898 protein-coding genes, 14 tRNA genes, 6 pseudogenes and 1 riboswitch (2 of these 919 only partly in view) are annotated in these 901,806 nt (G+C 62.6%); of the genes and pseudogenes, 528 read left to right on the top strand and 390 right to left on the bottom strand.

Annotated features, from left to right (window positions below; translation table 11 throughout):
• The 6 genes from glgB to bglA all read left to right on the top strand — a co-directional run.
• Positions 1-844, top strand: the 3' portion of a protein-coding gene (gene glgB, locus EB233_RS24340; protein ID WP_064991868.1) for a 1,4-alpha-glucan branching protein GlgB. Its footprint begins 1,370 nt before the window's first position; only the last 844 of its 2,214 coding nucleotides appear in the window; the start codon falls outside the window, past its left edge; the stop codon is at positions 842-844.
• A 52-nt stretch (positions 845-896) separates the two neighbouring features.
• Positions 897-2,162: a glucose-1-phosphate adenylyltransferase gene (glgC, locus tag EB233_RS24335; RefSeq protein ID WP_064991867.1), complete on the top strand. Its 1,266-nt coding sequence runs from the start codon at positions 897-899 to the stop codon at positions 2,160-2,162.
• A gap of 70 nt (positions 2,163-2,232) precedes the next feature.
• On the top strand, positions 2,233-3,678 hold the full coding sequence (gene glgA / locus EB233_RS24330) for a glycogen synthase GlgA (protein ID WP_064991866.1): 1,446 nt from the start codon (positions 2,233-2,235) through the stop codon (positions 3,676-3,678).
• Positions 3,679-3,681: 3 nt separating this feature from the next.
• Positions 3,682-5,310: an alpha-D-glucose phosphate-specific phosphoglucomutase gene (locus EB233_RS24325; protein WP_064991865.1), complete on the top strand. Its 1,629-nt coding sequence runs from the start codon at positions 3,682-3,684 to the stop codon at positions 5,308-5,310.
• A gap of 280 nt (positions 5,311-5,590) precedes the next feature.
• Positions 5,591-7,585 (top strand): glycogen debranching protein GlgX, encoded by a 1,995-nt coding sequence (gene glgX / locus EB233_RS24320; protein WP_064991864.1) that lies wholly within the window; start codon positions 5,591-5,593, stop codon positions 7,583-7,585.
• A complete protein-coding gene (bglA, locus tag EB233_RS24315) occupies positions 7,585-9,219 on the top strand; it encodes a beta-galactosidase BglA (protein ID WP_064991863.1) in 1,635 nt (544 codons plus the stop codon). Before glgX ends, bglA begins: the two co-directional genes overlap by 1 nt.
• Positions 9,220-9,270: 51 nt before the next feature.
• On the opposite strand, the gene EB233_RS24310 is transcribed toward bglA, so the two are convergent.
• Together EB233_RS24310 and EB233_RS24305 are read right to left on the bottom strand one after the other, a co-directional pair.
• Positions 9,271-11,040, bottom strand: coding sequence for a Tad domain-containing protein (locus EB233_RS24310; protein ID WP_064991862.1), 1,770 nt, complete (start codon positions 11,038-11,040; stop codon positions 9,271-9,273).
• A complete protein-coding gene (locus EB233_RS24305; RefSeq protein ID WP_081294312.1) occupies positions 11,041-11,487 on the bottom strand; it encodes a TadE/TadG family type IV pilus assembly protein in 447 nt (148 codons plus the stop codon).
• A gap of 282 nt (positions 11,488-11,769) precedes the next feature.
• On the opposite strand from EB233_RS24305, the gene EB233_RS24300 reads away from it, so the two are divergent.
• The 4 genes from EB233_RS24300 to EB233_RS24285 all read left to right on the top strand — a co-directional run bounded on the left by EB233_RS24300 (position 11,770) and on the right by EB233_RS24285 (position 17,235).
• Complete coding sequence (locus EB233_RS24300; protein WP_064991861.1) at positions 11,770-13,362, top strand: peptide ABC transporter substrate-binding protein; 1,593 nt, start codon at positions 11,770-11,772, stop codon at positions 13,360-13,362.
• Positions 13,363-13,524: 162 nt separating this feature from the next.
• Positions 13,525-14,448, top strand: a complete 924-nt coding sequence (locus EB233_RS24295; protein ID WP_064991860.1) for an ABC transporter permease subunit — start codon at positions 13,525-13,527, stop codon at positions 14,446-14,448.
• Between the two features lie 9 nt (positions 14,449-14,457).
• The gene (locus EB233_RS24290) at positions 14,458-15,582 is read left to right on the top strand and encodes an ABC transporter permease (RefSeq protein ID WP_064991859.1); all 1,125 of its coding nucleotides are present in this window, start codon (positions 14,458-14,460) and stop codon (positions 15,580-15,582) included.
• Positions 15,583-15,615: 33 nt separating this feature from the next.
• Positions 15,616-17,235: an ABC transporter ATP-binding protein gene (locus EB233_RS24285; RefSeq protein ID WP_064991912.1), complete on the top strand. Its 1,620-nt coding sequence runs from the start codon at positions 15,616-15,618 to the stop codon at positions 17,233-17,235.
• Positions 17,236-17,322: 87 nt separating this feature from the next.
• Here the strand turns inward: EB233_RS24285 and EB233_RS24280 are convergent, their stop codons facing one another.
• The 5 genes from EB233_RS24280 to EB233_RS24260 all read right to left on the bottom strand — a co-directional run bounded on the left by EB233_RS24280 (position 17,323) and on the right by EB233_RS24260 (position 19,967).
• Positions 17,323-17,742 carry a hypothetical protein gene (locus tag EB233_RS24280; protein WP_064991858.1) on the bottom strand — a complete coding sequence of 140 codons (420 nt, stop codon included), beginning with the start codon at positions 17,740-17,742 and terminating at the stop codon, positions 17,323-17,325.
• Positions 17,743-17,744: 2 nt separating this feature from the next.
• A complete protein-coding gene (locus EB233_RS24275; protein ID WP_335335508.1) occupies positions 17,745-17,894 on the bottom strand; it encodes a hypothetical protein in 150 nt (49 codons plus the stop codon).
• A gap of 750 nt (positions 17,895-18,644) precedes the next feature.
• On the bottom strand, positions 18,645-18,929 hold the full coding sequence (locus tag EB233_RS24270; RefSeq protein ID WP_081294311.1) for a hypothetical protein: 285 nt from the start codon (positions 18,927-18,929) through the stop codon (positions 18,645-18,647).
• Between the two features lie 429 nt (positions 18,930-19,358).
• Positions 19,359-19,703 (bottom strand): hypothetical protein, encoded by a 345-nt coding sequence (locus tag EB233_RS24265; RefSeq protein ID WP_064991856.1) that lies wholly within the window; start codon positions 19,701-19,703, stop codon positions 19,359-19,361.
• Between the two features lie 187 nt (positions 19,704-19,890).
• A tRNA-Pro gene (locus EB233_RS24260) sits at positions 19,891-19,967 on the bottom strand.
• A gap of 189 nt (positions 19,968-20,156) precedes the next feature.
• On the opposite strand from EB233_RS24260, the gene EB233_RS24255 reads away from it, so the two are divergent.
• A complete protein-coding gene (locus tag EB233_RS24255; protein ID WP_064991855.1) occupies positions 20,157-22,394 on the top strand; it encodes a mannose-1-phosphate guanylyltransferase/mannose-6-phosphate isomerase in 2,238 nt (745 codons plus the stop codon).
• A 25-nt stretch (positions 22,395-22,419) separates the two neighbouring features.
• On the opposite strand, the gene EB233_RS24250 is transcribed toward EB233_RS24255, so the two are convergent.
• From EB233_RS24250 to betI (EB233_RS24225), 6 genes are all read right to left on the bottom strand, one after another.
• Positions 22,420-22,962, bottom strand: coding sequence for a dihydrofolate reductase family protein (locus EB233_RS24250; RefSeq protein WP_064991854.1), 543 nt, complete (start codon positions 22,960-22,962; stop codon positions 22,420-22,422).
• 115 nt (positions 22,963-23,077) lie between these two features.
• Positions 23,078-24,541, bottom strand: a complete 1,464-nt coding sequence (gene betB / locus EB233_RS24245; RefSeq protein ID WP_064991853.1) for a betaine-aldehyde dehydrogenase — start codon at positions 24,539-24,541, stop codon at positions 23,078-23,080.
• A 64-nt stretch (positions 24,542-24,605) separates the two neighbouring features.
• Positions 24,606-26,258: a choline dehydrogenase gene (gene betA, locus EB233_RS24240; RefSeq protein ID WP_064991852.1), complete on the bottom strand. Its 1,653-nt coding sequence runs from the start codon at positions 26,256-26,258 to the stop codon at positions 24,606-24,608.
• On the bottom strand, positions 26,251-27,255 hold the full coding sequence (locus EB233_RS24235; RefSeq protein ID WP_032917389.1) for a threonine/serine dehydratase family protein: 1,005 nt from the start codon (positions 27,253-27,255) through the stop codon (positions 26,251-26,253). Before EB233_RS24235 ends, betA begins: the two co-directional genes overlap by 8 nt.
• Positions 27,252-28,781, bottom strand: a complete 1,530-nt coding sequence (gene betC / locus EB233_RS24230) for a choline-sulfatase (RefSeq protein ID WP_064991851.1) — start codon at positions 28,779-28,781, stop codon at positions 27,252-27,254. The genes EB233_RS24235 and betC overlap by 4 nt, the downstream gene beginning before the upstream one ends.
• Entirely contained in the window at positions 28,778-29,368 is a 591-nt protein-coding gene (betI, locus tag EB233_RS24225) for a choline-binding transcriptional repressor BetI (RefSeq protein ID WP_064991850.1), read from the bottom strand. Before betI (EB233_RS24225) ends, betC begins: the two co-directional genes overlap by 4 nt.
• A gap of 198 nt (positions 29,369-29,566) precedes the next feature.
• Here betI (EB233_RS24225) and EB233_RS24220 point away from each other — a divergent pair, with 198 nt between their 5' ends.
• On the top strand, positions 29,567-30,733 hold the full coding sequence (locus EB233_RS24220; protein ID WP_064991911.1) for an acetyl-CoA acetyltransferase: 1,167 nt from the start codon (positions 29,567-29,569) through the stop codon (positions 30,731-30,733).
• Positions 30,734-30,858: 125 nt separating this feature from the next.
• Entirely contained in the window at positions 30,859-31,863 is a 1,005-nt protein-coding gene (locus EB233_RS24215) for an asparaginase (protein ID WP_064991849.1), read from the top strand.
• 9 nt (positions 31,864-31,872) lie between these two features.
• Here EB233_RS24215 and EB233_RS24210 read toward each other — a convergent pair whose 3' ends face one another.
• Positions 31,873-33,249: a TIGR03808 family TAT-translocated repetitive protein gene (locus tag EB233_RS24210; protein ID WP_064991848.1), complete on the bottom strand. Its 1,377-nt coding sequence runs from the start codon at positions 33,247-33,249 to the stop codon at positions 31,873-31,875.
• A 113-nt stretch (positions 33,250-33,362) separates the two neighbouring features.
• On the opposite strand from EB233_RS24210, the gene greA reads away from it, so the two are divergent.
• Positions 33,363-33,836, top strand: coding sequence for a transcription elongation factor GreA (greA, locus tag EB233_RS24205; protein WP_027053536.1), 474 nt, complete (start codon positions 33,363-33,365; stop codon positions 33,834-33,836).
• On the opposite strand, the gene EB233_RS24200 is transcribed toward greA, so the two are convergent.
• The 4 genes from EB233_RS24200 to EB233_RS24185 form a co-directional block, all read right to left on the bottom strand.
• Positions 33,833-34,216, bottom strand: coding sequence for a type II toxin-antitoxin system death-on-curing family toxin (locus tag EB233_RS24200; protein WP_064991847.1), 384 nt, complete (start codon positions 34,214-34,216; stop codon positions 33,833-33,835). The two genes, greA and EB233_RS24200, sit on opposite strands and share 4 nt — an antisense overlap.
• Positions 34,213-34,434 carry an AbrB/MazE/SpoVT family DNA-binding domain-containing protein gene (locus EB233_RS24195; RefSeq protein ID WP_027053538.1) on the bottom strand — a complete coding sequence of 74 codons (222 nt, stop codon included), beginning with the start codon at positions 34,432-34,434 and terminating at the stop codon, positions 34,213-34,215. Before EB233_RS24195 ends, EB233_RS24200 begins: the two co-directional genes overlap by 4 nt.
• An 82-nt stretch (positions 34,435-34,516) precedes the next feature.
• Positions 34,517-36,640, bottom strand: a complete 2,124-nt coding sequence (gene scpA / locus EB233_RS24190; protein ID WP_064991846.1) for a methylmalonyl-CoA mutase — start codon at positions 36,638-36,640, stop codon at positions 34,517-34,519.
• Positions 36,637-38,079: a methylmalonyl-CoA mutase subunit beta gene (locus tag EB233_RS24185; RefSeq protein ID WP_064991845.1), complete on the bottom strand. Its 1,443-nt coding sequence runs from the start codon at positions 38,077-38,079 to the stop codon at positions 36,637-36,639. Before EB233_RS24185 ends, scpA begins: the two co-directional genes overlap by 4 nt.
• Positions 38,080-38,385: 306 nt before the next feature.
• Between EB233_RS24185 and EB233_RS24180 the strand changes: the two genes are divergently transcribed.
• Positions 38,386-39,933, top strand: coding sequence for a helicase HerA-like C-terminal domain-containing protein (locus tag EB233_RS24180; RefSeq protein WP_064991844.1), 1,548 nt, complete (start codon positions 38,386-38,388; stop codon positions 39,931-39,933).
• A 34-nt stretch (positions 39,934-39,967) separates the two neighbouring features.
• Here the strand turns inward: EB233_RS24180 and EB233_RS24175 are convergent, their stop codons facing one another.
• Together EB233_RS24175 and EB233_RS24170 are read right to left on the bottom strand one after the other, a co-directional pair.
• On the bottom strand, positions 39,968-40,798 hold the full coding sequence (locus EB233_RS24175) for a L,D-transpeptidase (RefSeq protein WP_064991843.1): 831 nt from the start codon (positions 40,796-40,798) through the stop codon (positions 39,968-39,970).
• A 174-nt stretch (positions 40,799-40,972) separates the two neighbouring features.
• Positions 40,973-41,635: a haloacid dehalogenase type II gene (locus EB233_RS24170; protein WP_064991842.1), complete on the bottom strand. Its 663-nt coding sequence runs from the start codon at positions 41,633-41,635 to the stop codon at positions 40,973-40,975.
• Positions 41,636-41,791: 156 nt separating this feature from the next.
• Between EB233_RS24170 and EB233_RS24165 the strand changes: the two genes are divergently transcribed.
• The 4 genes from EB233_RS24165 to EB233_RS24150 all read left to right on the top strand — a co-directional run bounded on the left by EB233_RS24165 (position 41,792) and on the right by EB233_RS24150 (position 45,055).
• The gene (locus EB233_RS24165; protein WP_064991841.1) at positions 41,792-42,670 is read left to right on the top strand and encodes a branched-chain amino acid aminotransferase; all 879 of its coding nucleotides are present in this window, start codon (positions 41,792-41,794) and stop codon (positions 42,668-42,670) included.
• A gap of 177 nt (positions 42,671-42,847) precedes the next feature.
• Entirely contained in the window at positions 42,848-43,447 is a 600-nt protein-coding gene (locus EB233_RS24160) for a superoxide dismutase (protein WP_027053553.1), read from the top strand.
• A 211-nt stretch (positions 43,448-43,658) separates the two neighbouring features.
• Positions 43,659-44,096, top strand: a complete 438-nt coding sequence (locus EB233_RS24155; protein WP_027053554.1) for a c-type cytochrome — start codon at positions 43,659-43,661, stop codon at positions 44,094-44,096.
• An 8-nt stretch (positions 44,097-44,104) separates the two neighbouring features.
• Positions 44,105-45,055, top strand: coding sequence for a cytochrome c (locus EB233_RS24150; protein ID WP_064991840.1), 951 nt, complete (start codon positions 44,105-44,107; stop codon positions 45,053-45,055).
• Between the two features lie 12 nt (positions 45,056-45,067).
• Here EB233_RS24150 and EB233_RS24145 read toward each other — a convergent pair whose 3' ends face one another.
• From EB233_RS24145 to EB233_RS24135, 3 genes are all read right to left on the bottom strand, one after another.
• Positions 45,068-45,457, bottom strand: coding sequence for an SET domain-containing protein (locus EB233_RS24145; RefSeq protein ID WP_027053556.1), 390 nt, complete (start codon positions 45,455-45,457; stop codon positions 45,068-45,070).
• Between the two features lie 162 nt (positions 45,458-45,619).
• Positions 45,620-46,246 carry a LysE family translocator gene (locus EB233_RS24140; protein ID WP_064991839.1) on the bottom strand — a complete coding sequence of 209 codons (627 nt, stop codon included), beginning with the start codon at positions 46,244-46,246 and terminating at the stop codon, positions 45,620-45,622.
• Complete coding sequence (locus EB233_RS24135) at positions 46,243-48,366, bottom strand: S9 family peptidase (RefSeq protein WP_064991838.1); 2,124 nt, start codon at positions 48,364-48,366, stop codon at positions 46,243-46,245. Before EB233_RS24135 ends, EB233_RS24140 begins: the two co-directional genes overlap by 4 nt.
• A 677-nt stretch (positions 48,367-49,043) precedes the next feature.
• On the opposite strand from EB233_RS24135, the gene EB233_RS24130 reads away from it, so the two are divergent.
• The gene (locus tag EB233_RS24130; protein ID WP_027053559.1) at positions 49,044-49,469 is read left to right on the top strand and encodes a Ros/MucR family transcriptional regulator; all 426 of its coding nucleotides are present in this window, start codon (positions 49,044-49,046) and stop codon (positions 49,467-49,469) included.
• Between the two features lie 92 nt (positions 49,470-49,561).
• Here the strand turns inward: EB233_RS24130 and EB233_RS24125 are convergent, their stop codons facing one another.
• Positions 49,562-49,990: a SufE family protein gene (locus EB233_RS24125; protein ID WP_064991837.1), complete on the bottom strand. Its 429-nt coding sequence runs from the start codon at positions 49,988-49,990 to the stop codon at positions 49,562-49,564.
• 119 nt (positions 49,991-50,109) lie between these two features.
• The gene (locus EB233_RS24120) at positions 50,110-50,460 is read right to left on the bottom strand and encodes a DUF5330 domain-containing protein (protein ID WP_027053561.1); all 351 of its coding nucleotides are present in this window, start codon (positions 50,458-50,460) and stop codon (positions 50,110-50,112) included.
• A gap of 533 nt (positions 50,461-50,993) precedes the next feature.
• Here EB233_RS24120 and EB233_RS24115 point away from each other — a divergent pair.
• The 3 genes from EB233_RS24115 to EB233_RS24105 all read left to right on the top strand — a co-directional run bounded on the left by EB233_RS24115 (position 50,994) and on the right by EB233_RS24105 (position 53,967).
• Positions 50,994-52,757, top strand: a complete 1,764-nt coding sequence (locus EB233_RS24115; protein ID WP_064991910.1) for a PAS domain-containing sensor histidine kinase — start codon at positions 50,994-50,996, stop codon at positions 52,755-52,757.
• Positions 52,732-53,535, top strand: coding sequence for a peptidoglycan-binding domain-containing protein (locus EB233_RS24110; protein WP_064991836.1), 804 nt, complete (start codon positions 52,732-52,734; stop codon positions 53,533-53,535). The genes EB233_RS24115 and EB233_RS24110 overlap by 26 nt, the downstream gene beginning before the upstream one ends.
• An 84-nt stretch (positions 53,536-53,619) precedes the next feature.
• Positions 53,620-53,967, top strand: coding sequence for a DUF1491 family protein (locus EB233_RS24105; protein WP_027053564.1), 348 nt, complete (start codon positions 53,620-53,622; stop codon positions 53,965-53,967).
• On the opposite strand, the gene EB233_RS24100 is transcribed toward EB233_RS24105, so the two are convergent.
• Positions 53,945-54,979, bottom strand: a complete 1,035-nt coding sequence (locus tag EB233_RS24100) for a DUF2336 domain-containing protein (RefSeq protein ID WP_064991835.1) — start codon at positions 54,977-54,979, stop codon at positions 53,945-53,947. The two genes, EB233_RS24105 and EB233_RS24100, sit on opposite strands and share 23 nt — an antisense overlap.
• 210 nt (positions 54,980-55,189) lie before the next feature.
• Here EB233_RS24100 and EB233_RS24095 point away from each other — a divergent pair, with 210 nt between their 5' ends.
• On the top strand, positions 55,190-55,375 hold the full coding sequence (locus EB233_RS24095) for a hypothetical protein (protein ID WP_081294309.1): 186 nt from the start codon (positions 55,190-55,192) through the stop codon (positions 55,373-55,375).
• 57 nt (positions 55,376-55,432) lie between these two features.
• Here the strand turns inward: EB233_RS24095 and EB233_RS24090 are convergent, their stop codons facing one another.
• The 15 genes from EB233_RS24090 to EB233_RS32430 form a co-directional block, all read right to left on the bottom strand.
• Positions 55,433-56,002: a DUF1254 domain-containing protein gene (locus tag EB233_RS24090; RefSeq protein WP_064991833.1), complete on the bottom strand. Its 570-nt coding sequence runs from the start codon at positions 56,000-56,002 to the stop codon at positions 55,433-55,435.
• Positions 55,995-56,579, bottom strand: a complete 585-nt coding sequence (locus EB233_RS24085; RefSeq protein WP_064991832.1) for a DUF1214 domain-containing protein — start codon at positions 56,577-56,579, stop codon at positions 55,995-55,997. Before EB233_RS24085 ends, EB233_RS24090 begins: the two co-directional genes overlap by 8 nt.
• A gap of 111 nt (positions 56,580-56,690) precedes the next feature.
• Positions 56,691-58,844: a transglycosylase domain-containing protein gene (locus tag EB233_RS24080; protein ID WP_027053568.1), complete on the bottom strand. Its 2,154-nt coding sequence runs from the start codon at positions 58,842-58,844 to the stop codon at positions 56,691-56,693.
• Between the two features lie 211 nt (positions 58,845-59,055).
• Complete coding sequence (locus EB233_RS24075) at positions 59,056-60,300, bottom strand: Zn-dependent hydrolase (protein WP_081294308.1); 1,245 nt, start codon at positions 60,298-60,300, stop codon at positions 59,056-59,058.
• On the bottom strand, positions 60,297-61,145 hold the full coding sequence (locus EB233_RS24070; protein ID WP_064991830.1) for a BtpA/SgcQ family protein: 849 nt from the start codon (positions 61,143-61,145) through the stop codon (positions 60,297-60,299). The genes EB233_RS24075 and EB233_RS24070 overlap by 4 nt, the downstream gene beginning before the upstream one ends.
• Positions 61,142-62,053, bottom strand: a complete 912-nt coding sequence (locus tag EB233_RS24065) for a ribokinase (RefSeq protein ID WP_064991829.1) — start codon at positions 62,051-62,053, stop codon at positions 61,142-61,144. Before EB233_RS24065 ends, EB233_RS24070 begins: the two co-directional genes overlap by 4 nt.
• 103 nt (positions 62,054-62,156) lie before the next feature.
• Positions 62,157-62,927 carry a glutamine amidotransferase gene (locus EB233_RS24060; protein WP_064991828.1) on the bottom strand — a complete coding sequence of 257 codons (771 nt, stop codon included), beginning with the start codon at positions 62,925-62,927 and terminating at the stop codon, positions 62,157-62,159.
• A gap of 30 nt (positions 62,928-62,957) precedes the next feature.
• A complete protein-coding gene (locus tag EB233_RS24055; protein WP_064991827.1) occupies positions 62,958-64,040 on the bottom strand; it encodes a phosphotriesterase family protein in 1,083 nt (360 codons plus the stop codon).
• Between the two features lies 1 nt (position 64,041).
• Positions 64,042-65,061 carry an ABC transporter permease gene (locus EB233_RS24050; protein ID WP_064991826.1) on the bottom strand — a complete coding sequence of 340 codons (1,020 nt, stop codon included), beginning with the start codon at positions 65,059-65,061 and terminating at the stop codon, positions 64,042-64,044.
• Positions 65,058-65,858, bottom strand: a complete 801-nt coding sequence (locus EB233_RS24045; protein WP_425487715.1) for an ATP-binding cassette domain-containing protein — start codon at positions 65,856-65,858, stop codon at positions 65,058-65,060. The genes EB233_RS24050 and EB233_RS24045 overlap by 4 nt, the downstream gene beginning before the upstream one ends.
• Positions 65,859-65,949: 91 nt before the next feature.
• Positions 65,950-66,891 (bottom strand): ABC transporter substrate-binding protein, encoded by a 942-nt coding sequence (locus EB233_RS24040; RefSeq protein ID WP_027053576.1) that lies wholly within the window; start codon positions 66,889-66,891, stop codon positions 65,950-65,952.
• A gap of 140 nt (positions 66,892-67,031) precedes the next feature.
• Positions 67,032-67,649, bottom strand: a complete 618-nt coding sequence (locus tag EB233_RS24035; RefSeq protein ID WP_064991825.1) for a cupin domain-containing protein — start codon at positions 67,647-67,649, stop codon at positions 67,032-67,034.
• Positions 67,650-67,808: 159 nt separating this feature from the next.
• A complete protein-coding gene (locus EB233_RS24030) occupies positions 67,809-68,741 on the bottom strand; it encodes a dimethylarginine dimethylaminohydrolase family protein (RefSeq protein ID WP_027053578.1) in 933 nt (310 codons plus the stop codon).
• Between the two features lie 40 nt (positions 68,742-68,781).
• Positions 68,782-70,299 (bottom strand): zinc-binding metallopeptidase family protein, encoded by a 1,518-nt coding sequence (locus EB233_RS24025; protein WP_484502651.1) that lies wholly within the window; start codon positions 70,297-70,299, stop codon positions 68,782-68,784.
• A gap of 26 nt (positions 70,300-70,325) precedes the next feature.
• A complete protein-coding gene (locus EB233_RS32430) occupies positions 70,326-70,400 on the bottom strand; it encodes a hypothetical protein (RefSeq protein WP_484502650.1) in 75 nt (24 codons plus the stop codon).
• A 43-nt stretch (positions 70,401-70,443) separates the two neighbouring features.
• Between EB233_RS32430 and EB233_RS24020 the strand changes: the two genes are divergently transcribed.
• The 5 genes from EB233_RS24020 to EB233_RS24000 all read left to right on the top strand — a co-directional run bounded on the left by EB233_RS24020 (position 70,444) and on the right by EB233_RS24000 (position 75,391).
• A complete protein-coding gene (locus EB233_RS24020) occupies positions 70,444-71,340 on the top strand; it encodes a LysR substrate-binding domain-containing protein (protein ID WP_027053580.1) in 897 nt (298 codons plus the stop codon).
• A gap of 121 nt (positions 71,341-71,461) precedes the next feature.
• Positions 71,462-72,556: an ABC transporter ATP-binding protein gene (locus EB233_RS24015; protein WP_064991823.1), complete on the top strand. Its 1,095-nt coding sequence runs from the start codon at positions 71,462-71,464 to the stop codon at positions 72,554-72,556.
• A 68-nt stretch (positions 72,557-72,624) separates the two neighbouring features.
• A complete protein-coding gene (locus EB233_RS24010; RefSeq protein WP_064991822.1) occupies positions 72,625-73,740 on the top strand; it encodes an ABC transporter substrate-binding protein in 1,116 nt (371 codons plus the stop codon).
• 20 nt (positions 73,741-73,760) lie between these two features.
• Positions 73,761-74,594 carry an ABC transporter permease gene (locus EB233_RS24005; RefSeq protein WP_064991821.1) on the top strand — a complete coding sequence of 278 codons (834 nt, stop codon included), beginning with the start codon at positions 73,761-73,763 and terminating at the stop codon, positions 74,592-74,594.
• On the top strand, positions 74,594-75,391 hold the full coding sequence (locus tag EB233_RS24000) for an ABC transporter permease (protein ID WP_064991820.1): 798 nt from the start codon (positions 74,594-74,596) through the stop codon (positions 75,389-75,391). The genes EB233_RS24005 and EB233_RS24000 overlap by 1 nt, the downstream gene beginning before the upstream one ends.
• On the opposite strand, the gene EB233_RS23995 is transcribed toward EB233_RS24000, so the two are convergent.
• Entirely contained in the window at positions 75,388-76,176 is a 789-nt protein-coding gene (locus EB233_RS23995) for a 2-keto-4-pentenoate hydratase (protein WP_064991819.1), read from the bottom strand. The genes EB233_RS24000 and EB233_RS23995 overlap by 4 nt on opposite strands.
• 306 nt (positions 76,177-76,482) lie before the next feature.
• On the opposite strand from EB233_RS23995, the gene EB233_RS23990 reads away from it, so the two are divergent.
• The 14 genes from EB233_RS23990 to EB233_RS23925 all read left to right on the top strand — a co-directional run bounded on the left by EB233_RS23990 (position 76,483) and on the right by EB233_RS23925 (position 92,194).
• A complete protein-coding gene (locus EB233_RS23990) occupies positions 76,483-76,890 on the top strand; it encodes a DUF3168 domain-containing protein (protein WP_064991818.1) in 408 nt (135 codons plus the stop codon).
• Positions 76,891-76,981: 91 nt separating this feature from the next.
• Positions 76,982-77,281, top strand: coding sequence for a hypothetical protein (locus EB233_RS23985; protein ID WP_064991817.1), 300 nt, complete (start codon positions 76,982-76,984; stop codon positions 77,279-77,281).
• 90 nt (positions 77,282-77,371) lie between these two features.
• Entirely contained in the window at positions 77,372-78,037 is a 666-nt protein-coding gene (locus EB233_RS23980; protein ID WP_010915044.1) for a response regulator transcription factor, read from the top strand.
• Between the two features lie 40 nt (positions 78,038-78,077).
• Positions 78,078-79,448 carry an ATP-binding protein gene (locus EB233_RS23975; RefSeq protein ID WP_064991908.1) on the top strand — a complete coding sequence of 457 codons (1,371 nt, stop codon included), beginning with the start codon at positions 78,078-78,080 and terminating at the stop codon, positions 79,446-79,448.
• Between the two features lie 109 nt (positions 79,449-79,557).
• Positions 79,558-80,115, top strand: a complete 558-nt coding sequence (locus EB233_RS23970) for a hypothetical protein (RefSeq protein ID WP_244277814.1) — start codon at positions 79,558-79,560, stop codon at positions 80,113-80,115.
• 117 nt (positions 80,116-80,232) lie between these two features.
• Positions 80,233-81,366 carry a c-type cytochrome biogenesis protein CcmI gene (ccmI, locus tag EB233_RS23965; RefSeq protein ID WP_064991816.1) on the top strand — a complete coding sequence of 378 codons (1,134 nt, stop codon included), beginning with the start codon at positions 80,233-80,235 and terminating at the stop codon, positions 81,364-81,366.
• An 8-nt stretch (positions 81,367-81,374) separates the two neighbouring features.
• Positions 81,375-81,818, top strand: coding sequence for a cytochrome c maturation protein CcmE (ccmE, locus tag EB233_RS23960; RefSeq protein WP_064991815.1), 444 nt, complete (start codon positions 81,375-81,377; stop codon positions 81,816-81,818).
• A 38-nt stretch (positions 81,819-81,856) separates the two neighbouring features.
• The gene (locus EB233_RS23955; protein ID WP_064991814.1) at positions 81,857-83,848 is read left to right on the top strand and encodes a heme lyase CcmF/NrfE family subunit; all 1,992 of its coding nucleotides are present in this window, start codon (positions 81,857-81,859) and stop codon (positions 83,846-83,848) included.
• The gene (locus tag EB233_RS23950; RefSeq protein WP_064991813.1) at positions 83,845-84,312 is read left to right on the top strand and encodes a cytochrome c-type biogenesis protein; all 468 of its coding nucleotides are present in this window, start codon (positions 83,845-83,847) and stop codon (positions 84,310-84,312) included. The genes EB233_RS23955 and EB233_RS23950 overlap by 4 nt, the downstream gene beginning before the upstream one ends.
• Before the next feature lie 135 nt (positions 84,313-84,447).
• Positions 84,448-86,001 (top strand): Do family serine endopeptidase, encoded by a 1,554-nt coding sequence (locus EB233_RS23945; protein ID WP_064991812.1) that lies wholly within the window; start codon positions 84,448-84,450, stop codon positions 85,999-86,001.
• A gap of 359 nt (positions 86,002-86,360) precedes the next feature.
• On the top strand, positions 86,361-87,035 hold the full coding sequence (locus EB233_RS23940) for a response regulator transcription factor (protein ID WP_064991811.1): 675 nt from the start codon (positions 86,361-86,363) through the stop codon (positions 87,033-87,035).
• A 109-nt stretch (positions 87,036-87,144) separates the two neighbouring features.
• The gene (locus tag EB233_RS23935) at positions 87,145-88,626 is read left to right on the top strand and encodes a sensor histidine kinase (protein ID WP_064991810.1); all 1,482 of its coding nucleotides are present in this window, start codon (positions 87,145-87,147) and stop codon (positions 88,624-88,626) included.
• On the top strand, positions 88,626-91,577 hold the full coding sequence (locus tag EB233_RS23930; RefSeq protein WP_064991809.1) for a bifunctional [glutamine synthetase] adenylyltransferase/[glutamine synthetase]-adenylyl-L-tyrosine phosphorylase: 2,952 nt from the start codon (positions 88,626-88,628) through the stop codon (positions 91,575-91,577). The genes EB233_RS23935 and EB233_RS23930 overlap by 1 nt, the downstream gene beginning before the upstream one ends.
• Before the next feature lie 146 nt (positions 91,578-91,723).
• The gene (locus tag EB233_RS23925) at positions 91,724-92,194 is read left to right on the top strand and encodes an EF-hand domain-containing protein (protein ID WP_064991906.1); all 471 of its coding nucleotides are present in this window, start codon (positions 91,724-91,726) and stop codon (positions 92,192-92,194) included.
• Positions 92,195-92,239: 45 nt separating this feature from the next.
• Here EB233_RS23925 and EB233_RS23920 read toward each other — a convergent pair whose 3' ends face one another.
• Positions 92,240-94,561 carry a PAS domain-containing sensor histidine kinase gene (locus tag EB233_RS23920; protein WP_064991808.1) on the bottom strand — a complete coding sequence of 774 codons (2,322 nt, stop codon included), beginning with the start codon at positions 94,559-94,561 and terminating at the stop codon, positions 92,240-92,242.
• 211 nt (positions 94,562-94,772) lie between these two features.
• Positions 94,773-97,418 carry an aminopeptidase N gene (gene pepN / locus EB233_RS23915; RefSeq protein ID WP_064991807.1) on the bottom strand — a complete coding sequence of 882 codons (2,646 nt, stop codon included), beginning with the start codon at positions 97,416-97,418 and terminating at the stop codon, positions 94,773-94,775.
• Positions 97,419-97,663: 245 nt separating this feature from the next.
• Between pepN and EB233_RS23910 the strand changes: the two genes are divergently transcribed.
• Positions 97,664-98,641, top strand: coding sequence for a DMT family transporter (locus tag EB233_RS23910; protein ID WP_064991806.1), 978 nt, complete (start codon positions 97,664-97,666; stop codon positions 98,639-98,641).
• Positions 98,642-98,726: 85 nt separating this feature from the next.
• On the opposite strand, the gene EB233_RS23905 is transcribed toward EB233_RS23910, so the two are convergent.
• From EB233_RS23905 to EB233_RS23895, 3 genes are read right to left on the bottom strand one after another with little or no spacing between them, the layout of a single operon-like run.
• The gene (locus EB233_RS23905) at positions 98,727-99,533 is read right to left on the bottom strand and encodes a helix-turn-helix domain-containing protein (RefSeq protein ID WP_064991805.1); all 807 of its coding nucleotides are present in this window, start codon (positions 99,531-99,533) and stop codon (positions 98,727-98,729) included.
• Positions 99,534-99,581: 48 nt separating this feature from the next.
• Complete coding sequence (locus tag EB233_RS23900; protein WP_064991905.1) at positions 99,582-100,475, bottom strand: uracil-DNA glycosylase; 894 nt, start codon at positions 100,473-100,475, stop codon at positions 99,582-99,584.
• A gap of 51 nt (positions 100,476-100,526) precedes the next feature.
• Positions 100,527-101,171 carry a hypothetical protein gene (locus EB233_RS23895; protein ID WP_081294305.1) on the bottom strand — a complete coding sequence of 215 codons (645 nt, stop codon included), beginning with the start codon at positions 101,169-101,171 and terminating at the stop codon, positions 100,527-100,529.
• 10 nt (positions 101,172-101,181) lie between these two features.
• On the opposite strand from EB233_RS23895, the gene EB233_RS23890 reads away from it, so the two are divergent.
• The 3 genes from EB233_RS23890 to EB233_RS23880 all read left to right on the top strand — a co-directional run bounded on the left by EB233_RS23890 (position 101,182) and on the right by EB233_RS23880 (position 103,757).
• Positions 101,182-101,328: a hypothetical protein gene (locus tag EB233_RS23890; protein WP_155765444.1), complete on the top strand. Its 147-nt coding sequence runs from the start codon at positions 101,182-101,184 to the stop codon at positions 101,326-101,328.
• Positions 101,329-101,391: 63 nt separating this feature from the next.
• Positions 101,392-103,071 carry an electron transfer flavoprotein-ubiquinone oxidoreductase gene (locus tag EB233_RS23885; RefSeq protein ID WP_064991804.1) on the top strand — a complete coding sequence of 560 codons (1,680 nt, stop codon included), beginning with the start codon at positions 101,392-101,394 and terminating at the stop codon, positions 103,069-103,071.
• Between the two features lie 89 nt (positions 103,072-103,160).
• Positions 103,161-103,757 carry a DUF922 domain-containing Zn-dependent protease gene (locus EB233_RS23880; protein ID WP_064991803.1) on the top strand — a complete coding sequence of 199 codons (597 nt, stop codon included), beginning with the start codon at positions 103,161-103,163 and terminating at the stop codon, positions 103,755-103,757.
• A gap of 69 nt (positions 103,758-103,826) precedes the next feature.
• Here the strand turns inward: EB233_RS23880 and EB233_RS23875 are convergent, their stop codons facing one another.
• The 5 genes from EB233_RS23875 to EB233_RS23855 all read right to left on the bottom strand — a co-directional run bounded on the left by EB233_RS23875 (position 103,827) and on the right by EB233_RS23855 (position 107,488).
• Positions 103,827-104,837 carry an endonuclease/exonuclease/phosphatase family protein gene (locus EB233_RS23875; protein WP_244277818.1) on the bottom strand — a complete coding sequence of 337 codons (1,011 nt, stop codon included), beginning with the start codon at positions 104,835-104,837 and terminating at the stop codon, positions 103,827-103,829.
• A gap of 131 nt (positions 104,838-104,968) precedes the next feature.
• Positions 104,969-106,429, bottom strand: coding sequence for an AMP nucleosidase (locus EB233_RS23870; RefSeq protein ID WP_244277813.1), 1,461 nt, complete (start codon positions 106,427-106,429; stop codon positions 104,969-104,971).
• Between the two features lie 116 nt (positions 106,430-106,545).
• Positions 106,546-106,740, bottom strand: a complete 195-nt coding sequence (locus tag EB233_RS23865; protein ID WP_064991801.1) for a hypothetical protein — start codon at positions 106,738-106,740, stop codon at positions 106,546-106,548.
• A 39-nt stretch (positions 106,741-106,779) separates the two neighbouring features.
• Positions 106,780-106,932 (bottom strand): hypothetical protein, encoded by a 153-nt coding sequence (locus tag EB233_RS23860; protein ID WP_171892256.1) that lies wholly within the window; start codon positions 106,930-106,932, stop codon positions 106,780-106,782.
• Between the two features lie 214 nt (positions 106,933-107,146).
• On the bottom strand, positions 107,147-107,488 hold the full coding sequence (locus EB233_RS23855) for a DUF2147 domain-containing protein (RefSeq protein ID WP_027053382.1): 342 nt from the start codon (positions 107,486-107,488) through the stop codon (positions 107,147-107,149).
• Between the two features lie 459 nt (positions 107,489-107,947).
• Between EB233_RS23855 and EB233_RS23850 the strand changes: the two genes are divergently transcribed.
• Both EB233_RS23850 and EB233_RS23845 read left to right on the top strand, forming a co-directional pair.
• On the top strand, positions 107,948-108,214 hold the full coding sequence (locus EB233_RS23850; protein ID WP_010915070.1) for an SEL1-like repeat protein: 267 nt from the start codon (positions 107,948-107,950) through the stop codon (positions 108,212-108,214).
• A gap of 387 nt (positions 108,215-108,601) precedes the next feature.
• Positions 108,602-109,723, top strand: coding sequence for a branched-chain amino acid ABC transporter substrate-binding protein (locus EB233_RS23845; protein WP_064991800.1), 1,122 nt, complete (start codon positions 108,602-108,604; stop codon positions 109,721-109,723).
• Between the two features lie 82 nt (positions 109,724-109,805).
• Here EB233_RS23845 and EB233_RS23840 read toward each other — a convergent pair whose 3' ends face one another.
• The 6 genes from EB233_RS23840 to EB233_RS23815 form a co-directional block, all read right to left on the bottom strand.
• A complete protein-coding gene (locus tag EB233_RS23840; RefSeq protein WP_064991799.1) occupies positions 109,806-111,788 on the bottom strand; it encodes an acetyl/propionyl/methylcrotonyl-CoA carboxylase subunit alpha in 1,983 nt (660 codons plus the stop codon).
• Positions 111,789-111,837: 49 nt separating this feature from the next.
• Positions 111,838-112,212, bottom strand: a complete 375-nt coding sequence (locus EB233_RS23835; protein ID WP_064991798.1) for a hypothetical protein — start codon at positions 112,210-112,212, stop codon at positions 111,838-111,840.
• A gap of 132 nt (positions 112,213-112,344) precedes the next feature.
• Positions 112,345-113,952, bottom strand: coding sequence for a carboxyl transferase domain-containing protein (locus EB233_RS23830; RefSeq protein ID WP_064991797.1), 1,608 nt, complete (start codon positions 113,950-113,952; stop codon positions 112,345-112,347).
• 1 nt (position 113,953) lies between these two features.
• Positions 113,954-115,117 (bottom strand): isovaleryl-CoA dehydrogenase, encoded by a 1,164-nt coding sequence (locus tag EB233_RS23825; RefSeq protein WP_064991796.1) that lies wholly within the window; start codon positions 115,115-115,117, stop codon positions 113,954-113,956.
• Positions 115,118-115,171: 54 nt separating this feature from the next.
• Positions 115,172-115,831: a TetR/AcrR family transcriptional regulator gene (locus tag EB233_RS23820; RefSeq protein WP_064991795.1), complete on the bottom strand. Its 660-nt coding sequence runs from the start codon at positions 115,829-115,831 to the stop codon at positions 115,172-115,174.
• An 84-nt stretch (positions 115,832-115,915) separates the two neighbouring features.
• Positions 115,916-116,200, bottom strand: coding sequence for an acylphosphatase (locus EB233_RS23815; RefSeq protein ID WP_064991794.1), 285 nt, complete (start codon positions 116,198-116,200; stop codon positions 115,916-115,918).
• Positions 116,201-116,378: 178 nt separating this feature from the next.
• Here EB233_RS23815 and EB233_RS23810 point away from each other — a divergent pair, with 178 nt between their 5' ends.
• Entirely contained in the window at positions 116,379-116,909 is a 531-nt protein-coding gene (locus EB233_RS23810; protein WP_064991793.1) for a MarR family transcriptional regulator, read from the top strand.
• Here EB233_RS23810 and EB233_RS23805 read toward each other — a convergent pair.
• Entirely contained in the window at positions 116,906-118,018 is a 1,113-nt protein-coding gene (locus EB233_RS23805) for a pyridoxal phosphate-dependent aminotransferase (RefSeq protein WP_064991792.1), read from the bottom strand. The two genes, EB233_RS23810 and EB233_RS23805, sit on opposite strands and share 4 nt — an antisense overlap.
• Before the next feature lie 156 nt (positions 118,019-118,174).
• Here EB233_RS23805 and EB233_RS23800 point away from each other — a divergent pair, with 156 nt between their 5' ends.
• Entirely contained in the window at positions 118,175-119,854 is a 1,680-nt protein-coding gene (locus EB233_RS23800; RefSeq protein WP_064991791.1) for a tetratricopeptide repeat-containing sulfotransferase family protein, read from the top strand.
• A gap of 397 nt (positions 119,855-120,251) precedes the next feature.
• On the opposite strand, the gene EB233_RS23795 is transcribed toward EB233_RS23800, so the two are convergent.
• The 3 genes from EB233_RS23795 to EB233_RS23785 form a co-directional block, all read right to left on the bottom strand.
• A complete protein-coding gene (locus tag EB233_RS23795; protein WP_064991790.1) occupies positions 120,252-121,427 on the bottom strand; it encodes a porin in 1,176 nt (391 codons plus the stop codon).
• A 97-nt stretch (positions 121,428-121,524) separates the two neighbouring features.
• The gene (locus EB233_RS23790; protein ID WP_064991789.1) at positions 121,525-121,776 is read right to left on the bottom strand and encodes a GIY-YIG nuclease family protein; all 252 of its coding nucleotides are present in this window, start codon (positions 121,774-121,776) and stop codon (positions 121,525-121,527) included.
• Positions 121,777-121,867: 91 nt separating this feature from the next.
• Positions 121,868-121,958, bottom strand: a tRNA-Ser gene (locus EB233_RS23785).
• A 452-nt stretch (positions 121,959-122,410) separates the two neighbouring features.
• Between EB233_RS23785 and EB233_RS23780 the strand changes: the two genes are divergently transcribed.
• On the top strand, positions 122,411-123,559 hold the full coding sequence (locus EB233_RS23780; RefSeq protein WP_064991788.1) for a porin: 1,149 nt from the start codon (positions 122,411-122,413) through the stop codon (positions 123,557-123,559).
• 288 nt (positions 123,560-123,847) lie between these two features.
• On the top strand, positions 123,848-124,882 hold the full coding sequence (locus EB233_RS23775) for a tyrosine-type recombinase/integrase (RefSeq protein WP_425487740.1): 1,035 nt from the start codon (positions 123,848-123,850) through the stop codon (positions 124,880-124,882).
• Positions 124,883-124,911: 29 nt separating this feature from the next.
• Here the strand turns inward: EB233_RS23775 and EB233_RS23770 are convergent, their stop codons facing one another.
• Positions 124,912-125,832, bottom strand: coding sequence for an alpha/beta fold hydrolase (locus EB233_RS23770; RefSeq protein ID WP_064991786.1), 921 nt, complete (start codon positions 125,830-125,832; stop codon positions 124,912-124,914).
• A gap of 211 nt (positions 125,833-126,043) precedes the next feature.
• The gene (locus tag EB233_RS23765) at positions 126,044-128,068 is read right to left on the bottom strand and encodes a lytic transglycosylase domain-containing protein (protein WP_064991785.1); all 2,025 of its coding nucleotides are present in this window, start codon (positions 128,066-128,068) and stop codon (positions 126,044-126,046) included.
• Between the two features lie 303 nt (positions 128,069-128,371).
• Between EB233_RS23765 and dapA the strand changes: the two genes are divergently transcribed.
• The 3 genes from dapA (at position 128,372) to EB233_RS23750 (ending at position 130,697) form a co-directional block, all read left to right on the top strand.
• A complete protein-coding gene (gene dapA, locus EB233_RS23760) occupies positions 128,372-129,253 on the top strand; it encodes a 4-hydroxy-tetrahydrodipicolinate synthase (protein ID WP_064991902.1) in 882 nt (293 codons plus the stop codon).
• Between the two features lie 25 nt (positions 129,254-129,278).
• Positions 129,279-129,758 (top strand): SsrA-binding protein SmpB, encoded by a 480-nt coding sequence (gene smpB, locus EB233_RS23755; RefSeq protein WP_027053368.1) that lies wholly within the window; start codon positions 129,279-129,281, stop codon positions 129,756-129,758.
• 228 nt (positions 129,759-129,986) lie between these two features.
• Positions 129,987-130,697, top strand: coding sequence for a glycoside hydrolase family 25 protein (locus tag EB233_RS23750; RefSeq protein ID WP_064991784.1), 711 nt, complete (start codon positions 129,987-129,989; stop codon positions 130,695-130,697).
• Between the two features lie 9 nt (positions 130,698-130,706).
• On the opposite strand, the gene EB233_RS23745 is transcribed toward EB233_RS23750, so the two are convergent.
• Positions 130,707-131,363 (bottom strand): uracil-DNA glycosylase, encoded by a 657-nt coding sequence (locus EB233_RS23745; protein ID WP_064991783.1) that lies wholly within the window; start codon positions 131,361-131,363, stop codon positions 130,707-130,709.
• A gap of 11 nt (positions 131,364-131,374) precedes the next feature.
• On the bottom strand, positions 131,375-131,956 hold the full coding sequence (locus EB233_RS23740; protein WP_010915096.1) for a LabA-like NYN domain-containing protein: 582 nt from the start codon (positions 131,954-131,956) through the stop codon (positions 131,375-131,377).
• 322 nt (positions 131,957-132,278) lie between these two features.
• On the opposite strand from EB233_RS23740, the gene rpoZ reads away from it, so the two are divergent.
• From rpoZ to EB233_RS23650, 18 genes are all read left to right on the top strand, one after another.
• Positions 132,279-132,680: a DNA-directed RNA polymerase subunit omega gene (gene rpoZ, locus EB233_RS23735; protein ID WP_013896382.1), complete on the top strand. Its 402-nt coding sequence runs from the start codon at positions 132,279-132,281 to the stop codon at positions 132,678-132,680.
• A gap of 128 nt (positions 132,681-132,808) precedes the next feature.
• Complete coding sequence (locus tag EB233_RS23730; RefSeq protein ID WP_027053365.1) at positions 132,809-135,037, top strand: RelA/SpoT family protein; 2,229 nt, start codon at positions 132,809-132,811, stop codon at positions 135,035-135,037.
• A 30-nt stretch (positions 135,038-135,067) separates the two neighbouring features.
• A complete protein-coding gene (gene pyrE, locus EB233_RS23725) occupies positions 135,068-135,646 on the top strand; it encodes an orotate phosphoribosyltransferase (protein ID WP_064991782.1) in 579 nt (192 codons plus the stop codon).
• 45 nt (positions 135,647-135,691) lie between these two features.
• Positions 135,692-136,093: a VOC family protein gene (locus EB233_RS23720; protein WP_081294304.1), complete on the top strand. Its 402-nt coding sequence runs from the start codon at positions 135,692-135,694 to the stop codon at positions 136,091-136,093.
• Between the two features lie 263 nt (positions 136,094-136,356).
• Positions 136,357-136,956 carry a DUF2062 domain-containing protein gene (locus EB233_RS23715; RefSeq protein ID WP_027053362.1) on the top strand — a complete coding sequence of 200 codons (600 nt, stop codon included), beginning with the start codon at positions 136,357-136,359 and terminating at the stop codon, positions 136,954-136,956.
• A complete protein-coding gene (gene acpS / locus EB233_RS23710; RefSeq protein ID WP_027053361.1) occupies positions 136,953-137,366 on the top strand; it encodes a holo-ACP synthase in 414 nt (137 codons plus the stop codon). Before EB233_RS23715 ends, acpS begins: the two co-directional genes overlap by 4 nt.
• 77 nt (positions 137,367-137,443) lie before the next feature.
• On the top strand, positions 137,444-138,193 hold the full coding sequence (lepB, locus tag EB233_RS23705) for a signal peptidase I (protein WP_027053360.1): 750 nt from the start codon (positions 137,444-137,446) through the stop codon (positions 138,191-138,193).
• A gap of 2 nt (positions 138,194-138,195) precedes the next feature.
• Positions 138,196-138,909, top strand: a complete 714-nt coding sequence (gene rnc / locus EB233_RS23700) for a ribonuclease III (protein ID WP_027053359.1) — start codon at positions 138,196-138,198, stop codon at positions 138,907-138,909.
• Positions 138,894-139,826: a GTPase Era gene (era, locus tag EB233_RS23695; protein WP_155765443.1), complete on the top strand. Its 933-nt coding sequence runs from the start codon at positions 138,894-138,896 to the stop codon at positions 139,824-139,826. The genes rnc and era overlap by 16 nt, the downstream gene beginning before the upstream one ends.
• The gene (locus EB233_RS23690; RefSeq protein ID WP_064991781.1) at positions 139,826-140,716 is read left to right on the top strand and encodes an aminoglycoside phosphotransferase family protein; all 891 of its coding nucleotides are present in this window, start codon (positions 139,826-139,828) and stop codon (positions 140,714-140,716) included. The genes era and EB233_RS23690 overlap by 1 nt, the downstream gene beginning before the upstream one ends.
• A 598-nt stretch (positions 140,717-141,314) precedes the next feature.
• Complete coding sequence (locus tag EB233_RS23685) at positions 141,315-142,454, top strand: porin (protein WP_064991780.1); 1,140 nt, start codon at positions 141,315-141,317, stop codon at positions 142,452-142,454.
• A gap of 136 nt (positions 142,455-142,590) precedes the next feature.
• On the top strand, positions 142,591-143,352 hold the full coding sequence (gene recO, locus EB233_RS23680) for a DNA repair protein RecO (RefSeq protein ID WP_064991779.1): 762 nt from the start codon (positions 142,591-142,593) through the stop codon (positions 143,350-143,352).
• Positions 143,353-143,545: 193 nt separating this feature from the next.
• A complete protein-coding gene (locus EB233_RS23675) occupies positions 143,546-146,290 on the top strand; it encodes a DUF2339 domain-containing protein (protein WP_064991778.1) in 2,745 nt (914 codons plus the stop codon).
• 174 nt (positions 146,291-146,464) lie between these two features.
• Entirely contained in the window at positions 146,465-146,983 is a 519-nt protein-coding gene (locus EB233_RS23670) for an RNA polymerase sigma factor (protein ID WP_064991777.1), read from the top strand.
• Positions 146,980-147,771, top strand: coding sequence for an anti-sigma factor family protein (locus tag EB233_RS23665; RefSeq protein ID WP_064991776.1), 792 nt, complete (start codon positions 146,980-146,982; stop codon positions 147,769-147,771). The genes EB233_RS23670 and EB233_RS23665 overlap by 4 nt, the downstream gene beginning before the upstream one ends.
• Before the next feature lie 206 nt (positions 147,772-147,977).
• Positions 147,978-149,084, top strand: coding sequence for a peptidase C39 family protein (locus tag EB233_RS23660; protein WP_064991775.1), 1,107 nt, complete (start codon positions 147,978-147,980; stop codon positions 149,082-149,084).
• Positions 149,081-150,544: a RimK family protein gene (locus tag EB233_RS23655; RefSeq protein ID WP_027053350.1), complete on the top strand. Its 1,464-nt coding sequence runs from the start codon at positions 149,081-149,083 to the stop codon at positions 150,542-150,544. Before EB233_RS23660 ends, EB233_RS23655 begins: the two co-directional genes overlap by 4 nt.
• 18 nt (positions 150,545-150,562) lie before the next feature.
• Complete coding sequence (locus EB233_RS23650; RefSeq protein WP_027053349.1) at positions 150,563-150,835, top strand: DUF3303 domain-containing protein; 273 nt, start codon at positions 150,563-150,565, stop codon at positions 150,833-150,835.
• Positions 150,836-150,851: 16 nt separating this feature from the next.
• On the opposite strand, the gene EB233_RS23645 is transcribed toward EB233_RS23650, so the two are convergent.
• Positions 150,852-151,769, bottom strand: coding sequence for a LysR substrate-binding domain-containing protein (locus tag EB233_RS23645; RefSeq protein ID WP_064991774.1), 918 nt, complete (start codon positions 151,767-151,769; stop codon positions 150,852-150,854).
• A gap of 112 nt (positions 151,770-151,881) precedes the next feature.
• On the opposite strand from EB233_RS23645, the gene EB233_RS23640 reads away from it, so the two are divergent.
• Positions 151,882-152,772, top strand: a complete 891-nt coding sequence (locus tag EB233_RS23640) for a fatty acid desaturase family protein (protein WP_064991899.1) — start codon at positions 151,882-151,884, stop codon at positions 152,770-152,772.
• 16 nt (positions 152,773-152,788) lie between these two features.
• Here the strand turns inward: EB233_RS23640 and EB233_RS23635 are convergent, their stop codons facing one another.
• The 3 genes from EB233_RS23635 to ygfZ form a co-directional block, all read right to left on the bottom strand.
• Positions 152,789-154,930: a putative bifunctional diguanylate cyclase/phosphodiesterase gene (locus EB233_RS23635; RefSeq protein WP_064991773.1), complete on the bottom strand. Its 2,142-nt coding sequence runs from the start codon at positions 154,928-154,930 to the stop codon at positions 152,789-152,791.
• A 65-nt stretch (positions 154,931-154,995) separates the two neighbouring features.
• Entirely contained in the window at positions 154,996-155,631 is a 636-nt protein-coding gene (locus EB233_RS23630; protein ID WP_027053345.1) for an HD domain-containing protein, read from the bottom strand.
• On the bottom strand, positions 155,631-156,491 hold the full coding sequence (gene ygfZ / locus EB233_RS23625; protein ID WP_064991772.1) for a CAF17-like 4Fe-4S cluster assembly/insertion protein YgfZ: 861 nt from the start codon (positions 156,489-156,491) through the stop codon (positions 155,631-155,633). The genes EB233_RS23630 and ygfZ overlap by 1 nt, the downstream gene beginning before the upstream one ends.
• 75 nt (positions 156,492-156,566) lie before the next feature.
• Here ygfZ and EB233_RS23620 point away from each other — a divergent pair, with 75 nt between their 5' ends.
• Positions 156,567-157,898 (top strand): dihydroorotase, encoded by a 1,332-nt coding sequence (locus tag EB233_RS23620; protein WP_064991771.1) that lies wholly within the window; start codon positions 156,567-156,569, stop codon positions 157,896-157,898.
• 26 nt (positions 157,899-157,924) lie between these two features.
• Here the strand turns inward: EB233_RS23620 and EB233_RS23615 are convergent, their stop codons facing one another.
• The 4 genes from EB233_RS23615 to EB233_RS23600 form a co-directional block, all read right to left on the bottom strand.
• Complete coding sequence (locus tag EB233_RS23615) at positions 157,925-158,713, bottom strand: hypothetical protein (protein WP_064991898.1); 789 nt, start codon at positions 158,711-158,713, stop codon at positions 157,925-157,927.
• Between the two features lie 69 nt (positions 158,714-158,782).
• Positions 158,783-159,040, bottom strand: a complete 258-nt coding sequence (locus EB233_RS23610; protein WP_064991770.1) for a hypothetical protein — start codon at positions 159,038-159,040, stop codon at positions 158,783-158,785.
• A gap of 350 nt (positions 159,041-159,390) precedes the next feature.
• Complete coding sequence (locus EB233_RS23605) at positions 159,391-159,768, bottom strand: TIGR02301 family protein (protein ID WP_064991769.1); 378 nt, start codon at positions 159,766-159,768, stop codon at positions 159,391-159,393.
• 72 nt (positions 159,769-159,840) lie between these two features.
• Positions 159,841-160,266, bottom strand: coding sequence for an NUDIX hydrolase (locus tag EB233_RS23600; RefSeq protein WP_064991768.1), 426 nt, complete (start codon positions 160,264-160,266; stop codon positions 159,841-159,843).
• A 125-nt stretch (positions 160,267-160,391) separates the two neighbouring features.
• Between EB233_RS23600 and EB233_RS23595 the strand changes: the two genes are divergently transcribed.
• Positions 160,392-161,153: an SOS response-associated peptidase gene (locus EB233_RS23595; protein ID WP_064991767.1), complete on the top strand. Its 762-nt coding sequence runs from the start codon at positions 160,392-160,394 to the stop codon at positions 161,151-161,153.
• A gap of 71 nt (positions 161,154-161,224) precedes the next feature.
• On the opposite strand, the gene EB233_RS23590 is transcribed toward EB233_RS23595, so the two are convergent.
• Complete coding sequence (locus EB233_RS23590; RefSeq protein ID WP_081294303.1) at positions 161,225-161,380, bottom strand: hypothetical protein; 156 nt, start codon at positions 161,378-161,380, stop codon at positions 161,225-161,227.
• 467 nt (positions 161,381-161,847) lie between these two features.
• Here EB233_RS23590 and cysS point away from each other — a divergent pair, with 467 nt between their 5' ends.
• The 7 genes from cysS (at position 161,848) to rarD (ending at position 168,217) form a co-directional block, all read left to right on the top strand.
• A complete protein-coding gene (cysS, locus tag EB233_RS23585) occupies positions 161,848-163,284 on the top strand; it encodes a cysteine--tRNA ligase (RefSeq protein ID WP_064991766.1) in 1,437 nt (478 codons plus the stop codon).
• The gene (locus EB233_RS23580; protein ID WP_064991765.1) at positions 163,281-163,667 is read left to right on the top strand and encodes a VOC family protein; all 387 of its coding nucleotides are present in this window, start codon (positions 163,281-163,283) and stop codon (positions 163,665-163,667) included. The genes cysS and EB233_RS23580 overlap by 4 nt, the downstream gene beginning before the upstream one ends.
• A gap of 21 nt (positions 163,668-163,688) precedes the next feature.
• A complete protein-coding gene (locus tag EB233_RS23575; RefSeq protein ID WP_064991764.1) occupies positions 163,689-164,180 on the top strand; it encodes a GFA family protein in 492 nt (163 codons plus the stop codon).
• Complete coding sequence (locus EB233_RS23570; protein ID WP_081294325.1) at positions 164,177-164,653, top strand: GFA family protein; 477 nt, start codon at positions 164,177-164,179, stop codon at positions 164,651-164,653. The genes EB233_RS23575 and EB233_RS23570 overlap by 4 nt, the downstream gene beginning before the upstream one ends.
• Entirely contained in the window at positions 164,650-165,600 is a 951-nt protein-coding gene (gene pip, locus EB233_RS23565) for a prolyl aminopeptidase (protein WP_064991762.1), read from the top strand. Before EB233_RS23570 ends, pip begins: the two co-directional genes overlap by 4 nt.
• Positions 165,597-167,219, top strand: coding sequence for a citramalate synthase (gene cimA / locus EB233_RS23560; RefSeq protein WP_171892255.1), 1,623 nt, complete (start codon positions 165,597-165,599; stop codon positions 167,217-167,219). Before pip ends, cimA begins: the two co-directional genes overlap by 4 nt.
• An 83-nt stretch (positions 167,220-167,302) precedes the next feature.
• Positions 167,303-168,217, top strand: coding sequence for an EamA family transporter RarD (rarD, locus tag EB233_RS23555; protein WP_064991761.1), 915 nt, complete (start codon positions 167,303-167,305; stop codon positions 168,215-168,217).
• 40 nt (positions 168,218-168,257) lie between these two features.
• On the opposite strand, the gene EB233_RS23550 is transcribed toward rarD, so the two are convergent.
• On the bottom strand, positions 168,258-169,256 hold the full coding sequence (locus EB233_RS23550) for a transporter (protein ID WP_064991760.1): 999 nt from the start codon (positions 169,254-169,256) through the stop codon (positions 168,258-168,260).
• Positions 169,257-169,503: 247 nt separating this feature from the next.
• Entirely contained in the window at positions 169,504-169,794 is a 291-nt protein-coding gene (locus EB233_RS23545) for a muconolactone Delta-isomerase family protein (protein WP_027053330.1), read from the bottom strand.
• A gap of 110 nt (positions 169,795-169,904) precedes the next feature.
• Here EB233_RS23545 and EB233_RS23540 point away from each other — a divergent pair, with 110 nt between their 5' ends.
• Positions 169,905-170,789, top strand: a complete 885-nt coding sequence (locus tag EB233_RS23540; protein ID WP_064991759.1) for a LysR family transcriptional regulator — start codon at positions 169,905-169,907, stop codon at positions 170,787-170,789.
• A 63-nt stretch (positions 170,790-170,852) separates the two neighbouring features.
• Here the strand turns inward: EB233_RS23540 and EB233_RS23535 are convergent, their stop codons facing one another.
• Complete coding sequence (locus tag EB233_RS23535) at positions 170,853-171,464, bottom strand: LOG family protein (protein WP_064991758.1); 612 nt, start codon at positions 171,462-171,464, stop codon at positions 170,853-170,855.
• Between the two features lie 125 nt (positions 171,465-171,589).
• Between EB233_RS23535 and EB233_RS23530 the strand changes: the two genes are divergently transcribed.
• From EB233_RS23530 to EB233_RS23515, 4 genes are all read left to right on the top strand, one after another.
• Positions 171,590-173,137 carry a LysM peptidoglycan-binding domain-containing protein gene (locus tag EB233_RS23530; protein ID WP_064991757.1) on the top strand — a complete coding sequence of 516 codons (1,548 nt, stop codon included), beginning with the start codon at positions 171,590-171,592 and terminating at the stop codon, positions 173,135-173,137.
• Positions 173,138-173,216: 79 nt separating this feature from the next.
• The gene (locus EB233_RS23525; protein ID WP_064991756.1) at positions 173,217-173,564 is read left to right on the top strand and encodes an ArsR/SmtB family transcription factor; all 348 of its coding nucleotides are present in this window, start codon (positions 173,217-173,219) and stop codon (positions 173,562-173,564) included.
• A 25-nt stretch (positions 173,565-173,589) separates the two neighbouring features.
• Positions 173,590-175,473, top strand: coding sequence for an ABCB family ABC transporter ATP-binding protein/permease (locus tag EB233_RS23520; protein WP_064991755.1), 1,884 nt, complete (start codon positions 173,590-173,592; stop codon positions 175,471-175,473).
• 89 nt (positions 175,474-175,562) lie between these two features.
• On the top strand, positions 175,563-175,910 hold the full coding sequence (locus tag EB233_RS23515) for an antibiotic biosynthesis monooxygenase family protein (RefSeq protein WP_064991754.1): 348 nt from the start codon (positions 175,563-175,565) through the stop codon (positions 175,908-175,910).
• Position 175,911: 1 nt separating this feature from the next.
• Here EB233_RS23515 and EB233_RS23510 read toward each other — a convergent pair whose 3' ends face one another.
• Complete coding sequence (locus EB233_RS23510) at positions 175,912-176,775, bottom strand: SMP-30/gluconolactonase/LRE family protein (protein WP_064991753.1); 864 nt, start codon at positions 176,773-176,775, stop codon at positions 175,912-175,914.
• Between the two features lie 270 nt (positions 176,776-177,045).
• Between EB233_RS23510 and EB233_RS23505 the strand changes: the two genes are divergently transcribed.
• Positions 177,046-177,744, top strand: coding sequence for a phosphatidylserine decarboxylase (locus EB233_RS23505; RefSeq protein WP_027053322.1), 699 nt, complete (start codon positions 177,046-177,048; stop codon positions 177,742-177,744).
• A 3-nt stretch (positions 177,745-177,747) separates the two neighbouring features.
• Positions 177,748-178,566, top strand: coding sequence for a CDP-alcohol phosphatidyltransferase family protein (locus tag EB233_RS23500; protein WP_064991752.1), 819 nt, complete (start codon positions 177,748-177,750; stop codon positions 178,564-178,566).
• Between the two features lie 27 nt (positions 178,567-178,593).
• On the opposite strand, the gene EB233_RS23495 is transcribed toward EB233_RS23500, so the two are convergent.
• Together EB233_RS23495 and EB233_RS23490 are read right to left on the bottom strand one after the other, a co-directional pair.
• Positions 178,594-180,816: an AMP-binding protein gene (locus EB233_RS23495; RefSeq protein WP_064991896.1), complete on the bottom strand. Its 2,223-nt coding sequence runs from the start codon at positions 180,814-180,816 to the stop codon at positions 178,594-178,596.
• Positions 180,817-180,956: 140 nt separating this feature from the next.
• Positions 180,957-181,364 carry a tautomerase family protein gene (locus EB233_RS23490; protein WP_064991751.1) on the bottom strand — a complete coding sequence of 136 codons (408 nt, stop codon included), beginning with the start codon at positions 181,362-181,364 and terminating at the stop codon, positions 180,957-180,959.
• Positions 181,365-181,477: 113 nt separating this feature from the next.
• On the opposite strand from EB233_RS23490, the gene EB233_RS23485 reads away from it, so the two are divergent.
• Entirely contained in the window at positions 181,478-182,341 is an 864-nt protein-coding gene (locus EB233_RS23485) for a LysR substrate-binding domain-containing protein (protein WP_064991750.1), read from the top strand.
• Between the two features lie 203 nt (positions 182,342-182,544).
• Here EB233_RS23485 and EB233_RS23480 read toward each other — a convergent pair whose 3' ends face one another.
• Both EB233_RS23480 and EB233_RS23475 read right to left on the bottom strand, forming a co-directional pair.
• Positions 182,545-183,453, bottom strand: coding sequence for a DMT family transporter (locus tag EB233_RS23480; protein ID WP_064991749.1), 909 nt, complete (start codon positions 183,451-183,453; stop codon positions 182,545-182,547).
• Between the two features lie 60 nt (positions 183,454-183,513).
• The gene (locus tag EB233_RS23475; RefSeq protein ID WP_064991748.1) at positions 183,514-184,401 is read right to left on the bottom strand and encodes a DMT family transporter; all 888 of its coding nucleotides are present in this window, start codon (positions 184,399-184,401) and stop codon (positions 183,514-183,516) included.
• Between the two features lie 229 nt (positions 184,402-184,630).
• Here EB233_RS23475 and EB233_RS23470 point away from each other — a divergent pair, with 229 nt between their 5' ends.
• Entirely contained in the window at positions 184,631-185,137 is a 507-nt protein-coding gene (locus EB233_RS23470) for an OsmC family protein (protein ID WP_027053313.1), read from the top strand.
• Positions 185,138-185,197: 60 nt separating this feature from the next.
• On the opposite strand, the gene EB233_RS23465 is transcribed toward EB233_RS23470, so the two are convergent.
• From EB233_RS23465 to rpsF, 13 genes are all read right to left on the bottom strand, one after another.
• A complete protein-coding gene (locus EB233_RS23465) occupies positions 185,198-185,416 on the bottom strand; it encodes a hypothetical protein (RefSeq protein ID WP_027053312.1) in 219 nt (72 codons plus the stop codon).
• 162 nt (positions 185,417-185,578) lie between these two features.
• Positions 185,579-186,220, bottom strand: coding sequence for a hypothetical protein (locus tag EB233_RS23460; RefSeq protein ID WP_064991747.1), 642 nt, complete (start codon positions 186,218-186,220; stop codon positions 185,579-185,581).
• 127 nt (positions 186,221-186,347) lie between these two features.
• Positions 186,348-187,088, bottom strand: a complete 741-nt coding sequence (locus tag EB233_RS23455; protein ID WP_064991746.1) for an SDR family NAD(P)-dependent oxidoreductase — start codon at positions 187,086-187,088, stop codon at positions 186,348-186,350.
• Between the two features lie 48 nt (positions 187,089-187,136).
• Positions 187,137-188,606, bottom strand: a complete 1,470-nt coding sequence (purF, locus tag EB233_RS23450) for an amidophosphoribosyltransferase (protein WP_027053309.1) — start codon at positions 188,604-188,606, stop codon at positions 187,137-187,139.
• A 104-nt stretch (positions 188,607-188,710) separates the two neighbouring features.
• Positions 188,711-189,370, bottom strand: a complete 660-nt coding sequence (locus EB233_RS23445; RefSeq protein WP_064991745.1) for a CvpA family protein — start codon at positions 189,368-189,370, stop codon at positions 188,711-188,713.
• A gap of 47 nt (positions 189,371-189,417) precedes the next feature.
• Complete coding sequence (gene radA, locus EB233_RS23440; RefSeq protein WP_064991744.1) at positions 189,418-190,821, bottom strand: DNA repair protein RadA; 1,404 nt, start codon at positions 190,819-190,821, stop codon at positions 189,418-189,420.
• A 47-nt stretch (positions 190,822-190,868) separates the two neighbouring features.
• Positions 190,869-192,362, bottom strand: a complete 1,494-nt coding sequence (locus EB233_RS23435; protein ID WP_064991743.1) for a replicative DNA helicase — start codon at positions 192,360-192,362, stop codon at positions 190,869-190,871.
• Between the two features lie 219 nt (positions 192,363-192,581).
• Positions 192,582-193,559 (bottom strand): small ribosomal subunit Rsm22 family protein, encoded by a 978-nt coding sequence (locus tag EB233_RS23430; protein WP_064991742.1) that lies wholly within the window; start codon positions 193,557-193,559, stop codon positions 192,582-192,584.
• A gap of 3 nt (positions 193,560-193,562) precedes the next feature.
• The gene (locus EB233_RS23425; protein ID WP_064991895.1) at positions 193,563-193,886 is read right to left on the bottom strand and encodes a YnfA family protein; all 324 of its coding nucleotides are present in this window, start codon (positions 193,884-193,886) and stop codon (positions 193,563-193,565) included.
• A gap of 81 nt (positions 193,887-193,967) precedes the next feature.
• Positions 193,968-195,260, bottom strand: coding sequence for a cyclopropane fatty acid synthase (locus EB233_RS23420; RefSeq protein ID WP_064991741.1), 1,293 nt, complete (start codon positions 195,258-195,260; stop codon positions 193,968-193,970).
• Between the two features lie 174 nt (positions 195,261-195,434).
• A complete protein-coding gene (gene rplI, locus EB233_RS23415) occupies positions 195,435-196,019 on the bottom strand; it encodes a 50S ribosomal protein L9 (protein ID WP_027053302.1) in 585 nt (194 codons plus the stop codon).
• 220 nt (positions 196,020-196,239) lie between these two features.
• Positions 196,240-196,488, bottom strand: coding sequence for a 30S ribosomal protein S18 (rpsR, locus tag EB233_RS23410; RefSeq protein WP_006203718.1), 249 nt, complete (start codon positions 196,486-196,488; stop codon positions 196,240-196,242).
• Positions 196,488-196,988 (bottom strand): 30S ribosomal protein S6, encoded by a 501-nt coding sequence (gene rpsF / locus EB233_RS23405; RefSeq protein WP_064991740.1) that lies wholly within the window; start codon positions 196,986-196,988, stop codon positions 196,488-196,490. The genes rpsR and rpsF overlap by 1 nt, the downstream gene beginning before the upstream one ends.
• Positions 196,989-197,455: 467 nt before the next feature.
• On the opposite strand from rpsF, the gene EB233_RS23400 reads away from it, so the two are divergent.
• Complete coding sequence (locus tag EB233_RS23400; RefSeq protein ID WP_064991739.1) at positions 197,456-199,093, top strand: pilus assembly protein; 1,638 nt, start codon at positions 197,456-197,458, stop codon at positions 199,091-199,093.
• Positions 199,094-199,140: 47 nt separating this feature from the next.
• On the opposite strand, the gene EB233_RS23395 is transcribed toward EB233_RS23400, so the two are convergent.
• Positions 199,141-201,102: an LTA synthase family protein gene (locus EB233_RS23395; protein WP_081294302.1), complete on the bottom strand. Its 1,962-nt coding sequence runs from the start codon at positions 201,100-201,102 to the stop codon at positions 199,141-199,143.
• 245 nt (positions 201,103-201,347) lie between these two features.
• On the opposite strand from EB233_RS23395, the gene fabD reads away from it, so the two are divergent.
• The 7 genes from fabD to gmk all read left to right on the top strand — a co-directional run bounded on the left by fabD (position 201,348) and on the right by gmk (position 207,923).
• Positions 201,348-202,295 carry an ACP S-malonyltransferase gene (fabD, locus tag EB233_RS23390; protein ID WP_064991738.1) on the top strand — a complete coding sequence of 316 codons (948 nt, stop codon included), beginning with the start codon at positions 201,348-201,350 and terminating at the stop codon, positions 202,293-202,295.
• Positions 202,296-202,355: 60 nt separating this feature from the next.
• Positions 202,356-203,093, top strand: coding sequence for a 3-oxoacyl-[acyl-carrier-protein] reductase (gene fabG / locus EB233_RS23385; RefSeq protein ID WP_064991737.1), 738 nt, complete (start codon positions 202,356-202,358; stop codon positions 203,091-203,093).
• A 197-nt stretch (positions 203,094-203,290) separates the two neighbouring features.
• Complete coding sequence (locus EB233_RS23380; RefSeq protein WP_006203723.1) at positions 203,291-203,527, top strand: acyl carrier protein; 237 nt, start codon at positions 203,291-203,293, stop codon at positions 203,525-203,527.
• A gap of 34 nt (positions 203,528-203,561) precedes the next feature.
• A complete protein-coding gene (gene fabF / locus EB233_RS23375; protein ID WP_027053297.1) occupies positions 203,562-204,824 on the top strand; it encodes a beta-ketoacyl-ACP synthase II in 1,263 nt (420 codons plus the stop codon).
• Between the two features lie 102 nt (positions 204,825-204,926).
• Positions 204,927-206,195, top strand: a complete 1,269-nt coding sequence (mltG, locus tag EB233_RS23370) for an endolytic transglycosylase MltG (RefSeq protein ID WP_064991736.1) — start codon at positions 204,927-204,929, stop codon at positions 206,193-206,195.
• Between the two features lie 159 nt (positions 206,196-206,354).
• A complete protein-coding gene (locus EB233_RS23365; RefSeq protein WP_064991735.1) occupies positions 206,355-207,245 on the top strand; it encodes a YicC/YloC family endoribonuclease in 891 nt (296 codons plus the stop codon).
• 21 nt (positions 207,246-207,266) lie between these two features.
• On the top strand, positions 207,267-207,923 hold the full coding sequence (gmk, locus tag EB233_RS23360; protein WP_027053294.1) for a guanylate kinase: 657 nt from the start codon (positions 207,267-207,269) through the stop codon (positions 207,921-207,923).
• Positions 207,924-207,929: 6 nt separating this feature from the next.
• Here the strand turns inward: gmk and EB233_RS23355 are convergent, their stop codons facing one another.
• The 7 genes from EB233_RS23355 to lptF all read right to left on the bottom strand — a co-directional run bounded on the left by EB233_RS23355 (position 207,930) and on the right by lptF (position 215,898).
• Entirely contained in the window at positions 207,930-208,223 is a 294-nt protein-coding gene (locus tag EB233_RS23355; RefSeq protein ID WP_064991734.1) for a DUF1330 domain-containing protein, read from the bottom strand.
• A 67-nt stretch (positions 208,224-208,290) separates the two neighbouring features.
• On the bottom strand, positions 208,291-209,127 hold the full coding sequence (gene rsmA, locus EB233_RS23350; RefSeq protein ID WP_064991733.1) for a 16S rRNA (adenine(1518)-N(6)/adenine(1519)-N(6))-dimethyltransferase RsmA: 837 nt from the start codon (positions 209,125-209,127) through the stop codon (positions 208,291-208,293).
• Complete coding sequence (gene pdxA, locus EB233_RS23345) at positions 209,124-210,152, bottom strand: 4-hydroxythreonine-4-phosphate dehydrogenase PdxA (RefSeq protein WP_064991732.1); 1,029 nt, start codon at positions 210,150-210,152, stop codon at positions 209,124-209,126. The genes rsmA and pdxA overlap by 4 nt, the downstream gene beginning before the upstream one ends.
• 1 nt (position 210,153) lies before the next feature.
• Positions 210,154-211,086 carry a peptidylprolyl isomerase gene (locus tag EB233_RS23340; RefSeq protein ID WP_027053290.1) on the bottom strand — a complete coding sequence of 311 codons (933 nt, stop codon included), beginning with the start codon at positions 211,084-211,086 and terminating at the stop codon, positions 210,154-210,156.
• An 89-nt stretch (positions 211,087-211,175) separates the two neighbouring features.
• Positions 211,176-213,614, bottom strand: coding sequence for an LPS-assembly protein LptD (locus EB233_RS23335; protein ID WP_064991731.1), 2,439 nt, complete (start codon positions 213,612-213,614; stop codon positions 211,176-211,178).
• Positions 213,614-214,699 (bottom strand): LPS export ABC transporter permease LptG, encoded by a 1,086-nt coding sequence (gene lptG / locus EB233_RS23330; protein WP_171892307.1) that lies wholly within the window; start codon positions 214,697-214,699, stop codon positions 213,614-213,616. Before lptG ends, EB233_RS23335 begins: the two co-directional genes overlap by 1 nt.
• Positions 214,696-215,898, bottom strand: coding sequence for an LPS export ABC transporter permease LptF (gene lptF / locus EB233_RS23325; RefSeq protein WP_027053287.1), 1,203 nt, complete (start codon positions 215,896-215,898; stop codon positions 214,696-214,698). The genes lptG and lptF overlap by 4 nt, the downstream gene beginning before the upstream one ends.
• A 364-nt stretch (positions 215,899-216,262) precedes the next feature.
• On the opposite strand from lptF, the gene EB233_RS23320 reads away from it, so the two are divergent.
• Both EB233_RS23320 and EB233_RS23315 read left to right on the top strand, forming a co-directional pair.
• On the top strand, positions 216,263-217,774 hold the full coding sequence (locus EB233_RS23320) for a leucyl aminopeptidase (RefSeq protein ID WP_064991893.1): 1,512 nt from the start codon (positions 216,263-216,265) through the stop codon (positions 217,772-217,774).
• A 9-nt stretch (positions 217,775-217,783) separates the two neighbouring features.
• Positions 217,784-218,233 carry a DNA polymerase III subunit chi gene (locus EB233_RS23315; protein WP_064991729.1) on the top strand — a complete coding sequence of 150 codons (450 nt, stop codon included), beginning with the start codon at positions 217,784-217,786 and terminating at the stop codon, positions 218,231-218,233.
• Between the two features lie 36 nt (positions 218,234-218,269).
• Here EB233_RS23315 and EB233_RS23310 read toward each other — a convergent pair whose 3' ends face one another.
• Together EB233_RS23310 and EB233_RS23305 are read right to left on the bottom strand one after the other, a co-directional pair.
• Complete coding sequence (locus tag EB233_RS23310) at positions 218,270-218,707, bottom strand: DUF995 domain-containing protein (RefSeq protein WP_244277811.1); 438 nt, start codon at positions 218,705-218,707, stop codon at positions 218,270-218,272.
• 143 nt (positions 218,708-218,850) lie between these two features.
• Entirely contained in the window at positions 218,851-219,774 is a 924-nt protein-coding gene (locus tag EB233_RS23305; RefSeq protein WP_064991727.1) for a glycoside hydrolase family 26 protein, read from the bottom strand.
• A gap of 618 nt (positions 219,775-220,392) precedes the next feature.
• On the opposite strand from EB233_RS23305, the gene EB233_RS23300 reads away from it, so the two are divergent.
• From EB233_RS23300 to EB233_RS23280, 5 genes are all read left to right on the top strand, one after another.
• The gene (locus EB233_RS23300) at positions 220,393-222,276 is read left to right on the top strand and encodes a glycosyltransferase family 2 protein (RefSeq protein ID WP_064991726.1); all 1,884 of its coding nucleotides are present in this window, start codon (positions 220,393-220,395) and stop codon (positions 222,274-222,276) included.
• 265 nt (positions 222,277-222,541) lie between these two features.
• Positions 222,542-224,980: a sulfatase-like hydrolase/transferase gene (locus EB233_RS23295; RefSeq protein ID WP_081294301.1), complete on the top strand. Its 2,439-nt coding sequence runs from the start codon at positions 222,542-222,544 to the stop codon at positions 224,978-224,980.
• 322 nt (positions 224,981-225,302) lie between these two features.
• Complete coding sequence (locus EB233_RS23290) at positions 225,303-225,713, top strand: hypothetical protein (protein WP_244277810.1); 411 nt, start codon at positions 225,303-225,305, stop codon at positions 225,711-225,713.
• A 474-nt stretch (positions 225,714-226,187) separates the two neighbouring features.
• Entirely contained in the window at positions 226,188-226,688 is a 501-nt protein-coding gene (locus tag EB233_RS23285; RefSeq protein WP_064991723.1) for a DUF995 domain-containing protein, read from the top strand.
• Positions 226,689-227,069: 381 nt separating this feature from the next.
• Positions 227,070-227,486: a hypothetical protein gene (locus EB233_RS23280; RefSeq protein ID WP_064991892.1), complete on the top strand. Its 417-nt coding sequence runs from the start codon at positions 227,070-227,072 to the stop codon at positions 227,484-227,486.
• A gap of 1 nt (position 227,487) precedes the next feature.
• Here the strand turns inward: EB233_RS23280 and galE are convergent, their stop codons facing one another.
• The 3 genes from galE to EB233_RS23265 all read right to left on the bottom strand — a co-directional run bounded on the left by galE (position 227,488) and on the right by EB233_RS23265 (position 230,396).
• The gene (gene galE, locus EB233_RS23275) at positions 227,488-228,519 is read right to left on the bottom strand and encodes a UDP-glucose 4-epimerase GalE (protein ID WP_064991722.1); all 1,032 of its coding nucleotides are present in this window, start codon (positions 228,517-228,519) and stop codon (positions 227,488-227,490) included.
• Positions 228,516-229,556 (bottom strand): UDP-glucuronic acid decarboxylase family protein, encoded by a 1,041-nt coding sequence (locus tag EB233_RS23270; protein WP_032917317.1) that lies wholly within the window; start codon positions 229,554-229,556, stop codon positions 228,516-228,518. Before EB233_RS23270 ends, galE begins: the two co-directional genes overlap by 4 nt.
• A 423-nt stretch (positions 229,557-229,979) precedes the next feature.
• Positions 229,980-230,396, bottom strand: coding sequence for a carboxymuconolactone decarboxylase family protein (locus tag EB233_RS23265; RefSeq protein WP_244277809.1), 417 nt, complete (start codon positions 230,394-230,396; stop codon positions 229,980-229,982).
• Between the two features lie 108 nt (positions 230,397-230,504).
• Here EB233_RS23265 and EB233_RS23260 point away from each other — a divergent pair, with 108 nt between their 5' ends.
• Both EB233_RS23260 and EB233_RS23255 read left to right on the top strand, forming a co-directional pair.
• Positions 230,505-231,110, top strand: coding sequence for a hypothetical protein (locus EB233_RS23260; RefSeq protein ID WP_064991721.1), 606 nt, complete (start codon positions 230,505-230,507; stop codon positions 231,108-231,110).
• 63 nt (positions 231,111-231,173) lie between these two features.
• Positions 231,174-232,022 carry a 23S rRNA (adenine(2030)-N(6))-methyltransferase RlmJ gene (locus EB233_RS23255; RefSeq protein WP_064991720.1) on the top strand — a complete coding sequence of 283 codons (849 nt, stop codon included), beginning with the start codon at positions 231,174-231,176 and terminating at the stop codon, positions 232,020-232,022.
• A gap of 36 nt (positions 232,023-232,058) precedes the next feature.
• Here the strand turns inward: EB233_RS23255 and EB233_RS23250 are convergent, their stop codons facing one another.
• Positions 232,059-232,826 (bottom strand): AraC family transcriptional regulator, encoded by a 768-nt coding sequence (locus EB233_RS23250; protein WP_064991891.1) that lies wholly within the window; start codon positions 232,824-232,826, stop codon positions 232,059-232,061.
• 205 nt (positions 232,827-233,031) lie between these two features.
• Here EB233_RS23250 and EB233_RS23245 point away from each other — a divergent pair, with 205 nt between their 5' ends.
• The 3 genes from EB233_RS23245 (at position 233,032) to EB233_RS23235 (ending at position 234,386) form a co-directional block, all read left to right on the top strand.
• Complete coding sequence (locus EB233_RS23245) at positions 233,032-233,454, top strand: VOC family protein (RefSeq protein ID WP_064991719.1); 423 nt, start codon at positions 233,032-233,034, stop codon at positions 233,452-233,454.
• A gap of 26 nt (positions 233,455-233,480) precedes the next feature.
• Positions 233,481-233,843, top strand: a complete 363-nt coding sequence (locus EB233_RS23240; RefSeq protein WP_064991718.1) for a DoxX family protein — start codon at positions 233,481-233,483, stop codon at positions 233,841-233,843.
• A gap of 90 nt (positions 233,844-233,933) precedes the next feature.
• Complete coding sequence (locus EB233_RS23235; protein WP_064991717.1) at positions 233,934-234,386, top strand: hypothetical protein; 453 nt, start codon at positions 233,934-233,936, stop codon at positions 234,384-234,386.
• A 140-nt stretch (positions 234,387-234,526) separates the two neighbouring features.
• Here the strand turns inward: EB233_RS23235 and EB233_RS23230 are convergent, their stop codons facing one another.
• Both EB233_RS23230 and EB233_RS31675 read right to left on the bottom strand, forming a co-directional pair.
• On the bottom strand, positions 234,527-234,838 hold the full coding sequence (locus EB233_RS23230; protein WP_064991716.1) for a transcriptional regulator: 312 nt from the start codon (positions 234,836-234,838) through the stop codon (positions 234,527-234,529).
• Between the two features lie 516 nt (positions 234,839-235,354).
• Complete coding sequence (locus tag EB233_RS31675; RefSeq protein WP_064991890.1) at positions 235,355-235,825, bottom strand: hypothetical protein; 471 nt, start codon at positions 235,823-235,825, stop codon at positions 235,355-235,357.
• 458 nt (positions 235,826-236,283) lie between these two features.
• Between EB233_RS31675 and EB233_RS23220 the strand changes: the two genes are divergently transcribed.
• Positions 236,284-236,880: a glutathione S-transferase family protein gene (locus EB233_RS23220; RefSeq protein ID WP_064991889.1), complete on the top strand. Its 597-nt coding sequence runs from the start codon at positions 236,284-236,286 to the stop codon at positions 236,878-236,880.
• Positions 236,881-237,048: 168 nt separating this feature from the next.
• Here the strand turns inward: EB233_RS23220 and EB233_RS23215 are convergent, their stop codons facing one another.
• Positions 237,049-237,699 (bottom strand): outer membrane protein, encoded by a 651-nt coding sequence (locus tag EB233_RS23215; RefSeq protein ID WP_064991715.1) that lies wholly within the window; start codon positions 237,697-237,699, stop codon positions 237,049-237,051.
• A 413-nt stretch (positions 237,700-238,112) separates the two neighbouring features.
• Here EB233_RS23215 and EB233_RS23210 point away from each other — a divergent pair, with 413 nt between their 5' ends.
• The 6 genes from EB233_RS23210 to EB233_RS23185 all read left to right on the top strand — a co-directional run bounded on the left by EB233_RS23210 (position 238,113) and on the right by EB233_RS23185 (position 243,246).
• Entirely contained in the window at positions 238,113-238,877 is a 765-nt protein-coding gene (locus EB233_RS23210) for an SDR family oxidoreductase (RefSeq protein ID WP_064991714.1), read from the top strand.
• The gene (gene uvrC, locus EB233_RS23205) at positions 238,874-240,943 is read left to right on the top strand and encodes an excinuclease ABC subunit UvrC (protein ID WP_064991713.1); all 2,070 of its coding nucleotides are present in this window, start codon (positions 238,874-238,876) and stop codon (positions 240,941-240,943) included. The genes EB233_RS23210 and uvrC overlap by 4 nt, the downstream gene beginning before the upstream one ends.
• A 101-nt stretch (positions 240,944-241,044) precedes the next feature.
• Positions 241,045-241,641 (top strand): CDP-diacylglycerol--glycerol-3-phosphate 3-phosphatidyltransferase, encoded by a 597-nt coding sequence (pgsA, locus tag EB233_RS23200; protein WP_010915213.1) that lies wholly within the window; start codon positions 241,045-241,047, stop codon positions 241,639-241,641.
• A gap of 1 nt (position 241,642) precedes the next feature.
• Entirely contained in the window at positions 241,643-241,900 is a 258-nt protein-coding gene (moaD, locus tag EB233_RS23195) for a molybdopterin converting factor subunit 1 (RefSeq protein WP_064991712.1), read from the top strand.
• 5 nt (positions 241,901-241,905) lie between these two features.
• On the top strand, positions 241,906-242,370 hold the full coding sequence (locus tag EB233_RS23190) for a molybdenum cofactor biosynthesis protein MoaE (RefSeq protein WP_064991711.1): 465 nt from the start codon (positions 241,906-241,908) through the stop codon (positions 242,368-242,370).
• 111 nt (positions 242,371-242,481) lie between these two features.
• Positions 242,482-243,246 carry a YbaY family lipoprotein gene (locus tag EB233_RS23185; RefSeq protein WP_064991710.1) on the top strand — a complete coding sequence of 255 codons (765 nt, stop codon included), beginning with the start codon at positions 242,482-242,484 and terminating at the stop codon, positions 243,244-243,246.
• Between the two features lie 58 nt (positions 243,247-243,304).
• On the opposite strand, the gene ndk is transcribed toward EB233_RS23185, so the two are convergent.
• The gene (ndk, locus tag EB233_RS23180) at positions 243,305-243,727 is read right to left on the bottom strand and encodes a nucleoside-diphosphate kinase (RefSeq protein ID WP_010915217.1); all 423 of its coding nucleotides are present in this window, start codon (positions 243,725-243,727) and stop codon (positions 243,305-243,307) included.
• 291 nt (positions 243,728-244,018) lie between these two features.
• Here ndk and EB233_RS23175 point away from each other — a divergent pair, with 291 nt between their 5' ends.
• Entirely contained in the window at positions 244,019-244,282 is a 264-nt protein-coding gene (locus tag EB233_RS23175; protein ID WP_081294299.1) for a DUF2934 domain-containing protein, read from the top strand.
• Positions 244,283-244,362: 80 nt separating this feature from the next.
• Here EB233_RS23175 and EB233_RS23170 read toward each other — a convergent pair whose 3' ends face one another.
• Positions 244,363-245,055: a glutathione S-transferase family protein gene (locus tag EB233_RS23170; protein ID WP_064991709.1), complete on the bottom strand. Its 693-nt coding sequence runs from the start codon at positions 245,053-245,055 to the stop codon at positions 244,363-244,365.
• Between the two features lie 64 nt (positions 245,056-245,119).
• Between EB233_RS23170 and EB233_RS23165 the strand changes: the two genes are divergently transcribed.
• Positions 245,120-245,632 carry a DinB family protein gene (locus EB233_RS23165; protein WP_064991708.1) on the top strand — a complete coding sequence of 171 codons (513 nt, stop codon included), beginning with the start codon at positions 245,120-245,122 and terminating at the stop codon, positions 245,630-245,632.
• A gap of 41 nt (positions 245,633-245,673) precedes the next feature.
• Here the strand turns inward: EB233_RS23165 and EB233_RS23160 are convergent, their stop codons facing one another.
• Both EB233_RS23160 and EB233_RS23155 read right to left on the bottom strand, forming a co-directional pair.
• Complete coding sequence (locus tag EB233_RS23160; protein WP_244277807.1) at positions 245,674-246,264, bottom strand: GNAT family N-acetyltransferase; 591 nt, start codon at positions 246,262-246,264, stop codon at positions 245,674-245,676.
• A 65-nt stretch (positions 246,265-246,329) separates the two neighbouring features.
• On the bottom strand, positions 246,330-247,289 hold the full coding sequence (locus tag EB233_RS23155) for a LysR substrate-binding domain-containing protein (protein WP_027053261.1): 960 nt from the start codon (positions 247,287-247,289) through the stop codon (positions 246,330-246,332).
• A gap of 112 nt (positions 247,290-247,401) precedes the next feature.
• On the opposite strand from EB233_RS23155, the gene EB233_RS23150 reads away from it, so the two are divergent.
• From EB233_RS23150 to EB233_RS23115, 8 genes are all read left to right on the top strand, one after another.
• Entirely contained in the window at positions 247,402-248,238 is an 837-nt protein-coding gene (locus EB233_RS23150; RefSeq protein ID WP_064991706.1) for a hypothetical protein, read from the top strand.
• 45 nt (positions 248,239-248,283) lie between these two features.
• Positions 248,284-249,210: a DMT family transporter gene (locus EB233_RS23145; RefSeq protein ID WP_064991887.1), complete on the top strand. Its 927-nt coding sequence runs from the start codon at positions 248,284-248,286 to the stop codon at positions 249,208-249,210.
• A complete protein-coding gene (locus EB233_RS23140; RefSeq protein WP_064991705.1) occupies positions 249,203-249,406 on the top strand; it encodes a hypothetical protein in 204 nt (67 codons plus the stop codon). Before EB233_RS23145 ends, EB233_RS23140 begins: the two co-directional genes overlap by 8 nt.
• Before the next feature lie 160 nt (positions 249,407-249,566).
• Positions 249,567-250,016, top strand: coding sequence for a Ros/MucR family transcriptional regulator (locus EB233_RS23135; protein ID WP_081294320.1), 450 nt, complete (start codon positions 249,567-249,569; stop codon positions 250,014-250,016).
• 240 nt (positions 250,017-250,256) lie between these two features.
• Positions 250,257-252,134, top strand: a complete 1,878-nt coding sequence (locus EB233_RS23130) for an ABC-F family ATP-binding cassette domain-containing protein (protein ID WP_027053256.1) — start codon at positions 250,257-250,259, stop codon at positions 252,132-252,134.
• Positions 252,135-252,363: 229 nt separating this feature from the next.
• Positions 252,364-252,675 carry a thioredoxin family protein gene (locus EB233_RS23125; protein ID WP_343064831.1) on the top strand — a complete coding sequence of 104 codons (312 nt, stop codon included), beginning with the start codon at positions 252,364-252,366 and terminating at the stop codon, positions 252,673-252,675.
• Between the two features lie 9 nt (positions 252,676-252,684).
• The gene (locus EB233_RS23120) at positions 252,685-253,404 is read left to right on the top strand and encodes a cytochrome c biogenesis CcdA family protein (RefSeq protein WP_064991703.1); all 720 of its coding nucleotides are present in this window, start codon (positions 252,685-252,687) and stop codon (positions 253,402-253,404) included.
• A 90-nt stretch (positions 253,405-253,494) separates the two neighbouring features.
• Positions 253,495-255,603 (top strand): molybdopterin-containing oxidoreductase family protein, encoded by a 2,109-nt coding sequence (locus EB233_RS23115; RefSeq protein ID WP_064991702.1) that lies wholly within the window; start codon positions 253,495-253,497, stop codon positions 255,601-255,603.
• A gap of 36 nt (positions 255,604-255,639) precedes the next feature.
• On the opposite strand, the gene EB233_RS23110 is transcribed toward EB233_RS23115, so the two are convergent.
• Entirely contained in the window at positions 255,640-256,782 is a 1,143-nt protein-coding gene (locus tag EB233_RS23110; RefSeq protein ID WP_064991701.1) for a flavin-containing monooxygenase, read from the bottom strand.
• 73 nt (positions 256,783-256,855) lie between these two features.
• Positions 256,856-257,329 carry an Lrp/AsnC family transcriptional regulator gene (locus EB233_RS23105; protein ID WP_064991700.1) on the bottom strand — a complete coding sequence of 158 codons (474 nt, stop codon included), beginning with the start codon at positions 257,327-257,329 and terminating at the stop codon, positions 256,856-256,858.
• Positions 257,330-257,433: 104 nt separating this feature from the next.
• On the opposite strand from EB233_RS23105, the gene EB233_RS23100 reads away from it, so the two are divergent.
• The 4 genes from EB233_RS23100 (at position 257,434) to EB233_RS23085 (ending at position 261,515) form a co-directional block, all read left to right on the top strand.
• Positions 257,434-258,642 carry a diaminopropionate ammonia-lyase gene (locus tag EB233_RS23100; RefSeq protein ID WP_064991699.1) on the top strand — a complete coding sequence of 403 codons (1,209 nt, stop codon included), beginning with the start codon at positions 257,434-257,436 and terminating at the stop codon, positions 258,640-258,642.
• Positions 258,639-259,883, top strand: a complete 1,245-nt coding sequence (locus EB233_RS23095) for a Zn-dependent hydrolase (RefSeq protein ID WP_064991698.1) — start codon at positions 258,639-258,641, stop codon at positions 259,881-259,883. The genes EB233_RS23100 and EB233_RS23095 overlap by 4 nt, the downstream gene beginning before the upstream one ends.
• Complete coding sequence (locus EB233_RS23090; RefSeq protein ID WP_064991697.1) at positions 259,876-261,036, top strand: M20 aminoacylase family protein; 1,161 nt, start codon at positions 259,876-259,878, stop codon at positions 261,034-261,036. Before EB233_RS23095 ends, EB233_RS23090 begins: the two co-directional genes overlap by 8 nt.
• Positions 261,037-261,341: 305 nt before the next feature.
• Entirely contained in the window at positions 261,342-261,515 is a 174-nt protein-coding gene (locus EB233_RS23085) for a hypothetical protein (protein ID WP_244277805.1), read from the top strand.
• 34 nt (positions 261,516-261,549) lie between these two features.
• Here EB233_RS23085 and EB233_RS23080 read toward each other — a convergent pair whose 3' ends face one another.
• Positions 261,550-262,101 carry a hypothetical protein gene (locus EB233_RS23080; RefSeq protein ID WP_155765442.1) on the bottom strand — a complete coding sequence of 184 codons (552 nt, stop codon included), beginning with the start codon at positions 262,099-262,101 and terminating at the stop codon, positions 261,550-261,552.
• Between EB233_RS23080 and EB233_RS23075 the strand changes: the two genes are divergently transcribed.
• The 5 genes from EB233_RS23075 (at position 262,088) to EB233_RS23055 (ending at position 267,955) form a co-directional block, all read left to right on the top strand.
• A complete protein-coding gene (locus tag EB233_RS23075) occupies positions 262,088-264,181 on the top strand; it encodes an ATP-dependent helicase (RefSeq protein ID WP_064991695.1) in 2,094 nt (697 codons plus the stop codon). The two genes, EB233_RS23080 and EB233_RS23075, sit on opposite strands and share 14 nt — an antisense overlap.
• A gap of 8 nt (positions 264,182-264,189) precedes the next feature.
• Entirely contained in the window at positions 264,190-264,972 is a 783-nt protein-coding gene (dapB, locus tag EB233_RS23070; RefSeq protein WP_064991694.1) for a 4-hydroxy-tetrahydrodipicolinate reductase, read from the top strand.
• A gap of 172 nt (positions 264,973-265,144) precedes the next feature.
• Positions 265,145-266,149, top strand: coding sequence for an ABC transporter substrate-binding protein (locus EB233_RS23065; protein WP_064991886.1), 1,005 nt, complete (start codon positions 265,145-265,147; stop codon positions 266,147-266,149).
• Between the two features lie 105 nt (positions 266,150-266,254).
• Positions 266,255-267,064, top strand: coding sequence for an ABC transporter ATP-binding protein (locus EB233_RS23060; protein ID WP_064991693.1), 810 nt, complete (start codon positions 266,255-266,257; stop codon positions 267,062-267,064).
• 12 nt (positions 267,065-267,076) lie between these two features.
• Entirely contained in the window at positions 267,077-267,955 is an 879-nt protein-coding gene (locus tag EB233_RS23055; protein ID WP_027053242.1) for an ABC transporter permease, read from the top strand.
• A gap of 22 nt (positions 267,956-267,977) precedes the next feature.
• On the opposite strand, the gene EB233_RS23050 is transcribed toward EB233_RS23055, so the two are convergent.
• Entirely contained in the window at positions 267,978-269,336 is a 1,359-nt protein-coding gene (locus EB233_RS23050; RefSeq protein ID WP_064991692.1) for a sensor histidine kinase, read from the bottom strand.
• On the bottom strand, positions 269,326-269,994 hold the full coding sequence (locus tag EB233_RS23045) for a response regulator (RefSeq protein WP_064991691.1): 669 nt from the start codon (positions 269,992-269,994) through the stop codon (positions 269,326-269,328). The genes EB233_RS23050 and EB233_RS23045 overlap by 11 nt, the downstream gene beginning before the upstream one ends.
• Positions 269,995-270,459: 465 nt before the next feature.
• On the opposite strand from EB233_RS23045, the gene EB233_RS23040 reads away from it, so the two are divergent.
• From EB233_RS23040 to EB233_RS23020, 5 genes are all read left to right on the top strand, one after another.
• Positions 270,460-270,663: a DUF680 domain-containing protein gene (locus EB233_RS23040; protein ID WP_064991690.1), complete on the top strand. Its 204-nt coding sequence runs from the start codon at positions 270,460-270,462 to the stop codon at positions 270,661-270,663.
• Positions 270,664-270,709: 46 nt separating this feature from the next.
• Positions 270,710-270,913 (top strand): DUF680 domain-containing protein, encoded by a 204-nt coding sequence (locus EB233_RS23035; protein ID WP_064991689.1) that lies wholly within the window; start codon positions 270,710-270,712, stop codon positions 270,911-270,913.
• Between the two features lie 43 nt (positions 270,914-270,956).
• On the top strand, positions 270,957-271,184 hold the full coding sequence (locus EB233_RS23030) for a DUF680 domain-containing protein (protein WP_027053238.1): 228 nt from the start codon (positions 270,957-270,959) through the stop codon (positions 271,182-271,184).
• Positions 271,185-271,570: 386 nt separating this feature from the next.
• Positions 271,571-271,813 (top strand): DUF680 domain-containing protein, encoded by a 243-nt coding sequence (locus EB233_RS23025; RefSeq protein WP_027053237.1) that lies wholly within the window; start codon positions 271,571-271,573, stop codon positions 271,811-271,813.
• Between the two features lie 255 nt (positions 271,814-272,068).
• On the top strand, positions 272,069-272,308 hold the full coding sequence (locus EB233_RS23020) for a DUF680 domain-containing protein (RefSeq protein ID WP_064991688.1): 240 nt from the start codon (positions 272,069-272,071) through the stop codon (positions 272,306-272,308).
• A gap of 58 nt (positions 272,309-272,366) precedes the next feature.
• Here the strand turns inward: EB233_RS23020 and EB233_RS23015 are convergent, their stop codons facing one another.
• The 3 genes from EB233_RS23015 to purM are packed head-to-tail and all read right to left on the bottom strand — an operon-like array spanning position 272,367 to position 274,696.
• Positions 272,367-272,876, bottom strand: coding sequence for a SixA phosphatase family protein (locus tag EB233_RS23015; RefSeq protein ID WP_064991687.1), 510 nt, complete (start codon positions 272,874-272,876; stop codon positions 272,367-272,369).
• Positions 272,877-272,891: 15 nt separating this feature from the next.
• Positions 272,892-273,605, bottom strand: coding sequence for a phosphoribosylglycinamide formyltransferase (gene purN / locus EB233_RS23010; protein ID WP_064991686.1), 714 nt, complete (start codon positions 273,603-273,605; stop codon positions 272,892-272,894).
• A complete protein-coding gene (gene purM / locus EB233_RS23005; protein ID WP_064991685.1) occupies positions 273,602-274,696 on the bottom strand; it encodes a phosphoribosylformylglycinamidine cyclo-ligase in 1,095 nt (364 codons plus the stop codon). Before purM ends, purN begins: the two co-directional genes overlap by 4 nt.
• Before the next feature lie 122 nt (positions 274,697-274,818).
• Between purM and EB233_RS23000 the strand changes: the two are divergent.
• The 3 genes and pseudogenes from EB233_RS23000 to hdaA form a co-directional block, all read left to right on the top strand.
• A pseudogene (locus EB233_RS23000) lies at positions 274,819-275,148 on the top strand (CDP-alcohol phosphatidyltransferase family protein); the annotation flags it as partial.
• Entirely contained in the window at positions 275,120-276,328 is a 1,209-nt protein-coding gene (locus tag EB233_RS22995; RefSeq protein WP_064991683.1) for an AI-2E family transporter, read from the top strand. The pseudogene EB233_RS23000 and the gene EB233_RS22995, both read left to right, overlap by 29 nt.
• Entirely contained in the window at positions 276,325-277,029 is a 705-nt protein-coding gene (gene hdaA / locus EB233_RS22990; RefSeq protein WP_064991682.1) for a DnaA regulatory inactivator HdaA, read from the top strand. Before EB233_RS22995 ends, hdaA begins: the two co-directional genes overlap by 4 nt.
• Before the next feature lie 318 nt (positions 277,030-277,347).
• Here hdaA and EB233_RS22985 read toward each other — a convergent pair.
• Positions 277,348-277,424, bottom strand: a tRNA-Pro gene (locus tag EB233_RS22985).
• A 125-nt stretch (positions 277,425-277,549) separates the two neighbouring features.
• On the opposite strand from EB233_RS22985, the gene EB233_RS22980 reads away from it, so the two are divergent.
• Together EB233_RS22980 and EB233_RS22975 are read left to right on the top strand one after the other, a co-directional pair.
• Positions 277,550-277,855 carry an ETC complex I subunit gene (locus EB233_RS22980; protein ID WP_064991885.1) on the top strand — a complete coding sequence of 102 codons (306 nt, stop codon included), beginning with the start codon at positions 277,550-277,552 and terminating at the stop codon, positions 277,853-277,855.
• 47 nt (positions 277,856-277,902) lie between these two features.
• Positions 277,903-277,979 (top strand) — tRNA-Arg (locus tag EB233_RS22975).
• A 38-nt stretch (positions 277,980-278,017) separates the two neighbouring features.
• Here EB233_RS22975 and EB233_RS22970 read toward each other — a convergent pair.
• Both EB233_RS22970 and EB233_RS22965 read right to left on the bottom strand, forming a co-directional pair.
• Positions 278,018-279,206 (bottom strand): annotated as a pseudogene (locus tag EB233_RS22970) (helix-turn-helix domain-containing protein).
• A 190-nt stretch (positions 279,207-279,396) separates the two neighbouring features.
• The gene (locus EB233_RS22965; RefSeq protein ID WP_027055698.1) at positions 279,397-280,389 is read right to left on the bottom strand and encodes an IS481 family transposase; all 993 of its coding nucleotides are present in this window, start codon (positions 280,387-280,389) and stop codon (positions 279,397-279,399) included.
• A 100-nt stretch (positions 280,390-280,489) separates the two neighbouring features.
• On the opposite strand from EB233_RS22965, the gene EB233_RS22960 reads away from it, so the two are divergent.
• The 5 genes from EB233_RS22960 (at position 280,490) to EB233_RS22940 (ending at position 284,660) form a co-directional block, all read left to right on the top strand.
• Positions 280,490-280,771 (top strand): hypothetical protein, encoded by a 282-nt coding sequence (locus EB233_RS22960; RefSeq protein ID WP_064992133.1) that lies wholly within the window; start codon positions 280,490-280,492, stop codon positions 280,769-280,771.
• 174 nt (positions 280,772-280,945) lie between these two features.
• Positions 280,946-281,167, top strand: coding sequence for a hypothetical protein (locus EB233_RS22955; RefSeq protein WP_064992134.1), 222 nt, complete (start codon positions 280,946-280,948; stop codon positions 281,165-281,167).
• Positions 281,168-281,366: 199 nt separating this feature from the next.
• On the top strand, positions 281,367-282,155 hold the full coding sequence (locus EB233_RS22950) for a GGDEF domain-containing protein (RefSeq protein ID WP_064992135.1): 789 nt from the start codon (positions 281,367-281,369) through the stop codon (positions 282,153-282,155).
• A gap of 185 nt (positions 282,156-282,340) precedes the next feature.
• Positions 282,341-283,303 carry a glycosyltransferase family 4 protein gene (locus EB233_RS22945; protein ID WP_064992136.1) on the top strand — a complete coding sequence of 321 codons (963 nt, stop codon included), beginning with the start codon at positions 282,341-282,343 and terminating at the stop codon, positions 283,301-283,303.
• A 130-nt stretch (positions 283,304-283,433) separates the two neighbouring features.
• Positions 283,434-284,660 carry an anion transporter gene (locus EB233_RS22940; RefSeq protein WP_064992137.1) on the top strand — a complete coding sequence of 409 codons (1,227 nt, stop codon included), beginning with the start codon at positions 283,434-283,436 and terminating at the stop codon, positions 284,658-284,660.
• Here the strand turns inward: EB233_RS22940 and EB233_RS22935 are convergent.
• Entirely contained in the window at positions 284,617-285,243 is a 627-nt protein-coding gene (locus EB233_RS22935; protein WP_064992138.1) for a TetR/AcrR family transcriptional regulator, read from the bottom strand. The genes EB233_RS22940 and EB233_RS22935 overlap by 44 nt on opposite strands.
• A gap of 85 nt (positions 285,244-285,328) precedes the next feature.
• Between EB233_RS22935 and EB233_RS22930 the strand changes: the two genes are divergently transcribed.
• On the top strand, positions 285,329-286,204 hold the full coding sequence (locus tag EB233_RS22930; RefSeq protein ID WP_064992139.1) for a crotonase/enoyl-CoA hydratase family protein: 876 nt from the start codon (positions 285,329-285,331) through the stop codon (positions 286,202-286,204).
• 33 nt (positions 286,205-286,237) lie between these two features.
• Here EB233_RS22930 and EB233_RS22925 read toward each other — a convergent pair whose 3' ends face one another.
• The gene (locus EB233_RS22925; protein WP_064992140.1) at positions 286,238-287,080 is read right to left on the bottom strand and encodes an alpha/beta fold hydrolase; all 843 of its coding nucleotides are present in this window, start codon (positions 287,078-287,080) and stop codon (positions 286,238-286,240) included.
• Positions 287,081-287,387: 307 nt separating this feature from the next.
• Between EB233_RS22925 and EB233_RS22920 the strand changes: the two genes are divergently transcribed.
• Entirely contained in the window at positions 287,388-288,023 is a 636-nt protein-coding gene (locus EB233_RS22920) for a CGNR zinc finger domain-containing protein (protein ID WP_064992141.1), read from the top strand.
• Between the two features lie 71 nt (positions 288,024-288,094).
• Here the strand turns inward: EB233_RS22920 and EB233_RS22915 are convergent, their stop codons facing one another.
• From EB233_RS22915 to EB233_RS22895, 5 genes are all read right to left on the bottom strand, one after another.
• Positions 288,095-288,412 carry a cupredoxin domain-containing protein gene (locus EB233_RS22915; RefSeq protein WP_064992142.1) on the bottom strand — a complete coding sequence of 106 codons (318 nt, stop codon included), beginning with the start codon at positions 288,410-288,412 and terminating at the stop codon, positions 288,095-288,097.
• On the bottom strand, positions 288,409-288,933 hold the full coding sequence (locus EB233_RS22910; protein ID WP_064992143.1) for a DUF4142 domain-containing protein: 525 nt from the start codon (positions 288,931-288,933) through the stop codon (positions 288,409-288,411). Before EB233_RS22910 ends, EB233_RS22915 begins: the two co-directional genes overlap by 4 nt.
• A 104-nt stretch (positions 288,934-289,037) precedes the next feature.
• On the bottom strand, positions 289,038-289,724 hold the full coding sequence (locus tag EB233_RS22905; protein WP_171892254.1) for an RNA polymerase sigma factor: 687 nt from the start codon (positions 289,722-289,724) through the stop codon (positions 289,038-289,040).
• Between the two features lie 94 nt (positions 289,725-289,818).
• Positions 289,819-290,898 (bottom strand): HPP family protein, encoded by a 1,080-nt coding sequence (locus tag EB233_RS22900; protein WP_064992144.1) that lies wholly within the window; start codon positions 290,896-290,898, stop codon positions 289,819-289,821.
• 225 nt (positions 290,899-291,123) lie between these two features.
• Complete coding sequence (locus EB233_RS22895) at positions 291,124-292,305, bottom strand: cystathionine beta-lyase (RefSeq protein WP_064992145.1); 1,182 nt, start codon at positions 292,303-292,305, stop codon at positions 291,124-291,126.
• 339 nt (positions 292,306-292,644) lie between these two features.
• On the opposite strand from EB233_RS22895, the gene EB233_RS22890 reads away from it, so the two are divergent.
• The 7 genes from EB233_RS22890 to EB233_RS22860 all read left to right on the top strand — a co-directional run bounded on the left by EB233_RS22890 (position 292,645) and on the right by EB233_RS22860 (position 299,557).
• Positions 292,645-293,280 carry a DUF1326 domain-containing protein gene (locus tag EB233_RS22890; protein WP_064992146.1) on the top strand — a complete coding sequence of 212 codons (636 nt, stop codon included), beginning with the start codon at positions 292,645-292,647 and terminating at the stop codon, positions 293,278-293,280.
• Between the two features lie 9 nt (positions 293,281-293,289).
• Complete coding sequence (locus EB233_RS22885) at positions 293,290-294,150, top strand: DUF2182 domain-containing protein (RefSeq protein WP_064992147.1); 861 nt, start codon at positions 293,290-293,292, stop codon at positions 294,148-294,150.
• A gap of 381 nt (positions 294,151-294,531) precedes the next feature.
• Entirely contained in the window at positions 294,532-295,560 is a 1,029-nt protein-coding gene (locus tag EB233_RS22880; protein WP_064992317.1) for an amino acid ABC transporter substrate-binding protein, read from the top strand.
• A gap of 62 nt (positions 295,561-295,622) precedes the next feature.
• Positions 295,623-296,810 (top strand): amino acid ABC transporter permease, encoded by a 1,188-nt coding sequence (locus tag EB233_RS22875; protein ID WP_064992148.1) that lies wholly within the window; start codon positions 295,623-295,625, stop codon positions 296,808-296,810.
• A gap of 4 nt (positions 296,811-296,814) precedes the next feature.
• Entirely contained in the window at positions 296,815-297,972 is a 1,158-nt protein-coding gene (locus EB233_RS22870) for an amino acid ABC transporter permease (protein ID WP_064992149.1), read from the top strand.
• Positions 297,973-298,050: 78 nt separating this feature from the next.
• Positions 298,051-298,800, top strand: coding sequence for an amino acid ABC transporter ATP-binding protein (locus EB233_RS22865; protein WP_031252160.1), 750 nt, complete (start codon positions 298,051-298,053; stop codon positions 298,798-298,800).
• 91 nt (positions 298,801-298,891) lie between these two features.
• Positions 298,892-299,557: a TIGR02117 family protein gene (locus EB233_RS22860; RefSeq protein WP_064992150.1), complete on the top strand. Its 666-nt coding sequence runs from the start codon at positions 298,892-298,894 to the stop codon at positions 299,555-299,557.
• On the opposite strand, the gene EB233_RS22855 is transcribed toward EB233_RS22860, so the two are convergent.
• Entirely contained in the window at positions 299,554-300,780 is a 1,227-nt protein-coding gene (locus EB233_RS22855; protein WP_064992151.1) for an FAD-dependent monooxygenase, read from the bottom strand. The genes EB233_RS22860 and EB233_RS22855 overlap by 4 nt on opposite strands.
• Before the next feature lie 20 nt (positions 300,781-300,800).
• On the bottom strand, positions 300,801-301,046 hold the full coding sequence (locus tag EB233_RS22850) for a zinc-finger domain-containing protein (protein ID WP_064992152.1): 246 nt from the start codon (positions 301,044-301,046) through the stop codon (positions 300,801-300,803).
• 167 nt (positions 301,047-301,213) lie between these two features.
• Here EB233_RS22850 and EB233_RS22845 point away from each other — a divergent pair, with 167 nt between their 5' ends.
• Both EB233_RS22845 and ppx read left to right on the top strand, forming a co-directional pair.
• Positions 301,214-303,415, top strand: a complete 2,202-nt coding sequence (locus EB233_RS22845; RefSeq protein WP_064992153.1) for an RNA degradosome polyphosphate kinase — start codon at positions 301,214-301,216, stop codon at positions 303,413-303,415.
• A complete protein-coding gene (gene ppx, locus EB233_RS22840) occupies positions 303,415-304,950 on the top strand; it encodes an exopolyphosphatase (RefSeq protein ID WP_064992154.1) in 1,536 nt (511 codons plus the stop codon). Before EB233_RS22845 ends, ppx begins: the two co-directional genes overlap by 1 nt.
• Positions 304,951-304,958: 8 nt before the next feature.
• On the opposite strand, the gene EB233_RS22835 is transcribed toward ppx, so the two are convergent.
• The 5 genes from EB233_RS22835 to EB233_RS22815 form a co-directional block, all read right to left on the bottom strand.
• Positions 304,959-305,363, bottom strand: a complete 405-nt coding sequence (locus EB233_RS22835) for a DoxX family protein (protein WP_064992155.1) — start codon at positions 305,361-305,363, stop codon at positions 304,959-304,961.
• A gap of 160 nt (positions 305,364-305,523) precedes the next feature.
• Positions 305,524-305,946, bottom strand: coding sequence for a DoxX family protein (locus EB233_RS22830; protein WP_064992156.1), 423 nt, complete (start codon positions 305,944-305,946; stop codon positions 305,524-305,526).
• Positions 305,947-306,123: 177 nt separating this feature from the next.
• Positions 306,124-307,521 carry a class II fumarate hydratase gene (fumC, locus tag EB233_RS22825; RefSeq protein WP_064992157.1) on the bottom strand — a complete coding sequence of 466 codons (1,398 nt, stop codon included), beginning with the start codon at positions 307,519-307,521 and terminating at the stop codon, positions 306,124-306,126.
• A gap of 151 nt (positions 307,522-307,672) precedes the next feature.
• Positions 307,673-308,278: a DUF805 domain-containing protein gene (locus EB233_RS22820; RefSeq protein WP_155765455.1), complete on the bottom strand. Its 606-nt coding sequence runs from the start codon at positions 308,276-308,278 to the stop codon at positions 307,673-307,675.
• Between the two features lie 177 nt (positions 308,279-308,455).
• Positions 308,456-308,617 carry a hypothetical protein gene (locus tag EB233_RS22815; protein WP_244277827.1) on the bottom strand — a complete coding sequence of 54 codons (162 nt, stop codon included), beginning with the start codon at positions 308,615-308,617 and terminating at the stop codon, positions 308,456-308,458.
• Here EB233_RS22815 and EB233_RS22810 point away from each other — a divergent pair.
• A complete protein-coding gene (locus tag EB233_RS22810; RefSeq protein ID WP_155765456.1) occupies positions 308,616-309,713 on the top strand; it encodes a glycosyl transferase family 90 in 1,098 nt (365 codons plus the stop codon). The genes EB233_RS22815 and EB233_RS22810 overlap by 2 nt on opposite strands.
• Positions 309,714-309,755: 42 nt before the next feature.
• On the opposite strand, the gene betI (EB233_RS22805) is transcribed toward EB233_RS22810, so the two are convergent.
• A complete protein-coding gene (gene betI, locus EB233_RS22805; protein ID WP_081294349.1) occupies positions 309,756-310,394 on the bottom strand; it encodes a choline-binding transcriptional repressor BetI in 639 nt (212 codons plus the stop codon).
• Between the two features lie 83 nt (positions 310,395-310,477).
• Between betI (EB233_RS22805) and choX the strand changes: the two genes are divergently transcribed.
• Together choX and EB233_RS22795 are read left to right on the top strand one after the other, a co-directional pair.
• The gene (gene choX, locus EB233_RS22800; RefSeq protein ID WP_064992161.1) at positions 310,478-311,416 is read left to right on the top strand and encodes a choline ABC transporter substrate-binding protein; all 939 of its coding nucleotides are present in this window, start codon (positions 310,478-310,480) and stop codon (positions 311,414-311,416) included.
• Positions 311,413-312,255 carry an alpha/beta fold hydrolase gene (locus EB233_RS22795; protein ID WP_064992162.1) on the top strand — a complete coding sequence of 281 codons (843 nt, stop codon included), beginning with the start codon at positions 311,413-311,415 and terminating at the stop codon, positions 312,253-312,255. Before choX ends, EB233_RS22795 begins: the two co-directional genes overlap by 4 nt.
• On the opposite strand, the gene EB233_RS22790 is transcribed toward EB233_RS22795, so the two are convergent.
• Positions 312,252-313,346, bottom strand: coding sequence for a LacI family DNA-binding transcriptional regulator (locus tag EB233_RS22790; RefSeq protein ID WP_064992163.1), 1,095 nt, complete (start codon positions 313,344-313,346; stop codon positions 312,252-312,254). The two genes, EB233_RS22795 and EB233_RS22790, sit on opposite strands and share 4 nt — an antisense overlap.
• Positions 313,347-313,570: 224 nt before the next feature.
• Here EB233_RS22790 and EB233_RS22785 point away from each other — a divergent pair, with 224 nt between their 5' ends.
• The 3 genes from EB233_RS22785 (at position 313,571) to EB233_RS22775 (ending at position 317,236) form a co-directional block, all read left to right on the top strand.
• On the top strand, positions 313,571-314,413 hold the full coding sequence (locus EB233_RS22785) for an ABC transporter substrate-binding protein (protein ID WP_064992164.1): 843 nt from the start codon (positions 313,571-313,573) through the stop codon (positions 314,411-314,413).
• Between the two features lie 96 nt (positions 314,414-314,509).
• Complete coding sequence (locus EB233_RS32190) at positions 314,510-316,051, top strand: amino acid ABC transporter permease/ATP-binding protein (protein ID WP_064992165.1); 1,542 nt, start codon at positions 314,510-314,512, stop codon at positions 316,049-316,051.
• A 63-nt stretch (positions 316,052-316,114) separates the two neighbouring features.
• On the top strand, positions 316,115-317,236 hold the full coding sequence (locus EB233_RS22775) for an NAD(P)/FAD-dependent oxidoreductase (protein ID WP_064992166.1): 1,122 nt from the start codon (positions 316,115-316,117) through the stop codon (positions 317,234-317,236).
• A gap of 39 nt (positions 317,237-317,275) precedes the next feature.
• Here the strand turns inward: EB233_RS22775 and EB233_RS22770 are convergent, their stop codons facing one another.
• Complete coding sequence (locus EB233_RS22770) at positions 317,276-317,887, bottom strand: hypothetical protein (protein ID WP_064992167.1); 612 nt, start codon at positions 317,885-317,887, stop codon at positions 317,276-317,278.
• Positions 317,888-318,018: 131 nt separating this feature from the next.
• Between EB233_RS22770 and EB233_RS22765 the strand changes: the two genes are divergently transcribed.
• Entirely contained in the window at positions 318,019-319,152 is a 1,134-nt protein-coding gene (locus EB233_RS22765; protein ID WP_064992168.1) for a metallophosphoesterase, read from the top strand.
• A 58-nt stretch (positions 319,153-319,210) separates the two neighbouring features.
• Here EB233_RS22765 and EB233_RS22760 read toward each other — a convergent pair whose 3' ends face one another.
• On the bottom strand, positions 319,211-319,390 hold the full coding sequence (locus EB233_RS22760; protein WP_064992169.1) for a CsbD family protein: 180 nt from the start codon (positions 319,388-319,390) through the stop codon (positions 319,211-319,213).
• Between the two features lie 173 nt (positions 319,391-319,563).
• Between EB233_RS22760 and EB233_RS22755 the strand changes: the two genes are divergently transcribed.
• The 9 genes from EB233_RS22755 (at position 319,564) to EB233_RS22715 (ending at position 324,948) form a co-directional block, all read left to right on the top strand.
• On the top strand, positions 319,564-320,217 hold the full coding sequence (locus EB233_RS22755; RefSeq protein ID WP_064992170.1) for a glutathione S-transferase family protein: 654 nt from the start codon (positions 319,564-319,566) through the stop codon (positions 320,215-320,217).
• 56 nt (positions 320,218-320,273) lie between these two features.
• Positions 320,274-320,597 (top strand): YciI family protein, encoded by a 324-nt coding sequence (locus EB233_RS22750; RefSeq protein ID WP_064992171.1) that lies wholly within the window; start codon positions 320,274-320,276, stop codon positions 320,595-320,597.
• Between the two features lie 231 nt (positions 320,598-320,828).
• Entirely contained in the window at positions 320,829-322,187 is a 1,359-nt protein-coding gene (locus EB233_RS22745) for an HD-GYP domain-containing protein (protein WP_064992172.1), read from the top strand.
• A 205-nt stretch (positions 322,188-322,392) separates the two neighbouring features.
• Positions 322,393-322,602: a cold-shock protein gene (locus EB233_RS22740; protein WP_027055304.1), complete on the top strand. Its 210-nt coding sequence runs from the start codon at positions 322,393-322,395 to the stop codon at positions 322,600-322,602.
• A 359-nt stretch (positions 322,603-322,961) separates the two neighbouring features.
• Entirely contained in the window at positions 322,962-323,186 is a 225-nt protein-coding gene (locus EB233_RS22735; RefSeq protein ID WP_027055305.1) for a hypothetical protein, read from the top strand.
• Positions 323,186-323,593, top strand: a complete 408-nt coding sequence (locus EB233_RS22730; RefSeq protein WP_027055306.1) for a hypothetical protein — start codon at positions 323,186-323,188, stop codon at positions 323,591-323,593. The genes EB233_RS22735 and EB233_RS22730 overlap by 1 nt, the downstream gene beginning before the upstream one ends.
• A 1-nt stretch (position 323,594) precedes the next feature.
• Entirely contained in the window at positions 323,595-323,759 is a 165-nt protein-coding gene (locus EB233_RS22725; protein WP_081294351.1) for a hypothetical protein, read from the top strand.
• A gap of 4 nt (positions 323,760-323,763) precedes the next feature.
• Complete coding sequence (locus tag EB233_RS22720) at positions 323,764-324,147, top strand: YkgJ family cysteine cluster protein (RefSeq protein ID WP_081294352.1); 384 nt, start codon at positions 323,764-323,766, stop codon at positions 324,145-324,147.
• Between the two features lie 189 nt (positions 324,148-324,336).
• Positions 324,337-324,948, top strand: coding sequence for a LysE family translocator (locus EB233_RS22715; protein WP_027055308.1), 612 nt, complete (start codon positions 324,337-324,339; stop codon positions 324,946-324,948).
• 13 nt (positions 324,949-324,961) lie between these two features.
• On the opposite strand, the gene EB233_RS22710 is transcribed toward EB233_RS22715, so the two are convergent.
• Genes EB233_RS22710 through EB233_RS22700 form a run of 3 tightly spaced genes read right to left on the bottom strand, consistent with a single transcriptional unit; the run spans position 324,962 to position 326,841 of the window.
• The gene (locus EB233_RS22710) at positions 324,962-325,348 is read right to left on the bottom strand and encodes a nuclear transport factor 2 family protein (RefSeq protein ID WP_064992173.1); all 387 of its coding nucleotides are present in this window, start codon (positions 325,346-325,348) and stop codon (positions 324,962-324,964) included.
• Positions 325,349-325,361: 13 nt separating this feature from the next.
• Positions 325,362-325,805 (bottom strand): OsmC family protein, encoded by a 444-nt coding sequence (locus EB233_RS22705; protein ID WP_064992174.1) that lies wholly within the window; start codon positions 325,803-325,805, stop codon positions 325,362-325,364.
• Positions 325,806-325,830: 25 nt separating this feature from the next.
• Entirely contained in the window at positions 325,831-326,841 is a 1,011-nt protein-coding gene (locus tag EB233_RS22700; protein ID WP_064992175.1) for a zinc-dependent alcohol dehydrogenase family protein, read from the bottom strand.
• Between the two features lie 96 nt (positions 326,842-326,937).
• Between EB233_RS22700 and EB233_RS22695 the strand changes: the two genes are divergently transcribed.
• Positions 326,938-327,546, top strand: coding sequence for a TetR/AcrR family transcriptional regulator (locus EB233_RS22695; protein WP_064992176.1), 609 nt, complete (start codon positions 326,938-326,940; stop codon positions 327,544-327,546).
• Between the two features lie 2 nt (positions 327,547-327,548).
• On the opposite strand, the gene EB233_RS22690 is transcribed toward EB233_RS22695, so the two are convergent.
• The 6 genes from EB233_RS22690 to EB233_RS22665 all read right to left on the bottom strand — a co-directional run bounded on the left by EB233_RS22690 (position 327,549) and on the right by EB233_RS22665 (position 334,066).
• Positions 327,549-327,989, bottom strand: coding sequence for a TadE/TadG family type IV pilus assembly protein (locus tag EB233_RS22690; RefSeq protein ID WP_064992177.1), 441 nt, complete (start codon positions 327,987-327,989; stop codon positions 327,549-327,551).
• Entirely contained in the window at positions 327,986-328,591 is a 606-nt protein-coding gene (locus tag EB233_RS22685; RefSeq protein WP_051355460.1) for a TadE/TadG family type IV pilus assembly protein, read from the bottom strand. The genes EB233_RS22690 and EB233_RS22685 overlap by 4 nt, the downstream gene beginning before the upstream one ends.
• The gene (locus EB233_RS22680; protein WP_244277828.1) at positions 328,588-330,594 is read right to left on the bottom strand and encodes a pilus assembly protein TadG-related protein; all 2,007 of its coding nucleotides are present in this window, start codon (positions 330,592-330,594) and stop codon (positions 328,588-328,590) included. Before EB233_RS22680 ends, EB233_RS22685 begins: the two co-directional genes overlap by 4 nt.
• A gap of 405 nt (positions 330,595-330,999) precedes the next feature.
• Positions 331,000-332,655: a chaperonin GroEL gene (groL, locus tag EB233_RS22675; protein ID WP_064992178.1), complete on the bottom strand. Its 1,656-nt coding sequence runs from the start codon at positions 332,653-332,655 to the stop codon at positions 331,000-331,002.
• A 62-nt stretch (positions 332,656-332,717) separates the two neighbouring features.
• Positions 332,718-333,014 (bottom strand): co-chaperone GroES, encoded by a 297-nt coding sequence (gene groES, locus EB233_RS22670; RefSeq protein WP_006203049.1) that lies wholly within the window; start codon positions 333,012-333,014, stop codon positions 332,718-332,720.
• 251 nt (positions 333,015-333,265) lie between these two features.
• Positions 333,266-334,066 carry a class I SAM-dependent methyltransferase gene (locus EB233_RS22665; RefSeq protein WP_064992179.1) on the bottom strand — a complete coding sequence of 267 codons (801 nt, stop codon included), beginning with the start codon at positions 334,064-334,066 and terminating at the stop codon, positions 333,266-333,268.
• Between the two features lie 71 nt (positions 334,067-334,137).
• Here EB233_RS22665 and EB233_RS22660 point away from each other — a divergent pair, with 71 nt between their 5' ends.
• Positions 334,138-334,989: a hypothetical protein gene (locus EB233_RS22660; protein ID WP_064992180.1), complete on the top strand. Its 852-nt coding sequence runs from the start codon at positions 334,138-334,140 to the stop codon at positions 334,987-334,989.
• A gap of 65 nt (positions 334,990-335,054) precedes the next feature.
• On the opposite strand, the gene EB233_RS22655 is transcribed toward EB233_RS22660, so the two are convergent.
• Positions 335,055-335,681: a TetR/AcrR family transcriptional regulator gene (locus EB233_RS22655; RefSeq protein WP_064992321.1), complete on the bottom strand. Its 627-nt coding sequence runs from the start codon at positions 335,679-335,681 to the stop codon at positions 335,055-335,057.
• A gap of 125 nt (positions 335,682-335,806) precedes the next feature.
• Between EB233_RS22655 and EB233_RS22650 the strand changes: the two genes are divergently transcribed.
• The 4 genes from EB233_RS22650 to EB233_RS22635 all read left to right on the top strand — a co-directional run bounded on the left by EB233_RS22650 (position 335,807) and on the right by EB233_RS22635 (position 340,545).
• Entirely contained in the window at positions 335,807-336,991 is a 1,185-nt protein-coding gene (locus EB233_RS22650) for an MFS transporter (RefSeq protein WP_064992181.1), read from the top strand.
• Positions 336,992-337,048: 57 nt separating this feature from the next.
• A complete protein-coding gene (locus EB233_RS22645; protein WP_064992182.1) occupies positions 337,049-338,347 on the top strand; it encodes a D-arabinono-1,4-lactone oxidase in 1,299 nt (432 codons plus the stop codon).
• Complete coding sequence (locus tag EB233_RS22640) at positions 338,344-339,489, top strand: DSD1 family PLP-dependent enzyme (RefSeq protein WP_064992183.1); 1,146 nt, start codon at positions 338,344-338,346, stop codon at positions 339,487-339,489. The genes EB233_RS22645 and EB233_RS22640 overlap by 4 nt, the downstream gene beginning before the upstream one ends.
• 120 nt (positions 339,490-339,609) lie before the next feature.
• Positions 339,610-340,545 carry a bifunctional helix-turn-helix transcriptional regulator/GNAT family N-acetyltransferase gene (locus EB233_RS22635; RefSeq protein ID WP_064992184.1) on the top strand — a complete coding sequence of 312 codons (936 nt, stop codon included), beginning with the start codon at positions 339,610-339,612 and terminating at the stop codon, positions 340,543-340,545.
• 35 nt (positions 340,546-340,580) lie between these two features.
• On the opposite strand, the gene EB233_RS22630 is transcribed toward EB233_RS22635, so the two are convergent.
• The gene (locus tag EB233_RS22630) at positions 340,581-341,414 is read right to left on the bottom strand and encodes an AraC family transcriptional regulator (RefSeq protein WP_064992185.1); all 834 of its coding nucleotides are present in this window, start codon (positions 341,412-341,414) and stop codon (positions 340,581-340,583) included.
• Between the two features lie 210 nt (positions 341,415-341,624).
• On the opposite strand from EB233_RS22630, the gene EB233_RS22625 reads away from it, so the two are divergent.
• The 11 genes from EB233_RS22625 to EB233_RS22575 all read left to right on the top strand — a co-directional run bounded on the left by EB233_RS22625 (position 341,625) and on the right by EB233_RS22575 (position 353,825).
• On the top strand, positions 341,625-342,623 hold the full coding sequence (locus tag EB233_RS22625; protein WP_027054921.1) for a LacI family DNA-binding transcriptional regulator: 999 nt from the start codon (positions 341,625-341,627) through the stop codon (positions 342,621-342,623).
• Positions 342,620-344,137, top strand: coding sequence for a sugar ABC transporter ATP-binding protein (locus EB233_RS22620; RefSeq protein WP_064992186.1), 1,518 nt, complete (start codon positions 342,620-342,622; stop codon positions 344,135-344,137). The genes EB233_RS22625 and EB233_RS22620 overlap by 4 nt, the downstream gene beginning before the upstream one ends.
• Positions 344,137-345,186: an ABC transporter permease gene (locus tag EB233_RS22615; protein ID WP_064992187.1), complete on the top strand. Its 1,050-nt coding sequence runs from the start codon at positions 344,137-344,139 to the stop codon at positions 345,184-345,186. Before EB233_RS22620 ends, EB233_RS22615 begins: the two co-directional genes overlap by 1 nt.
• Positions 345,187-345,313: 127 nt before the next feature.
• Positions 345,314-346,282 carry a substrate-binding domain-containing protein gene (locus EB233_RS22610; RefSeq protein WP_064992188.1) on the top strand — a complete coding sequence of 323 codons (969 nt, stop codon included), beginning with the start codon at positions 345,314-345,316 and terminating at the stop codon, positions 346,280-346,282.
• 372 nt (positions 346,283-346,654) lie between these two features.
• A riboswitch (cobalamin riboswitch) is annotated at positions 346,655-346,859 on the top strand.
• A gap of 92 nt (positions 346,860-346,951) precedes the next feature.
• Entirely contained in the window at positions 346,952-347,350 is a 399-nt protein-coding gene (locus EB233_RS22605) for a DUF1636 family protein (RefSeq protein WP_244277829.1), read from the top strand.
• The gene (locus EB233_RS22600) at positions 347,347-348,135 is read left to right on the top strand and encodes an ABC transporter ATP-binding protein (protein WP_064992189.1); all 789 of its coding nucleotides are present in this window, start codon (positions 347,347-347,349) and stop codon (positions 348,133-348,135) included. The genes EB233_RS22605 and EB233_RS22600 overlap by 4 nt, the downstream gene beginning before the upstream one ends.
• A 61-nt stretch (positions 348,136-348,196) precedes the next feature.
• Positions 348,197-349,144, top strand: a complete 948-nt coding sequence (locus EB233_RS22595) for an ABC transporter substrate-binding protein (RefSeq protein WP_064992190.1) — start codon at positions 348,197-348,199, stop codon at positions 349,142-349,144.
• Positions 349,144-350,193, top strand: a complete 1,050-nt coding sequence (locus EB233_RS22590) for a FecCD family ABC transporter permease (RefSeq protein ID WP_064992191.1) — start codon at positions 349,144-349,146, stop codon at positions 350,191-350,193. The genes EB233_RS22595 and EB233_RS22590 overlap by 1 nt, the downstream gene beginning before the upstream one ends.
• A gap of 138 nt (positions 350,194-350,331) precedes the next feature.
• Positions 350,332-350,811 carry a MarR family winged helix-turn-helix transcriptional regulator gene (locus EB233_RS22585; RefSeq protein WP_064992192.1) on the top strand — a complete coding sequence of 160 codons (480 nt, stop codon included), beginning with the start codon at positions 350,332-350,334 and terminating at the stop codon, positions 350,809-350,811.
• Entirely contained in the window at positions 350,808-351,986 is a 1,179-nt protein-coding gene (locus EB233_RS22580; RefSeq protein WP_064992193.1) for an HlyD family secretion protein, read from the top strand. The genes EB233_RS22585 and EB233_RS22580 overlap by 4 nt, the downstream gene beginning before the upstream one ends.
• 306 nt (positions 351,987-352,292) lie before the next feature.
• On the top strand, positions 352,293-353,825 hold the full coding sequence (locus tag EB233_RS22575) for a DHA2 family efflux MFS transporter permease subunit (RefSeq protein WP_064992194.1): 1,533 nt from the start codon (positions 352,293-352,295) through the stop codon (positions 353,823-353,825).
• Between the two features lie 74 nt (positions 353,826-353,899).
• Here the strand turns inward: EB233_RS22575 and EB233_RS22570 are convergent, their stop codons facing one another.
• Both EB233_RS22570 and EB233_RS22565 read right to left on the bottom strand, forming a co-directional pair.
• Positions 353,900-354,415, bottom strand: coding sequence for a CAP domain-containing protein (locus EB233_RS22570; RefSeq protein ID WP_064992195.1), 516 nt, complete (start codon positions 354,413-354,415; stop codon positions 353,900-353,902).
• A gap of 79 nt (positions 354,416-354,494) precedes the next feature.
• Positions 354,495-355,718: a Tad domain-containing protein gene (locus EB233_RS22565; RefSeq protein WP_064992196.1), complete on the bottom strand. Its 1,224-nt coding sequence runs from the start codon at positions 355,716-355,718 to the stop codon at positions 354,495-354,497.
• Positions 355,719-356,016: 298 nt separating this feature from the next.
• On the opposite strand from EB233_RS22565, the gene EB233_RS22560 reads away from it, so the two are divergent.
• Entirely contained in the window at positions 356,017-356,841 is an 825-nt protein-coding gene (locus EB233_RS22560; protein ID WP_064992323.1) for a DUF2189 domain-containing protein, read from the top strand.
• 14 nt (positions 356,842-356,855) lie between these two features.
• Here the strand turns inward: EB233_RS22560 and EB233_RS22555 are convergent, their stop codons facing one another.
• From EB233_RS22555 to EB233_RS22545, 3 genes are all read right to left on the bottom strand, one after another.
• Complete coding sequence (locus EB233_RS22555; protein ID WP_027054935.1) at positions 356,856-357,488, bottom strand: LysE family translocator; 633 nt, start codon at positions 357,486-357,488, stop codon at positions 356,856-356,858.
• Positions 357,489-357,632: 144 nt separating this feature from the next.
• A complete protein-coding gene (locus EB233_RS22550; RefSeq protein ID WP_064992197.1) occupies positions 357,633-359,618 on the bottom strand; it encodes a TadE/TadG family type IV pilus assembly protein in 1,986 nt (661 codons plus the stop codon).
• Between the two features lie 198 nt (positions 359,619-359,816).
• Positions 359,817-361,769 (bottom strand): TadE/TadG family type IV pilus assembly protein, encoded by a 1,953-nt coding sequence (locus EB233_RS22545; RefSeq protein ID WP_064992198.1) that lies wholly within the window; start codon positions 361,767-361,769, stop codon positions 359,817-359,819.
• Between the two features lie 296 nt (positions 361,770-362,065).
• On the opposite strand from EB233_RS22545, the gene EB233_RS22540 reads away from it, so the two are divergent.
• Complete coding sequence (locus EB233_RS22540; protein ID WP_064992199.1) at positions 362,066-362,926, top strand: TIGR01459 family HAD-type hydrolase; 861 nt, start codon at positions 362,066-362,068, stop codon at positions 362,924-362,926.
• A 6-nt stretch (positions 362,927-362,932) separates the two neighbouring features.
• Positions 362,933-363,913, top strand: a complete 981-nt coding sequence (locus EB233_RS22535) for a bifunctional riboflavin kinase/FAD synthetase (protein WP_064992200.1) — start codon at positions 362,933-362,935, stop codon at positions 363,911-363,913.
• A gap of 1 nt (position 363,914) precedes the next feature.
• Here the strand turns inward: EB233_RS22535 and EB233_RS22530 are convergent, their stop codons facing one another.
• Positions 363,915-364,469 carry an HdeD family acid-resistance protein gene (locus tag EB233_RS22530; protein ID WP_027054940.1) on the bottom strand — a complete coding sequence of 185 codons (555 nt, stop codon included), beginning with the start codon at positions 364,467-364,469 and terminating at the stop codon, positions 363,915-363,917.
• 176 nt (positions 364,470-364,645) lie between these two features.
• Between EB233_RS22530 and EB233_RS22525 the strand changes: the two genes are divergently transcribed.
• The 3 genes from EB233_RS22525 to EB233_RS22515 all read left to right on the top strand — a co-directional run bounded on the left by EB233_RS22525 (position 364,646) and on the right by EB233_RS22515 (position 369,610).
• Positions 364,646-365,458 (top strand): MipA/OmpV family protein, encoded by an 813-nt coding sequence (locus tag EB233_RS22525; RefSeq protein WP_064992201.1) that lies wholly within the window; start codon positions 364,646-364,648, stop codon positions 365,456-365,458.
• Positions 365,459-365,743: 285 nt separating this feature from the next.
• Positions 365,744-368,737: an isoleucine--tRNA ligase gene (ileS, locus tag EB233_RS22520; protein WP_081294354.1), complete on the top strand. Its 2,994-nt coding sequence runs from the start codon at positions 365,744-365,746 to the stop codon at positions 368,735-368,737.
• Between the two features lie 195 nt (positions 368,738-368,932).
• Complete coding sequence (locus tag EB233_RS22515; protein ID WP_081294355.1) at positions 368,933-369,610, top strand: metal ABC transporter substrate-binding protein; 678 nt, start codon at positions 368,933-368,935, stop codon at positions 369,608-369,610.
• Positions 369,611-369,646: 36 nt separating this feature from the next.
• Here the strand turns inward: EB233_RS22515 and EB233_RS22510 are convergent, their stop codons facing one another.
• On the bottom strand, positions 369,647-370,096 hold the full coding sequence (locus EB233_RS22510; RefSeq protein ID WP_064992203.1) for a nucleoside deaminase: 450 nt from the start codon (positions 370,094-370,096) through the stop codon (positions 369,647-369,649).
• 241 nt (positions 370,097-370,337) lie between these two features.
• Here EB233_RS22510 and EB233_RS22505 point away from each other — a divergent pair, with 241 nt between their 5' ends.
• The 5 genes from EB233_RS22505 (at position 370,338) to EB233_RS22485 (ending at position 376,695) form a co-directional block, all read left to right on the top strand.
• Positions 370,338-372,383, top strand: a complete 2,046-nt coding sequence (locus EB233_RS22505; RefSeq protein ID WP_064992204.1) for a pseudouridine synthase — start codon at positions 370,338-370,340, stop codon at positions 372,381-372,383.
• On the top strand, positions 372,380-372,934 hold the full coding sequence (rsmD, locus tag EB233_RS22500; RefSeq protein WP_064992205.1) for a 16S rRNA (guanine(966)-N(2))-methyltransferase RsmD: 555 nt from the start codon (positions 372,380-372,382) through the stop codon (positions 372,932-372,934). The genes EB233_RS22505 and rsmD overlap by 4 nt, the downstream gene beginning before the upstream one ends.
• A gap of 112 nt (positions 372,935-373,046) precedes the next feature.
• Positions 373,047-374,435 (top strand): M16 family metallopeptidase, encoded by a 1,389-nt coding sequence (locus EB233_RS22495; protein ID WP_064992206.1) that lies wholly within the window; start codon positions 373,047-373,049, stop codon positions 374,433-374,435.
• 11 nt (positions 374,436-374,446) lie between these two features.
• The gene (locus EB233_RS22490) at positions 374,447-375,835 is read left to right on the top strand and encodes a M16 family metallopeptidase (RefSeq protein ID WP_244277835.1); all 1,389 of its coding nucleotides are present in this window, start codon (positions 374,447-374,449) and stop codon (positions 375,833-375,835) included.
• Positions 375,832-376,695 (top strand): patatin-like phospholipase family protein, encoded by an 864-nt coding sequence (locus EB233_RS22485; protein ID WP_064992207.1) that lies wholly within the window; start codon positions 375,832-375,834, stop codon positions 376,693-376,695. Before EB233_RS22490 ends, EB233_RS22485 begins: the two co-directional genes overlap by 4 nt.
• Positions 376,696-377,002: 307 nt before the next feature.
• On the opposite strand, the gene efp is transcribed toward EB233_RS22485, so the two are convergent.
• Positions 377,003-377,572 (bottom strand): elongation factor P, encoded by a 570-nt coding sequence (gene efp / locus EB233_RS22480; RefSeq protein WP_081294356.1) that lies wholly within the window; start codon positions 377,570-377,572, stop codon positions 377,003-377,005.
• Between the two features lie 123 nt (positions 377,573-377,695).
• Here efp and epmA point away from each other — a divergent pair, with 123 nt between their 5' ends.
• The 7 genes from epmA to lpxK all read left to right on the top strand — a co-directional run bounded on the left by epmA (position 377,696) and on the right by lpxK (position 384,507).
• A complete protein-coding gene (epmA, locus tag EB233_RS22475) occupies positions 377,696-378,742 on the top strand; it encodes an EF-P lysine aminoacylase EpmA (RefSeq protein ID WP_064992208.1) in 1,047 nt (348 codons plus the stop codon).
• Between the two features lie 166 nt (positions 378,743-378,908).
• On the top strand, positions 378,909-380,252 hold the full coding sequence (locus EB233_RS22470; protein WP_064992326.1) for a TldD/PmbA family protein: 1,344 nt from the start codon (positions 378,909-378,911) through the stop codon (positions 380,250-380,252).
• Positions 380,239-381,048 carry a 3'(2'),5'-bisphosphate nucleotidase CysQ gene (locus EB233_RS22465; RefSeq protein ID WP_064992209.1) on the top strand — a complete coding sequence of 270 codons (810 nt, stop codon included), beginning with the start codon at positions 380,239-380,241 and terminating at the stop codon, positions 381,046-381,048. The genes EB233_RS22470 and EB233_RS22465 overlap by 14 nt, the downstream gene beginning before the upstream one ends.
• 76 nt (positions 381,049-381,124) lie before the next feature.
• A complete protein-coding gene (locus tag EB233_RS22460; RefSeq protein ID WP_064992210.1) occupies positions 381,125-381,370 on the top strand; it encodes a DUF4170 domain-containing protein in 246 nt (81 codons plus the stop codon).
• Between the two features lie 5 nt (positions 381,371-381,375).
• Positions 381,376-382,167, top strand: a complete 792-nt coding sequence (locus EB233_RS22455) for a lysophospholipid acyltransferase family protein (protein ID WP_064992211.1) — start codon at positions 381,376-381,378, stop codon at positions 382,165-382,167.
• On the top strand, positions 382,164-383,480 hold the full coding sequence (gene waaA / locus EB233_RS22450; RefSeq protein WP_064992212.1) for a lipid IV(A) 3-deoxy-D-manno-octulosonic acid transferase: 1,317 nt from the start codon (positions 382,164-382,166) through the stop codon (positions 383,478-383,480). Before EB233_RS22455 ends, waaA begins: the two co-directional genes overlap by 4 nt.
• A 1-nt stretch (position 383,481) precedes the next feature.
• Entirely contained in the window at positions 383,482-384,507 is a 1,026-nt protein-coding gene (gene lpxK / locus EB233_RS22445; RefSeq protein WP_064992213.1) for a tetraacyldisaccharide 4'-kinase, read from the top strand.
• Between the two features lie 48 nt (positions 384,508-384,555).
• Here lpxK and EB233_RS22440 read toward each other — a convergent pair whose 3' ends face one another.
• The gene (locus EB233_RS22440; RefSeq protein ID WP_064992214.1) at positions 384,556-384,789 is read right to left on the bottom strand and encodes a DUF2093 domain-containing protein; all 234 of its coding nucleotides are present in this window, start codon (positions 384,787-384,789) and stop codon (positions 384,556-384,558) included.
• Between the two features lie 155 nt (positions 384,790-384,944).
• Between EB233_RS22440 and EB233_RS22435 the strand changes: the two genes are divergently transcribed.
• On the top strand, positions 384,945-385,502 hold the full coding sequence (locus EB233_RS22435) for a hypothetical protein (RefSeq protein WP_244277830.1): 558 nt from the start codon (positions 384,945-384,947) through the stop codon (positions 385,500-385,502).
• A 25-nt stretch (positions 385,503-385,527) separates the two neighbouring features.
• Here the strand turns inward: EB233_RS22435 and EB233_RS22430 are convergent, their stop codons facing one another.
• Positions 385,528-386,454: a LysR substrate-binding domain-containing protein gene (locus tag EB233_RS22430; protein ID WP_027054961.1), complete on the bottom strand. Its 927-nt coding sequence runs from the start codon at positions 386,452-386,454 to the stop codon at positions 385,528-385,530.
• Positions 386,455-386,546: 92 nt separating this feature from the next.
• Here EB233_RS22430 and EB233_RS22425 point away from each other — a divergent pair, with 92 nt between their 5' ends.
• On the top strand, positions 386,547-387,440 hold the full coding sequence (locus tag EB233_RS22425; RefSeq protein WP_027054962.1) for a DMT family transporter: 894 nt from the start codon (positions 386,547-386,549) through the stop codon (positions 387,438-387,440).
• Between the two features lie 75 nt (positions 387,441-387,515).
• On the opposite strand, the gene mutL is transcribed toward EB233_RS22425, so the two are convergent.
• Both mutL and EB233_RS22415 read right to left on the bottom strand, forming a co-directional pair.
• Complete coding sequence (mutL, locus tag EB233_RS22420) at positions 387,516-389,390, bottom strand: DNA mismatch repair endonuclease MutL (RefSeq protein ID WP_064992215.1); 1,875 nt, start codon at positions 389,388-389,390, stop codon at positions 387,516-387,518.
• Between the two features lie 55 nt (positions 389,391-389,445).
• Positions 389,446-390,408, bottom strand: coding sequence for a GlxA family transcriptional regulator (locus tag EB233_RS22415; protein WP_064992216.1), 963 nt, complete (start codon positions 390,406-390,408; stop codon positions 389,446-389,448).
• A gap of 108 nt (positions 390,409-390,516) precedes the next feature.
• Between EB233_RS22415 and EB233_RS22410 the strand changes: the two genes are divergently transcribed.
• Complete coding sequence (locus EB233_RS22410) at positions 390,517-390,825, top strand: putative quinol monooxygenase (RefSeq protein ID WP_027054965.1); 309 nt, start codon at positions 390,517-390,519, stop codon at positions 390,823-390,825.
• Positions 390,826-390,875: 50 nt separating this feature from the next.
• Here EB233_RS22410 and EB233_RS22405 read toward each other — a convergent pair whose 3' ends face one another.
• Positions 390,876-391,778 carry a LysR substrate-binding domain-containing protein gene (locus tag EB233_RS22405; protein ID WP_064992217.1) on the bottom strand — a complete coding sequence of 301 codons (903 nt, stop codon included), beginning with the start codon at positions 391,776-391,778 and terminating at the stop codon, positions 390,876-390,878.
• A gap of 89 nt (positions 391,779-391,867) precedes the next feature.
• Between EB233_RS22405 and EB233_RS22400 the strand changes: the two genes are divergently transcribed.
• The 5 genes from EB233_RS22400 to EB233_RS22380 all read left to right on the top strand — a co-directional run bounded on the left by EB233_RS22400 (position 391,868) and on the right by EB233_RS22380 (position 397,194).
• Positions 391,868-393,418, top strand: coding sequence for a trimethylamine methyltransferase family protein (locus EB233_RS22400; RefSeq protein ID WP_064992328.1), 1,551 nt, complete (start codon positions 391,868-391,870; stop codon positions 393,416-393,418).
• 44 nt (positions 393,419-393,462) lie between these two features.
• Positions 393,463-395,112 (top strand): ABC transporter substrate-binding protein, encoded by a 1,650-nt coding sequence (locus tag EB233_RS22395; protein ID WP_064992218.1) that lies wholly within the window; start codon positions 393,463-393,465, stop codon positions 395,110-395,112.
• An 85-nt stretch (positions 395,113-395,197) separates the two neighbouring features.
• The gene (locus tag EB233_RS22390; protein WP_064992219.1) at positions 395,198-395,677 is read left to right on the top strand and encodes a DUF3828 domain-containing protein; all 480 of its coding nucleotides are present in this window, start codon (positions 395,198-395,200) and stop codon (positions 395,675-395,677) included.
• A gap of 4 nt (positions 395,678-395,681) precedes the next feature.
• Positions 395,682-396,290: a YqhG/Tai3 family protein gene (locus EB233_RS22385; RefSeq protein ID WP_064992220.1), complete on the top strand. Its 609-nt coding sequence runs from the start codon at positions 395,682-395,684 to the stop codon at positions 396,288-396,290.
• Positions 396,291-396,318: 28 nt separating this feature from the next.
• Positions 396,319-397,194 carry an alpha/beta hydrolase gene (locus EB233_RS22380; protein WP_064992221.1) on the top strand — a complete coding sequence of 292 codons (876 nt, stop codon included), beginning with the start codon at positions 396,319-396,321 and terminating at the stop codon, positions 397,192-397,194.
• 7 nt (positions 397,195-397,201) lie between these two features.
• Here EB233_RS22380 and queF read toward each other — a convergent pair whose 3' ends face one another.
• Positions 397,202-397,663, bottom strand: coding sequence for a preQ(1) synthase (gene queF, locus EB233_RS22375; protein ID WP_064992222.1), 462 nt, complete (start codon positions 397,661-397,663; stop codon positions 397,202-397,204).
• Between the two features lie 58 nt (positions 397,664-397,721).
• Here queF and EB233_RS22370 point away from each other — a divergent pair, with 58 nt between their 5' ends.
• Positions 397,722-399,767: an oxidoreductase gene (locus EB233_RS22370; protein WP_064992223.1), complete on the top strand. Its 2,046-nt coding sequence runs from the start codon at positions 397,722-397,724 to the stop codon at positions 399,765-399,767.
• Between the two features lie 208 nt (positions 399,768-399,975).
• Here the strand turns inward: EB233_RS22370 and EB233_RS22365 are convergent, their stop codons facing one another.
• The gene (locus EB233_RS22365; protein WP_064992224.1) at positions 399,976-400,383 is read right to left on the bottom strand and encodes a hypothetical protein; all 408 of its coding nucleotides are present in this window, start codon (positions 400,381-400,383) and stop codon (positions 399,976-399,978) included.
• 146 nt (positions 400,384-400,529) lie between these two features.
• Between EB233_RS22365 and EB233_RS22360 the strand changes: the two genes are divergently transcribed.
• Positions 400,530-400,928, top strand: coding sequence for a MarR family winged helix-turn-helix transcriptional regulator (locus EB233_RS22360; RefSeq protein WP_244277831.1), 399 nt, complete (start codon positions 400,530-400,532; stop codon positions 400,926-400,928).
• A 12-nt stretch (positions 400,929-400,940) separates the two neighbouring features.
• Here the strand turns inward: EB233_RS22360 and EB233_RS22355 are convergent, their stop codons facing one another.
• Positions 400,941-401,564 carry a polysaccharide deacetylase family protein gene (locus tag EB233_RS22355; RefSeq protein WP_244277836.1) on the bottom strand — a complete coding sequence of 208 codons (624 nt, stop codon included), beginning with the start codon at positions 401,562-401,564 and terminating at the stop codon, positions 400,941-400,943.
• A gap of 190 nt (positions 401,565-401,754) precedes the next feature.
• Positions 401,755-403,824: a putative bifunctional diguanylate cyclase/phosphodiesterase gene (locus EB233_RS22350; protein WP_064992225.1), complete on the bottom strand. Its 2,070-nt coding sequence runs from the start codon at positions 403,822-403,824 to the stop codon at positions 401,755-401,757.
• 309 nt (positions 403,825-404,133) lie between these two features.
• Between EB233_RS22350 and EB233_RS22345 the strand changes: the two genes are divergently transcribed.
• Entirely contained in the window at positions 404,134-405,321 is a 1,188-nt protein-coding gene (locus EB233_RS22345; protein ID WP_064992226.1) for a glycine C-acetyltransferase, read from the top strand.
• A 52-nt stretch (positions 405,322-405,373) separates the two neighbouring features.
• Positions 405,374-406,408, top strand: a complete 1,035-nt coding sequence (gene tdh, locus EB233_RS22340; RefSeq protein WP_064992227.1) for an L-threonine 3-dehydrogenase — start codon at positions 405,374-405,376, stop codon at positions 406,406-406,408.
• A 32-nt stretch (positions 406,409-406,440) separates the two neighbouring features.
• On the opposite strand, the gene EB233_RS22335 is transcribed toward tdh, so the two are convergent.
• The 4 genes from EB233_RS22335 to EB233_RS22320 all read right to left on the bottom strand — a co-directional run bounded on the left by EB233_RS22335 (position 406,441) and on the right by EB233_RS22320 (position 409,268).
• The gene (locus tag EB233_RS22335) at positions 406,441-407,085 is read right to left on the bottom strand and encodes a CDP-alcohol phosphatidyltransferase family protein (RefSeq protein WP_064992228.1); all 645 of its coding nucleotides are present in this window, start codon (positions 407,083-407,085) and stop codon (positions 406,441-406,443) included.
• Between the two features lie 7 nt (positions 407,086-407,092).
• Entirely contained in the window at positions 407,093-408,019 is a 927-nt protein-coding gene (locus EB233_RS22330; RefSeq protein ID WP_425487739.1) for a phosphatidate cytidylyltransferase, read from the bottom strand.
• Between the two features lie 20 nt (positions 408,020-408,039).
• Positions 408,040-408,678: a lysophospholipid acyltransferase family protein gene (locus tag EB233_RS22325; protein ID WP_064992230.1), complete on the bottom strand. Its 639-nt coding sequence runs from the start codon at positions 408,676-408,678 to the stop codon at positions 408,040-408,042.
• A gap of 101 nt (positions 408,679-408,779) precedes the next feature.
• Positions 408,780-409,268, bottom strand: a complete 489-nt coding sequence (locus EB233_RS22320) for a MarR family winged helix-turn-helix transcriptional regulator (protein ID WP_064992329.1) — start codon at positions 409,266-409,268, stop codon at positions 408,780-408,782.
• Positions 409,269-409,368: 100 nt separating this feature from the next.
• Between EB233_RS22320 and hmgA the strand changes: the two genes are divergently transcribed.
• The 5 genes from hmgA to EB233_RS22295 are packed head-to-tail and all read left to right on the top strand — an operon-like array spanning position 409,369 to position 413,375.
• Positions 409,369-410,682 carry a homogentisate 1,2-dioxygenase gene (hmgA, locus tag EB233_RS22315; protein ID WP_064992231.1) on the top strand — a complete coding sequence of 438 codons (1,314 nt, stop codon included), beginning with the start codon at positions 409,369-409,371 and terminating at the stop codon, positions 410,680-410,682.
• Positions 410,683-410,693: 11 nt separating this feature from the next.
• Positions 410,694-411,536 (top strand): MBL fold metallo-hydrolase, encoded by an 843-nt coding sequence (locus tag EB233_RS22310; RefSeq protein WP_064992232.1) that lies wholly within the window; start codon positions 410,694-410,696, stop codon positions 411,534-411,536.
• A 14-nt stretch (positions 411,537-411,550) separates the two neighbouring features.
• On the top strand, positions 411,551-412,564 hold the full coding sequence (locus EB233_RS22305) for a fumarylacetoacetate hydrolase family protein (RefSeq protein WP_064992233.1): 1,014 nt from the start codon (positions 411,551-411,553) through the stop codon (positions 412,562-412,564).
• 14 nt (positions 412,565-412,578) lie between these two features.
• The gene (locus EB233_RS22300; RefSeq protein ID WP_064992234.1) at positions 412,579-412,836 is read left to right on the top strand and encodes a hypothetical protein; all 258 of its coding nucleotides are present in this window, start codon (positions 412,579-412,581) and stop codon (positions 412,834-412,836) included.
• Positions 412,833-413,375 (top strand): DinB family protein, encoded by a 543-nt coding sequence (locus tag EB233_RS22295; protein ID WP_064992235.1) that lies wholly within the window; start codon positions 412,833-412,835, stop codon positions 413,373-413,375. The genes EB233_RS22300 and EB233_RS22295 overlap by 4 nt, the downstream gene beginning before the upstream one ends.
• A gap of 53 nt (positions 413,376-413,428) precedes the next feature.
• On the opposite strand, the gene hppD is transcribed toward EB233_RS22295, so the two are convergent.
• Entirely contained in the window at positions 413,429-414,541 is a 1,113-nt protein-coding gene (gene hppD / locus EB233_RS22290) for a 4-hydroxyphenylpyruvate dioxygenase (protein WP_027054986.1), read from the bottom strand.
• A gap of 137 nt (positions 414,542-414,678) precedes the next feature.
• Between hppD and EB233_RS22285 the strand changes: the two genes are divergently transcribed.
• A complete protein-coding gene (locus EB233_RS22285) occupies positions 414,679-415,146 on the top strand; it encodes an Lrp/AsnC family transcriptional regulator (RefSeq protein WP_064992236.1) in 468 nt (155 codons plus the stop codon).
• Here the strand turns inward: EB233_RS22285 and EB233_RS22280 are convergent.
• The 4 genes from EB233_RS22280 to aztA form a co-directional block, all read right to left on the bottom strand.
• Complete coding sequence (locus EB233_RS22280; protein ID WP_027054988.1) at positions 415,143-415,481, bottom strand: protein tyrosine phosphatase family protein; 339 nt, start codon at positions 415,479-415,481, stop codon at positions 415,143-415,145. The genes EB233_RS22285 and EB233_RS22280 overlap by 4 nt on opposite strands.
• A 121-nt stretch (positions 415,482-415,602) precedes the next feature.
• Positions 415,603-416,538 carry a zinc ABC transporter substrate-binding protein AztC gene (gene aztC, locus EB233_RS22275; RefSeq protein ID WP_064992237.1) on the bottom strand — a complete coding sequence of 312 codons (936 nt, stop codon included), beginning with the start codon at positions 416,536-416,538 and terminating at the stop codon, positions 415,603-415,605.
• A 30-nt stretch (positions 416,539-416,568) separates the two neighbouring features.
• Positions 416,569-417,444, bottom strand: coding sequence for a zinc ABC transporter permease AztB (aztB, locus tag EB233_RS22270; protein ID WP_064992238.1), 876 nt, complete (start codon positions 417,442-417,444; stop codon positions 416,569-416,571).
• A complete protein-coding gene (gene aztA, locus EB233_RS22265; RefSeq protein WP_064992239.1) occupies positions 417,444-418,250 on the bottom strand; it encodes a zinc ABC transporter ATP-binding protein AztA in 807 nt (268 codons plus the stop codon). The genes aztB and aztA overlap by 1 nt, the downstream gene beginning before the upstream one ends.
• Positions 418,251-418,467: 217 nt before the next feature.
• Between aztA and EB233_RS22260 the strand changes: the two genes are divergently transcribed.
• Entirely contained in the window at positions 418,468-418,812 is a 345-nt protein-coding gene (locus EB233_RS22260) for a RidA family protein (protein ID WP_064992240.1), read from the top strand.
• 47 nt (positions 418,813-418,859) lie between these two features.
• Here EB233_RS22260 and hutC read toward each other — a convergent pair whose 3' ends face one another.
• Positions 418,860-419,600: a histidine utilization transcriptional repressor HutC gene (gene hutC / locus EB233_RS22255; RefSeq protein WP_064992241.1), complete on the bottom strand. Its 741-nt coding sequence runs from the start codon at positions 419,598-419,600 to the stop codon at positions 418,860-418,862.
• Positions 419,597-420,949 carry a formimidoylglutamate deiminase gene (locus tag EB233_RS22250; RefSeq protein WP_064992330.1) on the bottom strand — a complete coding sequence of 451 codons (1,353 nt, stop codon included), beginning with the start codon at positions 420,947-420,949 and terminating at the stop codon, positions 419,597-419,599. Before EB233_RS22250 ends, hutC begins: the two co-directional genes overlap by 4 nt.
• A gap of 97 nt (positions 420,950-421,046) precedes the next feature.
• Between EB233_RS22250 and hutI the strand changes: the two genes are divergently transcribed.
• From hutI to EB233_RS22205, 9 genes are all read left to right on the top strand, one after another.
• Positions 421,047-422,276 carry an imidazolonepropionase gene (hutI, locus tag EB233_RS22245; RefSeq protein ID WP_171892253.1) on the top strand — a complete coding sequence of 410 codons (1,230 nt, stop codon included), beginning with the start codon at positions 421,047-421,049 and terminating at the stop codon, positions 422,274-422,276.
• Positions 422,273-423,814: a histidine ammonia-lyase gene (gene hutH / locus EB233_RS22240; RefSeq protein ID WP_064992242.1), complete on the top strand. Its 1,542-nt coding sequence runs from the start codon at positions 422,273-422,275 to the stop codon at positions 423,812-423,814. Before hutI ends, hutH begins: the two co-directional genes overlap by 4 nt.
• Complete coding sequence (gene hutG, locus EB233_RS22235; protein ID WP_064992243.1) at positions 423,811-424,632, top strand: N-formylglutamate deformylase; 822 nt, start codon at positions 423,811-423,813, stop codon at positions 424,630-424,632. Before hutH ends, hutG begins: the two co-directional genes overlap by 4 nt.
• 20 nt (positions 424,633-424,652) lie before the next feature.
• Entirely contained in the window at positions 424,653-425,024 is a 372-nt protein-coding gene (locus EB233_RS22230) for a hypothetical protein (protein WP_064992244.1), read from the top strand.
• Complete coding sequence (gene hutU, locus EB233_RS22225) at positions 425,021-426,694, top strand: urocanate hydratase (RefSeq protein ID WP_171892252.1); 1,674 nt, start codon at positions 425,021-425,023, stop codon at positions 426,692-426,694. The genes EB233_RS22230 and hutU overlap by 4 nt, the downstream gene beginning before the upstream one ends.
• 12 nt (positions 426,695-426,706) lie before the next feature.
• Complete coding sequence (locus EB233_RS22220; protein ID WP_064992246.1) at positions 426,707-427,285, top strand: HutD/Ves family protein; 579 nt, start codon at positions 426,707-426,709, stop codon at positions 427,283-427,285.
• Between the two features lie 288 nt (positions 427,286-427,573).
• Entirely contained in the window at positions 427,574-436,165 is an 8,592-nt protein-coding gene (locus EB233_RS22215; protein ID WP_064992247.1) for a glycoside hydrolase family 94 protein, read from the top strand.
• 372 nt (positions 436,166-436,537) lie between these two features.
• Positions 436,538-438,310, top strand: coding sequence for a glucan ABC transporter ATP-binding protein/ permease (locus EB233_RS22210; protein ID WP_027051415.1), 1,773 nt, complete (start codon positions 436,538-436,540; stop codon positions 438,308-438,310).
• A 94-nt stretch (positions 438,311-438,404) separates the two neighbouring features.
• A complete protein-coding gene (locus EB233_RS22205; RefSeq protein ID WP_064992248.1) occupies positions 438,405-439,166 on the top strand; it encodes a heme ABC transporter permease in 762 nt (253 codons plus the stop codon).
• 4 nt (positions 439,167-439,170) lie between these two features.
• Here EB233_RS22205 and EB233_RS22200 read toward each other — a convergent pair whose 3' ends face one another.
• Complete coding sequence (locus tag EB233_RS22200; protein ID WP_064992249.1) at positions 439,171-440,229, bottom strand: D-TA family PLP-dependent enzyme; 1,059 nt, start codon at positions 440,227-440,229, stop codon at positions 439,171-439,173.
• 188 nt (positions 440,230-440,417) lie between these two features.
• On the opposite strand from EB233_RS22200, the gene EB233_RS22195 reads away from it, so the two are divergent.
• Positions 440,418-441,104, top strand: a complete 687-nt coding sequence (locus EB233_RS22195) for a D-lyxose/D-mannose family sugar isomerase (protein ID WP_064992250.1) — start codon at positions 440,418-440,420, stop codon at positions 441,102-441,104.
• A 125-nt stretch (positions 441,105-441,229) separates the two neighbouring features.
• Here EB233_RS22195 and EB233_RS22190 read toward each other — a convergent pair whose 3' ends face one another.
• The 6 genes from EB233_RS22190 to EB233_RS22165 are packed head-to-tail and all read right to left on the bottom strand — an operon-like array spanning position 441,230 to position 447,177.
• Positions 441,230-442,093, bottom strand: a complete 864-nt coding sequence (locus EB233_RS22190; RefSeq protein WP_064992251.1) for an RDD family protein — start codon at positions 442,091-442,093, stop codon at positions 441,230-441,232.
• Positions 442,080-443,099 carry a stage II sporulation protein M gene (locus EB233_RS22185; RefSeq protein ID WP_064992252.1) on the bottom strand — a complete coding sequence of 340 codons (1,020 nt, stop codon included), beginning with the start codon at positions 443,097-443,099 and terminating at the stop codon, positions 442,080-442,082. Before EB233_RS22185 ends, EB233_RS22190 begins: the two co-directional genes overlap by 14 nt.
• The gene (locus tag EB233_RS22180; RefSeq protein WP_064992253.1) at positions 443,096-444,400 is read right to left on the bottom strand and encodes a DUF58 domain-containing protein; all 1,305 of its coding nucleotides are present in this window, start codon (positions 444,398-444,400) and stop codon (positions 443,096-443,098) included. Before EB233_RS22180 ends, EB233_RS22185 begins: the two co-directional genes overlap by 4 nt.
• The gene (locus tag EB233_RS22175) at positions 444,397-445,353 is read right to left on the bottom strand and encodes an AAA family ATPase (RefSeq protein ID WP_064992254.1); all 957 of its coding nucleotides are present in this window, start codon (positions 445,351-445,353) and stop codon (positions 444,397-444,399) included. The genes EB233_RS22180 and EB233_RS22175 overlap by 4 nt, the downstream gene beginning before the upstream one ends.
• The gene (locus EB233_RS22170) at positions 445,340-446,554 is read right to left on the bottom strand and encodes a hypothetical protein (protein ID WP_064992255.1); all 1,215 of its coding nucleotides are present in this window, start codon (positions 446,552-446,554) and stop codon (positions 445,340-445,342) included. The genes EB233_RS22175 and EB233_RS22170 overlap by 14 nt, the downstream gene beginning before the upstream one ends.
• Positions 446,551-447,177, bottom strand: coding sequence for a DUF4129 domain-containing protein (locus EB233_RS22165; RefSeq protein ID WP_081294373.1), 627 nt, complete (start codon positions 447,175-447,177; stop codon positions 446,551-446,553). Before EB233_RS22165 ends, EB233_RS22170 begins: the two co-directional genes overlap by 4 nt.
• Positions 447,178-447,324: 147 nt before the next feature.
• Here EB233_RS22165 and EB233_RS22160 point away from each other — a divergent pair, with 147 nt between their 5' ends.
• Together EB233_RS22160 and EB233_RS22155 are read left to right on the top strand one after the other, a co-directional pair.
• On the top strand, positions 447,325-448,104 hold the full coding sequence (locus tag EB233_RS22160; protein WP_064992257.1) for a hypothetical protein: 780 nt from the start codon (positions 447,325-447,327) through the stop codon (positions 448,102-448,104).
• Between the two features lie 26 nt (positions 448,105-448,130).
• Entirely contained in the window at positions 448,131-448,898 is a 768-nt protein-coding gene (locus EB233_RS22155; protein ID WP_064992258.1) for a YciC family protein, read from the top strand.
• A 48-nt stretch (positions 448,899-448,946) separates the two neighbouring features.
• Here the strand turns inward: EB233_RS22155 and EB233_RS22150 are convergent, their stop codons facing one another.
• The 5 genes from EB233_RS22150 to EB233_RS22130 form a co-directional block, all read right to left on the bottom strand.
• A complete protein-coding gene (locus EB233_RS22150; protein WP_064992332.1) occupies positions 448,947-450,632 on the bottom strand; it encodes a tetratricopeptide repeat protein in 1,686 nt (561 codons plus the stop codon).
• Positions 450,633-450,641: 9 nt separating this feature from the next.
• Complete coding sequence (locus EB233_RS22145) at positions 450,642-450,842, bottom strand: hypothetical protein (RefSeq protein WP_081294360.1); 201 nt, start codon at positions 450,840-450,842, stop codon at positions 450,642-450,644.
• Positions 450,815-450,888, bottom strand: a tRNA-Cys gene (locus tag EB233_RS22140). Before EB233_RS22140 ends, EB233_RS22145 begins: the two co-directional genes overlap by 28 nt.
• 33 nt (positions 450,889-450,921) lie before the next feature.
• A complete protein-coding gene (locus EB233_RS22135; RefSeq protein ID WP_064992259.1) occupies positions 450,922-451,575 on the bottom strand; it encodes a hypothetical protein in 654 nt (217 codons plus the stop codon).
• 530 nt (positions 451,576-452,105) lie between these two features.
• Positions 452,106-452,867, bottom strand: coding sequence for an SDR family NAD(P)-dependent oxidoreductase (locus EB233_RS22130; RefSeq protein WP_064992260.1), 762 nt, complete (start codon positions 452,865-452,867; stop codon positions 452,106-452,108).
• Positions 452,868-452,970: 103 nt separating this feature from the next.
• On the opposite strand from EB233_RS22130, the gene EB233_RS22125 reads away from it, so the two are divergent.
• Together EB233_RS22125 and EB233_RS22120 are read left to right on the top strand one after the other, a co-directional pair.
• A complete protein-coding gene (locus EB233_RS22125; RefSeq protein ID WP_064992261.1) occupies positions 452,971-454,254 on the top strand; it encodes a class-III pyridoxal-phosphate-dependent aminotransferase in 1,284 nt (427 codons plus the stop codon).
• A 66-nt stretch (positions 454,255-454,320) separates the two neighbouring features.
• Positions 454,321-455,331, top strand: coding sequence for a phosphotransferase enzyme family protein (locus EB233_RS22120; protein ID WP_064992262.1), 1,011 nt, complete (start codon positions 454,321-454,323; stop codon positions 455,329-455,331).
• A gap of 110 nt (positions 455,332-455,441) precedes the next feature.
• Here EB233_RS22120 and fabG (EB233_RS22115) read toward each other — a convergent pair whose 3' ends face one another.
• The 6 genes from fabG (EB233_RS22115) to EB233_RS22090 all read right to left on the bottom strand — a co-directional run bounded on the left by fabG (EB233_RS22115) (position 455,442) and on the right by EB233_RS22090 (position 462,814).
• The gene (gene fabG / locus EB233_RS22115) at positions 455,442-456,206 is read right to left on the bottom strand and encodes a 3-oxoacyl-ACP reductase FabG (protein ID WP_064992263.1); all 765 of its coding nucleotides are present in this window, start codon (positions 456,204-456,206) and stop codon (positions 455,442-455,444) included.
• A 180-nt stretch (positions 456,207-456,386) separates the two neighbouring features.
• On the bottom strand, positions 456,387-457,913 hold the full coding sequence (locus tag EB233_RS22110) for an APC family permease (protein ID WP_064992264.1): 1,527 nt from the start codon (positions 457,911-457,913) through the stop codon (positions 456,387-456,389).
• Positions 457,914-458,011: 98 nt separating this feature from the next.
• A complete protein-coding gene (locus EB233_RS22105) occupies positions 458,012-458,710 on the bottom strand; it encodes a cysteine hydrolase family protein (RefSeq protein ID WP_064992265.1) in 699 nt (232 codons plus the stop codon).
• A 9-nt stretch (positions 458,711-458,719) separates the two neighbouring features.
• On the bottom strand, positions 458,720-459,139 hold the full coding sequence (locus EB233_RS22100) for a diol dehydratase small subunit (RefSeq protein ID WP_064992266.1): 420 nt from the start codon (positions 459,137-459,139) through the stop codon (positions 458,720-458,722).
• The gene (locus EB233_RS22095) at positions 459,136-461,406 is read right to left on the bottom strand and encodes a propanediol/glycerol family dehydratase large subunit (protein ID WP_064992267.1); all 2,271 of its coding nucleotides are present in this window, start codon (positions 461,404-461,406) and stop codon (positions 459,136-459,138) included. The genes EB233_RS22100 and EB233_RS22095 overlap by 4 nt, the downstream gene beginning before the upstream one ends.
• 259 nt (positions 461,407-461,665) lie before the next feature.
• Entirely contained in the window at positions 461,666-462,814 is a 1,149-nt protein-coding gene (locus EB233_RS22090; protein WP_064992268.1) for a helix-turn-helix transcriptional regulator, read from the bottom strand.
• A 515-nt stretch (positions 462,815-463,329) separates the two neighbouring features.
• Here EB233_RS22090 and EB233_RS22085 point away from each other — a divergent pair.
• Together EB233_RS22085 and EB233_RS22080 are read left to right on the top strand one after the other, a co-directional pair.
• Complete coding sequence (locus EB233_RS22085) at positions 463,330-464,610, top strand: YadA-like family protein (protein WP_244277832.1); 1,281 nt, start codon at positions 463,330-463,332, stop codon at positions 464,608-464,610.
• A 202-nt stretch (positions 464,611-464,812) separates the two neighbouring features.
• Positions 464,813-465,442, top strand: a complete 630-nt coding sequence (locus EB233_RS22080) for a hypothetical protein (protein WP_064992270.1) — start codon at positions 464,813-464,815, stop codon at positions 465,440-465,442.
• Positions 465,443-465,466: 24 nt separating this feature from the next.
• On the opposite strand, the gene EB233_RS22075 is transcribed toward EB233_RS22080, so the two are convergent.
• The gene (locus tag EB233_RS22075; RefSeq protein WP_032916742.1) at positions 465,467-466,111 is read right to left on the bottom strand and encodes a LysE family translocator; all 645 of its coding nucleotides are present in this window, start codon (positions 466,109-466,111) and stop codon (positions 465,467-465,469) included.
• A gap of 560 nt (positions 466,112-466,671) precedes the next feature.
• Between EB233_RS22075 and EB233_RS22070 the strand changes: the two genes are divergently transcribed.
• The 10 genes from EB233_RS22070 (at position 466,672) to EB233_RS22025 (ending at position 476,719) form a co-directional block, all read left to right on the top strand.
• A complete protein-coding gene (locus EB233_RS22070; protein WP_425487714.1) occupies positions 466,672-467,373 on the top strand; it encodes a class II aldolase/adducin family protein in 702 nt (233 codons plus the stop codon).
• 3 nt (positions 467,374-467,376) lie between these two features.
• Positions 467,377-468,318 carry an NAD(P)-dependent oxidoreductase gene (locus EB233_RS22065; RefSeq protein ID WP_064992272.1) on the top strand — a complete coding sequence of 314 codons (942 nt, stop codon included), beginning with the start codon at positions 467,377-467,379 and terminating at the stop codon, positions 468,316-468,318.
• A gap of 66 nt (positions 468,319-468,384) precedes the next feature.
• A complete protein-coding gene (locus tag EB233_RS22060; RefSeq protein WP_064992273.1) occupies positions 468,385-469,098 on the top strand; it encodes a GntR family transcriptional regulator in 714 nt (237 codons plus the stop codon).
• A 118-nt stretch (positions 469,099-469,216) separates the two neighbouring features.
• Positions 469,217-470,323: a LacI family DNA-binding transcriptional regulator gene (locus EB233_RS22055; RefSeq protein WP_064992274.1), complete on the top strand. Its 1,107-nt coding sequence runs from the start codon at positions 469,217-469,219 to the stop codon at positions 470,321-470,323.
• A gap of 115 nt (positions 470,324-470,438) precedes the next feature.
• Positions 470,439-471,458 carry an ABC transporter substrate-binding protein gene (locus tag EB233_RS22050; protein ID WP_244277833.1) on the top strand — a complete coding sequence of 340 codons (1,020 nt, stop codon included), beginning with the start codon at positions 470,439-470,441 and terminating at the stop codon, positions 471,456-471,458.
• Between the two features lie 48 nt (positions 471,459-471,506).
• A complete protein-coding gene (locus tag EB233_RS22045) occupies positions 471,507-472,346 on the top strand; it encodes an ABC transporter permease (protein WP_064992276.1) in 840 nt (279 codons plus the stop codon).
• Entirely contained in the window at positions 472,343-473,152 is an 810-nt protein-coding gene (locus EB233_RS22040) for an ABC transporter permease (RefSeq protein WP_064992277.1), read from the top strand. Before EB233_RS22045 ends, EB233_RS22040 begins: the two co-directional genes overlap by 4 nt.
• Positions 473,153-473,198: 46 nt before the next feature.
• The gene (locus EB233_RS22035) at positions 473,199-474,218 is read left to right on the top strand and encodes a dimethylarginine dimethylaminohydrolase family protein (RefSeq protein WP_064992278.1); all 1,020 of its coding nucleotides are present in this window, start codon (positions 473,199-473,201) and stop codon (positions 474,216-474,218) included.
• On the top strand, positions 474,219-475,277 hold the full coding sequence (locus EB233_RS22030; RefSeq protein ID WP_064992279.1) for an ABC transporter ATP-binding protein: 1,059 nt from the start codon (positions 474,219-474,221) through the stop codon (positions 475,275-475,277).
• Between the two features lie 80 nt (positions 475,278-475,357).
• Positions 475,358-476,719, top strand: coding sequence for a M24 family metallopeptidase (locus EB233_RS22025; protein ID WP_064992333.1), 1,362 nt, complete (start codon positions 475,358-475,360; stop codon positions 476,717-476,719).
• A gap of 65 nt (positions 476,720-476,784) precedes the next feature.
• Here EB233_RS22025 and EB233_RS31875 read toward each other — a convergent pair.
• A pseudogene (locus EB233_RS31875) lies at positions 476,785-476,916 on the bottom strand (ABC transporter permease); the annotation flags it as partial.
• Between the two features lie 76 nt (positions 476,917-476,992).
• On the opposite strand from EB233_RS31875, the gene EB233_RS31870 reads away from it, so the two are divergent.
• Positions 476,993-477,187, top strand: a complete 195-nt coding sequence (locus EB233_RS31870; RefSeq protein WP_064992280.1) for a hypothetical protein — start codon at positions 476,993-476,995, stop codon at positions 477,185-477,187.
• A gap of 4 nt (positions 477,188-477,191) precedes the next feature.
• Here the strand turns inward: EB233_RS31870 and EB233_RS22015 are convergent.
• Positions 477,192-477,265: transfer RNA gene (locus EB233_RS22015), tRNA-Gln, on the bottom strand.
• A 187-nt stretch (positions 477,266-477,452) separates the two neighbouring features.
• Entirely contained in the window at positions 477,453-478,385 is a 933-nt protein-coding gene (locus tag EB233_RS22010; RefSeq protein WP_064992281.1) for a lysylphosphatidylglycerol synthase domain-containing protein, read from the bottom strand.
• Between the two features lie 417 nt (positions 478,386-478,802).
• Between EB233_RS22010 and EB233_RS22005 the strand changes: the two genes are divergently transcribed.
• Both EB233_RS22005 and EB233_RS22000 read left to right on the top strand, forming a co-directional pair.
• Positions 478,803-480,158: a Ppx/GppA phosphatase family protein gene (locus EB233_RS22005; protein ID WP_064992334.1), complete on the top strand. Its 1,356-nt coding sequence runs from the start codon at positions 478,803-478,805 to the stop codon at positions 480,156-480,158.
• The gene (locus tag EB233_RS22000) at positions 480,155-480,868 is read left to right on the top strand and encodes an RlmE family RNA methyltransferase (protein WP_027051479.1); all 714 of its coding nucleotides are present in this window, start codon (positions 480,155-480,157) and stop codon (positions 480,866-480,868) included. Before EB233_RS22005 ends, EB233_RS22000 begins: the two co-directional genes overlap by 4 nt.
• A 35-nt stretch (positions 480,869-480,903) precedes the next feature.
• Here EB233_RS22000 and EB233_RS21995 read toward each other — a convergent pair whose 3' ends face one another.
• Both EB233_RS21995 and EB233_RS21990 read right to left on the bottom strand, forming a co-directional pair.
• Complete coding sequence (locus tag EB233_RS21995) at positions 480,904-482,325, bottom strand: MFS transporter (RefSeq protein WP_064992282.1); 1,422 nt, start codon at positions 482,323-482,325, stop codon at positions 480,904-480,906.
• 140 nt (positions 482,326-482,465) lie between these two features.
• On the bottom strand, positions 482,466-482,633 hold the full coding sequence (locus EB233_RS21990) for a hypothetical protein (protein WP_154674513.1): 168 nt from the start codon (positions 482,631-482,633) through the stop codon (positions 482,466-482,468).
• Between EB233_RS21990 and guaB the strand changes: the two genes are divergently transcribed.
• On the top strand, positions 482,620-484,122 hold the full coding sequence (gene guaB / locus EB233_RS21985; RefSeq protein WP_064992283.1) for an IMP dehydrogenase: 1,503 nt from the start codon (positions 482,620-482,622) through the stop codon (positions 484,120-484,122). The genes EB233_RS21990 and guaB overlap by 14 nt on opposite strands.
• A gap of 159 nt (positions 484,123-484,281) precedes the next feature.
• On the opposite strand, the gene EB233_RS21980 is transcribed toward guaB, so the two are convergent.
• Together EB233_RS21980 and EB233_RS21975 are read right to left on the bottom strand one after the other, a co-directional pair.
• Positions 484,282-484,710: a hypothetical protein gene (locus EB233_RS21980; protein ID WP_064992284.1), complete on the bottom strand. Its 429-nt coding sequence runs from the start codon at positions 484,708-484,710 to the stop codon at positions 484,282-484,284.
• A gap of 69 nt (positions 484,711-484,779) precedes the next feature.
• Positions 484,780-485,016, bottom strand: coding sequence for a hypothetical protein (locus tag EB233_RS21975; RefSeq protein WP_155765458.1), 237 nt, complete (start codon positions 485,014-485,016; stop codon positions 484,780-484,782).
• 307 nt (positions 485,017-485,323) lie between these two features.
• Here EB233_RS21975 and EB233_RS21970 point away from each other — a divergent pair, with 307 nt between their 5' ends.
• The 6 genes from EB233_RS21970 to EB233_RS21945 all read left to right on the top strand — a co-directional run bounded on the left by EB233_RS21970 (position 485,324) and on the right by EB233_RS21945 (position 493,303).
• Positions 485,324-486,652: an AlbA family DNA-binding domain-containing protein gene (locus tag EB233_RS21970; protein WP_081294363.1), complete on the top strand. Its 1,329-nt coding sequence runs from the start codon at positions 485,324-485,326 to the stop codon at positions 486,650-486,652.
• Between the two features lie 341 nt (positions 486,653-486,993).
• On the top strand, positions 486,994-488,301 hold the full coding sequence (locus EB233_RS21965) for a metallophosphoesterase (protein WP_064992287.1): 1,308 nt from the start codon (positions 486,994-486,996) through the stop codon (positions 488,299-488,301).
• 2 nt (positions 488,302-488,303) lie between these two features.
• Complete coding sequence (locus EB233_RS21960) at positions 488,304-489,395, top strand: GTPase-associated system all-helical protein GASH (RefSeq protein WP_064992288.1); 1,092 nt, start codon at positions 488,304-488,306, stop codon at positions 489,393-489,395.
• Between the two features lie 4 nt (positions 489,396-489,399).
• The gene (locus EB233_RS21955; RefSeq protein ID WP_064992289.1) at positions 489,400-490,422 is read left to right on the top strand and encodes a TRAFAC clade GTPase domain-containing protein; all 1,023 of its coding nucleotides are present in this window, start codon (positions 489,400-489,402) and stop codon (positions 490,420-490,422) included.
• Entirely contained in the window at positions 490,419-491,282 is an 864-nt protein-coding gene (locus EB233_RS21950) for a TRAFAC clade GTPase domain-containing protein (RefSeq protein WP_064992290.1), read from the top strand. Before EB233_RS21955 ends, EB233_RS21950 begins: the two co-directional genes overlap by 4 nt.
• Positions 491,279-493,303 carry a GAP1-N1 domain-containing protein gene (locus EB233_RS21945; RefSeq protein WP_064992291.1) on the top strand — a complete coding sequence of 675 codons (2,025 nt, stop codon included), beginning with the start codon at positions 491,279-491,281 and terminating at the stop codon, positions 493,301-493,303. The genes EB233_RS21950 and EB233_RS21945 overlap by 4 nt, the downstream gene beginning before the upstream one ends.
• A gap of 216 nt (positions 493,304-493,519) precedes the next feature.
• Here EB233_RS21945 and EB233_RS21940 read toward each other — a convergent pair whose 3' ends face one another.
• Positions 493,520-493,990, bottom strand: coding sequence for a hypothetical protein (locus tag EB233_RS21940; protein ID WP_064992292.1), 471 nt, complete (start codon positions 493,988-493,990; stop codon positions 493,520-493,522).
• An 847-nt stretch (positions 493,991-494,837) separates the two neighbouring features.
• Between EB233_RS21940 and EB233_RS21935 the strand changes: the two genes are divergently transcribed.
• From EB233_RS21935 to EB233_RS21925, 3 genes are all read left to right on the top strand, one after another.
• Positions 494,838-495,746: a tyrosine-type recombinase/integrase gene (locus EB233_RS21935; protein WP_064992293.1), complete on the top strand. Its 909-nt coding sequence runs from the start codon at positions 494,838-494,840 to the stop codon at positions 495,744-495,746.
• Between the two features lie 2 nt (positions 495,747-495,748).
• Positions 495,749-496,942, top strand: a complete 1,194-nt coding sequence (locus EB233_RS21930; RefSeq protein ID WP_064992294.1) for an IS91 family transposase — start codon at positions 495,749-495,751, stop codon at positions 496,940-496,942.
• A 746-nt stretch (positions 496,943-497,688) separates the two neighbouring features.
• A complete protein-coding gene (locus EB233_RS21925; RefSeq protein ID WP_064992295.1) occupies positions 497,689-501,585 on the top strand; it encodes an nSTAND3 domain-containing NTPase in 3,897 nt (1,298 codons plus the stop codon).
• 1,055 nt (positions 501,586-502,640) lie between these two features.
• Here the strand turns inward: EB233_RS21925 and EB233_RS21920 are convergent.
• The 3 genes from EB233_RS21920 to EB233_RS21910 form a co-directional block, all read right to left on the bottom strand.
• Positions 502,641-503,345, bottom strand: a complete 705-nt coding sequence (locus EB233_RS21920) for a helix-turn-helix domain-containing protein (protein ID WP_064992296.1) — start codon at positions 503,343-503,345, stop codon at positions 502,641-502,643.
• Positions 503,346-503,569: 224 nt separating this feature from the next.
• Positions 503,570-503,791 (bottom strand): hypothetical protein, encoded by a 222-nt coding sequence (locus EB233_RS21915; protein WP_155765460.1) that lies wholly within the window; start codon positions 503,789-503,791, stop codon positions 503,570-503,572.
• A gap of 496 nt (positions 503,792-504,287) precedes the next feature.
• Positions 504,288-505,532: a tyrosine-type recombinase/integrase gene (locus tag EB233_RS21910; RefSeq protein ID WP_064992298.1), complete on the bottom strand. Its 1,245-nt coding sequence runs from the start codon at positions 505,530-505,532 to the stop codon at positions 504,288-504,290.
• Between the two features lie 245 nt (positions 505,533-505,777).
• Here EB233_RS21910 and EB233_RS21905 point away from each other — a divergent pair, with 245 nt between their 5' ends.
• Both EB233_RS21905 and EB233_RS21900 read left to right on the top strand, forming a co-directional pair.
• Positions 505,778-506,320 carry a hypothetical protein gene (locus EB233_RS21905; RefSeq protein ID WP_027051482.1) on the top strand — a complete coding sequence of 181 codons (543 nt, stop codon included), beginning with the start codon at positions 505,778-505,780 and terminating at the stop codon, positions 506,318-506,320.
• A gap of 25 nt (positions 506,321-506,345) precedes the next feature.
• Entirely contained in the window at positions 506,346-506,765 is a 420-nt protein-coding gene (locus EB233_RS21900) for an MAPEG family protein (RefSeq protein ID WP_064992299.1), read from the top strand.
• 40 nt (positions 506,766-506,805) lie between these two features.
• On the opposite strand, the gene rnd is transcribed toward EB233_RS21900, so the two are convergent.
• Both rnd and EB233_RS21890 read right to left on the bottom strand, forming a co-directional pair.
• A complete protein-coding gene (rnd, locus tag EB233_RS21895; protein ID WP_064992300.1) occupies positions 506,806-507,957 on the bottom strand; it encodes a ribonuclease D in 1,152 nt (383 codons plus the stop codon).
• 75 nt (positions 507,958-508,032) lie between these two features.
• Positions 508,033-509,277, bottom strand: a complete 1,245-nt coding sequence (locus EB233_RS21890; RefSeq protein ID WP_064992301.1) for an MFS transporter — start codon at positions 509,275-509,277, stop codon at positions 508,033-508,035.
• A 337-nt stretch (positions 509,278-509,614) separates the two neighbouring features.
• On the opposite strand from EB233_RS21890, the gene aspS reads away from it, so the two are divergent.
• Complete coding sequence (gene aspS, locus EB233_RS21885) at positions 509,615-511,405, top strand: aspartate--tRNA ligase (protein WP_064992335.1); 1,791 nt, start codon at positions 509,615-509,617, stop codon at positions 511,403-511,405.
• Positions 511,406-511,522: 117 nt separating this feature from the next.
• On the opposite strand, the gene EB233_RS21880 is transcribed toward aspS, so the two are convergent.
• Positions 511,523-512,713 carry a hypothetical protein gene (locus tag EB233_RS21880; RefSeq protein ID WP_064992302.1) on the bottom strand — a complete coding sequence of 397 codons (1,191 nt, stop codon included), beginning with the start codon at positions 512,711-512,713 and terminating at the stop codon, positions 511,523-511,525.
• Positions 512,714-513,050: 337 nt separating this feature from the next.
• Here EB233_RS21880 and parC point away from each other — a divergent pair, with 337 nt between their 5' ends.
• On the top strand, positions 513,051-515,303 hold the full coding sequence (parC, locus tag EB233_RS21875; protein WP_064992303.1) for a DNA topoisomerase IV subunit A: 2,253 nt from the start codon (positions 513,051-513,053) through the stop codon (positions 515,301-515,303).
• 206 nt (positions 515,304-515,509) lie between these two features.
• Positions 515,510-516,724 (top strand): AI-2E family transporter, encoded by a 1,215-nt coding sequence (locus EB233_RS21870; protein WP_064992304.1) that lies wholly within the window; start codon positions 515,510-515,512, stop codon positions 516,722-516,724.
• An 18-nt stretch (positions 516,725-516,742) separates the two neighbouring features.
• On the opposite strand, the gene EB233_RS21865 is transcribed toward EB233_RS21870, so the two are convergent.
• The 3 genes from EB233_RS21865 to EB233_RS21855 all read right to left on the bottom strand — a co-directional run bounded on the left by EB233_RS21865 (position 516,743) and on the right by EB233_RS21855 (position 519,141).
• On the bottom strand, positions 516,743-517,639 hold the full coding sequence (locus EB233_RS21865; RefSeq protein WP_064992305.1) for a DMT family transporter: 897 nt from the start codon (positions 517,637-517,639) through the stop codon (positions 516,743-516,745).
• 128 nt (positions 517,640-517,767) lie between these two features.
• Positions 517,768-518,532: an arginyltransferase gene (locus EB233_RS21860; protein WP_027051491.1), complete on the bottom strand. Its 765-nt coding sequence runs from the start codon at positions 518,530-518,532 to the stop codon at positions 517,768-517,770.
• A gap of 138 nt (positions 518,533-518,670) precedes the next feature.
• Positions 518,671-519,141: an RDD family protein gene (locus tag EB233_RS21855; RefSeq protein WP_027051492.1), complete on the bottom strand. Its 471-nt coding sequence runs from the start codon at positions 519,139-519,141 to the stop codon at positions 518,671-518,673.
• A 223-nt stretch (positions 519,142-519,364) separates the two neighbouring features.
• On the opposite strand from EB233_RS21855, the gene sthA reads away from it, so the two are divergent.
• A complete protein-coding gene (gene sthA / locus EB233_RS21850; RefSeq protein WP_064992306.1) occupies positions 519,365-520,750 on the top strand; it encodes a Si-specific NAD(P)(+) transhydrogenase in 1,386 nt (461 codons plus the stop codon).
• Positions 520,751-520,840: 90 nt separating this feature from the next.
• Here the strand turns inward: sthA and EB233_RS21845 are convergent, their stop codons facing one another.
• The gene (locus EB233_RS21845; protein WP_064992307.1) at positions 520,841-521,500 is read right to left on the bottom strand and encodes an alpha/beta hydrolase; all 660 of its coding nucleotides are present in this window, start codon (positions 521,498-521,500) and stop codon (positions 520,841-520,843) included.
• A 310-nt stretch (positions 521,501-521,810) separates the two neighbouring features.
• Between EB233_RS21845 and EB233_RS21840 the strand changes: the two genes are divergently transcribed.
• Positions 521,811-522,938 (top strand): OpgC family protein, encoded by a 1,128-nt coding sequence (locus EB233_RS21840; protein ID WP_425487738.1) that lies wholly within the window; start codon positions 521,811-521,813, stop codon positions 522,936-522,938.
• An 8-nt stretch (positions 522,939-522,946) separates the two neighbouring features.
• Here EB233_RS21840 and EB233_RS21835 read toward each other — a convergent pair whose 3' ends face one another.
• Entirely contained in the window at positions 522,947-524,023 is a 1,077-nt protein-coding gene (locus EB233_RS21835) for a LacI family DNA-binding transcriptional regulator (RefSeq protein WP_064992336.1), read from the bottom strand.
• A gap of 360 nt (positions 524,024-524,383) precedes the next feature.
• Here EB233_RS21835 and EB233_RS21830 point away from each other — a divergent pair, with 360 nt between their 5' ends.
• Positions 524,384-524,533 carry a hypothetical protein gene (locus EB233_RS21830; protein WP_081294375.1) on the top strand — a complete coding sequence of 50 codons (150 nt, stop codon included), beginning with the start codon at positions 524,384-524,386 and terminating at the stop codon, positions 524,531-524,533.
• A 17-nt stretch (positions 524,534-524,550) separates the two neighbouring features.
• On the opposite strand, the gene EB233_RS21825 is transcribed toward EB233_RS21830, so the two are convergent.
• Complete coding sequence (locus tag EB233_RS21825) at positions 524,551-524,913, bottom strand: DUF423 domain-containing protein (RefSeq protein WP_064992309.1); 363 nt, start codon at positions 524,911-524,913, stop codon at positions 524,551-524,553.
• Complete coding sequence (locus EB233_RS21820) at positions 524,910-526,199, bottom strand: multidrug efflux MFS transporter (protein ID WP_064992310.1); 1,290 nt, start codon at positions 526,197-526,199, stop codon at positions 524,910-524,912. Before EB233_RS21820 ends, EB233_RS21825 begins: the two co-directional genes overlap by 4 nt.
• Before the next feature lie 116 nt (positions 526,200-526,315).
• On the opposite strand from EB233_RS21820, the gene EB233_RS21815 reads away from it, so the two are divergent.
• Positions 526,316-526,981: a GntR family transcriptional regulator gene (locus EB233_RS21815; RefSeq protein ID WP_064992311.1), complete on the top strand. Its 666-nt coding sequence runs from the start codon at positions 526,316-526,318 to the stop codon at positions 526,979-526,981.
• A gap of 103 nt (positions 526,982-527,084) precedes the next feature.
• Positions 527,085-527,345 (top strand): DUF982 domain-containing protein, encoded by a 261-nt coding sequence (locus EB233_RS21810; RefSeq protein ID WP_027051500.1) that lies wholly within the window; start codon positions 527,085-527,087, stop codon positions 527,343-527,345.
• Positions 527,346-527,397: 52 nt separating this feature from the next.
• Here the strand turns inward: EB233_RS21810 and EB233_RS21805 are convergent, their stop codons facing one another.
• A complete protein-coding gene (locus EB233_RS21805) occupies positions 527,398-527,544 on the bottom strand; it encodes a hypothetical protein (RefSeq protein ID WP_081294369.1) in 147 nt (48 codons plus the stop codon).
• Between the two features lie 198 nt (positions 527,545-527,742).
• Between EB233_RS21805 and EB233_RS21800 the strand changes: the two genes are divergently transcribed.
• Together EB233_RS21800 and EB233_RS21795 are read left to right on the top strand one after the other, a co-directional pair.
• Positions 527,743-528,714: a glycosyl transferase family 90 gene (locus EB233_RS21800; RefSeq protein ID WP_064992312.1), complete on the top strand. Its 972-nt coding sequence runs from the start codon at positions 527,743-527,745 to the stop codon at positions 528,712-528,714.
• Positions 528,715-528,871: 157 nt separating this feature from the next.
• The gene (locus EB233_RS21795; protein WP_064992313.1) at positions 528,872-529,843 is read left to right on the top strand and encodes a glycosyl transferase family 90; all 972 of its coding nucleotides are present in this window, start codon (positions 528,872-528,874) and stop codon (positions 529,841-529,843) included.
• 69 nt (positions 529,844-529,912) lie between these two features.
• Here the strand turns inward: EB233_RS21795 and EB233_RS21790 are convergent, their stop codons facing one another.
• On the bottom strand, positions 529,913-530,956 hold the full coding sequence (locus EB233_RS21790; protein WP_064992314.1) for an aldo/keto reductase: 1,044 nt from the start codon (positions 530,954-530,956) through the stop codon (positions 529,913-529,915).
• A gap of 280 nt (positions 530,957-531,236) precedes the next feature.
• On the opposite strand from EB233_RS21790, the gene ppk2 reads away from it, so the two are divergent.
• Positions 531,237-532,157, top strand: a complete 921-nt coding sequence (gene ppk2 / locus EB233_RS21785; RefSeq protein ID WP_064992315.1) for a polyphosphate kinase 2 — start codon at positions 531,237-531,239, stop codon at positions 532,155-532,157.
• A 63-nt stretch (positions 532,158-532,220) separates the two neighbouring features.
• Here the strand turns inward: ppk2 and EB233_RS21780 are convergent, their stop codons facing one another.
• From EB233_RS21780 to EB233_RS21760, 5 genes are all read right to left on the bottom strand, one after another.
• Positions 532,221-533,411, bottom strand: coding sequence for an integrase core domain-containing protein (locus tag EB233_RS21780; protein ID WP_064990865.1), 1,191 nt, complete (start codon positions 533,409-533,411; stop codon positions 532,221-532,223).
• 118 nt (positions 533,412-533,529) lie between these two features.
• Entirely contained in the window at positions 533,530-534,177 is a 648-nt protein-coding gene (locus EB233_RS21775; RefSeq protein WP_064991636.1) for a dihydrofolate reductase family protein, read from the bottom strand.
• Between the two features lie 128 nt (positions 534,178-534,305).
• Positions 534,306-534,848, bottom strand: coding sequence for a glyoxalase superfamily protein (locus EB233_RS21770; protein WP_064991635.1), 543 nt, complete (start codon positions 534,846-534,848; stop codon positions 534,306-534,308).
• 264 nt (positions 534,849-535,112) lie between these two features.
• Positions 535,113-536,144, bottom strand: coding sequence for a porphobilinogen synthase (gene hemB, locus EB233_RS21765; RefSeq protein ID WP_064991634.1), 1,032 nt, complete (start codon positions 536,142-536,144; stop codon positions 535,113-535,115).
• A 90-nt stretch (positions 536,145-536,234) separates the two neighbouring features.
• Positions 536,235-537,056, bottom strand: coding sequence for a DUF2066 domain-containing protein (locus EB233_RS21760; protein WP_064991633.1), 822 nt, complete (start codon positions 537,054-537,056; stop codon positions 536,235-536,237).
• A gap of 162 nt (positions 537,057-537,218) precedes the next feature.
• Here EB233_RS21760 and EB233_RS21755 point away from each other — a divergent pair, with 162 nt between their 5' ends.
• From EB233_RS21755 to EB233_RS21735, 5 genes are all read left to right on the top strand, one after another.
• Complete coding sequence (locus EB233_RS21755; protein ID WP_064991632.1) at positions 537,219-538,262, top strand: enoyl-CoA hydratase/isomerase family protein; 1,044 nt, start codon at positions 537,219-537,221, stop codon at positions 538,260-538,262.
• Positions 538,259-538,681 (top strand): DUF6163 family protein, encoded by a 423-nt coding sequence (locus tag EB233_RS21750; RefSeq protein ID WP_027051509.1) that lies wholly within the window; start codon positions 538,259-538,261, stop codon positions 538,679-538,681. The genes EB233_RS21755 and EB233_RS21750 overlap by 4 nt, the downstream gene beginning before the upstream one ends.
• 238 nt (positions 538,682-538,919) lie before the next feature.
• Positions 538,920-539,435, top strand: coding sequence for a transcriptional regulator LdtR (ldtR, locus tag EB233_RS21745; RefSeq protein ID WP_013896002.1), 516 nt, complete (start codon positions 538,920-538,922; stop codon positions 539,433-539,435).
• Between the two features lie 351 nt (positions 539,436-539,786).
• The gene (locus EB233_RS21740; RefSeq protein ID WP_064991631.1) at positions 539,787-541,040 is read left to right on the top strand and encodes a L,D-transpeptidase family protein; all 1,254 of its coding nucleotides are present in this window, start codon (positions 539,787-539,789) and stop codon (positions 541,038-541,040) included.
• A 164-nt stretch (positions 541,041-541,204) separates the two neighbouring features.
• Positions 541,205-541,483: a hypothetical protein gene (locus tag EB233_RS21735; RefSeq protein ID WP_155765439.1), complete on the top strand. Its 279-nt coding sequence runs from the start codon at positions 541,205-541,207 to the stop codon at positions 541,481-541,483.
• Between the two features lies 1 nt (position 541,484).
• On the opposite strand, the gene EB233_RS32185 is transcribed toward EB233_RS21735, so the two are convergent.
• Positions 541,485-542,210: a helix-turn-helix transcriptional regulator gene (locus EB233_RS32185; protein WP_064991629.1), complete on the bottom strand. Its 726-nt coding sequence runs from the start codon at positions 542,208-542,210 to the stop codon at positions 541,485-541,487.
• A gap of 415 nt (positions 542,211-542,625) precedes the next feature.
• Here EB233_RS32185 and EB233_RS21725 point away from each other — a divergent pair, with 415 nt between their 5' ends.
• From EB233_RS21725 to EB233_RS21680, 10 genes are all read left to right on the top strand, one after another.
• The gene (locus EB233_RS21725) at positions 542,626-544,269 is read left to right on the top strand and encodes a Na+/H+ antiporter (protein WP_064991681.1); all 1,644 of its coding nucleotides are present in this window, start codon (positions 542,626-542,628) and stop codon (positions 544,267-544,269) included.
• Between the two features lie 195 nt (positions 544,270-544,464).
• Positions 544,465-545,778: a serine hydroxymethyltransferase gene (gene glyA / locus EB233_RS21720; RefSeq protein WP_064991628.1), complete on the top strand. Its 1,314-nt coding sequence runs from the start codon at positions 544,465-544,467 to the stop codon at positions 545,776-545,778.
• A 99-nt stretch (positions 545,779-545,877) separates the two neighbouring features.
• Entirely contained in the window at positions 545,878-546,456 is a 579-nt protein-coding gene (locus tag EB233_RS21715; protein WP_171892250.1) for an invasion associated locus B family protein, read from the top strand.
• 33 nt (positions 546,457-546,489) lie between these two features.
• The gene (locus tag EB233_RS21710) at positions 546,490-546,819 is read left to right on the top strand and encodes a GlpM family protein (RefSeq protein WP_064991626.1); all 330 of its coding nucleotides are present in this window, start codon (positions 546,490-546,492) and stop codon (positions 546,817-546,819) included.
• 87 nt (positions 546,820-546,906) lie between these two features.
• Positions 546,907-547,386 carry a transcriptional regulator NrdR gene (gene nrdR, locus EB233_RS21705; RefSeq protein ID WP_013895995.1) on the top strand — a complete coding sequence of 160 codons (480 nt, stop codon included), beginning with the start codon at positions 546,907-546,909 and terminating at the stop codon, positions 547,384-547,386.
• Positions 547,387-547,388: 2 nt separating this feature from the next.
• On the top strand, positions 547,389-548,519 hold the full coding sequence (ribD, locus tag EB233_RS21700) for a bifunctional diaminohydroxyphosphoribosylaminopyrimidine deaminase/5-amino-6-(5-phosphoribosylamino)uracil reductase RibD (RefSeq protein WP_064991625.1): 1,131 nt from the start codon (positions 547,389-547,391) through the stop codon (positions 548,517-548,519).
• Between the two features lie 72 nt (positions 548,520-548,591).
• Positions 548,592-549,209, top strand: a complete 618-nt coding sequence (locus tag EB233_RS21695; RefSeq protein ID WP_064991624.1) for a riboflavin synthase — start codon at positions 548,592-548,594, stop codon at positions 549,207-549,209.
• Between the two features lie 110 nt (positions 549,210-549,319).
• The gene (ribH, locus tag EB233_RS21690; protein ID WP_064991623.1) at positions 549,320-549,814 is read left to right on the top strand and encodes a 6,7-dimethyl-8-ribityllumazine synthase; all 495 of its coding nucleotides are present in this window, start codon (positions 549,320-549,322) and stop codon (positions 549,812-549,814) included.
• Positions 549,811-550,311, top strand: coding sequence for a transcription antitermination factor NusB (gene nusB / locus EB233_RS21685; RefSeq protein WP_064991622.1), 501 nt, complete (start codon positions 549,811-549,813; stop codon positions 550,309-550,311). Before ribH ends, nusB begins: the two co-directional genes overlap by 4 nt.
• Positions 550,308-551,519: an MFS transporter gene (locus EB233_RS21680; RefSeq protein WP_064991621.1), complete on the top strand. Its 1,212-nt coding sequence runs from the start codon at positions 550,308-550,310 to the stop codon at positions 551,517-551,519. The genes nusB and EB233_RS21680 overlap by 4 nt, the downstream gene beginning before the upstream one ends.
• Before the next feature lie 27 nt (positions 551,520-551,546).
• Here EB233_RS21680 and EB233_RS21675 read toward each other — a convergent pair whose 3' ends face one another.
• Complete coding sequence (locus EB233_RS21675) at positions 551,547-552,119, bottom strand: NADPH-dependent FMN reductase (protein ID WP_064991620.1); 573 nt, start codon at positions 552,117-552,119, stop codon at positions 551,547-551,549.
• A 205-nt stretch (positions 552,120-552,324) separates the two neighbouring features.
• Between EB233_RS21675 and osmF the strand changes: the two genes are divergently transcribed.
• From osmF to EB233_RS21650, 5 genes are all read left to right on the top strand, one after another.
• Complete coding sequence (osmF, locus tag EB233_RS21670) at positions 552,325-553,236, top strand: glycine betaine ABC transporter substrate-binding protein OsmF (protein ID WP_064991619.1); 912 nt, start codon at positions 552,325-552,327, stop codon at positions 553,234-553,236.
• 55 nt (positions 553,237-553,291) lie between these two features.
• Positions 553,292-554,455: an ABC transporter permease gene (locus EB233_RS21665; RefSeq protein WP_064991618.1), complete on the top strand. Its 1,164-nt coding sequence runs from the start codon at positions 553,292-553,294 to the stop codon at positions 554,453-554,455.
• A complete protein-coding gene (locus tag EB233_RS21660) occupies positions 554,452-555,390 on the top strand; it encodes an ABC transporter ATP-binding protein (RefSeq protein ID WP_064991617.1) in 939 nt (312 codons plus the stop codon). Before EB233_RS21665 ends, EB233_RS21660 begins: the two co-directional genes overlap by 4 nt.
• Complete coding sequence (locus EB233_RS21655; protein WP_064991616.1) at positions 555,387-556,136, top strand: ABC transporter permease; 750 nt, start codon at positions 555,387-555,389, stop codon at positions 556,134-556,136. Before EB233_RS21660 ends, EB233_RS21655 begins: the two co-directional genes overlap by 4 nt.
• 262 nt (positions 556,137-556,398) lie before the next feature.
• Positions 556,399-558,540: a sodium-translocating pyrophosphatase gene (locus EB233_RS21650; RefSeq protein ID WP_027051524.1), complete on the top strand. Its 2,142-nt coding sequence runs from the start codon at positions 556,399-556,401 to the stop codon at positions 558,538-558,540.
• A 69-nt stretch (positions 558,541-558,609) separates the two neighbouring features.
• On the opposite strand, the gene EB233_RS21645 is transcribed toward EB233_RS21650, so the two are convergent.
• From EB233_RS21645 to EB233_RS21635, 3 genes are all read right to left on the bottom strand, one after another.
• Positions 558,610-559,683, bottom strand: a complete 1,074-nt coding sequence (locus EB233_RS21645) for a glycosyltransferase family 2 protein (protein WP_244277803.1) — start codon at positions 559,681-559,683, stop codon at positions 558,610-558,612.
• Positions 559,613-560,230: a dTDP-4-dehydrorhamnose 3,5-epimerase family protein gene (locus EB233_RS21640; protein ID WP_246298415.1), complete on the bottom strand. Its 618-nt coding sequence runs from the start codon at positions 560,228-560,230 to the stop codon at positions 559,613-559,615. The genes EB233_RS21645 and EB233_RS21640 overlap by 71 nt, the downstream gene beginning before the upstream one ends.
• An 84-nt stretch (positions 560,231-560,314) precedes the next feature.
• Positions 560,315-560,830, bottom strand: coding sequence for an outer membrane protein assembly factor BamE (locus tag EB233_RS21635; RefSeq protein WP_064991614.1), 516 nt, complete (start codon positions 560,828-560,830; stop codon positions 560,315-560,317).
• A 114-nt stretch (positions 560,831-560,944) separates the two neighbouring features.
• On the opposite strand from EB233_RS21635, the gene EB233_RS21630 reads away from it, so the two are divergent.
• From EB233_RS21630 to EB233_RS21600, 7 genes are all read left to right on the top strand, one after another.
• Positions 560,945-561,490, top strand: coding sequence for a ubiquinol-cytochrome C chaperone family protein (locus EB233_RS21630; RefSeq protein WP_064991613.1), 546 nt, complete (start codon positions 560,945-560,947; stop codon positions 561,488-561,490).
• Positions 561,491-561,505: 15 nt separating this feature from the next.
• Positions 561,506-562,054: a YceD family protein gene (locus tag EB233_RS21625; protein ID WP_064991612.1), complete on the top strand. Its 549-nt coding sequence runs from the start codon at positions 561,506-561,508 to the stop codon at positions 562,052-562,054.
• Positions 562,055-562,167: 113 nt separating this feature from the next.
• The gene (gene plsX, locus EB233_RS21620) at positions 562,168-563,238 is read left to right on the top strand and encodes a phosphate acyltransferase PlsX (RefSeq protein WP_064991611.1); all 1,071 of its coding nucleotides are present in this window, start codon (positions 562,168-562,170) and stop codon (positions 563,236-563,238) included.
• 9 nt (positions 563,239-563,247) lie between these two features.
• Positions 563,248-564,219 carry a beta-ketoacyl-ACP synthase III gene (locus EB233_RS21615; RefSeq protein ID WP_064991610.1) on the top strand — a complete coding sequence of 324 codons (972 nt, stop codon included), beginning with the start codon at positions 563,248-563,250 and terminating at the stop codon, positions 564,217-564,219.
• A 101-nt stretch (positions 564,220-564,320) separates the two neighbouring features.
• Positions 564,321-564,644 (top strand): integration host factor subunit alpha, encoded by a 324-nt coding sequence (locus tag EB233_RS21610; protein WP_010915609.1) that lies wholly within the window; start codon positions 564,321-564,323, stop codon positions 564,642-564,644.
• A 211-nt stretch (positions 564,645-564,855) separates the two neighbouring features.
• Positions 564,856-565,395 (top strand): MerR family transcriptional regulator, encoded by a 540-nt coding sequence (locus EB233_RS21605; protein ID WP_027051532.1) that lies wholly within the window; start codon positions 564,856-564,858, stop codon positions 565,393-565,395.
• Positions 565,396-565,499: 104 nt separating this feature from the next.
• The gene (locus EB233_RS21600; RefSeq protein ID WP_064991679.1) at positions 565,500-565,802 is read left to right on the top strand and encodes a hypothetical protein; all 303 of its coding nucleotides are present in this window, start codon (positions 565,500-565,502) and stop codon (positions 565,800-565,802) included.
• A 95-nt stretch (positions 565,803-565,897) separates the two neighbouring features.
• Here the strand turns inward: EB233_RS21600 and EB233_RS21595 are convergent, their stop codons facing one another.
• Positions 565,898-566,176, bottom strand: a complete 279-nt coding sequence (locus EB233_RS21595) for a hypothetical protein (RefSeq protein ID WP_064991678.1) — start codon at positions 566,174-566,176, stop codon at positions 565,898-565,900.
• Positions 566,177-566,357: 181 nt separating this feature from the next.
• Positions 566,358-567,326, bottom strand: coding sequence for an ATP-grasp fold amidoligase family protein (locus EB233_RS21590; protein ID WP_064991609.1), 969 nt, complete (start codon positions 567,324-567,326; stop codon positions 566,358-566,360).
• 8 nt (positions 567,327-567,334) lie between these two features.
• Between EB233_RS21590 and EB233_RS21585 the strand changes: the two genes are divergently transcribed.
• Positions 567,335-567,751, top strand: coding sequence for a hypothetical protein (locus EB233_RS21585; RefSeq protein ID WP_064991608.1), 417 nt, complete (start codon positions 567,335-567,337; stop codon positions 567,749-567,751).
• A 208-nt stretch (positions 567,752-567,959) separates the two neighbouring features.
• Here the strand turns inward: EB233_RS21585 and EB233_RS21580 are convergent, their stop codons facing one another.
• The gene (locus EB233_RS21580; protein ID WP_064991607.1) at positions 567,960-568,574 is read right to left on the bottom strand and encodes a hypothetical protein; all 615 of its coding nucleotides are present in this window, start codon (positions 568,572-568,574) and stop codon (positions 567,960-567,962) included.
• Between the two features lie 281 nt (positions 568,575-568,855).
• Here EB233_RS21580 and EB233_RS21575 point away from each other — a divergent pair, with 281 nt between their 5' ends.
• Positions 568,856-569,140: a helix-turn-helix domain-containing protein gene (locus EB233_RS21575; RefSeq protein ID WP_064991606.1), complete on the top strand. Its 285-nt coding sequence runs from the start codon at positions 568,856-568,858 to the stop codon at positions 569,138-569,140.
• A 181-nt stretch (positions 569,141-569,321) separates the two neighbouring features.
• Positions 569,322-569,780, top strand: a complete 459-nt coding sequence (locus tag EB233_RS21570) for a YbaK/EbsC family protein (RefSeq protein ID WP_064991605.1) — start codon at positions 569,322-569,324, stop codon at positions 569,778-569,780.
• A gap of 429 nt (positions 569,781-570,209) precedes the next feature.
• On the opposite strand, the gene EB233_RS21565 is transcribed toward EB233_RS21570, so the two are convergent.
• The 6 genes from EB233_RS21565 to EB233_RS21540 all read right to left on the bottom strand — a co-directional run bounded on the left by EB233_RS21565 (position 570,210) and on the right by EB233_RS21540 (position 576,066).
• Positions 570,210-570,743 (bottom strand): DUF1036 domain-containing protein, encoded by a 534-nt coding sequence (locus EB233_RS21565; RefSeq protein ID WP_064991604.1) that lies wholly within the window; start codon positions 570,741-570,743, stop codon positions 570,210-570,212.
• Between the two features lie 594 nt (positions 570,744-571,337).
• Positions 571,338-571,414 (bottom strand) — tRNA-Pro (locus tag EB233_RS21560).
• Positions 571,415-571,470: 56 nt separating this feature from the next.
• Positions 571,471-572,739, bottom strand: coding sequence for an O-antigen ligase family protein (locus tag EB233_RS21555; protein WP_064991602.1), 1,269 nt, complete (start codon positions 572,737-572,739; stop codon positions 571,471-571,473).
• Entirely contained in the window at positions 572,736-574,271 is a 1,536-nt protein-coding gene (locus tag EB233_RS21550) for an undecaprenyl-phosphate glucose phosphotransferase (protein ID WP_064991601.1), read from the bottom strand. Before EB233_RS21550 ends, EB233_RS21555 begins: the two co-directional genes overlap by 4 nt.
• 90 nt (positions 574,272-574,361) lie before the next feature.
• Complete coding sequence (locus EB233_RS21545) at positions 574,362-575,492, bottom strand: glycosyltransferase family 4 protein (protein WP_064991600.1); 1,131 nt, start codon at positions 575,490-575,492, stop codon at positions 574,362-574,364.
• A gap of 10 nt (positions 575,493-575,502) precedes the next feature.
• Entirely contained in the window at positions 575,503-576,066 is a 564-nt protein-coding gene (locus EB233_RS21540; protein ID WP_027051543.1) for a polysaccharide biosynthesis/export family protein, read from the bottom strand.
• A 255-nt stretch (positions 576,067-576,321) separates the two neighbouring features.
• On the opposite strand from EB233_RS21540, the gene EB233_RS21535 reads away from it, so the two are divergent.
• A complete protein-coding gene (locus tag EB233_RS21535) occupies positions 576,322-578,631 on the top strand; it encodes a GumC family protein (RefSeq protein ID WP_064991599.1) in 2,310 nt (769 codons plus the stop codon).
• 28 nt (positions 578,632-578,659) lie between these two features.
• Here EB233_RS21535 and EB233_RS21530 read toward each other — a convergent pair whose 3' ends face one another.
• Both EB233_RS21530 and EB233_RS21525 read right to left on the bottom strand, forming a co-directional pair.
• Complete coding sequence (locus tag EB233_RS21530) at positions 578,660-579,496, bottom strand: GNAT family N-acetyltransferase (protein ID WP_064991598.1); 837 nt, start codon at positions 579,494-579,496, stop codon at positions 578,660-578,662.
• Between the two features lie 21 nt (positions 579,497-579,517).
• Positions 579,518-580,747, bottom strand: a complete 1,230-nt coding sequence (locus EB233_RS21525; protein ID WP_064991597.1) for a GNAT family N-acetyltransferase — start codon at positions 580,745-580,747, stop codon at positions 579,518-579,520.
• A 90-nt stretch (positions 580,748-580,837) separates the two neighbouring features.
• On the opposite strand from EB233_RS21525, the gene EB233_RS21520 reads away from it, so the two are divergent.
• Positions 580,838-581,896: a polysaccharide deacetylase family protein gene (locus EB233_RS21520; RefSeq protein WP_064991596.1), complete on the top strand. Its 1,059-nt coding sequence runs from the start codon at positions 580,838-580,840 to the stop codon at positions 581,894-581,896.
• A gap of 17 nt (positions 581,897-581,913) precedes the next feature.
• On the opposite strand, the gene EB233_RS21515 is transcribed toward EB233_RS21520, so the two are convergent.
• Positions 581,914-582,129, bottom strand: coding sequence for a DUF2842 domain-containing protein (locus tag EB233_RS21515; RefSeq protein WP_027051554.1), 216 nt, complete (start codon positions 582,127-582,129; stop codon positions 581,914-581,916).
• A 153-nt stretch (positions 582,130-582,282) separates the two neighbouring features.
• Here EB233_RS21515 and EB233_RS21510 point away from each other — a divergent pair, with 153 nt between their 5' ends.
• Entirely contained in the window at positions 582,283-583,374 is a 1,092-nt protein-coding gene (locus tag EB233_RS21510) for a COX15/CtaA family protein (RefSeq protein ID WP_064991595.1), read from the top strand.
• Between the two features lie 19 nt (positions 583,375-583,393).
• Here EB233_RS21510 and EB233_RS21505 read toward each other — a convergent pair whose 3' ends face one another.
• The 4 genes from EB233_RS21505 to speB (EB233_RS21490) all read right to left on the bottom strand — a co-directional run bounded on the left by EB233_RS21505 (position 583,394) and on the right by speB (EB233_RS21490) (position 586,599).
• Positions 583,394-583,717 (bottom strand): hypothetical protein, encoded by a 324-nt coding sequence (locus tag EB233_RS21505; RefSeq protein WP_064991594.1) that lies wholly within the window; start codon positions 583,715-583,717, stop codon positions 583,394-583,396.
• Positions 583,718-583,795: 78 nt separating this feature from the next.
• The gene (locus tag EB233_RS21500; protein WP_081294281.1) at positions 583,796-584,638 is read right to left on the bottom strand and encodes an aminoglycoside phosphotransferase family protein; all 843 of its coding nucleotides are present in this window, start codon (positions 584,636-584,638) and stop codon (positions 583,796-583,798) included.
• On the bottom strand, positions 584,635-585,561 hold the full coding sequence (argC, locus tag EB233_RS21495; RefSeq protein WP_064991593.1) for an N-acetyl-gamma-glutamyl-phosphate reductase: 927 nt from the start codon (positions 585,559-585,561) through the stop codon (positions 584,635-584,637). Before argC ends, EB233_RS21500 begins: the two co-directional genes overlap by 4 nt.
• A gap of 30 nt (positions 585,562-585,591) precedes the next feature.
• Positions 585,592-586,599, bottom strand: a complete 1,008-nt coding sequence (gene speB, locus EB233_RS21490) for an agmatinase (RefSeq protein ID WP_064991592.1) — start codon at positions 586,597-586,599, stop codon at positions 585,592-585,594.
• Between the two features lie 123 nt (positions 586,600-586,722).
• On the opposite strand from speB (EB233_RS21490), the gene EB233_RS21485 reads away from it, so the two are divergent.
• From EB233_RS21485 to EB233_RS21475, 3 genes are all read left to right on the top strand, one after another.
• Positions 586,723-587,931, top strand: a complete 1,209-nt coding sequence (locus EB233_RS21485) for an acyltransferase family protein (RefSeq protein WP_064991591.1) — start codon at positions 586,723-586,725, stop codon at positions 587,929-587,931.
• Positions 587,932-588,027: 96 nt separating this feature from the next.
• Entirely contained in the window at positions 588,028-589,086 is a 1,059-nt protein-coding gene (locus tag EB233_RS21480) for a glycerophosphodiester phosphodiesterase family protein (RefSeq protein WP_064991590.1), read from the top strand.
• An 81-nt stretch (positions 589,087-589,167) separates the two neighbouring features.
• Complete coding sequence (locus tag EB233_RS21475) at positions 589,168-590,556, top strand: MFS transporter (protein WP_244277802.1); 1,389 nt, start codon at positions 589,168-589,170, stop codon at positions 590,554-590,556.
• 138 nt (positions 590,557-590,694) lie between these two features.
• Here the strand turns inward: EB233_RS21475 and EB233_RS21470 are convergent, their stop codons facing one another.
• The 4 genes from EB233_RS21470 to EB233_RS21455 form a co-directional block, all read right to left on the bottom strand.
• Positions 590,695-591,483 carry a class I SAM-dependent methyltransferase gene (locus tag EB233_RS21470; protein WP_064991589.1) on the bottom strand — a complete coding sequence of 263 codons (789 nt, stop codon included), beginning with the start codon at positions 591,481-591,483 and terminating at the stop codon, positions 590,695-590,697.
• Positions 591,484-591,688: 205 nt separating this feature from the next.
• On the bottom strand, positions 591,689-592,171 hold the full coding sequence (gene rpsI / locus EB233_RS21465; RefSeq protein ID WP_013895952.1) for a 30S ribosomal protein S9: 483 nt from the start codon (positions 592,169-592,171) through the stop codon (positions 591,689-591,691).
• Position 592,172: 1 nt separating this feature from the next.
• Positions 592,173-592,637 carry a 50S ribosomal protein L13 gene (gene rplM / locus EB233_RS21460; protein ID WP_010915638.1) on the bottom strand — a complete coding sequence of 155 codons (465 nt, stop codon included), beginning with the start codon at positions 592,635-592,637 and terminating at the stop codon, positions 592,173-592,175.
• Between the two features lie 214 nt (positions 592,638-592,851).
• A complete protein-coding gene (locus EB233_RS21455; protein WP_064991588.1) occupies positions 592,852-593,316 on the bottom strand; it encodes a PaaI family thioesterase in 465 nt (154 codons plus the stop codon).
• Positions 593,317-593,489: 173 nt separating this feature from the next.
• Between EB233_RS21455 and EB233_RS21450 the strand changes: the two genes are divergently transcribed.
• The 6 genes from EB233_RS21450 to EB233_RS21425 all read left to right on the top strand — a co-directional run bounded on the left by EB233_RS21450 (position 593,490) and on the right by EB233_RS21425 (position 597,884).
• Complete coding sequence (locus EB233_RS21450; RefSeq protein WP_064991587.1) at positions 593,490-594,311, top strand: enoyl-CoA hydratase; 822 nt, start codon at positions 593,490-593,492, stop codon at positions 594,309-594,311.
• Positions 594,312-594,322: 11 nt separating this feature from the next.
• Complete coding sequence (locus EB233_RS21445; RefSeq protein ID WP_064991586.1) at positions 594,323-594,745, top strand: VOC family protein; 423 nt, start codon at positions 594,323-594,325, stop codon at positions 594,743-594,745.
• A complete protein-coding gene (locus EB233_RS21440; protein WP_064991585.1) occupies positions 594,745-595,527 on the top strand; it encodes an AAA family ATPase in 783 nt (260 codons plus the stop codon). The genes EB233_RS21445 and EB233_RS21440 overlap by 1 nt, the downstream gene beginning before the upstream one ends.
• Positions 595,524-596,045: a CoA-binding protein gene (locus tag EB233_RS21435; RefSeq protein ID WP_027051567.1), complete on the top strand. Its 522-nt coding sequence runs from the start codon at positions 595,524-595,526 to the stop codon at positions 596,043-596,045. Before EB233_RS21440 ends, EB233_RS21435 begins: the two co-directional genes overlap by 4 nt.
• A gap of 202 nt (positions 596,046-596,247) precedes the next feature.
• Positions 596,248-597,528, top strand: a complete 1,281-nt coding sequence (locus tag EB233_RS21430) for an O-acetylhomoserine aminocarboxypropyltransferase (RefSeq protein WP_064991584.1) — start codon at positions 596,248-596,250, stop codon at positions 597,526-597,528.
• 5 nt (positions 597,529-597,533) lie between these two features.
• Positions 597,534-597,884 (top strand): cupin domain-containing protein, encoded by a 351-nt coding sequence (locus tag EB233_RS21425; protein WP_081294280.1) that lies wholly within the window; start codon positions 597,534-597,536, stop codon positions 597,882-597,884.
• Here EB233_RS21425 and EB233_RS21420 read toward each other — a convergent pair whose 3' ends face one another.
• Both EB233_RS21420 and EB233_RS21415 read right to left on the bottom strand, forming a co-directional pair.
• Positions 597,885-598,937 carry a hypothetical protein gene (locus tag EB233_RS21420; protein ID WP_244277801.1) on the bottom strand — a complete coding sequence of 351 codons (1,053 nt, stop codon included), beginning with the start codon at positions 598,935-598,937 and terminating at the stop codon, positions 597,885-597,887.
• Between the two features lie 25 nt (positions 598,938-598,962).
• Positions 598,963-600,213 carry a cytochrome P450 gene (locus tag EB233_RS21415; RefSeq protein WP_064991674.1) on the bottom strand — a complete coding sequence of 417 codons (1,251 nt, stop codon included), beginning with the start codon at positions 600,211-600,213 and terminating at the stop codon, positions 598,963-598,965.
• 119 nt (positions 600,214-600,332) lie between these two features.
• On the opposite strand from EB233_RS21415, the gene EB233_RS21410 reads away from it, so the two are divergent.
• Positions 600,333-601,436 (top strand): NAD(P)/FAD-dependent oxidoreductase, encoded by a 1,104-nt coding sequence (locus EB233_RS21410; protein WP_064991583.1) that lies wholly within the window; start codon positions 600,333-600,335, stop codon positions 601,434-601,436.
• 29 nt (positions 601,437-601,465) lie between these two features.
• Here the strand turns inward: EB233_RS21410 and EB233_RS21405 are convergent, their stop codons facing one another.
• Positions 601,466-602,056, bottom strand: a complete 591-nt coding sequence (locus EB233_RS21405) for a hypothetical protein (RefSeq protein ID WP_064991582.1) — start codon at positions 602,054-602,056, stop codon at positions 601,466-601,468.
• A 338-nt stretch (positions 602,057-602,394) separates the two neighbouring features.
• Between EB233_RS21405 and clpP the strand changes: the two genes are divergently transcribed.
• The 4 genes from clpP (at position 602,395) to EB233_RS21385 (ending at position 607,748) form a co-directional block, all read left to right on the top strand.
• A complete protein-coding gene (gene clpP, locus EB233_RS21400) occupies positions 602,395-603,024 on the top strand; it encodes an ATP-dependent Clp endopeptidase proteolytic subunit ClpP (RefSeq protein WP_064991581.1) in 630 nt (209 codons plus the stop codon).
• Between the two features lie 295 nt (positions 603,025-603,319).
• Positions 603,320-604,594, top strand: a complete 1,275-nt coding sequence (clpX, locus tag EB233_RS21395) for an ATP-dependent Clp protease ATP-binding subunit ClpX (RefSeq protein ID WP_064991580.1) — start codon at positions 603,320-603,322, stop codon at positions 604,592-604,594.
• Between the two features lie 272 nt (positions 604,595-604,866).
• Positions 604,867-607,278 carry an endopeptidase La gene (gene lon, locus EB233_RS21390; protein ID WP_027051575.1) on the top strand — a complete coding sequence of 804 codons (2,412 nt, stop codon included), beginning with the start codon at positions 604,867-604,869 and terminating at the stop codon, positions 607,276-607,278.
• A 197-nt stretch (positions 607,279-607,475) separates the two neighbouring features.
• Positions 607,476-607,748: an HU family DNA-binding protein gene (locus EB233_RS21385; protein ID WP_006201846.1), complete on the top strand. Its 273-nt coding sequence runs from the start codon at positions 607,476-607,478 to the stop codon at positions 607,746-607,748.
• A 92-nt stretch (positions 607,749-607,840) separates the two neighbouring features.
• On the opposite strand, the gene EB233_RS21380 is transcribed toward EB233_RS21385, so the two are convergent.
• Positions 607,841-608,863, bottom strand: a complete 1,023-nt coding sequence (locus EB233_RS21380; protein WP_064991579.1) for an aldo/keto reductase — start codon at positions 608,861-608,863, stop codon at positions 607,841-607,843.
• Between the two features lie 105 nt (positions 608,864-608,968).
• On the opposite strand from EB233_RS21380, the gene EB233_RS21375 reads away from it, so the two are divergent.
• The 3 genes from EB233_RS21375 to EB233_RS21365 are packed head-to-tail and all read left to right on the top strand — an operon-like array spanning position 608,969 to position 611,084.
• Entirely contained in the window at positions 608,969-609,607 is a 639-nt protein-coding gene (locus EB233_RS21375; RefSeq protein ID WP_171892248.1) for an SIS domain-containing protein, read from the top strand.
• 3 nt (positions 609,608-609,610) lie between these two features.
• Positions 609,611-610,354, top strand: coding sequence for a creatininase family protein (locus EB233_RS21370; protein WP_064991578.1), 744 nt, complete (start codon positions 609,611-609,613; stop codon positions 610,352-610,354).
• 52 nt (positions 610,355-610,406) lie between these two features.
• Positions 610,407-611,084, top strand: coding sequence for a hypothetical protein (locus tag EB233_RS21365; protein WP_155765438.1), 678 nt, complete (start codon positions 610,407-610,409; stop codon positions 611,082-611,084).
• A 26-nt stretch (positions 611,085-611,110) separates the two neighbouring features.
• Here EB233_RS21365 and EB233_RS21360 read toward each other — a convergent pair whose 3' ends face one another.
• The 3 genes from EB233_RS21360 to EB233_RS21350 all read right to left on the bottom strand — a co-directional run bounded on the left by EB233_RS21360 (position 611,111) and on the right by EB233_RS21350 (position 614,978).
• A complete protein-coding gene (locus EB233_RS21360) occupies positions 611,111-612,028 on the bottom strand; it encodes a carbohydrate ABC transporter permease (RefSeq protein ID WP_027051580.1) in 918 nt (305 codons plus the stop codon).
• Positions 612,029-612,103: 75 nt separating this feature from the next.
• The gene (locus EB233_RS21355) at positions 612,104-613,225 is read right to left on the bottom strand and encodes a carbohydrate ABC transporter permease (RefSeq protein ID WP_064991577.1); all 1,122 of its coding nucleotides are present in this window, start codon (positions 613,223-613,225) and stop codon (positions 612,104-612,106) included.
• An 88-nt stretch (positions 613,226-613,313) separates the two neighbouring features.
• Positions 613,314-614,978 carry a type 2 periplasmic-binding domain-containing protein gene (locus EB233_RS21350; protein WP_064991672.1) on the bottom strand — a complete coding sequence of 555 codons (1,665 nt, stop codon included), beginning with the start codon at positions 614,976-614,978 and terminating at the stop codon, positions 613,314-613,316.
• A 277-nt stretch (positions 614,979-615,255) separates the two neighbouring features.
• Here EB233_RS21350 and EB233_RS21345 point away from each other — a divergent pair, with 277 nt between their 5' ends.
• Genes EB233_RS21345 through rbsK form a run of 3 tightly spaced genes read left to right on the top strand, consistent with a single transcriptional unit; the run spans position 615,256 to position 617,731 of the window.
• Positions 615,256-616,305 carry an ABC transporter ATP-binding protein gene (locus tag EB233_RS21345; protein ID WP_064991576.1) on the top strand — a complete coding sequence of 350 codons (1,050 nt, stop codon included), beginning with the start codon at positions 615,256-615,258 and terminating at the stop codon, positions 616,303-616,305.
• Positions 616,306-616,344: 39 nt separating this feature from the next.
• Complete coding sequence (locus EB233_RS21340) at positions 616,345-616,797, top strand: RbsD/FucU family protein (RefSeq protein WP_027051584.1); 453 nt, start codon at positions 616,345-616,347, stop codon at positions 616,795-616,797.
• Positions 616,798-616,801: 4 nt separating this feature from the next.
• Positions 616,802-617,731: a ribokinase gene (gene rbsK / locus EB233_RS21335; RefSeq protein WP_064991575.1), complete on the top strand. Its 930-nt coding sequence runs from the start codon at positions 616,802-616,804 to the stop codon at positions 617,729-617,731.
• Between the two features lie 217 nt (positions 617,732-617,948).
• Here rbsK and EB233_RS21330 read toward each other — a convergent pair.
• Positions 617,949-618,025 (bottom strand) — tRNA-Asp (locus tag EB233_RS21330).
• A gap of 217 nt (positions 618,026-618,242) precedes the next feature.
• Here EB233_RS21330 and EB233_RS21325 point away from each other — a divergent pair.
• Positions 618,243-618,318, top strand: a tRNA-Val gene (locus EB233_RS21325).
• An 86-nt stretch (positions 618,319-618,404) separates the two neighbouring features.
• Positions 618,405-619,082: a hypothetical protein gene (locus tag EB233_RS21320; protein WP_064991574.1), complete on the top strand. Its 678-nt coding sequence runs from the start codon at positions 618,405-618,407 to the stop codon at positions 619,080-619,082.
• Positions 619,083-619,152: 70 nt separating this feature from the next.
• Here EB233_RS21320 and EB233_RS21315 read toward each other — a convergent pair whose 3' ends face one another.
• The 5 genes from EB233_RS21315 to EB233_RS21295 form a co-directional block, all read right to left on the bottom strand.
• Complete coding sequence (locus tag EB233_RS21315; RefSeq protein WP_064991573.1) at positions 619,153-619,923, bottom strand: SDR family NAD(P)-dependent oxidoreductase; 771 nt, start codon at positions 619,921-619,923, stop codon at positions 619,153-619,155.
• Between the two features lie 13 nt (positions 619,924-619,936).
• On the bottom strand, positions 619,937-620,932 hold the full coding sequence (locus EB233_RS21310) for an ABC transporter permease (protein ID WP_064991671.1): 996 nt from the start codon (positions 620,930-620,932) through the stop codon (positions 619,937-619,939).
• Between the two features lie 117 nt (positions 620,933-621,049).
• A complete protein-coding gene (locus EB233_RS21305; RefSeq protein ID WP_027051589.1) occupies positions 621,050-622,090 on the bottom strand; it encodes a sugar ABC transporter substrate-binding protein in 1,041 nt (346 codons plus the stop codon).
• A gap of 39 nt (positions 622,091-622,129) precedes the next feature.
• The gene (locus tag EB233_RS21300; RefSeq protein WP_027028608.1) at positions 622,130-622,894 is read right to left on the bottom strand and encodes an ATP-binding cassette domain-containing protein; all 765 of its coding nucleotides are present in this window, start codon (positions 622,892-622,894) and stop codon (positions 622,130-622,132) included.
• Positions 622,891-624,057, bottom strand: coding sequence for an ROK family transcriptional regulator (locus EB233_RS21295; protein ID WP_064991572.1), 1,167 nt, complete (start codon positions 624,055-624,057; stop codon positions 622,891-622,893). Before EB233_RS21295 ends, EB233_RS21300 begins: the two co-directional genes overlap by 4 nt.
• A gap of 216 nt (positions 624,058-624,273) precedes the next feature.
• Here EB233_RS21295 and EB233_RS21290 point away from each other — a divergent pair, with 216 nt between their 5' ends.
• Entirely contained in the window at positions 624,274-625,452 is a 1,179-nt protein-coding gene (locus tag EB233_RS21290) for a M24 family metallopeptidase (protein WP_064991571.1), read from the top strand.
• Entirely contained in the window at positions 625,439-626,677 is a 1,239-nt protein-coding gene (locus EB233_RS21285) for a M20 metallopeptidase family protein (RefSeq protein WP_064991570.1), read from the top strand. The genes EB233_RS21290 and EB233_RS21285 overlap by 14 nt, the downstream gene beginning before the upstream one ends.
• A 131-nt stretch (positions 626,678-626,808) precedes the next feature.
• On the opposite strand, the gene EB233_RS21280 is transcribed toward EB233_RS21285, so the two are convergent.
• Entirely contained in the window at positions 626,809-628,110 is a 1,302-nt protein-coding gene (locus EB233_RS21280; protein ID WP_064991569.1) for a M23 family metallopeptidase, read from the bottom strand.
• Positions 628,111-628,425: 315 nt separating this feature from the next.
• On the opposite strand from EB233_RS21280, the gene EB233_RS21275 reads away from it, so the two are divergent.
• The gene (locus tag EB233_RS21275; RefSeq protein WP_027051595.1) at positions 628,426-629,421 is read left to right on the top strand and encodes a sterol desaturase family protein; all 996 of its coding nucleotides are present in this window, start codon (positions 628,426-628,428) and stop codon (positions 629,419-629,421) included.
• Entirely contained in the window at positions 629,418-630,560 is a 1,143-nt protein-coding gene (locus EB233_RS21270) for a GNAT family N-acetyltransferase (protein ID WP_064991568.1), read from the top strand. Before EB233_RS21275 ends, EB233_RS21270 begins: the two co-directional genes overlap by 4 nt.
• Before the next feature lie 60 nt (positions 630,561-630,620).
• Here EB233_RS21270 and EB233_RS21265 read toward each other — a convergent pair whose 3' ends face one another.
• The gene (locus EB233_RS21265) at positions 630,621-631,088 is read right to left on the bottom strand and encodes a peroxiredoxin (RefSeq protein ID WP_027051596.1); all 468 of its coding nucleotides are present in this window, start codon (positions 631,086-631,088) and stop codon (positions 630,621-630,623) included.
• A gap of 95 nt (positions 631,089-631,183) precedes the next feature.
• Here EB233_RS21265 and EB233_RS21260 point away from each other — a divergent pair, with 95 nt between their 5' ends.
• Entirely contained in the window at positions 631,184-634,564 is a 3,381-nt protein-coding gene (locus tag EB233_RS21260; protein ID WP_064991567.1) for a DUF3971 domain-containing protein, read from the top strand.
• Positions 634,565-634,570: 6 nt separating this feature from the next.
• Here EB233_RS21260 and tyrS read toward each other — a convergent pair whose 3' ends face one another.
• The gene (gene tyrS, locus EB233_RS21255; protein WP_064991566.1) at positions 634,571-635,824 is read right to left on the bottom strand and encodes a tyrosine--tRNA ligase; all 1,254 of its coding nucleotides are present in this window, start codon (positions 635,822-635,824) and stop codon (positions 634,571-634,573) included.
• Between the two features lie 368 nt (positions 635,825-636,192).
• Here tyrS and EB233_RS21250 point away from each other — a divergent pair, with 368 nt between their 5' ends.
• The 4 genes from EB233_RS21250 (at position 636,193) to EB233_RS21235 (ending at position 639,779) form a co-directional block, all read left to right on the top strand.
• Complete coding sequence (locus tag EB233_RS21250; protein WP_064991565.1) at positions 636,193-636,927, top strand: glycosyltransferase family 2 protein; 735 nt, start codon at positions 636,193-636,195, stop codon at positions 636,925-636,927.
• Entirely contained in the window at positions 636,920-637,252 is a 333-nt protein-coding gene (locus tag EB233_RS21245) for a lipid-A-disaccharide synthase N-terminal domain-containing protein (RefSeq protein ID WP_010909058.1), read from the top strand. The genes EB233_RS21250 and EB233_RS21245 overlap by 8 nt, the downstream gene beginning before the upstream one ends.
• 40 nt (positions 637,253-637,292) lie before the next feature.
• Positions 637,293-638,942: an ArnT family glycosyltransferase gene (locus EB233_RS21240; RefSeq protein WP_064991564.1), complete on the top strand. Its 1,650-nt coding sequence runs from the start codon at positions 637,293-637,295 to the stop codon at positions 638,940-638,942.
• Positions 638,943-639,044: 102 nt separating this feature from the next.
• Positions 639,045-639,779, top strand: coding sequence for a phosphatase PAP2 family protein (locus EB233_RS21235; RefSeq protein ID WP_244277800.1), 735 nt, complete (start codon positions 639,045-639,047; stop codon positions 639,777-639,779).
• A gap of 7 nt (positions 639,780-639,786) precedes the next feature.
• On the opposite strand, the gene EB233_RS21230 is transcribed toward EB233_RS21235, so the two are convergent.
• A complete protein-coding gene (locus tag EB233_RS21230; RefSeq protein WP_064991562.1) occupies positions 639,787-640,437 on the bottom strand; it encodes an FMN-binding negative transcriptional regulator in 651 nt (216 codons plus the stop codon).
• Positions 640,438-640,459: 22 nt separating this feature from the next.
• Positions 640,460-641,134, bottom strand: a complete 675-nt coding sequence (locus EB233_RS21225) for an alpha/beta hydrolase (RefSeq protein WP_027042409.1) — start codon at positions 641,132-641,134, stop codon at positions 640,460-640,462.
• A gap of 239 nt (positions 641,135-641,373) precedes the next feature.
• Here EB233_RS21225 and EB233_RS21220 point away from each other — a divergent pair, with 239 nt between their 5' ends.
• The 7 genes from EB233_RS21220 to sufA all read left to right on the top strand — a co-directional run bounded on the left by EB233_RS21220 (position 641,374) and on the right by sufA (position 648,469).
• The gene (locus EB233_RS21220) at positions 641,374-642,552 is read left to right on the top strand and encodes a cysteine desulfurase family protein (RefSeq protein WP_064991670.1); all 1,179 of its coding nucleotides are present in this window, start codon (positions 641,374-641,376) and stop codon (positions 642,550-642,552) included.
• Between the two features lie 186 nt (positions 642,553-642,738).
• On the top strand, positions 642,739-644,256 hold the full coding sequence (sufB, locus tag EB233_RS21215; protein WP_064991561.1) for a Fe-S cluster assembly protein SufB: 1,518 nt from the start codon (positions 642,739-642,741) through the stop codon (positions 644,254-644,256).
• A gap of 27 nt (positions 644,257-644,283) precedes the next feature.
• Positions 644,284-645,039 (top strand): Fe-S cluster assembly ATPase SufC, encoded by a 756-nt coding sequence (sufC, locus tag EB233_RS21210; protein WP_015318168.1) that lies wholly within the window; start codon positions 644,284-644,286, stop codon positions 645,037-645,039.
• Between the two features lie 25 nt (positions 645,040-645,064).
• Positions 645,065-646,333, top strand: a complete 1,269-nt coding sequence (gene sufD / locus EB233_RS21205) for a Fe-S cluster assembly protein SufD (RefSeq protein WP_064991669.1) — start codon at positions 645,065-645,067, stop codon at positions 646,331-646,333.
• A 4-nt stretch (positions 646,334-646,337) separates the two neighbouring features.
• Entirely contained in the window at positions 646,338-647,582 is a 1,245-nt protein-coding gene (locus EB233_RS21200) for a cysteine desulfurase (protein WP_064991668.1), read from the top strand.
• On the top strand, positions 647,582-647,983 hold the full coding sequence (locus EB233_RS21195) for an SUF system Fe-S cluster assembly protein (protein WP_064991560.1): 402 nt from the start codon (positions 647,582-647,584) through the stop codon (positions 647,981-647,983). Before EB233_RS21200 ends, EB233_RS21195 begins: the two co-directional genes overlap by 1 nt.
• Positions 647,984-648,088: 105 nt before the next feature.
• A complete protein-coding gene (gene sufA / locus EB233_RS21190) occupies positions 648,089-648,469 on the top strand; it encodes a Fe-S cluster assembly scaffold SufA (protein WP_013532156.1) in 381 nt (126 codons plus the stop codon).
• 145 nt (positions 648,470-648,614) lie between these two features.
• Here the strand turns inward: sufA and EB233_RS21185 are convergent.
• Positions 648,615-649,113: pseudogene (locus tag EB233_RS21185) on the bottom strand (GFA family protein).
• An 88-nt stretch (positions 649,114-649,201) separates the two neighbouring features.
• Between EB233_RS21185 and EB233_RS21180 the strand changes: the two are divergent.
• Complete coding sequence (locus EB233_RS21180) at positions 649,202-649,525, top strand: TfoX/Sxy family protein (protein ID WP_064991559.1); 324 nt, start codon at positions 649,202-649,204, stop codon at positions 649,523-649,525.
• A 9-nt stretch (positions 649,526-649,534) separates the two neighbouring features.
• Here the strand turns inward: EB233_RS21180 and EB233_RS21175 are convergent, their stop codons facing one another.
• Together EB233_RS21175 and EB233_RS21170 are read right to left on the bottom strand one after the other, a co-directional pair.
• The gene (locus tag EB233_RS21175; RefSeq protein WP_064991558.1) at positions 649,535-650,452 is read right to left on the bottom strand and encodes a pseudouridine-5'-phosphate glycosidase; all 918 of its coding nucleotides are present in this window, start codon (positions 650,450-650,452) and stop codon (positions 649,535-649,537) included.
• A 76-nt stretch (positions 650,453-650,528) separates the two neighbouring features.
• Entirely contained in the window at positions 650,529-651,473 is a 945-nt protein-coding gene (locus tag EB233_RS21170; RefSeq protein WP_064991557.1) for a carbohydrate kinase family protein, read from the bottom strand.
• Between the two features lie 282 nt (positions 651,474-651,755).
• Here EB233_RS21170 and recA point away from each other — a divergent pair, with 282 nt between their 5' ends.
• The 4 genes from recA to EB233_RS21150 all read left to right on the top strand — a co-directional run bounded on the left by recA (position 651,756) and on the right by EB233_RS21150 (position 657,575).
• Positions 651,756-652,856, top strand: coding sequence for a recombinase RecA (gene recA, locus EB233_RS21165; protein ID WP_013895892.1), 1,101 nt, complete (start codon positions 651,756-651,758; stop codon positions 652,854-652,856).
• A gap of 270 nt (positions 652,857-653,126) precedes the next feature.
• Entirely contained in the window at positions 653,127-655,793 is a 2,667-nt protein-coding gene (alaS, locus tag EB233_RS21160) for an alanine--tRNA ligase (RefSeq protein ID WP_064991556.1), read from the top strand.
• Between the two features lie 10 nt (positions 655,794-655,803).
• On the top strand, positions 655,804-657,099 hold the full coding sequence (locus EB233_RS21155; protein WP_064991555.1) for an SDR family oxidoreductase: 1,296 nt from the start codon (positions 655,804-655,806) through the stop codon (positions 657,097-657,099).
• Positions 657,096-657,575, top strand: a complete 480-nt coding sequence (locus EB233_RS21150) for a DUF2269 family protein (RefSeq protein ID WP_064991554.1) — start codon at positions 657,096-657,098, stop codon at positions 657,573-657,575. Before EB233_RS21155 ends, EB233_RS21150 begins: the two co-directional genes overlap by 4 nt.
• Positions 657,576-657,611: 36 nt before the next feature.
• Here the strand turns inward: EB233_RS21150 and EB233_RS21145 are convergent, their stop codons facing one another.
• Both EB233_RS21145 and EB233_RS21140 read right to left on the bottom strand, forming a co-directional pair.
• A complete protein-coding gene (locus tag EB233_RS21145) occupies positions 657,612-658,238 on the bottom strand; it encodes a glutathione S-transferase family protein (protein ID WP_064991553.1) in 627 nt (208 codons plus the stop codon).
• Between the two features lie 73 nt (positions 658,239-658,311).
• A complete protein-coding gene (locus EB233_RS21140; protein WP_064991552.1) occupies positions 658,312-659,523 on the bottom strand; it encodes an NADP-dependent isocitrate dehydrogenase in 1,212 nt (403 codons plus the stop codon).
• A gap of 216 nt (positions 659,524-659,739) precedes the next feature.
• On the opposite strand from EB233_RS21140, the gene EB233_RS21135 reads away from it, so the two are divergent.
• Together EB233_RS21135 and murI are read left to right on the top strand one after the other, a co-directional pair.
• Complete coding sequence (locus EB233_RS21135) at positions 659,740-660,654, top strand: RNA methyltransferase (RefSeq protein ID WP_064991551.1); 915 nt, start codon at positions 659,740-659,742, stop codon at positions 660,652-660,654.
• Entirely contained in the window at positions 660,647-661,498 is an 852-nt protein-coding gene (murI, locus tag EB233_RS21130) for a glutamate racemase (protein ID WP_032916777.1), read from the top strand. The genes EB233_RS21135 and murI overlap by 8 nt, the downstream gene beginning before the upstream one ends.
• On the opposite strand, the gene EB233_RS21125 is transcribed toward murI, so the two are convergent.
• On the bottom strand, positions 661,442-662,824 hold the full coding sequence (locus EB233_RS21125; RefSeq protein ID WP_064991550.1) for an RNB domain-containing ribonuclease: 1,383 nt from the start codon (positions 662,822-662,824) through the stop codon (positions 661,442-661,444). The genes murI and EB233_RS21125 overlap by 57 nt on opposite strands.
• An 88-nt stretch (positions 662,825-662,912) precedes the next feature.
• On the opposite strand from EB233_RS21125, the gene EB233_RS21120 reads away from it, so the two are divergent.
• Entirely contained in the window at positions 662,913-663,095 is a 183-nt protein-coding gene (locus tag EB233_RS21120; protein ID WP_027051623.1) for a DUF3008 family protein, read from the top strand.
• 111 nt (positions 663,096-663,206) lie between these two features.
• Here EB233_RS21120 and EB233_RS21115 read toward each other — a convergent pair whose 3' ends face one another.
• A complete protein-coding gene (locus tag EB233_RS21115; RefSeq protein ID WP_027051624.1) occupies positions 663,207-663,395 on the bottom strand; it encodes a hypothetical protein in 189 nt (62 codons plus the stop codon).
• Between the two features lie 226 nt (positions 663,396-663,621).
• Positions 663,622-663,819: a hypothetical protein gene (locus tag EB233_RS21110; RefSeq protein ID WP_027051625.1), complete on the bottom strand. Its 198-nt coding sequence runs from the start codon at positions 663,817-663,819 to the stop codon at positions 663,622-663,624.
• A gap of 374 nt (positions 663,820-664,193) precedes the next feature.
• On the opposite strand from EB233_RS21110, the gene rpsD reads away from it, so the two are divergent.
• The 3 genes from rpsD to EB233_RS21095 all read left to right on the top strand — a co-directional run bounded on the left by rpsD (position 664,194) and on the right by EB233_RS21095 (position 666,651).
• Positions 664,194-664,811: a 30S ribosomal protein S4 gene (gene rpsD / locus EB233_RS21105; RefSeq protein WP_013895883.1), complete on the top strand. Its 618-nt coding sequence runs from the start codon at positions 664,194-664,196 to the stop codon at positions 664,809-664,811.
• 135 nt (positions 664,812-664,946) lie between these two features.
• On the top strand, positions 664,947-665,834 hold the full coding sequence (ttcA, locus tag EB233_RS21100; protein ID WP_064991549.1) for a tRNA 2-thiocytidine(32) synthetase TtcA: 888 nt from the start codon (positions 664,947-664,949) through the stop codon (positions 665,832-665,834).
• Positions 665,824-666,651, top strand: a complete 828-nt coding sequence (locus tag EB233_RS21095) for an inositol monophosphatase family protein (protein ID WP_064991548.1) — start codon at positions 665,824-665,826, stop codon at positions 666,649-666,651. Before ttcA ends, EB233_RS21095 begins: the two co-directional genes overlap by 11 nt.
• Positions 666,652-666,707: 56 nt before the next feature.
• Here the strand turns inward: EB233_RS21095 and EB233_RS21090 are convergent, their stop codons facing one another.
• From EB233_RS21090 to purL, 5 genes are all read right to left on the bottom strand, one after another.
• On the bottom strand, positions 666,708-667,976 hold the full coding sequence (locus EB233_RS21090; RefSeq protein WP_064991547.1) for a multidrug effflux MFS transporter: 1,269 nt from the start codon (positions 667,974-667,976) through the stop codon (positions 666,708-666,710).
• Between the two features lie 143 nt (positions 667,977-668,119).
• The gene (grxD, locus tag EB233_RS21085) at positions 668,120-668,455 is read right to left on the bottom strand and encodes a Grx4 family monothiol glutaredoxin (RefSeq protein ID WP_013532137.1); all 336 of its coding nucleotides are present in this window, start codon (positions 668,453-668,455) and stop codon (positions 668,120-668,122) included.
• A 152-nt stretch (positions 668,456-668,607) separates the two neighbouring features.
• Positions 668,608-668,841 (bottom strand): BolA/IbaG family iron-sulfur metabolism protein, encoded by a 234-nt coding sequence (locus EB233_RS21080; protein ID WP_015318146.1) that lies wholly within the window; start codon positions 668,839-668,841, stop codon positions 668,608-668,610.
• A 116-nt stretch (positions 668,842-668,957) separates the two neighbouring features.
• Complete coding sequence (locus EB233_RS21075) at positions 668,958-669,491, bottom strand: hypothetical protein (RefSeq protein WP_064991546.1); 534 nt, start codon at positions 669,489-669,491, stop codon at positions 668,958-668,960.
• Between the two features lie 47 nt (positions 669,492-669,538).
• Positions 669,539-671,770 carry a phosphoribosylformylglycinamidine synthase subunit PurL gene (gene purL / locus EB233_RS21070; protein ID WP_064991545.1) on the bottom strand — a complete coding sequence of 744 codons (2,232 nt, stop codon included), beginning with the start codon at positions 671,768-671,770 and terminating at the stop codon, positions 669,539-669,541.
• Positions 671,771-671,975: 205 nt separating this feature from the next.
• Between purL and EB233_RS21065 the strand changes: the two genes are divergently transcribed.
• Positions 671,976-672,140 carry a hypothetical protein gene (locus tag EB233_RS21065; protein WP_171892247.1) on the top strand — a complete coding sequence of 55 codons (165 nt, stop codon included), beginning with the start codon at positions 671,976-671,978 and terminating at the stop codon, positions 672,138-672,140.
• 16 nt (positions 672,141-672,156) lie between these two features.
• Here the strand turns inward: EB233_RS21065 and EB233_RS21060 are convergent, their stop codons facing one another.
• Entirely contained in the window at positions 672,157-673,569 is a 1,413-nt protein-coding gene (locus EB233_RS21060; RefSeq protein ID WP_064991544.1) for an aminotransferase-like domain-containing protein, read from the bottom strand.
• A gap of 92 nt (positions 673,570-673,661) precedes the next feature.
• Between EB233_RS21060 and EB233_RS21055 the strand changes: the two genes are divergently transcribed.
• On the top strand, positions 673,662-673,913 hold the full coding sequence (locus tag EB233_RS21055; RefSeq protein WP_064991543.1) for a DUF1127 domain-containing protein: 252 nt from the start codon (positions 673,662-673,664) through the stop codon (positions 673,911-673,913).
• An 8-nt stretch (positions 673,914-673,921) separates the two neighbouring features.
• Here EB233_RS21055 and EB233_RS21050 read toward each other — a convergent pair whose 3' ends face one another.
• The 6 genes from EB233_RS21050 to purC form a co-directional block, all read right to left on the bottom strand.
• Positions 673,922-674,554, bottom strand: a complete 633-nt coding sequence (locus EB233_RS21050) for a Pr6Pr family membrane protein (RefSeq protein ID WP_064991542.1) — start codon at positions 674,552-674,554, stop codon at positions 673,922-673,924.
• A gap of 2 nt (positions 674,555-674,556) precedes the next feature.
• A complete protein-coding gene (locus tag EB233_RS21045; RefSeq protein WP_064991541.1) occupies positions 674,557-674,964 on the bottom strand; it encodes a hypothetical protein in 408 nt (135 codons plus the stop codon).
• Positions 674,961-675,626, bottom strand: a complete 666-nt coding sequence (locus EB233_RS21040) for a glutathione S-transferase family protein (protein ID WP_064991540.1) — start codon at positions 675,624-675,626, stop codon at positions 674,961-674,963. The genes EB233_RS21045 and EB233_RS21040 overlap by 4 nt, the downstream gene beginning before the upstream one ends.
• A 64-nt stretch (positions 675,627-675,690) precedes the next feature.
• Complete coding sequence (gene purQ / locus EB233_RS21035) at positions 675,691-676,359, bottom strand: phosphoribosylformylglycinamidine synthase subunit PurQ (protein WP_064991539.1); 669 nt, start codon at positions 676,357-676,359, stop codon at positions 675,691-675,693.
• Between the two features lies 1 nt (position 676,360).
• Positions 676,361-676,603, bottom strand: a complete 243-nt coding sequence (gene purS / locus EB233_RS21030) for a phosphoribosylformylglycinamidine synthase subunit PurS (protein WP_027051636.1) — start codon at positions 676,601-676,603, stop codon at positions 676,361-676,363.
• A 42-nt stretch (positions 676,604-676,645) separates the two neighbouring features.
• Positions 676,646-677,440: a phosphoribosylaminoimidazolesuccinocarboxamide synthase gene (purC, locus tag EB233_RS21025; protein ID WP_013532127.1), complete on the bottom strand. Its 795-nt coding sequence runs from the start codon at positions 677,438-677,440 to the stop codon at positions 676,646-676,648.
• Between the two features lie 276 nt (positions 677,441-677,716).
• On the opposite strand from purC, the gene EB233_RS21020 reads away from it, so the two are divergent.
• Positions 677,717-678,037 carry a DUF1476 domain-containing protein gene (locus EB233_RS21020; RefSeq protein WP_064991667.1) on the top strand — a complete coding sequence of 107 codons (321 nt, stop codon included), beginning with the start codon at positions 677,717-677,719 and terminating at the stop codon, positions 678,035-678,037.
• 210 nt (positions 678,038-678,247) lie between these two features.
• Positions 678,248-679,021, top strand: a complete 774-nt coding sequence (locus EB233_RS21015) for an HpcH/HpaI aldolase family protein (protein ID WP_064991538.1) — start codon at positions 678,248-678,250, stop codon at positions 679,019-679,021.
• A 13-nt stretch (positions 679,022-679,034) separates the two neighbouring features.
• On the opposite strand, the gene EB233_RS21010 is transcribed toward EB233_RS21015, so the two are convergent.
• On the bottom strand, positions 679,035-679,589 hold the full coding sequence (locus EB233_RS21010) for an RBBP9/YdeN family alpha/beta hydrolase (RefSeq protein ID WP_064991537.1): 555 nt from the start codon (positions 679,587-679,589) through the stop codon (positions 679,035-679,037).
• Between the two features lie 245 nt (positions 679,590-679,834).
• On the opposite strand from EB233_RS21010, the gene EB233_RS21005 reads away from it, so the two are divergent.
• Positions 679,835-680,647: a VOC family protein gene (locus EB233_RS21005; RefSeq protein ID WP_064991666.1), complete on the top strand. Its 813-nt coding sequence runs from the start codon at positions 679,835-679,837 to the stop codon at positions 680,645-680,647.
• 51 nt (positions 680,648-680,698) lie between these two features.
• Here EB233_RS21005 and purB read toward each other — a convergent pair whose 3' ends face one another.
• The 3 genes from purB to EB233_RS20990 all read right to left on the bottom strand — a co-directional run bounded on the left by purB (position 680,699) and on the right by EB233_RS20990 (position 683,403).
• Positions 680,699-682,006 carry an adenylosuccinate lyase gene (gene purB, locus EB233_RS21000; RefSeq protein ID WP_064991536.1) on the bottom strand — a complete coding sequence of 436 codons (1,308 nt, stop codon included), beginning with the start codon at positions 682,004-682,006 and terminating at the stop codon, positions 680,699-680,701.
• A 156-nt stretch (positions 682,007-682,162) separates the two neighbouring features.
• Positions 682,163-682,576 (bottom strand): hypothetical protein, encoded by a 414-nt coding sequence (locus EB233_RS20995; RefSeq protein WP_425487712.1) that lies wholly within the window; start codon positions 682,574-682,576, stop codon positions 682,163-682,165.
• A 101-nt stretch (positions 682,577-682,677) separates the two neighbouring features.
• On the bottom strand, positions 682,678-683,403 hold the full coding sequence (locus tag EB233_RS20990) for a DUF2259 domain-containing protein (RefSeq protein ID WP_064991534.1): 726 nt from the start codon (positions 683,401-683,403) through the stop codon (positions 682,678-682,680).
• 256 nt (positions 683,404-683,659) lie between these two features.
• Here EB233_RS20990 and EB233_RS20985 point away from each other — a divergent pair, with 256 nt between their 5' ends.
• The gene (locus tag EB233_RS20985) at positions 683,660-683,914 is read left to right on the top strand and encodes a DUF2171 domain-containing protein (RefSeq protein WP_064991533.1); all 255 of its coding nucleotides are present in this window, start codon (positions 683,660-683,662) and stop codon (positions 683,912-683,914) included.
• Between the two features lie 74 nt (positions 683,915-683,988).
• On the opposite strand, the gene EB233_RS20980 is transcribed toward EB233_RS20985, so the two are convergent.
• Positions 683,989-685,011, bottom strand: coding sequence for a P1 family peptidase (locus EB233_RS20980; protein ID WP_064991532.1), 1,023 nt, complete (start codon positions 685,009-685,011; stop codon positions 683,989-683,991).
• A complete protein-coding gene (locus EB233_RS20975; protein WP_081294291.1) occupies positions 685,011-686,078 on the bottom strand; it encodes a branched-chain amino acid ABC transporter substrate-binding protein in 1,068 nt (355 codons plus the stop codon). Before EB233_RS20975 ends, EB233_RS20980 begins: the two co-directional genes overlap by 1 nt.
• 182 nt (positions 686,079-686,260) lie before the next feature.
• On the opposite strand from EB233_RS20975, the gene EB233_RS20970 reads away from it, so the two are divergent.
• The 7 genes from EB233_RS20970 to EB233_RS20940 all read left to right on the top strand — a co-directional run bounded on the left by EB233_RS20970 (position 686,261) and on the right by EB233_RS20940 (position 692,624).
• Positions 686,261-686,788, top strand: coding sequence for a flavin reductase (locus EB233_RS20970; protein ID WP_027051648.1), 528 nt, complete (start codon positions 686,261-686,263; stop codon positions 686,786-686,788).
• A complete protein-coding gene (locus EB233_RS20965; protein WP_027051649.1) occupies positions 686,785-687,714 on the top strand; it encodes an AAA family ATPase in 930 nt (309 codons plus the stop codon). The genes EB233_RS20970 and EB233_RS20965 overlap by 4 nt, the downstream gene beginning before the upstream one ends.
• A 5-nt stretch (positions 687,715-687,719) precedes the next feature.
• Positions 687,720-688,973: a vWA domain-containing protein gene (locus tag EB233_RS20960; protein WP_064991531.1), complete on the top strand. Its 1,254-nt coding sequence runs from the start codon at positions 687,720-687,722 to the stop codon at positions 688,971-688,973.
• A gap of 50 nt (positions 688,974-689,023) precedes the next feature.
• Positions 689,024-689,362 carry an XdhC family protein gene (locus EB233_RS20955; RefSeq protein WP_027051651.1) on the top strand — a complete coding sequence of 113 codons (339 nt, stop codon included), beginning with the start codon at positions 689,024-689,026 and terminating at the stop codon, positions 689,360-689,362.
• Between the two features lie 3 nt (positions 689,363-689,365).
• A complete protein-coding gene (locus EB233_RS20950; protein ID WP_064991530.1) occupies positions 689,366-690,070 on the top strand; it encodes an XdhC family protein in 705 nt (234 codons plus the stop codon).
• The gene (locus EB233_RS20945; RefSeq protein WP_064991529.1) at positions 690,067-691,677 is read left to right on the top strand and encodes an NTP transferase domain-containing protein; all 1,611 of its coding nucleotides are present in this window, start codon (positions 690,067-690,069) and stop codon (positions 691,675-691,677) included. Before EB233_RS20950 ends, EB233_RS20945 begins: the two co-directional genes overlap by 4 nt.
• A 95-nt stretch (positions 691,678-691,772) precedes the next feature.
• Positions 691,773-692,624, top strand: coding sequence for an alpha/beta hydrolase family protein (locus tag EB233_RS20940; protein WP_064991528.1), 852 nt, complete (start codon positions 691,773-691,775; stop codon positions 692,622-692,624).
• A 26-nt stretch (positions 692,625-692,650) separates the two neighbouring features.
• Here the strand turns inward: EB233_RS20940 and EB233_RS20935 are convergent, their stop codons facing one another.
• Entirely contained in the window at positions 692,651-693,703 is a 1,053-nt protein-coding gene (locus tag EB233_RS20935; RefSeq protein ID WP_064991527.1) for a DUF1176 domain-containing protein, read from the bottom strand.
• A gap of 140 nt (positions 693,704-693,843) precedes the next feature.
• Between EB233_RS20935 and EB233_RS20930 the strand changes: the two genes are divergently transcribed.
• A complete protein-coding gene (locus tag EB233_RS20930; RefSeq protein WP_064991664.1) occupies positions 693,844-694,350 on the top strand; it encodes a DUF1993 domain-containing protein in 507 nt (168 codons plus the stop codon).
• 53 nt (positions 694,351-694,403) lie between these two features.
• On the opposite strand, the gene EB233_RS20925 is transcribed toward EB233_RS20930, so the two are convergent.
• A complete protein-coding gene (locus EB233_RS20925; protein WP_171892192.1) occupies positions 694,404-694,571 on the bottom strand; it encodes a hypothetical protein in 168 nt (55 codons plus the stop codon).
• Positions 694,572-694,952: 381 nt separating this feature from the next.
• Between EB233_RS20925 and EB233_RS31860 the strand changes: the two genes are divergently transcribed.
• The 3 genes from EB233_RS31860 to EB233_RS20910 all read left to right on the top strand — a co-directional run bounded on the left by EB233_RS31860 (position 694,953) and on the right by EB233_RS20910 (position 697,938).
• Positions 694,953-695,429 carry a hypothetical protein gene (locus EB233_RS31860; protein ID WP_064991663.1) on the top strand — a complete coding sequence of 159 codons (477 nt, stop codon included), beginning with the start codon at positions 694,953-694,955 and terminating at the stop codon, positions 695,427-695,429.
• A 125-nt stretch (positions 695,430-695,554) separates the two neighbouring features.
• Complete coding sequence (locus EB233_RS20915) at positions 695,555-696,622, top strand: aldo/keto reductase (RefSeq protein ID WP_064991526.1); 1,068 nt, start codon at positions 695,555-695,557, stop codon at positions 696,620-696,622.
• A 47-nt stretch (positions 696,623-696,669) separates the two neighbouring features.
• Positions 696,670-697,938 (top strand): cysteine desulfurase-like protein, encoded by a 1,269-nt coding sequence (locus EB233_RS20910; protein WP_064991525.1) that lies wholly within the window; start codon positions 696,670-696,672, stop codon positions 697,936-697,938.
• A 15-nt stretch (positions 697,939-697,953) separates the two neighbouring features.
• Here EB233_RS20910 and EB233_RS20905 read toward each other — a convergent pair whose 3' ends face one another.
• From EB233_RS20905 to EB233_RS20865, 9 genes are all read right to left on the bottom strand, one after another.
• Positions 697,954-698,982, bottom strand: coding sequence for a histone deacetylase family protein (locus EB233_RS20905; protein WP_064991524.1), 1,029 nt, complete (start codon positions 698,980-698,982; stop codon positions 697,954-697,956).
• Complete coding sequence (locus EB233_RS20900) at positions 698,979-699,494, bottom strand: GNAT family N-acetyltransferase (RefSeq protein ID WP_064991662.1); 516 nt, start codon at positions 699,492-699,494, stop codon at positions 698,979-698,981. Before EB233_RS20900 ends, EB233_RS20905 begins: the two co-directional genes overlap by 4 nt.
• 12 nt (positions 699,495-699,506) lie before the next feature.
• The gene (kce, locus tag EB233_RS20895; protein WP_064991523.1) at positions 699,507-700,436 is read right to left on the bottom strand and encodes a 3,5-dioxohexanoate:acetyl-CoA acetone transferase; all 930 of its coding nucleotides are present in this window, start codon (positions 700,434-700,436) and stop codon (positions 699,507-699,509) included.
• Between the two features lie 4 nt (positions 700,437-700,440).
• Positions 700,441-701,826: an aminotransferase family protein gene (locus EB233_RS20890; RefSeq protein WP_027051663.1), complete on the bottom strand. Its 1,386-nt coding sequence runs from the start codon at positions 701,824-701,826 to the stop codon at positions 700,441-700,443.
• 1 nt (position 701,827) lies between these two features.
• Positions 701,828-703,468: a N,N-dimethylformamidase beta subunit family domain-containing protein gene (locus EB233_RS20885; protein WP_064991522.1), complete on the bottom strand. Its 1,641-nt coding sequence runs from the start codon at positions 703,466-703,468 to the stop codon at positions 701,828-701,830.
• 8 nt (positions 703,469-703,476) lie between these two features.
• Positions 703,477-704,241, bottom strand: a complete 765-nt coding sequence (locus tag EB233_RS20880; RefSeq protein ID WP_064991521.1) for an amino acid ABC transporter ATP-binding protein — start codon at positions 704,239-704,241, stop codon at positions 703,477-703,479.
• The gene (locus tag EB233_RS20875; RefSeq protein ID WP_064991520.1) at positions 704,238-704,897 is read right to left on the bottom strand and encodes an amino acid ABC transporter permease; all 660 of its coding nucleotides are present in this window, start codon (positions 704,895-704,897) and stop codon (positions 704,238-704,240) included. Before EB233_RS20875 ends, EB233_RS20880 begins: the two co-directional genes overlap by 4 nt.
• Positions 704,898-704,909: 12 nt before the next feature.
• Positions 704,910-705,557, bottom strand: coding sequence for an amino acid ABC transporter permease (locus EB233_RS20870; RefSeq protein ID WP_064991519.1), 648 nt, complete (start codon positions 705,555-705,557; stop codon positions 704,910-704,912).
• Between the two features lie 66 nt (positions 705,558-705,623).
• Positions 705,624-706,406, bottom strand: coding sequence for an ABC transporter substrate-binding protein (locus EB233_RS20865; protein WP_064991518.1), 783 nt, complete (start codon positions 706,404-706,406; stop codon positions 705,624-705,626).
• Positions 706,407-706,537: 131 nt separating this feature from the next.
• Between EB233_RS20865 and EB233_RS20860 the strand changes: the two genes are divergently transcribed.
• Positions 706,538-707,497, top strand: coding sequence for a LysR family transcriptional regulator (locus EB233_RS20860; protein ID WP_064991517.1), 960 nt, complete (start codon positions 706,538-706,540; stop codon positions 707,495-707,497).
• A gap of 15 nt (positions 707,498-707,512) precedes the next feature.
• Here EB233_RS20860 and EB233_RS20855 read toward each other — a convergent pair whose 3' ends face one another.
• A complete protein-coding gene (locus EB233_RS20855) occupies positions 707,513-707,929 on the bottom strand; it encodes an acyl-CoA thioesterase (protein ID WP_064991516.1) in 417 nt (138 codons plus the stop codon).
• Between the two features lie 174 nt (positions 707,930-708,103).
• On the opposite strand from EB233_RS20855, the gene EB233_RS20850 reads away from it, so the two are divergent.
• Complete coding sequence (locus tag EB233_RS20850) at positions 708,104-708,352, top strand: ParB N-terminal domain-containing protein (RefSeq protein ID WP_008875526.1); 249 nt, start codon at positions 708,104-708,106, stop codon at positions 708,350-708,352.
• Positions 708,353-708,486: 134 nt separating this feature from the next.
• Positions 708,487-708,972, top strand: coding sequence for an SRPBCC family protein (locus tag EB233_RS20845; protein WP_064991661.1), 486 nt, complete (start codon positions 708,487-708,489; stop codon positions 708,970-708,972).
• Positions 708,973-709,006: 34 nt separating this feature from the next.
• Here EB233_RS20845 and EB233_RS20840 read toward each other — a convergent pair whose 3' ends face one another.
• Positions 709,007-710,035 (bottom strand): isopenicillin N synthase family dioxygenase, encoded by a 1,029-nt coding sequence (locus EB233_RS20840; protein ID WP_064991515.1) that lies wholly within the window; start codon positions 710,033-710,035, stop codon positions 709,007-709,009.
• Between the two features lie 117 nt (positions 710,036-710,152).
• On the opposite strand from EB233_RS20840, the gene EB233_RS20835 reads away from it, so the two are divergent.
• From EB233_RS20835 to EB233_RS20815, 5 genes are all read left to right on the top strand, one after another.
• Positions 710,153-710,548 carry a GFA family protein gene (locus EB233_RS20835; protein WP_064991514.1) on the top strand — a complete coding sequence of 132 codons (396 nt, stop codon included), beginning with the start codon at positions 710,153-710,155 and terminating at the stop codon, positions 710,546-710,548.
• A gap of 156 nt (positions 710,549-710,704) precedes the next feature.
• Entirely contained in the window at positions 710,705-710,902 is a 198-nt protein-coding gene (locus EB233_RS20830; protein ID WP_064991513.1) for a hypothetical protein, read from the top strand.
• 193 nt (positions 710,903-711,095) lie between these two features.
• A complete protein-coding gene (locus tag EB233_RS20825) occupies positions 711,096-711,968 on the top strand; it encodes an undecaprenyl-diphosphate phosphatase (protein WP_064991512.1) in 873 nt (290 codons plus the stop codon).
• Positions 711,969-712,114: 146 nt separating this feature from the next.
• Positions 712,115-712,735 (top strand): transglutaminase-like cysteine peptidase, encoded by a 621-nt coding sequence (locus EB233_RS20820; protein WP_064991511.1) that lies wholly within the window; start codon positions 712,115-712,117, stop codon positions 712,733-712,735.
• 125 nt (positions 712,736-712,860) lie between these two features.
• Complete coding sequence (locus tag EB233_RS20815; RefSeq protein ID WP_064991510.1) at positions 712,861-713,652, top strand: phosphodiester glycosidase family protein; 792 nt, start codon at positions 712,861-712,863, stop codon at positions 713,650-713,652.
• Here EB233_RS20815 and EB233_RS20810 read toward each other — a convergent pair.
• Positions 713,636-714,271, bottom strand: a complete 636-nt coding sequence (locus EB233_RS20810; protein WP_064991509.1) for a DedA family protein — start codon at positions 714,269-714,271, stop codon at positions 713,636-713,638. The genes EB233_RS20815 and EB233_RS20810 overlap by 17 nt on opposite strands.
• A gap of 26 nt (positions 714,272-714,297) precedes the next feature.
• Positions 714,298-715,260 (bottom strand): DUF1402 family protein, encoded by a 963-nt coding sequence (locus EB233_RS20805; protein WP_425487737.1) that lies wholly within the window; start codon positions 715,258-715,260, stop codon positions 714,298-714,300.
• 245 nt (positions 715,261-715,505) lie between these two features.
• On the opposite strand from EB233_RS20805, the gene EB233_RS20800 reads away from it, so the two are divergent.
• Positions 715,506-716,591, top strand: a complete 1,086-nt coding sequence (locus EB233_RS20800) for a glycoside hydrolase family 25 protein (protein ID WP_064991508.1) — start codon at positions 715,506-715,508, stop codon at positions 716,589-716,591.
• A 34-nt stretch (positions 716,592-716,625) separates the two neighbouring features.
• Here EB233_RS20800 and EB233_RS20795 read toward each other — a convergent pair whose 3' ends face one another.
• Positions 716,626-716,808 (bottom strand): hypothetical protein, encoded by a 183-nt coding sequence (locus EB233_RS20795; RefSeq protein WP_027051681.1) that lies wholly within the window; start codon positions 716,806-716,808, stop codon positions 716,626-716,628.
• 457 nt (positions 716,809-717,265) lie between these two features.
• Positions 717,266-717,427: pseudogene (locus tag EB233_RS31855) on the bottom strand (VOC family protein); the annotation flags it as partial.
• Positions 717,428-717,619: 192 nt separating this feature from the next.
• Between EB233_RS31855 and EB233_RS20790 the strand changes: the two are divergent.
• The 3 genes from EB233_RS20790 to EB233_RS20780 all read left to right on the top strand — a co-directional run bounded on the left by EB233_RS20790 (position 717,620) and on the right by EB233_RS20780 (position 718,763).
• Positions 717,620-718,069 (top strand): lysozyme inhibitor LprI family protein, encoded by a 450-nt coding sequence (locus EB233_RS20790; RefSeq protein WP_064991507.1) that lies wholly within the window; start codon positions 717,620-717,622, stop codon positions 718,067-718,069.
• On the top strand, positions 718,047-718,397 hold the full coding sequence (locus EB233_RS20785; protein WP_244277797.1) for a DUF3592 domain-containing protein: 351 nt from the start codon (positions 718,047-718,049) through the stop codon (positions 718,395-718,397). Before EB233_RS20790 ends, EB233_RS20785 begins: the two co-directional genes overlap by 23 nt.
• An 87-nt stretch (positions 718,398-718,484) precedes the next feature.
• Positions 718,485-718,763: a hypothetical protein gene (locus EB233_RS20780; RefSeq protein WP_171892191.1), complete on the top strand. Its 279-nt coding sequence runs from the start codon at positions 718,485-718,487 to the stop codon at positions 718,761-718,763.
• Between the two features lie 155 nt (positions 718,764-718,918).
• Here the strand turns inward: EB233_RS20780 and EB233_RS20775 are convergent, their stop codons facing one another.
• The 8 genes from EB233_RS20775 to EB233_RS20740 all read right to left on the bottom strand — a co-directional run bounded on the left by EB233_RS20775 (position 718,919) and on the right by EB233_RS20740 (position 727,832).
• Positions 718,919-719,320, bottom strand: a complete 402-nt coding sequence (locus tag EB233_RS20775) for a hypothetical protein (RefSeq protein WP_064991506.1) — start codon at positions 719,318-719,320, stop codon at positions 718,919-718,921.
• Positions 719,321-719,329: 9 nt separating this feature from the next.
• The gene (locus EB233_RS20770; RefSeq protein ID WP_155765437.1) at positions 719,330-719,947 is read right to left on the bottom strand and encodes a hypothetical protein; all 618 of its coding nucleotides are present in this window, start codon (positions 719,945-719,947) and stop codon (positions 719,330-719,332) included.
• A 30-nt stretch (positions 719,948-719,977) separates the two neighbouring features.
• Entirely contained in the window at positions 719,978-723,760 is a 3,783-nt protein-coding gene (locus EB233_RS20765) for a vitamin B12-dependent ribonucleotide reductase (RefSeq protein ID WP_064991505.1), read from the bottom strand.
• Between the two features lie 671 nt (positions 723,761-724,431).
• The gene (locus EB233_RS20760) at positions 724,432-724,740 is read right to left on the bottom strand and encodes a PilZ domain-containing protein (RefSeq protein WP_064991504.1); all 309 of its coding nucleotides are present in this window, start codon (positions 724,738-724,740) and stop codon (positions 724,432-724,434) included.
• Positions 724,741-724,856: 116 nt separating this feature from the next.
• On the bottom strand, positions 724,857-725,345 hold the full coding sequence (locus EB233_RS20755) for an NUDIX hydrolase (protein WP_064991503.1): 489 nt from the start codon (positions 725,343-725,345) through the stop codon (positions 724,857-724,859).
• 211 nt (positions 725,346-725,556) lie between these two features.
• Positions 725,557-726,057, bottom strand: coding sequence for a xanthine phosphoribosyltransferase (gene gpt, locus EB233_RS20750; RefSeq protein WP_027051686.1), 501 nt, complete (start codon positions 726,055-726,057; stop codon positions 725,557-725,559).
• A gap of 116 nt (positions 726,058-726,173) precedes the next feature.
• On the bottom strand, positions 726,174-727,007 hold the full coding sequence (locus EB233_RS20745) for a universal stress protein (RefSeq protein WP_064991502.1): 834 nt from the start codon (positions 727,005-727,007) through the stop codon (positions 726,174-726,176).
• An 81-nt stretch (positions 727,008-727,088) separates the two neighbouring features.
• Positions 727,089-727,832 (bottom strand): competence/damage-inducible protein A, encoded by a 744-nt coding sequence (locus EB233_RS20740; protein WP_064991501.1) that lies wholly within the window; start codon positions 727,830-727,832, stop codon positions 727,089-727,091.
• A gap of 162 nt (positions 727,833-727,994) precedes the next feature.
• On the opposite strand from EB233_RS20740, the gene EB233_RS20735 reads away from it, so the two are divergent.
• Both EB233_RS20735 and EB233_RS20730 read left to right on the top strand, forming a co-directional pair.
• The gene (locus EB233_RS20735) at positions 727,995-728,996 is read left to right on the top strand and encodes an alpha/beta fold hydrolase (protein WP_064991500.1); all 1,002 of its coding nucleotides are present in this window, start codon (positions 727,995-727,997) and stop codon (positions 728,994-728,996) included.
• A gap of 54 nt (positions 728,997-729,050) precedes the next feature.
• Positions 729,051-729,335 carry a hypothetical protein gene (locus EB233_RS20730; protein ID WP_064991499.1) on the top strand — a complete coding sequence of 95 codons (285 nt, stop codon included), beginning with the start codon at positions 729,051-729,053 and terminating at the stop codon, positions 729,333-729,335.
• Between the two features lie 99 nt (positions 729,336-729,434).
• Here EB233_RS20730 and EB233_RS20725 read toward each other — a convergent pair whose 3' ends face one another.
• The 4 genes from EB233_RS20725 to EB233_RS20710 all read right to left on the bottom strand — a co-directional run bounded on the left by EB233_RS20725 (position 729,435) and on the right by EB233_RS20710 (position 731,652).
• Positions 729,435-729,674, bottom strand: coding sequence for a DUF2188 domain-containing protein (locus tag EB233_RS20725; RefSeq protein ID WP_010909163.1), 240 nt, complete (start codon positions 729,672-729,674; stop codon positions 729,435-729,437).
• Between the two features lie 29 nt (positions 729,675-729,703).
• Entirely contained in the window at positions 729,704-729,982 is a 279-nt protein-coding gene (locus tag EB233_RS20720) for a DUF982 domain-containing protein (protein WP_032916788.1), read from the bottom strand.
• Between the two features lie 129 nt (positions 729,983-730,111).
• Positions 730,112-730,429, bottom strand: a complete 318-nt coding sequence (locus EB233_RS20715; protein WP_064991498.1) for an SH3 domain-containing protein — start codon at positions 730,427-730,429, stop codon at positions 730,112-730,114.
• Between the two features lie 119 nt (positions 730,430-730,548).
• Positions 730,549-731,652 (bottom strand): NADH:flavin oxidoreductase/NADH oxidase, encoded by a 1,104-nt coding sequence (locus EB233_RS20710; protein ID WP_064991497.1) that lies wholly within the window; start codon positions 731,650-731,652, stop codon positions 730,549-730,551.
• 159 nt (positions 731,653-731,811) lie between these two features.
• Between EB233_RS20710 and EB233_RS20705 the strand changes: the two genes are divergently transcribed.
• Together EB233_RS20705 and EB233_RS20700 are read left to right on the top strand one after the other, a co-directional pair.
• A complete protein-coding gene (locus EB233_RS20705) occupies positions 731,812-732,390 on the top strand; it encodes an NUDIX domain-containing protein (RefSeq protein ID WP_064991496.1) in 579 nt (192 codons plus the stop codon).
• A 116-nt stretch (positions 732,391-732,506) separates the two neighbouring features.
• Entirely contained in the window at positions 732,507-732,890 is a 384-nt protein-coding gene (locus EB233_RS20700) for a hypothetical protein (RefSeq protein WP_064991495.1), read from the top strand.
• Between the two features lie 75 nt (positions 732,891-732,965).
• Here EB233_RS20700 and EB233_RS20695 read toward each other — a convergent pair.
• Both EB233_RS20695 and EB233_RS20690 read right to left on the bottom strand, forming a co-directional pair.
• Positions 732,966-733,051 (bottom strand) — tRNA-Leu (locus EB233_RS20695).
• A 281-nt stretch (positions 733,052-733,332) separates the two neighbouring features.
• On the bottom strand, positions 733,333-734,001 hold the full coding sequence (locus EB233_RS20690) for an outer membrane protein (protein WP_064991494.1): 669 nt from the start codon (positions 733,999-734,001) through the stop codon (positions 733,333-733,335).
• Positions 734,002-734,192: 191 nt separating this feature from the next.
• On the opposite strand from EB233_RS20690, the gene EB233_RS20685 reads away from it, so the two are divergent.
• Positions 734,193-734,579, top strand: coding sequence for a SecDF P1 head subdomain-containing protein (locus EB233_RS20685; protein ID WP_064991493.1), 387 nt, complete (start codon positions 734,193-734,195; stop codon positions 734,577-734,579).
• Between the two features lie 106 nt (positions 734,580-734,685).
• Positions 734,686-736,503, top strand: a complete 1,818-nt coding sequence (ade, locus tag EB233_RS20680) for an adenine deaminase (RefSeq protein WP_064991492.1) — start codon at positions 734,686-734,688, stop codon at positions 736,501-736,503.
• A 21-nt stretch (positions 736,504-736,524) separates the two neighbouring features.
• Here ade and EB233_RS20675 read toward each other — a convergent pair whose 3' ends face one another.
• On the bottom strand, positions 736,525-737,679 hold the full coding sequence (locus EB233_RS20675; protein ID WP_161633491.1) for an alpha/beta hydrolase: 1,155 nt from the start codon (positions 737,677-737,679) through the stop codon (positions 736,525-736,527).
• A gap of 149 nt (positions 737,680-737,828) precedes the next feature.
• Entirely contained in the window at positions 737,829-738,938 is a 1,110-nt protein-coding gene (locus tag EB233_RS20670) for an alpha/beta hydrolase (protein ID WP_064991491.1), read from the bottom strand.
• 348 nt (positions 738,939-739,286) lie between these two features.
• Between EB233_RS20670 and ilvA the strand changes: the two genes are divergently transcribed.
• Entirely contained in the window at positions 739,287-740,543 is a 1,257-nt protein-coding gene (ilvA, locus tag EB233_RS20665; RefSeq protein ID WP_064991490.1) for a threonine ammonia-lyase IlvA, read from the top strand.
• Positions 740,540-741,094: a DUF1697 domain-containing protein gene (locus EB233_RS20660; RefSeq protein WP_064991489.1), complete on the top strand. Its 555-nt coding sequence runs from the start codon at positions 740,540-740,542 to the stop codon at positions 741,092-741,094. Before ilvA ends, EB233_RS20660 begins: the two co-directional genes overlap by 4 nt.
• Before the next feature lie 5 nt (positions 741,095-741,099).
• Here the strand turns inward: EB233_RS20660 and EB233_RS20655 are convergent, their stop codons facing one another.
• Entirely contained in the window at positions 741,100-741,387 is a 288-nt protein-coding gene (locus EB233_RS20655; protein WP_064991659.1) for a DUF2218 domain-containing protein, read from the bottom strand.
• Between the two features lie 142 nt (positions 741,388-741,529).
• Positions 741,530-741,970 (bottom strand): VOC family protein, encoded by a 441-nt coding sequence (locus EB233_RS20650; RefSeq protein ID WP_064991658.1) that lies wholly within the window; start codon positions 741,968-741,970, stop codon positions 741,530-741,532.
• 218 nt (positions 741,971-742,188) lie between these two features.
• Between EB233_RS20650 and EB233_RS20645 the strand changes: the two genes are divergently transcribed.
• Genes EB233_RS20645 through EB233_RS20635 form a run of 3 tightly spaced genes read left to right on the top strand, consistent with a single transcriptional unit; the run spans position 742,189 to position 744,159 of the window.
• On the top strand, positions 742,189-742,785 hold the full coding sequence (locus EB233_RS20645; RefSeq protein ID WP_064991488.1) for a cold-shock protein: 597 nt from the start codon (positions 742,189-742,191) through the stop codon (positions 742,783-742,785).
• 22 nt (positions 742,786-742,807) lie between these two features.
• Entirely contained in the window at positions 742,808-743,371 is a 564-nt protein-coding gene (locus EB233_RS20640; protein ID WP_027051706.1) for a DUF192 domain-containing protein, read from the top strand.
• Positions 743,372-743,391: 20 nt separating this feature from the next.
• A complete protein-coding gene (locus EB233_RS20635; RefSeq protein WP_064991657.1) occupies positions 743,392-744,159 on the top strand; it encodes an alpha/beta fold hydrolase in 768 nt (255 codons plus the stop codon).
• 21 nt (positions 744,160-744,180) lie between these two features.
• Here EB233_RS20635 and speB (EB233_RS20630) read toward each other — a convergent pair whose 3' ends face one another.
• The 7 genes from speB (EB233_RS20630) to EB233_RS20605 form a co-directional block, all read right to left on the bottom strand.
• The gene (gene speB / locus EB233_RS20630; protein ID WP_064991487.1) at positions 744,181-745,146 is read right to left on the bottom strand and encodes an agmatinase; all 966 of its coding nucleotides are present in this window, start codon (positions 745,144-745,146) and stop codon (positions 744,181-744,183) included.
• A gap of 3 nt (positions 745,147-745,149) precedes the next feature.
• Entirely contained in the window at positions 745,150-745,929 is a 780-nt protein-coding gene (locus EB233_RS20625) for a creatininase (protein ID WP_064991656.1), read from the bottom strand.
• Between the two features lie 12 nt (positions 745,930-745,941).
• The gene (locus EB233_RS20620; RefSeq protein WP_064991486.1) at positions 745,942-746,649 is read right to left on the bottom strand and encodes an SDR family NAD(P)-dependent oxidoreductase; all 708 of its coding nucleotides are present in this window, start codon (positions 746,647-746,649) and stop codon (positions 745,942-745,944) included.
• Positions 746,643-747,398, bottom strand: a complete 756-nt coding sequence (locus tag EB233_RS31850) for an SDR family NAD(P)-dependent oxidoreductase (protein WP_064991485.1) — start codon at positions 747,396-747,398, stop codon at positions 746,643-746,645. Before EB233_RS31850 ends, EB233_RS20620 begins: the two co-directional genes overlap by 7 nt.
• Positions 747,395-748,165 (bottom strand): ABC transporter ATP-binding protein, encoded by a 771-nt coding sequence (locus EB233_RS20615; RefSeq protein ID WP_081294276.1) that lies wholly within the window; start codon positions 748,163-748,165, stop codon positions 747,395-747,397. The genes EB233_RS31850 and EB233_RS20615 overlap by 4 nt, the downstream gene beginning before the upstream one ends.
• 11 nt (positions 748,166-748,176) lie before the next feature.
• On the bottom strand, positions 748,177-748,959 hold the full coding sequence (locus EB233_RS20610; RefSeq protein WP_244277796.1) for an ABC transporter permease: 783 nt from the start codon (positions 748,957-748,959) through the stop codon (positions 748,177-748,179).
• Between the two features lie 82 nt (positions 748,960-749,041).
• Positions 749,042-750,034 carry an ABC transporter substrate-binding protein gene (locus EB233_RS20605; RefSeq protein ID WP_064991654.1) on the bottom strand — a complete coding sequence of 331 codons (993 nt, stop codon included), beginning with the start codon at positions 750,032-750,034 and terminating at the stop codon, positions 749,042-749,044.
• 112 nt (positions 750,035-750,146) lie between these two features.
• Here EB233_RS20605 and EB233_RS20600 point away from each other — a divergent pair, with 112 nt between their 5' ends.
• Positions 750,147-751,058, top strand: a complete 912-nt coding sequence (locus EB233_RS20600) for a LysR family transcriptional regulator (protein ID WP_064991483.1) — start codon at positions 750,147-750,149, stop codon at positions 751,056-751,058.
• A gap of 34 nt (positions 751,059-751,092) precedes the next feature.
• Here EB233_RS20600 and EB233_RS20595 read toward each other — a convergent pair whose 3' ends face one another.
• Entirely contained in the window at positions 751,093-751,698 is a 606-nt protein-coding gene (locus EB233_RS20595; RefSeq protein WP_064991482.1) for an HD domain-containing protein, read from the bottom strand.
• A 146-nt stretch (positions 751,699-751,844) separates the two neighbouring features.
• On the opposite strand from EB233_RS20595, the gene cysE reads away from it, so the two are divergent.
• Together cysE and EB233_RS20585 are read left to right on the top strand one after the other, a co-directional pair.
• Positions 751,845-752,693, top strand: coding sequence for a serine O-acetyltransferase (gene cysE, locus EB233_RS20590; RefSeq protein ID WP_027051711.1), 849 nt, complete (start codon positions 751,845-751,847; stop codon positions 752,691-752,693).
• 153 nt (positions 752,694-752,846) lie between these two features.
• A complete protein-coding gene (locus EB233_RS20585) occupies positions 752,847-753,050 on the top strand; it encodes a DUF3126 family protein (RefSeq protein ID WP_006200852.1) in 204 nt (67 codons plus the stop codon).
• Between the two features lie 53 nt (positions 753,051-753,103).
• Here the strand turns inward: EB233_RS20585 and EB233_RS20580 are convergent, their stop codons facing one another.
• Positions 753,104-753,835, bottom strand: coding sequence for a hypothetical protein (locus tag EB233_RS20580; RefSeq protein ID WP_064991653.1), 732 nt, complete (start codon positions 753,833-753,835; stop codon positions 753,104-753,106).
• A gap of 125 nt (positions 753,836-753,960) precedes the next feature.
• Between EB233_RS20580 and EB233_RS20575 the strand changes: the two genes are divergently transcribed.
• Both EB233_RS20575 and EB233_RS20570 read left to right on the top strand, forming a co-directional pair.
• Positions 753,961-754,299, top strand: coding sequence for a DUF6949 family protein (locus tag EB233_RS20575; protein ID WP_064991481.1), 339 nt, complete (start codon positions 753,961-753,963; stop codon positions 754,297-754,299).
• A 120-nt stretch (positions 754,300-754,419) separates the two neighbouring features.
• The gene (locus tag EB233_RS20570) at positions 754,420-754,947 is read left to right on the top strand and encodes a gamma carbonic anhydrase family protein (RefSeq protein ID WP_064991480.1); all 528 of its coding nucleotides are present in this window, start codon (positions 754,420-754,422) and stop codon (positions 754,945-754,947) included.
• Between the two features lie 49 nt (positions 754,948-754,996).
• Here EB233_RS20570 and EB233_RS20565 read toward each other — a convergent pair whose 3' ends face one another.
• The 4 genes from EB233_RS20565 to EB233_RS20550 form a co-directional block, all read right to left on the bottom strand.
• Positions 754,997-755,662, bottom strand: a complete 666-nt coding sequence (locus tag EB233_RS20565) for an ankyrin repeat domain-containing protein (protein WP_244277795.1) — start codon at positions 755,660-755,662, stop codon at positions 754,997-754,999.
• Between the two features lie 121 nt (positions 755,663-755,783).
• The gene (locus EB233_RS20560) at positions 755,784-756,392 is read right to left on the bottom strand and encodes a transglutaminase-like cysteine peptidase (RefSeq protein ID WP_064991479.1); all 609 of its coding nucleotides are present in this window, start codon (positions 756,390-756,392) and stop codon (positions 755,784-755,786) included.
• Between the two features lie 299 nt (positions 756,393-756,691).
• On the bottom strand, positions 756,692-757,309 hold the full coding sequence (locus EB233_RS20555; protein ID WP_027051717.1) for a PilZ domain-containing protein: 618 nt from the start codon (positions 757,307-757,309) through the stop codon (positions 756,692-756,694).
• A 119-nt stretch (positions 757,310-757,428) separates the two neighbouring features.
• Positions 757,429-758,061 (bottom strand): PAS domain-containing protein, encoded by a 633-nt coding sequence (locus EB233_RS20550; RefSeq protein ID WP_064991478.1) that lies wholly within the window; start codon positions 758,059-758,061, stop codon positions 757,429-757,431.
• 449 nt (positions 758,062-758,510) lie between these two features.
• On the opposite strand from EB233_RS20550, the gene EB233_RS20545 reads away from it, so the two are divergent.
• Positions 758,511-759,269, top strand: coding sequence for a rhomboid family intramembrane serine protease (locus EB233_RS20545; protein ID WP_064991477.1), 759 nt, complete (start codon positions 758,511-758,513; stop codon positions 759,267-759,269).
• 88 nt (positions 759,270-759,357) lie between these two features.
• Complete coding sequence (locus EB233_RS20540) at positions 759,358-759,789, top strand: CBS domain-containing protein (RefSeq protein ID WP_064991651.1); 432 nt, start codon at positions 759,358-759,360, stop codon at positions 759,787-759,789.
• Between the two features lie 50 nt (positions 759,790-759,839).
• Here the strand turns inward: EB233_RS20540 and EB233_RS20535 are convergent, their stop codons facing one another.
• The gene (locus EB233_RS20535; protein ID WP_064991476.1) at positions 759,840-760,097 is read right to left on the bottom strand and encodes a YjhX family toxin; all 258 of its coding nucleotides are present in this window, start codon (positions 760,095-760,097) and stop codon (positions 759,840-759,842) included.
• Positions 760,098-760,379: 282 nt separating this feature from the next.
• Here EB233_RS20535 and gatB point away from each other — a divergent pair, with 282 nt between their 5' ends.
• The 3 genes from gatB to EB233_RS20520 all read left to right on the top strand — a co-directional run bounded on the left by gatB (position 760,380) and on the right by EB233_RS20520 (position 763,213).
• Positions 760,380-761,879, top strand: coding sequence for an Asp-tRNA(Asn)/Glu-tRNA(Gln) amidotransferase subunit GatB (gene gatB / locus EB233_RS20530; RefSeq protein WP_064991650.1), 1,500 nt, complete (start codon positions 760,380-760,382; stop codon positions 761,877-761,879).
• Between the two features lie 4 nt (positions 761,880-761,883).
• Complete coding sequence (locus EB233_RS20525) at positions 761,884-762,360, top strand: GNAT family N-acetyltransferase (RefSeq protein ID WP_064991475.1); 477 nt, start codon at positions 761,884-761,886, stop codon at positions 762,358-762,360.
• Positions 762,361-762,514: 154 nt separating this feature from the next.
• The gene (locus EB233_RS20520; RefSeq protein ID WP_064991474.1) at positions 762,515-763,213 is read left to right on the top strand and encodes an AIM24 family protein; all 699 of its coding nucleotides are present in this window, start codon (positions 762,515-762,517) and stop codon (positions 763,211-763,213) included.
• A gap of 75 nt (positions 763,214-763,288) precedes the next feature.
• On the opposite strand, the gene panC is transcribed toward EB233_RS20520, so the two are convergent.
• On the bottom strand, positions 763,289-764,140 hold the full coding sequence (panC, locus tag EB233_RS20515) for a pantoate--beta-alanine ligase (RefSeq protein ID WP_064991473.1): 852 nt from the start codon (positions 764,138-764,140) through the stop codon (positions 763,289-763,291).
• Positions 764,137-764,997 carry a 3-methyl-2-oxobutanoate hydroxymethyltransferase gene (gene panB / locus EB233_RS20510; protein ID WP_064991472.1) on the bottom strand — a complete coding sequence of 287 codons (861 nt, stop codon included), beginning with the start codon at positions 764,995-764,997 and terminating at the stop codon, positions 764,137-764,139. Before panB ends, panC begins: the two co-directional genes overlap by 4 nt.
• Positions 764,998-765,221: 224 nt before the next feature.
• On the opposite strand from panB, the gene EB233_RS20505 reads away from it, so the two are divergent.
• The 3 genes from EB233_RS20505 to EB233_RS20495 all read left to right on the top strand — a co-directional run bounded on the left by EB233_RS20505 (position 765,222) and on the right by EB233_RS20495 (position 766,783).
• Positions 765,222-765,620: an NADH:ubiquinone oxidoreductase subunit NDUFA12 gene (locus tag EB233_RS20505; protein WP_027051727.1), complete on the top strand. Its 399-nt coding sequence runs from the start codon at positions 765,222-765,224 to the stop codon at positions 765,618-765,620.
• A gap of 136 nt (positions 765,621-765,756) precedes the next feature.
• Entirely contained in the window at positions 765,757-766,338 is a 582-nt protein-coding gene (locus tag EB233_RS20500) for a DUF2155 domain-containing protein (protein WP_064991471.1), read from the top strand.
• A 61-nt stretch (positions 766,339-766,399) separates the two neighbouring features.
• A complete protein-coding gene (locus tag EB233_RS20495; RefSeq protein ID WP_064991470.1) occupies positions 766,400-766,783 on the top strand; it encodes a hypothetical protein in 384 nt (127 codons plus the stop codon).
• A 10-nt stretch (positions 766,784-766,793) separates the two neighbouring features.
• On the opposite strand, the gene aat is transcribed toward EB233_RS20495, so the two are convergent.
• The 6 genes from aat to EB233_RS20465 all read right to left on the bottom strand — a co-directional run bounded on the left by aat (position 766,794) and on the right by EB233_RS20465 (position 772,138).
• Complete coding sequence (gene aat / locus EB233_RS20490; RefSeq protein WP_064991469.1) at positions 766,794-767,411, bottom strand: leucyl/phenylalanyl-tRNA--protein transferase; 618 nt, start codon at positions 767,409-767,411, stop codon at positions 766,794-766,796.
• 12 nt (positions 767,412-767,423) lie between these two features.
• Complete coding sequence (gene accC / locus EB233_RS20485) at positions 767,424-768,767, bottom strand: acetyl-CoA carboxylase biotin carboxylase subunit (protein WP_064991468.1); 1,344 nt, start codon at positions 768,765-768,767, stop codon at positions 767,424-767,426.
• A gap of 10 nt (positions 768,768-768,777) precedes the next feature.
• The gene (gene accB, locus EB233_RS20480) at positions 768,778-769,239 is read right to left on the bottom strand and encodes an acetyl-CoA carboxylase biotin carboxyl carrier protein (protein ID WP_027051732.1); all 462 of its coding nucleotides are present in this window, start codon (positions 769,237-769,239) and stop codon (positions 768,778-768,780) included.
• A 26-nt stretch (positions 769,240-769,265) separates the two neighbouring features.
• Entirely contained in the window at positions 769,266-769,700 is a 435-nt protein-coding gene (aroQ, locus tag EB233_RS20475) for a type II 3-dehydroquinate dehydratase (RefSeq protein ID WP_019857903.1), read from the bottom strand.
• A gap of 145 nt (positions 769,701-769,845) precedes the next feature.
• Positions 769,846-770,682: a DsbA family protein gene (locus EB233_RS20470; RefSeq protein WP_064991467.1), complete on the bottom strand. Its 837-nt coding sequence runs from the start codon at positions 770,680-770,682 to the stop codon at positions 769,846-769,848.
• A gap of 64 nt (positions 770,683-770,746) precedes the next feature.
• Complete coding sequence (locus EB233_RS20465; RefSeq protein ID WP_064991466.1) at positions 770,747-772,138, bottom strand: tetratricopeptide repeat protein; 1,392 nt, start codon at positions 772,136-772,138, stop codon at positions 770,747-770,749.
• 147 nt (positions 772,139-772,285) lie between these two features.
• Here EB233_RS20465 and EB233_RS20460 point away from each other — a divergent pair, with 147 nt between their 5' ends.
• Both EB233_RS20460 and EB233_RS20455 read left to right on the top strand, forming a co-directional pair.
• Complete coding sequence (locus tag EB233_RS20460) at positions 772,286-773,434, top strand: pyridoxal phosphate-dependent aminotransferase (protein WP_064991465.1); 1,149 nt, start codon at positions 772,286-772,288, stop codon at positions 773,432-773,434.
• Positions 773,435-773,439: 5 nt separating this feature from the next.
• Positions 773,440-774,387: a glutaminase gene (locus EB233_RS20455; RefSeq protein WP_064991464.1), complete on the top strand. Its 948-nt coding sequence runs from the start codon at positions 773,440-773,442 to the stop codon at positions 774,385-774,387.
• Positions 774,388-774,591: 204 nt separating this feature from the next.
• Here the strand turns inward: EB233_RS20455 and EB233_RS20450 are convergent, their stop codons facing one another.
• Positions 774,592-777,543 (bottom strand): Rne/Rng family ribonuclease, encoded by a 2,952-nt coding sequence (locus EB233_RS20450; RefSeq protein ID WP_064991463.1) that lies wholly within the window; start codon positions 777,541-777,543, stop codon positions 774,592-774,594.
• Between the two features lie 650 nt (positions 777,544-778,193).
• On the opposite strand from EB233_RS20450, the gene EB233_RS20445 reads away from it, so the two are divergent.
• From EB233_RS20445 to EB233_RS20415, 7 genes are all read left to right on the top strand, one after another.
• Positions 778,194-779,456, top strand: a complete 1,263-nt coding sequence (locus tag EB233_RS20445) for an N-acetylmuramoyl-L-alanine amidase (RefSeq protein ID WP_064991462.1) — start codon at positions 778,194-778,196, stop codon at positions 779,454-779,456.
• Positions 779,457-779,670: 214 nt separating this feature from the next.
• The gene (locus EB233_RS20440) at positions 779,671-782,115 is read left to right on the top strand and encodes a penicillin-binding protein 1A (RefSeq protein ID WP_064991461.1); all 2,445 of its coding nucleotides are present in this window, start codon (positions 779,671-779,673) and stop codon (positions 782,113-782,115) included.
• Between the two features lie 126 nt (positions 782,116-782,241).
• Positions 782,242-783,373 (top strand): peptide chain release factor 2 gene (gene prfB / locus EB233_RS20435; protein ID WP_154674518.1). Its coding sequence is split into 2 segments (ribosomal slippage): positions 782,242-782,307 and positions 782,309-783,373, totalling 1,131 coding nucleotides; the frame shifts between segments, so codons are not numbered across the junction.
• A 278-nt stretch (positions 783,374-783,651) separates the two neighbouring features.
• Positions 783,652-784,029 (top strand): hypothetical protein, encoded by a 378-nt coding sequence (locus EB233_RS20430; protein ID WP_064991460.1) that lies wholly within the window; start codon positions 783,652-783,654, stop codon positions 784,027-784,029.
• Positions 784,030-784,239: 210 nt separating this feature from the next.
• Positions 784,240-784,608 carry a GFA family protein gene (locus EB233_RS20425; protein WP_064991649.1) on the top strand — a complete coding sequence of 123 codons (369 nt, stop codon included), beginning with the start codon at positions 784,240-784,242 and terminating at the stop codon, positions 784,606-784,608.
• Between the two features lie 150 nt (positions 784,609-784,758).
• Positions 784,759-785,409 (top strand): YiaD family glycine zipper/OmpA-like lipoprotein, encoded by a 651-nt coding sequence (locus tag EB233_RS20420; RefSeq protein ID WP_027051744.1) that lies wholly within the window; start codon positions 784,759-784,761, stop codon positions 785,407-785,409.
• A gap of 248 nt (positions 785,410-785,657) precedes the next feature.
• Complete coding sequence (locus EB233_RS20415) at positions 785,658-786,266, top strand: hypothetical protein (RefSeq protein WP_064991459.1); 609 nt, start codon at positions 785,658-785,660, stop codon at positions 786,264-786,266.
• 67 nt (positions 786,267-786,333) lie between these two features.
• Here the strand turns inward: EB233_RS20415 and EB233_RS20410 are convergent, their stop codons facing one another.
• Entirely contained in the window at positions 786,334-787,914 is a 1,581-nt protein-coding gene (locus EB233_RS20410) for a DEAD/DEAH box helicase (RefSeq protein WP_064991458.1), read from the bottom strand.
• A gap of 192 nt (positions 787,915-788,106) precedes the next feature.
• Positions 788,107-788,877 (bottom strand): NAD kinase, encoded by a 771-nt coding sequence (locus EB233_RS20405; protein WP_064991648.1) that lies wholly within the window; start codon positions 788,875-788,877, stop codon positions 788,107-788,109.
• A gap of 719 nt (positions 788,878-789,596) precedes the next feature.
• Here EB233_RS20405 and EB233_RS20400 point away from each other — a divergent pair.
• The gene (locus tag EB233_RS20400; RefSeq protein ID WP_064991456.1) at positions 789,597-790,568 is read left to right on the top strand and encodes an NAD-dependent epimerase/dehydratase family protein; all 972 of its coding nucleotides are present in this window, start codon (positions 789,597-789,599) and stop codon (positions 790,566-790,568) included.
• Between the two features lie 13 nt (positions 790,569-790,581).
• Here EB233_RS20400 and glf read toward each other — a convergent pair whose 3' ends face one another.
• Both glf and EB233_RS20390 read right to left on the bottom strand, forming a co-directional pair.
• On the bottom strand, positions 790,582-791,766 hold the full coding sequence (gene glf / locus EB233_RS20395; RefSeq protein WP_064991455.1) for a UDP-galactopyranose mutase: 1,185 nt from the start codon (positions 791,764-791,766) through the stop codon (positions 790,582-790,584).
• 22 nt (positions 791,767-791,788) lie between these two features.
• Positions 791,789-792,709 (bottom strand): hypothetical protein, encoded by a 921-nt coding sequence (locus EB233_RS20390; RefSeq protein ID WP_064991454.1) that lies wholly within the window; start codon positions 792,707-792,709, stop codon positions 791,789-791,791.
• Positions 792,710-792,881: 172 nt separating this feature from the next.
• On the opposite strand from EB233_RS20390, the gene EB233_RS20385 reads away from it, so the two are divergent.
• From EB233_RS20385 to EB233_RS20370, 4 genes are all read left to right on the top strand, one after another.
• Positions 792,882-793,826: a hypothetical protein gene (locus EB233_RS20385; protein ID WP_244277794.1), complete on the top strand. Its 945-nt coding sequence runs from the start codon at positions 792,882-792,884 to the stop codon at positions 793,824-793,826.
• Between the two features lie 300 nt (positions 793,827-794,126).
• The gene (locus EB233_RS20380; protein ID WP_064991452.1) at positions 794,127-795,161 is read left to right on the top strand and encodes an extracellular solute-binding protein; all 1,035 of its coding nucleotides are present in this window, start codon (positions 794,127-794,129) and stop codon (positions 795,159-795,161) included.
• A gap of 98 nt (positions 795,162-795,259) precedes the next feature.
• Complete coding sequence (locus tag EB233_RS20375; RefSeq protein ID WP_064991451.1) at positions 795,260-796,687, top strand: amidase; 1,428 nt, start codon at positions 795,260-795,262, stop codon at positions 796,685-796,687.
• A 21-nt stretch (positions 796,688-796,708) separates the two neighbouring features.
• Positions 796,709-797,404 carry a TetR/AcrR family transcriptional regulator gene (locus EB233_RS20370; RefSeq protein ID WP_064991450.1) on the top strand — a complete coding sequence of 232 codons (696 nt, stop codon included), beginning with the start codon at positions 796,709-796,711 and terminating at the stop codon, positions 797,402-797,404.
• Here the strand turns inward: EB233_RS20370 and EB233_RS20365 are convergent.
• From EB233_RS20365 to EB233_RS20345, 5 genes are read right to left on the bottom strand one after another with little or no spacing between them, the layout of a single operon-like run.
• Positions 797,401-798,165 (bottom strand): MBL fold metallo-hydrolase, encoded by a 765-nt coding sequence (locus tag EB233_RS20365; protein ID WP_064991449.1) that lies wholly within the window; start codon positions 798,163-798,165, stop codon positions 797,401-797,403. The genes EB233_RS20370 and EB233_RS20365 overlap by 4 nt on opposite strands.
• A 3-nt stretch (positions 798,166-798,168) precedes the next feature.
• Positions 798,169-799,233 (bottom strand): ABC transporter ATP-binding protein, encoded by a 1,065-nt coding sequence (locus EB233_RS20360; RefSeq protein WP_064991448.1) that lies wholly within the window; start codon positions 799,231-799,233, stop codon positions 798,169-798,171.
• Positions 799,230-800,012 carry an ABC transporter permease gene (locus EB233_RS20355; RefSeq protein ID WP_064991447.1) on the bottom strand — a complete coding sequence of 261 codons (783 nt, stop codon included), beginning with the start codon at positions 800,010-800,012 and terminating at the stop codon, positions 799,230-799,232. Before EB233_RS20355 ends, EB233_RS20360 begins: the two co-directional genes overlap by 4 nt.
• 2 nt (positions 800,013-800,014) lie before the next feature.
• On the bottom strand, positions 800,015-800,896 hold the full coding sequence (locus EB233_RS20350) for an ABC transporter permease (protein WP_081294273.1): 882 nt from the start codon (positions 800,894-800,896) through the stop codon (positions 800,015-800,017).
• A gap of 13 nt (positions 800,897-800,909) precedes the next feature.
• The gene (locus tag EB233_RS20345; protein WP_064991446.1) at positions 800,910-801,992 is read right to left on the bottom strand and encodes a polyamine ABC transporter substrate-binding protein; all 1,083 of its coding nucleotides are present in this window, start codon (positions 801,990-801,992) and stop codon (positions 800,910-800,912) included.
• Between the two features lie 92 nt (positions 801,993-802,084).
• Here EB233_RS20345 and EB233_RS20340 point away from each other — a divergent pair, with 92 nt between their 5' ends.
• Both EB233_RS20340 and EB233_RS20335 read left to right on the top strand, forming a co-directional pair.
• On the top strand, positions 802,085-802,699 hold the full coding sequence (locus EB233_RS20340; RefSeq protein ID WP_064991445.1) for a TetR/AcrR family transcriptional regulator: 615 nt from the start codon (positions 802,085-802,087) through the stop codon (positions 802,697-802,699).
• Between the two features lie 135 nt (positions 802,700-802,834).
• Positions 802,835-803,404, top strand: coding sequence for a DUF2569 family protein (locus tag EB233_RS20335; RefSeq protein ID WP_064991444.1), 570 nt, complete (start codon positions 802,835-802,837; stop codon positions 803,402-803,404).
• Positions 803,405-803,470: 66 nt separating this feature from the next.
• Here the strand turns inward: EB233_RS20335 and EB233_RS20330 are convergent.
• Positions 803,471-803,546 (bottom strand) — tRNA-Thr (locus EB233_RS20330).
• Positions 803,547-803,703: 157 nt separating this feature from the next.
• Between EB233_RS20330 and EB233_RS20325 the strand changes: the two genes are divergently transcribed.
• The gene (locus EB233_RS20325; RefSeq protein WP_081294272.1) at positions 803,704-803,871 is read left to right on the top strand and encodes a hypothetical protein; all 168 of its coding nucleotides are present in this window, start codon (positions 803,704-803,706) and stop codon (positions 803,869-803,871) included.
• Between the two features lie 279 nt (positions 803,872-804,150).
• The gene (locus tag EB233_RS20320) at positions 804,151-804,456 is read left to right on the top strand and encodes a BA14K family protein (protein ID WP_027051762.1); all 306 of its coding nucleotides are present in this window, start codon (positions 804,151-804,153) and stop codon (positions 804,454-804,456) included.
• A gap of 65 nt (positions 804,457-804,521) precedes the next feature.
• On the opposite strand, the gene EB233_RS20315 is transcribed toward EB233_RS20320, so the two are convergent.
• Positions 804,522-804,908 carry a hypothetical protein gene (locus tag EB233_RS20315; RefSeq protein WP_244277793.1) on the bottom strand — a complete coding sequence of 129 codons (387 nt, stop codon included), beginning with the start codon at positions 804,906-804,908 and terminating at the stop codon, positions 804,522-804,524.
• 169 nt (positions 804,909-805,077) lie between these two features.
• Here EB233_RS20315 and EB233_RS20310 point away from each other — a divergent pair, with 169 nt between their 5' ends.
• Positions 805,078-805,449, top strand: a complete 372-nt coding sequence (locus tag EB233_RS20310) for a hypothetical protein (RefSeq protein WP_064991442.1) — start codon at positions 805,078-805,080, stop codon at positions 805,447-805,449.
• Here the strand turns inward: EB233_RS20310 and bhcR are convergent, their stop codons facing one another.
• Positions 805,450-806,271 carry an HTH-type transcriptional regulator BhcR gene (gene bhcR, locus EB233_RS20305; RefSeq protein WP_064991441.1) on the bottom strand — a complete coding sequence of 274 codons (822 nt, stop codon included), beginning with the start codon at positions 806,269-806,271 and terminating at the stop codon, positions 805,450-805,452.
• A 212-nt stretch (positions 806,272-806,483) separates the two neighbouring features.
• On the opposite strand from bhcR, the gene gcl reads away from it, so the two are divergent.
• From gcl to EB233_RS20290, 3 genes are all read left to right on the top strand, one after another.
• Positions 806,484-808,265 (top strand): glyoxylate carboligase, encoded by a 1,782-nt coding sequence (gcl, locus tag EB233_RS20300; protein ID WP_064991440.1) that lies wholly within the window; start codon positions 806,484-806,486, stop codon positions 808,263-808,265.
• Positions 808,266-808,275: 10 nt separating this feature from the next.
• On the top strand, positions 808,276-809,073 hold the full coding sequence (gene otnI / locus EB233_RS20295) for a 2-oxo-tetronate isomerase (RefSeq protein WP_064991439.1): 798 nt from the start codon (positions 808,276-808,278) through the stop codon (positions 809,071-809,073).
• A 226-nt stretch (positions 809,074-809,299) separates the two neighbouring features.
• On the top strand, positions 809,300-810,214 hold the full coding sequence (locus tag EB233_RS20290) for a 2-hydroxy-3-oxopropionate reductase (protein ID WP_064991438.1): 915 nt from the start codon (positions 809,300-809,302) through the stop codon (positions 810,212-810,214).
• Positions 810,215-810,331: 117 nt separating this feature from the next.
• Here the strand turns inward: EB233_RS20290 and EB233_RS20285 are convergent, their stop codons facing one another.
• Positions 810,332-811,180, bottom strand: coding sequence for a TrmH family RNA methyltransferase (locus EB233_RS20285; protein WP_064991437.1), 849 nt, complete (start codon positions 811,178-811,180; stop codon positions 810,332-810,334).
• 202 nt (positions 811,181-811,382) lie between these two features.
• Between EB233_RS20285 and EB233_RS20280 the strand changes: the two genes are divergently transcribed.
• Positions 811,383-811,467, top strand: a tRNA-Tyr gene (locus EB233_RS20280).
• A gap of 89 nt (positions 811,468-811,556) precedes the next feature.
• A tRNA-Gly gene (locus EB233_RS20275) sits at positions 811,557-811,630 on the top strand.
• 95 nt (positions 811,631-811,725) lie between these two features.
• Here the strand turns inward: EB233_RS20275 and EB233_RS20270 are convergent.
• Complete coding sequence (locus tag EB233_RS20270) at positions 811,726-812,181, bottom strand: YidB family protein (RefSeq protein WP_064991436.1); 456 nt, start codon at positions 812,179-812,181, stop codon at positions 811,726-811,728.
• Positions 812,182-812,311: 130 nt separating this feature from the next.
• Here EB233_RS20270 and EB233_RS20265 point away from each other — a divergent pair, with 130 nt between their 5' ends.
• Positions 812,312-812,566, top strand: coding sequence for a GlsB/YeaQ/YmgE family stress response membrane protein (locus EB233_RS20265; RefSeq protein ID WP_027051771.1), 255 nt, complete (start codon positions 812,312-812,314; stop codon positions 812,564-812,566).
• A 76-nt stretch (positions 812,567-812,642) separates the two neighbouring features.
• Here EB233_RS20265 and EB233_RS20260 read toward each other — a convergent pair whose 3' ends face one another.
• Positions 812,643-813,530, bottom strand: a complete 888-nt coding sequence (locus EB233_RS20260) for a DMT family transporter (protein ID WP_027051772.1) — start codon at positions 813,528-813,530, stop codon at positions 812,643-812,645.
• A 294-nt stretch (positions 813,531-813,824) separates the two neighbouring features.
• Between EB233_RS20260 and tuf (EB233_RS20255) the strand changes: the two genes are divergently transcribed.
• From tuf (EB233_RS20255) to EB233_RS20195, 13 genes are all read left to right on the top strand, one after another.
• A complete protein-coding gene (gene tuf / locus EB233_RS20255) occupies positions 813,825-815,000 on the top strand; it encodes an elongation factor Tu (protein WP_010909256.1) in 1,176 nt (391 codons plus the stop codon).
• A 220-nt stretch (positions 815,001-815,220) separates the two neighbouring features.
• On the top strand, positions 815,221-816,819 hold the full coding sequence (locus EB233_RS20250; RefSeq protein ID WP_244277804.1) for a COG3904 family protein: 1,599 nt from the start codon (positions 815,221-815,223) through the stop codon (positions 816,817-816,819).
• Between the two features lie 151 nt (positions 816,820-816,970).
• On the top strand, positions 816,971-817,456 hold the full coding sequence (locus tag EB233_RS20245) for a group II truncated hemoglobin (RefSeq protein ID WP_064991646.1): 486 nt from the start codon (positions 816,971-816,973) through the stop codon (positions 817,454-817,456).
• A gap of 151 nt (positions 817,457-817,607) precedes the next feature.
• Positions 817,608-817,683: transfer RNA gene (locus EB233_RS20240), tRNA-Trp, on the top strand.
• A 363-nt stretch (positions 817,684-818,046) separates the two neighbouring features.
• A complete protein-coding gene (gene secE, locus EB233_RS20235; RefSeq protein ID WP_027055615.1) occupies positions 818,047-818,250 on the top strand; it encodes a preprotein translocase subunit SecE in 204 nt (67 codons plus the stop codon).
• Between the two features lie 29 nt (positions 818,251-818,279).
• A complete protein-coding gene (nusG, locus tag EB233_RS20230) occupies positions 818,280-818,807 on the top strand; it encodes a transcription termination/antitermination protein NusG (RefSeq protein ID WP_010909261.1) in 528 nt (175 codons plus the stop codon).
• A gap of 187 nt (positions 818,808-818,994) precedes the next feature.
• On the top strand, positions 818,995-819,423 hold the full coding sequence (gene rplK, locus EB233_RS20225; RefSeq protein ID WP_010909262.1) for a 50S ribosomal protein L11: 429 nt from the start codon (positions 818,995-818,997) through the stop codon (positions 819,421-819,423).
• 4 nt (positions 819,424-819,427) lie between these two features.
• Complete coding sequence (gene rplA, locus EB233_RS20220; RefSeq protein WP_064991434.1) at positions 819,428-820,126, top strand: 50S ribosomal protein L1; 699 nt, start codon at positions 819,428-819,430, stop codon at positions 820,124-820,126.
• Positions 820,127-820,520: 394 nt separating this feature from the next.
• Entirely contained in the window at positions 820,521-821,039 is a 519-nt protein-coding gene (rplJ, locus tag EB233_RS20215) for a 50S ribosomal protein L10 (protein ID WP_027055613.1), read from the top strand.
• A gap of 54 nt (positions 821,040-821,093) precedes the next feature.
• Positions 821,094-821,471, top strand: coding sequence for a 50S ribosomal protein L7/L12 (gene rplL, locus EB233_RS20210; protein WP_010909265.1), 378 nt, complete (start codon positions 821,094-821,096; stop codon positions 821,469-821,471).
• Positions 821,472-821,716: 245 nt separating this feature from the next.
• A complete protein-coding gene (gene rpoB, locus EB233_RS20205; RefSeq protein ID WP_064991433.1) occupies positions 821,717-825,853 on the top strand; it encodes a DNA-directed RNA polymerase subunit beta in 4,137 nt (1,378 codons plus the stop codon).
• A 129-nt stretch (positions 825,854-825,982) separates the two neighbouring features.
• Positions 825,983-830,179: a DNA-directed RNA polymerase subunit beta' gene (rpoC, locus tag EB233_RS20200; RefSeq protein ID WP_064991645.1), complete on the top strand. Its 4,197-nt coding sequence runs from the start codon at positions 825,983-825,985 to the stop codon at positions 830,177-830,179.
• An 88-nt stretch (positions 830,180-830,267) separates the two neighbouring features.
• Positions 830,268-830,933 carry an O-methyltransferase gene (locus tag EB233_RS20195; RefSeq protein WP_064991432.1) on the top strand — a complete coding sequence of 222 codons (666 nt, stop codon included), beginning with the start codon at positions 830,268-830,270 and terminating at the stop codon, positions 830,931-830,933.
• Between the two features lie 33 nt (positions 830,934-830,966).
• Here EB233_RS20195 and EB233_RS20190 read toward each other — a convergent pair whose 3' ends face one another.
• The 3 genes from EB233_RS20190 to EB233_RS20180 all read right to left on the bottom strand — a co-directional run bounded on the left by EB233_RS20190 (position 830,967) and on the right by EB233_RS20180 (position 833,394).
• Positions 830,967-831,890: a Gfo/Idh/MocA family protein gene (locus EB233_RS20190; RefSeq protein ID WP_064991644.1), complete on the bottom strand. Its 924-nt coding sequence runs from the start codon at positions 831,888-831,890 to the stop codon at positions 830,967-830,969.
• Positions 831,891-831,983: 93 nt separating this feature from the next.
• The gene (locus EB233_RS20185; protein WP_064991431.1) at positions 831,984-833,096 is read right to left on the bottom strand and encodes a PLP-dependent cysteine synthase family protein; all 1,113 of its coding nucleotides are present in this window, start codon (positions 833,094-833,096) and stop codon (positions 831,984-831,986) included.
• A 16-nt stretch (positions 833,097-833,112) separates the two neighbouring features.
• Positions 833,113-833,394 carry a transcriptional regulator gene (locus EB233_RS20180; RefSeq protein ID WP_064991430.1) on the bottom strand — a complete coding sequence of 94 codons (282 nt, stop codon included), beginning with the start codon at positions 833,392-833,394 and terminating at the stop codon, positions 833,113-833,115.
• Positions 833,395-833,887: 493 nt separating this feature from the next.
• On the opposite strand from EB233_RS20180, the gene rpsL reads away from it, so the two are divergent.
• From rpsL to EB233_RS19960, 44 genes and pseudogenes are all read left to right on the top strand, one after another.
• On the top strand, positions 833,888-834,259 hold the full coding sequence (rpsL, locus tag EB233_RS20175; RefSeq protein WP_006333356.1) for a 30S ribosomal protein S12: 372 nt from the start codon (positions 833,888-833,890) through the stop codon (positions 834,257-834,259).
• A 61-nt stretch (positions 834,260-834,320) separates the two neighbouring features.
• Entirely contained in the window at positions 834,321-834,791 is a 471-nt protein-coding gene (rpsG, locus tag EB233_RS20170) for a 30S ribosomal protein S7 (RefSeq protein WP_006333358.1), read from the top strand.
• A gap of 29 nt (positions 834,792-834,820) precedes the next feature.
• A complete protein-coding gene (gene fusA / locus EB233_RS20165) occupies positions 834,821-836,911 on the top strand; it encodes an elongation factor G (protein ID WP_027055618.1) in 2,091 nt (696 codons plus the stop codon).
• 67 nt (positions 836,912-836,978) lie between these two features.
• Positions 836,979-838,154, top strand: a complete 1,176-nt coding sequence (tuf, locus tag EB233_RS20160; RefSeq protein ID WP_010909256.1) for an elongation factor Tu — start codon at positions 836,979-836,981, stop codon at positions 838,152-838,154.
• A gap of 67 nt (positions 838,155-838,221) precedes the next feature.
• On the top strand, positions 838,222-838,530 hold the full coding sequence (rpsJ, locus tag EB233_RS20155; RefSeq protein ID WP_010909272.1) for a 30S ribosomal protein S10: 309 nt from the start codon (positions 838,222-838,224) through the stop codon (positions 838,528-838,530).
• 61 nt (positions 838,531-838,591) lie between these two features.
• A complete protein-coding gene (gene rplC / locus EB233_RS20150; RefSeq protein WP_027051773.1) occupies positions 838,592-839,305 on the top strand; it encodes a 50S ribosomal protein L3 in 714 nt (237 codons plus the stop codon).
• Positions 839,305-839,925: a 50S ribosomal protein L4 gene (rplD, locus tag EB233_RS20145; protein ID WP_027051774.1), complete on the top strand. Its 621-nt coding sequence runs from the start codon at positions 839,305-839,307 to the stop codon at positions 839,923-839,925. The genes rplC and rplD overlap by 1 nt, the downstream gene beginning before the upstream one ends.
• The gene (locus tag EB233_RS20140) at positions 839,922-840,215 is read left to right on the top strand and encodes a 50S ribosomal protein L23 (RefSeq protein ID WP_010909275.1); all 294 of its coding nucleotides are present in this window, start codon (positions 839,922-839,924) and stop codon (positions 840,213-840,215) included. The genes rplD and EB233_RS20140 overlap by 4 nt, the downstream gene beginning before the upstream one ends.
• Positions 840,216-840,238: 23 nt before the next feature.
• Entirely contained in the window at positions 840,239-841,072 is an 834-nt protein-coding gene (gene rplB / locus EB233_RS20135) for a 50S ribosomal protein L2 (protein ID WP_013895698.1), read from the top strand.
• A 16-nt stretch (positions 841,073-841,088) separates the two neighbouring features.
• Entirely contained in the window at positions 841,089-841,367 is a 279-nt protein-coding gene (rpsS, locus tag EB233_RS20130; RefSeq protein WP_006205463.1) for a 30S ribosomal protein S19, read from the top strand.
• Positions 841,368-841,369: 2 nt separating this feature from the next.
• Positions 841,370-841,759 (top strand): 50S ribosomal protein L22, encoded by a 390-nt coding sequence (rplV, locus tag EB233_RS20125; protein ID WP_010909277.1) that lies wholly within the window; start codon positions 841,370-841,372, stop codon positions 841,757-841,759.
• Positions 841,759-842,484 carry a 30S ribosomal protein S3 gene (gene rpsC, locus EB233_RS20120; RefSeq protein WP_064991429.1) on the top strand — a complete coding sequence of 242 codons (726 nt, stop codon included), beginning with the start codon at positions 841,759-841,761 and terminating at the stop codon, positions 842,482-842,484. Before rplV ends, rpsC begins: the two co-directional genes overlap by 1 nt.
• Before the next feature lie 27 nt (positions 842,485-842,511).
• Positions 842,512-842,925 carry a 50S ribosomal protein L16 gene (gene rplP, locus EB233_RS20115; RefSeq protein ID WP_010909279.1) on the top strand — a complete coding sequence of 138 codons (414 nt, stop codon included), beginning with the start codon at positions 842,512-842,514 and terminating at the stop codon, positions 842,923-842,925.
• 13 nt (positions 842,926-842,938) lie between these two features.
• The gene (rpmC, locus tag EB233_RS20110; protein ID WP_006205459.1) at positions 842,939-843,139 is read left to right on the top strand and encodes a 50S ribosomal protein L29; all 201 of its coding nucleotides are present in this window, start codon (positions 842,939-842,941) and stop codon (positions 843,137-843,139) included.
• An 11-nt stretch (positions 843,140-843,150) separates the two neighbouring features.
• On the top strand, positions 843,151-843,390 hold the full coding sequence (gene rpsQ, locus EB233_RS20105) for a 30S ribosomal protein S17 (protein ID WP_064991428.1): 240 nt from the start codon (positions 843,151-843,153) through the stop codon (positions 843,388-843,390).
• A gap of 72 nt (positions 843,391-843,462) precedes the next feature.
• A complete protein-coding gene (rplN, locus tag EB233_RS20100; RefSeq protein ID WP_006205457.1) occupies positions 843,463-843,831 on the top strand; it encodes a 50S ribosomal protein L14 in 369 nt (122 codons plus the stop codon).
• Between the two features lie 12 nt (positions 843,832-843,843).
• Positions 843,844-844,158, top strand: coding sequence for a 50S ribosomal protein L24 (gene rplX / locus EB233_RS20095; protein ID WP_006205456.1), 315 nt, complete (start codon positions 843,844-843,846; stop codon positions 844,156-844,158).
• Positions 844,151-844,729: a 50S ribosomal protein L5 gene (gene rplE / locus EB233_RS20090; protein WP_051355275.1), complete on the top strand. Its 579-nt coding sequence runs from the start codon at positions 844,151-844,153 to the stop codon at positions 844,727-844,729. The genes rplX and rplE overlap by 8 nt, the downstream gene beginning before the upstream one ends.
• 27 nt (positions 844,730-844,756) lie before the next feature.
• A complete protein-coding gene (gene rpsN, locus EB233_RS20085; RefSeq protein ID WP_010909282.1) occupies positions 844,757-845,062 on the top strand; it encodes a 30S ribosomal protein S14 in 306 nt (101 codons plus the stop codon).
• 12 nt (positions 845,063-845,074) lie between these two features.
• Positions 845,075-845,473, top strand: a complete 399-nt coding sequence (gene rpsH, locus EB233_RS20080; RefSeq protein WP_006205453.1) for a 30S ribosomal protein S8 — start codon at positions 845,075-845,077, stop codon at positions 845,471-845,473.
• Between the two features lie 88 nt (positions 845,474-845,561).
• Positions 845,562-846,095, top strand: coding sequence for a 50S ribosomal protein L6 (rplF, locus tag EB233_RS20075; protein ID WP_027051776.1), 534 nt, complete (start codon positions 845,562-845,564; stop codon positions 846,093-846,095).
• A gap of 141 nt (positions 846,096-846,236) precedes the next feature.
• Complete coding sequence (rplR, locus tag EB233_RS20070) at positions 846,237-846,596, top strand: 50S ribosomal protein L18 (protein ID WP_027051777.1); 360 nt, start codon at positions 846,237-846,239, stop codon at positions 846,594-846,596.
• Between the two features lie 129 nt (positions 846,597-846,725).
• On the top strand, positions 846,726-847,295 hold the full coding sequence (gene rpsE / locus EB233_RS20065) for a 30S ribosomal protein S5 (protein WP_027046810.1): 570 nt from the start codon (positions 846,726-846,728) through the stop codon (positions 847,293-847,295).
• Positions 847,296-847,319: 24 nt separating this feature from the next.
• On the top strand, positions 847,320-847,517 hold the full coding sequence (gene rpmD / locus EB233_RS20060; protein WP_006205449.1) for a 50S ribosomal protein L30: 198 nt from the start codon (positions 847,320-847,322) through the stop codon (positions 847,515-847,517).
• A 22-nt stretch (positions 847,518-847,539) separates the two neighbouring features.
• Positions 847,540-848,013 carry a 50S ribosomal protein L15 gene (gene rplO, locus EB233_RS20055; protein ID WP_027051778.1) on the top strand — a complete coding sequence of 158 codons (474 nt, stop codon included), beginning with the start codon at positions 847,540-847,542 and terminating at the stop codon, positions 848,011-848,013.
• 193 nt (positions 848,014-848,206) lie between these two features.
• Entirely contained in the window at positions 848,207-849,547 is a 1,341-nt protein-coding gene (gene secY, locus EB233_RS20050; RefSeq protein WP_027051779.1) for a preprotein translocase subunit SecY, read from the top strand.
• A complete protein-coding gene (locus EB233_RS20045) occupies positions 849,544-850,140 on the top strand; it encodes an adenylate kinase (protein WP_064991427.1) in 597 nt (198 codons plus the stop codon). Before secY ends, EB233_RS20045 begins: the two co-directional genes overlap by 4 nt.
• A gap of 218 nt (positions 850,141-850,358) precedes the next feature.
• Positions 850,359-850,727, top strand: a complete 369-nt coding sequence (rpsM, locus tag EB233_RS20040; protein WP_006205445.1) for a 30S ribosomal protein S13 — start codon at positions 850,359-850,361, stop codon at positions 850,725-850,727.
• 160 nt (positions 850,728-850,887) lie between these two features.
• A complete protein-coding gene (rpsK, locus tag EB233_RS20035) occupies positions 850,888-851,277 on the top strand; it encodes a 30S ribosomal protein S11 (RefSeq protein WP_006205444.1) in 390 nt (129 codons plus the stop codon).
• A 101-nt stretch (positions 851,278-851,378) separates the two neighbouring features.
• Positions 851,379-852,389, top strand: coding sequence for a DNA-directed RNA polymerase subunit alpha (locus EB233_RS20030; protein ID WP_006205443.1), 1,011 nt, complete (start codon positions 851,379-851,381; stop codon positions 852,387-852,389).
• A 104-nt stretch (positions 852,390-852,493) separates the two neighbouring features.
• Positions 852,494-852,925 carry a 50S ribosomal protein L17 gene (rplQ, locus tag EB233_RS20025; protein ID WP_064991426.1) on the top strand — a complete coding sequence of 144 codons (432 nt, stop codon included), beginning with the start codon at positions 852,494-852,496 and terminating at the stop codon, positions 852,923-852,925.
• Positions 852,926-853,104: 179 nt separating this feature from the next.
• The gene (locus tag EB233_RS20020; RefSeq protein ID WP_064991425.1) at positions 853,105-854,598 is read left to right on the top strand and encodes a DegQ family serine endoprotease; all 1,494 of its coding nucleotides are present in this window, start codon (positions 853,105-853,107) and stop codon (positions 854,596-854,598) included.
• 106 nt (positions 854,599-854,704) lie between these two features.
• Entirely contained in the window at positions 854,705-856,012 is a 1,308-nt protein-coding gene (locus tag EB233_RS20015; RefSeq protein ID WP_064991424.1) for a replication-associated recombination protein A, read from the top strand.
• An 83-nt stretch (positions 856,013-856,095) separates the two neighbouring features.
• Positions 856,096-856,706: pseudogene (locus tag EB233_RS32270) on the top strand (DUF930 domain-containing protein).
• A gap of 158 nt (positions 856,707-856,864) precedes the next feature.
• Positions 856,865-857,695: an aspartyl/asparaginyl beta-hydroxylase domain-containing protein gene (locus EB233_RS20005; protein WP_064991423.1), complete on the top strand. Its 831-nt coding sequence runs from the start codon at positions 856,865-856,867 to the stop codon at positions 857,693-857,695.
• Between the two features lie 335 nt (positions 857,696-858,030).
• Entirely contained in the window at positions 858,031-859,683 is a 1,653-nt protein-coding gene (locus EB233_RS20000) for a hypothetical protein (protein ID WP_064991422.1), read from the top strand.
• A gap of 171 nt (positions 859,684-859,854) precedes the next feature.
• Complete coding sequence (locus EB233_RS19995; RefSeq protein ID WP_064991421.1) at positions 859,855-860,826, top strand: helix-turn-helix domain-containing protein; 972 nt, start codon at positions 859,855-859,857, stop codon at positions 860,824-860,826.
• 143 nt (positions 860,827-860,969) lie between these two features.
• Positions 860,970-862,487 (top strand): aldehyde dehydrogenase, encoded by a 1,518-nt coding sequence (adh, locus tag EB233_RS19990; RefSeq protein ID WP_064991420.1) that lies wholly within the window; start codon positions 860,970-860,972, stop codon positions 862,485-862,487.
• 123 nt (positions 862,488-862,610) lie between these two features.
• Entirely contained in the window at positions 862,611-862,982 is a 372-nt protein-coding gene (locus EB233_RS19985) for a DUF779 domain-containing protein (RefSeq protein ID WP_064991643.1), read from the top strand.
• A gap of 31 nt (positions 862,983-863,013) precedes the next feature.
• Positions 863,014-863,388 carry a fluoride efflux transporter CrcB gene (gene crcB / locus EB233_RS19980; protein ID WP_064991419.1) on the top strand — a complete coding sequence of 125 codons (375 nt, stop codon included), beginning with the start codon at positions 863,014-863,016 and terminating at the stop codon, positions 863,386-863,388.
• A gap of 60 nt (positions 863,389-863,448) precedes the next feature.
• Positions 863,449-864,429 (top strand): RluA family pseudouridine synthase, encoded by a 981-nt coding sequence (locus tag EB233_RS19975; protein ID WP_064991418.1) that lies wholly within the window; start codon positions 863,449-863,451, stop codon positions 864,427-864,429.
• 47 nt (positions 864,430-864,476) lie between these two features.
• Positions 864,477-865,349: a DMT family transporter gene (locus EB233_RS19970; protein WP_064991642.1), complete on the top strand. Its 873-nt coding sequence runs from the start codon at positions 864,477-864,479 to the stop codon at positions 865,347-865,349.
• Between the two features lie 12 nt (positions 865,350-865,361).
• The gene (locus tag EB233_RS19965) at positions 865,362-866,153 is read left to right on the top strand and encodes an ATP12 family chaperone protein (RefSeq protein ID WP_064991417.1); all 792 of its coding nucleotides are present in this window, start codon (positions 865,362-865,364) and stop codon (positions 866,151-866,153) included.
• A gap of 182 nt (positions 866,154-866,335) precedes the next feature.
• Positions 866,336-868,225 (top strand): MFS transporter, encoded by a 1,890-nt coding sequence (locus EB233_RS19960; protein WP_064991641.1) that lies wholly within the window; start codon positions 866,336-866,338, stop codon positions 868,223-868,225.
• An 81-nt stretch (positions 868,226-868,306) separates the two neighbouring features.
• Here EB233_RS19960 and EB233_RS19955 read toward each other — a convergent pair whose 3' ends face one another.
• Positions 868,307-868,498, bottom strand: coding sequence for a DUF2735 domain-containing protein (locus EB233_RS19955; RefSeq protein ID WP_064991416.1), 192 nt, complete (start codon positions 868,496-868,498; stop codon positions 868,307-868,309).
• Between the two features lie 316 nt (positions 868,499-868,814).
• On the opposite strand from EB233_RS19955, the gene EB233_RS19950 reads away from it, so the two are divergent.
• The gene (locus EB233_RS19950) at positions 868,815-869,855 is read left to right on the top strand and encodes a glutamine synthetase beta-grasp domain-containing protein (protein ID WP_064991415.1); all 1,041 of its coding nucleotides are present in this window, start codon (positions 868,815-868,817) and stop codon (positions 869,853-869,855) included.
• 88 nt (positions 869,856-869,943) lie between these two features.
• The gene (locus EB233_RS19945) at positions 869,944-870,084 is read left to right on the top strand and encodes a hypothetical protein (RefSeq protein ID WP_155765435.1); all 141 of its coding nucleotides are present in this window, start codon (positions 869,944-869,946) and stop codon (positions 870,082-870,084) included.
• 637 nt (positions 870,085-870,721) lie between these two features.
• Here EB233_RS19945 and glnA read toward each other — a convergent pair.
• Positions 870,722-872,131, bottom strand: a complete 1,410-nt coding sequence (gene glnA, locus EB233_RS19940; protein WP_027051798.1) for a type I glutamate--ammonia ligase — start codon at positions 872,129-872,131, stop codon at positions 870,722-870,724.
• Between the two features lie 58 nt (positions 872,132-872,189).
• Positions 872,190-872,528, bottom strand: coding sequence for a P-II family nitrogen regulator (locus EB233_RS19935; protein ID WP_006205430.1), 339 nt, complete (start codon positions 872,526-872,528; stop codon positions 872,190-872,192).
• A gap of 354 nt (positions 872,529-872,882) precedes the next feature.
• On the opposite strand from EB233_RS19935, the gene EB233_RS32180 reads away from it, so the two are divergent.
• Together EB233_RS32180 and EB233_RS19930 are read left to right on the top strand one after the other, a co-directional pair.
• Positions 872,883-873,005: a hypothetical protein gene (locus EB233_RS32180; protein ID WP_279626506.1), complete on the top strand. Its 123-nt coding sequence runs from the start codon at positions 872,883-872,885 to the stop codon at positions 873,003-873,005.
• A gap of 24 nt (positions 873,006-873,029) precedes the next feature.
• Complete coding sequence (locus EB233_RS19930; protein ID WP_064991414.1) at positions 873,030-874,571, top strand: bifunctional ADP-dependent NAD(P)H-hydrate dehydratase/NAD(P)H-hydrate epimerase; 1,542 nt, start codon at positions 873,030-873,032, stop codon at positions 874,569-874,571.
• A 194-nt stretch (positions 874,572-874,765) separates the two neighbouring features.
• Here EB233_RS19930 and EB233_RS19925 read toward each other — a convergent pair whose 3' ends face one another.
• Both EB233_RS19925 and EB233_RS31670 read right to left on the bottom strand, forming a co-directional pair.
• Positions 874,766-876,298 carry an acyl-CoA carboxylase subunit beta gene (locus EB233_RS19925; RefSeq protein WP_064991413.1) on the bottom strand — a complete coding sequence of 511 codons (1,533 nt, stop codon included), beginning with the start codon at positions 876,296-876,298 and terminating at the stop codon, positions 874,766-874,768.
• Positions 876,298-876,519, bottom strand: coding sequence for a hypothetical protein (locus EB233_RS31670; RefSeq protein ID WP_155765434.1), 222 nt, complete (start codon positions 876,517-876,519; stop codon positions 876,298-876,300). The genes EB233_RS19925 and EB233_RS31670 overlap by 1 nt, the downstream gene beginning before the upstream one ends.
• A gap of 187 nt (positions 876,520-876,706) precedes the next feature.
• On the opposite strand from EB233_RS31670, the gene EB233_RS19915 reads away from it, so the two are divergent.
• Entirely contained in the window at positions 876,707-878,131 is a 1,425-nt protein-coding gene (locus EB233_RS19915) for a DEAD/DEAH box helicase (RefSeq protein ID WP_064991412.1), read from the top strand.
• A gap of 213 nt (positions 878,132-878,344) precedes the next feature.
• On the opposite strand, the gene EB233_RS19910 is transcribed toward EB233_RS19915, so the two are convergent.
• Together EB233_RS19910 and EB233_RS19905 are read right to left on the bottom strand one after the other, a co-directional pair.
• Positions 878,345-879,319 carry an alpha/beta hydrolase gene (locus EB233_RS19910; RefSeq protein WP_064991411.1) on the bottom strand — a complete coding sequence of 325 codons (975 nt, stop codon included), beginning with the start codon at positions 879,317-879,319 and terminating at the stop codon, positions 878,345-878,347.
• Between the two features lie 92 nt (positions 879,320-879,411).
• On the bottom strand, positions 879,412-880,233 hold the full coding sequence (locus EB233_RS19905; protein ID WP_027051803.1) for an SDR family oxidoreductase: 822 nt from the start codon (positions 880,231-880,233) through the stop codon (positions 879,412-879,414).
• 227 nt (positions 880,234-880,460) lie between these two features.
• Between EB233_RS19905 and EB233_RS19900 the strand changes: the two genes are divergently transcribed.
• The 6 genes from EB233_RS19900 to EB233_RS19875 all read left to right on the top strand — a co-directional run bounded on the left by EB233_RS19900 (position 880,461) and on the right by EB233_RS19875 (position 885,179).
• Positions 880,461-881,495: a cysteine synthase A gene (locus tag EB233_RS19900; protein WP_064991410.1), complete on the top strand. Its 1,035-nt coding sequence runs from the start codon at positions 880,461-880,463 to the stop codon at positions 881,493-881,495.
• A complete protein-coding gene (locus EB233_RS19895) occupies positions 881,495-882,238 on the top strand; it encodes an alanyl-tRNA editing protein (RefSeq protein ID WP_064991409.1) in 744 nt (247 codons plus the stop codon). Before EB233_RS19900 ends, EB233_RS19895 begins: the two co-directional genes overlap by 1 nt.
• Before the next feature lie 40 nt (positions 882,239-882,278).
• Positions 882,279-883,175 (top strand): 3-mercaptopyruvate sulfurtransferase, encoded by an 897-nt coding sequence (sseA, locus tag EB233_RS19890; RefSeq protein WP_064991408.1) that lies wholly within the window; start codon positions 882,279-882,281, stop codon positions 883,173-883,175.
• 5 nt (positions 883,176-883,180) lie between these two features.
• Positions 883,181-883,744 carry a GNAT family N-acetyltransferase gene (locus EB233_RS19885; RefSeq protein WP_064991640.1) on the top strand — a complete coding sequence of 188 codons (564 nt, stop codon included), beginning with the start codon at positions 883,181-883,183 and terminating at the stop codon, positions 883,742-883,744.
• A 222-nt stretch (positions 883,745-883,966) separates the two neighbouring features.
• Positions 883,967-884,524, top strand: coding sequence for an OmpA family protein (locus EB233_RS19880; protein WP_064991407.1), 558 nt, complete (start codon positions 883,967-883,969; stop codon positions 884,522-884,524).
• Between the two features lie 187 nt (positions 884,525-884,711).
• The gene (locus EB233_RS19875; protein WP_064991406.1) at positions 884,712-885,179 is read left to right on the top strand and encodes a DUF1203 domain-containing protein; all 468 of its coding nucleotides are present in this window, start codon (positions 884,712-884,714) and stop codon (positions 885,177-885,179) included.
• A gap of 235 nt (positions 885,180-885,414) precedes the next feature.
• Here the strand turns inward: EB233_RS19875 and EB233_RS19870 are convergent, their stop codons facing one another.
• On the bottom strand, positions 885,415-886,719 hold the full coding sequence (locus EB233_RS19870; RefSeq protein WP_064991405.1) for an outer membrane protein: 1,305 nt from the start codon (positions 886,717-886,719) through the stop codon (positions 885,415-885,417).
• A 229-nt stretch (positions 886,720-886,948) separates the two neighbouring features.
• Complete coding sequence (gene ald / locus EB233_RS19865; protein WP_027051811.1) at positions 886,949-888,064, bottom strand: alanine dehydrogenase; 1,116 nt, start codon at positions 888,062-888,064, stop codon at positions 886,949-886,951.
• Positions 888,065-888,220: 156 nt separating this feature from the next.
• Here ald and EB233_RS19860 point away from each other — a divergent pair, with 156 nt between their 5' ends.
• A complete protein-coding gene (locus EB233_RS19860; RefSeq protein ID WP_010909317.1) occupies positions 888,221-888,694 on the top strand; it encodes an Lrp/AsnC family transcriptional regulator in 474 nt (157 codons plus the stop codon).
• On the opposite strand, the gene EB233_RS19855 is transcribed toward EB233_RS19860, so the two are convergent.
• The gene (locus EB233_RS19855; RefSeq protein WP_064991404.1) at positions 888,691-889,113 is read right to left on the bottom strand and encodes a hypothetical protein; all 423 of its coding nucleotides are present in this window, start codon (positions 889,111-889,113) and stop codon (positions 888,691-888,693) included. The two genes, EB233_RS19860 and EB233_RS19855, sit on opposite strands and share 4 nt — an antisense overlap.
• Positions 889,114-889,270: 157 nt before the next feature.
• Positions 889,271-889,921, bottom strand: coding sequence for a 5-formyltetrahydrofolate cyclo-ligase (locus EB233_RS19850; protein WP_081294270.1), 651 nt, complete (start codon positions 889,919-889,921; stop codon positions 889,271-889,273).
• A 164-nt stretch (positions 889,922-890,085) separates the two neighbouring features.
• On the opposite strand from EB233_RS19850, the gene EB233_RS19845 reads away from it, so the two are divergent.
• Both EB233_RS19845 and EB233_RS19840 read left to right on the top strand, forming a co-directional pair.
• Positions 890,086-891,351 (top strand): NAD(P)/FAD-dependent oxidoreductase, encoded by a 1,266-nt coding sequence (locus tag EB233_RS19845; protein ID WP_064991403.1) that lies wholly within the window; start codon positions 890,086-890,088, stop codon positions 891,349-891,351.
• A gap of 213 nt (positions 891,352-891,564) precedes the next feature.
• Positions 891,565-893,544, top strand: a complete 1,980-nt coding sequence (locus tag EB233_RS19840; RefSeq protein ID WP_064991638.1) for a bifunctional 2',3'-cyclic-nucleotide 2'-phosphodiesterase/3'-nucleotidase — start codon at positions 891,565-891,567, stop codon at positions 893,542-893,544.
• 56 nt (positions 893,545-893,600) lie between these two features.
• Here EB233_RS19840 and EB233_RS19835 read toward each other — a convergent pair whose 3' ends face one another.
• Positions 893,601-894,854, bottom strand: coding sequence for an SAM-dependent methyltransferase (locus tag EB233_RS19835; RefSeq protein WP_064991402.1), 1,254 nt, complete (start codon positions 894,852-894,854; stop codon positions 893,601-893,603).
• Between the two features lie 339 nt (positions 894,855-895,193).
• Between EB233_RS19835 and EB233_RS32175 the strand changes: the two genes are divergently transcribed.
• The 6 genes from EB233_RS32175 to EB233_RS19810 all read left to right on the top strand — a co-directional run bounded on the left by EB233_RS32175 (position 895,194) and on the right by EB233_RS19810 (position 898,368).
• Positions 895,194-895,328, top strand: a complete 135-nt coding sequence (locus EB233_RS32175) for a hypothetical protein (RefSeq protein ID WP_272481082.1) — start codon at positions 895,194-895,196, stop codon at positions 895,326-895,328.
• Between the two features lie 170 nt (positions 895,329-895,498).
• Positions 895,499-895,789: a Dabb family protein gene (locus EB233_RS19830; protein WP_064991400.1), complete on the top strand. Its 291-nt coding sequence runs from the start codon at positions 895,499-895,501 to the stop codon at positions 895,787-895,789.
• 93 nt (positions 895,790-895,882) lie between these two features.
• Entirely contained in the window at positions 895,883-896,773 is an 891-nt protein-coding gene (locus EB233_RS19825) for a VOC family protein (RefSeq protein ID WP_064991399.1), read from the top strand.
• Positions 896,770-897,630, top strand: a complete 861-nt coding sequence (kdsA, locus tag EB233_RS19820) for a 3-deoxy-8-phosphooctulonate synthase (protein WP_027051819.1) — start codon at positions 896,770-896,772, stop codon at positions 897,628-897,630. The genes EB233_RS19825 and kdsA overlap by 4 nt, the downstream gene beginning before the upstream one ends.
• Before the next feature lie 85 nt (positions 897,631-897,715).
• A complete protein-coding gene (locus tag EB233_RS19815; protein ID WP_027045027.1) occupies positions 897,716-897,919 on the top strand; it encodes a dodecin family protein in 204 nt (67 codons plus the stop codon).
• Between the two features lie 83 nt (positions 897,920-898,002).
• A complete protein-coding gene (locus EB233_RS19810; protein WP_064991637.1) occupies positions 898,003-898,368 on the top strand; it encodes a PRC-barrel domain-containing protein in 366 nt (121 codons plus the stop codon).
• A 62-nt stretch (positions 898,369-898,430) separates the two neighbouring features.
• Here EB233_RS19810 and EB233_RS32170 read toward each other — a convergent pair whose 3' ends face one another.
• A complete protein-coding gene (locus EB233_RS32170) occupies positions 898,431-898,556 on the bottom strand; it encodes a hypothetical protein (RefSeq protein WP_081294269.1) in 126 nt (41 codons plus the stop codon).
• 200 nt (positions 898,557-898,756) lie between these two features.
• Here EB233_RS32170 and eno point away from each other — a divergent pair, with 200 nt between their 5' ends.
• The 4 genes from eno to EB233_RS19790 all read left to right on the top strand — a co-directional run.
• Complete coding sequence (eno, locus tag EB233_RS19805; RefSeq protein ID WP_064991398.1) at positions 898,757-900,031, top strand: phosphopyruvate hydratase; 1,275 nt, start codon at positions 898,757-898,759, stop codon at positions 900,029-900,031.
• Positions 900,032-900,191: 160 nt separating this feature from the next.
• Positions 900,192-900,515, top strand: a complete 324-nt coding sequence (locus EB233_RS19800; protein WP_064991397.1) for an FtsB family cell division protein — start codon at positions 900,192-900,194, stop codon at positions 900,513-900,515.
• Positions 900,516-900,708: 193 nt separating this feature from the next.
• The gene (pdhA, locus tag EB233_RS19795; RefSeq protein ID WP_027051823.1) at positions 900,709-901,746 is read left to right on the top strand and encodes a pyruvate dehydrogenase (acetyl-transferring) E1 component subunit alpha; all 1,038 of its coding nucleotides are present in this window, start codon (positions 900,709-900,711) and stop codon (positions 901,744-901,746) included.
• A gap of 14 nt (positions 901,747-901,760) precedes the next feature.
• Positions 901,761-901,806 carry the 5' portion of a pyruvate dehydrogenase complex E1 component subunit beta gene (locus EB233_RS19790; protein WP_064991396.1) on the top strand. 1,352 nt of this gene lie beyond the right edge of the window, so only the first 46 of its 1,398 coding nucleotides appear in the window; its start codon is at positions 901,761-901,763; its stop codon lies beyond the right edge, outside the window.

Below are 901,806 nucleotides of genomic sequence, written 5' to 3'. Positions count from 1 at the left end.
CAAGGAGGTATATGGTCATCATCCGGGCGTCATGACCATCGCCGAGGAATCGACCTCATGGCCGAAGGTCTCGGCGCCGGTGCATGAAGGCGGGCTGGGCTTCGGCTTCAAGTGGAACATGGGCTTCATGCATGACACGCTGGAGTATTTTGCCAAGGAGCCGATTTTCCGCAAGCACCACCACAACGACCTGACGTTCGGGCTGACCTACGCCTTTTCGGAGAATTTCGTGCTGCCGCTCTCGCATGACGAGGTCGTGCACGGCAAAGGCACGCTGCTCGGCAAGATGGCCGGCGACGATTGGCAGAAATTCGCGACCTTGCGCGCCTATTACGGCTTCATGTGGGGCTATCCCGGCAAGAAGCTCTTGTTCATGGGACAGGAATTCGCCCAGCGTCGCGAATGGAGCGAGGCGCGCGCGCTCGATTGGAACCTGCTCGATTTCCGGCCGCATCGCGGCGTCTGGCAGACGGTGCGCGATCTCAACTATCTCTATCGGTCGCGCCCGGCGCTGCACGGCCGTGACTGCGAGCCGGAAGGGTTTTCCTGGCTGATCGTCGATGACAGCCAGAATTCGGTTTTTGCCTGGGTGCGCAACGCGCCGGGCGGTAGTCCGGTGGCCGTCATCTCCAACTTCACGCCGGTGCCGCGCGACAATTATCGCGTGCCGTTGCCGAAGGTCGGCAAGTGGCGCGAGATCATCAACACCGACGCATCCGAATATGGCGGCTCCGGCATGGGCAATGGCGGCATGGTCGAGGCAAGGGCGGAGGGCAAGAGCATCTCTGCAACGATACTTTTGCCGCCGCTATCGACGATCATGCTTGAACTCGTTGCCGACTAAGCCCGGCAGGGCCTGGCAACATGACGAGACTGAGTAACTTGGGAGGGTAGAAATGGCAGACTTGAAACGGACCCAGCCGCTGGCGCGCGATGCCATGGCCTACGTACTGGCAGGCGGCCGTGGCAGCCGCCTCAAGGAACTCACTGACCGTCGCGCCAAGCCGGCGGTCTATTTCGGCGGCAAGACGCGCATCATCGACTTCGCGCTCTCCAACGCTCTCAACTCCGGCATCCGCCGTCTCGGTGTCGCCACCCAGTACAAGGCGCACTCGCTGATCCGCCACCTCCAGCGCGGCTGGAACTTCCTGCGGCCCGAACGAAACGAGAGTTTCGACATCCTGCCGGCCAGCCAGCGCGTCTCGGAAACGCAATGGTATGAAGGTACCGCCGACGCTGTCTACCAGAACATCGACATCATCGAGGCCTATGGCCCGGAATACATGGTCATCCTCGCCGGCGACCACATCTACAAGATGGACTATGAGCTGATGCTGCGCCAGCATGTCGACGCCGGCGCCGATGTCACCGTCGGCTGTCTCGAAGTGCCGCGCATGGAGGCGACAGGCTTCGGCGTCATGCATGTCGATGCCAAGGACAACATCATCGCCTTCGTCGAAAAGCCGGCCGATCCGCCCGGTATTCCGGGTAACCCTGACTTCGCCTTGGCCTCGATGGGCATTTACGTCTTCAAGACCAAGTTCCTGATGGAGCAATTGCGCCGCGACGCCGCCGAGCCGGGCTCGAGCCGCGATTTCGGCAAGGACATCATCCCCTATATCGTCCAGCATGGTAAGGCGATCGCGCACCGCTTCACCAAGTCCTGCGTGCGCTCGACGATGGAAAATGAAGCCTACTGGCGCGACGTCGGTACGGTCGACGCCTATTGGGAGGCCAATATCGACCTGACCGACGTGACGCCGGAACTCGACCTCTACGACCGCGACTGGCCGATCTGGACCTATGCCGAGTTGAAGCCGCCGGCAAAATTCGTCCATGACGAGGATGGTCGCCGCGGTTCGGCCGTTTCCTCGCTGGTCTCGGGCGATTGCATCGTCTCGGGCGCTTCGCTCAAGAAGAGCCTGATCTTCACCGGCGCGCGCATCAATTCCTATTCGACGCTGGAAGAAGTCGTCATGCTGCCCGACGTTCATGTCGGCCGGAATGCAAAGTTGAAGCGCGTCGTCATCGACCACGGTGTAAGGATACCGGAGGGGCTGGTGGTCGGCGAGGATCCCGAGCTAGACGCCAAGCGCTTCCGCGTTTCGGAAAAAGGCATCTGTCTGGTCACACAGGACATGATCAACAAACTCGGGCTCTAGAGCAATTCCAGGAAAAGTGTGAGAACGGTTTTCTCACGGGAATTGCTCAGAACAGGATCGGGATAGACGCATGCAGGTTCTGTCGGTCACGCCCGAGATCTTTCCGCTGATCAAGACCGGCGGGCTTGCCGACGTGACCGGCGCGCTGCCCATCGCGCTCGCGGCCAAGGGCGTGACCATGCGCACGCTCATTCCAGGCTTTCCCGTGGTGATGGATGCTTTCAAGAAAAAGAAAGCCGTCTACCAATATCCGCTGCTGCAGGGCGGCAAGGCCTCTGTCCACGCCGTGCGCATTGCCGGGCTCGACCTGTTCGTGCTCGACGCGCCGCATCTGTTCGACCGCCCGGGCGGCCCCTACGGCAATGCTTCGGGGGCGGACTGGCCGGACAATTGGCGGCGCTTCGCGGCGCTGAGCCAGGTTGGTGGCGATATCGCCGGCGGCGCCATCTCCGGCTATCAGCCTGACATCGTCCACGCCCATGACTGGCAGTCGGCGATGACGCTGGCCTATATGCGCTACGGCAAGGCGGTCGGCGTCCCGTCGATGATGACCGTCCACAATCTCGCCTTCCAGGGCCAGTTCGGTGCCGGCATCTTCGGCGAACTCGGCCTGCCGGCGGTGGCGATGGCGCTTGACGGCGTTGAATATTATGGCGGCGTCGGCTTCCTAAAGGCCGGCCTGCAGGCCGCCTGGGCGATTACCACGGTCAGCCCGACCTATGCGCAGGAGATCCGCTCGCCTGAATTCGGCATGGGCCTCGACGGCCTGATCAACATGCGCTCCAGCGATCTCCATGGCATCGTCAACGGTATCGACACCGCCATCTGGGATCCGCAAACCGACAAGCATCTGGTGTCGAATTATACGGCCGCCACGCTCGAGGCTCGGGCGCCCAACAGGGCCGCCGTGGAGGAACGTTTCGGCCTCGATCGCGACGACAGCCCGATCGTCTGCGTCATCAGTCGGCTGACCTGGCAGAAGGGCATGGATATTTTGGCGACGGTGATCGACGGTGTCGTCGCGACCGGAGCGCGGCTGGCCATACTGGGTTCGGGAGACGCCGGCCTCGAAGGCGCGCTACTCGCCGCCGCCGCGCGCCACCGTGGCCGCATCGGCGTGGTCGTCGGCTACGACGAGGGGCTGTCGCACACCATGCAGGGCGGCTGCGACGCCATCATCATCCCGTCGCGCTTCGAACCTTGCGGACTGACGCAGCTTTACGGCCTGCGCTACGGCTGCGTGCCGGTGGTCGCCCGCACCGGCGGCCTCGCCGACACCATCATCGACGCCAACGAAGCGGCGATGGCGGCCGGCGTGGCGACAGGGTTCCAGTTCGCTCCCAACAATGGCGGTGCGATGCTGCACGCCATTGCCCGCCTGGTCGACGCTCACGCCAATCCCGCGGCTTTCGAAACCATCCAGCGCCAGGGGATGAAGACGGATGTATCGTGGGATCGAAGCGCCGAAAAATACGTTGAACTCTATCGCCTGCTGCTTTCGAAAAGGGTCGCCTGAAGCATGATACGAACCGTTCCCACCAAACCCTATGCCGACCAGAAGCCCGGCACGTCGGGCCTGCGCAAGAAGGTTCCTGTGTTCCAGCAGGAGCACTATGCCGAGAACTTCATCCAGTCGATCTTCGATGCGCTGGACGGCTACAAGGGCAAGACGCTGGTGATCGGCGGCGACGGCCGCTTCTACAACCGCGAGGTCATCCAGAAGGCCATCGCCATGGCCGCCGCGAACGGCTTCGGCAAGGTGATGGTCGGGCAGGGCGGCATCCTGTCGACGCCGGCCGCCTCGCATGTCATCCGTAAATACAAGACCTTCGGCGGCATCATCCTGTCGGCCAGCCACAATCCGGGCGGCCCGCACGAGGATTTTGGTATCAAGTACAATGCCGGCAATGGCGGCCCGGCGCCGGAAAAGCTGACCGACGCGATCTTCGCCAAGACCAAGGCGATTTCGAGCTTCAAGACATCGGACATCGATCCGATCGACATCGACACGATCGGCACCGTCAAGGCCGCCGGCATGACCGTCGAGATCATCGATCCGGTCACCGATTATGCCGAGCTGATGGAGAGCCTGTTCGATTTCGACGCGCTGCGCAAACTGTTCAAATCGGGCTTCCGCATGCGCTTCGATGCCATGCACGCGGTGACCGGCCCCTACGCCAAGGAAATCCTCGAAAACCGGCTTGGCGCGCCGAATGGCACTTGCCGCAACTTCAAGCCGCTGCCGGATTTCGGCGGCCATCATCCGGATCCGAACCTCGTCCATGCCAAGCATCTCTACGACGAGATGATGGGGCCGGATGCGCCGGATTTCGGTGCCGCTTCCGATGGCGACGGCGACCGCAATCTGATCATCGGCAAGGGCATTTTCGTCACTCCGTCGGATTCGGTGGCGATGCTCGCCGCCAATGCCCGCCTGGCGCCTGGCTACAAGGACGGGCTGAAGGGCATCGCGCGCTCTATGCCGACCAGCGGCGCGGCCGACCGCGTCGCCGAAAAGCTTGGCATCGGCATCTATGAGACGCCGACCGGCTGGAAGTTCTTCGGCAATCTGCTCGATGCCGGCATGGCGACGATTTGCGGCGAGGAGAGCGCCGGCACCGGGTCCAACCACGTGCGCGAGAAGGACGGCTTGTGGGCCGTGCTGTTGTGGCTGAACATCCTCGCCGCGCGCGGCGAAAGCTGCAAGCAGGTCGTCACCGAGCACTGGGCGACTTACGGGCGCAACTACTATTCGCGCCACGATTATGAGGAGGTCGAGAGCGAGCGTGCCAATGCGCTGGTCGACGAACTCAGGGCCAAGCTCGGTTCGCTGCCCGGCACCAGCGTGAACGGCCTCAAGATCGCCAATGCCGATGACTTCGCCTATCACGACCCGGTCGACGGCTCGACCAGCGAGCACCAAGGCATCAGGATCCTGTTCGAAGGCGGTTCTCGCGTCGTCTTCCGGCTCTCCGGCACTGGCACGTCGGGCGCGACGCTGCGGGTCTACATCGAGCGCTACGAGCCGGACAAGGCCAGGCACGATCTCGACACACAGGCGGCACTCGCCGATCTCATCGCCGCCGCCGACGACATTGCCGGGATCAAGAGCCACACCGGCCGCAACAAGCCGAGCGTGATTACTTGAGGGTGGCGACCATCGTTTCGTCATCCACTGGCGGAGCAAGGAGCGTAGCGACGCGGCGCAGACCTCTGGAGCTGCTCCGCAGCCCAAGGGATCCATGCCGTGACATCAAGGCGTTGCCACGGTGCAGAATTCGGCTCCGCTGCGCCCTTCGTTCGAGGTCACGGCATGGATCCCAGGGTCTCCGCGACGGAGCTTCGCTCCTGCTTCGCCCTAGGATGACGAAGTGGGGCAGGCCCCGGCTAACCTCTCGCGTTCGCACCGCGTTTCAGGGCCGGCGCCCATGACTCGCCTCGGTGCCACCATCACCCCCGAAGGCATCCGCTTTGCCGCATGGTCCTCGTCGGCTCGCCGCCTCTGGGTCTCGGTCTTCGATGGGGAGGGAAACCGCGAACTCGACCGGATGGAGCTGAAGCCGGAAGGCGAGGGGGTGCATGCGCTCTTTGTCTCCGGCCTTTCGGCGGGCACGCGGTATGGCTTTCGTGCCGACGGTGACTATGCGCCCGAGCGCGGGTTCTGGTTCGATCCCGACAAGCTGCTGAGCGATCCCTACGCCATCCAAGTCGACCGGCCCTACGCCTATCACTGGCGGCTCGCCGCGAGGCGCAACGAAGGCGCCGACACCGCCTCGCTGATGCCCAAGACCGTGGCGACGGCCTTGCCCACTGTGCCGGTGCTGCCGCCGCTGTTTCGCCCGGGCGGACTGATCTACGAGGTGCCGGTTCGCGCCTTCACCAAGCTCCACCCTGATGTGCCGGAAGCCCAGCGCGGCACCATCGCCGCACTGGCCCACCCAGCAATCATCGATCACCTCAAGCGCCTCGGCGTCTCGGCCGTCGAACTGATGCCGGTGACCGCGTCAATCGACGAGCGGCATCTACCGCCGCTGGGCTTGAGCAACGCCTGGGGCTACAATCCCGTGACCTTCATGGCGGTCGACCCACGCCTGGCGCCAGGCGGATTGACGGAATTGCGCGATACGGTAGCGGCCCTGCGCCAGGCCGGCATCGGCACCATTCTCGATCTCGTCTTCAACCACACGGGCGAAAGTGACAGGCTGGGACCAACGCTGTCGCTGCGCGGGCTCGACAATCAGGCCTACTACCGGCACCAGCCGGATGGCAGGCTGGTCAATGACACCGGGACCGGCAACACCGTCGCCTGCGATCATCCGGTGGTGCGGGACATGGTGCTCGACACGCTCCGCCATTTTGTCCGCCATGCCGGCGTCGACGGTTTTCGCTTCGACCTCGCGCCGGTGCTGGGCCGCGTTGACGGCGCGTTCGATCCCGCGGCGCCCTTGCTCGCGGCGATCGCCGGCGATCCTGTGCTTACCGATCGCGTGCTGGTCGCCGAACCCTGGGATATCGGTCCTGACGGCTATCAGCTCGGCAACTTCCCGGCGCGCTTCCTCGAATGGAACGACCGCTATCGCGACGATGCCAGACGGTTCTGGCGTGGCGATGCCAATGCGGTTGGGGCCTTGGCGACGCGGCTTGCCGGCTCGTCCGATATTTTTGGCAAGGCCGCTCAGCCGGCCAGCCGCACGGTCAATTTCATCGCCGCCCATGACGGCATGACGCTGGCCGACATCGTCGCCTATGAGCACAAGCACAACGCGGCCAATGGCGAGCAGAACCGCGATGGCCACAACGAGAACCTGTCGTGGAACAATGGCGCCGAGGGCGAGACGGACGACGCTGCAATCGCCAAGGCGCGCGTCAACGACCAGCGGGCGCTGCTGGCCACCTTATTTGCGTCGCGCGGCACCATCATGCTGACTGCGGGCGACGAGTTCGGCCGCAGCCAGCAAGGCAACAACAACGCCTATGCGCAGGACAATGCGATTACCTGGCTCGATTGGGCGGGGCGCGACAAGGCGCTGGAGCAATATGCCTCGGCGCTCGCCGATGTTCGCCGTGCGATGCCCATGTTATCGGACACGCGGTTCCTGACCGGCGAACCAGTCGACACGTCCGGAATTCCCGACGTTGCCTGGTTGACCGAGGCGGGTGTGGCACTGTCCGAAGCCGATTGGAACGACCCTGCCAGGCATCGCCTTGTCATGGTCCTGAGCCGGGCGGATGGCCGGCTGGCTGTCATGATCAATGGCGACCGCCGCCAGTCCATCTTCACTTTGCCGGTGCGCGAAGGCTTTGAATGGTGTCCCGCGATCGCCACGCAGACGGTCGACCTGACGCGGCCTCTGCCAGGGCGCAGCGTGAGCTTCATGATCGAGCGCCAGTCTGGAAGGGCTCGCGCCGGGAAGGGTTCGTGATGGCCGACGACAACACCGGGCAGAAGGCCGAATGGTGGCGCGGCTGCGTCATCTATCAGGTCTATCCGCGCTCCTTCCAGGACACGACCGGCGATGGCAGTGGCGATCTCAAGGGCATAACGGCAAGGCTTGCCCACATCGCCTCGCTTGGCGTCGATGCCGTCTGGCTGTCGCCCTTCTTCAAGTCGCCGATGGCCGACATGGGCTATGACGTATCGGACTATCGCGACGTCGATCCGATGTTCGGTTCGCTTGAAGACTTCGACGCGCTGGTAGCAGAGGCGCACCGGCTGGGCCTGAAAATCGTCATCGACCAGGTGCTGTCGCACTCATCCGACAAGCATGAATGGTTCGTCGAAAGCCGCGCCAGCCGCGACAATCCCAAGGCCGACTGGTACGTCTGGGCCGATACGAAGCCTGACGGCAACGCGCCCAACAACTGGCTGTCCGTCTTCGGTGGTCCTTCCTGGGAGTGGGATTCGACCCGCCGGCAATATTACATGCACAACTTCCTCGCATCGCAGCCTGACCTGAATTTCCACAATCCGGAGGTCCAGGATGCGCTGCTGGACACGGTGCGCTTCTGGCTCGAGCGTGGCGTCGACGGTTTCCGGCTCGACACCGTCAACTACTATTTCCACGACCGCTGGCTGCGCAGCAATCCGCCCTTGGCGTCGAGCGTCGCCGGCACCAATGGCGAGACCAACACCTACCTCTATCAGGAGCATCTGTTCGACAAGACGCAGCCTGAAAACCTCGCTTTCCTCAGGCGTTTCCGGGCGCTGCTCGACGAGTATGAGGACCGCGCCGCCGTCGGAGAAATCGGCGACGAGGGGCGCTCGCTGCAGACGCTGGCCGCCTATACCTCCGGCGGCGACAAGCTGCAGATGTGCTACACGTTCGACCTGCTCGGTTCGCAATTTTCGGCGGCACACGTGCGCGGCTGTGTCGAGGCCTTCGAACATGCCGTCGCCGACGGTTGGGTCTGCTGGGCGTTCTCCAATCATGACGTGGTGCGCCATGTCAGCCGCTGGACGCGGCCGGACGGCGCAACCGACGCGGTCGCTAAATTCTCGATCATGCTGCTCGCTTGCCTGCGCGGCTCGATCTGCCTCTATCAGGGTGAGGAACTGGGCTTGGAGGAGGCGGAGCTTGCCTATGAGGATCTGCGCGATCCGGTCGGCATCCGCTTCTGGCCCGGCGTGAAGGGCAGGGATGGTTGCCGCACGCCGATGGCCTGGGAGATCGGCGCCGACAATGCGGGTTTCTCGACGGGCAAGCCCTGGCTACCGGTCCCGGCCAGCCACCGCGCCCGCGCCGCCGATGCGCAGAACGGCGATGAGCAATCGGTGCTGTCCGCCTACCGCTCGACGCTCGCCTTGCGCAGGCGCCATCCGGCACTGGTCAGCGGTTCGATCCGCTTTCTCGACGCCGAGGGCGACGTGCTTGCCTTCATCCGCGAAGGCGGTGGGCAGAGACTGCTCTGTGTCTTCAATTTCGCCGGAGAGCCGGCGAATTGGGCCTTGCCACCGGATATTGGCGCTGTCGCTGCTGTCCTTGCTGGCGCCGCTACCGGCGAGGAGGAAGCGCTTCCGCTGCCGGCTCTCGGTTGCTTCCTTGGCCGGCTCGACTGACTGGCCGTTCGACCGCGCCTTGGCCAGGCGACCCGCTTGGCCACGAAAACCCTACTGAACCAGCACCGCCCGACCGCAGGTCGCTCCGGTGACGCGTACGTCGGCCTGGCCGACCCCGACACCCAGCGCGGACAGCACATTGTAGAGCAAGTCGTCGACGGGCGCCGTTACGGTGTTGAGCAGCGTCACCACCGCCGGCTTGACCGTTCCAAGCAGGGCGGTCAGATCGATGCCAAGACCAAGCACATTGACCGAGAGCGACAGGTTGTTGACCAGCGACGTGGTGAGCGACTGCGAGATGTTGCGCGTTGAAACGGTCTTGACCGTTTTGTTGGCGATATCGGTCGCGCTGAAGGTCAGGGTTTGTGGGCTGTTGTTGGTGATTGCGGTTGCCGCCGATCCCATGACCTGGATCAATGGGATGTTGACCAGCAGCAGATGGAGGCTGACATCGGCGATATCCGCGTCGGTGAAGGTCTGCGGTTGGCTGAAATCGGCGAAGCCGGAGGGATTGTTGCTGTTGGCCAGGTTGAGCTGGGCAATACCGGGGTGCGCGGCGATGGAAACGCTGATGCTGGATGGCCCTGTGGGGCAGGTGATGTCGGTCAGCTTGGCTTCCGCATAGGCGACTTCCACATTGAGCGGAAGATTGACGGCGAGCAGGCTGATGCCGCCGCTGAGGCCGGGCGTGCCGATGCCCACCGATGCGGTCAGCTTGATGCGCGTCTGGGCGGTCCGCACGGTGGTGCCGATGCCGTCGACCGCCAGCCAAGGCGAGGATTGCGCCGGCTCGCCAATGGCGATGTTGAGCTTGGTGGACAGCAATCCCGGAATGGTGGCGCCGAGATCGACGGCGGCCTGGTTGGTGCCGTTCGCGAGCACCGCGGCGGCGGTCAGCATTCCCATGGCGCTTGCGTCAACGCCGAGGCCGGCCGGCTGTTGCCCGATGCCCAGGCTGCCGACGGAACCAAGGTCGATAAGACTGCTGAGCGGAATCTTGACCGTGCTGGTCGACTTGGAGGCGATGGTCTGCAGGGCGACCTTGGCCGTGTTGCCGAGGCCAGGCACGTTTGCCATGGCGGTGGCGATCTGGCCGACGGTCGCCTTCGAGGCCAGCACGTCCGAATAGGTGCCGGCCGTGATGTTCAGCTGTGTGGCCAGCGCGCTGATGAAGGAAAGCGCGCTGACATCGGCCGAGATCAGCCCGTTATAGTCCATGACGCTGAGCGAGATGTTGCCGCCGAGAAGCCCGCTCAGCAAAGCGTTGAGGATGCCGCCATTGACGCTGAGCAGTCTCGACCCGACCGAGAATGTCGCCTGCGGCGTCATGCTGGCGGTGGCTTGGGTGCCGATGACCGGAGTGGGGATGAGCGAGCTGGCAAAATAGCGGGCGGGGATTTTCGCCAATGTGACACGCACCGCATTGTAAGGTGTCACGCCCGCCTGGAAGCGCTGCGTGACATTGGTGGTCGTTGAGGCATAGCGGCCTTGCGTGACCGTCACCACCGTTTTCCCGACGGCCGGGGCAATGGTCTGGCCCGAGGCTTGAACGACGACACCTGGCATGCCGTTGTCGGTGAGCGTGGTGACGACCGCTGTGTTGACATTGGTCATGTTCGACGCGGCGGTGATCGCCGCCAGATCGACCATCGCCTGGGCTTGCCGGCGCTCGGTGTAGATGGAGGCCTCGTCGATGGCCACCGCGGCCAGCGCCAGCGCGACCGGTGCGATAAGGGCCGTCATGACGGCGAAGTTCGCCTTCTTGTCAGCCAGCAGGCGCCGGGCAATCCGGCCGACCTCCGTTCGCACGCGCGGCGACATTCAGATACCTCCGACCCTGATCGTTGACTGGCGCGTGATCGTGGTCCCCGGCATCGCTATGCCCGGGAAGAGATTCCAGATCGGCAGGTTGCGCGCATCGTATGAGATGGACACCACGAACTGGCTTCCATCGGCCACGCTGTCATTGGCCTGGTAGGTCAGTTTGGTGGCATCCACGAAGGGGTATCCGCTGGCGTTGTTGGTGAGGTAGCTGGCCACAAGTGTCTGCCGCTCGCTCTGGTTCAGCCCGGCGATCGCTGTGCGGGCGGCGTCGGCCGCGATCTGCTGGATCGAGCTGGCAGCACCAAAATAGATGCCGTATGCAACCATTCCGAGCAGAAGAAGGATGAAGATCGGCGATAGCAGAGCGAATTCGACCGCCGAGGTTCCCGAATTGTCTGTTCGGAAAGCGCGCCTTCGGACCCTGGAAGTGAGGTTCTGAACCATGCTGCCAGCATGCCAAAGTTCGCATGCAGAAAGCGAAAACCCCAGGCGCAACCTGAGGATGTGTGCAGTTGAAATGTCGCTCTAATTTAGCCGTTGCTTCTTCAACTGTAGGGATTGACTTAGGGTCAATCAGTACTCGGTTGAAAAGAGCTTACCTCCTGTCTAGTCTCCTGCCACCAGCTGCCGGAGGGAACCGGCGGCGCGCTCAAAGGAACCAGGCATCGGTTCCGGGGCGTCAACACTCGAAGGCGCGCCGATGGCAGTGCCGACAGGGAGAACTTCATGCTGAAAAACATGCTGAAGGCGACGGTATTCGCCACCACCATGGCCGTAGCCGCCGGCGCATTCTACACGCCGGCTTTTGCCGAGAGCGTCTACAACAGAGGCACCGCCGCCGAATCGGAATCGGTCGACCCGCACAAGACCTCGACGGTTTATGAGGCCAATGTGCTGCGCGACCTGTTCCAGGGCCTTGTCATGCAGGATGAGAAGGCCAACCTCATTCCGGGCGCCGCCGAAAGCTGGACGGTATCGGATGACGGCACCGTCTACACCTTCAAGCTGCGCAAGGACGGCATGTGGTCGGATGGCAGCCCGGTGACCGCGGACGACTTCGTCTATGCCTTCCATCGCCTGGAGGATCCTGCGACTGGCGCCGAATACGCCTCGATGCTCTACCCGGTGAAGGGTGCGGAAGACGTAAACACAAAGAAGGGCAAGCCCGAGGACATGGGTGTCAAGGCAATCGACGCCAGCACCCTGGAGGTGACGCTGAAGGCGCCGACGCCCTACTTCCTGGAGATGCTGACCCACCAGGCGACGTATCCGGTCAGCAAGGCTTCGATCGAAAAGCTCGGCGCCGACTGGATCAAACCCGGCAAACTTGTTTCGAACGGCGCCTATACGCTGGCCGAATGGGTTCCCAACGACCACATGAAACTGGTCAAGAACCCGAAATTCTGGGACGCCGCGACCGTAAAGTTCGACGTCGTCAACTACATCCCGACCGAAGACCGTTCGTCGGCGATGAAGCGCTTCGAGGCGGGCGAACTCGACAGCTATGACGATCTGCCGACCGAGCAGCTCGCCGACCTCAAGACCAAGTTCGGCGACCAGATCCACGTCGGCCCGTATCTCGGCACCTATTATTACGCGATCAAGACCGACAAGGCGCCGTGGAACAACCCCGAACTGCGCACCGCCATCTCGATGGCGATCGACCGCGACTTCATCGCCGAAAAGGTCTGGCAGAACTCGATGCTGCCCGGCTATTCCATGGTGCCTCCCGGCATCGAGGGCTACACACCGGCAATGGCCAAATATGCCGACATGCCGCAGATAGACCGCGAGGACGCCGCCAAGAAAATCCTCGAGAAGCTTGGTTATACGCCCGAACATCCGCTGAAGATGGAGATCCGCTACAACACTTCGGAAAACCACAAGAACACGGCAGTGGCGATCCAGGAACAATTGAAGCCGCTTGGCGTCGACGTCACGCTGCTCAACACCGACACCAAGACCCACTACTCCTTCCTCGAGCAGAAGGGCGATTATGACGTGGCGCGTGCCGCCTGGATTGCCGACTACAAGGATCCGGAAACTTTCCTCGGCATCACGCGCAAGGCCAGCGGCAACAACTATTCGAACTACAACAGCCCCGCATACGAAGCGGCCATGGACAAGGCTGCCGCCGCCGGCGGTAAGCCTGAAGAGCGCATGAAGGACCTTTCCGAGGCCGAGCGCATCCTCATCGACGATGTCGGCCAGATCCCGCTTCTCTACTACAGCTACCACGACATCGTTTCCTCGAAGCTGCATGGCTTCGTCGACAACGTGATGGACATCCATCCGTCGCGTTTCGTCAGCAAGGACTGATCCCTGGCCAAGCCGCCGCGCACCGAGTGCGCGGCGGCGCTGGTTTGCCATCGCATCGGCCGGGAAGCGCAATCGATTTTCGGAAAATCCGGTGCGAAGATTTGAAGGCTGGAGCGTGTCGGTCCAACTGGACGGGCGTGCTCCGGATCAAGCGGGGCACCGATGCTGCGATACGTATTCCGGCGGCTTTTGACCGCCATCCCGACGCTGTTCGTCATCGTGACGATGGCGTTCTTCCTGATGCGCGTCGCGCCAGGCGGCCCATTCAACCAGGAGCGGGGGCTGAGCCCCGAGATCAAGGCCAACCTTGAGGCCCAGTTCGGTCTCAATGATCCACTCTGGCTGCAATATGTCCACTATCTCGGCAATCTCCTGCGCGGCAATTTCGGCCCGAGCTACAACATGCCGGACTTTACGGTCACCGAACTGTTCGCCAAGGGCCTGCCCATTTCCGTCCAGCTCGGTGCCTCGGCGCTGATCCTGGCGCTGCTGATCGGTTCAGTGCTCGGCACCATTGCCGCGCTCAACCAGAACAAGCTTGGCGACTATACGGTGATTGCACTGGCGACGGCGGGCAGCACCATCCCGACCTTCGTCATCGCGCCGGTGATCCAGCTCCTGTTCGGGCTGACCTGGAAGCTGCTGCCGATCGGCGGCTGGGGCGATGGCGCCTTCATCAACAAGGTTGGCCCGGTGCTGACGCTTGCCTTGCCGCAGATAGCCATCGTTGCCCGTCTCATGCGCGGCTCGATGATCGAGAGCTTACGCTCCCATCATATCCGGACGGCGCGCGCGCTCGGCCTTGCAGACTGGTCGGTGGTGGTCAAGCACGCGCTGCGCGGCGCCATCCTGCCGATCGTCTCGTTCACCGGCCCTGCGGCGGCGGCCCTCTTGACCGGTTCCGTCATCGTCGAGACGATTTTCTCCATTCCAGGCGTCGGCCGCTATTTCGTCGATGCCGCGCTCAACCGCGACTACACGCTCGTGATGGGGACGGTGGTGGTGATCGCCATCTTCACCATCGTCTTCAACCTGATCGTCGACGTCATGTACGCGGTCGTCGACCCCAGAGTTCGCTATGATTGAGGGTGCGCTATGACTGACATCACAGCCGCCGCGGCTCCTGCCATCGTTGGCCGCTCGCTCTGGGGCGATGCCTGGGCGCGTCTCAAGGCCAACCGCGCCGCCATGTTCAGCCTTTACTACCTCGCCTTTGTCGCGGTGATTAGCGTGTTCGGGCCTTGGTTCGTGCCGCATCAATACACCACCATCTATGCCGACTATGTCCGCATGCCGCCAAGCCTGTCGGCCTATCCTAAGCCCGACATGATCCAAGGCGCGCTCACGGACGCCATCAAGCGCATGCGGGTCGACCTCAAGGAGTGGCATCAGGAAGGCAGCCGCGTCACGGTCACGGTCACTTCAACCAAACCGATCGACGATCGCAACATCCGCTACCTCGACCGTTCCGATGCCTTTGACGAGACCAAGATCGAGAGCAAATCACCCGACGGGCTCGAGGTGACGATGAGCACATCGGTCAAGCAGCAATATTTCCTCTTCGGCACCGACAACACCGGCCGCGATCTCCTCTCGCGCACTCTGATGGCCGGGCGGATCTCGCTTGCCATTGGCCTGCTCGCCGGTGTCGTGGCGGTGGTGATCGGGGTGATCTATGGCGCTGCCGCCGGCTTTTCCGGCGGCAAGGTCGACGAGGTGATGATGCGCATCGTCGACGTGCTCTATTCCTTGCCGTTCATCTTCTTCGTCATCATGCTGGTGGTGTTCTTCGGCCGCAACTTCGTGTTGATGTTCCTGGCCGTGGGCGCGGTGCTGTGGCTCGACATGGCGCGCATCGTGCGCGGCCAGGCGCTGTCGATCCGCCGCCAGGAATATGTCCAGGCGGCGGAAGCCATGGGCGTCGGCCAGCGCGGCATTCTGCTTCGCCACGTCATCCCCAACCTGCTCGGCCCGGTGGTGATCTATATGACGCTGCTGGTGCCGCAGGTCATCATCCTGGAAAGTTTCCTGTCGTTCCTCGGCCTCGGCGTGCAGGAGCCGATGACCAGCTGGGGCGTGCTGATCTCGGTCGGCGCCAAGAACATCGGCACCGCCAACTGGCTGCTTCTGTTCCCTGCTTTCTTCCTCGTGTCGACGCTGTTCGCCCTGAATTTCGTCGGCGACGGCCTGCGCGACGCGCTTGATCCAAGAGATCGATAAAGATGGGGATCGATAAAGATGGGAACCGCTGAAATGGCCACTCCCGAAACGATCCTCAACGTCAAGGATCTGCGCGTCCGCTTCCGCACGCTCGACGGCGCGGTCGAGGCGGTGAAGGGCATCAACATCCACGTCAATGCGGGCGAGACCGTCGCCGTCGTCGGCGAGTCCGGTTCCGGCAAGAGCCAGACGATGATGGCGGCGATGAGCCTGCTGGCCTCGAACGGCGAGGCGACGGGCCATGTCGACTATCGCGGCCGCAACTTGCTGACACTGAGCAAATCCGACCTGAACAAGGTGCGTGGCGCCAAGATCAGCATGATCTTCCAGGAGCCGATGACGTCGCTCGATCCGCTCTATTCGATCGGCAATCAGCTGATCGAACCGATCCGCCGGCATCGCGGACTGAATGCCGCCGAGGCACGCGAAGAGGCGCTCAAGCTTTTAAGGCTCGTGCATATTCCGGACCCCGAGCGGCGGATGAAATCCTATCCGCACGAAATGTCCGGCGGCCAGCGTCAGCGCGTGATGATCGCCATGGCGCTCGCCAACGACCCCGACATCCTGATCGCCGACGAGCCGACGACGGCGCTCGATGTGACCATCCAGGCGCAGATCCTCATGCTGCTCGCCGAACTGCAGCGCAAGCTCGGCATGGCCATCGTCTTCATCACCCACGACCTCGGCATCGTCCGGCGCTTCGCCGACCGGGTCTATGTCATGCGCCAGGGCGAGGTCGTCGAGGAGGGCGAGGCCGAAGCGATCTTCGCCAACCCGCGGCATGCCTACACCAAAATGCTGCTGGCGGCCGAGCCGACCGGGACCAAGGCGCCGCCGCCCGCAAATGCCCCCGTGGTGCTCGAAGGCAAGAATGTCGAAGTTACCTTCAGGATCGGCGGTGGGTTTTTGGCCGGCGAGCCGCTGATGCTGCGTGCCGTCGATGACATTTCGATCCGGCTGCAGCGTAACCAGACCATCGGCATCGTCGGCGAATCCGGTTCGGGCAAATCGACGCTCGGCCGTGCCTTGCTGAGGCTGTTGCCGAGCGATGGCTTGATCCGTTTTGGTGATCGCGACATTTCCACTGCCGACCGGCAGGCGATGCGGCCGCTGCGGCGCCAGATGCAACTCGTCTTCCAGGATCCGTTCGGCTCGCTGTCGCCGCGCATGACCGTCGGCCAGGTCATCACCGAAGGGCTGCTGGTGCATGAGCCGAACCTTTCATCCACACAGCGCGATCAGCGCGCGGTCGAGGCCTTGCGCGAAGTCGGCCTCGATCCCAACGCCCGCAACCGCTATCCGCATGAATTCTCGGGCGGGCAACGCCAGCGCATCGCCATTGCCCGCGCCATGATCCTGAAACCCAAAATGGTCGTGCTGGATGAGCCGACCTCCGCACTCGACCGTTCTGTGCAGAAACAGATCGTCGAACTGTTGCGCAAACTGCAGGCGGACCACGAACTGTCCTACCTCTTCATCAGCCACGACCTCGCCGTGGTGCGCGCCATGGCCGACTACATCATCGTCATGAAGCAAGGCAAGATCGTCGAAGAGGGGCCGACGGAGGCGATCTTCAGCAATCCGCAAGCGCCCTACACGCAGACGTTGATGAATGCCGCGATCGATGTGACGCGGTTCCGGCTGAGCGCATGAAACGTCGCTTGCGGCGTCCGTTTGCTCTGCCCGCCGATCCCGGGGATTCGCGCCTGGGCGGGCCTTTCGTCGGCCGCTGGCCAATGGTCATGCTGCTTTGGCGATAAATGCGCAGGGAGCGCAACCGCCGAGCACTGCTTGAGCGATGTCAGTCTCATGTTCATCGACATGCGCCGTCACCAAGACGATCCGCTCGGCGACGCTGCGATCATCCAGCTTCGTGGCGGCGGTGATGCAGGCGCCGAGGAAGCCGCCGGCACCGCCGCCGCAGGCCGCCCAGATCAGTGCTGTTGCCGATAGTCCGCCGTAAACGATCATGGCGCTCAGGCAGGCCAACACCGCACCGACAGCACCAAGGATGACACCCGGGGATCTTAGAATGCCAACCTCGTCCTGGTAGGGCCCGATAACAGCAATCTGCACGCGAGGAACACCAACGGCCACTAGGTCTCCAGCAACCCGTGCCGCTTCGGCATGCGAATCAAAAAGCCTGCTGATTGTTCGCATGATCAGGAATTGCTCTCGTCCAACTGTTTGTCGGCAACGAATGACGCGGCGATCAGATCGTCCCCATCAATGCCGCCCTGACCGTCCTGCATGATGGCCGCGACTTTTTGGAAGGTCTTGATTTCGCTCTCGCTGATGCGAGCCTTCTGCATCCTGGTCTTGAGGTCAGCTACGCGCGTCCCTAGGGCATGGGATCTTGCGGTCTCCCGATTCGACATAATGATACTCGTCCATTTCCGCGTTATTTGACTGTCCTCGCGGACTGTTCTCGCGCCCAATCAACCGAACTAGGACGGGATCGAAACGTTCCATCGACTGGACTTCGGTCTGGCAGAATTTGGGACCTAAGTCTGATCTCAAAAAAGCAATGGTCTTGCCACCGGCGGCATGCGGAACAGCCGGTGTTTGTCACCGTTGTCGGCTACAAGTTTCTTGGGAGGAAGCCGATGGAAAAGAGTGTTGGCCAGGCGCGTTGGTTGCTCGCGCCGGTCTTCGCGGTCGCCATAACCTTGATGGCGATCGGAATAGTCCTCGGCTGAACACCCCGCAGAAACCCATAACGAAGATTTATAATTGGCGCAGCCACGTCCCTTCCTGCGCCGATAGGGTTCGTTCGCCGCTTTTGAACGGCGAGCGAACCCTCTGCTTTTGACGGGCACCCAAGCAGGTAAGTCCACGCTACAAGTAATGGTGTGTCAGGATTGGCCGACCGATCGGAATTTCACGACAGCCGACGAGGTGGCACGGATTTAGCAATCGAACGCGTTGCGAAATCTCCAAGAGATTGCAGATCCGGCCAAGGGCTTCAAAGCGTCTCTCCGAACGCATCTGTGGGGAGATCACTTGGGACAAGATGGCCAAGGCGGCCCGGCTCAGTAAGGAGCCGGGCCGGCGGCCGCTGGTCAGTAGCCGCCGTTCTCGATCACCACTGGATGGCGGTGATGGTGTGCGGAGACGGAACTCGTGACCACGACTGTATCGCGGCGGTGATGATGACGGCGGCCGTGATCGTAGAAAGCAATCGTGCCGTGATGACGGTGATGCAGGCGCTGTCCCTCCTCGTTGATGATCCTGACTTGGTGGTGGTGACGATGGTGGGTCCTGATAACCACATCGGCCTCAGCCGCCGAAGCCACGGCCGGCAATCCCAGGGAAAGCGCCAAGGCGCACATGATCATTGTTTTCATTGCAATTTCTCCACTGCCTTATTTAGCCCTTCCTTGGATAAACTGCCGCCGGTGCCATTGGTTCCGGGTTCTCCCCAAAGATGTGGCCACGAGCCAGACGTCTGGTTGATCTTGTCGGACGACGGAACATTAGGTGTGCCTAACAGTTCTATTCCTGCAGCCGGCACGCGTCTGCTGTCCGCTGCAGATCAGGAGCAAAGCTGGTCGGCCCGCGTCCTCCGCCAGAGGCGCGTGCTTCCTCAGGCAACACGGAGAGAGATCATGAACAACATTATCTGGCTCGTTGGAGCGGTGGTCATCGTGATAGCGATACTGAGCTTTTTCGGCCTCCGATAGTCGCGGCCGGATCTAGCCAGTCGACGCTCCAACGTTCAGTTGAAAACCGGCACGATGGCGGAGACTTTGTCGATCACCGTGGCGTCCGTTAGCTCAGCCCGCTGACCCCCGACATTTGCGCGCTCGCGCGGCGGCGATGGCATCCTGCTGCTGCTTAAGTCTATCGATCCTGGCGGTTTCACGGTTGGCGACCGCTGTCTTTACGCGCGAGCCGCCAAGCAGCCAGCGCGGCACGCTGGTGTTGGCGACCTTGCCGCGGGTGATGGCGGTCTGCGAGATTTCGCCGGCACTTTCGCCCAGCGCACTGTTGAGCTCGGTGCAACTCATGCTGTCGTACTTGGCCGGATTGATCGTCCGGCCGAGCGATGAGCAGCCGGTAACGGCAAGCAACACAACCGCGAGAACGGGTGTCGAGGCTCTTGTCGAGGTCCAATTCATGTCCGCACCAGGCTCGCCGTTTCACTGGCTGCATCATAGCCATTGAACCACCTGGATCAATTCCGGGAAGATGTGACGATCGCGACGTCCAAGTGACGCAAGAACGGAGGGGTGTTCGCCGTCCGCCAACCACAGGCCAAAATCTCTTGGGTATCGGGAGAAACAGAAGCTAAGTGTCTGTTTTTTCTGGTCGGAGTGGCAGGATTTGAACCTGCGACCCCCTCGTCCCGAACGAGGTGCGCTACCAGACTGCGCTACACTCCGTGACCAGTCGGCGGGCTTATAGCCGCCACACTTCATTCCTGCAAGCGGCAATGGCAGCCCTTCTGTCGCATTTCGTCGCCTTTTCCCGCAAGTATGGATGGTATCGCAGTGCACGGCCAATCTGATTGACACCGCTTAAGGCTTGTGTGCTAGCAACCGGCCACCAAGAGGCTTCCGAGCGAGACCGAAATGACCCAGCGCATCGTCAGTTTTGTCATGAGCGGCGGTGTCGGCTCGCGGCTTTGGCCGCTGTCGCGTGAGGACAATCCCAAGCAGTTCCACGATCTGTCCGGCGACGGCTCCATGCTGGCCAAGACCTTGCGCCGGCTGACGGCAAGGTCGGGCGGTGAAACACCGATCTTCCTGATCGCCTCGGAGCGCCATGCCGACCGTGTCCATGCCGACCTTGCCGGCCTCGATCTCGCCGGTGGTGGTCCGCTGTTCGAACCGATCGGCCGCAATACCGCCGCCGCCGTCGCGCTGGCGACCCTGCGCACTTTGTCCGAATTCGGCGATAGCCTGGTGCTGGTGGTGCCGTCGGACCATGAGATCGCCACCGCGCGCCAATTCTGGCAGAGCGTCGAGGCCGGTGCCGAGGCGGCGCGCGCCGGCCAGTTGGTGGTGTTCGGCATCAAACCGACACAGCCCGAGACAGGCTATGGCTATATCGAGGTCGCATCCGAAAGCGGCGGCACCTTCGAAGTGTCGCGCTTTTTCGAAAAGCCGGATCTTGCCACCGCACAAAGCTATCTCCAGGCCGGAAATTTCTATTGGAACACCGGTATTTTCCTGTTTCGGGCCGGCGCCATGCGCGACGCCTTCGCGGCTTTCCAGCCCGACATCTGGCAGACCACCGAGGCCGCCTACAAGGCTGCGACATCGGACCTCTCCGGCCTCTACATGCCGCTGGAACTCTACGCCGCCATCCCGTCGAACTCGATCGACTACGCCATCATGGAGCAGGCAAAAGACATCGCCATGGTGCCGGCCAGCTTCCGCTGGAACGATCTCGGCTCCTGGCAGTCGCTGCTCGATGTCGGCCCCGCCGATGATCAGGGCAATGTCATTGTCGGCGATGTCGTCGCCATCGATTGCGAAAACTCCTACATCCGCAGCGACGGTCGCCTGCTGTCGGCGATCGGCATGAAGGACGTCGCCATCGTCTCCACAGCCGACGCCACTTTCGTCGCACCGGTCAGCCACAGCCAACACGTCAAGAAGATTGTCGAGCAGCTCGAAAAGTCGGGCCGGCTGGAAACCAGGTTCACGCCGGCGCACGACCGCGTCATCGAAAGCGGCGCCTGGCGGCGGCGCGTGCGTCATTGGCTGTTCCAGGAGACCTTGCCGCTATGGTCGACATCAGGCGTCGACGAACGCCATGGCGGTTTTTATGAGGCGTTGGGTTTCGATGCCTCGCCGCTGATGAAGCCCAAGCGCATGCGCACACAGGCGAGGCAGGTCTATGCCTTCGCCGTCGCCCGGGCGCACGGCTGGGATGGTCCGGCCGATCGTCTGATCAGCCATGGCATCGAGTTCATGGCCAGGCAGGGCCGCACCAATAATGGCGGCTGGGTACGCACGCTGAATGTCGACGGTTCGGTCGCCGACGCAACCGAGGATGCCTACGATCACTCCTGCGTGCTGTTGGCGCTGGCGCATGCGCATATGTCGGGCAATCCGGATGCCTTGCGGCTCGGCGAGGAGACCTTCGCCTTTCTCGATGCGCATCTCGAGGATCATCGCATGACCGGCTTCCTCGAAACATCGGACGGGGAGGGCGAGCGGCACTCCAACCCGCACATGCATTTGCTCGAAGCTTTCCTGGCCTGGCACCAAGCAACCGGTGAGCGTACCCATCTGCGCCGCGCGGCTCGCATCATCGATCTCTTCCGCAGCCATTTCTTCGACTGGGAGAGCTGGACGCTGGGCGAATATTTCGATGACGAATGGAAGCCGTCAGCCGGCGAGAAGGGGACTTGGACCGAGCCCGGCCATCACTTCGAATGGGCTTCGCTTCTGGTCGATTTCGCCGGCCGCAGCGGTCAGGCCGAACTGAGCGGTTTCGCCAGGAAACTCTATGCCTCGGCCGTCGCCAATGGCCTCAACCGCGCCACCGGCCTTGCCTATGGCGCCGTCTCCCGGCAGGGGCTGCCGCTGGACCTGATCTCGCGCAGCTGGCCACAGGCCGAAGCGGTCAAGGCGGCAATTGCGCTGGATGGCTCGGGCGGACCTGATCTCAAGCCGGAGATCGAGGAACGCGTCGGCCGACTGTTCCGCTGGCACATCGACCCGGCGCCGCTCGGCCTGTGGATCGACCGCATCGACGAACGCGGCCGCTCGCTGGCGTCGGACGTGCCCGCCAGCATCTTCTACCATCTGGTCTGCGCGCTGACGCAGTATCTGGATGGGACGACGGAGAAAGGGTGAGTCGATGCCTGCGCGATAAGCTGGTTCAGCCGGGGGCGTAGACGCGAAGCATGGTGCCATTGTCGTAAGCGGCTGTCACGAGGACGTTTAGCGTGAGTGCGGCCGGCAAACCGCTGAATAGGGGTTTGCCACCGCCATAGGCGACTGGCCGAGTCACGATGACGTATTCATCTATCAGCCCTGCCTTCGACAATGCCTGAGCGAAACTTGCGCCACCCCATGCGATGATTTCGCCGCCGCGCTGTTTTTTCAATCTAGAGATTTCCTCGTGTAGATCACCTTTCGCAATAGTGGAATCTGGCCACGTTGCCTCCTTCAGGGTTTTCGAAAAAACGACCTTAGGGATGTCATTCATAGGCTCGGCATATGCATCGTCCGATTTTTGCCAGTACGGCCCCATTTCCTCGTAGCTGACGCGCCCCATGATGTGTGTTCCAGCGCGACGTATGCGATCCAGTTTCCAGCGCTTGAGTTCTGCCGGTTCAGGAGAACCGCCCGTCGGCATTCCTTCCGGCCCCACCACATATCCGTCGATCGACATGGCCATGATCAAGACAACTTTTCGCATGGTGGTCCTCAGTTCGACTACCTCCGCCGTAGTCGACTAGCGATAAGTAAGTCGGCCCAGCGCCCCCTGGCGCGCTCGCTAGCCGTAGCCATGGAGAAAGAGTCCGTTTGCCCAGTCAGTAAGGCGATACCACATCCCCGGTCTCGACATAGATCGACTTCAGCTGCGAATAGAGCGCCAGCGCGGCAAGTGAGTTCTCGCGCCCGATGCCTGACTGTTTGAAGCCGCCGAAGGGGATTTCCACCGGCGTCAGATTGTAGGCATTGATCCAGCAGGTACCAGCCTGCAGTTCGGCAATGACACGGTGGGCGCGCGGCAGGTCGCGGGTGAAGACGCCGGCTGCGAGGCCGAATTCGGTGTCGTTGGCGCGGTCGATCACCTCGTCCTCGCCGTCGAATTTCAGCACGCACATGACGGGCCCAAAAATCTCCTCGCGCGCAATGCGCATGGTATCGGTGACGCCGGTGAACACCGTCGGCTCGACGAAGAAGCCGCCGTCAAACCCCTGCAGCGAGGGCACGTTGCCGCCGCAGGCCAGAACAGCGCCGTCCTGCTTGCCGACCTCGATATAGCCAACCACTTTCTCGTGCTGCGCCTTCGACACCAGCGGTCCCATCTGCGTCTCGGGGTCGAGCGGATCCCCGATGCGGATCTTCTTCGTCCGCTCCACCAGCCGTTCGACGAAGCGGTCGTGGATGCGGCTCTGCACGAAGACACGCGTGCCGTTGGAGCAGATCTGGCCGGTGGAGTAGAAATTCCCGAGCATGGCGCCGCCGATGGCGTTCTCGATATCGGCGTCGTCGAAGACGATCAGCGGCGACTTGCCGCCGAGCTCCATGGTGGCGTGCTTCATCTTCGAGCCGGCAAGCGACAGCACCTTGCGGCCGGTCGGCACCGAGCCGGTGACCGAGACCTTGGCGACGACATCATGTCCGACAAGGCCTGCGCCGACATCGCCATAGCCTTGCACGACGTTGAACAACCCGTCCGGCAGGCCGGCCTCGCTATAGATCTCGGCCAGCGCCAGGGCCGACAGCGGCGTGTTTTCCGACGGCTTGAACACCATGGCATTGCCCATGGCGAGCGCCGGGGCGGATTTCCAGCCTGCAATCTGGATGGGATAGTTCCAGGCGCCGATGCCGACGCAGACGCCGAGCGCCTCGCGCCGCGTGTACGCGAAAGGCCCGCCGAGATCGACCGCCTCGCCATTGTAGGCGGCGACGGCGCCGCCGAAATATTCAAGGCAGTCCGCGGCGGAAGGTGCATCCGCCACCAGCGTTTCCTGGATCGCCTTGCCAGTGTCGAGCGTCTCGATGCGGGCTAGGTCGGCGTTGCGAGCACGCAGAATGTCGGCGGCGCGGCGCAGGATGCGCCCGCGCTCGACCGGCTTCAGCCGCGCCCAGGCGGGCTGTGCGGCGCGGGCGGCCTCGATGGCGAGTTCGAGCACATTCGGCGTCGCCGAACGCAACATGGCGATGGTCTCGCCGGTTGCCGGGTAGATGACCGGCAGCGGCGCGCCTTGCTCGTCGTCGATGTAGCGTCCGTTGACATAGTGCGATGCCGTGGGCTGGGCGCGCATGGGAGGTCTCCAATGGTCTGCGCCCCCCAAAATGGACGGCTCACTCTGTCAGGCGGATCATGTCCTATCTGTCCGACACCTGCCAGCGCGGATTGATCCATGGTTCCTGGTTGGACGGCGCCAGTGGCGTGCGGCCCAGAATGTGGTCGGACGCCTTCTCGCCGGTCATGATCGACGGCGCATTGAGATTGCCATTGGTGACGCGCGGGAAGATCGAGGAATCGGCGACCCGCAGTCCATCGACGCCGATGACCCGGCATTCCTGATCGACGACACTCATGACGTCGTCGGCGCGGCCCATCTTGCAGGTGCCGCAGGGATGGTAGGCGCTTTCGGCATGATCGCGAATGAAGACATCGAGATCGTCGTCCGACTGGACGTGGCTGCCCGGCGAGATCTCCTTGCCGCGATAGGCGTCGAAGGCCGACTGGCCGAAGATTTCGCGGGTCAGCCGGATGCAGTGGCGAAACTCGGTCCAGTCGTCCGGATGCGACATGTAGTTGAAGCGGATCACCGGCTTAGCCTGCGGGTCCGGCGAGCGCAGCGTCACCGAGCCGCGTGATTTCGACCGCATCGGTCCGACATGCGCCTGGAAGCCGTGCGACTTCGCGGCTGCCTTGCCGTCATAGCGCACCGCGGCCGGGATGAAATGGTACTGGATATCGGGATAGTCGACACCGGCGCGCGAGCGCACGAAGGCCGCCGCCTCGAAATGATTGGTGGCGCCGAGACCCGACTTGAAGAACAGCCACTGCGCGCCGATGAGCGCCTTCGAGAACGGGTTCAGCACCGAATTCAACGTGATCGGCTTGGTCGATTCCTGCTGAATGTAGAGTTCCATATGGTCTTGCAAATTGCGGCCGACGCCGGGCCGGTCGGCGACGACGGCGATGCCGTTTTCGCGCAAATGCTCGGCTGGCCCGATGCCGGACAGCATCAGGATTTTGGGCGAATTGATAGACGACGCGGCGACGATCACTTCACGTCGCGCCTTAACGACCTGAATCTGTTTGTTAGCTTCGATTTCGACGCCGACGGCGCGATGATTCTCGATGATCACCCGGCGGGCGAAACCCTTGACCAAGCTGACATTCCTGCGTTTGAGAGCCGGCTTCAGATAGGCGCTCGCTGCCGACCAGCGGCGGCCGCCACGGATGGTCTGCTCCATCGGCCCAAAGCCTTCCTGCTTGGAGCCGTTGTAGTCGTCGGTCAGCTCGAAGCCGGCCTGGCGGCCCGCCTCGACGAAGGCGCCGTAGAGCGGATTCTTGCGCGAGCCGCGCTGCACATGCAGCGGGCCACCATGTCCGCGCCAGCCATCCTCGCCACCGTCATTGTCTTCCATGCGCTTGAAATAGGGGAGGACGTCGGCGAAGCCCCAGCCTGTCGCGCCTTGCTCGGCCCAATGGTCGAAGTCGCGCGCATGGCCGCGCACATAAACCATGCCGTTGATCGAGGACGAGCCGCCGATCACCTTGCCGCGCGGCGTCGCCAGCACGCGGCCGCCGAGATGCGGCTCCGGCTCGCTGGCAAAGCCCCAGTCGTAGAGGCTCATGTTGAGCGGAATCGACAGCGCCGACGGCATCTGGATCAGCGGTCCCATGTCGCTGCCCCCGAACTCGATGACGATGACCGAATGCTTGCCGTCCTCCGACAGGCGATAGGCCATGGCCGAGCCGGCCGAGCCGGAGCCGATGATGACGAAATCCGCTTCAAGCATGGTTCATATGCGCCATAAAATCGGCGAGCGAGACATTGCCGCCAGTTGCAACCACAAGGACAGTCTTGCCCTTCACGTCCACCTTGCCACCGAGCAGCGCCGCCAGCGACGCAGCCCCTGACGGCTCCAGCACCAGCTTCATCCGCTCGAAGGCTATCTTCATTGCCCGCCGCACGGATTGATCGTCGACGGTGATGCCGCGAACACCGGCGGTCTTGACCGCGGCGAACGGGGCGTCTCCCGGCCGTCGCGACATCAACCCGTCGCAGATCGATTTCGGGCCGATAGGCATCGTCTCAATGCTTCCATGTGCCAGCGACGAACCCATGCCGTTGAACCCCTCCGGCTCGACGCCGATGATCTCGGTGGCGGGCGACAGGTAGTGGAAGGCAAGCGAAACGCCGCCGATCAGCCCGCCGCCACCGACCGAGCAGAACAGCAGGTCCGCGTGGGCGTCCTTGGCCTCGAGCTGGTCGAGCGCTTCGAGCCCGGCGCCCGCCTGGCCGGCGACGATCTCGGGATCGTCGAAGGGATGCAGCAGGGCCAGACCTTCCGTCTCGGCAATCTCGCGCGCCTTGGCGGCGGCGACCTCTTCGCGCGCGCGCTCGCCATGGTCGGTCAGCACGACGCGCGCGCCATAGCCGGCGGTCGCGTCACGCTTGGCGGCCGGCGCATCGATCGGCATGACGATGGTGACCGGAATGCCGAGCGCCTGGCCGGCGGCGGCCAGCCCTTGCGCGAAATTGCCGGAGGAGTAGGCGACGACGCCCTTCCTGGCCTCGTCGGCCGAAAGCCGCTTCAGCCGCCAATAGGCGCCGCGTATCTTGAACGACCCTGCCCATTGCAGCGATTCCGGCTTGATGAAGACGCGCGCCGCACCGGTCTCTCGGGCGAGTGCGGCCGATTCCAGCAAGGGCGTTATCTGCGTCGCCCGGGAGGTGACGGCATAGGCCTGTTTGAGATGATCGAGGGAGGGGACGAGAAGGTCTGCCATCATTCGCCTCGCGGAAAGCGTTTCTGCTCTTCGAGCACGTTGAGATCCATGTGGTTGCGCATGTAGCGCTCCGAGGCCTTCTGCAGCGGCTGGAACTCCCAGGGGTAGTGCGTGCCGTTTCGCAACGCCGGATAGACCACCCAGCGCCGCGCCTGGCTGGCCCGCACGGCGGCGTCGAAGGTGGCCATGTCCCAGCGTGCGCGGACTTTTTCCAGGAAAGCCGCCACCAGATCCGCATGGGCCGGATCGGCGGCGAGGTTGTTCAACTCGTGCCGATCGGATTCGACATCATAGAGTTGCGGCGGATCGATCTCGCAGTGGATGAACTTGTAGCGGCCGTCGCGGATCGCCACCAACGGCGCGTTGGAGCCTTCGGCCGCATATTCCATTAGCACCGGCGCGGTGCGTTCCTGGCCTTCGAGCAGCGGCAGCAGCGACTGACCATCGGTCCATGGCGCGATGGCGCTCATGTCGATACCGGCCAGATCGCACAGCGTCGGCGTCACATCGAGGTTGGAGACCGGTGCGGTGATCAGCCCGGCCGGCACGCCCTTGCCGGCGATCATCAGCGGCACCCGCGCCGAGCCCTCGAAGAAGCACATCTTGAACCACAGGCCGCGCTCGCCGAGCATGTCGCCATGGTCCGAGCAGAACAGGATGATCGTGTCGTCGAGCATGCGCGTGCGCTCGAGCACCGACAGCAATTCGCCGACCTTGTCGTCGAGATAGGACATGTTGGCGAAATAGCCCCGTCGCGAGCGGCGAACCTGCTCGGCCGTGATGTCGAAACTGTCGTAGTCTGAAGCCTTGTAGAGCCGCTGCGAATGCAGGTCCTGCTTGTCGTAGGGGATGAAGCCAATCTCAGGCTCCAGAGCGGGACAGTCCTGATAGAGGTCCCAATATTGCCGACGGGCCACATAGGGGTCGTGCGGATGGGTAAAGGAGACGGTCAGGCACCAGGGCCGATGCGCGGCATCGTCGGAGACGCGGGCGAAGTCGTAGAGCTTCTGCACGGCATGGAAGGCGACCTCGTCGTCATATTCCATCTGGTTTGAGATTTCGGCGACGCCGGCACCGGTCACCGAGCCCAGATTGTGATACCACCAGTCGATGCGTTCGCCGGGCTTGCGGTAGTCCGGCGTCCAGCCGAAATCGGCGGGATAGATATCGGTGGTCAGCCGCTCCTCGAAGCCGTGCAACTGGTCGGGTCCGACGAAATGCATCTTGCCCGACAGCACGGTGTGGTAGCCGTCGGCGCGCAGATGATGGGCAAAGGTGGGGATCGACGAGGCGAATTCGGCGGCGTTGTCATAGACCTCGGTGCGCGACGGCAACTGGCCGCTCATGAACGAGGCCCGGCCCGGCGCGCACAGCGGCGAGGCGGTGTAGTTGTTCCTGAAACGTGCCGACCGCGCCGCGAGCGCTTTGAGGTTTGGCGTATGCAGAAAATCCGCCGGCCCATCGGGAAAAAAAGTACCGTTGAGCTGATCGACCATGACGATCAGGAAATTGGGCCGCTTGGTTGTCACTGTTGATGCCGTTCGCCGAGTTTGGTTTCGAGATAGTCTTCGACCAGCGCGATCGCCGTCGCGGCGTCGGGTACGCCGTCCTTCAGCGCCCGTCTGATATAGAGCCCGTCGATCATCGCCGCCGTCGCTTCGGCGGCGCGGTCGGCCTCGGCCCTGGGCAGGATGCCGGTCAGGCCGCTCATCAGATTCGAATGTAGGCGCCGCGCATAGACCCTGAGCAGCCGGCGAAGCGCCGATGACTTCTGCGCCTCGACATAGAAGGCGAGCCATGCGGCGATGGTTTCGGGCTGGAACTGGATATCGGAGAAGTTGACGGCGACCACGGCCGAGACGCGTTGGCGCGGCGACGTGGCGGATTGCAGGGCGCGGCGCATGTCTGTGGTCAGCTCGGCCAGTATGTGCCGCATCGTTGCCAACAGCAGCTCGTCCTTGGCGCCGAAATAGTGATGGGCAAGCGCCGAGGACACGCCGGCGCGCCCAGCGATCTCGGACATGGTCACGTCAAGCGAGCCGCGTTCGCCGATCGCCGAGATCGTCGCGTCGATAAGCGCTTTGCGGCGCAGTGGCTCCATTCCGATTTTAGGCATGCCGTTCCCGATTTTTGCGGGGAGATTATTTTTTATTGACGGGTCAATCAACAAAAAATCGACATAGGCCCGACCTGTACCAAACGATTGTCTTGTTCCGGCCCTTCACGGCTCGGGCAAGAATGTTTATATTTGAACAATAACGCCGAAGTGCGCCCAGAGCCTCATGGAAGGCTGGTGCCAAGGATGGAGACCGCCATGACCGCATGCATCGTCGGCTGGGCGCATTCGCGCTTCGGCAAGCTCGAAGGCGAGACGCTCGAAAACCTGATCGTCAAGGTCGCGACGGACGCGCTTGACCATGCCGGCATCGGTCCGGACGAGGTCGACGAGATCGTTCTTGGCCATTTCAACGCCGGCTTTTCGGCGCAGGATTTTACCGCCAGCCTGGTGTTGCAGGCCGACGACCGGCTGCGTTTCAAGCCGGCGACGCGCGTCGAGAACGCCTGCGCCACCGGATCGGCGGCGGTTCGGCAAGGCATCCGCGCGATCGACGCCAACGCGGCCCGCATCGTGCTGGTGGTCGGCGCCGAGCAGATGACGACGACACCCGGGCCGGAGATCGGCAAGAACCTGCTGAAAGCGTCCTATCTGCCGGAAGACGGTGAGACGCCGGCCGGCTTTGCCGGTGTCTTCGGCAAGATCGCACAGGCCTATTTCCAGCGTTATGGCGATCAGTCGGATGCGCTGGCCATGATCGCCGCCAAGAACCACAAGAACGGCGTCGACAATCCCTATGCGCAGATGCGCAAGGATTTCGGCTACGAATTCTGCCGCCAGGAGAGCGAGAAGAACCCGTTCGTTGCCGGGCCTCTCAAGCGCACGGACTGCTCGCTGGTCTCGGATGGTGCAGCGGCCCTTATCCTTGCCGATACCGGGACGGCGTTGAAGATGCGCCGTGCGGTTGCCTTCCGCGCCAACGAGCATGTGCAGGATTTCTTACCGATGTCGAAGCGCGACATCCTGGCCTTCGAAGGCTGCGAGCAGGCCTGGACCCGGGCGCTGAAGAACGCCGGCGTCACGCTCGACGATCTCTCCTTTGTCGAAACGCATGACTGCTTCACCATCGCCGAGCTGATCGAATATGAGGCGATGGGCCTGGCCAAGCCCGGCGAGGGCGCCAGGCTGGCGCTGGACGGCACGACGGCCAAGGACGGCCGCCTGCCGGTCAATCCCTCCGGCGGGCTGAAGGCCAAGGGCCATCCGATCGGCGCCACCGGCGTGTCGATGCATGTGCTGACGGCCATGCAGCTTGTCGGCGAAGCCGGCGGCATCCAGGTGCCGGGCGCAAAACTCGGCGGCATCTTCAACATGGGCGGCGCGGCCGTCGCCAACTACGTTTCCATTCTCGACCGGATCAGATAAACCGCCCAGCATTACAGCGCCGCGCGCCATTTGGGGCGCGCAGAGGACGCTGTAACACTTTAATTTTGCGCATGATCCATTTCGAAAATCGGTTCCGATTTTCGAGGTCATGCGCTGGAGGTGACATGGCAAATCCCGTTTTGATCGAAGTTCTGCGCGGCGCGATCGTGGAGAGCGCCCATCGCGGTGCCGTCGCGGTCTTCGATGCCGATGGCAAGCCGGTCTGGGAGATCGGTGACACTTCGAGGCCTGTTTTTCCACGCTCGGCGGTCAAGGCGATCCAGGCTTTGCCCCTCGTCGAAACGGGTGCCGCCGACGCCTATGGCTTCGGCTACCGCGAACTGGCGCTGGCCTGCGCGTCGCATTCCGGTGAGCCGGCGCATGTCGAACTGGCGCGGTCCATGCTGGCCAAGGCGGGATTGGACGGTTCGGCGCTGGAGTGCGGCACGCATTGGCCCTCGAACCACGACGCCGAGATCGCGCTCGCGCGTGCCGGCGGCTCGCCCAATGCGCTGCACAATAATTGCTCTGGCAAGCATTCCGGCTTCCTCTGCACCTGTGTCCACACGGGCATCGCGTACCATGGTTACGTCAAGGCGGGGCACGCCTTGCAGGAGATGGTGCGCGACGCCATGCAATCGGTTACCGGTGCTGTCCATGGCGCGGATGAGCGGGCGACCGATGGTTGCTCGATCCCGACCTACGCCGTGCCGCTCAGGAGTTTCGCACTTGGCTTCGCCCGCATGGCCACGGCGAATGGTTTTGGTCCCGAACGCGCCAAGGCGGCGAAGCGTTTGTTTGCGGCCTGCATGGCCGAGCCCTTCTTCGTCGCCGGCACTGGCCGTGCCGATGTCGCTTTGATGGAAGCAGCGCCCGGCCGAATCTTTGCGAAAGGCGGGGCCGAAGGTGTCCACTGCAGCGCGATACCTGAACTCGGCCTCGGCCTCGCGATCAAATGCGATGATGGCGCCGGCCGAGCCGGCGAGGCCATGGCAGCCGCCGTGCTTGCCCGGCTGTTGCATGCGGATGAGGCCGTAGCGGCAAAGCTGCATAAATTGGCGAACGCGCCCATCGAAAGCCGGATCGGCGCCAAGGTCGGGGCGCTGAGGCCGACCCCAGCCTTGAACTGAAGTCGGCAATCAGCTGACGCGGTTGCGCTCGACGGTCAGATGCGCAAAGCCGCTGTTGCTCGACTGGGTGAGGTCTGACGTCGCTGGCTCGGCCCAGCGCTGGCCGATGACGGCGCCATTCAGCGCGCCGTCGATGACATTGTCCGAGATGACGGCCGTGCCGGCACCCTCGACCACGCTGACGACTATGCCGGTGCCAGCCTTGCGGATGATGTTGCCCGTGGCGACGACATTGCGCAGATAAGGCCCCCAGCCGATCGACATGCCATAGAGCGGCGCGTTCTCGATGACGTTGTTGGAAGCGATGGTGTCGGCCTCGACGGCGATGCCGACGCCGAAGCCGGGCGGATCGGCGGTGTAGGGACCGCTGGTCGACAGATTGCGCACGATGTTGCCGGAGCAGACACCCATGCGGCCACCTTCGTTGAAGTTGACGATCGAAATGCCGTTGGCCGCGCCGTCGACGATGTTGTTGCCGATCACGGCGCCCTCGAACGCGAATTCGGAATAGACCGCGGTCTCGCCCGAGCGCGAGCAGGTGTTGCCCGAAATCTGCAGATTGCTGGAACTGTTGGCGCGGATCGCCGAGAAGGCGCAATCCGAGACGACATTGCCCGAGATGATGACGTTACCAGCGCGGAAGGCGTTGATGCCATTGCCGTTCTGGCCGGTCCCGCCGCTGCGCGCGCCGATGCGTTCGACACGGTTGCCTGTCACCATGGTGCCGTCTTCGGCCGCCTGCCAGCGATGCACGAGGATGCCGCCATTGGCACAGTCGGAGACGGTGTTGCCCGTGATCGCCAGTCCAGCCGCCTCGACCGAATAGATGCCGGCGTCCGCCGCGCCGGATATGTCGGAGCGTTCGATGCGGCCCGCCGCGCGTTCCAGCGCCAGTCCATTCTTGCCGCTGCCGGTTATCTGGCAATTGTCGACGACCAGATGGCCAACCCGGCGCAGATCGAGCAACCCTTGCGCATAGTCGCCCATCGAACGGTTCGCGCCGTCGAAGACCAGCCCGCTGAGTTCGATGTGGTCGGCCTGTTCGGCCATGAACAGGTGGCCGTCGCCGCCATAGACGATCCGCGTGGCGCCCGGGACGCCGGAAAGACGCACGCGGCTGGGCAAGGAAAGGTTGGACACCACATAGGTGCCCGCCGGCAGGAACACCGGTATGTTACGGTCGTTCGCGTCGCGCAGCAGCTTGGCGAAGGCCTTGCTCTGGTCGTCGAAGGTGCCAGGCTGCACGCCAAGTTCGGTGGCGTTGATCGAGCCGCGCATCGAGGCTTTTTCGATCCCGGTCAGGCTGGCGGCAGCCGCTCTGCCGAGCGCGAGGCCAATGACGGCAAAGCCGGCGGTTCCGGTCAGTAGTGTTCGTCTGTTCAACATCGGCACAGAATCCCAGTGTCGCCCCCGGCGTCGCAGGAATCGTGCCAGACGTTTGCACCTGTTCTGCGCGACCATGGCTTGTCGACCAGCCGCTCAAGGCCTAGGTTCAGGGGATGAGCAGAGCTTTTACCCGCGAAGAAGACAGCGAAAACGCCATTGCCGGCGTCGGCGAGCGGCCGATCAGCACGCACCGCAATCTGGTGACGGAGCGCGGCCTGGCGCAGATCGAGGACAATCTGACCGATTTGCGCGACGTTCTGGCGAAAGCGGAGAGGAAAGCCGACCGCGAGCGTATCGCGGTGGTGTCTCGCGATCTGCGCTACTGGACGGCGCGGCGCGAAAACGCCGAGCTTTCCGTACCGGAGCCCGGCAGCGACGTTGTCCGCTTCGGCATGGGCGTCACGCTGGAAGGCGATGACGGCAAGAAGGTGCACTGGAAGATAGTCGGCGAGGACGAGGCCGATCCTACCAAAGGCAGTATTTCGCATGTTTCGCCGATGGCGGTGGCCCTGTTCGGCAAGAAGGTCGGCGACGTGGCTGCCGTCAATGGCAAGGAATGGGAAATCGTCAAGCTCTCGGACAGTTAGTCCTCAACGACATGGTCGCGGAAGAACGCGGCGGCACCCGCTTCATCGATCTCGCCTGAAGCGACGGCCATGACGAACTCATAGAGCGTGCCGTTGTCGGCTGTCAGGACATAGCCGTTCACGATCAGAAACGCGCCGGCGGCCACGATGGCAGTCCGCTTGTTGCCGTCGACAAAGGCATGGTTCCTGGCAATGCCAAACACATAGGCGGCTGCAAGATCCTCGACCTTAGGATCTCCATAATTGGCCTTGTTCTCGGCACGAGCGAGCGCAGATTCGAGAGCGTTTTCATCTCTTAACCCTTGCGCTCCGCCATGTCTGCGCAACTGCTCGGCATGCATTGCTTCAACCGCGCGCCGGGTCAGGAACTCCCATCTCATTCGGCGAGCTTCTGAAGTGCGACCTTGTATTTGTCCATGACCTTGCGGGCAGCTTCCATCTGCCGCTCGAAACTGTCGTCCACCGGCTCGAGGGTAATGCCCTTGTCCGTCTCGACGATCTGAAGTTGATCACCCGCCTTCATGTTCAGGCGGTCAAGTAGATCCTTAGGCAGGATCACGCCTTCGGAATTGCCGATCTTGCGAATGGTAGTGTTCATGGCGCTGCATCCCTGTTGCAACGCTAATTATAACGCAACGTCTTGGGTGTAGCAATGGCCGTGGTAACGGCCATTATAACGGTCACCCAGCCGCCAGCAGCCGGTCCATCAACCGGTCCGCCGCTTCCGGAATGACAGTACCTGGCGGAAAGATTTCCGCCGCGCCGGCTTGCAGCACCGCGTCGTAGTCCTGAGGCGGGATGACGCCGCCGGCCACGATCAGCATATCGCTCCGGCCGAGTTTTTTCAGCGCGTCGCGCAATTCGGGGATCAGCGTCAGGTGCCCAGCCGCCAGCGACGAGGCGCCGATGATATGGACGTCGTGCAGGACCGCCAGTTTCGCGATCTCGTCCGGTGTCTGGAACATCGCGCCGACAGTAACGTCGAAGCCGAGATCGGCGAAGGCGGTGGCAATCACCTTCTGCCCGCGGTCGTGGCCGTCCTGTCCCATCTTGGCAACGAGGATGCGCGGTTTGCTGCCGTTTTTCTTCTCGAAAGCGCCGAGCTTGTCCTGCAGTCCGTCGACAACGGGACTGTCGCCAAGCGCCTTGCGGTAAACGCCGGAAATGGTCTGCACCGTGGCGACGTGGCGGCCAAAGGCCCTTTCGAGCGCAAACGAAATCTCGCCGACTGTCGCATTGGCGCGCGCGGCGCGGATGGCGAATTCCAGCAGGTTCTCATTGCCATGCGCGGCGCGGGTCAGCGCATCGAGCGCGCTTTCGACTGCGGCGACCTCACGCGTGCCTTTCAGTCGCTGCAGCTTCGACAATTGCCGGGCCCTGACCTCGGCATTGTCGATTTTCAGCACATCGACCTCGATGTCGTTCTCCGGACGGTGGGCATTGACCCCGACCAGCATCTGCTCGCCGGAATCGATGCGCGCCTGCGTGCGCGCCGCCGCTTCCTCGATGCGCAGCTTCGGAATGCCCTGTTCGGTCGCCGCCGCCATGCCGCCGAGAGCCTCGACTTCCTCGATATGGGTCAGCGCGCGCGTCGCCAGGTCATGCGTGAGCCGTTCGAGGTACGCCGACCCGCCCCACGGATCGATGATGCGCGTCGTGCCGGATTCCTTCTGCAGGATGAGTTGCGTGTTGCGGGCAATGCGTGCCGAATGGTCGGTGGGCAGCGCCATCGCCTCGTCGAAGGAGTTGGTGTGCAGCGACTGGGTGTGCCCTTGAGTCGCGGCCATCGCCTCGATCATGGTGCGGATGATGTTGTTGTAGGGATCCTGTGCCGTCAGCGACCAGCCGGACGTCTGGCAATGGGTGCGCAGCGACAGCGAGCGCTCGTCCTTCGGCGCGAAATTCTTCTTCATCAGCGTCGCCCACAGCAGGCGCGCGGCCCTGAGCTTGGCCACTTCCATGAAGAAGTTCATGCCGATCGCCCAGAAGAAGGACAGGCGCGGCGCGAAGCGGTCGATGTCGAGTCCTGCCGCGACACCGGCGCGGGCATATTCGATACCGTCGGCAATCGTGTAGGCGAGCTCCAGGTCGGCGGTCGCGCCGGCTTCCTGCATGTGATAGCCGGAGATCGATATCGAATTGAACTTCGGCATGTTCTTCGACGTGTAGGAGAATATGTCCGACACGATCCGCATCGAGGGTTTGGGCGGGTAGATGTAGGTGTTGCGGACCATGAACTCCTTCAGAATGTCGTTCTGAATGGTTCCGGCCAGATCCTTCTGCGCCACGCCTTGTTCTTCCGCCGCGACGATATAGAGCGCCATGATCGGCAGCACCGCGCCGTTCATCGTCATCGACACCGTCATGTCGCCGAGCGGAATGCCGTCGAACAATTGCCGCATGTCGAGGATGGAATCGATGGCGACGCCCGCCATGCCGACATCGCCGGCGACGCGCGGATGGTCGCTGTCATAGCCGCGATGCGTGGCGAGATCGAAGGCGACCGACAGGCCTTTCTGGCCGGCGGCGAGATTGCGCCGGTAAAAGGCGTTGGATTCCTCGGCCGTGGAGAAACCGGCATATTGCCGGATCGTCCAGGGCTGCTGGACATACATGGTCGGGTAGGGGCCGCGCACGAAGGGCGGCAGGCCCGGATAGGTATCGAGATGCGGCAGGCCCTTGAGGTCGCCCTGATTGTAGAGATGCTTGACGACAAGACCTTCCGGTGTCGTCCGCTGGCCCTTGACCTCGACCGGTGCACGGCGCGGCGGCACCCAGCCGATCTGACTGAAATCCGGGATCAAGAGACGGCCCCGACGGATTGATCGATGCGGGTCGCAAACAGCGGTTCGCACAGGACGACGCCTTCGGCGAAAGCGGGCCGCGGCACGGCGTCCAGCGTCTCGACCGGACGCTCGCTCCTCTGTGGATAGAGTGTAGTGCCGATGATCGCCCGCTCGCCGGTCTTGAAGGCGGCGTCGCGACGGGCGGCGGTGTCGCGAACGCGTGCCTGGATATGTCCGTCCCGCAGGCTGGACAATATGCCTCCCTCGGCCTCGATCGTCTGCAGCTCCGCCCACGCGGCTTCGCAAAGGTCCGCCGTCAGCGCCTCGACCGCGCCCGAGCCATAGGCGGGATCGGCGACATGATCGACATGGCTTTCATTGGCCATGATCAGCTGCGCGTTGCGCGCGACGCGGCGGGCAAAAGGCGCCGGCAGGCCGTGCGCGATCGTATGCGGCAGGATTGAGATCGAATCTGCTCCCCCCGCCGCGGCGGCGAAGCAGCCGATCGTCGTGCGCAGGATGTTGGTCTCCGGGTCCAATGCCGTCATCATCCGAAATGATGTCTCGGCATGGATGTTGGCCGTGGAATAGGGGATCGAGCAGGCCTCCTGCACGCGTGCCCACAGCCGGCGCAACGCCCGCACCTTGGCCATCGACAGGAACTGGTCCTGATCGACGCTGAGCGCGAAGCCGATATGGGGTGCGGCATAGACAAGTGGCTGCCGTGCTTTCTCGAACATCCTGAGATACGAGACCGCCGAAGCCAGCATGATGCCGAGCTCCTGCGCCTCCGTGGCGCCGGCATTGTGGAAGACGCGCCCGTCTGCTTCCAGCAGCACGCCGGGAACGCCCATCGAGAAGAAATGCGCCAGCGATTGCGGCATCGATTCCTGCAGCGCCTCGATCGACATGCGCAACCTGCCGGTGCCGGCAAGGATCGCGGCTGGATCGATTCCGAACGACAGGTTGAGCTTTGCCGGATCGGACCGGCGTTTGCTCAGGAACGCCACCAGCCAGTCGGCCATGGGCCGGCTCCACGGGTGGGTGTCGATGCGGATCTGGACCCGATTGAGGGGTACGCCATCCAGCACTGTCTCCAGCGCTTGCGCGGTTCTGGGCAGGCCGTAGCCGAACGCGTTGGGAGCGCCTTCGAAGACGAGCGACAGTCCCGTCGCGCCCTGCGCTATATCATCCAGGACCTGAGCCTTGGCGCGATCGACATCAGGATCGTCGACGCGCTGACTGACGATCCACGGCGAGCGGGGATTCGTGCGCACGATCGGTTCGGCAGCGGTCGCACGGTCGTAGAGCGGCTCGATGCGGATGTTGTCGTCGGTGTGCGAAACCAGCTTTTCCTCGAAGGACGCGCCGGCCAGCGCCTTTTCCGCCAAGGCCAGCCAACGCTGGCGCTCCGCGTTCACAGGTTCAGCATCCTTGGTCAAGGCTCCGGCGCCCATCCATCTTCCTCGTTCATGTGGCCGCACCAGCCCGGCGGCTCAGTCTACGGTCCCCGGTCGGTTATCGCAATGCACGACCAGGGTTCGAATGCGTTCCACCAGATATAGGTCGCTTGGTTGGACGAACCATGAACGATTGCCAAACACCAGCAAAATCCGCAAGTTCCAAAATCCGATTTCGGCGACTGACCCGATTTGGACGATAGGCCCCGGTTGGACAATTATCATTGTCGCTGCGCAACAGCCTCACTATACCTTCGGGCAAAGGCTGGCTTTTGACACATCAATATTGCGGAGACCCTGGTTATGGCTGACGACACCAGTATTTTCATCGGCGCCAGCCGCAAGCCCGACGACAGCTATCAGCGTGCCGAGCAGCTTCTGTTGCAATACGGGAATCGCCATGGCCTGGTGACCGGCGCCACCGGCACCGGCAAGACCGTCAGCCTGCAGATACTGGCCGAAGGTTTTTCGAATGCCGGCGTGCCGGTGTTCTGCGCCGACATCAAGGGCGACCTGTCTGGTATCGCCATGATGGGCACGGCGCAGGATTTCCTGGTCAAGCGGGCCGCGCAGGTCAAGCTCGATCCCTACGACTTCCAGGAATTCCCCGTCATCTTCTGGGACCTGTTCGGCGAGCAGGGCCATCCCATCCGGGCGACCATCTCGGAGATGGGACCGCTGCTGCTGTCACGGCTGATGAACCTGACGGACGCGCAGGAAGGCATCATGAACATTGCATTCCGCATTGCCGACGAAGAGGGCCTGCTGCTTCTCGACCTCAAGGACCTGCAGGCGCTGCTTGCCAACATCGCCGAGCGCGCCGAAGAGATCAGCGCGCGCTACGGCAATGTCACCAAGCCATCGGTGGGTGCCATCCAGCGCACGCTGCTGGTGCTGGAACAGCAGGGCGCGGCCAATTTCTTCGGTGAGCCGGCCCTGCGCATCGCTGACATCATGCGCACCACGCGTGACGGTCGGGGCGCCGTCAGCGTGCTCGCCGCCGACAAGCTGATGATGAATCCACGCCTCTACGCGACCTTCCTGCTCTGGCTGATGTCGGAGCTGTTCGAGGAACTGCCGGAAGTCGGCGATCCTGACAAACCGAAGCTGGTCTTCTTCTTCGATGAGGCACATCTGCTCTTCGACGAGGCGCCGAAAGTGCTGATCGACCGCGTCGAACAGGTGGTCCGCCTGATCCGCTCGAAAGGCGTCGGTGTCTATTTCGTCACGCAGAACCCCTTGGATATTCCCGAGAAGGTCCTGGCCCAGCTCGGCAATCGCGTCCAGCACGCGCTGCGCGCCTATACGCCGCGTGAGCAGCAGGCGGTTCGGACGGCGGCCGAGACGTTCCGTCCCAATCCCGATTTCGATTGCGCCACCACCATCACCCAGCTTGCCACCGGCGAGGCGCTGGTCTCGACGCTGGAAGCCAAGGGCGTTCCGTCCATGGTGCAGCGCACGCTGATCCGTCCGCCGTCCTCGCGGCTTGGACCCATAACCCCCGCCGAGCGGCAAAAGCTGATCGCGGAAAGCCCGGTCGCCGGCCAGTACGACGAGGTCATCGACCGCGAATCGGCCTTCGAGATGCTGCAGAAGAAGGCCAAGGTCGCTCAGGACGCCGAGCAGCAGGTGCAACAGGCAGGCACCGGCGGCTCGCGCTGGACCATTCCTGGCTTCGGCAATGACGATCCCGCACCGCAGTCGGGCGGCCGCCGCGCGCCGGCGCCGCGCCCCTCCAACCGCCAGACGGTGGCGGAAGCGGCGATCAAGTCGGTCGTGCGTTCTGTCGGCTCGTCGGTCGGCCGGGCGATCGTGCGCGGAATTTTGGGAAGCCTGTCGCGGGGGCGCTGAGAGCGGCTGCTGCCCGCCGCTCCTTCAATCCAGCTCAGAAGATGGCGTTGGTCACAGCCTTGACCGGGCCGAGCAGGACCGATCCGTCCGGCACGCCGGCATCGATCGGGATAGCCTTATGGTTCGCCGTCGCTGCCGCGGCCATCGGCTGGCTGGCATCGCTGGTGACGATGACGGGAGTTTTCGACGGCACGCGGTCGTAGAGGTCGATGATGTCCTGGTTCATTAGGCGCACGCAGCCCGACGACACCGATTTGCCGATCGAGCGCCATTCCGGGGAGCCGTGCAGGCGGTAGAGCGTGTCCACATTGCCTTGGAAAAGATAGAGCGCACGCGCGCCGAGCGGGTTCTTCAGCCCGCCGGGCATGCCGCCATTGTCGGCGCTGTACTGCTTCAGTTCCGGCTGCCGGGCCACCATTTCATCCGGCGGCGTCCATTTCGGCCATTTCTGCTTCCACTGGACGACGGCGTCGCCCGACCATTCGAAGCCGGCGCGGCCGAGGCCGACGCCATAGCGGATCGCCTGGCCGCCGGGACGAACCAGATAGAGGAAATGACCTGTCGTATCGACGACGATGGTTCCCGGCTTCTGCCCGGTCGGGTCGGGGACGATTTGGCGCAGGAACTGCGGATCGATCCTGTCGACGGGGATGGCCGGCAGATCAAAGCCACCATCGCTGACGGCCGCGTACATCGACGCGTAATCGGCAAGCGGCGGCTCGACATAGGGCGGCGGCGGCGGCTCGACCGGCCCCGGCCCGGTGGTGGCGCATGCGGAAACCGCGATCGATGCGGCGGCCAATGCTGCGGCGTTGAGGAAGCCGCGACGGCTCAGGCGAAAGGATTCGATTTCGGTTATGGACATGATTGCCTTCTTTAAGACTCAAATCGCAACAAAGCGTCAATACGCCGATCGCCGTTGCAGGTGTCTGACAACACCCGGCGCGATAGGCGGTTCCGATTCTGGCCCGAACGTGGACAAACAAAGGCGAAGCTGTGACTGCGCCGCCACTGTGGCGCTGGGGTCACAGGGCGTTGCCTAGCCGCCGGGCGCCAGCGCTTCTAGCGTCGGAAGGATCAGGGCCGGCGGAAAATCCCGGTATTCCTCGGGCTGGTTGGAGCGGTTGATCCATACCGTTCGGAAGCCGAACTTGGTGGCGCCTGCAATATCCCAGCGATTGGAGGACTGGAAGGAAACGGCGCCGGGATAGAGGCGCCACCCGGTGGCGACCATGTCGTAGACGGCCGGATCGGTCTTGAAGCGCCGCACCGTGTCGACCGAATAGATATCGTCCAGGACCTGGTCGAGCGCGGCGGACTTGACCGCTGCTTGCAGCATTTCTTGCGAGCCGTTGGAGAGGATTGCCAGCCTGGCTCCCGAAGCCTTGAGCCCCTTCAGAACGGCCGGCACTTCCGGGTAGCAATCCAGCCGCCAATAGGCTTCCAGCAATTTTGTCTTGAGACCGGGATCGGCCGAGGGGACCTTGCGCAGGGCGAAGTCCAGCGCCTGTTCGGTCAACTGCCAGAAATCCGCATAGGCGCCCATCAGCGTGCGCACCCAGGAATATTCGAGCTGCTTGGCGCGCCAGATTTCGGACAGCAACTGGCCCTCCGGCCCGATCTGGTCGGCATGGCGGCGCACGGCGGCATGCACGTCGAACAGCGTGCCATAGGCGTCGAAGACATAGGCGGCGTATTGCATGGCAACAGTCTTGAGGCGAGGCGGGGCAAGGTGCAAGCCTTGATTGCATCGCGCCTGCCGCTGGCCTCAACAAAAACTCGCCCATGCTGGTTGACGCCAGCAGCCAAAGCATCATCCAATGTTGTCACACAAGATTGATCGGAACGGGATAACGCGATGACACTGGCGGCAGCGGCGCAATCCGCGACATGGACCTTCGTCGATGGCGACTGGTACGAGGGCAACGTCGCGATCCTGGGTCCGCGCAGCCACGCCATGTGGCTCGGCACCAGCGTGTTCGACGGCGCGCGCTGGTTCGAGGGCGTGGCGCCCGACCTCGACCTGCATGCCCGGCGAGTGAATGCCTCGGCGATCGCGCTTGGCCTCAAGCCGAACATGACACCCGAAGCGATCGTCGGACTGACCTGGGACGGATTGAAGAAGTTCGACGGCAAGACGGCGGTCTATATAAGGCCGATGTACTGGGCCGAGCACGGCGGCTACATGGGGGTGCCGGCCGATCCCGCATCGACGCGTTTCTGCCTCTGCCTCTACGAATCGCCGATGATCTCGCCGACCGGCTTTTCGGTGACGGTGTCGCCGTTCCGGCGCCCGACCATCGAGACCATGCCGACCAACGCCAAGGCCGGATGCCTCTATCCCAATAATGGCCGCGCCATCCTCGAAGCCAAGATGCGCGGCTTCGACAATGCGCTGGTGCTGGACATGCTCGGCAATGTCGCGGAGACCGGCAGCTCCAACATTTTCCTGGTCAAGGACGGCCACGTGCTGACGCCGGCGCCGAACGGCACCTTCCTGTCCGGCATCACCCGCTCGCGCACGATGACGTTGCTGGGCGAGTACGGGTTCAAGACGACGGAAAAGACGCTGTCGGTGCGCGATTTTCTCGAAGCGGACGAGATTTTCTCGACCGGCAACCATTCCAAGGTGGTGCCGGTTACCCGCATCGAGGATCGCAATTTGCAACCCGGGCCGGTCGCCAACAAGGCGCGCGAACTCTATTGGGATTGGGCACATTCGAAATCTGCTGGCTGACGTACCCGTTCGGCCTTTTTGTCACTGCGCGCTTCGCCGCAGGAAAACCGTGTGACAGTTTTCCGGAACGCGCTTAGAAAGGCAACCGGCGCTTCACTTCCGGAGTTGTCCCAGCTCAATCCAGACCTATGTTAATCCGGTATCCACACCGGACTTTTCCACGAGGGAGTACTACCCATGGCTTTTGAATTGCCCGCTCTGCCCTACGACTATGAGGCCCTGCAGCCCTACATGTCGAAAGAGACGCTGGAGTATCATCACGACAAGCACCACAAGGCCTATGTCGACAACGGCAACAAGCTGGCCGCGGAAGCGGGCATGGGCGACCTGTCGGTCGAAGAGGTGGTCAAGCAGTCGTTCGGCAAGAATGCCGGCCTCTTCAACAATGCGGCCCAGCACTACAACCACATCCATTTCTGGAAGTGGATGAAGAAGGGCGGCGGCGGCAACAAGCTCCCGGGCGCGCTGCAGAAGGCGGTCGACAGCGACCTCGGCGGCTACGACAAGTTCAAGGCTGATTTCATCGCTGCCGGCACGACGCAGTTCGGTTCGGGTTGGGCCTGGGTTTCCGTCAAGGACGGCAAGCTGGCGATTTCGAAGACCCCGAACGGCGAAAACCCGCTCGTCCACGGCGCCTCGCCGATCCTCGGCGTCGACGTCTGGGAGCATTCCTATTACATCGACTACCGCAACGCCCGCCCGAAATATCTCGAGGCCTTCGTCGACAGCCTGATCAACTGGGATCACGTGCTCGAACTCTACGAAAAGGCGAAGTAATCGATCGTCAAAAAAGCCCCGGTATTTGAACTGCCCCCCGAAAGTTGGAAAAAACCGTTCGGGGGTCAGTTCAATACCGGGGCTTTTCTTTTCTGTGTCGATGTCGGGTAGTTGCGAAGGCCGACAAAAATCGTCCGAGGAGAGGGAATAACCCGTCCGTCGCATCCGTTAACGTCCTGTCCTGAAATGCCTTCATCATGGAGCCAAATGAATGAGAAAGCTTGTCGTCGCCATCTCAATGCTCGCCTTTGCCGGCTCGGCCGCCTTTGCCGATCCGATCCTCGACCGGCAGGCGTTGATGAAGGAGCGCGGAAAGATCGTCGGCGGTCTGGCGAAAGTGGCCAAGGGCGACGAGCCTTTTGATGCCGCTGCCGTGCTGACGCAGTTGCAGGCGCTGCAGGCGAATGCCGAGAAGTTCGACGTCGACACCTTGTTCCCGAAAGGCAGCGATACCGGCGACACCACGGCGGGGCCTAAAATCTGGGAAGACATGGCTGGCTTCAAGGCCGTCGAGGACAAGTATCTGGCGGACGTCAAAGCCGCGGTCGCGGCGGCTCCCGCCGACGCTGACGCGCTGAAGGCGCAAGTCGACACCATGGGTTCCGATTGCGGCACCTGCCATCAGAGCTACAGGATCAAGAAAGGCTGATTTCGGCCATGGCATGGCTGAAGAAGCTCGTCGGTGCAGCCCTGGTTGTGGGCTGCGTCGGCGCGGTTACGGGATGGGTCCTCTCGGCGCCTGTGACCCTCGATACGCAGACCCTGACGCAACTCGCGCCTGGCGACGCGGCCAGGGGCAAGCGCATCTTCTACGCTGGCGGCTGCACCTCCTGTCATGCGAAGCAGGGATCACAGGGGGATGCGCGGCTCCGGCTCGTCGGCGGCCTCGAACTCAAGACACCGTTCGGCACTTTCGTGCCGCCCAATATTTCGCAAGACCCGAACGACGGCATCGGCGCATGGTCGGTCGAGGATCTCGCCAACGCCATGCTGAAGGGCGTATCGCCGTCGGGCGAGCATTTCTATCCGGCGTTTCCCTATGCCTCCTACGCCCGCATGAAGCCATCCGACATTGCCGATCTCTATGCCTTCCTCAAGACGCTGCCGGCGGTCGCCGGCAAGGCGCCGGGCAATTCGTTGGCTTTCCCGTTCAACATCAGGCGTGGCATCGGCCTGTGGAAGCGGCTCTATCTCAACGACCAGCCCGTTGTTGCCTTGGCCGATAGCGCGCCCGAAGCTGTAATGGCCGGCCGCTATCTGGTGGAGGGGCCTGGCCATTGCGGCGAATGCCACACGCCGCGCGATTTCGCAGGCGGAACCAGGAAGGGCGAATGGCTGGCCGGCGCCGTGGCCGCCGAGGGCTCGGGCGTCGTGCCGAACATCACATCGGGCAAGGGGGGTATCGGCGGCTGGTCGGAAGCCGACATCGCCAATTACCTCGAGACCGGTTTCACGCCGAACTTCGATTCCGTCGGCGGCGCCATGGTCGACGTGCAGCGCAACATGGCGGAACTGACAGCGGGCGACCGTGCGGCGATCGCCGCCTATCTCAAGGCTGTACCGCCGCATCCGAACGGCTATCCGGCGCGTCAGAAGACCGCGAACTAACCGGTTGTCGGGCTACAGGTGCCGATCGCCGAGGAAATCGAAGCCCGTCTCGAAGAAATGATTGTAGTTGCAGGTCATTTCCTCGCCCGCTGCGATGTCGCGCAAGGCGTAGGTTTCCTCGGGTGAGGAGACATCGCAATTCGGCTCGTCGTCATGGTTCATATAGCGGGCGTCGTCGGCTTCGAAGACGATGTAGGCCGGATCGCGTCGGTCCGGGTAGGAATAGCGGTCGAGATAGTTCTTCACCGGTCCGGTTTCGCCCTCATAGGTCTCGACGTCGATGATCCGGTCGAATCGGGGGTCTAGCTTCCAGATCAACGTGCCCTTCGGGATGTGATGCTTTGCAAAGACGCCGATGCCTTGGATCGGCGATTTGTCGAGATAGACGTCGACGAGCAACATGGCATACCCCAGTAGAAAACATGTCAGGCAAGGCTTGCGAAAAGCCGCGCACTGGTTAGCGCGAGGCCGGTACAATTGCGAGCGGAAATGAGCAATGCGGGATTCAAAAAGTCATGATCGCGACGCCTCCGGCAGATGCCTGCTGGACACTTGCCTCCGCCGTCACCGTTGCTGCAGGGCCAGGCGGACGCCCAGGGCGCAGTAGATGCCGCCGACCACCTTGCCTTGCCATTTCAGCACAGTCGGATTTCTGCGCAGGAAACTGCCTAGCCGGCCGGCGCTAACCGCAAAGATGACCGTGCTGAAAAGGCCCAGCACGACGAAAATAAGACCCAGGGCGGTCAACTGAAGCATCGCCGATCCGTTCTCGGGCCGCACGAACTGGGGCAGGAAGGCTAAGAAGAAAAGCGCGGTCTTGGGGTTGAGCACCTCGGTCAGGACAGCCTGTCGAAACGCCTTGCCGGCGGAAATCGCCAGCGCGCCGGCAGTTGGATCGGTCGGCACCTTCTCGACGATCGCGCGAATGCCGAGATAAACGAGGTAGGCCGCGCCGATGTATTTTGCGATACTGAACAGTGTCGCCGACGTGGCGATAATAGCCGAGATGCCGACCATCGCCATGACCGTGTGAAATATGTCGCCGGCCGCGATCCCGGCACCGGTCGCGATCCCGACCTTGGTGCCCGAACTCGTTGACCGGGCGATCGTCAGCAGCGTGGCCGGACCCGGAATGAAGACAAAGCCGAGCACGACGGCGATGTAGGCGATCAATGTCGACAGATCGATCATCGCAGGATCTCCTCGGTAAGCTGCGCCTTGCCCGTCACCTTCAACGCGAAGGAATAGGTATAGGCGATCTCCTCCAGCCTTGAGAACCGGCCGGACGCGCCGGCATGACCGGAATCCATATTGATCTTGAACAGCACCGGATTGTCGCCTTTCTTGCGGTCGCGAAGCCGCGCCACCCATTTGGCCGGTTCCCAATAGGTGACGCGCGGGTCGGTGAGGCCGGCAAGCGCCAGGATTGGCGGATAGTCGAGCGCCGCGACATTGTCGTAGGGCGAGTAGGCGGCGATCGTGCGGTAGTCGTCGGCGGATGCGATCGGATTGCCCCATTCCGGCCATTCCGGCGGCGTCAGCGGCAGGGTCGCGTCGAGCATGGTGGTGAGCACGTCGACGAACGGAACTTCGGCGACGATGCCGCCAAAGCAGTCCGGCGCCATATTGGCGACAGCGCCCATCAGCATGCCGCCGGCCGAGCCTCCTTGCGCGACCATGCGGTCATGCGCGGTATAGCGCTCGGCAACGAGGTGGCGCGCACAGGCGATGAAATCCGTGAACGTGTTCATCTTGTGCGCCCGCTTGCCGTCATCATACCAGCCGTAGCCCTTGTCCTTGCCGCCCCGGACATGAGCGATGGCGTAGACGAAGCCGCGGTCGACCAACGACAGGCAGTTGGTATTGAAGGCCGCCGGCACGGTGATGCCGTAGGAGCCGTAGCCGTAAAGCAGGCAAGGTGCCGATCCATCGAGCGGCGTGTCGCGATGGTGCAAAAGCGAGATCGGTACCAGTTCACCATCGGCGGCGGGCGCCATCAGCCGCCTTGTCACATAATGGTCCGCATCATGGCCGGATGGCACTTCCTGGGTCTTGAGCAACACCCGCTCACGGGTGCGCATATTGTAGTCGAACACTTGCGCCGGCGTCGTCATCGACGAATAGGAAAAGCGCATGATCTCGGTGTCGTATTCATAGGAGCCCGACAGGCCGAGCGAAAAAGCCTCCTCATCCAGAGACAGAAGATGCTCTTCGCCACTGCTGCGATCGCGCACGACGATGCGCGGCAGGCCCTCCTTGCGCTCGAGCCGGACCATATGGTCCTTGAAGCCGATCACCGACAAGATCAGCCGGCCCGGTTCATGCGCCACCAGTTCCTGCCAGTTGGCGCGGACCGGATCGTTTGCCGGCGCCATCATGATCTTGAAGTCCTTGGCGCCGTCCGCGTTGGTCAGGATGAAGAAGATGTCGCCGCCTTCCTCCATCTCATACTGGAGGCCGGGCTCGCGCGCGCACACCAGCCTGGGCTCGGCGAATGGATCGCTGGCGCTCAAGAGGCGGTATTCCGAGGTCTCGTGATCGTTGATGCCGATCATGATCCACTCATTGCTGCGGGTGCCGTCGACATTCATGAAGAAGCCGGGATCGCTTTCCTCATAGATGAGGCGGTCGTTTTCAGGATCTTGTCCAAGAGCGTGGAACAGCACTTTCGATGGCCGGTGGTTGGGGTCGAGGCGCGTATAGAAGAACCCGTCATTGTGCGCGTCCCACACACCCGAACCGCCGGTGGCGGGAATCTGGTCCGTCAGTTCCTTGCCGTCGGCAAGGTCGCGCACGCGCAGCGTGTAGAACTCGGACCCCTTGTCGTCGAACGCCCACAACAGCTTGCGATGATCGGCCGAATGATCGACGCCGCCGAGCCGAAAATAGGCTTTGCCTTCCGCCTCCAGGTCACCGTCGAGCAGGATCTGCTCGGCGCCGCCGTCGCGCGGCATGCGGAAATAGCGCGGCTGCTCGCCGCCGAGCTTGAAGGAAGACCCATAGGCATATGGCCCGTCCTTCATGGGAACGGAAGAATCGTCTTCCTTGATGCGGCCCTTCATCTCCTTGAACAGCTGCTTCTGCAGGTCGGATGTGTCGGCCATCAGCTTCGACTGGTAGGCATTCTCGGCTTCGAGCTCAGCACGGATGCCGGCATCGAGAAGGGAGGGGTCCCGAAACATCTCCTGCCAGTTGTCGGCCCGCAGCCACGCATATTCATCAGTCCGCGTGATGCCGTGATGCGTATCGAAAACCGGCCGCTTCTCGGGCATTGGCGGGCTGACGATGGGAAATCGGTGAGTCTGGGTCATTACGTCTCGCTCTGGAGATATCTCAAACGACGGATAAACACGCCGATCAGGGCGGGTTCAAGAGCCGCGGCCCCGCGGTCAATTCGGTTCCGGAAGATGGGCAGGGAGGAGAGATGATGAAATATTCGGTCTCGTCTTGCTGCGGCCTTCACCGTGGCGTCACTAACTCAGGCATTCGCCTGCCAGTCTCATGCGACCGTATTCGCTGCTTGGCAAGTGGCCAACGTGCCGTGCCGGCATCTGTTGATCCGGGCGGTCGCGCGGCAGGCAGGTCACCTGGCGAGGGTTCGTGAAAGAAGTGCGGCAACCTGTGGTTTTGTGGACAGATGTGAACAACCAAGATTGTTGGCGCGATGGCAAAGCAAACCCGAGCATTGAAACCTGCTTTGTGAGTTGTCTCGAATGTAACGAACAGCTGACGTAACGGTAGGCCTTGCCGGTGTGGCGGGTGAAATATCGAAAAATTACATGATGCACGAAAGATTGAAGCTGATTGGCGAATAGTTGATCAACATTGCCAAATATAATCGAAAGAGCGAATTGACTTACTTGCTGTGTGGTTGCATTGATGTCCCCGTGACACGAATCGCAGGAAATCTACCTGCCGAAAATTCGTGCGATGCCCTGCCTGTAAAAAGGGCGCAGACCGACGTAACTCTTGTTGGGGCCTGAAGACCATGGATATTGTCGAAACACCTTCCAGAAACAATGATGCGTTGATCGAGCTGACCGCCGATGTGGTGGCCGCTTATGTCAGCAACAATCCCGTGCCGGTCGGCGAACTGCCGAACCTGATCTCGGATGTCCATGCCGCTCTCGGGCGCGTGGGCGGAACCACCGAACAACCCCCTGCCGACAAGCAGAAGCCGGCTGTCAACCCGAAGCGCTCGGTTCATGACGACTACATTGTCTGTCTCGAGGACGGCAAGAAGTTCAAGTCGCTCAAGCGTCACCTGATGACCCACTATGATCTGACGCCGGAGCAGTATCGCGAAAAGTGGAATCTCGACCCGAGCTACCCGATGGTAGCCCCGAACTATGCGGCGGCCCGTTCGCAGCTCGCAAAGAAGATGGGCCTTGGCCGCAAGCGCAAGGCGCGCTAGTCGCTGCTCAGTCCGGTCGAACCGACATCAACGGCGCCTTCGGGCGCCGTTTGATTTTTGGGGATTGGGGTCGTTGGCCGGCCGCAGAGGCGTCAGGCCGTCTGCGCGAGTGCCACCTCTGCATCGCGCTTGATGCGCTTGACCATCGAGCGAAGACCATTGGCGCGCTGGGGCGAGAGATGCTCGTCCAGACCGAGCCCCTTCAGCGTCGCTTCCGCATCGGTCTTCTGGATTTCGCTGGCGGTTCTTCCGGAAAAAAGCGCCAGCATGATCGCCACCAGGCCGCGCACGATATGAGCATCCGAATCGCCCGTGAATGTAATGACCGGATCGCTGCCTGGTCCCCGTTCAGTGGTCAGCCAGACCTGGCTGACGCAGCCCGGCACCTTGTTGGCGGCATTGCGCTCCTCATCGGGAAACGGCGGCAGCGCTTCGCCCAGTTCGATCACATAGCGGTAGCGGTCTTCCCATTCGTCGAGGAACGAAAAATCGTCGCGGATCGTCTGGATCGTGGTCGCCATGAGCCGGATATAGTGACGCGACAGCGTCGCGTCACGAGAAAAACAAGGACACCGCGGGCGTCGAGAGGGCAGACGGCCCGCGGTGCGCCGTCGAGACGGCTTAATTCTTTATCGGCAGCCTAATTCTTAATCGGCAGGTTGACCGTTTCGGGCAGGACGATCTCCTGCGCCACGCTGCCCGTCATTGTCGAAGTGTCGGGGCCGGCAGACTTGTCATCCAGCATGGCGGCCGCGATCTTGGCGGTCTCCTTGGCGCGCGCGGTTATGGTGTGCATCGCCGACTTGCCGGTTTCACAGACATCGGGCTTGCGCTCGCAAATGCCGGCGATGTCGCCCACCGCGTCGCGTGCCGCGAACAGGGCCTGGATCGGCCCGACGCTTGCCTGCCCCGGCTCGTCGGAACCAACGCTCAGCGGCAGCGCCAAAAGCACCAGTGAAAACCAGAAAGCCATTCTTATCAGGAAGAACATGCCTTGCCTCTCGTCGTGACCGGATCATGCATCATATGGCATGACCTCTTTTATGGGCAGGATGTTGGCACACAGCCACAAAGGACGGCTTGCGGGTTAGACGAAAATTTTCCTCAAATTTTAGGCAAATTCGAAACGAAGCGTTTTGCCGTGGATTTGTTTCATATCGAGACGGTTTTCGTTACCCCGTGATAACCATCTATCTGACTGTTTCCATAGCGATTTTCTGGAATCTTGGCGGTTCTCTCGCCGTCCATGGTCCGCTGATGGCAGGCGTTCGCGGATAACCCTCCATTTACTATGGTGGCATTTGCCCGGGTTTTCGGCCGCCACCATCCCGATATTTGCCACAGGCCGGGCCTTGGTCGGCGCTGCCTTATCCATTCCTTAAACGCTGGATGAGAGTTTCAGAGCCAATCAAAACAATCTGCAAAAGCAGAGCTGTTCACGATGAGTGCGAGTGCGTTGAGTTGATGCCGATCAAGGCCAGATACGCTGAATTGCCGGGCGCGATCGCAGCCGGTTGCGAACGTATGGTCCATCCTTCGATTCTCGTGCAGAGCGGCCGCGAGCGCCAACGCCGTTTCATCGGCGTCATGCTGGCGGCGCCGTTCTTTGCCGCCGGTGCCGCAGTCACGCTGGCTACATCGGGCATGGGAGCCGCTGTGACCATGGCCGCCATCTTCGCCGCCTTCGGTCTGTGCTGGTTCGTCGCCCTGCTGGTGGCGGCGACCGGGAAGATGGCCGCGGCGGCTCCGATCTCCCTGGCGATGGCGGCCGTTGCGCTTGGCGGTCTCATCGCCGCCGCCGGCGGTTTGAGCTCTCCTGTCGCCATGCTTGCCGTGGCGCTGCCCTTCGAAGCCTGGTGGATCGGCGCCTCTCGGCGTGCGGCCCTATGGGGGGCGGCCTCGGCTATTGTCGCCATTGCCCTTCAGCCACTGGCCGCGGTCTTCTTGCTCTTCGCGGGCGCGCAGATAGCCGCCTGGCATTGGCTGGTGCCGCTGGCCTGGGCGCTGACGCTGATCCCGCGCCTGTCGGCGTTTCGCGAGAGCGCCGGTGCCGCCGATACGCCGGATACCGGCGAGCGGCTGGAAGACATCATCGACGCGGTGATCTTGCGGGTCGCCCGCCAGGGCGAGGTGCTCGATGCGTCCGCCAAGGCGCGCACACTCTTGAAATTGCCGCCGGAACTGCTGTCGGGAACCGGCTTCTTCGACCGCATCCATCTGTCGGACCGCGTCGCTTATCTTAGCGCCCTGGCCGACATGCGCGATGGTGCACTGTCGCGCTGCCTCGAATTGCGCGTCAGGCTGCCCCAGAACGGTGGCGGCCAGAATGACAATCGCCAGAATGACAGCCGTCTGATGGCCGACAATTATCGGCCGTTCCTGCTCGAAATGGTTCGCGGTGAGGAGCAGAGCGACGTCTTCACGCTGGTCCTGCGCGAGAATGACGAGACGGCCCGGCTGCGTGCGGATCTCGCGCAGGCCAATGAGACGGCGGCCGCCGCGGAAGTGGCCAAGGGCCGGTTCCTGGCGGTGGTGAGCCACGAACTGCGCACGCCGCTGAACGCCATCATCGGCTTCTCGGACATGTTGCTGCATGAGATGTTCGGCGCCTTCAAGGATCCGCGCCAGAAGGAATATGTCGGCCTGGTGCGGGATTCGGGCCAGCATCTGCTGGCCGTCGTCACATCCATACTCGACGTGTCGCGGATCGAATCCGGCGCCTACACGGCGGAACCGGAGCCGTTCCGGTTCCTGGAAGCGGTCGAAATGTGCCAGTCGATGATGCGACTCCAGGCGCAGGCCAAGAACATCGATTTGCAGACACAAGTCGCTCCCGACGCCGGCGACATCAATGCCGATCGCCGCGCCGTGCAGCAGATCCTCATCAATCTCGTCTCCAATGCGATCAAGTTCACGCCTGACGGCGGCGATGTCGTCGTCGGCGCCAAGCGGATCGGTTCGCGCCTGCATTTCTGGGTCAGGGACACTGGCATCGGCATTGCCGAGGAGGATTTCGCCAATCTCGGCAAGCCCTTCACGCAGATCCAGAACGATTATACCCGCCGTTTCGAGGGGACCGGTCTTGGCCTGTCACTGGTGAAGGGACTGGTGGCGCTGCACGAGGGCACCATGTCCATCGAAAGCATGCCGGGCGAGGGCACCACGGTGACCATCAGCCTGCCGGTCAGCGGGCCGAAGGGGCGCCCGGCGAGCCAGGCAGGGGTGCTGACGATGCCGGCGACGAGGGCGAAAGGGGACAGGAATGGCTCGCTCCGCAAAACAGCCTAAGAAGGCGGTCAAACGCCGCAGCACCGCCTTCCAGGACGGTGCCATCGCCGTCGGCGGGATGATTTCTCGCAATCCCGTGCTGGTGGGCGGGTCGACGGCATTCCTGGTGACGCTGTTCTATGTCTCGGCCAATGCACTGTGGTATCAGCCTTTCCCGCACGCCGGGGCGTTCTTTGCCACCCGCAATTTCCAGGGTTTTCCGCACACTGCCTCCGACGAGCCGGAGACCACGATCAACATCGTGCGGCCCAATGCGGCACCGGCGCCGATGAATGGCGATCCGGTGGTCGAGCAGGTGCAGGGCATATTGAAGGATCTCGACTTCTATCCCGGCACGGTCGACGGCATTTCCGGCCCCAACACGCGCAAGGCCATACAGGCCTATCAGCAGAAGGTCGGGCTCAACGCCTCCGGCGAGATCGACGCTCTGCTGCTGGATCAGCTTGGCGCAACGCCGAAGACAGCCGCCGTGCCGAAACCGCAGCCCCGTCCCGACGTGGCGCCGGCCGCCATGCCCGTGTCCCTGCAGACGAATTCTGCCCAACCGAATGCCGGGCAGGTCGACGCCGCTGCGGCCCAGGGACCCGATCCCCGTATCGTCAAGATCCAGGCCGGGCTGAAGGCGTTCGGCAATGACGACATGCAATTGGACGGCGTCGTCGGTGCGCGCACCAAGGCGGCGATCAAGGAATTCCAGTCGCTGTTCGGGCTGCCGCAGACCGGCGAGCCCGACGAGATCGTCTACGTCAAGATGCGCGAGATCGGCCTGACCAACTGAGGTCAGACGAACGAAGCCCAAAACGACTGCTCGCCCAACAAGTCAAATATCGATAGATAGCCCCGCACGGTTTGCGGAGTTTTCATGCGCGTCACATCGGATCTGTGGGTCTCTGCCTTGGTCCGCCGGGTTTTCAGCGCCGGCGGATTTGCCGCCGTGGTCAACCGCGGCGCGACCGAGGCCGGCGCTGTTTTCGTGCTGACGCGCGGCAGGCTGGGTGAAGTCGCCCTCTACGGGCCGGCGCCGCAGACGAGCTATGATTCATCCAAGCCCGACGACCGTTTCTTCAGCCTTCTCGCCGCCGGCGACGATCCGGCGGTCCTCGATGCACGCCTCGAGCGGGAGAAGAAGTTCGATCCCGACATATGGGTGGTCGAGATCGAGGGAGGAACCGTTCCCGTCGAGGAGCTTATTTCCGTGAAGACGCCCTGAGCGCGGGCGCCGCGCCTTCGTCGCTGTTCGAGGCCTTGCGGCTGTCGCTGTTTACCGGCGAAACGTCGCGAACCATTCTGGACAAGGTTTCGGCTTTCCAGTTCCGCACCCTATCCAGAGCCACATCGCGATGCAGCAGGCGGTAGCGGTCGAGATAGGTCCGGATGGCCTGCGGATGCGGGAACAGGCTGGGATAGATGGCGACCGTGATCAGGAAGGCCCGATCCTCGCTGAAGTCGAGCGAGCGCAACGCCGCGAGTAGTGGGCCGTAGTTCTGGTTGGCGGTCAGCGAGCGCGCGGTCGAAAAATCAATGTCGAGGGCGTCCGCAAGCGCCGTCTGGAAGAACGCGGCGTTGCCCGTCAGCGCCGTCTCGCGCAGTTTGACATAGGTTTCCGAGCCGGGGAACGCATCGACCTTCGCCGCCAAGGCTTCGTCGCCGGTGCGCATCATGGATCGCAGCCTGCGCCGCGCATTCTCGGCGGCAATGCCGGGAGACTGTTGGCTTGTCGCGCTGTTCTCGGCCGTGTCCTTGTTTATGGCTGCGGCGGTTGATGCGGCGGGGGCTTGCGCCTCCGGATCCCGCGCCCGCACCAGTGTCGGCCGTTCGAGCGCCCTGATCAGATCGGCGATGGTCGGGTTCAGGTCCTTGCGCCGCGCGATGGCGCGCGCGTGCGGCAGCCCATGCCGGCCGATGAGCGCAATCAAGTCGATATCGCTGACGGCGCGCGAGCGGATCAAAAGCGGCGCGGCGATATCGACCGGTTCTTCGCAGAGCCGGCGCACCAGTGCCGCGGGGGCATACTCGCATTCGGAAAGGGCGGCGGCCACGTAGCGTCGCGATTCGACTGACACGTCGTCGAACAGCGGCAGCGTCAGGTCTTCGAGCTGGCCGATCTCGCGGCGTGACGGACGGGTCAACGAGCAGAACGCCGACACCGCGGCGCGGAACAGCCTTTCGGCCTTGCCCGCTTCCGTCCGTATCGCGATTTGCCTGAAGTCCGAAGATGACACGAAAGATACCCGATACTCGATACACAGCCTTGATCACGCTCAGCCGGGACTGTGTCGGTTGAGCGGTTGCCTCGGTCAGAACCTGCTGACCTCAAGACAAAGATCAAGTTAGCGGTGATCCGTTAGCGCTCCGTTAACCCTCTGCCGGCCTTAATGATATTTGGAGGCGTTGCGTTGTGCTCCGGGGAAACCGAGAGGAATGCGCGAATCATGGGCATGGTACTGTCTTTCGTGCCGCGTGCGGCACCGACCAATCGAGCCAAGCAAACCACCGAAATACCGGCGGCGGTGATCATTTTTCCAGGCATCCGCTATGAGCGGTCCAGCAGCGGCGAAGCGCGGCCTGCCGGGCCCGACAAGCCGGGATCGCCCCGGACGCCGGTGCCGCACCACTGAGCCTTGCCGAAGCCGTGACCTGATCCGTCAGGCCGCCAGTTCGTAGGCTTGGGTCGCTTAGAAATCCTGCAGCTCGCAGGAACTCTGATCGAGAAAGCGCGACACGATCGGCTTCCAGCTGTCGTCGGGCACAAAGCTGCGGATAACGAAGATGCCCTCGTCGATCGGCGCTTCGACGAAGATCGCGCCCTGCAGGTCCTCGGGCAAGTCCTTGCGCACGTCGATCATCTGCGCTGGCGTCAGCACCACGGCATCGAGCTTGCCGCCGTTCGCCGTATGGTCGTTGAAGGAATAGATGTTGTGGCCGCTGCGGTCATAGACCGACACCGACCAGAAGGGGACATTCCCCGGCGCCCTGATGCGGACCACGCCTTCCTCGAGATCGAACCGGCAGGCCGAGGCGTAAAACAGCGGGTCGACCGATTTCACCACCGGCGCGCCGCCCGCCTCGGCATCCAGCCGGTTCATCCGGTAGAGATCGGACGCCATTGACAGCCGCGACCAGGCGTCGCGTTCCGAAAAAACCGGCACCAGAAGCAGCACCACGATGTGCACGATGCCGGCGCCGACGAGGCCAAGCAGGACGGCGTGAAAGAGCCTGCGCATCGCTGCATAGACACTACGCATCGCAGCCTGCCTTCACGATCCTGGGCAGCGAGACGTCCGACAGGCCGGTGCTGCTGGCAATCGGCGTGTCGTAGAAGGTCAGGACGAAATACATTCGTCCGGAACCGTCGGTCAAAAGCCAGTTGCCGGGCATCGGATGATGGCCGACCGAAATGATCACGGAATTGTCGGCCTGGCGCAGCACCTCGTAGGACTGAAGGGCTGCAAGTCGCGACTTGCCCGTGTCGACGACGCCGAGCGATTGATCGGCGGCATAGAGCGTCCAGAAGCGGGCTGTCGGGAATCTGCCCTCTATCCTGTAGCTGCATTCCCGCTGGAGCTGGTCGCCGGCGGCGTCATGTTCGGCGACGAAGGACAGGCCTTCGGCGCGGCCGAGCGCCAGCACCCCCTCGCGCGCCACACGCGCCTTGGAATAGGGGTCGGCGGCCGGCGTGCCGATGTCTGGAAAGGCGGTCCATTGGCCGATCCGGATCGCGCCGACACCGTCCTGGATCTTCAACGCATACCAGACGCTTGCGCCGCCGCCGCCAATGGCTATGGCAAGCGAAAGCAGCATCAGGAAGGCGTTCTTGAGCATGAAGGGCCGCGTGCGCGAAGGATTGCCCTTCGGGGATATCGCGGCGCGGGGCCTTGTGGCAAGCCGGCGCGATGGATTTGCCTGTCGGCCCGGCCCGCGCCTGGGCTGATGTCACAGTGCCGAAAGCGTTTCGGGCGGGGCAGGGGCGTCGAGTTTGGGCGCCGACTGGAACAGCTGCGTCATGTCCCGCAGCGTCTGCGTGGTCCGGCTGGACAGCACCGCAGGGCGTTCGGCCGCTGCGTCGGCTGCTGCCTGGTCATCGCTCTTCTTCTGCGCTTCCGCGGCCTTGGCGGCGGTCTCTTCGTCGACGAACGGCTTGTCGATGCCGGGGATCGGCTTCAGGTCGATGTTCTGGTGCGCGTAGACCATCAGGCGCTGCCACACCATCGCCGGCAGCGAGCCGCCGGTCATGTTCTTGGTCGGGGTGAAATCGTCGTTGCCCAGCCAAACGGCCGCCGTGTAGTTGCCGGTGAAGCCGACGAACCAGGCGTCGCGGTAGGATTGCGTCGTGCCGGTCTTGCCGGCGACGACGATGTTGGGAATTTGCGCCCGCCGCGCCGTGCCAATCACCGGCACGGCCGCCAGCATGGTGTTCATGGATTTCAGCGCCTGCTCCGAGAGCACCCGGTGCGGCGGGGGGGCGTCCTTGGTCCAGTCATAGACCACCTCTCCGGTGCGGGTGACGAGCTGGGTGATGCCGTGCCGGGAACCGACGAAGCCGTTCTGGGCGAACACGCTGTAGCCCGTCGCCTGGTCCATCACGGTCATGCCCGACGTGCCGAGCACCATGGTCTTGTGGCCCTCGAGAGGGGATTCCACGCCGAATGATTCCGCCATCGCCTTGATCGGCGCGATGCCGAGATGGTCCTTGGCCAGCCGCACCGGCACGGTGTTGATCGACTTGGCCATCGCCATCAGCAGCGTGATGTTGCCCGCCGACTCACCGCTGTAATTGTGCGGCGACCAGTTGCCCCAGCTGATCGGTCCGCCCGAGATGATCGAGTTCGGCGTAAAGCCATGTTCCATCGCCGTGGCGTAGACATACGGTTTGAACGACGAACCGGTCTGGCGCAAAGCCTTGGTGGCGCGGTTGAACTGGCTGGCGCCGTAGTCGCGGCCGCCGACGATGGCGCGGACCGCGCCATTGGTTTCGATGACCACCACGGCGCCTTCGGTGACGTTGTATTCCTTGCCGAACTGGCGCAGGTGGAACTCGACGGACTCCTCCGCTGCCTTCTGGATGTTGGCGTCGAAGGTGGTGTGGGCAACCAGCGAGTGTTGCCCCGGCTTGGCGATCTTCTTGACCTCGTCGAAGGCCCAGTCGAGGTAGTAGTCGGGGCTCTTCTGTTCGCCGCGGTCGACGACGTCGGCCGGATGCAGCCTTGCCTGCAGCACCTGGCCCTCGGTCATGAAGCCCGAATCGACAAGATTGGACAGCACTACATTGGCGCGCGCACGCGCGGCCGGCAGGTTGATGTGCGGCGCATATTTGGTCGGCGCCTTGAACAGGCCGGCCAGCATCGCCGCCTCGGCAAGATTCAAATCCTTGACGCTCTTGCCAAAATAGAAGTCGGCCGCCGCCTCGATGCCGAACGTGCCGCCGCCCATATAGGCGCGGTCGAGATAGAGCTGCAGGATTTCCTTCTTCGACAGATTGGCTTCGAGCCACAGCGACAGGAAGGCTTCCTTGATCTTGCGCTCGAAGGTCCGCTCATTGGTCAGGAACAGGTTCTTGGCCAATTGCTGGGTGATGCTGGAGCCGCCCTGGACGACGGAGTTTGCCCGCACATTCTCGAAGATGGCGCGGGAAAGCCCCAAAACGTCGATGCCGTAATGTTCGAAGAAACGCCGATCCTCGGTCGCCAGCACCGCCTTGATGACGTGATCCGGCATCTCGTCGACGGGCACGGAATCACGCTGGATGATGCCGCGCTGGCCGATCTCGTTGCCGTAGCGGTCGAGGAAGGTGACGGCGAAGTCGCCCTGGGCGCGCCAGTCGCCCGCCGTATCCTGGAAAGCCGGAATGGCCAGCGCAAGCATCACCACCATGCCGCCGGCGCCGAGCGTAAAGCCTTCGCTCAACAGTTCGATGATGCCGCGCCGCCAGCCCTTCAGGCGAAAGCGCCGCGAGAAGATCGTTGCCGCTTCCCAGAACTGCCGCGCCTGGAACCCGATCTCGTAGAGCGAGGAATCGATCCAAGCGTCCAGCGCCAGAAGGCGCGACGCGATCCGACCTCTTCTCTTGCGCGGTTCAGGGCTGACCATTCAAAAACCCGGCTCGGCTGTAGCATGACCTGAAAACCGCAAGCCGGCAATTTCAGGGCGACGCCCTCTTTGACTATTCATCCATTTTGGTGGCGCCCACAAGGGCGGCGACGACACAGCCGCAAGGTTTATCGATTGACGAGCAGGGGAGGCATGAACCGGGACTGCCGCCACGAAAACGATGCGCCAGAGCTGGCGGCTTCTTGGCTGGTCATCGCGGCGAGGCCGCCGCGATGCTCGCCCGTAGCAGGACGCGCGCGCCGGCAATCGTGTGCTCGGGCTCCACATACTCCGCCTCGTTGTGGCTCAGCCCGTCTCGGCACGGCACGAAAATCATTGCGGCGGGCGCTACGCGGGCGATGAACAGCGCGTCATGAAATGCGCCCGATATCATCTGTTTATGCGGCAGCTGGAGGGAATTGGCGGCTTCCTCGACGATCTTGATCATGTCGGGAGAGAATGCCGCCCCCGGCATGTCGAAAGATCGCCTGATCGTTGCCGAACAGTGCTGAACCTCCGCCTCCGCCGCGCAGACCCGGTGCACCTCCGCCTCGATGGCATCGAGCCGTTCCGGTCGAGGATGTCTGAGATCTACTGTGAAGGTGACGGATTGCGGTATGGCGTTGATCGATCCCGGTTGAGCCGAGATCCGGCCCACCGTCAGCCGCGCGCTGGTGTCGGGCGGCATGATCGTGGTCTGCAGCCTGTGCATCGCGGCAACGGCGGCGACCATCGGATCCCTGCGGTAGGCCAGGCCTGTCGTGCCGGCATGACCGGCAGCGCCCGTGATGGAGACTTCCAGCCAGCGCGTGCCCTGAACGGCGGTGACGACGCCGATCGGCGTCAGTTCCTTTTCGAGCGCGGGGCCCTGTTCGATATGCAGCTCTATATAGGCTGACAGCGGCATGCCGGTCGGGCGAAGGCTCGCTTCCGGCAGGGCGGCGATCGTTGCTTCGAGTTCGGTTGCGAGCGACGCGCCGTCAGCACCGACAATCGATGCCCATGCGGTGACATCGGCGCCGGTGAAGGCCATCGAGCCCATGACGCCGGGCGCGAAGCGGCTGCCTTCTTCGTTGGCCCAGGCAACCACCTCGACCGGCATCCGGGTTGCCGCCTGTGCGTCCTCAAGCGCTTCGAGCGCCTCGAAGGCGCAAAGCGTGCCCAGCGCGCCGTCGAACCGCCCGCCGGTCGGCTGGCTGTCGAGGTGGCTGCCGATCATCAGCGGCGGCAGCGCGGCATCCCGCCCTTCGCGGCGGACGAAAAGGTTCGCGATGCCGTCCTGAAAAACCGTGAAGCCGCGCTCCAGCGCCAATTCGGCCAGCAGGCGCCGGGCGCCGCGGTCCTCGACGCTGAAGGCCTGCCGGTTGACGCCTCCGGCCGCGGTCGCGCCGATCCGGGCGAACGCGTCGAGCCGCCCAAGCAGGCGCTCGCCATTGATCTCTGGCACTCGAGTCACCGCTTGAGGCCACCAATGAAGGCCTTCACCCGCTGCGGATCGACCTGGTTCCACCAGACGCCATCATGCTTCAAGGAACTGGCGACGATGACACCGTCGACAATGTCGAGGATGTCGTTGGCATTGTCGGGGCCTACGCCGCTTCCCACCAGCGTCGGCAATCCAGCTGCCTCCTTGATCATCCTGATATAGTCGAGGTCGGCGGCGTGGCCGGTGCGCTGGCCGGTGGCGATCACGGCGTCGGCGTCGAAGAACACCAGGTCCTTGACCTGTTCCTCGACCGGCCGATCGCCGACGATGGCATGGGCGCCATGCTTGACATGGGCATCGGCGAAAATACGGATGCCATTGGCCCGGAGCCTGGACCGGAAGCGCATGGCGCGCGCCGCTTCGCCTTCGATGAAGCCCTCATTGGCGACATAGGCATTGGCCCATTGATTGACACGCACGAAGGATGCACCGGAGGCGCTGGCAATAGAAAGGGCGGGAATGGACGCGTTGGCGAGCACGTTGATGCCGACCGGCCGGCCCAGTTCCCTGCGTATGCGGTCGGAGACGACCGACATGTAGGCGGAGGTTTCCGGGCCGATATCATCAGGTTTGGCGAACGGCACGTCGCCGTGGTTTTCAACGATCACGCCGTCGCAGCCGCCATCGAGATAGGCTTTGGCGTCGTCGAGGCCGCGCTGGTAGATGGTCTCCACCGCCTCGCCATCGTAGCGCGGGGCGCCCGGCAGGGGGGCGAGGTGAACGACGCCTATCACCACCTTGCTTCTGCCGAAGATCGACCGCAGCGCGTCATCCGTGACCTGTTTGGAGCCGATGGCTTTGGGGGATTTTGTCATGCGGTTTCCGCTTCCGTCGTTTCCATGAGCGTTTTCATCTCCCGCCTATCAGGGCAGGATTGGAGAGTGCCGGTGCGTCCCACCGAGATGGCCGCGGCGCGCACCGCGATCCGCGCCGCGCCGGCGAGGTCGATGCCGGCCGCGAGGCAGCCGGTCAGGCAGCCGCAAAAGACATCGCCGGCACCGCTGGTGTCTATCACGGCCACCTTGGGCGCCGCGATCGATTCGATATGCCCTTCGCCATCGGCTACCAGGCAGCCCAGCGCGCCAAGCGTCACGATGGCGGCGCCAGCGCCTTGACGGATCAACGCGCGGGCGGCCTCTGCCGGCTCCGCGGCTTCGGTCAGAAGGGTTGCTTCGCCCAAATTGGCAATGGCAACGCTGACGTCGCTCAGATCCGGCGCATATCCAGCCGCGAGCGGGCTCGGATTGAAGATCGTCATGGCTCCCGCGGCGCGCGCCGTCCGCAGGCAAGCCGTCGTCACGGCGGGGTCCAGATTGCCCTGCATCACCACGATGTCGCCGGGCTCGATCGACGACAGGAAATCGCTGTCCGCCAAGGGATCGAAGGCGGCGGCGCAACTCGCGCTGGTGACGATGAGGTTCTCGCCTCGAGCATCGACCATGACAGTCGACCGGTCGCTTGGCCGCGGCAGCGTCGTCAGATGGCCGACGTCGAGATCGTGGCTCAACTGCTCGCCGATCCAAGCTCCGGCGGCATCGTTGCCGATCGCCGCAAGGAAGCGGACATCGGCCCCGGAGCGGCCGGCGGCCACCGCCTGGTTCGCACCCTTACCGCCAAGTCCGTCGGCATGCTCCGACGCATTCAACGTTTCACCCGGCTGTGGAAACCGGTCCAGCCGAAACGTCGTATCGACGCAGACATTGCCGACGACATGGACGCGCATGGCTAATCCCTGGAGCCTGTCTTATCCCGATGAAATCGGGATAAGGCTCCATCTCTTGGTTCGAGCATGATCTTTTCCGAAAACCGGAATCCACCTTTCGGGATCATACTGTGGCCGTTGCCCAGCCGAGCATCTGTTCGAACAGTGTCTTGTATCCGTTCCAGGCGATGAAGCCCGACGGCAGCCAGTGCGGGCCGACATCCGAGGTCCAGGCGACGGTACGGCCCTTGCCGTATGACCCCGTCACCAGCAGCGGTAGCGAACGGTAGTCGGAGGAAACCGTGGCCAGAACTTCCGCACCGTCCTTGACCGTGACCTCGTTGAAACCGAGCAGGATCGGCCAGTCCTTGCCCAGACCCTTGAGGATATGATGGCTCTGGGGGCCGACAACGACCGGCGCATAGCCTTCGGGTACCTCGACGCGGTCGTCGACCGGCAGGCAGGCGACTGGCAGAACATCCTCGACCGGCGTCTTGTGATAGCGTGCGCCGCCATTGATGCCCTGAAAACTGTAATAGCCGCCGAACATCAGCAGGCCGCCGCCTTTGCCGACATAGTCGCGCAGCAGGCGCAGCCGGTTCGGTGTCGGCTTGGAGTGGACCCAGGTGTCGGGGTGGAGCAGCAGCGTGTTGGCACCAATATCGGATAGCACGACCGCGTCATAGGCCGACAGCGCTTCCATGGTCTGCGGGAAGTTCCGCTGCGCCTCATGCGCCGGCATGAAGGTGACGTCGAACGGGCCGTCCTTCAGCGCCGCCAGCAATTCATCGGCACCCGTGTGATAGGTCACGGTCGGGAATTGGTCGAAGCCCTTGATATGGGTCGCGGTCGAGACCCAGGACTCGCCGGCGAGGAGAACCTTCTTTTTGGACATGCTTGCTCCTATGTCGATTTTGTCGTCGGCCTACGCCGCGAAAACGGTCTTTGGGTTGTCGATGAGCATACGGTCGATTGCCGTCTGGTCGACACCATGGCGTTTCAGCCTAGGCACGAAGTGCTTGAGGATGAAGCCGTAGCCGAAGCCGCCGAAGCGGGTCAGCATGATCTTCAGGAAAACGTCCTGCGACAGCAGGATGCGGTCGACGAGCCCCAGGTCGATCAGCGAGCGGATCGCCTGCGCATTCTGCTCGTCGGACGGTGATTGGGCGTCCTGGTCCGCATAGTAGAAATCCATGCCGATCATATCGTATTCCAGGAAGGCGCCGCGCGTGGCCAGGCTTTTCTGGTAGGCGAGGTCGTTGTGGCTAGGGTTCATGTGGCAAAGCACCGTGTGCCTGAGATCGGCACCTTCCGCCTCCACCACGTCGAGCACCTCATGCGCCAGCCGCTCCCAGCCGGGCAGATGGATGGTCAGCGGCACGCCGGTGATTTTCGAAGCTCGGGCTGAAGCGCGCAGCGACTTGCGCTCTTCGTCGGTGAAATCCTTGCTGACGCCGACCTCGCCGATGATGCCTGCCATGATTTCGGGCTGCGTCGCCCCGCCGCCGACATCGTTGACCAGGAATTCGGTGACGTCGTCAACGTCCATCGCCTTCAGCCAGTCGGGATGGGTGTGCTGTAGGTAGAAGCCGGTGCCCATTACAATGCGTAACCCGGAGGCGCGGCCGATGCGTGCCAGCTTCACCGGATCGCGGCCTATGCCGATATTGGTCGCATCAACCACGGTATGGCCGCCGAGCGCGCGGTACTTCGCCAGTTCCGAAAGCGCCAAGTCGCTGTCGTCGAGCGAGACGTTGTCGCGGTTCATGTAGGGGTTCATCCGCAGTTCGCCGATGATGTCCATGCTGACCGGCTGCTCGGCGATCTTCTTCTCGTCGGGGTGGCAGGGACATTTCCAGGATGTCGCGCCGTCGAGCAGGATGTGTTCATGCATCAGCGTGACGCCCATATCCGCGATCGCCACCGGGCCGGTGACGGTCATCACGGTGCCGGAACGGACGCCGATCGGCGCCCGCTCCCTAGGCTTGTCATCGAACAGATGATCCATGTCAGCGGCTCCGCACCGCGCCCTTGAACAGGCGGAAATTGAGCCAGATGGCAATGAGGATGATCGTGCCAGTAACGATCGGGGTGAGGAATGGCGACATATGCGCCAGGATCAGCCCGTTGCCGATGACCGCGACGGTCAGCGCGCCAAGCACAGTGCCGATGATCGTGCCGCGCCCGCCAAACAGGCTGGTGCCGCCAAGCACGACCGCGGCGATAACATCGAGTTCGAAGCCCTGGCCGGAGTTCGACGAGCCGGAACCGAGCCGTGCCGCCAGAATGATGCCGGCCGACGCTGCCGCCATGCCCGACAGGATGTAGACGAACAGCGTCATGAAGCGCGTATCGACACCGGCGCGGCGCACAGCCTCGGTATTGGCGCCGATGCCGGTCACGTAGCGCCCGAACGGCGTCTGGTTGAAGGCGAGATAGGCGACGATCAGCACGGCAAGCGCCAGCAGCGCCGGCACAGGCACGCCGAGGAACCAGGCCCGGCCGATGCTGACGAACAGGCTCGTCGGCTCGACCGGGATCGAATAGCCGCCGGTGATCAGCAGCGCCACACCGCGGATGACGGACAGACCGGCAAGCGTGACGATGAAAGCCGGAATGCGCTCATAGGCGATGAAGAACCCCTGCAAGGCGCCGATTGCGGCGCCCAGCGCCAGCATGGCGACGACGACCAGCGGCCAGGGCAGGCCGGCCTGCAGCAGGACGGCCGAGAGCGTCGCGGCGAGCGCCAGCACGGAGCCGACCGACAGATCGATGCCGCCGGTGGTGATGACGAAGGTCATGGCCGCCGCTACGATCAGCAGCGGCGCCGACTGGCGAACGATGTTCAGCAGGTTGGGGGTTGTCAGGAAGGAGCCGGTGATCAGCGAGAAGACCGCGCAGACCGCAATGAAGAACAGCGCGATCGAGACGACGCTGCCATTGGCGAGCGCCACGTCCTTCCAACTTTTCTTGCGGACGCGGCTGGACGGCGGAGCCGCCATATCGGCTGACGAAGAGGTGGCATTCATGGCTGTACCGCCTCATCACGGCTGGCGCGCGCCGAGCGCGCGTTGAATTTCCGGCCGACGATCAGGTTGACGACCTCCTCGATGCTGGTCTCGCCGATCCTGCGTTCGGCGACGTTGCGCCCCTCATACATGACCTGGATTCGGTCGCAGACCAGGAACAGATCCTGCAGCCGATGGGTGATCAGGATGACGCTGACGCCGCGGGCGCTGACGGTGCGGATAAGCTCCAGCACCGCCTCGACTTCCGCCACGGCAAGCGCCGCGGTCGGTTCGTCCATGATCAGCACCGACGGATCGAAGGAGGCTGCGCGGCCAATGGCGATCGACTGGCGCTGTCCGCCGGACAGGTTTTCGACCTTGAGCCTGGTGTCGGCGATGACGATGCCGAGCCGGTCGAGCATGGCGCGCGTCTCGTCATGCATGCGCCTGTTGTCGAGAAAGGGGACGCCGAGAACGCTGCGGCGCGGTTCGCGGCCGAGAAAGAGATTGCCCGCCACATCAACCGTGTCGCAGAGCGACAGGTCCTGGTAGACCATCTCCACCCGCGCGGCGCGGGCATCCGCCGGCGATGAGAAGGAGACGGCCTTGCCGTCGATCTCGATGGTGCCGGAATCCGGAATGACGGCGCCGGACAGGACCTTGCTCAGGGTCGATTTGCCGGCGCCATTGTCGCCGACCAGCCCGAGCACTTCGCCGGGCCTCAGGTGCAGCGCAACCTCGTCAAGCGTCTGGATCGGGCCGTATCGTTTGGAAATACCGGTCATCCTGACGCGGTAGGTCTCGCCATCGCTCATCATGGTTCCAGTCTCAAAGCGGCATGTTCATTCGGTTGCCGGGCTACGCAAGCGACCATCAGGTCGATGCGCAACCCGGCCGTCTGGGAGGATATTACTTGAACATGTCCTTGAACTGGCCGACATTTTCCTTGGTCACGATGGTGACCGGAACATTGATGACCGGATCGATCTTCTCGCCCTTCTTGAGCTTGCCGAAGGCCTCGACGGCAGCCTTGCCTTCACCCGCCGGATCCTGCTGGACGACGGCGATGACCCAGCCCTCTTCGAGGCCCTGCACGGCCGACTTGGTCAGATCCCAACCGAACACCTTGACGTCGCCGGTGCGGCCCTGGCTGGTGACGGCGGAGACTGCGCCGAGCAGCGCCGGTTCGCCGGTCGCATAGAGCGTCGTCATGTCGGCATTGGCCGTCATCAGGTTTTCGGAGGCCGACAACGCCACGTCCTGCACGTTCTGGCCATCGACCGTGTCGAGGAAAGTGACCTTCTGGCCGCTGTCGGTGACGGCCTTCTTGAAGCCATCGAGCCGCTGGTTCTGGATGAACGAGTTGAGCGCGCCGACGACGCCGATCTTGGCGGTGCCGTTCAGCTTGGTCTTGACGTAGTCGGCGTAGAACTTGCCGATATCCTCGCCGGCCTTGGTGTTGTCGACGCCAACGAAGGCGACGTTGTCGCCATTCGGGATCTGCGCGTCGATGGCGATGACCGGGATGCCGGCCGCCTTGGCCGCGGTGATCGCTGGCTTCACACCGTTGACATCGATGGCCACGAGAATGATGCCGTCGACCTTCTGGGTGATGTAGTTCTCGATCGCGTCGTTCTGCGCGCTCGGCACGTTGTTGGCGTTGAAGATGACGAGGTCGACGCCGGCAGCCTTTGCCGCGGCCGTCGCGCCGTCATTGATCTGGTTGAAGAACAGAGCCTGCTGGTTGATGGTGACGAGCGCATAGGTCTCGGCCATGGCGGAGGCAGAGCCGAGGGCGAGGGTCATGGCGATGGCTGCCGCGCAGCCTGAAAGGATCTTGGTAAGACGCATTCCGGTTCCCCTTGGTTTTGCGAAAAGGCCCTTGATCGGGCTCACCTGGCGCTGAGCGCACAGGCATAATTCAAGATACTTGATTGATTGTCAAGTGACTTGAATTAGCATTGGCGAAAGGAGCGCGAAGCCGCGTCGGATCAGAACGTCGCCGGCGTGTTTACCCAGAAAATGCTGGCGCGTTCATCGCCGACATTGCGGTACCAGTGCGGTAGTTCAGAATTGAAAACGAAGGAATCGCCAGTCGTCAGGCGAAACGTCTTGTCCCCGACCATCAGTTCGATGGCTCCCTCCAGCAGGTAGCCGACTTCCTCGCCGGCATGCTGGATCGGGCCGGCGCTTTCGCCGCCCGCCTCGATATGGTGGATGTTGCACTGCAGGAGATGGCCGGGCGAATAGGGAATGACGCGCTCGAGCGAAATACCTTCGCCGCGCCGCAGCGGATCGAGCGCGATCAACGGCCGCGCTCCCGCGCGGAAGACGATGCCTTCCTCGCCGTCGGCTTCCTCAAACATCCAGCCGATATTCGTGCCGAGCACCTCGACAAGCCGGTGGAGCATCGGAAGCGAGGGCGAGACCTTGCCGTTCTCGACCTTGGAAAGCAGGCTCTCGGAGCAGTTGGCGGCATCCGCGAGCGCCTTCAAGGTCAGGCCGCGTGTCTGCCGGGAAAGCTTCAACCGCGTGCCCAGCCGCAAGAGGCTGGTGGCAGTCGAGCGTTCGTCGGTGCCTTTGCTGGTGTGGGTATCGATCTTGTTCATTGGGACGCGCGAACATCTCCGCTGGTTCGCCTGACTCGTAAAACCGATCCCGGGCGTTGTCCATCCTGATGGAAAGTGGACAACGCGTCGGGCCGATCTCACGAACCCATCCAGCGCGGGTGTCGTGCCTGCCGTTCAATACCGGCGGGAGCGGCTGCCCTATGCCGCTTCGCGCTTCAGCGCCTGCGCCATGCAGTGAATGCCGCCGCCGGTCTTGGAGATCTCGCTCATGTCGATGGCCGCGACCTCGAAGCCGCGCGCCTTGAGCTGGCCGATCAGCGTCTGGCTCGACGTTGGCGCGATGACCCTGTCCTTGCCGAGCGACATGAAGTTGCAGCCGAGCGCCATCGTGTCCTGGAACGGAACGTCGATGATCTCGTGGCCCTTGCCCTTCAGCCAGTCGACGATCCCGGGGTCGGTACAAGCGAGGCACACCGCGGTAAGCTTTTCGGCGATCGGCACGACCATCAGGTCGATATGCACGTAATACTCGTCGATGAAGGCGATGCGGGTTTCCCAGCCCTCTTTCTCGAACCATGACTGCACCTGGCGGGCACCTTCCTCCTGCGTCCGGGCGCCGCCGCAGCCGATCAGCACGACGCCGTCCTCGATGACGTTGAAGTCGCCGCCCTCGAATGTGCCCGCGGTGACCATGTCGTAGATCGGGATGCCGAGCTTTTCATAGGTGCGGATCGCCGCGTAATTCTCGCCGCGCCGCCACCAGTTGGCCATGGCGGTGATGAAGGCGCCATACGGCGTCATCACGCTGGAATCACGGGAATAGACCTGCATCGGCAGTTCCGGCGTCGGCTCGTGCCAGTGGATGTTCACGCCAAAATGCTCGTAGGCGGCGACAAGGTCCTTGTGCTGCGCCTGCGCGATCTGGACGTTGCAGGGCGCCTCGCGCAGATGTTTTCGCGACAGCGAACTGGTGGACAGATGGCGCAGGAAGTTCGGCGATCCGAGCAGCACGTCGGTCAGCACGTCGGTCTCGTTGGCGAAACCCCAATATGTCAGCGGCTTGGTGCCGCCGTTGGGATTGCGGCGCTGCAGCGAAAACGGCTCGGCGACGATGCGATCATGAACGGTCATGCGGTTCTCCTCGTGGGCTTGTTCTCAAGGGTTGGTCGGGTCATGCATTGCTTGGGATCCACCAGTCGCGGCCACGCGCGGTTGTGACATATTCCGGCCAGCGGAAGTTGATCGGCGGTTCGTAGTCGCAGAGCGGCGCGATCCAGTTCGACCCGCCAACGCCGCCGCCAGTGCGGGTGATGAACTCGTCCATCGCCGCATCGCGGGCTTTTGCGTCCTCGAGCAGGCGCAGCGCCGCCAGAGCGATCGTTTTCGCCGCGCAGGTGACCATCGGATCGATGGTGGCGGCAATACCGCCCAGCGCGTTCATCGCCCAGGTCGGATAGGCGTGGCCGCCTGTCGAGCGCAGCGCCGGGCGCGCCACATAGACCCTTGCCGTCGGTGCATGCCAGCTCATGTCGGTGTAGTCGTCCGAGGTCGAATTCACCTGCGAGGGCGGCAGGTCGCGGCGCAGGATCGCCTCGGCTTCCTGCGGCGCGATCAGCCGCTCCAACTCGTCGATGAACGGATTCTCGCTCGCGGCGCCCCCGGCATTGACCTGGATTTCACGGCCGATTTTCCGCGCCGCCTCGTCCCAGCGTGGCGGCCCGACCGTCGACAGCGCTTCAAAGGCAATCCCGGCCATGGCGTGATTGGCAAGCCCCGGGCGCGACTTCGACACCCAATGGCGTTCATGGCGGCAGCCGCTGATCGCGGCGGCGGCCGCGGCATTGCGGTCGAGCACGGCTGTCACCTGTTCGGCCATCCCGACGGTCGGCACACGGATCATGTACTGGATCTCTGCGAGACCGGCCGGCAGATTGTCGGCGGTCGCCTGCCCAGCCGTCAGGATCGCCTCGCTGATCGACCAGCCGCCCTGGTGAGGCAGCATGGAATCGCGCAGCGCCTTGGAGACCATGTACATTGTCATCAGCGCGTCGTTGGCGCCGGGCGCGCGGACCGCCGAATGCGCCTGCGGGATCGGCGCGCCGTCGCTTGAGCGAACCCAATTTTCGGGCTCGTCGCAGATGAAGCGGTAGACCATGGCATAGGCCGCACCGCAATGCGTATCCCAGCGCGCCGTGTTGCAAAGCGGCAGCATATAGAAGGGATGGAAGGAGATCATGCCGGCAAGGCCGTCATAGTAACCCTTCGCCGCGTGGATCGGTTTCGAGCCGCGCACCTTCTCCGCCGGCTCGCCGGTGAAGCGCAACGTACCTGGGATGCCGTGGCGCTGCATCGCCGCCTTCGTGGCGAGCAGGCCGCCGAGGCTTGCCATGCCCAGCCCCGAATGCGGATCGGTGTGGCCGCCGGCCTCGACGCCAAGCCCGTGCCGCGGCTGCTTTATCGTCACCGCATCCTGGCAATTGCCGGGCACGGCGTCATATTCGGCATAGAGGCCGATGGTCGGCCCGGCGCCATTCGTCCAGTGGGCGCAAAAGGCCGTCGGCATGCCGCCCGAGCTCTCCTCGACGGAAAAACCCTCATGCTTCAGCCGCGCCACATACCAGGCAGCCGACTGGTATTCGCGCCAGGCGGTCTCGCCGAAATCGAAAATGGTGCGCGTCCATTGCGACAGCTGCGGCTGGATGCCGTCGATGCAGGCTAGCGCTGTGTCTTGCGCCGATGTCGTCCCCGGTTTGTCCATGCCTCAAAGAAAGCAGTGAAGCGGCTCGCCAAAAAGTGATATGTTTTCCCGGTTCATGCAAATTCGGTTCACCTCTTGAGAATTCCATCCACACAGGCGCTGCGCGCCCTAGACAGTTTCGCGAGGCATGGCAGCGTTTGGCGCGCGGCCGACGAACTGCACCTCACCCGCAGCGCGGTGAGCCACCAGTTGCGCCTGCTCGAACGCGACCTCGGCTTCGATCTGCTCGAGCGCATCGGCAAGGGCGTCGCGCTCACCCCGCGCGGCCAGCGCTATGCCAGTGACGTGCGCAAGGCGCTGACCGTTCTCGGCGATGCGGTGACGCGCGATGCCGGCACAGGCGTCGGCGGTTCGTTCGCCGTCTCCTGTACGCCGGGCTTCGCCTCGCTGTTCCTATGCACTCATATTGGCGAATTCCGTCAGATGTACCCCGATGTGGCGCTGCGTATCCTGACCCCCAGGCGGCTCGATGAGGTCAGCAATGCCGATGCTGACGCCTTCATTGCCTTTGGCGTCGGCAACTGGCCGAACCGCATGGCCGAGCTGCTGTGCGAAATCTCGTTCACGCCGCTCTGCAGCCCGACGCTGCTGAACAAGGTCGGCGGCTTTTCGAAGCCGGCGGACGTGTTGCGCGCCAATCTGCTTCATCTCGACGATACCGAGGATTGGGCGCGCTGGCTGGCCCTGTCCAAGGTCGAAAACCCCGACACCGAGGGCGGCATCTTCTTTTCCGACATGAACCTCGTCTTCTCGGCGGCGATTGCGGGCCAGGGCATTGCCATGGGCGATGAACTGACCAGTCGCCGGGCACTCAGCGAAGGCCGTCTGGTCAGGCCGTTCGACATCGCGATCAAGTCGCCGCGCTCCTATTTCCTCGTCTCCGAACACGCCAAGGCTTCGCACCCGGTGCTGGACGCGTTCGCGGGATGGCTGAGGTCGAAGCTCTCGGAGAGCCGTATTCAGCCCTATTGAGGGCGAAATGGCGCCAGGCGCGCAGAAGTGAATCAAATTTGCCGATCCGGCGAAAACTATTCGGTTGCGGTGAGCCGTCGGCCTGCCTACGATTTCCGCCTGGGACTGAGGAAGAGGCAGGATGCAGCAACCCGGCCGGGCCGCAGAGATCAAGGCAATCGGGATCGGCAAGAGCTTCGGCTCGTTCCGTGCGTTGGACAATCTGTCGCTCAATATCGGCCGCGGCGAGTTCCTGACGCTGCTCGGCCCTTCCGGTTCGGGCAAGACCACGTTCCTGATGATCCTGGCCGGCTTCGTGCAGCCGTCCCAAGGCAAGCTTTTCAGCGACGGCACCGACATCACCGACCGCCCGGCCGAACAGCGCGCCGCCGGCATGGTGTTCCAGGGCTATGCGCTGTTCCCGCACATGAGCGTCGAGGCCAACATCGCTTTCCCGCTCAAGGTTCGCAAGAAATCGGCGGCCGACATCAAGAAGCGCGTCGGCGAGATGATCGAGCGCGTCGGTCTGATTGGCCACGAGAAGAAACTGCCCTCGCAACTCTCCGGCGGCCAGCAGCAGCGCGTGGCGCTGGCTCGCGCCCTGGTGTTCGAACCGGGCGTGCTTCTGCTCGACGAGCCGTTCTCGGCGCTGGACAAGAGCCTGCGCGGCCAGATGCAGGCCGAGATGAAGCGCCTGCATCAGGAAACCGGCACCACTTTCGTCTTCGTCACCCACGATCAGAGCGAAGCGCTGGCGCTGTCGTCGCGCGTCGCCATCTTCAATCATGGCAAACTGCTGCAGGTCGGCGCGCCGGACGAGGTCTACGACCGTCCGGACAACCGCTTCGTGGCCGAGTTCCTCGGCGAGATCAACATGCTGCCGCTGAAGGGCGTGCGACCGGCCGACAATGGCTCGACCGGCCTTTGCGAGGACCGCGCGGTGAGCATGCATTGCAAGGCCGAGAAGGTCCGTGGCGACGCCATCCTGGCGATCCGGCCCGAACACATGTCGATCGCGCGCGAGGCGGCCGTCGGCGAGAACGGCATCGCCGCGACCGCCATCGCCTCGACCTATCTCGGTGCCGCCACCAAACTTGATCTCACCACACGGCAGGGCGCCAAGGTGACCGTTTCGGTGCCGAACGAGGTCGCCGCCGCGGCACTGAGCAAAGGCAATTCCGTCTGGCTGACCTGGCCGGCGGAAAAAGGTTTCCTCCTTCCGGACGGAGGACAATGAGCGCCGGCGCGGCCTGATCCGCCGCACCGGCTTCCGGAAATGATCAACGACAAAAAAGGGGAACTGACATGACAAATGATACCAAGAAACAGGCCATCGACAGCCTGTCCGCCAGGGCAGGTCGCGGCGAGATTTCACGCCGGCAGTTCACGCAGCTCGCAGCCCTCGTGCTTGCCGGCACGCCGATGCTGCTGCGCTCGACCGGTGCCTTCGCCCAGGCCAAGGAACTGGTGCTGGTCAATTGGGGCGGCGACGCCATCACCGCTTACGATGCGGCCTATGGCCAGGCCTTCACCAAGGACACCGGCATCACCGTCAAGATGGACGGCTCGGGCCCGACAGAAGGCGCCATCTCGGCGCAGTTCAAGAGTGGCGCCCCGACCTGGGACCTGGTCGACGTCGACCCGTTCTCCGCCATCACGCTCGGCGCCCAGGGCGCACTCGAGCCGATCGACTACAAGATCGTCGACAAGACGAAGATGCGCCCGGGCTTCGGCTGGGAGTATGCCGCCTCGACCTACTTCTTCTCTTATGTCATCGCCTACGATTCCGAGAAATACGGCAGCAATGCCCCGACCGGCATGGCCGACTTCTTCGACGTGAAGAAGTTCCCCGGCAAGCGCTCGCTTTACAAATGGGGCGTATCGAGCTGGGAAGCGGCGCTTTTGGCCGACGGCATCGCGCCGGCGTCGCTCTACCCGCTCGACCTCAAGCGGGCGCATGACAAGATCGCCGCCTTCAAGGAAAACGTCGTCGCCTACTGGGGCGGCGGCGCCGAGAGCCAGAGCGTGCTGCTCAACGGCGAAGCCTCGATGGCCATCGTCTGGTCGACCCGCGCTTCGCTGATCGAGCAGGATTCCGGCGGCAAGATCAAGTTCATCTGGGACCAGGGCCTGATCTCGCCCGGCGCGCTGGCCGTGCTCAAGAACAATCCCGGCGGCAAGGACGCGGCGATGAAGTTCATCGCCAGCGCGCAGGATCCGCAAAAGCAGCTGGTCATGTTCGACAAGCTGGGACAGGGCCCGGCCAATCCGGCGGCCGACGCGCTGATCCCCGCCGACAAGAAGCGCATCAACCCCGTCGATCCCGAGAACATGAAGAAGCAGATCGCGCTCGACATGGACTGGTACGCCAAGAACTACGGCGCCGCGCTCGACGAATACACCAAGATCATCTCCGCTTGAGAGCGGGATGCTGATCTGAGATGAGAGGTGTTCTCTCCGACAGGATGGGCGCGGCGCTGTTGATGGCGCCGCTGCTCCTGTTCCTTGTCCTCGCCTATGCCTGGCCGTTTCTCGGCGTGGTGAAGTGGAGCTTCACCCTGCCGACGCCTGGGCTTGGCCAATACCAGGCGCTGCTCACCGACGATCTGGTCCAGTCGGTGTTCATCCGCACGCTGCGGATCGCGGCAATCGTCACTGTTGCATCCGTCGCCGCCGCCTATGCGATCACCGTCGTCTGGGTGCGCGGCAGCCCGGCGCAGCGCCTCGTCGCCGAATTCTGCATCCTGGTGCCGTTCTGGATCTCGGTGCTGACGCGCGCCTTCGGCTGGGTGGCGCTTCTGTCCAATCGCGGCCTGATCAACACCTGGCTGCAGTCGATCGGCTTCATCTCCGAACCGCTGGCCTTGGTGCGCAACGAATTCGGCGTCATCGTCGGCATGACGCATTTCCTCATTCCCTTCGCGGTTTTTCCGCTGGCATCGGCCATGCGCAGTCTGGACGACCGTGTGCTGCTCGCGGCACGCGGGCTCGGCTCCAGCCGCATGCGCACCTTCTGGACGGTGTTCGTGCCGATGACCCGCTCCGGCATCATCGGCTCGGCGCTGATCGTCTTCGTCTTTTCGCTCGGCTTCTTCGTCACGCCGGCGATCCTCGGCGGCGGCCGCAGCGTCATGATCGCCGAACTGATCTATCTCCGCATCTTCCAGAGCCCGGACTGGGGGCTGGGCGCGGCAATCAGCGTCGTGCTGGTGCTGTTCGTCGGCGCGCTGATGGCGCTGCTGTTCCGCTATGTCAGGCCAAAGCAGCTGATCTGATGCCGACCTATCGCCCCGGACCCGTCTCGCTGATCCTCGCCGTGCTGGTGGCGCTGTTCCTGCTGATGCCGCTGCTTGCCGTCATCCCGGTGTCGCTGACGCCGAGCCGCATGCTGGCGATGCCGAATGGCGAGTTGTCGTTGCGTCACTATCGCTCGCTGATCGAGGATCCGCGTTGGCTCCAGTCGATCCTGCTGTCGATCCGCATCGGCATCGTCAGCAGTGCGATTTCCACCGTGCTGGCACTCTGCTTCAGCCTCGGCCTATGGATGTTCCAGCCCCGCTTTACCGCCGCGCTCGTCGGCTTCGTGCTGTTGCCGATGGTGGTGCCGCCGGTGGTCTCGGCGATCACGCTCTACTTCCTGCTGACCTCGGTCTCAGGCTTCAGCTCGTTCTTCGGCTACGACACCTGGCTCGGCGTCGCCATGGCGCATTCGGTGATGACGGTGCCTTTCGCCACGGTGCTGATCCTGGTCTCGCTCAGCCAGATCGACCGCCGCATCGACCTTGCGGCGAGGGGGCTGGGCGCCAGTGTCTGGGAGCGCGCCACCCGCGTCATCATGCCCAACATCAAGTTCGGCATCATCACCGCGGCGCTGCTGTCCTTCGTGCTCTCCTGGGAAGAGATCGGCGTCACCCTGTTCATCACCTCGGTCAACGCCATCACGCTGCCTCGCCTGATGTGGATGGGGCTGCGCGACAACATCGACCCGGCGATCGCCGCTCTCTCGGTGATCCTGATCATCATCACGGTGCTGGTGTTGGCGGTGAGGAGTGTGGTCACCAGGCAGCGCTAAGCAAACCGCACCGAGACGCGTCCGAACCGGCCCAGATCGCCAACCACTTCGTCGCCGGCCTCGACCGCTATCGGCGTGACGCAGGTGCCGGTAATCACCACCTGTCCCGGCTCGAGCGCGATACCGAGGCCGGAGAGTTCATTGACCAGCCATGTGAGCGCAATCCGAGGGTCGCCCAGGACCGCCGCGCCCGACCCGTTGTGCTGCGACTTCCCCAGCACGAGACCGGTCACCGCATGTTTTGCCAGGTCGACGTCGCGCCAGTCTTCCTGCACGGGCTCGCCGATGACAAACAGGTTGGCACAGGCATTGTCGGCGATGAGCTGCGGCGCCCCGACGGCGCAGAAATCATCATAGCGCGAGTCCGGTATCTCGATCGCCGGGTGTAGGCCTGCCACGGCATTCATTACCTCGGTGATTGCATAGGGTGCGGGACGAGGCGGCAATGGGCGGCCGAAACGGAACGCGAATTCGATCTCGACCACCCGCATCTTGCTCGTCGCCAACGAAACGGCGCCGCCAACCTCGACCGCTTGTTCGGCGAGCAGACGCCCGGCCATCGGGCCATCGACATTGATGTGCCTTTGTCCGGCCAGGCTGGTCGCGGCAATCTTCCAACCGAAAAGCGGCGCTGAAGAACGATCCATCACATGCGACTGGATGGCATAGCCGTCGGTCCGCGTTTGTGGCCGCAACTGCTGGGGGATGGCGTCGAGGCGGGTGCCGTTGTCCCAATGGCCTACCAGCAACCGGGACGCGGCCCTGGCTTTTTCTGCATCGAGCATCTTCAGCTCCGGAATCTGGCAAAAATGCCCGTTGCGCGGCCAAGCCCGGCAACGAACATTCCATCGCGTGGACTGATCCATATGAGGCAGGATCATGTGTCAGGCAAGCGGGACCGACTTCATGCTACTTGCCCGGGCGGTGGTCCTGCGGTACGTCGCCTGGCGACGGGATTGTAGGCAAGTCGTATTGTCGAGATCATCGACGATCATCATTCTGACGACGAATCGCCATCGTTTTCGCTTGGCGAACCGCTATATCTGGCAATGCAGCTTTGTCTTTGGCGCAACCGCTTGAGGAAATCACTGATGACCGCGCCCGGCGATTTGCTGCAGGCACTTTTTCTGAGGCTCAAAAGCGATGCCCCCCTGTCGGCGCTGCTGGGCGGTGCGGGGCTGCTCGAGCAGGCAACCGACAATGCCGCCTTTCCCTACGTCACTTGCGGCCAGACCAGTGCCTTTGACTGGAACACCGGTGCCGACAACAACGACGATCAACTGATCACGCTGCATGTCTGGTCGAAAGCCCTGGGCGACGCCGAAACGCTTGCCATCATGGACGCCATCAAGGCTCGCCTGACCGATGCGGCGCTTGTGATCGGCCCGCGCGGCCACACGCGGCTGTCGCTTGAATTTACCGAGGCCCGTTACGACGAGGATCTCCTCGTGCATCACGGGCTGCTGCGGTTTCGTGCGCTGACGCAGGAAGATTCCTGACGCGCTTTCAATCTGACCGAAACGGAGTCTAGACTGGCGTCTCGATCACTGTTCATTTCACGTTCAGCACCGATGCGTTACAACGCCGACCATGAAAACGCTTCGCTACCACTTTCGAACCGCGACCCTGGCGCTCTGTGCTGCCGGGCTGATCGCGTCGCAGGCGACAGCGATGCTGGTGAGCGTGCCCGACCAGGCCAGCCCGATCGTCCTGGCCGCGTCCGACTGCTACGCGATCGGCCAGCAGGTGGCCGAGCAGAATGGCGGAACGCTGGCCAAGGCCTCGCAGTCGACACGCGGTGGCCAGCCGGTCTGCGTCATCGTCGTGCTGGTGCCGGGCAAGGACGGCCAGCGTCCGCGTCGTACCGAGATTGTCGTTCCCCAGAACTGACCCGATCGTTCATCCTGCGGGCCTCCGTTTCCCAGGCCGCCGGAATCGGCCTATATCTGAACGAGCACTTCAACAGGTATCGATCTCCGCATGCGCGTACTCGTCGTCGAGGATGACAAGGATCTCAACCGGCAGATAGCGGATGCGCTGGTTGATGCCGGCTATGTCGTCGACCGTGCCTTTGACGGCGAGGAAGGCCATTTCCTCGGCGACACCGAACCCTACGATGCCGTCGTGCTCGATATCGGCCTGCCGCAGATAGACGGCATCAGCGTGGTCGAGCGCTGGCGTCGCGGTGGTCGCAAGATGCCGGTGCTGATCCTGACGGCGCGCGACCGCTGGAGCGACAAGGTTTCGGGTATCGATGCCGGCGCCGACGACTATGTCACCAAGCCGTTCCACATCGAGGAGGTGCTGGCGAGGCTCAGGGCGCTGATCCGCCGCGCCGCCGGCCATGCCTCGTCCGAACTCACCTGCGGGCCGCTGCGGCTCGACACCAAGGCCTCGAAGGCCGATGTCGATGGCGTGCCGCTGAAGCTGACCTCGCACGAATTCCGCCTGCTTGCCTATCTGATGCACCATATGGGCGAGGTGGTCTCGCGCACCGAACTGGTCGAGCATCTCTACGATCAGGATTTCGACCGCGATTCCAACACCATCGAGGTTTTCGTGGGGCGGCTGCGCAAGAAGATGGGCATCGACATGATCGAAACCGTGCGTGGCATGGGCTACCGCATGCGCGAGCCGGAGGCGTAACTCGGAACCGCTCAAACCAACCGCAAGGGCGCCGCTTTCGCTGCGTTTGTGGCCGCGTTCGCTGACGTTTCGCGTCATCGCCTTTTCCACGGTGTGGGCGATCCTGACCCTTGTCGTCATATTCACCCTGATCACCACGCTCTATCGGCAGGCCAGCGAGCGCGGCTTCGACAGCCTTTTGTCGGCGCATCTGTTCAACCTGATCGGGTCGATCGGCATTTCCGATACGGGAGCGCTCACCGGCGCTCCGGACCTTGGCGACCTGCGCTTCTCGGAGCCGAATTCGGGCTGGTATTGGTCGGTGGAGCCGGCCTCGGAAGGCGTGCATGGCGACCTTCATTCGTCGTCAATGACGAGCAAGATCCCGTCGCCGAGCGTCGCCGAGGTGCCGTTCAATGCCAGCTTCCAGCGCAGCTATCCGGCCAAAGGCATCGACGGCGAACAGCTCGAAGTGTTCGAGAGCGAATTCGTGCTCGACGCCAAGAACCGCGCCGCGCGCTTCCGCGTCATGGGCAACCAGAGCGAACTCGAGCAGGAAATCTCCACCTTCCAGCGCCGCCTGCTGACCTATCTCAGCCTGTTCGGCGTCGGCATGATCGCCATCAACGCCATTGCCATCCTGCTCGGCCTGCAGCCGTTGCGCCGGGTTCGCAACGCGTTGGCCATGGTGCGCGAAGGCACCGCGCAGCGGCTCGACGGCCGCTTCCCGGCCGAGATAGAGCCACTAGCCAACGAAACCAACGCCTTGATTGAAAACAACAAACGCATTGTCGAGCGCTCGCGGACCCAGGTCGGCAATCTCGCCCATTCGCTGAAGACGCCGCTGGCGGTGCTGCTCAACGAAGGTCGGGCGCTTGGCGGCGCCAAGGGACAATTGATCGCCGAGCAGGCCGCCTCGATGCAGAAGCAGGTCGACCATTATTTGCAGCGCGCCCGCGTCGCGGCGCAACGCGACAGCGTCGTCTATCGCACGCCGGTGGCGCCGCTGGTGCAGCGCATGGTGCGGGTCTTGCAGAAGCTCAACCCGCAGACCAGCCTTTCGCTGTCGCTGCCGGCCACGGAGATCGTCTTTGCCGGCGAGCGCGAGGATCTCGAGGAGCTGCTCGGCAATCTTCTCGAGAATGCGATGAAATGGGCAAGGAGCGCGGTGTCGGTCACGGTGGCACCCCTGGCCGGCAAGGATGACAATTTGTTCGAGATCAGCATCGACGACGATGGACCAGGCATTCCCGAGGACAAGGCGCGCGATGCGTTGAAGCGTGGAAGGCGCCTGGACGAGACAAAACCGGGAACAGGTCTGGGGCTGGCCATTGTCGCCGACCTTGTCAACGAGTATGGAGGCGTTCTCGCTCTCGAACGGTCCGGCCTGGGTGGATTGAAGGCAGTGGTGCGATTACGGAGCCTTCAGTGACGCATTCGTCAGACCGATCGACAGCGGCGGAAAGCGTATGTTATGGCGGCCTATCGATTACTCCCGGAGCTATTCCGATTGATCCTGGAGCATTCGAATTGCTCTCGAAATGGCCGGCAGCGGCCAAATTTCCGACAAATATCAATACTATGGCCACGCCTACTTCTCCGATGACGCGGCCCCCGGCGCATCCATGGCAGGCTCCAACTCAAGAAGACCGGTTGTTGGTATGAAGATTCGCGTCGCGCTTGTTTCCGCCTTGCTGGCCGTGTCCGGCTGCTCCACGTTGAGCGGCAAGGGCCAAACGCTCGCGCCAACACCGGCTTCGACGCCTCCGTCCGGTGGCAAGGTCACGACCTCGATCATTTCCGCAATGGGCGGCGGCCTGATTGGCGGCTCGATCGGCAGCAGTCTCAGTGCCACGGAGAAGCGCAACGCCCTCGAGGCCGAATACAAGGCCCTTGAATATACGACCAGTGGCCAGAAGGTGGCGTGGAAGGGCGACCAGGCTTCGCGTTACGGCGAAGTGGTTCCGGCCCAGCCCTACCGTGTGGGATCGCAAGATTGCCGCCAGTATACGCAAACCGTGTTTAATGGAGGCGCCAGCGTTACCGCGCGCGGAACCGCCTGCCGCAACACCGATGGCAGTTGGACGCCGCTGACCTGATATCCAGACCGGGTCCGGCCGGTTGATGTCGATCAAGGACATCAGGCGCGCCTGCCGTCAAAGCGTCGCACGACATCTGTGTTGGCAGGGCAGGGCTCTGTCGTTATTGGATGAACCATGCTGTTCTGGGTCATAGCCGCGATACTGACGCTCGGTGCGAGCCTGGCGGTGCTGCTGCCATTGGCTGCTGGCCCGAATCGCGAATCTTCGAGTGGCGATCACGACCTGGAGGTCTATCGCGATCAATTGTCCGAGCTTGACCGCGACGCCGCACGCGGCTTGATCCAGCCTGCTGAGGCGGCCGAGGCGCGCGCCGAGATTGGTCGCCGCATCCTTCGCCTCGACAATGCCGATGCGGTCGGCAAGGCATCAACCCGGCAGGTCACGCCACGGCTCGTCGCCACCGTGGCCGTTCTGGCCGTGCCGCTGGTCAGCTGGGGTGTTTACAGCCGGATCGGCTCGCCTGATTTGCCGTCGCAGCCGCTCAGCCAACGGCTGGCCAAGAACCCGGCCGACAGTTCTGTCGACGAATTGGTGGCGCGGGCCGAAGCCCACCTTGCCGCCAACCCTGCCGACGGCAGGGGATGGGACGTGCTGGCCCCGGTCTATCTGCGCATGCAGCGCTTTTCCGACGCGGTGGCCGCCTATCGCAACGCCATCCGCCTCGACGGCGACAGCGGCATGCGTCAGGCCGGCCTCGGCGAGGCGATCGCCGGTGCGGCGGGCGGCATCGTTTCCGCCGATGCCCAGGATGCCTTCGAGGCGGCGCTGAGGCTCGATCCTGCCAATGCCAAAGCCAGCTTCTACCTGGCCATGGCCCTGGCGCAGGAGGGGCGAAACAAGGAAGCGGCCACGGCCTGGCAAGCGATGCTGGGCACTTTGCCGCCGGATTCGCCATGGCGCGATGCCGTCGAAAAGGCATTGGTTAAATCTGGGGGCCCTGAAGCCGGTTCCAGCGCGGCCGTGAAAGGTCCCGATGCAGCGGATGTCGACAACGCGTCCTCCCTATCGCCGCAGGACCGCGAAGCCATGATTAACACCATGGTCGCCGGCCTCGACGAAAAACTGCGGCAAAATCCGCGTGATACGGAAGGATGGATGCGGCTCGTACGTTCCTATGTCGTGCTGGGCAAGGCCGATCAGGCACGCGATGCGCTCGGTCGCGCCATATCGGTCTTTGGCGCCGGCAGTGACGAAGCCAAGAAACTCACCGCCTTTGCCGCCTCGCTCGGCCTGGCGGCGACGGAGTAGAACTGGATATGACCCGCAAGCAGAAACGACTGTCGGTCATTGCAGGCGGATTGGCTTTCCTGGGCGCCGCCACCGGGCTGACTTTCTATGCGCTGGGCCAGAAGGCTTCCTATTTCTATATGCCCGCTGACCTCACCACCGCGAGCGTTCAGCCCGGCCAGCGCATTAGGCTCGGCGGGCTGGTCGAAAAAGGCACGATCCAGCGCGGGCAGGGGGCAACCGTCGCCTTTTCGGTCACCGACACGCATAAATCGGTCAAGGTCAGCTATACCGGCATCCTGCCCGATCTCTTTCGCGAAGAGCAGGGCGTGATCACCGAGGGCACTTTCGGCCCGGACGGTGTCTTTGTCGCCGACAGCGTGCTGGCCAAGCATGACGAGCGCTACATGCCCAAGGAAGTGGCCGACGGCCTGAAGGCCAAGGGCGTCTGGCAGGAGAGCAAAAGTGACTGAACCAGAGCGGACAGCAGCAGCGGATCGCGGGGAGAGCCATGGTTGAAACCGGACATTTCGCCTTGGTTCTGGCGTTCGCGCTTTCGCTGGTGCAGACGATCGTGCCGCTGTTCGGCGCGCGGCTGAACAACCAGCGACTGATGGCTGTCGGCGGTCCCGTCGCGGTGACCGGCTTTGCGTTGACGGCGCTGTCCTTCGCGGCACTTGCGAGTGCCTATGCGAGCTCCGACTTTTCGCTGGCGAACGTCTGGGAGAATTCGCATTCGCTGCAGCCGATGATCTACAAGATCACAGGAACCTGGGGCAATCACGAAGGCTCGATGCTGCTCTGGGTGCTTATCCTGACGTTCTTTGGTGCCCTGGTCGCGGCTTTCGGTTCCAACCTGCCGGCAACGCTGCGCGCCAACGTGCTGGCCGTGCAGGGCGCCATCGGCGCCGCCTTCTTCCTGTTCATATTGGCGACGTCCAATCCCTTCATCCGGCTCAATCCGGCGCCGATCGAGGGCCGCGATCTCAACCCGGTCCTGCAGGATCTCGGCCTCGCCATTCATCCGCCTTTGCTCTATCTCGGCTATGTCGGCTTCTCGATCTGTTTTTCCTTCTCCGTCGCCGCCCTCATCGAAGGCCGCATCGACGCCTCCTGGGCGCGCTGGGTGAGGCCATGGACGCTGGTCGCCTGGATGTTCCTGACCGGCGGCATCGCCATGGGTTCGTACTGGGCCTATTACGAGCTCGGCTGGGGCGGCTTCTGGTTCTGGGATCCGGTCGAGAACGCCTCCTTCATGCCATGGCTGGCGGGCACCGCGCTGTTGCATTCGGCCATCGTCATGGAAAAGCGCTCGGCGCTGAAGATCTGGACGCTGCTGCTCGCCATCCTCACCTTTTCGCTGTCCTTGCTCGGCACCTTCCTGGTGCGCTCGGGCGTGCTCACATCGGTGCACGCCTTCGCCACCGATCCGACGCGCGGCGTCTTCATCCTGTGCATCCTGACGCTGTTCATCGGCGGCTCGCTGGCGTTGTTTGCGCTGCGCGCCTCGCGCTTGACGGCCGGCGGCCTGTTCCATCCGATCTCGCGCGAAGGCGCGCTCGTCCTCAACAATTTGTTCCTGACGACGGCGACCGCCACCGTGCTCGTCGGCACGCTCTATCCGCTGGCGTTGGAAGCACTGACGGGTGGCAAGATCTCGGTCGGTGCTCCCTTCTTCGACCTCACTTTCGGCCCATTGATGCTGCCGCTTCTGGCCCTCGTGCCGTTCGGCCCGCTGCTGGCCTGGAAGCGCGGCGACGTCATCGCCGCCTCGCAGCGCCTGATGGCCGCCTTCGCGCTGGCGCTGGGGGCGGTGCTGGTCACCGGCCTGTTTGTCGACGGCGCTTCGGTGTTCGCCGCCCTCGGCATCGGCCTCGCCGTCTGGCTGGTCGCCGGTGCGCTTACCGACCTCGCCGTCAAGTCAGGCGTCGGATCGGTTGCACCTTCCGTCATGTTCAGGCGCTTCGCCGGCCTGCCGCGCTCGGTCTTCGGCACGGCATTGGCCCATCTCGGCCTCGGCCTGACTTTGCTCGGCATCGTCGCCACGCTCTCCTTCGGCACCGAGAAAATCCTCACCATGCGCGCCGGCGAGACGGTGGAATTGTCAGGCCATACGCTGCGTTTCGTCGGGCTCTATCCGACGCAGGGGCCGAACTACAGCGAGGACCGTGGCCGCTTCGAACTGATCGGCGTCAGCGGCAGTCCGGTCGGCGAAATCAGTTCCGCCAAGCGGTTCTTTCCGGTGCGGCAGACGACCACCACGGAGTCCGGCATCAAGACGCTTGGCCTGTCCCAGCTCTACATTTCGCTCGGTGATGAGAGCAAGGACGGTTCGGTCGTGGTGCGCCTGTGGTGGAAGCCGCTGGTGACGCTGATCTGGGGCGGCGGGCTGGTGATGATGGCGGGCGCGGCCATGTCGCTGATGGACAGGCGCCTGCGCGTCGGCGCGCCGTCGCGGCGCCGCAAGCAGGCGAGTACGGTGGCGCCGGTGGCGCTGCCATGAAGGCACGGTTTTCCGCAACATCGCTTGTCTTGCTGCTGGCGCTGTTTTTCGCCGGCGCCGCGCAGGCGGTGAAGCCTGACGAGATGCTGGCCGATCCCGTGCTCGAGGCGAGGGCGCGGACGCTGTCGGAGGGCCTGCGCTGCATGGTCTGCCAGAACCAGTCGATCGACGAATCCGATGCCGACCTTGCTCGCGACCTGCGTATCCTGGTGCGTCAGCGTCTCGTCGCCGGCGACACCGACCAGCAGGTCATGGACTATGTCGTTTCCCGCTACGGCGAGTTCGTGCTGCTGAAGCCGCGTTTCGATCTGCGCAATGCGTTGCTCTGGGGCACGCCCGTACTGTTGCTGCTGGTCGGAGGCGTATTCATCGTGCTGAGCGCGCGGTCGCGCCGGACCTTGGCAACCAAGTCGCTGTCGCCAGACGAACAGGCGGCATTGGATGCCATCCTCCACCGCGACTGACGGCTGCGACAGCCCCGCCAACATTACCAAAGTTTCATGCGTCGGAAATGGCGCTGTAATGTGCGCCGCTCTAATTCTCCTTGCCTGAGGATGCCGATCAAGGCGCGTCCCTTTGAAAAGAGGATACGAGACCCCATGAATATTGCCCCCAATTCATATTCCCGCACCCGCAAGCGTCTCCTGGCTGCCGCCGCTTCCGTCGCCGTTGCCGGCATGATCGGCGTTGGCGCGCTGACCACAGGTACCAGCCCCGTTCTGGCCGATGCCGTACGCGTCGAGGCGCCGCAGGTGCAAGGCTTCGCCGATGTCGTCGAGCGTGTCTCTCCCGCCGTCGTCAGTGTCAAGGTCAAAGCCAAGATCCAGCCGACCGCCGATGACGGCTCCGATGACCAGGACGGTCTGGACAATCTTCCCAACAATCCGCAGCTGCGCCGCTTCTTCAAGGAGTTCCGCGGCTTTGGCGACCAAAACGGCCAGAACGACGGAGGCCATCGCCGCTTCGGTCACCGCGACCGCAACAACGATCAGCCGCGCCCGGTTGCGCAGGGTTCCGGCTTCTTCATCTCCGAGGATGGCTACCTCGTCACCAACAACCACGTCGTCGAAGAGGGCACCGCCTTCACCGTGGTGACCAATGACGGCAAGGAACTCGACGCCAAGCTGGTCGGTACCGACCCGCGCACCGATCTCGCCGTGCTGAAGGTCGACGGCGGCGGCAACAAGTTCACCTATGTCGACTTCGCCGATGATTCCAAGGTTCGCGTCGGCGACTGGGTCGTGGCCGTCGGCAATCCGTTCGGCCTTGGCGGCACCGTCACCGCCGGCATCGTCTCGGCGCGCGGTCGTGACATTGGCGCGGGCCCGTATGACGATTTCCTCCAGATCGACGCCTCGGTCAACCGTGGCAATTCGGGTGGCCCGACCTTCAATCTCAACGGCCAGGTGGTCGGCATCAACACGGCGATCTTCTCACCCTCGGGCGGCAGCGTCGGCATCGCCTTCGACATTCCCGCCTCGACTGCCAAGCAGGTTGTCGAGGACCTGATGAAGAACGGTGCGGTGCAGCGCGGCTGGCTCGGCGTCGAAATCCAGCCGGTCACGTCTGACATCGCCGAATCGCTCGGCCTGAAGTCGAACAACGGCGCGTTGGTGTCGAGCGCCCAAGACGATGGTCCGGGCAAGAAGGCCGGCATCACCGCCGGCGATGTTATCACCCAGGTCGAGGGCAAGGACGTCGCTTCGCCGAAGGAGCTCGCCCGCCTGATCGGCGCCTATTCGCCGGGCAAGTCGGTCGACGTCACCGTCTGGCGCGACGGCAAGAGCCAGACGATCAAGGTCGATCTCGGCAAGCTGCCGGCCAGCGACAAGCAGGCCTCGAACGACCAGCAACAGCAGCCTGCCGCTCCGGCCAAGCCCGATACGCTGGCCGATCTCGGTCTCACCGTCACCAAGTCCGATAACGGCAAGGGTCTTGTCGTGACCGACGTCGATCCCAACAGCGATGCCGCTGACCGCGGCATCCAGCCGGGCGACATCATCACCGCGGTCAACTCGAACGAAGTGAATGGCACCGACGACGTCGCCAAGGCGATGACCGACGCGGCGAAGGCTGGACGCAAGGCGGTGCTGATGCAGATCACCCGCGACAACAACAACCGTTTCGTCGCGCTGCCAGTCGCCAAGGGCTGACAAGACTTTTCCGGTGCGGCGGTTTCAAACACCCCCGAGCCGCCGCATGGGAAAGCATGGAGCCGGGTACGTTAGTCAGTCATCGTGCTCTCCTCCAGCGGCAGCGGGCCTCCCATCGCCCGCTGCCGCACATTTTGACAGCCCAAAACGCTCCCTCCGGCCTGGGCCGAGAAGATGTAGTGGCTGCAGGATCATGCCGCGAGACAGCCCCCGAAGCAGGCTCCTGGGATAAAGACAACCAGAGAACAAGATTTTATCGCGCGTGGTCTCAATCATCTTGACCGCAACGCGCTTTGGCAAAGGCTAAAATGCAGATGCCGGCTACTCAACCTTCCAGTGAAATCGCGTATAACGGCCCTATGAAGATTCTCGTCATAGAAGACGATCGCGAGGCTGCGGATTATCTGCAGAAAGCCTTCGCCGAGGCTGGTCATACCGCGCATGTCGCCGGTGATGGCGAAACCGGTTTCGCGCTGGCCGACTCCGGCGACTATGACGTCATGGTCATTGACCGGATGATGCCACGCCGCGACGGCCTGTCGGTCATCGCCGGTCTTCGCTCCCGGGGCAACACCACGCCGGTGCTGATCCTTTCGGCGCTGGGCGAGGTCGATGACCGCGTCACCGGCCTTCGCGCCGGCGGCGACGATTATCTGACCAAGCCGTATGCGTTCTCCGAGCTCCTGGCCCGCGTCGAAGTGTTGAACCGCCGCGCCAGCGCCAGGGAGGCCGAAACCGTCTACCGGGTTGGCGACCTTGAGCTCGACAGGCTGTCGCATTCGGTTCGCCGGGCGGGCCGCGAGATCACCCTTCAGCCGCGCGAATTCCGCTTGCTCGAATATCTGATGCGCCACGCCGGCCAGGTCGTGACGCGCACCATGCTGCTGGAAAACGTCTGGGACTATCATTTCGATCCGCAGACCAACGTCATCGATGTCCATGTCTCGCGGTTGCGCGGCAAGATCGAAAAGGGCTTCGACAAGCCGATCCTTCATACGGTTCGCGGCGCCGGCTACATGCTGAAGGGCGGCTAGAGCATGATCCCGAAAAGTGGGAACCGGTTTTCGGAAGAGATCATGCTCCAACAAAGAGCTAGATCAGCATGACGATTCAACCAGACGTCATGCAGATCTAGGCGACAGCATGGCTCTTTCCGTGCCGGCCATCATGAAGACGACGGCAGCGCGGCTTTCGGCGCTCTACCTTCTGCTCTTCGCGCTCTGCGCCGTGTTGCTGGTCTTCTACATGACCTCGCTGTCGGCGCGCATGCTGACGGCGCAGACGCAAGAGACCATCAACGACGAAGTGCTCGGTCTCGCCCGCGCCTATCAGCGTGGTGGCCTGCCGGTGCTGGTGCGCGTGGTCGAAAACCGCTCCCGCCAGCCTGGTGCCAACCTCTATCTTATCGCCGACGCCAATGGCCAGATCCTGACCGGCAATGTGCAGAGCCTGGCGCCGGGGGTGATTGACACAGAGGGTTGGACGACCGAGCCGTTTTCCTACAAGCGCTTCGGCGAAGGCGAGCTCGACCGCCTGCGCAGCGGAACGTCCGATCAGACGGCGTCTCCCGCAACTGGCGACAACGCGGCGCAGCAGGCCGAAGGCGAGAAGGGTCACAACGCCATTGCGCTGGTGCTGCGGCTACCCAACCAGATGATCATGCTGGTCGGCCGCGATCTTGGGGAACCAGAGCGCTTCCGCGCCGTCATCCGCCGGGCGCTGATGCTGGCGCTTGGCATGATGGGCCTCGGCGGACTGCTGATCTGGTTCTTTGTCGGCCGTGCCGCGCTGAAGCGCATCGACAGCGTGTCGGAGGCCAGCCGCCGCATCATGGGCGGTGATCTCTCCGGCCGGCTGCCGGTGACCGGCGCCGGCGACGAGTTCGACCGGCTCTCGGAAAACCTGAATTCCATGCTGACTAGGATCGCCACGCTCAACGAAGGTCTGAAGCAGGTCTCCGATAACATCGCGCATGATCTGAAGACACCGCTGACCCGGCTGCGCAACCGTGCCGAAGCGACACTTTCCGGCAAGCACAAGCCCGCCGACTATCGCCAGGCGCTCGAAGGCACCATCACCGAGTCCGACCAGCTCATAAAGACCTTCAACGCCATCCTGATGATCTCCAGGCTCGAGGCCGGATATTCGTCCGAACACACCAACCGCGTCGATCTGGCGGCGGCCGTGCGGGATGTCGTCGAGCTCTACGAGCCGGTGGCGGAAGAGGCTGGCGTTTCGCTGGAAGCCGAAGTGAATGGTGCTTTTCTCGTCGACGGCAACCGTGAACTGATTGGCCAGGCGCTGTCCAACATCGTCGACAATGCGATCAAATATTCGATCGACTCCACGTCCAAGCCGGCGGTTCGCGTAACGCTCAAGCGGATACATGGCGAGATCAGGCTTTGTGTCGCCGACAATGGCCAGGGCATTCCGGACGATGCCGATCGCGCCCGGGCAACCGAGCGTTTCGTGCGGCTGGAGAAGAGCCGTTCGCAGCCGGGCTCCGGCCTTGGCCTCAGCCTCGCCAAGGCGGTCATGACCTTCCACTATGGAAGGCTTGATCTCTTGCCTGGCAATCCAGGACTATCCGTGGTCATGAGTTTCCCTGCACGGGAGGATCACTGATGGCTGCGGCTGCGAAGCGGACGGTCACGGATTGGCTGCTGAAATCAGCGATTGGGCTTGCCCCTCTCGACGACGGGCGGGCGCGGCAGGAACTGGCCGAAGTCGCCACGGCGGCACACGAAGAAGGATTGGCACGGCTGGCCAAGTTCCTGGGCGGCAAGGGGGACGGCCAGGATTTCCTCGCCGCCGTCTTCGACCTTTCACCCTTCCTGCGTGACACCGCGCGCCGGCGGCCACGGATACTGGATGCCCTTTTCGACCAGCCGGTCGAGGCCCGCCTGGAAGCGATCACCACTGCCATCGATCAAGCCCCGTTAGCTGAAACGGTTTCGGAATCCGGCCTGATGATGGAGCTGCGCCAGTGCAAGGCCGAGGCGCATTTCCTGATCGCGCTGGCCGATCTCGCCGGTGAGGCGGAAACATCGCTGACGGTACGGCGGCTGAGCGATCTTGCCGACGCCTGTACTCGTGCCGCAGTCGACTTCCTGCTGCGCGACGCGCATGGCCAGGGCAAGCTCAAACTGCCGGACCTCGGCAACCCGTCTCTGCAATCGGGCTGGATTTTGCTCGGCATGGGCAAGCTTGGCGCTCATGAGTTGAATTTCTCCTCCGACATCGATCTTGTCGTCTTCTTCGATCCGGAAGCGCCCGCCGTGGTCGATCCTCTCGGCGCCACTGAACTGTTTTCACGGCTGACACGACGGCTGGTGCGCATCCTGCAGGACCGCACCGAGCACGGCTATGTCTTCCGCACCGATCTGCGGCTGCGCCCCGATCCCGGTTCGACGCCACTGGCGATCCCCGTCGAAGCCGCGCTGCGCTACTACGAAGCGCGTGGCCAGAACTGGGAACGTGCGGCGATGATCAAGGCCCGTCCGGTGGCCGGTGATCTGGCCGCGGGCGCTGCCTGCCTCAAGGAGTTGCAGCCCTATATCTGGCGCAAATACATGGACTATGCGGCAATTGCCGACGTCCATTCGATCAAACGCCAGATCCACGCCCACAAGGGTCATGGCGAGATTGCCGTGAAGGGCCACAACGTCAAGCTCGGCCGCGGCGGCATCCGCGAGATCGAGTTCTTCGTCCAGACCCAACAACTCATCGCCGGCGGCCGCTTTCCGGAACTGCGCGGCCGCGAAACGGTGCCGATGCTCGGCCAGCTTGCCGTGCGCGGCTGGATCACCACGGAGGCGCGTGATGCGCTCGCCCGCCAATACTGGTTCCTGCGTCGTGTCGAGCACGCCATCCAGATGGTGGCCGATGAGCAGACGCATACACTGCCGGAAGACGATGAAGGGCTGGAGCGCATTGCCCGTATGCTGGGTTTTGCCGATGCGGCTGCTTTTTCCCTGGCATTCCGGGGCTCGCTGCAGCAGGTCGAACGCCACTACGCGGCGCTTTTCGAAACCGCGCCTGAGCTTTCGGCGGGCATCGGCAATCTGGTATTCACCGGCGATGTCGACGACCCCGACACACTGCAGACCCTGCACGGCCTCGGCTTCCAGCGGCCGAGCGATATCTGCCGCGTCATCCGTGGCTGGCATTTCGGACGTTACCGCGTCACCCAGTCGGCGGAGGCGCGCGAGCGGCTGACGGAATTGACGCCGGCGCTGCTCAAGGCGTTCGGCCAGACGCGACGGGCGGACGAGGCCTTGGTCCGTTTCGATGAATTCCTTGCCGGCCTGCCGGCCGGCATCCAGCTGTTTTCGCTGCTGCAGTCCAACCCGGCACTGCTCAAGCTGATGGCGACGATCATGGGTGCGGCACCCCGGCTGGCGGCGATCATCACGCGCCGGCCGCATGTTTTCGATGGCTTGCTCGACCCGGCTTTGCTGACCGAACTGCCTGATCGTGCCTATCTCTCGGCGCGGCTTTCAGCCTTCCTCGAAGGCGACAGGGCCTATGAGGAGGTGCTCGACCGGTTGCGCATTTTTGCCTCCGAGCAGAAATTCCTTATCGGCGTGCGGCTGCTCGCCGGTTCGATCGATCCGGCCCGCGCCGGCCGCGCCTTTTCCGATCTTGCCGATCTCACGATCGCGGCTGCCTTACAGGCGGTGACCGCCGAATTCGCGGCGCGCCACGGCACGATTGCCGGCGGCGTGGTTTCGCTGCTCGGCATGGGCAAGCTTGGCAGCCGCGAATTGACCGCGGGGTCCGATGTCGACCTCATCCTGCTCTACGATCATGACGCCGACGCCGAGGACTCCGACGGTGAAAAGCCGCTGGCGCCTTCGCATTACTATACTCGCATGACGCAGCGGCTGATCTCGGCCGTATCGGCGCCGACGGCGGAAGGCGTGCTCTACGAACTGGACCTGCGGCTGCGCCCATCCGGCAACAAGGGACCGGTGGCCACCCACATCGATGCATTCAAGAAATATCAGCGCCAGGAGGCCTGGACCTGGGAGCACATGGCGCTGTCTCGCGCGCGCGCCATTGGCGGCGACGGCGGCCTGTGCGCCGAGGTCGAAGCGGAAGTTGCGGCCGTCCTTGACCAACCGCGCGACGCGGCAAAGGTGAAGGCGGAGGCTCGAGACATGCGGGCCATGATCGAACAGGAAAAGCCGCCGCGCGACCTCTGGGACATCAAGCTGATCCCCGGCGGCCTGATCGATCTCGAATTCGTCGCCCAGGTGGCTGTCATTACCGGAGAGGTCGAGGCCGGGCCGCGTGCCACCGGTACGGCAGAAATCCTGTCTCGCCTGGCGCCTCGCTTCGCCGATGCCGGGGTCAGGCAGGACCTCGGCGATGCCTATACGCTCTATCTGGCGCTGACCCAGATGACGCGGCTCTGCCTCACTGGCCCATTCGAGCGCGACGACGTGCCGCCGGGGCTTTCGGATCTGCTGCTGGCGGTGACCGACCTGCCGGATTTCGGTGTGCTGGAAGCACACCTCAAAGAGACGTCGCAGAAGGTCAGAGAGGACTTTGACCTTCTGCTTCGGGCCTGACAGCCCTGAGACAGCTGTAGAAGCATCGGATCCAAAAGTGGAAACCGGTTTGGGAAGATCCGATGCTCGGACAAGAGATAGGGCGGCAACAGGATCGAAGATCCGCCGCTCTCGCATCGGGGGTGACGATGCAACAGGAGAAGACCATGAGAAAGTCAACCACGCTTGCCCTTGCCTTCGCCGCACTTGCCGGCGCCGTCGGCACCACCGCCTATGCCGAAAACAACGCCAGCGCGAGAATGCGCGAGGGCATGATGGCCCGCCTCGACAAGGCGATGAGCGATTCCGATGGTGCCATCACCTTCGACCAGTTCTCGGACGCCATGGACGCCCGGCTGAGGAAGCTCGTTGCCGACAATGGCGGCAAGCTGACCGTCGCTCAACTGGCCGATGCGCTGGAGAAGGCACGTTTCGAGCGCATGGCCAGGCGCATCATCGCCCGCTACGACACCAAGGGCGACGGCACGCTGACATCAGATGACATTACCGGTCGCGAGAAGAAGATCTTCGCCATGCTCGACAAGAACAATGACGGCAAGATCGAGAAGAGCGAGCTGCCGAAGGGCGGCCGCTTTGGCCATCACCGTCAATCGGATGACGAAGGCGACATGCAGTAGGATCGATCGATGCGGGCTCCGGCGGCGTCGCTCGGAGCCTGTCGTTCAAGCCGCGACCTTGACCGCTGGCGTCGCTCTCTTCACGGGAATGCGCACCGACACGATCGTGCCGACGCCTTCTGTCGAACGGATCTTCAGCGCGCCGCCCTGGAGCTCGGCCAGCGAGCGCGATATTGCGAGGCCGAGGCCTGATCCGGCGTGGTTCTTGGAAAACTGGTTCTGTACCTGTTCGAAGGGCCGCCCAAGCTTGCCGAGCGCCTCTTTCGGAATACCGCAGCCATTGTCCTCGATGGTCAGCACCAGCGCCCCAGATGTGTTGCGGGCCCTGACCGATATGTGGCCCCCCTGGCCGGTGAATTTTACCGCATTGGACAGGAGGTTGATGACGATCTGCTTGATGGCGCGGCGATCGGCGAACAAAGTGAGCGCCTCGGCGATGCGCGTTTCCACGGTGATCGCCTTTTGCGCGGCCTGCAGCGAGACGACGCGCACCGTCTCGCTGATCAACGGACCGAGGTCGATCTGCTCCTGGTCCAGCGAGAACTGGCCGGCTTCGATCTTGGACATGTCGAGTATGTCGTTGATGACGCCCAGCAGGTATTTGCCGCTGCTGTTGATGTCGGTGGCGTACTCCTCGTAGCGCTCCGACCCCAGCGGGCCGAACAGCCCCTGTTCCATCAGTTCGGAGAAGCCGATGATGGCGTTCAGCGGCGTGCGCAGTTCATGCGACATGTTGGCCAGGAATTCGGATTTCGCCCGGTTCGCCGCCTCGGCGCGCTCGGTTTCCTTCATGTATTTGCGGTTGAGGTCGACCAATTCGCTGGAGCGCTCTTCTTCGGATCGCCTGGCGAGGCTGAGATCATGGATGGTTGCCATCAGCCTGCGTTCGCTGTCGACCAGCTTTTCCTGATGCAGCTTGATCTGGGTGATGTCGGATCCAACCGAGACGATGCCGCCGTCCCTGGTCCTGAGTTCGTTGACCTGCAGCCAGCGGCCGTCGGACAGCTGCCGCTCGAACGTAGCACCGCCTTGCGGACCATTGGTGTTGGCAAGCCGGCGCTCGGAAGCAAAGGCCAGCATTCGCCCTTCCAGCGAAGCGCGCGTTACACCCGGCATGACGTCCCGATCCGAGAGGCCGTTGTCCTGCTGGTATTTGGAGTTGCACATGATCAGGCGCTGCGCCGAATCCCACAGCACGAAGGATTCGTTGATGTTCTCGATCGCGGTCCTGAGGCGAAGATCGGCCGCCTCGGAACGCAGTGCCAGATGGCGCTGCTCGGTGACGTCGACCGCGATGCCGATCAGTTGTATCTCCGGCGCTTCCGGATCCATGACCTGTGCACGGGCGCGCATCCACACCCATTGGCCATCGGCATGCCGCATCCGGAACACCTGGTCGATGTGGTCGATCTCGCGGGCGACGATTTTGTTGGCGAGTTCGAATAGGTTGCCGTCTTCGGGATGGATGATCTCGTCGACCGCGCCGAAGGACAGCATGGTCTCGCAGGGCTCGTAGCCCAGCATGTCATACATCGAGCGCGACCAATACATCTTGCCGCGCACCATGTCCCAGTCCCACAGGCCGCAGCGGCCGCGCACCAGCGCCATGTCGATGCGCTGATGCGCTTCGAGGTATATGCGATCGGCTGCCTGCGCACGTGCCGCCTGGCCGAAATAGGCGTAGAGGATGATGATCAGCACGCCGGCGGTCAGCACGAACAGGGTGACGTTCAGCGAGACGGTCTTGCGCCATGTGTCGAAGACCGCTTCCTGCGGCACCAGAGCCGCCGCGGCTCCCTTCCGATCCTTGGCTACGCTGACCGCGGCGTACCAGTCCTGGCCGCCGATATTGACGTCCATGACACCTGCGCGGTCGCCGAACATGAACAGGGGTTGGCCGCCCTCGACGAGGCCGTCGAGCGAATGGCCTTGCCACGGCATCGACCGCGGCGTCACGGCTGTGATCTTGAAGGCGCTGTCGGTGATGACGAGCACGTGGCTGCGACCCATCGCAGCCTGCCGGCTGGTCGTCTCCAACAGATCCTGAATGGCGCCGGGCAAAGTATCTGGGGTGGTGGCCAGCGAACTGGCCAGCTGACCCGCCGCCAGCATGAGGATCGCCTTGGTATCGCGCTCGATATCGTCGCGCTCGTTCATCAGCGACAGCACGCGCAGCGCCGCGATCACGATCAGGAAGATGATGATGAGGGCCGGTATCGACCGGCGCAGCAGCGGTTCAGCGGCCAGAAGCCGCTTGTAGGTCGGTTCGGCAATGAGCCGCGTATTCCCGGCAAGGCCGTCGCCGCGCGTCTCGCGGCGCGCAAAAGCCATCCCACCGGGCGCGCCCCACGCGTCCGCCTTCGCCATAAATGGCACTCCCCGATTTTTCAGTATGCCCGCATTTCTATGTGCTTGGTGATCCGGCAACACCGCACGTCCGAATCGTCATTAAAGAATCAAAGGTGATTCGCCTTGTCCAGTGGTCCGGCGAAAAAAGATTAAAAATCGACTAAAATAATGAGCTTTTGGAGCTGCGGCGCCTCGGCCTTCCCCCCGCGGGAGAGAAGGCCAGGGATGATTACGCCAGAGTGCGCTCGACAATATCGCGCAGATCCGCCGACAGGTTTTCGGCGCTGGCGATAGAAAGCAGCGCTTCGCGGGCCTTGCCCTGCCTGCCCGGTTCGAGCGAACGCCATGATCTGAGTGCCGTCGCCAGCCTTGCCGCCACCTGCGGATTGCGCTTTTCGACCTCGAGCACCGTTTGCGCGAAGAACCGGTAGCCTTCGCCGTCGGCACGGTGGAAGCCGGTCTGGTTGGCGCTGGCGAAGGTGCCGATCAACGAGCGCACCCGGTTTGGATTGGCCATCGAGAAGGCAGCATGAGCAGTCAGCGCCCGAACCGTGTCCACGGCCTGCGGCCCTGGCACGCTGGCCTGGATCTGGAACCATTTGTCCATGACCAGCGGGTTGGAAGCGTACTTGCTGGCGAAAGCCGCCAGCGCCTGGCTTGCCTCCGGCGAACCATGGTGGCGATGCGCGAGCGCGCCAAGCGCCGACGCACGGTCGGTCATGTTCGTCGCCGATTGGAAATGGCCCGCGGCCAATGCCGCTCCGCCTGGCAGCAGCGAGAGATAGTCCAGCAAAGTGTTGCGCAGGGCGCGTCGTCCCGCACTTGTCGAGTCCGGGCTGAACGCGGCCATGTCCGCGAGGCGATCATACAACCGCGCGAAGGATTCCCGGTTCGCCGTGGCGATCGCCAGCGCCAGCGCCTCGCGTGCCGCGTGGATGGCGTCGGGATCGATATTCCTGCCGATGTCGCGGGCGACGTCGGCATCGCCGGGGAGCGCCAGCGCCAGCGCCCGGTAGGCGGGCTCCAGCGTCTCGTCGGCGGCGATATTGCCGGCAAGCTCGGTCAGCCGCGTCGCGAAGACCGGCTGCTTGCCGTCAAGGATATCGCGAAAGCCAGCGATCAGCACATCGGTGAGCAGCGTGTTGAAGGCTTGCCAGCGCGAGAAGGCATCGCTGTCGTGGCGGGCGAGGAAGAACTGGTCGTCGGCCTTCTGCTCGACCGACAGCGTCACAGGCGCCGAGAAGCCACGGTTGAGCGACACGGCCGGACGTTCGGCGACGCCCGAGAAACGGACCATGTGGCGACGCTTGCGGATATGGATGACGCCATCCTCGACACTGGCGCCCTCGACGCCGCTATACGCGACAGGCTTGCCGTTGGCGCCTATCAGGCCGAAGGCAAGCGGGATATGCATCAGCCGCTTGCGGCTCTCGGAGGGGGTCGGCGGCACCGATTGCTCGATCTCGAGCGTGAATTCCTGCGCCGCCGCATTGTGCGTCGAACTGACCGTCAGGTTGGGCGTGCCCGCTTGATGATACCAGAGCGCGAACTGCGACAGGTCGCGTCCCGAGGCGTCCTCGAACACCTTGATGAAATCCTCGATCGTCGCCGCCTCGCCGTCATGGCGCTCGAAATAGAGGTCCATGCCGGCGCGAAAGGCCTCTGCTCCGAGGATGGTGCGGATCATGCGCACCACTTCGGAGCCCTTTTCGTAGACGGTCGCCGTGTAGAAATTGTTGATCTCGCGGTAGCGGCGCGGCCGCACCGGATGCGCCAGGGGACCTTGATCTTCCGGAAACTGATGAGCGCGCAGCGTGCGCACTTCGGCGATGCGTTTGACCGCGCGCGAGCGCTGGTCGGCGGAGAATTCGTGATCGCGGAAGACCGTCAGGCCTTCCTTGAGGCAAAGCTGGAACCAGTCCCGGCAAGTGATTCTGTTGCCTGTCCAATTGTGGAAATATTCATGCGCGATGATCGCCTCGATATTGGCGAAATCGGCGTCCGTCGCGGTCTCCTGGTCGGCCAGCACATATTTGTCGTTGAAGATGTTGAGGCCTTTGTTCTCCATCGCGCCCATGTTGAAGTCGGAAACGGCGACGATGTTGAAGACGTCGAGGTCGTATTCACGGCCAAAAGCCTCCTCGTCCCATCGCATCGACCGCTTCAGCGCGTCCATTGCGTAGCCGGCGAGATTCTCCTTGCCGCGCTCGACATAGATGCCGAGTTCGACCTCGCGGCCGCTCATTGTGACGAAACTGTCGGCGACCTGGCCGAGATTGCCGGCCACCAGCGCGAACAGATAGGACGGCTTGGGGAAGGGGTCGTGCCATCCGGCATAGTGCCAGCCGTCGCCGAGATCGCCCTTGTCGACCGGATTGCCGTTGGACAGGAGCAGCGGTGCCTCGTCACGCAGGGCCTCGATGCGCACGGTGTAGACGGACAGGATATCGGGGCGATCGAGGAAATAGGTAATGCGGCGAAAGCCTTCGGCCTCGCATTGCGTGCAATAGACATTGTTCGAGCGGTAGAGGCCCATCAGCGCTTCGTTGCCGGCTGGGGCCAGTTCGGTCTCGATCAGCAGTTGGAAACGGTGCGCGGAGGGCGGCTTGAGAATGGTCAGTTGGTCAGGTGTCACCTTGAGATCGGCCGGTTTTGCCTTCTTGCCGTCGATCTCGGCGCGCCTGAGCGTCAGCCCGTCGCCATCGAGCACCAATGGCGCCGCCGCGGATATGCCGTCGCGACGCTCGATCGTCAGTACTGCGGTGACGATTGTGGCCTCGGGCGAAAGGCGGAAGGTGAGGTTGGTCAGCGGAATGAGGTAATCGTTGGGGCGATAGTCTTCGAGCTTGAAGACCTGGCCGGTGTCCGTGCGCATTCCCTGGTTTTTCCTGTCGATTGCGTTGGACGCGGATGGTCCCGCTGGTCCAAGAAATTTGAAGTCCGCGCTCTTTACACGAAACGGTCCCTCGACAAAACTCAGCCGATGCCTATTTCCGGCGTTCCTTCACCACATCCTCACGAGGCAGCGATGACCGTCGTCACAGCGAAATTCGGCATCGGCGCTTCCGTGCGGCGGCGTGCCTGCGGCGTCTGGTGTGTCGAAATGCGGGCATCGCCTGCGTGACAACAGGATCGGGGGCGAAACGAGAAGTGGCCGGCGACGACCCCGGCAGTCACGGTACGCTGAGGGGCATCGCCCTGAAGGTCGTGTCGGTGGCGGTTTTTGTCGGCATGCAAACCTGCATCAAGGCGGCCGGCGACGTGCCAGCCGGTCAGATCGTCTTCTTCCGCTCCTTCTTCGCCATCTTCCCGATCATTGCCTTCCTGTCATTGAAGGGACAGCTGGCGACGGCATTCGTCACCAAGCGCCCTTTCAACCACGTCGCGCGCGGCATCGTTGGCGTCGGCGCCATGGGGCTTGGCTTCTTCGCGCTCACTAGGCTGCCGCTGCCGGAAGCGATCACCTTGAATTATGCACAGCCGCTGCTGGTCGTGGTCTTCTCCTCGGTCTTCCTTGGCGAGACGATTCGCGTCTATCGCTGGAGTGCCGTCGCCGTCGGCCTCGTCGGCGTGCTCATCATTTCCTGGCCGGAATTGACCCTGCTCAACTCTGATGAAGGGCTGGACGATCAGGAGGTTCTGGGCGTCATGGCCGCGCTGGTGGCGGCGGCGATCTCGGCTGTCGCCATGCTGCTTGTGCGCAATCTCGTGCAAACGGAGAGGACGGCAACCATCGTGCTGTGGTTCTCGTCGACTGCGAGCGTGCTCTCGCTGCTGACGCTGCCTTTCGGCTGGCAATCGCTGACGTCGGTGCAGGCCGTGCTGCTCATCATGGCCGGCTTCTGCGGCGGTCTCGGCCAGATCCTGATGACCTCGGCCTATCGCCATGCCGAGGCGTCGGTGGTGGCGCCGTTCGAATACACGTCGATGATCCTCGGCGTCGTCGTCGGCTATCTCGTTTTCGGCGACGTGACCTCGTTCAACACCTTGGTCGGCGGTATGATCGTGGTGGCCGCCGGCATCTTCATCATCTGGCGCGAGCGGCAACTCGGCCTGGAGCGCACCCGAACGCGCAAGGCGACGCTGCCGGAAGGGTGAGGAGAGGTCCGCGCAGCGGACGGGAAGCCAATTGCTTGGCTTTCCGAACGACGAACGCCCGGAGCGAAGCGAAGGGCCGGGCAGGCTAGATGGCTCGCTCCTTCGCCAGCCGCACCAGCACCGAGCGGGTCTGGTCGTCGGCCGGGAAAAACGACTCGATCGCCAGTTCCGACAAGGTGACGTCGAGCGGCGTGCCGAACACGGTGATGGTGCTGATGAAGGACAGCACCTGATCGCCATGGGCAAGCCTGAGCGGATGCACGATGGCATCCGGCTCGATGGGTGTCGGCTTGCTGCCCTTGAGGCCGGACGGATAGCCGCGCAACTCGCGCTCCAGTTCGACCAGAACCGGATCGCCGCTGGCGTCGTTCTGGTGCTTGAGGCGCTCGAGCAGATGCGTGCGCCATTCCGCGAGATTGACGATGCGCGGTGCGACGCCGCCGGGGTGCAGGGAGAGGCGAAGCACGTTGAGCGGCGGCTGAAGCAGCGAAGCTTCGCTGACATCGGCGAGGAAAGGAGCGATCGCGGCATTCGCCGAGACCAGGTTCCAGTGCCGGTCCACCGCTAGCGCCGGGAAGGGCTCATGCCCCTTGAGCACGATCTCGACCGCAGCCATCGCCGGCGCCAGCGTCGCATCGCCGAGCGGTCGTTCGCTGAAACACGGCGCAAAGCCGGCAGCCAGCAGCAATTGATTGCGTTGCCTCAGCGGGATCGAAAGCTGCTCGGCCAGATGCAGCACCATGTCGCGCGAGGGCGCGGCGCGCCCGCTTTCGACGAAACTCAGATGTCGCTGCGAAATCTCGGCTTCCATGGCCAGGTCGAGCTGGCTCATGCGGCGTCGCGTGCGCCATTCGCGAATAAGCCCGCCGGCGGAAGTCTGGGAGATGGTCATGGGCAAATGGTTAGGCCGGCAGCAAAGGCATTTCAATTACCTGCGAGGTCATGGCTGGCTCAATGCCCGCAGCTTCGCCTTCACCTCGAGAAAATCCCGCCATGCCAGCTTCTTGTGTGCCGGCGTTCGCAGCAAATAGGCCGGATGCAGTGTCGGCATGGCCGGAATGGCGATGCCCGAGGCCGTGGTGTGGACACGCCAGTTTCCACGCAGCCGCAAAATGCCCTCGGAGGTGTTGAGAAGGGTCTTGGCCGATGGGCCGCCGAGGTTGACCAAGACCTTGGGATTGACCAGTTCTATCTGCCGCTCGATGAACGGCCGGCAGATTTCCGTCTCGTGCGGCGTCGGCGTGCGATTGCCCGGCGGCCGCCATGGAATGACGTTGGCGATGTAGACCGAAGTGCGGTCGAGACCGATCGCGGCCAGCATGCGGTCGAGCAGCCGGCCCGAGCGGCCGACGAAGGGCAGCCCCTCTATGTCCTCATCCCGCCCCGGCGCTTCGCCCACCAGCATGACCGTTGCCTCCGGGTTGCCGTCGGCGAACACCAGGTTCTTGGCGGTGGCCTTGAGATTGCAGCCGTCGAAGGCAGCCATGTGCTGTCGCAGCTCTTCGAGCGTGGAGGCGCTTGCCGCCAATTGCCGGGCAAGCGCGGCCTGCGCCTCGTCGGGTATGGCGGCGGATACGGTGCGCGCCGGCGCATCCGGCACCTTGCTTGCGTCCAATCCGGGCGATGCTGCTGGCCGCTCCGGCGCCCTGTCTTCGCGAGGTGGCTCTTGGCGAGGCGGCGCCACCGGCGCGGGGGCGCGCTCGGCAGGCCTGGGCGCCGCCTCGGCGAAGCGGTTCACCGGCGCGTCTTCCAGGGCCTCATCGACGCCGGCGCTGGCATAGAAAGCCAGGATGTCGGCAATTTCGGTCGGGCTGTTGGGGGAAGCGGCTGTCATGGCGCGCACATTCGTCCGCATGACTGCAATTTGCAAGGCTGGCCGCTTGCCCTATCCCGTTGGTATGCGTGGATCCTGCACCAGATAGAACGTCCATCGCGGCGTATAATCGGTCATCAGGAACTCGAAACTGGCGGTCTTTTGCGGATCGACCTTGCCGTTCTTGAACAGCAGCCGGTCATAAGGTTCGAACTCCCGGTCGAAATCGGCGAAATTGCTCGACCAGATATTTTCCGGTGTCTTGTTGCGCTGGTCGAACGAAAGCCCGTCCCCGAACACGCTGGGCTGATTCAAAATCTCCTGCAGCTCGAACTGGAATTCGATCCAGGCCTGGCCGCTGTTGTTGAGCACGTCGATGCGCATATACATGATGCCGTTGGCGAACTCGCCAGCCTTGCCGAATGCCTGGATTGGCTTGGTAGTGCGGATGGTTAGCGTCACCGGTGTCGCCGAATTCAACTCTTCGGTGATGACCAGCGGATCGTCCTTGGTTCCGATGCCGGAGGCTCCGGTGATGTGGAAGCCGCCGAGCTCGTCGGAGAAGGAGTAGGCACCTGTCGCCCAGACCTTCACGGGCTCCCCGCTGGCGGGACCCGGTGCCACCGTCAGAAGTGCCAGAAGAACCGCCCGGCAGGCCCGGCCGGGCGGGAAAGGAAAGCGCGTCGAAGAGAAGCCGGTAGGGCCAGGAATGCGCATGGGGGGAAGTATGGCCGATAAGCAAGCCGCCAAACAATTAAAAAACGTAGGCGCGGCCGGTCTGGCTGGGCGCAAACGGCTGTCCTGCCGCAAGATGCGCGACTTTTTGGCCAAATCCGCATTGTCACGTCTGCGCCGGTTTCCTGTCGCCAATTGATGCGCTATGCAGCGCAGGAGCCAGCAAGATACGCGAACAGCGCAAGCCAGTGCGGAGGGGTTGATGAGCGACATCGAACGCGAAAGCATGGAATTCGACGTGGTCATCGTCGGCGCCGGCCCGGCCGGCCTTGCCGCCGCCATCCGCCTCAAGCAGGTCAATCCCGAGCTTTCCGTCGTCGTATTGGAAAAGGGCGGCGAAGTCGGCGCCCATATCCTCTCCGGCGCCGTCGTCGATCCGATCGGCATCGACCGGCTCTTGCCCGGCTGGCGCGAGGATGGCGACCATCCGTTCAAGACGCCGGTCACGGCGGACCATTTCCTGGTGCTCGGCCCGGCCGGTTCGTTCCGCCTTCCCAACTTCATGATGCCGCCGCTGATGAACAATCACGGCAACTACATTGTCTCGCTCGGCAATGTCTGCCGCTGGCTGGCCACCAAGGCCGAAGCGCTCGGCGTCGAAATCTATCCCGGCTTTGCCGCGGCCAGCCTCGTCTACAACGACGCCGGCGCCGTCACCGGCGTGATTACCGGCGACATGGGCGTCGAGAAGGACGGCACGCACGGGCCGGGCTTTGCGCCGGGCATGGCGCTGATGGGCAAATATGTGCTGATCGGCGAAGGCGCGCGCGGCTCGCTCGCCAAGCAGCTGATCGCCAGGTACAAGCTCTCGGACGGTCGCGAGCCGGGCAAATACGGCATCGGCCTCAAGGAACTCTGGCAGGTCAAGCCGGAGAACCACAAGCCCGGCCTGGTGCAGCATTCCTTCGGCTGGCCGCTCGATCTCAAGACTGGCGGCGGCTCCTTCCTTTATCATCTGGAGGACAATCAGGTCGCGGTCGGCTTCGTGCTCCACCTCAATTACAAGAACCCCTATCTGTCGCCCTTCGAGGAGTTCCAGCGCTTCAAGACCCATCCGGCGATTTCGGGCACGTTCGAGGGCGCCAAGCGCATCGGCTATGGCGCGCGCGCCATCACCGAGGGCGGCTGGCAGTCGGTGCCGAAACTATCCTTCCCAGGCGGCGCGCTGATGGGCTGCGCGGCGGGCTTCGTCAACGTGCCGCGCATCAAGGGCTCCCACAATGCGGTGTTGTCGGGAATGCTGGCGGCCGAGCATGTCAGTGAAGCAATTGCCGCCGGCCGCGCCAATGACGAGCTCACCTCCTACGAAGAGGCCTGGCGCGCGACCGACATCGGCAAGGATTTGAAGAAGGTTCGCAACGTCAAGCCGTTGTGGTCGCGCTTCGGCACCATCGTCGGCGTCGGCCTCGGCGGCCTCGACATGTGGCTGAACACGCTGTTCGGCATCTCGCCCTTCGGTACGCTCAAGCACGGCAAGGCCGACTATGCCACGCTCGAACCCGCCGCCCAGCACAAGAAGATCGCCTACCCGAAGCCGGATGGCGTGCTGACCTTCGATCGGCTCTCCTCGGTGTTCCTGTCCAACACCAATCACGAGGAAAACGAGCCGGTTCACCTGTTGGTCGGCGACATGGCATTGCAGCAGCGGTCCGAGCACGATGTCTTTGCCGGGCCTTCGACGCGCTACTGCCCGGCAGGCGTCTATGAATGGGTCGACAAGGACGGCAACGCCGCCGCCGATCCGGCGGCGAAGGATGTGCGCTTCGTCATCAACGCGCAGAACTGCGTCCACTGCAAGACATGCGACATCAAGGATCCGAACCAGAACATCAACTGGGTGCCGCCGCAGGGTGGCGAGGGGCCGGTCTACCAGGGCATGTGACCCGAATCCCGCGAGGGCGTGCAGGCCAGCAGAGCCGTTGAAACGGCGCCCGGTCTATGGTTCCTTCTCTGGGATAGGGAGAAAGGCCGATGCGCCGGATCGTTCTGACATGCCTCGTCGCCATTGGGGCGCTGTGCGCGCCGGAGGCCGTGGCCGGGACCAGGGCAGTGGTACAGACGCGGACCTACGACATTGCGGGAAGCTCGGGTGCGGCCCTCGTCGAAGCCATGGACAGCAAAGGCCCCAGGCACGGCTTCATGACGCGCGCCATAGCCACGACCGCCTACACCGTCGACTGGGGCCTCGACGCCGCTGAGAGCAACGGCTTCTGCCGGATTCGGCGGGCCAGTGGCACGCTCAACCTTTCCTACACATTCCCGCGAATTGCTTCGCCCGTGACGCCGGCGCTGAAAAGGCGCTGGAACAGGTTTTTCGCCGGTGTTCGCGCCCATGAGGAGACACATGGGCGCATCGCCAGGGAGATGATGCGCGCCACGGAAAGGTCGATAACGGGCTTCCGGGTCGCCAACGACCCGTCCTGCTCCAAGACGCGCCGCGAGGCGCGGCTTCGCATTCGCACCGTCTATGCCGAATACGAGGCCAAGCAAATCGCCTTCGATCGGCGCGAGCACGGCGATGGCGGCCATGTCGAGCATCTGATCGCCGCCCTGGTCGGAAAACCATGAACGCGCAATCTCCTTGCCATCGCAACGCTTCGCGGTGCCATAGGGCGCGGGCTTCGCTCGATTGACGCGTCAGCCGTGCGGCTTCAATGACGTGTCCCTCGCGGCGAGCGCCGTGGTATGCCCATTCTCAGGCTGCTTGCCATCAGGTCGTAGGGTGAACTCGACCAGCACCGGCAAATGGTCGGAGCCGGTATCCTCGAGCCGCTTCGAAGACAGGATCGTCAACCCGCCCTTGCTGAACACCTGGTCGATCGGCAGGCCCGCGTAGCGGCGCAGGAAGTCGGGTAGCGTCCGGTGGATCCATGTCGGGCCGGCCGAAGGCATGAGCGTCAGCCCGCCGAGAGCCGCTACCCTCCGCACGGCGGCACTCCACGGCACCGCGTTGCAATCGCCGGCCATGATCGCGGTCCCGCCCAACCCGGCCAATGTTTGCGCCAGTTCTCCGATCTGCCAGTATTGCTCCTTCGGCCACGGCCAGCTCAGATGGATAGCGGCGACGTCGACGCCGATCCCGTTGAAATCGACGGTCGCGGTCGCCATCGCGCCACGCGGCTCGCAGCGTGGTGTCGTGTCGGCCACGAAGGGCCGGCGCGACAGCAGCGCCACGCCGAACATGCCGTTCGGATAGGGGCAGAGAATACGATAGGGGTAGGCGCTGGTGATGGTGCCAAGCTCTGTCGTCCACATGCCGGACACTTCGTCGAGGGTGATCACGTCCGGATTGGTGCGGCCGATCAGGGAAAGCACTTTCTTCGGTGTCGGGTTGTTGAAGCGCAGGTTCATCTGCAGCAGGCTGTAGGTCATCTGACCGCCCGGTTTGGCGACTGCCTGCTGTGGCCACAATCTGGGCAGGGCGCTTGCCGTCGTGGCCAGGCAGCCGATGGCAAAGAGCAACCCCGCTGCCGCCTGCAGCCGAAACGAGCTGGCGAGCAGCGGCAGTGCCAGAAGCGCCAGCAGCACGCTGAAATGCATGCGAAAATGCGAGAAGGAATCGAATGCCGGATGCAGCGTGCCGAAGAACCCGGCCAACAGCGCGGCCGACAGTGCCGTCATCGCCAGGAATGCCAGCCCAGCCATCATGTTCAAGCGCGCGCCTGTCATCATTGAGGTCGTGTTTGCCGAATGCCGCCTGACGATCCGTTCGATCTGCTTATCGGCCAAAATGCGGCCTGAGCAAGACGGTAATTCGCCTCACCAGGGCATGACGGCCGCTACTGGAACGCTGTCTCCGAAAAGCTCCGGAGCTTGCGCGAATGCAGCCGCTCCATCGGCATCTCGGCCAGCTTCTCCATCGCCCTGATGCCGATGGTCAGGTGCTGTGCCACCTGCCGCTTGTAGAACTCGGTCGCCATGCCGGGCAGTTTCAACTCGCCATGCAGTGGCTTGTCGGAAACGCACAGCAGCGTGCCGTAAGGTACCCGGAAACGGAAGCCGTTGGCGGCAATCGTCGCCGATTCCATGTCGAGCGCGATGGCGCGCGACTGTGACAGACGTTGCACCGGTCCGCGCTGGTCGCGCAGTTCCCAGTTGCGGTTGTCGATGGTGGCGACCGTACCGGTGCGCATGATGCGCTTCAAATCGTAGCCAGACAGGCCGGTGACTTCGGCGACCGCTTCCTGCAGCGCCACCTGGATCTCGGCCAGCGGCGGGATCGGCACCCAGACCGGAAGGTCGTCGTCGAGCACGTGATCCTCGCGCACATAGGCGTGCGCCAGCACATAGTCGCCGAGTGCCTGGGTGTTGCGCAGCCCGGCGCAGTGGCCAAGCATCACCCACGCGTGCGGCCTCAGCACGGCGATATGATCGGTGATCGTCTTGGCGTTGGAAGGGCCGACACCGATGTTGACCATGGTGATGCCGCCATGGCTCGGCTTCTTCAGATGATAGGCCGGCATCTGCGGCAGGCGCTGGGGCCCAACGCCTTCGCTGGGGGCGCTCTGTCCGGCTTTCGTTACGACGTTGCCCGGCTCGACGAATTCTGCGTATCCGCCGCCGCCCTTGTCCATCAGGTCGCGGGCGCGGGCGACGAACTCGTCGATGTAGAACTGGTAGTTGGTGAACAGCACGAAGTTCTGGAAATGCTGCGGGCTGGTCGCGGTATAGTGCGCCATGCGGTGCAGTGAATAGTCGATGCGCTGCGCCGTGAACGGGGCCAGCGGTCTTGGTTCGCCGAAGGCCACTTCGAACGTGCCGTTGGCAATCTGGTCGTCGGTGCCGTCGAGATCGGGCACATCGAACAGGTCGCGGATCGGCCGCTTGATGCGCTCCGCGGCGGCCCCGTCGACGTAAGTTCCTTCCAGGAAGGCGAAATGCAGCGGAATGGGCGTGGTCGATTCCGAAACCGTGACCGCGACACCGTGATTGCGCATGATCAGTCGCAACTGTTCGATAAGGTAGCTCTCGAACAGCAACGGCTGTGTGATCGTGGTGGCGAAATGGCCGGGCGTCGGCATATGGCCATAGGCTTGCCGCGAGTCGACCTGGGTAAAGGAACTCGTGGTGACGCCGATCTCGGGATAGAAGGCGCGGCAGCGTTTGCTGCTGTCGCCACCGGCGGCCAGCGCGGCGAAGGAATCGCGCAGGAACTTGGTGTTGCGGTCGTAAAGCGCCTGCAGGGCCGCGACGGCTTTTTCGGCATTGTCGAAACTTTGCCGGCCAAAAGGCTCCGGCATGACGACTGATTCGATGGCTTGGGGATAGATTCGCTTTTCCATGGCTCAATATAGAGACTTGGACAGGCGGTTGGGAGGGGTGTCGCCGTCGAAGGCGCCCAAAGCGCCATTTTTCTTTATCCGCGCTGCAGGCTGACCAGCAGAACGAAACCCACGCCGGTCTGCTTAAGGGCCGGCGCCTCGATCGTCGAGCCGGTATTGGCGCGCATCATCGGCACCGCCAGAACCGGAGCCGCCAGCAGCATCAGGATCAGCGCCGCCCGCGGCAGGAGCCGGAGGGTCTTGAGGGTGTTGGCGGCGATGCGGTCCATGGCTTTTGCTTTTCTCTTTGCGTCTGTGTCTTTGTCGCTTCAGCGGCGAAAATGGTTCACGCAACCGAATTGGCAGGAACTGGCTTCGTCCCAGGTGCGGGGCGAGCGGCCCGCTTCGGCGACGAGGATGGCGAAGAACATTCCAAACAGGCTCATCAGCAGGCAGACGATGGTGAAGCGGCGAGCAAGCATTGGGTCCGTGTCTCCTTCAATGTGCGGGAGAATGCCCTGGTGCCTCTGAACCGGCTCTGATGCCGGTGTTCATCTGCGGTTCAAATTGGTTGACGGGATATGACGGGGTCGTCGTGTGCGGCCGCCGTCGCAGCGCAATCGCACCCGTGCTCGACGTCCGAAACGAAAACGGGGCCCGTCAGGCCCCGTCGTCATGTCACAAGGATATGGTCGATCAGAGCTTGTGCCAGGTCTGGCTCTTGCAGATCAGTCCGCCGAGTACGCAACCGCTCATCTTGAGCGAGGCGCCTGACAATGTCGCCTTGCCCGAATAGGTCTTGTCGTTCGCCGGATCGGTGATGTTGCCGGTGTATTTGTTGTCGCCGGCCGCCGTGAGCGAGCCGATGGTCTTGCCGGCATACTTGCCGGACTTTAGCGTGATGGAAAACGAGCCGCCGCCCGAAATGGCCGCGGTGTCGCCGGCTTGCGTCTTCCAGTTGCCTTCGATCGGATCGGCCAACGCCGTTCCCGCCATGATCAACGTGGCTGCAAGAGCCAGGCTCACTTTTCGAAACATGTCTTGCTCCCTTGGATAGCCGGCCGAATTCTCCGCCTCGCCGGTCTGCCGCTTACGCAAACGTAAGCTAATCCAGCTCCCGACAAAACGAAAGCGGTGCCGCAACGGAAGACTTTGGGATTTTGAAGGGCCCTGAATCTGCCTCGTCGACAAAGAGAATCCGCCTTGTCGCGGAGGAAATGAAAATGATCGGCGCATCGGGTTTGTTTCCCGTGGTTAGCGGAGTGTTGATTCCGGCCAGGAAAATTTTCGTCAAATTTGGCGAAAACCAGCCGAATTGCTGGCTTCGTATCCTTAACGAATTTCGGCGTTTACCTCTTGTTTTAGCTTTGTTTTCCTCAAATTAAGCACGCCATTTAACGACGGATTCAAGCCTCGCCGGCATTCTCGAAAGCATCGAAAGAGCGGCCCGGACAAGACACACGGAGGCAGCTCTCGGGAGCCAGACAGGGGACTAAAATGGCACGTTTTGAAATGCTTGAAGCAGGTTTCGGCGCCATGGGGGCAACTGCCCAGGCCGACATTCTTTTCGAACTGGGCATGATGTATGCGACCGGCCGCGACTGCGAGACCGACGTCGTTGCCGCCCACAAATGGTTCAACATCGCCGCCATCAAGGGTTCGGCCCGCGCCGCGGAACTGCGCTCGGAACTTTCGGCGGCCATGTCGAAGGTCGAGATCGCCAAGGCGCTGCGCGAAGCCCGCGAATGGATGACCATGCACTGAGTTCCGTCAAACGCGGACGCTAGGCCAAGGCCGCTCCAGACGGCCGGACCAAAAGACAGGGATGAGGCTGCGCAGAGAGCCAGGCCACGGGCCATCAAAAATAAGAATACGGCAGCCGGACAGGCCAAGCCGGATGGCAGGGAAGACAGGGAAGGCGACGGCGGGTTTCGCGGCGCGGGGCGCCGGGGGAAACAGCCCGACAGGCAAAAAAGCCACGACCGGCCGGAACAAGGCTGGCGTGGCTTTTTCGCGTGAATGGGGCTTTGCAGGCCCAATCGAGTGGTGACGATGCGCCTAGACAGGCCCAACGAAGGATGAAATTGTCCCGCCTCTCTGGAAAGAAGCGCGGCCGGGGCGGCCGCGCGTGAGTGGAGGAGTTCTATTGCCATGAAAAAAATGAGTATTTTGGGCGCGGCCATTTTCGGCCTGATGATGAGTGCGCCGGTCGCATTTGCCGGTGACATCACCGTTTCGGTGGTCGGCCCGATGACCGGACAGCTCGCCACCATCGGCGATCAGTTCAAGCAGGGCGCGCAAGCCGCCGCCGACGCCATCAACGCCGCGGGCGGCGTCAACGGCTCGATGATCAAGCTCGACATCGAGGACGACCAGTGCGACCCCAAGCAGGCCGTGTCGGTCGCCAACCGCATCGTCGCCAACGGCACCAAGTTCATCGACGGTCACGCCTGCTCGGGCTCGAGCATTCCGGCTTCGGCCGTCTATGCCGAAGCCGGTTCGCTGATGATGAGCCCGGCGTCCTCGAACCCGGTGCTGACCGACGCCGCCGCCAAGGCCGGCTGGCCGACCATCATGCGTCTCTACACGCGTGACGATGCACAGGGCGCCTTCATCGGCCCGTGGATCGCCAAGAAGTATGCCGGCAAGACCGTCGTCATCCTGCATGACAAGAGCGCCTACGGCCAGGGCGTGGCTGATGCCGTCAGGGCGACAATGAATGCCGGCGGCCTCAAGGAAGTCTACTATGACGCCATCAATCCCGGCGAAAAGGACTATTCGGCGCTCGTCACCAAGCTCAAGGATCTGAAGGCCGACGTCGTCTATTTCGGCGGCTACCATCCCGAGGCCGGCCTGATCCTGCGTCAGTCGGCTGAACAGAACTTCAAGTTCCAGCTGATCATGCCGGATTCGATCGCTTCGCCGGAATTCTGGCAGGTTGCCGGTCCGGCCGGCGAAGGCACCATGTTCGTCTTCCCGTCGGACCCGCAGGCAAAGCCGGAGGCCAAGGCCGCTGTCGAGAAGATCAAGGCCGGCGGCTTCGTGCCGGAAGGCTTCACGCTGTTCTCCTACGCCGTGGTCCAGGCTTTCGCCGAAGGCATCAAGCGCGCCGGCAGCGACGATCCGGCCAAGGTTGCCGAGGCATTGAAGAACGGCACGCCGATCAGCACTGTTGTCGGCGATGTCACCTTCGACGAAAAGGGCGACCTCAAGAACGCCAGCTACGACATCAACCAGTGGCATGACGGCAAGTACGCGCCGATCGCGCAGTAATCTCGGGCTGAGATAATTCAGGGAAAATGGCCGGGGTTCGCCTCGGCCATTTTTGTTTGCGGTCCGGGACGCGCTCCGTTTCTCAGCCTGCGGCGGCGGTCGGAGCGTTCGGTTCCTCGATGAACCGCACCAGCACCGTCCCGTCGGTGACCTGCGCACCTTCCGTGGCTATCTCGGCAATCACCCCGTCATGCGGAGCGGCGATGGTGTGCTCCATCTTCATGGCCTCGAGGATCAGCAGTGCTTGTCCCTTGATCACCGCATCGTCCTTGGCCACACGCACCAGCTTGACCAGGCCCGGCATCGGCGCGCGCAGGCTGCCGGAGGCGGACGACGCCTCGTCGCTCCTGGCCAGCGGGTCTGGTACCGCGAATGTATAACCGACTGCGCCTTCGAAGACCGTGATGTGGCCCGGCCAGCGGGCAAGGCGGGGAACGGCGCGAAAATCATGCGAATTGGCGCTATCAAAGGGTGCATCGAGCGTCACCTGAAAGCGTCCGTCCGCCCGTGCCGAAACCTTTGCCAGTATATCGGTCTCGCCGAACTTCAGCCGCGTGCGCCGCGCGACGCGGTGGAAATGCGCGTAGCCGGAAAGCGAAGACCATGGGTCGTTCGATGGCGGCAAAGCTCCTGCGCCGGAAGCGGCAAGGGCGGCTGCTGAGATGATTTCGCCGGTGGGCGGCGCGACGCTGGTAAGCGCCTCCTGGTGTCTGGCTATCAACCCGGTGTCGACGTCACCGGCACAAAAGTCCGGATCGGCGGCAAGCGCCGCAAGAAAAGCAGTGTTGACGGTGGAGCCGGCGATCTCGGTCTGCGACAGCGCCGCGCCGAGGGCGTCAAGCGCCGCCTGCCTGTCCTTCGCGTGGACGACCAGCTTGGCGATCATCGGATCGTAATAGGGCGAGATGGCATCGCCGGCACGGACGCCGGTCTCGATGCGAATCATCGCCGCGTCGGGGGGCGAATCCGGAAATTTCAGATGATGCAGCGTGCCCGTCGCCGGCAGGAAGCCTTTCGCCGCGTCCTCCGCATAGATGCGTGCTTCGAAGGCATGGCCGGCAAGCGCGATCTCGCTCTGTGTCTTCGGCAGCTTCTCGCCGCTGGCGATCCGCAACTGCCATTCGACCAGATCGGTGCCGGTAACCATCTCGGTGATGGGATGCTCGACCTGCAGGCGCGTGTTCATTTCCATGAACCAGAAGCGGTCGGCCTTGAGGCCTTGCGAGGCATCGACGATGAATTCGATGGTGCCGGCGCCGGAATAATTGATCGCCCTGGCGGCCTTCACGGCCGCCTCCGTCATCGCCTTGCGCAGCGCCGGTGTCATGCCGGGGGCGGGGGCTTCCTCGATCACCTTCTGGTGGCGGCGTTGCGCCGAGCAGTCGCGTTCGTAGAGATGCACCGCATTGCCGAAATTGTCGCCGAATACCTGCACTTCGATGTGCCGCGGCTTGTCGACATATTTCTCGACCAGCACGCGGTCGTCGCCGAAGGCGGCCTTTGCCTCGCGCCGGGCGCTGGACAGCGCCTCGGAGAAATCATCGGGATGCTCGACGCGCCGCATGCCCTTGCCGCCGCCGCCGGCGCGCGCCTTGATCAGTACGGGATAGCCGATCTCGCGCGCCTTGGACGCAAGCAGGACGATCTCCTGCGCCTCGCCATGATAGCCCGGCACCACCGGAACGCCGGCTTTCTCCATCAGCCGCTTGGCGGCGTCCTTCAGGCCCATGGCGCGGATCGAGGCCGCCGACGGGCCGATGAAGGTGAGCCCTGCCGCCACCACCTGGTCGACGAAATCTGGATTTTCCGACAGGAAGCCGTAACCGGGATGGATGGCCTGCGCCCCCGTCGAAAGCGCCGCCGCGACGATCTTGTCGCCACCCAGATAGCTTTCACCGACAGGCGAGGGGCCGATATGGACAGCTTCATCGGCCATCTCGACATGCAGGGATTTCGCGTCGGCGTCCGAATAGACGGCGACGGTGCGCACGCCGAGCTTGCGGGCCGTGCGGATGACACGGCAGGCGATCTCGCCCCGATTGGCGATCAGGATTTTGCTGAACATGATGCCTCCCCGTTTTGCGGCAATCGGCACCAGTTCGGCAGGCGCCTGCTTACTTGGACGCCGCGATCTCGCAGCCGCCGCCGTTCGTCACCTTGTAGTGCGCGCGCGTGGCCTGGCAGGATTTCATCGCCAGTTCTTCCGCCACCTTTTGCGACGGCGCATTCAGCCGCGCGCCGCATAGGATGTAGAGCGAGACCACTCTTGAATACGGCGTGGTGGCGTAGGCCGAATGGCCGCTGGCCGCGACGTAGGCCTTGTATGCCTTGGTGCATGGCGACTTCGGGTCGCCGTTCAAAGACGGTGGGAAACGCCTGTCCCCTTCGCTTCCCGCCAGGGATACGCCTGCGCTCGCGCCGGATGCCGAGAATATAAGAAGTGTGACAAGTATTGAGGCGAATGCCTTCGGAAAATATTGCAGTTTCATTTCCACCCAATCCCCATTGCACGGTGCAGCCAAAGCATAAGCCGTAGCGAATATCCTCCGTCGCCGCCAGTACTGCGAAGGCGGCTCGCAATTTTGTGAGCGGGCGGACGATCTCACCCATGGTGGTCATCGTCACATCCGGAACACGCCGAAGCGTGTCTCCTCGATCTCCGCATTGAGTGCCGCGGACAGGCTGAGCGCCAGAACTTCGCGCGTCTTGGCCGGATCGATGATGCCGTCATCCCACAGGCGGGCGGACGAGTAGAGCGGATGGCCCTCATGCTCGTATTTCATCAGGATCGGCTTCCTGAATTTCGCTTCCTCGTCGGCGCTCCATTCGCTGCCTTTGCGCTCGATGCCTTCGCGCTTGACCATGGCGAGCACGGTCGCGGCCTGCTCGCCGCCCATCACCGAGATGCGCGCATTCGGCCACATCCACAGGAAGCGCGGCGAATAGGCCCGGCCACACATGCCATAATTGCCGGCACCGAACGAGCCGCCGATGATGACCGTCACTTTCGGCACTTTTGCGGTGGCAACCGCCATCACCAGCTTGGCGCCATCCTTGGCGATGCCGCCGGCCTCGTATTTCCTGCCGACCATGAAGCCGGTGATGTTCTGCAGGAATACCAGCGGAATCCGGCGCTGGCAGCACAGCTCGATGAAATGCGCGCCCTTCAGCGCGCTTTCGGAAAACAGCACGCCATTGTTGGCGATGATGCCGACCGGCATGCCATGGAGATGGGCAAAACCGGTGATCAGCGTGGTGCCGTAATTCTGCTTGAACTCGTCGAATTCGGATCCGTCGGCGAGGCGCGCGATCACCTCGCGCACATCATAGGGCTGACGCAGGTCGGTCGGCACGACGCCGTAAAGTTCATCCGCCTGATGAAGTGGTGGAATCGACTTCTGTAAGTTCAGACTTACGGTCTTGTTCCGATTCAGGTTTTTGACGATGCGGCGGCAGATGGCGAGCGCATGTTCGTCATCCATCGCATAATGGTCAGCAACACCGGAAAGCCTTGTGTGGACGTCCGCCCCGCCCAGATCCTCGGCGCTGACGTCCTCGCCGGTAGCCGCCTTCACCAGCGGCGGTCCGCCGAGAAAAATGGTCGCCTGGTTGCGCACCATGATCGTCTCGTCCGACATCGCCGGCACGTAGGCGCCACCCGCGGTGCAGGAACCCATGACGCAGGCGATCTGTGGAATGCCGGCGGCCGACATGTTGGCCTGGTTGTAGAAGATGCGGCCGAAATGCTCGCGATCGGGAAACACCTCGTCCTGGTTGGGCAGGTTGGCGCCGCCGCTGTCGACCAGATAGATGCAAGGCAGATTGTTCTGCAGAGCGATCTCCTGCGCGCGCAGATGCTTCTTCACCGTCAGCGGGTAGTAGGTGCCGCCCTTCACCGTGGCGTCGTTGACGACGACCATCACCTCGGTGCCCTCGACACGGCCAACGCCGGCGATCATGCCGGCCGAGGAAATCTCCTCGCCATACATCGACCACGCCGCGAACTGGCCGATCTCGAGGAAGGGCGAGCCGGTGTCGAGCAATTGCGCCAGGCGCTCGCGCGGCAGCAGCTTGCCGCGCGAAATGTGGCGCTCGCGCGCCTCCTGCGAGCCGCCGCGCTCGAGCGTCGCGGCCTTTTCGGCGATGTCGGCCACCAGCGCGCGCATCCGCTCGGCGTTGGCGCGAAAGGTGTCTGAGGAGGGGGAGATCTGGGTCTGCAGGACGGCCATTCTATACGCCCTCCGCCATGATCTCGCGGCCGATAAGCCAGCGCCGGATTTCGCTGGTGCCGGCGCCGATTTCGTAAAGCTTGGCATCGCGCAGCAGCCGGCCGGTCGGATAGTCGTTGATATAGCCATTGCCGCCAAGCAGCTGGAGGGCGTCGAGCGCCATCTGCGTTGCCTTTTCGGCGGCAAACAGCACGCAGCCGGCGGCGTCCTTGCGGGTGGTCTGGCCGCGATCACAGGCGGCGGCGACGGCATAGACATAGGCGCGCGCGGCGTTCATCACCGTGTACATGTCGGCCAGCTTGCCTTGCACGAGCTGGAACTCGCCGATCGGCTGGCCGAACTGCTTGCGTTCGTGGACGTAGGGGATCGCCACGTCGAGGCACGCGGCCATCAGGCCGATCGGGCCGCCGGCAAGCACGGTGCGCTCATAGTCGAGGCCCGACATCAGCACCTCGACGCCGCGCCCTTCCTCATGCAGCACATTGTCGAACGGCACTTCGACATCTGCGAATACCAACTCCCCGGTGTTGGAGCCGCGCATGCCGAGCTTGTCGAGTTTTTGCGCCACGGAGAACCCCGTCATCGCCTTCTCGACAATGAAGGCGGTGATGCCGCGCGACTTCCGCTCCGGATCGGTCTTGGCGTAGACGACCAGCGTGTCGGCGTCTGGCCCGTTGGTGATCCACATCTTGGTGCCGTTGAGCACATAGCGGTCATTGCGCTTTTCGGCGCGCAGCTTGAGCGAGACGACGTCGGAGCCGGCGCCGGATTCCGACATCGCCAGCGCGCCGACGCGTTCGCCCGAGCAGAGCGGCGGCAGGAATTTCTCCTTCTGCGCCGGCGTTGCCCAGCGGTTGATCTGGTTTACGCACAGGTTGGAATGGGCGCCGTAGGAGAGGCCGACCGAAGCCGAGGCGCGGGAAATCTCTTCCACCGCGATCACATGGGCGAGATAACCCATGCCGCTGCCGCCGAAATCGGGATCGGCGGTGATGCCGAGCAGGCCGAGCGCACCGAACTCGCGCCACAGATGTGCCGGAAATTCGTTCTGTCGATCGATATCACCGGCGATCGGCGCGATCCTGTCCTGTGCGAAGCGCCGCACCAGATCGCGCAGCGCCTCGATATCCTCGTCATGCCCGAAGCTGAGCGTGTTCGTGTACATGCTTTTCCTCCGTGGCGCATGACCCCGAAAATCGGCTTCGATTTTCGGAAAGGATCATGCGCGAAAATCAAAGTGAGACAGCGTCCTTTGCGCGCCCGATGGACGCGCGGCGCTGTCAGCGATCTTCGCGCCGACGAGCCGCATTGTCATTGAAAGATATGTCGCCGTTACTTCAGGGACTGAAAGCCGCTCGCCGGGCCGGAACCACACGATGACTCCGGTCATCATCTGGATCAGCGCCATGGCCGTCAGGCCGGTGTCCTCGACGTTAAAGATACCCGCTTCGGCGCCGTCACGCAGGATGGCGCGCAGTTCCTTCTCATAGGCCGTGCGCATGCGCAGGATCTGTGTCAGCCTGTCGGGTGACAGGCTGCGCAACTCCATGTTCGAGACATGCGTGGCGTGCCGGCGCTCGATGTGGAAAGCGATGTGATTGCGCACATAGGCCGCAAGCTGCTGCGTCGGATCGGCGCCGATTGGCCTGATGCGTTCCCAGGCCTCGCGAAGCCCCTCCATGTGCTCGCGCATCAGGGTGAACAGCAGGTCTTCCTTGGTCGGGAAATAGCGGTAGAGCGCGGCCGCCTGCACGCCGACCTCGGCGGCCAGTTGGCGCATCGACATTGCCTCGTAGCCGTAGCGCGCGATCAGGTTGACCGCCGCTTCCCGGACAGCCGCTTCGGTTCGTTCGCCGTCGGATCCCGTGGTGCGCGCCATACTAGCCTCATTAGGTCGAGGATAATAAAACGAACGTTCAATTAATTCAAGGGTGCCCGCTGAATTCAAGTGACGCGCATGCGCTTAAGCGACGACCCTGAAGTCGCCGGGCGCGGTCCATCTCTCGATCTCGTCGACATCGATCCGTGAGACCGAAGCGCCCTTCGGGCCTTGCCAAAGACGTTCGATCATGGCCGAAACCGCGGCGTCGGCGCCGGCAAGCCATGCCGTTACAGAACCGTCTCTTTCGTTGCGCACCCAGCCCACCAGCCCAAATCCCGTCGCCTCGCCTCGCGCCCAGATCCTGTAGCCGACGCCCTGCACCTTGCCGTATACGCGGGCCTGCACCGCCCTTTTCCGATCGTTCATGCCGCGCTCCTTGCATAGAGTCTGGCGCAGGATCGAGCGAAGGCAACCGTCATGAGGGGGAGGGTATCGAATATAAGCCAGGTGTGTGCGTGAATAGCTGGCTCGCCCCAATAAATAATTGACTAGGTCAACTTTTTCGCGATGATCCGGCACGTGGAAACCTTCCGGGGCGTCTGACATGCCAGAAGATCGGAAAGCTTTGGTCAGCAATATCCGTGGGTTCAACCGGTTCTATACCGGCCTGATCGGGCTGCTCGACGAAACCTTGTCGCATAGCGCCTACACGCTGACCGAGGCGCGGGTGCTGTTCGAACTGGGCCGACGCCCCGGCAGTTTTGCCGCCAATCCTGGCGGTCCGGCAGGCTTTCTGGCGCGGGCGCTTCAAATCGATTTCGCACCAGCCGTGTCCGATATCGCCCGGGAACTCCGGCTGGATCCGGCCTACATCATGAGAATCCTTCGAAAATTCTCCGCCGCCGGTCTGATCGAAGCGCGTGCCGGCCCCGATGCTTCGCGCCGGCGTCTCCTCGCCCTTACCTTACGCGGTCAGGCTGCGCTCGCCGCACTCCAGGCGGCCGCGGATCGCGATGTCGCCCGCCTGACTGCGGATCTGGGCGACGAGGAAGCCGCCGAGTTGTCGGATATATTGGCGCGCGCCAGGCATTTGCTGGGCGGAACGCCAGCATCTGAGCGCTCCGAAATAGCCTAGTTCCCCCGCGCCGCCGCCAGCGCGCCGGGCAGTTCCTCGGCAAAAATATCGAGCTCGTGGTCGAGGCCGACGCTGACTCGGATGCAGCGGTCGAGCCCCGGCGCCATCGGTTTGCGGATGAACACGTCGCGCGACAACAGCCCCTGCAGTATCTTCAACGCGAAGGCGCCGTCATGGCCGCAATCGATGGTGACGAAATTGGTTGCGGAGGCCAGCGGCACCAACCCGTTCTGCTCGGCGATCTCAGCGATGCGTCGGCGCCCGGCAGCCACCCGCGCCACCACCGTCTCGAGATAGGCCTGGTCGGCGAGTGCCTCGACGCCGGCAATCTGCGCCATGCGACTGACGCCGTAATGGTTGCGGATTTTTTCGAAGTCGCGGATCACTTCCGCCTCCGCTACGGCATAGCCGCAGCGTATGCCGGCAAGCCCATAAGCCTTTGAAAAGGTTCGCATGCGGATGACATTCGGCCGGGAAATATCGATCGGCGGCAGGGCCGAGGCCGGACCCAATTCGCCATAGGCCTCGTCGAGCACCAGCATCGTGGTCTCCGGCAGCGCCTCGATGAAGCGGATGATTTCGCCCGCTTTCCACCAACTGCCCATCGGGTTGTCCGGGTTGGACAGATAGACCAGAGGTGCCTTTTCCCTGACCACCGCCGCAAGCAAACCATCCAGGCTCTCGCGATCGTTCTCGTAAGCGACGGTCACCAGCCGCCCGCCGACGCCGGCGATATGGAAGTTGAAGGTCGGATAGGCGCCGAGCGAGGTGACCACGGCATCGCCGGGCGCCACATACATGCGCGCCACTAGGCTGAGCAGGCCATCTATGCCTTCGCCGACAACGACGTTCTCGACGGCCACGTCGTGATGCGCGGCAGCCGCGACCTTCAGATCGAAATTGTCGGGATCGCAATACATCCATTGGTCGCGCGCGACACTCTCCATGCGGGCGATGACGCGCGGCGAAGGACCAAAACTGCTCTCATTGGCGCCGATTCGGGCGCGAAAAGCCCGCCCGCGTTCGCGCTCCTGCGCTTCCGGGCCGACAAACGGCACGGTTGAGGGAAGCGCTGCGATGAGCGGGGAAAGGGGAGGGCGCGGACGCATGGCGGAAGCTCGCGTGGAAAGGGACTTCTTGCTAGCGTGACCCGATAGCTGGCGCAAGCTCGGAGGAGCCGCCGGCAGGGAATGTGGCGTGCCTGGAAAGCCGGCATCACGTCGGATTTGCTGGATTCTCCCGCACCCTTTTGCTAGCGAGACAGGATGAGCAACCGACTGCCGCCCGCTTGGGCAAAGCACCTCAAGACCCAATCCGCGAAGAAGGCTGTATCGCTGACAGCCGCGCTTCCGAAAGCCCAACCGCCAACGATCGCCATGTCCCGCACGCATGCTGACGACATGCTTTTGAGGCAGGCCCTGGAACTGCAGCAGGCCGAACAACTGCCCGAAGCCGAGGAACTTTGCCTCACGGTTCTGGCGCGGACGCCCGAACATCCGCTAGCGCTGTATATGCTGGGGACGATGGGGCTCGGGTTCGATGACGAAAAGGCTTTGCGGTATTTTGCTCGAGCGGTGGGAGCAGAGCCTCGTAACCCCTTTTACCACCTTAGCTTGGGGGAAGCCTATCTCAAGGTGAGCGAGTTTTCGCCTGCGATCCGGCACATTGAGTACGCCTTGGCCATCAAGCCGGATCTGGTAGAAGGGCTGTGCTCCTTGGGTGATGCGTACAACGCGTTCGACAAGGCGGAAATGGCGCTACCGCTGTTCGAGAAGGCGCTGAAACTCGCGCCAGATCATTCTTTGGCCCGGATGGGGCTGTCCCACGCACTTTCAGGCCTCGGACGTATGGACGAAGCGGCGGTTCATCTGAAAAATGCGATAGAACGGCGCATCTCTTTACCGGCTGCGTATAACGCACTTGTACATACGCGGAAATACAGGGAAGAGCCGCCGGAACTCGCAGCAATCCTGGCAGAGCTTCGAGACCCGGATCACGGGTCGGAGAGTGCGGCAGCGCTTCATCACGCGGCCGGGAAAGTGCTCAATGACATGGGTCGCTACAAGGAGGCGATGGAGCACTTCAAGAAGGCAAATCAAGCTGCCGGTCATAAATTCGACTTGGAAAACTACCGTCGTTGGGTCGATGCCATGATCGAAACGTTCACGCCGGAACTGATGGCGTCAATGGCCGCTTATGGCAATTCCTCGGAGGTGCCGGTATTCGTTGTCGGCATGCCTCGCTCGGGCACGACGCTGACGGAGCAGATTTGTGCCAGCCATCCCGATGTCCATGGCGCGGGCGAACTTAGCAAGCTTAGACGAATAGCGATGGGTATTGGCCTCGGCAACCGCTTCAGCGTGAACATCGGCGAATTGGTAGCGACAATTACTGACGATCTGGCCAGGGCTTTAGCCGAGGAGCATCTTGCCTATCTGCGTGAGCGGGCTCCAGATGCTGCTCGTATAGTCGACAAGATGCCTCACAACTTCGAGCTGATCGGCCTCATCTTCCTTCTCTTCCCTAATGCGCGTATCATTCATTGCCGCCGCGATGCCATTGACAATTGCATCTCCTGCTTCGTCCTGCAATTCAGTAAAGCTCACAGCTACAGTGCCGATCTTCAGACGCTGGGACTTTACTACAGGGAATATGATCGCTTGATGCGCCATTGGCAGAGGGTTTTCCCCGGACGTATTTTCGAAAATCGCTATGAGACGCTGATCGAAAATCAGGAGGAGCAGTCTCGCCGGCTCATGGATTATCTCGGACTGCCCTGGGACGATGCCTGTCTGCGTTTCTTTGAGAGGGATAGCTCGGTAAATACCTACAGCAGGTGGCAGGTTCGTCAACCGATATACAAGTCATCCGTGAGGCGATGGAAGAATTACGGAAGTGAGATCCAGCCGCTAATTGATTCGTTGGGCGATCTTGCTGAGCTTTGACCGGCACATTTTAGCCTACAACAGGCTTTCCTAGGGGCATGTATTTAACATCGGCGGTCATTCGCCTTCGCTCCGTCCTCTGAGGCTTCCTATTGCGCCGACAAGTTTGGTAAAGATACTTGCGTGGCAAAATCCTACCGCATGAAGATCGGCCGACGCGCCTGTCAGTTCGTCCTCCTCGGGCTTGTGCGGCTGGGCGCGGACTTCTGCTCTTCGGCTGGGGTAACGGCCGCATGGAATCCTTGGGCCTTCGCTCCGCTTTGCTAGGCCGAGGATGACTACGTTGGGCGGACGCCCAAATGCAGCATTGTGCGACGGCGCCTAGGGATCCTGCCAACGGAAACGAAAAACCCGGCGGTTGCCCGCCGGGTTCCGATTTTCGCCGAAGCGAAGTCTGTTAGAACGAGCGCTGGAAGCGGAGGATACCGCCGACGCTGTTCTTCTTCGCGGCACCGGTCCAGTCGACATTGGACGGGTCGGTGGTGACATCACCGAACTTGCCATAGTGGTCGTAATCAACTTCCGCCGTAACGGTGAAGCCGGGAACGACGTCATAGGCGATGTTAGCTGCCACGCCGTAGTTCTTGAGCTGATCACCCGAAACCTGAAGGTTGAACGAGGTCTTTTCGTTGAACTTATACGTGCCGCCGGCCCAGAACGCCCAGTTGCCGCCCCAGATCTTGTAGAAACCGCGACCGTGAGCGTCGACAAAGTTCGTGGAGTCGTTATTGAGCTTGCCGTCAGAGCCGTAACCGCCCATGACGAACAGCGACAGTGCGCTGGAAACGTTGAAGTCAGCGCGCACCTTGCCGGCCACTGATTCGTAGTTGCTGTCATAAGCAACGACACCGGTGATAGCGCCCCAACCCTGCGTGTACTTCACGCCGCCGACGACATGCGGAACATAGCTGTCGATCGTACCAACCGCGCCCGAGCCCTCTTCGAGCGAGACCACGGCCGAGAAGCCGTTGCCGGCGTCGAAGTAGTACTGGACCACGTTCGTGTCGAAGTTGCCGTAGGGAACGATCGTATCCTGGATGACGTTGCCTGCGTAGCCGATGAACGTATCGAAGGCCGATTCGTCCTTACCGACGCGGAGACCACCGAGCTGGATCCAGGCGAAGTTCAGCGAAACGGCCTTGTTGTGCGCGGAGTTGACGGTCCTATCGCCAAAGGTGGTGGCGCCATAGCCGTTGTTGTTGCCGAAGTTGAAGCGTGTCTCGGTATAGGTCTTCAACGTACCGAGCTCGGTTTCCTGGCCGGTCCAGGTCTTCAGCGTGAAGCGGGCGTTCTTTTCAAAGGTGGCCTGGTCCTTGCCGCTCTGCACGTCAAAGGTACGCGCGCCATCGAACGAGCCGATATCACCCACGCCGATGTCATAACGGACATAGCCGCCGATGCGCAGGCAGGTTTCGGTGCCGGGGATATAGAAGTAGCCAGCGCCGTAGACGTCGCAGATCTTGACGTATTCAGCGGGTTCCGGCTCGGCGACGACGACGGCGTCGGCGGCGCGCGCACCGGAAACTGCGATCAGGGCCGCAGCGGAGCCGAGAAGAAGGCTCTTGATGTTCATTTTCTGACCTCCAGTCAGAATCGAACGTGGAGGTTAGAAAAAAGCAGATAGAATGGCATTTTTACGTTTTATCTCAAATAGATAGCGTAGAGGCCAGTCAGTGGGGCTCAGTTCGCCAAAATCGCTTGTTCGCAAAAGCTTTGCCCGATCCGGCCTTGAAATACCGCTCAAGCTGCCGTGCGTTGGCCTCGGTTTCGACCGCGATATACGTCTTCAAGGCGACAGGCAGATGAGCCTTGGTCGAAGTCACATAGCCTGATTGACGCGATTCGAATCGGCGTCGAAGATCGTTTGTCGACCCGACATAGACGTCACCATTGTGGAGCTGCAGGAAATAAACGTACCACATAGTCCCCCTACGCCACTTCGTAGCTTCGGGCGACACCCCACGCCCTTAGCGCTTCGGGTGGCCTGCCACCCGAAGCCCGCAGGGCGTAGGGTGGCGGAGAGGATGGGATTCGAACCCACGAGAAGCTTTTGACCTCTACTCCCTTAGCAGGGGAGCGCCTTCGACCACTCGGCCACCTCTCCGTTGCGCCGCTGGATAAAGAAAAGCGCCGGCACAATCAACAAGCCCGCGTCATTAATATGGAAAAATAACAGGCGCGCCAAACCGCGCCTTTCCCGGGGTGGGGCGGTTCTGCGGCAAATCCCTGGCCAATGACTCGCAGCCTCGCCTTGATTCCGTCCGCTGGTTGCCGGATTCGGCCGGAAACAAGCGATCGCGGCGACCGAATGGTTAACGAGAGCTTTCTGAGTGAGGCCAAATCGTGTCATTTGTGCAACAACGCCGGGGGATAGCAGCCGAACAGCCCTTTCGCCGGTACGATCGTTGTTGAACGCCGCCGGCTCATGAGTAATGTCGGTTTCGAGGAAGCGGCGCGGTGCGCATCTTTTTCGGTAGTGGGGATGGGGCAGGGAACGCTGTCCTTCAGCAAAGAATACCCAGACCCGTTTTTTAACTTTTGACTGGAGGTCAGAAAATGAACATCAAGAGCCTTCTTCTCGGCTCCGCTGCGGCGCTGATCGCAGTTTCCGGTGCGCGCGCCGCCGACGCCGTCGTCGTCGCCGAGCCGGAACCCGCTGAATACGTCAAGATCTGCGACGTCTACGGCGCTGGCTACTTCTACATCCCCGGCACCGAGACCTGCCTGCGCATCGGCGGCTATGTCCGTTATGACATCGGCGTGGGTGACAATGAATCGTTTGATGGTTCGACGACCGTCGACAAGCAGGATGGCAGCATCAACCACACGTTCCAAAAGAACGCTCGCTTCACGCTGAAGACCTGGACCGGTCAGGAAACTGAACTCGGCACCTTGAAGACCTACACCGAGACCCGTTTCAATTTCGGCAATCAGGGCGGTTTCGGCCATGGCTATTCGGTTGACGGTACTACGGTCGGCACCGGTCCGGATAACTTCGCCTACAACAAGGGCGTTTCGCTAAACTTCGCCTGGATCCAGCTCGGTGGTCTCCGCGTAGGTAAGGATGAATCGGCGTTCGATACGTTCATCGGCTACGCGGGTAATGTCATCCAGGATACGCTGGTTCCTTACGGCTCGTTCGACACCAACGTCGTTCAGTACTATTTCGATGCCGGCAATGGCTTCTCGGCCGTGGTCTCGTTGGAAGAAGGCTCTGGCGGCTACACGATTGACAGCTACGTTCCGCATGTCGTCGGTGGCGTGAAGTGGACGCAGGGTTGGGGCGCGATCACCGGTGTTGCAGCTTATGACAGCAACTTCGGCGAGTTCGCTGGCAAGGTCCGCTTGGACGTGAATGCCACCAACGAACTTTCGCTGTTCGTCATGGGCGGCTATGGCTCCGAGGATTTCAACGTTGGCGGCTTCCAGCCGAACCCGTCAGGCCACAACTTCTTCAAGTTGTGGGATGGCAACTGGGCTGTCTGGGGTGGCGGTACCTACAAGTTCAACGAGAAGACCTCGTTCAACGTCCAGGCTTCGTATGACGAAGGCAAGAAGTTCGGACTCGCGGCCAACATTGCCTACGACATCGTTCCCGGTTTCACGATCACCGGCGAAGTCGACTACATCAACGCTTCGAACAGCGACTATCACTCCAAGTTCGACGGCATCGGCGGTATCCTCCGCTTCCAGCGCTCCTTCTAAGGGCTGGTTCCTTACAGGTGAAATCCAGCCCGGGCGCGCAAACGCCCGGGCTGTTTTTGTTTCGTGATTGGATCAACGCAAACGAAGGAACAGGGGGAATCGGTAGCTGAACAGGTCCGTAGGGTTGATCTCGTGGGGCCCGCCATTGGCGAGTGAGATCACAACTTCGTGATCAAATCTCTTGAAAGGACGCTTCCAAGCAGGTAGGGCTGATCTATCCGCTCGGGGGAGTGATGAACCATGACCAACGAAGCGATCCAAGAGGGGCACTCCTCTGATCAGTTTTCGATGTTTTCTTCTCACAATTCGAAAATTAAATATACGTATAACAAGATAAGAGAAGTAAGGTCGTACAAGGTTGGAGAGCTTTTTTCAGCTTATCGAGACATACTGTGGGATGATGGGCGGCATAAATACAATGTCAGCTCGTTCATCGGCGAGATCGATGAAATTCTCCTTGGGGAGCGTTTCAGCGCCTTTGACCAGAGTACCCTGGACAACCTTATCGGCACCTTGCGCCAGCGCGGCAACAGCAACGCAACCATCAATCGAAAGATGGCTGCCCTCAGCAAACTGCTGCGCAAGGCTTACAAGATGGGAGATATCCACAGCCTGCCCGAGTTCCGCCGCCAGAAGGAGCGGGCGGGACGGATTCGCTTCCTCGAGAGGGAGGAAGAGGCGAGGCTGTTTTCTGCCATAAGAAGCCGCAGCGAGGATGCCTACAGGCTTTCCGTCTTCCTGGTCGATACCGGATGCCGCCTTGGCGAGGCGCTCGGTCTGATCTGGAACGACATCCAGGAACACCGCGTCTCCTTCTGGATCACCAAATCCGGCCGCAGCCGTACCATTCCGATGACCGAACGGGTCAAGGAAGTCATCAAGCTGCCTCCGGCCGAAGGACGCCGCCCCAAAGGCCCGTTCACTAAGTTCAGCCAGGCTCAGTACCGTGCCATCTGGAACGAGGCGAAAGCCGAAGTCGGCCTCGCTGCTGACGACCAGGTCGTTCCGCACATCCTGCGTCACACCTGCGCCTCGCGTCTTGTCCAGGGCGGCATCGACATCAGGCGCGTGCAGATGTGGCTTGGCCACCAGACGCTGTCGATGACCATGCGCTATGCGCATCTGGCCACCAATGATCTCGATGGCTGCGTTACCGTGCTCGAGACGCCTCGTTCCAACGCAGCCGACAGCGATTCGGCACTTGCGCCACCTGCATCGAAGCCACGCAAGCAGGAAAAGGCGCCCAGGCAGGAAAAGAAGAGCGATCAGGGCGAAGAGACGTCGCCGCCTAAGGCCGCCCGGAGAAGCTCAAAATCCCGGTAGATAGGTCGAATGAACAAGAAGGCTGGTGATCAAGACCGATCACCAGCCTTCTTCCTTGGGCCCCCCTGTCTTTCCGCGCGAGCGAGAAAGTCCGCGATATCGTCGGGCAAGTTGCCGGTTTCGAGGAACGGCGCGTGGCCCTGGCCCTCGACCGTGATCGCTTCCATCGCCGGATGGTGCTCTCGCATTTGCCGCATGGTTTCCGCGGACAGCAGTCTCGAATTGGCGCCGCGGACGGTGAGCAAGGGAATGGCCGCCAGTGCGTCGAACTGCGGCCACAGCGCCGGCAACGGCTGCGACAGGTCGAGACTGGCCACCGTGTCGACCAGTTTGGGATCGAAATCCGGCAACAGCCCTTGATCCGTCTCGCGATAGAGCGCCCCCACCATTCGTGTCCAGTCGAGGTCGGTGAGCGCGGGAAAATCCTTGCCGTGAACGCTGCGCTGGGCAGCCACCAGCTCGACCAGAGTTTTCGGCTTGGGCGTGCGTTCGAGATAGGACTGGATGTGGGCGAGGCCGGCCGGTTCGATCACCGGGCCGATGTCGTTGAGGACAATGGCCCTCAGCGCCGCCGGCCGCAGGGCGCCGAGCACATGGATGATCAGCCCGCCGCGCGAGGTGCCGATGAAAGCCGCCTCCTCGATACCGAGTGCGGTCAGCCCGGCAAGGATGTCGCCAGCCTCGGCGCCGACACTATAATGGCTGACGTCGGGATCGTACGCCGACTGTCCGCGCCCGCGATAGTCGAAGGCAACCACTTTGCGCGGCATCGAGGATCGCGTCGAAAGATAAACTGCCAGCTCATGAAAATCCCGCGCATTGCGGGTCAGGCCAGGCAGGCAGACGACAGGCCAGTGTCCGGAATTCGCTTCGCCATAGACGCGGGCGTGGAGCTTGAGCCCGTCAGGCGCAGTGTAGAAAAAGTCGGAGAAACCGTCGTCGCTCGCCATCTGAGTGCTGCCCTTGCTGGATCGGTCCGACAGCTACAGGCGAGGAGAAGGATCGTCAAATGAACGCGCCTTCCTTCTTTCCCTTGTTTGGGCCGGAGGTGTGCGAGGACATCGCGAGCAGTTTTGCATGTTGCGCAACGAGGGGGGCGGGATGCCGTTCGAGGACAAAAGCGCGATGTCTCCGGTCCAGATAAAGGGGAGAGGAAGAGCCTCAGCTGCGCCCGTTCACGAGGTCGCCGACAATGTCGTATTTGCCGGAAATACGCATTTTGTAGACTTCGTAATTCTCCATCACGCGCTGTACGTAACTTCTTGTTTCCGTGTAGGGAATCCGCTCGATCCAGTCGACCACCGCGTCGATGTCCTTGCCGCGCGGGTCGCCGTATTTCGCCACCCACTGGCTGGCCCGGTTGGGGCCGGCATTGTAGCCGGCGAAGGTCAGCACGTAGGAGCCGTTGAAGCGGTCGAGCTGCTCGCCGAGGAAGGCTGAACCGAGTGTTGCGTTATAGCCGGCGTCGGTGGTCAGCCGCGCCTGCGAAAACTGCAGTCCGGCCTTCTTGGCCAGTTGCTTGGCGGTTCCCGGCATCAACTGCAGCAGCCCGCGCGCGCCGGCACTGGATACGGCGCCAACGTTGAACTCGCTCTCCTGGCGGGCGATCGCATAGGCCAGTGCCTTGCCCGAGCCGGAAATATTGGCCGAATCGGGGATGACGCCGAGCGGGTGCGACAGCGCGCCGACATCGATGCCGCGTGCCCCGGCGATCTTGCCGATTTTCAGCGCCATGAAATGGTTGTCCTGCTTTTCGGCAAGGACAGCGAGCAGCGCCAGTTCGCCCGGGCTGGTCAACTGCCCGGCGAGGTCGCGATAGAGCGTTTCGGCATAGCGGTCGTAGCCGGCATCCTGCAGCCGCCTGATGGCGCTGACAGCCTCGCGGCCGGCAAAATTCTGCCGGTCGGCGGCACTTGCCGAAGGATAGACGATGTTGAGCACCTGCCGCCCGACGCGTTCGGCGGCAAGCTGGCCGTAAAAAGTCGTGCCATAGGCGGCTGCACGGCCAAAATAGTCCTTGGCATTGCCCGGACCGCCAACTTCCGCCGCACGGCCGAGCCAGTAATAGGCGCGCGACAACGTCATCGGCCCTTGGGCAAGGTCGGCAATGCGCGAAAAATGCGTTGCGGCAAGCGTGGGGTCGTTCAGGCCGCGCAGTGCATACCAGCCGGCATGGAATTCGGCCTCGGCCGCATTGGCAGCACTTTCCGCGGCGTGCGTGGCGACGATCTTGTAGGCGGTCTTCATGTCGCCCTGGTCGACCAGTTCGCGCGACAGCACCCGGCGCTCGACCCACCAGGCGTCCGGATCGACCAGGGCCTCGCGGTCCGTCGGTGCCTTCATCACGACGGCGGCGGCACCGGCAAAATCCTCCTGCTTGCGCAGATATTCGGCCTGCGCAAAGAAGTAGCCGGCCGACCGCTGGGATGCCGGCACAGCCTTGAGCAGTTTCAACGCATTCTTGTCGCCTCTATCGGCGGCGGCCCATGCCTCGGCGAATTGCTCGGCGCCGGCAAGGCCGGCGATGCGCAGCGCGGAGTTCACCCGATCGGCATAGAACATGCGGTCCATGCGAAAACGGTGATCGGCGGCAGGGATCAGGCCGCCGAATTCCTTGATCAGAGCCGTCTCGTCCTTGGCTTCAAGGATCGTGGTGCGCCAGAACGGCGACAGCACCGAGCGTGCCGCCTTGACGTTGCCCGTCGCCACATAGGCGCGGGCGAGGACCATGACGCCTTCGAACGTCTGCGGCTGGCTGCCGTCGAATGCCGCAATGACAATGTCGGGGGCGGGATTTTCGCGGTAGAGCGCGCGCTCGCTGTTCCTGCGCAAGGCGACGGTGCCGGGCCAGTTGGGCAGCATCTTGGCGGCGGCGGCGATGTCGCCGCTCGGAACCTTGTCGCCGCCGTAAAGCGCGATCGCCCAAGCCAGTATGTGCTGGTCGAGGGATTGAGCGGGAAGCGCATCGCGCACACTGCGGGCGGTGGGAATATTACCGGCCGCCAGAGCGTCCAGTCCGCTCTTCAACATCGCGACGCTGGGCGGAGGGGCCTGCTGGACCTGCGGGCTTGGCATCGGGATGGCCGAGGTTACCCGCGCATCGACGCTGCCGCTGATCGCCACACCGGGCATCAGCGCGGCGATGGCGCCAAGCAGCGCGAAGAGGTGGGGCCGACTGGTCGGCATGATCTGGTGTCTTTCCTCAGTCGAGCATTCTACCAGCAGGCGAAGATGCCTCGAAGCCTAAACTTAGGTCGTGAAGGGCTCGTAAACAAAGAGTTATCGAGGCCGTTCGAATTGCGCTTGCTGGCATCATGCCAATGCTTGCCGCGCAACCATGTCGAGACTATGGTGCGCCGCTTCGCTTTCGGTTAGAAGGCGCGCACGACAAACTGATCGACAAAACACCGATGCATGTCGCCCAAAAGTGGTTACCGGTTTCGGTGCAACGACATGCACGGACAAAGAAGTCCCAAGGAGTTGGACGACATGCTGAGAGGCTCGCTTACTGCGCTCGTGACACCGTTCGAAAAGAGCGGGCGTTTCGACGAGAAAGCCTTTCGCGCTTTCGTCGAATGGCAGCTTGCCGAGGGCACGACGGGTCTGGTTCCCGTGGGCACGACCGGCGAGTCGCCGACGCTGTCGCATGACGAGCACCGCTATGTCGTCAAGGTCTGTATCGAGGTCGCCAACGGCCGCGCTCCGGTCGTTGCCGGCGCCGGCTCCAACAACACCGCTGAGGCCGTCGGCCTCGTTCAATATGCCGAAAAGGCCGGCGCCGATGCCGCCTTGGTCGTAACGCCCTACTATAACAAGCCGACCCAGCGCGGCCTCTATGAGCATTTCGCCGCCGTCGCCAGGGCGACCAAGCTGCCGATAATCATCTACAACATCCCGCCGCGTTCGGTGATCGACCTGATGCCGGAGACGATGGGCCGGCTGGCCCACGACTTCAAGAACATCGTTGGCGTCAAGGACGCCACTGGCAAGGTCGAGCGTGTTTCCGAGCAGCGCATGACCTGCGGGAAGGATTTCATCCAGCTTTCCGGCGAGGATGCCTCGGCGCTCGGCTTCAACGCGCATGGCGGTGTCGGCGCCATTTCGGTGACGTCGAACGTCGCGCCGCGGCTCTGCGCCGAATTCCAGGAAGCAACGCTCTCCGGTGACAGCGCCAAAGCGCTGGAATTGCAGGACCGCCTGCTGCCATTGCACAAGGCGATCTTCCTGGAGCCGGGCGTGTCCGGCGCCAAATACGCGCTGTCGAAGCTCGGCAAGGTCGAGAACGTGCTGCGGTCGCCGTTGGTGACGGTCGAACAGTCGACCGCCGAAAAGATCGATGCGGCGATGAAGCACGCCGGCTTGATAAACTAGGGATGAGGCGCCACCTCTCCGCATTATGAATCAAGTCAGAAAAGCCGATCCCAACAACAAGACCGTTGCGGAGAACCGCAAGGCGCGGTTCTCGTATGAGGTGCTCGACACGATCGAGGCCGGCTTGGTGCTGACCGGCACCGAGGTCAAGTCGCTGCGGCAGGGCCAGGCCAATATCCAGGAGAGCTACGCCTCGGTGGAAGGCGGCGAGATCTGGCTGATCAATTCCTATCTGCCGGAATATTTGCAGGCCAACCGCTTCAACCATGAACCGCGCCGGCGCCGCAAACTCCTGCTCAACAAGCGCGAGATGGCCAAGCTGTCGCAAAGCGTCGACCGCGAAGGCATGACGCTGGTGCCGCTGAAAATCTATTTCAACGATCAGGGCCGCGCCAAGCTCTTGCTTGCCGTGGGGCGCGGCAAGAAGCTGCACGACAAACGCGAAACCGAAAAGCAGCGCGACTGGTCGCGTGAGAAGGGGCGGTTGCTGAAGGAACGTGGGTGAGGAGTGGTCCACGAAGCGGACGAAAAGCCAACGATTTGGCTTTTCGAGCGACGAACGGTGAAGGCCCGGTCCGCCTTCGGGCGGATCAAAAGGTCCAGTGGACATTTTGAAGGGGCTGAACGCCCGAAGGGCAGGGAGCCGTAGCGAAGGGGCGGGCATCGGCTGATAGCCCTGGAAAAGCAACTGTTTGGCTTTCACGTTTCGAACAAAGTACCAGAGGGGACAGTCTTGAAGAACCGGATCATCCTCTGGGGATCGGTCAGCCTGGTTTTTGCAGCTCTGGTCGCGGCTGGCGGTTTGGTCTACTTCCACACTTTTTCTCCCGACCGTGGCAAGTACCCGGTCAGAGGCATCGACGTTTCCCATCATCAGGGCCAGATCGACTGGCGGCGCGTTGCTGGCGATGATGTCGCCTTCGCCGTCATCAAGGCGACCGAAGGTGGCGATCATGTCGATCGCGCCTTTGCCACCAATCTGCGTGAGGCTCGTGCGGCTGGCCTTGCCGTTGGCGCCTATCATTTCTTCACCTTCTGCCGGCCCGGCGCCGACCAGGCGAAAAATTTCATCTCGGGCGTGCCGCACGATCAGCCCTTGCTGCCGCCGGTGGTCGACATAGAGTTCGGCGGCAACTGTCCACAGCGTCCATCGCCCGAACAGTTGAATGCCGAGCTCGGGGCTTTCCTGGGACCTGTCGAGGCGACGTTCGGCAAACCGGCGATCGTCTATCTGACCGACGAGGCCGAGGCCGCCTATGCCGGACGGATCGCCGCCCGCCCGCTCTGGCTTCGCTCGCTGCTCGTCGAACCAGACCGCCACGACTGGGTCTATTGGCAGTATCACAACAGGGGGCGCGTGGACGGCATTTTGGGCGATGTCGATTTGAACGTGCTGCAGGGTGGGCAAGAGAGGTTGGCCGAGCTGTTTGCGCCGGTGCCTTGAAGCCTGACTCTATGCCTTCAGGAACGCCGCGATCTCGCTGAAGACATTGACGAACATTTCTTCCGTCAAGACCCCGGTATTGGTGTTGTAGCGCGAGCAGTGGTAGCTGGAAAACAGCGTGATGCCACCAGCTGGTAATTGCCCGCCATGCTTGAACGGATAGGCGGCGACGCGCCCGCCGAGTGCACGCACCGTGGATTGATGGGCGATCGATCCCAGTGCCAGCACGGCGCGAAGCTTTGGGAAGCTGGCGATCGTCGGCACCAGGAATGTCCGGCAGGTGGAGATTTCGGCGCCGACAGGCTTGTTCTCCGGTGGCACACAGCGCACCGCATTGGTGATCGCGGTGCCGACAAGCTCCAACCCGTCATCGGGCCGTGCCTTGAACTCGCCGCGCGCGAAGCCGTGGGCAATCAATGTCGAATAGAGCAGGTCGCCGGCATAGTCGCCGGTGAACGGGCGTCCGGTGCGGTTGGCGCCTCGCAGGCCCGGCGCCAATCCGACGATCAGCAGCTGAACCGCCGCTTCGCCTTCGGGCGGCAAAAAAGTCGGCACCGGCGCGTTGAACCAGGATGGCTCACGCTGCCGCCACTCTGCGATAAAATCATGCAGCCGTGGGCAGAGCGGGCAGTCGCGGTTCGGTTCGGAAGTGGAGAGGGCGGTCAAGGCGACCGGCCTCAGTAGTCGTCCTCGTCGACTTCAGCCGGCTCGGGCCGCCGCACGGGCCTTTCAGAAGGATCGCGGCCGACCTCGTTCTTCAGTGTCGTCAGGTCGATGAAATGGTCGGCTTGGCGCCGCAGATCGTCCGAGATCATCGGTGGCTGCGAGGCCATGGTCGAGACGATCGACACCTTGCGGCCACGCCGCTGCAGCGCCTCCACCAGTGTGCGGAAATCACCGTCGCCGGAAAAGATGACATAGTGGTCGACGACATCGGCGAGTTCCAGCGCATCGACTGTAAGTTCGATGTCCATATTGCCCTTGATCTTGCGGCGGCCGGTCGAGTCGGTGAATTCCTTGGCCGGCTTGGTGACGACCTTGAAGCCGTTATAGTCGAGCCAGTCGATCAGCGGACGGATCGAGGAGTATTCCTGATCCTCCACCAACGCCGTGTAATAGTAGGCGCGCAACAGATACCCGCGCTTCTGGAAGCTGGACAGGAGCTTGCGATAATCGATGTCGAAGCCGAGCGCCCGTGAGGTTGCGTAGAGGTTGGCACCGTCGATGAACAGGGCGATTTTTTCGCGAGGGTCGAACATGGAAAATATCCTTTTCGAAAAATGCGGCCGTCTAAACGAAATGCGATAGCGACAATCGGTCAGGCTCATAATAAACCGGCTGACCTTGTCCATCCGAGATAACGCCAGTTTGGCGGCAATCCAAGGCGTGATGGGGCAATGCAAGCAATTGTGATCGCGGCGTCGAACGAAGCGCGCGCCCCGCTTTTGCCAAATCCGGTCTCTGGACAGGGGATTATGCGCCCAGCGGCCTCGCCAATGCCATCATGCTTGTATTTCGGCGGCATTCGGGTTATGGACCGCGCCTGTTTTCCACTAAATCCAGGCATGAAAGGGGCAGTCCATGGCCCGCGTAACCGTTGAAGATTGCATCGACAAGGTCGACAACCGCTTCGAGCTGGTGCTTTTGGCTGGCCACCGTGCTCGCCAGATCAGCCAGGGCGCGCAGATCACCGTTCCTCGCGACAACGACAAGAACCCGGTCATCGCCTTGCGCGAGATCGCCGACGAGACGCTGTCGCCCGACGATCTCAAGGAGGATCTGATCCATTCGCTGCAGAAGCATGTCGAGGTCGACGAGCCCGAAGCCGATGGCGAGGTGATCGCCGATCAGACCGGCGGCGCCGTTGCGGCCGCCGATACCGACGACGCCGAGGAGAATGTCACGTTCGATCGGATGACCGAGGAAGACCTGCTGGCCGGTATCGAGGGGCTGGTGCCGCCGGAAAAGAGCGACGATTACTAAGAGGGCTCTCGGGAAGCGCCTGGATCAAGCATCCGGCACTTCCGTCCTTGCAGTTTCGTGGCTATCTATGACATGCGCCGTACAGCAGTGCGGCGCATGATTCATTTCATCTCCGCGAGATTGTGCCCATGATGCGTCAGTATGAGCTTGTCGAGCGCGTCCAGCGCTACAAGCCTGACGTCAACGAGGCGCTGCTCAACAAGGCCTATGTCTATGCCATGCAGAAGCATGGCCACCAGAAGCGCGCTTCTGGCGACCCCTATTTTTCGCATCCGCTCGAAGTCGCCGCCATCCTCACCGAAATGCACATGGACGAGGCGACCATCGCCGTCGCCCTGCTGCATGACACCATAGAGGACACCACGGCGACGCGGGCCGAGATCGACGACCTGTTCGGCCCGGAGATGGGCAAGCTGGTCGAGGGCCTGACCAAGCTGAAGAAGCTCGATCTCGTCTCCAAGAAGGCCGAGCAGGCGGAAAACCTGCGCAAGCTCTTGCTGGCGATCTCGGAAGATGTGCGCGTCTTGCTGGTCAAGCTCGCCGACCGTTTGCACAACATGCGCACCCTCGACCATATGCCCGAGGCCAAGCGCCTGCGCATTGCCGAGGAGACGATGGACATCTACGCGCCGCTGGCCGGGCGCATGGGCATGCAAGGCATGCGCGAGGAACTGGAAGAGATCGCCTTCCGCTTTATCAATCCGGAAGCCCACCGCGCCGTTACGGCGCGGCTTGCCGAGATCTTCGAGCGCAACAAGGGCGTGCTGACCGACATTGAAAAGGCGCTGTCGGCGCTGTTTGAAAAGCATGCCATCAACGCCGGCGTGAAGAGCCGGCAGAAGAAGCCCTGGTCGGTATTCCGCAAGATGGAGGCCAAGGCGCTTTCCTTCGAGCAGCTGTCCGATATTTTCGGCTTCCGTGTCGTCGTCGATACGGTCGAGGACTGCTATCGCGCGCTCGGCGCCATTCACACCACATGGTCGATGGTGCCCGGCCGCTTCAAGGATTACATCTCGACGCCGAAGCAGAACGATTACCGTTCGATCCACACCACCATCGTCGGGCCCTCGCGCCAGCGCGTCGAGTTGCAGATCCGTACCCGCGAGATGAACAAGATCGCCGAATACGGCGTCGCGGCACACTCGATCTACAAGGACACCGGCGGCAAGACCAACGGGGCCGGCCATGCGATCTCCAAGGAGACCAACGCCTATGCCTGGCTGCGACGCACCATCGAGCAGCTCGCCGAGGGCGACAATCCCGAGGATTTCCTCGAAAACACCAAGCTCGAACTATTCCAGGACCAGGTGTTCTGCTTCACCCCGAAAGGCATGCTGATCGCGTTGCCGCGCGGAGCCACGCCCATCGATTTCGCCTATGCGGTGCACACCGATGTCGGCGACACCTGCGTCGGCGCCAAGGTCAATGGCCGCATCATGCCGCTGATGACGGAACTGAAGAACGGCGACGAAGTCGAGATCATCCGTTCCAAGGCGCAAGTGCCGCCGGCCGCCTGGGAATCGGTCGTCGTCACCGGCAAGGCGCGCGCCGCCATCCGCCGCGCCACCAAGAACGCTATCCGCAAGCAGTATTCGGGCCTTGGCGCCCGTATTCTGGAGCGCGCCTTCGAACGGGCCGGCAAGAATTTCACCAAGGAAAGCCTGAAACCGGTGCTACACCGGCTGGCGCGCAAGGACATCGAGGATGTGCTGGCATCCGTCGGCCGCGGCGAACTGGCCTCCACCGACGTCATGAAGGCGGTCTTCCCCGACTACAAGGACGAGCGTGTCACACAGGCGGCACCCAAACAGCGCGAGGAGGGCTGGTCGAAGATCCGCAACGCCGCCGGCATGCTGTTCCAGATCCCGGGCCGCGCTGCGCGCAAGGACAAGGACCAGCCCCGCGACGGCGCCGTGCCGATCCGCGGCGTGCGCGGCGACCTGCCGGTGCGCTTCGCGCCGGAAGGGGCCGTGCCGGGCGACCGCATCGTCGGCATCGTCCAGCCGGGCACCGGCATCACCATCTATCCGATCCAGTCGCCGGCACTGCAGGCCTTCGACGACCAGCCTGAGCGCTGGATCGACGTGCGCTGGGACATCGACGAACGCACCAAGGAACGTTTTCCCGCGCGCGTCTCGGTCACCGCCATCAATGCACCGGGCTCGCTTGCCGATATCGCCCAGGTCGTCGCGTCCAACGACGCCAACATCCATACGCTGTCGATGGTGCGCACCGCGCCCGACTTCACCGAAATGCTGATCGATCTCGAGGTCTGGGACCTGAAGCATCTCAACCGACTGCTGTCGCAGCTCAAGGACAATTCCAGCGTCAGCGATGCACGGCGTGTGAATGGCTGACATCGCTGATCTATGTGGGGATAGGCGCAGATGAAGACCGATGAAGTGCTGAGCATTTTCCGTGAGGCTGGTGCTGTTCTGGAGGGGCATTTCATCCTGACCTCGGGCTTGCGCAGCCCCGTCTTCCTGCAGAAGGCGAGAGTCTTCATGCATGCCGACAAGACCGAGCGCTTGTGCAGGGCGCTGGCCGAGAAGATCCACGCCGCGGTGCCGGGCAAGATAGACTATGTCGTCGGCCCGGCGATCGGCGGCTTGATCCCGGCCTACGAGACCTCGCGTCATCTCGGCGTGCCGGCGATCTGGGTCGAGCGGGAAGGGGGCGAGTTCCGCCTGCGCCGCTTCGAGATCGACCGGGGCGCCCGCGTCGTCATTGTCGAGGACATCGTCACCACCGGCCTGTCGATCCGCGAAACCATCGATTGCCTGCGCGAGCTAGGCGCTGACGTGGTGGCCGCGGCCTGCATCATCGACCGTTCGGCCGGCAAGACCCATGTCGGCGTACCGCTGATCGCGCTCGCCGAATATGAAGTTCCGGCCTATCCGCCGGATCGGCTTCCGCCGGAGCTTGCCGCCATACCGGCGATCAAGCCCGGCAGTCGCAACATCTGACTGTGCATGCCGCCCAAAAGTGTGCAGCGGTTTGGGAGGGACGACATGCATGAAGGCAAATTGGCAATGATCGTCGGCATCGATCATTTCGTGTTGACGGTGGCGTCGCTCGAGGCCACCTGCGCCTTTTACCAGCGCGTGCTGGGCCTCGAGCGCATCGATACGCCGGGCCGGCCAACGGCGCTGGCTTTTGGCTGCCAGAAGATCAATGTCCACGAGATCAGCCACACCTTCGAGCCGAAGGCGAAGATGCCGACGCCTGGATCCGGCGATTTCTGCCTGGTCACCGATCGCCCAATCGGCGAACTGCTCGCCAGCCTCGAGGTCAATGGTGTGTTGGTGGAGGTTGGGCCGGTCGAACGGATCGGGGCGCGGGGCGCGATGATGTCGGTCTATTTCCGCGACCCGGATGGCAATCTTGTCGAAGTCAGCCAGTACTTGCGGTAAATCGTCAAGCATTCGGCCGCGACAAAAAAGCCGAGGCCGCTTCTCAAATTCGCCGTGATTGTCCGGTGTTGGAGATGAACCTTACCAAAAATTATGGCGGTGCGACCGCTGTGCAGGCGGCCTTCGGTTGTTGTCGGGGTTGCGGATGGCTATATCAAAGTCGCGATTGCCTTTCGGCGACCGCCAAGCGCAAGATGTGGCGGTCGAAGCCGGCTGGAGACGGCCGGCATGCAAGCCGTGAGTTTGTCGGGAATAGGAAAAGAGTGCTTTTTCGACGTCGCAAGCCTGATGGCCTTTTCGAGCGGGTGCGTACCTATCTGTGGCCGCGCCGTTCGTTTTCGCGCTCGCTGCAGTATTTCTCCAAGCGCATTCTGCGGCTGAAGGCCACGCCGCATGCGGTGGCCGCCGGTGTGGCGGCTGGCGTCTTCGCTTCATTCTTTCCCGTGGGTTTCCATTTCATCATCGCCGCCGTGCTGTGTTGGGTGATCGCCGGCAATCTGGTGGCGGCGGCACTCGGGGCTGTTTTCTTCGGCAATCCGCTGACCTTTCCCATTCTGTGGGGCGCGTCCTGGGAAACCGGCAAGCTCATCTTGCATGATCGCCTGCCGGCCCACGGCCCGCCGGAGCATCTGGGCGAGATGCTGCACAAGCTTTCCTTCGCGAAACTGTGGCATCCCGTGCTGGAGCCGATGCTGATCGGCGCGGTGCCGCTCGGGCTGGTGTTCGGTCTCCTGTTCTACGGCGTCACGCGCTGGGGCATGAATGTTTTCCGCGAGCAACGACGCAAGCGGCTGGCAGAGCGCGCGAACCGTCGTGCGCAGTCCGCCCATCCCGGTGGAAGCATTGGTTCCGCCGCGCAATGATCATCGGCATTGGTAGTGACCTGATCGACATCAGGCGCATCGAGAAGTCGCTGGAGCGTCACGGCCTCCGCTTCGTCCAGAGAATCTACACCGAGGTCGAACAGGCGCGTTCTGAAAACCGACGCGCCCGCGCCGCCTCATACGCCAAGCGCTTTGCAGCCAAGGAGGCCTGCGCCAAGGCACTGGGCACGGGCCTGGCGCAAGGTGTGTTTTGGCGCGACATGGGCGTCGTCAACCTGCCCAGCGGCGCGCCGACCATGGCACTGACCGGCGGCGCGCTGACGCGGCTGCAAAAAATCCTGCCTCGCGGGCATAGAGCGGCCATCCACCTCACCATCACGGATGATTTCCCGCTCGCTCAAGCCTTTGTGATCATCGAGGCGTTGCCCGTCGAAGAAGCGCCACATTGATTGCATTTGACGACCGGCATTGACGTTGCCCAGCGCGCGCCGAGACTCTATACATCCAACGCACAATCGAGGACGACATGAGCGTGGCTGAAAAATCCCAGAAGAAATCCGGCGGGCTTGGCGAAACCGTCAGCGTCATCGTCCAGGCGCTTTTGCTTGCGCTCGTCATCCGCACGCTCTTGTTCCAGCCCTTCTCGATCCCGTCGGGGTCGATGCGGCCGACGCTTCTGGAAGGCGACTATCTGTTCGTCACCAAATGGTCTTACGGCTATTCGCGCTATTCGTTGCCGTTCGGCCCCGACCTGTTCTCGGGGCGCATCTGGGGCTCCGAGCCCAAGCGTGGCGACGTGGTGGTGTTCAAATTCCCGCCGGATCCGTCCGTTGACTACATCAAGCGCGTGGTCGGCCTGCCTGGCGACAAGATTCAGATGAAGAATGGCCAGCTGTTCATCAATGGCGTCGGCGTGCCGCGCGTGAAGACCGGCCAGATCGACAACCCCGACATCACCGAAATGCCTCAGCCTATCGACGTCTACAGGGAAACCCTGCCCAACGGCGTCAGCTACGACACGCTCGACCTCAATCCGAATTCGATCGGCGACAACACGCGTGAATTCGACGTCCCGCCCGGCCACTATTTCATGATGGGCGACAACAGGGACAATTCCGCCGACAGCCGCTTCACCGTCGGCTACGTTCCGGCCGAAAACCTAGTCGGCCGCGCCAACCTCGTCTTCTTCTCGATCGCCGGCAAGGCGAGCCCGCTCGAAATCTGGAAATGGCCGTCGCTGATGCGTGCTTCGCGCCTGTTCCATTTCGTCAATTAGGGATGGCTGCGGCGAAACGGCTGACCGCCGACGCGCTCGCCGAAGCGCTTGTGGAACGCACGGGCCATGCCTTTGCCGATCGCCAACGCCTGCAGCGCGCGTTGACCCACGCCAGTGCCCGTGGCGCCAATGCCGGCACCGACTATGAGCGTTTTGAGTTTCTCGGCGACCGGGTTCTGGGCCTGGTCGTGGCCGACATGCTGCTGGCGACGTTTCCCGATGCGGCGGAAGGCGAACTGTCGCTGCGGCTCAACGCGCTGGTCAATGCCGAGGCGCTTTCCGAGATCGCCGAACATATCGGGCTGCCCGACCTGATCCGGGCCGGGTCCGATGTGCGCGGGCTCGAAGGCCGCAAACGCGTCAATCTGCGTGCCGATGCATTGGAATCGCTGATCGCCGTGCTCTATCTGGACGGCGGCTTGGCAGCGGCCCGCGCGTTCATCCACAGATACTGGCAGCCACGTTCGCAAGCGTCGGGCGCGGCGCGCCGTGACGCCAAGACCGAATTGCAGGAATGGGCGCATCAGGCGGCGAGTGCCGTTCCGGCCTACCAGATCGACAGCCGAGAGGGGCCCGACCACGATCCGCTATTCACGGTCAGCGTCAAGGTTGGTGCATTTCAGCCGGCGACGGGCAGTGGCCGTTCCAAGCGTGAAGCGGAACAGGCAGCGGCGGCTGCCCTTCTGCTGCGCGAAGGTGTATGGAACGCGGCATGACGGATATTGAAATTACTGAAGCCCCTGCCACGCACTCCGGTTTTGTCGCGCTGATCGGCGCGCCCAATGCCGGCAAGTCGACGCTGGTCAACCAGTTGGTCGGCGCCAAGGTGTCGATCGTCACCCACAAGGTGCAGACGACCCGTGCCATCGTGCGCGGTATCGCCACGCATGACAATGCGCAGATTGTCTTTGTCGACACGCCAGGCATCTTCAAGCCCAAGCGGCGCCTCGACACCGCGATGGTGACCACCGCCTGGGGCGGTGCCAAGGATGCTGATATCGTCCTGCTGCTGATCGATGCCGAGCGCGGCATCAGGGGTGATGCCGATGCCATTCTCGAACGGTTGAAGGACGTGCGCCAGCCGATGGCGCTGATCCTCAACAAGGTCGACCGGGTCAAGCACGAGACGCTTCTGGCCCTGTCAGCGGCCGCCAACGAGAAAGTGCCATTCAAGCGCACCTTCATGGTCTCCGCGCTGACCGGCTCCGGCTGCAAGGACCTGCTCGATTACCTGGCGCAGGCGCTGCCGGTCGGCCCGTGGTACTATCCCGAAGACCAGATTTCCGACTTGCCGATGCGCCAGCTTGCGGCCGAGATCACCCGCGAAAAACTCTATCTCAGGCTGCATCAGGAATTGCCCTATTCCTCGCATATCGAGACCGAGAAATGGGAGGAGAAGCCGGACGGCTCGGTGCGCATCGACCAGACCATCTATGTCGAGCGCGACAGCCAGAAGAAGATCGTGCTCGGCCACAAGGGCGAAACGATCCGCGCCATCGGCCAGACCGCGCGCATGGAGATTTCGGGCATCCTCGAACAGAAGGTGCATCTGTTCCTGTTCGTCAAGGTGCGTGAAAACTGGGGCGACGATCCCGAGCGGTATCGCGAGATGGGTCTCGAATTCCCCCATTGATGGACGGCAAGCTGAACATCGATGCGGCTTTGGTCAGCCGCTTGGTCGCCGCGCAATTTCCACGCTGGAAGCATCTTGCGATCAGGCCGGTCGAATTTGGCGGATGGGACAACAGGACCTTTCATCTCGGCGACGAGATGACTGTCCGGCTGCCGAGCGCCGCAACCTATTGCCTGCAGGTGGAAAAGGAACATCGCTGGCTGCCCCGGCTGGCGCCGCTTCTGCCACTGCCCATCCCCGTGCCGCTGGCGATGGGAGTTCCAGCTGACGGTTATCCCTGGCATTGGTCCGTCTATGGCTGGATCGAAGGTGAGACCGCGAAGTGGGAGCGCATTGCCGACCTGTCGCAATTCGCGGCGGACCTGGCCACGTTCCTGATTGCGTTGAAACGCATCGACCCCACTGGCGGCCCGTCGCCCGGGCAGCACAATTTCTTTCGAGGCGGACCGCTGACGGTCTATGACGGCGAGGCAAGGCAAGCGATCGCCGCACTCGGCCGACGCATCGATGCCGACGCGGCGAGTGCCGTCTGGGAAGCCGCGCTTGCCGCCACCCGGCAGGGGTCGCCTGTCTGGTTCCATGGCGATGTCAGCTGGGGCAACCTCCTTGTCAAAAAGGGTCGTCTGAGCGCCGTAATCGACTTCGGCACCTCCGGTGTCGGCGATCCCTCATGTGACCTGGCGATCGCCTGGACGTTGTTCGAGGGCGAGAGCAGGGAGGTTTTCCGCTCGGCTGTTGCCGTCGACGATACGACTTGGGCGCGCGGACGCGGCTGGGCGCTGTGGAAGGCGCTGATCACCGTCGCTGGACATACGCACAATCAGGCAGAGGTCGAAAAGTCTCGGCGCGTGATCGACGAAATACTGGCTGATCACGGGGACTCAGCGTGACGTGATTCCGCGACCCTCGTTGTCTCTCGTTCGCCAACGCTCATCGCGTGGGCTCGAGAAAGCGGTTCTGCATCGGTGCACGGCGAGCAGGCTGCTGTCACAATCGAGAATTCCGCAGCCCGCTCCTGCGTGTTTTTGACTGCTTTGGCGAGATCTGACCGACCTGGCAGGCGGCATTGGACTTCCTCCCGACATCGCGGAGGGAGGGGCGGCGACTCAGATCTGCTGCACGCAAAATTGCGGTTACTTTTCACGATAAATAGCCAAAAATGCCATTTTCAGGCTATTTCGTGGAAATATCTCATACTGAAAGCTTACTTAGCCGAGAAACTATCGGAATATATATTGAATATGTGACGTTGTTCCAATTGTGCCAAGCGATTTCTTGATAAGTGTTATTTGTGCAACACAGCATTAATCTGTTCTAAGAATCGCCGTTATTTCCAAAACCGTCATTGAAGGCGGAGGATTGATGGGTATGTTCGCCGCGAAAAGGGCACGCGGTGCGCGCCTTTTTCGTTGTGGGGGTGAGGCGGGAAAACATATCCGCCAGCCACAAATCCGAAGCCATTTAAACTATGACTGGAGAGGTCAGAAAATGAACATCAAGAGCCTCCTTCTCGGCTCAGCCGCGGCCCTGATCGCGGTCTCCGGCGCTCGCGCCGCGGACGCTGTCGTCGTCGCCGAACCGGAACCGGCCGAATACGTCAAGATCTGCGACGTCTACGGCGCCGGCTACTTCTATATCCCGGGCACAGAGACCTGCCTGCGCATCGGCGGCTACCTCCGTTATGATATCGGCGTCGGCGATTCCGGCACGCTGGATGGCGTCAACAACGTTGCCGATCACATCAACGGCGACAGGCACGACACCTACTACAAGAACATGCGCTTCGCGCTACGGACCTATACCGGCCAGGAAACCGAACTCGGCACGTTGAAGACTTTCACCGAGACCCGCTTCCAGTTCGGCAACAAGTCCGGCGACTACACTGGCGGCGCGAGCGACTGGCAGGCCGTGAACAAGTCCGTCACGCTGAATTTCGCCTGGATTCAGCTCGGTGGCCTGCGCGTCGGCAAGGACGAGACGACTTACGACTCGTTCATCGGCTATGCCGGCAATGCCCTTCAGGACACCATCATCCCGTACGGTATCAAGGACACCAACCTCATCAGCTACTACTTCGACGCCGGCAGCGGCTTCTCGGGCGTAGTCTCGCTTGAAGAAGGCACCGATGCCTCGGGCATCAGCGACACGATCGACAGCTATGTTCCACACGTCGTCGGCGGTCTGAAGTACAAGGGTGACTGGGGCGCGATCACCGGTGTCGTCGCCTATGACAGCAATTACGAGCAGGTGGCCGGCAAGGTTCGCCTGGACGTCAACGTCACCAAGGAATTCGCCCTGTTCGTCATGGGCGGTTACGGCACCGACGATAACTTCCCCAAGGGTCGGGGCCAATACAAGCCATGGGGCGGCAACTGGGCGGTCTGGGGTGGCGGCACCTACAAGTTCAACGAGAAGACTGCTTTCAACGTCCAGGTTTCGGCCGACGACGCGAAGAACGTGGCTGTGGCTGCGAACGTCGCCTACACAATCGTCCCCGGCTTCACGATCACGACCGAAGTGGATTACCTCCACGACGGCAAGTTCGGTCAGGCCGACGACTTCAGGTGGTCGAAGCCCAACAAGGAAAACAGCATCGGCGGTCTCGTCCGCTTCCAGCGCTCGTTCTAAACTGTCGACGAACGCCATCGAACCGTCCGCAGCACTTCGCTGCGGGCGGTTTGTTTTGCCAGCAGGCTTGCGAAGCCCGGTGCACCGCCCAAACCTCATCTTGATTTCGCCGCCCGATCGGTGAAAAGCTCTGGGCATGGAATGGCGCGACGAGGGAATCATTCTCGGCACCCGCAAGCATGGCGAAACCAGCGCCATTCTCGAGGTGATGACACGTGCGCATGGCCGCCATCTCGGTCTCGTGCGCGGTGGTCGCTCGCGCAAGCAACAGCCTGTTCTGCAGCCCGGCAATCGCGTCGACCTCATGTGGCGAGCCCGCCTTGACGAACATCTTGGCACGTTCCAGGCCGAGGCGATCGAGATGAATGCCGCGCGGCTGATGGACAGCGCCGTCGCCGTCTACGGGCTGCAGACCATGGCCGCGCATCTGCGCCTCTTGCCCGAGCGCGACGCCCATGGCGGCCTCTACGAAGCGCTTGCCGTGATGATCGTCCATCTCGACGATGCCGATGCCGCCGGCGAACTGGTGGCGCGCTTCGAGCTTCTGATCCTTGATGAGCTCGGCTTCGGCCTCGATCTCAGCCAATGCGCAGCTACCGGCACAAAACAGGATCTTGCCTATGTCTCGCCGAAGTCGGGTCGCGCGGTGTCGCGCGAAGCCGGCGCGCCGTGGCGCGACAAGATGCTGGCGCTACCGGCCTTTTTGCAGCGCGGCTCCGGCTTGCGCGCGGATCCGGCCGCGATCGAGGACGCCTTCCGGCTGACTGGATTTTTCTTCACGCGCCACGTCTACGAGCCGCGCGCCATCGAACAGCCCGATGCCCGTGCCGGCTTTCTTGCCGCGCTGCGCAAGCACCATGCCGCGCGCAAAACCATTGCCGGAGAAAATGCAGCATGAGCGCAAGTCTAACTCCGGAGGGGCGGGCCCCGCTGCTGGCCTTCGGCACCGAGACATGTTCGATATTTCCAGCCGCCAATCTGGCGGCACATTGAGTTGCCGATTGTGCATTTTTATGGCCGTCTAGCCGCCGCATTTGAATGTCAGTGAGATGAAATGTCAGTGAAAACTGGCCTGGTTTGGGGGAACCGCCATGTTTGAAAGCCTGATCGGCCTTGTCGCCATCATCGCCTTGTTCGTCATCATTTCGCGCCAGCAGAGCCGCATCGGTCTTGTCGAGCGCGAGCTTGGCGCGCTGCGCAGTCTCGTCCTTTCAGGCGCCGTGCCGTCGGTGGCCAAGCCGGCAGAAGAGGCCGCGACCGACAGCAAGGCTGCCGATGTGGTTCCAGCTGTAGCTGCCGCTGCTATGGCTTCGCCTGTAGCAAGCGAGCCGGTCGCACAGGCGCAGACAACAGAAGCGGAAGCTCCGGCTGGCGAGGCTGTGTCCGGCCCGTGGAGCGCTGGCGAGGCTCCGAAGGCCGCGGAACCTGTCGAGCCGATTGCAGCCCCCAAGGCGCCCGGCAAGCCGGACATCGAGACGGCGCTCGGCACCCGCTGGGCGGTCTGGGTCGGTGGCATCGCGCTGGCGCTGGGCGGCCTGTTCCTGATCCGCTACACCATCGAGGCCGGTATTTTCGGCCCCGGCGTGCGGCTCACTATGGCCGCGGTGCTCGGGCTGGTGCTGGTCGCCGGTGGTGAATTCGTCCGTCGCACCGGCTTCAAGGTGCCGGTGCAAGGTGTTGCCGGCGCCTATATTCCGGCGATCCTGACGGCGGCCGGTGCCTTCATCCTGTTCGGCACCGTTTATGCTGCCCATGGCATTTACGGCTTCATCGGCCCGGCGCTCGCCTTCACGCTGCTCGGTATCATCGGCGTGGCGACGATCGCCGCCGCCCTGGTCCATGGCCTGGCGCTGGCCGGCATCGGTCTTGTCGGCGCCATGGTGACGCCGGCGCTGATCGCCTCGCAGGCGCCCAACCCCTGGGCGTTGTTCGGCTACATCGCCATCGTGCTCGCCGCCACAGGCGTTATCGCCCGCATGCGTGACTGGAAAGCGCTGATGGCGGCGGCTTTCTTCGGCACCGGCATCTGGACCATTCTCTACATGATGGATGCGCCGGGGGCGAAGCTGTCCGCCATCCTGTTCATCGACGCGGTTACGCTCGCCGTGCTGGCTTTTGTCTGGCTGAGCAATCGTGGCGGCGAAGCAGACATCGCGACAGACCGCTTCGACTGGCCGTCGATCGTGCCGGGAGCTTTCGTTGCGTTTTCGGCGTTGGGCCTGTCCGTCGATACGACCTTTGTCGCCGCTGGCTATGCCTTGCCGGGGGCGTTCGTCCTCATTGCGCTTGTCGCCGTCGCACTCTATCGCCCGCGCACGGAGCCGCTGCTGCACGCCGCCGGACTGGTGAGTGCGATGATCTATCTCGGCATCATTCCGCCCACCACCATCGGTTCCGATTTTTCGCAGGGCAATCTGGGCTTTGACGGTCTGCCGGTGGCGGCCGGAAATGCCTTGACCTTGCGCATCGGCATCGGCCTCGGCCTGGTCTTCGCCGCCGCCGGTTTCTGGGCCGCGCGCCGCTTCGCCGCCGTGGCGCGGATTCGCGCGGCAAGCTGGGCAGCGTGGGGTGTCATCGTGCCGCTGGTCATCCTGATCGCGCTCTGGTTCACCTACGGCAATCTCGACCGGGACTTCGTCTACGCCGCCGTCGCGGCGCTGCTGGTCGTGGTTTTCGCCGCTGGCGGCGAATGGATCGCGCGCGCAGAACAGCCGGTACTCAAGGGCGGCATGGCAGTGTCGATTGCCCTCGGTGGCGCGGCGATCGCCGGCCTGTTGATGCTGCACATGGCTTTCGATTCCGGTTGGACCACCATCCTGCTTGGCGCCGCGGCCATCGTGCCGGCGCTGGCCACGCGCTGGCGTTCCTATCCGGTGCTTGGCTGGATTTCTGTTGGCGCGGCGATTGCCGTGCTTGGCCGCGTTGCCTTCGATCCGACCATCGTCGGTGCGGAATTCCTCTCCAAGACCCCCATATTCAACTGGCTGCTGCCGGGATACGGCGTGCCGGCGCTCGCCTTCGGCTTCGCCGCCTGGCAGCTTGCCCACACCACAAACGGTCGGCCGCGCCTCGCCATGGAAGCGGCGTCGGCGCTGTTCGCGCTGCTTGCCGTTGCCATGCTGGTGCGTCACGCCATGCATGGCGGTGTCATCGACACAGGTGCGATGACGCTTGCCGAGCAGGCGATCTACACGTTGATTGCCATCGGTGCCGGTGCCATCCTGGTCGCCATCGACATGCGCTCGCCAAGCTCGGTGCTGCGCTATGGTTCGATGGCCGCTGGCGTGGTTTCGGTCGCTTTGATCGTCATCCGGCATTTCGTGGTGCTGAACCCGCTGTTCACCGATGAATCGACCGGCCGGATTCCAGTGTTCAACCTGTTGTTCCTTGCCTATCTCTTGCCGGCCATCGCTGCCGGCGGGCTGGCGCTGTATGTTCGCGACAAGCGGCCGAAATGGTATGCACAGATGTTGGCGGTGGTGGCGGCATTGCTTGCCCTGGCCTATGCCACGCTGTCGGTGAGGCGGCTGTTCAAGGGCGAATTCATCGCCCTGTGGAGCGGGCTTGGCCAGTTGGAGACCTACACCTACTCTGCATTATGGCTGGTGATCGGCGTGGCGTTGCTCACCGCCGGCGTCTGGCTGAAGTCGCAGGTGCTGCGCATTGCCTCCGCCGTGCTGATCGCGATTGCCGTGCTGAAGGTCTTCCTCTTCGACATGTCGGAGTTGGAGGGCGTGCTCAGGGCGCTGTCGTTCATCGGCCTCGGCGCCGTGCTGATCGGCATCGGGCTGTTCTACCAGCGGCTTTTGACTCGGGCGGCGAAGGAAAACGGATAAAGGCAAGCAAGAACAACAAGATTTCTGTCCAGTCGGGAATAAACCGGGACACGCCAGCGTTATCTCATTGCTTGGGTGACCGGAGCGGCGGACCGCTTCGCACTGGCCGCTTGCGCCGCGCCGGGAACGCGCGTTCAATCGTGATCAACAAGGGCGACCTCAGAACCAGCGGTCATGGACGAAAAGAAGGCAGCAATCCTTGGCGAAATACCGCGCCTGCGCCGCTACGCTCGCTCGCTTTTGCGCGACCGCGATTCTGCCGACGACCTCGTTCAGGATTGCCTCGAACGCGCGCTCATGCGGCTCGACAACTGGCAGACGGGAGAAAGCCCCAGGAGGTGGCTGTTTACGATCATGCATCATTTGTTCATCGACCAGATGCGCAAGGTGAACCGTCGCGGCGAAGCGGCCATGCTGCCGCTGGAGGCGGGCGAGGCGGTTGCCCAGCCGGCCGAGCAACTGGACGGCATCGCCTCGCGCGAGATCATCGACGCTTTGCAAGCGATCAGCCCCGATCGCCGCGCGGCCCTTGTCATGGTTGCAATCGAGGGCTTTTCCTATGCCGAGGCCGCCAACATTCTGGGCGTACCCGCCGGCACGCTGATGTCGCGCATTGCGCGCGGGCGTGAGGAATTGCGGGGGCTGCTGGACGACACGGCGCGCCGCCGCACGATAAGGATCGTCGAGAAATGATCCGCCGCGATTTTTCCGAACGTGACATCCATATGGCGCTCGACGGCGAACTGCCGGTCGAAGAGCGTGCCGCCTACGGTGCCTGGCTAGATGCCAATCCCGAGATGAAAGCAAGAAGCGCCCGCTTCACCGCCGACCGGGAGGCGTTGCGAGCCGCCTTTGCCGGCGTACTGGACGAGCCTGTGCCGGCGAGCTTGCGCAAGGTGGTGCTCGGCGAAGCGCCTGCCAGGTTTGCCGCGCCACGCTCGCGCTGGTGGCTCGCCGCCGCCGCGGCCGTGCTTTTGGCCACGGGCGGATTTGGCGGCTACTTTGCCGGCATCGACGGTATCGGGCAGGAGAATTCGGCAGAGGATCAACTGGCCGAACAGGCGATCGCCGCCCATGTCATCTACGCCGCCGAGCAGCGGCATGCGGTGGAAGTGCCGGCCAGCGACAAGGACCATTTACAGACCTGGCTGTCCAACCGGGTCGGCCTGAAGCTGGTGGCGCCGGACTTGACCGCGAACGGCTTTCAACTGGTCGGTGGCCGGTTGCTGCCGGCCGGCGAAAGCAAAGCCGCGATGCTGCTCTACGAGGACGACAAGGGCGAGCGTATATCCCTCTTCGTCACCGCGGAATCGACGGCGAGCAGCAAGGGTACCTATGCCTCGGCGCAGGACGGCCCGCAGGCCGTCTACTGGCTGGACAAGGGCTACGGCTGCGCCGTTGTAGGCTCCTTGCCGCGCGAGCAATTGGCGGTCGTGGCCAAGAGCGCTTACGGCCAGCTTCTGGCGGGCCTTGCTAGCTGAGCCGAGCGCAATTCTCGTGGCCGGCGGCTCTTCAAAACAGCGATCCTGTTCAAAGCCGGCGCGCTTCCCTGCCGCCGCGGAAACTGTCACAATTCGGCCCTAATCAAGGAGCGATAGCGCTTGATGAATACCGGCGCTTCGGCCGGTGTTTGCGACACTTTTGACCGGGCCGTTTCCGCAACCCAATCGAGGTTTTCTCTAGTCGCATGCCTGCCGAGATCCGCACGGCCCGCGCGTCTGACGTCGATGATCTCGCCGCGATCGAGAAAGCCGTTTTCTCGAGCGATCGCATCTCCCGTCGCTCCTTTCGTCTGTTCATTGAGCGCGAGACGGCCGAGACCTTGGTCGCCGAAGTCGATGGCCGCGTCGCCGGCTACGCCATCGTGCTGTTTCGCAAGGGCAGTGGGGTGGCGCGGCTTTACTCCATAGCCACAGGCCCGTTTTTTGGCGGGCTGGGTGTGGGCCGCATGCTGCTGGGCTCGGCGGAGGACGCCGCCTTCGAACATGATCGCATGATGTTGCGTCTCGAAGTGCGCGAGGACAATGGCCGCGCCATCCGCATCTACGAGCAGGCCGGCTACCGCAAGATTGGCCGCGAGCCAGGCTATTACGCGGATGGCGAGACGGCGCTTCGCTATGAGAAGACCCTGCGCGGCGACATTCCGATCGCAACCAGGGTGCCGTTCTATCAGCAGACCTGCGAATTCACCTGCGGCCCATGCTGCCTGATGATGGCCATGGCTAATTTCGACAGCGGCTTCGTGCCCGACCCGGTGATGGAAATCCGCCTCTGGCGGGAGGCCACGACCGTCTTCATGATGTCGGGACCGGGTGGCTGTGAGCCGTTCGGCCTCGCTGTTTCCGGGTACGAAAGCGGGCTCGCTGCCGAGGTTTTTGTTTCCTTTTACGGCGCGTTGTTCCTGCAATCGGTGCGCAGCGAGGACAAGCGCCGAGTGATGGAACTGGCCCAGGTCGACTTCCGCCGCCGCGCGGAACTTTACGGCATCCCGGTGAATTACCGCCCCTTCACCATCGACGACATCAGAACCGCGATCGCTGGGGGAAAACTGGTGCTGGTGCTGATCAGCGGCTTCCTGATGTTCGGCAAGAAGGTGCCGCATTGGGTACTGGCCATTGGCGATGATGGCGACCATATTCTGATCCACGATCCCTGGGTCGAGGACGAAAGGCAGGAAACCATCCTTGATGCCGCCAACATTCCAGTGCCCTACGGCATCTTCATGAACATGGCGCAGTTCGGCCGCGACGGACTGCGTGCCGCCATCACTTTGGGGAAGCGCGACACACAATGACCTGGGTCATCCTTACCGGCCGGCAGAGCGATCTCGACCAGGTGGCGACACCGCACAAGATCATCACCAATCGCGACTATCTCGCGCATCCGGCGCTGTTTCGCGGCCAGCGGCCGAAGGTCATCAACCTGTCGAACAACTATGGCTACCAGAGCCGCGGCTACTATGCCTCGCTGCTGGCGAGTTCGCGCGGCCACAAGGTCATCCCGACCGTCGAGACGATGATCGACCTGTCGGAGCGCAAGCTCTACGAGCATGCGCTGCCGGAACTGGAACTGGCGCTCAACAAATGCCGCAAGGATCTCGGCGGCGCCTTTCCGGCCAAGGTCTGCATCTTCTTCGGCATTGGCCCCTCGAAAGTCTGGGACCGTTTCGCCAAGCTGTTGTTCGACTGGTTCCGGGCACCGGCGCTCGAGGTCCATATCAAGGACAGCGCCGAATGGGCATCGATCCGCAAGATCGGCTTCCATCCCTTGGCCCGCATGACCGAGGACGAGGAGAAGAGCTTCATCCAGTGCCTGGAGACCTACACCAACCGCGAATGGCGCGACACTAAGGGGCGCACGCCGGCGCGCTACACTTTCGCCACGCTGGTCGATCCGCATGAGGAGTTGCCGCCGTCGGAAATCTCGTCGTTGCGCTACTGGGCCAAGATCGCCGAGAAGATGGGCGTCGAAATCGAGCCGATCACCAGGAAGGATCTCGCCAAGCTCGCGAACTACGATGCGCTGTTCATCCGCGAGACGACCTCGATCTCCAACCACACCTATCGGTTCGCCCGCCGCGCCCAGCAGGAAGGCATGCCGGTCATAGACGATCCACTGTCGATGATCCGTTGCACCAACAAGGTCTATCTCAACGAACTGATGACCTACAACAAGGTGCCCGTGCCGCCGACGGTGATGATCGCCGGCACTTCGGATTTTGAACTCGCGGCACAGACACTGGGTTTTCCGCTGGTGCTGAAAATCCCGGATTCGTCCTTTTCGCGTGGTGTCAAGAAATGCGCGAACCTGGAGGAACTGACGCAACTTGCAACCGAATGGCTGGAGGATTCGGACCTTCTGATCGCCCAGAAATTCATTCCGACCGAATATGACTGGCGCGTCGGCGTGCTCGGCGGCCAGCCGCTGTTCGCCGTGCATTATCTGATGGCCAAGAAGCACTGGCAGATCGTCAACCACAAGGCCAACGGCAAGCCCGACCAGGGCGGCATCAAGACGTTCACGCTGAAGGAGACGCCGGCCCATGTCGTCGAGACCGCGGTCAAGGCGGCGCGCTGCATCGGCGATGGCCTCTACGGCGTCGACCTCAAGGAGACCAAGGACGGCGTCTTCGTCATCGAGGTCAACGACAACCCCAATCTCGACCATGGCTGGGAGGATTCCGGCGAGAAGGACGAGGTCTGGGTGCGGCTGACACAGTGGTTCCTCGAGCGGCTCGACCGGCCGGGGCGGTAATCCAACCAAGGGGAAACCATGCAGTTCATTGTCATCGAGGACTTCACCGGCTGCGACCGCAAGGATATCTACCGCCGTTTTCGCGATCGCGGCCGCCTGAAGCCCGATGAGCTTGTCGTGCACCACTCCTGGATCGCGGCGGATATGAGCCGCTGCTTCCTGCTGGTGGAGACGGACGACGCTACCCTGCTGCAGCGCTGGGTCATCGAATGGGCTGATCTTGTCGAGTTCGAGATCATTCCGGTGGCGACCAACAAGGATATGGTGACAGCCTTGAGCGGGCACCTCTGAACAGGAGCCTGACCGGTTAACGCAGCACCGGCGAGCCCACCACGCGCCGGCATTCGTCGATCAGCCAATCGCGGAAGGCCGCCACGACATCGCGCCCTGAGCTGCGCTCCGGGACAGTCAGGCAATAGGGCTGGCGCAGCGCGATCGCCCTGACAGCGGGCCGAACCAGCCTGCCGTCCTCCAGCGCCTCGGCGCAATAGACCCCTTGCGCCAGCGCCACGCCGAGCCCCGAAATGGCGAGGTCGAGGGCCGCACGCGACGAGTTGGCCGAAAGGCCACGCTGCGCTGCCCGGCCGGGCTGGATACCGGCAGCCTCGAACCAGTTGCGCCATGACGGAAACGACGCGCCGGTCGGACCCCAGTCGGTATGGATCAGCGGCAGCCCGCCGAGCGCACCGTCATCAGCCTTGATTGCGGCGGCAAGCCTTGGCGCGCAGACGGGATAGACGGCGTCCCGCACGATGTCCTCGGTCGGGTGCTCGCGATAATGCGGACCATAGGAAAGCCTGACGTCGATCAGGTCGCGGTCAAAGGGCACCGGATCGTCGTCACCTCGCAGCGATATGTCAGCGGCGCCGTGGCTGGCAACGAAGCCGGCGAGGCGTTGCGAAAGCCAGCCCATGGCCATGGATGGCGGCACCGACACCACCAGGCGCGGGCGAAAAGCATCGCCGCCCAATTCGCGCGAGACGCTGCCGATTTCCTGGAAGGCCATGGTCAGCCGTGGCAGCATTTCCACCCCGGCCTCGGTGAGCACGACCTTGCGGTTGACCCGATGGAACAGCTTGCGGCCCATCTGTTGCTCGACGGTGCGGATAAGCTGGCTGATCGCGGCGGCCGAAACGGAAAGCTCTTCCGCCGCCGCGGCAAAGCTACCTGTGCGGGCCGCGGCCTCGAAAGCCTGAAGTCCTTTCAGGGATGGAGATGTGGCCATGATTGCCCGATAGATAAGATCAGCTTATCCAAATTGCAGGAATCGTCGTTTTTGGAAAGCTTTTTCACCAACTAGAGTGGATCTCATCAAATCGCCGCGTGGATCGAATCCGATGGACCATCGCCAGATAATCGCGTCATTGACCCCGCAAGAGCGCAGTCGCCTGACCGCCAAGTCCGACGCTGCGGGTCTCGTACAACTCGGCGCTCATTGGGGAGCGATTGTGATCATCGGATCGCTGATCGCCGCGAAAGTGCCGTTCTGGCCGTTGCTGATGTTGCCGCAAGGCATCCTGATCGTCTTCCTGTTCACGCTGCTGCATGAAACGGTTCATCGCACCGCCTTCGAGACGCCGTGGCTGAACGATGGCGTGGCGCGGGTGTGCAGCCTGGCGCTGGCGCTGCCGGCTGACTGGTTTCGTTATTTCCATTTCGCCCATCACCGCTTCACCCAGGATCCCGAGAACGATCCGGAGCTGGCTTTTCCCAAACCTGAAACGCTGCGGCAATACCTCGTGCATGTCTCAGGCATTCCGCTGTGGTGGGGCCATCTCAAGACGCTCTACGTCAACGGCTTTGGCGACAGCCAGGAGAGCTATGTGCCGCCGAAAGGCCGACCCAAGGTTCGGGCCGAGGCGCGTGCCATGATAGCCTTTTACGCCGTGGTCATCCTGCTCGCCGTCTATTTCCGGCTCACTGTGCTTGTCTATGTCTGGATCATTCCCGCTCTGCTCGGTCAGCCCTTTCTGCGCCTCTACCTCCTGGCCGAGCACGGCCGCTGTCCGTTCGTCGCCGACATGCTGGAGAACACCAGAACCACGCTGACCAATTGGGTGGTGCGCAAGCTGGCCTGGAACATGCCGTTCCATGCCGAGCATCATGCCTATCCAGGTGTGCCGTTTCATCAATTGCCGCGGTTTCACGCACTGATCGAGCGGCATCTCAAGGTGGTCGAGCCGGGCTATGTCAGCTTCCATGAAAAATATCTGGAAACGCTGCGCTGACCTCGCGCCGCTGCCATCAGCCGGCCTGGCTGTGCCGCGCCCGCGACTTCAGCAGTCGAACGATGTCCGCTGCCTTCGAGGGCACGCCGATCAGATAGCCCTGCGCCTCGACACAGCCATTGTCGCGCAGCATGTCGAGTTGCTCCTCGGTCTCGACGCCCTCGGCGGTGACGACAACGCCAAGCTCGGTGCCGAGCCCGATGATGGTGCGGACGATCGCCGCCGTGTCGCGATTGCCCATGTCGTGGATGAACGAGCGGTCGATCTTGATCTTGTCGACCGGGAAACGCCTGAGATAGCCGAGCGAGGAATAGCCGGTGCCGAAATCATCCAGCGCGATGCGGATGCCGAGGTCGCGCAACTGCTGCAGCGTCTTCAATACGGCCTTGCTCTCGTCCATCAGCACGGTTTCGGTGATCTCCAGCTCCAGTTGTCCGGCCGGCACGCCGGAAAAGGCCAGCGCAGAAATGACGCTGCGGGCAAACCCGCCGCTTTTGAGTTGCACGGCCGAGACATTGACCGCGATGCGCAACCCAGGAGGCCAGCTTGCCGCCGCCGCACAGGCTTTTCTGAGCGCCCACTCGCCAAGCGGCACGATCAGGCCGGTTTCTTCGGCAACCGGAATGAATTGGTCCGGCCCGACGGTGCCGCGTGCCGGGGAATGCCAGCGCATCAAGGCCTCCGCGCCGATGATCTCGCCCGAGGCGATGTTCATGATGGGCTGGAAATCGAGATCGAATTCCTGCCGCGGCAGCGCGGCCTCCAGGTCGACCTCGAGCGCCCGGCGGGCCTGTACTATGGCGTCCATTGCGGGCTCGAAGAAACGATAAAGGTTTCTCCCTTCGCTCTTGGCCCGATAGAGCGCCGTATCGGCATTCTTCAGCAGCGTATCGGCGTCCCTGCCGTCTTCTGGGAAGACGGCGATGCCCAGGCTGATGCCGACATGCATGTCCCGGCTCCTGTCGCGAAACGGTTTCGCGATCGCCTCGACGATGCGCTTCGCCAGTCTTTCGGCGTCGGCGATACCCCTGGAATTGAACTGCAGGACGACGAACTCGTCGCCGCCGAAGCGGGCGACGATGTCCGTCTCATTGCGCAGGCAACGCTGCAGCCTCTCAGCCACGCTTTTCAATAGCCAGTCGCCGGCAGGATGTCCCCAGGTGTCGTTGATCGCCTTGAAGCGGTCTAGATCGAGCGAGAAGATTGCCAACGGTGGTGCCGTGGTGTCCTCCAGCGCCAGGTCGAGCCGTTCGCGGAACATCGAGCGGTTGGGCAGTCCAGTCAGCGTGTCGTGATGCGCAAGATGGATCATGCGCTCCTCGGTGCGGCGACGTTCGGTGACGTCGTCGAAGGTCACCACCCAGCCGCCGCCGCTCATAGGCCGGCGTGTGACCAGAACCGTCCTGCCGTCGGCAAGATAGCGATAGGCCGAATGGGGTTTCCCCGCTACCAGGCAGGCTTCGGTTTTGGCGACTTCGCTGTCGACGTCGATCTTCGTGTAGATGCCGAGTTCCAGCAGTCGTTCGAGCGCGTCGCGGTGCGTCGCTCCAAGGGGAAAGTCCGCCGCGGTAACGTTGTAGAGCTCGAGAAAACGCCTGTTGCGCACGATCATCTTGCCGTCTCCGTCGTACATCAGCAGGCCTTGCGACATGTTGGCGAGCGCGGCGTCGAACCGGCGGTGCTGCTCCTTGAGATCCTGCTCGGCGCGTCGTTGTTCGGTTATGTCCTCGTAGATCGAGACCCAGCCGCCTAAGGCCAGAGGGCGGTGCGAGATACTGATGATGCGACCATCCGAAAGCGTCTCTTCGTAGGTCGAAGCCTTCGCCTGGTCGATATAGGGTTTGCGGATGGCATAGAGCTCGTCGGCGCTTTGCGAGGCGATGCCGATGTCGGCGCTGTGCCGCAGGATGTCGATGAAATGGATGCCCGGCCGTATCAGCTTGGCGTCGAGGCAGAAGATCTTGAGGTAGTTGCCGTTGCAGATGATCATGCGCTCGTCGGCATCGAACATGCACAGGCCATGCGACATGTTCTCGACAGCGGCTGAAAAGCGTTCGTTCTGTTCGCGCAGCTCGTCTTCCATGCGGCGCGAGCGCTCCACGCCTTCGGCGACCCGCTCCGGGACGACCGAACCATCCTTGACATCCACGACGGGCATAGGGCGCGCCTGCGGTGCGTGATCGAACACCACACTGTTGTCCCTACCGGTTAATTTAGCGTTTTCTACCCTAACACCGAGGTCGCAACCGGGTGCCGCGACGTCTCAAGCGTCGAAAAGCGTTTGAGGAACGCATTCTGCGCTGAGGTCACCGAGCGCGGCGTGAAGTCGAAACGCTCGGCGGAAAAACCACGTGGACGGCCGAAGAATTCGGTCGCTTCCGCGGTCGAGAAGCCGGCAAGCAGCGTCGCCTCGAAATAGGCGGCGATCTGGTCGGCGCGCTTGATGTCCCTGCGCAGCGCCGCGGCCGGTTCGGGAGGCAGCGAGAAGCGCAGATGGATGGCCCGCTGCAAGCGCAATTCGCAATCCTTGTAGCTGCCGCCCATCACCGACTTGAACGGCGAGATCATGTCGCCGATGACATATTCAGGCGCGTCGTGCAGCAGGGCGGCGAGCCGGTCGGTCGCCGAAGCCTGCGGCACCAGATCGTTGAACAGGGCTTCGACCAGCAGCGAATGCTGGGCGACCGAAAAGGCATGCTCGCCGCTGGTTTGGCCGTTCCAGCGGGCGACGCGGGCAAGCCCATGCGCAATGTCCGAGATCTCGATGTCCAGCGGCGAGGGGTCGAGCAGGTCGAGCCGGCGACCGGACAGCATGCGCTGCCAGGCGCGTGGCGGCGCGCCGGCGCGGTCCGCCGCCATCAGGCTTCCTCCGCGCTGACGGATTCCTGCGGGAAATTGAATTTGGCCCAAGCGGGAATGGCCATCGTCACCGGCACATCGCCGGCAAGGATCGGCTGGCCGGCGTCCAGCGCCGCCTTGACCCTGTCGATGCGGGCAATGGCAAGCCCTGACGTGTCGGCACTTGAGCCGAGCGTGCCGACCGACCGTCCCTCGACCGTCAGTTCGGTGCCGGAAGCCGGCAGGGGAAGTCCGGCCTGGACAATCAGCACGCGCCGCCTTGCGGTGCCGCGATGCTGCATGCGCGAGACGACTTCCTGGCCGACATAGCAGCCTTTCCTGAAGCCGACGCCGCCTGTCTCGTCGAGCAGCACGTCATGCGGGAAGGCGTCTCCCAACGCATAATCGGCACCGCTTTCGGCGATGCCGCGGGCGATGCGGAAGGCCTGCCACGCGGCGATGTCGCCGGCGTCTGCAGCGCCGGCATAGGAGCGCATGACGCTTTCGTCGCGAAAGCGCCGGTCGGTAACCGCTGTGGAATCGCTTTCTGAGGCGATTGACTCTTTTCCCCACATGGTAGCGACAAGCGCTTGTTCCGACTTGGCAATCTCGACCTTGGCGCGAAGCTTGTAGAGCGTCAGTCGGCGAATGAAATCATCTGAAATGTCGGTCCGGCATTCGAGCCGGAAGGCGTTCTCACCGGCACGCGAGATCAGGAAATCGAACAGGATCTTGCCTTGCGGCGTCAACAGAGCGCCGGGCTTGGCTTCGCCGGCGCCAAGCGTATCGAGATCGGTGGTCAGGATATTTTGCAGAAAGTGCTCGGCGTCCGGGCCGGAGACGAAGATGAGCGCGCGGTCTTTCAGCAGGGCAAAGGGCATGGGGCGGATAAAAGCCTGATCTTGCAAAACGGTTGGCCATTACGTAAGCCGCTGACACTCCCCCCGCAAGAGAGCATGACCATGACCTACGACCTCATCCTGACAGGCGGCACAGTGGTCAACCATGACGGCGAGGGGGCGCGGGACATTGGCGTGAAGAATGGGCGCATCGCCGCGATAGGCGATCTCCGCCAGGCCTCGGCCGGCGAGACGATCGACTGCCGCGGCCTGCACCTCCTGCCTGGCGTCGTCGACAGCCAGGTGCATTTTCGCGAGCCGGGACTGGAGCACAAGGAAGATCTGGAAACGGGCTCGCGGGCTGCGGTGCTTGGCGGTGTCACCGCTGTGTTCGAGATGCCCAACACCAACCCGTTGACCACCAGCGAGGCAACGCTTGCCGACAAGGTCCGGCGCGGTAGCGGCCGCATGCATTGCGACTTCGCGTTTTGGGTCGGCGGTACTCGTGACAACGCCAGGGACGTCGGTGAGCTCGAACGGTTGCCGGGCGCGGCGGGAATAAAGGTCTTCATGGGATCGTCCACTGGCGACCTGTTGGTCGAGGATGACGAAGGCGTCGCCTCGATCCTGCGCAACACACGCCGTCGTGCCGCGTTCCATTCCGAGGATGAATTCAGGTTGCGTGAGCGCCTTGGCGAGCGCATCGAGGGCGATCCGTCATCACATCCGGTCTGGCGCGACGAGATCGCCGCCTTGCGCTGCACCGAGCGGCTGGTGCGTATCGCGCGGCAGACCCGCGCCCGCATCCACGTCCTGCACATCTCGACCGCCGAGGAGATCTTGTTCCTAGAACAGCACAAGGATGTAGCGACCTGCGAGGCGACGCCGCACCATCTGACGCTGAGCGCCGAGGACTATCCCAGGCTCGGCACGCTTATCCAAATGAACCCGCCAGTGCGTGCCTCGCGCCACCGCGACGGCGTCTGGCATGGCATCGCGCAGGGCATCGTCGACGTGCTTGGCTCCGATCACGCACCACACACGCTGGCCGAAAAGGCAAAACCGTATCCGGCTTCGCCTTCGGGCATGACCGGTGTGCAGACACTGGTGCCGATCATGCTCGACCACGTCAATGCCGGTCGGCTGACCCTGCAGCGTTTCGTCGACCTGTCCAGCCACGGCCCGCAGCGCATTTTCGGCATGGCCAGAAAAGGACGCATCGCCGCCGGTTACGATGCCGATTTCACCATTGTCGACATGAAGCGACGCGAGACCATCACCAATGCACAGGCCGGCTCGAAGGCGGGTTGGACGCCTTATCATGGCAAGGAAGTGACCGGCTGGCCAGTCGGCAGCGTCGTTCGCGGCCGCCGCATCATGTGGGACGGCGAGATCGTCACGCCTGGGCAAGGCAGGGCCGTGGAGTTTTCCGAGGCGCTTCCGGGATAGGTTCCTGCGAGGAGAAGGCCAAAAGCCTAATCCCCAGCGACGAAAAATGTCCACTCCCCGGCGGGCGTAATGCCGACGCGATAGAAGATGTAGGCGCCGAACTGCTTCATGTCGTCGAAATCGCTGGCGGTGACGATCTTGAACAGCTCGACCCGTTGCCTAGCGTCGAGCTTGTCCAGCGGAAGTGCGAAGAAATACGGCCAGACATAGAGTTCCTGGGGCGTTCCCGCGTCGACATGGACATAGCCGGCACTGAGCACTTCCTCCAGGATGGCCAGGATTTCCTGGCCGTCAGGATCTCCGGATAGCCCTTTGAGAAAGGTAATGGCGTCGCCATCAATGTCGGCCAACGACAGCTGGGTCATGCTGTCGCCCTTGCCGATCAACGGTCGGAGCTTTTCGATGTCGCCGCTCTTGCAGGCTTCGATGATCAAATCATGCATGCGCCGCACGGGCTCGGGCAGCTTGCCAAGGTCGTAGACGACTTCCGGCAATGGCGCTTCGGGATCGACACGCGGCCTGTTGCTGCCGCCATCCGATGGACTGTTGGGCTCTGCCGCGTCCGGAGCAGCCGGCTGCTGGCCGGTCGATGGCGGCGTTCCCACCGGGTCAGGCATGGGAATCGCGCCCCCGGGCGAAACGTCGTCATCCGTTGACGGTGTGACAGGCGAGGGGAGCTCTTCGCGCTTGATCTCGCTCAGTGCATAGGCCGGGCTGCTTGCCAGGCACGTCACAAAGGCAATCGCGGCACAGCAAGCGGCGAGGCGGATGTAGAGGACCAGGCCCTTCGGTTGGCCTGACATCGGAAAATTCACTGCCCGTATCTCCTTGGCTCCGGGCATGATGCCCAAACGGCACTCGATCGTCAAAGAACCAATGTCGGTTCAGTGCCGCAGCCGCTCGGGTTCGAAGGCACCAGCAATCACCTTTTCACGCATGCGGTCGAGCAGGGCAAGGGCCGATGTCTCGCCGTTGGCGCGCAGCATTTCGCCGAATGCGGTCTCAAGCGCCGCTTCGGCAATGATCTCGGGCTCGATGCCGGCCGAAAGGCCTTCCGCCCAGGCTTCGCTGTGGCTCTCCACCGCCGTCAGGCGTTTTTCTTCCCTGACCAGCGCGTCGATGTCGTTGACACAATGTTCCATAAGCGATGTCCACCCTTTCAAGCGGCAACCCATCAGTGTGGATCAGGCTTGATCTGTTCCGTTACACGCAGCCTCAAGTAAGTATCTGTAAATACGACATTTTTTTGATCGTCTTTTACAGCAGGCGGCTATGTCTGGCGAAGCTGCGTTTCAACCCGGAACAAACTTAGCCGATTAGGCCGGCCTGCGGGGTGAAAACCTTCAGTTTGAGTTAATTCCGCTTTCGTGCGGTAACGTTTGATTAACACTGTTGCAGAAGTGCAACATCAGGATTGCACCAAGTCAGGGACCGGGACAAGCTTGATATGTCCGTCGTCGCAGCCGTGAGCGCGAATATCTGTTGATGGAGACTAGTTTCCGTAGCGCGACGCGATATCGCGCGACAGTGTCTCGCCTTCATTCATGTAGCGGCTGATGGCTTCGGTGGCCGAAGCGGTGCACTGGGTATAGGTGCCGCCGAAGGAACGATAGCCGCGATTGAAGCTGGCGATGAAGCGGGCGCGTCGCTCCGGGTCCGGATTTTCCGAATCGAGCAGTTTTTCCATTTCGCCACGCCACTGGTCGCCCTTCTCCCCGCACAGATTGCGCAGGAAATGCAGCGACCCCAGAACCTCCGCCAGCCGCATCAGCCCCGGCTCGAACGGCGACTCGGCACTGAACGCAGGCTGTGTTGCCACAGCCATACTGACGGCAAGGCACAAGGCGACAAGAAACGGAGGGCGGCTCATGTGCCTATGTGGCCAAACAATTTGTCGCCTGCAAGGCGTTTGCAGCGCGGCGGTTGGAGAAATTCGGCGGCTTCAGGGGGAACCAGCAGGCCGGCCAAGCAGATCTTCCGCCACAGCGAACACCGAACCGGCAAGCGGCAGGGCCGCCATTTCACGCAGCGTGTAGAATGCGGCTGTCTCGGCATCGTCGCTGGCCACGGCTTCGCCGCCGGCATAGGCCGCCCCGAAGACGGTCAGGCGGTAATCGACCGGGTGGCTGTCGTCCCTGCCGTCGATATGGATTTCCCGAAGCGGGCGAAATCCGGTGGCATGCAAACCGGTCTCTTCCTGCAGTTCACGCTTTGCGGCATCCTCCAGCGTCTCGCCGGCCTCGACCTTGCCGCCCGGAAAGGCATAGAGCCCCCGCGAGGGCTGCCGTGCTCGCTTGACCAGCAGTACGGTGTCACCACGCACGACGGCCACCGAAACGGCCGGAAGTGTCTTGCGCTGTTCGTTCATGGCTTCGATCGGGCTCGATGGCAGGTCTGTTGTGGACCGCCCAGCATGAGGAAGCTTTAGCGGTTGCGCAACGCCGGCTCCATCGCCACCTTCATTCCACACCATTCGAAGGGCACCCATCGACCATGTGCGGACGTTTTGCCTTGACCGCGCCACCGGATCAGACCGCTGCTTTTCTCGGCTTGGCCGAGCTGGAGGAATTTCCGGCGCGCTACAACATCGCGCCGACGCAGCCGGTGCTGGTGGCGACCGCCGCCGCTCCGCGGGCGCCGGGCTCCAATTTGCCGGACCGGCAATCCATGCTGGTGCGCTGGGGGCTCATTCCCGCCTGGGTCAAGGACACCAGGGAGTTTCCGCTGCTGATCAATGCACGCTCGGAAGGGGCAATCGAAAAGGCCTCGTTCAAGGCCGCCATGCGCCATCGCCGCGCTTTGGTGCCGGCTTCGGGTTTTTACGAGTGGCGGCAGAGCGGGGGCAAGAAGGGGCAGCCTTACTGGATACGGCCCCGGCATGGCGGCCTCGTCGCCTTTGCCGGCCTGATCGAGACCTATGCCGAGCCGGGCGGATCGGAAATGGACACCGGCGCCATCCTGACGGTCAACGCCAATGCCGACGTCGCCCACATCCACGATCGGATGCCGGTGGTCATCGATCCCAGGGATTTCGCCCGTTGGCTGGATTGCCGCAGGCTGGAGCCGCGCGATATCGCCGACCTGCTGCGGCCGGCGCAGCTCGATTTCTTCGAGGCGATCCCCGTATCCGACCTCGTCAACAAGGTCGCCAACACCGGTCCGGAGATTCAGGTGATAGGGGAGATCGGGCCGGAGCCCGAGAAGGCCAAGCGCCACAAGCCTAGCGCCGACGACAGTCAGATGACGTTGTTCTAGCCGAAGCTGTTATCTGGAGGCGCATATGAGCGCCTCATGCCCGGCGCCTTTCGCGCCGGCCGCGCACCGCTTCAGGCGGCGCGGGGCGATACAATCTTCGGCGCCGGCTTCTTCTTCTTCGCGGTGTGAAGAAGGGCGGCGACGATCGCGGCCGGCCCGATCGCACGATAATGGCTTGCCAGCGCCGGTTGCTTGGCGCGGGTGGCGTCTTGCTTGCTTCGAGACATGTTTCTCTTCCCAGGTAACGTTTTCGTGTTCGCGTTTGACCGTCGAATCCGACCAAATCGTGACGCTTGGTGATCTAGCCGGCGAATGTTTCATGACTGTGCCGACATGTTTAATAAAATGTTTCACTGCCTGATTCCGTGTGATCGAGCGACGTGTTCGCCAGTCTCGGCGACGTTTTTCCTGGCAGTAGCGACTTGACGGCAACACTGACCGAGGCGATAAAGCCGCCCATGAAAACGTCTTTCGCCATTTGTGGCATTTGCATTATTGGCTAGCCTCGCGCTGGTCCGGACGTTTTCGCCTCATCTTTCCCCAGATTGGACAAACGCCCCGGCCAGCAGGCTGGAGTCTGATTGCGCCTCTGCGCGCGGCTGGCTCCATCCTAAAAGCATGATCCCGAAAAGTGGAAACCGGTTTTCGGATAAGATCATGCTCCAACCAAAGTTCTGAACCGGGAAGGCATGGAATGTCAGACGCATCGCAGGGCTTGCGCCTCTACAACACGCTGACACGCACGAAGGCGGATTTCGTTCCGATCGATGCGTGCAATGTGCGCATGTATGTCTGCGGCCCGACCGTCTACGACTTCGCCCATATCGGCAATGCCAGGCCGGTGATCGTCTTCGACGTACTGTTCCGCCTGCTGCGCCATCTCTATGGTGAGACGCACGTCACCTATGTGCGCAACATCACCGACGTCGACGACAAGATCAACGCGCGCGCGCTGCGTGATTTCGGTGGCGAGATATCGGCCGGAAACCTGTCGCTCAACGAAGCGATCCGGCGCGTGACCGAAAAGACGGCCGATCAGTTCCACAGGGATGTCGCCACGCTTGGCTGCCTGGAGCCGACGGTCGAGCCGCGCGCCACCGAATTCGTCGAGCCTCGCGCCGACGGCAAGGCCGACATGATCACCTTGATTCAAAGCCTGATCAAACGCGGCCATGCCTATGTCGCGGCAGGCGAAGTTCTGTTCGATACGGAGTCGATGCCGGACTACGGGCAATTGTCGAAACGCAACCTCGACGAACAGCAGGCCGGCGCCCGTATTGCCGTCGACGCCCACAAGAAAAACCCTGGCGATTTCGTGCTGTGGAAGCTGTCCTCGCCGGAAGAACCGGGCTGGCAGAGCCCCTGGGGTAGGGGTCGGCCGGGCTGGCACATCGAATGCTCGGCGATGTCGGCGGCCTATCTCGGCGAGGTGTTCGACATCCATGGCGGCGGCCTCGACCTGATCTTCCCGCACCACGAGAACGAGATCGCCCAGTCGCGCTGCGCCCACGGCACTTCAGTCATGGCCAATGTCTGGATGCACAATGGCTTCCTGCAGGTCGAGGGCCAGAAGATGTCGAAGAGCCTCGGCAATTTCTACTCGATCCACGAACTGCTGGAGACCGAGACCTTCGGCGGCCGCAACTGGCCGGGCGAGGTGCTGCGGCTGGCGATGCTGATGACGCATTACCGCGAGCCGATCGACTTTTCCGTGCGCAAGCTGGAGGAGGCGGAGAACACGCTGCGCAAATGGAAACGCGCTGCGGATCTGGCGCCGGCGGCGGTAGGGCAGGTGCCGGTGGAGGTCGTGGAAGCGTTATCGGATGATCTTGCGACATACGCGGCCTTCCAGGTGTTGACCCAGTTGGCCGGCGACGCCGCAGACGGTAACCAAGCCGCTGCTGCACTGAAGGCGTCGCTGCTGTTCCTCGGCTTTGATGTCGCCTCGGCAGAAGTGGATGAAGACAAGGTCGCGAAGGCAATCGCCAATCGTCTCGCGCTCATCGCGGCGAAGAACTGGGCCGAAGCCGACCGCATCCGCGACGAGCTCCTATCGCAAGGTATACAGTTGAAGGACGGCAAGGATCCGGTCACCGGAGGGCGAATCACCACTTGGGAGATAAAAAGATGATCGACCATCTCGGCATCACCGTTGCCGATTTCGAGGCTTCGAAGGCTTTCTACGATGAGGCGATGGCGCCGCTGGGTGCTTCGCTGCTTTACATGGTGCCGCTGGAATATACGGGCGGCGCCAAGGTTGGCGGTTATGGCCGCGACAGGCCGGTGTTCTGGCTGAGCACCGGCAAGGATAGACCGAGAGATCATCAGCATGTCGCCTTCACTGCGCGCAGCCGTGGCGAGGTCGATGCCTTCCACGCCGCTGCACTCGCCGCCGGCGGCAAGGACAATGGCGAGCCTGGCCTGCGCCCGCACTATCACCCGAACTATTATGGCGCCTTCGTCTTCGATCCCGACGGCAACAATGTCGAGGCTGTCTGCCATGATCCGGAGTGAGCCCGTGAATCGGAGTGTATCATGAGCCTCGACAATCGGCCGATCTACACGGGCGGCTGCCAGTGCGGCGCGGTGCGCTTCCGCGTCGAGGGCGCGCTTGGCGACGCTTCGGTCTGCCACTGCCGCATGTGCCAGAAGGCATTCGGCGCGTTCTATGCGCCGCTGGTGTCGGTGCGTGGCGCCAGGCTCGACTGGACGCGCGGCGAGCCGAAATATTTCCGCTCATCCAGCCATGTCGATCGTGGTTTCTGTGCCAATTGCGGAACGCCGCTGACCTTCACCGCGCCTGATGGGGTGGGGCTGGCCATCGGTGCATTCGACAATCCGGCGGAGATCGTGCCGTTGATCCAATGGGGCACCGAGTCAAAACTGCCCTATGTCGACACCATTCCGGACCTGCCGGGCGAGGATACGATGGCCGACATGTCGGCGGCTCCCTATCTCGCCGATCTCGTCTCCTACCAGCATCCCGATCACGACACCGACCAATGGCCGCCGGAGGAAAGACCATGACCGAGACTGTCCGAACCGGCGGCTGCCAGTGCGGCGCCGTGCGCTTCCGCATCAAGGGAGCGCTTGGCCGCCCGTCTATCTGCCATTGCCGCATGTGCCAGAAACAGTTCGGCTCCTTCTTCGGCGCGCTGGTCACAGTGCCAAGGGATGGCGTCGAGTGGACCCATGAGGAACCGAGCTATTTCCAGTCGTCGGTCAACATCGATCGCGGCTTTTGCGCCCGCTGCGGCACACCGCTGACCTATCGCCAGCCGGGCGGGCTGGAGATCGCCATCGGCGCTTTCGACGACCGTTCGGATCTGGCGCCGCAAATCCAGGTCAACTATGCGGCCCGGCTGCCTTGGGTGGAGACGATCTTCGATCAGCCTGTTCACCAGGATTCCGACTACTATGCGCGGCAGGAGCAGATCATCTCCTTCCAACACCCCGATCACGAAACGGCCAACTGGCCGCAACAGGGCCTGAAACTATGAGCTTGCGTACCCTCTATCCCGAGATCGAACCGTTCGAGTCAGGCATGCTCGACGTTGGCGATGGCCATGGGGTCTATTGGGAGCGTTCCGGCACCAAAGGCGCCAAGCCGGCGGTGTTCCTGCATGGCGGGCCCGGTGGAACCATTTCGCCGAAGCACCGGCGGCTGTTCGATCCAAAACTCTACGACGTCATCCTGTTCGATCAGCGCGGCTGCGGAAAATCGACGCCGAACGCCTCGCTGGAGGCCAATACGACCTGGCATCTCGTCGCCGACATCGAACGCCTGCGCGAAATGGCCGGCTTCGACACATGGCTGGTGTTCGGCGGCTCCTGGGGCTCGACGCTGGCGCTCGCTTATGCCGAGACGCACCCTGACCGCGTCAGCGAGCTTGTGGTGCGCGGCATCTACACGCTGACCCGCGCCGAGCTCGAATGGTACTATCAGTTCGGCGTTTCCGAGATGTTTCCCGACAAGTGGGAGCACTTCCTGGCACCGATCCCCGAGGCCGAACGGGGCGACATGATGGCTGCCTACCGCAAGCGGCTGGTCGGGTCCGACCGCAAGGCGCAGATCGAGGCTGCCCGCGCCTGGAGCCTATGGGAAGGCGAGACGATCACGCTGTTGCCGGAGCCGGAGACAAGCGGGCCGTTTGGTGTAGACGACTATGCCATAGCCTTCGCCCGCATCGAGAACCACTACTTCGTCCATGCCGGCTGGCTGGAAGAGGGACAATTGCTCCGCGATGCGCACAAACTCAGCGATATCCCCGGCACCATCGTCCACGGACGCTATGACATGCCGTGTCCGGCACGCTACGCCTGGGCGCTGCACAAGGCCTGGCCAAGAGCCGACTTCCATCTGATCGAAGGCGCCGGCCACGCCTATTCCGAGCCCGGCATCCTCGACCGGCTGATCCGCGCGACGGACAAATTTGCAGGCAAATGACCATGACCCGCGAGCGCCTCTATCTCTTCGACACCACATTGCGCGATGGCCAGCAGACACCGGGCATCGACTTTTCCGTCGAGGACAAGATCGCGATTGCAAAACTGCTCGACGAATTCGGCATGGACTATGTCGAAGGCGGCTATCCCGGTGCCAATCCGACCGACACTGCGTTTTTTCAGCAGAAACGCACCGCACGCGCCAAATTCGTCGCTTTCGGCATGACCAAGCGCGCGGGGGTGTCCGCCTCGAATGATCCTGGCCTTGCTGCGCTCGTGCAGTCGAAATCGGACGCCATCTGCTTCGTCGCCAAGAGCTGGGACTACCATGTGCGCGTTGCGCTCGGCTGCACCAACGAGGAGAACCTGGAAGCGATCAAGACCTCGGTGGAAACCGCTGTCGCATCGGGCAAGGAAGCGATGGTCGATTGCGAGCATTTCTTCGATGGCTTCAAGGCCAATCCGGATTATGCGCTGGCCTGCGCCAAGACGGCCTACGACGCCGGTGCGCGCTGGGTGGTGCTGTGCGACACCAATGGCGGCACGCAGCCATCGGAGGTGCGTGCCATCGTCGCCAAGGTCATCGCCTCGGGCATACCGGGCGATCATCTGGGCATCCACGCCCATGACGACACCGGCCAGGCGGTTGCCAACTCGTTGGCTGCCGTCGAGGCCGGTGTGCGGCAGATCCAGGGCACGCTGAACGGCATCGGCGAGCGCTGCGGCAATGCCAATCTGATCTCGATCGTGCCGACGCTGGCGCTGAAGCCGGCCTTCGCCGATCGCTTTGTATCAGGCATTTCGGCCGAAGCGCTGACCGGCATTTCACGCCTGTCGCGGGCTTTCGACGAACTCTTGAACCGTGCCCCGGAAGCCCAGGCGCCCTATGTCGGCGTCTCGGCCTTCGCAACCAAGGCCGGCATCCATGCCTCGGCACTGGCCAAGGAGCCGGCGACCTACGAGCATGTGCCGCCGGAAACCGTAGGCAACCGCCGCCGCGTCATGGTCTCCGACCAGGGCGGCAAGGCCAATTTCCTTGCCGAACTGAAGCGGCGCGGCATCGAGGTGCCCAGGGACGATCACCGGCTCGATGCGCTGATTGGCGTGGTCAAGGAGCGGGAGGCCGAAGGCTACGCATATGAGGGCGCCGACGCCTCCTTCGAGCTCCTGGCGCGCAAGATGCTGCACGGCCTGCCGGAGTTCTTCAACGTCACCTCGTTTCGCTGCATGGTCGAGCGCCGCTTCGACGCCAACGGCCAGCTGAAGACGGTCTCTGAAGCGATCGTGAAAGTGCTGGTCGACGGCGAGGAGAAGATGTCGGTTGCCGAGGGACATGGCCCGGTCAACGCGCTCGACATCGCGCTGCGCAAGGATCTCGGCAAGTACCAGAGCGAGATCGTCGACCTCGAACTCGCCGACTTCAAGGTGCGTATCCTCAATGGTGGCACCGAGGCCATCACCCGCGTCCTGATCGAATCGCATGACGGCACCGGCGCGCGCTGGTGGACCGTCGGGGTGTCCGAAAACATCATCGACGCGTCGTTCCAGGCATTGATGGATTCGATCATCTACAAGCTGATGAAGAACCGCGAAATGGCGGGGTTGGTTGCCGCCGAATAAGGTTGAACCATCAGCGAAAGTCTATTGATCCATCAGAACTTTGTGATGGTCTTGCCAAGTTTACTGGGCCATAGCGTTGGCCCATGGTCACTGAAGCAATTGCTCTGGACGCAGATTCACAGGCCCGTCGCGGCTTCCTGCTGGCGCTGGGCGCCTATCTGTTGTGGGGATTGCTGCCTTTCTACATGAAGGCAGTCGCGCATCTGCCGCTTGCCGAAGTGATCGCCCATCGCATCGTCTGGTCCGTGCCGATCGCCGCGGCGGTTCTGGTCTGGGCCGGCCGCACCGCGGATTTCAAGGCTGCGGTCCGCTCGCCTCGAACCATCGCCATGGCGGCGCTGACGGCGGCTCTGATATCGGTCAACTGGGGCATCTATGTCTGGGCGATCGCCGTTGATCGTACCGTCGAAACCGCGCTCGGCTATTACATAAACCCGCTGGTGGTTGTCGTGGTCGGAGCCGTGCTGCTGGGCGAACGGCTCGACCGGTTGCAGATCGCGGCGGTCGCGCTTGCGGCGGTCGCAGTCATGCTGCTGACGATCGAGGGCGGCAAGCTGCCCTGGGTGTCGCTGGCGCTGGCGTTTTCCTTCGCCGCCTACGGCTTCTTCCGCAAGACGCTGCCGATCGGCCCGAGCCAGGGCTTTCTGCTCGAAGTGCTGTTGCTGTCGGTTCCGGCTCTTGGCTATATCGTCTACCTGATCGCGACCGGACAGGACCATATCGTACACAGCAACGGCACCGACACGGCCTTGCTGATCGGCTGTGGTCCGATCACATCGGTGCCGCTGCTTTTGTTCGCATTCGGCGCCAAGCTTTTGCGCCTCTCCACCATCGGCATCATGCAATATATCGCGCCGACCATGGTGTTCCTGATCGCGGTGCTGGTTTTCGACGAGCCGTTCGGCACGGCACAGGCCGCTGCCTTCGCTCTGATCTGGGCGGCACTTGCGATTTATTCCTGGTCGATGTTGACGAGCGCACGCCGGGCCGCTCGATAGGGTATACGCGCTTTGGCGTAAAAAGATGCCAGGCTGCCCGCTACAATCCTCGGCCAAGCCGCCTGACGAACAGATAAGTGGCCGCGGCGATGGCGACCGAGACCGCCGTCACCACCCAGAAGCCCACGGGCGTATCGACCAGCGGAAGACCGCCGACATTCATGCCGAACAGGCCCGATATGATGGTCATCGGCAGCAACACCGCCGTCATGACCGACAGAATGTAGAGCAACTGGTTAGACTGCATCGTCAGCTTCGCCATCAGCTCGTCCTGCAACAGCCTCGTGCGCGCCTGTAACTGCTCGCCGTCGTGATAGAGCGTCTGTGCCCGATGCGAGAGCCGGGCGGCCATGTCGTTGATCGGGTCAGGCAGCTCGTCGCGGTGCGCATGGTCGAGATGCCGGAACAGGTTGGTGAGCGTCGCCATCTGCCGATGGATTACCACCAGCTGCCGGCGCGCCTCGACCAGCGCCTGCCGCTCATTGTGCCATGCGTCGCGCACGACGCGATCCTCGATACCGTCGAGCGTGTCCGCGAGCTTGCCGAGCTCGACCGACATTCCGTCGAGCGACTGGCCCATGACCGCCTCGATCAGGTCCGCCGGCGAGCGGAATTTCCGTGAACCATTTTCCACCACCTTGCGGACGGCGTCGACCGACTCCAGCGGTTGCTTGCGGGCGCCGATCAGCATGGTGTCATTGAAGGCGAAGCGGAAATGGACGAGCCCGCGCGCCTCCGAAAAGTCGTGCTTGAGATCCGGCAGATCGCCATAGAGCCAGCCATCCTCATAGTCGATGTGGCAGCCATGGCTGGGGGCAAGGAAAGCATCGCGCGCTGGGGCTGGCAGTGCCTGCTCGGCGCCGATCTCCTGGCGAGCGTGGAGGTCGGTGATCTGATAGCTGCGCCATGTCCAGTGCGCCTGCGCGAGGTCTCTGGTCCGCACGCCTTCCGCTGTGAAATGATAGATGAAGAACAACCCGTGCTCATCGGGCAGGTAAGGCGACAGGTCGGTGCCTTCGGCAGGGAGGGCGATGTTCATTGTCGCTTCTCCAGATGGTCCAAGCAACGAGCCGCGCAGCGACCCAACCGCAAAATCCTAGCACGCGCGAACCTGGTTTCGTGTGACGGTTTCTTGACAGTTGCGGGTGGCAGCGCTGCCTCAGTGGCCGTGCCAAGCCGTCGGGAGCTTGTATCGCGCGTATCGGCCAACTCCATGGGGCACGCAGAGTTGTTCCTGGCGGCCACACGCGGCCGAGCTGTGTCGGCTGCCCCGTCTTCGTCTTCGTTCAGCGCTTCGGCCCAAACCCGGGGTAGGGGTTGAGCGGCACGATCGCGGCGATGTCCATCATGCCGGCCTTGATGAGTGGCAAGGTGGCTAGATGGCCGCGCACTTCGGCATCGTCGGCCGCCTCGAACATCATGCCGCTGCCGGGGATGTCGCCACGGTTCCAGACTTGGCGCACCGCGCCTTCGGCGTAGAGCGTGCGTCGCTGCTCGGCCTCGCCGGGCAGAAGCGGTGCGAAGTCGGCGTCGCCAAACTTTGCGGTGTTGCGGGTGAGAAGGGCAAAGAACTGCATGTCGGTCTCCTTTGGTTGGGATGGCCGACTATCCCAAGGGCTAGTCAGACTGTCCAAGACTGAATAGGCTAAAGTTGAGACCTGAAAGGACGGATAGATTCGGAGAGAAAGTGTTCGACCTGCGCCAGCTCCGCTATTTCGTCACTGTCGCCGAAACCGGCAATGTCGGCCGTGCCGCCGAACTGCTGCATATCTCGCAATCGCCACTCAGCCGGCAGATCATGCAGCTCGAGCAGCAACTGGGCGTCGCGCTTTTCGAGAGGGCAAGGCAGCGGGTTCATCTCAACGCCGAGGGCCGCGCCTTCCTTGCAGAAGCTCGCGCGCTACTTGCCAATGCGCGGCGCGTGGAGGCGTTCGGCCGCAACCTCGCCAGCGGCGCGGTCGGCCGTCTCGCCATCGGCTATGTCGAGGGCGCGGTGCATGCCGGTCTGGTTGCAGACATGCTCGGGCAATTCCACCGCGAACGGCCGCAATTGCATATCAGCCTGATGAGCCTGCGCTCCGCCGCGCAATTCGAGGGGCTGCGCCAGCGCACGCTGGATCTTGGCCTGGTCTATTCGCCGCCGCCGGCCGACTATCCCGAAATCGCCTCGATGCTGGTCCGGCGCGAGCCGTTGGTGCTGGCGATACCGGAGGGTGATGCGCTTACGGCTGTCGCCGAGATCCGCCCGCCTCACCTCGATGGCCGAACCTGGATCACGGTCGTGCGCCAGCCCGCCGACACCAATCGCGGCCAGTTCCTGGCAGCTTGCATCGAGGCTGGCTTCGTGCCCGACATCGCCTACGAGACTGCCGATCCCTTGACCTCGCTTGGGCTGGTCGGCGCCGGCCTCGGCCTGGCAACGGTGCAGGAGAGCCTGCGCCGCGCCGCGCCGCCGGGGATCGTCTTCCGCGACCTTCCCTGGTTCAAGCGCAGTGTGACGATCCATCTCGCCTGGCGGCGGCAGGATGGACGGGCGGTGATTGGAGATTTGCGGAGGGCTGTAGAGCAGTAGGCAGTAGGCAGTAGGCAGTAGGCAGTAGGCAGTAGGCAAGCCCCATTCCCTACTGCCTATTCCCTACATCTTGTCTATCACCGACTGCACGCCTTCGGTCGGCGCGTCGACGGAGGAGCCTGCCACCATGATGGCGGGCACGATAGCCTCCGGCTCGTTGACGACCAGCGGCTTGACCCGTTGCGCGGTGTGGATGAAGCCCTCTGCCGCCATGTGATCAAGCAACGACAGCATCGGGTCCCAGAATCCGTTGACATTGCCGAAGACGATCGGCTTGCGGTGATGGCCGAGTTGCGCCCAGGTCATGATCTCGACGATCTCCTCGACTGTGCCGATGCCGCCAGGCAGCGCCACAAAGGCGTCGGATTTCTCGAACATCCTGTGTTTGCGCTCGTGCATGTTGTCGGTGATCAATAACTCGTCGAGCCGGTCGAGCGCTGTTTCGGTTGCTTCCCTGTTGATCAGGAAGCGGGGAATGATGCCTGTCACCTTGCCGCCGGCCTTGAGCGCGCCTTCGGCGACGGCGCCCATGATGCCTTTGGTGCCGCCGCCATAGATCAGCCGCAGCCCGGTCTTGGCAATTGAACGGCCAAGCAGGTGTCCGGCCTTCGCATAGATTTCATCTCGGCCCGGAGACGAGCCGCAATAGACGCAGACGGATCGAATCGTGTTCATACCGATGATTGGTGATTGGGTCTGGAAGCGGGGTCAAGCCCTGGGGGCCGACAGTCCGGGCTTTTTCTTGTCGGCTTTGGTAAAACACGCTAGACCGGCGTTAGGTGGCTAAGGGGTAGGGAAATATGGCAATTAATCCATTGAAGGCGTTTCTGTTCGCGGCGGGTGGGACCGTCGCGGTCGGGGGAACCGCCTATGTATCGGGTGCACTCGACCCGTATCTTCATCCAACGCCGGCGCCGCAGGTCGCGGCCTTGACGCCGCCCGTGGCGCCAAAACCGGCCGACCCCGGCACGGAAGGGCGACTGCCGGCGCCGGCGGTGCCGGCGGCACCCGCCGCCGCGCCTCAGGCGACCGCTCCGGCCGCGCCGGCAACGGAAGCTCCGGCCGCACCGGCTGTCGATGCAAAGGCTCCTGCCGCGCAGGCACCAGCCGCTGCCGGTCCCGTTGCGCCGACCTTCGACGTCGTACGCGTCGAGAGCAATGGTTCTATCGTCGTCGCCGGCAATGCAGCACCCAATTCAAAGGTCGAGATCCTCAACGGCACGACGGTGCTTGGTTCAACGGTGGCGGGTCCCGATGGCGCCTTTGTCATCGTGCTCGACGATCCGCTGAAGCCTGGCGACTATACGATTGCGCTGCGCTCGACAGTCGGCACGGTCGTGACCGCTTCGGCGCAGACCGCGGTCGTCGCGGTTCCCAAGGATGCCGCCGGCCAGGTGCTGGCTATGGTCGAGGAGCCGGGCAAGCCGGCCGAACTGCTGACGGTTCCGGCGCCCGAGACCAAACCGGCAGCGCCTGCCACCGGCGACCAGGCTGCCGCTCCGGCGCCGGCGGCTCCGGCTGCCGCCGCTAAAGCACCAGCGACTGGCGCTCCGGCGCCAGCTGCACCGGCTCCCGCGCCCGCCGTCGTCGAGACAACACCGGCTCCGGCTGCTCCGGCGACACCACCCGCCGCGGCCGTGGCAGAACCCAAGATCGTGGTCGAGGCGGTCGAGATCGATGGCAACAAGATCTTCGTCGCCGGCCTCGCCGACCCGGGCCGCAAGGTGCGCGCCTATGCCAACGAAATCCTGCTCGGCGAAGCGCAGACATCGCCGGACGGTCATTTCCTCGTCGAAGCGACACGCGACATTCCGGTCGGCAGCTATACCATCCATGTCGACGGCCTCGATGCCGATGGCGTGAAGGTTGTGGCTCGCGCCGCCGTGCCTTTCGAACGCGAACCAGGCGAAGCGGTCGCCGCCGTGGCGCCCGCCGAGACCAAGCCGGCGGATGCCAAGCCGGCAGAGACCAAGCCGGCCGCACCCGCGGCTGCCGAAGCACCTGCCGCGCCGGCTCCCGCGGCGCCTGCCGCCGAGGCTCCGGCCGTCGTCGCCGCGGCCACTCCGCCGAGCGACGTGCCGGAGGTGGTGTCACCCAAACTCGAACATGCCGATGGCGCCGTCATCATCCGCCGCAACGATACGCTGTGGCGAATTTCGCGGCGCGTCTATGGCCACGGCGTGCGCTATTCCACCATCTACCTCGCCAACCAGGACCAGATCAGGGATCCCAATCGCATCTGGCCCGGCCAGGTGTTCAAGGTTCCGGAAAAGTCCAAGGAAGGCGAAGCCGCCGATCTCAAGGCAATGGGCGAGCAGGCAACGACAGCGCCGACCAAGACGCAGTAGCGAAGAGATCGGCAATCTGCCGATCTACCCATCGGTCTAGCTTGCTCCGTCATCGTTCATCGTCTATCGCCGATGAACGATGACGGAAACCGCCCTTGAACCAAATTGCGCCACCGGCGCTTTGTCCAACTGCATCCCCGACAGCCACACCGTCGCGGCTCGGTTTGCGGCATTATCGCATCCGGCACGGATCGAGATACTGAAGCACCTGTCGGCCAGCAATTCCTGTTGCTGCCGCGAAGTCGTCGACCGTTTCGACCTGGCGCAGTCTACCGTATCCCAGCATCTCAAGATCCTGGTCGAGGCCGGTCTGGTCCGCTTCGAGCCCGACCGCCAGCGCTCCCGCTATGCTGTCGATCGCGCGGCGCTCGCCGATATCTCGGCGTCGCTGAACGCACTCGTCAATTCCTGCTGCTCCGGCCGCTGACCCTCTCACCCAAAAGGCAAGAAAAGTGGTCGAAAAAACCGTCTCCGCCGACACCTCAACCCTCACCACGTTGCGCAATTTATGGCCCTATATGTGGCCGGCCGACCGCGCCGACCTCAGGGCGCGCGTCACCTGGGCGACGCTGCTGCTGGTGGTAGCCAAGGTGACATTGGTCGCCGGTCCGTATTTCTTCAAATGGGCGACCGATGCGCTGGCGGGCGCGTCCAAGGCACCGCCGCCACTGCCGTCCTTCCTGCTTGCCCCGGTGATGCTGGTCATTGCCTACAATGTGCTGAGGCTCGTCCAGCTCGGCTTCAACCAGTTGCGCGATGCGCTGTTTGCCCGCGTCGGCCAGCATGCCGTGCGGCAGCTCGCCTTCCGTACCTTCGTCCACATGCACCAGCTGTCGCTGCGCTTCCACCTGGAGCGCCGCACCGGGGGCCTGTCGCGCATCATCGAGCGCGGCACCAAGGGCATCGAGACGATCGTGCGTTTCATCATGCTGAACACGGCGCCGACCATCCTCGAATTCGCGCTGACCGCCGGCATATTCGGCTTCACCTATGGCTGGAAATATGTGGCCGTGGTTGCGGTCACCGTCTGGCTCTATGTCTGGTTCACGGTCAAGGCCAGCGACTGGCGCATCTCCATCCGCCGCGACATGAATGACAGCGACACCGATGCCAACACCAAGGCGATCGACTCGCTGCTCAATTTCGAGACGGTCAAATACTTTACCAACGAGCGCATGGAGGCCGATCGCTTCGACCGATCGATGGCGCGCTACGAGGTCGCCGCCACCAAGACCTGGACCTCGCTCGGCTGGCTGAACTTCGGCCAGGGCGTCATCTTCGGCCTCGGCACCGTCGTCGTCATGTGCATGTCGGCGCTGGAGGTGCAGGCGCACACGCAGACGGTCGGCGATTTCGTCTTCATCAATGCCATGCTGGTACAGCTTTCCGTACCGCTCAACTTCATCGGCTTCATCTATCGAGAAATCCGGCAAGGGTTGACCGACATCGAGCACATGTTCGACCTGCTCGACGTGCCGCAGGAGATCGTCGACAAGCCCGACGCCAAGGCCCTCGTCGTCGGCACGGGCAAAGTCGAATTCCGAGACGTGCATTTCTCCTACGATCCGAACCGCAAGATCCTGAAGGGCGTCTCCTTCGAGGTGCCGGCCGGCAAGACGGTCGCCATTGTCGGGCCGTCGGGCGCCGGCAAGTCGACCATTTCGCGCCTGCTGTTCCGATTCTACGACGTGCAGGCCGGCCAGGTGCTGATCGATGGCCAGGACATCCGGGATGTCACCCAGGATAGTTTGCGCGCAGTGCTCGGCATGGTGCCGCAGGACACGGTGCTGTTCAACGACACCATCGCCTACAACATTCGCTACGGCCGCGTTGGCGCGAGCGAGGAGGAGGTGCGCAAGGCAGCCGAACTCGCCCAGATCGGGCCATTCATCGAGAAGTTGCCCGACGGTTACAAGTCGATGGTCGGCGAGCGCGGGCTGAAGTTGTCCGGTGGTGAAAAACAGCGCGTCGCGATCGCCCGCACCATCCTCAAAGCACCACCGATCCTGATGCTCGACGAAGCGACCTCGGCGCTGGACAGCCACACCGAGCAGGAGATCCAGGCGGCTCTCGACCTCGTCAGCAAGGGGCGCACCACCATCGTGATTGCCCACCGCCTGTCGACGGTCATTTCCGCCGACGAGATCATCGTGCTCAAGGACGGCCAGATCGCCGAGCGTGGCACTCATGTCGAGCTGATGCGAAAGCATGGCCTCTACGCCTCGATGTGGGACCGCCAGCGCGAGGCGACCGAAGCCGAGGAGCGCTTGCGTCTCGCCCGCGAAGGCGACGAACTTGGCGTCGTGGTGCGCAGGCGGACGTCGGAGGTTAATTGATTTTTGTGCTTGACCTCAACATAAGTTGAGATTGTACGCCGTTTCCTGGAGCCCAAGACACCCCTTGATCCAGGAACGGAACAATCGAAATGAACGACATTAGTCAGAACGTTAACGGCGGCAGCGTGTTCAGGGTGGACAAGTTCGTCGTCCCGGCCGCCGCTCGCGAGGAGATCCTCGTCAAGGTCAGGACGACGCACGAATTGCTGCGCCGACAGCAGGGTTTCGTGCAGGATTTCCTGCTCGAGCAGTTTTCGGGGCCGGGTAAATTCAACCTGGTGACGATCGTCGAATGGGAGAGCCAGGCGGCCGTCGACATGGTCGTGCCGATCGTCAAGGCCGCGCATGAGCGTGTCGCGTTCGATCCGCAGGAGACGATCGCCCGGCTCGGGGTGCGCGCCGATATCGCCAACTATCAGCGGATTCCCGGAGTTTAGCTCACGGCCAGCCGACGCCAGGTGCCGGCGCATCCACGCTGAGCACCTGGCCGGTTCTGATATCGCTGACCATGTGCTCGAAGCCACGCCACTCGGCGGCTGCAATGAACAGCGTTTGCCTGTCCGCGCCGCCCAGCATGCAGGCAAAACAGCCGCGATCGACAGCAACGGTCTGCAGCACCTCGCCGCCTTCGCGCACCCGCACGCAGTGTTTGTTGGGAACATCCGCGTACCAGACCGCCCCTTCGGCATCGAGACAGATGCCATCGGGATAGCCGTCGAGCTCGGCCCACACGCGCCGGTTGGATAGGGCGCCGTCGCCTGCGATGTCGAAAGCTGTCAGCCGGTTGGCGTTCGATTCGGCAAGGATCAGCGTCCGGTTGTCCGAGGTCACCGCCATGCCGTTGGCGAAGGCGATATTGTCAGCCACTTGCCGGATCGCGCCGTCCGGTGTGATCAGCACGATGGTGCCCGGACCGAAAGGCTGGCCGACGGTAGGCGTCGGTCCGCCGCCATTGACATAGGCATTGCCGCGCCCGTCGACGACGATCTCGTTCCATGGGCTTTTCGACAGGCCGCGCAGATCGGCAACGGTGACGAGCCTGCCATCGGCTTCTTGCCGAAGCAGCAGGCCTTCGCGGCCCGAGACGACGAGCAGCCGGCCGTCCGGCAGCCAGTCGATGGAGTAGGGCAAGGTGGCGGGTATAGTGACCATGATCTCGGTTTTGCCATGTGCATCGATCGCGATGATCTCGCCGGTGCCCCAATTGCACAGCCAAAGGCGTCCATCGTGCCAGCGCGGTGATTCACCGAAGGCGAGGCCGGTTGTAAGGAGACGAGTTTTGGTGCCGGATGATGTCTGCATGATCTGAAGCCTCCTTTGCGCGTCGTCGGCCTCTGCGGGCGCGATCAGGCGCTTTTACACCAAGGACGGATGCGGGAGCGGTTCGCCGACAGTGGCTTACGGCTTTTCGCTCAGAAAAAACGCTCCATCGACATGGCCGTTGGCGGAGCGTGCGACTGCCCGAAGACCGATGAGCCTTGCCCATTCATCCTCGCCGCCGATTGTCGCGTTGCGGGCAGGGGGTGTTTCGGCTATTGAGGCCGGACCTGAAACAGGGACCGCCCCCAGCCCATGAGCCTTGTCGACACGGTCAAGAACGCGTTCGTACCGATCCACCGCGAAGGTTATCCGTTCATCGCGGCCTTTGGCGCGGCAACGCTCTTCCTCGGCTATTTCTCCTCAATTCTTTTCTGGATCGGCCTGATCCTGACGGCTTGGTGCGTCTATTTCTTCCGCGATCCCGAACGCGTCACGCCGGTCGACGACGGCCTTGTGGTGAGCCCCGCCGACGGCATCATCTCGGCGGTCGGCCCGGCCCTGCCGCCGCGCGAACTTGGCCTCGGCAACGTCGAGATGACCCGCATCTCGGTGTTCATGAATGTCTTTTCCTGCCATGTGAATCGCGCTCCGGTGCGCGGCCGTATCGCCAGGATCGAACATCGGCCGGGAAAATTCCTCAACGCCGAACTCGACAAGGCCAGCACCGAAAACGAGCGCAACGGCCTGGTTATCGAGAGCCCCAACGGCACGGTCGCCGCCGTCCAGATCGCCGGCCTGGTGGCGCGCCGCATCGTCTGCTGGGCGGAAGCCGGCACTTCTATCGGCACCGGCGAGCGCTTCGGCCTGATTCGCTTCGGCTCGCGCGTCGATGTCTTCCTGCCGTTGACCGCCACGCCGCGGGTCGCCGTGGGCCAGACCGCGGTCGGCGGCGAAACCGTGCTCGCCGAATTCGGCGGCGTCGCCGGCACCCCTCTCGTGCGGATTTCCTGAGCGGTGGGCACGCAATACAAAAAGTTCGAGGCCCATGCCAGCGGCGGTCCGCGCATCCGCGAGATCCCGATGCGCATGGTGCTGCCCAACCTGGTCACCGTGCTTGCCATCTGCGCCGGCCTGTCCGGCATCCGTTTCGCCTTCGAGGACCGCTTCGAGACTGCGGTGGTCATGGTGCTGCTCGCAGCGTTTCTCGATGGCATTGACGGCCGTCTGGCGCGAATGCTGAAGGCGACGTCCAAATTCGGTGCGCAGATGGATTCGCTCGCCGACATCGTCAATTTCGGCGTCGCGCCGGCTTTGGTGCTCTATGCCTTCCTGCTGGATCGCGCCGGCTCGCCGGGCTGGATCGCGGCGCTCCTGTTCACCATCGCCTGCGGGCTGAGGCTTGCCCGCTTCAACGTGCTCGACGACGACAAGGCCGAACGCCCGCTGTGGCAGTCCGAATATTTCGTCGGTGTGCCGGCTCCGGCGGGTGCGGTGCTGGTGATGCTGCCGCTCTATCTGTTTTTCCTGCGGCTCGGCATCGAGCCAAGCCGGCCGGCTGCCTTCATAGCCACCGGTTTCACCATCCTGGTCGCGTTCCTGCTGGTCAGCCGGCTGCCGGTCTATTCCGGCAAGAGCGTCAAGATTCCCGGTGACAGGGTGTTGCCGGTCATTTTGGCCGTCGTGCTCTACGTCCTCCTGCTGATGACCTATCCCTGGTACACGCTGACGGCCTCGGTCGCGGGCTATCTGATCTTCCTGCCGTTTTCCGTCCGCGCCTACTCCAAGCGTGCCAAGCTCGAGGGCGAGAAGGTGCCGCCTTCGGACATAGGTTAGAAGGTCCGCCGAAGTCCTTGATCGGACTCAGGCCGCGACGCCGAGCCCCAGCCTGTCGATCGCCAGCTTCCTGGTCGAGACATAATCGGTCTTGCCGGAACCGAGCACCGGGATCTCTTCCACCTTGACGATGTCGTTGGGCACCATCAGTTCGGCGGCGCCGGCTTTCTTGCCGAACTGACGCAGTTCTTCGGGATTGGCATCGTCGGCGGTCGTGACCAGCACGATGCGTTCGCCGCGCCTCTTGTCGGGCACCGCCACCGCCGCATGGCTCTCTTCCGGCCACAGCGACTGCACCAGCATCTCGACCGCGCCCAGCGACACCATCTCGCCGGCGATCTTGGCGAAGCGCTTGGCGCGGCCGCGAATGGTGATGAAGCCTTCGCGGTCGACGGCGACGATGTCGCCGGTGTCGTGCCAGCCGGTCAGTGGCTGCAACTCACCGGGACGGTCCGTCGTCATATAGCCCATCATCAGGTTCGGCCCGTCGAGCCACAATTGGCCGGCGTCCGAGATGCCTTCGACCGGTTCCAGCTTCATGCGCATCGCCGGCAGGAGTCGGCCGACGGTGCCGTCGCGGCCGTGGATCGCGGTATTGACGGCAACCACCGGTGCTGCCTCGGTCAGCCCGAAACCTTCGACGATCTCAGCCTGGAAACGCTCGCGATAGACGCGGCGCGTTTCCGGCTTCACCGCTTCCGCGCCGGCAACGACAAAGCGCAGGCTGGAGAAATCGCCGTCCTTGGCGGTGCGCGCATAGTTGGCGAGGAAGGTGTCGGTGCCGAACATGATGGTCGGCTTCACCTTGCGGGCGATCTCGGGGATGATCTTGTAGTGGAGGGGCGAGGGGTAGAGGAACAGCTTTACCCCGGTGACCAGCGGCAGGATGGTGCCACCCGTCAGTCCGAAGGAATGAAACACCGGCAGCACGTTGAGCAGGATGTCGGCCGGCGAGATGGTGATGCGCGCCTCGGCCTGCATGGCGTTGGCGTAAAGGTTCTTTTGCGACAGAACAACTGCCTTCGGCGTGCCTTCCGAACCCGAGGTGAACAGGATCACGCCCGGCTTGGCCGCATCCTGCCGCTGCAGCGGCAGGCGCCACAGCAGGGCGGCGGCAAACTTGTCCAGCGTGGTGACGCTCTGCCTCGCATCTTCGAGCCACAGCAGCCTGGCGCCGCCCTTTTCGATCGCCGCGACAATATCGGCAAGATCGGCCTTCTCGGCGAAAGCGCGGGAGGAAACGACGGTGCGGATGACGGCTGTCCGCACCGCCGCCGTGACGCTCGCCGGCCCGGCGGTATAGTTGATCATCGCCGCCACCCGGCCCGCCGAGAGAAGGCCGACCAACGACAACACGACGCCATTGGCGTTGGGCAGCATTATCCCCACCGCCTCGCCTGGTGCCGTCACCGCCTCGAAGCGCCTGCCCAGCACGCGCGCGCCGATGAACGTCTTGCGGTAGCTCAGCGCGCCCGAGATGACATCCTCGATGATCGGATGCGAGGCGCCGACGCGGCTCGCCGCATCGCGCATGGCCAGGAACAGGCCGCGATCAAGGTCGGAGCCGAAAAGCCGCGCCTCGGCGACGCGGTCGAACAGCGCATTGGTGTTCGAGGTCTGATCTGGATTGCGCGCCACCAGTTCGGCGATCGTCATCGGCTCCAGCACGCTGATCGACAGGCGCGGAAACCAGTGCCGGGGCGCCTTGTCGGCCGGCGTCAAGGATACCGGCAGGCTGCGCGCGCCGGCGATGAAGATCGGCACGATACGGGCGTCGGCCTGCATGGCGATGCGGGTGACGGCGCGAAACAGCCGAAACGTCTTGATATCAGGCTCGACCGCGTCCGGCAGATAGACGGCGAGCCGGCCCTTGCCCTTCAGCACGCGCACCAGCCGGCGGCTGACGAAGAGATGTTCGGCATTGAAGGCGATGCTGCGGCCGAGCTCTCGCCATGGTTCGAGCCAAGGCGAGCGTGCCGAGACCTCGTCTAGTATATGCAGCGTGTCATCCGGCAGCAGCGACAGCATCAGCGCCGGCTCGAAGCGCGATTGGTGCGAGATGACGTAGATGACCGGAGCCTGCGCCTTGCGCGCGATCCCGATGCGATTGTCGCTGATCCTGTAGGCGAGCTTGAACGGCACATAAAGCAGCGCCTGGGTGAAACGCAGGCCGAGGCGGAATTTCTCCACCACGCCGATCAGCAGCCAGGCCACGACAAGACCCGCAAGCAGCGCCAGTGTCAGGATCATGCCGCCTCTCTCCCAACGGTTCTTGTCATCGCGGCTCTTCGGCGACCGCTTCGGGGCAGAGCCTAGCGGAAGCCGGAGCAAGGTCAATGCGGACGAGGCGGTCTTTCCTTCTCCCTTCGCAAGGAGAAGGAACAAGGTCGTCATGCCGCCTTCAGCCGTCCGCTGATGAAACGGAACTCCTGCGTCTTGCCGCCATAGCCATAAGCGGCTGCCGGCACCTCATGCACGAAGGCATAGCTTTCGTCATGCACGCCGCCCAGCAGGCGGCCAAAGGCATCGAAGAGAGCCTTGAGATAGGCTTCGAGCTCGAGCTTGGTGTTGGTGCCGTCGACGACCTTGATATCCAGCCAGAATGTGTTGGTGCCATGCTCCGCCAGCGACTTGCCGCCGGCGAACCAGTGCCGCGGATCGACATAGGATACAGCGACGGCGGTGATCGTCGGGTCCTTGCGCAGTTGCTTGGCGGTGATCTCGGTTATTTCCCTGGCAATCTCGGCTGACAAGGTGGCGTCTGGCTTGCCGGTGACGCTGATGTTGATGATGGGCATTTTTCTTCTCCTGGTTTCCAGCGGCGACTGATCGCCGTTGAAGAGACCATGTCATCATCCTGGAATCAAAAAAATCGAATTGTTTTCAACAAAAGATTCGATAAAATCGAATTATGGAAACACTAAATCCCGATCTGCTCAAAACCTTACTCGCTTTCGTCGACAGCGGCTCGCTGGCGCAGGCGGCTTCCAGTGTCGGCCGTTCGCCTTCGGCGGTGACCGCCCAGATGCAACGGCTGGAGGAGATCGTCGGCGAGCCGTTGCTGACGCCGCAGGGGCGGGGTCGTGGGCTGACGTCGGCCGGCGAAGACCTCGTCGGCCATGCCAGGCGCATTCTTGCCGTGCATCGCGAGGCGTGGCTGGCCTTGAAGGGGGCACGGGCTGCCGGGCGTGTCGCCATCGGCACGACGCAGGATTTTGCCGACAGCGGCCTGCCGGACCTGCTGCGTGCCTTCGCCACCAGCCATCCGCGCGTCAGGATCGAATTGCGGGTTGGCCGCTCCGCCGAACTGGCGCAGGCGCTGCAGGCCGGCGGCCTCGATCTGGCGATCGTCATGCGCCAGGCGGCGGCGCCGGACGAGGTCGGGGTCCTGCGCGAGCCGATGATATGGCTGTGTTCACAGAAGGGACTGGCCTCGCGGCAGGAAGAACTGCCGCTGGCATTGCTGGACCCCTATTGCGGTTTTCGCGAAGCCGCACTCGCAGCGCTCGATGCCGCCGGCCGCCGTTACCGCATCGCCGCCGGAAGCGCCAGCCTGGCCGGCCTGCGCGCCGCGGTGAACGCCGGCGTTGCGCTGACCTTGCGAACCCCGCGCTTTGCCCATTCCGGCATCGTCGAAGCGCCGCGAGAGTTTGGCTTGCCATCGGTTCCGATGGCAGAGTTCGCGATCCGTTTGCGTACTGGCGCCGATGCCCCGGCCAGTGATTTGGCGGCGCTGCTTGGTGGCAACCTGGCTTCGTTTGGGCATCCCGGTTGAAGTCACGGCCCCCTCCATCTCCCGTCCAGGCTTGAGCAAAGAAAAAGCCGACCTTGCGGTCGGGCCCTTTTAACAAAGAAAAAGCCGACCTTGCGGTCGGCTTGGGAGTAGGACGGGCCGAGGGGTTTGGGGGGACTTGGGGGGTGGCCCGTCGCATAAATAATGCCTGACCGCGATGATGGTTCCGTGACTGTGTCACTTTTTTAAGAAATATTTGACGCTGCCTGCCGTGAGCGGGCTACCAGCCAGTCGCGGCCGGCATGGGCGAACACCGCGCAGAGCACGATGGCGCCGCCGACCATACTGGCGACGGGCGGTATCTCGGCCAGGAACAGGAAGGCAAACAGGATCGCGAACGGCACTTCCGCTGAGCCGAGCAGGCCGGATTCAGGTGCCGGGATAAGCCTCGCGCCCTCCGTCCACAGGATCGAAGCCAGCGCGAACGACCCGCCGAAAGTGACGAGAAGAACGGCATCCCTGGCCGAGACCGCCAAGGGATCGGTGACGAACCAGCCGAGAATGAACAACAGAAAGGCCGAAACCGCGCCGGCCCACACCACCGGCGTGTCGCGGAAGGCGCGCACCATGATCATGTAGAGCGCGCTGCCGGCCGTCATCAGCAGCGCCAACCCGTCGCCGAACAGATTGCCCGTGCCGAAGCCCGACCAGACCATGATGGTTACGCCGCACAGCGACACGGCGGCCGCGAGCATCGTTTGCAGGCGAAAAGGTTCGCGCACCAGCGCCCAGGCCAGCAGGGCGGCAATGAAGGGGGACGTTGCGTAGATGACCGCGACATTGGCGACGTAGGTGAATTTGAACGCCGAGATGAAGGCGATGCTGGCCAGCGCGCCTTCCACCGCCAGCAGCCAGCCGCGCCAGCCAAGCCGCAGCGTGTCGCGGTTGCCCGAGCGGTGGCGGCGCCACAGCACATAGAGGCTGATCAGGATCGAGCCGACAAAGCCACGCCAGCAGGTGATCGTCAGCGGATCGGCGTGGATCGACTTGGTCAGTACACCGGTCAGGCCGAACACCGCCGCCGACGACGACACCAGTATGATGCCAAGCGTGCGTTCGGTGGTTTCGGCGGGGGTGGCCGTCATGTCAGTCATGCCGACACCCTAAGCCGCCCCGTCCTGACATCGTAGTGTCAGCAGCAAGCGCCATACACATCACAGCCGCTTGCGGAAATGCTCGCCGCCGACGATCAGCAGCCCGGCGGCGATGATCAGCGCGGCGCCGAGAAACACTTCGCGGCGCGGTAAGTCGCCCCAGATCGCAAAGCCAAGTGCGAACGCCCACAACAGCGAACTGTATTCGAGCGGCGCGAGGATCGATGCCGGCGTCCGTTTCATGCCTTCGAAGAGCAGATATTGCGCCAGGCCGCCGAGCGCGCCGACGCTGGCGAGCAGCAGCAACTGGCTCAGATCGGGCGTATGCCACCACAACAGCGCCGGCACCGCCGAAAACACCAGGAAATAGAAATTGTTGAGGAGCAGCTGGATCATCGAGCGTTCGGCAAGCGCTGTCTTGCGCAGGAGCACGACGGCGATGGCCCACAAAAGCGCGGCCGCCAGAACCAGCAGCACGGGCACGGACAGACCGAGACGGGTCGGGTCGCAAGCGACGAAGACACCGACAAAGCCGATCAGGACCGCCAGCCAGCGCAGCATCGGCACCTTTTCGCCGAGCAGGAACACCGACAGCACGGTGACGATGATTGGCGCCGCGTAATACACAGTCGTCAGTTCGGCGAGCTGCAGGCTGCGGGCGGCGTTGTAGTAACAGAGCCAGGCGGCGAGCGTGAAAGCGCTGCGCACCAGCATTGGCCGCACGATCGGCGAGCGCACCGTGTCGGCGAACAGCTGTCGCCCGCCGATCGCCGCGCAGGCGCTCAAAATGGTGATGCTGCGGAAGAACATGATCTGCCAGACCGTCATCCCGGTCACCAGCAGCTTGATCGAGGCGTCCTGCGTCGAAAACAAGAGATAGGCCGCACCGGTCAACAGGATTCCGGCGAGAACCCTTTCGCGTGTTTCGAGAATGGCGACATCGGCCATGGGTGCGGACCAAAGGTGCGGAGCGACAGGAATACGACAGGAGCAACGCGAGGACTCCAGGAAATCAAGCCTCGGCTCCCAGCTATACGGGCGAAACTCGACACAGCGCTACGCCAGCCCTGGGCTTGCGTTGGGGCAGGAATTACGAGCTTGCTTCCAGAATGCGATCGGCAGTTATATTTGACGAAGCCACGCTGCTCGCTGGCCGCAAAGCGAAAGAGGCGACGAAATGGACGCAACCGAACTCAAAGCCATGCAGGCGCCGTTGAAGCAGGCCTATCGCGACGACGCTTCGCAGGCGCTGATCACGTTGAAGGCGCGAGGCTCGATCGACGACCAGTCGGTCGCCTGCAAGGTCGAGACGGGCAGGGCGATCGCCATCGCCGGCCTGCATCCGGCGACAGGTGGCTCGGGGCTTGAACTCTGCTCCGGCGACATGCTGCTGGAAGCACTGGTGGCCTGTGCCGGCGTGACGTTGAAGGCGGTGGCGACGGCGCTCGAGTTCAAGCTCGGTGCCGCCACGGTGGAAGCCGAAGGCGATCTCGATTTTCGCGGCACGCTCGGTGTTGCCAGGGATGCGCCGGTCGGATTTCGTGCCATCCGGCTTAATTTCGCTCTCGATACGGACGAACCGCAGGAGCGCATCGATTCGTTGCTGAAGCTGACCGAACGCTACTGTGTGGTGTTCCAGACCATCAACCAGAAGCCGGAATTGACCGTGAGCGCCCGGCGCTGAAGTTGCGATCTCCCCCACGCGAGGGGAGATCGCTGTCTCTACGGCTTCGGCAACGGATGCTTACTGCGCCGACGGCTGCTCGGCGTCGCCCTCATCGGTGAAAGGCGAGGCGCTCGGCACGCATTGCACCGACCAGCCGGTCGGTGTCGGCTGCTTCTGATATTCGGTGATGGCGGCGGTGCACTGCTCGCGCTTGTCGAAGGTGCTGGGCAGCACCACCATGCCGCCCTGCGGGCCGGCGATTACCAGATACCAGACCAACGCTGCGGTCGTAGCCATGGGGATGTCCTTGTTCTGCCCAGCCGGGCGCTTGTTGTTATGGAGTCGCTATGATCCTACCAACTCTACGGAAACGACGAAAGCATGGCAGGAGGGCAGCCTTTTCCGCCCTGATCACAGCCGCGTGATCACCTATTGGATTTAGGAGCCAGGCAACGCTGCTCAGTCCGTCGCAAAACAATAGAACAGGCCGTCGCCGCCGGTGCCCTTCAGTGCCTCCTGGCTGCAGCCGCCACGCGAAGCATGCGAAGAATTCCACGACTTAGCCGCCGCCGAATCGTCAAGGCCGGTGCGATCATGATGGCCCATCATCGCCGCCCCTTCGGCGCCGCTCATCGTCCAGTCGCCGCAGGTCTGGTCGGCGATCCTGGTGCCGTCGGGCTTCGAGCCCGTGAGCATGTCGTGCCGGTTTGGCGTGTCACCGCGCCCATTGACCACTTCGCCCTTCTCGGTCAGAGCCGTCTGCTTGGTGATGCCATTGGCGTTGCCGTGCAACGAGGCGACATCGTCGGCGATTTTCTCGCCCTTGGCGTTGAACCAAGGGCCTTTGCCGATACGGTCGCGGGCATCCTCGGCACTGGTCGAGAGGTAGGCGGCCCAGCTCTTGCCGGTGACGCCGGCGGCTTCGGCCAGCGAAGCGCAATGCGCGTCGGCGCCTTTCAGGCCACCGAGATCGGCACCCTTGCCGGAGCCGACACTGGTGACGAAGAAACTCATCTTGGCATCTTGGGAAACGGCTACACCGGCTGTCGCGCCGAGAGCGGCCACAAAGGTGGTGGCGCCAACGAGAAGAAGTCTACCCATATCGGTCCTCCGGTTTCAAATGTCCTACGTCAGGAGAAACGTAGCCGGAGGCGCTTTTAATCCCTCGCGCGTGCCACTCAAATGTGGAGAACCCGTTCGGGGAGCGGGCAAAAACTGATGTGCGAGTCTATTCGGGCTGCCTGTAGGCGACGAAGCGATTGTGCTTGGCCTGGAAGATCAGTCCGGTCTCTTTCAGCTCCGGGCTGGCCAACGGCACGATGTGCTTTGCGATCTCCTGGGGATGCGGCAGCGTCTCGGGATCCTCTCCGGGTATGGCCTGAGCCCGCATGGCGGTGCGGGTGGCGCCGGGGTCGGCGGCGTTGACGCGCAGCGGCAGGCTTTGCGTCTCGTGCGCCCAGGAGCGCATCATCGTCTCGACCGCCGCCTTCGATGCCGCGTAGGGCGCCCAGAAGGCGCGCGCCGAATGGGCCACGTTGGACGACAGGATGATGGCCCGGCCGGCGTCCGAGAGCCGCAGCAGCGGGTCGACCGAGCGGATCAGCCGCCAGGTTGAGGTGACGTTGATGGTCATCACCTTCTCGAAGGTTTTTGCCTCGACATGGCCGATCGGCGAGATGACGCCGAGCACGCCGGCATTGGCGACGAGAATGTCGAGCTTGCCCCAGCGCTCGTTGATAGCGCCGCCCAGCCGATCGATGCCGGCCATGTCGGCGAGATCGAGCGGCACCAGCGTCGCCTGGCCGCCGGCAGCCTTGATCTGGTCGTCGAGTTCTTCCAGCCCACCGACCGTGCGTGCCACCGCAACGACGTGCGCGCCGGCGGCGGCCAGTTCCCTGGCGATGAAATAGCCGATGCCCCGCGAGGCGCCGGTGACGACCGCAACGCGGCCGGTAAGGTCGAGGATCATGCTACGGATTCCGGAAATCTGGCTCGGGCGAATGACAGGCCGGCAATCCTACGTCCCGCTCGTCGCCAGCAGCGACAGCGTGCGCACATTGTCGTGGCCTTCGAAGTCGAGCAGGCGGGTCGGATACTGGCCGGTGAAGCAGGCGTCGCAGAACTGCGGTTGGTCGTCATTGCGGCTCGCTTCGCCGACGGCGCGGTAGAGGCCATTGATCGACAGGAAACCGAGCGAATCGACGCGGATGAACTCGGCCATCTCTTCCACCGACATGCGCGAAGCCAGGAGCTTCGACTTCTCCGGCGTATCGACGCCGTAGAAACAGGAGGCGCTGGTCGGCGGCGAGGCGATGCGCATATGAACTTCCTTGGCGCCGGCATCGCGCACCATCTGCACGATCTTCTGGCTGGTGGTGCCGCGCACGATCGAATCGTCGACCAGAACCACGCGCTTGCCTTCGATCATGCGGCGGTTGGCGTTGTGCTTCAGCTTGACGCCCATATGGCGGATCGAATCGCCCGGCTGGATGAAGGTGCGGCCGACATAATGGTTGCGGATGATGCCGAGCTCGAAGGGAATGCCGGCAGCTTGGCTAAAGCCGATTGCCGCCGGGGTGCCCGAGTCCGGCACCGGCACGACGATGTCGGCCTCGACTGGATTTTCCTGCGCCAGTTCGGCGCCGATGCGCTTGCGCACCTCGTAGACGTTGCGGCCTTCGACCGAGGAATCCGGCCGCGCGAAATAGACATATTCGAAGATGCAGAAGCGGGTCTTCTGCGGCTCGAACGGGAACAGGCTTTCAATGCCCTTGGAGGTGACGACGACCATCTCGCCGGGCTTCAGGTCGCGCACGAAACGCGCGCCGATGATGTCGAGCGCGCAGGTCTCGGAAGCGAGGATCCAGGCGCCGTCGAGGTCGCCCAGCACCAGCGGGCGGATGCCGAGCGGATCACGGCAGCCGATCATCTTCTTGGCCGTCATCGCCACCAGCGAGAAGGCGCCTTCGACCTGCCGCACCGCGTCGATGAAGCGCGAGTTGAGGTCACGCTCCTTGCTCGTCGCAACCAGATGCAGCAGCGTCTCGGTGTCGGAGGTAGAGGAGAAGATCGCGCCCTGCTTCTGCAGCGCGCGCTGCACCGTCATGGCGTTGGTGAGGTTGCCGTTGTGGGCGACGGCAAAGCCGCCATCGGCGAGTTCGGCGAAGAAAGGCTGGATGTTGCGCATGCCGGCGCCGCCTGTCGTGGCGTAGCGCGTATGGCCGATGGCGCGGTTGCCTTGCAGGCTATCGATGACGCGCTGCTTGGTGAAGGTGTCGCCGATCAGGCCGACATGGCGTTCGACATGGAACTGGGTGCCATCGTAGGAAACGATGCCAGCGGCTTCCTGGCCACGATGCTGCAGTGCGTGCAGGCCGAGCGTGACAATGGCTGCAGCATCCTGCCGGCCAAAAATACCGAACACGCCGCATTCGTCGTGGAAGTGGTCGTCAGCCTCGGCGGAAAGCACGTCGTCTGCGTTTGCCATCTTAAGCTCCGCTAAAATCGCCATATAAGGCGCTCACGCGTCGAAAGCAACGCACACCGTGCAGTCGTTCACACCATCGTCTGCCCTGGCGCCCGCTTCGGGCGTCAGTTTGCCGGTGCTGCCGGCGCCGGCTTGGCCGTGTTGTCCGCGGGCGCAGCTTCATTGTCGTCCGGAGCCGGCGTATTGGCGTCGTCACCGCCTGCAGGTGCGTCCGCAGCGGGTGCGTCAGGCGCTGCAGGCGTCTCGGCGCCCGTTTTCGGGCTGAGCTTCTTGAGGATTGCGTTCTCGGTATCGGCGGGCAGCAAGTTCTCGATCTTGGCGCCGATCTGTTCCAGCAAGGGCCGCGACTTGGCATCCGTGACCCAGGCCGGTGCCTTGGCCCCGGCCAGCCAGTTGAAGAACAAAAGCGCCACGGCCACGACCAGAATGCCGCGCGCGGCGCCATAGAGGAAGCCGAGCGTACGGTCGAGCGCGCCGATCCGCGAATCGATGATCCAGTCGGCGAGCTTCATGGTGATGACCGAGACGACGATCAGCGCGATTATGAAGACGACGCCGGCGGAAGCCGCCATGGCGATCTTCTCATTGTCGATATAGGGCTTCAGGTAGGGCAGGACCGGCTTGTAGAAGAAGAATGCCGCCGCCGCCGCCGCCGCCCACGAGACGACCGACAGGACCTCGCGCGAGAAGCCGCGAACCATGGCGAGCATCGCCGAGACCAGGGTGAAGCCGACCAGGATTCCGTCAAGCAGCGTAATCGGCATGTCTTTCGCCCCACTCCGATCTCTTTTTCACGGCTCGACGAGCCGCGTCACTCTTCATCGTCGGCGCGGCTGCGCCGTGAGCCGGCTATGCGCGCTACGAGGTCGGCAAGCTCGGTGGGCTGGAAAGCGCCGGCCCCGATCCCTCCGGCAAGTTCCTCGCTGCCCAAGGGCAGAACCGCGCTACCAAAACCCAGCTTTTCGGCTTCCTTGAGGCGCTGCTGCGCATGCGCGACCGGCCTCACAGCACCCGAAAGGCTGATTTCGCCGAAATAGACGCAATCGGCGGGAAGGGCAAGACCGGTGAGCGAGGAAACCAGTGCTGCCGCGACCGCGAGATCGGCCGCCGGTTCGCTGATGCGGTAGCCACCGGCAACGTTGAGATAGACGTCATGCTGGCCAAAGCGCACGCCGCAATGAGCTTCGAGCACCGCCAGGATCATTGACAGCCGCGCGCCGTCCCAGCCGACCACCGCTCGGCGCGGTGTGCCGAGCGAGGATTGCGCTACCAGCGCCTGGATCTCGACCAGAACCGGCCTTGTGCCTTCCATGCCCGCGAAAACGGCGGCGCCCGGCGATTTCGCATGCCGCTCGCCGAGGAACAGCTCGGATGGGTTGGAGACCTCGCGCAAGCCCTTGTCCGACATTTCGAAGACGCCGATCTCGTCAGTTGGCCCGAAGCGGTTCTTCACCGTGCGCAGGATGCGGTAGTGGTGACCGCCTTCGCCCTCGAAATAGAGCACGCCGTCGACCATATGCTCGACCACGCGCGGCCCGGCGATCTGGCCTTCCTTGGTGACATGGCCGACGAGCACGATCGCAGCACCCGTGGATTTCGCATAGCGGATCATCGCCTGGGCGGCGGCACGCACCTGGGTGACGGTGCCCGGCGCCGAATCGGCAAGGTCGGTCCACAGCGTCTGGATCGAATCGAGGATGACCAGATCCGGTCGCTTGCCGTCGGCGATCGTGGCGAGAATGTCCTCGACATTGGTCTCGGCTGCCAGTTCCACCGGCGTGTCGGCGACGCCGAGCCGCTGCGCCCGCAGCCTGATCTGGGCGACGGCTTCTTCGCCCGAGACATAGACGATGCGGTGGCCTCTCGAGGCAAGCGCGGCCGCGGCCTGGGTAAGCAGCGTCGACTTGCCGATGCCGGGATCGCCGCCGACCAGCAGTGCCGAGCCGCGCACGAAGCCGCCGCCGGTGGCACGGTCGAGTTCGCCGATGCCCGAGATGATGCGCGGTGCATCCTCGATGTCGCCGGAAAGCGTGGTCAGCACCACCGCGCGGCCCTTGCGGGCATTGCGCGTATTGGCCGGCCCTGAACCGATACCGCCCGACGTGCCTTCCTCGACCAGCGTGTTCCACTCGCCGCAGGCATCGCACTTGCCGGCCCAGCGCTGATGCACCGATCCGCAATTCTGGCAAATGAACTGGACGCGCGATTTAGCCATGAAGGTGGGTCGTCCGCCAATTGCGGACTGCCATTTCGGACATCCGCCTACTCACCAAACCTCTCGGCGATATGGTGCTCTTCCGCCAAATCCGAGAAGCGGGTGAATTCGCCGTGGAAAGCGAGCGTGACGGTCCCTGTCGGACCATGGCGTTGCTTGCCGACGATGACTTCAGCCTTGCCGCGCATCTCGTTCATCTCGTTTTCCCACTTCACGTACTCTTCTGTGCCGGGCTTCGGCTCGCGGTTCTTGAGGTAGTACTCCTCGCGATAAACGAAGATCACGACGTCGGCGTCCTGCTCGATCGAACCGGATTCACGCAAGTCGGAGAGCTGCGGGCGCTTGTCTTCGCGGCTTTCGACCTGACGCGACAGCTGCGAGAGCGCGATGATCGGTACGGCGAGCTCTTTTGCCAACGCTTTGAGGCCCGTGGTGATCTCGGTGATTTCCTGCACGCGATTCTGCGAAGACTTGGCGCTGGAACCTTGCATCAGCTGGATATAGTCGATGACGATGAGGTCAAGGCCGCGCTGACGCTTCAGGCGGCGCGCGCGGGCAGACAATTGCGCGATCGAAATACCACCGGTCTGGTCGATGAACAGCGGAATTTTCTGCATTGTCTGGGAACAGGCGACCAGCTTTTCGAAGTCCATCTCGGTTATTTCACCGCGGCGGATCTTCGATGACGAGATTTCCGTCTGCTCGGAAATGATACGGGTGGCCAGCTGTTCGGACGACATTTCCAGCGAGAAGAAGCCGACGACGCCGCCATTGGCCGCCTTGAATGACCCGTCTGCCTGCTGCGCCGGCACATAGGCCTCGGCGACGTTGAAGGCGATGTTGGTGGCGAGCGATGTCTTGCCCATGCCGGGACGGCCGGCAAGCACGATCAGGTCGGAAGCCTGCAGGCCGCCCATACGGCGGTCTAGGTCGCGCATGCCGGTGGCAAGGCCCGACAGATGCCCGTCGCGCATATAGGCGGCATTGGCCAGGTCGACCGCGGTCTTGACCGCGTCGGTGAAGCTCTCGAAGCCGCCATCGTAGCGGCCGGTTTCGGCGAGCTCGAACAGCCGGCGCTCGGCGTCCTCGATCTGCTCGGAAGGCGACATGTCGACCGGCGCGTCATAGGCGATGTTGACCATGTCTTCGCCGACGGTGATCAGCGCACGGCGCGTCGCCAGGTCATAGATGGCGCGGCCGTAGTCGGTGGCGTTGACGACGGTGACGGCTTCCACCGCCAGCCGCACGACGTACTGCGCCACCGTCATGTCGCCGACCTTCTCGTCGGCCGGCAGAAAGGTTTTCAGCGTGATCGGCGTCGCCACCTTGCCCATGCGGATGAGCTCGGCCGCGATCTCGAATATCCTGCGGTGTAGGGGTTCGTAAAAATGGCCTGGCTTCAGGAAGTCGGAGACACGGTAGAAGGCATCGTTGTTGACGAGGATCGCGCCGAGCAGCGCCTGCTCGGCCTCGATGTTGTTCGGCGCCTCACGATAAAGCGGTTGCTCCGCCACGCCGAATTTCCGCGCTGCCTCTGCCATGACATCCCCAATTTCGAACCCGGCTTTTCGATATCAGAACGAGACGAAACCGTGCTGACCTTTCTGCATCACCGCGCGGCCAATCAGCCTTGATGCCCGTTTGTTCACAGGAACAAAAAACCGTCCACAGGACAGTGTTCCTGTGTCGCGATTCCGGTTGACTCGGCAAGCAATGATTCTTACGCGACGCGTCGGAACGAAGCAAGAACAATCGATCGTTCACATATTGCTTCGTTCCAGCGTGTCGCCCCAATCCAGGCGTCTGGCCTGCCTGAACACCTCGCCATCCCTTTTGGTGAAGAGTTTGTCACCTGCGTTGCCGTCCGGTTCGCAAAGTTTCAACGACACCTTGCCAGAGCCGGATTTCGGCGGCGCGATGACGCGCGCGGCGTGGAAGGCGGCCGGCCGGCGCGACGCTGCGACAAAGATGAATTTCTCGTCTTCCCAAGGCACTTCCGCGTCCTTGGCCTGCCGGTGCAGGCGCGAACGGGCGACACGGCGGGAAAAGTGGCACCAGTCAGGCGGGGTGAGCGGGCAGGGCACCTCGTGCGGACAAGGCGCCAGTAGATGCGCACCGGCGGCGATCAATTGCGCGCGCACCGCCAGTATCCGCTGCCAGCCCGCCGGCGTGCCTGGCTCGACGATCAGCAACGTGTCTGTTGTCAGCCGCCACAGCCGGTCGACCATCTTGGGCAGCGATGCAGGCACGATCTCGTCCAGCACGTAGGCGCAGGTGACGAGCTCCGCCGGCTGAACGTCTGCAAGATCTGTCGTGGCGTCGCCGGCCTGCCAGGCGGTGCGGGCTGTGATGGCGTCGGCGGCAAGCGTCTCGCCCACCTTGCGCACGGCCGGGCTTGCTTCCAGCAGCACGGCCCGTTCGAGGTCGGGCCACAGGTCTGTCGTGGCCCAAAGCACCGTACCAGGACCGGCACCGACATCGAGCAGGGTTTTCGGCATGAAATCCGGCCGCGCCTCGTTCAGCGCGTCGAGGCTGGCACGGACCGCCGCATAGGTCGCCGGCAGCCGCGTCGCCAGATAGGCCTTGACCGCCATGTCCTGCGCCATGTGCAAGCGGCCGTCGCGCAGTTCGGCGCGGTAGCGGTCCGACAGGGTTTTCGCCGCCTGCTTCAATTCCGGCAGCGGGACTTTTTCCAGGATGCGGTCGACAGCTTGTCGAAGAAGGGCCGGCAGTTCCATGGCTCATGCGCCTCGCGGTGCGAGCAGGATGAGCGAAGCGCCGGCTATGCAGAGTGCTGCACCAGCAAGATCCCAGCTGTCGGGCCGCACCCCTTCCACCAGCCACAGCCAGGCAAGCGAGGCGACGATGTAAATGCCGCCATACGCGGCATAGGCGCGGCCAGCGGCATTGGTGTCGACAAGCGCTAGAAGCCAGGCAAACAGAAGCAGCGAGGCGAAGCCCGGCGCCAGCCACAGCGGCGATCTTTCCAGCCGCCACCAGGCCCATACCGAAAAACAGCCGGCGATCTCGGCCAGGGCCGCGGCGGCATAAAGGAGATAGGTCATGAAAAAGGCCTCGTGGACGATCACGAGGCCTTTTTCGGGGCAGATGCCGGGAATGGCAAGCGCCAATGGTGCTGGCGGTTTCTACTCCGCCACCTTGCGGCGGCGAGCGGGTTTGGCAGGCTTCTCGACGGGAGCCGCTTGGCGGCGGCCCATGTCGCGCATTTCCAGCGCCTTTTCGCATTTGGCTATATAGTCGCGGGTCATCGGCAGCGTGTCGTTCTTCTTGGTGATCTGGAACTGGAAGATGACCAGATCCTGCCATCGGAAGGCGGCTTCCGAAGCGGCCAGATAGAATTCCCACATGCGGCAGAAGCGTTCATCGTAAATGGCCTTGGCCTTGTCGCGGTTGGCGGCGAAGCGTTGGCCCCAGTGCTTCAGCGTATCGGCATAATGGAGCCGCAGGATCTCGACATCCGTGACCACGAGACCGGACTTCTCTATCGCCGGCAGCACCTCGGACATGGCCGGAATGTAACCGCCCGGGAAAATATATTTGCGGATGAAGGCGCTGGTCGCCCACGGCACGCCTGAGCGGCCGATCGTGTGTAGAAGCATGACGCCATCGGGCTTAAGCAATGTCGCCGCCTTGTCGAAGAAGGTGCGGTAGTGGTTGACGCCGACATGCTCGAACATGCCGACCGATACGATGCGGTCAAAACGTTCGTTGAGTTCGCGATAATCCTTCAACTCGAAATGGACGTGGCTCTCCAGGCCTTGCGCATGCGCCCGGTCGGTGGCCACGCCATGCTGTTCGGTTGACAGCGTCACGCCCTGCACGTCGACGTCGAAGGCCTTGGCGAGATAGAGGCCCAGCCCGCCCCAGCCGGAGCCGATGTCGAGCACGGTCTGGCCGGCTTTCAGCCTGAGCTTGGCGGCAATATGGCGCTTCTTTGCGGCCTGCGCCTCGTCCAGCGTCATGTCCGGTTGCTCGAAATAGGCGCAGGAATACTGCATGTCCTCGTCGAGGAAGAGCCGGTAGAGTTCACCCGACAGATCGTAGTGGCGCTGCACGTTGCGGCGCGAGCGGGAGGCGGTGTTTATCTGCTGCAGGCGACGGAAAGCATGGCGCAGGCCCTCGATGGCTTTCGACCATGTCGCGTCGATGCCGCCGCTGCCCATGTTCTGGAAGGCTATGCGCATCAGTCCGAGCACGCCGCCTTCGAGAATGTCGAGTTCGCCGTCCATGTATGATTCAGGTACCGCCAGCATCGGATCGAAGGTGATGGCGCGTTCGGCATGTCGGGTCTTGATGTGCATGTGCACCGGCTCGCCGCTGCCGTCGCCGAAGATGAATGTCGAGCCCTTGGGTCCGGTGACCTTGAGATTGCCCGTGCGCACCAGGCGGTCGAGAACGCGCTTCAGCAGAATGTTCATACCAAATGTCCCCTCACGGTCAGACTGGCTGCCTTAATTCTGCAACAATATATAGGGGTTCGAAAAGTTCCTTTTGGTACAAAAATGCCCGGGCGAGAGGCCCGGGCATTGGTCCACAATGGCTGGATTACGACAAAGTGATTGGAGCGCCGCTCCCTCGCCTGTCGTAAGCGATCAGGCGTTGTCTTCGCCGCCTTCGAACTCGGCATTCGGATCGAAGAAGTTTTCCGGCCGGGCGTTGTCGTTGATGTCGTCGCCATAGATGGCTTCGGCGGTGGTCAGCGTCTCGCCCTTGGCCTGGCGCTCGGCTTCGTCCGCCGTGCGGGCGATGTTGAGCGTGATGGTGACCTCGACTTCCGGATGCAGCGCGATCGCCACATTAGTCAGGCCGATGGTCTTGATCGGCTGGTTGAGCTGGATCTGGTTGCGGTTGACCGAGAAACCTTCCGCCGTCAGCAGATCGGCGATGTCGCGCGTCGACACCGAGCCGTAGAGCTGGCCGGTTTCACCGGCGGAGCGAACGGCGATGAAGCTCTTGCCGTCGAGCTTTTCGGCAACCTGGGCGGCTTCCGACTTGCGTTCGAGGTTACGGGCTTCGAGCTGGGCGCGCTGACCTTCGAACTTCTTCTTGTTGGCTTCGTTGGCGCGCAGCGCCTTGCCCTGCGGCAGAAGGAAATTGCGGGCAAAGCCGTCCTTGACCTTGACGGTGTCGCCCATCTGGCCGAGCCGGGAAACGCGTTCGAGAAGAATGACTTCCATGGTTTTGTTCCTTTCCTTGGGCGTCAATCGTCGAGATCGGCGCCGAATGTTTCTGGAACAGGTCAGGAAGCTTGGGCGCTTTGCGCCGGTGTCGCTGTCCTGCCTGTCGCGGCAGTTAGGATTTCAGTTCGAAATCCAACTCGGGATTTTGTGTTCGAACCGGCCACGCCCGTCGCGGTCGGGAAAAAAGCGGGCGGCGAACCGCCCGCTCATGAAAGAATTAGCGAACCACGTAGGGCAGCAGGCCGAGGAAGCGTGCGCGCTTGATCGCCTTGGCGAGCTCACGCTGCTTCTTCTGGCTGACGGCGGTGATGCGCGACGGCACGATCTTGCCGCGCTCGGAAATGTAGCGCTGCAGCAGACGCACGTCCTTATAGTCGATCTTGGGCGCGTTGGCGCCGGAGAATGGGCAGGTCTTGCGACGACGGTGGAACGGGCGCCGGGTCGGGATCTGGTTGATGTCGACCATTATTCTGCACCCCCTTCAAAGCCTTCGCGCGGACGGCGCGGACCACGATCGCCACCGGCGTCGCCGAACGAACGCGGCGGACGATCGCCACGGTCGCCGCGATCACGGTCGCCGAACGAACGCGGACCACGATCACCACGGTCGCGGTCGCCGAAGCTGCCGCGCTCGGAGCGCTCTTCGCGCTTCTGCATCATGGCCGAAGGACCTTCCTCATGCGCCTCGACCTTGATGGTCAGGAAACGCAGGACGTCCTCGGACAGACCCATCTGGCGTTCCATTTCGTTGAGCGCTGCCGGCGGGCAGCTGAGGTCCATGAGCGTGTAGTAAGCCTTCCGGTTCTTGTTTACCCGGTAGGTGAGGGACTTCAGTCCCCAGTTCTCGACCCGGCCGACGGACCCGCCATTCGCGGAGATGACGCCCTTGTACTGTTCGACAAGCGCATCGACCTGCTGCTGCGAGAGGTCCTGCCGGGCAAGAAACACATGTTCGTAAAGAGCCATTATGTCTTCGTGCCTTTCTTCGTTTCTCTCCCGGTTCCCGGCGGCAAAAGCCTCTGCAACTTCTCTGACCCGCTGGTCCCGGTTAAAGGGGCGGGGAAGAAAGGAGCATGACGAGACGGTCGAGAGCGGAGACACGGGAGGCGGAAGCACTTCTGGCTTCACACGAAGGCTTTGATAAAAGCTCCGGCCCTCCGTTCAGCCCCCAGCTGGGACCGGCAGATTGGCGGCGTCTATACAGCAATCCACTGATAAGGCAAGGGCAGGCGGCGTCGCCGATGTCGCAGGGCGCCGGAAAATGAGGCGACCGCGTCGGCCTGGTCTGGCGATTTCCCGGCAACCGGCTCTTAACTACAATGTCAGGTTGTGCAGGGTTGAGCCCCTGTCGGCAACCGTCGATTCATCATGGAAGGCGCAAAAGCCCGGGCGATCCGCGTAGATCAAGCGGGTAAGCATTTCCGGGGGTAAGAATGCTTCTCAACAAATTCTGGCGCTCGAAGAGCGGCAATTTCGCGCTGCTGATGGGGCTCGGGCTGCCTGCCATCCTGTCTGCCGTGGCCTTCGCTGTCGATGTGTCCACCATCATGCGGGCCAAGAGCAACTTGCAGAATGCGCTCGACGCCGCAAACCTTGCCTCTTCGCATCTCGGCGACATCGACCTTACCCGCACCGATGCCTTCGACCGCTATTTTCAGGCCAACATCGCCGGGCATGGCGAACTCGCCAACACGCAGGCGACGCTGACCGTCGACAGGGGCGTCAACTACATCAAGACCAAGGCGGTCGCCTCGGCCGACGTCAATCTGAACTTTGCCTTCCTGTTCGGCCAGAACAGGCACATCGTCGTCGATGCGTCGGCCGTCGAATCGAACAACCAGCTCGAAGTCGTGCTGGTGCTGGACAATACCGGCTCGATGGCCGGTGCCCGCATGACGGCATTGAGGACCGCGACGAAATCCCTGCTGGACACGCTCGAGGCGACAAAATCGCCAACGCGCCAGGTCCGCGCCTCGCTCGTTCCTTTCGTCACTGCGGTCAACGTCAATGGTGACGGGTTCGACCCATCCTGGATCGACATGGACGGCAAATCCTCCACCAACGGCATCAATTTCCCGGTCATCGACGGCAAGCGGCCGAACCACATGGCGCTGTTCAAGCAATTGGGCCTTGCGGGCGGATGGAAAGGTACCGGGTGGAAAGGCTGCGTAGAGGCACGCCCCGGCACCTACAACATTTCCGACACGCCCCCGGACCCGACCAAGCCCGATACGCTGTTCGTACCGTATTTCGCACCAGACGACCCGGCGCCCGCCGCCAAGCCGTCGGGCTCCTACGGCAATTCGGCCACCGGCTACAACAATTCGTATCTCGACGACACCATCAACAAGGATAAGCTCAAGCAGGCAGGCGTCAACATTCTGGGCATCGACCTCAGCCCCCTGCTCGGCAGTGTGGTCGACCCGCTCCTGGGGCCGGATCTGGAAAAGCTGGCCAAATATGTCGCCTCGACGAACAAGATCGTCACCGAGACCGGCACCGCGGTCACCGTTGGCCCCAACCGCTCGTGCCCGACGCCTATCGTTCCCCTGACCGACGATTTCGACAAGTTGCGCAAGGCGGCGAGCCAGATGACGGAATGGAACGGCTCCGGCACCAATGTCTCGGAAGGCCTGTCCTGGGGCATGCGGGTGCTGTCGCCCGGCGCGCCCTACACCGATGGCGCGCCATTCAAGACGGCAGGCGTCAGCAAGATCGTCATGCTGCTTACCGATGGCGAGAATGTCGTCTATGGCGCCAGCAACCAGCCGACCAAGTCCGACTACACGTCCTACGGCTACCTGGCCGGTGGTCGCTTCGGCTCGGACAACCAGACGACGGCTGCCCGCAATGTCGACGGCTGGACCAAAAGCGTGTGCACGCAATTGAAGAACGAAGGCGTGCAGATCTACACGATGGTGCTGCAGTCAGACACCGCCGCCAACCGTTCGCTTTACAGCGCCTGCGCCTCGGACCCGAGCGGGTACTATGCCGTCAACGATCCGGCCAAGCTGCCGGATGTTTTCCAGCAGATCGCCAACAAGTTCTCGAGGTTGCAATTGACGAATTGAGCGCGCGACCAAGGGAGCCGGGCCGATTCCTGATGGGATCAATCGGCTCAACTCGTGTGGGCGACAGCCTTGTCGACCGTTTCGGGGAAGAAGTCGGGCGCCGCATGACGCTTGCCGAACATCATATCGTATTGAATGAGCCGGAAATCGCTGATCGCCGGGTCGATCTCCTTCTGACGCGACCAGTCGGCCGTGGCCTGGCCGTCCCGGGTCAGCAATAGGTTGCGGTCGACAACGCGGTAACGCTCCCGCATGTCGCCCAGAAAACCCGTGTAGTAGGGATGGGTGATGCCGGCGGCGGTCAGGATATGATAGGGCAGGAAAGCCGGGCTCACCGTGCCGAGATCCGCGACCGGACCGGAACGGTTCGACCAGATGATCAGCGGTGTTTCGTGATGTTCAAGGGCTGCCTGCGGTGTCGCCTCCTTGCGCGGCGCGACATTGTCTTTCAGGAAGCCGGTCTCGACATAAACCGGCCCCAGCGGCGGCAGATGGTCGCCGAAGAAAGCGACAATCGTCGGCCGCTCGCGCTTCTTGGCCCACTCGATCAGCCGTGCAAGGCCATGGTCCGCATCGGCTGAACCCTCTGCATAGCTCAACAGCGAGTCGCGCGCCCACTGGCTGATCGGCGCCTGCACCGCGTGGGTCGGATTGTAATAGCGGTTCGGTTCATAGGGACCATGGTTCTGCAGGCTGACCGCGAAGAAGAAGACCGGGTCGTCGCTGGTGTCGGCTTCGCGGATGATCTCGTCCGTCATCGCCGCATCGGATGCCAGCGGTCCGCGCTTTTCCATCGGCGGCAGCGTCTCCTCCGACTTGAAATCGCTGAAACCGAAATCGGCGTAGACCGCGCCACGGTTCCAGAACCAGTTGGTGCCTGGATGGATGGCGCGCGCCCTGTAGCCCTCGCTCTTCAGGAAAGTCGCCATCGAAGGCGTCGGCGTGCGAACATATTGCTGGTAGGGGATGCTGCCGGCCGGCAGGAAGGCGTTGGAAAAGCCGGTCAGCGCCTCGAATTCGATGTTGGCGGTCATCCCGCCGAACTCAGGCGAGAACATTGAACCGGAACGCAATGCCCGCACGGTGGGAATCGGATCCGGCGTGATGGTGACGCCGGGCAGTTTAGTCGGATCCCAGAAGGATTCGCTCATCACGATAATGATGTCTGGCTTTTCATCGGGCACCGAGGCGGTCATCCGCGGGCGGTCGACCGCCGCGATTGCCTTGTCGGAATAGCCCGGCGGTGCCGAGACATGGGCCATCGGCACGTTGAGCGCGAAGGCGAGCGCAAAGCCGTTCGAGGCGTAGTTTTCCTTCTGGTCCCACATGATCGGGATGATCTGCAGCCGGTCCCTGGTCCATGAGAAGGTGGCATAGTCCATGATCGAGACGAAGAAGGCGAGCAGCGGCACCGCCAGCGTCAGCCGGGCAAGCCGGCCCTTGTGGCTGAGGGCCGGAACCTTGCGTCGCCACAGCCGCCAGCCATAGACCAGCAGCGACAGGCCGGCGACGATGCCGGCGACCATGGCGAGTGCGGTCATCGGCCGGTCACGCATCAGGAGCGGCAGCAGGGCGAAGATCTGGCGAGAGTAAAGGAAATCCGTCGGGTAGAGCGGATCGCCGAGATAGTACGATTTCTGGTGGCCGACAAAGGCCAGCGACAGAGTCAGCGGCGCCACGATCATCAGGCTCTGATGACTGCGGCCGAGCACCGCGTCGAAACCGATCAGGACCAGCGCAAACACGACGATAGTCGTCCAGCCCGGCTTGAGCGGCTGCAGGAAGAAGGAGACGGTGCCGGCCAAGTCGCCGCGCACGATCAATTCGATGGCGAACACCAGGATGGTAGAGATCGCCAGGCTGATCAATCCGTAGCGGACGACCGGCCATGTCCGGCCCGGCAGATAGCCGGTGGAAGGATCGTCTTCCAGGAACTGAGGCGCGGCTTTACCGGCGCGTTTCAAACTCATTGCCACTTTGACTTCCCACCCGGCGACAACCCAAGTCATTCGATTGTCATATAATTGTCACGCAAAGCTAGCGCCTGTGGCGGAAATAAGAAGAGCCAGCAAATGATTCGTGAGCGGTTTTCATCAGGAGTGATCGCTAAAAAGCCTTTGCGAACAGGCACTCGGCGCCCGGTTCGGACAACGGGCAGGTTCGGACCGGGCTTGACTTGGCAGCCTGCCTTGCGCCACAGGCAGGGAAAATTCGTGTTATCAGGCAAGCAAAACCAGTCTTCGGGAGCCCTCGTATGGCCGTCGCATTCACCTTTCCGGGACAAGGCAGCCAGGCTGTCGGCATGGGCAAGGATCTCGCCGACGCCTTTCCCGAGGCGCGCAGGATCTTCCAGGAAGTCGACGAAGCGCTCGGCGAAAACCTGTCGAAGCTGATCTGGGAAGGCCCGGAGGAGACCTTGACGCTGACGGCCAACGCGCAGCCGGCGCTGATGGCCGTATCGCTCGCGGCGATCAGGGCGCTTGAAGCGCGCGGTTTTTCGCTGAAGGATAAGGTCGCCTATGTCGCCGGCCATTCGTTAGGCGAGTATTCGGCCCTTGCCGCCGCCGGGTTTGTTTCCATTGCCGATGCCGCCCGGCTGCTGCGCATCCGCGGCAACGCCATGCAGGCGGCGGTGCCGGCAGGCGAAGGCGCCATGGCGGCGATCATCGGGCTGGAGCAGGCAGATGTCGAAGCCGCTTGCCTCGAGGCCGCGCAAGGGGCCGGCAAGGTCTGCCAGATCGCCAACGACAATGGCGGCGGTCAGCTGGTTATTTCCGGCGCCAGGGCCGCGGTCGAGCTGGCGGCAAAACTGTGCACTGAAAAGGGCGCCAAGCGCGCGCTGATGCTGCAGGTCTCGGCACCCTTCCATTCGGCGCTGATGGCGCCGGCGGCGAACGTCATGCGCGAGGCGCTCGCCGGCGTGACGAAGCATGCGCCGGCGGTGCCCGTGCTGTCCAACGTCACCGTGACCCCGACAAGCGATCCCGACGAGATCGCGCGGCGCCTGGTCGAGCAGATAACCGGCCGCGTGCGCTGGCGCGAAACAGTGGAATGGTTCGGCGCCAATGGTATCACAACGCTTTACGAGATCGGCGCCGGCAAGGTGCTTTCGGGCCTGGCGCGGCGCATCAACCGCGACATCGCCACGGGTGCTGTCGGCACGGCTGCCGATGTCGAGGCCGCGCTGGCAGCGCTTGCATAATCCGCTGGCGATTTGACCCCTTCCGTGTGAAGGCTGTTCTCTCAGATCAGGAGACAAGAAATGTTCGAACTGACCGGCCGCAAGGCGCTCGTCACCGGCGCATCGGGAGGTATCGGCGAGGCGATCGCCCGGATACTGCACGCGCAGGGCGCGATCGTTGGCCTGCACGGCACCCGCATCGAGAAACTGGAGACGCTGGCTGCCGAACTCGGCGACCGCGTAAAGCTGTTTCCGGCCAATCTGTCGAACCGCGACGAGGTCAAGGCACTTGGCCAGAAGGCGGAGGCCGAACTTGAAGGCGTCGACATCCTGGTCAACAATGCCGGCATCACCAAGGACGGCCTGTTCGTGCGCATGTCGGACGCCGACTGGGACTCGGTGCTCGAGGTCAATCTGACCGCCGTGTTCCGGCTGACCCGTGAACTTACCCACCCGATGATGCGCCGCCGCCATGGCCGCATCATCAACATCACCTCGGTGGTCGGCGTGACCGGCAATCCCGGCCAGACTAACTACTGCGCCTCAAAGGCCGGGATGATCGGCTTCTCCAAATCGCTGGCGCAGGAGATCGCCACCCGCAACATCACCGTCAACTGCGTTGCGCCGGGCTTCATCGAATCGGCCATGACCGACAAGCTCAACGACAAGCAGAAAGAGGCGATCATGGCGGCTATTCCGACCCGTCGCATGGGCACGAGTGTTGAAGTGGCGTCCGCGGTTGCCTACCTCGCCTCCAACGAAGCGGCCTACGTCACCGGCCAGACCATCCATGTCAACGGCGGCATGGCGATGATTTGACGGATACGGCAGGGCTGTGAAAAGAGACCATTTCGCCTTGGACCTCAGCTATTTTTCGTGTAATGCGGCCCGCAACCCGGCGGTTCGGGCAAAAACCGGTCAGTGCCGTTGCGTTTCCGGCAGGACCATCTTTCAGCTTGATTAGCGGCATTCTGCCCGCTAACGAAGACAGACAAACAAAAGACGAGGATGCCCAAATGAGTGACACCGCAGAGCGCGTCAAGAAGATCGTCATCGAGCACCTTGGCGTCGATGCCGACAAAGTGACGGAGCAGGCGAGCTTCATCGATGATCTGGGCGCTGACAGCCTCGACACGGTCGAACTCGTCATGGCGTTCGAAGAAGAATTCGGGGTCGAGATTCCCGACGACGCGGCCGAGACCATCCTGACCGTCGGCGACGCGGTGAAGTACATCGACAAGGCTTCGGCCTGACGCTTTCCGCAGTCATCACCGGGGAGGACCTGCGATGAGGCGTGTCGTCGTCACGGGCCTTGGGTTGTTGTCGCCGTTCGGCATGGGCTTCGAGCACAGCTGGAAGGAACTGCTGACCGGCCGCAGCGCTGCCAAGCGCATCACCGAGTTCGAGGTGGAGGATCTTGCCTGCAAGATCGCCCACGTCGTTCCGCGTGGTGATGGCAGCAATGCCACCTTCAATCCCGAGGCCGTGCTCGAGCCGAAGGAATTGCGCAAGATCGGCGATTTCATCCTCTATGGGATTGCCGCCGCCGATGAAGCGCTGAAGGATTCCGGCTGGGAACCCAAGACCCACGAAGAGCAGTGCGCCACCGGCGTGCTCATCGGTTCGGGCATTGGCGGCATCGACGGCATCGCCGAGAACGCGATGATCCTCAAGGAGCGCGGTCCGCGCCGCATCAGCCCCTTCTTCATCCCGGGCCAGATCATCAATCTCGTTTCCGGTCAGGTGTCGATCCGGCACGGGCTGAAAGGCCCGAACCATGCCGTCGTCACGGCCTGTTCGACCGGCGCGCACGCCATTGGCGATGCGGCCCGCCTGATCATGTGGGGCGATGCTGATGTCATGGTCGCTGGCGGCGCCGAAGCGCCGGTCACAAGGCTGTCGATTGCCGGCTTCGCCGCGTGCCGGGCGCTGTCGACCGATCGCAATGACACCCCTCAGACGGCGTCGCGTCCTTATGATCGTGACCGCGACGGCTTCGTCATGGGCGAGGGGGCCGGGGTTGTGGTGTTGGAAGAGCTTGAGCACGCCAAGGCGCGCGGAGCGAAAATCTATGCCGAGGTGACCGGCTACGGTCTTACTGGCGATGCCTATCATATCACCGCCCCGTCGGAGGATGGCGACGGCGCTTTCCGTTGCATGACTGCAGCGTTGAACCGGGCCAAGCTGACGCCCGCCGATGTCGATTACATCAATGCGCACGGCACTTCGACCATGGCCGACACGATTGAACTCGGCGCCGTCGAGCGGCTTGTCGGCAATGCCGCGTCGAAGATTTCGATGTCGTCGACCAAGTCGTCGATCGGCCATCTCCTGGGCGCGGCGGGTGCCGCCGAAGCGATCTTTTCGATCCTCGCCATCCGCGACAATGTCGCGCCGGCGACCATCAATCTCGACAACCCCGAGCGCGAAACCGCGATCGACCTGGTGCCCAACAAGCCTCGCTCCCGCCAGATCGACGTGGCACTGTCCAATTCCTTCGGTTTCGGCGGCACCAACGCATCGCTGGTGTTCCAGCGCTACAATGGCTGACCGTCCGGCTGCCGGGCGATGCTTCGGTCTGCCGTCAATTTCGCCATATTCGCCCCTACTCTGCCGCAGGGGATTCGTTGGGCGATCAAACGGTAGGGCAAAATGAACACAAATCCGTCGGGCAACGGAGAATTCGGGCAGCGGCCGGCGAATACCGGGCCGATCGTACCGAAGACGGCCAGCGAGGCCTTGCGGCCGGAGGCCGGAACGCCGCCGCCGAAGCGCTCGCGCGCTTCGCGCAGTCAGGTCGTCGTGTTCATGAACTTCGTCATCTCCTTGGTGATGCTGATGGTTCTGGCGGCGGGCGCGGCGCTTTACTTCGGCAAGCAGGCATTCACCGAACCCGGTCCCTCGGCCAATGGCGACACCTTCCTGGTCAAGGCGAATACCGGCGTCCAGGACATCGCCGATCAGCTTGAGCGCCGGGGGCTGATCAGCGACGCCCGTGTCTTCCGCCTCGGCGTTCGTGCCTTCGGCAACGATTCCGCGCTAAAGGCCGGCGAATACGAGATCAAGCCCAGAGCATCCATGCGCGACATCATGGAACTGTTGAAGAGCGGCAAGTCGGTGATGTACTCGCTGACCATTCCGGAAGGGCTGACGGTTGACCAGGCCTTACAGCGTATCGCCGACGAACCGGCCTTGAGCGGCGACATGCCGGCGACAACCCCTCCCGAGGGCAGCCTCGCCACCGACACGCTGCGCTTCACCCGCGGCGCGACGCGCCAGCAGATGATCGACAAGTTGGTGGCCGATCAGAAGAAGCTGGTCGACGAAGTATGGCAGCGGCGCGCGCCGGACCTGCCGCTGGCCAATATCGAGGATTTCGTCACGCTCGCCTCGATCGTCGAGAAGGAAACCGGCAGGGGTGACGAGCGTTCGCGCGTCGCCGCCGTCTTCCTTAACCGGTTGGCCAAGGGCATGCGCCTGCAATCCGATCCGACCATCATCTATGGTCTGTTCGGCGGCAAGGGAAAGCCCGCGGATCGCCCGATCTACCAGTCGGACATCCAGAAGCAGACGCCCTATAACACCTATGTGATCAGCGGCTTGCCGCCGACGCCCATCGCCAATCCGGGCCGCGCGGCGCTTGAGGCCGTGGCCAATCCATCGAAGACCGACGATCTCTATTTCGTCGCCGACGGCACGGGCGGCCACGTCTTTGCCGCGACGCTCGACGAGCACAATGAGAACGTCGCCCGTTATCGTGCGTTGCAGAAGAAGCAGGCCGATGATGCCGCCAAGGCCGCTGCAGCCCCTGGTGCCAGTGGCAATGCCGACAAGCCCACCGCCGACAAGCCTGTTGATGGCAGCGACGGCACCGGGGGCGACAATGGCGATGCGGGCGGCGATGCGGGCAATGCCCAGTAGGACGAAGAAAGGCGTTGCCGGGAAGGCGACAGCCTGACATTTGAAGGAACGCCACGCGTCCGATTTCGACGCACCCACGGCGTGGTCATTTTCAAGCAGCACTTGCCCCTGTCCGGAAAACTGGTTTCGGGGTGATGCGCCAAGGGTGTGCAGGGCGACATGAATTTGCAGAGCATGACCGGATTTGCGCGTGCCGTCGCCGAGCATGACGGCACCTCGATCGCCTGGGAGGTCAAGTCCGTCAACGGCAAGAGCGTCGAGGTGCGGCTGAGGCTGCCGCAGGGTTTCGAGCGGCTGGAGCCGGCGGTCAGGCAAACGCTGCAGAAGCGTTTCGCCCGGGGCAATTTCCAGGCGACGCTGACCGTCGGCCGCGCCGCTGGCGCGCAGGCGCAACCCGTTGTCAACGAGGCCTTTTTGAAAGACCTTGCGGGTCTCGCCAAGCGCCTGCAGGAGCAATTCGGCGTTGCTGCCGCCACGGCTGACGGGTTGCTGTCGCTGCGTGGCGTGCTCGACATTCCCGAAACCGTGGAAACCGAGGAGGCGCGCGCCGCGCTTGACATCGCCATCATGGTCGCGCTCGACGTGGCGCTGAAAGGGCTGGAGCAGGCACGGCAGGGCGAGGGCGCGGCCCTGGCTTTGCTTTTGTCCGGCCACATCGACGCCATCGAGGCACTGACGCTGCGCGCGGAGGCGGATCCGTCACGCGAGACGGCGGCGATCCGTGAACGCATCGCCGAGCAGGTCAGGCTGCTGATGGACGCGTCCGCCAATCTGGATGCGAGTCGGTTGCATATGGAGGCCGCGTTCCTTGCCACCAAGGCTGACATCCGCGAAGAGATCGACCGGCTGAAAACGCACGTCGCATCCGGCCGGGCCCTGCTTGAGGGCGGCGGCGCCGTCGGCCGTAAGCTCGATTTTCTGGCACAGGAATTTAACCGCGAATCGAATACGCTGTGCTCGAAGTCGAACGCCGCAGCCGTCACCGCGATCGGACTGGAGCTGAAGGCCGTGGTCGACCAGTTTCGTGAACAGGTCCAGAATCTGGAGTAGCCGATGGTTGCCAAGGAACCGATGGTTCCCAGGGATTTGGGGTCCCGCATCCGCCGCCGGGGGCTGATGCTCGTGCTGTCGTCACCATCGGGTGCCGGCAAGTCGACAATCGCGCGCAACCTCCTGGAAAGCGATTCCAGCCTCGAACTGTCGGTCTCGGTCACCACCAGACCGCGGCGCGGCTCGGAGATCGAGGGTGTTCACTACCATTTCCGCACCATGCGCGAGTTCGAGCGGTTGCGCGATTCCGACGCGCTGCTGGAGTGGGCCGAAGTGCACGGCAATTGCTATGCGACGCCGCGCGAACCCGCCGAACTGGCGTTGGCGCAGGGCCGCGACATGCTGTTCGACATAGACTGGCAAGGCGCTCAGCAGCTCAAGGAGAAGATGCGCGCCGACATCGTCTCGATCTTCATCCTGCCGCCGTCGATGAAGGAATTGAAGGCGCGGCTGAAGCGCCGCGCCGAAGACCAGGAAGCGGTGATCGAGACGCGGCTGAAGAACGCCCGCAACGAGATCGAGCACTGGAAGGAATATGATTTCGTCATCGTCAATGACGATCTCGACCGCGCCTTCGCCGAAGTGCGTGGCATCGTCGTGGCCGAGCGGCTGCGGCGCGACCGCCGGCCCGGTCTCTTCGATTTCGTGTCTGGATTGCTGGACGAAAAGACGGTCTAACGCTGGTCAGGGCGCCATGCCATCGATCAGGATCAGATGTCTGCTGAGCGCGGCGTCGCGCACGTCCAGCGCCGCGGCATACTCGACGGATGCGTACCAGCGCCGCGCCTGCTCGATGTCGGGAAATTCGACGACGATCAGCGGCCCAGGATGCCACGCGCCTTCCAGCGTATCCACCTCGCCGCCGCGCACCAGATAACGCCCTCCATACTGTGCGATAGAGGCTGCGGCACGCGAGCGGTACGTCTGGAACGCCGCTTCGTTACGGACCGTGACATCGGAAATGACATAGGCAGGCATTCTGGTTCTCCGGCATGTTCGCCGGACCATCTATGTCTTGATTGTGGGAATTCCAGGCTTGCCGGCGCTATACCGCGTTAGTCAGCCGGACAAATTCCTCCACGCTGAGCGTTTCGGCGCGCCGCGTTGGGTCGATGCCCGCGCGCTCGAGCAAGGCCTCGCCGCCGAGGCTTTTCACACTCTGCCTCAGCATCTTTCGGCGTTGGCCGAAGGCGGCTTCGGTGACGCGGCCGAGTTTCTTCACGTCGGTGGGCAGGGGCGTCGCGCGTGGCTCCAGATGCACCACCGAAGAGGTAACCTTGGGCGGCGGCGTGAAGGCTTGGGGCGGCACGTCGAAGGCGATCCTGGCCTGCGTGCGCCAACCTGCCAGCACGCCAAGCCTGCCATAGGCGTCGCTGCCGGGCGCGGCGACGATGCGCTGGGCCACCTCACGCTGGAACATGAGTGTCATCGAGGCGTAGAAGGGCGGCCAGGCCGGGACCGTCAGCCATCGGACGAGCAGCTCCGTGCCGATGTTGTATGGCAGGTTGGCCACGATCCGCACCTGACCATTGTCACCGGCCGAAGAGGCGAGGGCGGCGAAGTCGGTCTTCAGCGCGTCGCCGGAAATCACGTCCAGCCTGCCGGGATAATGCGCGGAGATTTCGGCAAGGGCAGCCAGGCAGCGTTCATCGCGTTCGATGGCGACGACCCGGGGGGCGCCGTTGGCAAGCAGCGCCCTTGTCAGGCCGCCTGGCCCCGGACCAACCTCGATCACCGCGGTGTTTGTCAGATCGCCAGCACTGCGTGCGATCTTGCCGGTCAAATTGAGGTCGAGCAGGAAATTCTGGCCGAGCGCCTTTTTTGCCTGCAGCCCGTGGCGCTCGATGACGTCGCGCAGCGGTGGCAACCCGTCGATGCTCATGCGGCCGCGACCTTTTTGTCGGTGTCGGCGAGCCTTCTGGCGAGCTTCAGCGCCGCGATTAGGCTGCCGGGCCGCGCAATGCCCTTGCCGGCGATGTCGAAGGCGGTGCCGTGGTCAGGCGAGGTGCGGATGAAAGGCAGGCCGAGCGTGACGTTGACCGCCTCGTCGAAGGCCAGCGTCTTGGCCGGGATCAGGGCCTGGTCGTGATACATGCAAAGTGCCGCGTCGTAGCCTGCCCGCGCCCGGGCATGGAACAGCGTATCGGCCGGGAGCGGGCCGAAAGCATCGATGCCTTCGGCGCGCAGCATGTCGACTGCCGGGCGCACGACATGCTCGTCCTCCAGGCCCATGGAGCCGCCTTCACCGGCATGCGGGTTGAGGCCGGCAATGGCAAGTCTCGGCCTGGCGATGCCGAAGCGGCTGGCGAGGTCCGCCGCGGTGATGCGCGCGGTCGCCACGATCAGCTCGGTGGTTAGGGTCTTCGGCACCTCGGCCAGGGCGATGTGGATGGTGACGGGAACCGTGCGCAACTCGGGGCCTGCCAGCATCATGACTGGCATTGCGCCGACACCGCTGTGCCGTGCCGCAAGATGCGCCAGATACTCGGTGTGGCCGGGAAAGCGGAATCCGGCATCGTAGAGCGGCTTCTTGGCGATCGGGCAGGTAACCACGGCCGCCGCGTCGCCGGCTAGGCAGGCGGCGACAGCGCGGTCGATGGCTTCGACGGTGCCGGCCGCATTGGCCGGATCCGGCCGGCCGGGGCTGTCGATGAACCGGGCCGCCAGTGGGACGATCGGCAGGGCATGGGCGAAAACCTCCGCCGCTTGCGTCGGCGTTGTCTCGACGATCGGCGCCGACACGCCCAACTGGCGTGCCCTTGAGGCGATCAGCGCCGGATCAGCCAAAAGGTAGAAGGCGGACACGCCGGCCGCCGCGCGCGCCAGGAAGGCGGCGATGGCGATTTCGGGGCCGATGCCGGATGGATCGCCGACGCTCAGCGCCAGCGCGGTCGTCGCGCTCTTCACGTCAGCGCTTGACGATGCGGGCTTTCGCCTTCAGCTCGTCGACGTATTTCTTGCTGAGGTCGTCGGCAGCCTTGTCGTTGGAGCCTTCGCTCTGGAACACCATCTGGGCCGTCTTGTCGTCCGACACTTCGCGCGATGAGCAGATGCCGATGAACTCGACGCCGCGCTCGGTTTCGCGCGTGACGGTGGCGCCGCCAACCTTGGTCGCCTTGATCTGCTCGGCCCAGTCCGGCGGCAATTGCGGCGCCAGCACCCGGCCCAGATCGCGAACCGTGACGTCGATCAGACCCTTGGCGAACTCGCGCGTCGTGTTGCAGCCGTTGAAGCGGGCGCGCATGGCATCGGCCTCGCGCTTGCGCTTGGCCAGCGTCGCGCTGCGTTCGGCCGCCGGCACGACGAAGATGACCTGCTGCAGCATGTACTCGGTTGCGCTCGGCTTGGCTCCGCCCTTGTCGAGCATGCGCCTGACCGCATCCTGCTCGGTCACGCTGCCGCCTTCGCCGGACCGGTAACGCGCGCTCAAGGCCTGGTTCCAGGCCATCTGGGCGCGGATGAATTCCTTGAAATGATCCTTGCCGACGCCGGACTTTTCCATCACGCCGTCGAGCTGGCTGAGCTGCATCTTGTTGCCGGAAGCAAAGCGCTGATAGGCAGCCTCGACCTGGGCGTCGCTGATGCGTATGCCAAGCCGCTTGGCCTCGGCCAGGCGCAGCGTCTGGTCGATCATTTCCTGGGCGGCGTCGCCCTTCTTGCGCTGCAGCTTCAAGAAGGCGGCGCGATGCGCGATATCGCCTGACGTGATTGGTATGTCGTTGACGACATACTTGATCGCGCTGGCGAAAGCCGGCGGCGTCATGACGGCCATAGACACGGAAGTCGCCGCCACAAGCAGCGCGAACCCTGCTGAAAAGAGGTATTTCCTCATCATTAGCATCCCAATTCTATCCCGGTCCCGCTCAATTCGTCCTCTTCCGGGCGCGCGAATCCGTGCCAGCCCTATGCGGCGAAACGATGTCTCGCCGGCTACTGGATGGTGTCGATTGCGTTGGTCGACGAGCCAAAGTCGCCGAGGGTGCGGAACGACAGGTTGAAGCCGATGCTCTGCGTCACTTCCCTGGTGTTCAAGTCACGCGACTGAGCATACGTCATCAGATAGGTGAAGCAGGAATCGTTGTAGGCGAAGCCGACGCCATCCTTGACCAGCAAGCCTTCCTGCAGGTCGTAGGTGCCTGTGCCGAACACGCGCCAGTTCTCGGCAAGGTGTGTCGAGGCGCCAAGCGTAACCTCGTGACGATCCGTGGTGAAGCCATAGAGCGGCTGCGCCTCGATGAAGGCGTATTTGGCGCTGAGCGACACCGGCAGGCCCGAATAGGCGGCCTTCAGTTCAGCGCGGCGTACTTCGAACGTCTGCTCGTCGAAGCGTCCGCTGACCGAGGCAGCGAAGCCGTTCGGGCTGTTGATGCCGAACAGGCCAACATAATCGGACTTGGAAGTCTGAAGGCCTGATTCGGCGCCGACATTGACCAGATCCGGCGCCGCGAAGGAGTTCGCGCCGCCAAGCTGATAGGACTGGCCGAAGATGGCATTGGTGCCCCAGCCGTTGATGTAGGAGCCGGAATAGCGGAAGCCGACATTGGCGCGCGAGCCGCCCTCGATGCGGTCATAGCCGGAGAATTTGTCGCGCTCGAAAAGCGTGGTCGCGTCGAACACCATGCTCTGGGCATCTTCGTTCGGAATGGCGAGACCGCCGACATATTGTTCATTCGGACGCATAAAGACCTGCGCCATCGGCTCGAAAACATGGCTGGACCCGCTGGCCATGGAAAAAAGCAGTGGCCAGCGCATCTCAAGCCCGGCGGTTGCCATGTAGCGGGCGAACGACGAACGCATGTCGTCCTGTTCTCCCAGATTCGTGGCCATGCTGTTGACGGCCGCGAGTGACCCCGATGACGCGTTGAGATAGTCGACGTCGCCCTGCAGCGCCAGCAACGGTGTCAGCACCAGCCCATCATCGGTTACAAAGCTACGCTTCCACTCAGCCTCGGCGGTCAGACGGCCCGATTCGCCCTCGATGCCGCGCACGCGCTGCGTACCCGAAGCGGGCACGTAAGGGGTAAAGTAAGCCTCATCGAGCTGGTCGCGACGCAGGACCCGTGAGTTGACATTGATCGAGAGCTGGCCACCCGCGACCGACGCGTCGGGGATGTAGGCATAGTCGAGCGAGGGTAGTACCCACGGCTGCTGATTGCTGCGCGAGGAGATATAGCTGTTGGGCGCGTTCTCCTGCACGTCGAAGTGCATGGCGCGCACGTCAAAATAGTTGCGGCCGTTGAGACCAGTCAGGTAGACCGACGACTGGTGAACGCCGGCATTGTACTTGTCGATGTTATAGGTGCTCGAGAAGTTCTTGTCGGTCTGCAGCAGCACATCCCAGCCGAAATTCCAGCGCTCGTTGATCGCGAACTGCCCCTGCGTGCCCATCATGCCGCGGAACTTGTTGGGATCGCCGGCCGCGCCCGAATCGACATTGTGGCCCCCCGTCGAGGGGAACCCGGCGGTATCGATGAAGGCGTCCGGATTCTGCTGTTGAATCCCCGCGATCTTCAAACTGTATTCGCCATTGTTGAAGCGCTGGCGCCACTCGGCCTCTCCAAGGAAACCTTGCTTGGTGTAGCCGCTTCCCGTCACCGTCAGGTCATATGTCGGCGAAAGGGCGAAATAATAGGGGACCTTGACGCTGTATCCAAGGTGGCTGTTGTAGCTGATGCTGGGGATCAGGAAGCCGCTCTTGCGCTTCACCGTGGGATCGGCGATCTCGAACGCCGGCAGGTAGGCGAGCGGAAAGCCGAAGAATTCGAAATTCGCGTTCTCGAAGCGAACCGTCTTCTTCTCACCGTTCCAGATGATCTTCCTGGCCTTCACGCGCCAGGTCGGCGCTTTGTCGGGCTTGTCTTCGCAGGGTTCGCAGGCGGTGTAGACGCCGTTGTGGAAGGTGGTCAGCACGCCGCCCATGCGTTCGGCGCTCTCGGCGGCGAAATAGGCCTTGTCGATGGTTTCAACGCGCAGCGCGTTGACGAAACCGTCGGCGAAATCGTCGGTGATATCGATATGCTGCGAATTGATCTTGGTCCCGTCGCTGTTGACGATTTCAACATTGCCGGTGGCAACCATCCGCTTGGTGTTGCGGTCGTAAATGACCTTCTGGGCGACGAGGCGGTTGCCGCCATAGTCGATCTGCACACCACCGACGGCGGTCACCGTCTGGTTGTCGTTGTTGTAGACCAGCGTGTCGGCCGCCAGCAGCATCTGCGAGCCGGACGGAACGTTGGTCGTCATCTTGCCGACTTCCTGGGCGAACGCAGGCAACGGCACGGCGCAGGCGAGCAGGCATGCCAAGGCGGTCGCCGCATAGAGGCGCGCCAGATTGGCCTGCCTGTTGCTGGGCAAAAACGCCTCCCTCACTAGCCGTCTTCCTTGTATAGCAGGAAAGTCACCCCGAAGAACATAGCTACCACGACCGGCACCCAGGCGGCTATGGCGGTCGGCACGAATCCCGCCACGCCGAATGCCTTCACCAGGACCGAAACGACATAAAGCAGAAACCCGGCCACGACGCCACCCAGAATCATCGTTGCCGATTGTCCCATCCTCGCGAATCGCATTGAAACTGTTGCCGCAATCAGCGTCATGGCGACGAGGAGGAACGGCAGCGCCACCAGCGAATCGAACTGCATGGCAAAGGCATTTGCCTTGAGGCCGAAGGAACGGGCAACCTCGATTTTTCCAGGCAGGTCGTAGAACGGAATGGTCTCCGGGCGCGCCAGCCGCTCCTGTACGAATTCGGGCTTCAGATTGGTCGGCACACGATCGCTGGCCGCGGGCTGGATGGTGCCGTTTCTGAAGGTCTTCACATCCTGCAATTCCCAATAACCGTCCCGCAGGTAAGCGCGCGCGGCGTCCTTGCGCTCGACGATATTGCCTTGCTGGTCGAGGACGAAAAAGACGGCGTCAGACATCTCCAGGCCCTGGTTCAGGATGGCCCGGGCGCCGATGATGGTGTCACCGCTACTGGTTTTCTGCCGAATCCAAGGGGCGGCATCGGCCGAAACCGTGTTTGATTTGCCGGAGCGTAACTGGGTTTCGATCTGCTCGGACAAGGAGAAGGCGTGCGCGGCGAGCGGGTTGATGAACCCGACCGACACAAAGCCGAACAGCAACGCTCCGATGCAACATGGCAAAAGGAACTGCCAGGCGGAAACGCCGGCGGACCGCGCGATGACCAGTTCGTAGCGCCGGTTGAGCGAAACCAGCGTCGCCATCGCCGAGAACAGGCCGACAAATGGCACCGTCTGCAGCATGATCATCGGCATGCGAAGGCCCGAAATGGCCACCGCCGTTCCATAGGTGAAGCCGGGCAGGCCGGTTGTTCGGCCGGACAGCTCGGTGAAATCGATCAGGAACACCAGAGCCAGCAGACCCAGGAAGAACCAGATCGTGATCGTTACGTAGCGGAAGAAGAAATAACGGCCCAGCGTCCAGCCCATCAGCCGATCCCCTGACCTGACGTGCCGCGCCTGGACCAACGCAGCTTGAGGGCATTCCAACCGTCACCGACGCGGCTGGCCAGGTTCGTCATCCAGTCCGCCCAGGCCACCGGCAGTTCCATGGTCCGGTTCGAGACGATGAACCAGATGGCCACCGCGGACGCCACGATGGGCACGCCATAGACCATATAGGCGTATTGCGGCACCTCATCGGCCTTGCTGGCGGCAAAGAAACCCAGCCAGCGCACGAACAGCGAAATCGTGATGGCCGTGATCAAAGGATTGACGCGGGCCTCGCGATGCGAGCGCGCGTCACCCGCCACTGCAAGCGCGATCAGCGCGAACACCATGGAATAGGTCCATTCCGAAAACCGCTGGTCGATCTCTGCGCGGTACTCCTGCGGGTTCTGCTGAAAATTCTTGTCGTTGGGGCTTGGATTGAGCAGGTACTGGGTTGTCTGGTCCTTCGGCAGCAGCGTCACCTGGGAGGCCGCCGCCATGAAGGCCGACATGTCGAAGGCATAGGAGGTGAACCGGATGACGCTGAGGTCGCCGGTCAGCGTTTTGCGGTGGATGACGCCGTCATTCATCATCAGCACCTTTTCGCCGCCGCGTTCGACGACGCTGCCGGTCTTGGCGTAGTAGACGAGATTGACGCCTTCCTCGCGCGAATCGGCGACGAAGATGCCGCCCAGCCGATTGTCTGGAAGCCGCTCGCCAATCTGCAGGAACAGCCCGTCCTCGATCTTGCGGAAGGTGCCTTCCTGGATGATCAGCGTCAACAGATCGGCGCGCGACTCCGCCACCAAGGCGCGGTTCTTCTGTCGTGCATAGGGGTCGATGCCGTTGTCGACGGCAAAGGAAAAAACGCTGGCCGCGAGGGCCAGAAGCATGATTGGCCGCACGATCGTCCAGCGCGAGGCGCCGGCGGCGTTGACGACGGCGAGTTCGGAATCTGAATTCATGACGCTAAGCGTCTGGGCGACCGCCACCACCAGCGCGAAAGGCACGACGATCGGGATGATCGAGGGAAGAATGAGGGCGGCGACCTCGAAGAAGGTCAGCGACGACTGGCCGCTGTCGGTAACCAGATCGATCTTGGCCAGCACCTGCGTGGTCCACACGATGGCCAGCGTCCAGACCAGCGCTGCCAGAAAGACCACGAAAGCGCGGCGCATGATGTAGCGTTCAACGACCTTCATGAAGGCTTTACTCGATTTTCTCGAACGGCATCATGCCACCACGTCAAGGGTAGCTGTCCGGCGACGCCCGCACAACTGGCTCCGATGGGCTCGATCAGGCAGGCGATCCGGTTCCCGTCCCACGTCGCGTGCCGCAATGGACCGGAGTGTCGGAGGGAATGGATAAGAAAAGGCGAACATCGATGGTTAACAACAGGTTGCGGCATGAAGCGGGGCCGTGCCGCGACGAATCGCCATCGATTCCATGTCTCATATGGGTAGCCATTTTGGCAAAGTCTTGCCAAATGCCGGAAAACGACCAAATGTCGCGGATCGCTTCAAACCGCGTCGCACATCATCGCGCAATCCCCGAAAGCAGGACATGATGAACCCCAGACCGTCGATCGCCTTTGCAAAATTCGCCGCGCCTCAGACGGCGGCGAACAGGAAGGGCGCGGTCTTCGTGCTGTCGGCGGATGACGGTGGCCTGAGCGGTGCCGCCCGGGTCTACGATCCCGGCAATACGCTGGAACGGGCCTTTCCGGTGGCCGAGTTCACCGGCAAGTTTGCCGGCGTCGTCGAGATTCTGGCGCCGGAGGGAACGTCGCTCGACAGGCTGGTCGCGATCGGCGCCGGCAAGACGTCGGGGCTCGACGAGACCGCCTGGCTGAAACTCGGCGGCACCATTGCAGCGTCGCTGCGCAAGGCAACCGACGTCGCCGTGGTGCTCGATCTCGTCGGAGCCGCACCCCAAGGCAAGGACGCCGCCAACCTCGCGGCGGGCATTCTGCTGCGCAGCTATTCCTTCGACAAATACAAGACCAGGAAGGACAAGGATGACGCAAGGGCCGACCCGAAAAAGCCGGTCAAGGTGACCATCCACACCGCCGACCCGGCAGGTGCCAAGAAGGCCTTTGCGGAAGTCGAGGCGGTGGTCGACGGCGTGCTTCTGGCGCGCGACCTGGTCAACGAACCGGCGAACATATTGGGACCCGTTGAGTTTGCCGCCCAGGCCAAGGAACTCGAGGCGCTCGGCGTCAAGGTCGAGATCCTGACCGAAAAGGAGATGAAGAAGCTTGGCATGGGCTCGCTGCTCGGCGTCGCACAGGGCTCGCCCCGCGGCGCGCGGATGGCGGTCATGCAGTGGAACGGCGGCAAACCCAAGGACAGCCCGGTCGCTTTCGTCGGCAAGGGCGTTACCTTCGACACTGGCGGCAATTCCATGAAGCCGGCATCGGGCATGGAGGACATGAAGGGCGACATGGGTGGCGCCGCCGCCGTGACCGGCCTGATGCACGCCCTGGCCGCGCGCAAGGCGAAGGCCAATGTCGTCGGCATCATCGGCTTGGTCGAAAACGCCGTCGATGGTCATGCCCAGCGTCCCGGCGACATCGTCACCTCGATGTCGGGCCAGACCATCGAGGTGCTCAACACCGACGCCGAAGGGCGGCTCGTTCTGGCCGATGCGCTGTGGTATTGCAACGACCGCTTCCAGCCGAAATTCATGGTCAATCTGGCGACGCTGACCGGTGCCATCATGGTCGCGCTCGGGCTGCATTATGCCGGTCTGTTTTCCAACAATGACGAGCTGGCTGAACGGCTGACGGAGGCGGGGCAGGCGACACAGGAGCGGCTATGGCGCATGCCGCTCGGCGCCGAATACGACAAGCTGATCGATTCCAAGAACGCCGACATGAAGAACATTGGCGGCCGCTATGGCGGCGCCATCATCGCGGCACAATTCCTGCAGCGCTTCGTCAAGGACACACCCTGGGCACATCTCGACATTGCCGGTACGGCGATGGGCTCGCCGTCGAGCGAGATCAATCAGTCCTGGGGTTCAGGCTTCGGCGTGCGGCTGCTCGACCGGCTGGTGCGCGATCACTACGAGAGCTGACCTCGATCCATGGCCGACGTGCTGTTCTACCATCTGACTGAATCGACGCTGGAGGATGCACTGCCGGGCCTGCTCGAGCGCAGCGTCGATCGCGGCTGGCGCGCCGTGGTGCAGACCGGCACCGAGGAACGCCGCGACGCGCTCGACCAGCATCTGTGGACCTTCCGCGACGATTCTTTCCTGGCACACGCCACTGATCGTGAGGCCTATCCCGGCGAACAGCCCATCCTCTTGACCACCGGCGACGGCAATCCCAACGAGGCCAGGATAAGGTTCCTGGTCGACGGCGCGACGCCGCCCGACCTTGCCGGCTACGAGCGCGCCGTGTTCCTGTTCGACGGCCACGACACCGCCCAGCTCGAGGCGGCCCGAGCGCATTGGAAGACGATGAAGGATGCGGGCCACGCCGTGACCTACTGGCAGCAGACATCTGACCGCCGCTGGGAACGCAAGGCTTGATTTAGCCCTGTGGCTTCCCGCGACCGGCGATGCCTACTACATCGCTTTGATCCGCTTTTCTTTCCGGGTGACGTGGTCGCCGTATTTCAATTTCATGAACTCGTCCGCCAGGTTGCGATGCGAGCTCCTGAAGACATACCACTTACCATCTGGAATGCGGCGCTGGTAGATGATTCTGCCGGACTGGCGATGTTCGAAGCAGGAAAGCGCATTGGCGTCACCTCCGGCGCCGCCCCATTTTGCGCGGAAGCAAAGCTTGCCGCCTCCGGGAATGAACCAGATGCCGTCGCCATAACCGAGCTTGCCCTTGTCCGAGGTCCAGGCGTTGAATCGACGGCGCTGCACAGCAAAGTAGCCCGCACCGTTTCGGCCCCAGAGCCACGACCGGTTCTTATACATCTGGTAGATGCCTTCATCGGGCACCACCCCGGCCTTCATGCCCAGGTCGGCGACTTGCGCTGCCGTCTTGGCCATTGCCGGAAGCTGGAAGGCAAAGAGAGCTATGGAACAGCCAACTGCCGTTCGAATGAAATTCCCCAAGACTCGTTTCACAACCCTACCCCTACTACTTGGCGCTACGCCCAATTACGCTTGCACTTGCACGCGACGCAGTAAGTTTAGGGCAATATGTGCTGGGTAACCCTCCAATCGGGCAGCCCATAGCCACCCAGCCATGGCCACACTTCCTTCTGGTTGAAGTAGACGACCGAGGTCAGGGCCGGAAACTCCGAATAGGATTTGCGGGAATCGGCGGCCCATTGCGAAACATATTCCTGCTTGCCGACATAGCCGAGTTCGGCCACTTCGATCGGCTTGTTGAAACCCGCGACGCGGTCATAGCCGGGCTTCAGCGTCTCGGCGAACGTACGGTCACGGCCGGTCTCGTCATTGTCCTTCTTCTGCAGGCCGAACACCGACAGGCCGATGACGTCGACGTAGTCGTCGCCGGGGTAGTATTTCTCCAGGCCCGCTTCGCCTTTGGGTGACCACATGTATTTGGCGGCGGGAGCAGCCTTGCGGCAGATATCGACCTCGCGCTTGTAGGCAGCGATCCAGTCCTTGGGTGCCCAGTTGGCCCACGTGAAGCGACCGTTCTTGTCCTCCATTTCCTGCGCCCAGCGAATGGTGACCGGGCTCTTCATGGCCCCCACCAGATTGCAGATTGCCTGCATGTTGGCGTCATACTTGCCGCTCAATATGCCGTCGCGCAGTTCGTTCGGGGTAATGCGCCAGTCCTTCGACCAGGTCCACGGCTCGATGGTGATCAAGAGTGACCGGTTGCGCTGAAGGGCATAGGCATCGGCCAGGGGAAGGCTCGCCAGGTCAACGTCTTCCCAAGGCAGGAACAACTCCTCGATGCTCGCGGTCTTGTCGGTGCTGAAGTCTCCGTAGGGATCGTAGGATCCGAACGCAGAAGCCGCACTGCTCGTCTGGACGGGGTCCGTAACCGCAGTGGAGCCAGCACTTCCCGCAGTCGGGAATGTCATGCTTGCGCCCAATGCCAGCGTGATTGCAAGTGCACTTGCCGCACGGTTTTTCATGTTTGTTCTCCATTCGCCTCAACTTCCCGTGGAAGTCAAAGCGTCGCCACTGCGCATCGACGCGAAGTCGATACGACCACCCAAAACCAATCGGCTCAGTTGGGGGAATCTGTGGGATTTCCGAGCGATTGGTGGCGTGCGATGCACGAAGCCCACCATTTAGTAGTCTCTCAAGGCACCAACACAAAGGAGCTAGAGAGAGAATTCGCCGCGATACTCACAAATTCGCGTCAACAACCCGATATATCATCCCTGGCTAATTTAAGAGCCGGTCGGGACCAAGAGTCAAGTGCAATTAACAGTTGCTTAACCATGGTTTTCGCAACATGGTTAACGCAGCCCTTGGGGCATGACGGTTCTGTGAAAATTTGGGCCTTACCGTCCGCGAATTCTCCGACGACCAATTTTGCCGGCACGCCATTTCAGAGCGGGTACGTGGCCAGCACACAATGGGAATTCGTACCGCGATTCAATGCGTTAAGTTAACCAGTTCTCAAGGAGCATAGTTAACGAACGCTTAATTTAGTTGACTCTAAGAAAGCGCGGACGGATTCTGGGGCGGGGTTGGAGTTCGTCGGTCGTCGTTTCGGCTGACGTTTCGAGTGGCGGCGTACGTGTATGAGTATTTCCTCGGCAGGATCCATCAGCGGTAAAACCAGGTCGAGACGGCGGCCTGGAGTGGCGCTGGCCAAGGCGGTGGAGGAGGCTCCTTTTCTCGTCCCCGTCCTGTCGGCCACCCAGCAGCGTATCTGGACGTTGGGACTGGCTTGCTGGTCAGTCTCTTTTGGATTTTTCTGGTTCTGGTGGCTGCAGCCCGAGCACGTCGAACACATCTTTCCATACATGTTGGCGTCGCTCACGCTCGTATGGCTGACATGCATGCCGCTGTATTTTCTCGTGAACGTGCATGCGATGAAAAAACCCTCCGGGCTACACACGGTCCCGAAACATTCGAGGGTCGCGATGGTGGTGACCAAGGCTCCGTCCGAACCGTTCTCCGTGGTCGCACGAACCCTCGAGGCAATGCTGGCGCAGGATTATGCGCATGATACCTGGCTGGCCGACGAGGACCCATCCGAGGATACCGTCGCCTGGTGCGATGCCCACAACGTCATGATTTCGTCGCGGCGCGGGCGAGCAGATTATCACCGCAAGACCTGGCCGCGCCGAACGCGCTGCAAAGAGGGGAACCTAGCGTTCTTCTACGACCATTATGGCTATGAACGCTACGACTTCGTCGCCCAGATGGATGCCGACCACGTGCCGACACCATCCTATCTCAGGAAAATTCTGGCCGCGTTTGCCGACCCTGCGATTGGCTACGTTTCGGCGCCCAGCATTTGCGACAACAATGCCGCCGAGAGCTGGTCGGCGCGCAGCCGGCTGTTTCCGGAAGGGATGTTCCACGGCCCCCTACAGTCCGGCCACACCGGCGACGGAACGCCGCTCTGCATCGGCTCGCATTATGCGGTGCGGACGGCCGCGCTCAAGCAAGTCGGCGGCCTTGGCCCGGAATTGGCCGAGGACCACTCGACTTCCATGCTGTTCATCTCGGCCGGATGGCGCGGCGTGCATGCCATCGACGCCATCGCCCATGGCGATGGGCCCCAGACCTTTGCCGATCTTGTCACGCAGGAATTCCAGTGGTCGCGAAGCCTGATGACGATCTTGTTGGAATACTCACCCATCTATCTTTCCAAGCTGACGCCGCGGCTCAAGTTCCAGTTTCTGTTTCGGCAGCTTTGGTATCCGCTGTTCGCCTTCTTCTCGCTACTGATGTATGTCATGCCGATCTATGCACTTTTGTCGGGGCGGAGCTTTGCCAATGTGACTTATGCCGATTTTCTTTGTTACTATGCACCGAATTCCATATCCTTGATTCTCCTCGTGGCGCTACTGAAGGCTTTCGGTTTGTCACGTCCGCTCACCGCAAAAACGATCAGTTGGGAAGGAACGTTGTTCTCCTTCTTTGCGCGTTGGCCGTGGGTGCTGGCGGGCACGCTGTCGTCCATACGTGATTATCTGACCAAGTCGTTCGTCGATTTTCGGGTTACCCCAAAAGGCAGCGGCCCGAAAAATCTCCTGCCTGCCCGCGTTATCGTTCCCTACGTGGCGCTTGCGGTCTGTGCCTCACTGCCGGTCCTTCTCGTCGAGCGCGCTTCCGACGCCACCGGCTTCTACTGGTTCGCGGCCTTCAACGCCTTCATCTACGGGTTGCTCGTGGTCGTGATCATCGCCAGGCACCTCTTGGAGAACAGAATTTCGTTGCGGCGCAATGTCGCTAAACTTGCCTTGCAAGCCGTGCTGGCCAGTGTCGCGCTCTCCGTCCCGGGAGCCGCGTTTTATGACCGTGGCCTGGAAGGCATATATGGACTGCAGCAGGGCGCAGGCAGTGTGCGCATCGTCAGCGTGGCCTATCCGGTCTCGGGCGCTGGCCGTGGGGGGATCGGAACACGCACGTTCCATTTTGACCCCGGCTGGGATCCAGCAGTTGTCAGATAGTCGGATCGGAAGAGCCTTGTGAGCCCGCCTTCTCGGACCGATTGCCAGAACAAAGCGCCGCAAGGCACGGGATGAGGTCTTGATCGCCGGGGATTGAAACCAGCCGTTGATAGAAAATCTTCGTCCATTTTGCCGAGGGCGAATCCGGCACCGATCAGATGCCAGCGGGACTTTAGATGGCGGCGCAAGCACTTGCTTGATGCTTCACAGGGTCAGATACTTGTTGTTTCGGTGTTCAAGAGAGTAACGTACGGATATCAGTCAGATGGAATCCAATACACGGTCTAGCTCCATTCGTTACATGCGCTTCTTTCGCGCAAGCTTGCTGATCATTTGCACCGCACTGTTTTCCTGGCTGCTTTTGGGTATCTATCGAAGCTTCATCATCGACCCGCAAACGACGCTACAAGGCTTTTTCGCCGCAATTCCGAGCGGAATTGCCGCAAGCCACTATGACCTGGTTTTTGTCGTATTCCTGACTGCGGCGACCTTGGTCCTGCTTTTCCTGGCGATGGGAAGTGGTTTCGGCACCGGCATCGTTGTCGTCATATTCTATCTTGCGATCTTGGTTTTGCTTGGTTGGGGTTTTGCAAACGTCAATCTCGTCAAGATGCTGAGCGAACCGTTCAGTTTCCAATGGCTGGTTTACGGCGACTTCCTGCAGAACGCCGACGCCCAGAGCGCCATGCGCGATGCGTTCAATCTGAGGGACTTTGCGGCTTCGTCCTTGTCCATAGTGCTTGTCCTCGTCCTGGGGTATGCCGCAGCGAGGCTATGCTTGCGGCTAGGAGCAACCGGCCGCACGATATTTCTGGGCCTGGTAGTCCTGTGCGTTGCCTCGGCACTGTTCGGCACTGAACGCTATCTGCAGGCTGCGGCCCTGCCGGTGGCAAAAATGGAAAACCCGATTGTGCATTTTGTTGAATCCGCCTTGCTCAATCCTTCGCCGGTCGTTTTCACCATGAAAGTCGACGCCAGCGATCCAGACGTCGCCAGTGTTGGAGAACGGCCGGCGGAAACCTCCAATTTCAAAGCGCAATCGCCAAACCCGATCAAGAATGTACTTGTTTTCATGATGGAGTCAGTCCCGTCGAGGCATATCGAGACGTTTGGCGGTAAATACCCCGTAACGCCAAATATAAAGAGATTTTCAACCGATTCGATGCGCTTCGACAACGTATATGCTCATGCACCGTCTACTCAATATTCCATTTTCTCTTTGTTCAGCTCGATGTACAACGATATATCGTACTACGGAATGACGGCGAGTCATCCGGATCTGCCGCTAAGTTCGATTTCGAGTACCCTGTCCGAGAATGGCTTTCGCACCGCATTTTTCTGGAGTGCGGATTCACGTTTTCAGCGCGTGAATGAATTTCTGCTCAAGAGGGGGTTGGACGTCGTCAAGGATTATCGCGGGCAGAAATGCAACGTTCCCACATTCAGGCTCAGCGATGAAAAATGGAAGAACATGGACTACAACAGCGACCTCTGTACGGCGCAGTCAACAATCGACTGGGTGAATGCGAACTCAGAAGATCCGTTCTTTGCCGTGATGTTCACCGCTATGACGCATTACCCTTATCTGATTGATAGTCCTATGTTTTCGACGATGCCTGCTTCGTCCAAAGACAACGTCCAGGTTCACTACTCGGATGACGAGAAATTCAACGCCTACCTCAATGCTCTGAAAATCGGCGACCAGGCGCTGGGACAGATCCTCGATTCACTCAAGCAGTCCGGCAAACTCGATTCCACACTTGTGGTCATACTCGGCGATCACGGCGAGGCATTTGGAGAACATGGTAACTACGTCCATGCCAGTGCGCTATACGAAGAAAACGTCCACATTCCCCTCATCATGATCAATAAGCAGCTTTTTCACGATGATGTAGTCCATTCCGTCGGCGGAATTGTCGATATAGCTCCGACTATCCTTGACATACTAGGCTTGCCGCTCCCTAAGTCATGGCAGGGCCACAGCCTGTTCAGCAAGCAGCGTCCGAATAGGACATTCTTCTTCAGCCCGTGGAGCGGTTATCAATTCGGCTATCGCGAAGATGATCGCAAGGTCATCTTCAACGCGTCCACCGGCAAGGTCGAGGAGTATGACCTCAAGGCGGATCCCACGGAAAAAGTCAATCTCGTCAAGGACGAAGCGGGCGACCATAGCGAACTGCTGCGGCCCATCGCCGGGTGGGTACAATCGCAGAAGCGGCGCGTGGCGGATATGGTCGCGCAGGCGGAGAAAAGCGCGGCACGTTGCCGGATCGCCAGCCTTGAGGTCGACGCCGCCGGCACCAGCTTTGAAGGATCGCCTCGGCTAGACGTCCTGGTCGACGGAGAGCCGGTTGGACAGATGGAAGTCCAGGGGGTGGAAAGCAAAGCGATCACCGCTGATGCCATCGTGGAGGAGTTGAAGGCAGCGTCCGCTCACACCGTACCGTTTCGCTTCAATCTCGGCGCCATGCCGAATCCGCAGAAGATCGAACTGCGCTATGCCAACGATCTCTGGGCCGGGGCCGGCAAGGCGGGCGATCGCAACCTGTTTGTCGGGAGTGTCAGGGTAAATGGCCAGACGGTGCCGAAGAACAGGCTGCGTGTCGACAACAAGGCCGTTGGATTCATCGACGACAGCGGGACCAGCATGTTCAATGATGGTTCGTTGTGGGTCAGCGGCCCGTTTATCGAGGGGTGCATATAGCGCCATGGGTACCTTGAAACGGGTCGCATCGCCAGCGCCGCTTACCGGTATGTGAATTGCAAGATTCGTTGTGATGCTCAAATCGGTCGGCTTATGGACGGCTGTCTTGCCGCTCGGTCATCCACTCCGGTAGCATTTTAGTAAAATCCTATGGAAGCGCGGAATACGGCGTTCACCACGCCGTTTGCGCGAATTTTAATAAGTATCCCCTAATATTCGGACACGATGTGAATGGCGATTGACCGTTCGCACGGCGCGGAAGACACCGAACCAAGAATATCTCCGCGTCCAATCGATGGCATTTATCGACAGGGGATGGATGATGAATCAATTCATGAGGGATTTGGCCGTTAGAGGCAGAAACAATGCCTGGTCTTTAGCCGCCGTTGCACTGATGTCGATGGTTTCCGGTTGCCAGAGCATGGACGCGACCACAACCGGTTCGCTCGCCGCCAAGCCCGCGGCGCATGCGCCCGGTAAGAAGATCCACTACGTCGGCAAGAAGCGGAACCATGTGTTCAGCCGCCAGCGCCTCATGCAGACGACCAGCGTGACACGCACGACCGAGACTGCCCACGCAGCCTTCGTGCGGCCGCAACCGGCCAGGATCGTCACGCCGGCGCCAGTGAAGGTTTCTTTCCAGCTGGGCAATGGTGGCCCGTTCCTTGGTCATTCCCCGTGGATCTGCGGTCCGAGTGGATTTGGCCAGCGCGCGACCTGCCGCGCGCGTTAGCAAGAGTTCCGCGGGGACGGAATCCGGGCGCGAGTGGTGAGGCGGCTTGGGCCGCGCCGGCCAACCCTCGCGCCCGGATTTTCATTGGCGCCGATACCAATCGACATATGCGTTTGAACCGTCTTCGATCGGCCGTCGTTGCTTGAGGTCGAAGTCTCACGTCGGCCTGTTTTACAGACTGTTGACCCCACGGCCTGAAGCGCCTCGCTACGGCGCAAAAGGTTGACATCGGTCTTTGCCCGGCTGTTAATGCTCGTATGCCAAGCTGCTGACCGCGCGGCCACGTGTTGCGTGGATAGGGAGAACGCTCCGTGGTGGCGCGTCCTGGGTCATGATCGTGTCGGCGCTACGCTGGATCGAGATGCGAAAATCGAAATGCGACCGCTGATTGTGCCGACAGCTTCGACCAGATTGCCTTGGCCACGTACAGCTGGAGGGGCGGGGCGCGGCCAGTCTGCCCGGCACATATGGCTTGTGCCTCTGCTGGTCGTTTGTGGCCAGTTGGCGCTTGCCGGAGCGGCTAACGCGACCGACGAAAAGAAGCCCAAGCCCACCGAAGCTGTCATCGCCGTGCCGACGGCTTTTGAGTTGCAGCGTCTCTACACCGATCGGACATGGCTTTGGAAAGATGGAGCCGCCTACTTCGGGCAGACCGGTCGGCCCCTCAGGGCGTGGACGTCGGGGCAGGATTCAGCGTCGGTCGCGGAGGGCAGGTGGCTGGTAACTACAGACGGCAAGATGTGCATGGAGGTCGCCTGGCGGTCCAAGACCTACAAGGGCAGGCAGCAGCGCACCTGCTATGGCCACCGCATCAAGAATGGAGCCATCGAGCAGCGCAAGGAGCCGGGTGGGGAGTGGTACAGCTTCAAACGAGCCCCCGAGGATCCTTCCGACGAATACCGGAAATTCGAAGCGGGCGACACCAAACGCGCGCAGTTCGAAGAGACACGCAAGCTGATTGATGCCAAGAATTAGGTCGTGTTTCGGTTCATATCGAGCCGATCTGCCTCCTACCCGCGTTGACGCTACCTGCGATTGTGCGTTTCGATTTGGCCACATGGCGGGGCAGCAGACCTCAAATCTTTCCCTGTTTTGACAGTGGGCTGCTTTTGCCGCGCGCCTGTTGGGGAACTCGCGAATCGCATATCGTAACTCGTCAACGCCTTTCCGAAGTTCCCGGCGTACTATTGCGTTCGATTTTACAGAACGGCGAGACGTCAGGCATTCGCACGGTATAATTTATAAGCGCATTCTAATATTTCTGTGCGATGCTGGTTTGAGTGGTTGCTCATCAGCGTGAATGTGGCCAAAGAATACCATGTCGCAACGCGCTCTCGGCTCGACAGGAGGGGATACATGATGGTCAATTTCGCAATGCACGCATTGCGTCCTGCCAAATACAATTTATGTATCGTCGCGGCTGTGGCGATGATTTCGGGTTGTCAGGGTCTCGATGCGGCCCGAACCGATGCGGTCTTCATCGAACCTGTCGTTCATCCGCTCCGCAGCAAACCCGCCGTCCAGCCGATCTACGTCACGTATCAGGTTCATACGCTTAGAGCCGACCCTGAGATTCTAATGACGAGCACGGTGCCGTCGACTGGGAGTACATACGCTTTTTCGTCACCGCAGGCGATCAAGGTCCGCACGCTTGGACCTGTGAAGGTCGCTTTCAGCCCTGGCGATGGTGGTCCGCTGCTGGGCAGTGCGCCCTATATCTGCAGCCCGAGTGGATTTGGCCGGCTCGCCAGTTGCCACCCCCGCTATCTCTGACCTATCGAGCGGCGACGGGTGTCGCCGCATCGCTTGACGGCAGTTTCGCCGGTTTCGTCTGCAGCCCGAAGAAGGGGGCCGCGGTCCTGACGATCGTGTCGATGTCGGAAAGCTGCGGCACGAAGCCAAGATGCGCGCGTGCCTTGCCCGGATCGGCATAGAGTTCGGCCGGATCTCCTGGGCGCCGGGGCCTGAAGACGGCAGGAACTGGTCTTGAGGTTATTCTGCTGACCGCCTGTATGATCTCCTTGATGGATACGCCCCGCCCGGTGCCAAGGTTGACCGCCAGGCTTTGTCCGCCGCTCTCGAGATGCTGCAGCGCTTTCAGGTGGGCGCGGGCCAGATCGCTGACGTGGATATAATCGCGCACGCAGGTGCCGTCCGGCGTGTCATAGTCCGTGCCGAAGACCTCGATTTCGTTGATGATGCCTGACGCCGCCATCAGCACCCGGGGAACCAGATGCGTTTCGGGTGAATGCCATTCGCCGAGCTCGCCGTCAGGATCTGCACCGCAGGCGTTGAAATAGCGCAGGATCGCAAACTTCATCCCATAGGCGGACGCATAGTCGCCAATGATCTGTTCTCCCATCAGCTTGGTGCGCCCGTAAGCGCTGATGGGATTTTGCGAAGAGGTCTCACGAATGGGCAACGCCTCTGGCACGCCATAGGTTGCGCAACTGCTGGAGAAGATGATGTTGTCGATGCCGTGCGCGTGTGCCGCGTCCAGTACGGCGATGGTGCCGGTCACATTGGTCGAGTAATAGTCCGCCGGCTTGTCAACGGATTCCCCGACATAGGCCAGTGCCGCGAAGTGGATGACCGATGTCGGCCGGTAGGTCCTGATCGCCGCTCGGAGCGCGTCCGGATCCCTGATATCGCCAACGACAAGCGGACCCCAGGCGACGGATTTCCGGTTACCGCGGTATAGATTGTCGAACGCCACCGGCAGATAGCCGGCGGCGGCGAGCAGCTTGCAGGTGTGACTGCCGATGAAGCCCGCTCCACCTGTCACCAGGATCGCCGGTCGGCTCATGAAGCGGCTGCTCCGGTGAACCTCCGGCTGCCGTAAAGCAGGGTGTCGAAATAGTCGACGGTGTGCTCGAGCCCCTGGGCCAGGTTGATCCTGGGCTCCCAGCCGAGATTGTCCCTCGCAAAGGAAATGTCCGGCTTGCGTTGCCTCGGATCGTCGACCGGCAGTGGCCGATACACGATCTTCGATCTGGAGTTGGTGTAGCTGACGACCAGCGTCGCCAGTTCCATGATCGTGAATTCGCCTGGGTTGCCGAGATTGACCGGATGGGCGGGCGCATGCGGCGCATTCATCAGTCGCATGAAGCCCTCGATAAGGTCGTCGGCGTAACAGAAGGAGCGGGTCTGCTGGCCGCTGCCATAGACGGTCAGGTCCTCACCGCGCAGCGCCTGGACGATGAAGTTCGAAACCACGCGCCCGTCATCGGGTTGCATGCGGCGACCGTAGGTGTTGAAGATGCGGGCGACGCGGATATCGAGGCCATAGGTCCGCGAATAGTCGAAGAACAGGGTTTCTGCCGAACGCTTGCCTTCGTCATAGCAAGACCGCGGACCATGCGTGTTGACGTTGCCGAAGTAACTCTCGGGTTGTGGGTGCACGAACGGGTCGCCGTAGACCTCGGAGGTCGAGGCCTGAAAAATCTTGGCGTTGTTCCGGCGCGCGAGTTCCAGCAGGTTCAGCGCACCGAGAACGCTGGTCTTGAAAGTGTGGATCGGATCCGCCTGGTAGTGCGGCGGAGAGGCAGGGCAGGCCAGATTGTAGATCTCGTCGAAATCGAGGTCCGCAGGCAGCGGATCGATGATGTCATGCTCGATGCAGGTGAATCTGGGATCACGCAGAAGGGCGCTGAGATTGTATCTCTTGCCGGTGTGGAAATTGTCCATGGCGACGACGTCATACCCATCCCGCAAAAGCCGTTCGCACAGATGCGACCCCAGGAAGCCCGCGCCCCCGGCAACCAGGGCGCGACGTCGTTTTTGGTGGGACTCCCTTTGACCGATTCCGGATCCCAGTTTCAGGACCTTGATGACCTTGTTCATGCTTACCCCCTTACGCAACGCGTACGCTACCGCCGAGCCGGGACAAACAGCCCAGCTACGCCTTGAGAACGAGACAAACCCTCCACATCAGCGGATTTGCCAACATTGATGTGCGTTAATTGTTCTTTGGGTTTGGCGAGCCTGCGCCGCACGGTTTACGTGACGTCGCTCACCCGTCTCCACGACCCAAAATCGCGATCACACGCCCAGTGCCACCATCGTCGATTGCTCGCCCAAATTGCACATCCCAACGCCACAAAAATATACCTGTGGAGAACATAGTCAACTAAATTAGTGGTTCCTTAACCATAACAATTTGCAAATGGTTAACCCTCGGATGGGTTACCGCCGGCGATGTCGTACGGTCTTCGCCCAAGAAAGAATAATCGTTTAAGATCAAGAGTTTGGACTGGCTACTTGACGCTATGTTGGGGGTTTTGGCAGCAGCGGCGCGGCCATCGCCACGGCCTCCTGGATCTTCCTCGTCGGTGGCGCCGGCGCGCTTGGCGTCCAGCGTTCCGACCAGATGCAATAATTGCACGGAATCTGCGCCGCCACCGCCAGCGAGATCAGCGACTTGACCTTTGGCGGCAGTGCCGTCTTGTCGTCGAGTTCGATGGCCTTGACCTCGGCCCAGGCTCCGGGCAGACCGGCTTTGGGGTCCTGCTTCACGACGCTCGGCACGCCGCCCATGGTCGACTGTATGTCCTTGAGGGTTGCATCGTAGTCGTCGGCATGGGCAGGTGCCGAGGCCAACGTGAGCGCACCGCCGGCGGCGGCGAGCGGCAAGGTGTGGCGTATGGATGAGGGCGCGGATGAAAGAATGCGATAGGCAGACATGATTCGAGCTCGGGATCGACATGCTGCTGGACGAGATGGAGCGCCTGCGCGACGCTGCCGGTGCGGGCCGGTTGGCCGGTAAGGTATGATTACAAGGTGGCCGTCTGAATGCGCTTTCTGTTTGTCCTGATCCTGCTCGCCGGCATCGGTGTCGGCGCCCTCTATCCCTGGGCAATGACCAATTTCTCCGGCCATGAGATCGGTACCTGGCGCGTTTACGAGCAGGGCCGCTTCAAGCCCTTGACCGTGTCGCTCTCGGGTCGTGACGCGCCGGTGCGGGTCCTTGTCGACCTGACCGCGCGGGCCGAACGCATCGTTTCGCAACAGCGCACCGTGTTGACGCTGACCGCCGCCAGCAACGGCCGCACGGTGCTTGCCTCGACGCTGCAATTCAACCATGCCGACAACCCGCGACAGGTCAGCCCGCAGCTGCCCGACAAGATCTTTCGCGACGAGGCCGGCGTTATCGCCACCGTCAATTCAGGTCCTTATGTCTTCACCGTCGGTCCGGGCGATGCCGAAGACATCCCGATGCGGGCGGTCGATCTCGTCTTGCGCTCCGGCGTCGGCGAAACCGACCGGCGTGCGCGGCCGGTTGGCTTCTCGCTGATGGCGATCGGTTTGATCGGCTTCCTGTTTTCGTTGCGTTCCGGCGGCAGCCGGCCGGAGAATCCGAATTCGCAACCACCGCCGCCGCGCTGGGGCAGGGGTTGACGCATGTCGCCCGAAAGTGTGCAGCGGTTTTTGGGGCAACGACATGTGTAACGGCAACAGATCATGAACTACCGCCACGCCTATCATGCCGGCAATTTCGCCGATGTCGTCAAGCATGTCGTGCTGACGCGCCTGCTCGATTATCTCAAGCAGAAGGACAAGGCGTTTCGCGTCGTCGACACCCATGCCGGCATAGGCCGCTACGATCTTTCGTCGGTCGAGGCGCAGAAGACCGGCGAATGGCAGGGCGGCATCGGCAGGCTGGTCGGCGCCTCGTTCGAGGCGAAGGCGGGCGCCCTGCTGGCGCCCTATCTGGAGGCGGTTCGGTCGCTCAATGCCGAAGGCGGCGTGAAGAAATACCCGGGCTCGCCGCTGCTCGCGCGTCATCTCCTGCGCAAGCAGGACAGGTTGTCGGCGATCGAACTGCACCCGAAGGACGCCGCGAAGCTGAAGGCGGAATTCGCCGGCGATTTCCAGGTGAGGGTGATGGAACTCGACGGCTGGCTGGCGCTCGGAGCGCATCTGCCGCCGAAGGAGAAGCGTGGCCTGGTGCTCATCGATCCTCCCTTCGAAGAGGAGGGCGAGTTCGGTCGTCTCGTCGCCGGGCTCACAAGGGCTTACAAGCGCTGGCCCGGCGGCCTCTATGCGCTGTGGTATCCGATCAAGGACCGCAAGGCGGTCATCGCCTTCAGGAAGGCGCTGAAGCAATCCGGCATCCCGAAAATCCTCGACATCGAATTCGAGATCAGGCCGGCCTCTTCGGAGCCCAGCCTCGATGGCAGCGGCATGATCGTGGTCAACCCGCCCTTCACGCTGGAAGGCGAATTGCGAACCGTGCTGCCGGCCCTGCACAGATTGCTCGCCGTGGAAAAGCCGGCGCACTGGTCGCTGGAATGGCTGGCCGGGGAGTAGGCGGGCATGGCTTCGACTGCGTTGGCCGGGGCGCCGCTATAGTCCAGAGGCAGCCAGCACTGATGGCGTGATGCCGGATAGACGCCTGCTTTCGCGTATCAAATGAGCCTGATCCGCATAGCCAGCCTCGACCGCCAACACCGCGGTCGAGGCATCGACGGACACCTGCCGCAGGCGCCGAAAGCGATGAAAGCGCAATATCCGGTCGAGAGTCTTGGGGCCGTAGCCGAAGCTTTCCTCGAAACGGCGACGCAGTGTCCGCTCGGTCATATGCAATGTGCGCATCAGGAACGGCACCAACGGCTTGTCGACTGGCAGACCCCGGTCGATCAAGTCGAAGGCATCGCCCATGACCGCATCGGGTGCACTGTGTTTTGGCGTATGTGCCCCGATTGCCTCCTCCAACTGTCCCACCATGCCGGCCAGATCGTGGGTGGCGCGGACGCGGCCTGCCAGATTGCGCACCCTCGCACCCCAGAGGTCACTGAGGTCAAGGCGTTCTCCCGCGATCTGATTGGCCGACGCGCCCAGCCAGCCGACGGCCGCCCCTGGCCGGAATCTGAACCCGATAATCGTCGCTCCTGACGGCAACATCTCGATCTGCGGCTCCCGGTCCGGTCCCGCGATCCGAAATCGGCCGTCTATCCACTGCAGGTCGATCGTCGCATCCGGCGTTATCACGACAGGTGGAGCGTCCTGTTCCTGCATGCGGTGGATCCAAACGGACGCGAAGACGGCACCCAGTCGCCTGTCTGCTGGGCGTTCCTGGAAAAAGCCGGTGGTCTGCGCCAGTACCGCTTCCATCCCTTCAGCCGTCATCCGTCTGCCTGGCCCGCAATCTTGCTCCTGGGCTCGCCGTTCGGTCCGCGCTCTTCGCCATTTTGGCCGAAATCTTCAATGCGCGCAGCTCCAATCATGGCAAATCACATGAAGCCTTCCGCTGGCATTTGCGACCACATCCACGCTCACGTCACGACGCAAGTCCTGAGTATAGAAAGGAGAAATCAAAATGAAAGCTCGCATCAGTGTCATCACGCTTGGTGTCGATAGTCTGGCAGCTTCGCTGGAATTCTACCGAAACGGACTTGGGATGCCGACAGAGGGCATCATCGGCCGGGAGTTCGAGCATGGCGCCGTCGCCTTCTTCGATCTGCAGGGTGGCTTGAAGTTCGCGATATTCGAACGCTCCAACATCGCCCTTGACGCCGGCATCGGCCAGACCGGCCGCAGCCCGACCGAGTTCACCATCGGTCACAATGTCACGAGCGAGGCCGAAGTCGATGCCGTGATGGCGCAGGCCATCAGGGCCGGCGCGCGCCTCGTCAAGCCGGCCCAGAAGACGTTCTGGGGTGGCTATGCCGGTTATTTCCAGGATCCGGATGACCATCTCTGGGAAGTCATCTTCAACCCTGCCTTTCTTCCCGAAAACTGAACCCGGACATTCAGTGGGAGGTTGGCATGCTTACTCAAACGGTTCAGGCGCTGGGTGCGCTACTGATCGGCGGCGTGTTCATATGGGCCGGCATCGAACATTTCGTGAAATTCAGGGCTATGACCGAGTACCTGGCCGCCCGGCGACTTCCGGCTCCGGCCTTCCTGCTCGCCGTCGGCTCGGCGCTGGAAATCATTGCCGGCTCGCTGCTTGCCAAGGGCATCGCGATGCCCTTCGCGGCTAGCGCGCTGGTGGTGTTTACGTTGGCGGCAAACATGCTCCTGCTACGGTTCTGGGCCTGCAGGGGGTCGGAACGGCAGGTGCTGCGGTCTGCCTTCCTGGTCAATTTCGCTGTTGTCGGCGGATTATTGCTTGCGGCAACGGTCTAGCGTGGTTTCTGGAAACCATTGTCTGAGCAACCGCTTGACCGCCGCCAAGCGAATCCGCACAGTGCGCGTAATCGACCTTGAGAGGCTGTCATGACTCGCTTCGCCAAATCCGCCCTTGCCGCCCTGATTTCGCTCTGCACCCCGCTTGCCGTGCCTCTCGGCGTGACGCAGGCGGTGCAGGCGGCCGACCTTGGCGTCTATTCCGATGACGATGGCGGCGTCTGCGGGCAGCCCTGGGTGCTGAGCAAGATCACCAGCCGCTTCTCCTACCAGGTGCATCACGTGCCGCATCTGCCGGACGTGCAGATCACCGACTTCCAGCGCATCCACCAGCACCGCTACCTGCCGGCCAACGACTCCTGGCCGATCGGCCGCCGCTATTGCGGCGCCACCGTCAGTCTCTCCGACGGCCGCGCCCGCACCATCTGGTATCTGATCGAGGAAGGCCAGGGCTTTGCCTCGATTGGCGACAATGTCGAGTTCTGCGTCGCGGGCTTCGACCGCTGGATGGTCTATAACGGCCGCTGCCGGGTCCTGCGCTAGACGCAACTTTCCATTCTCGATGGCTTTAACGCCTGCGGTTCGATCAACCGCAGGCGTCTTGCTGTGTTGACGGGATGCGCGATGCCTATCCCGGACAAACGCCAGCAGAGTGTGAATTTGGAGATCGCTCGATCGCAGTCCTATTTCCTGCGTTGCCCGGCCTCGGCCTGATCGATGATCTTGCGAAGAAAGGCAATGTGACCGCGAAAGGCTCGCCGCCCAATCGTCGTTGCCTTGACCCGGGTCTGCGGTCGCCGCCCGACGAAGAGCTTTTCAACGTCGACATAGCCTGCCCGCGCCAGCGTATCGAGATGTGCTCCGAGATTTCCGTCAGTGGTTTCGATCATGGCCTTCAACTGGGTAAACTCCATCGCCTCGCGCCTTTCCAGCGTGTTCAGGACGGCCATGATCCGCAGCCGTGTAATCTGATGGATGATCTCGTCGGCACTCATCGTTCGGCTCCACTGCGGCAAAGCCCTGGACCGTTTCCATGCGGTTTGGCGGTCGCGCGCGGCGATCGTGTCACTTGCCTTGGTGCGGTCGAAATCAAAGCCGCAACTTTTCTCTTGCAGAATACTCTGCCGTGCAGAGTTATCTGTCAACTCACCGCAAGTGACGAACGTATGCTTGACAAGGTAATCGTCAGATCGGTCGCTGCGTCGCGATCGTGATCCGCATGGACTGTTCAAATACAGAAGATGATCGTCTCGACGAGGTGGCAGGTCGCGATATTCGCGGCCGAACATCGTGCGCGAAGCTGCTCGCTAATCTTCTGAGCTTCATGGTAGCTCCGCATCGAGAATGCCTACGTGAAATTGCGGACGATATCAGAAGATCAACAGCGGATTTTCGCGATGATGAGTGCGATCGTGTCTCGATCTCAACGAAAATTTAAGCTGAGAAAATCATACCATTGCTTCGCTGGCTAGCGAGCCGCGAGTCAGATATGCATTGCGCGCCGGGGTCATTCACGGCCATCGGCATAACGTGAAGGGGCATGACATGGCTAAGCAGTCATCTAAAGCGCCGGCATCCAAGGCACCGGCAAAGAAAGCACCCGCAAAAGCAGTCGCGGCGAAGGCCGCAACAGCAGTGAAGAAAGCAGCGCCTGCGAAGGCGGCGGCAAAGCCCGCAGCGAAAGCAGCACCGGCCAAGAAGCCGGCTGCGGCCAAGGCTGTGGCGAAGCCCGCCGTGAAGAAGGCGGCGCCCGCCAAGGCAGCGGCAAAGCCGGCGGCCAAGGCCGCACCGGCGAAGAAGCCTGCGGCCAAGGCCGCGGCGAAACCCGCGGCCAAGAAGGCGGCGCCCGCCAAGGCAGCGGCAAAGCCCGCCGCGAAGGCAGCAGCAAAGCCGGCCGCGAAAGCAGCAGCAAAGCCGGCCATGAAAGCAGCCGCCGCCGCGACTAAGCCCGCGGTGAAGAAAGCCGCAGCGCCGAAGGCCAAGGCAGCGCCTGCGAAGGCGAAGGCTCCGGCCAAGAAGTAGACCGGTCGTTGGGGCGTCGCCTTTCCCTCGGGACCTGGCAAGGACGCTCTGACGCACTGGACCGAAGCAAGTCCGGCAGCGGGTTCAGCCCTGAGGGCCGAACATCGGGATGGGACCGAGGGGCAAGCAAAGCGAGGCGCCGGTTGGCTGCCTCGCTCGCTCTTTGGATTGTCGACTTGCCGCGATTGGCGAAGGCCTCGGCGCAACGCCGTGAGGCTTGTGAGATGCGACCGCAGAGTACCGTCAGCCTGCCGTGGTCGTTCGCCGGCGTTTTCCAGCGTACCAGTCTGTAGGCTTGTCGATGATGTCTGGAGCGGAAACGGCAACCGGTTTCTGGCTGTTGTTTTCTTGCCCTCTGGCGATTGATCGCGAGCGCCTGTCCAGTCAACACTGGATGCCTGCAAACAGGAAACCGATCATGCCGAAGCTGCTCTACGCATCCACCTCTCCCTATAGCTCCAAGGTAAGGATGGCCGCTGCCTATGCCGGCATCGCGATCGATCTGGTGCCGGTCAAGACGGAGGACAAACCGGCCGAGCTGACCGGAGCAAATCCGCTCGGCAAGATCCCGGTGCTGGTGCTCGACGATGGCCGTTCGGTACACGACAGCCGCGCCATCACCCAGCACCTCAACCGGATTTCGAAGAGCGCGCTGTTCCCGCGCAATCCCGACAAGCGGCTGGAAGCGGAAGTGCTGGAAGCGCTGGCCGACGGCATCTGCGATTGCGCGCTGTCGATGGTCTATGAGCGCCGCACCCGACCTGAGGAGATGGTCTATCAGCCCTGGCTCGACCGGCAATGGACGAAGATCACCGCCGCGCTCGATCTGCTCAATGCCAACCCGCCTAAACTGCCGAAGAAGATCACCGCCGGGCAGATCGCGTTGCGTGCCTGCCTCGGCTATCTCTCGCTGCGTTTCGCCGGCAAATGGGAAAAGGGCCGCGGCCGGTTGACCCGCTGGGCGGCGCGCTTCGACGAAAAATTCCCGGAATTGACGTCCGCGATTCCGGCGTGAGAGTCGTCTCAATCGCGGGCGTAAGATGGAGGCTATGTCCATGTCTCGCCGGAAGCCACAGCCGGCGCGAACGAACTCGGAGCTAAGCAGCGAACGGTCTGAAGACATCTTGGACAATAAAAAAGCCGGGCGCGAGGCCCGGCTCTTTCGTGTCGTGGCTTGAACGACTTAGAACTTCATACCGACGCCGAAGGTGACGCGGTTGTCCGTCGCCTTGACCTTGCCGACATTGTCAAAGCTCTTGCTGCCGAAGTCGGTGTAGCGGTACTCGACGCGGCCGAAGACATTGTCGGTCAGCTTGATGTCGGTGCCGAGACCAGCAGTCCAACCAACCATGGTGGCGCGATCGCTGCTGACACCATCATCGATCTTCAGGCTTCTGCCAGCGAGACCGCCGGTGCCATACAGCAGGATTTCCGGGGTCACCGCGTAGCCGAGACGGGCACGCAGCGAGCCTTCGAAGCCGGCCTTTGAATCGATGCCGGCGTTGTCGCCCTTGACGCCGTTGTAGCCGAGTTCGGCTTCACCGCCGTACACGAAGTTCTCCTGCTGCCACTGGTAGCCGCCGAAGACGCTGCCGACAAAGCCCTTGGTTCCGACGTTCACACCTATATCCTTGGCGTTGGAATGGCCGCTAAAGCCATAGCCAACGTTCAGACCGGCATAGGGGCCGGCCCAGGATGCTACAGGCAATTCGGCAACCGGGGCGGGTGCCGGCGGCTCTTCCTGAACGACGTCCGCAGCATAAGCGGTACCACCGAGGGCGAAGAGCCCGAGCGCAACGGCCAGCGGCCTTGCGAATTTGAGATTGGCTTGCATTGTTCTTTACTCCTTAAGCCACAGGACACAGGCTTGTTTCTCACGATCGCCATCAACCCGTCCGGGGGGTGAAACGGATCTGGCGTTCGTCGGTTCCAAATGTCGTGTCAAAATGCGGCTGAAGCGAACCTGAACTTGGGTCATTCCCCGGCGCGAATGAGGCAGAACCTTGACGTTGCATCTTCGCAACAGCGAATTGTCAGCAGCCATTTCATGCTGCGCTGCACACCGCTTGGTGCAAGGACTCCGGCGCCCTATATTGCGGTTCGGCGGTCGCTAGTCCAAGACGTGTCGGCATGCCGAACCGGGCTTTTCGCCACAATGCTGCCCCAGGAGCGAACGCTGTTTAACGCATGGCGGGCCATATTTCGTCGGCATCGTTTTTTCGAGCCGAAATTGAGGGTTGACACGAGATGAGCAAGGCCACTGCCGCGGCGCTGGTGACGGGCGGGGCGAAACGGATCGGCAAGGCAATCGTCGAAGACCTTGCCAGTCATGGTTTTGCCGTAGCCATCCACGCCAATCGCTCGCGCGGTGAGGCGGATGCCTTGGCTGCGGAGGTCAACCAATCTGGCGGCCGCGCTGCCGTGGTGAGCGCCGACCTGACGGACATGGACGCCGTCAGCGACCTCATTGGCCAGGCTGAAGCCGCGCTCGGCCCAATCTCGCTGCTGGTCAACAATGCTTCGCTCTTCGTCGACGATTCCGTTGAGGATTTCGACTGGCAGGCCTGGGACCGCCACTTTGCCATCCATGTGAAAACCCCGGCACTGTTGGCGCGGAATTTCGCCGATGCCTTGCCCGAAGGGCGCGACGGGCTGATCGTCAACATCATCGATCAACGCGTCTGGCGGCCGACGCCACGCTATTTCTCCTATGCGCTGTCCAAATCCGCGTTGTGGACCCAGACGCAGATGTTGGCGCAGGCGCTCGGCCCATGCATTCGTGTCAACGCAATCGGTCCGGGGCCGACGCTGAAGAATGTGCGCCAGGACGATTCCGATTTCGATGCGCAAGTCGCAGGCCTGATCCTCAAGCGCGGCCCGGAATTGCCGGAATTCGGCGCCACCATCCGCTATCTCTGGCAGGCACGCTCGGTCACCGGCCAGATGATCGCGCTCGATGGCGGCCAGCATCTTGCATGGCAGACGCCCGATGTGACAGGCATGACGGAATGAGTCCTTTGGATCACAAGAACAAGGCGCGCGGCGGCGCCGACGATCTTCCTCCCGAAATCGACCTCGAGGACGAGGCGCTCGAGGAGATCGTCGAACCTGCCGGCCCGGATGTCGCCTTCACTGCCATCGACTGGACGCCGCATGCCGGCGACGCCGAGGGCATGGTCGGCGCCGAGGTGATCCAGACGCTGGTCAAGCGGCTGCCCAATGCGCCCGGCGTCTACCGCATGATGAACGCCGCCGGCGACGTGCTCTATGTCGGCAAGGCGCGCAGCCTGAAGAAGCGCGTCACCAACTACGCGCAAGGGCGCTTCCACACCAACCGCATCGGCCGCATGGTGCGCGAGACGTCGACGATGGAGTTCGTCGTCACCCGCACCGAGATCGAAGCGCTGCTGCTCGAAGCCAATCTCATTAAGCGCTTGCGGCCGCGATTCAACGTTCTGATGCGGGACGACAAGTCGTTCCCCTATATTCTCCTGACTGGCGACCATGTCTCGCCCGGCATTTACAAGCATCGCGGCGCGCGGTCGCGCAAGGGCGACTATTTCGGCCCCTTTGCCTCGGCCGGCGCCGTCGGCCGCACCATCAATTCGCTGCAGCGCGCCTTCCTGCTGCGCAGTTGCACAAACTCGTTTTACGAGAACCGCACCCGGCCGTGCCTGCTGTACCAGATCAAACGCTGCGCCGGGCCCTGCACCGGCGAAATCTCGCATGAGGGCTATGCCGAACTGGTCGCCGAAGCGAAGGACTTTCTCTCGGGCCGCAGCCAGAAGGTGAAGACCGAAATTTCGGCCGCCATGCAGCAGGCCTCGCAAGACCTCGACTTCGAACGCGCCGCCATCTATCGCGACCGTCTGGCCGCCCTGTCCCATGTGCAGAGCCATCAGGGCATCAATCCGGCGACCGTCGACGAGGCCGACGTCTTTGCCATTCATCAGGAAGGCGGCCAGGTCTGCATCCAGGTGTTTTTCTTCCGCACCGGCCAGAACTGGGGCAACCGCGCCTATTTCCCCAAGGCCGATCCGGCGCTAGAAGCCGCCGAAGTGCTGGGCTCGTTCCTGGCGCAGTTCTATGACGACAAGCCGACGCCGCGCGCCATCCTCCTGTCGCACGGCGTCGAGGACCAGGAACTGCTGGCCGAGGCGCTCTCCACCCGCGCCGGCCGCAAGGTGGCGATCTCGGTGCCGCAGCGCGGCGAGAAGAAGGATTTGACCGACAACGCCTTGCAGAATGCGCGTGAGGCGTTGGGCCGCAGGCTGGCCGAAACATCGACGCAAGGGCGGCTGCTTGCCGGTTTCGCCGAGACCTTCGGCCTGGCGAAGCCGCCGGTGCGCATCGAGGTCTACGACAACTCGCACATTATGGGCACCAATGCGGTCGGCGCCATGGTTGTCGCGGGACCGGAAGGGTTTGTCAAAAACCAGTACCGGAAATTCAACATCCGCTCGACCGAGATCACGCCGGGCGACGATTTCGGCATGATGCGCGAGGTGATGGAGCGCCGCTTTTTGCGGCTGCTCAAGGAGCATGGCGACGTTGCGGTGCCCGATGATGCGGCCTCGGGGGAAGCGAGTGATGACATCGAAGACGATATTTCCGGCAGTTTCCCGGCCTGGCCCGACGTCATCCTGATCGATGGCGGCCAGGGCCAGATGACGGCGGTTCGCAAGATTCTCTCGGATCTCGGCATCGAGGATCGCGTTGTCGCCATCGGCATCGCCAAGGGGCAGGACCGCGATGCCGGCCGCGAGCGTTTTTTCGTCAGGGGCAGGGACTCGTTTTCGCTACCGGTGCGCGATCCCGTGCTCTACTTCGTTCAACGGCTCCGCGACGAGGTCCATCGCTTTGCCATCGGTTCGCACCGGGCGCGCCGCAAGAAGGAGATGGTCAAGAGCCCGCTCGATGAGATCGCCGGCATCGGCCCAGGCCGCAAGCGGGCGCTGCTGCTGGCATTCGGCACCGCCAAGGCGGTCAGCCGTGCGGCGGTCGAGGATCTTGTCAAGGTCGACGGCATTTCCGAGCAGGTGGCCAAACTGGTCTACAATCATTTCCACGAGAGCTGACGGCCAGGGCGCTATTTTCATCTGGCCAATCGATTTTGGCCTGTTGACCCCCTACATCAGCTTCTGATTTGAGTACGCAGGCAGAGAGAGTCCTTCACGACATGGCCCAGCGCGCGTTCAACCTGCCCAACATGCTGACCTATGCCCGCATCATCGCGGTGCCGCTGGTTGTGCTGTGCTTTTTTCTGGAAGGCCATCTGAAATCGAGCGACTTCGCCCGCTGGTCGGCGCTGGTTATTTTCCTGCTGGCGTCCGTCACCGACTATTTCGACGGCTATTTTGCACGCGCTTGGCAGCAGACCTCCAACATCGGCAAGATGCTCGATCCGATCGCCGACAAGCTCTTGGTCGCCACGTGCCTTTTGCTGCTGGCGGCCGACACCGACCGCCATGCCGGCATTGCCGGCTGGTCGCTGTGGGCGGCGATCATCATCCTGTGCCGCGAAATCCTGGTTTCCGGCCTGCGCGAATATCTGGCCGCGCTCAAGGTCTCGGTGCCGGTGACGCAGCTTGCCAAATGGAAGACCACCATCCAGATGGTCGCCATCGCCTTCCTGCTGGCGGGGCCGGCCGGTGACAAGATATTCCCGCTGACGACGCAGACCGGCTTGGTGCTGCTGTGGATCGCCGCGCTCGTCACGCTTTACACCGGCTATGACTATTTCCGCGCCGGCCTCAAGCACATCATGGATGAGTGAGATGACGACCCGTCTCATCTATTTCGCCTGGGTGCGCGAGCGCATCGGCACATCGGAAGAAGAGGTCGAATTGCCCGCCGACATCGAGACAGTCGCCGACCTCTTGCGCTGGCTGCAATCGCGCGGCGAAGGCTATGAGCACGCGCTGCAATATCCCGACGTGATCCGGGTTGCCATCAACCAGGAACATGTCGATCATCGCGAGAAGATTGCGGGCGCGCGCGAGATCGCCCTGTTCCCGCCGATGACCGGGGGCTGACACTCATGCCGGCCGCCCTGGTGCCGAGCGTGCGCATCCAGCGCCAGGATTTCGACGTCGCCGCCGAGATCGCTGGGCTGACGCAAGGCCGCGCCGACATTGGCGCCGTGGTTTCTTTCTCCGGCCTCTGCCGCGACGAGCAGGGCGCGCTCTCGGCACTGGAGCTCGAGCATTATCCCGGCATGGCGGAGGCCGAGATCGGTCGCATCGCCACCGAGGCGGTTCGGCGCTGGCCGTTGCAAGGCCTCACCGTCATCCACCGCCATGGCAAGATTCGCCCGGGCGAGAACATCGTGCTGGTGGTGTCCGCCTCGGCGCATCGCCAGGCTGCGTTCGAAGCGGCGAACTTTCTTATGGATTACCTCAAGTCGCGGGCACCCTTCTGGAAGAAGGAGCATCGCGTCGATGGCTCCGTAGGCGGCTGGGTCGAAGCCAAGGAAGCCGACACGCAGGCCGCGAAGCGCTGGTAATCGCCTTCCGAATAAATCCCTGTCGCAGCCATGCATTGACCGCAATCCTTTGGCCAAATTGCGCGAGGTGATCGGCTCGGGCGTTGGCGACCCGGGGCAAGGGAGGTGGTCATGCTGGACAGGCTCGCGGAGTTTTTCGTCTTCGGTTTGGTGCCGCTGGTTGTCGGCATCCTGGCTGTGCCGGAACAGTCCATCGCCGCCGAAAAGGCGGTGCGGGGCGAGGTGATCTATCGTGAGCGCATCGCCCTGCCGCCCAGCGCCGTGCTGTCTGTCCAGCTTGCCGATGTCTCGCTAGCCGATGCGCCGGCCAGGATTATCGGCGAGCAGACTGTCAAGCCAGGCGGCCAGGTGCCGATCAGTTTCGAGATCAAGTTCGACCCCTCGGTGATCCGGCCGCAAATGACCTATGCGCTGCAGGCGCGCATCACTGTCGACGGCAAGCTGATGTTCATCTCCGACGTACGCCATCAGGTCGATCCGCTGACCGACGCGCCGCAGACCATAATGCTGAAGATGGTGGCATCCAGCTCGGAGCCAGCGGTTTCCGTCTTTGGCCAGCTCTGGGTGGTCGACTATGTCGACGGTATCGGCGCCATCACCGCGCCGCAGGCGACGTTCAGGGTCAGCGAAGCCGGCAAGGCCGGCGGCCGTGGCCCTTGCAACACCTATTTTGCCACGGCCAAGGTCGATGGCCAGGCCATCGCTATCAGCGACATCGGCTCGACCTACATGGCTTGCGCACCGGAGGTGATGGCCGAGGAAAAGGCCTTGTTCGATGCACTGGCCAAGGCGGCGTCCTACAAGGTCGAAGCCGGCAAGCTCGCAATATCAGGCAAGGATGGCCGCGAGATCCTGCGCTTCAGAGCCGCGAGCTGACCGCCAATGAAAAAGGCCGGCGAGGTGCCGGCCTTTCACATGAGACTGGCAATGCCGCTCAGCCGACGATCTCGGTGTCCGAGAACCAGTACTTGATTTCCTGCGCGGCGGTTTCCGGCGCATCGGAACCGTGCACCGAATTCTCGCCGATCGACAGAGCGTGCACCTTGCGGATGGTGCCTTCGGCGGCGTTGGCCGGGTTGGTGGCGCCCATCACTTCGCGGTTCCTCGCAATGGCGTTCTCGCCTTCCAGAACCTGGACGATCGTCGGTGCCGACGACATGAACTCGACCAGTTCGCCGAAGAACGGGCGGTCCTTGTGGACGGCGTAGAAACCTTCCGCCTCGCGGCGGCTCATCCACACCCGGCGCGAAGCGATGACGCGCAGGCCGGCATCTTCGAGCATCTTGGTGATGGCGCCGGTGAGATTGCGCCGGGTTGCGTCCGGCTTGATCATGGAAAAGGTGCGTTCGAGCGCCATGGGTCGTCCTTGTCTTGGAATGGAATCGAGAGTGGCGGGCTCTATACAAGCCGCCCAGCCCATTGCCAAGGGGGTGAGGAGCGGTCCGCGAAGCGGACGGAAAGCCAATTGCTTGGCTTTGCGAGCGACGAACGCCCGGAGCGCGAGCGAAGGGCCGGAACCGGTCCGCGAAGCGGACGGAAAGCCGATTGTTGGCTTTCCGGAGCAAGATCAGAACGGCTGCACAGCAACGCTTTGCTTGCTATAGTCGCTTGTCGGCGCCGCGCTGAAGTCGGCCCGAATGGAGACAACATGACCATGACCGATGATCGTCAGGAGCGCATTCGCAATCGCGCCCACCAGATCTGGCAGGAAGAAGGGCAACCGGCCGGTCACCACGAACGCCATTGGCACCAGGCCGCGGCCGACATCGAGCGGGAGGACGCGGGCAAACCGGCCAAGCCAGCCAAGAAGGTATCTGCCGCCGGCAAGGCAAAGGCCGCCCCCAAGGAAGAAAAGCCGGTGGCGAAGGCCAGCAAGCCGAAGACCAGCAAGCCAAAAAAGGCGGCCAAGTAAGGCCGGCTGTCCCGCCGCTGATTTTCGCAACGGATTGATGGCCCAGCTGCCTTGCGGGCAGGGCAGGCGTTTTGCCGCCGTCACGCCGCCGCCGCAACCTTTCGCCCCAGCCCGCCATGCAGGTCGAGGCAGCGGGCGAACCACTGAGCCACGACGTCGCCATCGTCGAGCAATTGATACGGCGTCGCTACGCGCGCCCATTGCAGCGCGCCGAACACGATATAGTCGGCAAACAGCGGCGACGCGCCGCCGATGAAAGGCTGGTAGCCCAGCATTGAGCGCAGCGGCTCGAGCGCAGCCCGGAAGGCTGTCAGCCCGGCGTCACGGGCCGTGACGACGTCTTCCAGCTTCTTGCCAAAGCGTTGCTCCCGGCTTTGACGGAAATACACGGCATTCCGCTCGTCCTGCATGGCATGGAGGTCGACGAGCGCGGCGGTGGTGATGTAGGGATGAATGGTCAATTGCGACCAGCGTTCGATGAAGCGCGCCATCGCCTTGCCGCCATCGCCGCCAAACAGCGTCGGCCGGCCCGGATAAGCCTCGTCGAGATAGAGCGCGATGGTGAAGGAATCGGCGACGACCTTGTCGCCGTCGCGGATCACCGGAACGGTTTTCGAAGCGCCGCCTTCGATCGTCGGCACCTCCAGAAAACGCGTCGGCGCGGTCGAGACATCGAGGCCCTTATGCGCCAACGCCATCGTTGCCTTCCAGCAATGTGGGCTGAACGGGCGGCTCTCGTCTCGCCCGACGAGATCGTAAAGCAGAATGGCCATTGGCGCGTGTCCCTTTGCGGTCTAGGTATCGCCCGAAACCCGAAGCGGGCCGGCGGGAGAAAAGATGAAACAGCACTTCATGATGTTTGCGGCCTACAATCAATGGGCCAATGGCCGCATCTATGATGCCGCCGGCGATCTCGACGAAGAGGAATTCAATCGCGATGTCGGGGCCTTTTTCGGTTCTCTGATGGGCACGCTCAACCATCTGCTCGCCGCGGACCGCATCTGGATGAAGCGCTTCACCGGCGAAGGCGACGCGCCGACGGCACTGGACGCCATACTGCACCGGGGCTTGCCCAAGCTGAGGGTGGCGCGTGAGGTGGAGGATCGGCGGATTCTCGAATGGCTCACCGGTTTGAGCGACAAGGCGCTGACAGGCCGCTTCACCTATATGACGGTGTCGGATATGCGCACCGTCTCCCAGCGCCTGGCGCCCGCTCTGGCTCATGTCTTCAACCACCAGACCCATCATCGCGGCCAGGCCCATATGATCCTGACGGTTCTGGGCCGCCCGTCCGTAACGCTCGACCTGGCGCATTTCCAGCGCACGGAGGAGGGAAGGGCCTTCGCCTGACTCCTGATTGTTCTCGCTTTGCGCCGAGCGGTCGGCGCTGGCTATCGCCGCATTTTTTGCTGCAGCATTGCCTTCACGTCAGGCCATTCGGAATCGATGATGCTGAAACGGACGGAATTGCGTTTCCGGCCGTCCGGCATGATCCGCTCATTGCGAAGGATCCCTTCCTGCTTTGCGCCTATCCGCAGGATGGCGGCTCTCGAAGCGTCGTTCAGTTCGTCCGTGGTGAACTGCACGCGAACACACTCCATGACCTCGAAAGCATGGGCGAGTAGAAGGTATTTAGCCTCGGTATTGACGCCCGATCGCTGAACCGAACTGCCGAGCCATGTGTGCCCAATCTCCAACTTTCTGTTCGTACGATCGATCTTCCAGAACCGTGTGCTCCCGCAGATCCGTCCCGTGCTGCGCAGGACGATCGCATAAGGCATGACAGTCCCGGTCTGCCGGCCAGCCAGGGCGGTGGCGATATAGCCGTCGATCGTGGTTGGCCCCGGGACCACGGTGGCCTTCAGATTCCACAGCTCACCGTCCGTGGCCGCACTCAGAAGTCCCTGCGAATGCTCCTGGTGAAGGGGCTTGAGCTCGACGATTTCGCCGACCAGAGCGGGTTGCCTGGATTGGATGTCCATTAACCGATGGTCCTCAATCTTCTGGCCGGCGGTCATCTGCGGGCTATTGAGGGCCGATCTGAATTTCAGACAGCCTCGGAAGCCAAATCCCTGACGTCGCTATCCAATTGGCGTTGCGTCAGCGCCGCTTCCGCCATGACCCATTGTTTGAACAGCAGCACCTTGCGTGCGGCAAGGCTCTTGTGGGGGGCGACAAAGTACCAACCGGCGGTGTTCGGATGGTGGACAGCAAAGGGCGCGACCAGCCTCTCGCCGCGAATGTCGCTGGCCATATAGGCGCGGTTGGCGACGGCAAAGCCCATTCCGGCATTGGCCGCCTCGTAGGACATCATGCACGAGTCGAAATAGATGCTTTTGGTCTCGCTGAGCACGAAGCTGGCGCCGGCAAAACCAAGCCAGGATTGCCAGTTCTGGGTGCAGGTGTCGGAATGCAGCAGCGTAAAGAGCTTGAGGTCGTCCGGTGTTACCCTCGACACCGGCTTGTTGCCAAGAACTTCGTGGAACAGTTTGCGGCTGCACACCGGTGTCAGGTCTTCCCGAAACAAAAGGTCGGCTGGCAGCCCGTTGAAATGGCCGTCGCCATAACGGATTTCGAGATCGAAATCGGAGCTCGTGAATTCGTGCGTGGCGTAGGACGTCGAAACCCGCATGACGATATCGGGATGTTGCTGCTGGAACAGCGGCAGGCGCGGAAACAGCCAGCGCGCGGCAAAGGTCGGCAGCACGGATATTTTCAGCACATGCTCCTGCGATTGCCCGGTCGCTTCCATGCTGGCGGCGACGATCCGCTCCAGCGCTTCGCGAACGCGCGAGACATAGGTCTCGCCCTCCGGCGTCAGCGATACTGCATTGCCGCCGCGTTGGAAAATCTTGAAGCGCAGCTGATCCTCCAGGCTTTTCACGCGCTGGCTGACCGCTGAAGCGGTGATGAACTGCTCCTCGCCGGCGCGCGTGAAATTACCGTGGCGTGCGGCACTCTCCACGATTTTCAGCGAATTGAGGTTGACCTGACTGAGCAGACGCACGGGTTTCGACCTTAAGCTGGGCTTACGGTAGCACTAGCATTCCTAATTTTACAGGGGGGGCTAATTTAATCGACTGTTAACCAAGTGTTTGCCCCCCACTTGGAGAAGTACAATGAACGCACATACCATACCCGAACTGCGTTATGCGATGAGCCGCGAGGCCATCATCGGCCACGAAACCGCCTGGAAAGTGTCGAGTTTCGGCGTGGCGCAGTATCTGCACGGCTATGATCCGGCACTGCTTGCCGCGATCGAGGAAGCGGCGCTCAGGCTGAAGGCCAGCCATGCCGTGCACAAGCACCTCGATCTGACCTTCATCACCGGCGCCGACCGTTTCATCCCCGAAATCAACGAGTTGCTGCACGACAAGTTGCGTCTGGAGCGGCTGTCCGACATGATGGGCACGAAGCTCGAGCCCTATCCGCTGTCGATTGTCGGCTCGACCGTTACCTTCATGAATCCCAGGGACGGCGCCGTCGAATGGCATTGCGACGGCGTTCCTGTCACCGAGCTCATTCCGTTGTCGATCAGCGATCCGCTGGTTGGCGGACATCTCGAAATCTATTGCGATGATTCCGAGACCGGCCGCGCCATCCTCGAATCCGGCCGCGAGATTCCGCGCAACCGCATCATGCGCATCGACCACAAGATGAACTACGCCACGCTCGGGCAGTTCCTCGGTGTCCTGCATCGTACGGCGCCGATCCGGTATGGCGAGCGCGTCACGCTGGTGCTCAACCAGCGTTCGGTGGCCAAGCCCTATGTCGACGACAACAGGATGTTCTATCTCGCCGCCGACAACGACCACGACCGCGAATGGGTCGACGAGCTCGCCGAAGATGTCTGGACCAACCAGTTGCCGGCCTATCGCCGGTTCGAGGCGGAGCATCCGACGCCCGCCCCGGTCGCCGAAACACAGGTTCCAGGGGGAGCCAGGGAATCATGGTAACCAACCATGATCCCGAAAAGTGCGAACCGGGTTTCGGACGAGATCATGGTCGAGCGCGGAACTAGAGCTCCTTGCCGATACTTTCGGCTTGGATCAGGCTCGATACCCGCGCTGGTCTTCGCCGCTGGCGCGGTGGCTTTGTGGTCGACCAATGCCCTGGTCGGCAAATCCCTTCTGGCAACCCATCCGGTGTCGCAGGTACAGTTCCTGCAATTTGCGGGAGCTGCCCTGGTCTTCGCTCTGATCCGGTTCTTGGGTCGGGAGGCGGCTCGGCCGGTCGCGGGCAGGGCCGCATTCGCTCCTCTGGCGGTCGGCTTCATCGGTCTGGTCGGCACCATGGTGCTCCAATACGTTGCCTTCGCCTCGATGCCGGTGATCGAAGCCAATCTCGTGGCCTACACCTGGCCTTTGATGGTTGCCGCGGCGGTGATCGCCTTCGAAAATCCGCGGCGACCGGGCTTGCTGGGCCTTGCCGCCGCCCTTGGATTCGGCGGCGTCGCGCTGGTGATTTCGGGAGGACGTGAGAGCAACTGGTTCCAGGGCGACCTCGTCGGCTATTTCGCCGCATTCGGCTCCGCGCTGTGCATGGCTTTCTATTCGGTGGTGGTGGGCCGGCTCGCCATGTCGCCGGACCGCCTGTTGCTGCCTTCGTCGCTCATCGGCGTCGTCTTGACGTTTTTATGGTCAGCTCGCGAAGGCGTCGCCTGGCCTGTCGGCGTGGATCTCGCCCTCGGACTCTATCTGGGCGCCGGCCCGATGGGGCTGGGTTATTACTTCTGGTCGCGCGCCCTGAAGCTCGAACGTGGTGGCAAGGTCGCCGTCGTCGCCTATCTCACGCCGATTGCGTCGACTTTGCTGCTGACGTTGTCCGGCGAACGGTTGACGGCGACCGCCATCGCCGGCGCCGTCCTTGTCATCGGCAGTTGCATCGCGGTCGGCCTGGAGCATTCGGAGGCGCAAGACCATGTTTGACGACAATGAACGTCTCGCCAGGCAGGAAGCACTTTGGCTGATCAAGGAATTTGGCGCCGAGGCACCACTTTACGCGGCTATGAAGGCCGAAAAGGCGATTGAGCAGAAGGATTTTGGGCGTTGTGCCCGCTGGCGGCGTATTCTTGAGATATTGGCCGACGCCCGGTCAACCAAGTCTGCTGTGTCTAAGTATTAGATTTTCTAATTTGCGCGACGCCGATTTCCCATAAAAATAGTTGTCGTCAAGTCTTGATTCGTTTTGGCGCTTGGCGCCCGTTGGGGGACGCGGTTAAAGAGATACATCGACAGAAGTCTTCGCTGGGGTGGATGACTTTGTCGCAAATAGGGTGAAAGAATTGTCAAATATCGAGGATAAGACTGTTATCGAGCTGACGGCCGATATTGTCTCTGCCTATGTAGGCAACAATCCGCTTCCGGCTTCCGGCCTGCCTGACCTGATTGCCAGCGTCAGCGCATCGGTACGAAAGCTGGCTGGCGCGGTCGTCGTGGAAAGCCCGAGCCTGGTTCCGGCTGTAAACCCGAAAAAGTCGGTGTTTCCCGACTACATCATCTGCCTGGAGGACGGAAAGAAGTTCAAGTCGCTCAAGCGACACCTCAGGACAGACTATGGTTTGAGCCCGGACGACTATCGGGCCAAATGGGGCCTGCCGCCGGATTATCCGATGGTCGCTCCGAATTACTCGGCGACCCGGTCGGCGCTGGCGAAGTCGACCGGACTTGGCCGCAAGCCGGCCGCGCCGGCCGTCGTGGCCAAGACGACAAAGCGTGGCAAGGCCACTGCCTGAGTTCGGTTGGGCCGGCAAGGAGGCGGCCGGCTCGCGACCTTGACGGCCTAATGCATGTCGCCCAGAAGTGTGCAGCGGTTCTGGGACAACGACATGCATCAAAACAAAGACTTAAAGCGCGTCGCCTGAATCCGTTTCAGCGCGACGCGCTTTAGTTGCGGACACCGTTTCGCGACCTTGCGTGGCCAACTGGTCCGCAAGGTCTTGCGAAGCTGGTGTCTCCCGTGCGAAAGCGCGGCCATGCTTATCATCAACGATCTCTCGCTGCGCATGGCGGGGCGCCTGCTTCTCGACCATGCCTCGCTCACCTTGCCGGCCGGCACCAAGGCCGGCCTTGTCGGTCGCAACGGCACCGGCAAGACGACGCTGTTCAAGGCCATCACCGGCGATTTCCCCTCCGAGACCGGCTCCATCAACCTGCCGAAGAACACGCGCATCGGCCAGGTGGCGCAGGAAGCACCGGGAACCGAGGAGCCGCTGATCGAGATCGTGCTCAAGGCCGACCTCGAACGCACGGCACTCCTCGAGGAAGAAAAGACCGCCACCGATCCGCACCGCATCGCCGACATCCACATGCGGCTAGCCGACATCGACGCGCATTCGGCCGAATCCCGGGCGGCCACCATCCTGGCCGGCCTCGGCTTCGACGACGCCGCGCAGCGCCGTCCCGCCTCGTCCTTTTCCGGCGGCTGGCGCATGCGCGTGGCGCTCGCCGCCGTGCTGTTTTCAGAACCTGATCTGCTGCTGCTCGACGAGCCAACGAATTATCTCGATCTCGAAGGCACGTTGTGGCTGGAAAACTATGTATCGAAGTATCCGCACACGGTGCTTCTGATTTCGCACGACCGCGATCTGTTGAATCGCGCCGTCAATTCGATCGTTCACCTCGACCAGAAGAAGCTGACCTTCTGGCGCGGCGGCTACGACCAGTTCGAGCGCCAGTACACCGAGCAGAAGGAGCTGCAGGAAAAAGGCCGCGTCAAGCAGGAAGCCGCCCGCAAGCATATGGAGTCTTTCGTCGAGCGCTTCCGCGCCAAGGCGTCGAAGGCCAGGCAGGCGCAGTCGCGCATCAAGGCGCTGGAAAAGATGAAGCCGATCGCGGCCATCGTGAATGATTCAGTGCGGCCGTTCTCTTTCCCTGAACCGGTCAAGACGGTGGCCTCGCCGATCGTTGCGCTGAACAACGTCAATGTCGGCTACACCGAGGGGCAGCCGATCCTGAAGAAGATGACGCTGCGCATCGACGCCGACGACCGCATCGCGCTGCTTGGCGCCAACGGTAACGGCAAGTCGACCTTCGCCAAATTGCTGTCCGGCCGGCTGAAGCAGGAGACCGGCACGATGACGGTGGCGCCCGGGCTCAAGGTGGCGATCTTCGCCCAGCACCAGCTCGACGATCTCCGCCCTGAGGAAAACGCCTACGAGCATGTCCGGCGGCTGATGCCGGAAGCGCCGGAATCCAAGGTGCGCGGGCGCGTCGCCCAGTTCGGGCTGTCGACGGAGAAGATGAACACGCCCGCCAAGGACCTGTCCGGCGGCGAGAAGGCGCGGCTGTTGATGGGCCTTTCGGCATTCGAAGGGCCGAACCTGTTCATCCTCGACGAACCGACCAACCATCTCGACATCGACAGCCGTGAATCGCTGATCCATGCGCTGAACGAGTTTCCCGGCGCCGTCATCCTGATCTCGCATGATCGCCATCTCCTGGAGGCGACGGCCGATCGGCTGTGGCTGGTCAAGGATGGCGCGGTCAACCCGTATGATGGGGACCTTGAGGACTATAAGACGCTGGTCACTGGCGTGTCCGGCGACCGCCGCGAGCGGCGCGAGGCCGACAAGGCGTCGAAAGCCGACCGTCGCCGCGAGGCAGCCCAGCGCCGCGCCGCGTTTGAACCGCTCGCCAAGGAGATCCGCGCCACCGAAGCGCTGATGGACCGAATCCGCAAGCGCATCGACGGTATCGAGGACGAACTGGCCAACCCGGCGATCTACGAAAAGGATCCCTCGACCGCGACACGCCTGGCAAAGGAGCGTTCGCAACTAGCCCAGACGCTGGCCGGCCACGAGGAGAAGTGGCTGACCATGTCGGCCGAGTATGAGGAAGGCACGGCGGAGTAACGCTACATCCTTGTCTCGGCGCTTGTGCGTTGCTTCGGCGATAATATGACCGTGAGGCTGTAACGACTGGCCGCCGTGATGCGAATGACGGACTATGGCGCCATGCTGGGCTTCATACCTTGCCATCGCTTCCGGGAGCAGAACTATGTTTGACCGTCGTATATTTCTCATCGCCCTTGCCGCCGTATCGAGCATTGCATGCGCGCCTGCGGCACTGGCCGCCGAACACATGGCCTACACCCAGCAAGCGTTTGATGCCGCCCAGAAGGCGGGCAAGCCGATCCTGGTCGAGATCACCGCTTCATGGTGTCCGACGTGCAAGGCGCAGAAGCAGGTTCTCGGCCAGTTGCTGCCGATGGCCGAACATGCGGATCTGGCTGTCTTCGAAGTCGATTTCGATCGACAGAAAGATATCGTCCGCGCCTTCGGTGCGCAGATGCAGAGCACGTTGATCACCTACAAGGGCACGAAGGAAGTCGGCCGGTTGGTCGGCGTGACTCAGGCGGACTCCATCAAGCAGTTGCTTGACACCACCATCTGAGCGACGGCGATGCTGGTTGGTGTTGCCTTCTCGTTCACGGCCGGCGTGCTGTCGACGTTATCGCCTTGCGTCCTGCCGCTCATACCGGTCGTGCTCGGAGCTGCTGTCAGCCAGCATCGATACGGTCCTGTTGCATTGGCTGCAGGGTTTGCCATCTCCTTTACGGTTATAGGGCTCTTCGTTGCCACGATCGGATTTTCCATCGGGCTCGACGGTGGTGTTTTTCGCAGCGCCGCTGCCGTACTGATGCTTTTCCTCGGCGCCATACTGGTCGTGCCTGCCCTGCAGGCGCGCGTCGCGCTGGCCGCCGGCCCGGCCGGCAATTGGGTGGAGCAGCGCTTCGGAGGATTTTCCTCGGCTGGTCTCTGGGGACAGTTCGGTGTCGGACTGCTGCTGGGAGCGGTGTGGAGCCCTTGTGTCGGCCCGACACTCGGAGCGGCCTCCGTTCTTGCCGCTCAGGGACACAACCTTGGTCAGGTCGCGGCCATCATGGTCCTGTTTGGCATCGGCGCGGCAGCGCCATTGTTGATCCTTGGCATGCTGTCGCGCGAAACCTTGCTACATTGGCGCGGCCGCATCGCGGAAACGGGCGGCGGACTGAAGGTCGCGCTAGGCGTCCTGCTGCTGTTCACCGCGGGTGCCATACTGTCCGGCTTCGACAAGGCGCTGGAGACGGCCTTGGTCAATGTCTCGCCCGAATGGCTGACGTCGCTGACGACGCAATTCTGAAAACCAGTGGAACGCGGCTGAGTCAGCAGGGAGAAGGACTGCGCCAACTTGGCCCTACACCCGGACTTCGGAACCGGCTAACCTCACCCCATGAACCAGCACACCAAGCTTCGCATCGGCCATTCGGCCTGTCCGCATGATTGTCCGTCGACCTGCGCGCTAGAGGTCGAACTGCTCGACGACAACCGCATCGGCCGCGTCCACGGCGCCAAGGCCAACAGCTACACGTCGGGGGTCGTTTGCGCCAAGGTCGCCCGCTATGCGGACCGCGTCCATCACCCCGACCGGCTGCTGAAGCCGCTGATCCGAGCCGGCGCCAAGGGCGATGGCGCCTGGCAGGAAGCGAGCTGGGAGGCCGCACTCGATCTCGTCGGCGAAAAGTTCGTCGCCGCCGAGGCGAAATACGGCTCTGAGACTGTCTGGCCCTATTACTACGCTGGAACGATGGGACTGGTGCAGCGCGACGGCATCGACCGGCTGCGCCATGCCAAGAAATATTCAGGCTTCTTCGGCTCGATCTGTACCAATCTGGCCTGGACCGGCTGGATGATGGGGGCGGGCGCCTTGCGTGGGCCAGATCCGCGCGAGATGGCGAAGTCCGACTGCGTGGTCATCTGGGGCACCAATGCCGTGGTCACCCAGGTCAATGTGATGACGCATGCCATCAAGGCGCGCAAGGACCGCGGTGCCCGGATCGTCGTCATCGACGTCTATGAAAACGCGACCATGAAGCAGGCCGACATGGGCTTGGTCCTGAAACCCGGCACCGACGGCGCGCTGGCCTGCGCGGTCATGCATGTGCTGTTCAAGGAAGGCCTGGCCGACCGCGTTTATCTCTCGAAATACACCGACGATCCCGCCGGGCTGGAAGCGCATCTGAAGACCCGCTCGCCGGAATGGGCCTCCGCGATCACCGGGCTTGGCGTCGCCGAGATCGAAGCCTTCGCCCGGTTGGTTGGCACGACAAAGAAGACCTATTTCCGCCTCGGCTATGGTTTTGCCCGCCAGCGCAATGGCGCCGTCAACATGCATGCCGCGTCCTGCATCGCGGCGGTCACCGGCAGCTGGCAGTATGAGGGCGGCGGTGCCTTCCATTCCAATTCCGGGATCTTCAAGCTCAACCAGGAACTGCTGGAGGGCGCCAGGATGCGCGATCCGGCGATCCGCCATCTCGACCATTCGCGCATCGGCCCGGTGCTGACCGGCGCCAGCGACGCGCTCTATGGCGGCCCGCCGGTGACGGCGATGCTGATCCAGAACACCAATCCGGTGAATGTCGCGCCCGAGCAGCGGCTGGTGAAGCAGGGCTTTCTGCGCCACGACCTGTTCACCTGCGTGCACGAGCAGTTCATGACCGACACCGCCAAGCTCGCCGATGTCGTGCTGCCGGCGACGATGTTTCTCGAACATGACGACGTCTACAAGGGCGGCGGCAACCAGCACATCACGCTGGGGCCGAAGCTGATCGAGCCGCCGGAAGGGCCGCGCACCAACCATTTCGTCATCGAGGAACTGGCCAGGCGTCTTGGCGTCGCCGATCGCCCGGGCTTTGGTCTCACCGAACAGCAGCATATCGACATCATTCTGGGCAAGCGCGGGCTGGGCAGCTTCGACAGCTTGAAAGAACAGAAATGGGTCGACCTGCAGCCTGATTTCGAGACCGCGCATTTCATTGGCGGATTCGGCCATGCGGATGGAAAATTCCGCTTCCGCGCCGACTGGACCGGTCAGGCGGCTCCCAACCGGCCGCCGAAAAGCATGGGACTGTTCGGACCGGTGGAACGGCTGCCGGAGTTTCCCGACCATGTCGACCTGATCGAGGTGGCTGATGAGCAGCATCCGTTCCGGCTGACGACCTCGCCGGCGCGCAATTTTCTGAACTCAACCTTTGCCGAGACACCGGTGTCAAAGGAGAAGGAAGGCAGGCCGGTGCTGCTCCTGCATCCCGACGATGCGGCGGAGCTTGGGCTTGCCGACGGCGACCGTGTCGAGGTCGGCAACCGGCGCGGCGACCTGGTGCTGCATGCCAAGGTCTTCGGCGGCATCAAGCGTGGCGTGGTGATCGCCGAAGGCATTTGGCCCAACAGCGCGCATGAGCGCGGCGAGGGCATCAACGTGCTGACCGGCGCCGACGCGCCGGCCCCCTATGGCGGCGCCGCCTTCCACGACAACAAGGTCTGGCTGCGCAAGGCGAGTTGAGCAGGCCGAAGCCCGTCAGCCGCCTGCAGGCGCGGCTTATACCGGCAGGGTCTCCGCTGCCTTTTTCCTGTCCAGCCGGTGCCGGATATCATCGGTGATCGCCTGGGCTTCGATGCCGATCTCGCGCAGCAATCCGGTGACTGCATTGTGGAAACCGATGAGGTAGAGGCCGAGGTCCGAAGCTTGCGCGGTAACGCCGCTGCGATCCGGCTGGATGTCGGGCTCGAGCAACTTGGCATAGCCCGGCCGATAACCCGTAGCGAAGATGATCGCGTCGAACTCGCTGTGGTTGCCGTCCGCAAAACGGGCGCCGCGTTCGGTGATCTCGGCGATGTCGGGCGCAACCTTGATCGCGCCGTCGCGGATCTTGCCGATGGTGCCCACGTCGATCACCGGAATGCGCGACGCGATCGCAATCTGTTCCAGCAATCCCTGTCCCGGCCGTCTGAGCCCATATTTTTCCAGCCTGCCCTGCACCAGGTCGAGGATGAGTGGGAAAAGAACGTCATTGAAGCGTTGCGGCCCCAGGCGCGTCGCCATGCCGACCATCTGGATGGGTACGCCGAACAGTTCGCGCGGCACGATATGAACGCCGCCGCGCACCGAAATCGTCGGCAGTGCGCCGTTTTCCACCAGATCGAGCGCGATCTCCGCACCGGTGTTGCCCATGCCGATGACCAGCACCGACTGGCCGGCGAACGGCGTGGCATTGCGATAGTCGGCGCTGTGTAGTGTCTGGCCCGTGAACGTCTCGACGCCGGCAAATCCGGGCCGCAAGGGTTCGGCATTGTAGCCTGACGCGATCACCACATGCTTGGCGCGCAACGAGCCGGATGTCGCCTCCACACGCCAGCCACGACCCTCCCGGGTGATCGCTTTCACCGTTTCGCCAAATCGGGGCTTGAAGCCGAAACGTTGCGCATAGGCATCGAGATAGTCGACGAAGAGGTCGCGCGGCACATAGCGCGGATAGTGCTTCGGAAACGGCACGAAGGGCAGGGACGAATAGCGCTTGGTCGTGTGCAGGTGGACGCGCTCGTAGTGGCGCCGCCAGGCGGGCGCGGCCTGTAACTCTTTTTCGATGATGATGAAGTCGATGCCCGCCTGCCGCAGGCATGCGGCGACGGCCAGGCCGGCCGGCCCGGCGCCGATGATCGCTACCGATGTCGTGTCGTCCAAGCGCGCCTCCCTGCTCAATTCGCGTACTGTAGAATGTCAAAGCATGGCATGTGGACCCTGGCTGCCGCAGGGCTCAACCCGGCAACGGCACCGTCAGGCCAACCTTGACGCGGTCCATGGCGACGAAGGTGCGGAATTTCCGGACATTGTTGCTGTCAAAGAACAGCTTTCGCGTCAGCGCCTCATAGGCGCCCATGTCGGCCACCGTCATGACGAGGATGAAGTCGGCCTCGCCGGTGACGTAGTAGCATTGCTGCACTTCGGGCGTTTCCGAGAATTGCCGCTTGGCGGCGTCGATGAGCTCGGTGCGCTCGCTCTCGAGCTCCACCTCGACGAAGATGGTGATCGGCTGGCCGACCGCGGCCGGTTCGACGACTGCGACATTGCTCGCAATGACACCGGTCTGCTCCATGCGCTTGATGCGGCGTTGCACGGCTGGTGCCGACAGGTTGACCGCTTCGCCGATCAGCCGCTGCGGGGTCCTGTTGTCCCGCTGCAGGATGGCCAGGATGGCGAGATCGAAATTGTCGAGCGGGGATGGAGGCAATGGAGGTGTTCCGCGAAACAAACTTGCATTTGGGCGGCCCAATTACAGCGCTCTTTGCGCCTGTCTTGCAATATGTTCTCGCTGACTGCCCAAGGAGGTCGCCAGTGTTCCTGCCCAATCGTAATGTCTTGCACGGTGAGCCGCTTGATGCCGCCGACGCCGAAACCCTCGGGATTGCCGGGGCGGATACGGTCGAGCACTTTCTTGACCATCGCCACAATCATGCGATGACGCCGCTGCACGCGCTGCCGGCGCTGGCGGGCGAACTCGGCCTCGGCACGGTGCATGTCAAGGATGAGGGCTTTCGTCTCGGCCTCGGCAGCTTCAAGGCGCTGGGCGGTGCCTATGCTGTCTTTCGCCTTGTGCTTGAGGAGGCAGGCAAGCGGCTTGGCCGTCACGTCGACGTTGAGGATCTCGACCGGGCCGAGGTTCGCTCGGTCGCCGCGAGGATGACTCTTGCCTGCGCCACCGATGGCAATCACGGCCGCTCCGTCGCGCAAGGTGCTGAGCTTGCCGGCGCCAGGGCCGTGATCTTTGTCCATGCCGGCGTCAGCGACGAGCGCGTCTCGGCAATCGCCCGTTATGGCGCGGCGATGGTCCGTGTCGACGGCAATTATGACGATTCGGTCAGGCAGGCCGCCAGGGTCGCGGCAGAGAAAGGCTGGACCGTGGTGTCGGATACGTCGTGGCCGGGCTATGAGCGCATCCCCGGCCTGGTGATGCAGGGCTATACGGCGATCGTGCGCGAGGCGCTGCGCCAGCTTGGCGAGCCGCCGACCCATGTCTTCGTCCAGGCAGGCGTCGGCGGCATTGCCGCCGCGGTGGCCGGCCATCTCGCCATCGTGCTCGGCGCGGCGAGGCCAACCTTCGTTGTCGTCGAGCCCGCCCGCGCGGCCTGCGTTGCCGGGGCTGCCCGGGCAGGGCACGTGGTCAAGGTGGCGCACGACCAGCCGACTGTCATGGCCATGCTTGAATGCTACGAGGCCTCGCAAGTCGCCTGGCGCGTGCTGGCGCGCGCCGCTGATGCCTTCATGACCGTGAATGAGGACGACGCTGTCTCCGTGATGCGACGGCTGGCACGGCCGGCCGGCAGTGATCCGGTGGTCGTCGCCGGCGAAAGCGGCGGCGTCGGCCTTGCCGGGCTGATCCGCGCGGTGGCCGAGAACAGAACCGAACTCGGCCTCGACGGCAAATCCCGCGTGCTGGTGATCAACACAGAAGGTGCGACCGACCCGCTTCGTTATGCCGAACTGGTCGGCATGAGCCCGGCCGACGTGCTGGCCGGCAGGTTGGCTGCCGAGGCAACACCATGATTTCGATCGATGCGCAACGCCTGCTTGGCCGCATTCGCGAACTTGGCGCCGTTGGCCGCGATGGCGAGGGCAGGCTGATCCGCCTGGCGGCCTCCGACACAGACAAACAGGGCCGCGACCTCTTCGTCGCCTGGCTGCGGCGGGCCGGGCTCGATGTCGCCATCGACCGCATCGGCAACATCTTCGGCATCTGGCAAGTCGCTGACAATGCAGGCAAGGCACCGCTGCTCATCGGCTCGCACATCGATACGGTCATCGACGCCGGCATCTACGATGGCTGCTATGGCGTGCTTTCCGGGCTCGAAGTGATCGAGAGGCTGAAGGCGTCGGGCCTTGTCCCGTCGCGCCCGATCGCCGTCGCCGCCTTCACCAATGAGGAAGGCGTGGGCTTCTCTCCCGACATGATGGGCTCGCTTGTCCATGCCGGTGGCGTCGATGTCGAAGCGGCACTCGCCGCCGTCGGCACCGATGGCAGCACGCTCGGCCAGGAACTTGCCCGCATCGGCTATGCCGGCGACCGCGAACCGGGTTTTTTCAAGCCGCACATCTATGTCGAACTGCATATCGAACAGGGACCGGTCCTTGAGCGGGAGGGCATCCCGATCGGCGCGGTGGAGACTTTGCAAGGTATTTCCTGGCAGCGCATCACCCTCGATGGCGTCGCCAACCATGCCGGCACCACGCCCATGTCGATGCGCTGCGACGCCGGATATGCCGCGGCCCGCGTGGTCACCTTCCTGCATGACCGGGCAACGGCCTCGAATTCGCCAACTGTTGCCACCGTCGGCACGATGCGTCTGGAGCCGAATGCCATCAACGTCATTCCATCGCGCGCCGTCTTCACCGTCGATCTGCGTGATCCTGACGAGCAGCGCTTGCGGGCGGAAGAAGCGGCGCTGGCCGCCTTTCTGCAACAGCTTGCCGCAGAGGGCGTCACCGTGACGGTCGAAAGGCTGGCACGCTTTGAACCGGTTGTCTTCGACGGCAAAGTCGTCGAATTGATCGAGGCGGCGGCGAAGAAGCGCGGGCTCGTCTCGCGGCGCATGACCTCGGGCGCCGGTCATGATGCGCAGATGATCGCGCGCATCGCGCCAGCGGCGATGATCTTCGTGCCGAGCGCCGGAGGCATCAGTCACAGCCCACATGAGCACACCGGGGATGCCGAGCTTGTTGCCGGCGCCAACATCCTGCTTGATGTCGTCACCGAGCTTGCGGAACTGGAGGGGCGCAGGAATGGCTGAACTCAATCTCGAAGCGCTGAAGCGCGAGATGACCGCCTGGCGGCGCGACCTGCACGCGCACCCTGAATTCGGTTTTGAGGAGAAGCGCACCGCGGCCTTCGTCGCGGCCAGGCTGCGCGAATTCGGCCTCGACGATGTCGCGGAGGGGGTCGGCGGCACCGGTGTCGTCGGCACGCTGAAGCGCGGCAGCGGCAACCGCGCCATTGCGCTGAGGGCCGACATGGATGCGCTGCGCATATCGGAGCAGTCGGCCGCGCCCTACCGATCCGGCAATCCGGGTGTCATGCATGCCTGCGGTCATGACGGCCACACAGCCATGCTGCTCGGCGCGGCAAAGCTGCTGGCTGGCGAGGGTGGCTTCGACGGCACCGTGCGTTTCATCTTCCAGCCGGCCGAGGAGTGGGGCAAGGGCGCGCTGGCCATGCTTGACGACGGCCTGCTGCAGCGCTTTCCCTTCGACGAGATTTTCGGCCTGCACAATATGCCTGGTCTGCCCGTCGGGCATTTCGAGACCCGCGCCGGCCCGATCATGTCGGCGGAGGACAATTTCGAGATCGTGCTGAGAGGGCTCGGCGGCCACGCGGCGCGGCCGCATTCGGGCAACGAAACGCTGGTCGCCGCCTGCGCGCTGGTCACCCATCTGCAGACCATCGTCTCGCGCCGGCTGAGCCCGGCCGATATAGCGGTGGTTTCAGTGACCGAACTGATTACCGACGGCACCCGCAACGCATTGCCCGGCCTTGCCCGCATCCTTGGCGATGCGCGCAGTTTCCGCCCCGAAGTCAGCGCCGCGATCGAGCGCCAGATGCGTATCATCGCCGAGGGTACCGCTGCCGCCTACAACGTTGCCGCCGAGGTCAATTACAGTAGAGAATTCATGCCTCTGCGCAACGATGCGGAACTGGCAGAGGCGGCCTTCGCTGCCGCCAGGAACGTCTTCGAGCCTGGCAATATCGCGGTCGCCCGCGAGCCGATGACGGCGTCGGAGGATTTCGCCCGTTTCGTCGACCATGTACCGGGCTGCTTCGTCTTCCTCGGCAATGGCGAGGCATCGCCGCCGCTGCACAATTCCAGCTACGACTTCAACGATGATGGGCTGGTGTTCGGCGCCAGCTTCCATGTCGCCATTGCCAGGCAACGGCTTGCGATTTGACAGACCACGATCCATTTCGACCCGTTTTGCGGGGGGAAAAGGCCAAAATCCACGATCCGGCATGACGCGACGGCAAGACTCAGCTACCCTTCGTCCTGCGGCGGACCTGATTTATCCGCTTGGCCGGCGCCTTCTCCTCCCAAGCGGCGCCGGCCTTCTTCGCTGAAGCGTCGCCTGCTAAATTAGCATTCGTTAAAGTTAGAATATTCGCACTTGCAAGAAGTTAGGGTCTTGCTGGCATACAGGCCGCAGGTCTTTTGGGGGCTGCGGGCAGACAGATGCGCGGGCGGAACTGGATAAAGACATTGCGTCAGAACGAGGCGCGGCAGGTGCGTGCGCGCATCGCTGAACTCGAAAGAAACTTGACGGGGGCGTCGCCGTTGCGAGGCCGTCAGCATCGAGAGGAATCCGGGAACGAACTGCGCAATGCCAAGTTCCGCCTCGAGCGCCTCGAGGAATGCATCGCGGCAATGCGCTGAGGTTCGGATTGCCACTCGACTGCACGGAACATACTTACTTGCCTACAGTCCCCGCGTCCATGACAGGAATGCTGGCATGGCCGCTTTGTTCGGTACCGGCAGCCTTTGTTGGCGGCAGCCTGTTGTCACAGGCCGAGACAATCAAAGCCAACAGGATGAGGCCTGACCTTAGCTTTTTCATCGTGATCGCCTCCATCCTCACAAACGAGGCGATCTCGGTTTGGTTGCGAACTTGCCGGGATGGAACAAAAAGCCCCGCCTTCGGTTGACCTTCTTTAGAGGAGACCGCGGCATGATCCGTCTGCTTCTGGCCGGCACCTTGGCCTTTCTTACCTACCGCCTCGCTCGCAAGATGATCGACGACATTCCCGGCGACATCGATCCCCTGTTGCTGCCGGCACCGAGAAGTGATCGCGACGCTCTGCGCCGCCAATCGGCCATGGGTGTCGATCCCGGACGGTAGAGCAATTCCCACGAAAACCGTGAAGCGGTTTGGCAACAGCAATCGCGTCGGAACCTCGAGCGTGCCGCTTCTTTGTTGCGAACAAAGCGGAAACGATGCTTGATGGGCGATGAACGTCGCCACCCATGATTCGACTTTTTTGGAGCCGGCCGCAACGCCCGCTTATCTAGCGCGCTTGAACGATGCCCAGCGCCAGGCCGTCGAGCATGGCGACGGCAAGATCGCGGGGCCGTTGCTGGTCATTGCCGGCGCCGGCTCGGGCAAGACCAACACGCTGGCGCATCGCGTCGCTCATCTCATCGTCAGGGGAGCCGATCCCCGCCGCATCCTGCTGATGACCTTCTCGCGGCGGGCCGCCTCCGAAATGGCCAAGCGTGTCGAGCGTATCGCCGGCGAGGTGCTCGGCCGCGACGCCGCTGTCATCACCGATGCGCTGACCTGGGCCGGTACTTTCCACGGCATCGGCGCCCGACTGTTGCGCGACTATGCGCTGGAGATCGGCCTCGATCCGGCCTTCACCATCCATGATCGCGAGGATTCGGCCGACCTGATGAATCTCGTGCGCCACGAACTCGGTTTCTCGAAGACGGAGGCGCGTTTTCCGACCAAGGGCACCTGCCTCGCCATCTATTCGCGCGCGGTCAACGCGCAGGCGCTGCTTGGTGAGGTACTGGGCTCGGCTTTTCCCTGGTGCGCCGGCTGGGCAGACCAGCTGAAGCAATTGTTCGCGGGTTATGTCGAAGCAAAGCAGGCGCAGAACGTGCTCGATTACGATGATCTGCTGCTCTACTGGGCACAGATGGCGGCCGAGCCGGAGATCGCGGCGCATCTCGGTGCGCGTTTCGACCATGTTCTGGTCGACGAATACCAGGACACCAACCGGCTGCAGGCCTCGATCCTGATGGCGCTGAAACCGGATGGCTCCGGGCTGACGGTGGTCGGCGACGATGCCCAGTCGATCTATTCGTTCCGTGCGGCTGAAGTGCGCAACATCCTCGACTTCCCAAGGCAGTTCGCCCAGGCCGCCGATGTGGTGATGCTGGAGCGCAATTACCGCTCGACAGAAACCATTCTAGCCGCCGCCAATGCGGTGATCGGCGAGGCCTCGGAACGGTTTACCAAGAACCTCTGGTCGGAGCGCAAATCCACCGACAAGCCAAGGCTGGTAACCGTGCGCGACGAGGTTGAGCAGGCAAGCTTCGTCTGTGACACCATCCTTGCCGAACGCGAGGCCGGTACGGCGCTGAAATCGCAAGCGGTGCTGTTTCGCGCCTCGCACCATAGCGGCCCGTTGGAAATCGAACTGACGCGCCGCAATATCCCCTTCGTCAAGTTCGGCGGGCTGAAATTCCTCGATGCCGCTCATGTCAAGGACGTACTGGCGGTGCTGCGCTTTGCCGAAAATCCGCGCGACCGCGTCGCCGGGTTTCGCGTCCTGCAACTGATGCCGGGCATTGGTCCCTCGGCTGCCGGCCAAATAGTCGAGACAATGACATCGGCGCTGGACGAGGCGATGGGCCTCGCCGGCTGGCGCCCGCCGCAGCGCGCGGCCGATGACTGGCCGGGCTTCGTCTCGCTCTATTCCGGGCTGCGGGCCGGCGCCAAATGGCCGGCCGACCTCGAGCAGGTCAGGTTGTGGTACGAGCCGCATCTGGAGCGCATTCACGAGGACGCGATCACACGCCGCGCCGACCTTCTGCAGCTTGAGCAGATCGGTTCGGGATATGCCTCGCGCGAACGCTTCCTGACCGAATTAACGCTCGACCCGCCGGACGCGACCAGCGACCAGGCCGGCCCACCGCATCGCGACGAGGACTATCTGATCCTGTCCACGATCCATTCGGCCAAGGGCCAGGAGTGGAAGAATGTCTTCGTGCTCAACACCGTCGATGGCTGCATTCCGGCCGATCTCGGCGTCGGCACCAAGGAGGATATCGAGGAGGAACGCCGGCTGCTCTACGTGGCGATGACGCGGGCCAAGGACAACCTCAACCTGATCATGCCGCAGCGTTTCTTTCCGCATGGTCAGGCGGCGCGCGGCGACCGCCATCTCTATGCCTCGCGCACCCGCTTCATCCCGGCATCGATCCTCGCCGCGTTCCAGCAGATGTCGTGGCCGAGCGCGCAAGCCGCACAGGGCAGGGCACCCCGGCCGGAAGTGCGCGTCGATATCGGCGCGCGCATGCGCGGCATGTGGAAATAGCTGGCGTCATGGCGCAACCGCCGATCCGGATCGTGGTCGCAGGCGCGCTTGGCCGCATGGGCCGCCAGATGGCCGAGGCCGTGCAGACCGATCCGCGGCTGGCACTCGCCGCACGCTTCCACCGGCCGGGCACTGTAGGCGACGGGTTGGTGAGCCGCGACGAGGCGCTTGCAACGGCCGATGTGGTGATCGATTTCAGCACGCCGGCGGCTTCGGCCGACCTGGCGAGGTTTTGCGCAAACCGGGGCGGCCCCGGTTTGGTGGTTGGTTCGACGGGTTTCGATTCCGCCGAACTGGCTGATATCGCCGACGCCGCGAAAACGATTCCCATCGTCCGCTCCGGTAGTTTTTCGCTCGGGCTGAACATGCTGATCGGATTGGTCGAACAGGCGGCGAGAGCGCTCGATGCCGATGACTGGGATGCCGAGATTTTCGAGGCGCATCACCGCCACAAGATCGACGCGCCGTCGGGCACCGCGCTGATGCTGGGCCAAGCCGTTGCCGGCGGACGCGGCGTCGCACTGGATGCGGTCGCAAGGCGCGTTCGCGACGGGGTCACCGGCGTGCGTCCTCCCGGCGAGATCGGCTTTGCGGTGGTCCGCGGCGGCAGCATTGTCGGCGAACACAGCGTCAGCTTCTGTGCCGACGGCGAGCTCGTCACCTTGTCGCATGCCGCCGGCGATCGCATCATGTTCGCCCGTGGGGCGATCGCTGCTGCACTCTGGGTGGCGGGACGCCCGCCTGGCCAATACGATATGCGCGACGTGCTGGGGCTGAACGCTCGTGCGTGACGTTGCGAACGATTTTTTTGCCGCGCGGCTGAAAGCCAGCTGAAAGCTTGGACATGTCATGACAGTGGTGCGGGTATCACCGCATGTCCGGCCCGCGAGGGCCGACGAGGGAGGAATGCGGCGCGGCTTCACAGCGCGTCGCCCAAATGGAGGAAGATTTGTGACCGGTTTCATCTCGAAGTGCGCCTTGCGCACTGCCGCCTTGACGCTTGCCATCACCGCCGCGGGGGCCACAGTGGCATCGGCGGCCGACGAAAAGATTTCCATCATGGTTGGCGGCTACGAAAAGCAGATCTATCTGCCCGCCAAACTCACCGAAGCGCTCGGCTTCTTCAAGGATGAGGGTCTCGACGTCGAGTTGTTGAACGAACCGGCCGGTGTCGATGCCGAAAACGAAATGCTGGCCGGCGCCGTACAAGGCGTTGTCGGCTTCTACGACCATTGCATCGACCTGCAGGCCAAAGGCAAATTCGTCGAATCTGTCGTCCAGTTCAGCCAGGCGCCGGGCGAAGTCGAACTGGTCTCGACGAAACATCCCGAGATCAAGTCGCCCGCCGATTTCAAGGGCATGAACCTGGGTGTCACCGGCCTGGGCTCCTCGACAAACTTCCTGACGGAATACCTTGCCGTGAAGAACGGCTTGAAGCTGGGTGAATTCACCTCAATCCCGGTCGGCGCCGGCGATACATTCATCGCCGCCATGCAACAGGACAAGATTCAGGCCGGCATGACGACCGAACCGACCATCACCCGGCTCCTCAAGACTGGCGCAGCCACCGTCCTTATCGACATGCGCACGATAGAAGGCACCAAGGCCGCGCTCGGCGGCACATACCCAGCCGCGTCCCTCTACATGCAGACGGACTGGGTCGAGGCCCACAAGGACGTCGTGCAGAAGCTGGCCAATGCTTTCGTCAAAACGCAGAAATTCATCAACACCCACAGCGGCGCTGAAATCGCCGACAAGATGCCGAAGGACTACTATGTCGGCGACAAGGAAGGCTATGTGAAAGCCCTCGATGCCGGCAAGGCGATGTTCACCGCCGACGGCGTTATGCCCGAGGGCGGCCCCGAAACAGTGCTTACGGTGCTTTCGGCCTTCAAGAAGGAACTGCAAGGCAAGCAGATCGACCTGTCGAAGACCTACACCTCGGAATTCGTCAAAAACGCCAAGTGATGGAACCCTGCCGGCGTGATGCCCTAGCATCGCGCCGGCAACTCTCCTTTCCTGCGTCCGGCGATCCCCGCGCGGCGTCCGCCTTCTATTGGAGTTTGCTCAACCATGGCTGTCGAAATGACCGCTCCGGCGATCGAGCTGATCAATGTCAGCCGCCGCTTCCTTACGCCCACCGGCAAGTCACTGACGGCGATCCGTGATTTTACCATGACGGTCGAGCGCGGCGAATTCGTCGCCGTCGTCGGCCCGACCGGCTGCGGCAAGTCGACGACGCTCAACCTCGTCACCGGCCTCGCCAGCCCCAGTGCTGGTGAGGTTCGCGTCATGGGCGCGCCGGTCAAGGGCATAGACCCGCGCATCGGCTTCGTGTTCCAGACCGACGCGCTGTTCCCGTGGCGCACGGTGATCGAGAACGTCATGGCCGGGCCGCTCTTCCGTGGCAGGGCGAAGCAGGAGGCGATCGCCGCGGCGCGCGACTGGCTGGCGCGCGTCGGACTGGCGCGTTTCGAACACCACTATCCGCACCAGCTCTCAGGCGGCATGCGCAAGCGCGTGGCGCTCGCACAGACCTTCATCAACGGTCCAGAGATACTGTTGATGGACGAGCCGTTTTCCGCGCTCGACGTACAGACGCGCGTCCTCATGCACGAGGAACTGCTGCGCCTCTGGTCCGAAGCCAAGGCGTCCGTTGTGTTCGTCACTCATGATCTGGAGGAAGCAATCGCGCTGGCCGACAAGGTCTATGTGCTGACCGCCGGGCCGGCGACGGTAAAGTCTGTCTACAAGATCGATCTGCCGCGCCCGCGCGTCGTCGCCGACATCCGCTACGAGCAAAGCTTCATCGACTATTCGCGCACCATCTGGGCCGATCTCAAGGAAGAGGTCGAGACCAGCTATGCCCGCGCCGCCGCGTGAGGGAGGACACAAATGACCGATGCCGCCATCGACATCAGGGCCGGAAGCTTTAAGCCGGGAACCTCTGACGCGGAAATCGAAGCCGCTGCCGCCAAAGCCGCGCAGCATCGCCGCCGTACGGTAACCTTCTGGCGGCTTGCCATCCTCATCGTCTTCCTGGTCGCCTGGGAGGTCGCTGGGCGCATGGCCTGGATCGATCCGTTCTTTTATGCGACGCCAAGCGCGATCGCGCAGAGGCTCTATGAGTGGACGACGGAGGGCACGTCCGAAGGACCCCTTTGGTACCATCTCTACGTCACCATGGAGGAGTCCGTCCTCGGCTTCGTCACCGGCTCGGTCGCCGGCATCGTCATCGGCGTCGCTCTCGGTCGCAACCGCATGGCAGCCGACATCTTTTCCATCTACATCAAAGTGATCAATTCGATCCCGCGCGTGGTGCTGGCGCCGATCTTCATCATGATCCTCGGGCTTGGCCTTGCTTCGAAAGTGGCGCTGGCCTTCGTCATGGTGTTCTTCGTCGTCTTCCACAACGCATTCCAGGGCGTCCGCGAGGCGGACCGGTCGATGATTGCCAATGCCCGCATCCTCGGTGCCTCCGACTGGCAATTGACGCGCTCGGTGATCGTGCCGTCGGCGATGAGCTGGATCTTCGCCAGCCTGCATGTCAGCTTCGGCTTCGCCATCATCGGCGCCATCGTCGGCGAGTTCGTCGGTTCGCGCTACGGCATCGGTCTTTTGATCAACATCGCCAAGGGCTCTTTCGACGCCGCCGGCATGTATGCCGCGATCGTCATCATCATGGTGGTGGCGCTTGGCGCGGAATATCTGATGACGATGGTCGAGAACCGGCTGGCGAAATGGCGCCCGCAGCCCTTGCATGAAACGCAGTAGGCGAAGTCCGCTCGGTTAGCGATCAGCCGCCCGCCAGCGGCAGCCGCACCTCGACCACCAGGCCGCCGGCCACGCCATCCGCGAGGGTGACGCGGCCGGCGGCATTTTCGACCACCTCGCGCACGATGGCCAGTCCCAGCCCGCTGCCTTCGCCGGCGGCGTCAGCGAGACGGTAGAAGCGCTCGAAGACATGGTCTCGTTCCTCGGCGGGTATGCCCGGCCCGTCATCAGTGACGGTCAGCACGGCCTCGCCATCGCTGGCGGCCAGCCTGACGGTGACGGTGCCGCCGGCCGGCGTGTAGCGCAGCGCGTTGTCGACAAGGTTGACGATCATCTCGCGCAGCATGGTGCCGTCGCCGATCACGGTCACGGGACCGGTTTCGTCCAACCCGAGATCGATGTTGCGCGCCACAGCTGCCGGCGCCTGCGTTTCGAGTACATGGCGGGCGGCTTGGGTCAGGTCGATGCGGTCGGCACGTGGCCGCCGGCTGCCTGGCTCGGCGCGCGACAGGGTGAGCAGTTGTTCGGCCAGCCGGGCCAGCCGTCCGGAACTGGCCTGCAGCGCCATCAGCGCTTCTTGGCGTGCGTCGGCGGCACTTTCGCGAAGTGCGTAGCTCGCCTGCGTTGACAGCAGCGCCAGTGGGGTCCGCAATTGGTGCGCCGCATTGGCGATGAAGCGGCGCTGCGCCGCCATCTGCGCCCTGACGCGTTCCATATAGGCGTTGAGCGCATCGACCAACGGCCGGATTTCGCTCTGCGCGCCGGCGACTTCGATCGGTTCGAGCTCGCTGCGCTTGGGTGAGCGCACCGCGTCGCGCAGCCTGATCAGCGGCGCCAGCCCACGCCGCAGGCCGAGCAGCACGAAGACGCCGGCAATCGCCACCAGCGCCAGTTGCTGGGTGAAGGCGCTGACCCAGAGATGCCGCACCATCGCGTCGTGGCCGGCAAGCGTGATGCCGACGGTGACCGATATCGGCGAGTCTTCGCCGGCGCCGACCACCGCGTGCGTAAACGTTGCCAGCCGCAGCGCCTGGTCGCGGTATATCGCCTCCATGCTCGGGCGCCCCGGCGTTTTCGTCAGGCCAGGATAGCCGGTCAGCAGTCGCCCTTGCGCGGTATCAACGCGATAGTAGACCCTGTCGCGGTCGCCGGTGTCGAACATCTCGAGCGCTGCCGGAGGCACCGTGGCGTTGAGCACCCCGTCGGTCATGGTGACCTGCTCGGCAATCATCCGTGCCGACCCCACCAGCATGCGATCGGTAATCAGATCGGCGGTTGCCTGTGCGCTGCGATGGCTGGTCCACAGATTGATGGTTGCCAGCCCGGCGAGCGGCAGCACCACCCAGGCCAGGAGTTGCAGCCGGAGACTGTTAATCCTCATGGCGCAATAGATAGCCGAGACCGCGCAAGGTGGCGATCTGGACCCGCGACCCCTCAAGCTTCTTGCGTACACGGTGCACATAGATCTCGATGGCGCTGGGGTCGGCGTCGGTCTCGAAATCGTAGATCGCCGCCGACAATGCCGCCTTGCTCACGGTGCGCCCGGCCTTGACCATCAATTGCTCCAGCACCGCATGCTCACGCGGTGTGAGTGCCAGCGTCTCGCCGGCGAGCGAAAACAGCCTTGTGTTGGTGTCGAAGACGAGATCGCCGCAGGCAACGACAGGTGCGGTCCGGTCATTGGCGCGGCGCAGCTGCACACGGATGCGCGCCTCGAGCTCCTCGATCTGGAAGGGCTTTGCGAGATAGTCGTCGGCGCCTTGATTGAGGCCCTTGACCCGGCCGTCGAGGCTGGCGTTGGCGGTCAATACGATCACCGGCACCGCATTGCCGCGCGCCCGCAGCAGGCGCAGCACCTCCATTCCGCCCATGCGCGGCAGCGCCAGGTCGAGGATGACAAGCGCATGATCGCCGGCTGCCAGCGCGTGCTCGACATCCTCGCCGTCATGGACGATGTCGACCACATAATTTGCCTGGCGCAGCGTCTTGCCCAACCAGTCGGCCAGTTCGCGATTATCCTCAACGAGCAGCAGTCGCATGTCTATCCGGATCCATCTCCCAGCGGATCGCCTTGGCCCGATCGGCCACGGCGATCTCTCTCGAATGAGCGACAGTATCGATTGCAACGCAAGACAAATGCGGTCCCGGCTAGCGGGCGCAGCGGATTTTCAAGGGGTCGGATCGGCCTGTTTTCGTCCAGAAATCGAACCGAACGGTTCGGTTCTGATTGACAGATTGTATCGCAGACGGTGAACAATCACCTCCAAAAGCACTTCGGCTTCATCAGGATCTCGGAGCTCAATTGGCTGAAATCATTACATAAATCGCGTTAGAATTGCTGCGATGCAATATGCATTGTCTATAATATAAGAAGATTCTGCAAAGCGGACGCGACTGGAAATCCCAAAAGGCATTCCCTACTTCGGGGTGGTCCGAGCGACGCGAAATTCCTCCCAGAAGGCACGCCACTAGACGGACAGGATTAAGAAACTGGAGTACTTAAAATGACCAAGATCGCTCTTACCGCTGCTGCCATCCTCGTTGCCACGGGCGCCGCTTTCGCCGGCAGCGACAACTATGGCTCCGCCAACGTCAATCAGCCCGTCGCCGCTATCGACCATTCGGTCACCGCTTCGACCACGAAGTCGACCGCAACGGTCCAGGCCCAGGCGCCGCAGGGCGCTGACCGCAACCTCTTCGGCCGCTAATCGCGACTGCCGACATCACCCAATTTCGAATTCAGGAGTAGTTAAAATGACCAAGATCGCTCTTACCGCTGCTGCCATCCTCGTTGCCACGGGCACCGCTTTCGCCGGCAGCGACAACTATGGCTCGGCCAACGCCAACCAGCCCGCCGCCGCTATCGACCATTCGGTCACCGCTTCGACCACGAAGTCGACCGCAACGGTCCAGGCTCAGGCGCCGCAGGGCGCCGACCGCAACCTCTTCGGCCGCTAATCTCAGCCGATACCACCAAACCTCGAATTCAGGAGTAGTTAAAATGACCAAGATCGCTCTTACCGCCGCCGCCATCCTTGTTGCCACGGGCACGGCTTTTGCCGGCAGCGACAACTATGGTTCCAACAATGTCAACCAGCCGGTTGCCAGTCAGTCGTCCTCGAACGTCGACACCGTCCGCACCGGTTCGATCGCGAAGTCCGTAAAGACACAGGGCGACGCCAATGCCAACGTGCCGGCTCAGTCTGGCCAGGGCATCTGGGGCCGTTAATTCCTGCAATCCCCGGAAGACGACAAAGAGCGGTGGGCCTCGCCCGCCGCTCTTGTTTTTTGCGTACGTGAGTGCTGATCGAAAATCGAACCGATCGGTTCAAGTTATAGTGACGGACCGTGAGCGGATGGTCGGCGCCTGTTCAGCGAATAGTCGCGATATAGGCAGATCATTTTCGTATAACCATATGATGTTGAATAATAAAATCTTCAGCTTTTGATTTCTGGGCCGAAGTTCGAGTTCAGCATCCGGCGCGTGATGGAACATCTTCGTGATTGGAAGTCGGCGAACTAAAAACCCACTTCGGGTCTGTCCGAGCGACGCGAAATTCCTCCCAAGGGCACGCCACTTGACGGACAGAAGAGAGAGATACTGGAGTACTTAAAATGACCAAGATCGCACTTACCGCCGCCGCCATCCTCATTGCCACGGGCACGGCTTTCGCCGGCAGTGACAATTACGGTTCGGACAACGTCAACCAGCCGGCCGTCACCGCACCAGCGGTCAAGGCGGGCACCATAGACCACACCTTCACGGCTTCTACCCGCAAGACAACCGAGCACCACGGATTCAGGCTGACCCCGGATTCGGATCAGCCTGAATCAGGCCAGGGGATCTGGGGCCAGTAAGCAACCGGCCGACGCGTCTGGGGCAGCTGTTCTGCGCGGCGGGCCTCGACGACAAAGAGCGGTGGGTCCGGCCCGCCGCTCTTGTTTTTTGCGCAAGAGGACTGGCACCGGCTGGCATCGGTTCGATCGACCGGTCGTCGGACCCGGCACAAAAAATATCCGTCTCCAGGAATAAAACGGGGCGGCGTCGGGTCTCATCCTCAGCGGAACCGTCCTCCCAAGACGCCGCCTAACGGATGAAACCAGGAGATTGAAATGAATAAGATCGCTCTCACTATCGCCGCCATTCTAGTTGCGACGGGCGCCGCCTTTGCCGGCAGTGACCACTACGGTTCCGATAACGCCAACCAGCCGGTTGCCTCGCTCGCCGGCGTCGATCATGCCGTCACCGGCGCCGTCAAGAATACGGATATTGCTGGCCAGAAGGCAGCAGACGCCAAGATGAAGACCACCGCCGATTGGCCGGAATCCGGCCAGGGCATCTGGGGGAACTGAGATTTCGCGCGGGCGGTGGCGGCTTTGGCCCGCCACAGCCCGGCTTTGGACATCTATTCTAGCCGAGATCCTTGGGCCGTAGGCAATGCGTCAGCCGGCCGGACGATAGGGCGGACCAGTTGCCGTCGAAGACAAGGCGCGCCAGGGCCGCGGTCGGAAATTTTTCGTCGAGCCTCATGCGCGCCTTGGCCTCCGAGCCTGAACCGGCAAGTTGTTTCGCCAGATATTCCAGGCCCGGATTGTGACCAACCACTGCCAGGCAGCCGCTCGACGGGTCGGCCAGACGGATCTGGCTCAAAATATCCGCCGCTGAAGCTTCGTAGAGCGCCTCCGTAAATGCGACCCGGGGGTGCACTGGCAGTTCGTCGGCGACCAGCCGCCATGTGTCGCGGGTGCGGAGCGCCGAAGACACCAGAACCTGATCCGGTAGCCATCCGCGCGCCGCAAGTGCCCGGCCCATCAATTTGGCCGCTTTCGATCCGCGTTGCGCGAGCGGACGGTCGAAATCGTCGAGATCAGGATCGTCCCAGCTCGATTTGGCGTGACGCAGCAGAAGCAGCTGTCTCATGGCCGTATTCTCGGCTCAGGGCGTGATCCGCGCCAGGTGCTCCAGATCGGCTTCTTCACGAAGCGGGTCGGGCGCCATCACCACCGAGGTGGCGTTGTCGGCATCGTCGGCAAAGTGGGCGAGCACCGTGCGTCCGGCCTCCATGCGCGCCTTGCCTTCGGCGACCAGCCCCAGCGCCAGCGCATAGAGCCGGTGCTCGGCCTTCAGCACCCGGGCAGCCAGCGTATCGGCGTTGTCGCCGACCATCACCGGCACGGCCGCTTGCGCGATGATCGGCCCGTCATCCATTTCGGAAGTTACGAAATGCACGGTGCAGCCATGAATACGCAGGCCGGCGGCCAGGGCGCGCGCATGGGTGTCGAGGCCCTTGAATGCCGGCAGCAGGGCAGGGTGGATATTGATCATGCGGCCCTGCCATTTCTGGACGAAGCCGGAGGTGAGGATGCGCATGTAGCCAGCCAGCGCCACGATCTCGGCATTGAAGGCCGTGAGCGCCGCGTCGATCGCCGCGTCATGCGCCTGCTTGCTGCCATGGCCGGCGCGGGTGATGACCTGCGTGGCGATGCCGCGCGCCTTGGCGATTCCGAGGCCGGCGGCGTCGGCTTTGTCGGAAATGACGCCAACGATCTCGGCCGGGAAGGCCGGGTCGCTAGCAGCCGCGATCAGTGCGGTCATGTTCGAGCCGCGCCCCGATATCAGGACGACGGTGCGTTTTCTCTGCGTGCTCATAGGCCGATCGAGCCCCGATAGATGACGCCGGCGTCGCGGCGCGGCACAATGCGGCCGATCGGCGTCACCGTCTCGCCGGCTTCCTGCAGCACGGCTGCGACCTGTGCCGCCTGGCCGGAGGCAACCGCCAGGATCATGCCAATGCCGCAATTAAAGGTGCGCATCATCTCTTCCGGCGCCACGCCACCTGTCTTGGCCAGCCACGAGAACACCGCAGGCACGTCGATAGCCTCAAGGTCGAGTTCGGCCGAAAAATCCTTGGGCAGCACGCGGGGAATGTTTTCCGGGAAACCGCCGCCGGTGATGTGAGCCAGGGCCTTGATGCCATGCGTGTTGCGAATAGCCTTGAGGATCGATTTGACATAGATGCGGGTCGGTTCGAGCAGTGCCTCGGCCAGCGTCGCCTCGTCATTGAAGGGCGCCGGATCGCTCCACGAAAGGCCGCTTGCGGCGACGATGCGGCGCACCAGCGAGAAGCCGTTCGAATGCAGGCCCGAGGAAGCGAGGCCAAGCAGCACGTCGCCTTCGACGATGTCGTCGGTTGGCAAAAGCTGGCCGCGTTCGGCCGCCCCCACGGCAAAGCCGGCAAGGTCATAGTCCTTGCCGTGATACATGCCGGGCATCTCAGCCGTCTCGCCGCCGATCAGCGCGCAGCCGGCCTGCCGGCAGCCTTCGGCGATGCCGCCGACGATCGCCGCACCCTGGTCGGGATCGAGCTTGCCGGTGGCGAAATAATCGAGGAAGAACAGGGGTTCGGCTCCCTGAACGACGATGTCGTTGACGCACATGGCGACGAGATCGATGCCGATCGTGTCGTGCTTGCCGGCATCGATGGCGATCTTAAGCTTGGTGCCGACACCGTCATTGGCGGCGACCAGCACCGGGTCGGTGAAGCCGGCCGCCTTGAGGTCGAACAGGCCGCCGAAACCGCCGATCTCGCCATCCGCGCCCGGCCGGCGCGTGGCGCGCACCAGCGGCTTGATCTTCTCGACCATGAGATTGCCGGCATCGATATCGACGCCGGCCTCGGCATAGGTGAGCCCGTTCCTGCGCTTGGCCGTTTTGTCCGGGCTTGTGTCGCGCTTGCTCATCGCAATTTTCCTGCTCGTTTGCGGGCTCTTCGCATGAACGGTTTCGGTCCGCAAGGATAACGGCGGAGCCGAGCCCCTTTTTGGCCCGACAAAAGCGTGGATAGCCTGGCATCGCGCACGGCTGGGCCGTTGCCGGCTTCGTCATCGCCGGCGCCTCGGATGGCGTCGACGGCTTCATCGCCCGCCTGTTCAACCAGCAGTCCGCGCTCGGCGCCTATCTCGATCCGATGGCCGACAAGCTGCTTCTGGTGTCGAAGGCCAACACCGCCGTCCAGATCGTGCTGGCGGCGGTCGTGCTGGGCGAACTCGCCTTTGCCGTGCGGATCGACCCCCTGCGGCCAGCCCTCATATTGCTGTCCAGGGTCTTGACCGTGGCTTCGGCCGCGGCCTATCTCGTGGCTTGGCTGAGGCATATGAGCGGCTATGGCGAAAGCTCCAATCCGGACATCTGAGAAAGAAGCGGCGGTGATCGAGGCTGCGGCCGCCGATCTTGCCGCGGCTTCCGCGTTTCGCCGGCAGATTTCCTTTTGGGTGATTGGTGCGGCGTTGCTCGCCCTTTTCCTGTATATCTTCAGCGCCATCCTGTTGCCGTTCGTCGCCGGAATGGTGCTTGCCTATTTCCTCGATCCGGTCGCCGACCGGCTGCAGCGGCTCGGCCTGTCGCGCTTCATGGCAACGGTGGTCATCCTCATCACTTTCCTCATCGTGCTGGTGCTGGCCTTCGTTATCCTTATTCCGGTTCTGGCCACGCAGATGGCCGATTTCGCCGGCAAGCTGCCGGAATACCTGACACGGTTGCAGAGCCTGATCACCTCCTTCGATCCGAAATGGCTGGAACAGAAATTCGGCGTCAACGCCAATGGCTTGCGCAACGGGTTGAACTCGCTGCTGACCTCCGGCTTCGGCCTGATCACAACGGTGTTCACCTCGCTCTGGAGTTCCGGCATGGCACTGGTCTCGGTCGTCAGCCTTTTCGTGGTGACGCCGGTGGTCGCCTTCTACATGCTGCTCGACTGGGACCGCATGGTGGCTGTCATCGACAGCTGGGTGCCGCGCGACCATGTCGGCACCGTGCGCGCCATCGCGCGTGACATCAACACAGCGACCGCCGGCTTCGTGCGCGGCCAGGGCACGCTCTGTTTGGTGCTGGGCGCCATGTACGCCACCGGCCTGACGCTGACCGGGCTGAATTTCGCCATCCTCATCGGCCTGTTCGCCGGGCTGATCTCCTTCATCCCCTACGTCGGCTCGCTGACCGGGCTGGTGCTGGCCGTCGGCGTCGCCTTCGTCCAGTTCTGGCCGGACTGGTCGATGATCGTCGCGGTCGCGGTGGTCTTCTTCATCGGTCAGTTCATCGAAGGCAACATATTGCAGCCCAGGCTGGTCGGCAAAAGCGTCGGCCTGCATCCGGTATGGTTGATGTTCGCGCTGTTCGCCTTCGGCGCCCTGTTCGGTTTTGTCGGCTTGCTGATTGCCGTGCCGGCTTCCGCCGCCGTAGCCGTTCTGGTGCGCTTTGCCATCGCCCGCTATCTCGAATCGCCCCTGTACAAGGGCCACGCGACAGAGGCCGCGCCGCCGCTGCCGGCCGATCGTGGCGGCGGTCACCGCACGCAGCCGCGTCGCTCGAAGTGACCGCCCAGCGAACCGATCCGCCGCGCCAGCTGCCGCTCGATCTCGGCCACGGCACCGGCTATTCGCGCGACGAACTCGTCGTCTCCGGCACCAACAACCAGGCGGCGGCACTGGTCGATCGATGGCCGGACTGGCCTTCGCCGGTGGTGGTCCTGGCAGGCCCCGCAGGCTCCGGCAAGACGCATCTGGCCTCGATCTGGCGTGTCCGCGCGAACGCCGTGGCCGTGAATCCCATGCGCATTGGCGACAGCATCGCCAGTCTCGACGCCCGGCCGGCATTGATCGACGATGTCGATACACTCGGGATCGACGAACAAGGCCTGTTTCACCTGATCAATGCGGTGCGCGGCGCCGGCTCGACGCTGCTTCTGACGGCGCGGCGCTTTCCATCCGCCTGGGGTGTTTCTCTCCCCGATCTGGCGTCGCGGCTGAAGGCGGCGGCGACGGTCGAAATCCATGAACCGGACGACCTCCTGCTCGCCGGCGTCATCACCAAGCTGTTCGCCGACCGCCAGGTCGAGGTCGAGCCGCATGTCGTGCAGTATCTGGTGCGGCGCATCGAACGCTCGCTGGCGACGGCTATGCGCGTGGTGGAGCGGCTGGATCGCACCGCGTTGGAGCGCAAGATACCGATTACCCGGGCATTGGCGGCCGAAGCGGTCAGCGCCATGGATGAGGGGCAGCGCGAGTTCGAGATCTAGATACTGTCGATACTCTGATGATCGGCAAAGGCTGGGCATGTCCCATTTCGGGAAAGATCAGCTGGCACCTATCTTGCAGCGTGAGCTTGCCGGCTGACCCCGGTCCTGATTGCGTTCCAAATCAGGTTGTAGGCTCGCCGGGAATGAGGTTGGGGTTCTCGCCCGGCGAGCTTGCCTTCTAGTGCATCGATCGATCGCGGCGCTGTCGCAGCGACCAATCAACGAGCACACCTCACCTCATTCACGACACCTGCGGCTGCCGTGGTTGCGGCATTCGTGGCGGGCGAGGGCGCTTAGTCGGCGCGGGATATGAAGGGATGGTCGGAGTGGAGAGATTCGAACTCCCGACCCTCTGGTCCCAAACCAGATGCGCTACCAGCCTGCGCTACACTCCGAACGGTCTGTTGCCTATTCATTTCGGTGTTACATGGCAAGTGCAAAAACCTTGCCGCGGTCCGCATTGCGCAGTAATGACGGGCGAAGAGGCGGCGATGCTGCCTTGCACAACCATGAGGTGGCCATGTCCGCGCGCATTTTCAGCCCAGCCAAAACCGCGATGCAGTCCGGCAAGGCCAAGACCGGCCACTGGGTGCTGGAATTCGACCCCGAGATGCGCAAGAAGATCGATCCCTTGATGGGCTATACCACGTCGGGAGACATGAGGAGCCAGATCAGGCTGACTTTCGACACGCGGGAAGAGGCAATCGCCTACGCTGAAAAGGAAGGGCTTGCCTTCCGCGTCGAGGAGCCGAAAGAGACCAAGCGCCGCCAGATTTCCTATGCGGAGAATTTCCGCTATGACCGCAGGACGCCCTGGACGCATTGAACGGCGGCCAGCGCCAGATATCCAGCCGGCCCCTTTGGCCGGCTTGCGGTCCCGTAGCTCAGCTGGATAGAGCACCGGCCTTCTAAGCCGATGGTCACAGGTTCGAATCCTGTCGGGATCGCCAATCAACTGCCGGTCCGTTCCGGACACATAGGTTACGGTTTATACCGGAGACATAGGTAACACTTTTGGCCCGAAGGGGTTTTGGAGTGGTTCGAGCCTGCATGTCTCGTCGTCGAAATATCCCAAATCATAGTCCATGAAGCTGGTCAGCCAGATATGGTCCTCGACCTGTTTGATGCCGACGGTCTGGCCGGCAAAGACAAGGCTGAGGTTGATCTTCTTGCGATTGTCGCAGATGCGGCCGCAGGTGGTGACGGTGACGGCCTTATCGTGAAACGGATAGGCGAGATCCGGCAGACCGGCATAGGGACGCGTTGAAGGTTGGTAGCGCTCGGCTGGACAATCCATGCCGAGCGCCTGGTGCGGGCGTTCGGAGTTGAACTCGTCGATGAAGTCGTCGAACCTGGCCTGCTGTTGAAGGAAATTGGCGCCGGCCGGCTTGGTGGTTTCCTTCTTCAGGGTGAGGTGCATACGCTCATGGCGGCCGTTCTGCTGCGGGCAGCCCGGCTTGATGCGCTCGATGTCGATGCCCAGGCGCAGCCACCAGACCGACAGCTTGCTGAGGTTGAACAGCACATTGGGGCTGGCGAAGGGAACGCCATTGTCGGTCCTGATCGCGCCGGGCAGGCCGAACTCCTTGAAAACGCTTTCGAACACCGTGAAGGCATAGGCTTCCTTGGTGGTCGACAGCGCCTCGCAGGCGATGAGATAACGGCTGGCGAAGTCGGTGATCGTCAGCGGATAGCAATAGCGCCGATCGGCGAGCATGAACTCGCCCTTGTAGTCGGCACACCAAAGATCGTTGGGGCGATACCCCGTTTGAAAGCGGTGTCCCCGTCGCCCTGTTGCGCCGTCGCTTGCGGTGCTCGACCATGCCGTGCCGGTCGAGAACCGCATGCACCGTCGAGATCGCAAGCCGGTGCACGTCCCGATACAGTCGGGCCAACCGCTCGCGTATCTTCGGCGCACCCCAAGTCGGCTTGTCTTGCTTGAGGCGCACAATCAGCTTCTCGATTTGAAACGGAAGCTGATTGGCGTGGCGGTAGGGCCGGCGCGATCGATCCGTCAGCCCTTCCAGGCCGCTGTCGTTGTAGCGCGTGAGAATCTTGTAACCGGTCTTGCGCGAGATATCGAACTCACGGCAAAGTACGGCCATCTTCTCGCCGTCCAGCAGCCGGGCGATGAACTTCAGCCGCTCTTCCATGACGTTACACTCCTTCCAAGGCACCTTGCTCTCCTTGCAAAGGGCCGAAAGTGTAACCCATCTATCCGCAATGAACTGTCACCCATCTCTCGGGAAGGGCAGCCGGTTTTGCTAATGCATGTCGCCCAAAAAGTGGTCCCGGTTTTGGAGAACGACATGCATAAAAACAAAGACCTAAGGCGCGTCGACTGAATCCGCTCATACGCGACGCGCTTTAGGTGTTTGGTCCCGGCATTTGCTGGAGCGGATTGAGTTTGAAGCGTTCCGGTTGTGAGACCCATGCCTTGCAGATGAACTCGTATGGGGTGAGACCTTTGAGGGTCTTGAGCCTGCGAGCGAAATTGTAGGCGGCAACGAAGTCGGCGAGATGGGTGCGTAGTTGGTCGTGGCCCTCATAGTAGAAGCGCTTGACGGTGGCGTCCTTGATGGTTCGGTTCATTCTCTCGACCTGGCCGTTGGTCCACGGATGCCTCGCCTTGGTCGTGCGATGCTCGATGTCGTTCCTGGCGCAGGTGTACTCGAAGGCGTGAGCGCGGAAGATCTCGCCATTGGCGATTGCCTCCTTGATCAGCGGCACCGCCGAGCCACCGGCACCGGGCGTGGTGAACTGAATGCCGTTATCGGTAAGCACGGTATGAATCTTGTAGGGAACGGCCGCGATCAGGCGCAGTAGAAAGTCTCTCGAGACGGCGGTGGGGGCCTTCTCGTGCAACTCGACGAAGGCGAACTTCGAGGTCCGATCAATGGCGACGAACATGTGCAGCTTGCCCTGCTCGGTCCTCACCTCGGCAATGTCGATGTGGAAGTAGCCGATCGGGTAGCTCTTGAATTTCTTCTTCGCCGGTTTGTCACCCTCGACATCCGTCAGGCGGCCGATGCCATGGCGTTGCAGGCAGCGATGCAATGAAGACCGCGTCAGGTGCGGGATGGTTGGCTGCAAGGCATAAAAGCAGTCGTCGAGCGGTAGCAACGTGTAGCGCCGGAAGGCGACGATGATTGCCTCCTCCTCGATCGAGAGCACTGTCGATCTCGGTTCCTTCGGACCAGTCGGCAGATCGGCGACTGAAGTTCGCCTCTTCCATTTGGCGACCGTCTTCTGGTTGATCCCGTAGCGCTTGGCCAGAGCCCTCAGGCTCTCTTGACTATACTGTATCGCTCGACGGACCGCCTCTGTCGTTGTGGCGCTCCCATGCAGAACCTGGCCCATAGCGCATCCTTTGATTCGGAAGATAAGGATGCCCCATCAAAGCCTGGGATCAAACATTTAGGCTGTGTCGTCGGTACGCTGCCGGTCTTCGCCGCAAGGCATGAACAGAGGGAACCTGACGCTCGCCAGCGCGTTGCGTCGGATGGTCAAGCAGATCGCCTTCGCCGCCGTGCTGTTCCAGGTTGCCGTCTTCTCGGCTCTGATAACTCAGACGGTACTTTTCGCATCCACGGCTACCCAGGCCGCCGACGTACAGCAGGCCGTCGCGGTCGCTGACAAGGAATGCGCCTCCGCGACCTGGCCGAACATTCCGGGCCGGTGCCTGGAGCGGGTTAAAGCGCGCAGCTCCAGAGTAACGATGGTGCTGATGGCCGGGCAATGAGGCCAGACCCACCTGGCAGCCCGGAACTATTTCGTGATCAGCCGAGCTTGGAACCTTACCCCCGCATGAGGCGTTCGGGGCCTTGTATTCGCGGTGCCTCATAAAAGGGCAATGTCGGGCCAGCGAATGGGTGGTGCAAAACAAGAGCGGGTTGGGGGAGGAGAAAACGAGGCCATGTCGAAACGTGAAATTGGAACGTCCCCTGCCTTGGTGCGGCGTATCGCTGAACTCAAAGCCAGAATGCAGGATGCCGAAATTTCCGATCATGAGATGGAGACCTTCCACAAGGTCGCCGCCATCATGGGGGCAGGCGATGGTGCCTTGCGACTGGATGCCGACGACCTGATCGCGGCATCCTTCGTTGTCGAAGCGAGCGGACCGGCGCCCAACCGTTGATGGGTCAGGATTTCCTCTATCAGCTGAAGTCCACAACCAGATCCGCACGCGTCGCCAGATCCGCACGCGTCGTGAGCACGGCCGCCCTCCGGCGGTCGTTGCTTTTGACTTTTGGCCTCGATCGCGAATTGAAGGAAAGTCTTAGCATTTTGTTTGCGTTGGCACGTCATAGTAGGGACGGCTAACGGAGTGGAATGGGATGAGGCTCGACCTGTCGCCGACCAGCTGGGGCAGGGTGATCGCTGTCACCGTCGCCGGCACGGCATTCTTCATTGCCGTGGCGTTTTTCGTCGATTCGTTCAATTTTCCCTATCTCTCGCCCGAGGCTCTCTGGCACGCGGAGCTCACGGACCTGCTGCTTCCCCTGGTGCTGGGCGGCTCGTTTCTGTTTTTCCTGATGTGGAAGATTCGCCAGCTGGCCATCGCCCAGCGTGACCTCAGCGTTATCGCGGCGACCGATAGCCTGACGGCGGTGCTGAACCGCGGCGCCTTCTCGATGCTGGTCGAGGCCTATCTCGAGCAGACCCGCAAGCAGGAGCAGCCCCGTTCCGGCGCCCTGCTGATCATCGATGCCGACCACTTCAAGTCGATCAACGACCGGCTCGGTCATGACAGCGGCGACCAGGCGCTCAAGCTGATCGCGCAGGCGATCAAGGGACAGCTTCGCGGCAGCGACATTGTCGGCCGCATCGGCGGCGAGGAATTCGGCGTGTTTCTTCCCGGGGTCGACCCCTCGCAATCCTGGCTGGTCGCCGAAGGCATTCGCCGACGGATTCGCGAGATGGACTTTTCGCCCGGTGGCCGCGCGTGCCCGCTCTCCGTATCGATCGGCGGCACCAGCTTCAGCGGGCCGACGACCTACGAGGCGATATTCTCGGCCGCCGACAGACGGCTTTACGCCGCCAAATCGAACGGACGCGACCAGGTCAGCTTCGACCCGGCGGAAGCCTCCCTGGTGTCTCAGCCCAGCGTCGCGACGGTGCATTGACCGCTCCTTGACGCTTCCTTGTCGGTGTGCTTCCTCCGGCTAGATGAAGTATGGGCCTTGGCAGGAACATTCCTGCTCCCTTGATCTATCGATCGTCCATGCCGCCTGTGTAGCCCATGGCACTTAGGCTGCCGGCGAAAGAGTGACGAGACGACCCGGGGCAAGGCCAGTTATGCGCGGCGATCATGATCCATCTGTTCAACGGCTTTCAGAATCCGTTTGGCGGCAGTGAGCGCGAAACCCTGGACCTGTACCGGCTGTTGGGCGGCGCGCAGCAGGTGCGTCTGTGGGCGACCTCATCGCGCGTGTCCGACGAACTGATGCGGCAGTTTCCGATTCACCGCGTTTCGCCGGCAACGCGCGATGTGCCGGACGGCGGCACTTATGTCTTCCTCGGTGCGCATTGGCGCAACAGGATGTGGCCTTACCTGATCCGACGCCCACGCCGGCTGATCTATGTCTTCAACACCTTTCACCCGAAGATCATCGCGCTAACGACCGGCATGCCGCGTCTGCTGGGCTGGCCCGATGCCGAACTGGTGCTGATCTCCGACTTTCAGAAGCGCTTGCTGCAGGTCGAAGGCGTCGTGCATCCGTCGCCGATCGATATCACCCGCTTCTCACCACGGCTGACAAGGCCCGATGGTCCGTTCACGGTTGGGCGGCTGAGTCGCGATACGGCGGACAAGCATAATGCCGACGATGCGACGCTCTATGAAGCCTTGCTGGCAGAAGGCATCGCGGTGCGGATCCAGGGCGGCATGCCACTCAAGGACAAGCTCGCGCCACATCCGCACCTCGAACTCCTGCCGCAGGGCGAGGTTGCCGCCGAGCGGTTTCTGCCGACGCTCGACGTGTTCTACTACCGCACCGGCTCACATGTGGAGACGTTCGGCCGCGTGGTGTTCGAGGCGATGGCCTGCGGTCTGCCGGTCGTGTGCCATTCGCATGGCGGCTACGCCGACCATATCAGGCATGGCGAAAACGGCTTCCTGTTCGAGACCGCGCAACAGGCATCGCAAATACTGTCCCAGCTCAAGGCCGATCCGGCGCTGCGGGCTGATGTGGGCCACAAGGCGCGGCAGACCGTCGAGCAGCTGTTTTCGCCACAGGCATTGGAACAACGGCTGGATTTCTATCGGCGTTAGCGAAAACGCCTGCGGAGCCGCGGTTTACTCGCCCCGTTTGTCATCAGTCTCGACATCGCCAGAGCGGACAGGCAAAAGAACCACCGGCAGACTGCATCGGCGTCGCCAGATCGAGCGAGACTTGCTACCGATGACATTGATGGGCGCTGCGGCACTGCTGATCCTGGTCCTGACCTATGCCGGCGTCGCCATCGGCCGCATCCCTGGCCTGCGTCTTGATCGGGCAGGCATTGCGTTGCTTGGCGGTGCCGCGATGATCGCCATTGGCGCGATCAGCATGGAGGATGCCTACCGCGCGATCAATTTCGACACCATCACGCTTCTGCTCGGCATGATGATCGTGGTCGCGCATCTGAAGGTCTCCGGCGCCTTTCGCGGCCTCGGCGCCATAGCCATAGAGCATGCGCATGCGCCGTTCATGCTCTTGGTGATGGTGACGCTTTTGACCGGCGTGCTGTCGGCCTTCCTGGTCAACGATGCCATCTGCCTGGTCATGGCGCCGATCGTCGTCCATGTCACCCGTGTCATCAACCGCAACCCGATCCCCTACCTGATCGCCACCGCCACCGCGTCGAACTGCGGCAGTGTCGCCACCATCACCGGCAATCCGCAGAACATGGTCATCGGCGCGCTGTCGGGCATTTCCTACCCCGCCTTTTCGGCGGCGCTGGCGCCGGTCGCGCTGTTCGGCCTCGTCGCGGTCATCGTCATCGTGCGCATCGTCTATCGGGCCGAGTTCACCCGCACCATCCAGTTGACGCCGCATGTCTCGCGCGGCCGCATGCATCGCGGACAGGTGCTGAAGGCGGTGGTCGTCTGCATCGGCCTGGCCATCGCCTTCTTCGCCGGGGTTCCGGTTGCCAAGGCGGCATTGATCGGCGGCGCCATCCTCCTGCTCACCCGCGCCATCAAGCCGGAACGCATCTATCGCGAGGTCGACGGACCGCTGCTGTTCATGTTCGCCGGTTTGTTCGTGGTCGTTGCCGGCGCCGAACGGATGCTGCTGACGCCTGATCTCATCGCCTCGGCCAAGAATCTCGGCCTCGACGACGTCTGGCGTTTGTCGGGATTCACCGCGGTGCTCTCCAACATCATGAGCAATGTGCCGGCCGTGCTGGCGCTGCGGCCCTTCATACCCGGACTGGAAAATCCCGAACGCGCCTGGCTTGTGGTGGCGATGAGTTCGACGCTTGCCGGCAATTTCACGCTGCTCGGCTCGGTCGCCAACCTGATCGTCGCCGAGCAGTCGAAGGCGGCCGGCACGCCGTTGTCTTTCGGCGCCTTCTTCAAGGTCGGCTTGCCACTGACGCTGATCACGCTCGTGGTCGGGACGGCATGGCTAGCTCTGGGTTTCTAGACGTCGCGGTTTGATACCGCGCCCGAACAAGCGTCGCCGCCGCTTGTCCTGCCGCCTCGACATAGTCGGGATTGCGGTGGATCAGCATGATCGAAAACGAGCCGTCGATCAAAAGCACGATCTCGCGCGCCACCGTCCGTGGTTCCTCGACGCCTTGGCCGGACAAGGCGCCGGCCAGCCAAGTTTCAAAATTCGACTTGTGGCGCGACCCGACCTTGACCGCCGGATGACCGGGCATCGAGGCCAGTTCCGCGGCGGTGCGCAGAAACCCGCATCCCTTCCATTTCGGATGGCGCGCAACCCGCGCCAGATTGCTGAAGATCGCCTCGACCTTGCGGTCTGCGCCACCTTGCGCCGCGTCGAACCAGCCGGCCATCTGCTGCAGGTTGGGCTGGTCGCGGCCATCGAGATAGGCGGCGATCAGATCGTCCTTGCTCTTGAAGTGGTAATAGAGCGTGCGTTTGGTGAGCCCCGCCTTTTCGGCGATGGCATCGACGCTGACACGGCCGATTCCCTCCGCGTAGAACAGTCTGGTCGCGGCATCGATGATGCGCTTGCGGGTCGGACTTTGCGTGTCAGGCATTCGCCTATGTATACCGACTAGTGAATATACACAAGCAAGGAAAGGCGTACCCTTCCGGCCATCGACATGCTGGAAGGAAGCCCAAATGACCGACCTTGTCCTGAACCAGACCCGGGAAGGGATTGCCCTCCTTTCCCTCAACCGCCCGGAGAAACTCAACGCGTTGAACTGCGCCATGATCGATCGCCTGCTCGCGATCCTCGACACGATCGAGACCGACAAGGCGGTTCGCGCCATCATCCTGACCGGGGCGGGGGACCGTGCCTTTTCCGCCGGTGGCGACATCCACGAATTCTCATCGAGTGTCGCCGCGGGCACGGATGTGGCGCTGCGCGACTTCGTCATGCGCGGCCAGAGGCTGACGGCGCGGCTGGAGGCCTTCCGCAAGCCCATCATCGCCGCCGTCAACGGGATCGCTTTCGGTGGCGGCTGCGAGATCACCGAGGCCGTGGCGCTGGCAATCGCCAGCGACCGAGCGATGTTCGCCAAGCCGGAGATCAACCTCGCCATGCCGCCGACATTCGGCGGCACGCAAAGGCTGCCGCGTCTGGCCGGACGCAAGCGCGCGCTCGAATTGCTGCTGACCGGCGACTGGTTCCCGCCACCGCGGGCTCTCGAACTTGGCCTCGTCAACGAGGTCGTCCCGCATCAGGACCTGATGCCGGCGGCTTTTGATCTGGCCCGGCGTGTCCTGCGGCATTCCGGGCCGGCCATAGCAAGCATCCTCAACGCGGTGGCGCGCGGCATCAACCTCAGCATCGCCGAAGGCCTGCTGGTCGAGGCCGAGCAGTTCGCCCGCATGGCTCCCACCGCCGATCTCAGGGAAGGGCTGGACGCATGGATCGAGCGGCGCAAACCCGGTTACGATGGCTCGTGGACGCATATCTCGCGGCCGGACGAGGCAAGGCGCGCCTCGCTGCGGCTCGACCAGGCGGCGGGGCAGGGCAAAGCAGCGAGGTGACGGAGTTCGACACGGCTAGTCCCATCTTTCCGTTCAGCACAGGAAATCGAGTATCGCCTTGGCGATCTCGTCGGCATGCGTTTCCAGCGCGAAATGGCCGGTGTCTATAAACCGCACTACCGCGTCCGGCATGTCGCGCTTGAACGCCTCGGCGCCCGGTGGCAGGAAGAACGGATCGTTCTTGCCCCATACCGCCAGGAACGGTGGCTTGTGGGTGCGGAAATAGGCCTGGAATGCTGGGTAGAGCGCGACATTGCTCTTGTAGTCGCCGAACAGGTCGAGCTGTACTTCCTCGGCATCCGGCCGGCCGAAATAGAAGCTGTCCAGCGAATGGCCGTCGGGCGAGACCAGATCCGCCGGTGCGCCATGCGTGTACTGCCAGGCGATCGCGTCGGGCTTGAAAGTGGGGCGCAGTGCTTCGCGGTTGGCCGGCGACGGGTCGTGCCAATAGGCGCGGATCGGGCTCCAGCCGTCGCTCAGGCCTTCCTCGTAGGCGTTGCCGTTCTGCGAGATGATCGCGCTGATACGCTCGGGGTGCTTCACCGCCAGCCGAAAACCGGTCGGCGCGCCATAGTCGAATACGTAGAGCGCGTAGCGGTCGAAGCCGACCACTTCAGTGAAGCGGTCGATGATTTGCGCAATATGGTCGAACGTATAGGAAAATTTTTCACGCGACGGCATATCGGAGCGGCCGAATCCCGGCAGGTCGGGCGCGACGATATGGAAGCGGCCGGCAAGCCGCGGAATGAGGTCGCGGAACATGTGGCTAGAACTTGGGAAGCCATGCAACAGCAGCAGCTTCGGCGCGCCTGGTGTACCGGCCTCGCGATAGAAAATGTTGAAGCCGTCGACATCGGCGTTGCGATAGGTGGTCATAGTTCTCTCCATTGCTGTAACCGAAAAATTGGCATTAAGAAGGTTATTGACGTCAAGGCAGAAAGCCCGATGCCTGGGACGCAGGTCCACCCTTCACGGGCACGCATCGCTTCGACGCGATATCGAGTTGACGTCGGGCGCGGCGACCATTCGCATCTCCTTCTAGGTCGGATTGATGTGTGTAACCTGTTAAAGTAACTCAGAGTGGTTATTCGGCGCGAGGGTAACTTGTCAATCAGCCTCGAAGGGGTTATCACTGATTTGTGTTCAGAGCACTCGGCGGGGCCGAAGCGCAAATGGAGTGGCGATGACCTCTGCGATCTTTGTCGGTGATGCGCTCGGCCTGGATTTCCTCAATTCGATCGCGACGCCCCTCGATACCCCCGTCGACTGGATCAAGGACGGTGAGGGATTGCTGGACTGGGTCGGACAGGCGCGGCTGGCGCCTCCCGAAGCGCTCGAGACCATGCGCGAGCAAGCCCTGCCGGGCGAGCTCGACAGGGTCGCCGATCAGGCGCGGCGCCTCAGGGAATGGTTCCGAGGGTTCGTGCGCGAACACAAGGGGCGTCCACTGGCCGCTCAGGATCTTGCGCAATTGGAGCCGCTCAACCGCCTGCTCGAACGTGACGAGATCTTTGCCCGGATCGCCCCCATCCTGGCCGACAAAGACCTGCCTGGGCGTAATGAAATCCCTTTTCAGCTCCAGACGACCCGTAAGTGGCGCACGCCGGAGGCGCTTCTGCTGCCGATCGGAGAAGCTCTGGCGCGGTTCGTCTGTACCGAGGATTTCTCAGTGGTGAAGGCCTGCGAGGGGCCGGCCTGCACGCTGCTGTTCGTCGACCACACACGCGGCCATCGGCGCCGCTGGTGCAGCATGGCGCAGTGCGGCAACCGGGCAAAGCAAGCCGCGCACCGGCACCGCGTCAAGGCGCATCACGATTAGACGCGACGGCTCCTGCAAGGTTGGATCGCGCTGTGAGGGCTGGCGGCTCTGCGCCGCCAGCCGCGAATGCATCACGGCGTCACGTTCACATGACCCCTCATGTTGGGATGGAAGCGGCAGAAATAGTCGACCGCTCCCGGCGCCTTCAACGTCAGACTCGCCGATTTTTTCGGTGCGATCGTCACCTCCCAGCCGCCCTTCACGGTGGCAGTGTGGGCAACCACGTCCTTGTTCACCCACTCGATCGTGTCGCCGACCTTCGCCTCGATGGTCGCCGGCGAGAAGACAAGCCTGTCGATGGTGACCTCGATGGTCGCGGCCGCCGCCGGCACCGCCGTAAGCACCAGCACGGCCAGCCACCAAGGACGGATCAAGGCACCCGCTTTCATTTCAGCATGCCGGCGACATGTTCGGCATGCTGCTCATGCCCCTGGAAGATTTTCAAGCCGGTCTCGAGCAGACTCTTCAACTCGGCATTGCTGGCCGAGGGGATGAGCAGCGTTTCGAGCGCGCCGTTGACCTGCTTGTGGTAAGCCACTTCATTCTCGATATAGGCCTTGTCGAAGGCCGCGCCTTTCAGCTCGGCGAGCTTGGCACGTTCCTCTTTCGCCGCTTTCGTCAGCGCCTGGCTGGTGGCATTGTCCTCGGGCTTGACCTTGAGCTTCTTGACCAGGTCGAGGGCCTGCTTGTTCACCGCCGAATGGTCGCGCTCCATGTCCTTGGCGAAGGCAATGACCTCCTTGTTCTTCGATGTCTTGACCGCCAGTTTCGCCGCCTCGATGTCGAGGACTCCCGCTGTGTAGGCGATATGGGCGATCTGCGGGTCGGTCGGCTTGTCGGCGGCCTGCGCGAACGGGGCAGCGCTGGCGAGAAGCAAGGCGGCGAGGGCGGTGGTATATCGGGTGAACATGGCATCCTCCTTGGCCGGCCGCGAAGACGCGCCGGGCTCACATTTCCATTGACGCTGATTGGATGCTGGACGGACGCAAACGTTCCCGGAAAATCGGTAAAGGATCAGTCGAAGCCCAGCCGGTTCATCACGGCCAGGGTCAGCCGGTCGCAGCGGCGGCCGGCGAAGGGAAAGGCGTCGAGCAGCACCGGGCCGATCTCATCGTCCAGCGCCTTGCGCAGCAGGGTACGCGCCCGGTGCAGCCTTGTCTTGACTGTCTCCGGCCGCACCCCGAGCAAATGGGCGGTCTCTTCAATGCTCAAGCCCTCGATGACGCGAGCCACGAAAACCATGCGGTAGATGTCGGGCAGGCTGTCGGTCGCCCGCTCGACAAGTGCAAGAATCTGCCGTTGCGCCATCGTCCGCTCCGGGTCGTCGCTGGGATTGAGGGGAAAGCGGATGATCTGCGCTTCCGGGTTTTCAGGCATCGCGACGGTGTGGCGCTGCTTGCGCAGCCTTCCGAGCGCCTCGTTGATGACGATGCGCGACAGCCAGGTGGCGAGCGAGGATTCACCGCGAAATGCCGGCAGATTGGCGAAGGCGCGGACATAGGCCTCCTGGACGACGTCCTCGGCTTCGGCGTCGTTGCGCAGGATGCCGCGCGCCATACGGTAAAGCCGCTGGTTGTTCGCCTTGATGATGACGCGGAAGGCGTCGGCGTCGCGCGCCAGCGCCCGCTGCACGAGCAGCACGTCGCCGGAAGGGCATTCGGCCATCTCGGGCGTCGTTGCGGGCATTGCGAGCTTGCTCATCGCGGCCGGATCTCCCCGAACAGGCGCTTCACTGCAGTTTGGATGCGCTCGCCGGAAAAAGGTTCCCGGATTTCAGCAATCCGGCTTCACTATTTTAAGCCGCGGCCAATCCGTTGTCTGCGGCCTGCACGCGTGCGGTCGCCGCAAGAAGATCGGTCTGGGTAATCAGGCCGAGAATGCGCCGTTCGCCGTCGACGATGACCACGGCATGGCTGCGGCCGTCGGTCAGCACGGGAAGCAGGCTCATTGCCGGTGTGTCGGGCGAGGCGGTGCCGGCCTTCGACATCACGCCTTTCACCGTGTCGGTTGCCTTCGTCAGTTCACGCAGGCCGACCGCGCCGACCAGCCTTGCACCGGCGTCGACCACCGGCAAGGTGCGGATATTGTGATCGAGCAGTTGCTGGCGCGCCTCGTCGGCGGTGGCCTGCTCGGGCACCGAAACCACATCACGGGACATGATATCCTCGCATAACAACGTCCGCTGCGCGCGCACCATGGCCTGCAGCTCGACCTGCCTCAGCAGCCGTTCGAGGTCGTTGCGGTCGATGTCGAAAGTCTCGTCGAGCGTGGTCAGTGCCGCGTCGATATCCTCGGGCCGGAAGCCGACGCGCTGCTGCGCCGGCGGATCGGCGGTGCCGTGGCTGTTGGTGGCGGGCGCGGCCACATGCGGGTAGTTGCGCCGCGCCAGTCTGTGGAAAAGGAATCCCAGCGCGACCAGGATGATCGAATTCAGGGCCACCGGCACGAAGGGGAACAGGAAGCCCGCACTGACAACGGCAGGTCCGCCGAGCACCCCCGTCAGCGCCGCCGCGCCCCCTGGCGGATGCAGGCAGCGCGTGAACGACATCGCCGCGATGGCGAGCGCCACGGCGAGGCCCGAGGCAAATACCGGATCATGGACGAAATGCGCTACCGTCACGCCGACCAGCGCCGATATGGAATTGCCGCCGATGATCGACCAGGGCTGCGCCAGCGGGCTCGCGGGCACGGCGAAAAGAAGCACGGCCGAGGCGCCCATCGGCGCCACAAGCAGGGCCACATGCGGACCGCCGCCCATCGCCAGCCCGCTGATCACACCTGTCAGCGCGATGCCGATGGTGGCTCCGATGCAGGCGAGCAGCCGCTCTCGTAATGTCGCGCCGGCAAGGATGGGGACAAAAAGACGAAAGGCCATGACGAGCTTTGTTGGAAATGGATTGATCGGAAATACCGTACAGAGGCAATGCAGCCGAACTCACGATTTTGAAAGTCAAACAAATCCGCAAAGTCGCGGCAAGGCAGAATAATATTGCGCGACGCGCTGCAACGGGATGCCGCGAGCGGCTCGCGCTTTGTCATCAGCGCCAAGGCTTTGCGGCCGGTTCCTGATTCTGCCCGGCAGCCTGCCCGTACGGGTCGGTTAGGCTGTCACCGCGGCAAGACCGCGCAAAATGTCGGCTTTCAGGTCGTCGACATCCTCGAGGCCGATCTGCAGGCGGATCAGCGGACCTTCATAAGGGGCTTTTGCAACGACGCGGTCGCCAAGCCAGACCGGCACCGCAAGGCTCTCATAGCCACCCCAGGAATAGCCGAGCCCAAAGATCCGCAGCGCGTCAAGGAAGGCGTGCTGCTCCTTCTGGCCGCCGCCGGCAAGCACGATCGAAAAGATGCCGCTCGAGCCGCAAAAGTCGCGCTTCCAAAGGCCATGGTCCGGGTGGCTGGGAAGGGCAGGGTGAAGCACGCGCGCCACGCCCTTCTGGCCTTCCAGCCACGACGCGATGGCGAGCGCGCTGCGCTGGTGATGTTCCAGACGCACGCCCATGGTGCGCAGACCGCGCAGGACCTGGTAGACATCGTCGGGTCCGGCACAGCAGCCGAGCGTGCAGAAGCTCTCATAGAGCTGCTTCCAGTGACTCTCATTGGCCGAAACCGTGCCAAGCAGCACGTCCGAATGGCCGGCCGGATACTTCGTTGCCGCGTGGATGGAGATGTCGACACCGTGGTCGAGCGGTCGGAAGTAGAGCGGCGTCGCCCATGTGTTGTCCATCATAACGATGGCGCCGGCCGCATGCGCCGCCTTGGCGATCGCAGGGATATCCTGCACCTCGAACGTGTTGGAGGCCGGCGACTCCGTGAACACCACCTTGGTGTTGGGCCTGATCAGCGCCGCCATGCCGGCGCCGACGCCGGGAGCGTAGTATTCGACCTCGACGCCCAGCCGCTTCAGCATCGTGTCGGCGAAGTTGCGCGTCGGGTGATAGACGGTATCGACGATCAGCAGGTGATCGCCGGCCGACACGAAGGCGAGCAGCGGAATGGTCACCGCCGCGAGGCCCGACGGCACCACGATCGTGCCGGCCGAGCCTTCCAGTGCGTCAATGGCGTGGGCAAGGGCGTCCGTCGTTGGCGTGCCGCGGGTGCCGTAAGTGTATTTCTGGTTGCGATCTGCCATGGCGGCGGCATTGCGAAACAGCACCGTCGAGGCGTGCACGACAGGCGGATTGACGAAGCCGAAATAGTCGTGCGGGTTGTTGCCCGAATGGGCAAGCCGCGTGTTGATGCCGATTTTGCCGGAACCCTGCTCGTTGCCGTCCTTAGCCATTCTTCATCTTCGCCTTGTTTGACAAGGCGCTAGCCATAGTGCGGCACCATGGACCGTGCAACAGCCCACCGTCCGCCAGGGATGGACTTCGAATATGCCAATTCTGGTCCAAAGGACCTCGCCTGGGCCGATCTCGCGTCCGGCTGGGCACAGGCGGCAGTGCCTGCCGGCGGCGTCGCCGTCGACCTATTGTGGGCAGCTGTGAAAGATATATAATTAACTTCTAATATTAATCGCCGGATTGCCTCGATCAGATGCGGCCGGATGGTTTTGCCGGTTACCTCCTGATCCCGCGGTCCGGGTATCGCGCTCACCAAGCGCGGCAAGGGGAGGAATACCATGGCCGACGTCAAATGGACGATGAAGGCGCGCGAATTCGTCAACTGCAATTGCGCCTATGGCTGCCCATGCCAGTTCAACGCTTTGCCCACATACGGGTTCTGTCAAGCGGTTGCCGGCATGGAAATCGAAAGCGGCCATCACGGGAGCACGAAACTCGATGGATTGCGGTTCGTCGGGATTTTCCGCTGGCCTGGCGCCATACATCACGGCAAGGGCGAAGCAGCGGTGGTTATCGACGAGAGGGCAAGCGAGGCCCAGCGTGAAGCACTGCTTCGCATCCTGGGCGGTCAGGATACCGAACCGGGCGCGACGATATTCCAGGTCTTTTCGACCACGCTCGAGAAATTCCATGACCCGATCTTTGCCCCGATCGACTTCGAGGTCGACGTCGGTGCGCGAACCGGGCGGCTGCACGTCGAGGGCGTGACTGAAGGACATGGCGAGCCGATCAAGAATCCGGTCACCGGCGGCGAGCACAGGGCACGCATCGACCTGCCGCATGGCTTCGAATACGCGATGGCCGAGATCGGCCGTGGCTGGACCAAGACGACTGGCCCGATCAAGTTCGAAGTAGCGGACACGCACAGCCATTTCGCCAATCTGCACCTTACGCAGAGCGGCATCGTGCATTGACCTGATGCAATGAGCGACACGGCCCTCGAGGCGGTGCTGCGGCGCGACCGCGTGGTCGTGATGGCTGCGCTCGTGGGGATTGCCGTGCTCGCCTGGGCCTATGTCTTGTGGCTTGCCACCGACATGGCCATGCCCGCTTCTCCGATGGCGGCCGAGGCGAGTGGCGGCATGGCCGGAATGGACATGTCGAACACGGACACGGGCGGCATGGATATCGGCGCCGCCGTTGCGCCCGGCTTCCGGGCCTGGGCACCCGCCGATTTTGCCTTCATATTCACGATGTGGGCGGTGATGATGGTCGGCATGATGACGCCTTCGGTGGCGCCGATGCTGCTGCTCTATGCCGGCGTCGGCCGCAAGGCGCAAGCGGATGGGCGGCCCATCGCTTCGACCGGATGGTTCTTTACCGGCTATCTCACCGTCTGGATTGCCTTCAGCGTCGCGGCAACCAGCGCGCAATGGCTGCTCGGCCGCTTTGCCTTGCTCGACCCCTCGATGGCGACAGACAGCAAGATACTCGGCGGCATCGTGCTGATCGGTGCCGGCCTCTATCAATGGACACCGATCAAGGCCGCCTGCTTGCGCCAATGTCAGGGGCCGATCTCGTTCCTGGCGAGCCGTGGCGGTTTTCGCTCCGCCCCGCTCGGCGCGCTTCGGCTGGGGATCGACCACGGCCTTTATTGCCTGGGCTGTTGCTGGGTGCTGATGGCCCTGCTGTTTGTCGGCGGCGTCATGAACATCTTGTGGATCGCCGGAATCTCCCTCCTCGTTCTCCTGGAAAAGACGGTCACGAGCGGGCAGTTGATCCCGCGCATTTCCGGCGTGTTGATGGTGGCCGCCGGGGCTTGGCTCGTCTTTCGCGCGCTTTGACAAAGCAGGTTCCGATGACAGTCTTCGGACGTGCAATTCATCCCGGATTGAGTTCAGTGGCGCCAAGCCGCCGCCAGGGATGGATTTCGCCGCTGGCCCGCATCTGCGTTGAATGAGCTTTGCCGAATTTATCTGCGTCGTGACTAAATCGCGGGCGCGTTTGTCTGCAATTCGGGCATTTCAGGCAATCGATTTTCAAACACGTTCGGATTCGGTCATTTCCCTTGACCTCACAAGAATTATCGCCTTCGATGCCATTCGTGAATGGGAGGCGGCGCGTCGGTTACGATGCGGGATTCCGGGAATGGGCCGGGATGGGAGCTGCGTTCACGCGGGAAAAAGATCAGGGTTTGCCTGAAAACAGAAAAGGGTATGTGGGTCATGAAACATATTGCTATCGGCATTCTTGGCGCCGCCGCGCTTGGATTGATGGCGTCAGCCGCGTCGGCTGGCACGCTCGATACCGTCAAGGCGAAAGGCTTCATCCAGTGCGGTGTCTCGACCGGTCTGGCCGGCTTCTCCGCGCCGGACGACAAGGGCGACTGGAAGGGCCTCGATGCCGACTTCTGCCGCGCCGTGGCGGCCGCGGTCTTCGGCGATGGCTCCAAGGTCAAGTTCACGCCGCTCAGCGCCAAGGAGCGTTTCACAGCGCTGCAGTCGGGCGAGGTCGATCTCCTGTCGCGCAACACGACTTGGACGAGCAATCGTGATAGCGCGCTCGGCCTGGATTTCGTCGGCGTCACCTACTACGACGGCCAGGGCTTCATGATCAACGCCAAGAAGCTGCCAGGCGTGAACTCCGCGCTGCAGCTTTCGGGCGCTGCCGTCTGCGTGCAGAGCGGTACCACCACGGAGCTCAACCTGGCCGACTACTTCAAGAAGAACAAGATGGAGTACAATCCCGTCGTCTTCGAGAAGCTGGAAGAGGTCAACGCCGCTTACGACTCCGGCCGCTGCGACGTCTACACCACCGACCAATCTGGCCTCTACGGCATCCGCCTGACGCTGGCGTCGCCGGCCGACCATGTCGTGCTGCCAGAGATCATCTCCAAGGAGCCGCTCGGCCCGGCCGTGCGCCAGGGCGATGACCAGTGGGCCCATATCGTGAGATGGACGTATTTCGCGATGCTCAACGCCGAGGAAGCCGGAGTGACGCAGGCGAATGTCGACGAGATGAAGACTTCGAACGATCCCAACATCCAGCGTATGCTCGGCACGGAACCCGACGGCAAGTACGGGTCTGATCTTGGCCTCTCCAACGACTGGGTCGTCAATATCATCAAGGCCGTCGGCAACTACGGCGAAATGTTCGAGCGCAATGTCGGCTCCGGCAGCCCGCTCAAGATCGCGCGAGGCATCAACGCGCTGTGGACCAAGGGCGGCCTGCAATATGGTCCGCCGATCCGCTGATCGAAACGTGATCCGGGAGGCAGATCGTTTGCCTCCCGGTTTCTCTTTCCAGGGGATGGTCCATGGCTTCGCAGGAAATTCTTAGCGAAGAGCCGAATCGCGGCTCCTTCATTAATGACCCGAAAATACGCAGCCTCGTGTTTCAGACGCTTGTGGTCATCCTACTGTTCGGCTCCGTCTGGTGGGTCGTAAACAACGTTATCGACAATCTGCAGCGCCTGCACATTGCGTCCGGCTTCGCCTTCCTGAAGGGCCGCGCGGGCTTTGATATCAGCCAGACGCCCATTGCCTACACGTCGGACTCGACATACGGCCGCGCGATCATCGTCGGCCTAATCAACACGATCATCGTCGCGGTTGCGGGGATAATCACCGCCACCATCATCGGCTTTGTCGTCGGGATCGGGCGGCTGTCGCAGAACTGGCTGATCCAGAAGATCTGCACGGTTTATGTCGAGGTCTTCCGCAACATCCCGCCGCTGCTGGTCATTTTCTTCTGGTATTCGGGCGTGCTCGCCGTGCTGCCGGCGCCGCGCGACAGCATCCACCTGCCGTTCGGTTCCTATCTCAACCAGCGCGGCTTCTATTTTCCGAGCGCCATCTGGGGCGACGGCTCGTGGCTGATCCTGGTTGCGCTCGTCGTCGCGCTCGCCATGGCGTGGTTCGTTGCCCACAGGGCACGTCAACGGCAGTTGACGACCGGCCAGCAATTTCCGGTGTTCTGGACCTCCGTGGGATTGATCGTCGGCCTGCCGCTGCTGGCTTATGCGCTCAGCGGCTTTCCGGTGACCTTCGATTTTCCGAAGCAATCGACGTTCAACCTGACCGGCGGTTTTCAGGTTAAACCGGAATTCCTTTCACTCTATTTGGCTCTGTCCTGTTATACGGCGGCCTTTATCGCCGAGATCGTACGCGCCGGCATCAGGGGTGTCAGCAAAGGCCAGACAGAGGCGGCCGCCGCTCTTGGCTTGAGGTCCGGGTCAATCCTGCGGCTGGTCGTGGTGCCGCAGGCCATGCGCATCGTCATCCCGCCGCTGACCAGCCAGTATCTGAACCTGACCAAGAACTCGTCGCTGGCGATCGCAATCGGCTATCCGGACCTGACAGCGACCGCCGGCACGGTCCTGAACCAGACCGGACAGGCGGTCGAGGGCGTGCTGATCATGATGGTCGCCTACCTCATACTCAGCCTGGTGACCTCGGCGGTCATGAACGTGGTCAACGCCAGAATGGCGCTGGTGGAAAGGTAAGGCCATGCAGGAACACGATCTGTCCTGGGTGCGCACCGAGATGGCGTTGGCCGAGCGGGCGCCGACGAGCGAACGCGGGCCGGTTGCCTGGGTGCGCAAGAATCTGATCGCGACCACCGGGGACACCATCCTGACGATCCTCGGCATTGTCATCGTGGCAATGATTCTGCCGCAGGTCATCAACTGGGCCTTTCTTTCCGCCCAATGGACCGGACCCGATCGTACCGTTTGCACCACCGTGGCTCAGGGCGGCATTCAGCAGGACGGCTGGAGTGGTGCCTGCTGGGCCTTCGTCAATGCCAAGTTCGGCCAGTTCATGTTCGGCACCTATCCGATCGAGGAGCGCTGGCGCCCGATTCTGGTCGCCATCCTGTTCGTGGCGTTGCTGGCGCCGATGCTGATTCCGCGCGTGCCGCGCAAGGGCCTCAACGCCCTCCTGCTGTTTGTGGCACTGCCGATCGTTGCCTTCATTCTGCTGGTTGGCGACATGTTCGGCTTGCCGCATGTCGAGACCGCGCGATGGGGCGGCCTGCTGGTGACGCTCAGCCTCTCTTTCGTCGGCATCGCCGTGTCGTTGCCGCTCGGCACGATGCTGGCGCTTGGCCGGCGCTCCAAGATGCCGATCGTCAAGATGCTGTGCATCATCTTCATCGAGACGGTGCGCGGCATCCCGCTGATCACTGTTCTGTTCTTCGTCAGCGTCATGCTGCCGCTATTCCTGCCGGCTGGGGTCACCTTCGACAAGTTCCTCAGGGCGCTCATCGGCGTGTCGCTTTTCGCGGCCGCCTACATGGCAGAAGTCGTGCGCGGCGGTCTTCAGGCGATCCCGAAGGGCCAGTATGAAGGCGCCGATTCGCTCGGCCTCGGCTACTGGCAGAAGATGGGGCTGATCGTGCTGCCGCAGGCGTTGAAGCTGGTCATCCCCGGTATCGTCAACACCTTCATCGGCATGTTCAAGGACACCAGCCTGGTTCTCATCATCTCGATGTTCGACCTGCTCGGCGTCGTCAAACAGAACTTCTCCGACGCCAATTGGGCGACGCCACAGACCGCTAGGTCCGGTCTCGTGTTCGCCGCCTTCGTGTTCTGGCTGTTCTGCTTCGGCATGTCGCGCTATTCAATGTACACTGAACGCCGGCTCGATACCGGCCACAAACGCTAAACAAAAGAACAAGGGGATTCTGTCATGGCCACCGAAAATGCCGTCAGCGCGGAAGAGATCAAGGTCAACGCCGCAAAGATGCACATCTCCGACACCGATGTCGCCATTGACATCATCGCCATGCACAAATGGTACGGCGAATTCCACGTGCTGAAGGACATCAATTTGAAGGTGATGCGCGGTGAGCGCATCGTCATCTGCGGCCCGTCGGGCTCGGGCAAGTCGACCATGATCCGCTGCATCAACCGGCTGGAAGAGCACCAGAAGGGCAAGATCATCGTCGACGGCAAGGAACTGACCAACGATCTGAAGAAGATCGATGAGGTGCGCCGCGAGGTCGGCATGGTGTTCCAGCACTTCAACCTGTTCCCGCACCTGACCATCCTGGAGAATTGCACGCTGGCGCCGATCTGGGTGCGCAAGACGCCGAAGAAGCAGGCCGAGGAAATCGCCATGCACTTCCTCAAGCGCGTGAAGATCCCGGAACAGGCCAACAAATATCCCGGCCAGTTGTCCGGCGGCCAGCAGCAGCGCGTGGCGATTGCGCGCTCGCTGTGCATGAACCCGCGCATCATGCTGTTCGATGAGCCGACCTCGGCGCTCGACCCGGAGATGATCAAGGAAGTGCTGGAGACGATGGTGGGGCTGGCGGAGGAAGGCATGACCATGCTGTGCGTCACCCACGAAATGGGTTTTGCCCGCAAGGTTGCCAACCGCGTCATCTTCATGGATCAGGGCCAGATCGTCGAGCAGAACACGCCGGCCGAGTTCTTCGACCATCCACGCCACGAGCGCACCAAACTGTTCCTGTCACAGATCCTGCACTGAGCGGCTCACACCGAGGAGAAGCCCGGCCGCAATGCGGCCGGGCTTTTTTCTTATCGATCGGCTTGTCGGCGGAGCGGTGGGGGCGTCATCGATGAGAAAGGTCTTCCGGTTCCTTTCCATGTTGCTGGCGGCGATCGTGCTTGCAGCGGCCCTCGGCACGCTGGTGCCGCGCCCGCTCTGGCCGGCGGCGTCCGCGGGCGAGGGCACGCGCCACATATTGGTGCTGAAGAACCCCATCCATACCGACATCGCCATTCCGGTGAACGACACCGTGCGCCAGCGCTTCCACTTCCTGGCTGACGCTGGCCTTCCGGCCGACGCGCCCGAGGTTCGCTATCTGGTCTTTGGCTGGGGCGGCCGCGCCTTCTATCTGGAAACACCGACCTGGTCGCAGCTGAAAGCCGTACCGGTGATGAAGGCGCTGACGCTTGACACGTCGGTCATGCATGTCGATGTCGCCGGCGATATCGTCGAACCGCATCCCGATGTCGCCGGCTTCGACATTGGTGAGCACCGGTTCGCGGCATTGCTCGATTTCATCGCGGCGAGCTTCCAGCAGGGGCCGAACGGTCCGGTCGTGATCGAGAATGCGCACTATTCCAGCTTCGACCGCTTCTACGAAGCGAAAGGCCATTTCAACGCGCTGGTCGGCTGCAATACCTGGACCGCCGCTGCGCTGCGCACCGCCGGCTTGCGGACCGGCTGGTGGAACCCGCTGCCGGTGTCGCTCGGGCTGTCGATGCGACTGTATAACTAGTTTGCTTGCCAGCCATAAAGCCAATCGAGATCCGTCGCGAGCTTTTCCGGCGAGCGCATCTTCAGGAACAGGTTGCGGGCGATTGCCACCGGTCCCGCGGCATGCCAGGCGAGGTGGTTGAGGGCGCCGCGCCGGGCGACTTTGGCGACGCGCTGCCGCCGCAGATTTTCCCAGACGAGGAGGCCTCGCGCTGGATCGGCGGGAAAGGCGGCAAAGGAGCCGGCAAGCGTCGCCGCATCCTCGATCGCCATGGCCGCGCCTTGTGCCGCGAAGGGCGTCATCGCATGCGCCGCGTCGCCGATCAGCGCGATGCCTTCCGGCATTGTCCAGGGCTGCTTCTGCTCGACCGTGTGGAGTGGCCAGGTCAGCCACGAGCCTGCCATCTCCAGCAGTCGTGCAAGGTCCGGCGCGGTGTCGCGCGTTGCGGCGGCGAGGATGCCGGGATCGGCATGGCCGGACCAGCCCTCGGCGATACGCTCGCCCCTGGTGAAGGCGACGAGGTTGAAGGCGTCGCCCTTGCTGACGGGATAGGCGACCATATGGAAGCCAGCATGCAGAAAGGTCGTCACACAGTCGGCCGCGCCGATCGCGGCAAAGGCTTGCCCGGCGGCGCTGTCAACCGCGACAGTGGTACGCCAGGCCAGCTCACCGGAAAAACGGCTTCTTGGCGACACCGTCCCCCTGGTCGAATCGACAAGTGCGCGCACCGACGACCAGACGCCATCGGCGCCGACCAGCAGGGCTCCATCAACCTCGAGTGTCTTACCGTCGATCTCGACACTTGCCGTGATGCCATGGGTGCCGATGGCAATGCCGCCGACGCGCGCCCCGGTGGTGAGCTGAATGTCCGGCAGCTCAGCAACGCGCGCCATCAGCACCGCCTGCAGGTCGGCGCGGTGAGCCACGAGGTAGGGCGCCCGCCAGCGCGCTTCAGCGGACTGTCCAAGTGGCACGCGCGCCAGTTCCCGCAACGTGGCTGCATCCTTCAGCACCACCGCTTCGGGCCGCACCGCTGTTGGCAGCAACCGGTCGAGCACGCCGAACTGGCGAAGGATGCGCGTTGCATTGGGAGAAAGCTGGAGGCCGGCGCCTACCGCGTCCATGCGCTGCGCCTGTTCGAACACTTGCACGGGATAGCCGTGTGCGGAGAAGGCCAGCGCCGCGGTCAACCCGGCGATGCCCGCCCCGGCGATGATGACTTGCCGGGAGCGTATGTCGTCCATTTGCTGCCGGTCGCTGGAGATCAGGCGGCCTGGTCGATGTAGAGGCAGCCGGACGGCAGCGTTTCCGTCGCCTTCAGCTTTGGCGAATAACGGTAGAGCGTCGAGCAGTAGGGACAGACTTTCTCATTATCGTCACCCATGTCGAGAAACACATGCGGGTGGTCGAAAGGCGGGTTTGCGCCCGTGCACATGAATTCCTTGACCCCGATGTCGATCGCCGGATGGCCGGCATCGTTCTGGAAATGGGGAATGGAACCGCCTGCCATCGTCGTCTCCTTAGCGCAGCCTCGTCTGCATCTGGATCATATCAGGCCTCTTTGCAAGTTCGATGAAATCAAACTGTCGCAAAAGCCTGTCAGAGAACTGTCGCAAAAGCCTGCCACAGGGTAAGTTAAGCCGGTTAACCGGCTGAGGCGGGGCAAGAGCAGGGACCATGAACGAACTGAAGCCGGTGCAGAGCGAATTCATCAACATCGAGGCGGCAAGTCCGGAGGGCGGCAATCCGGACCGTTTCGTCAATCGCGAGTTTTCCTGGCTGCAATTCAACCGCCGCGTGCTCGAAGAATCGCTGAACACCCATCATCCGCTGCTGGAGCGTGTCCGCTTCCTGTCGATCTCGGCCGCCAATCTCGACGAATTCTTCATGGTGCGCGTTGCCGGCCTCGCCGGCCAGGTGCGCGAGGGCATCGTGCTGAAGAGCCCCGATGGCCGCACCCCCGAACAGCAGCTCGAACAATTGCTGCGTGAGGTCGAGCGGCTTCAGGAAGATCAGCAAAAGAGCCTTTCGGCGCTCACCGTGCTGCTCAACAAGGAGGGCATCGAGAGCATCACGCGAGATGCGTTGACCAAGGACGAGAAGGTCTGGCTGGAAGAGCATTTCCAGGACCAGGTGTTCCCGGTGCTCACCCCGCTGTCGATCGACCCGGCGCATCCGTTTCCGTTCATTCCCAATCTCGGCTTCTCGATGGCGCTGCAGCTTCGCCACCGCAAGAACGGCGAGGAGATGAGCGCGCTTCTGCGCCTGCCAGTGGCGCTGAAGCGCTTCATCCGTCTGCCGGACCGCAAGCGCCATGTCCGCTTCATCCCGCTTGAGGAGGCGGTCGGCCTCTATATCGGCAAGCTGTTCCCCGGCTATGAGGTCAAGGGCTCAGGCACGTTCCGTATCATTCGCGACAGCGATATCGAGGTCGAGGAAGAGTCGGAAGATCTCGTGCGCCTGTTCGAGACGGCGCTGAAGCGTCGACGCCGCGGTTCGGTCATCCGCATCGAGTTCGACAAGCTGATGCCAAGCGAATTGCGGGACTTCGTCGCCGGCGAGCTTGGCGTTTCGTCCAGCCGCATCAGCGTGCTGACCGGTCCGCTGGCGCTCAGCCAGATCTCCGAGATCGTCTCCGTTCCTCGCGACGACCTGAAGTTCACGCCCTACAATCCGCGCTTTCCCGAACGCATCCGCGAACATGGCGGCGACTGCTTTGCCGCCATCCGCGAGAAGGACATCATCGTCCATCACCCCTACGAATCCTTCGACGTGGTGGTGCAGTTCCTGCGCCAGGCGATGGCCGATCCCGAAGTGGTGGCGATCAAGCAGACGCTTTACCGCACCTCCAACGACAGCCCGATCGTGCGCGCGCTGGTCGACGCGGCCGAGGCCGGCAAGTCGGTGACCGCGCTTGTCGAGCTCAAGGCGCGCTTCGACGAGGAAGCCAACATTCGCTGGGCCCGTGACCTCGAGCGCGCCGGCGTCCAGGTCGTGTTCGGCTTCCTCGAGTTGAAGACCCACGCGAAAATGTCGCTGGTGGTGCGGCGCGAGGACGGCAAGCTGCGCAATTACGTGCATCTAGGCACCGGCAATTACCATCCGGTCACCGCGCGCATCTACACCGACCTGTCCTTCTTCACCACCGACCCGACGATCGCCCGCGACGTCGCCCAGTTGTTCAATTTCATCACCGGCTATGCCGAGCCGACCGCCGAAATGCGGCTGGCGATCTCGCCGTTCACGCTGCGCAACCGCATCCTCCAGCACATTTCCGACGAAGTCGCTCATGCACTCGAAGGAAAGCCGGCGCGCATTTGGATGAAGATGAACGCGCTTGTCGATCCGATCATCATCGATGCGCTCTATGATGCCAGCCGCGCCGGTGTCGAGATCGATCTCGTGGTGCGCGGCATATGCTGCCTCAGGCCACAGGTGCCGGGCCTGTCGGAAAACATCAGGGTCAAGTCGATTGTCGGCCGGTTCCTCGAGCACAGTCGCATCTATTGCTTCGGCAATGGCCACGGCCTGCCATCGGACGAAGCGATCGTCTATATCTCCTCGGCTGATCTCATGCCGCGCAATCTCGACCGCCGCGTCGAGACCATGGTGCCGATCACCAATCCAACTGTGCATGAACAGGTGCTCGGCCAGATCATGCTGGGCAACATCATGGACAATCAGCAAAGTTTCGACGTATTGGCTGATGGAACCTCCCGGCGCGTCGTGCTGGAGGAGGGCGAGGAACCGTTCAACGCGCAGGAATATTTCATGACCAATCCGAGCCTGTCCGGACGGGGTGACGCGCTGAAGTCGCATGCGCCCAAGCGCATCGCGCAGTTCAAGCGCCGCAAGAAGAACGCAGCAGCGTCCACCTGATGCTGTCTGATTCCCAGGGCCGGCTGCACGACCGCCGACCGCTGTCCATCATCGACATCGGGTCGAATTCGATCCGCCTCGTTGTCTATGAAGGGCTGGCGCGCTCGCCGACCATGCTGTTCAACGAAAAGATGCTGGCTGGTCTCGGCCGGGGCATCGTTTCCACAGGCAAACTCGACCCCGAGGCGGTGACGCGCTCGATGGAGGAGTTCCGCCGCTTTCGCGCGCTGTCCGACCAGGCCGGCGCCGAGCACATGTATGTGTTGGCCACCGCCGCCGCCCGCGAGGCGATCAACGGTCCCGACTTCATCCACCGCGCCGAGGAGGTGCTGAAAACCGAAATCCGCGTGATCAGCGGGCGCCAGGAAGCCCATTATTCGGCGCTCGGCGTCATTTCGGGTTTCCACCCGGCCAATGGCATCGCCGGCGATCTGGGCGGCGGCAGTCTCGAACTGGTCGACGTGGCCGGCGAAGTGATCGGCGACGGCATAACGCTGCCGCTGGGCGGCCTGCGCCTGCAGGACATGGCAAAGAACTCGCTCACCCAGGCACAGAAGATCGCGCGTGACGAGCTGGCGCGGGCCAAGCTGTTGAAAGGCGGGCAGGGCCGGCCTTTCTACGCCGTCGGCGGCACCTGGCGAAACCTCGCCCGGCTGCACATGGAGATGACCAACTACCCGCTTGGCGTCATGCACCACTACGAAATGTCCGCCGACAGCGCGACGAACTTTCTCAAGCAGGTAGCCAAGGCCGAGATCGAGAAGGTCAAGGGGATCGAAGGCGTCTCGAAGAACCGGCGCTCGCTGCTGCCCTACGGCGCTGTCGTGCTGCAGGAGATCATGGCGGCGATGCAGCCGTCGAAGATCATTGTTTCGGCACTCGGCGTGCGCGAAGGCTTCCTCTATTCGCTGCTCGACGAAGCCGAGCAGAAGGCCGATCCTTTGATTTCGGCATCCGAGGAACTCGCCCGGCTACGCTCTCGCTCGGTCACCCACGCGCACGAGCTGGTCGATTGGACAGCCAAGTCCTTTGCCGCCTTCGGCATCGATGAGACCGAGGACGAGGCGCGCTACCGCCACGCCGCCGCATTGCTGGCCGACATCGGCTGGCGCGCGCACCCGGAATACCGGGGGAGGCAATCGCTCAACATCATCGCCCACGCCTCCTTCTTCGGCGTCGACCATCCCGGCCGAGCCTTCCTGGCTTTGGCCAGCGCCTATCGTCACGACGGCATCTTCAACGAATCGATCGCCCCGGAAATCAAGGCGCTGGCGACGCCGCGCTACCTCGAGCGCGCTCGCGTGCTGGCGGCGATGATGCGCGTGGTCTATCTGCTCACGGCCTCTATGCCCGGCATCATGCCCAGGCTGAAATGGGAGCAGCGCGGCAATGGCGTGCTGGCGCTGGTGTTGCCGGCGTCGTTGGCCGATCTCTACGGCGAGCGGCCTGCCGGCCGGCTGGCGCAACTTGCGCGGATCACCAACCGCAGGCTCGTGCTGGCGGTAGAGGGTGGGCCGAGCATGACTGTGAAGTAGGCTGGGCCTTAGACGGGATCACGTCCGTCGGCCGACCAGGCTCCGGCGCCGGCCATCGCCAGCGCCAGGAAGCCGCCTGATATCGCAATGTCCTTCATCAGCATCTGCTGGTGCAGAAAAGCGAGCGTCGCATCGTCGGCACCCTGGCCGTAATGGCCGATGAAGCCGGCAACGACGCAGAAGGCCGCCAAGAGCAGCGCCACGATCCGGGTCTGGAAACCGATGAGGATCAGCAGTCCGGCGATCAGCTCGAACAGGCCCGTGCCCCAGGCGGCAAGCGCGGGCAGCGGCAGGCCGAGGCCGGCAAAATAGCCCGTCGTGCCGGCGATATTGGCGAGCGCCTGGAAGCCGGACGGTACGAACAGCACGGCAAACAGCAGCCGCGAAATCAGAAGCAATGCGTTGCGGGCCATGGCCACCTCCCTTGCCGGCGCCCGATCGGGCCTAGCCGGCCGCCATGCAGTCTACGCCTGCGCGGCGGCGGCCGAAACCGGCGCGCCTTCTATTTCCAGACAACGAAAAAGCGGCGCGAAAAATTCCGCGCCGCTTCTGTCAAGGCTTTGGAGGAAAAGCTCAGCCGCGCTTGGCGTCGATCGAATAGGCGCCGGCGCCAGACGAAGCCAGCAGCAGGAAGCCGCCGGTGATGGCGAGGTTCTTGAGGAACTGGATCATCTGCATCTGGTCGGCCCAGCCGGTGTGGGCGACCAGCCCGGTGGCGACCGTGAATATGGCGAGCACCCAGGCGGCGATCCTGGTCTGGAAGCCGACGAGAATGGCAAGGCCGCCGAGGAGTTCGATCAGGCCTACGACGACGGCCGTTACCGTCGGCAGGGGCAGGCCGATGCCACCGAAATAGGCGGCGGTGCCGGAAATGGCGGTCAGCTTGCCGAAGCCGGAAAGCAGGAAAATGACCGCGAGCAGGATGCGGCCGAGCAGGATGGTGACAGAGCTGTTCGACGCGGTGCCGGCGCCGGCGGTGGAAGTGTTGATGGACATGGTGGCTCTCCGAATGGGTTGAATGACCCACAGATAGACAATGCCGACTGTTCACCAAAGCCGTCTATCCGGCGACACATCGTTCACAGGCCGTATGTTCCCATGATCGGCCAAGAAGCGCGAAATTCGTGTCGGATGATGCGGTGACGGGAGTAAATTCTCCCGCCGCAAAACACCTTACCCCGGATGCGTCATATCCTCCGGCCGCACCAGTCGGTCATAGTCGGCCTCGCTGACCAGTCCGGTGGCCAGCGCCTCCTCGCGCAGCGTCGTACCGTTCTTGTGCGCCGTCTTGGCGATCTTGGCGGCGTTGTCGTAGCCGATGGTTGGCGCGAGCGCCGTCACCAGCATCAGCGAGCGGTCGAGCGCCGCCTTGATGTTGTCTTCCCGCGCCTCGATGCCGACCACGCAATTGTCGGTGAAGGATACCGACGCGTCGGCGAGCAATTGCACCGACTGCAGGAAATTGTAGGCCATCAGCGGATTGTAGACGTTGAGCTCGAAATGCCCCTGGCTGCCGGCGAAGGTCAGCGCGGCATTGTTGCCGAACACCTGCACGCAGACCTGGGTCATCGCCTCGCACTGCGTCGGGTTGACCTTGCCCGGCATGATCGACGAGCCGGGTTCGTTTTCCGGGAGCGACAATTCACCGAGGCCCGAGCGGGGCCCCGAACCGAGGAATCGGATGTCGTTGGCGACCTTGAAGAGTGCGGCGGCCGCGGCGTTGATGGCGCCGTGCGAGAACACCATGGAATCGTGCGCCGCCAGCGCCTCGAACTTGTTCGGCGCGGTGACGAAGGCGATGCCGGTGATGGCGGCGATGCGATCGGCCACCCGCTCGGCGAAGCCGACCGGCGCATTGAGGCCGGTGCCGACGGCGGTGCCGCCCTGCGCCAATTCCTGCAGGCCGGGCAGCGTCATTTCGATGCGCCTCATCGAGGAGGCGACCTGCGCCGCATAGCCGGAAAATTCCTGGCCGAGGGTGAGGGGAGTGGCATCCTGCGTATGCGTGCGGCCGATCTTGATTATGTGGTTGAACGCCCTGGCCTTGGCGTCCAGCGCCTTGTGCAGGTGCTTCAGCGCCGGCAACAGATCGTGCACGATGCGCTCGGCGCAGGCGATGTGCATGGCCGTCGGATAGGTGTCGTTCGACGACTGGCTCATATTGACGTGGTCGTTGGGATGCACCGGCTTCTTCGACCCCATCACGCCGCCAAGCATCTCGATTGCCCGGTTGGAGATCACCTCATTGGCGTTCATGTTGGACTGGGTACCGGAGCCGGTCTGCCACACCACCAGCGGGAAATGGTCATTGAGCTTGCCGTCGATGACCTCTTGCGCCGCCTCGACAATCGTCTTGCCGATCGCCGGATCGAGCCGCTTCAGCTCCATGTTGGCTTCCGCCGCCGCCCGTTTGACAATGCCGAGCGCGCGCACGATCGAAGCCGGCTGCTTTTCCCAACCGATCTTGAAATTGCCCAGCGAGCGCTGCGCCTGCGCGCCCCAATAGCGGTCGGCGGCGACCTCGATGGGGCCGAACGTATCGGTTTCGGTTCTGGTCTTTGGCGTGCTCACAGGGTCTCTCCTTGTCGAAGTCGGCAACGGCGTATCGCGTTGCACAAATGGCTTCAAGCAGAGATTGCGGACGGCGAGGATGCAAATCGGTTGAAGAATACGCTTCCTATGAAGGGTCCCGCGGCATGTTCGCGGAGCTTTCTTCCTTGACCTAAAGGCCGCGGCGGCCAAATCCGGTTGGACCTGTGGGGCGCCTCGCCTGTGGCGCTGGATTTGCGGGATCCATCGCCCTGGCTCGCTGTTCCGGCCTGGCGGATAGCGATTGCTGCCGCACAGAGCGTTCGGCCGCCATACGGGAGATGTGGGCGCCGAGGTCGCTCCTCGATTCCTCCGCACCGGGTGGGGGACCATAGTCGTTGTTGCCGTCTGAGCCGGAGAAGAAGCCGCATTCGACGAGCACCCATAGTCCGCCGATATAGGGGAGGAACAACAGCAAGGACCATCGGCCGGATTTGTCGAGATCATGGTACCGCTTGATCGTCGCGGCGAAATTTACCCAGAGTGAAAGTGCAGCGCCGATGAGCAGCACCAGATTGGCACTTGGATTGTCTGAGGGAAACGCTCTTAGCCTGTGTCCGGTCGATGCACCTTTGACATGGACCAGGGCGGCAACGGTCACAACCAACAGGATCAGCACCGCAAACTGAGCCAGCCACCACCGCCCACGTCCGATGCGCCCGGAAAATCCAAACAAAAGATTCATTTGCAACCCCAACCGGTAATAAGGGAAATATTTATCGTCTATGTAAAAGGTCACTAAATGTACTCTGATTCAACAAGGGGCGCGATTGGCCGATTATTTGGATGGTTAATTGATATAAAATTCTATTTCTAGATAGAGTTTGGTATTTTACAATGCGCGCGGCCTGCCCGGTCTCGCGGAGGCCGGCAGCCGGTGCTCACTCCGCTGTATATCCACCATCCACCGCAAAGATCACGCCGCTGGTCCACGCGGCCTCATTGCTGGCGAGATAAGAGCCATCCCGTCGTCGTCGTCGGGACGGCCGATGCGGCCCAGCGGATAGCTGTGCTCGACATAGGCCTTCAGCTCCGCCTGTACCTCGGCCGGCAGATTGTCGACGGTTTTGCGCCGCATGGCTGTATCGACCGTGCCGGGGGCAATGGCGTTGACACCGGGATTGTCTAGCCCTTGCATCCGCGGTGCCAACGGGATAGCCGCGTTATCGAAATGGGTCGGGGGGAGAGCGTCTTTAGAAATGGCACCACTCAAGATGGGACTTAAAGCGCTCCCCATCGATGTCGACGTGGTCGAGATTGGCAGGCCCTTCCTGTCCGGCCTCAATCGCGGCGAGATCCACTGCCGTTTCGAAGGCGGCAAGCTCAAGGTGCGCTCCCGTGCCGCCTGGCTTGAAAGGCATGTGCAGGTGCTGACCTTGATAGCCGAGGCGTTGGCATCCCTTGGCGTCCGCAGCTTGCCCCCTTTCTATGTGCTTCTTGGCGATACGCCGTCGCACCGCAGATATCGCCGTTTCCGCACGCGTTTCGCCTTCTCTCAAGCCGATGGCTATAGCGAGGTAGCAGCGCCAGACTTTGTTTTCGATGGCTGGCCGGATGCGAAATTCGACGACTATGACCAGAAGACGCGGGCGATGGCGGTCGCATCGGAAGCGCCGCCGCGCGATGACAGATTGTTTTGGGCGGGCCGCTGCATGAACGTTGCCCGCCGACGCATCGTCGAGATCGCTTCTGCCCGTCCGGACCTCATCGAGGCGTATGATACCGAGCCGAACTACGATGTCGCTACCAATCGGTATTCCGGCAAATTCATGACGATGGAAGACCAGGTTGCCAGCCACAGGTACATGATCGACATCGAAGGGGCGGGCTACAGTGGCCGCTTCAAGATGCTGCTCCACACCAAGCGCGTGGTGTTCCTGCAGGATCGGCCGTGGCGCGAGTGGTTCTTCGACGATATCGAGGCGTTTCGCCACTATGTTCCGGTGGCGCGCGACATGTCGGACCTGGTCGAACGCATCGAGTGGCTGCGCACCAATCCGAAGCTGGAAGCCGAAATGGCCGCGGAGGCACAGCATTTCGCACGGACCCGCCTGACGCGCTCGGCGGCCGTGGCGGCCTGGGCGAAGCTCCTGGCGGATCATGCTGCCGCTGGTGGCAATCTAAAATCCGGTCGGCAGCGGCGCAAACGCCCTATCGGTTGGCCGGCCACATAAGCGCGTTTGTTGCTCGGCATGTGGTTCGCAAGCCGGGCCGATTTACGCGCTGACCGTTTCAGCGCCGCACATGGCCAGTCGCGCGGTGACAAAATCCCTGACCTGGCGGATCGCCTGTTCGCGCGAGACGCTGCCCGGCTCCAGGCCTAGCCGCAGCCAGAGCCCGTCGATCAGCGCGGTGACGCCGAGCGCGATGTCGTCGGCGTCCCTCGGTGAGGCAAGACCGTGCAGGGCGGACAACAGGTTCGAGCGCATGCGCGCGTGCAGCACCTTCTGGATGCGTGCCAGCTTCTCGTCGCGCGGCACCTCGGCGCAGAGCGAAAGCCAGGCGTGACAAAGAGGCGGCAGGAACAGATGCGCCTCGAAATTGCCCTCGATCACCGCATCGAGCCGCTCCATCGGCGTCCGTGCCAGGCGAAGCCGCGCGACCACCGCGTCGCGCAGCACGGCGTTGGCTTCCCGCATCGCATGCTCGAACAACTCCTGCTTGTTGCGGAAATAGTGCAGCACGATGCCCTTGGAGGCGCCGGCATGGGCGGCCACCTTTTCGAGGGTCGCACCCGCGATACCTTCGCGCTCCAGCACCGCGAAAGCGGCCTGCCGTAACTCTTTGCGGCGTATGTCGCTCAGACGCTTTAATTTCACGGCTTCCATCCACGCATTGCGAATCCAAGTTGACATTTTCGTCCGTCTAGATCAACAATTGACCAATGGGACAATAAAAAGACCATTTGGTCAATTTAGTGATGACGAGGAGAATCGAAATGGTCCGCATGCTTGCAAATGGCGTCTGTCTTGCAGCCCTGATGCTGGGCGCTCATGCGGCCAAGGCGGCCGAGGCCGAGCAGTGCCGGGCGGTGCGCATGGCCGAACCGGGCTGGAACGATCTCGCCTTCACCACCGGCGTCGCCAATGTCTTGCTCGGTGCGCTCGGCTACCAGCCGCAAAGCTCGGTGCTGGGCATCAACGTCATCTACGAAGGCATGAAGAACAACGATTTGGACCTGTTCCTCGGCTATTGGGATCCGGCCATGGTCACCTACTACGAACCCTACAAGAAGGATGGCTCGGTCGAGAATGTGCGCGTCAATCTCGAAGGCGCCAAATACACCTTCGCCGTACCGACCTATGTCTGGGATGCCGGCGTCAAGGACTTCGCCGACCTGCACAAATTCGCCGACAAGTTCGGCAAGAAGATGTACGGCATCGAGCCCGGTTCGAACCAACTGATGATGGACGCCATCGCTGACCGGTCGCTTGGTCTCGACGGCTGGCAAGTGGTCGAGTCGAGCGAGGCTGGCATGCTTTCCGAGGTCGGCTACGAGATCAAGGAGAAGCAGTTCATCGTCTTCCAGGGCTGGGCCCCGCATCCGATGAACACCATGTATGATTTCAAGTATCTGACAGGCGGCGACAAATTCTTCGGTCCGAACTTCGGCGCCGCGACGGTGACGACGCAGGTGCGCAAGGGCTATCTGCAGCAATGCCCCAATGTCGCGAAATTTCTCAAGAATCTCGCCTTCGACATCGATTTCGAGAATGTCGGCATGGGCTATCTGATCAATGACGGCATGAAGCCGGAGGACGGGGCGCTGAAGGCGATCACGCTGAACAAGAACCGCCTCGACGCCTGGCTCGCTGGCGTCACCACCTTCGATGGCAAGCCCGCCCTTGCCGCGGTCAAGGAAAAGCTCGGCCTGTGAGAGCACCAGCATCGGATGGCCTGCCGGGGCAGGGCGCCTTGCCGCAAGCGGACGCCTGGGCCGGGCGCAAGCAATTCGTCAACGCCGGCGGCCTCGAGACCGCCTATGTCGAGATACAAGGAACCGAACCCGCGCTGGTTCTGGTGCATGGCTTCACCGATACCAGCCGCAGTTTTTCGCTCCTGGCGCCGTATCTGGCGGGCCGCCGGCTGATCATGCCCGACCTGCGTGGCCACGGCGCATCGCAAGCCGGCCACGGCTTCGGCATCGCCGACTTCGCCGACGACATTGCTGTCCTGATCCGGCATTTGCAGCTCGACCTGCCTGTCGTCGTTGGCCATTCGCTGGGCGCCATGGTAGCCATCGCCCTGGCTGCGCGGCATAACGACCTCATCGGCGGACTGGTGGTGCTAGCCGGTACGTTGAAGCCCGATTTCGCAAGCGATCATCCGCTGGTCGCCGGTGTCCAGGCCCTGCGCGACCCGATATCGCCGGCCGATCCGTTCTATTGCTGGTGGCACGCCTGTCGGTCCGGTGTCCCCGATCCGTTCCTCGCCGGCCTGGCGAAAGACGCATCGGCCATGCCCGCGGCGCGCTGGCGTGCCATCCTGGAGGAGATTCGGCAGGCTGACCTGACTGGTGAGGCGCAAAACGTGCGGACCCCAACGCTCATCATCGCCGGCGCCTACGATCCGCTGTTTGGCGAGGCGCATCAGCAGGCGCTGTTGCGTTGCCTGGCAGGAGCAAGCTTCGTGCGTGCCGAAGCGTGCGGCCACAACCCGCATTGGGAGGATCCGGCATTTGTCGCCGGGGCCATCATCGGGGCATCGGGGGCCTAACGCCGGACCAATGATCGCGAAGTTGGCGAGGGCGGGCCAACGGACCCGCGCTCAAAGATCGATGTCGGCAGAATGAGCCTCTCCGCCGGGCGTGGCTCTCCCTTCAATCGCCGGATAAGCAATTCCGCGACACTCTTGCCAAGCGCGTAGACGGGCTGGTCGATGACGGTGATGGGGGGCGTTGTCACGCTCGTCCAGTCCGCATCATGGAAGGTGATCAACGAAATGTCCTCGGGAACCCGCAAGCCGCGCTCGCGTATCACCCTGAATATCTCCAGTGCTATGACGCTGTCGGAGGCAAGGACCGCCGTCGGCCGATCCGGCCCGGACAGCATCTCGTCGGCAGCCCTGCGCGTTTCGGCGCGGCTTGTTGCACCAAGGCGGACATAACGTTCTGGCCGATCAATTCCGGCATCTCGGCACACGGTGAGGAAACCGTTGATGCGCTCGCGAACCGACGAGGTATAGATTTGCCCGAGATCGCGGTACTCGTGCCCTTCGGCGTCGACCGCTGTCACATAGGCGATCTTGCGGTGTCCGGCATCGACGAGAATGCGGGTCGCTCGCATGGCGATGCCGCGATCGTCGACCGTGACCGTATCGACATCCAGTTCGGGCAGCGCCCTGTCGAGCAGGGCAAGCGGCCGGCCTGAACGATGGATGTCGCGCAGATGTGAGATGTCACGCGATTCCGATGGCGTGACGATCAGCCCGTCGACGCGCTTGCCGATCAGTAGCCGCACAGCTGCCTTTTCAACCTCGATTCGCTCGCCGGAGTTAGCCAGAATGACGTTGAAACCGGCTGCCCTTGCGGCGTCGCTGATGCCACGCACAGCGAGGCTGAAGAATGGGTTCTCGATGTCGCCGACAACCACCCCGATGATGCCGGACCGGCCGGTCGTCATGCTGCGAGCCAGCTCGTTCGGACGGTAGTCCAGTGCCTTGGCCGCGGCCACGACATCAGCGCGGATCGTGTCGCTGACGACGCCGTATCCGCCGAGCACGCGCGCGGCTGTAGCCTTCGAGACGTTTGCCGCTTGGGCGACATCGCTCACCGTAATCGACGGGGTCTTGGGCGCGGTTCTTTTCATCGGATGAACGACTACAAGAGTTGTTGACGGAAGGTCAATCGCGCGATAACGATTATCAAAGAGACCGGTCTCAATCAATAAGAGACCGGTCTCTTTCAGAGCATTGCGAGCCAGGGAGCTGTGACGGGACGTCCCGCAATTGCGGTGGCGAGCGACGTCAGGCGCGAGAGTGCGGGCTCGACGCAAATACCAAGAAGAACAGACCTTCAGAGTGGAGAGAAGACATGAGCAGGATAGGAATTCTCAAGTCGTTGATGTCGCCGGTCCGGACCGGCGCAATGGCTCTTATGGCCGTGTGCATCGGCGCCGGCTTGCTTCCGACAGCCGCCGCCGCGGATGACAATCCCTACGGACTTATTGATGCGAAAGTCATCAGCGTTGGGACTATGGGCGATGCCAAACCTTACGCTTTCACTCAAGCGGATGGCACCTTCACCGGTTTCGACATCGAACTGTTCCGCAACGTCGCGAGCCGCTTGGGATTCAAGCCGGACCAGGTGATCTTCACCGGCCAGGAATTCTCGGCGCTGATGCCTTCGGTTGCGAACGAGCGCTTCGATGTAGCGGTCGCGGCAATCGGCACGACAGAAGCGCGCAAGAAGACCGTCGACTTTTCCGACGGGTATCTTGCAGGCTATCTCTCGGTGCTGACCGCCGACAAGGCGATCACGTCGGCGGAAGGGCTCAAGGGCAAGCGCCTCGGCGTCGTGCAGGGCACGCTCCAGGAAATCTACGCGGCGAAGAATTTTGTCGGAACCGATCTCGTCAAATTCCCCGACAACAATTCCGCCGTTTCAGCACTCAACAACGGAACTGTCGACGCGCATTTCCTCGATTACGAGGCCGCCAAGGACTATGGCGTTCGCTATCCGAACCTGACGATCGCGCTCAATATTCCTTCCTTTGACGCGCCCGCCGGCTTCGTGGTGCGCAAGGGCAACGACAAGTTTCGCGAGGCATTGAACACCGCCCTTCATGCGGCCATGCAGGACGGCACCTGGAAAACGCTCTACGAGAAGTGGTTCCCCGGTTCGCCGATGCCCGACCAGTATCTCCCCAAGAAGTAATCGCACCCGGCCGCTGGCTTTCACACCGGCGGCCGGACCTTATGCTGCCGCACTCGATGGCGGACGATGCGGACAGCACAACCGAAAGAGGTGCGAATGGACTGGCTTGAAAACCTGCGGCGCAGTTTCCTCGACTGGCAGGCCATGGCGGACGTGCTGCCCAGCATGATTACCATCGGATTGAAGAATACCTTGATCCTCGCGGCCGCGTCCACGGTACTGGGTGTCGTTCTCGGCATGATCCTGGCAGTCATGGGCATTTCGCAATCGCGCTGGCTGCGCCTTCCCGCCCGGGTCTACACCGATATTTTCCGTGGCCTTCCGGCGATCGTCACCATCCTGCTGATCGGCCAGGGCTTTGCCCGCATCGGCCGTGAAATCTTTGGGCCTTCGCCCTATCCGCTCGGCATTCTCGCCCTCAGTCTGATCGCCGGCGCCTACATCGGCGAAATCTTCCGCTCGGGTATCCAGAGCGTCGAGCGCGGGCAGATGGAGGCCTGCCGGGCGCTCAGCATGAGCTATGGCCAAGGCATGCGCCTGATCGTGATACCGCAAGGCGTCCGCCGTGTCTTGCCGGCCCTGGTCAACCAGTTCATCGGCAACGTCAAGGATTCGAGCCTCGTCTACTTCCTCGGCCTGCTCGCGTCGGAGCGCGAGATTTTCCGTGTCGGCCAGGACCAGGCGGTGGTCACCGGGAACCTCTCTCCATTGCTTCTGGCCGGCGTGTTCTATCTCGTCATCACCGTGCCGTTGACCCACGTGGTCAACTACATCGACAACTCGCTCCGGATTGGAAAGCAAAAGGCCAGCCACGTCACCAGCGGTCTTGCCGAGGTCGATGAACTGGAAAACGCCATCAGCAATCCACCTGCGCAGAGCGGTCTTGAGCACAATTCTGCGCTTCCCCGCTTTAAGGGCGGCAGTCTCACCATCACCGATCTCGATATGGCCTATGGCAATCTCGATGTCCTCAAGGGCGTCAGCCTGGCGGTCAAGCCGGGGACGGTCACCTGCGTCATCGGCCCGTCAGGGTCGGGCAAGTCGACCTTGTTGCGCTGTCTCAACCGCCTGGTCGAGCCCAAGGGTGGTGACGTGCTCCTCGATGGCGCGAGCATCCTGGGGATGAAGCCTGAAAAACTGCGCCGACGTGTCGGCATGGTTTTCCAGCATTTCAACCTGTTTCCGGACCATACAGCCCTGGTAAACGTCATGTTGTCACTGACCAAGGTCAAGGGCATTCCCGTGCAGGAGGCCGAGCGCATCGCCGAGGCGCGCCTTGCCGATGTCGGGCTCGCCACCCGCAAACACCATCGTCCCGGCGGTCTTTCCGGTGGACAGCAGCAGCGCGTGGCGATCGCCCGAGCGCTTGCGATGGACCCGGAGGTTATCCTATTCGACGAGGTGACGAGCGCTCTCGATCCCGAACTGGTGAAGGGCGTTCTCAACCTGATGGAGGACCTCGGCCGGCGCGGCATGACAATGGTCGTGGTGACGCATGAAATGGGCTTTGCCCGCAAGGTCGCCGATCAGGTCGTCTTCATGGATGAAGGCTGCGTCATCGAGGCCGGCACGCCCGCCGCGATCTTCGACACTCCGAAGAGCACGCGTCTGAAGCACTTCCTTGCTGAAGTGCTTTGATCCCACGATCGCAGACCCTGACACGGTCGCCCGATCCCACCTCCATCAGTGAAAGAATATTCCATGGCTACATCACGTTCGGTCTCAAAGGTCGTTGTTGTCGGGGGAGGCATTTTCGGTGCGTCCTCGGCCGTTCATCTTGCGAGGCTCGGGATCGAAACCGTTCTGGTCAATGATGGACCGCTCGCCAAGGGAGCTTCCGGCCGCTCGCTCGCCTGGCTGAATTCCGCGCGCAAGCGATCGGCGGAGTATCATCGCCTGCGGATGATCGGTATAGACCGCTACCGCACGCTGTCGGCAAGATATCCGGATGCTGCCTGGCTGCGCTTTGACGGCGGCCTGACATGGGATGCCGATGACGCCTCGAACGAGATCGCGGATGTCTTCGCCCATGAAAAGAGCCTCGGCTATGATGCGCAACATCTTTCCGCGGGCGCGATAGCTTCAGCCACGCCCGGCATCGCTGCAAGCACTGTCACGCCTCAAGGCGCGATCTTCAATCCGGGCGAGGGCTGGGTCGACCTGCCGTCGCTGATCGAGATATTGATCGCGGAATTCCTGCAGCGCGGCGGGCAACTGGTCACCGACGCCGGAAGCGCCGCGGTCACGGTCATAGACGGCCGCGCCACCGGCGTCACCACGACAAGCGGCGCCAGCTTCGCTGCCGATGCGGTACTGCTGGCGACCGGCGGGGACGTGCCAAGAATGGTTGCGGTCACCGGCAAGCATATAGCCGACGGAACGCCGATCGCGCTGCTGGTTAGGACCAAGTCGGTCGACTTGCCCCTCCGGGCCGTGCTCAACACACCGCGCGTCGCCATCCGCCCGACGCCGGACGGAGCCCTCGTGCTGGATTCCGCCTGGTCGGAAGAAGAGGTGGCCGTCAATTCCGACGGCAGCTATGGTGTAAAGGGTTCGACCGTCCAGGGGCTTCTCGATGAAGCTTCGAAGGTTCTAGAGGGCCATCCGAAACTGGAACTGGAAAGCTACGGCGTCGGCCCCAAGCCGATCCCCGGCGACGGCGAGCCGGTCTTCGGCCAACTGAAGGACATCCAGGGATATTACGTCGCCTTCAGCCACAGCGGCGCAACGCTTGGCTTGATTGCGGGCGAACTGCTCGCCGGCGAGATCGCCAGCGGCACCGAGCATCCGCTGCTTGCGAACTTCCGTCCAAGCCGCTTTTGATCAGATCAGTCCAAAGGCTTCCTGCGCACCATAGACCCTCTATTCGGCCAGCGGTTTGATCGTCTCGTAGCCATTGACCGCTTGCGCGCTGGTGCCTTCATCATAGCGCCGGGCGAGGGCGGCTTGCAGATCGGGCGCGTAGAGCGCGGTGAAGGCATCGATCGTCTCGCCGGCTCCATTCTTGAAGGTCTCCTTGACGGCGAGCACATTGTACTTGCAGTCGCCCAGGCTGAAGGTTTCCTTGCCCTTGACGTCCAAGGTCAGCGTCTTGGTGCTCTTCGGCTGCTTGCCCGGCGACAATTCGACGAACTCGATCGTGCTCTTGGCTCCCGTCTTCAGTGGAAAGAGTGTTCTGAGATCGGAGAACGGGATCATTGCCACTCGGCCGGTGTCGCTGTCGCGAAAAACCTCGATCAGGCCGGCAAACAGGAATTGCTTCTGCGGTGATTGCGATTCGTAGGTGTTGGCGACGGAGACCATCCCGCCCGCGACGGGCCGAAATTCGCTTTGGATGCCGGGCCTCGCCAAAACAAACCCATTCTTGGCCGATTTCGCATCGACGCAGGGGCCGCCATGAGCCGCACCGATGGTGAGCAGGATCGTCAATATCGTGCCGGCGGATACAGTCTTCAGGGCACTCTCCCTTGCCATGGAATCCCCACCCTGGGGCCCGTGAAAATGGCAGACGCCGGTCGCCATGTCGATGATCGGAGCGCCCTTTCACGTTCAATATCGCGGACTGAACTTTACGCCAGGCCGCTCTCCATGCTGAAATTCCGGGCATGATGAATCGCCGGTCCCCTGTATTGCTTTCAAGACGCAGCTTTCTGGTGCAGGCTGCCGGTCTTGCCGCGACTGGTGCGCTGTCACATCAGGCGTTCGGCCAGACCGGGCAGCGCATCCAGCCGATTGACGCGACCTTCCTCTTCATCGCCGATGTCCATGCCTGCCGCATGGCCAGCGGCCTGAGTCCCAACTGCCTGCAGGAGGGCAAAACCGACGCCGCATTGTTGCGCAGCGTCGCGGCACTGAACGCCATCGGCGACAGGGACTGGCCGGCCGAGATCAAGGGCGTCGCCACCGGCTTGCGTTCGGCCGGCAACCGGATCGGCATGCCGCTCGGCCTTGTCGTCGGCGGCGACATCACCGACGATGGCGGCGGCCAGATCACGCAGCCGAGCGAGGGCACGCAGCTGCTGCAATTCAGCCAGCGCTACAGCCAGGGCGTCGGCCCGGATCGCGTCCACATGCCGGTCTATGTCGGGCTTGGCAACCATGATCTCGACCAGAACGGCCCGCCGCACCACGTCGACTGGTATCGCCGCGAGATGCGCGATTATGTCGAGGTCAATCACCGCGCTGGTGTCTTCTTCAAGCCGCCCGTGCCGGCCACCGGCTACGATGTCGACACCGACTGCTATTCATGGGACTGGGGCGGTTTGCATCTCGTCCAGACGCATCGTTTCGCCGGCGACACCGGCCATGGCGCCGACAGCAGCCTGCCATGGCTCAAGCAGGATCTGGCGACCTATGCGGCGGATGGCCGCCCGGTCATCCTTTTTCAGCACTACGGCTGGGATACATTTTCGACGGAGCGGTGGGATCCCGCCAAGCGCACCTACGACGAGGACGGCGCCGGCCCAACACATTGGTGGGGCGAAGCCGACAGGCAGGCGCTGCTGGCGGCGCTGAAGGGCTACAATGTCGTCGCCATCTTCCACGGCCACCAGCATGAACAATCGCTGATCTACCGTCGCGAAGGGCTCGACCTGTTCAAGCCGAAGGCCGCCTATATGGGAGGGTTCGCCGTGGCCAGGGTGACCAGCGACGGCATGGATGTGGTGCTGGGCGAGGCGGCCGATGATCACGGCGAGGTCACCTTCACCAACGCTTTCAGCAAGGGCTGGAGCACATGAAAAAGGCGGCCTTGACGGTCGCCCTTCACGGTAGGCTACGGCATCTCCCAATGCGGTATTAGAGTGCCTTCTTGACCTTGTCCTTCACGTCGCCATAGGCCTTCTGCACCTTGCCGGCGACCTTGTCGGCCATGCCTTCGGCTTGCGTCTGCCTGTTGCCGGTCGCCTTGCCGGTGGCCTGCTTGACCGAGCCCTTGACCTGCCTGGCTACGCCCGCGATCTGATCCTTGTTTACCATTTCGCATCTCCTGGGAGTTTGAATTCGGAGGAATTCGTACGCCGGGAGCAAACGAGCCAGTGGCGGTTATGTTCCGAGAGTTGTTGCGAAGCTAGATGCATGCGCGCGGCCGCTTCCTGCGGCAGGGCCGGCAGGCTAGTGTGTGTTTGCGCACCATGCGCATGGGGAGAAAAATGGCTGAATTCCTGCTCTACATCGGCAACAAATGCTTCTCCTCCTGGTCGCTCAGGCCATGGGTGGCGATGAAGCATCTGGAGATCCCGTTCGAGGAAAGCTTCGTGCGGCTGCGCACGCCCGAGACCTTTGCCAACCTGGCGAAAGTGTCGCCGACCGGCCAGGTGCCCGTGCTGAATCATAATGGCAGGATCGTCTGGGAGACCCTTGCCATCCTTGAGTATCTTGCCGATCTGTTTCCCGAGAAAAAACTCTGGCCCGATGACATCGGTGCTCGTGCCTTGGCGCGCGCGGCGGCGACCGAGATGCATTCCGGCTTTCGCGAGGTCCGCTACCGCTGGCCGATGAATCTGCGCAGGCCGAAGGGTCACAAGCCGCTCGACACCGAGGGGGAAGTGCAGAGGGCGCGCATCGAAGCGCTGTGGCGCGAGTGTCGCGAAAAATACGGCAAGGGCGGCCCGTTCCTGTTCGGCCATTTTACCGCCGCCGATGCCATGTACGCGCCGGTCGTCACCCGCTTCGACACTTATGGCGGCGAGCTCGCGCCCGTCACCAGGGCCTATGTCGACGCCGTACTCGCAACGCCGGCAATGCGGCACTGGTATGCGGAAGCGGCGAAGGAGCCGTGGCCGGAACCAGGGCCGGACGAATAGGTCAATCGATGCGCTGAGCACCGATCATAGATTGACGGCGTTTTGGAGGAGGACCCATGGCCAGCAACGACGGATCGCTCACAGCGCAGTTGATCTTTCATTGCCGGCTGATCCCGCCTCGACCGGATTTCGCCTTCACCATGACCGAGGAAGAAAAGAAACTGATGGGGCGGCATGCCGACTACCTGCGCGACAAGCTGCGGGAGGGCGTGATGATCATGGCCGGTCCCGTTGCCGACCCTGCCGGCCCGTGGGGGCTGCTGATCCTGCGTGCCGGCAGCGAGGCCGAGGCAAGGGCGGTGACCGATGGCGATCCAGTAGCGAAGTCGGGTCGCGGCTTTCGCTATGAGATCCTGCCGATGATCAGCACGATCATGTAGGCTAGGCTGCAAGCCAGCGGCCCGGCTCCGGTCACAATGCCTCCAGCATGCCGGCAAAAGCTCGTCGGGCAGGTTCATCCGGCGGCGATTGGCTGCGAAACCGCATGATGCAACGCCGATGCCGGTAGACCGAGTAGCAACGTCACGTCCTCCGCAACCGTCCACACGGTAAGGTGGAACGGAACGTTAAGCGCCGTCGTGTTTCCATCCCGACATGTCAGGGGTGGCAACATGACGGATGTTTTGAAGGATGGCGTTGGGCTTTCCGAACTGGTTAGCGCGCTGAGTTATGCCCTGGACATAAGCGAAGGCCATCCAACCGGCCATTGCGTTCGCGCTTGCTGGATCGGCTTTCACATCGGTCGCGAGATTGGCCTGTCGCAGACTGAGCTTTCGCATCTCTATTACACGCTCCTGCTCAAGGATGTCGGCTGCAGCAGCAATGCGGCACGCATCTGCAGTCTCTACCTCGCCGATGACATCGCGTTGAAACACGACTTTCATCTCGTCAACGACAGCCTGCCGCAGATCCTGCGCTTCGTCCTGTCGCGTACCGGCATGAAGGCGAAACTGGCCGAACGGTTTCGCGCACTGCTCAACATCGCCATGAACGGTGGCGCCATTGCCAACGAACTGTTCCATACCCGCTGCCAGACCGGGGCCGAGATCGTCCGCCAGATGCGGTTCCCCGAACCCGTGGCGCAAGGCGTCATGGGTCTCGACGAGCACTGGAACGGGCAGGGCCAGCCTGCAGGCTTGGCAGGTGAAGCAATCTCGCCTCTGGCGCGCATTGCGCTGGTTGCCCAGATCGCCGACGTCTTCTACGCAAGCGCCGGTGCTGAAGGGGCTATCGCGGAGTTGCGGGCGCGCTCTGGCACCTGGTTTGAGCCCCAACTTGTCATCGCTTGCGAGCGTGCCGCCAGCGCACCAGGGTTCTGGGCCATGCTTGATTCGCCCGAGCTTTCCATGGCGGTGATCGAACTGTCGCCCGGAGATCATCGCCTGCCTATCGACGATGACTATCTGGACGATGTTGCCGCCGCCTTTGCCAAGGTCGTCGATGCCAAATCGCCCTTCACCAACGGCCACAGCGAGCGTGTCGCTTTGTTCACGGACCTGATCGCTGAGGAACTGGGGCTGGATGATCAGCGCCGGCGGCGGCTGAAGCGCGCTGCCTTGCTGCATGATATTGGCAAACTTGGCGTTTCCAACCAGATTCTGGACAAGCCCGGCAAGCTCGACGAAACCGAATGGGCTTCTGTTCGTCATCATCCGGCGCTCGGCGAGATCATTCTGTCGCGGATTGGCGCGTTCCGTGAACTCTCCCGCATCGCCGGCGCTCACCATGAGAGGCTCGACGGTAAGGGCTATCCGCGCGGGGTTGGCGCAGACGCGATAGACCTCGACACACGCATCGTCACGGCGGCCGACATCTTCGACGCGCTGACGGCGGAGCGGCCGTATCGCACGGCGATACCGGTCTCGAAAGCCCTGGAGATAATGGCTGGCGATGTTGGCACGGCGATCGACCCGGCTTGCTTCGAGGCGTTGCAACGTGCCGTCCTGCAACTGGATCGAATGGCGGCCTGAGCGCATCGCTCTGGCCTGTCGGAAAGATATTTGACATCGCTCTGAAATAGTCCTACAAGAAATTTGTCGATATTTGTTTGATTGACTTTTGTTATCCGCGCTTTCGAGCGCGCCATTGACGAACTTCCCCATCAAAAATCGAGACAAAAATCGTTGTGCATTCGCACCGCGGTTAGCGAATATTTGCCATGGAAAGGGTTCGTTTATGAGCACCGGCACAGTTAAATGGTTCAACGCCACCAAGGGTTTTGGTTTTATTCAGCCTGACGACGGTTCGACCGACGTTTTCGTCCACATCTCGGCCGTCGAGCGCGCCGGCATGCGCGACATCGTCGAGGGCCAGAAGCTCGGCTATGAGATGGTCCGCGACAACAAGTCGGGCAAGATGTCCGCCGACCAGTTGAAGGCGGCTTAAAGAACGAATTCAGCCTTCCCGGTGACCACGGATGTACTGGCACTGGTGAATGGCGAATTCGGGCGCATTGCCTCGGAAACCTGAGTTTCCAAGGCATATCATGCGCATGAAAGGAGTGTTCCTGTGCATCCATCTGGATGTGCGGTACTCCTAGGGAGGTCAGGCGGTGCCTGGCCTTTTTCATTTTGCGCTTGTTGCCGCCGAAAATGCGCTGCGCATCGGGCTGAACGTGCTAAGGGACGCTCCAGCAACTTGAATCCGCTGCCGTATTGCCCCAATGCCGTGTTGCTTCGTGCGTGGTCCTGACCGAAGAGCCGGTCTCGTCCTATCGGCACCAGGCTCCTGACAGGAGAAAGATTTTGACCGCCCATTCGAAGACAGCCGAGCCGGCCGTATCGCTGTTCAGCAAGACGCAGACCCAGTCGATGTCGCTCAACCGCATCCTATCCGAACGCGATGCCGTCAGCCAGGCGCGGGAAGCAAAGACCGCCCGCTTGCGCGAACTGCGCCTGGAAAAGGAAGCCGACGAGATCGCGGCCGCTGCCGCGCTCGCGGCCCTGCCGAAACGAGCCGGAAAACGCTGATGGCCACCAAGCGCGTACCGCCAACGCCGATCGCGGCCGATGCGACCATTGCTGATATGGTCGAAACCCTGGACAAGCCGGTTGAATATGTCCGGCGCGTGCTGGAAAAGCTCGAACGCTGCAAGCGCGCCCATGGCGATGCGCAGGTGCGGATCGGCGTGCGCGGCCGCGCCGAAGCCCCGAACTACCTGGTCGAATATGTCCGCGAGGACAAAAAGACCCAGGAGCGGGTGACCCACCAGGACGCCGCCTACAGCGGCAGCACTCATCGCGAGCTGGCGCCGCACCACATCGCGGAAGCGAGGAACTGGTCGCCAGAGGAAATGAACATCACGGCGGTTTCGGCACTGATCGGCCGCTTGCGCAATCCGCGCGCACCATCATCGCGTTTCGCCGACGAGGACTGACATGGCCATAAAATTCTCCGCCAAGGACCAGCCGGCGGCACCGGCTCCCGCTGCAAAGCCTGCCAAGCCGGTCGCCGCGAAGGCCAGCGATCCTGCGGAAGCCGCGACCGATCTGTTCAAGTCGCCGGCGGACGCCCCGAAGGGCAAGACAGGCAAGAAGAAGTAGCGCCTTGCCCCGGGATGCCGACCGCAATCCGGTCGTGCCGGGGCTGCTCGCCCTGGTCGCTGCCGCGGGCCTTTCGTCGTCGCACCGCGACGCAGCCCCGCTCTTCGACTGCCAGAGCTGCGGCGCATGCTGTTCCTATTCGGCCGAATGGCCACGCTTCTCCACCGAGGACGACGCGCAGCTCGACCGCATCCCTGAAAAATACGTGGCGGCCGATCTGTCGGGCATGCGCTGTGAGGGCGTGCGCTGTTCGGCCCTGTCGGGTGAAGTCGGCAAGTCTACCGCATGCGGCATCTACGAATTGCGCCCGGACGTCTGTCGGGCCTGCATGCCTGGCGACGAGGAGTGCCTGATGGCAAGGGCCGCGCACGGATTTTCCACGTCTTAGCGCAAGCCGGGAAAGCAACGACTGACCGCGGCTTGTGCGCACCCTGCTTGCTGGCTGGAGCAATTCCAGGAAAAGTGTGTAACGGTTCTCCGTCCGGAATTGCGTAAAAAAGTTAGAGCGGTTCGGCGGTTCCATCAAACGCTGAACCGCTCTAGATTGTGCCAGGGCAGGGCGCTGGAGGAACCATCCGTGAGCATCGAATTCCTGTTGACGTCACTGATAATCGTCGCTTCGCCCGGCACCGGTGTCCTCTACACGCTGAGCGCCGGTCTTTCGCGCGGCGTGCGCGCCTCGGTCATCGCCGCCTTCGCCTGCACGCTGGGCATCATCCCGCATATGGCGGCCGCCATCACCGGCCTGGCCGCGGTGCTGCACACGAGCGCCGTCGCCTTCGAGACGCTGAAATATCTCGGCGTTGCCTATCTCATCTACATGGCCTGGAACACGCTGAAGGAAAAAGGCGGCCTCAGCATCGATGAAAATGCCGCGCCGCGCTCGACCGCCAAGACCATCACTTCCGGCGTCCTGATCAACATCCTCAACCCGAAACTGTCGATCTTCTTCTTTGCCTTCCTGCCGCAATTCGTCAGCACCACCGAGCCGAACGCCTTTGCCAGGATGCTGGAGCTTTCCGGGGTCTTCATGCTGATGACCTTCGTCGTCTTTGCCGTCTACGGCGTCTTCGCGGCCTCGGTGCGCAGCCATATCGTGTCGCGGCCGAAGGTGCTGACCTGGATGCGGCGCAGCTTCGCCGCCGCCTTCGTCATGCTCGGCGCCAAGCTGGCGCTGGCGGATCGGTAGGGACGGTCGCCGGCTATCCCTTCACATAGCCCATCGCCTCGACGATCAGCCCGTTCTCGACACGCATCAAATTGACGCAGCGCAGCGAACTGCCGTCGGCCATCCAGTAGCGCCAGCGGATCGTCGCCCGGTCGCCGGCCACATATGTTTCTTCGAGGTCAAAACGCGTGCCGGGGCCAGTGGCGATCGCCGACCACAATTCGACACAGGCCGCCCTGCCGACGCGGCGGGCGCCATCCGGCGCCGGCGTGGTGTTCTCGATCACGCAGTCCTGCGCCACCAGCCCGTCCAGCGCCGACGGGTCGTGATGTTGGAACACGTCATTATAGCGCCGCATGATTTCGGCTGTCTCACCGGAGCGATTTGCCGCGGCGATGTCGATGATGAGTTCTCGGGTCATTGAAAGGGCTCCTTCACTCGATGGCGGCGCCGACGAGGCTCGCCTTCAGCGTGATGGTGGCGACACCCGCCAACGCCCGCGTGACAAGGCAGCCTGCCTTGGCCGACTGCGCCAGTCGCTCGAAATCTTCGGCGGCAATGCCTGCAACGCTTGCTTCCGTCTCCAGTTCGATGCGGCTTATGGTCGGGCCGGCCGCCGTGGCGCCGAGATGGACCTTGGCGATCGTATGGATGCTGTCGGGCGTGTGGCCTTCGCCGCCGAGGATAGCGCTCAGCGCCATCGAGAAGCAGCCGGCATGCGCGGCCGCAATCAGCTCTTCAGGGTTGGTGCCTGGGCCATTCTCGAAACGCGACGGGAAGGAATAGGCGCCTTCGAAGACACCACTGCCGAGCCTCAGCCGGCCCGAACCCTCTTTCAACGTCCCTTGCCATTTGGCCGAGGCTTCGCGAATTGTCATGGTCGTTCCCCCTTGGTTTTGCGGTTCAGGCGCCGTCGACGATCACCTTCCCGAAGACGTCGCCCTGTCGGAAATAACGGTAGGCATCGCCGGTCTCGGTGAAGGCAAAGACCTTGTCGATGACGGGCCGCAAGCGGTGCTGCGAAACAGCGCGCAGCATGGCTTCGAGATTGGTTCGGCTGCCGACGAAGAGGCGGCTGATGGTGGCGAGGCTGCGTTGGTAAAGCGCTGCCGGCATCTGGATCGATCCGCCTTTCGCATCTTGTAGCGTAAGCAGCACGATATGCCCGTAAAGCGTGCTGGCGATCAGCGACTGTGCGAAGGTCGCCGGGCCACCGGTCTCGACGACGAGGTCGACGCCGCCCGTCTGGTCGCGGACGGCGGCGCCCCATTCGGGCATATCCGATGTCGAGATCACGAGGTCGGCGCCCAGCGCCCGTAGCTTGTCGGTTTTCTCCGGGCGCGAGGTGACAGCGACGACGCGGCAGCCGAGCAGTTTTGCGAACTGCAGTGAAAAAAGCGAGACGCCGCCCGAGCCGATGACCAGAACCCATTGGCCAGGCTTTGCAATTCCGCTGCCTGTCACCGCGTTCCAGGCGGTCAGGCCTGCACAGCTCAGCGTCGCTGCCTGGTGCCAGTTGAGGTGATCGGGCAGGCGCACCGCCCATTGTTCGTCGAGAACGGCGTATTCGGTCAGCAAGCCGTCCAGCGTGCAGCCGAGCTGGTCGATGAGACCGGCATTGACGCGGCCATCGATCCAGCGCGCGAAATAGCTGCCGGTCACGCGATCGCCGACGGCAAAGCGGGTGACCGCATCGCCTACGGCAACGACTTCACCGGCCCCGTCGCTCAGGGGGGCGACACCTTGGCGCGGCGTCAGCGGATAAGTGCCGTTGAGGATCATCGAGTCGCGCCGGTTGAGCGAGGCGGCGCGAACGCGCACCAAGATCTCATGCGGGTTTGGCAGCGGCTCCGGCTCGTCGCGCATCACCAAGGACTTGGTCCCGACGGTCCCTTCAAGACGATAAATCCGCATGCCATCCTCAAATATATAGACTGATCTACATATTATGTAGACCGATTGTTATATTCGACGCAAGGCGTATAATGATGGCTGCTGACAGAGGTTGACATGGCGAACGACACCCGCACCCGCATACTCGAGGCGACTGGGCTGTTGCTAAGGCGACGTGGCTATCACGGCACTTCGCTCAACGACATATTGAGCGCCAGCGGCGCGCCGCGCGGGTCGCTCTACTTCCATTTTCCGGGCGGCAAGGACCAACTGGTCATCGAGGTGACGCGCGACAGCGTGGCCGGCGTGACGGAGCGTCTTGGCGCGGCGCTGGCGGCGGAACACGATCCAGCGGTCGCCGTCCATCACATTTACCAGTCGGTGGCCCGCATGCTTGAGGAGAACGAGTTCTCGCTCGGCTGCCCGATCGCGCCTGTCGTGCTCGATGCGCCGAACGACGTGCCGGAACTGGCGGATTTGTGCCGCTCGGCTTTCGAGCAATGGATCGGCCTTTTGCGCGAGGCCTTTATACGGGCGGGGGTGCCCGAGCGCCGCGCCCAGGCGCTGGCGCTTCTCGTCGAATCGTCATTGGAAGGATTGATGGTGATCGCCCGTGCCACCCGCGACCGCGCCCCACTAAAGGCGGTGGCCGACGAGGTCGCTGCGCTGATCGAAGCCGCGGTGCTTGCCGGCGAGGTGCGGCAACGTGCGGATGCCGCTATTTGAAGTCAGGCGCCCTGGTTCGGGAAGCAAGCCTTGGCGCTGAGGTTCGGGCCATTCGCCAGCGACGTCAGGAACGCAGGCAGCACCGTCGTGAAGGTGTAGGAAACCTGGACGCTGGAAAAGCCGGAGAGGCCCGAGCATGTGGTATTGTTGCTGACGGTGATGTTGGCGTTGCTCAGCACAATGCCGTCGGTTGCCGCCCTGTTGCTGATGTAGCTGATCGTGGCGGCGGCGCTGTAGACGCCGTTCTGCGTGCATCCGGTCTGCAGCACGCCGGCGCAACGCGCTCCTGCATCGGCGATTTCATTTAGCACATGCTGGGCCCAGTACATGCGGCCGAACTCGAACGTGCCCATTAGCACCAACAGCAACGGCACCGACAGCAGCGCGAACTCGACCGCGTTGGCGCCGGACCTGTCGCTCAGGAAGGATCGGCAACGGCTCATTGCGGCTGCACCACCGCCTGGACGGTGATGTTGCCGTTGCTGACGATGCCGAAACCGCCAAAGATCGGCGTATAGGGCTTGCTGGCGATGATCGTCACGAATTTTCCAGCTATGCCGCCGGCGCTGCAGATGCTGCCGCATGTCACCGGGGTGCTCCAGGCCACGGCCCCGGAACTGCCTGGGCAGTAGCAGAGGTCGGCATTGGCGGCCGTGCCGCTTTGCGTGGCCGTGGATGTGGTGGCGTTGTACGAAAGCGACGCACCGTTGTTGATGGTGACCTGGATGTTGCCGCCATTGCTGCCCAGGCCGCTGGTGACCACGGTCGCTATGTTGCTGGCCAGCGCGCTGCCGCCGGAGGAATTTACCTTGTCGCCATTGAGCAGCGCATAGTTCGAACCGGCCGAGACCGCCGAGCTCAGTTCGAATTTGGCCTTCAGCGAGCCGCCTATGTCGGCGGTTCCGGCCAGGATGAGCAGCAGCACGGGGCTGACCAGGGCGAACTCGACCGCCGACACGCCGGCTTTCTGGTGCCGCAGGAAGTCCGTGAACCGAGAATGCACGCTGTTGGGCAGGCTGCGACCGAGACGGAACGGCTTTCTCATTGCACGAGACTCACCTTGCTGCTGGCACTGGTGCTCGAGGCGGCGATGCACTCCGACCCGGCCGCGGTGCCGCCCGACAGCGTGATGCGCGAGCCGATCATCTGCAGGCACTTGGTCGTGTCGGTCTTCGATCCCAGCACGCTCGAGCCGCCATTCATGATGATCGGGCCGTAGGGAAAGTAGAATGCGCCCGATATCTGCGCGTTGGCGCCGCCTTCGGCGAAGGTCGCGCCGCCGGTGTTGGAACTGCCGGTGGGGCCGATTACCGCCAGCTTCGCCGTTGCTCCCGACTGCGGTGCGGTGAGGACTATATTGCTGTAGCCGGCGGCGACACAAAAGACATAGCCATTGCAACTTCCCGAACTGGATTTGGCCTTGCCTGACAGCACCAGCGTCACATTGGCGCCGCTGACGCTGATCGTGCTGCCATTGCAGTTGGCACTGCCGCCGCCATTGCCGCCAAGCGCGAAATAGCCATCCACGGTGTAGACGCCGGCGCCGAGCAGGATGGCGCCCGAGCCGATGAAGTTGCCTTCGATGTCGTGCTGGGCCGCGGCCGGCACGACAAAGCAACTGCCGCCGCCGCCACCATTCACATTGCCGACCACCTGGAAAACGCTGCTGGCGCCGGTCGCATCCGCCATGATCGTCTGCGAGCCGCCGCCGAGCGTGATGGCGTCGCCATTGCTGCCGGGGCCGATCTTGTAGGAATTGGTTGTACCCGAGCCGAAGGTGAGCGAACCGCTGGTGTTGGTATAGCCGCCTGGGAGCTCGAAAATGCTCGGTCCGCCAAAGGTCAAGGTGGCGTTGTTGCAGATGCTGACCTGTCCCGAGCCGCTGCAGGCAGTATCGCTCATTCCGATCTTGAAGGTTCCCGCTCCGAAGGTCGTGGTGCCATAGCCGGTGGTCAGCCCCTTGGCGAACTTGAACGTGCCGGCGCCAAAGGTAGTTGTTCCGGTGGTGGTTACCTGCTTGCCGAAATTGTACGTGCCGGCCCCGAAAGTGGTGGTTCCAGCCGTGGTGAGGGTCTTGGCGAAATTGTAGGTGCCTGGCCCAAAATTGGTGGTGGCACTGGTGGTGAGGTCGCCGGCGAAATTGTAGACGGTTGTTGCCGCGCCGCTGGTGGCAAAGTTGAGATTGATGCCGCCGCCGATGGTGACGGTGCCCAGGTTAACCGTGGTTTTGTTGCCGCAGTCCAGCGTCCAGGTCGATGACGACGATGCCCAACTGGCGGTGCAGCCGAGCGCGTTCGCCTGGCCTTGGGTGGGGCCCGTGTTCCAGCCGAAGTCGATGTTGTTGCCGTTGGGAGTGCTTGGGGCTGTTGGAGCGACAGTTGTCGAAAGCGCGGCCACGGCGGCAAAGCGAGCCACGGCCGCCGCGACCGCGGCATTGCCGGCCAGTGGGTCGGGGGTCGATTTCTTGGTGATCACCGCCGCCGCTCCGCCTGGCCCGGTGATGCCGTTGCACGGCTGGCTCGGGGCCGCGGCGGAATTGTAGTTGACGCCGATCGCTGAAATGCTGGTGCCGCATGGGACGGTCACCGTGTTGTTGGAAGAGACAGTGCATTTCGGCGCCGAGATCGAGGCACCGCCGCTCAGCGTCACACCGGTCTGGGTGCCGTCGAGCGCAAGCATGCATCCCGGCGTCTGGGCTTGCGCGCCAACCTCGGCCACCGAATTGGCATAGATCTGCAATTGCTGGCGGTCGTTGAGGACGCGCGCCAGGAACAGGGTCCGATAAGTGTTGATCGACACCGAAACCGCGTTGACGCCGGTCGTCTTGGGGGAGGCGACCAGGCCGACCTGGACATTGGCTGCTGGGACGCCGTTCAGCACCGCGACGCTGACGGCGGTGGCGGTCATCTGGTCGGTGGATTTGTTCACGTTATAGGCGAGGGCGCCCGCATAGGCTGAGAGGTCGGCAACGCGCTGATTGTCGGCTCGCTCGACCAGCCCCGCGCCATATTCGGTCACCAGGGCGGCCATGCCGATTAGGACCGGCATCACTAAAGCCGAGATGATCAGCACGTTGCCGTCGCGGCTCCGCAAAAATCGCCGGAAAAACTGCATCGATGGTTACCTGACACTCCGCACGCCGGAGCAACATCGCCTCGCTCCCATCCTTTAGTAATCATGAATGTGTTAAAAAATATTGTCCGACAAATTTCGCGGCGTCGCCAAGGTGCAACCGAAGCTACTGATTTTGCAGGGAAATTGCACAGGAAACGAACATTCCTACGAAGGCGGGATCTCAGTGCGATTTGATAGCGCGGATCGTGAAAAAGGCGCCGTCGTTTCAGGAATGCCGGCGAAGGGAGTCTCCACCATGGCTCGCTCTCTGTAATGGCCAACGAAAAAGGGCGGCATCGCTGCCGCCCTTTCCGTACCTGAAGGCTGCTGGAAGCTGGATTAGAAATCCATGCCGCCCATGCCGCCCATGCCGCCGCCGCCCATGCCGCCGGGCATGCCGCCGCCAGCCGACTCCTTCTTCGGAGCCTCCGCGATCATGGCTTCGGTCGTGACGAGCAGGCCGGCGACCGAGGCCGCGTCCTGGAGAGCCGTGCGCACGACCTTGACCGGGTCGACGATGCCCATGGCGATCATGTCGCCATATTCGCCCGACTGGGCGTTGTAGCCGAAGGTCGCGCCCTTGTTCTCAAGGATCTTGCCGGCAACGATCGAAGCTTCCGCACCGGCGTTTGCCGCGATCTGGCGGGCCGGAGCCTGCAGCGCGCGACGAACGATGTTGATGCCGGCAGCCTGGTCGGCATTGGCGCCGGTGGCCTTGATGTTGGCCGAAGCGCGCAGCAGGGCCACGCCACCGCCTGCAACGATGCCTTCTTCCACGGCCGCGCGGGTCGCGTTGAGGGCGTCATCGACGCGATCCTTCTTTTCCTTGACTTCGATTTCCGTCGCACCGCCGACGCGGATCACCGCAACGCCGCCTGCCAGCTTGGCGAGACGTTCCTGCAGCTTTTCCTTGTCGTAGTCCGACGTGGTCTCTTCGATCTGCTGCTTGATCTGGGCAACGCGGCCCTGGATCTCGGCCTTCTTGCCGGCGCCGTCGACGATGGTGGTGTTCTCCTTGGAGATCGACACCTTCTTGGCGCGGCCGAGCATGTTGAGGCCGACGTTTTCGAGCTTGATGCCGAGGTCTTCCGAGATGACCTGGCCACCGGTCAGGATGGCGATGTCTTCCAGCATGGCCTTGCGGCGATCACCGAAGCCCGGCGCCTTGACGGCGGCGATCTTCAGGCCACCACGCAGCTTGTTGACGACCAGCGTGGCCAGAGCCTCGCCTTCGACGTCTTCCGAGATGATGAGCAGCGGCTTCGATGTCTGCACGACGGCTTCGAGAACCGGCAGCATCGCCTGCAGGTTGGAGAGCTTCTTCTCGTGGAGCAGGATGTAGGCGTCCTCGAGATCGGCAACCATCTTGTCGGCGTTGGTGACGAAGTAGGGCGAGAGGTAGCCGCGGTCGAACTGCATGCCTTCGACGACTTCGAGTTCGGTCTCGGCGGTCTTGGCTTCCTCGACGGTGATGACGCCTTCGTTGCCGACCTTCTGCATCGCTTCCGCGATCATCTTGCCGACCGACTCGTCGCCATTGGCCGAGATCGTGCCGACCTGGGCAACTTCCTCGGAGGTCTTGATCTTCTTGGCAGCCTTGCCGAGAGCCGAGACGACTTCGGTGACGGCCAGATCGATGCCGCGCTTCAGGTCCATCGGGTTCATGCCGGCGGCAACCGCCTTGTGGCCTTCCTGAACGATCGACTGCGCCAGAACGGTCGCGGTCGTGGTGCCGTCGCCGGCGATGTCGTTGGTCTTCGAAGCAACTTCGCGGACCATCTGCGCGCCCATGTTCTCGAACTTGTCCTCAAGCTCGATTTCCTTGGCGACGGTGACGCCGTCCTTGGTGATGCGCGGGGCGCCGAACGACTTGTCGATGACGACGTTGCGGCCCTTGGGGCCGAGGGTCACCTTCACCGCGTCGGCGAGGATGTTGACGCCGCGCAGCATGCGCTCGCGGGCATCACGGGAGAATTTTACGTCTTTGGCAGCCATTTTTAAGCTCCTGGCAGGGGCTTGGGGTAAGCCCGAAATTCAGTTGACGGTGAGGCCGATAATCAGCCGATGATGCCCATGATGTCGGATTCCTTCATGATCAGAAGGTCTTCGCCATTGAGCTTGACTTCGGTGCCCGACCACTTGCCGAACAGGATGCGGTCGCCAGCCTTGACGTCCAGGGGCACCAGCTTGCCAGCTTCGTCGCGGGCGCCGGAGCCGACGGCGATGATTTCGCCTTCCTGCGGCTTTTCCTTCGCCGTATCCGGGATGATGATCCCGCCGGCGGTCTTGGATTCGGATTCGACCCGGCGAACGACCACGCGGTCATGAAGCGGGCGGAACTTCGACTTTGCCATTTTTTCTTCCTCGAATGAGAACGGTGAGAAACAGTTCCTCCGTCCGGCGAAGCCGGACAACCTACAACGTCCGGCGGCGCCGGAGCTGTGGTTAGCACTCACCAAGGACGAGTGCTAACGTGGCGCTGAAATAGGCCGCCGGCCTCAGAGAGTCAAGGTGCGAGAAGACTGCGATGCGCGCGAATTTTTTCTCCTGCCCCACGATTTCAGAAAACGTGGGTTGCGCCAGCCTCGGCTTGAACAGCGTCCTGCTATCTTCGGCGTCTTGGCGCCCTCAGCACCAACAGCGGGCATCGCTCGGCAAGTCCATAGCCCCCGGTTGAAGCGATGCGGACATCACCAAAGAAGGCTTCCGCCTCGCTCACCAGTGTAGGCGCCGGCGTGAAGCTGTAGATGGCCGGCGAGTTCCGATAGACATCGATGGTGCCGATGACGGGCAGGTCCCAGCCCGTGCGAGCCGAAAGCTCTTCGCGGTCAGGAAACAAAGCATCGAACCGTTCCGCGATCGTTCTGACCGGAATGGCATGGTCGGGCGCATCGCCCGTCGCGGTCATGGCGACGCGCCATTTGAGTTCGTGGAAGGTCGAGACACCGCCCGATAGCGCAAACGCCCGCACCTCCGCCGGATCGTCCGGTGTTTCCGGACCGGCAAAGAGACGCAGCCCCGCGCGGCCGTCGGTGCGCAGTACGCCGGCGATTGCCGCAAACAGTGCTTTACGCTCGGTTGAAAGGCCGAGCGCCGACAGGCAGCCGTCGCCGATCACCGCATCGACGCTTGTGTTTGGTATCGGCAAGTCGAGCCAGTGGCCGTTGATTGCCTTTCGCAACGCAGTGTCGCCTGGCCAGATACCGGCGATCATGGCGGACGATTCGTCGACGGCCGTCATGGTGGCCCCGAGACCGGCGAGTTCGGGCGTCACGCCAAGCAGAACGACGTGCGCGTTCGAAAGGTTGAGCTCACGCTCATAGGTCTCAACCGCTTCCGCCGGCGGCCTCAACGGTGGTCCGAGCAACTGCCAGTGCCCTCGAATGGCATTCCAATGGTCGGTCATCCACAGCCCCCAAGCCGGCATTGTATTAGAAGCTATAATCGAGGACGCTAATGAGACCAAGCGGGGGGCGCATGACACGCATCGCAGTTATTACTCATGAGTTCGACAGGTTCGAACGCTGGCGCGGCCCGCTATTTCGCCGCGGCAGTTCCTATATGCTTTTCGGTTTGCTGGAGGAATTGAAGCGACGCGGTCATTCCGTCCGCATCATCCCCGGCACGTCGGCAAAGCCGGAAGCCGATATCGCGGTGCTGCACGTCGATGCGACCGTGACGCCACCCGAATATGTCGAATACGCCCGCGCTTTTCCCTTCTGCCTGAACATCGGGGCTGCCGACATCTCCAAGCGACGCGTTAGTGGCGCTGTGATCGGCAAGGATGACGACTGGCAAGGGCCGGTCATCGTCAAGAGCAATCTCAACAATCTCGGGATGCGTGAGCAGGCGCTCAACCGGCGATCGCTGCGTGCCGGAAAGCCGAAGCCGTTTCCCGACGTCGAGACTATGGAAGGTTATAGCGTCTATGCATCTCTTTCAGATGTTGCGCCGGCGATCTTCGACCGCAGCGATCTCGTCGTCGAAAGATTCATTCCAGAGCCGGAGTCGGACGGCTTCGGCGCTCGCTTCTGGATATTCTGCGGCGAGCGCGAGCGCTGCACCCGCCATGTCTCGCCGCAGAGCCTCGTCAAGGGCGACGACACGATCCGCCGTGAGCCAGTACCGGTTCCCGAGGAGCTTCGCGCGCTGAGGCGCCAGCTCGGCTTTGACTACGGAAAATTCGATTTCGTCATGCATGAGGGCAGGGCGGTGCTGCTGGATGCCAACAAGACCCCCGGTGGCGCCCGCAATCTTTCTGCGTTTCTCGCTGCCGGCAATGCCAATCTTGCCGACGGCTTCGAAGGCCTTATCCGACAGGTCGCATAGCGCGTTCTGATACTCTCGCCAGCCGACATCTCTCATTCGGCGCAGCTCGCTCACGATAGCCAGGGCTACAAAAACAGCCGCAATTGGGTGTGGATGATCGACCGGTAGTCCTCGATGGTCTTGCGGCTCTCGGCCTCGCCCTCGGCAAGCGCCAGGCGCACCACGCTGCCGGCGAGCTGGAAGATCAGCAGAACCATGCGTTCGAATTGCTCGTGCTTGTGCGGTTCCAGCAAGGCGATGACATGGTCGCAGAACATCCTGGCCTGGCGCCGGGTTTCCGCGATGTCGAGATTCTTGAGCGCCTTGTCGGCCTGGATGGCGTTCTGCAGATCCTGGATGGCCGGATCGCCGGCGACGCGGCTGTGGTAGTCGTCGAGCAGCCGGTCGGCAGCGGCGATGACGTCCTTGGCTTCGCGGACATCGGCAATGATAGCGGTCAATCGCGCACGGCTGACTTCCGAAAACCGCTCATAGAGCATCGCCAGGATCGCCGACTTGTTGGGGAAGTAATGATAGACGGTGGCGATCGGCCCGCCGGCCAGCATGCCGACCTCCTTCATGGTGACGGCATCGATGCCTTTCTCGCCGATCAGCCGCATGGTCGTCGACAGGATCGCGTCGATGCGCTCACGGCTGCGCTCCTGCTTGGGCCTGCGCCTCGGCTCAGTTGCTGTCCGCCTTGCTTCCGTCATGCACCGGTCTTTCGCACGAGCCGCCAAATTGTCGTTGACAAAAAATATGATCAAGTATCAGTTTCTGAAATGCTGACAGGTTGTCAGCTTTTTTGGCGCACGGCAAGGGACGTTGGGAGGCGGCTTTGGCATCTGGTGACGCGCATGCCGGAAGCGGCGATTGGCTGGTCGGCAATCCGACCGGCGGACAGCTTGCCTCCGCCTTGTGGATCGGATCGGTCGGTCTGCTCATTCTGGGGCTCCAGCCCGTCCTGCTCGGCGCGCTTTACACCGAGGGCCATGTCAGCGGTGATGAACTGGCCCTGGTCGCCACCGCCGAGATGATCGCGATTGCCATCGGCTCGGCGATCGTTGCCATGCTGCTGTCGGCCCGCAACATGCGCTGGAAAAGCGCGATCCTCCTGGTCCTGCTGGCGCTGGCAAATGTCTGGACGACCTATGCCGCCGGCGCCAACGCATTGATGGCGGCTCGCGCCCTGGCTGGGCTTGCCGAAGGCGGCCTTGTCGCGGTCGCCACCGAACTGATCGCCCGTTCGCGGCGCGCCGAACGCATCGGTGGTTTTTTCGTCACCATGCAGACGCTGGCGCAATGCGCGCTTGCGCTGCTGCTGGCGCTCTATGTCATCCCTGCGGCCGGATCGGCTGGCGGCTTCCTCATTCTTGCGGTCGTCTGCGTCCTTTCGCTCGTGGTCGCCTTCATCGTTCCCGCTGATTACGCCAACCTGCCCAAGGAAGAAAACCTAGCCAATGTGCTGACGGTTCCTTCGGTTACCGCGCTGTTGTGCGTCTTCTGCTACTTCATGTTCTTCGGCTCGGTCTGGGCGTTCCTGGAGCCGCTTGGCGCCCAGTTCGGCATCGATGGCCGCACCGTCGGGCTTATTGTCTCGGCCAGCCTCGCAGTGCAGGTCATGGGCGCGATGACGGCGACCGCGTTCGAGGCACGCATCGACTACCGCCTTGCCATCGCGGTCATTGGCACCGTCGCTCTTGTCGCTTCGCTGGTGCTCGCCAGCGGACCAGGGCTCTCGACGTTCTCGGTTACCGCGCTGATCATGGGGTTTATTCTCCTGTTCATCGTGCCCTACCAGATCCGGCTGGCGATAACGGCGGACGACACCCGCACTGCCGTACTCCTGGTGCCGGCCGCGCAACTCTTTGGCCTGGCGATCGGACCGGTCGCCGCATCGCTGCTCATCGACGGCAAGGATTTTCGCCCGGTGCCGGAATTCGCTGCCGCCAGCGCTAGCGCCAGCGTGCTGCTGCTCGGTCTGTTCGTTCTCGTCGCGCGGCGCCGCCGCGCCAGACCGTGATTCCGAAGTGGAAGCCGGTTTCCAGAAGAAATCATGGTCGAGCTTAGCGGAGGTAACATGTCCAACTGGAGCAACTGGTCCGGCTATGTCACCGCCCAGCCACGGCTGATCGCCAGCCCCGCCGATGCCGGCGAGCTCGGTGAACTCATTCGTACCGCGCCAGGCCCGGTGCGCGTCGCCGGCGCCGGTCACTCCTTCACCCCGCTGGTGAAATCGCAAGGCACCATCCTGTCCCTTGAGCGACTGGAAGGGCTGGTCTCGCATGACGCGCAAAAGCATCAGGCCCGCGTGCGGGCAGGCACGCGGCTTGGTTCGCTCATGCATATCCTGCAGGGCATCGGCCAGGGCCTGCCCAATATGGGCGACATCGACCGCCAGGCGATAGGCGGCGCACTGGGAACCGCCACCCATGGCTCTGGGCCGACGCTCGGCGCCTATCACACGCAATTGGAGACGGTGCAGATCGTCGACGGGCTAGGCAAGGTTCGCGAATTCACCAAGGCGGGAGACCAGGACACGATCCACGCCATCGGCGTCGCGCTCGGTGCCTTCGGTATCTTGAGCGAAGTGACGCTGAACAACATCGCGACCTACCGGCTGCGCCGCCGCAAATGGGTGCTGCCGATCGCCGACATGCTGCGTGACTTCGAAAAGATGATGACTGCGCACCGCTCGGCCGAGTTCTACTACATCCCGTTTTCCGGCTATGCGCAGTTCATCGCCAGCGACTTCAGCACCGAGGCGACCACTCCGCGCCCGACCGAGGATGACGAGGGCTCCTTGCGCACGCTGCGCCGGTTGCGCACCGGGCTTGCCTGGCTGCCATCGCTGCGCCGCCGGCTGATCCTCGGTGCGGTCGCGAAGGTGCCTGCCGAGGATTATGTGCAGGACTGGCTCAATGTCTATGCCAGCGACCGCCAGACCAAATTCAATGAGATGGAATATCACCTTCCGTTCGAGGAAGGGCCGAAGGCGCTGGCCGAGATCATCGAACTGACCGAAAAGCGCTTCCCCGAAGTCTATTTCCCCATGGAGGTGCGCAGCGTCGCGCCTGATCGGTTCTGGCTGTCGCCATTCTACAACAGGCCGACCTGTTCGATCGCCATCCACCATGATGCGGCGAGCGATCCGCTGCCGTTCATGCAGGCGGCCGAGCCGATCTTCCGCAGATATGGCGGCAGGCCGCATTGGGGCAAAATGCACAGCCTGAAGGCGGCGGATTTGAAGAAGCTCTATCCGCGCTGGGATGACGCCATGGCCGTGCGCCGCGACATCGACCCGCGGAACCGCTTCGTCTCGCCCTACATGGCCGGCCTGTTCGGCATCGAACCCAATCCCTCGGGCACCGAACGATGAGCGCTTATTTCGCAATGCTGTCGGATGCGCTGAGCCAAGCCGGCATCTTCCAACCTTGCTTGCTCCTCGACCGCGATCGGCTGGATGGCAACATGGCCTTGGTCAAGCAGAAGCTGGCGTTAGGCCTTGCCGTGCGGCTGGTCGACAAGTCGCTGCCTTGCGTGCCGTTGCTTTCACACATCGCCGGAGCGCTCGACACCAACCGTTTCATGACCTTCCATCCGCCGATCAGTGAGGCGGTGCTGAAAGCGTTTCCGGACGCGGATCTGCTTTACGGCAAACCGATGCCGGTCAGCGCGGCGAGGGCGGTGCTCATGAAGGGCGAAGCCCATTGGTCGCGCGTCTGCTGGCTGATCGACAGCGATGAAAGACTGGCGGAATATGGCGCTCTGGCCGCCGGACTCGATATCGAACTGCGCATCGCCTTCGAGATCGACGTTGGGCTGCATCGCGGCGGTTTTGCCCAACCGGAGGACTTGTCGCAGGCGTTGAAGATGCTGCCGGCCTATAAGAGGCTGCGCTGCGCAGGCGTCATGGCCTATGAGGCGCACGCGCCGCACATTCCCGACCTGTTTGGTGGGCCGGCCAAGGCGTTGGCGCAAGCCTCGGAACGGGCCGCCGCTTTCGTCGCGTGCCTGAATGCGCACCAGCGAGGCATTCTCAACATTGGCGGCAGCAAGACCGCGCTGCTTCATCACGGCGGCATGGCCAATGAAGTGTCGATGGGGTCGGCCTTCGTGCTGCCCGGTGATTTCGACACAGCTGGTCTCGAAGGTTTCCAGCCGGCGGCCTTCATCGCGACGCCGATCCTGAAAGTGGTCGAACCGATGCTGCCGGTTCCACCGGCCGTTACCCGTATGCTGCAGGCGCTCGGCCGGTTTCCCCGCAAGGGCTGCTATCTCTATGGCGGCAAATGGATGGCCGACCCCGCCTTTCCCGAGGGTATGAGGGCGAACGGCCTGCTCGGCCTCTCCTCCAACCAGCAATTCATGGGCTTGCCTGCCGATTGCGTGGCAAAGCCCGGTGATTATGCGTTTCTGCGACCGACGCAGAGCGAGGCCATGCTGCAGCAGTTCGGGCCGATAGCGGTGCTTTCCGGCGGCAAGATCGTCGATCGCTGGCCGGTCTTGCCGATGGGATGAGGATAGCCTGGCGCTGGTCATTGGCGTCGGCCCGTCGCGAAATCGTGTGGTGGACTACGGCATCATTTTATTGACTCAGTCAACTAAGTGATCGATCCTGCGGAGACAGGAGAGAATGCCATGACCGTCCACAATCACCCCGGCAAGGATCGCATCGACGCGGTGCGCGCCTTCAACCGTTTCTATACCCGCCAGATCGGTCTGCTCGACGAGGGGCTGCTGAAGAGCCCGTTCTCGCTGACCGAGGCTCGGGTGCTTTATGAGCTTGCCCATCGCGATGGGCTGGTCGCCAGCGACCTTGTACGCGATCTCGGTCTCGACCCCGGTTATGTCAGCCGTCTGTTGAAGAAATTCGAGGAGCGTGGCCTTGTCGAGCGCGCCGCCAGCGAGGCCGATGCGCGTCGCGCCTCGATTGCTCTGACGCCGACGGGCAGCGAGGCCTTCGCGCCGCTCAACCAGGATTCGCACGATCAGGTGCGGGCGCTGCTCGATCGCCTGGCGCCCGCCGACCAAGACCGGCTGGTCAAGGCCATGCGCACCGTGCAGGACCTGCTTGGCGACAAGCCGGAGACCAAGGCGCCTTACTTCCTGAGGCCGCTGCAGGTCGGCGACATCGGCTGGGTCACGCGCCGCCAGGGCATGCTCTATACGCAGGATTATGGCTGGGACGGAACCTATGAGGCGCTGGTCGCCGAAATCCTCGCGGCGTTCGTCAAATCCTTCGACCCGAAATGGGAGCGCAGCTGGATCGCCGAGCGCGATGGCGAGGTCGTCGGTTCGGTCTTCGTCGTGCGCAAGTCACCCGAGGTGGCGAAGCTCAGGCTGCTCTATGTCGAGCCTTCGGCGCGCGGCCTCGGCATCGGCAAGCGGCTGGTCGAGGAATGCATCGGCTTTGCCCGCGCGAAGGGTTACAAGACGCTGACCTTGTGGACCAACGACATCCTTGCCGCCGCCCGGCACATCTACCAGGCGGCCGGCTTCGAACTGATCGAGGAAGAGCCTCACCATTCCTTCGGCAAGGATCTGGTTGGCCAGACCTGGGATCTGAAGCTTTAGTCTTCCCTTCTTCCGCAGTGGGGAGGGAGACGCGTTCAGCCCTTCACCGGGATCCAGATCTCCAGCCCGCCATTGCCGCTGCGCGGATCGAATTCTGGGCCGTAGCGTTCGAAGTTCGGCGCGTCGGCTATCTCGTGGCCGGAGGCCGGCAGCCATTTGTTCCAGATCGTGTTGACGGTGCGGCGGATGGTGGAGATGTGCTCGCGATGCGCAAACACCGCATATTTCTGCGCCGGTATGCGCACAAAGCTGAATTCGTTGGGAAGATCGGAAAAGTCCGAAACCTCGACGCCGGCGATGTAGTCGAAATTGCCGGCATCGTCGCCGTTGGCGCAGACACCATAGGCGACGTCGCCGGTCTCGCCTGGAATGTTGCCGATATAGGGGCCGAAGCGCTGCCACTGCATCGGAATGGCGGCGCTGGTTTCGCAGCTGTAGCGCTCGCCCAGCCCCGCGACGAGGAAGGGTCGGGTGGTTTCGAAGCGCGGTGGTTCGAGATTGGCGAGAAGGGACTGGTCCATCAGAATTGGCTCCACGAGATCGAGTGTCTTTGTCGAGCCTTGCGCGCGCACCAGTTCCGGCGTGGTGCCGAACTGGTCGCGGAAGGCACGGGTGAAAGCCTCATGCGAGTTGTAGCCGGCCTCGAGCGCCACCGCGAGGATGTCGGGCGCGCCCCCGGCCAGCTTGCGAGCCGCTTCGCTCAAGCGGCGTGCCCGCATATAACCCATGACCGAGCGGCCGGTGGCGGCGCCGAAAGCCCGCGTCACATGGAAGCGCGAGACGCCGCTGCTTTGCGCGACATCGTCGAGCGAAATCGCATCTGGCAGATGGCTTTCAACGAACCACAGAGCTTTCTCGGTCGGGTTCATGGGTTCCTCGCATTTGGCTCCTCACTCTGGCGCCTCGTAGCAACGTCAGTTTGATCGAAATTGCGCAGCGCGCAAAATCGAACGGAAACAACCATCGAAGCGATTGCGCAAACGTTTCGATGGCGGTATGGAATCTGCCAACGCCGATAGAGCGGACCGGGAACGCGTCATCTGGGAGGAGCGCTTTGCCAGCAGTCGATTTGAGTCGCCATGCCGACAATGGCTGAGGTCGCGCGTCGCGCCGGCGTGTCGGTTTCGACCGTCTCGCATGTCATCAACCGCACCCGCTTTGTCTCACCGGAGAAGGCGCAGCTCATAAATGATGTGATCGCGGCCATGGGCTATCAGCCCAATGAACTGGCGCGGTCGCTTAAAGTCGCCTCGACCAACAGCGTCGGCCTTGCCATCTCGGCGATCTCCAATCCCTATTTCACCGACATCATCTGCGCCGTCGAAGCCGAATGCGCGCGGCTCGGGCTGATGGTGTTCCTCTCCGATACGCAGGAAGATCCGGACCGCGAGCTGCAGGTGGTGCGCGCCTTTCATCAGCGCCGTGTCGACGGGGTGATCCTGGCGCCGTCAGGCGCACCGCAGCGCGCGATCGACTATCTCGCCGACAAGAAACTGCCCTGTGTCCTGATCGATCGTTTCGCCGACGACCGCTTCGACCAGATCGGCGTCGAGAACGAGACGGCGATGCATGCGCTGATCGACCATGTCGCGTCCTTCGGCCACAAGCGCATCGGTTACATTGCCGGCCAGCCGGGTCTTGCCACCACGCGCGAGCGCATCGAGGCGTTTCGCAACTCGCTCCTGGCCAATGGACTTGAATGCTTGCCGCACTATGTCTCGCCGGACAACGTCGACACGGCGAGCGCCACAGCATCGACGCATGCGATCCTGTCGTTGGCCGCTCCGCCCACCGCACTGGTTACGGGCAACAACATGGCCACCATTGGGGCAGTCCGCGCCGTCAGCCAAAGGGGTCTTTCGATCCCGCGCGACCTGTCGCTGGTCGGCTTCGATGATTTTGAATGGGCGGACTGTTTCGAACCGAGGCTGACGCTTGTCGAGCAGCCCTGCACCGAGATCGGTCGCCAGGCGGCGGCGCTGCTCAGCGCCCGCATCGCCTCCAGCCACGCCGAACCTCACGCCGTTCGGCTCAAGGCACGGCTCCAGGTGCGTCAATCCTGTGCGAGGCCGGCATGAGTGCGCCCCTGCTTTCGGTTACCGGCGCGGTCAAGCGCTTTGGCGGCGTACAGGCGCTGCGTGGCGTCGACTTCGATCTGCAGGCCGGCGAGGTTCACGCGCTGCTCGGCGAGAACGGCGCCGGCAAGTCGACGCTGATGAACCTGTTGTCGGGTGTCTACACGCCGGACGAGGGGGAGATCCGCATCGACGGCAAGCCGGTCACCTTCAACAATCCGCGCGAAGCGCAGGCGGCCGGTATCGCCACCATCTTCCAGGAACTCGACCTCGTGCCGTCGCTCGACGTCGCGGCAAACCTCTTTCTCGGACGCGAACTGATGCGACCGGGCGGGCTGCTCGACGTGCCGGCCATGCGCCGCGAGGCGAAGAAACGGCTTGAAGCGATTGAACTCGCCATCGATCCGGCACGGCTGGTCGCCGAGCTCTCGATCGGCCAGCGCCAGGTGGTGGCGATCGTCAAGGCGCTATCCTATGCGTCGCGCGTGCTGATCATGGACGAGCCGACGGCTGCCCTGACTGTCGGCGAGGTCGAGCGGCTGTTCGACATCATGCGCAAGCTCGCCGCGACCGGCGTCGGCATTGTCTACATCTCGCACCGGCTGGAGGAAGTGCCCGAGATCGCCGACCGCGTGACTGTCATGCGCGACGGCCGGGTCGCCGGCGTCACCGAACCGAACGCGCCGCAGTCAGAACTGGTCCGCCTCCTGGTCGGTCGGCCGCTGGACGAGCTTTATCCGCGGCGGGCGCAAAGCGCCGGCCGGACATTGCTCAGCCTGAAAGATGCCAGCTTCAGGCTCGCCCGGGAAAGCGCCGGCTGGCAGCCGCCGAGCGGCATCTCGCTGGAAGTCAGGGCAGGCGAGATCGTCGGGCTCGCCGGCATCATGGGGGCGGGGCGCACCGAACTGCTGTCCGCTCTCTACGGCACCGGGCTCGCCGGCCATTGGGAAGGCGACGTCGCGGTTGATGGGAAACCGGCCAAGTTGTCCTCGATCGGCGCCGCGCGCGACGCCGGCATCGCCTTCGTCACCGATGACCGTCGTGGCAGCGGCCTGATGCTCAGAATGGCGGTCGGCCTCAACCTCGTTATGTCGGTCATCCGCCGCATCTCGCCCGCCGGGCTGATGTCGGCGAGCCGGCAGGCGGATGCGATCAAGCAATCGTTTGGCCAGTTCGACATCCGGCCGAAGAACCCGGACATAGCAGTGGGAGCGCTCTCCGGAGGCAACCAACAGAAGGTGGTGCTGGCCAAGGAAATCCTTGGCAACCCAAGGCTGCTGCTGCTCGACGAGCCGACGCGCGGCGTCGATGTCGGCGCCAAGGGCGAGATCTATGCGCGGCTGCGGCAACTGGCGGCGCAAGGGCTCGGCATCCTTGTCGCCTCCAGCGAGATGCCGGAACTGATCGGCCTGTGCGACCGGATCGTCGTGCTGCGCCAGGGGCGCAATGTGGCGGAATTCATAGGCGGCGTCGACGAGCACACCGTGCTGGCCGCGGCAAATGGCAGGGAGGCCTGATGTCTGAACAGAAGATTTCGGTGGCAAGCGGCCCGGTGGCCGCAGCGCCAGTGCGTCGCGATCCGCTGGCTCTGGTGGTGCGCTTCCAGAGCCTGATCGGTCTCGTCGTGGTGGCGATCGGCGGCATCATCTTCTCGCCACGCCGCCATGGAGAGATCCTGTTCCTCAACCCCGACAACATCGCCAACATCGTGCGCGCCGTGTCGGAGACCGGCATCATCGCCATCGGCATGACCTTCGTCATCATCACCGCCGGCATCGATCTGTCGGTCGGCGCGGTGCTTGGCCTCTCCAGCGTCGTCACCGCATCGATGATGATTTCGGGCGGCTTCGGCCTCATCCCGACCATCCTCGCGGTGCTCGTCATGGGCATCGTCTTTGGCGCCATCCAGGGCACCATTTCGACTCGTTTCAGGCTGGAACCGTTCATCGTCACGCTGGCCGGCCTGCAGGCGGCGCGCGGTCTGGCGCTGGTCGTCTCCGGCAACCAATACATCAACATTTCCTATGGCGAGGGGCCGGGCCTGGCGCCGCCGGTGTTCGCGGTGCTCGGGGAGCGGCTCTTCAACAACACCGTGCCGGTGGCGACCCTGGTCTTCGTCGTCTTTGCTGCCATCGCCACCATCGTGCTCAACACCACGCGCTTCGGCCGCTACGTTTTCGCCGTCGGCGGCAATGAGCGCGCCGCACGCATCTCCGGCGTGCCCGTCTCCATGGTGAAGATATCGGTCTATGCCATCACCGGCTTTGCCGCGGCGCTGGCAGGCATCGTGCATGCCGGCCAGTTCAATTTCGGCAGCGCCAATGACGGCATGGGCTATGAGCTGACGGCAATCGCCGCCGTGGTCATTGGTGGCACCAGCCTGTTCGGCGGCGCCGGCTCGATGGTCGGCACCGTTGCCGGCACCATCATGCTGGGCGCGCTCGCCAACATCCTGCAGCTCAACAACATCACGCCCGCCATGCAACTGCTCGCGACAGCCGCGATCATCGTTCTGGCGGCAGTGCTTCAATCCCTCGTTCGCCGCCGCGAGGGTTTGGGCCGTTGATGCATGCCGCGCAAAAAGTGAAATCGGTTTTGCGACAACGACATGGATCAACAAACAGGAGGAGAGACGGCAATGTTGACGTCAACCAAATGTCCGGCCCCCGGCCAGACGAGGAGGAGAGTGAGTAATGAAAACGATTTTCAGAAGCGTGCTTCTGGCAGGCTCGTGCCTATGCGTTGCCGGCACTGCCTATGCGGCCGAGCCACTGGTGAAAGCCTGCGCCAAGGACGGCCAGTTCATCATCGGCTTCTCGCAGGCCAACAATGCCGAACCCTACCGCCAGCACGTCAATGACGAGCTGACCGCGGCGGCCAAGGAAGTGCCCGGCTTCACGCTGCAGATCGCCGACGGCGCCGGCAACGTCAACACGCAGACCTCGCAGGTCGACAATTTCATCACCCAGAAGGTCGACATCTTGCTGATCTCGCCCTTCGAGGCAGCGCCGCTGACGCCGGCTGTGAAGCGCGCCATGGATGCCGGCATTCCGGTCATCGAACTCGACCGCAAGACCGTTGGCGATCCCGGCAAGGACTACACCGCCTTCATCGGCGGCGACAATTACAAGATCGCGCTCGAGGCAGGCAAATATACCGCCAAGACCTTGTTGCCCGAAGGTGGCGAAGCAGCCGTGTTGGAAGGGCTGCCGAGTTCCACCCCGGCAGTCGAGCGGCTGAACGGCTTCAAGGACGGCGTCAAGGAAAATGCCAAGATACAGGTGGTGGCCGAGCAGGCTGCCGACTGGGTGCCGGATAAAGCCCAGACCGCCTTCTCGGCGATGCTCCAGGCGCATCCTGATATCAAGGTGCTCTACGCCTCGAACGACATGATGGCGGCAGGCGCGCTGCTTGCCGCCAAGGGGGCGGGCAAGCAGGTCAAGATCATCGGCACGGACGGCCTGCCGGGGCCGGCCGGCGGCATCGAGGCTGTTGCAAAAGGTGACTGGGCGGCGACCTTCACCTATCCGACCGGTGCCAAGGAAGCGATCGAGATGTCGAAGAAGATTCTGCTCGATTGCGCCTCGTCGGTGGATCCGACGGTCACCGTCGACACCACTGCGATCACGGCTGAAAACGCCAAGCAGATGTCAGGCAAGTAGGCGCGGCTGCCCTTCAGCTATGCGATTCGGGGCGGGGTTCACTCGAACTCCGCCCATCACCGAGTAGCCGCTGGCGGCGCCGAAAGTCCGCATCGCATGAAAGCGCGGCACGCCGCTGCTTTGGGCGGCATTGTCGAGTTTTACGGCCTTGGGAGATGCATCCGCCCGATCCACCCTGGCGGCTTCGGCCTTTCGATCTCCGAAATCCCGATCGGCCTTCTTAAAAATCTGCCGACGTTTCGATGACCGCCTGCGATGCCGGGATTGACACCGCCGTTTGCTCTGGTATGTTATACCATAACAAAATTTGCTGATCTTGCGGACGTGTTGAGGGTCGGAGCAGAAAACCGTTGCGGCGCGATCGGCGGAAATCTACGATGCTCGGGTGATGGTCCCCGCGCCGAAAGGCACGGGGTGAAAAGGGAACACGGTGAGACCCCGAGGGATCGAGACCGTGGCTGCCCCCGCAACTGTAAGCGGTGAGCAAGATCCGACATGCCACTGGCCGGCAAGGCTGGGAAGGCAGGATTGCGCTGAGACCCGCGAGCCAGGAGACCTGCCATCACTGAGTTGACCGGACGGGGTGTGCCGGGAGGAGACGTGGACGTCGGTCTTGTCGGCCGGCTCGCCAACATCCTTCCGTCGCCAGTTTTGGAAAGTGACGGAAAGTTGGACGGCGCCATCGATCATCGCATCATCGTGTGCACGCTTTGCCGTGACATCCCGACCGGCATCAAGTCGGGCGCAAGCCTGTGCGCCGATTTGCGGTCCCGGTTTTCGGCCCGCCACGAGCCCGCCTTGGCGTATGGCTTCACGATCGAAGGCGTCGAATGCATGGCGGGTTGTGCGAGCCCGCTGACGGTGGCATTCCAGGCGCCGGGCAAGGCGTCTTATCTTTTCGGGTCCATCGACGCCGAAGCCGACGCCGGCGATCTGGTGCGATTTGCCAGGCTCTACGCCTCGCTCGCCGACGGCTGGTGCAATTCCGGGCAACGTCCGCCGCGGCTGGCCGGCAAGACGCTGGCCCGCATCCCGGCGCCGGGCAAGCTTGCAGGTGACCGTCGATGACAACTGCACTCCTCGAAGCCCGCGACCTCTGCGCGATCGCGAATGGCCGGGACTTGGTCCATGCGGTCAGCCTGTCGGTGGCGTCAGGCGATCGTCTTGCCATCATCGGTCCCAATGGCGCCGGCAAGACCACCCTGCTGCGCATGCTGTCGGGCATGCTCAGGCCAAGTTCGGGCGAGGTGAAGCTTGGCGGGCGACGCCTGGACAGGATCTCGACCGCCGAGCGGGCTTTGTGCATTGCCGTCGTCGGCCAGACCGACCAGCCGGATCCGCGGCTGGCGGTGATCGACTATGTCGAGCTTGGCCGCGTTCCGCATGCCGGCTTGAGGCGCAGGAGCGAGGAGCGCGATATCGTCGTCGACGCGCTGCGCCGGACCGGCCTGTTGCCGCTGCTTGGCCGCACCATCGGTTCGCTGTCGGGCGGCGAACGCCAACGCGCCCAGTTGGCGCGCGCCATCGCACAGCAGCCGAAAGTGCTGTTCCTCGACGAGCCGACCAACCATCTCGACCCACGTGCCCGCGCCGAGCTGCTCGAACTCGTGGCTGGCTTCGGCATGACGGTCATCGCGGTCCTGCACGATCTGGCCCTTGTCGCACCGTTCGCCACCAGGGTGGCGGTATTGAACCATGCCCGTCTGCAAGCGCTCGCCGCGCCGCGCGAAGCGCTGACCCAACAGTTGATCCGCGAGATTTTCGGCGTCGACGTGTTTCGCCTGCGTCACCCCACCGAGGACCGGGAACTCACGGTCTTCGATGTCCCGAACCGCGCCGCGCCGCCTTCCTGATCGAGCTTTCTTGATCGAACCCTTCCTTCATTCGACATCGTTCAACCAAGGAGCAAAACCTGTGAAACGTCTCGCACTGTCGCTCGTCTTCTCGCTGCTGGCCTCGGTAGCCTTTGCTTTCCCGGTCACCGTCGACAGCTGCGGCAAACCGCTGACCTTCGAGGCTCCGCCCAAGCGCGCCGTCATCCATGACCTAAACATGGCCGAGATGGCCTTCGCGCTGAAGCTGCAGCAGTCGATCGTTGGCCTGACCGGTATCACCGGATGGTACAAGGTCGGCCCCGAATTCAAGGCCGAGCAGGGCTCGATCCCCGAGCTGGCGCCAAAATACCCAACGCTCGAAAACCTCGTCGCGGTCGAGCCCGATTTCTTCTTCGCCGGCTGGTACTACGGCATGAAGCCCGGCGGCGACGTGACCCCCGACACGCTCGCCCCGTACGGCATCAAGACGCTGGTGCTGTCCGAAAGCTGCGTCCATCTTGACAAGAACCGCCCGGCCGCCTCCATGGATCTGCTCTATGGCGACGTCGAAAAGCTGGGCAAGATCTTCGGCAAGGAGGCGGACGCGGAAAGGCTCGTCTCCGGCTGGAAGGCACAATTGGCCAAGATCACCGCGAAAGTTGGCAGCGCCAAGGGGACGCGCGTTTTCCTCTATGATTCCGGCGAGGACAAGCCGTTCACATCAGGAAAATTCGCCATCCCGAGCGCCATGATAGCTGCTGCCGGCGGCGACAACATCATGGCCGACATGGAAACGAGCTGGGGCAATACGGATTGGGAAACCGTGGCGTCGCGCAATCCGCAATTCCTCATCCTGCTCGATTACCAGGATGGCGGCGGCTACAAGAAACTGCTCGATTTCCTTAAGGTCCATCCGGCCATGAAAGAGACGGACGCGGTCAAGAACGAGCGCTTCGTCGCGCTCCGCTATGCCGAACTGACGCCCGGGCCTGCAAACATCGAGGCGATCGAAAAGATCGCCAAGGCGATGCATCCGGAAGCGTTCTGATGCTTCTGGCCTCGGTGCATAAACCCGGTGCGCTTTCAGGACACAAGGCATTCGTGCTGGCGATAGTGGCGGGCACGGTGGCGGTCGTCGCCCTCGTGCTGCTGTCGATCGCCTATGGTTCGACGCTGATCCCGCTTACCGACGTCATCGCCTCGCTTGGCCATGCCGTCGGGTTGAACGAGCACCAGGTGTCGGGCCCGGTCGGCAAGATCGTCGTCGATCTCAGGCTGCCGCGCACGCTCCTGGCGGTCTGCGTCGGCGGTGGCCTAGGCATCACGGGTGCCCTGTTGCAGACGGTGACCCGCAACGATCTCGCCGATCCCTTCCTGTTCGGCCTGTCGTCGGGCGCGGCCGCGGGGGCTGTCTCCGTCATCACCGTCTTTGGCGACAGTTTCGGTATCTGGACCTTGCCGGTCGCGGCCTTCACCGGCGGCATACTGGCCGCCTGCATCGTCCTGCTGCTGGTCGCGCGGGTGAGGGGGCAGGGGCCGGAACGGCTGATCCTCGCCGGGCTTGCCGTCTCCTTCCTGTTCACCGCCTTGACCAACTATCTGGTCTTTGCCGGCGACCAGCGTGCGGCCCATTCGGTGCTGTTCTGGACGATGGGCGGGCTCGGTCTGGCGCGTTGGGACAATGTGTGGCTCGGCGCAGTTGGCGCCGGCACGATTGCCGCGTACGGATTGTGGAATCATCGCAGGCTGGACGCCTTCCTGGCCGGTGAAAGTGCCGCCGAGAGCCTTGGCGTGCCGGTGGCGCGGATGCGCAGGATGACCTTTCTCGTCGCCGCCTTCTCGACGGCAATTCTCGTCTCGGTCGCCGGCGTCATCGGCTTTGTCGGGCTGATGATCCCGCATCTGTCGCGGCCGTTGGCCGGTGCCTTGCATCTGCGCCTGATTGCGAGCTGCGCACTGTTCGGCGCCGTGCTCCTGCTGGCAAGCGACCTTCTGGCGCGGACCTTGCTGCCGCCGCAGGAACTGCCGATCGGCATCATCACCAGTTCGCTCGGCGCCTTCTTCGTCGTCACGCTGGTTGTGCGAAATCGCCTGTGAAGATGGCTGGTCCTGCCGTCTTGCGACGTTCATCGATCGCTAACCACGATCACGTTGGACGACCGTCATGCGCATCTGGCGGATTCTCCCGCAACGAGACATCTTGAATAGTAAGCACGCTTATTATATCTATCGCTCATGGTTTCCGACGGCATAGACAGACTGGGATTTTTGATCCACGACGTGCAGCGTCTGCTGCGCAAGCGCTTCGAGACGCGCGCCAGCGGGCTTGGCCTCTCGTCCGCGCAATGGCGCCTGATGGTGCGCGTCGCAAAGGAGGAGGGCGTTACCCAGGCTCGCCTCGCTGAATTGCTCGAAATCGAACCGATCAGCGTTTCGCGCCTTGTCGACCGGATGGAGGAGGGCGGCTGGATCGAGCGCCGCGCCGACGCCGCCGACCGCCGGGTGCGCATGATTTTCCCGACCGCCAAGGCCAGCGCCGCCTACGCCGAGGTCAAGAGCCTCGCTGGCGAAGTCTATGAGGAATCGCTTGTCGGCGTTTCGCCGGAGGACCGCCGCGTCCTGATCAGGGCGCTCGACGTGATCGTGAAGAATCTGGCCGACGGCGAAGCTTCGTCGCTCGAAAAGATCAAGAATGCGGAAGGCGCGGCAGCATGAACGCGGTAGCAAAGGTCAACAAAGGCGCACCCGAAGTTGAAATGGAAGCGCCGGCACAGCCGGCCGCAGCTCCCGTTGCGGTCGCTCCTCCCTTGGAGCCGGTACCGGCGCCGAAGAAGAAGCGCCCCTTGGGCCGCTTCCTTTTGATGTTTGCCTTGCCGGCGGCGCTGATCATCGGTGGCGGCTATGTCTGGGTGACCGGCGGGCGCTATCAGGAGACGGAGAACGCCAATCTGCAGCAGGCCAAGGTGTCGATCGCCTCGGACACGGCCGGCCGCATCGTTCAGGTCGCCATAGCGGACAATCAGGTGGTCAAGCAGGGCGATCTCCTGTTCGCCATCGACCCCGAGCCTTACCGGATCGCGCTTGCCCAGGCCGACGCCGCGGTTGCTGCCGCACGCCTCAACGTCGAGCAGCTGCGCGCCGCCTACAGCCAGTCGATGGCGCAGGAGAAGTCCGCCAGCAGCGAGGTCGACTATGCCCAGTCGCAATATGACCGAGCCGCCGATCTCGCGCAGAAGGGCATCAACGCCAAGTCCTCTTTGGATCAGGCCCGCAACGACCTCGACAAGGCAAAGCAGCAGCTTGCCGTTGCCGGTCAGGGCATCATCAGCGCCAAGGCCGCGCTCGGCGGGAATCCCGACATCGAAACCGACAAGCATCCAACCGTGATGTCGGCGCTCGCGGCACGCGACAAGGCCGCCTACGACCTGGCTCAGACCACGGTCAAGGCGCCGGCCGACGGCGTGATCTCTCAGGCCTCGTCCTTCAAGGTCGGCCAGTATGTCGGTTCCGGCACGCCGCTGTTTTCGCTGGTCGAAACCGGCGACACCTGGATCGATGCCAATTTCAAGGAAACCCAGCTCACCAATATGCGGCCGGGCCAGAAGGCCGAAATTGTCGTCGATACCTATCCGGGCAGGACCTTCGAGGCGACGGTCAAGGCGATCGGGGCCGGAACGGGTGCTGAATTCTCGCTGCTGCCCGCTCAGAACGCGACCGGCAACTGGGTCAAGGTCACGCAGCGCATCCCGGTGCGCCTGGAACTGACCGATCCCGACGCCAGGATGGCGCTGCGCACCGGCATGAGCGCCAGCGTCTCCGTCGATACCGGCGTTGCGCGTGGTTTTCCCGCCATATTCGGTCACGCCACGGCTAGCGAGGCCGCGCAGTAAGTCAGCAAAAGCCCGCGGACCAGCGGGTGGAAGTGGAGTTCAGGATTGGTCTGATGGGGGGAGTGGGAGGGATCAGCGCTCGGTTCGGGCTGCCTAGTGGCTTGGCCGAAATCTGAAATCTTCGACACGGACCCGTTGGTCCTCATGTTTCCGGGCGGCAGGCATCCGCTAGAATAGAGACTTTCAATCGATGTAACCCCCACATCGATAATCGCGTCCCACCGCGACGAGGGTCTCTCGACGGAAGGCGTTGCCGCCCGGAAACCCCGTGTACACGTTTTTGTTACCTACTGGAAGTTCCGTATCATGAGCACGCCAGAACCATTTCGAGAAGTGCCGCATCGCGGCCTGATCACGGTTGCGCTCATGCTGGCGACGGTCATGCAGGCGCTCGACACGACCATCGCCAACGTCGCCTTGCCGACCATGGCAGGCGATCTCGGCGCCTCTCCGGACAACATCAACTGGGTGCTGACTTCCTACATCGTCGCCGCCGCCATCATGACGCCGGTCACCGGCTGGCTCGCCGACCGCTTCGGCCGCAAGGAATTGTTCCTGATGGCCGTGGTCGGCTTCACCATCTTCTCCATGCTGTGCGGCCTGGCATGGAGCCTTGAAACCATTGTGCTGTTCCGGCTGATGCAAGGCGTGTTCGGCGCCGCGATCGTGCCGCTGTCGCAGACCTTCCTGCTCGACATCAATCCCAAGGAGCGTCACGGCCAGGCCATGGCCATCTGGGGCGCCGGCATCATGCTGGGGCCGATCCTGGGTCCGACACTGGGCGGCTGGCTGACCGACAACTTCAACTGGCGCTGGGTGTTTTTCATCAACCTGCCCGTCGGCATCGTCGCCTTCCTTGGCATGGCCGCCTATCTGCCGGTTGTTGCCCGCCGTGTGCGCAGCTTCGATTTCTTCGGCTTTGCCATGATATCGCTCGGCGTCGGCGCGCTGCAGCTGCTGCTCGACCGCGGCGGCGAGGTCGACTGGTTTTCCTCGGTCGAGATCTGGATCGAACTCGGCTTGGCCATCACCGGCTTCTGGGTGTTCATCATTCACACGGTGACGGCGGAACATCCCTTCATCGACCCCAAGATATTCCTCGACCGAAACTTCGTGACCGGCCTGGCATTCATCTTCGTCATGGGTGTGCTTATCCTGGCCTCGATGTCGCTGCTGCCGCCAATGCTGTCGACCATTTTCGGCTATCCGACTGTCACCATCGGCATCGTCATAGGCCCGCGCGGTGTAGGCACGATGATTTCGATGCTCGTCGTCGGTCGGCTCATGGGCAAGATCGACGCCAGAATTCTGGTCGTCATCGGCTTTCTGCTGACCGCGCAGTCGCTCTACACCATGGCCAGCTTCACCCCGCAGATGGATAACTGGCTGATCCTCAGCTCCGGCGTCATCCAGGGCCTGGGCATGGGAATGGTGTTCGTGCCGCTGTCCACGGTTGCCTTCGCCACGCTCGACGCACGCTACCGCACCGATGCAACCTCGTTGTTCAGCCTGGTGCGCAATCTGGGCTCGTCGATCGGCGTATCGGTGGTCACGGTGCTCCTGGTGCGCAACACGCAGATCAACCACGCCGAGCTTTCAGCCTTCATCAACCCGTTCAATCCCAATCTCTGGGCGGTCTCGCCGGCGGCCGCGGGCGGCAATCCGATGGCGCTGTCGGAGGTCGACCGCATGGTCAATCTCCAGGCGATGATGATCTCCTACGTCAACGACTTCAAAATACTGATGATGATGACGCTGCTCGCCATTCCGTTCGTATTCCTGCTGCGCAAGCCGGCGCGGGCCCCAGCCGGTGGCGCGCCCGCAGCGCATATGGACTAGGGGCCGCGGTGGCGCTTGAGTCTCCGTGGCAGGACGCGACAATCCAGGTGACGAGCGGACGGGCCGGGGAAGCTCTATTTGCCGAGAACCAGAGACCAGTAGCGCAGGTTGGGGTCACGTCCATCGCGGACATAGGCGAGTCCGAAGCGGCTGAAGTCCGGGTCAAGGATGTTGCGGCGGTGGCCTTGCGAGTGCATCCAGACGTCGAACAGCTTCTGCTGGTCGAAACGGCCTTCGGCGATGTTCTCGGCCGCGGCTCCCCGCACGCCATTGTCCTTCATGCGCGAGGCGAAATCCTTGCCCCATCCGGTGGTGTGGCTCATGCGCTCCCGCGACGCCATGTAACCAGCCTGCTGTAGCGCCGCCTGCTCGAGTTGGGTGTCTGGCGTCAGCGGGCCAAGCCCGGCTGTCGCGCGCAAGCCCGCCAGAGTGGCCGTGGCGGAGGAAGAGACGCCCGCGCCTTCGCCCGTCGGTACAGAGACGGTGCTGCAGGCGGCTAGCACAGCCAAGGACGCGATACCGGCAGCCTTGAGCCATTTGCGCCTGCCTAAATTCGTGATGTGGTCAGTTTCGTTTCTCGTAGTGGTCATGCCTGCCTGAGATAGCCGCGATCATGGCTTTTGCCGGGCAGTACGGTGAAAATCTGACATCGAAACGGCAATTGACCGCTCATTTCACAAGTGTGATGTGGCGGCTGGCATACATGTCTCGATTTCCAAACACAGCCGTGCAGTCGGTTTTGATGGATGAGTTTCCAGTCATCTGCACGGTCAAGCCAACAAGCCTCAGACAGTCCCCTTGACCGCTCATGTCTGAGTTGCCGGCAAAGGAAATGGCCGCGTCAGGCGCGTAGACAAACCCGCTGATCACGGAATTTGCGCCGCCATTCAGCGTCAAGGCTGATGTGTTTCCGCGGTTCTCGAAAATGGTGATGCCGGCGTAGGGACCGCTGGTGGGTGGGGATAGGTTCACCTGTTCATTGGCATTTATGTAGATCTGCGACCCCTCCATGAGGAATAAAGTCACGCCCGGACCAGTCAGGCTGCCGTTGCCGCCCGGTTTTATGGTGACGCCACGCAGGATGTAGACTCCAGGATTGAGCGTGATGTTTCCGGACAAAGTCTTGTCGCAATAGGTTCCGGGAGACAGCGTATAGGTTTTGCCGTTCGGGACGGGCAGGCACAACGTGTAGGGCGGAGGAGCGACATTCGCCAGTGGATCGAAGGACGCATATTGATGTTCGAGTGGAGCTCCGCAGTTGAGATTGGCGCTGGGCGGCGAAAGCCCGGAAGTGCTGCCCACCGTTGAGACGCAGCCCGCCGAAACCAGCGCGGAACCGCCTCTGCTGACCGCATCGGAGGCATCCGAGTTTGCCGCGATCACGCAGTTGCTCATGGCGACATCGGTCGAGCCCTGCAGGCTCACGGCGGCCGACGCATGTGGATCGAGCGCCAGCACGCAGGCCTGCGAACCCGGGTTCATCTTGACCGTGGCCGAACGGTGAGCTGGCCAGGCCGCCGCGCCATTGATGAAGCTCGGATGGTTGATGCCGGACGAAAGCGAGATGTAATAGGCGCTGGGGTCGCCGCTGGCGGTCGCCGAAAAAGCGGAGATGCTGCCTGCATTTTCCTGCTGGTCGGCGAGGCTCAGGTTGGCCGCGAAGAATGTCAACCCAAGTCCCTGCACATCACTCGCGGCCATGCTGGGTAGGTACTTCGTGCCGACCGCTAGTCCGGCCGCGTCCAGCGAGTTCTGCAACTGCGCGGCGTCATCGCTCGTGCCCGTCAGATCGACCGTTCCAGCCACGACAGCCATTATCGGCAGCATCGCTATGGCGGTGGCCATGGCAAAGTTGCCGCGCTTCGAAGACCAGAGGCCTTTCAATCTCAACATTGCCTATCGCCCAAACTTTGTAAGATTCAGGTTGATACGCCAAGGGTCTCTACGATGAATTTAAGCAATCTCTAAAATACTTAAATGCTAAAATTGATCGCAATGGTCGGCCAAAGGAGGGTCCGCCCAAGCACGCCAAATGAGAGGCGACATGAAGAGAAGATCACAACGAGCAACGGATCCAGGTCATCGATTGCGCGACAACCCCTGGCAAATCGGCTATGCTGCCACATCTACTAGTGGCAGCTGCGGGCGGCCATCCCGGCGGTGACCGCCCCCGACACACGGGAGGATGGTTATGGCCGGCTTTCATGTCATGGCGGACGCCTATGGGATGCATGTGCAACCCACGGTGCGCCGCATCACCACGACGGATCTCTGGGACGCGCTCAAGCTCGGCGCCGAGGATTTCTGGGCAAAACCGTCCCACTACGTGTTCCTGTGCCTGATCTATCCGATCGTCGGCCTGATCCTGACGCAGTGGACGTCGGGCTCCAATGCTGTCCAACTCGTCTATCCCCTGATGTCGGGCTTTGCCCTTGTCGGGCCTTTTGCCGCGATCGGGCTCTACGAAATCAGCCGCCGGCGCGAGCTGGGCATGAACACGGATTGGCGCCATGCGCTGGACGTGCGCCGTTCCCCGGCGCTGCCGTCGATCGCGGTCATCGGCATCATGCTGTTTGCGCTGTTCCTGTTGTGGCTGTTCACCGCGCAATCGATCTACACCAGCCTGTTTGGTGACCAGCCGCCGGCTTCGATCGGCGCCTTCGTCCGCGAGGTGCTGACGACCGGCAAGGGCTGGACCTTGATCCTGCTTGGCAATGCGGCTGGTCTTGTCTTTGCCGTGGTGGTTCTCGCCACAACGGTGATCGCCTTTCCGTTGCTGCTCGACCGGGATGTCGGTGCCGTCTCGGCAATTGAAACCTCGGCTCGAGCGGTAATGGCAAATCCGCTGCAGATGGCGCTGTGGGGGCTGCTGGTTGCCGTGCTGCTGGTGATCGGCTCGATCCCGCTGTTTGCCGGACTGGCCGTGGTCATGCCGATCCTGGGCCATGCCACCTGGCACCTCTATCGCAGGGTGATCGAGCATGCGCAAATCCGGCCGATCCGCCGGCCGATGTAGGGAGCTATTCGTCTTCAGCGTTGCGCATCGGTCGCCATTTTCAGCGCCAATGCCGTCAGCACGCCTCCCATCATCCAGCGCTGGATGACCAGCCACAATGGCCGTCCGGCAAGGAAGGTGGCGATCGAGCCTGCCGTCACCGCGATGATGGCATTGACGGTCAGGCTGATCGAGATCTGCGTCGCGCCGAGCACCAGAAGCTGCGACAGGACATGGCCTTTGCCAATGCTGATGAATTGCGGCAGCAGCGACAGATAGAGAACGGCCACCTTGGGGTTGAGCAGATTGGTCATCAATCCCATGGCGAAAAGCTTGCGCGGCCGGTCTTTCGGCAGGTCGCGCACCTGGAAAGGCGAGCGGCCGCCAGGCTTCACGGCCTGCCAGGCCAGCCACAAGAGATAAAGCACGCCGGCAAAACGCAGCGCGTCGTAGGCGTAGGGCACGGCGAGTAGCAGCGCTGTGATGCCGAATGCCGCAGACACCACATAGAACAAGAAGCCAACCGCGACCCCGCCAAGCGAGATCAGGCCGGCCTTTGGTCCTTGCGACAGCGAGCGCGAGATCAGGTAGATCATGTTCGGGCCTGGCGTCAGCACCATGCCGAGGCAGACCAGCGCGAAAGCGATATGGTTGGCGGTATCGGGCATTTGTTTGTCCCCAGGCACGCCCGCGATGGTTGCACGATCCCGCGAGCGGCCAATATGTGCCCGTCACGGCGCGCGCCCGCAAGGGCTTGCCGGAACCAGGCGTTGCGCCACGGGGAATGCATGTCCGTTCAGGCGCGATGCGCTTTAGCCAACCACCCGCAAATTCGACAATTCGTTGCCGATTTCCTTGAAATCGTTCGACAGGCTGGCGCCGGTCGCATTCCAGAACAACTTTGCCGGTTTGGTCGGATCCGTCGGGTCCTTGCGGAAGCGCGAGTCCGACGAGCAGGATTTCAGCGCGTTGATCGCCAGCATGTCGCCGGGATTGGTGGTGGACAGGTCGAGCGCCACCGTCATCACCAGGATGTTGGCCGCCTTGGCGTTGTTGCAAAGCGTTGCCATCTGCTCGTTGAGCGCGTTGGTGTAATTGCCGTTCGAATAGTCGAGCTGACCGATGGCGCTCGACGTGCCCATGAACATGCGCCCGACCGAGGTGCCGTTGTAGCCGGGCTTGAGATAGCCGTAGGACGCATAGGTCGATTTCGAGTTGGCGGGGTCCGAATAGCTTAGCGAGGACGGCGTATAGTAGGTATTGGCGCCGTCGGTCAGCACGATCACCACCTTGTCGTTGCCTTTTTCCGTTTCCAGGCGCCCCTGCGTGAACGGCTCGCCGCTCGAGACCACCCGCCAGCCCCAGGCCAGGCCCTCGGGAACATTGGTGCCGCCATTCGGCTGCATCAGGTCGATCGCGGCCTTGATCGAGGTGATCCCATCGGTGACGCTGACATCGGTCAGCGGCGTGATCGGGTTGGTGGTGCAGCTGTAGTTCGGGCCATTGCCGGTGGGCAGGGCCGGCGCATCGATCGGCCGCGGCATGAAGTACTTGGTCATGGTGCGCAACTGGGACTGGCCGGTGCTGCTCGCTGGATCATCGTTCCACCAGCTGTTCACGGCACCGTAGGTCTTTGGGGTCGCCTCCTTGGGGTCCTGCGTCACCTTCCACTGGTTGCCGGGTTCGTCCGGCGCGAACATCGGCACGAACATCGTCGCCGGGTCGCCGATCCCTATGCCGGTGTTTGCAGAGCCGCCCGACGGCGGAGCATCATTGACATTGTACGGGTAGGGCCGGGCCTCGACACATCCTTGCCAGCTGGCGAACGGGCCGTAGGTATCGACGTAGTCATAGGCGTCGTAGCTGCGCTTGCAGGTATTGTTCGAATAGTACTCGGCACAGACGACACGCTTGCTGTTGACGACGCGCTCATGGTTCGTGACGACCTGCATGTCGCGGTAGAGCGAGAACCGGGTCAGCATCTGGCCTTCCTGGGCACCCCATCCCGAGCCGCGCTTGTACCAGATGCCGTTGGTCTGCTGGGCGTATTTGTCGGCGGCGTTCAGCGTCGACCAATCGAAATTCTCGTTCGACACCGGCGACAGGCCCTCTGTGTCCATCCACGACGCGTTGCCATTGCCCGGGCCGACATTGACCGAAGCGGCAAAGGGTACGAGGCCGAATTGCACCGGCTTGTCGACCTGCTTGATCATCACCGCCTGCTGCGCCAGCGTGTCGACCAGCTGCTTGGACGCGGTCTTGAGCAGATCGATGCGCTTCTGGCCAGAGCCCGTGCCGAGCGTGGTCATCGATCCGGAATTGTCGAGCACCAGGGCAACTTCCAGCGTGTTCTTCAGCCGGACCTGGGAAGTGATGTTGAAGTTGATTCTCTGGTTCGCATCGGTTGCGGATCTACCGACGAGCTGGGCGAAGGCCGGATAGAAATAGGGCTTGTAGGCAAGCTGTGCCGCCATCGTGAGCAGGCCGCCGCCGCTGGTGTTGCTCGGCAAGGTGACGTTGAGCGTCGTGCTGGCCGGATCGATGTCGTTCAAATTGGCGTTGAAGAAATCGAGCGCATAGGCTTTCAACTGGTCGTCGGTTGCGCCTTCCGTCAGCCGGCGCGCGGTGGCGAAGTTGGCGGCGTCGAGCGCATTCGTCACCATCTGCTTTTCACGGTTCATTTCCGTGAAATCGATCGCGATCGCCAGGCCGCCCATCAGCGGGGCCATCGCCACGACTGTCATAAGAGCATAGTTGCCGCGTCTGTCGCGGCGGAACCGACGCCAAAGTTCATGCATGTCTTGCAGCGGCCCCCGCCGGCGGATTCTCGATTGACGTCAACTTTCCACAAAACGCTGAAGGACGGGTTTGGGAAACCGCTCTATTGCTCGGTCGGCGCTTCACCAACCGCTAACCAATCCGAGGCCGATGTCGCGACCCGCCCAAAAACAAAACGCCCTGCCGAGGCAGGGCGTTTGCGAGAGGAACCCAGACGATCAACTGACGATGCGCAGGTTGGACAGTTCATTGCCGATCGCCTTGAAATCGTCGGAGAGCGTTGCTCCGGTCGAATTCCAGAACAGTTTCATCGGCTTGCTCGGATCGGTTGGATCCTTGCTGAAGCGTGAATCCGAAGAGCAGGCCTTCAGCGCATCCATCTGTGTTTTTTCCGCTGTCTTGGTCGCATCGAGGTCGAGCGCTATGGTCATGACCATGATGTTGGCGGCCTTGGCGTTGTTGCAAAGCGTGGTGAAATGCTCGTTCATCGCCTTTGTGTAGTTTGGATTGGAATAGTCGGACTTGCTGACGTTGGCGCTGGTGCCGAGGAACATCCGCCCATAGGTGTAACCGTTGCTGAAAGGCAAGATATAGCCGAGCGACGAATAGATCGCCTTACTGGCGGCCAGATCGTTGCCGCCATAGTTCCAGTTGGTTCCAGAGTAGGTCTGCGCCACCACCGAGGTCGGTGTGTAATAGGTGTTTGCTCCATCGGTGAGGACGATCAGGACCTTGTCGTTGCCTCTTTCCGTCTCGGCCCTGCCATCGGTGAACGGGGCCGTGCTGGAAAGCGTTCTCCAGCCCCAGGCCATTCCTTCCGGGACATTTGTAGCGCCGTCGGCGGCCATGGCGTCGATAGCGCCTTTCACCGCGGTCGCGCCGGTTGTCGTGGAAACATCGGTCAGCGGCGTGATCGCCGTGGTGCTGCAACTCGTGTTCGGGCCGGCATTCATGCCATAGGCTGGAGTGACCGTGGTGCCAGGAGCGGTAAAATATTTCGGCATATAGCTCTGTCGTGCCGCGCTGTTGCCCGTCGATCCGTCGGCAAGCCAATTGTTGTTGGCGGGGCGAGGCGCGTTGTTGCTATCCGTGAGATCTGTCTCATCGGGCGCGAACATCGGCACGAACATCGTCGCTGGCGTCGCGGTCGACGCGGCGGTGTCGTTGATATTGTAAGGATACGGTCTAGACTCGACACAGCCGCCCCAGGAAGCGACGCTTCCATAGGTATAGTTGTAACCGCTTTGCCAGGTTCTGCATGAGCCGTTGGAATAGGTGGCGGTGCATTTGAACTGCGCGACATAGGTGGCCGTCGCTGTGCGCTTCATCTGGTTGTAGATGGAGAAGCGGGTCAGCGGAAGGTCCTTCTGGGTTGCGTCCCAACCGCTGCCCTTGGCGTACCAGACGCCGGCGATGTTCTGCGCGTACTTGGTGGACGAATAGGTCGAACTCATGCTTGCCCAGTCGAAATTCTCATGATGGATCGGCGAAATCCCGGTGGTGTCCATCCACGACGCCGTGGCATTGTCAGGGCCGACATTGACGGACGCCGCGAAGGGAACGAGGCTGAACTGGACCGGTTTCGTGACCTGCTTCATCATCTGCGCCTGGCCCGCCAACTGGTCGACCAACTGCTTGGCGGCATCCTTCAGAAGATCGAACCGCACCTTGTTCGAACCCTTGCCGAGGTCGGTCATCGAGCGGGAATTGTCGAGCACCAGGGACACTTCCAGCGTATTCTTCAGGCGGACTTCCGAGCATGTGCCGAAGCTGATGTCACTGTTGGTGGCGCTGCCGCCCACCAGCAGTTTTGCCGTCGGCAGGAAGTAGGGCTTGTAGGTCAAGGTGCTGCAGAGCTTCAAGGTTCCGCCGCCGGCGTTGCTGTTGGGCAGCGTCACGGCCAGCGAGGTGTTGGCCGGATCGATATGCTGGAGATTGGTCTCGAAGAAATTCTTGGCGTAGGCCTTGGCGTCGGCGTCGCTGGCACCGGCGACGATTTGCTGGGCGGTGGCAATGCCGGCGGCGTCGAGCGCGTTCAAGGTGTTTTGTCGCTGGCGCACCATTTCCGTGTAGTCGACACCGAGCGCCAGGCCACCCATGAGTGGTACCGTCGCGAGGACGGTCATCAGCGCGTAATTGCCACGCCGATCGCTTCCGAATCTCCGAATCATGGTTTTGAAATACCCCCGCCAAATCAATTGTTCGTGAGGACGGTGTCATAAATCGTTAAATTTCAGGTTGCCGGAATATCTCCAAGGCCGATCTGCCCTTTCAACGCGCGTTAACCAAATGCTTTCCAATGGCGGCTCTTGGCGCCAGCGGATAGCGGCGATCGGGCGGAAGAGGCGCCTTCGCCGTCGATCTCCAGGTGAAAGCTGGTGACAGCATGGATCGGTTCGGATAATTCCAACCCGCTCGGCGAACCGTCGGCCGCGGCACTCGCAACGCTCATATTGAAGGAAACGGCATGGCGGATTCGCCTGAAATCGTCGGCTCGCTCGAAGACGTCTCGAAAGCCTATTCGGCAATTCTTTGCGATGTCTGGGGCGTGATGCACAATGGCGAATGGCATTTTCCGGCAGCCGCGGCGGCGCTCGCCAGGGCAAGGGCAGCCGGCATTCCCGTTGTTCTGATCACCAATTCGCCTCGCCGCAGCGCCGATGTCGTGGCTCAGATGAGTGCGATCGGCGTTTCGCCGTCTGCCTACGACCGTGTGGTGACCTCGGGCGATGTGACCCGTGACCTGATCGCCGAGGGGCCGCGCAAGGTCTTCCACATCGGCGCCGACCGCGACCTGACCCTCTATGACGGCCTCGACGTCGATCTCGTCGAGGAGTTCGAAGCAGCCGGCGTCGTGTGCACCGGGTTGTTCAATGACGAGGTCGAGAAACCTGAGGACTATGCCGACCTCTTGCGCCGACTGCGTGCCAGGAACCTGCCGTTTATCTGCGCCAATCCCGATATCATGGTGGAACGCGGCGAACGGATCATCTGGTGCGCCGGTGCCCTGGCGCGCGACTATGCCCAGCTCGGCGGCCGCACGCTGATCGCCGGAAAGCCCTACGCGCCTGTCTACGATGTCGCGATGAAGGAGGTGGCGGAGGTGCTTGGCCGCCCGATTGAGCGGTCTCGGATATTGGCCATCGGCGACGGCATGATGACCGATGTGAAGGGCGCGGCGGACAATGGTTTCGACGTTCTCTATGTCTCCGGCGGGATTCATGCCCGCGACTACGGCGACGCATCCCGGCCGGATCCGGCAAAGCTCGGGCTCTTCCTGGAACGGCACGGCTATCGTCCGGTCGCCGTCATGGTCAGACTGCGGTAGGTGGTAATGGTGGGCTTCCAGCATCTCTCGGCAACCGCGCCGCTGCCCGCCGATCTGCGTGGCGGCGTTGTCGCGATCGGCAATTTCGATGGCGTCCACCGCGGTCATCAGGCGGTGCTCGAACGGGCGTTGGCAGAGGCTATGCGGCGTGACGTGCCGGCCCTGGTGCTGAGCTTCGAACCGCACCCGCGAAAGGTCTTCAGGCCCGACATGCCGTTGTTCGTGCTGACGCCGCCGCCGATGAAGGCGCGGCTCCTGTCGTTGCTGGGCTTTGCCGCCCTCGTCGAGCAGCCATTCACCCGCGACTTCGCCTCCCTGTCGGCGGAAGCGTTCGTCACCGATGTGCTGGAGAGGACGCTCGGCATCACCCACGCGGTGACCGGTTTCGATTTTCATTTCGGTAGGGATCGTCAGGGTGGGCCGGCCTATCTGATGGCGGCCGGCGAACGCCATGGGTTTGGCGTGACACTCGTCGACGCCTTTCGCGACGAGGGCGCCGAGGTGGTGTCGTCGAGCCGTATCCGCGGCTTGCTATGCGATGGCGATGTGGCCGAGGCCGCTGGCCTGCTCGGCTATCGCTTCACCGTGGAGAGCGAGGTGGTAGGCGGCCAGCAGCTCGGCCGCACGCTTGGCTTCCCGACAGCCAACATGAGACTTTCGCCGGAAGCGACTCTCAAGGAAGGGATTTATGCCGTCCGCTTTCGGCGCGCCGACGGCACCTTGCACGACGGCGTTGCCAGCTTCGGCCGCCGCCCGACCGTCGACGACAATGGCGCGCCGCTTCTGGAAACATTCGTCTTCGATTTTTCCGGCGATCTCTATGGCGAGACCTGCGAGGTCTCGTTCTTCGGCTTCCTGCGCAGCGAGATCAAATTCGACGGGCTCGACGCATTGGTGGTGCAGATGAAGCGCGATGAAGCCGAAGCACGCGCCCTGCTTGCCGGCGTCAAGCCGCTTTCGCAGCTCGACGCCGCCATTGCATTCTGACTTACTTTTTGAGCGCCAGGCCGACGGCGATGAAGGTCCAGCCCTGAAAGATCAGGTCGATCGCCAGGAATAGTCCGAGCACCCACAGGCTGTTGACCGGCCAGCCCATGGCGATGATCAGGCCGGCAAGCACGCTGATGAGACCCGCCGCGACAATCCAGCCCCAGCCCCTTTCCGGACGGTGACTGTAGCCGACCCAGGCCCGCAGCGCGCCGGAAGCGACGAGCGCAACGGCCAGCAGGAAGGTCAGCACCGCCGAGGCCAGCAGCGGATTGTCGAAGGCGAAAAATCCGGCGACCGCGTAAAGAAGTCCACTGAGCAGCCAGTAGAAGAAGCGGCCCCAGGTCTTGACGCCGAAAGCATGCATGATCTCGATGATGCCGGCCACCAGCATCAGCCAGCCGACGACATAGACGGAAGCCACCGTGGCGATGAACAGATTACCGAAGGCAATGCCGCCGAGGATCAGCAACAGCACGCCAAGGCCGACAAACCATCCCCACTTTGCTCGGGTCTCGCCGATCGCGTTCTTCAGTGTATCGCCGTGCAATGTCATCTCGCCACCTCCATCGGGGACCGCCAGCATGCAACGAAATTAGCTCCCGTGCCGGTCCCCGTCCAGCCGATGGTGCAGGCGATACGAAGCGGATGTCTCGTCCTTAAATCAAATTTTACCAAAGCCTCGTCAAAGCTGTCACCGAGAGACAGTTGTATCGTGTTAGTGGAGTGGCCATGAGTCCGGTCGGGAAGATTTCTGCAGCCTTGGCTGCCGTGATGCTGGCGACGTCAGGCGCGGCCGAGGCCGGCGACGGGGCTTTCGGCTGGCTGTCCGGCGACTGGTATCTGACGGTTGGTGCCACTGGCCTGGTCGCGCCGAATTTCGAGGGCGGCAAGAAATACATGCTGAGCGCCCAGCCCATTATCTCCTTGGGCAAGGCTGGTCCCCAGGCACGCTTCACCTCCCGCAACGACAACATTTCGTTGGCGCTTGTCGATGATGGCAGTGTGCGTGCCGGCCTGACCGGCAAGTTCCTCTTCACGCGTGACGACAGCAATGCCGATGAACTCAAGGGGCTCGATCCCGTCCGCTGGGGTGGCGAGGTCGGCGGGTTCTTTGAATTCTATCCGACCGACTGGCTGCGCGCGCGCGCCGAATTGCGGCACGGCATCCGTGCCCATAACGGCTTTGTCGCCGATATCGCCGCCGACGCCTTCTATGATGTGACGCCGACTGTCAGAATTTCAGGCGGCCCGCGCGTGTCCTTTGCCTCGGCCAACTATTTCGACGCCTATTATGGCGTCAATGCGCAGGAAGCCGTGGCCTCGGGCCTGAGCCAATATAATCCCGGTGGCGGCCTGAAGTCCGTTGGCCTCGGCGGCGCGGTGACCTGGAAGGTGACCGATCCGATGACTGCCAGCTTGTTCGGCGAATATTCGCGCCTGAAGGGTCCGGCGGCCGATTCCAGCCTGGTCAAGGAGCGTGGCGACCGCAATCAGTTCATGGTCGGTGTGTCGACCACCTATCGCTTCGACTTCAAGATGTAGGCGAATCGAACGAGACGCTTTATTCCTGCGCCTATCTCCGCTAAAAGCCACGCCATGATGAGCTTTTCGCGCCTTTTCGCGATCGCGATACGAATTACTGGCCCGGTGCTCCGGGTGGCCTGAGCGCCGCCGGAGCCGCCGGGAGTTTCGCGCTCGCCCCGCGCTTTTCCAGAACATTGACGCATATCGCCTAAAAGTGGGTCCGGTTTGGGAAACGATATGCATCAACCCAAAGACTTCAACGCCCGGGCTTTTGTGCCGACGGGCTATGCAGATGGCAGATCAATGACCGACACTGTTGAAACGATCGACTATTCGAAGACGCTCTACCTGCCGCAGACGGATTTCCCGATGCGCGCCGGCTTGCCCGAGAAGGAACCGGTGCTGGTCAAGCGCTGGCAGGACATGGACCTCTACCGCAAGCTGCGCGAGAGTGCCGCCGGCCGCACGAAATACGTGCTGCATGACGGGCCGCCCTACGCCAATGGCAACATCCATATCGGTCATGCGCTGAACAAGATCCTCAAGGATGTCATCACCCGCTCGTTCCAGATGCGCGGCTACGATTCGAACTACGTGCCTGGCTGGGACTGCCACGGCCTGCCGATCGAATGGAAGATCGAGGAGCAGTACCGCGCCAAGGGCAAGAACAAGGACGAGGTGCCGGTCAACGAGTTCCGCAAGGAGTGCCGCGAGTTCGCCGCGCACTGGATCTCCGTGCAGGGCGGCGAGTTCCAGCGGCTTGGCGTCATCGGCGACTTCAAGAACCCCTATACGACGATGGCCTTCCATGCCGAATCGCGCATCGCCGGCGAATTGCTGAAATTCGCCATGTCGGGCCAGCTCTATCGCGGCTCCAAGCCGGTGATGTGGAGCGTCGTCGAGCGCACCGCATTGGCCGAGGCCGAGATCGAATACCAGGACTATGAGTCCGATACGATCTGGGTGAAGTTTCCGGTGGCCAATCTCGCTGTTGCCAGCGTCGTGGACGGGCAGCCGGCGGAACTCAACCCGGACCTGAGCGGGCGGTCGCTGGATTTGCTGGATGCCCATGTCGTCATCTGGACGACGACGCCGTGGACCATCCCGGGCAACCGTGCCGTCAGCTATTCGCCGCGTGTCGCCTATGGCCTCTACGAGGTGACGGCGGCCGAGAATGCGTTTGGCCCGCAGCCGGGGGAGAAGCTGATCTTTGCCGACGCCCTGGCCGAGGATAGCCAGGCCAAGGCCAAGGTCACCTTGAAGCGCCTTCATGGCATCGGCACCGAACAGCTTGGAAATCTTGTGCTTTCGCATCCCTTCAAGGGTCTCGGCGGCGGTTACGAATTTCCGGTGCCGATGATCGCCGGCGATCACGTGACCGACGATGCCGGTACCGGTTTCGTTCACACCGCCCCCAGCCATGGCCGCGAGGACTTCGACGCCTGGATGGACGCGGCACCCGAGCTGCGCGCACGCGGCATCGACACGGTGATTCCCTTCACGGTCGACGATGCCGGCTTCTTTACCAGGGAGGCGCCGGGCTTCGGTCCCGATCGCGAGGGTGGACCGGCGCGCGTCATCGACGACAACGGCAAGAAGGGCAACGCCAACCAGGCAGTCATCGACGAACTGATCAAGCGCAACGCCCTGTTCGCGCGCGGCCGCCTGAAGCACAGCTACCCGCACTCCTGGCGGTCGAAGAAACCAGTGATCTTCCGCAACACGCCGCAATGGTTCGTCTACATGGACAAGGACCTCGGGGACGGCACGACACTGCGCAGCCGCGCCTTGAAGGCCATCGACGATACCCGTTTCGTACCAGCCGCCGGCCAGAACCGCATCCGCGCCATGATCGAGGAGCGGCCGGACTGGGTGCTGTCGCGCCAGCGCGCCTGGGGCGTTCCGATCGCCATCTTCGCGGATGAGGATGGCAATGTGCTGAAGGACGAGGCGGTCAACCAGCGCATCATGGACGCGTTCGAGGAAGAGGGCGCCGACGCCTGGTTCGCCGCCGGCGCCAAGGAGCGTTTCCTCGGCAATCACGATGCCTCCCGTTGGCGGCAGGTGATGGACATCCTCGATGTCTGGTTCGATTCGGGTTCGACGCATGTCTTCACGCTGGAAGACCGTCCTGACCTGAAATGGCCAGCCGACGTCTATCTCGAAGGCTCCGACCAGCATCGCGGCTGGTTCCATTCCTCGCTGCTCGAAAGTTGCGGCACCAGGGGCAGGGCGCCTTACGACACCGTCGTCACCCATGGCTTCACCATGGACGAGGACGGACGCAAAATGTCGAAGTCGCTCGGCAACACGGTGGTGCCTCAGGACGTCATCAAGCAGTCGGGCGCCGACATACTGCGCCTGTGGGTGGTGACGACGGATTATTGGGAAGACCAGCGGCTCGGCAAGAACGTGCTGCAGACCAACATCGACGCCTACCGCAAGCTGCGCAACACCATCCGCTGGATGCTGGGCACGCTCGCCCATGACGATGGTGAGACCGTGCCGCTGGAGGCCATGCCGGAGCTGGAGCGGCTGATGCTGCACCGGCTGGCTGAACTCGATGAAGTCGTGCGCTCTGGCTACGACGCCTTCGAGTTCAAGCGCATCACCCGCACGCTCATCGATTTCATGGTGGTCGAGCTGTCGGCCTTCTATTTCGACATCCGCAAGGACGCGCTTTACTGCGATGCGCCGTCGAGCGTGAAGCGCAAGGCCTCGGTGCAGGTGGTTCGTCATCTCTTCGAGTGCCTAGTGAAATGGCTGGCGCCGATGCTGCCCTTCACCATGGAAGAGGCTTGGCTCGACCGGCATCCCGATGCCGTATCCGTGCATCTCGACCAGTTCCCGGAAATCCCGGCGGATTGGAAGAATGAGGCGCTGGCGGAGAAATGGCGCAAGGTCAGGCAGGTGCGCCGCGTCGTCACCGGCGCGCTCGAGATCGCGCGCGCCCAGAAGGTGATCGGCTCCTCGCTGGAGGCAGTGCCGGTCGTCACCATCAACGACGCGGCGCTCGAGGCGGCGATAGCGGATGTCGACATGGCCGAGATGGCGATCACCAGTGATCTCGTCATTGCCCATGGCCCAATCGGTGATCAAGCGCTGGCGGCTGCTTTCACGCTCGGCGACGTCAACGGCGTCGCCGTGGTGGTCGAGAAGGCCGAGGACCGCGGCCTGGTCAAATGCGCGCGCTCCTGGCGCTACACGGCCGATGTCGGGCAGGATCCTGCGTTTCCCGATGTCTCGGCGCGCGATGCCGCGGTGCTGCATGAACTGAAGGCGATCGGCCGGCTTTGATTAAGCCGGTGCACAAATGCCACGCCGGGCGGGCGAAAACCGCCCGTGCGTTGCCCTTAACGAGTGGTTGAGGTAAACACGCGAAACTCCGGAAGACAAATTGTCGCCGGATTTCCGTCGCAAGTGCTTGGACGATGGGGGCCGGTCACAAGACCGGTGGCGATCGAGAGGCTGTCTAGAGTGGGACTTTTTGGCATGACCGAGAGATATAATGCGCGCCTTGCGCTGCTGGCGCCGCTTGTCGCATCGGGCCTGGCTTTGTCCGGCTGCATGGGTTCGCCGACCTACGGCACCGACAAGACCGCTGCCGAACAGCTGGCCGGCGATCTCACCGGCGCCGTTTCCTTCGCGCCGAAGCGCAAGGACCCGATCGACTACAAGCCGCGCCCCACCTTGGTGAAGCCCGCTCCCGGACAGAAGGAAGCGCTGCCTGCACCGCAGGACAGCATCCAGTCGGCCAGCGCCGAATGGCCCGAATCGCCCGAGCAGCGCCGCGCTCGGCTGCGCGCCGACGCCACTGCCCACCAGAACGATCCGAGCTATCAGGCCGAGATCGTCGACGATGTGCAGACCGATCCGGCCTCGGTCAAGAAGGCAATGGCGGACTCAGGTTCCAGCCATCCGCCGGCATGGACGCCCGCGGACTCCGACAAGGGCCGTGCCGCCGAAATTCAGCGACGTCTTGCGGACAGCAAACAGGGCGACCCCAACACCCGCAAATATCTGAGCGAGCCGCCGTTGGCCTACCGGGTCGCGTCCGACACCGCGCCCCAAAACGAACTCGGCGAGGACGAGTACAAGAAGGAACGCCGCCTCAAGAAAGAGGCGGAAGGCAAGAAGGGCGGCTGGTTCGACTGGTTGCCGTCGCTTTAAGAACGACGCGGCCCTTTTCCGGCGGGATGGCGTGGTTCAGTCGCGACGTTCCCTGAAAAACTCCTTAAGCAACAGGGCCGCTTCGGTCTCGCCCATCCCCGCATAGATATCGGGCGCATGGTGGCAGGTAGGCGAGGCGAAGAAGCGTGCGCCATTGACCACCGCACCGCCCTTTTCGTCGGCGGCGCCGAAATAGAGCCGGCGCAACCTGGCGAAGGAAATGGCTCCGGCGCACATGGCGCACGGCTCCAGCGTCACATAGAGATCGTGGCCGGTCAGCCGCTCGCTCGAGAGTTTCCCGCAGGCTTCGCGGATAACCAGCATTTCCGCGTGCGCCGTTGGGTCGGCAAGTTCGCGCGTGCGGTTGCCGGCTTTTGCAACCACTGTGTTGCCGGTGGCGATGACGGCGCCGACCGGCACTTCGCCCCGCAAGGCTGCCGCTTCGGCCTCCCTCAGCGCGAGTGCCATGAAATCAGGCCGCTTCACGCGGATTCCATTCCCATTATCTCCTCGCCACTCCAGGTTTTCGGTCTTCGTTTGTCTTTCCAGAAAAACCGGCAGCCACTTTTCCCTGACAAACTCCGATGATCCTGTTATTGAGCGCATCAACCCGAAAATCGGACTCGATTTTCGGAAAAGATCATGCGCCAAATCAAAGTGCACCAGCGTTCGTTGCGCGCCCGAAAGGTTGCGCCACGCTGTAGCAGCGCAAACGGACAAAGGCCACATGGACGACAACGACAAGAAATCTCCGCGCCAAAAAGGCCCGGGCAAGAAACCTGCGGCTCCGCGAGGCGACAGAGGCGGCAAGCCATCCTTCGGCGCGAAAAAACCTTACGCGCCGCGCGGCGATCGGCCAATGGCCTCCGAGGGCGAGCGCCCGAAGCGCGACTTCAAGGGCGGCGACAAACCGTTCGGCAAGGCGCCACGTCCCGCAGGCAAATCGTATGAGAAGCGCGAAGGACCGCGCAAGCCCTATGCGCCGCGTGGCGACCGCCCGATGGTGGCCGAAGGCGAGCGTAAGCCGTATGAGAAGCGCGAAGGACCGCGCAAGCCCTACGCGCCGCGTGGCGACCGCCCGATGGCGGCCGAGGGCGAACGCAAGCCGTATGAGAAGCGCGAAGGACCGCGCAAGCCCTACGCGCCGCGTGGCGACCGCCCGATGGCGGCCGAGGGCGAACGCAAGCCGTATGAAAAGCGCGAAGGACCGCGCAAGCCCTACGCTCCACGCGGCGACCGTCCAGTAGCCGCTTCGGCGGAAGGAGGCGAAAAGCGCTTCGACCGCCCCAAGCGTGACTTCGGCGACCGTCCCAAGCGCGACTTCGCGGATCGCCCCAAGCGTGACTTTGGCGATCGGGCGCAAGGGGCGGGCGGCTTCAAGCCGCGCCCACGGCCCGCCGAAGCCACGGAAGAGGCCGGCGAACGTATCGCCAAGCGGCTTGCACGTGCCGGCCTTGCCTCGCGCCGCGACGCCGAGGAACTGATCGCGGCCGGCCGCGTCAAGGTCAATGGTCGCGCTCTGACTTCGCCTGCGTTCAATGTCATGCCTGGCGACATCATCCATCTCGACGGCATGGAGATCCCACCGATCGAACGCACGCGCCTGTTCTTGTTTCACAAGCCTGCCGGCGTCGTCACCACCAATCGCGATCCCGAGGGCCGCAAGACCGTGTTCGACGTGCTGCCGGCCGAATTGCCGCGGCTTATGACCATTGGCCGGCTCGATATCAACACCGAAGGCCTGCTGCTGCTCACCAATGATGGTGGCCTGTCGCGCGTGCTCGAACTGCCGGCCACCGGCTGGCTGCGCCGCTACCGCGTGCGCGTCCACGGCAAGGTCGAGGAAAGCGCGCTTGCCGGCCTGCGCGAAGGCATTGCCGTCGATGGTGTCTTCTATGGTGCGATCGAGGCGAGCCTCGATCGCGAGCAGGGTTCAAATGCCTGGCTGACGCTCGGCCTGCGCGAAGGGAAGAACCGCGAGGTCAGAAACATTCTCGGCGCGCTCGGCCTCGACGTGACGCGGCTGATCCGCATCTCCTACGGTCCCTTCCAGCTCGAGGATCTTCCTGAGGGCCATGTGCTGGAGATCAAGGGCCGCGTGTTGCGCGACCAGCTTGGCGAGCGCCTGGTCGAGGAATCCGGCGCCAATTTCGACGCCGAGATAACAAAGCCGTTTTCCAACAAGCCGGTACGGCGCACCGAAGTTCGCGAGCCGGAGCCCGAGCGGCCGAAATTCACCCGCGACGGCGAGCGCCGGCCGATCGGCGAGGGTGGACTGATCAAGAACCGCAAGCGCCGCGAAGGCAGCCGCGACGAGGCGCTTGGCAAACTGTCGACCAGTCCCGACAGGGGCGAGAGGCCGGAAAAGAGCTTTGGCGAACGCGGCCCCAGGCCCGAACGCGGCGCATTTGGCGACAAGCCACGTAGCGGCTTTGGCGACAAACCGCGCGGTGGCTTCGGCGACAAGCCCCGTGGCGGTTTTGGCGGCAAGAAATCCGAACGCGAGCAGCGGCCGATCGAGCCGCCCGGCCAGCGCAAGGCCAATGTCTGGATGGCGCCCGGTGCCAGGCCGATCGGCAAGGGCAGGGCGGAAGCCGACGCCGCCAAGGCGGCCGACGCCAAGGCGCGCAAGGCCGCGTTCAAGCCGTCTTATGGCAAGCCCGGCGGCAAACCGGACGGCGCAAAGCCGTTCGGCAAGCCGCGTGGCGAGCGCCCCGGCGGCGCTGGCGGTGAACGGCCGCGCGGCGGCCCCAAGGGTCCCCGGACAAGATGAGGATCGTTGGCGGTGAGTTTCGCGGGCGTCCGCTGGCGACGCCCCGCAGCAGCGCCATCCGTCCGACGACCGACCGCACCCGCGAGGCCGTCTTCAACGTGCTGGCGCATCGCTTCGCCGAACTGCTGGACGGCGCGCGCGTGCTCGACCTGTTTGCCGGCACAGGCGCGCTTGGTCTGGAAGCGCTGTCGCGAGGCGCCTCCTATGGTGTCTTCATCGAGGAATCGGCCGAAGGCCGCGGCTTGATCCGCGACAATGTCGAGGCCTTCGGTCTGACCGGCCGCACCAAGATCTTTCGCCGTGACGCGACCGGCCTTGGCGAGGCGGGCACGCTGGCACCGTTCGGCCTCGTCTTCGCCGACCCGCCCTATGGCAAGGGCCTGGGTGAACGCGCCTTGCAGTCGGCTAAGGCCGGCGGCTGGCTGCGCCCTGGCGCGCTGTGCGTGGTCGAGGAGACGGCGGCGGCGCCCTTCGAGCCAGGTCCAGGCTTTGCCGTGCTGGATGAGCGCAACTATGGCGAAACCATCATCCGCTTCATCGAGGCCGCCTGACACACGCGTTCAGCGCCGGCCTCTTTGCCGCCGCCTTTGCCGGCAACAACAATTCACTTTGCTTGTCGCCAGCACCTTGCCTATCGTTCTGTAGGGAAAACCGGAGCCATTGATGACATCCAGGACTGAATGGCTGCGGACAACACTGCTGGCGACGTCGCTGGCCTTCACACTCACCGGTTCCGCGCTGGCGGATGGCACTGTCTCGCCAAACACCAAGCCGGCCGAATTCAAGGTGACGGATTTCCTCCTCGACAACGGCATGGAGGTGGTCGTCATTCCCGACCATCGCGCGCCGATCGTCACTCATATGGTCTGGTACAAGATCGGCAGCGCCGACGAGCCGCCGGGCAAATCCGGCATCGCGCATTTCTTCGAACATTTGATGTTCAAGGCCACTACCCATCACGCGGCCGGCGAGTTCGACCGCGCAGTCTCCGACATTGGCGGCTCCAACAACGCCTTCACCTCCTACGACTACACCGCTTTCCACGAGACGGTGGCGCCGTCGGCGCTCGAACAGATGATGGGCTTCGAGGCCGACCGCATGCGCAACCTCATCCTCACCGACGATGTCATCAAGACCGAGCGCGATGTCATTCTCGAGGAGCGCCGCTCGCGCATCGACAACAATCCGCAGGCGGTGCTCGACGAGGAAGTCGATGCCACGCTCTGGCAGAACCAGCCCTATCGCATCCCCGTCATCGGCTGGATGCAGGAGATGGAGCAGCTCAACCGCGTCGACGCCACCGCCTTCTATGACAAATACTACCGGCCCAACAACGCCGTGCTGATCGTGGCCGGCGATGTCGAACCGGAGACGGTCAAGGCACTGGCCGAGAAAACCTATGGCAAGGTGGCGCGCGGTCCGGACCTGCCGCCGCGCATCCGCCCGGTCGAGCCGGAACAGAACACCAAGCGCACCGTCACGCTCTCCGACGCCCGTGTCAGCGTGCCGAGTTTCTCGACGCAGTGGGTGGTGCCGTCCTATCACACGGCCAAGCCCGGCGAGGCGGAAGCGCTTGACCTGCTGGCCGAAATCCTCGGCGGCGGCAACCGCAGCCGGCTCTACCAGGCTTTGGTCGTCCAGCAAGGCATTGCTGCCAGTGCCGGCGCCTATTTTCAGGGCACCATGCTCGACGCCACCAATTTCACCGTCTATGGCGCGCCGCGCGGCGACGCCAAGCTGGCCGACGTCGAGGCCGCTGTCGATGCCGAAGTGGCGCGCATCGCCAGCGGCGGCGTGACAGCCGATGAGCTCGAAAAGGCCAAGGACCGCTACGTCAGGTCGATGGTCTTTGCCCGCGACAAGCAGGACTCCATGGCCGAAATCTATGGCTCGACACTGGCCACCGGCGGCAATGTGCAAGACGTCCAGCAATGGCCGGAGCGCATCCGCAAGGTCACGGCGGACGAGGTCAAGGCCGTCGCCGCGCGCTATCTGGTGCTGGCCCGCTCGACGTCGGGCTATCTCTTGCCGCAGCAACAGACGGGGAATTGATGATGACCTCGATGCATATGCGCAAATCGGTGAAGGCGCTTTCCCTTCTCCCACAAGAGGAGAAGGGAAGACCGCGCGCGAGCGCCGCGCTCGCAACCCTTGTCCTTTCCATCCTCTTCCTGATCCTGCCGGCGCTGGCCGCCCGCGCCATGGAAATCCAGCAGGTCACCTCGCCAAAAGGCATCACGGCCTGGCTGGTAGAGGATTATTCAGTGCCGATCGTCGCCGTCCGTTTCGTCTTCGGTGGTGGCTCGACGCAGGATCCGGCGGGCAAGGAAGGGCTGGCCAATCTGATGACCGGCCTGTTCGACGAGGGCGCCGGGCCTCTCGATTCGGAAGCCTTCCAGATCAAGCTCGACGATGCAGGCGCCGAGATGAGTTTCGACGAGACCCGCGACGGCATCTACGGCTCCATGCGCATGCTGGCAGAACAGCGCGACGAGGCCTTCGACCTGTTGCGGCTGGCGGTCAACGAGCCGCGCTTCGATCAGGCGCCGATCGACCGCATCCGAGCCCAGATTCTGTCCGGCATCATCGCCAACGAGAACAATCCCGACACCGTGGCGCAGAGCAAATGGGCGCGCGCCATCTATGGCGACCATCCCTATTCGCGCTCCGACCAGGGCACCAGGCAGAGCATCGCCGCCGTCACGCAGAACGATCTGAAAACCCTGCACAAGGCAGTTTTCGCACGCGGCGGCCTGCATGTCGCCGTGGTCGGCGCCATCGACGCCGAGACGCTGAGGAATAAGCTCGACATGGTGTTCGGCAACCTGCCGCAAAACCAGGCGCTCACCCCCGTCGCCGATGTCGAGCCGAAGCTGGCGCAGCATCTGGAGGTCAATTACGACCTGCCGCAGACCTCGCTGCAGCTTGCCTGGCCGGGCGTGAAGCGCAAGTCGGCGGATTTCTTCCCGGCCGTGTTGATGAACGAGATCCTTGGCGGCGGCACCTTCACCTCGCGCCTGTACCAGGAGGTGCGCGAGAAACGCGGGCTGGCCTATGGCGTCAACTCGTCGCTGGTCAACCAGGACCATGCCAATGCGCTGATCGTCACCACCGGCACGCGCTCCGACCGCGTCGCCGAGACGCTCGGCATTGTCCGCGATGTCGCCAGGCAGTTGGCTGAGGACGGCCCGACCGAGGCAGAACTGGCGGCCACCAAGAAATATCTGATCGGCGCCTATGCCATCACCAATCTGGACTCTTCGAGTTCCATCGCCGCGACGCTGGTCGAATTGCAGCTCGACGACCTCGGCATCGACTACATGCAGCGCCGCGCCGGCTATATCAACGCGGTGACGCTCGACCAGGTCAAGGCGGCGGCAAAAAAGCTGCTGACGGCCGAGCCGACGATCATGGTGGTCGGGCCGCCGCTGGCCGGGGCCGGCAAGGGATGAGCCCGACTTTCGGCATAGCTTTCGGCGGCGGCGGCGCGCGCGGCCTGGCGCATATCCATGTCATCGAGGCGCTGGACGAGCTCGGCATAAGGCCGGTGGCGATCGCCGGCTCGTCGATCGGCGCCATCATGGGCGCCGGCATGGCCGCGGGCATGACCGGCAAGGACATCCACGACTATGCCCGCTCGATCCTCGGCCGCCGCGCGGAGGTGGCGAGCCGCATGTGGCGCGCCCGCCCGGGCACGATCGCCGAGGCCATGCAAAACGGCATCCGCGTCAGCCAGTTCAATGTCGAGCGCATCCTGAAGGCGTTTTTGCCCGAGGCCATTCCCGAAACCTTCGCCGCGCTGAAAATCCCGCTGAAGGTGACGGCGACCGACTATTTCGGCCACAAGCTTGCCGTCTTCGACGACGGCGACCTGCATTCCGCGCTCGCCGCCTCGGCCGCCATTCCCGCCGTGTTCCGCCCGGTGATGCGCGACGGCAGGCTGCTGATCGACGGCGGCATCTACAACCCCGTGCCGTTCGACCTCATCGAGAACGATGCCGACATCATCATCGGCGTCGACGTCGTCGGGGCACCCGAAGAGGCCGACCGCAAGCACCCCACCTCTGTCGACCTGATGTTCGGCGCAACCCAGCTGATGATGCAGTCGATTATCGCCAACAAGCTGAAACAGTGCCAGCCCGATATTCTGGTCCGCCCGGCGGTGTCGAAATACCGTGTGCTCGATTTCCTGAAGATCGACGCTTTGATGAGCGAGACGGCGGATATCAAGGACCAGCTGAAGCGCGAGGTGGAGCGGGTTATTGAGGCGCGGGGCGGGAAGGGCAAGAGAGGGAAGCGGGTGGCTGGGTGAAGCGTGCCAGGAATCCGCGCGCTGACTTCACCTGGACAAGTTAGTCGCTCATCGTACGAAGCGACGTTTGAGGCGATTGAGCGCCTTTCGTATGCGCGCCGATGCACGCCGAGTCAGGTTGGCACCCCGACTGCTCTCCTTTCGCGTGCGCTCGATCTCCTCGGTCATCCGGCCGTTGTCGCGCAGGCTCCATTTCGTTACGGATCTCGCGCGAATGCACTTTGGCTATGTGGGATGCGTGGTTGCCAAGTCCCATCACGACCACGGCGTCGGGAAGGAACACCGCGCCGGCCCGCCAAACTCGGCCTCAGTCCTTCGCCCGCTCCACATACGACCCATCGGCCGTCATCACCACCACGCGGGTGCCCGGTGCGATGTGCGGCGGCACGGTGGTGCGCACGCCGTTGGAGAGCACGGCCGGCTTGTAGGAGGACGAGGCCGTCTGGCCCTTGGTCGTCGGCTCGGTCTCGACCACTTCGAAGGTGGCGCGCTGCGGCAGCACGAGCGCGATGGCGATGCCGTTGAACTGCGAGACCTGCACCGGCATGCCTTCCTGCAGATAGGGGGCTGCATCGCCGACCACGGCTTCCGTCACCGCCACCTGGTCGTAGGTTTCCGGGTTCATGAAGTGGTAGCCTTCGCCGTCGGCGTAAAGGAAGGTGTGCTCGCGCTCCTCGACATAGGCGCGCTCCACCTGCTCGGTGGTGCGGTAGCGCTCCGACACCTTCACCCCGTCGCCAATGCGGCGCATGTCGAGCTGCGTCACGGGCGTGCCCTTGCCTGGGTGGATGTTTTCGGCAAAGAGGATCACATAAAGCTTGCCGTCCTTGTCGACGACATTGCCTTTGCGGAGCGAACTGGCGATGACTTTCACCACGGTTTTTTATCCTGCGAGAGTTGACGGGCGTTTGCCGGCTTGTGCGGCGCTGGAACGGGGCCTAGCGCATCTTGGCGCGAACCGCCAGCCCCCCATGCCAACCGGCATGCCTGCAAACCACCCATGACCGCTGCTTCACCGTGGTGGACGCCACATGTCCACGCCGACCGCCGCCCGCGATTGCTGCTGCGCAATGGCCTCACCGCGGCCTTGCGCGACTGGTTTGCCCAAAACGATTTCATCGAGGTGGAAACGTCGGCGCTCCAGGTGTCGCCCGGCAACGAGGCGCATCTGGCGGCTTTCGCCACCGAGGCGGTCGGGCCGGATGGCGCGCGCTCGCCGCTTTATCTCCACACCTCGCCGGAATTCGCCTGCAAGAAACTGCTCGCCGCCGGTGAGGTCAGGATTTTCAGCCTCGGGCCGGTCTACCGCAACCGCGAGCGTGGCCCCTTGCACCATCCCGAATTCACCATGCTCGAATGGTACCGGGTGGGCGAGGCCTATGAGAGCCTGATGCGTGATTGCGCCGATCTGCTGGCGCTGGCCGCGACAAGGGCAGGGGCCACGCGCTTTTCCTTCCGGGGCCGCGACTGCGATCCGTTTGCCGAACCGGAGCGGCTGACGGTGGCTGACGCATTCTCCCGCCTTGCCGGTATAGATCTCCTGGCCACGGTCGCCGCCGATGGTGGCACCGATCGGGATGCGCTTTACGCCGCCTTGACCCGTGCGGGTCTGCGCACGGCGACCGACGACAGCTGGGCCGACCTGTTCAGCCGCGTGATGGTGGAAAAGATCGAGCCCAATCTTGGTTTCGGCCGCGCCACCATCCTGTTCGAATATCCGGTCGCGGAAGCCGCACTTGCCCGGCCGAGCCCGCGCGACCCGCGCGTCGCCGAGCGCTTCGAGCTCTATTGCTGCGGGGTCGAGCTCGCCAACGGCTTTGGCGAACTGACCGATGCCGATGAACAGCGCCGGCGCTTTATCCTCGAGATGGATGAAAAACAGCGCATCTATGGCGAGCGCTACCCGCTGGACGAGGATTTCCTGGCGGCGCTCGCCATCATGCCGCAGGCCAGCGGCATCGCGCTCGGCTTCGACCGGTTGGTCATGCTGGCGACCGGCGCCCAGAAGATCGAGGATGTGATCTGGACGCCTGTGGCGGCGTCCTGAGACCACCAAACGCAGGGGTTGCCCTTTATCCGCCGGCCTGGAGTCCATGCCGATGCCGGCGGCAATCACGCCATGGATTCCGGTCTTCGCCATTGCACAAGCCGGGTCGGAACAATAGATGGGTGGGCGCGGCCGCAAGCTGGCCGCGACAAGCAGGATCACGGGCATGGCCGACACATCAGACGCTAAAAGACTGACCGACCGCGTCGCGGCGCTTGTCGAGGCCGCCAAAAAGGCAGGCGCCGACACTGCCGACGCGGTCGCCGTGCGCGGCCGCTCCACCGGCGTTTCGGTGCGGCTCGGCAAGGTCGAGGCCACCGAATCGTCCGAGGCCGAGGACGTCTCGTTGCGCGTCTTCGTCGGCCAACGGGTGGCGAGCGTCTCGGCCACCGCCGCGTCCGACCCGCGCTCGCTGGCCGAGCGAGCCGTTGCCATGGCCAAAGTCTCGCCCGAGGATCCCTTTCAGGGTCTCGCCGACCTGGCGCTGCTGGCCAAGCAAACGCGCGATCTCGATTTGTTCGACGCCACCGAAGTGTCGGCCGACCAGTTGAAGGAAGCAGCGCTGGCGGCGGAAGCGGCAGGGCTTGCCGTCAAGGGCGTGACCAATTCGTCCGGCGCCAGCGCCGGCGCCGGTCTCGGCGGGCTGGTGCTGGCCACCTCGCACGGCTTCATTGGCCACTATGTCGGCTCGCGTTTCTCGCGTTCGGCCAGCGTCATCGCCGGCGAGGGCACCGGCATGGAGCGCGACTATGAATTCTCCTCGCGCCTGCATTTTGCCGATCTCGATGCGCCCGAAGACATCGGCCGAAAAGCCGGCGAACGCGCCGTGCGCCGCCTCGGCGCTCGCAAGGCTGCGACCGGGCCGGTAGACGTGGTGTTCGATCCGCGCGTGGCGCGCGGCATCGCCGGCCATATTGCCGGGGCTATCAATGGCGCGTCCGTGGCGCGCAAGACCTCGTTCCTGCGCGACATGATGGGCAAGCAGGTGGCCGCATCCGCGATCACCGTCACCGACGAGCCGCTCCGGCCGCGTGGCCAGGCCTCGCGTCCGTTCGATGGCGAAGGTATCGAGGGCGAGAAGCTGCTCATGGTCGAAAAGGGCGTGCTCAACCACTGGTTCCTGTCGACTTCCGCCGCACGCGAACTCGGCCTTGTCACCAATGGGCGCGGATCGCGCAGTGGTTCTTCCGTCTCGCCGTCCTCGACCAATCTCGCCATCGAACCCGGCGAGCGCTCGCCCGACGACATGATCAAGTCGCTCAAGACGGGTTTCTATGTCACCGAAGTGTTCGGCCACGGCGTCGACATGATCACCGGCGAATACAGCCGCGGCGCGTCCGGCTTCTGGATCGAGAATGGCCAGCTTGCCTATCCGGTCGCCGAAGTCACCATCGCCTCGAACCTGAAGACGATGTTCCTCAACATGGTGCCCGCCAACGACCTCGACCGCAATTTCGGCACCGCCGCCCCGACGCTCCTGATCGAAGGCATGACCCTTGCCGGGGCCTGAACCGACCGCTTCCCCTTCCGGCGACATTGGGGATCTGCCGCTGCTGCGCGCCGCTGCCCGCGAGGCGGGGCTCATCGCCATGCGCTACTTCGGCAACAGCCCGCAGGTCTGGATGAAGGGCGGCACCTCGCCGGTCAGCGAAGCCGATCATGCGGCGGACGCCTATCTGCGCGACACGCTGTTGGCGGCGCGGCCGGATTACGGCTGGCTGTCGGAGGAGACGGTCGACGATCCGGCCCGGCTTTCGGCGCGCCGCACCTTCGTCGTCGATCCGATCGACGGCACGCGTGGCTTCCTGGAGGGACAGCGCACATGGTGCGTCAGCGTCGCCGTCGTCGAACAGGGCCGAACGCTTGCCGGGGTGCTCGAATGTCCGGCGATGGACGAGACCTATTGGGCGCAGCCCGGCCAAGGCGCCTTCCGTAACGGCAAGCGCATCGCGGTGCGTACGCTTGGCGACAAGGCCGAGATATCAGGGCTTAAGCAATTGATCGACCTGGTGCCGGCCAACTGGCAGAAGCGGCTGACACGGGCGCCCTACAGCCCTTCGCTCGCCTATCGACTGGCGATGATCGCCAATGGCACGCTCGACGCCACCTTCGTCAAGCCGAATGCGCATGACTGGGACATCGCCGCCGCCGATCTCATCCTGCGCGAGGCCGGCGGCCTGTTGCTCGACCCGCATGGCCGCGCGCCGCTCTATGCCGGCGAGGTGACCCGCCACGGCGCGCTCGCCGCCGGCAGCGGTGAATTGCTGGCGGTGCTCCTCGATGTCATCGCCGGACTGCATGCGTGAAACCACATTCGCAGGTTCCAAAGTCGGCGGCTTTGGTCTAGACCTGTCACAAACTCACAATATGTGAAGGACCGGCATGACCGCGGAAGACGGGAAGAAGCAGCTTTTGCACCTGGTGTTCGGCGGCGAACTGAAGAAGCTTGGCGGCACCGAGTTCCGCGATCTCGACGGGCTCGACATTGTCGGCATCTATCCGGACTATCAATCCGCGCACACGGCGTGGAAGGCCAAGGCGCAAGCCAGCGTGGACAATGCCCATATGCGTTATTTCGTCGTTCATCTCCATCGCCTTCTGGACCCCGACAGCAAGGCCGTCGGTTGACTTCGATGGAGCATGACCTGGCGAAAGAGCCAGCGAGCGAGGCAGCGCCCACCGGCAGGGGCGGCAGCCGTACGACCAAGGCTTTCTGGCGCAAGATACGCGAACCGCTCGCGCAGTCTCGATTCGTCAAGAACGCCATTGCCAGCCTGCTCGCCCAATTCGTGCGGCTGGTTCGCCTGACCAGCCCCCTGGTCGCCGGATCGGCGCGCTTTTCGGGCGGCGCCTATGCTGAATTCGAGCCCGGCATCATCGCTCTGTGGCATGGCCAGCATCTTTTGACGCCAGCCTATTATCCCAAGCGCAAACCGCTGGTCGCCATGGTGTCGCGCAGTGCCGATGCCGAACTCAATGCGCTGATGCTGGAGAAATTCGGCATCGAGGCGGTGCGCGGTTCGGGTGGGCGCGACAATGCCAGGCATCTCGACAAGGGTGGGGCCAAAGCGCTCATCGCCCTGAAAAAGTCGCTCGTTGCCGGCAAGAACGTTGCCATGATCGCAGACATTCCGCACGGCACGCCGCGCGACGCGGGGCTCGGTATCGTTCTCCTGGCGCGCCTTTCGGGCCGGCCGTTGCTGCCGGTCGCCATCGCCACCAGCCGCCGCAAGGTACTGGAGAAGAGCTGGGACAAGACCACCATCAACCTGCCGTTCGGCCGATCCGCCGTGACCATCGGCACGCCGATTTTCGTGGCGGCCGACGCCGACGACGCAGAAATGGAGCGCAAGCGCCAGGAAGTCACCGCCGCTCTCAATGCCGCGACGGCCGAGGCCTATCGTCTCGTGGATGGCCGGCGATGAGCGGCCGCTGGGCGCGTACCATGCTGACGGCATACCGCTTCGCCGGTGCGGCAGCCTATCCGTTGGTCGGCCCCTATGTCGCCTGGCGCACCTCGCGCGGCAAGGAAGACCGCAACCGCCGCCGCGAACGCTACGGCGTCGCTGGCCGCGCGCGCCCCGAGGGCCCCGTCATCTGGATCCATGCCGCGAGCGTCGGCGAGACCATAGCCGTCGTGCCGCTGGTCGAAAGCATTCTCGACTATGGCGTCAACATTGTGCTGACGACCGGCACGGTGACATCGGCCCAGGTTGCCGACGAGCGGCTCGGCGACCGCATCATCCACCAATATGTGCCGCTCGACCTGAAGCCGGCGGTCAGCCGGTTCCTAGACCACTGGCGGCCGGACCTGGCGATCATCGCCGAATCCGAAATCTGGCCGATGACCATCCTCGAGCTTGGCGCGCGCCACGTACCGCAGGTGCTGGTCAATGGCAGGCTGTCCGATCGCTCGTTCACCTCGTGGAAGAAGCGGGCCAACATCGCCGAGGCGCTGTTCGAGAATCTGGCCCATGTCGTCGCCCAGTCCGATGTCGATGGCGAGCGTTTTCGCGCGCTGGGTGCCCGGCCGGTGACGGTGTCGGGCAACCTCAAGGTCGATACCAACCCGCCGCCCGTCGACGAACGGGCGCTGGCCACCATGCAGCGGCAGATCGCCGGCCGACCGACCTGGGCGGCAATCTCGACCCATGATGGCGAGGAAGTGGTCGCGGCGGAAGTCCATGCGACGCTGCACAAGCGTCACCATGGCCTGCTGACGATCGTCGTGCCGCGCCATCCCGATCGCGCCGAAACGCTTGCCGCGCAGATTTCCGGCATGGGCCTGAAGGTCGCGCGGCGCAGCAAGGGCGACCGCATCGGGCCTGACACCGATATCCTGCTCGGCGATACGATCGGCGAGATGGGCCTCTATCTCCGGTTGACCGAGATCGCCTTCGTCGGCCGCTCGCTGACCTCCGAGGGTGGCCAGAATCCGCTGGAGCCGGCCATGCTCGACACGGCGGTTCTGGCCGGGCGCAACGTTCAGAATTTCCGCGAAGCCTATCAGCGCCTGATCGACAGCGGCGGCGCCAAGCTTGTGCGCGATCGCGACATGCTGGCAGGTGCGGTCAATTTCCTTTTGACCAACGAAGTGGCACGCCACGAGATGATGGCGGCAGGGATCGCGACCGTCGACGAGATGCGCGGCGCGCTGGCGCGCACGCTGAAGTCGCTTGAACCCTATATCCAGCCGCTGGTCGTCAAGTCGCGCCTGAAGGGCGCCAACGGGCGCTAGCGTGGCCTCCGAAGCACCACCATTCTGGTGGGAAGAGCCGGACTGGAAAGTCTTGGCGCTGTCTCCGCTGTCGGCTGTCTACGCACTCGTTGCCGGCCGCGGCATGCGGCGGGCCCGCCGTGAGAAGATCGAGGCGCCGGTTCTGTGCATCGGCAATTTCACCGTCGGCGGCACTGGCAAGACGCCGGTGGCCATCGCGCTCGCCGAACAGGCCAAGCGCATGCGACTGAAGCCCGGTATCCTGTCGCGCGGCCACGGCGGATCCTTCGCCGAGCCGCATGTCGTCGATGCCGATCACGATGCCGCCAAGCATGTCGGCGACGAGCCGCTGCTCCTGGCCGAACACGCCCCGGTCGCGGTGACGCCGAATCGCGCCGCCGGCGCCCGGCTGCTCATGGAAAAGCACGGCTGCGATTTCCTCATCATGGACGATGGCTTTCAGAGCGCGCGCATCCATATCGACTACGCGCTGGTCGTGGTCGATGCCCGCTACGGCATCGGCAATGGCCGTGTCATTCCGGGTGGCCCGCTGCGGGCCAAGATCGTCGACCAGCTGGTCTTCACCAGCGGACTGTTGAAGATGGGCGAGGGTACCGCCGCCGACGCCGTGGTGCGCCAGGCGGCGCGCGCCGGCCGGCCGATCTTCGAGGCTCATACGGAGCCAAGCGGCAAGGCGGGGCTTGCCGGCAAGCGGTTCCTGGCCTTCGCCGGCATCGGCCATCCCGACAAATTCTTCGACACGGTGCGGGCGGCAGGCGGCGAGGTGGTTCTCTCAAAGCCCTTTCCGGATCATCATTTCTATGCCGAGGATGAGTTGACCGAACTGGCGGCGACGGCGCTTGCCGAAGGCATCGGCCTCATCACCACCGCCAAGGACGCCGCCCGGCTGCGCCACGGCGCCGCGCAGGACTTTCTCGACAAACTGGAGGTGCTGGAAATCGACGCGGTGTTCGAGCTCGACCACGTTCCCGAACGGATCATCGAGGAAACTCTCGATGGCTGGCGGCAGCGCAAGCTGAGGGGCTGAACAGCAATCGGCGTCGTCTGTGGCGCACTCGGGCGTGCTTCCGCTCGCTCAGCGCCGGCTGCGCAGCTCCGGATGCGCCTCGATTTCGCGGCGCAGCGAGGCGGTGGCGCTCACATAAGGCTCCTGCCTGGCGACGCTCCAGTATTTCAGCTCATCCAGGGGGATGCTTTCCCCGGTCACCGCGCAGCGCACGAACGAGCCGGGGCTGGTGACCTGGAAATCGCCATCGAGATAGCGGATGCGGGCTTCCTTGCCGCCCGGGCCTTCGAAACGGTTCATCATGCGGTGGTGCCGAGGTTCATACGGATTTCATCGCCACAAATCGCGGGCCAGGTCAAGCATGTGACAAGCTTGGGACAATGCTGGGGCGTTAACACAATCTTAAAAGTTTCTGTTTTGGGGGCATGATGGATATTTCTTCCGCCCGCCTGGCTTCCTTGCTCAAGGAGGCGGTGACGCCGCAGCCCGTGCCGTTGGCGAAAGCCGATCCGGTCAGGACGGCGCTGGTCAGGGAACTGGTCCAGCCCGCCGCGCCCTCCCTGTTCGCCCAACGCACGGCGCCGGCCTTGCTGGCGATGCCTGTCGCGCCCATCGCCGTCAAATCGCAGCAGATCGCTTCTTCCGGTATCGTCGAGGCCTATCAGGTCCAGCTCGATACGCGCGACGAGGCGGTATTGGCAACGGTGGTGGCGAGAAAGGCAGCGCCCGAAGCCGAAACGCAGCGCGGCGCCTTACCGCCTTCGGCAACGGCCAATGACAACGCTCTCGCCAGGGCTGCCGGGGTGTCCTTGCTGTCGTTTATCCCGCCGCAGGCTCCTGTCCTGCAAAACGCTGCTGCCCTGGCTACGCCGGCGGGCCGGCGAAGGCCTATCAATCATTCCCACGCTGCGGCAGCCAACCCCGAGGGTTTGCTGGTGAGGATCGGCTTTGTGTCGATCATGACCGGCTTGTTGGCGACAGTGATGTTCGGGTTCGTTTTGCTGCTGCTTCGCTGAACGAATCGGCGATAGGCCAGGAGGCCTATCGCTCCGCTTCGATGAAAGCCTCGATCTTGTCCGGCGCCAATCCGGCCTGCTGCGCGATGCGGCGGGCAAGGTCGGCGGCGGCAGTGCGTGGCCGTCCCAGCGGCCGGTCAAGCCAGTAGGACACCGGATTGAGCGCGGTGCGCTCGTCGACAGCGGTGATGCGGCCCGATTCCAGCTGATGCCCGGTCAGCGGCGGACGCGCCAGCGCGATGCCGAGCCCATAGGCAGCGGCATCCAACACCAGATTATAGTCTTCGAAACGGCGGTCCTGTGGGCGCGGGCGATAGTCCATACCTTGCGCGGCGAACCAGGCACGCCAGCCTGAGGCATCGGAATCGTTGATCAGCGGAAATCTCAGCAGCCGGGCAGGATCGCCACGACCGATTTCGCGCGCCAGTTCGGGCGAGGCGACCGGGAAGACATGCTCCTCGAACAGCTGCACCGACACGCGGCCTGGAATGCCGCCCCGGCCGCAGCGGATCGACAGGTCGATGCCTTCATCGGCAAGGTCGGCCTGGCGGATGTCGACATCGAGCACGATGCGCAGCTTGGCGGGATTGTTCTCCAGCGCCGCCATGCGCGGCATCAGCCAAAGCCCGCTGACAGAGGGGATCGACGTCAGCCGCACCACCGCCGTGCCTCGCGGCTCGACCCAGCGATCGGAATGGCTCGATATCAGCGCGAAAGCCTCCGACGTGCGCAGATGCAGCCGGTTGCCTTCGATCGTCAGCGAGACGCCACGCGCGCCGCGATCAAACACTTTCAAGCCCAACCAGTCCTCGAGCTTGGCGATCTGCCGGCTGACGGCGCCATGGGTAATGTTGAGCTTTTCGGCAGCCGCCGAAAAGCTGCCGGTGCGCGCCGCCGCGTCGAAGGCACGCAAGGTTTCGAGCGGAACCATCGTATCTGAGCTGTGATCCATAGTCACAGGTGATCCTCGATTTGGTCGTTTGTCAACCAGCAGGAAAAGGCGTTTTGTGGCTTTCAAGATGGAAGAACAAGGAGGACAGTGAGATGGGCGCGATGACGGGCACGTTGAATCAGACACAGCGGATGGACACCACGGCAGCTGTCGCGGTTGCGCTGACAGTGGTTGGTTGGGCGTCCGCCTTTCCGGCGATCCGTGCCGGCCTTGCCGCGTTTCAGCCGCTGGAGCTAGGCGCGCTGCGCTTCGCCATCGCCGCGGTGCCGGCGGCGATCTTCCTTGCGGTCAAGCGCCCGGCGCTGCCGAGGATCGGCGAATTGTGGCGCTTTGCCTTTGGCGGCGCCATCTTCGTCGCGCTCTACACAGCCATGCTCAATTTTGGCGAATTGACGGTCTCGGCGGGCGCCGCCGGCTTCATCATCAATGTCAGCCCGATCTTCACCGCCATCATGGCGATGGCGCTTCTCGGCGAGCGCTTCTCGCGCCTGGCCTGGCTCGGCACGGCCATCTCCTTTGCCGGCATTGGCATTATCGCCGTGGCCGACGGCCATGGCCTGCACTTCAACGCCGGCGCGCTGCTGGTGCTTGGCTCCGCGCTCTGCTCGGCTGTCAACACCATCGTCCAGAAGCCGTTGTTTGCCCGCCACCACCCGCTGACCATCGCGGCGTCCAACATGGTGCTCGGTGCGCTCTGCCTGGCGCCTTTCCTGCCCGCCGCTTTCCAGCAGGCCGCCGTCGCCGACACCGCCGGTCTCGGCGCCGTCATCTATCTCGGCATCGTGCCGAGCCTGATCGCCTATGCCGCCTGGGCGACGGCCCTGTCGCGACTGCCGGCGGCGCGCGCTTCGAATTTCCTCTACCTTGTCTCGCCGATGTCCGCCTTGATCGGATTCTTCTGGCTGGGTGAAGTGCCGACCCTGCTCGGCATCTTCGGCGGCGCGCTGGCGCTCGGCGGCGTCATCGTGGTGAATTTGAAGAGGTAGAACAGAAGGTTGGAAGGTTTCCCTGAATCGAAACCTCCCCCTACGGAGAGGCAGCGAACTGCGCCGAGAGCGCCTTCACCGCCGCCCGAATAGCCGCTCGATATCCGCCAGCTTGAGCTCGATATAGGTCGGCCGTCCATGGTTGCAGGTGCCGGAACCGGGCGTAGCTTCCATCTGGCGCAGCAGCGCGTTCATCTCCTCGGCCTTGAGCAGACGGCCGGAGCGCACCGAGCCGTGGCAGGCCATGGTGGCGGCGATCTTGTCCAGCCTTTCCTTGAGTGTCTCGACGGTGTCGTTGTCGGCGATCTCGTCGGCAAGATCGCGCACCAATTGCTGGACGTTGGTCTCGCCCAGCATCGACGGCGTCTCACGCACTGCCACCGCTCCAGGGCCGAAACGCTCGATGCCGAGGCCGAAACGGGCCAGTGTTTCGGAATGCATGGCCAGACGCTCGGCATCCTCTTCCGGCAGATCGATGATCTCGGGCAGAAGCAGTATCTGCGAAGGGACGGGGCGCGAATGCAGGGCGTTCTTCAGGGCTTCGTAAACCAGCCGCTCATGAGCGGCGTGTTGGTCGACGATGACGAGCGAATCCCTGGTCTGGGCAACGATGTAGTTCTCGTGCACTTGGGCGCGAGCCGCACCGAGCACTGCGCCAAGCAGCGTCTCGGCCGCCTCGCTCTGCCCAGCGCGCGCATCGGCGCTGACAAGCGGGCCGCTATCGAACGCCGCCTGCTCATTCTCACGCAGGCCGCTATGCTCGAAACCGGCGCCCTCGAAGCCCATGTCGAGTGGCCGCTGCGGCGATCGGTTCGCGTCGAAGCCAGCCGAACCCGACGCGCGGTAGGCCGCGTCGTAGCTGCGATGGCCATTGGCCGGGCCGCCATGGCCGTAGGCGGCGGCGCCTGGTCGGAACGCCGCCATCATGCCGGCGGCTCCCGTCGTGGCCGAGCGGATGCCGGCATCGGCGAGTGCCTGGCGGATGGCGCCGACGATCAGCCCGCGCACCAGGCCTGGATCGCGGAAGCGCACATCGGCCTTGGCCGGGTGGACATTGACGTCGACGATGGCCGGATCGAGCGAAAGAAACAGCACCGTCACCGCGTGGCGGTCGCGCGGCAGCACGTCGGCGAAGGCGCCGCGGATGGCACCGGCGATCAGCTTGTCTCGCACCGGCCTGCCATTGACATAGGCATATTGGTGCAGCGCGTTGGCGCGGGTGAAGGACGGGATCGAGACGTGACCAGTGAGATGCACACCTTCGCGCGTGGCGTCGATGGCGATGGAATTGTCGGGAAACTCAGCCCCCATCACCTGGGCGACGCGGCGCAGGCTGCCTTCCGGACCGTCGTCGGTCGCCGGCAATTCAAGTGTCGACCGATCCGTGCCGGCCAGCGTGAACCGCACGGTGGGGAAAGCGATGGCGATACGCTTGACGACATCGCTGGTGGCAGAGCTTTCGGCGCGCTCGCCCTTCATGAATTTCAGCCGTGCCGGCGTGGCGAAGAACAGGTCGCGCACCTCGACGGTGGTGCCACGGTTGGCTGCCGCCGGCCTGACGGGGAGCACACGGCCACCCTCTATGCCGATCTCGGCGGCGCTGTCGCCCAAAGCGGTGCGCGAGCGGATCGAAAGCCGCGACACCGAACCGATCGACGGCAGCGCTTCGCCGCGAAAGCCCAGCGAGCGGATGTCATTGATATCTTCGACAAGCTTGGACGTGCAGTGGCGCGCGATCGCCAGCGAAAGCTCCGGTTCGGGGATGCCGTAACCGTCATCGGTGACGCGGATCAGGTTCAGCCCGCCGCCTGACGTGACGATTTCGACGCGTGACGCGCCGGCATCCAGCGCATTCTCGACCAGTTCCTTGACCACGCTTGCCGGACGCTCGATGACTTCGCCGGCGGCGATCTGGTTGATCATCGTTTCGGAAAGCTGGCGAATGGGCATGACGACAGTATAGGCGGATTCGTGTCATGCGGGAGGGGAGAATTGCCCGAGTGGTTCAGTTTGCAGCACGGATTTCGCGCACGCCCCGGTGCAGCCGCCGGCGCAACAGATTGCGCAGCGTCACCCCGTCGCCATAGCCGACCTTGGCCGCGATTTCATCGACGCTGTCTGATGTGCTCTTCAACAAATGCACAGCCTGCTCCACGCGCAGATCCTGGAAATAGGACAGCGGCGTCTTGCCCAACACGTCATTGACCCGGCGCGACAGCGTCCGCTTGCTGACACCCAGCACCGATGCCGCTTCGTTGAGATCGAAGCCGGCGGCAAGATGGCCGCGCGCCCAGCGTTCGAATCGCTCGACCAGCGGGTTCGAATGGCTGAGGTGGTCCGAGATCGCGTAGACCGATTGCAGCGGCCGGCTGTCGACGATCAGATATTTCGCCGTCAGCGCCGCCAGCTCCGGGCTTGCCTGGCGGATGACCATCAGAGCGAGATCGATATGGCCGAGTGCAGCACCAGCGGTCGCGAACTGCCCGTCATTGATCAGCATACGCGAGGCGTCGAGCCGCACTTGCGGGTAAAGTTGCCGAAACATCGGCGCCAGCCACCAGGTCGTGGTCGACGGCCGCCGGTCGAGCAGGCCGGTTTCCGCCAGGATGAAAGTGCCGATACAGGCGGCCCCGATACGGGTGCCGGTATCGGCGGCGGCGCGCAACGCCCTGGTCGCCCTGGCGATGTCGCTTCGCTTCAATGCCTCGGCAAGCGGATCCGGCATCTTCTGGCCGATCGCCGGGATCATGAGCCAATCGGGGGGCGGCTCAGTGCCCATCGAGACGACTGGCACCTGAAGGCCTTGTCCCGTGTAGACGGTATCGCTCACCCCGACGACGGTGGTGACGAAACGGCCGGGCGACGTCGCCATCATTCCAGCCAGTTCGTTGGCGGTGCCGAAAACGTCGAGCATGGTGGCCAGGCCGGTGTCGAAGACGCCATCGAGCGCAAGGACGGAGATGTTCATGGCAATAATGATATCAAAGATGTCATTATTGCCAATACGGTTTCCGCTTCGATGCTGCAACTATGCTCCTCGACGGCCTTGGCCGTGCAAACGACGAGGAGAAGACATATGATCAAACTTGCATTGTTCGCGCGCTTCGAAGCCAAGCCCGGCAAGGAGAAGGACGTGGCCGCGTTCCTCGCGACCGGGTTGCAACTCGCCAATCAGGAAGCCGGGACACCGATCTGGTTCGCCTTGCAGCTCTCGCAGCGCGTCTTCGGCGTATTCGATGCGTTCCACGACGAGGCTGGGCGACAGGCGCATCTCACCGGCGAGATTGCCAAGGCATTGATGGCCAATGCCGAAACCTTGTTTGTCGGCCCGCCGACCATCGACAAGATCGACGTGCTCGGCCTCAAGAACGACGGTTCGGTCTGATCTCCAGCATGTGAACGCAATCCGGTCACGCGCCGGATTGCGCCGCGAACCTATGCCTGCGCCGCCAGCCAATCCCTGACCTTGCGGGCATTCTCGCTAAGTTCGCGGTTCTTCGGCCAGACGACGTAGAAACTTTTGCCGGTCTTGAGCACATGATCCGTCACCTGGACCAGCAGACCTGTCGCCAGCAGCCGCTCGGCGAGGTGCCGCCAGCCAAGCGCGATGCCTTGCCCCTCCATCACACCCTGAATCACCAAGCCATAATCGTTGATGCGCAAGCCGCGCGCGGTGTCGCCCAGTTTGCCGCCGGCTGACTGGAACCATTCGTCCCAGCTCGCCGCCTCGCGGTAAGGCTCCTCGAGATGGATGAGGCGATGCATGGTCAGGTCCGCAACGCTGGTCGGCATGCCGAACTTGGCCAGGTAGCTGGTCCCGGCGACGGGGAAAATCTCCTCATCGGCTAGCGGCAGCGAATGGTAGTCCGGCCAGTCCCGTGGCTCGCCGCCGCGCACCGCCAGCGGGATGCCTTCGGCGATGATGTCGAGGTCGCGGTCGGCGGTCTGGATGCGCAGATCGATACCCGGCAATTCGTCGCGGAACTGTTGCAGGCGCGGCATCATCCAGAACGAGCCGAAAGCGGTCGATGCGGCGAGCGTCACATGGCCGCCCGTCGCCTGCAGGCGCAGATCCTCGGCCGACTTGCGGATATGCGACAGCCCCAGCGAGACATCGGCATGGAAACGTTCGCCGGCTTCGGTCAGGCTGACCTGCCGGTGGCGGCGCTGGAACAGCTTGGCACCGAGCTGTTCTTCCAGCCCGCGCACCGCATAGGAGACAGCCGCCTGCGTCATGCCGAGCTCGCGCCCGGCGGCGGTGAAGCTCGACAGCCTACCGGCCGCCTCGAAGACGATCAGGCTGCCGGCTGAGGGCAGGAGGTGGCGCAGGCTTCGCATAAGCACAGCTTATACAGAAGATCAGGATTTTCCAGCGTCACAGCCATATTTCGGGTCGCTAACGTGTGTGGCGGGAAGAAGGAGGCTCCATGAACGCACCGGCCGTCGAATTGACCGAACAGACCCATCGCCGTGGCGGTGGCCGTCTTGGCCGCAAGGCGCTAAGAAGCGCGCCGATCGCTTCCTTTCCGACCTTGGTGCGCAAGATCCCCGTCTATGAGATCGTACCGGACGAGGCGGTGGAACTGATCCACGAGGAATCGCTCAAGATCCTCGAGGAGGTGGGCTGCGAATTTCGCGACGACGGCGCGATAGAACTCTGGAAGGCGGCTGGGGCCGATGTCAGGGAGACGCGTGTCCGCATCGACCGTGCGCTGCTGATGGAACTCGTCTCGAAAGTGCCGTCCGAGTTCACGCTCCATGCGCGCAACCCGGAGCGCACGGTGCGCGTCGGCGGCAAGAACTCGATTTTCGTGCCGATGTATGGCGCGCCCTACGTGCGCGACCTCGATAACAACAGGCGCTACGGCACGCTCCCCGATCTCAACAATTTCCACAAAATGGCCTACATGGCGCCGGCGCTGCATTCCTCGAGCTCGGTCATCTGCGAGCCTATGGAGATAGCGGTGCCGAAACGGCATCTGCACATCATCCATTCGGCGCTGAAGCATTCCGACAAGCCGTTCATGGGCATAGTGACATCGAAGGAGCGGGCCGAGGATACGATGGCGATGGCTGGCATCGTCTTCGGCGAGGCGTTCGTCCGCGACAACCCTGTGCTGGTGGCGATCACCAACTGCAATTCGCCGCTGGTGTGGGACGCCACAATGATCGACGCCATGCGGGTCTACGCGAGCCATAATCAGCCGCTGATCCTGGCGCCTTTCGCGCTGTGCGGGGCTTCGACCTCGGCTTCCGCCGTCGGCGCTGTGGCGCAGGTCAACGCCGAGGCACTTGCCGGCGTGGCGCTGACCCAGCTCATCCGCCCAGGCTCGCCGCAGATCTATGGCCAGTTCATGGTCACGGTCGATATGAAGACCGGTGCGCCGATGGGCGGCACGCCGGAGGCCGCCCAGATGATGTACCTGATGGGCGCGCTGGCGCGGAAATACCGGCTGCCATGGCGCACCTCGGGCTTCCATGTCGGCTCGAAGCTGAACGACGCCCAGGCCGGATACGAATCGAACATGCTCATGCATGCCGCCATCCTCTCCGGCGCCAACTACATCTGGCATTCCGCCGGATGGCTGGAAGCCGGCCTGACCTGCGGCTATTCGAAGTTCGCCACGGACTGCGAGCAGCTTGTCGGCTGGTACAAATATGCCGGCGGTCTGCCATTCGACGATTTCAAGGAAGCCATGGCGGCGATCCGCGAGGTCGGGCCGCAGGGCCATTTCCTCGGCACCCAGCACACGCTCGAGCACTTCGAGTCCGCCTTCTTCATGCCCACGATCATGGACTTCAATTCCTACGAGCAGTGGAATGCCGAAGGGGCGAAGGACCACGACACGCGCGGCCGCGAGAAGGCGCGCAACATGCTCGCCGATTACGAAGAGCCGAAGCTCGATGAGGGTATCGCCGAAGGTCTCGGGGATTTGATCGCGCGGCGCGAGGAGAAGCTGCCGGACACTGTGAGTTGACGCAAAGGGCGAAGACCCGACGGGAACCATAAGGGAGGAAGAAAATGACACTTTTCAGAAGCAATGGCGATCGCGTGCCGAGCGCCATCGAAGAGATGGCGCAGGAGACGCTTGCGGGCCGCATGGACCGGCGTGAGTTCCTGGCGCTGGCCAGCGCCTTTGGCGCCTCGACGGCTCTGGCCTATGGCATGATCGGTCTTGCCGCGCCGCAACAAGCCCTGGCCGAGGAGCCGAAGAAGGGCGGTACGCTGCACGTCTCGATGTCGGTCAAGGCGCAGAAGGACCCACGCACTTACGACTGGGTGGAACTCGCCAACATTTCGCGCAGCTGGCTGGAGCCGCTGGTCCGCTACACCAGGCAGTTCACCTTCGAACCGGTACTGCTCGAAAGCTGGGACATCAACGACGACGCCACCGAATACACGCTGCATGTGCGCAAGGGCGTCACCTGGAACAATGGCGATGCCTTCAACGCCGACGACGTGGTCCACAATGTGATGCGCTGGTGCGAGAAGGGCGTCGCCGGCAATTCCATGGCCGCCCGCGTCGGCGCGCTGATCGACGCCAAGACCGGCAAGGCGAGGGACGGCGCGATCACCAAGGTTGACGACAACACGGTCAAGCTGAAGCTCAGCGAGCCCGACATTTCGCTGATCCCGAACTTCACCGACTATCCCGCGCTTGTCGTGCACCGCAATTTCGATGCCGATGGCGCCGACCCGATCAAGAAACCGATCGGCACGGGAGCGTTCGAACTGGTTTCTTACGCTGTAGGTACGAAGGCGGTGGTGAAGCGCCGTGAGAATGGCAAATGGTGGGGCGGCGAGGCGCCGCTCGACAGCATCGAATTCATCGACTACGGCACCGACTTCAACGCCACGGTGAACGCTTTCGAGTCCGGCGAGATCGACCTCAATTTCGAATCGCCCGCCGACTTCATCGATATTCTCGACAAGATGGGGCTGGAGAAATCCGAGGTTGCGACGGCGACGACGCTCGTTGCCCGCACCAACATCACCCACAAACCCTATGACGACAAACGCGTCCGCAACGCCCTGCAGATGGCCGTCGACAATAATGCCGTATTGCAGCTCGGCTATAACGGGCGCGGCACGGTCGGCGAGAACCACCATGTCAGCCCGATTCATCCTGAATATTATGCGCTGCCCAAGAAGGAGCGCGACGCCGCCGGCGCCAAGAAACTGATGGCGGAAGCGGGTCAGGCCGACTTTGAGCACGAACTGATCACCATCGAGGACGATTGGCAGAAGAACACCGGTGACGCCATCGCCGGCCAGTTGCGCGATGCCGGGATCAAGGTGAAGCGCACGGTGCTGCCGGGTTCGACGTTCTGGAACGACTGGACCAAATATCCCTACTCGATGACCATCTGGTACATGCGCCCGCTTGGTGTTCAGGTATTGGCGCTTGGCTATCGAACGGGCGAGGCCTGGAACGAATCGGCCTATTCCAACCCCGATTTCGACGCCAAGCTGAAGCAGGCGCTTTCGCTGATCGACGTCGCCAAGCGCAAGGAGGTGATGAAGGACGTCGAGCAGATCCTGCAGGACTCCGGCGTCATCATCCAGCCGTTCTGGCAGAAGCTCTACAGCCATACCAACAAGAAGGTGAAGAACTACGGTGTCCACCAGACCTTCGAGATGGACCTCCAGAACGTCTGGCTGGACGGTTGAAAGGCGGCGGCGCAGGGACTTCATGAGCCGCAAAAAAGCCGGTATGCAGGATCCGTGGTATTGCCACCGAATCCGGAGATCCTGCATGAAACCGATAGTGCTTGCCGCTGTCCTTTCGATTGCCTTGCCTGCCGCTGCGCTGGCCGGGCCTGCCTCCAATGCCGTCAAGTTCTTTTATGTGCCTGAAGTAAGATTCGAGGGCGATGAGCAATACCGCGACCGCTTCACCGAGCCGGTGACCAAGCTGTTCGACCTGAACGACCAAGCCGTCAAGAACAAGCCCGATGAGGTCGCCTGTCTCGACTTCGATCCCGGTCTCGACGCGCAGGATTTCGACCAGAAGACAATTTCGAAGACATTGAAGCTGGCCGAGACGGTCAACGGCGATACCGCCGAAGTGACGGCCACATTCAACCTTTTTTCGGAAGGCGATGATTCCAAACGAGAAATGCTGTGGTCGCTGAAGAAAATCGACGGCAAATGGAAGATCGCCGACATCACCTCCAAGACCAGCAACTGGACGCTGAGCGCTTTGGAATGCATGCCCGACAAAGTGCCGGAGTGATGCCATGCCGCGCTGTCTCGCTCTGGCGTTGTCGACCTTGTCGATGCTTGCGGCCGGGCTGAACGGCGCCTCGACGCAAGGGTTGCTTGGTCCGCCGCCTGCAAATGCGCCGGCGCAGACCGTGCCGGGCGGCGACGGCGCAACGCCCGCGAACCCACCCGGCAAGGCGGTGGAGCCGGCAACGCCGCCCCTGGCCTTGCCGCCATCCGCGCCGGCTGCGCCCGTGTTGCCGGGCTCGCCGACGGCGGTGGTCAAGCCGTTCTACGAACATCCCGGGCTGGAAATCGATCCGGCCCAGCGCAAGAATTTTGTCGATCCGGCCAAGGCCGTGCTCGACAAGAGCGACGCGCTGCGGGCGTCGGGGCAGGGCGAATGCCTCGACCCCAACATGGCGCTCGACAATGCCGACTACGACAAGCTCGCAATCGACAAGAGCCTGAAGAGCATCGAGGCCGTGAACGGCGATCAGGCCAAGGTGGTGGTCGCCTTCGTCGTCGAAGGCCATCAGCACCGCCTTGAATGGAAGCTGAAGAAGGTCGACGGCGACTGGAAGATATCGGATCTGCTGTCGGTGACTGGCGAATGGGCGCTCAGCCAGTATCAGTGCGAATGAGCCACCGATTGTTTCCGGGACAGCGGCAATGAAGCTTCGCGTTTTGCTCGCGATCGCACTGATCGGGCTCGGCGCTGCAGGCTGCGGCCTCGACTGGCATATCGGCACCATGCTGATCGCCCGCGCACCTCGGCAAGCTTTGGCGGCTCCCAGCGATTTGCCCGTCGAGCGAGTCGTGCTCGATCAGGCCGGCGCCGCCGAGTTGGTCGGCTGGGCGGCTGATCGAAAGGGCAGTTGCGGCGCAATCGTATTGCTGCACGGCCGAGGCGCCAACAGGCTCGCTTTGGTTCAAAGGTCGAAATTGCTGTTCGACGCCGGCTATTCCGTTGTGTTGTTCGACCTGTCCGGGCATGGCGAGAGCGGAGGCGCCATTCAGGGCTTTGGCTACACGGAAGGGCAGGACGCCGCCCGCATCATTGCCTTTGCCAGGCAACGGTTTCCCGGCCAGAAACTTGGCGCCGTCGGCTCATCGCTGGGCGCCGCAGCCTTCGTCTTTGCAGCACAGCAAGCGCCTGCCGATGCCTATGTGCTGGAGCAACTCTACGCGACCTTGCGCGAGACGACTGCGTGGCGAATGCCCTTCAGCTTCTGGCGCGGTTTCCAGGCCGATGTGCTATTGGCGCAAATGCCGCTTCGTCTCGGCTTGAGCGCCGACGATGTCAGGCCGGTCGATCGCCTCGGCAAGATCGGTGCACCGCTGATGCTGCTTGCAGGCAGCATCGATCCCTTTATCGATCGTAGCCAAGTGCAGGCGTTGCACAGCGCTGCCGCCGGCTCACAACTGGTGTGGTTCGAAGGCGCGGGCCATGTCGACCTGCAGCGCTACGACCACCCGCGCTATGGCGATGCGGTCCTTCCCTTCCTGGCGACAAAGCTCTGCCGGACGGGTGCCGCCAATGGCTGACGTCCTTTCATCCCCTTCCGCGATAGGGGGCAACGCCGGTTTCCGGCAGCCAGGCGCCTTCCGGTGGTGCGCCGGTTTGCCAGAAAACGTCGATCGGAATGCCGCCGCGCGGATACCAATAGCCGCCTATGCGCAACCACAGCGGCTTGGTGGCTGTCACGATGCGGCGGCCGATCATCACCGTACAGTCTTCATGGAAGGCGCCATGGTTGCGGAACGAGGTCATGAACAGCTTCAGCGACTTCGATTCCACCAGAGCCGCATCAGGTGCGTAGTCGATTACAATGTGGGCGAAATCCGGCTGGCCGGTGACCGGGCAGAGCGAGGTGAATTCCGGGCAGGTGAAGCGAACGATCGCCGGCGGGCCATCGCCGCGCTGGAACGGCACGGTTTCCAGGACCGCCTGTTCGGGGCTCTGTGGCGTCTCGACGTGGGCGCCGAGCTGGGTGAGGGTTTTGGTATCGATCATCGCGGTTTCCTAAGGATTTTCCGCGCTCATTAGCACAAATTGGAACCACAGGAAGACGATGACAAGCAACGACCCGCTTCTCCAGCCCTACCAGCTCAAGCATTTGACCCTGAAGAACCGGGTGATGTCGACCAGTCACGAACCGGCATATTCCGAGGACGGCATGCCGAAGGAGCGCTACCGGCTCTATCATGCGGAAAAGGCCAGGGGAGGCATGGCGCTGACCATGACCGCCGGCTCGGCCATCGTCTCGCGCGACAGTCCCGCCGCCTTCGGCAATCTGCATGTCTATGATGACCGCATTGTGCCATGGCTCTCCGAACTTGCCGAGGCGTGCCACGAGCATGACTGCAAGGTGATGATCCAGATCACCCATCTTGGCCGCCGCACCGGTTGGAATAAGGCCGACTGGCTGCCGGTGCTTTCGGCTTCGCCCGTGCGCGAGCCGGCGCACCGCGCTTTCCCGAAAACCATCGAGGACTGGGACATCGAGCGCATCGTCGCCGACTATGCGTCGGCCGCCCAGCGCTGCCAGGCCGCTGGCCTCGACGGCATTGAGTTTGAATCTTACGGCCATCTGATGGATGGCTTCTGGTCGCCGGCCACCAATCATCGCGACGACGAGTATGGCGGCTCGCTCGACAATCGCCTGCGCTTCACCAACATGGTCCTCGATGCCGTGCGCGCGGCGGTCGGCGAAAAATTCGTCGTCGGCATCCGCATGGTCGCCGACGAGGACTTTCCGCAAGGCTTGTCAAAGGAGGAGGGCGTCGAGATCGCCCGGCGGTTGGCCGGCTCCGGCAAGGTCGATTTCCTCAACATCATTCGCGGTTCGATCGAGAGCGATGCGGCGCTCACCAAGGTTATCCCGGTGACCGGCATGCGGTCTTCGCCGCATCTCGATTTCGCCGGCGAGGTGAGGGCGGCGACGAAATTTCCGACCTTCCACGCCGCGCGCATATCCGACGTTGCCACGGCGCGCCATGCCATCGCGACGGGAAAACTCGACATGGTCGGCATGACCCGTGCGCACATCGCCGATCCGCACATCATCAAGAAGGTGATGGAAGGCCGCGAGCACGAGATCCGGCCCTGTGTCGGCGCCACCTACTGCCTCGACCGCATCTATGAAGGCGGCGAGGCGCTGTGCGTGCACAATGCGGCGACCGGCCGCGAGGCCGAGATTCCGCATATCATCGTCAGGACCGAAGGGCCAAAGCGGAAAGTCATCGTAGTCGGTGCCGGCGCCGGCGGACTGGAGGCGGCGCGGGTCGCGGCCGAGCGCGGCCATCGGGTCACGATTTTGGAGGCGTCGTCACAAGCAGGCGGCCAGGTGCGCCTGGCGACGCAAAATCCCCGCCGCAAGGAATTGATCGGCATCATCGACTGGCGGCTGGCCGAACTCGAAAGGCTCGGCGTCGAGATCCGCTACGACACCTGGGCGGAGCAGGACGACGTTCTGGCGCTGGCGCCCGATGTCGTGGTGGTTGCAACCGGTGGCCTGCCGCAGAGCCCGCCGCTGACAGCGGGCGACAACCTCGTCACTTCGAGCTGGGACATCATGGCAGGCAGCGTCAAGCCGGCCGAGAACGTCCTCATCTATGACGACAATGGCGGCCATCAGGGTATGGGCGCGGCCGAGTTGGTCGCCAACAGCGGCGCAAGGCTGGAACTTGTTTCGCCGGAGCGTTTTTTCGCCCCGGAAATGGGCGGCATGAACCACGTTCCGTATATGCGCGCCTTCCAGGAAAAGGGTGTCACCATCACCATCAACACGCGCCTGCGCTCGGTGCGCCGCGACGGCAATCAACTGGTCGCCGAACTCGCTTCCGACTTCGCCGATGGCTGGCGCGGCGAGCGCAGGGTCGACCAGGTAGTGGTCGAACACGGCACGGCGCCGCTCGACGATCTCTATCTCGCGCTGAAACCGCTTTCGAAGAATGGCGGGGCGATCGACTACGAACGTCTGGTCGGCGGTGGCGACATTTTTCCGGCACGCAATCCGGGTGCCGGTTTCGTGTTGTTGCGCATCGGCGATGCTGTCGCTTCGCGCAACATCCATGCCGCTATCTATGACGGGATCAGGTTCGGTTTGCGGATCTAGACCGCTGCCTGCTCAGGCTGGCATATTGAACGGCGTGATGATCCGGATGTTGGATGCATCAGGCGAGAAGGTCGTGGCCGTAATTGACAGAATTGGTGGCGCCGGCCTGACCTCTCTGTACGAGAGCCCGTGTACATCGGGGCCTGGCCGTGCGCCCGCACGTCATGGCTCGTCGCCTGACAACGTGCGATCTGTGAGCTTGGGGTGATCAGATCATCCTGGCGATCGCCATGCACAGCACCGTGACCACCAGCAACCATGCGGCGAAGCGTTCGCCCATGGCCATTCTGGCGCGCAGTTGCGTTTCGAGGTCCGCATTGGCGCCGGCAAGTCGCCGGCTGGGCGCCCTGACCATGGCGCCGAGCACGCCGGCGGCGGCGAAGGCGGCCAGGATGCCAAGCGCCAGCACCATTTCCATCGAGCCGAAATAGGCGCCGTGGAAGAAATACCACAGCAGCGCCCCAGTGAGGAAAACCATGCCGGCCGAGCCCATCTGCGGCTGGATGAACCGCTCCGCCTTGATCTCGGGATCGCGGGCGAGCGTAATGGTCGTGCCTGCCCAGAACACCCCAGCCATGACGTGAAGACCAATGACCACGATGTAGACATATTGCATGCCGGCTCTCCTCTCTAGGTTGCTGTTGATCTAACAGTTAGATATCTAATTATTAGATGTCAATGTATAAATTGGAGCCTGTTCCATCCATGGGAAACACCGTCTAGTGTCCGGCGATGACACCCTTTGAACGCCCGCCAGTCGGCATGAATCTCGGTCGTACCGCCAAGCTAGTCGCCCAGGCCTTCGATGCCGCTCTGGTTGAAGCAGGAGGGACCTTGCCGGTCTGGCTGACGCTGCTATCGGTCAAGTCGAATGGGTTGGCGAATCAGCGTGAACTCGCCGGCATGATCGGCATCCAGGGCGCGACGCTCACGCACCATCTCAACGCCATGGAGGGGCAAGGTCTGCTGACGCGCCGCCGCGATCCGGTCAACCGAAGGGTGCATCTGGTCGAATTGACGGAAGCCGGAGAAGCGCTTTTCGAGACGTTGCGCCAGGCCGCCCTTATCTTCGACAAGCGACTTCGCACGGGACTGCCCGACGAGCGTCTGGCCGAGTTCGCACAGGTTCTGGCCATATTGCGGGACAATGTGGGGGCCTAGGAGACGATTGGCTCAATTGTCATAGCCCGGGATCGCTCCAAAAGCGTAATGGCGCAGCCTCAGCGCCGTGATCAGGTCGGTGAGCTTCGTCTTGCCGTCAAAACCGTCCTGGAACATCTCGTCATGCATCAACAGGATCAGTTTGCCGGGCTTGGCAAAACGCCCATAGCCGAACAGGTGATCGATCTCGCTGACCAGATGGTCGACGCTCTGTACCGGCTCGCCGCTGTCCTTGTGCACCCATTCATGATCCCAGCCATAGAGATAGAAGCCGGAAGCGGCGACGAACTCGTAGTCGGGATCCTCGCGGCCGGCTTGCGCCTGCCCGAGCGAATTGTCGTTCTTTGACATCGAAGGCAGCCGGAACACATCGCGCCCGGGCAGGCGTGCATGCACCGCGGGCTTCAGGCCCAGCACGGCATTGGCCATCTGCATATCGGCAACCACGCCTTCCGTGTCGCTGTAGAAGTGCCGGTAGTGATTGTAGGCATGGCTGTAGCTGTGGTTGCCGATCGTCACCAGCGGCATCGCCTTGGCGCGCCGCAGCAGGGCCTTGCTGGACGCACTGGCCTCGGCATGCATGCCGACCATGAACAGCGTTGCCGGAACCTGTTCTGCCGCCAGCACGTCGAGGATGTTGCTGGTGCCGTTCAGCGGGCCATCGTCGAAGGTGAGATAGATGGTGCGATCCCCCCATGGGCCGGCATCACGGACATCAGCATGGCCGCCAGGACAAACCTAAAGAATGTCATAAGCCGCTGTATCCGTTTGCGATCGCGACAGCCCGCCATTTCGGTGGCTGGTTGTCAAGCCAAGCGGGCTCTGCCTATGTCAGGCTGCCCTGCAGGACCCGAAGTTTGGCTTTCTTCGGCATGCGGGCGGTCAGCCACTCCAGCGCCTTGTCCTGCGGCATCGGGAAGGCGATGGAATAGCCTTGTACCTGGTCGCAGCCGATCGCCATCAGCGAATCGAGTTCGGCCTCGGTTTCAGCACCCTCCGCGACAATCGAAATGCCGAGGCCCCGGGCAAGCTCGGTGATGGCGCGCACGATCTTCGAGTTGTCGCCATTCTCATGGATGTTCTGAACGAAGCGACGGTCGATCTTGAGCCGGTCGATCTCGTTGGGATTGACGTGGCTGAGCGATGCATAGCCGGTGCCGAAATCATCCAGTTCCAGATGCACGCCGGCGGCCCGGATGTGACGCAGCTTCGCCGCTATGCCTGTCTTCTCGTCGTCCAGGATGACGGATTCGACGATTTCCAGCGACAGTTTCTGCGGCGGCAGACCGGCCCTCTCCAGCGTCTCGAACAGAAACGCGTCGAAATCGTGCTCGCGCAGCTCGGTGCCCGAGACATTGACGGCAAGGCGTCCGAAGGCGATCCCGGCACGGTTCCATTCGGCGGCTTCGTTGATCGCCTTGCTGATCACGATGCGGCCGATCTCCGGCATGAAGCCGCATTTCTCGGCGACCGGAATGAACTCGCCCGGCGAGATCATGCCGCGCTCGGCATGGTTCCATCGCACCAGGGCTTCGATGCCGCTTATGCTGCCGTTGGTCAGGGAAACCTGCGGCTGGAAGTAGACCTGGAACGCCTTCTCCGAGATGGCGACCTTGATGTCATGCTCGAGCTGCTTGCGGTAATCGAGCTCGCGGCGCAGCTCTTCCGAGAAGAACGAGAAGTTGCCGCCCCCCATCTTCTTGGCGGAATAGAGCGCCAGGTCGGCGTGGACGAGCAGGTCCTGCGCATTGTCGGCATCGATCGGATAGACGGCGATGCCGCCGCTGGCGCCCGGAAGAATGGTGGTGCCCTGGAAGACGATCGGCTCGTTGATGTGCGCCAGGATGCGCCGCGCGAGCATGTTGATGTCGTCGGTGCTGCCCGCTCCGTTGAGGATCATCACGAATTCGTCGCCACCGAGCCGAGCGCACAGATCCGACGCCCGGCAGGAATCGCGCATGCGCTGTGCCGTCACGACCAGGACATAGTCGCCGGCGGCGTGGCCAAGCGTATCGTTGATCTGCTTGAAGCGGTCGAGGTCGAGCTGGACGACAGCCAGGCGTTCGCGCCGCCGGTGCGCGCCCTTGATCAGCGTCTCGAAATGGTCGGTCAGGAAGGTGCGGTTGTGCAGGCCGGTCAATCCGTCGTGAACAGCGATGAAGGCCATCGAATTGCGTGCCTCGACCAGTTCACGCGTCTTGCGCAAAATCGCGTTGGACATCGGCCTGAAGATGAACAGCGCCACCAGCAGGATGACGCCAAGGGTGGCGTAGAACAGCGTGCGGTGCAGCGCGAGCAGCTTTTCGGAACGTTCGTCGGCTTCGGCGCTGATGCGCTGGCCAAGTGCCGCATAGCCCGACAAGGTGGCGTTGGCGACCGAGGCATCGAGGTTGACGCGTTCGGCACCGCCTTTGTAGCCATCATTGTCGAGATTGAGTCGTGATTCCAGGGCTGAGATCAGGCGATCGCCATTGGCGATCAGTCCGACCGAGAAATAGTCGAGATGGAATGGCTTGGCGAAAAGCACGCTCTCGATCGACTTCGGATCGAGCCTGGCTGGCGATTGCGGATCGGCGCCGGTCTGCTTGAGCAGCAGATCGTAGTTGGTCTCGAACTCGGCCGTCGCCTGCTTGAGCGCGCTCACCAGCGCCGGCTGCTTGTCTCGCGAAGCTGCCCCCGTTTCACTGGCCAGGAAGACGATGCGCTGCGACAACGTCTTCTGCGTGCCGACGATATCGAGCAAGGTGTGGTTGTGTTGCTGCGTGGCCATCGTCTGCTGCAGCAGCACGAAGGAGGCCGCCACCATGGCGGCAATGATCAGCAGCGCCAGCCAGTAGCCGGCCTTGATCAGCAGAATAAGCTTGCCTGAAACGGTCTGCACCGGCTGCTGCGACATGTCGGGGGGCGGCCCTCTCGCCAACGGATTCCTGTATGAGCACCATTGAACTGCAAACGTTAACAGGACTGGAAACCGACAGCCGGCCGGCAAAGGGGAGCGGCTGAAAGATCGCGAAATGGTTATCGGCTCGTTGCGCCGCCGGCTCGTATTTGATCATTCATTGGTCGGTGTCTCTCCGGGTGGTCGCTTGGGCGACGCCGGTGGTGCCTCGATTGATGCTGTCCGGCCACCCGATCCGGTCGCTTTTGCGATGGATTTTTTGCGCGGGCGGGACGAAAGTCTGCCCACGTCAAACGAGGCTTGATCATGAGCGCAGCATTTCTCTCCCATATCGACGGCGAGCTTGCCGGGCTGAAATCCGCTGGCCTCTACAAGTCCGAGCGGGTGATTTCCTCGATGCAGTCAGCCGAGATCGAGGTCGGCGGCGAGAAAGTGCTGAATTTCTGCGCCAACAACTATCTTGGCCTCGCCGACAGCGCCGTGCTGCGCAAGGCGGCCACCCAGGCGCTCGACCGATACGGCTACGGCATGGCGTCGGTACGCTTCATCTGCGGCACGCAGGAGGAGCACAAGGAACTCGAGGCGACGATCTCGTCCTTCCTCGGCTTCGAAGACACCATCCTCTACGGCTCCTGTTTCGACGCCAATGGCGGCCTGTTCGAGACGCTGCTGGGGGAGGAGGACGCCATCATCTCGGATGCGCTGAACCACGCCTCGATCATCGACGGTGTCAGGCTGTCGAAGGCCAAGCGCTTCCGCTACGCCAACAACGACATGGCCGATCTCGAGGCGCGGTTGAAGGAGGCGAAGGACTGCCGCTTCCGGCTGATCGCCACCGACGGCGTGTTTTCGATGGACGGCATCATCGCCAACCTCAAAGGGGTCTGCGACCTTGCCGACAAATACGATGCCATGGTCATGGTCGATGACAGCCATGCGGTTGGCTTCGTCGGCAAGAACGGCCGCGGATCGGCCGAGCATTGCGGTGTCGAGGGCAGGGTGGACATCATCACCGGCACGCTCGGCAAGGCGCTTGGCGGCGCTTCCGGCGGCTACACGTCAGGCAAGCGGCAAGTGGTCGACTGGCTGCGCCAGCGCTCGCGGCCCTATCTCTTTTCCAACACGCTGATGCCGGCGATTGCCGGCGCCTCGATCAAGGTATTCGAGCTAGTCCGCAATGGCGACGCCTTGCGCGAACGCCTCTATGCGAATGCGGCGCGGTTCCGGGCGCAAATGGGCAAACTTGGCTTCACGCTGGCCGGGGCCGATCATCCGATCATTCCGGTGATGCTGGGCGAGGCGACACTGGCGCAGGAGATGGCGGCGCGCATGCTGAAGCGCGGCATCTATGTCATCGGCTTCTCATTCCCGGTGGTGCCGAAGGGACAGGCGCGCATCCGCACGCAGATGTCGGCGGCGCATTCCAGCGCCGACATCGACCGTGCGGTTGATGCGTTTGGCGCGGTCGGCAGGGAGCTGGGCGTCATCTCCTGAGTGGCTGGCGGCGAAAAGCGATTCCGGATCAAGAGATTCAAGGGACAAGAGAATGTCGAACATGATGAAGGCGTTGGTGAAGGCCAAGGCCGAACCGGGCATCTGGATGGAAGAGGTGCCGGTGCCGGAGATCGGCCCCAACGACGTGCTGATCAAGATCAGGAAGACGGCGATCTGCGGCACCGACGTCCACATCTACAATTGGGATCAGTGGGCGCAGAAGACGGTGCCGGTGCCGATGGTTACCGGCCACGAGTTCGTCGGCACTGTCGCCGATTTCGGCGCGGCGGTGACGGAGTACAAGGTCGGCCAGCGCGTCTCGGGCGAGGGCCACATCGTCTGCGGCCATTGCCGCAACTGCCGGGCCGGGCGAGGGCATCTGTGCCGCAACACGCTCGGCGTCGGCGTCAATAGGCCCGGCGCCTTCGGCGAGTATCTGGCGATCCCGCAGCACAACGTCGTACCGATCCCCGACGACGTGCCCGACGAGATCGCCGCGATCTTCGATCCCCTCGGTAACGCCGTCCACACGGCGTTGTCCTTCGATCTGGTCGGCGAGGACGTGCTGGTCACCGGCGCCGGACCGATCGGAATCATGGGCGCGCTGGTGGCGCAATGTGTCGGCGCGCGCAAGGTGGTCATCACCGACATCAACCCGGTGCGGCTGGCATTGGCCAAGAAGCTCGGCGTCCAGCATGTCGTCGACGCCTCGAAGGAAAAGCTGCGCGATGTCATGCCGGCGCTCGGCATGACCGAAGGTTTTGACGTCGGCCTCGAAATGTCGGGCGCCGCCCCCGCCTTCCGCGACATGATCGACACCATGAACAATGGCGGCAAGATCGCCATTCTCGGCATTGCGCCCACCGGCTTCGAGATCGACTGGAACAAGGTCATCTTCAAGATGCTGCATCTCAAGGGCATCTACGGCCGCGAAATGTTCGAGACCTGGTACAAGATGATCGCGCTGGTGCAGGGGCCGTTGGATGTTTCGGGTCTGATCACACACCGCATCGGCATCGACGACTTCCAGACGGGCTTTGATGCGATGAGGAGCGGCAGTTCGGGCAAGGTGGTGATGGATTGGTAGACTGGTCCAGCCAACCCTAGCCAGGAGAAGCCTTAGAGCCGCTTGGTTTTCAGCCATCGCACTTGTCGCCAGGCGCGGCGCAGCGCAGTTGCGGCGGAGCCGATCGCGATGACAGCGAGCGCGAGCGTCAGGACCTCGTTGCGGCCATTCCAAAGAAATTCCACTGAAGACAGCAATGCAGCGATGGTTGCAGCGGCCATGCGATGCGGCTTGGCCATCGGGCCGGAGAAGTCGCTCGGTGCTTCGTTGGCCCGCCCCAGTTCCCGCACATAGGCGGTGAGAACTGAAAAACAGGCGGCTGACCAGCCAAGGCCAGGCATGGCGATGCCGTAGCCTATTCCGACCATGATGGCGATGTCGGCGATCCTGTCCGGGAACTCGTTCCAGAACGGCCCATCGGCCGATGCCTTGCCGCCTTCGACGGCGACCATGCCGTCGAACAGATTGCACAGCAGGCGAAGTTGGCAGAACAGCGCAGCGGCCAGCAAGAGCAGCAAACGCACCATGCCGTCGCTCTGCCCGCCAAGCCAGAAGGCGGTGCCGGCCAGCACGCCGGCAAGTATACTGCCCTGCGAAATCTGGTTGGGGGTCACCGACAGTCCTGCGAGACGTCTGGCCGTTGCCTGGGCCCAGCGCGTGTCACGGCTTGCAAGGGGTCTGCGATCGCCTGTGTTCATCGCTGTCTCATCCTGGCGACCAGAAGTAACGCGTGAGGTGGAAGAAGATCGGAGCGGAGAACACCACTGAATCCAGCCGATCAATCAGGCCGCCATGGCCGTCTATCAGATGGCCCCAATCCTTGACGCCGCGGTCGCGTTTGATAGCCGACATCACGAGGCCGCCGAAAAAGCCCATCAACGTGATCAGGAAGGCCATCGCGCCGGCCTGAAGCGGAGAGAACGGCGTGATCCACCACAGACCGGCGCCGACGAGGCTGGCGCAGGCAACGCCGCCGAGGAAACCTTCAACAGTCTTGGACGGCGAAAGCCTTGGTGCGATCTTCGTGCGTCCGATCATCTTCCCCCAGATATATTGCAGCACATCGCTCAGCTGAACGACGATGACAAGGAAGGCTATCAAAAGCACGTTGCGACCCGCGTAGCCGGGAATGTGCAACGTCAGAAGAGCCGGCACGTGCGAGGCGCAGAAGACGCAGATCATTAGGGCCCATTGCACCTCCGCGATTCGAACCAGGAAGTGCTGCGTGTCGCCCCGCACCGCCGAGATGATGGGCATCAACAGGAAGGCGTAGACCGGGATGAAAACGGAAAAGATTTCGTAATTCTCGATCCAGAGCAGGACATATTGCAACGGCAGTACGACGAAGAACGCCGTGGCCAGCGCCCAGTGGTCGGCACGCCGCGTATTGGTCAGCGTCACGAACTCGCGAAGAGCGGCGAAGGAACAGAAGCCGAAAAGGAGCAGAACGCCGATACGCCCGGCGACGAATGCTATGGCGATGAGAATAGCCATCACCCACCAGGCATTGATGCGGGCGTTGAGGTTCTCAATGACCGAATTCGAACCGTCTGGCGACAAGCGTCGCTCAAGGACATAGCCCACGAAAGAGGCCACGAGCAGAATCCCGCAGACGCCGAGCACGAGAACCATCATGTCGAATTGGGTTGAGCTCATTCAACAGCCTTTTTGGGCGCCAGCGCGAGTAGCGCTTCCCGTGCCCGTTCGAGAAACATATCCTTGTCCTCGCCGTCAGCCAGGTGCATTGGTTCGCCGAATGTCACCGTGCAGATCAACGGGATAGGCACGAATTCCCCCTTCGGCATCACTCTGTTGAGATTGGCGATCCATACCGGTACCAATTCGAAGTCCGGGTGCAGTGCCGCCAAATGGAACAGGCCGGATTTGAATGGCTGCAAGGACGCATCGGACTGGTTGCGCGTGCCTTCCGGGAAGAGGATCAGCGAAGAGCCTTCCTTCATTGCCTCGCCCATACTCTCGACAGGATCCATCGTGCGTCCGTCGCGATTGCGATCGATCAGGACGCCATTGAAAACGTCACGCCCGATGAAGCTTCTGAGTCTTGATTTCAGCCAGTAGTCGGCGCCGGCTACGGGACGGACCCGCCGACGCAGGCGCGGCGGCAGAACAGCCCAGATCAGGATGAAATCCCCATGGCTGGAGTGGTTGGCAAAGAAGATCGAGCGACGGCGAGGTAGCCTGCCTTCGTGCCAGAACGGCCGCACAGCGGTGATCGCGCGGGCGAACAGCAAGACGACCACGGCCACCGGCTTCGCAATCAGCGACTTCATCCATCCCCCAATTCGTTCATGGATGATCCGCCAGCTGACAGCTGGCGAAAAACCCCTCCCCAGGACAAGCAGGATCGCGAGACCATAACTGCTTGTACGCGCTACCCCTTCCCTGCGGGCGTCTTATACTCCTCCGCCGACGGCCGCTGCCTCCTATCCAATGCGATTTCGAGCGACAAGACGCCTTTGACGATAGAGGCCCGTTCGTTGACGCTCAACTTTGCCAGCAAGGCCTGTTCGAACGCCTTCGCCAACGGTACCATCTCACGATAAGCGGCAAGGCCCGCTTTGGTAAGCGTCAAATGCTCGACGCGGCGGTCGTTCTCGCCAGGCGTCCGCGTCAGCCACCGTCGCCGTTCGAGCTCGGCCACTGCACGCGAAACCTTGGTCTTGTGCATGGCCGACTGTTCGCCAAGCTCTGTCGCCGTCATCGTGCCGCGCTGGCCGAGCCCGGAAAGCGTGCGCCATTCCGGCCGCGTCAGTCCATGACTGTCCTTGTAGATCCGGGAAAATTCGCGGCTCACATCGTCAGCCAGGCGATAGAGCCGATAGGGGAGGAAGCTTTCGAGTTCCAGGATTTCCGGTTGCATGGCCATTCATCGACAAATGCCGGCTCGCGGCATTGATAGTTACATTTTCGATGGTTACAAATGAAACCAATTTGGTCAAGCATTTCGCGAGGAGGAAGCGATGGCCTTTTCCTACATGCCGGGCTTCGGCAACGATTTCGAGACCGAAACCTTGCCTGGCTCGCTGCCGCAGGGGCGGAACTCGCCGCAGCGCCCGGCCTACGGCCTCTATGCCGAACAGCTTTCGGGCTCGCCTTTCACCGCGCCGCGCGGCACCAATGAACGCTCTTGGCTTTATCGCATCCGGCCGAGCGTCAAACACACGGGCCGCTTCAAGGCGGCGAACTATCCCTTGTGGAAGACCGCTCCCAATGTCGGCGACCACGAACTGGCGCTGGGCCAGTATCGCTGGAACCCGGTGCCGATGCCGAAGGAGCCGACCGACTTCATCTCCGGCATGCGGACGATAACAACCGCCGGCGACGTGCTCGGTCAGAGCGGCATGGCTGCGCATGTCTATGTCGCCAACACATCGATGGTGGATGATCATTTCTTCAATGCCGACGGCGAGTTGCTTGTGGTGCCGCAGGTCGGCGCCTTGCGCTTGGTTACCGAAATGGGCGTCATCGAGCTTCGGCCCGGCGAGATCGCCGTTCTGCCGCGCGGCCTTGTCTTCAAGGTCGAGCTGATCGACAGCCAAGTGCGCGGCTATGTCTGCGAGAACTACGGCGCCAAGCTGACCTTGCCCGACCGCGGCCCGATCGGTGCCAATTGCCTGGCCAACCCGCGCGACTTCAAGACGCCCTGCGCCTGGTTCGAGGAGAAGGAAACGCCCTGCCGGCTGGTGGTGAAATGGTGCGGCAATTTCCATCTCACCGAGATTGGACACTCGCCACTCGATGTCGTCGCCTGGCACGGCAATTACGCGCCCTACAAATATGATCTGGCGACGTTTTCGCCCGTCGGTGCCATTCTGTTCGACCACCCCGATCCGTCGATCTTCACCGTGCTCACCGCGCCAAGTGGCGAGGAGGGCACCGCCAACATCGACTTCGTCATCTTCCCGCCGCGCTGGCTGGTGGCCGAAGATACGTTCCGCCCCCCCTGGTACCACCGCAACATAATGAGCGAGTTCATGGGGCTGATCCACGGCCAGTACGATGCAAAGGAAGAGGGGTTCGTGCCTGGCGGCATCAGCCTGCACAATCTCATGCTGGCCCACGGTCCGGATGCCCCTGGCTTCGAAAAGGCCTCGCGCGCGGAGCTGAAACCGGTCAAGCTCGACAACACCATGGCCTTCATGTTCGAGACGCGTTTCCCGCAGATGCTGACCCGATACGGCGCCGAACTGGAAACCCGGCAGGACAATTACATCGACTGCTGGTCCGATCTGAAGAAGCGCTTCAACGGCACGCCCGAGGGCGACTGGTCTTGAGCGACAAGCCAATGCCGGACCGGTTGGTGCTGTTGGGCTCGAAGGGCGGCCCGGCGCTGCGGCCGGGCGGGCCGTGGCCGAGTTCATCGCTGCTCGAGATCGGTGGGCGGTGCATCATTGTCGACTGCGGACTTGGCGTGACACGCGGCGTGGTCGATGCCGGCATCAGCCTGAAGGCGCTGGACCTGATCTTCATCACGCATCTGCATTCCGACCATGTGCTGGAACTGGGCCCTTTGCTGCACACCGCCTGGACGGCGGGTCTGGCGACGCCGGTTGCAGTATTCGGCCCGCCTGGCACCGGCCACTATTGGCGGCGCTTCTGCCAGGCGATGGAATTCGACATCGAGATACGCATCGTCGACGAGGGCCGGCCTGATATTCGCGAACTGGTTTCGATCAGCGAATTCGGCGAAGGCGAGGTTGTCGAGCAGCGTGGCCTGAAAGTGATGGCGCTGCGCGTCGATCATCCGCCAGTGACCGACTGCTTTGCCCTGCGCTTCGACCATGGCGGCAAAAGCGTGGTCTTTTCAGCCGATACGGCTTTCTTTCCACCGCTCGCCGAGTTCACCGCCGGGGCTGACATTCTCGTCCATGAAGCCATGCTGGAAGAAGGCATCGAACGGCTGGTCGCCAAGACCGGCAATGGCGCGCGGCTCAGAGAACATCTGCTTGCCAGCCACAGCTTTGCCGAAGAGGCAGGGCGCATTGCCAGCGATGCCGGCGCGAAAAGACTGGTGCTCAACCACCTCGAGGCGGATTGCATCGCTGCCGTCAGGAAAACATGGGCCGGCGACTTGACGATCGCGCGCGACGGCCTTGTTGTGGAACTAAGCAGCTGGAAAGCCGCATAAGGAGAGGGAGACGCATGAAGCTTGCCACATTGAAGGACGGGACACGCGACGGAAAGCTCGTTGTCGTCTCGCGCGACCTGACGCAGTACACCGACGCCTCGTTCCTGGCACGCACGCTGCAGGCCGCACTCGACGACTGGCGCAGGATCTCGCCGCATCTCGCGACCATAGCGGAATCGCTGGAGAACAATGCGGTGCCGTCGGCTCGCTTCCACGAACACGATGCGCATTCGCCGCTGCCGCGCGCCTATCAATGGGCTGACGGATCGGCCTATGTGAACCATGTCGAACTGGTGCGCAAGGCACGCGGCGTCGAGATGCCGGCGAGTTTCTGGACCGATCCGCTGATCTACCAGGGCGGCTCAGACTCCTTCATCGGCCCGCGCGATCCCATCCGCATGGCGGACGAAGCCTTCGGCATCGACATGGAGGCCGAAGTGGCCGTCATCGTCGACGACGTGCCTATGGGCGCCAGCCTCGATGAGGCCCGCGCCGCGATCCGGCTGGTCATGCTGGTCAATGACGTGACGCTGCGCGCGCTTACCGGGCCCGAACTGGCCAAGGGCTTCGGCTTCTTCCAGTCGAAACCGTCCTCCGCCTTCTCTCCCGTTGCTGTAACTCCAGATGAACTGGGCGATGCCTGGGATGGCGGCAAAGTCAGTCTGCCGCTGCTTGCTGATCTCAACGGCAAACCCTTTGGCCGCGCCAATGCCGGCATTGACATGACTTTCGATTTTCCGGCGCTCATCGCGCACGCCGCCAGGACAAGGCCGCTCGTATCAGGCACCGTCATCGGCTCCGGCACGGTCTCCAACAAGCTCGAAGGCGGCCCCGGCAAGCCGGTCTCGGCAGGCGGTGCAGGCTATTCCTGCATTGCGGAATTGCGCATGATAGAGACTATCGAGTCAGGCGAACCCAAGACGTCGTTTCTGCGCTTTGGCGATACGGTGCGCATCGAGATGAAGGACAGATCAGGCCATTCGATCTTCGGCGCCATCGAGCAGAAGGTCGAGAAATACCAGGCATAACGGGGGGAAACCTAATGACGAGCGGGGCCTTCTATCCGTTAGCGGGCGTCTGGCCCATTGCCATGCTGGCCGTCTTCATCCTGGCCATCCGGCTGAGCTACGGCATCGAGGCGCGCTCGCCCGATCTCGTCGGCGACCCGCGCGAGGTGATGATGTTCCACACCATCACCAACACGAATGTGGCGCGGGATGAGGAGACGCAGGCCATGCGTCGCCACATGAACTGGCTGTTGCTGGTTGCATATGGTTCGGTCAGGGGGACGACGATATGAATCTCCTTGATCATCTCCGCCGCATGGCCGGTAACAATCTCTGGTCGAACGATCGGCTCTATCGTGCCGTCCTCGCGCTTGAGCCCGGGGAGTTCGAAGCCGAACGCACCAGTTTCTTCCCATCGATCAAGGAGACGCTCAACCACGTTCTGGCGGTCGACTATCTCTATCTCGATTTTCTCGAAGAGGGCGGCGTCGGTGCCGCTGCCTTTGACGATTTCGTGCCGATCGACGAACCCCAAGCGCTTTTTGCCGCCCAGGTCGCGGCCGACCGGCGGCTGATCGCCATTTGCGACAAGCTCTCAGAGGCCGATCTTGACCGCCGCGTCGTCACCGATCGTCGCGAGGACGGCATGATTCCGGAAAGGATCGGCGACATCCTCGCCCATGTCTTCCTGCACGACATCCACCATCGCGGCCAGGTGCACGCGATGCTGTCCGGCACATCGGTCGCGCCACCGCAGCTGGATGAATTCCTTCTCGATTATGATTTGAAGCTGAGGGAGAAAGAGGTCGAGCGGCTGGGGCTCAAAATTTGACATCGAGGCATGGCCCGCGAAAGGGCCACGCTCAAACCCGCCCGACCTGAACTTTATTCTGCCGCTTGAACCTTGATCACCCCACGCTTGATCTGGTCCTGCTCGATCGATTCGAACAGCGCGCGGAAATTGCCTTCGCCAAAGCCTTCGTCGCCCTTGCGCTGGATGAATTCGAAGAAGATCGGCCCGATCACGGTTTTCGAAAAGACCTGCAAAAGAATCTTTGTCATGCCGCCGTCAATCACGCCTTCACCGTCGATCAGGATGCCGTGCTTCTTCATCCGCTCGATCGGCTCGTCATGGCCGTTCACACGGGCATACGACATGTCGTAGTACGTCTCCGGCGGGCCGGGCATGAACTTCAGCCCGTTGGCAGCGAGCTTGTCGGTGGCGGCGTAGATATCGTCGGTGCCGACCGCAATGTGCTGGATGCCCTCGCCATTGTACTTCTTCAGATATTCGGCGATCTGGCTGGTCTCGTCCTTGGATTCGTTCAGCGGAATGCGGATCTTGCCGCAGGGCGAGGTGATGGCGCGGCTGACCAGCCCGGTGATCTTGCCGTCAATGTCGAAGAAATGGATCTGCTTGAAGCCGAACAGGTTGCGGTAGAAATCCCACCACTTGTCCATCTGGCCGCGGTAGACGTTGTGGGTGAGGTGGTCGAGGAAATAGAAGCCGACGCCTTGCGGCCGCGGGTCGCGTGCACCAAGCCATTCGAACTCGGCATCGTAAGCCGAGCCCTTCTTGCCGTAGCTGTCGATGAAATAGAGCAACGAACCACCGATGCCGACGATGGCCGGCACGTCGATCGCCTTATCACCACCTTGGTAAGGCGTGGCGCCTTTTGCGACGGCGTGGTCGAATGCATGCTTGGCATCGACCACCCGCCAGGCCATCGAGGCGGCGCACGGGCCGTGCTTGTCGGCGAACTTCATCGCGTGCGAGCCCGGCTCGGCGTTGACGACATAATTGATGTCGCCCTGACGCCAGACGGTGATGTCTTTCGTGCGATGCCTGGCCACCGCCACATAACCCATGCGGGTGAACAGTTCGGCGAGCTTTTGCGGCTCCGGATGCGCGAATTCGACGAACTCGAAACCGTCGGTGCCGGCGGGATTGTCCTTGCTGATCCTGGCGGGCGGGGCGTCGTGCGGGAAGGGACCCATGATAATCCTCCAAAGCTGGCTTGGCCTGAAAGGCCCATTTGACGCCATCATACCGCGGGCCCGGTGCATGGTGCTTGCATTCAAACGCTTGAAATGGTCATCTCGTGCGCAAAGCATGCATGTTGAGAGAGAAAACCATGGATGAGACGCGCATTGATCAGTTTGACCGCAAGATAATGGCGCTCCTGCAGAGCGATGCGCGGCTGACCAACAACGATCTCTCGGAGCGGGTGAACCTATCGGCATCGCAATGCTCGCGCCGCCGCCAGCGGCTGGAGGAAGACGGCTATATCAAGGGCTATCGCGCCGTGCTCGACCGCGACAGGCTCGGTTTCTCGCTGGTCAACGTCATCTCGGTGACCTTGGCCACCCACAACCGCGACAATGCGCGACGCTTCGGCGAATTGGTGGCTCGGCTGCCGGAAGTGCAGGAGGCGCACGCGCTGACCGGTGAGATGGACTACATCCTGAAGGTGGTGACGCCCGATCTGAAGTCGCTGTCGGAGTTCGTCAATGGCGTGCTGCTGCCGCATGAATCCGTGCAGCATGTGAAGACGGCGATTGTGCTGGAGACTTTGAAGGAAACTGGCGCGCTGCCAATCTAGCCCTTCGACTGCTGGATCAGTCCGTACAGATTCGTGCAGCGTGCCCCAGAGCGGCAATAGGCGAAGACCGGGCCTTCGAGGGCGTCGAGCGCCTCGGCCTGGTCTTCGACATTCTCGGCGGTGATCTGGCCGCTGATGACGGGGATGTAGCGGAAGGCGAGGCCGGCGGCTTCGACCGCCGACCCAATGCTTTTGGCCGAAGGTTGGCCGGGCTGCTCATCGTCCGGCCGGTTGCAGATGACGCTCTTGAAGCCGGCGTCCTTGATGGCGGCGACATCTTCGGGCTGAATCTGGCCGGAGACCGAATAGTCCTCGCTGATTTCGCGGTATTCCATGGCAGCATCCTCGCAATCTGGTTTGTCGAGGAGTCTTGCCACTCTCCGGCAGAACCGGCAACACCCGTCAGGTAAAATCCGGCCGGGCTTTTACCAGCCCGGACCGGATGGAATGAGCCAATCAGCTGCCGAGGATCGCACCTTTGATCTGGCGGATGTTGTTGTGCATCATGTCGATATAGGTCGAGCCCGGGCCATCGGGCTGCGACAGCGCATCCGAATAGAGCGTGCCGCCCACCTTGATGCCGGTCTCGCTGGCGATCTGTTCGATCAGGCGCGGGTTGGTGATGTTTTCCACGAAGATGGCCGCGGCCTTGTCCTGCTTGACCTGCTCGACCAGTTTGGCGACATCGGCGGCCGACGGTTCGGAATCGGTCGAAATGCCTTGCGGGGCGAGGAAGGTCAGGCCATATTCGTGTTCGAAATAGCCAAAGGCGTCGTGCGAGGTGATGACGACGCGCTTGGCTTCCGGAATTGACTGGATCGCGGCCTTCACTTCGCCTTCCAGCGCGTCGAGCTTCTTGGTGTATGCGGCGGCATTGGTTTGGTAGCTGACGCAGCCCTCGGAATCAGCGGCGCAGAACGCCTCGGCGATGTTCTTCACATAGATCTTGGCATTGGCGATCGACTGGAAGGCGTGCGGATCGGTGACCGTCTTGCCGCCGCCGGTGCCTTCGGCCGCGTCGGCGTCCGCGAATTCAGGCTTGAAGTCGATCGGCGTCACGCCCTTGGTCAAGGTGACGATCGAGGCCTTGGTGGCGCTGGCATCGACCAACCGCTGCAAAAAGCCTTCGAAATGCAGGCCGTTGACCAGCACGATGTCGGCCTTGGCCATGGCGACCGCGTCGGCCGGGCTCGGCTCATAGACATGGGCGTCGCCATCCGGTCCGACGATGGTCGTCACATCGATGCGGGCGCCGCCGACATTTCTGGCGAAATCGGCAATGACGGTGAAGCTGGCGACCACTTTCAGCGGCGCCGCGAAGGCCGATGACGCGCCAAAGGCACTTAATGTTATAACGCTCATGGCCAGCGCGGCACGGATCGATTTCAGCATTGGGGCAGGGCTCCTTTTGGCGGCGGGGGATCAGGCCGTTCTGTGACGGTGATGGATGATGCGCGCGCGCAGAATGCCGCGCGCGCCGAACAGGATCGAGGCGAAGTACACGACGCCGGCCGACAGGATGATGGCCGGACCGGATGGCAGCGACGCGTGATACGATAAAAGCAGCCCGGCGATGCAGGAGGCAAAACCGATCAGCACCGCCAGCACGCACATCGGCTCGACACGCACGGTCCAGAAGCGGGCGGCTGCCGCCGGCAGCATCATCAATCCGACGGACAGCAAAGTACCGAGCGCCTGAAAACCGCCGACGAGATTGAGCACGACGAGGCCAAGGAAGATGAAATGCGCCGGGCTGCCCATCTTGCTGACCGAACGCAGGAACAGCGGATCGAGGCATTCGGCGACCAGCGCCCGCCAGAAGATGGCGAGGCTGACCAGTGTCACCGCGACGATGCCGCCAATCAGGATCAGCGCCTCGTTGTTGAGCGCCAGCACCGTGCCGAACAGCACATGCATGAGATCGACGCTGGAACCGCGGATCGACACCATAAGCACGCCGATGGCGAGCGAAATCAGATAGAAGGCCGCCATCGAGGCGTCCTCGCGCTGGATGGTGAAGCGCGAGACGGCACCAGCGCCGAGCGCCACGATGATGCCGGCGACCAGGCCGCCAATGGTCATCGGCAGGATTTCCAGCCCGTAGAACAGGAAGCCGGCGGCGGCGCCCGGCAGGATGGCATGCGCCATGGCGTCACCCGACAGGCTCATGCGCCTCAGCATCAGGAAGACGCCGATCGGGCAGGCGCCGAGCGACAGCATCAGCGAACCGAACAGCGCCCGCTGCATGAAGCCGAAATCGGCGAAGGGCGCGATGAAAAGACCGTACAGCGCGTCCATCAGGCAGCCCTCGGGCCGGCGCCGTGATGATGATGGTCGTGATCGTGGCCATGGGCATGATCATGAACGTGCTCGTCCGGCTCGCACCAGGGAGCGTTTTCCTCCCAGGCTTCATGGAAACGCCGCGCGCGCAACAGGTTTTCCGGCTTCAGCGTCTCCCGCGTCTCGCCCCAGGCGACCGGCTGGCGGGCCAGAAGCAGCGTCTCCGGAAAATTCTGGCGCACGAGATCAAGATCATGGACGACGACCATGATGGTGCGTTCCTCGCCGTGCCAGCGCTTGATGAGCGCGATCAGGTCGCCGACCGTCTTGGCATCGACGGCGTTGAAAGGCTCGTCGAGCAGGATCAGGTCGGCATCCTGCAAGAGCACGCGGGCAAACAGCGTGCGCTGCAACTGGCCGCCCGACAGCGTGTCGATGGGCCGCTTCTCGAAGCCGCCAAGGCCGACCGCCATCAGCGCCTGGCTGACTGCCGCGCGATCTTCAGCCGTGTAGCGGCCGAGCATACCGCGCTTCGGCCACAGGCCGAGCGAGACGAGGTCGACGACGCGGGCCGGGAAAGAGCGGTCGAGTTCCGATTGTTGCGGCAGGTAGGCGGCGCGCACGCCAGGCGCCCGAACAACCTCGCCGGCCATCGGCTTCAGCACGCCGACAATGCCCTTCATCAGTGTTGACTTGCCCGACCCGTTGGCGCCGACCACGGCGGTCAACGAACCCTTGCGGATCGCGCCGTCGAGATGGTGGATCGCCGGGTGGCTGCCGTAGCCCAGCGTCAGATCACGGAATGTCAGGCAGGTCTGGGTCATGTCGTTCCGAGGGGGCCGCGAAACCAACGGCGGGCAGGGGTCGATTGGATATGTGATGTTATTACATTAGTCAACAAGCCAATCGGGCGGAATTACGACCGGCGGCTCAACTTGCCGTGAGTCACTTGCACACTGGTCCAAGGGGATTTGGCCCGGCGGCCTTGCCCGATGCGAACCGCGACTCTAGGCGCCACACATAACAGGAAGGAAATCTCCCATGAGCATTCGTCGTATCGATGTTGGCCCGCGCATGAGCCAGATCGTCATCCATGGCAACACCGTCTATCTGGCCGGTCAGGTCGGCGAGCACGGCGGCAATGTCGCGTCGCAGACCCGGGATATCCTGACGACCATCGACGAATTGCTGGCCAAGGCCGGTACCGACAAGACCAAGATCGTTCAGGCGATCATCTGGCTGGCCGACATGGGAACCTTCGCCGAGATGAATTCGGAATGGGACAAGTGGGTGCCGAAGGGCCACACCCCCGCCCGCGCCACCGGCGAAGCCAAGCTCGCCGGCCCGGAATATCTGGTCGAGATTATTATCACGGCAGCGATTTAAAGCGCGGCGCTGGAACTGCCAATCTCCCCCCTCGTGGGGGAGATTACTCAGCCCTGAGACGGCGTGAACCTCGCCACCAGCGTGTGGCTTTCCGCTGGATAGACAAACCGCACATGCGTCACCGGGTGTTCCGCGCTCCAGGTGCGCCGCTCGACCACAAGGCAAGGCGCACCAGGGTCGATGTCGAGGGCATCGGCAACACTCTCATCGGCGGCCATGGCGCGGATGCGGTGTTCGGCCTCGCTCCACGGGACGCGGCCGATCAGCCAAGGTCCGGCGGCGATTTCCCTGAATTCTTCGTCTCGGGCTTCCGGAACCGCCGAAAGATTGATCAGGCGCTGCTCGAGCGCGAATGGCCGTTCGCCGGCAAAATGCAGGCCTTCGATCCATAGCAATGACCCCGCGGCGGATAGGCCGAGCAGCGCTCTGTCTTCCGCGTTGCTGCGCCGCTTCAAGCGCTTCAGCCGCTCGTAATGATAGGCCAGGCCGAGCGCTTCGACCTCGATCCTGATGTCGTGAAGTTCCAGCACCGCTGCTTGCGACCGCGGCTGGCGCACGAAGCTGCCCGAGCGGCGGCGGCGTTCGATCAGCCCGGCCTTCGCCAGCTGCGACAGGGCCTTGTTCACTGTCATGCGCGAGCAATTGTATTCGGTCGTCAGTTCGTGCTCGAACGGAATGCGATGGCCGGGCGCCCAGGCGCCGGACAGGATCTTCTCGCTGATGTCGGACAGGATACGCTGGTGCAGCGAGCCGCCGCCGTCAGCATCGACTGTCTCGACCGTGCTCATGCCGACAGTGCCGTCATCACATTGCGAAACCGCTCGGCGATGGCTTCCCGCCTGGTATGCCGCCCGCCGCTGACCTGTTTTTGCCCATGCACCCAGACGCAGTCGACTGTGCTGCCATTGGCGAAAATCCAGGCGTCGAGGATCGCGTCGCCGGTCTTGCCGGCAAGCGAAGGGATCTTGGCGTCGAGCGAGACGAGATCGGCGACAGCGCCGAGCGCGATCCGCGAAACGCCAGCACCGAGCGCGATGCTGCCACCGTCGACAGCTGCGTCGAACAGTGCCCGGCCGGTCGAGCCGCCGGCCACCGCCAGCACATTGCGCGCGCGGAGCGCGAGGCGTTGCGAATATTCGAGCTGGCGCAATTCGTCCGGCAGGCCGATCAGTACGTTGGAATCGGAGCCGACGCCGAAGCGGCCGCCATGCTCGGTGAATAGCGGTGCGGCAAACGTGCCGTCGCCAAGATTGGCTTCGGTGATCGGGCAAAGGCCGGCAACGGCGCCGCTTCTGGCCATGCCGATGGTCTCGGCGTCCGTCATATGGGTGGCGTGGATCAGACACCAGCGCTGGTCGACCTCGGTGTTGGCCAGCAAGAACTCAACCGGACGCGCACCGGACCAGGCCACGCAATCCTCGACTTCCTTCACCTGTTCGGCGACGTGGATGTGAACTGGGCCGTTTGGCGCCATGGCGGCGACCTCTGTCAGTTCCTCCGGCGTCGCAGCGCGCAAACTGTGCGGCGCGACGCCTACTACGGCTTGATTCAAAGCGCGAACCGCTTCCCTGGACTTGTCAACAAGCCGGGAGAACCGATTCACATCGTTGATGAATCGCCTTTGGCCTTCGTTCGGAGCCGCACCGCCGAAGGACGAGTGCGCGTAAAACACCGGCAGCAGCGTCAGGCCGATACCGGTTTCGCCGGCGGCGGCCGCGATGCGCTCGGCCATCTCGGCGAGATTGGCGTAGGGTTTTCCGTCACGGTCGTGATGCAGATAGTGGAATTCGCCGACACGGGAAAAGCCCGCCTCCAGCATCTCGACATAAAGCTGCGCCGCGACCGCCTCGACCTGATCTGGCGTCATCGACAGCGCAAAGCGGTACATCACCTCGCGCCAGCTCCAGAAACTGTCGGCGGACGGGCCGCGAAGTTCGGCCAGGCCGGCCATGCCGCGCTGAAAGGCGTGGCTGTGCAGATTGGGCATGCCGGGCAGCAGGACGGCGTGACGCTCGTCGCTGGCCAGCGTAGTTGCGCCCGTTTCGACCGAGGCGATGCGGCCTCCATCGAACACAATCCTGACATTGCCATGCCAGCCCTCGGGCAGCAGCGCCTGTTCCGCGAAGATCGCCGTCACGTCCGTCTCCAGATCCGCATCCCCGAGCGACGATACCACTTGCGTCGCGTTTCAATATGTATATACATAATCGTCGTCCTTTCAAATGGAAAAGATGATGGTTGGAGCAAACGGGAAGAGCGGCCTTCGTCTGTGGCGCAATGCGCGCCTGGCGACCTTGGCTGATGGAGCGGCCGGACTCGGCATTGTCGAGAAAGGCGCGATTGCCGTACGCGATGGGCTCATCACATATGCCGGCCCCGAGGCAGACATGCCGGCCTTTGCCGGGCAGGGCGCCGAAACGGTTGATTGCGACGGCCGCTGGATCACGCCGGGCTTGATCGATTGCCATACCCATCTCGTCTATGCCGGCAACCGCGCCAACGAATTCGAAATGCGCCTGGCCGGGGCAACCTATGAGGAAGTCGCCCGCGCTGGAGGCGGTATCGTCTCCTCGGTCAAGTCGTTGCGAGCTGCCAGCGAAGACGAGCTCGTCACACAGACGCTGCCGCGGCTCGACGCGCTGATCGCCGAAGGCGTCACCACTGTCGAGGTCAAGTCGGGCTACGGCCTCGACCTCGACAATGAGAAGAAGTCGCTGCGCGCCGCCCGCCGGCTGGGCGCCGAACGGGCGGTGACGATCCGTACGACCTGTCTCGCTGCCCACGCCCTGCCGCCCGAAGCCAAGGGGGACAAGGACGCTTTTGTCGATCTGGTCGCCAAACAGATCGTTCCGGCGGTTGCCGACGAGGGACTGGCCGATGCGGTCGACGGTTTTTGCGAAGGCATAGCCTTCTCGCCGGAGCAGATGGCACGCGTTTTCGATGCCGCCAAGGCCTTGGGCCTGCCCGTCAAGCTTCACGCCGACCAACTGTCCAACCTGCACGGCGCCGCGCTTGCTGCCAGCTATGGCGCACTGTCCGCCGACCATCTCGAATATACGGATGAGGCAGGGGCTGCCGCGATGGCGAAGGCCGGCACCGTGGCGGGCATTCTGCCCGGCGCCTATTACTTCATTCGCGAGACGAAGAAGCCGCCGATCGATCTCTTCCGCCGCCACGGCGTGAAGATGGCGGTGGCGACGGACAGCAATCCCGGCACCTCGCCGCTCACCTCGCTGTTGCTCACCATGAACATGGCCGCGACGCTGTTTGGCCTGACCGTCGATGAATGCCTAGCCGGCGTCACCCGCGAGGCGGCGCGTGCGCTTGGCCTTCTCGACAAGGCCGGCACGCTCGAAGCCGGCAAATCCGCCGACCTGGCGATCTGGGACATCGAGCGTCCCGCCGAACTCGTTTACCGCATGGGCTTCAATCCGCTCCATGCCCGCATCTGGAGAGGACAATGACCGAACTGACCTTGAAGCCCGGCAATGCGACGCTGGCCGACTGGCGCGCCATCTACCGCGGCGCCGTGCCGAAGCTGGATGATGCCTGCCGCCCAAAGATCAAGGCGAGCGCCGAGGCCGTCGCCAGGATCGTTGCCAAGGGCGAGCCGGTCTACGGCATCAACACTGGCTTTGGCAAACTGGCCAGCGTGCGCATCCCGACGAGCGATCTCGAGACCTTGCAGCGTAATATCGTGCTGTCGCATGCCGCTGGCGTCGGCGAGCCGATGCCAGTCGCTATTGCCCGGCTGATGATGGCGCTGAAACTTGCCAGCCTGGCGCAAGGCGCGTCGGGCGTGCGCTCCGAAACCATCGAGTTGCTGGAAGCGATGCTCGCCAACGACGTCATCCCGGTGGTGCCGGCGCAAGGCTCGGTCGGCGCCTCCGGTGATCTGGCCCCGCTGTCGCACATGACGGCGGTGATGATCGGCGTCGGCGAATGCTTTACCCCGCATGGCCGGTTCCCGGCCAAGGTCGCCTTCGTCTCGCATGGGCTGGAACCGGTGACGCTGGGCGCCAAAGAAGGTCTGGCGCTGCTCAACGGCACCCAGTTCTCGACCGCCTATGCGCTCGCCGCTTTGTTCGAGGCCGAAGTGCTCTACCAGTCGGCGCTGGTCGCCGGCGCGCTGTCGACCGACGCCGCCAAGGGTTCCGACGCGCCGTTCGATCCGCGCATTCATCTCTTGAGAAAGCACCGTGGCCAGATCGAAACTGCGGACGCGCTGCGCAATCTGATGGCCGGCAGTGCCATCCGCGAGTCGCACCGTGTCGGCGACGAACGCGTGCAGGATCCTTATTGCCTGCGTTGCCAGCCGCAGGTGATGGGCGCCGCGCTCGACGTGCTGCGCAAGGCGGCCGATACGCTCGGCACCGAAGCCAATGGCGTCACTGACAATCCGCTGATCTTTGCCGAGGACGACACGGCTCTTTCCGGCGGCAACTTCCACGCCGAGCCGGTGGCCTTCGCCGCCGACATGATCGCGCTTGCCGTCTGCGAGATCGGCTCGCTGTCGGAGCGCCGCGTCGCCATGCTTGTCGACCCCGCGCTGTCGGGCATGCCGGCCTTCCTGACGCCCAAGCCCGGCCTCAACTCCGGCTTCATGATCCCGCAGGTGACGGCGGCTGCCCTCGTCTCCGAGAACAAGCAGAAGGCCTATCCGGCGAGCGTCGATTCCATCCCGACCTCGGCCAACCAGGAAGATCACGTCTCCATGGCCGCGCACGGCGCGCGCCGCTTGATCGGCATGATCAAGAATGCCACGGCGGTGATCGGCATCGAATTGCTGGCCGCCGCGCAAGGCTGCGATTTCCATGCTCCTCTAGCGTCGAGCGCCGCCCTGGAAGCTGTGCGAAAGCTGGTCCGGGCCGAGGTCCCGCATCTCGACAACGACCGCCATTTCCACCCCGACATGGAAAAGGCGATCGCCATGGTACGCAGCGGTGCGACCGTCAAGGCGGCGAGCGCGGTGGCGCTGCCGTCGATTTCGGGACCAGCATGATGGCCAATCCTTCCTGGCTCACCGTCAGCCAAGGCACGGCACCCCTGCTAGTGTCGATTCCGCACACTGGCATCGACCTCGCCGGTCTTGAGCCCCGGCTGGTGTCGCCCTGGCTCGGCCGCCGCGACTGCGACTGGTGGATCGACAAGCTCTATGATTTCGCGAACGATCTCGGCGCGACCGTTGTGCACACCGCCATTTCGCGCACCGTGATCGACGTCAACCGCGATCCCTCAGGCGCTTCGCTTTATCCCGGACAGGCCACGACCACACTTTGCCCGACCGACACGTTTGACGGCGATCCGCTTTATCGCATGGGCGAGGAGCCGACCCCATCCGAGATCGATCAGCGCCGCGAAACCTATTTCAAGCCCTATCATGCCGCCTTGCGAGCCGAGATCGGCCGGCTGCGCGGCATGCATGAAGAGATCGTACTTTACGACTGCCACTCGATCCGCTCGGTGCTGCCGCGTCTGTTCGAAGGCACGCTCCCGGTCTTCAATCTCGGCACCAATGACGGCAAGAGCGCCGATCCCGTTCTTCAGGACAAGGTGGCCGCCATCCTCGCCGCCACCGGCGAGAGCTGGGTGGTCAACGGCCGCTTTAAGGGCGGCTCGATTACCCGCGGCTTCGGTCAGCCGCAGGAGGGTGTTCATGCCCTGCAGATGGAGTTGTCCAACCGCGGCTACATGCGCGAGCCGTCGGAGAAGGGATCGCCTGAAAATTGGCCGGTTCCTTACGACGCGACCTATGCCGCGCCGATCCGCGCGACGCTGAAGACCATCCTCGAAACCGCGATCGACTGGGCGAAAAGCTGACAGTCCGACTGGAGGGTACAATGACCGGATTTGCCAGGATTGCTCTTCTTGCGCTGCTCGTCGCTGCCTCTGTCTCATCGGCCGTTGCCGCCGAGGTCGCCATGAAAGGTCCCGAGATCCTCGCAGCCCTCAAGGGCGCGCATGTCCAGGGCGATAACTGGTCGCAGGAATTCGATGATGGTGGCGCCACGACCTACACCAGAGACGGTCGCCACCAGGAAGGCCGCTGGGACGTGCGCGGCGACCAATACTGCTCTCTATGGCCGCCCTCCGACGCCTGGGCCTGCTACAACATGACCATGGATTCCTTGGACCCCGCGCATGAACAGGTGACCTGGATCAGCGCCGACGGCTCCCGCAACACCGCGCATCTCATTCGAAAGGGACAATGATGAACAATCCTCGCCACAACATCCGCGAAGTGCGCGCGCCCCGCGGTGACAAGCTCAACGCCAGATACTGGACGACCGAAGCGCCGCTTCGCATGCTGATGAACAATCTCGATCCTGAGGTTGCCGAGAACCCGAACGAACTGGTCGTCTATGGCGGCATTGGCCGCGCGGCGCGCACCTGGAATGATTTTGACAGCATCGTCGCCTCGCTGAAGACGCTTGGTGAAGACGAGACGCTGCTGGTGCAGTCCGGCAAGCCGGTTGGCGTGTTCCGGACCCACACCGATGCGCCGCGCGTGCTGATCGCCAACTCCAACCTCGTGCCGCACTGGGCGACCTGGGATAAATTCAACGAGCTCGATAAGAAGGGGCTGATGATGTACGGCCAGATGACGGCCGGTTCGTGGATCTACATCGGTACGCAAGGTATCGTGCAGGGCACGTATGAAACCTTCGTGGAAGCAGGCCGCCAGCATCATGGCGGCAACCTCAAGGGCAAATGGATCCTGACCGGCGGCCTCGGCGGCATGGGTGGCGCCCAGCCGCTGGCCGCCGTCATGGCTGGCGCCTGCTGCCTGGCCATCGAATGCAACCCGGACTCCATCGATTTCCGCCTGCGCACCCGCTATGTCGACGAAAAGGCCGAGACGCTAGACGAAGCGATGGAAATGATCGAACGCTGGACCAAGGCCGGTGAGGCGAAGTCGGTCGGCCTGCTCGGCAACGCCGCCGAGATCGTGCCGGAAATGTTCAGGCGCGGCATCCGCCCCGACATGGTCACCGACCAGACCTCAGCGCACGACCCGATCAACGGCTATCTGCCCAAGGGCTGGAGCATGGCCGAGTGGCGCGAGAAGCGCGTCAGCGACCCCAAGGCGGTCGAAAAGGCGGCCCGTGCTTCCATGCGCGAGCATGTCGAGGCGATGGTGGCGTTCTGGAACGCCGGCGTGCCGACGTTGGACTATGGCAACAACATCCGCCAGGTCGCCAAGGACGAGGGGTTCGAGAACGCCTTCGCCTTCCCCGGTTTCGTGCCGGCCTATATCCGTCCGCTGTTCTGCCGCGGCATTGGCCCGTTCCGCTGGGCGGCGCTGTCCGGCGATCCCGAGGACATCTACAAGACCGACGCCAAGGTGCGCGAACTCACCCCCGGCAACACCCATCTGCACAATTGGCTGGACATGGCGCGCGAGCGTATCTCGTTCCAGGGTCTGCCGGCGCGCATCTGCTGGGTCGGTCTCGGCGATCGCCACCGGCTTGGCTTGGCCTTCAACGAGATGGTGGCCAGGGGCGAGCTCAAGGCGCCAGTCGTCATCGGCCGCGACCACCTCGATTCCGGCTCGGTCGCTTCGCCGAATCGCGAGACCGAAGCGATGAAGGATGGTTCCGACGCCGTTTCGGACTGGCCGCTGCTCAACGCGCTGCTCAACACCGCGTCGGGCGCCACCTGGGTGTCGCTGCACCATGGCGGCGGCGTCGGCATGGGTTTTTCGCAGCATGCCGGCATGGTCATCGTCGCCGATGGCACGGCGGATGCCGCAAGGCGTTTGGAGCGCGTACTGTGGAATGACCCGGCGACCGGAGTCATGCGCCACGCCGATGCCGGCTACGACATAGCCATCGCATGCGCCAAGGAGCACCAGCTCAACCTGCCCGGCATTCTCGGGTGACAGGCTGAAATCATGCGCATCCTTCGTGCAGCCGACTACCGCGTCATGCCGTGGAAGAACGGCGGCGGCACGACGACCGAGATCGCCGTATCGCCCGACGGCGCCGGCCTCGACGCGTTCGACTGGCGCGTCTCGATGGCCCGCGTCGAGGGCAGCGGGCCGTTTTCCAGCTTTGCCGGCATAGACCGCACGCTGTCGGTACTGGAAGGCGAGGGGATCGTGCTCGATGTCGCCGGCCGTCCGGCGGCGCGGCTGACACCGGCTTCCCAGCCCTTTGCCTTTCCGGCCGACCTGCCGACCAGTGCCACGCTGATCGCCGGTCCAATCACCGATCTCAACGTCATGACTCGCCGCGGCCGCACGGCGCATTCGCTCGAACGGATGACGATTTCGCGGCCGATGGACATTGCGACCGAGGCGGGCTCGACCCTCATCCTCTGTCACAAGGGCGAAGCCGCTCTCACCGGTGCCGGTTCAATTCGCCTAGGGCCGCTCGACACGCTGCTGCTCGGGCCGGATGCCCCTGTCCTGAGGGTTGAACCGGCTCGGGATACGACACTGTTCGTGGTCCAGATAACCACCGCCGCCTGACACTTTCGCGTCAACGGTTACCGCCTGTTTCCAAACATGATCGCAATGCCGGCGAAATATAGCGTAAGCTCTTGCCGGCATCACGAAAAAGCCCGAATCCTCTCCGTCGATCGATCCTGACGGGAGCGAGGGGCGCTCGTCTTTGAGTTTGGTCGAAAGATGACGCCCTGTCGTGGTGCGGAAACAAACTTTCGGCATAGGGGTTGATGCAACCAATTGCATTTGAACCGGTTTTAGGGCCATTGCCGTGGCGGTGACGCCGCGACCCGCCCGCATACGGAATTTTCAATGAATATTCAGACGAATCCAGCCCAGATCGAGAAGACAAGCGCGAGCTTCCCGGCTATCACGGAACAGCCGATACGATCCGTTTTCTTGCCCGAGGACCGGCTTCGGCTGCTTGGTGAAAGCCTGGCCAAAGGCGATCTCACCGATCTGTTCGGCCTGATCCCGTTCGATTTTCAGGCCCGCATCCGCGACAGCGCCAAGAAGATCCTCGAAGTCTACCGATCGACCAATGCCGCGCAGGCGAGGGGCGAGACCATTACGCCAGCCGCCCAGTGGCTGCTCGACAACAACTATCTGATCGAGGAAACCATTTTCCAGGTCAAGCGCGACCTGCCGCGCCGCTTCTACAAGCAGCTGCCGACGTTCAAACTGCCAGATGGCGGCACCGTGCCGCGCGCCCTGGCGTTGGCCTGGACCTATGTCGCCCATTCCGACAGTTCGGTCTCGGCGACCATGTTCAAGTCGATCGTCCAGGGATTCCAGTCGGTCGAGCCGTTGAAGATCGGCGAGCTCTGGGCGCTGCCCTCGCTGCTGCGCTTCGTGCTGATCGAGAACCTTCGCCGCTTGGCCGTCAGGGTCAACCGCACCCGCCAGATGCGCCAGATCGCCAACGATGTGGCCGACAAGGTGCTGGCAACGGACGGCAATCCGGACCGGCAAGCTATCCTCGCCGGTTTCGGCGCGCATGCGCAGGACACCACCTTTGCCACGCAACTGCTCTATCGTCTGCGCGACGGATCGCAGAACGCCGGCAAGGCGTTGGAGTGGCTTGAGGGCGAGCTCGAGAAGACCGGTTCGGATGCCGAGGAAATCATCATTTCCGAGCATCAGACGCTCTCCAGCGGCAATGTCACGACCGGCAATATCGTGCGCGGACTGCGCCTCATCAACGATGTCGATTGGACCGTATGGTTCGAAGGCGTCAGCCGCATCGATACCGTGCTGCGCGAGCGCACCGATTTCGCGGCGCTCGACTTCTTCTCGCGCGATCAGTACCGGACAGCGATCGAGGAACTGGCGCGTCGTTCGAACCTCTCGGAATACCGTGTCGCCGAAAAGGCGATCGAACTGGCTGGTCATGCCGCTGCGGAGACAGGCAGCAGCGAAGGGGACGATGCGCCAACGGCATCCGCTCACACCGATGTCGGTTTCTATCTCGTCGGCCCACGCCGTCTGGAACTGGAAAAGGCGATCGGCTATCGGCCGACGGTCAGCCAGACGGTCAAGCGGACCTTCGCCAAGACCGGATGGCTTGGTATCGTTCTGCCGGTCTTCGCGCTGACCGCCCTGCTTCTTGTGCTCACCGGCAATGCGCTGGCCAATCTCGGCCTGTCGGTGACCTCGATCGTCGTGATGCTGGCGCTGTTCGCCGTGCCGGCGAGCGAAGGCGCGCTCGCTTTCTTCAACACCGTGGTCTCGCTGTTTCTCAAGCCGACGCGCCTGATCGGCTATGACTACAGGCATGGGGTGCCGCCCGAGGCGCGCACCCTGGTGGTGGTACCGTCGCTCATCGGCTCGCGTGACGATGTCGAGGAAAACATCCGCAACATCGAAGTCCATTACCTCGCCAATCTCGTCGACGAGATCCATTTCGCGCTGCTGTCGGATTGGCCCGACAGCAAAATCGAGATCGATGCCGCCGATACCGAGATCCTCGAATACGCCCGCGCCGAGATCGCCCGTCTCAACGCCCGCTATCCCTCGGAAGGCGCCCCGCGCTTTTACATCCTGCACCGCCGCCGGCTCTTCAACGCGGCTCAAGGGTCGTGGATGGGCTGGGAGCGCAAGCGCGGCAAGCTGCATGAGCTTGACCTTTTGCTGCGCGGCGACAGCGACACCACCTTCCTCCCGCTCGATGTGCCGCTGCCTGAAAAAGTCGTCCACGTGATGACGCTCGACGCCGATACGCGCACCACCCGCGATGCGGTGGCGAGCCTCGTCGGCAAGCTCTGCCATCCGCTCAACCGCCCGCATTTCGACCCGGTCAAGCGTATCGTCACAGCAGGCTACACGATCCTGCAGCCGCGTATCACCGCTTCGCTGACCAGCGGCGACGAGGCCTCCTTCTTCCAGCGTGTATTCTCGGCCAATCGCGGCCTCGACCCCTATGTCTTCGCTGTATCGGACCTCTATCAGGACGTCTTCAGCGACGGGTCTTTCACCGGCAAGGGCCTCTACCATGTCGACGCCTTCGAGGCCGCCCTGCAAGGCCGCATCGAGGAAAACACCATCCTCAGCCACGACCTGCTCGAAGGCGCGCTGGCGCGCGCAGCACTCGTCACCGACGTCGAACTGGTCGAGGATTATCCGACCCGCTACTCGGTCGACGCCTCGCGCCACCACCGCTGGGCACGCGGCGACTGGCAGCTGCTGGGATACATCTTCAGTCCGCGCTCCGGCGTTCCGGCCCTGTCGCGCTGGAAGATGGTCGACAATCTGCGTCGCTCGCTGACGCCGATCTTCTGGGTGATGGCGGCGATCGCCGGCTGGACCTTGCTGCCCTTCACGCAAGCCGCGCAATGGCAGGCCCTGCTGATCCTCAGCCTGTTCATGGCGCCGACCTTCGACGTCGTCAACGCCATCCTGCCTAAGAGCGGCGACCAGACGCCGCGTGGTCATTTCTCTGCCTTGGCCCGGGATGTCGCCTTTGGCACCGCCATGGTGGCGCTGAAGATCGTGCTGATGGCGCATAACGCCTGGATGATGGGCGATGCCATCGTGCGCACGCTGTACCGGCTCTTCGTCAGCCGCCAGAACCTGCTGGAATGGCGAACCGCTTCCCAAGCGCACAAGGCTGGCGACAACGATGTCGGCTCCTATTACGGCATGATGTACGGCGCCGTGATCATCGGCTTCGTCGGCCTCGCCATCCCGGTGCTGGCCGATTCCACCGGCGCCTTCGTCGCCTTTTTCTTCGCGCTGTTCTGGATCGGCTCGCCCGCGATCGCCAGCTGGATCAGCCGCTCGGCCGAGACCGAGGATCGCCTGCGCATATCGCAGGCCGACATTCATGCGCTGCGCACCGTGGCGCGGCGCACGTGGCACTATTTCGAGAGCTTCGTCACGGCGGAGCATCACAATCTACCGCCGGACAATTTCCAGGAAAGTCCGGCACCGGTCGTGGCGCCACGCACGTCGCCCACCAACGTTGGTGTCTACCTGCTGTCGGTCGTCTCGGCGCGTGATTTCGGCTGGATCAGCCTGTCCGATGCCATCACCCGCATCGACGCCACCATGACGACCATCGAGAGCATGCCGCGCCATCGCGGCCATCTCTTCAACTGGTACGACACCACGACGCTGAAGCCGCTCTATCCGCTCTATATCTCGGCTGTCGACAGCGGCAATCTCGCCGGCCACCTGGTAGCGGTGGCGGCTGCCTGCGCCGAGTGGGCGGAAGCGCCTTCCGTTCACCTCCAGGGCGATTTCGAAGGCATTCTCGACACGGTCACCATCCTGAGCGAAAGCCTGGATGAGTTGCCGGACGACCGCAGGCAACTCAGGCCTCTTCGCCAGCGTCTCGTCGACCGTCTCGACGGCATGCGGCGCGCCGTCGAGACGATCAAGGCGCAGCCGGAAATGGCCTCGATCCGCACCATCAATCTCGCGGTGCTGGCGGGCGAGATCCGCAAGCTGGCGACCGCCATCCGCACCGAGGCGGCTTCGGCCCAGAGCGACATTATCGTCGATTGGGCGGCGAGGCTGGAAGCCACTTGCGAGGCGCATGTCCACGACGCCCACAGTGACGACAATGCGGTCGAGGCGCTGCGCGCCAAGCTCCTGACCTTGCGCGAGCGCACGCGCCGTTTCGCTTTCGAGATGGAATTTGCCTTCCTGCTGCGGCCGGAACGCAAACTTCTGTCAATCGGCTACCGCGTCGAGGAACACCAACTCGACGAAAGCTGCTACGACCTTCTCGCCTCAGAGGCGCGGCTGACCAGCCTGTTCGCCATCGCCAAGGGTGATTTGCCGACCGAGCACTGGTTCCGGCTCGGCCGCCCGATCGTCGAGATCGGTTTCCAGGGTGCGCTGATGTCCTGGTCGGGCTCGATGTTCGAGTATTTGATGCCGCCGCTGGTGATGAAGGAGCCGCAAGGCTCGATCCTCAACCAGACGAGCAAGCTGATCATCAAGCGCCAGATGCAGTACGGCCGTCAGAAAAATGTGCCGTGGGGCATTTCGGAAGCGGCCTACAACGCCCGCGACCGGGAACTGACCTATCAGTACACCAATTTCGGCGTGCCCGGGCTCGGGCTGAAGCGTGGTCTTGGCCAGAACACGGTGATCGCGCCTTACGCCACCATCCTGGCGGCGCAGTTCAACCCGCGTGAGGCCGTGCATAATCTTGCGCGTCTGCGCGAGATCGGTGCGCTTGGCCCTCACGGTTACTACGATGCGGTCGATTTCACGCCGCAGCGCGTGCCTGAAGGCACCAACCATGCGGTCGTGCTGAACTACTATGCGCACCATTCGGGCATGTCGATCGCGGCGGTCGCCGACGCGATCTTCGAGGGTCGCCTGCGTGACCGTTTCCACAGCGATCCGGTCATTGAATCGGCTGAACTCCTGCTGCAGGAAAGGGCGCCGCGCGACATCCCCACCGCGACCGTCAGGACCGAAGCCGACGAGCGGGCCAAGGACGAGACCGAGACCGAGAGCCCCGACACCCGCATCGTGCTCGATCCCCTGCGGGCATTGCGTTCAACCAATGTGATGTCAAACGGCCGTTATTCGGTGATGGTGACCGCGACAGGCTCGGGCTACAGCCGCTGGGGCGATCTGTCGGTGACACGCTGGCAGCCGGATCCGGTCGAGGACCGGCTCGGCTCCTACATCTTCCTGCGTGACGTCAGCACCGGGGACTGGTGGTCGGCAACGGCGGAGCCAAAGCGCGCGGTCGAGGAGAAGGTGCAGACCCTGTTCTCCGACGACAAGGCGAGCTTCGTCAAATCGGTCGGCACGCTGCGCTCCGAAGTCGAATGCATCGTCGTTTCCGAAGGCAATGGCGAAGGCCGTCGCATCACGCTCTACAATGAAAGCACATCCGATCGTCATATCGAGGTGACGTCCTTTACCGAGTTGGTGCTGGGTTCGGAGGCTTCCGACAACGCCCATCCGGCCTTCTCGAAGATGTTCGTGGAAACTGAAATCGCCGCCAACAACGGCGCGATCTTCGCCACGCGCCGCAAGCGGGAGACCAGCGAGCCCGATATCACCCTGGCGCATTTCGTCACCGATCCGTCCGGGCCGGCACGCGATGCCGAGGCCGAGACCGACAGGCGCGCCTTCATCGGTCGTGGCCGCTCCATCGCCGATGCCGCTGCGTTTGATCCGGGAGCCAGGCTCCGTGGCCATTCCGGCTTCACGCTCGATCCGATCGCCTCGCTGCGCCGCCAGATCCGCGTGCCCGCCAACAAGAAGATATCGTTGACCTTCTGGACCGTGGTTGGGGCCAACCGCACCGAGCTGGAAGATGCCATCAACCGCCTTGACCATCAGGAGAGCTTTGCCCGCCAGGCGATGCTTGCCTGGACGCGCAGCCAAGTGCAGACCCGCCATATGGGTCTCAGCCTGACCGATGCCGCCAATGTGCAGAAACTGGCGCGCTATCTCATCTACCCCGATGCGTTCCTGCGTCTGCCGGCCGAATCCCTGGCCTCGGGCCTGGGCAAGCAGTCGAGCCTGTGGCCGACCAGCATTTCGGGTGATTTCCCAATCTTCCTGGTCAGGATCGGCGACGTCGCCGATCTGGAAATCGTTGCCCAGGCGCTACGCTTCCAGGAGTATATGCGCACCCGCGGCATGATGATCGACTTCGTCGTCGTCAACGAGCAGGCTTCGTCCTACGTCCAGGACCTGCAGCGTGCGGTCGAGACGCTGTGCGAAAACAGCCGTTTGCGCGGCAAGGAACTGGGCCCCCGTCAGCACATTTTCGCGGTGCGCCGCGACCTGATGGAAGAGACCACCTACAAGACGCTCCTCGCCGTGGCCCGCGTGGTGCTGCATACCCGCAACGGCACCATCTTCGATCAGATCGAGCGGGCCGAGGCGGCTGCGTTGCAGGCACGCGACGCGCTTGTGCCCACTGGACTGCCGGCTCCTCGCGAAATTTCGGCGCCGGCGGCGTATGCACTCGCTCCGCAGGCCGTGGCGGATGTAAGCGCCGACGGCTCTGGCCTCAGCCAATGGAATGGCTTTGGCGGTTTCGATGGCGACGGACGGCACTATGTGGTGCGCCTTGCGGGCCGGCGCTCCACGCCGCAGCCCTGGATCAACGTCGTCTCCAACGCTTCGTTCGGCTTCCACACCTCGGCCGAGGGTGCTGCCTTCACCTGGAGCCGCAACAGCCGCGACTACCAGTTGACGCCATGGTCGAACGACCCGGTCTCCAACCGGCCGGGCGAGGGCGTCTATATCTACGATCAGGCCAGCGGCAAGGCGTTCTCGCCGATCGCCGCGGTGGTGCGCGATCCCTCGATGACCTACGAGGCCTGGCACGGCCAGGGCTTCTCCACCTTCCGCTCGAAGCGTGGGCCGTTGTCGATGGACCTGACGCATGTCGTCGACCCCGTCGATCCGGTGAAGATCACGCGGCTGCGCATCCAGAATTCTGGCTCGGTGCCGGCTCGGCTTCGCGTCTATGCCTATGCCGAATGGGTGCTTGGCGGGCATCGATCGCGCACGGCCGCAACCATCGTCCCGTCCCGCGATGGGGCGACCGGTGCGTTGCTCGCACAGAACCCCTATGGGCTCGATTTCAGCGAGCGCGTGGCGTTCCTCGCCGCCGATGCCGCTGTCCATTCGGTCACGACGGATCGCTCGGAGTTCCTCGGCCGGCATGGGTCGAGCGAACTGCCGCAGGCGGTGCTGAGCGGCGCTGCGCTGTCGGGCCGTGTCGAGGCCGGGGACGATCCTTGCGCGGCGATCGCCCGCGACATCGAGATCCCGGCCGGCGGCGACGTCACGCTGCTCTGGCTGCTTGGCGATGCCGAGTCCTCCGCGCAGGCGAGCGCGCTGGTGCAGAAGCACCGGGGCCAGGATTTCGATCGGCGGTTGGCCGACAACGAGCGCGAGTGGCGCGGCTTCCTCGACACCATCCAGGTCGAGACGCCGGACAAGGCGCTCGACGCCATGGTCAATCACTGGCTGCCCTATCAGAGCCTTGCCTGCCGCATCCGCGCCCGCTCGGCCTTCTATCAGGCCAGCGGCGCCTTCGGCTTCCGCGACCAGTTGCAGGACACGCTGGCGCTCTTGGCGCATGACCCGACGCTTGCGCGCGACCAAATCCTCAACGCCGCGCGGCGGCAGTTCCCGGAGGGCGACGTCCAGCATTGGTGGCTGCCGCGCACCGGAGCCGGCGTGCGCACCATGATCTCCGACGACGTGGTCTGGCTGGCCCACGCCACGGCGCGCTATCTGACGGTGACCGGCGACGCCGCGATCCTGAAGGAGCAACTGCCCTTCATCGACGGGCAGGCGCTGGGCGAGGGTGAGCACGATGCCTTCTTCACTCCTGAAATCTCGAAGAAGACGGTGTCGCTCTACGACCATTGTGCGCGTGCGCTCGACCTTGCCATCAAGCGCAGCAGTCCGGCCGGCCTGCCGCTGATCCTTGGCGGTGACTGGAACGACGGCATGAACCGCGTCGGCGAGCACGGCAAGGGCGAGAGCGTATGGCTGGGCTGGTTCCTGCTGAAGACGCTTGGCGACTTCGCCGCTGTCGCCAAGAGTGAAGGCGACAGCAAGCGCGCGCAGGCCTGGGCAAAGCATGCCGAGGCGTTGAAGCGGGCGCTCGAGAGCACGGCATGGGATGGCGAATGGTACCGGCGCGGCAGTTTCGACGACGGCACGCCTTTGGGATCGCGTACATCGCAAGAGTGCAGGATCGACTCCATCGCCCAGTCCTGGAGCGTGCTTTCGGGCGAGGGCGACCCGGCGCGGTCGACGACGGCCATGCAGCAGGCAACCAGCCTGCTCGTCGATGACAAGCTCAAGATCGTCAAACTGTTCACGCCACCCTTCTCGAAGACGCAGAAGGATCCCGGCTACATCAAGAGCTATCCGCCGGGCGTGCGCGAGAATGGCGGCCAGTACACCCATGCCGCCACGTGGTTCGTCATCGCGCTGGCCGAGATGGGGCAGACCGACGAAGCCTATCGCTGCTTCTCGATGCTGAACCCGATCAACCACGCATCCGACGAGGCCTCGGCCGAGCATTACCGCGTCGAACCCTATGTGGTCGCGGCCGACATCTATGCCGGCGACGGCAGTGCGGTCGGTAACAAGGGCGGCCGCGGCGGCTGGACCTGGTATACAGGCTCGGCGGGCTGGCTCTATCGTGCGGCCGTGGAAGGCATCCTCGGCATCGAACGGCGCGGCAAGCAGATCACGTTCCGCCCGAAGCTGCCGAGCCACTGGGAAGGGTACCACGCCACGCTCAAGATGCTGGGCGCCGAGATCAAGGTTCATGTCATTCGCGACAAAAAGACCAAGACCATCTCGCTCGAAGTCGATGGTTCGAAAACAAAGTCCGCGTCTTTCGAACCCAAAGCTGGTGCCCGGACCGAGGTTGTGGTCAAGATACCTGGATGAAATCAAAGGGTTAGGTTGGCAGGTCGCACGTCCTTCGGGACGTGCGACGCCGCGTCTCGTTTACTTGTGAGCCCGCCGCGGCAGCAGCCGCCTGATGCCCTGGATCAATCTGTCTCAGCCTGTTGTGATTAAAAATGTGGCACTGGTTGGCTGCTGCCATGATTTTGCCGCAAGGCTGACATTTCACCTTTTATCTCAAACCGTTAGGTGATCACGTCAGATTTCGTATCGTCGTCATCTTTTGTTCGCTAAATGGGAACGGAAGCGATAGACGGGCATTGTTTTGCGACGCATCAACCGTTACGTCTGATGCAATGGTGCAGTGCACAATTGTGGTATTGGGCACAATAGAGAGTTGGCGGAGTAGCTGAAGTGTCACTTCTGCAGATCTATTGGAGAGCGCTGGGTTACCTGGCTGCCGACAAGAAGCGCGTCGCGCTGATCTGTTCGGCCAACGTCGCCCTTGCCGCCATCGCCATCCTGGAGCCGATCATGTTCGGCCGGGTGATCGACGCAATTTCCGCGCATGGCTCGGTGTTCTCGACGCTTGCCGTCTGGGCTGGGCTGGGCGCCTTCAACGTTATCGCTTTTGTGTTGGTGGCGCGCGGCGCCGACCGCTTTGCCCATGCCCGGCGCAGCGAAGTGCTGTGCCAGTCGTTCGAGCGCGTCATCACCATGCCGCTCGCCTGGCACCATCAGCGCGGCACTTCCAACGCTCTGCACACGTTGCTGCGTGCCGTCGAGACGCTGTTCAGCCTGTGGCTCGAATTCATGCGCCAGCATTTGTCCACGGCCGTTGCACTCGTCCTGCTGGTTCCGACGGCGCTCAGCATGGATGTGCGCATGTCGATGGTGCTGCTCGCGCTTGGCGTGCTCTATGTCGGCATCGGCCGGCTGGTGATGAAGCGCACCAAGGCGGGCCAGGCCGCCGTCGAGCGCCACTACCACAAGGTGTTCGCCCATGTGACGGACTCGGTCAGCAACGTCGCCGTTCTGCAGAGCTACAACCGCCTTGGCCACGAGGCCGAGACGCTGCGCCGCTATGTCAAGAACCTGCTCGACGCACAGAACCCGGTGCTCGACTGGTGGGCTATCGCCAACGCGCTCAATCGCCTGTCGTCGACGATCTCGATGATGGTGGTGCTGTTGATCGGTGCCTATCTGGTCACCCATGGCCAGCTGCGCATCGGCGATGTCATCGCCTTTACCGGCTTCGCGACGCTGCTGATCTCGCGGCTTGACCAGATGTCGGCTTTCGCCAACCAGATCTCGGAGGCCCGCGCCAAGCTCGAGGACTTCTACAAGCTCGAGGACTCGGCCGCCGATACCGCCGAGCCGGATGGCCTGCGCGAGCTCACCAACGTCACCGGCCATGTCCGTTTCGAGGACGTCAGCTTCGAATTCGCCAATTCGGGGCAGGGCGTCAGCGACGTTTCCTTCGAGGTCCAGGCTGGCCAGACCGTTGCCATCGTCGGACCGACGGGCGCCGGCAAGACCACGCTGATCAACCTGCTGCAGCGCGTCTTCTCGCCTTCCAGCGGCCGCATCCTGATCGATGGCATCGACACTCGCACCGTGACCCGCAAGTCGCTGCGCCATTCGATCGCCACCGTGTTCCAGGATGCAGGGCTCTTGAATCGCTCGATCGAGGACAACATTCGCGTCGGCCGCGACGATGCAACCAACGACGAGATCCATGCCGCCGCCATTGCGGCTGCGGCGCAGGATTTCATCCTGGCCAAGAGCAATGGTTATGACACGGTGGTCGGCGAGCGTGGTGGCCAGCTCTCGGGCGGCGAGCGCCAGCGCATCGCCATTGCTCGCGCCGTGCTGAAAGATGCCCCGATCCTCGTGCTCGACGAGGCGACCAGCGCTCTCGACGTCGAAACCGAGGACCGCGTCAAGGAAGCGATCGACGAATTGCGCCGCGACCGCACCACCTTCATCATCGCCCACCGTCTGACCACTGTTCGCGATGCCGATCTGGTCGTGTTCATGGACAAGGGCCGGGTGGTCGAAATGGGTGGTTTCGCGGAACTGTCGCTGCGCAACGGCCGCTTCGCCAGCCTGCTGCGCGCCGGCGGCCTGCTCAACGACGAGGAAGTTCGCCGCCTCGCCCGTTCTGTGCAAGGTGAGGCCGCCTGACCATCTTTTCCCTTCTCCCACAAGGGGAGGGAAGACGGCCTGCGACACCACCGCTCGATTGCTACAAACGCGCTGGCGGTCTATGTAAAGCCGTATGAGCGATACGACTTCACGCCTGAGCGGCTGGATGGACCTTGCCAACCCGACGCGCTTCGTCGCGCTGGTGGACAAGTTCGTGCCGTGGCTGGCAGCAATCGCCACGCTCGTCCTTGGCGTCGGCCTCTATATGAGCTTCGCCGCGCCTGAGGATTTCCAGCAAGGCATCACCGTCCGCATCATGTATATCCACGTGCCTTTCGCCTGGCTCGCCATGATGTGCTACACGCTGATGGCGGTTTCCGCCCTTGGCACGTTGGTCTGGCGCCATCCGCTGGCCGATGTCGCGCTGAAATCGGCGGCCCCCATAGGCGCTGCCTTCACGGCACTGGCGCTGATCACCGGTTCGATCTGGGGCAAGCCGATGTGGGGCACCTGGTGGGTATGGGATGCGCGCCTTACCTCGGTCTTCGTGCTGTTCCTGATGTATCTCGGCATTATCGCGCTGACCCGTGCGCTCGACGATGCCAGCCGCGCCGCCTGGGCCGCCGCCATCATCACGCTGGTCGGCTTCATCAACATCCCGATCATCAAATTCTCGGTCGACTGGTGGAACACGCTGCACCAGCCGGCCTCGGTGTTCCGGCTCGGCGGCCCGACCATCGATCCCAGCCTGCTATGGCCGCTGCTGGTCATGGCTGTCGGCTTCACCGTGCTGTTCTTCGCTCTGCACCTGATGGCAATGCGCACCGAAATCCGCCGTCGCCGGGTGATTGCGATGCGCAGGGTCGCGGCGCGGCAGGCCGAGAGGCCGGTCTAAAGCCTCATCCCATCAGTCCGCGCGCTGCAACCGGCAGCGTCTCCAGTACTGTCTCGCCGTCGATCAGGTTGACCTCGTTGAACAGATTGGTGACGACGCAGCAATGGTCGGGCACCACCCGCACGCGCTCCCCAATGCGCAGCTTCGCGTTGCCGGAAAGCGTGACGGTGCCGTGTTCTTCACTGAGCCCGGTGACCCTTGCGTCGGGAGCGCCGAGCAGTTCGCCAAAATCCTTCAGCCCGAGCGTGTCGCTCGACAGCGCCTTGCTGCCGCTGTCGAGGATGGCGCGGGTCGGCGTCGGGTGGCTGACCACCGTCGCCAGCACCGTCAGCGCGCAATCGTCCAGGGTGCCGACGCCTTTGGCGACCTGATAGCGGTCGAGATAGATGTAGGTGCCGGGGCGGTATTCGGTGACGATGGATGCATCGGCGGAGCGCCACATATCCGGCGTGCCGCCGCTGGAGATGCGCTCGCAGGCGAGTCCCGAAGCGGCCAGTGCCTGCTTGGCGCTGGCAAGCCAGGCCTCGGCCTCCGCCGCGCGGCCGGCCGCCGGATAGGTCATCAGTCCACCGAAGGCGAGGCCGCCGGCCTTGTCGATCAGCCTTGCCAGCGCAACCGCCTCATCACTCGTCTGCACGCCGCAGCGGCCCATGCCGGTGTCGCACTCGACCAGCACCTGGAGAGGATGGCCGGCATCTGTGAAGGTCGCGGCAAGTCCTTCCAGCGTGTCCCTGCTGTCCGCGGTCACCGACAGCGTCACGCGATCGTGCAGCGCCTTCAGCCTGGCCAGCTTGGCGCGGCCCAGAATGTTGTAGGGGAGAAAAATGTCGGTGAGGCCGGCGTCGGCCATTACTTCAGCCTCGCCGATCTTCTGGCAGGTGATGCCGACGGCCCCTGCCGCCATTTGCTTCTTCGCCCAATAGGGCAGCTTGTGCGTCTTGATGTGCGGCCTGAGCTTCAGTCCATTCCTGTCGGCATGGGCCTGCGCACGGGCAATGTTGGCTTCGGCGCGCGCGGCGTCGATCAGGATCGACGGTGTATCGAGATCATGGATGGTCGGCATCGTTTGTCACCACTGGCAAATGTGCAGGGTTTATGACCTCGAAAGCGCGTGATGTCACGCGGCCAGCGGCGCGGACCTGTGGTCCATGCGAGAGCGCGCGCAAGGCTTGGACGAGCAAGACGGATCGACACCGCATTGGCGTTCGGCTATGCGAATGGTCGGAAAAATCGACACGAAGGGTCACGACCATGAAACGCTCCGCCATCAACGAGATCATCCGCGAAGCCGACGCTTTCATCCGTTCTTTCGGTTACATCATGCCGCCTTTCGCTTACTGGTCGCCGGAAGAGATGAAGGCGCGCCAGGTCGATTCCTCGGCCATCTACACCTCGCGTCTCGGCTGGGACATCACCGATTACGGCCAGGAAAAATTCAGGGAACTCGGCCTGTTCCTGTTCACAGTGCGCAACGGCGTCTATGCCGACATGAAGAAGGGCATGGGCATGCTCTATGCCGAGAAGATCATGATCTCGCGTAAGGACCAGCTGTCGCCGATGCATCGCCACAACATCAAGGCCGAGGACATCATCAACCGCGGCGGCGGGAAGCTGGTGCTGGAACTGTTCATGCACGATCGCGACGGCGGTATCGACCCCAAGGCCGAGGTGTCGGTGCCGGTCGATGGAACCATCCACCGGCTGCCCGCGGGTGGGCTGTTGAAACTCGATCCGGGCCAGAGCGTCACACTGCTGCCCGGCGTCTGGCATGCCTTCTGGGCCGAGGGCAAGGATGTGCTGATCGGCGAGGTGTCGACCGTCAACGACGATCTTACCGATAATGTGTTTCGCGAGCCGATCGGCCGCTTCTCCAACATCGACGAGGACGTCGCCCCGCTGCACCTGCTGGTAGCCGACTATGAGAAGTGGCTGGGGTAGTGCATGTCGCGCAAAAGCGACCTCGGCGACGACGATATGCATCAAGCAAATAACCTAAAGCGCGCTGCGTGAATCCGTTTCCACGCGACGCGCTTTAGGCCGGTCGGATCAGGCCTGATCATGCGCTACCGCGCGTGTTTGTCCGCCTTGCGGTTTCCGAGCAGCAGCTTGCGCTCGAGCTGCGCCCTCAGCTCGCCGTAATAGGCGGTAAGGAAGGCCTTTGAGTCGATCGGCTCGACCTTGGCGCCGATCTTGCCGCCGATGGTCTCGGCCACTGCTTTCATCGCGAAATAGTCGTCACGGCGCAGCACTTCTTCCAGCTTGTGCAACTCGGCGATACCATAGGCGTCGAGCTGCGCCGGGCTGAAATGGAAGCGCTTGGCGACCGGGTCTTGTCGCTGCGCAAGGTCCTCGACCAACTTGAGTTTCGGTGCCTCGACCACCCAGGTTCCGGCAAGCAAATCACCAATGCGAAGCCGGTCGCGGTTGAACAGCAGAAACAGCGAAAACAGCAACGCCCACACCAGGCCGAAAATCGTCGACAGCGTGTCGGCCACGCCGGTGCCGCCGCGCGCTGCGATGATCGACAGCGGCAGGAAAACCTCGATCTCGCGCATCAGGTTGCGGGCGATGACCTGATCGATGGTGAGGCCCGCACCGCTGCGCGAGGCGACCCGCACCCCGACGATCCGCTTGCCGGGCGTCGCGGCCCGCCGCCCCGCCTCGAAGGCGATGAAATAAACGTTGCGCAGCAGAAAGATGAAGATGATCCAGACGATGAAGAGCGGCTCCGCCTCCTTCACGCCAAGGCCGCCGAGGCCGAAGATGACGACGAGGGTAACGGCAATGGCGGCAGCGACGATGATCACCACATCGAGCAGGAAGGCCGCGGCCCGTGTGCCGGCGTCGGCTAGCTTGACCCTGAGATCGACACCTTCCGGCGTGATCAGGGGCCGTATCAGCGTGAGGGAGGCTCTAGCCGTTGCCATGCCGCACCATGCGTAACAGGTAGAAATAGGCAATCCATAGCGTAAGCATGCCACCGCCTATGGCGTAGCGCACCGCATCGCTGGTGACCGTCTGACGCCCGATGCCTTCGAGCAGGCCGGCAAACAGAAGCATCACCATGACGCCGACCATGGCGGTCGCCGCCACCCGTCCGGCCTGCGCCGCGGCCGCCATCCTGGTCAGGTCTCCGGGGAAGGCTATGCGCGTGCCGATCCGCATTCCCGCCGCGCCAGCCAGTGCGATGGCGAACAATTCCGTCGTGCCGTGGATCGACAGCCAGCCGCCGAGCTCGAAGCCCAACCCCTTGGCCGCGTAGACTTGGAACAGCGCGCCCAGCATGCATCCATTCATCAGGATGATCAGTACGCTCGGCACCGCGAAAGCGAAGCCCAGCGCAAAAGCCAGTATAGCCACCTGCGTATTGTGGGTGAAGAGATAGGCGGCAAAGCCGGACAGGAAATGGCCGCCGCCGCTGTCATAGAGCACGCTACGCAGCGTCTCGGCCGACGAGTCCGGGTTACGCCCACCGGCGAGGCTGGGCGCAATGATGGCGTCGTACCAGCGGCTGTCGGAGGCGACGAGCCAGTAGGCGGCGATCGCGCCGATCACCGTCAGCCCGACCGACACCCAGGTCTCTCGCCACAGATCGCGGATTGCCGCCGGCCAGTCGCGCAGGAAGAAATCGCCGACACGCTGCCTCAGGCCGCGCCGTGCGCCATAGAGATAAAAATAACCGCGCAGGCTGAGCGCCTCCAGATAGGCGATCAGCGCGCTGTCGAGCGATGTCGCCCTGGCCACCGAAAGCGACGACAACGCCGAACGGTAGAGCAGCGGCAGCGACAACAGCTCGTCTTCCGAAAGCGTGCGCGGCGCCCGTTTCTCGACGCGCGCGAGCAGCGCCTCGAACGCCTTCCAGTCGGCTTCGCGCTCCTGGCGGAAGCTCGCCAGCGACTGACGTACCGCATCGGTGCCGGCGGGCAGCGTCATAAGAGGTTCTCCTCCTTGAGCTGGATATAACGCTCGACCAGTGCGGGACCGAGGCGCTGATGATCGGCCTCTATCACATGCGCGCCAAGCAGCCGCAGTCGGCCGATCACCACTTGCCTCTCCCGAAGCAGGCCGCCCGCGGTGACCGCGCGGGCCACATCCTCGGGTTTCGTGGGTTGCATGTCGGCCAACGACTCCAATTCGACATCCTTCATCAGCATGAACAGCACAAGATGCCGCTCGGTCAGCCGGCCGACGGTGCGCAGCATCAGCTCGGCGCTGATCGGGTCGACGAAATCGGTGAAGACGATGACCAGCGAGCGCCTGTCGAGCTTTGCCGCCAATGTCGTCAGGGCCAGGGTGAAATTGGTCTCCTCGCTGGAGTAGTCGATCTCGGCCGCCCGCTTCTGGATCATCATGAAACTCGGCGAACCGCGCACCGCCCCGCTCGAGACGTGCGGCCTGGCGTCGAAGGAGAACAGGCTTACTAGATCACCGCCCTTGAGCGCGATGAAGGCCGACAGAAGCGCTGCCGTCACCGCGCGGTCGACTTTCGGCACGCCGTCGACCGGCTCGCACATCAGCCGCCCGCTGTCGATCGCCAGCACGATGTTGTTGTTCTCCTCGACCCTGAACTCGCGCGCCACAAGCTTGCCGTGGCGGGCGCTGCGCTTCCAGTCGATCATCCGCCGGCCCATGCCTGGCTGATAGTCCTTCAGCGCCTCGAACTCCCGGCCCTGGCCGGCCCGCCTTTGCGCGTGGCCGTCGGCGAGCGCGGAGCGCTGCAGCAACGTGATCGCGTCATCGCGCGCGCTGCTGACGTCAGGCAGCACCGCCACATTCCGTTCCATCGGCAGGACGACCTGGTTCCAGATCAGCCCGAATGGGCCGGGCCAGCGTAGCCACAGCCGGTCGAAACTGGCGGTGCCGCGCCTCAGCGCGGTGAATTCGAGGTCGAGCGTGCCACCATTTGCCGGCAATGTGCCGCCTGTGCGGGTAACCGGTTCCACACGCTGATCGTGATCGACACGCGCTTGCACCATGTGCGCCCGCTGGCCGAGGCTGGCCGCGACATGCACGGTAAAACGCCCGCCGACACCGACCTGCGGCGGTGCCGAGAGACTGGCGCTGAGCGAGGAACGCCCACGCCCAGCCGCCGCGTCGACCGCGAGAAATGCAAGCAGCACGCAGATCCACAACAGGCCCAGATACCAGACATGCGGCAGCGCGAGCGCGATCAGGAAGGCCGGGATCGCCCCGGCCGCCGCAGCCCACACTGCCCTGCCGGTCGGGTAGATCAACGCGGCGCCTCCGTCTGGTCGACAAGGTCCGCAACGATCTGCTCGACCAGTCGTCCGTCGATCTGCGCCGCCGGCGACAGGATGACGCGGTGGCGCAGCGCCGGCACCGCCAGCGCCTTGACGTCGTCGGGAATGACATAGGCGCGGCCGTCGAGCGCCGCCCTGGCGCGGGCGGCGCGGGCCAGCATGGCGCCCGCGCGAGGGCTCGCTCCGACCTCCAAGTCCGGGCTTTCGCGTGTGCGACGCACCAGAGCCGCGATATAGCCAACGACATCGTCGACCAGCGTCACGTCCCCGACAGTGGCTAGGGCTGCTTCCAGCGTCTTGCGGTCGGTCTGCGCCTTGATGCCGTATTGCTTGATATCGTGCGAGGCGGGGCCACCACCGTGATGCACGATGATGACACGCTCCTCCTGAGCATCGGGATAGCTTACCCGGTGCTTGAACAGGAAGCGGTCGAGCTGGGCTTCGGGCAGGGGATAGACACCTTGATGCTCGATCGGATTCTGCGTGGCAACCACCATGAAGGTACGGCTGAGCGCATGCGTGGTGCCGTCGAAGGTGACGGCGTGTTCCTGCATGGCTTCCAGAAGCGCGGCCTGCGTCTTGGGTGGCGTGCGGTTGATCTCGTCGGCAAGCAGAAGGTCGCAGAAAATCGGCCCGCGCGTCAGCGTGAACTGCCCGCTCTGGAAATTGTAGATGTTGGAGCCGACGATGTCGCCAGGCATCAGGTCGGGCGTGAACTGGATACGGCCATAGGCGACGCCAAGTGCTTGCGCGAAGCATCGCGCGGTCATGGTCTTGGCTGTCCCCGGCGGGCCTTCCAGCAATATGTGGCCGCCGGCAAACAAGGCCGTCAGCATCAGATCGACCGTGTCGCGCTGCCCGGTGATCGCTTTCGCCACTTCTTCCCTGATCGCCGTCGCCAGGGCCTTCACATCATCGACGTTCACCGAGCCTCCTTGTCGTCCAGTCATGCAGCTCCTGCGCTGCTTCATGCATTTGAACCAGGGTCCTGGTTTCGTTCGCGGCCTTGAAGCGGCGGCTGAAGCCCTGCGTTTCGCCGCGGTCGCGGGAATCGAGCCAACGGTCGAGCGCTTCGCCCGGCAAGCCTTGCGGCGCGCCCAGCAATGCGCCGGCGCGTGCGCGCATCAGCGCGGCATAGCGGTCGCCGAGCTCTTCGATCCGTCCGGCGCGCTTCAAAAGCATGGCCGTGGTGTCGACCAGCGCCTGTTTGCCGAAGGCAATCGCCCGGGCCTCGGTGCGCGGCGGTCCGAACCGGCCGAGCCCGTGCAGGAAGGCAAGTGCCGCGGCCGCCAGCACCGACAGCGTCAGCGCCAGGAAGGGCGGCTCGACCAAAAGCTTGGCCAGATCGTATTTCTGCCCGACGCCGTGCAGCGTCAGGTCGAACATCACCGCGCCCTTGCCGGGCTCCAGCGTGGCGATCATGCCAAGCGCGGCGGCCGCCTTCTGCGGATCTTTCAGCGCCGCATTGTTGAGCAGGTCGGGGTCGGTCAGGATGTAGAACGGCTGTTTGTCGAGCTCGGTCAGAACGGCCCGGCCCGTACCCGCCGCAATCAAGGGGTGGTCATTCGCCACCCATTGGAGGTCCTCCGGCGCGGTAATCGTGTGGCCTGCGACGTCGATCTCTCCGACCGAGCCCTTGCCTTCGCCGAGCTTGGCCTTGGCAATGCGGCCCAACCAGTCGTTGACGATCGTATCGGGCAGCCGTTCGACCTTCATCTCCCAGCCTTCGTGGTTTGGTTGCGGAATGGTGAGCCATTTGGGCAGCACGAACAGCGTGGCCTTGCCCGAACGAAGCTTGACGATTCTAGCCAGCGCGGCCGGGTCGCTGTTTGGCGCGATCGTGACGATCAGCAGGAATTCGGACGCCAGGCCGGAACGCAGAGCCTCCACGCTGCTGACCATGGGGGGTGGCTGCCCATTGGCAAGTTTCAGCCATTCGACCAGCCCGGCATAGCCGGTGCCGCCCTTGGAGAGCGGCGTTGCGCCGCCTTCCGGCTGACGAAAGTCCGGTGCGTAGGTAGACAGCAGGAAAAATCCCGCCGCGGCCAGCAAGCTGGCAAAAATGCCCCAGAACAAGGTCTTTCGGCTGAACGGTTCCTGCATCGCCTCGGCGGCCGGGGCGCTCATGTCCAGGCATCCCTGAAGGCGAAGCGCTCGTAGGCGCCGCGCGCCTGCTGCCAGCCCTCGGCCCCGACGGGTCGACGAGCAAACAGCGCTGCCTCGACGATGCGCGTGATCTCGCTGAAGGCGCTGCGTGCCCGCGCGGGCAGCGACGGGGCCGTGGCTATGTCGCGCGACGTCAGCGACGGGCGCAGGAAGTCGGGCAGCCGTCCGGCAATGTCAGCGACGCTGCGGCGAAGCAGGAGGTGCACCGCCTCGTCATAGTCGCCGCGCGCGGCCAGTGCATCGGCCTCGGAAAGCAAGATCCGCGCGGCACTCGCATCGGGTCGCCAGACCTCCTCCGCATCCGTCTCCTTGCGCGCGCGCCGCCATGGCAGGCGCCATGCCACCCCCTTCGCTTCGAGGGCGACCAGAAGCGCGATGACCGTGACGCCGATGATCACCGCGCCCCAGAACAGGTAGATCATATAGGGGCCAATTTTCGCCAAAGCGTCGAGAAAAGGCTTCAGCCATTCCGGCGGCACGGGTTGCACCAGGGTCGGCAGGCCGAACTGTATCGAATCGTCCGCAAGCAGTTGCTTGTGCAGCTTTGCCAGCCATTCGGCATTTACAGGCTGTGCGACTGTCACCCGCTCGCCCCTCTGCATCCGCGGTTTGGAGCCGACACTGGCAATACGCCTGGACAATTGCAAGTCCACTGGACGAAGCCTTTTAATGTTGGCAGATTTACTGTCGAGGTCGGCCGTTTGGATGTGGCGGTGACTTAGGGGGATATCATGACCACTGCGACACTGGGACAACCCGGTCGATTCGAGATCGGCAGGGTGTTCAACAACACATTTGCCGTCATCGGCCGCAACATCGGGCTTTGCCTTGGCCTTGCGGCGCTGTTTGCCGGTCTGCCAAAACTGGTCACTCAGCTTTTGACCACAGCGACCCATACCGCTGGGGATCCGGCCAACCTTGCCTTGGCGACCACAAACTACAAACTTGGCTTCTTTGTTGGCTTCGCGCTCGTGGGGATAGTCTATATCGTCTTTGCGCTTTTGCTGCAGTCCAGCCTTGTTCGAGCTGCAATCGAGGACCTGAACGGCAAAAGGCCGACTTTCGGGGACTGCATCCGCATAGCGATCCGCTATCTGCTGCCCACTCTCGGAATTGGCCTGCTTGTCGGCCTTGGCGTGGGTTTTGCCTCGATTGCCTTGCTGGTTCCTGGCATCATCCTCTGGCTCGGCTGGTCGGTGGCGATACCAGTGCTCATCCAGGAGCGGCTCGGTGTCTTCGGCTCGATGTCGCGCAGCCGCGCTTTGACCAAGGGCAGTCGCTGGTCTCTGTTCGGACTTTTCGTGATCCTGATCATCCTTGCGATGATCATCCAGTCGATGAGCGCGGTTGTCGTCTACCTCTTCCACGGAATTATCGCCGCCTTTTTGGCAGCCCTGGTGCAGACCGTGGTGTCGATGGTGATCTCGGTCGCAACGGCAGTGAGCTATGTCGAGCTGCGCCAGGCCAAGGATGGCACCAGCGTCAGCGACCTGGCGGAGATCTTCTCGTAGGCAATGGCGCGGCAGGTGGCCATTTGATGTCGTCCGCGGCGCTAGAGCGGGCCGACCGATTCCGGATCGGCCGGGTGTTGCATGACAGTTTCTCGGTCATTCGCCGTAATCTCGTGCTGTGCGCCGGCCTCGGCGTTGTCCTTTATGCAGTGCCGAGGTTTGCCCTTTCAATTTGGTATTTCCAAGCGATCGCCGGCAATGAAAAGATACCCCTCTGGGCGTTTTTCAGCGAACATGTGATGCTCGCTATTGCCGGCCTGCTTTTCTATGTGGGCGTCATCGCCATTCTGCAAACAGCCCTCACGCGCGCGGGGATTGTGGATATGCAGGGAAGAACACCCACGGCGAGTGATTGCCTGGGTGTCGCACTTGCCCTGTTTTTTCCAGTCCTGCTGACATCGTTGGTGGTGACGCTGGCCTTCATGTTAGGGCTGTTCTTGCTGATCGTCCCCGGTATCCTGCTTCTGCTTCGCTGGTCGGTCGCGGTACCGGTCTTGATCCAGGAGAGACTAAATATTCTCGACAGCATGGCGCGCAGCCGAGACCTGACCAAAGGCAGCCGCTGGGCTTTGCTTGGGCTGTGGCTGATCCTCATAATGGGCGGGACCCTGGTGGGTTTGGCGGTGCCTCGCCTCTTCATTGCCTTGAACTTCAACTTTGGACTGATTGTCGAAGCCTTGGTGAAGGCGGCTGCGACCGTGCTTTCGTCGGTTGCCGCGGCTGTCAGCTATGCAGAGCTCCGGCAGGTCAGGGAAGGCACCTGCGTGGAAAAGCTGGCGGAAATCTTCTCATAGCTCGGTGGTCAACGCCGCGCGGCGTGAGACGGCGCACGATCCAGGATATCAATGGCAACAGCTCGGTGCTGACTGCACGCTCGTCCGGCACAGGCATGACGAGCTGATCGCCACATCCGCCTTGGCCAGCGCCGTTGCGAGCTTTGCCTGCAGTGACGGCAGCTCTTCGTTCTCACCACGCCGCCTCAGGCATTCGACCAACCCGTGCAGCGCCCAGACATTGTCCGGATGTTGGGCGCAGCGTTGCACGTTGCCGCTCAAGCCGAGATCGTCGCGATAGACCTCCTCAGCCTCCGGCGCATGGCCCTGGTCGAGAAGCAGTGCCGCAAGCGCATGGCGGGGAGGGTGCATCCACGCCCATGGCTCGGTGTAGGAGAGATTGTCGTCCAGTTCGACCGCCTGCCGTAAATGACGATAGGCCTCGTCATGCCGGCCCTGATGATAGGCAAGCTCGCCATCGAGCAAAGCGGCACCGACGGCCAGCGAGGCGCTGGTCGGGTTGCTGAGAAAACGTCGTTCTGGCGCTATGCCCGCCACATGCCGGTGGAACTGGTCGCGCGCGCGCTCCGCCTCCGTGAATTGCTTCAGCGTCGCATGGGCGACGCCCTTGGCGTAGTGCTGCATGGCCGCCGTCAGCACGTAAAGGCCGGGCTCTTCAACCGCTGGCTCGTCGATAATCTCCTGCCAGCGGCCGAAGCGCACCAGCACATGCGATTTCATCGCATGATAGCCTTCCACTGTTTGCGTCAGCTTTGGCCGGTCCGGGATGGCGACCACGTCGCGCGTGACCAGGTCGCGCACCTTGTCGGCGGCCCATAGCGCCGGCCGGTACTGGCCAAGGAACATGCAGGTGAACATCATCAGATGCAGGTCGTGGCAGCAGCCGAGCAGATAGTAGGTCGGTTCATCCGCATAGGCGAGATAGAGATCATTGGCGCGGACCGCCCTCTCGCTGGCAAGCTTTGCCTTCTCATACGCGCCGCACAGCACATAGATATGCCCCGGCATGTGGTTCATGTGCCCGGCATCGGGACACATGTCGCCCAAAAGATCGGCCGAGTGCATGCCGCGCTCAGGCTGGGTCGACATTTCCAGGAGATGGATATGCAGGTGGACGATCGCCGGATGCTGGGCGATGCCGGCCTCGTCGGCCAGCCGGATCGACCGCTCGCAAACTTCCAACGCCTCGAGCACGTCCGAATTCGGCGCCGGGGCGCCGGTCTTGAGGTTCCACAGCCGCCGCACCGTGCGCATCATCAGCGCCTCGACGAAAAGCGCCATCACATCATGGTCGTCGGGAAAGGTTTTATAGGCCCGCCGCATCGCGGCTGCGTAGTCATCGTCCCACCGTTCGAATTCCTGCGGACTCACGCGGTGCGGCTTCTGGAAGCGAGAGACCAGCGCCTCGATCAATTCCTTTTCCACGCCGCTGGCGCCGGCCGCATTGGCGCGCGCCAGTTGGACATGGTCGAAACAGCGCTTCGTCGCGCTGTTGGCCTCGGCCTCGCCATGTTCCTTCCAAGTCAGGTTATAAAAAGGCCCGGCGGCATAGGCGATGCCCCAATGCACCATGGGACAATCGGGGTCGGTCTCCAGCGCCTTCTCAAAGCACTTGATGCCTTCCTCATGGTTGAAGCCGTAGCACCAGTTGAGCCCGATATCGAACCAGCGCTGGGCCTCGGTTGAGCCAGTGGAGATGGGGCGGCGGTAGGTGCCGAGGTCGAACCGGTCCATGTCTTCCATTCAAGTCTTGCCAGCAGCGAGCCAGGCTATGGCCAGCGTCCTTCGCCACCAATGTGTGCCGAAATCGTTAGGCATGGCAAATGCCATGAGCAGCACCGGCACTGTTAAAAAGGCAAGGCTGGCATCTCTCACAAGAAAGCCGCCCGGCTTGCGCAGCGGGCGGCTTTTGAAAATGGAGGTCTGAATGGGAATTGAACCCATTACGTCGGTTTTGCAGACCGATGCGTCACCGTCCCGCCCTCAGACCACGCCGCCCTTATGGCCACCCCGCCAGCACTCGTCAACCTGATCTAGGTGGCCTCCGAGCGCGTCGTTGGGGCGACGCTTCGTTTTGCCAGCCGGCCAGCTCGGGCAGGTCGTCAAGCCAGCTCTTCTCGTTCATCGAGGCCTCGGCAGCCGGCGGTACAGCTTTAGTGGCGTTCTCAATCAGCCAGTCCATCCACTTCCGGTAGGCAGCCGCATCCAGTTGCGGCGGCAGCACCTTGGCCTTCAGCAGCATCCGCTTGCGGAAACTGGTTTGCCTGCGGAGTTTGGTCGACGTGAAGTTGATCACCTTGCCTTGGTAGTCGACCGTCCAGCGGTCGTCGCCGAGACTGACAAGCCTGTCGATGGCGAAACCGGCATCGACCGGTCTATCCCGCCAGGGAAGCTCGATGGAATTCTTCCTGAGATCGATCGCCCATCGTTTGTAGTCGGCCCCGGCGCGCTGGGGCGGCAACACACCGGCCTGTTCGAGCATCTTCCTGCGGAAGGTAGGCTGCTTCTTCAACTGGCCGGTCGTGAACTCGACGCGATGTCCACGAAACTCGACATGCCAGCGAATCCTGCCGTTGCCGACATACTTCACCAGCCTGTCGATGAGGAATTCGCCATCGGCAAGTGCCACGCAGCCTTGGCTGATGCATGCGACAATGTATTCGGTGTCAGTGACCATCAGGCGGCCTCGTGCAGGAATTCTTATGGAGCTTAGCCATTGGAACGCCTAAGCGGCCACCAATCTTTCTTGGCTCTGGACTCATCTGAAGGCCGCACGGACCGACGGCCGAGCCGCATGAATGAAGTCCGAAGTTCTACTGATGACCTGGTTCAGCGGCAGGGAACTTTGAACGCTCCCGAACTTAACGAATTGGCATCAAGGCTTCGCTCGGTTGGACGGATCCGGCCGCGGCGCTTTACAAGCTGCCTCTCGGGCTCGGCGCGAAAATGTCGCTGCGGGAATTGGGAATGAAAGCGGACGGGATTGAGCCGGCCCTTGCCCAGATGTTGTCCAACCCTTACTGGAACCCGCGCAAGCTGGAAGAAGGGCCTCTGCGAAAATTGCTGATAGAGGCTTTGAAGGCACGGAACCGGATACGCGGGTGACGCAGCTTCCGTGATTGCGGTTGGACCCTGCGACGAGTGCCGATGCCTGGTCAGTCCAGCCCCTCGGTCCGGTCCGAATGGACAGCCTCCCGAAGCCTACGCCTAGATCACCGTCTCTCCGCCATCGACAACCAGAATCTGGCCCGTCATGTACGAGGACCGGTCGGACACAAGAAACAGCACTGCCTCCGCGATTTCGTCGACACTTGCCCAGCGACCAAGTGGCACTTTTTCGCGGATGTAGGCTTCGATGGCTTCCCGGCCTCCCATCTGGGCGATGAAAGGGCCATTGAAGGGCGTGTCGACCCAACCGGGGCACAGCGCGTTGACGCGAATGCCGAAGCGGCCGTAGTCGCCCGCCATCTGCCTGGTCATCGCGATCACCGCGTGCTTGGTCGTCGTATAGGCGATCATCTCGCGGTCGTAGAGCACGCCGGAGCTCGACGAGGTGTTGAGGATGACCCCGCGCCCGGCCTTTTTCATGAACGGCATGACGATGCGGGCACCGAGGAAGTGAGCCCGCACGTTGAGCGTCCAGGACGTGTCGAAGCCTTTGACGCTCACACCGAGCACGTCACCCTCTACCTGTACGCCGGCATGATTGTGCAGGATGTCGATCCTGCCTTGCGTGTCGATGAAATCGCGGAAACCGGCTTCAAGCGCATGATCGTCGGTCAGGTCGAACACAAGCGCTTTCGCCCGGCCACCCGCTGCAACAATCTGGTCGACGGTCGCGTTCGCGCCGTCGGCGCTGCGGTCCGCCACGCCGACCACCGCACCCTCGCGCGCGATGATAAGCGCTGCGGCCCTGCCAATGCCCGATCCTGCCCCGGTGACGATCGCGGTCCTGTCCTTCAGGATCATCTGTCAGCCCCCCTTTCTCACCGGCCCGTAATCCTGCATCATCCGGCGGACGAGCCTCGCCAGCTTGGGTGCGCGACGATCAACTTCTGGGGAAAAAACAGGCATGTACGACTTCGGCCCCTTCAAGTTCGAGTCGAAGCAGGATTTTTTCGACAAGGCAATCCGTTTCTGGAATCCCGACAAGACCAGGTTCTGGCAGGAAGCCGGGATCGATCTGGTGATCGGCAGGCGGGAAGGCTATTTCCTCTACGACATGTCGGGCCGCCGCCTGATCGACCTGCACCTCAATGGCGGCACCTACAATCTAGGTCACCGCAATCCGGAACTGGTCGAGACGCTGAAGAGCGCGCTCGACTATTTCGATATTGGCAACCACTGGTTTCCCTCCGTGGCGCGTACGGCGCTGGCCGAATCCCTCGTCTATGTCTCGCCGGGAATGAAGTATGCGATCTTCGCGCCGGGTGGCGCCGAGGCGGTGGACATCGCCATCAAGAGCGCTCGCTATGCCACCAAGCGGCGCAAGATCGTGTCGATCATCAAGGGTTATCACGGGCATTCGGGGCTCGCGGTGGCGACCGGCGACGACCGCTTCACCAAGATCTTTCTTTCCGACCAGCCGGAGACCTTCATCCAGGTTCCCTTCAACGATATCGACGCCATGGAGCAGGCGCTGAAGGGCGAAGACGTCGCGGCGCTGATCATGGAGACGATCCCCGCGACGTATGGCTTCCCGATGCCGAAGGACGGCTATCTCGGCGCCTGCAAGGCGCTGTGCGAAAAGCATGGCGTGATGTACATCGCCGACGAGGTCCAGACCGGTCTGATGCGGACCGGCAGCATGTGGGGCTGGCAGGCCTACGGCGTCCAGCCGGATATCATGGTGACGGCAAAGGGCCTGTCCGGCGGCCTCTATCCGATCAGCGCGACGCTGGTGAACGACAGGGCCGGCGGCTGGCTCAACGAGGACGGGGCCGCCCACATCTCGACCACCGGCGGGGCCGAACTCGGCTGCGTCGTTGCCCATAAGGTCATCGAGATGCTGCAGCGTCCCGAACTGGTGGCCAATGTAGGCACCGTGACCGAGTTCATGGCGCAGGCCATGCGTGAGATGCAGGCTCGTCACGGCGATATCTTCACCGGGGTGCGCCAGAAAGGCGTGATCCTCGGGCTGGAGTTCAGCAATCATCCGGAAGGTGCCGTCTTCGTCTCGCGTGCACTCTACGAGCACGGCGTCTGGGCGATTTTCTCGTCGCTCGACAAGCGGGTGCTGCAATGGAAGCCCGGCGTTCTTCTGGATGACGAAACCTGCAGGGACATCATGGATCGCTTCGATGCCGCAATGCCGCGCGCCCGCGAGTTGCTGCATGAGGCCGGCAAGGCCAGTTGAGATGGTTGCTGGGATCGCAGGGTTCGGGCAGGGGACAAGAGTGCAAGGACAGGGGCAGGACGGACAGTGACGGATTTCGACGCGCTCACCCATGACCAGCAACTCGGCATCCTGCAGGAGATGGCGGAGGCGGCCACCGCCAACTACGATCTGCCGGCGGACGTCTCCGTCGCGATGATCAACCTGTCGGAGAATGCGACCTATAAGGTTGCGGCTCGCGACGGCCGGCGCTGGGCGCTTCGCATCCATCGCGACGGCTACCATTCAAGGACGGCCATCCAGTCCGAACTGGCCTGGCTGACCGATCTGCGCCAGACCGGGATCGTACCCACCCCCGTGCCAGTGGCGGGCAGGGATGGCGAGCAGATCCAGCGTGTCGGCCATGCCAGGCTGGCGCAACCCCGCAATGTCGTGCTGTCGCAATGGGAGACCGGTTCTGAGCCGGGCATAGGCGAAGCGCTCGCCGAACCTTTCGAGGTGCTCGGCGAGGTGACGGCCCGCATGCACATCCACGCCCGGCAATGGAAGCGCCCATCCTGGTTCACCCGCCATGTGTGGGATTTCGAGACAAGTCTCGGCGAGGAAAAGCCCCATTGGGGGCGCTGGCGTGACGGCATGGGCGTCGACGCCGCGAAAGCCAAACTCTTTGGCCGCACCGTGGAGCTGATCGGCCGCAGGCTCGCGGCCTTCGGCAAGGGCCATGACCGCTTTGGCCTGATCCATTGCGACCTGCGGCTCGCCAACCTTTTGATCGACGGCAAGACGGTGAAGGTCATCGACTTCGATGACTGCGGCTTCGGCTGGTATATGTACGACGCGGCGACGCCCATCTCTTTCTACGAGCACGAGCCGCAGGCAGCCGATCTCATCCAGTCGTGGACGACCGGCTATCGCCGCGTGCTTGACCTGCCCAAGGCGGACGAGGACGAGATCCCGACCTTCGTGATGCTGCGCCGTCTGCTCCTTGTTGCGTGGATCGGCTCGCACGCGGAGACGGACCTGGCCAAGTCGATGGGCCTCCCCTACACCGAGGGGACGCTCGGGCTGTGCGAGGCATATCTGAACAGGTTTTCCTAAGGGCGTTTCACCGTTTCACGGAAACGCAATTCCCACGGGAAAGCGCCATGCGCTTTTCCCGGGAAAACCGCTCACACTTGTCCTGGAATTGCTCTAGGCGGGCACCAATATCAGGTCAGTGCTTCCAGGCTCTCCGGCAGGATCTGGCCGCCATCGACGATTATCGTCTGTCCGGTCACGTAGCCTGCTTCCTTCGACGCAAAGTAGAGCGCGGCGTGGCCAATGTCCTCCACTGTCCCGAGCCGCTTGAGCGGGATCGAGGCGGCCATGGTCTTCTGGTAATCCTCGCCAAGGCCGGCAAGGCCCTCGGTGATGATGTTGCCCGGCATCACGGCGTTGACGGTGATGCCGTATTTCGCCAGCTCGATGCAGGCCGTGCGCATGAAGCCGAGCTGCCCCGCCTTGGTGGCGCCGTAGTGCGACCAGCCGGGAAAGCCGGTGACCGGGCCGGTGATCGACGACGTCAGCACGATGCGGCCCTGGTCGGATTTCCTGAGATAGGCGACCGCAGCCTTGACCGCGTGGAAGGTGCCCTTGAGGTTGGTGTCGACAACCTCGTCCCATTGTTGTGAAGTCATGTCCTCGAGCCGCGCCTGCGGAAAGATTCCGGCATTGGCACACAACACGTCGATGCCGCCGTTTCTCGTGGCGACCGCCGCGAACGCGCTCTCGACGCTGGCGAGCGAGGTGACGTCGCCAACCACGCCGAAGGCGCCGTGGTCAATCTCGGCGGCCGCGGCTTCGGCCTGGTCGAGATGGCGCGCCATGATGGCGACCTTGGCGCCCGACAACGCGAACACCCGCGCTATGCCCTTGCCGATGCCTTTCGACCCGCCGGTAACGATGACGGACCGACCCTTCAAGGACTGGGTCATGATCTGAAGCTCCGAAATGAGACGGGGACAGGGCGAGACCTGTCCCCGTTGCCGAAAAGGATGCCAGGGCGACCGGCCCTAAGGCGCGTAGCGATGAAACGGACTAAGGCGACGCGCCTTAGGTCTTTGTCTCATGCATGTCGTTCTCCCAAAACCGAGGTCACTTTTGGGCGACATGCATTAGCCTTCGTTGACCATGTGACCGATGTTGTCGTATGCCCTGGGGTTGGCTGACTTCAGCACGAAGCCCCAGATCAGGCCGACGATAAGGATCGCAAGCCCGACATAGGGGATGCTCCTGGCGAAGCCATTGGTGCCGCCCAGCGTCGCGAGATTGGCCACCAGCGTGTAGACGAGGACCAGCTGGACAACCAGCGAGATCAACGGCGCGATGACGGTCGTCAGCATGCTGCCGCCGCCGTTCTTCTTGAACCACATGTAGATCGCCAGCGAGACGACGGCCTGCAGCACCAGCAGCAGTCCGGTGCCAAGCACCGCAAATAGCGTATAGACGCCAAGCCAGGCCTGTCCCGACGGATCGTCGAAGCCGTAGGCCAGACCGTAGAGCAGCACCCACACCGCCGCCAGCACCGACTGCAGCGCCGAAGCCTTGTGGGGGCTTTTGTGATGATCATGCGTCTCGGCGATCGCCTGTGGCAGGACGCCCTCGCGCGCCAGCGAGTAAAGGTAGCGGGAAGCGGTGTTGTGGAAGGCCATGCCGCAGGCAAAGGAACTGGTCAGGATGAGAAGCGACATCAGCTGGTAGCCCCAGCCGCCGACAAAAGTCTGCACGGGCGTCAGGAAGAAGTTCACCCCGTCGGAGAAGGCCTTGGCGACCATGTCGGCCTCGGTAGGATAGGCCGCCACCGCGCACCAGCTGACGAAGGTGTAGAACAGGCCAAGGCCAATCACCGAAATCAGCAGCGATTGCGGAATGATGCGCTTGGGATCACGGGATTCCTCGGCATAGTTCGGCGCCATCTCGAAACCGACCCACGACCAGAACGCCATGAAGATGCCGACCGCGGCCTCGCCGGCGGGTATTGCCACATCGCCGACCTTCTGCTCGGTGACGGGCGTGAACACCTTGAACACATTCAAGGAATCGCCGGAAAAGTTCGTCGGGCCGTGAGCGAAGAGCACGCCCAGCGAGAAGATCACCAGCATGATGACTTCAAGAATGAGGGCGATCCCGAGCAACCGTGCCGACACCTTCACGTCGCGGTATGCGAGGGCTGCGATAACCACGATCATGCCGAGCGCAAGGACGATCCACGGCACGTTGATGCCGAAGTGCTGGGAAAGCCACAGATTGCCAAAAAATGCGAACAGTCCGGTCAGCGAGGCCTCGAACAGCGAGTAGCAGGCGAGCGAGCCAATGCCGGCCGACATGCCGACCTCGCGGCCGAGCCCCTGGCTGATGAAGGAGTAGAAGCCGCCGACGGACGACACGCGCGATGCCATCGCCGCGTAGCCGACCGAGAAGATGGTCAGCACGACCGTCGCCATCAGGAAGGCGGCCGGCGTGTATTTGCCGATGCCGTAGCCTGCCGCGAACGGGACGTTGCCCAGCATCGCCGACATTGGCGCCGCGCCGGTGACGGCCAGAAAGAGCACTCCCGCGAGCCCTACGGCCTTCGAGTGCAAAAGATTGATGCTGTTACTCTTCGAGACGTCGATCGTCCCGCGTGCAGTTTCTATGGCCATGAAGCCCTCTCCATTCGTGACAGCTGTATTTGGTCCCCGCACGTGGCGGCCGATGTTTCCCGGCCTGCGAGTGCAGCCATGACACTACGGACGCTGCGTCACTTTGCCAAGGCCATGATTTTGCATAGCTCGGCGCTCGACATCACGTGGCAGTAGATCATGTTGATGATTTCGAGCTCCTTGCGGTGGAGCTCCTCGGTCGCCGCGGCGCAGCAATCCTCGATCACGATGACGGCGTAGCTCTCGTCCGCCAGGCTACGCACCGTCGAGGACACGCACTGGTCCGTGAAGATGCCGCAGCAGATGACGTTCCTGATGCCGAGATTGTGAAGGATGAGGCGCAGATTCGTCCCAGTCAGCGCGGAATCGGTGGTCTTGGTCACGACGATTTCGTCGCCGGTCGGCTGAAGCTCGGCAACGAGCTGCGATGGCGCGTCGTTCTTTGGCAGCAGCAAATTGTTCCAGCCCGGCATTTTCTGGGAGAGCGAGCGGTCTCGCCCGTCCCTGGTGTGGCAGGCGATGCGGGCAAAAAGGCATTCGATGCCATGTTGCCGTGCCAATGCCAGCAATCTTGCCGTGTTTGGAATGACCGTGCCGTGCATGCGCTCGTGGAACGGCGTCCACAGATCGTAGCGGTGCTGTTCCTGCGGTGAAAGCGACGCGCGATCCGGCCGTTCCAGGTAGGTGTTTTGAACATCGATGACCAGGATGGCGGTTTGTGCTGGCACCAGCACCGGATCATCCGGTTCGGGCGCGCCGAGGTAGTAGAGCGAACGGAATCCGGTTTTCCAGCTCATGCGGTCCTTTCAGAAGCGGAACGTGAACAGGCCACGCGCCGCGTAGGTCTCGGCGGCTTCCTCGATGAAACGGGCGATGCGTTCGGCCTGGTAGGTCTCGCGCATCGTGGCGGCGGCCTCGAGCAATTCTTCCTTGGACTTGGCGCGGCCTGGGCGCAGCAGTTCGTAGACCTGCATGATGAAATCCTGCGGCACCTCGACCAGTTCCGCCCCGCGCTCGAAGTTGAGGGCGAGAGTGGGCCTGCCGACATCGCGCGCCACGTCCGCCTGGGCCTGCAGCGCTTGCGGCGTGATGCGAAGGTCTTCCATCGTCACCTCGCCGGCAAGCACCGCATCCAGCGTGATCTCCGGAAGCGCCTTGCCGTGCTTGCCGGTCACGGCGCCAGGCTGGGTTTCGGCGAGCGGATAGTCGGCACGCGTATGGGTCACGATTTCGCTCCCGTCAGGATGATTTCGACCTCTTCGGGAGCCGCGCCGGCCTCGGTCAGCCCGGTTTCGATGGCGTAGATGAGGGCGACGCGCGCATGGTAGCGCGACCCCATGGCCTCGCCTCGCTGCGGCACCACGATGGGCTCCGGCATTTCGCCCAGCGCATAGGCCGCCGCATTGGCGCCGAGAGCGCGATAGTGCTCGAGCCTGGTGATCGGCGCATTGGAAAACAGTTCCAGATTGTTGTGCGGCTGGCGGTCACGCTGATGGATGACGGCGGTGCCCTTGGCCTGGATGCCGATGCCGATGCCGCTGCCGGCAAGCCGCGCGGCGGACAGGCCGAGGAAGGAAGTATCGGCGGTATGGCGGAAGCGGACGACGCGCGCCTTGAGCCCGCGCGCGCGGATCGCATCCAGCATGGCGCCAAGCACTTGGGACAGCCGATGTCCGGCCGTCGTCCGGTAGAGCTTCAAGCCGAAGGCCGGGCTGATGCCGATGACCACATCGTCGGTCGCCGACCCGTCGGCTGCCGGCCCAAGGTTGCGATAGCGGATATGCTTTGCCTCGTCCTTCTCGTGCAGGGCTTCCGAGCGCAGCACTTCTTTCTGGTCCAGCACATCGCGGATGTCGTTGAGCTGAAGGCGCCGTTCTTCGGACACGCGATAGCCGGAGCCGGGGCCGAGATAGTCGTTCGGGTCGTTGACCGCGCTGACGATGCGCCCATTGCGGATCATGGCCGAGGTCTGGAGATAGTCGCCGGAAAGGCGCAGCTTCACCACGTTCAGCAGGTTCTCGGCCTCTTCGCGGAACCCGCGGTTGGCCAACGCCTTGACCACATCGATCACGGTGATGCCGCGCTCCTTGATGGCCTCGCTGATGAAGCTCACGTCGCGCGGCATCAGGCTGCGCGTATCGTCGGAGCCGGAGGCGTAGACCACGCTGGTCTTCATGTCCTCGGTCGGCGTCGACAGGCCGAGTTCCTCGAACACGGCGGCGATCGCCTCCACCGCCCGCTCGCGCAACTCGATCGCGCGTGACTCCGGCAGAGGCGTCAATCCGCCATCGGCCTCGAAGTCGCGCTGCAGCACCAGATAGTCTTCCAACTCCTCGCCGTTGATCAGCGACGGGTTGAATGAGTTATCGTATTTCAGGATCGATCCCATTCCCGAGCAGATCAGGTCCGAGCCGGCAATCAGGTAGGGAAGGATCTTGGCACCGACGCGAATCTCCGATTCGGTGGAGCGCGCGTCATTGCCTGATGCGCATTCGAGATCGAGCCAGACGGCGATGAGGTTCTCAGCCATCAGCTCCCGGACGCCGCCAGGTATGGTGGCGGTCAAAGGCGCCCCGTCGATGCCGCCATTTTGCGTACCCTGCACCCCCATGCCGCGCTGCAGGCAGAGACAGCGTGCCTCCAGGTAAAGCAGGGATTTCGCCTCATGGAAGCCCATCAGCAATTCGGAGCCGGCACCCGACGTACAGCGCATCTTGACGCCGCGCGATGCGTAGGCGGCAGCGAGAAATGCCTTGGACCATGGTGTGTCGTCGCCATCGGTGAACGATTTTTCGGTGCCGTAGACGGAAACGGTTTCGGCATAGGACGTGAAGCCGGCCATGGCGATACGCAGTTCCTCCGCCTCCTCGCTGGAGCATTGGAACAGCGTTCCCCAGCGGCCGACGGCGCCGCCCACTGCACACGCCACCGCGTTGGACCAGGCGTTGCGCGACACGCGCATCGTCGTCTCGATCTCGTCGAAGCCGAAGGCGACGGCGGTCGCGGCATCGGCGGCGAGCTGCAGCGGGTCGTCCTTGGCGTTGGTGACATGCGCCTGGTTACCCGGCGTCTTGCGTGCCCGCATCTTCGAGTAGGCGAAGGCGATCTCCAAGGCGTTGAGCTGCGATACGACCTCGGCGAGTTTGGCAGGTGTCATGCCATGCGCGAGCCGCACCAGTGTTTCGCGCGGCACGTTCATGTCGACCAGCCAGCGTGCGACGGTCGCCGAGTCCAGCGCCATCGCTTCGGACGCCACCTCCGGGTCGATGTGATGGCGGGCTATGAAGCGGTCGATCATGTCGTAGTCGTGCTCGAGCACTCCATCGAGGGACACGACGCGCCCGCCCTTGATGCCGATGCCAGGTTTGGGATCGGCTGGGCTGGAGAAGGCGGAGAAGCCGTTGGCAGGGTCTTCCGCCGCGAACTTGTCCAGCCGCAACGGCCGCTCGTCCCAGTCGGCGAAGCGCTTCCAGCGGTTCATTCTCGGCGTCATGCGTGCGTTCCTCGACCGAGCGGAAAGACTATTGAATGCCCGCTCGTCACACAATGGCCCGGATCGAATCTCGCCGAAGGCCTGGCGCCATTGCTTGCCGCAGGCAGAACTTATTGTCCAAGAAGGCATCGCTCTCCAGCGTGGTCGACAAAGTCGGCTTGTGGGTCGGCCTGCCGGGCTGAAACAGGCCCGCGCAACTGGCCACCGGTCTTGTCAGCGATGGGAATCGCCCGGGAGGCGCGTTGGCGTGCCCATGGAGCTAACCCGCGCCAGCCACGGGCGACGCCAGGGATGCGGCGAGTTGGACCAGTTCGGCCTGTCGCCGCACGCCGGTTTTCTCGAACAGCCGCAGCAGATGCGTCCTGACCGTGCTGCGGCCGATGTCGAGAGCATCGGACGTCTCCTCAACCGTGCGGCCGGCTGCGATCTGCTCGAAGACACGCGCCTCGGCCGGCGTCAGGCCGAACAATGCCGCGACCAGCGCGGTCGGCGCGACGAACGGAGTGTCCGCCCGTGCGACAAACACCGCCGCGACCACGCTGGCATCGAACGCCCCGCGCCCCGGTCGCAGCGGCAGGACGTGCAAGGCTCCAGCTGAGCCGTCGCGCCAGCGTATCGGAACCCCCAACCCTTTGCGACCGATGGCGCTCTCGTCCTGCGCTGCCTGAGATACCGCGACGGCCAACGCGCTGGACACGGCGGCGACACTGGTGCTGAGAACCCCGTTGCGGATGTTCAGCAGTTCGCCCGTGGCGACGATGTTCTGGGCAGCTGGATTGGCATGCACGACATGCAGATCGGCGGTGGTGAGAAAGATCGGCGCCGTCAGCGTGTCGAGCACCGTCTGGAAGGTCGACCGGGCGATCGCCGCCATGTCCAGCAGCCGATTGATCGTCGCGGCGCGCTGGAGATGAGGGATCAGCAATCGGGCGGCCTCTATCTGCTGATCGTTGATGGGAGGGGCATCGGCATGGCGGCTGAAGGACAGCGAGCCGAGACCACGCCCATCCCGCGCGAGCGGCAGTGCCAGGGAATCGATCATGCCTTGCGGTCTGCCGACTTCCACAAAATAGCGGTTCGTCGTGGTGTCGAGGTTGGGATTGAGCTGGCTCAACACCGCCGGCCGATCCATCGGCAGCGAGCCTACCACCGCCATGCCACCCCATAGCTCGACGATTTCAGCGCCGTAGCTGACCATCTGGTCGACATAGGGGTGCGGGATGTTGCTGGTTACGTTGAGCAGCACCTCGCCCGACGGCAACGCTTGCAGCCGGATGGCGGCGGTCCCGAAGCCAAGGGCGATGCGCATCTCCTCGATCGCGACGGGCCAGCGCGCGGGATCGATCGCGGCGTCGTAGATCAGCCCGATCAGTTCGGACAACTGGGCCATCGAGAAAGCAGAGCGCATCGCACCATTCCCTTGCCGCACGGCAACAAAACCTTTGTTGCATCGCAACAAAATGAACACATGACCCGGATTGGGCAAGCCCCATCATCTCCCGAAGATGGAGATCCAGCTTCGGCGGTACCATCGAACTCTGGCCGTCGCTATCCACCGAATGGTGGAAGACGCGGCATTTTCTTTGTGTTCGTTTGCGCCCGTCGGGTGCTGCGGTCCTGCGCGGAATTCGGGGACATCGGTGTTTGCAAGGCGAGTGCTGTTCGGGGACGGCGGCACAACCGCCGAGTGCGCAACTGCTTGATTGTCAGCCCAGCCATGGCCGGAGCACCTCCCGCCCGGCCCGGCCATTCGCGTGGGACCGGCAGCCGCCGGCAGGGGTCGATCAATTGGCAATGAAGCGAGGGCTTTGAAACGTGATTGCGGGAACGATTGGATGCGTGAGCGTATCGGAAGACGCCGCTGCCGAGGCAAAAAGCGAAACAGTCGCGACAAGGCGCCAAGGGCGAAAAGGCAATGGACTCGTGTCGGCCGCGACGGCGGTTTTCGGTGGGCTGGCATCCTCCCAAGTGCCGGCTCTCGGGACAGCGGTATTCGTGGCGGTCGCGGCCGCCGGCTTTGTCGCCGTCGCGCCGGCACGGGCGGCAGGCGTCATCTGCCAGGATTTCAATGGTGCGGATGGTGGAGCGGCTTTCGCGCAGACGTCAGGCGGCGGCACGGCATGCGGAAGATCCGCCAATAGCGATGGTGCTCTCTCGACTGCGATCGGCAATGGCGCGGGTGCTTTCGGGGACAACAGCGTAGCGCTCGGCCTCAACGCGAGCGCCGGTGGACTCGTTTTCGACGTGAACGCGGGCGGCCTAACCACCGACTACAACAATGCGAATACAACGGCCATCGGCACCGGAGCCCAGGCCGGCGCCAGCGCGATTGGCCAGGCCAACGCCACGGCGCTTGGTACTTCGGCCCAGGCGAATGCCGGGGACGCGACGGCCCTTGGCAGCTCGGCGCAGGCGAACGGCGGCAACGCCACGGCCCTTGGCAACGCGGCCAAGGCAAATGCCGTGAACGCCGTTGCCCTCGGCGCCGATGCAACGGCCAACTACGAGGCCTCCGTCGCCATCGGCGTTGGCGCGACGACAACGCGCGACAACCAGGTCATGATTGGCACGGGCAACAGCACCTATACGCTGACCGGCGTCGCTTCGCAGGCGGGCAAGGCCGCGCAAGCCGGTCCCACCTATCTGTTGACGACGGACAGTAGCGGCAATCTGGCCGCGTCGACATTCGATGTCGCGACGCTTGCCAACCTGCCGGCACAGGTCGCCCAGAACAGCAGCGATATCAGCACTTTGAACAGCACGGTGAGCAGCCACGCCACCGAACTTGCAGACCATGAGACGCGCATCACCAACAACACCAACGCGATTGCGGTGCACACCGCCGAGATCGCGGACCTCGACACCAGGGTGACCACCAACACCAGCAACATCACCCAACTCGACGGACGTGTCGGCGCGCTCGAGGCTGGTATCCAGAATCTCGGCGACCAGATCAGCGAAACCCGCACCGAAGCCCGTGCCGGCACCGCGCTGGCGCTAGCGACGGCGGGGCTGCGTTACGACGACAGGCCTGAAAAACTGTCGCTGGCCGGCGGCTTTGGCTATTTCAAGGGACAATCGGGGCTGGCGCTCGGCCTTGGTTACAACACCAGCGAGGATTTCCGCCTCAACGCCGCCTTGTCGGCCACCACCAGGCAAGGCGATGTCGGCGTCAGCGTCGGCGCATCGTGGACGCTGAACTGAGGCGGTCGGCGTGATGCGGGGTCTTCGGTTTCGGCGCGGCATGCCTTGCTGGCGCAACAGAGGCGTCTCCGATCTTCAGGGCTTATCGAGTGCGAGGGGGCAGGCTTGAAAGAGCCGGCGGCGGTCGCGTCCAGGACCTGCGGACGCGACCGCCTGTTTTCCCCGCCCAAGGCTCGGGTTCCGCGTCAGTTCCAGAGGTGACATGAAGCGCCGGCGATTTCTCTCAACAGCGCGGATGACGCAGGCCATGGTGACAGGCTTGCTGTCGGCCGGCTTGATGACGGCACCCTTGGACGTTGCGGACGCCCAAACCAAAAAGACCGAGAAGGGCGACAAGGTCCATGCCGCTCGCCCGGCCAACATCGACCGCAACGGCGTGCTGATCCTGATCCGCGGCACGCTGCTGGCGCTCGACCAGGCCAACAAGACCGGCAACTACACCGTGCTGCGCGATCTCGGCTCGCCCAATTTCCAGGCCAACAGCGCAGCCGGGCTCGGCGACATCTTCGCCAACCAGCGCAAGCAAGCGCTCGACTTCGGCGCCGTCGCGGTGCTTGATCCGCAACTGACCTTGCTGCCCCAGATCGAACCGAACGGCATGCTGCACATGGCCGGTTTTTTCCCGTCGGTGCCAATGCAGGTCAATTTCGAGCTTCTGTTCGAGCCGGCGAACCGGCAGTGGAAAATCTACGGCGTGTCGGTCAACCTTACCTCGGGAGCGCCGCAGGCGCCCGACACGCCCGTCGCCGAGCAGCAGAAACCGGACGATGCCGGCCTGCCACCGGATGCACCCTCGATGGCCGTCCAACCGAAGAAGACAGCAAAACCTTGAAGCGGCATGCGCATTCAGCCGCCACTACGACAGCAACCCGATGCGCAGGGCGCTGGCCAGCAGTGACAGCGCGAAGACGAACAGGCCCGAACTGAAGACAAGATTGACGGTGCGCAGCCCGCGCGCGCTCAGCCGCTTGCGCAGATGGTTGGTGGCCAGCGTCAGTGTTGTCCACCAGGCCGCCGAGCCGAGCAGCACACCGGCCGAGACAAGCGCCAGGGTTTGCCAGGACGGCATGCCGGCCCCCAGTATCCCCGGTGTGAGGGTGAAGAAGCCGAGCAGCGTCATCGGATTGCCCAGCGTCCAGATCAGCCCCGTCACATAGGCCCGGCCCGATGGCATGCGCCGCTGCAGGGCGCTGTCCAGCGACGGCGTCAGCCGCGCCGCCGTCACCGCCATGTAGAGCAGGAACAGGCCGGCGCAGAGCTGCAGCAGCATGTGCCAGCCGATCAGCAAATGCGCCACCGCCCCGAGCCCGGCGGCGGCGATGGAGGCGTAGACCGAGTGGGTGGTCGCCGCCCCGTAGCCGGTGGCCAGACCCGGCGCGATGCCGCCGGCGATCGTGCGCTGCACGCATAGGAGGCCGGTGGGACCGATGGGAGCCGCGACCGCGAACCCCAGCAAGGCCCCACGCATCGCACTGAGGAAAAGGTCTGCTGTACCCGACATGCGAACAGATCTTCCGTTGGCCGCACGTCGTCGGGGTTCAGAGCCAGGCACCAGCCTGGGCCAGATGCTGGCCAAGGCCGGCAACGGTCGCCCCGCTTTCGTGAGCTGCTTCGACATTCTTCCGGCAAGACGGCTGTTGGCGGGGCTGACAAGCACGTCGTCGTGAAGGTTCTCTCCAGGTATTAGCTAGATGTAATGTTTCTGCGCGTATAGGCGCCGCTCAGTTCGGCGAGTTTAAGACCTGACTAATGTGAGGACGCGCTACTGGCGGCGGAGAAATCTGCAATTCTCCTGATGCGCGTCACGTGCCCTAGACTCAGTCCAACCTCAAGCCGATGCACCCAATCACAAATGAACCATCGCGGCGTCCACCATTTGGATTAGGCTCGACTCCCGGCTTCTGTTTTTTACTGATTTTCCGTTGGCGTTCGGCGCGGCAAGTCCGGCACCCGCTTTCAACCGAGTTCCGCGCGGTCATTTGACTGCATACAGGAATTCAAGTATCCGGATGTTGTCAAACAGAAGGCCGGGCCGGAACGATGTCAACTGCTGAAATGGCCATGCGTGAGGATCTGGCGGCGGCTTATCGGCTGATCGCCCGGTTCGGAATGGACGATATCATCCACACGCACATATCCGCGCGTCTGCCCGAAGAGCCGGAACTCCTGCTGATCAATCGTTACGGTGATCTTTTTCGAGAAGTCACGCAGGAATCGCTGGCCGTGATCGACCACCATGGTCAGCAGATGCGCGGCCAGCAGGTGCCGATCAACACGGCGGGTATCGTCATCCATACGGCGGTCCACGCCGCGCGCCCGGATGCGATCTGCGTCATGCATACGCATACCGCGGCCGGCGTTGCGGTCAGTTGCCTCGAGGAGGGGCTTCTGCCGCTCAACCAGACGTCGCTGCTCTTCTACGGGCAGGTCGGTTATCATGAGTTCGAGGGCATCGCGCTCGACCCCGGGGAGCAGGAGCGCCTGGTCGCCGATCTCGGTGCCAATCGCGCCATGATCCTGAGAAACCATGGGCTGTTGACCGTCGGACGGTCCGTTGGAGAGGCTTTCGCCTTGATGTACAACCTCGAGCAGGCATGCCGAATCCAACTTTCCGTATTGGGCAGCGGGCGCCCCATCCATCTGCCCAGCAAGGAAGTGTGCGAGCGCACCGCCAGGCAGTATGAAGCGGATCCGGACGGCGCCGCGGAGCTGGAATGGCTGGCGCTGCGCCGGCTTGCCGGAATGCCCGTCGACGGGCATTGATCCATGCGGATCGTCGTCGCCGATCCGCTTGCCTACAGTGATTCATTCGAGCGCGCATTGCGTGCAGCGCTTCCATCGGCGGACTTCGTCCGATGGCCTGATCTGGCGGATGGCGCGGAATACGACCTTTTGGTTGCCTGGCATCTGCCCAAGGAGATGATCGCCCTGCCGCGCTCGTTGCGTGCCATCTTCTGTTTCGGCGCGGGAACGGATCAGCTTCTCGATGATCCCCGTATCCCGGCCGATCTCCCGATCGCGCGGCTGCAGGATCAAGGCCAGGCCGAGCAACTGCTTGACTATGCCATGCATGCGGTCTTCGCGCGCCTGCATGACGACATCGTCATCAGAGCGGACCAGCATGCCCGCCTGTGGCGCCAGCCCGATCGTCAGAACCGGACACGTGGGTCGCTGCGGGCGGCTGTCCTTGGCCTGGGTCCGCTCGGCATGCATGTCGCGCAAGGGCTTTCGGCCGCCGGCTTCCTGGTATCCGCCTGGTCGCGAAGCGTGCGCCGCATCGACGGCGTCGCCTGTCAGTATGGCGACGACGGGCTCGGTGCGTGTGTCGACGGCGCCGACGTGTTGGTCAATCTGCTGCCCTCCAGGCCGGAAACGAAGGGCATATTGTCGGACTGCTTGTTTTCCCGCCTCGCGCCCGGCGCTTATGTCGTAAATCTCGGCCGCGGCGATCACCTCGACGAGGAGGCGTTGCGCGCCGGCCTCGATCGAGGTTGGGTCGGCGCGGCGTGGCTGGACGTCTTTCCCGTCGAGCCACCCCCGGCCGAACACTGGTTCTGGGGGCATGAACGCGTCCGGCTGACGCCTCATCGCGCCGGCCTGCCGACGCCACGGGGTGCCGCGGCGTCCATCGCCGCCGTCGTTGCGGCGCTGGAAAGTGGGCGCCCGCTTCCGGGATTGGTCAGACCTGGAAGAATGATCGGAAATTGAGCCGATCTCGCGACTGCACAGAAAATGTGCTTGACTCGAAATGAGCCTGAATGCCAGCATACAGCCATGCTGAAGTTGAGCGCCACACTCCTGCCGGATCAGAGCGAGCGTCGAAACACGATCTCGGCGAAGGCCTATGTCGAGCTGCGCGAAGCGATCATCACCGCCCGCGTTCCGCCCGGTGCCAATATCTCGGAAACGGATGTCGCCCAGTCGCTCGGCATCAGCCGCACCCCAGTGCGCGAGGCATTCACGCGGCTCTTCGACGAGGGCCTGATCGAGATTTCACCCCAGACCGGCACCCGCGTCTCGCTGATCGACATGGCGCGCGTCCGCGAGGCGGTGTTCATCCGCTCCACGCTTGAAAGCGCTGTCATCGCCAACGCCGGCATCAGGCCCGATCCGGCCATGCTGGACGAGATCGAACTGTCGCTTCGGGCGCAGGAGCGTCTTGTCCACGGCGATGACATGGGCGCCTTGCACCGCGCCGACATGGCCTTCCATGCAGGCCTGCTCGGCGCTTTCGCGCATCCACGGGCGTGGACGGCATGCCAGCACGTTTCGGCCGACATGATGCGCGTCCAGTTCCTGATCGGTATGAAGCCGGATCATATCCGCTCGATCATCGCCGAGCACCGCGCGATTTTCGACGCGGTCCGGGCCGGCGATATGGGCGAGGGCGCACGGCTCATCGCGGCGCACATCCGCAATACGGACCTGGATCAGGTTGCCCTGAAGCGAGAGCATCAGGAGTTCTTCCGGACCGGAGACCTTTCTTGAACGCCGCCGTCGCCCGCTCGCGTTTCGATGCGGAGGCGTTCCGAGACTTTTTTTGGCCGGTTATGAAACCGGTTTACTGAAATGGATATCCGCGCATGTCTCGCGGGAGTGGGGCCGCTTGTCGGGAAGGTTGAAAGTCACCATTCGCGACGTCGCGCGGGCAGCCGGGGTGTCCGTCACGTCCGTTTCGCGTCATCTCAATGGGCAGATCAGCCTGCCGGAGCCGACGGCCAGCCGCATCGGGCAGGCGGCGGAACGCCTCGGCTATCGCCCCAACGCCATTGCCCGCAGGCTCAACAGCGGCAAGAGCGAGACGCTCGGTCTCATCACCGCCGACATTGCCTATCCGCTGTTCGCCGAGATCGCCAGCGCGTCGGAGGCCGAGGCCGCGAGGCACGGCTACAATCTCCTGATGTTCAACAGCCGCAACTTGGTGGAGAAGGAAGTCTCCTTCCTGTCGCGCATCGAGGACCGGCAGGTCGACGGCATCCTGCTTCTCACCAACCACCACGATGACGGGCGGCTCCTGCGGCGGATCAACGAGACCGGAAACGTCGTGCTCCTCGACGAGGACGTGCCGGGTGCGAAGGCGCCGCGACTGTTCGCCGACAACGTCCATGGCGGCCTCCTGGCGACACGTCATCTGATAGGCCGCGGCCATACCCGCATCGCCGCCATCGGCGGGCCGAGGGGGCTTCTCAGCACCACCGAACGCCTCGACGGCTTTACGCGGGCGCTTGGCGAGGTCGATCTTCATGCAGATCCCGCACTGCTGAGGTTCTGTGAATACGAGGAGGCGCCGGCCTCGATCGCGTTTCTCGACCTTCTGCAGCAGGACGAGCCGCCGACCGCGATCTTCACCTTCGGCGACATGCTGGCCACCGGCGCCATGCGGGCCGCACGGCAGGCCGGCATCCGCATTCCAGACGACATTTCGCTCGTCTCCTTCGACGATATCCACAATGCGGACCTGCTCGCGCCGGCGCTGACCACGGTACGTCAGTCGGCGGCTGAGTTCGGCACGCGCGGCGTCAACATGCTGCTCGATTTCATCAGCGGCGGGAAAACCGAAACGGTGATCGAACGGGTCGGCGTCGAACTCGTCACACGCGGCTCGGTCGCGCCGCCACACGGCCGTCCATCAGGACGTTCGACAAGGCATACCGGTTCCGGAAGCCCTGATGGGCTCCCGGTGTCGGCCAGGGAGGAAGAACCAGAAAATTAGCAACTTCCGCGGACGTGAAAGGGGAACAGACATGTCCAACAATCGCTTTGGTCAAGACGCAGCGTTGATTGCGCTTGATAAGTTCAGAACAGGGAAGATCGATCGCCGAGGCTTCATGACCGCCATGGCCGGGCTTGGTCTCGCGGTCGCCTTCAGGCCGGGGCGGGCTTCCGCCGCGGTGTCGGAAATCGTCGTCTGCAACTGGGGCGGTGCTGCGCTCGAAGCCTTTCAGAAGGCCTATGGCGCGCCGTTCAAGGCCAAGTCCGGCATCGAGGTCGTCATCGACGGCACCGGCCCGGCGACCGGTGCGATCCGCGCCATGGTCGATTCCAAGAACGTCACCTGGGATGTCACGGATGGCGGCATGACGGACGCCGTGGTGCTCGGCAAGGGCGGCTATGTCGAGCCGATCGACTATTCGATCGTCGACAAGTCGCTTGTCGGCGAAGGCCTCGCGGCCGAATTCGGCATCTGCAACTACACCTACTCCAACGTGCTGGCCTATGACGCCAAGAAGGTCGGCGCCACGGCGCCTTCAGGCTGGAACGACTTCTTCGATCTCGAGAAGTTTCCCGGCAAGCGCACCATGTGCAAGTGGATCCAGGGGCAGCTCGAAGCCGTGCTGCTAGCCGATGGCGTCAAGCCGGAAGAGATCTACCCGCTCGACGTCGATCGTGCCTTCAAGAAGCTCGAGCCGCTGCTGCCTCACCTGATTTTCTGGGAGTCGGGCGCGCAGAGCCAGCAACTCTTCCGTGACGGAGAGGTGGTCATGGGCAATATCTGGCATACGCGCGCCAACCTGTTGCGCAAGGAAAACCCGGACTACACCTGGACCTGGAACCAGAACCTGATGTTCGCCAGCGCCTGGTCGGTGCCGAAGGGCAATCCGGCCGGCAAGAAGGTCTTCGACTTCATCAATTCGTCGATGGACCCTGAAGGCCAGGTGACGCTGCTGCGCATCATGGGCAACGGCCCGTCGAACCCGAAGGCGCTGGCGCTGATGACCGCCGAGGACAAGGCTGTCTATTCGCTGGCCCCCGAGAACGCCAAGACGGGTCTGCCCATCTCGGCGCAATACTATGCCGACAACGAGGCCGAACTGCAGAACAAGTTCCTCGACTTCATCTCACGCTAACATCGGAGACCTACCACCGGCCAACAGCCGGTGGAGGTTCGAAACACCATGACGTCATTCCAGCGTTGGGCCTTCTGCCTGACGGTGCCGGCGGCGCTTTTGACTCTGTGTCTCTACGTGCTGCCCATCCTTCAGGTGCTGGCGCTCAGTTTCACCGAGCCGACCCTCGGCTTCGGTAATTATGTGGCTCTGTTTCACAACGCCGCGATCGGACGCGTCGTGCGTACGACCGTCATCGTCTCGGCGGTGACGACCGTTCTTACGATCGTCATGAGCTATGCCGTCGCCTTCGCGCTGGTTCATATGTCGCCAGCGCCGCGCCGCGTCGCGCTGTTCATGGTCATGGTGCCGTTCTGGATATCGGTGCTGGTGCGCGCCTTTGCCTGGATCACCATCCTGCGCCGCAATGGCGTGCTCAACTCGGCCCTCGTGGGCAGCGGAGCCGTCAGCGAGCCTCTTGAACTGGTCTACAACCAGTTTGGGGTCATCGTCGGCATGGTGCATTACATGATGCCCTTCGCCATCATGCTGCTCTACGCGAACCTGTCGGAGATCGACCTCAGGATCATCCAGGCGGCGCGGTCGCTTGGCGCGCGCCCGGTCACCATCTTCTTTCGCGTCTGGTTGCCGCTCAGCGTGCCCGGCCTGGCAATCGCCGGCCTGTTCATCGTCATCTTCTCGCTCGGCTTCCTCGTCACGCCGGCGATCCTCGGCGCGGGCAGGGTGCTTATGGTCGCCGAATACATTTCCGTGCAGATATCCTCGACCCTGCGCTGGGGCGTGGCGACGGCCCTGTCGACGATGCTGCTGCTCGTTGTCGGCATCCTTGTGGCGCTGGCCATGCGCAGCCCGGCGTTGCGCGCGGCCTTCGAAGGTGACCGCAAATGACGCCGCGCACCCGCCGCCTGCTCGAACGCGCGCTGCCGAAGGTCTTCGCCTGGCTGCTGCTCGCCTTCCTGTTCGTTCCGGTGCTCGTGGTCATTCCGGTGGCGTTGACCGACCGGGACTACCTGTCACTGCCCAACAACGGCATTTCATTCGACCATTTCGCCGCCCTGGCCAATTGGCGCGCGGGCTGGATGCCGAGCATCCTCACCAGCCTCGGCATCGCGGTGGCTTCAAGTGTCGTGGCGACGGCCGCTTCGGTGGCCTTCGCCATCGGCGCCTGGGTCTATGTCGGCCGCTGGCCGTCGATCCTGCGTGTCGTGCTGCTGTCGCCCTTGATCGTGCCGCCGATCATTTATGCGGTCGGCATGGTGCGGCTGTGGTCGAAGCTCGGCCTTCTCGACACATGGCTTGGCGTCACCATCGTCCATGTAATCCTGGCGATGCCGCTCGCGGTGCTGGCGGTCGGCGCTTCGCTGTCGAACCTCGATCCAAGGCTGGTGCAGGCGGCCCGCTCACTCGGCGCGCGCCCAGAGACGATCTTTGGCCGCGTCATCCTGCCCAACATCGTGCCGGGCACGGTCGCCGGAGCGATCCTCGCCTTCATCGTCTCCTGGGACGAGATCACCGTAACGTTGTTCATCACCAGCCGGGGCATCGTCACCTTGCCGCGCAAGATCTGGACGAGCATCGCCGATGCCGTCGACCCCGCGCTGGCCGCGATCGCAACCGTCATGCTGGCGGTCACCATCGTCGGCCTCATCCTGCGCATGACCGTCTGGGACCGTATCGCCCAGCGCCGGCCATGACACGACCTTCAACAGCTTCGCTTGTTTCAGAAAGGAAATCGAAGACATGACTGCTCACAGCGCCGCAATGAGCGAGCACGAATACCGCGAGGCCAAGTTCTTCCAGACCTTCGGCTCCGTTCCAACGCCGGCTTTCCACGACCCGGAAGAACAGACCCGCGTCTGGGGTCGGCCCTGGGGTTGCAGCAATGATGTCGGCAAGCTGCGCGCCGTGCTGATGCACCGGCCGGGCGAGGAGATCAACGTCGTCGACAAGAACAAGTCGATGCCCGAGATCGGCGGCTTCGGCGATCCGGAAAAGGGCTGGTACTTCATGGGCAAGACGCCGCCGGATCTCGCCGCCATGCAGGCTGCCCATGATGGCTTCACCAAGCTGTTGCGGTCGGAGGGCGTCGACGTCATCCTCACGGAGAAGGCCGCGCCCGGCGCGCTCAAGTCGACCTTCTGCCGCGACAGCGTCATCGGCGTGAAGGGCGGTGCGATCGTGACCCGCCTTGCCCGCCGCGCACGCCGCGGCGAGGAACTGATGGTTACCCAGGCGCTCGCCAGGGCCGGTTGCCCGATTCTCGGCACGCTGCATGGCGAGGCCGTGTTCGAAGGCGGCGGGTTCGCGCTGCTCGACGACAAGACGGCGGTCTGCTCCGTCTCCGTCGCCTGCAACGCCGAGGGCGTGCGGCAGGTCGAGATGATCCTCAACAGCCTCGGCGTCGAGCTGATCAAGGTGCCGATGCCGGGTTATCGCATCCACATCGACGGCAGTTTCATGATGATCGACAAGGAGACGGCGATCATCAACATCAACGAATTGCCCTACGTCTTCATCGAGTATCTGAACAAGCGCGGCATGAAGCTGATCGAGCTGCCGCCGGAGGATAACGCGTTCTCGCTGAACTGCCTGGCGATCGCGCCCGGTCGCGTCGTCATGCACGCCACCCGCACACCGCGCCTGGCCGACCGGCTCGACGCCGCCGGCATCGAGATCTTGACGCTGGACTATGAATGCATCGAACTGAACGGAGGCGGCATCCATTGCTCGACGGGTCCGCTCGCCCGGGATCCGATCTGAATGTCCTTCCTCGACGTCAGAAACCTCCGCAAGACCTACGGGTCCGCCGTCGCCCTCGACGGGGTCGACCTGTCGATCGAGGCGGGGGAGTTCGTGACCTTGCTCGGCCCTTCGGGATCGGGCAAGACGACGCTTTTGATGTCGGTCGCTGGGTTCGCCAAACCGGACGAAGGCGCCATCCTGCTGGATGGCGTCGACATCACGCGCGTCGACCCGGAGGACAGAAATTTCGGACTGGTCTTTCAGGGTTATGCGCTGTTTCCCCATTTGAACGTCGCGGACAACATCGCCTTCCCCTTGAGGGTCCGCAAATGGGACAAGGCCAGGATTGCGGCAAGGGTCGAAGAAGTCCTCAACCTCGTTGGTCTCGACAAGCTGGCCTCGCGCAAGCCGCGCGAATTGTCGGGCGGTCAGCAGCAGCGCGTGGCGATCGGTCGCGCGCTGGCCTTCGGGCCGAAGATACTGCTGCTCGACGAACCGCTGTCGGCGCTCGACCGTACGCTGCGCGACATCATGCAACGTGAACTCAAGCGGCTGCATCGGCAAACCGGCGTCACCTTCGTCTATGTTACCCACGACCAGGAGGAAGCCTATGCCATGTCGGACCGCATTGCCGTCTTCCACAATGGCGGCATCGTCCAGGTCGGCACTCCCCGCGACATTTACCGCGCGCCCGCCTCGCGCTTTGTCGCGGGCTTCCTTGGCGGCAACAACATCGTTTCGGCGCGCGCCATCGATGGCGGGATCGAGCTGTTTGGGACCAGGGCGCCGATGCCCGAGGGCTACGATGCGTCACGGCATGGCCGGTCGGCGCTCACGGTCTGGATGCGGCCGGAAGACATCGCCATTGGCGAGCCGCGGCCTGGGGCCATCGCCTTTCCCGCTGTTGTCGCCGACGTTTCCTTCGTCGGCTCGTCCGAGCGTGTAACCGTATCAACCCCGGACGGCCAGGAACTCCTGGTCCTGGCATCCTTGGCAACGGCTCGCGATGTCGCTGCCGGTGGCAAGGTCACCTGCAGCGTGCTGCCCTCGAGCATCGGCTTCATGGCCGATGAATAGGACGGCATCCGTCCGCGGCGCCTTCAATTGAGGATCAAATCCGGCCGAAATCCGCATCCCTTGACAGATTGAGAGACATGATGACCATCAGCCTTCGCACCATCGACATCCCCGATTTCGGCATTCCAGTCGAGCGTCCCGCCATTCCGGCCGCGACCTACGAGGCACGTTGCGCCAACGCGCTCGAGCGCGCCGACACGGACTGGCTCGCCGTCTACGCCGATCGCGAGCATGCCGCCAACATCGCCTTCCTGACCGGCTTCGAGCCACGTTTCGAGGAGGCGATCCTGCTGCTCGGCAAACCGGGTCAGCGCATCGTCGTCACCGGCAACGAGAATCTCGGTTATACGCCCGTCGCCGGACTGCCAGCCCTCATCACCATGCTGGCGCAGTCCCTGAGCCTGATGGCGCAGGACCGCACGCAGAAGCCGGACCTCGTGGCCGTATTGCGCGAGGCCGGCGTCGCTCCAGGCGACAGTGTCGGCCTGGTCGGCTGGAAATATCTCGAGAGGGAAGAATGGCCCGCGCAGCGTCCGACCTTCTTCGTGCCAGCCTTTATCGTCGATGCAATCGCTTCGATCGTGTCCGCGTCGTCGATCACCGATGCGACGCCGGTCCTCATGCACCAGACGAACGGGCTGCGCGCCGTCGTCGATGCCGATCAAATTGCCGAGGCCGAATGGGGCGCGGCCCGGTCTTCCATGGCCGTGTGGCGTATCCTGAGCGGCTTCACGCTCGGCGATACCGAGCTTATGGCAGCCTCGCGCATGGGTTATGCGGGCGAGCCGATGAACTGCCATCCGATGTTGGCGACCAATGACGCGTCCGGCCAGGTGATAGGCCTGCGCAGTCCTACGGCCCGTGTCCCGAAGCGTAATGATGGCGCCACCACGGCGGTCGGCTACTGGGGCGGGCTGACCGCCCGAGGCGGCCTGATTGCCGAGCATGACGATGCATTTCTGGACGTGGCGAAGGCCTATTTCCGCGGCCTGATCGCCTGGTACGAGGCGGCCGGCATCGGCGCCGAGGGCGGCGCGATCCATGAGGCCGTGATTTCGACGTTGGCGCGTGGCAAGCTGCGCCCAGCCCTCAATCCCGGCCATCTCGTCGGGCTCGACGAGTGGATGAACTCGCCGATCCGTCCCGGCTCCTCCGAGCGCATCGTTTCGGGCATGCCGTTCCAGGTCGACATCATACCCGTGCCAATGCCCGATGGATGGACGCTCAACAGCGAGGATCCGGTAACCTTCGCCGATGCCGGCCTGCGTGCCGAAATCGCCCAGCGTCATCCGGCGCTGTCGCAGCGGTTCGAGACGCGCCGCCGGTTTGTCGCCGAGCGCATCGGCATCACGGTGAAGGAGGATATCCTGCTGTTGTCAGCCATCCCGCTCTGCTTGCCGCCCTTCTGGCTTGCCAGCGGCAAGCTTTTGGGTCGCGACTGAGGAAGCTTCAGGCTGTGCGACCGCGACGCAGACGGGCTGAGGCAACAGGGAATAGTCCGTTTCTTTCAGGTGTCCGGGCGGAAGGGTTTGGCCAACGACGCCGGGAAATGCAGCGCCAGCATCTGGCGGTTTCGCGAGATCAGGACCGGCACGATGATTGTCGCCAGATAGGGCAGGGCCGACAAGCAACTCGGAAGGCACATCCTGGTTCTCGAAGACACCGCTTTGCATGCCGCGTTGCTCGGGAGACGAAGTGGAGGCGATGCTATTGACATGCGGCTCGGGAATGCCGTTGCGCAGACGAAGCGCGCGGCCGGGGCAATCCCCGTCGAAAGCAAGTGGCTTGCGATTGCCGTAGAGCTGGAGCAGTCGGTAGGCCCAACCCACTTCGAGGTCGGCTTCGAGCTGGCCGACATCATCGGCGTTGCCGATGCGGCGCGTCATAAGGGCAGGAAAAGCTTCAGATGAATGTTGGCTGGGGAACCTGGATTCGAACCAGGACTAACGGAGTCAGAGTCCGTGGGTCTACCGTTAACCTATTCCCCAGCAGGCGCGGTCATGAACCGCGCGGGCCGAGCGGCTGAGCCGCTTGAGCGCTGCCTTGTAGCCGCCAGCGGAAAATAGTCAAGCCTGCTCTGCTGTTCAAATTGGCCAATCGCACAAGTTTGCGCAGCCCTTCGCCCCGCCTGCCGGCACCTCCCCGGGAACGGGGAGGAGGGCCGCTGGGTGTGCTTCAACTCGCTGTCCGGCTGAACTGCGAACGCTCGAAGAACAGCACCACGCCCAGGCCCAGAATCAGCGGGATGATCAGATAGAACAGACGGAACACCAGCAGTGCCGCCAGCACGCCGACCGGGTCCATGTCGGACAGCCCGGCCAGGAACACCACCTCGAACACGCCGAGTCCCCCCGGCGCGTGCGAGATCTGGGCGACCGAGAAGGAAACGAGGAAGACGCCGAGCACGACGAAATAGCCGGGATTGTGGACCTCGGGCAGGGCGAAGAAGATGATCGCCGCCGCCGCCAGCAATTCGATCGGGCCGATCAGCAATTGCCTGGCAACGATGGGCAGCGCCGGATAATGCAGTTGAAAGCTGGCGATCTTCAGCGGGCGCAGGTGCAACCAGCTGCCGAATATGTAGGCGCCGACGAGGATCAGCATCGCTATGCCCGCTGCTTCCGACAAGCCGTGATGGGCGATGCCCGAAAAGCGGTCGATGATCTCAGGCTCAAACACCAGCACCAGGCCGGAGGCGAGGATCGTCGACAGCACGAAGGTGATCCAGCAGATCGCCACCAGCACGCCGACATCCTGGCCGGTCAGCCCCCTGGTGCCGTAGGCGCGGTAGCGGATGACGGCGCCGGAAAACACCGAGCCGCCGATATTGTGCGACAGCGCGTAGGTGGTGAAGGAACACAGCGTCACGAACAGCCACGACACGCGTTTGCCGATATGGAGCAGCGCGATGTGGTCGTAGCCGGCGAGTGCCGCATAGGCGATGACAGAGCTGAGACCCGCCAGCACCCAGCCGCGGGTTGGAATCGCGGTGAGCCCTGCCCAGACATCGTCGAGTGAAATGCCGCGCAGTTCGTGCCAGAGCAGCAGCAGCGAGAAAATCACCGCGGCGATACCGACCACCGGCCAGAAATAGCGTCTCCAGTTCATTGCCTGATTGCCATGCGCTGCCTGTCCGCGTCCTTTTCTCTTGATGGGGGAGGCTCCGGTTTTCCGGATTCCTCCGTTCATTTCAGAAATGCCTCATCGAAGCCGGCTATTCAACCGCGAACACTTGTCGCGCCCGGCCGCCGGCAAGGTCCGCCCACACCGAATGCAGCGCAAGGGCAGTTGCAACGGCAAAGGCATCGGCTTCGATGCGGGACTGTCCACGCACATACGGCGTTACCAATCCAGCCTTGCGGGGACATTACGCCGCCCCAAAAAGCGGTTCGCGCCCAGCCGGCAAAATTCGGCATGCGGCTCTTGGTGATCGGGCGCGGCACTGTTAATCTGGCGGCAACTTGAAACATGCCAAAGCGCCTGCTGCGTCCGTCACCGGTTCGCGCGGCGCCGGAAGGAACGACAGTGGAAGACCGCGACACCGGCGCAGGCGCGTCGGAGGTGGGCGCGTCCAGCGCTTCCCCAGGCCCATCGGGCCCGGGGACAGCCGGTTGGCAGCAACGCCGCCCGACGGAGCCGCGCTCCGCCGATGGCCAGGCGGGCGACGCGACCCATCACCAGAAGGGCAAGCCCAAGAAGCGGCGCAAGCGACGGCGCGGGCGCAAGGTTTTCGCGCGCGACGAGGCCCCCCAGGGCAATCGATCGCCAGGCAAGGCGACTGTCCCGGCTTTGGAGGCGAGGCAGCCGGCTGCGCCGGCGATCTCTCCCGTCGTTCCAGCGCCGCGCCCGGAGCAGGGCACGCGCCGACCGCCAGTGCACGAGCTTCCGGTGTTCGCCGCCCTCGACCTCGGTACCAACAATTGTCGGCTGCTGGTGGCGGTGCCGACGCGGCATGGCCAGTTCCGCGTCATCGACGCCTTCTCGCGCATCGTCAGGCTGGGCGAGGGGCTCACCGCCAATGGCCGGCTCGGCCAGCCAGCGATGGATCGCGCCGTCGAGGCGCTGAAGATCTGCGGCGACAAATTGCGCAGCCGCAAGATCAGGAAGGCCAGGCTGATCGCCACCGAAGCCTGCCGCTCGGCCGAAAACGGTGTCGAGTTCCTCGAACGCGTCGAGCGCGAGGCCGGCCTGAAGCTCGAGATCATCGACCGCCAGACCGAGGCACGGTTGGCTGTATCCGGCTGCGGCTCGCTGGTCGAGCGCGACACGCAAGGCGTCGTCCTGTTCGATATCGGTGGCGGCTCTTCCGAGATAGCACTGATCGATCTCACCGGCCGCCGTTCGCCGCGGCTTGCCAACCACATCGTCTCGTGGACGTCGCTGCCGGTCGGCGTCGTCTCCCTGGCCGAGCGCTTTGGCGGCCGCACGGTGACGCGCGACACCTTCGCAGCCATGGTCGACGACGTCGCCGGCCGGTTGGCGGCTTTCGATGGCCGTGATCGGCTGAGCCACCTCAAGGCCAGCCCGAATTTTCACCTGCTCGGCACCTCCGGCACGGTGACGACGCTCGCCGGCGTTCACCTCGATCTAGAGCGCTACGATCGCCGTCGGGTCGACGGGCTGTGGATGGATCGCGACAGCGTCGACCGCATGGTCGAGCGGCTGGTCGGCTGGGATTTCCAGCAGCGCTGCGCAAATCCGTGCATTGGTGCGGACCGCGCCGATCTGGTACTGGCCGGCTGTGCTATCCTCGAGGCGATCCGCGCTGTGTGGCCGTCGGAGCGGCTGCGCGTCGCTGACCGGGGCCTGCGCGAAGGCATATTGAGCGAGCTGATGGCCGATGACGGCGTCTGGCGCAACGATGGACGTGGCCGTCAATGACCAAGAAACCGGAAAACCCAGGCTCGGCCGGCATTCGCGTGCTGAAGACGCGGATCAAGAAGAAGAGCGGCTTGAAGGAATCGTCACGTCGCTGGCTGCAGCGGCATATCAACGATCCCTACGTCCAGCGCTCCAAGGCCGACGGCTACCGCTCGCGCGCCGCCTACAAGCTGATCGAGATCGACGACAAGCACCATCTGCTGAAACCCGGCATGAAGGTGATCGATCTCGGTGCCGCTCCCGGCGGTTGGTGCCAGGTCGCGGCGGCGCGCACGAAATCGACGGCGGAAAATCCGCATGTCGTCGGCATCGACTATCTGGAAATGGATGCCGTGCCAGGCGCGCCGGTGCTGTTGATGGATTTCCTGGACGCGGATGCGCCTCGCAAGCTGGCCGAGGCGCTGGGCGGGAACCCGGATGTCGTACTGTCCGACATGGCCGCGCCGACCACCGGCCACAAGCGGACCGACCATATACGTACCATGCACCTTTGCGAAGTCGCGGCCGATTTCGCGCTGTCCGTCCTGAAGCCGGGCGGACATTTCCTCGCCAAGACGTTTCAGGGCGGCGCCGAGAACGAACTGCTGTCCATGCTCAAGAAGAATTTCCGCTCCGTCCACCACGTCAAGCCCCCGGCCTCGCGGGATGAGTCGGTGGAGCTTTATCTGTTGGCGAAAGACTTCAAAGGGCGAGAATCGGTCGGAGAGTAGCGTTTTCCCTTCTCCCACTGCGGGAGAACCTGTCCTCATTCTCCCGGAGATCTTACCGGTTCCAGCGCCTTGGGCGTCGTCAGCCTTCCATGGCCGGAGACGGCGTTGCCGGCGTCGGGCGCCAGCCGCATGAACGAAAGCGATGCCGCAGCCGAGACCGCGGCCACGATGAAGAAGGCGATATGGAAGTCGGCGAGCCGCAGTGGCCCGCCATGGATCGAGGTCGACACTTCCAGAATGCCGCCGGCGAGCGCTACGCCGAGCGCGATCGACAGCTGCTGGAACACCGCCGTGATCGGCGTTGCCTTGCTGGTGTCCTCGGCCGACACCTCGGCATAGGAGAGCGCGTTGACGCCGGTGAAGAACATCGAGCGGATGAAGCCGCCGACCAGCAATATGGCCAGCATCAGTGCGTAAGGCGTCTCTGGCGTGAACAGGCCGTAGATAGCGATAGATGCAGCCGCGATTAGCGAGCCCCAGACCAGCACCCGACGGAAACCAACGAGCCGGAAGATCAGCGCGGTGATAAATTTCACGCCGATGGCGCCGATCGCCGAGACGAAGGTGATCATGCCGGACTGGAACGGCGTCAGCCCGAAACCGATCTGGAACATCAGCGGCAAAAGGAACGGTACCGCGCCGATACCGATGCGGAACAGACTGCCGCCAAGCACCGACGAGCGAAACACCTGGTTGCGGAACAGCTCGAGCGCCAGCAGCGGGTTTTTGGCGCGGCGCGCATGCATCAGGTAGAGCGCGCCCGAAATTAGCCCGGCGGCGATCGTGATCAAACCAGTCGCCGGCGGCAGATAGGGCAGGCTGACGACCGACAGGCCAAACACCACGCCCGACGCCGCCACGCCGCTCAGCACGAAGCCGATGAAATCGAGCGGCGGCGTCTCCATCGATTCGGTTTCCGGCAGGAAGCGGGTGGCCAGCCAGATGCCGATCAGGCCGATCGGCACATTGATCAGGAAAATCCAGTGCCAGGTGAAGTACGTGGTGATGAAGCCGCCGATCGGCGGGCCGACCAGCGGGCCGACCAGCGCGGGAACGGTCAGCCACGACATGGCGGCGACCAGGTCGCTCTTTGGGGTCGCGCGCACCAGCACCAGCCGTCCGACCGGCGTCATCATGGCGCCGCCGATACCTTGCAGGAAGCGCGATACCACGAAAGCCGGCAGCGAGCCGGAGAGCGCGCAGGCGACCGAACCGGCGATGAACACCGCGATCGCGGCGCGAAAGACGTTCTTGGCGCCAAAACGGTCAGCCATCCAGCCGCTGATCGGAATGAAGATGGCCAGCGACACCAGATAGGCGGTCAGCGCGAGTTTCAGCGCGATCGGGCTGGTCTGGATATCGACGGCGATCGCCGGCAGCGATGTCGCGATGACGGTCGAATCCATGTTTTCCATGAAAAGCGCGACCGCCAGGATGAGCGGAATAATGCGGTTCAACGAACGCGTCCGAATTGGTCAAAAAAATTGCATGACGACCGGGGGCGAGCCGACACAAAGGGGCGGTTATCACGCCTTAGGCCGGATGTCGCATTAATTTGCTGTCACGTTTGTGCGACCGCAACCCTTGGTGGCGGCGCTCAGGGCAACCCCAACACTTTGCGGTGACAAGCAATCATCGTCTTTTCAATCTCATCGCGACGTGTTACCAGCCAGCGCCAATCCTGAAAGGGAAGAAGAGAGTCGGCGCTGCCCATCCTGGTCCAGCGCTTTTCCGCATTCAAAGGACTGGCCATGGCAAAAATCATCGAAACGTCCACCGGCGCGCTGGCGCTGACCTTTGACGACGTGCTTTTGCAGCCGGGTCATTCCGAGGTCATGCCTGGCGAAACCGATGTCCGCACCCGCATCGCCGGCGACATCGACCTCAACGTGCCGATCCTCTCCGCCGCCATGGACACCGTCACCGAAGCGCGTCTTGCCATCGCCATGGCCCAGGCCGGCGGCATCGGCGTCATTCATCGCAATTTCTCGCCCGCCGAACAGGCCGAGCAGGTGCGGCAGGTGAAGAAATTCGAATCCGGCATGGTGGTCAACCCGGTCACGATCGGTCCCGACGCCACGCTCGCCGATGCGCTTGCGCTGATGCGCGGCAACGGTATTTCCGGCATTCCGGTGGTCGAGAATGGCGGCACCGGCGGCCACACGGTCGGTCGTCTGGTCGGCATCCTGACCAATCGCGACGTGCGCTTTGCCTCCGACCCGGCGCAAAAGGTCTATGAATTGATGACCCGTGAGAACCTGATCACGGTCAAGGAGAATGTCGACCAGGACGAGGCCAAGCGGCTTCTGCACCAGCACCGGATCGAGAAGCTTGTCGTCGTCGACAAGAAGGGCAATTGCGTCGGCCTGATCACCGTCAAGGATATCGAGAAGTCGCAGCTCAACCCGCACGCCACCAAGGATGCGCAGGGACGTCTGCGCGCGGCGGCAGCCACCAGCGTCGGCGACGACGGCTTCGAGCGCGCCGAGCGCCTGATCGATGCCGGTGTCGACCTTCTGGTCATCGACACCGCGCACGGCCACTCGCAGCGCGTTCTCGACGCGGTCACGCGCGCGAAAAAGCTTTCCAACTCGGTTCGCATCCTGGCCGGCAATGTCGCGACCGCCGAAGGCACGCAGGCGCTGATCGACGCCGGCGCCGACGCCGTCAAGGTCGGTATTGGCCCGGGCTCGATCTGCACCACCCGCATCGTTGCCGGCGTCGGCGTGCCGCAGCTCTCGGCCATCATGTCGGCGGTCGAGACGGCGCACAAATCGGGTGTGTCGGTGATTGCCGATGGCGGTATCAAATATTCCGGCGATCTCGCCAAGGCGCTCGCCGCCGGCGCCAGCGCCGCCATGATCGGCTCGCTGCTGGCCGGTACCGACGAGAGCCCGGGCGAGGTCTATCTGCACCAGGGCCGCTCCTTCAAGGCCTATCGCGGCATGGGCTCCGTCGGCGCCATGGCGCGCGGCTCGGCCGATCGCTACTTCCAGGCCGAGGTGCGCGACACCCTGAAACTGGTGCCGGAAGGCATTGAAGGCCAGGTCCCCTACAAAGGACCTGTGTCTGGCGTGCTGCACCAGCTTGCGGGCGGGTTAAAAGCCGCTATGGGTTATGTCGGTGGCCGCGACCTTGCCGACTTCCGTGAACGCGCCACCTTTGTGCGCATATCCAACGCCGGACTTCGTGAAAGCCACGCCCATGACGTCACGATTACCCGCGAAAGCCCGAATTATCCCGGTGGGCTCTAAGCTGAAGAAAAAGCTCTTTGATTTTAAATAGTTACGCTGACGCTGCCGACGCAGTCCGCCTGTGTCAGCGGATAGTCAGCATTTTGATTGAAAAGCGGCTGAAGTCGGAGGTACCGGCGCGCCATGGATGAAAAGCCGTTGACACATGCCGGCGGATTTTCAGAGTAAAGTGGGCTGCAAGGTCAGGCGGTAACCGTCCGGCAATTTAGGATGGTACGGGCCCGGCCCTTCCTGCTCGAGTCCGAACTCGTAGACATCAAAGCTCAACTCCTCCTTCAGCCACCTGGCCACGAATCCGCGGTGGCAGAAAACGCCGTCACGAGGGCGCTCCCAGCACAACAACGCTGCGGACCGACATGCCGCCAGATTCTCGATCTTTCGCACGATTGCGCGTGGATCGAGGGCGGCGAGCTGGGTGACATAGAGGTCCGCGTATTCATCGACGGTCGCAGTTCGAAACCATGGACCAGGTGCCAATTCACGGACGGCCGGCACGTCGTGATCAGCCCTCGGCGCCCGGCGGGCGATGCTGATCCTTGCGAATTGCGGCGCGAGCTTCGTGAAAAAGCTCGACGTTACGATCTTCATGGGCGCCTCACTGGTGCCCGGCCGCGTGGCAACCGGGCATCGCTCTCTCCGTATAGGGTACCATTGCGATTATTGCCGATCGCGCTTGATGTGCTCAGGGATTGGATCGCCTGGCATCTGACCCCGCCACAGCGCAACCACGATCTGGTTGGCTCTCTGCTTGCCGACGTGCGCCTCGAGGAATAGCGCGCCCGCGCACATCTGGGCGATCGCGACCCTCATCGCCTCGTCGCGGCCGCTGCAATTTTCGAGGTGGCCGAGTTCCGCCATCGCATCGAGGATGGCGACATGATCTTGTTCATGCATCGACCGTCTCCTTCACGTTCTCGGCTGCGCCGTCGGTAGGCACCGGCCTGCGCAGGGCAGGAGTTGCCGGGTGAGTGCCTTGGTCCCGTCCATCACGCTCCAGTAACACCGCTACGATCGGGTTGCGTGAAATTTTCGTAAGAATGATCGTAAGCCTCATAAGTTCTCTCTTATGTTCCTGAAATTACATTTTTTACCAAACAATAAAGTATAATATAATTTTTATTGAGATTCAATTAGCAAAAAATGGTTATTTTGGCGCCGGTATGTTTCAATAATACTTGATGTCATCGGATATGGAGACGCCGTGACGAAACTCGCCTATCAAGGCTGCAGCACCGGCAGCATCGGGGGAAAGTGTCTCGTGAACGTCGAAGAGATGATAAATCGACCCATCGCCGAATGGACACTTCCAGACCTAACAGCAATCAGCTCTGCCAGCATTCCGGAATCTCAAAAATTGGAGTTCAAAGCCGACTTTGCACTTGGCAGCCAGGAAAAGTGGCGCACCCGCCAGGAGCAAGTCTCATCCGGGAGCAGGGACGCCTTGGCCGAGGAACTCGTCGCCTTTGCGAACGCGTTCGGCGGCATGCTGCTGCTCGGCGTACGCGAAGAGAAGCAGGATGACGGCCGCAGAGCGTCCGCAGGGCTCGGCGATCCGATTCCACGTGTCGCCGAATGCGTCGATCGGCTGGAGAGCAGCCTGCGCGATGTCATCGATCCGCCGCTATCGATGCTGGAGGTCCACCCGATACCATCGGGAGACGACGGATCGGGATACATCGCGATCAAGGTGCCCCAGTCGCTTTCTGCTCCGCACGGCGTTGGGCGGCCGGCTAGGGCCTTTGTCAGGCGTGGCGCCTCTTGCGAGCCAATGACGATGCGCGATCTACAGCATGTCTTCTGGGAGGCGCGAACTGCCATCGACCGGGTAAACAACGTTTTCGATCGCCGTCATTTGCAGTTCGAGACCGCGGTCGTTCGCCGCCACGACGCCCCGTCTGTGCCGCCCCACGTGTTTTTTCGCATCACTATCGTGCCCACGCTGAGCTACCAGATCACGCGACTTCCCTTGGTCATAGGCGCAGCGCCGCCGCTCGGCTTCGATTTTCGTCCGACCCCATTTCTGACGCATCAACCTTCGATGTTGACCCTTTCGGCTCCGAACTGGCGACCGAGGGCAGGCGGCATGAGTGCGACCCATGAGGACGGGCGCGGAACAAGCCGCGAACTGACGATCTGGACCGACGGCACGTTGGAGTTGACGGGCATCCATATGTCGAGCGGCGATGGCAAATTGCATTTCCCTGGGTGGTATGCTGTCGGTGGGGTGTGGCTGCTGTTCAATTCCATGCGTTTGCGCCGACATCTCGGCCGCATTGAGGTTCCGCTCACAATGGAGGCTGATCTGCGTGCGTCGAAAGACGGTCAGGTCGTCTTCAGCGACACAGGGCAGTCTTTTGACGGCGACAGCGCGCCCGCACCAAGAATTCCGGTCTTGACGGATCGGCTTCAACTTGGACGGGACGCCGAGTTCGATGAAGTCGCCCAACTGTTCGCCGAGCAGATCGGTTGGGCTTGTGGACTCAGGTGCGACTTTTCGGCCTTAAGGCTCGGGCCTAACATTGCAGTTTAACCGATGGCTGTGCCACCATATATCTAGCGGTGCGTCCCGAATCGGCACCGCGTGCTCCACGCGAGTGAACGCAAGACATAGACGGCTGCCTCGCGCCTGACGTTGGTCGTTGCGGACTATTATCCAGGTTTTTAAAAGCAGACGTTACAAGTCCTTCGAATTGGCCAAGAGTGTGAATTAGGACTTTCACCTGAACCGACAGAGGTGCACGCCTCCTAGATTTTTTGCACTTCGTCATCTACGAAGCTAACTGGTGACTGAGGGCCGAGTATATATGATCCGTAAGGTGCTCATATAAAGAGCCTTTCGGCAGGCGCGGAAATGTTGGGGGACGGTCGTAGATGTTGATGCTGCACATATCTGACATTCACTTCAAGGCGCCGGACTGTCTTGATCCCTGGATGGATCCTGACGCGTCTATTCGAACGCGCATGATGCGTGATCTCGGGGAGCAGGTGAGAAAACTCGGCGAGGTCGGTGCAATTCTCATTGGCGGTGACGTGGCCTTCAAGGGAGCATCCGAAGAATACGACACGGCACGAGGTTGGATCCAGCAGCTGTCACAAATCTCTGGATGCCCGAAGGAGCGCGTCTTCGTTGTGCCTGGTAATCATGACGTTGACCGTGGCATGATCAAGAAGGCCGTGGCTATTCAGAACGTGCAGCACGCGATCGCATCGGCTCCGGCCGGGAGACGGGAGTGGAAATTGTCCCAGCAGCTTAGGGACAAACTCAGCGGCCAGAACCTCTTTGAGCCCCACGCCGCCTATAACGAGTTTGCGGCACCTTTCAATTGCCAGATCTGGCCGGACAAGCCATTCTGGCATCAGGATGTTCCGCTTGGCGGCGGAGTCAATCTCCGCCTCTACGGGCTGACTTCCACGCTCCTGTCTGGTCAGGAGGGCGAAGACGATAAGGCCGGCGACCTCTATCTGAGTCCCTTACAGACGGTCCTCAACCCGGTGCCGAATACAATCAACCTTGTGCTCGTCCATCATCCAATCGATTGGCTGTTTGACGGAGACGCCGTCGACGATGCTTTGACCTCTCGTGCAATCCTACACCTCTTCGGCCATAAACACAGACAGCGTGCCGTTATGGAGGCGAACTACGTCCGCCTCGGGGCAGGCGCGGTAAACCCTTCGCGGCACGTGAAGCCGTACGATCCGGGCTATAACCTAATTCGTCTCGAAGTGGAGGGAAATGGTCGCGATCGGCGGGTGAAGGTTGAAGTGCACCAGCGACGCTTGCAGGAGAACCCCGAAATGTTCGTCCCAATCTTCGCGGGTCAGGGCAAGACAGTATTTGAATCAGTTATCCAACTGCCGGAGGAGGCGGAAATTCCCCGTCCGGACGTGATCAAGCCGCCCGCGGCATCCGCGGCCGGCCAAGCGGACAAAGCAGGCGAGGAGATCGCTGCTCAAGATGCGGAGGCGGCCTTGGGTGATGAGGATAAGCGAGACCTGCTGTACCGGTTCTGGAGCCTGAAGAGCGGCCAGCGCCGTGACATCGTGAATGAGCTTGGCCTGCTAGAAGAAGGCGAGATGAAATTGCCCGAGCCAGAAAGGTACGGACGTGCCCTGATCCGAGCTGGACAACGAAAACTATTGGATAAGGTTGCGGCCGCGGTCGCCAAGTTGGAGAACTGAGGATGGCTAAGGCGCCCGACATGAGCCCGGATTTCGCCCGCTGGTACGCCGACGCATTCATGGATGAAGGCGCGACGCGCGAGGCGCGTTGGAAGGGGGTGACGAACATTGCCGCGAAAGGTGGGTTCATGGAAGCCGAAGTGCTTGCACGACTTGCATTCCAGACCACGGTTCCAGCGGCGGGGCGGAAGAGCGAGGATCTGGGTGACACGTACAAGACTGTCGTCACCACCCTTATAGGCGGCTCATCGCTCGACCAAGTGCAGTCTGCTCGTGAGCTCCAGATCCTTGCAGCAGCAGCGTTGACGAGGCTCTTCCAAAGGCTTCCGGATGCCGCCTTGGCTGTGACAACAACCTCATTCAGCGGAATGCGCAAGCTAGATCTTCCAATGGATCTAGTTGGACTCGCCGAAAACGCCATCGTCTCCTTCTCGCAGCGAAAGCATGAGCGGGTCGGTGGTGACAAGCTGAAGTTGACCGATCCGGTCATCGCATTTGAGGTCGCCCCGGAGGCCATCACCACTATGGACGGCAATCAGTGGAAGGCGCAGTTTGACAAGCTCCACGAAACAGCAACAGCAGCGATCGAACTGGTCGTCGAAGAACAGAACCGCATCAATGCTCTCCTGCACCGCCGCCTCATGCTCGACGAAGAGGAGCTTCAGATGCTCTGGTGGCTGGTCGGAGGGAATAGCCGGCTTTTGGAGCAGCCCTTTCCTAAGCTTGACCCGTTGGTCCGGCCCTTGGCGCTAGCGCAAGAGTTGGCCAGCATGACGAGCGTGTCACCAGGACCGACCTCGATCCGGGCGATGCTGTCGCGCGCCGGTGTCGGCATCGACAAGTTGGCACTACGAGACGCAGTCAACGCGGCAAACGCCGACTGGGCTAAAAGCGCGTCGAGCTCGAAGCGGATTTCGCCCGCCACTACCCCAATCCATTTCGCCTTGGAACAGCGGTCCGAATTGGGATCGACGGAAACCTGGCAAGCCAGCTGGACGAGTTTGACGGGCCTCTCTGCTGACGTGTCGCTGCCAGGCGCCAAGCTGGCCGAACTATTCTACCGCGAGTTCCTCTTCCTCCACGTTGGCGAATAAATCAATGATACCGCAGCCGCGGAACTGTACGAACGACGACTGTCATCTCGCGACCGAAGGGAAATGCGTTGAGGGATACCAGCTGGACGAATGTCCCCATGTGACGCGAATCGCCGTTGAGGATCTAGAACAGAGTACTGAATTCAAGGTAATCGCCGAGCCGGCTCGCGTGATGACGCTGGCGTTAGGCGAGCCTTTGAGCCGCGCGGAGGCGTCAATTCTCCAGAAACGTCGGATATCGCGAGCTGTAGGCATCGTGGCTCCGAATGACGCGGGCAAGACTAGTCTTCTGGCCAGCGTATACGACCTTCTGCAGGAGGGCCCGGTAGCTGGCGTGGGCTTCGCGGGGTCGTCGACGTTAATAGGCTTCGAAAAGGTCTGCCACGACGCACGCGCAGCCTCAAGACGAGATGTGCCGCACATGGAGCGCACTAGTGTCGGAGCCGAGGCGACCTTCTTCCACCTTGATCTCCGTCCCGTTGGCCAGGAGATCGTCTCGCTCTTCATCAGCGACAGGTCAGGTGAAGACTATCTGACCGCGACCGATGAACTGGCGCGGGCCGACGAGTTTTTCGAGCTGCGTCGGGCCGATGTCGTCACACTGCTTGTCAATGGCGAACATCTTGCGTCGTCGCAACACCGTCACGAGGTGAAGGCAATCACACCGCAAATCGTTGACGCTTTGGTGGAAGCAGGTGCTCTGCGTCAAGGCAGTCGCCTTGCTGTCGTTTTGACCAAACAGGACGCGGTATTGGCATCTCCGCATGCCGATCGCGTCGGTCGAGATTTCAACGGGTTAGTCGACGGGATCGCACAACGTCATCGAGATTATCTCGATGACGTTGTGCGATTTGTGGTCGCCGCATCGCCAGCTGATACGGAACAGGTGAAGCGGGGCCACGGCGTAGACGAACTGCTGCTTTTCTGGCTGCGGTCCGCATCGCCGCCGCCATCTATCTCCCCTGTCAGCGCGCCGCACAACCAGCGAATGATTGATTTGTTCGAAAGTAAGGACGGTACCTCATGATTGAGGGCGATCTCGATATTTCGATCATTGGCCTCCCAGAATCGGGCAAAACAACACTTCTTGCGGCGATTTGGCATGTGGTGCGCGAAGGCGGGTCGGCTACGGTGCTTAAGTTTCAAGGGCTCAGTCGAGGGAACTACGAGCATTTGAACACTCTCGCGGTGAACTGGCGTAGAGGCAAGAAACCGCAGCGTACCCAGACCAGTGGGATGAAGCTTGTGAGCATGCGGCTCAAGGACGTCCACGAACGGACGGTGAGCGTGTCGTTTCCTGATATCCCAGGCGAGGATTTCAGCCGCATGTGGGAGAAGCGTGAATTCGACGAAGAAACGCTTAAGACTCTGAAGACAACGGCAGTCGTTCTAGTCGTCAACGGCGACACGATCAGATTCCCGGCTTGGATCGTCGACCAAATGGCTATTGTTAAGGGTGCTGGCCTCCCAGTTGAAGAGGCCGGCGTGGTCGACTGGCGGGCCGAGCTGGCCCCCACACAAGTGAAGGTTGTCGAGCTCCTCCAGTTCCTTATGTCGGGGGAACTGAACATCGGGCCACGTCGGCTTGCTGTCTTGATCACGGCTTGGGATCAGGTTGAGGGTGACGGGATGAACCCAGCGGAAATACTCGCCGTCAAACTGCCGTTTCTGGACCAGTATCTGCGCAACGCGCGAGATCCTTGGACCTGGCGTGTCTGGGGCATCAGTGCACAGGGTGGCGTCTATGAAGATCAGGAGAAGGACGAGTACCTTCTAGAGACTGAGGCGCTGCGCGACTTGGATCGACCTTCCGACCGTATCAAAGTCGTGGACGGCGAGATCGTACGATCGGACATAACTTTGCCGTTGGAATGGCTGATTGAATGATGGTGGCGACGGTCCATCAAACCCTGCACGGCTACAGTGACGGTCACCGTCTCATCTCAGGTTCGCTGCCTATCTTGGGCCTGCACGCCAGGACGATGGTGGTGATGAGCGACTTGTCGGGCCCGGGCATTAGGCCGGAACCGATGGGATATTTGACCGGATATCCTCTCGAAGGCGAGGGGAAGTACGTATTAGCGCGGACTTGGGCGGCGCCGGAAATGCCGCGGCCAGGCTGTGTATGGACCCATTCCCTCATAATCGACAATGCGGATCTCGCTACGCTCTCATCGGCGGAAGGACTGTTTTTGGCTTTCCGTCGGCCGAGTGGCCCTCCGTCACGAAGCGAGTATGCCGAGCCGATCACCATTCTAGATTCGCCCGTTAGAGCCGTCCCCTTTCGCGATAGTCGCACGCCGGGAATAGTTGAGGCACTTTACACCAAACCAGACAAGATCGTCCTTGCCGACACCGTGTTCGCAGATGACGATGAGCGATTAGTGGTGGCGATCTGGATGCAGCAATGGCCGAGGCTGCGCCGCTCGTTTGGCTTCTGCACTCTTTCAGGCATGGATAGATCCGTGAAAGGAGTGACGCTCGATCTTCAGCTGGTGCGGTCGTCGGATCGCCAACATCGCATGAAATTTCCCGACTCTGTCACGCCGTCGGTTACCTTGAGCGAACTGGCGTTGAAGACTTTGATCGACGACATTGAAGGAATCGACACGACGCAGATACGTGAATTCCTCCGTCGGAGTGGCGGTGACGTCGACGGCGGGAGACGAGCGATGCTCCCGCTTTGCCGACTGCATTCGTCCTTGTTCGCAGGCGGCGAGCCAGATCTAGCAGCCGGCATCCAGGCGCTTGCCGACCTTGATGCGCTTGGACCTAAACAAGCGCGGTCTGTTCGGTCCTTGATTGCACGCGCAGCTGTAGAAAACGTCGATAGGCTCGATGAAGCCGTCTTCGATTTTGTAATAGACACGCTCGAGCAGGGCGTGCGGCCGAACGAGAAGCCGATCCCACCCGGGAGGATAGGTTTCGCACTATGGAGACGGTCTCCTAAGCGTTTCTTCGAGTCCGTGGACGCCGGCGGGATTGTCGGCGATGCTGCCAGAAAGGCGTTGGCATCCATCCCGTCCGCCGATCTTGTAGAAGGATTGGAAAGCGCTGCAACGCTTGCGTCCCGCGTGGTGGAGGTGAGGCCAGAACTTCTAGAAAGGTCGGATTTTTGGGCGATTTCGGATGTTGATGAAGGACTCGCGACCGCTGTGAATGCGAAGGTTGCCGGGAAGGTGGCGGCGGCCCTTTTAAATACAGGTCGCTCCGGACCGGCTCGGCAGCTCGTCGAACAGGCGAGTGCCGAAGATCTTGCATCTGCGCTCAATGTCTCGGCAGGCGGCCCAGCCTTCAACGAATGGGTGCGGGCGCTAGTTAGCAATCCTGACAAGGCCGCTGCGGTACTAGCGTCAGGGCGGATATCGCAGCGGTTGATTATTGTCGGAATCGCAAATGCCGGGGGTGTGGACGATGTCCCGAACGACTACGGCGAGGACCCGTGGCTCATCGCAGCGCGCAGCGCACGAGGGGCGCTTTCTGACCACGACGAGACCTTCTTCGCGGCCTTTCTTATGACGCGCGCCCTCGGATTTCGATCCCGCTCTCAGGCCGACCTGATCCGTCTATCGTACACAACGCTATATCGGGCGTTTGAACATGGCCGTTTGGACGGCGACTTAGCTCGCTTGGCGAGTTCGCGTTTAAGTTGGGGAATCTGGTCAAGCTGGGATAACTGCTCGCGCTTGCAGGAGACGGTGGTGGCACGGTTCATTGACCGCAATCTCGATCCTGAGACGTTCGGGCGCCTGACTGACGACGTTGTGTTATCAATTTCCTTGATTGATGAGGCGGCTAGGACAGCGCGAGGACGTCGATACCTCAATGAAGTTCGCAAGTCCTTAGCGGACGCGCAGGAAAAGGCAATCAGGGCACGTGCCGACTATATCGCCAGCAAAATAAAGTAATGGATCGCGCATTGTGGGCGCCGGTTAAGGCGCAGAAAAGCGTGGGTTGGCGCGAGCGCTGTTGCGATTGATGCTGGTCGATGACCTTGGAAGCGTGCCGTCGAACGCTCCCTCTGCCTTGGTGTTGATGAACCTAGCAAAGTTGACTGGTTCCGAGATCTGTCAGCATTCGGTGTGGTGCACGATCGTGACATTTCGGATAGTTCTTCTCGGCCTCTACGCCGCTTTCAGAGTTGCTCTGCTTTCGCGGTGTACCTCAGCCTTTTTAAGGGCATCTCGCTTTTCGCGAGCCTCTGCGATCGCCAGCATCTGCTCGATTTCTTCGTCGCTGTACCCCGAAAGGTCGTGCTTTTTCTGGACCTCCATCGGGCCTCCACCAGGGCCGGTTTGCTCGATGCGGCGCACATAGCCGCGATCCTTGCCTTTCAGCTCCAGGTACCAGCGAACGGTCTGCATATCGCCGGCACGGATCGCCTGGATGACCTTGGCCTCCGCAATATCCTTAAGGACTTCCTCGACCTCGTCTGCGAATGCCTGCAGGGCAGGATGCCTGTTCAGGAACGAATGCAGGGTGGACCGATGCACGTTCAGCTTTTGGGCGGCGATCGTGCGGATACCGCCGGCCTGCTCGATGGCTTCCTTTGCTCTCGCGATTGTTAACTTGGGCCGCCGGCCTCTCTTCGCCATCACATCCTCCGATTTCGCGACATTTCGCGACACTCACGCGCGCGCGACTAACAAAATTCGCGCTGTTTGCTGACATAGCGCTGATACCGCAAAGGAGTCGCAATAAAAGCTATTGATAATAGCGGTTTATGCACTGATCGCGTGAAATTATGGGTTATCCGGGAGCAGAAGTTCTGGACTACGAAGCCGCGCAATTCTCGGCTGGTGACCGCAAGTGAAAACCGTTCTCGGCCTGGAACGGTTTCCCTCTGCTAAGCGTCCACCACGTTGAGATGATGCCAGCGAGATTTGGCGGGTCGAAAACCCGCTCGATCATATCAGTTCCAGCCAGGGACAGGGGCAGGACGCGCGCGGAGGCCTTAGCCGGTGTGAGTTGAGGGCCGGGGGCGGAATAAGCCGCTGTGCGACCCTGCTGACATTTGCGGAGGTGTCTCAAAGCCGACCTTGCGGTCGGGTCCCGGCGCGGAGGCGGCCTGGCGGATCGCTCGCTACCGCGCTGCTTTGAAAAGCGGGCTCGCGATCCGCCTACCGACGGAGCGTCAATAGCCTTGAATTGCCTTCGCATACGACTGTTTCGAAAAACCGATCCCGGGAGGCTTTAGTCTCTCGCTTGCTGGCGACTTTGTGGAAGGCACCGGCGCCGCTTCAGCGCGGGCGCTAACGGCGTTGATTAAAGAGCCGATATGAGGCGTATTGCCGCGTAGCAGCTTTGGGCCGAAGAACGAACCCGCTGCGCGGGAGGGCGCCTGCGGTTGAGTTAGAGAGCAAGGACCGGTCGTCGCGCCCGCGTTGAGCAGGGTTCGGCAGGGGCAGAGCATCACGGGCTTCTTCAACAAGGAGCCTGACCATGCCTCATCCTGTTCTCGATGCACCCATCAGCCCGTTGCGGCAGCGGCTGATCGACGACATGAACATGCGGCGTTTCTCACGGGAGACGCAGCGCAACTATCTCCGCGACATCGGACGCCTCGCGACATTCCTCGGGCGTTCACCAGACACGGCGACCACCGACGACCTGCGGCAGTTCCAGATCGAGCAGCAGGACGCCGGTTTGCCCGTGCCGACGATGAACAGCATCGTGTCGGCGCTGCGTTTCTTCTTCACGCATACGGTCGATCGTCCCGATCTGGCGCGCAAGCTCGTCCGCCTGTCGCACCCGCGCAAGCTGCCGGTGGTGCTCAGCCGCGACGAGGTCGCCCGGCTGCTCAACGCCACCACCTGCCTCAAGCACCAGGCCGCGCTGTCGGTTGCTTATGGCGCGGGCCTGCGCGTGGCGGAGGTGTCGATGTTGAAGGTCGCCGACGTCGACAGCGAGCGGATGCTGCTACGTGTCGAGCGCGGCAAGGGCGGGCGATACCGGAACGCCATGCTGTCGCAAGACCTGCTCTTGTTGCTGCGCCAGTGGTGGAAGGTCGGACGCCAGCAGGGGGTGATGCATCGCGACGGCTGGCTGTTTCCGGGACAGCATGCGATGAAGCCCATCAGCACCCGCCAGCTCTATCGCGTGGTCGTCGAGGCAGCGCAGGCGGCCGACATCGCCAAGCGGGTCGGGCCACACACGCTGCGTCACAGCTTCGCCACCCACCTGCTGGAGGACGGCACCGACATCCGGATCATCCAGGTCCTGCTCGGGCACGCCAAACTAAATAGCACCGCCTTCTACACCAAGGTTGCAACCCGCACCGTGCGCACCGTCACGAGCCCGCTCGACAAGCTTGGCCTGTTCAAGCCGGGAGAGATCTCGCCCGACGGCTGAGCGTGCGCGCCTCGCTCGAGGTCGCCGACATCTTCCGCACTGCCGGGCCCGCCTACCGGGTCGCCCATGCCGGGCATCTGAGCCCCGCCCAGCTCAAGGTCATGTCGGCGATCGAGCACTGCCGCACCGCGGCCCTTGGCGGTCACGTCGAGGCCTGCGAGGACTGCGGCCAGTGGCGCATCGCCTACAACTCCTGCCGCAACCGGCACTGCCCGAAGTGCCAGGGTGCCATGGCGCGGACATGGCTTGCCGAGCGCGAGGCCGACCTGCTGCCGGTCGGCTACTTCCATGTCGTGTTCACGCTGCCCGCCGAGGTCGCCGACATCGCCTTCCACAACAAGGCGGCGGTCTACGACCTGCTGTTCAAGGCGGCATCGGAGACGATGCTGACGATCGCCGCCGACCCGAAGCACCTCGGAGCCAGGATCGGCATCACTGCGGTTCTCCACACCTGGGGCTCGGCGATGACACACCATCCACACGTGCACATGATCGTGCCGGGCGGCGGCGTCTCGCCGGACGGAAGCCGGTGGATATCGTCGCGCCCGGCCTTTCTTCTCCCGGTGCGTGTGCTCGGCAAGCTGTTCCGACGGCTGTTCCTCACGCGGCTGCTCGCGCTGCACGATATGGGCCGGCTCAGCTTCTTCGGATCGATGGCGCACCTCGCCGACCGGCGGGCATTCCTGCGCCACCTGTCGCCGGTCCGGAAGAAGCGCTGGGTGGTCTACGCCAAGGCGCTCTTCGCCGGGCCGGAAGCGGTTCTCGCCTATCTGTCGCGATACACGCACCGGGTCGCGATCTCGAACCGGCGCCTCATCCGTTTCGACGAGAGCGGCGTCACCTTCCGCTACAAGGATTATCGTCGCCCTGGCGCCGAGCGGCAGCAGGTCATGAAGATCGCCACCGATGAGTTCATCCGCCGCTTCCTGCTGCACGTCCTGCCGCGCGGCTTCCATCGCATCCGACACTACGGGCTGCTTGCCGGCTCCGCTCGCAAGGCCAGCCTCGCGCTTGCGCGCGAACTCCTGAACGTCGCCGCAGCGTTCGATAAGGACACCATGGAAGAACCGGACGACTTCCGCCCGCCATGCCCCTGCTGTGGCGGACGCATGATCGTCATCGAGACCTTCGACCGATGGAGGCAGCCGCGCGGGCCCCCGGACAAATCGACACCGAACCCGGAGAACGCCCCATGACCCGGCATGGTATCATCCAGCATTCAGCCGCAGGCACTCAACCTCCGGCAACGGATCGACGCACGTCCATGGTGATCATCAACGCCGACACAGCTGCGCCCAGCCGCGTGCCGGGCGGGCCATACCCCATGGAGGCGCAACGAAGCGGCCTGTCGGCATCCATCTCTGCCCTCCCTGGCGACGCCCCAGCCATCGCCGACATCAGCCGCAGATCGAAATCCCCATAGCCATCGACTGTGGCCCGCGGGTTCCTTCCTCGGGGACTTTCGTACGCCTGCCGGCGCCCGAAACTCTTCACGATAACCGACAGTCCGCCTTTGGGTTAACCGCTGGATAAAGCTGCCGTTCGGCAGGCCGAAATCCAACGGCCGCCGACGACCCCATTCCAGCCGTTCTAAGTTGCGCGTCGGATATGTAAAAGCGGACATTCTCTCTGGCGACACTATGTTCCAGGCGGGGCGGAAGCGATCTGCTCGGTGGGGGTCATTTGCGCCAATCCGATGTAGGAACCGACTACTCAGCGTTTGGGTGTCACCGGCCGAGCTTTGGGAGTCGCCGCCACGGCCGAAATTGACAGCGTATCGGCCGGCGATGTCCGATGGCGTGCTGCCGCACTTTAGGACATTCAGACTTGATGGATCGGTACAGCTTGATGGAGGCTCATTTTTACTGGACAGCAGTAGGAACACTATAGCCCATGCTGTAGAAGCCGAGCCACAAAGCATCCGAACGACGATGAGCCGGATATGTCCATCGCACGCACTGCCCCAGAGAGCTTCGAGTTTCAGGACTTGGCCTGCGTCCATACAGTGTTGCGTTTCGTAGATGCGGGTGTCGGCATCGACAGGTTCGTTGTCGAGCCGAAGGGTGGAGAGGATGGTTCGCTTTACACCACATCACCTGATGCGCTCCATTTCGAAGTGCAGGTCAAGGCCGGTTCAACGCCGGCGACCATCGAGAGCTTAGCGCTGTGGATGACGCATTTCCCTGAGCGGACGGACCGCGGGATGCTGATCGAGCGTCTGATGGCCGACTCGCAGCGAAGAGTGATCGTGATCGCGACAGGCCGCGCGAGCGACGCACTTGAGCCCTTAATTGTCGGGGACGATTGGCCTCGTGGCCAGTCAGCCACAACCATCAAAGTGAACCTCGCAAAGCAGTTCATCCAGGCATTCCGGGCAAGCGCAATCGACGACAACGGCCAAGGAAAGCTCCACAGCGACCGCGTTCTGCATCATGCAGCCACGGCCGCGACCTTTACGGTCGAACACGTTCGTGACGTTCTGAGCCGCATTGCGATTTTGGATCGCGCGACGAAGGATACCGTCACGGATCGCATCGAACGGCATCTTCGCAAAAGAGGCATCCCCGACGATCGTCTGGGCGACATGATCGCACGACTGCGAGCGATTGTCGGCACTAAGCGCAAGAATGGCGAAGATCTAGCGTCCGCGATCGAGGCGCAGATAGCCCGAGAGATACCATCGTCCATCATCCCGTTGGACTATGTACCAGGTTCCGAAGAGGCCGACTGGACAGCGCTCTTCAGCACCGACAATTGCCTCCTTCTTTCCGGAGTGACGCGGTGCGGCAAGTCAACCACCGCAAAATGGATCGCCGGGCAATTCGAACGCCATGGAGCAAGGATTGAGCAGTTCGGGACCATTGAGGAGGTCGAGCGCTTCTTGTTCGACCCTGCTGGTGGCCTCCGCATTGCGGTTCTGGACGACCCCCTCGGCGGCGCGCACCCGGCGCCGGAGCCGGAACGGCAGCTGCAACGGTTGTCTGCGCTTGTTCCTCGCCTTCGCGCGAACAGGCGTTTGATCGTCTCACAGGGTCGGGAGCGATTGCTTGAAGTCGCAGGCGTCGAGGTTCTGCAAGACAGTAAGCCCGCGGGGGTGGCTTGGGTCGACATGTCCGAGCGTCCGAGCGCGTTCCTTGCGACCGTCTGGCAATCCTTCTGCATCCGCAGCGGCCTCGCCGATCCCTTGCGGTCGGCCGTGGGCCAAGCGCTCCGCGCTGGGTCGGTGCGCTTAGAACCTGGTACGCTGGAATACCTCGCTAATCTACCTTCTGCTCGATCAGGTACCATGTGCGTGGAGGATGCGGTCCGCGCTGCCACTGTCGATGCTGATGTCCTTGCCGGAGCGCTGCGCCTCGAAAGCAGATCGCCAACCATGCTGAAAGCCCTGGCGCTGGGCTCCGCGCCGCAGGAGCCGGTGGCTCGACAGGACCTCGCTTTCGTTGCCGGCAAAGGCGGAGACCTACTGCCGAGCAAGGCATCGTATCTGGGTCTGACCCGAACCCTTGGCGGTGGCAAGCGCGCGCAGGCGACGCTTCCCAATTACACGGGTGAAATGTCGATCTCTGATGACGATCAGGAGGATCTCGACATGCTCGAGCGTCGTCGCATGGTTGAAACCGATTCCTCCCATCGCAGCGGTTTCACCCACGCGATGTATCGCTCGGCCGCAGAACGCATATTCCGACCTCTGCCAAGGCGGGAGATTGACGACATGATGGTAATGCATGAACGGGCCCTCTTCGCGAGATCTCCGGCTACTACGAGAGCCGCGGCCCGGGGCCTGGATTGGCTGATGGTTAGGCTGGGCAGCAAGGACGCGCTGCTTGTCCTCAAGAGGGCGGAGGAGGGGCTTCAATCATTGTACCTCACTACTCGCGACATTTGTTTTGACTTCCTGAACCGACATTACAGTGCTGCGACGGAAGCGGGGATCGATGTCGCGGAAGCGGCGGACCATGTCAGTGCCATTCAGATCGAGTCCCTCGATTGGCATGAAGGAGAGCCGATGCTCCCGCCGGATGGGAACGTACGCGACGATGAGTTCCTTCGATTCTACGTAGGGCCCGATGAAGTAGATGTCGCGCCGGCGCTCCAAATTCTCGAGAGTCCGAGCGGTTCCGCGCTCACTCCGGAGGTTGCTGGCGAGGCAATCCTCTTCCTCAAGCACAACCCTGAGTCGGCAAGCCGCCGCCACGTTGAAAGCCTGCTATCTTATGATGCCGCCGTCGTTCGAGCTGAGGCCGTGGAGATATGGCTTTCTCGTTCGAGGGAGGACGACAACGAGGTACTGGGGCGCATATTCGATGAAACCCATCCCGCCGTTGCACGCGCAGCGGTCGAAAGCACCGCCAAGGCGTTCATCCACCTGAGCGAGCCGCGGCAGCAGCAAGTCGTCCGTGGTTTGAAAGCCATGGTAACGCCAGCCAATGCCACCGTCTTTCTTAGATTTCTCGTCGTCTTTGATCGGGGCAGACTGACGCCGGAATCCGTTCCGTGGGAACTGTTCCAAGCCCTAATGCCTACGGTGCTCGATGCACTGCCCGCACAGGCGCATTTCAACGAGGCGCGCCTCTACGACGTCGGCCGCAAGGCTGGAAAGATCCTTGCTTCGGAGGCCATCGCCTCGCTCTGCGATAGTTGGATCTCTTGGGCAAGGCGAACGGATGGCGAAGGTGGCTACCTCAACGATTTCTCATTGGGCGTGATAGATCTCCTGTTCGACTACCTTAGCACTCGTGCCGATCTTCGTGCCGATGGAGTTCAGAGGCTCCTTGACCTCCACCTAACAGGTAACCTTCTCACGGCGGTCTCGAACGCCGTCGAATGGTGGCCGTCGCTTTCTGCTTTGGAGCGAGATGCGCTTTTGCGTACGCTCACGAAAGATACTTCGGATCGGATCTGGCGCCAGGCCGTGGCCCTTACACGACGAGAGGTGCCGAAGGAGATCGAGGAGGTGCTTCTTCCATCCGGGAGCCGGTACAAAGATGGGCATGTAGAAATCCGAAAGCAGCATCCTGAGCTGTTCGAAGCGTGCTTCGCCATTGCTACCGGTTACCCCGGACGGTTCGAGGCCTGGCAGCAGAATCCGAATTCGAAGTTCTGGCAGGACGCCATAGTCGCGATTGCTCGGGACCCTACTGATCCGCTTTTCGACGGGGCGTTCGAACTTGTACTTTCGCGATCAACCAAACTGAACCCGAATGTCAGGAAATTGATCTTGGCTGCGGCGGCGGTCGATGCGAACGCTGTCTTCCGGCACTTGCTTAGGCTAACCATTTTCGATGGTGCACGTCAGAGAAAGAATTTCTGGACGCTGCTGTTCGAGGCCATTGGACCCGATAAGAATCTCGACCCGTGGTTGGACGAGATGGCGGAGGTTGCACAACATGTACTGGATAAGGCGACCTCGTCCAACCAGTGGATCTCAGATCCCGTAATTCGGAAATCGCTCGACGAGCGCATGTCGCGCGACATCCTAGTCTACACCATGCTCCAAATACAACTTGAGGCCGACAGAACCGAGAAGGCCTTGTCAGAATTGCCGTACGAGGAGGACGACGATCAGGCAAAGGGGGGCGACGATAATGCAGAGTCGTTGGCTGAGGGATACGCAAACCTGATTATAAAAGTAATCAAAGCCAAGCCACCTCGTTTCCTCGCCACCATCGACGACACCATTGCAATCTTCAGGCATCTAAACATGGGTGAGGAGCTTATTCGTATCTTGCGGGCAGAGCGCGAGATTCTCGTACCCGTCTTCTCCGAATCCTATCGGCAAGCGACACAATCGAAAGCGTCCGACAGACCGGCCGGGTGGGTGGTGGGCGTTCTGAACTAAACCTCACTTCCGCGGATCTGTCTGACCGATCATCTATTCGTGGCCTAGACTAGCTACGAGTGCGTCACCGCTACCGCGACCAAAAGCGGACTTACTGCTACTGGCCCCTAATTCGCCAATATGCAGATGTCTGCTTTTTGGGGCTACCGCTTTCAAAGCAGACTGTCGGCAGCCCACCCCGTCATGGACATTCCGCCCGGCTAGGCGGACCGGCAGCTTCTACGATTTGTCCAGGGTCGCGCCAACGACTGAAATGAGGCGCATTGCTGCCGTTGGCGTTCGACAGCAAGAATGGGCAGTTGTTCAAGGCCATGTCAGCGCGTTGACCGGTAAAAGCGCAGACGAATGGGTGCTCGACGTCGCGGCTGGTAACGAGACTGAAAAACCGTTCCCGGCTCGGAACGGTTACTGAGAAGCGCCCACGCACCCCGAAATGAAGCCAGCGACTTTGACGGGTTCGGAAACCCGATCAGTTTCGAGGCAGGGACAGGGCAGGACGCGCGATGAGGGTTCGCCGGTAGTTGAGTGAAGGCCGGGGGTGCACGAAACCGCTGTACGGTGGGGAGGTCGTTCAACATTCTTCTCCATCAATCTTCTGGTCGCACGCTCGTCGGTGTTTTCGGGGCGCGGCGTGGCCGTTAATCGATGCTACACCATCGATGGTTGGTCCTCCCAGCGGTTCTGATGTCGCCGACTTCGGGGAGCGGTAAGGGCTCGGACCGCCATTGATCGAAATCACCTGCCGCCGGCTCGCTGCAACGGGACCAGAGGCACGACTGCCCGCGGGGACATCACGGAAATTGTTCTGATCGAGGAACATTTTCGAGAGACCTCGGATAGTGCGCCAGATCGACGAGGGCAGGGCCAGGACTAGCGCGGAGCCCTTCGGCTGCGGGAAAGATGCCCGAAGGCCGTCGCTGCTCTGCCGGGCGCTGGCTCGGGCACTCAAAGCCCGGCCTTGCGGCCGGGTCCAGGTGCGAACTGGATCCGGCGGCGAGCGAAGCTACAGCGCGATTGAAAAGCGCGCTTCGCTCGCCGCCTATCGTTAGCGCGCGTCATCCGCCCCGGCTCGCCTTCGCGTAACCGTTGCTCTCTCGCGTAGGCGCCAAGCCTTCAACCGTTTTCCCGGCCCTTTCAGTTTCCTTTAGGTTCAGCTTAGGATTAGGCGGATGGCTGTAGTCCTGTTCATACCGGACCGCCGTAGTCCTATTCGATAGGACTGCCGTGGTCCGGTCTGGCACTTTCTCTGCATCATGGCCAGACCGGACTGCCGTAGTCCGGTCTGGCTCTTTCTCGGCATCCTGCTTAGACCGGACTACCGTAGTCCGGCGTTGCTTTCCTGAACGCAACTGCGGTGGCTCTCGCTGTCCGGCGCCGTTGGCTGACGCTTCAAACACTTCAAAGGCCCAAAACATCTGCAATTCGTAAGCCTTGCCGCGTGAAGTCCGGTTGATCTTCTCCCGCCTCGAACTGTCGAGCTTGCCGATGTAGATGCGCACAAGCGCTCCGCTCGCGCAGAGTGATGATATTGCGGTGCGGACTTGCCTCTCATCAGCTACCCCCGCATAGGCCATCAGCGTTTGCTGTGACGGCCATGCGAGCTTGGTCTTAGGGTCGGCATGGCTCATCAATGTGATCGCGATCCGAAGGTCGAGCGGGCTCGTTCGATGGTCTGGTGATAGGCCGACTGCTGTGAGCCAGTCGTATTTCGACAGCTCGTGCAACTCCTTCGACCACAGGTCTTTCCGTGCCTCGACCATACATCACTGGTCCGATGATCGGCCTGCAATGGCCGGTCGATGGCTTTCGCGGATTGCCTCGCAGCATTCAAACGGGCTCAGACCAAACATCTCGCGGAGCGCTGGCACCAAGGGGCGAGGGCGCTCGAGTGGCGGCACAATGATAAGAAACTCAACCGCTTCATCGATCGCTGCGGTATGCTCGTGGCTGAGCCTGGTAGAACCGGTGGGCAGGTCAACCGCGCTCATTTGCGCGCTCCGCGTCCGCGCGTTGGGTTCGGGTGATGAAGACGCTTCATCAGCCAGTCGCGCGCCGTCGGCATATGGATGATGATCTGCCGGCCGCGCTTGGCGAAGGGGAGGCCGTCCGGCTTAGATCGCATCTGAGCGACCTGGCGCTTCGTCAGGCCATTTGCCTTCGCGAATTCGTCCTCAGTCGGCCACTCGTCGAAAATGTTGTAGTCCATGACAAGCTCCATTTCCTGGGCGCCCGCCGTACTCGTTCATGTAGTATCAAAGCCGTCGGGCGCAGATTGTCTGCGTTCCCGAGCCTCACACTGCCATCCGGGCGCGCGCTTTCGCGTGCAAGCACCCGGAGGGACAATCAAATCCGCATATACCGGTCAAGGCGCGTGTGATCCCAGGTTGCCCTCATAGGGAGGGTGCTGGCAGGCGTGCGGCGGCTTCTTTTGATTGCCGAAATATGGGTGATATTTGCGTCAACAATGCGCAAGAAACAAGGGATTGTTTGTAGTTATTCACATGTGTTGCGGGAGCGTAACCGAAATGGTTACACGTAACCGAAACGGTTACACGCGCTGACCTTTTGCTGACACCGAAGGTCAGATCTCGGCGATGCTGTTGAAAAGAAAGATGAGGCCAGCGACGTCTCCGTTTGGACATGTCCAAACTTCGCACCTAACATCCGGCATCCGGCATCCGGTGCCGACGGCGGCAGAGGCGTCATCCAGATGATCTGTCGGAGAGCTTCACTACCTCGGCCGGCTCGTTCTTCGTGGGAGCTTCGATCAGGTCCGCTGCGCGCGTCATTGCCTCACGCAGAGGATCGTCGGCGAGGTGCGCATACCTCATGGTCGTCGAGACGTTGCTGTGCCCAAGCGCGGCTCCGATCATGGGCAACGAGAAGCCGCCGCCGACCAGCGTGCTGGCGAAGCTGTGCCGCAGGTCGTGCACCCGTAGGCTCTTGATCTCCGCTGCCTTCAGCGCAGCGCTCCAAGCCGCGCGGATGTCATTGCGAAAGCCTTCCTTGCTCCGGCCGGGAAACACCCACTCGGAGGCCGGATCCTGCTCCTTCTGGACCTTCGACAGAACCTCCAGAACCGGGGCGGTGATGGGGAGACGGTGATCCTTCTTCTGCTTCGTGGTGCTGGCCGGCTTGGTCCAGACCGCTCGGCGGAAGTCGATTTGCTCCCAACGCATCCGGCATGTCTCGCCGACTCGTGCACCGGTCAGCAGAAGCACCCGAATGATCGCTGCGGCCTGCCTGTCGTCGAGATCATCGACTGCCCGTGCCAAGCGTTTCGTCTCGGCTGGGCTTAGGTAGCGCTCCCTGCCTGCGAGGCTGAATTTCTTAACGCCCACTGCGGGGTTCTCGCCGACGTACCAGCGGCGATCGGGATGCTTCGCGTAGGCGAACAGCGTCGAGATAAGGGTGACGCACTGATTGGCCTGGTGGCGCCAGCCGAGGTCCGACAGTTTCTTGAAAAGCCTCTCGACATCGCTCCGTTCGACGTCCTCGATCCGCTTCTTGCCGAGCGCCGGTCGGATGTGATTCTTCATGGCGAGGCGGTAAAACTTGCGGCTGGCCGGCCGCAGCGCGGGCAGATGGTTCGCCTCAAAGTCGTCGCACAGGTCGTTGACCGTCTTGTTGCGCTTCTTCTCCTCGTCTGCCTGCCGACGTGACGCCTCGATGTCGCCCAATGGGTCACCCCCCAGGTCGACAACCTTTCGAAGCCGCTTGGCCTCCAGCCGAGCGGCGCTGACTTTCCAGTCGCCAGCCGACCCAATTGTGTAGCGTCGCTCTTTACCAGTGCTTCGAACACGGTAGTTGAAGACAAAGCTGCGGGAGCCGGCGGAGGTTATGCGAACACCAAACCCAGGCACATCGCCGTCCCATAAAAGGCGCTGGCCCTTCCCGGGACTCGGTAATTTCGCTATCTCTTTATCGGAACCGAGTGGTTCTGCCATTGTCCCTGTTCCCGTTCGAGGCTGTGTCAGCGCTGTGTCAGCACAAACAATGGTAGATTGTGGCGTGTCAAAGGTAAAGAGTGGCAACCATCGGCAAGGCAGCGGGACACATGAAATCAATGACTTATAAGGGAAAAGGCACAAATCCCTTGTTCGACAAGGCATTGAGCCCGGCGGACGGCGCGAAAGCCCGAACTATCCCGGCGGAGCCTGAACAATACGGGCTCGGGCGGAGCCTGACGGCGATGATCCTGCGGCTGTCGCGACACGCGGGTGCATTGTGTTTCCTGTCGGCGGCGGTCTTCATCGCCATGACGCTGCTGGAATTCTTCTATTTCCGCCAGTTGAGCGGCGGTCTGCCGTCGCTCGACATGCGCTATTTCGGCTTCACGCCCGACGAAGGCATGGCGTGGCTGACGGCACTTGGCCGACGCGGCGGCGAGATCATTCTGGTCTGGCATTATCTGACCTTCGATCTCCTGTTCCCGGCGCTGCTGTCGCTGACCTTGGTGAGCCTGATCCTGGCAACCGGCCGGCGCCTGGAGAATTTTCGCGTGCTTCCCGGGCAGGTGCAGTCGATCTTCGCGCTGGTGCTGGTGCTGCCCTACATGCTTGCCGACTATGCCCAGAACATCGCCGTGGCGCGCCTTCTGTCCGATTTCCTGTCCGCCAATCCGGATTCGCTGTCTTTCGCCTCGGCTCTGACCGTCACCAAATTCGCGCTTCTCGCCATTCCTGTGGTCGTCATCGCCACTTTCTGGCTGATGGGCCTGAGACGCCAGGCTTGATGTCAGGCAGGGAAGAGGGAACTTCATGAACCAGACGACGATCTTCTGGCCTGTTCTGGCCCATGTTCTGCTGATTTACATCGTTTATGGCGTGCTGGGCCGGCGCAGATATGTCGCCGTCAAGTCGGGCGAAGCCAAGGTCGGTCAGTACAAGGTACGTTCGACCGAACCGGCGTCCTGCGTCACCGTCGCCAGCAATCTCAGCAACCAGTTCGAACTGCCGGTGCTTTTCTATGTGCTGTGCTTGACACTGCACGTCACCAACGGCGTCAATTATCTGACCCTGGCGCTGATGTGGATCTTTGTCGCCACTCGCTATTTCCACGCCTGGGCTCACCTGACCAGCAACAATCTGCGGCTGCGCAGCCGCTTTTTCTTCGCGGGCGCGGTGGTGCTGGCGCTGGCCTGGATCTGGTTCGTGCTGCATCTGCTCGGGGCGGTTTGAGCTGTCATTGCCCGCTCCGCAGGGCGGGGCGGGCATGGCGCTACAGGTCGAACACCGCGATCTTGCGCTTGTCGAATTTTATCCCGATCTCGCCGCGCACCAGTTTCAGCGCCTGTTCGCCGAACACCGCGCGCCGCCAGCCTTGCAGCGCCGGCACATCGGCTTCCTCGCCCTCGGCCGCGATGCGGTCGATATCGTCGCTGGAGGCGAGCACTTTCGACGCCACCCCCTGCTTTTCGGCGACGATCCTGAGCAGCACTTTCAACAGTTCCGCCGCGGCGCTCGAGCCCTCCGGCGGCTGGAAATTCTTCGGCAGCTTCGGCATCTGCTCCTTGGGCAGCGACAGCGCCGTGTTGACCGCCGTAAGCAGGGCCGTCGCCGTCGAGGAGCGCTCCCAGCCCTTGGGCGTGGTGCGCAGCTTGGCAAGGGCCGCCGCGTCGCGCGGCGCCTGCTGCGCCACCTCGTAGATCGCGTCGTCCTTGAGTACGCGTCCGCGCGGCACGTCGCGCTCGCGCGCCTCGCGCTCGCGCCATGCAGCCACGGCTTGAACGATGGCCAATTCCTGAGGCTTGCGCAGCCGCATCTTCAGCCGCTTCCAGGCATCTTCGGGGTGCGGATCGTATGTCTCGCGCGAGGTCAGGACGTCCATCTCCTCGTTCAGCCAGTGGGCGCGATCCTCCCGTTTCAATTCGGCATTGAGGTGCTGATAGACCTCGATCAGATGGGTGACGTCGGCCAGGGCGTAGTCGAGCTGCTTGTCGGACAACGGCCGGTGGCGCCAGTCGGTGAAGCGCGACGACTTGTCGAGCCGCGCACCGGTGATGCGCTGCACCAGCTGGTCGTAGGAAACGCTGTCGCCGAAGCCGCAGACCATTGCCGCGACCTGCGTGTCGAACACCGGGTGCGGAACGAGATCGCCGAGATGGACGATGATTTCGATGTCCTGCCGGGCGGCATGAAAGACTTTCACCACCGCCTCGTTGGCCATCAGTCTGAAGAAGGGTTTCAGGTCGATGTCCGGCGACAACGGATCGATCAGCGCCGTCACGCCGGGGGCCGCCATCTGGATCAGGCACAGGATCGGCCAGAAGGTCGTTTCGCGGATGAACTCGGTATCGACGGTGACGAAATCCGACTTTTCGAAAGCGGCGAGAACGGTCTCGAGTTCTTTCTGGGTGGTGATGACGTGCATCAAATCGCTTTTGGCAGGAGTAAGGTCTTCCTAGATTTCAGCCGGGGAGGCTTTCGTCAAGCTTTGGCGCCGCCATCATGAGCTTCCTGGGCCGTCGGAATCACCATTCCGCCTCGCCAGCCGCGCGAAAACCGTCGAAGTGCGCAGCAGCGCGGTGAAACGGCTGCGCCTGCCCGCGGGCACGCCGGACCGCGCCTGCATGCGGTAGAGGATGACGGCGATGAAAATCGCATAGACCATGGCGCTGAACACGAAGAGGGCGCTCGGCCCGAAATGCTGCATTACCGTTGACGCGGCGAAAGGGCCGCCGATGGCGCCGAAGGAATAGAATAGCATCAGCGCCGCATTGATCAGCACAAACTCGCCGGTGTCGGCGCGGTCGTTGGAATGTGCCGCCGACAGCGAATAGAGCGGCATGGCGAAACAGCCGAAGATGAAGATGATGACGAAATTGAGCAGCGGGTTGCTGCCGGCGATGAACACCAGCGCTAAGGCCGAGAGCATCGCGCAGCACGTCGTCATCAACAGCACCCGGCGCCGATCCCAGCGGTCGGAGAGGTAGCCTAGCGGATACTGGATGATGGCGCCGCCGAAGATTCCGACGCTGACAAAGGTGACGACATCGGCAACCGACATGCCGATCTGCTCGGCATAGACCGGCGACAGCGTGCGAAAGGCGCTGTTGGTGACGCCCACGGCAATGCAGCCGAAGCAGCCGAGCGGCGAGATACGCCAGACGCGCGCGAGGTCGAGCTTGACCTCCTCCGGCGGCGTCGGGTTGGAACGGTCGCCGAGCGAGACTGGCACCAGCGATAGCGTGATCATGATCGACATGATGGCGAAGATGGTGAAGCCGCCGGCGCCGAAGATCGGGATCAGGAACTGCGCGCCGGTGACCGAGCCGGTATCGACCATCCGGTAGATCGCCAGCACGCGGGCGCGGTCCTTGTTGGTGACGCCTGAATTCAGCCAGCTCTCGACGATGGTGAACAGCCCAGCGAAACAGAAGCCGCCGGCAAAACGCACCGCGCACCACATCCACGGATCGAGGACCAGAACCAGCAGCAAGGTGCCGACCGAGGCGATCGCGGCAAGCGCCGAAAACGCCCTGATATGGCCGACCGCCTTCATCATGCGGGTGATGGCAAGGCAGCCGAGCAGGAAGCCGGCGAAATAGAAGGTCCCCATCAGGCCGATGTCGGAAGCGGCAAACCCCTCCTGCGCGCCTCGTAGCGCAATGAGGGTGCTCTGCAGCCCATTGCCGCCGAGCAGGATGCCTGCGGCGAGAAGAAGCGGGATCAGCGGGCGGATGGAGGACATGAAAAGAGGCGATCACGTATCGGTGATCCCTTCTTGAACCATTGCCACGATCAACGCCAGCGGCAATGTTGCCGGCAAAATCCTTTGCCGAAGCTAACGCATCGATCAGTCCGACCAATTGGTCAGAGGATGGTGGCGCATGAGGTTGGGTGACTGGACGTTGCGTGACTGGCGAACCCGCATTGGCTCGATGAGGCCAGGGGCGCGGGTGGGGTGAGAGACAGGCATGGGCGCTCGCCTTGACAAATCCGGCCTCTCATGCGCTTTTCGCGCAAATTTTGGGCCGGGCTTTGATGCTTCGGCCGCAACCCAGCACCCCGGACTTGTACCTATGACCATGCACCGTTACCGCAGCCATACCTGTGCCCAATTGCGCAAGAGCGACGTCGGCAATTCCGTTCGCCTGTCGGGCTGGGTACATCGCGTGCGCGACCATGGCGGCCTGCTCTTTATCGACCTGCGCGACCATTACGGCCTGACCCAGATCGTCGCCGACCCCGATTCGCCGGCCTTCAAGGTCGCCGAGACCGTGCGTGGCGAATGGGTCATCCGCGTCGACGGCGAAGTCAAGGCGCGCTTGCCCGAGACCACGAACGCCAACCTGCCGACCGGCGAGATCGAAATCTTCGCCCGCGAGATCGAGGTGCTGTCGGCGGCCAAGGAACTGCCATTGCCGGTCTTCGGCGAGCCGGACTATCCAGAAGACATCAGGCTGAAGTATCGGTTCCTCGACCTGCGCCGGGACACGCTGCACAAAAACATCGTGGCGCGCACCAAGATCATCGCCGAGATGCGCAAGCGCATGACCGATGTCGGCTTCACCGAATTCTCGACGCCGATCCTCACCGCCTCGTCGCCGGAAGGCGCACGCGACTTCTTGGTGCCGTCGCGCATTCATCCCGGCACCTTCTACGCGCTGCCGCAGGCGCCGCAGCAGTACAAGCAGTTGATCATGGTGTCGGGCTTCGATCGCTATTTCCAGATCGCGCCCTGCTTCCGCGACGAGGACCCGCGTGCCGACCGTCTGCCCGGCGAGTTCTACCAGCTCGACCTCGAAATGAGCTTCGTCGAGCAGGACGACGTCCTGTCGACCATGGAACCGGTGATGACCTCCGTTTTCGAGGCTTTCGCCAACGGTAAGCCCGTCACCAAGGACTGGCCGCGCATCCCCTATGATGTCGCCATGCGCAGGTATGGTTCCGACAAGCCCGACCTGCGCAACCCGATCGAGATGCAGGCCGTCTCCGACCATTTCCGTGATTCCGGCTTCAAGGTCTTCGCCAACATCCTGGCCAACGACCCGAAGGCCGAGGTGTGGGGCATTCCGGCCAAGACCGGCGGCAGCCGCGCCTTCTGCGACCGCATGAATTCCTGGGCGCAGGGCGAGGGCCAACCGGGGCTGGGCTACATCTTCTGGCGCAAGGAAGGCGAAAAGCTCGAAGGCGCCGGCCCGCTTGCCAAGAACATTGGCGAGGAGCGCACCGAGGCCATCCGCCAGCAACTCGGCCTTGCCGATGGCGACGCCGCCTTCTTTGTCGCCGGCGATCCGAAGAAGTTCGTTTCCTTTGCCGGTGCCGCGCGCACGCGTGCCGGCGAGGAGCTGAACCTCGTCGACCGCGAACGCTTCGAGATGTGCTGGATTGTCGACTTCCCGTTCTTCGAATGGAACGAAGAGGAGAAGAAGATCGACTTTGCCCACAACCCGTTCTCGATGCCGCAAGGTGGCATCGACGCGCTGAACGGCGAGAATCCACTCGGCATCAAGGCGTTTCAATACGACGCCGTCTGCAATGGCTTCGAGATCGCCTCAGGCGGTATCCGCAACCACCTGCCAGAGACCATGGTCAAGGCTTTCGAAATGGTTGGCCTGGACAGTCAGACAGTCGAAGAACGATTCGGCGGGCTCTATCGCGCTTTCCAGTATGGCGCACCGCCGCATGGCGGGGCGGCATTCGGCATCGACCGCGTTGTGATGCTGCTGGTCGGGGCTAAGAACCTACGCGAGATCACCATGTTCCCGATGAACCAGCAGGCCTATGATTTGCTGATGAACGCGCCCTCGGAAGCCTCGCCGCAGCAGCTTCGCGAACTGGCGCTGCGTGTCGCGCCGACCAAGAAGGACGCCTAATCGCGAGATGAAGGTGGCACTTTAAAGAGCCGTCCGAACCGATTCTTTCGATTCGATAATCCAAAAAATAGCCCGGCAGCGATGCCGGGCTATTTTCGTGTCTTGAGATCGCTTTGATCAGTCCTCGTTGGCCTTGACGCTGACGCCGAGCGTCTTTGGCAGGTCGAGCGGGTTCGCCATTGCGCCCGCCATGATCAGCGCGAACGGCACCGATGCCGGCGGTTCGGCCGAGATTTCGAGGCTCTTCGGATCGTCGAGATACTTGCTGACCGCCGCGGTCACCTGCGCTGTCAATTCCGGATTGTTGAGCTGCGCCATGCCGAACGGCACGATCGCCTTGGCCTGGTTGGCAATGTCCTTGGCCGACATGCCTTGCTGCTTGCCGACATAGTCCAGCACCTTGCCGGTCAGCGAATCGTCGTCGAAGCGGATCGAGGCGCTGTTGAACGACAGCTGCTGCAACAGACCGAGCATGGCCATGCCTTGTGCTGAATTGTCGGCGCCTGCAGGCTGAGCGGCCATCTTCTTCTGCATCTCCTGCAGCGACTTGATGAAGTCGACCGTGTAGCCGCCGAGGTCGAAGGTCATGCCGAGCGTGCCGGCATTCTCGACGGAGATGTCGTATTTCGACAGCTCCATCTTGCCGTCCGCCGGCTGCCAGTTGCCGGCCACTGCGAAATTGCCTGAGATGTTCTGATAGCCGAGCGCGTCGATGACTTCCTTGGACTTGGGGTCGTCGACCAGCGACAGATCGGCCGAGAATTTCTCCGTATTGCCGGTGAATTCCATCGCCTTGCCGTCCGCCGGCGGCGTGATCTGGATGGCAAGCCCGTCCATCGAGAAGGCGGTCTTGTCGGCGACCTTGACCGTCATGTTGGAAAGTTCGGCCGACTTGTACATCATCAGTGAGCCCAGCGGGCCGGTGGAGCCGTCGGCCGGAACCGTCATGTCATGAATGACGAAGGGGCTGAGATTGAGCGTGACGCCGTCCTTGCTGTGTTCGAAGGCCGAGGTCGACACCGTGCCGATGTCGTAGCCGCCATTGGCTTCGGTGACGTTCTCGAGTTTCACGTCGCCGATGGTGAGGGCTTCCTTCTCCGCCGCCGGCTTGATGGCAACGCCCTGCAGCACCATGCTGGTGTTGTCGCCGGTGACGCCGGTCCACGAGATATCGACGCCCTGGGCGGCAAGCGTCGCCTTTAGCCGGTCGGCGACAGCTGCGTCCTGGGCAAGGGCCGCGTTCAGCGGCAGGGTGAACAAGAAGGTCGAAAGAGCGAATTTCCGGAGAGTTGAGCGTTTGATTGTCATCGCAAGGTCCCTGAGAGTGTCCTGAAATTGTTTTTCAATTCTTCGCGCCATCACCATTCCGTGACGAACTGGACGGGAAAAAGGCGTGTCCCGGCACAATGGTCGAAAATCGCGATGAAAGGCAAACCCGATCCAAACGCTATTGGAGAATGCAGTGAATTTGGCATGAAGGTCGGGCCGTAGAGCGGTGTCGTGCTTGGCAATAGATGTGGCGTGTAACAGATTGATGTTGGTCGGCAAGCTCGGCCTTGCTGTTTTCTGTTGCAGAATAGGCGTAAATCGACTGCTCCCATGTGCGCCTCTTGCCGCGAATCACCCGCTCGGCTAGTCCCAGCCCATGGGAAAAAGGCTTTTGCCGCCTGAAGATGGCGGTGGCGATCACATCGAACCGGTCGATCTGAAGAAGGCGCTGGAAGAGCGCTATCTCGCCTATGCTCTGTCGACCATCATGCACCGGGCGCTGCCCGACGTTCGCGACGGATTGAAGCCGGTCCATCGGCGCATCATGCATGCCATGCGCCTGCTGCGCCTCAATCCCGACCAGGGCTTCGCCAAATGCGCCCGTATCGTCGGCGAGGTGATGGGCAAGTTCCACCCGCATGGCGACCAGTCGATCTATGACGCGCTGGTGCGGTTGGCGCAGGATTTTTCGATGCGCTATCCCTTGGTCGACGGGCAGGGCAATTTCGGCAACATCGACGGCGATAACGCCGCCGCCATGCGCTACACCGAAGCGCGCATGACCGACGTGGCGACCGAGCTGCTCGCCGGCATCACCGAGGACGCCGTCGACTACCGGCCGACCTACAATGAAGAAGATGAGGAGCCGGTTGTGCTCCCCGGCGCTTTCCCGAACTTGCTTGCCAACGGCTCGTCCGGCATTGCGGTCGGCATGGCGACATCGATCCCGCCGCACAATGCGGCCGAACTCTGCGACGCCGCACTGCACCTGATCGAGCATCGGGATGCGCCGGTGGCGAAGCTGATGGATTTCGTCCAGGGCCCGGATTTCCCCACTGGCGGCATCATTGTCGACAGCCGCGCCTCCATCCTCGAAGCCTATAAGACAGGGCGTGGCGGTTTCCGTGTCCGCTCGAAGTGGATCCAGGAGGATCAGGGCAGGGGCACCTGGAGCATCGTCGTCACCGAAATCCCTTATGGCGTGCAGAAGGCGCGGCTGATCGAGAAAATCGCCGAGCTCCTGATGGCGCGCAAGCTGCCGCTGCTCGAGGACATCAGGGACGAAAGCGCCGAGGACATCCGCGTCGTGCTGGTGCCGAAGAGCCGTTCGGTCGACCCGGGTATCCTGATGGAATCGCTGTTCAAGCTCACCGAGCTCGAAAGCCGCTTTCCGCTCAACATGAACGTGCTGTCGCGCGGCAAGGTGCCCAATGTGCTGTCGCTGAAGGGCGTGCTGCAGGAATGGCTGGACCATCGCCGCGACGTTCTGATCCGCCGCTCGAAACATCGCCTCGGCGAGATCGAAAGACGGCTGGAGATCCTTGCCGGCTACCTGATCGCCTATCTCAACATCGACGAGGTGATCAAGATCATCCGCGAGGAGGATGAGCCCAAGCAGGTGATGATGGCCCGCTGGTCGCTCACCGACACCCAGGCCGAGGCCATCCTCAACATGCGCCTGCGCGCTTTGCGCAAGCTGGAAGAATTCGAGATCCGCAAGGAATTCGACGGCCTCACCACCGAGAAGAAGCAGATCGAGGCGCTGCTGGCGTCCGATGCCAAGCAGTGGGCGACGATCAAGTGGGAAGTCACCAGCATCCGCGACAAATTCGGTCCGGAGACGGAACTCGGCAAGCGCCGCACCCAGTTCGCCGATGCGCCCGAGCACGACCTGACCGATATCGCCCACGCCATGATCGAGCGCGAGCCGGTCACCGTTGTCGTTTCGGAAAAAGGCTGGCTGCGGGCGATGAAGGGGCATCTGGCCGATCTCTCGACGCTGACCTTCAAGGAAGGCGACAGCCTCAAGCTCGCCTTCCATGCCCAGACCACCGACAAGGTGCTGGTCTTCACCACCGGCGGCAAGTTCTACACAATCGGCGCCGACCGGTTGCCGGGCGGGCGCGGCCACGGCGAGCCGATCCGTATCATCGTCGACATGGACAACGATCAGGACATCGTCACAGCCTTCGTCCACGATCCCAAGCGCAAGCTGCTGCTGGCCTCATATGACGCCAACGGCTTCATCGTGCCGGAAGAGGAAGTCGTCGCCAACACCCGCAAGGGCAAGCAGGTGATGAACGTCAAGGCGCCGGACGAAGCCAAGCGCTGCATCCCGGTCAGTGGCGATCACCTCGCCATCGTCGGTGAGAACCGGAAAATGCTGGTGTTCGCGCTCTCCGAAATTCCGGAGATGAGCCGCGGCAAGGGCGTGCGGCTGCAGAAATACAAGGATGGCGGCCTGCTCGATCTCAAGCCGTTCACGCTGGAAACGGGCCTGTCCTGGCAGGATTCGGCAGACCGCACCTTCACCAGGTCGCGCGAGGAACTCGCTGAATGGATAGGCGCCCGAGCGTCTGCCGGGCGCATGGTGCCGAAGGGTTTCCCGAGGACGGGCAAATTTGGGTAGCGCCTGATCTCCCCCTTTGGGGAGATGTCGCCAAAGCGACAGGACCGGTTCGACCGGACGCGACGTCCTGCTTTGAGCAGAACAGGCTGGCGCCTTATGTCCGGCGCCCCCCTCTGGCCTGCCGGCCCCAATCATTTGGAGTATCGTCACGATTGCTGCACTATATCGGTGCATAAAGGGGAAGGGTGTTTGGGAGAGACGGGCGTTTGAAGGAATCCAGGATCCAGAAACCGGAACGGCAGCAGCGCCTGTTCGGCCTGTCGACGCCGCTGCGGTCGGCTGTAATTCCGCCCTTGTCGGCGGCGCGCTGGCTCCTGGTGCTGATCGTCGCCGCCGGCGTCTATTTCTTCCACGGCTTTCTGTTCCCGGTGCTCGCCGCGCTGGTCATCGCTTTCGCCAGCTGGCCGCTTTACACGCGGCTGCTGGCTGGCGTCGGCGGCAACCGAACCGTCGCCGCCACTTTCGCCATCCTGTTCATCCTCGCCTTTCTGGTGATACCGATCGCGCTTGCCGGCACCTACGCCATCAACGAGGTGCGCGAGTGGGTGGCGTGGGCGATCGAGACCAACCGGCATGGTGCGGTGACGCCGCACTGGATAGCGACCATGCCTGTCATCGGCGATTGGCTGAATGAGCAATGGACGACCAATTTCGGGCATCCCGGCGGCATTGGTGAACTGATCCAGCTGGTCAGCGGCGCCAATATCGGCAGCATCTATCGCGGCGCGCTCGCCGCCGGCGGCAGTGCCTTCAGCCTGTTCCTGACGCTGCTGTTCATGATGATCGCCCTGTTCTTCGCCTATCGCGATGGCGAGCATTTCGCCGGCCAGATCGACCGGCTCGGCGAACGCATCCTGCCGACGCGGTGGGAGCGGATTTCGCGCGTCGTGCCGGCGACGATTTCCTCGACGGTGACCGGCATGACGGTCATCGCCATTGGCGAAGGGCTGGTGCTGGGCATCGCCTACTGGCTGGCCGGCGTGCCGTCGCCGGTGACGCTCGGCGCGCTGACCGGTGTCATGGCGCTCATCCCCGGCGGCGCACCATTGTCGTTCACCCTTGTCTCGATTTACCTCGCTGCAAGCGGCTCACCCATGGCCGGTCTGGCGCTGTTCATATGGGGCACGGTCGAGCTGTTCATCGTCGACAAGACGCTGCGCCCGAAGCTTGTCGGTGGACCGATAAAATTGCCTTTCCTACCGACCTTTTTCGGTCTGATCGGCGGCGTCAAGACCATGGGTTTCCTTGGTCTGTTCATCGGCCCGGTGCTGATGGCGCTGCTGGTTGCTATCTGGCGCGAGTGGCTGCGCGAGGTGGAGCTGTCCGACGAGACCGCCGCCGGCTCGGCGACCGAGATCGAGGCCGGTCCGCAGATCGACGTCCTCCCGGAACCTGGCGTGGCGAAGAAGGCCAGCGCCTGATCCCGAAGCCGTCACGCCTTAAACCGGATGGTGCACCGCAAGATCCGGCCGCCGCTTGCGCCCGTCATGCAACTGCCAGAGCGAATGGGCGACCAGCGTGACGATCAGGATCGCGCCGCCGATCAGGCTGTTACGGGTCGGTGTCTCGGCGAAGATCATCCACACCCAGACCGGCGCCAGCACGGTTTCGAGCAGGTAGAACATCGCCACTTCCGGCCCTGAAATGTATTTCGGCCCGGCGGCAAGGCAGAAGAACGAGATCGGCATGATGACGGCGCCGTTGAATATGATCCACCAGGGCGCATTCACGTGAAAGCCTTCGCCCGACACCATGAAGGCGGCCATGGCCATCGGCAGGAGGACGCCGACCAGCGAGGTGAATCCCATGTCCTTGCCGCTGGCGCGCGAGATGGTGATGGCCACGGCGATGAAGAAGGCCGAGCACAGCGCCATGAAGTCGCCGAACAGCTTGCCGGTGCCGACTGACCCGCCGACAATGACCAGCACGCCGAGAATCATGATCAGCATCGCCACGATGGTCACCATGCGGGGCTTCTCGCGCAGGAATATCCAGGACAACAGCCCTGCGAACACCGTGTTGAAGGCCAGGATGAACACGAGATCGGCGGTCGAGGTGTGATAGACGGCGGTGACGAACGTGATCCCGGTCAGCCCATAGCAGATCGCCACGATCAGGCCGGACCAGCCCGGAATAAGCTGTGGAGCGTTTCGGTCCAGAGCCCGCCAGATCGACCAGATGATCATGGCCGCGACGAATGTGGTGCCGGTGCGCAGCAGCATGATTGTCCATGCGCCGCCGTCGGCAAGTCGGATCAAAGGTATGTCGACAGTCAGCGTCAGTCCGCCGATAGCGGTTATCAAAAGGCCCTTCTGGTGATCATGGTGAGAGGACATGCAGGAGCTTTCGCAATGAAATGCAGGCCGACGGCTGGTCGGTGCGATGGCGCACTCTCTCCAGCCAACCGGCTGAAAGACCAGCATCTCCTGCCTTGAAACAGTTTAAGCGTGGATGATGGAAAAACTCAGCGTGAAACCGCTTCGTTGGTGTAGCGTTCCCAACCCTTGGGGCCGAGATGCTCCTGCGGCATGAAGCGCATCTTATAATTCATCTTGCGCGAGCCGTTGACCCAGTAGCCGAGGTAGACATGGGGCAGGCCCATCGCCCGGGCGCGGGCGATGTGATCGAGGATCATGAACGTGCCGAGCGAACGCTCCTCGAAATCGGGATTGAAGTAGGAATAGACCATCGACAGGCCGTCGGCCATCTTGTCGGTGAGTGCAACCGCGATAAGCTCACCCTGACCCTTGCCGGTTATGAAGGTATCGGGCCCGCGCCGCCGGTATTCGATCACCTTGGTGTCGACATGGGTGTCCTCGACCATCATGGCGTAGTCGAGCACCGTCATGTCGGACATTCCGCCGCGGCGGTGGCGGGCATCGAGATAGCCGCGGAACAGCGAATATTGTTCGGTCGAGGGCTCGGCATTGTGCATGGCGCCGACGAGGTCGGAATTATGCTGCAGCACGCGCTTCATGTTGCGGCTGGGGGCGAACTCCTGGGCGAGGATGCGTACCGAGACGCAGGCGCGGCAGGTCTCGCAGGCCGGCCTGTAGGCGATGTTTTGCGACCGCCGGAAGCCGCCTTGCGTCAACAGGTCGTTCATCTCCGACGCCTTGTCGCCGACCAGATGCGTGAACACCTTGCGCTCGAACTGGCCGTCGAGATAGGGACACGGCGACGGGGCGGTCAGGAAGAATTGCGGCGACTGGGTTGGATGCTGCGTCATCGAGTCTGGGAAACGCTCCTGCGAATCGTCTTACCTTTGGCCCGACCGGCGAAAAATTCAACAGGATTGTGAAGGCGCACGCGATCGAGCCCCTTCACATTTGCACCAATGCGGCTATGGCGCCTCGTGGAAACGCCGTCAACGGCCGGTGCGGCTGACCACCGTGCCGAGCAGAAGGTCGTGCAGCGTCCGCTTGCGGTCCGAGAACAAGGTCACCAGCAGGACTAGCGGTGACAGGATGACATTGCCGGCCCAAAACAGCACGGAATGGACGACCGCGGTCAGGCCGTCGATCGGCCTGCCGTCGAGGCGGTCGAGGCGGATGCCCATCATCTTCATGCCCGTGGTGGCCTGGTCGGCGCTGCCCAACGTATTCCAGATGTAGAGGATGGCAACGGCCGGCACCAGGACGCCAAACAGCATCCAGCCCACGCCGAGCGTCAAGAGCCCGAGGAAGAACACCAGTATGGCGAAGGGAATGGTGAGCAGCGCGACGATGATGTAGTCGAGCACGAAGGCCAGGATGCGCCTCGTGCGCACGCCTTCATAGGCCCTGACATCGTCGAGCCGGGTATTCATGATTTCACCGTCGAGAACGCGCGCGTTCATGTCACTTCCTCGTAACAAGGCCCGACATAGGGTGCGGACCGCTCGACAATGAAATGGTGAAGACCCGTCTCGGAATCAAGGTCGTCCGGATCAAGGTCGGGCTTTCCGAAGCGCAACGCCCGAGCGACACGGGACACCATCCGAATCGGTTGAATTTGCCGTGCGGATGGCATTAGCTTGCTGCGGCGCAACAAAGCGCTCAGGGGCAGAGGGACGGGGCAATATGGACTACGACATGCTGGTCATCGGCAGCGGCCCTTCCGGTCGCCGCGCCGCGGTGCAGTCGGCCAAGCTCGGCAAATCGGTGCTGGTGGTCGATCGTGGTCGGCGCCTCGGTGGCGTTTCCGTGCACACCGGCACCATCCCTTCGAAGACGCTGCGTGAAACCGTACTCAATCTTTCGGGCTGGCGCGAGCGCGGCTTTTATGGACGCGGCTACAGGGTCAAGCAGGACATTTCCGTCGGCGACCTGATCGAGCGTCTGCACAAGACGCTCGATCACGAGGTCGAGGTGCTGCAGCACCAGTTCATGCGCAATTCCGTCAAGAATGCCCGTGCCTCGGTAAAATTCATCGGCCCCAACAAGGTCAGCCTGACATCGGACAATGGCGATTACAGCGAAGTCGGCTTCGCCAACGCGCTTATAGCGGTCGGTACTAGGCCACACCGGCCGCGCGACGTGCCTTTCGACAAGACCCGCGTCTTCGACAGCGACGAGATGCTCGAGCTCGACCGCCTGCCGCGCACGCTCACCGTCATCGGTGCCGGCGTCATCGGCGTCGAATACGCCACGATCTTTTCCGCGCTCGACGTGCCGGTGACGCTGGTCGAGCCGCGCAATTCCATCCTCGATTTCGTCGACCGCGAGATCGTCGACGACTTCATCCACCAGATGCGTGATCGCGGCATGACGATAAGGCTGGGCAGCGCGGTGAAGGAAATCCGCTCCAAGCCCGAGGCCGCCGAGGTGGAGCTGGCCGATGGCCGCACCATCCGCTCGGAGGTCGTGCTCTACGCCGCCGGCCGCACCGGCAATGTCGGTAGCCTCGGCCTCGACGTGGTCGGCATCGAGGCGGACTCCCGAGGCCGCATCAAGGTCGACCCGCAGACCTTCCAGACCAGCGCGCCCAATATCTACGCCGCCGGCGACGTCATCGGCTTTCCGAGCCTTGCCTCGACCTCGATGGAGCAGGGCAGGGTGGCAGCCTGCCACGCCTTTGGCGTGGCGCTGCCGCCGCCGCCGGAAACCTTCCCTTATGGCATCTATGCGGTGCCCGAAATCTCCACCGTGGGCCTGTCCGAAGAGCAGGTGCGCGAGAGCGGCGCAGCCTATGAGGTCGGCGTCGCGCGCTTCCGCGAGACGTCGCGCGGCCACATCATGGGCGTCAACACGGGATTCCTGAAGCTGTTGTTCTCGATCGAGACGCGGCGCCTGCTCGGCGCGCACATCGTCGGCGAGGGCGCTACCGAATTGATCCACATCGGCCAGGCGGTCATCAACCTTGGCGGCACCGTCGACTTCTTCGTCAACAACACCTTCAACTACCCGACGTTGGCCGAAGCCTACAAGATCGCTGGCCTCGACGCCTGGAACAGGATGGGACGATAGGGCCTCAGCATCCGCGCTCCTTGCCTGTGCGGAGGCACGGACCGCAGCCGTTTCAGACCGAGACAGCGGTCGGTTCGAAGGCCGGTCCGCCTAGGCCACGTCAGCCGACCCCGCCAGCCATTGCTTGACGATAGCGGCGTCGGAATCGCCGATTTCATGGCCCGATGCAATGATCCGGGCGTCGATCTCGGCGCCGTGCCGGCTGAGCAGCGTCACCAGCGCCGGCGCGAAGGGGCCGTAGGTCTCGTCCGTAGCGCCGGCGATGATCAGCGTCCGTGTTCGCGCGAGGTCGGTCGCCGGCACCTGGTCGAGCACGGGCATTGGCCTCAGCAGCACCGCCCGGCGGACGATGCCGGGATGAAGCAGCATCAGGCTGGAGACCAGGTTGGCGCCGTTCGAATAGCCGACGAATGTTGTCTGACCGAGATCGAGCCCATGGCGCTTGGCGGCTTCGCTAGCGAATGCCGCGAAGGCAGCGGTTTCGGCCAGGATGTTCTGCTGTTCGAAGCGCGTCGGGCTTATCCGCTCGAACCAGCGAAAACCGTCCTCCTGGGGAATACGGCCACGCGCCGCGACCAACTTGGCACCAGGCGCGATCCGTCTTGCCAGCGGCACCAAAGTGCTCTCGTCGACCCCCGATCCATGCAGCAGGAACAGGCATTCATGGCTGTCCTTGCCGGCGCTCATAAAGCGATAGGGAAAGGCCAGATCGACAAGCAGCGGGCTGTTTTCGATGCGATCGCCAGTCATCTCGCATCCTCTTGATTATATGAGGTTCCGCTCACTTTGCCGGCTTCAAAACGCAATATTTTCGTGCTCCGCGAAAGTTGATTGAACCAGGCGCATTCCAGCCCGTTTCTGCGCCGATATACTCCCGTATGGGAGGAATCGAAGCGGTGCGCCGGGGGTGGCATTGCCGGACATGAACAACCAGCTTTGAGGCCTTTTGTCGATGACTACCCCTGTTTTGTCAGACCGCGATTTGCGTGTCCCGGACCGCGATTCGCGTGTCCCGGATCGCAATGTGCGTATCCCCGAACGCGACACGCGTATCGATGTAATGCGCGCATTGGCGCTGCTGACCATCTTCATCGATCATGTGCCGGGCACCGCCTTCGAGACCCTGACCTACAAGAATTTCGGTTTCTCCGACGCCGCCGAGGCATTCGTGCTGATTTCGGGTATCTCGGTGGCGCTCGCCTACGGCACCAAGTTCCGGCCGGGCGGCAGGCTTCTGGCCACATTGAAGATGTGGCGGCGGGCAGGGATGCTCTACGTTGCCCATATCGTCACGACGATGGTGGTGATCGCCTTGTTCTGCACCGTGGCGGTGTTTACCAAGCGGCCGGACCTGCTGAAACTGATCAACATCGAGCCGTTGATGAGGAACACGCCGGAAGTGCTGGTCGGCATCGTCACGCTCGGCCATCAGCTCGGCTACAACAACATCCTGCCGGTCTATGCCGCGCTGCTGCTGATGGCGCCGGCCTTCGTCCTGTTGATCAGCTACCGTCCCGTCGCGGCGCTTGTCGCGTCCGCTGTGCTGTGGCTTGTCGCCGGCATCTGGCAGATCGCCCCGCCAAATTATCCCGAGCCAGGATTCTGGTTCCTGAATCCTCTGTCCTGGCAGTTCCTATTCAATATCGGCGTCGCCGCCATGCTGCATGTCAGGCGCGGCGGCGTCATTCCGGTCAACCGGTGGTTGGTCGGCGCAGCGGTCGCCTACGTGGTGACGGCATTGGTCTGGGTGCACAGTCCGCTCTGGGGCCAGATCACGTGGTTCAAGCTGCCGGTGGTGATCGGCGGTTTCGACAAGACGTTCCTGTCGCTGCCGCGGCTGCTGCATATCCTGGCGGTCAGCTACCTCTTCGTCGCCTTGCCGGCGCTGTCGAACCTGTTTCGCACCAGCCCCGACCATCCGCTGGCGATACTGGGCAAACGCTCGCTGCCGGTGTTTATCGCGGGCACGGTGATCGCCATGGTCGCGCAGGTGATGAAGCTGATCAATCCGGGCGGGCTTGCCTATGACGGCCTGCTGCTGTCAGCCGGCATCGCCATGCAGTTCGCGCTGGCCTTCTATCTCGAGTGGCTGTCGACCATCGGCGGCTCGGGCAAGGTCCGCACGACGCCAAAGGATATCATGCCGGTCTCTCTCGGCATCTCCGCCGTGGCAAGGGCCAATCGCTGACAGGCGGTTCAGCCGCGCGGTGCGGCCGACGAGGCGCGCACGATCAATTCGACCGGCAGCAACTGCCGGCTGACCTTGCCGTCGCTCTCCAGGATCGCCTTGACGGCAAGGCGGCCCATTTCGGCTATCGGCTGGGCGATCGTGGTCAAGGGCGGCTCGGACACGATTGCTTCCGGCACGCCGTCGAACCCGACGACGGAAACATCCTTGGGGACGTTGAGCTTGCGCGCGCTCAACCATTCGAGCGTCACCAGGGCTATTTTGTCCGACATCGCCAGTATGGCCGTGGGCGGCTCCTTGGCCGCGAAGATTGTTTCGAGCCCCGCTTTCGTGCTCGCCGCATCGTTGGCGGTCTCGTAAACGGGCACTCTGGACGTGTCGACACCGACGCGCGAAAGCTCCTGGAAGTAGCCGGTGAGCCGGTCGCGTGTACCCGCATAGGTCGCGGTGCGAACCTGCTCGGGTGAAACGAGGCCCGTGCTGCCGTCGGCAAAAGACAGCGCCAGAACGGCAAAGCGGCGATGTCCGAGACCCGTGAGATGGCGGGCTGCCAGGCTGGCGCCGGCGACGTTATCGACGCCGATCGCGGCGACCGCTCCATCTTGGGAGTCCAGGTCTAGGGCCACGAAGGGCAGCTTGCGCTCACGCGCCAGTTCCACCAGGCGCGAACCGCCTTCGATGCAGAAGACGATGAAGCCGTCGACCAGGGCGCTCTGGATGTTCCAGGCAAGCTGTTCGTTGTTGGCGGCCGAGACCAGGGAGATACCGGCTCCCGTTGCGTCGCAGGCCTGCGAGATGCTCGCCATCATGACCCGCGCGAAGGGATCGTCGAAAAAGTAGGAGAGGGGCTCGGCGGTGGCGACGCCGATGGCGTTGACCTTGCCGGCTCGCAACAAGCGACCCTTGGGGTCCGGCCCGCCATAGCCCATCGCCTCGGCCGCGGCCTTGACCCGTTCGCGGACCTCCTCGCGGACGATCTCGGGACGGCTGAAGACATTGGATGCGGTGCCGTGCGAAACACCGGCGGCTTTGGCGATATCGGCCAGCCGGACGGGTCTTCGATTGCCTGCGGTGAGTGACGCCATTGCGCGTGCCTCCTGATATGCATTTAGCATGTTCCAGATTTGCATCTAGCACTTTCGTTGGATCGATTCAAAATTTGCTTGACCAGCGACGCGTGTGCGCTTAGGTTTGAATCGATCCAAAATGGCGGATTTGCTCCGCGATGTGACCTGGGGAGGTGCGCCATGCATCCCGTCAACTATCGGATCGAAGATCTCCATTGCAACGATTGGGATCTCGGGTTGGGCGCCAACGCCTCCAGGCGTCGGGGCAGGGCTGGCCCACGGATTCGTGATCTCCGCTTCCTTGTGGAGTGCAAGCGCAGCCGATCGGCGCGACATTTTTTAGGCCATTGATTGGATCGATTCAAAGGAAGAAAGACCATGCATCCCATCAAGCACTTGTTCGAGGACATCTACCGCAACTACTGGGGCATCGCGCCGGCGACCAAGCGGCCGGAGGCGCGGCGCCTGACGAAACCGGCGGAGCGCAATCGCGATCGCTGGTTCCGCATCGAACGGTCCCGGGATTGATCTCGGCGCATTTGGCCTCAGGGACGCGGACGCACCAGCGCGGAAAGGGCTATCCCCAGCCAGCCGGCGATGAGCAGGGTGCCGCCGATTGGCGCCGACATTGGAAACAGTCTCGATCCCAGGAAATCGCGGGCGAGGAGATCGCCCGCGAACAGCGCCAATCCGGCAAGCAGCACAAAACTCGCGATGCGCAGAACGCGATTCGCGCCGATGAGGCCGACGGCCAGGAAGACAGGCGCGTGCATCAACAGGAATGACGCGGCCGTGCCGGTGAAGGCGCCGCCGCGGTGAGCGGCCGCCGCCGATAGCGCCACGCCCGCCGCGCCGACGAGACCGCCGGCAAGCACGAGGAGACGGCTGGTTGGTCCGGCGGTATTCATGTCGGCTGGCTTCCTCTCGGGGCAGGCGTAGTCTGTCTGGGCTCACTCGCTTCCAGCGCCATATGCCGTGTCCGCCGCGACTGGACAATCCAATTGTAGACGGCGCCGCCGGCCATCAGCGCCGACGTACCGAGAAACACCGCCGGCATGCCGAAATGGCCGCCGACGAAGCCGCCGGCCAGTGGCCCCGCGACCTGTCCGACATACTGCGCCGAAATCGCCAGGCCAAGCACGTTGCCGCCGACGCCATCGGGAATGTTGTGGCGAATGACGCTGGTGATGCAAGGCAGCAAGCCACCAAGCGCCAGGCCCATCAGGAAGCGCAGACCGATCAGTTGCCAGCCATTGGTGACGAATGCCTGTGGGATGAGCAGCAGGGCCGAGACGGCCAAGGCCCCGACGACGACGTTCCAGTGGCCGATACGGTCGGCAAGCTTGCCGAGCCACGACGCCGACAGAATTGTGCCGAGCGCGGCCGCCGACATCACCACGCCGGCAACCATAGTCACCCGGCTTTGGTCCTCGATGAGCTGCTGCACATAGACGGTGATGATCGGCTCGATCGACATGGTGGCGAAGGCGAGCAGCATGCCGGTTGTCAGCATCGCCACCACCGGGCGCTTGTCGGGGATTTGTGACCAGCCACTTTTCGGCTTTGCCGTCGAGGCGGCATTGGCTGGCTTCGGGCGCGGGGTCTCCTTGATGAGGAAGGTCGTCGCCAGGAAGGCGAGGAAGATGACGCCGCCCGACAACAGGAAAGTGGTGCGGATGCCGATCAGCGGCGGCAGCGCGCCGCCAAGCAGTGGGCCGACCAGTGAGCCGGCCGTGATCCCGGCGGAGAGGACGCCCAGCGCCCAGCCGGAGCGCTCCTTGGGCGTCTGCATGGCCACCAATATTGTCGAACCCGAGGAATAGCCGCCGGCAAAGCCTATCAGCAGGCGCAGCAACACCAATTGCCAGACCGTCTCGACCATGCCCGTCAAGGACATGCAGATCGCCATGCCGAAGCTGGCGCGCACCAGCATCACTTTCCGGCCGTAACGGTCGCCCAACCGTCCCCACAGTGGCGCGACCAAGGCGGCTGCGAAGAACGTCGCGCCATAGGCTATGCCGGACCACTGCACGATGGCCGCATGGCCCTGCGCGCCAAGCTGTTCGACATAGAGCGGCAGGAAAGGCAACAGCAGCGTCATGGCGATGAGCGTGCTGAACGAGCCCGCGAAACAGACGGCGAGATTGCGCCGCCAGTGGATGTTGTAGCCGCTTTGCGTGTGTTCCTGTGCCATTTCCTGCCTGCCGATATCAGCGCTTGTTGCGGATACCACTTTGGGATACCAAATTGGTATCCGTCATGAACTTCATGCCTGCTGCTGTCAATGCGGCTTCAAGAAAGGGCAGCCCAATGTCGCAGATGCAGAATGTCGAACGACAGTTGCGCGAGATGATCCTCGGCCTCGAGGTCGGCCCCGGCGAGAAATTGACCGAGCGTTGGATCGAAGGCCGCTTCGGCGCCTCGCGCACCCCGGTCAGGGCAGCCCTGTTGCGCCTGGAAACCGAGGGCCTTGTGGGCAGGGATGGCCGCGGCTGGACCGTGTCGCCCATCAACCTCGCCGAACTCGAGCAGATCGCGGTCTATCGCGAAGCGGTCGAGGTCGCGGCCCTGCGGCTGACATGCGCGCACGTCGACGGGAGCGCCATCGACGTCATCGAGGCGATGCTCGATTCCTGCGACGAAAACACCGCGCGAGAGGAATGGCATCGCGTCGGCATGGACTTTCACATCGAACTGGCGCGCCTGTCCGGCAACGAATTCCTGTTCCGGGCCGTGCGCGATGCCATGACGCGCCTGTCGCGCGCCCGCTGGCTGGAGGTGCGTGACGAAGCGGCGCTTGGCCGCGCCTGGGCCGAACATCGGGCCATTCTGGCGGCGGCACGTCTTGGCGATGCCGATGAAGCGGCGCGCCGGCTCTCGGATCATATCAGCGGCAGCCGCGACCGGCTGGTGACGTCGCTTGCCAACGACCGACGCGGTCTCCGCGCCAGGGGCTTTGCCGTCGTTGCTGCCTAGCGCTGCCGGTCTGGGCTGGGCACTCGCCGGGCAAAAAAGCGAGTCCAGCTCCGCCGCGCACTTTCGGCCTCGCTTCGCGGATGCCGATGGCGTAAGAGCGGCAATGGAAAACAACCGATTTGATACACCCGTGACCGTCAAGTCCGTCACGGCGGGAAGCACTCAGCTCTTGCGCACGGCCCGCGAGGCTTCCGATTACCTGCTCAACAGCTGGCCCGGCAAGCGCAGTCCCAAGCATCGCGCCGCGCTCCAGGCCTGCCACGACGCGCTGGCCGGCGACAAGCCGGCGATGAACGCCCGGCGCGCCTTCATCGCCGCGGCACGGGAAGTGGACGTTTTTGTCAGCGACAAGGCGCCCGCCTGACGCAGGGCGATGCGGGTTGAGGCAAGGGCCCGCATTCGCGGGCCTTTTGCCGTCATTCCGCTGTGTCGGTCTCGGTCTCGGCCTCGGGCTTTGAACGTTCGCGCGCGGCAACCTTGGCCGCCAGCTTTTCAGCCTTCTTCGCCGCCTTCTGCCGGTCGCGTTCCTTGCGTTCCTGGTCGTAGTTTGGTGCTCGCGCCATATCGGCTCCTTTTGCCCTGCCTTGCGGCTCTGACCCTGCCTAGGAGCATTAGCCGTCAAACACAACAGCTGAAGCGACAGTGCGCGGACTCAGGTCTCGCAGATCCGCAGGGGCTTGCCAGATGGCCGCCACAATGATGTAGGAAACGCGGGGCGCCAGCGTATTGAGAGCTGCCCGTTTGTTTTGATCAAGTGAACCATGGCCTCAATTGCGCGAACGTCGGCAAAGGTTTTCTATTATGCGCGAAACGTCGCGCGCGATATCGTTCCCCAAGCCTTGTTCCGCCGCAGGCTGGCCGTTCGCCTTGAAAAGGCCCGGATTTGCGATGAGGCGGCGTGCCGCCGCTTGAACTATTACAACAAGCTGCAGGATGGTTTCGCGCCAAGCGCCAATGCCGTGCGCATCAGCAAGCTGCCCTTCACGCCAACCATGTACTACTACGACCTGAAGGAATTCGCCCGCTACTTCGATCCGGGGTTGCTTGTCGACATCGAATTCGGCGACGTCCGGAACGTGCCGAAAGTGCCTTCGATCGTGAAGGACCGGCCGATCCGTGATGACGACAAGAACGCGGTCATCATGAAGCTCGACAAGTTTCGTCATTTCCAAATGCCGGCCGACGCCATCCCGTTCGCCGACAAGCTGCCGGGCGTGGTCTGGCGCGGCGATCTCAACAATCCGATCAGGAAACGGTTTCTGCAAGCGGTGCGCGACCTTCCGTTCTGCGATGTCGGCTCGCACAAGCCGAACGCGCCGGCCGAATACGCCAAGCCCTTTCTCACCATCGGCCAGCACCAGCGCTACCGCTACATCGTGTCGCTCGAAGGCAATGACGTGGCGACCAACCTCAAATGGATCTTAAGCTCGAAGTCGCTCTGCCTGATGCCGCCGCCGACTTACGAGACATGGTTCGCGGAACGGCACCTCGAGGCCAATGTCCATTATGTGCCGCTTGCAGCTGATTTCTCCGATGTTGCCGAACATGTAGCCTATTTCGAACGGCACCCGGCAGAGGCAGACCGCATCATTGCGGCTGCGAACGCCTATTGCCGGACATTCGCCAACGAACAGACCGAACAGGCGATCTCGCTGCTGGTGCTCTACAAATATTTCGTGCTGAGCGGCCAGATCAAACCGGATGCCGAGGTCTGGCGCTACATTACGGGCTAGTCTCGGCATCGCGGGGCTCGTTGCAGCCAAAGCCCTGCGAGCATTTGGATGATGCCGCGGCCAGCGAAATATCTGGACCAACGACGTTGGGGCGGGGTGCGGGAACAAACCCGGCTGTCGTGTGTTTTCGTCACGTTTGTCCTGATCAACGTGACCCATGGCCAGCCTGAAACGAACGACGCAGAAGCTTTTCTATTATGCGCGAAACGTCATGCGCGATATCGCACCGCAGGCACTCTTCCGACGACGGCTGGCCGGCCGCCTCGAGCAGGCCAGGCTCTCGGACGAGGCCGTGCGGCGGCGGTTGAATTATTACAACAAATTGCAGGATGCCTTCCTGCCCAGCACGTACGCCGTGCGTATCGACAACCTGCCGTCGGCACGCAGCATGTACTATTACGACCTGAAGGAGTTTGCCCGCTACTTCGACGCTGGGTTGCGCCTCGACCTGGAGTTTGGCGACGTCATCGGGGTGCCCGACGTCCCTTCATTCGTCAAGAATCGGCCGATCCACGCCGATAATGGCAATTCGGTCATCATGAAATTCAACAAATTCCGGCACTTCCACATGCCCGCGGACGCCATCGCGTTCACCGACAAGCTTCCGGCGGTGGTCTGGCGCGGCGATCTCAACAATCCGATCAGGACACGATTTCTCGACGCCGCGCGCGGTTTGGCGTTCTGCGACGTCGGTTCGCACAAGCAAAATGCACCTGCCGAGTACGCCAAGCCCTTTCTCACCATCAGCCAGCACCTGCGCTACCGCTACATCGTCTCGCTCGAGGGCAATGACGTGGCGACCAACCTCAAATGGATCATGAATTCCAACTCGCTCTGCCTGATGCCGGCCCCGACCTATGAGACATGGTTTGCCGAGAGCCGGCTCAAAGCCAATGTCCACTATGTGCCACTCGATCCGGATTTCGCCGATCTTGCCGAAAAGGTCAGCTATTTCGAAAAATACCCGACCGCGGCCGAACGCATCATTGCCGCGGCCAACGCATACTGCCGCAAGTTTTCCAACCAATGGGCCGAGGAGGCGATCTCGCTGCTCGCGCTCTACAAATACTTCGTCCTCAGCGATCAGATCAAACCTGACGCGGAGGTCTGGCGCTATATTATGGGATGAACAATTCCCGCGTCAGAAGGCGGAGCCCGGCGGGCTCCGGCCCGCCGGGCTTCTCGTCAGAACCTGTATTTATACGCCGCTGCGGTCGATCACGAGATCGGCGGCACCAAAGCGCGCCTTCGCCGTCAATTGCTGGTGCCAATAGGGGTAGAGCAGGGGCGGCCGGCTGACCGCGTCGAGGCGCTGGCGCTCCTCAGGGCTGAGTTCCAGGCTTGCTGCCGCGAGATTGTCCTTGAGTTGGGCGTCGTTGCGAGCGCCGATGACCAGCGAGGAAACGGCGGGGCGACCGAGCAGCCACGCAAGCGCCACCTGCGCCGCCGAAACGCCGCGTGCCCCACCGATCTCGACCAGCACGTCGACGATCCGCCAGAGCCGGTCCGCGTCGCGGATCGGCGGCTCGGACCAGCCGGCGAGCTGCCGTGCCGTCGGGCTGTCGCGATCGTATTTGCCGGACAGCAACCCGCCGGCGAGCGGGCTCCAGACCAGCACGCCCAGGCCCTGGTCGACCGAGATCGGCAGCAGTTCATACTCGGCCTCGCGGGCCTCCAGCGTGTAATGGATCTGCTGCGTGACGAAACGCTGCTGGTGACGGCTGTCGCTGATCGAGAGCCCCTTCATCACCTGCCAGCCGGACCAGTTGGAGCAGCCGATGTAGCGCACCTTGCCCTGGCTGACCAAGGTGTCGAGCGCGGCGATCGTTTCCTCGACCGGCGTAAGGCCGTCCCACTGGTGCACGAAATAGATGTCGATGACATCGGTCTTCAGCCGCTTCAGGCTCTTCTCGCATTCGCGGATCAGGTGATGGCGCGACAGACCTTCGTCGTTAGGTCCGCTGCCGATCCGCATGCGTGCCTTGGACGCGATCAGCACGTCGTTCTTGCGCTTGCCGCCGAGTGCCTCGCCGATGATCTCCTCCGACAAGCCATTCGAATAGACATTGGCGGTGTCGATGAGGTTGATGCCGGCGTCGATGCACATGTCGATCATGCGCCTGGCTTCGGCAAGACCGCTGTTGCCGACCGCGGCGAACGGGCCTGTCCCGCCGAAGGTCATGGTGCCCAAAGTCAGTGTCGAAACCTTAAGGCCGGAACGGCCAAGGGTGCGGTATTCCATATCAGTCCTCGCGATTGTGTTGAATTGGGGCGCCACCAAGGACAGCCCGGAATGCGACCCGGGATTTGTAGGACAATTCGGCCGGCCTGTCGCCATGCAATGACGATGGATCGATTGGACCTCGCCAAATCCGCGATGGCGGCAATCGTGCTCGGGCTGCAATAAAACCGTCACCGCCGGCCTATATTGAATTCGGCTAAGGTGTTTCCATTCCGGGCTGCGGGTCAGCAGTTTGGGGTGCCGACATGAACCGACAGGGCTTGCTAGCGGAGCGACTGATATGACCGAGCCAAGACAGAATTCCCCTGCCAAGGACTGGCTCGAAGCCGAGCTCGCCGACACGCTCGACGAAGATTACGAGCTCGAAATATCGGAGCCTGCGCTGTCGATGGAAATCGCCAAGATCTACAAGAACGCGCATCCGCCTTCGATCGATCGCATTCAGTACTTTCGCGACCTGATCACCTTGCAGTCCGAATTGATCAAGCTGCAATCCTGGGTCGCCTATCACAAGAAGAAGCTGGTGGTGATTTTCGAGGGCCGCGATTCCGCCGGCAAGGGCGGCGTCATCAAGCGCATCACCCAGCGGCTGAATCCGCGCATCTGCCGCGTCGTGGCGCTGCCGGCGCCGACCGAGCGCGAGAAGTCGCAATGGTATTTCCAGCGCTACGTCCCGCATCTGCCGGCTGGTGGCGAGATCGTGCTGTTCGACCGCTCCTGGTATAACCGCTCCGGCGTCGAACGGGTCATGGGCTTTGCGTCGCACGACCAGGTCGAGGAGTTCTTCCATGACGTGCCGGAGTTCGAGCGCATGCTGGTGCGTTCTGGCATCACTGTCGTGAAATACTGGTTCTCGATCACCGACGAGGAACAGCAGATGCGCTTCCTGATGCGCATCCACGATCCGATGAAGCAGTGGAAGCTGTCGCCGATGGACCTGCAGTCGCGCGTGCGCTGGGAACAGTACACCAAGGCCAAGGAAGAGACCTTCGCCCGCACCAACATTCCCGAGGCGCCCTGGTTCATCGTCGAGGGCAACGACAAGAAGCGCGCACGGCTGAACTGCATCGACCATCTGCTCAAGCAGCTGCCATATGAAGAGGTGCCGCACGAGGAGATCACTCTGCCGGAGCGCGTCTTCAATCCCGAATACGAGCGCCAGGTCCTGCCGCACGAGCTCTACGTGCCGGAGAAGTATTGAGGGGTGTCCAGCCGATAGATGGGTACCAGTTTGAACCGGATACATGGGTAACAGTTCTCCCCCTTATGATGGGTTCGCCGCCGCGCCAGGCGGTTTGGTTGGTGTGGCGCTTCGGCGAACCAGTTTCATGTGCTTGTGGTCGATGAAGCCGAGCGGATGGGCATAGAAGCGCATCGCCCATTCGCCGTTCTCAGTCTCTTCGATGGCAATCGGCTCGCCTGCCAGCGTGGCCGAGACGTAGATTTCGGCGCCCTGCCATTTGACGGCGCCGTTCTGGCGCACGCTGCGCACCGCCGCCTCGGCCGGATAATCCGGCTCGGGGGGCTTCCTGGGCATGGGACGGGTTGAGGGACAATAATGCTGTGATGGGGTGCCCATGCCAAGCGCCTCGTGCGGGCGCTCTTCATTGTAGCTGCGCCGGAAGGCCTCGAAGGCCTGGGCTTGAGCCGCCCTGTCGGCCTCCGGTGCCTTGGCCATCGGCAGCATGGTCAAATGGAAACGCTCATGGCGCCCGTTCTGCTGCGGCTTGCCCGGTTGGATGCGCTCAAGGGCGATGCCGAGCTTGATGAAGCGCGCCGCAAGCGGCGTCAGCCCGGCGACGCCGGCCGACGCAAATGGCGAGCCATTGTCGCTTCTGAACCGATCCGGCAGGCCGTTCTCCTCAAACAACCGCTCAAACACAGGCCAGGCTTCTTCATCCGCCGTCGAGCTTGTTGCCTCGAGCCCCAATAGGTAGCGGCTCGACACATCCATCACCGTCAGCGGTTCGCAACGCCATCCGTCGCGGGTCCGGAACCAACCCTTGTGGTCCCCGGTCCACACCGCGTTCGGCTCCGAAGCTTCCGGCCATGGCCCATTGCCTGCCGCCTTCCAGCGTTTGCGCCTACGCCCCACAAGTCCATGCCGCCTCAGAATCTCACCGGCCGTCGAGACCGCAGGCCAGCCGCAGCAGGGCTCCGCTCGCTTGAGCCTGGCCATGATCTTCTTGGGCCCCCACAGCGGGTGGATCTCCTTCATAGCCACGATCCGCCCCACCAAATCCTCGGCCGTCGCCCGGCCGTGATTGAGCGGCGCTCGCGGCCGATCGTGCAAACCTTCCGGACCAAACTCCCGATAACGCCCTAGCCATTTGTAGCCGCTCTTGCGCGAGATGCCGTAGGCCGCACACAGCTGCGTCATCGTCTCCTCGCCAGAAAGGCAGTCCACAACAAACCGGAGCCGCTCATCCATGATGCCAGTCTCTCGCCAAACCATCGCCGGTCCTCCCGGCGGACAAGAAAACTGTCACCCATCTAATCAGTCCATTCTGTTACCTATCTATCCGGTTCGGACAGGGGTTCTTCCTTCTCCCCGTAGAACGGGGAGAAAGAGCCTAACCTCGCTTGATCACCACATGCGTGGCAAGCGCCGTCGCTACCTGATCGCTGCATTGGTAGCCAAGCTTCACCATATCGAGGCCGGCAAAAAGGTTCTCGCCCTTGCCAAGCAACACCGGCGAGATTGCCAGATGCATCTCGTCGATCAGTTTCTCCTGAAGATATTGCCGGATGGTGGCGACACCTCCGCCGACCCGCACATCCTTGCCATCAGCCGCCGCCTTCGCCTGCTCCAGTGCCGAATGGATGCCGTCGGTCACAAAATGGAAGGTCGTGCCACCTTCCATCGTGATGGGCGCGCGCTCGTGGTGCGTCAGCACGAAGACCGGCACGTGATAGGGCGGGTTGTCGCCCCACCAGCCTTTCCAGCTGTCGTCGGGCCATTCCCCGCGGATCGGCCCGAACATGTTTCGGCCGAGGATCCAGGCGCCGACATTTTCGAAACTGCGCGCCGCGAACGCCTCGTTGATGTCGTTGGTGCCGCCATCTTTTTTGAGCACCATCTCGCGGAAGGTGCGGGTGTCGACAAACCACTTGTGCAAGGATTCCCCACCGACACCGAGCGGATTTTGCAGGTCCTGATCCGGACCGGCGCCATAGCCGTCGAGCGACAGGGTGAACGCGTTGACACGCAGCTTGGACATGAAGGCCTCCTCGATAACCGATTGTATTTTGCAAGTGGTTATCTTTTAGCAATGTGATTGCAAGTTGCAAGCGGTATTTTCGGCGACGAATAATATGATGGCGGCCGGCGGGACGGCCGCCTGTCAGCTCATTCGCCGGCAAGCTCCATGAAGCGGATGTGGTTGCTGAACGGATCGATGACTTCGACCGTCAGCCGTCGGTCCTCCTGCTCCAACCCGGGTTTCATGTAGCGGTAGTCCTTGGCCGCAAGCTCTCTGTGGAAGTCGCGGATACCTTGCATATAGATGACCATGTTGCCACCCGGAGTCGCGTCGCCGGCATGTTCGGACAGGTGCAGGACAAGGTTGCCGCGCGAGATTTGGGTATAAAGCGGGAAGTTGTCGCCGTAGCGGTGCTCCCAGTCCACACTGAAGCCGAGGTAGCCGAGATAGAATTCGTGCGCCTTGGCAATGTCGAAGATGCGCACGATCGGCGCCGTCCGTTCGAAGACGATCGTCTCCTGCCGGGCTGTCGGCCCTTCGATCTTCGCCGACAGGATATTCCAGGTCGCCAGTCCGAACTGGCGCGCGACGATCTCCAGGGCCTCGCCATGGCTGATCGTCAGGTCGCGGGCGGCAAGCGCCTCCCGCATGGCTTTTGCCATGGTCTTGGCATCACGATAGGCAAGCATATCCGTTTCCTCGGGTCACGGCGAGGTCTTCGTCAGTGCCCGCATTGCCAACGCCTTCGCCTGACGGGTGAAACGGGGTCAGGAAGCATCCTCTGGAGGCGTTCGCCATACCCCTTGGTGGGGCGCGGGCTGCCGGCCGCCTCCGGCCGTGCCGGCATCATAGCCGGAGGCAGCGGATTTTGTCAGCGCGTATTCGAAAGAACCGCCGGCCGGTCGAAAGAGTGCTGACATCTCCTGAAGGCATTGCCCGGGGGAAGTCGCGGGCTACCCCTTCAGCATCTGCGCCACTTCAGGGGCGAAATAGGTCAGGATACCGTCGCAGCCGGCGCGCTTGAAGGCGAGCAGCGATTCCAGCATCGCTTTCTCGCCGTCGATCCAGCCATTGGCGCCCGCCGCCTTGATCATCGAATATTCGCCCGACACCTGGTAGGCGAAGGTCGGCATGTGGAATTCGTCCTTCAGCCGGCGGATGATGTCGAGATAGGGCAGGCCGGGCTTGACCATCAGCATGTCGGCGCCTTCGGCGATATCCTGTTCGGCCTCGCGCACCGCCTCGTCCGAATTGGCGTGGTCGATGTAATAGGTCTTCTTGTCGCCCTTGAGCAGGCCGGCGGTGCCGACCGCCTCGCGATAGGGGCCGTAGAAGGCCGAAGCGAACTTCGTCGCATAGGACATGATCGCCACGTCCTGAAACCCGTTGGCGTCGAGCGCGTCGCGGATGGCGCCGATGCGGCCGTCCATCATGTCGGACGGCGCGATGATGTCGGCCCCGGCCGCCGCCTGGATGACGGCCGCCGCGGCGACCTGCTCCACCGATTCATCGTTGACGATGATGCCGTCGCGCAGGATGCCGTCATGGCCGTGGCTGGTGAACGGGTCGAGCGCGGCGTCCGTGATGATGCCGATCCCGGGCACCGCGTGCTTGATGGCGCGGCTGGCACGGTTGATGACGTTTTCCGGGTCGAGGATGTGCGAGCCGGTCTGGTCGCGCAAGGCCAGGTCGACATTCGGGAAGGTGGCGAGGGCCGGAATGCCGAGCCTGGCCGCGCGTTCGGCCTCCTTCACGGCAAGGTCGATCGACAGGCGGAAGACGCCGGGCATGGCGGCGATCGGCTCGCGCACATCCTTGCCCTCGACGACGAAGATCGGCCAGATCAGGTCGTCGACGGTGAGCCGGTTCTCCTGCACCAGACGGCGCGACCAGTCGGCCTTGCGCATTCGGCGCAGGCGACGGCTGCTGGTGATATCGTCCACGCTGCGCGTGCCGGCCGGCTTTGTCGCGGTGAATTTGTTCATGGCCAAAACTCTCTTTCGGCGGCTTTTACCACGAGCTTTTGCCACAGACCAATGCGACACGATTGTGCCAGGGGTTGAGCGCAGCTCCTCTCAAGGCTGTCCGTTTCCCGACAAAATCTGCGCCGCACCCCTTATCGCCACCCGAAACGCCTCGTCGAAGCTGACGCCACGTACCTGCCAGCGATAGGTCTTGCCGTTATCGGCCAGCCGCCAATCGGCGATCCAGCCCAGCTCCTTGTCGCTCCACACCATGTTGCCGGCGAGCGCTTGCGCGCCACCGGCCTGTTTGGCCAACGGATCCAGCCTGGCCATGTCGCCGGTGCGCAATACCTTTTCGCCCAGGTCGTCTAGCTGCGCGGCCTTCGGAAATGCGACATGCATCAGCAACGGATCGGCTGCGTTGGCGAAAGACTCGCGCATCGTCTCGCCACGGTCCTCCTCGGCGCTCAGCACGAAATGCCGCGCGCCCTGTTCGGTCACGAGAAAGACGGCGAGCGTCGGCCGGCCGCCAAGCCAGGGTCGGCTGCCGAGCGATGCCAGCACCTTGTCGAGTACATCGGGCCTGTAGAGGCAGGTGAGATCATGCGGCCGGTCGTGCGTGCCTTGCTCGTCATGGATCGGAATGCCTTCGAGCCGGTCGCGGTAACGAAAGCTGTCGACAAAACTGCCGGCCTTGTCGCGCAGCGCACTCATTTCGGGTTTCGCGAGCAGCCGTTGATCGCCCGATACCCGGACCAGAACCTTGTCGAGGCATGTCCTGAAACCGAGCTCGCGGTTTTCTTCGCCCTGGCCGGTGACGATGGTCTGCGACCGGTAGAGATCGCCGAGATCGGTTGCCGTGGCCCGGACATTGCTTGCGCAGAACGCCGACAGGCAACTCAAAACAAAGGCAAAGCGCAAAAGCTGCGTCATGGTTCACCGTCCGACTGCTAGCCTGTCCTATCGGTGGCCAAGGTCTAGCATCGGCCACCGCCGGCCGCCAAGACCGGGGGAGAAGGCTGCTGCCATTGACGCACCCATGCGGCGCCTTTAGCACTTCTCCTCCCGCAGGCGCGGGGGAGGGATTCTCTGGCGATGGATTTTGGTGGAGGCGACGAAATTCGCTTCGAACGCTTGGGCAGGGCCGGTGTCGTCACGCTGACTCGGCCGCAGGCGCTCAATGCCGTTACCCATCGCATGGTCCAGGCGCTGGACAAGGCCTTGCATGCCTGGGAGCGCGACGACGGCGTCGAGGTCGTCCTCGTCAAGGCCGAGGGCAGGGCGTTTTCGGCCGGAGGCGACATCCTGCACATCTATGAGGCCGGCCGGGCCGGGAAGCCGCCGGTCGAGTTCTTCGCCGACGAGTATCGGCTGAACGCCCGCATCAACAGCTTCAAGAAACCCTATGTGGCACTCATCGACGGCATCGTCATGGGTGGCGGCGTCGGCATTTCCTTTCACGGTTCGCATCGGGTGATGACCGAGAACGCCCAGTTCGCCATGCCGGAGGTCGGCATCGGCTTTTTCCCGGACGTCGGCGCCAGCCATTTGCTGCCGGACCTGGGCGGTTGTTTCGGCATGTATCTGGCCCTGACCGGCAACCGCATCCGCTATGGCGACGCGCTGTGGTCGGGACTGGCCACCCACACCATCAAGGCCGAAGATCAGGCGAGCTTCCTCGACCGGCTGATGCTGACCGGCGATCCGGAATCAGTGCTGCGCGGTTTCTTTGTCCAGGCGAGGCGGGAGAGCGACAGGCCGACATTGGAGGCGATCTCGCGCCATTTTAACCAGCCGTCGCTGCAGGATGTCGTCGACAGCCTGGACCGTGCGGCGGGCACCGACGAATTCGCGGCAAAGACGCTTGCGACGATGCGCACGCGCTCGCCGACCAGCCTTCGCGTCGCCTGGCGTCAGATCAGTGCCGGGCTGACGCTGTCGATGGACGATTGCATGAAGATGGAGTTCCGCATCCTCAACCGCATGCTTGCCGGCCACGATTTCTATGAAGGCATCCGCGCCGCCATCATTGACAAGGGGTCGAAGCCGCAATGGCGCCCGGCAAGCCTCGATGCGGTCGCGGAGGCGGATGTCGAGGCCTATTTCGCCCCGCTCGGTGAACGGGAACTCGAGGCATGAGCGAGGTGACTTCGAGACGCGTCGTGCTGCAGCCCTCGACGGTCGAGGTGATCTTCGCCTGGTTCCAGCGCGTCATCGCGGGCTACTGCCTGTTGTTCGGCATCCTGTACTGGATCAAGCTGATCGGCTTCTACCCGGGCTCGCTATGGCGCTTCGACCTGATGCCGGTCCACTGGCAGGTGGCGGCGGTGATGCTCGCCGTGTTCTTTCCCTTTGCCGCGGCGGGGCTCTGGATGCTGGCCTCTTGGGGGCCGGTGATCTGGTTCATTTGCGCGGTCACCGAGACCGTCATGTATGCCGGCTTTCCCGAGCTTTTTGGCCACAGGCCACTCATCGTCGTCTCGCACGCGGCCGTAGCGCTGCTCTACATCGTCTTTCGCGTCGTCATCTGGCTGCAGAAACGCCCCGTGCGGCACTAAGCCTTTGAGGGCGTTGGCGACTTGGCCAACCCCAGATCCGAGCCCCGCTATATCTGCCTAAGCCTTTAGGTTAATTATCCTTACTCGGGTGACCGTTCGTTAAGCCTCTTTCGAAACCACTTACCGGTAAGCTCTTGTTAGCCCTAGCGTTTAAGTCGAATTTTATGAGTATTCGATAGTGTCGCGATCAAGGTGAAAAACAAAAAATCACCAGGGCGACAAACGAGAGGCAAAGACAATGATCAATTCGCGTCCGGCGGCGAAGACCGCCAACGTTTCCGACGATCGCCGCGAGGCTATCCGTTCGCTGTACATGGAATCGCTGCAGCTCGTCGAGCGACTGCACCGCCGCCTGCTTGATGTGATCAAGGACGAATTCGACCGCAACGGCCGTTCCGACATCAATGCCATCCAGGCGCTGCTGCTCTTCAACATCGGCAATTCCGAGCTGACCGCCGGCGAGCTGCGCTCGCGTGGCTACTATCTCGGCTCGAACGTGTCCTACAATCTGAAGAAGCTGGTCGATCTCGGCTTCATCAACCACCAGCGCTCGCGCATCGACCGTCGTTCGGTCCGCGTCTCGCTGACGCCGAAGGGCAACGAGGTGGCGGACGTCGTCGCCGGTCTCTATGAGCGCCATGTCGGCTCGATCGAACAGGTCGGCGGCATCAACACCGACGAGTTCAAGCAGATGAACCGCGCCTTGCAGCGGCTCGACCGCTTCTGGAACGACACGATCGCCTACCGGATGTAAGCCCATCCGCATCGGATATGGCCCGCGCCACAGAAGCGCGGCCGACATAGCGACCTCCAGTCAGGGCCGGTGCCGAAAAGCACCGGTCTTTTTCTTTTCGGAGTGCCGGGCGCTCCGAATCGGGCGCAAGGCCACGTTGCCGCCATATTCCAATGGAACCGAGGGTGGCAGTGATGCTGTCGTGAAGACCATGCGTCTACCCGCAACCGTATCGCGCCTCGTGCGTTTCTTGCCAGCGTGATACGGGCCATGGTTGGCTAATTGTTAAGATTGCCAATTTTAGAGTGCGGGTGAGATCGCCCGAGATCAATGCAGCGAGTGATCGAACCGCTACCTATGTCTGGAACGTCCATGAGAACCAGCCGCCGTTTTTTCCTTTCCGGAGCCTCCGCCCTCGCTGCCGCCGTCGTGGCCGGCCGTGCGAATGCGCAGGATGTAATCGGGGATATCCTGAAATCTTCGGCGCGTGGCAATTGGGACGACCAGTTCGACGCCCGCGCCAGCGAAGGCGGCAAGGTGGCCTCGACGCTGCCGATCTTCAGCCCACAGACCGTTGCGTTCACGGAACAGGCGGTGGCGCAGTATCAGAACATCGTCGGCCAGGGCGGCTGGGTAGAGGTTCCGGCGACGAAGAAACTGCAGCTCGGTGTCGATGATCCCGATGTCGTACCGCTGCGCAAGCGCCTGATGGTTGCGGGTGACCTGTCGCAGAGCGCCGGCATTTCGACGGCCTTCGATTCCTATGTCGACTCGGCGGTCAAGCGCTTCCAGCTGCGTCACGGCCTGCCCGCCGACGGCTCGATGGGCAAATACACTTATGCGGCGATGAACGTTTCGGCGCAGGTTCGGCTCGGCCAGCTGCAGACCAATCTGCAGCGGCTGAAGGAAAAGGCCGGCACACTGGGCAGCCGCTATGTGCTGGTCGACATTCCGGCGGCGCAGGTCGAAGCGGTCGAGAACGATCGCGTCGTGCTTCGCCACACGGCAATCGTCGGCAAGATCGATCGCCAGACGCCGATCGTCAATTCCAAGATCAACGAGATCATCGTCAACCCATACTGGAACGCGCCGGTCTCGATCGTACGCAAGGACATCATTCCGCTAATGCGGAAAGACCCCGACTATCTGAAGAACAGCCATATCCGCCTGTTCGCGCCGGATGGCAGCGAAGTCGATCCGATGAATGTCGACTGGTCGACCGATGATGCCGCCAAGTACCGGTTCCGCCAGGATCCCGGTTCGGAAAACGCCATGGCGTCGGTCAAGATCAACTTCCCGAGCCCGGACGGCGTCTATATGCACGACACGCCGCAGCAGAGCCTGTTCGGCAAGATGATGCGCTTCGATTCCTCGGGATGCGTGCGCGTCCAGAACGTGCGCGATCTCGTCACCTGGATCCTGCGCGACACGCCCGGCTGGGACCGCCAGCATTTCGAGGCGGCGATCAAGACCGGCCAGAACACGCCGATCCAGGTCACCAACCCGGTGCCGGTACATTTTCTCTATCTGTCGGCATGGTCGACCGGACCTGGCGTCGTCCAGTTCCGCGACGACGTCTACGCGCTCGACGGCGCCAGCGAATTGCAGATCACGTCTTCGCTCTAAATATCTGACAATTTTGATAAAAGGCCGCCTTCGAGGCGGCCTTTTTGGTTGTTGGGATCACAAGCATTAAGCAAAATCCACGATGCGGGTTGTTAGCCGCCGTGATCGAAATTTCGAGTATCAATTCAGAAATTCAGGGCTGAAAGATGCGGTGGTACATAAAAATGTTCGCCCTTCTCTTGATGGGCGCTTTGGTTGCGCGTTTCACATTGTTTAGCGACGCGGAAGAGTTTCGCTCATTTAGTATTATGTTGAGGCGGCGCGGGACGCCAATAATAGGGATTTGGATGATGGTGACGATAGTGTCTATATTGCCAATTTCCGCCATGGAAAAAACAAAGCAAGAAAAGGCTATGATATTATTGAAGTGGACAAATTATGTGTTGGCGGCCCTCTTTTTAGGCGGGCTGTTCGCAGCGTTCAGGTTTGGTCTCTTAGCTTGACCTAAATCAGCCGCTGATTGACCAGCCTTGCCACCGCTTGCGCGCGGTTGACGGCACCGAGCTTGTGCCGGGCATTGTCGACATGGAAGCGCACCGTGGCTTCGGCAATGCCCAGGATGACCGAGATTTCCCAATCCGTCTTGCCTTCCGCGACCAGCGCCAGGCTGTCACGCTCGCGTTGTGTCAGCCGAACGGTGGCGGCGGGCGGTGGCGTCGTCAGGCTCATCAGCCGTTCCGTCAGCACGAGGCCGGCCATCTGGATGGCAAAGCTCTCGTCCGCCGTGAAGTCGCGCTCGTGGAAGCCGAGATGCAGCGAGGCTATCGCACCGTCTGCGCCATAGGAGGTGGAACACAGCGCATCATTGATCCCGGCCTCGCCGAGCGCCTCCCAATAGACGCCGAACTGGATGCGGTCGCGCGGAGCAAAGTCGGAGAAGCGGTAGCGCGTGCGGCTTTCGCGGATTGCGCCCAGCAGCGGATTGCACTCGAAGCAGACATAGTCGAATGCCGGGCTGCCCGGCCAGTTCGCCGGCGCCAGCCGCGTGATGAAACCGCCGGCCGCCCAATGGCTGGCCGAGGTCAACGTCGCCGACGGCCTCCAGTACAGGCGCGTCTGCAGGTAGGAAGCGCCGAAGCTTTGCATCGCCGCGAAATAAGCGGTGCTTGCGCCCGCGGCCGTTTCCGACGCCAGGGCCGGTTCGGCATGTGCCATGATCCGCGACAGCATCGATCGAACCCCCCGCTCGGCAGCCGTGATGCAGCGTGGCACAGCCGGGTATGACCCGCAAGGCTGCCGTTCGGTGAAAGCCGTCTGTCAACCTCGCGCTATCGGGAGGTTGATGCTGGACTATGCTCACGTATCCAGGGAGAGAGCGGCGCCGGCTTCCGGCATTCATACCCGAATGTTTGGCCGAATGGTGGACACTGGCGCTCCGCATATTCACGTCGACCGCGGGGGCCGGCGTGTGGCCGGCCACCTGGTGCCCCTAGGCAGCCTTGCGCTGACGCCAGGTGCCGGCCTTTTTCTGACATCGGCTTGATGCTCGTCTTGCGGTCTGCTGTCTCGGCCATCGCCGCGCCGGCGCGGTCTGGACGCGGGAGCGATGAATGCGCATGGTTCGCCAAACAGCCGGAATCGTGCCATGCAAGCCGCCATCTTCGTCCTCGTCGTGCTCGTATTCGTCGCTGTTTCCGGCGCGCTGGTGCGGCTGGTGCGGGTGCCGCTGCCAGTCCTGCAGATCGCCATAGGCGCCGCCCTTGCCTGGCCGGTGGGCGGCATCCATGTCGAGATCGATCCGGAACTGTTCCTCCTGGTGTTCATTCCACCGCTGCTGTTCAGCGATGCTTTTGGCGCGCCGAAGCGCGAACTGACGGCATTGCGTGGGCCGATCCTCGACCTTGCCATAGGCCTCGTCTTCTTCACCATCGTCGGCTTCGGCTATGCCTTGCACTGGCTGGTGCCGAGCATTCCGCTGGTCGTTGCCTTCGCCCTTGCCGCAGTGCTGTCGCCAACGGATGCGGTGGCCGTGTCGTCGATCGTCGACAGGAACGTCGTTCCGGCGCGGCTGATGCATATTCTGGAGGGCGAGTCGCTGCTCAACGACGCGTCTGGCCTGGTCATGTTCCGGTTTGCCGTCGCTGCGGCATTGACCGGCAGTTTTTCCTTCGCCGTCGCCTCGCTGAGTTTTCTTTATGCCGTGGCGGTTGGCATCCTGGCCGGCGTGGCGGCCTTGTTCGTCGCCGCCAAGGCGCTGCAACTCTTGAACCGCATTGGCGGCGTGCCGGCCGAGACACAGGTACTGATCACCATTCTGCTTCCCTTCGTCGCCTATCTCGGCGCCGAGCACTTCGGCGCCTCGGGCATCCTGGCAGCGGTGACCGCCGGTCTCTTGACCGGGAGCACCGGCATATTCCGCTTCCTCGGCGTCTCCGCGCGCATGCAGACGATGTCCTTGTGGACGACGTTTTCGTTCGTCTTCAACGGCGCGCTGTTCATCGTGCTCGGCCTGCAGCTTCCCGAAATCATCCGAAAGGTGCCGCCCGAGCTATCCGGCCGTCATTGGCTTTTGGAGCCGATCCTGACGGTTCTGCTGCTGACCCTTTGCCTGATCGGGCTCCGCTTCGCCTGGATCTGGGTTGGCGATATCGCGGCAGGGGTCGCGGCGCGGCTCGGCAAGCGGGAGGCCGAACCGTTCGGCCTGCGCGTTCGGCTTGCCGGATCGGTGGCCGGCGTGCGCGGCGCCATAACGCTGGCCGGCATATTGTCGCTGCCGCTGGCGTTGCAGGACGGCTCGCCATTCCCCGCGCGCGACCTCGTCATCTTCCTCGCGGCCGGCGTCATCATCTGCTCCCTGGTGATCGCCAGCCTGGCGTTGCCGGTGATCGCGCGCGGTCTGGTCGAGCCCGGCGAAGACGCCGGCGATGCCGAGGAGCGCATGGCGCGTGTCGGCGCGGCTAAGGCGGCGATCGCCCGCCTCGAGAGCATTGCACAGACGGATGAGGAGGAGGGCGGTGTGCCGGGCGTCAGGCTCGCCGCCGCCAACGGCATCGTCGCGGCCTATCAGCGGCGCATCGCGGCGTCCGACGAGGCCGACGAGGCGCGCGCCGAGGTACGCGAGGCGGGCAGGCTGGAGATCGACCTGAGGCTGGCCGGCATCGCCGCCGAGCGCGACGCCTTGCGCACCATGCTTCGCCGCGGCGAGATCAACGACCACACGGCGCGGACGCTGTTTACCGAGATCACCCTCACGGAGGCCCTTTTGAATGGCAGGCAGACGCAGAAATAGGATTGGCGATGCCCCAGGGGCTGCGGATTTGCCGGCTCTGCCGCAAACCGGCCAGCAAATTTCGCGCTGCAAACGTGGCGGGTCGAAAACAACTGTGTTAATGGCGCGGCAATGCGTGTCGCCCAAAAGCGTGCAGCGGTTTTGGGGCGACGATATGCATAAACAAATTGCCCCCGAACCGGAGGATTTCAGGCCATGGCAACAGCAGCGGCAGCGTCGAACAAATTCGAATCTTTTTTCGAAACAACGCTGGAAGACGCCGATCCGGAGATTTTCGGCGCCATCCGCAACGAACTCGGTCGCCAGCGCCACGAGATCGAACTGATCGCATCCGAAAACATCGTTTCCCGCGCCGTTCTGGAGGCGCAGGGCTCGATCATGACCAACAAATACGCCGAGGGCTATCCGGGCAAGCGCTACTATGGCGGCTGCCAGTTCGTCGACGTAGCCGAGGACCTCGCCATCGAGCGGGCGAAGAAACTGTTCGGCTGCAACTTCGCCAATGTCCAGCCGAACTCGGGCAGCCAGATGAACCAGGCGGTGTTCCTGGCGCTGCTGCAGCCCGGCGACACCTTCATGGGCCTCGACCTCAATTCCGGTGGCCATCTCACTCATGGCTCGCCGGTCAACATGAGTGGCAAGTGGTTCAAGGTCGTCTCCTATGGCGTGCGCAAGGAAGATCACCTGCTCGACATGGATGCCATCGAGAAGACCGCGCACGAGACCAAGCCGAAGCTGATCCTGGCTGGCGGCACCGCCTATTCACGCATCTGGGATTGGAAGCGTTTTCGCGAGATCGCGGACGCCGTCGGCGCCTATCTGATGGTCGACATGGCCCACATTGCCGGCCTCGTCGCCGGCGGCGTGCATCCTTCGCCGCTGCCGCACGCCCATGTGGTGACGACGACCACGCACAAATCGCTGCGTGGCCCGCGCGGCGGCATGATCCTGTGTAACGACGAGGACATTGCCAAGAAGATGAACTCGGCAGTGTTCCCCGGCCTGCAGGGTGGTCCGCTGATGCATGTCATCGCAGCCAAGGCGGTCGCCTTCGGCGAGGCGCTGAAGCCGAGCTTCAAGGTCTATGCCGAGAGCGTGGCCGCCAACGCCAAGGCGCTGGCTTCCAGCCTCAAGGAGACGGGTCTCGACATCGTCTCCGGCGGCACCGACAACCACCTGATGCTGGTCGATCTCAGACCCAAGAACGCCACCGGCAAGCGAGCCGAGGCAGCCCTTGGCCGCGCCAACATCACCTGCAACAAGAACGGCATTCCCTTCGACCCGGAAAAGCCTTTCGTCACCTCGGGCGTGCGCCTCGGCACGCCGGCCGGCACCACTCGCGGCTTCGGCCAGGCCGAATTCCGCGAGATCGGCAAACTGATCGCCGAAGTGCTGGATGGTCTCAAAGTCGCCAATTCGGACGAGGGCAATGCGGCGGTCGAAGCCGCGGTCAAGGCCAAGGTCGTGGCGCTGACCGATCGTTTTCCGCTCTATCCTTATCTCGGTTGATCGTCCTTATCTCGATTGACCAGGCGCCAGGCGTCATCTCTTATTCGCCGGCGGTGCGTCACCCCTGATCGGGTGACGCATGGAACCGGAGACTTGAAGATGCGCGAATTTCGTCTCGCCACACTCGGCGCTGTCGGCTGGCTGGCCTTTTGCGGGTCCGCCTTGGCGCAGACGCAGCCCAGCCCGGAGACGCCTGCCACCAGCACTTTCGGCAAATGGACAACCATCGTCGATGTGCTCGACATCGGCCAGGACGCGAGCAAGACCTGTGCGGCTTCGACGGCGTTCTTCGACGCGAGCGGCAATTCGGGCACGCTGACCTTGTCGATCTCGACCGGCGATGCACTGCCGCCCGATGCCTATCCGGCCATCATGCTCACCGTCGACAACAAGGAACTGCCGACCGGCAAGAAGATCGCGGCTACGTTCGGTGATCCCGGCGTCAAGGTTTCGGCGACGGTCGATTCCAACGATGCCGTCATCGGTCGCCCGAGCTGGACGGTCGACAACCAGCCCAAAACCAGTCTCGCGCTGTTGCGTGCCATGCGCCAGGTCATCTCGCTCGATGTGACTTTCGGCAAGCAGGCCGTCGCCAGCATTCCGATGGACGGCTTCACCAAGGCCTACCGCAACCTCGGAACGTCTTGCGGCTTCCCGACCAAGGACGTCGCGCCGTGACGATGGCCGCCGGGTCGGAGTAAGGGACTGCGGATGGACATTGTCTGGAAGGGTATGCTCGGCGGGCTGGTCACGGCGCTGATCGTCTGGCTGTCCAAGCGCGGCAATGTGCTGCCCGGAATTCTGCCGCTGGCGCCGACTTTCGCGGTCATTGCACTGCTCGCGGTCGGTGCCAAGGGCAATCCTGCCGGCTTCCGCGAAGCCTGCCTTGCCGGGTTCAAGACAATTCCGGCCTATCTTGCTTTCCTCGGCGCCTGCTGGTTGTTTATCGACACGGTCGACTATCGACTGGCCGTCGCTGGCGGCATCGCAGTCTGGCTGGTCGCCGCTCTCGCAATTTTCCTCGCGCCTCGCTATCTCTGAGGGCGTCGGAGGACGGAACCGCTTCAATCCACATCGGAAAGGCTCTAAGCCTTTCGCCTCATCAGATTCGCGAACCCAAGGCTCTCCATGCGCTGTCCCTATTGCCAGTCCGAAGATACGCAGGTGAAGGATTCGCGCCCCGCCGAGGATGGCGCGGCGATCCGCAGGCGGCGTGTCTGCCCCGATTGCGGCGGCCGTTTCACCACATTCGAGCGCGTCCAACTGCGTGATCTGGTCGTGGTCAAGAAGTCGGGCCGGAAAGTGCCGTTCGACCGCGACAAGCTGTTGCGCTCGGTGGAGATCGCGGTGCGCAAGCGCAATGTCGATCCCGAGCGTATCGACCGCGCGGTGACCGGTATCGTGCGCCAGCTCGAGAGCTCCGGCGAGACGGAAGTGGCCTCCGGCGAGGTCGGCCGGCTGGTCATGGAAGCACTGAAATCGCTCGACGATGTCGCCTATGTCCGTTTCGCCTCTGTCTACCGCAATTTCCGCGAGGCCAAGGATTTCCATGAGTTGCTGGGCGAACTGAAGGGCGACGAAGACAAGAGTGAAGAGGAAGCCGGCTGAGCATGGCAGCATCGCAATTGAGCGAGGCCGAACAAGCGGCCCTTGACCGCCGTTTCATGGCCGCCGCACTGCGGCTTTCGCGCAGGAATGCCGGCCGCACCTCGACCAATCCATCCGTCGGCACGATCATCGTGCGCGACGACGGCGCCGGGCCGATGATCGTCGGCACCGGCGTCACCGCGATTGGCGGCCGGCCGCATGCCGAAACCGAAGCGCTGGGCGAGGCCGGTGAACTCGCGCGTGGCGCTACCGCCTACGTCACTTTGGAGCCCTGCGCGCATCACGGCCGCACCCCGCCTTGCGCCAACGCGCTGGTCAGTGCCGGCATAGCGCGCGTCGTCGGGGCCGCCAGCGATCCCGATACGCGCGTCTCCGGCAAGGGCTACGCCATCCTGCGCGCCGCCGGCATTGAAGTGGTAGAGAAGGTGCTGGCCACGGAAGCCGCCGAACAGATGGCGGGCTATTTGATTCGATCCTTGCGAAAACGTCCGGAAGTGACGCTGAAGCTTGCGCTTTCGTGCGACGGCAAGATCGGCAGGAGAGGTGCCGGTCAGGTCGCGATCACCGGCGAGATCGCACGCCGCGATGTCTATCTGATGCGTGCGGAGTCGGACGCCATCCTGATCGGCATCGGCACGGCACTGGAAGACGACCCGGCGCTCACCGTGCGTTTGCCGGGGCTGGAAAACCGTTCGCCGGCGCGCATCATCCTCGATCGCCAGATCCGGCTCCCGGAAGCCTCGAAGCTGGTTTCCGGTGTCGACCGCGTGCCGCTCTATGTCGCGGCCTGTCTCGAAGCTGATCCGCATCGTCGCGCCGCACTCGAACGCGCCGGCGTACGCTTCATCGGCACTGAAACCCATGACGGCGTCGTCGCCTTGCCGGAACTGCTCGAAGACCTGGCGGCGCTTGGCATGGCAAGTGTGCTGGTCGAGGGCGGCGCCCAGGTCGCCAAGGCGTTCCTGGACGAGGACCTCGTCGACCGCATCGTCCTGTTCCAAGGGCCGGAGGCGATTGGCGAGGACGGCGTTGCATCGCCGGTCGATGCCGACCATATCCCGGCAGGCTTCCGCAAACTGCGCGAGATGCGCTTCGGCGAAGACAGTTACGCCGAATGGGTAAGAGACCTCTAGAGCCGGATGATTTCAGGTCGAGTCGACTTGAAATCTGAATCCGGCTCTCAATCAAAGAGAGCATCAGCATCGATGTTTACCGGAATTGTCACCGATATCGGCACCGTCGCCGCCGTTAAACCGCTCAGCGAAGGCGTCGGCTTGCGCATCGATACCGCCTATGACCCCGAAACCATCGCCATCGGCGCCTCGATCTCCTGCGGTGGCGTCTGCCTGACAGTCACGGCTTTGCCCGACCATGGCTCGAACGCACGCTGGTTCGAGGTCGAGGCTTGGGAGGAAGCCTTGCGGCTGACCACGGCCTCGAGCTGGAAATCCGGCAGCAAGGTCAATCTCGAACGGGCGCTGAAGATCGGCGACGAACTCGGCGGTCACATCGTGTCGGGCCATGTCGACGGCACCGCCGAAATCGTCGAGCGCAAGGACGAGGGCGACGCGGTGCGCTTCACGCTGGAGGCGCCGCGCCATCTGGCGAAATTCATCGCACCAAAGGGTTCCGTCGCGCTCGACGGCACCTCGCTCACCGTCAACAAGGTCGAGGGCACGCGCTTCGACGTGCTGCTGATCCATCATTCGTTGACCGTCACTACCTGGGGCGAGCGCAAGGCCGGCGACCGCGTCAATATCGAGATCGACACCATGGCCCGCTACGCAGCGCGGCTGGCGGAGGCGGCCAAAGAGGGGCTCTAATAGGTCTGCCGGAAGGGCTCGTCCGAGCCGTCTCGTGCGGCATGGCCAATCTTCCGCTTGCGATCAATCCGGCTTCGGCATAAGTCACCGGCAACCCCCCGGAGATTTTTATGGCAGGCACATCCCAACACGGCAAAGCCTTCATTCGTCCGAAGGCGAAGGCGCATCTGCTGATCGTCGAGGCACGCTTTCACGACGACCTTGCCGACGCGCTGCTCGACGGCGCGACAAACGCGCTCGATGAAGCGGGCGCGACCTACGATGTCGTTACGGTTCCAGGTTCGCTCGAGATTCCCGCGGTCATCACCTTCGCGCTGGACGGTGCCGCGGAAGGCGGCACCCACTATGACGGCTTCGTGGCGCTCGGCACCGTCGTTCGCGGCGACACCTACCATTTCGACATCGTCGCCAATGAATCCAGCCGCGCGCTCATGGACTTGTCCGTGCAGGACTCTGTCTGCATCGGCAACGGCATCCTGACCACCGAGAACGACGCGCAGGCATGGACGCGGGCCAAGCGCTCGGAAGGCGACAAGGGTGGCTTTGCCGCGCGCGCGGCGCTGACCATGATCGCGCTCAAGGAACAGCTGGGAGCGCGATCGTGAGCGAACCCGCTTCGCCCGGCCAGCCGGCAGTGCGCCACGCCAACAAGCGGGGTGCCGCCCGTCTTGCCGCCGTGCAGGCGCTCTATCAGATGGATGTGGCCGGCAGCGGCGTCTTCGAGATCACAGCGGAATACGAGGCGTTCCGTCTTGGCAAGGAAGTCGACGGCGCGCTCTATCGCGAAGCGGATGCCCAATGGTTCCGCGCCATCCTGACCGGCGTCGTCGAAAACCAGAAGACCATCGATCCGGTCATCCGTCAGGCGCTGACCGATGATTGGCCGCTGTCTCGGCTCGATTCGACACTGCGCGCCATCATGCGTGCCGGCGTCTATGAATTGATGAAGCGCGACGATGTGCCGGTGGCGGTGATCGTTTCGGAATATGTCGACATCGCCAAGGCTTTTTACGAGGAAGACGAGCCAAAGCTGGTCAATGCCGTGCTCGACCGCGTGTCACGCCGGGTGCGCGGCGAGGGGCGCGGCAAGGACGCATCGTGACGGCCATCGCCATCGAGACGGGCAGGGAAGCGCGGCGCACCGCGCTGATCCTCGCCGCCTCGCAGGCGATTATCGGCTCGGCGGCACCCATCGCCATCTCCATGGGCGCGCTGGCCGGCCAATACCTGCTCGGTGCCGACAAATCGCTGGCGACGGCGCCGATCACCGGCTTCAATCTCGGCGTGGCGCTCGGCGCGCTCCCGGCTGCGGCGATCGTCCGCAGGCTGGGCCAGCGCGACGGCTTCATGACCGGCACTGTCGTTACCGCACTTGGCGGGCTGGTCGCCACGCTGGCGCTTTTCCACGGCAGTTTCTGGCTGTTCGCTTTCGCGCTGCTGGTGATCGGCATCGGTGGCGCCTTCGTCCAGCAATTCCGCTTCGCCGCTGCCGATAACGCGCCGCCACAGTTCAAGGCGCGCGCCATCTCTTTCGTGTTGGCTGGGGGCATCGTCACCGCCATACTGGGGCCGCAGATCGTCATCTTCACCCGCGAACTGTTCGCGCCGGTGATGTTTGCCGGGTCGTTCGCCTCCATCTTGCCGTTGGCCGTGGTCGGCGCCGTCATCCTGTCATTCCTACGCCTGCCGGCTAAGTCGGCGGGCAAGGCCGAAATTGCCGACGGCGATGCCAGACCGCTGTCCGAAATCGTCACCAGGCCGCGCTTCGTTGCCGCGCTGTTTTGTGCTGTCGGCAGCTACGCGCTGATGAGCTTCGTCATGACCGGCGCGCCGCTGGCCATGGTCGGCTGCGGCCTGTCTGAGGACGATGCGACGCTCGGCATCTCCTGGCACGTCATGGCGATGTTCGCGCCGAGCTTCTTCACCGGTTCGCTGATCCATCGTTTCGGCGCCGAGCGCATCGTCGCCATCGGCTTGCTGCTGCTGATCGGCTGTGCCGCCGTTGCCCTGTCGGGCGTCGCGCTTTGGCACTTCTGGACGTCGCTGATCTTGCTCGGCCTTGGCTGGAATTTCGGCTTTATCGGCGCCACCTCCATGGTGGCGGCCAGCTACCGGCCGTCGGAAAAGGGCAAGGTGCAGGGTTTTCACGACTTCGTCCTGTTCGGCTCCGTCGCCTGCGCCTCGCTTCTGTCGGGCATGGTCTACAACGCCTGGGGCTGGGAAATGCTGAACTGGATGATCTTTCCGGTCACCGTCCTGTGCTTCGTGGCACTCGGCGCGCTGACGATGGCGAGGCCGCGTCAGGCCTGACGCCATCCGAACCGAAGACTGCCAAAGCTATGCGTCCGGCGGCAGAACCTGAAGCACCCGTGCTATGAACATGTGAAACTGAGCCATGTAGTTGCGCAGGAAGTCCTCGGTGGATTCGACCGTCACCTCGCCGTCGTCCGTGATCAGGCCCGGCGTAAACTGGATATAGGCCTCAGGCGCATTCATCTGGGGGGCGTTGCAGAAACTCAGAACGCTTCGCAGGCTTTGCTGCGCAATAGCTGTCCCGATAGAGCCCGGTGATGTTCCGATGACAGCGGACGGTTTGCGTGCGAATGAATTTTTGCCATAGGGGCGACTCGCCCAGTCGATCGCGTTCTTCAGTCCACCAGGGATTGAGCGGTTATACTCCGGGGTGACGAACAGCACGGCCTCAACGGAGGCGATCGCCTTCTTGAAAGCCTGGGCCACCGGTGGGAAATCGGAGTCATAGTCGTAGCTGTAGAGCGGCAAATCCTTGAAGGAAATTTCCGTCATTTCAAGTTCCGGCGGAGCAAGTTGAACGAGCGCTTTCGCGAGCTTGCGGTTGATGGAACCCCGGGCAAGACTGCCGATGAGATAACCGACCTTGTGTATGGCCATGATACGGTCTCCGTGTTTGCCGCCCGCACCCTCGCGGCATTATCCGCCGAATGGCTCCTGATCGCCAGCCTGCTATTTGGCACCGTGTCGGAACAAAAATATTGCGCCGATGCCCGTTCTTATGAAACCGTGTGCCCCGACTGGCCGTTGAAGCCATGCTCATATGCGGCCACCGCATTCCGGTTCATAGCAAGGGATTTTCACAATGTTTTCACTCAAGGTTTTGGCCAGCGCGGCATTGGCGTTGGCCGTCACGGCGGCTTCCGCCAGTGCTCAGGTGGTGGTCTCCTCCAAGATCGACACCGAGGGTGGTGTGCTCGGCAATATCATCCAGCTCGTTCTCAACGCCAACAACATCAAGACCACGGACCGCATCCAGCTCGGCGGCACGCCGGTGGTTCGCAAGGCGATCACCGCTGGCGAGATCGACATCTATCCCGAATACACCGGCAACGCCGCGTTCTTCTTCGAGAAGGCCGATGACCCTGTGTGGAAGGACGCCGCCAAGGCCTATGAGACGGCCAAGAAGCTCGACTACGACGCCAACAAGATCGTCTGGCTATCGCCGGCGCCGGCCAACAACACCTGGGCGATCGCGTTGCGCAAGGAAGTGACGGACGAGAACAAGCTCGTCACGCTGTCGGACTTCGGCAAATACGTCGCCGGCGGCGGCAAGGTGGTGCTCGCGGCTTCCGCCGAGTTCGTCAATTCGGCGGCAGCCCTTCCGGCCTTCCAGACCACTTATGGCTTCACGCTGAAGCCGGACCAGCTGATCACGCTCTCGGGCGGCGATACGGCGGCGACCATCGCCGCGGCGGCCAACCAGACCAGCGGCGCCAACGCCGCCATGGTCTACGGCACCGACGGCGGCATCGCGCCGTCCGGCCTGGTCGTGCTCGAGGACGACAAGGGCGTGCAGCCGGTCTACCAGCCGGCGCCGATCATCCGCGAATCCGTGCTCAAGGAACACCCCGAAATCGAGACGCTGCTGAAGCCGGTCTTCGCCAAGCTCGATCTCGTCACGCTGCAGGAACTGAACGGCCGCGTCCAGGTCGGCGGCGAGCCGGTCAAGGGCGTCGCCGAAGACTTCTTGAAGAAGAACGGCTTTCTGAAGTAGGGCGATTCCGGCGTGCCGCATACGTGGCGCGCCGGGAAGACCGACGGGGGAGGGCGTGAATATCCGCTTCGACAAGCTTGGCGTGGTCATTGCCGCGATCGCGGCCTATGCGGCGTTCCTCGCGCCTTTCGCCACCTTCCGCGCCAACCGCATCGTTCCGGGCCAGGCGCGCTCGATTCTCGAAGCGTTGCCGGCAACGACAGGAACACTGCTGCTTGCCATCATCGTCGTCGCCGCGCTGGTAGCGCTGTTCAAGACACCGCTCGTGCTGCGCCTTGCCGCCAGCGTCGTGGCGCTGGTCGCGCTCGCACTGCTCGTCGGCGCCGCCGGCACATTCCTGACGCCGACCGGCAACACCTTTGCCAGGGTATCGCCGGCTTCCGGTTTCTGGATACTCATCTTTGCCTTCACGCTTTCGCTGGCGGACGTGCTGACGCGTCTGAGTTTGTCGCCATTTGCTCGTGTCGGCGTGCTGGTCGCCGCGGCCGTGGCCATAGGCCTGCTTTTGGTGTCGGGGGCCTGGAACGACCTCTCCATCCTCAAGGAATACGCCAACCGCGCCGACAGTTTCTGGGCCGAGGGCTCCAAGCACGTGACGCTGGCGCTAGGCTCGCTGGCCGCGGCGGTGATCGTCGGCCTGCCGCTGGGCATCCTCTGTCACCGGGTCGAACGGCTGCGGGCCGGCGTGCTCAACGTGCTCAACATCATCCAGACCATACCCTCGATCGCATTGTTTGGCTTGCTGATAGCGCCGCTCGGCTGGGTCGCCACCCATGTGCCGGGTGCTGCGGCGCTCGGCATTCGCGGCATCGGCACGGCGCCGGCGTTTGTCGCTTTGTTCCTCTATTCGCTGCTGCCGGTGGTGGCCAATACGGTTGTCGGTCTCGCCGGCGTGCCGCGTGCCGCCAACGACGCGGCGCGCGGCATGGGCATGACCGACCGCCAGCGCCTGTTCGGCGTCGAGTTTCCGCTGGCCTTTCCGGTGATCCTGACCGGCATCCGCATCGTCCTGGTGCAGAACATCGGGCTCGCCACCATTGCCGCGCTGATCGGCGGCGGCGGCTTCGGCGTGTTCGTCTTCCAGGGTGTTGGCCAGACGGCGATGGACCTCGTGCTGCTCGGTGCGGTTCCGACCGTGGCGTTGGCCTTCGCCGCGGCCATCATCCTCGACGCAGTGATCGAAATGACCGCCACCAAGCGCAGGGTTGAAACGGCATGATCGAGATCGAAGGCATTACCAAGCGCTACGACGCGACCGCTGTCGTCGACAACGTCTCGATGGTCATCGAGCCGCGCACGGTTTGCGTCATTGTCGGCACCTCCGGTTCCGGCAAGACGACGCTGCTGCGCATGATCAATCGGCTGGTCGAGCCGACATCAGGCATCATCAAGCTCGACGGTGCCGACAATCGCTCGGTGCCGGGTTACGAACTGCGCCGCAGCATCGGCTACGCCATCCAGGGGCACGGACTGTTCCCGCATCGCACCGTGGCGCAGAACATCGCCACCGTGCCGGTGCTGCTCGGTTGGGACAAGGACCGTATCAACGCCCGCGTCGATGAACTGATGACGCTCTACCAGCTCGATCCGCAGGCCTACGGTCCGCGCTATCCGCACGAACTGTCCGGTGGCCAGCAGCAGCGCGTCGGCGTGGCCCGTGCGCTCGCTGCCGAACCCAATGTGCTGTTGATGGACGAGCCGTTCGGCGCGCTCGACCCGATCATTCGCACCAAGGCGCAGGAGGATCTGCTGGCGATCCAGAAGCGCTTCGGCACCACCATCATCCTTGTCACCCATGACATGGAGGAAGCCGTGCATATGGGCGACAAGATCGCCGTCATGGATGCCGGCAAGCTCGTGCAATATGCCGAACCCGCCGAGATCCTGGCAAACCCCGCCAGCAGCTTTGTCGAGACTTTGGTCGGCGCCAGCGAAAGGCCGTTCAGGCTGCTGTCGCTCGGACGGGTGCGTGACGCGGTGGAGAACGGCACCGCCGAGGGCGACGCTCTCCCCGGCGACGCCAGCCAGCGTGACGCACTGGCCGAACTCCTGTGGTCGGGCCGGCCGGCGCTGCCGGTGAAAGGCGCCGACGGCAGACCGCTAGGCCGCGTCACGGTGGACGGGCTGGTCAAGCGCGCGGCGAGGCCGGCATGAAATCCTGGCTGCCGACGCTGCTGCGGCTTGCCCTGGTGGTGCTGCTCGTCGCTTTCCTCACCAATCCCGGTTGGTTCGAACCGCTTTTGAAGCCGCTGACCGAGAACAACGCGCCGGTGATCTACAATCAGGGCAGCCTGCTGACCCTGACGTTGCTGCATCTGCGCACCGTCCTGCTTGCCACCTTGGCCGCGACCATCGTTGCTGTCGCGCTCGCCATCCTGGTCACCAGGCCGGCCGGTGCCGAATTCCTGCCGCTGTCGCGCAGCCTGGTCAACATCGGCCAGACCTTTCCGCCGGTGGCGGTGCTGGCGCTCGCCGTCCCGGCTGTCGGATTCGGCGAAAAGCCGACGCTAATCGCCCTGTTTCTCTACGGCCTGCTGCCGATTTTCGAGAATGCGCTGACCGGGCTGACGACGCTGCCGGCCAACGTCGTCGAGGCGGCGCGCGGTGCCGGCATGACCGGCTGGCAAAGGTTGACGAAGGTCGAACTGCCGCTCAGCGCTCCGATCATCCTGGGCGGCATCAGGTTGTCGGTTGTCATCGGTCTTGCCACCGCCACCATCGGCTCCGCCGTTGCCGCCAAGACGCTGGGCGAGGTGATCATCGCCGGGCTCTTGTCCAACAATCTCGCCTTCATTCTGCAGGGTGGCCTGATCGTGGCGGCCCTTGCCGTTCTGATCTATGACGGATTGTCGGCGGTGGAGCGCTATGCGGCGCGGCGGATGGGACGCGAGGCCGAGTAGCTTTCGGAGAGCCCGGCGGTTTCTACACGGCGATTCCCACGTCATTTCAATCGATCTAAATCCAAGGCTTTCGCCGGCAGTACCATCACGGCCTCTGTCTTTTGGGCGAAAGCCGGGCAAAAACCGAACAATATCTTGACGTTCGTGGCCCTGTTTCGCATACACCGATGCGAAGAGGTGGATTCCGCGCGCGGATTCCGGTCTTTGTCTCAACGGCCCAGGGAGGGGTTCTTTTGGGCCAGCAATCGAGGAAAATTCGGCAATGACCATACTTTACGCCGTCATCGCCTGCGGCCTGCTTTCTGTCCTTTACGCGATCTGGGCGACACGTTCGGTCCTAGCGTCCGATCAGGGCAATGCACGCATGCAGGAAATCTCCGCCGCCATCCGCGAGGGCGCGCAAGCCTATCTGGCCCGCCAGTACACCACCATCGCCATCGTCGGCGTGGTCGTGCTCGTGCTCGCCTGGTGGCTGCTGTCCATCACCGCCGCGATCGGCTTCCTGATCGGCGCCGTGCTTTCGGGCGCCGCCGGTTTCATCGGCATGCATGTTTCGGTGCGGGCCAATGTGCGCACGGCACAGGCAGCCTCCAACAGCCTCGCCGCCGGTCTCGACATCGCCTTCAAGTCGGGCGCCATCACCGGCATGCTGGTTGCCGGCCTGGCGCTGCTCGGCGTCTCGATCTACTACCTCATCCTGACCGGCCCGATGGGCCTGCAGCCCAATGACCGTATCGTCATCGACTCGCTGGTCTCGCTCGGCTTCGGCGCCTCGCTGATCTCGATCTTTGCCCGTCTCGGCGGTGGCATCTTCACCAAGGGCGCCGACGTCGGCGGCGATCTGGTCGGCAAGGTCGAAGCCGGCATTCCCGAGGATGATCCGCGCAACCCGGCCACCATCGCCGACAATGTCGGCGACAATGTCGGCGACTGCGCCGGCATGGCCGCCGACCTGTTCGAGACCTACGCCGTTACCGTCGTCGCGACCATGGTCCTCGCCGCCATCTTCTTCGGCGGCACCGCCGTTCTCGGCGCCGCCATGCTCTATCCGCTGGCTATTTGTGGCGCCTGCATCCTGACATCGATCGTCGGTACCTTCTTCGTCAAGCTCGGCTCCAACGGTTCGATCATGGGCGCGCTCTACAAGGGCCTGATCGTCACCGGCCTGCTGTCGATCGTCGGTCTCGGCGTCGCCACCTCGGCAACGCTTGGCTGGGGTGAGGTTGGCACTGTCGCCGGCATGGTCATCACCGGCAAGAACCTGTTCATCTGCGGCCTCATCGGCCTCGTGGTGACGGGTTTGATCGTGGTGATCACCGAATACTACACCGGCACCAACAAGCGCCCGGTCAACTCGATCGCCCAGGCGTCGGTGACCGGCCACGGCACCAACGTCATCCAGGGCCTCGCTGTGTCGCTGGAATCGACGGCATTGCCAGCCATCGTCATCGTCGGCGGCATCATCGCTACCTACCAGCTCGGTGGCCTCTTCGGCACGGCGATCGCCGTCACCACCATGCTCGGCCTTGCCGGCATGATCGTGGCGCTCGACGCCTTCGGCCCGGTCACCGACAATGCCGGCGGCATTGCCGAAATGGCGGGCCTGCCCAAGGAAGTGCGCCACTCCACCGACGCGCTCGACGCGGTCGGCAACACCACGAAAGCCGTGACCAAGGGCTATGCCATCGGTTCGGCTGGTCTCGGCGCTCTGGTGCTGTTTGCCGCCTATTCGAACGACCTGAAGTTCTTTGCCGCCAATGGCGACAAATATCCCTACTTCCAGGGTATGGGCGAGATCTCCTTCGATCTCTCCAACCCCTACGTCGTCGCCGGTCTGATCTTCGGCGGCCTGATCCCATATCTGTTCGGCGGCATCGCCATGACAGCCGTCGGCCGCGCGGCGGGCGCCATCGTCGAGGAGGTGCGCAAGCAGTTCCGCGAAGATCCAGGCATCATGGCCGGGACGTCCAAGCCGAACTATGCGCGCGCGGTCGACCTTCTGACCAAGGCGGCGATCCGGGAGATGATCATCCCGTCGCTGCTGCCGGTGCTGGCGCCGTTCGTCGTCTATTTCGGCGTGCTGTTGATCTCGGGTTCGAAGGCCTCGGCCTTTGCCGCCCTCGGCGCCTCGTTGCTCGGCGTCATCGTCAACGGCCTGTTCGTCGCCATCTCGATGACCTCAGGCGGTGGCGCCTGGGACAATGCGAAAAAATCGTTCGAAGACGGCTTCACCGACAAGGATGGCGTCAAGCACCTCAAGGGGTCGGAGGCGCACAAGGCCTCGGTGACCGGCGATACGGTCGGCGATCCCTACAAGGACACCGCCGGTCCGGCGGTCAATCCGGCGATCAAGATCACCAACATCGTCGCGCTCCTGCTGCTGGCCGTACTCGCGCACGGCTGAGCGAGGGCGGTTGCTCGAAACAAAACCTGCGGGAGCGATCCCGCGGGTTTTTTGTTGGGCGGTGCCCCTTCAAATCCTTTCGGCGTCAGGCTGGTCGCCGCGCCTGCGATAGAGCGTGAGCATTTCGTCCAGGCCTGGTTCTCGCGCGGGCAGGGGCGGCAAGCCGCGTATCTCTCGCAACTTGGCGACAAAGGTGCCCCGCCCGTATTTACGGCGAAACTCCCTGGCTCGCGGATTGACGCCGCAGGCGGCGAGAAGCCTGCGTTTCAGATAGCTGGATTTTTTCAGGCGCCGCGGCGCCTCCGCCGAGGCGAGAATCTTCACGCGCAGATCATCCGGCATCTTCGTGCCTTTGACGAGTTCCTCTTGTTCCGTCGCCGTGTCTTCGGTGTAGCTGCCCTTGCGCGTGCCGGAAAAAAGGCTGAGCACGGTCAGGTGAGGCATCGTCGCGATCACGGCTCCCTTTCGCCACGCCCGAAAGAGCCAATCCTGCGAGCTTTCGCAGAAGCACTCGCGGGCGGGCCGCCAAGGGCCGAGCCAGTCCAGCGATGTGCGCCGGGCCATCTGTGCTGATCCATATCCAGCCGTGATGACAGGATCATAGAGACCGTCCTTGCCGACCCCGTAGATCAGGCTCTTGACGGGGTGGCCTTTGGCTGACGGAGGTTCGACGATAGCGCCTCGAGCGATCACGACATCGGCACGCGTCGCATCGATCCAGCCGGTCATTGCCGCGAGATGGTCTGGAAACCAGAGGTCGTCGTGGTTGAGCAAGGCGACGAACCGGCCGCGTGCCCTGGCAAAGCCGATATTGTTGGGGCCGGATTGCTCGCCGAAATTGACCGGCAGGTCGATGTAGGCGATGCGCGGCTCGCCAAATTCGGCGATGACCGCTGCCGTGTCGGGGCGACAGGCATCGCCAATCACCAGAATTTCAAAGTCCTGCAGGGTCTGGTCCAGCACGCTGCGTAGTGCTTGCCGCAAGGTGGCAGGCCGGTTGTGGGTTGCAATGACCACCGAGACGAGCGGCACGTTCTGCCCAGTTGCATCGGACTGGCCGGGTCGCTCCACGCTACACCAGTTTATAGGGGATGTGATCCGTGTCCGGCGGCAGGCGCCAATGGTCGGGCGCGTCGTACGCATAGGCCTTGTCAACAAGATTGAGCAGCAGGGCGATCTCAGGCCCGAGCGCCGTCACGCCATGCCACACGCCCGGCGGAATGACGATGATCGCCGGCCGTAAGGCACCGACGATCTTGTGCCAGACGGTGCCGAAGCTGGGCGAAGCCTTTCGGCCGTCATAGAGTGATATTCGCACACTGCCGACACAACAGAAAAGCCGATCATGCGTCACCTTGTGTGCATGCCAGCCGGTCACCGCACCCGGATACATCGTGCGCTGGAAGACCTGGCCGACGGGCAGTCGATCGAGATCCCACTCATCCCGGAAAACCTCGGTGAGATAGCCGTTGGACGTCGCGACCGGCCTGATTTCCTTGACCTTGACCCCGTCGATTGCCGGAGGATCGATGGCAAGCCAATCCGATGTTACAGTCTGCCGGTCAGGCATCCCCATTGCCATCCAGCCATCTGGTGCCACGCGTTCGCCAGTGCTCATTCTCAACCCCAAAGCCCGGGGATTTGATACGGACTTGCCCAATTGCTGGCAAGCCGCGCTTGCCTTGGCCAAACAAAAACCCGTGAGATTGCTCCCACGGGTTTTCGGTCGCCTGAGATGTTGCTGCTTTCCAGAAGGGGAAGCAGGGTCTGATGATCAGGGAGTGCCGCCGCCGGGAATGCCGGGCGCCAGCTTGCTGGCGCCGTTGATGATCTGGCTGAGGAAGTTCTGGTCCTTGCCGCCGGTCGGCGTGGTGCGCGAGATGAAGTCGAAAATCTTGCCGTCCTTCAAGCCGTAATTGGCGATCTGGGTGACGCGGCCATCGGCGCCGAAATAGACCGCGAGAACCTTCTGGTCGACCAGCCTGGGCTTGTCGAAGGCGACATAGCGCTTGCGCGTTTGCGAAATATAATAAAACGCCTCGTTGTCGAAAGTCGCCGTGGTCGACGGCGTGCCAAGCGCCAGCAGCACCTGCTCGCGGCTGGAGCCGACGGGCACGGAATCGACGGCTTGCTGGTCGTAGACATAGCCTTGAGTGAGTGTCTCGGTCGGACTGAGGTCGCCGAACATCTTGTTGGAATGACATGCCGAGAGCGCCGACACGACGAGCAACAGCGAGATCGCGCCAGCGGGCCTGGACGAGAAGGCAGACTTGAAATTCAGCGCGCGCAACAACAATTCTCCATTACATCGCCGCAACTTGCGCTGGGCCGCAAAACCGGTAAACCAGCTTGCTTGCCGATGCAACAAGGCCAATTCAACAAACGGTCCCCGGAGACCATCCCCATGTTCCAGCGCCTTTTTGGTCGCGAACGCCACGCCAACCGCGCCATCACCGACGCGCTGTACGCACAAATCGTGGCGGCGGCGCGGCAGACTGTGTTTTATTCCCACTGGAATGTTCCGGACACGCCGCTCGGCCGTTTCGAGATGCTTTCGCTACATATGTTCCTGTTTCAGCATCGCTTGCGCGGCGAAGACGGCGTGGCGCAGGAGGTCGCCCAGGTGCTGATCGACGAGTTCTTCCTCGACGTCGATCATTCCCTGCGGGAACTGGGCATTGGTGATGTCGGCGTGCCCAAGCGCATGAAGAAGCTGGCGAAGATGTTCTACGGGCGCACCGCCGCCTATGATGACGCGCTGGAAAGAGACGATCGCGATGGGCTGACCACGGCTCTAGCCCGCAATGTCCGGCCGGATGCCGGCACCTGGCCGGAGGCGCCGCAATTGGCCGACTACGTCGCCGATGCCAGCCGGCAGCTGGCCGCGCAGCCGACCGAATCAATTGTTGCCGGCACCGTGGCGTTTCCGCTCGCCAAAGAGGTCGATTGATGAGGAGGCTGATCGATGAAGCATGCTGATCCGCACAGCCCGGTTTCCTTTCTTGCGAATGTCGCCCGGCTGCCGCAGAAGGGCCTGCCCGTGGTGATCGAGGCCGACGCCGCCCAGCGCGCCGCGCTCGCGCAGGAACATGGCCTGCTGTCGGTCGAAGCCTATCGCGCCGAACTCCTCGTGGCCTCCTGGAAGCGCAATGGCGTGAAGGTCAGCGGCCGCGTCGAAGCCGATATCACGCAGGCCTGCATCGTCACGCTCGAGCCCGTCGCGGCGCATATCGACGAGCCGGTCGAGGCGCTGCTGTTGCCCGAGGACTCCAAGCTTGGGCGGCAGGGATTCGAAGGCGGCGGCGAGATCCTGCTCGATGCGGACGGTCCCGACAGCCCCGAAACATTCTCCGGCGACACCATCGATGTCGGGGCCCTCGCCGAACAGTTCTTCGGATTGGCGATCGACCCTTATCCACGCAAGTCGGGCGCTTCGCTGGACGCCGGCCGCGAAACAGAACCGGCTGAGAATGAATTTCAGAAAAAACTGCGATCCTTGCTGGGAAAATCCTGAAAACCTCGCCCGAGACGGAAAAGTCGGTTGTGTGAAAAGCCAAAACCGCTATTTTCGCCCAACCTTCGCGATCACTAAAGCGACCTGCCGCCTAACTGTGAGATGAATACCGCGTGATCAGGATTTCCATCGATGCCATGGGCGGCGATCACGGACCAGCCGTGGTCATTCCGGCGCTCATGACGGTCGCCACCCGCCGTCCCGACATTCGATTCGTCATCTACGGGCGTGAGGAACTGGTGCGCCCCCAACTGGCCAAGTTTCCCAAACTGGCCGAGGTGAGCGAGTTCTTCCACTGCGAGGTCGCGGTAAGGATGGACGACAAGCCGAGCCAGGCGTTGCGCCATGGCCGCTGGAAGTCGTCGATGTGGAAGGCGATTGAAGCCGTGAAGTCGGGAGCGGCCGACGCCTGCATCTCGGCCGGCAACACCGGTGCCTTGATGGCGATGTCGAAATTCTGCCTGCGCACCATGGCCACCATCGATCGCCCGGCGATCGCCGCCCTCTGGCCGACGACGCGCGGCGAAAGCGTGGTGCTCGACGTCGGCGCCACCATAGGCGCGGACGCCCAACAGCTCATCGATTTCGCCATTCTGGGCACTGGCATGGCGCGTTCGGTCTTTGGAATTTCACGGCCCAGTGTCGGACTGCTCAACGTCGGCGTCGAAGAGATCAAGGGCCAGGAAGAGGTCAAGGAAGCGGGGCGCATCCTGCGCGAAGCCAACATGGCCTCGATGAACTATCACGGCTTCGTCGAGGGTGACGATATCGGCAAAGGCACGGTCGATGTGGTGGTGACGGAAGGCTTCGCCGGCAACATCGCGCTGAAGACGGCGGAAGGCACCGCCCGCCAGATCGCGGGTTATCTGCGCGCCGCGATGAGCCGCACCCTGATGGCCAGGATCGGCTATGTCTTCGCCAAGGGGGCCTTTAATCGGTTGCGCGAAAAGATGGATGTCGGCCGCTCCAACGGCGGCGTCTTCCTGGGGCTGAGCGGTATCGTGGTCAAAAGCCATGGCGGCGCTGATTCGGATGGTTTCGCCGCAGCGATTGAATTGGGCTACGACATGGTGCGCAACAATCTGCTCGACCGTATCGAGGCCGATCTGGACCTGTTTCATGCGCGCAATCCGCATGCCCAGACACCGAGGAAATCCGACGTCGTCAGCGACGCAAAGGAATAGGAAAGAGCTTTGATCAGATCAGTCGTGCGCGGCACGGGCGCCGCGCTGCCCCGCCGCATCATGAAGAATGCCGATTTCGAGGGCATGGTCGAAACCTCGGACGAGTGGATCGCCCAGCGCACCGGCATTCGACAGCGTCATATCGCGGCCGACGACGAGACGACGGCATCGCTGGGGGAGGCCGCAGCTCGCGCCGCCCTCGCCGATGCGGGGCTGACGCCGGACGATATCGACCTGATCGTGCTGGCGACGTCGACGCCCAACAACACGTTCCCGGCCACCGCGGTCGAGATCCAGAACAGGCTCGGCATGCATCATGGCTTTGCCTTCGATATGCAGGCGGTGTGCTCGGGCTTTGTCTATGCGGTGACGACGGCCGACCTCTATATCAGGGGCGGCCTGGCCAAACGCGTGCTGGTGATCGGCTCGGAAACATTCTCGCGCATCCTCGACTGGAACGACCGCTCGACCTGCGTCCTGTTCGGCGACGGCGCCGGGGCACTCGTCATGGAAGCAGGCGAGGGGGCCGGCACGATTGCCGACCGTGGCGTCCTGGCAGCCAGCCTGCGGTCGGACGGCGCGCACAAGGACAAGCTTTTCGTCGATGGCGGACCGTCGACGACGGGAACGGTCGGCCATCTCAGGATGGAAGGCCGCGAAGTCTTCAAGCATGCGGTCGGCATGATCACCGATGTCATCGAGGCGACCTTCTCGGCCGCCGGCATATCGGCGGATGATCTCGACTGGTTCGTGCCGCACCAGGCCAATAAACGTATTATTGACGCTTCCGCCAAGAAGCTCGGGATTGCCGAACAAAAGGTGGTGGTTACGGTCGATTTGCACGGTAACACCTCTGCTGCGTCCGTGCCGCTGGCGCTTTCGGTGGCCGTCGCCGACGGCCGCGTCAAGAAGGGCGACCTCGTCCTTCTGGAAGCGATGGGCGGCGGCTTCACCTGGGGTGCGGTTCTGGTTCGCTGGTAAGTGCCGAACGGTCCGGTTTCGGTCCTTGACCTTGACGGATCAATTACTTAGGCTCAGCCGTTGTTGTGCCGATTATATGTTTGAACTGATGGGACGGTCGCATGGGGGGAAAGACACTTACGCGCGCCGACCTTGCGGAGGCCGTCTATCGGAAGGTCGGCCTGTCGCGCACTGAATCCGCCGAGCTCGTCGAAGCCGTCCTGGACGAAATCTGCGAAGCCATCGTCCGCGGCGAAACGGTCAAGCTGTCGTCCTTCGCGACATTCCATGTCCGATCCAAGAATGAGCGCATCGGGCGCAATCCCAAGACCGGCGAAGAGGTGCCGATCCTGCCGCGCCGGGTGATGACCTTCAAGTCATCGAACGTGCTGAAGAATCGCATCCTGCGTTCTCATCAGAACAGCAAGGCCAAGGGCGGCAAATAGCCTCCATTGTACGGTTGAAAACCGGCCCCGCCATAACGCCGGGCTTGAATATTGCTTCACAAACCGCTGAAATAAGGCCCGATTCGGCAGCATGGCCGGATTGGTGTTTCGCGCATGATTCATTCCGCGCAAAGGAATGAGCTTCTCTTAATAGAAGCCTGATCTCGCCGAACACCGTTCCGGATCACGCTCCAGCGTGAGGATTTCGCCCATGGACAAGAGCCCTGACGCCTTCCGCACCATCAGCGAGGTCGCTGAAGATCTCGACCTGCCGCAGCATGTGCTGCGCTTCTGGGAGACACGCTTCAACCAGATCAAGCCGATGAAGCGCGGCGGCGGCCGTCGCTATTACCGGCCGCAGGATGTCGAACTGATCAAGGGCATCCGCCACATGCTCTACGACCAGGGCTACACCATCAAGGGCGTGCAGAAGCTGCTGCGCGAAAACGGCAATCATTTCCTGGTCGCAATCGGCAATGGCGACATGGCCGCCGTCGAGGCGATCTCGCAGCGAAAGCAGGCCGACCAGGTGCCGCTGACGCCGGCGGCGCAGCCGCGCGGCGGCGACGATGAACTGGTTGGCCAGCCAAGGGTCAAGCCCAGCCGCCGCTTTTTCGGCCTCGGCAAGAGCGACGAGGAAGGTCCGGTTCCGCCGGACGCCTCGAGACTCTCGCGCGACAATCGCGCCCTGTTGCAGGAGGCGCTGTTCGATCTCCTGGAATGCAAGCGCCTGCTTGACCAGGTGCGCTGACCGCCGCACGAGTCGCTTTGAAGCCAAGACCGGAACCGCCCTTGGCGTGAGGCGTTACGTTTCCTTCTGCAAGACTTTCATTCTGCAAGACAAGGAAACGCATGATGGCATCATTTTCGACCCTTTCGGACATCGACCTCGAAAAGCAGGTCGCGGCCCTCTCGAGGGAACTTGCGGCGTTGCGCAAGGCGGTGTCGAAGCGCGGTGGCGCTTACTATGAAGATGGCCGCGATGCCGCGCTCGACACATATTCGGATCTTGCCGGACGTCTGCGGGATGCGATGCCGGCTATTCGCAAGCGGGGCAGGGTGATTGAGAAATCCGCCCGTGATCACCCGGCGGCGGCCGCCACCGTTGGCCTTGTCGTACTCGGTCTGGTCGCCAGCCTGCTGTTCAGCCGGCGCTGAGAGCAAAACGTCGGTTCAGCGGACTGCGAACTCGGACAAGAAAATGATGGCCGCTTCCCGAACGGCGCGTCGCCATCCTCGTTGCTGTCAGGTAGTTACTTCGCCAGCTTGATCTTGGCCTGCGGCGAAACCTGCGCGGTCTGGCTGCATTTGCCATAGACCGTGCCATTCTTGTCGGTGGCGTCGGTGTAGGTGCCCTTGCACTCGATCGAAAGCACCAGACAGTGACCTGCGCCCTTGCAAACCGCGCCACCATCGCCGGTGGGGTGCGTGCCGTTGGCGAAAGCCGAATTCGTCATCGAAACCGAGCCGAGCGCCGAAATGGCGAGGGCGGCGGCGAACGAGAGGCGCTTGAAGGTCGAGATGTTGGTCATTGAGCGTTTCCTACTTTTTCGAGTGAGGATCGCCTTGCCGGCGTCCGTCTGGTTGGGGATCGCCTTGCTGGCGTCCATGCAGGCTTAGTGCCGCCCTCGAAGGAAAGGTTCATGCGATGTTTGCACAAAAAATGCGTGGCGCAACTCGCCACTGGCGCGGTGTTTGCTCGATGTAGCTATATCAGTTGCGGCTCCGGCATCTGGCTCGAAGCGCGTCGGCATAGAGGCGCACAGCCCCCTTGTGCTGCCGGCGCAGGAAGGCGGATTGATCGATCCGCCAAAGCCGTTCGATTTCCTCCGCGATCACCGGATTCGTCCATGTGCCGTAGCCGGCGGCCGAGTAGGCGGTGATTTCGCCGGCATAAAGACTGCCGTCGGTGACCAGGAAGTCGATGCGGATATAGTCGAGGTCGCCGGCGATGCCCGGCGCCATCGAGATCGCCTGGCGAACATGGTCGATGAGCCGCGCATTGACCGGCAGGGCCTGATCCTCGCGTGGATAGTCCGGATCCCGGCCTGGCAATGGAGTGGCTTGCCTGTCGAACAGCAGCGAACGCTCGGCGTGCTTATCCTCCACCCAGACATGGGATATCACCCCGCTGCAGACATGAACCTTGATGTCGGTAGCGATCGTGCCGCCGCTGAGTGTCAGCCGCTCTTCCACGAAAACAGTCGGCACGACAGGCCAATAGGCCCATTCGCCATCGCGCCGCCCATAGCGTTTCCTTAGCCAGCGGTTCGCCTTGCGCATGATGGCGGCGTGATCCGGTTCGCCGTCGCGGACGAATATGTTCATCGCGCTGCCATGGTTTGCCTTGACCATGACGGCGCCGGCCAGCAAGTCCGCGGGAATGTCGGCGGCATCCTGTCCACGCCAAAGCGTCTCGGGCCCGGCGATCTCGGGGCAGGCGTCGTGGATATAAGCCTTGGCCGCCAGCTTGTCGGTCAGCGTCACGAACAGCGGGTTGCGGTCGACAAGCTTCCGCCAGAGCAACATCTCATGGTAGCGCGCGGGCGCTGCCGGATTGGGCAGATAGCCAAGCTTCATGAAAAATCGCACGACAAGGGCAGGGTGGCGAAGTGTAAGCCACAATCGGGCGACCGACAGAATGGCGCGGTCCGTCCAGGAAATATCGGCCTTGGCCGTCATCGGGGTATATGGCCCTGTTCGCGAAGCCTGATCCGGATGCAGCCTACCGGTCGGCAACATTCCATGCCGTATCGCGATTTCGCTCGGCGAGAAAGGCTTGCCTGGTCACGGTAGCGACGCTGAAAATCCTGGGCCAAAAGGATGGCCAGCTGAAATGCGACGGGCCCGGTTCCTGTCGGGCATTGCGTCACCAGGAGAAGGCCAGCCTTGAACAAGAAGCCAAGGCCGGTCTTCTCGTTGGCAGTCTGGTATCAGGCCTTCTTCATCATCTTCATGTGGTGGTGATGATGATGGCGGTGGTGATGGTGGTGGCGATGATGGTGGCGGTGATGCTTTGCCATCATGGCCGCATCCGCGCTCGTCGCACCGATCACCGGCGCCGTGAAAGCGAGTGCAACTGCAAGCCCAAGAGCCGAGAGGACTGACTTCTTCATGGATCGTTTCCTTTTGTTTCGCCGGCAGATATATGAATCGGGTCTATAGCCCGACCGCCGCGCATGGAATTACGCTCCCGATTTTTTTCGTCAGTATTTCCCGATTGTAGAATTTTGTTTCTGAACTGTTTCCGAGGGGCCGACCTCCCGACATCGTTATCACGAGGACCAGAAAGCCGGCTCTTGTCGCCTGTTTTGGCTACATTGGCGGGATCACGCCTTTGTTCCCCACCACGACACGGCCCGAACTCAGCGTCCCGTCAGCCTCGCGTTGAGCGTTTACAAAGACTGTCGCGCCCGGCTTGAGATCGGTCGGCGTGGCCGGGGCGAAGGTCACGACGGGCGTGTTGTCCGGGATCGAAATCTTCTTGGTCTGGCCGTTATCGTAGGTCAGCGTCACGGCTCGCCCGTTAATGTTGGTGACGTCGGCCACGGTGCCGTTGGTCATGCGGCTGTTCGGCTGCAGGTCCCAGGGACGGTCGCCCTCGCCGGTGCCTTTCAAGGCGGCTGGGAAAATCACCACTTCCAGGGCGCCGCTGCCGCCATCGGCTTTCGAGACCGAGGCGATGCCGAGGAAATCGCCCTGTTTGATGTCTTTCTCGGAGGCGCTGGCAACGCCGGAAATCTTCCAGCCGGTATTGAGCTTGATCGCGGAGGTATCACCCTGGCGGGTTTTGACGGTGAGCAGCGACGGCTCGAAACTGACCACCGTGCCGCGCACCCGCAGCGCGTCCGCCGCCTGGGCGCTGCCGGTAACGGCGATGGAAAGGCTGGAGACCGTGCCAAGCACGACCATGAATGTCTTGAAGTTCATTGCAGGGATCCTTCTGGGAACGGGCCGGCTGAAACCGGATGGTTTCACGCCGGCACATCGAAACAACGAACAGGTGGGTTGAAACCTTCGAGCAAAAAGGTGCCGGGATGTTCAAAAGAACTTGATGGCGCCGATATTCGTGAAACAGCGTCGCAGGCCGGAGGTTCACGATAGCGTGACAGCCTTTGACTCTTGGCAAATCGGCGGCGAGCGGGCATGTTCGTGCTCGTCTCAGGCAACACTCCATTTTGATCAATCTCTTTCAGCCACCGGAGTTGCCAATGCCCAACAATGCAAAAAATCATGCCCTCTCCGAACCGTTAGCCAATGAGATCGGGCCGGATTACACCACCCTCAGAGCAATGCGGGAAACCCGCGGATACAGCGTGGAAGAGCTTTCCCTGACCTGTGGCCTCTCGGTCGGCGAGATCGAGGATATCGAGAGCGGCCGGGCGGCCGATCCGTCGAAGCTGCGCCGTATTGCGTCCGCGCTTCGCATGCCCCAAGAGGCTCTCGTCGCTTCCGCCGCGCCGACACCGGCCGCACAAGGCCGACCCCTGGCATAGACCAGCAACAGCCATGCAAGAGAACCCGCCAAGGCCCGCCTGGCGGGTTTCTTGTTGAAGCCAGAGCGTTCTGACACAAGATGCGCTTGCCGATCTGAAAATCGCACGTGTTATACCTGCGGCATCCGAATTCGCGCTGATCGCACCTGCCGCGCATCGGCTTTTAACGGTGGTTTTCAATATGAGCCTGGAATCCGTTCGCGCCTTCTTCGCCGCAAACGCACCCGATATCGATGTCATCGTCACCGAAGCGAGTTCGGCGACGGTGACGCTGGCGGCGGAGGCGCACGGCGTCCTGCCGGCGCAGATTGCCAAGACCATCTGCCTGCGCGTCGGCGAGCGCACCATGCTGGTGGTGACCAGCGGCATCGCCAGGCTGGACAACCGCAAGTTCAAGGACCAGTTCGCTGGCAAGCCGCGCATGCTGGATGCGGAGGAGGTTGTCGCCGCCACGAGCCACCCTGTCGGCGGCGTCTGCCCGTTCGGGCTGCCGGCACCGCTGCCGGTCTATTGCGACGTGTCGCTGCGCGAGTTCGACGAGGTGGTGCCAGCCGCCGGCGCCACCAACGCGGCGGTGCGGATTGCGCCGCAGCGTATGGTCGAGCTTACTAGCGCGGAATGGGTGGATGTGTGCCAGTAGGAAACTCTCACTGACGATGAGATGGGATTGGAAGCCTGAGGTTCAAGTGGCCGTTTTGGCCATGCTGGATTTACCGATCCCTTGACCGCCGATCGTTATTGGAGAACATTCCCCTTCGGTTAATATTACTATCAAGAGCTCGATGCTGAAATTGTCCCTGTCAGTTGCCAAAATAGAAATTCTCTTTGAGCACGACAGAAACAAATCACTGGGAGGTCTGGGAACGGATTCTTTTTTATAAATTGGACGACACAGTCAGGATTTGATTCAAAACACTTGCGGGTACATTACAAGAGGTGGGTTGATTTAGAAAGAACTGCCATCAGAAGCCAGTCCTGGTGTAAAGGGCGAACGGGGCGCCACCGTCAGGGATTCGTTTGAGCGGCTTTTTTGTGCGGTTGACATCGGCAGGTAAGCCACGGACCGAGCCTATTTAGTGTTGGTGTTGGCTTCGGGGTTGGTGCTGTTGCTGAAACTCTGCGTGACGTCGGTTCCGTTAGCCTCGATAGTCAGCGTCTCATCAAGTTCGGAATCCTTCGATTCAACGGAACGTGTAAAGCCGACCTGTTTTGCACCAGGGTCGCCTGGATTCGACGGATTCTCATTGAGATTGTTGATGAAATTAAAGGAGTTCGTGGCAATCCAAAACTGCTTGTCTGGTCGAACAGATCCCCACGTATTCTTATTCTTAAGATGCTTACTCACTTTGTATTCGTTAGTTTCTGCGTAGTACCAGAACACAGTCAAATGGAGTGCGCTATCGAATTGGTCGCAGCCCCCATTTGGAGACAACCGAAGCCAACCTCGCGAAACGTATGACTCATCATAGCCGGGCTGGGCGTATGCCATCGCAAAGTAAACAGTCTGGGAAAAGTTGTTGCAGATTTTGATCGCCGCTTCGGCTCGCCCTGCACACGTTGCCGCGAGGAAAGCTAGCACGACCGATTTCGCAGAGGCGGACATCACGGCACCCCATCAGGAGCGAATTATTATATACGCTTCCGCTATATTAGCCGAGAGTCAAGATGCCGTGTGGCCTACCCGACGCTTGACCTTGCCAGGCGGCCCAAACTCACGCTCGGCCCAAATCGGCCGCTCTGGCGGGTGATAGCCTCTATAAAACTCCTCCATGTAGGCCAAAACGTCGTTGCCGATCCGCCTCCATGCTGCTTCGGCCTGATCGAGCGGAACGTGACGCCGATCCTCAACAACACCAGCGCCGACAAGCTCGTCAAAAAGTCGTGCCCGCTTTGCATAAACATCATACAGGCTTTCGCCTCGTCTGGCCTGGCCTTCAATGCGCGTCGTCTAACCGGCATGGGTCGCCTCCATGAGCCGCTTGCAAACGGACATGTCGGCGGGCATGGCCAAGCCTCCCGCCCGCGGACCGGGGTTTATGCAGAATCACCCGCACGAACGGAGAACATCCGCTGCATACTTCGGGACTTTTCGGGACTCTGCGTTGCGGAGCGGGCGATTTGGACGCCTTTCGTTCCGAAATTGCAAAAGGCGCCAGAAGGCACCTCGGCAAATAGGCTGGGGATTTCAAGGAATTATTGGTCGGAGTGGCCGGATTCGAACCGACGACCCCTTGACCCCCAGTCAAGTGCGCTACCGGGCTGCGCTACACTCCGGACCGGTCGCGATGTATCTTGATAACCCGGTGCGGGTCAACTGATTTCCGCGACTATTATCGTGCCGCGATGGCTGGTGTGAATGAGCCCGGCAAAGCCGGCTGCAACAGCCGCTGATGGCGGTATTCAAGCGCGATGGCGCCCCAGACCAGGCCGAGCAGCAGATACATGTGGCGCCAGTGATCGATGTCGATGAAGGTGCCGAGCCCGATATTGCCGATGAAGGCGACATAGGCGCACAGAAGATAGGGCTGCCACGGCCGGTCGCGCAAAAGGATGCGGAAGCCGGCTGTGATGGTCCAGCCAACCAGCGTCAGGAACGACACGAAGCCGAGCCAGCCATAGTCCATCAGCATCTTCAGCCAGATATCGTGCGTGTCTTCGCCGAACATCTTGCCGAAGACCAGCGGGCCGATGCCGAACGGGTGCTCCATCGCCATCTGGAAGCCGATCGTGTAGCGGGCGAAGCGGCCGAGGCGGGCGGTGTCATAGCTCTGTTCGAGATGGGCGCGGTTGGAGAACATCTCCGACACACCGGGCAGTTGGAGGATGACGATGATGGCGATTGCCAGCAGCGACAGCGCGGCGATGGTCATGATCACCACGCGCAGCCGGAACATGCCGCTGGCGCTCTGCAGGAACAGGCAGCCGGTGAGCAGAACCGCCGAGACGGCGAACATGCCCCAGGCGCCGCGCGAGAAGGAGAAGAAGATGCCCGATGTGATGATCAGCAGTGGCACCGCCAGCAGCGGCATGCGCGAAACCGGACCGGTCAGGATCAGATAGAGCAGATAGATGCCGGGCAGCACGAGGAATGGCCCGAACACGTTGGGGTCCTGGAAGGCGCCGGCGGCGCGGTCGTATTTGGTGAACATTTCGGCGCCGGGAAAAGCGTGGAAATAGCCTGCTATGCCGAGCAGCGAGGTTGCCACCGCCGAGACGACATAGGCATTGAAGATCAGTCGGTAGAGGCTTGGCTGCGTGGCTGTCACGGAGGCGAAGAACACCGCGCTGAAGGCGAGAAACAGCGATACGCAGAGATAGAGCGGGGTGAAGGCGAGGTCCGCCATCTGCGTCATCGAGATCATGCCGCCGATGTTCATCGTCACCAGCAGCACCAGCAGCGGCGCGGCCGCGCGAGAAATCCGCAAGCCGAAGAGGGCCCAGATGGCGATCAGCCCGGCCATGTAGATTTCGTAGGGCGCCGGCTCGCTGATGACGAAGCCCGACAGAAGGATGCCGACCACCACGGCGCCGGAGGAAATCAGCGCGACCAACTTGGCGTTGACCGCGCCCGGTGGCAACTCGTGGGAAATCGCGCTCAATAGGCGTTTTCCGTGTTGAGCAGCCGGATCGGTGTCAGGAACAGGATTCTGAGATCGAACAGCAGCGACCAGTTCTCGATGTAGTAGAGGTCGTATTCGGTCCGCATACGGATCTTCTCGTTGGTGTCCATCTCGCCGCGCCAGCCGTTGATCTGCGCCCAGCCGGTAACGCCGGGCTTGACCTTGTGGCGTGCGAAATAGCCGTCGACCACCTCATTATAGAGAAGGTTGTGCGACTGCGCGGCAATCGCATGCGGGCGCGGGCCGATCAGCGACAGGGAGCCCAGCAGCGAATTCACGAACTGCGGCAGTTCGTCGATCGAGGTCTTGCGGATGAAGCGACCGACGCGGGTGACGCGCGGATCGTTCTTGGTCACCGTCTGCTTGGCGGTCGGATCCGACCGGTCGGTGTACATCGAGCGGAACTTGTAGACCTCGATGATCTCGTTGTTGAAGCCGTGCCGCTTCTGCTTGAACAGCACCGGTCCCTTGCTGTCGAGCTTGATGGCGATCGCGGTCGCCAGCATCACCGGCGAAAAGACGATAATGCCGATCAGCGAGAAAATGATGTCGAAGGCGCGCTTGGCGACCGAATCCCAGTCGTTGATCGGCTTGTCGAAGATGTCCAGCATCGGCACCGAGCCGATGAAGGAATAGGCACGCGGGCGGAATTGCAGGGCGTTCGAATGCGCCGAAAGCCGGATATCTACCGGCAATACCCACAGCTTCTTCAACAGTTGCAGCACCCGTGCTTCGGCGGTCAGCGGCAGCGACACGATCAGCATGTCGATGCGCGCGATGCGGGCAAACTCGATCAGTTCAGAAATGGTACCGAGCTTGGGATAGCCGGCAACGATCGGCGGCGAGCGCTTGTCGCCGCGATCATCGAAGATGCCGCAGATGCGGATGTCGTTGTAGGGCTGCTTTTCGACCGAACGGATGAGGATTTCAGCCGCCTTGCCGCCGCCGACGATAACGGCGCGCCGCTCCATGCGTCCGTCGCGCGCCCAGCGCCGGATCAGTCTCGACATCACCAGCCTGAGGCCGAAGAGGAGAACGAAGCCGACGACGAACCAGGTTCCGAACAGGAGTCGCGAATAGTCTTCCGACATCTTCATGGCGAAGGCCGTCAACGCCATCAACGCGAAGGCTCCGGCCCAGGCCAGCAGGATGCGGCCGAAATTGGCGATCGGCCGCATCAGCGAGACGACCTGGTAGCAGTCGGTGACATCGAGCAGCACCACGGCGAGGAACGACGCTGCGGCGATCGTCACCGGATATTGCCATGCGAGATAGTTGAAGAAGCCGACGTAGTAGAAATAGACGCAGAGCCCCGACACAAGCAGCAGCCCGAATTCGACCATGCGCAGCACGCCGCTGACCATGATCGGCGACATCGTATCGCGCCGGTACTGGGTGGCGACCTGCCGGGCGACATCGTTCATGCCGCCGGACGCATCGCCATCCGTCGGGCCGTCGAATTTACGCACTGCTTCCGGAGAAAAGCGGCGCGCGGGGTCGATCTCGTTCATGGAGCAATCCGCAAGCTTCCCCTGGGTGATTAGCAAAAGAGAGCTAAGAAACCCTTGAAACAACGCTTGGCTTTGGAAAGGCTTGGGGCGTTACCGGTCGAGCGCGGCGAAATAGGCCTTCTCGATTTCGGCGGCCATGACGTCGGCGCCGAAGCGCGCCCTGAGGTCAGCGCCGTCGGGCATCAGCTTGCCATAGGCGGTAAGGTCGGTCAGCGCCTCGCTTATCTTTTCGGCGAGTTCGGCCGGATCGGGGCGGATCAGGGCAGGGGAGCCGGCAGCGAAAATCTCCGGTATGCCGCCGACGGCGGTGGCGATCATCGGCCTTGCCGCGGCAAGTGTCTCCAGCACGATATAGGGCATGGCCTCCGCGCGGGACGGGACAACCACCAGATCACCCAGCGCGAAGGCCTCCCTGGCCGGCATCGGCGGCAGGAAGCGGATATGAGCCTGAAGCCCCAGGCGCTTCACCTGCGCGTGGTAGCGCGGCAGGTCATCGCCGTCGCCAACCATGACCGCCGTAAGCGCGCGGCCGAGTTTAGGGCCGGCCACGGCCATGGCATCGATGAAGATGTCGGGACCTTTGAGGTCCCGCATCATGCCGATGTAGAGCAGGTCCGCCGCATCGGGTCCCATGATGGCCGGCTCGAATTCGGTGGCGCGTAGTCCATTGTAGACCAGAGTGTTGGGGATCGGCGGCTCGCCCACCTTCCGGCGATACGTCCGCCGTTCGTAGTCCGAGACGAACAGCAGGCAGTCGGTGAAGTACGCCATGGAGCGCTCCAGCGCGAAGAACAGCTTCCCCGTGGCTGTTGTTTCGTCGTAGTGGAGAGAGCCGCCATGCGGCGAATAGAGGCGGGCTACGCGAGACCTTGATACCCGCAACAATGAGCCGAACAGACGGGCATAGGCACCACCCTTGGCGCCGTGCCCGTGCAGCACGTCCGGCCGCAATTCCTTGATGATCCGGTAGGTGCGCCGGGCTGAGGCGAGGTCGCCCGGGCCGACATGGCGCTGCATCGGCGTGCGATGGATACCGAGCGCCAGCATGTCCTTCATCTGCTCGAACAGGCGTTCCTCGAATTCGCCGCCGGTGGTCGAATCGCAAACGATGCCGACCACGTGACCGGCAGCAACCTGCGCTTCCGTCAGGTCGCGCACATGCCGGAAAATTCCTCCGACGGGTGAGCGAAAGCAGTGGACGATCCTCAGAGTGTCCGCCACGTGGTGTCTGTCAGAACAGGCGTTCGCGGACGTAGACGGTATCTCCGGGCAGCAGCGGGTCCGAGGTGACCACGCGGCCGGTCATCACCTTGCCGTTGATGTCGCGGGTGATGTCGACGCTTTCCTGGTTGGCGCGTGGCGAGAAGCCGCCGGCAATGGCGATGGCCTTCTGCACGGTCAGGCCGGGCACGTAGGAATACTGGCCGGCGGCACCCACTTCGCCCATGACGAAGATCGGCCGGTAGCGATCGATCTCCACCGAGACGTCGGGGTCGCGCAGATAGCCTTGCCGCAATTTGTCGGCGATTTCCTTTTCCATCTGCTGCGCGGTGTGGCCGCGCGCCGGTATGGCACCGACCAGCGGGAAGGAGAGATAGCCGGACTGGTCGACACTATAGGTGTTGGTCAGGCCGTCCTGCTCGAACACGGTGACGCGGACACGGTCGCCGGCGCCAAGACGATAAGGCTGGTCGAGGACCTCGTGGAAGGCCGCCGGCGTCGGCCGGTAGCTGGAGCAGCCGGCAAGCATCGATACGGCAAGCAGAGCGCGAAAGAGGGAAGCAGTGCTTTTCATGACCGGACACGTACCTTCGACTGGCCGCTGCGGCGTCGCAGCAAACATCTGGGATCGGGTTCGTTATCATCCTGTTAGGGTTAATGGCCGGTAAAGGAGCCGGCCGATACGGCTGCTCGCAGCGGTGGTTTTGTTGTTTTTATCGTTTTTCTTGGACGGCGGCAGTAATCCCTAACGGAGTATTACCGCGATCTTAACGGCTGAGTTACCATAGTTGTTTACGGTGCATTTGACCCAGTTTCGGAGTAGGGATGCATGTCCGTTCAGTCCGCGGCCGCAGATGTCGACGTCGACCTCAGGCAGCTCTTCGCCAGCCTGGGGAGGAATTGGCTACGCATAGTGCTCTTCGTTCTGGTGGTGACGGCTCTGGCGTTTGCGTTCGCTTCGTTCGCGACCAAGCATTACAAGGCCCAGACGCAGGTGGAAATCGCCCCGCGCGAATCCGTCTACACGCGTCCGGCCGGCAGCAACAATGACGGTGACAAGCCGATCCTCGACGAGCAAGGCGTCGCCACCCAGGTCCAGATCATTTCGTCCAACGAGATTCTCAAGCAGGTTGCGCAGAAACTCGGCCTGGCGCGGCTGCGCGAGTTCGACGAAACGATCAACATGTCGTCGCTGAGCCGCGTGCTGATCCTGCTTGGGCTGAAGAACGACCCGATGGATGTTCCGGCCGACGAACGCGTGTTGAAGAAGATGCGCGAGAAGCTCAACGTCTTTGGCGTTGAAAAGACCCGCATCATCGCCATCGAGTTCTCTTCCGAGGATCCCAAGCTCGCCGCCGCCATACCCGATGCCATCGCCGCCGCCTATATTGCCGGGCAGGGCGCGGCCAAGAGCGAATCGAACACCGCCGCCGCGGACTTCCTGGCGCCCGAGATCGCCGACCTGTCAAAGCAGGTCAGGGATGCCGAGGCCAAGGTCGCGGCCTACCGCGCCCAGTCCGACCTGCTGATCGGCGGCAACAATTCCACCCTGGCGACCCAGCAGCTGGCCGAGCTGTCGACCGAATTGTCGCGGGTGCGGGCCAACCGCGCCGCGGCCGAAGGCACCGCCGACAGCGTGCGCAAGGCGCTGCAGAATGGCGGCTCGCTGGATTCGCTGCCGGAAGTGCTGTCGTCCGATCTGATCCAGCGTTTGCGGGAGCGGCAGGTCGAGTTGCGCGCCACTATCGCCGACCTGTCGACGACTATGCTCGACAACCATCCGCGCGTTCGCGCCGCGAAATCGCAGTTGGCCGATCTCGACGCGCAGATCCGCAGCGAAGCCCAGAAGGTCATGAAGGGCCTGGTGATGCAGGCCGATGCCGCCAAGGCGCGCGAAAGCCAGCTCGTCGCCGACGTCAATCAACTGAAGGCGGCTTCGGCGCAGGCCGGCGAACAGCAGGTCGGTCTTGATGCGCTGCAGCGCGATGCCGCCGCCAAGCGCCAGCAGCTCGAACTCTATCTGACCAACTACCGCGAGGCAGCTTCGCGTCAGGACCGCAACTATGTGCCGGTCGACGCCCGTGTCTCATCACCGGCTTCGGTGCCCTCCGAGCCGTACTTCCCCAAGGTTGGGCCGATCGTTGGCGCGGCAGCCGCGGCTTCGCTTCTGCTGGCGGCTATCTTCACGCTGCTCAAGGAGCTGTTCTCGGGCCGCGCCATGCGCCCGGCACCGGGCGCCCGTTTTGCGCCGATCGACGAAGTGGCAATGCCGCCAGCTGCCCGCCAGGAGCCGGTTGCCGCCCTCGTGCCATCCGCCCGCCTGGATCCGGCTGTCGCCATCACATCCGCCAATCGTCCCGCCGAAGAGCTCTGGCCTGAAACTGTGCCGGAGCCGGACATGGCAGTGCAGCCGCGGCCGGTAGCCGCGTCCGAGTCGGTTGCCGAGCCCGAGCCCGAGCCTGCGGCCAAGACTGAGCCTGTCGCGGAAGCCGTCCCGATTCCCGAGCCGGAGCCCACCGCAGAGGTTCAGCGCCCGCGCTCGGTGCTTGGCGAGATCGACATTGAGAATGCCGCGGAAAAACTGATCGCCAGCGGGGCCGCCCGCGCCATATTCGTTTCGCCCGAGGGCGACGATGCCGCCGCCTCGGCGATCCTGGTGGCGCGCGAGGTGTCCGACGCCGGCCTGCGTGTGCTGCTGCTCGACCTCACGGCCTCGGGTGCTGCTTCGCGGCCGATGCTGGACAGCGGGCTTTTCCCCGGAATCACCGATCTGCTCGCTTCCCAGGCGCAGTTCAGCGACGTGATCCATGCCGATCTCTATTCCGACTGCCACGTCATTCCCGTCGGCACCGCCGATCCGGTTCGGGCCATGCGCGCCGCCGACCGGCTGCCGATCATCATGCAGTCGCTGACCACCGCCTATGACCTTGTCGTGGTTGAATGCGGGCCGGCCGACGCGCAAGGCATCAGCCGCCTGGGTGGCGATGCCACCGAGGTGTTCCTGTCCATGCTGGAGCCGGACGATGAGGTGACGCGGGCCGCGGTCAAGCTGATCGAGAGCGGCTATCCCGACCTGACACTGGTGACGCCGCTTGGCCACGAGCCGCCGGGCACCCCGGGGCGGCGCTCGGCGGCCTGACAGGTCGCTGTCCGGCAGCGCGCTCGGCCTATCCCAGCTCCAGCGTCGTCACGCCGAATGCCCTCTTGCCATCGAGCTTTGGCGGCGGCCCTTTGTACATGCGGGTGGTGCTGAAGGTCGGTGCGAAACCCGCCGCCTCGAGCGCCGCGATGAAAACCACCTGGGTGGCGGGGACATCGATGTGAAGGTCGCCACCATCGCAGGCGCTCGCCAACTCCGCGAGCAATTCGAGAGCTGTCTGGACGTCGTCGGCGAAGAGCGGCCCGACCTTGAAGCCGCTGCGGCAAGGGCGCGCCACCGCATATCCGGCCATTCCCCGAGACGTGAGCGCTGCCAGGGCACGGTGAGGCGGCTGCAGCCATTGCTGCAGGAAAGAGCGCCGGGGTGCGGGAAAGCAATCCGCGTCATAGCTGATGATATCGGACATCATCTGCGCGGTTACCAAGCGAGACTGCTCGGCGCCAACGTGCAGAGCCACGGGGCGCCCGCTGTAGCGGATGGTCTCGTAGACCGGCTCGAACCCCTTGCTCCGGTAGTTGGCTTGCTGCTCTTCGACGCCATCGAGTCCGATGGTCCGCCCGGCCAGCCTGTTCATGCCCGCGGCCCAGACCGCCTTGCCATGGCCCTTGCCGCGCATGTCCGGACGGCAGATGTAGAGACCGATGAAGCCGAAATCATGCCCATAGGCCACCGCCGAGATCGCAGCCACCATTTCGTTGTCGACAAAGGCCCCGATGAACCCTTCGGGATCCGCTGCCTGGAACATCGCCGCATCGTCAAGACCGGGCTTCCAGCCCTCGCCCTCCGCCCAGTCGATGAGGACAGCCAATTCCCCCAGCGACAGCGTGCGGATGGTTCGATTCATGGGGTTCATTTCAAGGCGAGCTTAACTGTCGTCCTCGACAGTCGCGGGCGCGGCCCGTCCGGCTGCCTTGCGGCGCAGCATCTTGGTCAGCTTCCAGATGGTCGGGCTGTTCTTGACCAAGGCCTTCAGCCGCGCGCCCTGGCGAAGCGTCTGCGCCAGCGCGCGGCCCTTCAGCGTCAGCGGGACCAGCACTTCGAAATGCCGGGTTTCGATATCGCACCACTGCCGCTTGTAAGGCTCGTCACCGACGGAGAAATCATAGACAGCAAAACCCGTTTCGCAGGCTTCCTGGATGTTGTCGAAGAACAGGAAATCGCCGGGACTGCTGTGTGCGAGATCGTCCTCGGCAATTGCTCCGAACTCGCAGATCAGGCGTTTGCCGCAACGGCTCGACCCGGTGATGGCGCGTAGCTTGCCGGCAACCTCCAGGCCATGCAGCACGAAAGAAGGCTTATCCTCGGTCAGGGCTTGCGTGAACAGCCTCCGGAAGAAAGCGCGTGTCTTGTCGTCGCCGAAGACGTTGGCGATGCCCATCTTGCGAAAGCGCTGTTCCTTCATCTCGAAGAACGCGTCGAGCAATCTCTCCACCTCGTCCCCGCTGCGCGCCTCGATGCGCCTATGGCTGCCGACAGCCTCGAACTTGCGCATCTGCGAACGATGTTTCTTGCGTTTGCGTTTGCCGCTGGCGCGCAGCAGCAATGCATCGAAGCCACCCGCAAGGTCGACGGCCAGCGAAAGATTGGGGCTGGCGAAATGATCGATCGACGCAAGAGGATTGGCGATGCCATCGAGATCGGGCAGCAGCCGTTCCAGCGCGATAAGATCGACGTCGGGGCGGGCCTTGGCGATCGCCGCAAACATCGAGCGGACGGCCGTGATGTCGGCTTTGGCCAGCCATTGCGGATCGGCCGCGGCGAAATTGCCGTTGGCGTGGCGGCCGCCGATGAAGCGGGCGACCCGGAACGGGCCGCGGCTTACAACCTCCAATGCCAGGGCGAAGACCGGTTTGCTTTCGAGTGCCAGCGTCGCCACGAGGAGATCGGGCTTGACCTCGGCGGCCCAGTTCAGGATCCATGTCGCGCCCTGCGCCGGCGCGCTAAGCGCCGAGCCGCAGAACCTTGCATAGGCCGCGAGTCCCTCTGCGGCGGTAATGGAAATCGACGGCCCCGCGGCGTCCTTCGGCAGCGCGCGCGGGGAAGCCTCGGTCGCCGTCAGCCGATTGCCGTCAAATGACGCCATTGCGTCAACCATACCTCAATCCTTGGGGCGTATTGATCCCGATTTGGGGGGCGCTCAGGCGTATTCCGTGCTTGGATCAGCCTAGGCGCAAAAGGTGAATGAATGATCGACGGTGGGGAGGCAATCCGGAAACTGGCGCTCAACGTCGCCCGCTATACCGGCCTCGCACCGCTGGCCAGGCCGTTTGTCGGCGGTATCGGCGCCATCTTGATGCTGCACCGCGTGACGGCGACACCGGAAAAGCCTGACAGCGTCAACCGCCACCTCAACATCGCGCCCAGTTTCCTCGACGCGGTGATCGCCGGCATGAAGGCGGACGGCTATGCCTTCGTCTCGATGGACGAGGCTGTGCAGCGCATCAAGGCAGGCGGCAAGGGCGGCCGGTTCGCCACCATCACCGCCGATGATGCCTATCGCGACAACATGACCGAGGCCTTGCCGGTGCTGGAAAGGCACGGCGCGCCGATCACCATCTATGTCGCGCCGGGGCTGATCGACGGCACTGCCGATCTGTGGTGGGACGTGGCCGAGGACATCGTCAATGCCTCCAATCGCCTGACCCTGGCGACTTCGAATGGTTCGGCGGTGATCGATTGCGCGACCCCCGCCAGGAAACACCAGGCCATAGCTCGGCTGCATGCCTACCTCGCCACCGAGGTTCGTGAGGAGGATTTGCGGACCGTGCTGCGCGAGCTGGCCAGTTCAAATGGCGTCGACGCGGACGCATCGCGTTTACGGGCCCTGATGAACTGGGATGAGATCCGCACCGTCGCGGCGCATCCGCTGGTGACGATCGGCGCCCATACGATCAACCACAGCAATCTGAAGCGGCTCTCCGAAGACGATGCGCGGCACGAGATTGGCGCCGTAAAGGATAAGTTGCGGGCCGAGCTTGGCCTGGAGCCGCGCCATTTCGCCTACCCCTATGGCTATGCGAGCGCCGTCGGCTGCCGCGAGGTCGGCTTTGCCCGTGACGCCGGCTATGTCTCCGCCGTGACCACGCGCCACGGTGTCCTGCGCGCCGAACATGCCGGCTTCCTGCACGCCTTGCCGCGCATTTCAGTCAATGGCCGCTACCAGAACCTCGCCCACATCCGCACCATGCTGTCGGGCGTGACGACGCCGCTCGCCAATGCCGGCAAGATGGTCGTCACCGTCTGACAAATTATTGGCAGGGCTCAGCGCTTCGCCCGCGGCTCCAGCATCAGCCATTTGATGATCCCCATCGCTGGCAGCACCCAGAGCAGACCGCTGAACAGGAAGAACAGGAATTGCACCAGCGCACCCGATTCCGACAGCCGGGCGACGGCGAAGATCGATGCGATCAGCGCATAGATGATGACCAGTGCCACCAGCAGGAACATTCCGATCAGCTTCTTCAGGCGAATGGGCATGGCTTGGCCTCGTTGATCGCTATCGCTTAGGCTGAACGCAAGAGTGGCGCAACCCGCGACATCAGGCGCGACGGCGTGCCGCGTCGGGTGGCCTTGCCAGCACGGATGCGATGGTCCACCAATCCGCGAAATTCAATCTGCCGGGATAGATCCATGGCCGCCATATCCGCCGCTGCGCCTTACCAGGCTCAAGACCGCGACCTGAACAATCGCGCACTGGTGCGCGGCTGGCTTTACCTCGTGCTCCTGGTGCTGTTTGCGCTTGTGCTGGTCGGCGGCGCCACGCGGCTTACGGAGTCGGGCCTGTCGATCACCGAATGGCAGCCGATCCACGGCGTCATCCCGCCGCTCAACGATGCCGAGTGGCAGGAGGAGTTCCTGCGCTACCAGCAGATTCCGCAATACACCGAGCTCAACAAGGGCATGAGCATCGAGGCGTTCAAGTCGATCTTCTGGTGGGAGTGGGCGCACCGTCTGCTCGCGCGCAGCGTCGGCCTGGTCTTTGCCGTGCCGTTGCTGGTCTTCTGGGTGACGCGCCGCATAGAGCGCGGCCTGGGGCCGAAACTCGTCGGCATTCTTTTCCTCGGTGGCCTGCAGGGCGCCATCGGCTGGTGGATGGTGGCCTCCGGCCTTGTCGACCGTGTGTCGGTGAGCCAGTACCGGCTGGCGACGCACCTGACGCTGGCGGCGCTGATCTTCACCGCCACCATGGTCGTCGCGCGTGGACTGGCGCCACATTCCGAGCCCGCGGCCGATCGTTCGACGCAGCGCCTGGCCGGGCTCATCGTGCTTCTGGCGCTGATCCAGATCTATCTCGGAGGCCTGGTCGCCGGGCTCGACGCCGGCTTGAGCTACAACACCTGGCCATTGATGGACGGAAAGATCATCCCCGGCGATCTGCTGATCCTGGAGCCGGCATGGCGCAACTTCTTCGAAAGTCCGAAGACGGTGCAGTTCGTCCATCGGCTCGGCGCCTATACGGTCTTCGCCGTCGCGCTCTGGCATATGATCGCTACGCGTCGGCTGCTGCCCGGCTCGACCCACGCCCGCCGCGCGACCTTGCTGTTTGCGCTGGTGCTGGTCCAGGCCTCGATCGGCATCGGTACGCTGCTGATGCATGTGCCGCTGCACATGGCGCTCACTCATCAGGGTTTTGCACTAATCGTGCTGGGTTTTGCCGCCGCTCATTGGCGCGGTACCAAAGGGGCTTATCCCTTGCCGAACCAGATCGCGCTCAAGAGCTGATCCTGGGCCTGCTGGCCCGTCACATCCAGAATTCGTTGGACTGCGTTGTCTTGTCGCCGTCGAATTCCGCCTGGCGCATAGCAGCGGCCGATGGTGTCGACTGGCTTTGAGCGGCCTTGGCAGCCTTGTCGGCGTCCGCGGCTCTCAGCGCATCGAGCTTGGCCTGGGCCGCAGCTATATCTTGCCGCACCTGGGCAGCCTGAACCTGATCCTTGATCGCCTTGGCCTGGTCTTCCAGATCCTGGATCTGCTTTTCGAGCGCGGCCTCCTGGGCTGCATAGCTCGAGGAACTGGACGACGAATACTGGATTGCGGAGGACGAACCCGAGATCGCGCTGACCATGACAAATCCTTGCGTGGAGCCAGGACTTCTCATAGTCCAAACATGGTTAATAAATGTTTACCAATACCCTCGCTTTGATCAGATGTTCGCCCGCACTGCCCGGATCGCCTCGGCGATCGACAATTCGCGGTTCTCCTCGACCGCGTTGTCGTCCTCGTGGTGCCAGGCCGCCGACAGGCAGCCATAGGCGATGGCATGGTCCAGTATCGCCACAGGCGATTGCCCCAATGTGTCGGCAAAGACTTCGGCCATCTGCGCGATGCGTCGCGGATCGAGGCAGAGATCGTCGCGCTCGAGCGGATTGTAGAACATGTTGGCGGCATCGAAGCCGGGATCGCCGAGCACGCCCTTCGGGTCGATCACCAGCCAACCGCGCGGCCCGTGCAGGATGTTTTCGTGGTGGAGATCGCCATGCAGCGGCCTGATGTCATGCGGGTTGGACAGCAGCCGTTCGGCGATCGCCGCGGCCTCGACATAGAGGCTGTCATGGCCGGTGGCGTGATCGGTCGCGGCTTTCCTGAACAGGCTGGCGAACCGCTCCCTGAGCGGCTGAAGTTCGGGCGGGAAGGGGTCTTTCCCAGGCGAAAACAGTTTCGCCATCACCTCGGCCGCGATCGCGGTTGCCGCGTTGTCGCCCTGCCGGTCGAGAACGTCCGAGAGCAAGGTGTCGCCGGCATATTCGAGCAGCATTGAGTGGCCATCGCGGCCAAGCAGGCGCACCGCGCCTTCGCCGCGCCGCCAGGCAAGGAAATGCTCGCCACGCAACTCGTCGGCGACATCGTCGAACGGCTTGAGCGCCTTGACGACGGCCGGCGAGCCGTCTTCGCGGCGCACTTTCCAGATGCGGCTCGAAAAGGTTTCGGCCATGAGTTCGGGCGCGCTGACCTTCCAGCGCGCCGGGAAGGCTGGTGCGTCCGTCAAAGCCCGAGCATGAGGTCCATGTTCTGGACCGCTGCGCCCGAGGCACCCTTGCCGAGATTGTCGTAGACCGCGAGCAGCAGCGCCTGCGCGCGCTTGTCGTTGGCAAAGACATAGACCTTCATGCGGTTGGTGCCGTTGTAGATCTCGGGATCGATCTCAGGCATGCGCTCCAGATGGGCATAGGGCGCCACCTCGACCACGCCGCCCTTGATCGCGGCGAAATGGTCGGCGATTGCCGCATGAAGCTCCGCGCCTGTCGGCACATGGTCGAGGCCGCCAAGCTGCAGCGGCACCACGGTGATCATGCCTTGGGCGAAGTTGCCGACCGCCGGCTGCATGATCGGATCATGCGACAGCTTGGCATAGGCCCGCATTTCGGGCACGTGCTTGTGCTGCAGGGTCAGGCCATAGGGCAGGAACTCGGAGGCGTCCTCGCCCTTGGCGACATAATCCTCGATCATCGGCCGGCCGCCGCCCGAATAGCCCGTAATGCCGTTGACGGCGATCGGGAAGTCGGCCGGCAGCAGTCCAGCGGTGACCAGGGGCCTCAGCGTCGCGATCGGTCCCTGCGGCCAGCAGCCGGGATTGGCGATACGCTTTGCCGTGGCGATGGTCTTGGCCTGATCCTTGTCCATCTCGGCGAAGCCATAAACCCAGCCTTCGGCGACGCGATGCGCGGTGGATGCATCGATGACCTTGGTTATGTCGTTGGCGATCAGCGAGACGCTCTCCTTCGCCGCATCGTCCGGCAGGCACAGGATCGCGATATCGGCCGCATTCAGGAACTCGGCGCGCGCCGCCGTTTCCTTGCGGCGCTCGGTGGGAATGGAAATGATCTCGAGGTCGCCACGCTCGGCAAGCAGCGCCCGGATCTGCAGGCCGGTGGTGCCGTGCTCGCCGTCGATGAAGATTTTCGGTTTCATTGCCTTATCAAATTCCCTGATAGTCCGAGACTATATGCCGTTACCATGATTCACCGCGGCGCCGTTGTGGTTGCCGTTGTTCATCTCGTCCTGCCGTGCCTTCCGCTCCGCCAGCAGGCCGAGATACTGCATGGCGACCATCGATCCGGCGATCGCCGTTATATCGGCGTGATCGTAGGCCGGCGCAACCTCCACGACGTCGGCGCCGACAATATCGACCTGGTTGAGCTGGCGCAGCGTCGACAGGATCTTCGCCGACGACGGGCCGCCGGCTACAGGCGTGCCGGTTCCCGGCGCATAGGCCGGGTCGAGGCAGTCGATATCGAAGGTCAGATACGTCTTCTTGCCGCCGGTACGATCGACGATGGCGTAGGCGATGTCGGACGCACGCATCTCCTCGATTTCGTGGCCGTAAAGAATCTTGATGCCGAACGTGTCCGGCGCGTGCGTCCGGATACCGATCTGGATCGACCGATCCGGATCGATGATGCCCTCGTTCACGGCACGGCCGACGAAGGATCCGTGGTCGATGCGCTTGCCGTCATCAGGCCAGGTGTCCTGGTGCGCGTCGAACTGCACCAAAGCGAGCGGTCCGTGGATCGCGGCATGCGCCTTGAGCAGCGGCCAGGTGACGAAATGGTCGCCGCCCAGCGTCAAAAGGAAAGCGCCCGACTTCAGGATCTTGGTCGCTTCGCGCTCGATCGTGCCGGGCGTCTTCTGGTGGTTGCCCGAATCGAGCAGGCAGTCGCCATAGTCGACGACAGCGAGGTGCTCGAACAGATCGCGCGAGAACGGGTATTGCGGATCGTTGTCGAGGATCGCCGAGGCGCGGCGTATAGCCTGCGGCCCGAAACGGGCGCCGGGCCGGTTGGTGACGGCGGCGTCGAAGGGAATGCCCCACACCACAGCGTCCGCGCCCCTCACGTCCTTGGTGTATTTGCGCCGCATGAACGACAGCGCGCCGGAATAGGTCGGCTCAAGGGCCGCGCCGGTCTTGGAGCGGGCGGTGAAGGCATGGTCGATGTTCTTGGTCGCCATTACTGGTCCTCGTTTTCATCGGGGTGCAACAACTACAGAACCGGCATGGAAGATGCCAGTCACAGCTTGGGGAGACGAAACGGCGCCGCCCGGGTGCCACGGCAAGACAGGATTTGTACCATCATGACGCAGGCCGCGTTTCTTAATCCGTCCCGTGCCATGGTGTCGACCCATGCCGGTACGATAGCAGGCGAGCGCTTCCAGGTTCTCGATTCGTGGCGCGGCATCTGCGCGCTTCTTGTCGCGCTGTTTCATTTCCCCACCGCTTCCGGGATCTCGCAGAGCGCTTTCATCGGCTCGTCCTATCTTTTCGTCGACTTCTTCTTCGTCCTGTCCGGTTTTGTTATCGCCAGCAGTTATGCCGACCGGCTGAGCCAGCCTGACCAGGTCGCCCGCTTCGCCCTGGTGCGTTTCGGCCGCATCTACCCGCTGCATCTCGTCATGCTTGCCGCCTTCGCGGGCTTCGAATTGCTGCGGCTGATGCTGCCGCAACTGCATGGCACCGGCTCCGCACCCTTCACCGGCGGGTTCGATTTGAAGAGCCTGCTGGCCAATCTGCTGCTGCTTCAAGGGATGGGCTTCGAGGATCAATTGACTTGGAACGCGCCGAGCTGGAGCATTTCGGCGGAGTTCTTCGCCTATCTGTTGTTCGCCGGCGTGGTCTTCGTCGCCGGCGCGCGTGCCTGGATATGGTTCGTCGCAGCCGCCGTTACCGCGCCGCTGTTCCTGCTCGGCTTCTCCACGCATCATATGGACGTGTCCTACGATTTCGGCTTCATTCGCTGCCTCTACGGCTTCTCGCTTGGCGCCTTGCTTGCCTGGTTTCAGCATGATTCCATTGCAGGGGCACGACAGGTACTCGCCAGGGGCGGCCCGCGGCTCAACTGGACCGTTGCCGAAATCGTCATGGTGGCGGTCATCGTCGCTTTCGTCTCGCTGGCGGGCAGCAACGATTTCGGCATCGCTGCTCCGCTGGTGTTTGCGCTGGCCCTGTTTCTGTTCGCTCACGAAGGCGGCTGGATTTCCGCCCTGCTGCGAACGCCGTTCATGCTGGCGCTGGGCGCGCTGTCCTACTCGATCTACATGGTCCACATCTTCGTCCAGGCGCGGCTGATCAACATAGCCGGGCTCGTCGAGCGCAAGCTCGGCCTTGGCCTTGTCGGCGACATCGTGCTGCGCGGCTCGCCGGCCACCGGCTTCGGCGCCGGCTGGCCCGGAACCGTGGCTATCGTCGTCATGATCGTCGCCACCATCGCCCTGTCGTGGATCACCTGGCGCCTGGTCGAGATGCCGGCCATGGCCTGGTTCCGCCGGCTGTCGAAACGCATCTGACGCGGGCTTTTTGCGAAAGCCGCTAGCCGGCTTCGTTCACCTCCCTGTCACTGATATCGCCTATCCCGGTCGCGATCCGGCAAGGAGCGATTCTCGATGCGGACAATCTGGCTGGGCCTTTTGCTTTCCACGGCCCTTGCAGCCTTATCAGGCCAGGCATTGGCCGGCGAAACCCGCGCCAGGCAGATCCTCGACCGCTTCGAACATGCCAACCAGTGGCGCGACCATGTCATGGTGGCCGCGCACCGGGCCGGCAGCATGCAGGCCGGTAAGACGCTCTATGCGGAAAACTCGCTCGCGGCCGTCGAAGGCTCGATCGCCATCGGCGCCGAGATCGTCGAGGTCGACATCAGGCGCTCGAAGGACGGCGAGTTCGTCGTCATGCACGACAGCTGGCTCGATCGCACCACGACCTGCAAGGGCGAAGTGGTCAAGTACACGCTGACCGAACTCAAGGACTGCCGACTGGTGATCGAGGGCACTCGCGCCGTCACCGACGAGAGGGTCTCGACACTGCGCGAGATGCTGCTGGCGACCAGGGGCAGGATCCTCATCAACCTCGACAACAAGCTCGAAGTCGACGACCTCCCGGGAATGATCGCGGTGGCGCGTGATCTCGGCATGGCCGATCATGTCATCGTCAAGGAGAACCTCTGGAACCAGACCAGGATCACCGCCGTCAAATCAGCCATGGCTGCGATTCCCGGCGGCTTCCAGTTCATGCCGATCATTGCCGATGACGCGGTACATGATGCCGGTTTCTCGGAGACCGTCGACCACGCTTTTGCGCCGCGCGCGATCGAACTGATCAACTGGCGGGCTGGCGCCGAAACGCTGACCGAGACGGGCGGGCCGCTGTTCAGCACGCGCATGCGCGCCGCCGCCGTGCGGGGCAACTGGCACATCTGGGCCGACACTTACGCCATCGTCAACAAGCCGGGCGGCTTCCTGGCCGGCGGCCGTGGCGACGAACTGGCGGTCCAGGCCAGCCTGCCGCGCGAAGCCTGGGGGTTCTGGGCCGATCGCGGCGCCACCATCATCCAGACCGACGAGCCAAAGGCGGCAATCGACTGGCTGACGGCGAACGGCTACCGCGTGCCCTATACCGGGACCAGCGACCGCATCGAGCCCGCCGCGACCGCCAGCATCAATTGATTTGTCGTGACTGATATCCCGGCCTAGTTGTCGCGGGCCGTCGTCTCCTGACGCAACGGTGTCAGGGTAAAACCGTTATCCATGGGCATGCCCGATACCATGGTTTCCAGCCGCCCCGCAGCCTATGCCGCCACCATCGCCGCGACCAGTCTCGGCTTTGTTGTGGTGCAACTCGATGTCTCCATCGTCAACGTTGCTCTCAACAGGATCGGCGCGGCGCTGTCGATGGGCATAGGCGGCCTGCAATGGGTCGTCGACGCCTATACGCTTGCCTTCGCCTCGCTGCTGCTAGCCGGCGGCGCGCTCGGCGACAGGATCGGCGCCCGCCGCGTGTTCGTCGGCGGCATGGCGCTGTTCAGCTTGGCTTCCCTGGCCTGCGGGCTGGCGCAGAGCCCCTGGGTGCTGATCGCGGCGCGCGCCGTGCAGGGCGCGGGCGCCGCCTTGCTGATGCCGTGTTCGCTGGCGCTGCTCAATAGCGCTTATGCTTCCGACAAACCGCGCCGCGCCCGCGCCGTCGGTCTGTGGACGGCGGCGGGCGGCATCGCGCTGTCGGCCGGGCCTGTCCTTGGCGGCTTCATGATTGCGTCGCTGGGCTGGGCCAGCATCTTCCTGGTCAATTTGCCGATCGGCGTTCTCGCCATCTGGATGGCCTACCGGTTTCTTCAGGAGACACCGCTCAAGGCCGAGCGGCCGCCGGTCGACTGGGCCGGGCAGGGGCTTGTCGTGCTGACGCTGTTTTCGCTGACTGGCGCCTTCATCGAAACCGGCTCGTCGGGCTGGATCTCGATGCCGGTCATCGGCGGGCTGCTATTGGCGGTGGTCGCCGGAAGCCTGTTCCTGCTGGTCGAGAGCCGGACCAAGGCGCCCATGTTTCCACTGAACCTGTTTGCCACCCGTGTGCCGGCGGTGACGAGCCTCGTTGGGCTGGCGGTCAATTTGACGCTTTATGGCACGATCTTCATGCTCAGCCTGTATTTCCAGCAGGAAAGGCATTTCACGCCTGAAATAACCGGGCTTGCCTTCCTGCCGTTCATGGCGGCGGTCACCGTGTCGAACATTGCCGCCGGGGGCATCGCCGCGACCCATGGCCCGCGCTTGCCGATGGCGATCGGCCTGCTTCTCGGTGCGGCTGGTTTCGGCCTGATGGCGCTGATCCAGACCGATACGTCCTACCTGTCGTTGCTGTGGCGGCTGCTGTTCCTGCCGGTCGGCATTGGCCTTGCCGTGCCCGCCATGACCACGGCGCTGTTGTCGTCGGTGCCGACGGGGATGTCGGGAACGGCCTCCGGCGTGCTCAACACTGTGCGCCAGTCGGGCGGAGCAATTGGCGTCGCGCTGTTCGGCTCGGCTTTGGCGATGGGCACCATCCAGGGCATGCAGCTTGCCTTCCTTGCCTCGGCTTTCGCCGTGGCTGGCGCGGCCCTCTGCGCATTCCTGTTCATCCGCGACGCCGATCATTCCGCCGGATAGGAATTCGCCATGCAAAAAGGCTGCCCGGAGGCGGCCTTTTCGATTGTTCGAAACTGCGAAGCGCTTAGCTCTTGGGAAACTGGAAGGAACGGCGGGCTTTCGCCTTGCCGTAAGCAGCGACGTAAGGCGTCGCACGCATTAAGCGGCCTTTCGTCCCTTGATGGCCGTCGACCAGGCGTGAACCGTGATCGCTCCCGTGGCGCTTGCCGGCAGTCTGTCCTTTAGTCGGCGTTTCAGCTCCGCGTTCTCCGCATCCGACAGCTTCGCCACGATTCCGCTTGGGCTGCTCACGACCATGGATAGCCAATAATCGTCGAAGTCAGCGAAGGTGCGTTCGACGACAAGCTCGCGCGTCTCGATATCGCGGATGCCGAGCTCCGTCCAAAGCGCCTTCAGCGCCGCGAAACGCGAGACCTCCGCGCTCGGCGGACGTGCGGCCGGTTTGCCCATCGCGTCCATCTCCTCCCACAGATGCTGCGTAGGGGTGCCGCCGCGCATGACGTCCCAGGTGTAGGACGCGACAATGCCGCCGGGCTTGGTGACGCGGAGCATTTCCGAGGCGCCCTTGCGCGGGTCGGGGACGAAGAACAGCACCAGCGCCATCACCGCGACGTCGAAGCGGTTGGCGTCGTAGGGAAGGGCCATCGCATCGCCAATCGACAGCTCGACCTGCTTTGCCGAAATCTTTTGCCGAGCAGTCGCAATCTGCGCGTCGGAGGGATCGATCGCGCAAACGGACGAAGGGGCGGCCTTCGCTAGAATGAGCTCAGTGAAGGCGCCGTTGCCGGCACCGACATCAACCCAGGCCCGTCCGGAGTCCGGCGCCAGCCAGTCAAGGAACAAAGCTCCGGCGGATCGGCTCCAGGGAGCCATGAAGCGCTCGTAAGCCGCGCCGTCGGTGAATTTGATCGGTTCGGGTGACGACATCTGAGTTCTCACCTAAGAATCACCTATCCAAATATCCTTTGGACCGACAAGGCAGATCCCTGTTTCGTAGCATGGTGCCGCGCAGCGCGCGACGGGCCGCAGCAAATTTCCCGAGCCATTTCCGATGCGACGCGCTTTAAGGATGCGCAATGCAAAAAGGCCGCCCGGAGGCGGCCTTTTCGATTGTCCAAAAACTGCGGAGCGCTTAGCGCTTCGAGAACTGGAAGCTGCGGCGGGCCTTCGCCTTGCCGTACTTCTTGCGCTCGACGACGCGGCTGTCGCGGGTCAGGAAGCCGCCCTTCTTGAGTACGGCGCGCAGCGCCGGCTCGTAGTAGGTCAGCGCCTTGGAGATGCCGTGACGAACGGCACCCGCCTGGCCGGAGAGGCCGCCGCCGACGACCGTGGCGACGATATCGTACTGGCCGGCACGGTTGGAGGCGATGATCGGCTGGTTGAGGATCATCTGCAGGACCGGACGTGCGAAATAGGTCGCGAATTCCTTGTCGTTGACGACGATCTTGCCGGAACCCGGCTTCACCCAGACGCGCGCGATGGCGTTCTTGCGCTTGCCGGTGGCATAGGCGCGGCCCGACTTGTCGAGCTTCTGGACGTGGACGGGGGCTGCGGCCTGGGTGTTGGTGTTGCCCGTGGCGGCGCCCAGTTCTGCGAGCGAGGAAAGCTCAGCCATCTTATGCGACCTTCTTGTTCTTGGAATTCAGCTTGGCCACGTCGAGGACTTCTGGCTGCTGGGCGACATGCGGATGCTCGGCACCTGCATAGACGCGCAGGTTCTTCATCTGGCGACGGCCGAGCGGGCCACGCGGGACCATACGCTCAACGGCCTTCTCGACGACACGCTCGGGGAAACGGCCCTCGAGCAGCTGGCGCGCGGTGCGCTCCTTGATGCCGCCGGGGTGCCCGGTGTGCCAGTAATAGACCTTGTCGGTGAACTTCTTGCCGGTGAACACCACCTTGTCGGCATTGATGACGATGACATTGTCGCCGTCGTCGACATGCGGGGTGAAGGTCGGCTTGTGCTTGCCGCGAAGATGATTGGCGATGACAGTGGCCAGACGACCGACGACGAGACCTTCCGCGTCGATCAGGATCCACTTCTTCACCACATCCGCAGGCTTCTGCGAAAAGGTTGTCATGTTTTCTGCTCTCGATTTAGACCTTCAAAGCGAAGGCGTTTCTTGTTGCTTGGATTGGCGATGAGCATTTGCCCGCTGCCAATAACAAAACGGCGGCCTTTGCGGGCCGCTGTTTCGTGAGGGCTTATAGGCGAGGGGAGCGATCGCGTCAAGGCGATGGAAAAGTCCAGTAATTGATAAAATACAGCAAAAACAATGCTTTAGATAAAAGGTATTATTTTACCACATCGCCATTGCGCTTGGGTGGGATCGAATAGGTGCCCGTGGCATGCGCGATCGTGTGTCCCTCCGGGCCGGCGACGATGTCGATGTCGAACACCATCAGGCTCTTTCCCAGCTTCAGGATGCGGCAATGGCCGTCGATTGGTCCGGCCTCGGCCTTGCGCATGAAGTTGATGTTGAGGTTGGTGGTGACGGAAAGCGCGTCCGGTCCGGCATGGCTGAGCACGCAGACATAGCCGCCAATATCGGCCAGCGTGAACAGCGACGGACCGGATACGGTCCCGCCGGGGCGCAGATGCCGGTCGGCGGCATTGAGCCGCACCGTGCAGCCTCCCCGAAACACGTCGATCGCTTCGAAGTATTTGAACTGCTCGTTGAGCTGGGGATAGACGGTTTCCATCAGCACATTGACTTGCGCTGCGGTCAGCACCGGCATGAGGTTGGTCTGGGCGGGCATGTCGATCTCTCATTCTGCGCCAGCCTGTATGGGCGCAGCCGGGCGTTTCTGGCAACACCCTTCATCTCGGGCGACACGGTCGCTTTTGCTGGCGCAAGCGATGGATGTTGGATGCAACCCGATCCGATATTAGATACTCTGCCAGCCCGACCGGAATCGTGGAGACCCTAGCCATGGCTGAAATTCTTGCCATAAAGCCTGTCGCTGTCGAAGGGCCGGTCACGACCAGGCTAGACAAGGGCGTGCTGTACCTGGCGCTCGCCAATCCGCCCGCCAACGCGCTGTCACTGGCCGCGATGGCGGCGCTGACGGCGGAACTCGACCGCGCCAGGAAGGACAAAGCCGTTCGCGTCATCGTGCTGTCGGCGGCCGGGAAAGTGTTCTGCGCCGGCCATGATTTGAAGGAAATGACCGCGCGCCGCGCCGACGCCGATCGCGGCAAGGCCTTCTTCGAACAAACATTTGCCGCTTGCGCCACGCTGATGCAGGCGATCGTGCGCCATCCCTTGCCTGTCATCGCCGAAGTCGACGGCCTGGCGACCGCCGCCGGGCTGCAGCTGGTCGCCAGCTGCGACCTGGCGATCGCCTCGCATGAGGCGACCTTCTGCACGCCGGGGGTCAATATCGGCCTGTTCTGCTCGACGCCGATGGTGGCGCTGTCGCGCAACGTCTCGCGCAAGCACGCAATGGAAATGCTTTTGACCGGCGAGACGATCGACGCGGCAACCGCCAAGGACTTCGGCCTCGTCAACCGCGTCGTACCGCGCGAATACCTGAATCAGATCGTCACCAAATACGCGCAAACCATTGCTTCCAAATCATCTTTGGTGGTCAAGACCGGCAAGGAAGCCTTCTACGCGCAGGCCGAGATGGGACTGGCCGACGCCTACGCCCATACCGGTCGTGTCATGGTCGAGAACATGATGGCGCGCGACGCGGAGGAAGGCATGGGCGCCTTCATCGGCAAACGCAAACCGGAATGGACGGACGAGTAGGCTGTTCGACCATGGAACCGCGCATCTCCATCATCACGGTCGCAACCGACGACCTTGATCGCGCCGTGCGTTTCTACCAAGCCATGGGGCTGAAACGGCATGCCGGCATCACCGACGGTGTCGCCTTCTTCCAGATGGGCGGGGCCATTCTCGGCCTGTTCCCGCGCGAAAGCGCCGAGGAGGATTCTGGCATCACCTTCGCCAGGGCGCCTTCCGCCGTTTATCTCGCCTATAACACCCGCTCCGACGCCGAGGTTGACGAAGTGCTCGCCATGGCCGAGAACGCCGGCGGCCATATCGTCAAGCCGGCTGGCCGCGCTTTTTGGGGCGGCTGGTACGGCTATTTCGCCGACGCCGACGGCCACGTCTGGGAAGTGGCACACAATCCGGCGTTCCCGATAGCGGAAGACGGCACGATTTCGCTGCCTGATTGATGGCTTACCGCAAGCAGCTGACGCGGCTCAAGGCACCGTACCTCAAGCGCATCCTGCTCGACCCCGAGCGGGTGACGGACTGGGAAAAATACCCCTGGAACCTGCCGCTGTTTCGCGGCCACACGTTCGAACTCGAATTCACAACGCCGATCACCATCATCGTCGGCGAGAACGGCACCGGCAAATCGACACTGCTGGAGGCGATCGGCGCGCTCGCCGGTTATGACGAAGCTGGAGGCGGCAAGGGCTACCGGCCCGTCGACCATTCCAGTGCCATCGACAAAAGCGGTGCCGCGCTGGCGAATACATTTCGCGGCCACTGGCTGCCAAAAGTCACCGCTGGCTGGTTTTTTCGCGCCGAATCTTTTTATTCGGTGGCCCGCTACCTCGATCAGGCGGCGCTGGAAGACCCGTTCAAGCCGCCGCCGCCGGATTTTCTGTCCTGGTCGCATGGCGAGGGGTTTATCCGCTTCTTCGAGGAGCGCTGCCGCCGGCAAGGCATCTATATCCTCGACGAGCCTGAAAGCGCGCTGTCGCCATCGCGGCAGATCGAATTGCTCAAGATGCTGCGGCGCATGGACCAGTCGGGCACCGCGCAAGTCATCATGGCGACGCACTCGCCGCTGCTGATGGCCTGTCCCGGTGCCCAACTTTTCCGGATCAGCCGGTTCGGGCTCGAGCCCTCCGACTTTCGTGACACGGACCACTTCCGCATGATGCGCGATTTCAGCAATGACCCGGATGGCTTTCTCGCCGAGGCGCTGTATGAGGACAAGGCATGAACCACGATAGCTACGACAATGCCTACATCGGCGGCATCCTCAATTCGGTGAAGACCATCGCCATGGTCGGTGCGTCAGCCAATGACGTCAGGCCAAGCTATTTCGTGCTGAAATACCTGTTGGCAAAGGGGTTTTCGGTGTTCCCTGTCAATCCCGGCCAGGCCGGCAAGGAGATCCTCGGCCGGATGACCTATGCCCGGCTGGCCGACATTCCGGAGCCGATCGACATGGTCGACGTCTTTCGCGCCGCAACTGCGGTGCCCGGCGTCGTCGAAGAGGTGTTGCGGCTCGATCCGCTTCCGAAAGTCATCTGGATGCAACTTGGTGTTCGCCACGACGAGGCGGCGGCCCGCGCCGAGGCCGCCGGCATCAAGGTGGTGATGAACCGCTGCCCCAAGATCGAGTATGGCAAGCTTTCCGGCGAGATCGGCTGGACCGGCGTCAATTCCGGCGTGCTGTCTTCGAAGAAGCCGTTGATGCGCCAGGGCTTCCAGAGTTTTGGCGTGCGTCAGAAGTGACGCGATCCCGAGATTTCGGCACCCCTTTTCGGACCGGAAGTCCAATCACCCGCTAGCGCGCAAAATTATTCCTGGAAGCAAATGAGTTTCCCGCGCGTTCATCTCAGATCGCTCACCAAAAGGTATTTTCTTCTTTGCATTCGCACACGGGCTTCGCCAAGAATGCCCCGCGATTTCATGAGTTTCAAAAAGGGAGGTTTCAGTGACCCGTTCGCCCGGTTTCAACACGCTCGCCGTCCATGCCGGCGCCAAACCCGATCCGGCCACCGGCGCACGCGCCACGCCGATCTACCAGACCACCTCCTTCGTCTTCGACGATGCCGACCACGCCGCCTCGCTGTTTGGCCTCAAGGCGTTCGGCAATATCTACACCCGCATCATGAACCCGACGCAGGCCGTGCTCGAAGAGCGCGTGGCCGCACTCGAGGGTGGCACGGCGGCCCTTGCGGTCGCATCCGGCCACGCTGCACAGGTCATCGTGTTCCACAATCTGATGCAGCCTGGCGATAATTTCGTCGCCGCGACGAGGCTCTATGGCGGCTCGATCAATCAGTTCGGCCACGCTTTCAAGAACTATGGCTGGGAGGTGCGTTGGGCCGACACCAACGACATCTCCACCTTCGAGAGCCAGATCGACGCCAGGACCAAGGCGATCTTCATCGAGAGCCTGGCCAATCCGGGCGGCACTTTCGTCGATATCGAGAAGATCGGCGAGATCGCCCGCAAGCACGGCCTGCCGCTGATCGTCGACAACACGCTGGCCTCGCCCTATCTGATCCGGCCGATCGAGCACGGCGCCGACATCGTCGTCCATTCTCTGACCAAGTTCATCGGCGGCCATGGCAATTCGATCGGCGGCGTCATTGTCGATGGCGGCACGTTCGACTGGTCGAAGTCCGGCAAATACCCGATGCTGTCGGAACCGCGCCCCGAATATGGCGGTCTCGTCCTGCACGAGACCTTCGGCAATTTCGCCTTCGCCATCGCCGCGCGCGTGCTCGGCCTGCGCGACCTCGGCCCGGCGATCTCGCCCTTCAACGCTTTCCTCATCCTGACCGGCCTCGAAACCTTGCCGCTGCGCATGCAGCGCCACTGCGACAACGCCGTTACGGTCGCTGGCTGGCTGTCCAACCACCCCAAGGTGGCCTGGGTGAACTATCCCGGCTTGCCCAGCGACAAGAACAACGCGCTGCAGAAGAAATACTCGCCGCTGGGCGCCGGCGCCGTCTTCACCTTCGGCCTCAAAGGCGGCTACGAGGCCGGCGTCAAATTCGTCGAGGCGCTCGAACTGTTCTCGCACCTGGCCAATGTCGGCGACACCAAGTCGCTGGTCATCCATCCGGCCTCGACCACCCACCGCCAGCTTTCCGACGAGCAGAAGGTCAAGGCCGGAGCCGGCCCAGACACGGTGCGGCTTTCCGTCGGCATCGAGGATGTCACCGACATCGTCGCCGACCTCGAACAGGCGCTCGCGAAGGTCTGATTTCGATGGCCGAACCGACGTTTCTCAGCATCGGCGTCGACGCTGTCGACGCCGAATCCGGCGCGCCGGCGCCGGATCGCCTGATCTCGGGCGATCCGAAATTCCGCACCTGGAATGTCGAGGAGCGCGACGGCGGCCTCTATGCCGGTATCTGGGAATCGACCCCCGGCAAGTGGCGCATCGTCTATGACGAATGGGAATTCTGCCACATCCTGACGGGCGTTTCGGTGATCGCCGAGGACGGCGGCGAAGCCCGCACCGTCAGCGCCGGCGACAGTTTCGTGCTGCGGCCGGGCTTCAAGGGCAGCTGGGAAGTGCTTGAAACGACTCGCAAGGAGTATGTGATCAAGCTGTGATCACTTCGCCGGGAACTGGCTCAGGCAAGCTTCCGACGCCTTGTCGTGCGCAGCCAGCAAATCGGCGTCCTGTGCTTCGATCTCGGCGTCCGACACCTCGTCGCGGTAATATTGCGCCAGAAGGTCGAGGCCCTCCTGGCCGACGCCATAGGTCGGGATCTCCCGGGCGAGGCAGCCGCAAAGTGCGAGGGCGCGGTCCGGCGATCCGGTCTTGTGGTTGGTCAGGATGAAATCCTGTGCTGGGCAGGCATCGAGAAAGGCCCCGAAATCCAGCTTCTGCTGTGGCTGGTCGCCATGGTTGAAGTAGGCCGGCGGCCATTGGCTCTTGCCGATCGCGACGTCGCAGCCGGTCACGACATCCTCGGCGATCTTCGACAGTACGACCCAGGCCTCGCCCTTTTCGCCGGTGGGGTATTCGAAATTTTCGCCCAGCGAGGCCGCATAGCTGTCGAGATCGGCCTGTTTGAGGTCGATCTGCTGGAACCGATTGAGCTGGCATTGGCAGGCCGCCGGCGCGCTGTCCGCCTGCTGGCCGGACCTGTTCTTCTGGCAGGCCTCGACAAAGGCGGCGCCGTCGAGCGACGAGGCTGGAAAGGTGGACGCATCGACATAGCGTGTTCCATCCCAGGCGATCGTCATCCTGTCCGACTGGATCTCCAGAAAGCCGTTCCGCTTGAAAGCGCTGAGCGCGATCTTGTCCTGCGGCACCAGCCGCGCGCCGGGGATGTCGCCAAGAACCTCATGATAACTGTCGCCTTCCAGGACAAACAGGAAATTGCCGCATGTTTTGCCATCGCAGCCGGGCGCGTAGCGGTAGGCGAAGATCTCAGGCAAGCCGTCGAGATTGAGGTCGACCTCGATGGCGAAGGATGCCAGCGGCAGGCCTTTCGATCCGGTCTGCCGCTCCAGCAGGCCTATCGCCATTTTCTGGGCGATGGCCATGCTGTTCTCCCAGGGGATGTTTTCGGGCTGTTGCTGGGCGCCCGCCGGTCCCAGCCAGGCGCTTAGCAACGCCAGGGCGAACATCGTCGCCGGTCTCCACAACAGTCTCATCGCGCAACCCCAGGCCCGCGATCGTTCAGAAGCCGACGGCGAGCGTTTCCAGCCCATGGAAATGGTAAGTGTCGCGGAAGCGGGGCTGTTCGGCAAGATGCAGTCGCGGGTGCCGTTCGAACAAGGTCTTTAGCGACACCTGCAATTCGAGCCGGGCCAGCGGCGCGCCGATGCAGAAATGGATGCCGGCGCCGAAGGACACGTTCTTCTGGTCTGTCCTATCAGGCCGGAAGGCCTGCGGTTCGGCAAAGGCGCGCGGATCATGATTGGCCATGCCGAGCAGAAGCCCGATCGTCTGTCCCGGCTGCACGACGATGCCGGGCGCCACTTCGATCTCCTGATAGGCGTAGCGCGTGAACATGTGCAAAGGCGCGTCGAAGCGCAGGCATTCCTCGACGGTTGCCGCCGTTGCTTCCTCCGACGTGAAGAAGCGGCTGGGGTCGTCGCCTTGCGCCAGGATCGAGCGCACCGCATTGCCGGTTTGATGCACCGTCGCTTCGTGGCCGGCATTGAGCAGCAGGATGGCGGAGGACACCATCTCGTCCTCCGACAGTTTCTGCCCGTCCTCCTGCGCCGAAATCAGCAGCGACAGCAGGTCGTCACCGGGATTCTTGCGCCGCTCGGTAACGTAGCCGCGCAGGAAATCGGCAAATTCACCTGCGGCCAGGTTGGCTGTCTCCTCGGTCTCGCGCGTACGCCCATGGATATACATGGCGACCATTTGATGGGACCAGTCGAGCAGTTGCGGCCCCATTTCGACCGGTACGCCGAGCATTTCGGCGATGATGGTGATCGGCAGGGGCGAAGCGAAGGCGGGCAAAAGGTCGACGGGACCTCTCGGATCAAACCGGTCGATCAACTCGTGGGCCAGCGCTTCGACACGTGGCCGCAGCCGCTCGACCTGACGCGAGACGAAGGCGCGGTTGACCAGCGTCCTCAGCCGCGTATGCACCGGCGGTTCCAGCTCAAGCATCGAATTGGCTTCGATGCCATCAAATGCCCTGAGATGGCTTCGATCCTGGCCGATGCCACGGCTGTCAGGAATGCCGGCCGGGTTTTGGCGGCCAAAGCGGCGGTCGCGCAGCAGCCGGTTGACATCGTCGAAGCCGCCAAAGCACCAGAAGCCGAATTCCTCCCAGTAAAACGCATTTGAGACGCCGTGCAGAAAGCCATAGGCGTCGTACGGGTTCAGGAAGAAGGCCGGCTCGTGCGGGTCGAGCTGCAGCTGGCGGGTGGCTGGATCAAAGGCCAGATAGGGGGGCGTCAATTCGGTCATGCCAGACCCATAGCGCGGCTTGCCAGCCTCATTCCAGACCATATGTTGGCGGCCAATGAACTAAGTTTTGGCAGCGCATGAGTTGGGCCAGCCAGCGCAGTTGCGGAAGGTCTCCACGGATGAATGTGATCGTCGTCGGCGCGGGTATTGCCGGTCTCTCCACCGCATGGTCGCTGGTCAAGGCCGGCCACAGCGTTTCCATCGTCGAGCAGGGGCCTATTCCCAATCCGTTGGCGGCGTCAGGCGACCACCATCGCATCATCCGCCGCGCCTACCGGCCCGGAACCGGCTATGGAAGGTTGATCACCGAAGCTTATGAGGCCTGGGACGAGATGTGGGCCGATCTCGGTGAAAGCCACCTTGATCCCAGGGGATTTGTCTGCATTTCGCGCGAGCCCGGCGACGAAGCCGAGGAATATCGCGAAGGCCTGGAACAGGGAAACTTTCCGTTCGAATTGCTCGAGCCGGACGCGGCCGTCGAGCGCTGGCCGTTTCTGGAAGCTGGGTCGTTCCGCTACGCATACTTTTCGCCGGAAGGCGGCGCATTGCATTGCCGCAAGATCGCCTCCGGCCTGGCGAAGTGGCTGCGCGCCAACAGCGCCAATGTCTACGAGCACAGCAAGGTGGCGGAAGTCGATGCCGAGGCCGGCCAAATCGTGCTGGAAAGCGGCGAGACGATGCAGGCCGACCGCGTTGTCGTTACCGCCGGCGCCTGGGTGTTGAAGCTCTTTCCAGAACTCGGTCTTGAACTGAAGACCTATCGCACGGCGCTAGCCTATGTCGAACCGCCCGCCGACCTCAAGGCGGCATGGGAGATCGCGCCCGTCATTCTCGACGTTGGCGGCAAGACCGACGGCTACATGATCCCACTCACCCGTGGCGCCGGCATGAAGTTCGGCTCCGGCCTGCACAAGGCGCCGACCAGCGACGCCGACTGGAACCGTGATCCGGTGGCGGGCGAGGGGGAGGCGATCCGCAACCTGTTTTCGCCGCCGATCGCTCGCATCGAGGAGTATGAGGTGACGGAGGTCGTCACATGCGCCTACACGTTCACGGCGGATGAAAAATTCCTGGCGCACGAGAAGGGCAAGTGCCTGATTGTCTCGGCCTGCTCCGGCCACGGCTATAAGTTCGGCGCGGCTGTCGGCAGGCGCGTTGCCGCGGCCATCGGCGGCGGTGGTGTCGCTGGCCTGAAGCAATGGTTGCGGGCCGAAACAGCCTGAGCGCCCGCCCGAATTGGTCGTGGCCCCGATTAGTCCTGGCAATGCCTGGGGATATGCACACGCCGCCAACCTGACGACCCTTCGCGCACCAGCACGCGGCGCGCGACGGTCTGGTAGGAAGCGGGGACATCGATGACGCGCCTCTGCTCCGGCCGCACCAGCACCTCCTCGGCGATCCTGTCATACTGCGCCGGGATGACGACGCGCCGCGTACGCTCCGGCTGGATCACCACCGTCTCGGCGACACGATCATAGCGTGCATTGTGCCAGATCTTGCACAGCACACGGCGGCCATGGATGACGCGCCATTCCCAGGAGTAGCCGCCGCCATTGACCCTGACGGTGTGGTAGACGGTCCGGGTGATGGCCGGAACCACCTCATATTGAACCTGCGCCGGAACGGTCATGACCACACGTTCGCGCGTGCCGTAGATGGGCGGGTCATAGTCGACCTGCTGGCCGGGCGGGCTGACCATCACATCGTCGTAGACCGTGTCGTAGACATCGGGCGTGCGGACCGGCTCGTAGCATTCGACGGCGCGGCCGCCGGCCGCAGTCTGCGAAGTCGCGCCGAGCATGGCCAGCCCGGCAATGGCGAAGGATGCGCTTCTCCTGGACATGACACTCCCCCTGTTTGAACTTAGACACAAGTTCAACGTTGAATTGTAAGGGAAGCGGTCCCGCAGAAAAGCGGTTTCGCCGCATTTCGTTAAGTGACGCGGTTAAGAAATTGCTACGCTGCCGCCCAATACCGTGTGCTGCAGGCCGGAGCGGGCGTCGGGCGGTGCGAATCCTTGGCTGTAAAGCTTGATTCGACTTACCCAGATGGCTAGGACGGGTCGGCCTTGCACAAGGATGAGCCGGCATCCTATCTACGGAACAACGATCCAGAACCGATTCTGCCCGATCCGCCAGCGTTCCCGGCGCCGGAATCCCACCGCGAGATAAGAGATATCAGATGAAGAACCCCGTCGAAACCTACATGAACCTCGTTCCGATGGTGGTCGAACAGACCAATCGCGGCGAGCGGGCCTACGACATCTTCTCCCGCCTCCTGAAGGAGCGCATCATTTTCATCACCGGTCCGGTCGAGGACGGCATGGCGACGCTGGTCTGCGCGCAGCTCCTGTTCCTCGAAGCCGAGAACCCGAAGAAGGAAATCAACCTTTACATCAATTCGCCGGGCGGCGTCGTCACCTCGGGCATGGCGATCTACGACACCATGCAGTTTATCAAGCCGGCGGTATCGACGCTCTGCATCGGCCAGGCGGCCTCGATGGGCTCGCTGCTGCTGACCGCCGGCCAAAAGGACATGCGTTTCGCCACGCCGAACGCCCGCATCATGGTTCACCAGCCGTCCGGCGGCTTCCAGGGTCAGGCCTCCGACATCGAGCGCCACGCCATGGATATCGTCAAGCTGAAGCGCCGCCTCAACGAGATCTATGTCAAGCACACCGGCAAGAGCTACGAGGAGATTGAGCGCACGCTCGACCGCGACCATTTCATGACCGCCGACGAAGCCAAGGATTTCGGCCTCATCGACAAGGTCATCTCATCGCGCGAGCCGGTTGAAGGCGCCGTGGCATAAGGGCTGGGTGGCAGTTGGATGACACCATCACGCGCTTTTGGCGCGTCTTGCGGCATTTCGGCCACAATTGGCTGTTCCCTCGACGATCGGGATTGCCTACGTTAAGGCTATGTTGATTTTCGACGGCTTAGCTTTGTGTGGGGTTGCTGCGAATCATTGCCACGTTTTCTGATTTGTGTTTCGTACGGAATACGTTGCGGGAGCCGGGACACTGGCGGCGGCGGATTCCCGCGATAAATAGAGTATGCGCCCTTTCAGCCAGACCATCGGCGGGCGGCGATGAAAGGACAGGAAAATGAGCAAGGTCGGCAACAACAGCGGTGACTCGAAGAACACGCTTTATTGCTCGTTTTGCGGCAAAAGCCAGCATGAGGTGCGCAAGCTGATCGCCGGTCCGACGGTCTTCATCTGCGACGAGTGCGTCGAGCTTTGCATGGACATCATCCGCGAGGAGAACAAAACCTCGATGGTGAAGTCGCGCGAGGGCGTGCCGACACCGCAGGAGATCCTCAAGGTTCTTGACGACTACGTCATCGGCCAGCCCTACGCCAAGCGCGTGCTGTCGGTGGCCGTGCACAACCACTACAAGCGCCTCGCGCATGCCGGCAAGAACAACGACGTCGAACTGGCCAAGTCCAACATCCTGCTGATCGGCCCGACCGGCTGCGGCAAGACGCTGCTGGCGCAGACGCTGGCCCGCATCATCGACGTGCCCTTCACCATGGCGGATGCCACGACGCTCACCGAAGCCGGTTATGTCGGCGAGGACGTCGAGAACATCATCCTGAAGCTGCTGCAGTCGGCCGACTACAATGTCGAGCGCGCCCAGCGCGGCATCGTCTACATCGACGAGATCGACAAGATTTCGCGCAAGTCCGACAATCCCTCGATCACCCGCGACGTGTCGGGCGAGGGCGTGCAGCAGGCGCTGTTGAAGATCATGGAAGGCACGGTCGCCTCCGTGCCGCCGCAGGGCGGCAGGAAGCATCCGCAGCAGGAGTTCCTGCAGGTCGACACCGCCAACATCCTGTTCATCTGCGGCGGTGCCTTCGCCGGGCTGGACAAGATCATCTCGGATCGCGGCAGAAAAACCTCGATCGGTTTCGGCGCCATCGTCGCTTCGCCGGAGGATCGCCGCACCGGTGATGTCTTCCGCCTGGTCGAGTCGGAGGATCTCCTGAAGTTCGGTCTCATTCCGGAGTTTGTCGGCCGCCTACCGGTCCTGGCGACGCTGGAGGACCTCGACGAGCCGGCGCTGATCCAGATCCTGACCGAGCCGAAGAACGCCCTGGTCAAGCAGTATCAGCGTCTGTTCGAGATGGAAAATGTCGACCTGACCTTCCACGAGAACGCGCTCTCGGCAATCGCCAAGCGCGCGATCGAGCGCAAGACCGGCGCGCGCGGCCTGCGCTCGATCATGGAAGCGATCCTGCTCGACACCATGTTCGAACTGCCCGCGCTCGAAGGCGTGCGCGAAGTGGTGATTTCGGAGGAAGTGGTGACTGGCAGCGCCCGGCCGCTCTACATCTATTCCGAACAGAAGGAAAAGAAGGGCAATGTCAGCGCCTGACATGGCGCTTGACCCGATATTTTTGTGGAACGGCGCCGTTGCGGCGCCGTTTTGCTTTGACGGCACGCAACCTTGGGCGATGGAGTGGATTGCGGACGATGTTAACTCTTGATCTTTGCCCCGCCTGCATCCACCTAACACTGGAAGGCCGAGGTGCCCGATTTCGTGCTGTAAAACTCCCGTCACAAACGGTGGTAGGCGGAACGATCCCCGGTCGTTAATATGAGATTCGCGGTTGGCCTGATGGTGGCCGCGACATGAAAGGTTGGACAATGGCCAAAATATCCAAGGCTCCCAGCGACGGCGTCTTCGCAGTCCTCCCGCTGCGCGACATCGTGGTGTTTCCGCACATGATCGTTCCGCTCTTTGTCGGGCGCGAAAAGTCGATCAAGGCGCTGGAAGAGGTGATGGGGCAGGAAAAGCAGATCCTGCTCGCCACCCAGATGAATGCCGCCGATGACGATCCCGAGCCCGATGCGATCTTCGACATCGGCACGCTCGCCAATGTGCTGCAATTGCTGAAGCTGCCCGACGGCACCGTCAAGGTCCTGGTCGAGGGCGCTTCGCGTGCGAAAATCGTCTCGTTCACCGACCGTCCCGACTTCCACGAAGCCCGCGCCGCGGCGCTGGTCGAGCCGGAAGAGGAAGAGGTCGAGGTCGAGGCATTGGCCCGCTCGGTCGTCACCGACTTCGAAAACTACGTCAAGCTGAACAAGAAGATCTCGCCTGAAGTGGTGGGCGCCGCCAGCCAGATCGACGACTATTCCAAGCTCGCCGATACGGTTGCCTCGCACCTCGCCATCAAGATCCCTGAAAAGCAGGAGATGCTGGCCACGCTCTCGGTCAAGGAACGGCTGGAAAAGGCGATGGGCTTCATGGAAGCCGAAATCTCCGTCCTGCAGGTGGAGAAGCGCATCCGCTCGCGCGTCAAGCGCCAGATGGAGAAGACGCAGCGCGAATACTACCTCAACGAGCAGATGAAGGCGATCCAGAAGGAACTCGGTGAAGGCGAGGACGGCCGCGACGAGGCTGCCGAGATCGAGGCACGCATCAAGAAGACCAAGCTCTCCAAGGAGGCCCGCGAGAAGGCGGAAGCCGAATTGAAAAAGCTCAGGACGATGTCGCCGATGTCGGCGGAATCGACCGTCGTGCGCAACTACCTCGATTGGCTGCTGTCGATCCCGTGGGGCAAGAACTCCAAGGTCAAGCAGGATCTGGCCTATGCCCAGAACGTGCTCGACACCGATCACTTCGGCCTCGACAAGGTCAAGGACCGCATCGTCGAGTACTTGGCCGTGCAAAGCCGCCAGAAGAAGCTGAAGGGGCCGATCCTGTGCCTCGTCGGCCCTCCCGGCGTCGGCAAGACCTCGCTCGGCAAGTCGATCGCCAAGGCGACCGGCCGCGAGTTCATCCGCATGGCGCTGGGCGGCGTGCGTGACGAAGCCGAAATCCGTGGCCATCGGCGCACCTATATCGGTTCGATGCCCGGCAAGGTCATCCAGTCGATGAAGAAGGCAAAGAAGTCCAATCCGCTCTTCCTGCTCGACGAGATCGACAAGATGGGCCAGGACTTCCGTGGCGATCCGTCATCGGCGCTGCTCGAGGTGCTCGATCCCGAGCAGAACTCGACGTTCATGGACCATTACCTCGAGGTCGAGTACGATCTGTCGAGCGTGATGTTCGTGACGACGGCCAATACGCTGAACATCCCTGCGCCCTTGATGGACCGCATGGAGATCATCCGTATCGCCGGCTACACCGAGGACGAGAAGATCGAAATCGCCAAGCGGCACCTGATGCCGAAGGTGATCCGCGATCACGCGCTGCAGCCGAAGGAGTTCTCCGTCGGTGAGGATGCGATCCGCGCCATCATCCAGACCTACACCCGTGAAGCGGGCGTCCGCAGTCTGGAGCGCGAGCTGATGAAGCTCGGGCGCAAGGCCGTGACCGAGATCCTGAAGACGAAGAAGAAGACGGTGAGCATCACGGCGGCGAATCTCGCCGACTACCTCGGTGTCCAGCGCTACCGCTTCGGCCAGGTCGAGGCCGACGACCAGGTCGGTGTCGTCACCGGTCTTGCCTGGACGGAAGTTGGCGGCGAGTTGCTGACGATCGAAGGCGTCATGATGCCCGGCAAGGGCCGCATGACGGTGACCGGTAACCTGCGCGACGTGATGAAGGAATCGATCTCGGCGGCGGCCTCCTATGTCCGCTCGAGAGCTCTTGATTTCGGCATCGAGCCACCGCTTTTCGACAAGCGCGACATCCACGTGCACTTGCCGGAAGGCGCCACGCCGAAGGACGGCCCGTCCGCGGGTGCTGCCATGGCGACAGCCATCGTGTCGGTACTGACCGGTATTCCGGTCCGCGCCGATGTGGCGATGACTGGCGAGATAACGCTTCGCGGCCGCATCTTGCCGATCGGCGGCCTCAAGGAGAAGCTGCTCGCCGCGCTGCGCGGCGGCATCAAGAAGGTGCTGATCCCGGAAGACAACGCCAAGGATCTGGCGGAGATTCCGGACAATGTGAAGAACGGCATGGAGATCATCCCGGTCTCACGCGTCGGTGAGGTGTTGCGCCACGCGCTGGTGCGTATGCCGGAGCCGATCGAATGGGTCGAACCGGTCAATCCGCCGGCCTCCACTGACTCCGCGGACGACGCTGGAAAATCGCTCGCGCATTAGTAATTCCTAAAGTTGCGACGCACAAACGGAAAGCCGGGCCTCGCGCCCGGCTTTTTTCATGTGAAAAACCCCGGAATTCCGGGCTTTTTCCGCTTTTTTCCTGCCTTTTCGGCTTGGTTGTGGGAACGCTTCTTTCTAAAGTCCGTTTCCTGCCGGATGAGTCGTTAGTTCCGGTGTTCTCATGGAAGGGAATTTTTATGAACAAGAACGAACTGGTGTCCGCTGTCGCCGACGCCGCGAGCATTTCGAAGGGTGACGCGCAGTCGGCGGTCGACGCGGTATTTTCCGTGATCACCGGCGAACTGAAGAAGGGCGGCGATGTCCGGCTTGTCGGCTTTGGCAATTTCACCGTGTCAAAGCGTGCGGCCTCGACCGGCCGCAACCCGCAGACCGGCGCCGAAGTGAAGATCCCGGCGCGCACCGTGCCGAAGTTCTCGGCCGGCAAGGGCCTCAAGGACGCCGTCAACTAAGACCATTTATTTTTGTAAGACCAGAAAAGCCGGGCTTGCCCGGCTTTTCATTTTTATGGCGCATGCGGTGGGTCGCATCCGAAGCCCGCAAATCATGCGGTCGGCGCCTCGGCGCGCATCAGGCCTTCCTTTTTGAGATCGGCCCACAGGGCTGCAGGCAGTTTCGCATCGAGCAGTGACCGGTTGCTTTCGACTTCGCTTGGCCGCTGGCCGCCAGGGATTACCGAGACGACGGAAGGGTGCAGCAGCGGGAATTGCAGCGCCGCCTCGATCAGCCTGATGCCATGGCGTTTGCAGATAGCCTCGATGCCGGCGACCCGCTCGAGAATGTCCTTGGGCGCTTCGGAATAGTTGTAGTAGGCGCCCGGCTTCGGTCCTGTCGCCAGGATGCCGGAATTGTAGGGGCCGCCGAGCACGATGCCGATGCCACGCCTCTGGCAGAGCGGCAGGAAGGATGTTAGCGCCTCCTGTTCCAGCAGCGTGTAGCGCCCAGCGAGCAGGAACAGGTCGAAATCGCCACGCTCGGCCAGGGTCTGGGCAACCTGCCATTCATTGATGCCGCCGCCGAACGCCTTGATCACACCCTGGTCGCGCAGCGACAGCAGCCCATAGTAACCCGAGCGCATGAACTCCTCGATGCGCTGGTCGGATGCGTCCTTGCTGCCATGCGTGAAGATGTCGACATCGTGCACGAACAGGATGTCGATGCGGTCGACACCAAGGCGCTCGAGCGAGGCCTCGAACGAGCGCATCACTCCATCATAGCTGTAGTCGTACACCTCGCGCCGCGATGGCGTGTCGAAGAACTTGCCGATGCCCGTGCGCTCTTCCGGCGGGCAGGCGCGCATCAGGCGGCCGACCTTGCTCGACAGCACATAGTCGTCACGTTTCTTGCCGCGCAGGAACGGATTGAGCCGGGTTTCCGACAGTCCGAGCCCGTAGAGCGGCGCGGTGTCGTAGTAGCGGCAGCCGGTCGCCCAGGCGGTCTCCAGCGTGGCACTGGCATCCTCGTCCGAAACGGCGCGGTAGAGATTGCCGAGCGGCGCCGTGCCGAAGCCGAGTTCGGTGAAGGTGATGCCCCCATTGCCGATGCGGTCGAAATGCCGGGTCTTCATATGCTGCTGTTCGCCTCGTTTGATTTGTCTGACATGACACTATCATGCCTGTGGCCAGGCAAAAGCGTCGCGGACCGTTGGACACGCATTTTCGCGGTTGCTAGCATGAATGAAATCAAGCTGTTCAAAGGGCTGCGAAAGCGACGCTTGCGGGAGGAATTCGATGGCAGGTTCGCGGTGAGCGAAAACGACGGAAGCCTGTTCGAAACAGCACTCGGCGAACTCAGCGACGTGCTGGCGCGCGTCGACCAGAGCCGCATCGACGCTGCCTGCGAGCTGCTGGCAGGAGCCAGGCAGATCGTCGTCTATGGCTGCGGCCGCGAGGCCTTGCAGGTCAAGGGTTTTGCCATGCGGCTCTATCATCTCGGCCTGCCGGTTTCGGTGGTCGGTGACATGACCACGCCGCCGCTGGGGCCTGGTGACGTCTTCCTGGCCAGTTCCGGGCCGGGCGAGACCTCGACGGTTCTGACCTTGATGCGCGTCGCGCGCGATGCCGGCGCGACCGTCCTGCTGCTGACCGCCCAGGCCGGCGCCAGTGCGGCGAAACTGGCCGACGCCACGCTGCTCATCCCGGCCCAGACCATGGCCAATGACCAGGGGCCGCGGAAAACGTCGGTGCTGCCGATGGGCTCGGTGTTCGAAGGCGCGCTGTTCCTGCTGTTCGAGGTGATGGTGCTGAAGCTCAAATCCCTGACCGGTGCGTCTCCCGAAGCCATGCGCGCGCGCCACACCAACATGGAATAGATCATGCGCTATGAGCTGATGCTGCCGCACCAGATCCGCAAGGCGATCGCTGAGAATTGGCCGGTCGCGCTGCCTCTCGGCGTGCTCGAATACCATGGCGAGCACATGGCCGTCGGCATGGACACGCTGGCTGTCATCAAGACGCTGGAACTGTTCGAGAATGAGAGGGACGTCGTTATCCTGCCGCCCTTCTACTATGGCGCGGCGAGCTACGCGGTGGCGCCGCCGGAAGGCAGTGGTTCGGTGCAGGTCGGCGGCAATCAGCTGGCGCCGTTCGGCGAGGAACTGTTCTACAGCCTGCTGCGCATCGGCTTCCGCAACATCCACGCCATCATCCACCACCAGACCGAAAATTTCGCCGCCGGCATGCCGACCGATCTCGCCTTCAAGACCGCTGGCCGCCAGGCGATCTTTCGGTTTCTCGAGAAGCAGCGCGGCGAGGGCTGGTGGGGCTCCGAGACGATGGCCGACTATTATGCCGGACATGCCGCGGGCGAAAACTTCTTCAACTGGGTGCAGGTGCATCCGCTGATGCCGGCCGCCATGAACGGCAAGTACCCATTCGATCATGCCGGCATTGGCGAGACGTCATTGATGCTGGCGCTATGCCCGGAAGCTGTCGACGCCGACCGCTTCGCCGACAATAAAGGCTGGTATACGGCAAGCGCTAAGGAGGCATCGGCTGAGCTTGGAGAAGAGGGCGTCGCCATGATCATGGCAAACTTGAAGCAGATTTTACAATCATAATCCTTCGTGCTATTTTAGATAAGTCTAATGGTGTGGAATTTAGGGGAAAGTTATGTCTGGTCGAGAGGCAGTCCATACGGCGCAGGGAGGATTTGATCCAGAAAAAAGTCTCGGCGGTTTCGACTACATTATTTTTTTTGTAGCAATACTGTTTTTGTCGGTGATACTTTTTGCTGGTTTTAAGGATCCTACCGTTCAATCGAATATATTATACCTTGTTGTTCTGTCTCTTTCATGCTCAATGGTCTTTGCCTTTCTTCCATTTGACGCGAGATTTGAATACAAGAGTCTTTTTAAAGCAGGAGGAACTGCCGCAGTATTCGGTTTTTGTCTATACATAGTTACAAATTTCACTGGTCATGAATACATTGAAAATAAGAGAAGAGCTGATGATCAGATAACTGCTCTCCAGGGTATCATAAAGGATAAGGACTCTGAAATCCAATCTTTGAGGGACAGTGCTAGTAAGCTATCCAGCGGAGACGATTCAAAAAAATCTCAAATTGAGTCAATAAAAATCTTCGTAGATCAAGCCAGCACGTCGGCCAAAAATCTCCACGACGATATTTCGGAAGGGATTCAGTTTTCCTCTGCAGCCCGGGATAATAGCAGTGACTCAAGGACTTGCTCACTAAGAGGTTCGCAAAGCTTGGCAGCACTGTCGAGAGCTGTGCCGCGACTTGAGAGTATGCAGTCCAATCTTGCTTCCGCGCTCAGCCTTATCAAATAAGCCTTGAATTAGACTTGACGCTTGGCTTACTTCACGGCTCCCGCCGTCATACCCATGATGAGATAGCGTTCCAGAGCGATGCCGATAACCGCCAGTGGCGCAATCGCCGCAGTGGCAAGGGCGGCCATCGACCACCAGTTGATGCCTTGCGAGCCGGTCTGGCTGGCGACCATGACGGGAATGGTCTTGGCATCTGTCGAGGTCAAAAGCGCGGCGAAGAAATACTCGTTCCAGCACAGCACCATCGCCAGGATGAAGGCGGCGACCATGCCCGGCAGCGCGATCGGCATGACGATGCGGAAGAACGCGCCCCAGATCGACAGGCCATCGACAAGGGCGGCTTCTTCCAACTCGACCGGGATGGAGTTGAACTGGTCACGCATGATCCAGATGACGATCGGCAGCACCATCAGTGTGTAGAGCAGGATCAAACCGAGGCGCGTGTCGAGCAGGCCGACTTCGCGGTAGAGTACCAGGAAGGGCAGAGCGAGCACCACGGGCGGCAGGATCAGCTGCGACAGGAAAAAGAAGGAGATGTCCTCGTTCTTGAACCAGGCGAATTTGTAGCGATAGCGGGTGAGGCCGTATGCGGCCAGGCTGCCGATGACGATGGCAAGGCTCGATGCGCCGACCGAGGTGATGACCGAGTTCATGAATCGCTTGAAGAACTCATCGCGCACCGTCGAGGTCTGGAAGATCGAATCCGGCGACAGGCCGAGCGAACGCCAGCCCTTCCAGTCCGGCTGGAAATCGATGAAGGGGATCAGGTGGCCTTGCGTGACGTCGACCGCCGATTTGAACGAGGTCGTTATCGTCCAGTAGATCGGGAACAGGCAGATGAAGGCCCAGAAGACGAGCGCGCCGTAGATGAAGACGCGGCTGGTGATGAAGCTCGCCGGAGAGCGGATTTCGGAAACGGTATAGTCGGTGGTCTGAACGCTCATGATCCGGCCGTTCCAACTCTTTATTTTGACGCAATTCCGGACGGAAAACCGTTTCACACTTTTCCTGGAATTGCTCTAGTTGACGTTGCGCACGAAGCGGTTGGCGAGCTTCAACAGCCAGGTCACGAACACGACGATGATGACGAGATAGGCCATCGCCAGCATGGTGCCGTAGCCGACATTCGAGCGGTCGCGATATTCGCGGTAGATGAAGCTCGACACGGAATCGGTCGCTCCGCCCGGGCCGCCTGACGTCACCGTGATGATGATGTCGGCGAGCTTCAGCTTGAAGATGATGCGCAGGATCACCGCCGTTACCGAAACCGGCAGCATCAGCGGGAAGGTGACCTGCCAAAAGGTCTGCCATGCGTTGGCGCCGTCGACGCGCGCCGCTTCCAGCACCTCGCGCGACATTGCCTGCAGGCCGGCAAGCAGCATGATCATCATGAACGGAATGAAGGTCCACGCATCGAGCAGCATGACCGAGATGCGCGCGGTGATCGGATCGGAGAAGAAGGCCGGGTTCTCCCAGCCGAGATGGCGCGCCAGCGTCGCCGCCGGCCCGAACCGGTACTCCATCAGCGATTTACCGATCATCCACGATACCGCCACCGGCGACAGCATCAGCGGCATCAGGAAGACGACACGGAAGAACTTTCGCGCCCGAATCTGCGCGTTGAGTAGCAGCGCCAGGCCGAAGGCGATGACATATTCGACTAGCACCGCCAGCACATAGAGCACCATGTTGAACAGCGCATTGCGGTAGTAGGGATCGCTCAGCATCTGCCAGAAATTATCTAGCCCGTTGAACCTGCGGCCATTGAAGGAACTGAGGTTCCAGTCGGTGAGCGCGATGTAGAATCCGAACAGCGTCGGGAAGATGACCATGGCGATGGTGAAGAGCAGCGCAGGCAGCAGGAACAGCGCGCGCTGGCCGTCCTCGCCGCGGGTCAGCACTTGGCCAATGCCGATTGCCACGCCCCACAGCACGTAGGCATAGACAACGGGCCGCCAAGTCTCGAAGCCGATCGTGTCGACCTCGCTCTTGTAGAGGATCTGAAGCAGGATCGTCGCCAACAAGCCGAGCGTCGCCGCAGCCATAAGCGCCCAGCCAAGCCGTTTGCGGGCAGGAGAGATCAGATCGTAGGGGGCGGCATCTGCCGGCCACTGGTTCGCGGTCGAAGTCTGGTCAGCCACAAATCTCGCCCGTTTGGAAGGCCCCTCTTGGAGCCGGAGCCGAAGGCTGTGGTCCGGCGTTGCCGCCGGACCACGGTTCATAGGCAGCCTACATGCCGAGTGAGGCCTTGTAGAGCTTCACTTGCTTCTCGCGACCGATCTGGTCTGTCAGCTTTTCCCAGGCGGCGGCGATGGCATCGGCGCCTTCCTGCGCCTTCATCTTGCCGGCGAAGGTGTTGGCCAAAATATCCTCGGCAGCGCTGTAGTACTGGAAGATGCCGGGGATGCGCGGCTCGATCGCGCCGTTCGGATGGTTGTAGGAGTTGAACTGGGAATCGAGGTAACTCGTGATGAATGCCTTGTCGTAGCCGGCGGCCACCCATTCGTCGATGTCGTGCTGGCTGTTGCGGTAGCACTGGAAGCCGGACGGATACATCGCTGTCCAGATCGCCAGATCCTTGCCACCGAGATGCGCCGCTGCGCTCCATGCGGCCTTTTGCTTCTTCGGATCGCTGTCGACGCGGGCCATGACATAGACGCCCCAGCCGAGATAAGCGAGGTTGGGCGCATAGTTCGGTCCGCTCGGCAGCTTGTCCCATTTACCGGTCTTGGAATTGTAGACGTCATCCGAGCCCGGCAGGATGTCGAAACCGCAAAGGTCGCCAATCACGGACGAATCGTTGGTTTTGACGTTGGAGCCGATGTCGCCCCACCAGGGGATCATCGAGCCCGTGCCGGCCAGGAACTGCTGGAAGCCGGTGGTGTTGGGGTCGGCGTTGATCTGGTCCGCGGGTTCGGACGGCAGCGCGTCAATGACATCCTGGATGGCGCGCACCCAGGCCGGATTGTTGATGCGCGGCTTCATCGTGTCGGCGTCGAACAGCCACGCCTTGTCATCGGGATGCTTGGCGTAAGCGGTGGCGCGGCTGCCGAGGAAGTAGAAGCCGAACCCGCCCCATGGCTTGGGCGCGTCGAGATAGCCATAGACGTCCTGGCCCTTGAATTTCTTGCCTTTGAGGAACTTGGTGACGGCCTGCACCTGCTGCCAGGTCTTCGGCACGCCCCATTCGCCGGCACCACCGCCGTCCTTCCATTGCTTGGCGAGGTCGGCATCGGCGAACACGTCGGTCCGGTAGTTGAAATTGTGCGTGTCGCCGTCGATGGTGACGCGATACTGCTTGCCATCCCAGGTGCCGACTGGGGGCTTCAGATAATTGACCAAGTCGTCGATATCGATCTGCTTCTTGACCCAGTCCGGCATTACCGAAGTGAGCCCCTTGCCGCAGACGTCGCCTTCGAAAGGCGCGCCCATCTCGGCAATATCGAAATCGACGGTTCCGGTGGCGATCGACTGCTGCAGGCGGGCATTGTAGTCGGCCTGCGCCAGGTCGATCCAGCTGATCTTGGCGCCGGTATAGGCTTCCCATGGCTTCAGGAAGCCACGGAACAGCACGTTGTGCAGGTTTTGGTTGTTGAGGCCCATGAACTTGAGCTCGACACCGGCGAACTCGCCTTCCTTGACGTTGGCTTTGGTCGCTTCGAGGCAGAGCTCGCCGACCTTCTGGAAATCGGCGTCGGTCGGTTGGCCCTTGCCAACGCCGGGAATCTGCAGGATTTTCGCACGAAGTTCGCTTGCCGCCGATGCAGGACGCGTCGAGGCGCCGAGCCCAACGCCGGATGCCGCCGCGATCGCGGCCATGCTGGCCGCACCCTTCAAGACGTCACGCCTCGTGGCACCGGCGCGAACCAGTTTCTCGTAAATATCTGTTTTCATGGACTGTTCCTCCCAGAACATCAGTGTGAATTGATGTGGCCACCTGTCGGACGCTGAAGCACCATTGTGCTCCCGGCTCGGAAACGAATTAGGCAGGACCCCACCCTGCGTCGATTGATATTCCCTGCCGATCGGTGCCGACATTTGGACCAGCGCCCGCCACTATTCTCACAACCAAACCCCGTGTCAACGAGAACGGGTTTTTATCTATAAGAGACCGACTTGCCCTGACAGGTCGCGTTAGTTAGCTTCTGCGCCTACGGCCGATGGAGGAGATATGGCTCAAGTCGCAATCAGCAAGGTGGCCAAGGCGTTCGGAACCGTCAAGGTTCTGCACGAAGTCAGCGTCGACATCGCTGACGGACAGTTCGTTGTGCTGGTCGGCCCCTCGGGTTGCGGCAAGTCCACGCTGCTCAGGATGGTGGCCGGGCTGGAGACCGTTTCTGGCGGCACGATCGCCATCGGCGACCGCGTCGTCAATCATCTGCCTCCGGCAAAACGCGACATCGCAATGGTGTTCCAGAACTACGCGCTTTATCCGCACAAAACGGTCGAGCAGAACATGGCTTTTGCCCTCAAACTGCGCAAGACCGACCCGGCCGTGGTCGCCGAGCGGGTCAAGCGTGCAGCCGATATCCTCGATCTCAATCCCTATCTGAAGCGCTATCCAAGGCAGCTCTCCGGCGGCCAGCGTCAACGCGTGGCGATGGGGCGCGCCATCGTGCGCAATCCGCAGGTTTTCCTGTTCGATGAGCCGCTCTCGAACCTCGACGCCAAGCTGCGAGTGCAGATGCGCACCGAGATCAAGGAACTGCACCAGCGGCTGAAGACCACGACGATCTACGTCACCCACGATCAGATCGAGGCCATGACCATGGCCGACAAGATCGTCGTCATGCGCGATGGCCGCATCGAACAGGTCGGCGCGCCGCTGGAACTGTTCGACCGGCCGGCCAATTTGTTCGTGGCCGGCTTCATCGGCTCGCCGTCGATGAACCTGCTCAAGGGCATCGTGCGCAAGGGCGGCGTCGACGTGGCGGGAACGCTGTTCCCCATTCCAGCGAACAGTGCCGTGGAAGAGGGGCGTGCGGTGGTCTACGGCGTGCGCCCGGAGCATCTGGAGATTCATCCCGACGGCGTAGCGGCGAAGATTTCCGTGGTCGAGCCGACAGGGTCCGAAACGCTGGTGTTCCTGCGCTTCGGCGACGGCGAGATGGTGGCGTTGTTCCGTGAACGCCACGACTTCAAGCCCGGCGACACGCTGACGCTGAAGCCGAGGCTCGACCAGATCCATCTTTTCGACGCCGAGATCGGCCAGCGTCTCTGACCGCAACGTCTCTCTCAAACGCACTTCACGAGGACTATCATGCTCAAAGGCATCAATCCGCTGCTCAACGCCGACGTGCTGCAGGCATTGCGGGCGATGGGCCACGGCGATGATCTGATCATTGCCGACACCAACTTCCCGTCCGATTCGGTGGCGCGCCAGACGGCGCTCGGCCGGCTGCTGCGCATCGATGCATCGGCGGCCGAGGTGGTGAAGGCGGTGCTGTCGCTCTATCCGCTTGATACGTTCGTCGATGATTCCGCCGCGCGCATGGAGATCGTCGGCAAACCGGACGAGATTCCGCCCGTGCAGAAGGAAGTGCAAAAGGAAATCGACGCGGCGGAGGGCAAGTCGTGGCCGATGCTGCCGGTCGAGCGCTACGCCTTCTACGAGCGTGCCAAGCAGGCCTACTGTGTGATCCAGACCGGCGAACGCCGTTTTTACGGCTGCTTCGCCTTCCGCAAGGGCGTCGTCCCGCCGGATGCGGAGTAGCAGCATGGCCTCCAGCAAGCCTGTCGTCATATTGGGCGTCTTCGTCGCAGACACCGCTTATCGCGCCGATCGCCAGCCGCGTATGGGCGAGACGATCCTCGGCAACTCGTTCAAGCTGGGGCCGGGCGGCAAGGGATCGAACCAGGCCGTGGCCGCCGGCAAGCTCGGCGCCGACACGACCTTCCTGACCCGGCTCGGCGTTGATGCCTTCGCCGACATGGCGAAGCGGACCTGGAAGGATGCCGGGGTGAAAAGCGCCGTCATCGACACGCCGGACAGCTATACCGGAGCCGCCTACATCTTCGTCGAAGAGGGAAGCGGCAACAACGCCATCATCGTCAGTCCCGGCGCCGCGATGTTGATCTCGCCGCAGGATATCGAGGCCAATGCCGCCATGATTCGTGGCGCCGGCGTCTTCGTCACCCAGCTCGAGCAGCCGATCGACGCAGCGATACGGGCGCTGGAGATCGCCCGCGGGGCAGGGGTGACGACCATCCTCAATCCCGCTCCCGCTGCAAAGCTTCCCGATCGCATCTACACGCTCTGCGACTATCTCACGCCGAACGAGACCGAGACGGAGGAATTGACCGGACTGAAAGTCTCCTCGGTCGATGAGGCGCGGGCCGCCGCCGGCAAGCTGCTGGAAAAGGGCGTCGGCACGGTCATCGTAACGCTTGGCGACAAGGGCGCGCTTCTGCACTCGAAGGATCGCTCCGAACATGTCCCCGCCATCAGTGCCGGGCCGGTGGTCGAAACCACTGGTGCGGGCGACGCCTTCAACGGCGGCTTCGCCGCGGCGCTGTCGCGTGGCGTGGAGCCGCTGGAGGCGGTGCGCTTCGCCTGCGCCGTCGCCGGCATTTCGGTGACACGTCCGGGTACGGCGCCTTCGATGCCGACGCTGCAGGAGGTCGAGGCGCTGCTGGCGAAGGCTTGATTCCGGGCCGGGCTATTGGGGCCGAAAGCCCAAGCGGTAGCTTGGCTCGACGCCTTTGGCCCTCGGGATCCGGCTATCGACGCCTTGCCGTATGCACAAGCAATCGAGCCCGGTTCGAAGGAACCCGGGTCAATTCATGCTTTTGACAAGGGAGACATCCTGACATCCAACGTCGACATTTCTCTTTGAGCCAAGGGTTTGAAACCCTTGAGAGAAATGGCGCGAGTGACGGGGCTCGAACCCGCGACCTCCGGCGTGACAGGCCGGCACTCTAACCAACTGAGCTACACCCGCGCATTGACGAGCACGTGTCAGCCGTGTTCGTCGTTGGGCCGCTGGATAAGGGGTTCGCCACCGGGTGTCAAGCGCACCAAACCATCATAACAGCAAACTGGAGAAGGTTTTTTGACAGCCGGCGTTTTGTTCGCAAATCCGGCTTGCGAAGAGGGTGTCGCCTGTTCATTTGGCCTTGCGAAGCCGGTCGCGACCGCTTAAAGGTCCGCGCCGGAGCGGGCGATTAGCTCAGTTGGTAGAGCGCTTCGTTTACACCGAAGATGTCGGCGGTTCGAGTCCGTCATCGCCCACCATATAGCCTTTGGTTTTTTAGACTATTTCGCATCGTCGGCTGGCCGTTGTCGCATAGAGCCGAGCCGATATCTCGAAGACAGGTGTGATGCGCTTTTCGATGTTTCCCATTCGTCGAGACATTGTGGCGTCGTTGATCGGATGTCTTTTGGTGGCCGGCTGCTTCGACCTGAAGCAGGATCTGGCATTTCGACGCGATGGCATCGCTACGGCCAACGTCCGGATAGCCGTGGATGCCACGGCGCTTGCAATGGCCAAGGATGTGAACAGCAACTGGTGCAGTTCTGAAAAGCTGCTGTCTTCGAAGGCGATTACCGGAACGGCCGAGCGGACCACCGAGGGAGGGGACGAAGTCTGCACCGTGTCTTTCTCCGGCAAGACAGACGATCTTGTCGCGGCTCTTTCAAACGCCAACATCGGAGGCGACAAGAGGCAAGGCGTCCAGCTCAACCGCGTTGGGGAAAATTACGAATTCATCGTCAGCTTCCCCAGTCTCAAGCCAACCGGCAAATATGCCGACGATCCGATGGCGCAAGGGTTGCAGACCCTCATCTTGGCGAAGATGTCAGGCAGGCATATTGCGTGGACGGTGACGGCTCCGCGCATCGTCGAGACAAGTGGCACGATATCGGACGACGGCCGCACGGCATCGTATTCTCGACCGCTCGCATCGGTACTTTCCAGCGATCAGCCGACGACATTTAGAGCCGTGTTCTCGCTCGAGCCGCCCGGAATGCTCGAAGAACTGTTCAACTGGTTCCGGTAAAGCCTTGCAGGACGCCGAAGAACTGGGACGGAATAACGGCGCCTTTCCCTCGCAGAACACGGTTGCGACGTCACGGCGGCGCCATTCGGAAATCCTTGCCCTCCGGCAGCAACTGCCCACCATCGACGACGATGGTCGTGCCGGTAATGTAGCTGGCATCGTCCGAGGCCAGGAACAGGAAGGCGTTGGCGACGTCGCGCGGGCTGCCCAGCCGGCCAAGCGGGATGGAATCCTCCATGTTCTTGATATAAGCGGCGCCACGGTGCTGCTGGATGGCCTCGGTCAGGATGTTGCCGGGCTCGACGCCGTTGACGGTGATGCCGTAGCCTGAGAATTCCAGTGCCGCCGCCCGGATGAAGCCGTTGATGCCGGCCTTGCTGGCTGAATAGTGGCCATGGCCAGGGCTGGTCACGTGCGGTCCGGTGATGGACGAGGTGTAGAGCATGCGGCCGAAGCGCTGCGCCTTCATCGGCACCAGCGCCGCGCGGCTGGCGTTGAAGGTGCCGCGCAGGTTGACGGCCATGACGCGGTCCCAGTCGTCGGCGCTGGTGTTCTCGATCAACTGCCAGGGATAAATACCGGCATTCTGCACGATGATGTCGAGCCGGCCGTTCTGCTTCAGCGCCAGCGCCACCGCGGCCTCGGCATCGCGCATCCGCGAAATGTCGGTGTGGATGAAAGGGACGCCAAGTTCGTCGGCGGTCGCTTGTCCGGCCTCGGCCTCGCTGTCGGCCAGCACCATGCTCGCGCCTTCCTCTGCGAAGCGCAGCGCGATGCCCTTGCCGATGCCGCGCGCGCTGCCGATGATCAGCGCCACTTTGTCCTTCAGCCGTCCTGTCATGCGCGTGCCCCTCTCATGCCAATTTTTGGCGAATGGTTTGCTTGAAGGCGTCGAGCAGCACGGCCGCCAGCACCAGCAGGCCGTGGATGACTTGGGTGAAGTTGGCGGGCAGCCCCATCAGATTGATCGCCGTGTTGATGGCCGAGAGCAGAAGCACGCCGGCATAGACGCCGGGCAGGGTGCCGACGCCGCCCTTTAGGCTGACGCCGCCGATGACGACCGCGGCGAAGGCGTTGAACAAAAGGCCGACGCCGAGATTGGCCGTAGCGCCCGAGGTGCGGATCGCCAGCAGCCAGCCGGCAAGGCCGGCGATGGCGCCGGCCAGCACGAAGGCGATCACGAGGTTGCGGTTCACCCGGATGCCGGCGCGGAAGGTCGCGGTCTCGTTGCCGCCGATCATCACCAGATGGCGGCCGAACGGCGTCTTGGCCATGATCAGCGAGAAGACGACGAAGCAGGCGATGGCGATCCAGGCGGTGAGCGGCAGGCCGATCAGCCTCTGGATGCCGAACCAGCGGATCGCTGGAGCCAGATCCTGCGCCGAGCGTCCGCCCGAAATGACCAGCACCAGGCCGCGCACCCAGATGTAGGAAGCGAGCGTGATGATGAAGGCACTCATCTTGACCTTGACGACCAGAAACCCGTTGAAGGCGCCGATCAGGCCACCGACGGCCAGCGCCAGCAGCAGCGACACAGGAACCATCAGCCATTCCGGGTGCAATTGTACGCCCATGCCTATGCCCGATGAGCAGAACAGGATGCCGACCGCCATGGCGCTGAGCGCGGCGACCGATTCGACCGACAGATCCATGTGGCCAGCGATGATGACCAGCGCCAGGCCGATCGACATGACGCCGAGCACGCTCGATGCCTCGATGATGTTGGCGAAGATGCCGAGCTGGAAATAGTTTGGGATGAAGATGGAGAAGACCACCAGCACGAACAGCAGCATGAACCAGACGAGGTTGTCGAGAACGAACTCCAGGGCATGGCGGGTGCGGGGGTTCATGGGCTGATCCGGCTGGCGCATGAACCGAAACTCGATCTTCGGTGACGATCTTGCGCGGATTGAAGTTGCGGAGAAGCGGCTCCGGGCCAGGATGGCCCGGAGTGGCTCGTAACCGGCCTATTCGACCGATTTGACAGTATCCGTCGGTGCTTTCTGGTTGCCCCAGAAAGCCGGATTGTCGACGTTTTCCTTGGTGATGGCCGCGCCCGGGATCTTGATGTTCGGACCCCAGGCTTCCTTGGTCACGGTCGATTTCAGGCCGAGCACGTCATAGTCGCCGGGCTTGATCTCCTGCTTCTTGACGATCTTGTCCATGAACATGGCGACGGCGGCGGCCTGCGCGTAGAGCGGCTGCTCGACTTCGACGTTGAGCCACCCCTTGCGGATCAGGTCGAGGCCGACCGGCGCGCCGTTCGAACTCATCAGCATGACGTCGCCCGGCTTCTTGCCGGCGGCCTCGAGCGAGGCGACGGCGGCGACCGACAGGTGAGCGGCATGGCTGAAGATCAGGTCGATGTCGGGGTTGGCCAACATCTGGTCGGCGACGATGGTGCCGGCGTTGCTGGCTTCCCACTGCATCGCCGGCAGCGAGATGATTTTGACGTCCGGGAACGCCTTCATCTTCTCCTCGAAACCCTTCTGGATGTCGAGCGTGTAGGGATCGCCGGGATCGCCGAGCACCTGCAGCACCTTGCCCTTTACAGAACCGTTCTTGGCTTTCAACAGCTTCTCCGCCTGGTCGGCGGCGATGTGGCCGATCTCGACAGTGCCCGCCACCGAGGTGAAATCGGACGGCGTCGAAGTAATCTGCCGGTCGAATTCGACCACCGGAATGCCGGCGGCGCGCGCGGCTTCGATGGACGGCTTTAGCGCGTTGAAGTCGACCGCCGCCAGGATGATCGCCGCCGGCTTCAGCGCAATGACGTCGTTCATCTGCGACTGCTGCGCGTCGGTCTTGTTGTCGGCGTTCAGCGTCTTTATGTCGTAGCCGACCTGCTTCAGGAACAGCTCCAGCGCGGTCACCGAGCCGGTCTGGAACTCGTCGAGCAGCGTCGGCACCATGTAATAGACGGTTCCCTTGGACTGGGCGAATGCCGGCGTGAGCGTGGCAAAGGCCAGTGCCAGGATACCGAAGACAGCAAGAAGTATTCGCTTCATGTCGTTGGCTCCCTGTTAAGCCGGACCCCTCTTTGTCCCTCAGCCCGCCGGTCCGGCACCGGCAAGCGTCTCCCCGGTGATCATGTTGATCACCGCATCGGGACTTGTTTTGTTTCTGGCGACATCGCCGGCCACGACGCCTTGCCGGATCACCACGATCCGGTCGGCGACCTGAAAAGCCTGCTGCATGATGTGGGTGATGATGACGACGCCGATGCCCTGGCTCGCCACCTGGCGGATCATGTCGAGACCACGCCGCGTCTGCTCGACGCCCAGCGCCGCGAACGGCTCGTCGAGCAGCACCAGCTTGCCGCCCCAGTGCACGAAGCGGTTGAGCTCAATGGCTTGCCGCTGGCCGCCCGAGAGATGTTCGACATTGGTGCGCAAGGACGGAATACGGGTGCCGGCGCTGGCCAGCGCCTTTTCGACCACGGCCTCCATGGCGCGCTCGTCGAGCACCGGAATACCGAGCACCTTCCTGGTGATCTCGCGGCCCATGAAGAAATTGGCCACCACATCGACATTGGTGCAAAGCGACAGGTCCTGGTAGACGGTTTCGATGCCCGCCGCCTTGGCCTCGGCCGGCGACCTCGCCAGAAACTCCTTGCCCTCGAACAGCATGCGGCCGGAAGTCGGCTCCAGCCCGCCGGCGATGATCTTGACCAGTGTCGATTTGCCAGCGCCGTTGTCACCGAGCAACGCCACCACTTCGCCCTTGCCGATGGAAAAACTGATCCCTTTCAGCGCTTCGATCGCACCATAGTTCTTGGTGACGTTGTCGAGCACCAGCAGCGGTTCGCTCATGCCGCGATCTCCTTGGCGGTCAGAAGATCGCGGCCGCGTTCGCGTTCGGCGGCGAACATCTGGCCGAAGCGCGGCGACAGCACGCCCGAAACCGCAAGGGCGGCGGCGCCGCGCAATACGGAATGTTGCCCGCCGCGTGCAACCATAAGCCGAGGCGCGATGCGGTCGTTGCGCGCCGAGACGGAGTTGTGCAGGCCGCCGGTCGAACCCGCCAGACGTTCGAGCAGGTCGATGGAGGCCAGCCCGCCGAGGATGACCGTTTCGGGATCGAACAGGTTCTCGATGACGGCGATGGCATTGTGAAAGATCGGCGCGACTTCCACCACCCAGTCGGCTTCCGTGCCGTTCCAGCGCCGCAGCGCCTCGAGCGAGAGGTATCGTTCGAGACAACCCCGGTTGCCGCAAGGACAGGCCTCCCCGCCGGGAACGATAGGGATGTGACCGATCTCGCCGGCATTGCCCCAGGCGCCACGCTGCACGCTGCCGTCATGGACCATGACGCCGCCGAGGCCGACGCCGAAATAGAGATAGTAATATTCGGAGAATTGGGCGCCGAGGCCGTAGAGCCGCTCGCCCATGGCCGCCGCGGCCATGTCGGTCTCGAAGAAGGCCGGCAGTCCGGTCGAGGCCGCCAGCCGCTCGCGCAGCGCCACGTCCTTCCAGCCGGCCATGGTGGTGGGGCCGACAAAACTCATGGATTCGACGCCGAACGGTCCCGGCAGGGCCAGGCCGACCCCGAGAACCCGCCCTCCGGCTCGCAGTCTGGTCAGTTCGATTACCATCGCGCCGATCAACTCGAAGGCATGGTCTGGCGTTGCGTTCGGTGCGTCGCGGTAGGTGCTCTCGATCACGTCGCCGCTCAAATTGATCAGGGCAGCGTTGATGCCGAGCGGGGTGATGTGGATGCCGACGGCATAGCCGCCCTCGGGATTTATGCGCAGCGTCGCCGGCGGCAGGCCGCGCCCCTTCGGTTCTTCGCGAACGGAGAGGATGTAGCCCTGCTCTTCCAGTTCGCGAACGATGGTCGATACGGTCTGGACGGTGAGCCCGACACGGCTGGCGATCTCGCCGCGGGCTATCGGCCCATGCAGGCGGATGGACTCAAGCACGATGCGCCGGTTGTACGGCCGCCCGAATTCCTGATTGGTCCCCCGCAATGCCATGCCTTGCGCCCCCGGTTGACGCAAGGTTCGCATCAAAGATTTATTCAGTCAAATGGAGTTCAAAAATAAAATGAGGGGGTGTCCCAACTGGGAAGGGCGCAGGTGGCCCCGGCTTAGGACCTGTTTACCCGTCGCCCTTGGCCGATTGCCGCCGTGGCGAAACCGCTTCAATGGTGAGCAGGCCCTCGCAACCGTAGAACCAAGCATGGAGCAAAGATGATCGAATTGCCGTTTGCCCGCGACGAGTACCAGCAGCGGCTTGCCAAGATCCGCGCCGAGATGGGTAAGCGCGGTCTTGAACTCCTCATCGTCAACGACGTCGCCAACCAGCACTACATCACCGGCTATGATGGCTGGTCGTTCTACACGCCACAGGTGGTGCTGGTTCCCCTGGAGGAGGTCGAGCCGGTCTGGATCGGGCGCGCCATGGACGCAGCTGGTGGTCTTCTCACGGCATGGATGAAGCCCGAGAATGTCGTTGGTTTCCCGGAAGACCACGTTCAGCGTAGCGATCGCCATCCCATGGACTGGATCGCGGACTGGATCTCCGCCAAAGGCTGGGGCGTCAGGCACATCGGCATCGAGCTCGAAGCCTATTATTTCTCGCCAAAGGCACATGCCCGCCTCGTCGCCGGACTTCCCAACGCGAAATGGCACGATGCCGATCTGCTGGTGAACTGGATTCGCGCGGTCAAATCGGCGCCCGAGATCGCCTATCTGCGCAAGGCGTCGACCCTGGCCGAGGCGGCGGTGGCGCGGGCCTATGAGGTGATCGCGCCCGGTGTGCGCGAATGCGATGCGATTGCCGCCATCCAGGCGACGCAGACCGCCGGCAGCCCGGATTTCGCCGGCGACATCACCGCTCTTCCGCCGACCATCCTCGGCGGCGAGAATGCTTCGGCCCCGCACATCATGTGGAGCGACAGGCGGTTTGGAGAGAACGAGACGATTGCGCTGGAACTCGCAGGTGTCTGCCGCCGCTATGCCGCCGGGCTGGCAAGAACGATGCAGCTAGGCCAGACGCCGACGCGGGTCGCCGATACGGCAAAGGCGGTGATCGAAGGCATGGACGCAGTGCTCGATGCGGTCAGGCCGGGGACGACAGCCGAAGCGGTCGAAGGCGCATGGCGCAAGGTCATTCAGCGCTACGGGCTGAAGAAGGAGTCGCGCATCGGCTATTCGATCGGAGTCGCCTATCCGCCGGATTGGGGCGAACACACGATCAGCCTGCGTCCGGGCGACAAGACGGTGCTACAGCCCGGCAACGTCGTCCATTCCATTCTCGGCATGTGGATGGATGGCTGGGGCATCGAGATCAGCGAGACCATTCTGGTCACCGAAACCGGCCATGAGACGCTGACCAGTTTCCCGCGAGAGATCCATGTCAAATCGTGAGGGGCCGGCCATGGCAGGCGGCGTTTCCAGCCCCGGCGCGGTCGATATCGATGCCGGAGTTCTCGATCGGATGATCGAGATCCGCCGCCATCTGCACCGCAATCCGGAGCTTTCGAACCACGAAGCCAACACCCAGCGTTATCTCAGGCAAATGCTGGCCGGCGAGGGAATGACCGACATTCGCGACGTCGCGGGCTTTGGCCTGGCCGTCGACATTGTCGGCACCGGCAAGCCGTCGAACCGAAAGATCGCCATTCGCGCCGACATCGACGCCTTACCGATCGAGGAGGAGTCCGGTGTCGCCTATGCCTCGACCAATCCAGGTGTGATGCATGCATGCGGTCATGATGCTCACGCGTCGATGGGCTTCGCGGTCGCCGCCCATCTCCATAGATCGAGGGCCGATTTTGGCGGGACGGTCCGCCTGATCTTCCAGCCGGCAGAGGAAGATTCGCCGTCGGGCGGCAAACGCGTGGTGGAGGAGGGGGTACTCGACGACATCGATGCCGCCATCTGCCTTCACGTCGATCCCTACACGCCATCCGGCAAGATCGCGGTCCGTCCGGGTCCCTACACGCTGGCGTGCGACACTTTCGATGCCATTGTGATCGGCGAGGCGGCGCACGCAGCAAAACCTTATGAGGGCGTCGATGCAATTGCCGTGGCCTGCTCCATGGTCGGCGAATTGCAGAAGATCGTGTCGCGCGAGATCGACCCCTACGATCCGCTGGTCATTTCCGTCACTGGCATCAATGGCGGCAGCGCCTACAATGTGATCGCCCGCAAGGTTGCCTTGAAAGGCACCATTCGCAGCGGCAGCGACGCGACCCGCGAGCGGGCCTGGCGCCGCCTTCGCGAAATCCTGGAGGGCATGGCGGCGAGCCACGGCGCCAGCGTGGAGCTCGCCATCCACAAGGGCGAGCCGGGCGTCGTCAACGACGGCGAGATGGCCGCACTGATTGCCGCCAGCGGCAAGGCCTGCATCGGCCCCGACAATGTCCTCGACACGCCCGGATGGACCATCGCCGACGACTTTGGCTACTACAGCGAGAAGCGCCCATCGGTCTATTTTCGTCTCGGCATCCGCAACGAGGCGGTCGGATCGGTCTTTCCGCTTCACCATCCCAGGTTTCGCGTCGATGAGGCCGCCTTGAAAGTCGGCGCGGCGACGCTGGTCGCGGCGGCGACCGGATTTCTGTCGGCGCAGCCGGACAGTACCGACTGATCAATGCGGCTTGAAGGATCGCTCGTGCACGGCCTGCACGCCGGCGATGGCGCCGATCACCGCGGCCGCCGAGAACAGCATCGCAGAGCGAAGATCTGGTTCGGTGCCGGCTAGGTCAGGATCGACGCGCCTCAGAGATACTGGGCGACCTTCTTGCCGACACTGAGGAAGCGCAAGGGATCGATCGCTTCGCCATTGTGGCGCACTTCATAATGCAGGTGCGGGCCGGTCGAGCGGCCGCTGCTGCCGGTCTTGCCTATGATGGCGCCGGCGTTCAGTTTCTCGCCCACGGTTACGTCTATTTCACTGAGATGACCGTAGCGCGTCGCAAAGCCGTTGCCGTGGTCGACCTCGACCATGCGGCCATAGCCGCCGTTCCAGCCTGCCTTGGTGACGATGCCGGGCGCCGTGACCTTGGCTTCCATGCCGATGGGTGCCCTGAAGTCCATGCCCGAATGCAGCGCCGCGGTGCCGAGAATGGGATCGGTGCGCACGCCGAACGGGCTGGTGACGGAGTGGCCGGGCGCGGGGTTGGCAAGCGGCAGCTGGCGCGCTTCCTTCTTCAACTGGTCGAGCGTGTCCAGGGCCTCGTCCAGTTCCTTGACCTTGCTGTCGAAGATCATCGAGCTGTCGAGTGGGATCAGCGGGCCGCCGACATCGCTTTCGTTCTTGCCGAAATCGCTGTCGACGGGCAGTCCGGCGGCCTGCAGCGCCTGCTGGATGGCATCGGCGCTCTTGTAGGCGTTGTCCGCGAGCGTGTTGATACGGGTGAGTTGTTCGTTTTCGATGGATTTCAGCGACTGGTTGATCGAGACGAACAGCCTGTCCGCGCGATCGGCGGCTGAATCACTGGGCAGCGGATCGGTGCGGGTCGACCACAAGGAGAACGGCCTGGTGTCGGCGGCGCCAAGGTTGGCGCTCAGGCTGGCGACCGCGTAGTTCTGCGGTTGGCTGATGCTGCCGGTCACCTCGGCGTGTTTGTCGGGCTTGGCAGCCGCTGCCGGGCTATCGCTGGGCACTGTTCCAACGTCAGTCTCGGCGCGTTCGAGCAGCGGCCCGAGACGGCCGTGACGCTGGCTGAGCTGTGTCTGGCGTTCAAGCAGTTCGCTGACCTTGGTTTCCATCAATTGCTGGTCGAGCAGCTGGCGGCTGGTGATGCGGTCGACCTGGGCGCGGAGCGCCGAGATGCGGTCTTCGTAGGCCTGCTGCATGCGCGCCTGGCGCGCGGTCGTGGCGCCGATCAGGTCGTCGCGCAGGACGAGATACGACGTCGCCAGGAGGTAACCGATGGCAATGGCGGCGACCGCTGAACCGATGAATGCCGCAAGCCAGGGCCGGATCGTGAAATGCCTGATCTCGTTGCCTCGGGCGATGATGACCGTGTGCGGTTCCTTGCGTCTGCCGAAGACTGCGGACTGACCGGTTGCGTTCACAGGACCAAGCTTTCGTTTACGACACCACGACTGCCTGGATTACACATTATTAGGGTTAACAAAGGCTTTCTGGGTCGATTGCGCGGCGCGGAACGCACGCGGCGCGGGCAAAAGGTTGCATGAAAACCGCCAAGGAGCGGCCGTCGCCCGCTAAATCATTGGCCATGAGCAACAATTGGCTGCCAGCGCAACGATCCCTCGTCCAAGGATAAAGATCCAGAGTTCCTTAACTGTCTTCGATTGCATTTACTTGACGGTTTTCGATTAAAAGCGTGATGGGATTTGGGATTCTATTGAAGATGGGCGGTCTAAGGGATGCTGAGCGATCTGATTGGCAAGATACTCGACAAGCTGTCGGGCACCAGTCTGCTGGCGACCGGGCTCTTGCTGTTGACTGCCCTGGTCAGCGCACTCGTGGCTTATTGGCGCACGGTCGAGGAGAAGAGCTGGAAGGAGTTCTTCGAGTTCGTCATTCCACATGAAGTCATCACTCATCCCTCGGCAAAGGCCGATCTCATGTTCTGGGTGACGAAAAAGGCGCTGATGCCTTTCCTGATGCTGCCCGCCGGAATTGTTTTCGTCACTGCGGTCGGCTACGGCACCAACTGGCTGTTTTCGACACTCTTCCAGTTCCAGCCGCCTCTGATCGAGGGGCCGGCAGGGCCGGTGACGGTGCTGATCTTCACCATCACCATGCTGCTCGCCTATGACATTTCCTATTATCTCTATCATGTTGCCCAGCATCGCTATCCCGTGCTTTGGGAATTGCACAAGGTGCATCACTCGGCCGAGGTGATGGTCGGGATCACCAAGGACCGGGTCCACCCGCTCGACGAGTTGATGAATCGAGCCTGGGACGGCGTCATCGTCGGCGTCTGCTTCGGCATCTGGTCGCTGATTTCGCTGAATCTGGTCGAACTGACCGTCTTTGGCGTCAACGTCTATGTCATGCGCAACATCCTGATGATGGATTTCGTCAGGCACACGCATTTCAAGATCTCGTTCGGCCCGCTCAACAATCTGATCCTGTGTCCTCATTGGCACCAGCTGCATCACAGCACCGATCCACGCCACTATGACAAGAATTTCGGGCTGCTGTTCTCGTTCTGGGACCGGCTCTTCGGAACATTGTGCGTGCCGAAGCCCGACGAGGATTTCAAGTTCGGACTGGTTGACCGCGATGTGCGCGACTACCAGTCGCTGGCCGGCCTCTATCTCATGCCGCTGAGGCGGATGTGGGGGCACATTGCCAGGCGTATCCGGTCCGGAAAGCCACGGACCTCGCGATCGACGGAAGGGACACGGCCATGAACGCGCCTTTTGTGCTCGCGATCCCGCGCACGCGCACTTTCGAAATCGTGACATCGGCGACACGCCTGGCCGAGATCGCACCAGCCTGGAATGCGCTCTGGCAGCGTGCCGGCGGGCTTGTCTTCCAGCACCCGGACTGGATCGCGACCTGGTGGCGCACCACCCCGCATCAGGAGCGGCGCACGCTCAGGATCGGCCTTGCCTGGAACGGCGACCGGCTCGATGGCGTGATTGCGCTCGCTACCTTCAAGCGCTCCGGCATCCGCATGCTCGAATGGGCGGCAAAGGATCACAGCGACTATGGCGATGCGCTGGTTGCGCCCGACAGCGATCCGCAGGTGATCTCCCGCCTCTGGCAACATATTTTTGACCAGGGCGGCTTCGACCTCATCTATCTCAACCGCCTGCTGCCGGATGCCGGTGTTCATGCCCTTCTGGAACCGGCCTCGCGCCATGACACGGCGCTTCGACCCAACCACCGCAGTGAGATCAGCTACCGTGTCGCGGGTTCCTGGCAGCGCGGGGCGGAATGGTTCGAGACGCTGTCCAAGAAAGGCCGGCAGAACTACCGTCGCGGCCGCAAGTTCTTGGAAGAAAGCGGTACAGTGCGTTTCCGCTTGCTCGACGCGGACGAACCGCGCGAGCCGCTGCTTGCGAGGGTCGCGGCGCTGAAGCGCGTCTGGCTCGTCCGGCATGGCCGCGTTTCGGACTTGTTTGACAAGGACTCGCCGGTTCTCGCCGCGCTTGTTTCGGTCCTGGCCGAACTCGGGCTGTTGCGCATTTTTGTGCTGGAACTTGACGAGAAGATCATCGCGGTCTCGATCAATTTCGAGCAGCACGGCACGATGATGGCTTTCATCACCACCTATGATCCTGAATATGAGCGTGGCTCACCGGGTATGCTCCTGATGATGGACTATATCCAGTGGTCGCTCGACGGTGGCCTGGCCAAGGTCGATTTTCTCTGCGGCGGCGAAGATTTCAAACGGCGTTTCGCCACGCAATCAGTCACGCTGTCGTCGATGATCGGCGCGCGCGGCTTGCGCGGTCATCTCGCCGCGCTGGCCGATCGTGCGAGCCATGTTTCGAAATCCTGGCGGGCGCAGCCGCAGCCGAAGGCCGAAACACCCGACGAGTAAGAACGCCTTGTTTCCGGCACGACCGGAATTGTCGATTGAGTTCGTGGGCCTTCCCCGCGCTCAAAGGGCGCGAACGGCTTCCAGCACTTCCTCGGCATGGCCCTTGACGCGGACCTTGCGCCAAATCCTGGCGATACGTCCGTCACGGCCGATCAGGAAGGTCGCCCGTTCGACGCCCATGTATTTGCGGCCATACATCGATTTTTCGACCCATAGATGATAGGCCTCGATCACCTTGCGCTCCTCGTCGGCGGCGAGATCGATCGTCAGGTTGTATTTCGACTTGAACTTGTCGTGCTTCTTGACCGGATCGGGCGACAGGCCGATCACGACGGCGCCGGCCTTCTCGAATTCCGGCTTCAGCTGTGAAAAGCTGATCGCTTCCTGGGTGCAACTCGTGGTGTCGTCCTGCGGGTAGAAATAGAGCACGACCGGCTTGCCGGCGGCCGCGGCGAGACTGAGCGAGCCGCCGCCGTCCCGTGGCAGGTCGAATTGCGGCGCAAGATCGCCCACGTCCAGGTCAGCCATATCGATGCCCTTGTTTGAGGTTACGCGCGAAGCCACACCGATATAGTGTCGACCGGGGATTCGTCCACGAGCGAATTCGTACAACGGAAGATTGCGTGGATCAGGAGCAACCGCAGCACGAGAAGATCAGGTTCAGGCGTGACGAGATCACCGACCTGGGGGCCTTGCCGTCCGCGTGCCGCGTTCCACCGCTCGGCCAGGCGTCGATCGGTCGTGGCTTCCGCATCCTTTCGCGCGTGTTCGCCGGCATGGTGGCGCTCATACTGCTGGCCGCCACGGCCGTCTATCTCATCGGCCTTTCCGGCATCGGGTCGGACCGGCTGCGTATCGAGGCGGAAACCGCCATCGAGAAACTTGCCGGCGTCGATGTCCATGTCGCGGTCGGGCCTGCCCGCATCACCCTCGACAGTTCGAGCTTCGTGGCCCTCCAGGTGAGCGATGTCAGCTTGGAGACCGGCGACGGCAAGCCGATGGCCGATGCCGGTCGTGTGCGCTTTGGTGTCCGCCTGATACCGCTGCTTTGGGGTGACGTGCGGCTGACCAGCGCCAGGATTTCCGATGCCCACATCGTCACGGCGGCGATGCCGTCCGGCGGCGACTGGACAGCGCAATTGCGCAATGAGGATGGCCTCATCGATCCAGAAAAACTTTCCGAGGCGGTGTTCGGCAACATGCATCGGGCGCTTGATGCCGTGCGGGAAGATTCGATGCGGCGGATCGATCTCCGCAATGTCGAATTCGTGCTGCCTGAAACCGGATCGATCAAACGGGTCAAGATCGCCGACGCTTCCGTCGTCCAGTCGGGGCCGGGCGGCATGACGTTTTCCTCCAAGGCGGATGTCGATGGCCGAAAGGTCACCGTCGCCGCTTCCGCCACCCGAGATATCGGGGCGCACCGCGTGACGGCGCTGAGTGCGAACATCGATCTGGCGGCTGCCGACGACACCGCGGCAGGCGCCGGGAAGCTGGGCGCCGTCGCGTTGAAACTGACGGGATCGGAAGGAGCAGGCACCACTGCATCACAGCTGACGGCGGCCCTGTCGTCGACGGGTTCCGTGCTCGATCTTGGTGCCCGCGGGCTGCTGCCGGCCGACGTCGATTTGAATGCGACGCTGGTCGATGGCAGCAACAAGCTCCAGGTGGACAGGCTGCTGCTGAAAACCGGCCGGTCTTCGTTCGATTTTGGCGGCTCGATAGGGCCAAAACCCGCGACCGGGGTGGCGGGGGAGGAGCCCTCCTATCGTTACGACTTGACCAGCGACGGTTCGACCCTGGCGCCATCGGAATCGCCCGAGCCCGCGCTGACCTTCCTCGCCCGCATCGCCGGCGTCTATCAGACCAAAAGCCACAAACTGGTGGCCGAGCAGATCGCGGTCCGGTCCGCCGCATCCAGCGAAGTGCTCGGCACCGCGGCCGTGGAGTTCGTCGACGGCAAGGCTCCGGGCATCAATCTGGCGCTCAACGTCCATGACATGCCGGTCTCGCACGTCAAGCAACTGTGGCCGTGGTTTTCAGCCCGCAATGCGCGGCTCTGGGTGCTGGCCAATCTGTTCGGCGGCCGCGTCGTCGATGCCAATCTTCAGTTCCATGTCGTGCCGGACCGCCTCGGCAACGGCGTGCCGCTGTCGGCAGACGAGGTGTTCGGCCGTTTCCAGATTGAAGGCTCGCGTTTCGACACCGCCGGCCGCATCCCGCCGATACGTGACGCGGTCGGCGTCGTCGCTTTCCACGGCAATGATGTCGACATCTCACTCTCCTCGGGCACCGTCTTCATGCCCAGCGGCCGCACCGTGGCGGCCAGCAACGGCACGCTGAGCGTGAAGGCGGCGAACCATCCGCCGGCCATCGGCGCGCTCGACATCGATGTCGCGGGGGAGGCGCCGGCGGTCGCCGAACTTGCCTCCTACGAACCGATAAATGCCATGCGCCATGTCGGTTTCCTGCCGGAGGACCTGTCCGGCACCGTTACTGGCCATGTCAGGGCCGATATACCGTTGCAGTCAGGTGTGGACACCTCGAAGCTCGACTGGCTGGTATCGCTCGACTACACCGGCCTGTCGCTGGCCAAGCCGTTGGAGGGCCAGACCGTGACCGATGCCGGCGGCTCGATCACGGTCGATCCGCAGAAGGCGGTGATCTCCGCCAAGGCGTCGCTGAACGGCATTCCGGCCGAACTCGACCTTGTCGAACCGCTGGCCGATGATGGGCCGGCGCGCAGCCGCAAGGTGGCCCTGATGCTAGACGACAAGATCCGCGCAGCCGCCATGCCCGGCCTGACGCCGCTGCTGGGCGGAACGGTGAAAGTCGCTATCGACAAGAGCGGCACCGGCAATCAGAACGTCTCGGCCGATCTGACCAACGCCAGGCTGGACATTCCATGGGCCGGCTGGAGCAAGGGGGCAGGGGTCCCCGCCAACGTGACTTTCGTGATGACCAAGTCGGGCGATACCACGACGCTCTCCGATTTCAACCTCGACGGCAAGACATTCTCCGTCGACGGCAGCATCGTTTTGGTCAACGGCGCCCTGTCGTCGGCCAAATTCAGCAAAGTCACCCTGAACCGGGGGGACGATGTCGCGATTTCGGTGAAGCGGTCGGGCAAGGGCTATGCGGTCGACATCAATGGCAATGCGCTCGACGCCCGTTCACTGATCAAGCAGTTCACCTCGGATGTCGACACCGCGACCAAGACGACCGGGACAGACAACATTTCCGTCAGCGCCGACGTCGAGCAGCTCACCGGTTTCCACGACGAGCAACTGTCCAACCTGAAGCTCGATTACAGCGCGGCCGGCTCAAGGGTGAATGGGCTGAAGGTCAGCGCCACGGCAAGCTCGGGCGCGGCAATCGCCGTCAGCAACACCACCGGCGACGGTCGGCGCTCGCTCAACGTGCAGTCGGCGGACGCCGGCGCGATCCTGAGATTCCTCAACATCTATGAGCATATGGAAGGCGGGTCGATCGCGCTGGCGCTGACTGGGGCCGGCGACGGGCCGATGAAGGGCAAGGTCGACACCAGCAACTTCTTCATCGTCAACGAACCGAAACTCGCCTTCATCGTCTCCACCACGCCGGCCGGTGACAGCCGAAGCCTCAACCAAGCGGTCAAGGGCAATCTCGACACGTCGCGGGTGAAGTTCGAGCGCGGTTATGCCGAGATCGAGAAAGGTAGCGGCTATCTGAAGCTGGCCAACGGCGTGCTGCGCGGCCCGCGAATCGGCACGACCTTCCAGGGCATTCTCTACGACCAGAACAACAATATGGACATGACCGGGACCTTCATGCCGGTCTATGGTCTCAACCGCATCTTCGGCGAACTGCCCATCGTAGGTGCGCTTCTGGGCAACGGCCGAGACCGCGGCCTGATCGGCGTCACCTACCGGCTCAGGGGGAACGCCAACAAGCCGGTGCTCGACGTCAACCCGCTGTCGGTGATCGCACCGGGCATATTCAGGTCGATATTTGAATATCGATGAGCGTCCTCAGGCGGGCCGCACAAGGATGTGTTTTTTCTTGCCAAGTGAAAGCTTTACGACGTTTTCCGGACTCAGATCCTGAAGCGTGACCGCGCGGCGGTCGTCGCTGACCGGCTGGTCGTTGATACGAACCGCGCCGCCCTGGATGTGCCGGCGTGCCTCGCCGTTGGACGATGCCAGCCCGGCCGTCACCAGCAGCGACAGGATACCGATGCCGGCTTCCAGCGCCGACCGGTCCGCGTCGACGGTCGGCAAGGTGTCGGCGAGTGCGCCTTCCTCGAAGGTTTTTCGCGCGGTTTCCTCGGCCTGGGTTGCCGCGTCTCGACCGTGGACGATCGCCGTCGTCTCCGTAGCCAGGACCTTCTTGGCCTCGTTGATCTCGGAGCCGCCGAGCGCGGCCAGCCGCGCGATTTCGTCGAGAGGCAGGCGGGTGAATATCTTCAGGAAGCGCTCGACATCGGCATCCTCAGTGTTGCGCCAATACTGCCAGAAATCATAGGGTGAGAAGAGGTCGCCGTTGAGCCACACCGCACCTTTCGCCGATTTGCCCATCTTGGCGCCGGAGGATGTCGTGAGAAGCGGCGTGGTCAGCGCGTAAAGCTGCGGCGTGCCCATGCGATGGCCGAGATCGACGCCGTTGATGATGTTGCCCCACTGGTCCGAGCCGCCCATCTGCAGGCGGCAGTTCTGGCGCCGGGCGAGTTCGACGAAATCGTAGCCCTGCAGGATCATGTAGTTGAATTCGAGGAACGACAGCGACTGCTCGCGGTCGAGCCGCAGCTTGACGCTGTCGAATGTCAGCATGCGATTGACCGAAAAATGCCTGCCGACATCGCGCAGGAACTCGACATAGTTGAGCTTCATCAGCCAGTCGGCATTGTTGACCATGACGGCGTCGTTCGGGCCGTCGCCGAAACGCAGGATGCGGCCGAAGATGCGCTTGATGCCTTCGATGTTGGTGGCGATCGCCTCGGGCGTCAAAAGGCTGCGCTGGTCGTCGCGGAAGGATGGATCGCCGATCATCGACGTGCCGCCACCCATCAGCGCGATCGGCCGGTGCCCGGTCTCCTGCAGCCAGTAAAGCATGGTCGCCGAGATCAGGTTGCCGATATGCAGGCTGGTAGCGGTGGCGTCATAGCCGACATAGGCAGTGACCGTCTCCTTGGCGAAAAGCTGGTCGAGGCCGGTCTCATCCGAAATCTGGTGGATGAAACCGCGCTCGCTCATCGTGCGCAGGAAATCGGATTTGAAGGCAGGCATGGTTTGTTTCCCGAAAGCGTCAGCCCGGTCTCGCGGGCGTATGTGAACGGGCGCGTTTAGCATCCAAGCGCGATCAGCAAAAGTGGAATCCGGTTTTGCGCCTGATCGCACGTCAACCAGGAGTTCGCGATCAGCGAAAGTGGAATCCGGTTTTGGGTCGGCTCGCCTGCGCGCGAAGGACCACAAGATGTTTTGATGATCACCGGTTGTTGAAACGGCGCAACGGGCCGTCCGGCACCAATGCTTGCTTCATCGTTTCGGCTGGCGTAATGAGGCGCCGCGCCAAAGGGTCTTGCAGCCCACGACCTAGAGCGGCACCGCACGGCATCCACCAAATGCCATATTCGACGACAGAGCCCCGACGCGACATGCCGGACGCATTGATATCCATCGTCATTCCTTGCAGGAACGAGGCGGCAAACCTGCCGCTGCTGATCGATGAGATCGAGGCGGCGATGGCTGGGCGCGACTTCGAACTGATCATCGTCAATGACGGCTCGACCGACGAGACGGCCGCCGTGCTCACCGAGCAGGCAGCGCTTCGTCCTTTCCCGGTACGGGAATTGCGGCACCAGAAATCCGCCGGCCAGAGCCTTTCGGTACGCTCGGGCGCCTGGGCGGCACGCGGCGGTATCGTCGCCACGATCGATGGCGATGGGCAGAACGATCCGCAATACATTCCGGTTCTGGTCGACGCCTTGCGGCAGGCTGGCCCCGATTTCGGCGCCGCCCAGGGGCAGCGCCTCAAGCGCCGCGACAGCAAGGTCAAGCAACTGGCGTCGCGCTTCGCCAACTGGCTGAGAAATGCCATCCTGCACGACGAGACGCGCGACACCGGCTGCGGCCTGAAGGCGGTCCATACCGATATCCTGCGCAAACTGCCATTCTTCGACGGCACCCATCGCTTCGTCCCGGCCCTGGTCATCCAGGAGGGCTATCGCGTCGTGCATTGCGACGTCGTCGACAGGTCGCGCCGGCATGGCAAATCGAATTACGGCATTTTCGACCGTGGCCTGCAGGGCGCGCTCGATCTTGGCGGTGTCTGGTGGCTGCGCCGCAGGCGCCGCAGAATGCCAAAAGTAGAGGAAATCAAGCGTGTTTAACGTGCTTCAGGAACTGGGGACCTGGCTTCACCAGGTTTTCATCAAGCAATTCGATGCCTGGATCCTGCTCGGCTTCGTGGCGCAGTTCTTCTTCACTATGCGCTTTGTCGTGCAGTGGCTGGCCTCGGAAAAGGCCAAGCGCAGCGTGGTGCCGGTCGCCTTCTGGTTCTTCTCGCTGTTCGGCGGTGGCCTGCTTCTGATCTATGCCATCCAGCGCCAGGATCCGGTGTTCATCGCCGGCCAGGCCATGGGCATGTTCATCTACATCAGGAATCTCTGGCTGATCGCCAATGAGCGCAAGGCGGCGATGACCAAGGTCGATTGAACGGCCCGCGACATCAAGACATGACCAGAGAGGCTCAAGCATGGCGTTGAACAGGAACTACATTCTTCTTTTCCTGTTCAGCCTGGTGATGACGGTTTCGGGGCTGGCATCGCTGCCGCCGATCGACCGCGACGAGTCGCGCTTCGTTCAGGCGACCAAGCAGATGGCCGAGAGCGGCGACTATGTCGACATCCGCTTCCAGGACGCCTCGCGCTACCAGAAACCCGTCGGTATCTACTGGCTGCAAGCTGCCGCCGTGACGCTGAGCGGCAAAGGCGCCGAGGCGCCGATCTGGGTCTACCGCACGATCTCGGCTCTGGGCATTGCCATTGCGGTGCTGGCGATAGCCTGGACGGGGACCAATCTTTTCGGCGCCAATGCCGGCATCGCCGCGGGCCTCGTCATGGCGGCGATCTTCGCCACCGCTTTCGAGGGCCGGGACGCCAAGACCGATGCGATGCTGCTGGCCTGCTGCGTGGCGGCGCAAGGTGCGCTGGCGCAGATCTATCTGGCAGCGCGCCGCAACCAACCGGTGGCCGGCCATCTCTGGTGGATTTTCTGGATCGCGCAAGGGGCGGCGATCCTGATCAAGGGGCCGATTGCGCCGCTGCTGTCGGCGCTGACCATCGCGGCGCTGTTTGCCTTCGAGCGTGACGGGCGCTGGCTGTCGAAACTCAGGATCGGTCGCGGCCTGTTGCTGGTCGTGATCATCGCGTTGCCCTGGCTTGCCGCGATTACCTGGAAGAGCCACGGCGCTTTCCTGCAGCAGGCCGTCGGCAAGGATATGCTTGGCAAGGTTGCGTCGGGCGAAGAATCGCATGGCCTGCCGCCCGGCTTCTACATGCTGACCTATTCGCTGTTCATGTGGCCGTTCGGGCTGATCGCGGTCGGCGCTGGCCTCCAGGCCATCAACCGTCTGCGCGACGATGTCAGGCTGCGCTTCTGCCTGGCCTGGTACATCCCGTTCTGGCTGGTCTTCGAGCTCATTCCAACCAAGTTGCCGCACTACGTCCTGCCGGTCTATCCCGGCGCGGCGCTGCTGATCGGATGGCTGCTGACATTGCAGCCTGATGATGCCAACGCCCCGCTGAAACGCTGGCAGCAATGGCTGTGGTGGTCGACGGCCTTCGGGCTGGGCATGGTCAGCCTCGGCCTGGCGGCGGTCTGTATCGGAGCGCCGATCTATCTCACCCACACTTTCTCTTGGTGGAGCATCCCGGCCGCCGCCGCGGCGCTCGGCACGGGCTATTTCGCTTTTTCGCGGCAGTTGCAGGTGCCGCTGCCCCGCATCGGAGCCACCGCCGCCTGTGCCGGTATCACCTATGCCTTGCTGTTCGGGGTCATCGCCCCGTCGCTGAAGCCGATCTGGCTGAGCCCGGCAATCAAGCAGGCGGTGATTGCCAACCAGCCTTGCGAGACGACGGTACTGGCCTCGTCGCGGTACCAGGAACCAAGTCTGGTGTTCCTGGTCGGCACCAACACTGTTCTGACCAATGTCGGCGGCGTGGCGGAACATCTGCTTGCCGATCCCGCCTGTGCTTTGGGCCTGGCGCCGATTGAAGACGAGCAGAAACTGAATGGCATGCTTTCGGTGCAAGGCAAATCGGTGAACCGCGTCGCCGAGATCGACGGCTTCAACTATTCGTCGGGAGACAAAATGTCGCTCGGCCTCTATCGTGTGGCTCCATGACGGCTCGTCGATGAATTCCCAATGCTCGTGAAACCGCGCTCTTCCGTTTCCGCCAGGCTCCTTGCGATGGGGCGCCGATCCCCTGACAATTTTCGCGACACCATGCGGATCGTGAGAAGGCGCTTTGCCGTTCGTCCCGCGCGTTACCCCAACATCGCATGGCCGGTATGGGGTCTGGCCTGGTTGTTGCTGACGGCGGCGGCATTTGTTCTCCTCGACGCGCCGGCAGGGATGGTTCACGGCCAATGGTCGGGCGCCAGGCTGGCCGAATTCCTGACCCAGTTCGCGCTCGGCGGCTGGTATCTGATCCCGTCAGCGCTTCTGCTGGTCGCTGCCAATCTGACCGATTGGCGCAGCCTTTCCCGGCGATCGCTGATGCTGGTCTACAACTGGACCTGTGTCGCTTTCCTGGTGCTGAGCTCGGTTGGGCTGTCCGGCCTGCTGGTCAATGTCCTGAAATACGCGATCGGCCGGGCGCGCCCGCTCTACTTCCAGGATTTCGGTGTCCTTGCGCTGCATCCTTTTGCCTTCGACGCGCGCTTTGCCGGTTTTCCTTCTGGCCATGCCACGACGATGGGGGCGGTGTTCGGTGTGCTTCTGCTTTTGTTTCCACGGCGCTGGACTATTGCCCTGGTGATCACCGCCTGTTTCGCCTCGACCAGGGTTTTCGTCGGCGCGCACTATCCAAGCGACACCGTCGCCGGCTTCGGCCTTGGCTGCGCCTTCGCGGTCGCTTGTGGGCTGGTTTTTGCCCGCCTCGGCTTCATCTTCCGCCCGACGCCGTCCGGATTGCCGGTCCGCAAAGCATCGTTCCGGCTGATTGCGCCGCAGAGATAGGTCCCTGCTACTTGCCGTCCAGTCCGCCGTAGGACCTCACCAGCTTGACCATGTCGGACGAGTTGGCCACTTCGCTTTCGAGCCCTTGCGCGACGCCGGCGCGATCGGCGACGGGCCGGTTCTGGCTGACCTTCCACTTGCCATGGATCTCGCTGATCTCGATCTCCAGTCCGATGATGCCCTTGATCTGCGACTGGATAAAGGGCGCTGGCGCATCGGTGACCGCCCAGGGCGCCGCGCGAGGACCTTCCTGCGAGGCAGTCAGGTCGCCGATCTGCTGTGCCAGCCATTCCTGGTCGTCGATCACTTTGGCGCTGCCGCGCACCTGCACGATGGCATAGTTCCAGGTTGGCACCACCTTGCCGGTCTCGCGCTTGGTCTCATACCAGGACGGCGTCACATAGGCATCGGTGCCCTGGAAGACCACCAGCACGGGCGATAACGGGTTTTCCGCGATAAGCTTCCATTGCGGATTGGCCTTGGCCATATGAGCGCGCAACCTGCCGTTCGGCATGGCGGCCGCATCGAGCAGGAACGGGATGGCATTGGCCTCCGGCCCGTCGGGCCCGTTCGAGATCAGCATGCCGAGCGGATGCGCCCTTATCAGCCCGTGCAGGACATCGGGCCGCGTTTCTTGGAAATGGGGAGGCTCGTACATCGGCGCTCGCGCCTTTCTTCGCTTACCTCAGCCGCTTCGGTCGCGGGTCGGACAACTCGCCCGCCAGCCGGCGATCGAGATAGTCGGCGCATTCCTCGATCAGAAGATCGGCGTCGTTGGCGAAAAAGTGGTTGGCTCCAGGCAGGGTCTTCTGCGTGATGGTGATGCCCTTCTGCGTGTGCAGCTTGTCGACCAGGCCTTGTACATCCTTCGGCGGCGCCACCTTGTCGGCATCGCCATGGATGATCAGGCCCGATGACGGGCAGGGCGCCAGGAACGAGAAATCATAGGTGTTGGGCTGCGGCGCGATCGAGATGAAGCCCTCGATCTCGGGCCGGCGCATCAACAGCTGCATGCCGATCCACGAGCCGAACGAATAGCCGGCGACCCAGCAGCTCTTCGAATCCGGATGCAGCGACTGGACCCAGTCGAGTGCGGCAGCGGCGTCGGACAACTCGCCGGTGCCGTGGTCGAATTCGCCCTGGCTGCGGCCGATGCCGCGGAAATTGAAGCGCAGCGTGGTGAAATCGCGCTTCTGGAACATGTAGAAGAGGTCATAGACGATCTTGTTGTTCATCGTGCCGCCGAACTGCGGATGCGGATGCAAGACGATGGCGATCGGCGCGCTCTTTTCCTTGGAGGGCTGGTAGCGTCCCTCCAGGCGGCCGGCCGGACCGGTGAAAATGACCTCAGGCATGAAATACTCCACTTACGTATACGAATGCGCGGCGCCCGGAACGAACCTTCCTCTGGCCTTGACGCAGGGCGAGCGTCTTCTTAGAAGCTAGTTTAGAACTATTCAAAACTGAGTGGCCACACGTCGAGCCCGGCCACCCGCGCCGCAAGCCGCGTAAATAGGACGGCTCGCCTTGGAATTTCAAGGAAATAACGCCATACGACAACCGAATGGCTTCTGACGGGATCAACTGGACGAAAATGGCCGTAAAACGCGCCTATCTCGACTATAATGCCAGTGCTCCGCTGCTCCCAGCGGCGCGCGAGGCCATGGTCGCGGCGCTCGACGTGATCGCCAACCCGTCATCGGTCCATGCCGAGGGCCGTGCCGCGCGGCGCTTGATCGAGAAGGCAAGGCGCGAGGTCGCGGCTCTGGTGAATGCCAGGCCAGAACATGTCGTGTTCACATCAGGCGCGACGGAGGCCGCCTCGACGCTGCTGGCCCCCGATTGGCGGATGGGGCGGGGCAGCGTGCGCATGAGCCGGCTTTACGTCTGCGAGACCGATCATCCCTGCCTGCTGAATGGCGGGCGGTTCCCGGCGGCGCAGGTGACGCGCATCGGCGTCGATGCCGATGGCATTGCCGACCTTGCCGCCTTGGCCGCGGCACTCGCCCACCATGACAAGGCCGATGGCCTGCCGCTGGTGGCGATCCATGCCGCCAACAACGAGACCGGCGTCATCCAGCCGATCGATCGGATCGCGGCGATCGTCAAGGCCGCGGGCGGCGTTCTTGTCGTCGACGCGGTTCAGGCGGCGGGTCGCGTTTCGATCGACATGTCAGCTGGATACGCCGATTATTTGATTCTGTCTTCGCACAAGATCGGCGGCCCCAAGGGTGTTGGCGCCATCGTCGCCGCCGCCGATCTGATGATGCCGAAGCCGCTGATCAATGGCGGCGGCCAGGAGAAGGGCCATCGCGGCGGCACCGAAAACCTCGCCGCCATGTCAGGCTTTGGCGTCGCGGCACGCGAGGCGCTGGCCGGGCTGCAGAAGATCGATGCGGTGCGCGAACGCCGCGACGAGATCGAGGCCATCATAAAAATGCTGGTGCCGGAAGCGGAAATGTTTGGAACCGGCGCGCCGAGGCTTGCCAACACGACATTCTTCGCTATTCCGGGCGTCAAAGCCGAAACCGCGCAGATCGCTTTTGATCTGGCCGGTGTCGCGCTGTCGGCCGGGTCCGCCTGCTCGTCGGGCAAGGTTGGGCCAAGCCACGTGCTGAAAGCCATGGGTTACGGCGACAGTCTTGGCGCCTTGCGCGTGTCGATCGGCTTGGCGACCGGCGCTGAGGACATCGAACTGTTTCGCACCGCGCTGGCGGGTATAGCAGCCCGGCAGGCCGCCAGGGAAAAGGCGGATAGGGAAGAAGCCGCTTAGCGGTTGGACGATTTTGGGCCTTTCGGCCTGGTAGAGCCGTGCGTTTCATGCTGGCCGGGTGAATTTCCGGTCGAAGCGCACTATATGGAACTTACGCTGCCGCGAGCGCTTCTTCGGCGTTCATTTCGGCGGTGCCATAGTTTGAAAACTGTCGGGCCTTGACCCCGGCGTGGATGGAGAACGCATATGCCTGCTGTGCAGGACACGATCGATCGGGTCCGAAAGATCGACGTCGACCAATACAAATACGGATTTGAGACCGAGATTGCTGTCGACAAGGCCCCCAAGGGCCTGAGCGAAGACATCATCCGCTTCATATCGGCCAAGAAGGACGAGCCATCCTGGATGCTGGAATGGCGTCTGGAAGCCTATCGGCGCTGGCTGACGCTGGAAGAGCCGACCTGGGCGCGCGTTCACTATCCGAAGATCGATTTCCAGGACATCTACTACTACGCCGCGCCCAAGAGCACGCCCGGCCCTACTTCGCTCAGCGACGTCGATCCTGAAATCCTGAAAGTCTACGAAAAGCTCGGCATTCCGCTCAAGGAGCAGGAGATCCTGGCAGGCGTGCAGAAGACCGACGTCTCGGAACTCGAGGAAGCCAGCGACAACGTCTACAAGTCGGGCCGCGTCGCCGTCGATGCGGTGTTCGATTCCGTGTCCGTCGTCACCACCTTCAAGAAGGAGTTGGCGCAGGCCGGCGTCATCTTCTGCTCGATCTCGGAAGCGATCCGCGAGCATCCCGAACTGGTGCAAAAATATCTCGGCTCGGTCGTGCCGACATCGGACAATTACTACGCCACGCTGAATTCGGCCGTCTTCACCGACGGTTCGTTCGTCTTCGTGCCCAAGGGCGTGCGTTGCCCGATGGAGCTGTCGACCTATTTCCGCATGAACGAGAAGAACACCGGCCAGTTCGAGCGTACGCTGATCATTGCCGAGGAGGGGGCGTACGTCTCCTATCTCGAAGGCTGCACGGCGCCGCAGCGCGATGAGAACCAGCTGCATGCCGCGGTCGTCGAACTGGTGGCGCTCGACGATGCCGAGATCAAATATTCGACGGTGCAGAACTGGTACCCCGGCGACGCCGAGGGCAAGGGCGGCATCTACAATTTCGTCACCAAGCGCGGCGACTGCCGTGGCGACCGTTCGAAGATCTCGTGGACGCAGGTCGAAACCGGTTCGGCGATCACCTGGAAATACCCGAGCTGCATCCTGCGCGGCGACGACTCTTCCGGCGAGTTCTACTCGATCGCCGTGTCGAACGGTTACCAGCAGGTCGATAGCGGCACCAAGATGATCCATCTCGGCAAGAACACGTCGAGCCGCATCATCTCCAAGGGCATCGCCGCCGGCTTCTCGCAGAACACCTATCGCGGCCAGGTCTCGGCGCACCGCAAGGCGACCAACGCCCGCAACTTCACCAATTGCGACTCACTGTTGATCGGCGACCAGTGCGGCGCGCACACCGTGCCCTACATGGAAGCCAAGAACTCGACGGCGCAGTTCGAGCACGAAGCGACGACGTCGAAGATTTCCGAGGACCAGAAATTCTACGTCATGCAGCGCGGCATTCCCGAAGAGGAAGCGATCGCGTTGATCGTCAACGGCTTCGTCAAGGACGTCATCCAGCAACTGCCGATGGAGTTTGCCGTCGAAGCGCAGAAGCTGATCGGCATCTCGCTTGAGGGCTCGGTCGGCTGACCGGACAGATATTCAGGAAACCAAAGAATGCTTGAGATCAAGAACCTGCACGCCCGCATCGTCGATGACGGTACCGAGATCATCCGTGGCTTGAACCTGACTGTGAAAGCCGGCGAGGTCGCCGCGATCATGGGACCGAACGGTTCGGGCAAGTCCACGCTGTCCTATATCCTCGCCGGCCGCGAGGACTATGAAGTCACCGAGGGCGACATCCTCTACAACGGCCAGTCGATCCTCGAAATGGATCCGGCCGAGCGCGCCACGTCAGGCATCTTCCTCGCCTTCCAGTATCCGATGGAAATACCGGGCGTGGCGACCATGGAATTCCTGAAGGTGGCGATGAACGAGCAGCGCAAGGCGCGCGGCGAGGAACCGCTGAAAATCCCGGAATTCCTGAAGCGGGTGAAGGAAGCCGCCGCGTCGCTCAGCATGGACATGGCAATGCTGAAGCGACCGCTCAATGTCGGCTTCTCCGGCGGCGAGAAGAAGCGTGCCGAGATCCTGCAGATGAAGCTCTTGGAACCAAAGCTCTGCGTGCTCGACGAGACCGATTCCGGCCTCGACATCGATGCGCTGAAGATCGTTTCCGACGGCGTCAACGCGCTGCGCGCGCCCGACCGGGCATTTTTGGTCATCACTCACTACCAGCGCCTGCTCGAGCACATCGTGCCCGACAGCGTGCATGTGCTCTACAAGGGCCAGGTCATCAAGTCCGGTGATAAGTCGCTGGCGCTCGACCTCGAAGCCAATGGCTATGCCGGTGTGATCGGCGAAGCCGCGTGAGATGCCAGAAGGCAAGGTCAAACTGATGAATATGCACACACAACCGCAGCGGACACCGGCCGAGACCGCCTTGATCGACGCGTTCGGCGACCGGCTGGCGCTGCTGCCGGGCGACGGCGCGGTGATGCTGAAGCGCGACGACGCCATCGAGGCGATCAAGCACGGCCTGCCGACGCGACGCGTCGAATCCTGGCACTACACGGACCTGCGCCGGCTGTTGAACGTCGTGCCGGACTTCGATCCGGCCGCCTTGGCCAAGGCCGTCGCGCCGATCGTCGAAGGCTCTGCCGTCCTGCCGGTGCTCAACGGCAAGTCCGATGCGAAGGTGCTTGCCATCGAGGGCGTTGCCGTGCAGCACCTTTCGGAAAAGCTGATCGACGGCAGCATCGCGCCCGGGCTCGACCCCTATGGCAGCGATGATGCGATCGGTGCACTGAACACGGCTTTCGTCGCCGACGGTTATTTCATCGACATCGCCGATGGCGTCGAACTGGAAAAGCCGATCGAGCTCCAGAATTTGCAGGCCGGCGGCCAGACCCATGTGCGTCTGCCGGTCCGCGTCGGCGCCGGCGCCAAAGCGGTCATCGTCGAGCGTCAGGCGGGTGAGGGGGCTGCCCTGGTCAGTTCCGTCAGCCAGCTCGTGCTCGGCGAAGGCGCCGAGGTGACGTGGCTGATCGTCCAGGAGCAGCCGGACACGGCGACGCATCTGGCGCAGTTCAAGGCCCATATCGGCAAGAACGCGAAACTGACGCTCTTCGTCATGAACGCCGGCGGCAAGCTCGTGCGCCAGGAGATCATGGTCAGGACGACGGGCGAAGGCGCCGACTTCAAGCTGCGCGGCATCAATCTTCTGGCTGGCGACGCCCATACCGACGTGACCATGGTGCTCGACCACGCCGTGCCGCACACCACCTCGACTGAGATCATCCGCAACGTGGTGACGGGCAAGGCGCGCGGCGTCTTCCAGGGTCGTATCAACGTCCATCAGTACGCGCAGAAGACCAACGCCAAGATGGCCTGCAACACGCTGCTTCTGTCGGACGACGGCGAGTTCTCGACCAAGCCGGAGCTCGAAATCTTCGCCGACGACGTCGTCTGCGGCCACGGCGCGACCGTCACCGAGATCGACCACGACCATCTGTTCTACCTGATGGCGCGCGGGGTTGACGAGAAGTCCGCGCGAGGATTGCTCGTCAAAGCCTTCGTCGCCGAGGTGATCGAGGAACTGGACGACGAGACGATTGTCGAGGCGCTGGAAGCACGGCTGGACGATTGGTTTTTGACACACGGGTGATATGATGAACGCTCCAGGCAAGATCGGAGATTTCTACGACGTCGAGGCGATCCGTCGCGACTTCCCGATCCTGTCGCGTGAAGTCTACGGCAAGAAGCTGGTCTATCTCGACAACGGTGCCTCTGCGCAGAAGCCGCAGGTGGTGCTGGATACGATTCAGCATGCCTATACCCAGGAATACGCCAACGTCCATCGCGGCCTGCATTTCCTGTCCAACGCAGCGACCGACGCTTACGAAAAGGCGCGCGAAACGGTACGCCGCTTCCTCAACGCACCGAGCACCGACAACATCGTCTTCACCTCGAACACGACCTCGGCGATCAACACGGTTGCCTATGGCTATGGCATGCCCAATATCGGCGAGGGCGACGAGATCGTGCTGTCGATCATGGAGCACCACTCCAACATCGTGCCCTGGCATTTCATCCGCGAGCGGCAAGGCGCCAAACTGGTCTGGGTGCCGGTCGACGATCTCGGCGTCTTCCACATCGAGGAATTCGAGAAGCGTTTGACCGACCGCACCAAGCTTGTCGCCATTACCCAGATGTCGAATGCGCTGGGCACGGTGACTCCGATCAAGGAGATCGTGCGCATCGCGCATGCGCGCGGCATTCCGGTCCTCGTCGACGGCAGCCAGAGCGCCGTGCACATGCCGATCGACGTGCAGGACCTCGATTGCGATTTCTTCGTCTTCACCGGCCACAAGGTCTACGGTCCGTCCGGCATCGGCGTGCTGTACGGCAAGAAGGACATTCTTGCCGGCATGCGGCCGTTCATGGGCGGCGGCGAAATGATCGAGGAGGTGACGGAAGACATCGTCACCTACAACGAGCCGCCGCATCGCTTCGAAGCCGGCACGCCGCCGATCGTCCAGGCGATCGGGCTGGGGGCTGCGCTCGACTACATGGAAAAGATCGGCCGCGAACGCATCGCCGCGCATGAGGAAGACCTCAAGACTTATGCCCATGAGCGGCTGCGCGCCATCAATTCGCTGCGCATCTTCGGCGACGCGCCCGGCAAGGGCGCCATCATCTCGTTCGAATTGCAAGGTATCCATGCCCATGACGTGTCGATGGTGATAGATCGGCAAGGTGTTGCCGTCCGCGCGGGCACCCATTGCGCCCAGCCGCTGTTGAAACGTTTCGGCGTAACCTCCACATGCAGGGCATCGTTCGGCATGTATAATACAAGGGCCGAAGTCGACGCTTTGGCCGAGGCGCTTGAAAAAGCGCGTAAATTCTTCGGGTGATGACGACCATGGACGATGTGAGCACGACCGCTGGGACCGCGACGGAAACGGCTGCAAATGCCATTGTTTCGGCCTCGGCCATTCCCGCCGACGAACTGGCGCGGCTGACCGACGACATCGTTTCGGCGCTGAAGACCGTCTACGATCCGGAAATCCCGGCCGACATCTACGAGCTTGGCCTCGTCTACAAGATCGACATCGAGGACGACCGCTCGGTCAAGATCGACATGACGCTGACAGCGCCGGGCTGCCCGGTCGCCGGCGAAATGCCGGGCTGGGTGGAAAATGCAGTCGGCGCCGTCGAAGGCGTGTCTGGCGTCGAGGTCAACATGACCTTCGACCCGCCGTGGACACCGGACCGCATGTCGGAAGAGGCACAGGTGGCGGTGGGCTGGTACTGACCAGGCAAAGGCTGGCGCACTTGCGCCTGGGGTAAAACTTCACCATTTTAGGTGAGGAATCATTCGGCAGGCCTTGAACCTGCATGGAATGGAGAAGGAAAAACGATGGGACGCTTCGCCGTCATCACGATGACCGAAAAGGCCGCCGACAGGGTGCGCGAGATCGTCGCTACCCGCGATAACGCGCACGGCATCCGCCTCGGCATCAAAAAGGGCGGCTGCGCCGGCATGGAATACACGGTTGACCTGGTGACCGAGCCCAATACCAAGGACGACCACATCGAGCGCGATGGCGCCCATGTCTATGTCGCGCCGGAGGCTGCCCTTTTCCTGTTCGGCACCGAGATGGATTTCGAGCAGACAACGCTACGCACCGGCTTCACCTTCCACAACCCGAACCAGAGTTCGGCCTGCGGCTGCGGCGAATCCGTCGAACTGAAGCCGGCCGATCTCAAGGCACTGGCGGAAGCACGCGCCTCTGCCTGAGGCTTCTTCCTTCTCCCCGTCACTATACGGGGAGAAGGTGGCCCGAAGGGCCGGATGAGGGGCAGCGCCTGCTTCTCCGGAGTTCGCGCCGCCCCTCATCTGCCTGCCGGCATCTTCTCCCCGTATAGTGACAGGGAGAAGAGAACTACTCCACCCACATGCCGGTCCGCTTGTGCCAGTCGGCGATCGATTCCTCAGGATAGACATCGAACACCTTGTCGCGCTTGCCGATCACGGGTTCGACCCAGTTCGCCTTGTATTTCAGCATCAGATGCACTTTTTCAGGCGGCTTCGGCAGGGTCGCTGTCGATCGCCGACGCGAAGGGATGCACTAGCTCCGGCCAGGTCGGGTCATAGAGCCACAGCGCCGACCCGCATTTCTTGCAGAAATTGCGCTCGCCGGTCGAGACCTCGCATTTAGGATGCTCGTCATCCTCGATCTCGGCGCGGTAGACGCCGAGGCTCCTCTTGCCTCTGATGTTCAGCGTATCGTAGTCGGCGCCGAGATTGATGGCGAAGCCGCCGCCGCCCTGCTGCTTGCGGCAGATCGAGCAGTAGCAGAGCATGAACGGCACGGGCGTGTGGCTTTCCACCTCGAAACGCACGGCGTTGCAGCGGCAGGATCCCTTGAGCAGAAGCGGCATGACAACACTCCGACGGAATGACCTCAATCTGTCAGCATGATTTTGGTCGCGCGATGACAATGTCAAATGCCGATGACATGATCGCGGCATGGACAATGAACGCATCGCCGAACTTTTCGAGGGCCTAGGCCCGGTCAGCATCCGAAAACTGTTCGGCGGCAAGGGCATCTATTTCGACGGCGTCATCGTCGCCATCGTGCTGCGCGGCGAATTGCTGCTCAAGGGCGACAAGGAGACGATCCCCGACTTCGAAGCCGCCGGCTGCCGGCAATGGACCTACACCGGCACGCGCCACGGCAAACTGGTCGCCATGCCCTATTGGAGCATTCCCGACAGCGCTTTCGACGATCCGGACGAGATGACGGTGTGGGCACGCCGCGCCCATGAGGCGGGGCGGCGAGCCGGGAAGTAGCCGCGCTAACTACAGTGCCTTGGCGATCTCGGCCGCCAGCCTTGCATTGTTTTCGACCAGCGCGATGTTGGTCTTCAGGCTTCGGCCGCCGGTGAGCTCCAGGATTTTTCCCAGCAGGAACGGCGTTACCGCCTTGCCCGTCACGTTGAGCGCCTCGGCGGCCTTCTGCGCGGCCTCGATGTAGCCCGCCATCTCTTCGGCCGGGATTTCGTGGTTTTCCGGCACCGGATTGGCGACCAGCAGGCCGCCGCCGAGACCCAGCGCAACCCTGGTCTGGTAGAAATGCGCGATCTCTTCGGGTCTATACAGGGTCAGCGGCGCTCGAAACGGCGACTGCCGTGACCAGAAAGCCGGCATGGTCTCGCAGCCGTGGCCGACGACGGGCACGCCGCGGGTCTCCAGAACCTCCAACGTCTTTTCGATGTCGAGAATGGCCTTGGCGCCGGCCGACACGACGATGACCGGCGTGCGCGCCAACTCGTCGAGGTCGGCCGAGATATCAAAGCTCTTTTCCGCGCCCTTGTGGACGCCGCCAATGCCGCCGGTGGCGAACACTTTTATCCCGACCATATGGGCCGCGATCATCGTGGCGGCGACTGTCGTGCCGCCCGTGCGCCCGTGCGCGACGGCGAAGCCGAGGTCGGCGCGCGACAGCTTCATGGCGTCGCCGGTCATGGCCAGCGATTCGCGTTCGCCGTCGGAAAGGCCGATCTTGATGCGCCCGCCAACCACGGCGATCGTCGCCGGCACGGCGCCGCCGTCGCTGATGATCTTCTCGACATTGGCCGCCATGGCGCCATTGTCGGGGTAGGGCATGCCATGGGTGATGATGGTGCTTTCCAGCGCCACAACCGGGCGTCCGGCTGCCAGGGCTTGCGCCACCGGCGCGTGAACGTCGATGAAGGGGCGGGCGGTCTCTGGCGTCATCTCTAATCTCCAACCCGGTGTGCGTGCATCCATCGGGACGCGCACGCGGCACTCCGGCACTATGAATTTTCCGGTCTCATGCCACTTCCCTGGCATCCGGCACAAGGGCCAGTGCTTCCGCGAAGCTTGCTGCGGTGAAATCGGCAACGGCGTCCGCGCTTTCGATGGCCAGCGTCGCTGCCGCGACGCCTTCCCGCAACGCCGCCCGCAAGGGCAAGCCCCGCAGCAGGGCCGCGATCGTTGCCCCCGCCAGTGCATCGCCGGCGCCGGTGACATCGGCAACTCTTCGCGGCGGCGGCGGCAGGATGGAGAAGACGCCTTCGGCGTCGAAACCCAGCACCGGTGCGCTGCCCGCCGTCACGACGCCACTGGTAAGGCCGCTGCGTCGCAACCCGTCGACGAGATCTCGATCGGTGACATTTGGATGAGCGCCGGCCAGCGCCAGGGCTTCCCGCCGGTTCATGAATAGCTGGGCCAATTCGCCGAGCACCGGTATCAGCCGCGTCACCTTGGCCGGCGAAATGGCAATGGCGAAGACGGGTTTGCCGGCGGCTAGCGACACCAGGCGCTCCAGTGCCGCCGAAGGCAGATTGGCATCGCACAACACGGCGTCGGCGGCGGCGATCGCCTCGCGGACCTTGGAGCGCCTCATCTGCTTGGGGAACGCCAAATCGTACAGCGCCATGTCGGCAAAGCCGACGATCAGTTCGCCCTCGCGATCGATCAACGCCGTATAGCTCGGCGTCGTACGGTCGAGAAAGACCGCCGACAGATCGGTAATGCCGGCCTGAGCAATGGCTCTCGAAATGCTGTCCGCCGCGGCATCGCCGCCGCGCATCGACATCAGCGAGCCCGATACGCCGCGCCGCACCGTGCTGCGCAGCGCGTTGAAGACGCCGCCGCCGACATCCTCGCGCATCGTGCCGGGATTGGACGCGGCCGGGACATAAGCGCCGGACACCTGGCCTCGCCGGTCGATATGGGCGCCGCCCACGGCGAGTATCTCTATGGATTTCAACATGCCGGCAATACGCCCATTGTTTTTGCAGCCGCACAAGCGCCAGCCTGCAGGGAGGTGTTCTCGCACGCAAGGCGGCGATTCGGCGAACCGAAACAGCGAAGCCGTCTGGACCAATGCGGGATGCGTTGCTGTTCGATCATTTGGTACGAAAAAAGAACAAATCGGGATATCGTCTGTTTTTCAGATATTTGAGCCCTCTTGCCAAACGAGAACAAAAAAGGTACAAATTCACAGGGATTACGGATTGTCCGGCCTTCATTGACGACCAAGGGGTGATGTATCATGGCTCAGAATTCTTTGCGGCTTGTAGAGGACAAGGCAGTGGACAAATCAAAGGCTCTGGATGCGGCGCTGTCGCAAATCGAGCGAGCTTTCGGCAAGGGCTCGATCATGCGGCTCGGCGCGAACGAGCAGGTCGTCGAGATCGAAACGGTGCCGACCGGTTCGCTCGGCCTCGATATCGCGCTCGGCGTCGGTGGCCTGCCGCGCGGCCGCATCATCGAGATCTACGGGCCGGAAAGCTCGGGCAAGACGACGCTGGCGCTGCACACGGTGGCCGAAGCCCAGAAGAAGGGCGGCATCTGCGCCTTCGTCGATGCCGAACACGCGCTCGATCCGGTCTATGCCCGCAAGCTTGGCGTTGACCTTGAAAACCTCCTGATCTCTCAGCCCGACACCGGCGAGCAGGCGCTGGAAATCTGCGACACGCTGGTGCGTTCGGGCGCCATCGACGTGCTGGTGGTCGATTCGGTCGCGGCGCTGACGCCACGCGCCGAAATCGAGGGCGAGATGGGCGATTCGCTGCCCGGTCTTCAAGCGCGTTTGATGAGCCAGGCGCTGCGCAAGCTGACCGCCTCGATCTCGCGCTCCAACACCATGGTCATCTTCATCAACCAGATCCGCATGAAGATTGGCGTCATGTTCGGTTCGCCCGAAACCACGACCGGCGGCAATGCGCTGAAGTTCTACGCGTCGGTGCGCCTCGACATCCGCCGCATCGGCTCGGTCAAGGATCGCGACGAGGTCGTCGGCAACCAGACCCGCGTCAAGGTGGTCAAGAACAAGCTGGCGCCGCCCTTCAAGGTGGTCGAGTTCGACATCATGTATGGCGAGGGCGTGTCCAAGACCGGCGAACTGGTCGATCTCGGCGTCAAGGCCGGCGTGGTCGAGAAGTCGGGTGCCTGGTTCTCCTACAATTCGCAGCGTCTTGGCCAGGGCCGCGAAAATGCAAAACTGTTCCTGCGCGACAATCCCGATACCGCACGCGAGATCGAACTGGCGCTGAGACAGAATGCCGGGCTGATCGCCGAAAAATTCCTCGAAAATGGTGGTTCTGAAGGGAACGGCGACGACGGTTTTGAGGACGAAGCCGGCGCGATGTAGGCAACGGACAGAGTTCGGCCATAAAGTCGGTCTATGATCTGAAGCTTAAGTAATTGAGTTCTTTGGTACCGCGTTCAAAACCGCCGGCCTCGCGCCGGCGGTTTTTGTTTTTGGGCGCCGTGAAGCCGGCCTGACGGCGCCTCGGTTGGCCCAATTTTGTGTTTCTGGACAGGCTCGGGCGTGCCCGCTAAAAGGCCAAGTCTATCTCTGGACAAGCAGGGACCAGTCTCCGCCGGCCTTGCCGGCGGTTTTCGCGAAAAGGCAGCAGTCATGAGTGGCGTGAACGAGATCCGGTCGACATTTCTCGACTATTTCCGCAAGGAAGGCCACGAGGTCGTGGCCTCGAGCCCGCTCGTGCCGCGCAACGATCCGACATTGATGTTCACCAATGCCGGCATGGTGCAGTTCAAGAACGTCTTCACGGGTCTGGAGAAGCGGTCCTATTCGCGCGCCACCACCGCCCAGAAGAGCGTTCGCGCCGGCGGCAAGCACAACGACCTCGACAATGTCGGCTACACCGCGCGCCATCTGACGTTCTTCGAGATGCTCGGCAATTTCTCCTTCGGCGACTATTTCAAGGAGCGCGCCATCGTGCTTGCCTGGAACTTGATCACCAGGGAATTCGGGCTGAAGAAGGACAAGCTGCTGGTCACCGTCTATCACACGGACGATGAGGCGGCCGGCTTCTGGAAGAAGATCGCCGGCTTCTCGGACGATCGCATCATCCGCATCCCGACCTCGGACAATTTCTGGGCGATGGGTGACACCGGACCTTGCGGACCGTGCTCGGAAATCTTCATCGACCGTGGCGAGCACATCTGGGGCGGCCCCCCCGGAAGTCCCGAGGAGGACGGCGACCGCTTCCTCGAATTCTGGAACCTGGTGTTCATGCAGTATGAACAGGTGACCAAGGACGAGCGCGTCGACCTGCCGCGCCCGTCCATCGACACGGGCATGGGCCTGGAGCGCATGGCGTCCATCCTGCAAGGGGTGGAAAGCGTCTTCGAGACCGACCTGTTCCGGCACTTGATCGATGCGGCGTCCTCCGCGCTCGGGCGCGCTCCGGATGTGGAAACGGTCGCGTCCTACCGCGTCATCGCCGACCACCTGCGCTCGTCCTCCTTCCTGGTGGCCGACGGCGTGCTGCCATCGAATGAAGGCCGCGGCTATGTGCTGCGTCGCATCATGCGCCGCGCCATGCGCCACGCGCAGTTGCTCGGCGCCAACGAGCCGCTGATGTGGAAGCTGGTGCCGGCGCTGGTGCGCGAGATGGGCCAGGCCTATCCCGAACTGCCGCGCGGCGAACAACTGATCACGGAGACGCTGAAGCTCGAGGAAACCAGGTTCCGCAAGACGCTGGTGCGCGGCCTCGGCCTGCTCTCGGAGGCGACGGAGACACTGCACGCCGGCGACATGCTGGACGGCGAGACGGCGTTCAAGCTCTACGACACCTACGGCTTCCCGCTCGACTTGACGCAGGATGCGCTGCGCCAGCGCAACATCTCGGTCGATCTTGCCGGCTTCACCAATGCGATGGAGCAGCAGAAGGCAGAGGCGCGCAAGCACTGGGCGGGGTCAGGCGAGGCCGCCACCGAGACAGTTTGGTTCTCGGTGCGTGAAAAGGCCGGCGCCACCGAATTCCTCGGCTACGAGACCGAACAGGCGGAGGGCCTGATCCAGGTGCTGGTCAGGGACGGCAAGGCGGTCGATAGCGCCGGCAAGGGCGACACCGTCGCGGTGGTCGTCAACCAGACGCCGTTCTATGGCGAGTCCGGCGGCCAGATGGGCGACACCGGCATCATCTCGGGCGAAGGCTTCTCGATAGACATTTCCGACACGCAGAAGAAGGCCGATGGGCTGTTCGTACATCTCGGCAAGGTGGCGAGCGGCACCGTCAAGACGGGCGCTGCGGTCGAGCTCAAGGTCGATCATAACAGGCGCACCAGGCTGCGTGCCAATCACTCCGCCACGCATCTGATCCACGAGGCGCTGCGCGAGGTGCTGGGCACCCATGTCGCGCAAAAAGGCTCGCTGGTCGCGCCCGAGCGCCTGCGTTTCGACATCTCGCACAACAAGCCGATCTCGGCCGAGGAGCTTGAAGAAGTCGAGCGCATGGCCAACGAGATCGTCGTGCAGAACAGCCCGGTGACCACGCGCCTGATGTCGGTCGACGACGCCATTGCCGAGGGCGCCATGGCGCTGTTCGGCGAGAAATACGGCGACGAGGTGCGCGTCGTGTCGATGGGCACGGGGCTGCATGGCGCCAAGGCCAACCGGCCTTATTCGGTCGAACTCTGCGGTGGCACGCATGTCAGAGCGACCGGCGATATCGGTCTGGTCCGCGTCGTCTCCGACGGCGCGGTCGCCGCCGGCGTGCGCCGTATCGAGGCATTGACCGGCGAAGCCGCTCGCAAGCATCTCGACGAGCAGGACAGGCGCCTGAAGGCGGCGGCAGCCGTGCTGAAGATTTCGCCCGCCGACGTGCCGGCGCGTGTCGAGGCTTTGCTCGAAGAGCGCAAGAAGCTCGAGAAGGAACTGACCGAAGCGCGCAAGAAACTGGCGCTGGGCGGCGGTGCCGCGGCCGGTGCGCCCTCGGAGAACGAGACGGTCGCGGGCGTCGGCTTCCTCGGCAAGGCTGTCTCCGGCGTCTCGCCGAAGGATCTGAAGCCGCTGGCGGACGCCGGCAAGACCTCGCTCGGCTCCGGCGTCGTCGTCTTCGTCGGCGCCGGCGAGGACAACAAGGCGAGCGTCGTCGTTGCCGTCACCGACGACCTCGTCGGCCGCTTCAGCGCCGTCGATCTGGTGCGTGTCGCCTCCGCCGCCTTGGGCGGGCAGGGCGGCGGCGGGCGTCCGGATATGGCGCAGGCCGGCGGCCCGGACGCGTCGAAGGCCAATGATGCGATCGCAGCGGTCAAGGCGGCACTCGAGGCCGCCTGAAAGCCATGACATGAAAATTCTCGTCCTCGGCGGCTATGGTTTGATCGGGGACGCAGTCGTTGGCCGTTTGCTTCGCGATGGTCATCATGTGAGCGGTCTCGGTCGCGATATCAGGGATGCGCAACGGCGCCGGCCGGCGGCTCGATGGATCGCGGCGGACATGTCGGAACTGCTTGCCGCCGAGGACTGGCTGCCGGTGGTCGCGGGCATGGACGCGGTCGTCAACGCGGCAGGCGCCTTGCAGGACGGTCCGCGCGACCGTCTCGACGCGGTCCACCGGGGCTCGGTGGCGGCGCTCGTCGAGGCCTGCGAACGGGCCGGTGTGTCCCGTTTTGCGCAGATCTCGGCGGTCGGTGCCGATCTCTCCTCGGCTGATGTGTTTTTCAGCACCAAGGCGCAAGGCGACAAGGCTGTCGCAAGTTCTTCGCTGGAGTGGACTATACTGCGCCCTGGCCTGGTGATCGCGTCCGCCGCTTATGGCGGGACGGCGCTGCTGCGCGCCCTTGCGGCATTTCCCGGTTTCATTCCGGCCGTCATGCCGCGACAGCCGATTCAGACCGTGGCGGCCACAGACGTCGCCGAAGCCGTCTCGCGCGCGGTCACCGGATCGCTGCCGCTTCGCTCCGTCTTCGATCTCGTCGAAACCGAAGCGCGCCCGCTCGCCGATGTTCTCCTGGCCTTTCGCGGCTGGCTTGGCCTGCCACGGGCGAGGGTTGTGCCGGTGCCCGCCATTGTCGGCAGGCTTGCCGCCGTCCTTGCCGATGGCCTTGGCCGGCTTGGCTGGCGCTCGCCCTTGCGCAGCGCGGCCCTTGCCGCGCTGGCGCGCGGCGTCACCGGCGACGCAGAGCCCTGGAACCAGGTCGCCGGCCAGCCGCTGCAACCGCTGGAGGCGACGCTGACCGCCATGCCGGCCCACGTGCAGGAGCGGTGGTTCGCCCGGCTTTGGTTGCTGAAACCGATCGTGTTCGCGGTTCTCTCGTTGTTCTGGCTGGTTTCCGGCATTGTCGGCCTGGCCAGGCTGGATGCGGCTGCCGACATTCTTGTCTCGCATGGCCTGTCGCCAACGCTTGCGTTCGCAATGGTTCTTGCCGGAAGTGTCGCCGACATCGCTCTCGGAGCTGCGGTCCTCGTGCGGTCCTTCGCGCACCTGGCGCTGGTCGCCATGATTGCCATCACCTTGCTTTATCTTGCAGGGGCGACCGTGTTTGCACCCGATCTGTGGCTTGATCCTTTGGGCGCCATCATCAAGGCCGTGCCGGCGCTGTGCCTTGTCCTTGTGGCGCTCGCGATGCTCGACGAGCGATGAGCCTCTGGGTAGACACTCTGCGCTGGCTGCATGTCATCGGCGCCACGGTTCTCTTCGGCACCGGCGCCGGCATCGCTTTCTTCATGCTGATGGCGCAGCGCACCGGCCGCGCCGACATCGTTGCCCATGTTGCCGGTACGGTCGTCATTGCCGACACCATTTTTACGGCAACGGCCGTCATCATGCAGCCGATCACGGGCGTGTTGCTGGCGCAGGCCATGGGCTGGCCGCTCTCCGAGGGCTGGATCGTGCTGTCCCTGTTGCTCTATGTCGTGACCGGGCTGTTCTGGCTGCCGGTGGTCTGGATTCAGATCCGGATTCGCAATCTGACGCGACAGGCTGCCATCGAGAATCGGCCCTTGCCGCCTGAGGAAAAGCGCCTGTTCCGCATCTGGTTTGCGTGCGGCTTTCCGGCTTTCGCCGCCGTACTTGCCATTCTCTGGCTGATGGTCACCCGGCCCGGGATAGGGCTTTAGCCGATCGCTTTCAGCCAGGCTCGTCTGTCGGGTTGCTCAATCTGCCTTGTCGGTCTTGGCGAAGCTCACGCGTTCGGCCACTCGCGCATACCAATCCTCGATATCCGCAAACCGCGCCAGTAGGCTTTGCCCCTCGGCGACCTTGACGAAATAGCCAGTGATCGGCGCCGCGTGCAGGTCGGCCAGCGTCAGCTGGTCGCCGAGCAGCCATGGTCCCGAGGCTTTCAGCGAAGAGAGCGTCTGGAGCGCCGTGCCCGCCTGCGAAAGCCCGCCGGCGATCAGAGCCTCGTCCGGTGCCTCTTTCTCCAGCCGCTCGACCGCGACATCCCAGACCATCGACCGGTAGGCATAGGCATCGAGCATGCCGATGATCTGGTTCATCCGCGCGCGGCCCCGCGGGTCCTTCGGCTGCAGCGCCGGACCGTCGAAGGCCTCGTCCGCATAATGTGCGATTGCACTGGTCTCGAACAACCGAAACCCGTCATGTTCGAAGGCCGGAATGCGGCCGAACGGGTGATGTTCGAGATACCAGGTGGGGACGCCCTCGGCGGCGAAGATGTCGAGCGGCACCAACTCGTAGTCGACGCCTTTCTCCTCCAGCGCCATCCGCGCAATGCGCACATAGACGCTGTAGTCCGCGCCGTAGAGGATTGGCTTGGTCATCAGTCACTGCCCCTTGCCTTCATCCAAAAGAAGAAGGCTCCTCGCGGAGCCTTCGGTATGTCGGAAATCCAGATTACGCCATTGCCTTCTGCAAATTCTCGTCGATCTTGTCGAGGAAACCGGTGGTCGACAGCCACGGCTGGTCGGGGCCGATGAGCAGTGACAGATCCTTGGTCATGAAGCCGCTTTCGACCGTCTGGATACAAACCTTCTCCAGCGTCTCGGCGAAGCGCTTCAGTTCGGCATTGTCGTCGAGCTTGGCGCGGTGCGCGAGGCCGCGCGTCCAGGCGAAGATCGAGGCGATCGAATTGGTCGAGGTTTCCTCGCCCTTCTGGTGCTGGCGGTAGTGGCGGGTGACGGTGCCGTGCGCGGCCTCCGCTTCCACCGTCTTGCCATCCGGCGTCATCAGTACCGAAGTCATCAGGCCGAGCGAGCCAAAGCCTTGCGCCACCGTGTCGGACTGCACGTCGCCGTCATAGTTCTTGCAGGCCCAGACATAGCCGCCCGACCATTTCAGGCTGGACGCCACCATGTCGTCGATCAGGCGGTGCTCGTACCACAGCTTCTTCGACTTGAACTCGGCTTCGAATTCAGCCTCGTAGACTTCCTGGAAGATGTCCTTGAAGCGACCGTCATAGGCCTTGAGGATAGTGTTCTTGGTCGACAGGTAGACCGGATAGTTGCGCAGCAGGCCATAGTTCAGCGAAGCGCGGGCGAATTCGCGGATCGACTCGTCGAGATTGTACATGGCCATGGCGACGCCGGAGCCGGGCGCGTCGAACACGTCGTGCTCGATCACCTGGCCGTCCTCGCCGACGAACTTGATCGTCAGCTTGCCTTTGCCGGGGAAGCGGAAATCGGTGGCGCGATACTGGTCGCCGAAGGCATGGCGGCCGACGATGATCGGCTTGGTCCAGCCGGGCACCAGGCGCGGCACGTTCTTCATGATGATCGGCTCGCGGAAGATGGTGCCGCCGAGGATGTTGCGGATGGTGCCGTTGGGCGACTTCCACATCTTCTTCAGCTTGAACTCCTCGACGCGCTGTTCGTCGGGGGTGATCGTCGCGCATTTCACGCCGACGCCGTATTTCTTGATGGCGTTGGCCGAATCGATCGTCACCTGATCGTTGGTGGCGTCGCGATGCTCGATGCCCAGGTCGTAATATTCGAGCTTCAGGTCGAGATAAGGGTGGATCAGCTTGTCCTTGATGAACTGCCAGATGATGCGGGTCATCTCGTCGCCGTCGAGTTCGACGACCGGGTTCGCCACCTTGATCTTCGCCATGGAAAGAATGCCTCGTTGCTGGGATATGGGACGGCCTTGCCCGCGTGGCGTTCGGCCGGGGGATTCCGCCCGTATATCAAAGCGCTTTTGGCCGCGCAAACGGCGATCGGTCACGAATGTGAGGCTGTCGCCGCCATCATTTGCGAATGCTTCATTTTCGCGGCCGAATATGGCAGGGGACGCTGAAATGCCGCAAACAGCAGTTCATTGGAAATCATGCCCGTCACCAAAGATCCTGAGAGCATCCCATCCGCCGGCCCGGCCATCATCCTCGTCGAGCCGCAGCTAGGCGAGAACATCGGCATGGTTGCACGCGCCATGGCCAATTTCGGCCTGGCCGAACTGCGCCTCGTCAACCCGCGCGACGGCTGGCCGAGCGAAAAGGCGCGTGCCGCCGCCAGTCGTGCCGACCATGTCATCGACGCCGTCAAGGTGTTCGACGACCTGGGCTCGGCGCTTGCCGACCTGAATTTCGTTTTTGCCACCACCGCCAGGCAGCGCGACGGCTTCAAGGCCGTCCGTGGGCCGGTCGAGGCGGGCAGGGTGCTGCGATCCCGTCATGGACTGGGGCAGCGCACCGGCATTCTGTTCGGCCGCGAACGCTTCGGCCTCTACAATGACGAAGTCGGCCTTGCCGACGAGATCGTCACCTTTCCCGTGGATCCGGATTTCTCTTCGCTCAACATCGCCCAGGCCGCCCTTCTGATGTCCTATGAGTGGATGAAGTCGGGTCTGGAGGACGAGACCAAGACCAATTTTGCCGGCCCGGAGATGAAGCCGGCCAGCAAGGAAGAACTGCACGGCCTGTTCGCCTATCTCGAAGGCGCGTTGGAAGCGCGTGGCTATTTCCGGCCGGCGCCGAAGAAGCCGAAAATGGTCGACAATCTGCGCGCCGTGCTGACGCGGGCTGGCTTTGCCGAACCGGAGCTCAAGGTGCTGCGCGGCATCATTTCGTCACTGGACAGGTTTTCGCCGGCCATGCCTCGCGGCGACGGTTCGCCGGGCGACGATCCAAGGCGGCTTCCGGCCGCCGCCGCGCGCGCCGGCAAGGCCGAAGCCGAGCGCCAGGCGCCTGCCGGTGACGATGAGGACGCGCCGCCGCTGGGCGGCATGGGAACCGACAATGACTGACCAGCCGATCCTGATGTTCGATTCCGGCGTCGGCGGGCTGACCGTGTTGCGCGAGGCGCGGGTGCTGATGCCGGACCGGCGCTTCATCTATGTCGCGGACGATGCCGCTTTCCCCTTCGGCGCCTGGGAGGAACCGGCGCTGCGCACCCACATACTCGATCTCTTCGCCAGACTGCTCGACCGGTTTGCACCGGCGATTTCCGTCATTGCCTGCAATACCGCCTCGACGCTGGTGATCGATGCGTTGCGCGACAGATTTCCCGGCCACCCCTTCGTCGGCACTGTGCCGGCGGTCAAGCCGGCGGCGGAGCGCACGCGCTCTGGCCTGGTCTCGGTGCTGGCGACGCCGGGCACGGTGAAGCGGCAATACACGCGCGACCTGATCAGCAAATGGGCGCAGAAATGCCATGTCCGCCTGGTTGGCAGCGACAGGCTGGCGGGACTTGCCGAAGTCTATATGCGCGAGGGCTTTGTCGACGAGGAAGCCGTGCGCGCCGAGATCGCGCCCTGTTTCATGGAACATGACGGGCGCAGGACCGACATCGTCGTGCTGGCCTGCACGCATTATCCGTTCCTGGTCAACCGCATGAGAAAGACCGCGCCCTGGCCGGTCGACTGGATCGATCCGGCCGAGGCGATCGCCCGGCGCGCCCTTTCGCTGTTGCCGCCGATCGAGCCGCTGTCGCAAGGCGAACCCGACATCGCCGTCTTCACCTCAGGCAAGGCGGATTTCGCCGTCAGCCGGCTGATGCAGGGCTTTGGACTGGTCGCGGAAACATCCGCCCGCTCAAACAGCCTCGAAGGCGATGCTGCGTTGATCCGGGTCGGCCAGGACCAGCCTTAGCGTGAGACCGTCGCCCTGTCTGAGCCCGGAGGCCTTTACGGTGGCAACGACAGGCATATCGGCAAGCTGAACGCGCACGCCATTCTCGACGAAGTCGGTGGCAACGGCCTTGAACGTTTCCCCCTCGCGTCCCCTGAGCATCACCGCCTCGGCAAGGTCGATGGCCGCATGGTTGATCTGCGAGGCACGGGCATCAGCGCGCCCCATCACCTTCGGCAATCCGGTGAACGCCTCGGTCACAGCCTGCGGAACCGGCAGGCCATTGGCGATAGCCAAAACGCAGCGCACGACGTAGCGATCGGCCAGCCGCCTGAGCGGCGCTGTGGCGTGGGCATAGGTTGCCGCCATCGCCTCATGCCAGGGAACGACGCCTTCCTGATAGGGTTGGTAGGATGCGCCGTTGCCTGCGCGGCGGATTTCCAGCATCAGTGCGGCCTGTTTCGGATCGGTTGGATCAAGCGTCCGCTGATAGTCGCGCAAGTCGGTGGAGGCCGGCCAGGACAGCCCGAGAGCCTGCGCCGCGTTGCGCAATCTTTGCACCTTGGACGCATCCGGCCCGGACATCACCCGGAACAACCCGGTCTTGTGCGCCAGCATGGCGTCGGCAATCGCCATGTTGGCAGCCAGCGAGAGCGCGGCGTTGTCCTGCTCGGATTGCAGCACCGGCCTGAACGAAAGCCGGAATGTGCCATCGGCGAGCCTTTCCACCTCTTGCTCGGGCGGGTCTACGCGCGAAGCGCCGCGGCGCTCTTCGTTTGCCGCCATGCGCCGCGCCAGTTCGGCGAAGCCGGGCGGGACGTCGGAGGCCTGTACGCTGTCATAGGCGAGCTTGGCGCGGCTTTGAATGATGGCCCGCTCCGCCCCATCCAATTTCACCGCACCGTCGTCGGCGACCCGGACGGTGAAGATGATCGCCGGACGTGGTCCATCCGGCAGCAGGCTTGCGGCACCTTCGGCAATTGTCGGTGGGTAGAGCCCGGCCTTGCCGTCCGGCAAGTAAAGTGTCTCGCCCCGCGTCCAGGCTTCGCGATCGATGGCGTCGCCGTCCTCGACGAACCAGCCCACGTCGGCAATGGCGTAATGCAGCAGAAGATCACTGCTGCTCGCCTCGATCGAGAACGCCTGGTCGAGATCGGTGGAGGCCGCTGGATCGAGCGTCACGAACGGCATCGCCCTTCGGTCGGCATGCTGGTTCGGCACCCGATTGGCCGCCGCCTCCGCCGCGGCCATTACGTCAGCCGGAAACCCCTCCGGCACGTGGAATTCGGTGCGGATTTTCGCCAGGCCGGTCGAGAGGGCTTGTGAGGGGTCTGTCAGGGACTTCATGCCGCCGTCCTACACTGGCGCTCTGGACACGGGAAGGGAACCGCCGCCGAAGCGCGGCGTTTCTCGTGACAGCAAAGGAGAAACCGCCATGCCAGCCACCTCGAAAGCCCAGCAGAAAGCCGCCGGCGCCGCTCTCTCCGCCAAGCGCGGCGAGACGAAGAAGAGCGAACTCAAGGGCGCATCACGCGATATGTACGAATCGATGAGCGAGAAACAACTGGAAGAGTTCGCCGAGACCAAGCGCAAGGGCCTGCCGGAGAAGAAGTCCTAAGGCATGTCGCCCAAAAGTGGCCCCGGTTTTGGGAGAACGACATGCATAACAACAAAGAGCTGAAGCGCGGCCCATGAATCCGTTCAGACGCGACGCGCTTTAGCGCGGCCATTATTGATGGTGGTGGAAACAGCGCTTCACCTTCGTCGTCACATTGTGTACGCGGCCGTTGCGCCAGACCCGCCTGGTGACCGTCTGCCAGTGACAGTCCTTTTTTGCGCCGGCCACGGCCAATTCCGGCGAAACAAGTACGGTCGAGCCTGCAAGCAGCGCGACCAAAAGCAAGGCTGCGGTCTTCATAGGGCTTCTCCATTGCGGACGCTCGATTTCTAGCGAATTGCGGAGATCCTCCCCAATCACGAAGTCGGGAACGTCAGTGGATGTGCGGGCTGAGCCTAAATTAGGCGTCGTTCGCTTCGTGGTAGGCAGCCGTTCAATGCGAAAGGGCCAGCGATGGATCGCTGGCCCTTCCTGGGATCTTGGTATCTTCCAAGATATCAAAGCATGGTCCCGGCCAGAGCCGGCTTCACCAGCGGTGGCAGCGCCGTATCCTCTCGACGATCACCTTGCGGTGGCCATGCCGCCACACCACTCTCTTCTTCACGATGATACGGCAGACTTGTTTGTGGCCGTGCCAGTGACGCGCCATGGCCGGTTCCGGCGCCACCGCCATAGAACCTGCAAGCACCGCAGCTCCCGCCAAGGTAAGGAAAAACTTCTTCATGCTGATTGGACTCCTCTAGCGACAGATCCCTTCCTGGTGCCGTTGGCGCAAAACCTCCCGCCACATCCGGCATCGCTCAACGTCCTGAACGCTATAGGGTTGCGTTGCGCTGCGCTACTGACAAGCTTGACACCGGTTAAATCTCGGTTTAACCAGCCGCCAACGCCGGGCAGCGATGTCCGGTGTTTGTTTTATATGCGCAAGACCGGTTGCCTTGGTTCCTGGTTTTGTTTGAACTGACGTGTCCCGTGGGTTTTCCGCCGCGTTGCGTGGGAAAACCCTGTCAGGTCTCGAAAACGGAGGCCAGAGGAGGGCGCGTTTCCTTCACCCGGACCATGAAGGTGCCGGGTGTATTGTCTTGAAAAGGGAATGCGATGAGCAAGCGCGAATCCGCGAAATACAAGATCGACCGCCGTCTCGGCGAAAACATCTGGGGCCGCCCGAAGTCCCCGGTCAACAAGCGTGAATACGGCCCCGGCCAGCACGGCCAGCGCCGCAAGGGCAAGCTTTCCGACTTCGGCCTGCAGCTGCGTGCCAAGCAGAAGCTGAAGGGTCACTATGGCGACGTTTCGGAAAAGCAGTTCCGCAAGGTCTATGAAGAGGCCGACCGCCGCAAGGGCGACACCTCGGAAAACCTGATCGGCCTGCTCGAGTCGCGTCTTGATGCGGTCGTTTACCGCGCCAAGTTCGTGCCGACCATTTTCGCAGCGCGTCAGTTCGTCAACCACGGCCACGTCAACGTCAACGGCAAGCGCGTCAACATCGGCTCGTACCGCTGCAAGCCGGGCGACGTCGTCGAAGTGCGTGAAAAGTCGAAGCAGCTGGTCATCGTGCTCGAATCGGTCGGCCTCGCCGAGCGTGACGTGCCGGACTACATCGAAGCCGATCACAACAAGATGGTCGCGACCTTCTCGCGCATCCCTGGCCTGGCGGACGTTCCGTTCGCCGTCCAGATGGAACCGAACCTGGTCGTCGAATTCTATTCGCGCTAAGCGAACGCTTTTCCGCGATACCGAAAGGCCGCCCTTCGAGGCGGCCTTTTTGTTTCGTACTTCCGCTTTGCCGTTTCGATTCTCCGGCCGATGCGCTAATCCGGGCGGACATCACATTCCCGGGGCCGCCGCGCCATGAACATGCTGCCAGACATAGAGACGCTCGAGCCGGTCGCCGAAGGCGGCTCCCATCCGCTCTTTGCCGATGTGCCGTCCTCGGTCGAGTTCAACAAATTGCGCAAGCGGCTGCTGCGCCTGACGCGTCAGGCGATCGAGGACTTCTCGATGGTGGAACCGGGCCAGCGCTGGCTGGTCGCGCTGTCGGGCGGCAAGGATTCCTACGGCCTGCTCGCCTTGCTGCTCGACCTCAAATGGCGCGGGCTGCTGCCGGTCGATCTCTTGGCCTGCAATCTCGACCAGGGCCAGCCGAATTTCCCAAAACACATCCTGCCCGACTATCTCAACGCCAACGGCATTGCGCACCGCATAGAGTACCAGGACACCTATTCGGTGGTCACCGACAAGCTGCCGCAGGGCAGCACTTATTGCTCGCTCTGCTCGAGGCTGCGGCGTGGCCATCTCTACCGCATCGCGCGCGAGGAGGGCTGTTCGGCGCTAGTCCTCGGCCATCACCGCGAAGACATTCTCGAGACCTTCTTCATGAACCTCTTCCATGGCGGCCGTCTCGCCGCCATGCCGCCAAAGCTGCTCAACGACGAAGGCGACGTCATGGTGCTGCGGCCGCTGAGCTATTGCGCCGAGATCGACCTCGAAAAATTCGCCGTGGCGATGCGGTTCCCGATCATCCCTTGCGACCTCTGCGGCAGCCAGGAAGGCCTTCAGCGCAACGCCATGAAGGCGATGCTGGACGACATCGAGAAGCGCATGCCCGGCCGCAAGGACACGATGTTGCGTGCGCTGTCCAACACCAGGCCGTCGCATCTGCTCGACAGGAAGCTGTTCGATTTCGCCGCCCTGAACCAGACCCTCATCACAGGACAAGACGCACCCGATGACATTTGACGATACCGCGATCGACTGGCTGGCCAGCCTGCTGGCCGAGGCCGCCGACACCGAGATCATGCCCCGCTTTCGCCGGCTGGGCGATGGCGACATCAGACAGAAGACCTCCGCCGCCGACCTGGTGACGGAAGCCGATGTCAACGCCGAGCGGCTGATCACGGCCAGGCTGCGCCAGCGCTATCCCACGGCCATGGTCGTCGGCGAGGAAGCCTGTTCCGACGATCCGGCGCTGCTCGATGGTCTGGGCGATGCCGACCTGGCCTTCGTCATCGACCCGGTCGACGGCACCTTCAATTTCGCCTCCGGCGTGCCGCTGTTCGGCGTCATGCTTGGCGTCGTGGTCAAGGGTGAGACGGTCGCCGGCATTATCCATGATCCCGTCGGCAAGGACTGGCTGATCGGCGCCAAGGGCGCCGGCAGCCATATTCGCCATGCGCATGGCACGCTGGAGACGGTGCGGGTTGCGGCGAGGGCACCGATCTCCGAGATGACCGGCGCGGTCTCCTGGCAATACATGGCCGAGCCTGATCGCACGCGGCTCGCCTGCAACCAGACCAAGACGCTGTCGCAGTTCAACTACCGCTGTGCCGCCCACGAATACCGTTTGCTGGCGAGCGGCCATGGCCATTTCGTCGTCTACAACAAGCTGATGCCGTGGGACCACCTGGCCGGTGTGCTGATCCATGCCGAGGCCGGCGGTCATGCCGCGCGCTTCGACGGCAGCGCCTACCTGCCGTCGCATGTCGGCGGCGGCCTGCTGGTCGCTCCCGACCGGGAGAGCTGGCAGGAGTTGCGCCGCGAACTGTGGGCCAAATAGGATTGATTCCAGCGACCGCGTTCAAATAGCCGCGCTACCGGCCTGCAAAGCAAAAATCAATGCAGGTCGGTGACATGCCCTGAGACCGGTAGGTTGTGCGGCTGGAACATCTTGCCGCGCTCGGCGATCAGGATCATCAGCAGCGCTGCGACCGAAACGCTGCAAAAGCCGGCGGCAAGCGGCGTCACCGTGCCGTTGAAAGCCTGGCCGATCAGCGTGCCAAGGATGCCGCCGAGAAACGTCTGCATGAAACCCAGGATGGACGACGCCGTGCCGGCCAGTTGACCAAGCGGCTCCATGGCCAACGCGTTGAAATTGGCGCCAAGCGCGCCGAAGGGAAGCATGGCGCCTGCAAAGAAGGTGATGAACAGCCAGAGCGGCATCTTGATTTCCAGCGAGACCACCAGCCAGGCCAGGCTGATGACCAGGAACAAAAGCAGCGCGCTCTGCGACAGGCGGCGCATGCCGATGCGGCCCACGAGGCGTGAGTTCAGAAAATTGGAGAAGGCGAGCACGCCGGCGACGCCGGCGAAGATGACCGGGAACATCTCGCCGACGTTGAAGATGTCGACATAGATCTGCTGCGCAGAGGCGATGAAGCCGAACATGGCGGCAAAGATGAAGGTGCTGGCAAAGGCGTAGCAGAGCGCGATGCGGTTGGTGAGAACGATGCGGAATCCACCGAGGACCGAGGCGACCGTCAAGGACCGGCGATATTCGGGGCGCAGCGTTTCAGGCAGGCGCAGCAGCGACCACGCCGACACGATCAGCGCGCCAACGGCCATGGTGACGAAGATGTAGTGCCAGGTCGCGAACAGCATGATGAACTGGCCGATCCCTGGCGCAATGACCGGTATCGCCATGAACACCATGAAGATCAGCGACATGACTTCGGCCATGCGCCGGCCTTCGAACGTGTCGCGCACGATCGAGACCGCTATGACGCGCGTCGCGGCCGCGCCGATGCCTTGCACGGCGCGACACATCAGCAGCGTTTCAAAGCTTGGCGCGATGGCTGCGGCGGCGGCTGCCGCCACATAGATGATCAGCCCGGCGACGAGCGGTGAGCGGCGGCCGAAACGGTCGGAGATAGGCCCGAAAAACAATTGGCCGCCACCAAAGCCAAGGATGTAGGCGGTGACCACATATTGCCGGTGGTTTTCATTCTCGACGCCCAGCGAGGCGCCGATCTGCTGCAGCGCCGGCAGCATGATGTCGATGGCCAGCGAATTCAGCGCCATCAGCGCCGCGCAGAGCGCAATGAACTCCCAGCGCGGAATAGGCAGTTTGCTTGCCGATTGCGGCGTTGACGATTGCTGGTCCACGGCAAATCCGATCTCTCAAGCAAAATGCGCCGGCGGGCCGGCGCACTGGCTCGTCTGGTCCCGATATCGGGACGTAAAGAAATTGCCGAGGTGGGGCTGCCCCGGTGTTCAGTGCAGTCGTAACGACATGCCCAAAACCGAAATCAGGCGGCGCCTTTGACGCTGACGCCCTTTTCGACCAGGAAGGTCTGCAATTCGCCGGCCTGGAACATCTCGCGCACGATATCGCAGCCGCCGACGAATTCGCCTTTGACGTAGAGCTGCGGGATCGTCGGCCAGTTCGAGTATTCCTTGATGCCCTGGCGCAGCTCGGCCGAGTCGAGGACGTTCACGCCCTTGTAGTCGGCGCCGATATAGTCGAGGATCTGGACGACCTGGCCGGAAAAACCGCACTGCGGAAAACCAGGCGTGCCCTTCATGAAAAGCACGACGTCGTTGCCCTTCACTTCATTGTCGATGTAGTCGTTGATACCGCTCATGGAATATCCTTTCACGCCCGTGGGAGCCAGGCTCGAAGCATGTCTTTCAAATAAACCCATAGATTGCCCGAAACAAGACATTAGCCGCGCCATGGCCGAAATGGCGCACAGGATGGGCGGGTTTGGGCCAAGCGGATATTGGCGGAACTGCCTCAGTCGGGAACGCTGGTCTGCAGGGCGAGTGCGTGCAGCACACCGCCCATATTGCCCTTCAGCGCGTCATAGACCATCTGGTGCTGCTGGACGCGGCTCTTTCCCCGAAAGCTCTCGGCGACGACCTCGGCCGCGTAATGGTCGCCATCGCCGGCGAGATCGCGGATCGTCACGCGGGCGTCCGGTATGCCGTCCTTGATCAATTTTTCGATGTCGTGGGCATCCATTGCCATGGCAGAATTCCTGTTTCGGGCGGGGGGCGGCGCCCGTGCGATGAGAGTCGCGACAAACCTAAAGCCTTTCCGGCCGCGATTGAAGCCGTTCCGTCCGGCACCAGCGTGATTGTCACCTACGACGTGGTCTCATCCGAGTGGACTGTATCGGCGGCCGGGTCGTCATCGGGCATCGAGAAGGCGCGGCCAAGGCTGAAGACCAGGATGTAGAGCGGGATGTTGACCGCCAGGGTGGCGATCGGGAGATAGCTCGTCATCTGCCAGGCGGGTGAGAAGAACGGCCGGCCGTAGCCGTCGCAGAGCAGCGAAGAGCCATACTCCCACAGGGCTCCCAACATGGCGCCCACGGCGAAAAGCTTGATGCAGATGACGACCCGGCTTGTCCTTGCGGGCTCCGGCAGGAGCCGGCTCCAAAGCACGAGACAGACGATCGGAACCGCATAGATAAGAGTCTGCAGCACCAACATGGGCAGCGTGCCATTGGCCGAAGCCAGGAACTGCTCACGCCTTTCCAACAGCGGGCAAACCTCGCTCGAGGTCGTCGACAACAGGAAAAAGACGAATGGGCCGAGAAACCAGAAGAAGAACAGCGACGGCCAGAAAACGACTGCAAGCAGCGCCCGGACAGCCAGTTTCCTGCGATTGAGCATGATCTTTTTCCGAAAACCGGGTTCCACTTTTCGGGATCATGCTCCAGTCAACTGGCCTGATCCATGAAGCGGGGGAACCAGCCTTCGTGGGCTGCGGTCAAGTCGCTGACCGGGATGGCCCTGGCGTCGCCGAGGTTCAGAGCGTCGCCGCCGGTCGAGCCGATCCACGGCGCGAAGATGCCCAGCTTGCTTTGGTCCTCGCGAATGGCGTCCCATTCCTTGCTCTGCGGGTCGAGCGACAGGGTGAGGAGATAGCGGCCCTGGTCCTCGCCGAACCAGACCGGGATCGGGTCGGTGCCGGCCAGACCCGGAATGGTGGCTCCAATGCCGGATGCCATCGCCATTTCGGCCAGCGCCACGGCAAGACCGCCGTCGGAAAGATCATGCGCCGCTGTCACCACGCCCGACGCGATCAGCGCGCGCACGTGGTCGCCAACGCGCTTTTCATGCGCGAGGTCGACAGGTGGCGGCGGTCCGTCGGTACGGCCATGGATGTCTCTGAAATAGGCGGACTGGCCGAGATGGCTGCCCCATGTCGCCGGTGCGCCGACCAGCAGGATCATTTGACCCTCTGCGGCAAAGCCGATCCGCGCCATCTTTGACCAGTCTGATATCAGCCCGACGCCGCCGATCGTCGGCGTCGGCAGAATGCCCTGGCCATTGGTTTCGTTGTAGAGCGAAACATTGCCCGACACGATCGGGAAGCCGAGTGCCCGGCAGGCATCGCCAATGCCTTTCACCGCGCCGACCAGCTGGCCCATGATCTCGGGCCGTTCGGGGTTGCCGAAATTGAGGTTGTCGGTCGCCGCCAGCGGCAGCGCGCCGGTGGCGGTGAGATTGCGCCAGCATTCGGCCACCGCCTGCTTGCCGCCCTCATAGGGATCGGCCTCGCAATAGCGCGGCGTCACGTCGGACGAGAAGGCGAGCGCCTTGGTCGCATGGCCTTCCACCCGCACCACGCCGGCATCGCCGCCCGGAAGCTGCAGCGAATTGCCCTGGATCAGCGTGTCGTACTGCTCCCACACCCAGCGGCGCGACGACAGGTCCGGTCCGCCGAGCAGTTTCAGCAGCGCATCGGCAACATCGGCCTGCGGAACGTCATTGGCGGCCAGCGGCGCCGGCTTCTTCGGCTCGACCCAGGGCCGGTCATATTCTGGCGCCTTGTCGCCAAGGTCCTTGATCGGCAGGTCGGCGACCTGATCGCCTTGATGCAGCACGCGAAAACGCAGATCGTCGGTGGTCTTGCCGACGATGGCGAAGTCAAGGCCCCACTTGTGGAAGATCGCCTCGGCTTCCTTCTCCTTCTCGGGGCGCAGCACCATCAGCATGCGCTCCTGGCTTTCCGACAACATCATCTCATAGGCGCTCATGCGCTCTTCGCGCACCGGCACCTTGTCGAGGTCGAGCTCGATGCCGAGGTCGCCCTTGGCACCCATCTCGACCGCCGAACAGGTGAGGCCGGCCGCGCCCATGTCCTGGATGGCGATGACGGCGCCCGAGGCCATCAGTTCGAGGCAGGCTTCCAGCAGGCACTTTTCGGTGAAGGGATCGCCGACCTGCACGGTCGGGCGCTTCTCATCGATCTTGTCGTCGAATTCGGCGGACGCCATGGTGGCGCCGCCGACGCCGTCGCGGCCGGTCTTGGCGCCCAGATAGACGACCGGCAGGCCGACGCCCTTGGCTTCCGACAGGAAGATGGCATTGCTTTTGGCGAGGCCCGCGGCAAAAGCGTTGACCAGGATGTTGCCATTGTAGCGGGCGTCGAAATTGACTTCGCCGCCGACCGTCGGCACGCCGAAGGAATTGCCATAGCCGCCAACGCCTGAAACCACGCCGGCGACGAGATGCCGGGTCTTGGGGTGATCAGGCGCGCCGAAGCGCAGCGCGTTCATTGCCGCGATGGGCCGGGCGCCCATCGTGAAGACGTCGCGCAAAATGCCGCCGACGCCGGTCGCGGCGCCCTGGTAGGGTTCGATGAAGGAGGGGTGGTTGTGGCTTTCCATCTTGAAGACGACGCAGTCGCCGTCACCAATGTCGACCACGCCGGCATTTTCGCCTGGCCCCTGGATGACCTGCGGTCCCGTGGTGGGCAGCGTGCGCAGCCACTTCTTCGAGGATTTGTAGGAACAGTGCTCGTTCCACATCGCCGAGAAGATGCCGAGTTCGGTAAAGCTAGGTTCGCGTCCGACGAGATCGAGGATGCGCTGATACTCGTCGGGCTTCAGCCCATGGGCGGCAATGAGCTCGGGGGTGATCGGCACGGAATTGGAAATGGTCATGGGCGGCGATTTGTGTCCATGGGAGTGTTGGGATTTGAGTCCCCTCTTATCGCAAGCTTTGCACCCGATACACCCGTCGATCGACGAAAAAAGACAGAAAGCACAAGGTGACGACCGGGATGGCCTTCGCAACGGGGAATGCACGGCCCAATGGAACGCCACGATGTGCCGGCCGTTAGGTCTCAATCACTCAGGAGACCGGACCATGGCTACCAAGCAAGGCAAGAAAGATAACCGCCTCTCGGATAAAGAGGCCATGCATATCGCGGAGACCACCGACGTTTCGCCTGGGCAGGCCAAGGAACTGGCTGAAAAGCACGGCAAGGACAAGGCCAGGAAGGAAGCCCGCAACTTCAAGGCCGAAGGCTGAGCCGAGCTCAGGCTTCCTAGGAGAAGCTGTCGTAGCCGGCACGGCCCTCGTCGAGAAGGCGCCGCAGGACCGCAACACCGTCGGCGACATCCCCGCGATGCCTCGGCTGCGAAACGCCGAAGCGGATGCCGTGAAAGACCTGCTCGGAGCGGCCTGCCTTGAACTCGTCCTCGTCGTCGATCAGCACACCGTGTTCCTGGCAGGCATTCTTGAAGGTGCCGGAAAGCCACGGGTCGGGCAAAGTCAGCCAGACAAAGGGCACCTTGTCGTGTGACTTGAACGCGAAGCCAGCCAAAGTGTCGCGCACGATCGCGATGCGGGCGCTGATTTCGGCGATGCTGCGTTTGCGGATGTCGCTGGCCTGGCCGGACAGGACCAGACGGGCATTCACCTCCGCCAGCAGGAAAGGCATGCCGCCGGTCATCATCTTGTGGGCGACGCGGATGCGGTGGCGATAGGCGGGAGGGCAGGAGAGCCAGCCGCCGCGCACGCCGGCCGCCACCGATTTCGAAAGGCCGCTGGCGACGATGGTGCGTTCGGGCGCGAATTCGGCAAGCAACGGTGTCGGGTCGTCGGTAAGGTTGCCGTAAAGGTCGTCCTCGATCAGGACGACATTGTATTCGCGCGCTATGCCGGCAATCGCCTCGCGGCGCGCGTCCGACAGCGTCACCAGCGTCGGATTTTTGGCCGTCGGCATCAGGAAGATCATCCTGGGATGTTTTTGCGCGCAGACGCGCTCGAAGTCGGCCGGGTCGAGACCTTCGTCATCCGATGCCACCAATGTCGTCCGCCGGCCGATCAACCCGGCACTGCGCGAGATCTGCGAATAGGTCAGATGTTCGAAGGCGACATAATCGCCCGGCGTGGTCAGGGCCGCGATCGCCGCCATCACCGCGGCATGCGTGCCGAGCGTCGGAACGATGCTGTCGGCGGCCGGGCGGAAGGCGTTGCGCGACAGCCAGCGGGCGCCGGCTTCGTACCAGCGCCCAGGGAAATCGCGCGTATAGCTCGAGATTTCATGGGGGTGATCCTGCGCGGTGCGCGACAGCACATCGGCGATAATGACGCCCTGGCCGACATCGGGCGCGGCTGTGCTGTCGAAACGCAGCTTGTCTTGTGGCGCATCGACGTAGCGCGTGCCTTCCATGCTGACGTCGGGCGCTTCCGGCTTCACGCCGCTGGCGGGCTGGCCGAGCACATAGGTTCCACGGCCGACTTCGCCGCTCACCAGGCCGCGCTCGCGCAGCAATTGATAGGCCCGGCCGACCGTCCCGACGGTGGTGCCAATGTCGTAGGCGAGGTCGCGCTGCGGCGGCAGTTTCGTTCCGGCGCCGATCACGCCCTTGTCGATGCCCGCTTCGACCGCATCTGCAAGGCGTTGATAAAGCGGCCCGGCGCCCGCTGTCAGATCTGGAAGCCAATTTGTCATGGTGACAATTTTCTATATTGCACCGGAATATGAGTCAATACATATCAGTCGGGCGCCAAAAGGGTGCAATTGAGACATTTGGTAGAAAGAAAATGGATACAATCGCGACAATCCATCATGCAAGGGCCGCGTTTCCCGGCGAGGCCCTGCGCCCGTCCGGCCAGCGCGGCTTTGTCGGCCGCCTGGTGCGCGTGGTCAGGTCGCTGGCACGATGGCTCGACAATTTGCTGGAGCGTCGGCGCAGCCGGCTGACATTGCTGGAGATGACCGACGATCAGCTGAAGGATATCGGCATTTCCCGCTGCGATGCTCATCGCGAGGGCATCAGGCGTTTGTGGGACTAGAGACCAGCTTAACGCACGCGTCTGGCCCCGATGCCGCGATCGATAAAAACGGCGACGACGCAGATCACCAGGAACAGCGTCATGATGGCGAGCGCTGCGATGGCGACACTGGCTGCGCCGTTCTTGGCGACGTCGAGGAAGGGGTAGGGCACCTCGCCGGCGATCGGCGCCCGTACCAGCGCATAGGCCAGATAGGCGATGGGATAGAGCACCCACCAGGAAATGTCGCTCCATCTCGTTCTGCCGTCGGCGCCTGCCGTCAGCCACCACAGCACGAACAGCACCGGCGCCACATAATGCAGCAGCACGTCGCAGAGCAGGAACAGGCCCTGCGGCTGCCAGAGGCGCGCCAGGACCGTGGCATAGACGATGCAGACCACAGTGATCGAAACCGCGAGACCCGCTCGCATCCGGGGGGCGGCGAAGGCCGGCAGCCACGCATAGCCGGTTGACGAGAGCAGCGAGGTGTGCACCAACACCGCGCCGATATTGGTCAGGATGGTGAAGAAGCTGAAGTAGAAGACGACCGAGCCGAGCAGGCTGCGCCCAGCCTCCATCGACGCCGGAATGGTGATGCTAAACTGCAGGACGAGGCCGGCCAGACCGACGGCCAGACCCACCACCTGCAGGAAGCGACCCATGGTCAGGCGGTCGCGGCGCAGGCCGGATTGCCGGCTTGCCAGCGGGCAATGTCGGAGCCGATGCGCGCACCGAGCGGATCGTTCATCAGTGGTCCGAACACATCGACGCGGCTCGAATTGCCTTGCGCCTGGACGACCAGCAACGGCTTGCCGCCATAATGCTTGGCCGGCACCAGGAGGAAACGCGGCGTGCCGCTGTACGAATTCAGCTCATTGGCCATCTGATATTCCTTGAAGGCCGGGTCCTTGCTGGCGATCCAGCATTTGTGGGCTGAAATAGCCACCTGTTCCATGGCCAGCAGCGCGGCACTCTTGCCCGACGGCACCGGCGTGCTCTTCGGGCTCGATTGGCACGACGCCAGGGCAAAGCCTGCCGCGGCGACGAGAACAATTGTCTTGCTCTTGATCAAGCGGCACCCATCTCGAGTTCGGACAGGAAGATTTTCAGGCCGTCGGTCATCTCGCCCCATACGCGCGACAAGGCTGGATGCTGCGATGCGATCTGCTCATAAGCATCGAATTTGGGATAGGCGTCGAGCAGGTCGGCGCGGCCAGTCATGGCCCGGAAATTGTTGAAGATGAACCGCGTTGGCGTCAGCCAGGCATCGGCGAAGCTGATGTCGTTGCCGAGCGCGAAGGGGCCTTGCGCCATGCGCGCCTCGATCGCCGCCAGCCCGTGGTGCAGGCGGACGAACTGGGCGTCGACCTCTGCATTGTTGCGCTTCGGCACGAAATGCAGCTCGAACAGCTTCATCATCGGCGTCAGCACGTCGAGATCGGTGATGCGGGCAAACATGCGCACCAGCGCGCGATCCTTGGAATCGGGCGGCAGCAGCGCCGGCTCCGGAAACCGCTCCTCGAGATATTCGGCGATGACCACCGATTCGACGATGGTTTCACCCGAGCCGGTGATCAGCACCGGGATCCGGTTCATCGGCGAGATGGCGCGAAACTCTTCAGGGATCGGAAAGCCCGGTGGCGGCGCCATGATCTTGAGCGGCACGTCCTTGATATAGGCCAGCGCCCGCACGATCGACGAGTAGGGCGACAACGGCCGCGAATAGAGTTTCATGACCGTCTCTCCCTGAAATTATGATTTTGAATCACCGCAATTCTTAAGGTTGCGGCTGCAAACTTCAAGCGGCAATGCCCAAAGCGCCTTCGAAGAGCGCACGACCGTCGCTGCCGCCGTGAGCAGCCTCGATCAGGTCTTCGGGATGCGGCATCAGCCCAAGCACATTGCCCTGCTCGTTGATGATGCCAGCAATGTCGTTGATAGACCCGTTGGGATTGGTCCCTTCGGCATAGCGGAACACCACTTGGCCTTCGCCTTCGAGGCGCGCAAGGGTTTCGGCGTCGGCGAAGTAGTTGCCGTCATGGTGCGCCACCGGCGAGCGGATGATCTGGCCCGGCTGATAGCGGCGGGTGAACATGGTGTTGGCGTTGGTGATCTCGAGCTTGACCTGCCGGCAGACGAACTTCAGCGAGGTGTTGCGCATAAGCGCGCCCGGCAGCAGGCCGGCCTCGACGAGGATCTGAAAACCGTTGCAGACGCCGATCACCGCGACGCCCTTGGCGGCCTTTTCGGCGACCGCCCGCATCACCGGCATGCGCGCGGCGATCGCGCCGCAGCGCAGATAATCACCGAAGGAAAAGCCGCCAGGAATGGCGATGAGGTCGACATCGGGGATCTCGGTGTCGGTCTGCCAGACGGTGATCGGCGGTTTGCCCGAAATCTTGGTCAGCGCCGCGATCATGTCGCGGTCGCGGTTGAGGCCAGGCAGGAGGACGACGGCTGATTTCATATCAGGCGATCTCCACCGCGTAATTCTCGATGACCGTATTCGCTAGCAGCTTGTCGCACATGGCTTTCAGGTCGGCCTCGGCTTTGGCCTTGTCGCTCTCGGCCAGTTCGACGTCGAACACCTTGCCCTGCCGCACCGCGCCGACGCCATCAAAGCCGAGGCCGGACAAAGCGTGTTCGATCGCCTTGCCTTGCGGGTCGAGAACGCCGTTTTTGAGGGTGACGGTAATGCGGGCCTTGATCACGCTGGACTTGCTCCTGTTCGAATGTTGGCTTGCAAGCCGCTATCAGTGCGGCTTGCCCTTGAGGCCGTCGGTCGAGGCGACAAGCACCGGGCCGGTCGGGCGTGGCGGCTCATTCTCGTTCATGATGCCGAGGCGGCGGGCGACTTCCTGGTAGGCTTCGACCAAGCCGCCCATGTCGCGGCGGAAACGGTCCTTATCGAGCTTGTCCTGCGTCGCCACGTCCCACAGGCGGCAGGAATCCGGCGAAATCTCGTCGGCGACGACAATGCGCATCATGTCGCCCTCGAACAGGCGGCCGCACTCGATCTTGAAGTCGACGAGTTGGATGCCGACGCCCATGAACAGACCGGAAAGGAAGTCGTTGACGCGGATGGCCAGCGCCATGACGTCGTCGATCTCCTGTGGGCTTGCCCAGCCGAAGGCGGTGATATGCTCTTCCGACACCATCGGATCATCGAGCGCATCGGCCTTGTAATAGAATTCGATGATCGAGCGCGGCAGAACGGTGCCTTCCTCGATGCCGAGGCGCTTCGACAGCGAGCCGGCGGCGACATTGCGCACCACCACTTCGAGCGGGATGATCTCGACTTCCTTGATCAGCTGCTCGCGCATGTTGAGCCGGCGGATGAAGTGGGTCGGAATGCCCATGCGGTTCAAATGATTGAAGATGTACTCGGAAATGCGGTTGTTGAGCACGCCCTTGCCGTCGATGACCTCGTGCTTCTTCTTGTTGAATGCGGTTGCATCGTCCTTGAAGAACTGGATCAAGGTACCCGGTTCGGGTCCCTCATAGAGGATCTTGGCCTTGCCTTCATAAATGCGGCGGCGATTTTTCATCTGATTTTTTCTCTGGATTTGCGGGCAGGCGGCAAGCGACCAGTTCCTGTCCGTCCGCCTGAATTAGTGCGGCGACGGCGGGGTTCAATGCCGGGTCTATCCCAATCACATCGTTTGCTCAATCGGCAAATCCTTCCAATCAACCGCTTTCGGGACTGAAATGCCGCAGCGCAGCATATGACGAAGCGTATTGACCGGCTCGCGACCTTTTGGTTTGTGCTTCGGCAACACACATATCACCTTGCCAACGAATCGGATTTGACCCGGAGGGACGCCATGAGCAGCATGAAAGACCGCGAAGAGGGCTTCGAGCGCAAATTTGCATTCGATGAGGAGCTCCGGTTCAAGGCTTCGGCGCGCCGCAACAAGGCGCTCGGCCTGTGGGCCGCCGAAAAGCTCGGAAAGTCGGGCGCCGACGCCGACGCCTATGCCAAGGAAGTCGTTGTTTCCGACATTGAGGAAGCCGGCGATCACGACGTGTTCCGCAAGATCCGCAAGGATTTCGATGCCGCCGGTATCGACCAGTCGGACCATCAGATCCGTCGCACCATGGACGAACTGATGGCGCAGGCGATCGAGCAGATCAAAAATACCTGATTTAGTTCACGCTGGACCAATCGACCGCCCGGCCAAGCCGGGCGGTTTTTCTTTGCCTTTGTCGCGGTTTCAGGCTGAAACTGCATTAGAGCGACGTGCGTCCTTCTGGACGCACAAAGTACGCTCTAACGCTTAGCGTTTTCGCATCGTGCTTTCCGAAAATCGATCCGATTTTCGGGCCGATGCGATGTTAACGAGGAAAGAGATTAGATGTCACTGAAGTCCCGCCTAGCCGCTGACGAAACGCTGGTCACCGCCTGGTCGGGCGTGCCGGACGCGCTGACCGTCGAAATCCTCGCCAAACAGGGCTTCGATGCCGTCACGCTCGACATGCAGCATGGCGGCCATCACGAGGACAGCGTGCTGCGCGGTCTGATGCCCGTGCTTGCCGCCAACAAGCCGGCGCTGGTACGCATCCCGGTTGGCCGTTTCGACATGGCGAGCCGGGCGCTCGATTTCGGGGCCGAGGCGGTCATTGCGCCGATGGTGAACTCGGTGGCCGACGCAAAGCTGTTCGCAGCGGCGATGAAATATCCACCGCTCGGCGAGCGCTCGTGGGGCCCGACCTATGCTTTTCCGCGCCACGGCAAGGGCGACTATGCCGAATGGCTGCGTGACACCAACCAGCGCACGATGGCGTTTGCCATGGTCGAAACGCGCGCCGCGCTCGCCGCGCTCGACGGCATTCTCGACACGCCGGGCATTGACGGCATTTTCCTCGGGCCCTCTGATTTCTCGATCGCCTGGAGCAACGGTGAGGTCGTCAATTCGACACTGGAAAGCATGATGGAGACGATAGCGTCGGTCGCCGAGCGCACCCGCAAGGCCGGCAAGCATGCCGCGATCTATGTCGTCGAGCCGGCGATTGCAGGCCGCGTCGTGTCGATGGGCTATCGCCTGCTCGCCACCGGATCCGAGCATGCGCTGATTTCGCTGGGGGCAAAAACCCTGCTGAAGGGCATCAAAGATTCGATTGAAGCCTGAAGCGCGACGCGCGCTAAGCTTTCAAGTCCGTCAGGAACTTGGCGAAGGTCATCGATCCTTCAGGCCAGGGGCCAAAGCCTGAATCCTGGTTGAGATGGCCGGTCTCGCCAGCATCGATGAACAGCGATCCCCAAGCGCCGGCAATGTCCTCCGCGACATCGAAAGTACAGAATGGGTCGTTGCGGCTGGCGATCACGATCGACGGAAAAGGCAGCGGGTCGCGCGGGTAGGGGCCGAACGTCATCAGGTGCCGTGGCCTGATTTCTGGGTTGGCGACGTCGGGCGGCGCCACGAAGAAGGCGCCAGCCACCGGCTTGACGAATTGTGGAATGGCCTGCACGGCTGCGGCGACGCCCAGCGAATGCGCGACGATGACGACCGGCCGCTCGGCTTCGTTGACCGCTTTGGCAACGCTCGCCGTCCAGTCCTCGCGCACCGGCTTCGACCACTCCGCCTGCTCGACACGCCTTGCCGTCGACAGTTTCGACTGCCAACGGGTCTGCCAATGCTCTGGCCCCGAATTGGTGTAACCCGGAACGATCAGGATATCTGTGTCTTTGACTTTCATGGTGCTGAGATAGCGAGCGCGATTGCCTCATGCAACCGTCGACGGACAAGCTTCTGCGCATAACGGTGAACACCATGTTCGCTTTTTTCCGTCTTGTGTGAACAATCGCGATGGACGATCTATCGTCGGGAGAGAAACAGCCGTGGAGGACCGCGATTTTGGCGCTGACACGACGTACAATGATCGGCGGCGCCGGGCTCCTGGCATTGGGAGCTTCATCAAGCGTTGCCGCAACGGAGACAATGATGAGCGAACTGCCATTTGCCGCCACCACGCCGGTGAGCGTTGCCCGCGTCGGGCTGAAGGCGCGTGATGCCGAAAGCCTCGCCGCCTATTACCGCAGGGTCGTCGGCCTGCAGGAATTGAGCCGTGCCGATGGCGCGATCACCCTGGGCGCTGGCAGCCGTCCCCTGCTGGTGCTCGAGCCGGATGCTTCCGCCAAGCCGGACGATCCGCGCAGCGCCGGCCTGTTCCACACGGCCTTCCTGCTGCCCAGCCGCGCCGATCTCGGCCGCTGGATCAACCATGCAATATCGGACAAGATCGCCATCGAGGGCGCTTCGGACCATCTGGTCAGCGAAGCGCTGTACCTGACCGATCCTGAAGGCAACGGCATCGAGATCTATGCCGACCGTAATCCGCGGGACTGGAAGTGGAACGGCGACAAGGTCGCCATGGCGACAGAGCGGATGAACGTTCCTGCTGTCGTCGGCGAAGTGCCGGCCGGCGATGCGGGCTGGCAGGGCGCGCCGGAAAACAGCATTGTCGGCCACGTCCATCTGCGCGTCGGCAGGCCGGAAGAGGCCGAAGCCTGGTGGAACCAGGAATTCGGCTTCGACACGGTGGCCAAATATGGCGGCCAGGCCGTGTTCCTGTCATCCGGCCACTACCACCACCACATCGGCGCCAATGCCTGGCAAAGTGCCGGCGCCGGGCGCCGCGACCCGGCCCGTTCGGGCCTCGCCTGGGTCGAGATGCGTTCGGACAATGTGGCCGGTGAGATCACCCGCGAGGATCCGTGGGGGACAGTGATCAAGACCGTGCCGGGCAAGGCCTGATTTGGGCGCAGGCACAGCTTCCTTCTCCCCGTAAAACGGGGAGAAGGAAGATCAGGCTTCCCCGAACACCCGCCTGAAGATCGTGTCGACATGCTTGGTGTGGTAGCCAAGGTCGAATTTCTCGCGGATCTCCGCCTCGGGGAGCGCAGCGGTCACTTCCTTGTCGGCCAAAAGTTCCTCAAGAAAATCAGCGCCTTGCTCCCACACCCTCATGGCGTTGCGCTGCACCAGCCGGTAGGAGTCCTCGCGTGACAGGCCGGCCTGCGTCAGCGCCAGCATGACGCGCTGCGAATGCACCAGGCCGCGGAACTTGTTCATGTTCTTCAGCATGTTCTCGGGGTAGACGACCAGTTTGTCGACGACGCCGGTCAGCCTTGACAGCGCGAAATCGAGCGTCACCGTGGCGTCCGGGCCGATCATGCGCTCGACTGAGGAGTGCGAGATATCGCGCTCATGCCAGAGCGCCACATCCTCCATTGCCGGCAACGCCATGGAGCGCACCATGCGGGCGAGGCCGGTGAGGTTTTCCGTCAGCACCGGATTGCGCTTGTGCGGCATCGCCGACGAGCCTTTCTGGCCGGGCGAAAAATACTCTTCCGCTTCCAGCACCTCGGTGCGCTGCAGATGCCGGATCTCGGTCGCCAGCCGCTCCATCGACGAGGCGATGACGCCGAGCGTGGCGAAGAACATGGCATGGCGGTCGCGCGGGATGACCTGCGTCGATACCGGCTCCGGCTTCAGCCCGAGCTTTGCCGCGACATGCTCCTCGACGTAAGGCTCGATGTTGGCGAAGGTGCCGACCGCCCCGGAAATGGCGCAGGTGGCGATATCCTCCCGCGCATGCACCAGCCGCTCGCGGCAGCGCGAGAACTCGGCATAGGCCTGCGCCAGCTTGATGCCGAAGGTTGTCGGTTCGGCATGAATGCCGTGGCTGCGGCCGATGGTGACGGTGTCCTTGTGCTCGAAGGCGCGGCGCTTGAGCGCGGCAAGCAGGCCATCGATGTCGGCGAGCAGGATATCGCTGGCGCGCGCAAGCTGGACGGCAAAGCAGGTGTCGAGAACATCCGAGGACGTCATGCCTTGGTGGATGAAACGCGCGTCCGGTCCGACGAATTCGGCGAGATGGGTCAGGAAGGCGATGACGTCATGCTTGGTGACGCGCTCGATCTCGTCGATCTTCTCGACGTCGAATTTCGCGGCACCGCCCTTTTCCCAGATGGTCTTCGCCGCTTCCTTCGGGATGACACCGAGTTCGGCCAGCGCGTCGCAGGCATGGGCCTCGATTTCGAACCAGATGCGAAACCGGGTTTCCGGCGACCAGATGGCGACCATTTCCGGTCGGGAATAGCGAGGGATCATCGGTCAGTCCTGATGTGTCTAGAGCAATTCCAGGAAAAGTGTGCAGCGGTTTTCCGTCCGGAATTGCGAAAAAAGGAGTTAGAGCGGTTCGGCGGTTCTGCCAAACGCTGAACCGCTCTGGGTTAGCCCGCGTCCTAACAGAGGCGGACAAAATGCTCAACGCCGCTGCTGCGCAAACCAGAGGCTGACGGCAGCCAAGGCGATGAAACCGAGCGGAAAATAGAGCCTGATACCCAGCACCACGAACTGGTAGAGCGCCACCGCCATCGTAAAGGCGAGCTGAAACCCCCAGGTGAGGGTGAAGACGGGTGCATGCCATTCGGCATAGTAGGATCGGTATTGCAAGGCATAGAGCCCGGCTGTCAGCCCGATCGTCGCGGCGGCAAGGCACACCATCGCCGAAGCGAAGGCGACCTCCGGGCCTCTTGCGAGTGAGACCAGCCGTGCCGCGAACACGCCGACCGGAAAGGCCAGGGCGCCGCCGCTCGCAAACAGCAGCGACACCGTGCGGATCTTGTCCGGCGTCACCCAATTGTCCAGCAACAGGTTGACCAGCGCACTGGCACCCATGGCCATGGCCCACAAGAGCGAGCCGAAAAACGCTACGCGCCACCCTGGCAAGGCGCGGCGGAGATAGTTCAAATTGCGGCTGGGTGTGGCGGGGTGCGATGTCACAGGCGGCCGGTCACGGCAATCCAGCGAAAATCCGGCCCTTCGAAGCCATATTGGCGCACCGCGATCAGCACCGCATAGGCGCTGAGGCTGTCCATCGAGAATGTCTGCACCGCGCCGATGCGGTAGGCGTTCGGGCAGCCGCGGCTCTTGGGGATCGACTTATCCTCATGCAGAAGTCTGGTGGTGCCCCCATCCTGCGCTTCGATGCGCAACAGCCGGAAGCCATTGATCTCGCCCTGGCTCTCGCAGCCCTCGGTGTTGTTCATGCCGAGCTCGTCCAGCCGGAACTCGAGCGGCTGGTCGACCGGAGAAAAGATCGGCCGCGGATTGACCGCCATCCGGTGTGGATCAGCCGAAAGCTCGGTCACCGGGTTGAAACCCGCTGTGATGCCGCGATTGGCGTTGAGTTCGGCCTGGCTGACGATGGTTTCGCCTTTCTGCCGAGCCTGGAGGCGGGCAGTGTCGAGCGTGGCATTCTCGTCGTCGAGCCGGACCTTGATTGGCGTGCCCTTGAGAAAGCTGTCATTGCTCGTGTCGATGTAATAGCGGTTGGCATAGGGAAAGCCCGACCCGTCCTGGGTGCCATACTCTTCGAAGGCGAAGACGCCGCCGTCCTTGCTGAAGCCGAGGATTTCGAGCTCGGCGACATCGCCGGCCTGGGCGGCGATCGACGCCGCAAGCTGTGTGGCCAGGGAAACGGCAAACAGGAAAAGCATTCGCATCGGTTCTTCTCTCCGGCAGCCGCGGTCGTTGCAATCCCTAAAGCAATTCCAGGAAAAAGTGTGAAACGGCTTTCCGGGAAAGACGTGTAGCGCTCCCATGGGAATTGCATCAAACAAAGAGATAGAGCAAGGCGCCGTTTCCGTGAAACGGGACTGCTCTGGCACGACGAAAGTCAAAACGTCGTGCCGGTCATAAGCCAATGCATCCAATCGGCCCGTCATCTGTTATTGTCGGCAGTCCCAATGGAGAACCACCATGACCGACACCAGCAAAATTCGTGAGCATATGGAAGTCGTAGGCGCCGATGGCGTGCATGTCGGCACTGTCGACAAGGTCGACGGCCAGCGCATCAAGCTGACCAAGGCCGACAGCGGCGAGGGTGCTCACAAAGGCCATCACCATTACATTCCTCTGGCCCTGGTTGCCGAGCTCGACGGCAAGAAGGTGTGGCTGTCGGCGAATTCCGATGTCGCGGTGACGTTCGAGGAAGAAAAATCCGATCCGACCTGATCGCAATTCCAGGAAAGGTGTGAACGGCTTTCCCGGGAACGTTTTCCCCTGGAATTGCGCTGGAACCAATAAATCTAGCGACGCGACGACCAGACCGGGAACAGGTCATTGTCGGCTGGCGTCGCGGCAAAAACGCCGCGGCTGATGGCGCGCGCCATGGTTGCGCCAGCCGCGGCGTAGACGTCGATTGCGGCGTCGGCTTCGAGCCGAATACCGCTCGTTCCCGTCGCCAGAGCGAACACCAGATCGCCGTCCGCCGGGGTGTGCGTCGGCCAGATGGCGCGCACGAAGCCGTCATGCGCCGACATCGCCAGGCGTTTTGCCGCCGCCTTGGTTAGAACGGCATCCGTCGCGATCACCGCGATGGTGGTGTTGCCGCCGGTTTCCATCTGCCTGCCTGCCGGCTTGTCGCGGTATTTCAGCAAGATCTCCGCGGCATCGTACGGCATCGGCGAGGGATAGCCGAGCCCGCCGAACTCATCGCCGATTTCGAAGGGGACCGCCCAGAAATGGCAAGTGCGGCCGACGGTCACCGATCCCGTCGGGTTGACGGCGGCCAGCGCACCGATGGTGACGCCATTATCGAGCAGCGTCGAGGCGGAACCGAGGCCGCCCTTCAGTCCCGAGGTCAGCGCACCGGTGCCTGCACCCGCCGTGCCGAGCTGGAACTCGGTGGCGGCGGATTGCGCTGCCTCATAGCCGAGGTCGCGGTAAGGGGGATAACGGCCCCAATCCTTGGCTCCCCCATTGCGCAGGTCGAACAGAATCGCCGCCGGCACGATCGGCACGCGAAAGCCGCCCACCTCGAAGCCGATGCCGCGCTCGCGCAGCGCCGCCTGCACACCGGACGCGGCGTCAAGGCCGAAAGCCGAACCGCCTGACAGCACCACCGCATGGACCGCCTCGACCAAATTGTGCGGTTCGAGCAGGTCCGTTTCGCGCGTGCCCGGCGCGCCGCCCAGGATCTGGACCCCGGCGACCGCCGGCTCGTCGCAAAGCACCGTCGTCACGCCGGACTTCAAGGCGACGTCGGAAGAATTGCCGACGCGCAGTCCGGCAACGTCGGTGATCAGATTGCGCGGACCGGTGCGGAACATCAATTGCTGTCCAGGGGCACGAAGCGGGTGCCGTCGAAGCGGAAGACGCGGTAGATGCTCCGGCTGAGGTCGCCCTTGGCATCGAAGCGGATCGGCCCGATCGCCGTGGTGTAGTCGTGACCTGTCAGCGCCTCGGTCAGCGGCTTGCCCGATGACAAGGCTAACGCTGCCTTGGCGATCTCGACCGCCGCATAGGCCGGCAGCGCGTAGCCGTCCGGCACGATTTTCTGCGCGGAGAAGTTTTCCAGCACTTTTGCGTCGGCGACTTCGGCCCATTCGGGCGGCGCTATCATCAGCGTCCCCGTCGCATAGGGCACGTCGCCGGGCGGCGTGCGCAGATTTTCACCGCCGGCAAAGACGATGCCGGCCTGGAGCTGTGCGGCATCGCGGCCCATAATGGCAATGTCGTCGCCGTCGCCGCCGGCAAAGACATGCGTGGCGCCGGCCTTCTTCAGCCGGCCGATCATCCCGATCTGGTTGTCGAGTTGCGGCCGGAACGTATCGACGAACACCGGCTTGAGCGCCGCTTGCTCGGCGGCGGCGCGAAACGTCTCGGCCATTTCGCGGCCGTAAATGGTGCCGTCATCGATGATGGCGAACAGCTCGTCCTGCCACAGGCGGGTGAGGGTAGCGGCAACCGCGTTGCGCTCATCGTCGCCGCGCGGCCCCAGCCGATAGACCGGCCAGCCGGTCTTGGCGCGGCGATCGGTGAGGCTTTCCGTGCGCACGCCGATGGTGATGACCGGAATGTTGGCATCCTTGAGGATCGGCATCGCCGCCTCGATCGCTTCCGTGCACAGAAAGCCGACGACGATACTAACCTTGGCTGCGGCGAAGTCCCTGGCCGCGGCGGCCCCGCCATCTGATGTGCAGGCGTCATCCTCGGTCTTGAATTCGATGCCGTTCGCCTGCGCCGCCAGCCCGGCACCGGCCTCGATTTGCTTGCCGAGGATGGCCGACGGTCCCGACAAGGGGGCGACGACGCCGATCGTGAGCGTCTGTGCGCTGGCTGCGCCGGCGAGGAACAACCAGGCCAGCGCGGCGGATATCGTTGCCCCAGGTCGCATGCTGCCGAAGAGTTCCTCCAAGCCCGCCAACAATTGCGCGGGCACCAATTCCCGCCAAGACCTAAAGGCTGCCCGGCCTTGGTGCAACACGCGAATTTGGGGATATGGGCCAAGCACTTCGCTTGTGGCATGTCGTATGTCGCCATATATAGCGGTAGGGTTCTGGCTATGGACAATCTCCGGTGCTGAAGAAGAATGACATTGGGCCGCAGGCCTATCGCGACGCGATGAGCCATTTTGCCGGCCACGTCCATGTGGTCACCACAGACGGGCCGGCGGGCAAGCGTGGCACGACGGTGATCGCCGCTTGTTCGGTGTCGGATACGCCGCCGACCATTCTGGTCTGTCTCAACCGTGAAAATGCCAAGAACGAGTTGTTCGTGAAAAACGGCCGATTTGCCCTGAACACGCTGGCCTCGCACCAGGAGCCGCTGTCGATCGGGTTTTCCGGTATCACCGGCCTGTCGCTTGAAGAGCGTTTCGCGCTCGGCGAGTGGGATGTGATTTCAACCGGTGCGCCGACGCTGAAGGGTGCACTCGCGGTGTTCGACTGCGAACTGATCGACACCAAGGACCTGGCCACCCATCGTGTGCTTTTTGGCAAGGTGACAGGCTTGCGCATGGGCGATAATTTGCGGCCGCTGATCTATCACGCCCGCGGCTACCATGTCCTCGACAGCGGAGCGGCGGCGTTCACGGAGAAAGAATGACCGAGCAGAAACCGCGCCCCGTTCCGCGGACGATCGACGAGACGCTCGATCTCCTGACCGGCGCGGACTATGTGGCGGACCGGTCGCTGGCGACCGTGCTGTTCCTGTCGCTGCGGATGAACCGGCCATTGTTCCTCGAGGGCGAGGCCGGTGTTGGCAAGACCGAAATCGCCAAGGTGCTGGCACAGGCGCTTGGCCGCCGGCTGATACGTCTACAATGCTATGAGGGGCTCGATGTTTCCTCCGCCGTCTACGAGTGGAATTACGCCGCGCAGATGATCGAGATCCGCATGGAGGAAGCGGCCGGCAAGGTCGACCGCTCCGCCATGGAGCGCAACGTCTTCTCCGAAAAATACCTGATCCGCCGCCCTGTGCTCGATGCGCTGACCGGCAAGACGGGTTCCGCCCCTGTCTTCCTGATCGACGAGCTCGACCGCACCGACGAGGCGTTCGAGGCGTTCCTGCTCGAGATTCTCTCCGACTATCAGGTGACGGTGCCGGAGCTCGGCACCATCAAGGCGGAAGAACCGCCCATCGTCATCATCACCACCAACCGTACCCGCGAGATCCACGACGCGTTGAAGCGGCGCTGCCTCTATCACTGGGTCGATTATCCCAATGCCGAGCGCGAATTGGAGATCGTGCGACGCAAGGTGCCGCAGGCCAACCAGCGGCTTTCGGCGGAGGTGGTCTCCTTCATCCAGAAACTGCGCCAGATCGAGCTGTTCAAGGTGCCGGGAGTCGCGGAAACCATAGACTGGGCCGGCGCGCTGACAGAACTCGACAAGGTAGCTCTCGATCCGGAGACCGTATCCGACACGATCGGCGTGCTGTTGAAATACCAGGACGACATTGCCCGCATCGGCGCGGGCGAGGGCCGGCGCATCCTCGACGAGGTCAAGGCCGAGCTCGCGGCGGCGGAGTAGCGGCAATGAAGGCGCCGGGAGAGGCCGACCCCAGAGAGGCGACGGCGGACGGACGCATCGCTGACAACATCGTCTATTTCGCCCGTACCTTGCGCAAGGCAGGCATGCGGGTCGGGCCGGCTTCCGTCAAGGATGCCATCGAGGCGGTGCTAGCCGCCGGGATTGGCTCACGCGACGATTTCTACTGGACGCTGCACGCGGTGCTGGTGTCCAGGCATGAGGACCACCCGACTTTCGACGAAGCGTTCCGGCTGTTCTGGAAATCGCGCGAACTGATCGAGAAACTGCTGGCGATGTTTTCACCGATGGCGCCGGACGCCAGGGAGAAGCAGAAACCGCGCGCGGCCGAAAACCGCGTCAGCCAGGCGATGTTCGAGGGCCACCAGAAGAACCAGCCACCCCAGGAGGTCCCCGAGATCGAGGTCGATGCCCGCTTCACCTTTTCCGGCAACGAGGTGTTGCGGGGCAAGGACTTTGCCCAGATGAACGCTGCCGAGATGGCCGATGCCAAGAAGGCCATCGCCGCGCTGCGATTGCCTTTCGACATGGTGCGGACCCGCCGCTTCAAGGCCGATGCGCATGGCCGCCGCATCGACCCGCGCGCCATGATGCGCCAGGCGGCGCGCACCGGCGGCGAATTGATCCTGCCGAAATTCCGCTCGGCCCGCGAAGTCCATCCGCCGCTGGTGGTTCTGGCGGACATTTCCGGTTCGATGAGCCAGTACACACGCATCTTCCTGCATTTCCTGCATGCTCTCACGGAAAAACGCCGCCGCGTGCACACCTTTGTCTTCGGCACCCGGCTGACCAACCTGACCCGGCAGATGCGCCATCGCGATCCCGATGCCGCCCTCGCCGACTGCTCGGCGGTGGTCAAGGACTGGTCGGGCGGGACGCGCATCGGCGACACGCTCGCCGAGTTCAATCTGATATGGTCGCGGCGCGTGCTGGGGCAGGGCGCGGTCGTGCTTCTGATCACCGACGGTCTGGAGCGCGACGATGTCGCTGGCCTCGCGGAAGAGATGGAGCGGCTGCACAAATCCTGCCGGCGGCTGATCTGGCTCAATCCCTTGCTGCGCTTCGACGGTTTTCAGGCGCGCGCCCGTGGCGTCAAGGCGATGCTGCCGCATGTCGACGAATTCCGTTCGGTGCACAATCTCGACGCGCTCGCCGACCTCTGCGCCTCGCTGGACAAGCAGTCGGCGCGTTCAGTCGACCCGCGACGGTGGATGGACGCTGGCGCCAAGCACGCCGCATAGCCATATGTTTTCTCGGCTCCCTGGAAAAACAGACCCTGAGAGAAGCAACGATGAGCGACAACATTTATCTCGACGAGGCTCGCGATCCGCTGATCATCGCGGAAGGCTGGATGAAGGATGGCAAGGATGTCGCTATCGCGACCGTGGTCGAGACCTGGGGGTCGGCGCCGAGACCGGTCGGCAGCCACCTGGTCATCGACTCCGAAGGCAATTTCCACGGATCGGTGTCGGGCGGCTGCGTCGAGGGTGCGGTGGTGAGCGAGGCGGTCGACGTGATCGGCTCCGGCAAAGCCAGGATGCTGGAATTCGGTGTCGCCGATGAAACCGCCTGGCAGGTCGGCCTGTCCTGTGGCGGCCGTATCAAGGTCTATGTTGAAAGACTAGGCTGAACCATGGATCCTTATGCGCTGAAGACGCTCAATACCGAACGCCGCGCCCGCCGCGCGGCGATCCTCGTCACCGATCTCGGTGATGGCCGCGATCGTGTCGTGCGCGAGGGTGACCAGGTCGCCGGCGATCTTGGAGCCGCGATCGCCAAGTCATTCCGATCGGGCAATTCCGGTTCGGTCCAGGCGGAAGGGCGGACCTTTTTTCTCAACGCGCATCTGCCGCAGCCGCGCCTGGTGGTGATCGGCGCTGTCCATATAAGCCAGGCGCTGGCGCCGATGGCGAAAATCGCCGGTTACCCCCTCGAAATCATCGATCCGCGCACCGCCTTTGCCACACCGGATCGTTTTCCCGATGTCGCCTTGCATGCCGAGTGGCCGGAAGACGTATTGAAGCGCCAGCCGCTCGACAGCTACACCGCGCTCGCCGCTGTGACCCATGACCCGAAGATCGACGATTTCGCGCTGAAGGCGGCCCTCGATGCGAATTGCTTCTATGTCGGGGCGCTTGGCAGCAGAAAGACGCATGCCAAGCGCGTCGAACGCCTGCTGGCACTGGGCGCGAGCGCCGACCAGATCGCCCGCATCCACGCGCCGATCGGGCTCGACATCGGCGCCGCGAGCCCCGCCGAGATCGCCGTAGCCATTTTGGCGCAGACCATCTACGCCTTCCGCTCGCGCGGCCTCGATGCGAAAGGCGCCGTGGCGTGAAATTCGGTCCCATCCCAATTGAAACCGCCGAAGGCGCGGTGCTGGCACATGCCACCACGGCCGGCGAAAAACGTTTTCGCAAGGCGCACAGGCTGAGCGCCGAGGACGTCGCCATACTCAAAAGGGCAGGCATCTCACAGGTCGTTGCGGCAGTGCTGTCCCGGGACGATCTCAGCGAGGACGCCGCGGCGCAAAAAATTGCCGAGAGCATGACTTTCAGCGGCATCGAGGCGCGGCCCGCCGCCACCGGCCGGGTCAATCTCCACGCCAATGCGCCAGGCATCTTCACGGTCAGCGCGGCTCTCGTCGACGCCATCAACGCCGTCGATCCCGCCATCACCATCGCCACGCTGGCGCAGCATGCCCCGGTCGAGAAAGGCCAGATGGTCGCGACGGTGAAGATCATCCCCTTCGCGGTCGCCTCCGCCGTGGTCGAAGCCGTCATGCAGATCTGCGCCGGCGGTGAGATCTTTGCCGTCAACGCCTTCAAGCCGGTGCGCGTCGGGGTCATCCAGACGGTGCTCCCGGGCATCAAGCCCGGCGTACTCGACAAGACGCTACGCGTCACCGAAGCGCGGCTGGCGCGCTCGGGCGGCAGGCTGACGGCGGAGCGCCGCACGCCGCATGAGGTCGCGCCGGTGGCACAAGCCGCCGCCTCGCTGGCGCGCGACAACGATATGGTGGTCATCTTCGGTGCCTCGGCGATGAGCGATTTCGCCGATGTCGTTCCGGCGGCGATCGAGATGGCGGGTGGAACTGTCATCCGCGCCGGCATGCCGGTCGATCCCGGCAATCTGCTGGTGCTCGGAACACTGGCCGGCAAGCGCATTATCGGCGCGCCTGGCTGCGCGCGCAGTCCCAAGGAAAACGGCTTCGACTGGGTGCTCGACCGTCTTGTTGCCGGGCTCGACGTCACTGCTAAGGATATTGCCGGCATGGGGGTCGGCGGGCTGCTGATGGAAATCCCGACGCGGCCGCAGCCGCGCGAACCGCTGCCGGCCAAAAGCCGGCTCAAGGTCGCCATCGTACTTCTGGCGGCGGGCCGGTCGAGCCGCATGGGCGGACCGAACAAGCTCATGGCGCTGTTCGACGGCAAGCCTTTGGTGCGCCGCACCGCCGAGCGCGCGCTCGGCTCGAAAACGTCGGGAACGATCGTCGTCACCGGCCATCAGCGCGAACGGGTGCGCGCGGCTTTGTCGGGTCTCGACGTCACCTTCGCCGACAATCCGGATTTCGCCGATGGTCTGTCCACCTCGCTGAAAGCCGGTATTGCCTATCTGCCTGAAGACACCGCCGGCGCGATGATTGTTCTGGGAGATATGCCTGGCGTCGTGTCTGACGATCTGGACCGGCTGATCGATGCCTTCCGCAAGGCCGGAGGCAATTCCGTGGTCCGCGCTTCGCATCAGGGCAAACGCGGCAACCCGGTGCTTCTGCCGCGCTCGCTGTTCCCGGCCATCGCTCATCTCGAAGGCGATACCGGCGCGCGCCATCTGGTCGAGGCCGAAGGGCTCGACGTCATCGATGTCGAGATCGGCGAGGGTGCATCCGTCGATGTCGACACCCGCGAGGCGCTGGAAGGCGCCGGCGGCGTGCTGCAGGATTGACAAAGCAGAGCCGGAAAACGCATGGCTGAGCGATGTTTTCCAGTTCACCAGCCTTTGCGCTTCCACCCCCGGCGTGCCGCGCTGCCGTCACAGCCTTGCTTTTCTTTTTTTGTTCGGCCGTCAATGCCGACACATTGTCCCTAAAATCCTTCAAGGACGATCTTTTCGCCTATCCGGCCACGCTTTCGTCCGACGGCAACGGCGCCTATACGGTCATCGACTACCGCGAGATGCGCGACATCAACCAGCGCGACGAGGTGCCGGAAAAGCGCGTGCATGCGCAATACACCGACACCAGCGTGCGCAAGGTGCAGCAGGATCTGCTCTTGAAGACCGATGCCGGCGATGTCAGGCATGTCGCCGTCGGCAAGACGCAAGGCGCCGGCATCATCGTGCTTTACCTGCACGGGCAGGGCGGCAGCCGCAAGCAGGGCGTCGACGATTTCACCTTCGGCGGCAATTTCAACCGCATCAAGAACCTGATGGCCGGCAATGGCGGTCTTTATCTCTCGCCTGATTTCCCCGATTTCGGCGACAAGGGCGCAGCACAAGTCGCGGCCTTGATCGATCACTATGCCGAACAGTCGCCGGGTGCGAAAATCTTCGTCGCCTGCGGATCTATGGGCGGTGCGCTGTGCTGGAAACTTGCCGGACGCAAGGACACGGGCGGCCGCATAAATGGCTTGCTGCTGCTCGGATCGCTATGGGACGAGAGCTTTTTTGCCAGCCCCGCCTTCAAGCGCCGCGTGCCGGTCTTCTTCGGTCAAGGCAGCCATGACGTGGTCTTTCCGGTGGCGAACCAGGAAGCGTTCTTCCGCTCCATCCTGGCCAAGTCGAAGACCTACCCGACCCGCTTCGTCCGTTTCGAGACCGGCACCCACGGCACGCCAATCCGCATGGCCGACTGGCGCGGCACGCTCAATTGGATGCTGTCGAAGGCGCCTTGATCGACCGGCCTGAAGCCGTCCGGTGCTCAAGGCGCGGTGTTGTAGTCGACGACTGTCTGCGGGTTTTCCTCGCCATCATAGGACGCGTCGACATCGTACTGGACCAGCGAGAAATCGCCATTGCGGAACAGATATGTGCCCGATGAAGAGGCATCTCCGACGCCTCGCCATTTGTTGAACGTCGTTATCGTGTGGGCATCCTTGTCATAGTTGGAATTGGTCGCCCAGCCTGTTGTCCGGAAGCCGACGATGTGCATGGATTCGACCTTCTCTTCGCTGTCATTGTTGACGTAGCGAATGTCCATCTCGGGCTCGGTGAACTGCAACTGTTGTACCCCTGAGAGATCGTCGCTCATGTAGTAGACGGAGTTTTCATTGTAGGCCGCGGCCGAGCAGGAGAAATGGAAAAGGCGTGTTTCCTTGTCGGGGTCGGCGGGCTGCGCATTCGCGTCCTTGTACTTGATCGAAAAGATCTCCGGCTCATTGGCCAGAAGCTCCTTGTCGCACTGGTCGCCGTAGGTTGCCAGGAAAGCCTTCTTGGCCTGCTCCAGAGCCGCATCCTTCTTGGGCGGCGGTGGGCCGTCGCCGCAGCTTGGCGGTACTGCCTCTTCGAAATCGGCGGTCGATGGTTTCAGCGCGCCCTTGTCGATGTGGATCGGATCGAAGGGCGGCGCCGCCTGGATCTGGGCATTCACCTGGCGCAGCGTGTAGCAGCCGGCGAAAACCTTCGCCTGGCCGTTCTTGTCGGTGGCCTGAATGGCAACCGGCACGTTGTAGTAGATGCTGCCGGCCGCACCCTCATCCGAGACGTCACCGGTTTTGACCTCCACCTTGTCGGTACCGTCATAACCCTTGACGAACGTATCGAAATCCTTTGCCGGTTTGGTGTCTCCATAGTAGCCCCAGGCCCGCGCGAATTCGTGCCGGTTGATGGCGCTGTAGAGCGAACGGATGACCGCTTCGGCGCTTGAACGGTCGTCGACATAGGGCGCGTCGGGTGCGTCGCCGGCTGCCAGCGCCGCTTGGCCGGATACGGCAAGGGAGAAAAGGGCAGTCGCTGCGAGAAGGACGCGTCTCATCGGGAATCTCCGCTCGATAACGGAAATTCTACCACGGCGATTGCGGCGGCGTGGTGACGCGGAGCCTGCAGCGCTTGAAGAATCGTGCGCACAGGCGCTACGTCGCTTCGCCGGCGCTCAGGCCGGACAGGAGGTTTGACGTGACGATATCCATGTATGAGGCATCCGTGCCCGTGTTTTCGGCCAGGCTGAAAGCACTTTCTAGTGTGCTAGCGGTCGCCGAACAGAATGCGCTTGACCGAAAGATCGACCCGCAGGTGTTTTTGACCGCGCGGCTCGCGCCCGACATGTTCGCCTTGACCCGGCAGGTGCAGATCGCCACCGACCATGCCAAGGGGGCGCCCTCGCGGCTGGCCGGCCGCGAGGTGCCGAAATACGAGGACAATGAGGCGAGCTTTGCCGATCTCGAAGCCCGGATAGCCAAGACGCTCGCGCTTCTGGCGACGTTTTCGGCCGCCGATATCGACGGTTCCGACGACAAGGTGATCGAGTTGAAGCTCGGCGGGCGCGAAACGACATTGGGCGGCATGCAGTATCTGCTGCATGTGGCCATGCCCAATTTCTACTTCCACCTCACCACCGCTTACGACATCCTGCGCCACAATGGCGTGCCGCTCGGCAAGGCAACATTCTTGGGATCGCGTTGAGTGGTGGCATTTAGAGATGTCCCGGATCAGCCCGGGACATCTCTAACATCCACTTAGCGAATGGACATCGCGCGGGCGATGCGCGGAAAATCGGCGGGCTTGATGCCTATGTCGGCGCGGTCGGCATTGCTCATCGAATGAAGCAATGCGAGCGCCGCACGATATCTCAGATGTTCCTGCGGTCGCGGCCGAGCGAACATTTCCGTGAAGAAACCCATCATTCAGGCTCCCTGGTTGGTCCTCCACGGCAGCCAATATAGGTGAATCGTGACAATTGTGCAGTGCAGCATTTGCATGCCTGCCATGTCCGGATGATTTGCATAAAATTTCTTTCGACCCGGTGAAACTTCCGAGCCGCGCGAATCGTAGGCTTCGAGGCTGGCACATGGCCAGTTTTTCCTCGCCAATCCTGGCGAACTTCCGGACTGCATGAAAGTGCAGTCCGGCTTTTGTTCGTAGGGCCGGCGTGTTCCTTCGAACGACTAAATTCATTGCGGTCGATGGTATGCATTTTTAACGAGCCGGTTCTATGGTCGGGAAGCCTGACGGTCAGGCGAGGGGAGGCTGATATCGCTACCAGCGCCAAGCGTGATTTCGCTTCGCTGCTCGACGACCTCTTCGTTGGCTTCGACAAGGGCAACGGGACGGGGGGCGACGGCATCGAGGGCGACGAGGCCGGTGCGCGTCCGTCCATTCCATTCGACTATCTCTCGGTCGCCGATGAACTCCATTCCGGCCGTATCAAGGTGTCGGCCGCCGAATATCGCGAGGCCGGTGCCGATCTGGCGAGCGAATTCGCCGCCTTGCTCGAACACGCCAGGCTGGCCCTCGCTGCCGAGGAGCCGAGGCCCGAGGAAAAGCTGCCGCCGATCGACCCCGAATCGATCGCGGCCGAACTGGGATTGAACCAGCCTAAGAGCGCTGCCGATTTCGGCCGCATGCGCCGCAGCTTTGCCTTCACCAACCATCCCGATCGCGTCGCCCCGCATCTGCGCCAGCGCGCCATGATCCGCATGCAGGTGGCCAATATGTTGATCGACGAGGCCAAGCGCCGTGCCGTGGCCGGCGCCCGGCGCTAGCTGAGCGCCGCTGGCTCACGCAAAAGTCGGCTCGGCGAGGCTTGGAGAGCGCCGTGGCTTTCCTTATAGATGACGTCTCCCTCCCCGCGCCGCCGCGCACGTTTTTCCCTCCGGAGCAGAATCCCATGCAAAAACGCCGTCTCGGTCGGACCGATCTTCTTGTCACCCAGATTTGCCTTGGCTCGATGACCTGGGGCCAGCAGAACACCGAGGCCGAAGGCCACGCTCAGATGGACCTGGCCTTCTCGCGCGGCGTCAATTTCATCGATACCGCCGAACTCTACCCGATCCCGCCCAAGGCGGAGACGCAAGGGCGGACGGAAAAGATCATCGGCAGCTGGATGAAGGCCAAGGGCAACCGCGACAAGGTGATCCTTGCCTCCAAGGTCGTCGGCCGCACAGCCAATAGCTGGTTTCGCGGCGACAGGCCGTCGCAACTGGTGCGCGCCGATATCCTTGACGCCATCGACAAGTCGCTGGCCAAGCTCGGCACCGACTATCTCGACCTCTACCAGATTCACTGGCCGGAACGGGACATCCCCTGGGGCGCCAACCCGACGCGCGTCGGCGCGGTGGCACGGCGCGCCGATGCCGACGGCGCACCAGCCAACGAAACACCGATCGCCGAGACGCTTGGTGTCTTCGATGAGCTGGTGAAGGCAGGAAAGATCCGTCATTTCGGCCTGTCGAACGAGAGTTCCTGGGGCGTGATGCGATTCCTGGCCGAGGCCGACAAAGGCATCGGCCCGCGCGTCGCATCGATCCAGAACGCCTACAACCTGGTCAACCGCACCTTCGAGGTGAACCTTGCGGAGGTCTGCGAGCGCGAACAGGTTTCGTTGCTCCCCTATTCGCCGCTGGCGCAGGGATACCTGACCGGCAAATACGACCATGGCGCCCGCCCGCAGGGCTCGCGGTCGCAATTGTTCAACCGCGGCCAGCGCTACGAGACGCCGAATGCCGCGGAAGCGCTGCTCGAATACAATGAACTGGCGCGCTCCTTTGGCATGGAGCCGGCGCTGTTTGCCAATGCCTATGTGTCGAGCCGACCCTTCGTCACGTCGAACATCATCGGTGCCACGACCCTATCCCAACTCGAAATGGCGCTGTCCTCGGTCGATGTGGTCTGGACAGAAGAGATGCAGAAGGCGGTGGACGCGATCCACCAGCGGGTTGGCAATCCCTGTCCTTGATCGGTTAAGGGTGGAAAATTATCACGGAATAACAAAGGGTGGAGACGATGGTGGATTTTCCGATCGAGGTCGTGCGTGGAAAATTTCCAGCGCTTTCGCTGACCGACAAGGGCCGCCGCCGCATCTATCTCGACAATCCCGCCGGCACGCAGGTGCCGCAGGCCGTCGCCGATGCGGTGTCGCGCTGCCTGCTCACCACCAATGCCAATCTCGGGGGCTTTTTCGAAACGACGATCGCCGCTCAAGCCGTCGTCGACGAGGCGCATCAGGCGATGGCCGATTTGCTTGGCGCCGCGAGCCCTCAGGAAATCATCATCGGCGCCAACATGACGACGCTGACCTATCATATGTCGCGTACGATTGGCCGCGCGCTAAAGCCTGGTGACGAGCTCATCCTCACCCGTATGGATCACGAGGGCAATGTCTCGCCCTGGTTGCAACTGGCCGAGGACCTTGGCCTGGTCGTGCGCTGGCTGCCTTTCGATGACAAGAGCTGGCAGGTCGAAGAGGCGACGCTGGCCGGGCTGCTGTCGGACAAGACACGGTTGGTCGCGTTGAATTATGCCTCGAACCTGACCGGTTCCATCAACCGGGTCAGGTCTCTGACCGCCATCGCCAAACAGGCCGGTGCGCTGGTTTATGTCGACGCCGTCCAGTTCGCGCCGCACGGCCTGATCGCCGTGCAGGAACTCGGCTGCGATTTCCTGATCTGCTCGGCCTACAAGTTCTTTGGCCCGCATATGGGCATAGTTTGGGGACGGCTAGATATCATCGATGGCCTGAAACCCTACAAATGCCGCTGCTCGTCCAACGGCTTGCCGGAACGCTTCGAGCTTGGCACGCCGCAGGTCGAACTGATGGCCGGCCTCACGGCGGCGGTCGACTATTTTGCCGAGCTTGGCGCGGCGGCGGGTGAGGGGGGTTCGCGCAGGCAGAAGATCGCCAGGGCGTTTGAAGTCTCCATCGCCTATGAAAACCCGCTGGCGCAAAGGCTGATCGACGGCCTGTCCGACATTCCGGGCCTGACCATCCACGGCATCACCGATCGCAAGCGGCTCAGCGATCGCGTGCCGACTGTTTCCTTCACGGTGGAAGGCATCGTTCCGGAGACGATCGTGCGCCAGATGAACGCCGAAAACATCTTCGTGTGGTCCGGCCACAACTACGCCTGGGAAATCGTTCATCAGCTCGGCATTCCAGCCGACGAGGGCGTCGTGCGCATCGGCATCGCGCACTACAACATGGCGGCTGAGATCGACGAGACGCTGGAAAGCGTGCATCGCGTCATCGCGATGCTCAGGCAACAGCGCTCGTGACACGAGCTTGACCTGTCATCTCGCCTTGCCACCGAACCCGGTGAGGAAGGCGGTGAGATTGTCGCCGAGTTCGTCGCAGAGATAGCCGCCTTCCTGGACGATGACCGTCGGCAGGCCGAGCTTGGCAATCGCCTCGCCAATGCGGGAGAATCCTGGCGTCGTCACCGAAAGCCCGCCGAACGGATCGCCTTCGAAGGCGTCGAGGCCAAGCGCTACGACCAGCGCGTCGGGCGAGAACGACCGGATGCGCTGGAACGCAACGCCGAGCGCTTCCAGAAATGCTGCGTCGGCGGATTTGCGCGGCAGTGGCAGGTTGAAATTATAGCCCAGGCCCGTGCCTTCGCCGCGCTCGTCGGCGTGGCCCCAGAAAAATGGGTAAAAGCGTACCGGATCGGCATGCAGCGAAACGGTGAGCACATCGGGCCGCGCATAAAAGATGCCTTGCGTGCCGTTGCCGTGGTGCAGGTCGACATCGAGGATGGCCACCCGCGCTGCCTGCTTGCGCAGCACCTGCGCCGCAACGGCCGAATTGTTGATGAAGCAGAAACCGCCGGCGACATCGGCAAAAGCATGATGGCCGGGCGGGCGGCACAGCGCATAGGCAGCCGGTGCGCCAGCCATCACCGTTTCCGCCGCCTCGACGGCGCTCCAGGCGCTCCATAGCGCGCTTTGCCAGGTTTCGCGCGAGATCGGGCAGGCTGTGTCGGCCATGTGGTAGCCGGCCTGGCCGACCGCGGAGGCGGGGTAGGAGCCGGTGCGAGCGATCGGATGGATATTGGGGATCACTTCCGCCGAGGCGCCATCGATGCGCTGCCAGCGCTCGAAAATGTGCTCGAGGAAGTCGAGATATTCGGGCGTATGCACGGCTGAGACTGGGCCGAGCCCGTGATCACGTGGCCGCTCTATCGGGCAGCCGGCGGATCTTGCGCCAGCCAACAATCGCTCGATACGCTCCGGTTTTTCCGGATTGGGCTGCGACGCACCGCTCGAAAGAAACGCCTTTGGGTCGTGCCGCTTCTGCTCCTCGGCGTAAAAGGCTTTCATCCTTGCTCCCCATTGTCCGACGTATCGGCGAAAGCGAAAAAGGCGTCGCCGATGATCTTTTGCGTCTGTTCGTAGCTTGACCAGGCAATGCCCAGTCTCTCGTAAAAGGCCTTGGCGCCGTCATTGTCGGTGTCGACCGACAGCCTGAGATAGACGCCGCCCTGTTTCCGGCACTCGGCTGCGACGCGCCGCAGCAGCCGCTCGCCGATCTTGCGGCCACGAAACCGGTCCTCGACATAGAGGTCCTGGACATAGACGCCGGGCCGTCCCATCCAGGTCGAAAAGATCGGGAAATGCAGGCACAGACCGGCGAATTCGCCGCCCACTTCGGCGATCAGGGTCGAGAAGGCAGGCTTTTCGCCAAAGCCGTAGGTCTTGAGATCCTCCACTGTCGAGATGATTTCCTCGGGCGCGCCGATGTGCGTGCCGAGTTTCAGGATCGCCGCGTGGATCGTTTCGACATCGTCGATCCGGCCGGGGCGGATGAGGACGTCATTGGATGTTGGTTTGATCACGGTCGTATCTCAGAACGCCACCCGGTCGCCACCCTTGAGCGCCAGCATGTCGCGTGCTTCGGCCGGCGTAGCAACCTCCAGCGACAGTCCATCGAGAATGCCACGGATGCGGCGCACCTGGTCGGCATTGGATTTCGCCAGCTGGCGGCCATCGTAGAGACTGTCTTCCAGCCCGACGCGGACATTGCCGCCCATGGCAGCGGCGATCGAGATCAGCGGCATCTGCTGGCGGCCGGCGGCCAGCACCGAGAACCGATAACTGTCGCCAAAGAGTTTGTCGGCGATGCGCTTCATGTGGATGAGATTGTCCGGGTCGGCGCCGATGCCGCCCAGAATGCCGAGCACGAACTGGATGAATAGCGGGCCCGAAACCAGCCCCCGGTCGCGGAAATGCGCCAGCGAATAGAGATGGCCGACATCGTAGCACTCAAATTCGAAGCGCGTGCCGCAGCCTTTGCCCAGTCTTTCCAGCACGCCTTCCATGTCGGCGAAGGTGTTCTTGAAGATGGCGTCGCGGGTGGCTTCGAGCAGTTTCGGTTCCCACTCGTGTTGCCATTCGCGTGGCTTATCCAGAATCGGGAACAGCGCGAAATTCATCGAGCCCATGTTGAGCGAGCACATTTCGGGCTCGGCGCGCAGCGGCGCCGCCAGCCGCTGGTCCAGCGTCATCAGCGAGGAACCGCCAGTGGTGATGTTGATCACCGCATCGGTCGCCTGCTTGATGCGCGGCAGGAACTGCATGAACACGTCCGGATCGGCCGTTGGCCGTCCGTCCTTGGGGTCGCGGGCGTGCAGATGCAGGATCGAGGCGCCGGCTTCGGCCGCCGCGATCGCGTCCGCCGCGATCTGGTCCGGCGTCACCGGCAGGTAGGGTGACATCGACGGCGTGTGCACCGAGCCGGTGACGGCGCAGGTGATGATGACTTTTCGCGGCGCCATCGCTCTAGCCACGACCTTCGACCGGCAGGTCGAGTTCGGCGGCCAGAACCTCCAGCGAGTCGCCGATGATGGAGACGATCTCGCCGACCTGTTCAGCCGTGACGATCATCGGCGGCGCCACCATGAAATTGTCGCCATCGACACCGCCCTTGACCCTGCGGCCATAGATGATCAGCCCGCGCTCATAGGCGAGGTCGAGCAGACGCTGCGTCGCCTTTTTGCTTTGCTCGATTGGCTTCAGCGTGTCGGGATCGGCAACCATTTCGGCACCGGTCAGCAGGCCCTTGCCGCGAACGTCGGCGATGAAGGGAAAACGCTTCGCCAGCCCCTTCAATCCGTCCATCAGCACGTCGCCCATGGCGGCGGCATTGGCGATCAGGTCGAGCCGGTCCATTTCGCCGAGCACGGCGAGCCCGGCGGCGCAGGCCAGCGGGTTGCCGGCATAGGTGTGGCCATGTTGGAAGCCACCGGAAGCAAGCAGCGGCTGCACCAGCCGCATCGGCGCGGCCAGTGCGCCGAGCGGCGCATAGCCCGACCCCAGTCCCTTCGACAGCGCGACGAGGTCGGGCTTGCAGTTCCAGTGGTCGCCGCCGAGGAACTTGCCGGTACGGCCGGCTCCGCTCATCACTTCGTCGTGGATGAGCAGGATGCCGTAGCGGTCGCAAATCTCGCGGATGCGCGCATAATAGCTGTCGGGCGCCACCAGCGCCGCCGTGGCAGCCCCACCTATCGGCTCCATGATGAAGGCGACGACGCTCTCCGGGCCTTCGGCCACAATTTTCTCCTCCAGCATGTCGGCGTAACGGATGCCGCGCTGCTCCATGGAAAGATTGTCGCGGTCGCGCCAGGCGGTCGGCGCGGGCACGGTCGGCATCACCCGCATCATCGGCGTGAAGGTTTCGGCCAGCGCGTCGTCGCCGGTGATCGACAGCGAACCCAGCGTGCCGCCATGATAGGAGGGGAAGCGGGCGATCACCTTCCAGCGGCTGGGCTGGCCGGTGGCCACGGCCCACTGCCTGGCCAGTTTGATGCAGGATTCCGTCGCTTCGGAGCCACCGGAGACAAAGAAGATGCGGTCCATGCCTTCCGGCAGTTTTTCAGCGAGTTTTCGGGCCAGCTCTTCGGCCGGTTCGTTCTCGAAATGCAGCCGGTAGGCGAAGGTGGCGCGGTCCATCTGCCGCTTCATGGCGTCGAGCACATTGCGGTTGGAATGGCCAATATTGGCGACCATCGGCCCGCTCGAACCGTCGATGAAACGTCGGCCGTCCTGCGTCCACATATAGATGCCTTCTGCGCGGTCGATCAGCGGCCGGCGCAGGCTGGAGAGGTAGAACAGATGCGATTCTCGGCGCGCCTCGGTGGCTTGAGCGGCGGTCTGGGTCTTCGACATGTCAGGACTTTCCAAGGTAACGATCAAGAACATTCTGGGTGACGCGTTCGACCATCGGGTCCTGTCTTAGCAGGCCGGCCACCCATTCGCAGCTTCCGGCATGGAACACCTCGCCTTTGCCACGCGGGAAATTGACGATCATGCCGTTGCCGCGTTTGACCTTTTCGAGATTGGCATCGCTCGCCTCGCCGAACAATGTCTCGGCGGTGAAGCGGCCATCCTCGTCGGTCAAAAACTGGTCCTCGACCGGAATGTCGGCGCTTTCTTCGACTTGGGATGCCATTCCGACAGCGAGAACCTGCAACCCATCTGGCGCCTCGCTGTCGGATGTGGGGTAAGGCAGGCCGCCGCGTATCTCGAAATCGAGCCCGTCGACCTCATAGCCGTAGACATGGCTGTCGGCGCCGAGCAGGTCGCCATAATAGATGCCGGTGCCGGCAAAGGCCCAATGCTCCGGCCGGTAGACCGGGAATCCGCGCACGCCGCGCGGTGCACAGCCGCCCCATCCGGCATAGACGCCGCGCGTCGCATTGAGCCCAAAAGTCGCCGAACCCGGCCGGCCGATCTCGGGCGCCTCCCAGGAGTTGGTGGCGCGGGTGACGTCGCCGCCGCGATAGGCCGGATCCTCGGCGCGGGCGCGGTATTTGTAGCAGACCTGCCGGCGGCCCTCGTCCTCCAGCCTGGTCTGCCACATGAAATTGCCGGCGAAACGCGCCGCATGGCCGCCGCGGGTCACATAGGTGTCGACCGCGTCGCGCATTTCCCACGTCCAGTATTCGTCATGGCCGACGAAGACGGCGCAGTCATAGCCGTCGAGAATGTCGGGAGAAAAATGCAGGTCGTGCTGGCTGGCGAGATCGACGCCATAGCCGGCCCGCTCGGCGAAGCGGAAGAAATGGCTGTCGTAGCTCGCCCAACCGGACGAGGCGTATTTCTTCGAATGGCCGGTGGCGAGCGCCCATTCCATATGCGGATAGCGCGGCACCGTCTTCGGCGGCACGGCGACTTCCAGCGGCACGCGCGGCGCGTCCCTGGGCAGCACGATGAAGCCACGGCACCAGGGCCGCTGCGTCGAGACAACAGGCGAATACTGGTTGCGGTCCGGCCCGGTGATGCCCTGATAGTGGTTGGAGCCGCCCCAGGTGTTGTAGGCTAGCCAGGTGCCCGTCGCTGCCACCTGCAACACACGGCCAGGCTTCTTGCCCGGCTGCGGGCTGACGATGATCAGATGATGGGATTGGATCGGCCTGCCGTCGCGTCCGTCGGCGGTGAGTGTCACCCGATAAGCCCCGGACGGCCAGTCGCCGCCGACGTGGAATTCGAACGAAGCCTCCCAGCCGCAGCCTTCGGCGGAGCACTGGTCCGGGCTGTCTTGCCAGCGGGACGCGACACCTGCCTTGTCGAACACCTTTGTCTCGGTGCCACCATCTCGGATGATTGTGATGTTGAAGGACGGTGCAGTCGAACTGACATGCAGCGTCACCGTTTCGCCGGCGCGATAGGAAAAGCGGTCGCTATAGCACCAGATCTCGCCGCGCTCGCCGTCCATGCCTGGCCACTCGTAATAGTGGCCGCGCACTGCGTGGCGGCGCTGCTCCGCTGTCAGGCCGAAATCCGGGAATTCTTTGGGTAATTGGGTCATCGTCTCACTCAGGCGGAAAGATATTTCTTGAGGAAAGTGCGGGTGCGCTCCTTCCGCGGCGTGCGGAAAATCTCGCCCGGCGGGCCTTCCTCGACGACCACGCCGCCATCCATGAACAGCACCCGGTCGGCGACTTCGCCGGCAAAGCGCATCTCATGCGTTACGATGAGCATGGTCATGTGTTCGGCGGCAAGCTGTTTCATCACCGCGTTGACCTCGTCGACCAGTTCGGGATCGAGAGCCGAGGTAGCCTCGTCGAAAAGCATCACCTTGGGCTGCATGGCCAACGCACGCGCGATAGCCACGCGCTGTTTCTGGCCGCCCGAAAGCCGCGACGGGTAGGCGTCGATCTTGTCAGCAAGCCCGACCTTGGACAACAAGCCAAGCGCCAAGGTCCGGGCTTCGGCTTTCGCCATGCCTTTGAGGATCACCGGTCCCATGGTGATGTTTTCGATGACGGTCAAATGCGGGAACAGGTTGAAGTGCTGGAACACCATGCCCATTTGCTGGCGCACCCTGTTGATGTGCCGCTCGAAGGCCTGGCCGTGCAGTGCCTGGTTGACCTGCACGCCGTCCAGCCAGACCTCACCGTCGTTCAACGTCTCGAGATGGTTGATGGAACGCAGCAACGTGCTCTTGCCGGAGCCGCTCGGCCCGATGATCGCTACGATCTGCCCACGGTCGACCGACAGGTCGATCCCCTTCAGGACATCGACGGCGCCGAAGGATTTGCGCGCGCCACGGACCTCGACCATTGGCCGTTGCATGCTCATCGGGAAACCTCCGCATGTCTTTCAAACCGATGCAAGGCCGCTTCGAGCACGAGGTTCAGGATGTAGTAGAGCGCGGCGGCCGTGATGTAGAATTCGAACGGGCGGAAGGTTTCGCTGATTGCCAGCTGTGCCGAATGGACCAGCTCCGCGATGCCGATGACGGAGACGATCGAGGACTCCTTCAAGAGCGCGATCAAATTGCTTCCGATCGGCGGCGCCGTGTTGCGGATGGCTTGCGGTATCACGACGTAGCGTAGCGTCCGCCACTTGCCGAAACCGATGCTGCGCGCGCCTTCCGTCTGCCCGGCATCGACCGCCACGATGCCGGCGCGGATGACATCGGCATTGTAGACGGCAAAGTGCAGGCCAAGCCCGATGATGCCGGCGGCCAGTGCCGGGATGTCGATGCCGACTTGGACCAGGCCAAAATAGATCAGGAAGAGCTGCAGCAGCAGCGGCGTTCCCATGAACACCCACATGAGGGCGCGCACCGGATAGGCGAGAATTGCCGGAGCATAGAGCACGATGACGGCAAACAGGATGCCGAAGGCGAAGCTGAGAACTCCCGCCGATACCGTCAGCACTGATGTCCACCAGGCACCGATCAGCAGGAGGTCCCAATAGGGCGCGACGACGGTGAAATCCAAGCCTTGCATTGTACTCCTCCGTCAGGCGATGGCGAAACGCTTGTCGAGCATGTCGACGATGCGGGCGACGGCATAGACCATAACCATGTAGAGCAGCGCCGCGACGCCGAAGATTTCGAAGGGCTTGTAGGTCGAGCCGATAAAGCGCTGGGCGGTGTAGGTGAGCTCCACCACCGAGATGGTCGAAACCAGCGCCGAACCTTTCAGCAGGGCGACGGTGTTGACGCCGAGCGGGCGGATCATCAGCCTGGCCGCTTGCGGCAGCACGACCTTGCGCAATGTCTGCAGCCGGCTGAAGCCGATCGTGCGGGCAGCTTCCGTCTGGCCCCGGTCGACCGCCACCACCGCGCCACGGATCGATTCCGCCATATAGGCGCCGATGTTGAGGCCAAGGCCGATGACACCAGCCGCGAATGGATCGAGGTTGATGCCGACCTGCGGCCCGCCGAAATACAGCACGAACAGCTGGATCAGGCAGGGCGTGCCGCGAAACAGGCTGACATAGACCGTGCCGACTGCGCGCAGGATCGCGGATCTCGACAACCGTGCAGCCGCCGCCAATGCCGCCGCAAACAGCCCCAGGACCAGGGCCAGCGCTGTGAGTTCCAGCGTCACCAGCGCGGCTTCCACGAAGAACGGGAAGACGCGGCTCATCAGGGATAAATCCATGGGACAGTCCAGGAGGAGTAGCGTTCTGGCCTCAGGCGGATTTGACCGCCTGAGGCCTAGAGGAAATCAGCGGATATCGCTGCCGACCCAGTGCTTGGAGATCTTCTCGTACGTGCCGTCGGCCATCATGCCGTCCAGTGCCTTCTGCATGGCGGCGTTGAGCTCGGGATTGTCTTTGCGGATGGCGATGCCGATAGCGACGCTGCCGCCTTCGATGTTGGGCGTGTCGAGCTTGCGGACTTTCTCGCCGGTTTCCTTGACGGCGACCATGACCGGGATGTTGTCGACGACGATGGCGTCGACGCGGCCGGCTTTCAGCTCCAGCAGCAGTTCCGGCAGGCCCTTGTAGGTGCGGACGTCCCAGCCACCCTGTCCGCGTGCCCATTTCTCATGCGTCTCGCCGAGCGTCACGCCAAGGGTCTTGCCCTTGAGGTCTTCGAGGCTCTGCACCTTGGAGTCCTGGTTCACGAAAACCGCGCGGCCGGCGTGGTAGTAGGGGCCTACGAAATCGACCACTTTCTCGCGCTCGGGCGTGATCGTCATCGAGCCCACGACGGTGTCGTATTTGTTGGCTAGCAGCCCGGCGATTATGCCATCCCAGGCCGTGGTGATGATGGTGCCCTTTACGCCGATGCGTTCGGCGATGGCCTTGCCGATATCGGCGTCGAAGCCGACGACCTCGTTCTGGTCGTTGACGAAGTTGAAGGGCGGGTACTGCCCGCTCATGGAGATCTTCAGTTCACCCGCCGCCTTGATCTTTTCGAGGTCGTCCGCCTTGGCCGAAGCGGTGGCGAAGGTCGATGCGAGCAGCAGCGCCGCGACCGCGATGCGGGAAAATATCTTGTTCATCAGGATTCCTCTGGATGGAGCGCGAAGGCTTGTTCTTGGGAGGCGTTGGGGCGCTCTCCTGATGGCAAGGATTGCCTTTGCGGGAGCATTGCGCAAATAGATAATGGGAATAGGGAGCATAGATATCAGGAATGGCTTTGCCTCGCCCCGAACGGCTGGTCTGGGATCTGGACTGGAACCTGCTACGAACCTTCGTCGTCATCGCGGAAGTGAAGAGCATCACCCGCGCCGCCGAGCGGCTCAACCTCAAGCAGCCCAGCGTCAGCAACGCCTTGCGGCGCCTGGAGGACCGGGTCGGCCGGCGGCTGGTCGAGCGCGACGCGACGCGTTTCGAGCTGACCGAGGTCGGGCGGCTGATCTATGAGCAGAGCGTCGAGGTGTTTGGCTCGATATCGCAGCTGCCGCTGTTGATGCGCGGCATCAGCGACGACGTCACCGGCCACGTCATGATCGCCACGGCAAGCCATGTCGTCTCGCCGCTGTTCGATCGGGCGCTGGCGGAGTTTCATCGTAATTATCCGCGCGCCAGCATCACCATCTCGGTCGCGGCAAGCACGGAAGTGGCCAAGCAGGTGCGGGATCGCCGCGCCTCTTTCGGCATCTGCCTGGTCAGCCAGCGCGATGCGGCGTTGGACTACGCGATGGTCTACCGCGAATTCTTTGGCTTTTTCTGCGGCCCGCAGCACAGGTTTTACGGAAAAACCGGACTGACGCTCGCCGATCTGCGCGGCGAGCCATCGGTGTCCTTTCAGACAGACCATATTTCGGACGCGCTGCGGCCGGTGGCGTTGCTGCGCAGCGAGGCCAGGCTGAACGCCGATGTCGTCGGCGTGTCCTCCAGCCTGGAAGAGGTCCGGCGCATGATTGTCGCCGGGCTCGGCATCGGGCCGCTGCCGCTGCATGTGGCGCGACGTGACGTGGCGGACGGAATGCTGTGGCGGCTCCCGCCTTATGATGCGCCTCCGGCCATCGACATCTTCCTGCTCACCAACCCCGAAAAAGCGATGAACCGGGCCGAGAAGGCGCTACTGTCGGGGCTGCAGGCGCTAATCGACGAGACGCCGCTCGAAGACCGCATCTACGTCAGCTGATCGATCGAAGCCCGCTCATTCGATCAGGAATGCTGCCGCGCGGTTGCGCATCGGCTCGTCCAGCGCCACCGATGCCCGCGCGACGAGATCGAAGCGTACGCTGGTGGTCCGGCTCGATGCATGGACGATGCCGTCGAGCGATCCCGACATCACCTGTTCGAAGCTGACCGAGGTGCGGCCGATCTTTACCACATGCGAGCGGATGGTGAGGAGCGAGCCGGCTTTGGTTTCATGCCGATAGTCGATCTCGGTGCGCACGTCGGCCCATCCGGTCTGCGCGCCCTGGGCGCCGTCCTGTCCGGCGATATGGCCGAGAATCTGGAAGCTGGCATCGTCGAACATCGCCGCGTAATGGCGCACGTTCATGTGTCCCATCACATCGCACATCCACGGGTGCGCGACACCGACGAAGCTGACGAGGGATTTGCTCATTGGAGATTCCGCGGAGGTTCCGCGCCTTCGTTGAAGATCACCAGACGCCATATCGAAATGCGCGGCGACAGGCAAACAAGCTACTCGAGCCTTGTATTCGTTAGCCGCGCCCTTGGCCGCCTTCCGCAAACCGACTATCTCTTGGAAGGCGGCACTTCCGCCACGGGGACAGGCATGCTCAGAGTGCAAAAGGTCAAGGTCGACGATATCTACGTGCCGACGGCGCGCAAGAAGACATTGCATCCCGAGACCGTGCGCCATCTCGCGGAAGACATTCTGGAGAACGGCATGAAGACCCCGATCCAGGTCCGCCACGACGGCAAGCGTCATATCCTCGTCGAAGGCCTGCACCGGCTGGAAGCAGCCAAGTGGCTCGGCGAGACCGAGATAGATGCCTATCTCGTGCAAGCCAAGCGCCACTGACGCGGGCTCGGTTGCGGTTCTCCCAGCACACAGCCTCCTGAGTTTTGCCGGCCATATTTTTCTTCTGATATGTCGGGTTGCGTTCTGTCGGCTCGTCCTTGGGGCGGAAGCCAGATCAAACCGAGGAGACCACCGTGGCCACCAAGCTCGACATCGCCCCCGCCAATGACCGCGAACTGGTTGTTGCCCGCATCATCGATGCGCCGCGAGAGAACGTCTATCGCTGTTGGACCGACCCAAAGCTGGTCACGCAATGGTTCTCGCCAAAGCCGTGGACGACCCCGCGGGCCGAGATGGATGTTCGCACTGGCGGCTCGAGCCTTGTCGTCATGGCCGGCCCCGACGGCAATGAGTTTCCCAACCCCGGCGTCTTCCTGGAAGTCATTGCGGGCGAGAAGATCGTCTTCACCGATGCCTATACGCAGGCGTGGGAACCCTCGGAAAAGCCGTTCATGACCGGCGTGCTGACCTTCGAGGACGCAGGCGAGGGCAAGACACGCTACGTCGCGCGCGTCCGCCACTGGAGCGTCGCCGATCGCGAACAGCACGAGGCGATGGGCTTTCACGCGGGCTGGGGCCAGTGCACCGACCAGCTCGAAAACCTCGCCAAAACGCTTTGATGCGGGACTGCCTGGACGACGACCGCGCCGAGGCTCAGGAAACCTTGGCGCGGCGGGGCTGCCTCAGATGCTTGATGCCGCTCATCTCGACGAAGTTCGTCGCTGACTCCCAGAGATAATCACCATAGAGAAATGGTTCGAAAGCCTCGGCGCTGCTCATTGGCAGCGGCGCGATCTCGGCGTCGACGCGCGGTTCATAGAAAAACGGGATCGAAAACCGAATTGTCTTCGGCGCGATCACCCGGTGCCGCGTCGCCCGCACACCCCCGCCTGTCCAGCGCTCCAGCAACTGGCCGAAATTGACCGCCAGCGTGCCGTTGGCGGGCGGCACGTCGATCCATTCGCCGGCGAGGTTTTTTGCCTGCAAGCCCTCGACGCCGTCTTGCGCCAGCAAGGTGACGAAACCGGAATCGGCATGTTCGCGGCCGATGATGGCGCGTGTCTCGCCCTTGTGGATCACCGAGAAGTCAGGCCCGCTGATGTCGACGCCGGCATTGGCGTCGCGCAGGGGATAGCGGATCAGGCGCAGCGTCGAGATGCCATGCTCGAAATAGGGATCGAAGATCGTTTCCGGCAGGCCAAGCCCGCGTGCGATCGACCGCATCAGCGCATTGCCGACCGTCTCCATCGCGCGATAATAGTCGGCCGCTGCCGCGCGCCAGCCGGGCAAGGCATCTTCTGTCGGCAAGGGCGTCGGTTCGCAAAGCGGATCGTCCGAGCCTGAAATACCTGCCGTGTCGGCAATGTCCGGCCCCATGTCGATGCCTTCCTTGTAGGAAACGGCTTTCGGCTGCAGCGGAAACCAGCCGCGATAGACGTTTTTCCTGGTGCGATCGAAATTCCAGCGCAGCAATTTCTGCTTCTCGGTGTCGGGAAGGGCGAAGATGCGCAGCAATCGCCCCCTGTTGTCCGGCGTCAGCCAGGCGTCGCCGGGAAAATCGCGGACCGCCATGAAGCCGATCCCCGATGCGGCGGCCATGATCCGGGCGTCGGTGCGGTCGCGGGCGGGCGAGGGCGGCCCGAACAGATCCGCGATGCCGATGGTCTCGATGTCTTGCGTCATGCTTTTCAAGTCCACCACATCACCGTAATCGATGGCAGTGTATCAAAGCTTTTCAATTGACCCTGTCGGTCGCGCGACTACCTTGACGCTGATTTCCTCTATCTGTGGATCGGGACAATGGCCAGACATCAAGGCGGCTGCCTGTGCGGAGCGGTGCGCTATAGCGCCGACGCGCCGCCCATCAACGAACGCATCTGCCACTGCCGGCTTTGCCAGAAGGCGATCGGCGCCGCCTTCAACGCGCGCGTACTGTTTCGCATCGATGACGTGACGATCGAGGGGCCGTTGGCGACCGTGAACACCTCGCCCGATCTCAAGCGCGGTTTTTGCCCAAGCTGCGGTACCACGATGTTTTCGCGGCGCGATTCGGCCGGCATCATCGGCATCACCACCGGCTCGCTTGACGATCCCTCGGGCTTCAAGCCGCAAATGCACATTTTCACGGCGTCGAAGCAGCCTTGGTTGGTGCTCGATGATGGCCTGCCGCAATATGAAGGCGCTCCACCAGCCTAGTTAGGTCCTCCTTTCTTCCACAAGAGGAGAAGGGAGGGTGAGACCATGACCAAAATTTAGTCCCAAACGACACGCGATAGCCGGCAAAACGTCATTGGCGGGCCATTATTGTCTTCCTATCTATGCTGCGCGGGCCGGCATTCGAGGAGACGACGGATGAACGACAGCATCAGCACCTTGGACGAGCTTTTGAACGACCCGATGGTCCTGCTTGTGATGGAGCGCGACCGCGTGCGTCCGGAACAGGTGCGCATGCTGCTCGAACGGGCTCGCAAGCCGGCCGTCGAGGAGCCTGTTGTTCCGCCCGCGCATGTGATTGCCAGGACCTGCCAGAAGCTCTGGCTGTGCCCGTAATCGCTTTGCGGTTTTTCCTCCATGGGAACTCGGAGCCGGCCCTGTGGCCCGGTCTTGAAGTGTGGGGATCCGGCGCGACGGCGCGGGAGCTTACAAATCCGTAAATTGATTATCCGGTCCACGACGGTATGGCTTGCCCGGGACCGACCGGTCTCTCCATCACAAGTTCGATCCCTCACACACGGAACCTGACATGGCTGACATCTGCACCCAGGGCGTGGACACGGGGTTTGTCGGCCTGGGATTTGCCAAGGTCGCCTTTCTTGGCCTGGTGCAGGGCATCACCGAGTTGCTTCCGATTTCCTCGACCGCCCATATGCGCATCGTGCCGGCGGTGCTCGGTTGGCAGGATCCGGGCTCTGCCTTCTCCGCCGCCATGCAGCTTGCCGCCCTTGCCGCGGTCGTGAGCTATTTCTGGGGCGATGTCAGGGATATCCTGTTCGGTTCGCTCAATGCTCTCACGCGGCGCGATTTCGCCGACCGCCATTTTCGGCTGGCTTCCTGGATCGTGCTGGCGACGATCCCGATCGTCATTGCCGGCGTGACGCTGTCAGGCGTTCTCAACGCCTGCAATTCGCCGCTGCGCAGCCTGAGTGTGATCGGCTGGTCCTGCATCGTCATGGCGATCCTGCTGGCGCTGGCCGAGATTTTCGCCCGCCACAAGCGCACCATCGCGGAAGCATCGCTAGCCGACGCGCTGCTCGTCGGTGTCGCCCAGATCGGTGCGCTGATCCCCGGCGTCTCGCGCTCGGGCTCGACCTTGACGGCGGCGCTTGGGCTCGGCTTCAAGCGCGCCGAGGCGGCGCGCTTCTCGTTCCTGCTCGGCCTGCCGGCGATCGCGCTGGCCGGCCTCAAGGAACTGTGGGAACTGCACAAAATTCATCTCGACAGCCATGGCTGGTCGGTTCTCGCCACCGGGTTGGTCGTCGCCTCGATCTCCGCCTTCTTCGCCATCTGGGGGCTGATGCGCGTGCTGGAGCGCTTCTCTGCCTGGCCCTTCGTCATCTATCGCGGCCTGCTTGGCGTCGTCCTGTTGCTCGGCGTGGCGATGGGATGGCTTGCCTAGCCTGGCTCGATCGGGCCTCGGTGTTGCGCGGCTGCCACCCGCAACGTGCATAAGTCAGTCCGCGAAGATGTGATCGGTAGGGTTGATTGACACGGGAAGATAACAGCCCTTAACGTTCTGTTAATAAAACAGATGGGTGGGGCCGGATGGCATCCTCGATGGGTTGGCGCCGCAGGGCGAAGGGGCTGGGGCTGGCGGTCGCCTTGACCGCTTTCTGTTCGGTGGCAGCCTATGCCGCGCCGGCTTCCATGGTTGTCGGCGGCTCGACCTCCCAGCCGATCGGCCATTATGATTTTTGCAAGATCCATGTCGCCGAATGCTCGATCCGTTCGCCCGACAGCGTACCGGAACGGCTGACAGCCAAGCTTCTGCACGAGATCTCAGCCGTAAATCTCTCGGTCAACACGCGCGTCAAGCCGATGAGCGACATGGACAATTACGGCAAGGACGAGTGGTGGGCCTATCCGGACAACGGTTTTGGCGACTGCGAGGACTACGCGCTGGAAAAGCGGCGTGAGCTCAACGGCCTCGGCATTGCGGTCGCCAATCTTTTGATGACCGTGGTCCGCAAACCGGACGGCGAAGGTCACGCCGTGCTCACGGTGCGCACCGACAAGGGCGACTTCATCCTCGACAATCTCGTCGACAAGGTCCGCCTCTGGAACCAGACGCCCTATCGCTATCTGAAAAGACAGGCGAGCGACAACACCGGGCACTGGGTTTCCATCCTTGGCGGTGACGAACAGCTGGTCAGCGCCGTCAAATAGTCTCGCCCGGCTTGCCGTGCCTGACCGCGGATTGCGACCCGCGCCTGTTCCAGCCCGGTCTTCGACAATGCCGGGTGGCGATGCTATCCACGGCGGCTCGTTGGAACTGGCAATCTGGTAGGCGCATGGATTTTCTGACGCTTTTCAACTCCGCGCCGCTGCTGCTGGGCCTGGTCAAAGCCGCCTTGCCGCAGGCCGTCGCCTCCACGATGGCGTTCGGCCAATGGTTCGTGTCGCTGCCGCCGTGCCGCGACTTTGCCTTCGAGGCAAGCAGCTACCTCGTCTGCGAGGTCGATCCGAAGCTCTATTCGATCGAATTGTTCTGGAAGGACGCGGCCGGCAAGCCCTTTCAATCGCTGCATAATCTCGACAATGTCCAGCGCGCGGCTGGCCGCACCATGCTGTTTGCCATCAATGCCGGCATGTACCATCCCGACCTCAGGCCGGTCGGCCTCTATGTTGAACGCGGCCAGGAAATGGCCGGGGTGAAAACGGGATCGGGAAGCGGCAATTTTTCGCTGCAGCCGAATGGCATCTTCTACATCGGCGGCGGCAAGGCCGCGGTCCGGGCGACCAGGGACTTCGTCCGGAAGCGGCCGCCCATCGACTATGCCACCCAATCCGGCCCGATGCTGGTGATCGACGGCGAGCTTCATCCGAAATTCCAGTCCGACGGCACCTCGCGCAAGAGCCGCGATGGCGTCGGGGTGCGCAAGGATGGTGTCGCGGTCTTTGCCATTTCGAACGGCACGGTGAATTTCCATGCATTCGCCCGACTGTTCCGCGATGCGCTCGGCTGCGACAATGCGCTGTTTCTCGACGGCACGATATCCAGCCTGTTCGCGCCCGCGATCGGGCGCAACGACGACTACTGGAATCTGGGACCGATGATCGGCGTGTTCAGGAAGCGCGGCTAGGCTGGCGCTTGGCGCGGAGCTTGAGAACGATCACGGCGACGATGATCGCCGCAATGGCTGCAATCGCCGCTATCCCGAAAAAACTGGTCACATCGAGCTCCGGGATGCTGCCGGCGCCCTTGGCCACCAGCCATCCCGGCGACAGCACGGCTGGGGCCCAGATGATCGCCGACAGGATGTTGGCGATCTGGAAGCGGCGCCGGTGCATGCCCATCATGCCCGCGACCAGCGGTACGGTGGCGCGGACCGGGCCGAAGAAGCGGCCGACGAAAACCGCAGCAAAACCATAGCGATGAAAGAACAGCCGCGCCCTGGCGACCTCGCGGCGATAGCGCCTGAGCGGCCATTTATGGACGACGCCGCGCCCCAGCCATCTGCCCAGGAAATAGGAGACGGTGTCGCCCAGTGCCGCCCCGATCATCGCTGCCAGAAGAACCGGCAAAGGCTGGACGATGCCGGCGCCCACCAGGCCACCGACGATGATGAGCACCGTGGTGCCGGGCAACAGGATGCCGACCAGCACCAATGACTCGCCAAAGGCCAGCAGGCCGACGACGAGACCGGCCCACGCCTGATGGTTCTCGATGAAAGAAACGCTCTGGTCGATGAACGACTGCACGCGAGCTCCCTGATAAAAGGCGTTCCTCAGCTGCCGCTGTCGAGCAGGCTTCTGAGGTCGTCGAGCTTGTCATTGACGAGCCAGCCGTAATAATTCTCGACCGGCAGTTTGCGGCCCTTGCCGCCGGCCAGCGCCGCCGCCCGCTGCCGGGGCTGGCCGACATTGTAGAGGGTCGCGGTGATGCCGGGATTGCCCGAGATATCGAAGCCCTGTTCCTTGTAGGCGTCGATGGCGTCGCGCACGATGGCGGCGATGTAGACGATGCTGCGGTCAGGATCCATGACGTCGCGATAGATCGCCTGCGGGTGATCCGGCGTCAGCCTGTCGTAGCCGCTTACACGGTTGACGAGATCGGTCACCTCCAGCGCGGTCAGCGGGCTGATTTGGCCAAGGCCGAATGTCTGGCCGGCGAAGAAGGGTTGGAAGAAGGCCTGCTGGAAGGTCATCGCCTCGTAGGTGACGCCGTCGACAGTCTTGCCGCGGAAATGCTCGACCCACACCCGGTCTCGGCAGCTCCACAAGGCGGCACTGTCCTTGGCCTCGGCGCAGGCCGCGAATTCCGGGCGCTGGACGAAGGTCTGCACCGGCACGCCCTTGTAGCGGAAGGCGAAGTCGAGGCCTGAATAGGACAGCGCCTTCACATAATAGGTCTGGACCGAGCCGACGGCCGTTACATTGTAGGTGTGTTCGCCGACCAGCGCGCCGACGATATGGATGGGGTCGATATCGTAGGCCGCGGCCACCTGCTTGATATGCGCCACCAGTTTCTTCTCGCGCTTCAACAGCGCCACGATCTTCTCGTACTTTTCCGCGTAGGTGGTCTTGAAGGCGCGGGTTCGCGTCGCCGATGCATCCGGGATCGGCGGCTGCGTCTGCGAGCGATTGCCAGGAGGAACGACGGTCAGCGCGCTGGCATGCACGGTCTCGGCCAGGAGCGCGCCGCCGCAGCAGAGGGCCGCGAGCAGGGGGACTAGAAGAAACCGCTGCAACGCAATCATCGCTCGCCTTTTTGGGAATCGTGGAGAGTGCCGACGGCAACCGCCGCATACCGTTCTCAACAGTCACATCATGGCACTGTCAAGGCTGAGCCGGCCCGCGTTGGCGAATGCCTGAAAACGGGTCACAGTCATGGTAAAAAACTGATTCAAACTTTATTGGTAATTTCTCGTTCATAATTGGGCTGGTTGTCCGTCGGCCGTCGCCTTCGGTCTGTTGTGTTTGAGTACAGGTCCAGATGCGGTTACCAGGCGTCATCAGTTTCGTGATCGCATCGCTGTGCCTTGCCGGCTGTTCGTCGACATCCGGCATGGACGCGCTCGACATGCAGAAGCCGTCGAACGAAACCACCAGTTCGGTGGTGCGGCCAAGCGCGCCGGTCGCATCCGTTTCGACGGCCAAGGCCAGCAATGCGCGCAGACGGGCCGCGCCGGTCGACGACGCCCCCCGGCCTTTCAGCCTCGCGGAGGAAGAGACGGTGGCGTTTCCGGCGCCCGACCTGCCTGTCACCGCCGAGCCGCCGGTCGCCGAGGAGGCGGTCATCGAGCCGGCAGCCCTGGTCTCGCCGCCAAAGCTGCTGTCGCGGGCGGCGCCGCCGATGCTGGCCGGACCGGTGACGCGCTACGGTTTTCGCGATGCCAAGCCGATCGATTTCGGTCGCTCCTCGCCAAGGCATCTTGCCGTGCACGGCGTTGACGTATCGCGCTGGCAAGGTGACGTGAATTGGCAGAAGCTGCGCGCCCAGGGCGCCAACTTCGCCTACATCAAGGCGACCGATGGCGGCGACCATCTCGATCCGATGTTCATGAAAAACTGGCGCAATGCCGATGCGGCCGGGCTGAAGCGCGGCGCCTATCATTTCTTCTACTGGTGCCGCACCGCCGGCGAACAGGCCGACTGGTTCATCCGCAACGTGCCCAAGGTCGATGGCGCCTTGCCGCCGGTGATCGACGTCGAATGGAACGGCGACTCCTCCTGCCAGCGGCGCCCGTCGCGTGAAAAGGTGCTGGAGAAGATGCAGGTGTTCATGGACAAGCTGGAGCGCCACTACGGCCAGCGTCCGATCATCTACACCGCGCCCGATTTCTATCGCGACAACCTCCAGGGCGCTTTCCCAGACTACCCGTTCTGGCTGCGCGCCGTGGCGAGGCATCCGTCGAAGGTCTATCCCGGCCGCAAATGGCTGTTCTGGCAGTATTCCGGCTCCGGCCTGTCGCATGGCGTGACCGGTCGCATCGACCTCAACGTCTTCCATGGCGACGAGCGGCAATGGCGTGCCTGGGCAGGGGCGGGCGGCCGCCAGATGATGGCCGACGCGGATTAGGGCTCGCTTCGCCCTTCGTGCTGGTTCCTGCCGCCTACTGGAGCTGGTTGCTCCCGCCATTTCTGTCCTCGCTCAGCCGCAGCCTTCTCCGCAACGCCATGATCTCGGCAATCGCGGCATCGATCATGGTGAGAAGTGTAAGCGTATCGTGCTGGGTTGGATCGGCTCGGACGTAGGCGAGCTGGTTGACGATATCGTCCTCGGGTTCGTCGCTCATGTCCGCTTTCCGGTTGCTATCTTCCAGACAGTCTCATTCGACCCGATCCGACGTCAAATTGCATCTATATCACTTCGTCGTGTGGCTGGCCGCCGCACGCCCCCATCCAGCAACTATGATCGCCAAACCTATCTTGGGTGACGGCGACGCGATTCGTCGAAGGTGGCAAAGGCAAGGAACGCCGAGAATGCCGAGAAGGTAAGCAGCACTGCGGTGACAACCATCAGGTCGTAGGTCGACATCTTCATTCTCCCTTGGGTAATAGCCAAGGAGACAGCACTGGCGATGTGTACGCGTTGATCTGGATCAACTGATCTGTCGTGCAGGCCGCTCGGTTGGTTCAGTTCGAACGGTGTGTCCCGTCATGCCCATCGAAAAACAGCGGAAGCTGACGGAGCTTAGGGGGCATGTCACCCCTTCCTCGCTACCTCTGCGTGCTGGCTGCTTCGCTCGAGGATCAGGTCGAGACCTCGTCGATCATCGCTTCGATGTTGTAGCCATTGGGATCAAGCACGAAGCGGGCGTAATAATTCTGAGCACAATCCGGACGCGGGCCGGGAGAGCCATTTTCCGCGGCACCCGCTTCAAGTGCTGCCCGATAGAAGGCATCGCAGGCGGCGGTCGCTGTCGCCGGTGTCGGACTGGATGCTCAAAGAACAGCGACAACGTGAAGTGTCACGACAGCTGCCCCCCGGGGCTCACCGACCGGTCTCCGCACCGACCTGCGTCCGGGCATATTGCCTTCACAATGGCGGAAGAGGATTTTGCGAGGCGCGGTTCTCTACGGCGCTTGAGATCTTCGGAGGACAAAATGCGGTTCGGCAGCGGAAGATTTTGGCTCATCGGCGCAGCGGCGGTCTGCCTGTCGGCATTCCTGTTGCCCGCGACCCTCATCGCATCGGGTTTGAAAGACTCGACCGCCGACACACTCGATCGCTGTCTGAATGATCCGGCCAATGGCTCGACCGCAGGCCAAACCGAATGCGAGGCGGCGGCAACCGATGAGTATGATCGCCGCATGAATGCCGCCTATGCGACGCTCATGCACGAATTGCCGCGCGAGGCGGCACAACAGCTGCGCCTGTCGCAACGCGCCTGGCTCGCTTTTCGTGACGCCGAGGCGAAGGCGCGCGACGCGCTCTATGAAACGAGGCAAGGCACGATGTACGTGCCGATGCAGGCCGCCGACACGACCAATGTCATCCGCGATCGGGCGCTTCTGCTGGAAGGCTATGTCCGTGTCATGGCGATCGATGAGTAAAGGGTGGCTGCTTATGCTGCCTGGCCGGTCACATCTAGACTTTGCGAAGCGTCGAGGCGCACTCGGGCGAAAGGTCGCCGAAATCCGCAATATTCCTGCGATCACCTTCGAATACAAAGTCGGCGGCAAGACATTTCACGGCTCGCGCTATAGCGCAAAGGAGAATTTGGGCAACTTCGAAGTCAACGAAACGCTTGCCCAATTTCCGACCGGCGCCGATGTGACCGTCTTCTACAATCCGGCCGATCCGAGCAAGGTCGTGATCGAGCGCACTTTGCCCGAAGACGAGCCCGCGCCGTCGCGCCCGCCTATCGACAAATGCGTCTAGGGAAAACTGGCCGATAAGGCGATCGGCCTTGCCGCCTGGGCACAGCACTGCGAATTCGGCTCTCGCCAGATCCATTTCGAATTCGCCATGAAATACAGCGATGGCGGCGCGGCCGATCCTCTGGTCGAGGCCTTCAATATCAATCAGGCGAAAGCGCTACTCCGGCTGTTGCTGGAAAACACCGACAAGGCTGTCGGCGCCCGCTGCGTACTGACGCCCTACACCGAGGGCAAAGTGCCCGCCAGCGTCAAGCGCTACACATTCAGCCCCAACGCCGCCTATGCCAGGGAGTTGCAGGCGCTCGCCAACGACGAGGTTCCCGAACCACCTTGCGGCGAGTGGGGTGAAATGCCTGACGGCATCTAGTATTTCGGGGTGCCGGCGGGCGAGGGGCGCAAGGTGCTGTTTGTGCGTGTCGGCCAGGACGAGCCGTTGTTTGATGAGCAGACGCTAAGGGTGTTTCCGGCGGATAGACGTCGGGATTACTTCGCGTGACGCGAAGGGTGACTCGTTGATTTCATCTAACCGTGTGAAGCCATTGACGGAAAGTCCCTGACCTCAACGTTATCACTTTGAGCAATATCGATAGCTCTTTGATAAGCGACACGCTTCTCATCATCGAAAACTTTGTCCCCAAAAACGCAAAGAGCCTCCTCTACGATCTTTACTAGGGCCAAAAATTCTTGGCGTTCTGAATGATAGTTCCTTTTGAGATGACGAAGATAAAAGTGCCTGAAGCCTTTAAGTTTGAATCCTATAGGCGAGCGATCTTCCATCGCCAGTATCAGGGTTAGGAAATCATCGACACGGCGGTAAACGCTTGGCGAATCTACCCGCACATATTCAAGGCTGTCGGACTGCTCGTAGTAGATGGCACATGGCCGATAGCTGCCGATCGTACCTGTCCTATCTATGTTTCCCATAGCGTTAGTTCACCACATTTGTCGTCGGTAGCGCTCCGCAAAATTTACGGGCAAGTTCGGCGAGTCACTGTCCGCTTCGACAAACTCCCAATGTGTAACAACACCGATTGCGCCGTTGGCTACCTTCGAGCATTTTCCTACCGGACGGCCCTGAGGATAGTCGAGCCGTACGTATGTTACATGCACTATGTCCTCTGGCACGTGTGACGGCTTGATCACGCAGCCGAGATTTGGATCATACACGAAGAATATGGCGGGCTTTGATACGAAAGCGTAAAAATCAAACCCCTTGTCATCGTTCCCTGCAGGACGCTTGATACCACGGAAGCAGGCGTGTGCGCCAAGCAGTGAGGAGAGTTTGTGTGCTTCCGCTGTTTTTCCCCATTTTGATAACGCGTTGTTCACAGGCGGTATCTCGCCTAACACAACACTCCAGAGATCCAGAAGCGGCTGCTTCCTGCCAAGTTCCAAGGCCTTACGGGCGTCATGTTGAGCAACCCGATAAACGACGTTGTCTGTTTTTTCGAAAGGTGATCTGCCGATAACTGCAGAGGGAATGTCAAGCCACCGGGCGGGCGCTTGCCCGCCCCCATCAATTAAACGAAAGGTGTGAGGTGACTTGTCCATGGTCGAATTCCTCGTCGACCTGGGCCGTTCTCAGCTGCACCCGCTCGTTGCACCGCAAGTGTCGCACTTCTCGCAGGTCCCATTCCTTACCATCGTGAAATTCTGGCACTCGGAGCAGGAATTGCCGGTGTAGCCTTGCAGCAGTGACTTGGCGCGGCGGTCGGCGGCGAGTTTCTTCGCTTCGGCCGCCTCATTCGCCGCGGCATCGGTGAACAGCGCAGCCGTGGCATCCGAAGTCTCGGAAGCGGCGCCCGCCGCTTCCTCGAAGGCGATGTCCTCGGCCAGTTCCTTGGCCCGCTCCTCATAGTCGCGTTTGTAGGCGACCGCCTCGTCGCTGGCCGGCTTCAACGCCAGCACGTTGGAGCCGGAGAAGGCGGTCGGCGCCGAGCGGGCAGGGGCTCCCGCACCGGCAAAGCCCTTCGGCTCGTTGCCGATCGCCCGGGAAACCAGCTTTACCGGCGAACCGCGGGTCAGGCCCTTGGAGACGGCGTCGGTCTTGCCCTCGCTGATGCCACGGCCGAGCGCGGTGTTGGAGAAGTCCGACTGGTCGACATGGGCAAGGTCGTTGCGGCCGAGATAGGAAATCGCCAGCTCGCGGAACACATAGTCGAGGATCGACGTCGCGCTCTTGATGGCATCGTTGCCGATAACCATGCCGGCCGGCTCGAACTTGGTGAAGGTGAAGGCGTGCACATATTCGTCGAGCGGCACGCCGTACTGCAGGCCGAGCGAAATGGCGATGGCGAAGTTGTTGAGAAGGCCACGCAGCGTGGCGCCTTCCTTGTTCATGTCGATGAAGATCTCGCCGAGGCGGCCATCATCATATTCGCCGGTGCGCAGGAAGATGGTGTTGCCGCCGATCTTGGCCTTCTGCGTATAACCCTTGCGGCGGCCGGGCAGCTTTTCCTGCTCGCGCGACACGCGCTCGATGATGCGCTCGACGATCCGTTCGGTGATCTGCGCCGCACGTGCGGCCGCCGGAGCCTGGATCAACTGCTCGACCGCATCGTCCTCGTCCTCCTCGCCATCGGCGAGCAGCGAGGCATTGAGCGGCTGCGACAGTTTCGAGCCGTCGCGGTAGAGCGCGTTGGCCTTCAGCGCCAGCTTCCACGACAGCATGTAGGCGCTCTTGGCGTCTTCCACCGTCGCATCGTTGGGCATGTTGATGGTCTTGGAGATGGCGCCGGAGATGAATGGCTGCGCCGCCGCCATCATCTGGATGTGGCTGTTGATCGACAGCGAGCGCTTGCCGATTTTGCCGCACGGGCTGGCGCAGTCGAAAACGGCAAGGTGTTCGGCCTTGAGGAAGGGCGCGCCTTCCAGCGTCATCGCACCGCAGACATGGATGTTCGCGGCCTCGATGTCCTTCCTGGAGAAGCCCAGCGCCGGCAGCATCTCGAACGAGAAGTCGTTGAGCTGCTCGTCGGTGAAGCCAAAGGCCTCCTTCACCCAGTCGGCGCCGAGCGTCCACTGGTTGAAGACGAACTTGATGTCGAAGGCCGACTTCAGCGCCGCATTGAGCGCCGCGATCTTGTCGTCGGTGAAGCCCTTCGCCTTGAGCGAGCCCGGATTGATTGCCGGCGCCTGGTTGAGGTTGCCGTGGCCGACCGCATAGGCCTCCATCTCGCCGATCTGGGCTTCGGAGTAGCCGAGCGTGCGCAGCGCTTCCGGCACGGCGCGGTTGATGATCTTGAAGTAGCCGCCGCCGGCGAGCTTCTTGAACTTCACCAGGGCGAAGTCCGGCTCGATGCCGGTGGTGTCGCAATCCATGACCAGGCCGATCGTGCCGGTCGGCGCGATGACGGTTGCCTGCGCATTGCGGTAGCCATGTTCCTCGCCGAGCTCGATGGCGCGGTCCCAGGCGGCTTTCGCATGCTCGGCCAGCGCCTGCTGCTTGAGGTCGGAAGCGACCAGCGGCACCGGGTTGACGGCGAGCTTCTCGTAGCCGTCCTTGTCGCCATAGGCGGCGCGGCGATGGTTGCGCATGACGCGCAGCATGTTCTGGGCGTTACGGTCATAGTCCGGGAAGGCGCCGAGTTCGGAGGCCATCTCGGCCGAGGTGGCATAGGCGACGCCGGTCATGATGGCGGTGAGCGCGGCGCAGATGGCGCGGCCTTCGTCGGAGTCATAGGGAATGCCCGAGGTCATCAGCAGGCCGCCAATGTTGGCGTAGCCGAGGCCGAGCGTGCGGTAGTCATAGGAAAGCTTGGCGATCTCCTTCGACGGGAACTGCGCCATCATCACCGAGACTTCGAGGACCATGGTCCACAGCCGCACCGTGTGCTCGTAAGCCGCGATATCGATCGTGCCGTCGGCGTTGCGGTAGGGCAAAAGGTTGATCGAGGCGAGGTTGCAGGCCGTGTCGTCGAGGAACATGTATTCCGAGCACGGGTTGGAGGCCCGGATCGCACCGGCCGAGGCGCAGGTGTGCCAGTCGTTCATCGTCGTGTTGAAGTGCAGGCCGGGATCAGCCGACGCCCAGGCGGCATAGCCGATCTTTTCCCAGAGATCCCGGGCCTTCAGCGTCTTCAGGACCTTGCCGTCCTTGCGGGCGGTCAGGTGCCAGTCGGCGTCCTGCTCGACGGCGCGCAGGAAATTGTCCTTCAGCGACACCGAATTGTTGGAGTTCTGGCCCGAAACGGTCAGGTAGGCGTCCGAATCCCAGTCGGTGTCGTAGGTCTTGAACGACATCGAAGTGTAGCCCTGCTTGGCGAACTGGATGACGCGGTAGATGTAATTCTCCGGCACCGCCGACTTCTTGGCCGCCTTGATCTCGCGCTTCAGCGCCGTGTTGATGGCCGGATCGAAGCAGTCATCGTCATGGCCTTCGCAATTGACGCAGGCCTTCATGATGGCTTCGAGATGCTTCTTGACGATCTTGGAGCCGGTCACCAGCGAGGCGACCTTCTGCTCTTCATTGACCTTCCAGTCGATGAATTCCTCGATATCGGGGTGGTCGGCGTCGACGATGACCATTTTGGCCGCACGGCGCGTCGTGCCGCCCGACTTGATGGCGCCCGCTGCACGGTCGCCGATCTTGAGGAAGCTCATCAGGCCGGAAGAGCGGCCGCCGCCGGACAGCTTTTCACCTTCGCCGCGCAGCAGCGAGAAGTTGGAGCCGGTGCCGGAGCCATATTTGAACAGGCGCGCCTCACGCACCCACAGATCCATGATGCCGCCCTCGTTGACGAGGTCGTCCTGCACGCCCTGGATGAAGCAGGCATGCGGCTGCGGGTGCTCGTAGGAGGATTTCGACTTGGTCAGCTTGCCGGTGAAGGGGTCGACATAGAAATGGCCCTGGCTCGGACCGTCAATGCCGTAGGCCCAGTGCAGCCCGGTGTTGAACCATTGCGGCGAATTCGGCGCAACGCGCTGGGTGGCCAGCATATAGGCTAGCTCGTCGCGGAAAGCGCGCGCGTCTTCCTCCGACTTGAAGTAGCCGCCCTTCCAGCCCCAATAGGTCCAGGTGCCGGCCAGCCGGTCGAAGACCTGACGGGCGTCGATTTCCGAACCATAGCGCTCGGCCTCCGGCAGCTTGGCCAGTTCGGCATCGTCGGCGACGGAGCGCCACAGGAAGGAGGGGACGTCGTTCTCCTCGACCTTCTTCAGGCGCGCGGGGACACCGGCCTTGCGGAAATATTTTTGCGCCAGGATGTCGGCGGCGACCTGGGAGAACTGTGCCGGCACATCGATATTGTCGAGACGGAACACCACCGAGCCATCCGGATTCTTGATCTCGGAAAGCGCCTTACGGAATTCGATCTCCGCATAAGCTGATTGGCCTTGCTTGGTGAAACGACGCTCGATGCGCATTGGTCCGGTCCTTTTGTCTATATATAGCGCTTTTCCGAGGGGATTTCTCTACCCCATTGCGAAACGCGCAGTCCGCCGCCGGCCGGCATTGCGAACAACGCCGGCATCTCCTCTTCGCAAGCTATTGCCACGCTCACGACAAAACGCCTTGCCAGGCGCTTGCCGAGGCTGCCAACCGACCTTGCGGGTCCCTCAAAACTGAATTTTTCGATTCCCTCACTGGAGGGAAATTCACACTATCTAGCGTCGAACCTACCTGCAAACACTAAATATAGTATTAACAGACAATTTATTCCAGTCCGACAATTCTCCCTTTCGTCGCCCCAACACCCCACAATCCCAACGCTTCCGCCGGCCTCGTAAAGAGGCGCAAATGCGGGAAAAAACGCACATAATCCGGGAAAAAGACCGGGCTCAGAACTTTCCGGTCGCACTCTCAACAGGAGCGCATGGCCTATAAAAGGCGACTCGGTTTGCGCCGTCAAGGATTCGTTTGCGTAGCTTTTGTGACCCCAACATCTTGTGTGTCACGCATGTGGATAACGGGGATAGAAATGGGCCGCGCGATTGCCATTTCGGGCGGCGGATTTGCCACCCGGCGACGGTCGGGAGGCGCCAGCCGGGAGCGATCGGCTCGGCGGCAAAAGCCTCTCAGGCTCGCGCACCCGATGTCAGCCGTAATGCAGCTTCGGCTTCGGCTCGGTACCAGTAAACTGGACCCCGATCCTGTCGTTGCGGCGCCAGCGCACCTCGCAGCGATAAGCGACCCCGTCAAGCGGCACATAAAGAAGGAAACGATCGGGTACCCGCGACTCGAGCGGTATCTTCAATTCGGCCCCGCCAGCATGCTGGTTGCGCAGCATGACGGCGATTTCCGAATTTTGAATCCCGGTGATGATCGTCGCGCCCTTGAGCACGCGCGGACGATGCTCGCGCTGTGGCTCGGGATCTTGCTGATGTGAGTCTACAGGATTCGCCATTGATGAAACCCAGATTGGCACATCTTCTAGCGGGGAATGATTAGCAAACCCTTCACAGCCATGTCACACGGGTTGTAAAGGCGCAACCAAATACACGGCATGCGGGCAATCCCCGCTCAGGCAAACCTATGCGGGTCGGCGCAGAAATAGGCGATGATCTGGCAAAGGTCCGGTTCATTGACCATGCGTACTGCTTCGCTGGAACTGACCCATTTGCGGGTCCGGGAGTGCTTTTCCTTCCAGCGGTCGGCGATCTTGTCGACGAGCAGCGGAAACACCAGCACCTCGCAGGGCACTTCTTCGCCTGATCCCAGCACCTTGGCATAGAAGTAGCGGCCGGCTTCGATATGGGAGACGCTTCCGCGCAATCCGGCTTCCTCGCCGGCTTCGCGCGCCGCTGCCTCGCTGAGCGGCTCCCTGGCCTCCGGCCAGCCCTTTGGCAACACCCAGCGGCCGGTATCGCGGCTTGTGATCAGCATGATCTCGACGCCGTTTCCGGTATCGCGCCAGGGCAGGGCGGCAACTTGCAGGCGGCACGGCGCGTTGCCGAAGAGTCGCCGGACCCTGTCAGCCAGATGGTTATGCGTCGTTGGCCTCGTTAACATCGGAGAAGCTAGCCCCCAGCCTCCAGAATCGTTTGCCGCCTTACGAATCTTACGGCTAATTGTGACCAATAAAAGTAAAAACTTCGCTCAGGCCGGCCGATTTCCACCAACAGAGACAGATTCCATAGGATATCCTGCCCCGCAGACCCATGTGCCGAAGCGAATATTATCGCCGGTGACGGCGTAATTGGAAAAAGCGGCGTGTCGCGAATCAGCCGGCGTGGTCGTCGGCGATCGGCTTCTGATAGGTGAAGCCCATGTCCCAGGGGAAATAGATCCAGGTGTCCTGACTGACCTCGGTAACGAAAGTATCGACCAGCGGCCTGCCCTTCGGCTTGGCGTAGACGGTCGCGAAATGCGCCTTGGGCATCATCGCGCGCACGATGCCGGCGGTCTTGCCGGTGTCGGTCAGGTCGTCGATGATGAGTACACCGGCGCCGTCGTCGGCGAGCAGCGCGGGCGTCACCTCCTTTAGCACCTGCAACTGCCCCTGGCTGGTGTAGTCGTGGTAGGAGGCGACGCAGACCGTCTCGATGATGCGGATGCCGAGCTCCCGCGCAATGATCGCCGCCGGAACCAGACCGCCGCGCGTGATGCAGACGATCGCCTTCCATTGCCCTTTATTGGCGCCGGAAAGCCGCCAGGAAAGTGCGCGGGCGTCACGATGGAACTGGTCCCAGGAGACCGGAAAGGCTTTTTCGGGAAGGGACATTTTTCGCGCACTCCGCAGCACGCGAGGGCCGCGTGCACATAAACAGGGGAATGCGCGCGGAATTAACTGGTAAACCGTGGACTTGGCAAGGGCGGCCGGCAGCGATGGCTGTGGACTTATCGCGACAGGAAGGCCGCCACCTGCGCCGTGCGCAGCACCGTGCGAGTCACTCCGCCGAATAGCAGCTGCCGCAGCCAGGAATGGCTATAGGCGCCAAGCACCAGGAGATCGGCGCCGGTCTCGGCGACCCGGTTCTGAATCATGTCGTCGACCGAGGCGCCGTCCGATTTCTGCACCGAGACACTGACCGTGGCGCCATGGCGCGACAGGGCAGACGCGATTTCGGCGCCGGCGGCCTCCGGGCTTTCGTCGAGCGTATCGGGCGGATCGATGACCAATATGTCGGTCTTTTCGGCCTCGATGATGAACGGCAGGGCGTCAAAGGCGGCGCGTGCGGCCTCCTTGCTGCCGTTCCAGGCGAGCAAGACATGTTTGAATGTGGTCACCAACGGACCGGTGCTCGGCACCACCAGCACCGGTCGGCCCGCATCATAGACCAGCGTGTCGACATCGGCGCCCGGGTCGCCGCCCGTCTCGCGTTGGGCAGCGATGATGAGATCGGCGGCGCGCACGCTTGAAATGCCGGTCAGCGCGCTGTCGCCAGAGAAGCTCTCCAGGCTGCGCCACTCGAAGGACAGGCCGGAATCCTCGATGCGCCGGAGGAACACGGCCTGCAGCTTGTCGGCCCGCTCCCGGTTCATGTCGGCGGAGACCTGCAGGAATTCCGTATCCGGAAAGCCTGTCGCCGAGGTGTAGGGTACCGGAAGCGCCTCCGCATGGATGCCTATCAGATGGCTCTCGAAGCGGCTGGCGAGCGGAATGGCGCAGTCGAGCACGCGTTCCGCGTCCTGCTCGTTCTGCAGAATGGCAACGATGGTCTTGAAGCGCATGGTGATCCCTCAATCTGGCGAGCCTTGGAGCTCGCGTTCAGGAAAACGTCGCCGCGCAGGGCTTGGTTCCAGCCGGAGCCATCAACTCGCCGTGGCGGCGAAACCCGCCACCATCGCCTCGACATCGGCTCGCGCGGCGTCGAGCGCCGCCTGGCTGCGGGCGCGAACGACCAGTTCGGTCCAGAACTTGCCGTCGCCATACTTTGGATAGGAGCCGATGATCGTTTCCGGATGCGCTTTCTGGATCTCGCCCAACGGCCCGCCGACAAGGCCTTCGCCGAACGGACAGTGCACCGTGGCCGACAGCATTTTCGTGCCTGTCTTCAGCGTCGGCACCACATTGTCGAGCATGGCCTGGAAGATCGAGGGCACGCCGGCCATGACGTGGACATTGCCGACGCGAAAGCCGGGCGCCACCGATACAGGGTTGTCGATGTGGTCGGCGCCGCGCGGCATCCGCGCCATGCGCTTACGCGCATCGGTGTATTCGATGCCGCGCGCCGCGTAGCTTTCGCCCAGCATCGCATAGGCCTTGGCATCGTATTCGCAGGGCACGCCGAACGCCTTGGCGATCGAATCGGCCGTGATGTCGTCATGGGTCGGGCCGATGCCGCCTGTGGTGAACACGTAGGTATAGCGCGCACGCACGGCATTCACCGCGGCTATGATCTCGTCTTCCTCGTCGGGAACGATGCGCACTTCCTTCAAGTCGATGCCGATTGCCGTCATGATGTCGGCGAGGTGGCCGATGTTCTTGTCCTTGGTGCGGCCAGACAGAATCTCATCGCCGATGACAAGCATGGCGGCGGTAACGATTTCAGGCATGGGAGGCTCCGGCTGACGGGTCGCCTGAGATAGCGCGCCGCGTGGCTGTCGGCAATGCCGCGCGGGCGGTGAGTATCGATGTCCGGCTGCACCCGTTTCGATGCGAGGTTGCAGCGTGACCGGATGCGGGTAAGCTCAAACCGTTTCTGGTCCAGGTGAACAATGCTGTTATCGATCCTGTCGTGGCTGCTGGCCCTGTTGTTGCTGGCGGTGCTGGGGGTGGCCTGCCTTGTGCTGGCGACGCTGTGGATCGCGGCAAAGGCGCGGAGACTGGTGCCGCCGGTCGGAAAATTCGTCGACATCGACGGCAACCGCATCCACTATGTCGATGTCGGCGAGGGCAGGCCGGTCGTCTTCCTGCACGGGCTTGGTGCTCAACTCCATCACTTCCGGCACACTTTGTTCGGCCATTTCGGCCCGGGCTATCGGCTGGTCGCGCTCGATCGTCCGGGATCGGGCTATTCGGTGCGCGCGAACGGCGCCACCGGCCGGTTGCCCGAACAGGCGGCCCTGGTGCGCCGCTTCATCGAAAAGCTGGGGCTGGAAAGGCCGCTGGTGGTCGGCCACTCGCTGGGTGGCGCCATCACGCTGGCCCTGGCCGTGGACCATCCCGACGCGATTTCGGGCATCGCCTTGCTGGCACCCTTGACACATCTGGAACCCGGCATGAGCAAGAAGGTCGGCGCGCTGTATATTCGATCGCGCCTATGGCGTTGGATCATGGCTTATACCTTGGCGATACCGACAAGCCTGCGATATGCGCGCCCGACAATGGAATTCGTCTTCGCGCCGCAGACCTTTCCCGCCAACTATATGGTCGAGGGTGGTGGGTGGCTCGGACTGAGGCCCCGTCATTTCCATGCGACGTCGAGCGATATAGTGGCCGTCGAACAGGATCTCGGACGCATCGAGCGGCGCTATGGCGAAATTGCCATGCCCGCCGGCATCCTGTTCGGAACCGCCGACCGCGTCATCGATATCCGTATCCATGGCGAGCCGATGCTCGGCAGGATCGAAGGGCTCGATTTCGAGCCAGTCGACGGCATCGGCCATATGCCGCAGTTTATCGAGCCCAGGCGGGTCATCGATTTCATCGAGCGGATTGCCGGCCGTGCGTTTGCATCACCACAGCCTCACGACAATTTCAATGAACCAACCGGCTGAGTGCCGGGTTTACCCCGTGTCGCACCCAAGGCGACCAAGACACGGAGTAATTCAATGTACACGAAACTTCTCGCGGCATCGGTTCTGACGATCGGTCTCGCCACGTCAGCGATGGCCCAGTCATCCGACGGCGCATATTCCAGCCATCACAACTGGTGGCAGTTCGGCAATGAAGAGTCTTCTGGCATCGACCAGAACACGACCGGAAGCATCAATGGCGACCGCTCTGGGCTGGACAGCCTAGGCAATTCGGGTCCGGCCGGCCCTTGTGCCTACAGCACGGCCGGGCCTGACGCCAATGCCCAGGGCAATGTGAACGATCAGTACTGCGGCAAATAATTAAGCCGCTGGGCAGCCGCTGGCCGCGGGACGTCGTCTCTCCTGACGTCCACGGCCGGCGCCCTGCCTGTTCCTGCTGGCAAATTCTCTGCGGAAAATCTACTCGGACACTTCCGTCTGTGGCCGGTCACGGCCGTCGGCCAGTTCTTCATGCCATTTGCCGTCGGCATCCTCGTACTGGATGCCGTCCGTCGCGCCCGCCACCTGCTGCTCTGCCGAGGCGATCTCTGCGGCGCGCAGCGCATCCTGATGGGTGGGAAATGTCTCCGAGAAGGTCGAACCGACCTTGTAGGCCCAGCCGCCGTCATGCTCGACGATCTTGTAAGTCAGCTTCGCCATCAAAACCTCCGGTTGAAAGGTCCGCCTGCTCAATGCAGCCGGTCGTCGGGAAGCCTGTCGTCGGGCACCAGCACTTCCGATTCCCTGGCGGCCTCGATCAATGCCCGTCGCGCTTCCGCTGTCGAACGATAACCTTCCAGCACTTTGAGGCAAGTGTCGAGGGCGTCACGATGGCGCGGGCCGCGATTGAGCGGCCACACTGTCATCAGGCACTCCGCCGCTTCCTGCGTGCTGCGTATATGACGATATTTGCCGACATGACCGAGTTCGACCACGACCGGCGTTTCAAAGGGCTTGTTGTCCATCATGGCCGCAACGCAAAACAGCCAATTTGGTTGCAAAAGTGGCGCGAACCTGCGCCCAAACGTCTCAGCTTCCATTTGGAGACTCTGCTCCGGTGGCCGTCCGAGCCCTCGGAGCGACATCGAGGCAGCAGCTCAATAGCCGCAATCGTTGCGTAGCCAGCGTGCGTTCGCCCAGCCGGTCGTGCCGCCGATTTCGACCTGGTACCAGTTGCCGCGCCGGTCGAATATCTCGGTGTGATCGCCGTTGAAAAGCTGTCCGATCATCCGCGATGACGAGTTCGGCCGTGCCCGCACGGCGAGAAAGCCGCTGCCTGTGGCCAAATTGTAGCGCCCCGACAGGCCGTGCACCGTGCCCTCGCAATACTGCGCGACGCTCGCCGTCGATGAATTGAGCCAAAAACCGGTCACCGCCGCCAGCATTGCAGCCGGCAAGAATGCCCTGAACGACATGATTACCTCCCAAGCCCGGCCGCGCCCTCACCCAACGTAACAGTTCGCGGCAAGAATTGAAGCCGCGTTGTCGCAATCGGGCAGGGCAGGATCGTGTCGATTTCGGCAGGCCGGGCCGGTCAGCCCGCCGCCTTCATCCAGTGCTGCATCGTCGTCACCGAGCGGGCGAGCTGCGGCGCCGGATGAATCTTTTCGCTGAACGTGGCGGCCGCGCGCCAGCCCCAGCGCGGATCGGCCAGGAAGGCGCGCGCCAGCGCCACCATGTCGGCGCGGCCCTCGGCGATGACGGCCTCGGCCTGCCTGGGATCGTCGATCAGGCCGACGGCGCGGGTCGGGATGCCGGCGCCCTTGCGCACGGCTTCCGCCAGATGCACTTGGTAGCCCGGGCCGGTGGGCAGTTTCTGCAACGGCGAATTGCCGCCGCTGGAGCAGCAGAGATAGGCGACCCCCTCGGCCTTTAGCGCCTTCGCCACCGCGATCGCGTCCTCGACGTCGAAGCCGCCATCGACCCAATCCTTCACCGACAGCCGCGTGCCGAGCATCAGCTTCGGCACCGCCTTCTTCACGGCCCGGGCGATTTCGACGACAAGGCGCATCCGGTTCTCCAGCGAGCCGCCCCAACGGTCCGTGCGCTGGTTGGACAGCGGCGACAGGAACTGGAAGATCAGGTAGCCGTGTGCGGCGTGCAGTTCGATGAAGTCGAAGCCGGCGCGTTCGGCCCGCTTGGCGGCTTCGACGAACCGCGCGATGAGCTGCAGGACCTCCTCGTCTTCCAGCGCGTGCGGCACGTTCCAGCCGGTGTCGTAGGCGATGGCCGAGGCCGAGACGGTCTGCCAGGGGTCTTCGTTCGGCTGCAGCGGCCCGCCGCCTTCCCAGGGCTTGCGGTTCGAGGCCTTGCGGCCGGCATGCGCAAGCTGCGTGCCGAATTTCGTGCCCGGTGCTGCGACGCGTCGGGCCGCGTCTAGCGTGCGCCGCGCCGCGGCTTCGTTGTCATCGGAATAGAGGCCGAGGCAGCCATGCGTGATGCGCCCGCGGCGCTCGACATCGGTCATCTCCACAGTGATCATGCCGGCGCCGGACATGGCCAGGTTCATCCAGTGGTAGAGATGCCAGTCGCTGGCTGAGCCGTCCTCGGCCGAATACTGGCACATCGGCGCCACCGCGATGCGATTGGGAAAGCTCAAACCGTCGAGCGTGATCGGCTGGAAAAGCGATGTCGTCATGAAAGGACTCCGGGGAAGGGAACGCGCTATTTAGGCAACGGAACCCTCCCATACCACACACGAGAGAGTGAAGCGCGTCCTGGACCAATCGCTGACCCGATTGCGCCGGCGCCGCTTCGCGGCTACGCCTGCGCTCGGCGGCAAATACCGAGGTATCCGATGGAAGATCGCATTCGTATCCGTTCCGAGGAGGTTCTTTCGGACGACTGGGCGGTGCTGAAGAAGACCGTGCTCGACTATCGCCGGCGTGACGGCCAGTGGGAGACGCAAATCCGCCAGACCTATGATCGCGGCGACGGCGCTGTGATCCTGCCCTACGATCCTCAGCGTTCGACGGTGCTTCTGGTGCGTCAGTTCCGTTATCCCGCCTATGTCACCGGCCACCGCGAGCCGCTGATCGAGGCCTGTGCCGGGCTGCTCGACGAAAACGATCCGGAGACCGCCATCCGCAAGGAAGCAGAGGAAGAACTCGGCTACCGGTTGAACAAGATCGAGCGGCTGTTTTCGCCTTACATGAGCCCGGGCAGCGTCACCGAGCGGCTGTGGTTCTTCGTTGCCCGCTATTCACCCGCCGACCGCATCTCGGCCGGCGGCGGCGCTCCGGAAGAAGGCGAGGACATCGAGGTTCTGGAGATGCCGCTCGACGAGGCGCTGGCCGGCATCGCCGACGGCCGGATCGTCGATGCCAAGACGATTATCCTGATCCAGCATTTGAAGCTGAACCCAATCACTGCTTGAATCCGAGGTTTGATCCACGCTCGCCGCTTTCGGCCTGTTGCCGACGATTTGACTTAGAGCAATGCGGCATCGGGTAGCCGGCCGTAGAGATCGGGTTCAATCGTAGGGATTTGGATATGATTTTTCATGCAACGACGAGAAGCGCCGCGCTTGGCACGGTCGTCTCGATTCCAGCCATGGGAGCCGCTGCGCTGCCCAGGACTTCTGCCGCGAACCTGAACGAAAGCCCGATCCTGGCGGGCTTCCGGCGTTGGGAAGCACTCAGGAATTCGATCTCTTTTGGCATTTCCGACAATGATCTGAAGCGTATCCACAGCGGCATGTCGGAGATCGCGGGAACTATGTTGGCAAAACCGGCCACAACCACCCATGAATTCGCGGCGCAGTTTATGGTCGTTTGCAGCGGCGACGAGATCGAATACCGGCAGGCTGCGCGCGAACTCCATGCTCACGCACAAGCCCTGGTCGGTATGACGTCACTATGCGCAGGAAACCATTAATTCAGCCATCGTGCCCGATGTCTTCGTGACCGGCGTTGCGCCCCTCCAACTCGCCCAGCGATATTCCTTTGAACGTGGTGCGGACGACGGGAATCGAACCCGTACGATCAGAGATCGAGGGATTTTAAGTCCCTTGCGTCTACCAATTCCGCCACGTCCGCAGATCAGCCCTTTTCAGATGCCAGAGACAAGCCGTCAAGTCGTGTTCTTGGCCATGCCTGAACGCGCACCCCAGACGACGGCCTATGGCGATACTGGTGCGATCACGGAATTATCCGCGCCGCGGGCACTGGTAGGATGTTCATGCGGCGGATTTGATCCGCCAAGGCCGGCGCCTTCAGGCCCAACCCAATCCCCCCGCCCACTGGGGGCGTCGGCCGCCCCTCTCATCGAAATTGTTTACTACGTCACGGCGTTCGCTCGCCGATCGCTATTGGCGCGCTCAGAACTTGTAGCTCAGATTGATGCCGACGGTGTTCAGCTTCGTGTCCTGGTCGCGGGCCACGAAATCGGCGGATCCATCATAGTGCTCGGAGCCGAAATCGTAGTAGCGATACTGCGCGCCGACAATGAACTTGTCTGTCAGCGCATAGTCGACGCCGGCACCCACGCTCCAGCCAACAGTCATGCGTGTCTCTGAGAATTCGGATCCCGCGGCTTGCGACGTCTCGATACCGGCGAAGGCGATGCCGCCCATGCCGTATACCAGCACACGATCCATTGCATATCCGGCCTTGGCGTTGACCGACCCGAACCATTTGATATCGGTGCCAACGACATTTCCGGGTCCGCCGAGTTCCGCCGTGCCATCGATCGAGGAATAGTTGAGATCGGCTTCGGCGCCGATCACCGCCTGCTCGAACTGCCACAGCCCGGCGACGTGCCCGCCGATGAAACCGCCATCAATGTCGGGCGAGACGGAAAACGGTCCACCGTCGTTTCCCGAGATATCGGATTGGCCCCAGCCATAACCTGCCTGCAGGCCGGCATAGTATCCGGTCCAGTCGAAGCCGGGCGCGGTCATCGGCAAGTCGACTGTCGGGTCGGCTGCTAGAGCCGGCATGGACAGGACGGCAAGAAGGCCGGCACTGGCGACGACAAGGCGATACATTCGAACTCCCCGGGTGAAGAGTTGGAAAAATCCTGGGAGCCAAGGTAGACCGGTTTGCGACAAAACGGAATCCTGTTTCTGGCTGCGGTGTGTCGTTCGCCAGGCGTGGCCTGGAAGCCGAGGCCGAGGGCACCTGGCATTGCCCAGGGGCTGTCAGCGTGCAAGATGGCCGTCTTGCTGGGAAAATTCCGATGATCAGCCTGGCTCGCCTCATCGCTGGAACGGCCATCATGCTGCTTGCCTGCGGCCTCGCCATGGCCGAGCCGTTGACTCTCGCCATTGCCAAAGCCGCGGTTGTGTCCGATCAGGCGTCGGTCCAGATGGCACTCAACCTCAAGATGACGCCGGACAGCGCAAAGGCGTTCGCCGACTTCACCAAGGCCAATGTCGGCAAGGTGGTCGATCTCAGCGTCGACGGCACCGTGGTGGCGTCGCCGCGCCTGGTCGAACCGATCCTCCGCGGCGAAGTGATGCTCAACGGCACCTTCGCTCCAGGTGAACTCCAGCATCTCGCCGAACGGATTTCGGCCGGAGGTGCGAAAGTCACCGTCGAGGTCAAGGCTGAACAGCCTTTGTGAGGGCGAAGGGCTTCCGTGAACGCTGCCTAGCCCTAACCCCATCCGTTGTTTGGCGCTGGTCAAAACCAGGCAGGCTTGGCAAAGTCGCGCAAACAGGAGTCCTTTCATGGCAAAGAAGCCGGCGGCGCATGCGACGAAACCAAAACCCTGGACCGAGATGGCGACTGATCTGGTCGACGTCGCCATGGGCCGCAAGCCCGCCGATCTCGTCATCCGCAACGGCCGTTGGGTTAACGTTCACTCCGGCGAGATCATCGCCGGCACCGACATCGCCATATCAGGCGGCCGCTTCGCCTATTGCGGGCCGAATGCCAGCCACGCCATCGGCCAGGGCACCAGGGTGGTCGACGCCGGCGGGCGCTATCTGGTGCCCGGCCTGTGCGATGCGCACATGCATGTCGAGAGCGGCATGGTGACGGTGACCGAATTCTGTCGCGCCGTCATTCCGCACGGCACCACCTCGATGTTCATCGATCCGCACGAGATCGCAAATGTGCTTGGCCTGCCCGGCGTGCGGCTGATGCATGACGAGGCGGTGGCCATGCCAATCAACGTGCATGTGCAGATGCCGTCCTGCGTGCCTTCCGCACCTGGGCTGGAGCACGCCGGCGCCGAGTTGACGGTCGCCGATGTCGCGGAAGCGATGACCTGGGCAAACATCATCGGGCTCGGCGAAGTGATGAATTTTCCGGGCGTCGCCGCCAACGATCCGGTGATGTCGGGCGAGATCGCGGCGACGGTTCGTGCCGGCAAGACCGTCGGGGGCCACTATGCCTCGCGCGATCTTGGCTTGCCGTTCCACGGCTATGTCGCCGGCGGCCCCGAGGACGATCACGAGGGCACGCGCGCCGAGGACGCCATCGCCCGCGTGCGCCAGGGCATGAAGGCCATGCTGCGGCTGGGCTCGGCCTGGTACGACGTTGCTTCGCAGATCAAGGCGGTGACCGAAGGCGGCATCGATCCGCGCAACTTCATCCTGTGCACCGACGACAGCCATTCCGGCACGCTGGTCCACGAAGGCCACATGGACCGGGTGGTGCGCCACGCCATCAGCCAAGGGTTGAAGCCGGTGACGGCGATCCAGATGGCGACGATCAACACCGCCCAGCATTTCCGGCTGGAACGCGAGATCGGTTCGATCGCGCCTGGGCGGTTGGGCGACCTGCTGATTGTCTCCGATCTCGCGGCAATGACCATCGACGAGGTCTATGCGCGCGGCGTCAGGTTGGCCAAGGGCGGCAAGCTCGAGATCGACATTCCGGCCTACGACTATCCGAAGACGGCGAAGAACACCGTCAAGTTGGGCAAGAAACTGAAGGCTGGTGATTTCGACATTGTCGCTCCCAAGGGTGCCAACGAGGTGCGCGTGCGTGTCATCGGCGCCATCGAAAACCAGGCGCCGACACGGGCGCTGGAGGCCGATCTCGCCGTCGAGGACGGGCTGGTCGCCATGGATCGCCGCAACGATGTCTGCCAGATCGCGCTCGTCGAGCGCCACAGGGGCACCGGCGGCGTCACCAACGCCTTCGTTTCCGGGTTCGGCTACATGAGCGATTGCGCCATGGCCTCGAGTGTGGCGCACGACGCCCACCACATCATCTGTGTCGGCACCAACAAGCAGGACATGGCGCTGGCGGTCAACCGGCTGGGCGAAGTTGGCGGCGGCGTCGTGCTGTTCTCCAAGGGCAAGGAACTGGCGCTGGTCGAAATGCCGATCGCCGGGCTGATGTCGGACGAGCGCGCCGAGATCGTCGCTGCCAAAGCTGAGAAACTGACCGAGGCGATGCGAAAGATGGGCTGTTCCCTGAACAACGCCTACATGCAGCATTCGCTTTTGGCGCTGGTGGTCATTCCGGAACTCAGGATTTCCGACGTCGGACTGATCGACGTGACGACCTTCCGGAAGGTCGACCTCTTCGTCTAAGACCAGGCACCGGCGCCTCGCTCACCCGCCGGTGACGATGGTCAGCACCTTGAACGGCGTGGTGATAACGACGTCGGCTACCGAACCGACGGCCTTGCCCAGGCCTTCGCCGACATTGGCGAGATCCGCCGGGCTCTCATCGGCAGCGAGGCCGGCCGGCGTGCGCAGCCGGTTGCCAAGCAACTGTACCAGGATCGGATTGTCGGCGAATTTTGCATGGTTGAGGCCGCCGTCGCCGCCCTTGGCCTTGGTCAGGTCGACCACGGAGACGCCGTAGCTGGCGAGATCGGCCGCATTGCCATAATCGCCGACACGCGGCTTGTCGCCAGAGATAAGTGAAGACAATTTGAGCGCCCGGTCATCGGCTGACAGCAGCACGGCAAACGGCTTGTCCGGCTTGCCGTAGCGTATCATCTGCTTCTTGAACACGTCGACATCGATGTCAGGTGAAGCCAGGACGACATAGCCGAGCTTGCCGCCGAGATCACGGTCGCCGGTGATGGCGAGTTGGCGCAGCGCCTCCATGGTCAGCCAGGTACCCATTGAATGGGCGATGATGTCGATGCTCTTGACCCGTGTCTTGGCGAGCATCCTGAGCGTCGCCTCGAGATCGTCGCGAGCGGCGTTGGCGCTGTCCTTGTCGTAGATATAGCCCGTCGTCTTGGCGCTCGACGCCCAGGAGAACAGCACCGGCGTGCCCGGATATTTCGTGTCGTGGGCGATCTGCGTCAGCCGGTAGATGCCATCGTCGAAGCCGTTGTTGAAGCCATGCACGAAAACCAGCGCGCGGTCGCCACGCATGGCGATGTCGGCGCCGACCGCCTTGGCGAATTGCGGCGCATCGGCGTAGTGGACGACATCGGTGGCGGTGAATTGCTTGGCCGGGTTCGAGTTGGCCGAACCCTTGGCCCGCTCGATAGCTCCGACCTGGTGGACTTTCGGCACGGTGACATCCACGCGGGCGTAGCTGGTGGTCAAGGAGCGATCGCCGTCGAATACCTGCCGCGAATCCTTGGTCGCCTGCTGGCGGGTGGTGGCGACGAAAATTTCGTGGGTGGCGGCGATGTCGGAGGCGGGCACGGTGACCGTCGTCTTGTTGAGCAGATCGTGCGTATTACCGGCGCAGCCGGCGACCAGCAGCGTCAGGGTTACGGCGACGAAACGGTTGAAGCGCAAGGTCAAGCGCCGGCTCCCATGACGGGGGACGTCAAAAACATGACGCCGCTCGCTCTTCCGATAAAGCCAGAGACCGGCGCGGTCCAGTTCAAAGTGAGCTGATGCCTCTGCAATGGTGAACAGGCACGGCGAAACCCGTGGCGCCGCATCTACTGCCCGAGCAGGCTGATACGGTCGGTCACGTCCCGGTCGCTGGCAAAGCCATCATCCTCGCGCAAACGCTGGCCGATCATCTTCACCAGGGTTGGATTGTCGGCGAATTTGGTGTGGTTGAAGCTGTCGCTGCCCTTGACCTTGGAGAGATCGACCACCGTCACACCATAGGAGGCAAGGTCGGCGGCATCCTTGTAGTCGCCGACGCGCGGCCGCGAGCCGGCGATCAGGCCGGACAGCCTCAGCGCGCGGTCGTCGTCCGACAAGAGCAGGATGAACGGCTTGTCGGGCTTGCCGTAGCGCCGCATCTGGCTCTTGAACACGTCGACGTCGATATCGGGCGATGCCAGCACCACGTCGCCCAGCTTGCCGCCCAGGTCACGGTCGCCGCTGATGGCCATCTGGCGCAGCGTTTCCATGGTCACCCAGGTCCCCATCGAATGCGCGACAATGTCGATGCGCCGCGCGCCGGACTGCTGCAGCATGCGCAACGTCACTTCGAGTTGGTCGCGGGCGGCGCTGGCGCTTTCCTTGTCGTAGACATAGTCGGTGGTCTTGGCGCCCGACGCCCAGGAAAACAGCACCGGCGTGCCTGGGTAGCCGGAATCGTGGACGATCTGGGTCAGGCGGTAGACCGCGTCGTCGAAGCCGGTGTTGTAGCCGTGGACGAAGACCATGACGCGGCCGCCGCGTGCCGCGATATCGGCGTTGAGCGCGCTGGAGAATTTCGGCTGCGTGTCGTAGCCGACAACCTCGGAAGCCATGAAATATTTCGCCGGGTCATCCGACTTGCCGCGCGAGCGCCGTTCGATCTGACCGGTCTGGTGGACGCCTGGCACGGTGACGTTGACGCGGGCATAGTTCAGCGTGGCCGAGCGCTCGCCGTCGAAAACCTTGTTGGGATCGTCGGATTTCTTGCGCGTCGTGGCAATGAAGATCGAGTGATTGCCAGCGATTTCCGTCACCGGCACGGACATGACGGCGCTGCCGAGCAGTTCCTCGGTTCTACGGCCGCCTCCGCAGCCTGCCACCAGCAAGGCAAGCACAAGAATGCAAATCGTCTTCAAATGCACGTCAAAATTCCAATAGAGCCCAAAAAGGGCCATCCACCCTCCGCGACATCTCCCCAGCAGGCGAAGTGCGGCGGAAGTAAGTCGTGTCCGGCCAAAATGTCGTCGGCGCCCGATGACGGCCGCCGCACTGTTGCGCGAAAGCCAATGGCGGCGAGGGTGGAGGAGGGGCAGCGTCCTCTGTCGGCGGGATGCCGCGCACGGCGCCCGTTACGTTCGCTCCACCGCGAGGCGACTTTCATGAACAAACGCCTCCAAGTGGCTGCTCGCAAGCCAGGAATTCGCCTTGGCGGATGTGAGCGCTACGGGACAATGGTCTTGAGGGACCGGATATGCGATAGGCTGGTGTTTTACGCGCCTGCGGGCGGTTCGGGATGATCTGCCATGACAAGTTTTTCTTCGCGCGTCGCTACCGCTGCTGCCGCGATCCGCCAGATCTTTCCGGCAACGCCGCTGCAGGAAAACGACTATTTGTCGAGAAAGACCGGGGCTCGGGTGCTGTTGAAGCGCGAGGACCTGAGCCCGGTGCGCTCCTACAAGATCCGCGGCGCCTTCAACTTCTTTCGCAAGGCGCTTGCCGCCGGCAATCAGGCCGAACTGTTCGTCTGCGCCTCGGCCGGCAACCACGCGCAGGGTTTCGCCTTCGTCTGCCGCCATTTCGGCAAGAAGGGTGTCGTGTTCATGCCGGTGACGACGCCGCAGCAGAAGATCGACAAGACCCGGCTGTTCGGTGGCGATTTCGTCGAGATCAGGCTGGTCGGTGACTTTTTCGACGACTGCTATCGCGCCGCCTTCGAATTCACTGAAAGCTCCGGCGCCCACATGGTGCCGCCCTTCGACCACAAGGACATCATCGAGGGGCAGGCCACGGTCGCCTATGAGATCGCGGACCAGATGCCGGGCTCACGCATGCCCGACATCATCATGCTGCCGGTCGGCGGCGGCGGGCTCGCCGCCGGCGTGACGCATTATTTCGCTGATCAGGGCCGAGAGGCGCGTTTCGTCTTCTGCGAGCCGGCCGGAGCGCCGAGCCTGCATGACAGCCTTGCGGCGGGAAGGCGGCTGAAGCTCGCCAAGGTCGACAACTTCGTCGATGGCGCGGCGGTTGCCGAGATCGGCCGCGAACCCTTGCGGTATCTCAAGGATTTTGCCGCCGACACGGTGCGGCTGATCCCGGAAAACCGGCTCTGCGCGACGATGATCGAGATGCTCAACGTCGAAGGCGTCGTGCTCGAGCCGGCCGGCGCGTTGGCGATCGACGCATTGAAGGATTTTTCCAGGAAGGAGATCCGGGGCAAGACCATTGTCGCGGTGGTCTCGGGCGGCAATTTCGATTTCGAACGGCTGCCGGACGTCAAGGAGCGGGCGCTGCGCTACGAGGGGCTGAAGAAGTACTTCATCATCCGCTTCCCGCAACGGCCGGGCGCGCTGCGCGACTTTCTCGAAATGCTGGGCCCGGACGACGACATTGCGCGTTTCGAGTATCTGAAGAAGTCGGCGCGCAATTTCGGCTCGGTGCTGATCGGCATCGAAACCAAGGACCGTCGCAACTTCGACCTGCTGAAGGCGAATTTCGAGGCCGAGGGCGTCCAGTATCAGGACATCACCGACAACGAGACGCTGGCGGGGTTCATCATATGAGCGGAAAAATCTTCATCGCCCTGTTTTCCGGCATCAATGTCGGCGGCAACCGCATCGTCAAGATGGCGGAGCTGCGCTCGTTCTTCGAGGATCTCGGCTTTTCCGACGTCGCCAGCTATGTGCAGAGCGGTAATGTCGTTTTCCGGGCCGGGAAGGGCGACGCCGCCACGCTGACCAAACAGATCGAAACGGCTTTCGCGAAGAAATGGGGCTTTCATTCGCGCATCATGGTGCGCGATCTCAACTGGTTCGAACGGCTGGTGAGACAAAATCCCTATCCGGAAGCGGCCGCCGACCACACCAAGCTCCATGCCTACGCGCTGGAGCGTGAGCCGACCGTCGATGAGGTGGCGCGGCTGGCTGAAAAATGCACCGGTCCCGAGCGCTTCGAGGTCAAGGGCGATGTGCTCTACTTGCATGCGCCGAACGGGCTCGGCAAATCGGTGTTCGCCAACCTTATTGGGCGCGTTCTCAAGGTGCCGGGCACCGCGCGCAACTGGCGCTCGGTGCTGGCGCTGCTGGAAATGGCCGGCCAGGCAGGCAAGAACTAAGCTGGTTAGGCGGCTGGTTTCCAGTCGAAGGTCAGTTCCTCGCGGAAAGCAAAGCGTTTGATGTGATCGGCGACGACGCTTTCCAGCCGCTCGATCGACCCGGCTTCGTCGGTCGACACAGTGATGTGCAGCGTGCCCGCATCGGCATCCATGACGGTGCGGCCGAGCGACAGATCGATCGTGCCATGGGTGGGATCGAATTCGACCGGGAATTTGTGCGCCCAGTGCTTGCACAATTGCTGCAGGTAGCGGCTGGCATGTTCGGTGGCGACGTCGGCGTGGCTGGACGGCATGGTGGAATTCTCCGCGGGCGGTTTGCCCATTCGCAAGACAATGCGCCGGAGCTGTCGCCGGCGCGATTTCGCACAGATAGGCGTCGTCTTGCCGAACGCCAACGGCTGGCGGGCGGTATCCGCCCCGGTATCAGATCGACGCCTACCAGCTTCCGGTGTTGGGCATCGAAGCCCAGGGCTCGGCCTTGGCCTTCGCCGGACCTTTCTGCAGCAGCTCGATCGAGATGCCGTCCGGCGACCGGATGAAGGCCATGTTGCCGTCGCGCGGCGGCCGGTTGATGATCACGCCATTGTCCATCAGATGCTGGCACGTGGCGTAGATGTCGTCGACCTCATAGGCGAGGTGACCGAAATTGCGCCCGCCCTTGTAATCTTCCGGATCCCAGTTGTAGGTCAGTTCGACCAACGGCGCCTTGTTGTTGACGCCGCTCTCCTCGTCTTCGGAAGCGGCGAGGAAGATCAGCGTGAAGCGGCCCTGTTCGTTTTCGTAGCGGCGGACCTCCTTCAGCCCGAGCTTGTTGCAGTAGAAATCGAGTGAGGCATCGACATCGGCGACGCGGACCATGGTGTGCAGATAGCGCATGGGATTTTCCTCGGTATGTTTGGGTTGCGGCGCAACATAGGGTCGGCCCGCTGAAAGGGCAATCTCGGCGGCCGGCGAAGCCGGCAAAGAACAAATTCGGTATTCCCGCAATGAACCGTGAAAAAAGGCAGGGAAGGTCTTGCACACACCGGAAGCCGCGGTGTTAATCTGGTGTCAAGAATCAGTTGCGGTGTTCTTGCAAAAAAGGGGGCATTCTTATGGGGGAAAAGGCCTCTTTGACGGGGCGGGCCGGAACCCTTGGCGACGCCTTGACGCGCGACGAAGGCGACGATGCCGCCGACCTGACCGAAATTGCCGGCGCCATCAAGTGGTTCGATGTGGCCAAGGGCTACGGGTTCATCCTTCCCGATGACGGTGTCTCGGGCGATATCCTCCTCCATGTAACATGTCTTCGGCGGGACGGCTTCCAGACAGCTCTGGAAGGCGCGCGCGTGGTTTGCCTCGTCAAGCAGGGCGATCGCGGGCTGCAGGCGTTCCGCGTGCTTTCCATGGATGTCACCACCGCCGTCCATCCCGCGGAAATGCAGGAACAGCGCACCCATGTCGCGGTGACGCCGGAGAGCGGGCTCGAACGCGCCCTGGTCAAATGGTTCAACCGCACCAAGGGCTTCGGTTTCCTGACGCGCGGCGAAGGTACCGAGGACATTTTCGTCCATATGGAGACCTTGCGCCGCTACGGCATCACCGAGCTTCGGCCGGGGCAAGTTGTGCTTGTCCGTTTCGGGCGCGGTGACAAAGGCCTTATGGCCGCCGAAATTCACCCCGATATGGGCACCTTGCCGGTCTCGCATTAGGGCGACTGGCCGAGGATTTCATATGTCTCACAGGAATTCGCTGACGGCGGGCGTGATGTGCGCCGTTGCTGCATTCATGATCGGCGCAGGCGCTTTCTTCTATTTCCAGGTCCCCGGCGCGGCCGATGGCCGGGCAATGATCCTGCCCGTCGACCCTGCACCACTGGTTGCGGTGACGAAAGGCGGTGAACGATCCTTCTCCATTGAAGTCGCCGACACCGAAGCAGAGCGTGAGGCCGGCTTGATGTTTCGCGAGGACATGGCAGCCGACCATGGCATGCTGTTCGTCTTCGACGAGACACGCGAGGTCAGTTTCTGGATGAAGAACACGCCGATGCCGCTCGATTTGATCTTTGTCGGCCAGGACGGCAGGATACGCGCCATCAAGAAAGGGGAGCCGCAATCCGAGGCGATCGTCTCGCCCGGTGAGCCGGTCCGTTTCGTGCTCGAGCTCAAGGCCGGCACCGCCGCCCGGGACGGCATCGCCGACGGTGATCTTTTGCGCCATCCGGCGATCGGCACGGCATCGGGTCCCGGCATGCCACCGGCGGACAAGGGCGATTCTCCCAATGTCGGCTCGAAGTGAGCGTGGAAGATCGCCTGCCGATGCAGTTTTTTCCTCATGATGGCTTCGATCTTGCCTTTCTCGACCGCCAGCCGGTATCGGGCGCTGGCGATCCCGTGCTCATGATCCACGGCTTCGCCTCGAGCCACTACGTCAACTGGGTGTCGCCCGGCTGGTTCAAGACGCTCAACGACGCTGGATATCGCGCCATCGCCTTCGACAACCGCGGCCACGGCTCGTCATCGAAGAGCTATGACGAGGCCGATTACACGCCCGCAAAAATGGCTTCGGACGCGGCCGCCCTGCTCGATCATCTCGGCATCGAACGCGCCCATGTCATGGGCTATTCGATGGGCGCGCGCATCGCGGCGTTCCTGGCGCTGTCCGACCCGGACAAGGTTGCGACGCTGGTCTTTGGTGGCCTTGGCATCGGCATGATCGATGGCGTCGGCGATTGGGATCCGATTGCCGACGCACTGCTTGCCGACGATCCGGCTGCCTCCACCCATCCGCGCGGCCGCTCTTTCCGCGCTTTTGCCGACCAGACCCGCAGCGACCGCCGGGCGCTCGCCGCCTGCATCGCCAAATCGCGGGAATTGCTGAGCGAGCAGGACATTGCCCGCATCGCCCAGCCGACGCTGGTCGCCGTCGGCACGACGGACGATATTGGCGGTTCGCCCGACGAGCTTGCCGCCCTGATGCCGAACGCCCGGGCTTTCCACATCGAGGGCAGGGACCATATGCTGGCGGTCGGGGACAAGACCTTCAAGCAACGCGTGCTGGAGTTCTACGCCGAATATCCGCTTTGATCCCGCGCGAGGTGGCTGGGCTCAGTCCGGCGCCCTTGCTCCTTGCACCGACTTCGCCAGCACGCACAGCAGTTCGAACATCATCGTCGCGCCCGCCAGCGCCGTCATGCCGCCGAGATCGAACGGCGGCGCCACCTCCACGACATCGGCGCCGACAATGGTCAATCCGTCGAGCAGGCGCACCATCTCCTGCGCCTCGCGGGTGGTAAAGCCGCCGAGCTCGGGCGTGCCGGTTCCCGGCGCCATGGACGGGTCGATGCAGTCGATGTCGAAGGTCACATAGGTCGGTCCGGTTCCTGCGATGGCGCGCGCTTCCTCCATGACGTTGGCAGCACCTCGCCTGACGAACTCCTCCATGTAGATGATGCGAATGCCCTGGGCGACCGCCCAGTCGTGCTCGCCGGGCTCGTAGATCGAGCCGCGAATGCCGATCTGCACGACGCGTTTCGGGTCGAGCAGCCCCTCTTCGATGGCGCGGCGGAAGGGCGTGCCGTGCGTATAGGGATTGTCGCCGAAATAGCGGTCGTTGGTGTCGGAATGCGCGTCGAAATGGATCATGCCGACCGGCCGATCCCTGGCGACGGCGCGCAGCACCGGCAGCGTCGTCAGATGATCGCCGCCGGCGGCCAGCGGAATGGCGCCCGCCGCCACGATCGCGGCGATGCCGTCTTCGATGCGCTTCAACCCGTCCAAGAGGTTGATAGGATTGACCGAGAGATCGCCGACATCGGCTACATTGGCGATGCTGAACGGTTCGGTTCCCGAGACGTGGTGGACGCGCCGCATCAGGCTCGACTGGTTGCGGATCTCGCGCGGGCCGTGGCGGGCCCCGGCGCGGTTGGTCGTGCCGCCATCCCACGGTATGCCGACCAGTGCGATGTCGAGCCCCTCGGCGCTCGCCACCGCCGGCAGCCGCATGAAGGTCGAGAGCCCCGCAAAGCGGGGAACGGCCGAAGCGTCGATCGGCTGGAAGAAATTGCTGCTCATGATTTAGGCACCTCGGAAGAATTCACGTTTGACGATTTCAGCGATCCGCGTCTCGCAGTCGTCGAGCAGCCAGCGGCCTTTTTCCGCCGACGAACCCTCGGTCAGCGACAGGACGCCTGACGGTGGCACTTCATCGGCCGGCCTCGGATAACGATCATAGGGATTGAACTGCGCGGGGCCGTCATGCAGCGCCTTGCCGAGGTCGACGAGTTCGGGGCGCAACGCGAGCATCATAGAGGTTTCGATCACACTGGCATGTTCGAGCTCGATGCCGGGGTAGCCATCAGGGAACACTCTCGCCAGTGTTTGTGCGCGCACCATCTCCCAATGGTCGATGCGCAGGATCGTCAGATCCGTCGCACGCTCGCGTCCGATTGCATCCAGCGCCAATTCGATGCCTTCGATCGACGGGCCGATGTTCTCGTAGTGGCCGTTGAGGACGACGATGCGGCGGACTTTCTGGCGATAGAGGTCGCAGATCACATCCTTGACGATCAGCGAAAACGTATGCGCGGTGATGTTGATCGTGCCGGGAAAGGCCGGACCACCGCCTGTTCTCGGCTGCGAGCGGTTTCCATAGGCGATGGTCGGCGCGACGAGGCCGCCAACCTGCCTGGCCACCGTCTCGGCGATCGCGGTCGGGATAACGACATCGACGTTCATGGCCATGTGATGGCCGTGCTGTTCGGTCGAGCCGAGCGGCAAGAAGACGGGCGCGCCGGCGGCGATGCGCTTCTCTGCCTCCGGCCACGGCAGTTCGGCGAGGAAAACCCTGTCTCTCATCATCATCTCATCTCAAAGCATCGCCGCGCCACCATTGGCGCCCAGGCATTGTCCGGTGAAAAATGTCGCGCCCGGGCCGGCCAGAAAAACCACCGCGGAGGCGATTTCATCTGGCCGCCCGATCCGCCCCAACGGATGGGTGGTCTCCAGGGCGCGCTGGCTCTCGCTCAACGTCTCGAAGCCTAGAAGCGGCGTGTCGGTGGGGCCTGGCGCCACGGCGTTGACCAGAATCCGGGGCGCGAGTTCGCGTGCCCAGGAGCGGGTCAAGCCGAGCAACGCCGCCTTGGTTGCGCAATAGACCGAAGCGCCCGCGCGGCCGAGATAAGCGAGTTCGGAAGCGACGTTGATGATGCGGCCGCCGTCGGGCAAGTGCGGCAGGACTTCGCGGGCCATGAGGATGGCGCCGCGCACATTGACGGCGAACATGCGGTCGACATGGTCGAGCGAAATGGCATCGAGCGTTACCTCCTGCAGGATGCCGGCATTGTTGACGAGGATGTCGTAGCCGCCGATCCGTTCCGCGCCTCGCCTGACCGCCGCAATGACGTCTTTCTCGCGGGCGAGGTCGCAGGCAAGGATCGGTATATCGCCTTCTAACGCCTCCAGGTCGAACCCGAGAACAGCAGCGCCTGCCTCCCGCAAGGCAAGCGCCGTTGCGCGGCCGATGCCGCTCGCCGCGCCGGTGACAACAGCGCGTTTTCCAAACAACGGGACTACCAAGGCACTTCTCCCCTGTCGACGCCCAGCGACTGCCCGGTGATGTTGGCTGCGAGGCTGGAGGCCAGGAACAGATAGGTGCCAGCCATGTCGGCGGGTTCCATCAGGCCGGGCAGCGCCTGCGCGCCGACAATCTCCTCCAGCAGAGCCGCTTCGCTGACGGCACCTTGCACTGCCATGCGGCCGAGCGAGCGCATCGATGCTTCGGTGCGGACCCATCCCGGGCAGACCGCGTTGACGCGGATACCTCGCGATCCAAGTTCCTTGGCCCAGGTCTTGGTCAGGCCGATAATGGCGTGTTTGGAGGCAACGTAGGCGCCAAACCGCGCCTCGGCGATCCGGCCCCAGATCGACGCGGTGTTGATGATCGCCGCACCAGCCCCCATGCGCGGCAAAGCGCGCGCTGTGACCAGCGCCGTGCCGATGATGTTGATCTCGATGATACGCCGGAAGGCGGCTTCGTTCTCATCGCTGCTGTCGGCGATCGGCGTCATCAGTTCGAGGCCGGCATTGTTGATCAGCACGTCGATGCTGGGGACAGGGTCGAGCGAGGTCGCGACACCAGCGCGGTCGGTGATGTCGACCTCCGCGCTGGTGGCATCCAGCGTACGCGCCTGTTCGTGCACGGCGGGGTCATTGGCGATGAGATGCAGGTTGGCACCGGCCAGGGCAAAGCCCTTGGCGATGCCGAGCCCGATGCCTCGGCTGGCTCCAGTGATCACCACCGTCTTTCCGGAGAAGGAGAGGTTCATACCACCACTCCGGTTTCGTTGCGGATGAGATGCAGGACCTTGTTGCGCAGCTCGAAGAATTTCTGGGTCTCCCGGATCTCCAGTGGTCGGTTCGGCCCAAGCTCGGCCGCCACGTCGATATCGGCGACGACCGAAGCCGGCCGGCGCGAGAACAGGATGATGCGGTCGGCAAGGAACACCGCTTCTTCCACGTCATGGGTGACGAAGATGACGGTCTTTTCCTCGCGGATCTGGATCTGCCGCAATTCGACCTGCAGGCGCTCGCGGGTCAGCGCGTCGAGCGCGCCGAAGGGCTCGTCCATCAGCAGCACATCCGATCCAGCGGCCAGTGTGCGCGCAATCGCCACGCGCTGGCGCATGCCGCCCGAGATCCGGTTCGGATAGGAGCCAGCGAAGTCGGCGAGGCCGAACAGGTCGAGATAGTGACCGATGCGCTCGGCCTTTTGCGCCGAATCGAGGTCCTTCCTATAGCGCATGCCGAAGGCGATGTTCTTCTCGACCGTCAGCCAGGGAAAGGACGAATAGGACTGGAACACCATGCCGCGCCGGCGGTCGGGCCTGACCACCTTTTCCCCGCCAAGCAGGATCGAGCCCGAGCTCGGCTCGTCAAGGCCACCGACCATGCGCATCAATGTGGTCTTGCCGCAGCCCGAAGGTCCGAGGAAGACGACCAGCGAGTTGCGGTCGAGGCCAAGATTGGTCTTGCGCACGACATTGACGGGGCCGAACGACTTGGCCGTATCGACGAACTGGACATATCCGGTCATTGCCATGCCCCTTACAGATACCGGAACAGCCGGCGGTGGAGCAGGCGAAGAAGCTGGTCGGTGACAAGGCCGATGAGCCCGATGACGACCACGCCGGCCATGACCTCGGGTGTCTTGACGAAGCGCCGCGCCGTCCAGATCACATAGCCGATGCCGGAATCGGCGGCGACGATCTCGGCGATGATCAGATAGGTCCAGCACCAGCCGAGAGTGATACGGAGATTGTCGAGCAGCGTCGGCCCCATCCAGCGCAGGGCGACATCGATCATCACCTGCCTCGAATTGGCGCCGACGGTGCGGGCGACCTCGACAAACTCTTGCGGCACGCGCCGCATGTCGTCTGCCACCAAAAGCACGAGCTGGAAGAATGTGCCCAGCCAGAGCAGGAAGATCTTGGTCTCCTCGCCGACGCCGAACCAGATGATGGACAGCGGCACCAGCGCTGGAACCGGCAAATAGCGGATGAAATCGATCATCGGCTCCAGGGCCGCGCCGACGATCCGATAGCTGCTCATCATAATGCCGATCGGGATTGCCATGATGGCTGCGAGCAGGAAGGCGATCCAGACGCGCGCGGTCGAGACCGCGACGTGCCAGACAAGGTTCTGCTCCTTTAGCATCGTCCACAGCGCGAGGACGACACGGCTCGGCGAGGGCAGGAACTGCGGCGCGATGATGCCCGCGCGCGCCGCCAGTTCCCAGAGGACAACGACAAGCAATGCCGCCGTGACACTGACGGCGAACTCCACCATCGGCGACGCTCGGCCGCGAAAGACAAACAGGCTGCTGAACAAATCACTATCCCATCTAGAGAACGGCCGTCATCGGCGAGCGGGGCAGCCGCCAGGGGACTGCCGGGCTTGGTCGGCTTGATCGCTATTTGGCGGGGATGTTGTTGATAGCGGAGTTATCGATCTGATCGGCAGCCACCAGCTTGTTGTCGGCGGCGCCATTCTCCAGGTTGAGCTCCATGACGGTGTCGAAGATGCCGTGCAGCGTGCCCTTTTCGCCCGGCTTGCCCATGTAGGCCTGCGATTCCGAGAGCGTCGTGTAGGACAGGCTGGAGTTGACGATGTCGGTCACTTCGGCTGGTGTCAGGCCGAAATGCTTGGAGGCCATGTCGGCGAATTTCGCCGGCTCGGCCTTGATGAAGTCGACCGCTTCATAGATGCAGCCGAGAAACCTGGCATATTTGTCGGGGTTCGCCTTGAAGTCGTCATTGCGGGCGATGATCGCATCGATGATGATGCCGCGGTGGTCCTTGGATGAGATCAGCATCCGGGCACCGGGACGGGTCGAGGCCTTGAGGGCCTGCGACATGAACGGTTCGTAGGTCGCGATCGCAGCGATTGACGGATCGACGAAAACCGCGCCCGTATCGGCCGTGGCGATGTCCTTGATCTGCAGATCCTTCAGCGACAGCCCTGCCTGCTTGAGCTCCATTTGCAGCAACAGCCGTGAGGGGATGTTCGGCTCGGCCGCAACGACCTTGCCCTTGAGATCGGCGACCGACTTGACGGTGTCGTCGGTGATGACGCCGTCGCCACCGACGGATTCATCGATCGTGCCGATGATGATGCCGGGCGTCGACGCGTCACGGGGACGACCCTGATATTCGCCGACCGAGCGCATCTGCATCTCGATGTCGCCGCGCGCCATTGCCGCCATCACATTGGTAAGGTCGTCCTCGAACTTGATGCTGACGTCGAGGCCCTTGGCAGTGAAGCAGCCTAGATCGCTGGCGATGTGGACAGGCGCAAATCCCAGCCACGTCGGCGCAAGGATGCGGATCTGGTCGGCGCTGAGAGCTAGTTGCGAACTGGCAAGCACGAGGGCCGCGGACAGCGCGGTGGCGAGTAACGACTTCATCATTGTTCCCCTGTTTGTTTCGTGCAGGCTCGCCATTTCCGACATTGATGTAAATGAGTTTATTTAGAACGATACATCGAATAATATCGATGTATCTACAGGGAGGAGTGACGTGCGCCGGCTGGATAATATCGACATCCGCCTGCTGCGGGTTTTCGTGGCGCTCGCCGATTCAGGCGGGTTCGCCGCCGCGCAAATGACGCTCAACCTGTCGCAGCCGACACTCAGCACGCATTTGGCGGAACTGGAAAAGCGCCTCGGCGCCCAGCTCTGCCATCGCGGGCGCAAGCAATTCCGCCTGACGGAGGTCGGGCAGGCGACCTATGATGCCGCGCAGAAACTGTTTCGCGACCTTGACGATTTCGGACACCGCATCAACGCAGCCAGCGGCAGCCTGTCGGGCCGCTTGCGGGTCGGTACATCGGATGGGGTTTTCACCAGCGGTGAACTGGGCATCCAGCATGCCTTGAGCCGCTTCATGGGACCGGATTCCGAAGTCTTCGTAGATCTTTCGGTGGGCACGCCGTCCGAGCTCGAGCAACAGGTAGCCGATGGCGGCCGCGATGTCGTCATCGGACCGCTGTCGCAGAAGGCGCCTGGCGTCGTCTATCGGGATTACTGTGGCGAACCGCATCTTCTTTATTGCGGGCGCCGGCACCCGCTTTTCGCGGTGCCTGATGCGAGGATCGACCAGGGCGCCATCGACGCCGCGCGGTTTTCCGTGCGCAGCTATCGGCATTTCGACGATCTCTATCTGGTCGGCCATCCCAGGGCGAGCGCGTCGGTCGTTCACATGGAGGCGCAGTTGATGCTGATCCTGTCGGGCAACTTCATCGGCTTCCTGCCATGCCACTTCGCCGATCCGTGGGTCGCGGCCGGAGACATGCGGGCGATCAGGCCAAGCGCCTACTCTTTCAGTTCCATCCACCGCGTCGCCTATCGCAAGACCGACGCCCAGCGCTCGCTTGTTCAGGCGTTTCTCGCAGCCCTCTTCGGGACAACGCCCCTGTCCGGACCCGCCTAGATCCAAGGCAATCCCGCAAGCGCGCCAGGCGCGGTCAGGACGGTTCTTGCAAGGTCTCCAGCGAGCGCGCCATGTTGAGCCTCGCCTGCGGCTCGAAACGCTGCCGGAACTCCTCTGTGTGGAAGATGTGCGGGCGGGCGAGGAAATCCTTCAGCACCGCACCCCGGCCGGCACGCCACATCGGCTCCTCCACCCAGTCGTATTCGCGGCGGACCGCGCGTTCATAGGCGTCGAACGCATCAGGCGCGGCACCCAGGATCGACAGGTCCATATCGAGAAACAGGCTGGCGTCGCGTGTGGCCGCCGCGTCGTCGAACCGCGTCAGCTTGTGCGCGGCGGTGGCGACGATCATCGCGCTGATGCGGTCGAGGCGCTCGGCATCGACGCGGCCCGCGAGTTTTTTCTCGGCAAGCGCGGCGCTTCTGATCTCATTGTCCTTGGCTCTGCTGTCGTAGATGGCGTCATGGAACCAGATCGCCGCTTCGACGGCCCGCGGGTCATCGAGCAGCGCGCGATAATCGCCGGCCAGCGCCAGCATCGCCTCGATATGCACAAGGTTGTGGTAGTGGCGATTCCCGGTGCTGTAGAGCGCCCACAGCTCGGTTTTCAGGGCCATGTCGATCAAGGGTTCGTTTTCCATGGCTGCTTGAATTCCTGCGAACCAAATCCATTTGACGAAGCACTAAGGAAAATTGAGTTCAATCATGCTATCATCTGCCTTATATGTGCGGCCAGACAACGGGCAAGCACAACCGGCAAGCCAGCAGGACGCAGGACGAGACGTCGATGAACAGCATCAGCATTTCCCGCCACAGCGCGTTGCAACCGGTCGATCCGATCTGGCGTTCGATCCGCGACGAAGCGATGGAGGCGGTCAACCGTGATCCGCTTCTCGCGGCGTTCCTCTATTCGACGATCCTCAATCAGGAAAGCCTGGAAGAGGCCGTCATCCACCGGATCGCCGAGCGGCTTGCCCATCAGGACATCGGCTCCGATCTCATCCGCCAGACCTTCAAGACCATGCTGGCCGACGACAAGGAATGGCCTACGACCGTGCGTGTCGACATCCAGGCCTACTACGACCGTGATCCGGCCTGCGACCGCTTCATCATGCCGGTGCTCTATTTCAAGGGCTTTCATGCCATCCAGACCCATCGGCTGGCGCATTGGCTGTGGAACCAGGGCCGCAAGGATTTCGCCCTGTACCTGCAGAGCCGTTCGTCCTCGGTGTTCCAGACCGACATCAACCCGGCCGCGCGCATCGGCAAGGGTATCTTCATTGATCATGCCACCGGCCTCGTCGTCGGCGAGACCGCGGTCATCGAGGACGACGTGTCGATCCTGCATGGCGTGACGCTGGGCGGTACCGGTAAGGCCGGTGGCGACCGCCACCCCAAGATTCGCCGTGGCGTGCTGATCGGCGCCGGCGCCAAGATTCTCGGCAACATCGAGATCGGCCATTGCTCGAAGGTCGCCGCCGGTTCGGTGGTGCTGTCGCCCGTGCCGCATAACAAGACGGTTGCCGGCGTGCCGGCCCGGGTCGTCGGCGAGACCGGCTGCGACCAGCCGTCGCGCCAGATGGACCAGCTTCTGCCGTCGCAGAAGATGGACCAGGTGATCAGCTTCGATATCTGATTTCCGCGCCGGCGCGCTTGTCCGGCGTGACCGCGATTTTGCCAACGGTGCTGCCGCTTCCGGTGCAATACGGCCGGCTTGCCTTTACATAGACATTGTCGACGTGCCAGAAGCGCCGTTCAAACCAGCAAGCCCGATGATCGGAGAAGACTGTTGAAGCCGGACGAAATCAGAAAGCTGGACGCCTATTTCAAGCGCGTCTTCCAGAACCCTAAGCTTGAGGTCAAGGCACGGCCGCGCAAGGAAGATTCGGCCGAAGTGTATGTCGGTGACGAGTTCCTCGGCATCGTTTTCAAGGACGAGGATGACGGCGACTACAATTTCTCGATGGCGATCCTCGACATCGATCTGGCCTGAGCCGCGAGCCGATGGCGGCTGCGCAGAGCGCGGTCGGCGTCGGCATCTGTCAGTTAATGGCCGGGCTTCAGAATCCGCTCGGCCTCTGCCGTCATCGCCGCGTCGAGCGCTTGCCAATCGCCCAGGAATTCCTTGGGAAAACGATAGGTGAGGCTGAGATCGTCGCCGACATGGATGTCCCGCTCGCAGGGCGCCAACGATTGACCGGCACTCGGCCCGCTCAGGCAGCGGGCCACGAAAGGGTCCTTGCCCTGGCGGTTGCCGACCACCAGCACCTCGTTCAGATAGCCTGATTTCTCGTTGAACCCGTAGACCGTCGTCCCGCCGGGTCCCGGAATGCCGGGTTGCACGATCAGCGCGCTGTAGATCGGCGCGAACCGGCCGCTCATGTCGCGCGACATCATCTGCGGCTCGAAGGACAGGAAGATGATGGTCCTGTTGTCTTGCGAATGGTTGAAGTCGTCGCGAGCGGCCTCGCTGTAGCCGTCCATCTGGGGATAGCGCAGATAAAGGTCGAGACGCGAGGCAATGCCGTCGCGCCGGGCCTGGTCAAAGCGGATGAAATTGGCCGGCACGGAAATCACATTGTTGCCGATCACCACCCGGCGCACCGTCGCGTCGTCGGTATATCCGGCCATCGCGATGGAATGGCCGAACCATTTGCCGCCGAGGCTGATCGCTACCGACAGCAGGGCAAGTGCGGCGAACGCATGGAAGACCCTCCTCATCAGCATGGAATCGACCACGGTGAGTTCGGGGCCGTCGGCGATCGCTGCCTGCTTCATCTCGATCCTCATCCCAACCGCCTGTCCGCCATTGCCGGTGTCTCTCGGCGGCACACATCGAGCGGCATGGCTCTTGCAGCCTTCCTGAAACGACTGTGCGATTTCATGGTAAATGGAAGGTTAAAATGGCTGGGATGGAACTCTTCCTGTTCGCTTTTGTCGTCGGGTTGACGGCTTGCGGGCTGACGGGCTCGACGATGGAACTGGTGTCGGGCCGCAAGGTCGCCTTCACCGAGCCTTACGTGTCGCCCTCGCATGTGCTGCGCTCGCTGGCAGTCACCGCTGGCGCCGGGCCGTTCATGCTGGTCAACGATGCGCTCGACGCCCGGCGCGAAAACCGCATTTCGACCATAGCGCTCTTGTCGTGCGGCTGCACCGCGATTGCCTGGTCCCTGGCGCTCGGCATCGTCGTGCTTGCCATTGCCTCATGGACGATCAGTCCCTTGTCGCGGCTCGGCTTTTGATGGAACCGAGTCGCTCCAACCATTCGTTTCACGCAATTCCTGACGGAAAACCGCTGCGCACTTTTCCTGGAATTGCTCTACGGTCCGGCATTCCAGCCTGAGACGATTCGGAGACCGACAATGCCGCTTTATGCGATCGACGGAACGGAGCCCAGCTTCGCGGATGCGGATTCAAACTGGATCGCGCCCGATGCGACGCTGATCGGCAACGTGAGCGTTGGCCGCAATGCCGGTTTCTGGTTCGGCGTCGTTGTCAGGGGCGACAACGAGCCTGTTGTCATCGGCGCCGATACCAATGTGCAGGAACATACCGTCATGCACACCGATCCCGGCTTCCCGCTGACCATCGGCGAAGGCTGCACGATCGGCCACCGCGCCATGCTGCATGGCTGCACGATCGGCGACAACAGCCTGATCGGCATGGGCGCCATCGTGCTGAACGGCGCCAGGATCGGCAAGAATTCGCTGGTTGGCGCCGGCGCGCTGGTCACCGAGGGCAAGGAATTTCCGGACAATTCGCTGATCGTCGGCTCGCCGGCCAAGGCGATCAGGGTGCTGGACGATGCGGCAGTCAAAAGGTTGCGCGGCTCGGCCGCGCACTATGTCGCCAATGGCAAGCGCTTCAAGGCGGGACTGAAGAAGGTTTGAGGCCAGCCTGGCCAATACCTGTCGCCGACCGTTCTAATCGCGAGCCAAGTCACTGTCCGCTGGAGCCGCGCACGGCCATTGCACCGCGCAGCAAGGACGCGCCGGCTTCAAAGCCGGTAATGTCGGCTTCCTCGGCAGCTGTCCTGTAGTCGTCGATCCGGGTTTCGAGCGTCGGGTCGGCGCCCGCGGCCAGAAGCAGACGGATCGCGTCAGCGCTACGAACGGCCACCGAATAGTGCAGCGGCGTCCAGTCGTTCACGCCGCGCATGTCGGGATCGGCGCCAGCGTCGATCAACATCTGGACGATTTCCAGCCGGTCGGACCGCTCGGTGGACAGTGCGGCCATGATTGCCGGAAACCCAGCGTGATCCGCATAATTCGGATCCGAGCCCGCATCCAGCAAGGCCGAGATAAAGCCGACCGGGCTCCAGTAGATCGCATATTCCAGCGGGTGCCCGAGGCCGAGCTCAAACGGCATGCGCTCGTCGAACCAACGGGACGAGCCACCAAGGGCTTTGCCGAGACCATCGAAGTCACCGGCCTTGAAGGCCTCGTCGATCGCCTTGAACAGACGCTGGCGCTCGCACCGATCTTCCGGGATTTCCAGCATCACCGCGATCCAGACGACGAATGCAACGGCCGATAATGCCTCGATCTGCTGCGTGTGGATAGGGAAAGTTGGACGTTCGGACGCGCGTGGCGGCAGTGATGCCATGGATCAATTCTAGCAACCACCGCCAGAAATGGCGGAGCCGGCCCGGGGACAGGGCCGGCTCCTTTGACCCGGTCGTTGGGGACGGGGAGGGTGGGGACTCGACCGGGTTTCTCGTTACGCCCTAGCGGACGCTGGCGACCGCGTCCGAGCGGCCGTCGTTGATCGTCACCCAAACGCCTGAATTCTCCGTCGATTGGCGCTTGAGATAGGTGTAATCGGTGTCCGTCCAGGACAGCACCTTGGTTTCCAGATTGTCGAGAATGAACTCGCCGAGGCTGGTGCGCACGGTCAGCACGGCATGGCCGTCGCCATTCGGCTGGCGCGCAACCGTCATCAGCAGATCACCTGCCGGCACGCCTGCGTCCATCAGTGCGCGGCGCTTCTCCAGCGCGTAGTCCTCGCAGTCGCCAAAGCCATTGTCGGGATAGGCCCAGTACTCCTCGACACCGTAGTTCTCCATGTCGGTGCGCGGCTTGATGCGGGTGTTGACGGAATTGTTGATGTTGACGATCGTCGCCCAGAGCTTGCGGGTCAGGTCGACCGGCGCTCCCTTGGGCGTCTTCTCGTTGCATTCGCCAGGGATGCGCTGGCAGAATTCATAGTGGCCAACAGGCTGCGTGGTCCGTCCGCCGGTGTGCATATAGGCCGGTCCCGCGGCATATGCTGATCCCCAAGCGGAAAGCTGCATCGCCATTGCCAACAGCAACAGCTTGCCCCTCGTTTTCTTCATTTTTTGGTCTCCCCGTTCGAAGGAGACATTGCCACGGCTGGATTTATTTGACGCAAAAGCGCGAAGCAGACTTTAAGTAAAACGCCAGTAGAATAAACATAAAATTTGAATCAATTGAGTATTGAATTGTTTGGATTGCCGCGGCTGCCCTGCTGGGGTGCGGCATTTCCACCGCTGCCGGTAGCAGCGTAGGGCTGTTCGAAGCGACGTCGATCGCTTCCGGATGGATTATCGGTGGCAGGTGTCAGGAAACAAAAAACCGGCCGCGAAGGCCCGGTTTGATTGTCTGTGCGTACGGCTCAGGCGCGCGGCGTGTTGAATTCGGAATCGAGCGTTTCGGGGCGCTGGATGACGGCGAATTCGATGGCGACGCCATCCTCGAAATGGCGAACGATCTGGCCGCGCATGGTGCCGAGCATGACCTGGACGCCGATCGCCGGCTTGACGTCGATCTCGATCGCGGCGCCCGACAGCGACAGATCGATGATCCGGCACTGGTATTGGCGGCCATCGGTGAGTTGCAGCACGCTGGTCGGGTTACGCGGCGCGACGCGCTCGTGGCGGCGGTCTTCCGGCAGGTCGAGTTCGTGCTTGTTGGCAAGCCAGGTCAGCTGCGCCGCCAGCTTGTCCTTCTTGCGGTCGGACGCGATCACCGTCATGGCGAAGCCGTCCTGCAGCGTGCGTGTGACGACGCCTTCGATGCGGCCGATATGGTCGATATAGGCGATGACTTTTTCGCCGGGCATGCCGATGCGATCGGTGCGCAGAGCGACGTTGCCGGGCGACATATCGACAACCTGGCAAGGATGCTCGGTGCGGTCTTCCAGCATGAAACGCCCGTATATCTTGACCCGGACGCGCTGAAAGTTACGCCTTTCAGCTTGGGACGGCGCGTATTCGACCGCCGCTGACCTCATGACTGCCTACACCCCGTTTGGCATTCCCGCGCGTCGATGCGAAGGACTTCATCACAGAAGTACAACAAAGCGGGTTAACAAAGGGAAAAAACGAGCCTCCAGGACTGTGCGATCATCAACTATTCCTCGCGCCCGCCGTCGAAGACGACGAGGTGGCGGATGCGGCGCGAGCGGCCAAGCGCCGAGATCGTATCGGGCGCCTCGAGTTCGGCAGGAACAAGCGAGGGAACGTCGATCGCCGGGCGGTCGTTGAGCAGCTCTTTTTCCGGATCGATGACGCGGATCGAATCGATCATCGCGTCCGTGATCGGGTCGGCGCCGAGCCAGAACGGCTTTTCCACGGCGCTGATCACGCCGAGGCAACGCGGGTTTTCGACGCCACCGTCAAGCGGCAAGGCAAGCAATTCGAACTTGTTGGAGCGGCCGTTGCGGCTGAAGCCCTCGAAGATGATCAGTACTACCGATTTCTGATCGAAGACCCCATGAATGAGCCGTGACATCAGGCGCTGATCCTTCTCGCGCCACAGGGACGGGAATGAAAAGCCCTTGAGCTCTCGGCCATAGCAGGCACAGAGCCTGGTGCCGGCCAGGCGGAATACGGGCTGCCCGCGCGTGTCTTTTTCCAGGATGAACGTGTCGGCCAGCAGCGACTTGATATCGGCCGGTTCTACCTCCGAGCGCTTCGGAGCAGGGCGTCCGTCACGCAGGCGGTTCCAATAATGGAACAGCGTGATCGATCCGTTTTGGTTCATGGTATGCTGCTCCGCGCATTCTGTCGTCTGATGTCCCATCGGTGAACAGAAGGGCGCCCTCCGATGACCTACATGCGTTGCGGAGCAGGAAGCGTGCCAGCGTCGTTAACACTTGTTCACGGGTCGGGGCCGTTAAGGTTAACAACTCGTTTACGTTGCGCGCGAGCAGGCCCTGTGGCACACCAAAACCACTCCAAAACGGTCGTTTTCGCGACGATCGGCAGCACTTCAGTCAAGAGTTTCAGGGGAACAGGGGACTCGACCGGCCGTTCAAGGGAAACCTTGGACGGCCTCTTTTTTGATTCGCGCCCCGTGATTCGCGGTTAACGCCGGGCGTGCTTTTCACTCATCGCAGCACCTGCGGCGTCGGTTGTTTCGAGAACAGGCTTGTTCCAAGTCAAGCATCCTTGCTCTAAAGCTCGCGCATCGAAGCCTTGGACCAGACGCATATGAGTGAACCGGTGAACCCTTCGGACCTCGAACACACGGAACCGACGCCGGAACCCCGGCGCGAACCCGTGTTCAACCTGCCGCCGATCGTGCTGGCGGTGATCGGCATTTGCGCGGCCGTCTTCCTGATTGAAAACTATCTGCTTACCCCAGCGCAGGACAACGCATTCGTTTCAAACTTCGCTTTCATCCCAGTCCTCTATACCGGGCAATACGGCTTCGACTGGTTCCTGTTCACCCGGCCCTTCACATACGCCTTCATGCATGGCGGCTTTGCCCATATCGCAATCAACATGGCATGGCTCGCCGCCTTCGGTTCGCCTCTTGCCAATCGTCTGGGCGCGCTCTGGTTCGCTCTGTTTTTTGCGTTCACAGGATTGGCTTCGGTGGCTCTGTTCTGGGCGATGCATCCCTACGGCGAGGCGCCGCTGGTTGGTGCATCGGGTGCCATTTCAGGCATGATGGGCGCTGCCGCGCGTTTCGGTTTCCGCACCGACCGCTCGACCGGCAAGGCTGCCTTCGCCGGCCCCGTGCTGCCGATCGCGATAGTGCTGCGTTTGCGTGGCGTCGTGATCTTCCTCGCTGTTTGGATGATCATCAACCTCGCCACCGGCCTTCTCGGTTTTGCCCCCGGAGTGGATGGTCAGATCGCCTGGGAGGCCCATATTGGCGGCTTCGTCGCGGGCTTCTTTGGTTTGCGCTGGTTCGACCGGCGTGGGCAGTCGCCCGAATGGGAGGCCGGCGACCACCGCACTTGAAATGCGGCCGATCACGGCGCACGATGTTCACTCTTACGTGAAAGCCGGTCTGGGCAGGGGACCGGCGGGCGAAGCAGAGGAGGACGCCATGACGGTTAAGGCAATTCTGGAAAGAAAAGGCCACGACGTGTTGACGCTCGGGCCGAACGAAAAGCTCAGCGAAGCCATCCGCATCCTGGTCGAACACAAGATCGGCGCGCTGGTCATCACCAATGGCGACCGCAAGATCGTCGGCATTCTGTCCGAACGCGACATCGTGCGGGTCGTCGCCAAGGAAGGCGGTGCCGCGCTCGATATACCGGTACGTTCGGCGATGACGCCGAAGGTGAAGATCTGCAACGAGAACCACACCGTCAACGAGGTGATGGAGATCATGACGCGTGGCCGCTTCCGCCATCTGCCGGTGGAAAAGGACGGCCTGCTCGACGGCATCGTCTCCATCGGCGACGTGGTCAAGCGCCGCATCGAGGATGTCGAACGCGAGGCCGACGAAATCAGGGCCTATATCGCCACCGCCTGAGCGGCGGAAACGAAACCGCCGACCGGAGACCCGGCCGGCGGTTCCATAGCCTATCTGTTGTCGAGTTCGGAACGGACGAGTTCGAGTCCGCGCCGCGTGATGCGGTAGGGACCGCCACCCGACGACGAAACCGCCTTTTTCCGCTTCAGCTTTCGAAACAGGTCGAGATCGACGCCCGGATAGTGCCAGCCGTCACGCGTCAGGCATTTGACGGAGGCGATCCGTTTCTTCTCGTTCTTTTCGATTTCAATGCGTCCGCCCTGCGCAAGCAGGTGCAGGATGCGCTGTTCAGTGCGCGAAATATCCATGTGAGAGTTGTCCGGGAAAACAAAAAAGGCCGCCGCCGCGAAAGCTTCGCGGCACGGGGTTTTTAGGTTTTCTGCCCTGCCTCGCTACGAGGTCAGGGCCCTACCGGGACTGAGCGTAAGTGGACATCCACTCTCCATTGGGATGAGCGTCCTATAAGCGAAAGCGGCTGAGAAGGCCAGCCCGCGGCTTTGCGCTTGTCTCTTTTGGCGGTTTGCACTAGCGAAGTTGCACACTAAAATATGCGTTCGCGCATATTCAGCAGTTCCAATTTGCAGGCCGCCATGTCTCTCATCGATACCCGCACCCCCGACGCAAAACGCCTCATCCCCGGCGCCACCGGCGATTGGGAAATCATCATTGGTCTCGAAGTGCATGCGCAGGTCATCTCGGAAGCAAAATTGTTCTCCGGCGCTTCGACCGCCTTCGGTGCGGCCCCCAACGCCAATGTCAGTCTGGTCGATGCGGCGATGCCCGGCATGCTGCCTGTCATCAACGAGGAATGCGTCAAGCAGGCGATCCGCACCGGTCTCGGGCTGAAGGCGCAGATCAACCACAAGTCGGTTTTCGACCGGAAGAACTATTTTTATCCCGATCTGCCGCAGGGCTATCAGATCTCGCAGTTCAAGCAGCCGATCGTCGGCGAGGGCACTGTGATCGTTTCGGTCGGACCGGACCGGCAGGGCGAGTTCGAGGACATCGAGGTCGGCATCGAACGGCTGCATCTGGAACAGGATGCGGGCAAGTCGATGCACGACCAGCATCCGACCATGTCCTATGTCGACCTCAACCGCTCCGGCGTGGCGCTGATGGAGATCGTCTCCAAGCCTGACCTGCGTTCCGGCGATGAGGCCAAGGCCTATGTCACCAAGCTGCGCACCATCATGCGCTATCTCGGCACGTGCGACGGCAACATGGATGAAGGCTCGCTGCGCGCCGACGTCAACGTCTCGGTTCGCCGGCCCGGTGGCGAGTTCGGCACCCGCTGCGAGATCAAGAACATGAACTCGATCCGCTTCATCGGCCAGGCCATCGATTATGAAGCGCGCCGCCAGATCGCTATCCTCGAGGATGGCGGCAAGATCGACCAGGAAACGCGGCTGTATGATGCCGTCAAGGGCGAAACGCGCTCCATGCGCTCGAAGGAAGAAGCGCACGATTACCGCTATTTTCCCGATCCCGATCTTCTGCCGCTGGAATTCGATCAGGCCTATGTCGATGCTTTGGTGAAGGATCTACCGGAACTGCCCGACGACAAGAAGGCGCGGCTCATCTCCTCGCTGGGTCTGTCGACCTACGACGCCTCGATCCTGGTGTCGGAAAAGTCGGTCGCCGACTATTTCGAGAAGGTGGCTGCCGGGCGCGACGGCAAGCTCGCCGCCAACTGGGTCATCAACGACCTACTCGGACAGCTGAACAAGGCAGGCAAGGACATTGAAAATGCTCCGGTTTCGCCCGATCAGCTCGGCGCGGTGATCGACCTGATCAAGGATGGCACCATCTCCGGCAAGATCGCCAAGGACCTGTTCGAGATCGTCTGGAATGAAGGCGGCGATCCGCGTGCGCTGGTCGAGAGCCGTGGCTTGAAGCAGGTCACCGACACCGGCGCCATCGAGAAGGCGGTCGACGAGGTTATTGCGGCCAATCCCGACAAGGTCGAACAGGCGCGCGCCAAGCCGACCATGGCCGGCTGGTTCGTAGGCCAGGTGATGAAGGCGACCGGTGGCAAGGCCAATCCGCAGGCGGTCAACGACCTCGTCAAGGCCAAGCTCGGCATCGAGTAAGGCCATGTTCGTCCGCACTGCCGGCGATCGCGACCTCGCAGCCATCAGGGCATTGCTGGTTGAAACCTGGCATGCGACCTACGACGCCATATACGGCGCCGCCAAGGTCACCGAAATGACCGATCAGTGGCACTCGATCGCGTCCCTGAAAACGAGGCTGACCAAGCCGGTCAGCGAATTCCTTGTTGCCGACGACGGCAAGCGCCTTGGCGGCGTGGCCTTTGCCGAAAGCGTCGATGGCGGCAAGCTTGTTGTCCTGAAACAGCTCTATGTGCTTCCCAGCCTGCAGGGACGGGGCATTGGCGGTATGCTGCTCGACGAGATCATCGAGAGCTTCCCTGAAGCCCACGCCATCCGTCTAGAGGTGGAGGAGCAGAATTCACGCGCCATCGCCTTCTACGAAGCGAACGGTTTTGTAAGATCCGGCGACGTTGGCGGGCACGCCGGGACGCTCGTCTACCGCCGCCCTCTTATCGGGTGACTGCCGCGTCGAAGGCAATCCGGATCACCTTCGCGCGAGCGGCACGGCACGTGCCCGGTTTTCGTTTGACGGCCTGATGGTCACACACCAAGCTGCCGCGGCTGACCGTGCGGAAGCCGGAATGGGCTGGCGTGCAAGGCGGCGAGGGGGAATCATGCCAAGCTTGCCGGAATTGATGCCGACCCAGGTGTCGGATGAAACCTTTGGTGGCGTCACCTATCACATAGCGGGTGAGCTGGTGCCCGTGCTTTCGGTCGATGTGACGCGAATGCCTGTCTATTTCGAGCACCACATCCTGTTGTGGAAGAATTCCACCATCACCATCGGCCTGAAATCGCTGAAAGGGGCGCTGAAGCGCATGATGGCCGGTATGCAGATCTTCGTCACCGAGGCGTCGGGAGCAGGCATCATCGCCTTCAGTCGTGATGGACCGGGCCACATCGTGCCGATCCATCTCAGGCGTGGCGAGGAGATCCAGGTGCGCGAACACCAGTTCCTCGCCGCCACCGGCAACGTCGACTACACGTTCGAGCGTGTACGTGGCCTTGCAACGATGCTGTTTGGCCAGAGCGGCTTCTTCATCGACCGTTTTCGCGGCGATAGCGGCGACGGCATCGTCTGGCTGCACGGCTACGGCAATGTCTTCGAGAAAACGCTTGCCGCCGGCGAGACCATCGACATCGAGCCGGGCGGCTGGCTGTTCAAGGATGCCTCGGTCAGGATGGAAACCAAGATCGACCGGCTGTCGAGCGGCTTCTTCGGCGCCAACGTCAATTTCATCGTCAATCGCTTCACCGGCCCGGGCCGGGTCGGCATCCAGTCGATGTACCTGCATATGCCGACAGAGGAGTAGCTCCGGCAGGGCCCGAGGGAGAACAAGATCGGGATCAGCGCAGGCTGGTGGGCCAAGCTCCGGTGACCCGACGACTTATGCGGTGGGAACCTCCACATTGTCGATCAGTCGCGTCTTGCCGAGCCAGGCGGCGGCAAGCAGGCGCCCAGCACGGTCGCGGCGCCAGGGCGCCAGCGTCAGGCTTTCGCGGGCCTCGACATAATCGACCTTCTGGAAGCCGGCGGCGATGAGGGCGCGGCTGGCTTCAGCAGTTGCGTCATCTTGAGGTGCGCCGGTCGCCAGCGCCGCGGCCGCCTTGCGCAGGATCGCGTTAAGCTGGCGGGCGACCGCGAGTTCGGCCTCCCCGAGATAGGCGTTGCGCGACGACATGGCGAGGCCATGCGCGTCGCGTATGGTCGGGGCGCCGATGATCTCGACAGGCAGGTCAAGGTCGCGGCACAACTGCCTGACGACGCAAAGTTGCTGGTAATCCTTCTCGCCAAAGACCGCATAGTCGGGCGTTGCCTGCAGAAAAAGCTTGGCCACCACGGTGGCGACGCCTTCAAAAAAGGTCGGCCGAAAGTCCGATTCGAGCCCGGCGGACGGGCCGCCGACCGAAATCTTGGTGGCAAAGTCGGCGGGATACATCGCGCCAACCGTCGGCGTGAAGGCAAGATCGGCCTTGACCGTCGCCAGCATGTCCAGGTCGCGGGCAAGCTGGCGCGGGTACTTGTCGAGATCCTCGCTCGGCGCGAACTGCGTCGGGTTGACGAAGATCGACACCACGCTGCGCTGGGCTTTTTCCCTGGCGATCCTGATCAGGGAGAGATGCCCTTCATGCAAGGCGCCCATGGTTGGCACCATGGCGACGCGCAGGCCATCGCGCCGCCAGTCCCGAATCCGCGCCCTGAGCGCGGCGACGTTATCGACGACGTCAGGCCGGCTCATGCCTCGTCTCCGCCATTTGTGCCCGAAAAGGCTGTTGAGCCCCAAAAAACATGGGCAGGGCCGGGGAATGTCCGGTCTCGCACCTCCGCTGCGTAGCGTTCGGCGGCATGCGCGATCACGCTGCGCAGATCGGCATATTCCTTGACGAATTTCGGCACACGGTCGACGGTCAGCCCAACCATGTCATCGATGACCAGGATTTGGCCATCGCAGTCGGGGCTGGCGCCAATGCCGATGGTTGGAATGGCGATGCGGCGTGTGATGTCGGCAGCGACCGCCTCGATGGTGCCTTCGATGACCACGGAGAACGCGCCGGCTCTTTCGACGGCGAGCGCGTCTGCCAGCAGCGCCGCGATCGCCTCGTCCGTGCGGCCCTTGATCTTGTAGCCGCCCTCCTTCTCCACCGATTGCGGCAGCAGGCCGATATGACCCATGACCGGAATGCCGGTGGCAACGATCGCCGCGATTTGCCGCGCCATGTCGACACCGCCTTCGAGCTTCACCGCCTGGCAGCCGGTCTCTTCAACGATGCGCCGTGCCGAGGCCACGGCCTGCACCGCCGAATCCTCGTAGCTGCCCGCCGGCATGTCGATCACCACGCAGGCCCTGGCCGAGCCGCGCATCACGGCCTGGCCATGCGCGATCATCATTTCGAGCGAGGCGCCCAGTGTCGTCTCATGGCCATGCAGCACCATGGCGACGCTGTCGCCGACCAGAAGCAGGTCGACATGGGGATCGAGCAGGCGGGCGACGGGATAGGTGTAGGCCGTCAGGCAGACCAGGGGGATGCCGCCCTTGCGGCGGCGAATCAGCTCGGCGCCGATGCGAATGTCGGTGGTCGGCAGTTCCGTGGCCAATCGTCACCTCCCTCGGTCCACGCCGGATTGGATCCGCATGGGCGCGCTGAGCTTTAGAAAGAGCCGAAAGGCTTGGCAAGTGTGCATCCCGCCGTCTCGGGGCTGGTGGGCTTGTGTAGGATGCCTGGCGCGCCATTTGCGCGCTCCTTGCGGCAAAACCCTTGCCTTCCCGAAGGCCTGACGCCATAAGCAGGAAGCAGCGCCGCCCGCGCGAGGGTTCTGAGATGAAGACTTTCCTGACGCAGTTTTTCACCTGGTGGAACAGCCAGACACTGGGAACACGCCTGCACACCTGGCGGTACGGCAAGAGGGTCGGCCAGGACGAGGTCGGCAATGTCTATTACGAAGGCGGTATCGATTCGGAAGGCCGCACGCGCCGCTGGGTCATCTACCGCAACTATTCGGAAGCCTCGGCAATTCCGCCGGGCTGGCACGGTTGGATACATCACCGCGTCGAACTCGCGCCGCCCAGCGACGACTACAAGCCGCGCGACTGGCAGAAGCCGCATCAGCCCAATCTGACCGGTACACCGGCGGCCTATCGCCCGAAGGGCTCGGTGCTGACCAACCAGCATCGCCCGCAGGTCACGGGTGACTATGACGCCTGGACGCCCGGGTCGTAAAAGCCCTCGGGTTCGGCAAAGTGCAAGCCGGTCCTTTCTCGCCACAATTGGTGTTTAGCTGCTTGCTGATCGAAAAACGGCGACTAGCCTTGGCGATCGACGGAATCACCCGGACGCGAACCACCGGTACCCCCATATGAGCTTTTTCAATCCGATATCGACGGGCGGCCTTGCGCTAGCCGCCAGCCTCGCCGTCAGCACCGCCGCCTTTGCGGCTTCGCCCACACCGGCTGCACCCGCCGCAGCCGCGCCGGCGGCGCCCTCGGGGACGGATCGCATCACCAACCCGATCGCCGAGTTCGCCGGCATCGACAAGATCACCGGCCGCATCATCACCTTCGATGTATATATCGACGAGACGGTCCAGTTCGGCGCTTTGCAGGTGACGCCGCGCGTTTGCTATTCGCGGCCGCAGACCGAGGAGCCGAAGACGGATTCCTTCGTCGAGGTCGATGAGATCACGCTGGATCGCAAAATCCGGCGCATCTTCACCGGCTGGATGTTCGCCGAAAGCCCGGGTCTCAATGCTGTCGAACATGCCGTCTATGACGTCTGGCTGAAGGAATGCAAGCAGAAGTCGGATGTGCCGCCGCCCGATGCCGCCAAGGCCGACGCTTCCAAGCCGGCCGCGACCAAACCCGCTTCAGCCAAGCTGAAGCCGGCGGTCACCCCGGACGCGACAGAATCGGACCCCGCGGAACCGGCTACGACAAACTGATCCGCTCGGAACCGCCACGATCACCGCGCGTTTGACCCCGTACAACGCGGAGGATCAGCCAATGTCGGACAGCAAGCGGATCACGGCCAGCAAGAAGGAATTGCTGGACCTCGAAAGAGGGTTCTGGACGGGTGATGAGGCGTACTACGCGGCCAATGCCGATGCGGAATGCCTGGTGGCCTTTCCGCAAATGGCAAAGGCGATGGACAACGCCGACCTAGCTAAGACCGCGACCAAGCCCAACCGTTGGCGCGATCTCGATATTGAACTCAAGGGAATTATCGAGCCGGGAAGCGACATTGTCATGCTGACCTACGAGGCGCATGCAACGCGAGAGAATGGCGACCTCTACGCCGCACTGGTCAGCACCGGCTACGTCCATCGGGTCAACGGCTGGAAGATGATGTTCCACTCGCAGACACCGATCGAGGCTCCAGCGAAGTAAGGGCTGATCCCTAGGGAAAGAAGATCGCTTCGCCCTTCAGTGCATCGGCCAGCATCTTCTCATATTTGCCACGTGGCACGTCGACCGCCCCGAAGCGCTTGAGGTGCTCCGTGGTAAACTGCGTATCGAGCAGCGCGAAGCCGCGCGCCTTGAGCCGTTCGACGAGATGCACGAGGCAGATTTTCGATGCATCCGTCTCCTTGGAAAACATGCTTTCGCCGAAGAACACGCGTCCGAGCGATACGCCATAAAGCCCGCCGACCAACTGGTCCTGATGCCAAGCCTCGACCGAATGGCAATGGCCCATGCGGTGCAGTTGCACATAGGCCTCGCGGATCGGCGCGTTGATCCAGGTCGAGCGCCTTTCCTCGCGCTTTTCGGCGCAGCCGTCGATCGTGGCCTCGAAATCGAAGTCGAAGCGGATATCGAACGGGCTTTTGCGGATCGCCTTCCTCAAGCTTTTGGGCGTGTGGAACCCATCGAGCGGGATGATGCCGCGCGTCTCCGGCCGCACCCAGAACACTTCCGGGTCGCTGGCGCTTTCGGCCATCGGGAAGACGCCCGAGGCATAGGCCTTGAGCAGGAGGTCGGTGGGGATGCGATAGCCGGGCGCGTAAGGGCGGGTCATCGCGTCCCCGGACTACTCTTCCTTGGCCAGGTATTTTTCCAGCCAGTGGATGTCATAGTCGCCATTGGCGATGTCGGCATTGCCGACCAGATCGCGAAACAGCGGTAAGGTCGTCTTGATGCCATCGACGACGAACTCATCGAGCGCGCGCCGCAGCCGCATCATGCATTCGACGCGGTTGCGCCCATGGACAATAAGCTTGCCGATCAGGCTGTCGTAATAGGGTGGAATCTTGTAGCCGGAATAGACGCCGGAATCGACGCGGATGCCGAGACCGCCTGGCGTGTGGAAATGCGTGATTGTGCCAGGCGAGGGGGTGAAGGTGCGCGGATCCTCGGCATTGATGCGGCATTCGATGGCATGGCCATTGAACTTGATGTCTTCCTGCCTGACCGAAAGACCGCCGCCAGAAGCGACGCGGATCTGCTCGTGCACGAGATCTATGCCGGTGATCGCTTCCGTCACCGGATGCTCGACCTGCAGGCGCGTGTTCATCTCGATGAAATAGAACTCGCCATTCTCGTAGAGGAATTCGATCGTGCCGGCGCCGGAATAGCCGAGATCGGCAATCGCTTTGGCGCAGATGCCGCCGATGCGTGACCGCTCCTCGGCATTGAGCGCCGGTGAATTGGCCTCTTCCCAGACCTTTTGGTGGCGGCGCTGCAGAGAGCAGTCGCGTTCGCCGAAATGCACGCCGCGGCCAAAGCCGTCACCGAACACCTGCACTTCGATGTGGCGCGGCTTCTGCAGGTATTTTTCGATGTAGACGGCGTCGTCGCCGAAGGCGGCACCCGCTTCCGAGCGCGCCGTCTGCAAGGCGATCTCGAGGTCCGCCTCGGTAAGCGCGACCTTCATGCCGCGCCCGCCACCGCCGGCCGAGGCCTTGATGATCACGGGATAGCCGATCTCTGCGGCTATGCGCTTGGCTTCCTTCTCGTCGGTGACCGCGCCGTCGGAGCCGGGCACCACCGGTATGCCGAGGCGCTTGGCGGTGCGCTTGGCCTCGATCTTGTCACCCATGATGCGGATATGGTCGCCGGACGGGCCGATGAAGGTGATGTTGTGGGCCACCAGTATGTCGGCGAACTTGGCGTTCTCCGACAGGAAGCCGTAGCCCGGATGCACGGCGTCGGCGCCGGTGATCTCGCAGGCCGCGACGATCTGATGGATGTTGAGATAGCTGTCGCGCGATGGCGGCGGGCCAATGCACACGCTTTCGTCGGCAAGCCGCACATGCATGGCGTCGGCGTCGGCCGTCGAATGCACCACCACCGTCTGTATGCCGAGTTCCTTGCAGGCGCGCAGCACCCGAAGCGCGATTTCGCCGCGATTGGCGATGAGGATCTTCTGGAACATCCGGCCCGCTCTACTCGATCACGACGAGCGGCATGCCGTATTCGACCGGCGTCGCGTCCTCGAACAGGATCGCCGTCACCGTGCCGGCACGCGGCGAGGGGATCTGGTTCATCGTCTTCATCGCCTCGATGATGAGCAGCGTCTGGCCTTCCTTGACCTTCTGGCCGACCTCGATGAACGCCTTGGCGTCGGGCGATGGCGCCAGATAGGCGGTGCCGACCATCGGCGAGGTGACCGCGTTCTTCGACACGTCGACCGTTGCCGGTGCGGCCGTGGCTGCAGGCTGGGCAACAGTTGCCGGCGCATAGCTGGGCGGGGGGGCCGCAATCGCATGGACGGCAGGCGCCTGGCGTGACACGCGGACCTTCAGGTCGCCCAGTTCAACCTCGATCTCGGTCAGGTTGGTATCGTTCAGTATGCCCGCCAGATCGCGGATCAGTTGCTGGTCAACACCGGTCTTCTTTATCGACATTTTCGAGCCTTCTGTTTGTTGGCCGGTCATAGGCGTGCGGCCAGCGCCTGCAGCGCCAGCGTGTAGCCGAGCGGCCCAAAACCACAGATCATGCCGACGGCGACCGGCGCGACCATGGAGACGTGGCGGAATGATTCCCGCGCATGGATGTTGGAAAGGTGAACTTCGGCGACCGGCAGCGGCGCGACCGAGCGGATGGCGTCATGGATCGCGATCGAGGTATGGCTGTAGGCGCCTGGATTGATGACGATGCCGGCAGCCTTGTCGCCGGCTTCCTGTATCCAGTCGACGAGGTCGCCCTCATGGTTCGACTGGCGGAAATCGATCTCGAGCCCGAGCGAGGCGCCGGCCTGCTTGCAGTCGTCGGCGATCGCGGCAAGCGTCTTGCCGCCATAGATCCCCGGCTCGCGCTTGCCGAGCGCGTTGAGATTGGGACCGTTCAGGACGAAAACCGTTTTCAAAAAAACCGACCTTTTCCGGCGCCGGCATCAAACCGGCGCGCAGGGCCTCTATACCGGGCATAGCCGTCCGCGAAAAGAGCGCAAGTGCGTTCTTTCACTGTCCACAACAGGTCGAAATGCGCCCGTGAAGAAAACCCCCGGCCGATCAAAGCGCGGCTTTAACCGCCTCGATCTTCTGCGCCAGCACTTCCTGCCCGAGAGCCCCGAACACCACCTCGTTGCCGACGACGTAAGACGGCGTTCCGGTGATCGACAGCTTGTTGGCAAGATCATAGGTCTTGGAGAAGGCCTCGGGGATAGACGGATCCTTCATCTTCTCGCGCAGCGTCGTCTCGTCGGCGCCGAGCGAAAGCGCGATCTTGATCGCGGCCGCTTCGGTGGCGCGTCCCTGGCCGCCGAGCAGCGCATTGTGGAACTCGCCGTATTTTTCCGGCATCATCAGGTGGAAGGCCATGGAGACGACGCTGGCCTTTTGCGAATCCGGGCCGAGGATCGGGAATTCCTTGAGCACGAAGCGCAGATCCGGATCGGATTTGGTCAGCGCCCGCATGTCCTCGATGGCGCGTTTGCAGAAGCCGCAATTGTAGTCGTAGAACTCGACGATCGTCACCTTGCCGTTCGGGTTGCCGACGATGCCATCGAAGCTGGAGTTGAAGATCTGCTCCTTGGCGTTCTTGATGACGCCGAGCGCGGCCAGGCGCTGCTCTTCCTTCTGCTTGGCCTCGAGCGCGTCCTGCACTTCGAGCAGCACTTCCGGGTTCTTCAAGAGATAGTCGCGGATGATTCCCTCGACCTCGGTACGGTCGATCTTGGTATCGGGAGCCTTGGTATCGGCCCCCGCCGTCTGGACGGGCTGAGTCGCCTCGACGGGCTGCGCCGTACCGGCCTTGGCAATCTGCGGGCTGCCGGCCACGAAACCGAAAGCCAGCATGGCAAGGGCTACAGCGACCCCCGTGGTGCCCAACAGCAGTGCCTTTTTCATCGTTCTCGTTCCTTTTGCCTGTTTCCCGGTCCGGCTGTGTCGCGGCGCGTGAGCGGAAGGTTCACTAGATCTTGCTTGACGCTTTGTAGTTTATGATATCCTGGGCCCGTATCCAACGCGGCTCCCCGCGCTTCATCTGCTGCTGCGCCCGCATGGCGAAAATCTTCGCATCCTTGTAATCGCCGGAATAGAAGTGACCTTCGGCGGTCGCAAGCTCGGCGCCGGGTATGTCGCCCAACTCGCCATAAGCCTGCGCCAGATAACGATACCCCTCGGAATTCTCCTTGTCGCGTCCGAGACCATTGTTGATCTGCACGACGGCCTTCTTGAGCGAATCGGGCGTACCGACTGCCATCAACGCCTGGCCTAGCGAGACGGGCAGCAAACCGGATCGCGCCGGATCGAGGCTGACCGCTTTCGCGTAGGCTTCCGCCGCGTCCTTCGGCTTGTTCGCCTTCATCAGGATGTCGCCGCGCAATTCCTGGAAATAGGGGTTCTTGGGCTGCGCCTTGATCAGGGCATTCGCCTTGGCGAGTGCGCTGGTGATATCACCGTAAAGATAGGTCGATTGGGCATCGCCATACAGTGCCGCGAGGCTGCCCCGCATCTTTTGCATCAGCCGCGCCGCCGTGGCCTGACCTTCCATATAGACGGCGATCTTCACCCGCATCATGTCATGGCGCTGTTGAAGCGCCGGCGGGTCGACCTTGTCGACATTGGGACTTTGCTTCACCAGCACTTCGAGATTGGCGATGCGCTCCTGCGGCATCGGATGGCTGATCCGGTAGGGGTCGACCTGCGTGCCGGACAGGGACAGCGCGCTCTGGAAGCGAGCGAAAGTCTTCAGCATGCCCATGCCGGACTGGCCGGTGGCGTTGAGGTAGGTGATCGCCGAGCGGTCCGCGGTCGTCTCTTCGGTGCGTTGGTAGGCGAGGATGCTGCGCTGTGCCATCTCGCCTCCGCCGGCGGCAACACCCATGCCGGCGCCGGCAAGGCCGCGGCTATTGGTGGTCGCACCGGCAACGATGGCGCCGGCGCCAAGCAATGTCGCGATGATGGCCATCGTCTTGGCGCGCTCGAGCTGGTCGCGCAGTTTCTGCTGGTGGCCGCCGGCGATATGGCCGGCTTCGTGCGCGATGACGCCGATGATCTCGTTGGGTGTCTCGGCCGTCATCAGCGCGCCGGTGTTTATGAACAGCCGGCGCCCAGTGACGAAGGCGTTGAAGCTGGAATCGTTGACCAGCACGATGTCGATGCCGTCATTCGCCAGCCCTGCCGCCTTGAAGATCGGTCGTGCATAGTCGCGCACCAGGGCCTCGATCTCGGCATCGCGTACCACCGGCACGTTTTGAGCGAAGGCGGTGACCGAACTCGTCGTGGCAACGGCGATGCCAAGCGCAAGCGTCGTGAAGACACGCGCAATCCTGGCAACCGTCGATCTGGGTCGGCTCAACATGACGTGTCCACTGGTAGACGAGCGGGCGTAGGATGAAAAGTCGGCACCGGAAAAACTTCCTCAACTTGTGATCCTCACATCAATCGGGCATTTGTGCGGCGCACGTATTCGACGGCATGCGTGCCCAACCGTCGGGATAGGGATAAAATGGTCGTTTCACTCTCACGCCGTGGCAATGTCGAGCCCTTCCACGCCATGGATGTGCTGGCCGAGGCGAACCGGCTGAGGGCCCAGGGCGTGCCGGTGATCTCCATGGCGGTCGGCCAGCCCTCAGATCCGGCGCCCGCACGGGTTCGCGCCGCCGCGGCCAACGCCTTGCAGGATGGACGCATAGGCTACACCGACACGCTGGGGCTGACGGGGCTGCGCAAGGCGATCGCCGAGCATTACGCGGATCACTACCGGATTGAGGTAGAGCCTGGCCGGATCGCGGTGACCACCGGTTCGTCGGCGGCCTTCAACCTAGCCTTCCTGGCGATGTTCGATCCGGGCGATCGCGTCGCCATCGCCGCGCCCGGCTACCCCGCCTATCGCAACATCATGGCGGCGCTCGGCATCGACGTGGTCGAGATCGAGCTCGGTGACGCTGCCTATCTGCATGCCGGTCATCTGGAGGCGGCGCACCGCGAGAAGCCGCTGAAGGGCGTCCTGTTTGCAAGCCCAGCCAACCCGACCGGTGCGGTCATCCCGGTCGATGAACTGTGGGCGCTGGTCAATATGGCGCAGACACTGGGCATCGCCGTCATTTCCGACGAGATCTACCACCGATTGGCCTATGGCGCGCCGGACACTACGGCACTTGCCTTCGGCAACAGCGTGACAGTGATCAATTCCTTCTCGAAATACTATTGCATGACCGGCTGGCGCATCGGCTGGATGGTGTTGCCAGAAGAGCTGGTGCGACCGGTCGAACGCATTGCCCAGAGCCTCTACATCTCACCGCCGGAATTGTCGCAGATCGCCGCGATCGAAGCCTTTGCCGCGACCGACGAGCTGGAAGCGGTCAAAGGCCGCTACGCCGGGAATCGCGATCTGCTGATGAAGCGCCTGCCCGAACTCGGCTTCCCGCTGGCAGCGCCCATGGACGGGGCCTTCTATGCGTTTTGCGATGTCACCAGGCACACCAATGACAGCATGGCCTTCGCCCGCAAGATGCTGGCCGAGGCGCATGTCGCGGCGACGCCCGGCCGCGATTTCGACACCCAGGCTGGCCACCGCACGATGCGGTTCTCCTATGCCGGCAGCCACGACGACATGGTCGAGGCGATGGCGCGCATCGAGCGCTGGTTGAGGTAGCATCCATGCCGGAACTCGAACGGGCCCCCAAACTTGATCAGGCATTGGCCGAAGTCGCCGCCGAAATGGCCGAACGCGAGGATCGCGGCGCTGTCGCGTCCTACATTCCTCAATTGGGCAAGGTCGATCCAAGGAAGTTCGGCATCGCCGCCGTCACCAATGACGGCCGCGTGCTGACGGCGGGCGATGCCGACCAGCCGTTCTCCATCCAGAGCATCTCCAAGGTGTTCACCTTGACACTGGCGCTCGGCAATGTCGGCGATGCTTTGTGGAAGCGGGTCGGCCGCGAACCGTCGGGCAATCCGTTCAACTCGATCGTCCAGCTCGAGCACGAGAACGGCATTCCGCGCAATCCGTTCATCAATGCCGGCGCCATCGTCATTTCCGACATTCTGCTTGCCGGTCACCAGCCGCGCGAGGCGATCGGCGAGATCCTGCGCTTCATCCAGTTCCTCGCCGACGACGAGACGATCATCATCGACCGCGAGGTCGCGGCCTCCGAACGCGCTACGGGCTATCGCAATTTCGCGCTTGCCAACTACATGAAATCCTTCGGTAATCTTCATCATGCGTCGGAATTGGCGCTCGGTGTCTATTTTCACCATTGCGCCATCGCCATGAGCTGCCGGCAGCTGGCAATGGCCGGCCGCTTCCTGGCCAATGGCGGCAAGAACCCGGCGACCGGCCATTCCGTGGTGTCGGCCGAGCGGGCACGGCGCATCGGCGCGATGATGCTGACCTGCGGCCACTATGACGGCTCCGGCGACTTTGCCTTCCGCGTCGGCATTCCGGGAAAAAGCGGCGTCGGCGGCGGCATATTGGGCATCGTGCCAGGCGTAGCTTCGCTTGCCGTCTGGTCGCCCGGCCTCAACGCCAACGGCAACTCCAAGCTGGGCTCTATCGCGCTGGAGAAGCTGGCCCGGATGATGAACTGGTCGATCTTCGCGCCTTAATGCATGTCGCCCAGAAGTGTGCGGCGGTTCTGGGACAGCGACATGCATCAAAACAAAAACTTAAAGCGCGTCGCCTGAATCCGTTTCAGCGCGACGCGCTTTAGCCTTTTACCCGCTTGCAAGGCCAGATGTGAAAAATCCCGCGCCGTCCTTCGATCGACGCGGGATTTTCCATCAGAAAATCACTTCAGCCAGTTGAAAAGCCTAGAAAAAGCCCTTCCGCTGCCACCAGCCGCCGCGCTTCGGCTTTTCTTCCGCCTTGGCTTCCGGTTCATTGGCTACGGTCGAGGAAACCACCGGCACGACCGGTGCATCGATCGCAGCCGGCTTGCGTCGCGACGGCCGCGCCTTCGCAGGCGCTTCCACCGCGGCAGCCGCCACCGTTTCCTCGGCAACCGCCACCGGCGCCTCGACCGGCGTTTCCGCGGCCGCTTCGACAGCAGTCGTTTCGGCGACGGCCTCGGCGGCCGCCTTCTTCGGCTTTGCCGCGCGACGCGGCTTCTTGGGCTTCTCGGGGCTCGGCACCTCTTCGCTCACCGCTGCCACCGGCTCTTCGGCCGCGGCAACCGCCACCGGCTCGATCGAAGCAGGCTCGCTTTCGGAAGCATCAGCCTCTGAAGCCTCGGTTGCTTCGCCGGCGTTTGCCTCGGTCTCGCCTTCGCCGTCTTCACGGCGGTTGCGCTTGCCGCCGCGCTTGCCGCGACGGCGCTTTTTGCCCTGGCTGTCATCAGAAGCCTGCACCGCCTCGTCGGAGGCGCTGGCAGCGATCGGAGCGGCGTCGTCCGTTTCGGTGTCGTCGTCGTCCCCCGCGTCCGCCGATCCGGCGAAATCGCCTGGAGGAGCGGAGATGGATGAACCATCCGTAGGCGAGCCATGCTCGCGGTCGCGATCACGACCGCCGCGACGCCTGCGACGCTTGCGACGCTTGCGGTCGCGGCCTTCGCCGTCCTCGCTGCCGGCAGCCCGCGGCTGCTGGTTCTGCTGCGGCTGCTGGCGTGGCTGCTCAGCCTGCGCCGGTGCCTCGTCATCGTCCTCGACGACGACGATCTCGTCCTCGGGCTCGTCAGCCTCGACATAGGCCGGCAGGCTGCGCGCCTCGACGAAGCCCTCGGGCTTTTCGGCCAAAGCGCCACGGAAGATCGCATAGTGCTGCGAGCCAACCGCATCATCGGCCTCGATGGTGATGGTCAGGCCGAAGCGGCTTTCCAGTTCCACCAGCGTGCCGCGCTTGTGGTTGAGCACGTAGAGCGCGGTCGCCGCGGGCGTGCGCACAGTGATGTGGCTGCGCGAATCCTTGAGCAGGAATTCCTCGATCGCCCGCACCACCATCAGCGCGACCGACGAATCGGAGCGCACATGGCCGGTGCCGCCGCAATGCGGACAGGGCTTCATGGTCGATTCCAGCACGCTGGCGCGGATGCGCTGGCGCGACATCTCCATCAGGCCGAAATGCGAAATGCGGCCGACCTGGATGCGCGCACGGTCGTTCTTGAGGTGATCCTTCAGCCGCTTTTCGACGGAGCGGTTGTTGCGATTCTCCTCCATGTCGATGAAGTCGATGACGATCAGGCCGGCCAGATCGCGCAGCCTGAGCTGACGGGCAACTTCTTCGGCCGCTTCCAGATTGGTGTGGAGCGCCGTGTCCTCGATCGAGTGCTCCTTGGTGGAGCGGCCCGAATTGACGTCGATGGCGACCAGCGCTTCGGTCTGGTTGATGATGATGTAGCCGCCGCTCTTCAGCGTCACCTGCGGCTGTAGCATGCGGTCGAGCTGCGCCTCGATGCCGTTGCGCACGAAGATCGGTGTCGTGTCGCGGAACGGCTGAACCACCTTGGCGTGGCTCGGCATCAGCATGCGCATGAAGTCCTTTGCCTCGCGATAGCCTTCCTCGCCGGAGACAAGAATCTCGTCGATGTCCTTGTTGTAGAGGTCGCGCACCGAGCGCTTGATGAGGCTGCCTTCCTCATAGACGAGGGCAGGGGCGGTGGACTGGAGCGTGAGATTGCGCACGTTCTCCCACAGCCGCATCAGATATTCATAGTCGCGCTTGATCTCGGCCTTGGTGCGGCTTTCGCCGGCGGTGCGCAGGATGACGCCCATGCCTTGCGGCACTTCGAGATCGGCAACCACCTCCTTGAGTCGCTTGCGGTCGACCGCGCTGGTGATCTTGCGCGAAATGCCGCCGCCGCGCGCCGTGTTCGGCATCAGCACCGAATAGCGGCCGGCAAGCGACAGGTAGGTGGTGAGTGCGGCGCCCTTGTTCCCGCGCTCTTCCTTGACGACCTGCACAAGCAGGATCTGCCGGCGCTTGATCACTTCCTGGATCTTGTACTGGCGGCGCACCGGCTTGCGGCGGTTGCGCACTTCCTCGAGCGCATCCTCGGCACCGACCGATTCGACTTCGTGATCATCCGGATGCGAGGACTGTACTTCCTCCAGCATGCCGCGATCATTGTCGCCGGACGTTGCTTCAGCGCCTTGTTCTGTCTCAGCGACGGGCTCGGAAATCACATCGCCTTCGACAGCGGCGGCAATCGATGTCGGGCCACCCTCGCGGGTTTCGGTTTCGTCCTGCTCGCCGGAACCTTCATCATGGCCTGAGGTATCGGCATGCCCCGAGCGATCTGAATGTTCCGATGTATCGGCTGCATGTTCGATGATCTCGGAGGTGTGGGAAATCTCCTCGACAACGATGTCGCCACTGTCGTCGCCTTCGCTTGGCTCGCCGGAGCCTTCGCCTGCCTCGCCGGCATCGCGCTTGTGCTCACCGCGGTCGCGGCTCTTGCCGCCGCGCCGGCGGCCGCGCCGTCCGCGATCGCGGCTCTGGCGGTCTTCGCCGTCGCCATCCTCGTCCTCTTCGTCTTCGGCCTCCTGCGCTTCGGCGCGCAGCAGTGCCTGACGGTCGGCGACCGGAATCTGGTAATAGTCGGGGTGTATTTCACTGAAGGCGAGAAAACCGTGACGGTTGCCGCCATATTCGACAAAGGCTGCCTGAAGGGAGGGTTCGACGCGCGTTACGCGGGCGAGGTAGATATTTCCTTTGAGCTGCTTCTTGTCCTGGGATTCAAAGTCGAATTCTTCGATACGGTTACCGCGTACGACGACAACTCGTGTTTCCTCCGGGTGGGAGGCGTCTATCAGCATTTTGTTGGGCATTATTTCGTTTCCCCCCGGCAGCCGTCAGCCGCAGCTGGCGAGGCAAAGCCCGCTGCTGTGTGTCTGGAGAGTGGGTGCCGGATAATTGAATGTCCGCCGGACGGTGCCTGCGTGTCATGGCGGTGCCGCCCGCTGCCATACTGGCGCGGTTTGATGCGGACCTTTCCATGATTGCGCTTGAAGCCATCGTCACCAGCGGAACCTTTTGAACCAAAGCCCGGAAACCGGACCAGCTTGTTTGCTCATACAGAGCCGGCGCGGGAACAAACCCGGCCGTTTTCCTCACGCAGGTGATTCCCCCGCCACGGGAGCACACCTGCGAAATTCGTCGCAATCACCTGAAGCCTTTTCGCGTGAAGCGAAAGGAGCCGCCTTTCATCTGACCCTGTAGCAGGAAGCTGCGGAGGAGGGCGGTTCCAGGATTGCAGTGATCCACTATCGCTTTTATGATTTGGCGGGGTGGAAGGCAACCCCGATTTCCGATGCCGGCAAAAAGCAGTTCCGTAGCGTAAGCCTGGTTCCGATCCTTGCGTGAAAAGGCTTGGTTAACCTTCTCTGGATACCAATCGTTAATCGAGTTCGCGGCCTAACCGGCACTTCGACGAAACGACCGGGCGCCTGGCGCCAAACCGGGAGCGACTGGAAGAGAGATGGGACTGGCAGACTTCACAGACAAGGGATGTCGTGTCGGCGGCCGGATTCTGCGCGTCTTCTGTCTCTTGCTGCTGGCGGCGATTTTCCAGGCCCTTTCTCCTGTTGCCAATGCAGCCGACGCGCCGCTCGTGGCAAAAAGCTACAAGATGGCGGGCGATGCCACCAAGATGCGCATTGTCATGGATTTCGATCGCGAGCCGGACATTAAATGGTTCCTGCTGCGTGGCCCCAATCGTCTGGTCATCGATCTGGCGAATACCAGGCTGGCCATCGACGCAAAGGATTTGAAGCCGCGCGGCCTGGTCAGGGGCGTGCGCCTTGGCGCACTTGGCGAGGGCGTTTCGCGGCTGATACTGACCGGCAAGGGACCGTTCGCTGTAGACAAGCTGGATGTGCTCAAGAATGAGGACGGAACCGGCTACCGCATTGCCATCGACATGTCGGCCGCCTCCGAGCGGGAGTTCGACGCCGCCCTTGCCAACCAGGCGCTGACCACCAGCTCGACGGTTTCGACCGACAAGGGCGGGCGGGTCGGCACCGGGCCAGTCTCCAGTCCGGGCCACCGCTTCACCATCGTCCTCGATCCCGGCCATGGCGGTGTCGACGGCGGCGCCGAGGGCCTGAACGGCACGATCGAGAAGAACGTCACGCTGGCCTTTGCCACGGAGCTGCGCGACAAGCTCACGGCGATCGGCAAGTACGATGTCTTCATGACCCGCGACACCGATGAATATCTGCGCCTGGACGACCGCGTCCGCATTGCCCGTCAGCATGAGGCCGACCTGCTGATTTCGATCCATGCCGATACGATCAGCGTCAAGGGCATCCGCGGTGCCACCGTTTACACCGTATCCGACAGGGCGTCGGATCCCGAGGCGCAGGCGCTTGCCGACCGCGAGAACCTGTCCGACCAGTTCGCTGGCATGGTCATCAAGGACGACAACAAGGAAGTGACCGACATCCTGATCGACCTGATCCGCCGCGAGACGCACACATTTTCGATGAGTTTCGCCCACACCTTGGTCGGCCAGTTGTCGACCAGCGTCGGCCTTATCAACAATCCGCAGCGTTCCGCCGGCTTCAAGGTACTGAAGGCGCCGGACGTGCCATCCGTGCTGGTCGAACTCGGCTATCTCTCGAATGCCAAGGACGAGGCGCAACTGCTCGACGCCGAATGGCGCGGCAAGGCGGCGCAAAGCATCACCAATGCCGTTGCGCTGTTCGCTTCCGCCCGGGCCGGCGCGGGAACCGGTGGCTGACATGCCTTGCGGCGCCTGCAACCAGAGGCGGCGTTGCCGGATGACAACACCCGCGGCCTTTTATTTCAAGCGCGCGGTCACGAAAGCAGGCCTTGCCGTATTTTGTCCACATGGTGGCGACATGGGTTTTCGATTACGGTTTGGGACCGGCTCGAAAGCTTGCGTGGAAGGCGGCTTCGTTTAGGAAATTCCCGAACCAAGGACTGGAGCGGGTATGATTCGTCTCATTGGCTATTTCTTCGGCATCGGCACGACGCTGGCCCTTTTGGTCGCGGCGGGCGTTGCGATCTATATCGGCCACGTGGCGAAGGATCTGCCTGACTACGAAGTGCTGGCCAAGTACGAGCCGCCGGTGACGACGCGAATCCATGCCTCGGATGGTTCCCTGATGGCGGAGTACGCGCGCGAACGGCGCCTTTATTTGCCGATCCAAGCCATCCCGGATCGCGTCAAAGCGGCATTCCTGTCCGCGGAGGACAAGAATTTCTACAACCACCCTGGTGTGGACATAACCGGATTGGGCCGGGCGGCGCTCACATACGTTTCGGGTGGGCCTATGCAGGGCGGTTCGACGATCACTCAACAGGTTGCCAAGAACTTCCTTCTCACCAACGAGCGCTCCCTGGAGCGTAAGGTCAAGGAAGCCATCCTTTCGTTCCGCATCGAACAGGCTTACTCCAAGGATCGCATCCTTGAGCTCTATCTCAACGAGATTTTCTTTGGCTTCAACGCCTATGGCGTCGCCGGCGCCGCGCTGACCTATTTCGACAAATCGGTAAACGAACTGACCGTGGCCGAGGCTGCTTACCTGGCATCGCTTCCGAAAGGTCCGGCCAACTACAATCCCTTCAAGCATGCCGATCGCGCGCTTGAGCGGCGCAACTGGGTCATCGGCCAGATGGTCGAGAACGGATACGTGACCCCCGAAGAGGGTGCCAAGGCGAAAGCCGAGCCGCTGGGTGTCGCCCCACGCCGCACCGGTTCCTATCTCTTCGCCGGTGAGTATTTCACGGAGGAGGTTCGTCGGCAGATCATCGCCCGCTATGGCGAGAACGCGCTCTATGAAGGCGGCCTGTCCATTCGCACCACCCTTGACCCGAAGGTCCAGCTCATTGCCCGCAAGGCGATGCAGAACGGCCTGATGAAATACGACACGCTGCGCGGCTATCGCGGGCCGGTGAAGACGATTGACGTGTCTGGCGACTGGGGCGTTCCGCTCGGCGCCGTCAAGGGGCTGGAAGACGTTCCCGAATGGTCGCTCGCCGTTGTGCTCGACTCCTCCGCATCAGGCCTCTCGATCGGCCTGCAGCCCGCGCGCCAGGCGTCGGGCGACATCGTCAAGGAGCGCGTCGAAGGCACCGTCAGCAAGGACGATATGGGCTTTGCCATGCGCCATCTGGTCGACGGCAAGACGGTCAAGGCCAAGTCGCCCGCCGACGTGCTGAAGCCCGGTGACGTCATCTTCGTGCAGAAGAACGAAGGCTCCGACAACACCTATAGCCTGCGTCAGGTCCCCGAGGTGGAAGGTGGTTTGATCGCCATGGACCCGCACACGGGCCGCGTGCTGGCCATGGTCGGCGGCTTCTCCTATTCGCAGTCGGAATTCAACCGCGCCACCCAGGCAATGCGCCAGCCGGGTTCCTCGTTCAAGCCGATCGTCTATTCGGCCGCCCTCGACAATGGTTACACGCCGGCCTCCGTGATCATGGACGGGCCGATCACCATCCAGAGCGGCAACACGACCTGGACGCCGAAGAACTATGACGGCACCGTCGCCGGACCGGCAACGCTGCGCTCCGGCATCGAAAAGTCGCGCAACCTGATGACGGTGCGGCTTGCCAACGACATGGGCATGAAGCTGGTCGTCGAATATGCCGAGCGTTTCGGCGTCTATGACCATCTGGCGCCATATCTGCCGATGGCGCTGGGCTCCGGCGAGACGACCGTGATGCGCATGGTCTCGGCCTATTCGATCATGGCCAACGGCGGCAAGTCGATCAAACCATCGCTGATCGACCGCATCCAGGACCGCTACGGCAAGACCGTGTTCAAGCAGGATGAGCGTGGCTGCGAAGGCTGCAACGCACCTGAGTGGAAGAACCAGCCGGAACCGGAACTGGTCGACAATTCCGAGCAGGTGCTCGATCCGATGACCGCCTACCAGATCACCTCGATGATGGAAGGCGTGGTGCAACGCGGTACCGGCGCCACCATCGGTGAACTTGGCCGCCACATCGCCGGCAAGACCGGCACGACCAACGACGAGAAGGACGCCTGGTTCATTGGCTATACACCGAACCTCGTGGTCGGCCTCTACATGGGCTACGACACGCCGCGCGGTCTTGGCCATGGCGCCACCGGCGGTGGTCTCGCCGCCCCGATCTTCAAGGATTTCATGCGCGTGGCGCTGGACGGCACGCCCAATGTCGACTTCAAGGTTCCCGACGGGATGAACTTGATCGCCATCAATCGCAAGACCGGCATGCGTGCCGCGTCGGGAGATCCCGGCACCATCATCGAGGCCTTCAAGCCGGGCACCGGTCCCGCCGACAGCTATTGGGTGATCGGCATGGGCGCTGACGGCTCCAACGCGGCGGGCGGCCCACTGTCGCCGCAGGCGAACCAGGCCATCCAGGACGGCGGCGGCGGTCTCTACTGACGGCTGCCAATACGCACATTGGGCTGGCCTGGAGGCCGGCCCATTTCGCTTTACACATGGCGGCGCCGTCCCTATGTATCGCGCCGACCGAAGTGTCACTTCAGCAACAGGACAAAATACCAGGCCATGCGCGCGGAAACGCAGAATATTGTCGACGAGATCAGGCAGGCGATAACCCTGCTGAGGAGGCATCTTTGACTGGGATCAGGCTATAAAGCGGCTTGAATACCTGAACGTGCGGGCAGAGGACGCCAGCCTCTGGAACGAACCGCTGGAAGCGCAGAAGCTGATGCGTGAGCGCCAGGGCCTCGAGGAAGGCATCGCGGCGGTCAAGGGCCTGACCCAGGCGCTGGAAGACAATATCGGTCTGATTGAGCTCGGTGAGGAAGAGGGCGACGAAGGCGTCATCGCCGAGGCCGAAGCGGCCATCCGTTCGATGCAGGGCGAGGCGAAGGCCCGCCAGGTCGAAACGCTGCTGTCGGGTGAAGCCGACGCCAACGACACCTACCTCGAAGTCCACGCGGGCGCCGGCGGAACGGAGAGCCAGGACTGGGCCTCAATGCTCCTGCGCATGTACACGCGCTGGGCCGAGCGCCGCCGCTTCAAGGTCGAGGTGCTGGAAGTGCATGACGGCGAAGAGGCCGGCATCAAGTCCGCGACGCTGCTGATCAAGGGGCACAATGCCTATGGCTGGCTGAAGACAGAATCGGGCGTTCATCGCCTAGTGCGTATTTCGCCCTATGACAGCAATGCGCGCCGTCATACGTCCTTTTCCAGTATCTGGGTCTATCCGGTCGTCGACGACAGGATAGAGATCGACGTCTCCGAATCCGATGTCCGCATCGACACCTATCGCTCGTCCGGTTCGGGCGGCCAGCACGTCAACACCACCGATTCGGCCGTACGCATCACCCACATCGCCACCGGCATAGCGGTCGCCTGCCAGGCCGAGCGTTCGCAGCACAAAAACAAGGCCAAGGCCTGGGAAATGCTGCGCTCGCGTCTCTACGAGGAAGAACTGAAGAAGCGCGAAGCGGTGGCCAACGCCACCGAGGCCTCGAAGAGCGACATCGGCTGGGGCCACCAGATCCGCTCCTACGTGCTGCAGCCCTATCAGCTGGTCAAGGACCTGCGCACCGGCGTCGAAAGCACCAGCCCGTCGAGCGTGCTCGACGGCGATCTCGACGAGTTTATGGAAGCATCGTTGTCGCAGCGCATCGAAGGCGGCGCTGGTGAGGCTGTGGCGGATCTGGACTAGCGCGCCCCGCACCAAGCGGTTGCGCCCGCTCGCATCTCGTGGGACGAGCGGGTCATTATCAAAGGCACGGTTCTGCGCCATCTGGCCCGCAACCGATGCCAGCCTGCCACGTAGCAATTTCTTGCGCCGACTCACATTTCGGCTCACCATTTGCGGCAGGAGGAGACAAAAGCATTTATGGCCGGTCGCGGCATATCTGCTGACGATTGGCCGCTGGGAAGACACGTTCCGGGAACGGGCAAGCGAAACGCTTGAACCTCGTTTGAAAGGAACGTCCCATGTTTGCCGCCAATTCCCGATCGGCCATCGCCGCTCCATCGGTTGGCCAGCTTCTGCTTCCTTTGTTCGCGGCCTCTGCGATCGCCGTCCTGACGACGCCTGCCTTGGCGCATGACGCCAAGCCGACCGCAGCAAAGGCGCAAGGCTGGAGCTACCCGTTCGCCTGCTGCGCGAACTACGATTGCCACGAGGTGTCGCAGACCTCGATCAGCGAGCGTCCGGAAGGTTATGTCATCAAGGACACCGGGGAGGTGTTGGCCTACAGCGACAGACGCATCAAGAATTCGCCCGACGGCGAGTTCCACTGGTGCGCGCATGAGGCCGGGCTCGATGCCGGCAAGACCATCTGCCTGTTCGTGCCGCCCTCGTCTTACTGATGCGTGTCGCTCAAAAGTGATCGGTTTTGATCGAACGACATGCATAAAGTCAAAGGCCTAAAGCGCGCCGCATGTATCCGGTTCGGCGCGACGTGCTTTAGGGTTTGCTGTCGCCGGTTCATTCTTGGAATCTGGTGACAGACAGTTGTCAGGATCGTTTCCTTATGGTGCCCTGCCTTATAGGCGGCGGACAATGGAGAGGTGATGTTGATGACCATCAAGGGAAGCTGCCACTGCAAGGCGACGACATTCGAGGTTTCCGAAGCCCCGCGGACGGTGACGCAGTGCACCTGTTCGTTCTGCTCGAAACGCGGCTCGCTCTGGGCCTATTACACTCCATCGCAGTTCAAGCTCGTCACGCCAAAGAAAAACGTCGCCTTCTATCAATGGGGCTCGAAAACCGTAAAGCATGGTTTCTGCGCCACTTGCGGCTGCGGCACGTTCACCGAAACACCGGACTCGTCGACCGGCGAGCCGGATTTCGACAATCCGAAGATCAGCGTCAATTCGCGGCTGTTCGACGATTTCGATCTCGACAAGGTGGAAGTGGTGGTCATCGACGGCAAGAATCTCTGGTAGCTGGGCGAGGCGGTCGTCACGTAAATGCCCCCTGGAAAAGCCGTCGCCGTCGCTTTTCCCGTTCCGCTTTTTGCCGCAATTCATGGTACAAGTCGCGGGAAGGGCTGATTTGGCGCCGTAGAAAAGGCGCGACTTGGAGAGGGACCATCTATGAAGAAGACCGTGCTCGTCGCCGTGGCGACGGCTCTGCTCGTGAGCGCCTGCACCACCACCGATCCGTATACGGGCGACCAGAAGATTTCCAACACGGCCGCTGGTGCCGGCCTCGGCGCCCTGGCAGGTGCCAGCCTTGGCCTGCTTGCCGGCGGCAATGACCGCCGCAACGCGCTAATCGGCGCTGGCATCGGTGCGCTGGCCGGCGGTGCCATCGGCGCCACCATGGATCAGAACGAAGCTGAACTGCGCCGGCAGCTCCAGGGTACTGGTGTCAGCGTCACCCGCAGTGGCGACCAGATCATCCTCAACATGCCGTCGGACATCACCTTCAATGTCGATCAGGACGCGGTGAAGCCCGGCTTCTATCCGGTGCTGAATTCCGTCGCTCTGGTGCTGAAGAAGTTCAAGCAGACCACGGTCGACGTTTTCGGCCACACCGATTCGACGGGTGGCGAACAGCACAATTTCGACCTGTCGCAGCGTCGTGCGCTGGCCGTCGCCAACTATCTGTCCGGCCAGGGCGTCGATCAGCGTCGCTTTGCCGTCACCGGCTTTGGCAAAACGCGGCCAATCGCCTCCAACGCGACAGCCGCTGGCCGCGAGCAGAACCGGCGTGTCGAAATCCAGTTGTCGCCGCTCACCTGATCTGTCGGCGAATGAATGTGAAACGGCCCTCCTTGCGGGGGCCGTTTCTGTTTGGCCGGCCATCGGCGCTGTTTCAGCTTGTCGCTCATTATAATTAGTAGTTGCTAAAATAAGAGCTTTCCCGCAGTCGTCCAAAGGAATAGAATTATTGCCGTTCCAGAGGGGATGAGGCGGTGCAACTGGCCGCGCGATAAGCATTTTCCGCCTCCGTCTTGCACGGCCAGAATTAGCAAGTCTGGGAGGAATGCATGACAAGAACAGCCAGCCTTGGGCGCTGCGGCGTCCTCGTTTTGACAAGCATTGCCGGTGTGTGGTTCGGCCTCGCCACGGCACGAGCCGAGGATGCCAGCAAGGCTGATATCGATGCCTTGAAAAAGTCGCTCGCCAAATATGAGGACTATACGGCCGCCGTCCGCGACCTTTATCTGTCGACGGTCGGCTGCGTCTACTACAGCGGAGAAAAGATAGCGGGCGCGATGTATTACCCGAAGGGCGCCATGGGTATCCATTTCGTCAATGTGCCAAGTGTCGGCCAGAAACTCGACCCGATGAAGCCCAACGTCCTGATCTACGAGCCAACCAAGAAGGGCCTGAAGTTGGTCGGCGCGGAATGGCTGGTGCCGCTGACGCCGGATGTCAAAGCGCCGCCGAAGCTGTTTGGCCAAACCTTCATGGGGCCGATGGAGGGACACTATCCGCTCATCCCGAGGGAGTTCGTCCACTACGATCTTCATGCCTGGCTGTTCAGGGACAATCCGAACGGCATGTTCAGTCCGACCAATCCGAACGTGAAATGCAGCAAGGCCGAGTTTCCGATGCTGGAAAAGCCGACCAAGATGATGCCGGGCCCAATGTAGCGGCTGAACAGGGCCAGAAGCTTACCGGAAGGGCAAGCCGGCTGGCCTGTCTAGAAAGCGGTCGGGATCAGACCTTGGCGACGATGCGCATGAAGGCCGGCATGTCGTCGCCGAAGCCAATGGTGGTGTCGTTATCTTCCTGGTGGCGATGGCGGGCAGGGCGGTTGCTGTCGCGCTGCGGTCTGGTGTCGCCGCGTTCCGGCGCGCGATCCGCGGAGCCCTTGCGCTCGCTGTTTTCCGAGCGGATGGCATCCTTGCGCGCGCGCCGCTCGCCGATGTCTGCGACAGCCGTCTCGGCCACATCGGGCTGTTCCTGCTGTGCGACCGGGCTAGAGGCATGTTCCTCGCTGTGTTTGGCGCGACGTTCGCCGCCCTTTTTGCGCTCGCCCCTGTCCTTGCGATCTTCGTCCTTGCGGCCGGCGCGGCGTGGCGCGCCCTTGCCGCGGCGCGGCGCATCGTCTTCACCTTCGCTGGCGACCACGGTCGACAGGTCGCCGTCATGCCACTCGATCTTGGTGCCGATCAGCCGTTCGATGGCGTCGATGTATTTGGTGTCGGACTTGGTCGCGATGGTGAAGGATTTGCCGGAGCGCCCGGCGCGGCCGGTGCGGCCGATGCGGTGGACATAGTCCTCGGCATGGATCGGTACGTCATAGTTGAAGACATGGCTGACGTCGGGAATGTCGAGGCCGCGCGCGGCGACGTCCGAAGCCACGAGGTAGCGAAGCTTGCCGTCCCGGAAGTTGGCCAGCATTTGCATGCGGGCGCGCTGGTCCATGTCGCCATGCAGGGCGCCGGCATCGAAATCATACTTCAGCAGCGAGCGGAACAGTTCCGACACTTCGATCTTGCGGTTGCAGAAGATGATGGCGTTCTTCAGCTCCGCGTCCTCGGCCCGTATCAGGTTGCGCAGCGTCTCGCGCTTGTCCCAAGGCTTGGAGCCCGATTTGACCAGTCGCTGGATAATGTTGGTGGCGGCCGACGCAGCCTTGGAAACCTCGACACGCACCGGCGCGTGCAGGAATTTTTCCGTCAGCTTGGTGATTTCCGGTGGCATGGTCGCCGAGAAAAACAGCGTCTGCCGGGTGAACGGGATCATCTCGCAGATCCGCTCGATATCGGGGATGAAGCCCATGTCGAGCATCCGGTCGGCCTCGTCGATGACGAGGATTTCGACGCCGTTGAGCAAAAGCTTGCCGCGCTCGCGGTGGTCGAGGAGACGACCAGGCGTCGCGATCAGCACGTCGGCGCCGCGCTCCAGCTTCTTGTCCTGCTCGTCGAACGATACGCCGCCGATCAGGAGCGCGATGTTGAGCTTGTGGTTCTTGCCGTATTTGACGAAGTTTTCTTCGACCTGCGCGGCAAGCTCGCGAGTCGGCTCGAGGATCAGGGTGCGCGGCATGCGGGCGCGGGCACGGCCCTTTTCCAGCCGGGTCAGCATCGGCAGCACGAAGGAGGCGGTCTTGCCGGTGCCGGTCTGGGCTATGCCCAGCACGTCCTTGCCGAGCAGGGCGTGCGGGATGGCACCGGCCTGGATCGGCGTCGGCTGCGTATAGCCGGCATCGGTAACTGCGGAAAGCACCTTCGGCGACAGGCCGAGGTCTGAAAAGGTCAACGCTTCTTGAGCGATCGTGGTGTCTGAGGACAAGTGTTGTCGTCTTTGGCTGGTTCGGGGAGGCGCAACGTTATTCGTCGCGGCAAGCGCCACGCGCCTGCAAGATTGGCATTGCGATTAGGCGCAAGTCCGCGATTTGTCAACAGAAACGGGCGGGATTGGCGCGATTGTGAAGTTGTAACCTTAATCGCGGTGCTTAATCCGGCCGCTTGTCTCTGTGCCGGCTCAGTACCGGAACTGTTCGGCCAGGATGCGCTCGTTCCAGGAGTGGTTGGGGTCGAACAGCAAGGTTGCCGTCGCTGTCGGCGACTCGCGCACCGTTACCGAGGTCACCGCCTTGACCTCCGTGTGGTCGGCGGCAGCGTTCACCGGCCGCTTTTCCGGCTCCAGAATATCGAAGCGCACGGTTGCCTTGTTGGACAGCAATGCGCCACGCCAGCGGCGCGGGCGAAACGGGCTGACCGGCGTCAATGCCAGAAGCGGTGCGTCGAGTGGCAGGATCGGGCCGTGCGCGGAAAGATTGTAGGCGGTGGACCCGGCCGGCGTCGCGATCATGACGCCATCGCAACTGAGTTCCTCGAGCCGTATCTGGTCGTCGACGCTGATGCGGATCTTGGCCGTCTGGTAGGATTGGCGCCACAGCGCCACTTCGTTGATCGCCAGCGCCGAGACGGTTTCGCCTTCCGAGGTGACGGCCAGCATTTCCAGCGGGCGGATGGTTTCGGCGACCGCGGCCGCGATCCGCTCGGTGAGCCCTCCCGAACGGTACTCATTCATAAGGAACCCGATGGTGCCACGGTTCATGCCGTAGACCTTCTTTCCGGTCCCCATCGTGTCGCGCAAGGTCTGCAGCAGGAATCCGTCGCCACCCAGGGCCACCACGATCGAGGCCTCGGCGATCGAACGCTGGCCATAGCGCGCCGACAGGCTCTCCAGCGCCGCCTTGGCGTCGGATGTGTCGGACGAGACGAAGGCGATGCTGTTGGCTGTGCTCATGGCTCCCCGATCACGACCGATTGGCGGCGGCGGTCCGGCCGCGCCCGCGCCGGGGTAGCATGGTGCGGGCAAGTCTGCAAAGAGACCCGTTGCGCCGCCGGCAAAGCCATGTCGCGACACCATCGTCGCGGCCGCCAGGTCGCGCATCATGACAGGGCACGTGCGAATGTGATGGTTAAGACGGGGCTTAAAGTCTCGTAAAGATGGATGGATCATGTTAGCCGGCATGGATGGCGCGGGGGCGCCCGCAGCATTGCCGTATCCTTCGGGATGCCAAAAGGATGCTGTGGCAGTTTTGATTTGTGCGCATGATCCCGGGATGACCTTGATGTTTCGGGGGAGCACGCACCAGCCAGACGAGGCCGTCATATTGCCGGTAACACGCCTGATCATCGTCTTTTTCATGCTGGGTAGCTTCGCGCTGGTTTTCGCCGCTCTTGTGCGACAGTCGGAAAGCAGGAGCATCAGGCCGTTGCCCACGGCCTCCCGCTGCGGCGATGCAGCCGCAATGCCTTGCCCGCAACGGGCGCTGTAGCCCACCAAAACGCCTACCCGCCCGCGCCACATATCCCGGCCACGGTTTCATGCTCGGGCGACCGGCGATCGGCTGGCGCAAGACAAGTTTTGATCGCTGCAATTGCGACGTCGATGAAAGCACTGCTAGAAGACTTTCGGTCTTGATAGGGCACTGTTCCTGTCGTTTCTGGAAGGAAGTGCCCATGCCGCGCAGCGTGTTGGTAACTGGGGGCTGTGGCTTCATTGGCTCCCATCTTGTCGATCGCCTGTTGCGCCGCGATGACCTGGAGAGGCTTGTCGTCGTCGACAATCTGTGGACCGGATTGCGCGACAACATCGCCCATGTCGCGGACCCGCGGTTCAGCCTGCGGATCGCCGATGCCGAAACGTTCACGGCCGGCCGGGATTTCGACGAGATCATCCATCTCGCGTCGCCGGCTTCGCCGGTATGGTACATGCGCGAGCCGGCGCGCACGATCAGGGCCAATATAGGCGGTGCGCTTAATCTTCTGTCACTGCTCAAGCCCGGCGGTCGCTTCTGCTTTGCCTCGACTTCGGAAGTCTATGGCGACCCCCATGTGTCGCCGCAACCGGAGAGCTATCGGGGGTTTGTGGACTGCACCGGGCCACGGGCCTCCTATGACGAGAGCAAGCGCTGCACCGAGGCGCTGCTGTTCGAAGAGCAACGGATCAGCGGGCTCGATATCCGTGTCGTCAGGCTGTTCAACACCTACGGGCCGCGAACGCGCATCGATGACGGCCGCGCCGTTTCGAATTTTATAAGCCAAGCCCTGACCACAGGCATATTAACCGTCTACGGCGACGGCTCGCAATCGCGCAGCTGGGGTTACGTCGACGACATCGTCGATGGCTTGGAGCGTTTCTTCTGGCGCGACAGCGTCTCTCACCAGGGCCCCTTGAACATCGGCAACAATCGCGAGGTCTCGGTTCTCGAGATTGCGAAATTCGTCAGTTCGCTTGCGCCGGGCAGCCGCATCGAACACCATGCGCCTGCTCCGCAGGATCCGTCGAACCGCTGCCCGGACTTGACCCTGGCAAGACAGGTTCTGCCTGGATGGGAGGCAAGGACCGGCTACGAGGAAGGGATCCAGCGCACCTTCGAATGGTTCCGCCGACAGATTGCGACCGACGGCAGATCGGCGGCAAGCGCCTGAGGGACTGGGCCTGTCATAGCGACCGTGAGACAGAATCGAGCTTGCCTGCGAAGTAGGGTCCAAGCACGGTTTCGAAGGCCTTCAAGGCCGCGCCGATCGCCTGGTGCATGTCGAGATATCGGTAGGTGCCTAACCGTCCGCCGAGATGCAGGTTTTTCTCGGCGGCCGCACGTTCTAGATAGCGACCGTACACCGCCTGATCCCGTCTTGTGTCGATCGGATAATAAGGCTCGTCGGAACGGCCGGCAAAACGCGAATACTCGCGTCCGATGAGTGTCTTGTCACTCTTGTGCTGGCGTTCCGGGTTGAAATGCCTGAATTCGACCACGCGTGTATAGGGCACGGCTTCGTCGGCATAGTTCATGATCGCCGTGCCCTGATGATCCGGCGTGTCCATGACCTCGAGGTCGATATCGATGGTCCGCCAGCCGAGTTCGCCCTCCGAGTAGTCGAAATAGCGGTCGATCGGACCGGTGTAGACGACCGGCAGGTCTTTCGGCAGCAACGGTTTGATATCGAAAAAGTCGACGCCAAGCCGTGTTTCGATGAGCTCGTGCGCGAGCATTCTTTCGAAGATCGCCGTGTAGCCATCCACAGGTTGGCCCTGGAATCGGTCGGTGAAGTAGCCGTCCTCGAATGTGTAGCGGACCGGCAGGCGCGCGATGATCTGCGCCGGCAGTTCGCGTGGGTCTGTCTGCCATTGCTTGGCGGTATAGCCCTTGATGAAAGCCTCGTATAGCGGACGGCCGACGAGGGAGATCGCCTTCTCCTCGAGATTGGCCGGCGGGCGATCGCCAAGCTCGGCTGCCTGTCCGGTAATCATGCCGCGCGCCTCGTCCGGGCTCAACCGCTTGCCGAAGAACTGGCAGATCGTGGCAAGGTTGATCGGCAGCGGATAGACCTTGTCGCGATAGGTCGAGAACCCACGATGGCGATACGTCGTGAAACCGGTAAAGGTGCGCAGATAATTCCAGACCTCCTCGTTGGATGTGTGGAACAGATGCGGCCCGTAGCGATGGATCTCGACGCCGGTGGCGGGATCCTGTTCGGTGAAGGCATTGCCGCCGATGTGCCGGCGCCGGTCGATTACTAGCACGCGCCGGCCAAGCTGCGTCGAGATGCGCTCGGCAAGCGTCGCGCCATAAAAGCCCGCGCCGACAATGAGAATGTCGGCTTCGCTGAGCAGGTTCTTGTCCATTCGCGAGTCTGCCGACTTATGGTTAGAGTTTGATCTGAGACAGTTCGACCGGCTTGGAATACTGCCTGCGCAGCAGGTGCCAAAGTCGCCTTTTCCACTTGTGCACCTGACGAAAGGCTCTTCGGCCCTGGACATAGTCAGCCACCATGCGCAAGCCGATAATCGGCCGCGATCGCCAACGCCTGCCTTTGAGGTCAACGGCCTCGTAAGACAGGGGAAAGAACTCGCCAAATCCATATCGCAACCCCAGTCGGCGGAGTTCCGACTCCGCCGTGTGGCCGGACCCCAGCATCGTGGTAGCCAAGTGAACTCCCACTGGCCGCGTGTGGCGGACAGGCAAGGCGTCGAATACGGCTGATGTTCCAAGGTTTCGCACGGCAAGCCGCGTCCACAACGAGTCGAGACCGAAACCGCCCATGGAGTGTTCGAAAAGCGGTAGCATCTTGGCCACGATGTCGGTCCTTATGCAGGGAGCCATGACCTCGATCTTGTCGACCAGGCGACATTCGAAACTCTTGCAGCGAAGAAACGGCAGGTGGGTGTAATAGCTATCCAGCGTCAGTGCCGGCTGGCCGACGTGCAGGTCGAACCGGCGCATATTGACGAACAAAGCTTCGATGGTTGCCCGGTCGGCCTCGATATCGTCGTCCGGGAACCAGATATATCGATAGTGATCTAGCAGTTCGGGCCGCTCTGCGAACAGAGCGTGTATGCCGTCCCATTTTCCGCCCTTGTAATCGACACGGTTTTCACAGGGCAGACGGAACGCCGACGGACCGCTGCCGTAGTAGCTGACGATCAAATCGAATTCACATTGGGGATCGTCCGCCCCCCATCCGCGATGGAGAGAGTTGTCATCGGCCCTGACGACGACGAGATTGCGGCGGGCAGCGTTTGTCATCGGCCCGCTATCGGCATTTATGCCCTGGTCTACTACTGTCATGGCGAGCCCCTACACCAAAGCCGGATGAATGCGAAGAGCCGCTGCTGAGAGGGAATTGGCGGTCCGGCAGGGGAATGCGCCGTGATCTTGCCACTCGGCGTGAATCTGGATTCATCATACGATAGGTTCTAGGCTCGTCATCGGCTGTCAAGCTGATCAGAACATGCGACCATTGCGGGACCGGACCACTATGAAATTGATCGTTGTGACCCCGGCGGGCCGCGAGAAATATCTTCGTCTTCTCAGTCATCACGTCCTGAAAAGCCCCGAGGTGCACGAATGGCATCTGTGGGACAATTGCCGAAACGAAGCCGATCGGGCCTATCTCCAGCGATTGGCCGCCAGCGATCCGCGCTGCAAGATAAAGACGCTTCCGAACGCCGACGGCAGCATCGATGTCATCGGCAGGTTCTTTCGCTTCTGTGACGACGCCGACGCTCTCTATCTGCGCCTGGACGACGATGTGGTCTTTCTGGAGGAGGGCTTTCTTCCCAAATTCAAGGCGCGGGCCTTGGCGGAAAAGGGGGCGGCCCTCTGGTATGCGCCGCTCATCATCAACAACGCGGTTTGCAACAGCTTGATCAAGAATCTTTCCAGGGTTCTGATCGAAGGACCGCTCACCTGTCAGGCGATGTGTCCCTATTCCTGGGCTCATGCAAGCTTTCCAGAGGTCCTTCATCCGGTCTTCATCGAGGCTGTCCGGTCGAATCGGCTGGGTGATTTCCGCGTGCCTGACCGGGAAGTCAGGCTGGGGCGCTTCTCGATCAACGCGATCGGATTTTTCGGGTCGGATATCCTTGATATCGGCGAGCTTTTTTATCCGCCGGGCAATGACGAGGAAGAATGGCTGTCTGTGACCCTGCCGGCAAAGCTCGATCGTCCGGGCAAGGTTTTCGGCGATCTGGTTGCCGCGCATTTCAGCTTCTTCACACAGGAGAAGCACCTGCTGCGGACCAGTATCCTCGACGACTACTATGCGCTCGCCGGCCTGCCGGCTCCGCTTTACGAGAAACCGGTTTTCCGAACGAGATTGAAGGACCGTCTGAGGCCGTGGCGAAAGCCGAGGAATCGCGGACCGGACTACCGGATTTCGCTTCCGGTCGGCGATGCCGGCTGAGGGCATCGGTCCTGCACGCTGTGCCGTTCACCATTTCCTGAGTAGAACGCTGCCAAGGCATCTGATCGGGCCTCGAAGTGTTCAGGTGCCAAAAGATATTGACTATATAGTTAGTTATAATCTATCGTCCGTATTGACCGAGTTGGCCAGCCGGCATGTGCGGGTGAATGGCCGCGAGTGGGGAATGCCTTGAGAGCCGTCCAGCCCCGTCATCGGGGAAGGGCATCGCCTGGCTTGTTCATCAGCAGGAAATGGACCTGAGGCGGCGACGCAACCGGTCCCAACAATGGGAGCACTAGCATGAACTGGAAACTGACCGCGGCCGCCGTCGGGCTGTCGCTGTTCGCCGTGACGGGCATTGCCCGCGCCGATGGCGTGCTCAACATCTACAATTGGGGCAACTACACCAGCCCGGACCTCATCAAGAAGTTCGAGGAGACCTACAAGATCAAGGTCACCGTCACGGACTATGATTCCAACGACACCGCGCTGGCCAAGGTCCGCCAGGGCGCGTCCGGTTATGATATCGTGGTGCCCTCGGCCAACGTCGTGCCGATCTGGATCAGCGAAGGTCTGCTGCTGGAAACCGATCCCAACAAGATGGAGAATTTCAAGAATGTCGATCCGAGATGGGTCGATGTGCCTTTCGATCCGGGTCGCAAATACACGGTTCCATGGCAGTGGGGCACGACAGGCGTTTCGGTGAACAAGTCGGTCTATTCAGGCGACGTCAATACCTCTTCGATCTTCCTTGATCCGCCGCCCGAACTCGTCGGCAAGATCAATGTCGTGCCCGAAATGGGGGACATCATGTTCCTCGCCATCGCCTACGAAGGCGGCAAGTACTGCACCAACGATATGCAAGTCCTGAAGAAGGTGCACGACAAGCTGGTCGAGGCCAAGGCAAAATGGCTTTCGCTCGACTACGCGGCCGTCGACGGACTGGGCAGGGGCGACATCGCTGCCGGCGTCAACTGGAACGGCATATCGCTGCGTGAGCGGCTGCAGAACGACAAGATCGTCTACGGCTATCCCAAGGAAGGCTTTCCGATCTGGATGGACAATGTCGCCGTCCTCAAGGACGCCAAGAATGTCGAGAACGCCAAGCTGTTCCAGAATTTCATCATGGACCCGAAGAACGCCGCGTTGATCTCGGCATTCGCTCGCTACGCCAACGGCATCAAGGGCTCCGAGGCTTTCATGCCCGACGATATGAAGACGGCGCCCGAAGTGGCAATTCCGGCTGAATTCGCCGCCAAGGGGCAGTTCATGCCGGCTTGTCCGGCGGATGTGCAGGCGCTCTACACGAAAATCTGGACCGACCTCCAGAAATAACGCAGCCGGACGAACCCAACCAACGAGCACCGGGCCGCGGCGTGCGGTCCGGCAACCCTTCATGTCGAATGCGGTCTGGTGATCGCGGGAGATTTCCGATGTCCGATCTCGACCTTTGCTACATGCCGGCGCATGAGGCGCTACGGCTGTTCAAGGCGAAGAAACTCTCGCCCGTCGAGTTGATGCGGGCCACCATCCACCGCGCCGAAGCTACCAGATCGGCGATCAACTGCTTTACTTTCACGCATTTCGAGGAGGCGATGAAGCTGGCCGCCAAGGCCGAGGCGAAATACGCCAGGGGCGCCAGGACCGGCGCGCTCGAAGGGCTGCCGATCGGCATCAAGGACGAGAGCTATATCAAGGGCAAGCCGACATCGCATGGTTCGCTGCTGTCCAGGGATGCCATAGGCGGCCACACTTCGACGATGAACGAGCGCATCATCAAGGCCGGCGGCATCGTACATGCCCGCACGGCGACGCCGGAGTTCAGCTGCGCCGGCTATACCTGGTCGAAGCGGTGGGGCGTAACCCGCAACCCGTGGAATCCGGATTTTACGCCGGGCGGTTCATCGGGCGGTGCGGCAGCGACACTGGCCTCCGGCACATCATCGATCGCCACCGGCTCGGACATTGCGGGATCGATCCGTATACCCGCCTCGGCCTGTGGTCTCGTCGGCTTCAAGCCGCCTTACGGGCGCAATCCCGACGAGCCGCCCTTCAACCTCGATTTCTATTGCCACACCGGACCGCTGGCGCGAAACGTCAGGGATGCGATCCTGCTTCAGAATGTCATGGCCGGGCCGAGTCCGCTCGACATCGCCACGCTTCGCCCCAAGCTGCGCCTGCCGCTCGACTACAAGCCGATCAAGGGCTGGAAGATCGCCTTCTCGATGGATCTCGGTTCCTTTGAAGTCGACCCTGACGTGCGGAAAAACACGCTCGCCGCCTGCGACGTGTTCCGTTCGCTCGGGGCGACGGTCGTGGAAGTCGATCTCGGTTGGGATGACCGGGTTCTCAAGGCGGGAATGGCCTATCTCGATCATCTTTTCGGCGCGTCGCTGTCGCAACTGCTCAAGGAGCATGACAGCGAGATGACCAGCTATGCCAGGCGCTTCGCCGAGGACGGGCAAAGGTCGAAGGCCACCGACTTCGTCGCGACGCTGGACGTGGCGGCCCGGATGTATCAGACACTGGGGCCGTTGCTGGAAACCTACGATGTGCTGATCTGCCCGACCAACGCGCTTCCCGCGGTGCCGGCGGAATTCGACCAGACGACGGGCACCGTCGAAATCAACGGCAGAGAAGTCAATCCTTCGCTGGGCTGGGTGATGACGACGCCGTTCAACATGCTGAGCCGTTGCCCGGTGCTTTCCATCCCTTCGGGCCGGGCGGCGAGCGGTGTGCCGACGGGCTTCCAGATCGTCGGCCGCACCTATTGCGATGCAGATGTCTTCCGGGCGGCGATGGCCTATGAAACCGCGCGGGGGCAATGGTACACAAGCGCGGGGACACGCCCGTCGCTTTGACCGCTCAAGGAAGGGGATGAGATGGTTCAACGCAAGGCCACGGCAAAAAGCACGGCGGCGACGGCCAAGGGCAGGGCGTCGGCCAACGATGCCCCGCCCAGGGACCGCCGGCGCGAGCGCGGTGAAGCGAGCGTGCAGCGCATCATTGACGCCACCATCGAGCTCATAGCCGAGGAGGGGCTGGCGAGCGTCACCATGCAGCGCATCGCCGAGCATGTTGGCTCGTCCAACGCGTTGGTGGTTTTCCACTTTCGCAGCAAGGAGAACCTTTTCCGCGCCGTGCTGCAATATCTGAGTGATCAATATGAAGAACTGTGGCTGACACTGGTCCGCGCGCCCGGCCTGTCGCCGGTTGAAAAGCTGTTGGGCGCGGTCGGCTGCGCGCAGGAATTCGCGCGGCAGCATCCGAAATGGGTGTCGGTATTCGTCGCCTTCTCCAGTGATCGCAAGAGTATGCAGATCTACAATGAAATCGGCCTGCCCAGCGATCTCGCCTACACCGCCGAAGCCCGCGAACTGCTGGTCGAGATTTCACGTGACGGCGGTTATACCGGCGTCGATATACACACGCTGTCGGAGAGCCTGAACTACCTGGTTCACGGCGCCTGGTACTGGGATCATCTCAATCCGGCCGGCCGCGACACCGACGTGTTGCGCAAGACCATGCTGCTCCTGCTGCATCAGGCCTTTCCACGGCATTTCGACTTGATGCCTTAGCAGGGGCGCTGCCGCAGATGACAGCCAGCCTGGCGCTTCTGGGCCAGGTACTCATCGATCAGCTGGCGGTAGCGCACCTTGCCGAAGCTCGGGAAATGGCCGCCATGCACCACCGAGACATCGAGGTCGCGCATCGCGAGCAGTGTTTCCATGTAGTCCGGTATGTCCGAGTGGTAGACGTCGTCGATCAGCGGGCCGTCATAGATGATGTCGCCGGACAGCAGGATGCCGGTCTTTTTCTCGTGGAGCGCGATGCCACCGGGCGAATGGCCCGGCGTGTGGACGACCTCGAAGACACGGTCGCCGAGATCCACAATGTCGCCATGCTCAAGCAGACGGCCGGCCGGCGCGGGCCTGATGCTGTAGCGTGCCGTGTCCCAGCCATGCGGCTGGCGATCGAACATCTCGTCCGTGGCATAGGTGCCTGCAGCGGTCCATTCGTTGCGCGGATCGGCAAGAATCTTCGCCTCGGCGCTGTGCACGCAACGCTCGGGAAATTCATGGTGGCAGCCGATATGATCGAAATGCGTATGGCTGGCGACGCAGGTCAGCTTGCGCTCGCTCACCAAAGGCACATGCCGCCTGAGGCTGAAATGGCCAAGCCCGGTGTCGAACAGAAGATCACGGTCACGGCCGCGCACATGCCACATGTTGCAGCGGAAGAACGGCTTGATCCAGGGCTCATGGATCAGCGTCACACCGTCGGCCATGCGGATGGTTTCATACCAGTCCGGCGCCTCGATGACCGGCAGCATGCTCATCCCTCAGTTCGCCAGCAGGATCATGTCGCCAGCCTGGCATGAAATCGCGACCGTGTCGCCGGTCTGGACGGTGGCGGAAGCCGGAGCCTTGGCGATGAACCGCAGTGCCGCATCCACGGTCGAGGTGGCCAGCACCCGTTTGAAGCTGCCCTGGAATACGACGTCGCTGATTTTTGCCATGCCGAGCCCGACGCCGCCTTCATTGGCGCCGAGGACAAGATGTTCCGGACGGATGGCGAGGGCAATTTGCGCCCCGGCCTGCGCGGCGCCGGGCACACAGACCGAGCCGATCGGGGTTGCCACGGTCGCGGTGCCGCCCTTTGCCTCAGCCACGGTTCCGGAAAGGATCGTGCTCTCGCCCATGAAAGTCGCCGCGAAACGCGTCGACGGCCTGGCATAGACGCGCTCGGGCGGCCCTTCGTCCTCGATGCGGCCGTCGTTCATCACCACGCAATGGTCGGCCAGCGCCATCGCTTCTTCCTGGTCGTGGGTGACATGGATGAAGGCGGTGCCGACCCGCTTCTGGATCGCCTTCAGCTCGTCCTGCATCTGCCGGCGCAGTTTGAGGTCGAGCGCACCGAGCGGCTCGTCGAGCAAAAGCACCGCGGGCTCGATGACCAGCGCGCGCGCCAGCGCCACGCGCTGCCGCTGGCCGCCGGAAAGCTGGTGCGGTTTCTTGTCGAAGGCGGCGGCCAGGTCGACCAGCGCCAGCGCCTCACGCGCCCTGGCGGCGCGGGTCGCGCCGTCGACGCCTTGCATACGCAGCCCAAAGCCGACATTGCCGCCGACGCTCATATGCGGAAACAACGCATAATCCTGGAACACCGTCGTCGTCGGGCGCCTGGCCGGTGGCACGGACGTGCAGTCCTCGCCGCGGATGTACACCTTGCCTTGGCTCGGGGTGACGAAGCCGCCCAGGATGGACAGCAGCGTCGTCTTGCCTGACCCCGATGGCCCGAGCAGGATCGTGTAGCTACCCGGTTCGATCCGCAGCGAGACGTCCTTCAGCACCGCCAGCTGCCCAAAACGGTGGGAGACGTTTCGGATATCGACCAGAGGCGCGGTCATGTCTTTCTCCGGCGCAGCAATGTCAGTTCGAACAGCACCACCAGCACGATGGAAACGGCGAAGACCAGCGAACCGACCGCATTTGTCTTGGGGTTGAGGCCGGAACGCAGCAGGTTCCAGATTTCGACCGGCAGCGTGGTGTCGAAGCGGGTCAGAAGGAAGGAGATCACGAATTCATCCCAGGAGAAGGTCATCGACAGGAAGAAGCCGGCGAAGATCGCCGGTGCCATGACCGGCACGGTGATCAGCAGCAGCACCTTCCATTCCGGAGCGCCGAGATCGCGCGCGGCGCGCTCGATGTTGATCTGATGGTCCCCCATCTGGCTGTAGATGATGGCGAAGCAGAGCGGCAGGTTGATCACGACATGGCCGATGCCGGCCGCCAGCAGCGACTTCGGCACGCCGGCCCAGTTGAACAGAACCAGCAGTCCCATGCCGATGATGAGATAGCTGACCGTCAGGGGCAGCGTGATCAGCCCGCGCAGCAAGCCCGAACCGGGCAGCACGAACCGCGCGAACCCCCAGGCGCAGAGGAAGCCGAGCGTGACGGCGGCCAGCGACGAGACAGAGGCCACCAGCAGCGAATTGACCAGCGCCGAAGTCAACCGCGCGTCGGAAAGTACCGCCTCGTACCAGCGCAATGACGGCCCGGTGAACGGCGGAATGGGGAAGGATGTCGACTGCAGAGAAAACAGCACCAGCACGACAACCGGCAGGAAGATGAAGCCGTAGACGGCAAGCGCATAGAGCCAGGAAACGATGCGGACAGACTGGCGCATTGTCAGGCCCGCTCGATCTTCAGCCAGCGCGCGCAGGCGAGGTAGGCGACGGTTACCACCGCCATCAGGATGATCGACAGCGCCGAGGCCAGCGGAAAATCGCCGCGCCGGCCGATCTGCATCATCACCAGCTGCGGCATCAGCAGCTCGTTGTTGCCGCCCAGGATCTGCGGCGTGATGTAATCTCCGATGCACAGCACGAAGGTGAGGAAGGCGCCGACCATGATGCCGGGCAAGGTGAGCGGCAAGATGACATGCAGGAAGGTGCGCACCGGCCCGGCGCCGAGATCGGCGGCGGCCTTGCGGTAGCTCGGGCTGAGCTGCTTCAGATTGGCGAAGATGGTCAGCGTCAGCAACATGACGAAGAAATGCACGAAGCCGGTGACGGTGGCTAGCCGAGTGTTGGCGAGCTGTAGCGGCTCGGTGATCAGGCCGGTGCCGGTCAGCGCGCGGTTGATGACGCCATTCTGTGCCAGCACCAGCAGCCAGGAATAGGAGCGTACGACATAGGACGTCCAGAACGGCAGCACGGCCAGCATCAGCGCCAGCCTTTGCCAGCGTTCCGGCACCTGTTCGGCAAGAATCCAGGCGAAGGGATAGGCGAGCAGCACAGAGACCACGGTGACGATCGCCGTCACCTGCAGCGAGTTCACCATCGCCTGCCAGTAGGAGGGGTTGGCGAAGAATTGGCTGTAGTTGCCGAGCGTGAAGCCGCCGCCTTCATGCGCCGTCAGGCTGGAAAACCCCATGGCAAGGAACGGCAGCACGAAGAACAGCAGCGTCCAGCCGAGCGCCGGAGTGACCAGCGCCCAGGGCAAGGCGCGGCCCGCCCGGGGCAGGGCAGAGCCCGCCCGGGGCAGGGGATTGTCTCCAGCCGGGCTCACGAGCGGTATCGGCTCATTTTGCCTGCAGCATTTCGGTCCACATGTCCTGCATCTTCTTGTCGAGGTCGGCGCTTGGCGCCGGATAGGCCTGAGCGCGGGCGAGGAATCCCGGCTGTTCGTCGAAGCGCAGAACTTTCTTTTGGTCGTCGGTGAGGGCGGCCTTGGTGTTCGACGGCATGCCCCAATAGCAGGAGGAGGTGGCGAGCCGCGCCTGGCCTTCCGGGCTCATAATGTACTGGATGAACTTCAGCGCCATGTCCTTGTTCTTGGAATCCTTGAACATGGCCAGCGACTGCGACCACAGCACCGCACCCTCCTTCGGGATCGAGAAGTCGAGCGCCGGGTTCTCCTTGGCGAGGCCCGCTGTGACCCATTCGCCGCCGCCAACCAATATGTCGACTTCGCCGGTGGCGAGCGCCGTCTGGCTGGCGGTCACCTCGCCGACCAGCTTGGCATTGGCCTTCATCTTGAGCAATTCGTCCTTGAGGGCGGGAAGGTCGGCCTCGGTGAGGTCCGACGTCTTCTTGCCGATGGCGAGCGCCGCCATGCCGATGACCGGCAAATAGTAGTCGTAAATGGCGACCTTGCCCTTGTATTTGTCTGATGTCAGCGACGCGAGGGACTGCATGTCGGCCGGATCGACCTTGGTCTTGTTGAAGCCGATTGTGTTGTAGCCGAACTTTTCGGTGATGCCGTAGCGCTTGCCGTCGACGACGGTGGACTTGTCCATCTTCACCTGTGGGAACAGGTCGGCCAGCGGCAGCTTGTCTTCGGGCAGCGGCTCGAACAGGCCTTTTTCGACGCCGCGCGGCACGTCGATGCTGTCGATCACCATCACGTCCCAATCCCCAGGCTGCGACTGCTCGACGATGGCGAGCCCCGCACCGGTGCCCTCGAACTCCTTGACGTTGACCTTGACGTTGTTGGCCGCCTCGAAGGGCTGCAGCAGCGCCGGATCGGAATGATCGCACCAGATCAGCGCATTGAGATCGGCGGCCTGGGCACCGGCCGCTGCGAGTAGCAACGCGGCGGCAGCGCAAGCAGCTGCGAGGTTGGACTTCAGGGTGGAAAGCGGATTCCGGGTATTGCTGGTCATCGAGTGTTCTCCCTGCCTTGCTGGCTTGTTGGAGAAAACTTGAACCAATTCCAAAATTGAGTCAATTATGATTTTCTGGCAAAGAGGCCGATATGAGTGGATTGCGCGAAAGACAGAAGGCGGACCGGCACCGCCGCATCATCGAGGCGGCGGCAGCACTTTTCCGCGAAGCCGGCTATGAGGGCGCCAAGATCGAGGCGATCGCGGCACAAGCCGAAGTGTCGATCGGCACGATCTACAATTACTACGAAAACAAAGGCGACATCCTCGGCGCCATCGTCTCGCTCGAGGTCAACGAGGTGCTCAATGCCGGGCGCGGTGTCGTCGCCAGGCCGCAAGCCAATGTTGGCGACGCGCTTGACACCCTGGTCGGCATCTACATCGAGCATTCGCTGCACTATCTCAGCAAGGAGATGTGGCGGCAGGCGATGGCGATCTCGACGCAGCTGCCCGACAGCCCGTTCGGCCAGGCATACACCGCGCTCGACCGGGAGCTTACCGAGCAGATAAGCGCGTTGGTCGCCCGCCTCCAGGAAACAGGCTTGGTGCGCAAGGACTTGGACGGGGCGGCTTTGGGCGAACTGATCTTCAACAACATGAACATGATGTTCATCGAGTTCGTGAAACGCGACGAGGCCAAGATTCCGGAACTGCGCGCGGCGATAAGACGGCAGAACCGGATCTTGGTGGCGGCGATCGGCGTGTGAGAGACGGACCTGTCAGGAGGTGGCGGGAATAATCGCCGTTGTAGGAGTCAGACGCCGTTTCCACGCCATCGCGCCTCTTGAGTTGAATTTGAAATCTGATACAACCTGGAAGGGCATTAAATGGGGGAGGGGTAAATGGGGGCGTTTTCCATCTGGCATTGGGTAATCGTGCTGCTGTTGATCGGCGTGCCGGTTTTCTTTGCCGTTCGATCTGCCGCGAAGCCGTCACGGAATCCTGAGGCTCTCGTGGGCTTCGGTGGATGGCTGATGCTGCTGGCGATCGGCCAGGCATTATCACCGCTGCGCACACTCGCCGACTTTGCAAACTCCGCCGACGGCTACCAGCAGCTCATGACCCTCTCAAATGGGCCGCTGGCGGTGTATGGCGAGGTCGCCCTTAATCTGGCATTTCTGGCGCTTCAGCTGGTTGTGCTCGTTTCGATGCTGCGGCGAAGCCACCGCTTTCCGCAATTGTTTCTTTTCCAGTGGGTTGCGATCCCGGTCGTGTTCATCCTGGACACGATCTGGATCGTGTCGAGTCTGGGCGTTCCGGTGAATCAGGTGCTTGCAGGCGATGCGCTGGTGGCGCCGATCGCCTCGTTTGTTGGGACCGGCATCTGGGTCGCTTATGTCTATAAGTCGGTCAGGGTGAGGGATACGTTCATCAGGACGAACGCATCTGAGCAAATTGCGAGCGCTTCATAGGGAAAATCGGCGCTCAGGGCCGTGCCCGGAAGGGCTTCAAGCTCTCGGAGGATCGCTGGTCAGAACTGGTGCCCCCGGACGGAATCGAACCGCCGACCTTCGGTTTACAAAACCGCTGCTCTACCAGCTGAGCTACAAGGGCACTTGCGCTCCGGTAGCATATTTGCTGCGCCAGTAAAGACAAAACTCCATTTTCGGTTACCCCAGCGGTGGATGACGCCGTGGCCGCACATGCTGAAATCCGCAAACGAGCTTCCTACATAAGGCGAAGGTGCAACTGCTTCGGACCGGAGTGTCGCATGATAAGGCTTGTCATTATCCTCCCCATCGTCGTCATCGCCTGGATGCTGCTGGTGAGGCTCATCAGCGATGTGAAGAAAGCCAATGTCGACTGGACCGGCGTGACCACCATCATCGGCTTCATCGCGCTCGCCTTCTGGCTTCGTCACATCACGGGCATGGGGTGAGGTGGTGGCACCACCTCCATCATCACCACGGCCACGGCAAGGTTATCATTTTCCTTTGCTGGAGGGACCCAATTCACCCAAGACGGGCGGCTTCGGCCGCCCTTTTTGTTCGAGGTGATTTTTGCGATCGTCGGGGCGAGATGAAAGATGCCGGATACTGGGACGGCCGGTAGGTCTCTGAAAAAATATTGAAAAAGGATCGAACCTTTTTCCTTGCCGCAACGACAGATGATCAAGAGGCGGATGGATCGCCTCGGTCAACGAAGCAAGGAGATCGTCATGTTCAAGCGCACACTCGTTTCCGGCCTCATCGCCACCACAGTTGCCGCCACCGCGTTGGTCGGCACCGTTCAGCCTTCAGCGGCTCATTCGCATCACCACGACCTCGGCATCGGCATCGCCGCCGGCGTCGGCGGGTTTGTCCTGGGCAGCCTGCTCGCTCAGCAGCCGCCGCGGACCGTCTATGTCGACGAAGACGGTGGTTCCTGGCACGTCCGCCGCTGCTTCGATCGTTATGCGAGTTATGATCCGGACTCCGACACCTATATCGGCCGCGACGGCTATAGCCACTATTGCCGGCTCTAAGAGGAGGACCGGTTCAACGGAAAGGGGGCTCATCCGGGCCCCTTTTTCCGTTGTCGTACAGATATTTACGGCGACGTTTTCGGGTTAGACTCGGAGATCGGTAATCCGGCCGCGCTGCAGGTGCTGCCGACGATATGCCTCGTTTCCGAAGCGTCGCCCATGGCGACGAGTTCGAAGCTGCTTCCCGAATCCGGGTAGATCTTGGCAATGAAGGCTTGGTCGCCGCCATAGCTGCCGGACGGATTCTTGCCGTTGACGAAGCCGCAGACGACGACCTCCTTGCGGCCGCTCAGCGTCCGTTCGCCCGCAAGCATCCTTCCGAACCTGGCGGAAGCAGGATCCGGCAAACGCTGACGGATGCCGGTGGTTATGATCTCCTCCAGGGCAAGCGGGATTGGAATGGGATCGACACGTTGGCCGCCGCCGACATCAGGTCGAGGTGCCGCCGCCACGCATCCGCAAAGTGAAGCGCTAAGCAAAAGCTGAACCGTTTTCCGCATCCGTGCCCTTTCGCACGCATTCGAACGCCACGGCAAGCCGGAGTCCGTGCCGCCGGCGGTGTACAGCGATTTTGCGAACGTCTAATCTTCTCATTCGAGCGCCAACGCAGGGGAGGGTGGCTTGGACGACAAGGACCCCAAGGAAGATCTGAGGGAAGATCTGATCGAGACGGTTTTCCGCAACGGCACCGTCACCACTGTCGGCATCCTGCTGGCATTTTCGCTTGGGTTCATCACTCATTGGGCCGCCAACCCGATCCCTTGGCGGGCCTACCATCTTGTCGCCGTTCTGCCGATCCTGGCCGGCATCGCCTTGCAGATGCGGGCCTTGTCCCTGTTGCTCGACATCGACTCCCTGCAGCGGCGAGTCTATGAACGCGCCAACCGCATCTTCATGGCCGGCCTCATCTTCACCGCCTGCGGTGTCGGCATGGCCATCCTGCTCGATTTCTTCGACATCGCGACCAAGAGCGCGCTGCCCGGGGCAAGCTGATCAGCCGGCTTGCTCGCCGCCGATCATCCTGGTCACCTCGGCCGCCGCGCTGCGCACCATCGGCCCGATCTCGGCCAGCCGCTCCGGCGTCACCCGCACGGTCGGCCCCGACACCGAGACGCCGCCGATCGGTTCGCCGAATTCGTTGAAGATGGCCGCCGCCACGCAGCGCATGCCTGGGTGCCGCTCCTCGTCATCGACCGACCAGCCACGCTGCTTGATGGCCGCGAGATCGTGGGCGAGGGCCGGGATCTCGGAAAGCGTCTTGTCCGTGAAGCGCTGCAGGCCGGCCTTGCGCAAGATGGTGCCGACCCGCTCCGGCTCCAGATGCGCCAGCACCGCCTTGCCGATGCCGGACGCATGGAAGGGGCTGCGTGTTCCTGGACGGAAGAAGGCGCGGATTGCCTGGTGCGTCTCGACCTGGCTGACAAACACCACGCAATCATCCTCGGCGACACCGAGATTGGCGGTCTCGCCGGTCTTCTCCATCAGTTCCTGCATGACGATGCGGGCACGGTCGACCAGCTTGCGGCGGCGCAGGAACGCCGCGCCCATGCGATAGGTCTCGACGCCGATCGACCACAACTGGTCTGAGGTGTCGAACTCGACCATGCCGTGGTTTTCGAGCGTCGTCAGCATGCGGTAGGCGGTGGAGGCGGCAAGGCCGCTCTGCGCCGCAATCTCGCTCAGCGACAGGCCGCTGCCCTCGGCGACAATGGCCAGGATACGCAAGGCCCGGTCGAGCGATTGCACCGAATTGGCTTCGCTGGGCCCGTTGAAAGCACGCGGACGGCCGCGCTGTCGTTTCTCGGTGGTTTCCATAGCAGCATTCTTGCCGATTTCACGAAACAAGCAATGAAAAAGTTTTTCACTCCGCTGAGGAGGTAAATTCTTGGAAAACCAAAAAACAAATAGAATCAGTGCGTACGCGCGGTTTTCTAGAAATGAAAAAATATTCTGAAAAAATTGAAAAATACCTGACTTGCTGAGATAACAGGCCACCCAACAATGACAAACCCTGTGGAGGGCGGAAAATGGCCAGAATGCGCGCTGTCGATGCCGCGGTTCTCGTTCTCGAAAAGGAAGGCATTTCCTGCGCCTTCGGCGTGCCGGGCGCGGCGATCAATCCGCTCTATTCGGCACTGAAGGCGCGAGGCACGATCCGCCATGTCCTGGCCCGCCACGTAGAGGGCGCCTCGCACATGGCTGAAGGTTATACCCGTGCCAAGGCGGGAAATATCGGGCTCTGCATCGGCACTTCGGGGCCGGCCGGCACCGACATGATCACCGGGCTTTACTCGGCGGCGGCCGATTCCATCCCGATCCTGTGCATCACCGGTCAGGCGCCGCGAGCCCGGCTGAACAAGGAAGATTTCCAGGCCGTCGACATATCAGCCATCGCTGCTCCCGTCGCCAAATGGGCGGTCACCGTCATGGAGCCTTATCTCGTGCCGATGGCGCTGCAGAAGGCGTTTCATCTCATGCGCTCGTCGCGGCCTGGCCCGGTGCTGATCGACCTACCGGTCGACGTGCAACTGGCCGAGATCGAATTCGACATCGATGCCTACGAGCCGCTGGCGCCGTTCAAGCCGGCAATGACCCGCGCCCAGGCCGAAAAGGCGCTGACGATGCTCAACGCGGCTGAAAAGCCATTGATCGTCGCCGGTGGCGGCATCATCAACGCCGATGCATCGGATCTGCTGATCGAATTCGCAGAAATCACCGGCGTCCCGGTCATCCCGACGCTGATGGGCTGGGGCGCCATCCCCGACGACCACCGGCTGATGGCCGGCATGTGCGGCCTGCAGACCTCGCACCGCTACGGCAATGCGACCATGCTCGAGGCCGATTTCGTCTTCGGCATCGGCAACCGCTGGGCCAACCGCCACACCGGTTCGGTCGACGTCTATACCAAGGGCAAAAAATTCATCCATGTCGACATCGAGCCCACTCAAATTGGCCGTGTCTTCGCGCCGGACCTCGGCGTCGTCTCGGATGCCGGTGCCGCGCTGAAGATACTGCTCGACGTCGCCACCGAGTGGAAGACGGCCGGCAAGCTGCGCGACTGGTCGGGCTGGGCAAAGGAATGCCAGGGGCGCAAGAAGACGATGAAGCGCAAGACGCATTTCGACCAGGTGCCGCTCAAGCCGCAGCGCGTCTATGAGGAGATGAACAAGGCGTTCGGCCGCGACGTCACCTATGTCACCACGATCGGTCTGTCGCAGATCGCCGGGGCGCAGTTCCTGCATGTCTACAAGCCGCGCAACTGGATCAATTGCGGCCAGGCCGGTCCGCTCGGCTGGACGCTGCCGGCAGCGCTTGGCGTGCGCGCCGCGGACCCGGACCGCACCATCGTGGCGCTGTCGGGCGACTATGATTTCCAGTTCATGATCGAGGAACTGGCGGTCGGCGCGCAGCACAAGCTGCCCTACATCCACGTCGTCGTGAACAACGCCTATCTCGGCCTGATCCGCCAGGCGCAGCGCGGCTTCTCGATGGACTATGAGGTGAGCCTGGCCTTCGAGAACATCAACCGATCAGGCGATCCCGAAGCCGGCTACGGCGTCGACCATGTCGCCGTTGCCGAGGCGATGGGCTGCAAGGCGGTCCGGGTGCGCAAGCCGGAAGAATTTGCCGGCGCCTTCAGGGAGGCGCAGCGGCTGATGAAGGAACACCAGGTCCCGGTCGTGCTCGAATTCATCCTCGAGCGGGTCACCAACATCTCCATGGGCACCGAGATCGACAAGATCACCGAATTCGAGGACCTTGCCGAACACCAGGAAGATGCTCCCACCGCGATCGTGATGTTGGATTAGGAGAAAAAGAATGCCGCGTTTTTCAGCCAACCTGTCGATGCTCTTTGGCGAGCATGATTTCCTCGACCGCTTCGACGCCGCCGCCCGCGCCGGCTTCAAGGGCGTCGAATATATCGGTCCTTACGATCATGCGCCGGAGGTGGTGGCGGCCAGGTTGAAGAAGAACGGCTTGACGCAGGTGCTGTTCAACCTGCCGGCTGGCGACTGGGCCAAGGGCGAGCGCGGCATCGCCGTGCTGCCGGAACGCGTGCCCGAATTCCGGCAGGGCATCGCCAAGGCGATCACCTATGCGCAGGCGCTGGGCTGCCCGCAGGTCAACTGCCTGGCCGGCATCGCGCCCGCCGGCGTCGACCGCAAGGTGCTCGAGGACGTTTTCGCCGAAAACCTCGCCTTTGCGGCTGAAAAGCTGGAACAGGCCGGCATCAAGCTTTTGATCGAGCCGATCAACACCCGCGATATCCCAGGTTTCTTCCTCAATTATTCGGACCAGGCTCTGGCGCTGATTGATCGCGTCGGCTCAAAAAACCTGTTCCTGCAATACGACATCTATCACATGCAGATCATGGAGGGGGATCTCGCCCGTAAAATCGAGGCAAACCTCGGCCGCATCGCGCATATCCAGCTTGCGGACAATCCCGGCCGCCACGAGCCGGGAACGGGCGAGATCAACTATCCCTTCCTCTACGACCACATCGACCGCATCGGCTATTCCGGCTGGATCGGCGCCGAATACAAGCCGAAGGCCGGCACGGAAGCCGGGCTAGGCTGGTTCCGGGATCTGGCCGGACAAGGAAGCGCGGCTGCTTAGCGGTAGGAATTTGAACCCGCGCTCTACGGCGCCCCCCTCTGGCCTGCCGGCCATCTCCCCCACAGGTGGGGAGATTGGCAGCTTCAGCGCCCCGCTCGCCTTCACCGCGTTGGAGATTGGCGAAGGCCGCGATGACATCTGATCTCCCTCCTTGTGGGGGAGATGTCCGGCAGGCCAGAGGGGAGCGCCGTAGAGCGCGGCTTCACAAATAAAGACGGAGAAAAATATGGAAACGATCGGCTTCATCGGCCTCGGCATCATGGGCGCACCGATGGCGGGGCATCTGCTCGACGCTGGCTATCATGTCATCGCCAGCGACCATCGCAGCAAGCCTCCGGCCGAGCTCATCGCCAAGGGGCTGAAAACACTTACCGGCCATGCCGCCGTGGCCAAGGGTGCCGACATCATCATCACCATGGTGCCCGACACGCCGCAGGTGGCCGATGTGCTGTTCGGCGACAACGGCGTCGCCTCCGGCCTGTCCAAAGGCAAGCTGGTGATCGACATGAGCTCGATCTCGCCGATCGAGACCAAGACCTTCGCCCGCAAGATCAACGATCTCGGCTGCGATTATCTCGATGCGCCGGTTTCGGGCGGCGAGGTCGGCGCCAAGGCGGCATCGCTCACCATCATGGTCGGCGGCGAGGAAAAGGCTTTTGAACGCGCCAAACCCGCGTTCGAGAAGATGGGCAAGAACATCACCTTGGTCGGCCCCAACGGTGTCGGCCAGACCACCAAGGTCGCCAACCAAATCGTCGTCGCGTTGACCATTGAAGCCGTCGCCGAAGCGCTTGTTTTTGCTTCGAAAGCCGGTGCCGACCCGGCCAAGGTCAGGCAGGCGCTGATGGGTGGGCTGGCGGCCTCGCGCATTCTGGAAGTGCATGGCGAGCGCATGGTCAAGCGCACCTTCGCGCCAGGCTTCCGCATCGAACTGCACCAGAAGGACCTCAATTTGGCGCTGGAAGGCGCCAAGGCGCTCGGCGTCTCCCTGCCCAACACCTCGACCACGCAACAACTGTTCAATTCCTGCGCCGCCAATGGTGGTGCGAAAGAAGATCATTCGGCGCTGGTCAGGGCGCTGGAGCGGATGGCCAATTTCGAAGTCGGGGTGGCGGCCGAAATCCAGGGCAAAGCGGCTTAGTTCGGGAGGGGCGGCGTAACGTTCCCAAGCCGCCATTCTTGTCCGTCGAAGAACGGGTTCCTGCGCCTGTCGCGGGAACCCGTTTCTCGTTTTTACGCAAGGACTGTCGCTGCGGGCTCAGCCGCGCTTCAAGAATGCCCGTGCTGCATAAAGGCTGACCGCCGCGGCATTCGACACATTGAGCGAGCGGATCGCACCGGGCATATCGAGCCGCGCCAGCGTCGTCACCGTCTCGCGCGTCTTCTGGCGCAGGCCTTTGCCCTCGGCGCCAAGCACTAGCGCTATCCTGCCGCCGGAAAAGCTCGTTTCGAGTTCCGCCGGTCCATCCGAATCAAGCCCGATCGTCTGGAAGCCAGCCTCGTGCAACTGCCCGAGCGCGTCGGCCAGGTTCTTCACCTCGATCTGGTCGATATGCTCCAGCGCGCCGGAGGCGGATTTGGCCAGCACGCCCGATTCCTGGGGGCTGTGGCGCGCGGTGGTGATCAGCGCGCCGGCACCGAAGGCCACCGCCGAGCGCAGTATGGCGCCGACATTGTGCGGATCGGTGACCTGGTCGAGCACCAGCACCAGCCTCGTATCACCGAGCGCATCGAGGCGCTTCGCTTTTAGCGGCTCCGCCTCGATCAGCACGCCCTGATGCACGGCGTCCGAGCCGGTGATCTTGTCGATGTCCCTGGGTTCGACCAGTTCCGCCGTGAAGGGCAGGGCGGCGAGGTCTGCTATCTCGAGACGCTCGGCCGCATTGCGCGTCACCAGCATTTTCCGAATCTTGCGGCGCGGATTGTCGAGTGCCGCCCGCACCGTGTGGAGGCCATAAAGCCGCACCAGGCCGTCCGCGGCGTTTTCGCCCGGCGGCACCGGCTGGCGTGGCCGGAACGCTGGCGCGCCGCCGCTTTTCTCGTCGCGAAAGGCGCGGCGCAGCTTGGCGTAATGGGTGTCTTTCGGGGTGTTGGTCTTGTTGCTCATGGCCGGCTTCTATAGCTGTCTCCCGCGGCCAGCGATATGGCCCGTCGACGCAGCCGGCGAACAACATCGAAAAAGCCTGGCCACGCGGTTGACACCCACTGGCCTTGCCGCCATAAGGCGCTTCGCTGATTTCGGAGAAGACATCTATCTCGGGCTCCGGGATCGGCAAGAATGCCTCGTTGCATGGCTCCGGCGGCAGACTGGAGAGGTGCCCGAGTGGTTAAAGGGGACGGACTGTAAATCCGTTGGCTTAGCCTACGTTGGTTCGAATCCAACCCTCTCCACCACTGCCGGCCCGGAAGCCCTGAAACGAAAAAGCATCGGGCCGAAAAGTGCATGGCGCTTTTCGGGTGAATCCGATACTTCAGTGCAAGGCGCGGGTATAGCTCAGTGGTAGAGCAGCAGCCTTCCAAGCTGAATATGCGGGTTCGATTCCCGCTACCCGCTCCAGATACTGATCCCCACGATCGGCAACCCGGACACTGCTCGGCCCAGACGCTGCGCGACCATGCGCACAGCGCTTCAGGGCATCGATATCAGCCGCGTCAGCTGTTGAAAGCGGAAGCCACCTGATGCTGCTGCGGCACCTGGCCGTTCGGCGTCAGCTTGTCGACGATGCCGGGCAGGGCGGTGGACAATTGCTGCAGCAGTTCCTGCTCGTTCATGCCGGTGCGCTGCGCGATCTCGCGGATCACTGCCGGACCGAGCGCCGAGCCGAGATCGCCCGGATTGATCGACTGGTTCTGGCCGGTGCCGACCCAGGAATCGGCGACGTTGCCATGGCCGGCATCCCTAAGCTTGTCGAGCAGGCCGCCCAGGCCGCCTAGCAGGCCGCCATCGGCCGACGTCGTGCCGGCGGGGGTGGGTGCGGGTGCTGGAGCCTCTTGCGGCTGTTCGGCACTTTTGCCGCTCAGCATTTTTCCGACCAGCAGCGCACCGAGCGCGATCATCAGCGGTTTGGTGATGTTGCCGCCGGGAACGGCGTTGTCAAAAAGTCCCATAGTGGATCCTCCATCTCGACCAAGCCCAGCCCATATCTGACAATGGCGCATCCGGGCGGAATTTCAAGCTGGCTTGAGCTTTTGACAATCATATGAAAATGTCGGACCGGCGGGGGATGGAGAGGAAAAAATGGGTATCATCAGCTGGATCATTCTCGGCGCTATCGCCGGGTTCCTTGGCAGCAAGATCGTCAACAAGACCGGCCAGGGCCTGATCATGGATATCGTGCTCGGCATTGTCGGTGCCATCGTCGGCGGTGTGATCTGCAGCCAGATCTTTGGCGTGGGTGTTACCGGCCTGAACATCTCCAGCCTGATCGTCGCGGTGGTTGGCGCGGTGGTTGTCCTGTGGGCCTACCATCAGTTCAGCGGGCGCCGGATCTAGGGCCAGCCGGATCGTCTGAAATTCGAATTTTCCGCCGAGGAGGCGAGGCCGCCTTCGGGCTTGTCTATTGCTGATGCTACGCGACCAAGGTCAGCCGGCGCTTGCGCTGGTCCAGCGACACGATGGTCAGCCCGCTGCCCACCACCAAAAGGATGCCGCAGACCGCCAGCGCATTGGGGAACTGCCCGAACACCAGCAGGCCCGAAATGACGGCCCAGACGGTAAAACTGTAATAGAACGGCGCCACCGCGCTGGTCGGCCCGACGCGGTAGGCCATGAAGATGAAGAAGTGGCCGAAGATCAGGAAAAACCCGGCACCGGCCATCAGCAGCAGATGGCGCGCCTCGGGCATGACCCAGCGCTCTGACGCCAGATGCGCCGCGCCCGCTCCGATCAGCACCACCACGACAGCGGAAATCGCCACGATCATCCCCGGCACTTCGGCCGGGACACGTCTGCCGGCAAGGTCGCGCGCGGCTGCCAGCGCCGCATTGCCGAGCGCCAGCAGCGCGTAGACCGAAATGCCTTGCATTGTCGGTTGCGCCACCATCAGCGCGCCGATGAAGCCGAGCCCGATCAGCGCCATGCGCTGTCCACCGATGCGCTCGCCAAAAAGGATCGACGAGCCAACCAGCATCAGCAGCGGCGTGATTTGTCCAAGCGCCGTGGAATCCGCGATCTGCATGTTGGCGAGCGCCACGACATAACAAAGGATCGCCGCCATCTCGAGCAGGTTCCTACGCAGCACATGGCCGTCGAAGATCAGTGGGATCTGCTTGCCGTAGCCCAGCAGGAACAGCAGCGGGAAGCCCCACAGCGTTGCCGCGACCCCGCGCAGGAACAGCACCTCGTAGGATGGCAAGCCAGCCGTCGCGAGCTTCATCATCGTATCGTTGACGAGATACGACCCGGTCGAGACGATCATGAACAGCGGGCCGCGGATCGAGGCAGGGATGAAATGCATGGCGTCAGGAGATCAGACCTCTGCTGCCGCCGCAATGGGCCATCACCTGGCCGTGAACCAGACAGGGATTGGCGGGCAGAAGCCTTGGATGCCGGGTCCGATCGATCGGCCGGGCACCCATTCCATTTCACCCATTGCCTTCCTATATCAGCGCCACATCCCCGCAATCGGATCCCAGGTTCGGACTGAGTGAGACGGCACCCGGCCAAAAGACGCTTGTGTTTTTTGGCCTTTGTCGCTAATCGCCCCGCATTCGACTGAACTGAAGGTCAAGGCCGTCCAAGGAAAGAGACTATGGCAAAAGGTAAATTCGAGCGCACTAAGCCTCATGTGAACATCGGCACGATTGGTCACGTTGACCATGGCAAGACGTCGCTGACGGCGGCGATCACGAAGTATTTTGGCGAGTACAAGCGCTACGACCAGATCGATGCGGCGCCGGAAGAGAAGGCACGCGGCATCACGATCTCGACGGCTCACGTCGAATACGAGACGGCCAACCGGCACTACGCTCACGTCGACTGCCCCGGCCACGCCGACTATGTGAAGAACATGATCACCGGTGCGGCGCAGATGGACGGCGCGATCCTGGTCGTGTCGGCCGCCGACGGCCCGATGCCGCAGACCCGCGAGCACATCCTGCTTGCCCGTCAGGTCGGCGTGCCGTCGATCGTGGTGTTCCTGAACAAGGTCGACCAGGTCGACGACGCCGAGCTGCTCGAACTGGTCGAGCTCGAGGTTCGCGAGCTTCTGTCGAAGAACGAGTTCCCCGGCGACGACATTCCGATCGTCAAGGGTTCGGCGCTGGCCGCTCTCGAGGATTCGAACAAGACGATCGGCGAGGACGCGATCCGCGAGCTGATGGCTCAGGTCGACGCCTATATCCCGACGCCGGTTCGTCCGCTCGACAAGCCGTTCCTGATGCCGATCGAGGACGTGTTCTCGATCTCGGGCCGTGGCACGGTCGTGACCGGCCGCGTCGAGCGCGGCGTGGTCAAGGTTGGCGAGGAACTCGAGATCATCGGCATCCGTCCGACGACCAAGACGACCTGCACGGGCGTCGAGATGTTCCGCAAGCTGCTCGATCAGGGCCAGGCTGGCGACAACATCGGCGCGCTGCTGCGCGGCGTTGACCGTGAAGGTGTCGAGCGTGGCCAGGTTCTGGCCAAGCCGGGCACGGTGAAGCCGCACAAGAAGTTCGTGGCCGAAGCCTACATCCTGACCAAGGACGAAGGTGGCCGTCACACGCCGTTCTTCACCAACTACCGTCCGCAGTTCTACTTCCGCACGACTGACGTGACCGGCATCGTGTCGCTGCCGGCCGGCACCGAGATGGTGATGCCTGGCGACAACATCACGGTCGATGTCGAGCTGATCGTGCCGATCGCCATGGAAGAGAAGCTGCGCTTCGCCATCCGTGAAGGCGGCCGCACCGTCGGTGCCGGCATCGTCGTCACCATTAAGGAATAATGGACACCGGCATTTGGCCGGATCGACAAAGAAAGGGCGGTCTTCGGGCCGCCCTTTTTCGTTTCCGACACTCCATGGGACAGCCGCGGCCGCGATCGTTTCAAAGCTGTTGCAAGCGCCATCGCGCCAACTAGTATAGATTGCATTGCGGGAGCTTGGCGAAAGAGTGGTTCCAGGGCGCTGTTTCGAGGCATGGTGGTTGCGGGCGCTCGTCCGCCTCATGCTGTTTGCCGCCGTGGTGTTGGCGGTGCCAGTGGCGCGGGCTCAGGAGCAGTCGCAGGACATCCCGCCAATGCGGTTCGCCGTCGTGCGAAGCAATGCGCCGGGTTGCGAGCCCAATTGTCCGGAATGGATATCGGCCGAAGGCACCATCGAGGCGGACACGCCGTCGCTGTTCAAGCGCACGCTCAAGGCGCTCAAAGGCCGGCAATTGCCGGTGGTCGTCAATTCCCCCGGCGGCAATGTCGATGCGGCGGTGACGCTTGGCCAGATGATCCGCAAGAACAAGCTCGATATCGCCGTCGGTACGACGGTGTTTTACGGCTGCGAGCCGCAGATGAAAAATTGCCAGGACAATAAGGGCAGGGGCGCCGACTACTTAGGCATGGCCGAAGACAACGGCGCCATGTGCAATTCTGCTTGCCCGCTGATGTTTTCCGGCGGAATTCGCCGCGTGGTCGGGGACTTCGCCTATCTCGGCGTCCACCAGATCACTACCACTTACCAGCGCGAGAAGCTGCTCTACCGCACCACCTACCAGATCGTGAACGGCAGGAAGAAGATCATCAGCACCAGGATCGTCAGCCGCAAGAACGCGGGTAGCTACAAGACCTACGAAATGAGCAAGGCGGTCGAGAAGAAGCTTTCGGCCTATCTGAAGGGAATGGGAATAGGCGATGGCGTGCTCCTGACGATGAGGAACACGCCGGCCACCGAAATCCATCAACTGGTTCTCCAAAACATGCTGCGGATGAACCTCGTCACGTCCCTGGACACGGTCGAGCTTTTCACCGCCAGCACGATCTGCAAGGCAGATCCGATGCCGGCGAATTGCCGGGCGATATTGACGGACAAGGACAAAGGGACAGGGTCCGCAAATGTCGCGGCCGCCCAGGCAAAATCCGCTCTGCCCTCGTCGGCCAAGACCGTGGCGCCGAAGGAGGCGGACATGCGTTTTGTGCTCGTCCGCGGCGGCAACCCGCTGTGCAATCCCGACTGCCCGGAATGGATCTCGGCGGAGGGTAAGATCACCGCACAGACGCCGGAAAGCCTGCGCCAGGCGCTCGATGCCGTCGCCGACCGGCGGCTGCCGATCGTCATCAGTTCGCAAGGAGGCGATGTCGAGGGCGCGCTTGCCGCCGGCAGGCTGATCCGGGAACGCAAGCTCGATGTCGTCGTCGCTCATACCGATTTCGTCGATTGCGATCCCGCGGCGGATTGCCTGGCCAAGGATGGCGTCCACACCGGACTTACCATCGAATCGGAGGGCGAATGTGCTTCGGTCTGTGCGATCATGGTTGCCGGTGGCGTCAGGCGCCTGATTGGCCCGGCCGTGCGTCTCAGCGTGGGGTCCGTTGGTTTCGAGGACAAGGTCGAGGCGTATCTCAAGGAAATGGCGGTCAGGCCCGGCCTGTTCGCCATCTCCCGGGATCAACGGCAGCTCGATCGGGAGACGATACTCAAATTCGGGCTGGCGACCGGACGTCAGTCTGCTGACGAACTGACCGGCGCCACCATATGCAGGTCGGTTCCGAGGCCGGACAATTGCCGGGTCATTCCGTCCGCCAATGCCGAAGCCGACATGCCGGCCAAACTGTAGAGCCATTCCAAGGAAAAGTGTGAAGCGGTTTTCCGTCCGGAATTGCGTCAGGGCGAACAGCGTTGCGCATGTTGAACTGGCCATCGTGGCAGGTTGAGGCCGGGCGGGTGTTTCGGCTACCGTCCGTGGCGATCGAGGACGGATGACCGCCATGCGCAAGGATGTTCCGACACTGTACGAATGGGCCGGCGGCAGCGACGCGCTGAACCGGCTGACACAGACCTTCTATGACAAGGTGGCGCAGGACCCGGTCGTCGGGCCGGTGTTCAAGACCATGTCGCCTGACCATCCCGCCCATGTCGCCGCCTTCATCGGCGAGGTCTTCGGCGGACCGAAGACCTACAGCGAAAAATTCGGCGGCCACCGCGAGATGGTCATGCATCATCTGGGCAAGCATTTGACCGAAGAGCAGCGCCGCCGCTGGATCAACCTGCTCGCCGATGCCGCCGACGAGGTCGGCCTGCCCGACGATCCCGAATTCCGCTCGGCCTTCACAGGCTATGTCGAATGGGGATCACGGCTGGCCAAGATGAACTCCAATCTCGGCGAGACCTGTGATCCGCAGGCCGAACCGATGCCGGCCTGGGGCTGGGGCGTACCCGGCGGACCGTACACGCCACCGGCCGGCAAATCGTAGTCGTAGCCGTTGCGACAAGCCGAAGCGGCGGCCAGTCATCACCGGTCCGGATTTCTGGCAAAGGGGATGAAGCGCGTTTGCGTGCAAACCACTCTTTACACAGAGCGCGGAAGCTTTTAGGAAGCCCCTGCTGCGCCGAGGCGCGCACGATACGGGCATAGCTCAGTTGGTAGAGCGGCGGTCTCCAAAACCGCAGGTCGTAGGTTCGAGCCCTGCTGCCCGTGCCATTTTCCTAGAATGGTCATCGGAAACGATATTTTGTGGGCTGCCTTTGAAAATCGGCGACCCGCTTGCCATATTAGCCCGGTTGGGGCATAAGGGCGCCATAGCCGGGACGGAACGACTGGATGGTTCCGAGGCGGCGTTTGGTCATAAAGCGGGCACTTGCCACTTGCGTGGATCAAGAATCGGTTTTATGTAGACAGAACAGACACGCGACGCGTGGAGCTGGGAAGCCGGCTTTACGCGTCTGATTTGCATGGGCGAAATGATTGCGCTGATTCGGCGCGAGACTGGGCTCAGGCGGCACGTCCCGGCCAGCGGGATCATCCAGGGGGCCCGGCCAACGGGTCTTGAAGACAGAGCGGCATATGGCTTCGAAAACCACAAATCCTTTCGTCTTTCTCCAGCAGGTTCGCGCGGAGACCGCCAAGGTGACTTGGCCGTCGCGTCGCGAAACGATGATCTCGACGGTGATGGTTCTGGCCTTCGCTGTGATTGCGATGATTTTTTTCTTTAGCGCCGATCAATTGATGGGCCTCGCGATCGAACAGATTCTGGGCATTGGACGCTAAGTCCGGCGACTACGGAGAAGTCTAAAAAAATGGCTGCGCGCTGGTACATCGTCCACGCTTATTCGAACTTTGAAAAGAAGGTCGCCGAGGACATCGAGAACAAGGCCAAGCAGAAGGGCCTGTCCGCCGATATCGAGCAGATCGTGGTGCCGACCGAAAAGGTCGTCGAGGTTCGTCGTGGCCGCAAGGTCGATGCCGAGCGCAAGTTCTTCCCGGGCTATGTGCTCCTGAAGGCCAATTTGACGGATGCCGTGTTCTCGCTGGTCAAGAACACGCCCAAGGTCACAGGCTTTCTCGGTGACTCCAAGCCGGTGCCGATCACCGAGGCGGAGGCGCAGCGCATCCTGAACCAGGTGCAGGAAGGCGTCGAGCGGCCGAAGCCCTCGGTTACTTTCGAGATCGGCGAGGCGATCCGCGTCTCGGATGGTCCTTTCGCGTCGTTCAACGGCTTCGTCCAGGAAGTGGACGAGGAGCGGGCGCGGCTCAAGGTGGAAGTTTCGATCTTCGGGCGCGCCGTGCCCGTCGATCTGGAATTCGGACAGGTCGAAAAGGGCTGATCCGAAATCCCTGATGCCGGCCGCTCTTGCTGGTTCGGCGATCGGGGGAGGCGGTGCGGAAACGCACGGCCTGACAACGGTGGGAGGCGAATGTGGCTTAGCCGGCCGCGCGAACCGCACCACCAGACTGCAACCGCCGGTGTTTCCCCTGATGATGGGGCCGGCATAGACAAAGGCAGGAAAAGAGATGGCTAAGAAAATTGCAGGCCAGCTCAAGCTTCAGGTCTCCGCGGGTTCGGCTACGCCGTCGCCTCCGATCGGCCCGGCGCTTGGTCAGCGTGGCATCAACATCATGGAGTTCTGCAAGGCGTTCAACGCGCAGACCCAGGAAATGGAAAAGGGATCGCCGGTTCCGGTCGTCATCACCTACTACCAGGACAAGTCGTTCACCTTCGTCATGAAGACGCCGCCGGTGAGCTATTTCCTGAAGAAGGCCGCAAACCTCAAGTCGGGCTCGAAGGAGCCGGGCAAGGTCAAGGCTGGCACCGTTTCGCGCGACAAGGTGCGCGAAATCGCGACCGCCAAGATGAAGGATCTGAACGCAAACGACGTCGAGGCGGCCATGCGCATGGTCGAGGGCTCTGCCCGCTCGATGGGTCTGGAAGTGGTGGGCTGAGATCATGGCAAAGATTGCAAAGCGTGTATCGAAGACCCGCGAAGGCATCGATCCCAACAAGGCGTATGCCCTGGGTGAAGCGCTGAAGCTGCTCAAGGACCGTTCGTCGGTCAAGTTCGACGAGACCGTCGAAGTCGCCATGAACCTCGGCGTCGACCCGCGCCATGCCGACCAGATGGTCCGCGGCGTGGTCAACCTGCCGAACGGCACCGGCCGCTCGGTTCGCGTCGCCGTGTTCGCCCGTGGCGACAAGGCCGAGGAAGCCAAGGCCGCCGGCGCCGACATCGTCGGTGCGGAAGACCTGGTCGACATCGTCCAGAAGGGCACGATCGATTTCGATCGCTGCATCGCCACGCCGGACATGATGCCGCTGGTCGGCCGTCTCGGTAAGGTGCTCGGCCCGCGCGGCATGATGCCGAACCCGAAGGTCGGCACCGTCACCACCGACGTCGCCGCCGCCGTCAAGGCATCGAAGGGCGGCGCGGTCGAGTTCCGCGTCGAAAAGGCCGGCATCGTTCATGCTGGCGTCGGCAAGGTCTCGTTCGACGTCAAGGCGCTGGAAGAGAACATCCGTGCCTTCGCCGATGCGGTGACCAAGGCAAAGCCGGCTGGCGCCAAGGGCAACTACGTCAAGAAGGTGTCGGTCACCTCGACGATGGGCCCGGGCCTCAAGCTCGACGTCTCGACGCTCACAGCGTCCTGATTAAGACCCTTTGGATCGGCCGCCATAAGGCCGATCCGTGATTGAATTCCGGGCCTCGGATTTATCCTGGGCCCGGTGCCGGAAGTCGAAAGGCTTCCGGACATCCTGTCCGAGATTGCAGGCGGCCCAAAAGCCTTAATTCATGTGGGCCTGCATGAGACGGGTGAAGACCCGACAACGGAGCAAGTGCTCCAATGAAAGGTTCGAACCGTGTTTGCCTTTTGTCTGCGCATCGCCGGCTTGTCCGTCGGTGTGGCGAAAGGGGGCAGGATCCTCGAGCGTCGTTCGGGAGATCCGTTACTGGATGGCCCGGCCGGCAAAAGGCAACCCGACGCCTGTCCTGTCATTGGGAATGTTCCCTTTGACCAGGATTGGGGTCAACTGGAGATAGGCAGTGGACAGAGCGGAAAAACGCGAACTCGTCACGGGCCTGAACGAAGCGTTCGGAAACGCGGGTTCAGTCGTCGTGGCCCACTATGCCGGTATCACCGTCGCGCAAATGAACGACCTTCGGTCGAAAATGCGCGCTGCCGGTGGCACCGTTAAAGTCGCGAAGAACCGTCTCGCCAAAATCGCTCTTCAGGGCACGGACTCCGCATCGATCATCGACCTGTTCAAGGGACAGACGCTGATTGCTTATTCGGAGGATCCGATTGCGGCGCCGAAGGTCGCGTCCGATTTCGCCAAGGGGAATGACAAGTTGATCATTCTCGGCGGCGCAATGGGCACCACCTCGCTCAATGCCGACGGTGTGAAGGCACTCGCCACACTTCCGTCGCTCGATGAGCTGCGCGCCAGGCTGGTTGGCATGATCGCCACGCCGGCAACCCGGATCGCCCAGATCGTCAATGCGCCAGCGGCTTCGGTCGCCCGCGTCATCGGCGCTTACGCCCGGAAGGACGAGGCGGCATGAGGCCGTTCCTCGCTATCAAAAACACACGTTCGAACCTAACGAAGGAATACAACAATGGCTGATCTCGCAAAGATCGTAGACGACCTTTCGAAGCTGACCGTCCTCGAGGCGGCCGAGCTGTCGAAGCTTCTGGAAGAAAAGTGGGGCGTTTCGGCTGCTGCTCCGGTGGCGGTTGCCGCTGCTGGCGGCGCTGCCGCTGCTGCTGCTCCGGCCGAGGAAAAGACGGAATTCGACGTCGTCCTCACCGACGCTGGCGCTCAGAAGATCAACGTCATCAAGGAAGTCCGCGCCATCACCGGTCTTGGCCTCAAGGAAGCCAAGGACCTGGTGGAAGCGGCTCCGAAGCCGGTCAAGGAAGGCGTTTCCAAGGCCGACGCCGACAAGTTCAAGGCCCAGCTGGAAGCAGCAGGCGCCAAGGTCGACCTGAAGTAAGCGTAAAAGCGGCGGGCGGCCTCGCGCCGTCCGCCACTCCCTTCAGAAGGGAGGACGCGTAGCGCGAGATGTACGAGAACCTCTTTCCTGAGGGCCGAAACCGGCCTTCAGGAAACGGGTTTTCTCCCGTTTTGGCCGGTAGCCCAGGCTGCCGGAGAACAGACAGAGAGCTGCCGCCCAGGCGGCTCGGTATGCAAGGCGGGCCGCGGCGAGGCCCGTCCCGAGTTTAGAGCTAAGGAGCGACGATGGCCCAGACCCAGACTTTCAATGGCCGCAGACGCGTACGCAAGTTTTTCGGAAAGATTCCGGAAGTTGCGGAGATGCCGAACCTTATCGAGGTTCAGAAGGCATCCTATGACCAGTTCCTGATGGTGGACGAGCCCAAGGGCGGCCGTCCGGACGAGGGACTGCAGGCTGTTTTCAAGTCGGTCTTCCCGATCTCCGATTTTTCCGGCTCCTCCATGCTGGAGTTCGTGAAGTACGAGTTCGAAGGACCGAAATTCGACGTTGACGAATGCCGTCAGCGCGACCTGACCTATGCCGCGCCGCTGAAGGTGACGCTGCGCCTCATCGTGTTCGATATCGACGAGGATACCGGCGCCAAGTCGATCAAGGATATCAAGGAGCAGGACGTCTATATGGGCGACATGCCGCTCATGACCTTGAACGGCACCTTCATCGTCAACGGCACCGAGCGCGTCATCGTCTCGCAGATGCACCGTTCGCCGGGCGTCTTCTTCGACCACGACAAGGGCAAGTCGCACTCGTCGGGCAAGCTTTTGTTCGCGGCGCGCGTCATTCCCTATCGCGGTTCGTGGCTCGACATCGAGTTCGATTCCAAGGACGTCGTGCACGCCCGCATCGACCGCCGCCGCAAGATCCCGGTGACGTCGCTGCTGATGGCGCTCGGCATGGACGGCGAAGAGATCCTGTCGACGTTCTACAACAAGATCACCTACAAGCGCGCCGGCGACCACTGGCGCATTCCGTTCAACGTCGAGCGTTTCCGCGGCCTCAAGGCTGTCGGCGACCTGATCGACGCCGATACGGGCGAGATCGTTGTCGAGCAAGGCAAGAAGATCACCGCCCGCCAGGCGCGCCAGCTCGGCGAGAAGGGTCTGAAGGCGATCAAGGCGACCGACGAGGATCTGCTCGGCAACTACCTGGCCGAGGACATCGTCAACTACGCCACCGGCGAGATCTTCCTCGAGGCCGGCGACGAGATCGACGAGAAGACCCTGAAGGTGCTGCTTGGCACCGGCGAGCAGGAGATCAAGGTTCTCGACATCGACCACGTCAATGTCGGCGCCTACATCCGCAACACGCTCAACGTCGACAAGAACGAGAGCCGCCAGGACGCGCTGTTCGACATCTACCGTGTCATGCGCCCGGGCGAGCCGCCGACGCTCGAGACTGCCGAAGCCATGTTCAACTCGCTGTTCTTCGACAGCGAGCGGTACGATCTGTCGGCTGTCGGCCGCGTCAAGATGAACATGCGCCTCGAGCTCAAGGCCGAGGACACCGTGCGCGTGCTACGCAAGGACGACATCCTGGCCGTGGTCAAGACGTTGGTTGAATTGCGCGACGGCAAGGGCGAGATCGACGACATCGACAATCTCGGCAACCGCCGCGTGCGGTCCGTCGGCGAGTTGATGGAGAACCAGTACCGCGTCGGCCTGCTGCGCATGGAGCGCGCGATCAAGGAGCGTATGTCCTCGATCGAGATCGACACGGTGATGCCGCAGGACCTGATCAACGCCAAGCCGGCGGCCGCCGCCGTGCGCGAGTTCTTCGGTTCCTCGCAGCTGTCGCAGTTCATGGACCAGACCAACCCGCTGTCGGAGATCACCCACAAGCGTCGCCTGTCGGCGCTTGGACCGGGCGGTCTGACCCGCGAGCGCGCCGGCTTCGAAGTGCGCGACGTGCATCCGACGCATTACGGCCGTATCTGCCCGATCGAGACGCCGGAAGGCCCGAATATCGGTCTGATCAACTCGCTGGCCACCTTCGCGCGTGTCAACAAGTACGGTTTCATCGAGAGCCCGTACCGCAAGATCGTCGACGGCAAGCTGACCAATGACGTCGTCTATCTCTCGGCGATGGAAGAAGCCAAGCACCATGTCGCGCAGGCCAACGCCGAGCTCGACAAGAATGGCGGCTTCGTCGACGAGTTCGTCATTTGCCGCAGTGCCGGCGAAGTGATGATGGCGCCGCGCGAAAACGTCGACCTGATGGACGTTTCGCCCAAGCAGATGGTGTCGGTGGCCGCGGCCCTGATCCCGTTCCTCGAGAACGACGACGCCAACCGCGCGCTGATGGGCTCGAACATGCAGCGCCAGGCCGTGCCGCTGGTGCGCGCCGAGGCGCCGTTCGTCGGCACCGGCATGGAGCCGATCGTTGCCCGTGACTCCGGCGCCGCCATCGGCGCCCGCCGCGGCGGCATCGTCGACCAGGTGGACGCGACGCGTATCGTTATCCGCGCGACGGAAGATCTCGATCCGGGCAAGTCCGGCGTCGACATCTACCGGTTGATGAAGTTCCAGCGTTCGAACCAGAACACGTGCATCAACCAGCGTCCGCTGGTGCGCATGGGTGACCGGGTCAACAAGGGCGACATCATCGCCGACGGTCCATCGACCGAGCTCGGTGATCTGGCGCTCGGCCGCAACGTGCTGGTCGCGTTCATGCCGTGGAACGGCTACAACTACGAGGACTCGATCCTGCTCTCCGAGCGCATCGTGGCCGACGACGTCTTCACCTCGATCCACATCGAGGAGTTCGAGGTCATGGCGCGCGATACCAAGCTCGGTCCGGAGGAAATCACGCGCGACATTCCGAACGTTTCGGAAGAAGCGCTGAAGAACCTCGACGAAGCCGGCATCGTCTATATCGGCGCGGAAGTTCAGCCGGGCGACATCCTGGTCGGCAAGATCACGCCGAAGGGCGAAAGCCCGATGACGCCGGAAGAAAAGCTTCTGCGCGCCATCTTCGGTGAAAAGGCTTCCGACGTTCGCGACACGTCGATGCGCATGCCTCCGGGCACTTTCGGCACCGTCGTCGAGGTGCGCGTGTTCAATCGCCACGGTGTGGAGAAGGACGAGCGCGCCATGGCGATCGAGCGCGAGGAGATCGAACGCCTCGCCAAGGACCGCGACGACGAGCAGGCCATTCTGGACCGCAACGTCTACGCGCGTCTTTCCGACGTGCTCGTCGGCAAGGAAGCGATCGCTGGACCGAAGGGCTTCAAGAAGGGCTCGACGCTGTCCAAGGACACGCTCGACGAGTATCCGCGTTCGCAGTGGTGGCAGTTTGCCGTGGAGAACGAAAAGCTCCAGAGCGAACTGGAAGCCCTGCGTGGCCAGTACGACGACTCCAAGAAGGCGCTCGAACAGCGCTTCATGGACAAGGTCGAGAAGGTCCAGCGCGGCGACGAAATGCCTCCGGGCGTCATGAAGATGGTCAAGGTCTTCGTGGCGGTGAAGCGCAAGATGCAGCCGGGCGACAAGATGGCCGGCCGTCACGGCAACAAGGGTGTCGTGTCGCGCATCGTTCCGGTCGAGGACATGCCTTTCCTCGAGGACGGCACGCATGCCGATATCGTGCTCAACCCGCTGGGTGTGCCGAGCCGCATGAATGTCGGCCAGATCCTGGAGACGCATCTGGGCTGGGCTTGCGCCGGCATGGGCAAGAAGATCGGCGAGCTGATCGAGACGTACAAGTCGGCGGGCGACATCAAGCCGCTGCGCAAGACGCTCGAGAGCTTCATGCCGGCCAATGACCGCAACGAGCCGGTCCGCGAATATGACGACGAGAGCATTGTTCGCCTCAGCGAGCAGATGCGCCGCGGCGTCTCGATCGCGACCCCGGTGTTCGACGGCGCGCACGAGGCTGACATCAACATCATGCTGGAGCAGGCGGGCCTGCACACATCAGGTCAGTCGCAGCTCTATGACGGACGCACGGGCGAGCCGTTCGATCGCAAGGTGACGATGGGCTATATCTATATGCTCAAGCTTCACCACCTGGTGGACGACAAGATCCACGCGCGTTCGATCGGTCCGTACTCGCTCGTCACCCAGCAGCCGCTGGGCGGCAAGGCGCAGTTCGGTGGCCAGCGCTTCGGCGAAATGGAGGTCTGGGCGCTGGAAGCCTACGGCGCCGCCTACACGTTGCAGGAGATGCTGACGGTGAAGTCGGACGACGTCGCCGGCCGCACCAAGGTCTACGAGGCGATCGTCCGTGGCGACGACACCTTCGAGGCCGGCATCCCGGAGAGCTTCAACGTGCTCGTCAAGGAAATGCGGTCGCTTGGCCTCAATGTCGAGCTGGAGAATACCAAGCTCGACGACAACCCTGTCCGGCTGCCCGACGCAGCTGAATAAGGCTTTTGGCGCGCCGCGGAAGCCGCGGCGCGCTCACCAAATTCTTCGGCCGGTGGGCCGACCACTCAGCGGGTATTCTGCCCGCGCAAGATGCAAGGGGTTTTCGAGGACCCCGAAAAGGAGAACGGCATGAACCAAGAGGTCATGAATCTCTTCAATCCGCAGGCGCCTGCGCAGGTGTTCGATTCGATCCGGATCTCACTGGCCAGCCCTGAGAAGATTCTGTCCTGGTCGTTCGGCGAGATCAAGAAGCCGGAGACCATCAACTACCGCACCTTCAAGCCGGAGCGTGACGGTCTGTTCTGCGCGCGCATTTTTGGCCCGATCAAGGACTATGAGTGCCTGTGCGGCAAGTACAAGCGCATGAAGTACAAGGGCGTCATCTGCGAAAAGTGCGGCGTCGAAGTTACGCTGTCGCGCGTGCGTCGCGAGCGCATGGGCCATATTGAGCTCGCCGCACCCGTCGCCCACATCTGGTTCCTGAAGTCGCTGCCCTCGCGCATCGGCACGCTGCTCGACATGACGCTGAAGGACATCGAGCGCGTCCTCTACTTCGAGAACTACATCGTCACCGAGCCTGGCCTGACCGCGCTGAAGGAGCACCAGCTGCTCAGCGAGGAAGAGTACATGATCGCCGTCGACGAATATGGCGAGGATAGTTTCACCGCCATGATCGGCGCCGAGGCCATTCATGACCTTCTGGCCGGCATGGATCTGGAGAAGATCGCCGGCGACCTGCGTTCGGAACTGGCTTCGACCACGTCCGAGCTCAAGCAGAAGAAGTATCTGAAGCGGCTCAAGGTCGTCGAGAACTTCATGGAATCCGGCAACCGTCCGGAATGGATGATCATGAAGGTGGTTCCGGTGATCCCGCCGGACCTGCGCCCGCTCGTCCCGCTGGACGGCGGCCGTTTCGCTACGTCCGACCTGAACGACCTCTATCGCCGCGTCATCAACCGCAACAACCGTCTGAAGCGGCTGATCGAACTGCGCGCTCCCGGCATCATCGTGCGCAATGAAAAGCGCATGCTGCAGGAAGCCGTCGACGCACTGTTCGACAACGGCCGTCGCGGCCGCGTCATTACCGGCGCCAACAAGCGTCCGCTGAAGTCGCTGTCCGACATGCTCAAGGGCAAGCAGGGCCGGTTCCGCCAGAACCTGCTCGGCAAGCGCGTCGACTATTCCGGCCGCTCGGTCATCGTGACCGGTCCGGAGCTCAAGCTGCACCAGTGCGGCCTGCCGAAGAAGATGGCGCTCGAACTGTTCAAGCCCTTCATCTATGCCCGCCTCGACGCCAAGGGTTACTCCTCGACCGTGAAGCAGGCAAAGAAGCTGGTCGAGAAGGAGCGTCCTGAAGTCTGGGATATCCTCGACGAGGTCATTCGCGAGCATCCGGTGCTGCTCAACCGCGCGCCGACGCTGCACCGCCTCGGCATCCAGGCGTTCGAGCCGATCCTGATCGAAGGCAAGGCGATCCAGCTGCATCCGCTGGTCTGCACGGCCTTCAACGCCGACTTCGACGGTGACCAGATGGCCGTTCACGTGCCGCTGTCGCTGGAAGCGCAGCTTGAAGCCCGCGTGCTGATGATGTCGACCAACAACATCCTGCACCCGGCTTCCGGCGCGCCGATCATCGTGCCGTCGCAGGACATGGTTCTCGGTCTCTACTATCTCTCGATCGTCAACCAGAACGAGCCGGGCGAGGGCATGGTGTTTGCCGACATGGGCGAGCTCCAGCATGCGCTCGAGACCAAGGCGGTGACGCTGCACGCCAAGATCAAGGGGCGCTTCCGCACGGTCGACGCAGAAGGCAAGGTCGTGTCGAAGATCTATGACACCACGCCTGGCCGCATGATCATCGGCGAGCTTCTGCCGAAGAACGTCAATGTGCCTTACGAGACCGCCAACCAGGAGATGACCAAGAAGAACATCTCCAAGATGATCGACACCGTCTACCGCCATTGCGGTCAGAAGGAGACCGTCATTTTCTGCGACCGCATCATGGCGCTCGGTTTCGCTCACGCCTGCCGTGCCGGCATTTCGTTCGGCAAGGACGACATGCTGATCCCGGACACCAAGATCAAGCTGGTGTCCGACACCGAGGCTTTGGCCAAGGAGTACGAGCAGCAGTACAATGACGGCCTGATCACCCAGGGCGAGAAGTACAACAAGGTCGTCGACGCCTGGGCCAAGTGCTCGGAAAAGGTCGCCGACGAGATGATGGCCCGCATCAAGGCGGTCGAGTTCGAGGACAATGGCCGTCAGAAGCCGATGAACTCGATCTACATGATGTCGCACTCCGGTGCGCGTGGCTCGCCCACCCAGATGCGCCAGCTTGCCGGTATGCGCGGCCTGATGGCCAAGCCGTCGGGTGAAATCATCGAGACGCCGATCATCTCGAACTTCAAGGAAGGCCTGACCGTGCTCGAGTACTTCAACTCGACCCACGGCGCCCGCAAGGGTCTGGCAGACACCGCCTTGAAGACGGCGAACTCGGGTTACCTCACCCGCCGTCTGGTCGACGTGGCGCAGGACTGCATCGTCAACTCCGTGGATTGCGGCACCGACAAGGGCCTCACCATGCAGCCGATCGTCGATGCCGGTCAGGTCGTCGCTTCGGTCGGCCAGCGCGTGCTGGGCCGCACGGCGCTCGACGACATCAACCATCCGGTGACCGGCGACCTGCTGGTCAAGGCCGGAACGCTGATGGACGAGCGTGACGTGGAGCAGATCGAAAAGGCCGGCGTCCAGTCGGTCCGCATCCGCTCGGCACTGACCTGCGAGGTCAGGGTTGGCGTGTGCGCGGTCTGCTACGGACGCGATCTAGCGCGCGGCACCCCGGTCAACCAGGGTGAAGCCGTCGGCGTCATCGCGGCGCAGTCGATCGGCGAACCCGGCACTCAGCTCACCATGCGTACCTTCCACATGGGCGGTACCGCGCAGGTGGTGGATAGCTCGTTCCTTGAAGCCTCCTATGAGGGCAAGGTCGAGATCCGCAACCGCAACGTGGTGCGCAACTCCGACGGCCAGCAGATGGTCATGGGCCGCAACATGGCGGTGCTGATCCTCGACGAAGCCGGCAAGGAGCGTGCCACGCACCGTGTCACCTATGGTTCGCGCATCTTCGTGGACGATGGCGACAAGGTTAAGCGCGGCCAGCGTATCGCCGAGTGGGATCCCTATACCCGCCCGGTCCTCACCGAAATCGAGGGCAAGGTGTCGTACGAGGATCTGGTGGACGGCATTTCCGTGCAAGAAACGGCCGACGAGTCGACCGGCATCACCAAGCGTGAGGTCATCGACTGGCGCTCGACGCCGCGCGGCAATGACCTGAAGCCGGCGATTGCCATTCTCGACGCCAAGGGCAAGGTCGGCAAGCTGTCGAAGGGTGGCGACGCCCGCTTCCTGCTCTCGGTCGAGGCCATTCTCTCGGTCGAGCCGGGTGCGCAGGTTCGTCCCGGCGACGTCTTGGCGCGTATCCCGATGGAAAGCGCCAAGACCAAGGACATCACCGGCGGTCTGCCGCGTGTTGCCGAACTGTTCGAGGCACGTCGTCCGAAGGATCACGCCATCATCGCCGAGATCGATGGCACGATCCGCTTCGGCCGCGACTACAAGAACAAGCGCCGCATCATCATCGAGCCGCATGACTCGACGCTCGAGCCGGTCGAATACCTGATCCCGAAGGGCAAGCCGTTCCATCTCCAGGACGGCGACGTCATCGAGAAGGGCGACTACATCCTCGACGGCAATCCGGCGCCGCACGACATCCTGGCGATCAAGGGCGTGGAGGCACTCGCGTCCTACCTCGTCAACGAGATCCAGGAGGTCTACCGCCTGCAGGGCGTGTCGATCAACGACAAGCACATCGAGGTGATCGTTCGCCAGATGCTGCAGAAGGTCGAGATCACCACGCAGGGCGACTCGACCTACATTCCGGGCGACCACGTCGACGTGATCGAGTTGGAAGAGGTCAACGAGCGCCTGGTCGAGGACGGCAAGAAGCCGGCCGAAGGCCAGCCGGTGCTGCTCGGCATCACCAAGGCCTCGCTGCAGACGCCGTCGTTCATCTCGGCCGCCTCCTTCCAGGAGACGACCAGGGTGCTGACGGAAGCCGCGGTTGCCGGCAAGACCGACATGCTGCAGGGCTTGAAGGAAAACGTCATCGTCGGCCGGCTGATCCCGGCCGGTACGGGCGGCACGATGAGCCAGATCCGGCGCATCGCCACCTCGCGCGACGAACTGATCATCGACGAGCGCCGCAAGGCCTCCGGTGTGGAAGTCGCCGAGCCGATGCTGGCCGACATGACAACCGCCGCGCAGTAAGCGCGGCGGCAAAGATCTCAGGCAACAGAAGCCGTCAGGGAAACCTGGCGGCTTTTTTTTGTTTCAATGATCGATCGGAGCAAGGCAGATGAGCATGAAGACCTGGACCGCTGTCGACAACTACATCGTTTCCTCACTCCTCGAGGCGGATCCCGTTCTCGATGCCGTTCTGGCGGCAAACCGCGATCGGGGCCTGCCGGCGATCGATGTCTCGCCGGCGCAAGGCAAGCTGCTTTTCCTTCTTGCGCGAATTCAGGGAGCGAAGAAGGTTCTCGAAATCGGCACGCTGGGCGGGTACTCGACGATCTGGATGGCGCGCGGCTTGACCGCCGACGGCAAGGTCGCGACGCTCGAACTCGACCCGCACCATGCCAAGGTCGCGGCCTCGAATTTCAAACGCGCGGGCGTATCGGACAAGGTCGAGCTGCGGGTCGGGCCGGCGCTTCAGTCGCTTGCAGCGCTGGAGAGCGAAGGAGCCGGGCCGTTCGACCTGATCTTCATCGATGCCGACAAACCCAACAATCCGAACTATCTTGCCTGGGCGATGAAGCTCTCGCGCTCGGGAACGGTCATCGTCTGCGACAACGTCATCCGCGACGGCGCCGTCATCAACGAAGATGGCCGCGATGCCAATGTCGAAGGCGCCAGAGCGGCGTTCTCGTTCATCGGCGGCGACAACAGGCTCGATGGAACGGCCATCCAGACGGTCGGCGCCAAGGGTTATGACGGCTTCGCCATTGCAATTGTCGATTGAAGGTCGACGCGCCGGATCGCGACGCGTCCCTGTTCAATCGAAAAACGCCTCGACCACATTGCGCTTGCCGAGCATGAATGCGTCGGCGACGTGTTGTAGAGGCGCGAGATCGACGTCGGAAACGCCGGCGCGGACAATCTCGGCGAAACGCCTGTAAAGCATCGGATATTCGGCTTCGGGCTCGTCGTGAACGATCTTGCCGTCGATGGAGAGTTTCGCGCCACCGCCGGAAAGCACCATCTTGCCGGCATCCGTCTCGGCCAGGATGTCCCAGCTTTGCGGGCCGGTCTGCAGCCAGTCGAGGTCCATCGTCACCGGCAATCCGTTCGACGTGCGGAAGACGACTTGCGCCGCGACCGGGGCAGCGCGGTTTTCCGGAAAGTCGAGCACGGCCGAAGTGATGAACATCGCCGGCAGGATGTGGGTCGCGATCGACAAAGCGTTGATGCCGGGATCGAACACGCCGAAGCCGCCGGGCGCCCAGATCCAGTCCTGGTTGGGGTGCCACCGGCGGACGTCTTCTTTCCAGTTGATGGCCGCCGACTTGACCTTGGCCGAAGCCAGGAAGGCGCGCGCGGCCTCCACCGCCGGCGCGTAGCGCGAATGCCAGCTCGCGAACAGCGAGACGCCATTGGCCGTCGCCAGCCTCTTCAAGTCCTCGACTTCGCTGACGGTCGCGCCGGGCGGCTTCTCCAGGAAGACATGTTTTTTCGCGATCAGCGCCGTGCGCGCCGCATCGTAGCGGAATTGCGGCGGCATGCAGAGCGAAACGGCGTCGAGCTCCGGCACCGCATCCAGCATTGCTTCGATGCTCGGGAAATTCGCAATATCGTCGACCCTGCCGTGCCGGCTGGCGGCGGCGATGAGGCGATAGCTCTGGTCTTTCGCGAGAGCCGGCAGGTGCTGGTCGCGGACGATCTTGCCGACGCCGACGATGCCTATCTTGATGGGGCCAATCTTGATGGGCTTGGACACGGCCGCTCCGTCTGTTTTGGTGATGGTGAGCGTTTCTAGCAGAACACTTGCCCCGGGCAAGCCGGAGCCTGACGATCAGCCCCAGCTTTCCTCGAACCGCAGCGTCAGTTTTTCCCCCGTCAGGAAGGCTTCGATCGCCGGTTCGAAAGGCGAGGGGTCGAGGCCGTTGGCGGCCAGCCAGTCGTCGGAATAGTAGGTGTTGGCGTAGCGGTCGCCGGAATCGCAGATCAGCGTCACCAGCGAACCGGTCCTGCCATGCTCGATCATGCGTGCCGCCTGAAAGCACATGGCGGTGAAGTTGGTGCCGGTCGAACCGCCGACACGGCGGCCGAGCCGGCGTGACAGCACCCGCATCGCCGCCAGAGACATAGCATCCGGAACCCGCAGCATGTGATCGATGACCCCCGGCACGAAGGACGGTTCCATTCGCGGCCGGCCAATGCCTTCGATTCGCGACGGCTGCTCGCAGCGACAATCGCGATCGTGCTTGGCGAAACCTTCGAAGAAGGCGGAGCGCTCGACATCCGCCACCGACAACCGCGTGGCGTGCCGCTTATAGCGCAGGTATCGGCCGATCGTGGCCGTGGTGCCGCCTGTCCCGGCACTCATCACGATCCAGCTTGGGATGGGATGCCGCTCCTCGCGCATCTGTCCGAAGATGGAATCGGCAATGTTGTTGTTGCCGCGCCAGTCGGTGGCCCGTTCGGCATGGGTAAACTGGTCCATGAAATGGCCGCCGAGCCGTTCGGTGAGTTCGGCCGACTCGGCATAGATGCGCCTGCCGTCGTCGATGAAATGGCAGTTGCCGCCATAATGCTCGATCGCGGCGATCTTTTCGCGCGATGTCGACCGCGGCATCACCGCATAGAACGGCACGCCGATCATACGGGCGAAATAGGCTTCCGACACCGCGGTCGAGCCGGATGACGCTTCGACCACCGGGGTACCTTCGCCGACAAGGCCGTTGCACAGCGCATAGAGAAACAGCGAACGCGCCAGCCGGTGCTTCAGGCTGCCGGTCGGATGGGTGGACTCATCCTTGAGATAGAAGTCGATGCTATTCAGCGCCGGCAGGTCGAGTTTCCAGAGGTGGGTGTCGGCCGAACGGTGCTGGTCGGCCTCGATCGCGGCGACCGCCCGGTCGGCCCAGGCTCGGGATGCAGGTTCAACCGTTCTAGATTCGGCCATCGTCGGTGCCTTGGTTTCAGATCGGTTCGTCGAAGGTGACGATCGACACCTCGCCTTCGAGCGCGCCCTGATAGGCCGACAGATGCGGCTCGTCGTCGGGCACGCCGTCCATGTCGCCGATCTGGTCGAGCTCGGCTTCGGCGTAACCTTCCGCCGCGAGCGAATCGAGGGCACGGCGCACCGCCGAATCGTCGTCGGGCGCGACCAGCATGACATGCACGCCTTCCACCTTGCCGCCTTTGCGTTTCCACACCCGGCCGGTGATGATGGTGACCGGGCGTTCTTCATTGTCGTTCACGGGCTGATTCCTCTGGCAAGGGACGGGCGAGGGGATTTCGAGTGCTTGAGGCGGCCTTTTTCGCATGAAGCGGGGCCGCGCAACAGCCAAAAGCCATTCTCTTTGCCAAAGGCTCGGCACTTTCTTCCTTCTCCTTGCAAATTGACGAAAGAAAATTACATGCGGTTTTCGCATGGCAGCCAAGCCTCGGCTTCAATGCAATATTTGCCGCTCCGGGGTTGACGGTTCGCGGGCTTGCGAGTAGAAGCCGCCCAGTCAGAACCGATGTGAGGCTCTCCCTTCCGAAGCGACACGCTTTGGAGTTTGCCTCAAACAGGGTTCGTTTTACGAGCGAAAAGACATTTCCGGCGTGCACGAAGCGGCTTCCGCTTCCTCTGCGATTTGTTCGGGCAAGACCGCGAGGCGCGGTTTGTGGCCCGAATTTGCGTATGGAAATGACGCTTTGAGCGGCCCTGACCGGGCGAGACACGGAATTGAGAGACAAGAGGGTTTAATGCCTACCGTCAACCAGCTGATCCGCAAGCCGCGCATTGCGCCGGTGAAGCGCAACAAGGTCCCGGCCATGCAGCAGAACCCGCAGAAGCGGGGCGTCTGCACGCGCGTCTACACGACGACGCCGAAGAAGCCGAACTCGGCGCTGCGCAAGGTGGCCAAGATCCGCCTGACCAATGGTTTTGAAGTGATCGGTTACATCCCCGGCGAAGGTCATAACCTTCAGGAGCACTCCGTGGTCATGATCCGCGGCGGCCGTGTCAAGGACCTTCCGGGCGTCCGCTACCACATCATCCGCGGCGTGCTCGACACGCAGGGCGTGAAGAATCGCAAGCAGCGCCGTTCGAAGTACGGCGCCAAGCGTCCGAAGTAAGAATTTTCCGGCCCTGGCGCTGCTTGAACGCGTCGGGCTACGAGATTGAGAGACAAAAGCCATGTCGCGTCGTCACAGTGCAGAAAAGCGTGAGATCAACCCGGATCCGAAGTTCGGCGATCTGATCGTTACCAAGTTCATGAACGCCGTCATGTATGACGGCAAGAAGTCGGTCGCCGAGACCATCGTCTACGGCGCGCTCGACCAGGTCCAGACGAAGACCAAGCAGGAGCCGGTCACCGTCTTCCATCAGGCGCTCGACAATGTCGCGCCGCATGTGGAAGTGCGTTCGCGTCGCGTCGGCGGCGCCACCTACCAGGTTCCGGTCGACGTGCGTCCCGAGCGCCGCCAGGCATTGGCCATCCGTTGGCTGATCGCGGCTGCCCGCAACCGCAACGAGACCACCATGGTCGACCGCCTCTCCGGCGAGCTGATGGACGCGGCCAACAACCGCGGCACGGCCGTCAAGAAGCGTGAAGATACCCACAAGATGGCTGAAGCCAACCGCGCTTTCGCACACTACCGCTGGTAAAGCGCGAACAGGACTGAGAGGCAGCTACGATGGCCCGCGAATATAAAATCGAAGACTACCGCAATTTCGGTATCATGGCGCATATTGACGCCGGCAAGACGACGACCACCGAGCGCGTCCTCTATTACACGGGCAAGTCGCACAAGATCGGCGAAGTGCACGACGGCGCTGCCACGATGGACTGGATGGAGCAGGAGCAGGAACGCGGCATCACCATCACGTCCGCCGCCACCACGACCTTCTGGAAGGGCCGTGACGGTAAGATGCACCGCTTCAACATCATCGACACTCCCGGACACGTCGACTTCACCATCGAAGTCGAGCGTTCGCTGCGCGTCCTCGACGGCGCCATCGCGCTGCTCGATGCCAACGCCGGTGTCGAGCCGCAGACGGAAACCGTCTGGCGCCAGGCCGACAAGTACCGCGTGCCGCGCATGATCTTCTGCAACAAGATGGACAAGATCGGCGCCGACTTCTACCGCTCGGTCGAGATGATCGGCTCGCGCCTCGGTGCGCAGGCTGTCGTCATGCAGCTGCCGATCGGCGCCGAGACCGAATTCAAGGGTGTCGTCGACCTCGTCGAGATGAACGCGCTTGTCTGGCGCGACGAGACGCTGGGCGCTGCCTGGGACGTCGTCGAGATCCCGGCCGACCTCAAGGCTCGTGCCGAGGAATACCGCGAGAAGATGATCGAAGCCGCCGTCGAAATGGATGAGACGGCGCTTGAAAACTACCTCGAAGGCAAGATGCCGTCGAATGACGAGATCCGCGCGCTGATCCGCAAGGGCACGATCGCGGTCAAGTTCTACCCGATGTTCTGCGGCTCGGCTTTCAAGAACAAGGGCGTGCAGCCGCTGCTCGACGCCGTCGTCGAATATCTGCCGTCGCCGGCCGACGTTCCCGCCATCAAGGGCGTCGATGCCAAGACAGACGCCGAGATCGAGCGTCATGCCGACGACAACGAGCCGCTGTCGATGCTCGCCTTCAAGATCATGAACGACCCGTTCGTCGGTTCGCTGACCTTTGCCCGCATCTATTCGGGCAAGCTCACCAAGGGCGTCTCGGTCGACAACACCGTGAAGGGCAAGAAGGAGCGCATCGGCCGCATGCTGCAGATGCATGCGAATTCGCGCGCCGACGTCGAAGAGGCTTTCGCCGGTGACATCGTCGCCCTGGCTGGCCTCAAGGACACGACCACCGGCGACACGCTGTGCGATCCGCTGCACCCGGTCATTCTCGAGCGGATGGAATTCCCCGATCCGGTCATCCAGATCGCCATCGAGCCGAAGACGAAGAACGACCAGGAAAAGATGGGCCTCGCCCTTCACCGCCTGGCTGCCGAGGATCCGTCCTTCCGCGTCAAGACCGACGAGGAAAGCGGCCAGACCATCATCTCCGGCATGGGCGAACTGCACCTCGACATCATCGTCGACCGCATGCGTCGCGAGTTCAAGGTCGAAGCCAATGTCGGCGCTCCGCAGGTTGCCTATCGCGAGACGATCACCCGCAAGCACGAGCAGGACTACACGCACAAGAAGCAGACCGGCGGTACTGGCCAGTTCGCTCGCGTCAAGGTTGTGTTCGAGCCGAACTCGGAGAGTGAAGAGTTCGTCTTCGAATCCAAGATCGTCGGCGGCGCGGTGCCGAAGGAATACATTCCGGGCGTCGAAAAGGGCATCCAGAGCGTCATGGGCGCAGGTCCGTTCGCGGGCTTCCCGATGATCGGCGTCCGCGCCACGCTGATCGACGGCGCCTACCACGACGTCGACTCCTCGGTCCTGGCCTTCGAAATCGCATCCCGCGCTTGCTTCCGGGAAGCCGCACCCAAGCTTGGCGTGCAGCTGCTCGAGCCGATCATGAAGGTCGAGGTCGTGACGCCGGAAGACTACGTCGGCAGCGTCATCGGCGACCTGAACGGCCGTCGTGGCCAGATCCAGGGTCAGGAAGCGCGCGGCGTGGCCGTCGTCATCAACGCGATGGTGCCGCTCGCCAACATGTTCAAGTACGTCGACAACCTGCGCTCGATGAGCCAGGGCCGCGCGGCCTACACGATGCAGTTCGATCACTACGAGCCGGTCCCGACCGCGGTCGCTCAGGAAGTCCAGAAAAAGTACGCGTAACTCGAAAGAGCCGTCGCGGTAACGCAATTCAAAGCCCGCTTGGGCGAGCAGGAAATGGAGACATCACATGGCAAAAGGTAAATTCGAGCGCACTAAGCCTCATGTGAACATCGGCACGATTGGTCACGTTGACCATGGCAAGACGTCGCTGACGGCGGCGATCACGAAGTATTTTGGCGAGTACAAGCGCTACGACCAGATCGATGCGGCGCCGGAAGAGAAGGCACGCGGCATCACGATCTCGACGGCTCACGTCGAATACGAGACGGCCAACCGGCACTACGCTCACGTCGACTGCCCCGGCCACGCCGACTATGTGAAGAACATGATCACCGGTGCGGCGCAGATGGACGGCGCGATCCTGGTCGTGTCGGCCGCCGACGGCCCGATGCCGCAGACCCGCGAGCACATCCTGCTTGCCCGTCAGGTCGGCGTGCCGTCGATCGTGGTGTTCCTGAACAAGGTCGACCAGGTCGACGACGCCGAGCTGCTCGAACTGGTCGAGCTCGAGGTTCGCGAGCTTCTGTCGAAGAACGAGTTCCCCGGCGACGACATTCCGATCGTCAAGGGTTCGGCGCTGGCCGCTCTCGAGGATTCGAACAAGACGATCGGCGAGGACGCGATCCGCGAGCTGATGGCTCAGGTCGACGCCTATATCCCGACGCCGGTTCGTCCGCTCGACAAGCCGTTCCTGATGCCGATCGAGGACGTGTTCTCGATCTCGGGCCGTGGCACGGTCGTGACCGGCCGCGTCGAGCGCGGCGTGGTCAAGGTTGGCGAGGAACTCGAGATCATCGGCATCCGTCCGACGACCAAGACGACCTGCACGGGCGTCGAGATGTTCCGCAAGCTGCTCGATCAGGGCCAGGCTGGCGACAACATCGGCGCGCTGCTGCGCGGCGTTGACCGTGAAGGTGTCGAGCGTGGCCAGGTTCTGGCCAAGCCGGGCACGGTGAAGCCGCACAAGAAGTTCGTGGCCGAAGCCTACATCCTGACCAAGGACGAAGGTGGCCGTCACACGCCGTTCTTCACCAACTACCGTCCGCAGTTCTACTTCCGCACGACTGACGTGACCGGCATCGTGTCGCTGCCGGCCGGCACCGAGATGGTGATGCCTGGCGACAACATCACGGTCGATGTCGAGCTGATCGTGCCGATCGCCATGGAAGAGAAGCTGCGCTTCGCCATCCGTGAAGGCGGCCGCACCGTCGGTGCCGGCATCGTCGTCACCATTAAAGAATAATTAGACTTAAACCGATCTGTCGCGGGCGCGGAGTTGCCCGCGCCGCGCCAGAACAAGGAAGTGACGCATGAACGGACAGAATATCCGCATCCGCCTGAAGGCGTTTGATCACCGCGTGCTCGACGCCTCGACGAAAGAAATCGTGTCGACGGCCAAGCGCACCGGAGCAAACGTCCGCGGCCCCATTCCGCTGCCGACGCGGATCGAAAAATTCACGGTCAACCGGTCGCCTCACGTCGACAAGAAGAGCCGCGAGCAGTTCGAGATGCGCACGCACAAGCGTCTGCTCGACATCGTCGATCCGACCCCGCAGACCGTCGATGCTTTGATGAAGCTCGATCTGGCCGCCGGCGTCGACGTCGAGATCAAGCTCTAAGGGAATGAGAGCGCGGTAAGGGGCGGTGCCCCTGGCCCGGAACTCTAAAGGAATTGAACCGATGCGTTCAGGTGTGATTGCAAAGAAGGTGGGAATGACCCGCATCTACAACGATGCCGGGGAACATGTTCCCGTCACCGTTCTCCAGATGGAGAACTGCCAGGTCGTGGCGCAGCGCACGCAGGAGAAGAATGGCTACACCGCCGTTCAGCTCGGCGTTGGCCTCGCCAAGGTGAAGAACACGTCGAAGGCGCTGCGCGGCCATTTCGCGACCGCTTCCGTCGAGCCCAAGGCGAAGGTCGCGGAGTTCCGCGTCTCCGCCGACAACATGATCGATGTCGGCGCCGAGATCACCGTCGAGCACTTCGTCGCCGGCCAGAAGGTCGATGTGACGGGCACGACGATCGGCAAGGGCTTCCAGGGCGTCATCAAGCGCCACCACATGGGTGGTGGCCGCGCGACGCACGGTAACTCGGTCTCGCACCGTACGCACGGTTCGACCGGCCAGCGTCAGGACCCGGGCAAGGTGTTCAAGGGCAAGCATATGGCTGGCCACATGGGCGACACCCGCGTCACCACACAGAATGTCGAGATCGTTTCGACCGACGCTGATCGCGGCCTGATCCTGATCCGCGGAGCGGTTCCCGGATCGAAGGGCGCTTGGATCCTGGTCCGCGACGCGGCCAAGGTGGCACTGCCGGCCAATGCGCCGAAGCCCGCCGCGATCCGCGCCGCCACGAAGAATGAGGCTCCGGCCACAGAGGGAGCGGAATAATGGATCTCAAGATCACAACGCTCGGCGGTAAAGACGCCGGCAAGGTGGAACTCTCTGACGGGATTTTCGGCCTTGACCCGCGCGAGGACATTCTGCAGCGCGTCGTGCGCTGGCAGCTTGCCAAGAAGCAGCAGGGCACGCACAAGTCCAAGGGCCGCGCCGAAATCGCGCGCACCGGCGCCAAGATGTACAAGCAGAAGGGTACGGGCCGCGCCCGCCACCATTCGGCACGCGCTCCGCAGTTCCGCGGCGGCGGCAAGGCCCACGGCCCGGTTGTTCGCAGTCATGAGCACGATCTGCCCAAGAAGGTTCGTGCGCTCGGCCTCAAGCATGCTCTCTCGGCCAAGGCCAAGAGCGCTTCGATTATCGTCATCGACGAACTGAAGCTGACCGAGGCCAAGACCAAGGCGCTGATCGCGAATTTCGCGACGCTGGGCCTGACCAACGCCTTGGTGATTGGCGGCGCCGAGCTTGACAAGAACTTCAAGCTGGCAGCGACCAACATTCCGAACATCGACGTGCTGCCCATCCAGGGCATCAACGTCTACGACATTCTGCGCCGCGGCACGCTGGTCCTTTCCAAGGCCGCCGTCGAGGCTCTCGAGGAGCGCTTTAAATGACCGACCTTCGTCACTACGACGTGATCGTCAGCCCGGCGATCACTGAAAAGTCGACCATGGCTTCCGAGCAGAACCAGGTCGTCTTCAACGTCGCCAAGAAGGCGTCGAAGCCGGAAATCAAGGCCGCCGTCGAAGCGCTGTTCGGCGTCAAGGTGATGGCCGTGAACACACTTGTCCGCAAGGGCAAGATCAAGCGCTTCCGCGGCACGATCGGCCGCCAGAGCGACGTCAAGAAGGCGATCGTGACGCTGGCCGACGGCCAGTCGATCGACGTCGCGACGGGTCTCTGAGCTAGGCCGCGAGGACAACAACAATGGCACTGAAAAAATTCAACCCGGTAACGCCGAGCACCCGACAGCTGGTCATCGTCGACCGCTCGGGCCTCTACAAGGGCAAGCCCGTCAAGGGCCTGACCGAGGGCCTGACCAAGTCGGGCGGCCGCAACAATCACGGCCGCATCACCGCCCGCTTCATCGGCGGTGGTCACAAGCGTTCGTACCGCATCATCGACTTCAAGCGCCGCAAGTTCGACGTCGTCGGCACGGTCGAGCGCATTGAATACGATCCGAACCGCACCGCCTTCATCGCGCTGATCAAGTACGACGATGGTGAGCTGTCCTACATCATCGCCCCGCAGCGCCTTGCCGCCGGCGACAAGATCGTGGCCGGCGAAGCGGTCGACGTGAAGCCGGGCAATGCGATGCCGCTAGCGTCGATGCCGGTCGGCACGATCGTCCACAACATCGAGCTGAAGCCGGGCAAGGGCGCCCAGGTCGCCCGTTCGGCCGGCGGTTACGCACAGCTCGTCGGTCGCGACCAGGGCATGGCGATCCTGCGCCTCAATTCGGGCGAGCAGCGTGTCGTTCACGGCTCCTGCATGGCCACCGTCGGCGCCGTGTCGAACCCCGACCACGGCAACATCAACGACGGCAAGGCCGGCCGCACGGTTTGGCGTGGCAAGCGTCCGCACAATCGCGGCGTGACCATGAATCCGGTCGACCATCCGCACGGCGGTGGTGAAGGCCGCACCTCCGGTGGCCGTCATCCGGTCAGCCCGTGGGGCAAGCCGACCAAGGGCAAGAAGACGCGGTCCAACAAGGCGACCGACAAGTTCATCCTGCGCTCGCGCCATCAGCGCAAGAGCTAAGAAGAGGTAACGCCAAGTGACTCGTTCTATTTGGAAAGGCCCCTTCATCGACGGCTACCTTCTCAAGAAGGTGGACAAGGTTCGTGAAGGTGGTCGCAATGAGGTGATCAAGATGTGGAGCCGTCGCTCCACCATCCTGCCGCAGTTCGTCGGCTTCACCTTCGGTGTCTACAACGGCCAGAAGCATGTTCCCGTTTCGGTGAACGAGGACATGGTCGGTCATAAGTTCGGTGAATTCGCTCCGACGCGGACTTATTACGGTCACGGCGCGGATAAGAAGGCGAAGAGGAAATAATCATGGGCAAGGCCAAAGCTCCGCGCAGGCTTGCTGACAACGAAGCGCGCGCCGTGTTGCGCACGATCCGTATCAGCCCGCAGAAGCTGAACCTCGTTGCTGCGCTGATCCGCGGCAAGAAGGTCGCGACAGCGCTTTCCGACCTCGAATTCTCGGCCAAGCGGATTTCCGGCACGGTCAAGAAGACGCTGGAATCGGCGATCGCCAACGCGGAAAACAACCACGACCTCGATGTCGATGCGCTGGTGGTGGCGGAAGCCTATGTCGGCAAGTCGATTGTCATGAAGCGGTTCCACGCTCGTGGCCGTGGTCGCGCCAGCCGTATCGAGAAGCCGTTCTCGCACCTCACGATCGTCGTTCGTGAAGTCGAAGAAAAAGGGGAGGCCGCATAATGGGCCAGAAAGTCAATCCGATCGGTCTTCGCCTCGGCATCAACCGCACCTGGGATTCGCGCTGGTTCGCGAACACCGGCGAGTACGGCAGGCTGCTGCATGAGGACATCAAGATCCGCAAGTATCTTGAGAAGGAACTCAAGCAGGCCGCGATCTCCAAGGTCGTGATCGAGCGTCCGCACAAGAAGTGCCGCGTCACCATCCATGCGGCGCGCCCGGGCCTGATCATCGGCAAGAAGGGCGCCGACATCGAGAAGCTTCGCAAGAAGCTGATGGAGATGACGAAGTCCGAGACGCACCTCAACATCGTCGAAGTGCGCAAGCCGGAAATCGACGCGACCCTGGTCGCCCAGTCGATCGCCCAGCAGCTCGAGCGCCGTATCGCGTTCCGCCGCGCCATGAAGCGCGCCGTGCAGTCGGCGATGCGTCTCGGTGCCGAAGGCATCCGCATCAACTGCTCGGGCCGTCTCGGCGGCGCCGAAATCGCGCGCATGGAGTGGTACCGCGAAGGCCGCGTGCCGCTGCACACGCTGCGCGCCGATGTCGACTACGGCACCGCCGAGGCGAATACGGCGTACGGCATCTGCGGCGTGAAGGTCTGGGTATTCAAGGGCGAGATCCTCGAGCACGATCCGATGGCTTCGGAACGTCGCGCCACCGAGGGTGATGCCGCGCATGGCGGTGGTGGTGATCGCGAACGCGGTCGCCGTCGCGAAAACGCCTGAGACATTTAGGAATTTGGAGTTAGAACGATGCTGCAGCCAAAGCGCACAAAGTTCCGCAAGCAGTTCAAGGGCCGTATCCATGGTACCGCAAAGGGCGGCACCAACCTGGATTTCGGTGGTTTCGGGCTGAAGGCGCTTGAGCCGAACCGCGTCACCGCGCGTGAGATCGAGGCGGCCCGCCGCGCGATCACTCGCGAAATGAAGCGCGCTGGCCGTGTCTGGATCCGTATTTTCCCGGATCTGCCGGTCACGTCGAAGCCGACCGAAGTCCGCATGGGCAAGGGCAAGGGTGCCGTCGACTACTGGGCGGCGCGCGTCAAGCCGGGCCGCATCATGTTCGAGATCGACGGCGTCAGTGAAGAAACCGCCCGTGAGGCGCTGCGTCTCGGCGCGGCCAAGCTCTCGGTCAGGACGCGCTTCGTACAGCGCATCGCAGAATAAGGACGGGCTGATCATGAAAGCCGAAGACATCCGGACCAAGACCCAGGACCAGCTGACCGACGACCTGGCCAGCCTGAAGAAGGAGCAGTTCAACCTGCGCTTCCAGAAGGCCACCGGCCAGCTCGAGAAGACCGCGCGCGTGAGGCAGGTTCGTAAGGACATTGCGCGTATCAAGACCATCGCTGCGGAAAAGTCCGCGGCCAAGAAGGCTTAAGGACGAAAACCATGCCAAAGCGCATTCTGCAGGGCACCGTCGTCAGCGACAAGAACGAGAAGACGGTTGTCGTCAAGGTCGAACGGCGCTTCACGCATCCCGTGATGAAGAAGACCGTGCGCATGACCAAGAAGTACAAGGCGCACGACGAGAACAACGCCCACAAGGTTGGCGATCAGGTGTTCATCCAGGAATCGAAGCCGATTTCCAAGGACAAGCGCTGGATCGTGGTCTCTTTGGACCAGGCGTAAACAAACGAATTTTGGACAGACCGGGGAGGGGTGAAAAACCCGTCCCGTTAGAAAAGAAGAAGGCGGCCAGTCATGATTCAGATGCAAACAAACCTCGACGTGGCGGATAATTCCGGCGCGCGTCGTGTCATGTGCATCAAGGTGCTGGGCGGCTCGAAGCGGAAATACGCTTCCGTGGGCGACATCATCGTGGTGTCCATCAAGGAAGCCATTCCGCGCGGCCGCGTTAAGAAGGGCGATGTGATGAAGGCGGTCGTGGTTCGCACGGCCAAGGACATCCGCCGCCCGGACGGCAGCGTGATCCGTTTCGACAAGAACGCGGCCGTTCTCGTCGACAACAAGAAAGAGCCGATCGGCACGCGTATCTTCGGACCGGTTCCGCGCGAACTCCGCGCCAAGAACCACATGAAGATCATCTCGCTCGCGCCTGAAGTGCTGTAAGGAGCCGGACCAATGCAAAAGATTAGAAAAGGCGACAAGGTCGTCGTGCTGGCCGGCAAGGACAAGGGCCGTTCGGGCGAAGTCCTCTCGGTTCAGCCGAAGGATGACACCGCGCTGGTGCGCGGCGTCAACATGATCCGTCGTCACCAGAAGCAGTCCCAGTCCCAAGAGGGCGGGATCATCACCAAGGAAGCGCCGATCCAGCTGTCGAACATCGCGCTGGCCGACCCCAAGGATGGCAAGCCGACCCGCGTCGGTTTCATCTTCCAGAAGGACGGCAAGAAGGTGCGCGTCGCCAAGCGCTCGGGAGAAGTGATCAATGGCTAAGGCTCAAACCAAGCAGGCGACTGCCGCCAACACGCCGCGTCTGAAGCAGGTCTACAACGAGACCATCCGCAAGGCGCTGCAGGAGCAGTTCGGCTACGACAACGACATGCAGGTTCCGCGCCTCGACAAGATCGTGCTGAACATGGGCGTTGGCGAAGCGACCGCCGATTCCAAGAAGCCCTCGGTTGCCGCCGAGGACCTTGCGATGATCGCCGGCCAGAAGGCTGTCGTCACCCGCGCCCGCAATTCGATCGCAGGCTTCAAGGTCCGCGAGAACATGCCGATCGGCGCCAAGGTCACGCTGCGCAAGGAACGTATGTATGAGTTCCTCGACCGCCTCGTGAACATCGCGCTGCCGCGCGTCCGCGACTTTCGCGGACTGAACCCAAAGAGCTTCGATGGCCGTGGCAATTACGCCATGGGCATCAAGGAGCACATCGTGTTCCCGGAGATCAACTACGACAAGGTTGATCAGATCTGGGGCATGGACGTCATCGTTTGTACGACTGCGAAGACGGACGACGAAGCCCGGGCATTGCTCAAGGCTTTCAACTTCCCCTTCCGCCAGTAACGGCAGCGAGAAAAGGAAAAATCTGAAATGGCAAAGACCAGCTCAGTCGAGAAGAACAACAGGCGCCGCAAGCTTGCCGACCAGTACGGTCCCAAGCGCGCTGCCCTGAAGGCGATCATCATGGACCAGTCCAAGCCGATGGAGGAGCGCTTCCGCGCTCAGCTCAAGCTTGCTGCCCTGCCGCGCAACTCGGCCAAGATCCGCATCCGCAACCGCTGCGAAGTCACCGGCCGTCCGCGTGCCTACTATCGCAAGCTCAAAGTATCGCGCATCGCGCTTCGTGATCTCGGCAACAACGGCCAGATCCCGGGCCTGGTCAAGTCGAGCTGGTAAGGAGGACATAACATGTCATTGAGCGATCCTCTCGGCGATATGCTGACCCGCATCCGCAACGCCTACGGCCGCAAGAAATCGAGTGTCTCGACGCCGGCCTCGCGTCTGCGCACCCGCGTCCTCGACGTGCTGAAGGCTGAAGGCTATATCCGCGACTACAGCCAGACCGACTTCGACAACGGCAAGTCCGAAATCGAAATCGAGCTGAAGTATTTCGACGGGGCTCCGGTCGTGCGCGAAATCGCCCGCGTCTCGAAGCCTGGCCGCCGCGTTTACGTTTCGGCCAAGTCGATCCCGCACGTCGCCAACGGCCTCGGCATCGCCATCCTTTCGACGCCGAAGGGCGTGATGGCCGATCACGAAGCTCGCGAACAGAACGTCGGCGGCGAGATCCTCTGCCAGATCTTCTGATCTGGCAGCTGACCGCAAAGTGGAATCCGGTCTTCGGATCGTTCCGAAGACAGAGACCTGAAACAAGAGAAGTGACGAGGACAACAAAATGTCTCGTATTGGAAAGAAACCCGTTTCGCTGCCGCAGGGCGTGACCGCGACCGTCAACGGCCAGACCGTGACGGCGAAGGGCCCCAAGGGCGAGCTGAAGTTCGTGGTGAACGACGAAGTCCTGGTCAAGATGGAAGGCAGCGAGATCGCTGTCCAGCCTCGCGACCAGACCAAGACCGCCCGCTCGAAGTGGGGCATGTCGCGCACGCAGATCGTCAACATCCTCCACGGCGTCAAGGACGGTTTCGAGAAGAAGCTCGAAATCACCGGCGTCGGCTATCGCGCCGCCTTGCAGGGCAAGAACCTGCAGCTGGCACTTGGCTTCAGCCATGACGTCGTCTACGAGACGCCGGCCGGCATCACCATCACCGTGCCGAAGCCGACCGAGATTACCGTTGCCGGCATCGACAAGCAGCAGGTCGGCCAGGTCGCTGCGGAGATCCGCGAATACCGTGGCCCCGAGCCCTACAAGGGCAAGGGCGTCCGCTACGCTGGCGAGAAGATCGTCCGCAAGGAAGGCAAGAAGAAGTAATAGGCCTGGCCCCGGGAAGTCGCGGACTTTTCGGAAGGGGCCAAGCCAACGAACTGTAACGCCGCGGGGAGCGGTCGCGGGAGGCGCTTTTCGCCTACCGCATATGGCGGCCCCCGTTTTGTGAAGGCAAGGAAGACCATCATGGGTATCAAGGAAGCCATTCAGCGTCGTGCGCAGCGCGTCCGCCGCCAGATCAAGAAGGTCGCCGGCGACCGTCCGCGCCTGTCGGTTCATCGCACGTCTAAGAACATCTACGTGCAGGTCATCGACGACGCCAAGGGCCACACCATCGCCGCCGCCTCGACGCTGGAGAAGGACCTCAAGGGTTCGCTCAAGACCGGGGCCGACACAGCCGCCGCCGCCGCGATCGGCAAGCTGATCGCCGAGCGTGCCGCCAAGGCCGGCGTCAAGGAAGTCGTCTTCGACCGTGGCCCGTACATCTATCACGGCCGTGTCAAGGCGCTGGCTGAAGCTGCCCGCGAAGGCGGCCTCAGCTTCTGATGCATGATCCCGAAAAGTTGCAGACTTTTCGGATAAGATCATGCAAAGGAGAGAAATTCACCGTCGGCGACCCAAAGCGGCGCCGGCAATCAGCAACCCGTGCTTCCGGAAAAGAACAAGGAACAGGATATGGCACAGGAACGTAGGGAAGGCGGCCGCGGCCGCGAGCGTGAGCGCGAAGAGCGCGACGACGGCATGGTGGACAAGCTGGTCCACATCAATCGCGTCGCCAAGGTCGTCAAGGGTGGCCGCCGCTTCGGCTTCGCCGCACTCGTCGTTGTCGGCGACCAGAAAGGCCGCGTCGGCTTCGGTCACGGCAAGGCACGCGAAGTGCCGGAGGCCATCCGCAAGGCAACCGAATCGGCAAAGCGCGACATGATCTTCGTGCCGCTGCGCTCGGGCCGTACGCTGCACCATGACGTCGAAGGACGCTGGGGCGCCGGACGTGTTCTGCTGCGCGCCGCCAAGCAGGGTACCGGCATCATCGCTGGCGGCCCGATGCGCGCCGTCTTCGAGACGCTCGGCATGCATGACGTGGTCGCCAAGTCGATGGGGTCGTCGAACCCCTACAACATGGTTCGCGCCACCTTCGACGCGCTGAAGAGCCAGATGCATCCCAAGGATGTGGCTGCTGCGCGCGGCATCAAGTATTCGACCCTTCAGGCCCGCCGCGGCACCGCCGTTGCGGCTGAAGAATAGTCGATCTGACCAGGGATTTTGACCATGGCCAAGAAAGCAACCAAGACCATCACCGTTGAGCAGATCGGTTCGCCGATCCGCCGTCCGAAGGAACAGCGCGCGACGCTGGTCGGCCTCGGCCTCAACAAGATGCACAAGCAGCGCACGCTGGAAGATACGCCTTCCGTGCGCGGCATGATCGCCGCCGTTCAGCATCTCGTCCGCGTCGTGGACGAGGGCTGAGCCAAAGCGCAGGAGAACCCAGATGAAACTCAATGATCTGCGTGACAAGGACGGCGCGACGCATTCCAAGAAGCGTCTCGGCCGCGGCATCGGTTCCGGCTCGGGCAAGACCGCCGGTCGCGGCGTCAAGGGCCAGAAGGCACGCTCCGGCGTCGCCATCAACGGCTTCGAGGGTGGCCAGATGCCGCTCTACAGGCGCCTGCCGAAGCGTGGCTTCAATAACCTCTTCGCCAAGAGCTTCGTTGTCGTATCGCTGGCCCGCATTCAGGAAGCCGTCGATGCCAAGAAGCTCGATGCCAAGGCAACCGTGACGGCCGAGGCGCTTGTCGCCGCCGGTGTCATCCGCCGCGTCAAGGACGGCGTGCGCGTGCTGTCCGATGGCGAACTCAAGGCGAAGCTCGCCTTCGACGTGGCCGGCGCTTCCAAGGCTGCGATCGAGAAGATCGAAAAGGCCGGCGGCTCGGTCAAATTGCCTGAAAAGGCAGCAGCCGAGTAACGGCAATTTGAAGCGTGATCGGCGGAAACGGGATCCCGTTCTGCTCACGATTGCGCTTTGATCTGCTCAATTAAGCGGCCGCGTCAACGCGGCCGCTTGCATGTTTAGAGCCCGGAGCTTATCTCGTGAGCTTCGGTGAAACGCACCGCCTGACCTCACGGGCCATCAAGCGTTACCAAGCGGAGAATCAGGCATGGCTTCGGCTGCTGAACAACTAGCCTCGAATCTGAATTTCTCGGCCTTCGCCAAGGCGGAGGATCTCAAGAAACGCATCTGGTTCACCATTGGCGCGTTGCTTGTGTACCGCCTCGGCACCTACATCCCGCTTCCCGGCATCAACCCCGACGCCTTCGCCCAGGCCTTCTCCTCGCAGAGCAAGGGCGTGCTCGGCATGTTCAACATGTTCGCCGGCGGCGCCGTGCAGCGCATGGCGATCTTCGCACTCGGCATCATGCCTTACATCTCCGCCTCCATCATCATGCAGCTGATGACGTCGGTCATCCCGTCGCTGGAAGCGCTGAAGAAGGAAGGCGAGCAGGGCCGCAAGGTCATCAACCAGTACACGCGTTACGGCACCGTGCTGCTAGCACTGGTGCAGGCCTATGGCATTTCCGTAGGTCTCGAGAACGGCAACGGCATCGTCAGCGATCCCGGCATGTTCTTCCGCATCTCCACCGTCGTCACGCTGGTCGGCGGCACCATGTTCCTGATGTGGCTTGGCGAGCAGATCACCGCGCGCGGCATCGGCAACGGCATTTCGCTGATCATCTTCTCCGGAATCGTCGCCGGCCTGCCGCATGCTATCTCGGGCACTCTGGAACTCGGCCGCACCGGCGCCCTGTCGACCGGCCTGATACTGGCGATCATCGTCCTGGCCATCGTCGTCATCGCGCTCATCGTGTTCTTCGAGCGCGCCCAGCGCCGCCTGCTGATCCAGTATCCGAAGCGCCAGGTCGGCAACCGCATGTTCCAGGGCGATACTTCGCACTTGCCGCTGAAGCTCAACACGTCGGGCGTCATCCCGCCGATCTTCGCTTCCTCGCTGCTGCTGCTGCCGGCCACAGTCGCCGGCTTCTCGCAGGCGACCAACATGCCGGCCTGGGCGAGCACCATCCTGGCCTCGCTTGGCCACGGCCAGCCGCTCTACATGGCATTCTACGCGGCGATGATCGTGTTCTTCGCCTTCTTCTACACAGCGATTGTCTTCAATCCGAAGGACACCGCCGACCAGCTCAAGAAGCATTCGGGCTTCATCCCGGGCTATCGTCCGGGCGAGCGAACCGCCGATTACATCGATTACGTTCTCACCCGCATCACCGTCGTCGGCGCCATCTACCTGGTGCTGGTGTGCCTGCTGCCGGAGTTCCTGATCTCGGCGACTGGCGTACCATTCTACCTTGGTGGCACATCGCTTCTGATCGTGGTCAGTGTCACGCTCGATACGGTTGCGCAGATTCAGGGCCACCTGATCGCGCACCAGTATGAAGGCCTGATCAAGAAGTCGAAGCTGCGCGGGGGGAAGAAAGCCAGATGAGGTTGATATTGCTTGGGCCGCCAGGAGCGGGCAAGGGGACACAAGCACAAAGACTGGTAGACAAACACGGCATACCCCAGCTTTCGACGGGCGACATGCTGCGTGCCGCCGTCCAGGCCGGTACCGAGGTCGGCAAGCGTGCGAAGGCGGTGATGGATGCCGGGGAACTGGTTTCCGACGCCATCGTCAACGCCATCGTTGCCGAGCGCATCGACCAGGCCGACTGCGCCAAGGGCTTCATCCTCGATGGCTACCCGCGGACGCTGGTACAGGCCGACGCGGTTGACCAGATGCTTTCGCAGCGCGGCATCGGTCTCGACACGGTCATCGAGCTGGTTGTCGACGACAGGGCTCTCGTCGGCCGCATCGTCAAACGCGCCGAGGACGCCAAGGCCGCCGGCCACCCGGTGCGCAAGGACGACAATCCGGCGGTGTTCGAAGAGCGCCTGCGGGAGTACTACAAGAAGACCGCTCCGCTGACCGGCTACTACTACGCCAAGGGCAAGCTCAAGACGGTCGACGGCATGGCCAGCATCGACGCGGTGACCGCCGAGATCGAAGCCGTGCTGGCTGCGACCGCCAAGGCGCGGTAAGGGAATTTAACGATTAGGCTTGACGGGAGCGGCCCGCTGCGGTATGGCGGCCCGTCTTCCTATCAGGTGCGAACTTTGCTTGTCCGCAAGGGCAAGGCAGTCGCTTTGAACTGGAAACTCCCGCAAGGGCCGGCCTCCACCGGACGCGGGGCAACTTTGACAGCGCCGGGCCTGCCTCGTTTTGAAGGTCGACCGGTCCAAATGGAGAAGAGAAGAACATGGCTCGTATAGCCGGCGTTAACATTCCGACCAACAAGCGCGTCGTCATCGCGCTCCAGTACATTCACGGCATTGGCAAGAAGTTCGCCCAGGAGATCGTCGACAAGGTCGGCATCCCGGCCGAGCGTCGCGTCAACCAACTGACCGACGCGGAAGTGCTGCAGATCCGCGAGACCATCGACCGCGACTACCAGGTCGAGGGCGATCTGCGCCGCGAAGTGTCGATGAACATCAAGCGTCTCATGGACCTCGGTTGCTACCGCGGCCTGCGTCACCGTCGCTCGCTGCCGGTTCGCGGCCAGCGCACGCACACCAATGCACGCACCCGCAAGGGCCCGGCCAAGTCGATCGCCGGCAAGAAGAAGTAATTTTTAGGGGAATATGGGAGTGGGGGAGTAAGGCAGTAGGGAATGCCCGTCGATCGGGTCGCATTTTTCCCTACTCCCTTACTGCCCTATTCCCCTACTCCCTTAACAAGGTGGAGCCGCTGGCATTACGGCGGTGTAGAGATCAACTGAAAGGACTATCATGGCCAAGGAAGCCGCTCGTGTTCGCCGTCGCGAACGCAAGAATATCTCGTCGGGCGTTGCCCACGTCAATTCGACCTTCAACAACACGATGATCACCATCACCGACGCGCAGGGCAATTCGATCGCCTGGTCGTCGGCCGGCGCCCAGGGCTTCAAGGGTTCGCGCAAATCGACCCCGTTCGCCGCCCAGATGGCTGCCGAGGACGTTGCCAAGAAGGCCCAGGAACACGGCATGCGCATGCTCGAAGTCGAGGTCTGCGGACCTGGCTCCGGTCGCGAATCGGCGTTGCGCGCCCTGCAGGCGGCCGGCTTCACCATCACCTCGATCCGTGATGTGACGCCGATCCCGCACAATGGCTGCCGCCCGCGCAAGAAGCGCCGCGTCTAAATTTATCGAACGCCGCGCGAACGCTCACAGGGCGTTCCTCCGCGGTATTCCAGGTCGCCCGCCACGATTGGATGGTGGCGGGTCAACGGAAGGAAAGCATCATGATCCAGAAAAATTGGCAGGAACTGATCAAGCCGAACAAGATCGAGTTCTCGTCGAAGAAGAAGACGCTGACCACGCTGGTGGCCGAGCCGCTCGAGCGTGGCTTTGGCCTCACCCTCGGCAACGCGCTGCGCCGCGTGCTCCTGTCTTCGCTGCGCGGTGCGGCCGTTACCGCCGTGCAGATCGACGGCGTCCTGCATGAATTCTCGTCCATCGCCGGCGTGCGCGAGGACGTGACCGACATCGTCCTCAACATCAAGGAAATCGCCATCCGCATGGAAGGCGATGGCCCCAAGCGCATGGTCGTGCGCAAGCAGGGACCGGGTGCGGTTCTGGCCGGCGACATCCAGACAGTTGGCGACGTCGAGATCCTCAACCCCGACCACGTCATCTGCACGCTGGACGAAGGCGCTGAAATCCGCATGGAGTTCACCGTCGACACCGGCAAGGGTTACGTGCCGGCCGAGCGCAACCGCGCCGAGGACGCGCCGATCGGCCTGATCCCGGTCGACAGCCTCTATTCGCCGGTCAAGAAGGTCTCCTACAAGGTCGAGAACACCCGCGAAGGCCAGGTTCTCGATTATGACAAGCTGACCATGACCATCGAGACCGACGGTTCGATCTCGGGCGAGGACGCGGTAGCTTTCGCCGCCCGCATCCTGCAGGACCAGCTTGGCCTGTTCGTCAACTTCGACGAGCCGCAGAAGGAAGTCGCGGCGGAAGCCGTCACCGAGCTCGCTTTCAATCCGGCGCTGCTCAAGAAGGTCGACGAACTGGAGCTGTCCGTGCGTTCGGCCAACTGCCTGAAGAACGACAACATCGTCTACATCGGCGATCTCATCCAGAAGACCGAAGCCGAGATGCTGCGCACCCCGAACTTCGGCCGCAAGTCGCTGAACGAGATCAAGGAAGTGCTTGCGGCGATGGGCCTCCATCTCGGCATGGAAGTGCCGGACTGGCCGCCGGAAAACATCGAAGACCTCGCCAAGCGTTACGAAGACCAATATTGAGCATGATTTCCAAGGATCGGCGGCGTGAGCCGCTCGATCCGACGGTCATGCGGAAAATCATCAGAGGCCGTGGCCTCTTGAACAACTGAAGAAGGAAAAGAGCCATGCGCCACGGTTTCAAAGGCCGCCGCTTCGCCCGCAGCATCAGCCATCGCAAGTCGATGTTCGCCAATCTCGCTGTCTCGCTGCTCGAGCACGAGCAGATCGTCACCACCCTGCCGAAGGCGAAGGACCTGCGTCCGATCGTCGAGAAGCTGGTGACGCTCGGCAAGCGCGGCGACCTGCACGCACGCCGCCAGGTGATCGCGCAGATCGGCAATGAAGGCGTCGTCAAGCGCCTGTTCGACACCATCGCCCCGCGCTACGCCTCCCGCAACGGCGGCTACCTGCGCATCATGAAGGCAGGCTTCCGTCACGGCGACAATGCCGCGATGGCGGTCATCGAGTTCGTCGATCGCGATCCGGAGGCCAAGGGCGCCGCCGATCGCGCCCGCCTCGAAGCCGAAGGCACCGACGCGGAAACCGCAGCCGCATAAGGCTGCGTCTTCCCAAAATGACTTGAAGGGGCCTGCGGGCCCCTTTTTCATATTTAGCGTGGTTCAAGGCATGCCCAGAAGAAGTGTTGACGTGAAATAATCGGATTTCAGCGGCTTAGCCTTTCATTTTGCACAATCGTCGGGACAATGCGCCCGAACTTGCCTTGGAGGATTCGCGAATGCGCGCCAAAAGACTGTCCCTTGTCCTGCTCTGCGCCTTCATGGTGTTCGCAGCCGCACCGGCAGTCCGGCAGGCGTTGGCTGAGGACGCTGCAAAGCCTGCCGATCCGGGCCTTTCCGACGTGCTGACCGACCTGCTGCATGGCGTCGAAGGTGAAAACTCCACCTCCGGGCCAGACAAGCGCGTGCCGTTCGGCCGCGAGGAGGTGCAGCTTTCGTTCGCGCCGCTGGTCAAGCAGACCGCGCCGGCCGTGGTCAATGTCTATGCTTCGCAGACGGCCAAGGTCACGTCGCCGTTTGAAGGCGATCCGTTCTTCGAGGAGTTTTTCGGCCGTGCGCAGCCGCGCGCGCAATCCTCGCTCGGCTCGGGCGTGCTCGTCGATCCGAGCGGTGTCATCGTCACCAATTTCCACGTCATCAAGGATGCCGACGAGGTCAAGGTGGCGACCGCCGATGGCCGTGAATTCACCAGCAAGGTCATGCTCAAGGACGAGACCCTGGATCTCGCCGTGCTCAAGATCGAATCCGACAAACCGTTCCCAGTCATTGCCATCGGCGATTCCGACGCGCTCGAGGTCGGCGACCTGGTGCTGGCCATCGGCAACCCCTTCGGCGTCGGCCAGACCACCACCAGCGGCATCGTCTCCGCGTTGGCCCGCAGCCATATCGGCGTTTCGGATTCGGGCTATTTCATCCAGACCGACGCCGCCATCAACCCCGGCAATTCCGGTGGCGCGCTGATCAACATGGGCGGCCAGCTGGTCGGCATCAACACGGCGATCTACAGCCGCAGCGGCGGCTCGATCGGCATCGGCTTTGCCATCCCCGCCAACATGGTGCGGGCTTTCGCCGATGCCGCCAAGGCCGGTCTCGACTTCTTTGAGCGGCCCTATATCGGCGCCGAGTTTGAGGCCGTCACGCCGCAAATCGCCGAATCGCTCGCCATGGAAAAGCCGACCGGAGCCTTGGTCTCTTCGGTCGATGCGACTGGACCGGCCGGCAAGGCGGGGCTTAAGCCTGGCGACGTCGTGCTGCAGATCAACGGCAAGCCGGTCGAAAGCATCGAGGCGCTGGACTATCGCATGGCGACGCTGTCGATCGGCACCAAGGCCAATTTCGCTATCCTGACCAAGGGACAGAAGGCGGCGATGGACATCGCGCTGGAGCGTGCGCCGGAGGGGGCGAAGGCCTCGGAAGTGACGCTGCATGGCCGCAGCCCGTTCTCGGGCGCCAAGGTCGCGGAACTGTCGCCGCGGCTTGCGCAGAAGCTCGGCCTGCGCACCGACCTCAAGGGCGTAACGGTGATTGACATCAACCGTGATTCGCCGGCCGCGGATTTCGGCTTCCAGCCGGGCGACATCGTGCGCGAGGTCAACGGCACCACCATCGACACCGCCGCGACGCTGGCGCAGATAGCCCAGCAGGATACGCGCTGGTGGCGCTTTACCGTCGAGCGCGGCGGGCAGATACTGCGCCAGGTGTTGCGCTATTAAGCTGATCGCCCCATCTTCAGAGCATGATCCCGAAAAGTGGGAACCGGTTTTCGTATAAGATCATGCTCCAAAAAGAGAGCGATCATGCTCCAACCAGAAGACCTACATGGCCGATCTGTTCAGTGTCGATGAACCGGAGAAGGCGCCGCCCGGGCGGCCGCTTGCCGACCGGTTGCGGCCGAGGAACCTTGGCGAGGTCGTCGGCCAGGAGCACCTGACCGGTCCCGATGGCGCCCTGACCCGTTTGATCGGCTCTGGTTCGCTCGGCTCGATGATCTTCTGGGGCCCCCCCGGAACCGGCAAGACCACGGTGGCGAGGCTGCTCGCCGGCGAGACCAGCCTTGCCTTCGAGCAGATATCGGCGGTCTTCTCCGGCGTCGCCGACCTGAAGAAGGTGTTCGAGGCGGCCAAGCTGCGCCGCGCCAACGGCCGCCAGACCCTGCTTTTCGTCGACGAGATCCATCGCTTCAACCGCGCCCAGCAGGATTCCTTTCTCCCTGTCATGGAGGATGGGACGGTTGTCCTAGTTGGCGCGACAACCGAGAATCCATCCTTCGAACTGAACGCCGCCTTGCTGTCGCGCGCGCGCGTGATGGTCTTTCATTCGCTTGGCGAGGAGAGCATCGCCAAGCTGATGATGCGCGCGGAGGAGACGGAGGGCAGGGCGCTTCCGCTCGACGAAGACGCGCGGACGATGCTGATCCGCATGAGCGATGGCGATGGACGCGCCTCGCTGACGCTCGCCGAGGAAGTCTGGCGTGCCGCCAAGCCTGGCGAGGTCTTCGATCCCGAAGGGCTGCAGCGCATCGTGCAGCGCCGCGCGCCAATTTACGACAAGGGCCAGGACGGCCACTACAATTTGATCTCGGCGCTGCACAAATCGGTGCGTGGCTCCGATCCCGATGCCGCACTCTACTATCTCGCCCGCATGTTCGATGCCGGCGAGGATCCGCTCTATCTCGGCCGCCGGCTGGTGCGCATGGCGATGGAGGACATCGGCCTTGCCGATCCGCAGGCGCTGGTCATCGCCAACGCCGCCAAGGACGCCTATGACTATCTGGGCTCGCCGGAGGGCGAACTCGCCTTTGCCGAGGCCACCGTCTATCTCGCCACCGCGCCCAAATCCAATGCCGTCTACACTGCCTTCAAGGCGGCCACGCGCGCTGCCAAGGAGCATGGCTCGCTGCTGCCGCCGAAGCATATCCTCAACGCGCCGACCAAGCTGATGAAGGAAGAGGATTACGGCGCCGGCTACCGCTACGATCACGATGAGCCGGATGCTTTTTCGGGTCAGGACTATTTTCCGGAGAAGATGGGCCGCCAGATCTTCTACGATCCGCCTGAGCGCGGCTTCGAGCGCGATATCCGCAAGCGGCTCGACTATTGGGCGAAGCTGCGCAAAGAGCGGGAATAGCAGGCTTGCGTGGCCCGGTGGTCGTGACGCTTCGAAGCGAGGCCTCGCCTTGGGGCATTTCAACCTCGGTCGTTCTCCACGCGATGCTCGCCGCCACGCTGGCGCTTATGCCGTTGCCAAAGCGGCCGAAGCGGCTGGAAGAGGAGCGGGTGTCGGTCGACATTCTGACGCCGCGGCAGTTCGAGGCCTCGACAAGGCCGCCGTCGGCACCGGCTCCCTCTCCAGTGCCTGAGGTTCGAGCCCCGACGCTCCCATCGGCGCCGCCACCGGCCCCGAGTGTTCCTCAACCTCGACAGCGCACCGCTCCGGCGATGATCCGGCCGACCCAAATGCTGTCGGCCAAGACGCTTGCCGATCCGCGCAGCCGGCAGGCGCGCGCCGATCTCAAGACCTTCGCTTCCGACGAGCGCATGGTGCAATTGTGTAATCTGGAGGCCATGGACCAGATCCGGCATTGGCGCGCGGACTTTCAGCCGGAACGCGTCGTGCCTTACGCGACGGCCGAGGAGAAGGTCAGAGGCACCACGATCGCCGCCGACGGCGCGGCTTTTCGCAGCCGTAGAAACTGGTATACCTGAAATTCAAATGCCAGCTCGCACCAGACGGCCAAAGCGTCATCGGCTTTGAGTTCCTGGTCGGCGATCCCGTGGCCAGGGAGAAATGGGACGAGCTCGGCTTGCCGGCGGTGCATTGACGGAAGCCGGCAAATTCCACCAGGCAACTGCCAAGCCACAAAGTCGTGGCGTTGTGCGGCGACCCAAAAGACCTTATCAAGGCGCACGACCGGGCGGTGGTCGTTGCCGTGATTTGGCACACTCATTCGCAACAGGATCGCGCTCGGCGCGTGGAAAAATGACAAAAGCTCTTCGCAAATCCCTTCGCAAATTCGCCATCGCCGTACCGCTTCTCGCCCTTGGCTTCTATTTCATCCCCATCCTGACGACGATCTTCATCGTTTGCGGCCTGATCGACGTGCTGCGCAACGACAGGAAGGATATGGCGCTGTTCTCGGGCTACTTCCTTGGCAACGGCCTGTTCACCTGGCTGCTGTCGCCCTTCAACCTGCTGGTCGATCTGCTCTGCTACCGGAACCCCGGTGTCTGGAAGCTGGAGCAGTTTCCGGAAGACTATCAGCGCGAGGTCAATGAGGTCCTGGACATCTTCAAGGCCCGCAAGGACGAGATCATCGCCGACATCGACGCCAATTTCGGCGCCGGCCGGCGCGGCATGTACGTCTACCAGTGGTACGGCAAGCACAGGATCGACAACGTCGCCGAGTTCAACAAGGATTTCAAATACATCAAGACCATCGCCGTGTCGGTCTTCAGCAAACGCGAATCGACCTCCTGGCATTTCGGTCCGCTACGGCTCAGCCTGCGCATCCTCTATAACCTGATCCCGGTCAAAGCCGAAATCTTCGTCGAGTGCGGCAACGTTAAGAACTACTGGTATGACAATCCGCAGTTCATTTTCGACGACACGCTGCTGCACCGCTCGGTCAACGAATATGACGGCCGCCGCTACTGCGTGTTCATGGACATTGTCAGGCCGTCCCCGTTCCCGAGATTGATCGCCGGCATGCTCGCTGTTGTCTCCGTCAGCGTCGAGCGCATCAATTCGATGTTCTACAAGAACTGGAAGATGATCGGCTCGACCAAGCCCAAGAAGGTCGAAACCACCTGAGCTGAAATCGCCGACGCTGCCGGTTCTGCCGGCAGCGTTCCGGTGTGCGAGGCCGGGTCATCTTTGGCGGCTTCTCACGTATCGCTTCGATATATATCACGTACGCATAATATATAGAGCGACCGCTTGGAAGGGTATGTTCCTTCAGCGGTATTTCAGCGCGCGGTCAACACTTGCGATGTCCGTGCATTTAAGTATACATCCTGTTCAAGGCACCGATAGTTGGTTGCGCGAATTCTTCCGATTCTCGTTTGGCAGAACAGCTCTCAGATATATTAGCAACGTCTAAGAGTTGACTGGGGAAGATCCGTCTCTTGTTTTCTTGGCGACTTCAAGTGACTGAGAAGAAAATACTCGGATTCTGCGGTGCTTACATATGCATCGCGTTGCTCGGCATTGCCCTGAGCGCGGCGTACATAAATCTCGAAGAACCCGTCTATTATTGGGATTTCGCAGCCTATTTCAATATGTTCAAACAGCAGGGAGCGCTGCTGGCCGATAGCCCCTCGGAATGGCTGAGCCAACTGGGTACCTCGATCGCGACGGAAGATTACGGCGTGGCGATCCTTGTGCCTCTGATGCCGTTTCACTTCATGTTTGGCGATTCAAGACTCGCCTTCGTTGCCGGAATTGTCACGGTTTATCTGGCTCCGGCGGTCCTGTTCATGGGCAGGATAAGTTATCTGGAAGCGGTCTCCGAGACACCTTCCCGAAGCCGGCTCGCGGTCTGGATCGCGGTCTTTCTCTACACGCCGTTCTGGGCGCCGACGCTGCGCGGGTTGCCCGACATTGCCGGATGCATCGCTCTCACCGCGGCGACCTATTTTCTGTGGAAGTCCAGATTCCTGACCCGTGAGCCAGTGATCAGCGGAATATCGGTCGGCGCATGCCTGTGGTTGGCGTTCATGCTGCGTCGCTGGTACGCCTATGCCGCCATCGGGATCACTGTCTCGGCAGCAATTTTTTGCCTGCAGCAGATCGCTAGGGATCGAGATTTCCCCGCCTTCCGGAAAGCGGCGTTGGGCTGCGCGTGTGTGATTTTCGTTGTTGCCGCGACCGCGTTGCACTTCCAATTGCCGCTGATCGCCAGAATTCTTGGAACCAGCTACGCCGATCTTTATAGCGGCTACAGAACGACCATCGTTACCCAGCTTGCCGGAGTGGGATCCCGCCTCAGCTATGTCAATTGGGCGTTGATCATTGTGGGTCTTTATATCTCCGTGGTGCGCGGCAACAGGTTTTCCCTGTTCTGTGCCATTGCTTCGGTCCTCACCTTTCTTCTTTTCACCCGCACGCAGGATCCGGAACGTCATCACTCGCTGCCGATATTTCTTTGGCTCCTTCCCGCATACACACAGGCAATCGTTTCGATTGTTTCGGCGCTGGCGCTGAGATCGCGATGGTCGACCGCCGTCGTAGCCACTGTCGCCGGCTTTGCCTTTCTCGGCGCGTTTTTTCCAACCGGTCGACAGTTGCTGTCTCCGATCGGGTTCGTTTTTCCCAGCGAAGCCACGCTTCCCCTTCACCTCGACAATCTCCCCGAATACAGGCGCCTGATCGATGACCTCGTCAGCAGGATGGGGCCGGACGACCATTTTTCGGTGTTTGCTTCTGGCCCTGTCATGAGCGATGCGTTGTTATTTGGCATGGATCGGCGTCTGCTTCCGCATGTCGGATGGATTTGCCAGGTGGATAGTCGCGATCAGTTCCGGCCGGACGCACTGAAATCCAGATATGTGATCGTAACCGACCAGCCCGTTACGCACCTGCAACCCGGCGCGCAGACCTGTGTCACGCTTCCGAACCAACATATTTTTGACGGGACGGGCCTGGGCGCCGCTTACAAGCAACTCGCGTCATACCGATTGTCCGGCGGCGTCAACGGTTACCTCTATGAGCAGGTACGCCCGGTCAGCGCACCGGAAATCGATTCTCTCTACGGCGAGTTCAGGAAGCGGTATCCGGCCTGGACAGTGCCTGCGCAGTGACGAGCGTGTTGACTGAGCCGGGCCATATCGCCGATCTTGCCATCCCTTAGCCGGCCTTGCACCATCGTCCTATAGCGCCACAGAGCTTCACTCCTATACATCTGATACAGTGGATATATCGGAACGGATATAACGCTGAGTTGGACGTGACAATCGCCTTGGGAGGATGAGGTGAGCGGGCGGCAGCCGACCGGTCATCATGCGGATTTCGTCCAGGCCTCCATCGCCAGCAGCGATGCGGCGCGCTCGGCGCTGGTCGCATCCTGGCGACGCTCAATGACCTTGCACGGTCTCGATCCGGCCGAACGCAAGGCGCCTCGACGCCTCACCGAAGGCGAGTTGAGCGAGGCCCGGCGCCGCATCGAGCCTCTGCTTCGCGCCGCGGATGCGAGCCTCGATCGTCTATACCTGGCTGTAGGCGGCGTTGGCTGCTGCGTGCTGCTGGCCGACCGCGACGGCATTCCCGTCGAACGTCGTGGCGCCGTCGCCGATAACGACACGTTCGACGAGTGGGGGTTGTGGACAGGCACTGTATGGAGCGAGGACTCCGAGGGCACCAACGGCATCGGCACATGTCTCGCCGACCAGCGTGCGCTGACTATTCACCGTGATCAGCACTTCTTTTCGAGCAACACGCTGCTCAGTTGCACGACGGCGCCGATTTACGACCACGAAGGCAATCTGGCTGCCGCGCTCGATGTCTCGTCGTGCCGGTCGGATCTGACCGAAGGCTTTGTCGGCCTGATCGCCATGGCGGTCGGTGATGCCGCGCGCCGCATCGAGGCCGAGAATTTTCGCCTGTGTTTTCCCGATGCCCGCATTCTGCTTGCCTCGGCGGCCGAGCGTAGCGCCGGTGCGCTGATCGCCGTCAACTGCGATGATCTGGTCGTCGGCGCGACACGCTCGGCGCGGCAGACCCTCGGCATCACGCAACAGGCGTTGGCCAGGGGGCTGCCCGCCGCAGACATTCTCGGCGACGTTGCCAAGGCCGCCGAGGAACTTGAAGAGGCGGAGCGCGGAGTAATCCAGCGGGCGATCACGCGCGCCGATGGCAACGTCTCCGCCGCCGCGCAAAATCTCGGCATTTCTCGGGCCACTCTGCATCGCAAGCTCGCCCGCTTGGGCATCCGCCGGCCACATTGAGGTTTCGGCGCCGAAACTGTCGCAATCTTGCGACAGTCGGCCTGGTGCAGACGACCTGCCCGGGCTGACAAAGCCCGACGGCATCCTCACTCTCCCTGACAGCGCGGTACATCCCGTGCCGCTGTTTCCTGGGAGGAAGACAAATGAACAAGGTGGAATTTTCACGCACGGCCAAGGTGCCCTTCGCCAAGCGTTACGACAACTATATCGGCGGCAAATGGGTGGCGCCGCATTCAGGAAAATATTTCGACAACATCTCGCCGGTCAACGGAAAGCCGCTTGGCGAAATCGCCCGTTCGGACGCAAACGACATCGAGGCAGCGCTCGATGCCGCGCACAAGGCTAAGGATGCCTGGGGCAGGACGAGTGCCGCCGCCCGTGCGCTGATCCTCAACCGCATCGCCGACCGCATGGAAGACAATCTCGATCTTCTGGCGCTCGCCGAGACCTGGGACAATGGCAAGCCGATCCGCGAGACGACCGCCGCCGACCTACCGCTCGCCATCGACCATTTCCGTTATTTCGCCGGTGCCGTACGCAGCCAGGAAGGCGGCATCTCCGAAATCGATCACGACACCGTCGCCTATCATTTTCATGAGCCGCTTGGCGTCGTCGGCCAGATCATTCCCTGGAACTTCCCCTTGCTGATGGCGGTGTGGAAGCTGGCGCCGGCGCTTGCCGCCGGCAATTGCGTCGTCCTGAAGCCGGCCGAACAGACGCCCTCCACCATCATGCTATGGGCGGATCTGGTTGGCGACCTGTTGCCGGATGGCGTGCTCAACATCGTCAACGGCTTTGGCCTCGAGGCGGGCAAGCCGCTTGCCTCCTCGAACCGCATCGCCAAGATCGCGTTCACCGGCGAGACCACGACCGGCCGCCTAATCTCGCAATATGCCAGCCAGAACCTCATCCCGGTGACGCTGGAACTCGGCGGCAAGTCGCCCAACATCTTCTTCCAGGACGTTACCGCCGAGGACGACGACTTCTTCGACAAGGCGATCGAAGGTTTTGTCATGTTTGCGCTCAACCAGGGCGAGGTCTGCACCTGCCCGAGCCGGGCGCTGGTGCATGAGAAGATCTACGACAAGTTCATGGAGCGTGCGCTGAAGCGCGTCGAGGCGATCGTCCAGGGCGATCCGCTTGACCCGGCAACGATGATCGGTGCGCAGGCGTCGAGCGAACAGCTGGAGAAGATCCTGAGCTACTTCGACATCGGCCGCCAGGAAGGTGCCGAAGTGTTGACCGGGGGCGAGCAGAACCACCTGCCGGGCGACCTGGCCGGCGGCTACTACGTCAAGCCGACCGTGTTCAAGGGTCACAACAAGATGCGGGTCTTCCAGGAGGAGATCTTCGGACCGGTGGTTTCGGTGACGACCTTCAAGGATGACGATGAGGCACTGTCGATCGCCAACGACACGCTCTACGGCCTTGGCGCCGGCATCTGGAGCCGCGACGCTAACCGCTGCTACCGTTTCGGCCGCGCCATCCAGGCTGGCCGCGTCTGGACGAATTGCTACCATGCCTATCCCGCGCATGCGGCGTTTGGCGGCTACAAGCAGTCGGGCATCGGTCGTGAAAATCACAAGATGATGCTCGACCATTATCAGCAGACCAAGAACATGCTTGTCAGCTATAGCCCAAAGAAGCTCGGTTTCTTCTGATCACCTCCCAGCCAGCGCATGATCCCGTCGAAAGGATCATGCGCGATCTTCACACGAGGCGCGGCTTTCATCGCCCCGCCTCGTTCCCTTCGTGAAGGAGCACGCTTCGTGATGGAGGATGGCATGCTCGACAAGGTTTCCCTGGGAAAAGTCTCTGCCACGCCGGCAGCCCGGGCATTTCTGGCCGAAATCATCGCCGATCACGGCCCGGTGCTGTTCCACCAGTCGGGCGGTTGCTGCGATGGATCCTCGCCGATGTGCTATCCCCGGAGCGATTTCATCGTCGGCGACAAAGATGTCATGCTCGGCGAAATCGGCGAGACTCCCGTCTACATCAGCGCTTCGCAGCATGAGGTGTGGAAGCACACCGATCTGATCATCGATGTGGTGCCGGGCAGGGGCGGCATGTTCTCGCTCGACAATGGACGCGAGAGGCGGTTCCTGACGCGTTCAACTGTTTGTGCGGCGCCAGCGCCCATACGCGCAGGGGATTGACCGGACCGCCCCGCGAGGGCAGAAAACCGCCATGCTCAATCTCCTTCTCGTTGTTCTGGGCGGCGGCATTGGCGCCGGCATCCGCCACCTGGCCAATATGGGCACGTTGCGGCTCATCGGTCCGAATTTTCCGTGGGGCACGATGGTCATCAACATCGTCGGCTCTTTCGCCATGGGCCTGTTCATCGCAACCTTGGCGCGGCGCGGCGGATCGAACGAGCTTAGGCTGTTCGTCGCCACCGGCGTCTTTGGCGGCTTCACCACTTTTTCTGCTTTTTCGCTCGATTTCGCGACACTGTGGGAGCGCGGAGCCACGCTCCCGGCGTTCGGATATGCGCTGGCCAGCGTCATTGGCGCCATCATCTCCCTGTTTTTGGGTCTTTGGCTCGCAAGAAGCCTGCCTTAGTGCTATTGCCGCGCCAAGCGCAGGTCGAGCCCTGCTTTGGAAACGGATAAGCGAAGAAAAATGGCAGGCGTCGAACAGATCACGGTGGAGGCCGGCGAGGCGGGCATGCGGCTCGATCGCTGGTTCAAAACCCATTTCCCAGGCCTTGGCTTCGGCCATCTGCAGAAGCTGCTGCGCTCGGGCCAGATCCGCGTCGATGGCGGCCGCGTCAAGGCCGACAGCCGTGTCGAGCCTGGCCAGGTAGTCCGCGTTCCGCCGCTCGAGGTCGACAAGAAGGGCGAAAGTGCGCTGACCGGCCATTCGTTCCGTAACCAGGGCGATGCCGACGTCCTGGCGAAGATGCTGATCTATGAGGATCCGAAGGTTTTCGTTTTCAACAAACCGGCAGGCCTTGCAGTGCAGGGCGGCTCGGGCGTCACCCGCAATGTCGACGACATGCTCGAAGCCTGGCGCAGCCAGAAGGGCGAGAAGCCACGGCTGGTTCATCGGCTCGATCGCGACACGTCGGGCGTGCTGGTCGTCGCCCGCACGAGGCTGGCCGCCATGAAGCTGTCCGAAGCGTTCCGCGCCCGCGAAACGAAAAAGACCTACTGGGCCTTGGTCAAGGGCGTGCCGCCCAAGCGCGAGGACAAGATCTCGACCTGGCTGATCAAGGAGCCAACCGAGGACGGCGACCGCGTGCGGGTGGCCGCGCATGGCGAAAAAGGCGCCGACCACGCCGTGTCCTACTATCGCATCATCGAGCAGGCGGCGCAGACCATGACCTGGCTGGAAATGGAGCCCTATACCGGCCGCACCCACCAGCTTCGCGTCCATGCCGCCTATATTGGCTGCCCGATCATCGGCGACCCGAAATATTTCGAGGCCGACACCAACTGGGATTTTCCCGGCGGCATCCAGAACCGCCTGCATCTGCATGCCCGCCGCATCATCATTCCGCATCCCGACAAGGGCGTCATTGACGTCACCGCGCCGATGCCGCCGCATATGCGCCAGAGCTGGAACCTCATCGGCTTCGACGACGCCAGCGCGGAGGACTGATCTTGAGCGGCGCCACCGACGCGCTCGATCGGCGCGACACCGTCGACATGGCCGCCGCCGCCATCATGGTCGGCCTGACTTTTTCCTGGGGCATGAACTACGTCGCCGCCAAGATCTCCTACGCGGGCTACGACCCCGTCTTCCTGTCGATCGCGCGCTCGGTCATTGGCGGCTTCTGCGTCTTCCTGTGGTGCCGCTGGCGCGGCATCGCGCTGTTTGCCAAGGATGGCACGTTGCTTGCGGGCATTACTGTCGGCGCGCTTTTTGGCGTCGAGTTCCTTTGCCTTTATGTCGGGCTGGAGCATACGACCGTCGCTCGCAACACGCTGCTGGTCAACACGATGCCGTTCTGGATGCTGGTTGGCGGCCACCTTCTATTGGGTGAACAGATCACCATGCGCAAGTTCCTCGGCCTGCTGCTGGCTTTCGCCGGTCTCGCCGCTGTCTTTTCCGACAAGCTTGGCGGCGGTGGGGACATGCTTTTCGGCGACCTGCTGAGCCTGGGCTCCGGCTTCTTCTGGGCCCTGACCAACATCCTCATCAAACGGTCGAAACTGGTTGAGGCGAGCGCCGAGAAATTGCTGCTCTATCAACTCGCCGGTGCGGCGATCGTCGGCATATTGGTGCTGCCTCTTGCCGGCCCGCCGGTGCGCGATCCCTCGCTGTTGCCGACATTGGCGCTGCTTTTCCAGGCGATCTACATCGTCGCTTTCACCTATGTCCTGTGGTTCTGGCTGCTGCGCCGCTATCCGGCCTCCGGCCTGTCCAGCTTCACCTTCCTGTCGCCTGTTTTCGGTGTCTTGTGCGGGGCGATCATCTTGAATGAGCCGCTGACCATTCGCATTTTCCTGGCACTTGGCCTGATTGCCGCGGGCCTGATCGTCGTCAACCGGCCGGCCCGCAAGCTGACCCCGGTGTGAGAGAGACCCTTCATGCGTGACATCCTCAACGACCTCGAAGCGGGCAAATATCTCTCGGATCCGGATCCGGTGCGTCGCGCCCAGATCCAGATGAAGACACCGCTGCCCAAGCGCTTCTACAAGACCGTCTCGGTAGCACCGGTTGAGGGCGGTTTTGCCGTGCATCTGGACGGCAAGCCGGTGCGCACGCCGGGCAAGGCACTGCTGGCGCTGCCGACCGAAGCAGCGGCAGTGCTGGTCGCCGACGAATTCGCCGGGCAGGGCGAGACCATCAATCCGGTGGCGATGCCGGTGATGCGCCTTGTCAATACCGCCATCGACGGCGTCACCGGTGATCCGCAGGCGGTGCTCGAAGACATACTGCGTTTTGCCTCGTCCGATTTGCTCTGCTATCGCACCGACGCGCCGCAAGGGTTGGTCGAGCGGCAGAACGAGCACTGGGATCCGGTTATCGATTGGGCGCGTACCGCATTAGGAGCGCGCTTCAACCTGGCCGAGGGGATCATCCACGTCGAGCAGCCGCGTGAGACGATCGCCGTGCTGGGCAGTCATCTTGCTCAGCGCGCCGAGCCGCTGCGGTTGGCTGCTATCCATCTCATGACCTCGCTGACCGGTTCGGCGCTGTTGGCGCTGGCCGTCGATATGGGCGAACTCGACGCGGAGGCAGCCTGGGCCGCCGGCCATGTCGACGAGGACTGGCAGATCGAACACTGGGGACAGGACGCCGAAGCGGTCGCGCGCCGTGCCGCCCGCAAGCGCGATATGGCGGCGGCCGTCAGCCTTCTCGAAGCGCTCAAGGCCTGACCGATCAGTCCCTACCGCACCGCACCTAATACCAAAGTCATAATCCCATCGTCGCTCTGCCGCCGGCGCGCGCTTTCTGTCATTTTTTGCGGGATGGCTCGGCATTTCCGAGTCCGCGTTCGGAGGAGAGCGCGGATTTTGGCGCCTACATCGAGGACAGGGTCTCACGGGAGGACAACTCAATGGCAATTGCATCGACCGCCGGCGGAACCAGCCGCGGCATGACGCGGGAAGAGAAGAAAGTCATCTTCGCTTCCTCGCTGGGCACCGTTTTCGAATGGTACGATTTTTATCTCTACGGCTCGCTGGCGGCCTTCATTGGTTCGACTTTCTTCAGCCCGACCATTCCCGAAGCGACGCGCAACATATTCGCCTTGCTGGCATTTGCCGCCGGCTTTCTCGTTCGACCGTTCGGCGCACTGCTGTTCGGCCGCATCGGCGACCTCGTCGGACGCAAATACACCTTCCTCGTCACCATGACGATCATGGGCCTGTCCACCTTCCTGGTTGGCCTGTTGCCCGGTTACGCGACTTTGGGCATCGCGGCTCCCATCATTCTGATCGTGCTGCGTATGCTGCAGGGCCTGGCGCTCGGCGGCGAATATGGCGGCGCGGCGACCTATGTTGCCGAGCACGCGCCGGACGACCGTCGCGGGTTCTACACGTCATGGATCCAGACGACGGCGACGCTCGGCCTGTTCCTGTCGCTCATCGTCATCCTGATCGTCCAGGGCTCGCTGAGCAAGGAAACCTACGCCGCCTGGGGTTGGCGCATTCCTTTCATCGTCTCCTTCCTGCTGCTCGCCGTTTCGGTCTGGATCCGGTTGTCGCTCTCGGAATCACCGACCTTCCAGAAGATGAAGGAGGAAGGAAAAGGCTCCAAGGCGCCGCTATCGGAAGCCTTCGGTCAGTGGAAGAACGCCAAGATCGCGCTGCTGGCGTTGCTCGGCCTCACCGCCGGTCAAGCCGTCGTCTGGTATAACGGCCAGTTCTACGCATTGTTCTTCCTGCAGAACGTGCTGAAGGTCGATGCACAGTCGGTCAACATAATGATCGCCATCGCGCTGGCGCTCGGCTCGCTGTTCTTCGTTGTTTTCGGCTGGCTCTCCGACAAGATCGGCCGCAAACCGATCATCATGGCCGGCCTCGCGCTCGCCATCGTCTGCACCTTCCCGCTGTTCAAGGCGCTGACCTGGGCTGCCAATCCGGCACTCGCCAAGGCGCAGCAAAGCACGCGGGCAACGGTGACGGCAGCTCCCGGCGACTGCAAGTTCCAGTTCAATCCGGTCGGAACGGCGAAGTTTACGACGTCCTGTGACATCGCGACTTCATTCCTGACCAAGAACTCGGTTCCGTATGACGTCGTCTCGACCGCCGCGACCGGAACGGCTGCTTCGGTGAAGATCGGCAACGAGACCGTGTCGTCCTACGATGCGGTAGCCGCTGGTGATCAGGCCAAGGCCAAGGACGCTGCTTTCGTCAAAGCGGTCAACATGTCGCTGCAGGACAGCGGATATCCGCTGAAGCGCGCGGCCATAAAGGTCGCGGATCAGAAACTGGACGCCTTCATCGCGAGCAATCCCGAACTCAAGCTCGACGCGGCATCGATACGCGGCGGCGAGAAGACAGCGGTGCCGACCGACCAGGCGGTCAAGGACAAACTCTTGACCACCGAAGAGGCAGCGGGGGCGCCCGAAGTCACCGTCTACAACATACCGGGCGGCGGCGCCTTCGCCATGTTCGCCGACCCGGCGGCCGTGAACTGGCCGATGACAATCGGGATCCTGTTCATCCTGGTGCTGTTTGTGACCATGGTCTACGGGCCGATCGCGGCGATCCTGGTCGAGATGTTCCCGACCCGCATCCGCTATACCGGCATGTCGCTACCCTATCACATCGGCAATGGCTGGTTCGGCGGCCTGCTACCGGCGACGGTGTTCGCCCTTAGCGCGTACAAGGGCGACATCTACTACGGCCTCTGGTACCCGGTGGTGATCGCGGCGATCACGCTGGTCATCGGCATGATCTTCGTCAAGGATACGCTTGGCACCGACCTCCACGCCAAGGAGTAGCCGAGACATCATCGGCCAACAAAAAGCCCGGCGTGATCGCTCACGCCGGGCTTTTCATATTCGAGACCTGAAAGAAGCGGATCAGCCCTTGTGCTGATTTTCTTCCTCGACGGCCGCCTCATGATACCAGCCGTCAAAATCGGCGTGTGCGTAACGCAGCGATGCGAGCTCTGCCGCGAATTTCGCCTTCGCGCCTAAATTTGAGGCAGATTTGCGCGCTGCCAGAGGGAACATCAGAATTCTTGCCGACGGACGGGACGGGACGACTTCCATGAGCGGTCTCCTTTCTTTTTCAGGAGCTTGTCGATTCAGCTTTCCCTCAAGATAGGCTCTGCGATTCCTTTAGGCAATATGCCTACAAAAAGATCAGTAATTGCCTGTTATTTATGCATTTTGAACTTCTGATCGATCTCGACCCAGTGATGAGGCGGCTCAGCAAATTCCACGCGATATCGCTGCCATTTTGCCGCACCCGTCGAAGCCGGAGTGGCACACGAATTGCGTTTTAGGGATCGGCAGCGCCGGCTGCCGACGGCGGATGCATGTCGACGCCGTTTGGTGTTCGGTGAACAAGCAACGAGAGGCTAGAATGACGAAATATAAGCTCGAGTACATTTGGCTCGATGGATACACCCCGGTCCCCAACCTTCGCGGCAAGACGCAGGTCAAGGAATTCGCCGAATTCCCGACGCTTGAAGAGCTGCCGCTGTGGGGCTTCGATGGCTCCTCCACGATGCAGGCCGAGGGCCACAGCTCCGACTGCGTGTTGAAGCCGGTCGCGGTGTATCCGGATCCGACCCGCACCAACGGCGTGTTGGTCATGTGCGAAGTCATGATGCCGGATGGCGTGACACCGCATGCCTCCAACAAGCGCGCCACCATCCTCGATGACGAGGGTGCCTGGTTCGGCTTCGAGCAGGAGTATTTCTTCTACAAGGACGGCCGCCCGCTCGGCTTCCCGGAGAGCGGTTATCCCGCGCCGCAGGGTCCGTACTACACCGGCGTCGGCTACAAGAACGTTGGCGATGTCGCACGCCAGATCGTCGAAGATCATCTCGACCTTTGCCTCGCCGCCGGGATCAACCATGAAGGCATCAACGCCGAAGTAGCCAAGGGCCAGTGGGAATTCCAGATCTTTGGCAAGGGCTCCAAGAAGGCCGCCGACCAGATGTGGATCGCCCGCTATCTGCTTCTGCGCCTCACCGAGAAATACCGCATCGACATCGAATTCCACTGCAAGCCGCTCGGCGATACCGATTGGAACGGCTCGGGCATGCATGCCAACTTCTCGACCGCCTATATGCGCGAAGTCGGCGGCAAGGCGTACTTCGAATCATTGATGGCGCAGTTCGACAAGAACCTGATGGACCACATCGCTGTCTACGGCCCGGACAACGACAAGCGCCTGACCGGCAAGCACGAGACCGCGCCGTGGAACAAGTTCAGCTACGGTATTGCCGACCGTGGCGCTTCGATCCGCGTGCCGCACTCCTTCGTCAAGAATGACTATAAGGGTTATCTGGAAGACCGCCGCCCGAACTCGCAAGGCGACCCCTACCAGATCGCTTCGCAGATCCTGAAGACCATCTCGGAGGTTGCGACCGACGCGAAGGTCTCGGCCGCTGCCTGATTGTTTTGCGCGGCGCGGATCACAAGATCTTCGCCGCGTCCAGATCTTGGTAACAAAAGCCCTGGAGGGAAACCGCCAGGGCTTTTTCATGACGACCGGCGCCGGCTTCGACTGCGCGATTGGCGCCAACCTCGCCGCCAGCCTGACCGGGGCCGTCGTGCTCGCCCATGCCGGAGAAACCCGATCCGGAGTTGCCGCGCTGACCGCGAGCGTGCGCATAACCGATTGAAGCCGCGTCGAACCGGTGAAAGAGCGTCGGGTGGAATACACCCAAAAAAAGTCAGGTTGAAAACGACCGGCCAACTTCGCGCGGCGGAGACGCTTTTGGCCCGCGCCAGTTGCCGTGATGCGCGCTGAACGTTTCAAACTTCGTTGAAAAAGCCCGGAAAACGGCCTGTTCCAGGTCGTCCGTACACCAATGATCAGTTATATAAGCCGCTGTTCATGCATCGAAATTCGCGATGCATGCCTTCGGCCGGCGGCGTTGACAGATCACGCTGCGGCATGCGTATTCCGGGCCTTGGGGTTACGCCAAAGCGATGCTGTTCAAACGGGGCGGGGTTTCTTGAACGACGGCATTGGCGGGGGCGCCGGACGAGCGGGCATTGCAGCCTGAGGCAGTGTGCCGCTCGCTCCTGGCGATTGATCGTGCTCAACATCCGACCGTCGATGTCGACGAGCCTGAGACGGCTCGGAGCGATGAGTTTTCTATCGGGGGCCCGGCCGGCTATACGGCGCAAAATCAAACCAGTGACTGCCGTTGTGTGACTCGATCTTCGCCCAATTCGTCGATGCAGAGCTTGCAGGCAGCAAAAAGCCCTTGAAGGCGGAGACCTTCAAGGGCTTTTTTTGTCCGAGCCGGTTCTTTAGACCGAGTAGTACATGTCGTACTCGACCGGATGCGGGGTCATTTCGAACCGCATCACCTCGGCCATCTTCAGCTCGATATAGCTGTCGATCTGGTCGTCGTCGAAGACGCCGCCGGCCTTCAGGAAGCCGCGGTCTTTGTCGAGGCTCTGCAGGGCTTCACGCAGCGAACCGCAGACGGTCGGGATCTTCTTCAACTCCTTCGGCGGCAGATCGTAGAGATCCTTGTCCATCGGCTGTCCCGGGTGGATCTTGTTCTTGATGCCGTCGAGGCCCGCCATCAGCATGGCGGCGAAGGCGAGGTAAGGGTTCGCGCCCGGATCGGGGAAGCGAACCTCGACGCGCTTGGCCTTCGGCGACGAGCCGAACGGAATGCGGCAGGAGGCCGAACGATTGCGCGCCGAATAGGCGAGCAGCACCGGCGCTTCGTAGCCAGGCACCAGGCGCTTGTAGGAGTTGGTCAGCGGGTTGGTGAAGGCGTTGATCGCCTTGGCGTGCTTGATGATGCCGCCGATGTAGAACAGGCAGCTTTCCGACAGGCCGGCATACTCATTGCCGGCGAAGGTCGGCTTGCCACCCTTCCAGATCGACTGGTGGACGTGCATGCCCGAGCCGTTGTCGCCGAAGATCGGCTTCGGCATGAAAGTAGCCGTCTTGCCATAGGCGTTGGCGACCTGGTGCACGACATACTTGTAGATCAGCATCTTGTCGGCGTTACGGACCAGCGTGTCGAACTTGATGCCCAGTTCGTGCTGGGCGGCGGCGACCTCGTGGTGATGCTTTTCGACGCGTACGCCCATTTCGGCGAGCACGGTCAGCATCTCGGAGCGCATGTCCTGCGCGCTGTCGATCGGCGGCACCGGGAAATAGCCGCCCTTGATGCGCGGGCGGTGACCAAGGTTGCCGGTCTCGTAGTCGGTGTCGTCATTGGACGGCAGTTCGGTCGAATCGAGCCTGAAGCCGGTGTTGTAGGGATCAGCCTTGTACTTGACGTCGTCGAACACGAAGAACTCGGCTTCCGGGCCGACATAAATGGTGTCGCCGATGCCTTCCGCCTTCATGTAGGCTTCGGCCTTCTTGGCAGTGCCGCGCGGATCGCGGTTGTAGGATTCGCCCGAAACCGGATCGAGAATGTCGCACAGGATGACCATGGTCGACTGGGCGAAGAACGGGTCCATGTGGACCGTGTCCGGATCGGGCATCAGCACCATATCGGACTCGTTGATGGCCTTCCAGCCGGCGATCGACGAGCCGTCGAACATGACGCCATCGGCAAACATGTCTTCCTCGACCTCGACGACATCCATCGTCACGTGCTGCAGCTTGCCCTTCGGGTCGGTGAAGCGCAGGTCGACGAATTTCACGTCGTTATCCTTGATCTGCTTCATGATGTCTTTGGCTGTCGTCATGTCATTTCTTCCCTGTGTGGTGACGTTTCGAGGAGACGATAATCTGAAATCAGAAAGCTCAGACCGCGTCCATACCCGTTTCGCCGGTGCGGATACGAACGACTTCCTCGATGTTGGAGACGAAGATCTTGCCGTCGCCGATGCGGCCGGTCTGCGCCGCCTTGCGGATAGCCTCGATGGCGCCTTCGACCGCGTCGTCGCCGAGCACGACCTCGATCTTCACCTTGGGCAGGAAATCGACGACATATTCCGCACCGCGATAGAGCTCGGTGTGGCCTTTCTGGCGGCCGAAGCCTTTGGCTTCGGTCACGGTGATGCCCTGCAGTCCGGCCTCCTGAAGCGCTTCCTTCACTTCGTCTAGCTTGAACGGCTTGATGATCGCTTCGATCTTTTTCATGTAAAAAGTGGCCTCCACTGCCAAAAAAAGACGGGTTGTGCGCCCCGCTTGCGCCTCCATCAAGCACGAACTGTGCCAATTTCAGCCGACGAGGGCGGTCTTGCGCAATTACAATGCTGCGCCGGGCCGGGATGCACATTCACGTCATCCGCTGCTTCGGTTGCGGCGCAGGTGCCTGGAGCCTACACATTGCCGCTCGGGACGTCTGCACGATAATTAGGCAGATAGCGTATTTGGGGAGCAGCGACGCTTTATGACCGCGCGCACGATCCCGCTGCCAGGCGAATTTGACCCGTCATGGCCGGTATGGGCATATCCGGTCCTGAATGCTTCGAAAGACGGACAAATGAAGCCATGGATGTGCTCGATCCGGCACTGGGTCTTACCATCGCGATGGAATCGGCGATCCATGCCTCGAAGAGCGAGCCCGGCACCGTATCTGCTCAAGCTGCTGACGCAGGCACCGGCGGCGGGTAATCTGACACTTCGGGAGTACTGACCATGGGTCTGCCAGCCGGCGCCAATCTGGAAATCCTATCGCCGGCCGAGATGGCCGAGGCCGATCGGCTGGCGATCGCGGCCGGTCCACTCGACGGCTATGGCCTGATGCAGCGCGCCGGCGAGGCGGTCGCCGCGGTGGTCCTCGCACGCTATCCCGCCGCAAGCCGCGTCCATGTGCTGTGCGGCCCCGGCAACAATGGCGGCGACGGCTATGTCGTGGCGCGCGTGCTGGCCGAGGCCGGTGTCAGCGTCGCCGTCTGGGCGGAGGGCGAACCGCGGGCCGGCAGTGATGCGGCGATTGCCTTGGCTAGATGCCGGCTCGAGCGGCGGCCACTCGAGGCTTTTATCGCAGAGCCTGGCTCGCTGGTCGTGGATGCTCTCTATGGCGCGGGGCTGTCGAGGGCTCTCTCCGGCGACGCCGCACGCGCCGTGGAGATTGCGGCCGGCCTGTCGGTCGTTGCGGTTGACTTGCCTTCGGGCGTTTCGGGTGAGAGCGGCGAAATCCTCGGCACGGCATTTTGCGCCGCTGCCACCGTAACCTTTGCACGCAAGAAGCCCGGACACCTGCTCTTGCCCGGCCGCGAGCACTGCGGCGAGGTGATGCTTGCCGATATCGGCATCCGTAACGAGGTCATCGAGCAGGTCGCGGCGCGAACCTTCGAGAACGAACCAGAGCTCTGGCTCTCGAACTTTCCGACGCCTGCCGTCGACACGCATAAATACAAACGCGGCCATGTGAGCGTCTTTTCCGGCGGACCGTCCGCGACGGGCGCAGCGCGGCTATCGGCGCTTGCGGCCGCCAGAAGCGGGGCAGGGGCGGTCACCGTGCTTTCCCCCGCGAACGCCATGCAGGTCAACGCCGCGCATTTGACCTCGATCATGTTGCGAAAGGCCGACACCGTCGAGGATGTGCAAGAAGTTATCGGCGATCGCCGGCCATCGGCTTTTGTCCTTGGACCCGGCTTCGGCATCGGCGACAAAGCGCGCGATTTTGCCCTCGCGGTGCTCGCCAGGAAGCGCCAGGACGGAGGCGTTGAGGGGCTCGTGCTCGACGCCGACGGGATCACGTCTTTTCGAAACACGGTCTCAACTCTAAGCGAGGCGGCTGGCAGGCCGGACGCGCCGGCGCTGATCATCACGCCGCATGAGGGCGAGTTCGGCAGGCTGTTTCCGGATATTTTAGGCGACAAGAAATTGTCGAAACTTGCCAAGGCGCGTGCGGCGGCGGCGCGTGCCAATGCTGTTATCGTCTATAAAGGCGCTGACACGGTCATCGCCGCGCCCGATAGCCGGGCGGCGATCAATGCCAACGGCGCGCCTTGGCTCGCGACGGCGGGCTCGGGCGATGTACTGTCCGGCATATCAGCCGCGCTGCTGGCGCAAGGCATGCAGGCTTTCGAGTCTGCCTGCGCGGCGGTCTGGATCCACGCCGAAGCCGGCAGGCGCTTCGGACCGGGACTGACCGCCGAGGATCTGCCGCTGGCGCTGGTGGCAGTGCTGCGCGAACTCGTGGAAGCTCGGCAGAAGGTGCCGATCGGATGAGGATTACATGTGCCGGCCGTTGCCGCCAGGCACCCCGGGCGCGGCAAAGGTCAAGGACATCGGCTTTTGCTCATCGATGCTCATAGACAACCACTCAACACCGTGGGCCAGTCCCACCGTGGACGCGGGGTTCGGGGTTGCGGCGGAGGAGTGAGTGCTCGACAGTTGTCGCTGACAGGTGCCCATCGGACGCCTCACAGCGGTATGTTGTCGTGCTTCTTCCAGGGGTTCTGCATGTCCTTGTTGCGCAGCATCCTCAGCGCCCGCGCGACGCGGCGGCGCGTCGAGTGCGGCATGATCACCTCGTCGACATAGCCGCGCTCGGCGGCGACGAATGGCGACAGGAAGCGATCCTCGTAGGCCTTTGTATGGGCTGCGATCTTTTCCGTGTCGCCAATGTCCTTGCGGTAGATGATCTCGACCGCGCCCCTGGCGCCCATCACCGCGATCTGCGCCGTCGGCCAGGCATAGTTCATGTCGCCGCGCAGGTGCTTCGATGCCATCACGTCATAGGCGCCGCCATAGGCTTTGCGAGTGATGACGGTGATCTTCGGCACGGTCGCCTCGGCATAGGCGAACAAGAGCTTGGCGCCATGCTTGATCAGTCCGCCATATTCCTGCGCGGTGCCCGGCAGGAAGCCGGGGACATCGACGAAGGTGACGATCGGGATCGAGAAACAATCGCAGAAGCGCACGAAGCGAGCCGCCTTGCGGCTGGCGTCGGAATCGAGCACGCCGGCCAGCACCATCGGCTGGTTGGCGACGAAGCCGACCGTGCGGCCCTCGACGCGGCCGAAGCCGGTGACGATGTTCTTGGCGAAGTTCTGCTGGATCTCGAAGAAGTCGCCCTCGTCGGCGACCTTCAGGATCAGTTCCTTGATGTCGTACGGCTTGTTGGCATTGTCGGGGATCAGCCGGTCGAGCGACATGTCATGGTCGGTGACCGACTGGTAGCATTCGATCTCGGGAAGCTCCGACGTGTTGGAGGCCGGCAGCATGTCGACCAGCCGGCGCATCTGCAGGAGTGCCTCGACGTCATTGTCATAGGCGCCGTCGGCGATCGAGGATTTGGTCGTGTGGACGGAGGCGCCGCCGAGGCTCTCGGCGGTCACAGTCTCGTTGGTCACGGTCTTGACTACGTCGGGACCGGTTACGAACATGTAGGACGTGTCGCGCACCATGAATATGAAATCGGTCATGGCGGGCGAATAGACGTCGCCGCCGGCGCACGGCCCCATGATCACCGAAATCTGCGGGATGACGCCGGAGGCAAGCACGTTGCGCTGGAAGATCTCGGCATAGCCACCGAGCGCCGCCACGCCCTCCTGGATGCGCGCGCCGCCGGCATCGTAGAGGCCGATGATCGGAGCGCGGTTGCGCAGCGCCATCTCCTGCACCTTGATTACCTTTTCGGCATGGGCTTCCGACAGCGAGCCGCCGAACACGGTGAAATCCTTGGCGAAGAGGTAGACCGGGCGACCGTTGACCGTGCCCCAGCCGGTGACGACGCCATCGCCGGCGATCTTGGTCTTCTCCATGCCGAAATCGGTCGAGCGATGCTCGACATACATGTCGAATTCCTCGAATGAGCCTTCGTCGAGAAACACCTCGATGCGTTCGCGCGCGGTGAGCTTGCCCTTCTTGTGCTGGGCATCGATGCGCGCCTGACCACCACCCATGCGGGCCATCTCACGCCGGCGCTCGAGTTCCTTGAGCACATCCTTCATCACTTGGTCCCCAGAAGCCGAAAGCTGTGTTTGTGGTAATGATGCCCAACGGCGAGCGCAAGCGTCAGCTTTGGCTGGCTTTGCTGCGCTGCAACATGACACCCCTTGCATTCCGGGGCGAACTCAGCCATATGCAGGCCATAGGCGCTTGGGCCGGGAACGAATCCGGCCTTCTCGACGAATGAGACTGGTTGCGTCTGTTTTCCCTCTTTTCCGCTCATCGGCTCCGATTGGTTGGCAAGGTGGCGAAAAAGCCCCGTGGCATGATGCCTGCGGGCACGACAGCGCAGCCGAGTGGACGTTACCGTCCGCCCGCCTTGTCGTTCCTTTACAATGTTATCCGACGGCAGGTTGCGCCCTGCCGCCATTGATGTTTGCGGCCACGAAGCCGCGTGAAAGAAGATTATTTTGACCAACGAAAACACTTTGCCCGGCAACGTCACCGCGGAACTCTCCGGTTTCGCGGCGCTGGGAATTACCGGTGCGCTGCTCAAGGCCACCCACAATGCCGGCTTCACCGAACCGAAGCCGATCCAGATGCAGGCCATACCGCCGCAGCTGGAAGGCCGTGACATTTTCGGCATCGCGCAGACCGGCTCCGGCAAGACCGCGGCCTTCGCGCTGCCGATCCTGTCGAAGATCATCGCGCTCGGCACCAAGCGGCGCGCCAAGACGACCCGCGCGCTCATCCTGGCGCCGACCCGCGAGCTCGCCGTGCAGATCGAGGACACCATCAAGATCCTCGCCAAGGGCGCTCACGTCTCGACGGCGCTCGTGCTGGGCGGCGTCTCCCGCTTTAGCCAGGTGAAGAAGGTTGCTCCCGGCGTCGACATCCTCATTGCCACGCCCGGCCGGTTGACCGATCTGGTGCGCGAGGGCGACCTCATCCTCTCCGACACCAAATGGCTGGTGCTGGACGAGGGCGACCGCATGCTCGACATGGGCTTCATCAACGACGTCAAGCGGATCGCCAAGGCGACCGCGCCTGACCGCCAGACGGCGCTGTTTTCGGCCACCATGCCGGACGAGATCGCCGAACTGGCCAAGGGCCTGCTAAAGAACCCCGTCCGCATCGAAGTCTCGCCGCAAAGCACTGCTGCGGCCGAGATCGTGCAGGGCGTCGTCTTCGCCCGCACCAAGCAGAAGCGCCAGGTTTTGTCGACCATGCTCGCCGACGCGGCGATGAAGTCCGTCATCATCTTTTCGCGCACCAAGCATGGTGCCGACCGGGTGACCAAGGACCTCGAGCGCGACGGCTTCAAGGCCGCCGTCATTCATGGCAACAAGTCGCAGAACGCACGTCAGAAGGCGCTCAACGATTTCCGTGACGGTTCGGTGCGCATTCTGGTCGCGACCGACATCGCGGCGCGCGGCATCGACGTCCCCGGCATCAGCCATGTCGTGAATTTCGACCTGCCGGACGAAGCCGAAAGCTATGTCCACCGTATTGGCCGTACCGGCCGCAACGGCATGGACGGTATTGCGATCACGCTTTGCGATCCTTCGGAAAACAGCAAGCTGCGCCAGGTCGAGCGCATCATCCGCACCAAGCTGCCGATCGTTGCCGACCATCTCGGCAGCCCCGATCCGCAGCGCAATCCGGCCGAAAAGAACGAGCGCTTCGAGCCCGCCAACGACCGGAACGACCGCAATGGTCGTCGCGACGGCAGGCGGCCGGGCGGTGAGAAGAAGCCGAACAACGGTTTCGGCAAGAAGCGTTTCGGTGACAAGCCGGCCTTTGCCGGTGAACGCAAGCCGGAAGGCGCGAAACCCTTCAAGGGCAACAACAAGCGACGCTTCGGCGCCAAGCGTCCGGCGGCCCGCGCTGCTTAACTAATGCATGGCGCCCAGAAATGTACAACGGTTCTGGGACGACGACATGCATCAAAACAAAGACTTAAAAGCGCGTCGCCTGAATCCGGTTCAGAGCGACGCGCTTTAGACCTCGCGGCGGCCGGCCAGCCCTGGCGGTTGGCTGGTTGCTGGATTGAACAAGAAGAGGGCGGCTGAAGCGATGCTTCAGGCGCCCTTTTTCGTCTCTGCACTTTACTTCGCCACCGCCTCGACCCAGACGGCAATCCGTTGCGCCAGAAAAGCCGTGGTCGACGGCGACAGCGCATCGCCGGCGATCACGTGATTGTCGGGATCGCCTGTGCTTTCGATGGGAACCAATTCATGCGCGCCACCCCAGCGCCCGGCGATCTCGCGGGTGCGGTCAGGCCGCACCACTCTGTCCGAATCCGAGAAGATGAACAAAGCCGGGATATCGGCCTTCTCCACCGGCGCCCCATAGGCAAGTTCCGTCAGCGCCTGCATCGGCAGTGTCGCGGCGACCGGATATCTGGTGGTCCAGAATTTTTCGTGCAGCGCGTTGCGCGGCGGGAAACTGCGCTCCTTGCCGATGACGAGTTCGGCAATCTGCTTGCCCCACGGCATGGTCAGGATTCCGGCGCCGGACGCCTTTACCCCAAAGTTCGGCGAGATGAACGCGATCGCCGCCACCCCTTCGGATGCGCCGGGCTGCGTCGCCGCCCAGGCCGCCAGCGAGCCGCCGGTCGAGGTCGAGATGACGACCAACTTGTCGCCGATGGCACGGCCGATGGCGAGCGCCTCCTCATAGTCGTTTATCCAGGCATTGACGCTGCCTTGCGACATCGCGGCACCGTCCTGGCCATGGCCGGTGAGGCGCGTGTAGAACAGGTTGGCGTCGAGTTGGTCCGCCACCTCGTCGGGCAGGGGGCGGACCTCGCCTTTTGAAGCCGAGAACCCGTGGATATAGACGATCGACAGCGGCGTCTTGGCATGCACCATCGGGTTGGCCCAGACGATCTCTTTCTCCAGCCCGTCTCGGATGCCGGGCACGGCGGCTTCCACCTTTGCCACATAGGCCTGCGGATCGTCACCGACGGCGGAAGGGTCGAAGCGGATCGTGGTGTCGACGGGAACGCGAGGACCAAGCACGAAGGCCAATGCAAGAACGGCGATCAGGCCCAGCACAGCAAGCACGATCCGTCGCCCCATCGCAGACTCCACGCAACAACAGCAAGCCTATGGTGGCGGCCATGAACAGGCAACGGCCGTTCAGGCAGCCAAACCACCAATCCTGTGGGCATCTATTTGTTTGGCGGTTTGCGCTCGTAATGCAGCGGCCGTGCCTTCCAGCTGGTCATCAAGCTGATCACCCACCGGCTCCATGGCCTCGGCAGCAGGGCGAGAAATTTCAGCGGCCAACTCGTGCGGTACGGGAAGGTGACTTCGAATCCGCCGGATTTGATTGCCTTGACCATCCGGCGGGTCGCCCGACTGACCGGCATCAGGCCCGGCATCGGCAGCATGTTCTTTTCGGTCAGCGGCGTGTCGACAAAACCGGGGTTTATCACCTGGACGCGGATGTTCATCTTGTCGAAATCATACTTCAGCGACTCGGCCAGGATGTTGATCGCCGCCTTGGTGCCGCCATAGGCGGCGGTGGTGGGCCAGCCGAAATAGGCGGTGACCGATCCGACGAGCACGACATGGCCGCGCGACCGCACGCGCATATGCTCCACGACCGGCACCAGCCCATTGATGATGCCAAAATAATTGACCTCGAAGGACTTGCGAAAGTCGCTGACGACCAGAGCCTCTCCAGGCGTGGAAATGTAGTTCCCCGCATTGAAGACGGCGAGCACGATGGGACCGAGCTCCTTCTCGATCGCGGCGACCGTTCTCGCCATGCGCGGCTCGTCGGTCACGTCACAGGGAAAAGCCGTGACGCTGCCCGGCATCTGCGCGGTCTCGACGATCAACGTGTCGATCGGATCGTTGTCGAGCGCCGTTACCGCCACCGCATAGCCCTGGGACGCCAGATCCCTGGCCAGCGAGCGGCCAATGCCGCTGCTGCCGCCCGTGACCCAGGCGACGCCGTGTTTCGGATCGGCCCGATAGAGTGTCATGCTGCGCCCTGCCGAGTTTGTTAGTGCCTTGCTCTAGCGATGAAGAAATCGAATGGAAAGAGTGCTTTTCGACCACAAGTGCAAAATGAACTGTGCGATGCCGAGCCCTGCCTCGGGAACGCCAATGCAACGCAATGCCGGAAATGCGACTGGACCAGGCAATTCTTGCCTTGAAACCGCAGCGTCGGGTTTCTAGGGTTTCGGCGCACGCACACAAGGAAACCTGAATGGCCCGTTCTGTGATCGACGCGATCGGCAACACGCCTCTGATCCGCCTCAACAAAGCCTCCAAAGAAACCGGCTGCGAGATCCTGGGCAAGGCCGAATTCATGAATCCGGGGCAATCGGTCAAGGATCGCGCCGGGCTGTTCATCATCCGCGACGCCGAACAGCGCGGCCTATTGAAGCCGGGCGGTGTCATCGTCGAGGGGACGGCCGGCAACACGGGCATCGGCCTGACGCTGGTCGCCAAGGCGCTGGGATACCGCACCGTCATCGTCATCCCGGATACGCAGAGCCAGGAAAAGAAGGACACCATCCGGTTGCTCGGCGCCGAGCTGATCGAAGTGCCGGCGGTGCCCTACAAGAACCCCAACAATTACGTGAAACTATCGGGGCGGCTGGCCGAGCAGATGGCCAGCAGCGAGCCGAACGGCGCCATCTGGGCCAACCAGTTCGACAATGTCGCCAACCGCGACGGCCATATCCGCACCACGGCGGAGGAAATCTGGGCTCAGACCGGCGGCAAGGTCGATGGTTTTGTGTCGGCCGTCGGTTCCGGCGGTACGCTTGCCGGCGTTGCCTTTGGGCTGAAGGCCAAGAGCAAGGATGTCAAGATCGCGCTCGCCGATCCGCTGGGCGCCGCGCTCTACAGTTTCTACACCAGCGGCGAATTGAAGTCGGAGGGCAGCTCGATCACCGAAGGCATCGGGCAGGGGCGCATCACCGCCAATCTCGAAGGGTTCACGCCGGATTTCTCCTTCCAGATCAAGGATGAGGACGCACTGCCGATCGTCTTCGATCTTATTCAGGAAGAAGGTCTTTGCGTCGGCGGCTCGACCGGCATCAACATTGCCGGCGCCATCCGGCTGGCCAGGGAATTAGGCCCCGGCCATACCATCGTGACCATTCTTTGCGACTACGGCACACGCTATCAATCGAAGCTGTTCAACCCGGAATTCCTGCGCGAGAAGAATCTTCCCGTGCCGGGTTGGATGGAACTGCGGAGCAGGATTTCAGTGCCGTTCGAAAAGCTCTCGTGATGGCGCACAAAACGGAAGCGCTGTTTCGCGACGATGCCTATCTCCGCACGGCGGATGCGATGGTTGTTGCCGTCAATGATCGTGGCGGCATCGTTCTCGACCGGACGATCTTTTATGCGACATCGGGTGGGCAGCCGGGCGATACCGGCTATCTCGAACGCGGCGACGGCAGCCGCATCGCCATTGCCGCTACCATCACGGGTGAGACCAAGGACGAGATCATCCATGTGCCGGCGCCCGAGCAGCCGACCCTGGCTGTTGGCGAGAAGGTGAAACTCGCCATCGACTGGGAGCGACGGCACCTGTTGATGCGCATGCACGCTGCCTGTCACCTGCTCACTGTCGTTTGCCCGTTCCTGATCACCGGAGCCGCGGTTTCCGAGGACGACAGCCGTGTAGACTTCGACATTCCAGACGCCAGTTTCAGCAAGGAAGAAGTGACCGCGAGCCTGATGGATCTGGTGCGGGCCGATCATCCGATCTTCACCAGGCTGATCAGCGACGAGGAACTCGCGGCGAACCCTGGCCTGGTAAAGTCCAAGAACGTCCGGCCGCCGGTCGGCACCGGCAAGATCCGCCTCGTCTGCATCGGTGACAACGCTTCGGTGGACAGCCAGCCCTGCGGCGGTACGCATGTGAAAAGCACCGGCGAAGTCGGCGAAATCCACATCGGCAAGATTGAAAAGAAGGGCCGTGAAAACAGGCGCTTCCGCATCCGCTTCGGCCCGATGCCGGCGGCCTGACTCGCAACGCTTTGCTTTACCCCGGAGTGAGAGAATCAGAATGGCCGAGAACAGTCCTTTTATCGTCGATGCGGACTGGTTGCAGGGGCACCTGGGCGAGCCCGGCCTGACGATTATCGATGCGTCCTGGTATCTGCCTGCGCAAAAGCGCGACGCGCGCTCCGAATATGATGCAGCGCACATCCCGGGCGCCCGGTTCCTGGATCAGGACGCGGTTTCGGATCCCGACGCTGCTTTGCCGCATACGCTGCCATCGCCTCGGCATTTTGCCCAATATGTCGGCGCGATGGGCGTCTCGGCCGACGACACCATTGTCGTTTATGACGGTCCGGGTTTCTTCTCGGCGCCCCGAGCCTGGTGGATGTTTCGCGTCATGGGTGTTTTCCAGACCTATATTCTGGATGGCGGCTTCGACGGTTGGAAAGCTGCCGGACGGCCGGTAACGGCCGAACCGACGAAGATCGCGCCAAGCGTATTCCATGCCGATTTCGACGCGGGTCGTGTCGCCAGCCTTGCCGATATGCGCCGGATCGTCGAGACCGCCACAAGCCAGATTGCCGATGCCCGCGGACCCGGCCGCTTCACTGGAACCGAGCCTGAGCCACGCGCGGGTATTCGTTCCGGCCATATGCCGGGTGCCCGCAACGTGCCTTACTCCGCACTGTCGGAAAACGGCATGCTGTTGTCGAACGACCGTTTGCGCAAGGTGATCGAGGACGCCGGCATCGACCTGTCGAAGCCGGTCGTCACATCTTGCGGATCCGGTGTCACCGCCGCGGTGATCACGCTGGCGCTGGAGACGCTTGGCCACACCGACAACAGGCTCTATGACGGCTCATGGACCGAGTGGGGCGGGCTGTCCGATACGCCTGTGGTGACCGGCCCTGCGACAACCGGCCCCGCGAAAACCGGCCCCATGAAAATCGGCAAGGAATGAAAACGATGGAAAACGGCGTGCTGCAGGACATTGAAGTCACGGTGACTTTTCTCGAAATGCACGCCCCGCCGGCCGTCTCGCCGCCAGTACCCTACAACCGCCAGGTCGCGCTGCTGAAGACCAGAGACATTCCCTTGCACTTTTACCGCTATTTGATGGACCGGGTCGGACGCAAATGGCATTGGGTGAATGTTCTGAGGTTGGACGACGACGAGCTTTCGGCCGGCATCCACCGTGAGGACCGCGACATCAGGGTGCTCTATCTCGACGGCGCGCCCGCCGGTTTCTTCGATCTCAAGCCGCATCTGCCTGATGAAGTCGAACTCGCCTATTTCGGCATGATGGAACATGCCACCGGGCAAGGCATTGGCCGCTGGTTCCTGGGTTCGGCGATTTCAGCCGCCTGGTCGCATGGGCCGAAACGCGTGACGGTGCAGACCTGCACGCTGGACCATCCGGCGGCTCTGCCGCTCTATCAGAAGCTCGGTTTCAAACCGGTCGCGCAGAAGAAAGAGGTCGTGCACCCGCTGCCTTTCGCCGAGCGCTCGGCCAGCGTCATGCGGCCGTGATCGGCATTTCCGGCGAAATCAGAATCGCCTCCAATGCCCTATTTGTTTGTTTTTTCGCAATTCCCAAGCGGAAGCGCTATGCGCTTCTCCCGGCAAAATCGCTACGCCCTTTTCCTGGAATTGCTTTGAGCGAAAGCTGAACCGCCCGTTCATCGGCGCTTCAGCCTGGCTTAGGCATGTTGCCCGCATCATCAATGCGGTTGACGCCGAAGGAGAAAAGACGTGCTGACACGACGTACACTTGCCGCCGCGCTGATTGCTGCAATCGCGATGCCGAGCCTTGCCGCTGCCCAGGCGACGACGCCGTCGGCGGCGACGATCGAGCGCAGGCTCGAGGCGGCGCCCCGGGTGAAACTGCGGCCGAACGAGCGCGTCACCATCCGCGAATTCAAGCGCCGGCCGGATTTGCGTCGCATGGCGCGCTCGATCGACATCCAGTCGATCAATTTCGCCTTCGGCTCGGCAGCCATCTCCAGGTCGCAATACGACAAGATCGAGAATATCGCCGATGCACTGCGGCGGATCCTGCATCGCGATCCCGGGGCCCGCGTGCTGATAGAAGGGCATACGGATGCCGTCGGCTCCGTTCAGTCGAACCAGTCCCTGTCCGAGCAGCGCGCCGCTTCGTTGAAGCGCACGCTGGTGCGTGAGTTCGGCGTACCCAGCTATGGCTTGGAGACTGTTGGCTATGGCGAGGAGTTCCTGCTCGTGCCGACGCAGAACGAAAACTGGCAGAATCGCCGGGTGACGCTCCGTCGCTTTGACGACTTTATCCGCTGACGCGCGAGCGTCAGCGCGGATCAATTAGTCGGCTTACGTGATTGGAATTTGACAAAACCGCCACCTCGAACAGGGCGGCCTGGGCCGATCGGAGAACGCCGATCGGTCCATCCTCTCTTGGCAGGAATCGGGTGGGAAGCTTCGACCTGAGCGCATAGTTTCCGGCAATCACACCGGAGATTTCATCATGACCATTCAGTTCAAAGCGCTGCCGACCCAGGATGTCAGGGCCCTTCAATTTGGCGGCCCGGATGCCTACGGCCACACGCCGGAGCGAAAGATTTCCGACGGTGACGGCATGCCTTGCCGACACTGCTTGAAGAACATCGCATCTGGCGATGCCTATCTCATTCTTGCCTATCGGCCATTTCCGGACCTTCAGCCCTATGCCGAAACCGGGCCGATCTTCCTGCATGCGCAAGAATGCGAGCGCGCCGCCGAGACCGAAATGCTTCCCGAGATTCTCGAAAGCCCGGACTACATCGTGCGCGGCTATAGCAGGGACAACCGCATCGTCTATGGCAGCGGCGGGGTCATTCCGGTCGAGGCGATTGCGGCGCGGGCAGAGACTCTGTTCGAACGCGACGACATTGCCTACGCGCATGTCCGCTCGGCGCGCAACAACTGCTACCAGTGCCGCATCGAACGGGCGTGAGCTGCAAGGGGATTGCGGGAAGAGACTTTGTCGTACTTCCGTCGCATAGATGCGATAGGGAGTGATTGTCGATCGATTGGCCGACCGCGGATGAACCGGCGGCAATCTCGATATCGAGGAAGCGGGGCTTTGGCTCCGCTTTTTTGTTGCCCGGTTCCCCGCAAAAGCCGCCCACGCAAAGAAAAAGCCCGCCGGCCACGCCGACGGGCTTCGACTATTTGCCTGGAGGGGCTTCTTAGTTGAACTTATACTTCGCGCCGACACGCACGGTATGGAAAGAAGACGTGGAGGTGATGGAGTCGTCAGGCAGCCCCAGCTCCGACGAGAAATCCTTCTTGGCGAACTGCGAATAGCGATACTCGACACCGATCGTGACGTTGCTGGAAACTGCGGTTTCCAGACCACCGCCAACCGAGAAACCGCTCGAGCCCCAGTCGAGGATATCCCCGACCGGGTCGGAAGCGTTCAGATCGAAATGCTGCCAGCTGTAGCCAGCCAACGCGTAGGCGAGGGTCGATTCGTTCATTTTCATGCCGACGCGGCCGAGCACGTCAAAACCATAGTCGGTATCGACATTGATCGACCCGCCGCCGAGGTCAAGCTTCGAGGTCATGCCCGAGTAGCGGGCATCGACCAGGACGCCGGCGACCCAATTGCCGAAGTCATGGTCGTAGCCGACGTTCAACTCGCCAAACGCGCCTTCGCCGCCGAGGCCATTGAACTTGGCGCCGACAAGCGGCGGGATTTCGATCTGATGCACGGACGCACCCGCACCCAAGCCGCCGCCGATATAGAAGCCGGTCCAGTTGTAGGCGGGTGCTTCAAACGAAGCGGGAGCGCCATTCTGCGCACCGAAGCGATAGCTGGCGGCAACCTGGAATGTATGACGCGACGTATCGAGGTTGAGAAGGCCATCCGGAGCTCCGACAAGGCCAGCTTCGGAAAGGAGATCTCCCTTGGTGCCGAAGCGAGTATAGCGATACTCGGTCTTGATCGTCCAATTGCTGTTGATGGCCGTTTCGAGACCGCCCCCGACAAAGTATCCGCTCTGGTCCCAATCGAACCCAAAGCCGGCGTTCGAGTCGAGTTTGGACTTCTGCCAGGAGTATCCACCCATGACGTAGCCCAGCGTATTCGGCGTCAGGAGGTAGCCAGCGCGCAGACCGGCATCAAAGCCATAGGTCTCCTGGATGGAGGCATTGAACGGCCCGACATCGAGCGAGGTTTCGATATTGCCGACGTGGACATCGACGAGCCCGCCGAGGAGGAAGCGGGGCGAGACCATATAGTCGTAACCAGCGGTCAGTTCGCCGTAAACGCCTTCGCCGCCGATGCCGTTCAGCGAGATGGGAGCAAAATCGCTGCTCAGCTTATGGACGTTGGCCCCGGCGCCAACGCCAAAGCCGACATAAACACCGCTCCAGTTAAAACCGGATGCCTCGACCGGTTGCACGACATCTGCCGCATGCGCAGCCGACATCAACGCCACTACAGAGACAGCACCCAAAAGAAAAGATTTCGCAGAAACGCGAAGAAACATAGCCCAAACCCCTATTCAATAAACCCGCCAGGGTTCTAGCAGGCTTAGTCAGGTTGGGAATGACAAATATGCAACAGTTTTGGGCAATCTCCATCTGCAGCGGACACTGATCTGTCCAGTAATCAGACTTGCCGCCCTAGATCGGCCAATAGACCCCGGATCGGCCAATAAAAAGCCCGCCGGAGTGAACCGGCGGGCAGTAACAGCACGTTGACTTTTTCTGGGTGTATCAGGCGGCCAGAACGGCTTTCGGCTCAACCAATTCGTAGCCGAGGGCATCGGCGACCGCCCGGTTGGTGATCTTGCCCTTGTGGACATTGAGGCCGTTGCGCAAATGATGATCGTCGACCAGCGCCTTCAGGCCCTTGTCGGCGAGTTGCAGGCCGTAATGTAGCGTCGCGTTGTTCAACGCATGGGCCGAGGTGACCGGCACGGCACCTGGCATGTTGGCGACGCAATAGTGGATGACGCCGTCAACCTCGTAGGTCGGCTCGGCGTGAGTCGTCGCATGCGAGGTTTCGAAGCAGCCGCCCTGGTCGATGGCGACGTCGACCAGCACCGAGCCCTTCTTCATGCCGGACAGCATCTCGCGGGTGACGAGCTTCGGCGCGGCGGCACCCGGGATCAGCACGGCGCCGACGACGATGTCGGCCGAGAAGCATTCTTCCTCGAGTGCCTCGACGGTCGAGTAGCGGGTGTGGACACGGCCGGCGAACAGGTCGTCGAGTTGGCGCAGGCGCGGGATCGAACGGTCGATGATGGTGACGTCGGCGCCAAGACCGGCGGCCATGCGGGCCGCGTGCAGGCCGACGACGCCGCCGCCGAGCACGGTGACCTTGCCGGGCAGCACGCCCGGCACGCCGCCAAGCAGCACCCCACGGCCGCCATTGGCCTTCTGCAGCGCCGTGGCGCCGGCCTGGATGGACAGGCGGCCGGCGACTTCCGACATCGGTGCCAAGAGCGGCAGGCCGCCACGGTCGTCGGTCACGGTTTCGTAGGCGATCGCCGTCACGCCAGAAGCGAGCAGGCCCTTGGTCTGTTCCGGATCCGGAGCCAGGTGCAGATAGGTGTACAGGATCTGGCCGTCGCGCAATTGAACCCACTCATTGGGCTGCGGCTCCTTGACCTTGACGATCATGTCCGACTTGGCGAACACGTCGGCGGCGGTCTTGGCGATGGTGGCGCCGGCGGCGCGATAGGCGTTGTCGTCGGCGCCGATGCCCGCACCGGCACCCGCTTCGACCAGCACTTCGTGGCCATGCGCCACATATTCGCGAACCGAGCCGGGCGTCAGGCCGACACGATATTCGTGGTTCTTGATTTCCTTGGGGCAACCGACGCGCATTTTATTCTCCTGATCCGGCCCTTTTGGGCTCACTCCCTGTATTCTCAAAGTGAACCATGAATCGGCCCGCAAGTGTTTGCGAATGCGCTTGCGCGAACAGGAGGGTTTCGATAATCGTTGCGCCAAATAGCAATATATTCGCAGGATTCACGAAAAATGCCGCTCGACAGGATCGATATCGCCATTCTTGAGACGTTGCAGAAGGATGGCCGGATCCCCAATGCGGCGCTTGCCGAGAAGGTTGGCCTGTCGCAATCGGCCTGTTCGCGCCGGCTCGACAATCTGGAAAAATCCGGAACCATTCGCGGCTATCACGCCCGGTTGTCCAACGCGGCGCTCGGTCATCAGATGACGGCGATCGTGCATATATCGCTTTCGGGCCAGTTCGAGAAGACGCTGTCGGATTTCGAGGCGGCGATCAAACGGTGCCCCAACGTCCTGTCTTGCCATCTGATGTCAGGCGAATACGACTATATCCTGCGCATCGCCGCCAAGGACCTCGTCGACTACGAGCGCATCCACAAGGAATGGCTGTCGGCCATGCCGCATGTGACCAAGATCAATTCGTCCTTCGCGCTCCGCGAGATTGTCGACCGCACGGCGATGGGAATGAAGCCGGAAATGGCTTAACGCCAAAGACATACCTTGACGTCCTTCCCGATATAGCATGCGCCTTCGCGGCGAAGGTCTTCCCAATGTTCATCGCCATGGGTCTCGCTGATATCCGAGTTCGCATAGCCCGCCCACAGGTCACCGTCCTTGTATACGTCTGCCCAGTAATCCTTGGACATTTCACCAGCGCCACTGTGGGTATCAGGGTAGTCGATACCGGCAAAGACTTGCCGGGGCCCCTGGATATTGAAATCGCCGCCGCTTTCGATTTGATAGGAGCATCTTCCGGATATGCGGGTCTGACCGCTGACAATTAGCAGGCAGCGGCCCCATTTGTAACCGCTCGGCAGACGATGCTTTGGCAACGCATGCGAAGGCGAGACGGAGAACGAAATTGCAAGGACAGCGGCTACAGTTCGCCCGATCATCTCGATCATCCTTTTTGAAGCAGCCAATCCAGCAACCGCGAGTGCGGCCGGGCACTCTCGGGTACGCACGGAGGGCATGCCCAAGCGCTCCACCAAAGAGGATACTATTTATCGACCAAGTCAGATTTTTGTCACGGATATCTTCGCTGCTTCAGCGCGACGCGCTTCACGCTTCCGTCACGATCCGATCCATCGGAATGTCATGCGGCTGCGGATAGATCGTGTCGATGCGCTGCATCTCGTAGCCGACGCCGATGACCAGCGGCTTGAACGGCATGGCTGCCAGCGTGCGGTCGAAGAAGCCGCCGCCATAGCCCAGCCGGTAGTGCGAGGGATCGATGCCGACGATCGGCGAGATGACGATGTCCGGCAGCACCGGATCGCCTTCGGCCGGGATCGGGATGTTCCAGACGCCCTTTTCCAATCGGTCGCCCGGTTTATAGGCACGAAAGATCAGCGGTTGCCCTTTTTCGACGACGATGGGCAGCGCCGTGCGGCCGCCGCGCTCGTTGATGGACGCCATCCATGGCCGCAGATCCGGCTCGCCGCGAAACGGCCAGTAGAGGCTGACCATGCGGCCGCTGATCTCGCCGATGACCGCGTCGAGCCCTTGGGCGATGCGCAGGGACATGGCCGCTCGCGCGTCGGCCGAAACAGCAAGGCGGGCAGCAATCAGGCGTTCGCGCTCGGCCTTGCGCCAGCGTCTCACATCGGTCCAGTCGGACAGCGGCGGCCGGAATTCGGGATCGAGCTCGTGCATGAAGCGGGGCGGCGAGGAATACTGTGCCGGGCTGTCGCCGTCATGATCGTTGGCCATGCGTCACCTCATAGCGTGTTCGATGACGCTATACCTCGCGGCACGATACATCTTGTGTATTCACGACATGGGACGGCGAGTCCCGGGCATGGTGCTTTTGTTGCTGCATTGCACAAAAATACCTACATCTAGGGAAGGCGATCTCGCCATCAGGGGTGAACGAAATGACCGAACCCAGCCATCATGTCGTCGTTGTCGGCGCGGGTTTCGGCGGTCTCGAATTCACCCGCGCGCTGTCGGGCGCACCGGTACGCATCACCATGATCGACAAGCGCAACCACCATCTGTTCCAGCCGCTGCTTTACCAGGTGGCGACGACGGCGCTGGCCACATCCGAGGTTGCCTGGCCGATCCGCCATCTCCTGCGCAAGCGCAAGGACGTCACCACGCTGCTCGCCAACGTCACCGGTGTCGACCGGGCCGGCAAACGCGTGCTGCTCGATGACGGCAGCGCCGTCGCCTACGACACGCTGGTGCTCGCCACCGGTGCCCGCCATGCCTATTTCGGTCACGACGAATGGGAACCGTTCGCGCCGGGGCTAAAGACGCTAGAGGACGCCACCACCATCCGGCGGCGCATTCTCCTGGCCTTCGAACAGGCCGAGCGGGAGACCGATCCCGCCAAGCGCCAGGCGCTGCTGACCATCGCGATCGTCGGTGGCGGGCCGACCGGGGTGGAACTGGCCGGCACCATCGTCGAGCTGGCGCACGACACGCTGCGCGGCGAGTTCCGCAACATCGATATCAGGCAAACGCGCGTGGTGCTTATCGAGGCTGGTGACCGCATCCTTGCCAATTTCGCGCCAAAACTCTCCGATTACGCCAGCAAGGCGCTCGAGCGGCTCGGCGTGACGGTCGAGCTCGGCCGGGCCGTCACGCGCTGCGACGCCGAAGGCGTGGGCTTTGGTGACAAGCAATTGGCGGCGAAGACAATCCTGTGGGCGGCCGGCGTTGCCGCTTCGCCCGCCGCCCAGTGGCTGGCGGCGAAGGCGGACCGAGCGGGCAGGGTGCTTGTCGAGCCTGACCTCAGCGTGCCCGGCAGCCCCGAGATTTTTGTCATCGGCGACGCCGCCCTTGTGCTGCGGCCCGATGGCCGGCCGGTACCTGGCGTGGCTCCTTCCGCCAAGCAACAGGGCCGGCATGTTGCGGCCATAATCAAGGCCAGGCTCGATGGTGAGACGACCGCGCGTCCTTTTCACTACAAACATGCCGGTGACCTGGCGACGATCGGCAAACGCGCGGCTGCGATCGATTTCGGCTGGATCAAGCTTACGGGCTGGCTCGCCTGGTGGCTGTGGGGCATCGCCCACATCTATTTCCTGATCGGTTTCCGCAACCGGCTTGCGGTTTCCCTGAGCTGGCTATGGATCTACGTCACGGGCCAGCGCTCCGCCCGGCTGATCACCCAGGGCGACGACGACAAGACCTGACTTTTTTCACCGCCCTGTTCATCCGCCCGTCATCTGTTGCTGATGGATTGGCGTGCCGATGCGCGCGACTTCTTCAGTGGACTTGCGCTGGTTTCGGCGCGAAGTTCGCTTCGGGCAGGGCGGGGCATGATCCCGAAAAGTGGGACCCGGTTTTCGGAAAAGATCATGGTCCAACAGACAGACCATTGTCACGTTGTCGAAGAAGGAGAAAACATGTCGCAACTGCTCCACCCCGTCTCCCGCCGCGGTCTTCTCGCCGGCGCCGCCGCCGCAGGGGCGCTGATCATGCTTCATCCCTTCTCCGCCCGGGCGCAGGCCAATCAGGCGCATCTGCGCATCATGGAAACCACCGACATCCATGTGAACGTGCTGCCTTATGATTACTACGCCGACAAAGCCAACGACACGCTGGGCCTTTCGCGTACAGCGTCGCTGATCGACGCGGTGCGCAAGGAAGCCGTCAATTCGATGCTGATCGACAATGGCGACCTGCTGCAGGGCAACCCGATGGGCGACTACATCGCCTACGAGAAAGGCCTGAAGGACGGCGATCTGCATCCCGTCATGAAAGGCATGAACCTGCTCGGCTACGAGTGTTCGACGCTCGGCAACCACGAGTTCAACTATGGCTTGTCGTTCCTCGACAAGGTGCTGGCCGGTGCCAATTTCCCGTTCGTCTGCGCCAACCTGATCCGCGGCACCGAGCTTGCCGCCAATCCGCGTGACGACAAGCTCTACCTCAAGCCCTATGTGATCCTCGATAAGAAGATCAAGGACGGTTCGGGCGCCGAGCAGCCGATCAGGATAGGCATCATCGGCTTCGTGCCGCCGCAGATCATGGTCTGGGACCTCAAAAATCTCGAGGGCCATGTCAAGACGCGCGATATCGTCGAGGCGGCCAAGGCCTGGGTGCCGCAGATGAAGGAGGAGGGCGCCGACATCGTCATCGCGCTCTCGCATTCCGGCATCGATGTGAAGCAGGGCGATATGATGGAGAACGCATCGTTCTTCGTCGCCGGGGTCGATGGCATCGATGCCGTTTTCACCGGCCACCAGCACCTGGTGTTTCCCGGCAAGAAGGATTTCCAATCGCTCGACGGCGTCGATACGCAAAAAGGCACCCTGCAGGGCAAGCCCGCCGTGATGGGCGGTTTCTGGGGCTCGCACATGGGCCTGATCGACCTGATGCTGGAGCGCGACGGATCGAAATGGAGGGTCGTTTCCGCAACCTCCGAGGCGCGGCCGATCTTCGAGCGCGTCGACAACAAGAACAAGCCGACAGTTCCCGACGACAAGCGCATTATCGCGGCACTCGAACAGGACCATCAGGCGACATTGGCGTATGTGCGCCGTCCGGTCGGCAAGACCTCGGCACCGCTCTATTCCTACTTCTCGCTGGTTGCCGACGATCCGTCGGTGCAGGTCGTCAGCCAGGCGCAGACCTGGTATTTGAAGGACATCCTCAAGAGCACGCAGTGGAAGGACGTGCCGCTGCTTTCGGCCGCGGCGCCCTTCAAGGCCGGCGGGCGCAACGGCGCCGACTACTACACCGACGTGCCCGCCGGCGATATCGCCATCAAGAACGTCGCCGACCTCTATCTCTATCCCAACACCGTGCGTGCCGTCGAAATCACCGGGGCGCAGGTCAAGGAATGGCTGGAAATGTCGGCCGGCATCTTCAACAGGATCGAGGCGGGCAAGGCCGACCAGGCGCTCATCAACACCGATTTCCCGTCCTACAATTTCGACGTCATCGATGGCGTCACTTACAAGATTGACCTGTCGCAGCCGCCGAAATACGATGCAAAGGGCGGTGTCGCGAACGCCGGTTCGAGCCGCATCATCGACTTGATGTTCGACCGAAAACCAATTGATCCCAATCAGAAATTCGTCGTCGCGACCAACAACTACCGGGCCGGCGGCGGCGGCAATTTCCCCGACATCAATGCGTCGAAGATCATCTACGAAGCGCCGGATACCAACCGCGACGTCATCGTTCGCTACATTGTGAGCCAGGGCACGATCAACCCGTCGGCGGATGGCAACTGGTCGTTCGCGCCGCTGCCGGGAACCAGCGTCACCTTCGAGACGGGCGTCAAGGCAAAGGACTTCATCGCCGATGTGAAGTCGCTCAAGATCGAACCGGCGGGCGAGGGCGAAGCCGGTTTTGCGAAGTATCGCATACTGCTCTGATCGGGCCGCCAACCCGGCCGGAGCATGGACCTGGTGGATGGTCGAGGTCGGTGGCTTCAGGCCTTGTAGACCACCTGGCGCACGTCGATGTAGCTGGCGCGGAAGCCGGCTTCGCAATAGTGCAGGTAGAATTCCCAGAGCTTCTTGAAGCGATCGTCGAAGCCGAGCGGCACGATCTTTTCCCACGACGCCCAGAAGCGATTGCGCCATTCGGCCAGCGTGCGCGCATAGTCGTCGGGAAACACGCGCTCACGCAGATGCGCGAGGCCGTGGTCCGCGCCGAGCGCCTTCAGGATCGATGGCGTCGGCAGCATGCCGCCCGGAAATACGTAGCGCTGGATGAAATCCGGCCTGGCGCGATAGGTGTCGTAGGCCGCCTCGTTGATGGTTATGATCTGCAGACCAGCGGTGCCACCGGGTTTCAGGCAGGCCTTCATCTTTGAGAAGAACACCGGCCAGTATTTCTCGCCGACCGCTTCGAACATCTCGATCGACGCGATCCGGTCGTAAGTCCCGGTTTCGTCGCGATAATCCTGCAGCTTGATGTCGACCTTGTCGGCAAGCCCGGCGTTGGCGATGCGTGCCTTGGCGAAGTCGTGCTGTTCGCGGCTGATCGTCAATCCCGTAACGCGGCAGCCGATTTCGCGCGCGGCGAATTCGGCGAAGCCGCCCCAGCCGCAACCGATCTCCAGCACATGATCCTTTCTGCCGATCCCTATATCCTTGGCCAGCGCCCGATATTTGGCGGCCTGGGCGCTTTCGAGGTCATTGGCGCCGTTGGCGTAGAGCGCCGAGGAATAGGTCATGCTCGGGTCGAGCCATTCCTTGTAGAAGGCGTTGCCGAGATCGTAATGCGCCGAGATGTTGCGCTTCGAACCGGTCCGTGTGTTCTCGTTGAACCAGTGGCGGATGCGCTGGACGGTGTTGATGAGCCAGCTGGCGCCGCCGGCGACGCGTTCGCCGATCGCCGAATTGACCACGAACAATTCCAGGAAGCTGGTGACGTCGGGGCTTTCCCAATCGCCGTCCATGTACGATTCGGCAACGCCGATCGTGCCGCCGGAAAAGGCGCGGCCTGGCAGGCGCCAGTTCTTGAGCACCAGTTCGGCATCCGGGCCAGGTCCCTTGCCGCCAACGAGAACGGCGCGGCCATCCGGCATCCTGACCTTGAGAGAGCCGCGCGGCAGGTTCATCGCCGCCGACAGCACCATGCGTGCCTTGGCCGGCAGGCCCTTGACGATTTCGGCGAAATTGAACTCGTCGAGCCTGACCGCTTCGCTCTGTCCGTTATGATGTTCCCCGTGTGCCATTTCACGCCCCTGGATTTCCGTGGTGCCAGCGCAAATTGCCGAGCCACGGTTCTCTTGGATCATTCACCAGGTTCGAACGCCCTTGCCTGTTCCCGGTGGCTCACGGGCTCGGCGACAGGCGAACTCGAACCAAAGCGCGTCCCTTAGCCTCAGCTTCAGCGCTTCCTGGCAAATGCCGACCACAATCTTCCACGTCATGAGGGGGGACTTCAAGAGGCAGGTCATTAGCTGGGCTGTGCCACGTATCGCCTGGCATCCGCCCCATTGCATCGAGTGGCTGCTGGCCAAAATCCAGAAAACGTCTATGGCAGGCGCAGCGCTTGTGCGATAGCTTTAGCCATGCGTTATGTAATCTTCATTGCCGCGATCGCGTTCTTCCTGATCTGGGACGGTCTCTACAATCAGGGCCGGTATCTCGACATTTCGGTCAGGGAACTCTCCCATGTCATGCGTTACGTCACCGGCAAGGCCTGAATATCCCTTCCTAAAATAGCAACCCGGCGTTTCATCCGACGTGTTCGTCGCTTTGGGATGAGGTCCGGCCTCGTGCGAGGCGCGTCGCATGGACGCGTCGCGCCATGAGCGGTTGACGTGAGGGGACCGCCGTCACTAAAGACCCCGGCATTCAGATCGAGGAGGCGGAATTGATCCGGCATATCGTTTTCTTCAGCGCGCGGCGCAAGGAGGATGTGGAGGCAGTGCGCACCGGGTTGCTGGCGCTCGGCAACATCTCTCATTCCAGCCTGTTCGAGGTCACTTTGAACACCAAGGTCGACCCGCTGTCGGATGAAGTTGACGTGGTCGTTTACGCTGAATTCGCAGATGATGCGGCGCTGGCGGCCTACAAGGCGCATCCGCTCTATGCGCAGACCACCAGCAAGGTCAAACCATTGCGCGAACTGCGCTATTCCGCCGACGTCATCGCCGGCAGCTGATCCCAGGCCCGATTCTGGATCTCGACAAGTCCTCGGTGCCGCCGACGGAAATGACCTTGAACCGGTCTTCGGAATGATGCACATCGCGCCTCAATGACCCGAACAACAGCAACCGGCATTCATCCGCTCGACCATCTGGTTCTGCCGACGCGGAGCCTCGATGAGGCGCGAGCCCGGCTCACTTCGCTGGGCTTCGTCGTCGCCCCTACCGGCATCCATCCCTTTGGAACGGAAAATTGCTGCGTTTTCCTCGCTGACGGCACCTACCTGGAGCCGCTGGCGATCGGCAACCAGCAAGCAGCCCTTGACGCGGCGGCCGAGGGCAACGTCTTCGTCAAGCGCGACCGTGCCTATCGCGACAGCCGCGGCGATGAAGGATTTTCCGCGGCGGTCCTGGGGACCGACGATGCCGATGCCGACCATGCACGCTATGTCGAGGCCGGCCTGTCGGCGGGGGACACGCTGAGTTTTTCGCGCGCTTTTACCGATACGTCGGGCAAGAGCGACGTAGCCTCATTCAAACTGGCCTTCGCCTCCGCCAGCAACGCAACCGACGCGTTCCTCTTTGCGTGCCAGCGGATCAACGCGCCAAAGGTGGACCGTACGGCCTTGCAGGCCCACGCCAACGGCGCCTTTGGCATCGTGGAAGTCGTGGCGGTCAGCGATCAGCCTGCCGAACAGAGCAGGCTGATCTCCGTCGCGGTGAACGATCCTGCTGCCGGCGACGAGGGGAATGCGTTTCCCCTGCCGAATGCAACCTTGAGCGTGCTCGGCGCCGAATCGTTCACCGCCCGCTTTGGCGTTCCGGCCGGGTCATCGACGAAACTTCGCTTCATGGCGATCGTCTTTGCAGTCCGCAGCGCCGATGCCACGTCGAGCCTGCTTGCGGCCAATGCCATCCAGCACGATATAGCGGGCAACGAAATTGTCGTGCGGCCGGCATCCGGACAGGGCGCGGCTTTCATCTTCCGGGAGGTCCCATGAGCAAGTCCCAAGCGTCCAATTCGATGGCGCCCAATTCGACGGTATCCGTCGGTAACGTCGTGTTCGACAACAAGGCGGCCTTGGCGTTGATCGCCGGCCCGTGCCAGTTCGAATCGCGCCAGCATGCCTTCGACATGGCCGGCGCGTTGAAGGAATTGACCGCCAAGCTCGGCATCGGCCTCGTCTACAAGACAAGCTACGACAAGGCCAACCGCACCTCGCTGTCGGCAACGCGCGGCGCCGGCATGGACGCCGCACTTCCGGTCTTCGACGAACTGCGCAAGGAATTTTCGCTTCCCGTTCTGACCGATGTCCACACCGAGGAGCAATGCGCGATCGTCGCGCCGCACGTCGATGTGCTGCAGATCCCGGCCTTCCTGTCGCGCCAGACCGACATGCTGGTCGCGGCCGCCAGGACGGGCAAGGTGATCAACGTCAAGAAGGGGCAGTTCCTGGCGCCCTGGGACATGAAGAATGTGGTCGCCAAGATCACCGGGTCCGGCAACGCCAATGTCTTGACTACCGAGCGCGGTGCGTCCTTCGGCTACAACACGCTGGTGTCGGATATGCGCGCTCTGCCTGTAATGGCCGAGATCGGCGCGCCGGTGATCTTCGACGCCACGCATTCGGTGCAGCAGCCGGGCGGGCAGGGCGGTTCGTCTGGTGGCGAGCGCCGTTTTGTCGAGACCTTGGCCCGGGCGGCCGTCGCCGTCGGTGTCGCCGGCGTCTTCATCGAGACCCATCAGGATCCTGACAATTCGACCTCTTCCGATGGCCCGAACATGCTGCCGCTCAAGGATATGCCGGCGCTTTTGGAAAGGCTGATGGCGTTCGACCGGATAGCGAAAGGCCATTGAGTAGCCGCTATCGCGCCGGTGCTTGTGGTTGAGAGGGGCCGGTTGTACGCTTTGACGGCAAATGAGCGTTTGGCAGGAGGAAGCCATGTCCGTCGCCCGCGTCACCGAAATCACCTCGTCGTCTAAGAAGAGCTTTCAGGACGCCATCGAAAAGGGAATCGCGCGCGCCTCGAAGACCCTGAAGAACGTCGAAGGCGCCTGGATTCAGGACCAGAAGATCGTCGTCGAGGACGGCAAGATCGCTGCCTATCGCGTCAACATGAAGGTTACCTTCATCCTCGCGGAGTGATTGGCCGCCGCCGAAAAAGTCGGGAACCTTCGCCCGCGCCCCTCATTGTCAAAGCAGAGTTCAACGACAACGAGGAGCAGATCATGACAACCCAGACAGGCCACACCGAAGCCATCGCCGCTTCGCGCGTCATCGGCACGTCCGTCTACAACACCGAAGGCAAGAGCATCGGCAGTATCGAGGACATCATGCTCGACAAGACGTCGAATGGCATCATGTTCGCGGTCATCGGCTTTGGCGGCTTTCTCGGTATCGGCGAGAAATACCACGCAATTCCCTGGGCAAGTCTCGACTATGACGAGGACAAGGGCGGCTACGTCGTGCCCTTCTCCAAGGAGCAGCTGAAGGCCGCACCCGCCTATTCGATCAATGAACTGGCCGGCGCCGACGGCGAAAGCGCGCGCGACGCGTCTTATAAGTATTACAAGGTCACGCCCTACTGGCATTGACCTGACGTCAACGAAAAAGGGCCTCGTTGCGACGGGGCCCTTTTTTGGTTCAACGCCACCGGCTATTCGCTGGTGCTCAATGCCGGCAAGGGCTCGAAAGCCTTCGACGGCGATTGCTTGTTGTCGCACGACGTCAAGAACGCCGCCGCGATCAGGAACAAACTAACGATCCCGCTCAACTCGGACATGGCGAAACTCCTCCTGTTTCGCCCCGCGCGACAACAGCCATAGCCTGGAATGCGCGCCCGGGTGGCATGACTTATGATGACAGAAATTTGCGCTTCGTGAATCGGCCTGGCGCCACTATTCGGCCATGGCCGGATTGCCTTTTGCGTCGCTTTGGCTAAGACGGGCGCGACCTTTCGTCAGATCAATCGGGGACATCGCAATGACCGCCATCATCGACATTGTCGGACGTGAAATCCTGGACAGCCGTGGAAACCCGACCGTCGAGGTCGACGTCGTGCTCGAAGACGGTTCGATGGGCCGCGCCGCTGTGCCGTCGGGCGCCTCGACCGGCGCCCACGAAGCCGTCGAGCTTCGCGACGGCGGCGCCCGCTATCTCGGCAAGGGCGTGCTCAAGGCCGTCGAAGCGGTCAATGGCGAGCTGTTCGAGGCGATCGGCGGCATGGAAGCCGAAAACCAGATCCATATCGACCAGACGATGATCGAGCTCGACGGCACGCCCAACAAAAGCCGGCTCGGCGCCAATGCCATTCTCGGGGTTTCGCTGGCGGTGGCCAAGGCCGCGGCCGATGCCGCCGGCCTGCCGCTCTACCGTTATGTCGGCGGCGCCAAGGCACATGTCCTGCCCGTGCCGATGATGAACATCATCAATGGCGGCGCCCATGCCGACAACCCGATCGACTTCCAGGAATTCATGATCCTGCCGGTCGGCGCCCCGACTTTGCGCGAAGGCGTGCGCTGGGGTTCGGAAATCTTCCACACGCTGCGCAAGAAGCTGAAGGATGCCGGCCACAACACCAATGTCGGCGACGAGGGCGGCTTCGCGCCGAACCTGAAGAGCGCGCCGGTGGCGCTCGATTTCATCATGGAATCGATCGAGAAGGCCGGTTTCAAGCCGGGCGAGGAGATTGCGCTCGGTCTGGATTGCGCAGCGACTGAGTTCTTCAAGGACGGCAATTACGTCTATGAGGGCGAGAAGAAGACGCGTGATCCCAAGGCGCAGGCCAAGTACCTCGCCAAGCTCGCCGCCGACTATCCGATCATCTCGATCGAGGACGGTCTTGCCGAGGACGACTGGGAAGGCTGGAAGTACCTGACCGACCTGATCGGCAAGAAGACGCAGCTGGTGGGCGACGACCTCTTCGTCACCAACACGGCGCGCCTGCGCGACGGCATCCGCATGGGCGTTGCCAATTCGATCCTGGTCAAGGTCAACCAGATCGGCTCGCTGACCGAAACGCTCGACGCCGTCGAGACCGCGCACAAGGCTGCCTACACCGCCGTCATGTCGCATCGCTCCGGTGAGACAGAGGATTCGACCATCGCCGATCTCGCCGTCGCCACCAATTGCGGGCAGATCAAGACCGGTTCGCTGTCGCGCTCCGACCGCATGGCCAAATACAACCAGCTGATCCGCATCGAGGAAGAGCTCGGCAAGCAGGCACGCTACGCCGGCAAGTCGGTGATCAAGGGCTGATCCCAGGACGCCAAATTTCGGATGGTGCGCGAAGGGCGGGATCATTCCCGCCCTTTTTCGTTTGGCTGACTGCCGGGTTAGTCTCCGTAACCGTCCGTTAAGCACAATCAGGCGAAAAAGGGTCCGGGTCGTTTGAGTTTGCGGCTACGGGGATTCGGTCATGTGGACGCGTCAGCACAAGCAGAGAAACACCGGCCGCCTGATCATCCCCTCGCTTTGCGTGGTGTTTCTGGCCTATTTCGGCTTCCACGCCTATCACGGCGAATTCGGCATCAATTCGAAATATCAGCTGGAAGCGAAGACAGTTGCGCTGCAGGCCCAGCTCGACGCCGTCAAGGCCCGCCGGATCGAGCTCGAACGGCGCGTTCGGCTCATGCATGACGGCACTCTGGAGAAGGACATGCTCGACGAGCAGGCGCGCCGGGCGCTCAACCTGTCCCAGCCCGACGAAATCACCATCATGTTGCCGACCTCATCGAAATAACTGAAGTTCAGTTAATCACCAATATTTTCAATGATTTTAATTGCTTAGGCGCATGCCAGCTATGCAAATTCGTCATGGCGCAACGCTGTGACGCGTGTTAGCCTTGCATAAATCGGTGGGGAGAGCTGATCTTCCCAGGGCAGACTTCATCCTGCCCTAATGTCCGCAAAGAGACGCCAACAGGGAGTGATGCATGGCCACCGCAGCCAGAAAAGCGCCTGCCAAATCCAAATCCGACGGCAAATCAGGGCTTTCCGCGCCCAAGCCGGCTGAATTCACCAAGGATGAAGAGCTTGCCGCCTATCGGCATATGCTGCTCATCCGCCGCTTCGAGGAAAAGGCCGGCCAACTCTACGGCATGGGTTTCATCGGCGGCTTTTGCCATCTCTATATCGGCCAGGAAGCGGTCGTCACGGGCATGAAGATGGCGCTGATCGACGGCGACCAGATGATCACCGCCTATCGCGACCACGGCCATATGCTGGCCATGGAGCTTTCGCCGCGCGGTGTGATGGCCGAATTGACCGGCCGTCGCGGCGGCCTGTCCCGGGGCAAGGGCGGCTCCATGCACATGTTCTCCAAGGAGAAGCATTTCTACGGCGGCCACGGCATTGTCGGTGCGCAAGTGTCGCTCGGCACGGGTCTCGCCTTCGCCAACCGCTATCGGGAAAACAACAACGTCTCGCTGACCTATTTCGGCGACGGCGCCGCCAACCAGGGCCAGGTCTATGAAAGTTTCAACATGGCCTCGCTGTGGAAGCTGCCGGTGATCTACATCATCGAGAACAACCGCTACGCCATGGGCACCTCTGTGTCGCGCTCGTCGGCTGAAACCAATTTTTCGCATCGCGGCGCCTCGTTCAAGATTCCAGGCATCCAGGTCGACGGCATGGATGTGCGTGCGGTCAAATCCGCCGGTGATCAGGCTGCCGAATGGTGCCGTGCCGGCAACGGGCCGATCATTCTCGAAATGCAGACCTATCGCTATCGCGGTCACTCCATGTCCGACCCGGCGAAATACCGTTCCAAGGAAGAAGTGCAGAAGATGCGCTCCGACCATGATCCGATCGAGCAGGTCAAGGCGCGGCTGATCGACAAGAAGTGGGCAAGCGAGGACGAGCTGAAGACCATCGACAAGGAGGTTCGCGACATCGTCGCCGACGCCGCCGAATTTGCCCAGAACGATGCGGAGCCGGATCCGTCCGAGCTCTGGACCGATATCGTATTGTAAGGGAGGGCGAGGACATGCCGATCGAAATTCTCATGCCCGCTCTCTCGCCGACCATGGAAG

It is taken from the genome of Mesorhizobium erdmanii (assembly GCF_013170725.1).
In the GTDB taxonomy this organism is placed as follows: domain Bacteria; phylum Pseudomonadota; class Alphaproteobacteria; order Rhizobiales; family Rhizobiaceae; genus Mesorhizobium; species Mesorhizobium erdmanii.
Note: the sequence above shows the minus strand (reverse complement) of the source record. Positions and strands in the feature narration are given on the sequence as shown.

Excerpts from the sequence above, each read along its gene's own strand:
- EB233_RS20660 (WP_064991489.1), top strand. The coding sequence starts at position 740,540 with ATGAGCGGAAAAATCTTCATCGCCCTGTTTTCCGGCATCAATGTCGGC.
- rplN (WP_006205457.1), top strand. The coding sequence starts at position 843,463 with ATGATTCAGATGCAAACAAACCTCGACGTGGCGGATAATTCCGGCGCG.
- rpsR (WP_006203718.1), bottom strand. The coding sequence starts at position 196,488 with ATGGTCGACATCAACCAGATCCCGACCCGGCGCCCGTTCCACCGTCGT.
- EB233_RS22995 (WP_064991683.1), top strand. The coding sequence starts at position 275,120 with ATGGCGAAAGCTCCAATCCGGACATCTGAGAAAGAAGCGGCGGTGATC.
- EB233_RS22740 (WP_027055304.1), top strand. The coding sequence starts at position 322,393 with ATGAGCACCGGCACAGTTAAATGGTTCAACGCCACCAAGGGTTTTGGT.
- EB233_RS21990 (WP_154674513.1), bottom strand. The coding sequence starts at position 482,633 with ATGATTTTTGCCATGGCCAGTCCTTTGAATGCGGAAAAGCGCTGGACC.
- EB233_RS21520 (WP_064991596.1), top strand. The coding sequence starts at position 580,838 with ATGATCGACGGTGGGGAGGCAATCCGGAAACTGGCGCTCAACGTCGCC.
- EB233_RS20405 (WP_064991648.1), bottom strand. The coding sequence starts at position 788,877 with ATGAGCACAGCCAACAGCATCGCCTTCGTCTCGTCCGACACATCCGAC.
- EB233_RS20340 (WP_064991445.1), top strand. The coding sequence starts at position 802,085 with ATGAGTGGATTGCGCGAAAGACAGAAGGCGGACCGGCACCGCCGCATC.
- EB233_RS20580 (WP_064991653.1), bottom strand. The coding sequence starts at position 753,835 with ATGAAGCAGGCAGCGATCGCCGACGGCCCCGAACTCACCGTGGTCGAT.
- EB233_RS22630 (WP_064992185.1), bottom strand. The coding sequence starts at position 341,414 with ATGAACCCGACCGAGAAAGCTCTGTGGTTCGTTGAAAGCCATCTGCCA.
- sseA (WP_064991408.1), top strand. The coding sequence starts at position 882,279 with ATGGCCGAGAACAGTCCTTTTATCGTCGATGCGGACTGGTTGCAGGGG.
- EB233_RS22905 (WP_171892254.1), bottom strand. The coding sequence starts at position 289,724 with ATGAGCAAGCTCGCAATGCCCGCAACGACGCCCGAGATGGCCGAATGC.
- EB233_RS23550 (WP_064991760.1), bottom strand. The coding sequence starts at position 169,256 with ATGAACATCGCCCTCCCTGCCGAAGGCACCGACCTGTCGCCTTACCTG.
- EB233_RS22835 (WP_064992155.1), bottom strand. The coding sequence starts at position 305,363 with ATGGCCCGCAACGCATTGCTTCTGATTTCGCGGCTGCTGTTTGCCGTG.
- EB233_RS20030 (WP_006205443.1), top strand. The coding sequence starts at position 851,379 with ATGATCCAGAAAAATTGGCAGGAACTGATCAAGCCGAACAAGATCGAG.
- EB233_RS22260 (WP_064992240.1), top strand. The coding sequence starts at position 418,468 with ATGAGCATTCGTCGTATCGATGTTGGCCCGCGCATGAGCCAGATCGTC.
- EB233_RS21015 (WP_064991538.1), top strand. The coding sequence starts at position 678,248 with ATGTCACTGAAGTCCCGCCTAGCCGCTGACGAAACGCTGGTCACCGCC.
- EB233_RS21655 (WP_064991616.1), top strand. The coding sequence starts at position 555,387 with ATGAAATCCTGGCTGCCGACGCTGCTGCGGCTTGCCCTGGTGGTGCTG.
- EB233_RS20975 (WP_081294291.1), bottom strand. The coding sequence starts at position 686,078 with ATGCGACCTGGGGCAACGATATCCGCCGCGCTGGCCTGGTTGTTCCTC.
- EB233_RS22455 (WP_064992211.1), top strand. The coding sequence starts at position 381,376 with ATGGAGCATGACCTGGCGAAAGAGCCAGCGAGCGAGGCAGCGCCCACC.
- EB233_RS24035 (WP_064991825.1), bottom strand. The coding sequence starts at position 67,649 with ATGAACAAGATCGATACCCACACCAGCAAAGGCACCGACGAACGCTCG.
- rpsI (WP_013895952.1), bottom strand. The coding sequence starts at position 592,171 with ATGGCTGAGCTTTCCTCGCTCGCAGAACTGGGCGCCGCCACGGGCAAC.
- EB233_RS21960 (WP_064992288.1), top strand. The coding sequence starts at position 488,304 with ATGGCTAAGGCGCCCGACATGAGCCCGGATTTCGCCCGCTGGTACGCC.
- EB233_RS23675 (WP_064991778.1), top strand. The coding sequence starts at position 143,546 with ATGTTTGAAAGCCTGATCGGCCTTGTCGCCATCATCGCCTTGTTCGTC.
- rsmA (WP_064991733.1), bottom strand. The coding sequence starts at position 209,127 with ATGAGCATCGACGGGTTGCCACCGCTGCGCGACGTCATCGAGCGCCAC.
- rplO (WP_027051778.1), top strand. The coding sequence starts at position 847,540 with ATGAAACTCAATGATCTGCGTGACAAGGACGGCGCGACGCATTCCAAG.
- EB233_RS19850 (WP_081294270.1), bottom strand. The coding sequence starts at position 889,921 with ATGGCCAACGATCATGACGGCGACAGCCCGGCACAGTATTCCTCGCCG.
- EB233_RS22145 (WP_081294360.1), bottom strand. The coding sequence starts at position 450,842 with ATGGGTTCAATTCCCATTCAGACCTCCATTTTCAAAAGCCGCCCGCTG.
- EB233_RS23880 (WP_064991803.1), top strand. The coding sequence starts at position 103,161 with ATGCGCCGGATCGTTCTGACATGCCTCGTCGCCATTGGGGCGCTGTGC.
- EB233_RS23170 (WP_064991709.1), bottom strand. The coding sequence starts at position 245,055 with ATGGCCATTCTGCTTTACGATCTCGTCGGGCGAGACGAGAGCCGCCCG.
- EB233_RS22960 (WP_064992133.1), top strand. The coding sequence starts at position 280,490 with ATGAACAGAGGGAACCTGACGCTCGCCAGCGCGTTGCGTCGGATGGTC.
- rplX (WP_006205456.1), top strand. The coding sequence starts at position 843,844 with ATGCAAAAGATTAGAAAAGGCGACAAGGTCGTCGTGCTGGCCGGCAAG.
- EB233_RS23510 (WP_064991753.1), bottom strand. The coding sequence starts at position 176,775 with ATGCAGACATCATCCGGCACCAAAACTCGTCTCCTTACAACCGGCCTC.
- cimA (WP_171892255.1), top strand. The coding sequence starts at position 165,597 with ATGACCATGACCCGCGAGCGCCTCTATCTCTTCGACACCACATTGCGC.
- rpsQ (WP_064991428.1), top strand. The coding sequence starts at position 843,151 with ATGCCAAAGCGCATTCTGCAGGGCACCGTCGTCAGCGACAAGAACGAG.
- EB233_RS21435 (WP_027051567.1), top strand. The coding sequence starts at position 595,524 with ATGAACCACGATAGCTACGACAATGCCTACATCGGCGGCATCCTCAAT.
- EB233_RS21595 (WP_064991678.1), bottom strand. The coding sequence starts at position 566,176 with ATGACCAACATCTCGACCTTCAAGCGCCTCTCGTTCGCCGCCGCCCTC.
- EB233_RS21625 (WP_064991612.1), top strand. The coding sequence starts at position 561,506 with ATGAAGCATGCTGATCCGCACAGCCCGGTTTCCTTTCTTGCGAATGTC.
- EB233_RS21250 (WP_064991565.1), top strand. The coding sequence starts at position 636,193 with ATGCCGGACGCATTGATATCCATCGTCATTCCTTGCAGGAACGAGGCG.
- EB233_RS20500 (WP_064991471.1), top strand. The coding sequence starts at position 765,757 with ATGAGCTTTTTCAATCCGATATCGACGGGCGGCCTTGCGCTAGCCGCC.
- mltG (WP_064991736.1), top strand. The coding sequence starts at position 204,927 with ATGAACACAAATCCGTCGGGCAACGGAGAATTCGGGCAGCGGCCGGCG.
- EB233_RS20645 (WP_064991488.1), top strand. The coding sequence starts at position 742,189 with ATGGGGGAAAAGGCCTCTTTGACGGGGCGGGCCGGAACCCTTGGCGAC.
- EB233_RS22870 (WP_064992149.1), top strand. The coding sequence starts at position 296,815 with ATGCAGGAACACGATCTGTCCTGGGTGCGCACCGAGATGGCGTTGGCC.
- EB233_RS21360 (WP_027051580.1), bottom strand. The coding sequence starts at position 612,028 with ATGAGCGTTCAGACCACCGACTATACCGTTTCCGAAATCCGCTCTCCG.
- EB233_RS21135 (WP_064991551.1), top strand. The coding sequence starts at position 659,740 with ATGCCCGTCACCAAAGATCCTGAGAGCATCCCATCCGCCGGCCCGGCC.
- EB233_RS21120 (WP_027051623.1), top strand. The coding sequence starts at position 662,913 with ATGCCAGCCACCTCGAAAGCCCAGCAGAAAGCCGCCGGCGCCGCTCTC.
- rplD (WP_027051774.1), top strand. The coding sequence starts at position 839,305 with ATGGATCTCAAGATCACAACGCTCGGCGGTAAAGACGCCGGCAAGGTG.
- EB233_RS20875 (WP_064991520.1), bottom strand. The coding sequence starts at position 704,897 with ATGCAAGGCTTGGATTTCACCGTCGTCGCGCCCTATTGGGACCTCCTG.
- purQ (WP_064991539.1), bottom strand. The coding sequence starts at position 676,359 with ATGAAATCAGCCGTCGTCCTCCTGCCTGGCCTCAACCGCGACCGCGAC.
- alaS (WP_064991556.1), top strand. The coding sequence starts at position 653,127 with ATGAGTGGCGTGAACGAGATCCGGTCGACATTTCTCGACTATTTCCGC.
- EB233_RS24215 (WP_064991849.1), top strand. The coding sequence starts at position 30,859 with ATGGCAAATCCCGTTTTGATCGAAGTTCTGCGCGGCGCGATCGTGGAG.
- EB233_RS22570 (WP_064992195.1), bottom strand. The coding sequence starts at position 354,415 with ATGACCACTACGAGAAACGAAACTGACCACATCACGAATTTAGGCAGG.
- EB233_RS22565 (WP_064992196.1), bottom strand. The coding sequence starts at position 355,718 with ATGTTGAGATTGAAAGGCCTCTGGTCTTCGAAGCGCGGCAACTTTGCC.
- EB233_RS20290 (WP_064991438.1), top strand. The coding sequence starts at position 809,300 with ATGGAAACGATCGGCTTCATCGGCCTCGGCATCATGGGCGCACCGATG.
- EB233_RS21200 (WP_064991668.1), top strand. The coding sequence starts at position 646,338 with ATGAACGCTCCAGGCAAGATCGGAGATTTCTACGACGTCGAGGCGATC.
- EB233_RS21515 (WP_027051554.1), bottom strand. The coding sequence starts at position 582,129 with ATGCCCATTCGCCTGAAGAAGCTGATCGGAATGTTCCTGCTGGTGGCA.
- EB233_RS23660 (WP_064991775.1), top strand. The coding sequence starts at position 147,978 with ATGCCTGCCGAGATCCGCACGGCCCGCGCGTCTGACGTCGATGATCTC.
- EB233_RS24160 (WP_027053553.1), top strand. The coding sequence starts at position 42,848 with ATGGCTTTTGAATTGCCCGCTCTGCCCTACGACTATGAGGCCCTGCAG.
- EB233_RS23145 (WP_064991887.1), top strand. The coding sequence starts at position 248,284 with ATGGTCGAGCGCGGAACTAGAGCTCCTTGCCGATACTTTCGGCTTGGA.
- EB233_RS23045 (WP_064991691.1), bottom strand. The coding sequence starts at position 269,994 with ATGCGACTGCTGCTCGTTGAGGATAATCGCGAACTGGCCGACTGGTTG.
- lon (WP_027051575.1), top strand. The coding sequence starts at position 604,867 with ATGGCCAAAATATCCAAGGCTCCCAGCGACGGCGTCTTCGCAGTCCTC.
- EB233_RS20935 (WP_064991527.1), bottom strand. The coding sequence starts at position 693,703 with ATGAGACGCGTCCTTCTCGCAGCGACTGCCCTTTTCTCCCTTGCCGTA.
- rplB (WP_013895698.1), top strand. The coding sequence starts at position 840,239 with ATGGCACTGAAAAAATTCAACCCGGTAACGCCGAGCACCCGACAGCTG.
- EB233_RS22410 (WP_027054965.1), top strand. The coding sequence starts at position 390,517 with ATGATCAAACTTGCATTGTTCGCGCGCTTCGAAGCCAAGCCCGGCAAG.
- EB233_RS22440 (WP_064992214.1), bottom strand. The coding sequence starts at position 384,789 with ATGATGAACCGTTTCGAAGGCCCGGGCGGCAAGGAAGCCCGCATCCGC.
- hutC (WP_064992241.1), bottom strand. The coding sequence starts at position 419,600 with ATGAGCACGGTCGAGACAGTCGATGCTGACGGCGGCGGCTCGCTGCAC.
- EB233_RS23340 (WP_027053290.1), bottom strand. The coding sequence starts at position 211,086 with ATGCTAATGATGAGGAAATACCTCTTTTCAGCAGGGTTCGCGCTGCTT.
- EB233_RS19945 (WP_155765435.1), top strand. The coding sequence starts at position 869,944 with ATGACGACCGGCGCCGGCTTCGACTGCGCGATTGGCGCCAACCTCGCC.
- EB233_RS22900 (WP_064992144.1), bottom strand. The coding sequence starts at position 290,898 with ATGGCCTTTCGTCTTTTTGTCCCCATCCTTGCCGGCGCGACATTACGA.
- nrdR (WP_013895995.1), top strand. The coding sequence starts at position 546,907 with ATGCGCTGTCCCTATTGCCAGTCCGAAGATACGCAGGTGAAGGATTCG.
- rpsK (WP_006205444.1), top strand. The coding sequence starts at position 850,888 with ATGGCCAAGGAAGCCGCTCGTGTTCGCCGTCGCGAACGCAAGAATATC.
- EB233_RS22830 (WP_064992156.1), bottom strand. The coding sequence starts at position 305,946 with ATGTCCATCAACACTTCCACCGCCGGCGCCGGCACCGCGTCGAACAGC.
- EB233_RS21320 (WP_064991574.1), top strand. The coding sequence starts at position 618,405 with ATGCGCTTTTCGATGTTTCCCATTCGTCGAGACATTGTGGCGTCGTTG.
- rpsF (WP_064991740.1), bottom strand. The coding sequence starts at position 196,988 with ATGGCTCTTTACGAACATGTGTTTCTTGCCCGGCAGGACCTCTCGCAG.
- EB233_RS21020 (WP_064991667.1), top strand. The coding sequence starts at position 677,717 with ATGAGCAGCATGAAAGACCGCGAAGAGGGCTTCGAGCGCAAATTTGCA.
- EB233_RS24150 (WP_064991840.1), top strand. The coding sequence starts at position 44,105 with ATGGCATGGCTGAAGAAGCTCGTCGGTGCAGCCCTGGTTGTGGGCTGC.
- EB233_RS24040 (WP_027053576.1), bottom strand. The coding sequence starts at position 66,891 with ATGCGTCTTACCAAGATCCTTTCAGGCTGCGCGGCAGCCATCGCCATG.
- EB233_RS22535 (WP_064992200.1), top strand. The coding sequence starts at position 362,933 with ATGGTGGGCTTCCAGCATCTCTCGGCAACCGCGCCGCTGCCCGCCGAT.
- EB233_RS20635 (WP_064991657.1), top strand. The coding sequence starts at position 743,392 with ATGCAGTTTTTTCCTCATGATGGCTTCGATCTTGCCTTTCTCGACCGC.
- EB233_RS20360 (WP_064991448.1), bottom strand. The coding sequence starts at position 799,233 with ATGACCGCGCCTCTGGTCGATATCCGAAACGTCTCCCACCGTTTTGGG.
- EB233_RS22000 (WP_027051479.1), top strand. The coding sequence starts at position 480,155 with ATGACCAAGAAACCGGAAAACCCAGGCTCGGCCGGCATTCGCGTGCTG.
- EB233_RS21050 (WP_064991542.1), bottom strand. The coding sequence starts at position 674,554 with ATGGGTCGCTTCCTGCAGGTGGTGGGTCTGGCCGTCGGTCTGGCCGGC.
- EB233_RS20270 (WP_064991436.1), bottom strand. The coding sequence starts at position 812,181 with ATGGGACTTTTTGACAACGCCGTTCCCGGCGGCAACATCACCAAACCG.
- EB233_RS21575 (WP_064991606.1), top strand. The coding sequence starts at position 568,856 with ATGCCCAACAATGCAAAAAATCATGCCCTCTCCGAACCGTTAGCCAAT.
- EB233_RS32180 (WP_279626506.1), top strand. The coding sequence starts at position 872,883 with ATGGATGTGCTCGATCCGGCACTGGGTCTTACCATCGCGATGGAATCG.
- EB233_RS21405 (WP_064991582.1), bottom strand. The coding sequence starts at position 602,056 with ATGTCCAGGAGAAGCGCATCCTTCGCCATTGCCGGGCTGGCCATGCTC.
- EB233_RS24000 (WP_064991820.1), top strand. The coding sequence starts at position 74,594 with ATGCCGACCTATCGCCCCGGACCCGTCTCGCTGATCCTCGCCGTGCTG.
- uvrC (WP_064991713.1), top strand. The coding sequence starts at position 238,874 with ATGAGTCCTTTGGATCACAAGAACAAGGCGCGCGGCGGCGCCGACGAT.
- glgA (WP_064991866.1), top strand. The coding sequence starts at position 2,233 with ATGCAGGTTCTGTCGGTCACGCCCGAGATCTTTCCGCTGATCAAGACC.
- EB233_RS19845 (WP_064991403.1), top strand. The coding sequence starts at position 890,086 with ATGACCGAACCCAGCCATCATGTCGTCGTTGTCGGCGCGGGTTTCGGC.
- betI (WP_081294349.1), bottom strand. The coding sequence starts at position 310,394 with ATGTCAACTTGGATTCGCAATGCGTGGATGGAAGCCGTGAAATTAAAG.
- EB233_RS22190 (WP_064992251.1), bottom strand. The coding sequence starts at position 442,093 with ATGGCAACGGCTAGAGCCTCCCTCACGCTGATACGGCCCCTGATCACG.
- EB233_RS20725 (WP_010909163.1), bottom strand. The coding sequence starts at position 729,674 with ATGGCGAAGCTGACTTACAAGATCGTCGAGCATGACGGCGGCTGGGCC.
- EB233_RS20535 (WP_064991476.1), bottom strand. The coding sequence starts at position 760,097 with ATGGATATTTCGCGCACTGAACAGCGCATCCTGCACCTGCTTGCGCAG.
- EB233_RS24170 (WP_064991842.1), bottom strand. The coding sequence starts at position 41,635 with ATGCAATACGCCGCCTATGTCTTCGACGCCTATGGCACGCTGTTCGAC.
- EB233_RS23420 (WP_064991741.1), bottom strand. The coding sequence starts at position 195,260 with ATGAACATTCTGCTGAAGCGCGTTCTCGACCGCCTGGTGCGCACGGGC.
- rplI (WP_027053302.1), bottom strand. The coding sequence starts at position 196,019 with ATGGAAGTCATTCTTCTCGAACGCGTTTCCCGGCTCGGCCAGATGGGC.
- accB (WP_027051732.1), bottom strand. The coding sequence starts at position 769,239 with ATGTCGATAAAGAAGACCGGTGTTGACCAGCAACTGATCCGCGATCTG.
- EB233_RS23855 (WP_027053382.1), bottom strand. The coding sequence starts at position 107,488 with ATGTTTCGAAAAGTGAGCCTGGCTCTTGCAGCCACGTTGATCATGGCG.
- EB233_RS23890 (WP_155765444.1), top strand. The coding sequence starts at position 101,182 with ATGGCCGATAAGCAAGCCGCCAAACAATTAAAAAACGTAGGCGCGGCC.
- EB233_RS21505 (WP_064991594.1), bottom strand. The coding sequence starts at position 583,717 with ATGGTCAGCGCGATCTCGGGTTCGTCCTCCGCAATCCAGTATTCGTCG.
- EB233_RS23545 (WP_027053330.1), bottom strand. The coding sequence starts at position 169,794 with ATGCAGTTCTTTGCCCTTCTCACCCGCAACACCGCAAAGTTTGGCGAC.
- EB233_RS22585 (WP_064992192.1), top strand. The coding sequence starts at position 350,332 with ATGGTTTCCGACGGCATAGACAGACTGGGATTTTTGATCCACGACGTG.
- EB233_RS22390 (WP_064992219.1), top strand. The coding sequence starts at position 395,198 with ATGAAACCGATAGTGCTTGCCGCTGTCCTTTCGATTGCCTTGCCTGCC.
- EB233_RS23950 (WP_064991813.1), top strand. The coding sequence starts at position 83,845 with ATGAAGGCACGGTTTTCCGCAACATCGCTTGTCTTGCTGCTGGCGCTG.
- EB233_RS22850 (WP_064992152.1), bottom strand. The coding sequence starts at position 301,046 with ATGGCAGGCGGTTCCATTCCCCATTTCCAGAACGATGCCGGCCATCCG.
- EB233_RS20570 (WP_064991480.1), top strand. The coding sequence starts at position 754,420 with ATGCCGCTTTATGCGATCGACGGAACGGAGCCCAGCTTCGCGGATGCG.
- betA (WP_064991852.1), bottom strand. The coding sequence starts at position 26,258 with ATGCTTGAAGCGGATTTCGTCATCATCGGCTCCGGCTCGGCCGGCTCG.
- EB233_RS20540 (WP_064991651.1), top strand. The coding sequence starts at position 759,358 with ATGACGGTTAAGGCAATTCTGGAAAGAAAAGGCCACGACGTGTTGACG.
- epmA (WP_064992208.1), top strand. The coding sequence starts at position 377,696 with ATGACCGCTGCTTCACCGTGGTGGACGCCACATGTCCACGCCGACCGC.
- EB233_RS21910 (WP_064992298.1), bottom strand. The coding sequence starts at position 505,532 with ATGGCAGAACCACTCGGTTCCGATAAAGAGATAGCGAAATTACCGAGT.
- EB233_RS22895 (WP_064992145.1), bottom strand. The coding sequence starts at position 292,305 with ATGGCTAAGGACGGCAACGAGCAGGGTTCCGGCAAAATCGGCATCAAC.
- EB233_RS23765 (WP_064991785.1), bottom strand. The coding sequence starts at position 128,068 with ATGCCGACCAGTCGGCCCCACCTCTTCGCGCTGCTTGGCGCCATCGCC.
- EB233_RS21380 (WP_064991579.1), bottom strand. The coding sequence starts at position 608,863 with ATGAAGACCCGGCATTTCGACCGCATCGGCAATGGGGGCATCACCTTC.
- EB233_RS19960 (WP_064991641.1), top strand. The coding sequence starts at position 866,336 with ATGGCAATTGCATCGACCGCCGGCGGAACCAGCCGCGGCATGACGCGG.
- panC (WP_064991473.1), bottom strand. The coding sequence starts at position 764,140 with ATGAGCCGGCCTGACGTCGTCGATAACGTCGCCGCGCTCAGGGCGCGG.
- EB233_RS21725 (WP_064991681.1), top strand. The coding sequence starts at position 542,626 with ATGCAAGCCGCCATCTTCGTCCTCGTCGTGCTCGTATTCGTCGCTGTT.
- pgsA (WP_010915213.1), top strand. The coding sequence starts at position 241,045 with ATGGCCCAGCGCGCGTTCAACCTGCCCAACATGCTGACCTATGCCCGC.
- EB233_RS20850 (WP_008875526.1), top strand. The coding sequence starts at position 708,104 with ATGCTCAGAGTGCAAAAGGTCAAGGTCGACGATATCTACGTGCCGACG.
- EB233_RS21775 (WP_064991636.1), bottom strand. The coding sequence starts at position 534,177 with ATGTCCAAGCTGCGTGTCAACGCGTTCACCCTGTCGCTCGACGGCTAT.
- recA (WP_013895892.1), top strand. The coding sequence starts at position 651,756 with ATGGCTCAGAATTCTTTGCGGCTTGTAGAGGACAAGGCAGTGGACAAA.
- EB233_RS20440 (WP_064991461.1), top strand. The coding sequence starts at position 779,671 with ATGATTCGTCTCATTGGCTATTTCTTCGGCATCGGCACGACGCTGGCC.
- EB233_RS22030 (WP_064992279.1), top strand. The coding sequence starts at position 474,219 with ATGTCCTTCCTCGACGTCAGAAACCTCCGCAAGACCTACGGGTCCGCC.
- EB233_RS20140 (WP_010909275.1), top strand. The coding sequence starts at position 839,922 with ATGACCGACCTTCGTCACTACGACGTGATCGTCAGCCCGGCGATCACT.
- EB233_RS23620 (WP_064991771.1), top strand. The coding sequence starts at position 156,567 with ATGACCATGACCTACGACCTCATCCTGACAGGCGGCACAGTGGTCAAC.
- EB233_RS20925 (WP_171892192.1), bottom strand. The coding sequence starts at position 694,571 with ATGATGGGTTTCTTCACGGAAATGTTCGCTCGGCCGCGACCGCAGGAA.
- waaA (WP_064992212.1), top strand. The coding sequence starts at position 382,164 with ATGAGCGGCCGCTGGGCGCGTACCATGCTGACGGCATACCGCTTCGCC.
- EB233_RS22350 (WP_064992225.1), bottom strand. The coding sequence starts at position 403,824 with ATGTCGCAGCAGCCGGTGCAGACCGTTTCAGGCAAGCTTATTCTGCTG.
- EB233_RS22070 (WP_425487714.1), top strand. The coding sequence starts at position 466,672 with ATGCGTGAGGATCTGGCGGCGGCTTATCGGCTGATCGCCCGGTTCGGA.
- EB233_RS21935 (WP_064992293.1), top strand. The coding sequence starts at position 494,838 with ATGCCTCATCCTGTTCTCGATGCACCCATCAGCCCGTTGCGGCAGCGG.
- hutG (WP_064992243.1), top strand. The coding sequence starts at position 423,811 with ATGATGGCCAATCCTTCCTGGCTCACCGTCAGCCAAGGCACGGCACCC.
- EB233_RS22485 (WP_064992207.1), top strand. The coding sequence starts at position 375,832 with ATGAGCCCGACTTTCGGCATAGCTTTCGGCGGCGGCGGCGCGCGCGGC.
- EB233_RS24055 (WP_064991827.1), bottom strand. The coding sequence starts at position 64,040 with ATGGATCATCTGTTCGATGACAAGCCTAGGGAGCGGGCGCCGATCGGC.
- EB233_RS22635 (WP_064992184.1), top strand. The coding sequence starts at position 339,610 with ATGACCGTCCACAATCACCCCGGCAAGGATCGCATCGACGCGGTGCGC.
- EB233_RS20505 (WP_027051727.1), top strand. The coding sequence starts at position 765,222 with ATGAAGACTTTCCTGACGCAGTTTTTCACCTGGTGGAACAGCCAGACA.
- EB233_RS23690 (WP_064991781.1), top strand. The coding sequence starts at position 139,826 with ATGGACGGCAAGCTGAACATCGATGCGGCTTTGGTCAGCCGCTTGGTC.
- EB233_RS19810 (WP_064991637.1), top strand. The coding sequence starts at position 898,003 with ATGACAACCCAGACAGGCCACACCGAAGCCATCGCCGCTTCGCGCGTC.
- EB233_RS24110 (WP_064991836.1), top strand. The coding sequence starts at position 52,732 with ATGGCTCGCTCCGCAAAACAGCCTAAGAAGGCGGTCAAACGCCGCAGC.
- EB233_RS21890 (WP_064992301.1), bottom strand. The coding sequence starts at position 509,277 with ATGTCCTCCATCCGCCCGCTGATCCCGCTTCTTCTCGCCGCAGGCATC.
- EB233_RS23525 (WP_064991756.1), top strand. The coding sequence starts at position 173,217 with ATGACGGAAACCGCCCTTGAACCAAATTGCGCCACCGGCGCTTTGTCC.
- rplF (WP_027051776.1), top strand. The coding sequence starts at position 845,562 with ATGTCTCGTATTGGAAAGAAACCCGTTTCGCTGCCGCAGGGCGTGACC.
- EB233_RS21865 (WP_064992305.1), bottom strand. The coding sequence starts at position 517,639 with ATGTCCTCTCACCATGATCACCAGAAGGGCCTTTTGATAACCGCTATC.
- EB233_RS22365 (WP_064992224.1), bottom strand. The coding sequence starts at position 400,383 with ATGCAATATGTCTACATCGTGGTCATTGGTCTTCACGTCATGGCTGGG.
- EB233_RS21880 (WP_064992302.1), bottom strand. The coding sequence starts at position 512,713 with ATGACAATCAAACGCTCAACTCTCCGGAAATTCGCTCTTTCGACCTTC.
- EB233_RS22580 (WP_064992193.1), top strand. The coding sequence starts at position 350,808 with ATGAACGCGGTAGCAAAGGTCAACAAAGGCGCACCCGAAGTTGAAATG.
- EB233_RS31670 (WP_155765434.1), bottom strand. The coding sequence starts at position 876,519 with ATGAGCGGAAAAGAGGGAAAACAGACGCAACCAGTCTCATTCGTCGAG.
- EB233_RS22305 (WP_064992233.1), top strand. The coding sequence starts at position 411,551 with ATGAAGCTTGCCACATTGAAGGACGGGACACGCGACGGAAAGCTCGTT.
- EB233_RS23480 (WP_064991749.1), bottom strand. The coding sequence starts at position 183,453 with ATGACTGACATGACGGCCACCCCCGCCGAAACCACCGAACGCACGCTT.
- EB233_RS24060 (WP_064991828.1), bottom strand. The coding sequence starts at position 62,927 with ATGTCCAAAAAGAAGGTTCTCCTCGCCGGCGAGTCCTGGGTCTCGACC.
- sufA (WP_013532156.1), top strand. The coding sequence starts at position 648,089 with ATGGGACGCTTCGCCGTCATCACGATGACCGAAAAGGCCGCCGACAGG.
- EB233_RS22295 (WP_064992235.1), top strand. The coding sequence starts at position 412,833 with ATGAATCTCCTTGATCATCTCCGCCGCATGGCCGGTAACAATCTCTGG.
- EB233_RS22150 (WP_064992332.1), bottom strand. The coding sequence starts at position 450,632 with ATGGACCGGTTCGACCTCGGCACCTACCGCCGCCCCATCTCCACTGGC.
- ade (WP_064991492.1), top strand. The coding sequence starts at position 734,686 with ATGGCAAAGAAGCCGGCGGCGCATGCGACGAAACCAAAACCCTGGACC.
- EB233_RS22220 (WP_064992246.1), top strand. The coding sequence starts at position 426,707 with ATGCGCATCCTTCGTGCAGCCGACTACCGCGTCATGCCGTGGAAGAAC.
- EB233_RS20260 (WP_027051772.1), bottom strand. The coding sequence starts at position 813,530 with ATGCATTTCATCCCTGCCTCGATCCGCGGCCCGCTGTTCATGATCGTC.
- EB233_RS19910 (WP_064991411.1), bottom strand. The coding sequence starts at position 879,319 with ATGGGGCGACGGATCGTGCTTGCTGTGCTGGGCCTGATCGCCGTTCTT.
- EB233_RS24270 (WP_081294311.1), bottom strand. The coding sequence starts at position 18,929 with ATGAAAACAATGATCATGTGCGCCTTGGCGCTTTCCCTGGGATTGCCG.
- aspS (WP_064992335.1), top strand. The coding sequence starts at position 509,615 with ATGCACCGTTACCGCAGCCATACCTGTGCCCAATTGCGCAAGAGCGAC.
- glf (WP_064991455.1), bottom strand. The coding sequence starts at position 791,766 with ATGGACAAGAACCTGCTCAGCGAAGCCGACATTCTCATTGTCGGCGCG.
- hutU (WP_171892252.1), top strand. The coding sequence starts at position 425,021 with ATGATGAACAATCCTCGCCACAACATCCGCGAAGTGCGCGCGCCCCGC.
- rpmC (WP_006205459.1), top strand. The coding sequence starts at position 842,939 with ATGAAAGCCGAAGACATCCGGACCAAGACCCAGGACCAGCTGACCGAC.
- EB233_RS22380 (WP_064992221.1), top strand. The coding sequence starts at position 396,319 with ATGAAGCTTCGCGTTTTGCTCGCGATCGCACTGATCGGGCTCGGCGCT.
- EB233_RS20285 (WP_064991437.1), bottom strand. The coding sequence starts at position 811,180 with ATGAGCAACAAGACCAACACCCCGAAAGACACCCATTACGCCAAGCTG.
- EB233_RS23190 (WP_064991711.1), top strand. The coding sequence starts at position 241,906 with ATGCCGGCCGCCCTGGTGCCGAGCGTGCGCATCCAGCGCCAGGATTTC.
- EB233_RS23835 (WP_064991798.1), bottom strand. The coding sequence starts at position 112,212 with ATGAAACTGCAATATTTTCCGAAGGCATTCGCCTCAATACTTGTCACA.
- EB233_RS22930 (WP_064992139.1), top strand. The coding sequence starts at position 285,329 with ATGACCGACCTTGTCCTGAACCAGACCCGGGAAGGGATTGCCCTCCTT.
- EB233_RS24300 (WP_064991861.1), top strand. The coding sequence starts at position 11,770 with ATGCTGAAAAACATGCTGAAGGCGACGGTATTCGCCACCACCATGGCC.
- EB233_RS21585 (WP_064991608.1), top strand. The coding sequence starts at position 567,335 with ATGGCCCTGTTCGCGAAGCCTGATCCGGATGCAGCCTACCGGTCGGCA.
- EB233_RS23895 (WP_081294305.1), bottom strand. The coding sequence starts at position 101,171 with ATGCGCATTCCTGGCCCTACCGGCTTCTCTTCGACGCGCTTTCCTTTC.
- EB233_RS23290 (WP_244277810.1), top strand. The coding sequence starts at position 225,303 with ATGAATCAATTCATGAGGGATTTGGCCGTTAGAGGCAGAAACAATGCC.
- EB233_RS21925 (WP_064992295.1), top strand. The coding sequence starts at position 497,689 with ATGTCCATCGCACGCACTGCCCCAGAGAGCTTCGAGTTTCAGGACTTG.
- fabD (WP_064991738.1), top strand. The coding sequence starts at position 201,348 with ATGGCCGTCGCATTCACCTTTCCGGGACAAGGCAGCCAGGCTGTCGGC.
- ldtR (WP_013896002.1), top strand. The coding sequence starts at position 538,920 with ATGATCAATTCGCGTCCGGCGGCGAAGACCGCCAACGTTTCCGACGAT.
- EB233_RS20450 (WP_064991463.1), bottom strand. The coding sequence starts at position 777,543 with ATGCCCAACAAAATGCTGATAGACGCCTCCCACCCGGAGGAAACACGA.
- EB233_RS20265 (WP_027051771.1), top strand. The coding sequence starts at position 812,312 with ATGGGTATCATCAGCTGGATCATTCTCGGCGCTATCGCCGGGTTCCTT.
- EB233_RS23610 (WP_064991770.1), bottom strand. The coding sequence starts at position 159,040 with ATGGAACATTGTGTCAACGACATCGACGCGCTGGTCAGGGAAGAAAAA.
- fabG (WP_064991737.1), top strand. The coding sequence starts at position 202,356 with ATGTTCGAACTGACCGGCCGCAAGGCGCTCGTCACCGGCGCATCGGGA.
- EB233_RS22920 (WP_064992141.1), top strand. The coding sequence starts at position 287,388 with ATGACCTCTGCGATCTTTGTCGGTGATGCGCTCGGCCTGGATTTCCTC.
- EB233_RS21125 (WP_064991550.1), bottom strand. The coding sequence starts at position 662,824 with ATGAAGTCCCTGACAGACCCCTCACAAGCCCTCTCGACCGGCCTGGCG.
- EB233_RS23670 (WP_064991777.1), top strand. The coding sequence starts at position 146,465 with ATGGACGAAAAGAAGGCAGCAATCCTTGGCGAAATACCGCGCCTGCGC.
- EB233_RS32185 (WP_064991629.1), bottom strand. The coding sequence starts at position 542,210 with ATGCTGTCGCGGATCATGGCACATGCCGAACCGGCCCTGGCGTCGGAA.
- gcl (WP_064991440.1), top strand. The coding sequence starts at position 806,484 with ATGGCCAGAATGCGCGCTGTCGATGCCGCGGTTCTCGTTCTCGAAAAG.
- EB233_RS22320 (WP_064992329.1), bottom strand. The coding sequence starts at position 409,268 with ATGCAACCGGAAATCCTGGAACTCGAAAGCTTCCTCCCCTATCGGCTC.
- EB233_RS23635 (WP_064991773.1), bottom strand. The coding sequence starts at position 154,930 with ATGCCCGTCGTGGATGTCAAGGATGGTTCGGTCGTCCCGGAGCGGGTC.
- EB233_RS20045 (WP_064991427.1), top strand. The coding sequence starts at position 849,544 with ATGAGGTTGATATTGCTTGGGCCGCCAGGAGCGGGCAAGGGGACACAA.
- EB233_RS21860 (WP_027051491.1), bottom strand. The coding sequence starts at position 518,532 with ATGACGCAGCATCCAACCCAGTCGCCGCAATTCTTCCTGACCGCCCCG.
- EB233_RS19925 (WP_064991413.1), bottom strand. The coding sequence starts at position 876,298 with ATGAAGGATGTGCTCAAGGAACTCGAGCGCCGGCGTGAGATGGCCCGC.
- EB233_RS24090 (WP_064991833.1), bottom strand. The coding sequence starts at position 56,002 with ATGCGTAGTGTCTATGCAGCGATGCGCAGGCTCTTTCACGCCGTCCTG.
- EB233_RS22060 (WP_064992273.1), top strand. The coding sequence starts at position 468,385 with ATGCTGAAGTTGAGCGCCACACTCCTGCCGGATCAGAGCGAGCGTCGA.
- dapA (WP_064991902.1), top strand. The coding sequence starts at position 128,372 with ATGCTGAGAGGCTCGCTTACTGCGCTCGTGACACCGTTCGAAAAGAGC.
- EB233_RS19895 (WP_064991409.1), top strand. The coding sequence starts at position 881,495 with ATGGCGCACAAAACGGAAGCGCTGTTTCGCGACGATGCCTATCTCCGC.
- purF (WP_027053309.1), bottom strand. The coding sequence starts at position 188,606 with ATGGCAAACGCAGACGACGTGCTTTCCGCCGAGGCTGACGACCACTTC.
- EB233_RS23315 (WP_064991729.1), top strand. The coding sequence starts at position 217,784 with ATGGCCGACGTGCTGTTCTACCATCTGACTGAATCGACGCTGGAGGAT.
- EB233_RS21810 (WP_027051500.1), top strand. The coding sequence starts at position 527,085 with ATGGAAAACAACCGATTTGATACACCCGTGACCGTCAAGTCCGTCACG.
- EB233_RS23815 (WP_064991794.1), bottom strand. The coding sequence starts at position 116,200 with ATGAACGATCGGAAAAGGGCGGTGCAGGCCCGCGTATACGGCAAGGTG.
- EB233_RS19860 (WP_010909317.1), top strand. The coding sequence starts at position 888,221 with ATGCCGCTCGACAGGATCGATATCGCCATTCTTGAGACGTTGCAGAAG.
- EB233_RS20705 (WP_064991496.1), top strand. The coding sequence starts at position 731,812 with ATGGAAGATCGCATTCGTATCCGTTCCGAGGAGGTTCTTTCGGACGAC.
- EB233_RS20520 (WP_064991474.1), top strand. The coding sequence starts at position 762,515 with ATGCCAAGCTTGCCGGAATTGATGCCGACCCAGGTGTCGGATGAAACC.
- EB233_RS21295 (WP_064991572.1), bottom strand. The coding sequence starts at position 624,057 with ATGGCATTGCGGGGGACCAATCAGGAATTCGGGCGGCCGTACAACCGG.
- aat (WP_064991469.1), bottom strand. The coding sequence starts at position 767,411 with ATGACCCGCCCTTACGCGCCCGGCTATCGCATCCCCACCGACCTCCTG.
- EB233_RS21710 (WP_064991626.1), top strand. The coding sequence starts at position 546,490 with ATGGACATTGTCTGGAAGGGTATGCTCGGCGGGCTGGTCACGGCGCTG.
- EB233_RS22130 (WP_064992260.1), bottom strand. The coding sequence starts at position 452,867 with ATGATCCTGAAGGACAGGACCGCGATCGTCACCGGGGCAGGATCGGGC.
- EB233_RS21270 (WP_064991568.1), top strand. The coding sequence starts at position 629,418 with ATGAACGCGCCTTTTGTGCTCGCGATCCCGCGCACGCGCACTTTCGAA.
- EB233_RS23400 (WP_064991739.1), top strand. The coding sequence starts at position 197,456 with ATGCTTCTCAACAAATTCTGGCGCTCGAAGAGCGGCAATTTCGCGCTG.
- rplQ (WP_064991426.1), top strand. The coding sequence starts at position 852,494 with ATGCGCCACGGTTTCAAAGGCCGCCGCTTCGCCCGCAGCATCAGCCAT.
- EB233_RS21610 (WP_010915609.1), top strand. The coding sequence starts at position 564,321 with ATGGGGGGAAAGACACTTACGCGCGCCGACCTTGCGGAGGCCGTCTAT.
- EB233_RS22660 (WP_064992180.1), top strand. The coding sequence starts at position 334,138 with ATGACACGCATCGCAGTTATTACTCATGAGTTCGACAGGTTCGAACGC.
- EB233_RS21565 (WP_064991604.1), bottom strand. The coding sequence starts at position 570,743 with ATGTCCGCCTCTGCGAAATCGGTCGTGCTAGCTTTCCTCGCGGCAACG.
- EB233_RS24305 (WP_081294312.1), bottom strand. The coding sequence starts at position 11,487 with ATGGTTCAGAACCTCACTTCCAGGGTCCGAAGGCGCGCTTTCCGAACA.
- EB233_RS21845 (WP_064992307.1), bottom strand. The coding sequence starts at position 521,500 with ATGACTGGCGATCGCATCGAAAACAGCCCGCTGCTTGTCGATCTGGCC.
- EB233_RS21425 (WP_081294280.1), top strand. The coding sequence starts at position 597,534 with ATGGCCGAACCGACGTTTCTCAGCATCGGCGTCGACGCTGTCGACGCC.
- EB233_RS24050 (WP_064991826.1), bottom strand. The coding sequence starts at position 65,061 with ATGAATGCCACCTCTTCGTCAGCCGATATGGCGGCTCCGCCGTCCAGC.
- EB233_RS22010 (WP_064992281.1), bottom strand. The coding sequence starts at position 478,385 with ATGAACTGGAGACGCTATTTCTGGCCGGTGGTCGGTATCGCCGCGGTG.
- EB233_RS20855 (WP_064991516.1), bottom strand. The coding sequence starts at position 707,929 with ATGAGCAAATCCCTCGTCAGCTTCGTCGGTGTCGCGCACCCGTGGATG.
- EB233_RS22865 (WP_031252160.1), top strand. The coding sequence starts at position 298,051 with ATGCACATCTCCGACACCGATGTCGCCATTGACATCATCGCCATGCAC.
- tuf (WP_010909256.1), top strand. The coding sequence starts at position 813,825 with ATGGCAAAAGGTAAATTCGAGCGCACTAAGCCTCATGTGAACATCGGC.
- mutL (WP_064992215.1), bottom strand. The coding sequence starts at position 389,390 with ATGCCCATTCGCCAGCTTTCCGAAACGATGATCAACCAGATCGCCGCC.
- EB233_RS23630 (WP_027053345.1), bottom strand. The coding sequence starts at position 155,631 with ATGGCGGCGGACCGCGCCGGCGCGCCGCCACGCGCCTGGCAGCGCATG.
- pdhA (WP_027051823.1), top strand. The coding sequence starts at position 900,709 with ATGGCCACCGCAGCCAGAAAAGCGCCTGCCAAATCCAAATCCGACGGC.
- EB233_RS20525 (WP_064991475.1), top strand. The coding sequence starts at position 761,884 with ATGTTCGTCCGCACTGCCGGCGATCGCGACCTCGCAGCCATCAGGGCA.
- EB233_RS22125 (WP_064992261.1), top strand. The coding sequence starts at position 452,971 with ATGTACGACTTCGGCCCCTTCAAGTTCGAGTCGAAGCAGGATTTTTTC.
- EB233_RS20325 (WP_081294272.1), top strand. The coding sequence starts at position 803,704 with ATGATAAGGCTTGTCATTATCCTCCCCATCGTCGTCATCGCCTGGATG.
- radA (WP_064991744.1), bottom strand. The coding sequence starts at position 190,821 with ATGGCTAAATCGCGCGTCCAGTTCATTTGCCAGAATTGCGGATCGGTG.
- EB233_RS20825 (WP_064991512.1), top strand. The coding sequence starts at position 711,096 with ATGGCTGACATCTGCACCCAGGGCGTGGACACGGGGTTTGTCGGCCTG.
- EB233_RS23795 (WP_064991790.1), bottom strand. The coding sequence starts at position 121,427 with ATGAACATCAAGAGCCTTCTTCTCGGCTCCGCTGCGGCCCTGATCGCA.
- EB233_RS20950 (WP_064991530.1), top strand. The coding sequence starts at position 689,366 with ATGGATCCTTATGCGCTGAAGACGCTCAATACCGAACGCCGCGCCCGC.
- EB233_RS21820 (WP_064992310.1), bottom strand. The coding sequence starts at position 526,199 with ATGGCACAGGAACACACGCAAAGCGGCTACAACATCCACTGGCGGCGC.
- EB233_RS24255 (WP_064991855.1), top strand. The coding sequence starts at position 20,157 with ATGACCCAGCGCATCGTCAGTTTTGTCATGAGCGGCGGTGTCGGCTCG.
- EB233_RS23985 (WP_064991817.1), top strand. The coding sequence starts at position 76,982 with ATGAAAACGCTTCGCTACCACTTTCGAACCGCGACCCTGGCGCTCTGT.
- EB233_RS24310 (WP_064991862.1), bottom strand. The coding sequence starts at position 11,040 with ATGTCGCCGCGCGTGCGAACGGAGGTCGGCCGGATTGCCCGGCGCCTG.
- EB233_RS20885 (WP_064991522.1), bottom strand. The coding sequence starts at position 703,468 with ATGACCCAATTACCCAAAGAATTCCCGGATTTCGGCCTGACAGCGGAG.
- EB233_RS23060 (WP_064991693.1), top strand. The coding sequence starts at position 266,255 with ATGGCTGTCGAAATGACCGCTCCGGCGATCGAGCTGATCAATGTCAGC.
- galE (WP_064991722.1), bottom strand. The coding sequence starts at position 228,519 with ATGAGCCGACCGGCGATCCTGGTGACAGGTGGAGCGGGCTTCATCGGC.
- ygfZ (WP_064991772.1), bottom strand. The coding sequence starts at position 156,491 with ATGCCCTTTGCCCTGCTGAAAGACCGCGCGCTCATCTTCGTCTCCGGC.
- osmF (WP_064991619.1), top strand. The coding sequence starts at position 552,325 with ATGTTTTCACTCAAGGTTTTGGCCAGCGCGGCATTGGCGTTGGCCGTC.
- rplL (WP_010909265.1), top strand. The coding sequence starts at position 821,094 with ATGGCTGATCTCGCAAAGATCGTAGACGACCTTTCGAAGCTGACCGTC.
- ccmE (WP_064991815.1), top strand. The coding sequence starts at position 81,375 with ATGACCCGCAAGCAGAAACGACTGTCGGTCATTGCAGGCGGATTGGCT.
- EB233_RS22335 (WP_064992228.1), bottom strand. The coding sequence starts at position 407,085 with ATGAACACAGGCGATCGCAGACCCCTTGCAAGCCGTGACACGCGCTGG.
- EB233_RS20880 (WP_064991521.1), bottom strand. The coding sequence starts at position 704,241 with ATGAGCATGCAACGGCCAATGGTCGAGGTCCGTGGCGCGCGCAAATCC.
- rnc (WP_027053359.1), top strand. The coding sequence starts at position 138,196 with ATGGCTGCGGCGAAACGGCTGACCGCCGACGCGCTCGCCGAAGCGCTT.
- EB233_RS23445 (WP_064991745.1), bottom strand. The coding sequence starts at position 189,370 with ATGCCGATTACGCTGCTTGACGGAATCCTGGTCGGCTTCACCCTGGTC.
- EB233_RS22090 (WP_064992268.1), bottom strand. The coding sequence starts at position 462,814 with ATGCGCTCTGCTTTCTCGATGGCCCAGTTGTCCGAACTGATCGGGCTG.
- purL (WP_064991545.1), bottom strand. The coding sequence starts at position 671,770 with ATGACCATTTCCAATTCCGTGCCGATCACCCCCGAGCTCATTGCCGCC.
- EB233_RS24095 (WP_081294309.1), top strand. The coding sequence starts at position 55,190 with ATGGGCATGGTACTGTCTTTCGTGCCGCGTGCGGCACCGACCAATCGA.
- EB233_RS19905 (WP_027051803.1), bottom strand. The coding sequence starts at position 880,233 with ATGACACTCTATCGGGCCGATCCGAAACACGGCGTCGCCTGGGTCACG.
- EB233_RS20375 (WP_064991451.1), top strand. The coding sequence starts at position 795,260 with ATGTCCGATCTCGACCTTTGCTACATGCCGGCGCATGAGGCGCTACGG.
- pip (WP_064991762.1), top strand. The coding sequence starts at position 164,650 with ATGAGCTTGCGTACCCTCTATCCCGAGATCGAACCGTTCGAGTCAGGC.
- EB233_RS20670 (WP_064991491.1), bottom strand. The coding sequence starts at position 738,938 with ATGGCCCTTTTTGGGCTCTATTGGAATTTTGACGTGCATTTGAAGACG.
- EB233_RS21080 (WP_015318146.1), bottom strand. The coding sequence starts at position 668,841 with ATGGCAATGGATGCCCACGACATCGAAAAATTGATCAAGGACGGCATA.
- accC (WP_064991468.1), bottom strand. The coding sequence starts at position 768,767 with ATGTTCCAGAAGATCCTCATCGCCAATCGCGGCGAAATCGCGCTTCGG.
- EB233_RS22590 (WP_064992191.1), top strand. The coding sequence starts at position 349,144 with ATGCTTCTGGCCTCGGTGCATAAACCCGGTGCGCTTTCAGGACACAAG.
- EB233_RS23990 (WP_064991818.1), top strand. The coding sequence starts at position 76,483 with ATGACCGCGCCCGGCGATTTGCTGCAGGCACTTTTTCTGAGGCTCAAA.
- EB233_RS20465 (WP_064991466.1), bottom strand. The coding sequence starts at position 772,138 with ATGTTGAGCCGACCCAGATCGACGGTTGCCAGGATTGCGCGTGTCTTC.
- EB233_RS23365 (WP_064991735.1), top strand. The coding sequence starts at position 206,355 with ATGAATTTGCAGAGCATGACCGGATTTGCGCGTGCCGTCGCCGAGCAT.
- EB233_RS24235 (WP_032917389.1), bottom strand. The coding sequence starts at position 27,255 with ATGATGGCAGACCTTCTCGTCCCCTCCCTCGATCATCTCAAACAGGCC.
- EB233_RS20185 (WP_064991431.1), bottom strand. The coding sequence starts at position 833,096 with ATGGCCGAATCTAGAACGGTTGAACCTGCATCCCGAGCCTGGGCCGAC.
- EB233_RS19855 (WP_064991404.1), bottom strand. The coding sequence starts at position 889,113 with ATGATCGAGATGATCGGGCGAACTGTAGCCGCTGTCCTTGCAATTTCG.
- EB233_RS20195 (WP_064991432.1), top strand. The coding sequence starts at position 830,268 with ATGAGCATGAAGACCTGGACCGCTGTCGACAACTACATCGTTTCCTCA.
- EB233_RS21300 (WP_027028608.1), bottom strand. The coding sequence starts at position 622,894 with ATGAGCGAACCGCTGCTGGTGCTCGACAACGTCACCAAGAACTATGGT.
- EB233_RS24280 (WP_064991858.1), bottom strand. The coding sequence starts at position 17,742 with ATGCGAACAATCAGCAGGCTTTTTGATTCGCATGCCGAAGCGGCACGG.
- rpmD (WP_006205449.1), top strand. The coding sequence starts at position 847,320 with ATGGCCAAGAAAGCAACCAAGACCATCACCGTTGAGCAGATCGGTTCG.
- EB233_RS22215 (WP_064992247.1), top strand. The coding sequence starts at position 427,574 with ATGAATATTCAGACGAATCCAGCCCAGATCGAGAAGACAAGCGCGAGC.
- EB233_RS20990 (WP_064991534.1), bottom strand. The coding sequence starts at position 683,403 with ATGCGAATGCTTTTCCTGTTTGCCGTTTCCCTGGCCACACAGCTTGCG.
- EB233_RS20640 (WP_027051706.1), top strand. The coding sequence starts at position 742,808 with ATGTCTCACAGGAATTCGCTGACGGCGGGCGTGATGTGCGCCGTTGCT.
- EB233_RS23460 (WP_064991747.1), bottom strand. The coding sequence starts at position 186,220 with ATGGGTAGACTTCTTCTCGTTGGCGCCACCACCTTTGTGGCCGCTCTC.
- EB233_RS23485 (WP_064991750.1), top strand. The coding sequence starts at position 181,478 with ATGGAAACACTAAATCCCGATCTGCTCAAAACCTTACTCGCTTTCGTC.
- EB233_RS21365 (WP_155765438.1), top strand. The coding sequence starts at position 610,407 with ATGTCTGGTCGAGAGGCAGTCCATACGGCGCAGGGAGGATTTGATCCA.
- EB233_RS20605 (WP_064991654.1), bottom strand. The coding sequence starts at position 750,034 with ATGAAGTCGTTACTCGCCACCGCGCTGTCCGCGGCCCTCGTGCTTGCC.
- EB233_RS21115 (WP_027051624.1), bottom strand. The coding sequence starts at position 663,395 with ATGAAGACCGCAGCCTTGCTTTTGGTCGCGCTGCTTGCAGGCTCGACC.
- EB233_RS23050 (WP_064991692.1), bottom strand. The coding sequence starts at position 269,336 with ATGAGGATTAACAGTCTCCGGCTGCAACTCCTGGCCTGGGTGGTGCTG.
- EB233_RS24290 (WP_064991859.1), top strand. The coding sequence starts at position 14,458 with ATGACTGACATCACAGCCGCCGCGGCTCCTGCCATCGTTGGCCGCTCG.
- EB233_RS23790 (WP_064991789.1), bottom strand. The coding sequence starts at position 121,776 with ATGTGGTACGTTTATTTCCTGCAGCTCCACAATGGTGACGTCTATGTC.
- EB233_RS20865 (WP_064991518.1), bottom strand. The coding sequence starts at position 706,406 with ATGAACAAGATATTTTCCCGCATCGCGGTCGCGGCGCTGCTGCTCGCA.
- EB233_RS22855 (WP_064992151.1), bottom strand. The coding sequence starts at position 300,780 with ATGGACGACATACGCTCCCGGCAAGTCATCATCGCCGGGGCGGGCATC.
- EB233_RS24140 (WP_064991839.1), bottom strand. The coding sequence starts at position 46,246 with ATGATCGATCTGTCGACATTGATCGCCTACATCGCCGTCGTGCTCGGC.
- EB233_RS22560 (WP_064992323.1), top strand. The coding sequence starts at position 356,017 with ATGGCCGGCTTTCATGTCATGGCGGACGCCTATGGGATGCATGTGCAA.
- EB233_RS21010 (WP_064991537.1), bottom strand. The coding sequence starts at position 679,589 with ATGAAAGTCAAAGACACAGATATCCTGATCGTTCCGGGTTACACCAAT.
- EB233_RS23920 (WP_064991808.1), bottom strand. The coding sequence starts at position 94,561 with ATGGCGAAGGCGGACGCGTGGGGCGCGCCCGGTGGGATGGCTTTTGCG.
- EB233_RS21715 (WP_171892250.1), top strand. The coding sequence starts at position 545,878 with ATGCGCGAATTTCGTCTCGCCACACTCGGCGCTGTCGGCTGGCTGGCC.
- EB233_RS31870 (WP_064992280.1), top strand. The coding sequence starts at position 476,993 with ATGCGGCTCGGGAATGCCGTTGCGCAGACGAAGCGCGCGGCCGGGGCA.
- ald (WP_027051811.1), bottom strand. The coding sequence starts at position 888,064 with ATGCGCGTCGGTTGCCCCAAGGAAATCAAGAACCACGAATATCGTGTC.
- EB233_RS20735 (WP_064991500.1), top strand. The coding sequence starts at position 727,995 with ATGCTGTTATCGATCCTGTCGTGGCTGCTGGCCCTGTTGTTGCTGGCG.
- EB233_RS23030 (WP_027053238.1), top strand. The coding sequence starts at position 270,957 with ATGACCAAGATCGCTCTTACCGCCGCCGCCATCCTTGTTGCCACGGGC.
- lepB (WP_027053360.1), top strand. The coding sequence starts at position 137,444 with ATGAGCGTGGCTGAAAAATCCCAGAAGAAATCCGGCGGGCTTGGCGAA.
- EB233_RS21420 (WP_244277801.1), bottom strand. The coding sequence starts at position 598,937 with ATGAGACTGTTGTGGAGACCGGCGACGATGTTCGCCCTGGCGTTGCTA.
- EB233_RS23495 (WP_064991896.1), bottom strand. The coding sequence starts at position 180,816 with ATGATCCTGACACTGGCGCTGCTTGCGGGTCTTGTCGTGGCCTGGCTG.
- rpsC (WP_064991429.1), top strand. The coding sequence starts at position 841,759 with ATGGGCCAGAAAGTCAATCCGATCGGTCTTCGCCTCGGCATCAACCGC.
- EB233_RS21750 (WP_027051509.1), top strand. The coding sequence starts at position 538,259 with ATGAGCGAGGTGACTTCGAGACGCGTCGTGCTGCAGCCCTCGACGGTC.
- EB233_RS21240 (WP_064991564.1), top strand. The coding sequence starts at position 637,293 with ATGGCGTTGAACAGGAACTACATTCTTCTTTTCCTGTTCAGCCTGGTG.
- EB233_RS22310 (WP_064992232.1), top strand. The coding sequence starts at position 410,694 with ATGCCGGACCGGTTGGTGCTGTTGGGCTCGAAGGGCGGCCCGGCGCTG.
- EB233_RS20915 (WP_064991526.1), top strand. The coding sequence starts at position 695,555 with ATGCAAAAACGCCGTCTCGGTCGGACCGATCTTCTTGTCACCCAGATT.
- EB233_RS23435 (WP_064991743.1), bottom strand. The coding sequence starts at position 192,362 with ATGGCAGAGGCAGCGCGGAAATTCGGCGTGGCGGAGCAACCGCTTTAT.
- EB233_RS22890 (WP_064992146.1), top strand. The coding sequence starts at position 292,645 with ATGGCCGACGTCAAATGGACGATGAAGGCGCGCGAATTCGTCAACTGC.
- EB233_RS21900 (WP_064992299.1), top strand. The coding sequence starts at position 506,346 with ATGAACCAGACGACGATCTTCTGGCCTGTTCTGGCCCATGTTCTGCTG.
- EB233_RS19825 (WP_064991399.1), top strand. The coding sequence starts at position 895,883 with ATGACCCGAACAACAGCAACCGGCATTCATCCGCTCGACCATCTGGTT.
- EB233_RS32175 (WP_272481082.1), top strand. The coding sequence starts at position 895,194 with ATGCGTTATGTAATCTTCATTGCCGCGATCGCGTTCTTCCTGATCTGG.
- EB233_RS22690 (WP_064992177.1), bottom strand. The coding sequence starts at position 327,989 with ATGAGCCGTTGCCGATCCTTCCTGAGCGACAGGTCCGGCGCCAACGCG.
- EB233_RS23535 (WP_064991758.1), bottom strand. The coding sequence starts at position 171,464 with ATGAACACGATTCGATCCGTCTGCGTCTATTGCGGCTCGTCTCCGGGC.
- EB233_RS23250 (WP_064991891.1), bottom strand. The coding sequence starts at position 232,826 with ATGGAAGCGGTACTGGCGCAGACCACCGGCTTTTTCCAGGAACGCCCA.
- EB233_RS23465 (WP_027053312.1), bottom strand. The coding sequence starts at position 185,416 with ATGGCTACGACCGCAGCGTTGGTCTGGTATCTGGTAATCGCCGGCCCG.
- EB233_RS20800 (WP_064991508.1), top strand. The coding sequence starts at position 715,506 with ATGCGGTTACCAGGCGTCATCAGTTTCGTGATCGCATCGCTGTGCCTT.
- EB233_RS23805 (WP_064991792.1), bottom strand. The coding sequence starts at position 118,018 with ATGCGTCCGCGCCCTCCCCTTTCCCCGCTCATCGCAGCGCTTCCCTCA.
- EB233_RS22860 (WP_064992150.1), top strand. The coding sequence starts at position 298,892 with ATGAGAAAGGTCTTCCGGTTCCTTTCCATGTTGCTGGCGGCGATCGTG.
- EB233_RS22790 (WP_064992163.1), bottom strand. The coding sequence starts at position 313,346 with ATGAAAAGAACCGCGCCCAAGACCCCGTCGATTACGGTGAGCGATGTC.
- EB233_RS21695 (WP_064991624.1), top strand. The coding sequence starts at position 548,592 with ATGTTTACCGGAATTGTCACCGATATCGGCACCGTCGCCGCCGTTAAA.
- EB233_RS23825 (WP_064991796.1), bottom strand. The coding sequence starts at position 115,117 with ATGTACACGAACACGCTCAGCTTCGGGCATGACGAGGATATCGAGGCG.
- EB233_RS24175 (WP_064991843.1), bottom strand. The coding sequence starts at position 40,798 with ATGTCCATAACCGAAATCGAATCCTTTCGCCTGAGCCGTCGCGGCTTC.
- EB233_RS21040 (WP_064991540.1), bottom strand. The coding sequence starts at position 675,626 with ATGAAACTCTATTCGCGGCCGTTGTCGCCCTACTCGTCGATCGTGCGG.
- EB233_RS24080 (WP_027053568.1), bottom strand. The coding sequence starts at position 58,844 with ATGGTCAGCCCTGAACCGCGCAAGAGAAGAGGTCGGATCGCGTCGCGC.
- EB233_RS23425 (WP_064991895.1), bottom strand. The coding sequence starts at position 193,886 with ATGACCTATCTCCTTTATGCCGCCGCGGCCCTGGCCGAGATCGCCGGC.
- EB233_RS32190 (WP_064992165.1), top strand. The coding sequence starts at position 314,510 with ATGGACTGGCTTGAAAACCTGCGGCGCAGTTTCCTCGACTGGCAGGCC.
- argC (WP_064991593.1), bottom strand. The coding sequence starts at position 585,561 with ATGAAACCGAAAATCTTCATCGACGGCGAGCACGGCACCACCGGCCTG.
- crcB (WP_064991419.1), top strand. The coding sequence starts at position 863,014 with ATGCTCAATCTCCTTCTCGTTGTTCTGGGCGGCGGCATTGGCGCCGGC.
- EB233_RS21470 (WP_064991589.1), bottom strand. The coding sequence starts at position 591,483 with ATGTCGTCACCCGAACCGATCAAATTCACCGACGGCGCGGCTTACGAG.
- EB233_RS20860 (WP_064991517.1), top strand. The coding sequence starts at position 706,538 with ATGGCTTTGCCTCGCCCCGAACGGCTGGTCTGGGATCTGGACTGGAAC.
- EB233_RS23505 (WP_027053322.1), top strand. The coding sequence starts at position 177,046 with ATGAGCCTTGTCGACACGGTCAAGAACGCGTTCGTACCGATCCACCGC.
- hppD (WP_027054986.1), bottom strand. The coding sequence starts at position 414,541 with ATGGGTCCCTTCCCGCACGACGCCCCGCCCGCCAGGATCAGCAAGGAC.
- EB233_RS22050 (WP_244277833.1), top strand. The coding sequence starts at position 470,439 with ATGACCGCCATGGCCGGGCTTGGTCTCGCGGTCGCCTTCAGGCCGGGG.
- EB233_RS21840 (WP_425487738.1), top strand. The coding sequence starts at position 521,811 with ATGCGCGCATTGGCGCTGCTGACCATCTTCATCGATCATGTGCCGGGC.
- EB233_RS22405 (WP_064992217.1), bottom strand. The coding sequence starts at position 391,778 with ATGCGAAGCCTGCGCCACCTCCTGCCCTCAGCCGGCAGCCTGATCGTC.
- EB233_RS24045 (WP_425487715.1), bottom strand. The coding sequence starts at position 65,858 with ATGATGAGCGATGGCGAGACCTACCGCGTCAGGATGACCGGTATTTCC.
- EB233_RS22095 (WP_064992267.1), bottom strand. The coding sequence starts at position 461,406 with ATGACGCCGAGAATGAACCGCTGGAAGCGCTTCGCCGACTGGGACGAG.
- EB233_RS23475 (WP_064991748.1), bottom strand. The coding sequence starts at position 184,401 with ATGGCCGATGTCGCCATTCTCGAAACACGCGAAAGGGTTCTCGCCGGA.
- EB233_RS22775 (WP_064992166.1), top strand. The coding sequence starts at position 316,115 with ATGGCTACATCACGTTCGGTCTCAAAGGTCGTTGTTGTCGGGGGAGGC.
- EB233_RS22710 (WP_064992173.1), bottom strand. The coding sequence starts at position 325,348 with ATGACCCGAGAACTCATCATCGACATCGCCGCGGCAAATCGCTCCGGT.
- EB233_RS21550 (WP_064991601.1), bottom strand. The coding sequence starts at position 574,271 with ATGAACGAGATCGACCCCGCGCGCCGCTTTTCTCCGGAAGCAGTGCGT.
- EB233_RS22600 (WP_064992189.1), top strand. The coding sequence starts at position 347,347 with ATGACAACTGCACTCCTCGAAGCCCGCGACCTCTGCGCGATCGCGAAT.
- EB233_RS23090 (WP_064991697.1), top strand. The coding sequence starts at position 259,876 with ATGGCTGAACTCAATCTCGAAGCGCTGAAGCGCGAGATGACCGCCTGG.
- EB233_RS20745 (WP_064991502.1), bottom strand. The coding sequence starts at position 727,007 with ATGCGCTTCAAGACCATCGTTGCCATTCTGCAGAACGAGCAGGACGCG.
- EB233_RS22205 (WP_064992248.1), top strand. The coding sequence starts at position 438,405 with ATGAGCGATACGACTTCACGCCTGAGCGGCTGGATGGACCTTGCCAAC.
- EB233_RS23900 (WP_064991905.1), bottom strand. The coding sequence starts at position 100,475 with ATGACAGCCGCTTCCCCCAACAGCCCGACCGAAATTGCCGACATCCTG.
- EB233_RS20575 (WP_064991481.1), top strand. The coding sequence starts at position 753,961 with ATGGCTGGGATGGAACTCTTCCTGTTCGCTTTTGTCGTCGGGTTGACG.
- EB233_RS20840 (WP_064991515.1), bottom strand. The coding sequence starts at position 710,035 with ATGACGCAAGACATCGAGACCATCGGCATCGCGGATCTGTTCGGGCCG.
- EB233_RS21315 (WP_064991573.1), bottom strand. The coding sequence starts at position 619,923 with ATGACAGGACGGCTGAAGGACAAAGTGGCGCTGATCATCGGCAGCGCG.
- secE (WP_027055615.1), top strand. The coding sequence starts at position 818,047 with ATGGCTTCGAAAACCACAAATCCTTTCGTCTTTCTCCAGCAGGTTCGC.
- EB233_RS21145 (WP_064991553.1), bottom strand. The coding sequence starts at position 658,238 with ATGACCAAGCCAATCCTCTACGGCGCGGACTACAGCGTCTATGTGCGC.
- EB233_RS20775 (WP_064991506.1), bottom strand. The coding sequence starts at position 719,320 with ATGGGAAACATAGATAGGACAGGTACGATCGGCAGCTATCGGCCATGT.
- EB233_RS24105 (WP_027053564.1), top strand. The coding sequence starts at position 53,620 with ATGCGCGTCACATCGGATCTGTGGGTCTCTGCCTTGGTCCGCCGGGTT.
- EB233_RS24030 (WP_027053578.1), bottom strand. The coding sequence starts at position 68,741 with ATGACCGTTCATGATCGCATCGTCGCCGAGCCGTTTTCGCTGCAGCGC.
- pepN (WP_064991807.1), bottom strand. The coding sequence starts at position 97,418 with ATGCGCACGGACACCGGCCAGGTCTTCAAGCTCGAAGACTATCGCCCC.
- tdh (WP_064992227.1), top strand. The coding sequence starts at position 405,374 with ATGTCGAACATGATGAAGGCGTTGGTGAAGGCCAAGGCCGAACCGGGC.
- EB233_RS22545 (WP_064992198.1), bottom strand. The coding sequence starts at position 361,769 with ATGATTCGGAGATTCGGAAGCGATCGGCGTGGCAATTACGCGCTGATG.
- EB233_RS21310 (WP_064991671.1), bottom strand. The coding sequence starts at position 620,932 with ATGAACCCCCGCACCCGCCATGCCCTGGAGTTCGTTCTCGACAACCTC.
- EB233_RS22460 (WP_064992210.1), top strand. The coding sequence starts at position 381,125 with ATGACCGCGGAAGACGGGAAGAAGCAGCTTTTGCACCTGGTGTTCGGC.
- EB233_RS24195 (WP_027053538.1), bottom strand. The coding sequence starts at position 34,434 with ATGAACACTACCATTCGCAAGATCGGCAATTCCGAAGGCGTGATCCTG.
- EB233_RS22470 (WP_064992326.1), top strand. The coding sequence starts at position 378,909 with ATGGCCGACACATCAGACGCTAAAAGACTGACCGACCGCGTCGCGGCG.
- EB233_RS22730 (WP_027055306.1), top strand. The coding sequence starts at position 323,186 with ATGGCCACCAAGCGCGTACCGCCAACGCCGATCGCGGCCGATGCGACC.
- EB233_RS23740 (WP_010915096.1), bottom strand. The coding sequence starts at position 131,956 with ATGTTCGACCCTCGCGAAAAAATCGCCCTGTTCATCGACGGTGCCAAC.
- EB233_RS23605 (WP_064991769.1), bottom strand. The coding sequence starts at position 159,768 with ATGAGCCGCCCTCCGTTTCTTGTCGCCTTGTGCCTTGCCGTCAGTATG.
- EB233_RS20615 (WP_081294276.1), bottom strand. The coding sequence starts at position 748,165 with ATGACCGGATATGTCCAGTTCGTCGATACGGCCAAGTCGTTCGGCCCC.
- murI (WP_032916777.1), top strand. The coding sequence starts at position 660,647 with ATGACTGACCAGCCGATCCTGATGTTCGATTCCGGCGTCGGCGGGCTG.
- EB233_RS24125 (WP_064991837.1), bottom strand. The coding sequence starts at position 49,990 with ATGGCGACCACGATCCAGACGATCCGCGACGATTTTTCGTTCCTCGAC.
- EB233_RS22415 (WP_064992216.1), bottom strand. The coding sequence starts at position 390,408 with ATGAACATCTCCGTCCTTGCGCTCGATGGCGTCTTCGACACCGGCCTG.
- EB233_RS20560 (WP_064991479.1), bottom strand. The coding sequence starts at position 756,392 with ATGAAGAAAACGAGGGGCAAGCTGTTGCTGTTGGCAATGGCGATGCAG.
- rpoC (WP_064991645.1), top strand. The coding sequence starts at position 825,983 with ATGAACCAAGAGGTCATGAATCTCTTCAATCCGCAGGCGCCTGCGCAG.
- recO (WP_064991779.1), top strand. The coding sequence starts at position 142,591 with ATGGAATGGCGCGACGAGGGAATCATTCTCGGCACCCGCAAGCATGGC.
- EB233_RS21510 (WP_064991595.1), top strand. The coding sequence starts at position 582,283 with ATGGCCGCCATATCCGCCGCTGCGCCTTACCAGGCTCAAGACCGCGAC.
- EB233_RS23980 (WP_010915044.1), top strand. The coding sequence starts at position 77,372 with ATGCGCGTACTCGTCGTCGAGGATGACAAGGATCTCAACCGGCAGATA.
- EB233_RS21155 (WP_064991555.1), top strand. The coding sequence starts at position 655,804 with ATGAAAATTCTCGTCCTCGGCGGCTATGGTTTGATCGGGGACGCAGTC.
- EB233_RS22725 (WP_081294351.1), top strand. The coding sequence starts at position 323,595 with ATGGCCATAAAATTCTCCGCCAAGGACCAGCCGGCGGCACCGGCTCCC.
- ppk2 (WP_064992315.1), top strand. The coding sequence starts at position 531,237 with ATGACCGAGCCAAGACAGAATTCCCCTGCCAAGGACTGGCTCGAAGCC.
- EB233_RS23455 (WP_064991746.1), bottom strand. The coding sequence starts at position 187,088 with ATGATCCTCGACCTTACCGGCCGCGTTGCGGTCGTCACCGGCGCCTCG.
- EB233_RS23595 (WP_064991767.1), top strand. The coding sequence starts at position 160,392 with ATGTGCGGACGTTTTGCCTTGACCGCGCCACCGGATCAGACCGCTGCT.
- EB233_RS22490 (WP_244277835.1), top strand. The coding sequence starts at position 374,447 with ATGCATATGCGCAAATCGGTGAAGGCGCTTTCCCTTCTCCCACAAGAG.
- EB233_RS22360 (WP_244277831.1), top strand. The coding sequence starts at position 400,530 with ATGAATCTCGGTCGTACCGCCAAGCTAGTCGCCCAGGCCTTCGATGCC.
- EB233_RS20770 (WP_155765437.1), bottom strand. The coding sequence starts at position 719,947 with ATGGACAAGTCACCTCACACCTTTCGTTTAATTGATGGGGGCGGGCAA.
- EB233_RS21195 (WP_064991560.1), top strand. The coding sequence starts at position 647,582 with ATGACGACCATGGACGATGTGAGCACGACCGCTGGGACCGCGACGGAA.
- EB233_RS22525 (WP_064992201.1), top strand. The coding sequence starts at position 364,646 with ATGAGTCCGGTCGGGAAGATTTCTGCAGCCTTGGCTGCCGTGATGCTG.
- gmk (WP_027053294.1), top strand. The coding sequence starts at position 207,267 with ATGGTTCCCAGGGATTTGGGGTCCCGCATCCGCCGCCGGGGGCTGATG.
- EB233_RS22770 (WP_064992167.1), bottom strand. The coding sequence starts at position 317,887 with ATGGCAAGGGAGAGTGCCCTGAAGACTGTATCCGCCGGCACGATATTG.
- greA (WP_027053536.1), top strand. The coding sequence starts at position 33,363 with ATGAGCAGAGCTTTTACCCGCGAAGAAGACAGCGAAAACGCCATTGCC.
- pyrE (WP_064991782.1), top strand. The coding sequence starts at position 135,068 with ATGAAGACCGATGAAGTGCTGAGCATTTTCCGTGAGGCTGGTGCTGTT.
- EB233_RS22685 (WP_051355460.1), bottom strand. The coding sequence starts at position 328,591 with ATGAGAAAGCCGTTCCGTCTCGGTCGCAGCCTGCCCAACAGCGTGCAT.
- EB233_RS22025 (WP_064992333.1), top strand. The coding sequence starts at position 475,358 with ATGACCATCAGCCTTCGCACCATCGACATCCCCGATTTCGGCATTCCA.
- EB233_RS23860 (WP_171892256.1), bottom strand. The coding sequence starts at position 106,932 with ATGCTTGCTCGCCGCTTCACCATCGTCTGCCTGCTGATGAGCCTGTTT.
- EB233_RS22655 (WP_064992321.1), bottom strand. The coding sequence starts at position 335,681 with ATGACGGAAGCAAGGCGGACAGCAACTGAGCCGAGGCGCAGGCCCAAG.
- EB233_RS22765 (WP_064992168.1), top strand. The coding sequence starts at position 318,019 with ATGATGAATCGCCGGTCCCCTGTATTGCTTTCAAGACGCAGCTTTCTG.
- gpt (WP_027051686.1), bottom strand. The coding sequence starts at position 726,057 with ATGTCCCTTCCCGAAAAAGCCTTTCCGGTCTCCTGGGACCAGTTCCAT.
- EB233_RS22345 (WP_064992226.1), top strand. The coding sequence starts at position 404,134 with ATGAGCGCAGCATTTCTCTCCCATATCGACGGCGAGCTTGCCGGGCTG.
- EB233_RS20815 (WP_064991510.1), top strand. The coding sequence starts at position 712,861 with ATGGATTTTCTGACGCTTTTCAACTCCGCGCCGCTGCTGCTGGGCCTG.
- EB233_RS21340 (WP_027051584.1), top strand. The coding sequence starts at position 616,345 with ATGCTCAAAGGCATCAATCCGCTGCTCAACGCCGACGTGCTGCAGGCA.
- EB233_RS20425 (WP_064991649.1), top strand. The coding sequence starts at position 784,240 with ATGACCATCAAGGGAAGCTGCCACTGCAAGGCGACGACATTCGAGGTT.
- EB233_RS22625 (WP_027054921.1), top strand. The coding sequence starts at position 341,625 with ATGCCGACAATGGCTGAGGTCGCGCGTCGCGCCGGCGTGTCGGTTTCG.
- EB233_RS21830 (WP_081294375.1), top strand. The coding sequence starts at position 524,384 with ATGCATCCCATCAAGCACTTGTTCGAGGACATCTACCGCAACTACTGG.
- EB233_RS21170 (WP_064991557.1), bottom strand. The coding sequence starts at position 651,473 with ATGTTGAAATCCATAGAGATACTCGCCGTGGGCGGCGCCCATATCGAC.
- EB233_RS21005 (WP_064991666.1), top strand. The coding sequence starts at position 679,835 with ATGAGCGAACTGCCATTTGCCGCCACCACGCCGGTGAGCGTTGCCCGC.
- EB233_RS22230 (WP_064992244.1), top strand. The coding sequence starts at position 424,653 with ATGACCGGATTTGCCAGGATTGCTCTTCTTGCGCTGCTCGTCGCTGCC.
- glyA (WP_064991628.1), top strand. The coding sequence starts at position 544,465 with ATGGCAACAGCAGCGGCAGCGTCGAACAAATTCGAATCTTTTTTCGAA.
- EB233_RS23300 (WP_064991726.1), top strand. The coding sequence starts at position 220,393 with ATGAGTATTTCCTCGGCAGGATCCATCAGCGGTAAAACCAGGTCGAGA.
- EB233_RS19930 (WP_064991414.1), top strand. The coding sequence starts at position 873,030 with ATGGGTCTGCCAGCCGGCGCCAATCTGGAAATCCTATCGCCGGCCGAG.
- EB233_RS22745 (WP_064992172.1), top strand. The coding sequence starts at position 320,829 with ATGACGGATGTTTTGAAGGATGGCGTTGGGCTTTCCGAACTGGTTAGC.
- EB233_RS21580 (WP_064991607.1), bottom strand. The coding sequence starts at position 568,574 with ATGAACTTCAAGACATTCATGGTCGTGCTTGGCACGGTCTCCAGCCTT.
- EB233_RS20905 (WP_064991524.1), bottom strand. The coding sequence starts at position 698,982 with ATGAAAGCCTTTTACGCCGAGGAGCAGAAGCGGCACGACCCAAAGGCG.
- EB233_RS22885 (WP_064992147.1), top strand. The coding sequence starts at position 293,290 with ATGAGCGACACGGCCCTCGAGGCGGTGCTGCGGCGCGACCGCGTGGTC.
- EB233_RS23015 (WP_064991687.1), bottom strand. The coding sequence starts at position 272,876 with ATGAGACAGCTGCTTCTGCTGCGTCACGCCAAATCGAGCTGGGACGAT.
- EB233_RS22330 (WP_425487739.1), bottom strand. The coding sequence starts at position 408,019 with ATGGTTCTCGTGCTCGGCGTCTGCGGGATTCTGCTCGTGGCCTCTTTC.
- EB233_RS22285 (WP_064992236.1), top strand. The coding sequence starts at position 414,679 with ATGGATGAGACGCGCATTGATCAGTTTGACCGCAAGATAATGGCGCTC.
- EB233_RS21475 (WP_244277802.1), top strand. The coding sequence starts at position 589,168 with ATGGGCATGCCCGATACCATGGTTTCCAGCCGCCCCGCAGCCTATGCC.
- EB233_RS22540 (WP_064992199.1), top strand. The coding sequence starts at position 362,066 with ATGGCGGATTCGCCTGAAATCGTCGGCTCGCTCGAAGACGTCTCGAAA.
- EB233_RS20690 (WP_064991494.1), bottom strand. The coding sequence starts at position 734,001 with ATGTATCGCCTTGTCGTCGCCAGTGCCGGCCTTCTTGCCGTCCTGTCC.
- grxD (WP_013532137.1), bottom strand. The coding sequence starts at position 668,455 with ATGAGCGGTATCAACGACTACATCGACAATGAAGTGAAGGGCAACGAC.
- EB233_RS22750 (WP_064992171.1), top strand. The coding sequence starts at position 320,274 with ATGGCCAGCAACGACGGATCGCTCACAGCGCAGTTGATCTTTCATTGC.
- EB233_RS23645 (WP_064991774.1), bottom strand. The coding sequence starts at position 151,769 with ATGGCCACATCTCCATCCCTGAAAGGACTTCAGGCTTTCGAGGCCGCG.
- ilvA (WP_064991490.1), top strand. The coding sequence starts at position 739,287 with ATGACAAGTTTTTCTTCGCGCGTCGCTACCGCTGCTGCCGCGATCCGC.
- EB233_RS20890 (WP_027051663.1), bottom strand. The coding sequence starts at position 701,826 with ATGTCGAAGACCCAGACCGCCGCTCAAGCCACCGAGGCGCGCCGAGAA.
- EB233_RS22955 (WP_064992134.1), top strand. The coding sequence starts at position 280,946 with ATGTCGAAACGTGAAATTGGAACGTCCCCTGCCTTGGTGCGGCGTATC.
- EB233_RS22200 (WP_064992249.1), bottom strand. The coding sequence starts at position 440,229 with ATGCCGACCATCCATGATCTCGATACACCGTCGATCCTGATCGACGCC.
- EB233_RS23020 (WP_064991688.1), top strand. The coding sequence starts at position 272,069 with ATGAATAAGATCGCTCTCACTATCGCCGCCATTCTAGTTGCGACGGGC.
- ccmI (WP_064991816.1), top strand. The coding sequence starts at position 80,233 with ATGCTGTTCTGGGTCATAGCCGCGATACTGACGCTCGGTGCGAGCCTG.
- EB233_RS23165 (WP_064991708.1), top strand. The coding sequence starts at position 245,120 with ATGAAACAGCACTTCATGATGTTTGCGGCCTACAATCAATGGGCCAAT.
- EB233_RS19970 (WP_064991642.1), top strand. The coding sequence starts at position 864,477 with ATGGCCGCCGCCGCCATCATGGTCGGCCTGACTTTTTCCTGGGGCATG.
- EB233_RS23265 (WP_244277809.1), bottom strand. The coding sequence starts at position 230,396 with ATGTCTGCCTATCGCATTCTTTCATCCGCGCCCTCATCCATACGCCAC.
- EB233_RS23040 (WP_064991690.1), top strand. The coding sequence starts at position 270,460 with ATGACCAAGATCGCTCTTACCGCTGCTGCCATCCTCGTTGCCACGGGC.
- EB233_RS21955 (WP_064992289.1), top strand. The coding sequence starts at position 489,400 with ATGATACCGCAGCCGCGGAACTGTACGAACGACGACTGTCATCTCGCG.
- EB233_RS22325 (WP_064992230.1), bottom strand. The coding sequence starts at position 408,678 with ATGAAGTCGCTGATTGCGAAGCCGGTGGCCGTGGTCGTCTTGCTGTTC.
- kdsA (WP_027051819.1), top strand. The coding sequence starts at position 896,770 with ATGAGCAAGTCCCAAGCGTCCAATTCGATGGCGCCCAATTCGACGGTA.
- EB233_RS23590 (WP_081294303.1), bottom strand. The coding sequence starts at position 161,380 with ATGTCTCGAAGCAAGCAAGACGCCACCCGCGCCAAGCAACCGGCGCTG.
- gatB (WP_064991650.1), top strand. The coding sequence starts at position 760,380 with ATGTCTCTCATCGATACCCGCACCCCCGACGCAAAACGCCTCATCCCC.
- EB233_RS22695 (WP_064992176.1), top strand. The coding sequence starts at position 326,938 with ATGGCGAACGACACCCGCACCCGCATACTCGAGGCGACTGGGCTGTTG.
- glnA (WP_027051798.1), bottom strand. The coding sequence starts at position 872,131 with ATGACGACAGCCAAAGACATCATGAAGCAGATCAAGGATAACGACGTG.
- EB233_RS20795 (WP_027051681.1), bottom strand. The coding sequence starts at position 716,808 with ATGAGCGACGAACCCGAGGACGATATCGTCAACCAGCTCGCCTACGTC.
- EB233_RS20380 (WP_064991452.1), top strand. The coding sequence starts at position 794,127 with ATGAACTGGAAACTGACCGCGGCCGCCGTCGGGCTGTCGCTGTTCGCC.
- EB233_RS21175 (WP_064991558.1), bottom strand. The coding sequence starts at position 650,452 with ATGACGCCAGAGACCGCCCGCCCCTTCATCGACGTTCACGCGCCGGTG.
- EB233_RS22665 (WP_064992179.1), bottom strand. The coding sequence starts at position 334,066 with ATGACCGACCATTGGAATGCCATTCGAGGGCACTGGCAGTTGCTCGGA.
- EB233_RS24265 (WP_064991856.1), bottom strand. The coding sequence starts at position 19,703 with ATGAATTGGACCTCGACAAGAGCCTCGACACCCGTTCTCGCGGTTGTG.
- EB233_RS19835 (WP_064991402.1), bottom strand. The coding sequence starts at position 894,854 with ATGGCACACGGGGAACATCATAACGGACAGAGCGAAGCGGTCAGGCTC.
- EB233_RS23395 (WP_081294302.1), bottom strand. The coding sequence starts at position 201,102 with ATGACTTGGGTTGTCGCCGGGTGGGAAGTCAAAGTGGCAATGAGTTTG.
- EB233_RS19815 (WP_027045027.1), top strand. The coding sequence starts at position 897,716 with ATGTCCGTCGCCCGCGTCACCGAAATCACCTCGTCGTCTAAGAAGAGC.
- EB233_RS22530 (WP_027054940.1), bottom strand. The coding sequence starts at position 364,469 with ATGACATTGCACGGCGATACACTGAAGAACGCGATCGGCGAGACCCGA.
- EB233_RS23220 (WP_064991889.1), top strand. The coding sequence starts at position 236,284 with ATGCCGAAGCTGCTCTACGCATCCACCTCTCCCTATAGCTCCAAGGTA.
- EB233_RS20430 (WP_064991460.1), top strand. The coding sequence starts at position 783,652 with ATGTTTGCCGCCAATTCCCGATCGGCCATCGCCGCTCCATCGGTTGGC.
- EB233_RS22515 (WP_081294355.1), top strand. The coding sequence starts at position 368,933 with ATGACCGAGAGATATAATGCGCGCCTTGCGCTGCTGGCGCCGCTTGTC.
- dapB (WP_064991694.1), top strand. The coding sequence starts at position 264,190 with ATGGCGCAACCGCCGATCCGGATCGTGGTCGCAGGCGCGCTTGGCCGC.
- EB233_RS23515 (WP_064991754.1), top strand. The coding sequence starts at position 175,563 with ATGAACGACATTAGTCAGAACGTTAACGGCGGCAGCGTGTTCAGGGTG.
- EB233_RS22135 (WP_064992259.1), bottom strand. The coding sequence starts at position 451,575 with ATGGTCACTGACACCGAATACATTGTCGCATGCATCAGCCAAGGCTGC.
- EB233_RS22280 (WP_027054988.1), bottom strand. The coding sequence starts at position 415,481 with ATGGAATACCGCGAAATCAGCGAGGACTATTCGGTCTCCGGCCAGATT.
- EB233_RS22170 (WP_064992255.1), bottom strand. The coding sequence starts at position 446,554 with ATGAGCGCCCCGGCCGCCGAGGCGATGCAGGAACCGTTCAGCCGAAAG.
- rpsL (WP_006333356.1), top strand. The coding sequence starts at position 833,888 with ATGCCTACCGTCAACCAGCTGATCCGCAAGCCGCGCATTGCGCCGGTG.
- EB233_RS21630 (WP_064991613.1), top strand. The coding sequence starts at position 560,945 with ATGTTCCAGCGCCTTTTTGGTCGCGAACGCCACGCCAACCGCGCCATC.
- EB233_RS20020 (WP_064991425.1), top strand. The coding sequence starts at position 853,105 with ATGCGCGCCAAAAGACTGTCCCTTGTCCTGCTCTGCGCCTTCATGGTG.
- EB233_RS24180 (WP_064991844.1), top strand. The coding sequence starts at position 38,386 with ATGGCTGACGACACCAGTATTTTCATCGGCGCCAGCCGCAAGCCCGAC.
- adh (WP_064991420.1), top strand. The coding sequence starts at position 860,970 with ATGAACAAGGTGGAATTTTCACGCACGGCCAAGGTGCCCTTCGCCAAG.
- EB233_RS23640 (WP_064991899.1), top strand. The coding sequence starts at position 151,882 with ATGGACCATCGCCAGATAATCGCGTCATTGACCCCGCAAGAGCGCAGT.
- EB233_RS23235 (WP_064991717.1), top strand. The coding sequence starts at position 233,934 with ATGACTCGCTTCGCCAAATCCGCCCTTGCCGCCCTGATTTCGCTCTGC.
- EB233_RS21065 (WP_171892247.1), top strand. The coding sequence starts at position 671,976 with ATGGCTACCAAGCAAGGCAAGAAAGATAACCGCCTCTCGGATAAAGAG.
- EB233_RS21915 (WP_155765460.1), bottom strand. The coding sequence starts at position 503,791 with ATGGACTACAACATTTTCGACGAGTGGCCGACTGAGGACGAATTCGCG.
- EB233_RS23130 (WP_027053256.1), top strand. The coding sequence starts at position 250,257 with ATGCTTATCATCAACGATCTCTCGCTGCGCATGGCGGGGCGCCTGCTT.
- EB233_RS20995 (WP_425487712.1), bottom strand. The coding sequence starts at position 682,576 with ATGGGTGCCAGTGCGCTGGTCAACCTGTTGCTGGACAATTGGGTGACG.
- EB233_RS23840 (WP_064991799.1), bottom strand. The coding sequence starts at position 111,788 with ATGTTCAGCAAAATCCTGATCGCCAATCGGGGCGAGATCGCCTGCCGT.
- EB233_RS20565 (WP_244277795.1), bottom strand. The coding sequence starts at position 755,662 with ATGGCATCACTGCCGCCACGCGCGTCCGAACGTCCAACTTTCCCTATC.
- EB233_RS22105 (WP_064992265.1), bottom strand. The coding sequence starts at position 458,710 with ATGAGCTGGAAAACCGGATTCCGTTCGCTCTACTACCTCGGCGCGCCC.
- EB233_RS23140 (WP_064991705.1), top strand. The coding sequence starts at position 249,203 with ATGTTTGACGACAATGAACGTCTCGCCAGGCAGGAAGCACTTTGGCTG.
- EB233_RS20965 (WP_027051649.1), top strand. The coding sequence starts at position 686,785 with ATGACCGAGCAGAAACCGCGCCCCGTTCCGCGGACGATCGACGAGACG.
- aztA (WP_064992239.1), bottom strand. The coding sequence starts at position 418,250 with ATGACCCAGACCTGCCTGACATTCCGTGATCTGACGCTGGGCTACGGC.
- EB233_RS21285 (WP_064991570.1), top strand. The coding sequence starts at position 625,439 with ATGTCAAATCGTGAGGGGCCGGCCATGGCAGGCGGCGTTTCCAGCCCC.
- EB233_RS20710 (WP_064991497.1), bottom strand. The coding sequence starts at position 731,652 with ATGACGACATCGCTTTTCCAGCCGATCACGCTCGACGGTTTGAGCTTT.
- EB233_RS23245 (WP_064991719.1), top strand. The coding sequence starts at position 233,032 with ATGAAAGCTCGCATCAGTGTCATCACGCTTGGTGTCGATAGTCTGGCA.
- cysE (WP_027051711.1), top strand. The coding sequence starts at position 751,845 with ATGAACAGCATCAGCATTTCCCGCCACAGCGCGTTGCAACCGGTCGAT.
- EB233_RS21440 (WP_064991585.1), top strand. The coding sequence starts at position 594,745 with ATGGCTTACCGCAAGCAGCTGACGCGGCTCAAGGCACCGTACCTCAAG.
- guaB (WP_064992283.1), top strand. The coding sequence starts at position 482,620 with ATGGCAAAAATCATCGAAACGTCCACCGGCGCGCTGGCGCTGACCTTT.
- EB233_RS23470 (WP_027053313.1), top strand. The coding sequence starts at position 184,631 with ATGGACGCAACCGAACTCAAAGCCATGCAGGCGCCGTTGAAGCAGGCC.
- EB233_RS22155 (WP_064992258.1), top strand. The coding sequence starts at position 448,131 with ATGTCGTCCGCGGCGCTAGAGCGGGCCGACCGATTCCGGATCGGCCGG.
- EB233_RS23075 (WP_064991695.1), top strand. The coding sequence starts at position 262,088 with ATGAACGTCGCCACCCATGATTCGACTTTTTTGGAGCCGGCCGCAACG.
- EB233_RS21455 (WP_064991588.1), bottom strand. The coding sequence starts at position 593,316 with ATGCCCGCCCAGACCAACCTCATGCCGGTGCTGACCGCAGCGCAAGTC.
- EB233_RS22400 (WP_064992328.1), top strand. The coding sequence starts at position 391,868 with ATGAACGCACCGGCCGTCGAATTGACCGAACAGACCCATCGCCGTGGC.
- EB233_RS24165 (WP_064991841.1), top strand. The coding sequence starts at position 41,792 with ATGACACTGGCGGCAGCGGCGCAATCCGCGACATGGACCTTCGTCGAT.
- EB233_RS23255 (WP_064991720.1), top strand. The coding sequence starts at position 231,174 with ATGAACTACCGCCACGCCTATCATGCCGGCAATTTCGCCGATGTCGTC.
- EB233_RS20980 (WP_064991532.1), bottom strand. The coding sequence starts at position 685,011 with ATGTTCCGCACCGGTCCGCGCAATCTGATCACCGACGTTGCCGGACTG.
- EB233_RS22785 (WP_064992164.1), top strand. The coding sequence starts at position 313,571 with ATGAGCAGGATAGGAATTCTCAAGTCGTTGATGTCGCCGGTCCGGACC.
- EB233_RS23970 (WP_244277814.1), top strand. The coding sequence starts at position 79,558 with ATGGCCGGCAGCGGCCAAATTTCCGACAAATATCAATACTATGGCCAC.
- EB233_RS23210 (WP_064991714.1), top strand. The coding sequence starts at position 238,113 with ATGAGCAAGGCCACTGCCGCGGCGCTGGTGACGGGCGGGGCGAAACGG.
- EB233_RS21590 (WP_064991609.1), bottom strand. The coding sequence starts at position 567,326 with ATGACGGCCAAGGCCGATATTTCCTGGACGGACCGCGCCATTCTGTCG.
- secY (WP_027051779.1), top strand. The coding sequence starts at position 848,207 with ATGGCTTCGGCTGCTGAACAACTAGCCTCGAATCTGAATTTCTCGGCC.
- EB233_RS20655 (WP_064991659.1), bottom strand. The coding sequence starts at position 741,387 with ATGCCGTCCAGCCACGCCGACGTCGCCACCGAACATGCCAGCCGCTAC.
- EB233_RS22700 (WP_064992175.1), bottom strand. The coding sequence starts at position 326,841 with ATGCGGATTTATCGTCTTGAAGGGACCGTCGGGACCAAGTCCTTGGTG.
- EB233_RS21980 (WP_064992284.1), bottom strand. The coding sequence starts at position 484,710 with ATGAAGATCGTAACGTCGAGCTTTTTCACGAAGCTCGCGCCGCAATTC.
- EB233_RS24185 (WP_064991845.1), bottom strand. The coding sequence starts at position 38,079 with ATGGGCGCCGGAGCCTTGACCAAGGATGCTGAACCTGTGAACGCGGAG.
- EB233_RS19985 (WP_064991643.1), top strand. The coding sequence starts at position 862,611 with ATGCTCGACAAGGTTTCCCTGGGAAAAGTCTCTGCCACGCCGGCAGCC.
- sufC (WP_015318168.1), top strand. The coding sequence starts at position 644,284 with ATGCTTGAGATCAAGAACCTGCACGCCCGCATCGTCGATGACGGTACC.
- EB233_RS23780 (WP_064991788.1), top strand. The coding sequence starts at position 122,411 with ATGAACATCAAGAGCCTTCTTCTCGGCTCCGCTGCGGCGCTGATCGCA.
- betI (WP_064991850.1), bottom strand. The coding sequence starts at position 29,368 with ATGCCTAAAATCGGAATGGAGCCACTGCGCCGCAAAGCGCTTATCGAC.
- EB233_RS21450 (WP_064991587.1), top strand. The coding sequence starts at position 593,490 with ATGGCTGAAATTCTTGCCATAAAGCCTGTCGCTGTCGAAGGGCCGGTC.
- rpsM (WP_006205445.1), top strand. The coding sequence starts at position 850,359 with ATGGCTCGTATAGCCGGCGTTAACATTCCGACCAACAAGCGCGTCGTC.
- EB233_RS21480 (WP_064991590.1), top strand. The coding sequence starts at position 588,028 with ATGCGGACAATCTGGCTGGGCCTTTTGCTTTCCACGGCCCTTGCAGCC.
- EB233_RS22065 (WP_064992272.1), top strand. The coding sequence starts at position 467,377 with ATGCGGATCGTCGTCGCCGATCCGCTTGCCTACAGTGATTCATTCGAG.
- EB233_RS20550 (WP_064991478.1), bottom strand. The coding sequence starts at position 758,061 with ATGAACCAAAACGGATCGATCACGCTGTTCCATTATTGGAACCGCCTG.
- EB233_RS21220 (WP_064991670.1), top strand. The coding sequence starts at position 641,374 with ATGGCCGTAAAACGCGCCTATCTCGACTATAATGCCAGTGCTCCGCTG.
- EB233_RS22680 (WP_244277828.1), bottom strand. The coding sequence starts at position 330,594 with ATGCCGGTCCTAATCGGCATGGCCGCCCTGGTGACCGAATATGGCGCG.
- EB233_RS21950 (WP_064992290.1), top strand. The coding sequence starts at position 490,419 with ATGATTGAGGGCGATCTCGATATTTCGATCATTGGCCTCCCAGAATCG.
- EB233_RS23925 (WP_064991906.1), top strand. The coding sequence starts at position 91,724 with ATGAGAAAGTCAACCACGCTTGCCCTTGCCTTCGCCGCACTTGCCGGC.
- EB233_RS20400 (WP_064991456.1), top strand. The coding sequence starts at position 789,597 with ATGCCGCGCAGCGTGTTGGTAACTGGGGGCTGTGGCTTCATTGGCTCC.
- EB233_RS20955 (WP_027051651.1), top strand. The coding sequence starts at position 689,024 with ATGAGCGACAACATTTATCTCGACGAGGCTCGCGATCCGCTGATCATC.
- EB233_RS20910 (WP_064991525.1), top strand. The coding sequence starts at position 696,670 with ATGGTGGATTTTCCGATCGAGGTCGTGCGTGGAAAATTTCCAGCGCTT.
- EB233_RS22300 (WP_064992234.1), top strand. The coding sequence starts at position 412,579 with ATGACGAGCGGGGCCTTCTATCCGTTAGCGGGCGTCTGGCCCATTGCC.
- EB233_RS24200 (WP_064991847.1), bottom strand. The coding sequence starts at position 34,216 with ATGAGATGGGAGTTCCTGACCCGGCGCGCGGTTGAAGCAATGCATGCC.
- speB (WP_064991592.1), bottom strand. The coding sequence starts at position 586,599 with ATGGCGACCAAGAACATCGACCATGCCTTCACCGCCCGCTCCAAGACC.
- EB233_RS23280 (WP_064991892.1), top strand. The coding sequence starts at position 227,070 with ATGATGGTCAATTTCGCAATGCACGCATTGCGTCCTGCCAAATACAAT.
- EB233_RS21410 (WP_064991583.1), top strand. The coding sequence starts at position 600,333 with ATGAATGTGATCGTCGTCGGCGCGGGTATTGCCGGTCTCTCCACCGCA.
- EB233_RS21760 (WP_064991633.1), bottom strand. The coding sequence starts at position 537,056 with ATGACGCAGCTTTTGCGCTTTGCCTTTGTTTTGAGTTGCCTGTCGGCG.
- rbsK (WP_064991575.1), top strand. The coding sequence starts at position 616,802 with ATGGCCTCCAGCAAGCCTGTCGTCATATTGGGCGTCTTCGTCGCAGAC.
- EB233_RS20320 (WP_027051762.1), top strand. The coding sequence starts at position 804,151 with ATGTTCAAGCGCACACTCGTTTCCGGCCTCATCGCCACCACAGTTGCC.
- EB233_RS21180 (WP_064991559.1), top strand. The coding sequence starts at position 649,202 with ATGGACAATGAACGCATCGCCGAACTTTTCGAGGGCCTAGGCCCGGTC.
- glgX (WP_064991864.1), top strand. The coding sequence starts at position 5,591 with ATGACTCGCCTCGGTGCCACCATCACCCCCGAAGGCATCCGCTTTGCC.
- EB233_RS22035 (WP_064992278.1), top strand. The coding sequence starts at position 473,199 with ATGACTGCTCACAGCGCCGCAATGAGCGAGCACGAATACCGCGAGGCC.
- EB233_RS19875 (WP_064991406.1), top strand. The coding sequence starts at position 884,712 with ATGACCATTCAGTTCAAAGCGCTGCCGACCCAGGATGTCAGGGCCCTT.
- EB233_RS21795 (WP_064992313.1), top strand. The coding sequence starts at position 528,872 with ATGGCCAGCCTGAAACGAACGACGCAGAAGCTTTTCTATTATGCGCGA.
- EB233_RS22640 (WP_064992183.1), top strand. The coding sequence starts at position 338,344 with ATGAGCGCTTATTTCGCAATGCTGTCGGATGCGCTGAGCCAAGCCGGC.
- EB233_RS21540 (WP_027051543.1), bottom strand. The coding sequence starts at position 576,066 with ATGAAAAGCACTGCTTCCCTCTTTCGCGCTCTGCTTGCCGTATCGATG.
- EB233_RS24010 (WP_064991822.1), top strand. The coding sequence starts at position 72,625 with ATGACAAATGATACCAAGAAACAGGCCATCGACAGCCTGTCCGCCAGG.
- EB233_RS22910 (WP_064992143.1), bottom strand. The coding sequence starts at position 288,933 with ATGTTCACCCGATATACCACCGCCCTCGCCGCCTTGCTTCTCGCCAGC.
- rpoB (WP_064991433.1), top strand. The coding sequence starts at position 821,717 with ATGGCCCAGACCCAGACTTTCAATGGCCGCAGACGCGTACGCAAGTTT.
- EB233_RS21780 (WP_064990865.1), bottom strand. The coding sequence starts at position 533,411 with ATGGTTTGGCGAGAGACTGGCATCATGGATGAGCGGCTCCGGTTTGTT.
- EB233_RS21060 (WP_064991544.1), bottom strand. The coding sequence starts at position 673,569 with ATGACAAATTGGCTTCCAGATCTGACAGCGGGCGCCGGGCCGCTTTAT.
- rplK (WP_010909262.1), top strand. The coding sequence starts at position 818,995 with ATGGCTAAGAAAATTGCAGGCCAGCTCAAGCTTCAGGTCTCCGCGGGT.
- EB233_RS22810 (WP_155765456.1), top strand. The coding sequence starts at position 308,616 with ATGGCTGTATCGACCGTGCCGGGGGCAATGGCGTTGACACCGGGATTG.
- EB233_RS22755 (WP_064992170.1), top strand. The coding sequence starts at position 319,564 with ATGGCTGAATTCCTGCTCTACATCGGCAACAAATGCTTCTCCTCCTGG.
- EB233_RS19840 (WP_064991638.1), top strand. The coding sequence starts at position 891,565 with ATGTCGCAACTGCTCCACCCCGTCTCCCGCCGCGGTCTTCTCGCCGGC.
- rplR (WP_027051777.1), top strand. The coding sequence starts at position 846,237 with ATGGGTATCAAGGAAGCCATTCAGCGTCGTGCGCAGCGCGTCCGCCGC.
- EB233_RS20765 (WP_064991505.1), bottom strand. The coding sequence starts at position 723,760 with ATGCGCATCGAGCGTCGTTTCACCAAGCAAGGCCAATCAGCTTATGCG.
- EB233_RS21345 (WP_064991576.1), top strand. The coding sequence starts at position 615,256 with ATGGCTCAAGTCGCAATCAGCAAGGTGGCCAAGGCGTTCGGAACCGTC.
- EB233_RS20470 (WP_064991467.1), bottom strand. The coding sequence starts at position 770,682 with ATGAAAAAGGCACTGCTGTTGGGCACCACGGGGGTCGCTGTAGCCCTT.
- fabF (WP_027053297.1), top strand. The coding sequence starts at position 203,562 with ATGAGGCGTGTCGTCGTCACGGGCCTTGGGTTGTTGTCGCCGTTCGGC.
- EB233_RS22505 (WP_064992204.1), top strand. The coding sequence starts at position 370,338 with ATGGACGACAACGACAAGAAATCTCCGCGCCAAAAAGGCCCGGGCAAG.
- EB233_RS21675 (WP_064991620.1), bottom strand. The coding sequence starts at position 552,119 with ATGGCCATACACAAGGTCGGTTATCTCATCGGCAGTCTTGCCCGGGGT.
- EB233_RS23575 (WP_064991764.1), top strand. The coding sequence starts at position 163,689 with ATGAGCCTCGACAATCGGCCGATCTACACGGGCGGCTGCCAGTGCGGC.
- EB233_RS21140 (WP_064991552.1), bottom strand. The coding sequence starts at position 659,523 with ATGGCGAAGATCAAGGTGGCGAACCCGGTCGTCGAACTCGACGGCGAC.
- EB233_RS20455 (WP_064991464.1), top strand. The coding sequence starts at position 773,440 with ATGCCGGAACTCGAACGGGCCCCCAAACTTGATCAGGCATTGGCCGAA.
- otnI (WP_064991439.1), top strand. The coding sequence starts at position 808,276 with ATGCCGCGTTTTTCAGCCAACCTGTCGATGCTCTTTGGCGAGCATGAT.
- EB233_RS21570 (WP_064991605.1), top strand. The coding sequence starts at position 569,322 with ATGAGCCTGGAATCCGTTCGCGCCTTCTTCGCCGCAAACGCACCCGAT.
- EB233_RS21965 (WP_064992287.1), top strand. The coding sequence starts at position 486,994 with ATGTTGATGCTGCACATATCTGACATTCACTTCAAGGCGCCGGACTGT.
- bhcR (WP_064991441.1), bottom strand. The coding sequence starts at position 806,271 with ATGGAAACCACCGAGAAACGACAGCGCGGCCGTCCGCGTGCTTTCAAC.
- EB233_RS20555 (WP_027051717.1), bottom strand. The coding sequence starts at position 757,309 with ATGAGGTCAGCGGCGGTCGAATACGCGCCGTCCCAAGCTGAAAGGCGT.
- EB233_RS22965 (WP_027055698.1), bottom strand. The coding sequence starts at position 280,389 with ATGGGCCAGGTTCTGCATGGGAGCGCCACAACGACAGAGGCGGTCCGT.
- EB233_RS23380 (WP_006203723.1), top strand. The coding sequence starts at position 203,291 with ATGAGTGACACCGCAGAGCGCGTCAAGAAGATCGTCATCGAGCACCTT.
- EB233_RS20595 (WP_064991482.1), bottom strand. The coding sequence starts at position 751,698 with ATGGAAAACGAACCCTTGATCGACATGGCCCTGAAAACCGAGCTGTGG.
- EB233_RS22185 (WP_064992252.1), bottom strand. The coding sequence starts at position 443,099 with ATGACGCTGCCCGCCGGCACCGATGCGGTACGTCAGTCGCTGGCGAGC.
- EB233_RS23995 (WP_064991819.1), bottom strand. The coding sequence starts at position 76,176 with ATGCTCGATGCAGAAAAAGCCAGGGCCGCGTCCCGGTTGCTGGTAGGC.
- EB233_RS23905 (WP_064991805.1), bottom strand. The coding sequence starts at position 99,533 with ATGACCATCTCCCAGACTTCCGCCGGCGGGCTTATTCGCGAATGGCGC.
- fusA (WP_027055618.1), top strand. The coding sequence starts at position 834,821 with ATGGCCCGCGAATATAAAATCGAAGACTACCGCAATTTCGGTATCATG.
- EB233_RS23930 (WP_064991809.1), top strand. The coding sequence starts at position 88,626 with ATGGCTGCGGCTGCGAAGCGGACGGTCACGGATTGGCTGCTGAAATCA.
- EB233_RS21975 (WP_155765458.1), bottom strand. The coding sequence starts at position 485,016 with ATGCATGAACAAGATCATGTCGCCATCCTCGATGCGATGGCGGAACTC.
- EB233_RS22815 (WP_244277827.1), bottom strand. The coding sequence starts at position 308,617 with ATGCGGCGCAAAACCGTCGACAATCTGCCGGCCGAGGTACAGGCGGAG.
- EB233_RS20005 (WP_064991423.1), top strand. The coding sequence starts at position 856,865 with ATGACAAAAGCTCTTCGCAAATCCCTTCGCAAATTCGCCATCGCCGTA.
- rarD (WP_064991761.1), top strand. The coding sequence starts at position 167,303 with ATGGTCACTGAAGCAATTGCTCTGGACGCAGATTCACAGGCCCGTCGC.
- aztC (WP_064992237.1), bottom strand. The coding sequence starts at position 416,538 with ATGCTGAAATCGATCCGTGCCGCGCTGGCCATGAGCGTTATAACATTA.
- EB233_RS24135 (WP_064991838.1), bottom strand. The coding sequence starts at position 48,366 with ATGACCCAGACTCACCGATTTCCCATCGTCAGCCCGCCAATGCCCGAG.
- EB233_RS22845 (WP_064992153.1), top strand. The coding sequence starts at position 301,214 with ATGAACGAACTGAAGCCGGTGCAGAGCGAATTCATCAACATCGAGGCG.
- EB233_RS21825 (WP_064992309.1), bottom strand. The coding sequence starts at position 524,913 with ATGAATACCGCCGGACCAACCAGCCGTCTCCTCGTGCTTGCCGGCGGT.
- EB233_RS23940 (WP_064991811.1), top strand. The coding sequence starts at position 86,361 with ATGAAGATTCTCGTCATAGAAGACGATCGCGAGGCTGCGGATTATCTG.
- EB233_RS24295 (WP_064991860.1), top strand. The coding sequence starts at position 13,525 with ATGCTGCGATACGTATTCCGGCGGCTTTTGACCGCCATCCCGACGCTG.
- purN (WP_064991686.1), bottom strand. The coding sequence starts at position 273,605 with ATGAGCACGCAGAGAAAACGCACCGTCGTCCTGATATCGGGGCGCGGC.
- moaD (WP_064991712.1), top strand. The coding sequence starts at position 241,643 with ATGACGACCCGTCTCATCTATTTCGCCTGGGTGCGCGAGCGCATCGGC.
- EB233_RS21835 (WP_064992336.1), bottom strand. The coding sequence starts at position 524,023 with ATGGCGTCACTCACCGCAGGCAATCGAAGACCCGTCCGGCTGGCCGAT.
- EB233_RS21740 (WP_064991631.1), top strand. The coding sequence starts at position 539,787 with ATGAGAACCAGCCGCCGTTTTTTCCTTTCCGGAGCCTCCGCCCTCGCT.
- EB233_RS20545 (WP_064991477.1), top strand. The coding sequence starts at position 758,511 with ATGAGTGAACCGGTGAACCCTTCGGACCTCGAACACACGGAACCGACG.
- EB233_RS23570 (WP_081294325.1), top strand. The coding sequence starts at position 164,177 with ATGACCGAGACTGTCCGAACCGGCGGCTGCCAGTGCGGCGCCGTGCGC.
- EB233_RS24115 (WP_064991910.1), top strand. The coding sequence starts at position 50,994 with ATGGTCCATCCTTCGATTCTCGTGCAGAGCGGCCGCGAGCGCCAACGC.
- glgC (WP_064991867.1), top strand. The coding sequence starts at position 897 with ATGGCAGACTTGAAACGGACCCAGCCGCTGGCGCGCGATGCCATGGCC.
- EB233_RS21095 (WP_064991548.1), top strand. The coding sequence starts at position 665,824 with ATGACATTTGACGATACCGCGATCGACTGGCTGGCCAGCCTGCTGGCC.
- EB233_RS24130 (WP_027053559.1), top strand. The coding sequence starts at position 49,044 with ATGGATATTGTCGAAACACCTTCCAGAAACAATGATGCGTTGATCGAG.
- EB233_RS23885 (WP_064991804.1), top strand. The coding sequence starts at position 101,392 with ATGAGCGACATCGAACGCGAAAGCATGGAATTCGACGTGGTCATCGTC.
- EB233_RS32170 (WP_081294269.1), bottom strand. The coding sequence starts at position 898,556 with ATGTCCGAGTTGAGCGGGATCGTTAGTTTGTTCCTGATCGCGGCGGCG.
- EB233_RS20420 (WP_027051744.1), top strand. The coding sequence starts at position 784,759 with ATGAAGAAGACCGTGCTCGTCGCCGTGGCGACGGCTCTGCTCGTGAGC.
- rplV (WP_010909277.1), top strand. The coding sequence starts at position 841,370 with ATGGGCAAGGCCAAAGCTCCGCGCAGGCTTGCTGACAACGAAGCGCGC.
- EB233_RS22110 (WP_064992264.1), bottom strand. The coding sequence starts at position 457,913 with ATGGCCATAGAAACTGCACGCGGGACGATCGACGTCTCGAAGAGTAAC.
- EB233_RS22080 (WP_064992270.1), top strand. The coding sequence starts at position 464,813 with ATGAAGCGCCGGCGATTTCTCTCAACAGCGCGGATGACGCAGGCCATG.
- rsmD (WP_064992205.1), top strand. The coding sequence starts at position 372,380 with ATGAGGATCGTTGGCGGTGAGTTTCGCGGGCGTCCGCTGGCGACGCCC.
- rpsE (WP_027046810.1), top strand. The coding sequence starts at position 846,726 with ATGGCACAGGAACGTAGGGAAGGCGGCCGCGGCCGCGAGCGTGAGCGC.
- EB233_RS22760 (WP_064992169.1), bottom strand. The coding sequence starts at position 319,390 with ATGGTAAACAAGGATCAGATCGCGGGCGTAGCCAGGCAGGTCAAGGGC.
- EB233_RS23025 (WP_027053237.1), top strand. The coding sequence starts at position 271,571 with ATGACCAAGATCGCACTTACCGCCGCCGCCATCCTCATTGCCACGGGC.
- EB233_RS23310 (WP_244277811.1), bottom strand. The coding sequence starts at position 218,707 with ATGGCCAAGACGGCAGCGCAAGTCGCCGACCTGGGCATGAAGGCCGGG.
- smpB (WP_027053368.1), top strand. The coding sequence starts at position 129,279 with ATGAATCAAGTCAGAAAAGCCGATCCCAACAACAAGACCGTTGCGGAG.
- EB233_RS19975 (WP_064991418.1), top strand. The coding sequence starts at position 863,449 with ATGGCAGGCGTCGAACAGATCACGGTGGAGGCCGGCGAGGCGGGCATG.
- EB233_RS19935 (WP_006205430.1), bottom strand. The coding sequence starts at position 872,528 with ATGAAAAAGATCGAAGCGATCATCAAGCCGTTCAAGCTAGACGAAGTG.
- bglA (WP_064991863.1), top strand. The coding sequence starts at position 7,585 with ATGGCCGACGACAACACCGGGCAGAAGGCCGAATGGTGGCGCGGCTGC.
- rpsH (WP_006205453.1), top strand. The coding sequence starts at position 845,075 with ATGTCATTGAGCGATCCTCTCGGCGATATGCTGACCCGCATCCGCAAC.
- EB233_RS20355 (WP_064991447.1), bottom strand. The coding sequence starts at position 800,012 with ATGCGCCAGTCTGTCCGCATCGTTTCCTGGCTCTATGCGCTTGCCGTC.
- EB233_RS23850 (WP_010915070.1), top strand. The coding sequence starts at position 107,948 with ATGGCACGTTTTGAAATGCTTGAAGCAGGTTTCGGCGCCATGGGGGCA.
- EB233_RS22425 (WP_027054962.1), top strand. The coding sequence starts at position 386,547 with ATGGGCGCGATGACGGGCACGTTGAATCAGACACAGCGGATGGACACC.
- EB233_RS20335 (WP_064991444.1), top strand. The coding sequence starts at position 802,835 with ATGGGGGCGTTTTCCATCTGGCATTGGGTAATCGTGCTGCTGTTGATC.
- EB233_RS22555 (WP_027054935.1), bottom strand. The coding sequence starts at position 357,488 with ATGCCCGATACCGCCAACCATATCGCTTTCGCGCTGGTCTGCCTCGGC.
- EB233_RS24120 (WP_027053561.1), bottom strand. The coding sequence starts at position 50,460 with ATGTTCTTCCTGATAAGAATGGCTTTCTGGTTTTCACTGGTGCTTTTG.
- EB233_RS21350 (WP_064991672.1), bottom strand. The coding sequence starts at position 614,978 with ATGAAAACAGATATTTACGAGAAACTGGTTCGCGCCGGTGCCACGAGG.
- EB233_RS22550 (WP_064992197.1), bottom strand. The coding sequence starts at position 359,618 with ATGCATGAACTTTGGCGTCGGTTCCGCCGCGACAGACGCGGCAACTAT.
- EB233_RS20715 (WP_064991498.1), bottom strand. The coding sequence starts at position 730,429 with ATGTCGTTCAGGGCATTCTTGCCGGCTGCAATGCTGGCGGCGGTGACC.
- EB233_RS24210 (WP_064991848.1), bottom strand. The coding sequence starts at position 33,249 with ATGTTGAACAGACGAACACTACTGACCGGAACCGCCGGCTTTGCCGTC.
- EB233_RS24015 (WP_064991823.1), top strand. The coding sequence starts at position 71,462 with ATGCAGCAACCCGGCCGGGCCGCAGAGATCAAGGCAATCGGGATCGGC.
- EB233_RS23295 (WP_081294301.1), top strand. The coding sequence starts at position 222,542 with ATGGAATCCAATACACGGTCTAGCTCCATTCGTTACATGCGCTTCTTT.
- EB233_RS21290 (WP_064991571.1), top strand. The coding sequence starts at position 624,274 with ATGATCGAATTGCCGTTTGCCCGCGACGAGTACCAGCAGCGGCTTGCC.
- EB233_RS23800 (WP_064991791.1), top strand. The coding sequence starts at position 118,175 with ATGAGCAACCGACTGCCGCCCGCTTGGGCAAAGCACCTCAAGACCCAA.
- EB233_RS20685 (WP_064991493.1), top strand. The coding sequence starts at position 734,193 with ATGATCAGCCTGGCTCGCCTCATCGCTGGAACGGCCATCATGCTGCTT.
- rpsG (WP_006333358.1), top strand. The coding sequence starts at position 834,321 with ATGTCGCGTCGTCACAGTGCAGAAAAGCGTGAGATCAACCCGGATCCG.
- EB233_RS21735 (WP_155765439.1), top strand. The coding sequence starts at position 541,205 with ATGTTCGCCCTTCTCTTGATGGGCGCTTTGGTTGCGCGTTTCACATTG.
- EB233_RS23845 (WP_064991800.1), top strand. The coding sequence starts at position 108,602 with ATGAAAAAAATGAGTATTTTGGGCGCGGCCATTTTCGGCCTGATGATG.
- purC (WP_013532127.1), bottom strand. The coding sequence starts at position 677,440 with ATGAAAAATCGCCGCCGCATTTATGAAGGCAAGGCCAAGATCCTCTAT.
- EB233_RS19965 (WP_064991417.1), top strand. The coding sequence starts at position 865,362 with ATGCGTGACATCCTCAACGACCTCGAAGCGGGCAAATATCTCTCGGAT.
- rpsJ (WP_010909272.1), top strand. The coding sequence starts at position 838,222 with ATGAACGGACAGAATATCCGCATCCGCCTGAAGGCGTTTGATCACCGC.
- EB233_RS21230 (WP_064991562.1), bottom strand. The coding sequence starts at position 640,437 with ATGTACGAGCCTCCCCATTTCCAAGAAACGCGGCCCGATGTCCTGCAC.
- EB233_RS23115 (WP_064991702.1), top strand. The coding sequence starts at position 253,495 with ATGAACCAGCACACCAAGCTTCGCATCGGCCATTCGGCCTGTCCGCAT.
- EB233_RS23260 (WP_064991721.1), top strand. The coding sequence starts at position 230,505 with ATGCGCTTTCTGTTTGTCCTGATCCTGCTCGCCGGCATCGGTGTCGGC.
- EB233_RS22195 (WP_064992250.1), top strand. The coding sequence starts at position 440,418 with ATGAAACGCTCCGCCATCAACGAGATCATCCGCGAAGCCGACGCTTTC.
- EB233_RS21535 (WP_064991599.1), top strand. The coding sequence starts at position 576,322 with ATGTCCGTTCAGTCCGCGGCCGCAGATGTCGACGTCGACCTCAGGCAG.
- EB233_RS21225 (WP_027042409.1), bottom strand. The coding sequence starts at position 641,134 with ATGCCTGAGGTCATTTTCACCGGTCCGGCCGGCCGCCTGGAGGGACGC.
- EB233_RS20445 (WP_064991462.1), top strand. The coding sequence starts at position 778,194 with ATGGGACTGGCAGACTTCACAGACAAGGGATGTCGTGTCGGCGGCCGG.
- eno (WP_064991398.1), top strand. The coding sequence starts at position 898,757 with ATGACCGCCATCATCGACATTGTCGGACGTGAAATCCTGGACAGCCGT.
- EB233_RS21375 (WP_171892248.1), top strand. The coding sequence starts at position 608,969 with ATGAATGAAATCAAGCTGTTCAAAGGGCTGCGAAAGCGACGCTTGCGG.
- EB233_RS23230 (WP_064991716.1), bottom strand. The coding sequence starts at position 234,838 with ATGAGTGCCGACGAGATCATCCATCAGATTACACGGCTGCGGATCATG.
- EB233_RS23185 (WP_064991710.1), top strand. The coding sequence starts at position 242,482 with ATGCTGGACAGGCTCGCGGAGTTTTTCGTCTTCGGTTTGGTGCCGCTG.
- EB233_RS20760 (WP_064991504.1), bottom strand. The coding sequence starts at position 724,740 with ATGGCGAATCCTGTAGACTCACATCAGCAAGATCCCGAGCCACAGCGC.
- EB233_RS24005 (WP_064991821.1), top strand. The coding sequence starts at position 73,761 with ATGAGAGGTGTTCTCTCCGACAGGATGGGCGCGGCGCTGTTGATGGCG.
- EB233_RS24220 (WP_064991911.1), top strand. The coding sequence starts at position 29,567 with ATGACCGCATGCATCGTCGGCTGGGCGCATTCGCGCTTCGGCAAGCTC.
- EB233_RS24325 (WP_064991865.1), top strand. The coding sequence starts at position 3,682 with ATGATACGAACCGTTCCCACCAAACCCTATGCCGACCAGAAGCCCGGC.
- EB233_RS20370 (WP_064991450.1), top strand. The coding sequence starts at position 796,709 with ATGGTTCAACGCAAGGCCACGGCAAAAAGCACGGCGGCGACGGCCAAG.
- EB233_RS22395 (WP_064992218.1), top strand. The coding sequence starts at position 393,463 with ATGACACTTTTCAGAAGCAATGGCGATCGCGTGCCGAGCGCCATCGAA.
- ttcA (WP_064991549.1), top strand. The coding sequence starts at position 664,947 with ATGAACATGCTGCCAGACATAGAGACGCTCGAGCCGGTCGCCGAAGGC.
- EB233_RS20960 (WP_064991531.1), top strand. The coding sequence starts at position 687,720 with ATGAAGGCGCCGGGAGAGGCCGACCCCAGAGAGGCGACGGCGGACGGA.
- aztB (WP_064992238.1), bottom strand. The coding sequence starts at position 417,444 with ATGGACGCGCTGTACGGTCTTTTCATCGCGCCCTTCGCCGATTTCGGC.
- EB233_RS23580 (WP_064991765.1), top strand. The coding sequence starts at position 163,281 with ATGATCGACCATCTCGGCATCACCGTTGCCGATTTCGAGGCTTCGAAG.
- EB233_RS20345 (WP_064991446.1), bottom strand. The coding sequence starts at position 801,992 with ATGACCAGCAATACCCGGAATCCGCTTTCCACCCTGAAGTCCAACCTC.
- EB233_RS22945 (WP_064992136.1), top strand. The coding sequence starts at position 282,341 with ATGATCCATCTGTTCAACGGCTTTCAGAATCCGTTTGGCGGCAGTGAG.
- EB233_RS22160 (WP_064992257.1), top strand. The coding sequence starts at position 447,325 with ATGACCACTGCGACACTGGGACAACCCGGTCGATTCGAGATCGGCAGG.
- rplA (WP_064991434.1), top strand. The coding sequence starts at position 819,428 with ATGGCAAAGATTGCAAAGCGTGTATCGAAGACCCGCGAAGGCATCGAT.
- rnd (WP_064992300.1), bottom strand. The coding sequence starts at position 507,957 with ATGCACGTCATCACCACCCAGAAAGAACTCGAGACCGTTCTCGCCGCT.
- EB233_RS23355 (WP_064991734.1), bottom strand. The coding sequence starts at position 208,223 with ATGCCTGCCTATGTCATTTCCGATGTCACGGTCCGTAACGAAGCGGCG.
- tyrS (WP_064991566.1), bottom strand. The coding sequence starts at position 635,824 with ATGCCTGCCTTCAAATCCGATTTCCTGCGCACGATGAGCGAGCGCGGT.
- EB233_RS21645 (WP_244277803.1), bottom strand. The coding sequence starts at position 559,683 with ATGCGTACGACGCGCCCGACCATTGGCGCCTGCCGCCGGACACGGATC.
- EB233_RS23720 (WP_081294304.1), top strand. The coding sequence starts at position 135,692 with ATGCATGAAGGCAAATTGGCAATGATCGTCGGCATCGATCATTTCGTG.
- EB233_RS22935 (WP_064992138.1), bottom strand. The coding sequence starts at position 285,243 with ATGCCTGACACGCAAAGTCCGACCCGCAAGCGCATCATCGATGCCGCG.
- EB233_RS22880 (WP_064992317.1), top strand. The coding sequence starts at position 294,532 with ATGAAACATATTGCTATCGGCATTCTTGGCGCCGCCGCGCTTGGATTG.
- rplC (WP_027051773.1), top strand. The coding sequence starts at position 838,592 with ATGCGTTCAGGTGTGATTGCAAAGAAGGTGGGAATGACCCGCATCTAC.
- EB233_RS21445 (WP_064991586.1), top strand. The coding sequence starts at position 594,323 with ATGGAACCGCGCATCTCCATCATCACGGTCGCAACCGACGACCTTGAT.
- EB233_RS22575 (WP_064992194.1), top strand. The coding sequence starts at position 352,293 with ATGAGCACGCCAGAACCATTTCGAGAAGTGCCGCATCGCGGCCTGATC.
- EB233_RS21305 (WP_027051589.1), bottom strand. The coding sequence starts at position 622,090 with ATGAAGCGAATACTTCTTGCTGTCTTCGGTATCCTGGCACTGGCCTTT.
- EB233_RS24285 (WP_064991912.1), top strand. The coding sequence starts at position 15,616 with ATGGCCACTCCCGAAACGATCCTCAACGTCAAGGATCTGCGCGTCCGC.
- EB233_RS21855 (WP_027051492.1), bottom strand. The coding sequence starts at position 519,141 with ATGAACGCGCGCGTTCTCGACGGTGAAATCATGAATACCCGGCTCGAC.
- cysS (WP_064991766.1), top strand. The coding sequence starts at position 161,848 with ATGTCAGACGCATCGCAGGGCTTGCGCCTCTACAACACGCTGACACGC.
- EB233_RS23305 (WP_064991727.1), bottom strand. The coding sequence starts at position 219,774 with ATGAAAAACCGTGCGGCAAGTGCACTTGCAATCACGCTGGCATTGGGC.
- EB233_RS20820 (WP_064991511.1), top strand. The coding sequence starts at position 712,115 with ATGGCATCCTCGATGGGTTGGCGCCGCAGGGCGAAGGGGCTGGGGCTG.
- EB233_RS23865 (WP_064991801.1), bottom strand. The coding sequence starts at position 106,740 with ATGGACCGCATCGCCGCCAACACCCTCAAGACCCTCCGGCTCCTGCCG.
- acpS (WP_027053361.1), top strand. The coding sequence starts at position 136,953 with ATGATCATCGGCATTGGTAGTGACCTGATCGACATCAGGCGCATCGAG.
- EB233_RS20495 (WP_064991470.1), top strand. The coding sequence starts at position 766,400 with ATGTCGGACAGCAAGCGGATCACGGCCAGCAAGAAGGAATTGCTGGAC.
- EB233_RS22940 (WP_064992137.1), top strand. The coding sequence starts at position 283,434 with ATGACATTGATGGGCGCTGCGGCACTGCTGATCCTGGTCCTGACCTAT.
- EB233_RS23160 (WP_244277807.1), bottom strand. The coding sequence starts at position 246,264 with ATGGACATCCAATCCAGGCAACCCGCTCTGGTCGGCGAAATCGTCGAG.
- EB233_RS20790 (WP_064991507.1), top strand. The coding sequence starts at position 717,620 with ATGCGGTTCGGCAGCGGAAGATTTTGGCTCATCGGCGCAGCGGCGGTC.
- betB (WP_064991853.1), bottom strand. The coding sequence starts at position 24,541 with ATGCGCGCCCAGCCCACGGCATCGCACTATGTCAACGGACGCTACATC.
- EB233_RS20390 (WP_064991454.1), bottom strand. The coding sequence starts at position 792,709 with ATGACAGTAGTAGACCAGGGCATAAATGCCGATAGCGGGCCGATGACA.
- rplE (WP_051355275.1), top strand. The coding sequence starts at position 844,151 with ATGGCTAAGGCTCAAACCAAGCAGGCGACTGCCGCCAACACGCCGCGT.
- EB233_RS23125 (WP_343064831.1), top strand. The coding sequence starts at position 252,364 with ATGGCCTACACCCAGCAAGCGTTTGATGCCGCCCAGAAGGCGGGCAAG.
- EB233_RS22075 (WP_032916742.1), bottom strand. The coding sequence starts at position 466,111 with ATGTCGGGTACAGCAGACCTTTTCCTCAGTGCGATGCGTGGGGCCTTG.
- EB233_RS24145 (WP_027053556.1), bottom strand. The coding sequence starts at position 45,457 with ATGTTGCTCGTCGACGTCTATCTCGACAAATCGCCGATCCAAGGCATC.
- EB233_RS21235 (WP_244277800.1), top strand. The coding sequence starts at position 639,045 with ATGCGGATCGTGAGAAGGCGCTTTGCCGTTCGTCCCGCGCGTTACCCC.
- EB233_RS21940 (WP_064992292.1), bottom strand. The coding sequence starts at position 493,990 with ATGGCGAAGAGAGGCCGGCGGCCCAAGTTAACAATCGCGAGAGCAAAG.
- EB233_RS22045 (WP_064992276.1), top strand. The coding sequence starts at position 471,507 with ATGACGTCATTCCAGCGTTGGGCCTTCTGCCTGACGGTGCCGGCGGCG.
- hmgA (WP_064992231.1), top strand. The coding sequence starts at position 409,369 with ATGGCCTTTTCCTACATGCCGGGCTTCGGCAACGATTTCGAGACCGAA.
- EB233_RS23600 (WP_064991768.1), bottom strand. The coding sequence starts at position 160,266 with ATGAACGAACAGCGCAAGACACTTCCGGCCGTTTCGGTGGCCGTCGTG.
- EB233_RS19955 (WP_064991416.1), bottom strand. The coding sequence starts at position 868,498 with ATGGAAGTCGTCCCGTCCCGTCCGTCGGCAAGAATTCTGATGTTCCCT.
- EB233_RS23935 (WP_064991810.1), top strand. The coding sequence starts at position 87,145 with ATGGCTCTTTCCGTGCCGGCCATCATGAAGACGACGGCAGCGCGGCTT.
- EB233_RS20700 (WP_064991495.1), top strand. The coding sequence starts at position 732,507 with ATGATTTTTCATGCAACGACGAGAAGCGCCGCGCTTGGCACGGTCGTC.
- lptF (WP_027053287.1), bottom strand. The coding sequence starts at position 215,898 with ATGAAGGTCGTTGAACGCTACATCATGCGCCGCGCTTTCGTGGTCTTT.
- EB233_RS23035 (WP_064991689.1), top strand. The coding sequence starts at position 270,710 with ATGACCAAGATCGCTCTTACCGCTGCTGCCATCCTCGTTGCCACGGGC.
- ribH (WP_064991623.1), top strand. The coding sequence starts at position 549,320 with ATGGCAGGCACATCCCAACACGGCAAAGCCTTCATTCGTCCGAAGGCG.
- EB233_RS23530 (WP_064991757.1), top strand. The coding sequence starts at position 171,590 with ATGGCAATTAATCCATTGAAGGCGTTTCTGTTCGCGGCGGGTGGGACC.
- EB233_RS22980 (WP_064991885.1), top strand. The coding sequence starts at position 277,550 with ATGTCCGCGCGCATTTTCAGCCCAGCCAAAACCGCGATGCAGTCCGGC.
- EB233_RS22610 (WP_064992188.1), top strand. The coding sequence starts at position 345,314 with ATGAAAACGATTTTCAGAAGCGTGCTTCTGGCAGGCTCGTGCCTATGC.
- groES (WP_006203049.1), bottom strand. The coding sequence starts at position 333,014 with ATGGCAAAGTCGAAGTTCCGCCCGCTTCATGACCGCGTGGTCGTTCGC.
- EB233_RS22925 (WP_064992140.1), bottom strand. The coding sequence starts at position 287,080 with ATGACCACCTATCGCAACGCCGATGTCGACGGCTTCAACATTTTCTAT.
- EB233_RS23655 (WP_027053350.1), top strand. The coding sequence starts at position 149,081 with ATGACCTGGGTCATCCTTACCGGCCGGCAGAGCGATCTCGACCAGGTG.
- EB233_RS23810 (WP_064991793.1), top strand. The coding sequence starts at position 116,379 with ATGCCAGAAGATCGGAAAGCTTTGGTCAGCAATATCCGTGGGTTCAAC.
- EB233_RS23875 (WP_244277818.1), bottom strand. The coding sequence starts at position 104,837 with ATGATGGCTGGGCTGGCATTCCTGGCGATGACGGCACTGTCGGCCGCG.
- clpP (WP_064991581.1), top strand. The coding sequence starts at position 602,395 with ATGAAGAACCCCGTCGAAACCTACATGAACCTCGTTCCGATGGTGGTC.
- EB233_RS22620 (WP_064992186.1), top strand. The coding sequence starts at position 342,620 with ATGAGTGCGCCCCTGCTTTCGGTTACCGGCGCGGTCAAGCGCTTTGGC.
- rpsN (WP_010909282.1), top strand. The coding sequence starts at position 844,757 with ATGGCAAAGACCAGCTCAGTCGAGAAGAACAACAGGCGCCGCAAGCTT.
- EB233_RS23095 (WP_064991698.1), top strand. The coding sequence starts at position 258,639 with ATGATTTCGATCGATGCGCAACGCCTGCTTGGCCGCATTCGCGAACTT.
- ppx (WP_064992154.1), top strand. The coding sequence starts at position 303,415 with ATGCTGTCTGATTCCCAGGGCCGGCTGCACGACCGCCGACCGCTGTCC.
- EB233_RS23150 (WP_064991706.1), top strand. The coding sequence starts at position 247,402 with ATGAACGCACATACCATACCCGAACTGCGTTATGCGATGAGCCGCGAG.
- EB233_RS21150 (WP_064991554.1), top strand. The coding sequence starts at position 657,096 with ATGAGCCTCTGGGTAGACACTCTGCGCTGGCTGCATGTCATCGGCGCC.
- sufB (WP_064991561.1), top strand. The coding sequence starts at position 642,739 with ATGCCTGCTGTGCAGGACACGATCGATCGGGTCCGAAAGATCGACGTC.
- EB233_RS24085 (WP_064991832.1), bottom strand. The coding sequence starts at position 56,579 with ATGCTCAAGAACGCCTTCCTGATGCTGCTTTCGCTTGCCATAGCCATT.
- EB233_RS19900 (WP_064991410.1), top strand. The coding sequence starts at position 880,461 with ATGGCCCGTTCTGTGATCGACGCGATCGGCAACACGCCTCTGATCCGC.
- EB233_RS22950 (WP_064992135.1), top strand. The coding sequence starts at position 281,367 with ATGAGGCTCGACCTGTCGCCGACCAGCTGGGGCAGGGTGATCGCTGTC.
- EB233_RS22875 (WP_064992148.1), top strand. The coding sequence starts at position 295,623 with ATGGCTTCGCAGGAAATTCTTAGCGAAGAGCCGAATCGCGGCTCCTTC.
- EB233_RS21815 (WP_064992311.1), top strand. The coding sequence starts at position 526,316 with ATGTCGCAGATGCAGAATGTCGAACGACAGTTGCGCGAGATGATCCTC.
- EB233_RS21770 (WP_064991635.1), bottom strand. The coding sequence starts at position 534,848 with ATGCTTGCCTATCGTGATGCCAAGACCATGGCAAAAGCCATGCGGGAG.
- EB233_RS20830 (WP_064991513.1), top strand. The coding sequence starts at position 710,705 with ATGAACGACAGCATCAGCACCTTGGACGAGCTTTTGAACGACCCGATG.
- purM (WP_064991685.1), bottom strand. The coding sequence starts at position 274,696 with ATGAGCAAGCGCGACACAAGCCCGGACAAAACGGCCAAGCGCAGGAAC.
- fabG (WP_064992263.1), bottom strand. The coding sequence starts at position 456,206 with ATGACCCAGTCCTTGAAGGGTCGGTCCGTCATCGTTACCGGCGGGTCG.
- EB233_RS23730 (WP_027053365.1), top strand. The coding sequence starts at position 132,809 with ATGATGCGTCAGTATGAGCTTGTCGAGCGCGTCCAGCGCTACAAGCCT.
- EB233_RS20245 (WP_064991646.1), top strand. The coding sequence starts at position 816,971 with ATGCGCAAGGATGTTCCGACACTGTACGAATGGGCCGGCGGCAGCGAC.
- EB233_RS21605 (WP_027051532.1), top strand. The coding sequence starts at position 564,856 with ATGGACAAGAGCCCTGACGCCTTCCGCACCATCAGCGAGGTCGCTGAA.
- EB233_RS19950 (WP_064991415.1), top strand. The coding sequence starts at position 868,815 with ATGACGAAATATAAGCTCGAGTACATTTGGCTCGATGGATACACCCCG.
- EB233_RS20015 (WP_064991424.1), top strand. The coding sequence starts at position 854,705 with ATGGCCGATCTGTTCAGTGTCGATGAACCGGAGAAGGCGCCGCCCGGG.
- EB233_RS20755 (WP_064991503.1), bottom strand. The coding sequence starts at position 725,345 with ATGTTAACGAGGCCAACGACGCATAACCATCTGGCTGACAGGGTCCGG.
- EB233_RS21075 (WP_064991546.1), bottom strand. The coding sequence starts at position 669,491 with ATGCTCAATCGCAGGAAACTGGCTGTCCGGGCGCTGCTTGCAGTCGTT.
- hemB (WP_064991634.1), bottom strand. The coding sequence starts at position 536,144 with ATGAACAAATTCACCGCGACAAAGCCGGCCGGCACGCGCAGCGTGGAC.
- EB233_RS21790 (WP_064992314.1), bottom strand. The coding sequence starts at position 530,956 with ATGGAATACCGCACCCTTGGCCGTTCCGGCCTTAAGGTTTCGACACTG.
- groL (WP_064992178.1), bottom strand. The coding sequence starts at position 332,655 with ATGGCTGCCAAAGACGTAAAATTCTCCCGTGATGCCCGCGAGCGCATG.
- EB233_RS23685 (WP_064991780.1), top strand. The coding sequence starts at position 141,315 with ATGAACATCAAGAGCCTCCTTCTCGGCTCAGCCGCGGCCCTGATCGCG.
- speB (WP_064991487.1), bottom strand. The coding sequence starts at position 745,146 with ATGAGCAGCAATTTCTTCCAGCCGATCGACGCTTCGGCCGTTCCCCGC.
- EB233_RS20985 (WP_064991533.1), top strand. The coding sequence starts at position 683,660 with ATGACCGACACCAGCAAAATTCGTGAGCATATGGAAGTCGTAGGCGCC.
- EB233_RS19870 (WP_064991405.1), bottom strand. The coding sequence starts at position 886,719 with ATGTTTCTTCGCGTTTCTGCGAAATCTTTTCTTTTGGGTGCTGTCTCT.
- EB233_RS21755 (WP_064991632.1), top strand. The coding sequence starts at position 537,219 with ATGGATTTTGGTGGAGGCGACGAAATTCGCTTCGAACGCTTGGGCAGG.
- EB233_RS21600 (WP_064991679.1), top strand. The coding sequence starts at position 565,500 with ATGGCATCATTTTCGACCCTTTCGGACATCGACCTCGAAAAGCAGGTC.
- hutH (WP_064992242.1), top strand. The coding sequence starts at position 422,273 with ATGACCGAACTGACCTTGAAGCCCGGCAATGCGACGCTGGCCGACTGG.
- EB233_RS21525 (WP_064991597.1), bottom strand. The coding sequence starts at position 580,747 with ATGGTTGACGCAATGGCGTCATTTGACGGCAATCGGCTGACGGCGACC.
- EB233_RS24065 (WP_064991829.1), bottom strand. The coding sequence starts at position 62,053 with ATGCGCGTCCATGTCGTCGGCAATGTCTGCGTCGATACGACGTTTCGG.
- EB233_RS23320 (WP_064991893.1), top strand. The coding sequence starts at position 216,263 with ATGAACCCCAGACCGTCGATCGCCTTTGCAAAATTCGCCGCGCCTCAG.
- rpoZ (WP_013896382.1), top strand. The coding sequence starts at position 132,279 with ATGGCCCGCGTAACCGTTGAAGATTGCATCGACAAGGTCGACAACCGC.
- EB233_RS23665 (WP_064991776.1), top strand. The coding sequence starts at position 146,980 with ATGATCCGCCGCGATTTTTCCGAACGTGACATCCATATGGCGCTCGAC.
- EB233_RS21265 (WP_027051596.1), bottom strand. The coding sequence starts at position 631,088 with ATGGCTGACCTGGACGTGGGCGATCTTGCGCCGCAATTCGACCTGCCA.
- EB233_RS23175 (WP_081294299.1), top strand. The coding sequence starts at position 244,019 with ATGACCATGACCGATGATCGTCAGGAGCGCATTCGCAATCGCGCCCAC.
- EB233_RS20415 (WP_064991459.1), top strand. The coding sequence starts at position 785,658 with ATGACAAGAACAGCCAGCCTTGGGCGCTGCGGCGTCCTCGTTTTGACA.
- EB233_RS24155 (WP_027053554.1), top strand. The coding sequence starts at position 43,659 with ATGAGAAAGCTTGTCGTCGCCATCTCAATGCTCGCCTTTGCCGGCTCG.
- EB233_RS31850 (WP_064991485.1), bottom strand. The coding sequence starts at position 747,398 with ATGAACCTCTCCTTCTCCGGAAAGACGGTGGTGATCACTGGAGCCAGC.
- EB233_RS23120 (WP_064991703.1), top strand. The coding sequence starts at position 252,685 with ATGCTGGTTGGTGTTGCCTTCTCGTTCACGGCCGGCGTGCTGTCGACG.
- EB233_RS21415 (WP_064991674.1), bottom strand. The coding sequence starts at position 600,213 with ATGACCGAATTGACGCCCCCCTATCTGGCCTTTGATCCAGCCACCCGC.
- EB233_RS23820 (WP_064991795.1), bottom strand. The coding sequence starts at position 115,831 with ATGGCGCGCACCACGGGATCCGACGGCGAACGAACCGAAGCGGCTGTC.
- EB233_RS19885 (WP_064991640.1), top strand. The coding sequence starts at position 883,181 with ATGGAAAACGGCGTGCTGCAGGACATTGAAGTCACGGTGACTTTTCTC.
- EB233_RS24250 (WP_064991854.1), bottom strand. The coding sequence starts at position 22,962 with ATGCGAAAAGTTGTCTTGATCATGGCCATGTCGATCGACGGATATGTG.
- ileS (WP_081294354.1), top strand. The coding sequence starts at position 365,744 with ATGACCGACACTGTTGAAACGATCGACTATTCGAAGACGCTCTACCTG.
- parC (WP_064992303.1), top strand. The coding sequence starts at position 513,051 with ATGGGAAAAAGGCTTTTGCCGCCTGAAGATGGCGGTGGCGATCACATC.
- EB233_RS20740 (WP_064991501.1), bottom strand. The coding sequence starts at position 727,832 with ATGCCTGAAATCGTTACCGCCGCCATGCTTGTCATCGGCGATGAGATT.
- EB233_RS20625 (WP_064991656.1), bottom strand. The coding sequence starts at position 745,929 with ATGAGAGACAGGGTTTTCCTCGCCGAACTGCCGTGGCCGGAGGCAGAG.
- EB233_RS21485 (WP_064991591.1), top strand. The coding sequence starts at position 586,723 with ATGACGCAGGCCGCGTTTCTTAATCCGTCCCGTGCCATGGTGTCGACC.
- kce (WP_064991523.1), bottom strand. The coding sequence starts at position 700,436 with ATGGCGCCGCGAAAAGTCATCATCACCTGCGCCGTCACCGGCTCGGTG.
- ribD (WP_064991625.1), top strand. The coding sequence starts at position 547,389 with ATGGCAGCATCGCAATTGAGCGAGGCCGAACAAGCGGCCCTTGACCGC.
- EB233_RS23870 (WP_244277813.1), bottom strand. The coding sequence starts at position 106,429 with ATGCCGGAGCCTTTTGGCCGGCAAAGTTTCGACAATGCCGAAAAAGCC.
- choX (WP_064992161.1), top strand. The coding sequence starts at position 310,478 with ATGGTCCGCATGCTTGCAAATGGCGTCTGTCTTGCAGCCCTGATGCTG.
- ndk (WP_010915217.1), bottom strand. The coding sequence starts at position 243,727 with ATGGCGCTCGAACGCACCTTTTCCATGATCAAGCCGGACGCAACCCGG.
- EB233_RS22645 (WP_064992182.1), top strand. The coding sequence starts at position 337,049 with ATGTCCAACTGGAGCAACTGGTCCGGCTATGTCACCGCCCAGCCACGG.
- EB233_RS23215 (WP_064991715.1), bottom strand. The coding sequence starts at position 237,699 with ATGCAAGCCAATCTCAAATTCGCAAGGCCGCTGGCCGTTGCGCTCGGG.
- EB233_RS23240 (WP_064991718.1), top strand. The coding sequence starts at position 233,481 with ATGCTTACTCAAACGGTTCAGGCGCTGGGTGCGCTACTGATCGGCGGC.
- EB233_RS24070 (WP_064991830.1), bottom strand. The coding sequence starts at position 61,145 with ATGACAAAATCCCCCAAAGCCATCGGCTCCAAACAGGTCACGGATGAC.
- EB233_RS20780 (WP_171892191.1), top strand. The coding sequence starts at position 718,485 with ATGAAATACAGCGATGGCGGCGCGGCCGATCCTCTGGTCGAGGCCTTC.
- EB233_RS23490 (WP_064991751.1), bottom strand. The coding sequence starts at position 181,364 with ATGCCCATCATCAACATCAGCGTCACCGGCAAGCCAGACGCCACCTTG.
- EB233_RS24275 (WP_335335508.1), bottom strand. The coding sequence starts at position 17,894 with ATGCAGAAGGCTCGCATCAGCGAGAGCGAAATCAAGACCTTCCAAAAA.
- EB233_RS21905 (WP_027051482.1), top strand. The coding sequence starts at position 505,778 with ATGATCCTGCGGCTGTCGCGACACGCGGGTGCATTGTGTTTCCTGTCG.
- EB233_RS23430 (WP_064991742.1), bottom strand. The coding sequence starts at position 193,559 with ATGGAACTGCCGGCCCTTCTTCGACAAGCTGTCGACCGCATCCTGGAA.
- EB233_RS22495 (WP_064992206.1), top strand. The coding sequence starts at position 373,047 with ATGACATCCAGGACTGAATGGCTGCGGACAACACTGCTGGCGACGTCG.
- tuf (WP_010909256.1), top strand. The coding sequence starts at position 836,979 with ATGGCAAAAGGTAAATTCGAGCGCACTAAGCCTCATGTGAACATCGGC.
- EB233_RS21920 (WP_064992296.1), bottom strand. The coding sequence starts at position 503,345 with ATGGTCGAGGCACGGAAAGACCTGTGGTCGAAGGAGTTGCACGAGCTG.
- EB233_RS22385 (WP_064992220.1), top strand. The coding sequence starts at position 395,682 with ATGCCGCGCTGTCTCGCTCTGGCGTTGTCGACCTTGTCGATGCTTGCG.
- EB233_RS21650 (WP_027051524.1), top strand. The coding sequence starts at position 556,399 with ATGACCATACTTTACGCCGTCATCGCCTGCGGCCTGCTTTCTGTCCTT.
- nusG (WP_010909261.1), top strand. The coding sequence starts at position 818,280 with ATGGCTGCGCGCTGGTACATCGTCCACGCTTATTCGAACTTTGAAAAG.
- EB233_RS22430 (WP_027054961.1), bottom strand. The coding sequence starts at position 386,454 with ATGGATCACAGCTCAGATACGATGGTTCCGCTCGAAACCTTGCGTGCC.
- EB233_RS20650 (WP_064991658.1), bottom strand. The coding sequence starts at position 741,970 with ATGCGCTATCTGCACACCATGGTCCGCGTCGCCGATGTCGATGCCTCA.
- purB (WP_064991536.1), bottom strand. The coding sequence starts at position 682,006 with ATGATCCCTCGCTATTCCCGACCGGAAATGGTCGCCATCTGGTCGCCG.
- EB233_RS22915 (WP_064992142.1), bottom strand. The coding sequence starts at position 288,412 with ATGAAAGCGGGTGCCTTGATCCGTCCTTGGTGGCTGGCCGTGCTGGTG.
- EB233_RS20460 (WP_064991465.1), top strand. The coding sequence starts at position 772,286 with ATGGTCGTTTCACTCTCACGCCGTGGCAATGTCGAGCCCTTCCACGCC.
- clpX (WP_064991580.1), top strand. The coding sequence starts at position 603,320 with ATGAGCAAGGTCGGCAACAACAGCGGTGACTCGAAGAACACGCTTTAT.
- EB233_RS21800 (WP_064992312.1), top strand. The coding sequence starts at position 527,743 with ATGGCCTCAATTGCGCGAACGTCGGCAAAGGTTTTCTATTATGCGCGA.
- EB233_RS23775 (WP_425487740.1), top strand. The coding sequence starts at position 123,848 with ATGTTTTCTTCTCACAATTCGAAAATTAAATATACGTATAACAAGATA.
- EB233_RS23055 (WP_027053242.1), top strand. The coding sequence starts at position 267,077 with ATGACCGATGCCGCCATCGACATCAGGGCCGGAAGCTTTAAGCCGGGA.
- EB233_RS21805 (WP_081294369.1), bottom strand. The coding sequence starts at position 527,544 with ATGGCGCGAGCACCAAACTACGACCAGGAACGCAAGGAACGCGACCGG.
- hutI (WP_171892253.1), top strand. The coding sequence starts at position 421,047 with ATGGTTGGAGCAAACGGGAAGAGCGGCCTTCGTCTGTGGCGCAATGCG.
- EB233_RS23770 (WP_064991786.1), bottom strand. The coding sequence starts at position 125,832 with ATGGCGAGCGACGACGGTTTCTCCGACTTTTTCTACACTGCGCCTGAC.
- EB233_RS22370 (WP_064992223.1), top strand. The coding sequence starts at position 397,722 with ATGACAAGCAACGACCCGCTTCTCCAGCCCTACCAGCTCAAGCATTTG.
- EB233_RS20870 (WP_064991519.1), bottom strand. The coding sequence starts at position 705,557 with ATGGATTTATCCCTGATGAGCCGCGTCTTCCCGTTCTTCGTGGAAGCC.
- EB233_RS23830 (WP_064991797.1), bottom strand. The coding sequence starts at position 113,952 with ATGGCCGTCCTGCAGACCCAGATCTCCCCCTCCTCAGACACCTTTCGC.
- EB233_RS22040 (WP_064992277.1), top strand. The coding sequence starts at position 472,343 with ATGACGCCGCGCACCCGCCGCCTGCTCGAACGCGCGCTGCCGAAGGTC.
- EB233_RS21275 (WP_027051595.1), top strand. The coding sequence starts at position 628,426 with ATGCTGAGCGATCTGATTGGCAAGATACTCGACAAGCTGTCGGGCACC.
- EB233_RS21055 (WP_064991543.1), top strand. The coding sequence starts at position 673,662 with ATGGATACAATCGCGACAATCCATCATGCAAGGGCCGCGTTTCCCGGC.
- EB233_RS21110 (WP_027051625.1), bottom strand. The coding sequence starts at position 663,819 with ATGAAGAAGTTTTTCCTTACCTTGGCGGGAGCTGCGGTGCTTGCAGGT.
- rplM (WP_010915638.1), bottom strand. The coding sequence starts at position 592,637 with ATGACAACCTTTTCGCAGAAGCCTGCGGATGTGGTGAAGAAGTGGATC.
- EB233_RS20730 (WP_064991499.1), top strand. The coding sequence starts at position 729,051 with ATGTACACGAAACTTCTCGCGGCATCGGTTCTGACGATCGGTCTCGCC.
- queF (WP_064992222.1), bottom strand. The coding sequence starts at position 397,663 with ATGATCGATACCAAAACCCTCACCCAGCTCGGCGCCCACGTCGAGACG.
- sthA (WP_064992306.1), top strand. The coding sequence starts at position 519,365 with ATGGACTACGACATGCTGGTCATCGGCAGCGGCCCTTCCGGTCGCCGC.
- sufD (WP_064991669.1), top strand. The coding sequence starts at position 645,065 with ATGAATATGCACACACAACCGCAGCGGACACCGGCCGAGACCGCCTTG.
- EB233_RS21370 (WP_064991578.1), top strand. The coding sequence starts at position 609,611 with ATGCGCTATGAGCTGATGCTGCCGCACCAGATCCGCAAGGCGATCGCT.
- rpsD (WP_013895883.1), top strand. The coding sequence starts at position 664,194 with ATGAGCAAGCGCGAATCCGCGAAATACAAGATCGACCGCCGTCTCGGC.
- rplP (WP_010909279.1), top strand. The coding sequence starts at position 842,512 with ATGCTGCAGCCAAAGCGCACAAAGTTCCGCAAGCAGTTCAAGGGCCGT.
- EB233_RS23270 (WP_032917317.1), bottom strand. The coding sequence starts at position 229,556 with ATGAACAAGGTCATCAAGGTCCTGAAACTGGGATCCGGAATCGGTCAA.
- EB233_RS21385 (WP_006201846.1), top strand. The coding sequence starts at position 607,476 with ATGAACAAGAACGAACTGGTGTCCGCTGTCGCCGACGCCGCGAGCATT.
- EB233_RS23955 (WP_064991814.1), top strand. The coding sequence starts at position 81,857 with ATGGTTGAAACCGGACATTTCGCCTTGGTTCTGGCGTTCGCGCTTTCG.
- era (WP_155765443.1), top strand. The coding sequence starts at position 138,894 with ATGGAACGCGGCATGACGGATATTGAAATTACTGAAGCCCCTGCCACG.
- EB233_RS19800 (WP_064991397.1), top strand. The coding sequence starts at position 900,192 with ATGTGGACGCGTCAGCACAAGCAGAGAAACACCGGCCGCCTGATCATC.
- EB233_RS20365 (WP_064991449.1), bottom strand. The coding sequence starts at position 798,165 with ATGAGCATGCTGCCGGTCATCGAGGCGCCGGACTGGTATGAAACCATC.
- EB233_RS21945 (WP_064992291.1), top strand. The coding sequence starts at position 491,279 with ATGATGGTGGCGACGGTCCATCAAACCCTGCACGGCTACAGTGACGGT.
- EB233_RS22615 (WP_064992187.1), top strand. The coding sequence starts at position 344,137 with ATGTCTGAACAGAAGATTTCGGTGGCAAGCGGCCCGGTGGCCGCAGCG.
- EB233_RS21660 (WP_064991617.1), top strand. The coding sequence starts at position 554,452 with ATGATCGAGATCGAAGGCATTACCAAGCGCTACGACGCGACCGCTGTC.
- EB233_RS21530 (WP_064991598.1), bottom strand. The coding sequence starts at position 579,496 with ATGAATCGAACCATCCGCACGCTGTCGCTGGGGGAATTGGCTGTCCTC.
- EB233_RS23945 (WP_064991812.1), top strand. The coding sequence starts at position 84,448 with ATGAATATTGCCCCCAATTCATATTCCCGCACCCGCAAGCGTCTCCTG.
- EB233_RS23650 (WP_027053349.1), top strand. The coding sequence starts at position 150,563 with ATGCAGTTCATTGTCATCGAGGACTTCACCGGCTGCGACCGCAAGGAT.
- EB233_RS20835 (WP_064991514.1), top strand. The coding sequence starts at position 710,153 with ATGGCCAGACATCAAGGCGGCTGCCTGTGCGGAGCGGTGCGCTATAGC.
- EB233_RS22705 (WP_064992174.1), bottom strand. The coding sequence starts at position 325,805 with ATGACAATTCGCGAAGCCTCGGCCAAATGGCAAGGGACGTTGAAAGAG.
- EB233_RS20250 (WP_244277804.1), top strand. The coding sequence starts at position 815,221 with ATGCTGTTTGCCGCCGTGGTGTTGGCGGTGCCAGTGGCGCGGGCTCAG.
- EB233_RS20720 (WP_032916788.1), bottom strand. The coding sequence starts at position 729,982 with ATGATGGACAACAAGCCCTTTGAAACGCCGGTCGTGGTCGAACTCGGT.